At 45.7% G+C, this 922,746-nt stretch carries 809 protein-coding genes, 8 tRNA genes, 32 pseudogenes, 3 riboswitches and 1 other annotated feature (2 of these 853 only partly in view); of the genes and pseudogenes, 502 read left to right on the top strand and 347 right to left on the bottom strand.

Annotation, left to right across the window (positions count from 1 at the left end):
• Both AC6I8Y_RS12330 and AC6I8Y_RS12325 read left to right on the top strand, forming a co-directional pair.
• Window positions 1-561: the end of a magnesium transporter gene (locus AC6I8Y_RS12330; protein ID WP_498017830.1), read on the top strand. Its footprint begins 786 nt before the window's first position; only the last 561 of its 1,347 coding nucleotides appear in the window; its start codon lies beyond the left edge, outside the window; the stop codon is at window positions 559-561.
• Between the two features lie 324 nt (window positions 562-885).
• The gene (locus AC6I8Y_RS12325; protein ID WP_042477647.1) at window positions 886-1,386 is read left to right on the top strand and encodes a DUF3332 family protein; all 501 of its coding nucleotides are present in this window, start codon (window positions 886-888) and stop codon (window positions 1,384-1,386) included.
• A gap of 199 nt (window positions 1,387-1,585) precedes the next feature.
• On the opposite strand, the gene AC6I8Y_RS12320 is transcribed toward AC6I8Y_RS12325, so the two are convergent.
• The 4 genes from AC6I8Y_RS12320 to AC6I8Y_RS12305 all read right to left on the bottom strand — a co-directional run bounded on the left by AC6I8Y_RS12320 (window position 1,586) and on the right by AC6I8Y_RS12305 (window position 4,416).
• Window positions 1,586-1,927 (bottom strand): hypothetical protein, encoded by a 342-nt coding sequence (locus AC6I8Y_RS12320; protein ID WP_128649367.1) that lies wholly within the window; start codon window positions 1,925-1,927, stop codon window positions 1,586-1,588.
• A gap of 191 nt (window positions 1,928-2,118) precedes the next feature.
• Window positions 2,119-2,958 (bottom strand): transposase, encoded by an 840-nt coding sequence (locus AC6I8Y_RS12315; protein ID WP_498020270.1) that lies wholly within the window; start codon window positions 2,956-2,958, stop codon window positions 2,119-2,121.
• A gap of 269 nt (window positions 2,959-3,227) precedes the next feature.
• The gene (locus AC6I8Y_RS12310; protein WP_394150636.1) at window positions 3,228-3,629 is read right to left on the bottom strand and encodes a DUF2061 domain-containing protein; all 402 of its coding nucleotides are present in this window, start codon (window positions 3,627-3,629) and stop codon (window positions 3,228-3,230) included.
• Between the two features lie 244 nt (window positions 3,630-3,873).
• Window positions 3,874-4,416 carry a nuclear transport factor 2 family protein gene (locus AC6I8Y_RS12305; RefSeq protein WP_394150634.1) on the bottom strand — a complete coding sequence of 181 codons (543 nt, stop codon included), beginning with the start codon at window positions 4,414-4,416 and terminating at the stop codon, window positions 3,874-3,876.
• Between the two features lie 161 nt (window positions 4,417-4,577).
• On the opposite strand from AC6I8Y_RS12305, the gene AC6I8Y_RS12300 reads away from it, so the two are divergent.
• The 6 genes from AC6I8Y_RS12300 (at window position 4,578) to rodA (ending at window position 8,761) form a co-directional block, all read left to right on the top strand.
• Window positions 4,578-4,946 carry a winged helix-turn-helix transcriptional regulator gene (locus AC6I8Y_RS12300; protein WP_128649366.1) on the top strand — a complete coding sequence of 123 codons (369 nt, stop codon included), beginning with the start codon at window positions 4,578-4,580 and terminating at the stop codon, window positions 4,944-4,946.
• Window positions 4,947-5,041: 95 nt separating this feature from the next.
• The gene (dmeF, locus tag AC6I8Y_RS12295; protein WP_498020269.1) at window positions 5,042-5,959 is read left to right on the top strand and encodes a CDF family Co(II)/Ni(II) efflux transporter DmeF; all 918 of its coding nucleotides are present in this window, start codon (window positions 5,042-5,044) and stop codon (window positions 5,957-5,959) included.
• Complete coding sequence (locus AC6I8Y_RS12290; protein ID WP_394150630.1) at window positions 5,959-6,375, top strand: MarR family winged helix-turn-helix transcriptional regulator; 417 nt, start codon at window positions 5,959-5,961, stop codon at window positions 6,373-6,375. Before dmeF ends, AC6I8Y_RS12290 begins: the two co-directional genes overlap by 1 nt.
• An 84-nt stretch (window positions 6,376-6,459) precedes the next feature.
• Window positions 6,460-6,834, top strand: coding sequence for a hypothetical protein (locus tag AC6I8Y_RS12285; RefSeq protein WP_252011549.1), 375 nt, complete (start codon window positions 6,460-6,462; stop codon window positions 6,832-6,834).
• Window positions 6,835-6,915: 81 nt separating this feature from the next.
• Window positions 6,916-7,593 carry a DedA family protein gene (locus tag AC6I8Y_RS12280; protein WP_498021508.1) on the top strand — a complete coding sequence of 226 codons (678 nt, stop codon included), beginning with the start codon at window positions 6,916-6,918 and terminating at the stop codon, window positions 7,591-7,593.
• A gap of 82 nt (window positions 7,594-7,675) precedes the next feature.
• Window positions 7,676-8,761: a rod shape-determining protein RodA gene (gene rodA / locus AC6I8Y_RS12275; protein WP_394150627.1), complete on the top strand. Its 1,086-nt coding sequence runs from the start codon at window positions 7,676-7,678 to the stop codon at window positions 8,759-8,761.
• A 5-nt stretch (window positions 8,762-8,766) separates the two neighbouring features.
• On the opposite strand, the gene AC6I8Y_RS12270 is transcribed toward rodA, so the two are convergent.
• Window positions 8,767-9,147 (bottom strand): hypothetical protein, encoded by a 381-nt coding sequence (locus AC6I8Y_RS12270; RefSeq protein ID WP_394150625.1) that lies wholly within the window; start codon window positions 9,145-9,147, stop codon window positions 8,767-8,769.
• 229 nt (window positions 9,148-9,376) lie between these two features.
• Here AC6I8Y_RS12270 and AC6I8Y_RS12265 point away from each other — a divergent pair, with 229 nt between their 5' ends.
• The 3 genes from AC6I8Y_RS12265 (at window position 9,377) to AC6I8Y_RS12255 (ending at window position 12,731) form a co-directional block, all read left to right on the top strand.
• A complete protein-coding gene (locus AC6I8Y_RS12265) occupies window positions 9,377-10,558 on the top strand; it encodes a C45 family autoproteolytic acyltransferase/hydrolase (protein ID WP_498020268.1) in 1,182 nt (393 codons plus the stop codon).
• A 283-nt stretch (window positions 10,559-10,841) separates the two neighbouring features.
• Entirely contained in the window at window positions 10,842-12,098 is a 1,257-nt protein-coding gene (locus AC6I8Y_RS12260) for a D-amino acid dehydrogenase (RefSeq protein WP_498020267.1), read from the top strand.
• 126 nt (window positions 12,099-12,224) lie between these two features.
• Complete coding sequence (locus AC6I8Y_RS12255; RefSeq protein WP_498020266.1) at window positions 12,225-12,731, top strand: DUF3087 domain-containing protein; 507 nt, start codon at window positions 12,225-12,227, stop codon at window positions 12,729-12,731.
• Window positions 12,732-12,808: 77 nt separating this feature from the next.
• Here AC6I8Y_RS12255 and AC6I8Y_RS12250 read toward each other — a convergent pair whose 3' ends face one another.
• The 3 genes from AC6I8Y_RS12250 to AC6I8Y_RS12240 all read right to left on the bottom strand — a co-directional run bounded on the left by AC6I8Y_RS12250 (window position 12,809) and on the right by AC6I8Y_RS12240 (window position 14,925).
• Window positions 12,809-13,978 (bottom strand): MFS transporter, encoded by a 1,170-nt coding sequence (locus AC6I8Y_RS12250; protein WP_498020265.1) that lies wholly within the window; start codon window positions 13,976-13,978, stop codon window positions 12,809-12,811.
• A 157-nt stretch (window positions 13,979-14,135) separates the two neighbouring features.
• Window positions 14,136-14,651, bottom strand: coding sequence for an O-acetyl-ADP-ribose deacetylase (locus tag AC6I8Y_RS12245; RefSeq protein ID WP_498020264.1), 516 nt, complete (start codon window positions 14,649-14,651; stop codon window positions 14,136-14,138).
• Window positions 14,652-14,745: 94 nt separating this feature from the next.
• On the bottom strand, window positions 14,746-14,925 hold the full coding sequence (locus tag AC6I8Y_RS12240; RefSeq protein ID WP_498021506.1) for a cupin domain-containing protein: 180 nt from the start codon (window positions 14,923-14,925) through the stop codon (window positions 14,746-14,748).
• A gap of 379 nt (window positions 14,926-15,304) precedes the next feature.
• Between AC6I8Y_RS12240 and AC6I8Y_RS12235 the strand changes: the two genes are divergently transcribed.
• A complete protein-coding gene (locus AC6I8Y_RS12235) occupies window positions 15,305-15,784 on the top strand; it encodes a YbaK/EbsC family protein (protein WP_112462158.1) in 480 nt (159 codons plus the stop codon).
• A 109-nt stretch (window positions 15,785-15,893) separates the two neighbouring features.
• On the opposite strand, the gene AC6I8Y_RS12230 is transcribed toward AC6I8Y_RS12235, so the two are convergent.
• Both AC6I8Y_RS12230 and AC6I8Y_RS12225 read right to left on the bottom strand, forming a co-directional pair.
• Window positions 15,894-17,411 (bottom strand): vanadium-dependent haloperoxidase, encoded by a 1,518-nt coding sequence (locus tag AC6I8Y_RS12230; protein WP_498020263.1) that lies wholly within the window; start codon window positions 17,409-17,411, stop codon window positions 15,894-15,896.
• A 431-nt stretch (window positions 17,412-17,842) separates the two neighbouring features.
• Window positions 17,843-17,924 (bottom strand) — tRNA-Arg (locus AC6I8Y_RS12225).
• Between the two features lie 173 nt (window positions 17,925-18,097).
• On the opposite strand from AC6I8Y_RS12225, the gene AC6I8Y_RS12220 reads away from it, so the two are divergent.
• Window positions 18,098-18,174: transfer RNA gene (locus AC6I8Y_RS12220), tRNA-Arg, on the top strand.
• A 369-nt stretch (window positions 18,175-18,543) separates the two neighbouring features.
• On the opposite strand, the gene AC6I8Y_RS12215 is transcribed toward AC6I8Y_RS12220, so the two are convergent.
• The 3 genes from AC6I8Y_RS12215 to AC6I8Y_RS12205 form a co-directional block, all read right to left on the bottom strand.
• Complete coding sequence (locus AC6I8Y_RS12215; RefSeq protein WP_498020262.1) at window positions 18,544-19,077, bottom strand: hypothetical protein; 534 nt, start codon at window positions 19,075-19,077, stop codon at window positions 18,544-18,546.
• Between the two features lie 85 nt (window positions 19,078-19,162).
• Window positions 19,163-19,720, bottom strand: coding sequence for a hypothetical protein (locus tag AC6I8Y_RS12210; RefSeq protein ID WP_498020261.1), 558 nt, complete (start codon window positions 19,718-19,720; stop codon window positions 19,163-19,165).
• A 498-nt stretch (window positions 19,721-20,218) separates the two neighbouring features.
• Window positions 20,219-20,689, bottom strand: a complete 471-nt coding sequence (locus AC6I8Y_RS12205; RefSeq protein ID WP_498020260.1) for a hypothetical protein — start codon at window positions 20,687-20,689, stop codon at window positions 20,219-20,221.
• 665 nt (window positions 20,690-21,354) lie between these two features.
• On the opposite strand from AC6I8Y_RS12205, the gene AC6I8Y_RS12200 reads away from it, so the two are divergent.
• The 3 genes from AC6I8Y_RS12200 (at window position 21,355) to AC6I8Y_RS12190 (ending at window position 23,181) form a co-directional block, all read left to right on the top strand.
• Entirely contained in the window at window positions 21,355-22,434 is a 1,080-nt protein-coding gene (locus AC6I8Y_RS12200; protein ID WP_498020259.1) for a plasmid recombination protein, read from the top strand.
• Window positions 22,409-22,651, top strand: a complete 243-nt coding sequence (locus AC6I8Y_RS12195) for a hypothetical protein (protein WP_498020257.1) — start codon at window positions 22,409-22,411, stop codon at window positions 22,649-22,651. Before AC6I8Y_RS12200 ends, AC6I8Y_RS12195 begins: the two co-directional genes overlap by 26 nt.
• Before the next feature lie 155 nt (window positions 22,652-22,806).
• Window positions 22,807-23,181, top strand: a complete 375-nt coding sequence (locus tag AC6I8Y_RS12190; RefSeq protein WP_498020256.1) for a hypothetical protein — start codon at window positions 22,807-22,809, stop codon at window positions 23,179-23,181.
• 120 nt (window positions 23,182-23,301) lie between these two features.
• Here the strand turns inward: AC6I8Y_RS12190 and AC6I8Y_RS12185 are convergent, their stop codons facing one another.
• From AC6I8Y_RS12185 to AC6I8Y_RS12175, 3 genes are all read right to left on the bottom strand, one after another.
• Window positions 23,302-24,675, bottom strand: coding sequence for an ion channel (locus tag AC6I8Y_RS12185; RefSeq protein ID WP_498020255.1), 1,374 nt, complete (start codon window positions 24,673-24,675; stop codon window positions 23,302-23,304).
• A gap of 508 nt (window positions 24,676-25,183) precedes the next feature.
• The gene (locus AC6I8Y_RS12180) at window positions 25,184-26,782 is read right to left on the bottom strand and encodes a tyrosine-type recombinase/integrase (RefSeq protein WP_498020254.1); all 1,599 of its coding nucleotides are present in this window, start codon (window positions 26,780-26,782) and stop codon (window positions 25,184-25,186) included.
• Between the two features lie 299 nt (window positions 26,783-27,081).
• A complete protein-coding gene (locus tag AC6I8Y_RS12175) occupies window positions 27,082-28,218 on the bottom strand; it encodes a flagellar assembly protein FlgT (RefSeq protein ID WP_234495413.1) in 1,137 nt (378 codons plus the stop codon).
• Between the two features lie 160 nt (window positions 28,219-28,378).
• On the opposite strand from AC6I8Y_RS12175, the gene AC6I8Y_RS12170 reads away from it, so the two are divergent.
• Together AC6I8Y_RS12170 and AC6I8Y_RS12165 are read left to right on the top strand one after the other, a co-directional pair.
• Window positions 28,379-29,014 (top strand): FlgO family outer membrane protein, encoded by a 636-nt coding sequence (locus AC6I8Y_RS12170; protein ID WP_042477693.1) that lies wholly within the window; start codon window positions 28,379-28,381, stop codon window positions 29,012-29,014.
• Between the two features lie 9 nt (window positions 29,015-29,023).
• Entirely contained in the window at window positions 29,024-29,452 is a 429-nt protein-coding gene (locus tag AC6I8Y_RS12165) for an LPP20 family lipoprotein (protein WP_042477696.1), read from the top strand.
• A gap of 74 nt (window positions 29,453-29,526) precedes the next feature.
• Here the strand turns inward: AC6I8Y_RS12165 and AC6I8Y_RS12160 are convergent, their stop codons facing one another.
• The 3 genes from AC6I8Y_RS12160 to flgA form a co-directional block, all read right to left on the bottom strand.
• Window positions 29,527-29,952: a flagella synthesis protein FlgN gene (locus tag AC6I8Y_RS12160; protein WP_394150608.1), complete on the bottom strand. Its 426-nt coding sequence runs from the start codon at window positions 29,950-29,952 to the stop codon at window positions 29,527-29,529.
• Between the two features lie 30 nt (window positions 29,953-29,982).
• Window positions 29,983-30,300, bottom strand: a complete 318-nt coding sequence (gene flgM / locus AC6I8Y_RS12155; protein ID WP_042477702.1) for a flagellar biosynthesis anti-sigma factor FlgM — start codon at window positions 30,298-30,300, stop codon at window positions 29,983-29,985.
• A 123-nt stretch (window positions 30,301-30,423) separates the two neighbouring features.
• On the bottom strand, window positions 30,424-31,170 hold the full coding sequence (gene flgA, locus AC6I8Y_RS12150; protein ID WP_042477704.1) for a flagellar basal body P-ring formation chaperone FlgA: 747 nt from the start codon (window positions 31,168-31,170) through the stop codon (window positions 30,424-30,426).
• 76 nt (window positions 31,171-31,246) lie between these two features.
• Between flgA and AC6I8Y_RS12145 the strand changes: the two genes are divergently transcribed.
• The 14 genes from AC6I8Y_RS12145 (at window position 31,247) to AC6I8Y_RS12080 (ending at window position 45,868) form a co-directional block, all read left to right on the top strand.
• Window positions 31,247-32,182, top strand: a complete 936-nt coding sequence (locus tag AC6I8Y_RS12145) for a chemotaxis protein CheV (protein WP_234495416.1) — start codon at window positions 31,247-31,249, stop codon at window positions 32,180-32,182.
• 78 nt (window positions 32,183-32,260) lie between these two features.
• On the top strand, window positions 32,261-33,091 hold the full coding sequence (locus tag AC6I8Y_RS12140; protein WP_252011563.1) for a protein-glutamate O-methyltransferase: 831 nt from the start codon (window positions 32,261-32,263) through the stop codon (window positions 33,089-33,091).
• A 304-nt stretch (window positions 33,092-33,395) separates the two neighbouring features.
• Complete coding sequence (gene flgB, locus AC6I8Y_RS12135) at window positions 33,396-33,791, top strand: flagellar basal body rod protein FlgB (RefSeq protein WP_042477711.1); 396 nt, start codon at window positions 33,396-33,398, stop codon at window positions 33,789-33,791.
• Between the two features lie 5 nt (window positions 33,792-33,796).
• On the top strand, window positions 33,797-34,213 hold the full coding sequence (flgC, locus tag AC6I8Y_RS12130) for a flagellar basal body rod protein FlgC (protein WP_042477714.1): 417 nt from the start codon (window positions 33,797-33,799) through the stop codon (window positions 34,211-34,213).
• 16 nt (window positions 34,214-34,229) lie between these two features.
• The gene (gene flgD, locus AC6I8Y_RS12125) at window positions 34,230-34,937 is read left to right on the top strand and encodes a flagellar hook assembly protein FlgD (RefSeq protein WP_234495418.1); all 708 of its coding nucleotides are present in this window, start codon (window positions 34,230-34,232) and stop codon (window positions 34,935-34,937) included.
• Between the two features lie 26 nt (window positions 34,938-34,963).
• Window positions 34,964-36,262: a flagellar hook protein FlgE gene (gene flgE, locus AC6I8Y_RS12120; protein ID WP_252011565.1), complete on the top strand. Its 1,299-nt coding sequence runs from the start codon at window positions 34,964-34,966 to the stop codon at window positions 36,260-36,262.
• 257 nt (window positions 36,263-36,519) lie between these two features.
• Window positions 36,520-37,269, top strand: a complete 750-nt coding sequence (gene flgF / locus AC6I8Y_RS12115) for a flagellar basal-body rod protein FlgF (RefSeq protein ID WP_128650732.1) — start codon at window positions 36,520-36,522, stop codon at window positions 37,267-37,269.
• Between the two features lie 20 nt (window positions 37,270-37,289).
• Window positions 37,290-38,078, top strand: a complete 789-nt coding sequence (gene flgG / locus AC6I8Y_RS12110; protein ID WP_128650731.1) for a flagellar basal-body rod protein FlgG — start codon at window positions 37,290-37,292, stop codon at window positions 38,076-38,078.
• Between the two features lie 15 nt (window positions 38,079-38,093).
• Entirely contained in the window at window positions 38,094-38,867 is a 774-nt protein-coding gene (gene flgH, locus AC6I8Y_RS12105) for a flagellar basal body L-ring protein FlgH (protein ID WP_234495419.1), read from the top strand.
• Window positions 38,868-38,937: 70 nt separating this feature from the next.
• Complete coding sequence (locus AC6I8Y_RS12100; protein ID WP_234495420.1) at window positions 38,938-40,029, top strand: flagellar basal body P-ring protein FlgI; 1,092 nt, start codon at window positions 38,938-38,940, stop codon at window positions 40,027-40,029.
• Window positions 40,030-40,041: 12 nt separating this feature from the next.
• Window positions 40,042-40,983: a flagellar assembly peptidoglycan hydrolase FlgJ gene (gene flgJ, locus AC6I8Y_RS12095; protein WP_394150602.1), complete on the top strand. Its 942-nt coding sequence runs from the start codon at window positions 40,042-40,044 to the stop codon at window positions 40,981-40,983.
• A gap of 223 nt (window positions 40,984-41,206) precedes the next feature.
• The gene (gene flgK, locus AC6I8Y_RS12090; protein ID WP_252011568.1) at window positions 41,207-43,087 is read left to right on the top strand and encodes a flagellar hook-associated protein FlgK; all 1,881 of its coding nucleotides are present in this window, start codon (window positions 41,207-41,209) and stop codon (window positions 43,085-43,087) included.
• A gap of 13 nt (window positions 43,088-43,100) precedes the next feature.
• Window positions 43,101-44,294, top strand: a complete 1,194-nt coding sequence (gene flgL, locus AC6I8Y_RS12085) for a flagellar hook-associated protein FlgL (protein WP_128650685.1) — start codon at window positions 43,101-43,103, stop codon at window positions 44,292-44,294.
• A gap of 437 nt (window positions 44,295-44,731) precedes the next feature.
• Window positions 44,732-45,868: a flagellin gene (locus tag AC6I8Y_RS12080; RefSeq protein WP_498017847.1), complete on the top strand. Its 1,137-nt coding sequence runs from the start codon at window positions 44,732-44,734 to the stop codon at window positions 45,866-45,868.
• A gap of 150 nt (window positions 45,869-46,018) precedes the next feature.
• On the opposite strand, the gene AC6I8Y_RS12075 is transcribed toward AC6I8Y_RS12080, so the two are convergent.
• The gene (locus AC6I8Y_RS12075) at window positions 46,019-46,225 is read right to left on the bottom strand and encodes a hypothetical protein (RefSeq protein WP_498020253.1); all 207 of its coding nucleotides are present in this window, start codon (window positions 46,223-46,225) and stop codon (window positions 46,019-46,021) included.
• Window positions 46,226-46,377: 152 nt separating this feature from the next.
• Here AC6I8Y_RS12075 and AC6I8Y_RS12070 point away from each other — a divergent pair, with 152 nt between their 5' ends.
• From AC6I8Y_RS12070 to AC6I8Y_RS11840, 47 genes and pseudogenes are all read left to right on the top strand, one after another.
• Complete coding sequence (locus AC6I8Y_RS12070) at window positions 46,378-47,511, top strand: flagellin (protein ID WP_234495348.1); 1,134 nt, start codon at window positions 46,378-46,380, stop codon at window positions 47,509-47,511.
• Window positions 47,512-47,808: 297 nt separating this feature from the next.
• Window positions 47,809-48,939, top strand: coding sequence for a flagellin (locus tag AC6I8Y_RS12065; RefSeq protein WP_042478446.1), 1,131 nt, complete (start codon window positions 47,809-47,811; stop codon window positions 48,937-48,939).
• A gap of 137 nt (window positions 48,940-49,076) precedes the next feature.
• Complete coding sequence (locus AC6I8Y_RS12060; protein ID WP_498020252.1) at window positions 49,077-49,526, top strand: flagellar protein FlaG; 450 nt, start codon at window positions 49,077-49,079, stop codon at window positions 49,524-49,526.
• A gap of 53 nt (window positions 49,527-49,579) precedes the next feature.
• Window positions 49,580-51,532, top strand: coding sequence for a flagellar filament capping protein FliD (fliD, locus tag AC6I8Y_RS12055; protein WP_498020251.1), 1,953 nt, complete (start codon window positions 49,580-49,582; stop codon window positions 51,530-51,532).
• 23 nt (window positions 51,533-51,555) lie between these two features.
• A complete protein-coding gene (locus AC6I8Y_RS12050) occupies window positions 51,556-51,858 on the top strand; it encodes a flagellar protein FliT (protein ID WP_042478451.1) in 303 nt (100 codons plus the stop codon).
• A 10-nt stretch (window positions 51,859-51,868) separates the two neighbouring features.
• The gene (gene fliS / locus AC6I8Y_RS12045; protein WP_042478453.1) at window positions 51,869-52,279 is read left to right on the top strand and encodes a flagellar export chaperone FliS; all 411 of its coding nucleotides are present in this window, start codon (window positions 51,869-51,871) and stop codon (window positions 52,277-52,279) included.
• A 217-nt stretch (window positions 52,280-52,496) separates the two neighbouring features.
• The gene (locus tag AC6I8Y_RS12040; RefSeq protein WP_498017849.1) at window positions 52,497-53,960 is read left to right on the top strand and encodes a sigma-54 dependent transcriptional regulator; all 1,464 of its coding nucleotides are present in this window, start codon (window positions 52,497-52,499) and stop codon (window positions 53,958-53,960) included.
• 193 nt (window positions 53,961-54,153) lie between these two features.
• Window positions 54,154-55,224, top strand: a complete 1,071-nt coding sequence (locus AC6I8Y_RS12035; protein ID WP_234496052.1) for a sensor histidine kinase — start codon at window positions 54,154-54,156, stop codon at window positions 55,222-55,224.
• Window positions 55,224-56,640 (top strand): annotated as a pseudogene (locus tag AC6I8Y_RS12030) (sigma-54-dependent transcriptional regulator). The gene AC6I8Y_RS12035 and the pseudogene AC6I8Y_RS12030 overlap by 1 nt, the downstream one beginning before the upstream one ends.
• Before the next feature lie 139 nt (window positions 56,641-56,779).
• The gene (gene fliE / locus AC6I8Y_RS12025) at window positions 56,780-57,091 is read left to right on the top strand and encodes a flagellar hook-basal body complex protein FliE (protein ID WP_042478457.1); all 312 of its coding nucleotides are present in this window, start codon (window positions 56,780-56,782) and stop codon (window positions 57,089-57,091) included.
• Between the two features lie 51 nt (window positions 57,092-57,142).
• Window positions 57,143-58,855: a flagellar basal-body MS-ring/collar protein FliF gene (gene fliF, locus AC6I8Y_RS12020; RefSeq protein WP_394150927.1), complete on the top strand. Its 1,713-nt coding sequence runs from the start codon at window positions 57,143-57,145 to the stop codon at window positions 58,853-58,855.
• Window positions 58,855-59,907 (top strand): flagellar motor switch protein FliG, encoded by a 1,053-nt coding sequence (gene fliG, locus AC6I8Y_RS12015; RefSeq protein ID WP_042478459.1) that lies wholly within the window; start codon window positions 58,855-58,857, stop codon window positions 59,905-59,907. The genes fliF and fliG overlap by 1 nt, the downstream gene beginning before the upstream one ends.
• 26 nt (window positions 59,908-59,933) lie before the next feature.
• Complete coding sequence (gene fliH / locus AC6I8Y_RS12010) at window positions 59,934-60,734, top strand: flagellar assembly protein FliH (protein ID WP_042478461.1); 801 nt, start codon at window positions 59,934-59,936, stop codon at window positions 60,732-60,734.
• A complete protein-coding gene (gene fliI / locus AC6I8Y_RS12005) occupies window positions 60,734-62,059 on the top strand; it encodes a flagellar protein export ATPase FliI (RefSeq protein WP_252011576.1) in 1,326 nt (441 codons plus the stop codon). Before fliH ends, fliI begins: the two co-directional genes overlap by 1 nt.
• A gap of 4 nt (window positions 62,060-62,063) precedes the next feature.
• On the top strand, window positions 62,064-62,507 hold the full coding sequence (fliJ, locus tag AC6I8Y_RS12000) for a flagellar export protein FliJ (protein WP_042478466.1): 444 nt from the start codon (window positions 62,064-62,066) through the stop codon (window positions 62,505-62,507).
• A gap of 118 nt (window positions 62,508-62,625) precedes the next feature.
• Entirely contained in the window at window positions 62,626-63,732 is a 1,107-nt protein-coding gene (locus AC6I8Y_RS11995) for a hypothetical protein (RefSeq protein WP_498020250.1), read from the top strand.
• A 49-nt stretch (window positions 63,733-63,781) separates the two neighbouring features.
• A complete protein-coding gene (locus AC6I8Y_RS11990; protein WP_498020249.1) occupies window positions 63,782-64,453 on the top strand; it encodes a flagellar hook-length control protein FliK in 672 nt (223 codons plus the stop codon).
• A gap of 28 nt (window positions 64,454-64,481) precedes the next feature.
• Window positions 64,482-64,985 (top strand): flagellar basal body-associated protein FliL, encoded by a 504-nt coding sequence (fliL, locus tag AC6I8Y_RS11985; protein ID WP_394150587.1) that lies wholly within the window; start codon window positions 64,482-64,484, stop codon window positions 64,983-64,985.
• A 7-nt stretch (window positions 64,986-64,992) separates the two neighbouring features.
• Window positions 64,993-66,043, top strand: a pseudogene (gene fliM, locus AC6I8Y_RS11980) (flagellar motor switch protein FliM).
• An 18-nt stretch (window positions 66,044-66,061) separates the two neighbouring features.
• Window positions 66,062-66,472, top strand: coding sequence for a flagellar motor switch protein FliN (gene fliN, locus AC6I8Y_RS11975; RefSeq protein WP_128650255.1), 411 nt, complete (start codon window positions 66,062-66,064; stop codon window positions 66,470-66,472).
• 12 nt (window positions 66,473-66,484) lie between these two features.
• Entirely contained in the window at window positions 66,485-66,907 is a 423-nt protein-coding gene (fliO, locus tag AC6I8Y_RS11970; protein ID WP_498020248.1) for a flagellar biosynthetic protein FliO, read from the top strand.
• 31 nt (window positions 66,908-66,938) lie between these two features.
• A complete protein-coding gene (gene fliP / locus AC6I8Y_RS11965) occupies window positions 66,939-67,766 on the top strand; it encodes a flagellar type III secretion system pore protein FliP (protein ID WP_394150926.1) in 828 nt (275 codons plus the stop codon).
• A 13-nt stretch (window positions 67,767-67,779) separates the two neighbouring features.
• A complete protein-coding gene (fliQ, locus tag AC6I8Y_RS11960) occupies window positions 67,780-68,049 on the top strand; it encodes a flagellar biosynthesis protein FliQ (RefSeq protein ID WP_042478472.1) in 270 nt (89 codons plus the stop codon).
• Between the two features lie 5 nt (window positions 68,050-68,054).
• The gene (fliR, locus tag AC6I8Y_RS11955) at window positions 68,055-68,837 is read left to right on the top strand and encodes a flagellar biosynthetic protein FliR (RefSeq protein WP_234495433.1); all 783 of its coding nucleotides are present in this window, start codon (window positions 68,055-68,057) and stop codon (window positions 68,835-68,837) included.
• A 13-nt stretch (window positions 68,838-68,850) separates the two neighbouring features.
• Window positions 68,851-69,981 carry a flagellar biosynthesis protein FlhB gene (gene flhB, locus AC6I8Y_RS11950; RefSeq protein WP_042478473.1) on the top strand — a complete coding sequence of 377 codons (1,131 nt, stop codon included), beginning with the start codon at window positions 68,851-68,853 and terminating at the stop codon, window positions 69,979-69,981.
• Between the two features lie 112 nt (window positions 69,982-70,093).
• A complete protein-coding gene (gene flhA / locus AC6I8Y_RS11945) occupies window positions 70,094-72,199 on the top strand; it encodes a flagellar biosynthesis protein FlhA (RefSeq protein WP_252011583.1) in 2,106 nt (701 codons plus the stop codon).
• Between the two features lie 78 nt (window positions 72,200-72,277).
• Window positions 72,278-73,753: a flagellar biosynthesis GTPase FlhF gene (gene flhF / locus AC6I8Y_RS11940; protein ID WP_498018315.1), complete on the top strand. Its 1,476-nt coding sequence runs from the start codon at window positions 72,278-72,280 to the stop codon at window positions 73,751-73,753.
• A 12-nt stretch (window positions 73,754-73,765) separates the two neighbouring features.
• A complete protein-coding gene (locus AC6I8Y_RS11935; RefSeq protein WP_234496053.1) occupies window positions 73,766-74,653 on the top strand; it encodes a MinD/ParA family protein in 888 nt (295 codons plus the stop codon).
• A complete protein-coding gene (locus AC6I8Y_RS11930; protein ID WP_042478478.1) occupies window positions 74,646-75,377 on the top strand; it encodes an RNA polymerase sigma factor FliA in 732 nt (243 codons plus the stop codon). The genes AC6I8Y_RS11935 and AC6I8Y_RS11930 overlap by 8 nt, the downstream gene beginning before the upstream one ends.
• Window positions 75,378-75,422: 45 nt before the next feature.
• Window positions 75,423-75,791, top strand: coding sequence for a chemotaxis response regulator CheY (gene cheY / locus AC6I8Y_RS11925; RefSeq protein WP_006069980.1), 369 nt, complete (start codon window positions 75,423-75,425; stop codon window positions 75,789-75,791).
• 31 nt (window positions 75,792-75,822) lie between these two features.
• The gene (locus AC6I8Y_RS11920) at window positions 75,823-76,539 is read left to right on the top strand and encodes a protein phosphatase CheZ (protein ID WP_042478481.1); all 717 of its coding nucleotides are present in this window, start codon (window positions 75,823-75,825) and stop codon (window positions 76,537-76,539) included.
• Between the two features lie 8 nt (window positions 76,540-76,547).
• Window positions 76,548-78,809 carry a chemotaxis protein CheA gene (locus tag AC6I8Y_RS11915; protein ID WP_394150576.1) on the top strand — a complete coding sequence of 754 codons (2,262 nt, stop codon included), beginning with the start codon at window positions 76,548-76,550 and terminating at the stop codon, window positions 78,807-78,809.
• 11 nt (window positions 78,810-78,820) lie between these two features.
• Window positions 78,821-79,939 carry a protein-glutamate methylesterase/protein-glutamine glutaminase gene (locus tag AC6I8Y_RS11910; RefSeq protein ID WP_394150574.1) on the top strand — a complete coding sequence of 373 codons (1,119 nt, stop codon included), beginning with the start codon at window positions 78,821-78,823 and terminating at the stop codon, window positions 79,937-79,939.
• A gap of 1 nt (window position 79,940) precedes the next feature.
• Entirely contained in the window at window positions 79,941-80,720 is a 780-nt protein-coding gene (locus AC6I8Y_RS11905) for a ParA family protein (protein ID WP_234495438.1), read from the top strand.
• Window positions 80,710-81,837, top strand: a complete 1,128-nt coding sequence (locus AC6I8Y_RS11900; protein ID WP_498020247.1) for a chemotaxis protein CheW — start codon at window positions 80,710-80,712, stop codon at window positions 81,835-81,837. Before AC6I8Y_RS11905 ends, AC6I8Y_RS11900 begins: the two co-directional genes overlap by 11 nt.
• 70 nt (window positions 81,838-81,907) lie before the next feature.
• Window positions 81,908-82,402 (top strand): chemotaxis protein CheW, encoded by a 495-nt coding sequence (locus tag AC6I8Y_RS11895; RefSeq protein ID WP_042478487.1) that lies wholly within the window; start codon window positions 81,908-81,910, stop codon window positions 82,400-82,402.
• Complete coding sequence (locus tag AC6I8Y_RS11890) at window positions 82,402-82,905, top strand: DUF2802 domain-containing protein (protein ID WP_394150569.1); 504 nt, start codon at window positions 82,402-82,404, stop codon at window positions 82,903-82,905. The genes AC6I8Y_RS11895 and AC6I8Y_RS11890 overlap by 1 nt, the downstream gene beginning before the upstream one ends.
• Window positions 82,906-83,193: 288 nt before the next feature.
• Window positions 83,194-83,811, top strand: a complete 618-nt coding sequence (gene ccmA, locus AC6I8Y_RS11885) for a cytochrome c biogenesis heme-transporting ATPase CcmA (RefSeq protein WP_394150567.1) — start codon at window positions 83,194-83,196, stop codon at window positions 83,809-83,811.
• Between the two features lie 6 nt (window positions 83,812-83,817).
• Window positions 83,818-84,486, top strand: coding sequence for a heme exporter protein CcmB (gene ccmB, locus AC6I8Y_RS11880; RefSeq protein WP_042478552.1), 669 nt, complete (start codon window positions 83,818-83,820; stop codon window positions 84,484-84,486).
• A 66-nt stretch (window positions 84,487-84,552) separates the two neighbouring features.
• The gene (locus AC6I8Y_RS11875) at window positions 84,553-85,302 is read left to right on the top strand and encodes a heme ABC transporter permease (protein ID WP_234495441.1); all 750 of its coding nucleotides are present in this window, start codon (window positions 84,553-84,555) and stop codon (window positions 85,300-85,302) included.
• A gap of 5 nt (window positions 85,303-85,307) precedes the next feature.
• Window positions 85,308-85,514: a heme exporter protein CcmD gene (gene ccmD, locus AC6I8Y_RS11870; protein WP_042478492.1), complete on the top strand. Its 207-nt coding sequence runs from the start codon at window positions 85,308-85,310 to the stop codon at window positions 85,512-85,514.
• Entirely contained in the window at window positions 85,511-85,996 is a 486-nt protein-coding gene (gene ccmE, locus AC6I8Y_RS11865; RefSeq protein WP_394150565.1) for a cytochrome c maturation protein CcmE, read from the top strand. The genes ccmD and ccmE overlap by 4 nt, the downstream gene beginning before the upstream one ends.
• Window positions 85,993-87,954: a heme lyase CcmF/NrfE family subunit gene (locus tag AC6I8Y_RS11860; protein WP_252011590.1), complete on the top strand. Its 1,962-nt coding sequence runs from the start codon at window positions 85,993-85,995 to the stop codon at window positions 87,952-87,954. Before ccmE ends, AC6I8Y_RS11860 begins: the two co-directional genes overlap by 4 nt.
• Window positions 87,954-88,508 (top strand): DsbE family thiol:disulfide interchange protein, encoded by a 555-nt coding sequence (locus AC6I8Y_RS11855; RefSeq protein WP_394150562.1) that lies wholly within the window; start codon window positions 87,954-87,956, stop codon window positions 88,506-88,508. Before AC6I8Y_RS11860 ends, AC6I8Y_RS11855 begins: the two co-directional genes overlap by 1 nt.
• Entirely contained in the window at window positions 88,505-88,990 is a 486-nt protein-coding gene (locus AC6I8Y_RS11850; RefSeq protein ID WP_394150560.1) for a cytochrome c-type biogenesis protein, read from the top strand. Before AC6I8Y_RS11855 ends, AC6I8Y_RS11850 begins: the two co-directional genes overlap by 4 nt.
• Window positions 88,990-90,204: a c-type cytochrome biogenesis protein CcmI gene (ccmI, locus tag AC6I8Y_RS11845; RefSeq protein WP_394150558.1), complete on the top strand. Its 1,215-nt coding sequence runs from the start codon at window positions 88,990-88,992 to the stop codon at window positions 90,202-90,204. The genes AC6I8Y_RS11850 and ccmI overlap by 1 nt, the downstream gene beginning before the upstream one ends.
• A gap of 189 nt (window positions 90,205-90,393) precedes the next feature.
• On the top strand, window positions 90,394-91,314 hold the full coding sequence (locus AC6I8Y_RS11840; protein WP_394150556.1) for an MlaA family lipoprotein: 921 nt from the start codon (window positions 90,394-90,396) through the stop codon (window positions 91,312-91,314).
• Window positions 91,315-91,501: 187 nt separating this feature from the next.
• Here AC6I8Y_RS11840 and AC6I8Y_RS11835 read toward each other — a convergent pair whose 3' ends face one another.
• From AC6I8Y_RS11835 to AC6I8Y_RS11820, 4 genes are all read right to left on the bottom strand, one after another.
• On the bottom strand, window positions 91,502-92,776 hold the full coding sequence (locus AC6I8Y_RS11835) for an outer membrane protein transport protein (RefSeq protein WP_498021504.1): 1,275 nt from the start codon (window positions 92,774-92,776) through the stop codon (window positions 91,502-91,504).
• Between the two features lie 273 nt (window positions 92,777-93,049).
• Window positions 93,050-94,309, bottom strand: coding sequence for an outer membrane protein transport protein (locus tag AC6I8Y_RS11830; RefSeq protein ID WP_498020246.1), 1,260 nt, complete (start codon window positions 94,307-94,309; stop codon window positions 93,050-93,052).
• Between the two features lie 270 nt (window positions 94,310-94,579).
• Window positions 94,580-95,299 (bottom strand): DUF3379 family protein, encoded by a 720-nt coding sequence (locus AC6I8Y_RS11825; protein ID WP_498020245.1) that lies wholly within the window; start codon window positions 95,297-95,299, stop codon window positions 94,580-94,582.
• A complete protein-coding gene (locus AC6I8Y_RS11820) occupies window positions 95,292-95,798 on the bottom strand; it encodes a sigma-70 family RNA polymerase sigma factor (RefSeq protein ID WP_234495448.1) in 507 nt (168 codons plus the stop codon). The genes AC6I8Y_RS11825 and AC6I8Y_RS11820 overlap by 8 nt, the downstream gene beginning before the upstream one ends.
• Window positions 95,799-96,328: 530 nt before the next feature.
• Here AC6I8Y_RS11820 and fadI point away from each other — a divergent pair.
• Window positions 96,329-97,651 carry an acetyl-CoA C-acyltransferase FadI gene (fadI, locus tag AC6I8Y_RS11815; RefSeq protein ID WP_498020244.1) on the top strand — a complete coding sequence of 441 codons (1,323 nt, stop codon included), beginning with the start codon at window positions 96,329-96,331 and terminating at the stop codon, window positions 97,649-97,651.
• Window positions 97,651-99,768 carry a fatty acid oxidation complex subunit alpha FadJ gene (gene fadJ, locus AC6I8Y_RS11810; RefSeq protein ID WP_498020243.1) on the top strand — a complete coding sequence of 706 codons (2,118 nt, stop codon included), beginning with the start codon at window positions 97,651-97,653 and terminating at the stop codon, window positions 99,766-99,768. The genes fadI and fadJ overlap by 1 nt, the downstream gene beginning before the upstream one ends.
• 57 nt (window positions 99,769-99,825) lie before the next feature.
• On the opposite strand, the gene AC6I8Y_RS11805 is transcribed toward fadJ, so the two are convergent.
• Window positions 99,826-102,609 carry an insulinase family protein gene (locus AC6I8Y_RS11805; RefSeq protein WP_498020242.1) on the bottom strand — a complete coding sequence of 928 codons (2,784 nt, stop codon included), beginning with the start codon at window positions 102,607-102,609 and terminating at the stop codon, window positions 99,826-99,828.
• Window positions 102,610-102,976: 367 nt separating this feature from the next.
• Between AC6I8Y_RS11805 and sixA the strand changes: the two genes are divergently transcribed.
• On the top strand, window positions 102,977-103,441 hold the full coding sequence (gene sixA / locus AC6I8Y_RS11800) for a phosphohistidine phosphatase SixA (RefSeq protein WP_252011598.1): 465 nt from the start codon (window positions 102,977-102,979) through the stop codon (window positions 103,439-103,441).
• 80 nt (window positions 103,442-103,521) lie between these two features.
• Here the strand turns inward: sixA and smrB are convergent, their stop codons facing one another.
• Window positions 103,522-104,052: an endonuclease SmrB gene (gene smrB, locus AC6I8Y_RS11795; RefSeq protein WP_042478558.1), complete on the bottom strand. Its 531-nt coding sequence runs from the start codon at window positions 104,050-104,052 to the stop codon at window positions 103,522-103,524.
• Between the two features lie 62 nt (window positions 104,053-104,114).
• Here smrB and prmB point away from each other — a divergent pair, with 62 nt between their 5' ends.
• From prmB to fusA, 3 genes are all read left to right on the top strand, one after another.
• Window positions 104,115-105,047 carry a 50S ribosomal protein L3 N(5)-glutamine methyltransferase gene (gene prmB / locus AC6I8Y_RS11790; protein ID WP_498020241.1) on the top strand — a complete coding sequence of 311 codons (933 nt, stop codon included), beginning with the start codon at window positions 104,115-104,117 and terminating at the stop codon, window positions 105,045-105,047.
• Between the two features lie 216 nt (window positions 105,048-105,263).
• Window positions 105,264-106,349, top strand: coding sequence for a chorismate synthase (gene aroC, locus AC6I8Y_RS11785; protein WP_498020240.1), 1,086 nt, complete (start codon window positions 105,264-105,266; stop codon window positions 106,347-106,349).
• Window positions 106,350-106,917: 568 nt separating this feature from the next.
• The gene (fusA, locus tag AC6I8Y_RS11780; protein WP_498020239.1) at window positions 106,918-108,933 is read left to right on the top strand and encodes an elongation factor G; all 2,016 of its coding nucleotides are present in this window, start codon (window positions 106,918-106,920) and stop codon (window positions 108,931-108,933) included.
• A gap of 74 nt (window positions 108,934-109,007) precedes the next feature.
• On the opposite strand, the gene AC6I8Y_RS11775 is transcribed toward fusA, so the two are convergent.
• Both AC6I8Y_RS11775 and AC6I8Y_RS11770 read right to left on the bottom strand, forming a co-directional pair.
• Window positions 109,008-109,448 (bottom strand): glycine zipper family protein, encoded by a 441-nt coding sequence (locus AC6I8Y_RS11775; RefSeq protein ID WP_498018317.1) that lies wholly within the window; start codon window positions 109,446-109,448, stop codon window positions 109,008-109,010.
• Between the two features lie 207 nt (window positions 109,449-109,655).
• Window positions 109,656-110,279, bottom strand: a complete 624-nt coding sequence (locus AC6I8Y_RS11770; RefSeq protein ID WP_128649468.1) for a trimeric intracellular cation channel family protein — start codon at window positions 110,277-110,279, stop codon at window positions 109,656-109,658.
• Window positions 110,280-110,514: 235 nt separating this feature from the next.
• Here AC6I8Y_RS11770 and AC6I8Y_RS11765 point away from each other — a divergent pair, with 235 nt between their 5' ends.
• The 4 genes from AC6I8Y_RS11765 to AC6I8Y_RS11750 all read left to right on the top strand — a co-directional run bounded on the left by AC6I8Y_RS11765 (window position 110,515) and on the right by AC6I8Y_RS11750 (window position 113,168).
• Window positions 110,515-111,045 (top strand): elongation factor P hydroxylase, encoded by a 531-nt coding sequence (locus tag AC6I8Y_RS11765; RefSeq protein ID WP_042478523.1) that lies wholly within the window; start codon window positions 110,515-110,517, stop codon window positions 111,043-111,045.
• A 40-nt stretch (window positions 111,046-111,085) separates the two neighbouring features.
• Window positions 111,086-111,349 (top strand): YfcL family protein, encoded by a 264-nt coding sequence (locus tag AC6I8Y_RS11760; protein ID WP_234495455.1) that lies wholly within the window; start codon window positions 111,086-111,088, stop codon window positions 111,347-111,349.
• 146 nt (window positions 111,350-111,495) lie between these two features.
• A complete protein-coding gene (locus AC6I8Y_RS11755) occupies window positions 111,496-112,017 on the top strand; it encodes an NADPH-dependent FMN reductase (protein ID WP_394150537.1) in 522 nt (173 codons plus the stop codon).
• A gap of 170 nt (window positions 112,018-112,187) precedes the next feature.
• Window positions 112,188-113,168: a Gfo/Idh/MocA family protein gene (locus AC6I8Y_RS11750; protein ID WP_394150535.1), complete on the top strand. Its 981-nt coding sequence runs from the start codon at window positions 112,188-112,190 to the stop codon at window positions 113,166-113,168.
• Window positions 113,169-113,221: 53 nt separating this feature from the next.
• Here AC6I8Y_RS11750 and AC6I8Y_RS11745 read toward each other — a convergent pair whose 3' ends face one another.
• Entirely contained in the window at window positions 113,222-114,448 is a 1,227-nt protein-coding gene (locus AC6I8Y_RS11745) for an MFS transporter (protein WP_498020238.1), read from the bottom strand.
• 458 nt (window positions 114,449-114,906) lie between these two features.
• Between AC6I8Y_RS11745 and AC6I8Y_RS11740 the strand changes: the two genes are divergently transcribed.
• The 7 genes from AC6I8Y_RS11740 to AC6I8Y_RS11710 all read left to right on the top strand — a co-directional run bounded on the left by AC6I8Y_RS11740 (window position 114,907) and on the right by AC6I8Y_RS11710 (window position 123,185).
• Window positions 114,907-115,761 carry a helix-turn-helix transcriptional regulator gene (locus AC6I8Y_RS11740; protein ID WP_498020237.1) on the top strand — a complete coding sequence of 285 codons (855 nt, stop codon included), beginning with the start codon at window positions 114,907-114,909 and terminating at the stop codon, window positions 115,759-115,761.
• 647 nt (window positions 115,762-116,408) lie between these two features.
• Window positions 116,409-118,040 carry an ABC transporter substrate-binding protein gene (locus AC6I8Y_RS11735; protein WP_252011604.1) on the top strand — a complete coding sequence of 544 codons (1,632 nt, stop codon included), beginning with the start codon at window positions 116,409-116,411 and terminating at the stop codon, window positions 118,038-118,040.
• Window positions 118,041-118,139: 99 nt separating this feature from the next.
• Window positions 118,140-119,060: an oligopeptide ABC transporter permease OppB gene (gene oppB, locus AC6I8Y_RS11730; protein WP_042478541.1), complete on the top strand. Its 921-nt coding sequence runs from the start codon at window positions 118,140-118,142 to the stop codon at window positions 119,058-119,060.
• A 15-nt stretch (window positions 119,061-119,075) separates the two neighbouring features.
• Entirely contained in the window at window positions 119,076-119,978 is a 903-nt protein-coding gene (oppC, locus tag AC6I8Y_RS11725) for an oligopeptide ABC transporter permease OppC (protein WP_394150923.1), read from the top strand.
• Window positions 119,979-119,997: 19 nt separating this feature from the next.
• Window positions 119,998-120,969, top strand: a complete 972-nt coding sequence (locus tag AC6I8Y_RS11720; RefSeq protein ID WP_042478544.1) for an ABC transporter ATP-binding protein — start codon at window positions 119,998-120,000, stop codon at window positions 120,967-120,969.
• A 5-nt stretch (window positions 120,970-120,974) separates the two neighbouring features.
• Window positions 120,975-121,967 (top strand): murein tripeptide/oligopeptide ABC transporter ATP binding protein OppF, encoded by a 993-nt coding sequence (gene oppF, locus AC6I8Y_RS11715; protein WP_042478566.1) that lies wholly within the window; start codon window positions 120,975-120,977, stop codon window positions 121,965-121,967.
• Between the two features lie 267 nt (window positions 121,968-122,234).
• Window positions 122,235-123,185, top strand: coding sequence for a glutathione S-transferase family protein (locus tag AC6I8Y_RS11710; RefSeq protein ID WP_394150528.1), 951 nt, complete (start codon window positions 122,235-122,237; stop codon window positions 123,183-123,185).
• 94 nt (window positions 123,186-123,279) lie between these two features.
• Here the strand turns inward: AC6I8Y_RS11710 and AC6I8Y_RS11705 are convergent.
• A tRNA-Tyr gene (locus AC6I8Y_RS11705) sits at window positions 123,280-123,364 on the bottom strand.
• 242 nt (window positions 123,365-123,606) lie between these two features.
• Window positions 123,607-123,691, bottom strand: a tRNA-Tyr gene (locus tag AC6I8Y_RS11700).
• A gap of 646 nt (window positions 123,692-124,337) precedes the next feature.
• On the opposite strand from AC6I8Y_RS11700, the gene AC6I8Y_RS11695 reads away from it, so the two are divergent.
• From AC6I8Y_RS11695 to AC6I8Y_RS11685, 3 genes and pseudogenes are all read left to right on the top strand, one after another.
• On the top strand, window positions 124,338-125,429 hold the full coding sequence (locus tag AC6I8Y_RS11695) for an efflux RND transporter periplasmic adaptor subunit (RefSeq protein WP_498020236.1): 1,092 nt from the start codon (window positions 124,338-124,340) through the stop codon (window positions 125,427-125,429).
• A pseudogene (gene vexH, locus AC6I8Y_RS11690) lies at window positions 125,429-128,558 on the top strand (vibriobactin export RND transporter permease subunit VexH). Before AC6I8Y_RS11695 ends, vexH begins: the two are co-directional and overlap by 1 nt.
• 100 nt (window positions 128,559-128,658) lie before the next feature.
• Window positions 128,659-128,979 (top strand): DUF1244 domain-containing protein, encoded by a 321-nt coding sequence (locus AC6I8Y_RS11685; RefSeq protein WP_042476594.1) that lies wholly within the window; start codon window positions 128,659-128,661, stop codon window positions 128,977-128,979.
• Between the two features lie 93 nt (window positions 128,980-129,072).
• Here AC6I8Y_RS11685 and AC6I8Y_RS11680 read toward each other — a convergent pair whose 3' ends face one another.
• Together AC6I8Y_RS11680 and rnt are read right to left on the bottom strand one after the other, a co-directional pair.
• Window positions 129,073-130,398 (bottom strand): Na+/H+ antiporter family protein, encoded by a 1,326-nt coding sequence (locus AC6I8Y_RS11680; RefSeq protein ID WP_234495464.1) that lies wholly within the window; start codon window positions 130,396-130,398, stop codon window positions 129,073-129,075.
• 25 nt (window positions 130,399-130,423) lie between these two features.
• Window positions 130,424-131,074: a ribonuclease T gene (gene rnt, locus AC6I8Y_RS11675; RefSeq protein WP_128648628.1), complete on the bottom strand. Its 651-nt coding sequence runs from the start codon at window positions 131,072-131,074 to the stop codon at window positions 130,424-130,426.
• 262 nt (window positions 131,075-131,336) lie between these two features.
• Here rnt and motY point away from each other — a divergent pair, with 262 nt between their 5' ends.
• Complete coding sequence (gene motY, locus AC6I8Y_RS11670) at window positions 131,337-132,221, top strand: flagellar protein MotY (RefSeq protein ID WP_394151753.1); 885 nt, start codon at window positions 131,337-131,339, stop codon at window positions 132,219-132,221.
• A 309-nt stretch (window positions 132,222-132,530) separates the two neighbouring features.
• Here the strand turns inward: motY and AC6I8Y_RS11665 are convergent, their stop codons facing one another.
• Window positions 132,531-133,466 carry a fatty acid desaturase family protein gene (locus tag AC6I8Y_RS11665; protein WP_498020235.1) on the bottom strand — a complete coding sequence of 312 codons (936 nt, stop codon included), beginning with the start codon at window positions 133,464-133,466 and terminating at the stop codon, window positions 132,531-132,533.
• A gap of 754 nt (window positions 133,467-134,220) precedes the next feature.
• Between AC6I8Y_RS11665 and AC6I8Y_RS11660 the strand changes: the two genes are divergently transcribed.
• Window positions 134,221-135,138, top strand: a complete 918-nt coding sequence (locus AC6I8Y_RS11660; RefSeq protein WP_394151747.1) for a LysR family transcriptional regulator — start codon at window positions 134,221-134,223, stop codon at window positions 135,136-135,138.
• A 496-nt stretch (window positions 135,139-135,634) separates the two neighbouring features.
• On the opposite strand, the gene gloA is transcribed toward AC6I8Y_RS11660, so the two are convergent.
• The 9 genes from gloA to AC6I8Y_RS11615 all read right to left on the bottom strand — a co-directional run bounded on the left by gloA (window position 135,635) and on the right by AC6I8Y_RS11615 (window position 143,404).
• Window positions 135,635-136,051: a lactoylglutathione lyase gene (gene gloA, locus AC6I8Y_RS11655; protein WP_042476622.1), complete on the bottom strand. Its 417-nt coding sequence runs from the start codon at window positions 136,049-136,051 to the stop codon at window positions 135,635-135,637.
• A gap of 18 nt (window positions 136,052-136,069) precedes the next feature.
• A complete protein-coding gene (gene nth / locus AC6I8Y_RS11650) occupies window positions 136,070-136,711 on the bottom strand; it encodes an endonuclease III (RefSeq protein WP_042476625.1) in 642 nt (213 codons plus the stop codon).
• Window positions 136,712-136,810: 99 nt separating this feature from the next.
• A complete protein-coding gene (locus tag AC6I8Y_RS11645; RefSeq protein WP_252011611.1) occupies window positions 136,811-137,500 on the bottom strand; it encodes an electron transport complex subunit E in 690 nt (229 codons plus the stop codon).
• Window positions 137,500-138,129 carry an electron transport complex subunit RsxG gene (gene rsxG / locus AC6I8Y_RS11640; RefSeq protein WP_498020234.1) on the bottom strand — a complete coding sequence of 210 codons (630 nt, stop codon included), beginning with the start codon at window positions 138,127-138,129 and terminating at the stop codon, window positions 137,500-137,502. Before rsxG ends, AC6I8Y_RS11645 begins: the two co-directional genes overlap by 1 nt.
• Before the next feature lie 4 nt (window positions 138,130-138,133).
• Entirely contained in the window at window positions 138,134-139,180 is a 1,047-nt protein-coding gene (gene rsxD, locus AC6I8Y_RS11635; protein ID WP_498020233.1) for an electron transport complex subunit RsxD, read from the bottom strand.
• Complete coding sequence (gene rsxC / locus AC6I8Y_RS11630; RefSeq protein ID WP_498020232.1) at window positions 139,180-141,810, bottom strand: electron transport complex subunit RsxC; 2,631 nt, start codon at window positions 141,808-141,810, stop codon at window positions 139,180-139,182. Before rsxC ends, rsxD begins: the two co-directional genes overlap by 1 nt.
• Window positions 141,811-141,818: 8 nt before the next feature.
• The gene (gene rsxB, locus AC6I8Y_RS11625) at window positions 141,819-142,400 is read right to left on the bottom strand and encodes an electron transport complex subunit RsxB (protein ID WP_128648622.1); all 582 of its coding nucleotides are present in this window, start codon (window positions 142,398-142,400) and stop codon (window positions 141,819-141,821) included.
• Entirely contained in the window at window positions 142,400-142,981 is a 582-nt protein-coding gene (gene rsxA / locus AC6I8Y_RS11620) for an electron transport complex subunit RsxA (RefSeq protein ID WP_042476631.1), read from the bottom strand. Before rsxA ends, rsxB begins: the two co-directional genes overlap by 1 nt.
• Before the next feature lie 347 nt (window positions 142,982-143,328).
• Window positions 143,329-143,404, bottom strand: a tRNA-Asn gene (locus tag AC6I8Y_RS11615).
• A gap of 488 nt (window positions 143,405-143,892) precedes the next feature.
• On the opposite strand from AC6I8Y_RS11615, the gene uvrB reads away from it, so the two are divergent.
• From uvrB to AC6I8Y_RS11600, 3 genes are all read left to right on the top strand, one after another.
• Entirely contained in the window at window positions 143,893-145,923 is a 2,031-nt protein-coding gene (gene uvrB, locus AC6I8Y_RS11610; protein ID WP_252011615.1) for an excinuclease ABC subunit UvrB, read from the top strand.
• 133 nt (window positions 145,924-146,056) lie between these two features.
• Window positions 146,057-147,451 (top strand): quorum-sensing sigma-54 dependent transcriptional regulator LuxO, encoded by a 1,395-nt coding sequence (luxO, locus tag AC6I8Y_RS11605; RefSeq protein ID WP_234495474.1) that lies wholly within the window; start codon window positions 146,057-146,059, stop codon window positions 147,449-147,451.
• Window positions 147,448-147,798: an Hpt domain-containing protein gene (locus tag AC6I8Y_RS11600; protein WP_498020231.1), complete on the top strand. Its 351-nt coding sequence runs from the start codon at window positions 147,448-147,450 to the stop codon at window positions 147,796-147,798. The genes luxO and AC6I8Y_RS11600 overlap by 4 nt, the downstream gene beginning before the upstream one ends.
• A gap of 44 nt (window positions 147,799-147,842) precedes the next feature.
• Here the strand turns inward: AC6I8Y_RS11600 and AC6I8Y_RS11595 are convergent, their stop codons facing one another.
• Entirely contained in the window at window positions 147,843-148,730 is an 888-nt protein-coding gene (locus tag AC6I8Y_RS11595; RefSeq protein ID WP_394151729.1) for a YvcK family protein, read from the bottom strand.
• 170 nt (window positions 148,731-148,900) lie between these two features.
• Window positions 148,901-149,050, top strand: a riboswitch (molybdenum cofactor riboswitch).
• Here AC6I8Y_RS11595 and moaA point away from each other — a divergent pair.
• From moaA to moaE, 5 genes are all read left to right on the top strand, one after another.
• Window positions 149,039-150,028 (top strand): GTP 3',8-cyclase MoaA, encoded by a 990-nt coding sequence (gene moaA / locus AC6I8Y_RS11590; RefSeq protein WP_498020230.1) that lies wholly within the window; start codon window positions 149,039-149,041, stop codon window positions 150,026-150,028. (Overlaps the previous riboswitch by 12 nt.)
• A 47-nt stretch (window positions 150,029-150,075) precedes the next feature.
• Window positions 150,076-150,588: a molybdenum cofactor biosynthesis protein B gene (gene moaB, locus AC6I8Y_RS11585; RefSeq protein WP_042476651.1), complete on the top strand. Its 513-nt coding sequence runs from the start codon at window positions 150,076-150,078 to the stop codon at window positions 150,586-150,588.
• 15 nt (window positions 150,589-150,603) lie between these two features.
• The gene (gene moaC / locus AC6I8Y_RS11580) at window positions 150,604-151,083 is read left to right on the top strand and encodes a cyclic pyranopterin monophosphate synthase MoaC (protein ID WP_128648620.1); all 480 of its coding nucleotides are present in this window, start codon (window positions 150,604-150,606) and stop codon (window positions 151,081-151,083) included.
• Complete coding sequence (moaD, locus tag AC6I8Y_RS11575) at window positions 151,080-151,325, top strand: molybdopterin synthase sulfur carrier subunit (protein WP_234495478.1); 246 nt, start codon at window positions 151,080-151,082, stop codon at window positions 151,323-151,325. Before moaC ends, moaD begins: the two co-directional genes overlap by 4 nt.
• A gap of 1 nt (window position 151,326) precedes the next feature.
• Complete coding sequence (gene moaE / locus AC6I8Y_RS11570; protein WP_252011621.1) at window positions 151,327-151,782, top strand: molybdopterin synthase catalytic subunit MoaE; 456 nt, start codon at window positions 151,327-151,329, stop codon at window positions 151,780-151,782.
• 97 nt (window positions 151,783-151,879) lie between these two features.
• Here the strand turns inward: moaE and AC6I8Y_RS11565 are convergent, their stop codons facing one another.
• Window positions 151,880-152,218, bottom strand: coding sequence for a HopJ type III effector protein (locus AC6I8Y_RS11565; RefSeq protein ID WP_498020229.1), 339 nt, complete (start codon window positions 152,216-152,218; stop codon window positions 151,880-151,882).
• A gap of 178 nt (window positions 152,219-152,396) precedes the next feature.
• Entirely contained in the window at window positions 152,397-153,200 is an 804-nt protein-coding gene (locus tag AC6I8Y_RS11560) for a Cof-type HAD-IIB family hydrolase (RefSeq protein ID WP_498020228.1), read from the bottom strand.
• 396 nt (window positions 153,201-153,596) lie between these two features.
• On the opposite strand from AC6I8Y_RS11560, the gene AC6I8Y_RS11555 reads away from it, so the two are divergent.
• The 13 genes and pseudogenes from AC6I8Y_RS11555 to udp all read left to right on the top strand — a co-directional run bounded on the left by AC6I8Y_RS11555 (window position 153,597) and on the right by udp (window position 171,143).
• Window positions 153,597-156,275: a nitrate reductase gene (locus AC6I8Y_RS11555; RefSeq protein ID WP_498020227.1), complete on the top strand. Its 2,679-nt coding sequence runs from the start codon at window positions 153,597-153,599 to the stop codon at window positions 156,273-156,275.
• Window positions 156,276-156,286: 11 nt separating this feature from the next.
• Window positions 156,287-157,124: pseudogene (gene cobA / locus AC6I8Y_RS11550) on the top strand (uroporphyrinogen-III C-methyltransferase).
• A gap of 76 nt (window positions 157,125-157,200) precedes the next feature.
• Entirely contained in the window at window positions 157,201-158,181 is a 981-nt protein-coding gene (locus AC6I8Y_RS11545) for a glycosyl transferase family protein (protein ID WP_498020226.1), read from the top strand.
• A 9-nt stretch (window positions 158,182-158,190) separates the two neighbouring features.
• Window positions 158,191-158,763 carry an ANTAR domain-containing response regulator gene (locus AC6I8Y_RS11540; protein WP_252011628.1) on the top strand — a complete coding sequence of 191 codons (573 nt, stop codon included), beginning with the start codon at window positions 158,191-158,193 and terminating at the stop codon, window positions 158,761-158,763.
• A gap of 318 nt (window positions 158,764-159,081) precedes the next feature.
• Complete coding sequence (locus AC6I8Y_RS11535) at window positions 159,082-160,482, top strand: CmpA/NrtA family ABC transporter substrate-binding protein (protein ID WP_234495498.1); 1,401 nt, start codon at window positions 159,082-159,084, stop codon at window positions 160,480-160,482.
• Window positions 160,483-160,530: 48 nt separating this feature from the next.
• On the top strand, window positions 160,531-161,499 hold the full coding sequence (locus tag AC6I8Y_RS11530; protein WP_498020225.1) for an ABC transporter permease: 969 nt from the start codon (window positions 160,531-160,533) through the stop codon (window positions 161,497-161,499).
• 58 nt (window positions 161,500-161,557) lie between these two features.
• Window positions 161,558-162,397, top strand: a complete 840-nt coding sequence (locus tag AC6I8Y_RS11525; RefSeq protein ID WP_498020224.1) for an ABC transporter ATP-binding protein — start codon at window positions 161,558-161,560, stop codon at window positions 162,395-162,397.
• Window positions 162,398-162,409: 12 nt separating this feature from the next.
• Window positions 162,410-164,905, top strand: coding sequence for a nitrite reductase large subunit NirB (gene nirB / locus AC6I8Y_RS11520; protein ID WP_498020223.1), 2,496 nt, complete (start codon window positions 162,410-162,412; stop codon window positions 164,903-164,905).
• A 2-nt stretch (window positions 164,906-164,907) separates the two neighbouring features.
• Window positions 164,908-165,234, top strand: a complete 327-nt coding sequence (gene nirD / locus AC6I8Y_RS11515; protein WP_042476678.1) for a nitrite reductase small subunit NirD — start codon at window positions 164,908-164,910, stop codon at window positions 165,232-165,234.
• 529 nt (window positions 165,235-165,763) lie between these two features.
• Window positions 165,764-166,180, top strand: a complete 417-nt coding sequence (locus AC6I8Y_RS11510) for a CBS domain-containing protein (RefSeq protein WP_234495502.1) — start codon at window positions 165,764-165,766, stop codon at window positions 166,178-166,180.
• Window positions 166,181-166,262: 82 nt separating this feature from the next.
• Window positions 166,263-167,726 (top strand): MATE family efflux transporter, encoded by a 1,464-nt coding sequence (locus tag AC6I8Y_RS11505; protein ID WP_498020222.1) that lies wholly within the window; start codon window positions 166,263-166,265, stop codon window positions 167,724-167,726.
• A gap of 69 nt (window positions 167,727-167,795) precedes the next feature.
• Window positions 167,796-170,142: pseudogene (locus AC6I8Y_RS11500) on the top strand (zinc/cadmium/mercury/lead-transporting ATPase).
• A gap of 239 nt (window positions 170,143-170,381) precedes the next feature.
• Window positions 170,382-171,143, top strand: a complete 762-nt coding sequence (udp, locus tag AC6I8Y_RS11495) for a uridine phosphorylase (protein ID WP_252011635.1) — start codon at window positions 170,382-170,384, stop codon at window positions 171,141-171,143.
• A gap of 153 nt (window positions 171,144-171,296) precedes the next feature.
• Here udp and AC6I8Y_RS11490 read toward each other — a convergent pair whose 3' ends face one another.
• A complete protein-coding gene (locus tag AC6I8Y_RS11490; protein ID WP_498020221.1) occupies window positions 171,297-172,817 on the bottom strand; it encodes a diaminopimelate decarboxylase family protein in 1,521 nt (506 codons plus the stop codon).
• A gap of 679 nt (window positions 172,818-173,496) precedes the next feature.
• Here AC6I8Y_RS11490 and AC6I8Y_RS11485 point away from each other — a divergent pair.
• The 3 genes from AC6I8Y_RS11485 (at window position 173,497) to AC6I8Y_RS11475 (ending at window position 177,009) form a co-directional block, all read left to right on the top strand.
• A complete protein-coding gene (locus tag AC6I8Y_RS11485; RefSeq protein ID WP_042476694.1) occupies window positions 173,497-174,432 on the top strand; it encodes a bifunctional enoyl-CoA hydratase/phosphate acetyltransferase in 936 nt (311 codons plus the stop codon).
• Between the two features lie 37 nt (window positions 174,433-174,469).
• A complete protein-coding gene (gene buk, locus AC6I8Y_RS11480; RefSeq protein ID WP_234495507.1) occupies window positions 174,470-175,534 on the top strand; it encodes a butyrate kinase in 1,065 nt (354 codons plus the stop codon).
• Between the two features lie 98 nt (window positions 175,535-175,632).
• Window positions 175,633-177,009, top strand: coding sequence for an aldehyde dehydrogenase (locus AC6I8Y_RS11475; protein WP_498020220.1), 1,377 nt, complete (start codon window positions 175,633-175,635; stop codon window positions 177,007-177,009).
• A 72-nt stretch (window positions 177,010-177,081) separates the two neighbouring features.
• Here AC6I8Y_RS11475 and AC6I8Y_RS11470 read toward each other — a convergent pair whose 3' ends face one another.
• Window positions 177,082-177,963, bottom strand: a complete 882-nt coding sequence (locus AC6I8Y_RS11470) for a LysR family transcriptional regulator (protein ID WP_252011637.1) — start codon at window positions 177,961-177,963, stop codon at window positions 177,082-177,084.
• Between the two features lie 354 nt (window positions 177,964-178,317).
• Between AC6I8Y_RS11470 and AC6I8Y_RS11465 the strand changes: the two genes are divergently transcribed.
• Entirely contained in the window at window positions 178,318-179,562 is a 1,245-nt protein-coding gene (locus AC6I8Y_RS11465) for an MFS transporter (protein ID WP_394151696.1), read from the top strand.
• Window positions 179,563-179,628: 66 nt separating this feature from the next.
• On the opposite strand, the gene AC6I8Y_RS11460 is transcribed toward AC6I8Y_RS11465, so the two are convergent.
• Together AC6I8Y_RS11460 and AC6I8Y_RS11455 are read right to left on the bottom strand one after the other, a co-directional pair.
• A complete protein-coding gene (locus AC6I8Y_RS11460; protein WP_252011639.1) occupies window positions 179,629-180,801 on the bottom strand; it encodes a DUF1887 family protein in 1,173 nt (390 codons plus the stop codon).
• Between the two features lie 198 nt (window positions 180,802-180,999).
• Window positions 181,000-182,992, bottom strand: a pseudogene (locus AC6I8Y_RS11455) (methyl-accepting chemotaxis protein).
• Between the two features lie 397 nt (window positions 182,993-183,389).
• Between AC6I8Y_RS11455 and hinT the strand changes: the two are divergent.
• The 7 genes from hinT (at window position 183,390) to AC6I8Y_RS11420 (ending at window position 189,515) form a co-directional block, all read left to right on the top strand.
• Entirely contained in the window at window positions 183,390-183,740 is a 351-nt protein-coding gene (gene hinT, locus AC6I8Y_RS11450; protein ID WP_234495513.1) for a purine nucleoside phosphoramidase, read from the top strand.
• Between the two features lie 115 nt (window positions 183,741-183,855).
• Window positions 183,856-185,253, top strand: a complete 1,398-nt coding sequence (locus AC6I8Y_RS11445) for a COG3014 family protein (RefSeq protein WP_394151690.1) — start codon at window positions 183,856-183,858, stop codon at window positions 185,251-185,253.
• Window positions 185,253-185,645 (top strand): YcfL family putative periplasmic lipoprotein, encoded by a 393-nt coding sequence (locus tag AC6I8Y_RS11440; protein ID WP_042476720.1) that lies wholly within the window; start codon window positions 185,253-185,255, stop codon window positions 185,643-185,645. The genes AC6I8Y_RS11445 and AC6I8Y_RS11440 overlap by 1 nt, the downstream gene beginning before the upstream one ends.
• A gap of 40 nt (window positions 185,646-185,685) precedes the next feature.
• Window positions 185,686-186,276: a penicillin-binding protein activator LpoB gene (lpoB, locus tag AC6I8Y_RS11435; protein ID WP_042476725.1), complete on the top strand. Its 591-nt coding sequence runs from the start codon at window positions 185,686-185,688 to the stop codon at window positions 186,274-186,276.
• Window positions 186,277-186,322: 46 nt separating this feature from the next.
• Complete coding sequence (locus AC6I8Y_RS11430) at window positions 186,323-187,141, top strand: phosphotransferase (RefSeq protein ID WP_498020219.1); 819 nt, start codon at window positions 186,323-186,325, stop codon at window positions 187,139-187,141.
• Between the two features lie 116 nt (window positions 187,142-187,257).
• The gene (ycfP, locus tag AC6I8Y_RS11425; RefSeq protein WP_128648604.1) at window positions 187,258-187,800 is read left to right on the top strand and encodes an alpha/beta hydrolase YcfP; all 543 of its coding nucleotides are present in this window, start codon (window positions 187,258-187,260) and stop codon (window positions 187,798-187,800) included.
• A gap of 425 nt (window positions 187,801-188,225) precedes the next feature.
• Window positions 188,226-189,515: an NAD(P)/FAD-dependent oxidoreductase gene (locus tag AC6I8Y_RS11420; RefSeq protein WP_498017896.1), complete on the top strand. Its 1,290-nt coding sequence runs from the start codon at window positions 188,226-188,228 to the stop codon at window positions 189,513-189,515.
• Between the two features lie 100 nt (window positions 189,516-189,615).
• Here AC6I8Y_RS11420 and AC6I8Y_RS11415 read toward each other — a convergent pair whose 3' ends face one another.
• A complete protein-coding gene (locus AC6I8Y_RS11415) occupies window positions 189,616-190,428 on the bottom strand; it encodes a DUF2989 domain-containing protein (protein ID WP_498020218.1) in 813 nt (270 codons plus the stop codon).
• Window positions 190,429-190,613: 185 nt separating this feature from the next.
• Between AC6I8Y_RS11415 and AC6I8Y_RS11410 the strand changes: the two genes are divergently transcribed.
• Complete coding sequence (locus AC6I8Y_RS11410) at window positions 190,614-190,898, top strand: YeaC family protein (RefSeq protein ID WP_128648601.1); 285 nt, start codon at window positions 190,614-190,616, stop codon at window positions 190,896-190,898.
• Between the two features lie 53 nt (window positions 190,899-190,951).
• Here the strand turns inward: AC6I8Y_RS11410 and AC6I8Y_RS11405 are convergent, their stop codons facing one another.
• Together AC6I8Y_RS11405 and rne are read right to left on the bottom strand one after the other, a co-directional pair.
• Window positions 190,952-192,511, bottom strand: coding sequence for a SulP family inorganic anion transporter (locus AC6I8Y_RS11405; protein ID WP_252011648.1), 1,560 nt, complete (start codon window positions 192,509-192,511; stop codon window positions 190,952-190,954).
• Window positions 192,512-192,810: 299 nt separating this feature from the next.
• Window positions 192,811-195,822: a ribonuclease E gene (gene rne / locus AC6I8Y_RS11400; protein WP_498020217.1), complete on the bottom strand. Its 3,012-nt coding sequence runs from the start codon at window positions 195,820-195,822 to the stop codon at window positions 192,811-192,813.
• Between the two features lie 616 nt (window positions 195,823-196,438).
• On the opposite strand from rne, the gene rluC reads away from it, so the two are divergent.
• Window positions 196,439-197,386, top strand: coding sequence for a 23S rRNA pseudouridine(955/2504/2580) synthase RluC (gene rluC / locus AC6I8Y_RS11395; RefSeq protein WP_498020216.1), 948 nt, complete (start codon window positions 196,439-196,441; stop codon window positions 197,384-197,386).
• 73 nt (window positions 197,387-197,459) lie between these two features.
• Here rluC and AC6I8Y_RS11390 read toward each other — a convergent pair.
• Window positions 197,460-198,043, bottom strand: a pseudogene (locus AC6I8Y_RS11390) (Maf family protein).
• A 135-nt stretch (window positions 198,044-198,178) separates the two neighbouring features.
• Here AC6I8Y_RS11390 and yceD point away from each other — a divergent pair.
• From yceD to ptsG, 14 genes are all read left to right on the top strand, one after another.
• On the top strand, window positions 198,179-198,706 hold the full coding sequence (gene yceD, locus AC6I8Y_RS11385; protein WP_042476749.1) for a 23S rRNA accumulation protein YceD: 528 nt from the start codon (window positions 198,179-198,181) through the stop codon (window positions 198,704-198,706).
• A 43-nt stretch (window positions 198,707-198,749) separates the two neighbouring features.
• On the top strand, window positions 198,750-198,920 hold the full coding sequence (gene rpmF / locus AC6I8Y_RS11380) for a 50S ribosomal protein L32 (protein WP_031493499.1): 171 nt from the start codon (window positions 198,750-198,752) through the stop codon (window positions 198,918-198,920).
• A gap of 9 nt (window positions 198,921-198,929) precedes the next feature.
• The gene (gene plsX, locus AC6I8Y_RS11375; protein ID WP_498020214.1) at window positions 198,930-199,955 is read left to right on the top strand and encodes a phosphate acyltransferase PlsX; all 1,026 of its coding nucleotides are present in this window, start codon (window positions 198,930-198,932) and stop codon (window positions 199,953-199,955) included.
• 5 nt (window positions 199,956-199,960) lie between these two features.
• Window positions 199,961-200,911, top strand: a complete 951-nt coding sequence (locus AC6I8Y_RS11370) for a beta-ketoacyl-ACP synthase III (RefSeq protein ID WP_042476757.1) — start codon at window positions 199,961-199,963, stop codon at window positions 200,909-200,911.
• 57 nt (window positions 200,912-200,968) lie between these two features.
• Window positions 200,969-201,892, top strand: a complete 924-nt coding sequence (fabD, locus tag AC6I8Y_RS11365) for an ACP S-malonyltransferase (RefSeq protein WP_128648594.1) — start codon at window positions 200,969-200,971, stop codon at window positions 201,890-201,892.
• 17 nt (window positions 201,893-201,909) lie between these two features.
• Window positions 201,910-202,644, top strand: coding sequence for a 3-oxoacyl-ACP reductase FabG (fabG, locus tag AC6I8Y_RS11360; RefSeq protein WP_234496057.1), 735 nt, complete (start codon window positions 201,910-201,912; stop codon window positions 202,642-202,644).
• A gap of 162 nt (window positions 202,645-202,806) precedes the next feature.
• On the top strand, window positions 202,807-203,040 hold the full coding sequence (gene acpP / locus AC6I8Y_RS11355; protein ID WP_004406112.1) for an acyl carrier protein: 234 nt from the start codon (window positions 202,807-202,809) through the stop codon (window positions 203,038-203,040).
• A gap of 95 nt (window positions 203,041-203,135) precedes the next feature.
• Window positions 203,136-204,377 carry a beta-ketoacyl-ACP synthase II gene (gene fabF / locus AC6I8Y_RS11350; RefSeq protein WP_042476763.1) on the top strand — a complete coding sequence of 414 codons (1,242 nt, stop codon included), beginning with the start codon at window positions 203,136-203,138 and terminating at the stop codon, window positions 204,375-204,377.
• An 82-nt stretch (window positions 204,378-204,459) separates the two neighbouring features.
• Entirely contained in the window at window positions 204,460-205,266 is an 807-nt protein-coding gene (gene pabC, locus AC6I8Y_RS11345) for an aminodeoxychorismate lyase (RefSeq protein WP_394151673.1), read from the top strand.
• A complete protein-coding gene (mltG, locus tag AC6I8Y_RS11340) occupies window positions 205,260-206,276 on the top strand; it encodes an endolytic transglycosylase MltG (RefSeq protein ID WP_498020212.1) in 1,017 nt (338 codons plus the stop codon). Before pabC ends, mltG begins: the two co-directional genes overlap by 7 nt.
• A complete protein-coding gene (gene tmk / locus AC6I8Y_RS11335; RefSeq protein ID WP_394151669.1) occupies window positions 206,273-206,905 on the top strand; it encodes a dTMP kinase in 633 nt (210 codons plus the stop codon). Before mltG ends, tmk begins: the two co-directional genes overlap by 4 nt.
• 8 nt (window positions 206,906-206,913) lie before the next feature.
• On the top strand, window positions 206,914-207,876 hold the full coding sequence (gene holB / locus AC6I8Y_RS11330) for a DNA polymerase III subunit delta' (RefSeq protein WP_498020211.1): 963 nt from the start codon (window positions 206,914-206,916) through the stop codon (window positions 207,874-207,876).
• A 114-nt stretch (window positions 207,877-207,990) separates the two neighbouring features.
• Window positions 207,991-208,758, top strand: a complete 768-nt coding sequence (locus tag AC6I8Y_RS11325) for a TatD family hydrolase (protein ID WP_498020210.1) — start codon at window positions 207,991-207,993, stop codon at window positions 208,756-208,758.
• 454 nt (window positions 208,759-209,212) lie between these two features.
• Window positions 209,213-210,646: a PTS glucose transporter subunit IIBC gene (gene ptsG / locus AC6I8Y_RS11320; protein ID WP_394151663.1), complete on the top strand. Its 1,434-nt coding sequence runs from the start codon at window positions 209,213-209,215 to the stop codon at window positions 210,644-210,646.
• Window positions 210,647-210,737: 91 nt separating this feature from the next.
• Here ptsG and AC6I8Y_RS11315 read toward each other — a convergent pair whose 3' ends face one another.
• The 4 genes from AC6I8Y_RS11315 to AC6I8Y_RS11300 all read right to left on the bottom strand — a co-directional run bounded on the left by AC6I8Y_RS11315 (window position 210,738) and on the right by AC6I8Y_RS11300 (window position 216,339).
• A complete protein-coding gene (locus tag AC6I8Y_RS11315; RefSeq protein ID WP_394151661.1) occupies window positions 210,738-211,292 on the bottom strand; it encodes a GNAT family N-acetyltransferase in 555 nt (184 codons plus the stop codon).
• Window positions 211,293-211,367: 75 nt separating this feature from the next.
• Complete coding sequence (locus tag AC6I8Y_RS11310; protein WP_394151659.1) at window positions 211,368-212,180, bottom strand: peptidoglycan binding protein CsiV; 813 nt, start codon at window positions 212,178-212,180, stop codon at window positions 211,368-211,370.
• Window positions 212,181-212,307: 127 nt separating this feature from the next.
• Window positions 212,308-215,763 carry a transcription-repair coupling factor gene (gene mfd / locus AC6I8Y_RS11305; RefSeq protein ID WP_498020209.1) on the bottom strand — a complete coding sequence of 1,152 codons (3,456 nt, stop codon included), beginning with the start codon at window positions 215,761-215,763 and terminating at the stop codon, window positions 212,308-212,310.
• Between the two features lie 6 nt (window positions 215,764-215,769).
• The gene (locus AC6I8Y_RS11300; RefSeq protein ID WP_252011661.1) at window positions 215,770-216,339 is read right to left on the bottom strand and encodes a PilZ domain-containing protein; all 570 of its coding nucleotides are present in this window, start codon (window positions 216,337-216,339) and stop codon (window positions 215,770-215,772) included.
• A gap of 175 nt (window positions 216,340-216,514) precedes the next feature.
• Here AC6I8Y_RS11300 and lolC point away from each other — a divergent pair, with 175 nt between their 5' ends.
• The 3 genes from lolC to lolE all read left to right on the top strand — a co-directional run bounded on the left by lolC (window position 216,515) and on the right by lolE (window position 219,664).
• A complete protein-coding gene (lolC, locus tag AC6I8Y_RS11295) occupies window positions 216,515-217,723 on the top strand; it encodes a lipoprotein-releasing ABC transporter permease subunit LolC (RefSeq protein WP_394151655.1) in 1,209 nt (402 codons plus the stop codon).
• Window positions 217,716-218,411: a lipoprotein-releasing ABC transporter ATP-binding protein LolD gene (gene lolD, locus AC6I8Y_RS11290; RefSeq protein ID WP_042476787.1), complete on the top strand. Its 696-nt coding sequence runs from the start codon at window positions 217,716-217,718 to the stop codon at window positions 218,409-218,411. The genes lolC and lolD overlap by 8 nt, the downstream gene beginning before the upstream one ends.
• 71 nt (window positions 218,412-218,482) lie before the next feature.
• A complete protein-coding gene (gene lolE, locus AC6I8Y_RS11285; RefSeq protein WP_498021503.1) occupies window positions 218,483-219,664 on the top strand; it encodes a lipoprotein-releasing ABC transporter permease subunit LolE in 1,182 nt (393 codons plus the stop codon).
• Window positions 219,665-219,826: 162 nt separating this feature from the next.
• On the opposite strand, the gene AC6I8Y_RS11280 is transcribed toward lolE, so the two are convergent.
• Both AC6I8Y_RS11280 and AC6I8Y_RS11275 read right to left on the bottom strand, forming a co-directional pair.
• Entirely contained in the window at window positions 219,827-220,336 is a 510-nt protein-coding gene (locus AC6I8Y_RS11280; protein ID WP_042476794.1) for a DUF2062 domain-containing protein, read from the bottom strand.
• 43 nt (window positions 220,337-220,379) lie between these two features.
• Window positions 220,380-220,547, bottom strand: coding sequence for a hypothetical protein (locus AC6I8Y_RS11275; RefSeq protein ID WP_498020208.1), 168 nt, complete (start codon window positions 220,545-220,547; stop codon window positions 220,380-220,382).
• Between the two features lie 75 nt (window positions 220,548-220,622).
• On the opposite strand from AC6I8Y_RS11275, the gene AC6I8Y_RS11270 reads away from it, so the two are divergent.
• The 5 genes and pseudogenes from AC6I8Y_RS11270 to kdsB all read left to right on the top strand — a co-directional run bounded on the left by AC6I8Y_RS11270 (window position 220,623) and on the right by kdsB (window position 226,342).
• Window positions 220,623-222,623 carry a DNA internalization-related competence protein ComEC/Rec2 gene (locus tag AC6I8Y_RS11270; protein WP_498021501.1) on the top strand — a complete coding sequence of 667 codons (2,001 nt, stop codon included), beginning with the start codon at window positions 220,623-220,625 and terminating at the stop codon, window positions 222,621-222,623.
• Between the two features lie 31 nt (window positions 222,624-222,654).
• On the top strand, window positions 222,655-224,406 hold the full coding sequence (msbA, locus tag AC6I8Y_RS11265) for a lipid A ABC transporter ATP-binding protein/permease MsbA (protein ID WP_234495532.1): 1,752 nt from the start codon (window positions 222,655-222,657) through the stop codon (window positions 224,404-224,406).
• Window positions 224,406-225,429 (top strand): annotated as a pseudogene (lpxK, locus tag AC6I8Y_RS11260) (tetraacyldisaccharide 4'-kinase). The gene msbA and the pseudogene lpxK overlap by 1 nt, the downstream one beginning before the upstream one ends.
• A complete protein-coding gene (locus AC6I8Y_RS11255; RefSeq protein WP_498020207.1) occupies window positions 225,410-225,589 on the top strand; it encodes a Trm112 family protein in 180 nt (59 codons plus the stop codon). The pseudogene lpxK and the gene AC6I8Y_RS11255 overlap by 20 nt, the downstream one beginning before the upstream one ends.
• Entirely contained in the window at window positions 225,590-226,342 is a 753-nt protein-coding gene (gene kdsB, locus AC6I8Y_RS11250; RefSeq protein WP_498020206.1) for a 3-deoxy-manno-octulosonate cytidylyltransferase, read from the top strand.
• Between the two features lie 35 nt (window positions 226,343-226,377).
• Here the strand turns inward: kdsB and AC6I8Y_RS11245 are convergent, their stop codons facing one another.
• Window positions 226,378-227,079 carry a pseudouridine synthase gene (locus AC6I8Y_RS11245; protein ID WP_498020204.1) on the bottom strand — a complete coding sequence of 234 codons (702 nt, stop codon included), beginning with the start codon at window positions 227,077-227,079 and terminating at the stop codon, window positions 226,378-226,380.
• Between the two features lie 312 nt (window positions 227,080-227,391).
• Between AC6I8Y_RS11245 and AC6I8Y_RS11240 the strand changes: the two are divergent.
• Window positions 227,392-229,615 (top strand): annotated as a pseudogene (locus tag AC6I8Y_RS11240) (NADP-dependent isocitrate dehydrogenase).
• Between the two features lie 96 nt (window positions 229,616-229,711).
• On the opposite strand, the gene cspD reads toward AC6I8Y_RS11240, so the two are convergent.
• Window positions 229,712-229,933, bottom strand: a complete 222-nt coding sequence (cspD, locus tag AC6I8Y_RS11235; protein ID WP_042476908.1) for a cold shock domain-containing protein CspD — start codon at window positions 229,931-229,933, stop codon at window positions 229,712-229,714.
• A gap of 549 nt (window positions 229,934-230,482) precedes the next feature.
• Between cspD and clpS the strand changes: the two genes are divergently transcribed.
• Window positions 230,483-230,803 carry an ATP-dependent Clp protease adapter ClpS gene (gene clpS / locus AC6I8Y_RS11230; protein WP_042476814.1) on the top strand — a complete coding sequence of 107 codons (321 nt, stop codon included), beginning with the start codon at window positions 230,483-230,485 and terminating at the stop codon, window positions 230,801-230,803.
• Window positions 230,804-230,844: 41 nt separating this feature from the next.
• Entirely contained in the window at window positions 230,845-233,127 is a 2,283-nt protein-coding gene (gene clpA, locus AC6I8Y_RS11225; RefSeq protein WP_498020203.1) for an ATP-dependent Clp protease ATP-binding subunit ClpA, read from the top strand.
• Between the two features lie 122 nt (window positions 233,128-233,249).
• Here clpA and infA read toward each other — a convergent pair whose 3' ends face one another.
• The 3 genes from infA to aat form a co-directional block, all read right to left on the bottom strand.
• Window positions 233,250-233,468: a translation initiation factor IF-1 gene (gene infA, locus AC6I8Y_RS11220; RefSeq protein WP_001040192.1), complete on the bottom strand. Its 219-nt coding sequence runs from the start codon at window positions 233,466-233,468 to the stop codon at window positions 233,250-233,252.
• Window positions 233,469-233,549: 81 nt separating this feature from the next.
• A complete protein-coding gene (locus AC6I8Y_RS11215) occupies window positions 233,550-234,248 on the bottom strand; it encodes an arginyltransferase (protein WP_252011669.1) in 699 nt (232 codons plus the stop codon).
• Window positions 234,245-234,973 carry a leucyl/phenylalanyl-tRNA--protein transferase gene (aat, locus tag AC6I8Y_RS11210; protein WP_498020202.1) on the bottom strand — a complete coding sequence of 243 codons (729 nt, stop codon included), beginning with the start codon at window positions 234,971-234,973 and terminating at the stop codon, window positions 234,245-234,247. Before aat ends, AC6I8Y_RS11215 begins: the two co-directional genes overlap by 4 nt.
• A gap of 192 nt (window positions 234,974-235,165) precedes the next feature.
• Between aat and aroA the strand changes: the two genes are divergently transcribed.
• The gene (gene aroA, locus AC6I8Y_RS11205; RefSeq protein WP_498020201.1) at window positions 235,166-236,449 is read left to right on the top strand and encodes a 3-phosphoshikimate 1-carboxyvinyltransferase; all 1,284 of its coding nucleotides are present in this window, start codon (window positions 235,166-235,168) and stop codon (window positions 236,447-236,449) included.
• A gap of 51 nt (window positions 236,450-236,500) precedes the next feature.
• Here the strand turns inward: aroA and AC6I8Y_RS11200 are convergent, their stop codons facing one another.
• Window positions 236,501-236,746, bottom strand: coding sequence for a YciN family protein (locus AC6I8Y_RS11200; RefSeq protein WP_234495540.1), 246 nt, complete (start codon window positions 236,744-236,746; stop codon window positions 236,501-236,503).
• Window positions 236,747-237,080: 334 nt separating this feature from the next.
• Between AC6I8Y_RS11200 and topA the strand changes: the two genes are divergently transcribed.
• Window positions 237,081-239,714, top strand: coding sequence for a type I DNA topoisomerase (topA, locus tag AC6I8Y_RS11195; protein WP_498020200.1), 2,634 nt, complete (start codon window positions 237,081-237,083; stop codon window positions 239,712-239,714).
• A gap of 116 nt (window positions 239,715-239,830) precedes the next feature.
• Here the strand turns inward: topA and AC6I8Y_RS11190 are convergent, their stop codons facing one another.
• On the bottom strand, window positions 239,831-239,998 hold the full coding sequence (locus AC6I8Y_RS11190; protein WP_128648446.1) for a hypothetical protein: 168 nt from the start codon (window positions 239,996-239,998) through the stop codon (window positions 239,831-239,833).
• 382 nt (window positions 239,999-240,380) lie between these two features.
• Between AC6I8Y_RS11190 and htpX the strand changes: the two genes are divergently transcribed.
• From htpX to AC6I8Y_RS11145, 9 genes are all read left to right on the top strand, one after another.
• Complete coding sequence (gene htpX, locus AC6I8Y_RS11185) at window positions 240,381-241,256, top strand: protease HtpX (protein WP_234495542.1); 876 nt, start codon at window positions 240,381-240,383, stop codon at window positions 241,254-241,256.
• 183 nt (window positions 241,257-241,439) lie between these two features.
• The gene (locus AC6I8Y_RS11180; RefSeq protein WP_042476828.1) at window positions 241,440-241,859 is read left to right on the top strand and encodes a nuclear transport factor 2 family protein; all 420 of its coding nucleotides are present in this window, start codon (window positions 241,440-241,442) and stop codon (window positions 241,857-241,859) included.
• 4 nt (window positions 241,860-241,863) lie between these two features.
• A complete protein-coding gene (locus AC6I8Y_RS11175; protein WP_498020199.1) occupies window positions 241,864-242,589 on the top strand; it encodes an SDR family NAD(P)-dependent oxidoreductase in 726 nt (241 codons plus the stop codon).
• A gap of 20 nt (window positions 242,590-242,609) precedes the next feature.
• Window positions 242,610-243,905, top strand: a complete 1,296-nt coding sequence (locus tag AC6I8Y_RS11170) for an NAD(P)/FAD-dependent oxidoreductase (protein ID WP_498020198.1) — start codon at window positions 242,610-242,612, stop codon at window positions 243,903-243,905.
• On the top strand, window positions 243,905-244,678 hold the full coding sequence (locus AC6I8Y_RS11165) for a DUF1365 domain-containing protein (RefSeq protein ID WP_498020197.1): 774 nt from the start codon (window positions 243,905-243,907) through the stop codon (window positions 244,676-244,678). The genes AC6I8Y_RS11170 and AC6I8Y_RS11165 overlap by 1 nt, the downstream gene beginning before the upstream one ends.
• Window positions 244,679-244,689: 11 nt before the next feature.
• On the top strand, window positions 244,690-245,943 hold the full coding sequence (locus AC6I8Y_RS11160; protein ID WP_498020196.1) for a class I SAM-dependent methyltransferase: 1,254 nt from the start codon (window positions 244,690-244,692) through the stop codon (window positions 245,941-245,943).
• A gap of 56 nt (window positions 245,944-245,999) precedes the next feature.
• On the top strand, window positions 246,000-246,488 hold the full coding sequence (locus tag AC6I8Y_RS11155; protein ID WP_498020195.1) for a DUF2878 domain-containing protein: 489 nt from the start codon (window positions 246,000-246,002) through the stop codon (window positions 246,486-246,488).
• Window positions 246,478-247,029: a chalcone isomerase family protein gene (locus AC6I8Y_RS11150; RefSeq protein ID WP_042476838.1), complete on the top strand. Its 552-nt coding sequence runs from the start codon at window positions 246,478-246,480 to the stop codon at window positions 247,027-247,029. The genes AC6I8Y_RS11155 and AC6I8Y_RS11150 overlap by 11 nt, the downstream gene beginning before the upstream one ends.
• Before the next feature lie 12 nt (window positions 247,030-247,041).
• Window positions 247,042-247,578 carry a DUF3833 domain-containing protein gene (locus AC6I8Y_RS11145; RefSeq protein ID WP_498020194.1) on the top strand — a complete coding sequence of 179 codons (537 nt, stop codon included), beginning with the start codon at window positions 247,042-247,044 and terminating at the stop codon, window positions 247,576-247,578.
• A 112-nt stretch (window positions 247,579-247,690) separates the two neighbouring features.
• Here AC6I8Y_RS11145 and purB read toward each other — a convergent pair whose 3' ends face one another.
• The 3 genes from purB to mnmA all read right to left on the bottom strand — a co-directional run bounded on the left by purB (window position 247,691) and on the right by mnmA (window position 251,189).
• Complete coding sequence (purB, locus tag AC6I8Y_RS11140; RefSeq protein ID WP_128648469.1) at window positions 247,691-249,061, bottom strand: adenylosuccinate lyase; 1,371 nt, start codon at window positions 249,059-249,061, stop codon at window positions 247,691-247,693.
• A gap of 366 nt (window positions 249,062-249,427) precedes the next feature.
• A complete protein-coding gene (hflD, locus tag AC6I8Y_RS11135; RefSeq protein ID WP_042476845.1) occupies window positions 249,428-250,045 on the bottom strand; it encodes a high frequency lysogenization protein HflD in 618 nt (205 codons plus the stop codon).
• A 34-nt stretch (window positions 250,046-250,079) separates the two neighbouring features.
• Window positions 250,080-251,189 carry a tRNA 2-thiouridine(34) synthase MnmA gene (gene mnmA / locus AC6I8Y_RS11130; RefSeq protein WP_042476848.1) on the bottom strand — a complete coding sequence of 370 codons (1,110 nt, stop codon included), beginning with the start codon at window positions 251,187-251,189 and terminating at the stop codon, window positions 250,080-250,082.
• 251 nt (window positions 251,190-251,440) lie between these two features.
• Between mnmA and AC6I8Y_RS11125 the strand changes: the two are divergent.
• Window positions 251,441-252,746, top strand: a pseudogene (locus tag AC6I8Y_RS11125) (inosine/guanosine kinase).
• Between the two features lie 53 nt (window positions 252,747-252,799).
• Here AC6I8Y_RS11125 and AC6I8Y_RS11120 read toward each other — a convergent pair.
• A complete protein-coding gene (locus AC6I8Y_RS11120; protein ID WP_042476854.1) occupies window positions 252,800-253,207 on the bottom strand; it encodes an H-NS family histone-like protein in 408 nt (135 codons plus the stop codon).
• A gap of 545 nt (window positions 253,208-253,752) precedes the next feature.
• Window positions 253,753-253,936, top strand: a riboswitch (Lysine riboswitch).
• A 119-nt stretch (window positions 253,937-254,055) separates the two neighbouring features.
• Here AC6I8Y_RS11120 and AC6I8Y_RS11115 point away from each other — a divergent pair.
• The 9 genes from AC6I8Y_RS11115 (at window position 254,056) to hisIE (ending at window position 263,247) form a co-directional block, all read left to right on the top strand.
• The gene (locus tag AC6I8Y_RS11115) at window positions 254,056-255,657 is read left to right on the top strand and encodes a Na+/H+ antiporter NhaC family protein (protein WP_498020193.1); all 1,602 of its coding nucleotides are present in this window, start codon (window positions 254,056-254,058) and stop codon (window positions 255,655-255,657) included.
• Between the two features lie 244 nt (window positions 255,658-255,901).
• Window positions 255,902-256,038: a sequence feature (His leader region), on the top strand.
• A gap of 41 nt (window positions 256,039-256,079) precedes the next feature.
• Entirely contained in the window at window positions 256,080-256,976 is an 897-nt protein-coding gene (gene hisG, locus AC6I8Y_RS11110) for an ATP phosphoribosyltransferase (protein WP_252011678.1), read from the top strand.
• Between the two features lie 3 nt (window positions 256,977-256,979).
• Window positions 256,980-258,278, top strand: coding sequence for a histidinol dehydrogenase (gene hisD, locus AC6I8Y_RS11105; RefSeq protein WP_394151611.1), 1,299 nt, complete (start codon window positions 256,980-256,982; stop codon window positions 258,276-258,278).
• Window positions 258,279-258,293: 15 nt separating this feature from the next.
• On the top strand, window positions 258,294-259,346 hold the full coding sequence (gene hisC / locus AC6I8Y_RS11100; protein WP_498020192.1) for a histidinol-phosphate transaminase: 1,053 nt from the start codon (window positions 258,294-258,296) through the stop codon (window positions 259,344-259,346).
• Between the two features lie 26 nt (window positions 259,347-259,372).
• Window positions 259,373-260,446 (top strand): bifunctional histidinol-phosphatase/imidazoleglycerol-phosphate dehydratase HisB, encoded by a 1,074-nt coding sequence (hisB, locus tag AC6I8Y_RS11095; protein WP_498020191.1) that lies wholly within the window; start codon window positions 259,373-259,375, stop codon window positions 260,444-260,446.
• The gene (gene hisH, locus AC6I8Y_RS11090; protein ID WP_498020190.1) at window positions 260,446-261,069 is read left to right on the top strand and encodes an imidazole glycerol phosphate synthase subunit HisH; all 624 of its coding nucleotides are present in this window, start codon (window positions 260,446-260,448) and stop codon (window positions 261,067-261,069) included. The genes hisB and hisH overlap by 1 nt, the downstream gene beginning before the upstream one ends.
• Window positions 261,070-261,131: 62 nt before the next feature.
• Window positions 261,132-261,869, top strand: coding sequence for a 1-(5-phosphoribosyl)-5-[(5-phosphoribosylamino)methylideneamino]imidazole-4-carboxamide isomerase (gene hisA / locus AC6I8Y_RS11085; RefSeq protein WP_252011682.1), 738 nt, complete (start codon window positions 261,132-261,134; stop codon window positions 261,867-261,869).
• The gene (gene hisF / locus AC6I8Y_RS11080) at window positions 261,851-262,624 is read left to right on the top strand and encodes an imidazole glycerol phosphate synthase subunit HisF (protein ID WP_234495558.1); all 774 of its coding nucleotides are present in this window, start codon (window positions 261,851-261,853) and stop codon (window positions 262,622-262,624) included. The genes hisA and hisF overlap by 19 nt, the downstream gene beginning before the upstream one ends.
• The gene (gene hisIE, locus AC6I8Y_RS11075) at window positions 262,621-263,247 is read left to right on the top strand and encodes a bifunctional phosphoribosyl-AMP cyclohydrolase/phosphoribosyl-ATP diphosphatase HisIE (RefSeq protein ID WP_498020189.1); all 627 of its coding nucleotides are present in this window, start codon (window positions 262,621-262,623) and stop codon (window positions 263,245-263,247) included. Before hisF ends, hisIE begins: the two co-directional genes overlap by 4 nt.
• Window positions 263,248-263,311: 64 nt before the next feature.
• Here hisIE and AC6I8Y_RS11070 read toward each other — a convergent pair whose 3' ends face one another.
• Complete coding sequence (locus AC6I8Y_RS11070) at window positions 263,312-263,899, bottom strand: outer membrane protein (RefSeq protein ID WP_234495561.1); 588 nt, start codon at window positions 263,897-263,899, stop codon at window positions 263,312-263,314.
• 150 nt (window positions 263,900-264,049) lie between these two features.
• Between AC6I8Y_RS11070 and cydH the strand changes: the two genes are divergently transcribed.
• From cydH to AC6I8Y_RS11050, 4 genes and pseudogenes are all read left to right on the top strand, one after another.
• Window positions 264,050-264,139: a cytochrome bd-I oxidase subunit CydH gene (cydH, locus tag AC6I8Y_RS11065; RefSeq protein WP_128648458.1), complete on the top strand. Its 90-nt coding sequence runs from the start codon at window positions 264,050-264,052 to the stop codon at window positions 264,137-264,139.
• Between the two features lie 24 nt (window positions 264,140-264,163).
• Window positions 264,164-265,351, top strand: a complete 1,188-nt coding sequence (locus AC6I8Y_RS11060; RefSeq protein ID WP_394151603.1) for a patatin-like phospholipase family protein — start codon at window positions 264,164-264,166, stop codon at window positions 265,349-265,351.
• A gap of 248 nt (window positions 265,352-265,599) precedes the next feature.
• Window positions 265,600-266,817 (top strand): sugar metabolism global transcriptional regulator Mlc, encoded by a 1,218-nt coding sequence (gene mlc / locus AC6I8Y_RS11055; RefSeq protein ID WP_498020188.1) that lies wholly within the window; start codon window positions 265,600-265,602, stop codon window positions 266,815-266,817.
• Window positions 266,818-266,936: 119 nt separating this feature from the next.
• Window positions 266,937-267,874: pseudogene (locus AC6I8Y_RS11050) on the top strand (chemotaxis protein CheV).
• 306 nt (window positions 267,875-268,180) lie between these two features.
• Here AC6I8Y_RS11050 and AC6I8Y_RS11045 read toward each other — a convergent pair.
• The 3 genes and pseudogenes from AC6I8Y_RS11045 to imuA all read right to left on the bottom strand — a co-directional run bounded on the left by AC6I8Y_RS11045 (window position 268,181) and on the right by imuA (window position 273,435).
• Window positions 268,181-271,265: pseudogene (locus tag AC6I8Y_RS11045) on the bottom strand (error-prone DNA polymerase).
• A 20-nt stretch (window positions 271,266-271,285) separates the two neighbouring features.
• Window positions 271,286-272,737: a Y-family DNA polymerase gene (locus tag AC6I8Y_RS11040; protein ID WP_498020187.1), complete on the bottom strand. Its 1,452-nt coding sequence runs from the start codon at window positions 272,735-272,737 to the stop codon at window positions 271,286-271,288.
• A 2-nt stretch (window positions 272,738-272,739) separates the two neighbouring features.
• Window positions 272,740-273,435 carry a translesion DNA synthesis-associated protein ImuA gene (gene imuA / locus AC6I8Y_RS11035; RefSeq protein ID WP_252011688.1) on the bottom strand — a complete coding sequence of 232 codons (696 nt, stop codon included), beginning with the start codon at window positions 273,433-273,435 and terminating at the stop codon, window positions 272,740-272,742.
• A 244-nt stretch (window positions 273,436-273,679) separates the two neighbouring features.
• Between imuA and AC6I8Y_RS11030 the strand changes: the two genes are divergently transcribed.
• The 3 genes from AC6I8Y_RS11030 (at window position 273,680) to glpQ (ending at window position 277,608) form a co-directional block, all read left to right on the top strand.
• Complete coding sequence (locus AC6I8Y_RS11030) at window positions 273,680-274,816, top strand: patatin-like phospholipase family protein (RefSeq protein ID WP_234495567.1); 1,137 nt, start codon at window positions 273,680-273,682, stop codon at window positions 274,814-274,816.
• 317 nt (window positions 274,817-275,133) lie between these two features.
• Window positions 275,134-276,531, top strand: a complete 1,398-nt coding sequence (glpT, locus tag AC6I8Y_RS11025; RefSeq protein ID WP_252011690.1) for a glycerol-3-phosphate transporter — start codon at window positions 275,134-275,136, stop codon at window positions 276,529-276,531.
• A gap of 18 nt (window positions 276,532-276,549) precedes the next feature.
• Window positions 276,550-277,608 (top strand): glycerophosphodiester phosphodiesterase, encoded by a 1,059-nt coding sequence (gene glpQ / locus AC6I8Y_RS11020; protein ID WP_394151591.1) that lies wholly within the window; start codon window positions 276,550-276,552, stop codon window positions 277,606-277,608.
• 92 nt (window positions 277,609-277,700) lie between these two features.
• Here glpQ and AC6I8Y_RS11015 read toward each other — a convergent pair whose 3' ends face one another.
• On the bottom strand, window positions 277,701-278,444 hold the full coding sequence (locus tag AC6I8Y_RS11015; RefSeq protein ID WP_234495570.1) for a YciK family oxidoreductase: 744 nt from the start codon (window positions 278,442-278,444) through the stop codon (window positions 277,701-277,703).
• 89 nt (window positions 278,445-278,533) lie between these two features.
• Between AC6I8Y_RS11015 and sohB the strand changes: the two genes are divergently transcribed.
• Window positions 278,534-279,595, top strand: coding sequence for a protease SohB (gene sohB / locus AC6I8Y_RS11010; RefSeq protein WP_234495571.1), 1,062 nt, complete (start codon window positions 278,534-278,536; stop codon window positions 279,593-279,595).
• Between the two features lie 101 nt (window positions 279,596-279,696).
• Here the strand turns inward: sohB and AC6I8Y_RS11005 are convergent, their stop codons facing one another.
• Entirely contained in the window at window positions 279,697-279,990 is a 294-nt protein-coding gene (locus AC6I8Y_RS11005; RefSeq protein WP_394151590.1) for a Fis family transcriptional regulator, read from the bottom strand.
• 37 nt (window positions 279,991-280,027) lie between these two features.
• Complete coding sequence (locus tag AC6I8Y_RS11000; RefSeq protein ID WP_498020185.1) at window positions 280,028-281,179, bottom strand: aminotransferase-like domain-containing protein; 1,152 nt, start codon at window positions 281,177-281,179, stop codon at window positions 280,028-280,030.
• Between the two features lie 130 nt (window positions 281,180-281,309).
• Between AC6I8Y_RS11000 and AC6I8Y_RS10995 the strand changes: the two genes are divergently transcribed.
• The gene (locus tag AC6I8Y_RS10995) at window positions 281,310-282,179 is read left to right on the top strand and encodes an AraC family transcriptional regulator (protein WP_498020184.1); all 870 of its coding nucleotides are present in this window, start codon (window positions 281,310-281,312) and stop codon (window positions 282,177-282,179) included.
• A 788-nt stretch (window positions 282,180-282,967) separates the two neighbouring features.
• On the opposite strand, the gene AC6I8Y_RS10990 is transcribed toward AC6I8Y_RS10995, so the two are convergent.
• The 6 genes from AC6I8Y_RS10990 to pflA form a co-directional block, all read right to left on the bottom strand.
• Complete coding sequence (locus tag AC6I8Y_RS10990; RefSeq protein ID WP_498020182.1) at window positions 282,968-283,369, bottom strand: hypothetical protein; 402 nt, start codon at window positions 283,367-283,369, stop codon at window positions 282,968-282,970.
• A gap of 171 nt (window positions 283,370-283,540) precedes the next feature.
• Window positions 283,541-285,073, bottom strand: coding sequence for a SpoVR family protein (locus AC6I8Y_RS10985; RefSeq protein WP_234495574.1), 1,533 nt, complete (start codon window positions 285,071-285,073; stop codon window positions 283,541-283,543).
• Between the two features lie 11 nt (window positions 285,074-285,084).
• Complete coding sequence (locus AC6I8Y_RS10980; RefSeq protein WP_234495575.1) at window positions 285,085-286,356, bottom strand: YeaH/YhbH family protein; 1,272 nt, start codon at window positions 286,354-286,356, stop codon at window positions 285,085-285,087.
• 76 nt (window positions 286,357-286,432) lie between these two features.
• Window positions 286,433-288,367, bottom strand: coding sequence for a PrkA family serine protein kinase (locus tag AC6I8Y_RS10975; RefSeq protein ID WP_042501888.1), 1,935 nt, complete (start codon window positions 288,365-288,367; stop codon window positions 286,433-286,435).
• A 285-nt stretch (window positions 288,368-288,652) separates the two neighbouring features.
• Window positions 288,653-289,153, bottom strand: coding sequence for a YfbU family protein (locus AC6I8Y_RS10970; protein WP_042471957.1), 501 nt, complete (start codon window positions 289,151-289,153; stop codon window positions 288,653-288,655).
• A 168-nt stretch (window positions 289,154-289,321) separates the two neighbouring features.
• The gene (pflA, locus tag AC6I8Y_RS10965; protein ID WP_042471961.1) at window positions 289,322-290,062 is read right to left on the bottom strand and encodes a pyruvate formate lyase 1-activating protein; all 741 of its coding nucleotides are present in this window, start codon (window positions 290,060-290,062) and stop codon (window positions 289,322-289,324) included.
• 272 nt (window positions 290,063-290,334) lie between these two features.
• Here pflA and AC6I8Y_RS10960 point away from each other — a divergent pair, with 272 nt between their 5' ends.
• Window positions 290,335-292,215, top strand: coding sequence for a methyl-accepting chemotaxis protein (locus AC6I8Y_RS10960; RefSeq protein WP_498020181.1), 1,881 nt, complete (start codon window positions 290,335-290,337; stop codon window positions 292,213-292,215).
• A gap of 58 nt (window positions 292,216-292,273) precedes the next feature.
• Here the strand turns inward: AC6I8Y_RS10960 and AC6I8Y_RS10955 are convergent, their stop codons facing one another.
• The 5 genes and pseudogenes from AC6I8Y_RS10955 to AC6I8Y_RS10935 all read right to left on the bottom strand — a co-directional run bounded on the left by AC6I8Y_RS10955 (window position 292,274) and on the right by AC6I8Y_RS10935 (window position 294,663).
• A complete protein-coding gene (locus tag AC6I8Y_RS10955; RefSeq protein ID WP_498020180.1) occupies window positions 292,274-293,254 on the bottom strand; it encodes a lipid A deacylase LpxR family protein in 981 nt (326 codons plus the stop codon).
• A gap of 223 nt (window positions 293,255-293,477) precedes the next feature.
• On the bottom strand, window positions 293,478-293,675 hold the full coding sequence (locus AC6I8Y_RS10950; protein WP_498020143.1) for an IS3 family transposase: 198 nt from the start codon (window positions 293,673-293,675) through the stop codon (window positions 293,478-293,480).
• Between the two features lie 60 nt (window positions 293,676-293,735).
• A pseudogene (locus AC6I8Y_RS10945) lies at window positions 293,736-293,822 on the bottom strand (hypothetical protein); the annotation flags it as partial.
• Window positions 293,816-294,430: an IS3 family transposase gene (locus AC6I8Y_RS10940; protein ID WP_498021499.1), complete on the bottom strand. Its 615-nt coding sequence runs from the start codon at window positions 294,428-294,430 to the stop codon at window positions 293,816-293,818. The pseudogene AC6I8Y_RS10945 and the gene AC6I8Y_RS10940, both read right to left, overlap by 7 nt.
• Window positions 294,316-294,663: a helix-turn-helix domain-containing protein gene (locus AC6I8Y_RS10935; protein WP_498020144.1), complete on the bottom strand. Its 348-nt coding sequence runs from the start codon at window positions 294,661-294,663 to the stop codon at window positions 294,316-294,318. Before AC6I8Y_RS10935 ends, AC6I8Y_RS10940 begins: the two co-directional genes overlap by 115 nt.
• A gap of 9 nt (window positions 294,664-294,672) precedes the next feature.
• On the opposite strand from AC6I8Y_RS10935, the gene AC6I8Y_RS10930 reads away from it, so the two are divergent.
• Complete coding sequence (locus AC6I8Y_RS10930) at window positions 294,673-294,828, top strand: hypothetical protein (protein ID WP_498020145.1); 156 nt, start codon at window positions 294,673-294,675, stop codon at window positions 294,826-294,828.
• A gap of 82 nt (window positions 294,829-294,910) precedes the next feature.
• Here the strand turns inward: AC6I8Y_RS10930 and pflB are convergent, their stop codons facing one another.
• Window positions 294,911-297,187, bottom strand: a complete 2,277-nt coding sequence (gene pflB / locus AC6I8Y_RS10925; RefSeq protein WP_498020179.1) for a formate C-acetyltransferase — start codon at window positions 297,185-297,187, stop codon at window positions 294,911-294,913.
• A gap of 261 nt (window positions 297,188-297,448) precedes the next feature.
• A complete protein-coding gene (locus AC6I8Y_RS10920; protein ID WP_042471969.1) occupies window positions 297,449-298,996 on the bottom strand; it encodes a DUF3360 family protein in 1,548 nt (515 codons plus the stop codon).
• A gap of 427 nt (window positions 298,997-299,423) precedes the next feature.
• Between AC6I8Y_RS10920 and AC6I8Y_RS10915 the strand changes: the two genes are divergently transcribed.
• From AC6I8Y_RS10915 to AC6I8Y_RS10895, 5 genes are all read left to right on the top strand, one after another.
• Window positions 299,424-300,860, top strand: coding sequence for a hypothetical protein (locus tag AC6I8Y_RS10915; RefSeq protein WP_498020178.1), 1,437 nt, complete (start codon window positions 299,424-299,426; stop codon window positions 300,858-300,860).
• Between the two features lie 446 nt (window positions 300,861-301,306).
• On the top strand, window positions 301,307-302,077 hold the full coding sequence (locus tag AC6I8Y_RS10910; RefSeq protein WP_234495581.1) for an ABC transporter ATP-binding protein: 771 nt from the start codon (window positions 301,307-301,309) through the stop codon (window positions 302,075-302,077).
• 90 nt (window positions 302,078-302,167) lie between these two features.
• On the top strand, window positions 302,168-302,938 hold the full coding sequence (locus AC6I8Y_RS10905) for an ABC transporter substrate-binding protein (RefSeq protein ID WP_042471973.1): 771 nt from the start codon (window positions 302,168-302,170) through the stop codon (window positions 302,936-302,938).
• A gap of 121 nt (window positions 302,939-303,059) precedes the next feature.
• The gene (locus AC6I8Y_RS10900; protein WP_042471976.1) at window positions 303,060-303,800 is read left to right on the top strand and encodes an ABC transporter permease; all 741 of its coding nucleotides are present in this window, start codon (window positions 303,060-303,062) and stop codon (window positions 303,798-303,800) included.
• A 3-nt stretch (window positions 303,801-303,803) separates the two neighbouring features.
• The gene (locus tag AC6I8Y_RS10895; protein ID WP_128648466.1) at window positions 303,804-304,484 is read left to right on the top strand and encodes an ABC transporter permease; all 681 of its coding nucleotides are present in this window, start codon (window positions 303,804-303,806) and stop codon (window positions 304,482-304,484) included.
• 81 nt (window positions 304,485-304,565) lie between these two features.
• Here AC6I8Y_RS10895 and AC6I8Y_RS10890 read toward each other — a convergent pair whose 3' ends face one another.
• Complete coding sequence (locus AC6I8Y_RS10890) at window positions 304,566-304,769, bottom strand: hypothetical protein (RefSeq protein ID WP_042471982.1); 204 nt, start codon at window positions 304,767-304,769, stop codon at window positions 304,566-304,568.
• A gap of 685 nt (window positions 304,770-305,454) precedes the next feature.
• On the opposite strand from AC6I8Y_RS10890, the gene AC6I8Y_RS10885 reads away from it, so the two are divergent.
• The gene (locus tag AC6I8Y_RS10885) at window positions 305,455-306,492 is read left to right on the top strand and encodes a porin (protein WP_394151574.1); all 1,038 of its coding nucleotides are present in this window, start codon (window positions 305,455-305,457) and stop codon (window positions 306,490-306,492) included.
• A 108-nt stretch (window positions 306,493-306,600) separates the two neighbouring features.
• Here the strand turns inward: AC6I8Y_RS10885 and xthA are convergent, their stop codons facing one another.
• Window positions 306,601-307,407 (bottom strand): exodeoxyribonuclease III, encoded by an 807-nt coding sequence (xthA, locus tag AC6I8Y_RS10880; RefSeq protein WP_394151572.1) that lies wholly within the window; start codon window positions 307,405-307,407, stop codon window positions 306,601-306,603.
• A 200-nt stretch (window positions 307,408-307,607) separates the two neighbouring features.
• Here xthA and AC6I8Y_RS10875 point away from each other — a divergent pair, with 200 nt between their 5' ends.
• A complete protein-coding gene (locus AC6I8Y_RS10875; RefSeq protein WP_498020177.1) occupies window positions 307,608-309,725 on the top strand; it encodes a methyl-accepting chemotaxis protein in 2,118 nt (705 codons plus the stop codon).
• A gap of 211 nt (window positions 309,726-309,936) precedes the next feature.
• Here the strand turns inward: AC6I8Y_RS10875 and AC6I8Y_RS10870 are convergent, their stop codons facing one another.
• The 6 genes from AC6I8Y_RS10870 to AC6I8Y_RS10845 all read right to left on the bottom strand — a co-directional run bounded on the left by AC6I8Y_RS10870 (window position 309,937) and on the right by AC6I8Y_RS10845 (window position 316,158).
• Entirely contained in the window at window positions 309,937-310,917 is a 981-nt protein-coding gene (locus tag AC6I8Y_RS10870) for an alpha-L-glutamate ligase-like protein (RefSeq protein WP_252011719.1), read from the bottom strand.
• A gap of 3 nt (window positions 310,918-310,920) precedes the next feature.
• The gene (locus AC6I8Y_RS10865) at window positions 310,921-312,426 is read right to left on the bottom strand and encodes an inactive transglutaminase family protein (protein WP_394151568.1); all 1,506 of its coding nucleotides are present in this window, start codon (window positions 312,424-312,426) and stop codon (window positions 310,921-310,923) included.
• A gap of 55 nt (window positions 312,427-312,481) precedes the next feature.
• Complete coding sequence (locus AC6I8Y_RS10860) at window positions 312,482-313,219, bottom strand: ATP-dependent zinc protease family protein (protein WP_252011722.1); 738 nt, start codon at window positions 313,217-313,219, stop codon at window positions 312,482-312,484.
• A 155-nt stretch (window positions 313,220-313,374) separates the two neighbouring features.
• The gene (gene cmoB, locus AC6I8Y_RS10855; protein ID WP_234495590.1) at window positions 313,375-314,352 is read right to left on the bottom strand and encodes a tRNA 5-methoxyuridine(34)/uridine 5-oxyacetic acid(34) synthase CmoB; all 978 of its coding nucleotides are present in this window, start codon (window positions 314,350-314,352) and stop codon (window positions 313,375-313,377) included.
• Between the two features lie 80 nt (window positions 314,353-314,432).
• The gene (gene cmoA / locus AC6I8Y_RS10850; RefSeq protein WP_128650740.1) at window positions 314,433-315,161 is read right to left on the bottom strand and encodes a carboxy-S-adenosyl-L-methionine synthase CmoA; all 729 of its coding nucleotides are present in this window, start codon (window positions 315,159-315,161) and stop codon (window positions 314,433-314,435) included.
• A gap of 118 nt (window positions 315,162-315,279) precedes the next feature.
• On the bottom strand, window positions 315,280-316,158 hold the full coding sequence (locus tag AC6I8Y_RS10845) for a DUF72 domain-containing protein (protein WP_394151564.1): 879 nt from the start codon (window positions 316,156-316,158) through the stop codon (window positions 315,280-315,282).
• A gap of 255 nt (window positions 316,159-316,413) precedes the next feature.
• On the opposite strand from AC6I8Y_RS10845, the gene aspS reads away from it, so the two are divergent.
• The 21 genes and pseudogenes from aspS (at window position 316,414) to AC6I8Y_RS10740 (ending at window position 337,446) form a co-directional block, all read left to right on the top strand.
• Entirely contained in the window at window positions 316,414-318,192 is a 1,779-nt protein-coding gene (aspS, locus tag AC6I8Y_RS10840) for an aspartate--tRNA ligase (RefSeq protein WP_394151562.1), read from the top strand.
• 262 nt (window positions 318,193-318,454) lie between these two features.
• Window positions 318,455-319,201 carry a YebC/PmpR family DNA-binding transcriptional regulator gene (locus AC6I8Y_RS10835; RefSeq protein WP_498020175.1) on the top strand — a complete coding sequence of 249 codons (747 nt, stop codon included), beginning with the start codon at window positions 318,455-318,457 and terminating at the stop codon, window positions 319,199-319,201.
• Window positions 319,202-319,214: 13 nt separating this feature from the next.
• On the top strand, window positions 319,215-319,736 hold the full coding sequence (ruvC, locus tag AC6I8Y_RS10830) for a crossover junction endodeoxyribonuclease RuvC (RefSeq protein WP_042472000.1): 522 nt from the start codon (window positions 319,215-319,217) through the stop codon (window positions 319,734-319,736).
• A gap of 173 nt (window positions 319,737-319,909) precedes the next feature.
• On the top strand, window positions 319,910-321,337 hold the full coding sequence (locus AC6I8Y_RS10825) for a methyl-accepting chemotaxis protein (protein WP_498020174.1): 1,428 nt from the start codon (window positions 319,910-319,912) through the stop codon (window positions 321,335-321,337).
• An 80-nt stretch (window positions 321,338-321,417) separates the two neighbouring features.
• Window positions 321,418-322,035 carry a Holliday junction branch migration protein RuvA gene (gene ruvA, locus AC6I8Y_RS10820; protein ID WP_252011736.1) on the top strand — a complete coding sequence of 206 codons (618 nt, stop codon included), beginning with the start codon at window positions 321,418-321,420 and terminating at the stop codon, window positions 322,033-322,035.
• A 49-nt stretch (window positions 322,036-322,084) separates the two neighbouring features.
• Entirely contained in the window at window positions 322,085-323,092 is a 1,008-nt protein-coding gene (gene ruvB / locus AC6I8Y_RS10815; RefSeq protein ID WP_252011737.1) for a Holliday junction branch migration DNA helicase RuvB, read from the top strand.
• Between the two features lie 524 nt (window positions 323,093-323,616).
• The gene (gene cydA / locus AC6I8Y_RS10810; protein ID WP_498020173.1) at window positions 323,617-325,203 is read left to right on the top strand and encodes a cytochrome ubiquinol oxidase subunit I; all 1,587 of its coding nucleotides are present in this window, start codon (window positions 323,617-323,619) and stop codon (window positions 325,201-325,203) included.
• 15 nt (window positions 325,204-325,218) lie between these two features.
• Window positions 325,219-326,355 (top strand): cytochrome d ubiquinol oxidase subunit II, encoded by a 1,137-nt coding sequence (cydB, locus tag AC6I8Y_RS10805; protein WP_446567579.1) that lies wholly within the window; start codon window positions 325,219-325,221, stop codon window positions 326,353-326,355.
• A gap of 12 nt (window positions 326,356-326,367) precedes the next feature.
• The gene (gene cydX / locus AC6I8Y_RS10800) at window positions 326,368-326,475 is read left to right on the top strand and encodes a cytochrome bd-I oxidase subunit CydX (protein WP_000270284.1); all 108 of its coding nucleotides are present in this window, start codon (window positions 326,368-326,370) and stop codon (window positions 326,473-326,475) included.
• Window positions 326,468-326,770 carry a cyd operon protein YbgE gene (ybgE, locus tag AC6I8Y_RS10795; protein WP_498020172.1) on the top strand — a complete coding sequence of 101 codons (303 nt, stop codon included), beginning with the start codon at window positions 326,468-326,470 and terminating at the stop codon, window positions 326,768-326,770. Before cydX ends, ybgE begins: the two co-directional genes overlap by 8 nt.
• 184 nt (window positions 326,771-326,954) lie before the next feature.
• On the top strand, window positions 326,955-327,374 hold the full coding sequence (ybgC, locus tag AC6I8Y_RS10790; RefSeq protein WP_394151557.1) for a tol-pal system-associated acyl-CoA thioesterase: 420 nt from the start codon (window positions 326,955-326,957) through the stop codon (window positions 327,372-327,374).
• Window positions 327,364-328,050 (top strand): protein TolQ, encoded by a 687-nt coding sequence (gene tolQ / locus AC6I8Y_RS10785; RefSeq protein WP_252011743.1) that lies wholly within the window; start codon window positions 327,364-327,366, stop codon window positions 328,048-328,050. The genes ybgC and tolQ overlap by 11 nt, the downstream gene beginning before the upstream one ends.
• Window positions 328,050-328,493, top strand: a complete 444-nt coding sequence (locus AC6I8Y_RS10780; protein ID WP_042472013.1) for an ExbD/TolR family protein — start codon at window positions 328,050-328,052, stop codon at window positions 328,491-328,493. Before tolQ ends, AC6I8Y_RS10780 begins: the two co-directional genes overlap by 1 nt.
• Before the next feature lie 13 nt (window positions 328,494-328,506).
• Window positions 328,507-329,532 carry a cell envelope integrity protein TolA gene (gene tolA, locus AC6I8Y_RS10775; protein ID WP_252011745.1) on the top strand — a complete coding sequence of 342 codons (1,026 nt, stop codon included), beginning with the start codon at window positions 328,507-328,509 and terminating at the stop codon, window positions 329,530-329,532.
• Between the two features lie 34 nt (window positions 329,533-329,566).
• Entirely contained in the window at window positions 329,567-330,895 is a 1,329-nt protein-coding gene (gene tolB, locus AC6I8Y_RS10770; protein ID WP_394151779.1) for a Tol-Pal system beta propeller repeat protein TolB, read from the top strand.
• Window positions 330,896-330,926: 31 nt separating this feature from the next.
• Entirely contained in the window at window positions 330,927-331,451 is a 525-nt protein-coding gene (gene pal, locus AC6I8Y_RS10765; RefSeq protein WP_042472015.1) for a peptidoglycan-associated lipoprotein Pal, read from the top strand.
• A gap of 85 nt (window positions 331,452-331,536) precedes the next feature.
• Window positions 331,537-332,320 (top strand): annotated as a pseudogene (gene ybgF, locus AC6I8Y_RS10760) (tol-pal system protein YbgF).
• Window positions 332,321-332,692: 372 nt separating this feature from the next.
• The gene (nadA, locus tag AC6I8Y_RS10755) at window positions 332,693-333,754 is read left to right on the top strand and encodes a quinolinate synthase NadA (RefSeq protein ID WP_394151556.1); all 1,062 of its coding nucleotides are present in this window, start codon (window positions 332,693-332,695) and stop codon (window positions 333,752-333,754) included.
• 150 nt (window positions 333,755-333,904) lie between these two features.
• Window positions 333,905-334,894: a potassium channel family protein gene (locus tag AC6I8Y_RS10750; protein ID WP_498021497.1), complete on the top strand. Its 990-nt coding sequence runs from the start codon at window positions 333,905-333,907 to the stop codon at window positions 334,892-334,894.
• Window positions 334,895-335,061: 167 nt separating this feature from the next.
• The gene (locus AC6I8Y_RS10745; protein ID WP_498020171.1) at window positions 335,062-336,360 is read left to right on the top strand and encodes a BamA/TamA family outer membrane protein; all 1,299 of its coding nucleotides are present in this window, start codon (window positions 335,062-335,064) and stop codon (window positions 336,358-336,360) included.
• A 93-nt stretch (window positions 336,361-336,453) separates the two neighbouring features.
• Window positions 336,454-337,446, top strand: coding sequence for a hypothetical protein (locus AC6I8Y_RS10740; protein ID WP_498020170.1), 993 nt, complete (start codon window positions 336,454-336,456; stop codon window positions 337,444-337,446).
• Window positions 337,447-337,583: 137 nt separating this feature from the next.
• Here AC6I8Y_RS10740 and AC6I8Y_RS10735 read toward each other — a convergent pair whose 3' ends face one another.
• Entirely contained in the window at window positions 337,584-338,153 is a 570-nt protein-coding gene (locus tag AC6I8Y_RS10735) for a UPF0149 family protein (protein ID WP_498020169.1), read from the bottom strand.
• A 114-nt stretch (window positions 338,154-338,267) separates the two neighbouring features.
• Here AC6I8Y_RS10735 and AC6I8Y_RS10730 point away from each other — a divergent pair, with 114 nt between their 5' ends.
• From AC6I8Y_RS10730 to AC6I8Y_RS10715, 4 genes are all read left to right on the top strand, one after another.
• Window positions 338,268-340,475, top strand: coding sequence for a hybrid sensor histidine kinase/response regulator (locus AC6I8Y_RS10730; protein WP_498020168.1), 2,208 nt, complete (start codon window positions 338,268-338,270; stop codon window positions 340,473-340,475).
• A gap of 401 nt (window positions 340,476-340,876) precedes the next feature.
• A complete protein-coding gene (locus AC6I8Y_RS10725) occupies window positions 340,877-341,326 on the top strand; it encodes an L-alanine exporter AlaE (RefSeq protein WP_128650480.1) in 450 nt (149 codons plus the stop codon).
• A 145-nt stretch (window positions 341,327-341,471) separates the two neighbouring features.
• Window positions 341,472-341,559 (top strand) — tRNA-Ser (locus tag AC6I8Y_RS10720).
• 84 nt (window positions 341,560-341,643) lie between these two features.
• Window positions 341,644-342,825, top strand: a complete 1,182-nt coding sequence (locus AC6I8Y_RS10715) for a tyrosine-type recombinase/integrase (RefSeq protein WP_140204051.1) — start codon at window positions 341,644-341,646, stop codon at window positions 342,823-342,825.
• On the opposite strand, the gene AC6I8Y_RS10710 is transcribed toward AC6I8Y_RS10715, so the two are convergent.
• The 5 genes from AC6I8Y_RS10710 to AC6I8Y_RS10690 form a co-directional block, all read right to left on the bottom strand.
• On the bottom strand, window positions 342,803-343,051 hold the full coding sequence (locus AC6I8Y_RS10710) for a hypothetical protein (protein WP_498020167.1): 249 nt from the start codon (window positions 343,049-343,051) through the stop codon (window positions 342,803-342,805). The genes AC6I8Y_RS10715 and AC6I8Y_RS10710 overlap by 23 nt on opposite strands.
• Window positions 343,014-343,799: a reverse transcriptase family protein gene (locus AC6I8Y_RS10705; protein ID WP_498020166.1), complete on the bottom strand. Its 786-nt coding sequence runs from the start codon at window positions 343,797-343,799 to the stop codon at window positions 343,014-343,016. Before AC6I8Y_RS10705 ends, AC6I8Y_RS10710 begins: the two co-directional genes overlap by 38 nt.
• A 137-nt stretch (window positions 343,800-343,936) precedes the next feature.
• A complete protein-coding gene (locus tag AC6I8Y_RS10700; protein WP_025637826.1) occupies window positions 343,937-344,212 on the bottom strand; it encodes a helix-turn-helix domain-containing protein in 276 nt (91 codons plus the stop codon).
• Window positions 344,213-344,276: 64 nt separating this feature from the next.
• Entirely contained in the window at window positions 344,277-344,495 is a 219-nt protein-coding gene (locus AC6I8Y_RS10695; RefSeq protein WP_025637825.1) for a hypothetical protein, read from the bottom strand.
• A gap of 706 nt (window positions 344,496-345,201) precedes the next feature.
• Window positions 345,202-345,723 (bottom strand): helix-turn-helix domain-containing protein, encoded by a 522-nt coding sequence (locus AC6I8Y_RS10690; RefSeq protein ID WP_062853094.1) that lies wholly within the window; start codon window positions 345,721-345,723, stop codon window positions 345,202-345,204.
• Between the two features lie 590 nt (window positions 345,724-346,313).
• On the opposite strand from AC6I8Y_RS10690, the gene AC6I8Y_RS10685 reads away from it, so the two are divergent.
• Together AC6I8Y_RS10685 and AC6I8Y_RS10680 are read left to right on the top strand one after the other, a co-directional pair.
• The gene (locus AC6I8Y_RS10685) at window positions 346,314-346,940 is read left to right on the top strand and encodes a class I SAM-dependent methyltransferase (RefSeq protein ID WP_498020165.1); all 627 of its coding nucleotides are present in this window, start codon (window positions 346,314-346,316) and stop codon (window positions 346,938-346,940) included.
• Complete coding sequence (locus AC6I8Y_RS10680) at window positions 346,930-348,057, top strand: HNH endonuclease (protein WP_498020164.1); 1,128 nt, start codon at window positions 346,930-346,932, stop codon at window positions 348,055-348,057. The genes AC6I8Y_RS10685 and AC6I8Y_RS10680 overlap by 11 nt, the downstream gene beginning before the upstream one ends.
• Before the next feature lie 111 nt (window positions 348,058-348,168).
• Here AC6I8Y_RS10680 and AC6I8Y_RS10675 read toward each other — a convergent pair whose 3' ends face one another.
• Window positions 348,169-349,848: an RluA family pseudouridine synthase gene (locus tag AC6I8Y_RS10675; protein WP_498020163.1), complete on the bottom strand. Its 1,680-nt coding sequence runs from the start codon at window positions 349,846-349,848 to the stop codon at window positions 348,169-348,171.
• A 255-nt stretch (window positions 349,849-350,103) separates the two neighbouring features.
• Between AC6I8Y_RS10675 and AC6I8Y_RS10670 the strand changes: the two genes are divergently transcribed.
• The gene (locus tag AC6I8Y_RS10670) at window positions 350,104-350,847 is read left to right on the top strand and encodes a YrhK family protein (protein WP_498020162.1); all 744 of its coding nucleotides are present in this window, start codon (window positions 350,104-350,106) and stop codon (window positions 350,845-350,847) included.
• Window positions 350,848-350,916: 69 nt separating this feature from the next.
• Here AC6I8Y_RS10670 and AC6I8Y_RS10665 read toward each other — a convergent pair whose 3' ends face one another.
• Together AC6I8Y_RS10665 and AC6I8Y_RS10660 are read right to left on the bottom strand one after the other, a co-directional pair.
• Window positions 350,917-351,483: an outer membrane beta-barrel protein gene (locus AC6I8Y_RS10665; RefSeq protein ID WP_498020161.1), complete on the bottom strand. Its 567-nt coding sequence runs from the start codon at window positions 351,481-351,483 to the stop codon at window positions 350,917-350,919.
• A gap of 186 nt (window positions 351,484-351,669) precedes the next feature.
• Window positions 351,670-352,704, bottom strand: coding sequence for an AraC family transcriptional regulator (locus tag AC6I8Y_RS10660; RefSeq protein ID WP_498020160.1), 1,035 nt, complete (start codon window positions 352,702-352,704; stop codon window positions 351,670-351,672).
• Window positions 352,705-352,891: 187 nt separating this feature from the next.
• On the opposite strand from AC6I8Y_RS10660, the gene AC6I8Y_RS10655 reads away from it, so the two are divergent.
• The 3 genes and pseudogenes from AC6I8Y_RS10655 (at window position 352,892) to AC6I8Y_RS10645 (ending at window position 357,659) form a co-directional block, all read left to right on the top strand.
• Complete coding sequence (locus AC6I8Y_RS10655; RefSeq protein WP_498021495.1) at window positions 352,892-354,358, top strand: coniferyl aldehyde dehydrogenase; 1,467 nt, start codon at window positions 352,892-352,894, stop codon at window positions 354,356-354,358.
• A gap of 104 nt (window positions 354,359-354,462) precedes the next feature.
• A pseudogene (locus tag AC6I8Y_RS10650) lies at window positions 354,463-356,041 on the top strand (long-chain-fatty-acid--CoA ligase).
• Complete coding sequence (locus tag AC6I8Y_RS10645) at window positions 356,028-357,659, top strand: GMC family oxidoreductase (RefSeq protein WP_498020159.1); 1,632 nt, start codon at window positions 356,028-356,030, stop codon at window positions 357,657-357,659. Before AC6I8Y_RS10650 ends, AC6I8Y_RS10645 begins: the two are co-directional and overlap by 14 nt.
• Window positions 357,660-357,781: 122 nt before the next feature.
• Here the strand turns inward: AC6I8Y_RS10645 and AC6I8Y_RS10640 are convergent, their stop codons facing one another.
• From AC6I8Y_RS10640 to AC6I8Y_RS10620, 5 genes are all read right to left on the bottom strand, one after another.
• Window positions 357,782-358,021 carry an RNA recognition motif domain-containing protein gene (locus tag AC6I8Y_RS10640; protein WP_042472161.1) on the bottom strand — a complete coding sequence of 80 codons (240 nt, stop codon included), beginning with the start codon at window positions 358,019-358,021 and terminating at the stop codon, window positions 357,782-357,784.
• Between the two features lie 134 nt (window positions 358,022-358,155).
• The gene (locus AC6I8Y_RS10635) at window positions 358,156-359,640 is read right to left on the bottom strand and encodes an AGE family epimerase/isomerase (protein WP_498020158.1); all 1,485 of its coding nucleotides are present in this window, start codon (window positions 359,638-359,640) and stop codon (window positions 358,156-358,158) included.
• A 129-nt stretch (window positions 359,641-359,769) separates the two neighbouring features.
• Window positions 359,770-360,072 carry a SemiSWEET transporter gene (locus AC6I8Y_RS10630; RefSeq protein WP_498020157.1) on the bottom strand — a complete coding sequence of 101 codons (303 nt, stop codon included), beginning with the start codon at window positions 360,070-360,072 and terminating at the stop codon, window positions 359,770-359,772.
• A 536-nt stretch (window positions 360,073-360,608) separates the two neighbouring features.
• Window positions 360,609-361,946: a 6-phospho-alpha-glucosidase gene (locus AC6I8Y_RS10625; protein ID WP_498020156.1), complete on the bottom strand. Its 1,338-nt coding sequence runs from the start codon at window positions 361,944-361,946 to the stop codon at window positions 360,609-360,611.
• 75 nt (window positions 361,947-362,021) lie between these two features.
• The gene (locus AC6I8Y_RS10620; protein WP_498020155.1) at window positions 362,022-363,638 is read right to left on the bottom strand and encodes an alpha-glucoside-specific PTS transporter subunit IIBC; all 1,617 of its coding nucleotides are present in this window, start codon (window positions 363,636-363,638) and stop codon (window positions 362,022-362,024) included.
• A gap of 293 nt (window positions 363,639-363,931) precedes the next feature.
• On the opposite strand from AC6I8Y_RS10620, the gene AC6I8Y_RS10615 reads away from it, so the two are divergent.
• Together AC6I8Y_RS10615 and AC6I8Y_RS10610 are read left to right on the top strand one after the other, a co-directional pair.
• On the top strand, window positions 363,932-364,630 hold the full coding sequence (locus AC6I8Y_RS10615) for a GntR family transcriptional regulator (protein WP_234495624.1): 699 nt from the start codon (window positions 363,932-363,934) through the stop codon (window positions 364,628-364,630).
• A 249-nt stretch (window positions 364,631-364,879) separates the two neighbouring features.
• Window positions 364,880-366,370 (top strand): ArnT family glycosyltransferase, encoded by a 1,491-nt coding sequence (locus AC6I8Y_RS10610; protein WP_498020154.1) that lies wholly within the window; start codon window positions 364,880-364,882, stop codon window positions 366,368-366,370.
• Window positions 366,371-367,088: 718 nt separating this feature from the next.
• On the opposite strand, the pseudogene metR reads toward AC6I8Y_RS10610, so the two are convergent.
• Window positions 367,089-368,001, bottom strand: a pseudogene (gene metR, locus AC6I8Y_RS10605) (HTH-type transcriptional regulator MetR).
• A gap of 200 nt (window positions 368,002-368,201) precedes the next feature.
• On the opposite strand from metR, the gene metE reads away from it, so the two are divergent.
• Window positions 368,202-370,481 (top strand): 5-methyltetrahydropteroyltriglutamate--homocysteine S-methyltransferase, encoded by a 2,280-nt coding sequence (metE, locus tag AC6I8Y_RS10600; protein ID WP_498020153.1) that lies wholly within the window; start codon window positions 368,202-368,204, stop codon window positions 370,479-370,481.
• 73 nt (window positions 370,482-370,554) lie between these two features.
• Here the strand turns inward: metE and AC6I8Y_RS10595 are convergent, their stop codons facing one another.
• The 4 genes from AC6I8Y_RS10595 to AC6I8Y_RS10580 all read right to left on the bottom strand — a co-directional run bounded on the left by AC6I8Y_RS10595 (window position 370,555) and on the right by AC6I8Y_RS10580 (window position 372,684).
• The gene (locus AC6I8Y_RS10595) at window positions 370,555-370,962 is read right to left on the bottom strand and encodes a GspS/AspS pilotin family protein (protein WP_252011817.1); all 408 of its coding nucleotides are present in this window, start codon (window positions 370,960-370,962) and stop codon (window positions 370,555-370,557) included.
• A gap of 17 nt (window positions 370,963-370,979) precedes the next feature.
• Window positions 370,980-371,276 (bottom strand): YciI family protein, encoded by a 297-nt coding sequence (locus AC6I8Y_RS10590; RefSeq protein WP_234495630.1) that lies wholly within the window; start codon window positions 371,274-371,276, stop codon window positions 370,980-370,982.
• A gap of 347 nt (window positions 371,277-371,623) precedes the next feature.
• Window positions 371,624-372,025, bottom strand: a complete 402-nt coding sequence (gene yciA / locus AC6I8Y_RS10585; protein ID WP_498020152.1) for an acyl-CoA thioester hydrolase YciA — start codon at window positions 372,023-372,025, stop codon at window positions 371,624-371,626.
• Between the two features lie 86 nt (window positions 372,026-372,111).
• A complete protein-coding gene (locus tag AC6I8Y_RS10580; RefSeq protein ID WP_498020151.1) occupies window positions 372,112-372,684 on the bottom strand; it encodes a septation protein A in 573 nt (190 codons plus the stop codon).
• A 315-nt stretch (window positions 372,685-372,999) separates the two neighbouring features.
• Between AC6I8Y_RS10580 and AC6I8Y_RS10575 the strand changes: the two genes are divergently transcribed.
• The gene (locus tag AC6I8Y_RS10575) at window positions 373,000-374,829 is read left to right on the top strand and encodes a M4 family metallopeptidase (protein ID WP_498020150.1); all 1,830 of its coding nucleotides are present in this window, start codon (window positions 373,000-373,002) and stop codon (window positions 374,827-374,829) included.
• Between the two features lie 80 nt (window positions 374,830-374,909).
• Here the strand turns inward: AC6I8Y_RS10575 and AC6I8Y_RS10570 are convergent, their stop codons facing one another.
• The 7 genes and pseudogenes from AC6I8Y_RS10570 to AC6I8Y_RS10540 form a co-directional block, all read right to left on the bottom strand.
• Window positions 374,910-376,151 carry a dicarboxylate/amino acid:cation symporter gene (locus AC6I8Y_RS10570; protein ID WP_498020149.1) on the bottom strand — a complete coding sequence of 414 codons (1,242 nt, stop codon included), beginning with the start codon at window positions 376,149-376,151 and terminating at the stop codon, window positions 374,910-374,912.
• 342 nt (window positions 376,152-376,493) lie between these two features.
• Window positions 376,494-377,312 carry a tryptophan synthase subunit alpha gene (trpA, locus tag AC6I8Y_RS10565; protein WP_252011828.1) on the bottom strand — a complete coding sequence of 273 codons (819 nt, stop codon included), beginning with the start codon at window positions 377,310-377,312 and terminating at the stop codon, window positions 376,494-376,496.
• Window positions 377,312-378,503 (bottom strand): annotated as a pseudogene (gene trpB / locus AC6I8Y_RS10560) (tryptophan synthase subunit beta). The gene trpA and the pseudogene trpB overlap by 1 nt, the downstream one beginning before the upstream one ends.
• A gap of 118 nt (window positions 378,504-378,621) precedes the next feature.
• On the bottom strand, window positions 378,622-379,986 hold the full coding sequence (gene trpCF / locus AC6I8Y_RS10555; RefSeq protein WP_498020148.1) for a bifunctional indole-3-glycerol-phosphate synthase TrpC/phosphoribosylanthranilate isomerase TrpF: 1,365 nt from the start codon (window positions 379,984-379,986) through the stop codon (window positions 378,622-378,624).
• A 25-nt stretch (window positions 379,987-380,011) separates the two neighbouring features.
• Window positions 380,012-381,013, bottom strand: a complete 1,002-nt coding sequence (gene trpD, locus AC6I8Y_RS10550) for an anthranilate phosphoribosyltransferase (protein ID WP_498020147.1) — start codon at window positions 381,011-381,013, stop codon at window positions 380,012-380,014.
• A 28-nt stretch (window positions 381,014-381,041) separates the two neighbouring features.
• Window positions 381,042-381,677, bottom strand: a complete 636-nt coding sequence (locus tag AC6I8Y_RS10545; RefSeq protein ID WP_498020146.1) for an aminodeoxychorismate/anthranilate synthase component II — start codon at window positions 381,675-381,677, stop codon at window positions 381,042-381,044.
• Window positions 381,678-381,682: 5 nt separating this feature from the next.
• Window positions 381,683-383,249: pseudogene (locus tag AC6I8Y_RS10540) on the bottom strand (anthranilate synthase component 1).
• A gap of 403 nt (window positions 383,250-383,652) precedes the next feature.
• Here AC6I8Y_RS10540 and rnm point away from each other — a divergent pair.
• From rnm to rluB, 3 genes are all read left to right on the top strand, one after another.
• Entirely contained in the window at window positions 383,653-384,549 is an 897-nt protein-coding gene (gene rnm, locus AC6I8Y_RS10535; RefSeq protein WP_394151495.1) for an RNase RNM, read from the top strand.
• Between the two features lie 158 nt (window positions 384,550-384,707).
• On the top strand, window positions 384,708-385,328 hold the full coding sequence (locus AC6I8Y_RS10530) for an L-threonylcarbamoyladenylate synthase (protein WP_252011840.1): 621 nt from the start codon (window positions 384,708-384,710) through the stop codon (window positions 385,326-385,328).
• Window positions 385,329-385,467: 139 nt separating this feature from the next.
• A complete protein-coding gene (gene rluB / locus AC6I8Y_RS10525; RefSeq protein WP_112461021.1) occupies window positions 385,468-386,400 on the top strand; it encodes a 23S rRNA pseudouridine(2605) synthase RluB in 933 nt (310 codons plus the stop codon).
• 81 nt (window positions 386,401-386,481) lie between these two features.
• Here rluB and AC6I8Y_RS10520 read toward each other — a convergent pair whose 3' ends face one another.
• Window positions 386,482-386,637, bottom strand: a complete 156-nt coding sequence (locus tag AC6I8Y_RS10520) for a hypothetical protein (RefSeq protein WP_498020145.1) — start codon at window positions 386,635-386,637, stop codon at window positions 386,482-386,484.
• A gap of 9 nt (window positions 386,638-386,646) precedes the next feature.
• Here AC6I8Y_RS10520 and AC6I8Y_RS10515 point away from each other — a divergent pair, with 9 nt between their 5' ends.
• Genes AC6I8Y_RS10515 through AC6I8Y_RS10505 form a run of 3 tightly spaced genes read left to right on the top strand, consistent with a single transcriptional unit; the run spans window position 386,647 to window position 387,832 of the window.
• Window positions 386,647-386,994 (top strand): helix-turn-helix domain-containing protein, encoded by a 348-nt coding sequence (locus tag AC6I8Y_RS10515; protein WP_498020144.1) that lies wholly within the window; start codon window positions 386,647-386,649, stop codon window positions 386,992-386,994.
• Window positions 386,880-387,605, top strand: a complete 726-nt coding sequence (locus AC6I8Y_RS10510; RefSeq protein ID WP_498021493.1) for an IS3 family transposase — start codon at window positions 386,880-386,882, stop codon at window positions 387,603-387,605. The genes AC6I8Y_RS10515 and AC6I8Y_RS10510 overlap by 115 nt, the downstream gene beginning before the upstream one ends.
• 29 nt (window positions 387,606-387,634) lie before the next feature.
• A complete protein-coding gene (locus tag AC6I8Y_RS10505; protein ID WP_498020143.1) occupies window positions 387,635-387,832 on the top strand; it encodes an IS3 family transposase in 198 nt (65 codons plus the stop codon).
• 70 nt (window positions 387,833-387,902) lie between these two features.
• On the opposite strand, the gene AC6I8Y_RS10500 is transcribed toward AC6I8Y_RS10505, so the two are convergent.
• The 4 genes from AC6I8Y_RS10500 to AC6I8Y_RS10485 form a co-directional block, all read right to left on the bottom strand.
• Window positions 387,903-389,237, bottom strand: coding sequence for an amidohydrolase (locus tag AC6I8Y_RS10500; RefSeq protein WP_498020142.1), 1,335 nt, complete (start codon window positions 389,235-389,237; stop codon window positions 387,903-387,905).
• Window positions 389,238-389,332: 95 nt separating this feature from the next.
• Window positions 389,333-390,007: a trimeric intracellular cation channel family protein gene (locus tag AC6I8Y_RS10495; RefSeq protein WP_234495642.1), complete on the bottom strand. Its 675-nt coding sequence runs from the start codon at window positions 390,005-390,007 to the stop codon at window positions 389,333-389,335.
• A 148-nt stretch (window positions 390,008-390,155) separates the two neighbouring features.
• Entirely contained in the window at window positions 390,156-391,127 is a 972-nt protein-coding gene (locus tag AC6I8Y_RS10490) for a linear amide C-N hydrolase (RefSeq protein WP_498020141.1), read from the bottom strand.
• A gap of 230 nt (window positions 391,128-391,357) precedes the next feature.
• Window positions 391,358-392,827 (bottom strand): amidohydrolase, encoded by a 1,470-nt coding sequence (locus AC6I8Y_RS10485; RefSeq protein ID WP_498020140.1) that lies wholly within the window; start codon window positions 392,825-392,827, stop codon window positions 391,358-391,360.
• 272 nt (window positions 392,828-393,099) lie between these two features.
• Here AC6I8Y_RS10485 and AC6I8Y_RS10480 point away from each other — a divergent pair, with 272 nt between their 5' ends.
• Window positions 393,100-393,996, top strand: a complete 897-nt coding sequence (locus AC6I8Y_RS10480; protein WP_394151491.1) for a LysR family transcriptional regulator — start codon at window positions 393,100-393,102, stop codon at window positions 393,994-393,996.
• Between the two features lie 37 nt (window positions 393,997-394,033).
• Here AC6I8Y_RS10480 and AC6I8Y_RS10475 read toward each other — a convergent pair whose 3' ends face one another.
• The 6 genes from AC6I8Y_RS10475 to pspF all read right to left on the bottom strand — a co-directional run bounded on the left by AC6I8Y_RS10475 (window position 394,034) and on the right by pspF (window position 400,440).
• Complete coding sequence (locus AC6I8Y_RS10475; protein WP_042472203.1) at window positions 394,034-394,819, bottom strand: peptide ABC transporter ATP-binding protein; 786 nt, start codon at window positions 394,817-394,819, stop codon at window positions 394,034-394,036.
• Complete coding sequence (locus AC6I8Y_RS10470; protein WP_234495646.1) at window positions 394,816-395,811, bottom strand: peptide ABC transporter ATP-binding protein; 996 nt, start codon at window positions 395,809-395,811, stop codon at window positions 394,816-394,818. The genes AC6I8Y_RS10475 and AC6I8Y_RS10470 overlap by 4 nt, the downstream gene beginning before the upstream one ends.
• Complete coding sequence (locus tag AC6I8Y_RS10465; RefSeq protein WP_498020139.1) at window positions 395,811-396,698, bottom strand: ABC transporter permease subunit; 888 nt, start codon at window positions 396,696-396,698, stop codon at window positions 395,811-395,813. The genes AC6I8Y_RS10470 and AC6I8Y_RS10465 overlap by 1 nt, the downstream gene beginning before the upstream one ends.
• Window positions 396,685-397,647, bottom strand: coding sequence for an ABC transporter permease (locus tag AC6I8Y_RS10460; protein ID WP_234495647.1), 963 nt, complete (start codon window positions 397,645-397,647; stop codon window positions 396,685-396,687). The genes AC6I8Y_RS10465 and AC6I8Y_RS10460 overlap by 14 nt, the downstream gene beginning before the upstream one ends.
• Window positions 397,648-399,267 (bottom strand): ABC transporter substrate-binding protein, encoded by a 1,620-nt coding sequence (locus tag AC6I8Y_RS10455; RefSeq protein ID WP_042473053.1) that lies wholly within the window; start codon window positions 399,265-399,267, stop codon window positions 397,648-397,650. It lies immediately after the preceding gene.
• A gap of 138 nt (window positions 399,268-399,405) precedes the next feature.
• On the bottom strand, window positions 399,406-400,440 hold the full coding sequence (gene pspF / locus AC6I8Y_RS10450; RefSeq protein WP_498020138.1) for a phage shock protein operon transcriptional activator: 1,035 nt from the start codon (window positions 400,438-400,440) through the stop codon (window positions 399,406-399,408).
• Window positions 400,441-400,632: 192 nt separating this feature from the next.
• Here pspF and pspA point away from each other — a divergent pair, with 192 nt between their 5' ends.
• From pspA to pspC, 3 genes are read left to right on the top strand one after another with little or no spacing between them, the layout of a single operon-like run.
• Window positions 400,633-401,301 carry a phage shock protein PspA gene (gene pspA, locus AC6I8Y_RS10445; protein ID WP_042472210.1) on the top strand — a complete coding sequence of 223 codons (669 nt, stop codon included), beginning with the start codon at window positions 400,633-400,635 and terminating at the stop codon, window positions 401,299-401,301.
• Window positions 401,302-401,320: 19 nt separating this feature from the next.
• The gene (pspB, locus tag AC6I8Y_RS10440) at window positions 401,321-401,557 is read left to right on the top strand and encodes an envelope stress response membrane protein PspB (RefSeq protein ID WP_128648555.1); all 237 of its coding nucleotides are present in this window, start codon (window positions 401,321-401,323) and stop codon (window positions 401,555-401,557) included.
• Window positions 401,517-401,936, top strand: a complete 420-nt coding sequence (pspC, locus tag AC6I8Y_RS10435) for an envelope stress response membrane protein PspC (protein WP_197058701.1) — start codon at window positions 401,517-401,519, stop codon at window positions 401,934-401,936. The genes pspB and pspC overlap by 41 nt, the downstream gene beginning before the upstream one ends.
• Window positions 401,937-402,003: 67 nt before the next feature.
• Here the strand turns inward: pspC and AC6I8Y_RS10430 are convergent, their stop codons facing one another.
• Window positions 402,004-402,630 carry an SGNH/GDSL hydrolase family protein gene (locus tag AC6I8Y_RS10430; RefSeq protein WP_498020137.1) on the bottom strand — a complete coding sequence of 209 codons (627 nt, stop codon included), beginning with the start codon at window positions 402,628-402,630 and terminating at the stop codon, window positions 402,004-402,006.
• Between the two features lie 227 nt (window positions 402,631-402,857).
• On the opposite strand from AC6I8Y_RS10430, the gene AC6I8Y_RS10425 reads away from it, so the two are divergent.
• The 5 genes from AC6I8Y_RS10425 to AC6I8Y_RS10405 all read left to right on the top strand — a co-directional run bounded on the left by AC6I8Y_RS10425 (window position 402,858) and on the right by AC6I8Y_RS10405 (window position 409,831).
• Window positions 402,858-403,625, top strand: coding sequence for a carbohydrate deacetylase (locus tag AC6I8Y_RS10425; protein ID WP_498020136.1), 768 nt, complete (start codon window positions 402,858-402,860; stop codon window positions 403,623-403,625).
• A 124-nt stretch (window positions 403,626-403,749) separates the two neighbouring features.
• Entirely contained in the window at window positions 403,750-404,784 is a 1,035-nt protein-coding gene (locus tag AC6I8Y_RS10420; protein ID WP_498020135.1) for an efflux RND transporter periplasmic adaptor subunit, read from the top strand.
• Between the two features lies 1 nt (window position 404,785).
• Window positions 404,786-405,862: an efflux RND transporter periplasmic adaptor subunit gene (locus tag AC6I8Y_RS10415; RefSeq protein WP_498020134.1), complete on the top strand. Its 1,077-nt coding sequence runs from the start codon at window positions 404,786-404,788 to the stop codon at window positions 405,860-405,862.
• The gene (locus tag AC6I8Y_RS10410) at window positions 405,862-408,963 is read left to right on the top strand and encodes an efflux RND transporter permease subunit (protein ID WP_498020133.1); all 3,102 of its coding nucleotides are present in this window, start codon (window positions 405,862-405,864) and stop codon (window positions 408,961-408,963) included. The genes AC6I8Y_RS10415 and AC6I8Y_RS10410 overlap by 1 nt, the downstream gene beginning before the upstream one ends.
• 262 nt (window positions 408,964-409,225) lie before the next feature.
• A complete protein-coding gene (locus AC6I8Y_RS10405; protein ID WP_498020132.1) occupies window positions 409,226-409,831 on the top strand; it encodes a DNA-3-methyladenine glycosylase I in 606 nt (201 codons plus the stop codon).
• On the opposite strand, the gene AC6I8Y_RS10400 is transcribed toward AC6I8Y_RS10405, so the two are convergent.
• Window positions 409,823-410,626, bottom strand: a complete 804-nt coding sequence (locus AC6I8Y_RS10400) for a fumarylacetoacetate hydrolase family protein (RefSeq protein ID WP_252011877.1) — start codon at window positions 410,624-410,626, stop codon at window positions 409,823-409,825. The two genes, AC6I8Y_RS10405 and AC6I8Y_RS10400, sit on opposite strands and share 9 nt — an antisense overlap.
• A 112-nt stretch (window positions 410,627-410,738) precedes the next feature.
• Between AC6I8Y_RS10400 and AC6I8Y_RS10395 the strand changes: the two genes are divergently transcribed.
• A complete protein-coding gene (locus tag AC6I8Y_RS10395; protein WP_394151484.1) occupies window positions 410,739-411,419 on the top strand; it encodes a DNA-3-methyladenine glycosylase I in 681 nt (226 codons plus the stop codon).
• Between the two features lie 121 nt (window positions 411,420-411,540).
• Here AC6I8Y_RS10395 and AC6I8Y_RS10390 read toward each other — a convergent pair whose 3' ends face one another.
• Window positions 411,541-412,056, bottom strand: coding sequence for a glycine cleavage system transcriptional repressor (locus tag AC6I8Y_RS10390; protein WP_042472225.1), 516 nt, complete (start codon window positions 412,054-412,056; stop codon window positions 411,541-411,543).
• A 340-nt stretch (window positions 412,057-412,396) separates the two neighbouring features.
• Here AC6I8Y_RS10390 and AC6I8Y_RS10385 point away from each other — a divergent pair, with 340 nt between their 5' ends.
• From AC6I8Y_RS10385 to AC6I8Y_RS10345, 9 genes are all read left to right on the top strand, one after another.
• Complete coding sequence (locus AC6I8Y_RS10385) at window positions 412,397-413,761, top strand: coniferyl aldehyde dehydrogenase (RefSeq protein WP_498021491.1); 1,365 nt, start codon at window positions 412,397-412,399, stop codon at window positions 413,759-413,761.
• A gap of 19 nt (window positions 413,762-413,780) precedes the next feature.
• Entirely contained in the window at window positions 413,781-414,962 is a 1,182-nt protein-coding gene (locus AC6I8Y_RS10380; protein WP_498021490.1) for an iron-containing alcohol dehydrogenase, read from the top strand.
• 105 nt (window positions 414,963-415,067) lie between these two features.
• Window positions 415,068-415,472 (top strand): hypothetical protein, encoded by a 405-nt coding sequence (locus tag AC6I8Y_RS10375; RefSeq protein WP_498020131.1) that lies wholly within the window; start codon window positions 415,068-415,070, stop codon window positions 415,470-415,472.
• Window positions 415,473-415,481: 9 nt separating this feature from the next.
• Complete coding sequence (locus tag AC6I8Y_RS10370) at window positions 415,482-415,904, top strand: tetratricopeptide repeat protein (RefSeq protein ID WP_498020130.1); 423 nt, start codon at window positions 415,482-415,484, stop codon at window positions 415,902-415,904.
• 29 nt (window positions 415,905-415,933) lie between these two features.
• Complete coding sequence (locus tag AC6I8Y_RS10365; protein ID WP_394151480.1) at window positions 415,934-417,676, top strand: arylsulfatase; 1,743 nt, start codon at window positions 415,934-415,936, stop codon at window positions 417,674-417,676.
• Between the two features lie 103 nt (window positions 417,677-417,779).
• A complete protein-coding gene (locus tag AC6I8Y_RS10360; protein WP_498020129.1) occupies window positions 417,780-419,021 on the top strand; it encodes an anaerobic sulfatase maturase in 1,242 nt (413 codons plus the stop codon).
• Between the two features lie 12 nt (window positions 419,022-419,033).
• The gene (locus tag AC6I8Y_RS10355; RefSeq protein ID WP_394151478.1) at window positions 419,034-419,501 is read left to right on the top strand and encodes a hypothetical protein; all 468 of its coding nucleotides are present in this window, start codon (window positions 419,034-419,036) and stop codon (window positions 419,499-419,501) included.
• Between the two features lie 75 nt (window positions 419,502-419,576).
• The gene (locus tag AC6I8Y_RS10350) at window positions 419,577-419,978 is read left to right on the top strand and encodes a DUF4345 domain-containing protein (RefSeq protein WP_042472231.1); all 402 of its coding nucleotides are present in this window, start codon (window positions 419,577-419,579) and stop codon (window positions 419,976-419,978) included.
• 18 nt (window positions 419,979-419,996) lie between these two features.
• Window positions 419,997-421,499 (top strand): arylsulfatase, encoded by a 1,503-nt coding sequence (locus tag AC6I8Y_RS10345; RefSeq protein ID WP_234495668.1) that lies wholly within the window; start codon window positions 419,997-419,999, stop codon window positions 421,497-421,499.
• 59 nt (window positions 421,500-421,558) lie between these two features.
• Here the strand turns inward: AC6I8Y_RS10345 and AC6I8Y_RS10340 are convergent, their stop codons facing one another.
• On the bottom strand, window positions 421,559-422,134 hold the full coding sequence (locus AC6I8Y_RS10340) for a TetR/AcrR family transcriptional regulator (RefSeq protein ID WP_394151477.1): 576 nt from the start codon (window positions 422,132-422,134) through the stop codon (window positions 421,559-421,561).
• Window positions 422,135-422,296: 162 nt separating this feature from the next.
• On the opposite strand from AC6I8Y_RS10340, the gene AC6I8Y_RS10335 reads away from it, so the two are divergent.
• The 4 genes from AC6I8Y_RS10335 (at window position 422,297) to AC6I8Y_RS10320 (ending at window position 426,084) form a co-directional block, all read left to right on the top strand.
• Window positions 422,297-423,538: a CinA family nicotinamide mononucleotide deamidase-related protein gene (locus tag AC6I8Y_RS10335; RefSeq protein WP_498020128.1), complete on the top strand. Its 1,242-nt coding sequence runs from the start codon at window positions 422,297-422,299 to the stop codon at window positions 423,536-423,538.
• A 191-nt stretch (window positions 423,539-423,729) separates the two neighbouring features.
• A complete protein-coding gene (locus tag AC6I8Y_RS10330; RefSeq protein ID WP_042472241.1) occupies window positions 423,730-423,969 on the top strand; it encodes a hypothetical protein in 240 nt (79 codons plus the stop codon).
• 212 nt (window positions 423,970-424,181) lie between these two features.
• On the top strand, window positions 424,182-425,201 hold the full coding sequence (locus tag AC6I8Y_RS10325) for a DUF2804 domain-containing protein (protein ID WP_498020127.1): 1,020 nt from the start codon (window positions 424,182-424,184) through the stop codon (window positions 425,199-425,201).
• A 34-nt stretch (window positions 425,202-425,235) separates the two neighbouring features.
• A complete protein-coding gene (locus AC6I8Y_RS10320) occupies window positions 425,236-426,084 on the top strand; it encodes a sterol desaturase family protein (RefSeq protein WP_498020126.1) in 849 nt (282 codons plus the stop codon).
• Window positions 426,085-426,148: 64 nt separating this feature from the next.
• Here AC6I8Y_RS10320 and yfaE read toward each other — a convergent pair whose 3' ends face one another.
• The 4 genes from yfaE to ubiG all read right to left on the bottom strand — a co-directional run bounded on the left by yfaE (window position 426,149) and on the right by ubiG (window position 431,153).
• Entirely contained in the window at window positions 426,149-426,424 is a 276-nt protein-coding gene (gene yfaE / locus AC6I8Y_RS10315; RefSeq protein ID WP_042498113.1) for a class I ribonucleotide reductase maintenance protein YfaE, read from the bottom strand.
• Window positions 426,424-427,557, bottom strand: coding sequence for a class Ia ribonucleoside-diphosphate reductase subunit beta (nrdB, locus tag AC6I8Y_RS10310; protein ID WP_042472287.1), 1,134 nt, complete (start codon window positions 427,555-427,557; stop codon window positions 426,424-426,426). Before nrdB ends, yfaE begins: the two co-directional genes overlap by 1 nt.
• An 89-nt stretch (window positions 427,558-427,646) precedes the next feature.
• Window positions 427,647-429,935: a class 1a ribonucleoside-diphosphate reductase subunit alpha gene (gene nrdA, locus AC6I8Y_RS10305; protein WP_498020125.1), complete on the bottom strand. Its 2,289-nt coding sequence runs from the start codon at window positions 429,933-429,935 to the stop codon at window positions 427,647-427,649.
• Between the two features lie 507 nt (window positions 429,936-430,442).
• Entirely contained in the window at window positions 430,443-431,153 is a 711-nt protein-coding gene (ubiG, locus tag AC6I8Y_RS10300; RefSeq protein ID WP_394151473.1) for a bifunctional 2-polyprenyl-6-hydroxyphenol methylase/3-demethylubiquinol 3-O-methyltransferase UbiG, read from the bottom strand.
• 325 nt (window positions 431,154-431,478) lie between these two features.
• Here ubiG and gyrA point away from each other — a divergent pair, with 325 nt between their 5' ends.
• Window positions 431,479-434,112 (top strand): DNA topoisomerase (ATP-hydrolyzing) subunit A, encoded by a 2,634-nt coding sequence (gyrA, locus tag AC6I8Y_RS10295; protein WP_498020124.1) that lies wholly within the window; start codon window positions 431,479-431,481, stop codon window positions 434,110-434,112.
• 272 nt (window positions 434,113-434,384) lie between these two features.
• On the opposite strand, the gene AC6I8Y_RS10290 is transcribed toward gyrA, so the two are convergent.
• The 3 genes from AC6I8Y_RS10290 to AC6I8Y_RS10280 form a co-directional block, all read right to left on the bottom strand.
• A complete protein-coding gene (locus tag AC6I8Y_RS10290) occupies window positions 434,385-436,169 on the bottom strand; it encodes an ABC transporter ATP-binding protein (protein WP_498020123.1) in 1,785 nt (594 codons plus the stop codon).
• On the bottom strand, window positions 436,163-437,926 hold the full coding sequence (locus AC6I8Y_RS10285) for an ABC transporter ATP-binding protein (RefSeq protein ID WP_394151470.1): 1,764 nt from the start codon (window positions 437,924-437,926) through the stop codon (window positions 436,163-436,165). The genes AC6I8Y_RS10290 and AC6I8Y_RS10285 overlap by 7 nt, the downstream gene beginning before the upstream one ends.
• A gap of 136 nt (window positions 437,927-438,062) precedes the next feature.
• Window positions 438,063-438,689 carry a DsbA family protein gene (locus tag AC6I8Y_RS10280; RefSeq protein ID WP_498020122.1) on the bottom strand — a complete coding sequence of 209 codons (627 nt, stop codon included), beginning with the start codon at window positions 438,687-438,689 and terminating at the stop codon, window positions 438,063-438,065.
• A 146-nt stretch (window positions 438,690-438,835) separates the two neighbouring features.
• On the opposite strand from AC6I8Y_RS10280, the gene AC6I8Y_RS10275 reads away from it, so the two are divergent.
• Window positions 438,836-439,471, top strand: a complete 636-nt coding sequence (locus AC6I8Y_RS10275) for an NAD(P)H-binding protein (RefSeq protein WP_498020121.1) — start codon at window positions 438,836-438,838, stop codon at window positions 439,469-439,471.
• Window positions 439,472-439,547: 76 nt separating this feature from the next.
• Here the strand turns inward: AC6I8Y_RS10275 and AC6I8Y_RS10270 are convergent, their stop codons facing one another.
• The 3 genes from AC6I8Y_RS10270 to cls all read right to left on the bottom strand — a co-directional run bounded on the left by AC6I8Y_RS10270 (window position 439,548) and on the right by cls (window position 442,721).
• Window positions 439,548-439,862 carry a DUF6693 family protein gene (locus tag AC6I8Y_RS10270; protein ID WP_234495694.1) on the bottom strand — a complete coding sequence of 105 codons (315 nt, stop codon included), beginning with the start codon at window positions 439,860-439,862 and terminating at the stop codon, window positions 439,548-439,550.
• 54 nt (window positions 439,863-439,916) lie between these two features.
• Entirely contained in the window at window positions 439,917-441,122 is a 1,206-nt protein-coding gene (locus tag AC6I8Y_RS10265) for a cystathionine beta-lyase (RefSeq protein ID WP_498020120.1), read from the bottom strand.
• Between the two features lie 144 nt (window positions 441,123-441,266).
• A complete protein-coding gene (gene cls, locus AC6I8Y_RS10260; protein WP_498020119.1) occupies window positions 441,267-442,721 on the bottom strand; it encodes a cardiolipin synthase in 1,455 nt (484 codons plus the stop codon).
• 472 nt (window positions 442,722-443,193) lie between these two features.
• On the opposite strand from cls, the gene AC6I8Y_RS10255 reads away from it, so the two are divergent.
• From AC6I8Y_RS10255 to AC6I8Y_RS10245, 3 genes are all read left to right on the top strand, one after another.
• Complete coding sequence (locus AC6I8Y_RS10255; protein WP_498020118.1) at window positions 443,194-444,537, top strand: sodium-dependent transporter; 1,344 nt, start codon at window positions 443,194-443,196, stop codon at window positions 444,535-444,537.
• A 105-nt stretch (window positions 444,538-444,642) separates the two neighbouring features.
• Complete coding sequence (locus AC6I8Y_RS10250; protein ID WP_394151464.1) at window positions 444,643-445,329, top strand: TIGR01621 family pseudouridine synthase; 687 nt, start codon at window positions 444,643-444,645, stop codon at window positions 445,327-445,329.
• Between the two features lie 17 nt (window positions 445,330-445,346).
• Complete coding sequence (locus tag AC6I8Y_RS10245) at window positions 445,347-446,279, top strand: class I SAM-dependent methyltransferase (RefSeq protein ID WP_498021488.1); 933 nt, start codon at window positions 445,347-445,349, stop codon at window positions 446,277-446,279.
• Window positions 446,280-446,345: 66 nt separating this feature from the next.
• Here the strand turns inward: AC6I8Y_RS10245 and AC6I8Y_RS10240 are convergent, their stop codons facing one another.
• A complete protein-coding gene (locus tag AC6I8Y_RS10240) occupies window positions 446,346-447,215 on the bottom strand; it encodes a patatin-like phospholipase family protein (RefSeq protein ID WP_498020117.1) in 870 nt (289 codons plus the stop codon).
• A gap of 193 nt (window positions 447,216-447,408) precedes the next feature.
• Entirely contained in the window at window positions 447,409-447,867 is a 459-nt protein-coding gene (locus AC6I8Y_RS10235; protein ID WP_498020116.1) for an META domain-containing protein, read from the bottom strand.
• Window positions 447,868-448,135: 268 nt separating this feature from the next.
• On the opposite strand from AC6I8Y_RS10235, the gene AC6I8Y_RS10230 reads away from it, so the two are divergent.
• Window positions 448,136-448,390, top strand: a complete 255-nt coding sequence (locus AC6I8Y_RS10230; RefSeq protein ID WP_252011953.1) for a DUF1289 domain-containing protein — start codon at window positions 448,136-448,138, stop codon at window positions 448,388-448,390.
• A 39-nt stretch (window positions 448,391-448,429) separates the two neighbouring features.
• Here the strand turns inward: AC6I8Y_RS10230 and AC6I8Y_RS10225 are convergent, their stop codons facing one another.
• Together AC6I8Y_RS10225 and AC6I8Y_RS10220 are read right to left on the bottom strand one after the other, a co-directional pair.
• Window positions 448,430-450,895, bottom strand: a complete 2,466-nt coding sequence (locus AC6I8Y_RS10225) for a hypothetical protein (RefSeq protein WP_498020115.1) — start codon at window positions 450,893-450,895, stop codon at window positions 448,430-448,432.
• 121 nt (window positions 450,896-451,016) lie between these two features.
• Window positions 451,017-452,213 carry a helix-turn-helix transcriptional regulator gene (locus AC6I8Y_RS10220; RefSeq protein ID WP_498020114.1) on the bottom strand — a complete coding sequence of 399 codons (1,197 nt, stop codon included), beginning with the start codon at window positions 452,211-452,213 and terminating at the stop codon, window positions 451,017-451,019.
• Between the two features lie 280 nt (window positions 452,214-452,493).
• Between AC6I8Y_RS10220 and AC6I8Y_RS10215 the strand changes: the two genes are divergently transcribed.
• A complete protein-coding gene (locus AC6I8Y_RS10215) occupies window positions 452,494-453,456 on the top strand; it encodes a response regulator (protein ID WP_394151458.1) in 963 nt (320 codons plus the stop codon).
• Window positions 453,453-454,406 carry a sensor domain-containing diguanylate cyclase gene (locus AC6I8Y_RS10210; protein WP_498020113.1) on the top strand — a complete coding sequence of 318 codons (954 nt, stop codon included), beginning with the start codon at window positions 453,453-453,455 and terminating at the stop codon, window positions 454,404-454,406. The genes AC6I8Y_RS10215 and AC6I8Y_RS10210 overlap by 4 nt, the downstream gene beginning before the upstream one ends.
• A gap of 62 nt (window positions 454,407-454,468) precedes the next feature.
• On the opposite strand, the gene AC6I8Y_RS10205 is transcribed toward AC6I8Y_RS10210, so the two are convergent.
• Window positions 454,469-455,674: an MFS transporter gene (locus AC6I8Y_RS10205; RefSeq protein ID WP_498020112.1), complete on the bottom strand. Its 1,206-nt coding sequence runs from the start codon at window positions 455,672-455,674 to the stop codon at window positions 454,469-454,471.
• 117 nt (window positions 455,675-455,791) lie between these two features.
• Complete coding sequence (locus tag AC6I8Y_RS10200; protein WP_498021487.1) at window positions 455,792-456,931, bottom strand: acyl-CoA desaturase; 1,140 nt, start codon at window positions 456,929-456,931, stop codon at window positions 455,792-455,794.
• A gap of 251 nt (window positions 456,932-457,182) precedes the next feature.
• Here AC6I8Y_RS10200 and AC6I8Y_RS10195 point away from each other — a divergent pair, with 251 nt between their 5' ends.
• Window positions 457,183-458,577 carry a nucleobase:cation symporter-2 family protein gene (locus AC6I8Y_RS10195; protein ID WP_498020111.1) on the top strand — a complete coding sequence of 465 codons (1,395 nt, stop codon included), beginning with the start codon at window positions 457,183-457,185 and terminating at the stop codon, window positions 458,575-458,577.
• A 79-nt stretch (window positions 458,578-458,656) separates the two neighbouring features.
• Here AC6I8Y_RS10195 and AC6I8Y_RS10190 read toward each other — a convergent pair whose 3' ends face one another.
• The 5 genes from AC6I8Y_RS10190 to ugpB are packed head-to-tail and all read right to left on the bottom strand — an operon-like array spanning window position 458,657 to window position 463,652.
• The gene (locus tag AC6I8Y_RS10190; RefSeq protein WP_394151455.1) at window positions 458,657-459,460 is read right to left on the bottom strand and encodes an HAD-IIB family hydrolase; all 804 of its coding nucleotides are present in this window, start codon (window positions 459,458-459,460) and stop codon (window positions 458,657-458,659) included.
• Window positions 459,453-460,556 carry a sn-glycerol-3-phosphate import ATP-binding protein UgpC gene (locus AC6I8Y_RS10185; RefSeq protein WP_498020110.1) on the bottom strand — a complete coding sequence of 368 codons (1,104 nt, stop codon included), beginning with the start codon at window positions 460,554-460,556 and terminating at the stop codon, window positions 459,453-459,455. Before AC6I8Y_RS10185 ends, AC6I8Y_RS10190 begins: the two co-directional genes overlap by 8 nt.
• Window positions 460,557-461,405, bottom strand: coding sequence for a sn-glycerol-3-phosphate ABC transporter permease UgpE (ugpE, locus tag AC6I8Y_RS10180; protein ID WP_128648886.1), 849 nt, complete (start codon window positions 461,403-461,405; stop codon window positions 460,557-460,559).
• Window positions 461,405-462,286, bottom strand: coding sequence for a sn-glycerol-3-phosphate ABC transporter permease UgpA (gene ugpA, locus AC6I8Y_RS10175; RefSeq protein WP_042472334.1), 882 nt, complete (start codon window positions 462,284-462,286; stop codon window positions 461,405-461,407). The genes ugpE and ugpA overlap by 1 nt, the downstream gene beginning before the upstream one ends.
• 58 nt (window positions 462,287-462,344) lie before the next feature.
• Window positions 462,345-463,652, bottom strand: coding sequence for a sn-glycerol-3-phosphate ABC transporter substrate-binding protein UgpB (gene ugpB, locus AC6I8Y_RS10170; RefSeq protein ID WP_042472338.1), 1,308 nt, complete (start codon window positions 463,650-463,652; stop codon window positions 462,345-462,347).
• Window positions 463,653-463,895: 243 nt separating this feature from the next.
• Between ugpB and AC6I8Y_RS10165 the strand changes: the two genes are divergently transcribed.
• On the top strand, window positions 463,896-464,627 hold the full coding sequence (locus AC6I8Y_RS10165) for a glycerophosphoryl diester phosphodiesterase (RefSeq protein WP_498020109.1): 732 nt from the start codon (window positions 463,896-463,898) through the stop codon (window positions 464,625-464,627).
• A gap of 38 nt (window positions 464,628-464,665) precedes the next feature.
• Window positions 464,666-465,427 carry a DeoR/GlpR family DNA-binding transcription regulator gene (locus AC6I8Y_RS10160; RefSeq protein WP_252011968.1) on the top strand — a complete coding sequence of 254 codons (762 nt, stop codon included), beginning with the start codon at window positions 464,666-464,668 and terminating at the stop codon, window positions 465,425-465,427.
• Between the two features lie 60 nt (window positions 465,428-465,487).
• Here the strand turns inward: AC6I8Y_RS10160 and AC6I8Y_RS10155 are convergent, their stop codons facing one another.
• Entirely contained in the window at window positions 465,488-466,516 is a 1,029-nt protein-coding gene (locus AC6I8Y_RS10155) for an HD-GYP domain-containing protein (protein ID WP_234495714.1), read from the bottom strand.
• A 338-nt stretch (window positions 466,517-466,854) separates the two neighbouring features.
• Here AC6I8Y_RS10155 and AC6I8Y_RS10150 point away from each other — a divergent pair, with 338 nt between their 5' ends.
• From AC6I8Y_RS10150 to nqrM, 4 genes are all read left to right on the top strand, one after another.
• Complete coding sequence (locus AC6I8Y_RS10150) at window positions 466,855-467,952, top strand: PfkB family carbohydrate kinase (RefSeq protein WP_498020108.1); 1,098 nt, start codon at window positions 466,855-466,857, stop codon at window positions 467,950-467,952.
• Window positions 467,946-468,863: a pseudouridine-5'-phosphate glycosidase gene (locus AC6I8Y_RS10145; protein WP_498020107.1), complete on the top strand. Its 918-nt coding sequence runs from the start codon at window positions 467,946-467,948 to the stop codon at window positions 468,861-468,863. Before AC6I8Y_RS10150 ends, AC6I8Y_RS10145 begins: the two co-directional genes overlap by 7 nt.
• 158 nt (window positions 468,864-469,021) lie before the next feature.
• Entirely contained in the window at window positions 469,022-469,459 is a 438-nt protein-coding gene (locus AC6I8Y_RS10140) for a NifB/NifX family molybdenum-iron cluster-binding protein (RefSeq protein ID WP_498020106.1), read from the top strand.
• Window positions 469,460-469,472: 13 nt separating this feature from the next.
• Complete coding sequence (nqrM, locus tag AC6I8Y_RS10135) at window positions 469,473-469,673, top strand: (Na+)-NQR maturation NqrM (RefSeq protein ID WP_498020105.1); 201 nt, start codon at window positions 469,473-469,475, stop codon at window positions 469,671-469,673.
• Between the two features lie 6 nt (window positions 469,674-469,679).
• Here nqrM and AC6I8Y_RS10130 read toward each other — a convergent pair whose 3' ends face one another.
• Window positions 469,680-469,967 carry a DUF134 domain-containing protein gene (locus tag AC6I8Y_RS10130; protein ID WP_498020104.1) on the bottom strand — a complete coding sequence of 96 codons (288 nt, stop codon included), beginning with the start codon at window positions 469,965-469,967 and terminating at the stop codon, window positions 469,680-469,682.
• Between the two features lie 3 nt (window positions 469,968-469,970).
• Window positions 469,971-470,993 carry an AbrB family transcriptional regulator gene (locus tag AC6I8Y_RS10125; RefSeq protein ID WP_498020103.1) on the bottom strand — a complete coding sequence of 341 codons (1,023 nt, stop codon included), beginning with the start codon at window positions 470,991-470,993 and terminating at the stop codon, window positions 469,971-469,973.
• Window positions 470,994-471,132: 139 nt separating this feature from the next.
• Between AC6I8Y_RS10125 and AC6I8Y_RS10120 the strand changes: the two genes are divergently transcribed.
• Window positions 471,133-471,795: an HAD family hydrolase gene (locus AC6I8Y_RS10120; protein WP_394151444.1), complete on the top strand. Its 663-nt coding sequence runs from the start codon at window positions 471,133-471,135 to the stop codon at window positions 471,793-471,795.
• 34 nt (window positions 471,796-471,829) lie between these two features.
• Here the strand turns inward: AC6I8Y_RS10120 and glpK are convergent, their stop codons facing one another.
• A complete protein-coding gene (gene glpK / locus AC6I8Y_RS10115) occupies window positions 471,830-473,317 on the bottom strand; it encodes a glycerol kinase GlpK (RefSeq protein ID WP_498020102.1) in 1,488 nt (495 codons plus the stop codon).
• Between the two features lie 268 nt (window positions 473,318-473,585).
• Here glpK and glpD point away from each other — a divergent pair, with 268 nt between their 5' ends.
• Window positions 473,586-475,118 (top strand): glycerol-3-phosphate dehydrogenase, encoded by a 1,533-nt coding sequence (gene glpD, locus AC6I8Y_RS10110; RefSeq protein WP_498020101.1) that lies wholly within the window; start codon window positions 473,586-473,588, stop codon window positions 475,116-475,118.
• A 49-nt stretch (window positions 475,119-475,167) separates the two neighbouring features.
• Here the strand turns inward: glpD and AC6I8Y_RS10105 are convergent.
• Window positions 475,168-476,034 (bottom strand): annotated as a pseudogene (locus AC6I8Y_RS10105) (DMT family transporter).
• Between the two features lie 193 nt (window positions 476,035-476,227).
• Between AC6I8Y_RS10105 and AC6I8Y_RS10100 the strand changes: the two are divergent.
• From AC6I8Y_RS10100 to AC6I8Y_RS10080, 5 genes are all read left to right on the top strand, one after another.
• Window positions 476,228-476,557: an STAS domain-containing protein gene (locus tag AC6I8Y_RS10100; RefSeq protein WP_394151441.1), complete on the top strand. Its 330-nt coding sequence runs from the start codon at window positions 476,228-476,230 to the stop codon at window positions 476,555-476,557.
• A gap of 120 nt (window positions 476,558-476,677) precedes the next feature.
• Window positions 476,678-478,219, top strand: a complete 1,542-nt coding sequence (tyrR, locus tag AC6I8Y_RS10095) for a transcriptional regulator TyrR (protein ID WP_128648877.1) — start codon at window positions 476,678-476,680, stop codon at window positions 478,217-478,219.
• Complete coding sequence (gene rimJ, locus AC6I8Y_RS10090) at window positions 478,219-478,797, top strand: ribosomal protein S5-alanine N-acetyltransferase (RefSeq protein ID WP_498020100.1); 579 nt, start codon at window positions 478,219-478,221, stop codon at window positions 478,795-478,797. Before tyrR ends, rimJ begins: the two co-directional genes overlap by 1 nt.
• Window positions 478,794-479,384: an HD domain-containing protein gene (locus tag AC6I8Y_RS10085; RefSeq protein WP_394151440.1), complete on the top strand. Its 591-nt coding sequence runs from the start codon at window positions 478,794-478,796 to the stop codon at window positions 479,382-479,384. The genes rimJ and AC6I8Y_RS10085 overlap by 4 nt, the downstream gene beginning before the upstream one ends.
• Before the next feature lie 8 nt (window positions 479,385-479,392).
• A complete protein-coding gene (locus AC6I8Y_RS10080) occupies window positions 479,393-479,866 on the top strand; it encodes a DUF2947 domain-containing protein (RefSeq protein ID WP_234495728.1) in 474 nt (157 codons plus the stop codon).
• Between the two features lie 34 nt (window positions 479,867-479,900).
• On the opposite strand, the gene AC6I8Y_RS10075 is transcribed toward AC6I8Y_RS10080, so the two are convergent.
• Together AC6I8Y_RS10075 and AC6I8Y_RS10070 are read right to left on the bottom strand one after the other, a co-directional pair.
• Window positions 479,901-480,521, bottom strand: a complete 621-nt coding sequence (locus tag AC6I8Y_RS10075; RefSeq protein WP_498020099.1) for an HAD family hydrolase — start codon at window positions 480,519-480,521, stop codon at window positions 479,901-479,903.
• Window positions 480,522-480,591: 70 nt separating this feature from the next.
• Window positions 480,592-481,494 (bottom strand): LysR family transcriptional regulator, encoded by a 903-nt coding sequence (locus tag AC6I8Y_RS10070; protein WP_498020098.1) that lies wholly within the window; start codon window positions 481,492-481,494, stop codon window positions 480,592-480,594.
• A 138-nt stretch (window positions 481,495-481,632) separates the two neighbouring features.
• Between AC6I8Y_RS10070 and AC6I8Y_RS10065 the strand changes: the two genes are divergently transcribed.
• Window positions 481,633-482,595 (top strand): NAD(P)H-dependent oxidoreductase, encoded by a 963-nt coding sequence (locus tag AC6I8Y_RS10065; protein ID WP_498020097.1) that lies wholly within the window; start codon window positions 481,633-481,635, stop codon window positions 482,593-482,595.
• A gap of 66 nt (window positions 482,596-482,661) precedes the next feature.
• The gene (locus tag AC6I8Y_RS10060; protein ID WP_394151435.1) at window positions 482,662-483,348 is read left to right on the top strand and encodes an SDR family NAD(P)-dependent oxidoreductase; all 687 of its coding nucleotides are present in this window, start codon (window positions 482,662-482,664) and stop codon (window positions 483,346-483,348) included.
• Window positions 483,349-483,393: 45 nt separating this feature from the next.
• Here AC6I8Y_RS10060 and AC6I8Y_RS10055 read toward each other — a convergent pair whose 3' ends face one another.
• Both AC6I8Y_RS10055 and AC6I8Y_RS10050 read right to left on the bottom strand, forming a co-directional pair.
• Complete coding sequence (locus tag AC6I8Y_RS10055; protein ID WP_394151434.1) at window positions 483,394-484,764, bottom strand: L-serine ammonia-lyase; 1,371 nt, start codon at window positions 484,762-484,764, stop codon at window positions 483,394-483,396.
• Window positions 484,765-484,786: 22 nt separating this feature from the next.
• Window positions 484,787-486,328 (bottom strand): sodium:solute symporter family transporter, encoded by a 1,542-nt coding sequence (locus AC6I8Y_RS10050; protein ID WP_498020096.1) that lies wholly within the window; start codon window positions 486,326-486,328, stop codon window positions 484,787-484,789.
• Between the two features lie 337 nt (window positions 486,329-486,665).
• Here AC6I8Y_RS10050 and AC6I8Y_RS10045 point away from each other — a divergent pair, with 337 nt between their 5' ends.
• From AC6I8Y_RS10045 to dkgB, 8 genes are all read left to right on the top strand, one after another.
• A complete protein-coding gene (locus tag AC6I8Y_RS10045) occupies window positions 486,666-487,970 on the top strand; it encodes an MFS transporter (RefSeq protein ID WP_498020095.1) in 1,305 nt (434 codons plus the stop codon).
• Between the two features lie 150 nt (window positions 487,971-488,120).
• Complete coding sequence (locus AC6I8Y_RS10040; protein WP_234495737.1) at window positions 488,121-489,137, top strand: nuclear transport factor 2 family protein; 1,017 nt, start codon at window positions 488,121-488,123, stop codon at window positions 489,135-489,137.
• Window positions 489,138-489,283: 146 nt separating this feature from the next.
• Entirely contained in the window at window positions 489,284-490,387 is a 1,104-nt protein-coding gene (locus AC6I8Y_RS10035; protein WP_498020094.1) for a porin, read from the top strand.
• 190 nt (window positions 490,388-490,577) lie between these two features.
• Window positions 490,578-491,582, top strand: a complete 1,005-nt coding sequence (locus AC6I8Y_RS10030; RefSeq protein WP_394151430.1) for a LacI family DNA-binding transcriptional regulator — start codon at window positions 490,578-490,580, stop codon at window positions 491,580-491,582.
• A 162-nt stretch (window positions 491,583-491,744) separates the two neighbouring features.
• Complete coding sequence (gene zwf, locus AC6I8Y_RS10025; RefSeq protein ID WP_234495739.1) at window positions 491,745-493,247, top strand: glucose-6-phosphate dehydrogenase; 1,503 nt, start codon at window positions 491,745-491,747, stop codon at window positions 493,245-493,247.
• Window positions 493,248-493,342: 95 nt separating this feature from the next.
• Window positions 493,343-494,791: a decarboxylating NADP(+)-dependent phosphogluconate dehydrogenase gene (gnd, locus tag AC6I8Y_RS10020; protein WP_128648871.1), complete on the top strand. Its 1,449-nt coding sequence runs from the start codon at window positions 493,343-493,345 to the stop codon at window positions 494,789-494,791.
• Between the two features lie 210 nt (window positions 494,792-495,001).
• Window positions 495,002-495,370, top strand: a complete 369-nt coding sequence (locus AC6I8Y_RS10015) for a hypothetical protein (RefSeq protein ID WP_394151429.1) — start codon at window positions 495,002-495,004, stop codon at window positions 495,368-495,370.
• 105 nt (window positions 495,371-495,475) lie between these two features.
• Window positions 495,476-496,282, top strand: a complete 807-nt coding sequence (gene dkgB, locus AC6I8Y_RS10010) for a 2,5-didehydrogluconate reductase DkgB (protein ID WP_498020093.1) — start codon at window positions 495,476-495,478, stop codon at window positions 496,280-496,282.
• A gap of 67 nt (window positions 496,283-496,349) precedes the next feature.
• Here dkgB and AC6I8Y_RS10005 read toward each other — a convergent pair whose 3' ends face one another.
• From AC6I8Y_RS10005 to AC6I8Y_RS09975, 7 genes are all read right to left on the bottom strand, one after another.
• Complete coding sequence (locus tag AC6I8Y_RS10005) at window positions 496,350-496,697, bottom strand: YajD family HNH nuclease (protein ID WP_042499543.1); 348 nt, start codon at window positions 496,695-496,697, stop codon at window positions 496,350-496,352.
• Window positions 496,698-496,705: 8 nt separating this feature from the next.
• Window positions 496,706-497,314 carry a CDP-alcohol phosphatidyltransferase family protein gene (locus AC6I8Y_RS10000; RefSeq protein ID WP_498020092.1) on the bottom strand — a complete coding sequence of 203 codons (609 nt, stop codon included), beginning with the start codon at window positions 497,312-497,314 and terminating at the stop codon, window positions 496,706-496,708.
• Window positions 497,307-497,954, bottom strand: coding sequence for an ATP-binding cassette domain-containing protein (locus AC6I8Y_RS09995; protein WP_498020091.1), 648 nt, complete (start codon window positions 497,952-497,954; stop codon window positions 497,307-497,309). Before AC6I8Y_RS09995 ends, AC6I8Y_RS10000 begins: the two co-directional genes overlap by 8 nt.
• Window positions 497,920-499,626 (bottom strand): ABC transporter permease, encoded by a 1,707-nt coding sequence (locus tag AC6I8Y_RS09990; protein WP_498020090.1) that lies wholly within the window; start codon window positions 499,624-499,626, stop codon window positions 497,920-497,922. The genes AC6I8Y_RS09995 and AC6I8Y_RS09990 overlap by 35 nt, the downstream gene beginning before the upstream one ends.
• A gap of 21 nt (window positions 499,627-499,647) precedes the next feature.
• Window positions 499,648-500,775, bottom strand: coding sequence for an ABC transporter substrate-binding protein (locus tag AC6I8Y_RS09985; protein ID WP_419153443.1), 1,128 nt, complete (start codon window positions 500,773-500,775; stop codon window positions 499,648-499,650).
• Window positions 500,776-501,074: 299 nt separating this feature from the next.
• A complete protein-coding gene (locus AC6I8Y_RS09980; protein WP_234495745.1) occupies window positions 501,075-501,299 on the bottom strand; it encodes a hypothetical protein in 225 nt (74 codons plus the stop codon).
• 136 nt (window positions 501,300-501,435) lie between these two features.
• Window positions 501,436-501,714, bottom strand: coding sequence for a hypothetical protein (locus tag AC6I8Y_RS09975; protein ID WP_394151424.1), 279 nt, complete (start codon window positions 501,712-501,714; stop codon window positions 501,436-501,438).
• A 303-nt stretch (window positions 501,715-502,017) separates the two neighbouring features.
• On the opposite strand from AC6I8Y_RS09975, the gene AC6I8Y_RS09970 reads away from it, so the two are divergent.
• The 4 genes from AC6I8Y_RS09970 to rlmF all read left to right on the top strand — a co-directional run bounded on the left by AC6I8Y_RS09970 (window position 502,018) and on the right by rlmF (window position 506,525).
• On the top strand, window positions 502,018-503,274 hold the full coding sequence (locus tag AC6I8Y_RS09970; RefSeq protein ID WP_498020089.1) for a diguanylate cyclase domain-containing protein: 1,257 nt from the start codon (window positions 502,018-502,020) through the stop codon (window positions 503,272-503,274).
• 333 nt (window positions 503,275-503,607) lie between these two features.
• Window positions 503,608-504,792 (top strand): D-alanyl-D-alanine carboxypeptidase family protein, encoded by a 1,185-nt coding sequence (locus tag AC6I8Y_RS09965; RefSeq protein ID WP_234495748.1) that lies wholly within the window; start codon window positions 503,608-503,610, stop codon window positions 504,790-504,792.
• A gap of 184 nt (window positions 504,793-504,976) precedes the next feature.
• Window positions 504,977-505,486: a M48 metallopeptidase family protein gene (locus AC6I8Y_RS09960; protein WP_394151422.1), complete on the top strand. Its 510-nt coding sequence runs from the start codon at window positions 504,977-504,979 to the stop codon at window positions 505,484-505,486.
• Complete coding sequence (gene rlmF, locus AC6I8Y_RS09955; RefSeq protein ID WP_498020088.1) at window positions 505,470-506,525, top strand: 23S rRNA (adenine(1618)-N(6))-methyltransferase RlmF; 1,056 nt, start codon at window positions 505,470-505,472, stop codon at window positions 506,523-506,525. Before AC6I8Y_RS09960 ends, rlmF begins: the two co-directional genes overlap by 17 nt.
• Window positions 506,526-506,547: 22 nt before the next feature.
• Here the strand turns inward: rlmF and pilW are convergent, their stop codons facing one another.
• The gene (gene pilW / locus AC6I8Y_RS09950) at window positions 506,548-507,240 is read right to left on the bottom strand and encodes a type IV pilus biogenesis/stability protein PilW (protein WP_394151765.1); all 693 of its coding nucleotides are present in this window, start codon (window positions 507,238-507,240) and stop codon (window positions 506,548-506,550) included.
• 281 nt (window positions 507,241-507,521) lie between these two features.
• On the opposite strand from pilW, the gene AC6I8Y_RS09945 reads away from it, so the two are divergent.
• The 3 genes from AC6I8Y_RS09945 to AC6I8Y_RS09935 all read left to right on the top strand — a co-directional run bounded on the left by AC6I8Y_RS09945 (window position 507,522) and on the right by AC6I8Y_RS09935 (window position 512,197).
• Complete coding sequence (locus AC6I8Y_RS09945; protein ID WP_498020087.1) at window positions 507,522-509,189, top strand: AMP-binding protein; 1,668 nt, start codon at window positions 507,522-507,524, stop codon at window positions 509,187-509,189.
• Between the two features lie 97 nt (window positions 509,190-509,286).
• Window positions 509,287-509,538 (top strand): DUF3081 domain-containing protein, encoded by a 252-nt coding sequence (locus AC6I8Y_RS09940; RefSeq protein ID WP_394151419.1) that lies wholly within the window; start codon window positions 509,287-509,289, stop codon window positions 509,536-509,538.
• 337 nt (window positions 509,539-509,875) lie between these two features.
• The gene (locus AC6I8Y_RS09935) at window positions 509,876-512,197 is read left to right on the top strand and encodes a hypothetical protein (protein WP_498020086.1); all 2,322 of its coding nucleotides are present in this window, start codon (window positions 509,876-509,878) and stop codon (window positions 512,195-512,197) included.
• Window positions 512,198-512,277: 80 nt separating this feature from the next.
• On the opposite strand, the gene metA is transcribed toward AC6I8Y_RS09935, so the two are convergent.
• Window positions 512,278-513,219, bottom strand: coding sequence for a homoserine O-acetyltransferase MetA (gene metA, locus AC6I8Y_RS09930; protein ID WP_234495755.1), 942 nt, complete (start codon window positions 513,217-513,219; stop codon window positions 512,278-512,280).
• 184 nt (window positions 513,220-513,403) lie between these two features.
• Between metA and AC6I8Y_RS09925 the strand changes: the two genes are divergently transcribed.
• Genes AC6I8Y_RS09925 through AC6I8Y_RS09915 form a run of 3 tightly spaced genes read left to right on the top strand, consistent with a single transcriptional unit; the run spans window position 513,404 to window position 514,574 of the window.
• On the top strand, window positions 513,404-513,772 hold the full coding sequence (locus tag AC6I8Y_RS09925) for an AAA family ATPase (protein WP_394151417.1): 369 nt from the start codon (window positions 513,404-513,406) through the stop codon (window positions 513,770-513,772).
• 32 nt (window positions 513,773-513,804) lie between these two features.
• Complete coding sequence (locus tag AC6I8Y_RS09920; RefSeq protein ID WP_252012061.1) at window positions 513,805-514,242, top strand: DUF3859 domain-containing protein; 438 nt, start codon at window positions 513,805-513,807, stop codon at window positions 514,240-514,242.
• Window positions 514,221-514,574, top strand: a complete 354-nt coding sequence (locus AC6I8Y_RS09915) for a ribosome recycling factor family protein (protein ID WP_394151415.1) — start codon at window positions 514,221-514,223, stop codon at window positions 514,572-514,574. Before AC6I8Y_RS09920 ends, AC6I8Y_RS09915 begins: the two co-directional genes overlap by 22 nt.
• Before the next feature lie 66 nt (window positions 514,575-514,640).
• On the opposite strand, the gene AC6I8Y_RS09910 is transcribed toward AC6I8Y_RS09915, so the two are convergent.
• A complete protein-coding gene (locus tag AC6I8Y_RS09910; protein ID WP_498020085.1) occupies window positions 514,641-515,747 on the bottom strand; it encodes a M20/M25/M40 family metallo-hydrolase in 1,107 nt (368 codons plus the stop codon).
• A gap of 118 nt (window positions 515,748-515,865) precedes the next feature.
• The gene (locus AC6I8Y_RS09905) at window positions 515,866-516,792 is read right to left on the bottom strand and encodes a DMT family transporter (protein WP_498020084.1); all 927 of its coding nucleotides are present in this window, start codon (window positions 516,790-516,792) and stop codon (window positions 515,866-515,868) included.
• 101 nt (window positions 516,793-516,893) lie between these two features.
• On the opposite strand from AC6I8Y_RS09905, the gene AC6I8Y_RS09900 reads away from it, so the two are divergent.
• Window positions 516,894-517,829 carry a LysR family transcriptional regulator gene (locus AC6I8Y_RS09900; protein WP_394151412.1) on the top strand — a complete coding sequence of 312 codons (936 nt, stop codon included), beginning with the start codon at window positions 516,894-516,896 and terminating at the stop codon, window positions 517,827-517,829.
• Here the strand turns inward: AC6I8Y_RS09900 and AC6I8Y_RS09895 are convergent.
• Window positions 517,780-518,520 carry a glycerophosphodiester phosphodiesterase family protein gene (locus tag AC6I8Y_RS09895; RefSeq protein WP_498020083.1) on the bottom strand — a complete coding sequence of 247 codons (741 nt, stop codon included), beginning with the start codon at window positions 518,518-518,520 and terminating at the stop codon, window positions 517,780-517,782. The two genes, AC6I8Y_RS09900 and AC6I8Y_RS09895, sit on opposite strands and share 50 nt — an antisense overlap.
• Window positions 518,521-518,632: 112 nt before the next feature.
• Between AC6I8Y_RS09895 and AC6I8Y_RS09890 the strand changes: the two genes are divergently transcribed.
• A complete protein-coding gene (locus tag AC6I8Y_RS09890; RefSeq protein ID WP_394151410.1) occupies window positions 518,633-519,394 on the top strand; it encodes an MBL fold metallo-hydrolase in 762 nt (253 codons plus the stop codon).
• Here the strand turns inward: AC6I8Y_RS09890 and AC6I8Y_RS09885 are convergent.
• Window positions 519,391-519,927 (bottom strand): lipocalin family protein, encoded by a 537-nt coding sequence (locus tag AC6I8Y_RS09885; RefSeq protein ID WP_394151409.1) that lies wholly within the window; start codon window positions 519,925-519,927, stop codon window positions 519,391-519,393. The genes AC6I8Y_RS09890 and AC6I8Y_RS09885 overlap by 4 nt on opposite strands.
• A gap of 141 nt (window positions 519,928-520,068) precedes the next feature.
• Between AC6I8Y_RS09885 and AC6I8Y_RS09880 the strand changes: the two genes are divergently transcribed.
• From AC6I8Y_RS09880 to AC6I8Y_RS09865, 4 genes are all read left to right on the top strand, one after another.
• The gene (locus AC6I8Y_RS09880) at window positions 520,069-520,734 is read left to right on the top strand and encodes a DUF2726 domain-containing protein (protein WP_394151408.1); all 666 of its coding nucleotides are present in this window, start codon (window positions 520,069-520,071) and stop codon (window positions 520,732-520,734) included.
• A 179-nt stretch (window positions 520,735-520,913) separates the two neighbouring features.
• Window positions 520,914-520,990, top strand: a tRNA-Val gene (locus tag AC6I8Y_RS09875).
• Between the two features lie 39 nt (window positions 520,991-521,029).
• Window positions 521,030-521,106, top strand: a tRNA-Val gene (locus AC6I8Y_RS09870).
• Between the two features lie 664 nt (window positions 521,107-521,770).
• Window positions 521,771-525,547 (top strand): hypothetical protein, encoded by a 3,777-nt coding sequence (locus AC6I8Y_RS09865; protein ID WP_498020082.1) that lies wholly within the window; start codon window positions 521,771-521,773, stop codon window positions 525,545-525,547.
• Between the two features lie 209 nt (window positions 525,548-525,756).
• Here AC6I8Y_RS09865 and ltrA read toward each other — a convergent pair whose 3' ends face one another.
• Window positions 525,757-527,229, bottom strand: a complete 1,473-nt coding sequence (gene ltrA, locus AC6I8Y_RS09860) for a group II intron reverse transcriptase/maturase (RefSeq protein ID WP_498020081.1) — start codon at window positions 527,227-527,229, stop codon at window positions 525,757-525,759.
• 288 nt (window positions 527,230-527,517) lie between these two features.
• The gene (locus AC6I8Y_RS09855) at window positions 527,518-528,519 is read right to left on the bottom strand and encodes an IS110 family RNA-guided transposase (protein WP_498020080.1); all 1,002 of its coding nucleotides are present in this window, start codon (window positions 528,517-528,519) and stop codon (window positions 527,518-527,520) included.
• Window positions 528,520-528,610: 91 nt separating this feature from the next.
• Between AC6I8Y_RS09855 and AC6I8Y_RS09850 the strand changes: the two genes are divergently transcribed.
• Window positions 528,611-529,627 carry an IS110 family RNA-guided transposase gene (locus AC6I8Y_RS09850; protein ID WP_498020079.1) on the top strand — a complete coding sequence of 339 codons (1,017 nt, stop codon included), beginning with the start codon at window positions 528,611-528,613 and terminating at the stop codon, window positions 529,625-529,627.
• A gap of 412 nt (window positions 529,628-530,039) precedes the next feature.
• Here AC6I8Y_RS09850 and AC6I8Y_RS09845 read toward each other — a convergent pair whose 3' ends face one another.
• Window positions 530,040-530,264, bottom strand: coding sequence for a helix-turn-helix domain-containing protein (locus tag AC6I8Y_RS09845; protein WP_408693954.1), 225 nt, complete (start codon window positions 530,262-530,264; stop codon window positions 530,040-530,042).
• Between the two features lie 87 nt (window positions 530,265-530,351).
• Here AC6I8Y_RS09845 and AC6I8Y_RS09840 point away from each other — a divergent pair, with 87 nt between their 5' ends.
• The 5 genes from AC6I8Y_RS09840 to tnpA (AC6I8Y_RS09820) all read left to right on the top strand — a co-directional run bounded on the left by AC6I8Y_RS09840 (window position 530,352) and on the right by tnpA (AC6I8Y_RS09820) (window position 533,749).
• Window positions 530,352-530,588: a hypothetical protein gene (locus AC6I8Y_RS09840; protein ID WP_047044104.1), complete on the top strand. Its 237-nt coding sequence runs from the start codon at window positions 530,352-530,354 to the stop codon at window positions 530,586-530,588.
• Window positions 530,581-531,807 carry an Arm DNA-binding domain-containing protein gene (locus AC6I8Y_RS09835; protein ID WP_498020078.1) on the top strand — a complete coding sequence of 409 codons (1,227 nt, stop codon included), beginning with the start codon at window positions 530,581-530,583 and terminating at the stop codon, window positions 531,805-531,807. Before AC6I8Y_RS09840 ends, AC6I8Y_RS09835 begins: the two co-directional genes overlap by 8 nt.
• The gene (locus AC6I8Y_RS09830) at window positions 531,804-532,112 is read left to right on the top strand and encodes a hypothetical protein (protein WP_498020077.1); all 309 of its coding nucleotides are present in this window, start codon (window positions 531,804-531,806) and stop codon (window positions 532,110-532,112) included. Before AC6I8Y_RS09835 ends, AC6I8Y_RS09830 begins: the two co-directional genes overlap by 4 nt.
• A gap of 144 nt (window positions 532,113-532,256) precedes the next feature.
• A complete protein-coding gene (locus tag AC6I8Y_RS09825; RefSeq protein WP_498020076.1) occupies window positions 532,257-532,814 on the top strand; it encodes a cysteine hydrolase family protein in 558 nt (185 codons plus the stop codon).
• 503 nt (window positions 532,815-533,317) lie between these two features.
• Entirely contained in the window at window positions 533,318-533,749 is a 432-nt protein-coding gene (gene tnpA / locus AC6I8Y_RS09820) for an IS200/IS605 family transposase (protein WP_498020075.1), read from the top strand.
• A gap of 69 nt (window positions 533,750-533,818) precedes the next feature.
• On the opposite strand, the gene AC6I8Y_RS09815 is transcribed toward tnpA (AC6I8Y_RS09820), so the two are convergent.
• Window positions 533,819-534,721, bottom strand: a complete 903-nt coding sequence (locus AC6I8Y_RS09815) for a hypothetical protein (RefSeq protein WP_498020074.1) — start codon at window positions 534,719-534,721, stop codon at window positions 533,819-533,821.
• A gap of 376 nt (window positions 534,722-535,097) precedes the next feature.
• Window positions 535,098-538,064 (bottom strand): beta-galactosidase, encoded by a 2,967-nt coding sequence (locus AC6I8Y_RS09810; RefSeq protein WP_498020073.1) that lies wholly within the window; start codon window positions 538,062-538,064, stop codon window positions 535,098-535,100.
• A gap of 358 nt (window positions 538,065-538,422) precedes the next feature.
• Between AC6I8Y_RS09810 and AC6I8Y_RS09805 the strand changes: the two genes are divergently transcribed.
• The 6 genes and pseudogenes from AC6I8Y_RS09805 to AC6I8Y_RS09780 all read left to right on the top strand — a co-directional run.
• A complete protein-coding gene (locus AC6I8Y_RS09805) occupies window positions 538,423-540,684 on the top strand; it encodes a beta-galactosidase (protein ID WP_498020072.1) in 2,262 nt (753 codons plus the stop codon).
• Between the two features lie 63 nt (window positions 540,685-540,747).
• A complete protein-coding gene (locus AC6I8Y_RS09800; protein ID WP_498020071.1) occupies window positions 540,748-541,236 on the top strand; it encodes a hypothetical protein in 489 nt (162 codons plus the stop codon).
• A gap of 347 nt (window positions 541,237-541,583) precedes the next feature.
• Window positions 541,584-544,688 (top strand): FG-GAP-like repeat-containing protein, encoded by a 3,105-nt coding sequence (locus AC6I8Y_RS09795; protein ID WP_498020070.1) that lies wholly within the window; start codon window positions 541,584-541,586, stop codon window positions 544,686-544,688.
• 208 nt (window positions 544,689-544,896) lie between these two features.
• A pseudogene (gene tnpA / locus AC6I8Y_RS09790) lies at window positions 544,897-545,184 on the top strand (IS200/IS605 family transposase); the annotation flags it as partial.
• Window positions 545,185-545,292: 108 nt separating this feature from the next.
• Window positions 545,293-546,178: pseudogene (locus AC6I8Y_RS09785) on the top strand (IS30 family transposase).
• Between the two features lie 86 nt (window positions 546,179-546,264).
• Window positions 546,265-546,423: pseudogene (locus AC6I8Y_RS09780) on the top strand (transposase); the annotation flags it as partial.
• Between the two features lie 130 nt (window positions 546,424-546,553).
• Here AC6I8Y_RS09780 and AC6I8Y_RS09775 read toward each other — a convergent pair.
• From AC6I8Y_RS09775 to AC6I8Y_RS09745, 7 genes are all read right to left on the bottom strand, one after another.
• Window positions 546,554-547,798 carry a LamG domain-containing protein gene (locus tag AC6I8Y_RS09775; protein WP_498020069.1) on the bottom strand — a complete coding sequence of 415 codons (1,245 nt, stop codon included), beginning with the start codon at window positions 547,796-547,798 and terminating at the stop codon, window positions 546,554-546,556.
• A gap of 91 nt (window positions 547,799-547,889) precedes the next feature.
• Complete coding sequence (locus AC6I8Y_RS09770; protein ID WP_498020068.1) at window positions 547,890-548,894, bottom strand: LamG domain-containing protein; 1,005 nt, start codon at window positions 548,892-548,894, stop codon at window positions 547,890-547,892.
• Between the two features lie 5 nt (window positions 548,895-548,899).
• Complete coding sequence (locus AC6I8Y_RS09765) at window positions 548,900-549,163, bottom strand: hypothetical protein (protein ID WP_498020067.1); 264 nt, start codon at window positions 549,161-549,163, stop codon at window positions 548,900-548,902.
• A gap of 192 nt (window positions 549,164-549,355) precedes the next feature.
• Entirely contained in the window at window positions 549,356-550,945 is a 1,590-nt protein-coding gene (locus tag AC6I8Y_RS09760) for a sugar porter family MFS transporter (protein ID WP_498020066.1), read from the bottom strand.
• A 167-nt stretch (window positions 550,946-551,112) separates the two neighbouring features.
• On the bottom strand, window positions 551,113-551,844 hold the full coding sequence (locus tag AC6I8Y_RS09755; RefSeq protein ID WP_498020065.1) for a carbohydrate ABC transporter permease: 732 nt from the start codon (window positions 551,842-551,844) through the stop codon (window positions 551,113-551,115).
• A gap of 167 nt (window positions 551,845-552,011) precedes the next feature.
• Complete coding sequence (locus tag AC6I8Y_RS09750) at window positions 552,012-552,878, bottom strand: carbohydrate ABC transporter permease (RefSeq protein ID WP_252015068.1); 867 nt, start codon at window positions 552,876-552,878, stop codon at window positions 552,012-552,014.
• Between the two features lie 49 nt (window positions 552,879-552,927).
• A complete protein-coding gene (locus tag AC6I8Y_RS09745) occupies window positions 552,928-554,190 on the bottom strand; it encodes an ABC transporter substrate-binding protein (protein WP_498020064.1) in 1,263 nt (420 codons plus the stop codon).
• A gap of 300 nt (window positions 554,191-554,490) precedes the next feature.
• Between AC6I8Y_RS09745 and AC6I8Y_RS09740 the strand changes: the two genes are divergently transcribed.
• Window positions 554,491-555,582 carry an ABC transporter ATP-binding protein gene (locus AC6I8Y_RS09740; RefSeq protein WP_498020063.1) on the top strand — a complete coding sequence of 364 codons (1,092 nt, stop codon included), beginning with the start codon at window positions 554,491-554,493 and terminating at the stop codon, window positions 555,580-555,582.
• A 63-nt stretch (window positions 555,583-555,645) separates the two neighbouring features.
• Here the strand turns inward: AC6I8Y_RS09740 and aldA (AC6I8Y_RS09735) are convergent, their stop codons facing one another.
• On the bottom strand, window positions 555,646-557,094 hold the full coding sequence (aldA, locus tag AC6I8Y_RS09735) for an aldehyde dehydrogenase (RefSeq protein ID WP_498020062.1): 1,449 nt from the start codon (window positions 557,092-557,094) through the stop codon (window positions 555,646-555,648).
• Window positions 557,095-557,405: 311 nt separating this feature from the next.
• On the opposite strand from aldA (AC6I8Y_RS09735), the gene AC6I8Y_RS09730 reads away from it, so the two are divergent.
• Window positions 557,406-558,179 (top strand): FCD domain-containing protein, encoded by a 774-nt coding sequence (locus tag AC6I8Y_RS09730; RefSeq protein WP_498020061.1) that lies wholly within the window; start codon window positions 557,406-557,408, stop codon window positions 558,177-558,179.
• Window positions 558,180-558,417: 238 nt separating this feature from the next.
• On the opposite strand, the gene AC6I8Y_RS09725 is transcribed toward AC6I8Y_RS09730, so the two are convergent.
• A complete protein-coding gene (locus tag AC6I8Y_RS09725; RefSeq protein ID WP_498020060.1) occupies window positions 558,418-561,690 on the bottom strand; it encodes an FG-GAP-like repeat-containing protein in 3,273 nt (1,090 codons plus the stop codon).
• Window positions 561,691-561,950: 260 nt separating this feature from the next.
• On the opposite strand from AC6I8Y_RS09725, the gene aldA (AC6I8Y_RS09720) reads away from it, so the two are divergent.
• The 7 genes from aldA (AC6I8Y_RS09720) (at window position 561,951) to AC6I8Y_RS09690 (ending at window position 572,010) form a co-directional block, all read left to right on the top strand.
• The gene (gene aldA / locus AC6I8Y_RS09720; RefSeq protein WP_498020059.1) at window positions 561,951-563,393 is read left to right on the top strand and encodes an aldehyde dehydrogenase; all 1,443 of its coding nucleotides are present in this window, start codon (window positions 561,951-561,953) and stop codon (window positions 563,391-563,393) included.
• Between the two features lie 515 nt (window positions 563,394-563,908).
• Complete coding sequence (locus AC6I8Y_RS09715) at window positions 563,909-565,360, top strand: carbohydrate porin (protein WP_498020058.1); 1,452 nt, start codon at window positions 563,909-563,911, stop codon at window positions 565,358-565,360.
• A gap of 57 nt (window positions 565,361-565,417) precedes the next feature.
• Window positions 565,418-567,172, top strand: a complete 1,755-nt coding sequence (locus AC6I8Y_RS09710; protein ID WP_498020057.1) for a hypothetical protein — start codon at window positions 565,418-565,420, stop codon at window positions 567,170-567,172.
• Window positions 567,112-568,281: a beta-galactosidase gene (locus tag AC6I8Y_RS09705; protein WP_498020056.1), complete on the top strand. Its 1,170-nt coding sequence runs from the start codon at window positions 567,112-567,114 to the stop codon at window positions 568,279-568,281. Before AC6I8Y_RS09710 ends, AC6I8Y_RS09705 begins: the two co-directional genes overlap by 61 nt.
• A 59-nt stretch (window positions 568,282-568,340) precedes the next feature.
• On the top strand, window positions 568,341-569,516 hold the full coding sequence (locus AC6I8Y_RS09700) for a hypothetical protein (RefSeq protein WP_498020055.1): 1,176 nt from the start codon (window positions 568,341-568,343) through the stop codon (window positions 569,514-569,516).
• Window positions 569,517-569,664: 148 nt separating this feature from the next.
• Complete coding sequence (locus AC6I8Y_RS09695; RefSeq protein ID WP_498020054.1) at window positions 569,665-570,516, top strand: transporter substrate-binding domain-containing protein; 852 nt, start codon at window positions 569,665-569,667, stop codon at window positions 570,514-570,516.
• A 15-nt stretch (window positions 570,517-570,531) separates the two neighbouring features.
• Window positions 570,532-572,010, top strand: a complete 1,479-nt coding sequence (locus AC6I8Y_RS09690) for a methyl-accepting chemotaxis protein (protein WP_498020053.1) — start codon at window positions 570,532-570,534, stop codon at window positions 572,008-572,010.
• A gap of 177 nt (window positions 572,011-572,187) precedes the next feature.
• Here AC6I8Y_RS09690 and AC6I8Y_RS09685 read toward each other — a convergent pair whose 3' ends face one another.
• The 5 genes from AC6I8Y_RS09685 to AC6I8Y_RS09665 form a co-directional block, all read right to left on the bottom strand.
• The gene (locus AC6I8Y_RS09685) at window positions 572,188-573,531 is read right to left on the bottom strand and encodes an RICIN domain-containing protein (RefSeq protein WP_498020052.1); all 1,344 of its coding nucleotides are present in this window, start codon (window positions 573,529-573,531) and stop codon (window positions 572,188-572,190) included.
• Between the two features lie 357 nt (window positions 573,532-573,888).
• Window positions 573,889-576,264 (bottom strand): alkaline phosphatase D family protein, encoded by a 2,376-nt coding sequence (locus tag AC6I8Y_RS09680; RefSeq protein WP_498020051.1) that lies wholly within the window; start codon window positions 576,262-576,264, stop codon window positions 573,889-573,891.
• Window positions 576,265-576,571: 307 nt separating this feature from the next.
• Window positions 576,572-577,660, bottom strand: coding sequence for a 3,6-anhydro-alpha-L-galactonate cycloisomerase (locus tag AC6I8Y_RS09675; protein WP_498020050.1), 1,089 nt, complete (start codon window positions 577,658-577,660; stop codon window positions 576,572-576,574).
• 24 nt (window positions 577,661-577,684) lie between these two features.
• Window positions 577,685-578,311, bottom strand: a complete 627-nt coding sequence (locus tag AC6I8Y_RS09670; RefSeq protein WP_498020049.1) for a bifunctional 4-hydroxy-2-oxoglutarate aldolase/2-dehydro-3-deoxy-phosphogluconate aldolase — start codon at window positions 578,309-578,311, stop codon at window positions 577,685-577,687.
• 12 nt (window positions 578,312-578,323) lie between these two features.
• Entirely contained in the window at window positions 578,324-579,271 is a 948-nt protein-coding gene (locus AC6I8Y_RS09665) for a sugar kinase (RefSeq protein ID WP_498020048.1), read from the bottom strand.
• 369 nt (window positions 579,272-579,640) lie between these two features.
• Between AC6I8Y_RS09665 and AC6I8Y_RS09660 the strand changes: the two are divergent.
• From AC6I8Y_RS09660 to AC6I8Y_RS09645, 4 genes and pseudogenes are all read left to right on the top strand, one after another.
• Window positions 579,641-581,108: pseudogene (locus tag AC6I8Y_RS09660) on the top strand (mannitol dehydrogenase family protein).
• A gap of 10 nt (window positions 581,109-581,118) precedes the next feature.
• Entirely contained in the window at window positions 581,119-582,135 is a 1,017-nt protein-coding gene (locus AC6I8Y_RS09655; protein ID WP_498020047.1) for a zinc-binding alcohol dehydrogenase family protein, read from the top strand.
• A gap of 11 nt (window positions 582,136-582,146) precedes the next feature.
• Window positions 582,147-583,154, top strand: a complete 1,008-nt coding sequence (locus AC6I8Y_RS09650) for an Ldh family oxidoreductase (RefSeq protein ID WP_498020046.1) — start codon at window positions 582,147-582,149, stop codon at window positions 583,152-583,154.
• Between the two features lie 127 nt (window positions 583,155-583,281).
• A complete protein-coding gene (locus AC6I8Y_RS09645; protein WP_498020045.1) occupies window positions 583,282-584,295 on the top strand; it encodes an IS110 family RNA-guided transposase in 1,014 nt (337 codons plus the stop codon).
• Between the two features lie 356 nt (window positions 584,296-584,651).
• Here AC6I8Y_RS09645 and AC6I8Y_RS09640 read toward each other — a convergent pair whose 3' ends face one another.
• The 6 genes from AC6I8Y_RS09640 to AC6I8Y_RS09615 all read right to left on the bottom strand — a co-directional run bounded on the left by AC6I8Y_RS09640 (window position 584,652) and on the right by AC6I8Y_RS09615 (window position 592,510).
• Window positions 584,652-585,347, bottom strand: a complete 696-nt coding sequence (locus AC6I8Y_RS09640; RefSeq protein WP_498020044.1) for an IclR family transcriptional regulator — start codon at window positions 585,345-585,347, stop codon at window positions 584,652-584,654.
• Window positions 585,348-585,449: 102 nt separating this feature from the next.
• The gene (locus AC6I8Y_RS09635) at window positions 585,450-587,819 is read right to left on the bottom strand and encodes a glycoside hydrolase family 2 protein (RefSeq protein ID WP_498020043.1); all 2,370 of its coding nucleotides are present in this window, start codon (window positions 587,817-587,819) and stop codon (window positions 585,450-585,452) included.
• Between the two features lie 297 nt (window positions 587,820-588,116).
• Window positions 588,117-588,407, bottom strand: a complete 291-nt coding sequence (locus AC6I8Y_RS09630) for a DUF2799 domain-containing protein (protein ID WP_498020042.1) — start codon at window positions 588,405-588,407, stop codon at window positions 588,117-588,119.
• A gap of 425 nt (window positions 588,408-588,832) precedes the next feature.
• Complete coding sequence (locus AC6I8Y_RS09625; protein WP_498020041.1) at window positions 588,833-589,555, bottom strand: DUF4982 domain-containing protein; 723 nt, start codon at window positions 589,553-589,555, stop codon at window positions 588,833-588,835.
• Window positions 589,482-591,284 (bottom strand): glycoside hydrolase family 2 TIM barrel-domain containing protein, encoded by a 1,803-nt coding sequence (locus AC6I8Y_RS09620; protein WP_498020040.1) that lies wholly within the window; start codon window positions 591,282-591,284, stop codon window positions 589,482-589,484. Before AC6I8Y_RS09620 ends, AC6I8Y_RS09625 begins: the two co-directional genes overlap by 74 nt.
• 143 nt (window positions 591,285-591,427) lie before the next feature.
• Window positions 591,428-592,510: a glycoside hydrolase family 117 protein gene (locus AC6I8Y_RS09615; RefSeq protein WP_498020039.1), complete on the bottom strand. Its 1,083-nt coding sequence runs from the start codon at window positions 592,508-592,510 to the stop codon at window positions 591,428-591,430.
• A gap of 442 nt (window positions 592,511-592,952) precedes the next feature.
• On the opposite strand from AC6I8Y_RS09615, the gene AC6I8Y_RS09610 reads away from it, so the two are divergent.
• From AC6I8Y_RS09610 to galM, 7 genes are all read left to right on the top strand, one after another.
• The gene (locus AC6I8Y_RS09610; RefSeq protein ID WP_498020038.1) at window positions 592,953-593,960 is read left to right on the top strand and encodes an Ldh family oxidoreductase; all 1,008 of its coding nucleotides are present in this window, start codon (window positions 592,953-592,955) and stop codon (window positions 593,958-593,960) included.
• A 348-nt stretch (window positions 593,961-594,308) separates the two neighbouring features.
• Window positions 594,309-595,580, top strand: coding sequence for an oligosaccharide MFS transporter (locus tag AC6I8Y_RS09605; RefSeq protein WP_498020037.1), 1,272 nt, complete (start codon window positions 594,309-594,311; stop codon window positions 595,578-595,580).
• Window positions 595,581-595,603: 23 nt separating this feature from the next.
• The gene (locus AC6I8Y_RS09600) at window positions 595,604-596,005 is read left to right on the top strand and encodes a hypothetical protein (RefSeq protein WP_252015015.1); all 402 of its coding nucleotides are present in this window, start codon (window positions 595,604-595,606) and stop codon (window positions 596,003-596,005) included.
• A 626-nt stretch (window positions 596,006-596,631) separates the two neighbouring features.
• Window positions 596,632-597,642 carry a UDP-glucose 4-epimerase GalE gene (gene galE / locus AC6I8Y_RS09595; RefSeq protein WP_252015013.1) on the top strand — a complete coding sequence of 337 codons (1,011 nt, stop codon included), beginning with the start codon at window positions 596,632-596,634 and terminating at the stop codon, window positions 597,640-597,642.
• Window positions 597,643-597,691: 49 nt separating this feature from the next.
• On the top strand, window positions 597,692-598,747 hold the full coding sequence (locus AC6I8Y_RS09590) for a UDP-glucose--hexose-1-phosphate uridylyltransferase (RefSeq protein WP_498020036.1): 1,056 nt from the start codon (window positions 597,692-597,694) through the stop codon (window positions 598,745-598,747).
• A 59-nt stretch (window positions 598,748-598,806) separates the two neighbouring features.
• Window positions 598,807-599,967 carry a galactokinase gene (gene galK, locus AC6I8Y_RS09585; RefSeq protein ID WP_498020035.1) on the top strand — a complete coding sequence of 387 codons (1,161 nt, stop codon included), beginning with the start codon at window positions 598,807-598,809 and terminating at the stop codon, window positions 599,965-599,967.
• A gap of 18 nt (window positions 599,968-599,985) precedes the next feature.
• Window positions 599,986-601,038, top strand: coding sequence for a galactose-1-epimerase (gene galM / locus AC6I8Y_RS09580; RefSeq protein WP_498020034.1), 1,053 nt, complete (start codon window positions 599,986-599,988; stop codon window positions 601,036-601,038).
• A 116-nt stretch (window positions 601,039-601,154) separates the two neighbouring features.
• Here the strand turns inward: galM and AC6I8Y_RS09575 are convergent, their stop codons facing one another.
• Window positions 601,155-602,156, bottom strand: a complete 1,002-nt coding sequence (locus tag AC6I8Y_RS09575; RefSeq protein WP_498020033.1) for a substrate-binding domain-containing protein — start codon at window positions 602,154-602,156, stop codon at window positions 601,155-601,157.
• 317 nt (window positions 602,157-602,473) lie between these two features.
• Between AC6I8Y_RS09575 and AC6I8Y_RS09570 the strand changes: the two genes are divergently transcribed.
• Window positions 602,474-603,679: an MFS transporter gene (locus tag AC6I8Y_RS09570; RefSeq protein ID WP_498020032.1), complete on the top strand. Its 1,206-nt coding sequence runs from the start codon at window positions 602,474-602,476 to the stop codon at window positions 603,677-603,679.
• Between the two features lie 111 nt (window positions 603,680-603,790).
• Here AC6I8Y_RS09570 and AC6I8Y_RS09565 read toward each other — a convergent pair.
• From AC6I8Y_RS09565 to tnpA (AC6I8Y_RS09545), 5 genes and pseudogenes are all read right to left on the bottom strand, one after another.
• Window positions 603,791-603,999 (bottom strand): annotated as a pseudogene (locus AC6I8Y_RS09565) (transposase); the annotation flags it as partial.
• Between the two features lie 62 nt (window positions 604,000-604,061).
• Window positions 604,062-604,259, bottom strand: a complete 198-nt coding sequence (locus tag AC6I8Y_RS09560) for a hypothetical protein (RefSeq protein WP_498020031.1) — start codon at window positions 604,257-604,259, stop codon at window positions 604,062-604,064.
• 20 nt (window positions 604,260-604,279) lie between these two features.
• On the bottom strand, window positions 604,280-605,812 hold the full coding sequence (gene tnpC / locus AC6I8Y_RS09555) for an IS66 family transposase (protein ID WP_498020030.1): 1,533 nt from the start codon (window positions 605,810-605,812) through the stop codon (window positions 604,280-604,282).
• Between the two features lie 59 nt (window positions 605,813-605,871).
• A complete protein-coding gene (tnpB, locus tag AC6I8Y_RS09550; RefSeq protein ID WP_481087428.1) occupies window positions 605,872-606,225 on the bottom strand; it encodes an IS66 family insertion sequence element accessory protein TnpB in 354 nt (117 codons plus the stop codon).
• Window positions 606,222-606,539: an IS66 family insertion sequence element accessory protein TnpA gene (gene tnpA, locus AC6I8Y_RS09545; protein ID WP_498020029.1), complete on the bottom strand. Its 318-nt coding sequence runs from the start codon at window positions 606,537-606,539 to the stop codon at window positions 606,222-606,224. Before tnpA (AC6I8Y_RS09545) ends, tnpB begins: the two co-directional genes overlap by 4 nt.
• A gap of 634 nt (window positions 606,540-607,173) precedes the next feature.
• Between tnpA (AC6I8Y_RS09545) and AC6I8Y_RS09540 the strand changes: the two genes are divergently transcribed.
• The 3 genes from AC6I8Y_RS09540 to AC6I8Y_RS09530 all read left to right on the top strand — a co-directional run bounded on the left by AC6I8Y_RS09540 (window position 607,174) and on the right by AC6I8Y_RS09530 (window position 608,078).
• Window positions 607,174-607,365, top strand: a complete 192-nt coding sequence (locus AC6I8Y_RS09540; RefSeq protein ID WP_498020028.1) for a hypothetical protein — start codon at window positions 607,174-607,176, stop codon at window positions 607,363-607,365.
• Window positions 607,317-607,571: a hypothetical protein gene (locus AC6I8Y_RS09535; protein WP_498020027.1), complete on the top strand. Its 255-nt coding sequence runs from the start codon at window positions 607,317-607,319 to the stop codon at window positions 607,569-607,571. Before AC6I8Y_RS09540 ends, AC6I8Y_RS09535 begins: the two co-directional genes overlap by 49 nt.
• A 300-nt stretch (window positions 607,572-607,871) precedes the next feature.
• Window positions 607,872-608,078 carry an antitoxin Xre/MbcA/ParS toxin-binding domain-containing protein gene (locus AC6I8Y_RS09530; protein ID WP_498020026.1) on the top strand — a complete coding sequence of 69 codons (207 nt, stop codon included), beginning with the start codon at window positions 607,872-607,874 and terminating at the stop codon, window positions 608,076-608,078.
• A gap of 404 nt (window positions 608,079-608,482) precedes the next feature.
• Here the strand turns inward: AC6I8Y_RS09530 and AC6I8Y_RS09525 are convergent, their stop codons facing one another.
• The 3 genes from AC6I8Y_RS09525 to AC6I8Y_RS09515 are packed head-to-tail and all read right to left on the bottom strand — an operon-like array spanning window position 608,483 to window position 614,726.
• On the bottom strand, window positions 608,483-611,662 hold the full coding sequence (locus tag AC6I8Y_RS09525) for a site-specific integrase (RefSeq protein WP_498020025.1): 3,180 nt from the start codon (window positions 611,660-611,662) through the stop codon (window positions 608,483-608,485).
• Entirely contained in the window at window positions 611,659-614,151 is a 2,493-nt protein-coding gene (locus tag AC6I8Y_RS09520; protein ID WP_498020024.1) for a hypothetical protein, read from the bottom strand. The genes AC6I8Y_RS09525 and AC6I8Y_RS09520 overlap by 4 nt, the downstream gene beginning before the upstream one ends.
• Window positions 614,152-614,159: 8 nt before the next feature.
• Window positions 614,160-614,726, bottom strand: a complete 567-nt coding sequence (locus tag AC6I8Y_RS09515) for a hypothetical protein (RefSeq protein ID WP_498020023.1) — start codon at window positions 614,724-614,726, stop codon at window positions 614,160-614,162.
• Between the two features lie 484 nt (window positions 614,727-615,210).
• Between AC6I8Y_RS09515 and AC6I8Y_RS09510 the strand changes: the two genes are divergently transcribed.
• Entirely contained in the window at window positions 615,211-615,432 is a 222-nt protein-coding gene (locus tag AC6I8Y_RS09510) for a hypothetical protein (RefSeq protein WP_498020022.1), read from the top strand.
• Window positions 615,433-615,648: 216 nt separating this feature from the next.
• Window positions 615,649-616,341, top strand: a complete 693-nt coding sequence (locus tag AC6I8Y_RS09505; protein ID WP_498020021.1) for a hypothetical protein — start codon at window positions 615,649-615,651, stop codon at window positions 616,339-616,341.
• Window positions 616,342-616,554: 213 nt separating this feature from the next.
• Here the strand turns inward: AC6I8Y_RS09505 and AC6I8Y_RS09500 are convergent, their stop codons facing one another.
• A complete protein-coding gene (locus AC6I8Y_RS09500) occupies window positions 616,555-617,853 on the bottom strand; it encodes a carbohydrate porin (protein WP_252012078.1) in 1,299 nt (432 codons plus the stop codon).
• Between the two features lie 479 nt (window positions 617,854-618,332).
• Between AC6I8Y_RS09500 and AC6I8Y_RS09495 the strand changes: the two genes are divergently transcribed.
• A complete protein-coding gene (locus AC6I8Y_RS09495; protein WP_498020020.1) occupies window positions 618,333-619,220 on the top strand; it encodes a MalM family protein in 888 nt (295 codons plus the stop codon).
• Between the two features lie 106 nt (window positions 619,221-619,326).
• On the opposite strand, the gene AC6I8Y_RS09490 is transcribed toward AC6I8Y_RS09495, so the two are convergent.
• Window positions 619,327-621,633, bottom strand: a complete 2,307-nt coding sequence (locus AC6I8Y_RS09490) for a family 31 carbohydrate-binding protein (protein WP_498020019.1) — start codon at window positions 621,631-621,633, stop codon at window positions 619,327-619,329.
• A 404-nt stretch (window positions 621,634-622,037) separates the two neighbouring features.
• On the opposite strand from AC6I8Y_RS09490, the gene AC6I8Y_RS09485 reads away from it, so the two are divergent.
• Window positions 622,038-623,768, top strand: coding sequence for a family 31 carbohydrate-binding protein (locus AC6I8Y_RS09485; RefSeq protein WP_498020018.1), 1,731 nt, complete (start codon window positions 622,038-622,040; stop codon window positions 623,766-623,768).
• Window positions 623,769-624,047: 279 nt separating this feature from the next.
• Window positions 624,048-625,091, top strand: a complete 1,044-nt coding sequence (locus tag AC6I8Y_RS09480; protein ID WP_498020017.1) for an aldose epimerase family protein — start codon at window positions 624,048-624,050, stop codon at window positions 625,089-625,091.
• 77 nt (window positions 625,092-625,168) lie between these two features.
• Here the strand turns inward: AC6I8Y_RS09480 and AC6I8Y_RS09475 are convergent, their stop codons facing one another.
• A complete protein-coding gene (locus AC6I8Y_RS09475; RefSeq protein ID WP_498020016.1) occupies window positions 625,169-627,205 on the bottom strand; it encodes a HAMP domain-containing methyl-accepting chemotaxis protein in 2,037 nt (678 codons plus the stop codon).
• Window positions 627,206-627,590: 385 nt separating this feature from the next.
• On the opposite strand from AC6I8Y_RS09475, the gene AC6I8Y_RS09470 reads away from it, so the two are divergent.
• The 5 genes from AC6I8Y_RS09470 to AC6I8Y_RS09450 all read left to right on the top strand — a co-directional run bounded on the left by AC6I8Y_RS09470 (window position 627,591) and on the right by AC6I8Y_RS09450 (window position 633,450).
• On the top strand, window positions 627,591-628,856 hold the full coding sequence (locus AC6I8Y_RS09470; RefSeq protein WP_234495793.1) for an ABC transporter substrate-binding protein: 1,266 nt from the start codon (window positions 627,591-627,593) through the stop codon (window positions 628,854-628,856).
• Window positions 628,857-628,973: 117 nt separating this feature from the next.
• On the top strand, window positions 628,974-629,924 hold the full coding sequence (locus tag AC6I8Y_RS09465; protein WP_234495794.1) for a carbohydrate ABC transporter permease: 951 nt from the start codon (window positions 628,974-628,976) through the stop codon (window positions 629,922-629,924).
• 9 nt (window positions 629,925-629,933) lie between these two features.
• Window positions 629,934-630,761 (top strand): carbohydrate ABC transporter permease, encoded by an 828-nt coding sequence (locus tag AC6I8Y_RS09460; RefSeq protein WP_128649500.1) that lies wholly within the window; start codon window positions 629,934-629,936, stop codon window positions 630,759-630,761.
• A 21-nt stretch (window positions 630,762-630,782) separates the two neighbouring features.
• On the top strand, window positions 630,783-631,880 hold the full coding sequence (locus AC6I8Y_RS09455; RefSeq protein WP_498020015.1) for an ABC transporter ATP-binding protein: 1,098 nt from the start codon (window positions 630,783-630,785) through the stop codon (window positions 631,878-631,880).
• A 103-nt stretch (window positions 631,881-631,983) separates the two neighbouring features.
• Window positions 631,984-633,450: a glycosyl hydrolase gene (locus tag AC6I8Y_RS09450; RefSeq protein ID WP_498020014.1), complete on the top strand. Its 1,467-nt coding sequence runs from the start codon at window positions 631,984-631,986 to the stop codon at window positions 633,448-633,450.
• A 155-nt stretch (window positions 633,451-633,605) separates the two neighbouring features.
• Here the strand turns inward: AC6I8Y_RS09450 and AC6I8Y_RS09445 are convergent, their stop codons facing one another.
• The 3 genes from AC6I8Y_RS09445 to xylA form a co-directional block, all read right to left on the bottom strand.
• On the bottom strand, window positions 633,606-633,806 hold the full coding sequence (locus AC6I8Y_RS09445; protein ID WP_128649495.1) for a hypothetical protein: 201 nt from the start codon (window positions 633,804-633,806) through the stop codon (window positions 633,606-633,608).
• Between the two features lie 248 nt (window positions 633,807-634,054).
• Window positions 634,055-635,671 carry a glycoside hydrolase family 43 protein gene (locus AC6I8Y_RS09440; RefSeq protein ID WP_498020013.1) on the bottom strand — a complete coding sequence of 539 codons (1,617 nt, stop codon included), beginning with the start codon at window positions 635,669-635,671 and terminating at the stop codon, window positions 634,055-634,057.
• A gap of 125 nt (window positions 635,672-635,796) precedes the next feature.
• Entirely contained in the window at window positions 635,797-637,116 is a 1,320-nt protein-coding gene (gene xylA / locus AC6I8Y_RS09435; protein ID WP_498020012.1) for a xylose isomerase, read from the bottom strand.
• 336 nt (window positions 637,117-637,452) lie between these two features.
• Here xylA and AC6I8Y_RS09430 point away from each other — a divergent pair, with 336 nt between their 5' ends.
• The 3 genes from AC6I8Y_RS09430 (at window position 637,453) to AC6I8Y_RS09420 (ending at window position 642,566) form a co-directional block, all read left to right on the top strand.
• Complete coding sequence (locus AC6I8Y_RS09430) at window positions 637,453-638,841, top strand: glycoside-pentoside-hexuronide (GPH):cation symporter (RefSeq protein WP_252012114.1); 1,389 nt, start codon at window positions 637,453-637,455, stop codon at window positions 638,839-638,841.
• 96 nt (window positions 638,842-638,937) lie between these two features.
• A complete protein-coding gene (locus AC6I8Y_RS09425) occupies window positions 638,938-640,050 on the top strand; it encodes a substrate-binding domain-containing protein (protein ID WP_498020011.1) in 1,113 nt (370 codons plus the stop codon).
• 149 nt (window positions 640,051-640,199) lie between these two features.
• Window positions 640,200-642,566 (top strand): glycoside hydrolase family 3 N-terminal domain-containing protein, encoded by a 2,367-nt coding sequence (locus AC6I8Y_RS09420; protein WP_498020010.1) that lies wholly within the window; start codon window positions 640,200-640,202, stop codon window positions 642,564-642,566.
• A 58-nt stretch (window positions 642,567-642,624) separates the two neighbouring features.
• Here the strand turns inward: AC6I8Y_RS09420 and AC6I8Y_RS09415 are convergent, their stop codons facing one another.
• Window positions 642,625-643,917 carry a XylR family transcriptional regulator gene (locus AC6I8Y_RS09415; RefSeq protein ID WP_498020009.1) on the bottom strand — a complete coding sequence of 431 codons (1,293 nt, stop codon included), beginning with the start codon at window positions 643,915-643,917 and terminating at the stop codon, window positions 642,625-642,627.
• A 150-nt stretch (window positions 643,918-644,067) separates the two neighbouring features.
• Between AC6I8Y_RS09415 and xylB the strand changes: the two genes are divergently transcribed.
• Complete coding sequence (gene xylB / locus AC6I8Y_RS09410; RefSeq protein WP_498020008.1) at window positions 644,068-645,519, top strand: xylulokinase; 1,452 nt, start codon at window positions 644,068-644,070, stop codon at window positions 645,517-645,519.
• 59 nt (window positions 645,520-645,578) lie between these two features.
• Window positions 645,579-646,553, top strand: coding sequence for an aldo/keto reductase (locus tag AC6I8Y_RS09405; protein ID WP_498020007.1), 975 nt, complete (start codon window positions 645,579-645,581; stop codon window positions 646,551-646,553).
• 84 nt (window positions 646,554-646,637) lie between these two features.
• Here the strand turns inward: AC6I8Y_RS09405 and AC6I8Y_RS09400 are convergent, their stop codons facing one another.
• The 4 genes from AC6I8Y_RS09400 to AC6I8Y_RS09385 form a co-directional block, all read right to left on the bottom strand.
• Window positions 646,638-647,777, bottom strand: coding sequence for a permease (locus AC6I8Y_RS09400; RefSeq protein WP_498020006.1), 1,140 nt, complete (start codon window positions 647,775-647,777; stop codon window positions 646,638-646,640).
• 162 nt (window positions 647,778-647,939) lie between these two features.
• Window positions 647,940-649,307 carry an L-cystine transporter gene (locus AC6I8Y_RS09395; protein ID WP_498020005.1) on the bottom strand — a complete coding sequence of 456 codons (1,368 nt, stop codon included), beginning with the start codon at window positions 649,305-649,307 and terminating at the stop codon, window positions 647,940-647,942.
• Window positions 649,308-649,474: 167 nt separating this feature from the next.
• Window positions 649,475-650,158 (bottom strand): Rossmann-fold NAD(P)-binding domain-containing protein, encoded by a 684-nt coding sequence (locus tag AC6I8Y_RS09390; RefSeq protein WP_394151403.1) that lies wholly within the window; start codon window positions 650,156-650,158, stop codon window positions 649,475-649,477.
• Between the two features lie 74 nt (window positions 650,159-650,232).
• Window positions 650,233-651,117, bottom strand: a complete 885-nt coding sequence (locus AC6I8Y_RS09385; RefSeq protein WP_394151402.1) for a sigma-70 family RNA polymerase sigma factor — start codon at window positions 651,115-651,117, stop codon at window positions 650,233-650,235.
• A gap of 727 nt (window positions 651,118-651,844) precedes the next feature.
• Between AC6I8Y_RS09385 and AC6I8Y_RS09380 the strand changes: the two genes are divergently transcribed.
• The 5 genes from AC6I8Y_RS09380 (at window position 651,845) to AC6I8Y_RS09360 (ending at window position 655,285) form a co-directional block, all read left to right on the top strand.
• A complete protein-coding gene (locus AC6I8Y_RS09380; RefSeq protein ID WP_394151401.1) occupies window positions 651,845-652,135 on the top strand; it encodes a hypothetical protein in 291 nt (96 codons plus the stop codon).
• Window positions 652,136-652,290: 155 nt separating this feature from the next.
• Window positions 652,291-653,319, top strand: coding sequence for a nicotinate-nucleotide--dimethylbenzimidazole phosphoribosyltransferase (gene cobT / locus AC6I8Y_RS09375; protein ID WP_498020004.1), 1,029 nt, complete (start codon window positions 652,291-652,293; stop codon window positions 653,317-653,319).
• Complete coding sequence (locus AC6I8Y_RS09370) at window positions 653,316-654,104, top strand: adenosylcobinamide-GDP ribazoletransferase (RefSeq protein ID WP_394151399.1); 789 nt, start codon at window positions 653,316-653,318, stop codon at window positions 654,102-654,104. Before cobT ends, AC6I8Y_RS09370 begins: the two co-directional genes overlap by 4 nt.
• Window positions 654,105-654,116: 12 nt before the next feature.
• A complete protein-coding gene (gene cobU / locus AC6I8Y_RS09365) occupies window positions 654,117-654,665 on the top strand; it encodes a bifunctional adenosylcobinamide kinase/adenosylcobinamide-phosphate guanylyltransferase (protein WP_498020003.1) in 549 nt (182 codons plus the stop codon).
• Entirely contained in the window at window positions 654,662-655,285 is a 624-nt protein-coding gene (locus tag AC6I8Y_RS09360) for a histidine phosphatase family protein (RefSeq protein WP_498020002.1), read from the top strand. Before cobU ends, AC6I8Y_RS09360 begins: the two co-directional genes overlap by 4 nt.
• Here the strand turns inward: AC6I8Y_RS09360 and AC6I8Y_RS09355 are convergent.
• Both AC6I8Y_RS09355 and AC6I8Y_RS09350 read right to left on the bottom strand, forming a co-directional pair.
• Window positions 655,274-656,989: a bifunctional protein-serine/threonine kinase/phosphatase gene (locus tag AC6I8Y_RS09355; protein WP_498020001.1), complete on the bottom strand. Its 1,716-nt coding sequence runs from the start codon at window positions 656,987-656,989 to the stop codon at window positions 655,274-655,276. The two genes, AC6I8Y_RS09360 and AC6I8Y_RS09355, sit on opposite strands and share 12 nt — an antisense overlap.
• Before the next feature lie 19 nt (window positions 656,990-657,008).
• Window positions 657,009-657,842 carry a formate/nitrite transporter family protein gene (locus AC6I8Y_RS09350; RefSeq protein ID WP_042472574.1) on the bottom strand — a complete coding sequence of 278 codons (834 nt, stop codon included), beginning with the start codon at window positions 657,840-657,842 and terminating at the stop codon, window positions 657,009-657,011.
• 326 nt (window positions 657,843-658,168) lie between these two features.
• Between AC6I8Y_RS09350 and AC6I8Y_RS09345 the strand changes: the two genes are divergently transcribed.
• From AC6I8Y_RS09345 to btuD, 4 genes are all read left to right on the top strand, one after another.
• A complete protein-coding gene (locus AC6I8Y_RS09345) occupies window positions 658,169-659,968 on the top strand; it encodes a M3 family oligoendopeptidase (protein ID WP_498020000.1) in 1,800 nt (599 codons plus the stop codon).
• 192 nt (window positions 659,969-660,160) lie between these two features.
• Window positions 660,161-661,189 (top strand): succinylglutamate desuccinylase, encoded by a 1,029-nt coding sequence (locus tag AC6I8Y_RS09340; RefSeq protein ID WP_234495816.1) that lies wholly within the window; start codon window positions 660,161-660,163, stop codon window positions 661,187-661,189.
• 45 nt (window positions 661,190-661,234) lie between these two features.
• Entirely contained in the window at window positions 661,235-662,233 is a 999-nt protein-coding gene (gene btuC, locus AC6I8Y_RS09335) for a vitamin B12 ABC transporter permease BtuC (protein ID WP_498019999.1), read from the top strand.
• Window positions 662,217-662,975 carry a vitamin B12 ABC transporter ATP-binding protein BtuD gene (gene btuD / locus AC6I8Y_RS09330; RefSeq protein ID WP_498019998.1) on the top strand — a complete coding sequence of 253 codons (759 nt, stop codon included), beginning with the start codon at window positions 662,217-662,219 and terminating at the stop codon, window positions 662,973-662,975. Before btuC ends, btuD begins: the two co-directional genes overlap by 17 nt.
• An 87-nt stretch (window positions 662,976-663,062) precedes the next feature.
• Here btuD and AC6I8Y_RS09325 read toward each other — a convergent pair whose 3' ends face one another.
• The 6 genes from AC6I8Y_RS09325 to AC6I8Y_RS09300 all read right to left on the bottom strand — a co-directional run bounded on the left by AC6I8Y_RS09325 (window position 663,063) and on the right by AC6I8Y_RS09300 (window position 666,481).
• Window positions 663,063-663,635, bottom strand: a complete 573-nt coding sequence (locus AC6I8Y_RS09325) for a nucleoside triphosphate pyrophosphohydrolase family protein (protein ID WP_498019997.1) — start codon at window positions 663,633-663,635, stop codon at window positions 663,063-663,065.
• A gap of 36 nt (window positions 663,636-663,671) precedes the next feature.
• Window positions 663,672-663,869: a hypothetical protein gene (locus tag AC6I8Y_RS09320; protein WP_498019996.1), complete on the bottom strand. Its 198-nt coding sequence runs from the start codon at window positions 663,867-663,869 to the stop codon at window positions 663,672-663,674.
• Window positions 663,870-663,971: 102 nt separating this feature from the next.
• Window positions 663,972-664,232: a hypothetical protein gene (locus AC6I8Y_RS09315; RefSeq protein WP_252011118.1), complete on the bottom strand. Its 261-nt coding sequence runs from the start codon at window positions 664,230-664,232 to the stop codon at window positions 663,972-663,974.
• A gap of 132 nt (window positions 664,233-664,364) precedes the next feature.
• Window positions 664,365-664,493 carry a hypothetical protein gene (locus tag AC6I8Y_RS09310; protein ID WP_286036857.1) on the bottom strand — a complete coding sequence of 43 codons (129 nt, stop codon included), beginning with the start codon at window positions 664,491-664,493 and terminating at the stop codon, window positions 664,365-664,367.
• 133 nt (window positions 664,494-664,626) lie between these two features.
• Window positions 664,627-665,187: a DUF1415 domain-containing protein gene (locus AC6I8Y_RS09305; RefSeq protein ID WP_042472588.1), complete on the bottom strand. Its 561-nt coding sequence runs from the start codon at window positions 665,185-665,187 to the stop codon at window positions 664,627-664,629.
• Window positions 665,188-665,269: 82 nt separating this feature from the next.
• Window positions 665,270-666,481, bottom strand: a complete 1,212-nt coding sequence (locus AC6I8Y_RS09300) for an MFS transporter (protein WP_498019995.1) — start codon at window positions 666,479-666,481, stop codon at window positions 665,270-665,272.
• A 104-nt stretch (window positions 666,482-666,585) separates the two neighbouring features.
• Between AC6I8Y_RS09300 and AC6I8Y_RS09295 the strand changes: the two genes are divergently transcribed.
• Entirely contained in the window at window positions 666,586-667,455 is an 870-nt protein-coding gene (locus AC6I8Y_RS09295) for a LysR family transcriptional regulator (protein WP_498019994.1), read from the top strand.
• On the opposite strand, the gene AC6I8Y_RS09290 is transcribed toward AC6I8Y_RS09295, so the two are convergent.
• From AC6I8Y_RS09290 to AC6I8Y_RS09280, 3 genes are all read right to left on the bottom strand, one after another.
• Complete coding sequence (locus AC6I8Y_RS09290) at window positions 667,439-668,185, bottom strand: hypothetical protein (RefSeq protein WP_498019993.1); 747 nt, start codon at window positions 668,183-668,185, stop codon at window positions 667,439-667,441. The genes AC6I8Y_RS09295 and AC6I8Y_RS09290 overlap by 17 nt on opposite strands.
• Before the next feature lie 64 nt (window positions 668,186-668,249).
• Window positions 668,250-668,480 (bottom strand): glutaredoxin family protein, encoded by a 231-nt coding sequence (locus tag AC6I8Y_RS09285; RefSeq protein WP_042472593.1) that lies wholly within the window; start codon window positions 668,478-668,480, stop codon window positions 668,250-668,252.
• Between the two features lie 86 nt (window positions 668,481-668,566).
• Window positions 668,567-669,466, bottom strand: a complete 900-nt coding sequence (locus AC6I8Y_RS09280) for a DMT family transporter (protein ID WP_498019992.1) — start codon at window positions 669,464-669,466, stop codon at window positions 668,567-668,569.
• A gap of 117 nt (window positions 669,467-669,583) precedes the next feature.
• On the opposite strand from AC6I8Y_RS09280, the gene AC6I8Y_RS09275 reads away from it, so the two are divergent.
• Complete coding sequence (locus AC6I8Y_RS09275; RefSeq protein WP_042472598.1) at window positions 669,584-670,066, top strand: MarR family winged helix-turn-helix transcriptional regulator; 483 nt, start codon at window positions 669,584-669,586, stop codon at window positions 670,064-670,066.
• Between the two features lie 82 nt (window positions 670,067-670,148).
• Here the strand turns inward: AC6I8Y_RS09275 and AC6I8Y_RS09270 are convergent, their stop codons facing one another.
• A complete protein-coding gene (locus AC6I8Y_RS09270) occupies window positions 670,149-670,586 on the bottom strand; it encodes a GlcG/HbpS family heme-binding protein (RefSeq protein WP_498019991.1) in 438 nt (145 codons plus the stop codon).
• A gap of 84 nt (window positions 670,587-670,670) precedes the next feature.
• Window positions 670,671-672,287, bottom strand: a complete 1,617-nt coding sequence (gene aceB, locus AC6I8Y_RS09265) for a malate synthase A (protein WP_498019990.1) — start codon at window positions 672,285-672,287, stop codon at window positions 670,671-670,673.
• Window positions 672,288-672,598: 311 nt separating this feature from the next.
• On the opposite strand from aceB, the gene gcl reads away from it, so the two are divergent.
• From gcl to AC6I8Y_RS09245, 4 genes are all read left to right on the top strand, one after another.
• Window positions 672,599-674,386: a glyoxylate carboligase gene (gcl, locus tag AC6I8Y_RS09260; protein ID WP_498019989.1), complete on the top strand. Its 1,788-nt coding sequence runs from the start codon at window positions 672,599-672,601 to the stop codon at window positions 674,384-674,386.
• Window positions 674,387-674,437: 51 nt separating this feature from the next.
• Window positions 674,438-675,214, top strand: coding sequence for a hydroxypyruvate isomerase (gene hyi / locus AC6I8Y_RS09255; protein WP_498019988.1), 777 nt, complete (start codon window positions 674,438-674,440; stop codon window positions 675,212-675,214).
• Between the two features lie 55 nt (window positions 675,215-675,269).
• Window positions 675,270-676,163 carry a 2-hydroxy-3-oxopropionate reductase gene (locus AC6I8Y_RS09250; protein ID WP_498019987.1) on the top strand — a complete coding sequence of 298 codons (894 nt, stop codon included), beginning with the start codon at window positions 675,270-675,272 and terminating at the stop codon, window positions 676,161-676,163.
• A gap of 261 nt (window positions 676,164-676,424) precedes the next feature.
• On the top strand, window positions 676,425-677,039 hold the full coding sequence (locus AC6I8Y_RS09245; protein ID WP_498019986.1) for a TetR/AcrR family transcriptional regulator: 615 nt from the start codon (window positions 676,425-676,427) through the stop codon (window positions 677,037-677,039).
• Between the two features lie 103 nt (window positions 677,040-677,142).
• Here the strand turns inward: AC6I8Y_RS09245 and AC6I8Y_RS09240 are convergent, their stop codons facing one another.
• The 4 genes from AC6I8Y_RS09240 to uraH all read right to left on the bottom strand — a co-directional run bounded on the left by AC6I8Y_RS09240 (window position 677,143) and on the right by uraH (window position 682,148).
• Window positions 677,143-678,504: an 8-oxoguanine deaminase gene (locus AC6I8Y_RS09240; RefSeq protein ID WP_498019985.1), complete on the bottom strand. Its 1,362-nt coding sequence runs from the start codon at window positions 678,502-678,504 to the stop codon at window positions 677,143-677,145.
• A gap of 141 nt (window positions 678,505-678,645) precedes the next feature.
• Window positions 678,646-680,055 carry a nucleobase:cation symporter-2 family protein gene (locus AC6I8Y_RS09235; protein ID WP_252011101.1) on the bottom strand — a complete coding sequence of 470 codons (1,410 nt, stop codon included), beginning with the start codon at window positions 680,053-680,055 and terminating at the stop codon, window positions 678,646-678,648.
• A gap of 165 nt (window positions 680,056-680,220) precedes the next feature.
• On the bottom strand, window positions 680,221-681,564 hold the full coding sequence (locus tag AC6I8Y_RS09230) for an NCS2 family permease (RefSeq protein WP_498019984.1): 1,344 nt from the start codon (window positions 681,562-681,564) through the stop codon (window positions 680,221-680,223).
• 230 nt (window positions 681,565-681,794) lie between these two features.
• Window positions 681,795-682,148, bottom strand: coding sequence for a hydroxyisourate hydrolase (gene uraH, locus AC6I8Y_RS09225; protein WP_498019983.1), 354 nt, complete (start codon window positions 682,146-682,148; stop codon window positions 681,795-681,797).
• A 356-nt stretch (window positions 682,149-682,504) separates the two neighbouring features.
• On the opposite strand from uraH, the gene puuE reads away from it, so the two are divergent.
• The 6 genes and pseudogenes from puuE to AC6I8Y_RS09195 form a co-directional block, all read left to right on the top strand.
• The gene (puuE, locus tag AC6I8Y_RS09220; RefSeq protein ID WP_498019982.1) at window positions 682,505-683,422 is read left to right on the top strand and encodes an allantoinase PuuE; all 918 of its coding nucleotides are present in this window, start codon (window positions 682,505-682,507) and stop codon (window positions 683,420-683,422) included.
• Window positions 683,423-683,445: 23 nt separating this feature from the next.
• The gene (uraD, locus tag AC6I8Y_RS09215; RefSeq protein WP_498019981.1) at window positions 683,446-683,961 is read left to right on the top strand and encodes a 2-oxo-4-hydroxy-4-carboxy-5-ureidoimidazoline decarboxylase; all 516 of its coding nucleotides are present in this window, start codon (window positions 683,446-683,448) and stop codon (window positions 683,959-683,961) included.
• Window positions 683,962-684,028: 67 nt separating this feature from the next.
• Window positions 684,029-685,015 (top strand): allantoicase, encoded by a 987-nt coding sequence (alc, locus tag AC6I8Y_RS09210; protein ID WP_394151377.1) that lies wholly within the window; start codon window positions 684,029-684,031, stop codon window positions 685,013-685,015.
• Window positions 685,016-685,035: 20 nt separating this feature from the next.
• On the top strand, window positions 685,036-685,605 hold the full coding sequence (locus tag AC6I8Y_RS09205) for an ureidoglycolate lyase (protein WP_498019980.1): 570 nt from the start codon (window positions 685,036-685,038) through the stop codon (window positions 685,603-685,605).
• A gap of 21 nt (window positions 685,606-685,626) precedes the next feature.
• A pseudogene (locus AC6I8Y_RS09200) lies at window positions 685,627-686,584 on the top strand (urate hydroxylase PuuD); the annotation flags it as partial.
• A gap of 56 nt (window positions 686,585-686,640) precedes the next feature.
• Window positions 686,641-686,895: pseudogene (locus tag AC6I8Y_RS09195) on the top strand (urate hydroxylase PuuD); the annotation flags it as partial.
• Between the two features lie 116 nt (window positions 686,896-687,011).
• Here the strand turns inward: AC6I8Y_RS09195 and AC6I8Y_RS09190 are convergent.
• Both AC6I8Y_RS09190 and AC6I8Y_RS09185 read right to left on the bottom strand, forming a co-directional pair.
• Window positions 687,012-688,481, bottom strand: coding sequence for an HD-GYP domain-containing protein (locus AC6I8Y_RS09190; protein ID WP_498019979.1), 1,470 nt, complete (start codon window positions 688,479-688,481; stop codon window positions 687,012-687,014).
• Window positions 688,482-688,656: 175 nt separating this feature from the next.
• Window positions 688,657-689,589, bottom strand: coding sequence for a 2-dehydropantoate 2-reductase (locus tag AC6I8Y_RS09185; protein WP_498019978.1), 933 nt, complete (start codon window positions 689,587-689,589; stop codon window positions 688,657-688,659).
• A 101-nt stretch (window positions 689,590-689,690) separates the two neighbouring features.
• On the opposite strand from AC6I8Y_RS09185, the gene AC6I8Y_RS09180 reads away from it, so the two are divergent.
• On the top strand, window positions 689,691-690,161 hold the full coding sequence (locus tag AC6I8Y_RS09180; RefSeq protein WP_234495839.1) for a DMT family transporter: 471 nt from the start codon (window positions 689,691-689,693) through the stop codon (window positions 690,159-690,161).
• A 13-nt stretch (window positions 690,162-690,174) separates the two neighbouring features.
• Here the strand turns inward: AC6I8Y_RS09180 and AC6I8Y_RS09175 are convergent, their stop codons facing one another.
• The 8 genes from AC6I8Y_RS09175 to AC6I8Y_RS09140 all read right to left on the bottom strand — a co-directional run bounded on the left by AC6I8Y_RS09175 (window position 690,175) and on the right by AC6I8Y_RS09140 (window position 699,854).
• Window positions 690,175-690,537 carry a YgiW/YdeI family stress tolerance OB fold protein gene (locus tag AC6I8Y_RS09175; RefSeq protein ID WP_234495840.1) on the bottom strand — a complete coding sequence of 121 codons (363 nt, stop codon included), beginning with the start codon at window positions 690,535-690,537 and terminating at the stop codon, window positions 690,175-690,177.
• A 207-nt stretch (window positions 690,538-690,744) separates the two neighbouring features.
• Entirely contained in the window at window positions 690,745-691,878 is a 1,134-nt protein-coding gene (locus AC6I8Y_RS09170) for an integrase core domain-containing protein (protein WP_498019977.1), read from the bottom strand.
• A gap of 366 nt (window positions 691,879-692,244) precedes the next feature.
• The gene (gene guaD / locus AC6I8Y_RS09165; protein ID WP_252011081.1) at window positions 692,245-693,579 is read right to left on the bottom strand and encodes a guanine deaminase; all 1,335 of its coding nucleotides are present in this window, start codon (window positions 693,577-693,579) and stop codon (window positions 692,245-692,247) included.
• Between the two features lie 64 nt (window positions 693,580-693,643).
• Window positions 693,644-694,486, bottom strand: a complete 843-nt coding sequence (xdhC, locus tag AC6I8Y_RS09160) for a xanthine dehydrogenase accessory protein XdhC (protein ID WP_498019976.1) — start codon at window positions 694,484-694,486, stop codon at window positions 693,644-693,646.
• A 12-nt stretch (window positions 694,487-694,498) separates the two neighbouring features.
• The gene (gene xdhB, locus AC6I8Y_RS09155; RefSeq protein WP_498019975.1) at window positions 694,499-696,889 is read right to left on the bottom strand and encodes a xanthine dehydrogenase molybdopterin binding subunit; all 2,391 of its coding nucleotides are present in this window, start codon (window positions 696,887-696,889) and stop codon (window positions 694,499-694,501) included.
• Window positions 696,882-698,270: a xanthine dehydrogenase small subunit gene (gene xdhA / locus AC6I8Y_RS09150; RefSeq protein ID WP_498021484.1), complete on the bottom strand. Its 1,389-nt coding sequence runs from the start codon at window positions 698,268-698,270 to the stop codon at window positions 696,882-696,884. The genes xdhB and xdhA overlap by 8 nt, the downstream gene beginning before the upstream one ends.
• Window positions 698,271-698,737: 467 nt before the next feature.
• Entirely contained in the window at window positions 698,738-699,475 is a 738-nt protein-coding gene (locus AC6I8Y_RS09145; protein WP_252011075.1) for a GntR family transcriptional regulator, read from the bottom strand.
• Window positions 699,476-699,665: 190 nt separating this feature from the next.
• Complete coding sequence (locus AC6I8Y_RS09140; protein ID WP_042472651.1) at window positions 699,666-699,854, bottom strand: hypothetical protein; 189 nt, start codon at window positions 699,852-699,854, stop codon at window positions 699,666-699,668.
• Between the two features lie 561 nt (window positions 699,855-700,415).
• Between AC6I8Y_RS09140 and AC6I8Y_RS09135 the strand changes: the two genes are divergently transcribed.
• Window positions 700,416-701,642 carry a DUF819 family protein gene (locus AC6I8Y_RS09135; protein ID WP_234495847.1) on the top strand — a complete coding sequence of 409 codons (1,227 nt, stop codon included), beginning with the start codon at window positions 700,416-700,418 and terminating at the stop codon, window positions 701,640-701,642.
• A 76-nt stretch (window positions 701,643-701,718) separates the two neighbouring features.
• Here AC6I8Y_RS09135 and AC6I8Y_RS09130 read toward each other — a convergent pair whose 3' ends face one another.
• The 4 genes from AC6I8Y_RS09130 to AC6I8Y_RS09115 all read right to left on the bottom strand — a co-directional run bounded on the left by AC6I8Y_RS09130 (window position 701,719) and on the right by AC6I8Y_RS09115 (window position 705,154).
• On the bottom strand, window positions 701,719-703,212 hold the full coding sequence (locus tag AC6I8Y_RS09130) for a tripartite tricarboxylate transporter permease (protein ID WP_446567370.1): 1,494 nt from the start codon (window positions 703,210-703,212) through the stop codon (window positions 701,719-701,721).
• A gap of 9 nt (window positions 703,213-703,221) precedes the next feature.
• Window positions 703,222-703,668, bottom strand: a complete 447-nt coding sequence (locus tag AC6I8Y_RS09125; RefSeq protein ID WP_498019974.1) for a tripartite tricarboxylate transporter TctB family protein — start codon at window positions 703,666-703,668, stop codon at window positions 703,222-703,224.
• A gap of 74 nt (window positions 703,669-703,742) precedes the next feature.
• On the bottom strand, window positions 703,743-704,669 hold the full coding sequence (locus AC6I8Y_RS09120) for a tripartite tricarboxylate transporter substrate binding protein (RefSeq protein ID WP_394151364.1): 927 nt from the start codon (window positions 704,667-704,669) through the stop codon (window positions 703,743-703,745).
• Window positions 704,670-704,683: 14 nt separating this feature from the next.
• On the bottom strand, window positions 704,684-705,154 hold the full coding sequence (locus AC6I8Y_RS09115; RefSeq protein WP_234495851.1) for a hypothetical protein: 471 nt from the start codon (window positions 705,152-705,154) through the stop codon (window positions 704,684-704,686).
• A gap of 387 nt (window positions 705,155-705,541) precedes the next feature.
• Here AC6I8Y_RS09115 and AC6I8Y_RS09110 point away from each other — a divergent pair, with 387 nt between their 5' ends.
• From AC6I8Y_RS09110 to rplT, 10 genes are all read left to right on the top strand, one after another.
• Window positions 705,542-706,657: a phosphoserine transaminase gene (locus AC6I8Y_RS09110; protein WP_394151363.1), complete on the top strand. Its 1,116-nt coding sequence runs from the start codon at window positions 705,542-705,544 to the stop codon at window positions 706,655-706,657.
• 124 nt (window positions 706,658-706,781) lie between these two features.
• Window positions 706,782-707,951: a phosphoglycerate dehydrogenase gene (locus AC6I8Y_RS09105; RefSeq protein ID WP_498019973.1), complete on the top strand. Its 1,170-nt coding sequence runs from the start codon at window positions 706,782-706,784 to the stop codon at window positions 707,949-707,951.
• 158 nt (window positions 707,952-708,109) lie between these two features.
• Complete coding sequence (locus tag AC6I8Y_RS09100) at window positions 708,110-708,595, top strand: hypothetical protein (protein WP_394151361.1); 486 nt, start codon at window positions 708,110-708,112, stop codon at window positions 708,593-708,595.
• 144 nt (window positions 708,596-708,739) lie between these two features.
• Complete coding sequence (locus tag AC6I8Y_RS09095; protein ID WP_498019972.1) at window positions 708,740-709,111, top strand: response regulator; 372 nt, start codon at window positions 708,740-708,742, stop codon at window positions 709,109-709,111.
• A complete protein-coding gene (locus tag AC6I8Y_RS09090; protein ID WP_498019971.1) occupies window positions 709,075-709,896 on the top strand; it encodes a PP2C family protein-serine/threonine phosphatase in 822 nt (273 codons plus the stop codon). The genes AC6I8Y_RS09095 and AC6I8Y_RS09090 overlap by 37 nt, the downstream gene beginning before the upstream one ends.
• A 15-nt stretch (window positions 709,897-709,911) precedes the next feature.
• On the top strand, window positions 709,912-710,361 hold the full coding sequence (locus tag AC6I8Y_RS09085) for an ATP-binding protein (protein ID WP_498019970.1): 450 nt from the start codon (window positions 709,912-709,914) through the stop codon (window positions 710,359-710,361).
• A 184-nt stretch (window positions 710,362-710,545) separates the two neighbouring features.
• Window positions 710,546-712,471 carry a threonine--tRNA ligase gene (thrS, locus tag AC6I8Y_RS09080; protein WP_128650000.1) on the top strand — a complete coding sequence of 642 codons (1,926 nt, stop codon included), beginning with the start codon at window positions 710,546-710,548 and terminating at the stop codon, window positions 712,469-712,471.
• Window positions 712,472-712,474: 3 nt separating this feature from the next.
• Window positions 712,475-713,026, top strand: a complete 552-nt coding sequence (gene infC / locus AC6I8Y_RS09075) for a translation initiation factor IF-3 (protein WP_081935896.1) — start codon at window positions 712,475-712,477, stop codon at window positions 713,024-713,026.
• 104 nt (window positions 713,027-713,130) lie between these two features.
• The gene (rpmI, locus tag AC6I8Y_RS09070) at window positions 713,131-713,325 is read left to right on the top strand and encodes a 50S ribosomal protein L35 (protein WP_019275792.1); all 195 of its coding nucleotides are present in this window, start codon (window positions 713,131-713,133) and stop codon (window positions 713,323-713,325) included.
• Between the two features lie 41 nt (window positions 713,326-713,366).
• Window positions 713,367-713,720 (top strand): 50S ribosomal protein L20, encoded by a 354-nt coding sequence (gene rplT / locus AC6I8Y_RS09065; RefSeq protein WP_004401084.1) that lies wholly within the window; start codon window positions 713,367-713,369, stop codon window positions 713,718-713,720.
• 52 nt (window positions 713,721-713,772) lie between these two features.
• Here rplT and AC6I8Y_RS09060 read toward each other — a convergent pair whose 3' ends face one another.
• Complete coding sequence (locus AC6I8Y_RS09060) at window positions 713,773-714,747, bottom strand: integron integrase (protein WP_498019969.1); 975 nt, start codon at window positions 714,745-714,747, stop codon at window positions 713,773-713,775.
• 236 nt (window positions 714,748-714,983) lie between these two features.
• Here AC6I8Y_RS09060 and AC6I8Y_RS09055 point away from each other — a divergent pair, with 236 nt between their 5' ends.
• The 3 genes from AC6I8Y_RS09055 to AC6I8Y_RS09045 all read left to right on the top strand — a co-directional run bounded on the left by AC6I8Y_RS09055 (window position 714,984) and on the right by AC6I8Y_RS09045 (window position 717,290).
• A complete protein-coding gene (locus tag AC6I8Y_RS09055; protein ID WP_498021482.1) occupies window positions 714,984-715,049 on the top strand; it encodes an SEC-C metal-binding domain-containing protein in 66 nt (21 codons plus the stop codon).
• Between the two features lie 1,196 nt (window positions 715,050-716,245).
• Window positions 716,246-716,659 (top strand): hypothetical protein, encoded by a 414-nt coding sequence (locus tag AC6I8Y_RS09050; RefSeq protein WP_498019968.1) that lies wholly within the window; start codon window positions 716,246-716,248, stop codon window positions 716,657-716,659.
• Between the two features lie 187 nt (window positions 716,660-716,846).
• Window positions 716,847-717,290 (top strand): hypothetical protein, encoded by a 444-nt coding sequence (locus AC6I8Y_RS09045; RefSeq protein ID WP_498019967.1) that lies wholly within the window; start codon window positions 716,847-716,849, stop codon window positions 717,288-717,290.
• Between the two features lie 387 nt (window positions 717,291-717,677).
• Here the strand turns inward: AC6I8Y_RS09045 and AC6I8Y_RS09040 are convergent, their stop codons facing one another.
• Window positions 717,678-718,703, bottom strand: a complete 1,026-nt coding sequence (locus AC6I8Y_RS09040) for an IS110 family RNA-guided transposase (protein WP_498019966.1) — start codon at window positions 718,701-718,703, stop codon at window positions 717,678-717,680.
• Between the two features lie 92 nt (window positions 718,704-718,795).
• On the bottom strand, window positions 718,796-719,167 hold the full coding sequence (locus AC6I8Y_RS09035; protein WP_498019965.1) for a hypothetical protein: 372 nt from the start codon (window positions 719,165-719,167) through the stop codon (window positions 718,796-718,798).
• A gap of 215 nt (window positions 719,168-719,382) precedes the next feature.
• Here AC6I8Y_RS09035 and AC6I8Y_RS09030 point away from each other — a divergent pair, with 215 nt between their 5' ends.
• Both AC6I8Y_RS09030 and AC6I8Y_RS09025 read left to right on the top strand, forming a co-directional pair.
• Complete coding sequence (locus AC6I8Y_RS09030; RefSeq protein ID WP_498019964.1) at window positions 719,383-719,613, top strand: hypothetical protein; 231 nt, start codon at window positions 719,383-719,385, stop codon at window positions 719,611-719,613.
• 188 nt (window positions 719,614-719,801) lie between these two features.
• Complete coding sequence (locus AC6I8Y_RS09025; RefSeq protein WP_498019963.1) at window positions 719,802-720,431, top strand: hypothetical protein; 630 nt, start codon at window positions 719,802-719,804, stop codon at window positions 720,429-720,431.
• 33 nt (window positions 720,432-720,464) lie between these two features.
• On the opposite strand, the gene AC6I8Y_RS09020 is transcribed toward AC6I8Y_RS09025, so the two are convergent.
• Both AC6I8Y_RS09020 and AC6I8Y_RS09015 read right to left on the bottom strand, forming a co-directional pair.
• Window positions 720,465-720,743 (bottom strand): type II toxin-antitoxin system RelE/ParE family toxin, encoded by a 279-nt coding sequence (locus tag AC6I8Y_RS09020; protein WP_498019962.1) that lies wholly within the window; start codon window positions 720,741-720,743, stop codon window positions 720,465-720,467.
• Window positions 720,740-721,024 carry a type II toxin-antitoxin system TacA family antitoxin gene (locus AC6I8Y_RS09015; protein WP_394154368.1) on the bottom strand — a complete coding sequence of 95 codons (285 nt, stop codon included), beginning with the start codon at window positions 721,022-721,024 and terminating at the stop codon, window positions 720,740-720,742. The genes AC6I8Y_RS09020 and AC6I8Y_RS09015 overlap by 4 nt, the downstream gene beginning before the upstream one ends.
• Window positions 721,025-721,224: 200 nt before the next feature.
• Between AC6I8Y_RS09015 and AC6I8Y_RS09010 the strand changes: the two genes are divergently transcribed.
• The 17 genes from AC6I8Y_RS09010 (at window position 721,225) to AC6I8Y_RS08930 (ending at window position 730,215) form a co-directional block, all read left to right on the top strand.
• Window positions 721,225-721,758, top strand: a complete 534-nt coding sequence (locus AC6I8Y_RS09010) for a DUF6817 domain-containing protein (RefSeq protein ID WP_498019961.1) — start codon at window positions 721,225-721,227, stop codon at window positions 721,756-721,758.
• A gap of 130 nt (window positions 721,759-721,888) precedes the next feature.
• A complete protein-coding gene (locus AC6I8Y_RS09005; RefSeq protein ID WP_498019960.1) occupies window positions 721,889-722,299 on the top strand; it encodes a DUF6559 family protein in 411 nt (136 codons plus the stop codon).
• A 548-nt stretch (window positions 722,300-722,847) separates the two neighbouring features.
• Window positions 722,848-723,204 carry a hypothetical protein gene (locus AC6I8Y_RS09000; RefSeq protein WP_498019959.1) on the top strand — a complete coding sequence of 119 codons (357 nt, stop codon included), beginning with the start codon at window positions 722,848-722,850 and terminating at the stop codon, window positions 723,202-723,204.
• A gap of 44 nt (window positions 723,205-723,248) precedes the next feature.
• A complete protein-coding gene (locus AC6I8Y_RS08995; protein WP_498019958.1) occupies window positions 723,249-723,845 on the top strand; it encodes a class I SAM-dependent methyltransferase in 597 nt (198 codons plus the stop codon).
• A 178-nt stretch (window positions 723,846-724,023) separates the two neighbouring features.
• On the top strand, window positions 724,024-724,425 hold the full coding sequence (locus AC6I8Y_RS08990; RefSeq protein ID WP_498019957.1) for a hypothetical protein: 402 nt from the start codon (window positions 724,024-724,026) through the stop codon (window positions 724,423-724,425).
• Window positions 724,426-724,594: 169 nt separating this feature from the next.
• Complete coding sequence (locus tag AC6I8Y_RS08985; protein ID WP_498019956.1) at window positions 724,595-725,029, top strand: GNAT family N-acetyltransferase; 435 nt, start codon at window positions 724,595-724,597, stop codon at window positions 725,027-725,029.
• A 26-nt stretch (window positions 725,030-725,055) separates the two neighbouring features.
• Window positions 725,056-725,505, top strand: coding sequence for a GNAT family N-acetyltransferase (locus AC6I8Y_RS08980; RefSeq protein WP_498019955.1), 450 nt, complete (start codon window positions 725,056-725,058; stop codon window positions 725,503-725,505).
• 8 nt (window positions 725,506-725,513) lie between these two features.
• Window positions 725,514-726,110, top strand: coding sequence for a DJ-1/PfpI family protein (locus AC6I8Y_RS08975; protein ID WP_498019954.1), 597 nt, complete (start codon window positions 725,514-725,516; stop codon window positions 726,108-726,110).
• A 57-nt stretch (window positions 726,111-726,167) separates the two neighbouring features.
• Entirely contained in the window at window positions 726,168-726,611 is a 444-nt protein-coding gene (locus AC6I8Y_RS08970) for a DUF3291 domain-containing protein (protein ID WP_498019953.1), read from the top strand.
• A 55-nt stretch (window positions 726,612-726,666) separates the two neighbouring features.
• Window positions 726,667-726,906, top strand: a complete 240-nt coding sequence (locus tag AC6I8Y_RS08965; RefSeq protein ID WP_498019952.1) for a hypothetical protein — start codon at window positions 726,667-726,669, stop codon at window positions 726,904-726,906.
• 177 nt (window positions 726,907-727,083) lie between these two features.
• The gene (locus AC6I8Y_RS08960) at window positions 727,084-727,467 is read left to right on the top strand and encodes a hypothetical protein (protein WP_498019951.1); all 384 of its coding nucleotides are present in this window, start codon (window positions 727,084-727,086) and stop codon (window positions 727,465-727,467) included.
• A 75-nt stretch (window positions 727,468-727,542) separates the two neighbouring features.
• The gene (locus AC6I8Y_RS08955) at window positions 727,543-727,788 is read left to right on the top strand and encodes a Rho-binding antiterminator (RefSeq protein ID WP_498019950.1); all 246 of its coding nucleotides are present in this window, start codon (window positions 727,543-727,545) and stop codon (window positions 727,786-727,788) included.
• 42 nt (window positions 727,789-727,830) lie between these two features.
• The gene (locus tag AC6I8Y_RS08950) at window positions 727,831-728,277 is read left to right on the top strand and encodes a GNAT family N-acetyltransferase (RefSeq protein WP_498019949.1); all 447 of its coding nucleotides are present in this window, start codon (window positions 727,831-727,833) and stop codon (window positions 728,275-728,277) included.
• A 26-nt stretch (window positions 728,278-728,303) separates the two neighbouring features.
• Entirely contained in the window at window positions 728,304-728,765 is a 462-nt protein-coding gene (locus AC6I8Y_RS08945; protein WP_498019948.1) for a GNAT family N-acetyltransferase, read from the top strand.
• An 88-nt stretch (window positions 728,766-728,853) separates the two neighbouring features.
• A complete protein-coding gene (locus AC6I8Y_RS08940) occupies window positions 728,854-729,270 on the top strand; it encodes a GFA family protein (RefSeq protein ID WP_498019947.1) in 417 nt (138 codons plus the stop codon).
• Window positions 729,271-729,402: 132 nt separating this feature from the next.
• Entirely contained in the window at window positions 729,403-729,945 is a 543-nt protein-coding gene (locus tag AC6I8Y_RS08935) for a nucleotidyltransferase family protein (protein ID WP_498019946.1), read from the top strand.
• Window positions 729,946-730,062: 117 nt separating this feature from the next.
• Complete coding sequence (locus AC6I8Y_RS08930; protein ID WP_498019945.1) at window positions 730,063-730,215, top strand: hypothetical protein; 153 nt, start codon at window positions 730,063-730,065, stop codon at window positions 730,213-730,215.
• A 49-nt stretch (window positions 730,216-730,264) separates the two neighbouring features.
• Here AC6I8Y_RS08930 and AC6I8Y_RS08925 read toward each other — a convergent pair whose 3' ends face one another.
• The gene (locus tag AC6I8Y_RS08925; protein WP_498019944.1) at window positions 730,265-730,738 is read right to left on the bottom strand and encodes a peroxiredoxin; all 474 of its coding nucleotides are present in this window, start codon (window positions 730,736-730,738) and stop codon (window positions 730,265-730,267) included.
• A 137-nt stretch (window positions 730,739-730,875) separates the two neighbouring features.
• Between AC6I8Y_RS08925 and AC6I8Y_RS08920 the strand changes: the two genes are divergently transcribed.
• Genes AC6I8Y_RS08920 through AC6I8Y_RS08910 form a run of 3 tightly spaced genes read left to right on the top strand, consistent with a single transcriptional unit; the run spans window position 730,876 to window position 732,225 of the window.
• Window positions 730,876-731,217 carry a zinc ribbon domain-containing protein YjdM gene (locus AC6I8Y_RS08920; RefSeq protein ID WP_042472737.1) on the top strand — a complete coding sequence of 114 codons (342 nt, stop codon included), beginning with the start codon at window positions 730,876-730,878 and terminating at the stop codon, window positions 731,215-731,217.
• A gap of 24 nt (window positions 731,218-731,241) precedes the next feature.
• Entirely contained in the window at window positions 731,242-731,742 is a 501-nt protein-coding gene (locus AC6I8Y_RS08915; protein WP_498019943.1) for a GNAT family N-acetyltransferase, read from the top strand.
• 9 nt (window positions 731,743-731,751) lie between these two features.
• Window positions 731,752-732,225, top strand: coding sequence for a GNAT family N-acetyltransferase (locus AC6I8Y_RS08910; protein ID WP_498019942.1), 474 nt, complete (start codon window positions 731,752-731,754; stop codon window positions 732,223-732,225).
• Between the two features lie 19 nt (window positions 732,226-732,244).
• Here AC6I8Y_RS08910 and ggt read toward each other — a convergent pair whose 3' ends face one another.
• The gene (ggt, locus tag AC6I8Y_RS08905) at window positions 732,245-734,008 is read right to left on the bottom strand and encodes a gamma-glutamyltransferase (protein ID WP_498021480.1); all 1,764 of its coding nucleotides are present in this window, start codon (window positions 734,006-734,008) and stop codon (window positions 732,245-732,247) included.
• A 250-nt stretch (window positions 734,009-734,258) separates the two neighbouring features.
• Here ggt and AC6I8Y_RS08900 point away from each other — a divergent pair, with 250 nt between their 5' ends.
• Entirely contained in the window at window positions 734,259-736,079 is a 1,821-nt protein-coding gene (locus AC6I8Y_RS08900; protein WP_498021478.1) for a PhoX family protein, read from the top strand.
• Between the two features lie 69 nt (window positions 736,080-736,148).
• Here the strand turns inward: AC6I8Y_RS08900 and AC6I8Y_RS08895 are convergent, their stop codons facing one another.
• The 5 genes from AC6I8Y_RS08895 to AC6I8Y_RS08875 all read right to left on the bottom strand — a co-directional run bounded on the left by AC6I8Y_RS08895 (window position 736,149) and on the right by AC6I8Y_RS08875 (window position 742,839).
• Window positions 736,149-738,566 carry a hybrid sensor histidine kinase/response regulator gene (locus AC6I8Y_RS08895; RefSeq protein ID WP_498019941.1) on the bottom strand — a complete coding sequence of 806 codons (2,418 nt, stop codon included), beginning with the start codon at window positions 738,564-738,566 and terminating at the stop codon, window positions 736,149-736,151.
• 464 nt (window positions 738,567-739,030) lie between these two features.
• Window positions 739,031-739,693, bottom strand: a complete 663-nt coding sequence (locus AC6I8Y_RS08890; protein ID WP_498019940.1) for an HAD-IA family hydrolase — start codon at window positions 739,691-739,693, stop codon at window positions 739,031-739,033.
• A gap of 11 nt (window positions 739,694-739,704) precedes the next feature.
• On the bottom strand, window positions 739,705-740,187 hold the full coding sequence (locus AC6I8Y_RS08885; protein ID WP_498019939.1) for a heme-degrading domain-containing protein: 483 nt from the start codon (window positions 740,185-740,187) through the stop codon (window positions 739,705-739,707).
• A gap of 149 nt (window positions 740,188-740,336) precedes the next feature.
• The gene (gene ptsP, locus AC6I8Y_RS08880; protein WP_498021476.1) at window positions 740,337-741,929 is read right to left on the bottom strand and encodes a phosphoenolpyruvate--protein phosphotransferase; all 1,593 of its coding nucleotides are present in this window, start codon (window positions 741,927-741,929) and stop codon (window positions 740,337-740,339) included.
• Window positions 741,886-742,839 carry an HPr family phosphocarrier protein gene (locus AC6I8Y_RS08875; RefSeq protein WP_498019938.1) on the bottom strand — a complete coding sequence of 318 codons (954 nt, stop codon included), beginning with the start codon at window positions 742,837-742,839 and terminating at the stop codon, window positions 741,886-741,888. Before AC6I8Y_RS08875 ends, ptsP begins: the two co-directional genes overlap by 44 nt.
• A 487-nt stretch (window positions 742,840-743,326) precedes the next feature.
• Between AC6I8Y_RS08875 and AC6I8Y_RS08870 the strand changes: the two genes are divergently transcribed.
• From AC6I8Y_RS08870 to AC6I8Y_RS08840, 7 genes are all read left to right on the top strand, one after another.
• Complete coding sequence (locus tag AC6I8Y_RS08870) at window positions 743,327-744,400, top strand: PTS fructose transporter subunit EIIC (protein ID WP_042472751.1); 1,074 nt, start codon at window positions 743,327-743,329, stop codon at window positions 744,398-744,400.
• A gap of 100 nt (window positions 744,401-744,500) precedes the next feature.
• A complete protein-coding gene (locus AC6I8Y_RS08865; RefSeq protein WP_498019937.1) occupies window positions 744,501-744,824 on the top strand; it encodes a PTS fructose-like transporter subunit IIB in 324 nt (107 codons plus the stop codon).
• A 138-nt stretch (window positions 744,825-744,962) separates the two neighbouring features.
• Window positions 744,963-747,263, top strand: a complete 2,301-nt coding sequence (locus AC6I8Y_RS08860; protein ID WP_498019936.1) for a formate C-acetyltransferase — start codon at window positions 744,963-744,965, stop codon at window positions 747,261-747,263.
• Window positions 747,253-748,143: a [formate-C-acetyltransferase]-activating enzyme gene (locus AC6I8Y_RS08855; protein WP_498019935.1), complete on the top strand. Its 891-nt coding sequence runs from the start codon at window positions 747,253-747,255 to the stop codon at window positions 748,141-748,143. The genes AC6I8Y_RS08860 and AC6I8Y_RS08855 overlap by 11 nt, the downstream gene beginning before the upstream one ends.
• A gap of 2 nt (window positions 748,144-748,145) precedes the next feature.
• On the top strand, window positions 748,146-749,003 hold the full coding sequence (locus AC6I8Y_RS08850; protein ID WP_498019934.1) for an SDR family oxidoreductase: 858 nt from the start codon (window positions 748,146-748,148) through the stop codon (window positions 749,001-749,003).
• 91 nt (window positions 749,004-749,094) lie between these two features.
• Window positions 749,095-749,772: a fructose-6-phosphate aldolase gene (locus tag AC6I8Y_RS08845; protein ID WP_498019933.1), complete on the top strand. Its 678-nt coding sequence runs from the start codon at window positions 749,095-749,097 to the stop codon at window positions 749,770-749,772.
• Between the two features lie 101 nt (window positions 749,773-749,873).
• Window positions 749,874-750,209 (top strand): PTS fructose transporter subunit IIB, encoded by a 336-nt coding sequence (locus AC6I8Y_RS08840; RefSeq protein ID WP_394154424.1) that lies wholly within the window; start codon window positions 749,874-749,876, stop codon window positions 750,207-750,209.
• Between the two features lie 2 nt (window positions 750,210-750,211).
• Here AC6I8Y_RS08840 and AC6I8Y_RS08835 read toward each other — a convergent pair whose 3' ends face one another.
• Window positions 750,212-751,072 (bottom strand): helix-turn-helix domain-containing protein, encoded by an 861-nt coding sequence (locus tag AC6I8Y_RS08835; protein WP_394154426.1) that lies wholly within the window; start codon window positions 751,070-751,072, stop codon window positions 750,212-750,214.
• 205 nt (window positions 751,073-751,277) lie between these two features.
• Here AC6I8Y_RS08835 and AC6I8Y_RS08830 point away from each other — a divergent pair, with 205 nt between their 5' ends.
• From AC6I8Y_RS08830 to AC6I8Y_RS08800, 7 genes are all read left to right on the top strand, one after another.
• Window positions 751,278-752,036, top strand: a complete 759-nt coding sequence (locus AC6I8Y_RS08830) for a phytanoyl-CoA dioxygenase family protein (protein ID WP_498019932.1) — start codon at window positions 751,278-751,280, stop codon at window positions 752,034-752,036.
• A gap of 657 nt (window positions 752,037-752,693) precedes the next feature.
• A complete protein-coding gene (locus AC6I8Y_RS08825) occupies window positions 752,694-753,434 on the top strand; it encodes an SDR family oxidoreductase (protein WP_446567325.1) in 741 nt (246 codons plus the stop codon).
• Window positions 753,435-753,452: 18 nt separating this feature from the next.
• On the top strand, window positions 753,453-754,658 hold the full coding sequence (locus AC6I8Y_RS08820) for an acetyl-CoA C-acetyltransferase (RefSeq protein ID WP_234495914.1): 1,206 nt from the start codon (window positions 753,453-753,455) through the stop codon (window positions 754,656-754,658).
• A 78-nt stretch (window positions 754,659-754,736) separates the two neighbouring features.
• On the top strand, window positions 754,737-755,084 hold the full coding sequence (locus AC6I8Y_RS08815) for a phasin family protein (RefSeq protein WP_042472759.1): 348 nt from the start codon (window positions 754,737-754,739) through the stop codon (window positions 755,082-755,084).
• Between the two features lie 84 nt (window positions 755,085-755,168).
• Complete coding sequence (gene phaC / locus AC6I8Y_RS08810) at window positions 755,169-756,989, top strand: class I poly(R)-hydroxyalkanoic acid synthase (protein ID WP_498019931.1); 1,821 nt, start codon at window positions 755,169-755,171, stop codon at window positions 756,987-756,989.
• 148 nt (window positions 756,990-757,137) lie between these two features.
• A complete protein-coding gene (locus tag AC6I8Y_RS08805; protein WP_498019930.1) occupies window positions 757,138-757,755 on the top strand; it encodes an FKBP-type peptidyl-prolyl cis-trans isomerase N-terminal domain-containing protein in 618 nt (205 codons plus the stop codon).
• 345 nt (window positions 757,756-758,100) lie between these two features.
• Complete coding sequence (locus AC6I8Y_RS08800; RefSeq protein WP_042472764.1) at window positions 758,101-759,402, top strand: dicarboxylate/amino acid:cation symporter; 1,302 nt, start codon at window positions 758,101-758,103, stop codon at window positions 759,400-759,402.
• A 116-nt stretch (window positions 759,403-759,518) separates the two neighbouring features.
• Here the strand turns inward: AC6I8Y_RS08800 and AC6I8Y_RS08795 are convergent, their stop codons facing one another.
• The 5 genes from AC6I8Y_RS08795 to AC6I8Y_RS08775 form a co-directional block, all read right to left on the bottom strand.
• A complete protein-coding gene (locus AC6I8Y_RS08795; protein WP_394154436.1) occupies window positions 759,519-760,658 on the bottom strand; it encodes an ABC transporter permease in 1,140 nt (379 codons plus the stop codon).
• A complete protein-coding gene (locus AC6I8Y_RS08790; RefSeq protein ID WP_498019929.1) occupies window positions 760,655-761,848 on the bottom strand; it encodes an ABC transporter permease in 1,194 nt (397 codons plus the stop codon). Before AC6I8Y_RS08790 ends, AC6I8Y_RS08795 begins: the two co-directional genes overlap by 4 nt.
• 9 nt (window positions 761,849-761,857) lie before the next feature.
• Entirely contained in the window at window positions 761,858-762,829 is a 972-nt protein-coding gene (locus tag AC6I8Y_RS08785; RefSeq protein ID WP_394154440.1) for an HlyD family secretion protein, read from the bottom strand.
• Window positions 762,826-764,247: a TolC family protein gene (locus AC6I8Y_RS08780; protein ID WP_498019928.1), complete on the bottom strand. Its 1,422-nt coding sequence runs from the start codon at window positions 764,245-764,247 to the stop codon at window positions 762,826-762,828. The genes AC6I8Y_RS08785 and AC6I8Y_RS08780 overlap by 4 nt, the downstream gene beginning before the upstream one ends.
• A 199-nt stretch (window positions 764,248-764,446) precedes the next feature.
• Window positions 764,447-764,686: a cation transporter gene (locus AC6I8Y_RS08775; RefSeq protein ID WP_498019927.1), complete on the bottom strand. Its 240-nt coding sequence runs from the start codon at window positions 764,684-764,686 to the stop codon at window positions 764,447-764,449.
• Between the two features lie 405 nt (window positions 764,687-765,091).
• Here AC6I8Y_RS08775 and AC6I8Y_RS08770 point away from each other — a divergent pair, with 405 nt between their 5' ends.
• Together AC6I8Y_RS08770 and AC6I8Y_RS08765 are read left to right on the top strand one after the other, a co-directional pair.
• Window positions 765,092-766,711, top strand: coding sequence for an ATP-binding protein (locus AC6I8Y_RS08770; protein WP_498019926.1), 1,620 nt, complete (start codon window positions 765,092-765,094; stop codon window positions 766,709-766,711).
• Window positions 766,708-767,397 (top strand): response regulator, encoded by a 690-nt coding sequence (locus AC6I8Y_RS08765; protein WP_498019925.1) that lies wholly within the window; start codon window positions 766,708-766,710, stop codon window positions 767,395-767,397. Before AC6I8Y_RS08770 ends, AC6I8Y_RS08765 begins: the two co-directional genes overlap by 4 nt.
• A gap of 54 nt (window positions 767,398-767,451) precedes the next feature.
• On the opposite strand, the gene AC6I8Y_RS08760 is transcribed toward AC6I8Y_RS08765, so the two are convergent.
• The 3 genes from AC6I8Y_RS08760 to AC6I8Y_RS08750 form a co-directional block, all read right to left on the bottom strand.
• Window positions 767,452-768,978 (bottom strand): tripartite tricarboxylate transporter permease, encoded by a 1,527-nt coding sequence (locus tag AC6I8Y_RS08760; RefSeq protein ID WP_042472783.1) that lies wholly within the window; start codon window positions 768,976-768,978, stop codon window positions 767,452-767,454.
• 9 nt (window positions 768,979-768,987) lie between these two features.
• A complete protein-coding gene (locus AC6I8Y_RS08755) occupies window positions 768,988-769,485 on the bottom strand; it encodes a tripartite tricarboxylate transporter TctB family protein (protein WP_498019924.1) in 498 nt (165 codons plus the stop codon).
• A 247-nt stretch (window positions 769,486-769,732) separates the two neighbouring features.
• Complete coding sequence (locus AC6I8Y_RS08750) at window positions 769,733-770,707, bottom strand: tripartite tricarboxylate transporter substrate binding protein (protein ID WP_042472784.1); 975 nt, start codon at window positions 770,705-770,707, stop codon at window positions 769,733-769,735.
• Window positions 770,708-771,000: 293 nt separating this feature from the next.
• On the opposite strand from AC6I8Y_RS08750, the gene AC6I8Y_RS08745 reads away from it, so the two are divergent.
• The 6 genes from AC6I8Y_RS08745 (at window position 771,001) to AC6I8Y_RS08720 (ending at window position 779,634) form a co-directional block, all read left to right on the top strand.
• Window positions 771,001-771,684: a GntR family transcriptional regulator gene (locus AC6I8Y_RS08745; protein ID WP_234495926.1), complete on the top strand. Its 684-nt coding sequence runs from the start codon at window positions 771,001-771,003 to the stop codon at window positions 771,682-771,684.
• A gap of 62 nt (window positions 771,685-771,746) precedes the next feature.
• Complete coding sequence (prpB, locus tag AC6I8Y_RS08740; protein WP_498019923.1) at window positions 771,747-772,646, top strand: methylisocitrate lyase; 900 nt, start codon at window positions 771,747-771,749, stop codon at window positions 772,644-772,646.
• A gap of 130 nt (window positions 772,647-772,776) precedes the next feature.
• On the top strand, window positions 772,777-773,907 hold the full coding sequence (prpC, locus tag AC6I8Y_RS08735; protein WP_394154453.1) for a bifunctional 2-methylcitrate synthase/citrate synthase: 1,131 nt from the start codon (window positions 772,777-772,779) through the stop codon (window positions 773,905-773,907).
• A 20-nt stretch (window positions 773,908-773,927) separates the two neighbouring features.
• Window positions 773,928-776,522 (top strand): Fe/S-dependent 2-methylisocitrate dehydratase AcnD, encoded by a 2,595-nt coding sequence (gene acnD, locus AC6I8Y_RS08730; RefSeq protein ID WP_498019922.1) that lies wholly within the window; start codon window positions 773,928-773,930, stop codon window positions 776,520-776,522.
• A gap of 13 nt (window positions 776,523-776,535) precedes the next feature.
• Window positions 776,536-777,708 (top strand): 2-methylaconitate cis-trans isomerase PrpF, encoded by a 1,173-nt coding sequence (prpF, locus tag AC6I8Y_RS08725; RefSeq protein WP_498021474.1) that lies wholly within the window; start codon window positions 776,536-776,538, stop codon window positions 777,706-777,708.
• 45 nt (window positions 777,709-777,753) lie between these two features.
• Window positions 777,754-779,634 carry a propionyl-CoA synthetase gene (locus AC6I8Y_RS08720; RefSeq protein WP_498019921.1) on the top strand — a complete coding sequence of 627 codons (1,881 nt, stop codon included), beginning with the start codon at window positions 777,754-777,756 and terminating at the stop codon, window positions 779,632-779,634.
• Here the strand turns inward: AC6I8Y_RS08720 and AC6I8Y_RS08715 are convergent.
• On the bottom strand, window positions 779,631-779,981 hold the full coding sequence (locus AC6I8Y_RS08715; RefSeq protein ID WP_394154458.1) for a hypothetical protein: 351 nt from the start codon (window positions 779,979-779,981) through the stop codon (window positions 779,631-779,633). The genes AC6I8Y_RS08720 and AC6I8Y_RS08715 overlap by 4 nt on opposite strands.
• Before the next feature lie 162 nt (window positions 779,982-780,143).
• On the opposite strand from AC6I8Y_RS08715, the gene AC6I8Y_RS08710 reads away from it, so the two are divergent.
• Window positions 780,144-780,635 (top strand): GNAT family N-acetyltransferase, encoded by a 492-nt coding sequence (locus tag AC6I8Y_RS08710; protein WP_394154460.1) that lies wholly within the window; start codon window positions 780,144-780,146, stop codon window positions 780,633-780,635.
• A 13-nt stretch (window positions 780,636-780,648) separates the two neighbouring features.
• The gene (locus AC6I8Y_RS08705) at window positions 780,649-782,190 is read left to right on the top strand and encodes a bifunctional NUDIX hydrolase/phosphatase PAP2 family protein (RefSeq protein WP_498019920.1); all 1,542 of its coding nucleotides are present in this window, start codon (window positions 780,649-780,651) and stop codon (window positions 782,188-782,190) included.
• 237 nt (window positions 782,191-782,427) lie between these two features.
• On the opposite strand, the gene AC6I8Y_RS08700 is transcribed toward AC6I8Y_RS08705, so the two are convergent.
• Entirely contained in the window at window positions 782,428-783,795 is a 1,368-nt protein-coding gene (locus tag AC6I8Y_RS08700) for an alanine/glycine:cation symporter family protein (protein ID WP_128649702.1), read from the bottom strand.
• Window positions 783,796-783,951: 156 nt separating this feature from the next.
• Window positions 783,952-784,063, bottom strand: a riboswitch (glycine riboswitch).
• A 385-nt stretch (window positions 784,064-784,448) separates the two neighbouring features.
• Here AC6I8Y_RS08700 and AC6I8Y_RS08695 point away from each other — a divergent pair.
• The 3 genes from AC6I8Y_RS08695 (at window position 784,449) to AC6I8Y_RS08685 (ending at window position 786,466) form a co-directional block, all read left to right on the top strand.
• Window positions 784,449-784,607 carry a hypothetical protein gene (locus AC6I8Y_RS08695; RefSeq protein WP_042472795.1) on the top strand — a complete coding sequence of 53 codons (159 nt, stop codon included), beginning with the start codon at window positions 784,449-784,451 and terminating at the stop codon, window positions 784,605-784,607.
• 25 nt (window positions 784,608-784,632) lie between these two features.
• Window positions 784,633-785,376, top strand: coding sequence for a chromosome partitioning protein ParA (locus AC6I8Y_RS08690; protein WP_498019919.1), 744 nt, complete (start codon window positions 784,633-784,635; stop codon window positions 785,374-785,376).
• 226 nt (window positions 785,377-785,602) lie between these two features.
• Window positions 785,603-786,466: a DNA ligase gene (locus AC6I8Y_RS08685; RefSeq protein WP_498019918.1), complete on the top strand. Its 864-nt coding sequence runs from the start codon at window positions 785,603-785,605 to the stop codon at window positions 786,464-786,466.
• Window positions 786,467-786,472: 6 nt separating this feature from the next.
• On the opposite strand, the gene AC6I8Y_RS08680 is transcribed toward AC6I8Y_RS08685, so the two are convergent.
• Window positions 786,473-787,525, bottom strand: coding sequence for a DUF3080 family protein (locus tag AC6I8Y_RS08680; RefSeq protein ID WP_394154468.1), 1,053 nt, complete (start codon window positions 787,523-787,525; stop codon window positions 786,473-786,475).
• Window positions 787,526-787,715: 190 nt separating this feature from the next.
• Here AC6I8Y_RS08680 and AC6I8Y_RS08675 point away from each other — a divergent pair, with 190 nt between their 5' ends.
• Window positions 787,716-788,072 (top strand): VOC family protein, encoded by a 357-nt coding sequence (locus AC6I8Y_RS08675; RefSeq protein WP_252014557.1) that lies wholly within the window; start codon window positions 787,716-787,718, stop codon window positions 788,070-788,072.
• A 53-nt stretch (window positions 788,073-788,125) separates the two neighbouring features.
• Here the strand turns inward: AC6I8Y_RS08675 and purT are convergent.
• From purT to sbcB, 5 genes and pseudogenes are all read right to left on the bottom strand, one after another.
• Window positions 788,126-789,302, bottom strand: a pseudogene (gene purT, locus AC6I8Y_RS08670) (formate-dependent phosphoribosylglycinamide formyltransferase).
• Window positions 789,303-789,465: 163 nt separating this feature from the next.
• A complete protein-coding gene (gene cdd, locus AC6I8Y_RS08665) occupies window positions 789,466-790,353 on the bottom strand; it encodes a cytidine deaminase (protein ID WP_252014556.1) in 888 nt (295 codons plus the stop codon).
• Between the two features lie 180 nt (window positions 790,354-790,533).
• Entirely contained in the window at window positions 790,534-791,220 is a 687-nt protein-coding gene (locus AC6I8Y_RS08660) for an LrgB family protein (protein ID WP_252014555.1), read from the bottom strand.
• Between the two features lies 1 nt (window position 791,221).
• Window positions 791,222-791,587, bottom strand: a complete 366-nt coding sequence (locus AC6I8Y_RS08655; protein WP_394154474.1) for a CidA/LrgA family protein — start codon at window positions 791,585-791,587, stop codon at window positions 791,222-791,224.
• Window positions 791,588-791,681: 94 nt separating this feature from the next.
• A complete protein-coding gene (gene sbcB, locus AC6I8Y_RS08650) occupies window positions 791,682-793,103 on the bottom strand; it encodes an exodeoxyribonuclease I (protein ID WP_498019917.1) in 1,422 nt (473 codons plus the stop codon).
• Window positions 793,104-793,403: 300 nt separating this feature from the next.
• Between sbcB and AC6I8Y_RS08645 the strand changes: the two genes are divergently transcribed.
• The 4 genes from AC6I8Y_RS08645 (at window position 793,404) to AC6I8Y_RS08630 (ending at window position 798,592) form a co-directional block, all read left to right on the top strand.
• Entirely contained in the window at window positions 793,404-794,291 is an 888-nt protein-coding gene (locus AC6I8Y_RS08645) for an ABC transporter substrate-binding protein (RefSeq protein WP_498019916.1), read from the top strand.
• Window positions 794,281-796,359, top strand: coding sequence for a putative bifunctional diguanylate cyclase/phosphodiesterase (locus tag AC6I8Y_RS08640; RefSeq protein ID WP_394154479.1), 2,079 nt, complete (start codon window positions 794,281-794,283; stop codon window positions 796,357-796,359). Before AC6I8Y_RS08645 ends, AC6I8Y_RS08640 begins: the two co-directional genes overlap by 11 nt.
• Before the next feature lie 102 nt (window positions 796,360-796,461).
• Window positions 796,462-797,835 (top strand): Na+/H+ antiporter NhaC family protein, encoded by a 1,374-nt coding sequence (locus tag AC6I8Y_RS08635; protein WP_498019915.1) that lies wholly within the window; start codon window positions 796,462-796,464, stop codon window positions 797,833-797,835.
• A 163-nt stretch (window positions 797,836-797,998) separates the two neighbouring features.
• The gene (locus tag AC6I8Y_RS08630) at window positions 797,999-798,592 is read left to right on the top strand and encodes a GNAT family N-acetyltransferase (protein ID WP_394154483.1); all 594 of its coding nucleotides are present in this window, start codon (window positions 797,999-798,001) and stop codon (window positions 798,590-798,592) included.
• A gap of 45 nt (window positions 798,593-798,637) precedes the next feature.
• Here AC6I8Y_RS08630 and AC6I8Y_RS08625 read toward each other — a convergent pair whose 3' ends face one another.
• The 4 genes from AC6I8Y_RS08625 to AC6I8Y_RS08610 all read right to left on the bottom strand — a co-directional run bounded on the left by AC6I8Y_RS08625 (window position 798,638) and on the right by AC6I8Y_RS08610 (window position 801,962).
• Window positions 798,638-800,092: a phospholipase D-like domain-containing protein gene (locus tag AC6I8Y_RS08625; RefSeq protein WP_498019914.1), complete on the bottom strand. Its 1,455-nt coding sequence runs from the start codon at window positions 800,090-800,092 to the stop codon at window positions 798,638-798,640.
• 46 nt (window positions 800,093-800,138) lie between these two features.
• Window positions 800,139-800,426 (bottom strand): hypothetical protein, encoded by a 288-nt coding sequence (locus tag AC6I8Y_RS08620; RefSeq protein WP_498019913.1) that lies wholly within the window; start codon window positions 800,424-800,426, stop codon window positions 800,139-800,141.
• Window positions 800,427-800,473: 47 nt separating this feature from the next.
• Entirely contained in the window at window positions 800,474-800,908 is a 435-nt protein-coding gene (locus AC6I8Y_RS08615; protein ID WP_128649714.1) for a hypothetical protein, read from the bottom strand.
• Window positions 800,909-801,032: 124 nt separating this feature from the next.
• Window positions 801,033-801,962, bottom strand: a complete 930-nt coding sequence (locus AC6I8Y_RS08610; protein ID WP_394154489.1) for a LysR family transcriptional regulator — start codon at window positions 801,960-801,962, stop codon at window positions 801,033-801,035.
• 332 nt (window positions 801,963-802,294) lie between these two features.
• On the opposite strand from AC6I8Y_RS08610, the gene AC6I8Y_RS08605 reads away from it, so the two are divergent.
• The 12 genes from AC6I8Y_RS08605 to AC6I8Y_RS08550 all read left to right on the top strand — a co-directional run bounded on the left by AC6I8Y_RS08605 (window position 802,295) and on the right by AC6I8Y_RS08550 (window position 813,238).
• On the top strand, window positions 802,295-803,875 hold the full coding sequence (locus tag AC6I8Y_RS08605; protein ID WP_498019912.1) for a hypothetical protein: 1,581 nt from the start codon (window positions 802,295-802,297) through the stop codon (window positions 803,873-803,875).
• Between the two features lie 37 nt (window positions 803,876-803,912).
• Window positions 803,913-805,085, top strand: a complete 1,173-nt coding sequence (locus AC6I8Y_RS08600; RefSeq protein ID WP_498019911.1) for a patatin-like phospholipase family protein — start codon at window positions 803,913-803,915, stop codon at window positions 805,083-805,085.
• Window positions 805,086-805,185: 100 nt separating this feature from the next.
• On the top strand, window positions 805,186-806,400 hold the full coding sequence (locus tag AC6I8Y_RS08595; protein ID WP_252014544.1) for a BamA/TamA family outer membrane protein: 1,215 nt from the start codon (window positions 805,186-805,188) through the stop codon (window positions 806,398-806,400).
• A gap of 3 nt (window positions 806,401-806,403) precedes the next feature.
• A complete protein-coding gene (locus tag AC6I8Y_RS08590) occupies window positions 806,404-808,068 on the top strand; it encodes a cation:proton antiporter domain-containing protein (RefSeq protein ID WP_498019910.1) in 1,665 nt (554 codons plus the stop codon).
• A 194-nt stretch (window positions 808,069-808,262) separates the two neighbouring features.
• Window positions 808,263-810,281 (top strand): carboxylesterase family protein, encoded by a 2,019-nt coding sequence (locus AC6I8Y_RS08585; RefSeq protein ID WP_498019909.1) that lies wholly within the window; start codon window positions 808,263-808,265, stop codon window positions 810,279-810,281.
• 44 nt (window positions 810,282-810,325) lie between these two features.
• Window positions 810,326-810,715: an MAPEG family protein gene (locus AC6I8Y_RS08580; protein WP_498019908.1), complete on the top strand. Its 390-nt coding sequence runs from the start codon at window positions 810,326-810,328 to the stop codon at window positions 810,713-810,715.
• A gap of 24 nt (window positions 810,716-810,739) precedes the next feature.
• Window positions 810,740-811,384, top strand: coding sequence for an HD domain-containing protein (locus AC6I8Y_RS08575; RefSeq protein ID WP_498019907.1), 645 nt, complete (start codon window positions 810,740-810,742; stop codon window positions 811,382-811,384).
• Window positions 811,375-811,704, top strand: coding sequence for a DUF4144 family protein (locus AC6I8Y_RS08570; protein ID WP_498021472.1), 330 nt, complete (start codon window positions 811,375-811,377; stop codon window positions 811,702-811,704). Before AC6I8Y_RS08575 ends, AC6I8Y_RS08570 begins: the two co-directional genes overlap by 10 nt.
• A gap of 52 nt (window positions 811,705-811,756) precedes the next feature.
• Window positions 811,757-812,059: a YnfA family protein gene (locus AC6I8Y_RS08565; RefSeq protein ID WP_498021471.1), complete on the top strand. Its 303-nt coding sequence runs from the start codon at window positions 811,757-811,759 to the stop codon at window positions 812,057-812,059.
• Between the two features lie 76 nt (window positions 812,060-812,135).
• Window positions 812,136-812,357 carry a VF530 family protein gene (locus AC6I8Y_RS08560; RefSeq protein WP_042472852.1) on the top strand — a complete coding sequence of 74 codons (222 nt, stop codon included), beginning with the start codon at window positions 812,136-812,138 and terminating at the stop codon, window positions 812,355-812,357.
• A gap of 57 nt (window positions 812,358-812,414) precedes the next feature.
• Window positions 812,415-812,858, top strand: coding sequence for a YtoQ family protein (locus AC6I8Y_RS08555; RefSeq protein WP_498021469.1), 444 nt, complete (start codon window positions 812,415-812,417; stop codon window positions 812,856-812,858).
• Between the two features lie 32 nt (window positions 812,859-812,890).
• Entirely contained in the window at window positions 812,891-813,238 is a 348-nt protein-coding gene (locus AC6I8Y_RS08550; RefSeq protein WP_498019906.1) for an SH3 domain-containing protein, read from the top strand.
• 253 nt (window positions 813,239-813,491) lie between these two features.
• Here AC6I8Y_RS08550 and AC6I8Y_RS08545 read toward each other — a convergent pair whose 3' ends face one another.
• From AC6I8Y_RS08545 to AC6I8Y_RS08505, 9 genes and pseudogenes are all read right to left on the bottom strand, one after another.
• Complete coding sequence (locus tag AC6I8Y_RS08545; protein ID WP_394154512.1) at window positions 813,492-813,890, bottom strand: glycine zipper family protein; 399 nt, start codon at window positions 813,888-813,890, stop codon at window positions 813,492-813,494.
• Between the two features lie 10 nt (window positions 813,891-813,900).
• On the bottom strand, window positions 813,901-814,758 hold the full coding sequence (gene pdxY, locus AC6I8Y_RS08540; RefSeq protein ID WP_498019905.1) for a pyridoxal kinase PdxY: 858 nt from the start codon (window positions 814,756-814,758) through the stop codon (window positions 813,901-813,903).
• 90 nt (window positions 814,759-814,848) lie between these two features.
• Window positions 814,849-816,435, bottom strand: coding sequence for a bifunctional aspartate transaminase/aspartate 4-decarboxylase (locus AC6I8Y_RS08535; RefSeq protein WP_498019904.1), 1,587 nt, complete (start codon window positions 816,433-816,435; stop codon window positions 814,849-814,851).
• Between the two features lie 125 nt (window positions 816,436-816,560).
• Window positions 816,561-818,276, bottom strand: a complete 1,716-nt coding sequence (gene aspT, locus AC6I8Y_RS08530) for an aspartate-alanine antiporter (RefSeq protein ID WP_394154828.1) — start codon at window positions 818,274-818,276, stop codon at window positions 816,561-816,563.
• Window positions 818,277-818,688: 412 nt separating this feature from the next.
• Window positions 818,689-820,276 (bottom strand): annotated as a pseudogene (locus AC6I8Y_RS08525) (bifunctional aspartate transaminase/aspartate 4-decarboxylase).
• Window positions 820,277-820,293: 17 nt separating this feature from the next.
• Window positions 820,294-820,482, bottom strand: coding sequence for a hypothetical protein (locus AC6I8Y_RS08520; RefSeq protein WP_498019903.1), 189 nt, complete (start codon window positions 820,480-820,482; stop codon window positions 820,294-820,296).
• Between the two features lie 17 nt (window positions 820,483-820,499).
• The gene (locus AC6I8Y_RS08515; RefSeq protein ID WP_498019902.1) at window positions 820,500-821,846 is read right to left on the bottom strand and encodes an FUSC family protein; all 1,347 of its coding nucleotides are present in this window, start codon (window positions 821,844-821,846) and stop codon (window positions 820,500-820,502) included.
• 15 nt (window positions 821,847-821,861) lie between these two features.
• Entirely contained in the window at window positions 821,862-822,737 is an 876-nt protein-coding gene (locus AC6I8Y_RS08510) for an HlyD family secretion protein (RefSeq protein ID WP_394154178.1), read from the bottom strand.
• 19 nt (window positions 822,738-822,756) lie between these two features.
• A complete protein-coding gene (locus AC6I8Y_RS08505) occupies window positions 822,757-822,981 on the bottom strand; it encodes a DUF1656 domain-containing protein (protein WP_042472885.1) in 225 nt (74 codons plus the stop codon).
• 243 nt (window positions 822,982-823,224) lie between these two features.
• On the opposite strand from AC6I8Y_RS08505, the gene AC6I8Y_RS08500 reads away from it, so the two are divergent.
• The 6 genes from AC6I8Y_RS08500 to AC6I8Y_RS08475 all read left to right on the top strand — a co-directional run bounded on the left by AC6I8Y_RS08500 (window position 823,225) and on the right by AC6I8Y_RS08475 (window position 827,000).
• Window positions 823,225-823,818 (top strand): DJ-1/PfpI family protein, encoded by a 594-nt coding sequence (locus AC6I8Y_RS08500; RefSeq protein WP_498019901.1) that lies wholly within the window; start codon window positions 823,225-823,227, stop codon window positions 823,816-823,818.
• Window positions 823,815-824,306: a GNAT family N-acetyltransferase gene (locus AC6I8Y_RS08495; protein WP_498019900.1), complete on the top strand. Its 492-nt coding sequence runs from the start codon at window positions 823,815-823,817 to the stop codon at window positions 824,304-824,306. Before AC6I8Y_RS08500 ends, AC6I8Y_RS08495 begins: the two co-directional genes overlap by 4 nt.
• An 85-nt stretch (window positions 824,307-824,391) precedes the next feature.
• Window positions 824,392-825,066, top strand: coding sequence for a YoaK family protein (locus tag AC6I8Y_RS08490; protein WP_394154173.1), 675 nt, complete (start codon window positions 824,392-824,394; stop codon window positions 825,064-825,066).
• Between the two features lie 9 nt (window positions 825,067-825,075).
• Window positions 825,076-825,873, top strand: coding sequence for a PhzF family phenazine biosynthesis protein (locus AC6I8Y_RS08485; protein ID WP_252014526.1), 798 nt, complete (start codon window positions 825,076-825,078; stop codon window positions 825,871-825,873).
• Between the two features lie 73 nt (window positions 825,874-825,946).
• Window positions 825,947-826,153 (top strand): hypothetical protein, encoded by a 207-nt coding sequence (locus tag AC6I8Y_RS08480; protein ID WP_498019899.1) that lies wholly within the window; start codon window positions 825,947-825,949, stop codon window positions 826,151-826,153.
• Window positions 826,131-827,000 carry a hypothetical protein gene (locus tag AC6I8Y_RS08475; RefSeq protein WP_498019898.1) on the top strand — a complete coding sequence of 290 codons (870 nt, stop codon included), beginning with the start codon at window positions 826,131-826,133 and terminating at the stop codon, window positions 826,998-827,000. The genes AC6I8Y_RS08480 and AC6I8Y_RS08475 overlap by 23 nt, the downstream gene beginning before the upstream one ends.
• 40 nt (window positions 827,001-827,040) lie before the next feature.
• Here AC6I8Y_RS08475 and AC6I8Y_RS08470 read toward each other — a convergent pair whose 3' ends face one another.
• Window positions 827,041-828,063: a helix-turn-helix domain-containing protein gene (locus tag AC6I8Y_RS08470; RefSeq protein ID WP_498019897.1), complete on the bottom strand. Its 1,023-nt coding sequence runs from the start codon at window positions 828,061-828,063 to the stop codon at window positions 827,041-827,043.
• 283 nt (window positions 828,064-828,346) lie between these two features.
• Here AC6I8Y_RS08470 and AC6I8Y_RS08465 point away from each other — a divergent pair, with 283 nt between their 5' ends.
• The 3 genes from AC6I8Y_RS08465 to AC6I8Y_RS08455 all read left to right on the top strand — a co-directional run bounded on the left by AC6I8Y_RS08465 (window position 828,347) and on the right by AC6I8Y_RS08455 (window position 832,314).
• Window positions 828,347-829,432, top strand: a complete 1,086-nt coding sequence (locus AC6I8Y_RS08465) for an HlyD family secretion protein (RefSeq protein WP_498021467.1) — start codon at window positions 828,347-828,349, stop codon at window positions 829,430-829,432.
• Complete coding sequence (locus AC6I8Y_RS08460; protein ID WP_498019896.1) at window positions 829,422-830,477, top strand: DUF2955 domain-containing protein; 1,056 nt, start codon at window positions 829,422-829,424, stop codon at window positions 830,475-830,477. Before AC6I8Y_RS08465 ends, AC6I8Y_RS08460 begins: the two co-directional genes overlap by 11 nt.
• A gap of 73 nt (window positions 830,478-830,550) precedes the next feature.
• On the top strand, window positions 830,551-832,314 hold the full coding sequence (locus AC6I8Y_RS08455) for a phospholipase D family protein (RefSeq protein WP_498019895.1): 1,764 nt from the start codon (window positions 830,551-830,553) through the stop codon (window positions 832,312-832,314).
• 208 nt (window positions 832,315-832,522) lie between these two features.
• Here the strand turns inward: AC6I8Y_RS08455 and AC6I8Y_RS08450 are convergent, their stop codons facing one another.
• The 5 genes and pseudogenes from AC6I8Y_RS08450 to AC6I8Y_RS08430 form a co-directional block, all read right to left on the bottom strand.
• Window positions 832,523-833,290, bottom strand: coding sequence for a hypothetical protein (locus AC6I8Y_RS08450; protein ID WP_498019894.1), 768 nt, complete (start codon window positions 833,288-833,290; stop codon window positions 832,523-832,525).
• Window positions 833,291-833,409: 119 nt separating this feature from the next.
• Complete coding sequence (locus AC6I8Y_RS08445) at window positions 833,410-833,574, bottom strand: hypothetical protein (RefSeq protein WP_234495978.1); 165 nt, start codon at window positions 833,572-833,574, stop codon at window positions 833,410-833,412.
• Window positions 833,575-833,702: 128 nt separating this feature from the next.
• Window positions 833,703-836,500: pseudogene (locus AC6I8Y_RS08440) on the bottom strand (Hsp70 family protein).
• 83 nt (window positions 836,501-836,583) lie between these two features.
• Window positions 836,584-838,446, bottom strand: a complete 1,863-nt coding sequence (locus tag AC6I8Y_RS08435; protein WP_498019893.1) for an Hsp70 family protein — start codon at window positions 838,444-838,446, stop codon at window positions 836,584-836,586.
• The gene (locus tag AC6I8Y_RS08430) at window positions 838,446-839,078 is read right to left on the bottom strand and encodes a DUF2760 domain-containing protein (RefSeq protein ID WP_042472908.1); all 633 of its coding nucleotides are present in this window, start codon (window positions 839,076-839,078) and stop codon (window positions 838,446-838,448) included. Before AC6I8Y_RS08430 ends, AC6I8Y_RS08435 begins: the two co-directional genes overlap by 1 nt.
• A gap of 324 nt (window positions 839,079-839,402) precedes the next feature.
• On the opposite strand from AC6I8Y_RS08430, the gene AC6I8Y_RS08425 reads away from it, so the two are divergent.
• Window positions 839,403-840,938 (top strand): sensor domain-containing diguanylate cyclase, encoded by a 1,536-nt coding sequence (locus AC6I8Y_RS08425; RefSeq protein ID WP_394154154.1) that lies wholly within the window; start codon window positions 839,403-839,405, stop codon window positions 840,936-840,938.
• A gap of 88 nt (window positions 840,939-841,026) precedes the next feature.
• On the top strand, window positions 841,027-841,557 hold the full coding sequence (locus AC6I8Y_RS08420) for a 3'-5' exonuclease (protein WP_234495981.1): 531 nt from the start codon (window positions 841,027-841,029) through the stop codon (window positions 841,555-841,557).
• 49 nt (window positions 841,558-841,606) lie between these two features.
• Here the strand turns inward: AC6I8Y_RS08420 and AC6I8Y_RS08415 are convergent, their stop codons facing one another.
• From AC6I8Y_RS08415 to AC6I8Y_RS08405, 3 genes are all read right to left on the bottom strand, one after another.
• The gene (locus AC6I8Y_RS08415; protein WP_042472910.1) at window positions 841,607-842,056 is read right to left on the bottom strand and encodes a tellurite resistance TerB family protein; all 450 of its coding nucleotides are present in this window, start codon (window positions 842,054-842,056) and stop codon (window positions 841,607-841,609) included.
• A 72-nt stretch (window positions 842,057-842,128) separates the two neighbouring features.
• Window positions 842,129-844,036, bottom strand: a complete 1,908-nt coding sequence (locus AC6I8Y_RS08410; RefSeq protein ID WP_498019892.1) for an alkaline phosphatase D family protein — start codon at window positions 844,034-844,036, stop codon at window positions 842,129-842,131.
• 74 nt (window positions 844,037-844,110) lie between these two features.
• Window positions 844,111-844,446, bottom strand: a complete 336-nt coding sequence (locus AC6I8Y_RS08405; RefSeq protein WP_498019891.1) for a VC1380 family protein — start codon at window positions 844,444-844,446, stop codon at window positions 844,111-844,113.
• A 251-nt stretch (window positions 844,447-844,697) separates the two neighbouring features.
• On the opposite strand from AC6I8Y_RS08405, the gene AC6I8Y_RS08400 reads away from it, so the two are divergent.
• From AC6I8Y_RS08400 to AC6I8Y_RS08390, 3 genes and pseudogenes are all read left to right on the top strand, one after another.
• Entirely contained in the window at window positions 844,698-846,029 is a 1,332-nt protein-coding gene (locus AC6I8Y_RS08400; protein WP_234495984.1) for a MipA/OmpV family protein, read from the top strand.
• 205 nt (window positions 846,030-846,234) lie between these two features.
• Window positions 846,235-850,070 (top strand): annotated as a pseudogene (gene hrpA / locus AC6I8Y_RS08395) (ATP-dependent RNA helicase HrpA).
• A gap of 172 nt (window positions 850,071-850,242) precedes the next feature.
• The gene (locus tag AC6I8Y_RS08390; protein WP_252014513.1) at window positions 850,243-850,761 is read left to right on the top strand and encodes an outer membrane beta-barrel protein; all 519 of its coding nucleotides are present in this window, start codon (window positions 850,243-850,245) and stop codon (window positions 850,759-850,761) included.
• Between the two features lie 107 nt (window positions 850,762-850,868).
• Here AC6I8Y_RS08390 and AC6I8Y_RS08385 read toward each other — a convergent pair whose 3' ends face one another.
• Complete coding sequence (locus AC6I8Y_RS08385) at window positions 850,869-852,350, bottom strand: carboxypeptidase M32 (RefSeq protein ID WP_498019890.1); 1,482 nt, start codon at window positions 852,348-852,350, stop codon at window positions 850,869-850,871.
• Window positions 852,351-852,501: 151 nt separating this feature from the next.
• Here AC6I8Y_RS08385 and AC6I8Y_RS08380 point away from each other — a divergent pair, with 151 nt between their 5' ends.
• The gene (locus tag AC6I8Y_RS08380) at window positions 852,502-853,137 is read left to right on the top strand and encodes a LysE family translocator (RefSeq protein ID WP_234495987.1); all 636 of its coding nucleotides are present in this window, start codon (window positions 852,502-852,504) and stop codon (window positions 853,135-853,137) included.
• A gap of 24 nt (window positions 853,138-853,161) precedes the next feature.
• Here the strand turns inward: AC6I8Y_RS08380 and AC6I8Y_RS08375 are convergent, their stop codons facing one another.
• The 9 genes from AC6I8Y_RS08375 to AC6I8Y_RS08335 form a co-directional block, all read right to left on the bottom strand.
• Window positions 853,162-853,416, bottom strand: coding sequence for a hypothetical protein (locus AC6I8Y_RS08375; protein WP_394154143.1), 255 nt, complete (start codon window positions 853,414-853,416; stop codon window positions 853,162-853,164).
• Window positions 853,417-853,498: 82 nt separating this feature from the next.
• Entirely contained in the window at window positions 853,499-854,245 is a 747-nt protein-coding gene (locus tag AC6I8Y_RS08370) for an alpha/beta fold hydrolase (RefSeq protein WP_498019889.1), read from the bottom strand.
• On the bottom strand, window positions 854,227-855,243 hold the full coding sequence (locus AC6I8Y_RS08365; RefSeq protein ID WP_498019888.1) for a DUF2817 domain-containing protein: 1,017 nt from the start codon (window positions 855,241-855,243) through the stop codon (window positions 854,227-854,229). The genes AC6I8Y_RS08370 and AC6I8Y_RS08365 overlap by 19 nt, the downstream gene beginning before the upstream one ends.
• Window positions 855,244-855,384: 141 nt before the next feature.
• Window positions 855,385-855,651, bottom strand: a complete 267-nt coding sequence (locus tag AC6I8Y_RS08360; protein WP_042501483.1) for a DUF2960 domain-containing protein — start codon at window positions 855,649-855,651, stop codon at window positions 855,385-855,387.
• 40 nt (window positions 855,652-855,691) lie between these two features.
• The gene (locus AC6I8Y_RS08355) at window positions 855,692-857,470 is read right to left on the bottom strand and encodes a bifunctional molybdopterin-guanine dinucleotide biosynthesis adaptor protein MobB/molybdopterin molybdotransferase MoeA (RefSeq protein WP_498019887.1); all 1,779 of its coding nucleotides are present in this window, start codon (window positions 857,468-857,470) and stop codon (window positions 855,692-855,694) included.
• A gap of 11 nt (window positions 857,471-857,481) precedes the next feature.
• Window positions 857,482-858,075 carry a molybdenum cofactor guanylyltransferase MobA gene (gene mobA, locus AC6I8Y_RS08350; RefSeq protein ID WP_498019886.1) on the bottom strand — a complete coding sequence of 198 codons (594 nt, stop codon included), beginning with the start codon at window positions 858,073-858,075 and terminating at the stop codon, window positions 857,482-857,484.
• Window positions 858,076-858,086: 11 nt separating this feature from the next.
• Window positions 858,087-858,776: an energy-coupling factor ABC transporter ATP-binding protein gene (locus AC6I8Y_RS08345; RefSeq protein WP_498019885.1), complete on the bottom strand. Its 690-nt coding sequence runs from the start codon at window positions 858,774-858,776 to the stop codon at window positions 858,087-858,089.
• A 65-nt stretch (window positions 858,777-858,841) separates the two neighbouring features.
• Window positions 858,842-859,540, bottom strand: a complete 699-nt coding sequence (locus AC6I8Y_RS08340; RefSeq protein WP_042472944.1) for an ABC transporter permease — start codon at window positions 859,538-859,540, stop codon at window positions 858,842-858,844.
• Window positions 859,540-860,367 carry an ABC transporter substrate-binding protein gene (locus AC6I8Y_RS08335; protein WP_234495992.1) on the bottom strand — a complete coding sequence of 276 codons (828 nt, stop codon included), beginning with the start codon at window positions 860,365-860,367 and terminating at the stop codon, window positions 859,540-859,542. Before AC6I8Y_RS08335 ends, AC6I8Y_RS08340 begins: the two co-directional genes overlap by 1 nt.
• Before the next feature lie 239 nt (window positions 860,368-860,606).
• Between AC6I8Y_RS08335 and AC6I8Y_RS08330 the strand changes: the two genes are divergently transcribed.
• From AC6I8Y_RS08330 to AC6I8Y_RS08320, 3 genes are all read left to right on the top strand, one after another.
• Window positions 860,607-862,061: a sigma-54-dependent transcriptional regulator gene (locus AC6I8Y_RS08330; protein WP_498019884.1), complete on the top strand. Its 1,455-nt coding sequence runs from the start codon at window positions 860,607-860,609 to the stop codon at window positions 862,059-862,061.
• Window positions 862,054-864,081: a sensor histidine kinase gene (locus AC6I8Y_RS08325; RefSeq protein ID WP_234495994.1), complete on the top strand. Its 2,028-nt coding sequence runs from the start codon at window positions 862,054-862,056 to the stop codon at window positions 864,079-864,081. The genes AC6I8Y_RS08330 and AC6I8Y_RS08325 overlap by 8 nt, the downstream gene beginning before the upstream one ends.
• A 127-nt stretch (window positions 864,082-864,208) precedes the next feature.
• A complete protein-coding gene (locus tag AC6I8Y_RS08320) occupies window positions 864,209-864,436 on the top strand; it encodes a DUF1059 domain-containing protein (protein WP_042472951.1) in 228 nt (75 codons plus the stop codon).
• A gap of 27 nt (window positions 864,437-864,463) precedes the next feature.
• Here AC6I8Y_RS08320 and AC6I8Y_RS08315 read toward each other — a convergent pair whose 3' ends face one another.
• Entirely contained in the window at window positions 864,464-864,820 is a 357-nt protein-coding gene (locus tag AC6I8Y_RS08315; protein WP_498021404.1) for a thiamine-phosphate diphosphorylase, read from the bottom strand.
• Window positions 864,821-865,277: 457 nt separating this feature from the next.
• Between AC6I8Y_RS08315 and AC6I8Y_RS08310 the strand changes: the two genes are divergently transcribed.
• A complete protein-coding gene (locus AC6I8Y_RS08310; protein ID WP_128648496.1) occupies window positions 865,278-865,724 on the top strand; it encodes a YHS domain-containing (seleno)protein in 447 nt (148 codons plus the stop codon).
• A gap of 20 nt (window positions 865,725-865,744) precedes the next feature.
• Here AC6I8Y_RS08310 and AC6I8Y_RS08305 read toward each other — a convergent pair whose 3' ends face one another.
• From AC6I8Y_RS08305 to AC6I8Y_RS08295, 3 genes are all read right to left on the bottom strand, one after another.
• A complete protein-coding gene (locus AC6I8Y_RS08305; protein WP_252014499.1) occupies window positions 865,745-866,623 on the bottom strand; it encodes a mechanosensitive ion channel family protein in 879 nt (292 codons plus the stop codon).
• Window positions 866,624-866,632: 9 nt separating this feature from the next.
• Window positions 866,633-868,984, bottom strand: coding sequence for an ATP-binding protein (locus AC6I8Y_RS08300; RefSeq protein WP_498021403.1), 2,352 nt, complete (start codon window positions 868,982-868,984; stop codon window positions 866,633-866,635).
• A 193-nt stretch (window positions 868,985-869,177) separates the two neighbouring features.
• The gene (locus AC6I8Y_RS08295; protein ID WP_394154121.1) at window positions 869,178-869,927 is read right to left on the bottom strand and encodes an oligogalacturonate-specific porin KdgM family protein; all 750 of its coding nucleotides are present in this window, start codon (window positions 869,925-869,927) and stop codon (window positions 869,178-869,180) included.
• 241 nt (window positions 869,928-870,168) lie between these two features.
• On the opposite strand from AC6I8Y_RS08295, the gene AC6I8Y_RS08290 reads away from it, so the two are divergent.
• Entirely contained in the window at window positions 870,169-871,761 is a 1,593-nt protein-coding gene (locus AC6I8Y_RS08290) for an ABC-F family ATPase (protein ID WP_042472957.1), read from the top strand.
• Between the two features lie 293 nt (window positions 871,762-872,054).
• On the opposite strand, the gene AC6I8Y_RS08285 is transcribed toward AC6I8Y_RS08290, so the two are convergent.
• The 3 genes from AC6I8Y_RS08285 to AC6I8Y_RS08275 form a co-directional block, all read right to left on the bottom strand.
• A complete protein-coding gene (locus tag AC6I8Y_RS08285) occupies window positions 872,055-872,402 on the bottom strand; it encodes a GlpM family protein (protein WP_234496000.1) in 348 nt (115 codons plus the stop codon).
• Between the two features lie 8 nt (window positions 872,403-872,410).
• Window positions 872,411-872,767, bottom strand: coding sequence for a hypothetical protein (locus AC6I8Y_RS08280; protein WP_042472963.1), 357 nt, complete (start codon window positions 872,765-872,767; stop codon window positions 872,411-872,413).
• Between the two features lie 158 nt (window positions 872,768-872,925).
• On the bottom strand, window positions 872,926-873,750 hold the full coding sequence (locus tag AC6I8Y_RS08275; protein ID WP_498021400.1) for a formate dehydrogenase accessory sulfurtransferase FdhD: 825 nt from the start codon (window positions 873,748-873,750) through the stop codon (window positions 872,926-872,928).
• 134 nt (window positions 873,751-873,884) lie between these two features.
• Here AC6I8Y_RS08275 and AC6I8Y_RS08270 point away from each other — a divergent pair, with 134 nt between their 5' ends.
• The 11 genes from AC6I8Y_RS08270 (at window position 873,885) to cobB (ending at window position 885,227) form a co-directional block, all read left to right on the top strand.
• Window positions 873,885-874,376, top strand: a complete 492-nt coding sequence (locus AC6I8Y_RS08270; RefSeq protein ID WP_498021398.1) for a DUF3305 domain-containing protein — start codon at window positions 873,885-873,887, stop codon at window positions 874,374-874,376.
• Complete coding sequence (locus AC6I8Y_RS08265; RefSeq protein WP_498021396.1) at window positions 874,366-874,896, top strand: DUF3306 domain-containing protein; 531 nt, start codon at window positions 874,366-874,368, stop codon at window positions 874,894-874,896. The genes AC6I8Y_RS08270 and AC6I8Y_RS08265 overlap by 11 nt, the downstream gene beginning before the upstream one ends.
• Window positions 874,897-875,150: 254 nt before the next feature.
• Window positions 875,151-876,812, top strand: a complete 1,662-nt coding sequence (locus tag AC6I8Y_RS08260) for a 4Fe-4S dicluster domain-containing protein (protein ID WP_498021394.1) — start codon at window positions 875,151-875,153, stop codon at window positions 876,810-876,812.
• Between the two features lie 12 nt (window positions 876,813-876,824).
• On the top strand, window positions 876,825-877,448 hold the full coding sequence (locus AC6I8Y_RS08255; protein ID WP_394154108.1) for a TorD/DmsD family molecular chaperone: 624 nt from the start codon (window positions 876,825-876,827) through the stop codon (window positions 877,446-877,448).
• A 56-nt stretch (window positions 877,449-877,504) separates the two neighbouring features.
• Complete coding sequence (locus AC6I8Y_RS08250) at window positions 877,505-877,723, top strand: twin-arginine translocation signal domain-containing protein (RefSeq protein ID WP_042472969.1); 219 nt, start codon at window positions 877,505-877,507, stop codon at window positions 877,721-877,723.
• A gap of 9 nt (window positions 877,724-877,732) precedes the next feature.
• Window positions 877,733-880,588: a formate dehydrogenase subunit alpha gene (locus tag AC6I8Y_RS08245; protein WP_394154106.1), complete on the top strand. Its 2,856-nt coding sequence runs from the start codon at window positions 877,733-877,735 to the stop codon at window positions 880,586-880,588.
• Between the two features lie 11 nt (window positions 880,589-880,599).
• The gene (fdh3B, locus tag AC6I8Y_RS08240) at window positions 880,600-881,208 is read left to right on the top strand and encodes a formate dehydrogenase FDH3 subunit beta (protein WP_042501521.1); all 609 of its coding nucleotides are present in this window, start codon (window positions 880,600-880,602) and stop codon (window positions 881,206-881,208) included.
• An 11-nt stretch (window positions 881,209-881,219) separates the two neighbouring features.
• Window positions 881,220-882,296, top strand: a complete 1,077-nt coding sequence (locus AC6I8Y_RS08235) for a formate dehydrogenase subunit gamma (RefSeq protein WP_252014483.1) — start codon at window positions 881,220-881,222, stop codon at window positions 882,294-882,296.
• Between the two features lie 15 nt (window positions 882,297-882,311).
• Complete coding sequence (locus AC6I8Y_RS08230) at window positions 882,312-882,743, top strand: hypothetical protein (protein WP_234496006.1); 432 nt, start codon at window positions 882,312-882,314, stop codon at window positions 882,741-882,743.
• 353 nt (window positions 882,744-883,096) lie between these two features.
• Entirely contained in the window at window positions 883,097-884,317 is a 1,221-nt protein-coding gene (locus AC6I8Y_RS08225; RefSeq protein WP_234496007.1) for an ammonium transporter, read from the top strand.
• A gap of 175 nt (window positions 884,318-884,492) precedes the next feature.
• Window positions 884,493-885,227, top strand: a complete 735-nt coding sequence (gene cobB, locus AC6I8Y_RS08220) for a Sir2 family NAD+-dependent deacetylase (protein ID WP_234496008.1) — start codon at window positions 884,493-884,495, stop codon at window positions 885,225-885,227.
• A gap of 76 nt (window positions 885,228-885,303) precedes the next feature.
• Here the strand turns inward: cobB and AC6I8Y_RS08215 are convergent, their stop codons facing one another.
• The 5 genes from AC6I8Y_RS08215 to potA form a co-directional block, all read right to left on the bottom strand.
• On the bottom strand, window positions 885,304-886,341 hold the full coding sequence (locus tag AC6I8Y_RS08215) for an extracellular solute-binding protein (RefSeq protein ID WP_234496009.1): 1,038 nt from the start codon (window positions 886,339-886,341) through the stop codon (window positions 885,304-885,306).
• 240 nt (window positions 886,342-886,581) lie between these two features.
• Window positions 886,582-887,616, bottom strand: coding sequence for an extracellular solute-binding protein (locus tag AC6I8Y_RS08210; protein WP_234496010.1), 1,035 nt, complete (start codon window positions 887,614-887,616; stop codon window positions 886,582-886,584).
• Between the two features lie 95 nt (window positions 887,617-887,711).
• A complete protein-coding gene (gene potC / locus AC6I8Y_RS08205; RefSeq protein WP_498021392.1) occupies window positions 887,712-888,482 on the bottom strand; it encodes a spermidine/putrescine ABC transporter permease PotC in 771 nt (256 codons plus the stop codon).
• Window positions 888,482-889,339: a spermidine/putrescine ABC transporter permease PotB gene (gene potB, locus AC6I8Y_RS08200; protein WP_042472986.1), complete on the bottom strand. Its 858-nt coding sequence runs from the start codon at window positions 889,337-889,339 to the stop codon at window positions 888,482-888,484. The genes potC and potB overlap by 1 nt, the downstream gene beginning before the upstream one ends.
• On the bottom strand, window positions 889,323-890,492 hold the full coding sequence (potA, locus tag AC6I8Y_RS08195; RefSeq protein WP_234496011.1) for a spermidine/putrescine ABC transporter ATP-binding protein PotA: 1,170 nt from the start codon (window positions 890,490-890,492) through the stop codon (window positions 889,323-889,325). Before potA ends, potB begins: the two co-directional genes overlap by 17 nt.
• A gap of 275 nt (window positions 890,493-890,767) precedes the next feature.
• Between potA and AC6I8Y_RS08190 the strand changes: the two are divergent.
• The 4 genes and pseudogenes from AC6I8Y_RS08190 (at window position 890,768) to ttcA (ending at window position 894,141) form a co-directional block, all read left to right on the top strand.
• A pseudogene (locus AC6I8Y_RS08190) lies at window positions 890,768-891,615 on the top strand (hypothetical protein).
• A complete protein-coding gene (locus AC6I8Y_RS08185) occupies window positions 891,608-892,402 on the top strand; it encodes a glucosaminidase domain-containing protein (RefSeq protein ID WP_498021390.1) in 795 nt (264 codons plus the stop codon). The pseudogene AC6I8Y_RS08190 and the gene AC6I8Y_RS08185 overlap by 8 nt, the downstream one beginning before the upstream one ends.
• A gap of 21 nt (window positions 892,403-892,423) precedes the next feature.
• Window positions 892,424-893,080, top strand: coding sequence for a DUF2987 domain-containing protein (locus AC6I8Y_RS08180; protein ID WP_498021389.1), 657 nt, complete (start codon window positions 892,424-892,426; stop codon window positions 893,078-893,080).
• Between the two features lie 167 nt (window positions 893,081-893,247).
• Window positions 893,248-894,141 carry a tRNA 2-thiocytidine(32) synthetase TtcA gene (gene ttcA, locus AC6I8Y_RS08175; protein ID WP_498021388.1) on the top strand — a complete coding sequence of 298 codons (894 nt, stop codon included), beginning with the start codon at window positions 893,248-893,250 and terminating at the stop codon, window positions 894,139-894,141.
• A 205-nt stretch (window positions 894,142-894,346) separates the two neighbouring features.
• Here the strand turns inward: ttcA and uspE are convergent.
• The 10 genes and pseudogenes from uspE to ccoN form a co-directional block, all read right to left on the bottom strand.
• A pseudogene (gene uspE / locus AC6I8Y_RS08170) lies at window positions 894,347-895,292 on the bottom strand (universal stress protein UspE).
• Window positions 895,293-895,458: 166 nt separating this feature from the next.
• Complete coding sequence (gene fnr, locus AC6I8Y_RS08165; protein WP_042472995.1) at window positions 895,459-896,205, bottom strand: fumarate/nitrate reduction transcriptional regulator Fnr; 747 nt, start codon at window positions 896,203-896,205, stop codon at window positions 895,459-895,461.
• 91 nt (window positions 896,206-896,296) lie between these two features.
• Window positions 896,297-896,971: a sulfite exporter TauE/SafE family protein gene (locus AC6I8Y_RS08160; RefSeq protein ID WP_234496015.1), complete on the bottom strand. Its 675-nt coding sequence runs from the start codon at window positions 896,969-896,971 to the stop codon at window positions 896,297-896,299.
• Window positions 896,961-897,164: a cbb3-type cytochrome oxidase assembly protein CcoS gene (gene ccoS, locus AC6I8Y_RS08155; protein ID WP_234496016.1), complete on the bottom strand. Its 204-nt coding sequence runs from the start codon at window positions 897,162-897,164 to the stop codon at window positions 896,961-896,963. Before ccoS ends, AC6I8Y_RS08160 begins: the two co-directional genes overlap by 11 nt.
• A 1-nt stretch (window position 897,165) precedes the next feature.
• Window positions 897,166-899,535, bottom strand: coding sequence for a heavy metal translocating P-type ATPase (locus tag AC6I8Y_RS08150; RefSeq protein WP_498021387.1), 2,370 nt, complete (start codon window positions 899,533-899,535; stop codon window positions 897,166-897,168).
• Window positions 899,536-899,538: 3 nt separating this feature from the next.
• Window positions 899,539-900,018 carry a FixH family protein gene (locus AC6I8Y_RS08145; protein WP_252014470.1) on the bottom strand — a complete coding sequence of 160 codons (480 nt, stop codon included), beginning with the start codon at window positions 900,016-900,018 and terminating at the stop codon, window positions 899,539-899,541.
• Between the two features lie 90 nt (window positions 900,019-900,108).
• Entirely contained in the window at window positions 900,109-901,083 is a 975-nt protein-coding gene (ccoP, locus tag AC6I8Y_RS08140) for a cytochrome-c oxidase, cbb3-type subunit III (protein WP_128648507.1), read from the bottom strand.
• The gene (locus AC6I8Y_RS08135; RefSeq protein ID WP_128648508.1) at window positions 901,083-901,259 is read right to left on the bottom strand and encodes a cbb3-type cytochrome oxidase subunit 3; all 177 of its coding nucleotides are present in this window, start codon (window positions 901,257-901,259) and stop codon (window positions 901,083-901,085) included. Before AC6I8Y_RS08135 ends, ccoP begins: the two co-directional genes overlap by 1 nt.
• 10 nt (window positions 901,260-901,269) lie before the next feature.
• Window positions 901,270-901,890, bottom strand: coding sequence for a cytochrome-c oxidase, cbb3-type subunit II (gene ccoO, locus AC6I8Y_RS08130; RefSeq protein ID WP_006074497.1), 621 nt, complete (start codon window positions 901,888-901,890; stop codon window positions 901,270-901,272).
• Window positions 901,891-901,901: 11 nt separating this feature from the next.
• Window positions 901,902-903,329 (bottom strand): cytochrome-c oxidase, cbb3-type subunit I, encoded by a 1,428-nt coding sequence (gene ccoN, locus AC6I8Y_RS08125; protein WP_042473011.1) that lies wholly within the window; start codon window positions 903,327-903,329, stop codon window positions 901,902-901,904.
• A gap of 259 nt (window positions 903,330-903,588) precedes the next feature.
• Here ccoN and AC6I8Y_RS08120 point away from each other — a divergent pair, with 259 nt between their 5' ends.
• Window positions 903,589-903,945 carry a hypothetical protein gene (locus tag AC6I8Y_RS08120; RefSeq protein ID WP_394154084.1) on the top strand — a complete coding sequence of 119 codons (357 nt, stop codon included), beginning with the start codon at window positions 903,589-903,591 and terminating at the stop codon, window positions 903,943-903,945.
• 26 nt (window positions 903,946-903,971) lie between these two features.
• On the opposite strand, the gene AC6I8Y_RS08115 is transcribed toward AC6I8Y_RS08120, so the two are convergent.
• From AC6I8Y_RS08115 to AC6I8Y_RS08095, 5 genes are read right to left on the bottom strand one after another with little or no spacing between them, the layout of a single operon-like run.
• Entirely contained in the window at window positions 903,972-906,116 is a 2,145-nt protein-coding gene (locus AC6I8Y_RS08115) for an ATP-binding cassette domain-containing protein (RefSeq protein WP_234496018.1), read from the bottom strand.
• Window positions 906,113-907,741: an ABC transporter transmembrane domain-containing protein gene (locus AC6I8Y_RS08110; RefSeq protein WP_394154082.1), complete on the bottom strand. Its 1,629-nt coding sequence runs from the start codon at window positions 907,739-907,741 to the stop codon at window positions 906,113-906,115. Before AC6I8Y_RS08110 ends, AC6I8Y_RS08115 begins: the two co-directional genes overlap by 4 nt.
• 17 nt (window positions 907,742-907,758) lie before the next feature.
• The gene (locus tag AC6I8Y_RS08105) at window positions 907,759-909,141 is read right to left on the bottom strand and encodes a TolC family protein (RefSeq protein ID WP_394154080.1); all 1,383 of its coding nucleotides are present in this window, start codon (window positions 909,139-909,141) and stop codon (window positions 907,759-907,761) included.
• Window positions 909,116-911,350 carry an ATP-binding response regulator gene (locus AC6I8Y_RS08100; protein ID WP_498021386.1) on the bottom strand — a complete coding sequence of 745 codons (2,235 nt, stop codon included), beginning with the start codon at window positions 911,348-911,350 and terminating at the stop codon, window positions 909,116-909,118. Before AC6I8Y_RS08100 ends, AC6I8Y_RS08105 begins: the two co-directional genes overlap by 26 nt.
• A gap of 3 nt (window positions 911,351-911,353) precedes the next feature.
• Window positions 911,354-912,700, bottom strand: a complete 1,347-nt coding sequence (locus tag AC6I8Y_RS08095) for an HlyD family type I secretion periplasmic adaptor subunit (RefSeq protein ID WP_394154076.1) — start codon at window positions 912,698-912,700, stop codon at window positions 911,354-911,356.
• Between the two features lie 323 nt (window positions 912,701-913,023).
• Here AC6I8Y_RS08095 and AC6I8Y_RS08090 point away from each other — a divergent pair, with 323 nt between their 5' ends.
• Window positions 913,024-922,746 carry the 5' portion of a tandem-95 repeat protein gene (locus AC6I8Y_RS08090; protein ID WP_498021385.1) on the top strand. The gene runs 19,527 nt beyond the window's last position, so 9,723 of the gene's 29,250 nt are visible here — the first part of the coding sequence; its start codon is at window positions 913,024-913,026; its stop codon lies off the right edge, out of view.

The raw sequence follows: 922,746 nt of genomic DNA, 5'->3' as shown, positions 1-922,746 counted from the left end.
GCTGGTACGGGTATGGATGAGGGAGATGATCTATTTGCTCCGATTCTTAAAAGCTCACAAAAGCGTGGTGTGTGGCTGGGTATCAACCTGTTAACTGCCATTCTTGCTTCAGTGACGATTGGTTTGTTTGAGGATGTTATCGCCCAAGTTGTCGCACTCGCAGTTCTCATGCCGATCGTGGCCTCCATGGGAGGAATTGCTGGTAGCCAAACCCTAACACTGATGGTTCGTTCTATGGCCTTAAATCAGATCACGTCAGGTAACCGATTCGCCTTGATCAAAAATGAGTTAGGGATCGGTGCTATCAATGGTTTGTTGTGGGCGGCAATCATTGGTGCAGTTGCCGGGCTGTGGTTCCAGTCTCCTTTACTTGGCGGCACTATTGCATTGGCTATCATCGTTAATATCATCACAGCGGCGCTGTTTGGGGTACTTATCCCATTAATACTCGATAAGCTAAAGCTCGATCCTGCACTTGCTGGCTCAGTTATCTTGACCACAGTGACAGACGTGGTGGGTTTCTTCGCCTTCTTAGGAACGGCAAGTTTGGTGCTATTGTAGGATATGGCTGTCACAGGTTGAAATTTTGTGATTTTTTCGTGGCGATAGGAACAGCTGAACGATAAACGAACCAAGTATAACATTCTGAATTAAAACACTTTAATTGCTTTGTTGTGAGTGGTTATTGAGAAAGTGGGTCTTGAATGTTAATGCGCAGATAGCGCAGCAAAAATGCACCTAGAACCGATTTTGATTGGAGTTATAATCCCGCGCCATTTATTGGTGGCGGGAATGAAAAACCAGCACTGATTGCTGATTTTTTCTAATAATTTCAATCAACTTGCTTGCGCTGTGTTGGCAGTGTGAGTGAGAGGTTTTTAAGCAATGAAACTGATCAAAACAACGATTACTGCAGCACTAATGTCGACAATGCTGACTGGCTGTATCGGTCAAATGGCAACAACGGGTGCACTTATGTATGAAGTAAACCTAAAAGGGGTCGACAACCGTTATGCCCGTGCTGGTCTTTATACTCTGATGTCACCGGTTTACGCGATCACAGCTGCGGCTGACTTGTTTGTGGTTAACTCGATCGAGTTTTGGACGGGCACGAACCCTATTACTAAGAAAAAGGCCGTTGCAGATACGCCAGCTGAGGCGTACATCAAAGTAAACCACAAAGTGGGTAAGCAATTCTCTACCGCACCAGTGAAGCTTTCAAAGCTTGATAACAACACCATGCAAATGGAGTTTATTGACGAGGAAGGTAAAGCTCGTACCCTGGTAGGCGTAAGTGGTGAAGAGTCCGTTGATTTCTATCTAGATGGTCAGTACATCACGACCGCAACGCATCAAGAATTGGAGCAGTACGCCGCTGCGTCATAATCGCTAGTCTGCCTTAGCAACAAACAAGGCCTACTGGGTGCTGATACCGGTAGGCCTTATTACCAATAAATAGGATGTAAAAAAGGAGATTATTGGATTGAGATGATCCTACCACGCATCAACAGAAGCGCTATGACTAGAGCGTGGCAAAATGTAAAAATCGGTATGCAATCTTCTCGATTGAAATACACTGAGACGATTAAGAAGTACGAATCCGCTTTGCTGTTACAATAAGGCCTTGTGTATAGCTAAAACCATAGCCATAACCGTATCCACCATAGCCATTCTCACCACGACCACCTGCCTCTAATAACGCCTTGTAGTCATAGTCACCACTAGTAATTGGCGTGATAGCCACGACCTCATAGCCATCGTGGTTGAGTGTTTCCACGGCTTTTTGCAGATCTTCTGCCAAACGGACACTATCGACTACGGATTTCGAATACCCTGTTTTTCGCCAAACGGGAGAATCACTATAGTCGACAGTCTCATGCTTGCCCACCTCGCAAAACTGAGCGGGTACATGAACAATTCGATTCATCTGATTACCTTACTGCTATTGTTACTCTGATATGCCACATGTGGGTTAGTCTTTGCGCTAACACTCTTAATAGTGGATTGGCGATTCTACCGCACTCTTTTATAAAGTCGTAACAAAATGTCTAATCATTCATAGAGTTAAAAGCAGTAAGTGAGTGATAACGCACAGTTGACGATTAACACAGCTCTCAGTTAGAGCGTCGATTTGGAAACAATACGGCTTACTCGTGAGTAATGCAGACCAAAATACGCACCAATTTGCTTTTGCGTATAACCGCCACTTCTAAATGCCAAACAAATCGCTTCGTCGCGGCTTTGTGCTTGCTGTTCGTATTCCTCTAGAGTCAAAGGGGCTGAGCGTCGTTGTGGCGTGGGGCTATCACTGAGCTCAATATCGCTACCATCTAGGTTAGAAAGATGGCGCTGGATAAACGTTTCATCACCTAAGAAAATCTGTCGTTTCACGTTTTGCCATGGATTCTCATCTTTGCCATCCAAGACAAACTGTTTGTATTTCTCTAGCGCGGCAGATGGACTGCTGTCGAATGACTCTAACGTAGTTTTACTATCAAACCAGGTTGGTGATGGTTTGCTACGGTTTAGATAACACCAACTGCTCCATGGGTAACTTTCTGGATCGACGACCATTTTTGCATGTACTGGGTTTAGCAAAATATCACGGCTAACTGACAAGAAGTAAGCCTCTCGGTCGATCAAGATCGATTTGAAGCGACCTTGGAATAGGTGTCCGCTGTGACCACGTTTGTGATTAAACCTTTGCGTGTAAACGCCATTAAGCTGGCGCATACCGATACTCAGATTGCCATCTGGTGTTTCTAACATCACATGATACTGATTCGACATTAAGCAGTAGCTATGGATCTGCCAATTGTATCGAAGGGCAGTATGCTCGAGCACGTGTAAGAACAGTTCAAAATCGCCCCTATCTTGGAAAATAGGTTGTCCGTCGCTGCCTTTGCAAGTGACATAATACAAGGCGCCAGGGTATTCGATTCGTAGTGGTCTGCTCATTGCGGTATCGGTCATCGTCATGGTTGGAGGTAGGTCTTACTATAGAGGAATCAGATAGAAAGGCAAAAGGCAAGACTTGACCCCTATTAGGTTTTTGATGTGATTCATTGACTAATATGTCAGCACTATTCATAGGACGCGGATAGCTATCACAATTTGCTAGTTAGAATTCACTGACTTCCCAATGGACAGATGCAGAAAGGGGTATGTCGATGACATGCCCCTAGGTTTTCGAATAGATCATTCTGAATGTATTGCGATGGTGGTCGTTACGCGGCAACAGGTTTGTTGAAGTTAACCCCAATGCTCTCGCGAGATTTGCGCTGCCATACTTTCTCGTGGAAGAAGTAGGCGACTGAGTTAATGGCTGGTTCGATTGTTGCCATCAAGCCACCGATAAATGCATCCCCAGTTAGCAAGTAAGTCACAGTGAAGGCAACGCTAAAGTGAATAACGGCAAAGCTAGCGGTCTTCACTTGCGTCATAGACTGTCGACGTTTTAAAAAGGCGACTTTTTGCCACGCTTTTTCGTGTAGGTAGAAAGCGCCTGTGTTGATGGTTGGTTCAATCATGGCGACAAGACTACCTAGCAAAAAGTCACCAGTAAGAGCAAAAGCTACCGTGGTTGCAATCGTGAAGTGGATGCCTGCAAAAGTTATAGTCTTGATCATGACGTTACCCTCATTGAACGCTAATCTGTTTTGATGTAAATATTATTGATAATTATTCTCAGTAACGGAAGTAATTTACCCCTATTATTTTGATAGTTAATTCCTATCAATATTGAGTTATGAATAGTTTTGAGGATGAAGCGTAGAGTGAGTGGTAAATGCTGCCCCCTTAGCATTGCGCGGATTGGGGGCAGTCGTCGTAACGTCGTGAGTAGGCGAGTGCTCGTTTGGTAGTAGTCAGCTATTAGAACACACCGTTCTCGTTGGCAATATCGCCACCACTGATTAGGGAGTAGACTCTCATCGAAAAGTCGAGTGCCTGAATGGAGTCCCAATGCTCGACAATGCGGCCATCTTCGATACGCCAAGTATCGATAATGTTCATCCCTTTTTCATCATTCCCTCGGTCTTCTTTATTTAGTGTCGCGTGGGAATGAAAAATCACATAGTCGCCGTCGACATAGATGTGCTTTACATCATAGCTGTAGTCTGGATATTCCTCGACAAACTCAGTTAGAAACCCAACGAGACCTGTCACTTTATCTGGTAGGTTTCGATTGTGCTGCACATAGGCGCTGTCGTTATAATTCTTCATCACATAATCAAAGTCATGGTCGTTCATCAGGTGCTGTACAAAGTCAGTGATCAGCGCAGCATTGTTGGCTTCTTGCTCAGTCCAGTTTTCCTTCTTCAATGACGCAAGATCTATCGTGACAGAGTCGTTAGACTGCGCAAAAACGGTGGTTGTTGCGACGAGAAGCATAAGTGAAGTAAGTCGTTTAATCATGGTGATCTCCCTTTCTAATGTTGCTTGTTTGGTATAGATTGATAACCATAGTAATTAATAGTAACCTACACTACAAGAAGGCACCTAAAGCTGCGCTGGTTACCTTTTGGTAACTGTTGGAGCAAAACAGGCAAACGAATGGATAGAGGTTGAAGGTCGAAATGGCGAATACAGAGAGACGAGTGTTTTACAACAACAGCGACTGCCCAGTTAGAAATGTGGTCGCACAAATAGGCGATAAATGGTCATTGCTGATCTTATTTGCATTAGTGGATGGATCCGATCGATTTAATGCATTGAAGTCGAGAATCGAAGGGATCTCACAACGCATGTTGACTCAGACATTGCGTGATTTAGAGCGAGAGGGGTATGTGAATCGAACGGTATACCCAGAGGTACCGGTGCGCGTTGAGTACGCTTTGACAGATTTAGGCAGAGATCTCGTCAAGCCACTCTATAACCTGGTTCAGTGGGCGGAAAGTCATCAAGATGAGATTAATCGCTCTCGCGAGGCGTACGACAACCAATAAATCTTATTGGGTGTTAGGTACTTACGGTTGACTTTGTTTGATAGTCAAACTAAATTGATAATCAAGTATTTTGATTGTCAAACAAAGTGTGCCCCATGTCTTTTGAATCTGCACCTCACTCACACAATTTTTCTAGCCATAATCACCAAGGTGAGAAGCGAACTTTTTATGTGCTGCTGCTCACTGTCACCACTATGGTGGTCGAGATCGTAGCGGGAACCATCTACGGATCTATGGCACTGTTGGCTGATGGTTGGCACATGGGCACACACGCTGCCGCTTTTTGTATCACCTTGTTTGCTTATCGCTATGCGAAGAAGCATGAGAACAATGATAGATTCTCCTTTGGCACGGGCAAGGTTAGCGTACTTGGGGGCTATACCAGTGCGATTGCGCTGGGTATTGTGGCGATTATGATGATCGTCGAATCGGTGCACCGATTGTTCAATCCACAGCCGATTCATTTCAATGAAGCTATTATCGTCGCCTTTATTGGTTTGGCCGTGAATGTCGCGAGTATGTTTTTGCTGGGGGATCATCACGACCACCATCATCATGACCATGGGCATTCACATGATCACGGACATGCACACCAACATCACGACCACAATCTAAGAGCTGCTTACCTGCACGTTTTAGCGGACGCGTTGACCTCTGTGCTCGCTATTGGCGCCTTGATTCTGGGTAAGCTCTATGGATGGAATTGGCTAGATGCCTTTATGGGGATCGTTGGCGCCCTGGTTATTGGTAAATGGACGCTAAATCTCCTAAAACAAACCAGCCCTATTTTGCTCGACGAGAGCATTGAAGAAACATATCGAGAAGAAATTCGTGAAGAGCTTGCGCCCTTTGCTGAAGTAGCTGATTTGCATATCTGGAGAGTGAGTGGTCATCACTATGCGGCGGCAATTACCTTGGTGTCTAAGGACTCGCTTTCTTTGCTGGCGTACAAACAAAAGCTGAGCAAGTTTGATAAGATAAGTCATCTCACATTAGAAGTACGTTCGACTTAATGCAGAATCTAGAAACGTTAAACCAGTTGCTGACCGAGTTCTACGACAAGATGTCGTCTTGGGAGCAGTCTGTCGTCAAAGAGACCGGCTATTCATTGGCTCAAGTACACACCATAGAGGTTTTGGGTGTTCATGGAGCCATGCGAATGAAAGAGCTCGCCGATAAACTGGGGATCACTACAGGTACCTTGACGGTACAGGTCGATAAGCTAGTGGCTGCAAAATTGATGGAACGTTTCCCTCATCCGAACGATCGCCGTGCAATTGTGGTTGGGTTGACAGAGGCGGGGCAAGCAATTCACCGTCACCACAACCAATTACACCTCGAGTTAGTTAAAGACATCACTCGCCATTTTGATGAGGGGCAAGAAGCTTTACTTATCTCATGTCTATCGAAGATGAATCACGAGTTCTAATCGGATTTAGAGCCGTTAAATTCTCATTGCTTTTTTAGGCGCTTGGCAGTACATATAGGCAGATCCCACTACTAGGCTTTGTGTGTGAAGCGACCGATAAAGCTCGTCCCATTCCTGCTGACTTTGCTAACGATGCTGCTATTGAGCGGCGTCGCAGAGTCTATTGGTGAGACTACACACTTTTACCAACCTTCGGTGGTGAATCCAGAGCGGGTTCCTGACCTTGCCAATGACAATCAACTACTGCGTCTGTCAACCTGGCGATTGCCACCACAAAAACTTCAATCTCGACCTCAAGATCCTCTGCCTTGGCTGATATTGGTGCTCTCCTTGAGCTCATGGTTTGTGTTTGCGCTTTCAAGAAGGGCGATCCCAAGAAGTTACCTGGCTTTCGCTCACCCTCGACTCGGTGGCTGGCACGAGTCCAACCTTCAGTTTCGCTTTATTCACTCTCGATAGTTCTCAACCTAAACGTTTCATCGATTCATCTCGTTTCGTTTTTTAGTAACTATGTTGGGAGTAACTATGCTGGGAGTAGCTATGCTTGATGCGACCCAAGACGTCTTGATTGCCATTTGGAATCAAGACTTTGACGCGTTGCTGTCGCCTGGTAGCGCGGTGCTGATTTATATCTTAGTGACCATATTTATTGGTCTTGAAAGCAGTTTTTTACCAGCTGCGCCATTGCCTTGTGACAGTGTCGTTGTGTTGGTGGGAACCTTATCTGCCGTAGGGGTTCTTAACCCATTTCTCGCATTCGCGCTGCTCATCATCGCTGCCTCCGTCGGCAGTTGGCTTGCCTATTTGCAGGGACGTTGGCTTAACAAACTTCCCGTTGTTCAAGGCTGGCTGACGAAAGTGCCTGAGAGCAATATGCGCCTGGTCGATAACCTTTTGGGTCGCCATGGGCTAATTGCGCTATTCGTTGCCAGGTTTGTCCCGGGAGTCCGCTCACTTGTGCCTATGGTAATGGGGATTCGTCAGCACCAAGTTCAGCGTTTTCACTACTTCGCTTGGTGTAGTGCAACGCTATGGATTGCATTGTTAGCGGGCGTAGGATTCGTCTTACCTTCATTGCCAGATACCGTGAGTAGAGTCGCGACGATGGTACTGATGGCAGCACCTATTGTGACCCTGTGCGCCGCGATCATCACCTTTGTTACTTGGCGTCTGCGCCGCGTTCTTTCAGGCTATCGAAATAGCCTGAAAAAATCCTAATCAGATGCGCCTTTCGGCGCTATTTACCCATGATATTTGTAGAGATGAGCAACGTCTTAATGGCGTTGCTCGCTAGATTCGTATGCTGAAAGCTCTTAATACTCCAAAAATCGACGTCCTCATCTTGTTGGCGATCGTCTCAATCATGTTGCTTGGTTCACTTACTATCTGGAGTGCCAGCGGTTATAGCGAAGCCACCATGACCAACCATCTCATGCGCTGTGGGATATCCATCTTGTGTGTTGTGATCATGGCGTCGATTCCGGCAAGGCAGTATCGCCGCGTGTCTCCTTATCTTTATCTGCTTACCATTCTACTTTTGATTGGTGTTGTCCTTGTTGGAGATAGTAGTAACGGCTCTCAGCGCTGGCTGAGTATTGCAGGTTTTCGCTTTCAACCATCAGAGTTGGTGAAACTGGCCATTCCCATGATGGTGGCGTGGTTTATACAGCATGAAGGGACGCGACCAACCGGGATTAGGCTACTCGTCGCTATTTTGATGACCGCCATACCAGCGGGCTTGATATTTGTTCAGCCTGATCTCGATGGAGCAATCTTCGGCATCATATACATGCTATTTGTGCTCTATTTCGCAGGCATGAGTTGGAAGATCATTGGTGGCTTTGTTGCCCTTGTTGCCACCTCGATACCGCTGCTGTGGTTTTTTGTGATTGAGGCTTACCAGAAGAAGCGTATTGTGCAGTTTCTTAACCCGCAAAGTGACCCGCTGGGCTCTGGTTATCAGATCATTCAATCGCATATCGCGATTGGCTCTGGGGGCGTGACAGGGAAAGGTTGGATGAATGCCACGCAAAGTTCGCTCGGTTTCATTCCAGAGAGCCATACAGATTTTATCTTCTCTGCTTATGCGGAAGAGTGGGGGTTTCTTGGTTGTGTATTGCTGCTGTTGCTCTATCTGTTTATCACCTTGAGGGCACTTTGGCTCGCTTGTCATTGCCATCACGCCTATAGCCGATTGGTGTGCGGGTCATTGGCACTGAGTTTCTTTTTATATGCCTTTATTAATACAGGAATGGTTAGCGGATTGCTGCCTGTCATGGGAAGTCCATTGCCATTTTTCAGCTATGGTGGCACCGCGATGATCACGCAAGGCGTCTGCTTTGGCATCATTATGTCATTGTGCCGAGCATCGTCGCGTTATGAGTAGTTGGCTTAGTCGTAAGCACCCTTACCATATTGCTCGATGAAGAACTGGTAGTCTAAGTAAGCTTTTCGTACCCGTTCGGGAATGGTTTTCTCATAGACACGGGCATCGTCGATTTTGGCCATGGACCAGCCTTGAAACATGGGATCCTCATAGCAGTTCATGGCTTCGTCACGGGGTTTGGCTAGAAGAATTCGACGGAGGTTTTGTACATGATACCAAGGTGAGCTTTTGCCTCGGAAGTGATTGAGAATTGGGTACTGGATGAGAAAAACCTCACAAGAGACAAGCTGAGCCAGCAAACATTCAGCGCTGTCTCTTTTCTCTTCAGGGTAGTACTTTACGACCTTATTAAGTTCCCGATTACATCGTTCGATCAAGTTGCTCAAATAGTACCTCTAACATCAAGACATCAAGCCCGTTTTAAACGAAAAATTCGCACGCTTGTACAATACACATTAAGACATGGTAAGGCTTATCGCCAGTTCTGTTTTTTTTCGTTTTTATCGAAAAGGAATATTGGAGGACTCAACCCATCACTGTGCATTGGTTGGTTTTGCACAAGATTCATACAATCTACCTCGACTTCACAATACTGTTCTATCGAGGTAACTAACGATGACAACTTCAACACTGACACTGCTTAATCAATTTGAAGACGGCAAAATTTTTGAAACCAACGAAGAGATGCTTTACGTCCTTCAACTGCAAGGCAGTTGGTTCGAGATGGGCCGTCAATATGGTGCGCTAGCGAAAGATCATATGGAGGCGATGTACCAAAAAATCGTTCAACCAGAAATCAATCATGGCTTGATCACGCAAGCTGACGCATTTGAGCTGTTTGGTACTCGCATCTTTAACGCACTGTCACTGCGTCGTAAGCAATATTTCCAAGGTGTAGCCGACGGTGCTGGCTGGCCCGTTGAGAAAGTGGTCGTGCTAGACCAAAGCGGTCCGATGGCTATCTACTTGGGTAAACTGCACTCTTTCTCAGGTTGTTCATCGTTGGCGACTTGGGGAGAAAACACCAAAGATGGCCATGCTCTTGTCGGACGCAATATGGACTGGGCTGAGTTATTCTTGGATTTCCCAATCTACACGACAGTTTATAACCCAACAGATGGCTCTAATGGCATCGTGAACGTGAGCTGGCCTGGTTGGCAGTGGCTAGTAACAGGTTTCAATGACAAAGGCGTTTACACTGACCTGCATGATGGTACGTCAATGGGCGGCAACATTGTCTCTATCGAAAAGCCTTCATTCTTGAACTCTGTGTTCGACTATATGGCTGAGTCTGACTCAATTGAAGCCTTAAGCGCTCGTTTCCAAGCCGCACGTACTGATGTAGCCGCTATCTGGATGCTTGCTGATCAACAAGGTAAAGCATGCGCCTACGAGAACACTATTCAAGAGAACCGTCTACGCTCTGCAGACAAAGGCGCAAGCTCGTTTGTAACAGTGAACACTTTCTTGAACCCGGATTGGGGTCTAGGTCAACGTGAAACACAAAGCTTCTCGCTAAAACGTTTTGATAACCTCAATGCGCGTCACGATGAAAAAGCAGGTCAACTGGATACACAACAAATGCGTGATATCTTCGACCTAACGCTATACAACGAAGATGGCAGCTTTAAAGAAAACGGTGGTGTAACCAAACCAACTAACCAAGATGTGGATCTCACCAACTACCAAATCGTAGCAGACCTCAACGAGCTTCAACTGTGGGTCAAACTACCTGCGCTAGGTGCAGAGAGTGATTGGGCACATGTTGATGTTAAATCACTGTTTATCAATAAGTAACTAGCATAGATAGCTGTTTAATCTCTATCTATCGGTAGTAATTGTCGATCTGCCTTGGTCGGTTTCGGCCAAGGCGGTTTCGTATATTCGTAGTACCTGCCGCTTTTCATTTTCCATACTTAAATGCGATTTCGACGCATTGATCACTGCGTTACGCTTCTCAGATGCTTAATATCACCTTTTCAGGACGAAGATTTTTTAAACAATTTTCATAGTTCATATTGGTGGACTCTTCTAATTATGTTTAGTTTGGTAGGGTTTAGTGCGGATATAAGGATGTATTGTGGACGTTATCGTAATTGGTAGTGGTGTCATTGGTTTAACCAGCGCATGGTATTTAGCAAAAGAGGGGCACTCTGTCACTGTGATAGAGCGCCAAAGCTCGAGCGGCAAAGAGACCAGCTTTGCGAATGCAGGGCAGATTTCTTATGGTTACTCCTCACCCTGGGCTGCACCAGGGATCCCTCTCAAGGCGATGAAATGGCTGACACAAGAGCATGCTCCTTTAAAGGTGAAGCCGTCACTATCGCCTGAGTTGGTTTCATGGGCGACAAAAATGCTCGCCAACTGCAATGAAGAGAAGTACGCCCAGAACAAGTCCCGCATGCTGCGAATAGCGAACTTTAGCCGCGACTGTTTGACGCATTTGAGAGAAAGCGAAAACCTCACTTATGAAGGGCGACAAAAAGGCACGCTGCAGGTATTCAGAGATGAAAAGCAGTTGGACGCTGTTCAAAAAGACATGGTGCTTCTGAAAGAGAGTGGCATTGCGCATAGCTTGTTAAACGTAGAGCAATGCCTAGAAGTCGAAGCGGGACTTGCTGATGTTAAAGACAAGCTGGTGGGTGGTCTTTATCTGCCAGGTGACGAAACTGGAGATTGCTATCAGTTCTGCGTCGCACTCACTGAAAAAGCGCGGCAATTGGGTGTGAACTTTGTCTTTGATACTGAGGTGCATAGCCTTAATCAAAACAACGGCGCACTAACCAGTATTAGTACCAGCAAGGGTGATTTCAAAGCTGACGCTTACGTGGTTGCCTGCGGCAGTTACTCAAGGGCGTTGCTCAAACAAGTTGAGCTGTCGCTGCCCGTCTATCCCGTTAAAGGATACTCGCTGACAGTACCGATTATTAATACAGATAAAGCGCCTACGTCAACGGTAATGGACGAGACCTACAAGGTTGCCATGACCCGTTTTGATGATCGCATCCGCGTTGCTGGTACAGCGGAACTTGCTGGCTTCAACACCCTAATTCCAGAAAAACGAAAAGCCACCATAGACATGGTCATAAAAGATTTGTTTCCGTTTGGAGGCGATTTCTCAAAAGCGGAGTATTGGACTGGGCTAAGGCCCATGACGCCAGATGGGACGCCAATTATTGGTAAGACACCGATTACAAACCTGTTTACCAACACGGGGCATGGTACGCTCGGCTGGACGATGGCGTGTGGCTCGGGGAAGATCTTATCTGAAGTGGTCAGCAAGGGTGACACGACGATTGAATCCAGTGATCTCAATGTTTATCGCTATTTGTCGTAGCAACTGTGGATACATTGCCAGTTGCTTGGTAATGTTTGCCCTAGCTACTGACTTTCTAGCCTTTATAAGAGCGGCCCCTTTAAAGGCTAGACAAGCGTAATCACTCTATTAGCCATTGGATTTAGAATGCAATTACAATCTATCGACAAGCAGTTATATCGCTCACGTCTAAACATCGTCATCGTTGCATGTATTGTCAGCTTAAGTGTCTCTAGCTTAGCGATATCTCAAAGTTTGATATTCGTTTTCCCATCAGAAACGGGCTCACATTTTCATTGGAATCTTCTTGGAGTCGTGGTGAGTGCATTAGGTCTAGGTATTACCCTGCTAAAACTTAAGAATCACCCGAAAATGAAAGAAGTCGTCTATGTGTGGCAGCTAAAGAAAGAGCTTAACCTCATTTACCGAAAGAATAGAAAGTTGCTGGCTGCGGCTGAGCAAGGCAATGCTGATGCCATGTTAGCGCTTCAGTTTAGTTACGAAGGATCGCGTCAGTTGTGGCAACTTGATGATAATACAATCGTAATGACGAGCCTAAATGCAGCGCAGTCAAAGCTGGATGGATTGACCGAAGAGTATAAATTGCAGCTTGATATATCGAACTATCAGTCAGGGCTACTTCGACAATTTTGACAATCACAGCTAAAGCCAAAGAAGGGACACGTACTCCACGCCTCATGGGGTAACATGTCCTTTCTGTCTCTTCGCCACTATTTCTTCACTACCCAATTGAGCAGAAGCAATAGCCCAATCGGGAAAAGCGAAGCAACTAACATCCAGGTCCAGCCTTGGGTAAACAGTACGATTCCAGCTCCCAGTGACCCCGACGCCTGGAAAGCCGTGATTGAAAAATCATTGACCGCCTGAACCTTAAAGCGCTCGCTTGGCTTATACGTCTGAGGCAACAACGATGTTCCACCAATAAACAGGAAGTTCCACCCTATTCCAAGTGCAACTAACGCCCACCAGTAGTGATGCACAGAATGCCCAAGCAATGCGACAGCAATACAAATGAGGAATATCACGCAGCCAAGAGTGATGAGCTTGTAAATACCAATACGCTTTATGATCATAGGCGTAATGAGAGAGGGCAGGTACATCGCCATCACATGACTTTGAATGACCCATTTAGCGCTTTGAATATCGTGTCCATGCCCAGACATTGCCAGCGGCGTGGCTGTCATAAGAAACGCCATCACAGCATACGCCGTTAAGCCTGACCCAATAGCGAGCCACAGCATAGGCTGCTTAAACAAAATGGATGAATCTCTCGCTTCACCATCGTCAGTGTCGTTCTCTTGCACCGTCAAAGGATTCATCGCAACTGCCAATACGGCCGCGCCTATGAGCTCAAGAAACCCAAGCGCCGCATACGCTCTGGCATATTCAGAATCGAACCATGAAATCGCCTGACCTATATTGAGTAGCTCTGGACCCACCCAAGCCGCGGCAATTCCACCCACCAACACTAAGCTAATAACTTGGGGGTGTTGAGCAGCACTCTTGCAGCTTTCAATGGCGGCAAAACGGTACTGCCCAACATAAGCAAGCTGGCTACCAAGTAGAAAGGCACAAACACAGAAACCCCAAAAGCTGCCACTATCAATCGACCAAGCCGCACCAAAAGCACTCACGCTGCTGACCAGTGCCGCTAAAACAAACGCCTGCTTTCTACCTAGCGCTTTTTGAATTTTCGCCGCGGGAAAGATGTTCAGCGATACACCGACAATGAGTGCGGTAACAGGCAGGGTAGCCAGTGTCGGATCCGAATGAAGCTGAGCTCCGACAATACCGCCCAGAAACACATTCAGCGCTCCAACAGACAAAACAAAAGGTTGTACAGCAGCCAGTAACCAGGCATTCCATGGCAATGATTTCATTGGTTCTTTTTTTGTGGGGTTAGGTTGGGGTAATGGTGACGGAATTGTAGAGAAAAGCAATGGTGGGTTTTTTCTATGATCCCTTTGAGGTATCGTTTAGAAATACTCATATGTACTAATAAACTCCGCTATGCTGGTTTGCTAACCCTTGAGACCATTATTCGGCCTTGTTGAACGCGCTTTGCCAGATCGTCAACATTTCCTCACCAAACAGATAGAAGGTCATCGTTAGTGATTGATACTCTTCTCGTTGGCAAACCTCGAGTGCAACTTGCGCAGCCTCTAGGGGTGGGTAGCCATAGATACCACATGAGATAGCTGGGAGCGCAACGCTCTTGCAGTCGTTTTTAAGAGCCAGATCGAGTGATCGTTTGTAAGCTGACGCCAGCACCTCTTCGGGATGGGCGAATTTGTCGTAAATTGGCCCCACGGTATGGATGACGTAGCGAGCATTCAAGTTCCCTGCACTTGTGATACGCGCATCGCCAAACGGACAACGTTTGCCGTCCACTTCTTTTACTTCATAGCAAGCTTTTAGCAGCTCAGGTCCCGCTGCGCGATGAATAGCACCATCAACACCGCCGCCTCCCAGCATTCTGGTATTGGCGGCGTTCACGATGGCATCGACGCTAGCCTTGGTTATGTCACCGTTGATCAAAAAGATATTTTGCATAGCTCACTCCCTTAAAGTGATAATTTATGATGCATTCTATGCTAAATAACGCAAAGGCGTATAACGGTGACTTTCCGTTTTAACTGGCTGAGGATCACTCCTCATACATTGAGTAGAACTTTTCCACCTCGCCGATGGTTTCCCAAGTGCCTTTAAAGCCGGCTGGGATAACAAATGCATCACCCTGTACGACGGTTTCACTATGATCATTCTGATCGGTAATGATGGCTTTACCTTTTATGATGTAGCAGAATTCATCTTCACTGTAGCTGATGTTCCACTTACCTTCTGTAGAGCCCCAGGTACCACAGAAAAGTTCTCTTTGCTGTTGGCGAACTGATTGTGAACTCGTTGCATCGGATTACCTGATAGGCATTTTTTCGGATCAGTGCTGGTGGCTTGTTGCTGGCTCAAATCTGGCGAGATTCGTCGGAGTGTTTTCTCTGCTGTCATAGTCATTCCATTTAGTGAGGGTGAGAAGTCATAACGCTCAGTTAGATCACTAAGGCGCTGTAGTACCACGCTACCGCATTAACATTAATTTAACAATGATTGTGCTGTACAACTTTTAGGTAACGCAGCGCGGGCAATTTATGGTGGATGGAAACTCAATCACCTATACTTTATATGGTCTTTAGCAAACGGAGGTTTGTATGACGATCTCAACTCGGTTAGACCATTATTTGCGTGAGCATGATATTCCTTATCAAACCATCACTCATAACCACAGTCGCAGTTCACTGCATAGCGGGGTGGAAGCGGGTATACCTTTAGTGGCATTAGCGAAGGGTGTAGTACTGGAGGATCATGAAGGTCATCATATGATGGCGGTACTGCCTGCAAATAATAAGGTCAGTTTGTCAAAACTGAATGATGAGCTGAACGCCAGTTATCATTTAGTGAAAGAAAGACAGGTCTATCAACTTTTTGAAGATTGTGACCACGGTGCCGTCCCTCCAGTAGGAAGCGCATACCACATGTCGACAGTATTTGATGAACTACTTACCCATCTCGATCATGTGTACATAGAAGCGGGTGATCACGAAACCTTACTGAAACTTGAACGAGCAGCTTTTCAGGAACTGATAGCGGATAGGCGATGCTTCAGGTTTAGTAGTCAGGTATTCCACTAATGATAAGCGACCTATTTAGGTCGCTTTGTTTTTTGATGTAAGAAGCAATGGAGGGTAACTGCAACGAGACGTATCCCTTTCAATATTCCCTCTTATTGAGTAGCTGTCGCTAATAGGCGTTGCCATCAATATAGGTTTTTAGCCATTCATAGGCATTGGAACCTATAGGATCCCCGATCGCTTGACCAGCTGGTATAGAGTCGTAGAAATGCACGCCAGCCCAAAGACGGCTGATACCACAATCATCGGAGAACTCGTCCCATGTACTCCACCCTAAAACGGTATGAGATTGTGGTGTCACTCCTGGTTCGACAATAGATGTACCGGGCTGCTTGTCCAACACAGCAAATTGAGGTGGCAGGAAGCCGGGAACCCAAAAGCTTAGATCGTTTGCCTCTTGAGGCGGTAGCCCTATTTCCTCATGTAAATATCGCTTAGTTGAGGTGGCATGTGCTTGGCAGAAACTTGCACTGGCTGAAGGGTACTCGGGGTGATTCGCCGATTGAAGATAAGGACGCCATTCACTACCTTTTAGGTTGCTTACGATGCCATAGCCAGGGCCACCCCAAGCACTAATAGCCTCATCTCCATAGATATAGCCAATAGCGCTAAAGGGTCTGACTGCATCGTATTTTCTTTTATTGTCCCAGATGGTTATTCCCGTATCGAATGCTGCTACGTTCACGAGAAAGTCGAGTTGTACAAACTGTTCTAGTGACAAACCGTGATAAAAAGTCGCTGCGAGAGTTGAGTAACCTAAGCTAATGATTTTATTGTCATAGAATTCAGACAGGAGTTTCTGTTCATCGGTTAAGTTAATTTGCGACTCGATAACTTCATCCGCTTGTTGCTTGTAGGCAGGTAAGGGGACTCCAGAGAACGACACTGCGTAAGACTTGCTAGGAAACGGCGCCTTTAGAGTTGGTGTTTCATAGCTAAAAGGTGTGGTTTGACCAAATTGTGGAACCACGAACTGTTGCGAGAAAAACAGACCATTCCCAGAGCTCAACGTATCCGGTTGCCATCGTCTTGGATTTTTCAGTGCTTCAGCTTTATTTCGTGGTTGATAGCCAGTGCAGTCGGCGTAAGGTTTAGGGAAGTACTCATTACAATCGGTACCGAGTTGATTCATACCATCACTCTCTCGAGCGGCGACAATGGCTTGACCTGCCATGTTTCCAACGCCGGCGGGCAGGTTGAGATCTAAAGTCTGATTTTGTGGATCCAGTCCAACCGAAGTCAGCATCTGGTCCCAGTCGCTGGCAAATTGCGGCATTAAACTCATCAGTATCTTATGACTCGCATACATAATAGCGATGTTTCGTTTGCTATTTCCCTCACCAGCATCGATGCGGCCTAAGTTTGAGTGAACACCTTGGCTCTGTTCGCTATACGGTGCAATTGCGTCGAACCAAGCAGCAGTGATTAAGGTTGTTGTACGCAAGACGATAGGTGCGTCACCAGGAGCAACCGTCGACAGCAGATTAGGTACTGTAGCCTCGATGACTGTAGCGGGTGCACATATATTGGGAGTGCCTTCTGGGCACTCAAAGGCATACCCAAAACTTGGTAGTGAAAATAGGATGGGTGGAAGGACTAGCCTTGCAAAACAGTTCCTAGCTTTCATGTTGTTATCCTTTTCTAAATGTTTGTATTTAGCATCAATAAGCTTCAAGCTGGTTAAAGCAACGCATTGATATTATTGAGCTTATATAGACTGACGTTGTTGTACCTATCATGGGATAGGTAATAAATAAGCTAATAATAATATGGTCAATAACGAGGAATTATTGTGGTTATGGAAGCAGAATCACGAATGTTTTTGGGGTAGTTGCAGGTGAGAGTTTGTTCTTTCAATGTTCAGGTCTTGCCGCGCCAATTGGGATTGGCTTGCGGAATCGATACGGGATGAGTTTAAGCGTATCGTCACAAAAGATTCCGCAGATCAAGTATCTAGACTTTCGGCATCACCTGAGTTTGAGGTTCAAAATGGTAGACATTTTATGGACACAAACAAAAAGGACTTAGCGAATGATTCAGCTAAGTCCTTACTTTATATGGCGCTCCCGACAGGATTCGAACCTGTGACCTGCCCCTTAGGAGGGGGAGCATATTTACCTTTGTAGATAATTAATATAGCTTTAAATCAATGACTTAATGATACTTATTGGATTGTAGCATTTTAATATAGCAATTTAGTCAGTTGCTATTATTAATGCTGATAGATATACGTGCTCTAAAATTGAGCAGGCGAGGAGAATTCAGTGAGTTTGTGTTTTTTTTAAGATAACGCTCTGATATTATAAACGTTATGCCCCCATAGCTCAGCTGGATAGAGCGCACCCCTCCTAAGGGTGAGGCCGTAGGTTCGACTCCTACTGGGGGCGCCACTATAGATTTTCCGCATAAAAAACCTCCATTGAGGAGGCTTTCTGGTTTTGTTAATTGGATTAGTCTGAACTCAATCTGTCGGTTCCTAAATCACGCGGCAACCTGATCGTGCAGGTTGGCTCACTTAACTACGATCCTCAGCGTACCAGTGGAAACTCAGACCGATATATTTCCGCACCTTCCTACAGGAAGCACCACCATAGCTAACGGCTACAGGACGGTGCTCATTTACTCCCAAAAACATTCACCCATTAACATATCTAGCCCTGAGCCATGCAAGCATAATCATGCAGCTTTGCTTAAGGCAATAAATCGCGATTGGAATAACAAGGTGTATTCGAAAACCTTAGACGTAAGCTCGCGTTATGCTATGCGTTGTACAGTTTCCTTAAAATTCGCTTTATTAGGTTTGGCTTGTTTAATAACTGGAAGTCTCGCTCTACCGAAACTAAAACGCTATCTTCCAAAGTACAATCTGCTCTTTCATAACGCGAAAGATCTCTTATGTTTAAGTTAAAGATTTTCGATAGTTCTCTGTAATAAAGCATAACGATGCATTTTGCACGCAACCCTGCTGGCAAATTTTTGGCTAAATGCGTTTCAAACTTAACGCACGCCTCTTCGTATTGTTCTAAGGTAGTAACCAAATCGCTGTGTAGCCTATGAAACTTCTCACCCTGTTTTGTTTCTCTGATACTAGCTCTTTCTTTATGTTCATGGAGGTCAATGGTCTTAGGGATTCGCTCGTAATCGTAGCTAACGCGCTGAAGCTCTGTATAAGACCGTAAAGCTCCATTCATAGCGGTCTTCACCTCACGATAATACTTTTCAAGTTGTTCTATTCGATCATGAGTTGGGGATTCTGACGGAAAGCTGAAGCTGATAGAGAACACTGTAAACATCAGAGCACCTCGGTATAATTGTACAGGACGCAACCATTTTAACAGCTGAGTTTGAATGCATAAAAACTTGGTGCACATCTCATGCTCACAAGCGATATAGCTCCCGACGATAGTGCTCTAGAAGTTCATCATCAATATAGGTAATGAATGGGTCAACTGACCCCTGCTCCTTGTACAAACAAATCATTTTGAAAATCGTTCTTCCGACTAGTTTTATAAAACTATTATCGAACACATCTCTAGCCGTTTTCTCATATAGGTATCGATCATTAAAGAAAACATCCCGATACGTTTCGATTATCTCTATGTCTCGCTCACTGAATAGATGCGCTTTGACGTTTAGTGGCACATTATCTAACAATGACACTAAGTCGTGGTTTTCTTTGGGCTTTTTGCTTCTCTTGTATGCATACTTGGAAATGTATTCACTTTGAACCTCGGTTTCTACTGAGTTGAAGCTCTTGAGTATGATCTCTAGTGCTAGACCAGATACTACCGAATGAACGCAATACAAATGATTCCTGCGTGAATTTGTGCACATCGTATGAAAGTCGAATGCAATCTCTAGCATTTGTTCTCTTGGCTCAAGTTTTTCTAACTCGGTTTGTGCACTATGTGAATTGTTTAGGTTAGTAACTGCCATTTCAGATACTCTTAGTTGTTATGGATACGCATATCTTATGCAACGTGGTTACTCATGTAAAAAGTTGTGATGTTGCCAACCCGTTCCATCTCATACACCAATAAAATCGAGTGTTGAACTCGGTTGATGTTCACGTCCGACCAATATGCTCAGTTAGGCAGCTCCTGATAAATGAGGCGTACATGAGCTTTTGGTTCTAACGCGATTTGGGGCTAAAGCGTTTAAGAGGTTGATAGGGTGCTGCATACAGCTCAAAAATTGCTGCATAAAGTAAATCTATCTCGACAGTTGGCTGATGACTGGTTCTGTCCAGAAACGTTCACCTACGGCCCCCTTTAGAAGTGATGCCAAAATGCCATTCGGGATGCGGGAGCTTGCCTATAGGTAGATTTAGCCCGACAAACCGAATGGTGACTTTAATGCTCTTGAGGTGCGGGGCTATTAGCTCGGGTCGAGTTGGAGCACCAAAAATGTCAGATCGAACACCTCAACTACATGTTAGTTATCTTGTTTTTTCTTTGGCTTGGGCTTGAATGTGTCGGATTTCAGGTAGTATTTGATTTCTAGCTTCTGTTTTTTGGCGTGATTAAAGCCGTTTCTGATCTCAACTGGGTGAGCACTTTTTTTTACTAACCTGTTATCTTCAGACCACCATTGCTTTCGTGTTTTCTTTTGTAGGCATTCATCTTCATAGTAGTAGTTCTTCTTTTTGTACATGTCGCGTATTGGCCTAGCTCCTTCGATTGGAACTGCATCAGCCTCGCTGTAGACAGGAACGGTTTGCTCTTTAGCATAGTATGTCCCCTTCTTGTATCTGTATCCGCGCTCAAAACGCAGAGGGTATCGTTTTTCTTTTTCTAGCCATTGCTTAGCCGTCATGATGTTGTCGTTGCTTTTAATCAATGCTGGATTTTGTCTAAGCGCTTCAAGTTCGTGAGTTAGTGCATCTGTCTTGTTAAAACAAGTCATTAGTTGTCCTTTTATATTTTTTTGACTTGTCGTAATTAACTCATGTCTTTCATTCTCACTCTATACTAAGAAATAGATATTTTTGGTTTTTATGCACTTTGTTTTAAATTAACCTAATAAGGTTTATTTTATTATCTTTTATAAGTAGGTCGCTTTGTAAAGCGACCTACTTTACCTGCTTGCTCTGCAAGCAGAATTGAACGATGTGTACCTCGTTCACCTGTGCAGGTTGAAGTTTTTCTCTTTTTTTAAGCTAAAATAAATGAGGATGATTTGATATGACTGAGAGAGCTTATACCTGTTGGTATAACTAATAAGTTAGTCGACTTTTAAGGTGCTGTCAAGCAATTTTTCTTATAACCCCATGAATTATAAAGTATAATAAATAATATTTGTTTGTCAGTTCTTCTCTGTAGCAGATGGTCATAATGGGCTTTATCTGTAGGTATAAGCATAGTAACCGACTATGCTTATCTTCAGCCATCGTGCCTCGGTTCAGATAAGCGTCGGTTGGGGACTTCATCCCCAAACCCCTGATTACTTTTTTCTATTGTATTTTCAATACAATAGAAAAAAGTTGCGTGTATACTAAAAAGTTTGTTTTTTGTAAACTATTATTAATAAATACATGGTGTTATGATATTAGAAATAATAAAAATAACATTATGTCAGGATATCAGTTTATACACTTAGAAACCTACAGTAATCATACATCTAAGTCTGGCAAAGCTTCTATGCATAGCATAGTTAATGAAGCAATGCGCGTAGATGATTGCTGTCCGCATGTTTTCCAACCACAGACACCTGAAATCCTCTTTGGTTTAGATCCTCGCAAACTACCAGATATCGCACTGGCACGTTCTCTAAAAGCAAAAGATAAGCAAGGCAGAAAGATTCGCCGTGATGCACCGCTCTTGTTGGCAGGAATAATCAGTATCCCAGCAGATTCAGATATTGATTTTCAGAAATTCCTATCACTGTCGCTGGCATTTCTGAAACGTACTTATAGCAAAAATCTGGCTTCGGCTGTTCTTCATCTCGACGAAGAACACCCTCACCTACATTTTTATGCAATACCTAGCCTTAAAGACGGTGGTTTTTCAATGGCAGATATTCACCCTGGCATTAGAGCCAGGAATGAATGTCAGGGAAAGGGTTACTCCAAGAAAGCGAATGCATACAAACAAGCCATGAGAGCGTATCAGGATTCGTTCTATGCTCAGGTGGGCTCAGAGCTCGGTATGACAAGGCTTGGGCCAAAGGTTCAGCGTTTGACGCGTAAGCAATGGAAAGCTCAACAAGCTCAAGCCAAAGCGTTCTCGGCAAAACATTCTGAATTGACCAGAAAGCAGAGAATAATTAGCAAAGCGCAAAAGTCCATCGAGACCACAAAGAAAGAGATCCAGCAGCGTGAAATAGAGCTGACACAGATTGAAAAAGCAGCGTTCTTTCAGAACAAAGAGAAGAAGAAAAACGCGTATCTGAGAAAACGCCTTTCTGCTGCAGAGAAAGAATTAGCTCACCTTACTGAACATGCAGAAGGCTTAGAACTCAAAAATTTCAACTTCCTGCAAGAGCTTAAAAAACTTAGACGAAACAACAAAAGCTATCAGCAGAAATTTGACGTTATGGCTTACAAGCTGTCGCTTAAAGATGAATACATACTTCAATTAAAACAAAAACTTAGAGATAATAATTATGAAAAAACAAATTCTACTTATGCATCAAATTCTTACAGCTATTAAAGAGCTGTCACCCGTATCTGAACGGGGGTTTATCCGACTTATCTGGGCGATCACCGAACATGCTGTGAGGCAATCTCGGAGAGGAAAGACGCAAGAAGCTAGCGTAATTACTGATATTCGCCAGTTCGTCATGCATCTAAATGAGAAGTACCCGATCGAAGCGGATGAGTTCGAAGGTTATGAAAACAACTTTGAGCCAGAAGGCCATAATCGTTAAAAAAAACAGCCACTCTCTGCCTGAGTGGCTAATTTTTCATCATATATCCACTACTGCTTTTTGAAACAGATATGCAAGCACGGCTATTATAGAAGTGTCGAAGCGCAATGGGGGGATTGCGCACTTCTTTTAATTAACTATAAGAATTATAAGTAATGATTGATATTAGCTATACAAATCTCGCCGAGATCGAGGAGTTTCTTACACCTTCCAGCAACCACTCCCGTATTAAAAATCTTGGTAACGATAACATTCGTTTCTTGCTTGATGATCTTCAGCCACGTCTAGACACCGTCTTAAATCGCCCTGATCAGAAAGGGTTACAGGTTGTTCTGACAGTTCCGAAGAAGGCGAACAAAAAAGCTAAACATGTAACTTGTGAACGGTTTCGGCATGGGTGGGAGATTGTTGATCTTTTTTATACCGACCCCAGCAATAAAGACATCCGATTCACAAACCTAAGTAGCTTTGAACACCAGATAATTAGCAAGCTTTCGAAGAACGAAGATCAGCAGGTGTTTGATTTTTAGTGTATTCGCTTGATTGTCGTTGGCTATAGATGATGTACTCCGACGGCAAGGAATCGAGGATTGCCCGAACGCACTTTTGCCCCAAGCTGAGTTGTGTTGATGGCGAGTTATCACACTTAATTAGTAATCGCCATCACTAATTTTAGTCATATAAAATAATAATAGACCAAGAAATAAATAACCAGTAACGCCTTCTAAACCGACTATATATTTTGAAACTGTATTAATCGCACCTATGTCACCTGAACCAACATTTAGAAAGTGTCTATAGGAGAAATATAAGGCACTTGTAAATCCATCTACTTCTCGGTAGGAATCTTTAAATAATGAGTAAATCGTAGCAAAAAGTAGAACTATAATATTGGCCGAATATAATATGTATTTAAAAGATTTCCACGATCCTGTTACTAAAACTTCTATTAATCGAAGAAATGCTGATATGTGGCTTTTATTGCTATATATTTCCTTTGTTTTCTTATTGTAAAGCTTGAACCATTTCACATACCTAATAAAGCTTAAGTTGGAGTTTAGTTTGAAATTTGGGTTGAATTCTTCACCTAAATCTGTATATGGCCTTTTAAAATTTCCACCAAACATAGGAATAACTTGGTTTCCAGTGTGGAGAGCTCTAAATAGGTTTATATTTTTGATGGTGAAATATTTACCTATGGACTTGACTAGATTAAATCGGTAGGCATAGCAATATATTGCTTCTTTAGATATATCAAAGTAAGTTGGTTCGGTGAAGGTTATTTCAATTCCAAACTCTTTATGTAGATTATCTTTAGACTCCTCAAGGTCAAGCTTTTCGATCTTACATCGACCAATAAATTTTATAGACTTGAACAGGTTGCTATTTACCCTAAGTATATTGATTGTAGAATCCTTAACAATCATACCATTTACTTTACAGTTCTTCATAACAAATTTAAAATAAGAGTCTACGATAAAGCAATTGTTAAATATTACATTGTTAAAGCATATACTATCTTTTCTTCTAAAACTATAGAAAGTAAATCCGTTTAAAACAATACAACCATTTGGGTACTCAGGATTAGCTCCTGATATATAAATGCTATAGTTTGAAACTCCAAAGTCCAAAAAGCTTCTTACTTTCCCATTATATATGTAATTAATTTCCGTGAAATCTATATCTAGTGCATATTGTTGCCAAACAAAAGCCCGTTCTACATTAGGATAATGTTGTTTTGCCAGCTTTACTTGTTGGGTCTTTAAAGATCGTAAATATTCAGAAAATGCATCTAATGCATAGGTTCCCTCTTCAGTAAACCAGCAAAGTTTTCTAATAATGCCTAAGTAGCAATTCTCGTGATAACCCTTGATTTCATCTGGTACTTTGTCCGTCGGCAGTGAAAGAATTGAGAGCAGAAAATCAAAGCTTTTTGCAATAACCATGACATTTTCATTGTACAGCTCAAGGCGTCTAAGTATCGATTTCTCATGGATACTGAACAAATCTTTAGAAAAATACACAAAGACCTCTTTAGTAATTGTACCAAACTATGGCTTGGACTAGATGTTCCACTATACCGCTAACTGGTTGTTTTAGCTAATATGAAGCTAGCTTATTGTTTTAAGCAACCGATATTATATTTAGAGCTCTAGCAAGCTTTTGTCCAGTGGTGTGTTCATGGGACAAAATGACGCAGTGTGGGACAGTATTACTCGTTATGTTCACCGCTCGCGGTGGAGCTATCTACAAAAATAAGCAAAATCTAATAAAAATCACATAATTTCCACACTATGATATGAACTGTATCATTATAATGAGTTGATTTTTAGGGCTTTTGCATTTCGTTTGATATTTATCGCAATTATCCTAAGGGTGAGGCAACGGTTCGTTACGGCTATGTTGTACGCTCTGGTTGTAGCTAGACATCAACGGTGTCAGATTGAATATGAGTCACTACTAGTACCACTACTACTGGTACCAGTACAGTTCAGACCTAATCCATCTTAGCAGCATTGCATTAGTAACCAGCTAGAGTTGAAACATTAACCAATCTTCAACTTCATCGCTTTGCTTTCGCTGATTTAACAATTTCACTGTTGAAACAAATTTCTTCCATTGACTACGGTAGATCTTTCCTTCTTCAGGTATTTCTAACCCATTGATAAAAGCCTTAAAGTAGCGCCTCACCTCAATATGCATATCACTTTCAGACACAGCCACAATTGGATCGCCTTCTTTGGCATTACTCTGTTTACTTTGCTTGTGGTTCTTGTTGTTATGCATCTGACGTAAAGCAGGGCGTACGCTTTCTGTATCGTGCTTAATGTAGTACTTCATTACTGTGTCAGGGTTATCACCGAGCAGCTTTGATGTAACCTCTATTCCCTCAGTTTTAGCAAGGCTTGAAGCAAAAGTATGGCGAAAGTCGTAAGGTCTTGATTCTAAAGGGAGCTTGAAGTGAGCTTTAAGGTCATGCCATGGTTTACTTGTGGCGCCGTCAGTTATGTGACCAGTATTTGACCCTTTTCTTGATGGAAACATATGGCCGTGTTCATTCTCGAAGTACTCATCTGAGACAAGATACTCATTAATCATTTGCCAGTAGTAATCAGATTCAATTGGAATCGTGCGGCTTTTGCGCGTTTTTCCACTGATCAGTGAAGGGATGAAGATTACACGCTCGGAAATACGAAAGTTCTCTTTGGTGTTACGGTAGGCCTCAGAGTTACGAACGCCAGCCACAATCATTGTTGCAAGGACGATCTTTGCCGCTTTTGAACCAAGCACATCATCCTGCCATAAATAACGCAGAACGCTTTCAATAGAAAGGTCATCGAATGTAATGATTTCACGCTGGTCTGCGTGTTCATCCTTAAAGCGTGCGACCTCACCGTCAATGGGATTTTTTCTTATATACCCAGCGCCAACCCAGATATTGAGCATAGCGTTAATTTGCGTGTAAGCCTTGCGGTTAGTATCGGGGCTTCTTATTGTGATTACATCATTAGTTGGATTCACCACTTCTTTCTTCCAGTGTTCCACTAAGGTTTCTAACCAATTCTTATTAGCATCTTTTAGCTTTTGACTGAGTAATGGCTTGATATCACGCTTGATAGCATTGAGTGACTTAGGGGAAATCGGGCGAATAGAGCCGTTTTTTATCTTGTACTTGGCTCTGTCTTTGCTGTATTGCTTACTTAAGTAATCCTCAATCGTCCATTCACGGACATGCAACACTTCTGGTGCTAACTGTTCTTCAGCTAGCAATTCTTTTACTTGTTTCTTAAATGCAGCACGAGCACTTGAAACTGTCATGTATCCTGCATCGGGCTTGATATGAGTGTTCGCATTGGGTTCTTGCCAGCGACCGAGCTTTATCATAGTGCGCTGTGCTGGCTTAATGTAGAAAGTTTTTGCCGTCTTGCTGACTCTTAGCACAAGGCTAAATTTCTTGATGTTGTTGGTGAGGTCGTACAGATCTTTACTGCCATCTTTGATTAGCGGCAGCTTTTTGATAAGCCGATCTTTAAAGTGGAACGAAGTCTGCTTTTTCGGGTGCAATAGATGACTATCTTTCACATATCTTTTTAGTTCAAAATCCGCTTTTTTTACACCGATACGACTCATTAATTTAACTCACGTTATAGCACTTTGCGTAGCACTATAGCATTTTGGATAGCACTTTTTAAGGGTGCTGCATTATTAACTTGAATGGATGATTTAAGGTGCTGTTCAGTGAGAATTAACCTTAATTGGTTGATTACAAACAATTTTAATTTGAATTTATAATCGCTTGTAAATATTTTGATTGAGATTCATTCGATAAGCAGCCCCTTAGGAGGGGGCCGCGCTATCCAGCTGTGCCACGGGAGCTCAAGACTTATATTACTCAATTATATGAATAAGTTAAGCCCGCGGCGGCACATTTAGTTCTGTTTGTGCATTACGTCGCCAATCTGGATGCTGTTGGCGAGAGCGGGTTGATCGACGGTGGCTTCTGCATCACGCTCGTAGACGCGAGAAACGGTTAGGGTAATGTCGCTGCGGCTCACTTTGTTACGTGGCAAACCGTTTTGGTCGATGAAAGAGCCTGTGTGCCATAGGCGCAGTTTGTCACCGGCTTGAACGCCGTGGACGCGACCTAGGTCGATGGTCACCTTGTTGCCGTAAGAAGCAACAACCTCTGGCAGTGTCATCTTGCAGGAAATCTCAGACTCAAGGTCGAGCATAATGTTACGGCTAACGCGCTGCATCATCTCTCCATATGGCGAGGTCCAGAAACGCGCACTCTTGGTATCCACTTTACTGGTTTTTGCAAACGGCCACTCCGCAATCTCACGATAGGTATGCTGGAAGATTTCATGACCTGTCTTACCGTCGAAGATTGCCATGTCCATAGCGAACTGGCGGTTAATCTTGTCGTCTCTTAGCAGGCCGCCTTGTTCAATAGTGGCGGTAAGATCTTTAATCTCGCCGGTCACAAGATATTGTGCACCGAGATCGTCAGCGATCATTTTAATACGCTCAGGCTGTCGCTTGTTGATTTCATAGCGGGTAGTACCGACGGAAACGAAGCTGTACGAACGTGCCCCAAGCTGCTTGTCGATAACTGAGCTGTAGTCTTCACCTAACTTGTAGATCTGACCCATTACCGCTTGCTGAGGATCAACAATGTCAAACATGGCGACGCCAATGGTCTTTTTATACTGCTCTTTATGGCAAGCCTTTGCCGTTGGGTAGATGTCGATACGAGCTTTTACCACCATCTGGTTGCCGCTTACGTACTTGTCGTCAATGACGATGTGGCGCACTTCGGAGTCGATGAATTGGTATTGATCTCTGTCGTCTTCTAGCATTGGCGCTAGTGTTGCGAGTCCACCGATGTCGGCGCCAGAGAAGTCTACCGCCTTGTAAACAGCGTCTTCTAGCGCGTAGATCCTTGCCGCCTTCTCAGAGGATACAATGGTTGAGGTGCCCGTCACTTCGTACCATTCTGCATAGGCACTGCTGGCAGTCATTGTCATTAATGCCGTTGAAATTAAAGAAGAAACAATTTTTTTCATACTACCTTTCCAAATGCGGAACAATATTTGCTTAGTAATTCTCAGCGAATATTGGAGCGGGCTTTCTTATTTAGGACAGAATGAGAATAGCAAAGATTGTTCCAACCTTTGTAAGAGGGTGTTGCAATCGACCCAATTAATAACTTTTGGAGAGTGTGTAATGAAAAAGTGGCTACTGATGGCATCAGTGTTAACGCTGACCGCTTGTGCCTACTCACCAATCTATAACGGTAAAGAGTCGTACTCTGGCAGCAAATTCATGCTGATGGAGAGTCCGCGTCATACCATGGATTACTTTGTAGAAAGTCTTACCGAAGAGCTAGTGAACTCGAACACAAGCGTGTCTTCGCGCACCCCTATTGCTGTGGCATCTTTTGTGGATCTGCAGAACATGGACGCAACTAACTGGCTCGGTAACTCGGTTTCGGAAGGCTTTATTCACCAATTGCAGCGTCGTGGCTTTAAGGTCGTGGACTTTAAAACGACCGGTTCGATTCAGGTGACGCGTCAAGGCGATTTCGCACTCAGCCGTGATTGGAAAGATCTCGCTCAAGAGCAACAGATTCAATTTGTTCTCACTGGCACTATGTTACGCCAAGAAGGCGGTGTGCTAGTGAATGCACGTGTGGTTGGTATGCAGTCACGTATTGTTGTCGCATCTGCACAAGGCTTCTTGCCGGCTGACCGTATTGGTCGCGACCTCGATACGTTGAACCATATTCGTACCGAAGATGGTGTGCTGATTCGTTCAGACCCAACAATGACAACACCAACGACCGTGATTTTACGCCCATAGGAAATGAAGATGAGAGTAATATTTGCCGCCTTGCTTGCCATGGTAATGATTGGTTGTACACCAATTGGCGCTATGGATCAGAATACGCTTACCGCTGTGGGCTATGCCAGTATCAGTGAACAGACTGGTCGAAACGATGAAGAGAAGCAAGTTCGTGCTATGCGCGCGTCGAAGATTGACGCCTACCGTGAACTCGCTGAACAGGTTTATGGTCTGCGTGTATCTGCAAGAGCGGATCTACAAGACCAGCGACTGGGCGTGGAATCGACCACAGGTGCGGTAGATGGCGTTATTCGCGGTGCTGAGGTGGTGCGAAGCTATAAAGTGGGTGACAGCTATGTCACTGAGCTGGTACTAGACATTGAAAAGATGGATAGACTTCGCGACTACGGTGAGATTCGCCGCGTACCAGAGAAGAAGCGTGAGACTCTGTTCTAGAAACGAACGTCATTAAAAAAGCGGCAATGTGGTGACACATTGCCGCTTTTTTGTATTGGGTGTGTAAAGACAGTTTAAGCTTTTAGGTTGGTGCCCAGCGTCGATAGCGTGTGCGTTTGACCGCCCGCGTTGTAGGTCATGCCAATTTTTCCGTGGCTTTGCTGCATCAGGTTATTGAGCTTGTTAAAGCTCAATTGTGCACGCTGTAAGCTCTGTCCGTTAATCTCGTTTAGCTGCTGGCAATCAAGAATAATGGATTTAACGTCGGCGACCTTTTGTGCCAGAGGTGCCTCATCGGTCAGACGATGGACATCTTGGTGTTCGCTTAAGCGCTTGTCTGTTTGCTGCAGCTGTCCGATGAGCGTCATCTTTTCTTTTGCGATGCGCTCGATATCGGACGATTCTCGCCCAGCAATGGCTTTCGTCTCCTCCGATAGCAGAAGAGACAGTGCTTTTGCGTTTTTGAGTTGATAGTCAATCAAATCGACAAGTGCTGCCATTACCTTTACCTAAATCTTAAATGAACGCGGTTATCGTAGTCCGCCAAGTTCGTCTTCAAACTTCATCATGTTGTCTGCTAGCTTCTCTGCGTCTACGGTGTACGAACCGTTAGCAATAGCGTCTTTAATTGCCGCTACTTTAGCAGAGTCAAAGCTTGGCTGACTCGCCATCTGCTGGTGCATTTGACCAATGGCTTTACCGCCTTGGCTCAGCGTCACCGCATCTTGCTTTGTTGAAGATTGACCAACTGGAGTTGATGCGCTCTCTTTGCTGGCGTCCGAACGAGCAGGAGCGCGACTCGTGGTCGTTAGCGTCTGTCCAGATCGAATGTTATCAATGCCTGCCATAGTTTCGCCTTATAGTTGCTCAATATTGCGTTTTCATGCACCGAAATTCGGTCATGAGTGTCACACATAATATGCATGTATACCGTCCATATCGACGGGCAACTGAAAACCTTTAGAAAAAAATCAAAAATTAACAGTGATTTCTGCAACGCCGGTGACTATTCCCTCAATTATACGCTGAGACTTATCATTTTTCACTCTTACTTGATCGCCGTTGGAACCATCAGAGAGTGCCGTACCTCGCGTCGAGATAACCATTTCGTTTTTCACCGCGCGAATCACGACTTTTTCATTTCTACAGACCACACAAACATCGTTACGTTCAACGACATCGCCAAGTTTGACGTTACGCTTGAGCTTGGCACCAACAACGTGTGTCATGTCGCTAAACCCCTGTCGTCTTGCTCGATTTCTATCGACCATGGTCATGGTGACATCTTGTGCTTCGATGAGGCTGCCACGTGCAAGCGGTCTGGTCGCCGTCACCATAGGCAATGAGATAGACATTCTTACCGGTACATAGACTCGCCAGTTGTCTTCTGGACACTCGACTAACACCGTGACATTACTGCTGGTATTACGCGTCGTCGAGGAAGACGTCTGCAGCGGTGCAGGGCAATCTGTTGCATGGATGCGAGAGTCGATATTACCTGGGTTTGCAATAATTTCTCCACCCGGAGGTTGCTCAATCGTATCTAAAACATGAGCTTGGGCAGCCTTTTGAATGTTTTCTATTTGCTCAGGCGTTGCTGCGTGCGTTAATACGCTAAAGAATATCGCGTGCCAGACGATATAGAGGCAAAGCCAGTTACACCCTTGCCTCATTTTGTGACTGGATGTATGCAAAAAAGATGTCTTAAAATACAGCATTCTGTTTCTCGGGTTCTAAGAAGCCCAGATAGACTATCACTTTTTTAGCTTTAAAGTTTGAGATGGAGATGAACTTATGACCGGTATCTTGGATTCGGTGAATCAACGAACGCAGCTAGTAGGTCAAAACCGACTAGAATTGTTGACTTTTCGTTTGATGGGCCGCCAGCGCTACGGCATTAACGTGTTCAAAGTTAAAGAAGTGCTTCAATGCCCAAAACTAACGCGCATGCCTAACCTTCACCACTTAGTGAAGGGCGTGGCGCACATTCGTGGACAGACTATTTCTGTCATCGATCTGAGCTTAGCAGTGGGTGGACGCCCAACGACTGATATTGAAAACTGTTTTGTGGTCATTTCAGAATTCAACCGCAGTGTTCAAGGTTTCTTGGTTAGCTCAGTAGAGCGCATTATCAACATGCACTGGGAATCTATCTTGCCGCCACCAGAAGGCGCAGGTAAAGCCAACTACCTGACAGCGGTAACTAATATCGACAACGAATTGGTTGAGATCCTCGACGTTGAGAAGATCTTGGCAGAAATCTCGCCAGTGGTTGAGACCATGGACAGCAACATTGCGACAGAGATTGCCGAAGCTGAGCAGAAAAAACAAAAGCAAGTTGTTAAGCGCATTATGATTGCTGACGACTCAGCGGTAGCAAGAAAACAGGTCCAACGAGCTATTGAATCTATTGGCTTTGAGTCGATTTTGGTGAAAGATGGCAAAGATGCTTACAACAAGCTTGTAGAAATGGCTGGTGAGGGTAATATTCACGACCAGATTTCACTGCTCATCTCGGATATCGAGATGCCAGAGATGGATGGATATACGCTAACGGCAGAGGTTCGCCGCCATCCAGATCTAAAAGATCTTCATATTATTCTGCACACCTCTCTAAGTGGTGTCTTTAACCAAGCGATGGTTGAGCGAGTTGGTGCTAACGAGTTTATTGCTAAGTTCAACCCTGAAGAATTAGGGGGCGCTGTTAAAGCCGCAGTCATCGCTGACTAAATAAATGAATAAGAATGAGAGCTTGTCACCGCTTCGTCGGTAGAAAGCAAGCCTTAGTAAAGTAGTATAGAGAATTGAATGACAGCGATAACCATTAGCGATCAAGAGTATCGCGATTTTAGCCGCTTTTTGGAATCCCAATGCGGCATTGTGCTTGGCGATAGCAAGCAGTATTTGGTAAGAAGCCGATTAAGTCCACTTGTATCAAAGTTTGGTCTTGGCTCGTTGTCCCAGTTGCTTAAAGATGTCGTGACCGGACGTAATCGTGAGCTGCGTATTGCTGCTGTTGATGCGATGACGACCAATGAGACCCTTTGGTTTCGTGATGGCTACCCGTTTACGGTTTTAGCGGACAAACTGCTGCCAGAGATGGCGGCGAATAAGCGTCCGATCAAGATCTGGTCAGCGGCGAGCTCTTCAGGTCAAGAGCCTTACTCGATGGCAATGACGGTCCTTGAGACACAAACCAAGAAACCGGGTATGTTGCCGAGTGTATCGATCACTGCGACGGACATCTCTAGCACTATGTTGGATATGTGCCGAGTAGGGGAGTATGACAACCTTGCTCTAGGTCGTGGTTTGTCACCTGAGCGTCGTCGTGTCTTCTTCGAAGATTCCGGCAATGGCAAGATGAAGGTGAAAGACAACGTTAAGCGTTTAGTGAACTTTAGACCACAAAACCTAATGGACTCTTACGCGCTCCTCGGAAAGTTTGACATTATTTTTTGTCGCAACGTGTTGATTTACTTCTCGCCTGACATGAAAGCTAAGGTACTCAACCAGATGGCACGAAGTCTAAACCCAGGTGGTTATCTATTGCTTGGTGCATCCGAATCGTTGACAGGTTTGACTGACCAATTTGAGATGGTGCGCTGCAATCCGGGTATCATCTACAAGCTGAAATCTTAGTACGGCACATCTCAAACATTTATCTCTAAAAGCCTTGGTCTTCGCCAAGGCTTTTTTGTTTGCTATTCTGATGGTAGGCAAGAGCTTGGATGACTTTTGTCACGACATTCCTAATGACATCCACCATCTTGTTTGGTCTGCTTTTTGCAAAACTGTTCTCCGCCAGGGTTGCGATAGCGTAAATCAGATGAGAATCGAGTGCGCCTGAGTCGACAAATTTACTTTTTTTGTCGTCTTGTAACTTTTGGCGCGGATATTGCTTTGTATATTACACAGGCACGTATTTTTGAACGATGAGGTTTCAATGGCCATTTCTTTTAACAATGCACTAGGCATTCATCAGCATACCGTTGGGGTACGCGAGAAGAATGCTGAAGTCATCTCTACCAATATCGCACAGGCAAATACGCCTGGATATAAGGCTAAGGGTATGGACTTCGACCGTGCGTTAAGAGCGGCAACCTCAGGGGCAAGTATTGGTCTTAGCCGCACAGATGGACGGCATATTTCTGCCTCTACGAATGTTTCTGGCGAGGTGCTTTACCGCACTCCAACTCAGCCAGATACAGGAGACGGCAACACCGTTGATGTGGATCTAGAACGTAACTTGTTCATGCAAAACCAACTAAGACATCAGGCATCTGTCGATTTCTTAGGTAGCAAATTCAAAAATATGACCAAAGCGATCAAAGGGGAGTAATCTAGATGAGCTTATTTAATGTCTTCAATGTAACAGGCAGCGCTATGAGCGCAGAATCGGTTCGTCTTAATACGACCTCAAGTAACCTCGCTAATGCCGACAGTATTAGTAGTTCAGCCAAAGACACCTATAAGGCGCGTCATGCCGTATTTGGTGCTGAGCTTAGCAAAGCGAAATACAACCGTGATCATACTGTGCCAGTCAAAGTGATGGGCATTGTAGAGAGCGACAAGCCCCTAAACGCAGAGTACAACCCAGATCATCCACTCGCGAACGATGAAGGTTTTATCTATAAGCCGAACGTTAACGTGATGGAAGAGATGGCAAACATGATCTCAGCGTCGCGTTCTTACCAGACGAATGTTCAGGTAGCGGACTCGAGCAAGCAGATGCTGTTAAGCACTTTGCGCATGGGTCAATAGAGATAGGAGATAGCAAATGGCTGGAATCAACAATGTTGGTCAAGGCAGTTTATCCTACCTTGACCAACTAAAAAATCTGCAAGAACAAAACAAAGCAGCAGAGACGACAGGTAAGCAGGATCTTAAGCAAGAAGATTTCCTATCACTACTTACCAAGCAGTTGTCTCAGCAGGACCCGTTCAAGCCTGTCAGCAATGACCAAATGATCGCTCAAATGGCGTCGTTTGCCACAGTTGATGGTATCGGCAAGATGAATACTCAGTTTGAAAACCTGAATTCATCTATGACGTCTAACCAAGCGCTTCAAGCGTCCTCGTTAGTAGGTCGCGATGTGTTGGTACCAGGCGCTGCCGGTATTAAGCAAGCGGATGCGGGCATGGCGGCGATGGTGAAATTACCACAGTCCATGGATAACCTGTTTGTTCGTGTAGAAAATGAAATGGGTCAATTAGTCCGTACCTTTGATGTGGGAGCTCAGCCTGGTGGCGACGCTCGCGTTGAATGGGACGGTAAAGATGATCAAGGTAATCCAATGCCTGCTGGTAAATACAATGTGAAAGCATCTGGCTTACTAGAAGGGGAAAGCCGAGAGTTTGAAGTGTCGACGTACGCTAACGTCAACAGCGTTCTTCTTGGCAAAGGCGATGGAAATGTACTGCTCAATCTAGCTGGTTTTGAGAATCCAGTTCGACTCGCAGAAGTACTGGAAGTCGGCAAAGCATAACCGCTGGTTAGATTAGGAGATTAGGAATGTCATATGTATCTTTAAGCGGTCTATCTGCGGCACAGCTAGATCTGAACACCACCAGTAACAACATTGCCAACGCCAACACGTATGGCTTTAAAGAGTCTCGCGCCGAGTTTGGTGATGTGTACTCTACCTCATTGTTCACGAATGCAAAGACCACTCCGGGTGGCGGTGCTCAAGCGAGTAAAATTGCTCAGCAATTCCACGAAGGCTCTAGCATCTCAACCAATAACCCAATGGACTTGCGCATCAGTGGTACAGGCTTCTTTGCTGTATCTAAAGATCGCCTAATTCCACAGCAAAATGAGCTGACTCGTAACGGTGCTTTCCACCTAAACAAAGACAGCTACATGGTGACGTCTAACGATGAGTTCTTGCTTGGTTACGAGGTGAACAAAGATACCAATGAAGTGGTTTCTTATGAACCTAAGCCTATCAACATCCCGCCAGAGTTTGGTAAGCCAAAGCAAACAGCAAACATCGAAATTGGTGTGAACCTTCCAGCGAATGGCGATCTAAAAGATCCTGCGCTGTTTGATCATACCGATCCAGAAACGTACAACCGTTCGACTTCTTCGACTATGTATGACTCAATGGGTCAGTCTTACAAGATGACGACTTACTACGTCAAAGATCAAACTCAGCCAAACACGTGGCAGAGCTACTACACGGTGACCGATGGTGGCGGTGAGCGTCCGGTGAATATCGCTGGTGGTGACGCAACGAGCCCGACAGGTCACGTTGGTCATACTATGCGTTTTAACAATGACGGTACTCTAGCTAGCTTGAACAGTGGTCAGCCGATTGTGACGACACCACTGGGTGAAAACGGCGTTGAAATGAACGGTGCTGATCCAGCACAGACGCTTTCTTTCTCTCTAGACAGCGCGACTCAGTTCGCTGCTCCATTTGAGCTAACCAAGTTCCAAGAAGATGGTGCAACGACAGGCTTCTTGACCAAAGTTGACTTCGATGAGCAAGGTAACGTACTTGGTACTTACTCAAACGGTGAAAACGTCACTCTAGGTCGCGTTGCTATGGTTCGTGTTGCGAACGAGCAGGGTCTAGATAAGAAAGGTGGTACTCAGTGGGATTCAACCACAGCTTCAGGTGCGAAAATCTGGGGTGAATCGAACAAAGGTTCGTTTGGTACCATCAACAACGGTACTCTGGAGCAGTCGAACATCGATATGACTCAAGAGCTGGTGGACCTAATTTCGGCGCAGCGTAACTTTCAAGCGAACTCTCGAGCGCTGGACGTTCATAACCAACTGCAACAAAACATCCTACAGATCCGCTAACCTTAGCGCTGTCATCAAGACGACTTTATCCCGTGTGCTAGATGTGAATCTACCGCACGGGTTGTTTCTTTTTTCATTCGACCTTGCCGCTTACCTTGCCTCCTTGCCGTGTTTCTTTGCCATTGCCGCACCTGCCACGTTTGCCATGATCGCTAGAAATAGCCCATCTCAATCATATCCCACTGATAAATAAAGAATAAATTATTTGGCATAGAGATTGCTTTATAGCTCTCGTACTTTGAATATTGGAGCTATCAATGGATCGTGCCCTGTATCTCGCGATGAGCGGTGCAAAGCAAAATATGCACGCTTTGCAGTTAAGAGCTAACAACCTTGCAAACGCAAGCACACCAGGCTTTCGTGCCGACCTTGCCCAAGCGCGCTCAATGCAAGCGTATGGGGAAGGTATGCCAAGTCGCGTCTTCAGCATGACAGAGCGTCCTGGTCACAACTTTGAGCAAGGCAGTGTCGTGACGACTGGTCGTGATTTAGATGTCACTATCGAAGGGCAAGGCTGGATCTCTGTGCTGGATAAAACGGGTAAAGAAGGTCTAACTCGAAATGGCGCACTGCGTGTTGACCAAAACGGTCTGCTGTCTAACAGCAACGGTCACCTAGTGTTAGGTGAGCAAGGTACGCCTATCACCGTGCCTATTCCATTGAGAAAAATTGAAATTGGCCGCGATGGTACTGTGTCGGTCATTCCTCAAGATGCTCCAGCGGATGAAATGGAAATCGTCGATCGTATCAAGCTTACGAACACCGACAACCGCTCACTATTCAAAGACACCAATGGTTTGTTTCGCAGCAAAGACCCTGAGCTGGGTTTTGAGGCTTCCGCGAACGTTCAGCTTATGACAGGTGCTGTCGAAGGCAGTAACGTGAATGCCGTTGGTGAAATGACAAGTTTAATTGATCTGCAGCGTCAGTTTGAGATGCAGGTGAAACTCATGAGCACAGCAGAAGACATGGACAAAGCGTCTAATTCACTGCTTCGCATGGGTTAATAAGGACATAGGGGAAGAATATGCATCCGGCACTTTGGGTAAGTAAGACTGGCTTAGACGCCCAGCAAACCAATATTTCAACAATCTCAAACAACTTGGCGAACGCATCGACTGTCGGCTACAAAAAGAGCCGCGCTGTCTTTGAAGATCTGTTTTATCAGAACATTAACCAGCCTGGTGGTCAGTCATCTCAGAACACGGAGCTTCCGAGTGGCTTGATGCTAGGTGCAGGTTCAAAGGTGGTGGCTACACAAAAAATCCACACACCGGGCAACGCTCAAACCACCACCAACAGCCTAGATATGATGATTGAAGGCGATGGTTTCTTCCAAGTGCTAATGCCAGATGGCAACATCGGTTATAGCCGCAATGGTCAGTTTACCCTTAACGATGAAGGCATCATCGTGACGTCTGGTGCGGGCTATGCGCTAGAGCCAGAGATTGCCATCCCAGAAGATGCAATTTCAATCACCATAGGTACCGACGGTGAAGTCTCAGTACGTGTTCGTGGGCAGCAAGATAACCAGGTAGTGGGTAACATTACGACGGTTGATTTTATTAACCCTGGTGGTCTAGAGCCAATTGGTCAGAACCTCTACCTACCAACAGGTGCGAGTGGTGATCCAAACGAGGGTGTACCTGGATTGGATGGCTTTGGTCAGATTCGTCAGTCGACGCTTGAAAGCTCAAACGTTAACGTGACAGAAGAACTGGTTAATATGATCGAAGCACAGCGCGTGTATGAAATGAACTCGAAAGTGATCTCGTCTGTCGACAAGATGATGAGTTTCGCGAACCAGCAGCTATAACAGGAGAGATGACAAATGAGAAAACTACTTTGTATTTCATTGTTGGCTGTTTTATCTGGTTGTGCACAGTTTGGGCAGGAAGAATCCGTAGACGAAGTGGCGGACAGCACCACAGCCGTTGATGCGGTTGAGGGCGATCGTAGCCAATCTTCGGGTATTGTTGATACGTTGCGTGGTCGTACCGACCCGATAGCTGACGACCCAGCATGGGCACCGATTCATCCAAAAAACAAGCCTGAGCATTACGCAGCGGCAACGGGTTCACTGTTTAACACCCACTATGCTCGTGATTGGTATGACGACTCTAAACCGCGCGGTATTGGTGACATCATTACCGTGGAATTGAATGAAGCGACTAAAGCGGCAAAAAGTGCCGATGCAGATTTGTCTAAAGCCAACGATTCATCAATGGACCCATTGTTTGTTGGCGGACGACCAGTCACCGTTAACGACTATGACTTCTCCTATGAGCTAAAAAATGACAACAGCTTTAAAGGGAATGCATCTGCGAACCAGAGCAACAGTCTTTCTGGCTCGATTACCGTTGAGGTCATTGAAGTATTAGCCAATGGAAACCTAGTGATCCGTGGGGAGAAGTGGCTAACGCTCAACACGGGTGATGAGTATATTCGCTTGAGTGGTACTATCCGCCCAGATGATATTGAGTTTGATAACACGATTGCTTCAAACCGTATCTCTAACGCGCGAATTCAATATTCTGGCACCGGAAACCAACAAGATATGCAAGAACCTGGATTCTTGGCACGATTTTTTAATGTATCCCTATAGGATAGGATTAATCGAATCGTAAGCGGCAAACCCTCTCCTAAGAGGGTTTGTTTGTTTTTAAGGTAACATCATGAAAAAGTTTACGTTTTTACTGTTAGGTTTGTGTTTTGCCGCGGCAAGTGTGCAAGCGGCACGCATCAAGGATGTGTCAGAGGTTGCCGGCGTTCGTAGCAACCAATTGGTGGGTTATGGCTTGGTAACGGGTCTACCTGGTACGGGTGAGAAGACGCCATTTACTGAGCAGAGCTTCCGCTCAATGCTGGAGAAGTTTGGTATTCAAATGCCAATTGGCTTCAAACCAAAATTTAAAAACGTTGCGGCAGTTATCGTGACGGCTGACCTACCAGCCTTCTCTAAGCCGGGTCAAAAAATCGATGTTACCGTGTCTTCCATCGGTGCGGCAAAAAGCCTCCGTGGCGGCACACTGATGCAAACCTTCCTGCAAGGTCTTGATGGCGAAGTATATGCTGTTGCTCAAGGCAACCTAGTGGTCAGTGGCTTCAGTGCAGAAGGTCTAGATGGCTCTAAGATCGTGGGCAATAACCCGGTTGTGGGCATGATTTCTAGCGGCGCGACAGTAGAGCGTGAAGTGCCAAGTCCGTTCTCTCGCGGAGACTACATCACGTTTAACTTGCTGGAGTCTGATTTTACCACTGCACAAAACATGGCGAATGCCATCAACGACTTCCTAGGTCCACAAATGGCGAATGCATTGGATGCGACCTCGGTTCGCGTGCGTGCGCCTCGTGACCTGAGCCAGCGTGTTGCTTTCCTTTCTGCAGTTGAAAACGTTGAGTTTGACACTGCGGACAGTGGCGCAAAAATCATCGTTAACTCGCGCACTGGTACCATTGTTGTCGGCAAACATGTGAAGCTGAAACCCGCAGCGGTTACTCACGGCGGCATGACAGTTGCTATTAAAGAAAACTTGCGTGTGAGCCAGCCGAATGCCTTTAGTGAAGGTGATACGGTTGTGGTTCCTAATTCTGATATTCAAGTATCTGAAGGCTCTGGCAAGATGTTTAACTTCCAGCCAGGCCTCACACTCGATGATTTGGTTCGAGCAGTCAACGAAGTGGGAGCGGCACCTTCTGACCTTATGGCCATACTTCAGGCACTTAAGCATGCTGGTGCCATCGAAGGTCAGCTGATTGTTATCTAAGGTGCCAGCAACATGATGAAAAACCCGAACGACATTGGTTTCATTCACGATATCGCTAGCCTTGACTCGCTTCGTCAGAAAGCCGTTAGCGGTAAAGAGGGTGACGACGAAGCGGCATTGAATGCGGCGGCTCGTCAGTTTGAATCGATTTTTACCTCGATGATGCTGAAATCCATGCGTGATGCCAATACGCATTTTGAGTCGGACTTAACCAATAACGGCAACGGTCAATTCTATCGTCAAATGCTCGATGACCAGATGGCGAGCGAACTGAGCTCCTCAGGTTCGCTTGGTCTTGCTGACATGATCGTAGCGCAGCTTGGTAGCGCTCGTGCTCCTGAAGCGCAGGCGGCGGCAAACACTGAGCTAAGAGTTCGCAGTCAAGCCTTCGATTTGCCAGAGCGCCAGCCATATGATGAAGCGAAAGCACGCCAAACGGCTGCAGCACTGGGACTTGATGGACCAAGAACGAAAGCCAAGGCAGTAGATTTTGATACACCAGAGAACTTTGTGTCTTCGCTTAAACCTTATGCGGATCGCGCAGCGCGCTCCCTTGGCGTTGATTCTTCTTTGCTATTGGCGCAAGCCGCTCTCGAAACAGGGTGGGGGCAGAAAGTGGTCAACAATAGCCAGGGTAGTAGTAACAACCTATTTAATATCAAGGCTGATCGCAGTTGGCATGGCGATAAAGTGGCAACGCAAACCCTTGAGTATCATCAAAACGTACCTGTTCAAGAGCGCGCAGCATTCCGCTCTTATCGTAGCTATGAAGACAGCTTCAATGACTATGTGAAGTTCTTGAATGAAAACCCGAGATACCAAACCGCACTGACTCGTAACCAAGGCTCTGAGTCGTTTATTCGTGACATTCACAAGGCGGGCTATGCAACAGACCCAAGTTACGCCGATAAGGTATTAAGAGTGAAGAAGCAGATTGATGACATGTCGATGTAGCTTACGTTCTATTTATACTTCTTCTTGCTCGGCTCCTATGTCGAGCGAGTTTGTTTTTAACGTCACCTAATCCATCTAACAGCGCTAGATTCTGTCGCTTTTCTTCTTAAAAACCGCGTATTTATAATTACTTACATCATGTGGCATGTACTTTGCATTTACTAAGATAAGCACGGGCAAATCATACTGATTTTTGCCCGATTTTGAGGTTTTTGGGGGCGATATGGCGTCAGATCTTCTGAATGTAGGTACACAAAGTGTCCTCACAGCTCAGAGACAGTTAACTACGACTGGTCATAACATTTCTAATGCAAATACAGAGGGTTACAGCCGTCAATCTGTCATCCAGGGTACCAACGACCCTAGGCAGTTTGGGGGGCAAACCTACGGTATGGGCGTGCATGTGGAAAATGTTCGCCGCTCGTGGGATCAGTTTGCCGTTAAAGAGCTAAACATGGCAACCACACAGATGAACTATCGCAACGAGAATCTGGCAAACCTAGATTTGCTCTCGGGTATGTTGTCTTCTGTGGCATCCAAGAAAATCCCAGAAAACCTCAACGACTGGTTCGATTCTGTTAAGACACTCGCCGACACCCCAAATGATGTGGGTGCTCGTAAAGTGGTGCTTGAGAAAGCAGATCTGATTCGCCAAACCATGAACAACTTTCACGAGTCTGTTCGCCAACAAGCGGACACCGCGAATAAAAAGCTCGACATGGGCATTGAGCGTGTTAACCAGCTTGCGGTTGAAATTCGAGATATTCACCGTTTGATGATGCGAACACCAGGGCCTCATAACGATCTCATGGATAAGCATGAGCTGTTAGTCAAAGAGTTATCAGAATACACCAAAGTCACGGTGACTCCTCGTGCAAATGCTGAAGGTTTTAACGTTCATATCGGTAATGGTCATACCCTAGTTTCTGGTACTGAAGCCAGCCAGTTGAAGATGATCGACGGCGTGCCCGACGTTCACCAACGACGCTTGGCAATGGTCGAGGGCAAAGGAATAAAAGCCATTAAATCCGATGATATTGGCGGCAAAATTGAAGGTATGCTCGACCTACGCGACAAAGAAATTCCATACATCATGGATGAACTTGGGCGTTTATCTACCGCCTTTGCCTTTGAAGTGAACAAGCTGCAGGGGCAGGGTCTAGACCTTAATGGTCAAGTCGGTGCGGACATCTTTGTGGACGTAAATACCGAGGTAATAGCCAAGTCGCGAGTGGTGGCGTCTCCGAATTCGAAATCGGATGTAGCGGTATATATCGCTGATACCAGTGAGCTACAAGGCGGCGAATACGCGCTTAAATACGATGGTGCTAACTATGTGGTGACTAAGCCTAATGGTGAGAATCAAATCGTTGAGCTTAATGCGGGCGCGAGTGCTTTCTATCTAGATGGCATGGTGGTTAACATCAAAAATGCACCAGAGTCTGGTGAGAAGCTATTGCTTCGCCCAACCCGAAATGGCGCCGCTACGTTGCAAATGGCAACCACAGATCCGAAAACCATTGCCGCTCACAGCTTCGAGGCTTCAACGACTCATGCACAAGGTAGCGCGAAGTTTACGATTACTGGCGCAGGGCAACTTCGTGAGTTCGAGGTTCATGTATCGCCGACAGGCAAAGAGTTTGCTGTTACCGATACCAAAGGCAACGTGCTATTAACGCCGCAGCTTTATCCGCCAACAGAACCTGTCACTGTTTTGGGGACGACGTTTGAACTTACCGACGGCGCACTGCCAGGCGACAAGTTCACCGCGAACCTAAACCCTGCTGAAGGTGACAACGGCAACCTGCGTAAAATGCTGAACATTCAAACCAATAAGACCATGAATGGTGGTGAATCGACGCTAATCGATGTTTACCACAACCTGAACACAGACGTTGGTCTTAAAGCCTCGACGGCGACACGCTTACAAGAAGTGGCAAATCTAGAGCATGAATCAGCAAAAAGCCGTATTGCATCGATATCTGGGGTCAACCTGGATGAAGAAGCGGCAAACATGATGAAGTTTCAGCAAGCTTACATGGCCTCTTCGCGAGTGATGCAAGCCGCGAATGAAACCTTCGATACCATTTTGGCACTGCGATAGGAGGTGATGGAACATGATGAATCGTATTTCTAGCTTTCACAGCTATCAGACAGTTCAAAATGATTTGCGCAGGCAAGAGAACAAGATTCACCACAACCAGGCGCAGCTAGCGTCTGGCAAACAGTTGCAAAAGCCGGCAGACGATCCGCTGGCGATTCACTATCTTCAGAAAGTCGGTCAGCAAACCGAGCAGCTTAAGCAGCACACAGATTCTATTGTTTTGTCTCGTAACCGTCTAGAGCATCAAGAGGTGATGCTACGTGAGACAGAGCAGTTCACCGATCACGCCAAGCGTTTGACGATGGAGTCAATCAACGGCGCGTTATCACCACAAGATAGAGAAGCGAAAGCGCGTCAAATTGAAGAGCTTGCTGCCAACTTTTTAGCGCTGGCCAACAATCAAGACGAGTCAGGCAATTATACCTTTGCGGGTACTAAGCCAAAGACACAGCCGTTCTTTGTCGACAGCAACGGCAAAATGTCGTACGCAGGTGATGATTATCAGCGCAAGATGCGCATCTCTAACAGCATGGAAATCCCGACGAGTGATCCTGGCAGTAAGTTGTTTATGGAAGTCGATAATCCGTTTGGTGACTATGCGGCCAAATACCAGCTACAAAACGCTTCGGAACTGCTTCTCGACAAAGCGACGAACACCAACTCGAATGACAACAATCGCTATAAAGTGACGTTTGTCGATATGGGTAACGATCGTTTTGGTTACCAGCTTGAGCAGAATGGCTCAGTGGTCAAAGCTGGCGACTTCGACCCTAAAACGGGGGTCGAATACGAAGGCTTGAACATTCGCATTAAAGGTCAAATTACGCCTGGTGATGCGATAGAGCTAGAGCCTCGCCAGACCTTTAGCGTATTCGATAGCTTTAGAGACGCAATCTATTGGATGGACTACGACGTATCGGATGCGAGCTCTAATGCGCAGCTTCACCAGGTGACGGAAGAGTTTAACGCTGCGTTTTTGCATCTAACAAAGTCCAGAACGGACGTAGGTGCGAGGCTAAACACCCTAGATATTCAAGAGCAGCAGCATGAAGACTTTAAGATCTCGCTGGCTCGCTCAAAAAGTAATTTTGAAGATCTTGATTATTCAAAAGCGGTTATCGAATTTGAAGAGAACTCAAGAGCTTTGCAGGCGTCACAGCTTGCCTTTGGTAAAACCAAGGACTTAACACTGTTTAACTATCTATAGGATTGATTACCTCTCTGGTTATCGGTTGCCCTATGAGCTCAGCCTTAGGTGCAGATAACGAAAGCGGTAGTGTTGAAACGACAGCGGTAAAGCTGAAACGACGAAGCGGCAAGCTAGTAGACTAGAGCCTTGCCACTTGCATCAATAGATAGAACTTAATTCATTTGCTGATCAAATGTGATTTAGTTAAGTTATTGAAATAAAACATTATAAATATAATTCACGATTAACTTTAAAACTTGGCACGTGATTTGTATTAATAAGATTTGAACAACCAAGACTTTGCCGTTTTAGCAAAGCTTGATTACGTGAAAATGATTAGATACTCCATCTGATACGGGGTATCAGGTGGATGTAGACGGCCGGTTTTAGCCAAAGACTGGTGGTTTGATCGCAATCCAACTTGAAACGCTTGCGAACTCATTTAGGAGAGCAACATGGCAATTACAGTAAGTACTAACGTTTCGGCGATGACCGCACAGCGTTATCTCAACAAGTCCTCGAACGACCTTAATACGTCGATGGAACGTTTGTCTTCGGGTCACAAGATCAACAGCGCGAAAGATGACGCGGCGGGTTTGCAAATCTCCAACCGTCTTACAGCGCAGTCTCGTGGTCTTGATGTTGCGATGAGAAACGCAAACGACGGTATTTCGATTGCCCAAACCGCTGAAGGTGCGATGAACGAGTCGACCAATATCCTGCAGCGTATGCGTGACCTTGCGATTCAATCATCGAACGGCACAAACTCTCCGTCAGAGCGCCAAGCAATCAACGAAGAATCAATGGCACTGCAAGCGGAGCTTAACCGTATTGCAGAGACGACATCATTTGGTGGTCGCCGCCTGTTGAATGGATCGTTTGGCGATGCGTCATTCCAAATTGGCGCAAACTCAGGTGAAGCGATGATTATGGGTTTGACGAGTGTTCGTGCTGACGACTTCCGTATGGGGGGTACCACCTTTACAGCGGAGAACGCTAAAGATGCGAACTGGTCAGTTGCACCGGACGCCAATAACCTTAAGTTCGAGTTTACCACCAAAGCGGGTGAGGAGATTTCTATCGACCTGTTTGCAAAAGCGGGCGACGATATTGAGCAGCTAGCGACTTACATTAACGGTCAGTCAGACCTTGTGAGCGCATCCGTTGGTGATAATGGTGAGTTACAGATCTTTGTAGCAGAGCCTGCGCTTGAAGGAGACATGACCATCTCTGGAAACCTAGCATCCGAGCTTGGTTTATCGAGTGAAGGCACGCTAACTACGGTTCAAGACATCGATATGACTACCGTTGCCGGCTCTCAGAATGCCATCTCGGTTATCGACTCTGCGCTTAAGTATGTAGACTCACAGCGCGCTGATTTGGGTGCCAAACAAAATCGTTTGAGCCACAGTATTAATAACCTAGCGAACGTCCAAGAAAACGTTGATGCGTCGAACAGCCGCATTAAGGATACCGATTTCGCCAAGGAAACAACCGCAATGACCAAGAACCAGATCCTGCAGCAAGCGGGTACCTCGATTCTTGCTCAAGCGAAACAGTTGCCGAACTCTGCGATGTCTCTACTACAATAGTAAGGACATCCAGACAAAGCAGAGGGTAACTAGCCAGACGTGGCGTACCTACCCAACTGCTTGGCAAGCATACTTAGTGAAAGTGTTGGGGCTCTCTCTCTCAACCTGCCCTGATACGGCCATTAGGTATGTCGGATAGCCAGATTGTGTTCATTTCTCTTGATCTCCACACAGGCCATGGCTTCCATCCAGCCCCAGTTCTCTCAAAGGAATAGGGGCTTTTTCTTTTTTAGCCCCCTCAACTTTTACCTTCAGCTCCTCGCTTTTCAACGGCAAATACAAACGAAAATCTGACTGTTTCGGCACTGCTAAACGGATCTTTAGCGCTTTTTTGTTATTTTGTTGTCGTTTGCTCAATTCCTAACCAAACGGATGTTTTATCGATTTTTTTCTCGTTTTTTCCTAAAGGTTTTATTTGCCGTGTCGTTAAAAGATTAACTTTGAGAGAACTACTTGGTTTTCCGAGACGTCGGAAACCGCTACACCGGAAAATCAATTGGAGAAACAACATGGCAGTGAATGTAAACACAAACGTATCAGCGATGACTGCGCAGCGTTACCTAAACAACGCAAACCAGGCTCAACAAACGTCAATGGAGCGTTTGTCTTCTGGTCACAAAATTAACAGCGCAAAAGACGACGCAGCGGGTCTTCAAATCTCTAACCGTTTGAACGTACAAAGCCGTGGTCTAGACGTCGCAGTACGTAATGCCAACGACGGTATCTCAATCGCACAAACAGCAGAAGGTGCGATGAACGAGACAACGAACATCCTACAACGTATGCGTGACCTATCGCTTCAATCCGCGAACGGCTCAAACTCAAAAGCAGAGCGTGTAGCGATTCAAGAAGAAGTGACGGCACTGAACAACGAGCTAAACCGTATTGCAGAAACCACATCATTTGGTGGTAACCGTCTTCTAAACGGCACGTACGGTACTCAGTCATTCCAAATTGGTGCTGACAATGGTGAAGCTGTGATGCTAAGCCTACGCGACATGCGTTCAGACAACGAAATGATGGGTGGTTCAAGCTACCAAGCAGCGAACGCGAAAGACAAAGACTGGAGCGTAGCGGCGGATGCAAACGAGCTAACCATCACGCTAAAAGACAGCTTTGGTCAAGACCAAGCACTGACCATCAATGCGAAAGCGGGCGATGACATCGAGCAGCTAGCGACATACATCAATGGTCAAACAGACCTAGTGAAAGCGTCAGTAAACGAAGATGGTCAGTTACAAGTATTTGCAGGTAACAACAAAGTAGACGGTGACGTGAGCTTTGGTGGCAGCCTAGCGGGTGAGCTTGGTATGCAAGACGCGCAAGCAGTTACGGTTGATACTATCGATGTCACTACAGTAGGCGGCGCTCAAGAGTCAGTCGCGATTCTCGATTCAGCGTTGAAGTATGTAGACAGCCACCGTGCGGAGCTGGGTGCATTCCAAAACCGTTTCAACCACGCAATCAACAACTTGGATAACATCAACGAGAACGTGAATGCGTCGAAGAGCCGTATCAAAGATACCGACTTTGCGAAAGAGACGACAGCGATGACGAAGAACCAGATCCTATCGCAAGCATCAAGCTCAATCTTGGCACAAGCGAAACAAGCGCCAAACGCGGCACTAAGTCTACTAGGCTAATCGCTCGCGCTGATTTAAGCGTTCAAGAACGACAAAACCAGAGCCTCGGCTCTGGTTTTTTGCATTAAATGATTGCTCCTTTCCAATCAGGGATTTCTTACCTTCATCCAGCCGAATTATTTAGATCAAGCTCACATTTATTCAATCAATTGAATTTACTCCAAAAAAAATCACTTTTTTTTCTAAAGCTTCTAAATGAATCGCCGTTACAGGGATTGAGAGAAATGAAATCAGATGTGCCAACGTGAGGTGAGAGACACAGAGGCCATCTACCCCTAAATGCCTAAGGAGATCAATATGGCAATTAATGTAAACACTAACGTGTCTGCAATGACCGCCCAGCGTTACCTGAACAACGCTGCGGAAGGTACACAAAAATCAATGGAGCGTTTGTCTTCGGGCTATAAAATCAACAGCGCGAAAGATGACGCTGCGGGTCTACAGATTTCTAACCGCTTGAACGCGCAAAGCCGCGGTCTTGATATGGCGGTGAAAAACGCAAACGACGGTATCTCTATTGCACAAACCGCTGAAGGTGCAATGAACGAGACTACAAATATCCTGCAACGTATGCGTGACCTATCACTACAATCTGCAAACGGTTCTAACTCAAGAGACGAGCGTGTTGCGATTCAAGAAGAAGTGACTGCGCTTAACGACGAACTTAACCGTATCGCAGAAACAACGTCATTCGGTGGTAACCGTCTTCTAAACGGTACTTACGGTACTCAGTCTTTCCAAATCGGTGCTGACTCTGGTGAAGCAGTAATGCTTACTATGGGTAACCTACGTTCTGATACAGCAGAAATGGGTGGTAAGAGCTACGCAGCGAACACAGGCAAAGATGCTAACTGGACGGTTGGTACTGATACTGAAATCACTATGAGCTACACCAACAAGCAAGGTGATGACGTTAATCTTACTATCAACGCTAAACAAGGCGATGATATCGAACAGCTAGCGACTTACATCAACGGTCAGAGCGATGACGTTAAAGCATCGGTTGGCGAAGACGGCAAAATTCAGCTGTTCGCTTCTACTCAAAAAGTAGACGGTGAAGTGACGTTTGGTGGTGCTCTAGCTTCTGAACTCGATCTAGGTGACGCGAAAGACGTGACTGTTAAAGACGTAGATGTAACGTCAGTAGCGGGTGCTCAAGAAGCGGTGGCTATTCTTGATGGCGCATTGAAGAGCGTTGACTCTCAACGTGCAGAACTGGGTGCATTCCAAAACCGTTTCAACCACGCTATCAACAACCTAAGCAACATTAACGAAAACGTAAATGCATCAAATAGCCGTATCAAAGATACAGACTATGCTAAAGAGACAACTGAGATGACTAAGAATCAAATCTTGCAACAAGCAAGTACTTCGATTCTTGCTCAAGCGAAACAGTCTCCATCGGCGGCGCTTAGCCTACTAGGCTAATTTCGTCGTAGACCTTAGGCAAGGTTGGTTGGCGGTAACGTCCCTTTACCGCCAACTCCCAATTTCAATGTTATTGCTCAACGAGAAGTACCTCAGTTGGAGTTGGACAATACAAGGTTAGAACAGGGAGAGCGAGAATGGACATTTCATCCTACGCATCGAACATTCAGCCTTTTGCCTCATCGAATGGCACAGAACTTGCTTCAAAGAATACTAACAATGCCGCCTCTCAACAGGTAACGACAGAGAAAAAAGAGGAATCTCAGTCGGTTGAAGGGGTCAATAAAACTGAGACGCCGGAGCTTTCTAATAAGAAGGCGACGGAGATGATTCAACGCATCGCCAATGAACGACAGCAACTGAATGATGCTGAGCGCGAAAAGATGGTAGAGCGACTGGATAAGTTCTTAAGTGACATGAATACGGGTTTGTCGTTTCGTGTCGATGAAGATACAGGTCGCAATATTGTCACAGTGTATGCGAAAGAAAGTGGTGACGTTATTCGCCAGTTTCCTGATGAAGAACTACTTGAAGTTTTAAAGCGCATTGAACAGCATGGCTCGTTAACCATAGACATGCTGGTTTAATGTCTGACCTGATTGGGTCAGGTTGGTATAGATTTGCAGTAGTTTGGTGAGTAATGGGTCCGATAGGGATGTCATCTGGCATGGATATCAATTCCATGGTGAGCAAGATAGTCGATGCTGAGCGTATTCCAAAGCAGCAACGTATCGACTTCGAGCGCGCAAAAATTGATACCAGTATCAGTGCCTATGGACGACTCAGAGAGTCACTCGATACGATGAAAAATCTGATGGCAAACTTTCGCCAGGAAAAGGCGTTTGCACTTCGCAGTGTGAACACCACTGAAGAAAGTGTTGTCACAGCAACAGCGACGACTGATGCGATCGCTGGCAAATATGCTGTCGATGTATTGCAGCTTGCACAGAGCCATAAAATCGCTTCTGATGTTATTCCAGAAGACACACGATTTGGCCCAGGTAAGCTGCAAATTTCTCTTGGCGACGAGCAGTTCGACTTTTCCCTCCGCAAGAATTCCAAACTCACCGATGTCGTGAGAGCGATTAACGGTGCTAGCGACAACCCCGGCGTTCGAGCCTCCATTATTAAAGACCGTAATGGGCCGAGACTTATCGTTGCCTCCAACCAATCTGGCGCTGAAAAAGCCATCAGCATCAATGTCGATGCAGAAGTGGGTAACGATCTCTATCGATTTGAATATAAGACGATTGAGCAGCGAGTTCGCGATCTAGAAAAAGCGCAAGCTGAAGCCTTAAGCGTGCTAGGTATGCCAACGGGCGAAGACGCGGTAGACGGTGAGCTTAGCCCAGAAGAAGCGGCGAAAGTCGGCGAATCAGAAAAAACGGATGAAGAATTAAATTCTGCTGAGCAAACCAAGGTAGAAGAGGCTGTCAAAGAAGGCGAAGAAAACGCCGCACAGACTCAAGAGGCAAAATCTGGCCGCCCTGAAGATAGTATTCCTGGCTGGACAGAAACCGCGTCGGGCACCCTTATGGATTCTTATCAAGCACCGAAGCCTGAGCTTGATGAGAAAGCCATCGAAAAATCAAAAGATGTGCCGGGTTGGTCGAACACCGCATCAGGCACGCTGACGGATTCTTATGTCACGCCAGCAGAAGCCCAAGCCAAGCTAGAAGAGGAACTTGCGGCTGAGAAAGCGGCCATCGCCAAGGCCGTTGCCGATGGCGATATGACGGAAGAGGAAGCGAAAAAGCTTGAGCGTGAAAAACTCTCTCCAGAAGAGCGAGAGCGTTTAGAGAAAGTGGAAGCAATTCAAGCTGAACTAGCTGAAGCGCAGCGCTCAATGCAGGTTTATATGGGGATGTCTGAAGTTCAATCTGCCCAAGATTCTGTCGTGTTACTTGATGGAGTCGCTGAGCTTTCCAGTCACAACAATGTGATTGAGGACGCGATTGAAGGTGTCGATCTGACGCTCAAAGGCACCACCAAACCGGGCGAGCGCGCTGCAGAAATTGGTGTCGAGTACGATAGAGAAAGTGTTCGTGCCGACATCGAGCAGTTTGTTGCCGCCTATAACCAATTTTTCCAAGTGTCACAGGATCTAGCCAAAGTTGATCCAGCGACAGGAATGGCAGGGCCACTTGCCGGTGATAGCATCGTGCGTAGCGCAGACTCTCGTTTAAAAAGCGTGTTTTCGGCCAGCATTGAGAATGCACCTGAGGATCTGAAGACACTGACAGAGTTCGGTATCACCACCACTCGTGCGGGTAATCTCGAAATCAATTATCAGCTTTTGGATAAGCAGCTCAACAACAACTTCAATAAGCTAGAAGACTTCTTTGGTGGCAATAACGGCTTTGCTAAAAAGGTCGAAGATGCGATCCACAGTATGACGGGCATGACAGGTTCAATTCGTACCCGTGAAAAGAGTCTCACAGAACAGAACTATCGACTTAACGATGACCAGGTCGCGCTCGATCGGCGCATGCAAGGCATTGAGAAGCGAACTCAAGACAAGTTCGCGGCGATGCAAGACGCCACGGGTAAGATGCAAGCTCAATTAGCAGGCATGATGAATGCACTGTCGTAATCGTGTTGGGGAAGGGCATTTAAATGCATATTTTCAATGAGTTAAGTGATTTGGATCACCGTTTATTATCATTGATAGAAAATATTGACCCAGAGACTGAAGAAATTCATCAACTGGTCGATAAAAGAGAACAAATAGTCAAAACCATCATTGATGTCTGCAAAAGGAATCCGAACCTGCAGCAAAGTGCCCAATGGAAACAAGTCGTCGAGTCGACGCGCCATATCACGGTACTTATGGAATCGAAAACGGAACAGCTGGGACAGTCGTTAAGAAAATACCGACATGGTAAACGTTCCTTACAGCAGTACAAAAATTATATTTGAGAGGATAGTGATGCGTGGTTCATTGCAAGCATATAAGAAAGTTTCAGTAGACAGCCAATTGACGGCTGCCTCGCCGCACAAAGTTATCCAAATGCTGATGGGTGGAGCGATAGAGCGTTTGATCCAAGCAAAAGCGGCGATGGAACAAGGCAATATTCCAGTGAAGGGTGAGCGTATCGGTAAAGCGCTGGACATCATTATCGCGCTGCGTAGCTGCCTATCGATGGACGATGGCGGTGATATTGCGAAGAACTTAGACCAACTGTATGAGTTCATGATCACGCAAATTTCAGCGGCTAATCATGAAAACAATCCGCAACCAATTGATGATGTTATAGAAATTATCCGCGAGATAAAATCTGCTTGGGATCAAATTCCAACTGATTATCACAACCTAACTGCTCAAGAAGTAGGTATTTAAGCGGAATAAACCTCTTAAAGTGACTGTCAGTCAGTTGCCTTATGAAAATAATGCCAATAGAATAGACGCCATTCTTAGCCAATGGCGCTTTTTTTTGTACCTAACCAATTGTTTTATAAAATACATAGTGATTTTATAAAGGCTAGTTGTTATGTGAGCTTCATCACCTAAAGAGAAGCCACATATGGTTGACTTATCAAGGCATTATTCCTGACACATGCAAGACTTAGCTAAACTTCTTGTTATCGCTGATGACTCGCAGGTGCGAAATAACCTACAAACCATTCTCGAGTTTGTAGGTGAGCACTGCGTCGCAATTTCATCAAACGACATCAATCAGATTGATTGGACTCGGACCTGGTCTGGGTGCATCGTTGGTGCATTGCAAAGCCCTACGCTTTCTAAAGCGTTGCTGTCGCAGCTTTCTGTGTCAAATCATATCCCTTTACTCGTCACAAGCGAGTTTACTGGTGCGGTAGAGTCGCTGACAAACTTTGTCGGTGAACTCGAATTCCCTCTAAACTACCGTCAGCTTAGCGATGCATTGCGTCACTGTGGCGAATTTCTTGGCCGCAAAGGCGTTCAAGTACCTTCTGCGGCACGCAAAAACACTTTATTTCGCAGCCTAGTTGGGCAGAGTCCGGGTATTCAAGAGGTTCGCCATCTAATCGAGCAGGTATCAGGCTCTGAAGCCAACGTACTAATCTTAGGTGAATCGGGCACGGGCAAAGAAGTGGTGGCGCGAAATATCCACTACCATTCAACTCGCCGTAAAGGCCCTTTCGTGCCAGTTAACTGTGGTGCGATCCCACCAGATTTGCTAGAAAGTGAGCTGTTCGGTCACGAGAAAGGGGCATTTACTGGCGCTATTACCGCACGTAAAGGTCGTTTTGAGCTCGCAGAAGGCGGCACTCTGTTTTTGGATGAAATTGGCGATATGCCAATGCCAATGCAGGTGAAACTGCTTCGCGTGCTGCAAGAACGAGTGTTCGAGCGTGTGGGTGGAACGGCTGTCATTAAGGCCAATGTTCGTATTGTCGCTGCGACACACCGCAATCTTGAATCAATGATCTCTCAAGGGCAGTTCCGTGAAGACCTATTCTATCGTCTGAACGTATTCCCGATCGAGATGCCTTCGCTTCGTGAGCGCAAAGAAGATATTCCTCTGTTACTGCAAGAACTCTTAGCTCGTATGGAAGCAGAAGGTGGCCAACCAATCTGCTTTGCACCACGATCTATTAATTCTCTAATGGAGCATGACTGGCCAGGTAACGTACGTGAGCTCGCGAACCTAGTTGAGCGTATGGTTATCCTGTACCCAAATAGCTTGGTGGATGTGAATCACCTACCGGTTAAATACCGCTACAGTGATATTCCCGAGTTCCAACCAGAAATGAATGCGTTCAAAACCATTGAAGAGCAAGAGCGTGACGCGTTAGACAGCATTTTCTCTGATGACTTCTCGTTCAGCGATGAGCCAGAGTTTGATGAGCAACTCTCTCCTCAGTCACTGCCTCCAGAAGGAGTCAACCTTAAAGAGATGTTGGCGGATCTTGAGGTGAATATGATCAATCAAGCGCTTGATGCTCAAGACGGTATTGTGGCACGTGCTGCCGATATGCTGGGGATGCGCCGAACCACCTTGGTGGAAAAGATGCGCAAGTACAGCATCAATCGCTAGTTTCCCTCTTCGACTAAAATTTGACTCTGGTCACGATAAAAAATTGACGACAAAAAATTGACGCAATTAAGTGTCTGATTTTGAAAGAATATAGCTCGGCATGCCTTTTGCATTGTCGGGCTATAGTCTTTTTTGGGCTTACGTATTTCTACGAGCGGTAATGAGAGAAAGGAAAGCCTCGTAAATGAATCAGATGGTCAATGAAACATCGCAACCTGAACCAGAGTCGAGCTCACATCTTGACTCCCTAGAGGCGCAAGTTGAACGCTACCAACAGGTTATCGAAGCCATGCCTGCGGGCGTTATCCTATTGGATTCCCAAGGCGTTGTAAGAGAAGCCAACCCTGAAGCGCATCGAATCTTAGAGATCCCACTTGTTGGTCAAAAATGGTTCCACCTTATCCAAGTCGTGTTTGACCCAAGAGAAGATGACGGCCATGAGGTATCGCTGCGTAATGGGCGTAAGGTGCGCCTTGCTATTTCAGCGTCAAAAACCGGTCAGCTGATTCTAATTACCGACCTTACCGAAACACGTTTGCTCCAGTCTCGCGTCAGCGACCTGCAACGATTGTCATCATTGGGACGTATGGTGGCGTCATTGGCACACCAAGTGAGAACGCCATTGTCGAGCGCAATGCTTTACGCGTCGAATCTTGGAGCGCCAAACTTGCCGCAAGCGACACGTGAGCGTTTTCAAGTCAAGCTTGTCGATCGACTGCATGACCTAGAAAAGCAGGTGAATGATATGCTGCTGTTTGCCAAAGGCGGTGATAACAAGGTGATTAAGCCGTTTACCATCGCTGATTTAGTCGCAGAATATCAACCTATGGTAGAGACCACGCTGAAGAGCAATCAAATTGATTACTGCTTAGAAGTCGAGCAAGAGGAAACTCAGCTCCTTGGCAACGCCAATGCGTTGGCGTCAGCGCTAAGTAACCTCGTGCTCAATGCAGTCCAAATTGCGGGTAAGGGCTCCCAGGTCGATGTGTTCTTTAGACCCGTAAATAATGAACTCAAGATCTCGGTTCAAGATAGCGGACCGGGCGTTCCAAAAGAGCTACAACAAAAAATCATGGAGCCATTTTTCACGACACGTTCACAAGGCACGGGCCTTGGTCTCGCAGTAGTGCAAATGGTATGTCGTGCCCACGAGGGACGATTGGAATTAATATCAGAAGACGATGATGGCGCATGCTTTACCATGTGTCTGCCACTAGCAGAAACCACATCGAATCAAGAAGTAACAGATGAAGGATTAAACTGATGGCTCAGAGCAAAGTACTGATCGTAGAGGATGATGAAGGTCTACGCGAAGCATTAGTCGATACTCTTGCGCTTGCAGGTTACGAGTGGGTCGAAGCGGACTGTGCGGAAGACGCGCTGGTGAAGCTGAAAACTCAACCCGTAGATATTGTGGTTTCTGATGTGCAGATGGCAGGCATGGGCGGTCTAGCCCTGCTACGTAACATCAAGCAGCACTGGCCGAACTTACCTGTTCTGCTAATGACGGCTTACGCCAATATTGAAGACGCTGTAGCGGCGATGAAAGAGGGCGCCATTGATTATATGGCGAAGCCTTTTTGCGCCTGAAGTCTTGCTCAATATGGTGAGTCGCTATGCGCCAGTTAAGTCGGACGATAATGGTGATGCGGTTGTTGCTGATCCGAAGAGTATTCAGCTCCTTGCGCTTGCAGAGAAGGTCGCTAAGACCGATGCGAGTGTTATGGTTCTTGGTCCAAGTGGCTCTGGTAAAGAAGTCATGTCGCGCTACATTCATAACAAATCACTGCGTGCTGACGGCCCTTTTGTAGCCATTAACTGTGCGGCGATTCCAGATAACATGCTCGAAGCGACGTTGTTTGGCTACGAGAAAGGCGCATTTACCGGCGCGATTCAGGCATGTCCTGGTAAGTTTGAACAAGCTCAAGGCGGGACCATTTTGCTGGATGAAATCAGCGAGATGGATCTAAACCTTCAAGCAAAATTGCTGCGTGTATTGCAAGAGCGTGAGGTTGAGCGTCTTGGTAGCCGTAAGAGTATCTCATTGGATGTTCGTGTACTTGCGACCAGTAACCGCGACCTTAAGCAATATGTGCAAGAGGGTAACTTCCGAGAAGACCTGTATTACCGACTCAATGTGTTCCCAATCGCTTGGCCAGCGCTTCGTGAGCGTACCGGCGATATTGCGCCGCTAGCACGTCACCTGACGGAGCGTCACTGTAAGAAATTGGGTATGCCTATGCCGGAGTTTACTGAGCAAGCACTAGCCAAACTTCAATCCTATCCGTGGCCAGGTAACGTTCGTGAACTTGATAACGTGGTTCAGCGAGCCCTGATCCTGTGCGAGAAAAACCGAGTCTCAGCCGAACATATTTTGTTGGAAGGCGTGGATTGGCAAGACGCATCCAGCCTGCAAATGGCAGTAGCAGAACCACAATCGGTGGCAGTACCAACGGTTGCGCCTGTTGCTGAAGCTGTGTCTGAACTGGCTCGCCCAGTGGCAACCAGCGAAGGTCTTGGTGGTGAACTACGTGACCAAGAGTTTGCCATCATTTTGGAGACGCTCAAAGAGTGTGAGGGTCGCCGAAAAGAAATGGCAGAGAAGTTAGGTATCAGCCCAAGAACGCTGCGCTATAAGCTTGCCAAAATGCGCGATGCTGGAATTGAGATCCCTAGCTAATCGTCACAAATTAATTTGCCCCGATGCTAGTCAGTATCGGGGTAGGCGTGGCATAATTTTTGCTGAATATTATCAATTAACGCCCAGTATCAGAATTGTGAAAGGAAACTGTCAATTTATTGGCAGTGGATGGTAAAGCATGAAAGTTGACGGATTACACAGTGAAATGCAAGCGATGATGTTTGAAGCGTCAAACACTAAGCCTGCAGCCAATGCCCATCAAGTAGGGGCGAATTTTGGAGACATGCTTTCCCAAGCAGTAAATAACGTAAATGGCCTACAAAAAACATCGGGCGATTTGCAGATGCGTTTTGACCGTGGCGATGCCGATGTGTCGTTATCTGACGTGATGATTGCTCGTAACAAATCAAGCGTCGCGTTTGAAGCAACCATACAAGTGAGAAATAAGCTCGTCGAAGCCTATAAAGAACTCATGAACATGCCCGTGTAATCTAGGTAGTATAAAGTGGCTCAAGAAAATCAGTCGACGGATGTCGCGCTAATGGACAGTGGTACCGATACTGCAATGGTAGCGAGCTCAGACATAGCGTCCGACAGTCAAAACCCTGACATCAATGAAAAAAGCAGTTCTAAGTTTGATCTGGCAGTCGGTGATCTCGATCTGCTAAGACAGATTGTACTGGTGCTGTCGATCTCTATCTGTGTCGCTTTGATTGTGATGCTGTTCTTCTGGGTGAAAGAACCTGAAATGCGCCCGCTTGGCGTTTATGAAACCGAAGAGCTTATTCCCGTTCTGGATTACCTAGACCAGAAAAAAGTTGCCTACAAGCTCGAAGGTAACGCTTTAAGCGTTCCTGCTAGTGAATACAACAATCTGAAGCTTGATATGGTTCGTGCGGGCCTGAACCGTCAGTCGAACGCGGGCGATGATATCTTAATGCAAGATATGGGCTTTGGCGTATCTCAACGCCTTGAACAAGAGCGTCTCAAGCTGAGCCGTGAAAGACAGCTTGCCAAAGCCATAGAGCAAATGAAGCAGGTACGTTCTGCTCGTATCTTATTGGCGTTGCCAAAGCAAAGTGTGTTTGTTCGCCACAACCAAGAAGCATCCGCATCGGTATTTTTAACGTTGGCGACGGGCTCGCTACTCAGACAGCAAGAGATCGATTCCGTGGTCGATATGGTGGCAAGTGCTGTTCCAGGTATGAAACCGTCGCGCATTACTGTTACCGACCAACACGGTCGCCTGCTCAACTCTGGCTCACAAGACGCGACGTCTATGGCGAGACGCAAAGAGCAGGAGTTAGAGCGTAACCAAGAGCAAGCACTTCGCGAGAAAATTGACTCGGTACTGATTCCAATCTTAGGTCTTGGCAACTATACCGCTCAGGTTGATATCGAGTTGGACTTTAGCGCTGTTGAGCAAACGCGCAAGCGCTTCGACCCAAATACCCCGGCGACACGAAGTGAATACACACTTGAAGATTACAATAACGGCAGCGTAGTTGCTGGCGTTCCTGGAGCGCTGAGTAACCAGCCTCCAGCAGACGCCTCTATTCCGACCGATGTGGCGCAGATGAAAGATGGCTCGGTGATGGGACAAGGCTCAGTGCACAAAGAGGCGACTCGCAACTTTGAGCTCGATACCACCATTAGTCACGAGCGTAAACAAACGGGTGTAGTGAATCGTCAAACCGTTGCCGTTGCTATCAAAAACCGTGCGAAAGTGAATCCAGATACGGGCGAAGTGACCTATGAGCCACGCTCAGAGAGTGAACTTGCCGCTTTGCGTCAGATATTAGTCGGTGCTGTTGGCTTTAATGAAAACCGCGGTGACCTTCTGAATGTGCTTAGTATGACGTTCGAAGAGCCTGCTGCTGAGCTATTACCAGATGTGCCTATTTGGGAACATCCAAACTTTAACGATTGGATTCGTTGGTTTGCAAGTGCACTCGTTATCATCGTAGTCGTACTTGTATTGATTCGCCCTGCGATGAAGAAACTGCTTAATCCTGCCGCTCAGGATGAAGATGAGCAACTATACGGACCAGACGGCTTGCCGTTGGGTGCGGATGGCGAAACCAGCCTAATTGGTACTGATATAGATGGTAGTGAGCTGTTCGAATTTAGCTCTGGTATTGATTTGCCGAACCTACATAAAGATGAAGATGTGCTGAAAGCAGTACGAGCTCTTGTTGCGAATGAACCTGAACTTGCGGCGCAAGTTGTGAAGAATTGGATGGCTGAAAACTAATGGCGAATGAAATTGTAGCGGCCAACGGCGGTCAACTAGCGGAAACTAGCGTAGACATTGCAACAATTAGCGGCGAAGACAAAGCGGCGATCTTGTTGTTAAGTCTTAATGAATCGGATGCGGCGAGTATTATTCGTCATTTAGAGCCTAAGCAAGTGCAACGCGTCGGTAGTGCGATGGCAAAGGCCAGTGACCTTAGCCAGGACAAAGTCGGAGCGGTACACCGTGCCTTCTTAGAAGATATTCAGAAGTACACCAATATTGGTATGGGCAGCGAAGACTTCATGCGTAACGCGCTTGTGGCTGCACTTGGTGAAGATAAGGCGAATAACCTTGTTGACCAGATCCTGTTGGGTACTGGCTCGAAAGGTCTCGATTCATTGAAATGGATGGACCCTCGTCAAGTGGCGAGCATCATCATCAACGAGCACCCTCAGATCCAAACTATCGTATTGTCATACCTCGAGGCCGATCAGTCGGCAGAAATCTTGTCGCAGTTCCCAGAACGTGTTCGTCTTGATTTGATGATGCGTATTGCCAATCTAGAAGAGGTTCAGCCTTCTGCGCTTGCAGAGCTTAACGAAATCATGGAGAAGCAGTTCGCTGGTCAAGCGGGTGCACAAGCGGCCAAGATTGGCGGCCTGAAGGCAGCAGCGGAGATCATGAACTACCTAGACAACAATGTCGAAGGTCTACTCATGGATCAAATTCGCGACCAAGACGAAGATATGGCGACGCAAATTCAAGACCTTATGTTTGTATTCGAGAACCTTATCGAGGTCGACGACCAAGGTATTCAGAAGCTGCTTAGAGACGTACCACAGGATGTACTTCAACGTGCGCTTAAAGGTGCTGACGAAGGACTTAAAGAGAAGATCTTCAACAACATGTCTAAACGTGCAGCCGATATGATGCGCGAAGATATTGAAGCAATGCCACCTGTGCGCGTTGCTGATGTAGAAGCAGCTCAGAAAGAAGTTCTGACGATTGCTCGTCGCATGGCGGATAACGGAGAGCTAATGCTCTCTGGTGGCGCGGACGAATTCTTGTAAGCGAAGCGTGAAGGAAGATTAACTTAATGTCTAATGATAGAAAACGCGGCTTTTTACGCCCTTCAGAAGACAATACCGTTGAAGAAGCCCACTCGTGGGGACTGCCTGACTACACCTCGCAAGTAAGCCAAGAAGCGCGCGAGACGGCATTCAATTACGACCCGAGTTGGACGCCACGCGAAGAAACGCCAGCGGAAGAAGAGCCGCTGATGCTGACCGAAGAGCAGATTGAACAGATCAAACAAGGCGCTTATCAAGAGGGCTTGTTTCAAGGTCAAGAAGCAGGCTTCAAGCAAGGCTATGATAAAGGCAAAGAAGAGGGCTTAGCTGCAGGTCATCAAGAAGGGTTAGACCTAGGTAAAGCCGAGGGTGTGGCTGCTGGTGAAGAGTATATCAAGCAGCAAGTAGACACCTTCATGAATCTTGCCAATCAATTTTCTAATCCGCTTGAGCTAATGACTAGCCAAGTGGAGAAACAGCTGGTGGACATGGTTTTAGCTTTGACGAAAGAAGTGGTTCATGTCGAAGTGCAAACCAATCCACAAATTATTCTCGATACAGTAAAACAATCGGTAGAGGCGCTGCCGATTGTAGGTCATGCCATTACCCTCAAGCTCAACCCGATTGATATCGACATCATTCGTGCAGCCTATGGCGACGAAGAGCTGAATATCCGTAACTGGACCTTAGCAGTAGAGCCGTCGCTCAACAGAGGTGATGTGTATATTGAAGCGGGTGACTCCAGCGTGAGTTACAAGCTAGAAGACAGAGTCAAAAACGTATTGCAGAGCTTTTGCGGCACGAACCGCCATCAAGGGGGCGAGTAATGCAATCGCTGGCGCAGCGACTGGCAAACTACAAAGTAGAAGGCCATAAATCCAGAGCAACGGCATCCGGCAAGCTAGTGCGTGTGGTAGGGCTAACGCTAGAAGCGATTGGCTGTAAAGCACCTATCGGTAGCTTGTGTAAAGTTGAAACTATGCACGGCGATATGGACGCTGAAGTGGTCGGATTCTCTGGCGAACATCTTTATCTTATGCCCAGTGAGCAAATCACGGGTGTACTTCCCGGTGCGAAAGTCACCCCTATGGCCTCAGAGACCGGTTTACCTGTTGGTATGGAGTTACTCGGCCGTGTTATTGACGGTGTAGGTAATCCTCTAGACGGGCTAGGCGATATCTATACAGACAAGCGTGCCTCCTTTAACGCCGAGCCTATTAACCCACTGGCGAGAAAACCTATTACTGAGCCTCTCGATGTTGGCCTTAAAGCCATCAATGGCTTATTAACGGTCGGCAAGGGACAGCGTATTGGTCTCTTTGCTGGTTCGGGTGTAGGTAAGTCGGTGACACTTGGGATGATGACTAGAGGTACTACCGCGCAGGTCGTTGTGGTTGGCCTTATTGGTGAGCGTGGTCGCGAAGTAAAAGAGTTTATTGAAGAAATTCTCGGCACTGCGGGGCGTGAGCGCTCTGTGGTCGTTGCGGCTCCAGCCGATGCTTCCCCTCTGATGAGACTAAAAGGTTGTCAAACGGCATTAACCATCGCTGAATACTTCCGCGATCAAGGGTTAGACGTCTTGCTATTGATGGACTCACTGACGCGCTTTGCACAAGCTCAGCGTGAAATCGCGCTATCCGTTGGTGAACCGCCGGCAACGAAAGGCTATCCACCATCCGTGTTTGCTAAGCTGCCCGCTTTGGTGGAACGTGCTGGTAATGGCGACGTAAACCAAGGGTCGATAACGGCGTTCTTCACGGTGCTTACTGAAGGTGATGACTTGCAAGACCCTATCGCAGATGCTGCCCGTGCAATCTTAGATGGTCACATTGTACTCTCGCGTGAGATGGCTGATGCTGGTCACTATCCAGCGATAGACGTTGAGAAATCGGTCAGCCGTGTCATGCCACAAATAACCGATGATCAGCATGTTCTGATGTCCAAAGCAGTTCGACAAATTCTATCAGTATGTCGTAAAAACCAAGATTTGGTATCGATCGGCGCTTATAAGCCAGGAACGGATCCTGCAATTGATAGTGCGTTTACCCTTAAGCCAAAACTGGATCAATACCTGCAGCAGAGCATGAAAGAAACGGTGCCATACGACATGTGTCTTGGCATGTTAAAACAGCTGTTGCAAGTAGAGTCGTAGCGTCATGGATAACGCGTTAGAGTTCTTGCTTGAACAGGCTAAGGATAACGAGCAGCAGGCGGTGCTCGCCTTAAACAAGGCTCGTGCCGAACTCGAGGATTACTACCATCAGGTTAGGCAGATCGAACAGTACCGCTTAGATTACTGCAATCAACTGGTATCGCGAGGACAGGCTGGTCTTACGGCAAGCCAATACGGTCACTTAAATCGATTTTTGACACAGTTAGATGAGACGTTAACCAAACAAAAATCTGCTGAAAGCCACTTCCAACAACAAGTCGGTGACTGCGAAGAGTTCTGGCACAATACGAGAAAACAGCGTCAGTCGTATGAGTGGCTCATCGAGAAAAAAGCGAAAGAGAAAGCGCAACTTGAAGCTAAGCGAGAGCAGAAACAGATGGATGAATTCTCTAACTTGTTGTTTTCCCGTCGTCGTCAAACTCGCTAATTTCCTACCTTAGAGCTAAATCGTTATCGGTACAAAAATTGCATCGAACATGCCTAGATAATATAGGCGGCAAGATCCCGCCGAATACGTAACCTTCTATCAAACGGGCCTAAATGGAATGAGTCTGTCGATTTCAAATAACAATGTATCGAATACAGTACTGCCTAAAGGAGACGGAAAATCTTCTGTCACTGAGGGCGAGACTGGTGAGAATTCAGGCTTTTGGGATAAGTTCAAAGACGCGTTGTCTTCTGAAAAGTCTGAATCTGATCAAAAGGTTGATGGTGCATCCACCTCGGCAGGCAGCAAGTCTAAATCGACAGATGCCATGCTAGATGATGTGAAATCATCGGTTTCTGAGGCCGACTCGGAGACAGATGAAACTAACGCTGTAGCTAAAAAAGACGCTGAAGCTGCATCTAAGTCTGCTCAAGTGGAAGGCGAAGATGGCACTGCTCTCGCTGATTCGAAAGTAACAGGCAAGGATAAATCAGCGGCAGTCGGTTCTGCTGATTCAGACGAGTCAGAGCAGGCTGTCAAAAAAATGACAGCGATCGGTGTGGCTGCAGAAGCTGGTGCTAGCAAAGCTCAAAGTATAGAAGATACAGCGAAATCTAGCGTCAATGCTCAGCCTGATGCGAAGCAAACGGTCTCAGAAAATGCTGAGTTGCTGTCTCGATTAGATAACTCAAATAAAGCGCTGCAAACTCAAGCGGGAGCTGGCGTAGCGGCTGTCGCGGCTCAAGACGCTGAAGCGTCATCAGAGATCAAATCCCAAGGTGCGGATGTCGCTAGCGGTGAGCAGAAAGTGTCGAAGGGCAATCTTAGCCAAGATGAGGCGATGGCTGCATCGACGATGATGGCTGCTGGCTCAACTCAAGTCGCTACCAAGCCTAATGGTGAACCCGTAGCCATGAGCACTAACTCCGCGGTATCCGGTGACTCCGCTGCTGCGTCAAATAAAGGCCAGTTGCTAGCAGCAACCGGTGGCGCTGCTGTCATTAAAGGCAGTGACGGTAAATTGACACCTGCAAACGAATCAGATGCAAAGGCGGCGACAAATAATATCGCGTGGAGCAAATCTGATGCAGATCCATCAGTAAAGCCAGACGCGAAAGCAGCGCTTGCGGGTATGGCTGTGACGACAGATAAGACTGCACTGACTCAATCGCAGATCATGCAGGGGCAAACTGCACAAGCTCTGGCGGCACTGAATAAGCGCTAACCCAAGTGCAGCGGTTGCAGGGGCTAGCCAAGGTCAGCCGATCGGAGATATGGCCGCCGCCGCGTCGATGAGTGCAATGATGGCGAGTGGGCAAGCAAAAAGTAGCGCGCCACTCAGTACTCAGGCTTCTGGACTTCAAATTGGCGCAGCCAAAGGCACAAACAAAGCCCTGAACCAGCCTGGTGTGGGTTCTGAAGGTGCGTTGCAAGCCGCTGGTGCTGGAGCGCTGACGGCTACCCAAGTACGTGGTGAGCAATCGGCTCAAGCAACTGGGGCGGTGCAATCACCACTTATGCTGACGAAAGAAAACGCCGGTGAGCAGGTGGCCGAACGGGTTCAAATGATGATGTCGAAGAACCTTAAGCATGTGGATATTCGCCTTGATCCGCCTGACTTAGGTCGTATGCAGATTCGAATGAGCCTAAATAACGATTCCGCGACGGTACACTTTACCGTGCAAAACCAACAAACCCGAGACATGGTGGATCAAGCCATGCCTAGACTCAGAGAGATGTTGTCGCAACAAGGCATTCAGTTAGCAGACACCTCTGTTCAGCAGCAAGGTCAGCAGCAACGTCATGCTTCTCATGGCTCAGGCAACGGTGGTCCATCTTCCGGTGGCACCAATGGTTCAGCAGAATCTGACGCGAATGTTGAGGGTGGCGTCACAGTCGATGTTGCCGTGAATAAAAATAAAGATGGCATCAGTTACTATGCCTAAATCTAGATAACTCAGTAGTTGAAAAAATATGGCAGAAGAAAGCTTAGAACCCGCTAAAACCAACAGCAAAAAGCTGCTAATTATCATCGTCGCTGCAATTGTCGTATTGCTAGCTGCTGGTGGCGGTGCGTATTGGTTTTTAAGTTCGGATGACAGTGTCGACACGCAACCGATGACCACGAGCGGTAGTGCAGCTCCGGCGGTGCCAGTCGATCCTATTTCATACGTTAATTTAGCGCAGCCGTTTGTGTTCAATGCAGCGGGCAATCAACGCGATCGTATGGTCCAGATTAAAGTACAGCTGATGGTGAGAGGTCTTGATAATGAGAGTCAAGCTCGCTATCACTCGCCGTTGATTGAAAGTACTCTGCTGTCGACGTTTGCTTCAGCAACGGTAGAGCAGCTTCGTAGTACCAATGGTCGCGTAGAGTTACGTGATCAAGCCACTCAAGATGTGCAAGCGAGCCTAAGCCAAGTGGTAGGTAAGCCTGTGATTGAGCGTGTGCTGTTTACCGATTTTGTAATCCAGTAGGTGCATTGTGACTGATTTATTAAGCCAAGACGAGATTGATGCGCTACTGCATGGGGTCGATGACGTCGATGAGGTAGAGGACGAACTGGATCAAGATCCCGCAGATGTGGTCCATTTTGACTTCTCGTCACAAGACCGCATCGTCCGTGGTCGTATGCCAACGCTTGAACTTATCAACGAGCGTTTTGCCCGCCACATGCGTATCAGCCTGTTCAACATGCTGAGAAAAACCGCCGAAGTATCGATCAACGGCGTTCAGATGATGAAGTTTGGTGAATACCAAAACACCTTGTACGTGCCAACAAGTCTCAACATGGTGAGGTTTCGTCCATTGAAAGGGACGGCGCTTATCACTATGGAAGCGCGCTTGGTGTTTATTTTAGTGGAAAACTTCTTCGGTGGTGACGGACGTTTTCATGCCAAGATTGAGGGCCGCGAGTTTACGCCAACAGAGCGACGTATCATTCAGCTACTGATGAAGACGGTGTTTGAAGACTACAAAGAAGCCTGGTCTCCAGTGATGGGGGGTTGAATTCGAGTATCTAGATTCAGAAGTTAACCCAAGCATGGCAAACATTGTTAGTCCAACCGAAGTCATCGTAGTGAGCTCATTCCATATCGAAGTGGATGGCGGTGGTGGTGACTTCCACGTTGTGATGCCGTACTCCATGGTTGAACCTATTCGTGAGCTTCTGGATGCGGGTGTTCAATCGGACAAGATGGAAACTGACGTTCGTTGGAGTAGTGCGCTTCGCGAAGAGATCATGGACGTGCCGGTTAACTTTCGCGTCAACTTACTTGAAAAAGACGTGTCACTGCGTGATTTGATGGAGCTGCAAGCGGGCGACATCATTCCTATCGAAATGCCAGAGAATGCCACTATGTTCGTTGAGGACCTTCCTACCTTCCGCGTGAAGATGGGACGTTCAGGCGAGAAGATAGCAGTACAAGTATCAGAAAAAATTAGACGTCCAGATGTAGTGAAAACCGACCTGGCCTTCTTAGGGAAGGACATTATGGCGGAGCTAGAGCATGTGGAAGAAGTTGACGAAGAATAACAGAAGTAGAGATAAGCAATGACTATCAGTGATGACCAAAAACTAGCGGACGAATGGGCAGCAGCACTGGGTGAAGACCCAATGGCTCCAGAGATTGATGTCGACGAAGTGCTTGCAGCACCTCTCGATGAGCTAGAAGATTCGCCAGCACCAATCACCGACGATGAGCGACGTAAACTGGATACCATCATGGATATCCCAGTGACCATTTCTATGGAAGTAGGTCGCTCGCAGATTAGTATTCGTAACCTGCTACAGCTTAACCAAGGCTCTGTTGTTGAGCTTGATCGTATCGCAGGTGAATCTCTTGATGTGATGGTCAACGGTACCTTGATTGCGCACGGCGAAGTGGTTGTGGTCAACGATAAGTTTGGTATTCGTCTCACCGACGTGATTAGCCAGACTGAACGTATTAAAAAACTTCGTTAATAGAATACAAGCATGAAACTGAATCGATGTTTGCCGCTCGTGATGGCGGCTGCTCTCTACACAATACCAAGCGCGGTCTACGCTGCGCCAGAAGTTACGCCGCAGGGTGGGTCTCCTTTCGATCTCGCTGCGACATTGGGTTCATTGGTACTGGTGATTGTCATTATTCTGGGCTTAGCCTGGGTATTGAAACGCATGAAGGTGCCATCTTTGGTTAACCAGCAAGGGCTTAAGATTGTTCGCCAAATTCCAGTGGGCACCAAAGAGCGTATTGCGATTGTTCAAGCCGGAGAAGAGCAGTTTTTAGTCGGCATTACAGCGCAGTCGATTCAACTGATTTCGAAACTAGAACAGCCTCTTGACGAAAATGAGGTTTCGCAGCCAGCGTTCGCGAGTCAACTATCTAAAATCATGAAGAAGCAACAAAATGACTAACTGGATTCGACTGTTACTGGTCTGCCTATTCATGGTGGTTGCGCCGCTGAGCAGCGCTGCAGAAGAAGAACTCTCTAGTTCAGTTCCAACCAATGCTGCGCCAAGCAGTAGCGTTACTGTGTCTGAAATGCGCAATGACCAGGGTGCCGCTGGCGTCAGTACATCAAGCGCTTTTGGTACTGGTCCGGGTATTCCTGCGTTTACTATGACGACCAACCCTGATGGTAGTGAAGACTATTCAGTCAATCTTCAGATCCTCGCGTTAATGACTATGCTGGGCTTTTTGCCCGCAATGGTTATTTTGATGACGTCGTTCACTCGTATCGTGGTGGTGATGTCGATTTTGCGTCAAGCAATGGGTCTGCAGCAGACACCTTCTAATCAGGTGATCATTGGTATTGCTATCTTCTTGACCTTTTTCATTATGTCTCCAGTTCTCAATCAGGTGAATGAGCAAGCGATTCAGCCTTATTTGAACGAGCAGATCAGTGCGAAGCAAGCGTTTGATCAAGCCCAAGGGCCGATGAAAGACTTCATGTTGAAACAAACTCGCGTCAAAGATCTCGAAACCTTTGTCGAGATGTCGGGTTCGACGGCTCAGAATCCTGAAGATGTATCGATGGCGGTGTTGATCCCTGCGTTTATCACGTCAGAGCTGAAAACCGCATTCCAGATCGGTTTTATGCTGTTCTTGCCGTTTTTGATTATCGATTTGGTCGTCGCGTCGATATTGATGGCCATGGGTATGATGATGCTTTCACCGATGATCGTATCGCTACCGTTTAAACTTATGCTGTTCGTGTTAGTTGATGGATGGAACTTGATTTTGTCCACGCTGGCCGGCAGTTTCGCCTTGTAGCTGGAGAAGCGTTATGACTCCAGAGATGTTCGTCGAGCTGTTTAGGGACGCGTTATGGATGGTACTGCTTTTGGTTTGTGCCATCGTAGTACCGAGTCTACTTGTCGGCTTAATCGTTGCGGTATTCCAAGCGGCAACATCGATCAACGAGCAGACATTGAGCTTCTTACCGAGGCTTATTGTGACTATTTTGGCATTGATGGCTTTTGCCCATTGGGGAACTCAGATGATGATGGAATTCTTCTATGAGATCATCGAAAGGCTTCCTCAGGTGCTCTGGTAACGAGCATGGAATATCCAGCGAGTGATGTACTCGATTGGCTAGCCAACTTCTTTTGGCCGTACGTGCGTATCTCCGCCATGCTCATGGTGATGTCAGTCACTGGGGCTAACTTTGTTTCACCAAGAATTCGTTTGTTCTTGGGGCTCGCGCTTACCCTTGCAGTATCACCCTCTATTCCTGCTATCCCACAAACTATCGAGCTTCTCTCTTTCGAAGGCTTTCTGACGGTTGCTGAGCAAATCTTGATTGGCACGGCAATGGGGATGGTGACGGTTTTCATGGTTCAGACTTTTGTTATGCTCGGTCAGATCTTGGGTATGCAGTCGAGTTTGGGTTTTGCGTCCATGGTAGACCCTGCTAATGGACAAAACACACCGGTACTCGGTCAGTTATTTTTGTTTCTTACGACCATGTTCTTTTTGGCGACGGATGGCCACTTAAAAATGATTCAGCTGGTGGTGATGAGCTTCAAAACCTTGCCCGTTGGCACTGGGCATCTATCAGCGACGGACTTTCGAGAGATGGCAGGCTGGCTAGGAATCATGTTTCAAACCGCGCTTAGTATGGCATTGGCCGGAATCATTGCGCTGCTAACAGTTAACCTATCGTTTGGTGTGATGACGCGTGCAGCGCCACAACTTAACATCTTCTCGCTCGGTTTTGCGTTTGCACTTCTTATTGGTTTGATGATCTGTTGGTACATCATTGCGGGTCTATACAGTCATTACCAGTTGTATTGGCTGGAAGTGGAAGGTCAGGTGTGTCGCTTGATCGACCTAGTGTGTTAAGGGAGGTCTGACGATGGCAGAATCAGACGGCCAAGAACGTACCGAAGACGCCACCCCCCAGCGGCTTAAGCAAGCTCGCGAAAAGGGGCAGGTGGCGCGCTCTAAAGAACTGGCTTCCGTATCGGTACTGATTGTCGGTGCATTATCACTCATGATGTTTGGTGAGGGACTTGCTCGCGCGCTGTTTGGTTCTATGTCTCGCTTGTTTACCCTGACGCGGGAAGAAATCTATGACCCCACCAAGTTGTTTGATGTCGTGCTAGGAGCACTGTCGAGCTTGCTGCTGCCACTCGCTATTATTTTGTTTGTGCTATTCGTGGCCGCTCTTATCGGTGCCGCAGGTGTTGGTGGTATCAGTTTTTCTGCTGAAGCGGCGATGCCAAAAATGTCTAAGATGAATCCGCTCAGTGGCTTAAAGCGTATGCTCGGCATGCAAAGCTGGGTTGAGCTGATTAAGTCGATACTCAAGGTTGCATTAGTAGCAGGCATGGCTTTCTATTTGGTGAATGCCTCAAGAGCGGACCTATTCCAATTGAGTATGGAGGTGTTCCCCCAGAATATCTTCCACGCACTCGATATCTTGTTGAACTTCATACTGCTTATCAGCACTACTCTACTCATTGTAGTGGCCATCGATATTCCATTTCAGATCTGGCAGCACGCCAACCAGCTAAAAATGACCAAGCAAGAGGTCAAAGACGAGTTCAAAGACACCGAGGGTAAGCCCGAGGTGAAAGGCCGTATTCGTATGTTACAGCGCGAGGCAGCACAGAGGCGAATGATGGCAGAGGTACCACAAGCCGATGTTATTATTACCAACCCAGAGCATTTCTCCGTCGCGTTGCGATATAAACAAGGACAAGACAAAGCCCCTGTCGTGGTTGCCAAAGGTGTTGACCATATGGCGCTGAAGATCCGAGAGGTAGCGCGTGAACACAATATCTATGTCATTCCCTCACCGCCGCTTGCTCGTTCGCTATACCATACGACTGAGCTTGAACAAGAGATCCCAGACGGTCTGTTTGCCGCCGTGGCACAGATTCTGGCGTATGTGTTCCAGCTCAAGCAATACCGTAAAAAGGGCGGTCAAAGGCCAACACTGCAAAATGAGCAGATTACCATCCCAAAAGATATGCGTTACTAATGGTGTCAAAAAATTGGCGAATTTTGATGGCGTAAATCTTGCAATATGTGTCTATTAGAGAAATAACCCGCGTCTCGAAGGATTGACCGAGACCAGCAGTGATGTAGTAGTAATGAAATTGACGTTACCTTTTGCCGATAAGTTGCCGACAATTCCTCGTCGTGCCTTGCCTGCTATCGGCGCACCAGTCATGGTTCTTGCCGCGCTTGCGATGATCGTCTTGCCGATCCCAGCGATTCTACTTGACCTATTCTTTACCTTTAACATCGCGTTAGCGATGGTGGTACTGCTGGTGTCTGTCTACACACGTCGTCCACTCGACTTTGCTGCATTCCCGACGGTACTCCTTATCGCAACACTATTGCGTCTTGCGTTAAACGTGGCGTCTACTCGTGTCGTTTTACTCTACGGGCATGAGGGAGACAATGCGGCAGGTAACGTGATCGCAGCATTTGGTAACGTTGTGATTGGCGGCAACTATGCGGTCGGTCTGGTGGTGTTTATGATCTTGATGATCATTAACTTCATGGTCGTAACCAAAGGTGCGGGGCGTATTTCCGAAGTTAGTGCTCGCTTTACCCTAGACGCATTGCCAGGCAAACAGATGGCGATTGATGCCGACTTGAACGCCGGTTTGATTGACCAAGACCAAGCAAGATTGCGCCGTTTTGAAGTAACCAAAGAAGCGGACTTCTACGGTTCAATGGATGGTGCTTCTAAGTTCGTAAAGGGCGATGCGATTGCCGGTATCCTAATCCTGTTCCTCAACATCGTGGGCGGATTAAGCATTGGTATGATGCAATACGGATTAGGCTTTTCTGAAGCGCTACAAATCTATACGCTCCTGACCATTGGTGATGGTCTGGTTGCTCAAATACCATCGCTACTGCTTTCTATCGCGGCAGCGATTATGGTAACCCGTCAAAATACTGACGAGGATATGGGGCAGCAGGTGGTATTCCAGCTCTTTGACAACCCTAAAGCGCTCACTATCACTGCAGGTATTCTATTTGTCATGGGTATTGTCCCTGGCATGCCACACTTCGCCTTCTTATTACTGGCTGCGCTTGCAGGAGGCGGCGCTTACTGGATGCACCGCAAGCAGAAAGTCAAAGAAGAAACCAAGAACCTACCTGCTGAAGCTGGCGGTAATAGCAATGACCCTGCTGCGCCACCGAAAGAGTTATCTTGGGATGACGTACATCCGGTTGACGTCATCGGCTTAGAGGTTGGCTATCGGTTGATCCCGCTGGTCGACAAAGACCAAGGTGGCGAATTGCTAGAGCGCGTTAAAGGCGTACGTAAGAAACTGTCTCAGGACTTTGGTTTCCTTATCCCAGCCGTCCATATTCGCGACAACCTTGAGCTTACGCCTAACTCCTACCGCATTACCTTGATGGGAGTGGCCGTGGGAGAGGCAGAAATACGCCCAGATCAAGAATTAGCGATAAACCCTGGTCAGGTCTACGGTTTGATAGACGGGGAGCAAACCATTGACCCTGCATTCGGACTCGAGGCGGTGTGGATTCAAGAAGCGCAGCGTGAGCACGCACAAGCGCTCGGGTATACCGTTGTAGACTCTTCGACTGTACTCGCTACGCATTTAAGCCAATTGCTGACCAACAACGCTGCACAGCTACTAGGACACGAAGAAGTCCAGAACCTTCTGGAAATGCTGGGACGCAGCGCTCCGAAGCTGGTGGAAGATTTTGTCCCAGAGCAGTTGCCATTGGGTACGGTTGTGAAAGTGCTGCAGAACCTGCTGCATGAGGCAATTCCGATCCGTGATGTGCGTACTATCGTCCAAACTTTGGCGGAATACTCAGGCAAGAGTCAAGAACCTGACGTATTGACGGCAGCGGTTCGAATCGCGCTGAAACGCTTGATTGTTCAGGAAATCAACGGCATAGAACCAGAACTGCCGGTGATTACGTTGATACCTGAACTGGAACAAATATTGCATCAAACAATGCAAGCATCTGGCGGGGAATCCGCTGGGATTGAACCTGGATTAGCCGAACGACTTCAAGCTTCGCTGACTCAAGCGACTCAAGAGCAAGAGCTAAAAGGAGAGGCAGCCGTGCTGCTGACATCAGGGGTTCTGCGTTCGACACTGGCTAAGTTTGTGAAAAACACCATTCCGAACTTGCGAGTCTTGTCTTACCAAGAAATCCCTGATGAGAAACAGATTAGAATCGTACAGGCGGTAGGCAACTAACCATTAAGGTTGTCATAATAACGTTTGTACATTGAATGGATGTAACACTTGAAAATTAAACGATTTTTCGCCAGAGACATGAGGCAAGCTCTGCTCCAAGTTAAAGAAGAACTTGGCGCAGATGCGGTGATTATGTCGAACAAAAAAGTGGCGGGCGGCGTAGAAATCGTTGCTGCTATTGATGGTGATACTGCGCAGCCAGAACATCGTCAAATGGGCAGTAATGCACTGGCTGCGCCAAGTCGCACAGCTACGTCGGGTTATGGACGTGATCTCAAAGAAGACGTGGTAAACCTGCAGCAAAAAAGCGCAGCCTCTACCCCTTCGATGACCGATCGTTTTGCCAATATGCTAAAAAGCTACCGTGGCAACGAACCCGCGGAGCAAGGTAAGCCTAAAGCAACCCCACCGGATTCACTTTCCGCGCTTTTGGAGCGTCAGTCCGAACGTGCTAAAGCGGTGAGCGATGGTTATCAAAACAGTGACCGCCTGCAATACTCTCAGCAGAACAGAACCGAGCAGCCTTTTCGTGACCGCCAAGACAATGGACGCCCATCTTACCGTTCAGACGAGTCGTACGTGGATAATGCGAGAGAAGTGCGTCGTCCCTCGGGGCAGCGCGATGGTAAGTTTGGTGAAGAGTTAGAAGCGATGAAAGAGGATATGTCCTCAATTCGTCGCTTGTTGGAGCATCAAGTCTCGGGGCTTATGTGGCAAGAAGTAGAGCGTCGTGAGCCACTGCGTGCCATGTTGATTAAGCGCCTCGAACGAATGGGTATTTCACCAGAGCTTTCAGACCAGCTGGCCTGCTATATTCCAGAGGACACACCGCCACAAAAGGCGTGGAAAGCACTGCTATCTCTGGTCTCTGACCAAATCGTTATTAGTAAGCAAGACATTTTGCGTCAAGGAGGCATTGTCGCTCTACTTGGCCCGACTGGTGTGGGCAAAACCACGACAGTCGCTAAATTAGCGGCTCGTGCGGCAATGGAGTATGGCTCTGATAACGTCGCACTGGTCACTACCGACACCTATCGTATAGGTGCTCACGAGCAACTTTCGATTTATGGCCGAATTATGGGCTGCCCTGTGAGAGTGGCTAAAGATTCTGAAGAACTTGCCGATGTACTATATCAGTTGAGAAATCGACGTTTGGTTTTGATCGATACAGCCGGCATGGGACAACGTGATGTCCGTCTTTCAGAGCAACTTGATACTCTCATGCAGGAAAGTGGCGAAATTATCCATAGTTATCTTGTTCTCCCAGCTACGGCTCAGAGGCAAGTATTACAAGAGACCTTGGATCATTTCAGAAGAATTCCGCTTTCAGGTTGCATAATGACCAAGTTGGATGAGTCGCTCAGCCTAGGTGAGTTTATTAGCGTCGTTGTACAAAATGCACTGCCGGTTACCTACATCGCAAATGGTCAGCGTGTACCGGAAGACATAGTGATCGCGCAGCCAAAATATATGGTCGCGAAAGCCAACGAATTATTAGAGAAGTCGACAGAGAATGAACCTCACTTCTGGAACAGTGATATGGAGGGGGTTTAGATGCAAGCGAAAATGACAAATAACATGATACATGATCAGGCCAGTGGCCTTAGACGTTTGACTAAACCTACTTTGACTAAAGTCATTTCTGTCACTGGTGGTAAAGGCGGTGTTGGTAAATCCAATGTCACGCTTGGTCTCGCAATTTGTATGGCTCGCCAAGGTAAAAAAGTCATGGTACTTGATGCTGACCTTGGTCTTGCTAACGTTGACGTTATGCTCGGTATTCGACCGAAGAAAAACCTAGGCCATGTCCTAGCTGGAGAGTGTGAGCTTAAAGACGCCATTGTGGAAGGTCCTCATGGTATTAAGATCATCCCGGCAACCTCTGGTACTCAAAGCATGACTGAACTGAGTCATGCCCAGCACATGGGACTCATTCGCGCCTTTGGCAGCCTTGAAGAAGAGATGGACGTTCTGTTGGTTGATACCGCAGCGGGCATTTCTGACATGGTGGTGAGTTTTTCTCGCGCCGCGCAAGATGTTGTTGTGGTGGTGTGTGATGAACCAACGTCGATTACTGATGCCTATGCATTGATTAAACTCTTGAGTCGTGAGCACCAAGTTCAACGCTTTAAAGTCGTTGCAAACATGGTACGCAGCTATCGCGAAGGTCGAGAATTGTTTACAAAATTGACATTAGTCACAGAACGATTCTTGAATGTGAGTCTTGAGTTAGTCGCTTGCATTCCATTAGATGATAAAGTGCGACAAGCAGTGAAAAGACAGAAGATTGTGGTTGATGCATTCCCACGCTCTCCAGCGGCACTGGCACTAAGTTCATTGGCGAATAAAGCCCTGATGTGGCCGATTCCAAAAGTGCCGAGTGGTCACTTGGAGTTTTTCGTCGAGAGACTTCTCAACAGAACAGAAGCACTAGAGGAACCGTTTGGTGAATAAAGCTTTGACCTATGACCAGCATGCCAATTTGAGTGGTCAGCAAGCTTTCTTGGAGAAATACTCAGTATTGGTGAAACGTATCGCTCACCATTTAATTGGGCGTTTGCCACCAAACGTGTTGGTTGAAGACCTGATTCAAGCTGGAATGATCGGCTTGATTGAGGCTCAGAAAAATTATGACGGTAGCAAAGGTGCAAGCTTTGAGACCTACGCTGGTATTCGCATTCGAGGTGCGATGCTGGATGATATTCGTCGCGGCGACTGGGTACCTCGTTCGGTGCACAAACACAGTCGTGATATTTCGCAGGCTATTTCGGCGTTAGAGGTAGAACTCAATCGAGACCCTACTGATGTAGAGGTAGCTAACCATTTGGGAATGGGGTTAGCTCAATACCACAAAGCACTTGCAGACATTAACTGCTCTAGACTGGTTGGTATTGAAGACCTTGGCGTTTCTGAAGACTCTGTATCTGTAGCAGATGAAGAGGACAATTCGCCATTCCAGGGTGTCGCAGATGATGCGTTCCGCGAAGCGTTAATAGAATCAATAAAATCGCTCCCAGAGCGTGAAGCATTAACGTTATCCCTGTATTATGACGAAGAGTTAAATTTGAAGGAGATAGGCGAAGTTTTGGGCGTCAGCGAATCGCGCGTTAGCCAAATTCTGAGTCAATCTATGCAGCGTCTTCGAACCAAGCTTAGCGCTTGGACAGATAATAATTAATAAACACTGATCTTGCTTTCAGTGGAGGCAATTTTGAATAAAAACATGAAAATCTTGATTGTTGACGACTTTTCAACAATGCGACGTATCGTCAAAAACCTATTGCGCGACTTGGGCTTTAGCAACACGCTGGAAGCCGATGATGGTTTGACGGCACTACCTATGCTCAAGAAAGGCGATTTTGACTTTGTAGTAACTGACTGGAACATGCCAGGTATGCAAGGTATCGACCTTCTGCGCCATATTCGTGCGGATGAAGAGCTCAAGCACCTTCCAGTGCTGATGATCACTGCTGAAGCAAAGCGTGAGCAGATCATTGAAGCGGCGCAAGCTGGTGTAAACGGTTATATCGTTAAGCCATTTACCGCTGCAACATTAAAAGAAAAACTAGATAAAATTTTTGAGCGTTTATAAGACGCCATAAATAGCAGACGGCTATATCAGAATGATTTCATTGGAACAAGCTAAGCAGCTTGTTGACTTGTTGGAACAAGACAAGCAGCAGGAAGCAAATGAGCTAGTCATGATGATCCAAGGTGGCAGCGAGAGTAAAGTGCTGCAAGAGGTCGGTGCGTTAACACGAGACCTCCATGATGCTTTAACGGAATTTAGCTACGACACGCGTCTTAACGAGATAGCGAACGACGAAATCCCAGAAGCACGTGACCGCCTTGAGTATGTCATCAACAAAACCGAAGTATCAGCGAATACCACTATGGATGCGGTAGAACGCTGTTTGCCAATGGCAGACAGCCTGCATGAGTGCCTTACTCAAGTGCGCCCACAGTGGAATGAGTTGATGCATGGCAGGCTCGAGCTACAGCAATTTAAAGACCTGTGTCATCGCATTGATGACTTGCTAAGTCAGGTGGAAGGCGACAGTACCGAACTGCGCACTCAGCTCACCAATATCCTTATGGCACAGGACTTTCAAGACCTTACTGGACAAATCATTCGTCGCGTTATCACCTTGGTAAGCGAAGTGGAAACGAGACTTGTGGAAATCTTGAAAGTGTTCAGTGACGAACAACAACCAACAACTACAAAACCAAAGCAAACGATCTCTGGCGTTGAAGGACCAATCATCAATCCTCATGAGCGTGATGATGCCGTTGCTTCGCAAGATGAAGTGGATGACTTACTCTCCAGTCTTGGGTTTTAGGGGTGACTATGAGCTACGAATTAGATGAAGAGATCCTTCAGGACTTCCTTGTGGAAGCGGGTGAAATTCTAGAGCTGCTTTCAGAGCAACTTGTTGAGCTTGAGAACAATCCAGAAGACAAAGATCTCTTAAATGCAATATTTAGAGGTTTCCACACGGTTAAAGGTGGCGCAGGTTTCCTAGCGTTAACTGAACTTGTAGACACCTGTCACGGTGCAGAAAACGTCTTTGACATTCTGCGTAATGGCCAGCGCTCAGTCAATGCGAGCTTGATGGACACCATGCTTAAAGCGTTGGACACGGTTAACCACCAGTTCCAATCCGTTCAAAACATGGAATCCATTGAACCGGCTGACCCAGCGTTGTTGGATGAACTGCATCGCCTTAGCAGTCCTGAGTCAGCAGATGAGTCTGCACCAGTAGCCGCTGCGCCAACACCACCTCCAGTTGTAGATATTCCAGAGCCAGTAGTTGAAGCACCAGCGCCTGTATTAGAAACACCTGCGACAACGTCAGAAGTGTCCGCCGGTGGTTCTATCGACGATATTACCCAAGATGAGTTTGAGCGTCTGTTAGATGAATTGCACGGTAAGGGCGGCAGTCCAACTAAAGCCAGTTCAGCTCCAAAAATGACAGTCGTAGAGACACCTGCAACCACAGCAAGCGATTTGGCTTCATCTGATATCACTGATGACGAATTCGAAAAACTGCTTGATGAGCTTCATGGCGTGGGTAAAGGACCGTCTGCGGGCGATGCTCAACCAGCACCTGCGGCTCCAGCCGAGCCTGTGAAACCAGCAGCAAGCGCAACACCTTCTGTCAACGAAGGTGGTGATTTGATGACGGATGAAGAATTCGAAAAGCTGCTTGATGAGCTGCACGGTGTAGGCAAAGGTCCTTCGCCTGATGAACTAGAAGCAGCAACCAAGCCAGTATCAATGAACACGGCGCCAGCGCCAGTTGAGCCAGCACCCGTTGTTGAAACTCCCGCTCCAGCACCTGCGGCAGCACCAGCAGCACCGTTAGCAAACAGCGAAAAATCGCTACCTGCTGAGAAAAAAGCCACTGCTGTCGCGCCGAAAAAACCGCAAGCAGAAGCGAGCGTGCGCGTTGATACTTCGACGCTTGATACCATCATGAACATGGTCGGTGAGCTTGTATTGGTTCGTAACCGTTTGGTTAGCTTAGGTTTGAACAGCAATGACGAAGAAATGTCCAAGGCCGTTTCTAATCTAGATGTGGTCACTGCCGACCTTCAAGGTGCGGTAATGAAAACCCGCATGCAGCCTATCAAGAAAGTCTTCGGTCGTTTCCCGCGCGTGGTTCGCGACTTGGCGCGCAGCCTGAATAAAGACATCGTGCTAGAAATGCAGGGTGAAGATACCGATCTTGATAAAAACCTCGTTGAAGCACTAGCGGATCCATTGATCCACTTGGTGCGTAACTCGGTCGACCACGGTATCGAGATGCCTGACGCTCGTGAAGAGTCAGGTAAGTCTCGCACGGGAAAGATCACTCTGTCTGCATCTCAAGAAGGCGACCATATCGAGCTCGCTATCATTGATGATGGCGGTGGTATGGACCCAGATAAGCTACGTGGCATTGCTGTTAAGCGTGGCATGATGGATGAAGACGCCGCTTCACGTCTTACAGATAAAGAGTGTTTCAACCTCATCTTTATGCCTGGCTTCTCAAGTAAAGAGAAGATTTCGGATATTTCCGGTCGTGGCGTAGGTATGGACGTGGTTAAAACGGCGATCAACACCTTGAATGGTTCGATTGATATCGATTCGGAGCTGGGTAAAGGCACTAAGATTACTATCAAGGTACCGCTAACGCTGGCGATTCTACCGACATTGATGGTTGGCGTAGGTAAGAATCCATTCGCATTGCCGCTTGCGAGCGTGAATGAGATCTTCCATCTTGATTTGAGCCGTACCAATGTGGTTGATGGTCAGCTTACGATTATTGTTCGAGATAAATCCATTCCGCTGTTCTATCTCCAAGATTGGCTCGCACCTCACACGGCTCGAGCGCAGCAGCGTACTGGTCATGGACACGTAGTGATCGTTCAGATTGGCAGCCAACGCGTTGGCTTTGTCGTCGATACCTTGATTGGTCAAGAAGAGGTGGTTATCAAACCTCTAGATAGTTTGTTGCAAGGTACGCCAGGTATGGCGGGCGCAACTATCACCAGTGATGGACATATTGCATTGATTCTAGACGTGCCTGACTTGCTTAAGCAGTACGCAGCAGCATCGCGTATCTGATAAGGAAGGTTATGTCGTTAAAAGTTTTAGTTGTCGATGACTCGAGCTTCTTCCGTCGTCGAGTCAGTGACATTATCAATGCGGCGCCACGTCTGGAAGTGATTGATGTGGCGGTCAACGGTAAAGAAGCGGTCGAAAAAGCGTTGGCACTAAAGCCTGATGTGATCACTATGGATATTGAGATGCCCGTTATGGATGGCATCTCAGCGGTCCGTGAGATCATGAGTGCTCAGCCAACACCTATCTTGATGTTCTCTTCGCTAACGCATGAAGGCGCAAAGGCGACTCTTGATGCGTTAGAGGCTGGTGCATTAGATTTTCTACCGAAGAAATTTGAAGACATCGCTCGTAATAAAGACGAAGCGGTGACCTTGTTGCAACAGCGAGTTCAGCAGATCGCAAGTCGTCGTGCGTTAATGAGACGCACGGCTGTTCGTCGCCCAGTTACACCAACGGCGGCGCGCGTATCAACCACTCGTGCGACGGAATCTGCGTCTTCGGTTGGTAGACCTGCTATCGCAGCACCTGCATCTCGATTTAGAAGCAGTGGCAAGAGCTATCAGCTAACCGCAATTGGCACCTCAACCGGTGGTCCAGTTGCGCTACAGAAGATACTGACTAAGCTGCCATCGAACTACCCACATCCTATTCTGCTGATTCAGCATATGCCAGCGACGTTTACCGCGGCTTTTGCTGCGCGCTTGAACTCACTGTGTCAAATCACGGTGAAAGAAGCGGCCGATGGCGATGTGCTCCAGCCTGGCGTTGCTTATTTGGCGCCTGGTGGCATGCAGATGATGCTGGAGGGTCGTGCGGGAAGTGCGAAGATCCGCATCTTGGACGGTGGCGAGCGCATGAATTACAAACCATGTGTCGACGTGACATTTGGCTCTGCAGCAAAAATCTACCAAGACAAGGTGCTTTCAATGGTGCTGACCGGTATGGGTGCAGATGGTCGCGAAGGTGCTCGGATGCTCAAGAGTGCAGGCTCCACTGTTTGGGCTCAAGATGAAGAATCTTGCGTGGTTTATGGTATGCCGCAAGCGGTAGCCAAAGCCGGCATCTCAACTGAAGATTTGCCGCTAGACCGAATTGCTGAGCGCATTTTGGTCGAGCTAAAGAGACAGTAATATGATCGTATGGAGCGTTGCTAACCAAAAAGGGGGCGTGGGTAAAACCACGACCACAGTGACATTAGCGGGATTGCTGAGTCAAAAAGGGCACCGTGTTCTTCTGATCGATACCGACCCTCATGCTTCACTTACCACATATCTTGGGATGGATTCAGATCAGCTGTCGCACAGCTTGTTCGATCTGTTTCAGCTAAAGGAGTTTAGTGATAGCCGAGTGAAGCCGCTCATCCACAATACCCATATCGATAATATCGATATCATGCCAGCGCATATGTCGCTGGCGACGCTTGATCGCGTAATGGGCAACCGCAGTGGAATGGGGCTTATCTTAAAGCGTGCTTTGATGGCTATTCGTGACGAATACGATTATGTCCTTATCGATTGTCCACCGATTCTTGGTGTGATGATGGTCAATGCGCTAGCGGCAAGTGACCGAATCCTGATTCCTGTTCAGACTGAGTTTTTGGCGATGAAAGGCCTTGAGCGCATGGTTCGTACATTGGCGATTATGCAGAAGTCACGTCAGCGTCCATTCAAGGTGACGATTGTGCCAACCATGTATGATAAGCGCACGCGTGCATCTTTGCAGACCTTGACTCAGTTGAAACACGATTACCCATCTCAGGTATGGAGTTCGGCGGTGCCGATTGATACTAAGTTTCGTGATGCGAGCTTAAAGCATATGCCGGCTTCTCATTTTGCAGCTGGCAGTCGCGGTGTGTTTGCATACAAACAACTACTGATTTACTTGGAGAGGCTCGCGCAAGATGAAAGCTGATACTGCGCCACTCTCAAGTGAACAAGCGCTGGATGATTATTTTTCTGCACTGCTTGGTCTCGAGCAAGACGAAGAACTCTTGGTTGACTTTGGTGAACCATTGCAGGAAATCTCTGTAGAGCCAGAGCCAGAGCCAGAGCCAGAGCCAGAGCCAGAGCCAGAGCCAGAGCCAGAGCCAGAGCCAGAGCCAGAGCCAGAGCCAGAGCCAGAGCCAGAGCCAGAGCCAGAGCCAGAGCCAGAGCCATATCAGCCGAGCATGCAGGCGGCAACTCAACGTGTCACGGTCAATGATTATGACCGGGCGTTTGACGAGTTTGCTGAAGAACCCGATCTTAAAAATCTCGAAAAGCTGTTTAGTGGCTTGCAGCAGCAAGTCGATATCGAAGTCGACACCGAAATCGAAGTAAAAACAGAGGTTCAACCAGAAATCGTTGTACCTGAAGTGGAAGTGCCCGTTGAAGAAGAAATTCAGAGCTGGGACGTCACGAGTATTGAGCCAGAGCATCCTGTAAGTGAAATAGAAACCGCTGCGGAGTCGTTCGAACCAGTACAGATTTCAATGGGTGCTCAAGAGCTAGAGCAAGCTGCCGATAGTATAGAAGCAACCGCAAGTTCTTTAGATTCTAGCAATGGTGGTGGGGCCGAGGTTGTTTGGCAAAACGGCGAACGCACTGAAGGATTTCAGGTTCTCTACTTTGATGTGAACGGCATGACGTTTGCTGTCCCCTTAGATGAACTAGGAGGCATACATCAAATTGCCGAACTCAGCCATCTAATTGGTCGCCCAGCTTGGTATCTCGGCTTGCAGTCAAGCCGTGAGAATAAGCTCGATGTCGTCGACACCGCAATGTGGGTAATGTCTGATGTGCTCCAAGATGATAGCCACAAAGAAGACTACCAATACATTGTGATGTTGGGCGAGAGCAACTGGGGACTTGCAGCCACAGAACTAAAGGGCACCGAACAGCTGGCGCCTGAAGCGGTTCGCTGGCGTGAGAAAGCAGGTAAGCGTCCTTGGCTCGCTGGCATGGTTAAACAGCAAATGTGTGCGCTGGTTCATGTGTCTGAACTAATAGATATGCTTAATGCTGGTTTAGATGTTAAATCAGTACAGTAATTAACAATATTGATGCTAAACACCCGATGCTCATGATGTCGGTGTTGAAGATGAAATTGAGAGGAAGACTATGTCTCAAACGATGGATGTTGAACTAAGAAAAGAACAATCGAACGATGAAGTTCTTCAATGGGTGACTTTTCAACTAGAAGAGGAAACTTACGGCATCAACGTAATGCAGGTACGTGAAGTTCTGCGTTACACAGAAATTGCACCCGTACCAGGTGCTCCAGATTATGTACTAGGTATTATCAACCTGCGTGGTAACGTGGTTACTGTTATTGATACCCGTTCACGCTTCGGTCTTATGCAGGGCGAAATCACGGACAACACTCGCATCATCGTGATTGAATCAGAGCGCCAAGTGATTGGTATTTTGGTTGATAGCGTTGCAGAAGTTGTTTACCTACGTTCTTCAGAAATCGACACGACACCAAGTGTGGGCACTGATGAAAGTGCCAAGTTTATCCAGGGTGTTAGCAACCGTGATGGCAAACTTCTTATCCTTGTTGACCTAAATAAACTACTCTCTGAAGATGAGTGGGATGAGATGGCTTACCTATAATGCTTGATGCTGTGTCTTTGACGTCACCTCTTCTTTGGGGAGGGGTGGCGGTTGTCGTTGTCCTTTTCGTTTGGTTGGTGAAAGTGCATCGTGGATTAAACATGCACAAGACACACGCACGTCAGCAAAAGCGTGCACTCGAGAAAGAAGTGGAGAAGTGCAACAAGCAACTGCTTGAAGTACGTTCTGTTTTGGTTGGCCTTGGACAGAAGGTCTCTGAGCAAGAAGAGATCATCGTTCACCTAACCGAGCGTATCATTGAGCTAGAAAACGTCGACAATGATGGTCGCCTTTATACTCGTGCCAATAAAATGGTTCGTTTGGGTGCCGATATCAACGAGCTTATAGAAGAGTGTGAACTGCCAAAAGCGGAGGCTGAGTTGATGCTCTCTTTGCAAAAGAAAATCGCAGGTAAGGAGAAGGTTCCGCCTCTCCACAAAGACCGTGCTCAACCTCAGCGTCGACCTGCGTCGCAATATTCTCCTCAAAAACGATCTCGCTAACTTTACAGGGCATTAATGAATTATTGATGTCCTGTACATATCAAAATAACAGTCGTAACAATCTTTTACGCTTTCTAATTCGCCCAACGAATGCAGTTTGGTATTCTATGTCGCATCGAAATGTGAAGGATTATGTCAGCATGTACCACTTTATGGTTAGATATTTCAGTTAAAGAACAGTAATTTATTGTTTCTTACTAAGTTTCGTGAAGCGTATTTGATCATAATCGTTTCACGCTAGGGTAGCTATGGTAAGATGGACGCCCAGTCGAACCAGTGTTTAATTGAATGTTAGAAGTAACAAATTTAACCGCGATTCGTGATGAGCGCGTACTCTTCGAGAATTTATCATTTTCGTTACAATCCGGAGACCTCGTACAGATCGAAGGTCGCAATGGAACAGGCAAAACAACGTTGATGCGTATCGTTGCCGGACTGGGTGATAAAGAAGAAGGGGAAATCAAGTGGAATGGTGAAACCATCGAGTCGAATCGAGAAGATTTCCACCAAGCACTGTTATTTCTCGGACATCAAACCGGTGTTAAGCGCGATCTTACTGCTCTAGAAAATCTTAGGTTCTACCAATCTATCCATGCTCCTCACACTACCGATGAACAAATTTTTGCCGCGCTAACTCAAGTAGGTTTAGCGGGCCGTGAAGATGTACCGGTTGCTCAGTTGTCTGCAGGTCAGCAACGACGCGTCGCATTGGCGCGCCTTTGGTTAAGCGAACAGATGCTTTGGATCCTTGATGAGCCGCTGACTGCGATTGATAAGCAAGGCGTAAAAGTGCTGGAGAACTTGTTCCTAGAGCATGCTAACAAAGGTGGGATTGTGTTACTGACGACTCACCAAGATATGTTTAGCGATAACCCTAAACTAAGAAAAATTGTGTTAGGAGTGTGATCGATGATGCTTAATTCCATGATGAAAATCATCCGTCGTGAACTGTTGATCGCATTTCGCCGCCAAGCGGATATTTTCAATCCACTGTGGTTCTTTATTATCGTTATCACGCTGTTTCCATTGAGCATTGGTCCGGAGCCAAATTTACTTGCTCGTATTTCAGCGGGCATCGTATGGGTAGCGGCATTGCTTTCGGCGCTGTTATCGTTGGAGCGTCTGTTTAAAGACGACTTTCAAGACGGTTCACTTGAGCAGATGATGCTGATGCCAATACCGCTTCAGCTTGTGGTAATGGCAAAAATCATAGCGCATTGGCTGCTGACTGGTTTGCCACTGATTATTATTAGCCCGCTGTTGGCTATCTTGCTGTCACTAGATAGCAATACATGGATTGCGGTGGTACTGACCCTGTTGGTCGGTACACCCACGTTAAGTTTTATTGGTGCGATTGGTGTCGCGCTAACGGTGGGGTTACAAAAAGGCGGCGTACTACTGAGTTTGCTTGTTCTGCCGCTCTATATCCCAATTCTAATATTTGCTACTTCTGCTATTGATGCTGCTTCCTTGGGGGTTGCGTATAATGGTCAGTTAGCTTTATTGGCTGCGATGCTTGCGGGTGCAATGACTCTAACCCCGTTTGCCATCAGCGCAGCCCTAAGAGTCAGCGTAAACTAAAACAATAGCGCCAATATCATTGCGAAAACGCAATGTTAAGAATGTCGTCAAAGAGTGAGAAACACTATGTGGAAATGGCTTCATCCCTATGCCAAACCCGAAACCACTTACAATCTGTGTGGCACGCTACTTCCGTGGTTTGCAACGCTTGCATTAGCCTGTCTATCGATTGGTACTGTGTGGGGGCTAGCTTATGCGCCTGCCGATTACCAACAAGGTGATAGTTTCAGAATCATCTACATACACGTGCCATCTGCCATTTGGTCGATGGGTGTTTACATGTCGATGGCCATCGCTGCTTTTGTTGGCTTGGTGTGGCAAGTGAAGCTTTCAAGTATGGCCGCATTGGCTATGGCTCCGATCGGTGCAGTGTTCACCTTTATCGCTCTTTTAACTGGTGCCGTATGGGGTAAACCTATGTGGGGCGCATGGTGGGTATGGGATGCTCGTCTGACTTCAGAATTGATCTTGCTATTCCTTTACCTTGGCGTTATCGCGCTTTACCACGCATTCGATGACCAAAAAACGGCAGCCAAGGCGGCCGGCATTCTAGCCATTGTTGGTGTTATCAACCTGCCAATCATTCACTTCTCAGTAGAGTGGTGGAACACGCTTCACCAAGGCGCGACCATCACTAAGTTTGCGAAGCCTTCTATCTCAAATGACATGTTGTGGCCACTTCTGCTCAACATTTTTGGTTTCGCATTTTTCTTCGGTGCTCTGACGCTCATTCGTCTGCGTAACGAAATTATTAGTAAAGAAGGCCACAGGCCTTGGGTGATTGCGTTAGCAACGCGATCGAATCAGAAGGGGTAATCACTATGCATTTTGAATCCTTGAGTGACTTTTTCGCGATGGGTGGTTACGCCTCCTATGTTTGGAGCGCGTTTGGCATCACCTTTTTAGCAATGATTATTCTTCTGGTGACCAGCGTGTCACGTGGTAAAAAACTTCTTAAAGACGTACAAGCCAAAGTTGATCGTCAAGCTCGTATCGACGCGGCTAAGAATATGGAGAACACACTATGACCCCAAGACGTAAGAAAAGGCTCGGCATCATTTTGGCCATTTTCATTGGTATCAGCGCCACTGTGGGTTTGATTCTCTATGCACTTAATCAAAATATGGACTTGTTTTATACGCCAACGGAGTTGGTAAACGGTAAGAAGGATGGTGCTAAGCCAGAGATCGGTCAGCGTTTACGTATTGGTGGCATGGTTGTCGAAGGCTCGGTCAGCCGCGATTCAGAGTCACTTCGCGTGAGCTTTGATCTTGCGGATGTCGGCCCTAAAGTGACAGTGGTTTACGATGGTATCCTGCCTGATTTGTTCCGTGAGGGACAAGGTATCGTGGCTCAGGGTGTTCTCGTTGAACCAACCAAAATCGAGGCATTCGAAGTACTTGCTAAGCACGACGAAGAATACATGCCACCTGAAATTGCTGAAGCGATGAAGAAAACACATGAACCGCTTCAGTACTCTGCAGAACAAAAACAAGGAAGCGGTCAATGATTGCTGAAATTGGTCACTTTGCACTGATACTCTCTCTGAGTTTATCAGTGCTTCTGAGTATTTTGCCGCTCTTCGGCGCGTCACGAAATAATACCATGCTGATGAACACTGCAAGACCTTTGTCTTGGGGTATGTTCATCATGCTATTGATCTCATTCCTTATTTTGGAATGGGCGTTTTATGTTAACGACTTTACTATTCAGTACGTCGCGAACAACTCGAATACCCAACTGCCCTGGTACTATCGCCTAACTGCGGTTTGGGGTGCGCACGAAGGTTCGCTACTGTTATGGGTACTGATCCAAGCTGCATGGACCGTTGCGGTTGCGATGTTCAGTCGCGGTATGCCTCAAGAATCTGTGGCTCGCGTTCTCGCAGTCATGGGTATGATCACGGTCGGCTTCTTGCTGTTCATCATCGTAACTTCTAACCCATTCTTACGGACTCTACCTTTCTTCCCCGTAGATGGACGTGACCTCAACCCACTATTGCAAGACCCGGGCTTAATCATTCACCCGCCAATGCTCTATATGGGTTACGTAGGTTTCTCTGTTGCCTTCTCTTTCGCGATTGCCTCTCTGATGTCAGGTCGTTTGGATACGGCATGGGCACGCTGGTCTCGTCCTTGGACAACGGCGGCGTGGGTTTTCCTAACGCTGGGTATCGCACTAGGCTCTTGGTGGGCGTACTACGAACTTGGCTGGGGCGGCTGGTGGTTCTGGGATCCAGTAGAAAACGCATCGTTTATGCCGTGGCTCGCAGGTACCGCTCTGATGCACTCGCTTGCGGTGACTGAGAAGCGCGGTACATTCAAAGCGTGGACAGTATTATTAGCAATCTCGGCATTCTCACTAAGTTTGCTTGGTACGTTCTTAGTTCGTTCAGGTATTTTGGTATCAGTGCACGCGTTTGCCTCTGACCCATCACGCGGTATGTTTATCTTAGGCTTCCTCGTGTTTGTTATCGGTGGCTCGCTACTATTGTTTGCACTAAAAGGTGCGTCAGTACGTGCCCGAGGCAACTTTGACCTTCTATCTCGTGAGAACGCGTTACTTGGTAACAACGTTCTCCTTATGGCAGCACTCGTGGTTGTTCTGGTAGGTACCTTGTTGCCGCTAGTTCACAAGCAAATCGGTTTGGGCTCTGTCTCTATAGGTGCACCATTCTTCGATATGCTATTTGCGTGGTTGATGATTCCATTCTCTTTCCTACTTGGTATTGGTCCTCTGATCCGTTGGAAGCGCGACAAGCTATCGACGCTTGCTAAGCCAATGCTGATTTCGGGCATTATCTCAGTGGCGTTCTCTGCGCTCATGATGGTGGTGCTTGCTGAGTACTTTACCGGAATGGCATTCCTAGGTTGGTTGATGGCATCTTGGATTATCACGATGCACGGCTTTGAACTATACCAACGTGCTACGCACCGTCATACGTTTGCTGAAGGTGTGAAGAAGCTACCGCGCAGTCACTGGGCAATGATTTTTGGTCACTTAGGTCTAGCGGTAAGCATCATTGGTATTGCCATGGTTCAGATTTACAGCATCGAGCGCGATGTTCGTCTAGCGCCAGGTGAACACTACCAAGTCTACGACTATGACTTCTATTTCAAAGGCGTACGTGACAAAGACGGTCCGAACTACGATGGTTACATTGCCGACTTTGAAATAACGAAAGATGGTAAGTACATCAATACACTACACGCAGAAAAACGCTTCTATCGCACCGCTAAGTCTATGATGACAGAAGCAGCGATTGATCGCGGCGTGACTCGAGACCTCTACATTGCGATGGGTGAGCGCCTGGACGATGGTAAATCGTGGGCAGTTCGTATCTACCACAAACCATTTGTACGTTGGATCTGGCTTGGTGCGATTCTGATGTCGATTGGTGGTGGTCTAGCTATCAGCGATAAACGTTACCGTTTCAGGAAAGGTAGTAAAGCAGAGGGAGAGGCGTAATGAATAAGAAGATTCTATTTATCCCGTTGGTTGCGTTTCTCATTCTCGTCACTGTGTTCGCTATCCAGCTTGGTCGCAACCAAGCTGGTGATGACCCAACCAAGCTAGAGTCTGTATTGGTCGGCAAAGAAGTCCCTGAGTTTCACTTAGAGGATCTAGCAGAACCGGGCAAAATATACGACCAAGCGATTTTCAAGGGTGAGCCACTGCTGCTTAACGTATGGGCGACGTGGTGTCCAACATGTTACGCCGAGCACCAGTACCTAAACGAACTGGCTGCTGATGGCGTTAAGATCATCGGCCTTAACTACAAAGATGAGCGCAATAAAGCGGTACAGTGGCTAAATGAGCTTGGCAACCCTTATCTAATCAGCCTGTTTGATGGTAATGGCATGTTAGGTTTGGACCTAGGTGTGTACGGTGCACCTGAGACCTTTCTTATTGATGCGAACGGTGTGATTCGCTACCGCCATGTAGGTGATGTGAATGCACGAAACTGGGCTGAGAAGCTTCAGCCTATGTATCAACAGATGCTAGAGGAGGCGACACAATGAAAAAGTGGCTAATCGCACTGGCATCAAGCTTGATGTTGGCGTTTGCTGTAAACGCGACGATTGAGATTCATGAGTTTGATAACTTAGAGCAAGAAAACCAGTTCAAAGAGCTGAGCCATACGCTTCGCTGTCCTAAGTGTCAGAACAACACCATTGGCGATTCTAATGCAGAGCTTGCGCAGGACCTTCGCCAAAAAGTGTATGAGATGACTAAAGAGGGCAAATCTAAAGACGAGATTGTCGATTACATGATTGCTCGCTACGGTAACTTCGTTACTTACAACCCACCACTGACGCTTGCGACTTCTATTCTGTGGCTTGGTCCGCTGTTTGTGATTGTACTTGGTTTCGGTCTTATCATTGTCCGCAGTCGCAACAACCGCGCGCAAAAAGTGGTTGAAGCAGAAAAGTGGAATGAAGAAAAAGAAGCCAAACTAAAAGCTTTGCTCGAAGAAGAAAAAGAGACTGGAGATAAGCAGTAATGACACTATTTTGGATATCCACAGTCGGATTGGTCATTGTCGCTGTCGTACTGTTGGCGATGACGCTTAACAGTAAAAAAGCGAATAAAGACGAGCAGCTTCGTGATGAGCTCAACAAAGCGTTCTACAAAGACCGTTTAACAGAGCTTGAAGAAGAAGCCAATGAAGGTTTGGTGGAAAACCAAGAGGATCTGATTGATGACCTAAAACAATCACTCCTTGATGATATTCCACAGCAGGACAAGGTTGAAAAAACCTCACTGTCACCTATGACCGTACTGATCCCGTCAGTTGCGCTGATTGTGGTAATGACATACGGCATGTACATGCATTTTGGCGGTGCGTCTAAGGTGAAAGACTGGCAAGAAGTGTCAGGTCGTCTACCCGAGCTGTCTAAAAAGTTGATGGCAGGATCGGCTGAACCAATGACAGAAGACGAAATGCAAGATTTGACGCTAGCGCTTCGTACTCGTCTTCACTATCAGAGCAACGACTCAACAGGTTGGTTGCTACTGGGTCGAATCGCACTAGCTAATCGTGATGTCACCACCGCGACAGATGCGATGGAAAATGCCTATCGCCTTGAGCCTGAAGACGCTGATGTGAAGCTTGGCTACGCGCAGGCGCTGATGATGTCTCAAGATGAGATGGATCAGAACCGTGCACGTGGATTGCTAAACAGTTTACTTAAGTCTGAGTACGTTGACCTTCGAGTGCTATCGCTACTGGCATTTGATGCGTTCGAGCGTCAAGATTACCCAGCAGCGGTGCGTTACTGGTCTGTGATGCAGCGAATGATCGGTCCTGAAGATAGCCGCTATGAGATGCTAACTCGTAGTATCGAAAATGCACAAGCTAAGATGGGTGAGCCTATCGTTCAAGGCAAGTCGGTCGCGGTGAATATCAGCGTATCACCAAATGCGCGTCTACCGCAGGATGCGGCCTTAATCGTCTCTGTGCATCCGGCAGATGGTTCGCCAATGCCAGTTGCTGCAGCTCGATACCCACTCGGAACTTTCCCACGCACTGTTGTTCTCGATGATAACAACAGCATGATGGAAGGACGTAAGCTTTCAAGCCTTGAAGGTTTGATTGTTCGAGCACGTGTTGATAGCGACGGTAACGTAGCGACTCGCGATGGCGACTGGTATGGTGAAAGTCAACCAGCGGAGCTTGGCGATACAGTGGAGTTGGTTATTGACCAACAATACTAATCAAAATCGGCAGGCATGCGATTAATTTAAATGTAGCCAAGTTGTTGCTTTAGCTAGCTTGACTGCGCGCATGCCGCTATACTCATCCATAGTGGTTATTAATACAGTCTGACGTTTATTCCTTATTTATCAGACAAATAGGGAGCCATAAAAACCAAACGCAGAATGTACTGGCTTATGGATGAGGTTATGCAATCAGCATTAACCGGCAAGAAGCACACGCTTTTTGCCGTTTTTGTTTCTAGCGTATTTCTGTTTGGCTGTGCATCGGCCCCCGATGAAGAGCAGGCGGTAGAGACTCAGCAATCAGTATCGAGTCAAACGGAGCCGCTGGCATCAGCGCCTGAAGAAAGCGTGCCTGACGTAAATGTGGCTTCCGAGTCGAGCGATGCTCCTTCTGATGGTTCTGCAGCAACGGAGCTTGAAGCTAGTGCCAGTGTGGGTGCTGATGTTTACGACCCATTTGAAGGCTTCAACCGTGCCATGTGGGCACTCAACTACGACTACCTTGACCCTTATTTCGTCAGACCTGTTTCCCTCGCTTATGTTAATTACACACCAGTGCCTGTGCGCTCGGGTGTTCGAAACTTCCTCGCTAACCTCGATGAACCTTTTAGTGCCGTGAACAATGTTGTGATGGGTAACGGCGGTAAGGCGCTCGACCATTTCAACCGATTCTGGATTAACAGTACCTTTGGTCTTCTGGGCTTTATCGACATCGCCTCTGCAGCCGGTATTGAAAAACACGACAAGAAAGAGTTCGGTGATGCAATAGGCCATTACGGCGTAGGCGAGGGACCTTATATTATGGTACCTGGCTACGGTCCGATTATCTTACGTGAGGGTGCGGACGTCGTCGATGGTTTATATCCACCGGCATCGCTACTTAACTTCTGGGCAAGCTTTGGTAAGTGGGCACTAGAGGGGATGGAGAAGAGGGCGCTAGTCGTATCGCAAGAAGCGACACTGGAGCAGTCTCCCGATCCATACGCTCTGACTCGTGATATTTATATTCAACGTCAAAACTACAACGCAGAGATCGTAGATGACACGGTCGATGAGGAACAAGAAGCGTATATTGATGACTACTTGGATAGCTTTGATGAGTAGTTTCTAGTGATGGGTTTCCGAACAATCGGTATCACACTTCTCGTCATCTTCACGGAAGTGAAGATCTCCCAAAGCGCGTAGTAAACTAAAAGTGATGGATGAGCTATCCCAAATTAACTCTACTACGCGACGTGGAAGATCCCCTTTTCCAAGGGGATAATAGTATTAATTAACTGTATTTATGGATTTAGAAGCGGTAATTCGCTTGGATACCAGCGATCCATACATCGCCTGAAATTTCGCCTACAAACGTACCAAATGCTTCGACTTTCTCGTCAAGTTCATCTCTTGGTTCCGTAATAGAAGCATCACGAGCCATGATATAAGTTAGACCACCATCGAGTGTAAATTGCTTAGAAAATGCGTAAGTAAGACCAGCACTTAGCCAAGTACGATCTGTCTCTGGAATGGTCGTTGTGCGGTATTTATCATCGACAGCAGACATGTCGTAAGCGATACCGCCGCGTAGTGTCAGCTCTTTATTCAACTGATAGGTAGTGCCGAGCGCAAAGCGGTAGCTGTCTTTCCAGTTTTCCGTTTTGATTGGTGATACCTGACCATCAACAAACTCAGCTTCTAGTTTGTCGAAGCTGCTCCATTGTGTCCAGTTGATGCTCGCGTGCATTGCCCATTGTTGAGTTAGTTGATGGAACGATGATAGCTCTGCCGTTGCTGGTAGGGCAACGCTCAGTTTGCCATCCTTTTTGCCTGCAAAGCCAAATCCAATGCCTTCACCGTGACCCTCGAAATCCATCATGACTTCAGATTTGTATGCGAAACCTAGACGGTGGTCGGGATTAATTTGCCAAGCTGCCCCAAGTACATAGCCCCATGAAGAATCGGTGCCTTCCACATACTTGAGGTAATCGCCTTTGCTGACATTGATACCACCTGGGAGAGGTGTAGAGAATGGGGCTGTCGCACCAATTTTACCTTCGCCAGTGACATAGCGGACACCACCACCAACGCTAACAGCGTCATTGATTTGATAACCAACGCTAGCAACAGCTTCAACGGTCATGATCTTTGCTTCATTACCATACTGAGTTGCTTTGAAATCACTACCGAGATTAGTTTCCATACCGTAGTTGGAGCCAAGCGCTAAACCAGCAAACCACTTGTCGTTGATTTGATGTGATACATATAGATTCGGCACTGGTGCGCTGTTAGCAATGTCTTTTGCTTCAGTGTAACCAAGCGTGCTAGAAGTACCTTTAACATCAATATTCGGCTCAACATAAAGCACACCACCAGAGATCTGTGTACCTTCTAAATAAGTCAGCATCGCAGGGTTACGCCATTGTGCACCCGCGTTGTCAGCCATGGCTGCTTCACCAGCGTACGCACGCCCTAGACCCGTCGCTGAATATTCAGCAAGTTGAAAGCCTGCAGCAGACGCTTGTGCAGACGCTAAGGTGCCCATTACCACTGCAATAGCAAGGGGAGAGTATTTTGATTTTATCATTATTGTTCGCTCAAATTATTTGCGTTTAGAGCGAAGATTCTATTTTTAGAGTAATAACTTTAAAACTAATTTGTGACAAAAAGTGTATTTTTGAAATTATATATGGGTAGAGCTCATTTGATGGGTGAATATGCTGGTTGTTATCAAGATGTTGTGGAAATTCGGCGTACAGATGTAAAGGTTTGGAAGAGTAAGGTTGGACTAGTTGGTGTCAAGGAGACAACAAAAAGGGTCGATAAATCGACCCTTAAGTTATATTGGCGAGCTAGCTTAGAAGCTGTAGCTGTATTGGATACCAGCTAGGATAGCGTCGGCCTTAGTTGTTGCATAAAGCACATCAGAGTTACCGTCGTTAACTGATACATCTTTACCCATTAGGTATGTGAATCCGAAGTCAACCGTATGGTGCTTTTTGAAGTTGTAACCGAAGCCAGCAGATAGCCACTGACGATCTGAATCTGGAACGGAAATTGAAGTAATCTGATCTTGCGCTGCAGTATCATACATATAGCCAGCTCGTAGTGTCCAAGCGTCGTTTAAGTAGTATGTGCCGCCTAATGACGCGTGGTAACCATCTTTCCACTTGTAGTCTTTGGTGAAAGAGCCACCAGTGGTTTCTAAGGTATCAAAGACGCTCCAGCCAATCCATTGTAGGCTGTAGTGAACCGCGAATTTAGTATCTTGGATCTTATGGTAACCCGAGAACTCAAGCATACTAGGCAGAGGAAGTTTTAGTTTCTCATTAGAGATATCGCTACCAAGTACGCTCATATTACCATCGGCTTCGATCTCTGGGCTGTAATGGTATGCTAGACCAAAGCGATTGTCTTCGTTTAGCTCGAATACAGTACCCAAGTTGAACCCAAGACCTACGCCGCTAACGTCGATATCCACAAGGCTTGTAGGAGCTGGACTTGACCAACCAGTGCTGCGAATTAGTTTCCCTGAACCTTGAATAATATCTAGACCAGCACCAATACTCCATTGGTCATTTACGCGGTAGGCTGCATTTAGGGTATAGTTAATGCTCGAAATTTCAGTAGTGCCAGCAAATGCAGCTGCGCCAGGTACTAGACCTGGAATACCTGGTTGTCCAGAACCAAAATTGTCATCAAAATTGTTTTTAGTACCAAAGTTTGAGTAGATACCAGCACCAAGTGCCCACTGGTCATTTAGACGATGAATATAGTAGATATTTGGAACAGGAGTGCCGCTCGAGTTATTGACGTCAGAAATAGGACCTTGAGCACCGCCAAGGTAATCTATGTCTTTAACATCAATGCTGGTCTTAATATAGTTCACACCACCAGAAAACTGGTGCGAATCAAACAGCGTCATCGCTGCCGCGTTACGTGACATTACAGACGCGTTATCTGCAATAACTGCGTCACCCGCAAATGCACGACCTAGGCCTGTTGCTGATTGAGAGTTGAGCTGGAAACCGGCTGCTGTTGCTTGAGTGGAGGCTAATGTGAGTGACGAAACTGCCACTGCTAATAGTGTTTTTTTATACAGACGCGAAGTAGTCATTTAGTATACATCCTTTTTTTGTCATCGCCTCTTATGGGCGTTAATTGGTTAAAATTGAGTTAAAACTCAATTTTGGGGCTGATCCTAATCGCTAGTATAGACATTAGAAATCAGACCAGTAATCAAAATGACGCAAAAAGTATATAAATGCCGACTAACTGACAGTAAAAGCATCGATTATGCGTATATTTAGAGTGGTTACTCTAAAAAAGTGCCTGGGGAAACAAAAAAGGGCCAGCTCGCGGGAGTTGGCCCTTTTATTATTGCTTTTTATGCAGGATTAAGGATTTTATTAATCTTTTCGCCGATCTTATCTAGGTTTTCACCTTCTTCGCCCACTAGGACAAAACTGGCATCTCCCATTGGCTTAACCATGCCTGACATACCATCTTTGTCGAAGTTTTCCACCTGTTCGGTTGGAATTCTTGTCAGAAACATGGTGACTTTGCCTTTCTCGCCTTCAAACACAATGTGCATCGCATTTGAGTCACCAAATCCACAGTGATTAATGTAGAAAACGTGGTACGGAAAGCTTTGTCCCAACTGGTAAGCAAACGGCGTTAGCTTGGCATTGATCTGTTCTTTAGACGGATTTTCATCTAAAGATTCGATAAAGCTTTTCTCAGCGTTGAAATGCTCCATGGCCATCTCTGGAAGTGATGCTTGTGCGTCAGACACAACAATATTCCCCCAGTTAACTTGACCGACAAGCAAACCGAACGCAAACGCCACAGAAGCAGCCAATGATAATGCTCTTTTAGTAAAGCTTACCTTGACGACATTGTTTTCCGGCGGCTGGTTGAACAAAATACGATCCGCAAGATCGTCAGGCACGTCAACTTTCATTGCCTGTTCGATACGTGCATCCAATCCCAAAATATCATCGAGATACTTGGCATTAGCTTCACTATTTTTTGTCGCCTCCAACAGCTCCGGATCTCTTGCCTTAGGATCGGACATAACGCGACGACGGAATTCTAACTCATCCATTTTGTTGCCCCCTATGTGCATCCTCAGACTCAAGCATCTCTTTAAGCTGGTTTCGAGCTCTAAATAATCGAGTCATAACGGTATTCTTGTTTAAGTCGAGTATATTACCGATCTCCTCACCACTAAATCCACCAACGACTTGTAAGAAAAGTGGTTCTCGATACTCGACATCGAGTTTCATAATTTGTGCTTGAAGCCACTCCTGTTGGTGGTGCGGATCATCAGAAACCTTGGCATCATTGCCATAGTCATCGATATCCACCAGATCAAACTGCTTACGCTCAAAGCGTCTTGCGTTTTCTCTGCGAAGGATAGTGATGAGCCACGACTTCGCTGCCTTTTCGTCTTGCAGGCTGTCTAACGACTTCCATGCACGAAGGCAAGTTTCTTGAACCAAATCCTCAGCCACTGGCTTGTCTTTACACAGCCAATAGGCGTACCGATATAGGTCGCGATGATAAGCACGTACCAGTGCTTCGTACTTTCTTTGTTTGTCCATATCCGAGTTGACCGGACGTTTGGAGAATTTATTTCCAAAATTTTTAATTAATGACACAGGAGCCCCCGTTTTCGCTCTGTGAACTCTATTTTTTGTTCCGCGGTGTCAGTAAAGTCACACAAAATTGATCTAGTTCAAAATTCCGACCTGTGGAGAAGTTATATTAGACCCTGTCATCTCGTTGGTCTTTCGGGACTAACATGTTGAGCAAGATGACACTTCCTTTTGAAGGCTGACTTTACTTTCTCCTAATCAGGAAACTGATTATTTTCAATTGGCGCAAGTTAATTGCTTTAGAGATTCCAACCACACAATTATCTGTGTGGTTTTTTTTTGCCTGAAATCCTACCGATATCTTATTGTTTTCTCACACCATATTGTTGCCGACTTTACGCAAATCTCATATTCCATTTTGGTCGACCCTATCACGTTATTCAATAAAACCACCAATATTTATCAAACGGCTGTTTTAAATCATTAACAATCTCGTTACAATGCGCGTGGTCAGACCTCTTTAGTAAGGAGAAACTATGAGCAGTAAGGAAGTGGGGAAAATCGATCTCACCACTCGAAACGGTGAGCGAATTGCTGTTGTGGCGGGGCTTCGTACCCCTTTTGCCCGTCAAAGTACCGAGTTTAGTCAAGTACCAGCAGTAGATTTAGGAAAAATGGTTGTGGCCGAAATGATGGCACGCACCGACATCGATCCTAAGTTGATCGACCAAGTGGTATTTGGTCAGGTAGTACAGATGCCTGAAGCGCCAAACATCGCTCGTGAAATCGTGCTTGGAACGGGTATGAACATCCATACTGATGCTTACAGTGTGACGCGCGCTTGTGCAACCAGCTTCCAAGCTGCGGCCAATGTTTGCGAAAGCATTATGGCTGGCACTATCGATGCGGGTATCGCTGGTGGTGCAGATTCTTCTTCAGTACTGCCAATTGGCGTCTCTAAAAAACTTGCTGCGAACCTACTTGCGCTAAGTAAAACAAAAACTGTAGGTCAAAAGCTCAACATTCTTAAAAAGCTATCGTTTAAAGATCTAATGCCAGTACCGCCAGCGGTGGCTGAGTATTCAACGGGTCTGTCTATGGGGCAGACCGCTGAGCAGATGGCAAAATCTCACGGTATCAGTCGCTTAGAACAAGACGAACTGGCGCACCGCTCACACACTCTTGCGTCTCAAGCATGGAAGGAAGGTAGAGTGCGTGATGAGGTGATGTCGGCATTTCCTGAGCCATACAAAAAGAGCTTGGATGAAGACAACAACATCCGCCATGACTCAGAGCTATCGAGCTATAGCAAACTACGCCCAGCGTTCGACAGACAATACGGTAGTGTGACTGCTGCCAACAGTACACCACTCACCGATGGTGCTGCCGCGATTATGCTCATGCGAGAAGGCCGTGCCAAAGAGCTGGGACTAGAAATCAAAGGCTACATCCGCTCGTACGCATTTTCGGCAATTGGTGTGCGTGAAGACATGCTGATGGGCCCTTCTTATGCGACGCCAATGGCATTGGATCGTGCGGGTATCTCTCTATCTGACTTAACTCTAATTGATATGCACGAGGCGTTTGCCGCTCAAGCGCTGTCAAACGTGAAGATGTTTGCGAGTGAGAAGTTCGCGAAAGAGAAACTGGGTCGCTCGCAAGCTATCGGCGAAATCGATATGGACAAGTTCAACGTACTCGGTGGCTCGCTTGCTTACGGTCACCCATTTGCCGCAACAGGTGCGCGAATGATTACACAAACATTGAATGAGCTGAAACGACGTGGCGGTGGGCTAGCCCTTAACACGGCATGTGCAGCAGGTGGTCTGGGTGCAGCAATGGTTCTGGAGGTAGAATAATGAGTGAACAAAAAGCCTTTCATCTTTCGGTTGATGAACAGAACATCGCATGGCTTGGTATTGATGTACCCGGCGAGAAAATGAATACCCTGCAAGCGGCCTTTGCAGAAGAAATGTCGCAGCTGTTTGCAGAACTAGAAGAAAAAAAATCTGACCTTAAAGGGTTAATTGTTCATTCACTTAAGCCTGATAATTTTATCGCTGGCGCAGACGTAAGAATGTTAGATGCGTGTACTTCAGCAGAAGAGGCGCAAGCACTAGCGGCCAAAGGCCAAGAGATGTTCCAGCAGCTCTCAGATTTGCCTTTCCCTGTGGTTTCTGCGATTCATGGCCCTTGTTTGGGCGGCGGTCTAGAGCTCGCGCTAGCATGTGACTATCGTGTATGTAGTGATGCGGACATTACTAAACTAGGTCTACCTGAAGTTCAGCTTGGTTTGCTGCCAGGCTCTGGTGGTACTCAGCGTTTGCCTAGATTGATTGGTTTGCTTCCATCACTGGATCTTATCCTAACTGGCAAACAGCTTCGCGCTAAAAAAGCCAAGAAGCTAGGTGTGGTTGATGCCAGTGTTCCAAAGACGATTCTACTTGATGTGGCGAAGCAGTTTTTGGAGAAAGGCAAAAAGCGTAAAGCAAAGAAGCTAACCAAAAAAGAAGTACTTATGTCGGGTACTGGGTTGGGTCGAAAAGTCATTTTTGACCAAGCAGCGAAAAAGACTAACGAGAAGACTCGTGGCAACTATCCAGCCGCCGATGCCATTCTAGACGTGATTCGCTTTGGTCTTGAAAAGGGCATGACGAAGGGTCTTGAGAATGAAGCCAAGCGCTTTGGTGAGCTTGTCATGACCTCAGAGTCTAAAGCACTTCGCTCTATCTTTTTCGCTACCACAGAGATGAAGAAAGAGTTTGGTAGTGATGCTCAGCCAAACACTGTAAGTAATGCGGTTGTTCTGGGTGGTGGCTTAATGGGAGCGGGTATTACCCACGTTACCGTGAGCAAAGCGAAAGTCCCTGTGCGCATTAAAGATGTTTCTAATGACGGTATCGTCAACGCACTTGGTTACAACTTCAAATTGCTAGAGAAGAAGCGCAAACGCCGCATCATCTCTAAAGCAGATCTTCAGGCTCAGATGCTTCAAATGGCAGGTGGTACTGACTTTACCGGTTTCAATAAAGCGGACGTGGTGGTCGAAGCGGTATTTGAAGATTTAGGTCTTAAGCAGCAAATGGTCAATGATGTAGAGACGCATGCTAAGCCAACGACCATTTTTGCCACTAACACATCATCGATCCCAATTGCACAAATTGCTGAAAAGGCAGAGCGACCAGAAAATGTTGTCGGCCTGCACTACTTCAGCCCTGCGGACAAGATGCCACTGGTTGAGGTTATTCCGCACGAGACGACGTCCGAAGAGACTATCGCGACTATGGTGCAGTTTGCCAGAAAGCAGGGTAAGACACCGATTGTGGTAAAAGACCAGGCTGGTTTCTACGTAAACCGTATTCTTGCGCCGTACATGAATGAGTCAGCAAACGTGCTGCTGGCTAACGAGCCGATTGAGTCACTGGACAGAGCGTTACTTGATTTCGGATTCCCGGTCGGTCCAATCACACTACTCGATGAAGTCGGTGTCGATATCGGCGCGAAGATCATGCCTATCTTGGTCAACGAGCTCGGTGAGCGATTCCAAGGCCCTGACGTGTTCGACAAGCTTCTCAACGATGGGCGTAAAGGTCGTAAATCGGGCAAAGGCTTCTACACCTACAAGGGCAAGAAGAAGACGGTCGATAGCTCAGTCTACAGCGTTCTAGGTCTAAAGCCTGAGGCCTCAATGGCAGAAAAAGAGATTGCGATTCGCTGCGTACTGCCAATGCTCAACGAGGCGGTCCGCTGTTTGGATGAAGGCATTATTCGTAGTCCGAGAGACGGAGACATTGGTGCGATTTTCGGTATCGGCTTCCCGCCATTCCTAGGTGGCCCATTCCGTTACATGGACTCATTGGGCATCAAGAAAGTGGTTGAGTTGATGAATGAACACGCTCAGAAGTACGGTGACCGATTTACACCATGTGATGGGCTGGTTACTCGAGCGGGCTTAGACGAAAGCTTCTACAAGTAACTTATAATAAATTTAGGGTCTACAAACATTCACCCCCTCGAAAGAGGGGGTGTTTTTTTATCCTAGGTCAGTATCTTTCGGTCGGAGCTGAAACTCTTCGATAGAGCCAATCTCGCGTCCTAGTTCGAGCTTAGCGGCATCCACATGCGCTTTGCCTTGGCTGTGCATAATGAGTCGGTTTGCCGTGCGAGGTTTGAGCTCGTTGACAACGAAGCGGATCATATCGGCACGCGTCAGTGACTTAAGCTCTTCAAGCACTTTCTCACGCTGGCTAAAGCTGGTGTCCTTATTGCCTATTGCTACCCATAAGCGTTGAGCACGCCCTCGCAGTGTCGTGTCAGGGGTGGAAATTTGGTTCCAAAGTCCTTTTTTGCTGCTGTGCCATTGATAATCGTTGAGTTCAAGCAAGACCATATACACCGCATTTAAAAACTCATCTATGGAGCGAATCAGATCGGCAGGTGCCGCTTTAGGTGATTGCACATAGAGTACAATACCCGGGTGACGGTTGAGTGGCATATTGCCAGTCCCTACCATGTAGCCAAGCTGCTGTTTGGTACGGATCTCGTGGAAGAAGGTCGCTGACATCAAATGGTTGGCGAGTGAATACAAGGCGATACTTCTCGGGTTGATGTCTTCACACTGGTAGTAAACCACAATCGCCGAATCGTCTTGGTCGCAATCCACTTCTTTCTGGAAGCTGCCACTGCGCCCAAGCATCACAAGAGGTCTTAGACTCTCTTCGTATTTTTGATTGTGAATACGAAGGGCATCTTTAAGCGTAGTGGCGATATCATGCGCACCTTGTTTGTGCCAATCCCCATAGACAAACATATCTATATGTAGCTCTGACAAAATCGCCTGGACGAAACTCGGCAACTCGTCGACCGATATGGTTTCTAGTGCCTCAAGCAAAACAGGGTTTGGTGGATTGTTAGGCTGTAGAATGCCCGTCATCGCGTTAAAGAGCTGCGAAATCGGACGATCTTTTGCTGAGTTTCGCCAGCCTCTCATCATCTGAGCTTTGATGCTTTCAAAGCGCGCAGGGTTAAATTCACGCGAAGCAAATCGTTTAAGAATCATCTCAAGCAATTGAGGCTGCTTCTTACTAAATCCAGAGATAGATAGGGTAACGCCACCTTGGTGGGCGTACATATCGTAGCTTAGACCCGCGACTTCAGCCGGATAGGTCTCTTCAGACAATGAGTCGAGGAACATCTCAACACACAAGCGAGTCATGACAATATTGCGAGGCGAAGCAACGGAATGTGGGCTATCGATAGCAATAAACACAACGCCTTTTGGTACCTTGAACTGGCTATCTTGAAGGTGCCATAGCCTAAAGCCGTCTAGGTCTTCGATAAGCTGCGGATGCTCTTCACTGCCCTCTAAAGGGTAGGTCGACAGGTCGTAGTTGATGAAAGGGTTTTTCTCAGGCAGCTCAAAAGGCAGTTCGCCGTTTTCAGGCTGCTGGTTGAAAAACGCGATCTCTTGCTCGCTAAACTTGGTGACAGAGTAGGGCGTAAAGTACCAGTTTGCTTCACGATCATACGCTTGATCTTTCGCCACCAGGGTGACTTTTAGATTGTCAGTGCTAAAGAAAGTGCCGTACTCTGCAAGCATCGCCTCATCGAAGCCTGCCATTTTGTAGTCGCCATAGATGACATCATCTGCGTCATAGTGCTGCATGTTCATCACTAAGTGACTAACCATCTCGAGTTGTCTTGCTGGCTCTTGGAACTGGAAGGCAGACTCCATGACTGCTCGTTTCTCAAGATAACGCCATTCCTGCATCCCCTGAGTTTTAATGAGCTCTATGTACTGAAATACCGACTGAATCATTTCATCAACATGTTCAAGCCCAACAGGCGTTAGAGTCATGCTGATACTGAATTCGCGGTAGTTACTGCCAGACGCTCCGCCACCTGCCGAGAGGGATGTAATCCAACCCAGTTCTTTGAGGTAGAGCATTAAGCTTCCTTTGCCTTCATAACCGAGTAGGTTGGCAAAATAGGAGAGCGGCTTTTGATGGTAATGCTGATGCGTTGCCGGGAAGGGGAACGACAAGATAAGCTTGCGGATCTCTTTAACAGGCTCAACGCGCACCATGACTTTGGTATGTTCTTCGGTGACAAAAGGAACGTCGACCGACTTAGTAATGCGGTAATTGTTAGTGATGTCGGAGAATTTGTCCTGAGCCCACTGTTCCAGCTCATCGAGCTCATGCGGTCCAATCATAGCCAATGTCATAATATCGGCTGAATACTGATCGCGGTGAAAGGCGAGGATCTCGTCGCGAATAGTTTTACCATTACGGTCAGCGAGTGTTTCTACATTCCCTACCGAGAACTTAGAAAACGGGTGCGCAGGATTGATGGTCTCTTTTTGCACTTGATAGAGTCTGCGGCCATCCTCATTGAGTTTGAGTTTGTACTCGGAGTCTACGGCTTGGCGCTCTTTGTCTAACGCTTCTTCATTAAACAGGGGCGCGGTGAAAAACTGACTGAAACGATCGAGCCCTTTTTCAAAAGCATTCGGGTAGATATCAAAGAAATAGCAGGTGTGCTCGGTACCTGTCCAAGCGTTATTGCTGCCACCATGTTGGCTGATAAAAGACTGAAACTCGCCAACTTTTGGGTATTTTTCTGTGCCCAAAAACAACATGTGTTCTAGGTAATGCGCTAGGCCTTCGCGATCAGAGGGATCGTCGAAATGGCCAACGTTAACGGCGAGCGCAGCCGCGGACTTTTGGGCTTGCTCATCTTGAATGAGCAGCACGCGTAACTCATTGTTTAGCGTGAGGTAGCGATATGAGCGATTATCATTTGGACTTATATGCACGTATCTTCTCCAGAATAAGCGATGGCTTGTCCAGATTAAGCGATGGTTTGGACTGCTTAACCAAGCGTCTGGCTACTAAGGCGATGTCTCACTATTGGTACTAACAGAATGCACCAATACTTAATTACAATCATTCAATAAGAGACTGGCAAACTAAGTTACAAACTTTTTTAGTGTGACATTGTAAATTGTTAAGAAAGTCGAAGCCTTTAGCAAGTGAATTGATATAATTAATTTTTTTAAATAAGTATATACCCTAGTTAATAATTGAGCAGGTAACCTTTCTAGGTAATTTGCGTATACAAAGATAGGGTCGTAACGCTAGAGATGGCGGCTCAGAAATGCCATCGAACAGGCGGGTATTCATATGAAAGTGTTTATAATGCGTCACGGGGAAGCGGTTCATTATGCTCCAACAGACGAACAACGAGCATTAACGTCTCACGGCAAAGAGAACTCAGTCGTGGTCGCGAGAGCTTGCAAACAGCAAGGCTATGGTCGTTTTGATAAAGTACTAGTTAGCCCTTATCTACGTGCTCAACAAACGTGGGCTGCCATTAGCAGCGAGTTTAGCAGTGATGATGTGGTCACATCCGATGACATAACGCCGTACGGACAAGCAGAAAACGTGGTGGAGTTTGTCTCTGCAATCGCTGAGGTTGAAAACCTAGAATCTATCTTGCTTGTCTCTCACTTACCTTTGGTCGGCTATTTGACAGCGGAGTTTGTGGGTGACATCAGTGCGCCAATGTTCCCGACGTCCGGCATGGTCTGCATTGACTATGATGTGGAAAGAAGACAAGGCGAAGTGCTTTGGCACATTCACCCATAGTCTAATTTTTCTGCGTTGCTTATAGTGATCAGCATACTAAATAAGGCGACGCCCTTTGCTGGTGTCGCCCTAGGTGCTGATTATTTCTCTGGAATGGATAACAAGACCAAGAGAGCGCCATCGCCACCGAATTCCAGCGGAGCTTGGTGGAACGCCATCACGTCTGGGTGCTGAGCTAGCCAAAGCGGCGCTTTCTGCTTAAGTATGTGCTTGCCGATGCCGTGCATGACGCAGGCACAGTGAATGTTTTCCTTTACGCAGTGCGCAATCATCGCACCAAGCTCACGCTTCGCTTCTTGCTGCGTCATCCCGTGCATATCTAAAAACACGTCCGGTACATACACACCACGGCGCAAGCGCTTCACTTCATAAGTCGACACGTCATCGCGAGCGTAACGGGTGGGTCCCTCGTCACTTAGGTGCGGAACAAACTCGTCCGAGAAGTAAAACTCAGCATCTTTGGCTTCTCGGTTGGTTCTTTTCTGTTCTTTTTGTTTCTTATTTCTGTTTGGCTGCTGGACTATGGTATCCTGTTGCAACTTTTTTACGCCTTGTACTGCATCCCTAAATAGGGCGAAATCGTCATCAGCGTTGGTGTCTTTTTTGCTCATAGACTGGGACAACTCAATAAACATCTAGATTGGCAGTATTGTAGCGCTTTTTGGAGGCAATTTTGGATAAGATTTTTGTGGAAGAAGCCGTTTCTGAGCTTCACACACTTCAAGACTTGATTCGTTGGACCGTTAGTCGATTCAATGCAGCAGGTCTTTTTTACGGCCACGGCACTGATAATGCTTGGGATGAAGCGGTTCAGCTAATCCTGCCAACGCTGTACTTACCGATTGACGTGCCACCACATGTTTTAAACTCGCGCTTGACCAGTAGCGAGCGTTTGCGTGTTGTTGAGCGTGTAATTAAACGTATCAACGACCGCACCCCAACAGCTTACCTAACTAACAAAGCATGGTTCTGCGGTCTTGAGTTCTTTGTTGATGAGCGCGTGTTGGTGCCACGCTCACCAATCGGTGAAATGATTGAAGCTGAGTTCCAACCTTGGTTGGCAGAAGAGCCAGTGCGCATTATGGACCTATGTACGGGCAGTGGCTGTATTGCGATTGCATGCGCGCATGCCTTCCCAGATGCTGAGGTTGATGCGATTGACATTTCAATAGATGCCCTAGAAGTTGCTGAGCAAAACGTTCAAGACCATGGTTTAGAGCAGCAAGTGTTCCCTATTCGCTCTGATCTCTTCCGCGATCTGCCGAAAGAGAAATACAACCTAATTGTTTCTAACCCACCTTACGTGGACGAAGAAGACATGAACTCACTCCCAGAAGAGTTCACGCACGAGCCAGAACTGGGCCTTGCAGCAGGTACTGATGGTCTTAAACTGGTACGTCGCATTCTCTCAAATGCGCCTGACTATCTAACAGATGACGGTATTCTTATCTGTGAAGTGGGTAACTCGATGGTGCATATGATGGAACAGTATCCGCATATCCCATTCACTTGGATTGAGTTCGCAAACGGCGGTCACGGTGTGTTTATGTTGACTCGTGAACAGCTTGTTGAGCACGCAGAAGAGTTTTCGATTTACAAAGACTAATTCTGAGATGACTCTGAGATTGAAAAACGCTGCAATGAGAATTGCAGCGTTTTTTTGTTTGGGGGTTTACATCGTCTGCCTTTGTCGTCACTATGAATCCACGAAGAATAGACAAGCAAAGGACAAGCGCTCACACTCAATCTTAGCTTCACTTAGCATAAATTGTTGAGAGATTCGCAATAGACATCGCGCTTGTTCGGACAGACAGAGGAAGTAATGGCAGGAAATAGCATCGGACAACATTTTCGTGTAACCACATTTGGTGAGAGTCACGGCATCGCACTCGGCTGTGTGGTGGACGGTTGCCCTCCTGGGTTGGAAATCACGGAAGCCGATCTGCAAGTTGACTTAGATCGTCGTCGTCCAGGTACATCGAAATACACGACTCAGCGACGTGAACCAGATGAAGTGAAGATTCTTTCTGGTGTGTTTGAAGGACAAACGACAGGTACATCCATTGGCCTGTTAATTGAGAACACAGACCAACGTTCAAAAGATTACTCAGAGATCAAAGATAAGTTCCGCCCAGGTCATGCGGATTACACCTACCATCAGAAGTATGGTGTTCGTGACTATCGTGGGGGCGGCCGTTCATCGGCACGCGAAACGGCGATGCGTGTTGCTGCAGGTGCGATTGCTAAGAAGTACCTTAAGCAAGAGTTCAGTGTTGAAATCCGCGCTTACCTATCGCAAATGGGTGATGTATCTATCGACAAGGTAGATTGGGATGAAATCGAGAATAACGCGTTTTTCTGTCCAGATGTCGACAAAGTAGAAGCATTTGACCAGCTTATTCGTGATCTTAAAAAGCAAGGCGATTCTATCGGCGCTAAGCTGCAAGTTGTTGCTACCAACGTACCTGTTGGTCTTGGCGAGCCAATCTTCGACCGCCTAGATGCAGACATTGCTCACGCACTAATGAGTATCAACGCGGTAAAAGGTGTTGAGATTGGTGATGGCTTTGATGTTGTTAATCAAAAGGGCAGCGAACACCGTGACCCACTGACACCTGAAGGTTTCACGAGCAATCACGCTGGTGGTATTTTAGGTGGTATCTCAACCGGTCAAGATATTGTTGCCAATATCGCGCTAAAACCGACGTCGAGCATCACGGTACCGGGTGAGACGATTACTAAAACTGGGGAGCCAACGCAATTGATCACTAAAGGTCGCCACGACCCATGTGTAGGCATTCGCGCAGTGCCAATTGCAGAAGCTATGCTGGCGATTGTATTGCTGGATCATTTGTTGCGCCATCGTGGTCAAAACCACGGCGTGCAAACAGAAACACCAGTGATTTAACAGCTCAACATACCATACCAAATATACCGTCACCCCCTGCGCAGGCAGGGGTCTTCTCAAAGCGAGCACCAAGCCTCGAGTAGATTCCTGCCTGCGCAGGAATGACGGTGTTTTAGAGTTTGTCGTTATCCCACACATTGTTACCTCCACGGACCCAATATATCGTCACCCCTGCGCAGGCAGGGGTCTTCTCAAAGCGGCCAGCAAGCCTCAAATAGATTCCTGCCTACGCAGGCGCATGGCCAGTGGAATGACGGAGTGATTGGGTATGGGTGGCAATACTAAAGACAGCTGTTTCAACTAAAAACTACCTAAAGCTCTGCTCATTAACAGCAGGGCTTTTTTTGTCCCAAATCACGTCTTGAGCAATAAATACCCCAAAATCCAGACGTTATGAAATTAGTCACAATAATTGTATGGGTATAGGTTCAAACTAAACACTCAACCATTGCTGGGGAGTGCATTTATTTGGACAGAAGGATCCGAAAAATGACTTGGAAGACGAGTAGGCGGGTAACCGCCGACTCAATGTAACTGTGCTTGTTTCCAATCATTTAAGGAGCTCTTTATGTCTCAACATGAAATTAGAAATATTGCCTTTGTCGGTCAAACAGGAACTGGCAAAACCAGCTTGATTGAACGTCTGCTTTACGAGTCCCACGCGATTAACAACTTAGGTCACGTCGAAGATGGCGATACCATTACCGACTTTGATGACCAGTCTATTCACTATCAACATAGCGTTGAAGCGACCCCCGTTACCCTTTCTTGGCATAAGCACCAGATGAACATCATCGACACCCCGGGGCAAGCGGAACTGCTTGGGCGTACCTTGAGCATATTCCCTGCGGTTGAAGCGACAGCATTGGTGCTCGATGCAGGGCTTGCAATCAACCAAGTGTCGGAACGCTTGTTCCAGTTCGCGCAGCAGCAGAAAAAATGCCAGATGGTGATCGTCAACAAGATCGATCAAAATCCAGACAAAATCTTAGCGCTATTAGAAGAGATCGAGCAAAGGTTTGGCGCCCAATGTCTTCCTATCAATCTACCGTCGGACAAACCAGCAGACGTTGTCGACTGTTATTTCGAGCCTAATCCAGAGCAAAGTACCCTGTTCAGTGGTGTCGATGAGGCTCATGAGTTACTTGTCGACCAAGTTGTAGAAATGGATGAATCTTTGATGGAGCTGTACTTAGAGCAAGGCTCTGAACTGACTCCAGAGCAGCTGCACGATCCGTTTGAAAAAGCATTACGCACAGGTCATGTGGTACCGGTGTGTTTTGTCTCTTCAGATACAGGCGCAGGCTGCGAGCTATTGCTTCGTACGCTAGCTGAAATCATGCCAATGCCCGATGAGGGTAACCCTCCGATGCTTGAGAAAAACGGTGAGCTAGTTTCTATCGACTGTGATAAACGTGACCATACCGTTGCGCATGTTTACAAGGTCAATGTCGACCCATATATGGGCAAATTGGCTTATGTCCGCGTGTTTCAAGGCGAGATCACCGCAGGCAGTCAGCTGTTCATTGGTGACAGCAGCAAAGCCTTTAAGGTTGGACACCTATACAACCTGCAAGGTAAGAAACGTCAAGAAATCAATAGTGCAAAAGCAGGTGATCTGTGTGTCTTGGTTAAGGTGGATGACTTGGCGTTTGATTCGGTCATTCATGACTCCCATGATGAAGATGGTGTTGAGTTTAAAACGCTTAATTTCCCAGAATCTATGTACAGTCTTACACTCAAACCCAAAAAACGGGGTGACGAGCAAAAACTGTCAGATGTATTGACTAAGATTGCCGCAGAAGACCCATCGCTTAAAATCGAACACCGCACGCGCACTAATGAGACGGTGCTGAGCGGACAGGGTGAATTCCATCTTAAGATTGCCTTAGAGAAGATGCAGCAAGTGTTCAAGCTTGATGTCGAAACCAGTCAGCCTAGTGTTGAGTACTTTGAAACCATTACTAAGCCAGCTGAAGCTCAATACCGTCATAAAAAACAGAGTGGTGGCGCAGGGCAGTTTGGTGAAGTGCAGCTTAAAGTGCGTCCATTAGAAAGGGGAGCTGGCTTTAAGTTTGTGAACAAAGTTGTAGGCGGTGCGATTCCAACCGCATTAATTCCGGCGGTCGAGAAAGGGATCATTCAGGCGTTGGAAGAAGGGGCGATATCGGGTAACCCAATCAAGGATATTGAAGTCACGGTATTTGATGGCAAGTATCACTCGGTCGATTCTAAAGAAATCGCGTTTGTTATCGCGGGTAAAAAAGCCTTCTTGCAAGCCGTAGAGGCGGCGGGACCTATCGTGCTTGAGCCTATTGTTGACCTGTCACTTGAGATCCCAACTCAGTGTGTTGGTGATGTTTCAGGAGACTTATCTGCCAACCGTGGTTTGATTGTGGGAAGTGAGCAGGGAACCTATGGCAGTACGATCCTCGTGGCTAAGTCACCTATCAATGAACTTCAAAACTACTCTCGCAGACTCAAAGCGCTAACCGGTGGAGAAGGGCGTTTCAGTATGACGTTGAGTCATTATGAGCCTGCACCACCAACTATTCAGAGCCGTGTTTGTGAGGCACAAGACTGATAAAACTAGCCCCAACTCATGATAAGTTGGGGCTAATTCTTTTACGCCTCAATTTTTTACTAGCCATGGACGTGTTAGGACTTGTTATCTTCTTCAGGCTGAGATGCTGACGTTGATGTCGTCGTTGAGTTTGCCTCTTGCTCTTCCATCTCCGCTTCTTGTTTTTCCATCTCTGCGATCTGCTTCTCTAGCTCTTTAACTCGAATCTCTGCTTCTAGCTCAGCGACACGTTTTTCTGAGTCTGAACGAGTGTCTTTTTGTAGGCTCTCGGCTAAGATCTCGGTTCGTTCTGTTTCACGTGCTTCGGCCGTGTCTTTCATTGAGCCTGATACACCACCCGCAACGGCACCGGCGGTACCCGCTTTAACCGCAACCTCTGGGCTGCCGGTTAGGACACCTGCGGTCACACCAATGAGAGCGCCACCAATGGCACCACGGTTACGAGCTTCGTTACGGTTTGCTGTTTCATCATCCGTGGCTTTATTCGATGCACATCCTGTTGCGAACAGTGCCATAACTAGGGCAAACGCTTTAAGTGTTTTCGATGTAAACAGTTTTGATGAAAGCATGTTCTTTACCTGTATGTTAGTGCGCTTAGTGATTTGAGCGCTTTGTTGTGATTGCCTTGGATGACAAATACTATAACCACAGGAGAAATATAGAACGATAGGGGAGGCAAGAAAGCTGATATTTAAGTTATAAATATCAGCTTGAGAATAGAATTAGTGTAACGCTTCTTCACTGTCCAGCTGGAAAGAAGGCAAACGCCACTTAAAGCGCACGGCAGCCATACGTAAACTGTATCCGACAACCAGGGTGATGATGGTCGTGGACAGCGTTGACAAGCCGTATTCCAGAAGCCCTAAATACAAGCAGGCAGCAACAACGGAGATCGAAGCGTATAGCTCTTGATGCAGAACTAAAGGTGTTTGACGACAGATCAAGTCACGCAGCAAACCACCAAACACGCCCGTGACTAGGCCTGAAACGACACAAATAAAAGGGTGTAGTCCCATGCTCAGACCAACATTGGTCCCGATAATGGTGAACACAATCAAACCCAAGGCATCTAGCCTCAAGAACACACCTTTAAATTTTATAATCCATTTGGCAAGTCCAGTGGTGAGTACACCTGCAAGACAAGTGATGGCGAGAAACTCGGGGTGCTTTACCCAACCAAGGGGATAGTGACCCAACAAAATATCACGAACGGTACCGCCACCAATCGCCGTTGCACTGGCAACAAGCATAACTCCAAACCAATCCATATTGCGGCGACCAGCGCTTAGGGCGCCTGTCATCGCTTCTGCTGTGATGCCAATGATATATAAGACGGTAAGCAACATAACACAATACTCGAAAATTTAAGATGCGACAGTGTAGTGATTAGGTCGAATTTTGACGAATGAAATGTTTTGTAGCGCAAACGTTTTTAGGATTAGTTTAACTAATGTTTTTAGTGAGAAAATAGCAATGGGATTTCCTCGAGCTTGGCTTTTTTTAACACTCCAGTAGTTTGCGCTTTACCTTAAGGTCGAATCCATACACAATATCGGCAATCGTTATTGACTCAACACTGATATGCACCACCAGTACCAAGACCTGATTTCCATTTTTAATCACACCTTTTTTGATGACTACCGAACCAAGTTGGAGCTCGGTGGTGATGAGCCTATTTATCTGCCAGCTGATGATAAGGTAGACTTTCATCGCATTATTTTTGCTAGAGGCTTCTATGCGTCGGCGCTGCATGAGATAGCTCATTGGTGTGTCGCGGGGCCGGAGAGAAGACTTCTAGAAGACTTTGGCTATTGGTATCATCCTGATGGTCGCACCCAAGAGGTCCAAAGCGAGTTTGAGAAGGTTGAAATTCGTCCTCAAGCTTATGAGTGGATACTTTCAGCAAGTGCCGGTTTTCCGTTTACGGTGAGCTGCGATAACTTAAGTGGTGATTTTGAACCCGACCGCGTTGGCTTCATGCAAAAAGTGCACGCTGAAGTACTGAGCATTTTAGAAGCCGGTATTCCGCTTCGCGTGAAAATGCTATCTGAGGCGTTACGAGCCTTTTACAAAACACCAGAGCTTTCTCACAATACATTCGTGGTTCGCTAACGGCGGACGACTTAAATCAAAAACAAATCTGAGCCTCAACATGATTATTGAATACGAAGAAAAACTACTTGAAACCATCGACTCGCGCATCCAGGACGCATCCGACGATGAACTGTTTGCTGGTGGCTATTTACGCGGGCACATTTCACTGTCAGCCGCGTCTTGTGAAGAAGAAGGCGTATCAGATCTCGGTGAATTTAAAACACGTATCCAAGCAAGCCTTGATGACGCTAAATCTGAACTGACACCAGCTGACCGTATCATTGTTAATGATCTTTGGACAGAATTGCAGTCGGCTATCTAGTCGTTTTATATCGCGTTAACCAGTGCTTGTTCGAAAAATTTGATGAACTAGATTAGATCGCCGCTCTTGTTGTAATGTGGAGATAGATTAACCTTTAAGCATCAATACGAAACGCATAACGCGTTGTGATTAAAAAGGAATCTGTTATGAAAGTTATCGCATTTGGCGCAAGCACCAGCAGCACTTCTATCAACAAAGCTCTAGCAACGTATGCTGCCGGATTAATTGAAGGCGCTGACGTCGAGGTGCTCGACCTTGCTCAGTTTGACGTTCCGCTATTTTCAGAAGATAAAGAGAAAGAGATTGGTCAGGCTGAGGGTGCGAAAGCATTTCTAGAAGCGATTCAACGAGCAGATGCCTTGGTGATTTCCTTCGCTGAGCATAACGGTCATCACCCAGCAGCCTACAAGAACTTGTTCGATTGGGCGACGCGCATTGACCGCGAGGTGTTCAAAGGAATTCCTGCACTGTATCTCGCGACATCACCAGGACCAGGCGGCGCCTCGAATGTTCTAGCGGCAGCGACGAATTCTGCCCCGTATTTTGGTGGCAATGTTAAAGCGAGTGTTTCTGTACCAAGCTTTTATGATGTGTTCGACCTAGAAGCAGGCAAACTAATCGACAGCGTACTGATAGACAAGATAGAGTCAGCGATAAAACAGCTGTAATAGTAATTGAAACCAAGGCGCCTCAATGGGCGCCTTTGTTTTAGGTTAAGCCCTTCAATTGATTCTGTATCAAAACTCTGTGAGAACATTCGCGCTCGATATTGGCATTCCTAGATTCAGAGAGTACTCTAGCCAGAGCAAAAAATAGAATGATAAACAAAGGAATATCTATGCTCCAGCTAGCAATTATTGGCACAAACTGGATAAGTGAAAAGTTTGCTCAGGCTGCCTTACAATCGGAAAAATACGTTATCCGCGGTGTCTATTCACGTTCCTTAGCTAAAGCGCAAGAGTTTGGTGCCCCTTTAGGCGCAAACTTGTTCTTCGATTCAATACAAGCGCTAGGACAAAGTGAAGAGATTGACGCAGTCTACATTGCATCGCCAAACAGCCTTCATTGCGTTCAAGCGACTGAGTTAATGTCAGCCGGTAAACACATTATTTGTGAAAAGCCGATGGCATCAAACCTCGCCGAGGTTGAGCGAATGTTTGAGGTAGCCAAAGCAAACAATGTGGTGTTGATGGAGGCGTTTAAAACCGCTTATCTACCTAACTTTATTGAAGCCAAGAAATCGTTACTGAGTTTGGGTAAGCTGCATAAAGCGCACTTAACCTACTGCCAATACTCCTCTCGCTATCAAAAGTACTTAGATGGTGAGAATCCAAATACCTTTAATCCAGAGTTCTCGAACGGCTCGATTATGGATATCGGTTTCTACTCGGTGGCTGCGGCGGTGGAGTTGTTTGGAGCGCCAAGCCAGGTGCAAGCCAGTGCGCATTTGTTAGAGTCCGGTGTCGATGCCCACGGTAGCGTTCTTCTACGTTACCCTGATTTTGATGTGACATTAAGCCACTCTAAAGTAAGCAACAGTTACTCAACGAGTGAAGTACAAGGTGAAGAGGGGAGTCTGATACTGCCAGATTTCTCAGAATGTAATGGCTTTGAACTGCAAGTGCGAAATGGTGAACGTCAATCAGTCAGTGTTGAGCAGGTTGACAACAGTATGATGTATGAGGCTTTAGCTTTTGCTGCAGCAGTGGAAAAGGGTGAAATGGAGGCTGATGCAACACAGCGCTCACTCACCATAGCTAAAATTATTACCGAAGTTCGCCGTCAGACTGGCGTTGTGTTTCCTGCGGACAGCGAATAGAAAAGCAAAGAGTCGGGCAGTGGGTCCGACTCTTTGCTTGATTAACTTCAGAGCTAAGCTTTTTGATGTCCTGAGCGGTCTCGTGTTGCCATGCCGTTGTCAATAATCTTTGACTTACCCAATCCGATAAACACCATCACGGTCGCCACTACGATACACACCGCACCCACGCCAACTTGTCCCTGGAAATCACCCGTTGCCGTCGCCGCTTGTGCCACAATTGGACCTGCTGCAAGACCAACGGTACCGATCTCTGGGCCATAAGAGCTGAAGTAGCCCGATTTATCGGTAGTTGCCAGTGCTGTGTAGTAACGGGCGTACATCATATTCCACAGCATAATGTAGAAGGCAGAGAAGCCTAAAAACGAGGTGGTGTCGTTTGTGCTTGCCATTCCAAAACAGACAGCGGCATTAATTACACTCAGAGATACAATAATGGTGGTATGGCTGTATTTTTTATCTACGACAGCCGTTAGGATGCCACCAATGACTGCCATTACTGAACCGACCGCCAACACTAGACCAACATCTTCTGTGGAAGCTTGCATGTCTGCGCCAATAATTTCGATGTAAGGGTAGATGATGCCAAGACTCAAGCTATACACCAAGAACGCACCGCCAACCCAAATCATAGGCACAACGTACTTCTTCTTGTCGACTGTGTCGCCATGTGCGGTCGAAATCTGCTTGTCTTTCTCGACGCGTCCGTTGTCTGGGTAAAACCAAAAGGCCACCAAGCAAGGTGCTGACGCAAACATAAAGAATTGGTACAGCGCATTAAGACCGAACTCTGCCATCAACTCTGGAATAAGAATGAACCAAGTGATGAGCCAAACGTTCAGCGCGGCAATCATGTAACCAAAGTTACGTCCTGGATGTTTGGTAACACTCATACCAACAAGACCGAGTGAGTAGCCGATGCCTTGTCCACTACCAGCAAGTAGGCGACTTGCGATAAAGCTATCGAAATCTTGTGCGGTCATGCTCATGTAGTTACCGGCAATAAGTGCGATGGCCGCGAGATAACCGATGTATCGCCAATTTACGCGACGAATAAGAAGTAAAGAGAAGAGTAGAGAAGAGAGTGCAGTGGCGAGGAGTTCATACATGGCGATGCTTTCTATCTGAGCATCATCTAGTGCCATGGCTTCAGCGGCGCCACCGAGCATAAAGGGTAAAAAGTTAAACGCGTTGGGGGCAAACATCACCAGCATCATGGCGGCGATGATGAGCGCCTTTGAGTCGATCGTCCGTGTTGGGCTAACAAGGTTTTTTAGCATACTAAGCTCCTATCCATCCTAGAACAGCTTTGTTATAGATATGTTAATAGTGAGCATTTTTTAGCAATGACTGAAGTACCCATTTGGGTTACAGAAATGTTAATTAGTGTAATTGTTGTGTTTCATGTCAAAAGCCTTGTGATGATGAGCAAAAGTTCGCTGCTTTAGCGTGTCACCCATTCGGGTTACAAGCTGATCGAATATTTGAAGCCGTGAGCACATTGTGACGAGAAACTTGAAGGTATCCCTTTAAATCGGGGGTAATTTACTTTTTATCAGCAACTATTTTTGTCAGGATGTTAGAAATAATATACTCAATTATGCATTCCAATCGATGATTCGAATAGATCTAATGCTGACGCGTTTAATCCTCTGGAGGGTCAAGGATCGCTCACTTGAGCTGACATTGAGAAGCATGGTAATTGAATAGGCATGTGAAGTTAAGATAAGGAGTGTCTATGTCTGAGACCAAAACACAGTCCGAGAGCGTAGAGGCTTGGTCGGAGTTCAATCAATACTATCCTCCCTTGATTGCCTCTATCGGAGAGAGCGATTTTCTAGACCGTTTATCTGAACTTGCTACCGCACTCGTCGACTACGATAGCTTGGTGGTGATGAGCTTCAGTACCGACAAGGCGCCTGTGGTGCTTCATAACGACTCGAGTTACTTCAAAGACCAAGTCATCGACAAAGACTTTATGGGAGCGATGGTTCTCGATCCTTTCTATCAGTTAATTAGAAGGGGAGTCCGTCAAGGGATATTTCGCTTAGAAGATATTGCTCCCGATGAGTTTTACAGCAGTGACTACTACAACAAGATCTACAAGCAGACAGGCTTGCAAAAAGAAATAGGGATTATCTCTAGCTGCAACGATGAGTTTTGCTTGGTGCTCTCGATTGGGCTGCGGAACAAAGCAGATGTTGAAGTCGATGAGCTCAAACGTTTAAACACGTTTTATCGTCTGATTCAGTGCGCCATCTGCAAGCACTTTGAGGTTGGCCACCCTGAGCAGCGCACCATTGGGCATCAATTGAATGATATTTTTAGTAACTTTGGTAAAGACTTCTTGAGCGAGAGGGAGTGTCAGGTAACGCAACTGGTGTTGCAAGGATACTCTACCAAGGCTATTGCGCCTCTATTAGAGGTGAGCACTGAGACGGTCAAGGTGTATCGAAAGCGTATTCACAATAAGTTAAAAATATCTTCCCAATCAGAGCTGTTTTCGTTGTTCTTAGAGGCGGCATCGACGGTGCCTGCAGATAGCAATATCGATCCACTTACGGTTTACTTTGGTGGTAAGAACGTTCACTAGTGAATCGTCCCCTATAAGGGTTATTGGGTTAAATGTTAAATATATTTAACATAGTGGGTGTTGGAACCAGTAACCGCCTTCGAACAGCGCTTGCTAGTGACACATCTCCTTATCTGAGCGCACGCTTGAGCCGCGTGGCGCCATCAGTTTACCCGATCTCTTGGTAGTCAGAGATCGGGTTTTTTTTGTGATCTCAATCCTAGGATGAACTCAACGTGTCAGTTCGAATGTGACTTTGTTCACGTTTGGATTTTTTGTGGTGTTTGATAATTCTGGCGGGTCGGTAAAATGAAAACGAATTGTTAAATATGTCGTTCCTTTTATGGAGGATTGTGCTGTTTAATGATTTGATTTTAGAACTATCAATATATATTTCTGGTGATAATTTTCTAAATAGAAGGAAAATATCGCCTTTGGACTATGTTGCAGAGCTTTTACCTAATTTTTATTAGGCTCAGGAGAATTATGCCATTTTTGCTACAAAAATATGGCAAATTCCTTTGAAGATTGGTAATGTGGTCCGCAATCTTTGTATGGATTTAGAATTTTGTGCTCATTTTTTAAGCTAAATAATTCTAAAATGCTGGCCGTTCTAGCAATCCTACAAAGAAGTCATGGATGCAATAATAAAACTTGGAGTTAAATACATGTACAAGAATAAGATCACGCAAGCCCTTCTTCTAGGTGCTGGCATGGCAGTGGCTGCCACTTCTTTTTCTACTCTTGCCGCAGATGTTCCAGCTGGCACGAAACTAGCAGAAAAACAAGAGCTTGTTCGTGGTAACGGTACCGAGGTAGCAACACTCGATCCGCACAAATCTCAAGGTGTTCCTGAGTCTCACGTAATTCGTGACCTTCTAGAAGGCCTAGTAAACCAAGATGCAAACGGCAAGACCATCCCTGGTGTTGCGACTTCTTGGGAAACCGAAGACAACCAAACCTTCACTTTCCACCTACGCAAAGACGCAAAATGGTCTAACGGCGACCCTGTAACTGCAAACGACTTCGTTTACAGCTTCCAGCGCGCGGTTGATCCAGCGACAGCTTCTCCATACGCTTGGTACATGGAATACACCAAGATGGCGAACGCAAAAGACATCGTTGCTGGTAAAAAAGACAAGAGCGAGCTAGGTGTTAAAGCGGTTGACGACTACACACTAGAAGTAACGCTAGACACAGCTGTTCCTTACTTCGTAATGATGATGGGTCACACAACGGTTAAGCCTGTTCACAAAGCGACGGTAGAGAAGTTCGGTGATCAGTGGACTAAACCAGAAAACTTCGTTGGTAACGGTGCATTCGTTCCTAACAAGTGGGTAGTGAACGAGCGTCTAGAGCTAGTTCGTAACGCAAACTACTGGGATAACGACTCAACAGTTCTTAACAAGGTAACTTTCCTACCTATCGAGAACCAAGTTGCAGAAATGAACCGTTTCCTTTCTGGCGAGCTAGACTTCACATACGAAGTTCCTAACGAGCACTTCCGTCGTCTACAGAAAGATTACGCTGAAGATGTAAACATCAAGGGTAACCTGTGTACGTACTACTACCAGTTCAACGCACAGAAAGCACCTTTCAACGATGTTCGCGTTCGTAAAGCAATGTCTTACGCAATGGACCGTGATATCGTAACTAAAGCGATTCTAGGTCAAGGCCAGAAGCCAGCTTACTTCCTAACTCCAGAGATCACTGCAGGCTTCGACCCTGTAACTCCAGAGTACGGTCAAATGTCTCAAAAAGAGCGTATCGCTGAAGCGAAACGTCTTCTTGAAGAAGCAGGTTACACGAAGAGCAACCCTCTAGAATTCGACCTACTTTACAACACATCTGAAAACCACAAGAAGATTGCTGTAGCAATCGCGTCTATGTGGAAGAAAGAGCTAGGCATCAATGCGAAGCTTGAAAACCAAGAGTGGAAATCTTACCTAGACAGCAAAGACAGCGGCGATTTTGACGTTGCACGTGCTGGCTGGTGTGGTGACTACAACGAAGCGTCTTCATTCCTAACATTGATGGTAAGTCAGAACACGACTGCGGGTCAGCACTATAAGAGCGCTGAGTACGACAAAGTTATCGATAAAGCACTGCACTCTACTTCAGAAGAAGAGCGTACAGCACTTTACATCGAAGCTGAGAAAATCCTAGCGAAAGATATGCCAATCGCGCCTATCTATCAGTACGTTACAACACGTCTTGTATCTCCACAGCTTGGTGGTTACCCAGAAGGTAACGCAGAAGATAAGATCTACTCAAAAGATCTCTACATCAAAGCTAAGTAATTCTATATAAAAAAAATAACGAACTAAGACACTGTGTGTGCATCTAGCACACGCAGCGTCTTCTTATTATTAATTGTCACAGACTGGATGGATGAGTTTATGATTAAATTCATACTTAAACGGATATTTGAAGCAATACCGACACTGTTGGTATTGATTACTGTCTCATTTTTCTTGATGCGTTTCGCACCAGGTAACCCTTTTTCAAGTGAGCGCCCACTTCCACCGGAAGTTATGGCGAACATCGAAGCAAAATATGGCTTAGATAAGCCAGTGTTTGAGCAGTACACCACGTACCTCACAAACATCATTCAAGGCGACTTCGGGCCTTCATTTAAATATCAAGATTACACGGTAAACGAGCTTATTTCTGTAGCATTACCGGTATCAGCTAAAGTAGGTCTCATCGCCTTTATCTTTACCGTCATTATGGGTGTCACGGTCGGTACGATTGCCGCCTTACGGCAGAATACATGGCTCGACTATACGATTATGTCGACCGCCATGCTCGGGGTCGTTATGCCCTCGTTTGTACTGGCACCCGCTCTAATTTATCTGTTCTCTTTGCATTGGAATCTCTTCCCTGCTGGTGGTTGGCATGACGGCGGCTTCCAATACATCGTATTGCCAGTGATCGCTATGTCATTGCTGTATGTCGCAACATTTGCGCGTATCACTCGCGGTAGCATGATTGAGACATTGAACAGTAACTTTATCCGTACTGCCCGAGCGAAAGGCTTGAGCTACAGATACATTGTTCTGAAACATGCGTTGAAGCCTGCGTTGCTGCCGGTTGTTTCATACATGGGGCCAGCGTTTGTGGGTATCATTACTGGTTCGGTGGTTGTTGAAACTATCTTCGGTCTACCAGGTATCGGTAAGCTGTTCGTGAATGCGGCATTTAACCGTGACTATTCGTTAGTAATGGGTGTGACCATTCTTATTGGTTTCCTATTCATTCTATTTAACGCCATCGTAGATATTCTGCTTGCGATGATCGACCCGAAAATTCGTTACTAAGGGAGAGTGGTAATGATGCTAACGAAAAAAGAAAACTTAGAAGCGGTAGAGAAGTTTTCAGAGAACCTAGAAATTGAAGGTCGTAGTTTGTGGCAAGACGCGCGCATCCGCTTTATGCGCAACAAAGCTGCGATGGTCAGTTTATTTATCCTGTTTGTTATGACGATGGCGGTTATCTTTCTGCCAATGATCGCACCCTACACCTACGATGATACGGATTGGTATGCGATGCACGCCGCGCCAAGTGCTGAGCACTGGTTTGGTACAGATAGCCTCGGGCGTGACCTGTATGTTCGTACCCTTATCGGTGGTCGAATCTCGCTAATGGTGGGTGTACTTGGTGCTTTTGTTGCAGTACTGATTGGTACGCTTTACGGCGCGGCATCAGGCTTTATTGGCGGTAAAGTTGACCGAGTTATGATGCGTATCCTTGAGATCCTATACGCAGTACCATTCATGTTCCTAGTCATCGTACTAGTGACCTTCTTTGGTCGTAACATTGTACTTATCTTTGTCGCTATCGGTGCGATTGCATGGCTGGACATGGCGCGCATTGTACGTGGTCAAACCCTAAGCTTGCGCAGCAAAGAGTTTATTGAAGCGGCACACGTATCGGGCGTAAGCACATGGCGCATTATTACGCGTCACATTGTTCCTAACGTACTCGGTATCGTAGCGGTTTACTCAACGCTTCTTATTCCAAGCATGATCCTAACGGAATCATTCTTGTCATTCCTTGGTCTTGGTGTTCAAGAGCCAATGACGAGCTGGGGCGCACTTCTTCAAGAAGGCTCTCAAACGATGGAAGTTGCTATTTGGCAGCTAACTTACCCAGCAATCTTCATGGTGGTAACACTATTCTGCTTTAACTATGTGGGCGACGGTCTTCGTGACGCGTTGGATCCAAAAGACAGATAATAACGATTAAGGAAGTACTATGAGCTTATTAGATGTAAAAGATCTGCGTGTCGAATTTAAAACGCAGGACGGTATTGTAACCGCAGTTAACGATTTAAACTTCTCACTGAACCAAGGTGAAACGCTTGGTATCGTAGGTGAGTCCGGTTCAGGTAAATCTCAGACTGTATTCTCAATCATGGGTTTGCTCGCGAAAAACGGTATTGTATCGGGCAGTGCTCAGTTCGAGGGTCGTGAAATCCTTAACCTACCTGAGAAAGAGCTGAACAAAGTTCGTGCTGAGCAGATTGCGATGATCTTCCAGGATCCAATGACCTCACTTAACCCTTACATGAAGGTGAGTGATCAGCTAATGGAAGTACTGATGCTGCACAAAGGCATGGGTAAAGCGGAAGCATTTGAAGAATCTGTTCGCATGCTAGAAGCGGTTAAGATTCCTGAAGCACGTAAGCGTATTACCATGTATCCGCATGAGTTTTCAGGCGGTATGCGTCAGCGTGTAATGATTGCGATGGCACTGCTTTGTCGTCCAAAGCTTCTGATTGCCGATGAGCCGACAACGGCACTCGACGTAACCGTTCAGGCACAGATCATGGATCTTCTGAACGAACTAAAAACCGAGTTCAATACAGCAATCATTATGATTACCCACGATTTGGGCGTGGTGGCTGGTTCTTGTGACAAAGTACTTGTGATGTATGCTGGTCGTACTATGGAGTACGGTACCGTTGACGAGATCTTCTACAACCCAAGTCACCCGTATGCAGAGGGTCTGCTAAAGGCAATCCCTCGTTTGGATACCGAAGGTGAAATCCTGCCTACGATTCCAGGCAACCCACCTAACTTGCTACGTCTGCCACCAGGCTGTCCTTACCAAGAGCGTTGCCACCGTGCAACACCTCAGTGCAGCGTGGAAGCACCAAAGCTAGAGAACTTTGGTCAAGGTCGTCAACGTGCGTGTTTTTCTGATTGGGAGGCTTGGGCCAAATGAATGCAATGACAAATAACAAAGAACTTCTTTTAGACGTTAAAGACCTTAAGGTTCACTTTAGCATTGCTTCTAAGTCCGCATGGCCTTGGAGCAAGCCTTCTAACCTAAAAGCTGTCGACGGTGTTAACGTACGTTTATACGAAGGCGAGACACTGGGCGTTGTAGGTGAGTCTGGTTGTGGTAAATCTACGTTTGCTCGTGCCATCATTGGCCTTGTAGAAGCGACGGACGGCGAAGTAATGTGGCTTGGTCAAGATCTGACTAAGATGCAAGCGGTTCAGCGTCGTAATACGCGTAAAGAAATCCAAATGATTTTCCAGGATCCTTTGGCGTCGCTTAACCCGCGTATGACAGTGGGCGACATCATCGCAGAGCCTCTAGAGACCTTCTATCCAGAACTCTCTAAGCAAGAAGTAAAGGATCGCGTTAAGGAAATGATGGCTAAGGTAGGTCTACTACCAAACGTTATCAACCGTTACCCTCACGAATTCTCGGGTGGTCAGTGTCAGCGTATCGGTATTGCTCGTGCACTTATCCTAAAGCCTAAGATGATCATCTGTGATGAACCAGTATCAGCACTAGACGTATCGATTCAGGCTCAGGTTGTTAACCTTCTTAAAGAGCTACAAAAAGAGTTAGGTTTGAGCTTGGTTTTCATTGCCCACGATTTGTCGGTAGTAAAACACATCTCTGATCGCGTATTGGTTATGTACCTAGGTAACGCCGTTGAACTTGGTGAAGCCGAGGCACTGTTTGCTGACCCGAAACACCCGTATACACGAGCGTTGATGTCTGCAGTACCAATCCCAGATCCAAAGATTGAGCGCTCAAAGACGATTCAAATGCTTGAGGGTGATTTGCCTTCACCAATTAACCCACCATCGGGTTGTGTGTTCCGCACGCGCTGTCCACAAGCGACAGAGCAGTGCGCACAACAAAAACCAACAATACAGGGAACGGACGTACACGCAGTGTCGTGCCTAAACGTTAGCGTTTAGTGTATCCCAGTAATCGAATAGCAAGGAACGCCCTAACGGTATGTGTGAGCTGTTAGGGCCGCTATTTTCAGCCTGTGACGGGCCTAAGCGCGACGAGTAAGTTTAGTCGCGCTTTTTTTGTATCTGTCATCCCGCAAGTTATTTATTTTCTTGTCACGCTGCCTGTTATTCAAAGATTTTGAACGACATAGTTAAAGGCACCCACTGAAGTTTGTAACCTTTCCGCTCTATACTTTTTTCATCAAAATCATAACGAGGAAGAAAGTCATGGGTAAATTAGTGGATGGTGTTTGGCATGATGTTTGGTATGACACCAAATCCTCTGGTGGTAAGTTCGTGCGCGAAGACGCAGGATTTCGCAACTGGGTTGAGAACCGAGCAGACGCGGAGTTCCAACCAGAGTCGGGCCGTTACCACCTATATGTATCCCTCGCTTGCCCTTGGGCACACAGAACCTTGATATTCCGATCTCTAAAAGGATTGGAGAAACACATCGATGTGACTGTCGTATGCCCAGATATGCTATCTGAAGGTTGGACTTTTGGTTTGCCAGAGCCGCTTTTTGGCTTTACCAAGCTTCACCAGATTTACACTCAAGCTAAATCGGACTACACCGGCCGTGTGACTGTTCCGGTGCTTTGGGATAAGAAAACCAATACGATTGTTAGCAACGAATCGTCTGAAATCATTCGCATGTTTAACACGGCGTTCAATGACCTTACTGGAAATCATGACGACTATTACCCAGACTCACTTCGCGCGGGGATTGACCAGTGGAATGAGTTCGTTTATCCAAACATTAATAATGGTGTCTATCGCTGCGGCTTTGCTACCACTCAAGAAGCCTATGAAGATGCGTTCCACGGTTTGTTTGACGCCTTGGACAAGGTCGAGGCCCACCTGGCCACATCGCGTTATCTGGTGGGTGATACCCTGACAGAAGCTGATTGGCGCCTATTTACCACGCTAGTGAGATTTGATGCGGTTTACGTAGGGCATTTCAAATGCAATAAAAAGCGCATTGCCGATTACCCAAATATTCAAGGGTATCTGAAGGAGCTGTATCAAGTAGAAGGTGTCAGCGCAACGACGGATCTTTATCACATCAAGAGACACTACTACTTCAGCCATACGGGTATAAATCCAACACAAGTCGTGCCATTAGGACCTGAACTTGACCTTGATTCACCTCACGGACGTGAATCGATTGGTGGCTGAGAAGTGATTGAGAGACCATCATGAGAGACAGTAACTAGTGACAGATGGCCAGAAACAAAAAAACCGACTCGGATGAGTCGGTTTTTCTTTTGTATGGTGGGGGGGGACGGATTCGAACCATCGAAGGCAGTGCCGGCAGATTTACAGTCTGCTCCCTTTGGCCACTCGGGAACCCCCCCGGGGGTTTTTATACTTGGTCGATGTTTTCCCAACGCGTCGATTCAAGTTGGCTAGCTGATATCACCAACTAACAAAATATGGTGGGGGGGGACGGATTCGAACCATCGAAGGCAGTGCCGGCAGATTTACAGTCTGCTCCCTTTGGCCACTCGGGAACCCCCCAGGGGTTTTTATACTTGGTCGATGTTTTCCCAACGCGTCGATTCAAGTTGGTTAGCTGACATCATCAACTAACAAAATGTGGTGGGGGGGGACGGATTCGAACCATCGAAGGCAGTGCCGGCAGATTTACAGTCTGCTCCCTTTGGCCACTCGGGAACCCCCCCAGGGGTTTTTATACTTGGTCGATGTTTTCCCAACGCGTCGATTCAAGTTGGTTAGCTGACATCATCAACTAACAAAATGTGGTGGGGGGGGACGGATTCGAACCATCGAAGGCAGTGCCGGCAGATTTACAGTCTGCTCCCTTTGGCCACTCGGGAACCCCCCAGGGGTTTTTATACTTGGTCGATGTTTTCCCAACGCGTCGATTCAAGTTGGTTAGCTGACATCATCAACTAACAAAATGTGGTGGGGGGGGACGGATTCGAACCATCGAAGGCAGTGCCGGCAGATTTACAGTCTGCTCCCTTTGGCCACTCGGGAACCCCCCAGGGTTTTATACTTGTTTGATGTTTTCCCAACGCATCACTCAAGTTCGGAGCGCATCATAACAAACTGCGTATGGCTGTAAACCCTTTTTTGCTGATTTTGAACTGAATGGTGCCTTTTTGGGCAGAGACGGCTAAAAAGCGTGTTTTTAGTCATTATTATTTATACAGCAGCGAGTTATATTGGTTCTACGCCAACACGGGTACAAAAGATTAGCCACAATTGTAAATAGATTAGCGCGTTAAGATTTACACTTCTTGACGTTATAGGGCGTATAACTCGCTAGAATAACCATAGTTTTTACACTAAAAGACACACACAATGAAAAATAAAACCATAATGGGTTTGCTGGCACTGTCTATTCTCTGTGTTTCACCAGCAACCCTAGCCAAAGGAAAGGCTGGCGCGAGGGCGGTTTCAGTCGTGACTGAGCAAGTCGCCATTCATCAAGTTTCCCAGTCACTGTCTCTTGTTGGCAAATTAGAAGCTGACGAATCCGTGATTATCTCTTCTGAAGTCAATGGCATTGTCGACCGCATTCAAGTTACGGCAAACCAAACCGTTGAAAAGGGACAGCTCCTGGTCCAATTGAACGACGACAAAGCGCTGGCGGCGGTTGCAGAAGCAAAAGCTTACGTCCGCGACCAAAAACGTATCCTCGCAGAGTTCCAACGCCTAGTTGATCGCAACGCGATTACCAAAACGGAAATCGATGCTCAAAAGGCTGCTGTTGATATTGGTAACGCACGTCTAGATGCAGCTAATGCCAACCTTAACGACTTATATATAGAAGCCCCTTTTGCTGGCACTGTGGGTCTTATTGATTTCAGTCGCGGTAAGCTAGTGAATGTAGGTACTGAATTGCTGACACTCGATGATCTATCAACGATGCAGCTCGATCTGCAAGTCCCTGAAAGTTATCTTCCAATGCTCGAAAGGGGCATGGATGTTACCGCGCTTACTGCGGCATGGGGCTCCCGAGTATTCTCAGGTAAGGTCGTAGCGATAGATACTCGCGTGAATCAAGAAACGCTTAACCTGCGTATTCGTATTCATTTTGAAAACGAAGACCGTCGCTTAAAGCCTGGTATGCTCGCACAAGCTCGCATGGAATTTCCACCAATTGAAGCGCCAATTATCCCTGTTCAAGCATTGGAATATTCAGGCACCAAGCGCTACGTGTATGTTGTCGACGACAACAATAAGGCCCATCGTACGGAAGTCTTCCTCGGTGCTCGCGTAGGTAATCAGGTTGTGATTGAGAAAGGTATCGAGATTGGCCAGCGTATTGTGGTGCAGGGCATTGTTAACATGCGCGATGGTGTGTCAGTCTCCGAAGTCAACGCGAATGGAGAGCCAAGTGCTGCTCGCATGCAAGGCAACAACAAGCCAACGGATAAGGAAGCCAGCTAATGTTGTTATCTGATGTTTCCGTTAAACGTCCGGTAGCGGCTATCGTTCTGAGCTTGCTGCTCTGTGTGTTCGGTATCGTGTCGTTTAGCAAACTCGCCGTGCGTGAGATGCCGGATATCGAGAACCCTGTTGTCTCTATCTCTACTCGTTATGAAGGGGCTTCAGCCACTATTATCGAGAGCCAGATAACGTCGGTTATCGAAGACCAGTTATCAGGCATAAGCGGTATCGACGAGATCGAGTCGACAACACGTAATAGCATGTCTCGAATTACTGTGACGTTTGAGCTTGGCTATGACCTAAATACCGGTGTCAGTGATGTCCGTGATGCGGTAGCAAGAGCTCAGCGCTCACTGCCAGATGAAGCTGATGATCCGCTGGTGTTTAAGAACAACGGTAGTGGTGAGGCATCGCTTTACATCAACCTCAGCTCCTCTGAAATGGACCGCACCCAGTTAACCGATTACGTTAACCGTGTGCTCGTGGACCGCTTTAGTTTGATATCCGGGGTGAGCTCGGTTGATATCTCCGGCGGCCTGTATCAGGTTATGTACGTCAAACTCAAACCAGCCTTCATGGCGGGCCGTGGAGTAACAACATCGGATATCACTGCAGCACTGAGAAGTGAAAACATTGAGAGTCCGGGTGGTGAAGTTCGTAACGACGCAACCGTTATGTCGGTGCGCACTGCGCGTGCCTATAGCACTCCGGTTGACTTTGAGTATCTCGTGGTTAAGCGAGCAAGCGATAACACGCCTATCTACCTTAAAGACGTAGCTGACGTCTATGTGGGTGCCGAAAACGAAAACTCAACGTTCAAAAGCGATGGTGTCGTCAATGTGAGTATGGGTATCGTGCCACAATCTGATGCCAACCCATTGGAAGTTGCAGACCTAGTCCACAAAGAAGTTGAGCGCATGCAGCAGTTCCTTCCTGACGGGACTCGCTTGGCGATCGACTACGATTCTACCGTTTTCATCGATCGCTCGATTTCTGAGGTATACAACACCCTGTTTATCACAGGTGGATTGGTCATCCTGGTGCTTTACATCTTTATCGGTCAAGCGCGAGCGACACTTATCCCCGCTGTCACCGTACCTGTGTCTCTGATTTCATCTTTCATTGCAGCGTATTTCTTTGGCTTCTCCATTAACCTCATCACGCTAATGGCACTTATCTTGTCAATTGGCTTGGTGGTTGATGACGCCATTGTGGTTGTGGAGAACATCTTCCACCACATTGAGCGTGGCGAGTCACCGCTACTAGCTGCCTATAAAGGGACAAGAGAAGTCGGCTTCGCCGTTATCGCAACCACGCTAGTACTCGTCATGGTGTTCCTACCGATCTCCTTTATGGACGGTATGATTGGACTACTGTTCACCGAGTTCTCAGTGCTGCTTGCTATGTCGGTCATCTTCTCGTCCTTGATAGCGCTGACCCTAACGCCAGTACTTGGCAGTACTATCTTGAGAGCGAACGTAAAACCAAACCGCTTTACTCAAGCGATAGACCGCGGTTTTAGAAAGCTAGAGCGTGGCTATAAGGCGGCGCTTGCTAAAGCCCTCAAGCTGAGATGGGTTGCACCCATTGTTATTATCGCGTGTGTCGGCGGCAGCTTTCAGTTGATGCAGCACGTGCCAGCGCAGCTCACTCCATCAGAAGACCGAGGTGTTATCTTTGCCTTCGTTCGTGGTGCGGACGCGACCAGTTACAACCGCATGGCAGCCAACATGGATATCGTCGAAGATCGTCTGATGCCGTTGCTTGGTCAAGGCTTCTTGAAATCATTCAGTATTCAGTCTCCGGCCTTTGGCGGTAACGCGGGTGACCAAACTGGCTTTGTCATCATGATTTTGGAAGACTGGAACGATCGTGACGTTACCGCGTCGGAAGCATTGGGAGAAGCTCGTAAAGCGTTGGCGGGTATCGCCGATGTTCGAGTGTATCCGTTTATGCCAGGTTTCAGAGGCGGCTCCAGTGAACCAGTCCAGTTTGTTATCGGTGGCTCAGACTACTCAGAACTGCAAACTTGGGCAGATAAGCTAGAGCAAGCCGCAGAAGAATCGCCGTTTATGGAAGGGGCGAGCACTAACTATTCAGAGAAAACGCCGGAACTTGTGGTTACCATTGATCGCGAACGAGCTGCTGAGCTGGGTATTAGTGTTGCTGACATCTCAGACACCCTAGAAATCATGTTAGGCGGTAAGAGTGAGACAACCTACGTTGAGCGCGGTGAAGAGTACGATGTGTATATTCGTGGCGACGAGAACAGCTTTAACAATGCAGCTGACCTTAGTCAAATCTACATGAGAACTCAATCGGGTGAGCTGGTGACTTTGGATGCGGTGACCTCAATTGAGGAAGTGGCTTCGTCTATTCGCCTGTCTCACTACAACAAGCAAAAGGCTATCACTATTAAGGCGAACTTATCTGATGGCTATACCTTGGGTGAGGCGTTGGACTTCCTTGACCAACAAGCGATAGAGATGCTACCTGGAGATATTTCTGTAAGCTACGCCGGCGAGTCGAAAGACTTTAAAGAGAACCAATCAAGTATCTTAGTGGTGTTTGGTTTGGCTCTGCTGGTGGCTTATCTAGTACTGGCGGCCCAGTTCGAAAGCTTTGTAAACCCATTAGTGGTGATGTTTACAGTACCTATGGGGGTATTTGGTGGCTTCCTTGGCTTGGTGATCATGCAGCAAGGTCTGAACATCTATAGCCAAATTGGTATGATCATGTTGATCGGCATGGTAACCAAAAACGGTATCTTGATCGTCGAGTTTGCCAACCAACTCCGTGATAAGGGCATTGAGTTTGAGAAAGCCATCATTGATGCCTCAGCTCGACGTCTTCGTCCGATTATGATGACTGCATTTACTACACTTGCCGGTGCGATTCCGTTGATTCTGTCGACAGGGGCTGGTTATGGAAAGCCGCGTCGCGGTGGGTACAGTCATCTTCTTCGGAATGGCGTTTGCTACTCTGGTTACGCTGTTTGTGATTCCAGCGATGTATCGTCTGATTTCAGCGAGAACACAATCGCCAGGGCATGTAGAGGCAGAACTTAACAAAGCACTCAGTCATGATGTGAAAGCACGTAGCAGTCATGGTGAGTTGAGCGATGTCTAGCTAAACAAAACGTAGATAACAAATGCCCAGTTTCGACTGGGCATTTTTTTGTTTGTTGGTTAGGATGGAGATAGAAAAACCAACAATAAAGGAAAGTAGAGTGGCTGACTTCAAATACAAAGATCTCCCGCAAGACCAACAAGATAAGCTAGACGCAGCTGTATTTCGCCGCCTTCTTGCGCACTTAGATAGCAATAAGGACGTTCAAAACATCGACCTTATGATTCTGGCTGGCTTTTGCCGTAACTGCTTTAGTAAATGGTACAAAGCAGAAGCGGAAACCCAAGGTCTAGATTTAGATATCGATGACGCTCGTGAACGTGTCTATGGTATGACTTACGATGAGTGGAAAACGAACCACCAACCAAAGGCAACACCTGAACAGCTTGCCGCGTTCGAAGCGAGACAAGCGAAGAAGTAAGCGCTTGTTATCAGATACGAAAAAGGCTTGGTCAGTGACCAAGCCTTTTTGCTTTCTACGTATTTTAGCACGAGACTACGAGTCTTCGAACGACTACAGCACCATCGCTGCAATCCAACCAAACACGATAAGTGGAATGTTGTAGTGGATAAAGGTAGGAACCACTGTCTCCCAAATGTGTTCGTGCTGACCATCTGCGTTCAGACCTGAAGTTGGACCCAACGTTGAGTCAGAGGCTGGCGAACCCGCATCACCCAGCGCAGCAGCAGTACCGACAAGTGCAACAGTTGCCATTGGTGAAAAGCCGAAAGCGATAGCAAGCGGTACATAGATAGTTGCAATGATTGGAATCGTAGAGAATGAAGAGCCGATACCCATAGTGACCAAAAGACCAACGACTAGCATTAGCAGTGCCGCTAGAGGCTTGTTGTCACCAATGCTGGTGGATAGAGCTTCTACAAGAGATTCAACGCCACCAGTTTGCTTCATTACCGCAGCAAAGCCCGCTGCAGAAATCATAATAAAGCCGATCATCGCCATCATGTGAACACCTTTAGTGAACACATCTTGTGTCTCTTTCCATGCAATCACGCCGCCAAAGGTAAAGACCATGAAGCCTGCAAGTGCACCGATAATCATTGAACCTGAAGTCAACTGAACGGCTAGCGCCGCTACGATACCAGCGATAGCAATAAAGATGTTCTTCTTGTTGATGTGAGAAGGCTCTTCATCGATTTGTGTCATCTCTGTTGCAGCATACTCACGCGGTTTACGGTAGCTAAAGAAGATAGCGAGAAGTAGACCAGTGATCATGCCTAGCGCAGGAAGTAGCATCGCCATAGGGACTTGAGATGCCGTTACCGACTCTAAACCGTTGTCATGTAGGTTCTTAAGCAAGATATTGTTTAGGAAGATGCCACCAAAACCGACTGGCAGAACCATGTATGGCGTAACAAGACCAAAGGTCAACACACAAGCAACCAAACGACGATCAAGCTTGAGTTTCGCAAATACGCCTAGCAAAGGTGGAATCAAAATTGGGATAAAGGCGATATGGACAGGGATTACGTTCTGAGACGACATAGTCACAAGAATCAGCGCGACAAGAACCGCATACTTAAGACCTGTTGAGCCCGCCGAGCTTTCTTTGCCATGAATTCGCTTAATCACGCTTTGTGCAAGCAGGTCAGTAATACCAGACTTGGAAATGGCAACCGCGAAGGTACCTAGCATCGCGTAGCTCAATGCGATAGTAGCACCGCCACCAAGACCACCTTCAAAAGCACTAACTGCGTCGGTTAGTGACATACCAGAGACAACGCCACCAACGATGGCACTAAATGTTAACGCAACGACAACGTTAACGCGCATCAATGCCAGAACCAGCATGATGCAAACGGAAATAACGACAGGATTCATAATAATCTCTAAAAGTTGTGTTTGTTTATTCTTGGTTCTCGTCAACAACAGGCCAGCCACCAAGTGCTTTCCATTTGTTGACGATACGGCAAAACAGCTCAGCCGTCTTTTGGGTGTCGTAAAGAGCCGAGTGGGCTTCCTTGTTATCGAACTCCATGCCTGCGACTTTACAAGCTTTTGCCAATACCGTTTGACCAAAAGCAAGACCACTTAATGTCGCGGTATCGAAGGTAGCAAACGGGTGGAAAGGTACGCGCTTAAGTTTGGCACGCTCATTCGCCGCACTAACAAAGCTGTGATCAAAATTCGCATTGTGTGCCACCATGATTGCTCGATTACAATCGTGTTGCTTTTGCTCCTTTCGAATCACTTTGTAGATCTCTTTCAGTGCCTCTTGTTCGGAAACCGCTCCACGCAATGGGCTAAACGGGTCTCGAATACCGTTAAACTCCAACGCTTCCTTTTCTAGGTTAGCGCCTTCGAACGGTTCGATGTGATAGTGCATCACAGTGGCAGGTTGTAGGTTACCTTCTTCGTCCATCTTTAAAGTGATGGCACAGATTTCCAGTAACGCGTCAGTGCTAGCATTAAAACCTGCCGTTTCCACGTCGACAACAACGGGAAAATAACCACGGAATCGCTTTTTTAGTGTAAGAGCTTCGTTTTCTACAGACATGTTAGAGTTTTTTAATGTGACGAAGCGGGCATTATTGCAGATTCTTTCAGCATAAAAAACCAAACAACGCATTTAATTTCGGGCTTAATACCTCAACCATAGATACAGGTAATCGTTTGTATCTCATTCTTCATGACAAGTTAGTCAAAAACAGACGTTGATGTTGGCGGGATATTTGCAATGTACAAGATGGAGATCCATCTAAATGCATTAGCGGCAAGGATATGCCGCCGATGTTATTGCTATCGAGTTATCTATCTATATGAAATTAAACACTTTACTTGCCACGTTCTTGTTGCCTGCGTTAATCGCTCCTGTTGCCAATGCGGCAATTGAGAAGCGCTACGTGGCAACACCAACCCAGTCTCAATGGGAAATGGTAAGTAATACACCGTTGGAGTGCCGCCTTGTTCATCCGATCCCAAATTTTGGGGATGCGGAGTTTATTGCACGTGCGAGCAAAAAGATTAACCTCGACTTTGAACTGAAAATGCGCCGCGCAATGGGCGAAACACGCAATGTTAGCCTAGTATCCATGCCACCACCTTGGCGTCCAGGCGATAGTGCAGACCGCATCAGTAACCTACAGTTTTTCAAACAGTTTAATGGTTATGTCGGCGGACAAGCTGCATGGAGTATCTTGAGCGAGCTCGAAAAGGGACGTTATCCGACCTTTAGCTATCAAGACTGGCAGAGCCGTGATGAGCGTATCGAGGTGTCACTCTCGTCGGTATTGTTCCAAGGTAAATACAATGTATTTAGTGATTGTGTGGCTAACCTTCTGCCATACAGCTTTGAAGATATCTCGTTCACCATTCTTCACTATGACCGCAACAGCGAGCAGTTGAATAAAACCTCTCAACATCGACTACAACAGATCGCTGAGTATGTGAGATATAATCAAGATATCGACTTGGTGTTGGTGTCCACTTACACCGATTCGGGTGAGACAAGAAGTGAGAGCCAACAGCTTTCAGAAAAGCGTGCAGTGATTCTCCAAGACTATTTCCACTCGCTAGGCTTACCAAAAGATAGAATTCAGGTGCAGGGCTATGGTAAACGCAGACCGATAGCGAGCAATGAATCCCCGATTGGCAAAGCGAAGAACCAGAGGGTAGTGATTTCGTTTGGGCGGACTGAGGTTTAGTCTGTTTGATATTGGAATTTTGGAAACCAGTAGTTGTGAGGCTGCTGGTTTTTTGTTTTTGGAGTGGTTGAAAGCGGTGATTGGCTCGGTGAGTTCGATGATGCAGGTTTCAAATTTGTCGTCATTCCGCACTTGATGCGGAATCTACTTAACGCGCGTGCTGAAAGTCAAAAGGTGCGCTGTTAGTTACTTATTTATGTTTACATTACTTTGGGACAGATATGAGCTACAGCTTTTGCTATGTTAGCAGTGAACGAATAACTTGAGGCATTGTAAATCCTCTATCGATTGGTCAATGTAATTCATGTACTACAGTCGTGCTTCTATAGATATCTCATGTAAAGCCTTCCGTAAGGTTTGTTCGTTGTATTGTAAGTCGTACTTTTGACAAAATGACTCAATGACTGTTCTCGCCACCCTCAAATTTTTGTAAGGAATAGCGGGGAATAAGTGATGCTCCACATGTTCCCTGGTACCTTTCAAGACTATTTCCAATAGCCAGTTATGGTCTATATTTCTTGTAGTTGCTAACAATGTTAGAAGTGGATCGTGATTTGTCTTTTCAGCATTCAGTCCCGTGTGACTTAGTAGCAACAGTGGCCCAACATAAAAACCTGCAAGCATATTAATGATCAGGTAGTACAACAGTGCGATTGGTAGTCCCAGCGCGAATGAGGGCACAACCAGCCCAATAAAATAGTGCCCAACCAACATGGCTATATCGACCTTAGCCATTTCTTTGTGAGCCCACAAATAAATCAGGCTATCAATGTGTAGTCCAAACGCTCTAAAGATGGATAGGAACCACAACGATTTAGCTTGGTATCGCTTCGTAACCTTGGGCCCCAATCGGTTTTGTAATGATAGAGTTCCTCCTAACGGTCTATAGGCTATGCTACCTTCAGGTTTCGCATGATGACGTTTATGTATTGAGCAGAAATGGGAATAGCTAACTCCAGAAAGTAAAGTTAGAAACGTATGCCCGATCAACTTATTCATAATGGGAGCTACAAAGATATTATGGTGATAGGCTTCATGAGCTATGAACCCAGCACGAACCCAAGAAACCGATATACCAATTAAGCAAAAAGTCGTAATCATAGTTGATGACGAAGACAGTATAGTTAAATAGCTTAATGTGCAGACAACCACGGCAACTAGAATTTCAATAAAAAAAGGTGCTTTTGGTCTTTTGAAACAGTTGGCTTTAACTAATTGATTATTAAGTTCTTTATACAAAATCATTACTCTACCCTCTTTTGATTAGCAGACAGCTGACGCATAAATACAAAACCAGACTATTAAATAGATGCCATAGGAAATGCGTTCCAACTTCTAAATAAGAGCAAATACTGTCATCAATACTTCGGAAAATTAACGAGGTAGTAAACAACACGCTTGCGAGAAGCAAAATGCCTGCTCCAGGTAGGTGATTTATGTACTGGAAGAAACTGAAGCCAAACAGAAGAGTAATGGCGGGAATGTAAGTTAATGAACCATTCCAAGTTTGTGGGAAACACCTTAAGAACAACACTAGACAAAGAAACAAAGCAACAAAGATACTTACACTTAGCATAGACCATTTAGCTATTTCTCTAAGATAAGTCCAAACGAAGAGTAGCTGAAACATTAAGATTGGAACCACATCAAGTACTCGTGCCCATCCAGTGGCAAACGTATGAAAAAAAGACTTCCAATTCCGATGAGAAAAACAAGTATTATTAGAGCGTTCCCTTTCCAGTTAGTTTGTTTCGCTTTGCATGAAAGTACCAACCCTGCGGCAATAAATGCTCCATTTGTCATTGCATTTATTGGCTCAGATAACAAGCTCGAATCTAACCTTTCGCAATAAAGATCAATATGATCCATGACTGCCTCCTACGTTATGATTTCAAAGAGACTCAATAAGTATTGGTCTAGAATTACTATGGAATGAGCGAAGGGATGACGCCATAGGGTAACGCTAAGGCCCCCATAAGCGTGAATAGGTGAAAGTGTAATGAGAAACAATAATTATGATGCGATGGATCTTAAGGCGCTACGCTGTTTCTATATAATGGCTCAGTGTGGAAGTGTTTCAAGAGCAAGCATTGAGCTGGGTGTCTCAGAAGCTGCTGTTTCGCAACGGATTAAGCTACTTGAAAACTATTTGGGTTCTAAACTATACCGGAGTCGAGGGGGGAAGGTTCGCATTACGGCTGCTGGCGAACAAACTTTCCAGTTCGCTATGTCTCTTTTCGATTCAATAAAATCATTTGAACATACTCTAGATAGCGAATCGGAGGCTGGAGAAATCTTACTCTCTGCACACGACTCAGTCCTCCGTTATTTATTGCCCGAGAAGGTAAAACGCTTTTCTCTACGGTACCCTAAAATTCGACTTAGCCTACTATCGAGGCCTATAGAACAAACCCTGAAGTTAATTAGAACCAATGAAATTGATTTAGGTATAATTGCAAAATGTGGTATTCCTTCTGAACTAATATTTCAACCTATTTGCACTCACTCAACGTACTTGTTGTTATCAAAACAAGAGCGTCCGGCTTCTGTAGAAAAATATGATCTTGCCTCCTTGATTAATTGTTTCGATCTAGAATCTCGACCACTAATCTGCCTAGAAGAAACGCAAGAAGGTAGGAGATTAATCAACGAAATCGAAGGTTTCCGTTCCACTTTACAAGTTAAATATGAAGTAGGGACAATGGAATCACTCAAGCATTATGTTTCGTTGGGGTTAGGCTTTGCTGTTATCTCTGGCTTATCTTTAACTGATGATGACAGATTCAACCTCCGTTGCGTTGAGCTTCCAAGAGAGGTTGCTGGTACGACTACGTACGGCATTGTAACTAGACTTAGAAAGCAGCCAAACCCGGCGTTAGAGCAGTTTATAAAACTATTGCTAGAGACGGTTAAATAAAATCTCCACCGTACTTCACTTGCCAGTGGTTTTATAAAAAAACTTCAAATACATATACAGGGTAATTGTTAGATATATTGCCTTACGCCGACGAACTATGCATATCTAATGCAAGGATAATCCACCAGAAAATGTAATGGATGTATTTGATAAAATGAAACGTTATTTCCATTAGTACAATTAATTCAAAAGCTGCTCAATGAATTGTGAGACCAGCAAAGGCTAGCTCACTTTGGGGCAAAAACAAGTTAGAGCGACGTAGCCTTTTGGGTCTGAAGGTACAATTAAGCAAATGCGCATAGACGATCAATACCCCCTCTAATTCACCCTATGTAGAGTTTTTCAGCAAGGCAATGGGCTATGGTGTTCAGGGGGAGAACGTTCTTTGGTGCTGGAAGTCTTTGTGGCGTTTAATGGTTAGGGCGTTTGGATAGCGGACACAAAAAAGCCAGTTGTTCCAACTGGCTTTGTCGTTTTAGCGTAATGAAATCAGCACTTAACCTTCAAGACCAGCACTGGCTTCTTTGTTTTGAATTAGCTCAATCATGTAACCGTCTGGGTCTTTGACGAAGGCGATTTGAGTGGTGCCACCTTTTACAGGACCAGGCTCGCGAGTGACGTTACCGCCAGCCGCTTTAATTGCATCACATGTGGTGTAGATGTCATCTACGCCGATAGCGATATGACCATAAGCACTGCCCAAGTCATATTCAGTGACGCCCCAGTTGTAGGTCAGCTCAATGACTGCACCTTCAGACTCGTCACCAAAGCCCAGAAAGGCTAGGGTGTATTTGTATTCGGTATTTTCATTTTTACGCAGCAATTTCATACCAATGACGTCGGTATAAAACGAGATAGACTTATCTAAATCACCTACGCGTAGCATAGTGTGAAGGATACGACCGTTAGACATAACATTGCTCCCTTAATATTAATTGTCTGGATAGACTTTATCTTTGAACTCACATAAATCTTCAATAATGCAGCTGCCGCAGCGCGGTTTGCGAGCGACACAGGTATAGCGTCCGTGAAGGATCAACCAATGGTGCACATCAAGTTTAAATTCTTTTGGAACGACTTTGAGTAGCTTTTCTTCCACATCGTCGACGGTTTTACCCATCGCGAACTTAGTGCGGTTTGAGACGCGGTAGATGTGGGTGTCTACCGCGATTGTTGGCCAGCCAAAGGCGGTGTTGAGTACTACGTTTGCGGTTTTGCGTCCTACGCCGGGTAGGGCTTCTAATGCTTCGCGGTTTTCTGGAACTTCACTGCCGTGTTTTTCAATAAGGATCTTGCAGGTCTTGATGACGTTTTCGGCTTTTGAATTAAACAGGCCAATAGTCTTGATGTACTCTTTGACGCCATCTACGCCCAGCGCCAGCATGGCTTCTGGTGTATTCGCGACCGGATAGAGTTTATCTGTAGCTTTGTTCACACTGACGTCGGTTGCCTGCGCAGAGAGGAGAACGGCGATGAGCAGTTCAAATGGTGAGCTCCAGTTAAGCTCTGTCTCTGGATTGGGATTGTTCTCGCGAAGCCGCTCTAGAATCTCTTTTCTTTTAGTGTTGTTCATTTGCTGACTAATTCTTCCGCTGATTGCTTGTACTCAGTGTCTGAGTATCCAGTATGTTTTTATTATAAAAATGCCCGAAAACATCGGGCATGAAAAGCTTTAGTTGGTGACGCGTACGCGTTCAATCTCTGGTTTTTCTTGTTTTGGTTGGCGCTGCTCGATTTGCTTATCGATAACGTTCTTAAGGGCAATCAAGAAGCCGACGCCGATAAACGCGCCTGGTGGCAATAGTGCCAACAAGAACTGGCTATCAAATTGGAATACTTCAATGCGAAGCGCTGCTGCCCAATCACCAAGCAAGAGGTCGGCACCATCAAATAACGTCCCGTTACCAATCAGCTCACGCATTGCGCCAAGGACGACCAGAGCAGAGGTCATGCCCATACCCATCCAGAAACCATCCAGTGCCGCTGGACCAACCGCGTTCTTGGAAGCAAAGGCTTCTGCACGACCAATAATGATACAGTTGGTTACGATTAGGGGAATGAAGATACCCAGCGACAAGTAGAGGCCGTAAGCGTAAGCATTCATTAGTAGCTGAACGCAGGTTACCAGCGCTGCAATAATCATCACAAAGACTGGAATACGGACTTCTTTTGGCACATAGTCTCGCACCAACGAAACAGTAACGTTTGAACCAACCAGTACCAAAAGCGTCGCCAAGCCCAAACCAAGCGCGTTGGTCACGGTTGATGATACGGCTAGCAGTGGGCACAGACCCAGCAGCTGGACGAGGGCAGGGTTGTTATCCCACATTCCGTTTTTTAGCAGTTCTTTAGACGTTGCCATTATTCACCTCCACAATTAAGCGGTTGGCTTAGAATGGAATCGCGATTGGTGTTCACGTATTCCACGGTGTTTTTTACGGCTTTAACCACCGCACGCGGCGTGATGGTTGCACCGGTAAAGGAATCAAACTGTCCGCCATCTTTGCGAACTGCCCAATCCCCTTGATTGTCTTCAGTGGCTTGCTTACCAGCAAAACCAAGAATCCAATCGGTAATTCTAAGGTCGATTTTATCACCCAGCCCCGGCGTTTCTTGATGCGCTAATACTCGTGTACCAAGAATAGTACCAGTAGTGTCTAGGCCGATAATCAGCTTTATTGCACCGTTGTAGCCGTCTGGTGCAATAGTCTCTATGGCCAGTGCCGTCGGTTCATTGTTGACGGTTGCAATGTAGACAGGTTGTGCCTGATTGGTGCCTAGTGCTGGGTCACTTACTAAGGTGCAAGCAGCATACAGTTCATTATCGTGCAGTTCATGAGGTATTACCTCATTGAGCGTAGCTTGAAGCTGAGCTCGCTCTTGGCGAACGATTTGGTCTTTGGTTAAGTATTGGGTGACCGCGACTAAACCTGTTGAAGCACAGGCAAAGATAGCAAGCGTTAAGCCGTTTTTTCTGATTGCGTTCAACATGGTATCAGTGTCCGTAGGTTCTTGGTTTAGTGTAGTAATCGATAAGTGGCACACACATGTTGGCAAGAAGAACGCCAAACGCGACACCATCAGGGAAACCACCCCAAGTTCGGATCACAAAGACCATCAAACCGATAAAGGCACCAAAGATAAGTCGACCTTTCACTGTTGTTGACGCGGAAACAGGGTCAGTTGCAATGAAAAATGCACCCAACATAGTCGCACCGGATAGTAGGTGCAGTAGTGGCGAACCTGTCTCGCCTGGAAGAACCAAAGCAAAGAACCCGCTGATGACAGTCAAAGACACAAGCATCGCGACTGGGATGTGCCATTGGATGATGCGCAGTTTTAGTAAAACCAATCCACCAAGAAGGTAGGCAAGGTTAACCCATTCCCAGCCCACGCCAGCTAGGCTGCCGAAAATAGGTTGCTCAAAGACTTCAGCTGACGTATTGCCGTTGCTAATACCGGTTTTGAACGCATCAAGCGGCGTTGCCATTGTTATGCCATCAATGCCGGTTCTGATCTGCTGAAGCGAGTAGCCATCCGCATCAAAACCACCAAAGATCAATGAAAATGCATCTGCAAAACTCACTGGCTCGCTAGAGATAGCGTTTGGTGCAATCCAGCTTGTCATTTCCACAGGGAAAGAAATAAGCAAGACAACGTACGCCACCATAGCCGGATTAAACGGGTTCTGTCCTAAGCCACCATAAAGGTGCTTGGCGATAACGATAGCGAAGACGAGACCAATGGCCACAATCCACCATGGTGACAGCGGGGGGATGGCAATCGCCAACAGCCATGCAGTCACCAACGCACTGTAGTCACGAAGCGCTAGCGATGGCGAGCGTTTACGAAGAAGCATTATTGCCGCTTCTAGACCAAGTCCAATAACAATAGCGAATGCAAGTTGAATTAGCGTTCCCCAACCGAAGAAGTAGGTTTGAGCAACCAAACCAGGCAAAGCGCATAGGGCCACACCTTTCATTAAGTCTGGTGTACGTTTGCGGCTATGTGCATGTGGAGAGCTAGCTATAAAGAACGACACTAGTTGTTCTCCTTATTTTTTTCTTGTTCGAGTTTTCGTGCTTTAGCTCGCGCAATCGCAGCGGCGACCGCGGCTTTCTTTGGATCTTCCGTCTCAGGAGCATTCGAATCAGAGGCTGTAGTTTGACTGTCTACCTCTGGCGCTTCAGCTTGTGCTGCTTGCTTGCGAGCCTTAGCTCGAGCAATTGCCGCAGCCACAGCCGCTTTCTTCGGGTCATCCGATTCAGGCGAAGCGGTTTCACTGTCTGCTTCCGGTGTTTCAGCTTGTGCTGCTTGCTTGCGAGCTTTAGCACGAGCAATGGCAGCGGCCACAGCCGCTTTCTTCGGATCTTCTGATTCAGGTGCAGCTGTTTTACTTTCTGCTTCCGGTGTGTCAGCTTGCGCTGCTTGCTTGCGAGCTTTAGCACGAGCAACTGCAGCAGCTACGGCCGCTTTTTTCGGGTCATCCGATTCAGGCGCAGCGGTTTCACCGTCTGCTTCCGGTGTTTCAGCTTGCGCTGCTCGTTTGCGAGCTTTTGCTCGGGCAATTGCAGCAGCCACAGTCGCTTTTTTCGGGTCATCCGATTCAGGAGCAGCGGTTTCACTGTCTACTTCTGTTGCTTCAGCTTGTGTCGCTTGCTTACGAGCTTTAGCACGAGCAATTGCTGCGGCAACGGCCGCTTTCTTTGCATCGCCCGTTTCGGCTGCAGGTGATTCACTCTTTGAGATTGAGGTTTCAGCTTGCGACGCTTCTTTTCGTGCTTTCGCCCGCGCTATCGCCGCGGCAACCGCATCTTTTTTCGCACTTTGCTCATTCGACTCAACATCGCCTGCTGATTCCGCAGCTTGTTGCGCTTTGGCTCTTGCCAGCGCTGCGGCTATTGCGGCTTTCTTAGGATCTTGCTCAGTATTACCAGCGTCATTCTCAACAGCGTTTGAGTCCGTGGCTTTTTGCGCTTTGCGCTCTCGTGCTTGACGTTTGCGCTCTTCGCGCAGTTTTGCCATTTCGGAGTTATCAGGTTCAGCCTGACCTTGTTTCGCCGCTTCTGCTTGTTTTGCTTTCGCACGAGCAATCGCTGCAGCGACAGCCGGTTTGACTTCGCTACTTGTATCAGCGCCTGCTTTCTGTGCTTTAACTCGCTCTATTGCTGCGGCAATGGCGTCGTCACCACCGCTAGATTTCATTTGCTTACGGCGATCGTCTGCGGCTTTCTTGAAGCGGTTCTCGCGCTCGGCTTTATCACGCTCTAGACGTGCTTTTTTCTCTTCAAAACGAACCTTGGCACGCTCTGCTGCTTCTGACTCTGCTTTACGTGTGCGGATCTCTGCTTTTGCTTGACGATAGTACTGAACGAGTGGAATTTCGCTTGGGCAGACAAATGCGCACGCACCACACTCAATACAGTCTTTTAGGTTGAGCTCTTCACATTTATCGTATTCTTGCGATTTGGCATACCATTGCAGTTGCTGTGGCAACAAAGATGCAGGGCAGGCTTCTGCACACTGACTACAGCGGATACAGGCTATCTCATGAGAGCGAGGGTCTATTTCTCTAAACGTCGGCGCCAAAATGCAGTTAGCAGTTTTGGTGATAGGCACATTCGCATGCGGCAAGGTGAAGCCCATCATAGGGCCACCCATAATTAGGCGCTGAGATTTCTTATCTGCTTTGTAGCCAAATTCATCGAGCAGGGCTTGCACTGGCGTGCCAATCAATGCCCAAACATTGCGTGGCTTCTTGAAGGTTTTACCCGTAAGGGTCACCACACGCTCAACAAGCGGCTCGCCGTTGCAAACAGCACGTTTAATCGCGTAAGCCGAACCAATATTTTGCACCATCAATCCAATATCGGCCGGAATGCCACCGACAGGTACTTCCAGGTTGGTTAGGATCTTAATGAGCTGTTTTTCACCACCAGAAGGATACTTCGTTGGAATGACTCGAATAACAATATCTTCGTCAGCCGCTACCATTTCCAGCGCTTTGATTGCTTCTGGTTTATTGTCTTCGATACCGATGATAGTGAGCTTTGGCTTTAGGACATGCTTAAGGATATTGATCCCTTCAATCACTTCTTGCGCAAAGTCTTGCATTAAACGATCGTCAGCCGTGATATACGGTTCACACTCGGCGGCATTGAGGATCAGGATCTCGGTACGCTGCAAGCCAGACTGGATCTTTTTGGCCGTCGGGAAACCCGCTCCACCCATGCCAGAGATACCCGCCAAGCGAATCTTCTCGATAATCGCGTCGGGTTCGAGTTCGGTAAAATCGGCGACTGGATCGAGCTCAATCCATTGGTCTTGTTGGTCTGATTCAATAACAATGCATAGATCGCTAAGACCAGACGGGTGCGCAATAGTGCGAGGCTCAATGGCGGTGATAGTCCCCGAGGTTGGTGCATGAACAGGCAACATAAATGCAGCATTCACTTGGCTAAGCGGTTGTCCCTTAAGTACTCGGTCGCCAACACTGACCAAGATGTCGCCAGGTTTACCAATATGCTGTTTAAGGGGAATGACTAATTCGTTTGGGACGGATGCTTTAACAATTTCGCTCTTATTCGATTGCGTCTTGTTTTCTTGCGGGTGCACGCCACCCGGGAAGTCCCAAAGAGAGCCAGTTTTAATCTGTTCGATGAGTGATAACATAGTGCTCCCTATTTACCGTTTAGTTCTGTAGTTGGTTCGGTAATATTGACGACAGGGATAGCATCCATTTGCCATTTCCATGTATCAGCTGTGGTTTCAACGGGGATCATTTCAATACAATCAGTTGGACAAGGTGCAACACAAAGATCGCAACCCGTACACTCATCCTTGATAACGGTATGCAGGGCTTTCGTGCCCCCCACAATGGCATCTACTGGGCAGGCTTGAATGCATTTAGTGCACCCAATACACATGTCCTCATGAATAAACGCCACTTTCTTAATCGATTTTTCAGCATCGTGAGCAGAGTCCTCGACTTCAACGCCCATTAAGTCTGCCAGTTTTTCGATAGTAGGCTGCCCTCCAGGAGGACACTTGTTAATAGCATCACCGTTGGCAATAGCTTCAGCGTAAGGGCGGCAACCTGGGTATCCACATTGGCCACATTGGGTTTGCGGAAGAATACTGTCGATTTGGTCAACGATAGGATCGGCTTCCACCTTAAATTTAATGGAGGCGAAACCCAGCACAGCACCAAATAAGCCTGCGAGAATGACGACGGCAATAATAGCAATAAGGATGGTAGTCATTACAATTTCACCAACCCTGTAAAGCCCATGAACGCCAGTGACATGAGACCTGCTGTAATCATGGCAATCGATGCACCTTTAAACGGTGCAGGGACGTCGGCCGCAGCAATACGCTCGCGCATGGAAGCGAACAGAATGAGCACCAACGAAAAGCCGACAGCCGCGCCGAATCCATAGATGATAGATTCAATAAAGTTGTGGTTTTCATTGATGTTAAGAAGTGCAACACCGAGAACCGCACAGTTGGTCGTGATCAGCGGTAGGAAAATACCGAGTAGACGATAGAGTGTAGGACTCGTCTTGTGCACGACCATTTCTGTGAACTGAACCACCACGGCAATCACCAGGATAAAGCTCATGGTTCTGAGATATTGAATGCCGAGCGGAACCAGTACATAGGTTTCCACCAGATAGGCGCACACAGAGGCTAGCGTCAGTACGAATGTCGTCGCCAGGCCCATGCCAATTGCTGTCTCGAGTTTTTTCGACACGCCCATAAACGGGCACAACCCAAGGAATTTTACCAGTACGAAATTGTTGACGAGTACCGTACCCACCAACAACAAGAGATATTCGGTCATAATAATAAGTGTAAAGAGCTCCGATCCCAATATTATCCTGTTTTGAGCGGTGAATAACAACCTGCGAAATCTATGGTTTTGCTTGTTTGTACGAAAAGTATAAGCGTTCGGGCTAAAAACGAAAAAAGCCATGTCGTTTGACACAGCTTTTGAAGGAGATTTCTGTCTAGCAGATACGAAAAAGCCGCGTCTTACGACACGGCTTTTTCTGAATTTGGCTCCCCCTGCGGGACTAGAACGCGGTCGACCGGATTCGGGCGGCGAGCTCTGAGACATAAAATCCGATAAGGATTTCTGTCGCCTAGATACGAAAAAGCCGCGTCTTGCGACACGGCTTATTCTGAATTTGGCTCCCCCTGCGGGACTCGAACCTGCGACATACGGATTAACAGTCCGCCGTTCTACCAACTGAACTAAGGGGGAATTGCTTAAAGCGGGGCGAATCTTAGCTATCCTAGATGTTTGAGTCAACGGTTTTTTTGAAAAATCACTAGAAAAAAAGATCCAAAAATTTCTTTACTTTTCTGAGAGCCTTGCGGGTGTTGAGCTTGTTTTACTTATCCACCAAATTTGTGGATAAATGTGTTAATTGTACGGGGTCAATTCAGAATTTGAGTAATTACTCACTTGTCAGCTTGTGAATAACTGATTCTTAAGTCAATTAAGTTGATAATAAACAGTTGTTTACGAATGTTATTGAGAAAAGTATCAAAAGTGAGAATAAGGATGTTCACAGAGTATAATTGATTGATTGGGGAAAAACCGTGGATGAATTTGCGATTAACGTTTGGAGCTAGAGCTTGGCGGGGCGATTACGATAGCAAACATGGTTGATAAAAGCGAGCATTTTAGTTGCAAAATTAGGCGACTAGCGTTGAAATACTATGGTTGCAGATAAGGGATAGAAACACATGGCAAAACACTTTGATTTGGTTTCCGACTACCAACCATCTGGCGATCAGCCTACCGCAATCGCTCAACTCGTAGATGGGCTTGATTCAGGTTTGGCACACCAGACTTTGCTCGGAGTGACAGGGTCAGGTAAAACCTTCACGCTTGCTAATGTGATTGCACAGGCGCAGCGCCCTGCTATTTTGCTAGCGCCTAACAAGACACTCGCGGCACAGTTGTATGGTGAGATGAAGGCTTTCTTTCCGAATAATGCTGTCGAGTATTTCGTCTCATACTACGACTACTACCAACCAGAAGCGTACGTTCCGACCACCGATACTTTCATCGAAAAAGACGCATCGGTAAACGCTCATATTGAGCAAATGCGATTATCAGCAACCAAAGCGCTGCTTGAGCGTAAAGACGCCATCATCGTCGCATCTGTATCCGCGATCTATGGTCTGGGTGATCCAGACTCCTATTTGAAGATGATGCTTCACGTGACGCGTGGCGCGGTCATCGACCAGCGAGACATTTTACTTCGCTTAGCTGAGCTCCAATATTCTCGAAACGATGTCGCGTTTGAGCGCGGACAGTTCAGGGTTCGCGGTGAAGTCATTGACATATTCCCAGCTGAATCGGATCAAGAGGCGGTACGTCTGGAGATGTTTGACGATGAGATCGACTGCATCAGCCTGTTTGATCCTCTTACTGGTGTGATTACCCAAAGAGATATTGCGCGCTACACCATCTATCCGAAGACGCACTACGTAACGCCAAGAGAGCGCATTCTTGATGCCATTGAAGAGATCAAGAAAGAACTCGTTATCCGACAAGATTACTTAAAAGAGAACAATAAACTGCTCGAAGAGCAACGGATTTCGCAGCGTACCCAGTTCGATATTGAGATGATGAACGAGCTTGGTTTCTGCTCTGGCATCGAAAACTACTCTCGTTACTTAAGTGGTCGTAAAGAGGGTGAGCCGCCTCCGACGCTATTTGATTACTTGCCAAAAGACGGCTTGCTGATCATTGACGAGTCTCACGTGACGGTTCCACAGATCGGGGCTATGTACAAGGGTGACCGCTCTCGAAAAGAGACGCTGGTGGAGTTTGGTTTCCGCTTACCCTCTGCATTGGATAACCGTCCAATGAAGTTCGAAGAGTTTGAGATGATTGCGCCGCAAACCATCTTTGTTTCGGCAACGCCAAGTGCTTACGAGCTTGAAAAATCCAACGGTGATGTGGCGGACCAAGTAGTACGTCCTACAGGTCTGTTAGACCCTGAAATTGAAGTGCGCCCAGTGGCGACTCAGGTTGATGATTTGCTGTCAGAAGCCAAAGCGCGAGCTGCGATTGATGAGCGTGTTTTGGTCACCACTTTGACTAAACGTATGGCGGAAGATCTGACGGAATATCTCAATGAGCATGGCGTGAAAGTTCGCTATTTGCACTCAGATATCGATACTGTAGAGCGAACCGAAATTATTCGTGATTTAAGGTTGGGTGAATTTGATGTCTTGGTAGGGATTAACTTGCTTCGAGAGGGGCTCGATATGCCAGAGGTTTCTCTGGTGGCTATTCTCGATGCAGATAAAGAAGGCTTTCTGCGCTCAGAGCGATCTTTGATCCAGACTATCGGTCGTGCGGCACGTAACCTCAAAGGCAAGGCGATTCTTTATGGTGACACCATCACCAAATCAATGAAGAAAGCCATCGATGAAACCAATCGCCGCCGCGAAAAGCAGCATGCTTACAATGAAGAGCACGGTAAAGTGCCGACTGCACTAAAACGTAATATCAAAGATATTATGGAGATAGGCGGCGCAGTGAAAAGTGGTAAGCCTAAAAAAGGCAAACAGGTACCTTTGTCGAAGGTGGCCGAGCCGTCGCAGGCTTATGTGGCGCTATCTTCTCAAGATCTTGAGAAGCAAATACTCAAGCTCGAAGGCGAGATGTACCAACATGCTCAGAATCTTGAATTTGAGTTGGCAGCCGAAAAACGTGATGAAATAGAGAAACTTAGACAGCACTTTATTGCAAACAGTTAACAAGCCGAGAGCAGTCTGCTAGGCTGCTCAGGTTTTAAACTGCAAAATAAAAATGGTTTTTACCAGTCAATAATTGCAAAATGCGAATATGCTTATAAAGCAAACATAACAAAACAACAGTTAGCTAGGATTTATGCAACCTTTAATCGACGAGCCGAAGTCTCGCTACCTATTGATGGTAGAAGATACTGCCTCCGTTGCTGCGTTGTATCGCTCGTACCTTTCTCCTTTGGGGATCGATATCAATATCGTTGGCAATGGCCGCGACGCGATTCAAAGCTTAGAGCATCGGACGCCTGATCTAATACTTCTCGACCTGCGTCTTCCCGACATGACAGGTATGGATGTGTTGGACGCCGTAAAAAAATTCAATCCCGATGTGCCGATCATCTTTATGACGGCGCACGGTTCTATCGACATTGCGGTAGACGCGATGCAACACGGGGCGCAAGACTTCTTGATCAAACCCTGTGAGGCAGACCGTCTGCGCGTCACGGTCACCAACGCTATCCGCAAAGCCTCTAAGCTGCGTGATGAGATCAATGATACCGGCAGCCCGAGTTATCAAGGTTTTATCGGTAGTAGCCAACCAATGCAAGCCGTTTACCGTACTATCGACTCTGCCGCATCCAGTAAAGCCAGTATTTTTATCACAGGCGAAAGTGGTACCGGTAAAGAGGTATGCGCCGAAGCCATTCACGCGGCGAGTAAGCGTGGTGATAAGCCGTTCATCGCCATTAACTGTGCTGCGATTCCTAAAGATTTGATTGAGAGTGAACTGTTTGGTCACGTGAAAGGCGCTTTTACCGGCGCGGCGGTAGACAGACAAGGTGCGGCAGAGCTCGCCGATGGAGGAACGCTATTCCTCGATGAGCTCTGTGAGATGGATCTTGACCTACAAACCAAGTTATTGCGATTTATCCAAACAGGTACGTTCCAGAAGGTTGGTTCTTCTCGAATGAAGAAAGTGGATGTGCGCTTCGTGTGTGCAACCAACCGAGATCCCTGGAAAGAGGTACAAGAAGGGCGCTTTAGGGAAGACTTGTACTATCGCTTGTACGTTATTCCACTTCATCTACCGCCACTTCGAGACCGTGAAGAGGACGTAATTGAGATTGCGTATTCGCTGCTGGGCTTTATGTCCCACGAAGAAGGAAAAAGCTTTGTTCGTTTTTCGCAGGACGTGATAGAGCGATTTATTCAATATGAATGGCCGGGTAACGTACGTCAGTTGCAGAATGTGCTTCGAAATGTGGTTGTGCTGAACCATGGCAAGGAAATTACCTTGGACATGTTACCTCCACCATTGAATATACCTGTCGTCGTAAGTAAGCCCGCAGCTACTATTACGTCGTCGTTTGGCCCTCAGGATATACAGCCGTTGTGGCAAACTGAGCGCCGTACCATCGAGCAGGCGATTGAAGCGTGTGATGGGAATATTCCTCAAGCTGCTAAGTACTTAGATGTTAGTCCATCGACTATCTATAGAAAAATCCAAGCATGGAATGCGAGTGAGAATAAAGTATGACACTTATGAATCGAGAGCGAGTCGATCAGCTTACTAAGGAAATTGGACCTGACAATATTCCAATTCTTTTGGGAATTTTTACCGGCGAACTAGTGACGTATCAAGAGCAGCTTTCTTCAGGTGCGCTTGAAGATAAGCTAACCCAGTTGGCGGAAATTTGTCATGCGCTTAAAAGCAGCGCGGCAAGTTTTGGAGCGGAGCCGCTATGTCAGCTAGCTATCGAGGTCGACACCTTATCTAAGCAGGATAATCTGCCTCATGACCAAGCATTAATCGACAAAGTACTGGCGTTGCTCGACAAGACGCACTCTACTTATATGTCGTTTTTGGCTGAGCTGGAATCATAACAAAGGGCTGTGTTTACACAGCCCTTTTTCGATGCTCACTTCGATTATTGCAACAGTGATTCTATCGCGGCTTTGAGTTTTGAACGGTCGTGACGCCAATCTCTATTTGGTGATGCAAGCGGCAAAGTGACGCAATTCCATTCTGAACAAATGTCAGGATGCGCTTCTTCTCCCAAGATAACGTCGAGCTTTCTACCTTGTAATGCACGCTCACACCATTTCAGTTTTTGCTCTAGCGTCATGCGACCCGCAGGTCCATACTCCGGCGATAAGTTCTCCACAAATACCACCTTTGCGTTGGTGTTTTTGGCTATGGCTTGGCTTAAATCCGCTAGCAGTAGTGGAGGCATGATACTGGTCAGAAAACTACCCGGACCGAGAACAATGCAATCAGCCTGTGCTACTGCATCGATCGCTTCTTTGGTTGCTGGGACGAAAGGCTCAAGGTCAAGGCGCTGTAAGTCTTGTTCCATCTCATCAACTGACGTTTCGCCCGTCACCCACTTACCATCCACCGACAGTGCTTTTAAGTCTGAAGGATGCTCCGACATGGGGATAATATTGACGTCCACTTTCAAAAGGTCACGGATAAGCTCAATGGCTTCTAAAGGTCGAACGGATAAATTGTCGAGCGCCGTCAGCATAAGGTTGCCAAGGTTATGCCCGTTTAGGTCCCCAGTTCCTTTAAAGCGATACTCAAACATCATTGAACCAATGGATGGGTCGGTAATGAGCTGGTTGATACAGTTGCGCGTGTCTCCCCATGCAATGCCACCTTGGCACTCACGAATGCGACCAGTCGAACCGCCATTGTCTGTAGTGGCCACAATGCCGGTAGCATTGGAACCAAAATCTTTGAGTGCAGCCAACATTCTGCCAAGTCCGTGGCCCCCGCCAATCGCCACGACTTTTTTTGATGAATATATGCTCATCTTATTCTTCTTTTATGTTATCGAGTTGTCGTAACATAGGGTAAATTGTTCATTTACGATACTCAACTATAATAAAAATGACGAATAAGTAAGGTTTTTTGATTAGAGAACTGGAAAACCCCTTCGTTATTAAGTATTTTAATCGCACGCTGTTAATGCTCTAAGAGCGTTAATTGCCATAACTCCGAGCTCACGACGCTAAGTCTTCTGATGAAATCATTCAAGATAAGCGTGTTGAGCCAGTGACAGATTGGTCACAAGGGCTTGATTGGAAATGATCACGCCTCCCGTGTTTGGAAAGGTGTTCCGTGGCGCAACAATTCGAAGATAAATTCCATCGCAAGTTTTATTACTTGCGCTTGTCGGTTACAGATGTCTGTAATTTCCGATGTACATACTGCCTCCCTGATGGCTACAAACCACCCGGTCAAAAAAGACCGGCATTTTTGACGCTACCTGAAATTAAGCGTGTCGTAACTGCGTTTGCAGATTGCGGTACGTCGAAGGTGCGTATTACTGGTGGTGAGCCAAGTCTCAGGAAGGACTTTCCTCAGATCATTGAAACGGTCGCTAATACTCCGGGTATCACTAAAGTCGCGACGACGACGAATGGCTATCGCATGGCGAAGCAAGTGGATACTTGGCAGCAAGCGGGTTTGACACACATTAATGTCAGTGTCGACAGCTTAGATCCACGCATGTTCCATCAGATCACCGGTGAAAATAAGTTTACCGAGGTGATGAATGGTATCGACCGTGCGTTTGAAATAGGTTACGAGCAGGTCAAGGTTAACGTTGTATTGATGAAAGATCTCAATGCAAAAGAGCTGCCTTCGTTCCTCAATTGGATCAAAGGCCGTCCTATTCAACTTCGGTTTATCGAACTCATGCAGACGGGTGAAATGGACGAATTGTTCCAAAACCACCATGTGTCAGGTGTCGATATCCGCAACCAACTTATCGCTAACGGATGGATACTCAAGGCGCGTCAGAAAAACGACGGTCCTGCACAGGTATTTGTTCATGCCGATTACAAAGGCGAGATTGGGTTGATCATGCCGTATGAGAAGAACTTCTGTGAAAGTTGTAATCGCTTACGTGTTTCCGCTATGGGCAAGCTGCATCTTTGCTTGTTTGGCGAACATGGCGTTGAGCTACGCGACTTGCTACAAGAAGACGCTCAAGAGCAAGCGCTGATCGAGCGCATCCAAGCACAATTACAGACCAAGTCGGTCAGTCACTTCCTACATGATGGTAATTCGGGAATGACGCCTCACTTGGCATCTATCGGCGGCTAACTCTAGCCGTTGACGTTACGTTTACAGTTTTTATAGGGTGAAAAATCATGGGTCACGCAGAGAGCAAATTTGTGCCTGCGAATATCGCAGTGCTAACCGTTTCAGACACACGTACTGAAGAGAACGATACGTCGGGTCGCTACCTCGTTGAGAATTTACAGGAAGCGGGCCACACGCTTGCGGACAAGAAAATCGTTATTGATGACATCTACCAAATTCGCGCTGTGGTCTCACAGTGGATTGCGGATGAGAGCGTTCAAGCAGTGATGATTACTGGCGGTACTGGCTTCACCTCTCGCGATAGCACGCCAGAAGCGCTGGTTCCTCTGTTCGATAAGCAAGTAGAAGGCTTTGGTGAGCTATTCCGTGCGGTATCGTATGAAGAGATCGGCACCTCTACGATTCAGTCGCGCGCGATTGCGGGCTTTGCGAATCACACTGTTATCTTTGCTATGCCAGGCTCAACAGGTGCGTGTCGTACTGGTTGGACGAAGATCATCAAGCAGCAGCTAGATGCGAGCCACCGTCCATGTAACTTTATGCCTCACCTAACTAAGTAATTGTTGAGGTAAACCATGTCGGAATTTACTCATATTAATGCATCGGGCGAGGCCAACATGGTCGACGTCTCGGCAAAAGCAGAGACGGTTCGAGAAGCGCGAGCGGAAGCTTTCGTCCATATGGCACCAGAAACGCTGAAAATGATCACCTCTGGTAATCATCACAAGGGTGATGTGTTCGCGACAGCGCGCATTGCTGGTATTCAAGCGGCAAAGAAAACTTGGGATTTGATCCCACTGTGTCACCCGTTGTTGCTGTCTAAAGTCGAAGTGCAACTTGAAGCGCTTGAAGATGAGAATAAAGTACGCATCGAGTCAGTCTGTAAACTAGCAGGTAAGACAGGTGTTGAGATGGAAGCACTAACCGCAGCATCCGTCGCCGCTCTGACGATTTACGATATGTGCAAAGCGGTACAAAAAGACATGGTCATCGACAGCGTTCGATTGTTGGAAAAAACTGGCGGTAAGTCAGGACACTTTAAGGTCGAATCATGATTAAAGTACTCTTTTTTGCACAAACTCGAGAACTGGTGGGCGTAGACAGTGTCGACCTAGACATGGATTTTGCTACAGTTGAAGATATTCGTGCTCACTTGGCGACACAAGAAGGCAAGTGGGATCTGGCTCTTGAGCCAGGCAAGCTGCTTGCTGCCGTCAACCAAGATATCATGCCTCTCGATTCTGCTGTGAAAGACGGCGATGAAGTCGCTTTCTTCCCTCCCGTCACTGGGGGTTAATATGACTATTCGAGTATCTGTTCAACGTGAAGATTTCTCTGTCGGTGACGAGTATGAAGCATTGGCGCAGGGTACGGCCTCAGGCGCTATTGTGACTTTCACAGGCAAAGTGCGCGACATGAACTTGGGTGATAATGTGGTCGGCATGTCACTTGAACACTATCCAGGAATGACAGAGCGTTCTTTGGAAAAGATCTGCGATGAAGCGGAATCACGCTGGATGCTAAATGGAATTCGCGTTATCCACCGCGTTGGTGACCTTGATGCTGGTGACCAGATTGTGTTTGTTGGCGTCTCCAGTGCCCACCGTGGCAGTGCTTTTGAGGCGTGTGAGTTCATTATGGACTATCTGAAAACCAAAGCACCATTCTGGAAGAAAGAGCGCACGACAGAGTCAACTCGCTGGGTGGAGTCTCGGGACTCTGATGCACAGGCTGCTGAGCGCTGGCAGAAGTAGCAAAACGAGACTTATCGGTAAACGGAAAAGGGAGTAAGTGTAAATTTACTCCCTTTCTCTTATCGGCTTATATCTTCAATACAAACCGACCACAATTCTATTTAGCCGTCAAAGCAACGCCATCAAAGCGAATACCAGACCACCCGTGTTCGATAAAGTTACGGATGTTTGCGTGGTCGTTGCCATTAGGGTTTTTAAGTACATCATCACGGTAGTACTGACCAAAACACGCTAGCGTTGATTGCTCATCCAGTTCCTTAATTTTCGCAAAAGCAAAAATCTTACAAGAACCATTGTTTTGGCCCGCTTGGTTCTGGGTTTCGCCGTTAGTAAAGCTGACTGGGCTGAACTCAAAATGCTCGTCAATAACCTGCATTGTCTGTTCAAACATGACGTCATTCGGTTGTGTTGCCAGCAACTCTAGAAACTTTTCCATTTTTCCTTTCCTTCGATATTGTTCCGAGTCGGTACTATATCATCAGACAATTGAAAATTGGGCAGGAAGCGAGAAAAACTGAAAGGGAAGGGGTAAGGCTGGTTTTAGCTTTGATTAAAAAGGGGCTCGCGCTAATCTCGAACCCCTGTTAATTGTTCCGTTGGCGACTTCGATAACCTTACTGCTGGTTATCTAAAAAGTCGTATACCGCGCTAATTACGCCAAACTCAGTGTTACTTGGTGCTGAAAAGCGCGCAATTTCTTTGACACCAGGGTGTGCATTTTCCATTGCGTACGAGTAATAGCTCTCTTTAAGCATTTCTGCGTCATTAAAGTAATCACCAAAACTCATGGTTTGTTCATAAGTGAACCCCATCGTCTGCTGCAGGTGACGTATCGCCGCACCCTTTGAGGCGACTTTGTTCATAACATCAAGCCAAATTTTCGCACTCACCACAACCTGGAAGTCGTCACCGAATGTAGGTCGGATTATTGGCTCAATCTGTTCCGCTGAGCCGTTGAAATTAAGCACTGCGATCTTGATGAACTCGTCTTCAACGGTAAGCAGATCCTCAACATACTCGCAGCGGTGGTAATACTTGCTAATCTCTTCGAGTGCGGTGGGATCCTGTGTCTCAATATAAGCCCCTTTCTTGCCGCATAAAACGATGAATGCATCACTAATAGTGCGAGCTTTGGTGATGATCGATGGAACTGAATCACTATCGAGTGTGCAGCTATAAAGTTCTTTACCTTGATGCATCACCAGCGTGCCGTTTTCTGCGATGAACAACATCTCGTCTTGATAGCCTTCAAAGGTATCGTACAGGCTGTAGTACTGACGACCAGACGCGGCTGCGAATAGAATGTTTTCATTCTTTAGTCGTTGAAAAAATTCTGGGAATGCAGGTGGCAGATTGCTGTTTTCGTCAAGCAATGTGCCATCCATGTCGGTGGCGATGAACTTAATAGTATCGGTCATAGGTCGCTAGGTATTCTGAGTGAATGAACAGGGGCAAGAGTATACTCAAATTCAAAGTAGTAGGCAGTAAATTACGGTGTCTCTTAACGCGGAGTTTGCTCTCAGGGTTTCGTGCTTCAAGTCTAAATATACTGTTTTGCACCGTTTTGGTGCTACTAAATGCGCAATAATCGTGAAGCCTTAATTTAAGTGTTAATTAAGTGTCTGAAAATATTGAGCTTATAGGGTTGGACTCAAATTTGCATTTGTTCACTTACGAAAAGCTCGGTGAATGGCTCGAAAGGAGCGTCAAAGCACTGAAGTGAACAAAAACTAACTCGTCAATGGCAAAGGCGCCTCTTCTTGTAACAAGGAGAGGCGCCTTTTTGTTGATATAGCCTGGCTAAAGGAGACGTTATGAAGCCGAGAAGTGTCAATACAACATGTCCGTATTGTGGTGTCGGTTGCGGCCTCGTCGCAAAATGTGTCAGTAATCCAAAAGATGCTTCGACTAAAGGGGATCTTAACCATCCAGCGAATATGGGAGCCTTGTGTGTAAAAGGCTCATCGCTCGATGATAGCCACACCGGACCCGCTAGGCTTCTTTATCCAAAGATCAATGGCAAACAAGCCTCGTGGCAAGAAGCGATCGACACGATTGCGACACGATTTCACGATATTAAGCAGCAGTATGGCGCCGACGCCTTGTCTATGTACGTCTCAGGTCAGTTACTGACGGAGGATTACTATGTAGCAAACAAACTCATGAAGGGTTATGTCGGTACAGCGAATATTGATACCAACTCAAGGTTATGTATGTCTTCTGCCGTTGCTTCCCATGTGCGTGCCTTTGGTGAGGATGTCGTTCCCGTTAATTATGCTGATCTCGAACTTGCCGAGATGATTGTTTTGGTGGGTTCAAATGCGGCGTGGACACACCCGATTGTATTTCGTCGTATCCAGCAGGCGCGTGAGTCGAATCCAAACCTTAAGCTGGTGGTGATCGATCCGCGAAAAACCATGAGTGCTGAGCAGGCAGACCTTCATCTTCCTTTGGAGTCTGACAGTGATGTTGACCTATTTATGGGGCTTGCAAGGTATTGTTTGGATACTGGCACTTTGGATAACGACTATATCGCTGAGCATACCCAAGGTAGTGAATCCTTGCTTGACGCTGCTAAACAAGCGACATGCTCGCTGGAATCAGTCGCGGAAAAAACTCAAGTAGATAGAACACGCCTTAAGCAGTTTTATCATTGGTTCGCCACGAAAAAGAGAGTTATCACCCTCTATTGTCAGGGCGTTAACCAAGCCGAGAATGGGACAGATAAGGGCAACGTTATCATTAACGCACATCTGCTGACGGGAAAAATTGGCAGAGAAGGTTGTGGCCCGTTTTCCATTACCGGGCAGCCGAACGCTATGGGAGGGCGTGAAGTTGGCGGCTTAGCGAACCAACTCGCAGTTCACCGAGGATTTGACCAAGCGTCCATCGACAAAGTAAAAGCCATTTGGCGTGCGCCTAATATGGCGACAAAACCGGGCCTAAAGGCGGTCGACTTGTTTGACGCCATTGAAAAAGGCGAGGTGAAAGCGGTTTGGATCATGGCGACGAATCCAGTGGTTTCACTCCCACAAAGTCACAAAATTAAGCGCGCTCTTAAGAAATGTGAGCTTGTGATTGTCTCCGATATCTGTGTGGATTCCGATATTGCTCAGTACGCAGATATTATCTTGCCAGCAGCAGGCTGGGGTGAAAAACAAGGCATGGTCACCAACTCTGAACGCATGATGTCGAGGCAGCGAGCCTTCTTGCCACTGCGCGGTGAAAGCAAGCCCGATTGGTGGGCGGTGTCTAAAGTCGGTCAAGCGCTGTGTGAGCTAATGAAGGTAGAAGATGGATTTGACTATGAGAGTGAGTATGACATTTTCAAAGAGCATGTTGAGCTCTCCTCTATCAATAGTGACAGCCCACAGCTGTTTGATCTAAGCGAGCTAAGTGCACTGTCGGCAGTCGATTATGCACAGTGGCAGCCTAAACAATGGCCGCTCGATGGTAAGCGTCCGTTCTCAGATGGGCAATTCGCAACGCCAAACGGCCGCGCGAATCTTATCGTTCCAGCAGACTCATTGAGCCAAGTTCCTCGAGGACAGCATCAGTTTGTACTCAACACGGGCCGTGATAGAGACCAGTGGCATACCATGACACGAACCGGTTTCGTGCCGGCTTTGACGCAAAAAGAAACAGAGCCAACGGTCTATCTAAACCCGCTTTCGATAGAACGCGCAGCGCTTAAAACGGGGCAATTGGCTCGACTTGTCGCTCCAGAAAGCCGTGCTGAGATTGTGGCTCGTGTTAAAGAAGACGACGGCTTAGGATTGCATAGTGTTTACCTCTCTATGCACTGGGCGGGTGAGTTTGGTGCAGGCAGCGGCGTTAACCATGTTACTGAGTCTGTAGTCGACCCATTCTCAGGCCAACCAGCGTTCAAATCCTCGTTCGTTGAGGTCGAACCCTTTGCCATCGGTAGTTACTTCGTCGCGATTGGCGAGAACGCTGACAAGCTAGGTGATATCGCGGACTTTTCTTCGATGCAGATTACTGAAGGCGAGGGTCAAAGCCGTAATCTTTGGCGTTACGCTTCTAAATCGGTGTTGAGCAAACAAACATGGACTCAGGCGACGGACGCTGCGTTAAATGGCAAGCTGCTTGTGATGGATACGGAGCATGGCTGGGTAACGCTAAGCTGTGCCAATGACGCCGCTCTCACGGTAAAAAGCTTTGTTCAAGTAGAGGATAAGGCGTTTGACGCTGATGTAGCGCAAATTACTCAACTTATTGGTCAGCCGTTTTCGCTTTCTAAAACCCTGAAAGCGATTCAGAACGAAGCACCGAGTAAGCTCGTTTGCAGCTGTTTTAGAGTCACAGAAAAGCAGATTGTCGATGCGATACAAACGCAGAACCACACCACTGTCGCCCAGTTGCAAGGGCAGCTTAAATGTGGAAGTAACTGTGGTTCGTGCCTGCCAGAAGTAGAGAAGTTGGTGAATCAGCATCACCAACAGTCAGAACAAATAGATGTCGTTGTGAAGTAAGGAGACGTAGGATGAACACTCAAAGGAATGAGCAAGCATACCGTCCTCATCAACAGCAAGATGCAGGGTTTATTGATGAACTGCCACGCAAGGGTGGCAAAGGGTTTGTATCGATTGTTGGTGCTGGGCCAGGTGACCCTGACTTATTGACCATGGCCGCGCATAAGCGAATTCAAAACGCGGATATCGTGGTTTATGACCGCTTAGTCAGTCAGTCGATATTGGATCTTATTCCAGCATCGACACTGCGTTTCTATGTGGGTAAACGTTGTGGGATGCCAAGCCTTAATCAAGAGTCAATCAATGAGATCCTCAAAGACTGCGGTCAAAAAGGCTATCGTGCAGTGAGACTAAAAGGGGGGTGACCCGTTTGTGTTTGGTCGCGGTGGCGAAGAAGCGCTTGCGCTGAAGTCGGCCAACATTGCGTTTGAAGTCATTCCTGGCATTACCGCAGCGCTTGGCTGCTCTTCTAGTGCCTTGATACCGCTTACCCACCGCAAGGTGGCACGAAGCGTCACCTTAGTCACGGGGAATGTCGTCTCTGGTGCGCTCCCTGCTTGGTCGTCGTTAATTGCTCAAGGGCAGACCTTAGTGTGCTATATGGGGCTCGAAAAAAGCCGAGAGATACAAACAGGACTGCTAGACTCAGGGTTAAGCCCAAATACGCCAGTAGCGATTATTGGTAAAGGTTGTAGCCCAGAGCAGGAAGTATATACTTTCGAATTATCACAGTTAAATCAGATAGCTGACCAGCTTCGCGGCTTGAGCCCTGCTTTGATGATCATCGGTGAAGTGGTATCGATTCGTCAGGAGCTTCTCGATGTGGCGCAGGAGTATGCTGTTGCTTAGCTTTTTCATTGTAAGTAGAGCATAGTCATAATAAGCAGCACATAGTAGCGGTCAAATACAAGAAGTAGGAGAGGATGTGTCGTTAATTCAAGAATGTATACGTACCGTGGGTCGCGGTTCTCGAGGACGAGGTCCACTCACACAAACTCAAGCCAGAGAAGTAATGCAAGCCTATCTGGCTGGTGAGGTTGGTGATGATCAAATGGCCATGCTGATGATGCTCATCCGCGTTCGCGATGAGACGCCAGAAGAGATCGCGGGCTTCGTGCAAGCTCTTAAGAGTACCCAAGATCAGTTTGCCGACCTTGACTGGCCGCTTTATGCAGGCAAACGCACAGGACAAACCTCAGGCTTACCGTGGCACCTAGTCGCAGCCAAAATTCTGGCAGACAGTGGAGTGAAGATATTACTGCACGGCGACTTAGACAAGATGCACAATCGTCTGCATGCCCGTGATTTTCTTCGTCATCTTAATATCAATACCGCAGCTAACTTAGATGAGGCGAAAACCCTGCTTGAGCAGTTTAACATCGCGTATCTACCCTTAGAGAACTTCCTGCCTCAGGTTAAAGTGATGCTCGATTGGAAGCATCGCTACGGTCTTAGAACGCCGATCAATACCGTTGCAAGGGCTCTCAACCCAGCAAATGCACCGTTTGCACTGCGAGGTAGCTTCCACCCAGGGTTTCAAGAGCTGCATGCCAAGGTTGAATCGTTAGTTCACTTACAGTCGGAGCAGACTCAGCGAACAGTATCGTTTAAAGGTCAATCTGGTGAGACGGAGTACAACCCTAAGGTTAGCCAAACCATCTGGTGGGCGGAAGACGGCAAGGTGAACTCTCACTACGTAGAAGAGACGATGACCACTCAGCCCGTGATTCCTTGTCCACTGGGAACCGGTGAAGATGAGCAAGACATGATGGCGAACACCATCATCAGTACGCTGACGATAGCGCTATTTACACTTTCTGGCGACTGGGAAAGCGCGGAATCAAAAGCAAAAACACTTTGGCACACATATTGCGATGGTCTAACGAGTGAAGGAACACTATGTTAGGAAAATCGTATGCCAAAAACACCCGTCTTAGTTTGCTGCGACTCTATTGCAGAACAGGCGCATATTAGCGCAAGGCTTGCCAAAGACTTCGACAAAATCATGGGCTGCCAGCTATCTCAGCTGGAGTCCATGCTTGAAAAAGAACCCTCTGCCACGCTGGTTATCTCGTGGCAGCAACCTTGTGCTGAACTCTCGCTTATCATGGATGCCGCAAAGCAGAGACAGCGCCCCCTTCTTGTTATTCTAAAACAACTAAATGAGAATGATATCAATCGCTTACCTGTTGGAAATGATTACGTATTGCTGCCTCATGATTCACAGTTTGAGCTCAGCGCGTGGGTGGTTCATGCAAGACAGGTACGTGAGAAATCGATTCAAGACGACCAGAAACTTGAAGCGCTTAACCTAAAGCTAGAAGAGCGTAAGCTTATTGAAAAAGCCAAAGGTTTGTTGATGAAGCATCATCATCTCGATGAGCAGACCGCCTTCTCGGCACTTCGAAAATCGTCCATGCAGTCGAGCTTATCGCTTGCTCAAGTCTCGAAGAACCTCATCCACACCCTAGAGTCCATCAGCCTTTAGCTACTACTTTGGGGTTAGTGATAATTCATTCAATTGGTGCACGGTGCACACTGGCGAAGCAAAATTTAACCAACAAAGTAACTAAATTTAACTAAAGTGCTGATAAATATAAATAAATACATTTTGGCACGCATATTGAAAGACTAATATCAAACACAATACCCCCGCCCCTTAGTGGGCAGCTCCTGAAATCATCAACGGCGGTGAAGTGAAGGTTGGCGACGGCGTTACTGCTTATACATAGGCTCTATTGCTTATTGATAGCAGTAGCGCCTTTTTTTTTGGAAAAATTTTTAAGCATCACACGGAGAGAGTGTTATGAAGAAATGGACTCAACTAGGAACTCAAATCGGTAAGACGTTTCATCGCGTCAGCACCGCAACAATCGCGACAGCAACGCTACTTGTTGGCACATCAGCATGGGCTGAATTGGGCGAGCCAGAAATCGAAGAGCTGAAGTTTGGCTTCATCAAGCTGACCGATATGGCGCCGCTTGCCGTCGCATACGAGAAAGGCTTCTTTGAGGACGAAGGTCTTTACGTGACGCTAGAAGCGCAAGCGAACTGGAAGGTACTGCTAGACCGTGTGATTGACGGTGAACTTGATGGCGCACACATGCTGGCTGGTCAGCCGTTAGGTGCAACCATAGGTATTGGTACCAAAGCAGAAGTCATCACGGCATTTAGCATGGACTTAAACGGTAATGCGATTACGGTTTCTAACAAAACTTGGTCGGCGATGAAGCCACACCTTGAGATGCAAGCGGATGGTAAACCGGTTCACCCAATCAAAGCCGATGCGCTAAAGCCTGTGGTTGAGGGTTACCTAGATGAAGGTAAACCGTTCAATATGGGTATGGTGTTCCCAGTATCCACACATAACTATGAACTGCGCTACTGGCTCGCAGCTGGTGGTATTCACCCTGGTTACTATGCACCAAAATCCGGTGATAACAGCGGTCAAGTGAATGCCGATGTTCTGCTTAGCGTGACACCGCCACCACAAATGCCAGCGACCATGGAAGCGGGCACGATTGAAGGCTACTGCGTAGGCGAACCGTGGAACCAACAAGCGGTATTTAAGGGTATTGGTGTACCAGTCGTGACCGACTACGAGATCTGGAAAAACAACCCAGAGAAGGTATTTGGTGTATCGAAGTCTTGGGCTGAAGAAAACCCAAATACTCATATCCGTGTTGTAAAAGCGCTTATCCGTGCTGCGCATTGGTTGGATGAGAATAACAACGCAAACCGTGAAGAGGCCGTGAAGATCCTTGCCAAGAGTGCTTATGTAGGTGCGGATGCTGAAGTTATCGCTAACAGCATGACAGGTACGTTCGAATACGAGAAAGGCGATAAGCGTGATGTACCTGACTTTAACGTGTTCTTCCGCCACAACGCGACATACCCATACTACAGTGACGCGATTTGGTACCTAACACAGATGCGTCGTTGGGGTCAGATTGCTGATTCACAGGATGATGAGTGGTACATGAACATCGCGAAGGAAGTATACCGTCCTGACATCTATCAACAAGCGGCTGAAGCCTTGGTAGAAGATGGCGTACTAACGTCGAAAGACTTCCCTGATTTTAAATCTGAAGATGGCTTCCGTGCCCCTCAGAAACACTTTATCGACAACATCGTCTACGACGGCACTAAACCTAACGCTTACCTTGAGAAATTCTCAATCGGTCTGAAAGGCAAAGACAAGGTTTAAGCATTAGGTCAACGGAATGATTGCAGTAATAGCTAAGGAGTAAAGGCGATGGCAACGAACGTAATATCACTGAAGCCAAGCCGTGAAATGGTGGTGAACCGCAGCCGAGTGCTGCTGTTCCCCCTCATCGGGATTCTTTGTTTCCTAATGATGTGGCATTTGGCAGCGAGACAGGTTGAAACGTCACTGGGTACCCTTCCAGGTCCCGTTCAAACGTTTGAACAATTTAAAAACCTAGCTGCGGAGCATGTAGAGGAGCGTGAGAAAGCGGAAGCTTTCGTTGAGCGTCAGGAAAAACGCAACGCAGCAAAACTGGCGAAAAACCCAGACGCGGAAGTGAAGATCCGCCCATACACGGGTAAACCGACTTTCTTTGACCAGATTGGAACGTCATTGATTACGGTGGCAGGTGGTTTCATCCTCGCTTCGGTCATCGCGATTCCACTCGGTATCGTCCTTGGCTTAAATCAAGGGGTTTATCAGGCATTTAACCCAATCATTCAACTACTTAAGCCAGTTTCACCGTTGGCATGGCTACCGATTGTGACCATGGTAGTGAGTGCGACTTATGTCAGTGACGATCCACTGTTTGCTAAGTCATTCGTCAACTCACTGATTACCGTTGCGCTATGTAGCTTGTGGCCAACTTTGATTAATACCGCTGTGGGTGTAACGAGCGTAGACAAGGATCTTCTTAACGTAAGCAAGGTGCTTAAGCTCTCTTGGTGGCAACACATTCGCACAATCGTTCTACCGTCAGCGATCCCAATGATTTTTACCGGTCTTCGCTTATCACTCGGTATCGCATGGATGGTACTGATTGCGGCAGAAATGCTGGCGCAGAACCCAGGTCTAGGCAAGTTTGTTTGGGATGAGTTCCAGAACGGCAGCTCAGCATCGCTAGGCCGAATTATGGTGGCGGTATTTGCTATCGGTTTAATTGGCCTGTTACTAGACCGTGGCATGTTGCTACTACAAAAACACTTTTCTTGGAATAAACAACAATCGCTCCGCTAACTAGGTAGCCACCACACTAACGAGTGATACCTAGACGAATGGAATAAGGAAGTTACTGATGTCGAAACCTTTACTTGACCTGACCCAGCTTGGAATGCGGTTCCCTACGCCACAAGGGGAGTTTGTGGCACTGAAAAACGTTAATTTACAGATACAAAAAGGCGAGTTTATCTCTCTGATTGGTCACTCTGGCTGTGGTAAGTCTACCGTGCTGAACTTGGTCGCTGGGCTTCACTTCCCAACCGATGGTGGTGTTATCGTTGATGGACGAGAAGTGGATGGCCCTGGGCCTGAGCGTGCTGTGGTGTTCCAAAACCACTCGCTTCTGCCATGGCTAACAGTATACGAGAACATTGAGCTTGCCGTTAAGCAGGTAGCGAAGGGCAAAGACAAAGCATGGGTGAAAGAGCAGGTACACCATTATCTTGATCTCGTGGAAATGGATCATGCAGCAGATAAGAAGCCGGATGAAATCTCCGGTGGTATGAAGCAGCGTGTGGGCATTGCTCGCGCCCTAGCACTTAAGCCAAAAGTACTGTTAATGGACGAACCGTTTGGTGCTTTGGATGCATTGACGCGTGCCAAGCTTCAAGATGCCCTAATGGCGATTCAAACTGAGCTCAACAACACCGTGATTATGATTACCCACGATGTGGATGAAGCGGTCTTGCTTTCTGACAAGATTGTCATGATGACCAATGGACCAGCAGCGACCATCGGCGAGGTGTTGGATATTAACCTAGAACGCCCACGTAACCGCGTGGCAATGGCAGACAACCCGCAGTATCAAAAATACCGCCAAGCCGTATTGACCTTCCTATATGAGAAACAGGCGAAAAACGAGCTGTCAGGATCGGTCGAAATCAGCAAACAGAAAGACGCGAAGAAAAGCGCATAGGGAGCAGCAGATATGGAGCATCTAGTCGTAGTTGGAAACGGCATGGTTGGGCATCACTTTATTGCTCATCTTATTAGCCAACAAGGACATTTAAATTATCGAATCACGGTGATTGGTGAAGAGCGCTACGCTGCCTATGACCGTGTACAACTTTCATCACTGTTCTCTGGCAATTCACATGATTCACTGATGTTAGGCGATGAAGAGTGGTACAAAAAGTATGGCGTTGAGCTTGTACTGGGCAGCCGAGTGACAGACATCGACAAGCAAGCGAAACGCATCACACTCGACGGTGAAGACATTCTCGGTTATGACCATTTGGTATTAGCCACGGGCTCGTATCCATTTGTGCCACCCATTGAGGGTAAAGACCGAGACAATGTATTCGTTTATCGCACGTTGGACGACCTCTCCGCGATTCGCAAAGCGTGTGAAGGTGCGAAAACAGGGGCGGTCATTGGTGGTGGTCTATTAGGTCTTGAGGCGGCCAACGCACTTAAGCTTCTAGGTCTCGAAACCCATGTTATCGAGTTTGCACCCCGCCTTATGCCGGTGCAGCTTGATGATGGCGCTGGTGGTCTTTTGAAAGATAAGATCGAAGATCTCGGACTCACGGTTCACACCTCTACGGGTACCGATAAAATCTGCGACGGCGAAACCGCTTATCACCGCATGGTGTTCAAAGATGCTGACCCGTTAGATGTTGATGTAGTCGTGTTCTCAGCAGGTATTCGCCCACAAGATGCACTAGCTAGAACTGCGGGTCTAGAGATCGGCGAGCGTGGTGGTATCGTGATTAATGATAACTGCCAAACCAGCGATGACGCTATTTACGCTATTGGTGAGTGTGCGCTTTGGCAAAATCGAATCTTTGGACTGGTTGCCCCAGGTTACGCAATGGCGAGAGCCGTTGCAGACCAGCTTATGGGTAAGGTGGCGACGTTTGAAGGGGCTGACATGAGTACCAAGCTCAAGTTGCTCGGTGTTGATGTGGCTTCTATCGGTGATGCGCAAATGCAGACCCCTGGTGCTAAAGAGATGGTGCTGCAAGATACGGCGCAAGGCACTTATAAAAAACTGATTGTCGACGAAACCAGCAGCAAACTTATCGGTGCAATCCTTGTCGGTGATACCTCTGATTACGATTTGTTGTTGCAAGCTTATCTGAATGAAAAAGTCTTGCCAGAGCATCCTGCTGAGTTGCTATTTGACATCAGTTCACTCTCTGGCGGTGCAAGTGCATCGACCATGATCTGTTCTTGTCACAATGTGACACGTGGTGATCTGGTTGAAGCGATTCATGCGGGGGCGCACGATCTTGCGACATTAAAAGATGAAACTAAAGCCGGTACCGGTTGTGGTGGCTGTGCCAATATGGTCAAGAGCGTCCTAGATGAAGAGCTCGTCGCCATGGGGCAAGAGGTCAACAACCACCTTTGTGAGCACTTCGAGTTTTCACGACAAGAGCTGTTCCATATCTGCCAAGTCGAGTCGATAAAGAGCTTTGATGAACTCATTGATAAGCATGGTAAGGGCAAGGGTTGTGATATCTGTAAGCCGACTGCCGCGTCTGTATTTGCTTCACTTTGGAATGAGCACGTACTAGAGGGTTCGCATCGTGGTCTGCAAGACTCCAATGACCTTTTCCTCGCTAACCTTCAAAAAGATGGCTCTTATTCTGTTGTACCTCGCGTACCAGGCGGTGAAATTACGCCAGAGAAGTTGATTGTACTCGGTGAAGTAGCGAAGAAATTCGATCTCTACACCAAGATCACCGGTGGTCAGCGTGTCGACTTATTCGGTGCTCAAGTGGAGCAGCTTCCAGAGATCTGGGATACATTGATTTCAGCGGGTTTTGAGACCGGACACGCTTACGGTAAGTCACTGCGCACCGTGAAATCGTGTGTCGGTTCGACTTGGTGTCGCTATGGTGTCGATGATTCTGTTGGTCTTGCCATCGATCTAGAGAACCGCTACAAAGGGTTGCGCGCTCCGCACAAAATTAAGTTTGCGGTTTCTGGGTGTACACGAGAGTGTGCCGAGGCACAAAGTAAAGATATTGGTGTGATCGCCACCGAAAATGGCTGGAACTTGTACGTATGTGGTAATGGCGGTATGCGCCCACGCCACGCCGATCTATTAGCTTCTGACCTAACGACAGACGAGCTAGTGGCCTTGATTGACCGAGTGCTGATGTTCTATGTGAAAACCGGTGAGCGATTACAGCGAACCTCGGTTTGGATGGAAAACCTAGAAGGCGGTTTAGAATACCTTAAGCAAGTGGTCATTGAAGACTCTCTCGGTATCAATGCGCAGCTTGAAAAACAGATGCAGCACATTGTCGACACCTACCAATGTGAATGGAAAACCGCGGTTGAATCGGAAGAAAAACGCGCCAAGTTTATGCCGTTTATTAACAGTGACCAACAAAGTACCGACCTTGGCTATCAGCGCGTTCGAGGTCAGAGAATTCCTGTCACCATCGTTGACCCGCAGTTGGAGGATTAATCATGTGGAATAAGATTTGTGATGTTGCCGATTTGACGCCATATCAAGGACGCGGTGCATTGGTGGGAGAGGCTCAGCTTGCGCTGTTCTATCTACCAGAGACCGAACAAGCTGTGTACGCCATTGATAACTGGGACCCAATCGGTGAAGCATTCGTGTTAAGTCGTGGAATCGTGGGCGATATTGGTGGACGCGATTGTGTCGCCTCTCCGCTGTACAAACAACACTTCGACCTAACCTCAGGTGAGTGTATCGAAGACCCTGACGTCTCGGTGAAAACATGGCTTGTTGAAATACGCGGCGAAGAAGTTTGGGTGATGTCCGCCTAAAACCTTAACCCAATAGCGTCATCATAAGTGGCGCTATTTAACTCTCATGAGTTGGTGAGTCGCGCCGCCTAGTTCCACTACTACTATTTGGGACGGCTTCATCAACTCAACTTTCTCCAACATACTCTCATCGTAACCCTTGCTTTTCATCCACGAAAGTGGGCTTGAAAACTGGTCCTCATTGACGACGAAAGACTGATCTTTCAAGAACGATTCAGACACATGCACAACCCAAATTCGCGAGCGAAATTCGATAGCGTCTGACAAGGTGTTGAGTAGTTTTTTAAACATGGTGAAGAAAGTATTGATGACATTTTGTGACTGAGTGAAGACCTGATTGTTACAAAAATCTTATCCATAAGATAGGCAAAACAGAAAAAACCGTCTTACTCTTAGAAATATCAAGCAGTAAAACACTGCGATAGGAATTCACTATCGATAGTATCGGTAATTCCCTCTTAGACCTTTTGGCAGTTTCGCCAACAATGGACGTAGAAGGTTATTAGCAAGGGACGAAAAGGAGAGTGCTATGGAGTCGCTAAAAGTAAAAGATTATATGACGCAAAGAACAGTCACGTTTACCGAAGACATGTCGCTTAGCGCTGCACTAGACAAAGTTATGCAGTCGACTCACTTAGGCGGACCTGTGATTGATGATAAAGAGCAGGTCATCGGCTTTATTTCGGAGCAGGATTTGCTTGAGAAGCTGGTAAAGGTGAGTTATCACTGTCAAGACACCCACACGGTCGGTGACTGTATGTACCGAGAAGTATTGTCCGTGTCGCCGCACACATCGATTATTGAGCTTGCTGATATGATGAAAGTGGGTAAACCCAAGATGTACCCAGTTATCGATAATGGACGTCTAGTTGGCATCATTACCCGACGCGACGTACTTCGAGCGATCGGTAAAACGATTGAAGCGTGTTTCAAACATCCAGTATAACGGTTCTGATGTTCTAAATGGGCGCTGCGGCGCCCTTTGTTGTATGTAGAGATAAGTTGTTTGTAGAGAGAAAGGGAATTCGATGGCTGAACAATCTGCCAAGTTTGTTGAAGGCTCAACCATGCGCCACATTTTGGTGATGTCCGGCACGTCTACCGTGGGCATTATGGCGATCTTTATTGTTGATCTGCTCGATATGCTTTTTATCAGTATGTTGGGGCAAGCTGAGCTTGCAGCAGCGGTTGGCTTTGCTGGGACTTTGACGTTCTTTGCCACTTCAGTGAGTATCGGTACCTCTATTGCGATGGGGGCGCTGATGTCCAAAGCAATTGGTGCCAAGAATCTTAGCTATGCCCGTGAAATTGGTAGCAGCGTTTTAGTTATTTCATTTCTTATCAGCGCCATCGTAACCGCCGTGATGTGCGCGTATATACCCGAACTTCTCACCGCGATTGGCGCAGAAGGCAAAGCGCATGAGCGTGCTGAAGCCTATCTGTGGATCTTACTGCCGAGCACGCCACTTATTGCGCTTGGGATGGCCAGTGGTGCAGGCCTTCGAGCTGCGGGTGATGCCAAGCGCTCAATGTGGGCGACGTTAGCTGGTGGTATCGTTAACGCCATACTCGACCCTTTGTTTATTTTTGGTTTTAACTGGAACGTCGAGGGAGCGGCAGCGGCGTCTGTCGTGGCGAGATTTGCCGTGTTCTATTTCTCGTTCGTTCCTTTAGTTAAAGTACACAAATTGCTTTCAAGACCCAGTATTGATAGCGTTCGTCGCGATACTAAAGTCATGTTAGCCATTGCGATTCCCGCCATTATTACCAATACCGCCACACCGATTGGCAATGCCATTGTAACAACAGCAATAGCGCAATACGGCGAAGATTTTGTGGCTGGATTTGCGGTCATTGGTCGAATTACCCCGGTTTGTTTTGCGTTTATTTTTGCACTCTCTGGGGCGGTGGGACCGATAATTGGGCAGAACTTTGGTGCGGCAAAAATAGATAGGGTGGAGGAGACACTCAAAAACTCGCTAATCGTAACAACGCTCTACACAGTGGTGGTATGTCTCTTACTCTATTTGGTGCAAGACCAGCTCATTTCAGTATTTTCACTAACCGGTGATGCCTCGCTTATTGTCGCGGCGTTTGCAACCTATGTGGCAATCACCTTTGTCTTCAACGGCGTTTTGTTCGTTGCCAATACCTCGTTTAATAATCTCGGCAAGCCTTTGTACTCAACAGCCCTAAATCTTGGTAAGGCAACAGCAGGGACGCTTCCGTTTGTTTACTTTGGGTCTCTTTGGTTTGGCGCGCTAGGGGTGTTGTATGGTCAAGCGGTCGGGAACATCGTATTTGGCGTCTTAGGTTACATTGTGTTGCGTTTTCACATTGCTGATTTGCACAAAACTGGAGAATGTACGCAAGCAGAAGACCCAAGTATTGTTAGCGTCAACTCACAGCCGTTTTGTACCCATGACCCTGTAATGATTGAAGAGGTGTCGAAGATAGATAAACAGTTGGAGTCGCCGACACTTTCTGGCTAACTTTTTCTTGACCTTGGAGGTAACTCCAAGGTTTACACTTGGGGCGTAGGATATGAAAAGGAGAGTCCCATGTGTACTAAGCATACAGGTTGCAGCTCGCAAAAAATCAATGTCATCCGCCCTGTGGGGGAAGCATGCGATGTACCGAAAATTGCACAAATTACAAAGGTTTCGTCACAAGCAGCATCTGAGGGATGTTCTTCAGGCAGCGAATGCTGTAGTGCTGAACCTGAAGAACCCTCGGCTTCCAGTGGCCTAGAACATGATGCTTCGACGGCAAGCTCTGATGGTTTATTGAAATCTTGGAAAGTCGTCGGTATGGATTGCCCATCCTGTGCACGTAAGGTGGAGACAGCGACCAATAGAATTAGCGGTGTGGTGAGCTCGAAAGTGATGTTCGCGACGGAGAAACTCGTCGTGCGAGTTGATGAGCCCGCGTTGTTTTCACAAGTCGAAGCGGCGGTTATCGATGCAGGCTTTACCATCCATGCCCTTGACGGCAGTTCGAGTAACAATGCCGAACAAGCTCCGCCAACAACTGGTTGGCGCAAGACCATTAAAGACAATTTTCATATCCTAGCGATATCCACTGGTATGGCTATCGCCGCAGTTTTTAAAGGCTCTTACCCTGCGATGAGTGAATGGCTATTCACTTTGACCTGTATTCTCGGCCTTGTTCCTATTGGCGCAAAAGCCATTAAGCTTGCCAAATCGGGTACTCCATTTGCGATTGAAACATTGATGAGTGTTGCCGCTATTGGTGCACTGTATCTCGGTGAAACCGTCGAAGCCGCAATGGTGTTGTTGCTGTTTTTGATTGGTGAGCGTTTAGAAGCCTTTTGCTGCCTCTCGAGCAAGAAGTGGGGTACAGGCATTGATGTCTTTGGTACCTGAAGAAGCCACTGTGATTGTTAACAATGAGCGCCAATCCAAAAGTGCATCGGCACTGGTACCAGGCGACATCATAGAAGTCGCACCCGGTGATCGAATGCCCGCAGATGGTGAGCTAGTCAGCTCGAATGCCAGCTTTGATGAAAGTGCGTTAACAGGCGAGTCCGTCCCAGTTGAACGTATGGTAGGCGATACGGTTATGGCAGGTGCGGTATTGGCGGATAAAGTCGTGCGCTTAAAAGTCACCTCGAAGCAAGGTGAGAACGCGATTGATCGAATTTTGCATCTGATCGAAGAAGCCGAATCTCGCAAAGCGCCAATTGAACGTTTTCTCGATAAGTTCAGCCGCTGGTACACGCCACTAATGATGGTGGTATCGCTGTTAGTGATTATCACACCACCACTGCTGTTTGCTCAGCCATGGGAAACCTGGGTCTATCGCGGACTTGCACTGTTGTTGATTGCCTGTCCTTGCGCTTTGGTTATTTCCACTCCTGCTGCGATTACATCGGGACTCGCGGCGGCTACCCGACGCGGTGCGCTGATTAAAGGGGGCGCTGCACTAGAGCAACTTGGTAATATAGAATCCGTCGCCTTTGATAAAACAGGGACACTCACATTAGGTAAGCCTCAGGTTACCGACGTGATTGTATCTGGTGCTTTAACGGAGCAAGAGCTGTTAGCTGCCACCGCCTCTATTGAACAAGGCTCTAATCATCCACTGGCGACCTCTTTAGTGCGTCATGTTGAACGCTTAGGGCTAACTATCCCGTGTGCTGACGAGCAGAGAGCACTTGTGGGCGTTGGTGTTGAAGGGCTAATTGGTGACGTAAAATGGGTACTGTCAGCACCGTCTAAGTTAGATATGGCAATCCCAGCTGAAGTAAGTAAGCAGATTGAGTTACTCGAGAGTCAAGGCAAAACGGTCGTCGTTGCATTGCGCGAGTCGAATGATGGTCTAAAGCTGGAAGGCTTGATTGCATGGCAAGATGAAATGCGTCCCGATACTGCTGAAGCGGTTGCTAAGCTATCTAAACTCGGCGTTCGCACCATCATGCTAACGGGGGATAATGAGCGCAGCGCGGCTTCTATCGCGGTCCCGTTGGGTATGGACTATAAAGCGCGCCTATTGCCAGCCGACAAAGTAACCTTTGTTAATGAATTGGCGAGCCTGCACCGAGTGGCGATGGTCGGAGATGGCATCAATGACGCACCCGCTATGAAAGCGGCGAACATTGGCGTTGCAATGGGTGGAGGCACGGATGTGGCGTTGGAAACAGCGGATGCCGCGCTAACGCACAATCGCCTAACCGAGTTGCCTGCGATGATAGAGCTGTCACGCGCGACGCTTAACAATATTAAGCAGAACGTCGCCCTTGCCCTTGGACTGAAAGGGGTATTCTTGGTGACAAGTTTACTGGGTATCACCGGGCTTTGGGTTGCAGTGCTCGCTGACAGTGGCGCGACCGCGATAGTAACCTTGAATGCGCTTAGATTATTACGCCACAAATCTTCACTAGATTAAACAAGCATTGATGTGAACAAAGCCGCTCTTGTGCATAAACTGCGAAGGGCGGCTTTTTTGTGAGCGTAAAAACTAAATCTGTGCAAAAACACCGCTGATCCGACAGAAAAGTGTGATGCAAACCGTTTTTATTTGAAAATTAGATTTTGTTGCATTAATAAAGTGTGATCTGAGTACGTTTATTGCTCTCGCTATCTTATAAGCTTAAACCCATACCCAAGAGACAAAAGGAGTCCCCCATGTCCCAAGCTGTTTTCCATCTCGGAGTAAATAAAGAAGATCTACAAGGCGCGACAATTGCCATTATTCCAGGTGACCCAGCTCGAGTTCAGAAGATCGCTGAGTTGATGGATGAGCCAGAGTTTTTGGCAAGCCAACGTGAGTACACTGTGTACCGTGCAAAACTAGACGGCAAGCCAGTGGTGGTTTGTTCGACTGGTATCGGTGGTCCATCAACGTCTATCGCGGTAGAAGAGCTGGCACAACTTGGTGTGCGCACCTTCTTGCGCGTTGGTACTACAGGTGCGATTCAATCACATGTGAATGTGGGCGATATGATTGTGACCACAGGCTCGGTTCGCCTTGATGGTGCAAGCCTACACTTTGCGCCGATGGAGTTCCCAGCGGTTGCGGACTTCGATGTAGCAACGGCAATGAAAGAAGCGGCTATTGAAGCGGGTTCAACTGTACATACTGGCGTGACAGCATCGAGCGATACTTTCTACCCAGGTCAAGAGCGCTACGATACGTTCTCGGGTCGTGTAGTACGTCGTTTCCAAGGCTCTATGGAAGAGTGGCAACAAATGGGTGTGCTTAACTTTGAAATGGAATCTGCCACGCTACTAACCATGTGTGCAAGTTCTGGTTTACGAGCTGGCTGTGTTGCGGGCGTTATCATCAACCGTACGCAAAAAGAGACACCGGATCATGATACGTTGAAACAAGCAGAGACTCGTTCTATTCGCGTGGTTGTGGAAGCGGCGCGCAAGCTACTTGATTAACGGCAGTCGCTGTTAGAAAGCGAGATTATAGAAAAGCGGAGCAGGCAACTGTTCCGCTTTTTTGTTAACTGCGTGTCGGTGTAGTTATCTAGGTGACAGATACGAAAAAGCCTCTCAATTGAGAGGCTTTTGTCCGTCCAGAAGACTTAAGAATTATGCTTTACGCTGCTTCTCAAGTTCTGCTTTTGCTTTTTTGAAACGCTCTGGAAGGATTTGCGTAGCAAATACGTCTTCAACCGTTTCAGCGCGCTTGATTAGCTCAGCTTCACCGTCTTTAACTAGTACAGTTGCAGGACGAGGTAGTGAGTTGAACTGGCTCGCTTGAGACTCTGCGTAGTGACCTACATCCATGATAGCTAGAACGTCTTTTGGCTCTAGAGCTGGCATGCGTGCACCGCTTTCCCAGATTGATGGGATGCAGATTGGACCCGCTACTTCAGTCGTCTTCTCTTGAAGAGGCTGAGTCATCTTGTTCGCTGGTAGAACTGGGTTCTTAGACTCTTGAGACTCAACTAGCGTTGCTAGGTAAGTAGACGCGTCAACCATTGTGTAGGTGTAGTCCATCTCTTGGTCATCTTTTACTACGTATACAGACGTTAGTAGCGTACCGATGTTACCCGCGATGTAACGACCTGGTTCTAGCCATAGTTGTGGGATCTCGAAGCCTTCTTTGTTGAACTCTTCTAGCATGCCTTTACAAACGATAGACGCGTAGTCTTCGATTGTGTTCGGGTTCATCATGTTCTCAACGCTACGACACTCTGGCTCGCGCTCACGTGGCCAACCGCCGCCAAGGTCGATTTGGAATGGTTGAACGCCACACTCACGAGAGATCTCGATAACGTTGCGTGCGTACTCTCGGTATAGCGCATCCCAACCTTCAGGCTGCTTAGAGAAACGACCTAGGTGAGTGTGGAAGCCGTAGAATTCGAATGCATCGATTTCTTTAACGCGGTTAACGATTTTCTTCGCTTCTTCTTTAAGAAGGCCGAATTTGATCCATTTCATCGCGCCGATGAAGTTAGGGAACGGGTAGGCATCTGGTTCGAAGTCGTTAAAGAAATCTTCTGGGATAACTTTTAGACGTACCGCGATACGTACTTTTTCTTTTGGCTTAACTTCAGCTGCGATGCGCTCAACGATTTCGATTTCTTCGTAAGAGTCTAGGTGGATTGCGTAACCGTACTCAATTGCTTTACGGATAGCTAGCTCAGGCTTCACTGTACCGTTAAGTGCGATAGTTTTTGGATCCGCACCTGCGATGTAAGTTGCTTCTACTTCACCAGGGCCGAAACAGTCACCACCCACGCCTTCTTCGTTACAGATAGCACGAACCGCGTAGTTAGTGTTTGATTTGATTGCGAACATTACGTTCACTGGTTTTGGCCAGTTTGAGCCGAACGCGTTTTTAACACGGCGTAGGTTACCACGTAGTGTGTCTTCGCTTAGTACGAATAGCGGGCTACCGTACTGTTCAATGAGATCAGTTGCTTTGCAGCCACCGATGTATAGGTCATCACCTTTAGTGCTTAGTTCATCTGTTGGAGTAAGCAGATTTTGTAGGCGCTCAGCGTAGTTTTGGTTCGCTTTGTGCTCAGCAAGAAGCTGCTTTTGCTCTTCAAGTACAGTGTTTAGGTTTTTAAAATTTTCTTCTAGGCGATTTTGGATTGTCATCGTCGACCCTTACTTATGGTAGTCAATGTAATATCTATTTTGTGATTCATAAACTTAAGCGTTCCGAATCACTGTTATTTGCTGAGGTTGAGTATAGGGGAAGGTCTTTGAGTGAGGCACTTCACTCAGCGTCAAAAAAACTTACTCTAGTGCCGTTGTTGTACTTTACAAATTGAAAAGCATTATTCATGGCCTGAATGATTGGTTTCGGTATCAGACTTTTTTCGTTCTTTTTATTGGAAAAGGTAAATAGATAATCGCGGTGAATTTGCGTTATTACGATGCCATGTTACCTAACAAATACTAGGTAACATACCTGATATAACTGGTGTGTTACTTAGTTCTCTCAGGGCTTTGCTTTGTCATGTAGTGGTCAAATTCCCTTTCAAAACACCCCAATTATGTGATCACGATCTTCTCTTATTGCTCAGAGTGATGTGAGGGGCGTTAATCCATTCATGGTCAAATAGTTGTTACCGTAAATCGGTCAAAAAAACTGACACTGAGTGACGTTAATTCCGACAATACCTACGATAAATTCAACTCAACCTTTCACGAGGGTCCAAAAAATAATCCGCTTCAATTGCTCCACAGTGACGGATTGTTTTTAGAGATAAGTGTTTATCGATAATAGAAAGAGGGCGAGTGGCTCTCTTCTTAAATATAAGGTATCGCCCCTATGTACAATAAAGACTTCTTTATTCAGCAAGCTAAAAAGTTCGGTAAGAAGCAACGCATGGTTGTTGCAGCAGCGCATGATGATGCAACGCTAGACGCAGCAAACAACGCATTCCAAGAAGGCATGGCAGACGTGATTCTTGTTGGTGAGCGCGCGCTAATCAACGAAGCAGCAGCAAAAGCAAACGTTGATCTAGCGAACTTCGACATTATCGAAGCTGATGGTCTAGAAGCAATCGCAACTGCAGCAGTATCTGCAATTGCTGAAGGTAAAGGCGACCTACTAATGAAGGGTCTAATCGACACTTCAGTTCTACTAAAAGAAGTGCTTAAGAAAGAGCACGGTCTACGTACTGGTAACGTTCTTAGCCACGCAGGCGTTCTATTTAAAGAAGGCGGCGACAGCTTCCACGTATTCACTGACGCAGCGATGAACATCATGCCAACGCTTGAGCAAAAAGCGGGCATCATCAAGAACGCAGTGAGCCTAGCGCACTCTGTAGGCATCGAAGAGCCTAAAGTAGCTAACCTGTGTGCGAAAGAGAAGCCATACGACAAGATGCCAGCGACGATGGACGCGGCAGAACTTCAAAAAATGAACCAAAACGGTGAAATCGAAGGTTGTATCGTTTCTGGTCCTATCTCTCTAGATATCGCGGTATCTCAGTACGCTGCAAACCTAAAAGGCTACGAGTCTCCTGTAGCGGGCAACGCCGATATCCTAATGGTTCCAAACATCGAAGTAGGCAACGTATTTGCTAAAGCACTTCAGTACATGGCTGGCTTCAGCATGGCGGGTGTTCTACTTGGTGCACGTATTCCTGTTGTTCTAGTTTCTCGCGCTGACGGCGAAGCTGAGAAGACAGTATCTATCGCGCTTGCATGTTCTGTAGCGGCTATGAGCCAGCAGAAAGAAGCAGCAGACGCGTCTGCTTAATTATAACTAGCAATAACTTAATTTAGGTTTATAAGTGATGAAAATTCTAGCTATCAACCCAGGCTCTACGTCTACAAAAATCGGTCTTTTCGAAGGTACAACTGAACTGTTCGAGAAAACTCTACGTCACAGCGCTGAAGAGCTAGCGCCATTCGGTGCAGTTGTTGCAAACCAAAAAGCATTCCGTAAAGAAGCAATCCTAGCGGCTCTAGAAGAAGCGGGTGTTAAAGCTTCTGAGCTAAACGCTGTTGCTTGTCGCGGTGGTGTTCTTAAGCCAATCGCTGGTGGCACTTACAAGGTTGACGATGCAGTAATCGCAGACCTTCTAGAAGCGCAAATCCAGCACCCAGCTAGCCTTGCAGGCATCATCGGCAAAGAAATCGCTGATGAAAACGGCATCGAAGCATTCTTCACTGACGCTCCAGTAACTTACGAGCTATCTGAGCTAGCGGCTTTCTCTGGTCACAAAGCTATCAAGCGTAAGGGTCGTTTCCACGCTCTTAACCAAAAAGCTATCGCGCGTAAATTCGCTGAAGAGCAAGGTAAGAAGTACGAAGACGTGAACGTTATCGTTTGTCACATGGGCGGCGGTATCACTGTGGGTGCTCACATGGGCGGCCAAACTGTTGACGTAAACGACGCAGTTTCTGAAGGTCCATTCACTCCAGAGCGTTCTGGTGACCTACCAACTCGTGAGCTAATCGACATCTGCTTCAGCGGTGAATACACGCACGCTGAGATGAAAGCATTCATCCAAGGTAAAGGCGGCGCATTCAGCTACACAGGTAGCATCGACATGCGTGAAATCGAAGAGAAAGCGGAAGCTGGCGACGCTGAGTTCAAACTAGTAACAGACGCGATGGCTTACCAAGTTTCTAAGCAGATCGCTGCAATGGGCGCGGTATTCGGCGGTGAAAAAGTTGACGGTATCCTACTAACGGGTGGTATCGCATACAGCAAGTACATCACAGCTGAAATCACTAAGCGCGTTGAGTTCATCGCTCCGGTAACTAAGTTCCCAGGCGAAGTTGAGCTAGAAGCACTAGTACTAGGTACGCTGCGCGTAGTGAACGGCGAAGAAGCGGCTCAAGTTTACGCTTAATTCGTAGCCTCGCTCAATTGAATAAAGATTAGGAGCAGGCTGGGCGCTTGCTCTTTAAAAGTGGCTTGCCACTGAATACTTTACAGAAGGTAATTATAATGTCATTCGATATCAACAACGCACAAGGCGTTTTCGAAACTGTTGAAGCTGCAATCGAAGCAACTCACAAAGCACAAGTAGAATTCTACGCTAACTCTACTAAAGAAGGCCGTGAAGCAATCCTAACTGCTATCCGTGGCGTTGTACTAGCTAAAGCTGAAGACTTCGCGAAAATGGTTCGTGAAGAAACTAAGCTAGGTCGTGTTGAAGACAAGATCGCTAAGCACCAGCTAACAGCTGCTAAAACTCCAGGTACTGAAGTTCTAGAAACTAAAGTATGGTCTGGCGACAACGGTATCTCTCTAGAAGAGCGTGCACCTTATGGTGTTATCGGTGCGGTTACTCCTGTAACTAACCCAACTGAAACTATCGTTAACAACGCTATCTCTATGCTAGCGTCTGGTAACGCGGTAACGTTCAACGTTCACCCATCTTCTAAAGTTGTTTCTGCGGTAATGATCGACATGATCAACAAAACTATCGTTGAAGCAGGCGGCCCAGCTAACCTAGTTACTATGGTTAAAGAGCCAACGCTAGAAACGCTAAACGAAATCGCTAAGTCTCCACTAGTAAACATGCTAGTTGGTACTGGTGGTCCAGGTCTAGTTAAAGCAATCCTACAATCTGGTAAGAAAGGTGTAGGCGCTGGCGCTGGTAACCCACCTGTAATCGTAGACGCTTCTGCTAACCTAGACCTAGCTGCGGCTGGCGTTTACGGCGGTGCATCTTTCGATAACAACCTACTATGTATCGGTGAGAAAGAAGTCTTCGTTGAAGATTCAGTAGCGGATGAGTTCCTAGCTAAGCTAGAAGCAACTGGCGCTTACGTGCTTTCTGCAGAAGAAGCTGAGAAGCTAACTGCACAAATCCTAACTATGGACGAAATCGACGGTGCTAAGCCATGTACTGCGCAAGAAATTGCACGCGTATGGCACCCAGTTAAGCAACACGTCGGTCAAGACGCAGGTGAAATCCTTAAGTCTATCGGTGTTGAGTCTGAGACTCGTCTAGCGGTTATGGTTGTTGAGAACGATCACCCACTAGTTCACGTAGAGCAAATGATGCCAGTACTTCCAGTTGTTCGTTGTGCGAACATCGACGAAGCTATCGAGCGCGCAGTTGCTGCTGAGCGTGGTAACAAGCACTCTGCATGTATCTACTCTGGTAACATCGAGAACGTAACTAAGTTCGGTCGTGCTATCAACACAACTATCTTCGCTCACAACGGTCCAACACTATCTGGTGTAGGTTACAACGCTGAAGGTACTTCAACGTTCACAATCGCTGGTCCAACTGGTGAAGGTATCACAAACGCGTACTCGTTCACTCGCGCACGTCGTTTCGCAATCGCTCAAGGCGGTCTGCGTATCGTTTAATTGGTTGTTTGACTGATTGAGACGAAAAAGCCGAAGCTATTGCTTCGGCTTTTTGCTTTGATGGGCTTCCCCCTAGAACAAATCGTAGATCCCTTCTTCAATCCCATCAATTAACGCCTGGCGCGTCTCAACGGTATGGTCATTTGGTCTCGACATCTCACCAAAGCTCTCGTAGTACATCCCATTAGGGTGTTTTACCACGACCAGGTGCTCTTTACGCAGCTCTTGCTTAACTAATGTCTCTGGAATAATGCCCCAACCCAAGTTATCAACCACAGCTTCCAACACCTCTTGGTAGTTGGAGAAACTCATGGTACTGCTCGAAATTGGTCGAAAATCTTGGTGAATTTCGTCGAAAAGGTGGGAGAGTACAATTTGACGGTGTGCTGTGATATCTGTGCTAGTGACGTTGGTGAGTTTGGCTAATGCGTGCTCAGGTGAACAAACGGCCATCATGCGGATTCTTTGTAGAGCACGAACCTTGATCATCGGATCGTCACCGGAGCTAAATACCAGCCCATAGCCAAGATCGACGTGGTTCTCTTTGACCAAAGTAGGGATATCGGCACTTGAGGCTTTGATTGCCGTTAACGAAATGTGTGGGAACTCGTCGGCGAGTCCAACTAGCTGGCGACGCCAGAAGTTCGATGGGAGGGTGTCGTCATAAGCAATGCGGATTTTATCGCTGTCCCCTTGACGAAATTGCTCAGCCTTTGAGTAGAGGCTTTCGGCCATTTTAAGGATATTTCGACAATCGGGCAGCAGTGCAGTGCCAGCTTCATTGATTACTAAGCGGTTACGAGTGCGTTCAAACAGCTCCACCCCCAGCTCGTCTTCCAAACTTGATAGTGCCATGCTCAGAGACGTTCTGGTTTTACCCATGATGTTGGCAACTTTTGTTAGCGATCCGTGCTCAGCTGTCAGAGCGAACACACGCAGTTTTGTAAGGTTCATAGGGGGAAACTTCCAGCTATAGGATTAGCGTCAAAACCTGTCGCTAATGAGTTTATTGTTATGATGGGTAGAGTATAGCATTTCTGACGCTCAGTGAAGTGTTATGTTGACAGTGGGAAGTCCACACTATTACAGGGGAAAGGGGAGCTTGCTATGATTGCGGCCTTCCAAAGCTCTCCGAAATGCAGGGCGCATAGAGTAACAGATGAAAGCCGTTGAAGGGTACCAGTATGTTACTTATTACCGTCTGTTGAGGGAGTTATTATTAGTCTGGGTAAAGGAAGGATGCCTTAACGCTGTGCTAATCCCTAAATCAAATAACCCTATGGATATCTTCCTTAAGAGGTCTGCAACATGTTGAAAAAACTCGGCTTAGAAGGCTGGTTCTCGGCTCACTTTGCTTATGGCATCGTCCAAATTGTTTTCGTTCCTATGATGGTGCCTTCATTCATCCTTGCTCGTACTGGCAGTCCAACCGATGCTGGCTTAGCAATGGGCCTATTTGGTCTTGCGGGTCTTGCCGCTCCTGTAATCGGCATGCTTGCTGACAAATACAAAGCGCACCGTTTAGCTCAGCTATTTGGCATGATCGCTTATCTATTGGCTGGCACGAGTTTCCTTTTAGCTGGAGATAACTTTACGCTGATGGCTATCGGCTCGATTTTCTTCGGCACAGGTTCGGCGATCCTTCTCATGCTTAACCCAGTATTCATCACATTTGCTGGCTACGATGCAAAAACTGAAGCCTCCAAACTGGGTCGTATGGCGCAGGTTCTTATCATTGGCTCGCTGCTTTCTGGTATTGCTCTTGCTTATGTCACGGATTTAGGTTGGTCTTATGAGATGCGCTTTATGGGGATGATGGCAATTGTTGCGGTTTTAGCTGTGATTACTATGTTGACCAATAAAAAACCGGCACAGCGTATTCTCGATAATGCAGAGGCTATCGCTGCGGCTGCGGCTGAAGAAGATGCACCAAAGGTAGGTATTGCCAAGGTAGTGTTCTCTAACTTTGGACTGTTTCTGCTCGCAGTAGGTTTGCTTTGTGCAGGTCAAGGTGCGTTCCAAGCGCAGTATCCTAACCTTTTGGAAAATGGATATGGCGTTGCACAGTCTCTGTCAGCTGCAAACTTATCTGTTGCATCAGTACTAGGTCTTATTGTGTTGGTTGCGGCTGAAAAGTTTGTGGCTCGCTACGGTAACCTGAGTCTATTCAAACTATCTGCAGTGGCGTCTATCGTGGTGATTGGTATCGCGTATGTGATTGCTGAAGCAGGTATGTCTTTGCATTACATCATCCCACTCGCACTGTTCCTTGTTTACCTGCAAGGTATCACAGTGACGGATATGATTTCGCCAGCTATCGCTGCGCGTCTCACTTTTGTGGGTGGTGGCCTGACGCAAGGTCTGATGATGTTCTTTATTTCGCTAGGCTTCGGTATGGGTAGCGTGATCAGTGGTATTGCTGTTGATGGTTTTGGCTGGGCAGCACTTCCGTTCGCGATTCTAGGTCTGACGATCGCGGCTTATGTCTGTGTGTTGATTGTTGGTATGAAGCACAAAGCGGCAGTAAAGCGTGAGCAAATGAAGTCGGCATAACGAACTTTGATGCATTAAAAAGGCTTGGCAATCATTGCCAAGCTTTTTTGTGTCCGAAGTCTGTGATTAACTCAGACGTGAGCGCTCGTCGATACCACCTGCGCCTTGGAACCAAATAGTCAGGTGACGCTTGAGGTCTTTCAGCTCATCAGGGCCAATAAGCGCGAGACCAAGATCTTCAGCACGAGTAATATCGTTATGACGCAGTGGTCTGAAGCTCACCAACATGGCGCGCGCTTGCAAGCCGCCTAAAAGATCGCGAAGTGATTCAAGTTTGTAGAGCGTGTCATCACCATCATCTCGCATACCTTTTGTTTTGCACTCGATGATGTGAAGTTTGTTGTTGACCACAGAGGCAACATCGAGTTCATTGCGAACCTCGCGCTCACCAAGCTGGCGGTATACTTGAACATTGAGTGAATGGTCTTGAATCGTCGGAACGTCCTCGCGGATCTGTTTAACCGTGCTATGAACCAGATTCTCCAGCCACTCGCCATTAGAGAAGCGTCTTGCATCTTCACTGATAAATGTCAGCACGCCATTGTCGTAGCTGGCAATTTGGGATTCAACCAAATCGCTGATTAGCATGTTTAGCTCACGATACCCTTGCTGCTTTTCAGATAGAGCTACATCCAGTTTTTGCTCTTTGCGGCACGTGGTCGCGAGATAGTTCAGCGTCGCAAGACCCGGACCAAGTTCAAGCGCATTACTTGCCCATTTCTCTCCAAGGTCGTAAAGTTTTTTGTCCAGCTGAGGAGGCAGGTCGTAATCGGTAAACTCACCTCTTGCACCGAAGATTGTGAGGTAGTCACCGATAGTAATATGGTCTTGGACCTGCGCATCTTGCGCGCCCTCAGGATAAAGCCAGCACATCCTGTCACTGTTCGGTTCGACGACAAAGATTGGCCAATGGAAGGTGCGGAATACTTCGTAAACAGAAAGTAGGCGGTGACGAAGGCCACAGCTAGCATTAAGTTTCACTTCCAGATTTTTCTCTTTCAGTGTGTTTGCTAGCTTCAGGATAGATTGCTTGATCGCAGACGTGTTGACGATATTTGGGATTTCGAAAAACTCAGACGTGATTTCACGCTCAGCGAGAACAGCGTTGAGACGCTCATACATACCAAATTGAGATTCGTCACCAATGAAAATGATGTGACGACTGACGGTGCGATCATCAAGTAACGGAGTGACCAAGCGGATCGGATCTTGGTCGATAATGCCTACATGAACGGCCATAGGGTTTCCTTCAACATTTGGCTTGCCGAAGAAAATGGAAGACGACGTCGCGCGATAAGCGCTAGGTCCTTAAAAAGTAAAGCAAGCCATACTCAAGATATAATGGCACGGAAGGGAAAAAACAAGAGCGGGTTCAAAGGAATCCCGCTCTTGATGAATTATTAACAGTGAGTTGACCTGTTAATGTGTTATTTAGCCTTACAGCTTGAAGCGATGAACTAGCTCACTTTGCTGGTTGGCAAGGCTGGTTAAGCTCTGGCTGGTAGAGGCAATTTCTGACATAGCTTGATAACTATCATCGGCGATATGGTTAATCTCTTCGATATTCTTAGCGATGTCTGCAGTGGTCTCACTTTGCTCACCTGCTGCCTGCGAGATGTGAGTACTCATCTGGCTAATTTCGATGATCAGGGCTTGAATCTCTTCCATCGCACCATTTGCGCTCGATGCCTGCTCAACAGAAAGCTCCATGTCTTTCATACAGCTTTCGATAACTTGACCAGCGCTCTTAGAGCTCGACTGCAAGTTGCCGATCATGGTTTCAATTTCAGTGGTCGACTCGGTCGTTTTCTGAGCCAGTACACGAACTTCATCAGCCACGACTGCAAACCCGCGTCCTTGCTCACCAGCACGTGCGGCTTCAATGGCAGCATTAAGTGCAAGAAGGTTAGTTTGCTCTGCGATGTTGCGGATAACATCCAAGATGCTGCCAATTTGGCTACTCATTCTCTGAAGCTCACCAACCGCTTCTACTGATTCGTTTAGGCGAGTTTCAAGCTGATTGATGGTGCTGATATTGGTGCTCATGATTTGTCGACCAGACTCAGAAGCAGACTCTACCTGATGAACTTTGCTTAGTGAGCTTTGCGCGCTGTTAGCGACCTCTTGCACCGAATGTGACATTTCTGTCATTGCGGTTGCAACGTTAGCGGTCTGCTCTCTTTGCGCACTAAGTTGTTGTTGGGCACTTGCCGATGTCGCTTGGTTGCTACTTGCCGTTTCTGTTAGGTTGTCAGACGCGTCATTCAGTTTAACCAAGACATTGTGCAGACTGTCAGCGAGGGTATTGATGTGATTGCCAAGACGACGGAACTCGTTGTTGTATTTCACTTCGATACGCTGCGTCATATCACCTTCGGTCAGGCTTTCTAGTGTTTTCAGCGTGCTGTTGAGTGGCTGACGGACACTTTGCGCAATATGATAGCCGATACCCACAGCAATTAGAGTCACCACAAGGCCGATACCGATAGCTTTGATAACGCCCTGGTCATAAATATCGCCAGCATTTGCGAGAGACTGGTTTAAATTACCGGTCGCAAATTCGTTGAATCCATTCAACGTCTCCATAGCGCCGTCTACTTCAATCGCGAGGTTCTCGATGTTCTGATACAGGGCAGCTCGTGCGATCAGATAGTTATTGTGTTGATCAAGCACGCCGCCTTTTTTGGCCCACATCTTTCGAGAACTGTTGAACCGAAGCTTCAAACGCTTTTTTTAGCGCTGGCATCTGTGTCGCAAGACCGTTAAACGCGTAATTAAGGTGCGTGACAGCTTTACGGTTTTTGTTAACTGCGTCTTGTACGAACGTTGTATCGCTGCTTGCTAGTGCGTCAGAGGTAATGAGCTCAGCATCTTTTAGTTTGATGAAATAGCTCTTCGCCATGACTTTCACTGAGATGCTCGATGCGTCATCCACATATTCTTTCATGCCGACAGACAGGTCAGTATTAAGCTTTTGGAAGCGGCGGGTTGATTGTTGAACTTGTTCTTGAGCTGCGAACATGGATTGATAGTTATCCATCGCAACCTGCGCTTCTTGATCGTATCGTGTTTGCACGTCTCTTAACTCGGTAATGGCTGCTTCGAGTTCTGGAAAGCCTTGGCTAACCTGAGCGAGCTCTTCGAGTGCGCTGCCAAAACTTTGCATAGAAGCAGAGAACTCTTCACGACGAAGTGCCATACGTTCTTCGTTCTGCGTAGTGAGGAAGTCTTTGAATGACTTATCAGCCGATAGCAGCTCCACGCTGGTTTGGTTAGACATCGACACTAGCGGCAAAGAGGTATTCGATACTGAGCCAAAGTTGTCGTGAATTTGACTCATGCCGTTGAGCATTATGCCAATCGTGATGACGAAAAGAACGACAATAAGCGTAAAGCCGGCGTACATTCTTCTGATTACAGAACCCTGCATTTATCTCTCCCTATAAAGTGCAGCAATACAAAAACGATACAAAAATTAACTGGACCATCTAGACCAAACTAAGCACTATCAATGTCTGAGCTTAGTTTTTTGGCGTTGTGTCTCTTTATCGTTAGAAATAGCAAAAACTGAAATATAACGAATAAGCAGTGCTACGTTTTATGACGCACTCATCAAAAACACAATAAAACTGATAGTTTTATGAAGAATTGTTAGCTGAGGCTTTGAGCAAAAAAGTCGACACGCTGAAGATTTGAACAATAATAAAAACAAGTAGCTAGTTGGAGATTGCTTTCAATTGTGATCCCTAATTCCATGGTGCATACTTTGTTAATGCGGCGAGAGTTCGCCTTGTTCTTTCTATTTGATTTGGAAATTGGAGTGCTTCATGGCTGAAGAAACCATTTTTAGCAAAATTATTCGCAAAGAAATTCCTGCTGATGTGTTGTACCAAGATGATTTGGTGACGGCATTTCGCGATATTAACCCTCGTGCTCCAAGTCATGTTTTGATCATTCCGAACAAGTTGATCCCAACAGTCAACGATATTGAAGCGGAAGACGAAGCCATGATGGGACGTATGTTCACTGTGGCAAAGAAGATTGCTAAAGATGAAGGGATTGCTGAAGATGGTTATCGCTTAATCATGAACTGCAACTCTTACGGTGGACAAGAGGTTTACCATATTCACATGCACCTAGTTGGTGGTCGTCCACTTGGCCCGCTGTTAGTGGGCTAATCTTGCAAGCTATGGCAATGGCAAAATCAATGGCAAACGAAAAGTCATTTGCAACCATTATGGTTCGTTGTTGTCATAGCTTCACAATAATTTGAGTCAATTCTATTTATCACTCATGCTAAAACGTTGCGTAAAACATACTATAACTATTGCACTTACTGCGACCTTGACGGCTTGTGCGGGGCTCTCTGCCGGTAACTTGTTTAGTCATTATACTCAGCAAAATACTATCGTTTATCAGTCTGTTAAATCCGGTCAGTATGAAAAAGCGCAAGCCGCATTACCACAAGACGTGGTGGCGGGAGATATATTGGATAACTTTGAGCGAGGGCGGGTCGATTTTCTTAATGCAGACTACCCAGAGAGCAAGTCTGCGTTAGAGGTCAGTGATAAAGCCGTTCGTGTCCAGCAAGACAAGGCCCTGATATCAATAAGCGATACCGCAACGAGCGTTGGTGCTTTAGCGGTTAATGACAATATTACCGAATACGTGCCGCCTGACTATGAGCTTGGTTTTCTGCACCTTTACCTGGGTCTCAACTATGTTCAGAAAAACGATCTAGATGGCGCGTTGGTCGAAGTTCGACGAGCAAATCGGGTTCAAGAGCGCGCGAGGCAAGCCAGAGAGAAAGACCTTCAGTCCGCCGAGAATGAATTAAAGCAAAAGGGTTTGTCGCCTAACCTTGGATCTGTGTTATCGCGCTATCCAGATGCTGGAAACAAGCTAAAAGCGGTACAAAATGGCTATTTGCTGTATTTATCGGGCTTATTGTATGAAGCGTCTAATGATTTGAATGGTGCCTACATTGACTACACCAGAGCGCTTGCTGTCGCCCCAGATAATGAAGCGGTGATTGAGGCTGCCATTCGCGTTGCCAAACGCTCAGGTAGAAATCAAGACCTTGCGAAGCTGAAGAAACAGTACGGGGATAGACCGGGCGTTTCCGAAGGACAAGGTCGAGTGATTATCCTAGAGGAGCGAGGTGTTGTATCTGCAATGCAGTCTTGGAATCTGACTTTGCCTGTTTATGACAGTCAAGGCAATACGGCACTTTATACTGTTGCGCTGCCATATTATGTTCCAAGCGTCTCACCCAAGCTACCACCTTTGACATTGGATAGTGCATCGGTGAAAACAGATGAACTGGTTGACGTTAATCTGATGGCACAGCAGCAACTAACGGAAAATATGCCAACCATCTTGCTAAGACAGGCGCTGCGGGTCTACGCCAAAGACCAAATTCGTAAGAGCACCGCAAAGGACGACGATGTAGGGAATCTTCTTTTCAATGTATGGAACACCTTAACAGAGCAGCCTGACACAAGAAGTTGGCAAACGCTTCCTGGCAATGTGAATGCGGCGAGTAAAATCGTAAAAGCGGGTGAGCATACCGTTTCTGTCGATGGTCAGGACTATACTTTTGAAGTAAGAGACCGCCAGACCGCCCTCGTATGGGTATCTAGGCAAGGTGGAAGTGCCACAATCTGGCATAAGCAATTAGGAAGGATGTGATGAAAAAGTGGTTAGTAGCAATAGGTGTACTTCTCTCGTTAATTGGTTGTGCATCTAACAAAACAGCGGGTATTAAGATAGAAGGTCAAACTCAAACCGTACTGTACGGTGACGAGAGGATGGGAGACAAGTTCTCTGTTGATGACATTTCTACGGTTGATACCAATGGACACCCAAGAGCGGTCGTTAAACTTTCTAACACAACCTCTGTTGATCAAATTATTCAGTACCGTTTTTATTGGTACGATGAACAAGGGTTGGAAGTAAACACTAAGCAGGCACCTTGGAAGCGTGCGATTTTGAGGGGTGATGAAACTATTACCCTGTCAGAGGTGTCTGTAAATCCAAATGGTAAAGATTTCCGTGTGCAGTTGCGCGGAGCTGATGATTAATTTCCACATGTGGAAACGTAAGCAAGACTAAGGAAACAAAATGAAAAAGAGTATTATTGCTTTGTTAGGTTTGGCTGTCATTCTTGGCGGTTGTTCAAACAAAGTCAGCTATGGCGACGCACAAGCAACAGAAACAACAACTATCGACTTTGGCTCAACGGATCTGCAAAAGATCGCTGGTGACATGGTTGACAGTATGTTGATGTCGGGTTCGGTTGCGGCAATTACCCGCGATAGCCGACCAATCGTGTTCGTAGAGCGTATCAAGAACAAAACCACAGAGCATATTGATACTGAATCTATCACTGACACCATCAGTACCAAGATGTTGAATTCAGGTAAGTTCCGCTTTGTCGACATGGACCGAGTAGAATCTGTTCGCGAGCAACTTAACTTCCAAAACAATGATGAGCTAGTGAACCAAAGCACTGCGATTCAGTTTGGTCAAATGGTGGGTGCTCAGTACATGTTATATGGCAACCTGAGCAGCATCGTGAAGGAAGCGGGTAGCGATAAAGACGTATACTACAAAATGACAATGCGTCTAATGGACCTAGAAACAGGTCTGATCGAATGGGCAGATGAGACCGAAATTCGTAAGCAAGAGTCTCGCTCTGTACTAGGTCTGTAAGCTGACTAGTCGCTTTTCGCCAACAGGCTATAGTTGGGAGGAGGCGTTGCAGTTGTCACCAGACCTAGCTGCCATTCCTCCTCTTATCAATGAAGTGCCCCTCGGGGCACTTCCGCTTTCTGGTGGATTAACTAACCGAAGTTGGCGCATACTCACTCCAAGCCTTGGGTGGGTAGTATGGCGTGCAAATGCCTTGCACAGTCAGATATTCGATATCTGTCGTCGTAATGAAGCAAAGGTCATCAATGCGGTTTCGCCTTCGATACCAACCTATCAAGTCCTCAAAGAAAATGAGCATGGTCTCTTGGTCTCATGGATAGAAGGACACCCATATCAACAGCCCGATCCAGAACCGGCTATTGCACTATTAGCCCGCATTCATAGCCTTGCACCTGATACGTCGATTCGTCAGTTCGATTTTCAAACAAAGGTAGACCACTATTGGTCTCACATTCACGATAGTGACTTAAAAGCGCGCTATAACTCTTTCTATCAAGCATTTCGAGCGCCACCAAACCTTAGAACCTCGATGAGTGCGATCTGCCACTTTGATTTTGGCTTTCATAACTTACTCGAATCTCAAGGTGATATCGCTGTGATTGACTGGGAGTACGCCGCCATCGCATCACCAACGTTGGACTTAGCGATGACGTTAGATATGTTAGGGCTGGACTTCAAAGATGGCTTAACGCTCTATCAGAAGTATCACGCAGTAGAGTGCCCTGAGGATTGGTATGCTGACATGATGGACTGGAAACCTCATATCGACCTTATGGCAATGCTTTGGTATGTGTTGGCCGCGCAAGTTTGGGAGAGTGGCGATTTTTACACCACGGCAGAACAAATTTATCAACGAAATTGTTGAATGGATCACTGTTTATTAGTTCTTTTATCCTAAATGGCCTTTAACCCCTTTGAAGTTATGGCTTTCATGTTAGATTTAAGGAAAGCGTACCATTACAGGACTGATCGAGAGGTACTATGATTATCTATCTTCACGGCTTTGACTCAACAAGCCCAGGCAACCATGAAAAGGTTCTTCAGTTGCAATTCATTGATGAAGATGTTCGCTTCGTCAACTACAGCACTCTTCATCCAAAGCACGACATGCAGTTTCTGCTCAAAGAGGTTAATAAGTTAGTTCAGGAGTCTTCCGATCCGAATCCGCTCATTTGTGGTGTTGGTTTAGGTGGCTATTGGTCTGAGCGTATCGGCTTCTTGTGTGGGATTAAACAGGTTATCTTCAACCCGAACCTTCACCCAGAAGAAAATATGCAAGGGCGCATCGACCGTCCTGAAGAGTACGAAGATATCGCGACCAAGTGTGTAGAGAAGTTCCGTACCAAGAACGCAAAACAGTGTATGGTTGTTTTATCTCGTGAAGACGAGATTCGTGACAACCAAGAGACCGCTGACGAACTAAGTGATTACTACGATGTGACGTGGGATGAAACCCAGACTCACAAATTCAAGAAGATATCTCAGCACTTACAAGCGATGAAGGCATTCAAGTTAGCTCAATAAACAAACAATAGCATGCGACATTTATGCGTGCTCTATGGTAAAGACAGCGGCTCTCTTAGTAGGGCCGTTTTTTATTGATAGAAAAATCGTTTGAGAAATAGTCATTTAATTCGGTGTGAAAAAATAATCCCATTGAATAGTTGCGGACATTGATTTGCTCTATATAATAAAACCGTTCCACAATAGTTGATAAATATCAAAAAAAATTGAGAGCAAGAAGAGAACTTGCCCAAAATGCGCAAAAAGTGACGATTTTGCACCGATATGTGAAGTGAAACTGTAAATGTAACGCGTAAGGGGCACCGTGTAGTGACCAAGGTTTACGCATAATGACAAGAATTTTTGTGCTTGGATAACATCGAGGCACGTTTGATTTTCAATTTTCAATTTTCAATTTTCAAATTTCACTTTTTAGGAGAGCCATTGTGACTAATATTGTCGTTGTAGGTGGTGGGGCAGGCGGACTAGAGCTTGCAACCAAGTTAGGCCGAACACTAGGACGTAAAGGGCGCGCCAATATTACGCTTGTAGACCGTAAAGCTAGCCACTTATGGAAGCCATTGCTGCATGAAGTAGCAACAGGCTCATTGGATGAAGGTGTCGATGCATTAAGCTACCGTGCACACGCGAAAAACCATCATTTTGATTTCCAAATGGGTAGCCTTCAAGATATCGATCGTGAGAACAAGCACATTACACTTAGTGAGTTGAAAGACGAGCAGGGTGAGCTGCTGATGCCAAGTCGCACAATCGATTATGATGTGCTCGTACTTGCTATTGGTTCTACGTCTAATGACTTCAACACACCTGGTGTGCGCGATAACTGTATTTTCTTGGATAGCCCTGAACAGGCGCATCGCTTCCGTACAGAAATGAACAACGAGTTCTTGAAGCTACATGCGAAAAATGGTCAAGGTACTGTTGATATCGCTATTGTGGGTGCGGGCGCAACGGGTGTTGAACTTTCTGCCGAGCTGCACAACGCAGTAAAAGAGCTACGTACTTACGGTTTTGGTGATCTAGACTCGAGCAAGCTGAACGTAAACTTGATTGAAGCGGGTGAGCGAATCCTACCGGCTCTTCCTCCACGCATTTCTGGTGCTGCGCATTCTGAGCTGACTAAGCTTGGTGTGACAGTACGTACTGCGACTATGGTAACGCAAGCAGACGAATCAGGTTTGACAACAAAAGACGGCGAGCACATCCCGGCACAGATCATGGTTTGGGCTGCAGGTATTAAAGCGCCTGATTTCATGAAGGACATTGCAGGGTTAGAGACTAACCGTATTAACCAGTTAGTGGTTAAAGATACGCTGCAAACTACACGCGACGATGACATTTTTGTCATTGGCGATTTAGCACAATGTACGCAGGCGGACGGCAAGTTTGTCCCACCTCGCGCTCAGGCTGCGCACCAGATGGCGACACGCGCGTTTGGTAATATCGTGGCTAAGCTAAACAACCGCGAGTTGAAGCCTTATGTTTATAACGATCATGGTTCACTTGTCTCTTTGAGTCGTTTCTCAACAGTAGGTAGTCTAATGGGCAACCTAACTAAAGGCTCGATGATGGTAGAAGGTCGTATTGCACGTGTGGTGTATATCTCTTTATACCGTATGCACCAAATGGCGCTTCATGGCATGCTAAAGACAGGTTTGATGATGCTGGTTGGTCGAATTAACCGAGTACTTCGTCCTAACCTAAAGCTTCACTAATCGTTAAGTTAAACTAATCAAAATAAAAAAGCCCCAACCATTGATTTGCTTGGGGCTTTTTCGTTTCAGTTAAAACGTAGTAGTCTCGTGATTTCCGTGCTTAGCGAGATAGAGTTGGCGAGTAACTACCATTTTTTATTGCCTTGGCAACGGTATTGGCCTGACTTTTTAACTGATCGTATTCAATGTCGTTTAAGTTAAACATCAACCTCAGCTCGTTATCGGAAGCGATAGGAATATCGAACTGTTTCGCGACCATAGCCCAGAGAAACGATTGTTGTGGTTGGTTTAAGCTTTGCGTTACGCTCGCCAAAGCCTTGATGACGTCCTTGTTTACTGTTTTACCGCCACTTGAAAGTTCAAGAGAACGGTTCAATAGTTGGTAGGTTTTATTCTTATCTCTCGAGATATAATAGGTAGCAAGTGCGTACTGAAGCTCCGCGGTATCCAGCTGAGGAGAGCCTTCCATCTCTAGAAAGCGTCGGCGCGCGTTATGGTCGCCAGTTTCACTCCAAAGAAAATAGAGGGTTTCTGGTGACGTCGAGCCACTCAATGAATTCGTGACCCGTTCTTGTTCGTTAATGGAATACATCAAAGCATCAAAGCGTCTTGATTTTAGATCAGCTTGCTCGATGGGTTGTATTTGCGAAGCGAGCTCAAGACACTTTCTGTACTCTTTCAGCAGATAATACTCTTCAATGGTGTTTGCCTCGCTAGGGGCTTTCATCATCTCGTATCGATGCCAAATAAGATTGGTTCTAGGGATCCGACATTGACCGTCAGACGTATTGAGAACTGCGCAATTAAGAGAGGGTTCTTGCTCGCAAAGCTGGTCTGTGTTTTTGCGAGCCTCAAAACAGCCTGCTAACATTGACGCGCTTAAAAGAACAAGCAAAGCATGGGGTAATTTCATTTTACTACTTGTGATCGAATACACTGATTTATCTAGCTCAACTTGACTCAGTGTATCATCAGGTTAAGGTTCGAGTAATGAATTAACCTCTCAGAACCACAAAATAGCGGTGCTGCTATCAAGGCAGTGCTATCCAGACAGTGAGACGGTTGAAAATAAATAGTGTGACGACAAGAAGGTTCATTATGGATGTAGAACAATTATTAGAAGCAATGACACCAGATGTGTATGAAAGACTGCTTTATGCGACAGAAACTGGACGATGGCCAGAGGGCAGTCGATTATCACCAGAACAAAGAGACTCTTGCATGCAGGCTGTAATGCTTTATCAGTCGAAGCACAATGTTGAGCCACAGCATATGTCGGTTGCCGCGGGTGGAGACATTACATTCAAGAGCAAAGCAGAGCTGAAAAACCAGTTTGCAGATAACTCGAACGAGATAGCTAGAGTGAAGGTTTCACAAGATTAGTCAATCAGAGTAAACAAAAAGGGGTGTTGCCACCCCTTTTTAGTATTTGTCGATTAACCAGCTAATACGTCGGTTGCGACTTTGTAGCTTGGGTCTTCTTTAACATTAATTTCAACTAAGCTGCCCGCTTTGTCTAGAAGCTTACGGCAGTCTGGGCTGAGGTGGCGCAAGTGTAGGGTTTTACCTACCGTCGCATAACGCTCGGCCAAGGTTTCAATAGCCTCAATCGCAGAGTGATCGGTAACGCGAGAGTTCGCAAAATCAACAATCACATCTTGTGGATCATTTTGTGCGTCAAATAGCTCAAGGAAGTTGGCCGCAGAACCAAAGAAAATTGGACCGTTAACCATGTATTCTTTCGAACCTTCTTCATTGATGTGGCTGCTAGCATAGATATGCTTGGCGTGTTCCCATGCGAACATCAGAGCAGAAGCAACAACACCAACCGCTACGGCAACAGCAAGGTCTGTCATTACGGTTACCGCTGTTACCAACACGATGACAAAGAAATCTTTCTTAGGTACTCGGCGAGCCAGCTTGAAGGTTGCCCATTCAAACGTACCAATAACCACCATGAACATGACACCAACAAGCGCTGCTAGTGGGATCATCTCAATAAGTGCTGCTGCAAATAGAATAAACATCAATAATGCAACCGCGGCAACGATACCAGACAGACGACCGCGACCACCTGAGTTGACGTTGATCATCGACTGACCAATCATCGCACAGCCACCCATTGCACCGAATACAGAACAGGTCACGTTTGCTAGACCTTGACCCACACATTCACGGTTAGATTGGCCGCGTGTGTTCGTCATCTCATCTAAGACTGTGAGTGTTAGTAGAGACTCAATCAGACCAATTGCCGCCAAAATGATGGCATAAGGTAGGATGATCTGCAGCGTTTCCCACGTTAGTGGAACCGCGGGGATAGAGAAAGTTGGTAGAGAACCCGCTAACGTCGCAGCATCGTCGCCGGACATTGAGCGCAAGAAGTCGACAACCGTACGAGTATCAAGACCCAGACCTTGTACCAATAGTGTCACAGTGACAATCGCGACAAGAGAAGAGGGTACTGCTGTCGTGATCTTTGGTAAAAAGTGGATGATCGCCATGGTTAGTGCAACAAGACCCAGCATCAGCATCATTTGATCTTGAGGCAGCCACGTGAGGGCTCCGGATAAGTCTGGTGCTTTAAACTGGCCGAGCTGTGCTAGGAAAATAACGATAGCGAGGCCGTTCACAAAGCCGATCATTACCGGATGCGGTACGATACGGATAAATTTGCCGAGCTTAAAGATGCCAGCACTGATCTGAAACAGACCCGCTAACATAATAGCGGCAAACAAGTACTGAACGCCGTGAGTAGCTACAAGGCTAACCATAACAACGGCCATTGCGCCTGTCGCACCAGAGATCATGCCTGGGCGTCCACCGAAGATAGAGGTAACCAAACCGACGATAAAGGCAGCGTACAAGCCAACCATAGGGTCAACGCCTGCAACGAACGCAAAAGCAACCGCCTCAGGAACAAGCGCAAGAGCAACAGTCAGACCTGACAATACGTCATTCTTTACTGAGTGCTTAGAAAACTGTGGGAATTCAAACATGAAATTAATCGTACTTATGTTGTTGGTTTAACATCCATTTCATCCAGCACACATTCGACATTCAAAATGTGTCAACCGTATTAACAGTGAGCAAAAAAGGACTAATTTACCGTCGCTATCTATATCTCGATGGCTATAGACAAGATGCATTGCTAATGAAACAGTCAAAGTCGGGCATGCTACAGAATTGTACCGAGAAGTTCAATATTGAAAGAAAATGTGACGGAAATTTCTGTAGATAAAAATAAGGGCTGCAATATAGCAGCCCTTATCGTTTAGTTAGTCTAACTGACTAGCAATTAGTAGTTAGGTTTTGTCATCGCCGCTGATGCAGCATTTGTAGCGACTTGGCTACCAGCACCTTTCTGCTGGTAACGTTCAGTTTTTACCGGTGCAGCGTTAATGATGATTTCACCCAGCTCTTGCTTGCCTTCTGCTTTCGCCATTGGCGCACTAGCATGACCTTTGTAGCTTGCTTTTGCAGTGACTTCTGTTTCAGCTGACTTAGCTTCGACTGGAGCTTGCTCTTGTGCTTTCGGCGCTTCAGCAACAACCTCTACGACTTCTTCTGAAACGTTAGCGTCAGACGTCGCCGTAGATTCAGTTACTGGTGCGTCAGCGACAGGAGCCTCAACCGTTGGCTCAACAACTGGAGTTTCAACAACTGGAGTTTCAACGGCTTTAGGTGCTTCGGTAACCATCGGCGTCTCAACGACTTCAGCTGCAACTTCTGGCGTCACGACTGGCTCTGGTTTACGCATAACAATGACTTTACCCATTGCCATCTCTGGCATCGCCATACCAGTTACGTTGACAGTAACTTCCTTCACTTCCGCTTCAGGTTTTGTTTTTGCCTTAGGCTTGGTAATACCGTAGCTTGGCATCACTTTACCCATTGCCATTTCTGGTGAAGCAACGCCACCTTTGCGAAGACGGAATGGGTTAGGGCGGCGATCACGACCACGACGACGACGTTGACCACTTGCACGTAGGTGACGTGGAGAACGACGGTTGCGACGCTGCTTACCTTCCTCTTTTGCCCCAGCTTCGTTAGACGCTTCTGGCGCTTGTGGTTTTTCAACAGGCGCTTGAGTTACAGCTGCGACATTTTGTTGCTCTGCGAGCTCTTCCTGTTTGGCATTTTGGTCTTTAACGCGAACTTGCTTAGTCAGTTTGCGACGTTGACGACGCTCTTTAACTTTGGCAGTTTTCTCTTCTGAGCGCTTATCTTCTGAACGAGGGCTCTTCTTCTCTGCTTGTACGTCAGCAGCGATTTGCTTACCTTGCTCTTCTACCTTCGATTTGTTAGCAGCTTCATCTCGCTTCTTATTACGACGGTCTTGCTGCTTGTTACGACGGTTCTGAGATTTGCGTGGCTCTAGTTGAGCGTTGCTTTGCGTCTCTTTCTCTTCATCGCGGTCACGGTTAGGCTTGTTACGACGATTCTTGTTGCGATCGTTGTCACGAGACTCTTTGTTGTTGCGACGGCGTTGATCGTTGTTGCGGTTACGGCGCGAACGATTGTTGCGGTTTTTGTTTGTTTCTTCTTTCTTCTCTGGCTCTTTCTTCTCTGCTTCAGGTGAAGCGAATAGAGAACCGATTGCAGAAAGAATACGAGAGAATAGGCCCGGCTTCTCAGCTTTAGGCTCAGCAGCTGGTTTCTTCTCAGGCGCTTTTGGCGCTGGTGTTGGCGCAGTTTGCGTTGGAGTTGCAAAGCCTTGAAGGGCTGGTTGCTCAACCTTACGCGGCTTCACTTCTGATTCACCCGCTTCTTTAGCTTCAGCTTCACGCAGCGCTTCTAGCTTCTTAGGTAGCAGGTAAGACAGGAGATCTTGCTCTTCGCCTTCACGTACACGGATAACCTCAAAATGCGGCGTTTCCATGTCTGAATCTGGAACGATGGTGATCTTCACTTCTTGAACGCGCTCAATATGGTTGATCGAGCGACGTTTTTCGTTCAATAGGTAAGAAGCGATAGGCACAGGAACAATCGCTAAAGCCTGCGATGTGTTGTCTTTTAGTGCTTCTTCTTCGATCAAACGAAGTACAGAAAGTGCGAGAGATTCGTTATCACGTACAACACCAGTACCACTACAACGTGGACAGATGTGGTGGCTTGCTTCTGCAAGAGACGGGCTCAAGCGTTGGCGAGACATCTCAAGAAGACCGAAGCGAGAAATACGACCGATTTGTACGCGAGCACGGTCGATACGAACCGCTTCTCTCAGACGGTTTTCAACTTCACGTTGGTGACGAACTGGCGTCATATCAATAAAGTCGATAACAACCAAACCACCAAGGTCACGAAGACGCAATTGACGAGCAATCTCATCTGCCGCTTCTAAGTTAGTGTTGAGAGCTGTCTCTTCGATATCACTACCTTTTGTTGCACGTGCAGAGTTGATATCGATAGAGGTAAGCGCCTCTGTTGGGTCGATAACAATAGAGCCACCAGAAGGTAGGCGAACTTCACGTTGGAAGGCAGATTCGATCTGGCTTTCGATTTGGTAGTGACTAAATAGCGGTACTTCGTTGTCGTACTTCTTAACGCGGTTTACGAAGTCTGGGCGTACCAATTGAATATGTTGGCGCGCGCGCTCGTAAATCGTGTTGCTATCAATAAGGATTTCACCTATGTCGCGACGTAGATAGTCACGCAGTGCGCGGACGATAACGTTACTTTCTTGGTGAATTAGGAACGGAGCAGGGTTTTGGTCCGCTGCGCCCTTAATATTTTCCCAGTTGTTTAGAAGGAAACGTAAATCCCACTCGAGCTCTTCGGCACTCTTACCTACGCCTGCAGTACGGACGATTAGACCCATACCTTGAGGTAGTTCAAGTGTGCTCAGTGCTGCTTTAAGTTCAGTGCGCTCTTCACCTTCGATACGACGAGAAATACCGCCAGCACGAGGGTTGTTAGGCATAAGAACTAAGTAGCTACCTGCTAGAGAGATATACGTTGTCAGTGCAGCACCTTTGCTACCACGCTCCTCTTTTTCAACTTGCACGATAACTTCCTGGCCTTCGCTCAAGACATCTTTGATGCTTGGACGACCTTGGTAGGTGTAACCTTGTGGGAAGTATTCTTTTGCAATTTCTTTAAGAGGGAGGAAACCGTGGCGTTCGGCACCGTAGTCAACGAATGCGGCCTCTAGGCTAGGCTCAACTCGAGTGATACGTCCTTTGTAGATATTTGCTTTCTTTGACTCATGGCCAGGGCTTTCGATATCAAGATCGAACAGTTTCTGACCGTCAACCAAAGCAACACGCAACTCTTCTTTTTGAGTTGCGTTGATTAACATTCTTTTCATTACAGAAATTCTCGTTGTATTTTCTTTGTTTTCATCATTGCTCTTGTCACAGGTTTCGTAACTCGCGGTGCCTGATCCCATGGCTTTATTTAATGCAGCCTCCCGGCTGGAAGGGATGCTCGTGGGCACTACAGTCATCACACAGGACTGAGGCTGTGTGATCCGCGTCTGTGGCGGCATTACTCAAACACGAGTACGTGAGTAGGTGACAAGGAAGGCCTAGCTATCAACGTCTTATGCCAGTTGCTGCGTTTCAATACTAAGCGGTCTACTCAACATTTAATTGCTCAAAGATAATAGCGACAAATAGAAAATCGAATCTAATTATCCATTGCAGCTGTGAACTATAGCAGCGCAACCAAATATCAGCAATCAGCTTTAGTCTAAACCACAGAAAAAAACCAAGCTTTTATCGTGTCTGTACGGATAATGTACTGATTTAAATAGGCAAAAATGTGGACGGGGGAAACCTCGTCCTTGGGTGGTTAAAAACTATCCACAACTTGTACAAAAGGTTACATTCCGACAACTTTGACAGGTTTTCTCTACCAAACCTTAGGCAATCAACATTTAGAAAGCGTTCTTTTCTTGAGAGTTTGAGTGTTATAATGACGAAATGAGTGAAATAAGAACAAAAGTCCAATTCGTCGACATCGATGACGATATGGCTGGCCAGCGCATAGATAATTTTCTGCGTAACCAACTAAAAAATATCCCAAAGAGTGTTGTGTACCGAATTGTGCGCAAGGGAGAAGTGCGCGTAAATAAAAAGCGTGTGAAGGCAGAGTATAAACTGCAAGCAGGCGATTTGGTTCGTATTCCGCCTGTAACACTCGAAGAGAAAGAGCCTGAAGCGCCGCTCAATACCAATCTTAACAAGGTGGCGGAGCTTGAATCCCAAATCATCTATGAAGACGATCACATGTTGGTATTGAACAAGCCATCAGGGTTAGCCGTGCATGGCGGGAGTGGCCTTAAGTTTGGTGCTATTGAAGCACTGCGTGCGCTAAGACCGCAAGCTCGCTTTCTTGAGTTGGTGCATCGCATAGACAGAGATACCTCTGGTATTCTCCTAGTCGCGAAAAAGCGCTCTGCGCTTCGTCACCTGCAAGCCCAATTCCGTGAGAAGACGGTTCAGAAATACTACTATGCGTTGGTGATGGGCAAATGGAAGCCGAGCTGTAAGGTGGTGAAGGCGCCACTTCTGAAAAATGAAGTGAACAGTATTGTTAGAGTGAACCCGAACGGAAAAGCATCGGAAACTCGTTTCAAAGTTCTTGCGTCTTACGAGCAAGCAACCTTGATTCAGGCAAGCCCTATCACCGGTCGAACGCATCAGATTCGCGTCCACACGCAATATACTGGACACCCGATAGCTTGGGATGATCGATACGGGGACCGTCGATTTGATGCGTATACCGCAAAGGTAGGTCTCGATCGACTCTTCTTACACGCTGCAAATATCATCTTCATGCATCCAGGCAAAGAAGAAAAAATGGAAATCCACGCTGAGATGGAACCTAAGCTACAACGCGCTCTGGATAAGCTGAAAACGATGCAATGATTTTCGGTGATGCGATTTGTAGAAAAGCGAAGCTCTTTACAGCTTCGCTTTTTTGTTAATGGTCAGCCAACGCTTAGGCAAGCGGGGAGATTCCGTGCTTTTCTAGCATGGTGATCAAATCGATCAGAGGCAGTCCGACTAGGTGTTTGGATCCTTGCCATTTAACGCACTAAATAAAGTGATACCAAACCCTTCACTTTTAAAGCTGCCAGCGCAGTAGAAGGGTTGCTCAATATCGACATAACGCTCGATCTGCTTTTGTGTTAGGTTTCTGAAGCTGACATCGAATGTGTCGACTGTGACGTCTGAGGTGCCGGTTTCGGTATTGTAGACGGCAAGACCCGTATAAAAACGAATGGTTTTACCGCTCTGTTGAGAGAGTTGATTTACGGCATTTTCTCTGTTGAGCGGTTTACCGATAATCTGGCCATCGATGACGCACACTTGATCGCTTCCAATAACGATAGCATCGGGCTCCGCACTGAGAGCTTGCGCTTTTTCAAGTGCAAGACGCTGTACTAACTGCTCTGCAGACTCGCTTGAGTGGGCTTTTTCATCTACATTGGGTGCCTTCGCTTCAAACTCTAGTGCCAATTTGCTCAAAAGCTCAGCACGGAAGGGAGAAGTGGACGCTAAAATGAGTCTTGTGGATTTCATTTTGGGCTCAGTTTTCTTATCATAATTGCAGTTTCTGGACATATTGTTAGATTCTTAATCTGTAGGCAAAAAAAGTACAACTTTTTCGCCTTTTTCTTTGACTAAATCCGTTTTGGAAGATAATATTCGCGCCCTATGCAAAAGGTAAAAATACCGCGAACTGTTGACCCGGGTAAGACGGCACAGAAGAGACTCGACTACGATGGCATCATCCAAGTCAGCCTTTTCAAGCGTCTGAGCGAGTCAGTTAGTAGCGTAAAACGCGATGCTGAAGTGACATTGTCCTTTGGGCATGATGAACAGCGACTCGTTGTTATCTCTGGTAAAGCTAACATCGAAGTTGATTTGGAATGTCAGCGTTGTAATGAGATTTTCACACACCTGTGTGAAGTTCAATTCACTTATACTCCTTATTACAGTGAGAAGAGTGAAGAGGACGCACCGGAAGATTACGATTTGGTAGATCTTAATGAGTACGGTGAGGTCGATCTCATACAATTAGTTGAAGACGAGTTCATCTTAAACCTGCCTCAAGTCGCAATGCACGATATAGCAGACTGTAGCGTTGACTCAAACAACATGGTGTTTGGAGATATTCCGGAAGAGGTTCCAGAAGATAAGCCAAATCCATTTGATGTTTTAAAGAGCTTAAAGCGTGAGTAACAGAGTTACTGACGTTTAAATTACTAACATAGGAGTAGGGTCCATGGCCGTACAAAAAAGCAAGAAGTCACGTTCTATGCGTGGCATGCGTCGTTCACATGATGCGCTAACTTCAGCTGCACTATCTGTAGACGCAACTTCAGGTGAAACTCACCTACGTCACAACGTGACTGCTGACGGTTACTACCGTGGCAAAAAGGTTATCAACAAGTAAGGTTGACCTTTGCATAATATAACCGTTGCACTTGATGCAATGGGCGGGGACTTCGGTCCTTCCGTAACAGTGCCTGCCGCCGTGCAGGCACTGTCGCTTTTCCCAGAGCTAAAAGTGGTGCTTGTTGGCGACGAGCCGTCAATAAACACGCAACTCAAACATCTAGGTTACCAAAACAGTAACCGTCTTACGGTCATGCATAGTGACCGAGTCATTTCGAATTCCGAAAAGCCTTCCTTCGCCCTCAGAAACAGTCAAGATACTTCTATGCGTATAGCGATTGATCTAGTTGAATCCGAGCAAGCTGACGCGTGCTTAAGCGGCGGTAATACCGGTGCGCTAATGGCACTATCAAGATTCCGTCTTAAGCTCCTCCCTGGCATAGATAGACCTGCGTTAGTTTCCGCTCTACCTACTGCACAAGGCAGAAAAACCTGGATGCTAGATCTTGGCGCAAATGCGTCTGTCGATGCCGATTCTCTATTTCAGTTTGCTGTAATGGGAAGCGCACTTGCTGAGCAACATCTTGGACGAAGCCCTAGAGTCGCAATATTGAATATCGGTGCAGAAGAAATAAAAGGTAACGATCTCGTCAAACGTTGCTCAGAAATGCTGACACAATGCCGATCTATTAACTATATTGGATTCGTTGAAGGAAATGAGTTACTCAGCGACAGCGCAGATGTCATTGTCTGCGATGGCTTTGTTGGTAACACAACATTGAAAGCTTGCGAAGGAACTGCGCAATTTATTATCAACAAACTTAAAGCCAAATTATCCACCTCTACATTCAAGGGATGGCTGGCTAGATTGCTGTTTTCTGATGTATTAAACGAAGTTAAAGCACTGAACCCCGACCAGTATAACGGGGCAAGTTTGTTAGGATTGCGCGGCATTGTCATAAAAAGCCACGGAAGTGCTGATGTTTCAGCGCTTGTTAATGCGATAGGCGAAGCGGTTCACGAGGTTAAACGCCAAGTGCCAAACCAAATAAGCGATCGTCTAGAAGCAGTGTTACTCGAGAGGCAGTATTAGTCTTCATGTATAGCAAAATTTTAGGTACAGGCAGCTACCTGCCGTCTCAGATCCGCACCAATGCAGATCTAGAGAAAATGGTAGATACGACAGATGAATGGATCGTCACTCGTACAGGTATTAAAGAACGTAGAATCGCTGCAGAGGACGAAACCGTTGCAGACATGGGCTACGAAGCTTCCCTGAAAGCCATTGAGATGGCGGGCATCGATAAGAATGATATCGATCTAATTATTGTTGCAACAACAAGTAGTAGCCACGCTTTTCCTTCGTCTGCTTGTCAAGTTCAAGCAAAACTTGGCATTCAAGGTTGCCCTGCTTTTGATATGGCTGCAGCATGTACAGGTTTTGTATATGCACTTTCGGTTGCTGATCAACATATCCGCTCAGGAATGTGTAAAAACGTATTGGTGATTGGCTCCGATTGTCTATCTAAAACGGTCGAAGAGATTGATCGCTCAACCATCATTCTATTCGGCGATGCAGCCGGTGCTGTGGTTCTGGGCGCTAGTGAAGAGCCAGGCATCATTTCGACGCATTTATATGCAGATGGTCGTTTTGGCGATCTTCTAAGTCTTGAAATGCCAGTACGTGGCGGCGAACTCGATAAGTGGTTAAACATGTCGGGTAACGAAGTATTCAAAGTGGCTGTTACTCAGCTCTCGAAACTAGTTAAAGATACACTAAGCGCGAACGATATGAGCAAAGAGGACCTCGATTGGTTGGTTCCTCACCAAGCGAACTATCGCATCATTTCGGCGACCGCGAAAAAATTAGGTATGTCGATGGATCAGGTCGTTCTAACACTTGATCGCCACGGCAATACTTCGGCAGCAACCGTACCAACGGCCTTAGATGAGGCGGTTCGCGATGGTCGCATTAAGCGTGGACAAAACCTTCTATTAGAAGCGTTTGGTGGTGGTTTTACCTGGGGTTCAGCGCTAGTTCGCTTCTAACCTCACGAACACCGAGCGATATAAAAGTCATAGATTGCGTTGTTTAAGGAAATAACGATGAGTAATTTTGCAATCGTGTTCCCAGGTCAGGGTTCACAAACAGTTGGCATGCTAGCAGAGCTAGGCGAGCAACATGAGATCGTAAAAGCGACATTTGCAGAAGCATCTGAAGCACTTGGTTACGACCTATGGGCATTGGTTCAAAACGGCCCAGCTGAAGATTTAAATCAAACACATCGCACGCAGCCTGCGCTATTAGCTTCTTCTGTAGCTATTTGGCGTGTATGGCAAGAGCAGGGTCTTGCACAGCCTAAACTCGTAGCGGGTCACAGCCTAGGTGAGTATTCAGCGCTAGTGTGTGCTGGTGTCATTGACTTCAAAGAAGCAATCAAACTTGTTGAACTTCGCGGTCAATTGATGCAAGAAGCCGTTCCTGCTGGCGTTGGCGCGATGTATGCCATCATCGGTCTAGATGATGAGTCGATTGCTAAAGCATGTGAAGAAGCCGCCCAAGGTGAAGTGGTTTCCCCAGTGAACTTTAACTCTCCAGGTCAGGTTGTTATTGCGGGTAACAAAGCAGCTGTAGAGCGAGCTGGCGCACTATGTAAAGAAGCGGGTGCTAAACGCGCGCTACCATTGCCAGTGTCGGTACCTTCTCACTGTGCGCTGATGAAACCAGCAGCAGAAAAGCTCGCGGTTGCGCTTGAAGCGATTGAATTCAACGCACCTTCGGTTCCTGTCATCAACAACGTTGATGTTGAAACAGAAACCGACCCAGCAAAAATTAAAGACGCGCTAGTTCGCCAGCTTCACAGCCCAGTTCGTTGGACTGAAGGCGTTGAGAAAATGAGCGAGCAAGGTGTTGAGAAACTGTTGGAACTTGGTCCAGGTAAAGTGTTAACTGGCCTAACAAAACGCATTGTTAAGACATTGAGTGCGGCTGCGGTAAATGACGCTGCGTCACTCGAAGCTGCAAAATAATAAGGAATCCAATAATGATGAACCTTGAAGGCAAGATTGCCTTAGTAACAGGTGCAAGCCGTGGTATTGGTCGCTCAATTGCTGAGCTACTAGTAGAGCGCGGTGCAACAGTAATTGGTACGGCGACATCAGATAACGGTGCAGCTGCTATCAGCGAGTACTTAGGTGAAAATGGCAAAGGCCTAGCGCTAAACGTGACAGATACTGACTCGATCGAAGCTGTTCTTAAGCAAATCAACGATGAATTTGGCGCGATCGACATTCTTGTTAACAACGCTGGTATCACTCGCGATAACCTATTAATGCGTATGAAGGACGATGAGTGGACAGATATCATGGACACTAACCTAACGTCTATCTTCCGCCTATCTAAAGCTGTGTTGCGCGGTATGATGAAGAAGCGTCAGGGTCGCATCATCAACGTGGGTTCTGTCGTTGGTACTATGGGTAACGCTGGTCAAACGAACTATGCTGCTGCAAAAGCAGGCGTAATCGGTTTCACCAAGTCTATGGCTCGTGAAGTTGCTTCACGCGGTGTGACCGTGAACACAGTTGCACCAGGTTTTATCGAAACAGATATGACAAAAGCACTGAATGATGAGCAACGAGCTGCTACACTAGCCAACGTGCCTGCTGGTCGTTTAGGTGACCCACGTGAAATCGCTTCAGCTGTTGCATTTCTTGCATCGCCAGAAGCGGCATACATCACAGGTGAAACACTTCACGTAAATGGTGGCATGTACATGGTTTGATCTGTGCAACATTTGTGCATGATTTAAGTCAAAAATGTACTGAATTTCGGTTAAATTCGCTAAAATTGTGGTTTGACCAGCAAGGACCCCCTTGCAACTTTCAACAGTTCGAATAAACTACGGAAACATCGCATAGAGCGAAATCTGTAAAGGAAAATTAAAATGAGCAACATCGAAGAACGCGTAAAGAAAATCATTGTTGAACAGCTAGGTGTGGACGAAGCAGAAGTTAAAAACGAAGCTTCTTTCGTTGACGATCTAGGTGCTGACTCTCTAGACACAGTTGAGCTAGTAATGGCTCTAGAAGAGGAATTCGACACTGAGATTCCTGATGAAGAAGCTGAGAAGATCACTACTGTTCAAGCTGCTATCGACTACGTAAACAGCGCTCAGTAATATCTCTTTCTAGGCGGCCTCCTTGGCCGCCTGTGTTTTTTTAAAACGTCTTCTATCCTTTCATATAGAATCATAAATATCCCGGAGAAAAAATCGTGTCCAAGCGTCGTGTTGTTGTCACTGGCATGGGTATGTTGTCGCCGGTAGGCAACAGCGTAGAATCTTCATGGAAAGCCCTTCTTGAAGGCAAGAGTGGTATCGTAAATATTGAACATTTCGATACAACCGATTTCTCTACTCGTTTCGCTGGCTTAGTTAAAGACTTTGACGGTAGTGAATACGTGTCTAAAAAAGATGCTAAGAAAATGGATTTGTTTATCCAGTACGGCATCGTAGCAGGTATGCACGCACTCAAAGACTCTGGTCTTGAAGTCACTCCAGAAAACCAACACCGTGTAGGTGTGGCTATCGGTTCTGGTATTGGTGGCCTTGACCTAATTGAAGCGGGACATCAAGCGTTGGTATCGAAAGGCCCTCGTCGTGTAAGTCCTTTCTTTGTCCCTTCGACTATTGTAAACATGGTTGCTGGTCAACTTTCTATTCTTGCTGGATTACGTGGTCCTAACATTGCTATCTCTACAGCATGTACAACAGGCCTACATAACATCGGCCACGCTGCTCGTATGATCGCTTATGGTGATGCAGAAGCAATGGTTGCTGGTGGTTCTGAAAAAGCATCTACACCACTCGGCATGGCGGGCTTTGGCGCAGCGAAGGCGCTATCAACTCGCAATGATGAGCCTCAAAAAGCATCTCGTCCATGGGATGTTGATCGTGACGGCTTCGTGCTGGGTGATGGTGCAGGTATGTTGGTACTAGAAGAGTACGAACACGCAAAAGCCCGTGGCGCTAAAATCTACGCAGAGCTTGTTGGTTTCGGTATGAGCGGTGACGCTTACCACATGACGTCTCCAAGCGAAGATGGCTCTGGTGGCGCACTTGCAATGGAAGCCGCACTACGTGACGCTGGTATCACTGGCGAACAGATTGGTTATGTTAACGCACACGGTACATCAACTCCTGCGGGTGATGTGGCGGAAATCAAGGGCATTAAACGTGCACTTGGTGAGGAAGGCGCGAAGAAAGTATTGGTTTCTTCTACCAAGTCTATGACAGGTCACCTACTGGGTGCTGCAGGCTCGGCTGAAGCTATCATTACCATCATGTCTTTGGTTGACCAAATTGTTCCACCAACGATTAACCTAGATAACCCTGATCCTGAATGTGATGTTGACTTAGTGCCATTTACCGCACGTAAAGTGGATATGGAATATGCACTTTGTAACTCATTCGGTTTTGGTGGTACTAACGGTTCGCTTATCTTCAAGAAGATGTAAACCGCGATAATCGCATAAGAGACTTGTATTCGAACGGCTTGATGCTTAGCATTGAGCCGTTTTGTTATTTAAAGGAATCAACATGTTTTGGCGAAATGGCCAGAAGATTGACCATGTTGCGGTCACGGATAGAAGTTTTCAATACGGTGACGGTTGCTTTACAACCATATTGACGCGATATGGCAAACTTCAGTTGTGGGAACGTCACGTCACTCGTATGGAAAAGGCGCTGATGTGTCTTAAGATCGCGCCGGTAGACTGGCATGCTCTGCGGTTGGAGATCGAGTCACATGTGTCTGATGCAAGTGAAGCTGGCATAAAACTGCATGTAAGTCGCGGCCAAGGTGGTCGCGGTTACAGTACTAAGGTAACTAAAGGTCCTTTTGTTACCGTAAGTAGCTTCGATTTTCCGTCGAACTACCATGAAATTCGTGAAAATGGCTTAGAAGTATCAATCTCAGATGTACGACTTGGGCATAATCCTTTGCTGGCTGGACTCAAGCACAATAATAGACTGGAACAGATCTTAGCTAAGGAAAATGTTGAATCTAGTGGTCATCTTGATGGCATTGTGCTCGACTTTAACGGCAAAGTGATTGAAACCACTATGGCTAACGTATTCTGGGTGAACAACAATCAAGTGTTTACACCAGACCTTAGTGTTGCCGGAGTTGCTGGTGTCATGCGTGAAGTCGTGATTGAGGAGCTGACGTTACTGGGCATTAGCGTTAACGTTGGGCACTTCGACCTTGAAGATCTCTTTGCGGCCGAAGAAGTTTTCGTTACCAATTGTATTCTGGGGGTTGCACCCATCACTAAAATTAGGGAAGTTGGTCTGTCTATCGGCCCAATAACAAAACAGATTCAGGAGAAATTAAGTCTGTGCTAAAGAAGTTTTTATTGCTCGTCATCATACTTGCTGCAGTAGCAGTAGGCGGCTTTGTTCATGTTAAAAATAGCGTGCAGGATTTTGTTAACCAGCCTATGAACCTTGAAGAGCCAACACTGATTACCGTAGAGCGCGGCAACAGTCTCAATACGCTAATGGCGACATTTGAGGGTAATCAATGGATTGAGCCTACGCCATTTGCCGAATTAGTTCGTCGATTCCATCCAGAGCTCACGCAAATTAAGGTTGGAACATTCGAACTGAAGCCGACTATGACGTTTAAAGAGGCGATTGACGCGGTTATCGAGGGCAAAGAGTTCCAACTTGCGATTACCTTCATTGAAGGCTCTACCTTTAAAGAATGGCGTGAACAGTTTGCTAATGCAGATTACCTAGAGCACAAAACGCTTGAAATGGACGAGAAAGCGATAGCGCAAGAGCTCGGCATCGAGCACGAACGCTTAGAAGGGCTCTTCCTTGCAGAAACCTATCATTACTCTGTGGGTGATAGTGACCTTGATATTTTAAAGCGCGCTAACAGAAAGTTAAACAAGGTACTCTCGGAAAGTTGGGAGCAGCGACAAGATAAGCTTCCACTAAAGAACGAGTACGAAGCCTTGATTTTGGCATCTATTATCGAGAAAGAGACCTCAGTACCATCAGAGCGCGAACGTGTGGCGTCTGTGTTCGTTAATCGCCTAAACATCGGTATGCGCCTGCAAACCGACCCAACGGTGATCTACGGCATGGGCGATAGATACGATGGCAACATTCGTAAGAAAGATCTTCGAGAAGCAACGCCATACAATACCTATGTCATTAATGGTTTACCACCAACGCCAATTGCAATGCCTGGTAAAGCATCTATCATGGCGTCAGTAAATCCGGAAGACAGCAACTATCTATATTTCGTGGCTAGCGGTACAGGTGGCCATGTCTTTTCAAAGAATTTAAGAGACCACAACCGCGCGGTCCAACAGTATCTAAAACAATTAAGAAGTCGAAAATGAACCAAGGCAAATTTATCGTAATAGAGGGCCTAGAAGGCGCTGGTAAGAGTTCAGCAATCAGTGTGTTACGCTCTGAGTTAGAAGCAGCAGGCATTGATTCTATTGAGAATACTCGCGAGCCTGGTGGCACAGCCTTGGCTGAAAAATTGCGTGCCTTGGTAAAAGAAGAGCAAGAAGGGGAGATTCTTCAAGATCGCTCTGAGCTACTGCTGATTTATGCAGCTCGTATTCAATTGCTAGAAACCGTGATCAAGCCTGCTCTTGAGTCTGGCTCTTGGGTTATTGGTGATCGACATGATCTCTCTTCTCAAGCCTACCAAGGCGGTGGTCGTCAAATCGATAAGCATATTATGTCTTCGCTTAAAGAGATCGCACTTGGCGACTTTAAACCAGACCTCACCCTGTATCTAGATCTTGACCCAAGACTCGGTCTTGAGCGAGCACGTGGTAGAGGTGAGCTAGATCGAATTGAGAAAATGGATATTTCATTTTTCGACCGCACCCGCGAACGCTACTTAGAATTGGCAAATTCGGATTCGAGCATTGTGATTATCGATGCAAGCCAAGATATGGAATCGGTTCAAGCGGACATTAGCCATGCTGTGCAAGCTTGGTTGGCCGCGCAGTAGGAGCAAGTATGCAGGACTATCCATGGCAGGCTGATCTGTGGCAAAAGCTCAAGGGGAACCTTGAGAGGCAGCATATTCCAGGAGCAATGCTGATCCAAGCTAAGATTGGCTTGGGACCCGAGGCTCTAGTCGAGCGATATGTCGCAGGTTTAATGTGTCAGAACGATGTCTCTGAGCCGTGCGGCTTTTGTCATGCTTGCAGCCTGATCGCTTCTGATTCTCACCCAGACGTTCACTTCGTTGAACCTGAAAAAGATAAAAAGAACCTTTCGGTTGAGCAAATTAGACAAGCGAATAAATGGGCTCTTGAGTCTTCTCAGTTTGGTGGATATCGATTGATTATCCTGCCTCAAGCCGAGCGCATGAATGTTTCCGCTGCCAATGCACTACTTAAGACTCTAGAGGAACCGCCTAGCAATTGTGTGTTCATCCTAACGACAGAACATGCCCAGCGTTTGCTGCCCACTATTCGCAGCCGATGTGAGGTTTGGCATCTTTCTGCTCCGTCTCAAGCTCAATCTGTTGACTGGGTCAGCGCACAATTAGGAAAGCGTATTTCTCTTCGAATTGCTTACCTATGTCAGTCTGAGCCTTTAGCGATAAAATCGTTCGTAGAACAGGGTAGAGAAAAGGAGTTAGATACACTGCTCTCGGCATTTCTAAGTGCTGTAACGAATCGTAATGCGGACGTAACGGCCTTTATGAATGTATTCTTGAAAAGTGACGTCACCTTTGATGAACAGCTTTCATGGTTGTGGTTGGTATTGGCTAGTGCTCAAAAGCAGTCCTTAGGTCTTGACCAAGGCGAGATGATTCCTGAAGCTGCTCAACTAGCATCGTTATATTCCTATCAGAGTTTGTTCAAGCAATCTGAATCCTTGGCAGAGCTCAAAAAGCAACTTAGCGAGTCTAGCGGGCTAAATGCCGAGTTACTCGTGACTAATTGGCTATACTCTTTCTTAACCGCTTAAATTAACGCTCACTATCCTCGGCATAGTTGTTCATTATTATGCCGAGAGCTTTCATTTGCTGAAGCCGAATCGGGCTGTCAGTCCCTTTAAATTCTTACGCACGAAGAAGACGTTATGTTTGTAGATTCCCATTGCCATCTCGATAAGCTGAACTATGAAGAGCTGCATGATGGCATCGAAGATGTACTTAAAAAAGCAAAAGCCGCCAAGGTTGATAAGCTTTTATCTGTCGGCGTTACGCTTGACTCATTTCAAAATATGATGGAGCTAATCAAGCCATACCCTGAAATCATGGCATCTTGTGGTGTGCATCCACTCGATGTAGAGAGTGCTTTTTCTTTGGAGCAGTTTAAGAAGTACGTTGCCAATGACAGGGTCGTTGCTGTTGGTGAAACGGGTTTAGACTACCACTATCAACCGGAAACGGCTGAGCTGCAAAAAAAGCGTTTTGAGCAGCAGGTTGAGGTGGCGGTGGATGTCAACAAACCGCTAATTATCCATACTAGAAACGCGCGTGAAGATACTTTATCCATTCTTAGTAATGGTAGAGCGGACCAGTGTGGAGGTGTGATCCACTGTTTTACCGAGGATCTGGCTTTTGCTGAAGCAGCCATGGATCTCGGGTTCTATATTTCCATTTCAGGCATTGTCACTTTCAGACAAGCCAAAGAGCTTAAAGAGGTCGTGAAACAATTACCGCTTGAAAGGCTCCTTATTGAAACAGACTCTCCTTATCTCGCACCAATCCCGCATCGTGGCAAAGAGAATCAACCGGCCTACGTAGTGGAGGTTGCTGCCTATATTGCTCAGCTAAAAGGGGTATCGCTTTCGGAAGTTGGAGAAAAAACCAGCAAAAACTATAAGGATCTTTTTTTGCGATAGGAAATAACAACTCAGATACAACCGATTAGAAAAGGCGCAGTTTGCGCTTTTTTTGTCGAAAAAATTTGAAAACATCAAATAAATTTAACGTTAACGAAATCTGTTGAGAAAAAAGAAGTGATTCAGCACAAACTGTAATTATGTTACGTAAAATAACTTAAGAGTGTATTTTATTCACCCCGTAAAATTAATTGATGTAATTATTTATTATCGATATATCAATTACTTACGCTCACTGAAAACCATTGCACAAGCCACGTTGAAACGTGATCCATGCGTAGTTTTGAAACTAAATTTCGTAAGTGTGTAGAAACCTTGAGGGTCATCAAGATATATTTAGAGGCAGAAAATATAATTCGAATCGTGGTTACATTTTCTATGGGTGCTAACATTTAGGCTACGGGGGTGTGCCGTTAGAGCCCATAATACTAATAACTTTATCAGGAGCATAAACATGTTTAAGAACCTTTTTGCTAACCTGCAAAAAGTTGGTAAGTCTCTGATGCTACCAGTATCGGTACTACCAGTTGCAGGTATTCTACTTGGGGTAGGTGCTGCTAACCTAGGCTTCATTCCAGATGTGGTTTCAAACCTAATGGAACAAGCTGGTGGTTCAGTATTCGGCCAAATGGCACTGCTATTTGCTGTAGGTGTTGCACTAGGCTTTACTAACAACGACGGTGTTGCAGGTCTTGCAGCTATCGTTGGTTACGGCATCATGACCGCTACGCTTAGCGTAATGGCTGGTGTTATGGGCGTTGAAAAAATCGATACAGGTGTACTAGGTGGTATCCTTGTCGGTGGTGTGGCTGCTTGGGCATTCAACCGTTTCTTCAAGATTCAACTTCCAGAATACCTTGGCTTCTTCGCTGGTAAGCGTGCTGTGCCAATCATCACTGGTTTCACTGCTATTGCACTAGGTATCATCCTATCTATCGTATGGCCACCAATCGGTGCTGCTATCGGTGCATTCTCTCACTGGGCTGCAGAGCAAAACCCACAACTAGCATTCGGTATCTACGGTGTTGTTGAGCGTTCTCTAATCCCATTCGGTCTACACCACGTTTGGAACGTACCATTCTTCTTCGAAGCTGGTACTTGTGTGAACGCTGCAGGCGAAACTCAAAACGGCGTACTAACTTGTTACCTAGTTGCAGACGAAGCGTCTCGTGCTGCTGGTAATGGCTTCGGTCAGCTAGCGGGTGGTTACATGTTCAAGATGTTCGGTCTACCAGCTGCTGCAATCGCTATTGCACACTGTGCTAAACCAGAGAACCGCGCGAAAGTTATGGGTATCATGGCTTCTGCTGCTCTAACATCGTTCCTAACAGGTATCACTGAGCCAATCGAATTCTCATTCCTATTCGTTGCTCCAGTACTATACGGAATTCACGCTCTACTAGCTGGTTCTGCATACGTTGTTGCGAACACTCTAGGTTTTGTACACGGTACTTCATTCTCGCACGGTCTAATCGACTTCCTAGTTCTGTCTGGTAACTCTCAGAAGATTGGTCTGATGATTGGTGTTGGTCTAGTATACGCTGCAATCTACTACTTCGTATTCCGCGCTGTAATCACTGCGATGGACCTTAAGACTCCTGGTCGTGAAGACGAGACTGAAGAAACAGGCGCAGCAGTATCTGGCAACGAAATGGCTGGTGAACTAGTAGCAGCATTCGGTGGCAAAGCTAACATCACAGGTCTAGATGCATGTATCACACGTCTACGTGTTGCAGTAGCTGACACTGAAATCGTTGACCAAGACAAGCTTAAGCAACTTGGTGCAGCAGGTGTAGTTGTAGTATCTGGTGGTGTTCAAGCTATCTTCGGTACTAAGTCAGACAACCTGAAAACAGATATGGATGAGTGGATTCGTAACCACGGCTAATTCCTCAATCCAAAGTTAGAAAAGGGAAGCTTAGGCTTCCCTTTTTTTCGTCTGAATGAATGTCTTTAGAGCCTAGTTCTTTTAGTTAGCGCTAAGTCAGACTCCACTCAGATGGCAATAATGAAAACACCATTCCTTCACGCGGCTTGCCGTTAAAGATGTAACGATTCTTCGCAAGGCACTCGAAGGTGGCACCAAGCTTTTCTGCAAATCGATAGCTTGGTTCATTGGCTGGGTCGCAGACTATCTCTAGGCGCGTGAGCAACAGGTGGGCAAAAGCGAACTCTACTAATGCTTCCATAGCCTCTACCGCGTATCCTTTCTGCTGAGCTTTGTCTTTCATCCAATAACCAAGACTGCCCATGTTGAAGGTGTGGTAGAACTCGTTGAGCGCGACCATTCCAAGAAATTCATTGTCGCTTCTTGTGAAAATGGCAAAGCCAAAGGCGTTAGCTTTAACCCAGTTAACGCGTGTTGCTCCGATAAAGTCGAGTGCTTCGGACTCAGTAAATTCTGAATGACACCAATCTATCCATTGATGAAGTGATGGAGAGGTGCATATGGTGTCTGCAAGTATAGGCGCTTCATCTGGCGTCAGAAGGCGCAGGCAAAGCCGTTTGGTGTAGATGGTGTAATTGGTGTTCATAGCTAAAGTATAAACCTAAGTCATGCGCATATAAAAAAGGCCCGCGTTAGCGAGCCCTTTAACTGTGAGTTGGCGTTAGTTTTGTACGCGTCTCACCTGAATGATCATCCCCATCAGTGGATGATCTAGGTAGTGTGTTTCACTACTGCGCATGCGACGCTTTTGGTCGAGGCGGTAATCTTTTAAGAAAGTAAGTGTCTCGCGTTGCGGCTCGATAGAGGCTAAGTTACCAGCGATAACATTGCTGTCTTGGACATCGTCAGATGCTGTGTTCTCTGATAAAGCGTTAGACTCTATTGCATCAGCTGGTGTTTCATCGATAGGCGCGGAGACGATAATCTGCTTGGTACTTGGAGATTTCAGGTCAAGCTGAGCTTCGGCATACAGGTAATGCTGCACGTAGATTTGTAGCTTGCCATCTAGCTCGTACAATGGCTTATCAATAGCGACTTCCGTTACACCATCTACAGGTGAAGAGGTGTTACTGCTGCTTCCCTTTTCAGAGCCATCTGGATAAAACTGAGTGGAAAAGTCTTTGCCTGCGCGGAATCGGAAAACCGGAGCAGAGCCTTTGCCATTATCACCCTGACGCCATGCTTTGTGCATTAGAACGGTGTAACCTGCGTGATTACGTAGCTTAGCCACTTCATCATTTAGCTGGTAAGAAGCCGACGGAAGTGCTTGGACCCCCTTAGACGCACGGTAGCTTGAATCATTTAGGGAACCAGCGCGACTAAAGTCGATGTCTGGCATATCATTTGGCCATGACTCATTGACCTTTTCAGGATTGACGGCGCGCTTAAAAACGATCACTTCTATGTCAAATTGTCTCTGTGCCAAACTTGGCATCGAAACCAATAGCATTAGCAGTGGGATCAGCTTTTTCATTGTTTCTCCATAGATGGCCACTGTCGATGAGTGGGACCCAGTATATCAATTAATACAAAGTGTTGCCGAAACAATTTGTGGCATTCGCCTTCATTATGTTTCGGCAAGTCTCTACCTAGTCATAAAATTAAGCTGGCATTCGATTCGCTTCAAATTCATCCAGCATGCTGTTTAGGTAGCTCAAACGCTTACGGCGGTCGGTCAACGTTTCGATAAACTTGAATTTCGTTGGTCCTTCCATTGCAAACTTGGTTGGTTGCGCTTGAAGTAGTTTAACCAAGAAGGCTGGGTTAATGTCAGCGTCTGGATAAAACTCAATATAGCCGCCTTTCTCATGGGCTTCTACTTTCTTCACTTTAAGGTCACCACCACGAAGTTTCATTTTAGCGACTTCAAGCAAGTGTTTGGCGGCGTCCGGAAGAAGACCAAATCGATCGATAAGCTCAACCTTGAGTTCATTCAGTTCATCTTCATTACCCACGCTAGCAATACGCTTGTACATTGACAGACGTGTGTTGATGTCAGGAATATAATCATCAGGGAGCAAGGCTGGAATACGAAGTTCAACTTCGGTCTGCTCGCGCAAGAGATCATCTAATGATGGCTCTTTGCCTTCTTTTAACGCCTCTACCGCTTGCTCTAGCATCTCCATGTAAAGTGAGAAGCCAACGGATTGAATCTGACCACTTTGCTCGTCACCCAACAGTTCACCTGCGCCGCGGATCTCTAAATCGTGAGTCGCGAGCGTGAATCCAGCGCCAAGATCTTCCAATGAAGCAATGGCATCGAGACGCTTCACGGCGTCTTTGGTCATGGCTTTTGGATGTGGCGTCAGAAGGTAAGCGTAGGCCTGATGATGGGAGCGACCCACTCGTCCACGAAGCTGATGAAGCTGGGCCAGACCTAGGTTGTCTGCGCGGTCCATGATAATTGTGTTCGCGGTCGGAACGTCGATACCCGTTTCAATGATCGTCGTACAGACTAGCAGGTTAAAGCGCTGATGATAGAAGTCATTCATGACGCGCTCTAGCTCGCGTTCACGCATTTGGCCATGTGCAACGGTTACTCGTGCTTCTGGGACCAACTTTTCAAGATCGGCTGCGACTTTTTCTATGGTTTCCACTTGATTGTGAAGGAAGTAAACCTGACCACCACGCATGATCTCACGCAGTATCGCTTCTCGCACTACACTGTCTTCGCTTTGTCGAACAAAGGTCTTAATAGCAAGGCGGCGAGCAGGCGGGGTGGCAATGATTGAAAGATCACGCATTCCACTCATGGCCATATTGAGTGTTCTCGGAATCGGTGTCGCGGTGAGAGTAAGGATGTCCACATCCGCACGCATGGCTTTCACTTTCTCTTTTTGACGAACGCCAAAGCGGTGCTCTTCATCGACGATAAGTAGCCCAAGGTCCTTAAACTGGATGTCACTTGATAATAGCTTGTGCGTGCCGACTACAATATCTACTTTGCCGTCAGCCACATCTTGAAGAATGGCTTTTTGCTCTTTCGCCGACTTAAAGCGTGACAGTACCTCGACTCGAATAGGCAGATTTGCAAATCGATCGCGGAAGTTCTCAAAGTGTTGTTGTGCAAGTAGTGTCGTTGGGACCAATACCGCTACCTGCTTACCATTGTCGGTTGATACAAATGCAGCACGCATGGCGACTTCTGTTTTACCAAAGCCAACATCACCACAGACGAGTCGGTCCATTGCCTTTGGCTGGCACATATCTGACATGACCGCATTGATTGCCTGTGCTTGGTCATCGGTTTCCTCAAACGGGAATCCAGCCTTGAATGTCGCGTATTGGTCGCGATCCAGTTTAAACTTGTAGCCTGGCTTAAGCTCTCGCTTAGCATAGACATCAAGTAGCTCTGCAGCGACGTCTCGAACTTTCTCCGCGGCTTTGCGGCGCGCCTTCGCCCAAGCTTCACCACCGAGTTTGTGGAGCGGTGCGGACTCTTCAGCGCCACCTGAATAACGTCCTATAAGGTTCAGAGAGGCCACTGGTACGTAGAGCTTGGCGTCGTTTTGGTATTCTAACGTCACGTACTCGGTCGTCATGCCACCGGCTTCTAGGGTTTGTAAGCCCACATAGCGGCCGATGCCGTGGTCGATGTGTACCACCGGCTGTCCCGGTTTGAGCTCAGCGAGGTTACGTATGACAGTGTCACTGTTTATCGAGCGCTTTTCTTTTTTGCGACGCTGAATAACGCGATCGCCAAGCATGTCACTCTCACAGATGAATGCAAACTTATCTCGGAAGCTGAATCCGTGCTCACACTGTCCGATAATCAGGGTAAAGCGCTCATTGCTTTTTAGTGCATCGTGCAAGCTAGATTGCTCGACAGGACGAAGCTTGATTCGGTGCAACAGTTCTAAAAGCGCCTCACGTCGGCCTTCTGACTCAACAGAGAAGATGATCTTGCCCGTAAACTGCTCAGTGAACTGACGAATTTGCGCCATCGGCTCTTTTAACTGATGTTGAACCGTGATGTCAGGAAGAGCTTGAACTGGCGTATTGTCACGTCCTGCCTTTTGTTCAACTTCTTCGATATGGCATTGGAGTTGAGGGTATTGTTTTAGCTGAGCAAAGAACTCGTCTTTTTCGAGCCACAGCGCCTTAGGTTCGAGTAGCGGGCGCAGTGGGTCGACTTTTCTTTGTTCGAAACGCGTATCGACATCAGCCAAAAAGTGATCGACGGCACTTTCAATATCACCCACCATGACGATCTTAGATTCTTCGCTGATATAGTCGAACAAGGTCTCGGTATGGTCAAAAAACAGTGGTTGCCAATACTCAATACCAGCAGGCCACGTGCCTTTACTGACCTGCATATACACAGACTCTGGCTCACGTCTCGCATCAAATTGCTGACGCCAGCGGGTACGAAACTCTTCAATGGCATCTTTGGTTGTTGGGAACTCATGTGCCGGAAGAAGACGGATCTCTTCAATATCCTCGATGGAGCGCTGATTTTCTGGATCAAAGGTTCGAATCGTGTCGATTTCATCATCGAAAAAGTCGATACGATAGGGCGCTGAACTTCCCATCGGGAAAAGGTCGAGAATCGAACCTCGGCTGGCATATTCACCTGGTCCAAAGACTTGGTCAACATGGCGATATCCAGAGTTTTCAAGCTGCACTCTTAGCTTATCGAGAGAGAATAGATCGCCCGTTTTTACCATGAGTGTGTGTTGCAACAAAAAGTCTCTTGGACTCTGTCTTTGTAGCAAAGTGCTGACCGGAACTATCGTTATGCCCGCGCCCTGCTGAGGGAGGGAATACAAGCGAGCGATACGATCAGAGATAATATCTTGGTGTGGCGAGAAGTTGTCGTAAGGGAGCGTTTCCCAATCGGGGAATAGTGCTACATCGCCACAGTAGAACTGTTCGAGCTCACCTTGAAGCTTTAAGGCCATTTGTGGATCGGGGACCACCAATAAGGTGTGCTGCTTATGCGCACTGGCATGTTCACCGATCGATAGCGCAAGTGCGCCACCTATTAGGTTACCTAAGTGTTTTTTGTCACCTTTGCCTTGTGGGGCATTGAGTGGAAGTAGGGGAGAATAGCTCATAACGTATTAGTTTTTTTCTCTGTCTAGCGAGCGTTGACGCAGCAGTTTTTGTTGCTGGTGTAAGGCTGCTTTTATGAGTAGATCTTGGTGTTCTTCAAGAATACGAACGAATGAAAGTGTCACGAGATAACCTTCATCTTGATGTTCTATGTTGGTCACTTCACCGTAGCAGTAGACACCTGAAGGTGGGTGATCGAGAAACAGTTTGAGTCTAGTGTACTGTCCTAGTTGAAGTTCATCGCGACTAATGTAGGTCAACTGACTGGCACCGAAGCTTTTGGTAATGTGCCTTAGCGCAGGCTCATCTTGCTGAGCAATCATGTAATTGAGTAGAAGGTTCAGCTTGTTGTTTTGCTGCTCGATCAACTCTGCGACGTGTTTTAAATTGTGTTGGTTGAGTTCGTGCTGCGCGGCATCTGTTTTTTGGTCTAGTTGACTAAACTCACTCGATGCGACAAAAGAAGCGGGAATCTCGGCAATATAGTCCGTTAATTCAGGGAGTGCAGAGCCTACTTTGAGTGGCTCAATGTTCGCCTTAAGCGGTCCATTTACGGTGAAGAAGTCGTCTTGCTGCATAATTTTTCCCTAATTAACATCCATTAATTATCTCTGGGTATACGTGAGTTATCAAGAAAAGGGCAGATGAATTCCGCAAAAGTCAGTAATTTAAAAGGAAAATGACATCCAGGGCTACAACCCTGACACTTTTCTGGTTACATTAACTGGTAGATTTCTTTCTATGGCGAACACTATGTTTCACCCCTTGCCAATATTTATTGGACTGCGTTACCTCAGAGGTCGTTCTGGCGACCGATTCAGTCGATTTGTTTCCTATATGTCCACCGCCGGTATCACCATTGGTGTTTTATCGCTTGTGACTGTGCTATCAGTGATGAACGGGTTTGAAGCCCAACTCAAAGGTCGCATTTTAGGCGTATTGCCCCAAGCGGTAATCAGTCATGAATCGGGTCGTGTCGATCTTGATAACAAACCGACGGAGCTTCTGTCCGCTTATCCGTCCAGCCAACCGGAAGTACCTATTGTACGCAGTGAAGCTGTGCTGCAGAGTCATCAAGGGCTCTCTGCTGCACTCATGATCGGTATTGAGCCTAACAGCGACGATCCTATTCGTTCGAGAATTGTCAGCGGCAGTGTCGAGCGCTTAGCTGCGGGTAAATACCAGGTGTTGTTGGGTCATAGCCTTGCGCGTGAACTGGATGTACGGGTGGGTGACAAAGTCCGTTTGATGGTCACAAGCGCGAGCCAGTATACGCCACTTGGAAGAATACCGAGTCAGCGTATGTTTACGGTAGCGGGTTTATACAGTACCGGTTCGGATGTCGATAGTCAGTTGGTCGTGACGCATATTTCTGATGCCGCCAAGCTGATGCGCTATAAGTCGAATCAAGCGAGTGGCTGGAGATTGTTTTTCGATGACCCGTTTGTGGTTTCCCAGCTCAGTGAACAACCACTACCAGAAGGCTGGAGTTGGAGTGATTGGCGTGAGCAGCGCGGAGAGTTGTTCCAAGCGGTACGCATGGAGAAAAACATGATGGGACTGATGTTGGGGCTTATCATCGGAGTTGCCGCATTTAATATTATTTCAGCGCTCATTATGGTCGTCATGGAGAAGCAGTCAGAGGTTGCCATTCTTAAGACCCAAGGAATGAGTGACAGACAAGTGCTGTGTATCTTTATGGTTCAAGGCGCCAGCAGTGGCGCAGTTGGTGCGATTGTCGGTGGCGTGTTAGGTGTGATTTTGGCAAGCAATCTAAATAGCTTGCTTGATGCAATGGGCGTCGCACTGTTTAGTTTTGGCGGTCAGCTGCCAGTGGTCATCAACCCTTATCAAATTATTGTCGTCGTGGTGTGTGCCGTGTTGCTCAGCTTAGCCGCGACGTTATTCCCTTCTTACCGAGCATCGTCAGTGAAACCCGCAGAGGCCCTTAGATATGAGTAATCCGTTAATCGCGTGTCGTAATATTCGCAAAACCTACCACGACGGCGCTGTTGATACTGAGGTATTGAAAGGGGTCAGCTTTGACATCGCTAGTGGTGAACTGGTGTCCATTATTGGCTCGTCCGGTTCGGGTAAATCAACTCTGCTTCATGTATTGGGTGCATTGGATGAGGCAACAGAAGGCAGTGTTGAATTCCAAGGGCAGTCTCTTTTAGATATGGGAAGTAATCAGCAAGCTAAGCTTCGCAATCAGCATCTAGGGTTTGTCTATCAGTTCCATCATCTTTTAAGTGACTTTACCGCTGTAGAGAATGTTGCAATGCCACTACTTATCGGCGGTGCCAAAGTGAGCAGTGCGAAACAAGAAGCCAGAGAGCTTCTTGAAAGAGTAGGGTTACAGCATCGACTCGACCATAGACCGTCAGAGTTGTCTGGTGGTGAGCGTCAACGTGTGGCAATTGCGAGAGCCTTGGTCAACAAGCCCGATCTCGTGCTCGCAGATGAGCCGACTGGTAACTTGGATCATGCAACGGCGCTGTCTATTTACGATTTGATGAGAACTCTGAATCGCGAGTATGGCACTGCGTTTCTTGTTGTCACACACGATAATGAGCTCGCTTCGAAGATGGACAAACAACTACATATGCAAGATGGTCTGCTGGTGGATGCAGCGACAGTCAGCGCGTAAGACGAGGAGCAATCGTGTCACTATCGTTTTTCATTGGTAAGCGATTTAGCAAAGCCAAGCAGCGTAACAAAATGGTGTCGTTCATCTCCATGTCTTCAATCGTTGGCATCGCAGTTGGTGTAGCGGTTATTGTGATTGGTCTTTCTGCCATGAACGGCTTTGAACGTGAACTTAAAAACCGGGTACTGTCGGTTATCGCCCATGGTGAGTTTGAAGGTGTGAATGCACCGATTCAAAACTGGCAGAATGTCGTCGATGCCTCGCTCAACCACAAACGTGTTGAAGGCGCTGCGCCCTATGTCAGACTGACGGCTCTCGTTGAAAAGGGGAGTCAACTCAAAGCGGTTGAGCTAAGAGGCGTGACACCTGAGCTAGAAAGTCAGGTGTCGACGTTGCCTAGCTTCGTTTCAGAGCAGTCATGGAACGCGTTTAAACCGGGTGAGCAGCAAGTTATATTAGGGCAGGGCGTCGCGCAGCAAGTCGGGGTCTCCGTTGGTGATTATGTGACCTTGATGATCCCAACGACTGGAGATACCAGTAAGGTTCAGTCGCCAAGACGAGTGCGAGTAAAAGTCACGGGATTACTTGAGCTTAACGGACAGATCGATCACAGCCTAGCCATAGTCCCACTTGAGGATGCGCAAGGTTATGCGAGGCTTGGAGAAAGCGTCACTGGCGTCTCCATAAAGGTAGACAATGTGTTTGATGCACCGCTCATTGTCCGCGAAATCGGTAATACGCTAACGGAGTACGTTTACCTTCGTAGCTGGAAGCAGAAGTATGGATTTCTGTATCGCGATATCCAGTTAGTACGAACTATCATGTATTTAGTGATGGTTCTGGTTATCGGTGTCGCTTGCTTCAATATTGTGTCGACGCTCATGATGGCGGTAAAAGATCGCGCTTCCGAAATCGCTATTCTGCGTACTATGGGGGCGAGTGATGGCCTGATTAAGCGTATCTTTATTTGGCAAGGCGTATTCTCTGGCGTCGTTGGTAGTGTGATTGGAGGCATATTGGGCAGCCTCGTTGCACTTAATTTAACGCCAATTGTATCTGGATTAGAAAACTTGCTCGGGCATCAGTTCTTGTCTGGAGACATCTACTTTGTCGATTTTCTGCCGTCACAATTGATTTGGAATGACGTGCTCTTGGTTTCTGGGACTGCGACATTACTCAGCTTGATAGCAACCTGGTACCCTGCGATGAAAGCGAGTCAGCTTAATCCAGCCACAGTCCTGAGTGCCAAGTAGAGATTAGACGAAACGACGAGGTAGTGATTTCCCCTTGTCCAGATAGCAAAAAGGACCACTTGATGTGGTCCTTTTTTAATGCTTACAAACTTATCAGTTTCAGCCGAGTTGGTGGTTCATCGCACAACGGCTCGAGTGTTTTGTTTTGCCGCCAAGATACGTTTAACGTGTTGAGCGTTGTTGCCAGCTACGAACCACTGAATATCGCCAAAGTCCTCGTATTCCAAAGTAACCGGCTATGGCGGCCACGGTGCCACAGATCGCACAGCCCAGTAGGAAAGGGGGACCTATGGTGCTCATCTGGTCTGATAGATATTGCCACGATAGTTCAAAGTGAAAGGGCTGTGGCGGAGTGTTCATACAGAACGCGCCCACCTTATAGGCAAAGTAAAACAGTACCGGCATGGTAACAGGATTACTGATCCACACTAAAGCGACCGATAGCGGCAGGTTGACGCCGAAAAGAATAGCGAGTCCGGCTGCCATGATCATTTGGCTAGGAAGTGGTACGAAAGCCATAAAAAGACCGACAGCAAAAGCGCCTGCCGCAGAGCGACGGTTTAGACACCATAAGTTCGGGTTGTAGAGGAGGTTGCCGAACACTTTCAATGCCTTTTGTTTTTTGATCATCTCGTGATCAGGCATGAAACGTTTAATGAACTTTCTTGGCATAGGGAAATATGGCTCTGTTAACAGGTATCGCAGTCCCACTCAGCTACTCGTTAGTGATGATTAGCGCTGTATGGTGGCCTGAGATGCCGAGTATTTTCTGGTTAATTCCTACATGCTGTACATGCATCGCCTGTTTGCTAAAGCGTCGCTGGGTGCTGTCAGCAGTATTCGCCGCAATGTCCGTGGCTTTGATACAAGGGAATCTTTTCAAGTACCAATCCGAGGTACTTTTCCGATTTGGCACAGATATTACCATAAAAGCACGAGTTGACAGCTATTTTAAAAAATAAGTCATGGCTATGAAGTACATGCAACGATAACGGCTATTAACGGACACCCAATCCCTTCATTTAAGGCACCTAAAGTTCGCCTCAGAACGCCTTTTGCATTAGAAGCAGGGGCCACGTTCTTTGGACCTATTCAGCTTAAGCGCCTATCTGGCGTCCTTAATCAAGTAGGATTTGACCGCGAGAAACATGCTTTTTCTCAAGGTATAGTCGGTATTGCTACTTTAGCCAATAAAAAGCATAGTTTTTCTGTTTCTAAATATCACTGGCGAGCAAACGCTCATGACGCCGTGAAAGCAGCAACAGAAAACAGTCCTTTTCAAGGTTTGTATCTCGCGCTGGTGTTCGGCGATCGAAGCATGCTACCAATAGAGCAAAGAAAGTCCTTACAGCAAAGCGGCCTCTCGCACCTAATTGCGATATCTGGTTTGCATATTGGTGTCATTTTCGGAATGGGGTATTGGGTAGCGAAGTCGCTTATGTCGTTTCTCAAGTTGGTTCTGCCCTATAAGCTAGGTTCAAATCTGGTTCACAGTGGCCAATTCTGGTCATTGAGTATTGGTTTGCTATTCGCGTATTGGTACTGCGCACTCGGTTTTTTCGCAATCTCAACGGTTCGCGCCTTGATAATGCTTGGAATTTTATCGCTACTACTATTAACGCAAGTGCGAATTCATCGACTCATGGTGCTGTTGGTTAGCGCAGCTGTCGTCCTGACATTGGTTCCTTTTTCCGCTGCGAGCATGAGCTTTTGGCTCTCTTTTTTTGCAGTCGGCGCATTGCTACTGACGCTAACCCTACTAGGTAAAACGCGAGGTGTGATAGCGATTGTAAGCCTACACTTGGTGTTGTCGGGGCTTTTTATCCCATTAATCGGTTTCCTGTTTCATGGCATACCACTACTCAGTGCCGCATACAACTTTGTGTTTGTACCTTGGTTTAGTTTTTGTATTGTCCCGCTCACCCTATTAGCGGCTGCCATCAATATGATGGGTTTCAGTTCAGATTGTTTGTGGTTTTTACTCGATCAAGCGCTGCTACCCTTAGATTTATTACTTCCCTATGCGTCCTCGTTTTGGACCCCGATAGTTCACAATGACTTGATGTTCGTGGTTGTCTTGTTGGTGATCGTTCTGTGTTTCAAGTGGCTTTCTACTTCGATGATTACGGTAGTGTTTTTAGTGTCCGCAGTTCAATATTCTATGATGCATCGAGAAGAGAAAGTCAGTGTTCACTTTCTCGATGTGGGCCATGGATTGTCAGTAGCGATTGTTCAGGGTGACGAAGCGGTCGTTTACGACACAGGAAGGGCGACCCCTACCTTTTCGATGGCTGAAGTAGTGCTGATTCCAAATCTTAGGGCGTTAGGAGTAAAGAGACTGGAAGGCTTGATCTTGAGCCACGCCGACAATGACCATGCGGGTGGTGAAGCTGACCTAAAACAGAACATGGCCCCAAGGTGGATACGTCGTCCAGAGGGCGGTAGTCAGGTCAACTCTTGTATCAGAGGTGAACGATGGAAATGGGGCGCCGTTGACTTTGAGGTGTTGTGGCCTCCTGCAAAAGTGACACGCGCTTACAATCCTCATTCCTGTGTAATCTTAGTCACGTATCAAGAAACAGATCGAACATACCGTTTGCTGCTGACGGGCGATATAGAGAAGGTGAGTGAAATCCTTCTTTCTCGTGAACTTGAACCTCTATCTATTGATGTGATGAGCGTGCCTCACCATGGCAGCAAAACATCTTCTTCAAGATATCTTCATCAAACGATAGATGCTGACTATGCAGTGGCATCGAACCAGTTTGATTCAAGGTGGCAATTGCCCAGTCCAGTCGTTCGAGAACAATATCAAAACAATGGCAGTATTTGGTATGAAACTGGGCGAACCGGACAAGTCTCATTCCAGTTTATTGGTCAAGAAATCATCGTTTCCACCGCGAGGTCAGATTACCTAGCGCCTTGGTATAGGCAGATGTTACGAAGCAGAGTAGAATGAGAGGATAGATAAAGTAAATCGATAAAGAATTATGTCGCAAAATCAAGATGAAACAACGCTGCAGACGTTTAAGCGTTTATGGACTTACATTCGTGAGTATAAAACGGGTCTAGCCGTTGCGGTTGTCGCACTAATTATCAATGCGGTCGCAGATACGTACATGATATCGCTTTTAAAGCCGCTTTTGGATGAAGGCTTTGGTGATGTAGAGTCCAATTTCTTGAAGGTTCTACCTCTGATTATTCTCGGCATGATGTTTATCCGCGGACTATCTGGTTTTGTCTCGACGTACTGCTTAAGTTGGGTCTCTGGCAAGGTGGTTATGCACCTCAGAAGAGGGATATTTAACCACTTTATGCATATGCCGGTCTCCTTTTTCGACAAGGAGTCAACGGGTGGTTTGCTGTCTCGCATAACTTATGATTCAGAACAGGTTGCAGGGGCGACGAGTAGCTCGCTGGTTAGTATCGTTCGTGAGGGTGCGAGTATCATCGGCCTGCTAGTCTTGATGTTTTGGAGCAGTTGGCAGTTATCGCTCGTGCTGCTCGTCGTCGCGCCAGTTGTTGCGTGGGCGATTCAAGTGGTTTCCAAACGTTTTCGCAAGATCTCCGTCAACATGCAGACCTCAATGGGTCATATGACGACTTCGGCAGAGCAGATGCTAAAGGGACACAAGGTTGTTCTGAGTTACGGTGGTCAACAAATCGAGAAAACGCGTTTTGATGAAATGAGTAATCAAATGCGTCAGCAAACCATGAAAATGGTTGCTGCATCGGCGATTGCTAACCCTGTAATTCAAATGATCGCCTCATTGGCGTTAGTTGCCGTTCTTTTCCTAGCTAGTTTTGATGAAGTTCGTGAGCAGCTTACGGCGGGTACCTTTACTGTTATTTTCTCAGCAATGTTCTCATTGATGCGTCCTCTGAAAGCCCTAACCGGTGTGACGGCTGACTTCCAACGTGGTATGGCTGCGAGCCAAACTTTGTTCAATCTCATGGATTTGGACACTGAGCGCGATAATGGGACCAAAGAAATCACACGAGCTAAGGGTGAACTGTCGGTTAAAGATGTGACCTTCACTTATGAAGGTAGCGAAAAGCCCGCCCTGCGCAATGTAAGCTTCGATCTACCTGCTGGTAAGACGCTTGCACTGGTCGGTCGTTCGGGCTCTGGTAAGAGTACTATTGCTAACCTATTTACTCGTTTCTACGATGTCGATAGTGGCACTATCGAGCTGGATGGTCACAATATCGAAGATATTAAGCTAACCAATCTCCGTCAGCACTTTGCGCTGGTTTCTCAGAACGTTCACCTGTTCAACGATACGATTGCCAATAACATTGCGTACGCGACAGATGGTCAGTATTCTCGTGAGCAAATTGAGCATGCCGCAACCTTGGCCCATGCTATGGAGTTCATTAATAACCTTGATGACGGTTTAGATACCGTGATAGGCGAGAACGGTGCAAGCCTTTCGGGCGGTCAGCGTCAACGTATCGCTATCGCGCGTGCCTTGCTTCGAGATGCGCCTGTCCTTATTTTGGATGAGGCAACATCGGCGCTCGATACTGAATCTGAGCGAGCCATTCAGTCTGCTCTTGATGAGCTTCAGAAAGATAAAACAGTGCTGGTGATTGCGCACCGTCTATCCACTATTGAAGAAGCGGATGAAATTCTTGTCGTTGACGAAGGTGAAATTATCGAGCGAGGCGACCATAAGACCCTAATTGAGCATCAAGGTGCGTATGCGCAATTACACAAAATCCAGTTTGGTGATCACTAGTGATAGACAAACTGTGGTTCGGTAATCATCCACTTCGCTTTATATTGTGGCCGCTGCTGTGGCCACTAAGCCAACTGTACTTGTTGGTGAGTACTCGTCGACGTCGCGCTTACGAATCAGGGAGTAAACCTCGCTACAAAGCCAAGGTGCCCGTTATCGTTGTGGGTAATATTACTGCCGGTGGTAATGGAAAAACCCCCCATGGTTGTTTGGTTGGTTGAGCACTTGGTACGCCAAGGCAAGCGCCCCGGTGTTGTTTCTCGAGGCTATGGTGGTAAAGCAGCGCATTATCCATTAATGGTGACCTCTGAGACGTTACCCTCAGAGTGTGGCGATGAACCAAAGCTAATCTTCGAGCGCACTCAAGTTCCCGTTTGTGTCGACCCGGTTAGAGCGAATGCAACGAAACAGCTTGAGTCATTGGGTGTCGATGTCATTATCACCGATGATGGGCTCCAGCATTACGCACTCGACCGCGCTTTTGAAATCATCGTAATCGATGGGGTAAGGCGCTTTGGCAACCAGCAAGCCATCCCGTTGGGTCCGATGAGAGAGTCGCTTTCTAGGCTAGATGAGGTTGACCTTAAAGTCGTCAACGGCGGACCGAATTCGCAGCAATTACAAATAAACTCAGAAAAGCGTTTTGTCCTTTGTCCGGACACAGCCGTGAATCTAGTGACGGGAAAAACCGCATCCATTTCTGAGTTGGGTTCGTTAGCCGCATTCGCTGGCATCGGACACCCTCCACGTTTTTTTGACACCTTAGAAAAGTTGGGCGCAAGCTTGGCCAAAACACAAGGCTTTGCCGATCATCAAGCGTTTGATGCCCAGAAGCTCGCCGAACTCAGTGTGGGTGTCGATAATGTCATTATGACAGAGAAAGATGCGGTGAAATGCCGCTCGTTTTCAAAGGACAATTGGTGGTATTTGCCAGTGTCAGCTCAATTTACCGAGCAAGATAGCCAGCAAATACTTCTAGAAATCAATAAGGTAATAGAAAGTTATGGATCACAGACTGCTTGAGATCGTGGCATGCCCAGTATGTAAAGGGAAGCTAACATTCGACAAAGATAGACAGGAGCTTATCTGTAAGCTAGACCGATTGGCTTACCCAATCAAAGAAGGGATTCCAGTGTTGCTTGAACCTGAAGCAAGACAGATGAGCATGGAAGAGGGTCGATAGATGGCATTCACGGTTATCATCCCAGCTCGATATAGCTCCTCGCGTCTTCCAGGTAAGCCTTTGGCAGACATTTGCGGCAAACCAATGGTGCAGCATGTTTATGAGCGTGCTGTTGAGTCGGGTGCTGACCGAGTCATTGTTGCCACTGATGACGTGAGAATTGAATCAGCGGTTCAAGCATTTGGTGGAGAAGTCTGTATGACCTCCCCAGATCATCAATCGGGCACTGAACGCTTAGCGGAAGTGGTTGAGCTAATGGGCATTGAGCCTGAACACACTATCGTGAATGTTCAAGGCGATGAGCCGTTAATACCGGCAAGTATTATTAAGCAGGTCGCGGACAATCTGCAATCGAGCCAGGCGCCGATGGCGACGCTTGGTGTAACGATTGAGGATGAGGAAGAGGTATTCAACCCAAATGCTGTAAAGGTTGTCACCGACCAAAATGGCTTCGCCCTTTACTTCAGTCGTGCCACCATTCCCTGGGATCGTGATGCGTACGCCTCAGAGCCGAAGTCGACTGCGACAAGCCCTCTAATGCGCCATATTGGCATTTATGCGTATCGAGCAGGCTTTATCAACACCTACATCAATTGGGCGCCAAGTGCGCTTGAGAAGATTGAATCTCTAGAGCAGCTCCGTGTGCTTTGGTATGGTGAGCGTATTCACGTCGAACTAGCAAAAGAGGCTCCCCCTGCAGGTGTCGATACGCCAGAAGATCTTGATAAAGTGCGAGTACTTTTGTCGAAGTAATGTTTGAAAACGCCGCTGGAATCAACGGCGTTTTTTTAGTCTAGCTGCGTAACAGGGATCTCTTTCCATTCGCCAGGTTGCAACTCATCTAGGCTGAACCTCCCCATTTTCGCGCGAATTAATCTAAGCGTCGGGAAACCAATATGTGCGGTCATACGGCGCACCTGACGATTTCGCCCTTCAATGATAGTGACACTTAACCAAGTCGTTGGAATATTCGCACGAAAACGCACAGGAGGGTGTCGCTCCCAAACCATAGGGGCGTCCATGCGTTCGATTTTGGCAGGAAGTGTCGGCCCATCTTTCAGCGTCACGCCACTTCTTAGCTTGTCTAACTCTGTTTCGGATGGATCACCGTCGACTTGCACCCAATAGGTCTTTTCAGACTTTGATTGAGGTTGCGTGAGTCTTGCCTGCAAGACGCCATCGTTGGTCAGCACCATTAAACCTTCGCTATCGCGATCAAGTCGGCCTGCGGCGTAAACATCTTTTATCGGGATGTAGTCTGCGAGCGTTTTTCTTCCCTCCCCATCAGTAAACTGACTTAAGGTGTCGTAGGGCTTATTGAACAGAATCACTTTTCTTTCACTCGGGGCAGGTCGCTTCTTTTCGGTCCGCTTTGGGTTGCCTGAACGACGTTTTTGATTCGCCCTTTGACCATGACTTTTTTGTTTGAATTGACTCGATGAAGAACGCGAAACACGTTGGGAGCCCTTACGCGTTGTTTTAATCGTCATGTTAACTACCTTGCAAAAATGTAAACGAACTGTGTGGTTTAGTTTTGTCTACGGGTGTTTTGAGCTATCATGAGCGCGCTCAAAAACAGGAATAACGCACAAGATAATAGACTAATTGACCAATTTTGTTTAATTATAAGTGCTTAGGATTTCGTTTGACTGAACAAAACTACGCCAAAACGATGAGTTTTCATCTGCAGTTGTCTTAGGTTTGCTCTCGAGTTGGTGTCCAGTCAAAACGTTTACGCCGTCCAAATGGAGGCGTTAATTGATAAAGGGTGCTCAGCCCGATTAGAACGATAGGGAAATTTCATGCCTACAGAAAAGCCGACAATCATCTATACCATTACTGATGAAGCGCCAGCGCTGGCAACATATTCATTGCTACCGATCATTCAGTCATTCACCGCGTCTTCAGGTATTGATGTTGAAACAAGAGATATTTCACTAGCAGGGCGTATCATTGCCAACTTCCCTGACTATCTCAAAGAAGAACAACGCATTGGTGATGCGTTAGCAGAGCTTGGCGAACTAGCCAAAACACCAGAAGCAAACATCATTAAACTACCAAACATCTCTGCATCGATTCCTCAGCTACAAGCTGCTATCAAAGAACTTCAAGCGAATGGCTACGATCTTCCAGATTACCCGGAAGAGCCTGCAAATGCAGAGCAAGAAGCCGTTAAAGCGGTTTATGACAAAATTAAAGGCAGTGCTGTAAACCCAGTACTGCGTGAAGGTAACTCAGACCGTCGCGCGCCACTGTCTGTGAAAAATTACGCAAAGAAAAACCCTCACTCAATGGGCGCGTGGGCATCAGATTCTAAGTCTCATGTTTCGAGCATGTCTGATAGCGATTTCTTCGGTAGCGAAAAGTCAGTAACGACGACAAGCGCAACCGATGTGAAGATTCAGTTCACTTCATCAGCAGGTGAGACAAAAGTACTTAAAGAAAAAGTTGCATTACAAGCAGGCGAAATCATTGATGCTTCTGTAATGAATAAAAACGCGCTTGTTGCATTCTTCGAAGAGCAAATTGAAGACGCTAAGAAGCAAGACGTACTACTTTCTCTGCATATGAAAGCGACCATGATGAAGGTATCTGACCCGGTCATCTTTGGTCACGCCGTTAAGGTTTACTACAAAGCGGTATTTGACAAGCATGGCGCGCTTTTCAATGAGCTGGGCGTTGATGTCAATAACGGTATCGGTGATGTGTATGCGAAGATTGCATCATTGCCAGCAGCGCAGAAATCGGAAATTGAAGCTGATCTAGCAGCGGTATACGAGACACAGCCTCCACTGGCTATGGTTGACTCTGATCGTGGTATTACTAACCTGCACGTACCTAGTGACATCATTGTTGATGCATCGATGCCGGCAATGCTGCGCTCTTCTGGGCAGATGTGGGGCCCAGATGGTAAGCAAAAAAGACACGAAGGCGATGATCCCAGATCGCAGCTACGCAAGCATCTATCAAGCGGTTATCGACTTCTGTAAGCAGCACGGTGCGTTCGATCCAACGACGATGGGTAGCGTACCTAACGTGGGCTTGATGGCGCAAAAAGCAGAAGAGTACGGCTCTCACGATAAAACCTTTATTATGAGTGATGCGGGTACGGTTTCTGTCGTTGATGCCGAGGGCAACGTACTTATTGAACAATCCGTTGAGGAAGGCGATATCTTCCGTATGTGTCAGGTGAAAGACGCGCCGATTCAAGACTGGGTTAAGTTGGCGGTAACACGTGCACGCGCTTCAAGCACACCTGCCGTGTTCTGGCTAGACGAAAATCGTGCACACGATGCCGAGCTGATTAAGAAAGTAAATCAGTATCTTCCTCAGCACGACACTGCAGGCCTAGAGATCCACATTAAGGCGCCGCTAGAAGCAACACTATTCTCGCTTGAGCGCATCAAAGAAGGTCTAGACACTATCTCGGTAACAGGTAACGTACTTCGTGACTACCTAACCGATTTGTTCCCAATTCTAGAACTCGGTACGTCAGCAAAAATGCTGTCTATCGTTCCACTGATGAATGGTGGTGGTCTGTTTGAAACTGGTGCTGGTGGCTCTGCGCCTAAGCACGTTCAGCAAGTACAAAAAGAAAACCACCTACGTTGGGATTCTTTGGGTGAGTTCTTAGCCTTAGCAGCTTCTCTAGAGCACCTAGCGGTCGTTTCTGGCAAAGAGAAAGCAAATGTACTCGCGAAAGCTCTAGACTCAGCGACGGGTAAGTTCCTAGACGAAAACAAGTCACCTTCACGTAAAGTGGGTGAGTTAGACAACCGTGGTTCTCACTACTACCTAGCACTTTACTGGGCTCAAGCTCTCGCGGTTCAAACTGAAGATGCAGCATTAGCAGAAGAATTTGCACCGATTGCTGAGCAACTGGCGTCTAACGAAAGCATCATCGTTTCTGAATTGAATAACGCTCAAGGCGTTGCAGGTGATCTTGGCGGCTACTATCAACCGAATGACGCGAAGGCTTCTTCACTAATGCGCCCAAGCGCGACGCTGAATAGCATTATCGGCTAACAGTGACTAGACATAAAAAAACCACCTTCGGGTGGTTTTTTTAATCCTGTGGTCAGTACTTCTGTTGTAACGTTGGATTGGATTTGTTGTGCTTTACTACTTCGCTAAATCACCTTCTACCGGAGTGACCGAGCTCGCGTGGTAGCCCTTTGGCCCTTCTTCTACCTCGTAGTTGACTTGCTGCCCTGCTTTTAGAGTGCGGTAGCCATCCATTTTGATTGTTGAGTAGTGCGCGAAAATATCGCCGTCTTCACCCTCTGGACAAATAAAGCCAAATCCCTTGGCATTGTTAAACCATTTTACTGTACCTGTCGCCATGCTATACATCCCTCATGCATTTTGTAACTGAAGTTGTGGTAGAAGATACTGACCTTCGGTAAATCTACTGACTTCATGAGACTATTCGCTCTAAACCATCGTATTTAGCACCAGTGGCTAGCCAAAATCAGCGAGTTCACTGTGAGAAATTTCCCATACGCTGGGGAATACTGATTCAAAACTTGTTAAATTTTAGTCACTAGTTAACCACTCTAGTCAAACATTGAGCGTAGTCAATAGGAAACTAGTATAAATAACTACATATTCTATACATATGCGCTTTGGTTTTAACAAATGTGCAATGGAACGCTTCTGTTTACATAGGCTTACTGTATGCTAGAGGGGGGGGGAGGATAACTTTTTTCAACGTGGCTCATATGTGACACACACTAATAGCATTGTTTTGTTTGCAGCGATACAATTGGTGCATTAGTCTCTTAATAAGAGATGTTTTTCGAGTGGCAGATTGAAAGCAACTTAGCTGAGAAGCTCAGACTGGATACTGTCACATTGTGATGAATTTGTAAGAAAACTCTCGAACATCTGGCCATGAGTAAAAATTTTGAATGGGTGACTCCAGACTCAGATTTATTGGAGAAAGAAAAAACTAAGGTTGAGCCACCGGCGCTGTATAACGTTATCCTCAATAACGATGATTACACTCCGATGGACTTTGTTGTAGAAATCTTGGAACGCTTTTTTTCACTCAACGAGGACAAAGCAACGCAGGTGATGCTAGCTGTACACTATGAAGGTAAAGCCGTCTGTGGCACCTACACTGCTGAAGTTGCTGAAACGAAAGTTGCTCAAGTGACCATGTATTCAAGGGAACATGAACACCCACTTTTGTGTACCATGGAAAAAGCCTAATTTTCGCTTGAATGGCGCATGCCATTCCTTAGGAGGTACTTATGCTGAATAAAGAACTAGAATCGAGTCTGAACGGTGCATTTGCTCGTGCCCGCGACAAAAGACATGAATTCATGACCGTAGAGCATCTCCTTTTAGCTTTGTTGGAAAATGACTCGGCTAAAGAGGCCCTAACAGCATGCAACGCTAACCTAGAAACGTTGCGTAACGAGTTGGATATCTTCATCGATCAAACCACTCCGCTCATTCCAGACTCTGACGATACAAGAGAAACCCAGCCTACGCTTAGTTTCCAACGAGTACTTCAGCGTGCCGTCTTCCATGTTCAATCATCTGGTCGCAGTGAAGTGACAGGTGCCAACGTTCTGGTCGCCATTTTCAGCGAGCAGGAATCTCATGCGGCTTATCTTCTAAAGAAGAATGACATTAGCCGCCTAGACATTGTTAACTTTATCTCACACGGGATCACCAAGAATGCCGGCCCTTCAGGTGATGAGCCTTCTAGTGGTTCGTTAGGCGGTAGCAGCGAAAGCATTGAAGATGCGAACAGCGAAGACCGCTTAGAGAGCTTTGCAACCAACCTGAACCAAGTTGCAAAAGCGGGGAATATTGACCCTCTCATTGGCCGTGATAAAGAGCTAGAGCGTACAATCCAAGTCCTTTGTCGACGTCGTAAAAACAACCCGTTGTTAGTGGGTGAAGCGGGTGTTGGTAAGACGGCGATTGCAGAAGGGCTTGCGTGGAGAATCGTCGAAGGTCAAGTACCTGAAGTCATCAAAGACAGCGTTATCTATTCTCTGGATATTGGGTCGCTTCTCGCGGGCACCAAATATCGCGGTGACTTCGAGAAACGCTTCAAGGCAATCCTGAAACAGCTTGAGAAAGAAGACGATGCCATCCTATTCATCGATGAAATCCACACCATCATTGGAGCGGGAGCTGCGTCTGGTGGTCAAGTTGACGCCGCTAACTTGATTAAACCTCTATTGAGTAGTGGTAAATTGCGCTGTATCGGTTCGACGACCTACCAAGAGTACAGCAACATCTTCGACAAAGAGCGCGCGCTATCTCGTCGATTCCAGAAAATTGACGTGGTGGAACCATCTTTAGATGACACCACTAAGATTTTGATGGGTTTGAAACCTAAGTACGAAGAGCACCATGAAGTACGTTATACCAACAAAGCACTGCGAGCTGCGGTAGAGCTGTCGGCTAAATACATTAATGAGCGTCACCTTCCAGACAAAGCCATTGATGTAATCGATGAAGCTGGTGCTCGTAGCCGCTTGGTTCCTGCCAGCCGTCGCAAGAAAACTGTGGGTGTCGCGGACATCGAAGCTATGGTGGCTAAGATGGCTAGGATCCCAGAGAAATCAGTGTCTTCTTCTGACAAAGACATTCTTCAGAATCTTGATGAGAAGATGAAGATGTTGGTATTCGGACAAGACCAAGCGATCGATGTGCTTAGTGAAGCAATCAAGATGACTCGCGCAGGTCTTGGCAATGAGGATAAACCTGTAGGTTCGTTCTTGTTCGCAGGTCCTACTGGGGTAGGTAAAACTGAAGTGACCGTTCAGCTGTCGAAACTGCTGGGCATCGAATTGCTTCGCTTTGATATGTCTGAATATGGCGAAAGACATTCGGTCAGCCGTTTGATCGGTGCACCTCCGGGCTATGTAGGTTATGACCAAGGCGGTCTATTGACTGACGCTGTTATTAAGCATCCGCACTCTGTCGTTCTTCTCGATGAGATTGAGAAGGCTCACCCAGATATCTTCAACCTGCTGTTGCAAGTGATGGATAATGGTACGCTGACGGACAACAATGGCCGCAAAGCCGATTTCCGAAATGTTATTTTGGTCATGACCAGTAATGCCGGTGTAACCGAGACAGAGAAGAAATCGATTGGTCTTATCCAGCAAGACCACAAACCTGACGCGATGGGTGCGATTAAGCGTGTGTTCACGCCAGAGTTCCGTAACCGCCTTGACGGTATCATCTGGTTCAACAGCTTAGATGATGTTGTCATTCACCAAGTGGTCGACAAGTTTATTGTTGAGCTGCAAGCGCAGCTAGATTCACGCGGAGTGTCTTTAGAGGTGTCTGATGAAGCTCGTGACTGGTTAGCTGTCAAAGGTTACGACAAGACCATGGGGGCACGTCCAATGGGTCGTGTCATCCAAGACAAGCTCAAAAAGCCACTGGCCAACGAGCTGTTGTTTGGTAGCTTAGTTGATGGCGGTACGGTGCGTGTTTCTTTGGAAGAGGATGAGCTCGCATTCGAATATATCGGTTCAAAGGAAGCGGCTGAAGCGCATCACTAATAGTCGCGAAGAGTAATAAAAAAGCGTACCCAAATGGGTACGCTTTTTAGTATCTGATGTAGAGATCACAATAAAAAACGGAGCCGAGAGCTCCGTTTTTTATTGCATTCGACAATCGTAGATTAACGAGCGCGGAAGACGATGCGGCCTTTAGATAGGTCGTATGGAGTCATCTCTACAGTTACTTTGTCACCAGTAAGGATACGGATGTAGTTTTTACGCATCTTACCAGAGATGTGTGCAGTAACTACGTGACCGTTTTCTAGTTCAACACGGAACATTGTGTTTGGTAGAGTATCAAGAACAGTGCCTTGCATCTCAATTACGTCTTCTTTAGCCATTTAATCCTCTTTCGAAATGTGGCGTTTTTAACGGCGAGCATTGTGCCGCTAAAATCTCAATATGTAAAGTTGCGGTGTATTCTACCCTTGCCAACGCTGATTTACTAGCCTTTGATGACGTTGGAAGCGGGTTTTGTAGTTCATAGCGGAGCAATCATCGATTTGATAGCCCAAGTAGAGCCACTGCTTGTTGTACTGGCGACAGTATTCTAACTGGCACAACACCGCGTAAGTCCCTAATGACAGCTCATAGTCTGGGTCAAAAAAGGTGTAGAAAGCACTAGCGCTGTTTTCAAGTATATCCGTAATAGCGATGGCAACCAGATCTTCTCCGTCATAGATGTGAAGGTAATGCATGGTTAACCAAGTGCAATCGGCGAATTCAAAAAACTCTTTTTCACGAGGGGGATACATGCTTCCAGAAGCGTGCCTTCCTTCGATATATTTGGCATAGAGTTCAAACCACTTTTCGTCGAGTTGGCTACGGATTTCCCAACGCAGATGTTTGCCTTTTGACCATAGTCGTTTTTGACTTTTTGAAGGGCTGAAGTCTTGCACTGCTACCCTTAGAGCTTGACAGGCCTGGCACGTATCACACTGTGGCTTGTAGAGTGTATTGCCACTGCGGCGAAAGCCATTGGCGAGCAGCATTTCGAAGTTTTCCCCGCTGTGCATCTCCTTTTCAAGGACGATCGCGACACGTTCTTCCTTTGATGGAATATAACTGCAAGGTTGCTGTCGACTCAGTCCAATACGAATTTGTTGCAAGGCCATGTTCATCTACTCTCACTCCTCTCTATAGGCAATGATAGCGTCTGGTGCTCAAAACAGGAACGTTCTACAGCGGATTGTTGATATTGATACAGCTTTTCCAAGAATGAGACTCGATCCAATTCTGTCGCGCCGAGGGATTGCAGGTGAGAGTTCATGACTTGGCAGTCGATCAGCTTTCCTCCGTTCAAAGTAAAGTGTTCGCAGAAATACCAAAGGGCGATTTTGGACGCATTGGTTGCCAGAGAAAACATCGACTCGCCGCAAAATACCTGCCCGATAGAAAGACCATAGAGACCGCCCACTAACTCCTGGTTTTGCCATACTTCGACAGAGTGACAATGACCTTGGTTTGCGAGTTCAATGTATGCAGCTTGCATATCGTCATTTAGCCAGGTTTCCTCCAGTGGTCGAGTACTGGAGCAAAACCCAATCACCGAAGCCGTATCTTTATTTATCGTGACCTGATAACCGTGCTTACGTTGGAATTTTCGTAAGCTTTTCGAGGGTTGGAAAGATTCTGGGAAGAAAACGGCTCGCGGAGAAGGACTCCACCACAAAAGAGGTTCATTGGGTCCAAACCAAGGAAAAACGCCGCTCTTATAGGCACTAATGAGTCGTTGCGGACTCAGGTCACCACCAAAAGCGAGTAAACCGTTAGGTTCATCTAAAGCCTCAAATGGCGAAGGGAAGCTTAGGTCATGACTGTCTAGTTCTGGAAGATATATGGTCATACGGAATAGGCTCTGATTTCCTTTATTTTTCGCTGTACTAGCTGGCTAGTACCTGTTTGCCTGATTTTTAACCGCCGTTAGCAGTTTTAGGGGTGGCGCTCATTCTTTATTTTCGATAGTCTGCCAGTACGAAGAATTATAGAGGATACTTCACGTTAGGACCGAAGTATCAGCAAAGGATTAAACACCCCAATGGAAAGCTTAACATTACAACCAATTCAGAAAGTATCAGGAACGGTGAATCTTCCTGGTTCTAAAAGCGTTTCCAATCGTGCATTACTGCTGGCTGCGCTAGCCGAGGGTACAACTACCCTAACTAATTTGCTCGATAGTGATGACATTCGACACATGCTGAATGCCCTTACTAAACTGGGCGTCGAGTATCAGTTATCTGCGGATAAAACTCAATGTGTTGTCAAAGGTTTAGGTAAGGCTTTTTCTGTAGACTCTTCAACCGAGCTATTTCTGGGTAACGCAGGAACAGCAATGCGACCACTCGCCGCGGCACTTTGTCTAGGCAAAGGTGAGTTCGTCTTGACTGGCGAGCCTCGCATGAAAGAGCGTCCAATCGGTCACTTGGTTGATGCGCTTGTAGAGGCAGGGGCGGATATCACTTATCTAGAGAACGAAAACTACCCACCACTCAATATCAAAGGTACGGGCCTGAAAGGTGGTCACGTTAAAATAGATGGCTCAATCTCGAGTCAGTTTTTAACCGCGTTTTTGATGTCAGCGCCACTTGCTGAATCAGACGTTACCATTGAGATTGTTGGTGAGTTGGTTTCTAAGCCATATATTGATATCACCCTACACATCATGAAGCAGTTTGGTGTGGAAGTTGAAAACCAAGATTATCAGAACTTCGTTGTCAAAAGTGGTCAACAGTACCAATCACCGGGTCAATTCCTCGTTGAAGGCGATGCATCATCGGCCTCATATTTCCTAGCGGCAGCAGCCATCAAGGGCGGCGAGATTAAAGTGACGGGTATCGGGAAAAACAGCATTCAAGGCGATATCCATTTCGCAGACGCGCTTGAGAAGATGGGCGCTGATATTGAATGGGGTGATGACTATATCCTATGTCGCAAGGGTGAACTTGTCGGTATCGATATGGATTACAACCATATTCCGGATGCGGCGATGACAATTGCGACCACGGCACTTTTTGCCAAAGGGACGACGGCTATCCGTAATGTTTACAACTGGCGTGTAAAAGAGACGGATCGTTTGGCTGCGATGGCTACTGAACTGCGTAAAGTCGGTGCTACCGTAGAAGAAGGTGAAGACTATATCATTGTTGAGCCAACGAAAGATCTGAAGCACGCTGCGATTGATACATACGATGACCACCGCATGGCGATGTGTTTTTCACTGGTTGCGCTAAGTGACACTCCTGTGACTATCAATGACCCTAAGTGTACGTCAAAGACATTCCCAGATTACTTTGACAAGCTAGAAGCTCTAAGCCAGTCATAATAAAAAGCGCCCTCTCGTAAGATAGGGCGCTTTTTTTAATCTATTGAGTCGTTATTCGACAGTAAATTCTTTTGAAAGGTGGTGGGCTAAGTATTTGAACATGTTGAATACAGCCGTTGTTTTTTCAGTTGGAAGACCATTGTCATCTAAGAAATAATTGCCCTTAAATACTAATACACCGTCTTTTTCTTCAACGCTGTCAGCACGCATACCTTCGATGAAGTCTTCGTGCTCTTGAATGACCTGATTCGCAATCAACAAAAGGTCGAATTGAGAGATTGGCTTTCTTTGTGACATATTGATGTCCTCTATATATATGGCTTTTGCCGTAGTTTATGAGTGACAACACATTTTGCAAGGACAAATATCTCGGCTATAGTTAGCAGCAATTTGTGATTTGCCACAAATTTTGATTATTGTTGCTAGTCAACTTGGGTAAATGACGTTTAATATTGCGCCATTTTTTAAATAGCGAGCCCGTTTCAATCGGACATTTGTCGACCAATTAGCGTCTGATTGTAAAAAAACAGGTTGATCTTCTTTTGTTCTCGCTCAATAGTAAAAAAGAAGCATACATTTCGAACATCGTGCGATTAAATGTCGCAATGTGATATAGGACGTTAGTGTCATTATGGGAAAGTCACTAGTTATAGTGGAGTCACCTGCTAAAGCTAAAACCATTAATAAGTACCTCGGTAAAGACTTTATTGTTAAGTCGAGTGTGGGTCACGTACGTGATTTGCCGACAGCCGGTCAGAGTACAGGTAAAAAAGCAGCAGCGGTGTCTACCAAAGGCTTAAGTGCTGAAGAAAAAGCACGCATTAAAAAAGAAAAAGACCGTAAGGCACTCATTAAAAAGATGGGTATCAACCCATACGACGATTGGGCGGCAAATTATCAAGTACTACCTGGCAAAGAAAAGGTAGTGGCTGAGCTACAAAAGCTTGCAAAAGACGCTGACCACGTTTATCTCGCAACCGATTTGGACCGCGAAGGAGAAGCTATCGCATGGCACCTTCGTGAGATCATCGGTGGCGATGAAGAGCGATACAAGCGTGTGGTCTTTAACGAAATTACTAAAAATGCTATCCAGCAAGCGTTCCAGGATCCTGGCGAGCTGAATATGGATGGTGTTAATGCTCAGCAAGCTCGTCGTTTCCTCGACCGAGTAGTGGGCTTTATGGTGTCTCCTCTGCTATGGAAAAAAGTAGCGAGAGGCTTGTCTGCAGGTCGAGTACAGTCTGTGGCAGTAAAACTATTGGTTGAACGTGAGCGTGAAATCAATGCGTTTATTCCTGAAGAGTTCTGGGATATTCATGCCGACACCAAAACAACAGATAAAACAGACTTCCGTTTACTTGTTGCTCAAAAGCAAGGTAAAGCGTTTAAGCCTGCCAACGAAACCGAGGCGCAAGCCGCTGTCGCGACGTTAGATAAAGCGGTTTATGAAGTTTGTAAACGCGAAGATCGTCCGACGCAAAGCAAGCCTTCGGCACCGTACATCACGTCGACACTCCAGCAAGCGGCAAGTACACGCTTGGGTTATGGTGTTAAAAAGACCATGATGCTTGCTCAACGACTCTATGAAGCGGGTTACATCACCTACATGCGTACTGACTCAACAAACTTGAGTGCGGAAGCGGTAGACGCTGTACGCGGCTTTATCGATAGTGAGTTTGGCGGCGAATACCTACCGGAGAAACCAAACTTTTACGGTAGTAAAGAAGGTGCACAAGAAGCGCACGAAGCGATTCGTCCATCTGACGTGAATGTAAAAGTTGACGACTTAAATGGCGTGGAAGCGGACGCTCATAAGCTGTATGCGTTGATTTGGAATCAGTTTGTTGCGTGTCAAATGACACCAGCAAAATACGATTCAACGACAATCAGCGTTAAGGCAGATGATTACACGCTTAAAGCGAAAGGCCGTATTCTTAAGTTTGATGGTTGGACTCGTGTTCAACGTCCAATGGGCAAGAATGAAGACGCGATTCTTCCAGCAGTACAGTTAGGCGATAAGCTTGACCTTGTTGCACTGGATCCAAAACAGCACTTTACTAAGCCGCCAGCGCGCTTCACGGAAGCTGCTTTGGTTAAAGAGCTAGAGAAGCGCGGTATTGGTCGTCCTTCTACTTATGCTTCTATCATCTCTACGATCCAAGACCGTGGCTATGTGAAAGTGGAGCAGCGCCGTTTCTACGCCGAGAAAATGGGTGAGATTGTTACCGACCGTTTAGATGACAGCTTTACAGATTTGATGAACTACGACTTCACCGCTCGTATGGAGCAGAGGCTCGACCAAATCGCTGAAGGTGAGACCAACTGGAAGCAGGTTCTGAATGAGTTCTTCGAAGAGTTCACAACCGACCTTGGCAAAGCTGAGCTGGATGAAGACCACGGTGGTATGAAGCCAAACCATATTGTTGAGACTGATATTGAGTGTCCAACATGTGGTCGCCCTATGGGTATTCGCACGGCATCTACTGGTGTATTCCTTGGTTGTTCTGGTTACGCACTGCCGCCAAAAGAGCGCTGTAAAACAACGATCAACCTTGGCGATGAAGAAGGCATCATCAATGTTCTAGAAGAAGACGTTGAGACTGCGGCACTTCGCGCTAAGAAGCGCTGTCCTATCTGTGAAACTGCGATGGACGCGTACCTTATTGATGACAAGCGCAAACTTCACGTATGTGGTAATAACCCGAACTGTGAAGGCTATGTTGTTGAGCACGGCGAGTTTAAGGTTAAGGGCTATGATGGTCCGACGGTTGAGTGTGATAAATGTGGTTCTGAAATGGTTCTTAAAAATGGCCGTTTTGGTAAGTACATGGATTGCACAAACGAAAACTGTAAGAACACTCGTAAGATCCTAAAAAATGGTGAGATCGCTCCTCCGAAAGAAGATCCAGTGCACTTCCCTGAGTTGCCATGTGAAAACTCAGATGCGTACTTTGTATTGCGTGATGGTGCTTCTGGTCTGTTCATGGCGGCGAGTAACTTCCCTAAATCTCGCGAGACTCGTGCTCCGTTAGTGAGTGAGTTGGCACGCTTTAAAGAGCGTCTGTCGCCGAAGTTCGTCTATCTAGCAGAAGCACCTACAGAGGATCCTGATGGTCGTCCTACGGTCGTTCGTTTTAGCCGTAAGACGAAAGAGAACTACATTCGCTCAGAGATCGAAGGTAAGCCTTCAGGATGGACTGGCCTTTATGTTGACGGTAAGTGGGAAATTACCGACAAACGCAAAAAGCCTAAGAAAGAGTCTTAAGCACTAAACTCGTAAAGCCTGACTTGATGCTCAAGTCAGGCTTTTTTTGTACCTGTGAGACACAAAAAAATCGGGGCTGCGATACAATCGCAGCCCCGACTCAATAGATGCTGTACTTACTTGTCTTCAGACAGACCCACTAAAGCGGACTGAGTTTCCATGATGTGCGTATCAACGTCACTGATGTCGCTGATACCAAGTTGCTCACGAGCCTCATCTTCACTGATTCCCAAGTGGCAGCACAGTAGATCGATGGCCATTTGAAAGTTGTTGTTTTCTACCATGGTATTTTCCTTTTCAACATGGGCTTTGGACTATGTGGACTTTATCTTGTCGTTGCCATACTCACAATAAGACTAAAGTCTAAGACTTCACTGTCTCACGTTAGCTATAAAAATGTTCAACTGACGCACACTATGAAGCACGTTGGTCACGTCTTTGTAATAGCTTCACGATATCAAGATGTTATTCTCTATAAAGTAGTCAAAATATTAATGCTTTGTTGCAATTTAAAGCTTAAACTTGAATTTCAAAACTACGACACTATGTATATATTAGATTCGAAAAATGCCACTTGGATCTCAAACTCTTTGTAGAGTGATGAACCCGAAAACAACGACAAAGGCATTTGTACAATATAGAGCTTCTTAATCTGGAGAAATGTAAATGAAGCGTATAGCACTCTTTTTAGCGACTAACCTTGCCGTGGTATTGGTGTTGAGCATTGTGCTTAATATCGTCTACGCGACAACGGGCTTGCAGCCAGGCAGCCTGTCAGGGTTACTGATAATGGCCGCCGTGTTTGGCTTCGGTGGTTCATTTATCTCTTTGATGATGTCAAAGAGCATGGCTTTGCGCTCTGTAGGCGGCATGGTTATCGAAAGCCCTCGTAATGAAACTGAACATTGGTTGCTAGAAACGGTTGGGCGTCAGGCTCAGCAAGCTGGCATTGGCATGCCAACGGTCGCTATCTATGACTCACCTGACATCAATGCGTTTGCAACAGGTGCAAAACGCGATGATTCATTGGTTGCAGTTTCATCAGGGCTGTTGCACAGCATGACGAGAGACGAAGCAGAGGCGGTGCTTGCTCACGAAGTTAGCCACATCGCTAATGGTGACATGGTCACTATGACGCTAATGCAAGGTGTAGTGAACACTTTCGTTATCTTCCTATCGCGCTTTATTGCCAACATCGTTGCTTCAAACAACTCTAATGAAGAGGGAGAAGGTGGCACTAGTATGATGGTTTACTTCGGCGTATCTATGGTACTAGAGCTGGTATTTGGCTTCTTAGCGAGCTTTATCACTATGTGGTACAGCCGACACAGAGAATTCCATGCGGACGCTGGTGCAGCGCAGCTTGTTGGTAAACATAAGATGATTGCAGCGCTTGAGCGTTTGAAGATGAGCCAAGAGTCGCAACTGGAAGGCTCAATGATGGCATTTGGTATTAATGGTAAACGCTCTATGACTGAGCTTCTTATGAGCCACCCGCCACTAGAAAAGCGTATTGACGCGTTGCGTAGCCAACAGTACTAATACGACGTTAATTGAACCGAACCTATTAAAAAGCTTGGAAAATTTTCCAAGCTTTTTTTTGATCTTTTCAAAACGGCCCGCCGTAATAGTTATACAAAAATTGGAAATGCAAAAACTTGTATAACTTTTAAGGTGTACTAACTTGTACATTGAGAACAAATGTATAACTAACAAAGGGTTGTTATGAATATTGAAGCTGTCAGTGAGGTTTATGAAAAACTAAGCAAAGACAACCTGTATTTGCTCGAAGACCTCTATCACAAGGATGTGGTATTTGAAGATTCAGCGCATCGTTTCGAAGGCTGGGATCAACTGTCCGCATATTTTGATTCTCTCTACACTAACGTCATTCAATGTGACTTCTCCATTCAGCATCACCAACAGGTAGAAGACACAGGCTTTCTGACCTGGACGATGAAACTCAAGCACCCGAAGTTAAACGGGGGGCAACCTGTTGAGGTCAACGGTGTCAGTCATATTCGTTTTAAAGGTGATCGCGTTATTTATCACCGCGACTACTTTGACTTAGGAGAGATGCTGTACGAGAACATACCTCTTCTTGGCGCGGTGATAAAAAACATCAAGCAAAGGCTAGGGAAGTGATTCTATGACACACCAAGCAGTGTTTATCACGGGCGCATCATCCGGCATTGGGCGGCAGTTGGCTGAAGACTTTGCTGCCCAAGGTCACCACGTCTACGCATGCGGTCGTTCACAAACCAAGTTAGAGGAGGTCAAAGCAGGGCGAGAGAACGTAACGACGCTTAGCTTTGATGTCACAGACTCAGTTCAGGTCAAACAAGCTGTGAGCTCACTCGCAGTGCCGCCAACACTGTGGATTATCAACGCAGGAGACTGCGAATATATTGATGATGGCGTTTTGGATGCACAGCTTGTCGCTCGCGTAATGAACGTAAACGTGATAGGCAGCGTGAACGTTCTGGAAGCGATTCAAGATCGACTCGACGCGCAGCACCATGTCGTCGTGGTGAGTTCGATAGCGGGTGAACTCGCGCTCCCTAGAGCAGAGGCCTATGGTGCTTCTAAAGCGGCAATCACTTATATCACCCGCACACTTCAGTTAGATTGGAAATCAAAGGGAGTCATGCTGAGTTGCGTATTCCCGGGCTTTGTGAAAACACCGCTCACCGACAAAAACGATTTTGATATGCCGATGATAGTGACGCCCGAAGAGGCGTCATCGGCAATACGAAAAGGCATCGAAAAGCGCCAAAAAACCATCTATTTCCCAAAACGGTTTACCTCAATACTTAGGGTAATTGCAGCATTACCTTACAGTTGGCAAACAAGGTTGGTAGGTAAACTTCTTTAAGACGGTCAAGGATAATAACAATGAAAATAGCAATAGTAGGAACTGGAATTTCAGGCTTAACGTGTGGTTACTATCTACATAAAGACCATGACATTACCCTGTACGAAGCCAATGATTACATCGGTGGACATACAGCAACTGTTGATGTAGAGGTCGATGGCAAAGGCTATGCGGTAGACACAGGTTTCATTGTGTACAACGACAGAACCTACCCTAATTTCATTAAGATGATGAATGAGATTGGAGTGAGAGGCGTGCCGACCCAAATGAGCTTCAGCGTTAAAAATGCCTCGAATGGATTGGAGTACAACGGGCACACCATACCTACTTTGTTTGCTCAGAAGAGAAACTTACTCAGTCCAACCTTTTATCGGTTTATCTTCGAGATACTACGTTTTAATAAGCTCGCCAAAGCCTCCGCAGACAATACAAACTTGAGTGAGCAAACTCTCGGAGAGTTTTTAACGACCAACGATTTCTCAGATTATTTCACCCAAAACTATATCCTACCAATGGGCGCTGCAATTTGGTCATCGACGCTGGCCGACATGCGCTCATTTCCGCTTCGTTTCTTCTTGCGATTTTTCTTAAACCACGGACTACTTGACGTCGTAGACCGCCCTCAGTGGTATGTCATAGAAGGTGGCTCAAGAGCTTATATCGACCCGCTCACCAAAGGATTCGCGGATCGAATCCGTTTGAACTCTCCGGTAAGTAAAGTGGAACGTGACTCGTTGGGGGTTAAAGTGACATCTAATGGCGTCACGGAACAGTTCGATAGAGTTATCTTCGCTTGTCATAGCGACCAAGCGCTCAATATGCTTGAAGAGCACTCAGACGACGAGAAAGAGATTTTAGGGGCGATGGCATATCAGCAAAACGAAGTCGTCTTGCATCGCGATATTAGCTTGTTACCAAAACGCAAAGCAGCGTGGGCATCGTGGAATTACGCCTTGGATGGCGGCGATGATGAGCAGCAGCGATTACCGACACTCACTTACAACATGAACATTCTGCAGCATATTGAGTCAGAGTCTACCTTCTGTGTATCGCTAAACTCGGCAGCCAAGATCGAGCCTTCAAAAATCCTCAGGACTTTTAACTACAGCCATCCGGTATTCACAACCGAGAGCATTGCCGCCCAGGAGCGTCGCGAGGAGCTGTGGGGATGTCGAAATACATGGTTCTGTGGTGCCTATTGGTACAACGGATTCCATGAAGATGGCGTAAGAAGCGCGCTGGACGTTATACGTGGTATTCAAGAAGAGGCTTCGCTTCAAAATGAACAAGGTGCGCTGTCAAGAGGAGCTGCCTGATGGAGCTTGCTAGTCGCCTAATGATTGGAGAGGTTGAGCATCGTCGCTTTGTACCGACAAAACACAGCCTCTCTTATCCGCTGTTTATGCCTGCTATCGATCTTGATGAATTGGATATGCTGAGCAAAAACGTGTGGGGTTTCGGTGTGCGCTGGTGGCATTGGGCTAGGTTCAAGCGTGAGGACTACCTCGGGGAAGGTGACTTAAAAACAGCGGTACAAGAGAAAGTGCATGAACTCACCGGGGATAAAATTAACGGCAAGGTTATCGCTGTGTGCCACCTTCGCTACCTCGGGTTGTATTTTAGTCCGGTTAATTTCTACTATTTATATGACGAGCATGGGCTGTGGCGCTATTTATTGGCTGAGGTGAGTAATACACCGTGGAATGAGAGGCACTATTACGCAGTTAATGCCGAGCAAGGGCTAAATAGCGAGAACTGGCAGCATGAGAAAGCCTTTCATGTTTCTCCGTTTAACCCGATAGAACAAACATATCGATGGAAACTCAAGCCTTTGAAAGAAAAGCTTTTTGTTCATTTGGCTTGTCACAAAGACAATAAGGTGTTTGACGCAACGTTGCGGATGAAGGCACATCCGTTTAATTCGTCTTCGCTGATGAAGCAACTGGTCAAAACGCCGATTCTTACCGTAAAAATAGTGGTAGGCATTTATTGGCACGCGTTTAAGCTTTGGCGCAAAGGCGTACCAATATACGACCACCCAGGTAATAGAAATAAAGAATTTTCGCAGCAATCGAATTCTAAGAATTAGGGAGAATTCCAATGTTACAAACAACGTCACTAGACGTACCGAAAACGTTGACCGGCATCCAAAAAACAGCCAAGGGTGTCGCGTTTGGTTGTTTACAAAAACTAGAAATCGGTACGCTTACTATCATTGAAAGCTTCTCCACCAGTGGCGACAGCTGTCGAAAAGTTGAAGAACGCTTCGGAGCCCCTCGGTCAAATGAACCTGCTGCGGTTATCGAAGTCAAACACCCTGATTTCTACCGACGTTTGCTCCAAGGTGGGAGTATTGCTGCTGGTGAAGCGTATATGGATGACTGGTGGGACAGCCCTGATCTATCCGCCCTGATGGAGCTGATGGCCCTTAATCTCGCTGCTCTTGATTCCATCGAAGACAAATCGAGCATGCTCACTAAAATAATGTACAAACTTGGTCACTGGGTGAATAGAAATACCGTTACCAAGTCTAAAGAGAACATCGAAGCACACTACGACTTAGGCAACAGCCTTTACGAAACATTCTTGGATAACAGAATGTTATATTCTTCAGGCATTTACCAAGCAGACACCGATACGTTGGAGCAAGCACAGCTCAACAAAATGGAGCGTCTTTGTCAGCAACTAAAACTCAAGCCGAGTGATCAAGTGATCGAAGTAGGAACAGGCTGGGGCGGTATGGCGATTTATATGGCAAAGCATTACGGCTGCCACGTGACGACAACGACAATCTCGGAAGAGCAATACGCGTACGCTCAGCAACAAGTTGAGAAAGAGGGACTCGGAGATAAGATTACCTTGCTCAAGCAAGACTACCGCTTGCTTGAGGGGCAATACGACAAACTTGTTTCGATTGAAATGATCGAAGCCGTTGGTAAGCAATTCCTCGTATCGTATCTTAAGAAATGCCAATCGCTGCTAAAACCCAAGGGATTGATGGCGATTCAAGCCATAACCATCGCAGACCAGCGCTACGACTATTACTCTGATAATGTGGATTTCATCCAAAAGTACATCTTCCCTGGTGGCTTTTTACCATCGATAACGGCGCTCACTGCTAACAGCACAAAGCACACTGATCTTATTGTTCGAGACCTATTTGATATCGGGCAAGACTATGCCAAAACGCTTGTCGATTGGAGACTTCGTTTTGAGAACGCTCTCACTCGAGTGCGTGAGCTCGGCTATGACGAGCGCTTTATTAGAATGTGGCGCTATTACTTTTGTTACTGCGAAGGCGGGTTTAGAGCCAAGAGCATTAGCACAGTTCATATCACGTTTCAGCGTGGCTAATAGCGACAGCCAAGTGGAGTAAAGTGGCCATGACTCGAGGATGGAAGTTGTTGATAGTGAGTACCTGGTTCGAGTTGATGTGGGCGCTGTCCGTTTTTGGTCAAGAGCGCTTTCAGTGGCTCGCACTTGCTCTCGCCGTGATTACCGTTGCGACCACCTTCAACAAGCTCAATCTGTCTCTACCCATCTGGGGCGCCATTGTTGGGCTTGGTTTAGTTGTTGATAGTGCGAATGCACTCACGGGCGTTTTGGTATTTGATGCGGCGCTGCTTCCTATTTGGCTTGTGGCACTATGGCTTATTTTCGCTTGGTATGCGTACTTTCTTGCTAGCTTTCTGACTTCTTATCCGATTTCTATCGTAGTAATGATAGGTGGTGTGGCAGGAGCGCTCAGCTACTTTGCAGGGTTTAAGCTCGGCGCTGTGGATACACACCTTTCTATTTTTACAATGATGGCGCTACTGTTTCTGCAATGGGTTGCCATCGTGTTTGTTGTTCTACGATTGAGCACATACTCAGAGCGGAAGGTGAGTCATGAAAGCTAAAGGGTTACTTGGATTATGTTTAGCGTTGGCTGTAGGCAGCGCCTCTGCAACCAGCGATAGACCCGTGAGTTATGAAGGTTGGGGGCAGTGGAAGGTCGTTGGAGAGGCTCAGCTCTCTTGGCTCTTTTTTGATATATATCGCTCGCAGCTGCTTGCGCCGCAAGGCACGTATGCATTGAGTAGCGACGTGTCACCTCATCCAGTCGCTTTGCGCATTGAATACCAGCGTGACATTAGCCGAGAGCAACTACTCGAAGCCACGCTCGATCAATGGGAGAAAATGGGCATTGACAAGGAAACTCGCAGTCGATGGATAGCCAAACTGTATGACATTTTTCCGAGTGTCGCAGACGGCCATCAGCTTATTTATGTGACTGACGGTTCATCGGGCAGTTTCTACTATCTAAACAGTGACAAACCTATGCAGAAAGTTGGGCGTATTGAAGATGAGTCGCTTAATGATGGGTTTCTGTCAATTTGGTTGGGCAATAACACTCAATATCCCAAGCTGAGAGCACAGCTTATAGGTATGAACCGATAATAAGGAACAATAATGAAACGTGTGCAGTGGTTGGCTACATGCTTGATACTCCCTCTCGTCCTATTGCTAAGCGCTTGCAGTGCTGATTTAAAGGATTACCAAGCATCTACACCTGAGTTTAACTTGTTCGAGTACTTTGAGGGGGAAACTAAGGCTTGGGGCATGGTACAAGACTATACTGACAAACAAACTCGTCGCTTTGAGGTGGTGATTGTCGGAACTGTGCAAGGCGACCAGATTACGCTAGTGGAAGACTTTGTTTTTGACGACGGAGAACTCGATCAGCGTATTTGGACGATAGACAGATTAGCCGATGGAACATACAAAGGCCGCGCTGACGATATCATTGGAGAAGCCAAAGGAGAGGTGGTCGGCAATGCGCTTCGTTGGCAGTACGACTTTGAATTGGAAGTTGACGGCTCAACCTACACTGTAGCATTTGATGATTGGATGTACCGTCAAGACGACAAGCATCTATTTAACCTAACCAGCATTCGTAAGTTTGGTATGGAAGTCGGAACGATCACCCTTTTTTTTCAAAAGCAGTAGCTAGTCCAAAGTGGGCCGTATGTAACAGATACAAAAGCGGCGGCGATATTACTATCGCCGCCGCTTTACTTTGTCCTCAAATTAGCTTATCGCTAAGGAGAGCTATCGAGAATTACAGCTTGTCAGTTAGCTCAATCGCTTGACCGATATAGTTCGCCGGTGTCATCTCTTTTAGACGTGCTTTTTCGGCTTCAGGAAGCTCTAGACCGTCGATGAAGTTACGCATTGCTTCGCCGTCAACACGCTTACCACGAGTCAACTCTTTTAGCTTCTCGTATGGCTTCTCGATACCGTAACGACGCATGACTGTTTGTACAGGCTCTGCGAGTACTTCCCAGTTTTGATCAAGTTCAGCTAGAAGCGCTTCACGGTTCACTTCTAGTTTGCTGATACCCTTAAGTGTTGAAGTGTAAGCAATGATAGCGTAGCCACAGCCAACACCTAGGTTACGAAGAACCGTTGAATCTGTCAGGTCACGCTGCCAACGAGAGATAGGTAGCTTCTGTGCTAGGTGAGCAAATACAGCATTTGCTAGACCTAGGTTACCTTCTGAGTTTTCAAAGTCGATTGGGTTAACTTTGTGCGGCATCGTTGAAGAACCGATTTCACCAGCGATAGTTTTTTGCTTGAAGTGACCTAGAGCGATGTAACCCCAAACGTCACGGTCGAAGTCGATTAGAATCGTGTTGAAACGTGCAATCGCATCGAATAGCTCGGCGATGTAGTCGTGAGGTTCGATCTGAGTTGTGTATGGGTTCCAAGTTACGCCAAGAGACTCAGTGATGAACTCTTCGCTGAACTTGTGCCAGTCTAGCTCTGGGTAAGCAGATAGGTGAGCGTTGTAGTTACCAACCGCACCATTAATTTTGCCTAGGATCTCTACAGCTTCGATTTGCTTGTATTGACGCTCCATACGGTAAGCAACGTTTGCCATCTCTTTACCCATAGTAGAAGGAGATGCAGGCTGGCCGTGTGTACGAGAAAGCAGAGGAATATCACGGTACTCTTCAGCAAGCTTGCTGATAGCATCGATGATGTTGCGAATTTCAGGAAGAACGACAGTGTCACGAGCTTCTTTAAGCATTAGGGCGTGAGACGTGTTGTTGATGTCTTCAGAAGTACATGCGAAGTGAATGAACTCGTTTACCGCGTGAAGCTCAGGTACACCCGCTACTTTCTCTTTTAGGAAGTACTCAACCGCTTTAACATCGTGGTTAGTCGTACGCTCAATCTCTTTAATGCGTGCTGCGTCTTCTTCACTGAAGTTAGCTGCTAGCTCATCAAGAAACTGGTTAGCTTCTGCACTGAATGCTGGAACTTCTTTGATTGCATCCGTTGCTGCTAGTTTTTGCAACCAACGAATTTCAACGATAGAGCGGTACTTAAGTAGGCCAAACTCACTAAAGATGCTGCGAAGTGCAGTTGTCTTACTACCGTAACGGCCGTCTACTGGTGAAACAGCAGTCAATGCTGACAGTTCCATGATGTTCTCCTGAATTGAGTTTCTAAATTTCGTGAGCTTTATACCAATAACTGCGCCGTTTGTCACGAAGATTGCGCAAACGTTTGCGTTAATTTTATTTTGGTACAAAAGTAAACTCGCACACCGTGCGAGTTTGTATGTGTTTGTCGTTGATGCCTCTAATAGAGCATTCTTAAAGCACGCACCAAGCCTAGAGAAGATTCCTGCCTGCGTAGGCGCACGGCCAGTGGAATGCCAATAGTCTTGTATTGTACAAACCCCAAATAGTCGTCACCCCTGCGCAGGCAGGGGTCTACTTAAAGCGTGTACCAGTTCTAAATTGATACTAATTTCTCGGTAAAAGCTCGGTAACAAATTACTTCCGAGTTACATTCGAGCTAAAAGAATCTGAGCCTGCTCGACCATCTTCTTACGACCGAACACCAAGTGTCTGCGTTTGCCGCCAACTTGACGCCAAAGTACCGCACTACGAATACCGGATAGAAGCAACGCACGCACTTTTTGCTGTGTGGATGTTTGCTGCAACACAGCGGGTGTGCCTGTTACTTGGATTCGAGGACCAATAGGGCTGATAACATCTAGATAGACGCTTGCAAGGTTGCTAATCATTTGTTCATCGAGGAGCTCATAGTGCTCTAGCTGACGGTCAACCATTTGCAGGCGATCGCCAAGTTGCGCCATTGCGTCGTTTCGACTGTTTAGCTTACGCTCTAATGCCATAAGGCTAATGATGTAGCGCGTGATCTCGCTCCCTGTTGGGGTGCTATCGATCCCATTCACCAAACACTCAAGTCCGACTTTTAAGTCAGACTCGATACCGAACACGTCAAGCGTACTTGACGGGTTCATGTTGGTGATTGCTTTGATAGAGGTTTCAAACGCGTCTGAATCACAGTAACCGTCTTTAGCAACTCGTTGTACAAGGGCAACGGCTTGGCAAATCCCTGCAAACGCTATCGTACGGTCATAAAGTGTATTAGCCACGTAGTTCTCCTAAAAAATAATCTGCGAATTGTTTTTAGATGCGCTCTTCAATAATACCGCCACCAAGACATACGTTGTCACTGTAGAATACAGCAGACTGGCCTGGGGTGACTGCCACTTGTGGCTCATCAAAGATCACTTTAATGTTGTCATCGTCGATAGGAATAATAGTACAAGGGATATCCTGTTGACGATAGCGAGTTTTTACTGTGCATTGCAGTGGCGCAGTGATCGGTTGACGATCTACCCAGTGCAATTGTGCTGCGCGAAGGCCGTTTGACTTAAGCAGTGGGTGGTCTGCACCTTGCACTGCAATCAGTACATTACGCTTAAGATCTTTTTCAGCCACGTACCATGGGTCTTCGTTACCGCCGCCGCCTTTTTGGCCACCAATGTGTAGACCTTTACGTTGACCTAACGTGTGATACATAAGACCTTGGTGTTCGCCAATTTCTTTACCTTCTGGTGTTTCAATTTTACCTGGTTGAGCCGGTAAATAGCGAGACAAGAAGTCTGTAAATTTGCGCTCACCGATGAAACAGATACCAGTCGAGTCTTTTTTCTTCGCTGTGATAAGTCCTTGCTCTTCAGCAATGCGACGAACCTCGGGTTTTTCAAGCTCGCCAACAGGGAACAAGCTTCTTGCGATTTGCTCGTGACTCAAAGTGTATAGGAAATAGCTTTGGTCTTTATTGCTATCTAGACCACGTAGCATTTGTGGCTTTTCACCGTTCTCTGGGAAGGTGCGGCTCACGTAGTGACCCATCGCAATATAATCCGCGTCTAGCACTTCGTCTGCAAATTCTAAGAAGGCTTTAAACTTGATTTCTTTGTTACAAAGAATGTCTGGGTTAGGGGTACGACCCGCTTTGTATTCTGCTAAGAAATATTCAAACACGTTGTCCCAATATTCAGCGGCAAAATTGATCGTGTGCAGGTGGATACCAAGCTTGTCACACACCGCTTGTGCGTCAGCGAGATCCTCTGCTGCTGTGCAGTACTCTTCGTTATCATCTTCTTCCCAGTTCTTCATGAACAGGCCTTCAACTTGGTAGCCTTGCTGTTTCAGAAGATAGGCAGAAACAGAGGAGTCTACACCGCCGGACATACCGACAATCACTTTCTTTTGGCTGTTATCAGACATGTATAAATACCACCTAATTTAATTGGACGCAGATTCTAGCAGAAACGAAACCAGCAATACAGTTCCGCGAACTAAATCACACTTTCTAAGAGGAGGTAAGTGTGTTCCGAAATGGAGAAAATCAAGGGTAATAAGAAAAAAAAACGCTACGTAAACGTTTGCTAAGTTTGCCTATGTTGCCGAGGTAAACTATACAGAGGTAGAATCGCCGCCCTGATCCTCCTTAATTAATCTATTACGAAGACAACCGTATGAAATTCCCAGGCCAAAGAAAGTCAAAGCATTACTTCCCAGTTCATGAAAGAGATTTGCTTGTCAGTCAATCTCAAGACAGCAAAAAGATGTCGAGAACGCACATTATTGGTATTGACCAAACCTTGGTTGATATCGAAGCAAAAGTAGACAGTAGTGTGATCGAAAAATTTGGTCTGAGTAAAGGTCACTCTCTGGTCATTGATGATGTGGCGGCTGAAGCTCTATATAAAGAGCTTAAAGAGAAAGAACTTATTACCAACGAGTATGCAGGAGGAACAATTGGTAATACGCTTCATAATTACTCTGTACTCGCGGATGATAAATCGGTACTACTTGGTGTAATGAGTGAAGACATTAAAATAGGCAGCTACGGTTACCGATATCTATGTAACACGTCTAGCCGTATGGATTTGAACTATCTTCAAGGTGTCGATGGCGCGATCGGTCGATGCTTTACTTTAATTACAGAAGACGGTGAACGTACTTTCGCGATCAGCGAAGGTCAAATGAATCAGTTAGAAGCGGATAGTATCCCTGAAAAGATTTTCAAAAAAGGCATCAGCTTTAGTACTGACTGCTTATCTAGTTCGTTGTAAAGATGGCGACCCAATGCCAGAAGCGACGATGCGTGCCATCGAGTATGCAAAGAAGCATAACGTTCCTGTTGTACTTACTCTAGGTACACGCTTTGTTATTCAAGATGATCCGCAATATTGGCGTGATTTCCTAAAACAACATGTATCCGTTGTAGCCATGAACGAAGACGAGGCGGAAGCCTTAACTGGGGAAACTGATCCACTGGCTGCAGCAGATAAAGCACTAGAATGGGTTGACTTAGTACTGTGCACTGCCGGTCCGGTTGGACTATACATGGCGGGATATACAGAAGAAGAGGCAAAAAGAGAGACATCGCTGCCATTATTGCCGGGTTGTATTGCAGAGTTTAACCGTTTTGAATTTAGTCGCCCGGCTGTTAAAGAGGCGTGTGAAAATCCTATTAAAGTTTATTCACATATTGCGCCATATATGGGCGGTCCAGAAAAGATTAAAAATACCAATGGTGCAGGGGATGCGGCATTGTCGGCACTATTGCATGACATGGCAGCAAATAAATACCATAAAGAAAATGTGCCTAACTCGAGCAAGCATCAACATACTTTCTTGAGTTATTCGTCGTTTTCTCAAGTATGTAAGTACTCAAATAGAGCGAGTTATGAAGTATTAGTACAACATTCCCCACGCCTGTCTCGAGGGTTACCAGAGAGAGAGGACAGCCTAGAAGAGGCATATTGGGAAAGATAAAAAAAAGCGCCAATTATTGGCGCTTTTTTTATAAATCCACATTAAGACTGAAATTAAATTTCAAAATCTTCTAGTGATTTACCTTCGTCTAGTGCTGCTTGGATTACAGAAGGTGTACGACCTTGACCTGTCCAAGTTTTTTCAGCGCCAGTCGCGTCTACGTATTTGTACTTAGCTGGGCGTGGGGCGCGCTTAGCCTTAGTTTTGCCTTTTGATTCACCAGACAATGCTGCAATAAGATCTTCAACGTCGATACCGTCTTGTGCGATCATTTGAGCGTATTCGCTTAGTTTAGCTTCACGAGCTTCTTTAGCTGCGCGCTCTTCAGCTTCAGCTTCTTGTCTTTCACCGACAACAGTAGTTAACTTTTCTAGTGCTTCTTCTAGTTGCTCAAGAGTAAGTTCACGAGCAAATGCACGTAGGCTACGAATATTTAGTAGAGTTTTGGTTAATTCAGACATGACATTCCCATGAGATTATTTATTAGTTTCGGATTAATAATAAACACCAAACAACTAATTGACAATATTTTCGTGATATTAAAACTGTAAAAATAAGAAAACTTACAAAACTCTGATAATTCAACTCTTGAAAGTAACTTCAAAGTAGTAGTGCCACACCAAATCAAATCTGTTTTGAATCAATAATGAACTTTTCTCCATTATTGATGTATGAAAAGTGGATTTTGTTGCATATTGTACTAATACTCGGCTAAATCGAGTTTACTTGTCACGAATTGTTTCGAATTTCTAAGCAACTAAATAGTTCTTTAAATTAATAGCAATTAATGATGGATGCTGACAACAAGATATGTCATTGGTGGCATATATAATATCAAATACGGTATAGGGAAAGAAATTACCCTAACAAAGTCGACATAATCTTTACTCACTTGCAACATCATTCGTGTTGCATTTGGTGTTCTGATAAGTACAATGGCTCGCACCTAATGCAAGAGAAAGAACATTCTTTTAACTTGGCTTTAAATGCCAGTGAATGATTTTGCTCTTGATGTAGAGGCGCGATAGCGAAAAGTAACCATCGTTGGGGTGATACCAATGAACGATGATGAAAGGCTCTATCGCCGAAGTGAGAATAGACCATCAATCTCTCTCGCTGGGGTTGTCTTCGAAAGGAACAACACTGCCATAGTCTATTATATTGTTAAACTATGGAGCGCTACTGTGGGGTTGGGTGAAGTGTTCGCTTCCCTTTCGCTTAGTTCAACGTTTGCGTTTGGACTTCTCGTCCTTTTGCGCATGTCTGCAGTAGATCTCTAACCATAATAAAAAACTGGTTTTTGAAGATCATGAATTTAATCGATTTTGCTACATCACCACTTTCACTGCTACCGCCGATCGTAGCTCTGAGCTTGGCGATCATTACTCGTCGTGTACTACTCTCTCTTGGGGTAGGTATTGTACTGGGCGCTTTCCTTCTTAATGACTATTCTGTCGCAGGCGCGGCCAGTTACGTCTTTGATACTGTCTCTGGTGTTGTTATTGAAGATGGTGGTCTCAATACTTGGAACATGAGTATTGTTGGCTTCCTATTGCTACTTGGCATGATGACTGCTCTGTTAACACTGTCAGGCGGTACTAAAGCGTTTGCTGAGTGGGCTCAAGCTCGCGTTAAGAGCAAGCGTGGCTCTAAGCTCCTAGCCGCTTTCCTTGGTGTATTCATTTTTGTTGATGACTATTTTAATAGCCTAGCTGTAGGTGCGATCTCTCGTCCTGTTACTGACCGTTTTTATGTATCGCGCGCTAAGCTAGCTTATATTCTAGATTCTACAGCGGCTCCAATGTGTGTACTTATGCCTGCGTCAAGCTGGGGGGCGTACATCATGACTATCGTCAGCGGTATCCTAGTTGCCCACGGTATCACTGAGTACTCTGCGATTGGTGCATACGTTCGTCTTATTCCAATGAACTTCTATGCCGTGTTCGCGCTACTTATGGTGTTTGCTGTTGCATGGTTCCAATTGGATGTTGGCCCAATGCGCAAGCACGAGCTAAACGCGAAGCAAGGTCTAGGTTTTGATAAAGACAAAGAGAATGACGCGAAAGAAGCGCATGAACTCAACGAAGAGCTTGATATCAAAGAAAGCGACTTTGGTTCTGTCTCTGATCTAGTGCTTCCGATTCTAGTGCTTATCGGCGCAATGGTTGTGGCGATGATTTACACTGGCGGCCAAGCATTAGCTGCTGACGGTGTTGCATTCAACGTACTTGGCGCATTTGAAAACACAGATGTAGGCACGTCACTTATTTACGGTGGTTCAGCTGGTCTTCTAACAGCAGTGTTTACTGTGGTGAAACAGAAGCTATCAATCTCTGATATTGCGACGACCATGTGGATTGGTGCTAAGTCGATGTTTGGCGCTATCCTTATTCTGTTCTTCGCATGGTCGATTGGTTCTGTAATTGGTGACATGAAAACCGGTGCTTACCTCTCTTCAACCGTACAAGGCAATATTAACGTTCACTGGCTACCAGTTATTTTGTTCCTATTGTCTGGTCTAATGGCGTTCTCTACAGGTACTTCTTGGGGTACGTTTGGCATCATGCTACCGATTGCTGGTGATATGGCAGGTGCAACAGATATCGCGATGATGCTACCAATGCTAGGCGCTGTATTAGCTGGTTCAGTATTTGGTGACCACTGTTCACCAATCTCAGATACAACGATTTTGTCATCGACCGGTGCACGTTGTAATCACATTGACCACGTTGCGACTCAGTTGCCGTACGCGCTATCTGTAGCATTGGTGTCTTGTGTTGGCTTCATTACCTTGGGTATGACTACGTCAGTGTTCATCTCATTCGCCGCTGCATCAATGACATTTGTGATTGTTTGTTTTGTTCTGTCAGCACTCTCTAAAGCGAGAATGTCGCAAGAAGCAAACGTATAATCGAGAAAAGAGTCCGTAAGGGCTCTTTTTTTCACTAATTTTTGGTTTTTGGGCAAGTGACTCCCCGTTTTCTATGGTTTTCTCAGTCGAGAAGTTGGGCGTATCTTTCTGATAATTGACCGTTCAGTAAAAAAATTGTTTTCAATTGAAATTAGTGGTTGAAAATCGTCTTAACCTTAGTTAGTGTGAAGGTACAGACACAAAGGAACCTAAACATAAGTATGCTAAATTTTGATATGAACATTCATCATCACCATCACCCAGCTTAATCTTTCGGGAGATGAACGCATACCCGAGAGATAGGTAAAACTCTCGGAGGTTCGATTTAAGATTTCAAGAATTAAACCCTCGGGAGACCAAAGCTCCCGAGGGTTTTTTCGTTTTATATTTTAAAAATCAATATTTTGCACAGGGATACAGCAATGCAAACACAACGCCTAAGAATTGCGATTCAAAAAAAGGGTCGCTTAAGTAAAGAGAGCCAAGACCTACTTAAAAAGTGTGGTGTTAAGTTCAATGTAATGGGTGAGCGCCTTGTTGTTCATTCGCTAAATATGCCAATCGATCTTTTGCTCGTCCGCGATGATGACATCCCTGGTCTAATTATGGATGGCGTGGTTGACCTTGGCTTTATCGGTGAAAACGAACTAGAAGAAGTTCGTCTTGACCGTAAAGCGCTGGGAGAGGCAAACGAGTTTAAGACGCTTCGCCGTCTAGACTTCGGTGGTTGTCGCCTATCTATCGCTATCAATAAAGATGAGACTTACACGGGTCCTCAAGACCTGGCTGGTAAGCGTATTGCGACTACCTACCCACAACTTCTCAAAGCCTATATGGACGAGCAAGGTGTAGATTTTAGCGCTTGTATGCTAACAGGTTCGGTAGAAGTAGCGCCGCGTGCTGGTCTTGCTGATGCGATTGCTGATTTGGTTTCTACCGGTGCTACGCTAGAGGCGAACGGCCTAAAAGAAGCAGAAGTCATTTTCCGCTCTAAAGCGACGTTGATTCAGCGTATGGGTGAGTTTGATGCTGACAAACTAGCACTAATCGACAAACTGCTAACGCGTATGCAAGGTGTTCAACAGGCGAAAGAGTCAAAATACATCATGCTACACGCACCAGTTGAGAAACTTGAGCAAATCAAATCACTGCTTCCTGGTGCGGAAGACCCAACAGTATTACCTCTATCTATGGATACGGAGCGCGTTGCTGTTCACTTAGTAAGTACTGAGAATCTGTTCTGGGAAACCATGGAACAACTGAAAGAACTCGGCGCAAGCTCGATTCTTGTTCTACCTATTGAGAAGATGATGGGGTAAGTAATGAGAACCGTAGTTTGGCAACACTTAAGTCAATCTCAGCAAGAGTCTGTTCTTGAACGCCCTGCAATTACTGAAGGCGCAAATATTACAGCGGCAGTAACTGAGGTTATTAATCAAGTTCGTAGCGAAGGTGATAAAGCCCTTCTGGATCTTACCGAGAAGTTTGATCGCGTTCGTCCTGAGTCGATTCGAGTTTCTGCCGACGAGATTGAAGCGGCATCAGCGCGCCTTTCTGACAACATGAAGCAAGCGCTCGAGCAAGCGTACTCAAACATTGCTAAGTTTCACAAAGCGCAACGCCCAGAAGCATTGCGCGTAGAAACGCAGCCTGGCGTGGTGTGTGAGCAGGTCACTCGACCAATTAATAAAGTTGGTCTGTATATTCCAGGTGGCAGCGCTCCGCTTCCGTCTACAGTGCTAATGCTTGGTGTACCATCTCAAATTGCAGGTTGCCGTAAAGTTGTTCTGTGCTCGCCTCCGCCAATTGCGGACGAAATCTTGTATGTCGCTAAATTGTGTAAGATCGATGAGGTGTACAACGTCGGTGGTGGTCAAGCGGTAGCGGCTATGGCGTATGGAACAGAGACTGTTTCGAAAGTGGATAAAATCTTTGGTCCTGGTAATGCGTATGTCACAGAAGCTAAGCGCCAAGTGAGCAATGACTTCCGCGGCGCTGCGATTGATATGCCAGCGGGTCCTTCAGAAGTGCTCGTGATCGCTGATGAGAGCGCAGACCCTGACTTCGTAGCGTCTGATCTATTAAGCCAAGCTGAGCACGGTCCTGATTCTCAAGTGGTTCTCGTAACGCCTTCACCAGTGATTGCTGACCAAGTAACGGAAGCCGTCAAGAGACAGCTAAAACAGCTTTCACGCGCTGATATCGCAGAAAAAGCACTGGGCTCTAGCTTAATCATCATCGCTGAATCACTCACGCAATGCGTGTCTATCTCTAACTACTATGGTCCAGAGCACCTAATTGTTCAGACAAAGAGTCCACGTGAACTATTGCCGTTACTCGACAATGCTGGTTCTATCTTCTTGGGCGATTGGTCTCCTGAATCAGCGGGCGACTATGCGTCAGGTACAAACCACGTATTGCCGACTTACGGTTACACGCGCACCTATTCAAGCCTTGGTTTAGCGGATTTCTCAAAGCGTATGACAGTACAAGAGCTAAGTGCGGACGGTCTACTAGGTCTAGCACCAACGGTAGTGACCATGGCGGAAGCTGAAGGTCTTGATGCGCACAAACGTGCGGTAACCATCCGTGTTGAGAAACTCAACGCTCAAAAGGCGTAGACGGGAGAACAACTGATGGAAAAATTAGCTCGTAAACAGGTTCAAGAATTGACGCCGTATCTGTCTGCGCGTCGCATTGGTGGCAGCGGTGATATCTGGCTTAATGCTAACGAGTCACCATTCAACAATGAATACAAAACTGACTTTGCTCGTCTAAACCGATACAGCGAATGTCAGCCAAAACAGCTTATCGAAGCCTATGCCAATTATGCCGGTGTAAAGCCTGAGCAAACACTGACTTCACGCGGTGCAGATGAAGGTATTGAGCTGTTGATTCGCGCTTTCTGCGAGCCAGGCCAAGACAGTATCCTTTACTGTCCACCAACCTATGGTATGTATGCAATTAGCGCAGAAACGATTGGCGTCGAGCGCAAAACAGTGCCGCTGACAGCTGATTGGCAGCTTAACCTACCAGAGATTGAAGCGAACTTAGAGAGTGTGAAACTGGTTTTTGTTTGTAGTCCTAATAACCCTACAGGCAACTTAGTTAATCGTGATGACATCGTTTCTCTGCTAGAAATGACAAAAGACAAAGCCATTGTGGTTATGGATGAAGCGTATATTGACTTCTGTCCAGAAGCGTCAACGGTCGATCTCTTAGCTCAATACCCGAATTTAGCGATTCTACGTACGCTTTCTAAAGCGTTCGCACTGGCGGGTCTTCGCTGCGGTTTCACGTTGGCAAATGAAGAGTTAATTAACGTGCTGCTTAAGGTGATTGCTCCTTATCCAGTGCCTATCCCTGTTGCAGAAATTGCAACACAGGCATTGTCTGAGCAAGGTTTGGCAAGAGCGAAGTTCCAAGTACTCGATCTGAATGCGAATCGCGCGTACCTGCAAGCGGGTTTATCAACCCTACCGGGCGTGACTGTGTTTGAAGGGTGGGGTAACTATCTTTTGGTGAAATTCCAAAACGGTGACGAGCTATTTAAAGCCGCTTGGGACACAGGCATTATTTTACGTAACTCGCCAATTGAAGATTGCGTCCGAATTAGTGTGGGTAATCGTGATGAGTGTGAGAAGACCTTGTCATTTATCCGAAACCTATTAGAACAAAGTGCAGCTTAAGTACACCATCAAAAAGGATTTATAGAGTGAGCAACCAACAGAAAATTTTATTTATAGACCGTGATGGTACGTTAATCGTTGAGCCACCAGTCGACTTTCAAGTTGACCGTCTTGATAAACTAAAACTTGAGCCTTATGTCATTCCAAGCCTACTTGCGCTGCAAGATGCAGGCTATCGCCTAGTTATGGTGACAAACCAAGATGGTTTAGGTACAGACAGCTACCCTCAAGCGGATTTCGATGCACCACACACTATGATGATGGAGATCTTCGAATCTCAGGGTGTGAAGTTTGACGATGTACTTATTTGCCCTCACTTTGATGAAGACAATTGTTCGTGTCGTAAGCCGAAGCTAGGTCTTGTTAAAGAGTACCTACAAAGCGGTAAGGTGGACTTCAAAACCTCGGCAGTGATCGGTGATCGCCAAACGGATCTCCAATTGGCTGAAAATATGGCTATCCGTGGTATTCAGTACAACCCAGAAACAATGGGTTGGAAGCAGATCTTAAAAGATCTAACAGTCAAAGCTCGCACTGCAGAAGTGGTACGCACGACAAAAGAAACCGACATCAAGGTATTTGTAAACCTGGATGAAGCCGGTGGTAACGAAATCTCTACAGGTATGGGTTTCTTCGACCACATGCTGGACCAAATCGCGACTCACGGCGGTTTCCAAATGAAGTGTCTCGTCAAAGGTGATCTCCACATCGATGATCACCACACGGTCGAGGATACGGCGTTGGCGTTAGGTCAGGCGCTTAAAGAGGCGCTTGGAGATAAGCGCGGTATTGGTCGTTTTGGTTTCAGCCTTCCGATGGATGAATGTCTTGCGCAGTGTGGTCTTGACCTCTCTGGCCGTCCTTACCTTAAATTTGATGCGGAATTCTCTCGTGAACAAGTTGGCGACCTATCGACCGAGATGGTTGTGCATTTCTTCCGTTCACTGACAGACACACTCGCTTGCACTTTGCACCTGTCTTCAACAGGCGATAATGACCACCACATCATTGAGAGCTTATTTAAAGCATTTGGACGTACGCTTCGCCAAGCAGTTAAAGTCGAAGGCAATGAGCTTCCAAGCAGTAAAGGAGTACTGTAATGGCTACCTCTACTCAAAATGTTGTCATTATTGACACCGGCTGTGCCAATGTTTCATCGGTAAAGTTTGCGATTGAGCGCCTTGGCTATCAAGTGGTTATCTCAAAAGAGCCAGAAGTTGTACTGGCTGCGGACAAGCTATTTTTGCCGGGTGTTGGCACCGCAAGTGAAGCGATGAAAAACCTAGAAGAGCGTAACCTTATCGACCTCGTTAAGCAGGTAGAAAAGCCAGTTCTGGGTATCTGTCTTGGCATGCAACTGCTAGGCAAACTTTCTCAAGAGAAAGGTCAGAAGGCTGATGAGCTTGTTGAGTGTTTGGGTCTGTGTGACGGTGAAGTAAGACGTTTGGAAACTGGCGACCTGCCATTACCGCACATGGGTTGGAATACCGTGAAAGCCGTTGCTGGAAATCCGCTATTTGCGGGTATTGAAGAGGGTGAATACTTCTACTTCGTGCACAGCTTCGGTATGCCTGTTGGTGACTACACCATTGCTGAGTGTGATTACGGAAACCCATTTAGCGCTGCCATTCAAAGTGGCAATTATTATGGTGTTCAGTTCCACCCAGAGCGCTCGTCTAAAGCGGGCTCTAAGCTGATTCAGAACTTTTTGGAGCTGGTGTAACTCACCGCTTTGCTAAAAATTGATTATCGCCTCACAAGGTAGTGGGGCAAAAGGATTGAAACGTGATTATTCCTGCATTAGACCTTATTGAAGGACAAGTTGTTCGTCTATACCAAGGTGACTATGGTCAAGTTACCGAGTACAAAGTTGACCCGGTAGAGCAGTTTAACCTTTACCACCAAGCAGGCGCGAACTGGCTGCATCTTGTTGACCTTACTGGCGCAAAAGATACTACAGCGCGCCAGTTAGACCTTATTGCTACACTACTTGCTGGTACGCCTGCCAATATTCAGATTGGCGGTGGCGTGCGCAGCGAGCAAGATGTGGTTGATCTACTTGAAGCGGGTGCTCAGCGCGTTGTTGTGGGCTCGACAGCGGTTAAACAGCCGGAACTAGTGAAAGGCTGGATGGAGAAATACGGCGCTGAGCGCATTGTGCTAGCGCTGGATATTAATATCGACGAAAGCGGCACTCGCAAGGTGGCGATCTCTGGCTGGCAAGAAGATTCTGGCGTAACAATCGAGGCGCTGATTGATGATTACCTAACAGTGGGTCTCAAGCATGTGCTGTGTACTGACATCTCACGTGATGGCACATTGGCTGGCAGTAACGTTGAGCTGTATGTGGACCTTTGTAAGCAGTATCCTCAGGTGCAATTCCAGTCATCTGGTGGTATCGGCAGCTTAGCGGATATTGAAGCGCTCAAAGGTACTGGTGTGTCAGGTGTTATTGTTGGTCGAGCATTGCTAGACGGCAAGTTTACCGCAGAGGAGGCATTCCAATGCTGGCAAAGCGAATAATTCCATGTTTAGACGTCCGTGATGGGCAGGTGGTTAAAGGGGTTCAGTTCCGTAACCACGAAATCATCGGTGATATCGTTCCTCTTGCTGCACGTTATGCAGAAGAGGGTGCGGATGAGCTTGTGTTCTACGATATCACGGCATCGAGTGATGGGCGTGTTGTTGATAAAAGCTGGGTAGCCCGTGTTGCAGAGGTGATTGATATTCCTTTCTGCGTGGCTGGTGGTATCAAATCAGCAGAGGATGCGGCTCGAATTCTAGAGTTTGGTGCAGATAAAGTGTCGATCAACTCTCCTGCACTTGCTAACCCAGAGCTTATTACTGATCTTGCTGACAAGTTTGGTGTTCAGTGCATCGTAGTGGGCATCGACTCTTATTTTGATAAAGAGACAGGCAAATATCAGGTCTATCAGTTTACAGGCGATGAAGCACGCACCAAAGCGACAAAGTGGGAAACTCGTGACTGGGTTCAAGAGGTTCAAAAACGTGGTGCGGGCGAGATTGTCCTTAACATGATGAACCAAGATGGCGTGCGTAACGGTTATGATATTGAGCAGCTAAACATGGTTCGTGAAGTATGTAACGTACCATTGATTGCGTCAGGTGGAGCGGGTGCAATGGAGCACTTTGCTGAAGCATACAAGAAAACAAATGTTGATGGCGCGCTCGCGGCATCGGTATTCCACAAACAGATCATCAATATTGGTGAGCTGAAGCAGTATTTGAAACAAGAAGGTGTGGAGATCAGACTATGAGTCAAACAGCCGTTGATCTAAACCAACGAATCGATTGGGATAAAGTGGATGGTCTGGTACCAGCAATTGTTCAGGACTTCCAATCTAGCCAAGTACTAATGATGGGTTATATGACCCCTGCAGCGCTTGAAAAGACGCTTGAAACTGAACAAGTAACGTTTTTTTCGCGCACTAAATCCCGTCTCTGGACCAAAGGCGAAACATCAGGAAATGTGCTGCAGCTTAAAAACATCGCATTGGACTGTGACAACGACACCTTGCTCGTGAAGGTTGATCCAATTGGTCCAACTTGCCACACAGGCACAACGACTTGTTTTGATGGTGACTCTCAAGAGGAGTCGCAAATGGTGTGGCTTCATCAGCTTGAGCAACTGCTTGCCGCTCGAAAAGATGCGGATCCGGAATCTTCTTATACCGCGAGCCTCTATGCCCGTGGCACCAAGCGTATATCGCAAAAAGTGGGCGAAGAAGGCGTTGAAGTCGCGCTTGCGGCAACGTCGGGTGACAAGGCGGAGCTAGTGTGTGAGTCTGCAGACCTGATTTATCACCTGATGGTACTGCTACAAGACCAAGGTCTATCAATGAATGATGTGGTCAATAAGTTGAAAGAGCGCCACAAGTAATTGCATGTTATTGAGAAAGCGAGCCATTGGCTCGCTTTTTTTGTGCTTAATCCTGATGGGGGCGTTAAAACCTCATCGTCAAACCAACCTGTGTTTGAAATTGATTCATCCATTTGGTCTTAAACCCGATAAAACAGCTTTGATCGTCAGTGGGTAAGTTACAGATCGATATGGAGTCACTGCTTACCACTGTACCTTGCCATCTAATTTGGCCGTTGAGCGCGAAGTTTTTCGTTATGTGATACTCCATGCCACCAAAGATGCTTGCAGCAAACCCAGTATGAGAGTTTGTCCACTCACCGGAAGTATGTGACGCCCCAAGCCCAGCACCAATATAGCCGGAGGTTTTATCGGTCCAAGCATATTCGGCGCTACTTTGAAATTGTAAGTATTGAATACTTGAATCAAGATTTAAGGTATCGAGTGAAGAGTCTTGCTTGGAGTAGTAGACGCCCATCCTACCATTACGAAATGGGAATTCGACAGCAAGTGCTGCATTAGCGGATGGAGAAATATCATAGCTTTTTCCTTCTCCGTCCTTGGCTGCACCGCCAAGCGTATAACCGACAAACGGTGTAACAATGACGTTGCTTTGCGCCGAAAGACAGAACATTGCAGCAAAAGAACCTATCACGATTGGCGTTAGTTTCATCCTAATTTCCCCCAAGCCAAAGCTCGAAAATTACATTAGTTGTACTAGCATTAATTATAGTGTGACACTAACACCATAATTTTGAAGCGGTTATTTGTATAGTAGTAGTACATGTCACAATGGTAATGAAAAGTTACATCTGGAGGAGTTATGGAATACGACCTAAAAGTAGCATTGACGATTGTCACTATTGCGTTTAGCGCTATTATCGCTTTTGGCGTTATCGCGATCGGCGCTTAACGAGCAGCCCTAGCGCGGCATATTATGGCGAACTCAGGTATAGTCACTAACCGCCAGACTGTGCTCGATTACGAACAGTTTGGTAAATACCTTGACGGCAAAACCGCGCTCGTCGCGCAAGGTGGAGGACAAAGAGGTATCTTCACATCCGGTGTATTGGATGCCTTCTTAATGTCCAACTTTGATCCCTTTGATGAATTTTATGGGACATCTGCAGGTGCACTAAACATCTGTGCTTTTCTATCTCGTCAAGCCGAGCTGGGTAAATCTTTCATTCTCGACTTAACCACTGATCCCGAGTTCTTTCACCTCTTCAGCTTTATTCGCCGCAAGCAGTATCTCAATTTGAAGTGGGCTCTCGATAAAATCTGCGACTATCCCTATAAGTTGGACGTAGATATGGGCAGACGGGTGATTGGCAATAGGCGGGCGTTTGCCGCGACAACTGACATCGCGACCCTTAAAGATCACTATTTACCCATGTTGCAAGAAGACTGGTATCAAGTCTTGATGGCGACCAGTGCAATCCCTACCTTATTTGAGGGCTCTGTGCCGCACCTAGGTCGCGAGTTTATTGACGGGGGTGTTTCTGCGTCCATTCCTGTGCAAGAAGCATGGCGACAAGAGTGTCGCAGTATCATTGTGATACGCACCGAGCAATATGTATCAGAAGACCCTTTATCAGCAGAAGATGCGCCGATCGTTACTGAGTCACCCACTTGGTTTAGAGAGTCTTTGAATAGCCTCCAGCTCCAATGGCAGGAAAAAGTTGAGCAGTGGTCTAGCGATTGGGGCGCTTTTTTTGAAGGTCAGCGACTCAAAGCGAATGCCATCAAACAAGCCGATCACCTTAAGCTCATCAATGGTGGGCGTTGGTTATTTGGAGCAGGGGACATATATCGACTCAGTCACCTGTTTGGTGACCGTTTTGATTCTGGCTTGGCAGATATGCTTATGGTGCACTATCAGACCTACTCACTGACTAGCGAGTTTCTCAAGACCCCTCCAGACGATTGCTTTATATGGCAAATTGCACCAGACGAACCACTTAAAACCTCATCCTTATTGAGTGATGTCGATGATATTTTGCATGACTATCAAGTGGGTTTAGATGCCGGATATCGATTCGTTGAAAGCTATAATCTCGCCAAGCAACACAAGAAGATAAACTCTGCCAACAACGATCTTTGGCGCCCTAATCAAGCGAGTTAACCTTACTATCCTTACTTATTAATAATAGCTAAATAAGTCGCCATTTCGGTAACAAGGCGTTAAACAATTTTGGTTGAATTGTGAGCAAAACCTTACTGTGTCTGTGATGTAAGCCACAGGCGTAACTTGACGTGCCCCCCAAAGATCCATCTATATGCGTGATATTTGTCACGGCAATCCTATAAACTGCTTCACAATTACTTCGCAAAGTAAAAAAATTAATAGGTTGTTGTTTTTTGGAGTTCAAAATGTACATGGCTCAACCCGGGCACATTGATCATATTAAGCAGATCAATGCTGGTCGCGTGTATAAACTGATAGACCAATTTGGGCCTATTTCGCGTATCGACCTATCTAAACTCAGTAGTCTAGCACCGGCTAGTATCACCAAGATTACGCGAGAACTCATCGAAGCACATTTGATCCACGAAACAACGGTCCAAGAAGCGACCAGTCGTGGTCGACCTGCCGTTGGTTTGCAAACCAATAACCAAGGTTGGCAATTTCTCTCCATGCGTCTCGGAAGAGGCTATCTCGCGATTGCACTGCACGAACTGGGTGGTGATGTTCTTATCGACACCAAAATCGAAGTCCACGAAGTGGACCAAGATGACGTGATGGCTCGATTGCTTTATGAGATTGAAGAGTTTTTTGAAAGCTATAGCGAGCAGCTTGACCGTGTGACAAGTATCGCACTGACCCTGCCAGGGTTGGTGAATTCTGATCAAGGTGTTGTGTTGCAAATGCCGCACTACAATGTGAAGAATCTAAATGTTGCTGAAGAAATCTTTAAGGCAACAGGGCTACCGGTATTTGTGGCTAACGATACTCGCGCTTGGGCATTGGCAGAAAACCTTTTCGGTCACTCTCAAGACTGTGACAACTCTGTACTTATTTCCATTCACCACGGTCTAGGTGCAGGCATCATTCTTGATGGTCGTGTCTTACAAGGCCGACATGGCAACATCGGTGAGCTGGGTCATATTCAGATAAACCGCCAGGGTGAAGATTGCCACTGTGGCAATAAGGGTTGTCTTGAGACTGTCGCAAGCTCACAAGCTATTCGTGATGAGGTCACAAAGCGCTTGGCTCGCGGAGAGGCCTCAATTCTGTCAGAGTATGAGGGCATCTCTGTTGAAGCAATTTGCGAAGCCGCTGTTAAAGGGGATGCGCTTGCTATCAACGTCATTGAAAAGCTAGGCGAGCATCTTGGTAGCGCTATCGCTATCGTCATCAATTTATTTAACCCAGAAAAGGTGTTGATTGGTGGTGTGATAAACCAAGCGAAAGACATTCTCTACCCGGCAATAGAGCGCTGTATCTCTGAACAGAGCCTCCCTGTCTACACGGAAGATCTTCAGTTGGTCGAGTCTCGTTTCTACAAACAAGCGACTATGCCCGGTGCTGCTTTGGTTAAGCAAGCGCTTTATGATGGGCTTCTATTAATGAAAGTCATTGAAGGATAAAGCTTTTCACACTCTTTGCTGACGGTCATACTTTTGTTGTGAAAGTCAGTAAACTTCTTGTGCTTCCTGCCGATAACATGAGATAAGAAATCAGTTATTGTTTATGCCAAGGAAGCCTAATGTCGAGCGTATTGAGTTCTGTCGACCAGCGTACCCAACTTGTGGGTGAAAATAGACTTGAGCTGTTAATGTTTACCCTTAACAGCCGACAGACCTTGCTATTAATGTCTTTAAGGTCAAAGAGGTACTTAAGCTGCCACCTTTGACACAACTTCCTGGCTCACATCCTAGCATTCGCGGTGTTGCTTCATTACGTGGAGAATCACTGCCAGTCATCGACCTTCGACGTGCAATTGGATTTCCAACATTGAACGAAGAAGGCGATCAAAATCTTATCGTTACGGAATACAACCGCTCGGTTCAAGGGTTCTTGGTTGGTGAAGTAAAGAACATTGTTAATACTGCTTGGACAGAAATTCAGCCTCCTCCTCGAACTGTTGGGCGAGCTAACTATCTCACGGCAATCACTAAGGTTGAAGAAAATGATGCCGTCAGCCTAGTTGAAATCATCGATGTTGAAAAAGTGCTAGCAGAGATCATCGATTACGATATCGCTATCTCAGAAGAAACCTTAGACCGTTCATTACTCCCTCACCTGCAAGGTAAGAAGATCCTCATCGTAGACGACTCGTCTACCGCTCGTCATCAGGTGAAAGCAACGCTCGCTCAGCTAGGGGTTGAAATCATTGAATGTTTTGATGGTGCGATGGCTTATAACCTTCTAAAGCAATGGTGCGACGAAGGCATTGATGTTTGCAGCGAACTCTTGATGATGATTACTGACGCTGAAATGCCAGAGATGGACGGCTATAAGCTGACTCACGAGGTCCGCAGCGACCCTCGAATGAAAGATCTGTATATTACTCTCAACACCTCATTAAGTGGTAGCTTCAACGATGCTATGGTTGAGAAGGTGGGCTGTGACCGCTTTATCTCCAAGTTCCAGCCAGATTTGTTGGTCGATGTGGTTCAAGAGCGTATTCGACGCGATCTGTAATTAATTTGCGCTGTTAAATAAACTACACCGTACGCTAAAAAATAGGCTATAATTTGGTCGTATCTGTAGGCTTGATCTTATAGAGCATAAAAACTATTTTACTACCGACTAAAGGTTGTTCCATCAGAATGATTTGGTTAACTTCTAAGGTATTGATGGCCTTAAGTTTACTCATCTACAAGGAATGGAAGAAAAGACGTACGGAAGTGGCAGTAGAAGCGGATCTATGATTCATAGGATTAAAAGACGGGAACCTGGGTTCCCGTTTTTGTGTTTATGAGTCCCCTAAATGGCTGACTGACCGAGTTAATGAAACTCCCTTGATTGGACTTTGAGCTCGCCAAGGTGTTCGGTCATATCAATTAGGCGTCCGGCAATGACATGAGTGACCTCTCCCTCACGCTCTAGTATGCCTTTGACCTTAAGGATCTTTGAGGTGAGATAGGCCTTCTTCTGAGCCCTTGCGGTTGCTTGCCACACCACCACATTAATGTTCCCCGTGTCGTCCTCTAGAGTAAAAAAAGGTGACGCCAGCCGCAGTGCCAGGTGACTGCTTGCCTGTCACTGTACCCACCACAGTCACCAGCGATTTATGTTCTTTAGTCACAAGGTCTTTCATTCGAGTAAATCGTCCCAGTTTTCCCGCTCGGTCGAGTAGGGTGATAGGGTGCTGTTCGAGGGAGACATTCATTGATGAAAAGTCCTCAAGCATGTCTTCAATCGCTGAAGGTTTGTAAGGAAGTGCATGGTTTTCAATTGAATGAGACTCTGCGTCATTCTGGAACAGTGGCAGGTCTTGCAGATTATCCATCATCGCCCAGCGCGTCGCATAGCGATCGCCTGAAATGGCTTTTAGTGCATTTGCAGAAGCCAGTATTTCCAGCTCACGACGATTTAGTCCTAGCTGCTTAATCTGGGTCGGAGTACGAAAGCCTTGGGGTGGCCTATGTTGTAGCAGCTTCTGTATGCTTTGCTCACTGAGTCCGTTGACCTGCCTGAAGCCAAGCTGCAAGGTTAGCCCTTGGTCGGTTGGTCTTAGATAATGATGATAGGTTGAGCGATTGACACACACCGGAGCGATAGCAACCTGATGCCTTTTCGCATCTTGTATCAGTTGAGAGGCGCTATAAAAACCCATAGGAAGGCTATTGAGCAGCGAAGCGTAGAACGCTTCAGGGTAATAATGTTTGAGCCAGGCGCTGCAATAGGCAAGCACAGCGAAAGACGCAGAATGACTCTCTGGGAATCCATACTCCCCAAATCCACAGATTTGCTCAAATAGACGTTCTGCAAAGTCCGCTTGGTAGCCATTTTTCTGCATGCCATCGATAAGCTTAGAGCGAAACTTAACAAGATCGCCGTTTTTCTTCCATGCTGCCATTGCTCGCCTGAGCTGATCGGCTTCACCGCCAGTAAAGCCCGCTGCGACCATGGCAAGTTTGATCACTTGCTCCTGAAAAATAGGAACGCCAAGAGTACGAGACAGCACCGATTTCACCTCCTCAGACGGGTAGGAGATGGCTTCTTCGCCGTTGCGGCGTTTAAGAAACGGATGCACCATATCGCCCTGGATTGGTCCGGGGCGAACAATTGCAATCTGAATGACTAGGTCATAGTAGGTAGTTGGCTTTAGGCGTGGCAGCATACTCATTTGTGCTCGAGACTCAATCTGGAATACACCCACCGTGTCAGCACGCTGAATCATGCCGTAGACGTTTGGGTCATCTTGAAGTCGAGTAATATCAGCGATAGTGAGTTTGCGTCCATAATGCTTTTCAACCAATTGAAAGCACTTGCGAATCGCGGTAAGCATACCTAAAGCAAGCACATCCACTTTAAGTAGACCTAAGCTTTCTAAATCGTCTTTGTCCCATTGAATCACGGTGCGATCTGCCATCGCGGCATTCTCTACGGGAACAAGCTCATACAAAGGACCTGAGGCAATGACAAAGCCACCGACATGCTGTGATAAGTGCCTTGGGAAGCCAGTAATGTCGTTAACAAGCTCAATAAACTGTTGCCCTTTGAGTGAATCTGGCTTGAGTCCTAACTCAACCAATTGCGCCTGCCAGCCTTGCGAGCGATCGCGGCGGTTAATGTTCTTGATAAAGTAATCAAGCTGCGTTTCACTCACGCCAAGTGCTTTGCCGACATCGCGTACTGCACTTTTGAATCGATAAGAAATGACCGTAGCCGCAAGCGCGGCACGCTCACGACCGTATTTTTGATAGATATATTGGATCACCTCTTCACGTCGCTCGTGCTCAAAGTCGACGTCAATATCGGGCGGCTCATTACGCTCTTCACTAATAAAGCGTTCAAACAATACCGATATCTGCCGTGGGTCGACGGAAGTAATTTCTAGGCAATAACATACAACAGAGTTGGCGGCTGAGCCGCGTCCTTGGTAAAGAATACCTTGTCGCTTGGCAAACATGACGATGTCATGAATGGTTAAAAAGAAAAATGGGTAGTGTAGCTTTTCGATTAGAGTGAGCTCTTTTTCAATGGTCTGCTCAACATGCAAAGGCACCCCTTCAGGAAAGCGTAGCTGCTTGCCGTACTCGACTAACTCCCTCAAATAACTCATGGGTGTTTTTCCGTTGGGAATTAACTCACTAGGGTACTCATACTGCAGTGTCGATAATTTAAAGTCGCACAAATCCGCAATGTAGACGCTTTCGGCCAGCCACTCCTCACGATAGAGTTTTTCAAGCTTAGTCTTTGGGCGTAAGCTGCGCTCAGTATTTGCCAGTAAGTGACCACACACTTTATCAATAGAGGTATTGAGCTTTATTGCTGTTAGCGTGTGTTGTAATGGTAGGCGAGTTGCGGTGTGCATCAATACCCCACCACAGGCGGTAATCGGACGTTGAAGCTCGATAGAGAGTGATTCACAGTGGCTAATGTATCTGTGCTCCTGTGAGGTGAGGTGACGCTGTAAACCAATCCAGAGTCGATGACCATGGTATTGCTCGAGCCAGCGCCCCCATCGTAAATCATGCTCGTTACCGCAAGGCAGCCAAATAACAAGGCAGTGACGCAGTGACATCACATCCCATTCTGAGAGCTGATACTCGCCTTTTTCGCAGCGACGTCTGGCATTGGTAATGATGCGGCACAGTTCAGCGTAGGCCTCACGACTAGGGCACAACAACAAGAACTGACACTCACTATTGAGCCAAAACATACTGCCGACAATCTGCTTAATGGATAAGCCATGTTGTTTGATTGCAGTATGAGCGCGAACCACTCCTGCAACGGAACATTCATCGGTAATCGCTAAAGCGGAATACTGCAAAAAGTCGGCTTGCAGCATAAGCTCCTCAGCATGTGAGGCGCCAGTTAAGAAGGAAAAATTACTCTGACAAAAAAGCTCGGCGTACTTCATAGTGCTTAACTTAAAAATGGTTAACTAAATTGCCCGTGGATAAACCACTGCTTGTCTTCTGTGCGATAAACCCATAACCACTGCCCCTGTTCACTACGTGCGACATAGTAGTCACGCTTTACAGGGTTACCATCCCACCAACCGCTGACGATGCGTTCAGGGCCGAGAGCGACGGTTACCTTTTGCTCGAGAGCAAGAGGAGTGCTGTACAGTAAGCTCGGACGGAGTTTATGAGGTAAGTGGGCATTTACCTCTGATTTTTCGTTCGCGGTAGGGACTCTCGGCTGCGTGGCGAACTCAGGTCTTGGATCATCGGTGAGCGTCAACGAGGTTACATTGTTTTGACCAAGCTTTGCCTGCAATGTTGAGATGAGTTCAAGGGCTGTTTGGCTTCCTTTGACGCCACTAAACAGATCATGTTCATTGACTTGCACCTCATCGGCGCGCACGATTTCCAGCGTTAAACCATTCACGGGACCATCCAGCTTGATACTTTCGAGCGTGAGCGTAGAGAGGGCTTGCCATTTCTCAGCAAGATAATCCCCTTGTGCAGAATGGAAGCTTACCGACTTATCGCCATGATCACGCTGGTGGAGGATGAGTGATAGCTCAAACGCCACTTTGTCGCGTAGCTTAAGAAACACCTCGAGCTGGTTGAGGAGCCGCCTTAAAGGCTTTTGTAACCAGTCGATATTCTCGATATCAAATAACAGCTCCAAATACTGGCAAAAGTGCTCAGGTGGGTGATAGAAATCAACAGGGTGTTTGAATTGCCCGGTGAGCCTGCCGACATAGTTCACTAAGTCGATATCAAAGCGTTTGGCAATATCAGGTAAGGGGAGTGCTAAAAGGTCGGCAATAGTTTGAATGCCAACCCGCTGTAGCTTTTCGACCTGTTTGTTTGGTAGCTCAGAGCACGTTAATGAATAGCGAGCAACAGCATCATTGAGCGCCTTTCGATCGGATTCAATCCAGTTGCGCCCTTGCTTTGCCATTAGCATCGCTGAATATGGAGACACGCCCGTTGAATAGTAGGCTTGCACGTTCAGATGTTTGAGATGTGTTTGCAGCGCAGCCCAATAGTTACCAATACCCTCGTATAATGACAGCATATTGGTGACCTTAATCAAAAGACCATTGGGTGGGCAGAGGCAGATATCAGAGGTGATCATGTACAGCCACTGAGCAATATCGTGCAATCGCCGAGTCTCGACGTCATTGTCGTAAGGGTGCACCTGAAGATCTTGGCAAAGCGCAGCCGCGCTACCCAATCCCATACCTAAGGTTACACCTTGTTCGAGGGCGCAAGCGTTGGCTTGCACCACTTCATGTTTACGGCCATCAACAATCGCTACAGCGAGCGCTTCTTCTCCGCTAGTTGGCTCTGACGATGTGTCGTTCTCTTCTCGATGCCCAGCAAACAGCGTATCAAGCTGCAGGGTCGGGAAGTGCAAATATAACCACAGTAACATGCTTATCCTTGCTGACGCATTGGGAAGGCAACCACAGTAGAGGTGCTTGGTTTTTCGCTGGTGGTGAGCTCAGGCCAGCGGTCATGCATGTTGATCACAAATTGGTCGCGAACAAAACCACCTTTGCGTTTGGTAATTGCCACAGACAATCCCATCTCATGCGGGCTTAGGGTTAAGCTCAAAGAGACTGGGAGTGAAAATACCTGAGTATCGTTATTCGCGGGTGCTGGCTTAAAAAGGAACTGGAGACAGTGCCCCACCTCGCTCGCCACTTGAAGACGCTTTGCTTGATGAATTTCAATTCCACTATGCCAAAGACAAACCCCACAGCATGCGCCACTTTTTAAGCACTGCTCGGCGGCCCATAATGCGTGTTGCGGCGAATCAGGATAGAGCAGTAGCACTTGAGAGGGGCTAATACCTTGAGCATATAGGTACTCGGCACACAGATAACCGGGAGGGTTGATCAAAACAAACAATCTTTCAGAGGCCTGTTTTTGTACAAAAGGCATCAATAATCTCAGCTCCCCAATACCTTGAGGAGACTGAATATCAATTACGCCAGATGTAGGAAACCCGCCACCAAGCCTGTGGTCGAGTTCGGAGAAACCGGTACAATGAAACTCGCGAGGAACTTCAACTCGGTTTCCTTTCCATATCAATTGCTTACTGTGTAAATTCTGAATGAGTTCATGCATAATAAAATACCTGTATATACATACAGTATATAATAAAAAGGTCGGCTCGCAAGCCCTGAAAACAGCATCAATTCTTGAAAGGTGAGAGAGTGTTCAAAGACAAAGGACTAGAAACAAAGAGTTAGTGTATAGATTGGGGAAAGAGTGGTAACAAAAAACCGCGAAAAAGAGTGTAAAGACTAGAGTAAATATTTTAATCTCATTGAACTATGTTAAGGATTCCATGATGGTTGAGGGGCTCAGCGTGTTTAACCAGAAAGATAAATACTCGCTAATTGTACAAGGTGGCGGTCAAAAGGGGGCGTTTGCCTCGGGTGTGTTGGACAAGTTTATTGATGCCGGCTTTGACCCCTTCTCGTTGTACATAGGTACCTCGGCAGGTGCACTGAATGTCTCTTCCTTTGTGACCAAACAGCGTGGCATTGGTCTCGACTTTATCCTTAACTACACTACGCGCGAGCGTTTTTTCGATATGAATAAGTTTCTGCAAAAGCAGCAACCTATGGATCTCGATTGGGCGTTTGACTTCGTCAACAGTGGCGAGTTTCCCCTCGACTTATCTCTCGGTAAGCAGAACCTAGGCGATGATAAAGTGGCACTCGCCTGTATTACGGATGTGGAAGAGTTAAAGGATTACTACTATCCGATCTTCGCTGATAATTGGTTTGATGTGCTAAGAGCAACCTGTGCAATTCCAATGCTTTACTATCATGATATTGAGTTTGATGGGAAAAAATGGGTCGATGGCGGGGTATCGGCAACCATTCCTGTAGAAGAGTCGTATCGCCGCGGTATCAATAATATGGTCGTGATAAGTACCATCCCAAAACCGAAAGAAGCGCTAATGTTGCCAACTTCAGTCCGTGAGTCACTCGATAAATGGAAAAAAGAGTTAGAAGAAGGGTTAGAGATGCACATTCGTCACCTCAAAGTCTCAGGGACAAAAGAAAAACTCGCTGAGTTCCAAAAGCAGTTTTCCGCGAAAGTCGCTGAGATGAAGGTCGATTATCAGCGACTAACGGGCCCGCGCCTGGAGTCGTATCGCGACCAATATAAGTTGATGACAGCAGATAAGCTTAACTTAAAGCAATGGATTCAAGATAAAGAAAAACTGGCTCGCTTGATTGATATTCAAAACAAACGTACGCCATTTAGTCGAAGCAGCACAAGTCATCTGGATATGCTGGTTTCACACTATGCAAATCATGCAGAAGTGGAGCAGTTCCTGCTATCGCCACCGGATGATGTCAACCTATGGCACATACAGCCAGAACGCGAACTGTCGTCTAAAGGACTGCTGAGCCAAAAAGATCAGATCTTGGAAGACTATGAGCACGGCATTGCAACAGCCGCTGAGTTTTTAGCAAAACACCATCGCTGAACGCATGGAATAGTCTCCCATTTAAACCACACTCATCTCATTTTGATTAAGGGTTGCTTGCCCTTAGTCGCTGTTGCTCTCCCAAATAAACGCTTAATATTCAGGCCGGTAGCAGCATGCGGATAGTAACTAAATATAGTGAAAACCGAACCTTCCTCCAAATAACAAACTATATGTATATGATTTTAGTTGGATATTATTCCGTTGAGGGATGAGTCACAGATATTTACAAAAGGTTCTCATACACTCGCGATTAGTTTCGAACGAGCGTTTATGTCGTTCGATGTTTGTACTATTTCGCTCAAAATGAGGTCTTTATGTTCGGAATATTTAAGCCTAAGGCACATATCGAACGTTTGGCGTTCGACAAGGTTGATCGCACCTACTCTCGTCTAAGATGGCAACTGTTTATCGGTATTTTTGTTGGATATGCGGGCTACTACTTAGTGCGCAAAAACTTCAGCCTCGCCATGCCGTATTTAATAGAGCAAGGTTATAGCCGCGGTGACCTGGGGGTGGCATTGGCAGCGGTATCTATCGCTTACGGCTTGTCTAAGTTTCTTATGGGCAGTGTCTCGGATCGCTCAAACCCAAGGTATTTCTTAAGTGCCGGTCTACTAATGTCGGCAATCGTGATGTTCTGCTTCGGCTTTATGCCTTGGGCAACGGGAAGCATCACTGCCATGTTTATCTTGCTGTTCCTAAACGGCTGGTTCCAAGGTATGGGATGGCCTGCTTGTGGGCGTACCATGGTACATTGGTGGTCTCGCAAAGAGCGCGGCGAAATCGTATCAGTATGGAATGTCGCCCATAACGTGGGTGGTGGCTTAATTGGTCCACTGTTTATCCTTGGTCTCTGGGCTTTCAACGATGATTGGCGCACCGCTTTTTATGTTCCTGCCTTTTTTGCCACTCTCGTTGCACTCTTTGTTTGGGTGACTCTGCGTGATACGCCGCAGTCTTGTGGCTTGCCCCCAATTGAAGAGTACAAACAAGACTATCCAGACGATTACGACACCTCACACGAAAAAGAAATGACCGCGAAAGAGATCTTCTTTAAGTATGTATTCTCCAATAAGCTGCTGTGGTCTATCGCTATTGCCAATGCCTTTGTGTATCTAATCCGTTACGGCGTATTGGATTGGGCGCCAGTTTACTTGAAAGAGGCGAAAGACTTCTCGGTCGACAAATCATCGTGGGCATACTTCCTATATGAATGGGCAGGGATCCCAGGAACACTACTGTGTGGTTGGATTTCAGATAAGCTCTTTAAGGGACGTCGTGCACCAGCGGGCATTCTATTTATGGCATTGGTAACAGTAGCCGTCATGGTCTACTGGTTTAACCCAGCAGGTAACCCGGCAGTCGATATGATGGCGCTGGTGGCGATTGGCTTCTTGATTTATGGTCCGGTGATGCTGATTGGCTTGTACGCGCTCGAACTAGCACCGAAAAAAGCAGCGGGAACAGCTGCGGGGTTAACCGGATTATTTGGTTATCTAGGCGGCGCAGTAGCGGCAAACGCAGTGCTAGGCTATACCGTTGATCACTTTGGTTGGGATGGTGGCTTTATCCTGCTGGTGGGTTCGTGCATTGTTTCTATAATTTGTTTGACCTACGCATTGCTGGGTGAGCGTGCTCATCATGAGGCGAAGCAACTGGAAAAACAATTACAAGACGAGCAGTTAAAGAATAAAGAAGCGCTATCTTCGTAGCTCAATAAGGAAATCACGATGAAAACTTCAACGCTTATTCTTTCAGCTATGGCGTTAGCGGCATCGATGAACGCTATGGCTAAACCCTTGGTGATTGCTCACCGAGGAGCGTCAGGTTATTTGCCTGAACACACGCTGGAGGCAAAAGCTCTCGCGTATGCAATGAAGCCGGACTACATCGAGCAAGATGTGGTGATGACGAAAGACGATCGCCTAGTGGTGCTGCATGATCACTATCTTGATCGCGTCACCGATGTCGCGAGCCGTTTTCCGGACAGAGTGAGGGAGGATGGCCGCTTTTACGCGATTGATTTTACCTTAGCTGAAATTAAGACGTTGCGCGTGACAGAAGGCTTTAAGCTCGATGAGCAGGGTAACAAGGTGGCTGGGTATCCAGAACGCTTCCCAATGTGGAAATCAGATTTTACTGTGCCAACGTTGGAAGAAGAGATTGAGCTGATTCAAGGGTTAAATCAAACACTGGGTTATGACATTGGAATCTACCCAGAAATCAAAGCGCCCTGGTTTCATCGCCATGAAGGGAAAGATATCTCCAAAGCCGTACTCACTGTGCTTAAGCAATACGGCTACGACACAAAAGACGACAATATTTACCTGCAGTGCTTTGATGCCAATGAGTTACAGCGTATCAACGACCAATTACTGCCAGAAATGGGGATGGACCTGAAACTAGTTCAGCTTATCGCGTATACGGACTGGAACGAAACCATGGTCTATCAAGGCGATAAGAAGCAGCCTTATCGTTATGAATGGATGTTTGAGCCCAAAGGTATGGAGCAAGTCGCTCGCTATGCCGACGGAATTGGACCTTGGAAGCCGATGCTTGTGGATTCATCCTCCACCAAGGGCAATATTAAGGTGACCCCACTGATGGCGTCCGCGAAAGCAGCGGGTTTAGCGGTACATCCGTACACGTTCAGAGCAGATGAGGGGCGTATTCCTGCGTATGCCGAGGACTTTGATAACATGTTGAACATTTTCTATTATCAAGTGAAGGTCGATGGTGTATTCACGGATTTTCCGGATAAAGCCGTCGAGTTCTTGAACAGTAAGTAGTGACAGGTCCGGTAAACGAAAAAGCGGCGCAGATACTATTATCTGCGCCGCTTTATTGATTAGTGCGTCGACTATTTCGCTAAGTCAACGGATCAACGTTTAGGCTGAGCATCAATACATTGACCGTTCACTTCTGTCACGCTCGGATCCATCAGATGCAGATAGAGCGGGATGATGTCTTGTGGCGTCTTCAATGTATTGGCATCTTCACCCGGGTAGGCTTTTTCACGCATGCGAGTACGCGTTGCGCCAGGGTTAATCGCATTCACACGGATAGCCGTGTCGCTGAGTTCGTCGGCTAAAATTTGCATCATGCCTTCAACCGCAAACTTGGAAATCGCATAGGTGCCCCAGAATGCACGGCCTGAATGACCAACCGTCGATGATGTGAAGACAATGCGGCCAGCTTCTGCTTTCTTCAAGATAGGCAGCAGCGCTTGTGTCATCAAGAACTCCGCTTTTACGTTGATCTGCATAACATCATCAAACGTTTCTTCATCGATTTGATCGAATGGACTTAATGTACCGAGCACACCAGCATTGTGTAAAACACCATCCAGTTGACCAAATTGGTTTTCAATGGTTTCGGCCATATCAACGTAGTTTTGTTTGGTTGCCCCTTTCAAGTCGAGAGGGATGATGGCTGGCTGCGGGTAGCCTCGCTTCTCAATCTCGTCGTACACCAACTCTAGGTTGTTGACGTTGCGACCAAGCAAAATCACCGTCGCACCATGCTCGGCATAACTCAACGCAGCTTGGCGACCAATGCCGGCACCAGCGCCTGTAACTAAAATAACTTTACCTTGCAAAGCTTCAGGAGCGGTTGAATATTCCACGTAACACTTCCTTAGTTTTGAATAATTCTTATTGGTAATCGTGACAAGTTAGTTACAATACACCAATTCGTCGTATAGGGGATAAGACATTGGAATTTTTATTAGACTACGGATTATTTTTGGCCAAGATCGTGACAGTGGTCGTTGCGATTGTGGCGCTACTGATTGTTGCTAAATCAGTAGGTGGTCGTGCTGGTGGTGCGAAAGGTGAGTTGGAAATCACCAACTTGACTGAGCAGCGTAAACACACAGTAGAACAACTAGAGCATCATCTGCATGATGAAGCCTTTATCAAAGCGCGCGACAAAGCTGAAAAGAAAGCTGAAAAAGAGAAAGCAAAGCAGCGCGAAAAAGAAATCAAGAAGGCCGCAAAAGAGGGTGAGTTAGAGAGCAAACGTGAATCACACCTATTTGTACTGGACTTTATTGGTAGCATTGACGCAAAAGAAGTCGCGTCTCTGCGTGAAGAAGTCAGCGCGATTCTTGCTGTAGCGAAAGAGGGCGATGAGGTCCTAGTTCGACTAGAGTCGGGCGGTGGTATGGTTCACGCCTACGGACTGGCGTCATCGCAGCTTGATCGAATCAAAGCAGCTAACCTGCCTTTGACAATCGCAGTCGACAAAGTGGCGGCAAGCGGTGGCTATATGATGGCATGTATCGCAGATAAGATTGTATCAGCACCCTTTGCGGTTGTTGGCTCAATCGGCGTTATCGCTCAGCTTCCAAACTTCAATAAGCTTCTAAAGAAAAATGACATTGAATTTGAACAGCTAACCGCTGGTGAGTACAAGCGTACCCTAACCATGTTTGGTGAAAACACAGACAAGGCTCGTGACAAGTTCAAGCAAGAGCTAGAAGAGACGCACGGCCTGTTCAAAGACTTTATCCGCGATCACCGTCCTGATCTAGACCTCGATAAAGTCGCAACGGGCGAACACTGGTTTGGTACTCAAGCGAAAGAACTGGGCTTGGTCGATGAAATCAAAGCGTCCGATGACATCGTCATTGAGGCGTGCAAAGACAAAACAGTATTGTCGATTCGTTACGTTCAGAAGAAAAAACTCACTGATAAACTTTCTGGTGTAGCAGGTGATGCGGCAGACAATGTGTTTATGAAGCTGATAAGCCGTGGTCAGCGACCTATTGTTTGATTGTTTATATAGCCAATTGACAAAATAAGTGCCGCTGTGGTCTTAGGCTGAAAAACGATGAGGGATCTGATTTATGCAGATCCCTTTTTTACATCTTGCTTTTACTTGGTTTCGTAACTGATTTGCTTACTTACGTTCTTTAGCTGCACGCCAACTTTACTAAACGCCACCTGAATAGCTGTTGAGACATGCTGCTGACCGTCTCCCATTAAAAAGTGTGCTCTATCCTGATTCGTTTCAAATACGCAGATAATTTTTAGGCTTTGTGGGAAGGAGGCGTGTTTAACGATATGAGTCACCCAAAGAAAACCATCGTAGCTTTTTAGTGTCTCTTCACAAACGTCAGTTAACACGTCTCTAATTAAGTTCTCGATCTTCTTATCTGATTTACGCATTAAGAAAACTTCTTATTCATTGGCGAGTTTATTGGGGCTAGGAAAGCTTGTGTAATACGTCCGCTAAACGCTTCACCGCTACTCTCAATTCGTCTGGTGTTGCGTTGGTAAAGTTAAGACGCAGTGCGGCCTTTACCTCAGAGCCTTCAGGGTAGAACACTGGGCTTGGTACAACGGCCACACCGTTGGCAAGTAGTGTTTTTGCAAGCTCAAACGTATCGCACTCTGGGATTTCCACCCATACAAACATCCCGCCATTAACGGGTTTCAATACACAGCTTGTAGGAAGCCGTTGTTCTAGTTCCGCATACATAACGTCGTAGCGAGATTTGTAAAGCTCACAAATGGTGTTGATGTGGGTTTCAAAGTTGTCGTGTCTAAGCAGACCGTGCAGGAGTGCCTGCATCGGTACACTTGAGTGCAGATCTGCGCCTTGTTTGATTTTGATTAATGGTTCTAGGTAGTTCGTTTTACCTGTAACCACTCCGATGCGAAGACCTGGTGACGCGATCTTAGAGAATGAGCGCAGTAGGATTGAGTTCTGTGGACAGAAATCAGAAACCAAAGGCAGAGCCTCACCGGAGAAACGCAGTTCTCGGTATGGCGCATCTTCAATGAAAGCCACGTCATATTGAATACAAAGCTCAGCAACTTTTTGACGTGTTTCGAGCGACCAGCACACCCCTGTTGGGTTATGGAAGTCTGGCACCGCGTAGAACATTTTCGGCTTTTCCGTTTCGAAGCATCGCTCCAGCTCTTCAAGGTTTGGACCAAACTCGGTTTGAGAAACGGTAACGATATTGGCTTGGACTAAGCCAAATACCTGCATTGCGCCGAGGTAACTTGGCGCCTCCATCACCACCTTGTCACCTGGGTTCACGTAAGCCCGCGCAATCAAATCCAGACCTTGCTGAGAGCCGGTAGTTATCATTGCAGTGTGTGTTTCAGGGAGCTGGAAGTAATCATTGAGAAAATCTAACAGTGGCGTATAGCCTGCTGTTGAACCGTACTGAAACACTTCTGGCATGTTCGCTAAGTTCTCAAGCGTTGGCTTCATTAAGTCAATAGGGAAGGTCTTTTCGTCAGGTAAACCGCCTGCAAGTGAGATGACGTTTTTATCGCTGGCCGCAGCGAGGATCTCTCGAATGTATGATGACTTTACTTGTTGCAATGACTGTGCGATTTCCATCTGTTGTTTTTCTCTTGTTTATTAACTCTGGTTTTCTTCGAAAGATATTACATGTGAATTGCCAAACTTAGTGTGTCCATTTATGCTGTTAAACATGTCCATTTATGCTATTTCGATAGAGCGTTGAATTATGAGCCAACAACAGGTTTCTAGAATTAATGACGTATTGTTCTACATACACCAAGATATTAGTCGAGAGTTATCCGCTAAAGAGCTCGCTAATGTAGCGGCATATTCTGAGCAGCATTTTCACCGTATCTTCAAGAATGTAGTGGGAGAGTCGATTCATCAATACATCCGTCGCACGCGAATGGAGTACGCAGCAAACCAGTTGATGTTCGATACTAAGTCGTCAGTTTTGGAGATTGGCAATAAGTGTGGTTTCAGCTCAGTGTCATCGTTCAGTCGCGCCTTTAAAGCCACATTTGATATGTCACCTGGTACTTGGCGTAAGCATGATTTGCAGGTTGCGGAAAAGCCCTACCTAAAAGATCCTGAGGTGGCGGAGGGTTACCATCGAGTTGCTGAGCTTACATTACCTAAGCCCAAAATCGTTGAAGTGCCACAACGCTTTGCTGCTTACGTGCGTCATGAGGGGTACAACCGCTCTATCCGTAATGCATGGCTGGTGCTCAAGGCTTGGGCCAACTCCGAGAACCGTGATTTTTCAACCCAATACGGTTTGCATCACTCGAACCCCGCTTGGGTCGAATTGGATAAGTGCCGCTACGTAGCCTGCATCGCCATTGATAAGCCACTTAAATACCGTGGTGTTGTGAACCAAATGACGATACCTGGCGGTTTGCACGCGGTGTTTCGATTGACGGGTGTCTATGGTGAATTGCTGCCACAAATCAGTATTGTTTTAGAAAAATGGCTACCGGCTTCAGGCTTTAAACTGCGTTCGACACCAGCGTATGTGCATTACCATCAGAACCACTTTTTAAACGATGAAGAAGCGTTTGAACTAGATTTTTATTTACCTATTAGTTTTTTCTGAAACGTGCGCACCAAGCCTCAAGTAGATTCCTGTCTGCGCAGGCGCACGGCCAGTGGAATGACGGGAGTTTTAGGTTCTTTACACTCAAAATAATCGTCATCTCTGCGCAGGCAGAGATCTACCCAACGCGCGCACCAATCCTCAAGTAGATTCCTGTTTGCACAGGAATGACGGGAGTTGTTAGCCACTATACTCAAAGTAGCCGTCATCTCTGCGCAGGCAGAGATCTACTCAACGCGCGCACCAAGCCTCAAAAAAGATTCCTGTCTGCGCAGGCGCACGGCCAGTGGAATGACGGGAGTTTTAGGTTCTTTACACTCAAAATAATCGTCATCTCTGCGCAGGCAGAGATCTACCCAACGCGCGCACCAAACCTCAAAAAGATTCCTGTCTGTACAGGAATGACGAGAGTTTCAGGTTCTTCACACTCAAATAGTCGTCACTCCTGCGTTAGGCAGGAGCCTACCTAGCGTGCGCACCAAGCCTCAAGAAGATTCCTGTCTGCACAGGAATGACGGGAGTTTTAGGTTCTTTACACTCAAATAGTCGTCACTCCTGCGTTAGGCAGGAGCCTACCTAGCGTGCGCACCAAGCCTCAAGAAGATTCCTGTCTGCACAGGAATGACGGGAGTTTTAGGTTCTTTACACTCAAAATAATCGTCATCTCTGCGCAGGCAGAGATCTACCCAACGCGCGCACCAAGCCTCAAAAAGATTCCTGTCTGCGCAGGTGCACGGCCATTAGAATGACGTTCGTTTGGCTCGATGGTCGTGTCTCGTTGGTTTTAATTATCGAACATAATTAGCTTCAAGACTGACATACCAACGCCACAGTTGACCATTCTCTCGCTCAACCCAAAGGTCGTTATGAAACTGGTAAACTCTGCCATTAACCACGGCTTGCAATGTCTGTTCTCCAGTTACCGAAACCTTTGCAAACTGATCGGAAGTAACTAGAAACGGCTCTTGGTCCTCGACGCTTACAGCATCAGAAACAACAAAATACGCGAACTTACTCCCCGCATCGGGATCGGTAGAGACGATACGGTGAGCGGATATTGAGAACTCATCGTTGAGTTCGATTTCGTTGGTTTGTGGTCCAATTCGTTCATGCGTCGGTATAAACACCCAAGCGAGAAGAGCGACAATAGCGAGTAGGGCGGTGGCGAGAGCTAGCAGTATTTTTTTCATAGAAATGCTGTTCAGTTAAGCGTTGGCGTCACTTATCCTTTATTCGATTCGCGCCGTCAATCAATGTCGTTAAATAATCGTGGCGAACAAAATTAAGCGGATTACTGCCTAAACAGCAATCCGCTTAAGATCAGGTGACGTCCTAAGGGGAATAAGGGGTTACCTGATTCGTTAAATACTGGAGTTATATGGCTCCCGTTTAGGGCATGTACCCAGTATTTCTCGTCGGCCAGAATCTTTCACTTCCTCTAAGATGACATCAAAGCCCCAAAGTCGATACAGGTGCTTCAACACCTCTTCATGTCCACCGTCTAGAGGTATACGATTATGTGGAACATGCTGAAGGGTCAGTGAACGATCGCCTCTCACGTCTACGTTGTAGACCTGAATGTTTGGTTCTAAATTGCTTAGGTTATATTGAGCAGCTAACTTTTCTCGAATCTGACGATAGCCCAATTCGTCGTGAATAGCCGAGACCTCTACAAAGTTCTTACGGTCATCATCGAGGATGGAGAAGAACTTAAATTCACGCATCAAGCGTGGAGAAAGGTACTGGCTGATAAAGCTCTCATCTTTAAAGTTATGCATTGCGAAGTGAACCGCCTCGAGCCAATCGCTGCCTGCGAGATCTGGGAACCACTCCTTATCTTCATCGGTCGGGTCTTCGCAAATTCGCTTAATGTCTTGGAACATTGCAAAGCCCAGTGCATATGGGTTAATCCCACTAAAGTAAGGGCTGTTGTAGGGGGGTTGAGCGACTACACTAGTGTGGCTGTGCAAGAACTCGAGAATAAACTTATCACTCACCAAGCCTTCATCATATAGATGATTCAAGATGGTGTAGTGCCAAAACGTAGCCCATCCCTCATTCATCACCTGAGTCTGTTTTTGCGGATAGAAGTATTGGCTTACCTTGCGCACGATGCGCACGATTTCACGCTGCCAAGGCTCCAGCAAAGGGGCATTTTTTTCAATAAAATAGAGAATGTTCTCTTGAGGCTCTGTTGGGAAACGTACCTTTTGCTGTTCCTCTTTTGCGCGGTTCTTAGGTACGGTTTTCCATAGCTCGTTGACTTGAGATTGCAGGTACGATTCACGCTCTTCCTGACGTGCTTTCTCTTCAGCGATTGAGATCTTCTCAGGTCGCTTATAGCGATCCACGCCATAGTTCATCAGTGCATGACAGGAGTCGAGGATTTGCTCAACTTCTTCGACACCATACTTCTGCTCGCAGTCAGCAATGTAGTTCTTCGCGAACAAGAGGTAGTCGATGATAGAGCTTGCATCCGTCCATGTTTGGAACAAGTAATTGCCCTTAAAGAAAGAGTTGTGACCGTAACAAGCGTGCGCCATAACCAGCGCTTGCATGGTGACGGAGTTCTCTTCCATTAGGTAGGCGATACATGGGTCAGAGTTGATCACAATCTCGTACGCCAGACCCATTTGTCCATGTTTGTAGCCTTGTTCGGTTTGAATAAACTTCTTACCAAACGACCAGTGGTTATAGTTGATGGGCATACCGATACTCGAGTAGGCGTCCATCATCTGTTCTGAGGTGATAACCTCGATTTGGTTTGGATAAGTGTCGAGTTTGTAATGCTGAGCAACACGTTTTATTTCGACGTGATAGCGCTCGAGCATGTCGAAGGTCCAGTCAGGACCATCAGGTAACACCTTAGATTCTGTCTTGGTCTCAGTGGTCATAGCACGTCTCCCTATGCTGTCTCTTTTTGAAACAACTCCCTAAACACAGGGAATATGTCTTCTACCGATCGGATGTTTTTCATCGCGAAGTTGTCAAAGTCATTCTCGAGTTTCTCGTACTCATGCCAGAGAGTCTGGTGAGTCCGGCGAGTGATCTCGATATATGAGTAGTACTGACATGCTGGTAGTAGTTTATTCACTAGCAAGTCACGGCATCGCGGTGAATCGTCGGCCCAGTTATCGCCATCAGAAGCCTGTGCAGCGTAGATATTCCACTCTCCGGTTGGATAACGGTCTTCCACTATCTCTTGCATGAGTTTTAATGCACTCGAGACAATGGTTCCACCCGTTTCTTGAGAGTAGAAGAACTCGTGCTCATCCACTTCTTTAGCTTGTGTATGGTGTCTAATAAACACCACTTCGACGTTTTCATAGGTTCGTGTAAGGAACAAGTACAACAAGACGTAAAAGCGCTTAGCAATGTCCTTGGTTGCTTGGTCCATGGAGCCAGATACATCCATCAAACAGAACATAACGGCTTGGCTGGAAGGTACTGGACGTTTTTCGTAGTTTTTGAAGCGTAAATCAAAGGTGTCGATAAAAGGAACACTATCGATTTTCTTGCGAAGCTCTGCGATCTCCTCTTTGAGCCTGTTCTCTTCAAGAGGCTGTGCAGGCTCACTGATTTTGATTGCATCAAGCTGTTTATTGAGCTCATCAAGCATCTTGCGCTTGCCTGCCGTCATAGCGGTACGGCGCGCTAAAGATTGTTGAAGTGAGCGTACGATAGCAATGTTCGAGGGCATGCCCGCGGTCTGGTAACCAGCACGATGGGTTTTCCACTCTTTTATCTTGTTGATTTGGTTCTTTTTCAGATTTGGAAGTGCGAGATCTTCGAACAAAATATCCAAGTACTCGTCTTTGGATATCTGGAACACAAATTCGTCTTCACCCTCTCCATCAGGGCTAGCTTCACCTTGCCCGGCGCCGCCGCCACCGCCACCTTTTGGTGGGCGTTCGATTTTGTCGCCAGTGATGAACTGATCGTTACCAGGATGGACGCGCTCTTTTACGCCCCCTTGGCCTTGATGGAAGATAGGCTCATTGAGGTCTTTGCTCGGAATCGAGACGTCTTCGCCGGTCTCGGTGTTCGTGATCGAGCGACGGTTAACGGCATCGGTCACCGACTCTTTGATCTTCTGCTTATGTCTGCGCAGAAAACGCTGCCTATTAACGGCACTTTTGTTCTTGCCGTTTAAGCGTCTATCAATAAATTGTGCCATGAGTTACTCCCTGTATTCCCCTCACCATACAGCACCCGAGCAAGCGCTCGGGGCTGCAACTAGACAGTCAGGTGTACTATGAGGATTTACGAACTCTCAAGTACCACTCAGACAGCAATCTGACTTGTTTCTCGGTGTAACCTTTCTCCATCATGCGATTGACGAAATCATCGTGTTTGCGTTGGTCTTCAGACGACGTTTTCGCATTGAACGAGATAACAGGAAGAAGCTCCTCTGTGTTCGAGAACATTTTCTTCTCGATAACGGTGCGAAGCTTCTCGTAGCTGGTCCAAACAGGGTTTGAGCCATTGTTGTTCGCACGTGCACGTAGCACGAAGTTCACAATCTCATTACGGAAGTCTTTCGGGTTGCTGATACCAGCGGTCTTCTCAATTTTTTCCAGTTCTTCATTGAGCGATGCACGGTCAAATAGCTGACCAGTTTCTGGATCACGGTACTCTTGGTCTTGGATCCAGAAATCGGCGTACGTGACATAACGGTCAAAGATGTTCTGGCCGTACTCAGAGTAAGACTCTAAATACGCAGTCTGGATTTCTTTACCGATAAACTCAACGTAGCGAGGAACTAGGTAGCCCTTCAAGAACTCCAGGTACTTCTCTCCAACTTCTTGAGGGAACTGCTCACGTTCAATCTGCTGTTCGATAACGTAGAACAGGTGAACCGGGTTCGCTGCCACTTCAGTTTGGTCGAAGTTAAACACACGAGATAAGATCTTGAACGCGAAACGAGTAGATAGACCAGACATGCCCTCATCAACACCAGCATAGTCACGGTATTCTTGATAGCTCTTCGCTTTAGGATCGGTGTCTTTCAGTGTTTCACCATCATAAACGCGCATCTTCGAGAACAGCGATGAGTTTTCTGGTTCTTTCAAGCGCGATAGAACACTAAATTGACCGAGTAATTCCAGCGTACTTGGTGAGCAAGGTGCTTTAGATAACTCACTGTTTTCAAGGAGCTTCTGGTAGATCTTCACTTCTTCTGAAACACGCAAGCAATATGGCACCTTCACAATGTAAACACGGTCTAGGAAGGCTTCGTTGTTTTTGTTGTTTCGGAATGTCTGCCACTCTGATTCATTCGAGTGCGCGAGGATCATGCCATCAAACGGCAGTGCAGAAAGACCTTCAGTACCGTTATAGTTACCTTCTTGGGTCGCAGTAAGTAGTGGGTGAAGGACCTTGATCGGCGCTTTAAACATCTCAACGAATTCCATCAAGCCCTGGTTAGCTCGACATAGTGCACCAGAGTAGCTGTAGGCATCTGGGTCGTCTTGAGAGTAGTGTTCTAATTGACGAATATCGACTTTACCTACCAATGCAGAAATGTCTTGGTTGTTTTCATCGCCTGGCTCAGTCTTCGCGATAGCGACTTGGTCAAGAATCGATGGTCTTACTTTAACGACTTTAAATTTGGTAATGTCACCACCGAACTCATGAAGGCGTTTCGCTGCCCATGGTGACATGATTGAGCGTAGGTAGCGCTTTTCGATGCCATATTCGCTCTTAAGAAGATCGCCATCTTCGTTTACGTCGAACAGACAGAATGGGTGATCGCTCACTGGACTGCGCTCACCGTTAGCGGAAAGCACATAAATAGGCATCTTCTGCATCAAAGCTTTGAGCTTTTCAGCGAGAGAAGATTTACCACCACCAACAGGACCGAGTAGATACAGAATCTGTTTGCGTTCTTCTAGTCCTTGAGCGGCGTGTTTTAGGTAAGAAACGATTTGTTCGATGGCATCTTCCATGCCGTAGAAGTCTTCGAACGTTTTGTAGCGAGAGATAATACGGTTTGAGAAAATACGACTCAAGCGCGGATCCTGTGCGGTGTCGATAACTTCCGGCTCGCCAATAGCGAGTAGAAGACGCTCGGCGGCGTTGGCATAGGCACTTTTATCGTCTTTACATAGAGCTAAGAATTCCTGGATTGATAACTCTTCATCTTTTGCGGCTTCATAACGCGTTTGATAATGATCGAAAATACTCATAGCTGATTCCCCTTAACCTGCAAAGCTGACTGTCAACACATATACAATGCGACTCCATGTCAATTTAAAGACTAGTAGGGTTTTCAGATTAATGCTTAACAATTATGCATTTATTTACAAAGTCCCTTTGTGATAGCAGGAAAAATCACCCTAGTCTCACTAATAGTACGTAAGTCCTAACTATGGGAGATGACCGTGCAATGAGAAAAAAAATCTCAAAAAAATACCCGCTCAAATTGGCGGGCATTCTTCATAAAATACGACTACAGTCGTTTCAAAAACGTCTTAAGCGTTAAAAATCTGGCGGAATTCTGCACTTGATAGGTGATATTGACGTGGGCAGTTTCTCCACGTAACCAGCATGCGACGATATTTGTCTAGCATTGGAACATGGCTATTGAAGTGGTGGTCACCCTTGTCGAACTGAGGGTACAGACCTTCAGAGTCCACTAAGAAGCGAACATAGTTCACTAACTGTGCTTCAGTTGCGATATCAAAGCCCAAGAACTGTAGACGGCGCTGATCGACGTCTTTACGATCTTCTTCAGACAGCATTTTGTTTGATTCTTGCATCGCGTGATACATTTCCATGATGTCGATAACTTCACGACACTCATCTTCTACAAGGCAACCGAACTCTTTGTTCATCTCACGCATTTGTAGCTCGTAGCCACGTTCTACGATGGTCTGAAGACGCTGGTATTTCGCTGCGTTTTCTGGCGTGAGTTTCGCCATCAGGTAGTACTGGTTAGATAGGATTAGACGTTGAGCGTTTGTCATTTCCATGTTGAGAGCCTCACTAAATACTTTCTAATAAGTTTATGTATGAATACGAATTATCGACAGATTAACAGTATATGTATGACTTATAACATGATCTCAACACATATTTATGACAAAAAACGCGCCTTCTAGCGCGTTTTTTTCGTGTCAAAGCTTTACAGATTGCAAGCTCTAGTATTTCACCGTATCCGTGTATTGAAGTAGGATGCTTTGGATTTCATCCATCACTTCTTTCTTCGGTGGCTCAACGCCTTCAAGCGGATAATCAAAGCCTAGTGCTTCCCATTTGTGCGCACCAAGTTTGTGGTACGGAAGCAGTTCAACTTTCTCGATGTTATCCATATCTTTGATGAATTCACCTAACATGTGAGCCGCTTCTGGATCGTCAGTATAACCGGGGACAACGACGTAGCGAATCCAGGTTTTTTGACCGATTTTGTGCAAGTAACGGGCAAAGTCGAGAACGCGACGGTTAGAAACTCCGATGAAGTCTTGGTGGATTTCATCTTTCATGTGTTTAAGATCAAGCATCACCAGATCGGTGGCTTCAAGCACTTCGTCTACTACGTCAGTATGCTTGCGAATGTAGCCGTTAGTATCAAGACAGGTGTGGATGCCTTCTGCCTGAGCTGCTCTAAAAAAGTCACGAACAAATTCTGGTTGAAGCATTGCTTCACCACCAGAGCAAGTCACACCGCCGCCAGACGCATTCATGAAGTGGCGGTAAGATTTCGCCTCTTTGATTAGCTCATCGACATTGATTTCTTTGCCGTCATGCGTATCCCAAGTATCGCGGTTGTGGCAATACTGGCAGCGCATAAGACAGCCTTGCATAAAGACAATAAAACGAATACCCGGTCCATCGACGGTACCGCAAGATTCGAATGAGTGAATGCGACCTGTTGTTGACATATGCTCTTCTCTACTAACTTATTTTTACCCGTCATTTTATTACAAAACCACACCCTACGACAGGAAAAGTGGACTCCCATTCATAGTCTGTATCGATCAGTAAACGGCTTCTGTTGCTCATGAGGTGATAATGTTATAGCGTTGTTAATTATATTATTAGTAAGTGGTACATAGATTGCTAGTTTGCTTAGTCTAGACCAAATTTATTGGTTGTGATTGTCGCAGTTTGTTTGGTCGAAAGACCAACACGCTTGTCGCTATAAGGGGAAAACATGGAAGTAGCTTTATCACAAAAACAAAAAACCTTATTTTCGATGCTCACTCTGTGGTCAGGGTTCATCATTTTGGTGCTGTTTATCTTTAATTCACTTGCTAGCCTGAACGAGAAATTCACCAGTAGTAGCGGAATGAACAAGGCCAGTGCTCACCTAGCCTCTACTCAAGTTCTATTGATGGATACGGTCAACCGTCGTACCACACTTTCCGCTGATGGAATGGACGCGTTTGAAAACAGTATGGATGAGCTAGAAACCAGTGCTGAGCAAGATCTGGCGGTACTGCAAAGTGCGGGTTTAATGATCGAGAGCGATTCAATCTCAGCAGCACTTGAGTCATTTATCTTTAACTTGAGCCCTTGGCTAACCTTAAAATCAGAACTCGGTTTTTCTGTCAACGATGGCCTGCTAGAGCAGCTTCAACAAAACAACGTTAAGATCGACGCCGCTATCAAAGAGACGGGTATGGTGACATTGACGTCGGACTTTCAGAAAGTTGTGACCAGCTTACAAGAGTATCTTATCGACCCGAATGAACAGAATGAGAAGGGTTTTAAGCGAGCTTTGGCAGGGTTTGTTAATGCGTCAAATTCCTATGCCATGCTTGAACTGTATGAGAAAGAAGTGAAAGCATTAGAGCTTGGTTTCGCGCGAGTCGTTGAGCTGTCTGGGACATTAGTCGGTCTTGAGAACAAGCTGGACCAGGCGCAAGCCACAACGCTTGCAGCATTCGATAACGCAGCGCTAGCTCTTAATCAACAAGCGCAAGCCTTAAACCAGGAGGCGAGCCAAGTTTCAAGCATGACCCAAATCTCAGTGGGTATTGCCTGTGCGCTTTTGGCACTATTTACCACCGCGATTTTCCTAACGATGAATATCTCCTTAGCTCGTTCGTTGAAGCAGACATTGAATGCGCTAAAACAAGTCGAAAAGGGCGACTTATCGACTCGACTCCCTGTAAGTAACAATACCCGTGACGAATTTAATCAATTGAAGAAGGCGATTAATGTTAGCTGCGAAAATCTGGGTACCTTGGTAGATGGTGTGAAAGTAAACAGCCAGCAGTTGTCGAATAACTCGGGCGAGCTAGATACGGGCATCAATCAATTGCGTCAGCATCAGAGCGAGGTTATAGAGCAAACACAACTGCTCGCCTCAGCCACTGAAGAGGTCAGTGTCACGACACAAGAAATCTCAGGGTCGCTGGAATATGTGGCAAGCATTAGTAAAACCTCGGCAGACTCAGCGCAAGCGGGCGGCGAGATTATCGTAGATACCATTGCCTCTTTTGAAAAAGTGGGTGCGATTCTTGAAGATGCCGCGACCCATATTGAGCAGCTAGAGCAAGCATCGCAAAAGATTGACTCAGTGATGGAAATCATCAACGGCATTGCAGAGCAGACCAATTTGCTGGCATTGAATGCCGCTATTGAAGCGGCACGAGCTGGCGAGCAAGGGCGCGGCTTTGCCGTGGTTGCCGATGAAGTACGAAGCCTCGCGGTAAGAACGGTGCAGGCGGTGGAAGAGATATCTGGCACTATCGACACCATGAAGCAAGAGAGTACGCAGGTGATACAGTTTATTGCTCAGTCTGATTCGTCAATGCAATCCGGACGAGAGCAGGGTAATCAGGCGAAAGCGGCGCTCGAAGAGATCATGAACAAAGCGCAAGAGGCAAGTTCACAGACAGAGGTGATTTTTGCCTCAGTGAAAGAGCTAGCCACGACCTCTCAATCAATGGCGAGCAATATGGCGCAAATCAATGAGTCCATGGGCGAGCTAGAAACAAGCAGCCAGAGCTTAAAGCAAACCAGTGATGGTGTGGATAAGCGTTCGACTGAGCTGTATCAGGAGTGTGAAAGGTTTAAAACGGCATAGCTAAGAAATATGACTAAGCGGATAGCAAAACAGGCACTTTAGAGTGCCTGTTTCATTTTTAAAAGAAGGCAAACAATGAGATGCCCCCGTTTCCGTACACATTTCTTGGTGCTTCTTTATATTCAGCCGACTTGGTGCCAGCAAAGAGGTTGATCCCCACATAAGCGTTGTACCATGTCGCGCCTAAGACCGCTTCACCTTGAATCGGCTGAAGGGTGACATCATAAGCATCGCTTGGCTCTGGTATGCCGGGGCGATCGCCCTCTATAGTGATGTCATTAAATCGATAGCGTGCTTTAACGCCAAAGTAAGTAAACCAGCCTTGATTCGACGCGCCAATCATACCGGCTTTAAATGGGTTCTCTGTGCCGATGTTTGCCGAACCGAAGTTGCCGCCTAATTCAGAGCCAAATCGAAACATCATCCCGGTAGAGATATCACTTCTAAAGTTGCCCAAGTTCGCTTCGGTGACATTAGAAACCTCCCAACCGGTGTTGCCAAACAAAGGCTCTCGCTGCAAATTAAGGTGTGTTAGGTAACCGACACTGCCAACGACTCTATCTTCTATTTGATACGCCCAGCCTTTGGGGTCGGCTGACCCGACTATGGAATGAACCAACTGCTGAGCTTTATCTGCAAAAGACCCTTCGCCGGTACTTCCCAACGTGACATTAAATCGCTGTGCCTGCTGTGGGTGCAAACTAATGTAATTTAGCTCACCGTGAAAATAGCCAGCATAAGGGCGGTCGTTGGCGATTGGGACTTCAGCTTCAATATCGGAGGGTGTCCACATCTTATGACCGAGTTGGAATTCAACCTTATCGAGCGAAGATGCTCCCCAGTAAGAGAGGCTCAGGGGTTTGAAAATCGTCCAAGGCGTGATGGCACCACTCGTGTAGGAGAGGAAGATTCCGTTCGTGTAGTCTTCGTCGGTACCCCATATACCGTCATTATCCAGTGAAAAGGAGAGGGTGGAACGCTCTGAAGCGAAGGCACAACTGCTTGCGATAAGCAGAGGTATTACAAATGGGATCTTCATTTTATATCAACTCTCTTCAAATACGGCTAGTAGAGATGTTTTCAGTTAAGACGAGTGTGACACGTTTGAGAAGGGCAAGTCAGTGATCAGTGAGTGATAAAGTATCTGCAATGTAGGGAAATTGTAAACATTCCTTAACCAATGAGAATCTTTTGTTCGCATTTTGGCCAGCTATAAAAAAACCTCGCCGAATGAAGTGACCCCATAAAGTTGGACATTTCTGTTATGCGGCTTGTAAGGCCTGATTTCGATATTCCATCGGAGTCAGGCCTTTTAGTTTCACTTTGATGCGCTTTGTATTGTAATACTCGATGTATTCATCAATTTGTTCGATTAAGTCATCCGCATCTTCAAAGTGCTGATTATGGTACATTTCTGTTTTCAGCAAGGCAAAGAAGTTCTCTGCCACCGCATTATCCAAACAGTTTCCTTTTCGCGACATACTTTGAGTTAACCCCCTGTCAGCGAGAGTTTTCTGATATTTCCTATGCCTATATTGCCACCCTTGATCGCTATGAACGATTGGCTTTGAGTTCTCATCTAAAGTCGCAACTGCCTCTGTCAGCATGTCTGTGACCAGAGGTAAGCACGCGTTTTTGCAACCTTATAAGCGACGACTTCCTGCGTAAACAGATCGACGATTGGTGATAAGTACACCTTCTGCTGCTTAACTTTAAACTCAGTAACATCCGTTACCCACTTTTCATCAGGCTTCGTTGCATTGAAGTCCCGCTCAAGCACATTTGGTGCGGTTGTTCCTGCCTCTCCCTTGTATGAGCTGTATCGCTTGGGCCTAACCGTTGATTTTAGGCCAAGTAACCTCATCAGACGTTGGACTGTCTTGTGGTTAAGAGTGACGTTACGCCTCCTTAACTCGAGGTGAATGCGACGATAGCCATATCTCCCTTTGTGGTCATGATATATTTTCTCGATCAACTGCTTCTCATCTTGATAGCTATCGGCGGCGTTGCTCGACTGCGCGTGATAATAGAAGCTACTTCTCGCTAACTTAAGGGTATGCAAGAGATGTTGTTGTAGATGTTGATTTCTAAGAGCTAGAACTACTTTCGTTTTTTCTGTGTTCGACGACGTTTCTCCTGTTCCAGCTCCTCTAACTTTTTTAAGACAGCGTTCTCTGCTCGCAAGTACGCTAACTCCTCTTTGAGTTCTTCCAATGTCTTCTCATCATCGTGCTTATCTTGAATAAAGGGGTGCTTACTCATTGTTGGTCGTCCTTTGCTACACTCAAGCCCCTGGATACCATCTCTTTCGTATTGTTTGAGCCAAACGGAGAGAGTGCCAGGAGACGAAAAATTCAGTACCGCACTAGTGTGGCCGACAGACCAACCATTCGTCCACATGTGTTTTAAGGCTTGCAGTTTGGTTTGTGCGTTCTTTTGCAAACCCATGAGGCATAAATGCTTGAGCACCATGAATATCAAGCACTTGAGCCCAGTAACGTATTTGACGTGATGGTATGGAATGAAGACGAGAAAGCTCACCGGATGAACTCTCGCCTTGTAGATATTGTTTTGCTATCGAGCATTTTAATGCTCTGCTGTACTTGGACATAAAAAAGACCCCCAATAATTGGTGTCCAACTATTGGGGGTCAGTTCAGAAGCGAGGTTTTTATCTAAATCAGTATAATTCTAGATTATAGAGATTCAGTGAACGTACGTGCGATTACGTCAGCTTGTTGCTCTGCAGTTAGAGAGTTAAAGCGAACAGCGTAACCAGATACACGGATTGTTAGCTGAGGGTATTTCTCAGGGTGCTTAACTGCGTCTTCTAGAGTTTCGCGGTTAAGAACGTTCACGTTTAGGTGTTGACCACCTTCGATGCCAGTTTCGTGGTGGAAGTAACCATCCATTAGACCAGCAAGGTTAGAACGTTGTGAATCTTCTTCTTTACCTAGTGCGTTTGGAACGATAGAGAAGGTGTAAGAGATACCATCTTTAGCGTCAGCAAACGGTAGTTTACCTACAGAAGTAAGAGAAGCTACAGCACCTTTCTCATCACGACCGTGCATTGGGTTTGCACCTGGAGCGAATGGAGCACCTGCTTTACGACCGTCTGGTGTAGTACCAGTCTTCTTACCGTATACCACGTTTGAAGTGATAGTCAGGATAGACTGTGTAGGTACTGCATCACGGTAAGTCTTAAGCTTACGGATCTTGTTCATGAAGATAGTAACAAGTTCACAAGCCATGTCATCAACGCGAGCGTCGTTGTTACCAAATTTCGGGTAGTCACCAGAGATGTCGAAGTCGATCGCGATGCCGTCTTCGTCACGGATTGGCTTAACTGTACCGTATTTGATTGCAGATAGAGAGTCAGCTGCAACAGATAGACCAGCGATACCACAAGCCATTGTACGACGTACGTCACGGTCATGTAGAGCCATAAGCGCTGCTTCGTAGCTGTACTTGTCGTGAGAGTAGTGGATTGCGTTTAGCGCAGTCACGTATTGCTTAGCTAGCCAATCCATGAAGTTGTCTAGACCAGCCCAAACTTTATCGAAGTCTAGAACTTCGTCAGTCATTGCTTCAGTCTTAGGACCAACTTGGATCTTAAGCTTCTCATCTACACCGCCGTTGATAACGTAAAGTAGAGTTTTAGCTAGGTTTGCACGAGCGCCGAAGAACTGCATGTGCTTACCGATAACCATTGGAGATACACAACAAGCGATAGCGTAGTCATCGTTGTTGAAATCTGGACGCATTAGGTCATCGTTCTCGTACTGGATAGAAGAAGTATCGATAGATACCTTCGCACAGAACTTCTTGAAGCCGTCAGGTAGCTGCTCAGACCAAAGTACAGTGATGTTTGGCTCTGGAGAAGGACCCATAGTGTATAGCGTGTTTAGGAAACGGAAGTTTGTACGCGTAACAAGCGTACGACCGTCAACACCCATACCACCCATAGATTCTGTTGCCCAGATTGGGTCGCCAGAGAATAGCTCATCGTACTCAGGAGTACGTAGGAAGCGAACCATACGTAGCTTCATTACGAAGTGGTCGATCATTTCCTGAGCTTGTTCTTCAGTGATGATGCCAGCAGCGATATCACGCTCAACGTATACGTCTAGGAAAGTAGAAGTACGACCTAGAGACATAGCCGCGCCGTTTTGAGATTTAACAGCAGCTAGGTAGCCGAAGTAAGTCCACTGGATTGCTTCTTGTGCAGTAGTCGCAGGACCAGAAATGTCGAAGCCGTAAGAAGCTGCCATTTCTTTCATTTGACCTAGCGCGCGGTGTTGCTCTTGAAGCTCTTCACGCAGCTGCATAGTCATTTGTAGATCGTCGCCAGCTTCTAGTTTCTCTTGAGTAGAGTGGAACTGAGCAACTTTGTCCTTCATTAGGAAGTCTACACCGTACAGTGCTACACGACGGTAGTCACCGATGATACGACCACGACCGTATGCATCTGGAAGACCAGTCAGAACACCAGACTTACGACATTTTAGGATGTCTGGAGAGTAAACATCGAAAACACCTTGGTTGTGTGTTTTACGGTACTCTGAGTAGATTTTAGAAACTTGTGGATCAAGCGTACGGCCGTATGCTTTACAAGAACCTTCGATCATGCGCACGCCGCCGTTAGGCATGATTGCACGCTTAAGAGGCGCTTCAGTTTGTAGACCAACGATTGTTTCTAGGTCTTTGTTGATGTAGCCCGCATCATGTGAAGTGATGGTAGAGATAACAGAAGTATCGAAATCAACAGGAGCGTGAGTGCTGTTTTCCTGCTTGATACCTTCCATTACTTTAGCCCAAAGCGTGTTAGTCGCTTCAGTACCTTCAGAAACTAGGAAAGACTCGTCGCCTTCATAAGGAGTGTAGTTCTTCTGAATGAAGTCACGTACGTTTACTTCGTTTTGCCAGTCACCTGCAGCAAAACCTTCCCAAGCTTTAGCAAATTGCTCTGCCATGACATACCTACCTTTTTAGTAGAAAAAACACGTACTGTGCGTCTTATACGCATGCTCCTCGGAGGAAGAGCCAGTACCATTGAATAAAAATATCGTATAACCACTTATGGTTAGTATGGTTATAGATATTGTCATTCCTGACGTTAAAATCAAGCCTACACTAAAAATAAATTGTAAAACTTAAACTAAATCAATAAATCTTAAAAAAGTGTGATAAAAATTTGGGCAGTGAATGTCACTGCCCAAATAATCAACTAGGTATTATAGGAAAGCTGGGATTCCATACTGTCCTTCAAGCATACCTACAGCGAGCATCGCTACTAGGCAGACTACGAATACGCCAACTGGGATGACAATCTTATCTACAAAAGATAGACGAGAAGCACGCTCTTTGTCACCAATTAGACCATTATTGTCTAAGAACATAGTTAGCGCCCAAGCTAGAACAGGGTTTGCAACTACTGATGCAAAGATACAGATACCTGCAGCTTGTGAATCTTTTGTCTCTTTAACCATCTGCATACCCGCTTCAAGTAGAGGAAGGAATACACCTACCAGAAGAGCAACACGCATTACTGGTGGCCATACCGCAACGTCCATTGGGAAGCCAAGAATAGCAACGATGATACATAGAGAACCAAGTAGAATCGCACCCGCTGGGATAGGACGCTTAGCGATTGCTGCTGGGATCATGTAAGTACCCCAAGAAGATGTGATGTTACCACCACCAACTGCAGTACCAACCATCTGACGTACAGAACACATAGTCATAGTGTCATCTACGTCCATCAGAACTTTTTCAGTCTTACGTGGGTAGTTCAGCTCTTGGAAGATACGGTGACCAAGGAAGTCTGGAGACCACATCGCAACCGCTAGGATTGCAAACGGTAGAGAAGCAATGAAGTGTTGAAGGTTAGGAAGACCAAGCATCCAACCTTGCTCTGTGCTGCCCCACCAGTAAACTGGGTTTAGGTTTGGAAGACCCATTTCAGTTTCGAACGTTAAGTCGAAACCAGCGCCTAGACCAAGAGCCAGAAGAAGCCCCGTTACTGCACACACAGGGATAGCCAACCAACGCATGTTGATTTTCGCTAGGTAAGCATAAACCGCGATGTTGATACCAAGCACGATAAGGCCAACATAACCCATGCTGCCTGCTTCAACGTTTGCAGATTGTAGACCTACTGCCCATTCTTGGATCGAGCCAATTTGGCTCATGGTGCCAGTAAAGCCTAGGAATATTAAGAGACCGCCCGCGGTACCTTGAGAGGTGAGGTTTACCAGCTTCGAGCCACCTTTAAAGTAACTTAGCAATAAACCGAATACACCAAGAAGGATTGCAAGAGCAAGAGGGTGAGCACCTGCAAGCGCGATAGAACCGATAAGTGGGATCATCGGGCCGTGGTTACCGGCAAGGTTAGCTCTAGGGTTGATGAAACCAGATGCAAGAACACAGAATAGAAGCGCTGGGATAAGCATTTCTACACGCGCTACCTCGATAGCAAACTCTTTACCAAGGTTTACGTGATCCCAAGCAGCGGTTAGACCGTCTGCCCATGACATCATTACCGCAGAGTACATTGCGATAATGCCGATAGTACCAGCAAGAGCAGGTACCAAATCTTCTAGTTCAAAACGGAAGTCGCGACCCGGTAGGTTTAAACCATAGCGGCGCGGTTTCATGATTTGAAGTTCGTGGTCTAGGTATTCAGAGCGGCTGGCAAACTCAGATGCTGGACGGTGAAGCTCTTGATAGCTCTTAGTCTCGATATCCGAATCAGAATGCGCTTTGTTAACTGCGTCTGACATAGATTCCTCATATATATAAAAGTTAGTCGTTTGGCTTGATATGCGAACTGAAGTCACCGATTACCTCGGCTAGGAGGTGCACGTGGTTAACGTGCTAAGGATAGACAACATTCTAAAAATCGGGTGAATAATTCGTGCTATATCAATGCAGCCGAGTCTAACAAGCAACAGTAAGACCTTGATTGATCTTGATCACTTTAAGAAAAATTGTGAAAGAAAACTACAACAGTTGTTTGAAATAGCGCACTTTATTAACAATCGCCGTAACTGACTTTCAGTAATTAAAACTACATTCCAATTACATTCAGAAGATGAATCCACATTTTGAATGGGAGTCAAAAAACTTGGCTTAGAGTTTGCAACATCTTCATCAATTGAGAGAGAGTGGCAACACTTTGCCGCCAGGACATGAATTAGGAATGTAACAATGAAAAAAGCAGTAATGTTGCCACTAGTAGCAGCAATTTCAGGTGCCATGATTGGTTGTGGTGGCGGCGGTGGTGGCGGTAGTTCTACTCCGCCTCCAGCAGTGAAATCATATACTTTTCAATTTATCCAAATGGAAGTGAATAAAGACCCAAGTGCTATATCATGTCCAAATACTAGTAGCCCGACAATCTTCAAATACTACGACAATGGAAATGTAGACTTTGCGAAGGTTGCCGCCGGTGCTATTGATATTCACACTTACAACGCTGATGGAAGTTTCAACAAAAACTTGTCTGGAAGCTTAGGGAGTGATGGAAAGTTAACACTAACTGTCAACGACGTTGAAGATGGTGGCTATGTGACCATTATCGATAACTTAGGTTCTAGCTCGAGCCCAATTCTGCATACACTATCAATCCAGAAAGAGCTTCTTTCTAACTTATTGATCAATGTTGAATCGCTACAAGGCAACCAAGCTAGTTGCTATGTCTCGAATAAAATGGTCAACAACGAGTTGGAGAAAAAGGTGTCATTGGGCTCCCAAGACCCGAGTATTTCAATAGATGAGTACTCGTATGAGACTTATGTTGAAGGGTACAATTCAAGCACGGCAACGATAAAGGCAGATATTCCGGCTACGAGCAACAGTGAACAGGTGTTGTTTACAGGTCTAAGCTCCGGAGAGGTTGTAGCCGCAACGTTGGTAAAAGCTTCTGATTTGACCGACAACTCTAGCTCAACCCCAGGTACTGTTGAATTAAATACTCTCGATAATACCTCTGATCTAGTTTGGGATATTTCAACCAGCCAGACAATCAACGATGCTTATGCATTAGCATATACAAGTAGCACTTCTTTCAAGTGGCAGGAGTTATCTCAGAGCTCGTCGAGCATTAAGACTCTAGGAGAGATGAACTTTAGTGTTTTGCTAGATGGTAGTGAAGCTGGTTGGAATGTAGTCTCGAATACTCGTTTAAATAGTAACCTCGTTAGTACGGATATCAAACTAACCGAAGCGACGATTTCATCAGGAATTACGCCTCAGGTAAATAGCTGTTCCTCTGGTTGTGTTGTTGATACGGCAAATGCGGTGTCTTCAAACTTGAATGGTTTCCAGCGTAGCTACTTCGAGGTCGCGGCAGACTCAAAGCATACTATCTACGCGAGTATTCCAGATAATAGTGAGACGGTGATCCCTGACTACAATATTGATTCTTCTTATAAGCCTACTGATGGTTTATTACCTGAAATTTCATTTTTCTATACTAAAGATAGTGTGAATGATGATTTTGTTCAGTTCGCTATGACTAAATACAATAGCCCAGGGTCGACAGACACCTTCGTTGATAAAGTCTCAGTAGTGGCTTTGCCTTCAGAATCACTATTAGATAAACAGAAGAACGCAAGCCTTCAGTATGAAGTTGTAGAGAAATAACCATACTTGTGTTTCTAAAAGCCCCTGATGCCATACATGAGGGGCTTTTTTGATCTAACTATCAAAAAACTCAACTAGCTCATTCTATTCACTAATGGTCTATAAGTTGGTCTTATTCACTGATAAGTCATCTTCAGCCAGAAGATCTAACTAAAATAGAGCCTGCGCTCGTAACAAAGATGCAATAAAGTGCACTAAAGAACAAAAAATCACCAATGACTAAATGTGCAGCATTCAGTAAAGTTTATTCACATTTTACAGCGATAAAAACTTCAAATTGCATAATTTGTCAGATACAATGCCTGCGTAGTCAACAAAAACAGGTTAATAGTTTGTTGCAAGTTATACTTTCTAGTGCTAGCTTGTATCGAACAAATAAAAGGTCGGAGTACCTTTTGCCTATCAAATAGGCTTAGCAGTCAATAATATACAGGGAGCACAAGCGCATGAATGATGTACCCGCGCTGGACATAAAAGAGCTGCACAAGACCTTTGGTCAAAATGAAGTTTTGAAGGGAATTTCCCTCGCTGCACACAAAGGTGATGTCATCTCAATTATTGGCTCATCTGGTTCTGGTAAAAGTACCTTTCTACGTTGTATCAACCTACTAGAAACGCCTACTGAGGGTGAAATTTGGGTCAATGGTGAATTGATCGAAATGAAGAAAAACCGTCAGGGTGAGTCGCTTCCTGCCAATGAAAAACAAGTCCAACGAATCCGTTCTCGTTTGGCCATGGTTTTTCAAGGGTTCAATCTTTGGTCGCACATGACGGTTCTAGAGAACATCATCGAAGCGCCAATTCACGTTCTTGGCGTGCCGAAGGCACAGGCTATCGAAAATGCAGAGCTTTTACTTAAGAAGGTGGGCTTGTACGAGCGCCGTGATTATTACCCTGGACACTTGTCTGGTGGTCAGCAGCAGCGAGCTGCTATTGCGCGAGCGCTGGCGGTTGAGCCTGAAGTGATGCTATTCGATGAACCAACATCTGCACTCGACCCTGAGTTGGTGGGTGAAGTTCTCGGTGTTATGCAAGATCTGGCCGAAGAGGGCAGAACGATGCTGGTGGTAACCCATGAAATGGCGTTCGCTAGAGACGTATCTAATCATGTTATGTTCTTGCACCAAGGCCGAGTAGAAGAGCAGGGCGATCCTGCAAAACTGTTCACTAACCCAGAATCAGAACGTTTACAGCAATTTATCTCATCTATCTACTAATATAGTGGGTGGCTAACTGGGGTTTCGACCTTAGAAATCTAAAAACACAACATTCAAAAAAACAAAAATTTCAATCACAGGAGTATGGAAATGAAAAAGTGGTTAATGGTAGCAGCACTTGCTGCAACAGCGGCGACTGGAGTAGCACAGGCTAAGGAATGGAAGACAGTGCGCTTTGGTATTGAAGGTGCATACCCTCCATTTAGCTGGACAGAGGCAGACGGTTCTCTAAAAGGCTTCGATGTAGATATGGCTAACGCTCTTTGTGAAGAGCTAAAAGCGAAATGTGTGATCGTTCCTCAAGACTGGGATGGCATCATTCCTTCTCTTCTAGCGCGTAAATACGATGCAATCATCGCAGCGATGTCTATCACTGAAGAGCGTAAGAAGAAAGTTGACTTCACTGGTAAGTACGCTCAAATCCCTAACAAATTCATCGCTAAGAAAGGCGCAGGTCTAGACTTCGACAACCTAAGCGGTGCGAAGATCGGTGTACAACGTGCGACTACTCACGACAAATACCTAACTGATAACTACGGCGATCAAGTAGAAATCGTACGTTACGGTTCTTTCGACGAAGCGTACCTTGACCTAGCAAACGGCCGTATCGTAGCAGTACTTGGCGACGCATCAGCTCTAGAAGAGGGAGTGATCAACAAAGACGGTGGTGATGCATACGAGTTCGTTGGCCCTTCTCTAACTGATGCGAAATGGTTCGGTGAAGGTATGGGTATTGCGGTACGTAAGCAAGACAAAGACCTAACGAAGCAACTTGACGCTGCAATCACTTCACTACGTGCAAGCGGCAAGTACGACGAAATTGCGTCTAAGTACTTCAACTACGACGTTTACGGTCAATAATCTGATCGCTGAATGAAAACACGAGGGCTTGAGCTAGTCTCAAGCCCTTTTTACTAAAAGGCGGGTCACAGGTCTTTTGGTAAGACTGACCAACAATTTTGCTGTGCTGTTGGAAGGAACTATGCTCGATTTACAAGGATATGAAGCCTCAATTCTCAAAGGGGCCGTACTCACTATAGAAGTGGCGGTGTTATCACTGATCCTCGCTATGGTGCTTGGTATGTTAGGTGCGCTTGCAAAATTAGCACCCTACAAATGGGCTCGCGCGATTGCGACCCTCTATACGACTATCATTCGAGGCATTCCAGACCTCGTACTTATGATGCTGATCTTTTTCGGCGGACAGATTCTTCTCAACAACAGTTTGTACGCAACAAACGAGTGGTTGAATGAGTGGTTTGCTTCGAGCAACCCAAATCATGAATGGACATCTTACCTTCCAGACTACATTGATGTATCGCCATTTATTGCTGGTGTACTGACAATTGGTTTCATCTTCGGTGCATACATGGCAGAGACCTTCCGTGGCGCGATCATGGCCGTGGATAAAGGCGAGATGGAAGCGGCAAAAGCTTATGGTATGAGTTCAACGTTAGCGTTTCGTCGAATCTTGCTTCCGCAAATGATTCGTCATGCTCTACCAGGGTTTGGTAACAACTGGTTGGTACTGCTTAAAACAACCGCACTAGTGTCAATTATTGGCTTGGAAGATATGGTACGTGTAAGCTCTCTAGCCGCAGGCACGACTAAGATGCCATTTACCTTTTACATGGCGGTGTCCATTATCTTCTTGATCTTCACCAGTGTTTCAACCGGTTTACTTAAGCTTGTTGAACGCAAATTCAGTATTCATGTGAGGTAAGCTATGGATTTTTCACTGATTATAGATAGCTTACCCATCTACTTCGATGGCTTGTGGACGACGATGTGGTTAGTCGCGACCGCGCTTGTGATTGGTCTGTGTGTAGCGATACCACTAGCAGTTGCTCGTAACAGCACCAATTACCTGTTTAGTTTACCGTCGTGGGGCTTTATCTACTTTTTCCGTGGCACGCCTTTGCTGGTTCAGCTTTACCTTATTTACTACGGTATGGATCAGTTTTTCCCAGTAAAAGATACACTCTGGGAGAACGCTTGGTTCTGCGCGTTGGTGGCGTTTGTTCTCAATACCTCTGCGTATACCGCAGAGATCATACGCGGAGCGATCAACGGATTGCCAAAAGGCGAAGTTGAAGCCGCAAAAGCATTTGGCATGAGCACATGGAAAACCTACCGTCGCATCATACTTCCTTCTGCGCTCAGAAGGGCACTACCAGCCTACAGTAATGAAGTGATCTTCATGCTTCATGGCTCTGCTGTAGCGGGTATTGTCACCATTATGGATTTGACCGGTGCTGCGCGACTCGTTAACTCGCGATACTACGCACCCTTTGAGTCATTCCTAGCGGCAGGTCTGTTCTACATGGCACTCACATTCATAATACTGTGGTGCTTCAAGAAAGCCGAGAAGCGGTTCCTTGCTTATCTAAGGCCATTAAACGGATAAAACAAACCCCCTCTATAGCGAGGGGGTTTTTCGTTGTAGCAATGAAAACGAACCAATCATGGCTCCATTGAGAGAGTTAAATCACATGTAAATAGAGCAGTAATTTGGAAGCTCTTGGCCACGTCGCTTAGCTAGCTGGCAGTTACGCCTATCGTTGTGCTCGCCTGCATTACTGTTTAGCGTCGGTGGTGTGATGATAGTACTGTCAAAGGTATCGCTGCTAGCGTTTGCAGTACCCATTGCGAAAACAAGGCTCATTGCGCCTATAAATAATTTCACTTTCATTCGACATCCTCTCAAATCAATTAAGCCTCGAAAAGGCTACTTAAAATCTAGCTCACGAAAACCGAGCCGTCTAGTTTGACCATTTTCCACACTTTTTAGCCAGCTTAGTATACGAGTATCTCTATCGAAATCGATCATTTAAAGCTGAATTAAACGAAGCAGGGAAATAAAAACGCAATGGATTCAAGTCAAAATGGCCGTATAAAAGAGAGTCAAAAAACATAAACAGCGCAAATTTTGTTCGAAAGATCACATTGTTTATATTTTTTTAACCCAATAATTATTCGCTATTTTAACTAGTGATGAATTTCCAAAAAATCACCATGCTTATTTATTGTTGATTATTTAACCTTATGTTAAAAAATTCTGTAAATGTGTCTGTTTATAACATAATGAACGGGTATGTTGCTATGATGTTATATGTCAATTGTGGGGTGTTAAGTGGTATTTATCGCCAAATAGATGTAAAAATCGTCGTTATCATGCCAAATGTTAACTTTTGGCTAGTGTTATTCATCTGTCGTTTTTATTGTCTGCTGTCTTGTATAATTATTCACTTTTGCTGTGTTTTGTATGACTATTGTTCTAGCCAGTTTCATATTGACCTAAAAAAACATAAAAATTAGTATTTCATTGCGGTCCAGGGTTGGACCACAATGGATTGATAATTAATAAAGTGAATTATATGAAAAAGACATTATTGGCAGTGGTATTGCCGACTCTATTTGTTACAGGTGCAAACGCAGCAGAAATATTCAAGAATGAAGAAGGTTCTGCAGAATTCTATGGTCAGATTCGTACTGAAATTACTAGCATTAATTCAGATGACGTAAGAACTACGAAACTAAACACATCTGGTTCTCGTGGTGGTATTAACGCTAAATACAACGTTAACGATGATCTATACGTTCACGGTCTAGTTGAATTTGGTCTACCAGGCAACGGTGAAGTTGCAGGTCGTCTGCACTACGCAGGTTTTGGTGGTGACTGGGGTAAAGTATCTTTAGGTCGTCAGTACACTACTCAGGATGAATTCTACGGTGCGGACGTATCTTACTACTTTGGTGGTTCAGGTATTCGTTACCTAGCGAGCGCGTCATTCAAGCACGACAACTACATCAAATATCGCTTCGACGGTGAAAACTTCGCGATTGGTGCAGGTTACGGTCTAGACGAAAACAAAACAGCACCAAGCACAGCACAGCTATTTGGTAGCGCTAACTTTGGCAACTTCGATATCATCCTTGGTGTAGCCACTGATAAGCAAGAAGACATCGTTGTAGAAAACACAGACCTAGGTGATCTTGAGTCAACAGCATTCACAGGCTCTCTAGGTTACACTTTTGAAAAAGCTTACGTTCAAGGTACTTACTACAATATTGAGTACAAACTACAGAACCTAAAGGTTAAAGAAGATGCATTGAGTGTTGCGGGTACTTACTCTGTACTAGACAATGCGAAAGTGTATGGTGGTTTTGAATACGTTAAGCACGATGCGTTGACGCTTGCTCAAGCAATCGCTCCTGAAGCGACAGACAACAGTAAGAACCTATATGCAGGTATCGTGTACCACCTAAATGACTGGTCTCGTATCTGGATTGAAGGTCAATACGCTGATGGTACTACTCTAGGTGGTTACTCTAAGAGCGCTGACAAAGAATTCGACGCAACAATCGTTGACGGTGAATTCAACGGTGCTGTTGGTTTCCGCGTATACTGGTAATAACCCCGCAATAAGTCTTTAAATCTCATATCTAATAAGAAGGCCGACACTGTCCGGCCTTCTTTCTATTTATTGGAAACCAATTAATTCAAAAGAATAATTTGATTATTAATTGAACGTTGACCAAATCGGAGCGTGATCAGACGGCTTTTCAATACCGCGCAGTTCGTAATCAACATCAGATTCAATACACTTTTCAGCAAGCTTAGGCGTTGCCAAAATAACGTCAATACGAAGTCCGCGATTATCATCAAAGCCACGAGAGCGATAATCAAACCACGAGAATTTATCATCGACATCTGGGTGAAGTTGACGGAAGGTGTCAACGAAACCCCAGTCGAGTAGTGTTTTTAACCACTCGCGCTCTTCAGGTTGGAATGAACATTTACCTGTTTTCAGCCAGCGTTTACGGTTTGGCTCGCCGATACCGATGTCTAAGTCGATCGGGCTGATGTTGATGTCACCCATGACAATGATTTGCTCATCATTGGTATGATGCTCGTTAAGGTACGTCATCAAGTCTTGGTAGAACTCACGCTTGTATGGGTACTTAGTCTCGTGGGCGATATTGTCACCTTGAGGGAAGTAGCCGTTAAGTACCGTCACCTTTTCGCCGTTGTCATCTTCAAACGTCGCCATGATCATTCGCTTCTGATGGTCTTCGTTGTCGGTGGGAAAACCTTTTTGAACTGAGATAGGTTCTTTCTTGCAAAGCATGGCTACACCGTAGTGCGCCTTTTGTCCGTGGAAGTACACTTTGTATCCCATCTCTTCGACGGCTTCGACCGGGAAGGCTTCATCGTGAACTTTGATTTCTTGTAGACCAATGACATCCGGTTGATGCTTGTCGATAAGAGCTTGTAGTTGATGCAGACGTGCACGCAGACCATTGATATTAAAGCTGATGACTTTCATTTCTCACTAATCCTGTGATTTTTAAAATCGAAAGCAAAATACTAGCACTGTGTCTCAATTACATCCATCTATAACCCCAAGTTAGGGCAGATCTGGGTTGAGCGAAAGATGTAAAAATGATGTAATAAAACGCTCAATAATTACGACTTCTGGTCGATATAAAAACAATATGTGCTCTCTGTTTGCTAAAAGGATGTACTATGCGAACTCTCTCCGTGCAGTGGAAAATCACGGTACTGGCAGGCTGCTGCTTGCTGTTTACCTCTATCGCTTTAATAGGCTTTTCTCTTTATAACGCCGTCAATAGCCAGCAATCTATACAAGCGATGAGCTCTCAATCGGTTTCCGAAAAATCACAGTCGCTTTTAGAAGCTCAGGCTGAGATTAACGCTCGTGAAGTTAAAGCCTACTTTGATGAAGCGGTGTACCGTGCCGAGATGCTAATCGCCAACGCTAAGTTTCAAAAATACAATGCGGAAGAGAACTTCCTGCCAAGTGAAGACTTGCGTTTAGCGCTGGATGAAATGATGCGCCAAGCGGTGATTCAGTTTCCTTCGATTCAAGGTGCCTACCTAGTATTCAAGCCAAACATGCTCGATGGCGAAGATGGTAACTACCAAGGCGCTGATTACGTAGGCTCCAATGAGCAAGGGCAGTTTGCGACCTACTGGCAAATGTCTGCAACAGGCGAGAACGCAGTGAGAACTGTGTTATCCAAATCAATGCAAGATGCGATGGAAAACGGCGAACGTTTCTATTGCCCACTTGCCACAGAATCAGCCTGTGTGAGCACACCACGCCTGAGTCAGGTCGGCGAAGTTCAGCATCTCACGTCTTCACTTTCTATTCCTATCGAAGTCGACAGCACCATTATTGGTTTCTTGGGGATTGACCTACAGCTTACTGGACTTGCCAAAACGGTAATGGACTCTGACTCAAGCCTATTCAGTGGTGACGGTCATGTGAACATCATCAGTTTGGATGAGAGTGTTATCGCCAGTGACGATACCAGCGTATTGGCTGGCTCTCGTTACCAAAGCAAAGTTCTCTCTCAAGACCAAATTACCGATTTCATGTTCGGAGAAGAAGCGGCAACGCTTTGGAGTGCGGACAATCAATGGTTAACCGTGTTTAACCCAGTTAAGATCGCCAACCAGACCTGGGGCGTGTTCTTTGATATGCCGCGCGCAAGCGTGTTGAGTGATGCGATCACCTTAGATAGAATCATTTCACAGCAGCTTAGCGACGGTATTGTATTCGAGATTATCGTTGGCTCTGGCTTTGTTGTGGTCGGTCTTATCATTATCAGCGTGATGTCGTCACGCCTCGTAAAGCCAATTCGAGAAGTGGTAACCAGACTTGAAGATATTGCCAGCGGTGAGGGTGACCTGACTCAGCGTCTAGATGTGAAATCGAAAGATGAAATTGGACAGCTTGCCGAGCAGTTTAACGCCTTCTTAAGTAAGCTTCAGACCACCATTCAACAAGTTGCCAAGACCACGGAGCAAATCAGTGGCACTGCAGAGTCTGCTAGCCGCACGGCAATGGCGACTCGTGAAAGCAGCGAAGCACAGTTTAGAGAAGTAGACTTAGTCGCAACAGCCTCTGAAGAGATGACGCAAACGGCATCTCTCGTTGTGCAAAACGCGGAAGTTGCGGTAGAGGCTGCCTCTTCTGCGAACGAATCCGCGAGCCACGGTCAAGAAGTCGCGGAGCTGTCAGCTCACGAGATGGTTCGTTTGGTTGAGCAGATGAAGATGACAGTACCGGTTGTTGAAGAACTGGCGCAGAACAACGCAAACATCACAGAGATCTTGTCGGTAATTGAAGGGATCTCCGAGCAAACTAACTTACTCGCTCTTAATGCGGCGATTGAAGCGGCTCGAGCGGGTGAGCAAGGTCGAGGTTTTGCCGTGGTTGCTGATGAGGTTCGAAGTCTAGCAAGTCGCACCCAAGATTCTGTAGGTGAGATCCAGCAGGTGATTGAGCGAGTGCAAAAAGGCACGGCTGATGTTGTCGCCGCCATGCAAGAGAGCTCTAACCTAGCGGATTCGACCGCAGACCATGTTCAACAAGCCGTCGCTGCGCTGAGCCGAATCTTCGAGTCCATTTCAGCCATTAATGATATGAACTCTCAGATTGTTAAGGCAGCAGAAGAGCAGCAATCAGTTTCTTCGGAAGTGAATCAAAATGTTAGCAACATTCGAGATTTGAGTGCGAAGATCCTTGAAAACGCGGGTGACGCTGAGAAAGTAGGGCAGGAGATCAATGCGCTATCTAATACGCAGCAAACACTAATGAATCAATTCAAAGTCTAACGCTGGTTAAAGCCTAGGTTGAATATAAAAAACGCGCTCCAATGTGGAGCGCGTTTTTCTTTGGTAATTATGTACTTCAATAGCAGTATCGCTTATTGCGGCGCAAGTTAGGTAGAGCGTGAAACGGTTTGATAGCCCCAAAAAAAGAACTGAGCGCGTTTGGAAGAAGGCACTCAGTTCGTTGTTTCTATCTGCTATGTAACGACGGACGTTATTCGCTATCACCAGAGGCGTGACCAAACATCTTAGCCGCGTACTCTACGCGCTCTTCTGGGCTTGGATACTCGAACGGATTTGGTTCACCCAGTGATTCGATATGTTGAAGCCTTGGTAGCAGACCACAGCCATTTGCGATTTGAATCGCAAGGCCAGGACGAGCATTCAACTCAAGTACCATCGGACCTTCTTCTCTATCGAGCACCATGTCGGTACCCATGTAGCCAAGACCTGTCATTTCATAGGCGCTTGAAGCGAGAGTGAGTAGTCGTTTCCAGTGTGGTACTGCTAGTGTAGCGAGCTCTTTACCTGTGTCCGGGTGAAGCGTGACCGGACGGTCAAATTGGACCGCTCGAACCGCTTTGCCGGTTGCGATATCGATCCCGACACCGACCGCACCTTGGTGAAGGTTCGCTTTACCATCGGATGCAGAAGTCGATAGACGCATCATCGCCATGACAGGGTAGCCTTGGAATACGATAATACGAACATCTGGCACACCTTCGAAACTAAAGCCGTCAAAACAGTCGTCAAACTTAATCAAGTTTTCTACGACGGCAACATCGTTCTTACCACCGAGAGAAAACAGACCTGCCAGCGTGTTACTGATGTGACGCTCAACGTCTTCTTTATTGATGGTTGCTCCAGATGGCTTGGTGTAAACACCATCTTTGTGGCTAACCACCACAAGAATGCCTTTACCACCACTGCCTTGAGCAGGCTTAATTACAAACCCTGGCCAGTCTTTGACCATGTTGTGAATGCGCTTTGCTTCCGCCTGATTACTGACGACGCCGATAAGTGCTGGCGTGGTTGCACCAGCTTTCTCAGCAATGATCTTGGTCTTTAGTTTGTCATCCACAAGTGGATACTTTGAGCGGTCGTTGTACTTACCAATGTAACCATGGTTACGTTGGTTCATACCCATAATACCGCGCTCACGAAGTTTAAAAGGACTGGTTAGCTTTCCAAGCATAGATTAGTCCTCCGTCAATGGCTTAAAGCGACGCAGTTCAGTGAGTCGGTAACCTGTGTACGTACCAAGTAGCAAGATACCGCCAAGGATAACCAGCTGCAGACCGATAAAGTTAAATGTTAGGTGTTGAACGTAAGGGTTGGTCATGGCTAGGTAAACCAGTACCGCCGTTAATAGCGAACCGCCACCCTGCATAATGACTTCCTTCGCGCCTTCTTCTTCCCATAGAATCGACATACGTTCGATAGTCCAAGATAGGATGATCATTGGGAAGAAGGTAATAGAAAGACCTTCAGTCAGACCAATCTTGAACGCCACTACGGTGAAGACAGAAATAATCAGGATAACCGTAATGATAACCGCAGATATCCGCGCCACCAGCAGCAGGTTTAGCTTGGATAGATAACTACGTATAACCAGACCCGTACCGACAATAAGTAGGAAGCCCACAATACCCGTTACTAATTGGGTCTGTACAAAGGCAACCGCAATCAGAACTGGCATGAAGGTACCGGACGTTTTAAGACCGATGAGGATACGCAAGAATACAACAATCAAAGCGCCGATAGGGATCAGCATGATGGTCTTAAACATGGCTTGCTCTTCCAGCGGTAGGCTGTGAATAGAGAAATTTAGTAGACCGTCTGCATCAACTTTGCTGTTAGTCGCTTCTTGAGGTGATACCTCTTGAGCGATCATTGTAAAGTGCACTTTACTATCTTTGCCGCCAACTACGTCTAGCAAAGAAACATTGGATTCATCCCAAACCATTAGGTTTTGTTTCTTTTGACCTTCAGTCGTTTCAGGAGAGAAGATCTTCCATTTGGCACCATCCCACACTTGAAGCATCTGTTGAATCGACTGACGACGGCGACCATCTTCAAGTTCGATAACACCCACTACCTTACTAGGGACTTCAGCAAACGCGAGCAACTTCGCCGCCGCTTGCAGTTTAGTCATGTTGTTTAGGATAAGCGCTGAGTTCTGACTATCACCATCGTTTAGTGCTTTGATTAGCTCACGTGTAAAAGTAACGTTGTCAGAAGAGCGAGACTCTGCACGTTCCACAAGTGCAATCGCGGCAGCTTCTTCAGGACCATCAAAGGTTGGCTTAACGACGTCTTCTGAAGGAGGTGTTGAATTAGCGAGAGCTTGGTCATCCACAAGAAATTGGGTTTTGTAGTAGATGGTCTGTGGACCTTGCGCTTGGCGGATAGACCACTCTGCGCGGCGGCCTGCGTCAGAATCGACATAAGAAACACCGTAGCCAGGTGATGAGGCAGATTCGCCAATAAGAGTGAAGCCTTCTTGAGTATATGGTGCTGCGAGTGAAACCTTAGCCGGTTTACCAATCGCATTAAATTCGACGCGAGCCTCAATGTCCCAAACTTGGCGAGTTTCGCCTGGAGTCCATGGTACGCCATAGGTGTCGTGCCTTATGACACTTAACGCGATCCCTGCCGCAATAAGTAATCCTACAGATAGGAAAAATGGAATACGTGAAGTCATAAACAACCTTATTATTGTAATTGCTTCCCTGAAGGAGGTGTTATTTTAAAGAAAATTACTTGTTAGATGAAAGTATATATTGCTGACTAACATCAACTAAAGCAATATCTTTGATAAATTCTCTTCCTAGTAGTATAGGGTGGGTCATTTGTGAGCGATCTGCCAGTGTAAATTGTGCTTTTTCATGGATTTTTCCAACACGGATCCATAATTCCACCACAGCTCTGCGTTCCATTTTGTCGCTGGTGGATTGACGAATTTTAACATATCGAATAACCGGTGCTTCAATCCAACGGTTACTTTCTTTCTCGGCCTTTTCATCAACAAGTTTAAATTTCACCCATTGCTTGCCATCTCTTTCGAATGCTTGAATATCGCTCGCATTTAATGAAGAGGTGACTGCGCCAGTATCAACTCGAGCGTCAAACGTCTTATCGAGCGCATCTAAACGGACGCGTTCAACAGACCCAAGGACAACGGGAGTAGAGGAGAATGTAGTCGGTGCAATTACAGGGAGTGGCTTCGCTTGCTCTTCTTCTTGTTCTTCTTCACTGCCGTCTGCTTTGCGTAGCATCTCGACTTCTTTGGTAAGAGCGATAATTTCAGACTCTAAGCTATCGATATAGTCGGCGTTGTTGCTGATCTGAAGCGTTAGATTGGTCAGTCTATTGTCGAGGCGCTGCTCGGATTCCTGAATTGCGCTGATGGTGTTTTGATGAAGTTCTTGGTGATTGACGGTAGAACAACCTGAAAGTAGGCCGATGGCGACAAGAGGTGCCAAACGTTTGTACATCTTAAACCCTAAAAAACAATAAAGTGGAACTTGGAAGCGTTGATTTTATCGTAACCAATAGGGAGTGCGATACTCCCTATTGTCAGAGCTACGTCAGACTTATAAAAGTGATGTAAAAGCTGATGCATTAAACATCACTTTTTTTGACGTTAGGATTATTTGCTTGGATTTTCAGCCACTAAGATTGCGCGGCGTGGAGCAGGGTAACCTTCGACGGTTTTGCTAGGATCGTTCTGATCTAGGTACTCAGGAAGGGAGTTGTGTGTCATCCATCCTGTGGTGCGCTGCTCGTCTGTTGAGGTCACATTTTCATCGACAATACGTACGTTCACAAAGCCAACTTTCTCTAGCCACACTTTAAGTGCACGCGCTGAAGGGAAGAAGTAAACGTTACGCATTTGCGCGTAGCGATCAACTGGGACTAGCACTGCGTTCTCGTCACCTTCGATAACCAGTGTCTCAAGAACCAACTCACCACCTGCAACCAACTGGTTCTTAAGTTGAATCAGGTGATCTAAAGGAGAACGACGGTGGTAAAGCACACCCATGCTGAAAACAGTGTCAAACGCTTGAAGCTCAGGTAATTGCTCGATACCTAGTGGTAGAAGGTGGGCACGCTGGTCGCCACCCATCAGCTTACGAATTGCTTCAAACTGCACTAAAAATAGATGTGATGGGTCAATGCCGACACACAAGCGAGCGCCTTCACCCAGCATTCGCCACATGTGATAGCCGTTGCCACAACCAACATCCAATACTGAGCGGTTTTTTAGCGGAGAGATGTGTGGAAGCACGCGATCCCATTTCCAGTCAGAGCGCCACTCGGTATCGATATGGATATCGTGAACACGATAAGGGCCTTTGCGCCAAGGGTGGAAGGTACGAAGCAAGTTCTCAAGCTTCTTCATCTCACCGGTTGCCAGTGCGTCATTGTTTGCTAGAGAAACTTCACTTTTTAACTCAACGTTGTCCGGTTGACCTGCCGGAATTTTTGCAAGCGCGCGCAACCAACGATCAAAATCACCGTGCTCGGCATTCTGCCAGTCGGTCAGTTGCTGTGGCAGGATATTAAGCCAAGGCTGAAGCTTGGTATCTTGAGCGATAAGCTGATAGAAATTCGCAAAGTTAAACATGAAACTCTCTACTAATATTGGGTGTCGACGACTTGGAATACGGTGTCTAGCGCTGCTTAACTATCAGCAGCACTGAGATATTACTTAATGGCGAACATAGAGCCAAAGTTGAAGCATTGGAACCAGACTTCATAGCTAGTAAATCCAATCTCTTTAAATCGCTCTTTATGCACGTTGATCGAGTCTGGGCGCATAACATTTTCAATCGCGCTGCGCTTTTGGCTGATCTCGAGCTCGCTATAACCGTTGGCACGCTTGAAGTCGTGGTGAAGGTCGATAAGCAGTTCGTTTGAGCCTTCGTCTTCAAATACGTACTTCTCTGACAAGATCAAAATACCACCTGGGCGCAGACCCGCGTAGATTTTCTCTAGTAGTGTGCGGCGATCGTCTGGCGATAGAAATTGCAGAGTAAAGTTAAGCACAACCACGGAGGCGTCTTTGATCTCGATATCACGGATATCGGCTTCAACCACATTCACTGGTGTGTCTGAGCGATACGCGTTCACGTGTAGCTTGCAGCGCTCAACCATCGCCGAAGAGTTATCGACAGCGATAATCTGACAACCTTCTTGGGTGATATTGCGGCGCATCGATAAAGTAGCAGCACCGAGTGAGCAGCCAAGATCATAGATGGTTGAGTGGGGTTTTGCGAAACGCTCGGCGAGCATGCCAATTGCAGAAATGATGTTGCTGTATCCAGGCACACTGCGCTGAATCATATCTGGGAAGACTTCAGCTACTCGCTCATCGAAGGTGAAATCACCAATCTTGTCGATAGGAGCAGAGAATATAGTGTCTTTATTCTGCATGTTAAGGTTCCCCATTGCCGTTTATACGGACGCGATAAAAAAAGGCGCGCATTTTACGTCATTCGAGGAGAAATGTCATTACCGCGTTGAACCATACAAGATGACCTTGTTTTCGGGCCTAAAACATGGAGATCTGATGATCATCTCTAAGGCTCGGAAACGTCGGTATCTCAGCGAGTTCCAAATTCCCCAGTTGCGACTCTTTTAGCTGATTATAGAGCTTTATCGCCAGCTCTGGCGCTTCGACATTATCGGGCGTGTGGATCATTAAATAAGGTTGTTTACCTTCTGCTATCCATTGCGCGAGTTTTGTTTCCCATGGTTTAAAGAAAGCTAGGTTAGCGTCCATGTCTGGGTGCCCAATAAAACGAATCATTGGATGCGCCGCTGTAGAAATCGCATGTACAGGCACCTTCGGCTTTTTTTCATGGGCGTCTATGAGCGCTGGAGTATCTGGCTTGGCTGCAAAAACCGGACGTGAATCCATAATGATCCGGTCGATATGCTCTTCTATTAACCATTGATTAAACGCGCGCTCTTCATCGGATTTGTTGAAGAAGCCCAGATGACGAACCTCAACGCCTAACTTCATGTCTGAAGGGAATTTGGTACAAAACGCTTGCAGTGCGGGTAAATCGGCAGGAGAGAACTTGCTAGGCAACTGAATCGTCCACATACCAATCTTGTGATGCAGTGGCGCCATGACTTGCAAGAACGCCATTAACTCATCTTGGCATTGGTTTAGCATTCGCTCATGGGTTATCGCTTTTGGCAGCTTAAAGGTGAATCGAAAATCATCCGACGTGGCTTGATTCCAACTATTCACTGTTTTGGTACTAGGGGTGGCGTAAAACGTGGTGTTACCTTCAACCGTGTCAAACACAGAAGCGTATCGCTCGAGACGCTCAGCGGGCTTAGTTCCTTTGCCATAGAATGAGTGTTGCCAATCATTGTGTGACCACATGGTTAGCCCAAGTCGCAATTTCGGTTCACTCATTTCTAGTCCTTTAAAAGCCAATAAACAGAAGTCAGTAAATAATAGGATTTGTTGATATTTTATCCGTTTCAAGTGTTCTAGCGTAGCAACGGGCAATTAAACACAACAATTCTGTCAAATTAGGTCGATTTTAGACGATTTTCCGAGTATAAATGAACCTTTGATTTTGTGGGTGGATTTAGAATTGGCGACTTTTTTGTGCCATCACCCACAATATAGATTTCATATAAACAATCGGAAATTGGGAAATTCATTATGCGTAGCCATTACTGTGGTCACCTGAACAAGTCCCTTGCAGGACAAACTGTAGAACTGTGCGGCTGGGTAAACCGTCGTCGTGATTTAGGCGGTCTTATCTTTATTGATATGCGAGATCGTGAAGGTATCGTTCAGGTTGTTGTTGATCCAGATATGGCTGATGCTTATGAAGTAGCGAACCAACTTCGTAACGAATTCTGCATCAAGCTAACTGGTGAAGTTCGTGTACGTCCAGAGAGCCAAGTAAACAAAGACATGGCGACAGGTGAAGTAGAGATCCTTGCAAAAGGTCTTGAAATCATCAACCGTAGCGACGTGCTACCTTTAGACTTCAACCAAACGAATACCGAAGAGCAACGTCTTAAGTACCGTTACATCGACCTGCGTCGTCCAGAGATGAGCGATCGTATTAAACTGCGTGCAAAAGCATCTAGCTTTGTTCGTCGTTTCCTAGATGACAACGGCTTCCTAGACATCGAAACGCCAGTACTAACGAAAGCGACGCCAGAGGGTGCTCGTGACTACCTAGTACCAAGTCGTGTTCATAAAGGTTCGTTCTACGCGCTTCCTCAGTCTCCACAGCTATTCAAACAGCTACTGATGATGTCTGGTTTCGACCGTTACTACCAGATCGTTAAGTGTTTCCGTGATGAAGACTTGCGTGCTGACCGTCAACCAGAATTCACTCAGATCGATATCGAAACGTCATTCATGTCGGCTGACCAAGTACGTGAAGTGACTGAAAAAATGGTTCGCGACATGTGGCAAGAGCTACTGAACGTAGACCTAGGTCAGTTCCCAGTAATGCCATTCTCTGAAGCGATTCGCCGTTTCGGTAGCGACAAGCCAGATCTACGTAACCCACTAGAGCTAGTGGACGTTGCTGATCTCGTGAAAGACGTTGAGTTCAAAGTATTCTCTGGTCCTGCAAACGACGAGAAAGGTCGCGTAGCGGTTATCCGTGTACCAGGCGGCGCTAAATTGACTCGTAAGCAAATCGACAGCTATGCTGAGTACGTAGGTATCTACGGTGCTAAAGGTCTAGCATGGATGAAGGTTAACGACCGTGCTGCTGGCATGGAAGGTATCCAATCTCCAGTCGCTAAGTTCCTAAACGAAGACGTGATCAACGGTATTCTTGAGCGTACCAACGCAGAATCTGGTGACATCATCCTATTCGGCGCAGACAAAGCAAACACAGTTGCAGAAGCAATGGGCGCGCTACGTCTTAAGCTTGGTAAAGATCTTGAGCTTACTGATGAGTCTATGTGGGCGCCACTATGGGTTGTTGACTTCCCAATGTTTGAAGAAGATGACGAGGGTAACCTGCACGCAATGCACCACCCATTCACGTCTCCTCTTGGCATGACAGCGGAAGAGCTAAAAGCGAACCCAGCGGCAGCAAACTCTAACGCATACGACATGGTTCTAAACGGCTATGAAGTCGGTGGTGGTTCTGTTCGTATCCACAACGCAGAAATGCAAGCAGCGGTATTCGAGATCCTAGGTATCGATGCAGAAGAGCAACGCGAGAAGTTCGGCTTCCTACTAGACGCACTGAAGTTCGGTACGCCACCGCACGCAGGTCTAGCATTCGGTCTTGACCGTCTAGTGATGCTTCTATGTGGTACAGAGAACATCCGTGACGTTATCGCATTCCCGAAAACAACCGCAGCAGCGTGTCTACTAACAGACGCACCAAGCGCGGCAAACCCAGCAGCACTTGAAGAGCTTGCGATTGCTGTGACGGCGGCGAAAGAGAAGAAAGACGCTTAAGGTGTGACGTGGTCTTTTAGTTTGGTCGCGCGCTTTGAGTAGATTCCTGCCTGCGCAGGAATGACAAATCAACCATTGGCGTACTTAAAGTGGTCGTCATCCCTGCGCAGGCAGGGATCTTCTAACCACGAGCACCAAAACTCAATCCCAAGATCACAACATACCCAAAACTCCCGCACCCGCGGGAGTTTTTGTTTCTAAATTCTGTATAGTTATACCACTCTATAAATAGTCCAACTTCATAGAACTCAAAGGATTAACCATGGCAGGTCACAGTAAATGGGCGAACATTCGCCATCGTAAAGCAGCGCAAGATGCAAAGCGCGGCAAAATCTTCACCAAACTGATTCGCGAAATTGTCGTCGCGGCAAAAGAAGGCGGTGGTGAGGTTGATAACAACCCAAGACTTCGCGCGGCTATTGATAAAGCACTCTCAAACAACATGACTCGTGACACCGTCAATCGAGCAGTCTCGCGCGGTGCTGGTGGTGAAGGTGATGACAACATGGAGACCGTCATCTACGAAGGCTACGGACCGGGTGGCACAGCGGTGATGGTTGAATGTATGACAGACAATCGCAATCGCACGGTTTCTGGTGTGCGTCATGCTTTCTCTAAAGCGGGCGGTAACCTTGGCACTGACGGCAGCGTGAATTATCTATTCGATAAAAAAGGCGTCATTTCTTACGCTCCAGGTCTTGATGAAGACGAAGTAATGGAAGTGGCGCTAGAAGGCGGAGCAGACGATATCGAAACAGGCGATGACGGTGCCATTGACGTTTACACGACGCCAGCAGAGTTTGGTTCGGTAAAAGACGCACTCGATGAAGCGGGCTATGAAGCATCAAACGCTGAAGTGACGCTTGTTCCTTCAACGAAAGCTGATCTTGATGAATCCACAGCTCCCAAGTTACTGCGTCTTATCGATGCATTAGAAGATCTCGATGACGTCCAAGAGGTCTATCACAATGGTGATATCTCTGACGAAGTTGCAGCGACGTTAGAGTAATTAGCGAGAAACCATGTCTATTATTTTAGGAATTGACCCAGGTTCACGGATCACAGGTTACGGCGTCATTCGCCAGCAGGGTCGACATTTGCAATACCTTGGGAGTGGCTGTATCCGCACCTCAGAATCCGAGTTGCCGGGTCGATTAAAACAGATCTATGCGGGCGTGAGTGAGATCATTACTCAGTTTCAACCCGATGTGTTTGCCATTGAGCAGGTCTTTATGGCGAAAAACGCCGACTCTGCGCTTAAACTTGGGCAGGCTCGAGGCAGCGCAATTGTCGCAGCAGTGAATAATGACCTACCTGTCTATGAGTACGCGGCAAGGCTCATCAAGCAAGCGGTGGTGGGCACAGGTGGCGCGGACAAAGCTCAGGTTCAACACATGGTGATGGCCATGCTTAAGCTTCCCTCCAAACCACAGGCCGATGCTGCCGATGCTTTAGGTGTGGCAATTTGTCACGCCAACACCAATAAAACGCTCGTTGCTCTAGCAGGTAAGGCGACGGGTGCGAAGAAAGGGCGCTATCGTTAAGCGCGCGGATTTTGGTTTCAAGTGCTTACTGTCTTGGATACCGATAGTTTTAACGATAACCAGCCCACAGTTTTAGAGCCTTTTCTCTATTCTGCCTTGTTAATTATTTGTTAACTTCCTAATATTGGTCCGATGAGTGCGTCAAAGGACCAATAATAAGGAATAACAAGGGCATGTGGCATAACTTAATAAATACCCCTCAAGATCTCTCCCGAAACACATTACGCAAAGCGGAAATTACAGCTGTCTTCACCGTGGTTGCGTTAATCGTAGGCTTATACAGTGCCGTTAAATGGCAATCAAATGGACATGCGCTGCTGTTTCTTACTTCAGTACTGCTGGTTGCTATCGAGATAGTGGGTTTAGTTGTACTGCGCTTCACCAAGCAGATAACACTCGCGCTAAACATTGGCTTTCTTGGCATGGTGTTACATGCCGTCAACATCATCTATCAAAGCGGTGGCATCGTAGACTCAACTCAATCGTTTTGGGCGCCTTTGCTCATCGTTGCCTTTTACCTCTCTGCCTCTCGAGCGATGGCCCTGACTTGGAGCTTAGGGATATTAGTGGTCTCGGGTGTAATGACTTATCTCCACACGAGCGGTTATTCGTTTCCTACTATCTCGCTGTCTGAGTCAAAACAAAACGTTGAGATTTGGTCTGGAATGCTATTGCCGCTCTGTGTTATCTGCTTTGCCCAAAGCTTTACCGCGAAACAAAAAGAGAGCGCCATTAATCGCGCTGAAAAAGCGATGAAAGAAAGTGCTCTGCAAGCTGAAAAAGCGTCGCAAGGCGAAAAGCGCATGGATGGCATGCTGGTGGCAGTGAATGAGAGCGTTCAAGAGCTTGATGAAGTGATACACCAAGTGAACACCCAATCATCACAGCTCAACTCCAATGTTCAATCGCTGGGCATGAACAGCGCCTCGCAAGCAAGTGCAGCCGAAGAGATGAGCCAACAATTAGAGCAGCTCTCTTCGTTCACTCAAGAGTCGGTGAACTTTATGGTGCAGGTTATCGGACAAACCGACGCTATCAAACAGCAAGCCGAGAGCAGCTCAGAGATGTTGAACGCTTCCACCGAAGCCATTGCTAATATCGACAACAGTAACCAAAAAGTGGTGTCGGTGATTGAACTGATAACATCGGTTGCCGAGCAAACTAACTTGCTCGCTTTGAATGCGGCGATTGAGGCGGCTCGAGCAGGTGATCACGGTCGTGGTTTTGCTGTGGTGGCTGAACAGGTAAGAGAACTCTCTTCTAAGACCAGCAATTCCGTGGAAGAGATCCGCACGCTTATTAGTAATAGCCAGCAAGAGATCGACTCTGGTCAGCAGACGATTCAAACCACGGTGAAAGAGCTCAGCCAAATGATTGAACAGGTGCAAACCATCTCGACGGAAATCACCGATCTTAGCCATTTAGTGACTCAGCAGAATCAAGCTATCGGTGAACTTGACCAAGCAAGTAGCGATGTCGCGCGTTCTGTTACTGGCAGTAAATCCATCGCCGAAGATATCCAAACCATCAGTGAACAGCTCAATCAACAGATATCCGAAGGTACTGAGCTATCGGAGCGACTCCGCGCGGCAATGAGCTAATTTTTGCAGAGAATAACTGGATACCCATCCAGTTATTCTATATCCTAAGCCCTATTGCAACGAACAACGAGACATAGACTGTGATAGGACGACTGCGTGGCACGCTAATCGAAAAGCAACCCCCTGAACTACTGATAGAAGTTGGTGGAGTAGGGTATGAAGTGCAAATGCCGATGAGCTGTTTTTACGAGCTGCCAGAAATTGGTCAAGAAGCCATTATCTATACCCACTTTGTAGTGCGCGAAGATGCCCAACTACTTTATGGATTTAATACTGTTCGCGAACGTGCATTGTTCCGCGAAGTGATTAAAGCCAACGGCGTTGGTCCTAAGCTTGGTCTAGGTATCCTATCGGGCATGTCAGCAAGCCAATTTGTCTCTTGTGTTGAGCGCGAAGATATCTCTACTTTGGTCAAACTACCAGGCGTTGGTAAGAAAACGGCTGAACGTCTTGTCGTTGAGATGAAAGACCGCCTTAAAGGCTGGGGTGCAGGCGATCTGTTCACTCCTGCAACCGATGCAGCGCCAGTCGACAGTGTTGGTGCGATGGCAGCAGACAATGCTGAAGAAGAGGCGGTGAGTGCACTATTAGCACTTGGCTATAAGCCTACTCAAGCATCGAAAGTGGTTTCTCAAGTCGCGAAACCAGATATGACCAGCGAAGCGCTGATCCGTGAAGCACTGCGTGCTATGGTTTAATGACCAAGCGCTATTTTTAGAAAGACAGTGAGTGTAGAGAGACAGTTAGATGATTGAAGCCGATCGCTTAATCGCCCCAGAAAACCCAGTTTTCCGTGATGAAGACGTCATCGATAGAGCTATTCGTCCTAAGAAGCTGGCTGACTATGAAGGTCAGGAGCACGTTAGCGACCAGATGGAAATTTTCATCAAAGCCGCACAGCTGCGTAATGAAGCGCTCGACCACCTATTGATATTCGGGCCTCCAGGTTTGGGTAAAACCACGCTGGCGAATATCGTTGCTAACGAGATGGAAGTAAACATCCGTACCACGTCGGGCCCAGTACTCGAAAAAGCGGGTGACCTTGCGGCGCTGTTGACCAACCTCGAAGAGAACGATGTCTTATTTATCGACGAGATCCACCGCTTAAGCCCAATGGTTGAAGAGGTACTGTATCCAGCGATGGAAGACTACCAGTTGGATATCATGATTGGTGAAGGTCCCGCCGCTCGCTCGATCAAAATCGATCTACCTCCTTTTACGTTGATTGGTGCTACGACACGTGCAGGTTCACTAACCTCACCACTTCGTGACCGATTCGGTATTGTCCAACGCCTCGAGTACTACAAGATTGGCGACCTTCAAAACATCGTTCAGCGCAGCGCGCGTTGCTTGGGATTGTCTATGGACCCAGAAGGCGCGCTAGAAATCGCTCGACGTGCTCGCGGTACACCTCGTATTGCAAACCGTCTGCTGCGCCGAGTTCGTGACTATGCCGAAGTGAAAGGCAATGGCCATATCTGTGCCGAGATCGCGGACAAAGCTCTAAACATGCTCGATGTCGATAACCAAGGCTTCGACTACATGGATAGAAAGCTTCTGTTGGCGATTATGGAGAAGTTTTCTGGTGGCCCTGTAGGACTTGATAACCTCGCCGCCGCGATTGGTGAAGAGAAAGACACCATCGAGGATGTCATCGAGCCTTACCTCATTCAACAGGGCTACTTACAACGTACGCCTCGTGGTCGTATTGCATCCGACCGCGCTTATCTTCATTTTGGTATCGATAAGCAGTAATTCTCCTTATTTTTGAACGATTAATGAGCTGCATATTTGTAAAGTAATATTTCATCTATGCAGTGTCATATTCACGCCAGTTTTATTTCAATTTATTATCAAGTGGTGAATTCATTTTCACAACGCTGATGAAAAACGCTATAATCCATTGCCCCTAAAGGGGTATTGCCCTCCAAAGTGCCCGAAACTCACTCCCCAAATTAGTTACAAAAAACCACCAAACTTGATCTGCATCAATGTGATTAAAGATTGTACAATCGTCATTTCGTGTTTGTTGATATAAATCAAGGCAAAACCCTCAAATAAACCTTTTGAAACCGAATCAATTTACCAGTAATATTAGCCTCAGCTATATTAGCGCATGCTTAACAATTAACTAACCATTGAGGTACATTTTTGCAACAAGGATGACAATAAGCTCAACAATTTTAGCGGACGCTCAACAAGCTCAACCCCGCTTAAACATTGTTTCCTTTGCGCACTGATGTAGAGAGTGTCGTTTTGTCGGCACAAAAGGAGTTACCATGATAGACGTTGTTGATCTGTCGAGATTGCAGTTCGCAATTACGGCAATGTATCACTTCTTGTTCGTTCCATTGACTCTCGGTATGGCATTCCTACTTGCCATCATGGAGTCCCTCTACGTAATGACCAACAAGCAAATCTACAAGGACATGACCAAGTTCTGGGGTAAGCTGTTTGGTATTAACTTCGCACTTGGTGTTGCCACCGGTCTTACGATGGAATTCCAGTTTGGTACAAACTGGTCGTACTATTCCCATTATGTTGGTGATATCTTCGGCGCGCCTCTGGCGATCGAAGCCCTTGTTGCCTTCTTCCTCGAATCCACCTTTGTCGGACTTTTCTTCTTCGGATGGGATAGGCTTTCAAAACGTCAACACTTAGCGGTAACGTGGTTGGTTGCACTAGGTTCTAACTTCTCTGCACTTTGGATCCTTGTGGCGAACGGCTGGATGCAGCACCCAGTGGGCGCTGAGTTCAACTTCGAAACCATGCGTATGGAAATGGTCAGCTTCGCAGAAGTGGTACTAAACCCAGTAGCTCAGGTTAAGTTTGTTCACACAGTAGCATCAGGCTATACCACAGGTGCGATGTTCGTACTGGGTATCAGTGCTTACTACCTACTGAAAGGTCGTGACGTAGCATTTGCGCGTCGTTCTTTCGCGGTTGCGGCGTCTTTCGGTATGGCTTCCATCCTTTCTGTTATCGTTCTAGGTGACGAATCTGGTTACGAGCTTGGTGATGTACAGAAAGTGAAACTTGCAGCGATCGAAGCGGAATGGCACACAGAGCCAGCTCCAGCAGCGTTCACTGTGTTTGGTCTTCCAAACCAAGACAAGATGGAAACCGACTTCGCGCTTAAGATCCCATACGTAATGGGTATCATCGCAACACGCTCTATCGATACTCCAGTTCAGGGTCTACGCGACCTACGTGAAGAGCACGTTGATCGTATCCGTAACGGTATGTATGCGTACGAGCTTCTAGAAAAACTGCGTGCAGGTGAGCGTACAGATGCAAACCTTGCAGCGTTTGATGACGTGAAAGAAGACCTTGGTTACGGTCTACTGCTTAAGCGTTACACAGACAAAGTCGTCGATGCGACTGAAGATCAAATCCAAGCGGCTGCGGATGACTCTATCCCGACAGTTTGGCCACTATTCTGGTCGTTCCGTATCATGGTTGCGTGTGGCTTCATCATGCTATTCGTATTTGGTGCGGCATTCATTCAGACATGTCGTCAGAAAATTGAACAGAAAAAATGGATTCTTAAAGCTGCGCTATTCAGCATTCCACTTCCATGGATTGCAGTAGAAGCAGGTTGGTTCGTCGCTGAATTTGGTCGTCAGCCATGGGCCGTAGGTGAAATCCTGCCTGTACACGTCGCGGCATCAGCACTGACAGCAAGTCAGATCTGGACGTCACTATTCGCAATCATCGCTCTATACACGGTGTTCCTAATTGCAGAAGTTTACCTAATGGTGAAATTCGCGCGTAAAGGCCCAAGTAGCTTGAAGACAGGTCGCTACCACTTCGAACAAAACGTCGAAACGGTAGAGAACAAAGTTAGTCGTCAAGTAGAAGCGTAAGCAAGGAGAAAAAGAATGTTTGATTACGAAGTCTTACGATTCATCTGGTGGGTACTGATCGGCGTATTGTTTGCTGGTTTTGCTATCACCGATGGTTTTGACATGGGGGTAGGTGCGCTAGTACCTATCCTAGGTAAAACGGATACTCAACGTCGTGTGATGATTAACTCTATCGCACCACACTGGGACGGAAACCAAGTTTGGCTAATCACGGCTGGTGGTGCGCTATTTGCTGCTTGGCCACTGGTTTACGCAACGTCGTTCTCTGGATTCTACCTAGCCATGATCCTGACTCTAGCAGCGCTTTGGCTACGTCCAATCGGTCTAGATTACCGCTCTAAGCTAGAAGATAAAAAGTGGCGTAACGCTTGGGATATCGGTATCTCAATCAGTGGTTTCGTTCCACCGCTTATCTTCGGTGTGGCGTTTGGTAACCTGCTACAAGGTGTTCCATTCCAGCTAAGCGACTTTATGATGCCGACTTACCACGGTTCATTCTTCGGTCTGCTTAACCCGTTCGCACTATTGTGTGGTCTAGTGAGCTTGTTCATGATCCTGCTTCAAGGTTCCACATGGCTACAAATGAAGACCACAGGCGATATCCATACGCGTGCTCGTAATACAGCGCAGTTAATGGGTCTACTAACTGTTGTTGCTTTCGTTGGTGCGGGTTTCTGGATCCAAGGCATCGATGGCTACTTAGTAGTTAGCAGCATTGATGGCAACGCAGCGTCAAACCCTCTAGTTAAAGAAGTGGTTCGTGAAGCGGGTGCTTGGATGACGAACTTTGAGAAGTACCCACTGCTTTGGATTGCTCCAGCACTTGGCGTGGTAATGCCTCTTCTTGCGGTTCTTGCTTCTCGTCTTGAGAAATGTGCAGTGTCGTTCATTGCATCTTCTCTAGCAAACGGTGGCATCATCTTTACTGCTGGTTTTGCAATGTTCCCATTCGTAATGCCTAGCAGCATGAATCCAAACCACAGCTTGACCATGTGGGATGCGACTTCAAGTGAGTTGACTCTGAACCTAATGACAGCGGTAGCGTTTGTTATGGTTCCAGTAATTCTTAGCTACACAGCGTGGACTTACTACAAAATGTTTGGTCGTCTTGATGACAAGTTCATCGAAGAAAACAAGAATTCACTATACTAAGGAGCATTTAACATGTGGTATTTTGCTTGGATTTTAGGTGTTCTTCTGGCATGTGCATTCGGCATCATCAATGCACTTTGGCTTGAACACAGTGAGATGATGGACAAAGACAGTGAGTAAGCTTAACCAACAGTTAGAGCAGATTCACAAGCCGATGGATAAGGTGCTTTTACGCGCCTTATCACTGGTGCTTGGCTTTGCCAACGCGGGTCTATTCATGTGGAGTCCTGAGGACTATGACGCAGCCATCGGTGGCTTCGCCCCATGGTTAGGCTTAGTGTTCGTGCTATCGCTCTGTTCGAGTATGGTTTATGGCATCGGCTTCAAACCAAGGTTTTGGTTGTGGCAGTTGGTGTTCAGCCCATATTTATCGCTAACTGTGTTGAGTTACTTAACGTTAATGTACGTTTTCTAGGAAAAGCCCGAGCTATTGCTCGGGCTTTTTACTTTTTGAAACAATGAAATCCCCGTAATCGCTAATATCTTCATCAGTTAAGTGTAAATTTTGGCACTTTAATCAAAAATTCTTGTCAGCACTTATAACAATCACAATCACTTGCGTTATATTAGGGCGTAGATTTAATTAGGAAGTTATCAGTTTGTCTCAGTTATCATCGTATTTCGAATTCCCTGTGACCGTTTATTACGAAGACACGGATGCAGGTGGCGTCGTCTACCATTCGAACTATCTCAATTTCTTTGAACGCGCCCGTACCGAGCTACTTAGAAGCAAAGGTGTGAATCAGCGCGTGTTACTCGAAGAGCATACCGGCTTTGTGGTTCGCCATATGGATATTGATTTTGTCCGTGGTGCTCGCCTTGATGATCATCTCACGATAAAAACCTATATTTCTGAATTTAAAAAAGCATCGCTTACTTTTGCTCAAGAAATTGTTGACCAAGAGGGTGTGACAATTGCGAAAGCACTGGTTAAAGTGGCATGTATCGATAATGTTAAAATGAAGCCGAAGGCCATTCCTTCGTCTATCGTAGTGGAGTTAAAAGACAGTGACGGCTGATATTTCGTTTGTAGACCTCATATTAGAGGCGAGTCTACTGGTTCAATTAGTAATGCTGATTCTAATGGGGATGTCAGTCGTATCCTGGGCGATGATCATTAAACGCAGCAAAGTCCTGAAAGAAGCAACCAAAGAATCAGAAACCTTTGAAGACAAATTCTGGTCTGGTGCTGACCTTGCGCAGATCTACCAAGATGTGAAAAAGCGCAAAGACGATCTGTCTGGCACAGAAGAGATTTTTTACAGCGGCTTTACTGAGTTCCTACGCCTTCGAAAATCTAACGCGGATTCTCCAGCCTTTATCATGGAAGGGACAGGACGCTCGATGCGCGTTGCGGTTTCTCGCGAAGTAGAAGAGCTAGAAACTAACCTGCCATTTTTGGCAACCGTTGGCTCAATCAGTCCATACATCGGTCTGTTTGGTACCGTGTGGGGTATCATGCATGCGTTTATCGCTCTGGGCGAAGTGAAACAGGCAACGCTTGCCATGGTAGCACCAGGCATCGCAGAAGCACTGATCGCAACGGCAATGGGTCTATTCGCTGCAATTCCAGCAGTAATGGCTTACAACCGCCTAAGCAACAAAGTCAGTAAGCTTGAGCACAACTACGCGACCTTCTCAGAAGAGTTCCACAGCATCCTGCACCGACAAGCAATGGCAGGTAGGGAGCAGTAATGGCGGGCTACCAACCCAAAAAACGCAAGCTCACCTGTGAGATCAACGTCGTACCTTACATCGACGTTATGCTTGTGCTGCTTATTATCTTCATGGTGACGTCGCCTTTTATTACTCAAGGTGTCGATGTTGAGCTGCCAAAAACGTCTACCGCCAAGCCAGCCTCTGAGCTAGCAGGCGACACAGACGCAAGCTTCATCATCGTTGAAGTCGACCGTGATGGAAATTTAGGACTAAGCGTGAATAACGAAGACGTTCAACGCGGTCTTAGTCTGCAAGATATTATCGTACGAGTCCGTGCTGAGCTTTCTATTAATCCTGACTCGCCGGTCGCGGTGGGTGGTGATGCAGCGACCCCTTATGCTGAGGTGGTATTGCTGCTGGATGAATTAAGCCGCGCAGGTATTCCAAAGGTTGGCTTGTTAACGGACATAAGGGAATAGTCGTCGCAGCCGTATGAAAAGCAATAAGAACAACAGAAACAGCTACGGAAAGCCGATTGCGATCTCTTTGTTTGCTCACGCACTCTTGATCGTCGCTCTGCTGTGGGGCACTGATTTTAATATGACGAAATCAGAGCCTACTGGCATGGTGCAAGCCGTTGTGATTGATCCAGCGAAGGTGCGCCAGCAAGCAGCGGAAATTCGTAAGCAGCGTGAAACCGCTGCGAAGAAAGAGCAAGACCGCCTCGACAAGCTTCGTCGTGAAAGCGAGCAGCTTGAGAAAAACCGCAAGGCGGAAGAAGAGCGCATTCGCAAGCTGAAAGAGCAGCAAGCGAAAGATGCTCAAGCCGCACGTGAAGCGGAGCAGCGCCGCAAGGTTGAAAAAGAGCGTGCAGAGAAGGCAGAAGCAGAGCGTAAAGCGAAAGAAGAAGCCATCCGTATTGCTGAGCAAAAACGTGTTGCTCAGGAAGCGGCTATCGCCAAAGCAGAGCAAGAGCGCTTAGAGAAAGAGCGAGCAATTAAAGAAGCACAAGAAAAAGCGCAGCGCGAAAGAGAAGCAGCTGAGCGTGCAGAACAAGAGCGCATCGCCAAAGAGAAAGCAGCGGCAGAAGCGGCAGAGAAAGCACGCCAAGAGCAAGAGCGTCTTGAACGTATTGAGCGTGAACGTAAAGAACAAGAGGCGGCACTTAACGATATCTTTTCAGGACTAGAAAGCGAAGCGCAGAACAACTCTGCGGCGCGTTCGAGCCAGGTAGATATTGAGCTTGCGAAAATGGGTGAGATATATAAGCAGCTGATTCAGCAGCACATCCTCACTGATTCGAGCTTTCGCGGTAAAGAGTGCCGAGTCAATCTACAGCTGATCCCTGCTGGCGATGGCGCCATTGCAGGGGCAGTGAAAGTAATCGAGGGTGATTCGAGACTGTGTAACGCTACCAAGAGTGCGATATCACAGGTTCGTTCATTTCCTCTTTCAGAATTTCCTGAAGTTAATGCTCAGCTAAAGAACATTAACTTGACGTATAAGCCACAGTTATAAGGAAACACCTGTGATTAAGCGAATATTCCTAGGAATGGCGTTGGTGATGAGTATGCTTGCTCAAACGGCTAACGCTGCATTAGAACTTGTGATTACCGATGGTATCGATTCGGCTCGTCCAATCGCTATCGTTCCTTTCAAATGGGAAGGTGAGGGCAAACTGCCACACGATGTATCGGCAGTGATCTCATCAGACTTACAGCGCAGCGGTAAGTTTAGCCCTGTGGCGACCAGTAAAATGCCACAAACACCTTATGATGCATCAGCGATTAACTTCGAAGCTTGGACATCAATAGGCGTGGATTCACTGCTCACCGGTAGCATCGTAAAAACCGCTGAAGGCAACTACGAAATCAGCTACCAGTTGGTTGATGTGGTACGTGGTCAGTTGACGGGCGGCAAATCAAAAGCACTGAGCGACGATGGTCAACTTGTTCTATCGAACGACCATGTTCTGTTTAAGAAGAAAGCAACCGTCCCTGGTCCACGCATGCGTGAATACGCGCACCGTATCTCGGACTTAGTCTATGAAGAGCTAACAGGCGAGCGTGGCGCGTTCTTGACGCGTATCGCTTATGTCGTTGTAAAAGACAACGATGAGTTCCCGTATCAGATGCGTATCGCTGACTATGACGGCTACAACGAAAAGCTAGTACTTCGTTCAAAACAGCCGCTTATGTCACCAGCATGGTCACCAGATGGTAAGAAGCTCGCTTATGTAAGCTTCCAAAATGGCCAGGCTGAAATCTTCATCATGAATATCTACACAGGTAAACGTGAAAAGGTAACGTCATTCCCTCGTCACAATGGTGCGCCAAGATTCTCTCCTGATGGGAAGTCTCTCGCAATCACTTTGTCGAAGACTGGGCAACTGCATGTATATACGCTAAATCTGGAAACCAGAAAACTGCGTCAAATTACAAGTGGTCGATCAAATAATACGGAACCGTACTGGAAACCAGACGGCAATTCCCTTATTTTTACGTCGGATAGGGGTGGTAACCCTCAGATTTATGAAGTAAATTTGTCTGACGGTAAAACTAAACGAATCACGTGGCAAGGTAGCCAAAACCTCGGTGGGCAGATCACCCCTGATGGTCGCTACCTAGTGATGGTTAATCGTTCTAACTCGGGTTTTAATCTTGCTAAGCAAGATCTAGAAACTGGCTCGGTACAGATCCTCACGAAAACGCTGCTCGATGAATCACCAAGCATCGCACCGAATGGTGGCATGGTGATATACAGTTCCATTTATAACAAAACTAACGTCCTTTCTATGGTATCCATCGATGGGCGATTTAAAGCTAGATTACCGGCAACAAACGGTCGCGTTAGAGCACCGGCTTGGTCACCGTTTTTATAGCAATTAAATTTTTTAGGTTAAGGAAATAACAATGCAATTAAACAAAGTTTTTAAGGGGTTGCTAATCGCACTGCCAGTTCTTGCAATGACGGCATGTAGCTCAAGCGACGACGCTGCGTCATCTACAGGTGCAGAGACTAACAACCAAGCGCAACAAGAAACAACAGTTGCTACACCAATTGATGAGAATGCACAGCTATCTGAGCAAGAGCTAAAAGAAAAAGCACTTCGTGAAAACCAAACGATTTACTTTGCATTTGACAACTCTACTATCGCTGGCGACTACGAAGACATGCTTGCAGCACACGCAGCTTACCTAAGCAAAGACGTGTCTCTAAAAGTAACTATCGAAGGTCACGCTGATGAGCGCGGTACGCCTGAGTACAACATCGCACTAGGCGAGCGTCGTGCTAACGCTGTTGCTAAGTACATCCAAGCTCTTGGTGTACAAGCAGACCAAATCTCTATCGTAAGCTACGGTGAAGAGAAGCCACTAGTACTAGGTCAATCTGAAGACGCGTACGCGAAAAACCGTCGCGCAGTACTAGTTTACTAATCCAATCTGCCCAAGATTGAAATGTTGCAGCGTTCGCGCTGCAACATTGTCGTTTTAGGGCTCGGCAGTTAAGGACTCTACCTTTATGAAAAGTAACATTAAGCGCGTTGTTACGCTTACGTTACTAGCCGGAACGGCAAGTGCTGCACTTGCTGCACAAGCTCCGGGTTACCGACTTGAGTGCAACATCTTCTTCGGCAACCGCTGCCTCCATTACAGCGGCATCTGCTGCTAACGAAACCGACGTTCAGCGCCTAGAGCGCCTATTGCAAAACCGCAACCGAGTACAACTGCAAATGCAGCAACAACTCGACGAAATGACGCAAGAAATCGCGACATTACGTGGTCAGCTAGAACGCAATACTTATGACATGGAGCAAATGCTTCAGCGTCAACGCGAACTCTTTATTGAGATTGATAAACTTCGCTCTCAATCGGGTGCTGCCGCTGTTGCAGTTCCTGTCGCTAAAGAAGGCGGCAAAACAGACGGTAAGTTCACCACCAATGTCGATGAGCAAACTGCGTATCAAAACGCCGTTGACCTTATCCTTAAAAAGCGTGACTACCAAGGCGCTATCGCAGCCTTTAAACAGTTCCAAGTTGATTTCCCAGAGTCTACTTTCACACCGAACAGCCATTACTGGTTAGGTCAGCTTTACTTTGCGAAGCGTCAAGACGCTGAAGCAGAGAAGAGCTTTAAAGCGGTGCTAGAATTTAAAGACTCAAACAAGCGAGCAGATGCGCTAGTTAAGCTGGGTGACTTGGCGAAACGCGGCAATAAAGCGGATGTTGCTAAGCAGTATTACGAGCAAGTGATCAGCGAGTATCCTGGTAGCTCTTCTGCTAAGGTTGCGCAGTCTAATTTGTAAAGAAGTGGCGTTGGGGTAGGTGAGTCCTTAAGTTCCCAACGCGCTTTGAGAAGACCCCTGCGTGGGCAGGCGCACGGCTAGTGGGGTGACGATCCTTTATAGATTCAACGATCGCTTTAATCACCCTATTAGTACTACCAAGCTCAAAAGTATCGTCATTCCTGCGCAGGCAGGAATCTACCCCCCACGCGCACCAACACTAACCCTATAAAACCCCAAACTCCCACTTCCCGGGGCAAACTATCAACTCCTTCGCCCCTTTAGCCCACTTTCTATTCAACTTTGGTCGATTAAGTTGGCAGCGCCTTTGTTCTCATTGTCATATGAGTGTACAATGCTCGGACTATTTGGAAGTAGCATAGAGCAACCGCTATGAGCCACATCTTAGACTCAATTGATACGGTATATCCGTTTCCCCCTAAGCCTGTTCCGTTAACGAATGACGAGAAGCAGCAATACATTGCAAGTATCAAATCGCTATTAGAAGAAAAAGACGCGGTTCTGATTGCGCACTATTACACCGATCCAGAGATCCAAGCTCTTGCTGAAGAGACGGGCGGATTTGTGGGTGACTCGCTAGAAATGGCGAAGTTTGGTAATCGCCACGACGCATCTACACTTATCATTGCTGGTGTTCGCTTCATGGGCGAATCAGCAAAAATCCTAACGCCTGAAAAGCGCATTCTAATGCCAACGTTAGAAGCTGAGTGTTCACTTGACCTTGGTTGTCCAGCAGACAAGTTCTCTGAGTTTTGCGACGCGCACCCAGACCACACTGTCGTGGTTTACGCTAATACGTCTGCTGCGGTAAAAGCGCGTGCAGATTGGGTCGTAACGTCAAGTATTGCCCTTGAGATCGTTGAGCACCTAGACGCGGAAGATAAGCCAATCATTTGGGGTCCAGACCGTCACCTAGGTTCGTACATCGCTAACCAAACTGGCGCAGACATGCTGCTATGGCAAGGTGAGTGTATCGTACACGACGAGTTCTCCTCGAAAGCACTGCGTGACATGAAGTCTGTTTACCCTGATGCAGCGATTTTGGTGCACCCAGAATCACCAGCTAGCGTGGTAGAACTGGCAGACGCCGTAGGCTCTACCAGCCAGCTTATCAAGGCAGCAAAAGAGCTACCGAACAAACAGCTTATCGTAGCAACCGACAAAGGTATCTTCTTTAAGATGCAGCAGTTGGTTCCTGAGAAAGAGTTGATTGAAGCGCCAACAGCAGGCAACGGTGCGACGTGCCGCAGCTGCGCTCATTGTCCTTGGATGGCAATGAACGGTCTTAAAGCGATTGAGAAAGCGCTGAAAGATGGCGGCGAAAAGCATGAGATCTTCGTTGATGAAGCACTACGCGTGAAGTCACTGATTCCACTAAACCGCATGCTAGATTTTGCAGAGCAACTGCAAATCAAAGTAAAAGGTAACGCGTAAATCGCTGATTGATTAATAAATAATCCAGCGTAGAACACACAAAACCAGCCTTAGGGCTGGTTTTTTCGTATATGATTAATACAGAAAACAACAGGCACAAGGACAGTCGTGGTTATCTGGATTCAACTTCGGAAGTGGCTTCACAGCCATTTGTTTGAGCTCAAGTTTCGAACGCTGATGATAGCGTTGTTGCTCTATGCCGTGATCTCTTGGGCTCTGCTCTGGTTAAGTGGTGAAGCAAACCTCACTTTGCCTATCTCACAGTTCATCTACTTCATCGTGGTTACCGCCTCGACGGTTGGCTACGGCGATCTCTCTCCCTCGACAGAAGCAGGGCGATGGGTCGCGATTCTCTTTGTAATACCTGGTGGTTTAATGCTGTTCGCCGCGCTGTTAGGGCGAGTAGCGGCTCTAGGTTTGGATTCTTGGCGCGCCGGTCAACTCGGAAAAAGGAAAGTAAGAGTGGAAAACCATATTTTGATGTTGGGTTGGAATGGACAACGAACCATTCACCTTATCCGTATGCTTCAACACGAAGAGACTGGCAGACGTCCCATCGTTCTTTGCAGCCGCTCTGACATTGAGAACCCGCTGCCCGGAGAGATATCGTTCGTGAAGGTAAATAGCTACACAGACGGTCGCGAGATGGAGAAGACCAATATCGAGTCCGCGAGCTGCATTCTTATCGATAACCCCGAAGACGATATTACCTTGTCAGCAGCGCTCTACTGCGCGAATCGTAACCCAGACGCCCATTTACTGGTTTACTTTAAAGACGAAGCGCTTAGCGATTTACTGCATCAGCACTGTCCGAACTCTGAATGTATTCCAGCAGTGGGTGCCGAGATGCTCGCAAAAGCTGCGGTTGATCCCGGCTCTAGTGCGCTGCATCAAGAGCTACTCAGTTCCACACGTGGAATGACTCAGTATTCCGTTATCTATCCAACCAGTTCTAAAACCACAACAGTGAATGCTCTGTTCCAGTGGATGAAGGCTTATTACCAAGCCACTTTGATTGCCGTCGATGTGGGAGAAGGCATTGTACTCAACCCAGAACTTGATTTAGAGCTTAAACCAGGTGCTAAGCTTTTCTATATCGCAGACGAGCGCATTGATACGTTTCGTTGGGAAGAGGCATAAAGTGGGCAGCTCGAGCTTTTTGTACTGGAGCATCATTCGCCTCATCAATGAAGATTATCGTTACACTTAAAAATATTTATTGATACGGATGCTCATCCTGTATATTATGCGCGCGTTTTATAGCAATTGTGAATGAACGTTCATTCATTTTTTAAGGTAATCATGCCATGCGCGTTAGTCTGTTGTCGGTTTCCGTTGTCACTGCGATCTTCTCAAGTTCAGCGGTGTTTGCTGCCAATACATCAGTGTCAACCTCACACGCCTCTCTTCCTATCACTAAGGAAGCGATGCAGTATGAGAGCGATCTAGAGCAAGCCAATGCCCGACTCGAAGAATACGAGGTCGCCATTGATACGCTCAAAGATCAAGAAACCCGCGATCAAAAAGCGATTGACGATCTTCGCTATGCGAAAAAGTACTACCAAGAGATCAATGGACTACCGATGTTCAGCTTCTTGGGCGGACCTGCATATACACCAGAGCAAGGCTTGCTGGTAGCGGTTGGTGGTTTGTATTCGTTTAAAACCGATCGCTCACAGTCCGAGTTGCAGCGCTCTAGTGTATCTGCGTTTGTCATTGGTAACTACGTGGATTCCGAAGTGGGTTATGGCGTGCGTGCAAACCACGACTTGTACTGGAACAACAACGATATCCAGTTCAAGGGTAACTGGAATGCTGGTACACAAGGCAAACATTATTGGGGTATCGGCTACGACGCTGCTCAAGATTTTGAGTTTGGCGATGTCACCCAATACGAAGCAACAGTAAACAACTACCAAGGTAACTTGATCTATCGAATTGCAGGTAACTGGTTTGCAGGACCTGCGCTTAAGGTGAATTACTTTAACCCAACGAGCGAGCCAGACTCCGCGTTATTAGACGAGAACTTCAATAAGTTCAAAGACAAACCATTTACGTGGGGTATTGGTGGTAGCATTCAATACGATAGCCGCGATGTTGCCGTCAATGCTTGGAATGGCTCACTATTTCGCACAGAAGTACTGGCATTTAGTGAAGCGCTAGGTAGTCAGGCTGAATATCAGAAATTGGATGTAGAGTACCGTAAATTCCACAGCTTTGTGGAAGGTCGAGTGCTCGCAGTGTTAGCGCACTACCAACAAGCGTTTGGTGATATTCCTTATTACGACATGCCAGAGATAGGCGGCGCTAACTCAATGCGTGGTTACTACCAAGGTCAGTATCGTGACAAGGTTGCTGCTGAGGTCACCGCTGAGTACCGACATACTTTCCGTCGAGACTCAGGCGTTCTATCCAACCATGGTATGACGGCTTGGGCAGGCGTTGGCTCGATTGGTGACTCAGTTGAAGATCTCTCGGGTCATGCGATTCTTTCTTATGGTGTTGGCTACCGCTATGAGCTGCAACCAAGAATGAACATCCGTCTTGACCTAGGTATGGGAAGGCACGGGGCAGCGTTCTACTTCAACTTCACTGAAGCGTTTTAATCCTTGTAAACGCTCCAATTATGTTAAGTGGTCTCGTTAAGGAGACCACTTACACACATCCACCACACATCACAAACAAATAGGTAACTAGGTTTGAGAAAGGTTATTAGTCTTTGGGTATTACTACCGCTTCAAATGGTATGGAGTTCGGTTTGTGCGGCAGGAACTGATTACGGCACGGACAGTGAATTAATCCAGCAGGTAGAGCGCGAAAAGAATCAAGCGCACTGGAGTGGCTTGCCAATCTGGGGTGAGCAAGTTAGAGAGATGGGCTATGAGCTGCCTATTCCGGTGGGTTTTGGGATCTACATGAATACCCAAGATGTGGAATACGTCGCGACCGACGATTTTCATGTGAACGCCGTTGGTGGTGTGCTAGGTGGACTCGGGCATAGCCCGTTAAGCCAGTGCAAGCGTACTCCGGGTATGGATTGCAGTCAGCAATACAGTATTCCGGCAGAGGATGTTCGTATTACTGGTCAAGATAAAAGTATCCAATTGCGCCTAGATGCATGGGTGTTCCCTTTCTTAAACGTTTATGGATTGGCTGGCTATACTAAGGGCAGTAAAGAGATTTTGGCGGATCTGTCGAACGCGAAAATGGGTGACACTGCGTTTCCTATCCCAGCGACGTTGCCGCTTAACTTAGAGTATGAAGCGTACAACTTAGGTTTGGGCTCAGTATTGGCGACTCAGTTTGATGTGGCAAAGGGGATTAACCCAATCATCTTGACCGTTGCAGGTGCCGTAACTAACTCGTGGACAACGACAACCGATAGCACCATCCTAACTAAGATAGCCGCGGTACGCGTGGGTCAACGTTATGACGTGCCATACGGCAAGCTTGCGTTGTTGGTGGGTTATCAGTATCAGAGTATTGAACAGAACATTACGGGTAGCTTGTCAGACCTCGGTGTGCTCGCAAATGAGTTACAGTTTGATGTGGATTTGAAAAGTAAGCACACCTCCAACATGTCGCTTGCTGCAGTGTATGACTTTGGTTACGAAAAAGAATGGAACCTCATGGCGGAATATAGCTTCCTAAACTGGAATCAGCTGATTGTGTCCATGGGTTATCGTTTCTAACTTTATGGCTTCTAACTTTATTGATTCTAGCGAATGATTTAGCGCTTCTAAAAGAAAAACAACAACGTTGGCGAAAAAAGGCCCCTGCCAATCATGGTAGGGGCCCTTACTATTTAGGTCGTTATCTAGCGATGAGCTTATTGCTGCTCTGCCAATACCGCGCCTTTTTGAGTGATACCGCAAAGCATCATAGGAACAGCGGCGAAAATCTCATTAAACTGCTCTAGACCTTCGATACCTTGCGCTTGTAGTGTCGCGATAGATGTCTCTGGATCGAACAACATGCTCAGAGAAAGAAGCACACCGCCAAGCAGCGCGTTATCTTCGCTGTTCTCTGGCATTAGAGTTTCCCAGTCATCGCGAGCAAGCTGCCAACCTTGAAGCACACCTTCACAGAAATCTTTAGTCTCTTGAGTCACGATCTCTTCTTCATCCAAACCACAGCCTTCAGGCCATTGCCATTCGCCATCAAGAAGAGCAGGGCGGTATTCATTCCAGAGGGTAATGACCGCTTGAGCATAGCTCTCCAATTGCTCGCCCGAAGTAAACGGCGCAACTTCTTCTCCGCCCCATAAAAACGGTAGCCATTCTTCAGGTGGCAAAGTGTGAGGGGCAGATGCCATAGAAGCCACAAAGCCTTGAGTCTGCGCGTTATTTAGCAGTTTTCCTTCTAGCTCAGGAAGGGAAAGTATGTCTTTTAGTTCCAAAATGCTTTACCGTTAGGGCTGAATTGAGAATTACTTGGGTATAGTAACAAGCTAGACCATAATTACCTAGCATGGTCTTGTTCCACACGAAGAAAAGGACACACTTCGCACGCTATGGTTATTAAAGAGTCGCTGAAAAAGAAAAGCATCATCGCTCTGGCAGTTTACTTGGCCTTGTTTATTGCCATCTTTGGTAGCATTACCTATTGGGTTGTGGAGTCGCCTGTCCGCGCCAAGCTGGAGCAAAATCTCGATATCCGAAGTGAGTTCCTCGCCGCTGAAATCTCTTCTCCCTTGCATAGCTCTTTAGGCGTTCTAAAAAGTATCGTCGCTATGGGCGAGTCTATCGAAGATCGCAACGCCCTCGACCAAGCACTTCGTCAGGTATTTAAGCTCAACGATGGCATTGCCGTTAGTGGAGGCATTTGGCCAGAGCCGTACTCCATCGATCCCAACGAGAAGCTCTCGAGCCTGTTCTATAACCGAACCGCGGATGGAGAGGTCGATAAGATCGATCTCTGGAACAATCCAGAAGCTGCGGGTTATCACGTTGAACCTTGGTATACCTCGGTAAAAGATAAGCCTACCAACACCATCACTTGGTCAGAAGTTTATGTGGATCCTTATACTCACGTTCAGATGATCACAGCCTCGGCGCCTTATTATCTCGATAGCAAATTTGCTGGTGTTGCCACTGTCGACTTGTCCCTAGAGAACCTGATTAGCTTCGTAAAAAGCAAAGCTCGCGAGCATGACCTTGGTGTGATTGTTCGTGATGCCAACAACCAAGTCATTACCGAGCACAACTTTCGCGTCGAACGTGACATCTATATCAGTCAGCTAAACTTCGGTGACTTCAACTGGAGTCTAGAAGTTGTCAACGCCAGAAGGCTGGTGGCAGATGAGGTGTTTGATATCGTAATGGGCGTTGAATACGCCATCGTCCCGGTGATGATACTGTGTTTGATGTTTGGCTATTACCTCATCAACCAATACCTTATTAAGCCTATCGCCGTCATTGCCAAAGAAGTGGATGACTCGCGTCACAGTGGCAGTATCGATATTAATTACAAAAGCCCTGATGAGATTCGCTACCTCATAGACAGTTTCAACCAGAAAACCGTCTACCTCGACCAAGAACGGATGAAGGCGCAAGCGTCAACCAAAGCCAAAACCGCTTTCTTAGCGACGCTTTCTCACGAGATCCGAACGCCAATGAATGGGGTACTGGGCACCGCGCAGATCCTATTAAAAACCGATTTGTCTGTTGAACAGAGAAAGCATCTAAAAACCCTTTACGATTCAGGCGATCACATGATGTCGCTGCTCAATGAAATCCTCGACTACTCGAAGATTGAGCAAGGGCATATTGAGCTCGATAGCCACCCATTCCCGCTAAACTCCATTATAGGCAGTATGCACAGTGTGTATCACACCCTATGTAACGAGAAGGGTCTTAAGTTTAGCGTCTACTCAGAGGTGGACGATGAGCGTTGGTATATGGGCGACAAGGCGCGTCTGCGTCAGATTCTCTTTAACCTTCTTAATAACGCTGTGAAGTTTACCTCGCAAGGCACTATTGAGGTGTTCTTGTCTGAAGAAGTTAGACATAGTACTAATACACTGACCATCCGCGTGAGAGACACGGGAATCGGCATCTCACCAGAAGCGCAAGCACGTATCTTCAAGCCATTCGAGCAAGCCGAGTCGAGCACGACACGTCGATTTGGGGGAACTGGATTAGGTCTTGCTATCGTTAAAGAGATCGCGTCAGTAATGGGCGGAGATATCAAACTCAACAGTCAAGAAGGCATCGGCTCTGAGTTTGAAGTCACCGTGAAGCTCGAAAGCTGCGAGCCAAAACAGCTCGATGTCCATATTGAGCGCAAGCTTGATTATCGAGGTCTAAAAGCACTTATCGTTGAAGATAACCGTACCAACACCATCATCATCGACACCTTTATGAAGCGCAAAGGCTTTATCACATACTCGGTCGTCAATGGTGAAGAGGCGCTCACAGCAGTGGCCACGCAAAGCTATGATCTCATCCTCATGGATAACCATATGCCAGTTATGGATGGGGTAGAGGCGATCGCCGGTATTCGTAACATGCCTGGCAGAGAAAAAGACACCCTCATCTTTGGCTGTACCGCAGATGTCTTTAAAGAGACTCGCGAACGTATGATGGGCGCGGGTGCCGATTTCATCGTTGGTAAACCTATCGACGAACGCATCTTAGATGATGCTCTTTATCAGTTTGCCAATAAACTGTTCCAGTTTACCGATGGTAAACGCAGTAACGTGACTTCTATTGGCAGCTAACGCTTTAACCTTACATCAGCGCCTCTAAATCAAAGCCCTTACACCGAAGCATAGTGCTACAAAGCGAGCACTATGCGCTAATGAGCATCCTAACTTCTATTCTCACCCAGCTTCTCTTCTGACAACTTCAATTTATGTGTAGCAAACCTACAACTTTGAACCGATAACCCGCTGACTTTTAGGGCTTTAGGGTTATGTTTGTAATAAAACTACAACAAATAGCGAGTTTCACTACTTTGAATCCCAAAACTGGTGATTAATTTACTTCTTGGTTCAAAATACGGAATGTAAAACTGCTGATAAGGTGGTCTAATAGCGCCCTAATCTGGATGGTGAAAGATATCCAGTCATATGAGTCGATATTCGATTTAATGTTAGTTTATTGTCCTGTGAGATTGTAAGTGAAACCGAAAGCTCCTTTCTGTATTCGTAACGCGGCTGCTGATACCTTTGCAATGGTCGTGTTCTGTTTTGTGTCTGGTATGTTGATTGAAGTGCTTGTTTCAGGCATGACCTTCGAACAGTCATTGGCATCGCGTTTGTTGTCTATCCCTGTGAACATCGCCATCGCATGGCCATACGGAGTATTCCGCGACTGGGCGCTTCGCCAAGGTGCGAAAGTGTCAACGTCTGGTCCTATGAAAGCGTTCGCTGATCTAGTGGCTTACGTAGCATTCCAGTCACCAGTCTACGCAGCAATCTTGTTTACGGTTGGCGCATCAACAGACCAAATCATTACCGCAGTATCGAGTAACGCAGTCGTGTCTTGTGGTATGGGCGTACTATATGGCTACTTCCTAGACCTATGCCGCCGCTGGTTCCGCGTACCTGGTTACTACCAAAGCGCATGATTTGCCGATCATTTGATCGAATTAATCACAAAGTAAGCAAACAATTAAAAAAGCGCACCTTTTTTCCCTTTTAGGGTTGACCAAGCGGGGCGGAATCATTAAATTACCACCCCGTTAGCCAACAGCGCTAACAAAATTAAAATACGGTGAGTTGTCCGAGTGGCTGAAGGAGCACGCCTGGAAAGTGTGTATACGGCAACGTATCGAGAGTTCGAATCTCTCACTCACCGCCACATTCTAAAAGGTCTGATTTATCAGGCCTTTTTTCATATCTGAAGGTTTTAAAGATAGCAAGAGCCCACACTGGAGCTCACACAATGTTATCTAATCAACGCCTAACATCACGCAAAACGCTTTACCTTTTTACTAGTCGAACAGGTGTTTATGCCTTTCGATGGAATGTTAGGGTCAATGGGAAGCACCACCAGCCAAGCTTGAGTTTAAAAACCAGAGATTACATGACGGCTGTTCGCTTTGCCTCCGACCTAGCAAGTCGAATCCTTCAGCTTTCAAACCCTACCGTTGATGAAATCAAATCTATTTACAGTGACTTTTCAGGAAGGCAGAAGAAACAAAGCTTGTTGTTATCTTCCATTGATATCGTGGACTTTCTTCAAGACTTGAGTGCAAAAAGTCAGACAGAATACCGCAACTGTTGGAATGGTTTTGTTAATTGTCTTGCTCCTTCAACGACACTAGATAGCGTGAGGAGTGCTCACATTGAAAAGTGGAAGCAAACACAGACCTGTAGCGCCACTACTATGAAGAAAAAACTCCGTTTACTCTCTAGCTGTTTCAATCGCCTAGGGCATAAGGTTGAAACTGAATGGTTCAAAATCAGTGTAGAGAAGAAGCCAGTTCGACCAACTAGAGCTATTGCTGAAAGCGAGCTTAAAATGCTCCTACAAGCCACAGAGAGATACAAGAATGAAGTGGATAGATGGAAGTACTATCTACCTCGTATTGCAGCTCTAACAGGTTGTAGGCTCAATGAGTTAGCTCAACTAAGAGTTGGCGATATTGACTTAGGTAAGCAACCAAGTTTGAGTATCAATGATTCTCATATTGATAAGAAACTCAAGAACTCAGCCAGTGAACGTGAGATTCCAATAACCAACGAGTTAAATAAGTTGTTCGTTGAACTGGTGGAAGGTCGAGGGGGTGATGAGCGACTTTTTGAGCTGCCTTACAGTAAATACAACGGTTATGTTGGCAAGCCTAGTAAGTTCTTTTCCCAACTGCTGAAGCAATTAGATATCTACAATGTAACGTTCCATTCTCTGCGTCACTATGTGGTAACAGAACTCTTCAATCAAGGAGTAAAAGAAGAATTGATTGGTGCTCTTTTGGGGCACAGCGTAGGTAAATTAACCACTGGTAAGGTGTATTTATCAGGCTTTAGTTACAGAAATAAACACAACGCCATGCAAATGTTAGCATTAAAGCATGACGATAGTTTCGTGCGAGAGGAGCTCTTTAGCTCGTTGGCTTGCGACTAGCCTTATTTCTTTCCAGCTTCTTCTTCGCAGCATCGTGTTCAGCATTAATAACAGACGCCACTCTTCCGTTGATGCGTTTGAGTATGGAAGCTTTAAGGCTAAATGCTTTGAACTCTTTACTGTTTTTTACTTTTCTATAGCCTCTAGCGTATTTTTTAGCGCTTTTTTCATCAATGTGATGAACGGCCTCACGGAGTTCTTTTTTTGAGAGTCTTACTTTTGCCATAACCTTGCTGTTGTAGCGTGTTTATATGCCCTAAGATGCTTCGATATTGTTTTACTAAGGTTTCGATGTTACAGCCCGAAGATACACAATTATTGAAGTTAAACAATAAGTTGCGGACTTTAGAGACTCTCTTTCTTGATGGGGAAGTTTTATGAGAGTTAATGGTAACGTCGTGAACATCAAGTCTAGTGTTAGATAGCTTGATATTGCATTTCTTAGGGGAGCGATGCGGGCTAACTCCAACACGACCCATCATTCCGTATAACTGTTGCTTTAAGTCGTGCACTTCTTCATAGAATGGTTGGCACGAACTAATGTGAATGTCGTCGTAGTAGCGTGTGTAATGCAGCCCATGCTCGATACACGATGCAACAATGGAGTGTTCTTCTCTAAAGAAAACTAGGTTAGCAAGATAACCACTTAGTGGACTACCTTGTACTAGCTTACCATCCTTTGTGCAAAGCTCTGAAAGTAACAGGGATACATCAGGGGCAAATTTGAAGAAATATTTGTATACGTTTTCGACTTGGGACTGCGTAATCGATGGAAAGAAGTCTTTAATGTCTTCGGACATTAACATTTTTGCACCAATATGGGACTCTGCATTAGCCACGTAACTCTTACCTAGCTGACCAGCAGCAATGTAAGCAGGGAAGCTCACACAAGAGAACACTCTATCTTTTAGTGAGTCTAATATAGGGCGAAGCTTGGGGGGATGCTTTGTAAGTAACCCTTGGTTTAGAGCCACTCTTTTCCACTGTTTTTTTAAAATAATGAGAGTTGGATTTTTCCGCCAATGAAAGTAAGTCTCTTTGCTCTACTTGAAGTAGTCGGCAAAGTGCATCTATGCTGCTGATAGGTTTTTGCTTATAAACTGGAGAAAGGTTATGCACTAATTATTTCTCTTGCCAACTCTTTTAATTCATCGGTTAGTACGCTGAATGGCCCATCTTCATTTTCATCGCACATTAGTATCAATATGCTAAGCGGAATCTCTATTGCGGCACATATTTTTTCTAGGGAGGTTATCGAAGGGTCTCTTTTGTCGTTCTCTATCTTTGATAGGTACGATTTGTCCATGTCGGATAGCTGTGCGACTTGGCTTAAGGATAGTCCCTTAAGTAGTCTCAGCTCTTTTATGGTTTGTCCGATAGGTAACATAACTGGTTCGCTCTTTGTTGAAGGGAGGATTTATTTGGTCGGTTGCACATTCGAAAAGCATCTATCATCCTAAATCAATGTCACCGACCAGTAGTTTTAGAAGAGTTAATACCCTTACTGCACCTGCAAGCCACTGCATCTTATTTGGTTTTGATTCTACTTTCTCTAAAGACTCAAGTTGACGAATTGCTCCATCAATTTTGTCCAGTGTGCCTTTGTCTACTGTGTTAACGCATTTTTCTCTTGCCGCTTTTAGCGACGTGAGAGTTTCTTTCAATTTCATAAATAATACCTTTAGTTGAATTGTTGCCTAATCGGATACGGATGTACCCTGCCGCAATTGCACATCGTGACCGAATAGAAACACAGTAAACAAACCAACCAACACCTCCAGAGCAAATACTCTGGTATTTCCTGCCGCCAACATCATTATTCAACGATGCGATACGAGATATCCCGATAAGAAGATAAATTCGTATGTGGGCTGAAAACATAGTCCATTTTGAGTAAACAAATGAACGGCGGTTAAGCCAATTAACTAATCACGAATACTTAGGTATTTTGAAAGAGCGTTACAGACGGTTTCGTCTGCACATTTTTAGAATAGTGCAGGGTGGACTGAGAGTCAACACTTATTTTGCAGAATTACTGAGTTGTCATTTGAAAGGTCATGCCGTTGGTAGGGTTTAGTCGATAGGTATACATATGGTATTGAATCAGCGGTTTAATGTATGCACCGAACGGCCACATGTATTGACACTGAAAGGGGGGAAGTCTATTTGTGATTTCTCTCTTTTTCTTTCAGCGTACTTATTAATTGGTAGGATAAATAGTAGATTAACTAGTCTGTTCCTTAGTATGTTTGTGTCTACTCGATTAACATGGGGTGAAGCTTTATGCTACAAGGCCTGTAGCGAGATTGGATAGGGGTAGTATTCTGATGCTACATACTCTGTCAAAGAGAGAAGAAAGCCCCCGAAGGGGCCATCTCAGAACGGTGATTCATCTTCAGCGATTGCTTCTTCTAAATCGGCCCACCAGCCTGAAGTAGGCACTGATTCATGTCTACTTTCAGGTTGAAGGGAAGGTGTAGACTCCACGACTACTGGCGTTTCAGTAAGTGCTTCTTCTACTTCCGTTCTAGTTTCCACAACGTCAGACTCGCTTGGCTCGTCAGAGCTTTCGCTTTCCAGTTCTTCTGTTGTTGGAATACCAAGCCATGTATAGAGTTTTGAAGTGTTGCCACCTTCAGGTGTGCTGCGGTAGTTCGCCCTCAAGAACCCTAATCGCTCAAACTTTTGAAGTGCGCTGTTCACGGTTGGACGAGTACAACCTACTTCTCTAGCGATACGATTTTGGCTTGGGTAGCATGTGAACACGGAAGGGTTTTCTTGATTACCGAAGTAACTAGAAAGTGTAATCAAAACGCACTTTTCAGTGGCTGTGATTCCGTGCGCTTGCTTTAGATTCGATTCAATGATGGTTTTCGTTATAGAAAACTGATTGACCATTTTAGGCCTCCTTAGTATTCGATTAAGGAAGCAATGGACGCTCTAAACCTCTTCAGCGCGCATCTATTAACTTTCCACTGCCTTGTGTATTAAAAGTTAAGTAATGAATATTACATTAGGATGCAGAGATATGCTGTATCGAAAAAGTAAAATCGTGTAAAATCAGCCCACACAAACGCACACAATCAACAGTGGGTTTGCTATCTTACTGAAGATAAGTTATTGACCTATATACGGCACATCGCCGTTAGGTGATGGTGAAAGCGTAGCTTTACGTATCGAGAGTTCGAATCTCTCACTCACCGCCAAATTCGAAGCCCCAGCAGAAATGCTGGGGCTTTTTCGTTGTATCTATCTGTACTAGAGCAATTGTTCGACGCACAATTCGTGCGGCTGATTGTTTACCCTAGTGAGCGCGTTAGGGGCCGCTATGTCTCGGCCGATAGCGTATTTGCCTTCACAAGAGCAGAAACACATCCAATACACTAAACCGTGATTCAACTCAAAACCTCTAGTACTATCCTAGTACTTTCTAGTATTATGCAACTAAGCGATATACCATGGATCCAGTTCAATAGTGGGCTTGGAATATGTCTATAACATCCTCTTTTTATGAAGAAAATGCAGAAACACTTGCAGAGCAATACAATGCTTTAGATTCAACCGAAGTGCATAAAACTTGGTATCAATATTGGCCAAGGGGAAAAGCTGAAGTCCTTGATATTGGTGCGGGCTCTGGAAGAGATGCTCACTGGTTTGAGACTATGGGGTGTAACGTCATCGCGTGCGAGCCTTGCCATCAGCTTCGAGAGATTGGTATGAAGCAAACTGGTGCGGGAGTACGCTGGTTAGACGATAAGTTACCTGAGTTAACTAATGTGGCGAAGCAAAAGCGGTGTTTTGATGTCGTTTTGATCTCTGCCGTGTGGATGCACCTTCCATTAGAGTATCGCAAAGATGCGCTACAAAGAATTGCTGTTGTTATGAAAGATACTGGTACGCTTATTGTGACTTTGCGGCATGGCCCATTTATTGATGGCCGTGAGGCTTTTCCTGTGTCGGCAATAGAACTAAGCAGATTGGCGAGCGAACTCAATCTGGAAGTAGCAGATGTGTTTGACGGTAACGATCTGCAGCATCGACAGGATGTTAGTTGGCAGACTGTCGTAATGAAAAAGAAGTTAGCTTGTGAGAGCGAGGGAAAGTATGTCGCTTGAACTGTATCTGGATAAGTTCCGAAGCCTTAATATGAATAGCGCTGGTGGGAAGAAGAGTCCTCACAAGGTCTGTATGCTATTGGCCGTGATGGATCTCATTCATGTTGGTAGTATTGCTTCTAACAAGATAGTGCTTAACCAGGCTCTAAGGGACCAATTCACTCGTCATTTTAAGAGTTTTGCGCAAGGTAAAGATAGAAACACGCCAGAGAATCCTTTCTTTCACCTGAGAAGTGAGGGGTTTTGGCACCTTGAGTACAACGAAGGATTCGAAGAACAAAACGTCAAACGCTTTACATCGAAAGCGATCTCGCACGCCTATTTAGACGATGAACTTTTTGATTACATGCAGAGTCATATTGTTTCCAATGATATCAAAGATGCCTTGGTCACTAACTTAACCGATATGGGATCGCTGTACTATCGATGGTTGTTGGATATTGGCAAATCTGAAAAGACAGCCAGTAATTACCTTAGTGCGATTCGTGGTTCCATCTCAAATTGGTTGATGGATGCTGATGAGATATGTGAACCTTTGATCGAGGTGAAATCCCACAAGCATTTTGTTTCTCTGGAACAAAGAGTAAAGGCGCTGGAGATTTTTAAGTACCGTGACAGTAAAGGGAAAGGGATGTATAGCGCTGCGCTGGTTCACTATAATAACTTTCTGGCTGACTTGGCTCAGGTAGATGTGAACGCGGATATACGACAGGTGATGTCGGATAAAAAGCTTACCGAGACAGAAAAGACCATACTAATTAATACAAGAGTAGGGCAGGGAAACTTTCGTGCTCAACTGATCCAGATGTGGGGTGGCTGTGCGTTGACAGGGTATAAGAATACACAGTTGTTGCTAGCGTCCCATATTAAGCCTTGGCGAGACTCTAATAATGATGAGCGACTGGATAAGTACAATGGATTATTGTTGCTCGCGAACCTAGATAAGGCGTTCGACTTAGGATTTATTTCCTTCGATAACAAAGGAAAAGTGATGATATCTAAGTACTTAGAACGGCCAGATGTCATCGGCCTCGATGAAACCATGTCGTTTGCAATCGTAGGTCAACATAAGCGCTATTTGGATTTTCATCGAAAAGAATTATTCAAAGGATTTTGAGGCGGAATGAGTAAGGCCACGGAAATTTGTGGCCTTATAACTGCGATAGGTTTTGTGAATTTAATGCTGCGCGCGAAATCCACGAAATGGCGGGCTTACAGCAATCCAACTCTAGAACTCACTATCAACCTGAAATACTAACCGCTCTTTCGTATACGGATGGTCGAGTTTCAACTGCTCCGCATGCAAATGTAAGCGCTCAGCCTTCTCTCCATACAGCGTGTCTCCAACCATAGGCATGTTCAACCCAAGATGATGAGCACTATGAACGCGTAGTTGATGAGTTCGACCTGTTTTCGGGTACATGTACACCTTGCTTCGGCCATCACGGACTTCAATCAACTCCCAATGGGTCTCTGCAGACTTGCCATGTTCGTAACACACCAGTTGTCTTGGGCGATCATCGGGATCGCCACGCATTGGCAATGAAATATCACCTTCAGTTTGAGTCAGTACACCTTCTAACATTGCGACATAGCGCTTTTGGACACCACGGGTAATGAACTGCTTTTGCAGGCTCTTGTTGGCGCGTTTGGTGAAGGCGAACACGAGCAGTCCGGATGTGGCCATATCGAGGCGGTGAATCACATATGGGCCTTCTACATCGGGGAATAGCGCTTGTAAACGAGTATAAGCTGAGTCTTTAATGGTCTTGCCTGGCACTGAAAGTAGGCCAGGTGGTTTATTGATGACCACCATAGCCTCATCCTGGAACACGATTTCCAACTCTTTATCTTCCGCCCAGTTCTGTTCAAGCGGGTTAGGCTCGACGTTTAGTCCTTGCAGCATGTGCCCTAAGATAGGTTGGCATTTGTTGTTGCATGATGGGTAAAAACTGCCGTGTTTGCGGATCTCTGACTTTGGTGACGCGCCCCACCAAAACTCCGCCAGAGCCAAGGGCTTAAAGCCGTGCTTGTAGGCATATTGAAGCATTTTTGGCGCAGCGCATTCGCCTGCACCGGCTGGTGGAATCGGAGTTGTGGTCGCTGCGAAGATATCAACCAAGTCGCGTGTCTCGCCATGTTGATTTAAAAAGCGATACTGCTTGTGAAGTTTGTGCTGTAGAGCGTTTGATAGCGCTTTATGGTGCTCTCTAAGCTCCGCAAGATTAGTCTCAATCTCTTCTAGTCGCTGCTCTTTGACGGCGAGTTTATTTTCCCACTTAAGCTTTAGGTATTTGAGCGTATTTTTTTCTGCAACGCTTTGCTTGCCAAGCTCTTCGAGCAAGGTCTGAAGCTCTTCGCCATTGAGGGTTTGCTGCGCCTCTTTTCGCTGTTGCTTGCGACTGGCACGACCTTGAATCATAATATCGCGATGAGCTTGCTCTTCTTGTTGATAAGCGGCACGCTCGTCAGCGATTTGCTCTTTGAGGATTGCGATTTCTGGTGCGTTGGCAAAGGTCTTATAGGTCGCAAGCGCTTTCGTGATGGCGTTAGTTTCTTCTCGGAAAAAACCGTCTTCGGTAAGCATGTCGAAAACAGGTGGCACAAAACCGGGTAGGAGGTTTTGGTCTGCAATCTTGCCAGAAAAGGCGCTCAAAAATCCGATTTCGCCTTGTGGGCTTTGTACCAGCAAAACACCGAACATCTTGCCTCGACCTTGGCTTTCATCCTCTATTCCAAAATCATGAACGAAGTCGGTTTGTGTTTGCAGATACTGCTGAAGCTGATTTGCTGCTAGTACACACAGTGGATGCGGAGTGTAATAGAACGGAAACGTAAATTGTTCTGGTAACTCGTAGCCTTCGATAGCAACATCAAATCGGTTAAAGCAGTGTTGGGGTGAGTGCATATTAAAGGCCGTAGGGTCATAGAAATTTGAGCACGGATTGTACCTTGTTTGGGGGAATTTCCATTGGTAGTCGTGTCGGCTTTAGACACTCTTTGTTTAAGTCGAATAAGCCTTCACTTGCAGGCAGGACTAGCCGAAGCTGGTGTCATACGCGCTATCACAACTGAGGAAGTGATCATACAAACCCGATAAAGTTGAAATGTAGCGCCGTGATACCCTTCTTATTAGTATGACACCTACCACTTGGCTAATGACATGGCGCACCTTTTCACTAACCGAAAACGAATACATCATCTGACGGACAACGACGCTAGCGCTAAATCCCAGTTTAAATGGGAAACGCTCAATGCGGTCTTATACAAGTTTGGTGGATTATTCTTCCTAGTTGGTAGCGTATTACTGTTCCCAAGCTTTCAAAGCTACTCGACGCTCGGACAGTGGATCTTCTTTGCCGGTTCGCTTTGCTACCTGATCGTCAATGTCCACGACCTTTATGACGTCCACCGTTATTGGCGCAAAACATCCTCTGACTTATCGAGAAAACAGCTGGAATACACCGCTTCCTACATCTACCTGTTTGGTACCTTGATGTTTGTAGCGGGCCGAGTGTTTTCGTTTATCGATGACAGCTACTCTGCACACAGCGCATTGATGTTCATTATTGGTAGTACGCTTTTTGTTATCGGAGCCAGCGTCAACATCGTTGCTGATACCAGTAGTGCTGGTGGTACTGAGGGGCAGCTCACCAACTTGACAGCGGTGACGTTTATCGTGGGCAGTGTGCTATTTGCTGTTGGTTCATTTCCAGGGCTTTGGGAAGGCGGAGTGCCTGACGAGTCGATTCTGCTTGCTAATTATCTGACTTGGCAGTTTTTAGTTGGGAGTTTTCTGTTCTTTATTGGAGGAGTTTTTAATTACTGGCGGGCGTATCATTATATTCAAAGAAACTTAGGCGCTAGGATTGGCAAAATGAACGCTATAAATGAGTCGACCACGTAGCGAGCTAGTGACCGACGTAGATTACATTAACCGCCTCATATAGGACCTGAAGTTACTGTTTTCAAATGACTAAAAAGTAAACCCAACCAAAAAACTCAACGTCGTCCTTTCAAACCCAGACTTAACCGTTTCACCTTCGATCTCAATCGTATCAATACCCGCTAAGTTCGCGTGTACATTAAGTGAAATGCGCTCGCTGATGTGGTAGCCAAGACCGACGAAAGGTTGGTATTTGCTTTCGTTGATGTCATAGACCACGGCTGAATTACCCGAGGAGTTGTATGCATCTTCGCTGAGGTTGATACTGGTTTTGCTGATGCCTAGCTTTACGGTTAACCCGTCGAGCATGTTTTCTTTAAATCGGTAGCCAGTATAAAGCGAGTAGGCTTGGGAAGATTTCTTCTGGGTGAATGTCGCGTCAGGGACATCTGGGAGTGAACCGCCTTGGGATTGGGTTTCATCGGTTGAGCCGAGGTTGGCTTGTCCGCCGATAATGAAGTTGTCGTAGACCAAGGCTTCGATGCCGCCGGCAAAGCCTTTGTTGTTGTCGACGCCAACAAGAAATTGGACATTACTCGCGTGAGCGGTCGCGGTCATAAGGAGCGATAGTGCAAAAGTTGTACGAAGAAGGGACACTAGAATTCCTTTTGAGTGTATTGAACTGTTTATAGGCTAGAACGGCAAATACTTCGTTGCAATACAAAAAAGTGAGTTTTGTACGGTATCGCATAGAACAAAGCCAAATTGTTCAGATTACAGGCGATATCACTTGAAAATGAGTGGGTTAGATGGCGGCTTTTAGCGATTGTCTGTAGGCGCTCTTTAACTGCTTAGGTCTTGGCTGTTCCTAAACCCTTTTGGTGAGTGGCCACTCCATTTTTTGAAGGCGTGTCGAAAGTTGGCGCTATCAGAAAAGCCGACACGATCGGATATCTCTTCAATCGTAATCTGCGTGTTCAGAAGATAGTGCCTTGCTAGGCGATAACGGACATCATCAAGCAGTTGTTGGTAACTGGTACCTTCGTTCTTTAGGTGGCGACGCAGTGTGCGTGATGACATGCCGAGCTCTGACGAGAGCGCTTCAATGGATGGATAGTTGCCAAGTCGCTCGACAAACAACTGAGTGATCTTCTCATTGAGGCTGGTGGAGCCCTGTACTGTTGCGAGCAGCTCATCACATGACTTTAGACACATTTGCAGTGTCATGGTGTTGGCGGCTGGGAGTGGGTCATAGAGTGTGGTGGCGTCAAACTGCCACTCAAGATAGTCGGCATTGAACTCAACGGGGCAGTGGAATATCTCTTTGTAGAGCTCGCTGTGTTCTGGCTCGGGGTAAGGAAAGCGAATCAGTTTGGATGAGAACGGTTGCTGCATCACTTCTTCACAGAGGTTTTGAATAGCAGTAAACCAATATTCGCAAAAGAAGGGCAGTAAGTCTCTGAGGTCAACGAGCTGCTCTGCTCGAAAATACCCTAAGTTGTTTTCAACCCACATCTGCTTTTTTAAAACAGGTCCCGCTAAGCGCAAGTATTTAAAGCCCATCATTAGGGCATCCAACATAGTATTGCTGCTAAAAACGGCGTAACCCAATACACCAAAGTCGCTAAACCTTGCTTGTTGACCCACCTTTAAACCGAGACCAGGTTCATGAACATGGGAGAGGGCGTTGCTGAAAATCGCCATCTTTTGCGCCATCGTTACCTTAGTATCGGGTTGGTAGAGTTGGTCGGCGGTCAGTGGGGTGCCTTCAAACAAGGATTCGCACGGCATTTTACCCTCAAGGTATCGAGTCATAAGCTGAAGATCTAAAATCCCGCACGCTTGTAAATCGGGCTCGTAGACTGCCGTGTACTGCATTGCTGATTCTCCCGTTCCGAATTGACCTATTTTCAATAAGTTAGCGTCAACATAGCTCAAACTCGGACACCTCATGTCTGACGAATGTCCGAATATCACCGTTTTTTGTCTCTATGCAACCTGTGATTGATGTTATCAGAATGTTGTAATTGAGCAAAATGGCATGCGGGAAAAATAAATGAGCGAAATGATTGATTGGTCAAAAAGTAACTTGGTTGAATGTAATGCTCCAGAGTTGAGTGAATTATCGACGTGGTTTTCCGAGCTTAAACAGGCATATCAACAAGAGACGAACCCAAGTCTTGCGATAAGAAAGCAGCGTTTACAAGCTCTGAAAACGCAATTGACTCGCTATCAAGATGTGTTGGCAGAGGCGATGAGTGACGATTTTGGCGGACGTAGCCATACGGAGTCCTTCATGGCGGATGTGTTAGCGCCGGTTCTCGATATCAAACACGTGCTTAGCCACCTCAAAGGCTGGATGAAATCGCAGCGTCGCCCTACGGAATGGCTGTTCAAGGGTAACAAGCTAGAGGTCCGTTATCAGCCAAAAGGCGTGGTTGGCATTATCTGTCCGTGGAACTTCCCACTCTATCTATCGCTTGGTCCTATGATCACCGCTTTGGCGGCGGGTAATCGATGCATGATCAAGATGCCTCCAAACTGCCCAGCAACCACTAAGGTGCTGAAACGCATGTTGGCAGAGATCTACCCAACGGATCTGGTTCGAATCGTCGGTGGTACTCATCCTGAGGCCATGGAGATCTCTCACCTTCCTTTTGATCATCTGGTTTTCACCGGCTCGCCAGCTAGTGGAAAACTCATTATGGCCAATGCGGCTGCGAATCTAACGCCGGTCACGCTTGAGCTTGGCGGTAAATCTCCGGTTATTGTGTTTGACGATTACGATATTCAAACAGCAGCGAGCCGCATTGCTCATGGCAAAGGCTTTAACTCTGGCCAGATCTGTATTGCGCCTGATTACGCGTTTGTTCCCGAGTCTAAAGTGACCGAGTTTGTTGAGGCGCTAAAGCAGAGTCATATCGCGATGTACGGTGACATCAAGGGAAATGCTGACTACACCTCGCTGGTGGATGATGCTCAGCATCAAAGATTCAATGAGCTGCTTGACGACGCCAAGCAGAAAGGCGCAACCATCACTCAGTGCTTGCCGGATGGTGAAGGGCGTAAAACACCGCTTTATGTAGCGACCAATCTATCTCCCAACATGCGTATTTGTCAGGAAGAGATATTTGGTCCGCTACTGCCTGTCCACGGCTACCGAGACATCGATGATGTGATTGAGTACATCACAGAGCGCCCAAGACCACTCGCTTGTTACCTGTTTAGTCACGATAAAGCGTTGCGTGAGCATGTGTTAGAGCAGACTCATAGCGGCGGTGTCACTATCAATGATTGGGGCTGGCATGTGCTTAACCATTCTGTGCCGTTTGGCGGCGTGGGTAACTCTGGTATTGGTAACTATCATGGCGAAGAGGGCTTTCGGGAGTTAAGTCATGCCCGCTCAGTATTGCAGATGCGCGGTTGGTTCCCGATTCAACTGTTCTCTCCCCCTTACGGTACCTGGGTTCAGAGGCTGGTCGTACGCGTCTTTGTCGGCAAGCCAGATCCGAGTCTGAATAAACGCAGTTAGCGACAGCTCAGTTTTATCCAATAACACATTCAAACCTTCGTCTTACAAGAATCTTCGACACGCCAGCGAGGGCTGGCGTCGTACACCCCAAAAGGAGACCTAAGATGCACAACCTCGCCGTTAATCTAGAGCGAAGTGCTGCGCTTTTCCCTAGCAAAGCCGCACTTAAAATGGGCACCGATGACGTGAGTTATCAGCAGTTGGACGACTACGCAAACATTGTGGCTCACCACTTAGTAAAACTTGGCTTAGTACCGGGTGATAAAGTGGCGCTATCGTGCCCCAATATGACCTATTTCCCCATTGCGTATTACGGCATTTTGAAAGCTGGATGCGTGGTAGTCCCCCTCAATACTCTATTCAAGAGTCGAGAAATTGCTTATCACTTGAATGACTCAGATGCCAAAGCGTATTTCTGTTTTGAAGCGCCGCAAACCAGTGCCGAGGAGCAGTATGGAAGAATTGGCTTTGCTCAGGCACCGCACTGTGAGCACTTTATCCCTATGCTTGCATCAACCAATGCTGAGCATTCACTTGAGACCTGGCTAGAGGCATCATCGCAGCCGTTTGAATCCATCGCAAGGCAAGGCGATGACACCGCTGTTATTCTCTATACCTCTGGTACCACAGGGCAACCCAAGGGGGCAGAGCTTTCTCATACAAATATGCTGACCAATGCCATGGCGTCACAGTATTTGATGCGTCTTGAGTACAGCGACACCACGATGTTGACCCTACCTTTATTCCACAGTTTTGGTCAAACCGTGATGATGAACGCGAGTGTGTTAACCGGCTCGACCATGGTGTTGATCCCGCGCTTTGAGCCCAAGCTCGTAATAGAGCAGATCATCTCGCATAAGGTGAGTGTCTTTGCTGGCGTGCCAACCATGTACATTGCACTGCTTACCGCTGGCGAGCAGTCACCAGAGCAATCTGAGCAGGTTAAACATAGCTTGAGGTTAGGTGTTTCGGGTGGGGCATCTATGCCAGTGGAAGTGATTCGCCAGTTTGAATCACGATTTGAACTGCCTGTTTTGGAAGGCTATGGATTGTCGGAAACCGCACCTGTCGCCACCTTTAATCATATCGATGGCGATAGGCTGCCGGGCAGTGTTGGACAGCCTTTGTGTGGTCATATGATCAAGATTACCGATGTTCAGGGCAACACGTTAACCTGCGGCGAGCTAGGAGAGGTGTGCATTAAGAGCCCTAGTGTGATGAAGGGCTATTATGGACGAGCCGAAGCAACCGCGGAGTCGATCCGAGATGGTTGGTTTTTAACGGGTGATATTGGACGTTTGGATGAGCACGGTAATTTGTTCATTGTCGATCGCGTCAAAGACATGATTATACGCGGCGGCTACAACGTCTATCCGCGAGAAATCGAAGAGGTATTGATGTGCCACCCTGATGTCGAGATGGTTGCAGTGGTTGGGGAACATGATGAAAGGCTAGGGGGAAGAGATACACGCGCACGTGGTGCTCCATGAGACCTCAAGCTGCGATGGGGAAACTCTGGTCGCATGGTGCAAAAGCCAGTTGGCGGACTACAAGTATCCGCGCCGGGTCTTTATTCGCTCATCGCTTCCAATGACAGCGACTGGCAAGATCCTCAAGCGAGAGTTGCATCCACTTGATATCGCCAAAACCGTTGCAGAGGAGATCGGCAATGGATCGCTATGATTTTATTATTGTTGGCGGCGGCTCTGCTGGGTGTGTGCTTGCCTCACGTCTATCCGAAGACCCGTCTGTTTCAGTCTGCTTGCTAGAGGCGGGTGGCAAGGACTCAAGCCCATTTATTCACACACCTGTTGGCTGCGTGGTCATGATGCCGACCAAGATAAATAACTGGGGTTTTGAGACTGTGCCTCAGCCTGGATTGAATGGTCGCAAGGGCTATCAACCGCGAGGTAAAACCCTTGGTGGCTCGAGCTCGATCAATGCCATGATGTATGCACGTGGGCACCGTTACGATTACGACCTTTGGGCGTCATTAGGAAACAGCGGCTGGGACTATGAGCAATGTCTGCCTTACTTTAAAAAGGCAGAGAATAACGAAGTCTTGAACGATGAGTATCACGGTCAAGGTGGGCCGCTCAATGTAGCGAACCTGCGCTCACCGAGTGAGATGGTTGAGCGTTATCTCGATGCCTGTGAATCTATCGGGGTGCCTAGAAACCCAGATGTGAACGGTGAAGAGCAGCTTGGCGCGATGCAAACGCAAGTTACGCAGAGAAATGGCGAGCGATGCAGCGCAGCAAAAGCTTACCTGACGCCGAATCTTCACCGACCTAACCTAACCGTGCTGACCAAAGCGACCACCCACAAGGTTTTGTTTGAGGGCAAGCGCGCAGTGGGCGTTGAGTATGGATTGAAAGATCAGCGCTTTCAGATTTTCTGCGATCGAGAAGTGATTTTGAGCGCGGGCGCATTTGGCTCGCCGCAGATCCTCAAGCTGTCCGGTGTGGGCGCTAAAGCAGAACTCGATAAGCATGGCATTGAGCAGGTACACGAGCTACCGGGCGTTGGGGAGAACCTGCAAGACCACATCGATTTGGTGCACAGCTATAAATGTACCGCGAAGCGAGATACGTTTGGGGTCTCGCTGCAGATGGCGGCGGAAATGTCCAAAGCATTGCCGAAATGGCTCAGACAGCGTGAAGGCAAGCTGAGTAGTAACTTTGCTGAGGGCATCGGTTTTTTATGCTCAGATGATAGCGTGTCGGTACCGGATCTCGAGTTTGTGTTTGTGGTGGCGGTTGTAGACGATCACGCGCGAAAAATCCATGCCAGTCATGGCTTTAGCTCCCATGTCACCTTGCTAAGACCAAAAAGCACTGGGACGGTGAAACTCAATAGCGCCGACCCTTATGATGCTCCGCAGATTGATCCCGCTTTCTTTAAAGACCCTGACGATATGGCAGTCATGATTAAAGGATGGAAGAAGCAATATCAAATGCTCAATAGCGCGGCGTTTGATGAGGTTCGCGGGGATTGTTTTTATCCTGTTGACCCAAATGACGATGAGGCGATCGAGCAAGATATTCGCAATCGCGCTGATACCCAGTACCACCCAATTGGTACCTGTAAAATGGGTACTGAGAAAGACCCATTAGCCGTGGTGGACAATGAACTATCGGTTTATGGGCTAGAAAACCTAAGAGTGGTCGATGCGTCGGTGATGCCAACCTTGGTCGGGGGTAATACCAATGCGCCAACGATTATGATTGCAGAGAAGATAGCGGATGTGATCAAGAAAGCGTATGCGGATGCTCGTGAAACTGGGGCGTTTCATGCCTAGTCACTGAAGCATAGCTGATTTCGTGTAGCCACAAACTAAAACACCAACCGTACTGGTTGGTGTTTTCTAGCTTCATGACTAAGCGATCTCGCTAGCCATATTAGGCAACTTGATCTGGAAGATTAGTGACCGGCGAACTTAACGCGGATCTTGCTGCCACCAAACATGGTTAGGTTTAGCTCTTTAATTGCTACCTTTGCTTCTTCTGCGTCTGGCATGGTTACAAACGCGAAGCCCTTAGACTTTCCTGTCTCTTTGTCTAGTACTAGTGTGCATTCGGTAACTCGACCGTACTCACGGAACTGAAGACGTACATCGTGCTCTGTGGTTTCGCGAGATAGGTTGCGTACTAAGATTTGCATAATTGACCATCTGTAATCAAGGGTGAATAACGGGCGGATTGTCGCAGGTTATGCCTTTGAAACCAAGTGATTCCTGCCCGTTTCTTCGATTTTCTTAACTTATTTACATGACTTCAGCTCTTTTTTTGTAAAAGCTAAGGTGTGATGTCACTGAAGCTCACCGCCTGAACCTTGCCATTATTGAGCGATGTAGTCTTGTTCACTTTGCCTTGGTAATAGTATGGCGTGAAGCTCGGTTGTGACTCATCGTTAACCGCGTAATAAAGGGTCACTGGATTGTGATTGAGTGAACCGGATGCCAACGTGCCAATGAGCGCGTGTTCAAATTGGTGATAACCATTTCCCCAATGAAATGCTTTGGTCGATTTAGGGTTTAGACCCACACCACCATACTTATGGTCAACCCACACATCCATAAAGCCCGTGGTGGTATAACCAAGTGGCGCTTTGACTTTTCCGGCACCCATAGAGAGCGTCATAGCCGCTTGGTCAAGCTCCGCCCACTCCCATGAAGAGGCACCACCACTGTTAGGTCTGCTTTGCCATGTTGGGATGGTGGTTCCTTTTAACGCTGCTTGCTGCTCTTTCGGGAAGTAATCGGCGACATATTCAAATGGCATGTTGTATTGGGCTCTTTCTAGCGTCACTTCCATGCCTTGTTTAGCGAAGGTTTCCCAGTCTGGTTTATCGAGTAGCTGAGCGGTGAGGTATGTCATCCAGTACGCTTTAATCGTATGACCGAAGTCATTGTGTTTAGCGTTAGGCTGCATGACAGCTTTGTGGTGAATGGCTCCGTAGAATCGCTGCTCATCATCAGAGTGGTAATCATTGACCAAGATTTGCGTTAGCCACTCGAGATCCGCTAGCCACTTGGTTTTGTGGGGCTCAGGGAGTAGGGGAGCGACAAGGAGCATGTAGCCATTGATTTGATCAAGCTGTGCGACGAGTTCGTGTTGCTTGGCGCTTTGCTCATCACCATCTTCCAATACCCAGGCTAAGCCGACGTCGTTGTTGAGTTTGTATTTATCAAAGATGAATGCTTGCTGCTCGATGAGTGCTTTTTCTACCTTAGGATCGCGGGTTAGGTAGTAGTACATTGCAAGACCCACAAGGGCGTAAGCTTGGTCTTGAGAGGTGCGTTGCGTCCACTTTAGACCCGGCTTATCGTCTTCGGTAAACGAGATAAACCCACCGTTCTCGGTGTCTTGAAGTTGCTCGATGAGGTAATAAGCCCCGTCTTTGGCAAGTTCGAGTGCTTTAACATCGCCAGTAAGGTGAAATAGAACACCATAAGCGTACGTCTGGCGTGATTTCATGCGTGTGTATTCGCGCCCAAAGTGAGGGGTGATCCAGCCGTGTTGCAGCTCTGGACAGACATTTGATACGTCTAATAGCTCTCCGTTATCGCAGCGAAATGTTGGAAAGTTGCCGACTGGCACACCTTGCGCGGCTTCATGCATCCAGTAGGGAGCGAGCCCTTGTTTTGCGTGTGTGAGCCACGCTTGTGTGCTTGGAAAGGTATTTTCTGGTGTCACGGGCGCTTCTTGAGATGCGATGGCACTACTGGAGGCGGCGATAGAGATCGCTATGATTGAGGTACGAAGAGAATAAGACAACATGACGTATCCTTGTTTTTTATAAGTGTTTGAATTGCAGAAACTATAGCGCCATGACACCTATACAAACTGTTGTACAGTTCAAGAGTTTGAGAATGAAAAAAGCCAAGCTGGGGGTGCTTGGCTTGGAGGTCACGCTTTATCAAGCGCGGGCTTGGGGAGGCGGTTTAGTTTGCTGGTGGTGACATCTTTGATTTTGAGTATCAGTATGATTGACGCAAGTATCAGAGTAATCGCATTGGCAATGATGATAGGCAAGTCGACAACCAGCAGACCATAGATTAACCAAAGGGCGACTCCGGTGACAAAGATGGAATACATGGCAAGTGATATCGATTGTGTATCACGGGTTTTAAGAATGTGCAGCACTTGTGGGACAAAGGAACACGTTGTGCACAGCGCTGCGATGTAGCCGAGTGTGGTAATACTCAACATGGATGTTGCTCCGTAAAATGCCCAAATAATTGGTCGTTTGGGGTTAGAACCACTAACACCGTCATTCCTGTGTAGACAGGAATCTGCTTGAGGCCTGGTGCACGCTTGTAGAAGACCCCTGCCTACGCAGGGGTGACGACTATTTTGATTGCGATAACACTAAAAACCTCCGTCATTCCTGCGTAGGCAGGAATCTACTTAAGGCTTGGTGCGCGCTTACAGAAGCCCCTGCGTGAGCAGGCGCACGGCTAGTGGGGTGACGACTCTTTTAGGACAACAGAACCATCAACACCGTCATTCCTGCGCAGGCAGGAATCTAATCATGGCTTGGTGCACGCGTATAGAAGACCCCTGCGTGGGCAGGCGCACGGCTAGTGGGGTGACGACTCTTTTAGGACACCAGAACTACCCACGCCGTCATTCCTGCGCAGGCAGGAATCTACTCAGGCTTGGTGCGCGCTTAAAGAAGACCCCTGCCTGCGCAGGGGTGACGATGAGTATAAGTTGGTTTGTTAGTGAAGTTGGCTAAACACCAATTACTTCATTTCAACCCAATACTCTTTATTCGCTTCAATCAGGTCATTCAAAATCGCTTTTGCAACGGTCGCGCTTGGAATGGTTGCTGATAGAGTCAGTGCTTGCCAAAGTTTTTGGTAAGAGCCTTCTACGTGTGCTTCCACAACCAGCTTCTCCACCGAAACTTGTTGGCTCATCATGCCTTTTTGGAACTCAGGGATCGCGCCGATTTGCAGTGGTTTCGCACCTGTGTTGTCAACGATACATGGGATTTCTACCATGGCTGTTGGGTCGAAGTTACTGATAGCGCCGTTGTTTGGAACGATAAGCAGCATGCGCTCTTTGGTGTTGAAGGCGATAGCAGTGGCTAGGTCAACAATGTAAGAGGCGTGCTCTTCCACTTCGATAGTGGTATCCACGGCTGTACCTGCTGCGATAATGCGGTGACACTCAGTGAATACTTCTTTTTCACGACCTTCCATGACTTCGTTCGCGCGGGTGAACTCTTTGTTTGAGTGCTCAACCACATAGTCTGGGTACATGTAGTACTTGAGGTACGTGTTTGGAATGGTTTCTGGGTCGAGTGCGTATACATCGCGAACCTTGATAAAGGTTTCTTTCCAAGACTCATCAGTATGCTGAGCACCATTCATCGCGCTTGGTGGTAGGTAGCCGTTCTCTTTGATGTACTCTTTGATGCGTGGCATTAGGTCTTCTCCCGTTTTCGCATCTTTAAACTCTTTCCACCAACCGAAGTGGTTTAGGCCGTAGTACATGATGTCGAACTGTTTGCGATCGTCGTAACCAAGGATCTCAGCGATGCGAGTCTCAATGCCAATTGGCATGTCACAGATGTTCAGTACTTTAGAGTTTGGACGCATCACGCGGCACGCTTCAGCAACGATAGCGGCTGGGTTAGAGTAGTTCAGCATCCATGCGTTTGGAGAGTATTTTTCCATGTAGTCGATCATTTCGATCACAGCAGGGATTGAACGAAGACCGTAAGCCACACCACCCGCGCCACAGGTTTCTTGACCTACACAGCCGTGGCGTAGAGGGATTTTCTCATCTTGCTCACGCATTGCATAAAGACCTGCGCGAATGTGTGCCATACAGAAGTCGATGTCAGTGAATGCTTCTTCTGGGTCAGTGGTGTAAGAGAACTCGATATGAGGAGCGCGTTCTTTCAGTAAGATTCTGCATGCTTCAGCGATGGTTTCTTGGCGCTGAGCAAAGTTGTCATAGAATTTCAGCTTGCGGATTGGAAAACGCTCTTGGTTTTCAAGCAGCATCATTACGATACCTGGAGTGAAAGTTGAGCCGCCGCCTGCGATAACTACTGAGAATTCTTGTTTCATGATATGCCTCACTTGGACTAGGGCGGCAAACTTTCCGCCCTTTATTATTAAAAACGTTGTTAGTTGTGGAGTTGTTTAGGTTGCTGGACTGAGTGTCATGTCCACGGTCTTTGAAGCGCTGTAGATCTTTTCGCACTCTTCTCTAAGTTGTGGGACATTCAGACCGATAATCACTTGAATCGCTTTGCCATTTTTCACGATGTTCACGGCGCCGGTTTCCATAAAGTACTCTGCAGACATCACTTTGCTTGGGTCTTTGACCGTGACGCGAAGTCTTGTTGCGCAGTTACTTAGGTCTTCGATGTTGTGTACACCGCCCAAGCCTTCAATTGTCTCTACGGCTTGGATTTGTAGAGGTGTTGCACCTGCCGCCGCGCCTTTACCCGTAATACCGTGTTTTTCATTGAAGTCTTTCTTGGTATGCAGCTTCACTTCAGCCTCGCCACGACCAGCGATTGGCACGTCGAACTTGACAATAAGGTACTTGAAGGTCACGTAGTAGATGGCTGTGAAACATAGACCGATAGCAATTTGTGTAATGACCATGCTGGTGTGGTTGCCAAGCAGTGGAATCCAGTTGCCGGTTGCGAACTCAATCAGACCGCCACCCATGTTGCCGACAACGCCGAAGGTATACATCACCATTGCCATGGTACCTGCTAGAATCGCATGGATAGCAAACAGCCAAGGTGCAATGAATAGGAAGGTAAACTCTAGTGGTTCTGTAATACCCACCAATACCGCAGTAAGGGTTGCTGGAATAAGCAGCGCTGCTACTTTTTTACGGTTTTCAGGTTTCGCTGTGTGGTACATCGCTAGTGCAATACCTGTACAGCCGAAGATCTTAGAGTTGCCGTGCAGAGCGAAGCCGCCAGCAGGGAAGAGATCTTTCATCGATTGGGCAGATTGAGTAAAGGTCTCTAGGTTAGTAAACCAGTCAACAACGATGCCGTTTGGTGTAGCGACGTTACCGTAGACAAATGGGGCGTAAACAAAGTGGTGCAGACCTGTTGGAATCAAAATTCGTTCTAAGAATGTGTATAGCCAAACACCGAATGAACCTGAGCTTACTAAGAAGCCTTGTAGGTTTAAGATGCCATGCTGGATAGAAGGCCAGATGTAAAGCGTAAGCCAAGCCGCTGGTAGCATTGCGAAGAATGAGATCATCGCGACGAATGAAGCACCTTGGAAAATACCTAAGTACGCGGGTAGCTGTTTTTCAAACGTGCGGTTATGAATCCAGGTAACAAAGCCAGAGATAATGATGGCACCAAAGATACCGGTATCTAGTGTCTTAATACCTGCAATTTCAGTCAGTCCAGACGTGCCGCCAATGGCTTGAGAGAAGTCAACGCCAAAGAACTCGCCCCAGAATCCACCCATTGCGCCGACAAAGTAGTTGAAGGTGAGATAAGAGACCATGACGACCATAACTGCTCGAGCGTGAGCGGTTTTTGCAAGACCGATTGGCAGGCCAACTGCAAACAGAAGAGCCATGTTACGGAAGATAGTCCAGCCACCTTCTTCAATGACTTGCAGAATTTGATAGTACAGACCGTCTTTATCGGCGAGGTCGCCTACAAAGATGGGGTTTTTTAGAACAATGGTTAGTCCCACTAAAATCCCGACAAAAGGGAACAGCAAAACTGGGGTAAACATTGCTCCACCTAAGCGTTGGATAGCACTTAACATGGAAGGGTCCTTTTTGTTATTAGTGTTGTTATTTATTGATGTAATAACTTTTTGTTTCTCGTTGTCTTTCGACACCATTAACATTACGCCTGAAAAATAAGCATGACAAATATATAATGAATAAAGTGTGATTGAGTACAAATAAAGCACCAAATATGTGATTTGAGGCATAAAAAAAGACACCTATATAGGATGTTTCTAGTCTGTGGTGAGGAAGTTGTGACGGATATGGCTTAATTGGTTATTGATTTGTATTTATGGTGGTGATAGCTTGGCAGCTACGAGGTGAGAAAATGTTATATAAAAAGGTAATGCAGGACCTTAAGTCCCGCATTGATTCGGAAGAGTTTGCCATTGGCGACACGCTTCCTACCGAGCGAGACCTTATCGATGCGTATTCCGTGAGTCGCATTACGGTACGAAAAGCCATTGAAGAATTGGTTAAGCTCGGCTTGGTCGAAAAACGTCAGGGCGCAGGCTCGACAATTATCGGCAAAACCATGACAGGTTCTATGTCGAACCTACGCAGTACCAGTGAATATATGAGTGATGCAGGGTCGACGCTTGAGTATAAGGTGGTCGAGTTTACCCTAGCAGATCCTGATGAAGATGTGGCTGCTGCGCTAAAGATTGGTATGGATGAGAAGGTCTATTTCATTCGCCGCTTTAAGCTGATTAATGGTGTACCATCCATTTATGAAGACTCCTATATGCCGGTTGCGATGTTCCCACAAATGAACATCATGTCGCTACAAGGTTCTAAGTATCAGTATCTTGAAAAAGATCTCGGCCTACAGATCGACGGCGCGCTACAAGATTTTGAAGCGGTGATGCCAGATAGCCATTTATGCGAGGTATTTGAAATACCTTCTGATGTGCCGATCATTCGATTGCTCTCGACGGGTAAGCTGAAAGACGGCAGCATATTTGAGTACACCAAACTCTACTTCAAACCGAATACTTATTCATACAAGCACTATCTAAAACGATAAGTGATTGTCTAGTTCGAGGGGCACATCTCCCTCGAACTCCTTCAAACTCCCCACTTTCAATACAAAGCATTACACCCCTTGACGGATTAAATATATAGACTATTTCTTTCTATATTGGCGCTAATAATTCAAGCTTATGAATTATTTGGGATTTTACAGAGAATTGACGTAGCGGTCTTTTCTGCACCGCTTAACCTCAGTAGAGTTTGCCGCCAAACCCCCTGAAATTGACCGAGTCCAAGGGAGTCTATGCTGTCTACCATTCTTCACTTTGATCAATATCCAACGTCAACGAATGATGTTGCACGCTCACATCGAGCGGCCGCCATCTGGTGTTTCGTCTACGCAATCGCGTGGTCGTTGGTGTCCTATAATCTCGATCCTGCTGTGCCTTACGATGCTATCGAGGCATTGAACTGGGCAAGCAACGGTGAGTTGGGTAGTCCAAAGAACCCTTGGTTGGTTGGGGTTGTGGCTCGCATCCTTTTGTTGTCACCTTCGCCTGAGTTTTCTTCTGCGCATTGGTATGTTGGACACTTCTTCGTTGTCGCAGCGGGCATGCTTGGCTGCTATCGCCTGGCTTACAAGCTGACAGACTCCGTCGCGTTTGCCTGGCTTGGAATGCTGACGCTTAACTTGTCTGGTGTTATCAACTTTGATGCGATTCCTTATAACGACAACTTTTTGTTGTTTGGCTCTTGGTCTTGGATCTTGCTGCTGTTTGTCAAAGCAGTGTATGACGACTCAAGGTGGTGGATTGCGTTTGGTGTCTTGGCGGGCTTATCTGCCATGGCGAAGTACTCGACGTTTGCACCCGTAGCCATGGTCTTTATCTTAAGCCTGACTGTACCGAGCGTTCGTCGTTTTTGGCGTGACCGTAATTTCTATATTGGGATTGTCGCATTCCTTGCTTTGGTGACTCCGAACTTCTTTTGGATGTTCGCAAACAACTTTTCTTCGGTGAAGTGGGTAGGGAGCCAAGTCGCGGCTCAGCTTAGCCCGGGAAGTTGGTTAGCGTTGCTTTCGGTATTCTATCCGCTGATTCTTTTGGCTGGGCTATTGGGCAAACGTGGTTTGCGCTTTACGAAACAAGTGCCAGAGAAGGTGTGGCTAACGGCTTTTGTTTTGTTTGCACCCCTTGTCGTGATTATGGCTTGGTTTTCGTTCCATGCTGGTGGTCGACTAGTAGAGTGGCTTCACCCGTTCTTTATGCCAGCGCCAGCCGTACTGGTGGCGTTTTTAAAGAAAGAGGTGATTGGCTCGCTGTCTCGCGCTTTCAAGGTTCTGTTCTTCATGGGGCTTTTGATGATCGTCGGGTATAGCTCGGTGATGGTGTTTAACGTGCGGAATGCGGGTCAGTATTTCTCGGGCTTTAAGAAATTAAGTCATGAAGCTGAGCAGTATTGGTATGAGCACTCTGATAAGCCTTTGAAGTTGGTTGGGGGTTCTGGTTTGGCGGAATGGCTGACCTTCTATATCGCGCCTCACCCTATGGTGACCAACCCTTGGGATAATGAGACGCTGCCGAATATCTACAATCGCAACATCTCTGCAGAGCAAATCGAGGCGGAAGGCGCATTTATGCTTGGTGCTGAAGGTGCTGGGTGTAGTGAGAATGCGTTCTCGCACTTTACGAGTCACTGGCCAGAGTTTGAGGTAGAGAGTACGAAAGAAGTGGTTTACAAGAATAGTCCGGAAGAGCCAGAGGTGTTGGTTTGTTTTGGGGTTGTGAGTCCGTAGTTTGGCGATGCGAAGGTGGGAACTAGCCTTGTGTTCTCCCCCTTGATAAGGGGGAGTTAGAGGGGGTAAAGCGGACTAATAGTTAGCGCCTGAAGCTAGATTAAGCCTCCGCGTTTCACCCCTCCCAGCCTCCCCTTAGTAAGGGGAGGAGCCAGTGCTCGCTATCGCGCAGCATATTAAAAGGCGATGCGACGATAGGAGCTAGCCTTGTGTTCTCCCCCTAATATAGGGGGAGCTAGAGGGGGTAAAGCGGACTAACAGTTAGCGTCTGAAGCTAGATTCAGCCTCCGCGTTTCACCCCTCCCAGCTTCCCCTTAGTAAGGGGAGGAGCCAGTGCTCGCTATCGCGCAGCATATTAAAAGGCGATGCGACGATAGGAGCTAGCCTTGTGTTCTCCCCCTTGATAAGGGGGAGTTAGAAGGGGTAAAGCGGACCAACAGTTAGCGATTGAAGCTAGATTCAATCTCTGCGTTTCCACCCCTCCCAGCCTCCCCTTAGCAATGGGAGGAGCCATAGGCTCGCTATCGCGCAGCATATTAATAGGCGATGCGACGATAGGAGCTAGCCTTGTGTTCTCCCCCTAATATAGGGGGAGCTAGAGGGGGTAAAGCGGACTAACAGTTAGCGTCTGAAACTAGATTCAAGCTCTGCGTTTCCACCCATCCCGGCCTCCCGGCTACGCGCCCCGCTTACAAGGGGAGGAGCCAAAACGCCTCCCTTAAGCGACTTTAATCCCTTCCAAATGCTGCTGACACTGTGCTCGCGCAGTCCCAAAAAACGCTTGTAAATAGTGCTTATCTTTTTCACCATTGCGAACCGCGGCGAACAAGCGTCGCCACAAACCATCACCCAACGGCCGACTAGTAATTAATCCCTGACGTGAAAACTCATTCACCGCCCAATTCGGTAGCGCTGCAACCCCCTAAACCCGCGGAGACCATCTGAACCAGCATCAGTGTATTGTCTGCCTGTTTCCATCTGTTGGGCTCAATTCCTGCTGGCGTAAGAAAGTGTTTAACCACGTCGAGACGCTGCTTTTGAACCGGGTAGGTGAGTAAGGTTTGGTCCGCCAAGTCCTTTGGCTCTATGTATTCTTTTTCAGCTAATGGATGGGATAGGGAAGTAACCAATCGCATCTCGAAATCAAATAAAGGTTCATAATGCACTTCAGAGCGAGGTTGGATGTCTGAGGTGATCACGAGATCTAATTCACCACCGACTAACGCAGGTAGCGGTTCAAACCCAAAACCAGAAGAAAAGTCGAGTTCGACATGGGGCCATGCGAGTTGATATTCCTTAAGGGCAGGCATGAGCCATTGAAAACATGAGTGACAGTCTATCGCCATATGAAGTCTGCCATTCACATCCTCTTTTAACCCCGCAAGATCGCCCTCTGCTTGAGCGATTCTAGGCAGAACCTCATTGGCTAAGTTAAGAAGGATCTCACCCTCAGAAGTAAACTTCACCGGACGAGTTTTGCGAATAAAAAGTTGGGATCCGATACGAGCTTCAAGATCTTTTAATTGGTGCGACAACGCCGATTGCGTCAAGTGTAATGAAGTCGCCGTTGCTGTTAATGAACCAGTGTCCCGCAGCGACGCGAGCGTTTTTAAGTGCTTTAACTCAATCATGAAATTCCCTCATCCTTAATCCCTTTTCATTAACTTACCGTGATTTTTAGGATATGTAAACGTCTAGACGTCTAAATGAGAAATTCTTCTTTCATGAGAATCCTTCATATTTATGGTGAATGAATTGCGATTGTTCATGTTGTTCCATTGAGAGATGCTTTAGCCATCCAGACTGCTAACGAATAAAAAAGGACAACATCATGACAGCAACGCACATTCTTGGTTACCCCCGCATTGGTGAAAAACGTGAGCTTAAGTTCGCCCTAGAGAAATACTGGCGCGGTGAGTTGGACCAAAACGGCTTAAAGGAAGTTGCGGCGACAATCCGTAACGAGAACTGGGCACGCCAACAGCAAGATGGTCTCGACTTTGTAACAGCAGGGGACTTTGCTTGGTATGACCATGTATTAGGTACGAGTTTGTTACTCGGTCACGTGCCTAAACGCCATAATAAGGGTTTCCCGGACCTAGATACCCTGTTCCGAATCGGTCGTGGTCAGTCCCAATCAAATTGTGGCTGTGCAGGTGAAGCAGCGTCGGACATGACGAAGTGGTTCAACACCAACTACCACTACATAGTCCCTGAGTTCTCGTCTGATGATCAGTTTAAAGTGAGCTGGACACAGCTGTTTGATGAAATTAACGAGGCTCAGCAGCAAGGACACAAAGTAAAACCAGTACTACTAGGTCCACTGAGCTACTTGTATCTCGGGAAAGAGGTGGAAGAAGGGTTCGACCGTTTGTCACTGCTTCCAAGACTGCTTACTGCCTACCAAGCAATTTTCGCTAAGTTTGAAAAACTGGGCATCGAGTGGGTACAGGTTGATGAACCTATCTTGGCATTGGAGTTGGACAAAGCCTGGCTAGATAGCTTCAAACTCGCGTATCAAGTGATTCGCAGCGATGTGAAAGTACTGCTGGCAACCTACTTTGATTCCGTCGTCGATTCACTGGATAAAATTACTGAGCTCGACGTCGATGGTCTTCATATCGATATCGCTGCAGCGCCAGCACAGCTAGATTCTGTCGTGGAACAGCTACCAAGTGAGTGGGTGTTGTCTGCGGGTATCATTAATGGTCGTAATGTATGGCGTGCTAACCTGCACAGCGCACTGCAAACACTTAAGCCAATTAAGGAGCAGTTGGGTGAAAGGCTATGGGTTGCTTCGTCTTGTTCACTACTTCACAGCCCGGTGAATGTTGAGCATGAAACTAAGCTTCCAGAAGGCACGAAAAACTGGTTCTCGTTTGCGAAGCAAAAAGTATCGGAAGTGTCGTGGCTAGCAAAAGCTCTAGATGGTGACCGTGAAGCGATAGAATACTGCGCCCAATATAGTCAGCCAATTCTAGACCGCGCTCGCTCTACGTGGGTAAACAAGCCGCAAGTACAAAACCGAGTGGCTGCACTTACTGCGACGAGCGGCGACCGCAGCGCCCCTTACATTGAGCGTGCTCATCACCAACAAGAGGTGCTAAAACTTCCTAAGCTGCCAACGACGACTATTGGCTCGTTCCCTCAGACTGCTGAAGTGCGTAAGAGCCGTGCTGCGTTCAAGCGGGGTGATATCGGTGCCGCTGAATATGAGTCATTAATGAAAGGCTTTATCAAAGATACCGTTGAGCGCCAAGAAGCTACCGGTCTTGATGTTCTGGTTCATGGTGAAGCGGAGCGCAACGACATGGTGGAGTACTTTGCTGAAAACTTATCTGGCTTTCAAACTACGGAGTTTGGTTGGGTACAAAGTTATGGTTCACGCTGCGTGAAACCAGCGATTGTTGTTGCAGATATTGAGCGTGATAAGCCGATTACGGTTGATTGGTCGACTTATGCACAGTCTCTTACTGATAAGCCAATGAAGGGCATGCTGACAGGTCCTGTGACGATTCTCTGCTGGACCTTCCCTCGAGAAGATGTCACCCGAGAGACGATTGCGAACCAGTTGGCACTCGCGCTGCAAGACGAAGTGGACGCACTGCAAAACGCAAACATCAATATCATCCAGATTGATGAGCCAGCGATTCGTGAGGGTCTGCCTCTAAAACAACGAGATCACAAAGAGTACCTCGATTGGGCAGTGAACGCGTTCAAAGTCTCTGCAGCGAGTGCACGACCAGAAACGCAGATCCACACTCACATGTGTTACAGCGAGTTCAATGAGATTATTGAATCGGTCGCTGAGCTGGATGCGGATGTGATTACCATCGAAACCTCGCGCTCTAACATGGAGCTACTGAACGCGTTTGAAGAGTTTAACTATCCGAATGAGATTGGTCCTGGTGTGTATGACATCCATTCACCAAACATTCCTAAAGTGGAGTGGATAGAGCAGCTTATTGAGAAGGCGGCAAAACGTATTCCAGTAGAAAGACTCTGGGTGAATCCAGATTGTGGTCTTAAAACCCGTAACTGGGAAGAAACGGAAGCGTCGTTGACTAACCTAGTGCAAGCGGCAAAAAATTTACGTGAACGCTTACTGTAGTTGAGCAGGTATGAAGAGTTAGAAACGAAAAAGAGGCTTGCATCTGCAAGCCTCTTTTATCCAGTTATCGCTTTTAGTTAGGAAGCGGCTGACTACAGTACTGCTGAGTCACCATTTGATCTATCATCAACTGACCACGCGTGTTGCGGATCATGATGCGGTAAGCGAGCCCTAAATCGAGATTCGCTTTCACTTCGCGGTCTGTACAGTAATAGTTCATACTGTTGCGAAGAAGCTGATCTAATGACAAAGCGCCTTTAGCATCAGTATTGTAGAGCATCATAATTTCAACCACGCCTTTGCTTGCTGACGCTTTCATGATCGACAGCGGGCCTTGCTCAATAGGCAGACCAGAAGAAATCACACTAGCGCGACTTTGCGCTAAAAGTTCGAGTTTACGGCGCTCGTCTTCACCTGTGCTCGAACAACCCGCCAGCACCGTGAGTGCGGCAATTGCTAGCCAACTTAGTTTATTTTTCATTGTGCTATTTATCGCTATTAAAGTACTTTCTTGAATGGTTTGACGATGACATTTTCGTAAACGCCAGCTTCAATGTATGGATCAGCATCAGCCCAAGCCTGAGCCGCTGCAAGCGATTCAAACTCTGCGATTACGGTTGAGCCAGTGAAACCCGCTTCACCTGGGTTCTCACTATCAATAGCGGGCATTGGACCTGCGGTCAGAAGACGACCTTCATCACGTAGTGCTTGAAGTCTTTCTAGGTGTTGTGGGCGTACACTCAGACGCTTTTCTAGCGAGTTCTCGACATCTTGAGAAAAAATAACGTACCACATATTTGTATCCTTCAAATAGTTTATACCCAAGTGACCTCAATATGCAGAGTTCAGAGCACTAGCTTTGGCTTAAATCAAGGAAAATATCTGCAGAAATGGGCGTCCATTTCAAGGATATTTGACGCTGAGATAAGCCAAAGCTAGCGCTCCCTTCGGGCGAGTTTGCTTGGCAAGCAGCCTTTGTTGGCGAGTTTCAGCATAGACCCACTATGCATTCAACTCGCCGCCGCGGCTGCAACCCAAGTAAATCTCGCTGAATCAGCATCTTGAGGTTACTTGGGTATAGTAACTTAATTCGTTCTACTAAGATGTCATTTTTTCGATGAAAAGTCATCGTTAGGTGTCGCTTAATTTGCATTAATTGGACGTGGACGCCCATCTGCATCGATCGCAACGTAATTGAAGGTGGCTTCACAGACCTGATAGCGCTCACCAACACCTTCTACGCTGACTGGTTTCACCCAAACATCCAGATTGATGGACATTGATGTATTGCCGATGCGAGTACATTCGCCATAGCAGCACACTACGTCACCTACTTTAACCGGGTGCTTAAAGGTGATGCCTGAAACAGAAACGGTAACGATCCGTCCAAGTGAAATTTCTTTTGCAAGGATACCGCCAGCAAGGTCAAGCTGAGACATGATCCAACCACCAAAAATATCACCATTGGCATTGGTGTTTTCCGGCATCGCTAATGTACGAGTGATTAGTTGGCCTTTGGGAGTGTTCGATGTTGTATTTGTCATGATTATAATTTTCCAGAAACAGCACAGCGACCCGTAGGTCGCTGATTCTTAGTCTTTCGCGGAGTATACAAAAGATCTGCCGCTGATCAAGACGTATGATCTTGGTTCTCATTTATGTTGTCTTCGTCGGCTTGCTCTTTTGGCATGTGCTTATAGATGTAAATACCAGTAAAGACAGTGAAAAGTAGAGTCGCGATGAGCAGCCCAAACACTTTGAAGTTGACCCACACATCAAGCGGCAATGAATACGCGACGTAAATATTCAGACCAGCGCAAAATGAGAAGAAGCCGACCCATGCGTAATTCACTTTTGCCCAGACACTATCCGGTAAGGTTAGCTCTTTGCCTAACATACCTTTGATCAAGCCACGCCCCATTGCATGAGTCACTGCGAGTGCGATGGCGAACAGCGCATAAACAATGGTGACTTTCCACTTAATGAAGTTGTCATCATGGAAGAAGATGGTCATGCCGCCGAATACTGCCACCATAGCAAACGTAATGAGCTGCATTTTTTCTACCTTCTTGTATAGAAGGTAGGTCACACCTATTTGAACGGCAGTGGCTATGATAAGCGCCCCTGTTGCCACGTAAATATCCTGCATTTTGTACAAGACAAAGAAAATAATCAGGGGAATAAAGTCGAGTAGTTGCTTCATTGGTTGAGCTAAGCCTTTTTATAGAATATCGCTGTAGTGTATCGAAAAGTCCTCGCAGCATAAAACGGTAATAGGAGGCTGGAAGCAATAACACAGTTTTCATTATTACTATTATCTAGCACGTCAATTGCACCAGAATGCAGCAGCTATTGATAGAATAGCGCCTGTAAATGTTTACGAAATGTTAATGACTGAGTTTTTGCTCTATTCTTGTTTGTTACGGATATGTTGCATATGTTTTTACTTCAATCGGACCTGTGTTAACTGATTGAATTATAAGTATTAATCATATCAATAATATTCAAGGATTTCAGAATGAACAATGTAACACGTCAAGCTAGGTGGCTTATTGGAACATCGAGTATAGCCATGGCTATGTCGGTAAATGCAGCAGAGCTTGTTGAAATGACCGATGCGACTAAGGCACAAGCGCTTATCGACGCGCAGTTTAGTATCGTTCCTCAAGCCGATGCTTATACAGAGATCAAACGCGTCACCCTGCCAAATGGTAAAACCAAGGTGAAATATCAGCAGCTCTATCAGGGATTGCCGGTCTATGATGCAACAATCACATCGACCAAAGGAGAGCAGGGTATCTCTGAAGTATATGGTGTGATGGCTCAAGGGCTAGCGAGTGATTTACCTGTGGTCAAACCAAACATCTCAAGCGATGAAGCGTTAGAGCTTGCAGAGCGTCATCATTTTACACTGCATAGCGCAGTGACTAGCGATAAACCAGATATTGAAAACCGCCATTCGAAACTCATGGTGAGAGTCGGAGAGGACCAAGTTGCACGTATGGTGTATCTGGTCAATTTTTTTGTGGCAGGTGAGTCGCCAGAGCGACCGTTTATGTTTGTCGATGCAGAGTCTGGGGCGATCTTGGACTCTTGGGATGGCATTAACCACGCTCATGCAACTGGTCCCGGTGGAAACAGTAAAACTGGCGCGTATTACTTCGGACAGGACTTCCCGTCTATTTTAATGAGTAAGTCGGGTAACACCTGCACGATGTCGAATGAGAACGTAAAAACAGTCAACCTTAACGGTGCGACCTCAGGCTCGACAGCGTTCAGCTATACCTGTAACGATTCAACCAACTACAACGATTACAAGACAGTTAATGGTGCCTACTCGCCAATAAACGATGCTCAGTACTTCGGTAATGTGGTGTTTGATATGTTCCAAGACTGGATGCAAACGGCACCTTTGACCTTTCAGTTAACGATGCGCGTTCATTACGGAAGTAACTACGAGAATGCGTTCTGGAATGGATCGTCAATGACCTTCGGAGATGGACAGAATCGTTTCTACCCATTGGTGGATATAAACGTGAGTGCCCATGAGGTCAGTCATGGCTTCACCGAGCAGAACTCAGGTTTGGTTTACAAAGACATGTCAGGCGGTATGAATGAAGCTTACTCGGATATTGCGGGTGAAGCGGCTGAGTATTACATGCGTGGCAGCGTCGACTGGATTGTGGGTGCGGATATCTTCAAAGGCGATGGTGGCCTTCGTTACTTTGACCAACCTTCGAAGGACGGTAAGAGCATTGATGATGCTTCGCAATACTATGATGGCATTAATGTTCACTATTCGAGTGGCGTCTTCAATCGAGCGTTTTATTTGCTAAGCACCAAATACAACTGGGATATTAAATCGGGTTTTCAGGTGTTTACTCTGGCGAACCAAATGTATTGGGGAGCGAACAGTACCTTTGATCAAGGTGGTTGCGGTGTGGCGAAAGCTGCAGATGATTTGTCGTTAAACCGCGACGATGTTGTAAAAGCCTTTACTGAAGTAGGTGTGGATGCGAGCTGTGGAGTAACAACGCCAACACCAGACAATGAGCTCAAGCTTGGACAATCAATTACAGGTCTTAGCGGTGCATATAACAGTACCGACTACTACACCTTCAAACTTGAGAGTAGTGCAACTGTCACGGTTGCTATCGAAGGTGGTGCAGGAGATGCCGATCTCTACGTACAGAAAGGCAGTAAACCGACTACTTCAAGCTACGATTGTCGACCATATCGCAACGGTAACGCTGAAACGTGCTCAATCAACGCTGAAGCGAATACGACCTATCATGTAATGTTACGAGGCTATCGCGAATACTCGGGTGTCACACTGTCACTGAACTAGCGACTATCTTCGAAAAGCAATTGCCAACAAAAAAGGGCTGCACCGATTGGTGTCAGCCCTTTGATATTGAAAGCGTTATATTATGCTTGTTGTTTTTGAAGCTCAGCTTGCTCTTCTGCTGCTTCTTCTTCAACTAGTGCGTCAACGATAACTGCACAAGCCGCATCACCCGTGATGTTTAGTGCTGTACGAATCATGTCGAAGATACGGTCAAGAGCGAACAGTAGTGGTAGACCTTCGATTGGAATACCTGCCGCCAATAGTACTGCTACAACAAGGAACGAAGGACCAGGAACACCAGCTTGACCAACTGCGCCTAGGGTAGACGTCACGATGATAGCAATGTAAGCGCCCATTGAAAGATCGATGTTGAACAGCTGTGCAAAGAAGATAGCAACCAGACCGTAGTAGATCGCGTTACCAGACATGTTGATCGTCGCACCAAGTGGCAGAACGAATGATGTCGTTGAGTTTTTAACGCCTAGCTCTTTTTCTACCGTGTCCATTGTTACTGGTAGTGTTGCCATTGATGAAGCGGTTGATAGTGCAACTGCTTGAGGCTTTTTCATCGCACTAATGAACTTCTTCGCAGAGGTCTTAGTGAACAGTTGAATCATCAGTGGGTAGCCAACGAAACCGAAGATAAGGATTGCGGCGATGTAGACAACGAACAGCTTGAACACAACCATCAGTGCGCCAAAGCCGAATGTACCCACAGCCTCAGCCATAAGACCGAATACACCGATAGGTGCGATGATCATCACCTTATTGATCATCCATACCATGACGTCAACGATCGCGTTTACACCGTTTAGAAGTGGATCGCGACGAGTAGACTCAAGCTTAGATAGACCGATACCGAAGAACAGGCAGAACACTAGGATCTGGAGGATGTTAGCTTCATTAAGCGACTGGAAAACGTTAGTTGGGATCATACCAGTGACGGTAGCCCAGAAAGTGGGTAGTTCACCTTTTGAAGCGTACTCAGCTGAGAACATGCCTTCGATACCGGCTGTATCGATGTTCACACCTGGTTGGAAAACCTCGCCCATGATCAGAGCAAGCGCAACCGCAAGTGCTGATGTTAAACCGAAGTAAGCGAGCGTAGTCACGCCAACTTTACCGGCGTTACTGCTGTTGCCAAGACCTGCAGCACCAGAAATCAGTGCAACGGCAACCAAAGGAATCACCAACATCTTGATAAGATTGATGAAGATGGTACCCAGTGGAGCAAACATAGAAGCAGATTCACCCATCATGGCACCGATAAGGGTACCGAGGAACATTGCAATCACAACTTGGACGCCAATATTATTTAGCATCAACTTTTCTTTTAACACTTCCTTAACTCCTGTGCTATTTATTTGTCAAATCCTAGAATAGTCGTTTACTTGAACGGAAAATATCAGACTAATCTTCGGTGGCAATTTTTACACTTATTTAGCACTTGGCGCAACAGAAGAAATCGAAATCATGCAAAAAACCGCGAAAAAACCGAGCAAATGGTGAACAAATAATCGAAAGCAAACGTTTGCTATTGGTTGGGTGAATTATTGGTGGTTAAATCTTGGGCAGGGCTATCGATATTTAGAGCTTTAGGGAGGTTGAGATGTAAAAAAAAGGTTGCATGATAAGTGCAACCTTTTTGGGCAGTAAAGCAGTAATTAACGCTGTGTCGCTGCCTTCATAGATTTAACAAATTGAGACAGTTCATTCAGCATAGTCTCTGGTGCATCGACATTTTTCTCGATGATTTTCACAACCGCTGAGCCTGAAATTGCGCCTGCAGCGCCTGCGTCTAGAGCTTGCTTAACTTGCTCTGGTTCAGAAATACCAAAGCCAAGCAACGAAGGCGGTGCATCGAACTTGTTCAGCTTTTCTAGCTGAGTGTTCATCGGCATGTTTGCCTTGGTTTCAGTACCCGTTACACCCGCACGAGAAAGCAGGTAAGTGTAACCGCCGCCAAGTTTTGCAACTTGCTCGATGGTCTCTTCGCTTGCCGTTGGTGGTGCGATGAAGATTGGGTGTACACCGTGCTTGTGTGCTGCTTCTACGAACTCTTTGCTTTCGTTGGTTGGAACGTCTGCGATAAGCACCGAATCCACACCGACATCTGCACATTGCTTATAAAACGCATCGACACCCTTTGAGTAAACAAGGTTAGCGTACATAAGCAGGCCAATAGGCGTCTCTGGGTACTTTTCACGAATCTTCGCGAGCATATCGAAGCAGATAGCAGGGGTCGTTTTTGCGTCCAGCGCACGGATATTAGCGCCTTGGATTGTTGGACCGTCCGCTTGAGGATCTGAGAACGGCATACCTAGCTCCAGTGCGTCTGCACCAGACTCAATCAAGGTTTCCATGATCTGTAGCGACAGCTCTGGGCTTGGATCACCCATAGTGACGAAAGGAACGAATGCGCCCTGATTCTTCTCGCCCAAACGAGCGAACATCTCTTTATAACGATCTTGATTCAGGCTCATTACATTACTCCTTTTTCTTTTAGAATGTCGTGTACAGTAAAGATATCTTTGTCACCGCGACCTGATAGGTTCACGACAAGAAGCTGCTCTTTTTCTGGGTTTTCACGTGCCATTTTAAGCGCGTAAGCTAGGGCGTGAGAAGACTCTAGCGCAGGGATGATACCTTCATGCTTCGCTAGCTCTTGGAATGCATCCAATGCTTCGTCATCGGTAATTGCGCCGTATTCTGCACGACCAATCGCGTTAAGGTGCGCATGCTGAGGGCCCACTGATGGGAAGTCTAGACCTGCAGAAACAGAGTAAGACTCTTCAATCTGACCGTTAGGGTCTTGCATAAGTGGTGCCTTCATACCAAAGAAGATACCTGTTGTGCCGTGTTTAAGCGGTGCACCGTGCTGATCAGTATCAATACCAAGGCCTGCTGGCTCGACACCAATTAGGCGTACTGATTCTTCTTCGATGAAGTCTGCGAACATACCGATAGCGTTAGAACCGCCGCCTACACAAGCGATGACGGCATCTGGAAGCTTGCCTTCACGAGCCAGTACTTGGTTTTTGGTTTCTTCACCAATCATGCGTTGGAACTCACGCACGATGGTTGGGAATGGGTGAGGACCTGCCGCAGTACCCAGTAGGTAGTGCGCGTCTTCGTAGCTTGCTGACCAGTCACGTAGCGCTTCGTTACATGCATCTTTAAGTGTTGAAGAGCCAGAGTGTACAGGAATCACTTCCGCACCCATCAGACGCATACGGAATACGTTAGGGCTTTGACGTTCAACGTCTTTCGCACCCATGTAAACGCGACACTTAAGGTCAAGTAGAGCACACGCAAGAGCGGTTGCTACGCCGTGCTGACCAGCGCCAGTTTCGGCGATGATCTCTTTTTTTACCCATGCGCTTAGCAAGCAGTGCTTGACCAAGTACTTGGTTAGTTTTGTGCGCACCGCCGTGAAGGAGGTCTTCACGCTTTAGGTACAGCTTAGTTTTGGTGCCTTTTGTTAGGTTGCGAGTCAGCGTTAGCGCGGTTGGGCGGCCAGCGTATTCTTGCAATAGCTCCATGAACTCTGAGCGGAACTCAGCGTCGTCTTGAGCGTCGATGAAGGCTTGCTCTAGTTGATCCAGTGCAGGCACTAGGATCTGTGGTACAAACTGTCCACCGTATTCACCAAAGTAGGCATCTAATTTAGACATGGTTAATTCCTCAATAATCCACTTGCTCGAGCCTTTACAAACGATGATTCGTTGTCGAGCAAGTTTTAATAATTCTTAGTGTATGACCTTAACTCATTGGGTGTCGTTAATCTGGACGTTAGTAGTCTCGGATTAGCGCGAACGCTTGGTTTAACTTCTCAGCGTCTTTTTTACCCGGTGCTGACTCAACGCCTGAGTTTAAGTCTAGTCCGATGCAGCCAAGTGTACTGGCTTGCTTGATGTTGTCTGGAGACAAGCCGCCTGCCAACATCACATCGCTTGTGTTGTTTAACAGTTGCCAGTCAAAGCTTTGCCCCGTGCCGCCTGATTGCTCGCCAACTTTGGCATCCAATAGGTGACGGTCTGCTTTAATTGCAGTGAGGTCAGGAATAGCATCGGTCACGCCGTGCGCCTTCCAGATTTTTACGTCATCATTTAGAAGTGGGGTCAGCGTATCGATGTAGGCTTGGTCTTCGTCGCCATGAAGCTGTACGGCTGACAGTTTTAGCTCGTTAGCCGTGTTAGCAACAAACTCTGGGTTGTGGTTTTGGAACACACCCACAAACTCAAGAGGTGCGCCGCTCATCACCATGCGAGCCGATTCGGAATCAACAAAGCGAGGCGATTTTTCAACAAAGATCAGTCCGCCTTTTACTGCGCCCGCTTGATAAGCTTTCGCCGCGTCGTCAGCATGAGTTAGACCACACACTTTGTTTTCACCCAGTAGAACTTTACGTACTGCCAGTTCAAGATTGTCTTCTGCCATGAGCGAGCTACCGATCAGGAAGCCATTTGCATAGGCACAAAGGTCACGAACCTGCTGGTGGTTATAGATACCCGACTCAGAAATGATGATGGTGCCTTCAGGCAGTTTCGGTGCCAACTCTTTGGTGCGATCTAGGTTAACCGATAGGTCGCGAAGGTTGCGGTTGTTGATCCCGACTACCTTTGCGCCAAGCGCGATTGCGCGCTCTAGCTCTTCTTCGTTGCTCACCTCGGTCAAAATGCCTAGCTCAAGAGACTCTGCCACTTCTGCAAGCTCACGGTATTCGTCATCATTGAGTACTGACAGCATCAGCAAGATAGCATCTGCGTTGTAATGACGAGCTAGATACACTTGATAGGTATCAATCATGAAGTCTTTACATAGTACTGGCTGCTTAACTTGGCCGCGCACTTGAGGTAGGAAGTCGAAGTTTCCTTGGAAGTACTTTTCATCGGTCAGTACAGAAATCGCGCTAGCGTGATTGTTGTAAACCGAGGCGATGTAGTCGAGGTCAAAATCCTCACGGATCAAGCCTTTTGATGGTGATGCCTTTTTACATTCTAAAATGAACGCGGTTTTGCCCGTTGAGAGCGCACCATAGAAGCTGCGGTCTGATGGAACGAGATCCGCTTTGAAGCTCTCTAGTGGCTGAGCTTGCTTACGCTCTTCAACCCAAATCTTCTTATCATCGACGATTTTTGCTAATACTGTTTCCATTGTCTTTTCCTGTTAATTCGCCGAGTTACTTGCCGTGTGCTGCCAGTTTTTGAACGAGCTCGTACGCTTTACCTGAGTTCATCGCTTCGATGGCTTGTGCTGCGTTAGCTTTGAGGTCTTCATGACCAAATAGTTTCATTAGCAGAGCAACGTTTACCGCTACAGCGCCTAATTGCGCGTCCGAGCCTTTGCCCGTTAGCATGTTGGTAATGATGGCGCGGTTTTCTTCCGGCTCACCACCTTTGATCGCTTCTAGCGGGTAAGAATCCAAACCAAAGTCTGCTGGTGTTAGGGTGTATTCGGTGATCTTGCCGTCTTGGATTTCTGCTACCAGAGTTTCACCATGAATAGCTACCTCATCCAAGCCACTACCGTGAACTACAGCAGCTCGCTTCATACCCATTTGTAGCATGGTTTCTGCAATAGGACGAACCAGTTTTGCATCATAAACACCCATCAATTCGATGTTTGGGCGAGCTGGGTTGATTAGAGGGCCTAAGATGTTAAAGAGCGTACGAGTTTTCATCGTTTGACGCACTGGCATCGCATGGCGCACACCACCGTGATATTGCGGAGCAAAAAGGAAAGCAACGCCAATTTCATCTACGGCGCTACGAGTATCTTCCGCCGACATAGCCAAGTCGATACCAAATGAGTCCAGTAGATCTGAAGAGCCAGATTTGCTCGACACGCCACGGTTACCGTGTTTTGCGACTTTCAGGCCACACGCTGCTGCCACAAATGCAGCAGTCGTTGAGATGTTGATGGTGTTGGCACCGTCGCCACCTGTGCCTACGATATCGGCAAAGTCATAATCAGGACGAGGGAATGGGTTCGCGTTGGCAAGTAGTGCCTTTGCCGCGCCAGCGATCTCGTCTGGTGTTTCGCCTTTGATCTTTAGAGCCGTCAGAGCCGCTGACATTAGGATTGGATCAAGCTCACCTTTGATAATGGTGTCAAACAACGACTGGCTCTCTTCTTGAGTCAGATCCAGTTGGTCGTAAAGTTTGTTGATAATGGTTTCCATAATTACGATTCCTTAGTTGTTTGAATTTTTAAGCCGATTTGATTTCGTTAGATTTTTCTGTCGCCCAAGCGATGGCATTGCTCAGTAGTGTCGCACCGTAGGTAGTCATAATAGACTCTGGGTGGAACTGGAAGCCACAGATACGATCTTGTTCGTTCGCGACTGACATCACTAGACCATCAACTTGCGCAGTCACTTCCAATGAGTCAGGCACTTTCGTTGCCACGAGAGAGTGATAACGAGCAATGGCTAGCGGTGAAGGTAAGCCTTCGTAGATAGCGTGGTTATCGTGCGCCATCATCGATACCTTACCGTGAATGATTTCACCAGCGCCAGCAACAACACCACCGTAAGCTTCGACAATGGCTTGATGACCGAGACAAATACCGATCATTGGTACTTTGCCACGCAACGTTTTAATCAGCTCTGGCATACAACCCGCTTCTGAAGGCGCACCGGGACCCGGTGAAAGCACAACTACAGGGTTATCGAGCTCTAGTACAGCCTTAGCGATTTTATCTGCAGCAATGTGGTTGCGATAGATTTTAACGTTGTGACCTAGGCTTCGGAACTGATCCACTAGGTTGTAGGTAAACGAGTCAAAGTTATCGACAAATACGATATTCGCTAGCTCGTTATTTACTGAATTTGTAGTGTTAGACATCGTGATTACCCCTTGTGCGCCGTTTTGATTGCTGAAATAACGGCTTGCGCCTTACCACGAGTTTCATCTGCTTCGGATTGAGGGTCAGAGTCAAATACCACACCAGCACCCGCTTGAACTTGAGCAATTCCGTCTTCAACGTACGCTGAGCGGATGACGATACAGGTATCCAAATCACCAGCACCGTTCATGTAGCCAACAGCGCCACCGTAGCTGCCGCGAGTTTGGCCTTCGAACTGACGAATCAGCTGCATGGCACGAATCTTTGGTGCGCCGGTGAGCGTGCCCATGTTCATACAAGCTTGGTAGCCGTGCAGCGCATCTAGGTCACCACGAAGCTGACCGACGACGCGTGATACCAAGTGCATGACGTGACTGTAGCGGTCGGTTTTTAGAAGATCGGCTACATGGCGAGAGCCGGGCTCTGCAATGCGAGCCACGTCGTTACGTGCTAGGTCAACCAGCATCATGTGCTCCGCGTTCTCTTTCATGTCGCTGCGAAGCTCTAGCTCGATGCGGCTATCAAGGTCTTTGTTGATGCTGCCATCTGCATTCTTGCCACGGCGTCGAGTACCTGCGATAGGGTAGATCTCAATTTGGTTTGAGTCTTTGCCGTACTTGAGTGCACTCTCTGGAGAGGCTCCAAACAGAGTAAACAGCTCATCTTGCATATAGAACATGTAAGGGCTTGGGTTGCTCTGCTTCAGCTCTTTGTAGGCAGCAAGAGGTGAAGGGCATGGCAGTGTGAAACGGCGAGATGGTACAACTTGGAAGATGTCGCCACGAACTACGTACTCTTTTAAGTCGCGAACGATTTGGCAAAAGTCTTCATCTGAGATGCTGACGTCTTCTTGAATACCTTCGACTTTCGTTGCCGCTGGCACCATTTTTAGGTTTTCGCATTGCTGGCTGATCTCTGTGATTCGGCCGCGAATACGTGCTAGTTCGGCATCGTCGTGGTTAAACAGGGTCGTTTGTAGGTCGCAAGACTCTTTTTTGGTGGTCGACAACCAGAAGGCTTTCAGCAACATAGAATACAAAGTCAGGACACTGATTCGCTTGGCTTGCATCACCCAGAGGCTCAAAGTTCGCAACGATGTCGTAAGCAAATAGCCCGCCCATGAAAATGGCGTTTTTGTCTAAACCGCTTAGGTCAAAGCTGTGTTGAACGAGACGAAGCGCATCAAAAGACGAGGCTTCACGAAGTCGAGAGTCTTCATCGAGTGTGTCATCTGGCATCTCAAACTGAACGACGAGCTCTTTGTCTGTTAGCGTGTGTTCGATTTCCTCAGCAATATTCTGAGCAATAATGTTAAGAAGGTTAACACCATTGGTGGTTAGCGCTTCATAGCGTACCTTGTGACCTTCACACACAATACGAACGGCAGAATCAACGATAAGTAGGCTCTGTAGGTCTTGTTTTGAGTCGATTTCAGCAGACTCAAGTAGCAGACTATCGGTTTTGTTTTCACACAGGGTATGAAACAGTCTGGTTGGGTCTTGCGCGTATGGCACTTGGAGAGAAAGGACTTCCAATCGACCCTGTTTATTGATGCTAATGGCTTTATTCACAAAAGCTCCTTTTAATCTTGAATCTGCTGTTGCAACAATCTTGGTTCACCTAGCGGTCATTAAGCTATAGTCGCACAATTAAAACGTTTGCCCAACGCTCAATGTACCCAAATTGTTGCTAAAATAATCGTTTAAATTGAATTCTTTGTCAGATGAATCGAAAAACAAAAAAGCCCACTCGATTGAGTGGGCTTTAATCAAATTCGGGTTTGATTATGCACGCAAAAAAGCCCACTCGGATTGTGTCCAAGTGCACCACCAACCTACTAGAGCATTAACCCCAAGGTTTAAAGGTTTTTTGAATGTATGAATATCGAGTAACATACGTGCCTAATCTCAAAATCTGTATCTGCGTACTAGTTAACTAGTTCACGAGCTAAAAGTCAACCGAAAATGTGAAAAAATGAAGATAGATTTACACAGTCACACTACCGCCTCTGATGGCCGATTATCGGTTGCTGATCTCTTAGACAGAGCCATAAGCTTCGATGTAAAAGTTCTGGCGATTACTGACCACGACACCTTAGACGCGTTGCCTACCGCTCATCAGCTAATTGAAGATCAGTCTCTGCCTATTGAGTTGGTGAACGGCATTGAGATTTCGACGGTCTGGCAGAATAAAGACATTCATATTGTTGGGCTTGGCGTAGACATTAACTCCCCTGAATTAAATGCGCTGATCCGTGCTCAGCAAGCCAGACGAGTAGAGCGCTCTGAGCTCATCGCGCATAGACTGGAAAAAGCGACACGCGAGGGTTTGCTTGAAGAAGTGAAGGCGATAGCGGGCGATGCGCCGATCACTCGCGCCCACTTTGCGAAATGGCTGGTGGACAACGGCTACGCGAAAAACATGCAGCAGGTGTTCAAGAAGTTTATGACGCGCAATAATACTGGCTACGTGCCGCCTAACTGGTGCACCATGTCAGAAGCTGTAAATGCCATCCATCAAGCGGGTGGGGTAGCCGTGCTGGCGCATCCAGGCCGATATCAGTTAACAGCTAAGTGGCTAAAGCGTCTACTGACGGCGTTTGTTGAAGCTGATGGCGATGCCATGGAAGTCGCTCAGCCACAACAAAGTCAACAAGAAAGGCGCAACCTCGCAGATTATGCGATACAATACAATCTATTAGCTTCACAAGGGTCAGATTTCCACTATCCTTCCCCTTGGATGGAGTTGGGTAGAAACTTGTGGTTACCATCAGGCGTAGAACCGGTATGGGACCGCCTACCATTAAAGACAGCAACTTCGCTGACGACCACTACAATTGAGGGTGGTGCTGAAGATGGTGAAAAAGAATAACGAAGCCGATATCTTTTGGCCTTGGCGTTTGTCCAAATAGACATAAGCATCTTCACCTCACTTTCTTTTGATTCATTATCGTATTGAAGAGACAGCTCTTGAAGTCGAACGACAGGGAAGGTCGTACCGAGAGCGTCCTTAAGTTTGAAGGAATAACAATGAGCCAATTTTTTTATGTACACCCAGACAACCCGCAGGCACGCTTGATCACTCAAGCGGTGGCGATTATTCGTAACGGCGGTGTCATTATCTATCCAACCGATTCTGGTTATGCACTAGGCTGTCAGCTAGAAAACAAACAAGCGTTAGAGCGCATTTGCCAGATCCGCCGTCTCGATGACAAGCACAACTTCACTCTGTTGTGTCGTGACTTATCTGAGTTGTCTCTTTACGCACGTGTTGATAACACTGCATTCCGTCTGTTAAAGAACAACACGCCTGGTCCTTACACCTTTATCTTCAAGGGCACAAAAGAAGTGCCACGTCGTTTGATGAACCCAAAACGTAAAACGATTGGTATTCGTGTTCCAAACAATCAAATTGCTCTGGATTTGCTAGAGGCGCTTGGTGAGCCATTGATGTCAACATCGTTAATTTTGCCTGGTAACGAAGTGACAGAATCGGATCCTGAAGATATCCGTGACAAGCTAGAGCATGCGGTAGATTGCATCCTAAATGGTGGCTATTTAGGTGAGCAACCTACGACCGTGATTGACTTTAGTGATGACGAAGCCAAAGTTCTACGTGTTGGTGCAGGCGACCCAGAACCATTCGAGTAGAGTTTTGAATGTTTTCTTACTAAATTAGTGAAGAAACTTGATGCGTGAATCAGGTTTCTTTGCGATAATACGCGACCGCGATTTTTAGGTCGCATTATCTGGTTTCGACGTCTGTGAAGACGACATTATAGGTAGGTAAATGAGCGAAAAATTACAAAAAGTGCTTGCTCGCGCAGGCCACGGTTCTCGTCGTGAACTTGAAGCCCTGATTAAATCTGGGCGCGTGAGTGTGAATGGTCAGGTAGCAAGACTGGGCGAACGTCTGGAAGACGAAAATGCGGTCATCCGTATCGATGGTCATACTGTTTCTGCCAAAGCACAAGAAGAAGTGGTTTGTCGAGTTCTGGCCTACTACAAGCCGGAAGGTGAGCTGTGTACACGTCACGACCCTGAAGGTCGTCGTACCGTGTTCGACCGCTTGCCGAAGATCCGCGGCTCTCGCTGGATTTCTGTTGGTCGTCTTGACGCTAACACATCAGGTCTACTCCTTTTCACGACCGATGGTGAACTGGCTAACCGCCTAATGCACCCAAGCCGCCAAGTAGAGCGTGAATACCTTGTGCGTGTATTTGGTGAAGTGAACGAGCAAAAAGTTCGCAACGTGGTAAACGGTGTTGAGCTTGACGATGGTATGGCTCGCTTCGAAGACGTGGTTTACGCGGGTGGTGAAGGTATGAACCACACTTTCTACGTTGTTATCAACGAAGGCCGTAACCGTGAAGTACGTCGTCTGTGGGAATCTCAAGAGACGACAGTTAGTCGCCTTAAGCGTGTACGTTACGGCGACATCTACCTAGACAAGAAGTTGCCTCGTGGCGGTTGGATGGAACTCACTCTAAAAGAAGTAAACTACCTACGTGAGCTAGTTGAACTTCGCCCTGAGAAAGAGACCATGCTAGACCAAAGTCAGAACACCTCTCGTCAACGTGAGCGTTCTCGCAGCCAGAAAATCCGTCGCGCAGTACGTCGTCACGAAGAGCGTGCAAATGCACCAAAAGGTCGTAGCAATCAACAGCGCCGCAACAAAAAGTCTTCTGGTGAGCAAGGTGCTCGTAATAAGACGCGTCGCTAATCACGACAGTTATCGAATACTAAAAAAACCAGCGTGTGAACTGACCCCCCAATAGTTGGACACCAATTATTGGGGGTCTTTTTATGTCCAAGTACAGCAGAGCATTAAAATGCTCGATAGCAAAACAATATCTACAAGGCGAGAGTTCATCCGGTGAGCTTTCTCGTCTTCATTCCATACCATCACGTCAAATACGTTACTGGGCTCAAGTGCTTGATATTCATGGTGCTCAAGCATTTATGCCTCATGGGTTTGCAAAAGAACGCACAAACCAAACTGCAAGCCTTAAAACACATGTGGACGAATGGTTGGTCTGTCGGCCACACTAGTGCGGTACTGAATTTTTCGTCTCCTGGCACTCTCTCCGTTTGGCTCAAACAATACGAAAGAGATGGTATCCAGGGGCTTGAGTGTAGCAAAGGACGACCAACAATGAGTAAGCACCCCTTTATTCAAGATAAGCACGATGATGAGAAGACATTGGAAGAACTCAAAGAGGAGTTAGCGTACTTGCGAGCAGAGAACGCTGTCTTAAAAAAGTTAGAGGAGCTGGAACAGGAGAAACGTCGTCGAACACAGAAAAAACGAAAGTAGTTCTAGCTCTTAGAAATCAACATCTACAACAACATCTCTTGCATACCCTTAAGTTAGCGAGAAGTAGCTTCTATTATCACGCGCAGTCGAGCAACGCCGCCGATAGCTATCAAGATGAGAAGCAGTTGATCGAGAAAATATATCATGACCACAAAGGGAGATATGGCTATCGTCGCATTCACCTCGAGTTAAGGAGGCGTAACGTCACTCTTAACCACAAGACAGTCCAACGTCTGATGAGGTTACTTGGCCTAAAATCAACGGTTAGGCCCAAGCGATACAGCTCATACAAGGGAGAGGCAGGAACAACCGCACCAAATGTGCTTGAGCGGGACTTCAATGCAACGAAGCCTGATGAAAAGTGGGTAACGGATGTTACTGAGTTTAAAGTTAAGCAGCAGAAGGTGTACTTATCACCAATCGTCGATCTGTTTACGCAGGAAGTCGTCGCTTATAAGGTTGCAAAAAACGCGTGCTTACCTCTGGTCACAGACATGCTGACAGAGGCAGTTGCGACTTTAGATGAGAACTCAAAGCCAATCGTTCATAGCGATCAAGGGTGGCAATATAGGCATAGGAAATATCAGAAAACTCTCGCTGACAGGGGTTAACTCAAAGTATGTCGCGAAAAGGAAACTGTTTGGATAATGCGGTGGCAGAGAACTTCTTTGCCTTGCTGAAAACAGAAATGTACCATAATCAGCACTTTGAAGATGCGGATGACTTAATCGAACAAATTGATGAATACATCGAGTATTACAATACAAAGCGCATCAAAGTGAAACTAAAAGGCCTGACTCCGATGGAATATCGAAATCAGGCCTTACAAGCCGCATAACAGAAATGTCCAACTTTATGGGGTCACTTCATGAGCTGGTTTTTTTGTACTTGCGAATCGAACAAGAGTATTACTGAGCTTGTTCTGAGTTGAGAAATGCCTTAACCACAGAAGTAAGAGCTATCGTCCCAGTTGGGATTGCGCCTTGCTCAACCACAAAGTTTGGATTGTGGTTGGTGTATTTAGGGAAAGTGCCGTGTTCGACAAAGGTATCCCATGTGTTCTGTGTAGCGGCACCAACTTCGACAAACAATACCGGTACTTCCGGGTATTCGTAGGTCAACATGTGAAAATCTTCAGACCCCATTACTGGTGGAAACCCGAGTTTCACGTTCTCTTCTCCAAGAGATTCAATCATGGCCTGTTTGGCGATTTCCGATTCTTTGGTTGGATTAATGAGAGGTGTTGAGTAGCCTTTCATCTCATAGGTCGGCATGTTGTCTTCATCCACACCGTACATGCGAGCCACATTGTCGGTGACTTGCTTGATACCTTTAAGCATCACATCACGATCTTCAGTGCGGTACCAGCGAAGGTTGAGCTTGAGCGTCGCCGTATCAGGAATGATGTTGTTTTCACTGCCGGACTCAATCGCGCCGACAGACAGCACGGCCGGTTGTTGTTGGTCGACCATTCGCGACATGATAGTTTGGTAGCCAAGTACTGACATTGATGCCATCACAACGGGATCTTTGGTGACATGAGGTGTTGAACCATGACCACCGACACCTTGAATGAAGACGTCAATCTGGTCGGTACCCGCCATACGACGACCGTCGGAGATTGATACACTACCTTCTGGTAGAAGAGGGTGAACGTGACCTGCTATCAAAATATCCGGTACAGGCACCTTACTAAATAGTCCGTCTTTTGCCATCGCTGTTGCACCCATAATTAACTCTTCAGCAGGCTGGGCGATAAGGACGATGGTGCCGCTCCATTTCTCTTTCGCTTCAGTCAACTGCTTTGCCATGCCTAAAAGCCAAGTCATGTGGGCATCGTGACCGCACGCGTGCATTGCGTAAATCGGATTACCAAAGCGGTCTTTGGTTGGGTTTGTGGATTTGTAAGTCAGGTCCGTTTCTTCTTTAACAGGTAAAGCGTCCATGTCCGCACGGAACATGACCGTTGGTCCTTCACCATTTTTAAGTACTGCGGCTACGCCGGTTCGCGCTATGCCTTCGTGAACCTCGAAACCAAGCTGCTTGAGTTCATTAGCAATGATCCTAGCCGACTCAAATTCCATAAAGCCGATCTCTGGGTTGGCATGGAAGTGTTCAAACAGCTCAATCAGTCTTTCATTGTCCTCGTAGACGGACTGTTTCAACTCAGAGTCAGCAAACAGGGTTGGTGAGAATAGGAAGGCGGAAGAGGCTAGGGCAGTAAGCGTCATCTTTTTAATCATAATAGTGTTTCCGTAGTTGGGTTGTGATGAGTCAAACGGCGGTTTTCCCTATGCTATTCAACTCATTAGTATCGACAAACTCTTCTGTAGAGGACTCAGTCCTCACCCTCTCGCATTTTAACTAAAGTGAACTTTTGCCCGAGTAGTGCCCAGTTTGGTACCCCAATATTGAAGTAGATGGATAGCGAACGACCGGCAATGATGAGTAAGATACAGAGTGTCGAGCTCAGTACCGACCATTGTGGTGCGAGACTTAAAACCACGCAGTGCATGGCACAGCCCAATGCGATAGGAATCGCGTAAAGTTCGCTTTCAAAAAGTAGAGTAGGTCTTTGCATCAGCATATCTCTGACAATGCCGCCTCCCACTGCTGTTATTAGGCCCATGAACACGGGTGCGATTGGGAGACCAAACCCAAGTGCCCATGCCTTGTTGGTGGCTTGAATGGCAAACAAAGCAATGGCAAAGGCATCGATATGAAGATAAAACTCGTTTATCCAGCGCTTTTTCAGTAGACCAAAGAAGACGAAACCCAACAGGCTCGCACTGATCGAGATCCACACATAGCTAAGATCTTGAGACCAAAAGACAGGGACATCCAACATGAGGTCACGCATGGTTCCCCCGCCAATTGAAGTGATTAGACCCAAAATAATAAGTGAAAAAATATCGACACGTCTTTTACTTGCGGCCAGTACGGCTGACAGTGCGAAAGCGGCTGTTCCTAGTACAGTGACAACTTCACTGAAAATTTCTTGACCAGAGCTCATTTTTTGCCTCAATCATGTGTAGGTAGAAGGTTAGCAACAGGATTGGAAGGTCTGGTTTATCGACCTTTCGAATCTCAGCATCAAAAGGGTTACCACGCAGCCATCGGTTCCTCCGAAGAGACAACTGCGCGGTACGTCGCGTCGATGATTACATCCAAGTGATCATTGATGCCTGAGCTAGCTTGTCAGTCACATCACCGGCGATGAACTCAGGACCATTTAGCTCGATTGCCATAATTGGTGCACCTTGCTCAAGATTTAGGTTGTCTAGGTCAACCCAGATAAGTGCTGGTTGGCTCGCTGAGTCTAGGAAAAAGCGTTTTGCGTCATGGTCTGACATTGAGCGCCATAGCGTTGCAGAGATGTTTGGGTGTTCTGGATCTTCCATACCTAGAGGCACGCCTACAGAGCGCAATACTGATAGGGCAGCAGCCGTTGCTTCTTGACCGTCAGCGAAGTTAGGCGTGCTTTTTAGTAGGTAGTTAGCACGAACAAAACGGTCTGCCGCATTGATTGTGCCTGGTAGCATTTTGTCTCCACCAACAAGCTCCCAGTATTTGTTGATTGCAATTTGCTCGTCAAAAACTGGTGAGTTAGTCATAACACGGTAGTCATTGCTGTGGTGGATTTTAAGCTCACCATCGACATATTCTAGAATTGCGCTGTCGCCAGTGCTATCAGAAAGAGAAAGATGGACAGATGCTGCGCGGCCGTTAGGTAGTAGCGGAGCGACAATTACAAAAGGAGGCTCTTGCATTGCAGCTACTGCTTCTGCAACGGTGGCGAAGTTATCCAAGAAGTACTGGTTCCATGCGCCAATAGAAAGGCGAGGTTTGTTCGATAGCGTGTAGTCACCGTAATCTGCTTCAGCAAGATAAAGAGTGTTGGCAGCCAAACCCGCTTCATTTAGACCGTCAGAAGATGCTTTGCCGTAAAAAGAAGCGAAAACAGAACCATACTTAGAAGTCCAAGTCAGTGCATTTTCCATGCTACCACCAGTTTGTGCTAGGCCGCGTGGGTATACGATCATGCTGGTTTTTGCGGTTGGATCGTTCCAATCCATGCCACGTGCGGTAATGAATTTGCCAGTTTCTGTTTGATAGATAATACGAGTACACATAAGTGCTTTCTCCAAGTTGAGTTTTGATATTTCGTTGAGCGGTAACATGTTTGTCTCAACAACTGCGTTTATAGTACCCAGCTTGTCTCTAACCCTTGAATTCACTGAAGAGGATTCAATCATCACCTCTTAGTAATTCGAAATTGGGAAGATAGGGAACCTAAGCGCTTTGTGTCGCGACAAAAAAAAGCGAGGGCATTGATGCCCTCGCTTGGATGAGTTTGTGAGAATTACTTGTGGCTATGACCACAGGTCGGATTGTAGTTTTCGCCCAGTCCAAAATGTTCTAGAGCCGTATGTAGACAGCAGTCGTAGTTGGTCAACTGCTCGTCATTTAAGATGCCTCTAGGGTTATAGTCGGTATCATTTAATGAAACATATTCCTGGCCGTTTTTGTTTTTCTCAAACTCAGCCGTCACGTCTTTTAGTAGCTGAGGGTTTGTGAGTAACTCAAGTCCTTGCGCTGCCATAACATGAGCAGCTTGCAGGCCAGCTTTACGTCCAATACTCATACCGTTACACGCAGTGCAACCCCATTGATGTGGTGGGATATATTTAGGCCATGCGGCAAACATCACACCCATCGTTGGTACTTTCCAGCTGACATCACCAACGTCTGATGAGCCGCCAACTTCAACACCATGAGGTACATCCATCACGTCTGTAGCTAGGCCGTCTTCTGGTTTGCCCATTTCACGTTGAATAGATTTGGCAAACTCTTGCTCTTCCTCTGTCCAAGCGATCGGCAGATAACGATTCATATGAGTCGTGATTGCTTCGGCAAATGGGTTGTTAGGCAAAATGTCATAGATACCGCCTAGGTTAGTCACGACTTCAGTAGTTTGAGTCGACAATGAGGCACCCTTGGCCATGTCTTCTAGCCACGCCTTATACTTGCGCACATTCTCAGCAGATTTTCCGCGGTAACGAACCAGAACCTTAGCGTAGTCAGGGATGACATTAACTGCGTCACCGCCATTTAGAATCTGGTAATGTAGGCGACCTGTAGGTTCCATTTGCTCGCGCATCATATTCGCTGACATTAAGAAAATCTCAGCAGCATGGAGTGCACTTCGGCCTTCCCAAGGAGCTGCACCAGCGTGTGCAGTGACGCCTTTCCACTCGATTAGTAGGTCAATGGAAGCCGCAGAATGGAAGTTCAGTGCTGCATTCACCATCGCAGGGTGGTTGTGTAGGCAGACATCCAAATCGTCAAATGCGCCAGCAGAAACCATGTAGTTTTTACCGTTCAACGCTTCTTCTGCAGGACAACCGATAACCTTAATGGTGCCAGTGATACCTTCTTTTTCCATATGATTTTTCAGTGCGATCGCTGCGCCAATAGATGAAGAACCGATAAGGTTGTGCCCACAGCCGTGACCATTAGTATTGCCATTCTTAGCTGGAGTTTTGGTCGGTACCGTATCGTTGCCAAGACCTGGTAGCGCATCAAACTCTACTAAGTAGCCGATGACAGGCTTGCCAGTACCCCACTCAGCGATCCAAGAGGTCTCTAGGCCAGCGACAGCACGCTCAGTGATAGCAAAGCCATTGTTTGCAAGTACGGCGCTTTCTAGTGCAGAGCTTTTGAACTCTTCATAGCTTAGTTCTGCGTAGTCCCAAACCTTTTCTGCCATGTCCCAGATAACATTAGCTAGTTGTTCAACTTCGTTATCGATTTTTGAGTAATCTGTCATCATGTATGCCTTTAAATTTCACGAGTGGATTTTCGTTTAGAGAGGGACTCTCTCTAGGTCTGCGAAAATAATATGATGAGATTTCCAATCACCAAACATCACAGCGTAGGACGTAATCCTCACATCTACGCTATGGTGAAAAGCAATTAATAGAGAAGTACAGCCCTCACTACGCCGTCTGAGTTGTGTGACAAATGAAATAATTCGTCTATCATTGACAAGAAAAGTAACGTTTCGACAATAAGTTACATTTTAAATGGGTTTAGGAGGCGTGTGTGAATTTTAGCTTGGAACAGTTAGCGGCATTTGTCAGTGTCTATGAAGAGCGCTCTTTTAGTAAAGCGGGGAGCAGACTGGGTAAACATAGAACTACCGTGGGGCAGGTGATTGCCAACTTAGAAGATCAAGTCTCCGTTGAGCTTTTTGAGCGTAATACGCGCAGCGTTGACCCGACTCAAGATGGCCATTTTCTTTATCGCTATGCAAAACAGGCACTTGAGCAAGCAAAGACCTTTGATAAGGTAGCTCTGAGCTTATCGTTTGGAGAGCTTGATGCCGTCACCGTTGCTTACAGTAGCTTCTTACCACACCTTGCGATTGCGTTAATCCGTGAGCAGCTTATCGACGACTTTCCCGCGCTTCGTGTGAACTTGTTGGTGAGAACGCAAGAGCAGATTCGTGAAGGACTTGCTGATGAGTCGATTCAGTTTGGTATTGTCAATGTGACAAAAGCGAGCGCAATGAGCAATATCGACTACACCATGATTGGCAATATGCCGTTTGTTCCTTTTGCCAGTAAGTACAGTGATTTAGCGAGCTTACCTGAAGATCAAGTTTATGACGCATTGAAGACGACACGTCAGTTTGTCCTCAAATCGCTCGTCGATGAAGGGTTAGCCAATCATGTGGTTTTGTCAGCGAACCATGACCTGATTGATCAGTTGGCGATGACCATTAAACTCACTCAAAAAGGACTGGGCTGGACCTTAATGCCAAAGAACATTGAAACCAGCGACTACGTGGCGGATAACCTAACTGAGATAAAGTGTGAGAAGATACGTGGTGGGTTGTCGGTGCCGGTCGCGCTCTGGAGCCTGCAATCTAAGCCCCTTATGGAAATAAAAAAGTCGATACAAAAAGGTATCGACAGCTATATAGAGTTGATTGCTTAGTTGGCTTTTTAGCGCTTTCACCTGGCGATGCCGTCCACTAACGATGCATGGGCGTCTTGTGGAAGTGACTCTCTACCATGCGCTGCGTGACAATATGTTGTGGGTTGGTGAGCACTTCACTGGTCTTGCCATACTCCACAACGTCGCCTTCGTGCATCACCATCACCTTATCCGTAATGTGTTTCACTATGCCTAGATGCTGAGACACATAAACAAACGCAACACCCATCTCTTCCTGAAGCTCTAGAAACAGGTTAATGATCTGCGAGCGCATCGCCATATCCAATCCATTCAGCGCTTCATCGGCAACGATGATCGAAGGCTGCAAAATCAAAGCTCGAGCTAGACAGATACGCTGCTTCTGACCTGTCGCCAGCATTTGTGGATAGAAGTAAGCGTGCTCTGGTAGCAGGCCGACACGAATTAAGGTGTCTTTAACACGCTTCATACGAGCTTCGGGCGGCATATTGGTGTTTCGCTTGAGCGGACCTTCCAGGATACGACCAATCTGAATTCGAGGGTTCAGAGACGTGTTCGGGTCTTGGAAGATCATCCGAATCAGCTTACAGCGGGTCGAGTAGTCTTTATGTTCCAGTAAATCACCGTTAACTCGAATTTCGCCAGCGGTTGGCTCAACCACTCCGGCGAGCATGCGAGCCAACGTCGATTTACCGGAGCCGTTTTTGCCGATAAAGCCAATTGTTTGTCCCGCTTCGAGGCTGAAGCTCACAGGCTTAACCGCATGCTGCACTTTCTTCTGAAATAGCTTAGAGCGCGTGACAAAGTCTTTCTTTAGGTCGGAGACTTCTAACAAAGAACTCATGCTTTTTTCTCCGTGTTCAGAGGGAAGTGACAACTGAACTTATGATTCTTAATTCGTTTTGCTTCAGGGATTTCAACGCATTGTCTCTGCGCATACGGGCATCTAGGTCCCAAACGACAACCAATAGGAAGATGCTGAAGTGGGGGAATTGATCCCGGTAGCGATTGCAGTTTCTCTTTATGAGGGATCCATTCACCAAAGTCTGGCATCGCCTTGAGCAGTGCAACCGTATAAGGGTGCTTCGGCTTAGCAAGAATCTTAGCTGTGTCCGCTGATTCCACCGATTGACCGCAATACATAACAGTAATACGCGTTGCCCATTGCGTGATCGTTGTTAAGTCGTGACCAATCAACACGATCGTGGTGTTGTTGAGCTGGTTCATACGACTCAATAGACGCAGGATTTGCGATTGAGTAATCGGGTCTAAGTCGTTAGTTGGCTCATCGGCAAGCAGCAGTTTCGGCTTGGCAGCGATAGCCATAGCGATCATGATCTTTTGACACTCACCATCGGTGAGCTCATAAGGATAGCTGTGCATGACACGCGTGTGTTCTTTAATGCCGACTTTATGAAGCAGGGCAATGGCTTGCTTCTTACGCCACTTAAAGCGCTCCCACCATTTACCTTCGAACGAGCGCGATGGGATGGATTCGATAAGCTGCTTACCAACCTGTTCAGAAGGGTCCAAACAAGTTGTTGGCTCTTGGAAGATCATCGCCACGTCACGAGCGATGACACGGCGACGTTCACGGGGAGTAAGCTGCAGCAGGTCAATGTTGCCAAGACGCATGCGGTCAGCCGTGACTTTCCAGTTGTCTTTGGTTACGCCAACGATGGCTTTAGCGACAAGACTTTTACCTGAACCAGATTCACCTACAAGACCGCGGATTTCTCCCTCGTTGATCGTGAAGCTCATACGGTCAACGGCTTTCACGAGCCCTTGAGGGGTTTCGATTTCGATGGTGAGATGTCGAATATCTAATACTGGCATTATTCAATCCCCGCACTTAATGCACTTCGGATGCCTTCACCCACAATGTTCACCGCTACTACTGTAAATAGAATGGCTAGACCTGGCAGAATAACAGTCCAAGGCGCCAGATAGAGAAGCTCAGCGGCGTCACCGAGTACCGCACCCCACTCACTGCTTGGTGCTTGAGCGCCTAAACCCAAAAAGCCTAGTGCAGTGATATCGAGAATTGCGATAGACAACGCAAAGGTGACCTCAGCGGCAATAACGGTGAGTAGGTTGGGCAAGATCGAGTTCCAAAGCAGATAAAATTCGTTCGCACCATCAAGTCTTGCCGCCATGATGTAGTCTTTCTCAACTTCGGTGTGCACCGCTACGTAGATAGAGCGAATAAATCGAGGGATCAGCGCGAGGCAGATCGCCAACATGATATTGAACTCACCTGGACCTAAGAAGGCGACAAAGATAATCGCTAGCAGCAGCGAAGGAATCGACATTACGGTATCGAGCAAGTGGTTTAGTGTACTGGACAGCAAACCGCGCGTCATACCCGCAAGGATACCAATTAAGCAGCCGACTAGCGTTGCAATCGCAGTGATGATCACCGCTGCGCCAAACGACAATCGAGAGCCGTCGATGATACGCGATAAAATATCACGTCCTAAGTCATCGGTACCGAAGAAGAAGTCGACAGTACCCTCAGGATCCCACGAAGGTGGCACCAGCAGATTGGAGCTTTGCGCCATCGGGTCGTAAGGCGTAATAAACGGAGAAAGCAGAGTAATTAGGATCAGAAACCCTAAGCACCACAACCCGAACATGGACAGGTTATTAGAGCGATAGCTGCGCCAAAATCGCTCTAGTTGGGTCGGAATGCGCTCTTCCTGGTAGACATTATCTGACAGCATACCATTCCTTCCTTACTAGCGGATTGATCATCGCACCAATCAAATCAGACACAATACTTGCCGCTAACACGATAGTGGCTACGACCAATACACCCGCTTGAATAGACGCGTAGTCTTGGTTTGATAGCGCGTCTAAAAGCCAACGACCGACACCCGGCCAGTTAAAAATGGACTCTGTCATAATCGCGAGCGTAATCATACTTGAGAGCTGAACACCGAGTTTAGGTATGATTGGTGGAATCGCATTCCGCAGCACGTGCTCGATGACGATTTCATAGTTAGACAAACCACGAATACGCGCAGCTCGGATATAGTTTTGCGACATCACCTCAGTCACCGAGGTTCTCATCATGCGGATAACCTGCATAGTGGGTGACAGTGCTAATACCAGACAAGGGAGAATCATATGTTCAATCACACTTTGCAGTGCTTCTTTGCGATAAGGTCCGTCTGAGAGCAATGCGTCGATAAGCGCAAACCCTGTGACATGATCGATCTCGTACAGAAGGTCATATCGACCAGCTACTGGAAACCATTGATAGTTGAGCGAGAAATACATGATCATCAACAGCGCAATCCAAAAGAGAGGCGCGGCGTAGCCAACCATTGAAGAAAACGAAATTACGTTGTCGAGCCATTTCCCTTTGCGCATCCCCGCAATAGTGCCCGCTGGAATACCCAGGAACACAGAGATAGTGAAGGCTGCAAAACAAAGTTCAAGTGTGGCCGGAAGAACTGACGCCAATTCTTGAGTGATAGGAACGCCAGCTTTGGTTAGACCAAAATCGAGTTCAATCAGTCGGCCCAAATACTCAAACCAGCCTGCCATCATTGGCTGCGTCGCCCAGTGAGACTGAGGCTCTAGTCGTACCAAGCTATAGCCGACAAACGTTAGGATCAGCAGTGTGATCACAAAGAGGTTGAGGCGGCGAATCGAATACCAAAACATCTACTTCAACCTCACAACTTGGTCAAAAGGCTGAGCATTAAACGGGCTGGTTCTAAAACCGGTTAGATTCTCGTTATGTGCTTGGTATTTCTGTCCATGAGCGATAGGCAGCACAGGTACTTCCTCGTTCAAAATGTTTTGTGCCTGGCGATAAAGATTCAGGCGATACCTTGGTTGATTCACTTCGAGTGCTAAGTCCAAAATGAAATCAAAGTCGTCGTTACACCACATTGAAAGGTTAAGACCTTCCCGCTTAGAGGTGCACGAAAGAAGGGGGCGCAAATAGTTATCTGGGTCACCGGTATTGCCGACCCAGCCGGTGAGCAACATATCGACGGACTCGATGTTAGATAACTCTTGGCGGTCAACACGATCATCAGTCAGTAGATTCAGGGTGATGCCAATGTCGGCAAAATTCGCCTGAATGAGCTCCGCGGTTTTACGAGGACTTGGATTGTATACGCGTGGCTCTAGAGGAACCGCCATTGTGAGCTCTAAGCCGTGAGCGTAGCCTGCTTCTCTAAGCAGCGCCATGGCGTAGTTACGGTCATAGCGCACTTGAACCGCATCTTTTTGATGTGCCCAAGAGCTCGGTGGGAGCAGGCTATATGCCTTCTCTCCGCTGCCGAAGTAAACGGCTTCTAAGATGTTGTCGCGATTGATAGCAAGATTTAACGCTTTGCGTACCCGAGCATCGCTAAGCGCTCGATGTTGTGTATTCATAGCAACAAACGCCACGTTCATCGCGGGTTTGGCTTGCAGTACGACAGAGTCTTCTTCAAGGATGACCGGGATCTGACTAGAGATTGGCGAGTTCAGCACATCGCACTCATTTCGAAGAAGCTTCGCCAGTGCGCCAGCGCCACGGTGCGAGATATCAAATACCACTTGCGACATCTGTACGGGACCACGCCAGTAATTATCGTGACGTTTTAGTCTAACCAAATCGGCAACTTGATACTCATCGAGGTAAAACGGTCCCGTGCCAACAGGCAACGTATCAATATCCAGCTTCTTGTCGCTAAACAATAGATTGCCTGCATACTCGGCTGAGTAAATAGGCGCATGCGCAGTCGAGATATTCGATAGGAAAGAGTTGTCTGGTCGGGACAAGGTAAACTTCACAGTAAGCTCATCAACCGCTTCGACACTCTGTACAAGATTGGCAAAATCTATACCCGCGAACCAAGGGTAGACACTACCACCAACCTGATGAAACGGGTTATTGGGGTCAATAATTCGATTGAAGCTAAAGACCACGTCATCCGCGTTTAGAGTTCGAGTGGGAGTAAACCAATCTGTGGTTTGAAACTGCACGCCTTGACGCAGATAAAAGGTATATTCAGTACCTGTTTTGTTGACCTGCCACGATTTTGCCAAGTTTGGTACAGGCTGATGGGTACCCGAATTTAGCGTGAGCAAGGTATCGAATATTTGCGGTGCTATTGATTCAACAGTGATACCACCGTCGACTAGCTGTGGGTTGAATGTACTTGGTCTGCCTTGGTCGCAGTAGACGAAACCGTCTTGTCTTATTTTGGAGTGGTCGACTTTGTCTTCACACCCTGCTAGCAGAACTAAGCCACATAGCCCAAGTGATAATTTGATTATTGCCTTCATAAACACGCTACATTCGTTGGCGAACGTAATATCTGTATTGAGATCAGGGTAATTTACCACTTTTTTACTCGCTAAACCAATAACGACAAGCACTTATCGTCGACTTTGTTAGATAGGTAGGCGAGTAATCCATCATTCTCAAACCAGTTTGTACTTTCGCACCAATCCTCTTAGCTGGTCATAACTCAAGCTTAGCAGTTTGGCAGCACCTCGTTGATTGTATTGAGCTTGCTTAAGTGCTTCATTAATCAACTTTATATTCTGTTCATCCTGCCAAGACTTAAAGTCTAGAGGGAATGCATAGTCCACTGGCGGTGCAGATGCATCAGAATCCTCTGACGCGGTGTCCTCTTCGCTGATAGTGCCCTCAAGATCATCCTTTCTTGCCATTGAACTGAGACTGCCAAAATCGCTCTCGAATGGATTGAATATGAGAGATTCAATAGGGTCTACATTGGTACCTTGCTGGTATACAGCGCGCTCTACAACATTTTTGAGTTCACGTACGTTGCCGGGCCATTGGTAATTGTGGATGCTTTGCCACGCCTGCTCGGTAAAGCCAACAAAGAAGGGTAACCCGAGCTCTCGGCACATTTTGATAGCAAAAAATTCCGCCAGCAGCGAGATGTCCTCTTGTCGGTGTCTTAATGGGGGAAGGTGAATAACGTCGAATGCCAGTCTATCGAGTAGATCGGGACGAAACTTACCTTTTTCAGCGAGCAAGGGTAAATCTTCATTGGTTGCGCATACAAGGCGAACGTTTGCCTCGAGTGCAGTAGCACCGCCGACTCGCTCATATTGACCATATTCGATCACCCTTAACAGTTTCTCTTGGACTGACAGTGGCGTAGTCGCGAGCTCATCTAAGAATAAAGTGCCATTCTCAGCGCGCTCAAAGCGTCCTTGGTGTCGACCTTTTGCACCCGTAAATGCGCCGGATTCATGGCCAAATAACTCTGAGTCAATCAAGCCTTCACTTAATGTTGAGCAGTTCAAAGAGACAAGCGGTTGGTCCCAGCGCTTAGACAGGTAATGTAAGCGCTGCGCAATGAGCTCTTTACCCGTTCCTCGTTCCCCGATCACCAGCACGGGTCTATCAATCGGAGCAAGTCGAGAAACCTTATCTAGAACGGCAAGAAACGCAGGAGATTCACCAATTAAGTTTTGAGCCATGATATTCCCTTTGATGTTGGTAAAAATTACCAATAGTTGGCTAATGCATCTTAGCACTGAGCCATGATAAATCGAGTGGAATTTATTAAGTTATTGAATTTTATTGAATATTAAAATTGGCACGGTACTTGGATTATCAATAACAACTACCAAAGAGTTCAATGGCGAACTCGTCCAGACAGGAGATGTATTATGGGTATTTTTTCTCGTTTTGCCGATATCGTAAACTCAAATATTAGTGCACTGCTTGATAAAGCAGAAGATCCAGAAAAAATGATTCGTCTAATCATTCAGGAAATGGAAGATACTTTGGTTGAGGTGCGCACTAACTCAGCAAAAGCCATTGCCGATAAAAAAGAACTGGCTCGTAAAGTGGTTGCAATTGAAGAGCAAATCGCTGAGTGGGCACAAAAAGCGACGTTGGCACTGACTAAGCAGCGTGAAGATCTTGCTCGCGCAGCTCTGATTGAAAAGCAAAAGCTTGAAAACGTTGTAAAAGGCTTGCACGATGAGCAAACCTTAGTGGAAGAAACCATTGAGAAATTGACCAACGAAATTGCTAAGCTTGAATCAAAGATCACTGAAACTCGTGCTAAGCAACAAGCCTTGATTATTCGCTCAGAAGCGGCAAGCAACCGTCGAGACGTGCAAAAACATCTGCACACAAGTCGCACAAATGAAGCGATGGCGAAGTTTGAGCAGTACTCTCGTAAGATCGATGAGCTGGAAGCTGAGGCAGATCTTTATTCAAAAACGGGTAACGCTAAGTCTTTAGACCAAGAGTTTGCAGAGCTGCAAGCGCAAGATGAGATCGACAAAGAACTTGCGAAACTCAAAGAGCAGATGAATAACGAAAAATAACGCGGAGTAGGAGAAAAACATGTCGTCTTTTTTAATTGCGGGTCCATTAATTGTCTTTCTGATTTTTGTTGCACCGCTGTGGCTTTTTCTCCACTACCGCAGCAAACGCAAGTCAGAGAATGGGTTGTCTGAACAAGACTTTCAAAAGCTGCAGACCTTGTCACAACGAGCAGAAAAAATGCAGGCTCGGGTTGATAATCTAGAGCGAATTCTAGATGCGGAAGCGCCGAACTGGAGACAAAATTATGACTCATAGAGAGCTGTATAAAGATCCTGTCAACGGTAAGCTCACCGGGGTTTGCGCAGGACTTGCAAACTACTTTGGACTGGAAGTGTGGCTGGTGCGGATTCTGTTCATCTCCGCCGCACTGTTCAGTGGCTTTTTCCTTGTGATGTTGGCGTATTTTGCGCTTAGCTTGATGCTAGAGAAGCAGCCAGATAATTTTGTCCAAGCGATGAAAAGCAAGAAAGAACACTCACTAAAGAGTAAACCTTGGCAGCAAGGACAAAACGCCAAGGATCTACTTTCTACATTGGAGCGCGATTTCGACTCAATGGAACACAAGGTACGTGATATGGAAGCGTATGTGACTTCTGAAGCGTTTAAAGTGAATCGTGAGTTCAGTAAGCTATAGCACTAGGTAACTGAACTAAGTCCAAACAGACAAAATGAAAAGAGGTCGCAAGACCTCTTTTCTTGTTTTAGCGCAGCAACAGCTCAGGAATACGTTTTGCGAGAATATCAGCAAACTTTGCATGTTGATCGACTTGCCAGTGTATCCCTTCTTTAGAACATGGCTCTATCTCTGAAGCTGCATCAAAAAAGTAGCAATCAAGTTCTTTGGCACGGCGTTCGTAGAAAAAACTAAGCTCTTTGGATTTAGCTTCCGCGCCATAAAAGCCTTCCTTTGAAGGATCGACTTCATAGACGTGCGTTGGTGACACTAATAGCACCTTTGGCGGGCTAGTCATAAAACCATGCTGGAAGTTTTGAATCGTCTGAACCAATCTAGCAGCGCCTTTGGAGATATCACTTGCTGTCAGGTTGAAGCGAGACTTTAAGTCATTGGTACCAAGCATCAGTACCACCAAGTCAGGGTGATGGCTTTCTAAGCAAGGTAAAAGATAGCTCAGTCCGTTTTTTCCATCTTCGTATGGATCATCGAGAACCGTAGTGCGGCTGTTCAAGCCTTCTTCAATAACGTTGTACTCTCCTGATAGCTTTGCTTTGAGCAGCATGGTCCAGCGCTCTTCGGGTGTGTATCGACGCGGTAAATCGGGAGAGCAACCCCAAGTATTGGAGTCTCCAAAGCATAGAATGGTTTTCATCGTTCATACTTACAAATTAATACAGAATCTAATTGTATGACAAATTTAACTGGTGGGTGTTAACTTAATGTCATAGGTGAGATGTTGATTAGACTTTGCTTTGGAAAGAGAGCTTAGGTTTAGTTTTTGTTATAAAATTTTTTTGCATTAAGCGGTTGATTTTGAATAGTAGACCTCACACTATGAATCCCAATCTATCCCTTTGATTGGCTGTTGCGAGGTAAAACATGAAGCTTATTGTGAATGCAGATGATTTTGGTCTAACGGAAGCGGTAAATTTGGGTATCGTTGAGTGCTTTCGTGCGGGTATCGTTAAGTCGACGACCATAATGATGAATCAACCTGGTACCGAGCACGCGATCGAGCTTTACCATAAAGGACAAGTACCTGAAGTTGGCCTTCATTTCACCGTAACCAGCGGTAAACCTGTTTTGCCTGCTGAGTACGTTTCTAGTCTGGTTGACGATAGTGGTTACTTTCTCAATAAGTCGGTGCTGCAAAACAAGGCAGACGTCAATCCTGCAGAGGTATCGGCCGAGCTCTATGCACAATATCAAGCAGCCATTGACGCCGGACTAAAAATTAATCACCTCGATAGCCACCATTTTGGTGGTGTGTTTGCTCCGCTCAAACAGGCTTTCACTCAGGTAGCCAATGAGATTGGGCTGCCCGTTCGACGAATAGACAATATCATTGCCGGTCAAGAAGGGTTAGAGGTGGCGACACCGACAAGATTTGATATGCGTTTTTTCGCCGAGGGTGTTTCACTCGCTCGGTTTCAAGAGTTGTTATTGGAGCACAGAGCATCATGCCCAGATGGCATTATTGAGTTCATGTGTCATCCTTCGAATGCAGTGACAAAGGAGCTAACTCAGCTATCAGGATATAGCGCTGAGCGAGTTGAAGAGCTAACTATCCTCACGGATCCAGAGTTAAAAGCTTGGCTGGATGAAAAGCAGATCCAGTGTGTAGGATTTGATGATTTGAACAATTAGCGAAAAGCGGTTGTTAATACACCAATAAGAGCAAGGTAAAACTATTAATTATTAATGACTTGGTGGCAAGTCCTTCATCTCTAGACTATGTTTTAAATTACAATTAAAACAAGGTAGTTAGAGAATGAATAGTAAGTTTACCTTGCTGGTGGTCGTCACTAGCCTTCTTAGTGGTTGCGGTAAGGAGCCGCCACCCGTTCCCGAGCCAGAATCTCGCCCAGCCAAACTTTTCTCTGTCGCCGTCGGCAATAGCCAGTTTGAACGAACCTTTCCAGCCACTTCTGAGGCGGGCGACCGAGCGGTATTAGCATTTCGAGTACCAGGACAACTAGAAAGTATTGCGGTTCGCGCAGGTCAACCCGTAACGAAAGGGGATCTTCTCGCTGAGCTTAATCCAGATGAATATCAACTGCTTGAAAAGCAAGCTCAAGCCAATTTCCGTCTTGCGGACGTGCAGTATCAGCGTGCATTAAGTCTTCGTAAGAGCCAAGTGGTGTCTGAGCAAGATTTTGACCAGGCCAAGGCTAATATGAACTCTGCCCGAGCTGACTGGTCACAAGCAAAAGCCAACCTTAGCTACACCCGCTTAATCGCGCCTTATGATGGAACTGTCTCTATTATCCCAGCCGATAACTATGAGTACATTCAAGCCAAAGAAGGCGTGATGAACATTCAGTCTAATCAACTTCTTAAGGTGATTTTCCAGCTTCCAGACCATCTTTTGAATCGTTTTCAAGGCGGTACCGAAGTCGAAGCAACGATGGCGTATGACGCCTATCCCTCAAACCAGTACGAGCTGACTTTTCAAGAAATTGATACCGAAGCGGACCCCAAAACCGGTAGCTACAAGGTAACCATGGTGATGGAAAGACCGACCGATATTGGGATCTTACCTGGAATGGCGGGACAAGTTCGCGTGATCGCTAAAAGTGGAGCCGCAACGGTTATTCCAACCTCAGCGCTCTTTATGGAGGGGGATACACAGTGTGTATGGCGTGTTAACGATCAAGGTCTAGTCGAGAAAGTGGCTGTTGAACTGAATGAAAAACGTCAAGTAGTGAGTGGACTGAATGATGGCGACCAAATCGTTATCTCCGGTGTTCAGGGTATTGAAGCTGGCATCAAGGTTCGCGAATGGATTAAAGAGAGGGGGCTCTAATATGACTTATCGTTATCTTATTGCCATCTTACTTGGCTCAACTCTTGTTGGTTGCGGTAAGCCAGAAGTTGGCGTCCGTGACGAAGTACCGAAAGTTCGAGTGTCTGCCATTGGCAAAACGGAACTTAAGAGCAGGCTTTACTTTCCTGCACTCGCAAGTGCTGCTGACCGTTCCCACTTAAGCTTTCGCGTCGCAGGAGAGATCAGCACTATCGATCTGAAGGAAGGGGATTTTGTAAATCGAGGAGATGTACTTGCGGTCTTAGAACCGACCGACTACAAACTCGCTGTAGATAACGCTCAGGCACGATTTAACGTTATCGATAGCCAATATCGCCGTTCTAGCCCGCTAGTGAAAAAAGGCTTACTTGCGCAGTCGCAGTTTGATGAGATAGCGGCTCAGCGAGCGTATGCAAGAGCTGAGTTGGAACTTGCTAAGTTGCGCCTTTCGTTTACTGAGTTGAAGGCACCGGTAGATGGCATTATTTCTCGCGTTTCTGCGGAAAAATTTGAGAACGTTCAGATTGGTCAGCAGATAGTGAACATTCACAGTATTGAAGAGGTCGAAGTAGTGGTTCAAATGCCGGACAGCTTCTCGCTTAATCAACCTAAACATCAAGATATCACCAACATTGAAGCTCTCGTTCGTGTGCCATCTGGCAATGAATATGTCGCGACCTTGAAGGAGTTTACTACCGAGCCAGACCCCGCGCTTGGTACATTTACCGCAACATTAGTACTGCCAATGCCTGAGAATGAATACATTCTCGACGGTATGGCCGTGGATGTGACCTCTAAAGCAGAAGACGTCGGTCTCAAGCTTGCTGCAGGCGTAAGTGTACCAATTGCCGCGGTGTTCAATCAGGATGGTGATTCACTTGCCGACGATGAGAAGTTTGTTTGGGTCCTCAACTCAGATAATACGGTGACCAAACAACAAGTGACGACAGGCAAGGTATCACAATCGACGATCCAGATACTGAAAGGGCTTGAGCAGTCACAGCAAATTGTCGTGGCAGGGATTGCACGACTTAGGGAAGGCATGAAGGTTGAAGTATTACCGCAGGAGGCGAAGTAATGAGCCAAGAACAACAAAAATCATTACCGCAATCCGATGATGAAATCACTGGCGTAGCGGCGTATTTTATCCGCAATCGCGTGATAAGTTGGATGGTCTCGCTGATCTTTTTGATCGGCGGCGTTTCAGCATTTTTTGGGTTAGGACGACTAGAAGACCCTGCTTTCACCATCAAAGATGCCATGGTCGTTACTTCTTATCCTGGTGCGACGCCTCAACAAGTGGAAGAGGAGGTGACTTATCCTATTGAGAAAGCGATCCAACAGCTAACGTATGTTGATGAGATCAATTCGATTTCAAGTAGAGGTCTTTCACAAATCACTGTGACGATGAAAAACAACTATGGTCCTGATGATCTGCCGCAGATCTGGGATGAGTTGCGTCGAAAAGTGAATGATGTGAAAGGCTCGCTCCCTCCAGGTGTGAACGAACCCTCGGTTATTGATGACTTTGGTGATGTTTATGGTGTGTTGTTTGCCTTAACGGGTGAGGGATATAACTACAAGGAACTTCTTGATTACGTGGACTATCTGCGGCGCGAACTCGAGCTTGTTGACGGTGTAAGTAAAGTCTCGGTGACGGGCGATCAACAACAGCAAGTCTTTATAGAGATTTCTATCAAACGCATTAGTGCATTGGGAATTGCACCGAGTACCATTTTTAACTTGCTACAAACTCAGAACATCGTTTCCAACGCCGGTGCAACGCGTATTGGGGATGAGTATATCCGTATACAGCCAACAGGCGAGTTTACGGATGTGTCTGAGCTTGGTGACTTGATTCTGACCGAAGGCGGGGCTCAGGGTCTTATCTATTTGAAAGACGTAGCGGATATTAAGCGCGGCTTTATAGAAGTACCAAGTAACATTATTACCTACAACGGTGATGTGGCACTTAACGTCGGTATCTCATTTGCTACAGGTGTTAACGTAGTGGAAGTTGGGGATCGCCTATATCGCAGGCTCGCAGAGCTTAAGTTCCAACAACCTGTAGGGATTGAGATAAACGAGGTCTACAGTCAACCGAAAGAGGTGGACAAATCGGTTCGAGGGTTTGTTGTCAGTCTTGGACAGGCGGTTGCGATCGTTATTATTGTACTGCTGTTCTTTATGGGGCTTCGCTCAGGGCTGTTGATTGGTCTGATATTGCTGCTCACGGTATTGGGCACTTTTATCTTCATGCAGTATATGGCGATCGACTTGCAACGTATCTCACTGGGTGCACTGGTTATAGCGTTGGGGATGCTGGTGGATAACGCCATTGTGGTGGTCGAAGGGATACTCATAGGGACGCAAAAAGGGCGAACGAGGCTGCAAGCGGCAACCGATATTGTCACCCAAACCAAGTGGCCGCTTCTTGGTGCAACCGTGATTGCGGTTACCGCATTTGCCCCTATCGGTCTCTCTGAGGACTCTACCGGTGAGTATTGTGGCACCTTATTCTCGGTACTTCTGATTTCTCTTATGCTCAGTTGGTTTACGGCAATCTCGCTGACCCCTTTCTTTGCCGATATCTTCTTTAAAGGGCAAAAGGTGAAAGAGGGCGAGGAAGGCAAGGACCCATACAATGGCTTTGTCTTCGTTGCATACAGAAAGTTTCTCGAGTTCTGTATGCACAGAGCGTGGTTGACGGTTGTCGTGCTAATCGCAGCACTAGTCGCGGCCCTTTATGGCTTTACTCAGGTGAAACAGTCATTCTTCCCAGCCTCAACGACGCCTATGTTCCAAGTGGATGTTTGGCTTCCTGAGGGAACCGATATTCGAGCAACCAACACCAAACTGAAAGCCATCGAAACGTGGATTGCCGATCAGCCAGAAACCGACCATATCACCACAACGGCGGGTAAGGGCTTACAACGTTTCATGCTCACTTACGCCCCAGAGAAAAGCTATGCCGCCTACGGTGAAATTACCACTCGTGTGCATAATTACGAAGAACTGGACTCCCTTATGGAGCGATTCCGTGAGTATTTGGATGCGACTTTCCCAGAGATTAACTACAAGCTGAAACAGATTGAGTTAGGTCCGGGTGGTGGTGCGAAGATTGAAGCGCGAATTATCGGCTCTGATCCAACGGTGTTACGCAGCATTGCATCTCAAGTGATGAATATTATGTATGCCGATCCCGGTGCTTATAACATCCGACACGACTGGCGCGAGCGTACCAAGGTACTAGAGCCAATCTTCAACGAGAGTCAGGCAAGACGTTACGGCATCACAAAATCCGATGTGGATGATGTGCTCATGATGTCTTTCTCTGGTAAGTCGGTTGGTCTGTATCGCGATGGTACCACTCTGATGCCTATCGTCGCGCGTCTTCCAGATGCCGAGCGTGTCGATATTCGTAATATCGAAGGCATGATGATTTGGAGTCCAGCGCTGAGTGAGTTCATCCCATTCCAACAAGTTACTCAGGGTTATGATACTCGATGGGAAGACCCGATTATTGTTCGTAAGAACCGTAAACGCATGCTAACCATTATGGCAGACCCGGACTTACTTGGTGAAGAGACGGCAGCTACGCTTCAAAAACGTCTGCAACCTCAGATTGAGGCCATAGAGCTTCCACCGGGTTACTCGTTGGAGTGGGGTGGCGAGTATGAGTCTTCTGGCGACGCGCAAGAGTCATTGTTCCAGACAATGCCACTTGGCTATCTGTTTATGTTCTTGATCACCATTTTCCTATTCAATGCGGTGAAAGAAGCGCTTATCGTCTGGCTGACCGTGCCGTTGGCTGTCATTGGTGTAACGACAGGCTTGCTTGCCTTAAATACACCATTTGGCTTTATGGCGCTGCTTGGCTTCTTAAGTCTATCGGGAATGCTGCTGAAAAACGGTATCGTACTCCTAGACCAGATTGAGATTGAGATGAAGTCAGGCAAAGAGCCCTATTTGGCGGTAGTTGATGCGGCTTTGAGTCGTGTTCGTCCGGTATGTATGGCGGCGATTACCACAATTCTTGGTATGATTCCGTTATTGCCTGATATCTTCTTTAAGCCAATGGCGGTAACCATCATGTTTGGTTTGGGTTTTGCGACAGTGCTGACGTTAATTGTTGTGCCAGTGCTGTATCGTATTTTCCATCGTGTGAAGGTGGTGTGAGGTTGAAGAGCATTACCCCTCCCAGCCTTAGCAAGGGAGGAGCCAAGCGCTCGCTATCGCATAGCGTATTAAAAAGGCGATGCGACGAAAGGAGCTAGCCAGTAGTTCTCCCCCTTAATAAGGGGGAGCTAGAGGGGGTAAAGCGGACTAACAACGACCGACTAACGCTCGATTCATACTCCGCGTCTCACGCCTCCCAGCCTCCCGTTAGCAAACGAAGGAGGCTTAACAGTACAAACCCAACAACAAGGAGCCAACCCCAATGTCCACCCGCTGCCCATGGCTAGACGAAACCAAACCAGACTACGTCGAATACCACGACAAAGAATGGGGTGTCCCCGTCCTTGATGACAAAACTCTGTTTGAGTTCCTGGTCCTAGAATCCGCTCAAGCCGGCCTTAGCTGGTACACCATTCTCAAAAGAAGAGAAGGATACCGAAACGCGTTTGCAGGCTTCGATGTTGAGAAAGTCGCAGCGTTTACTGAGCAAGATGAACTTCGATTGCAGCAAGACACGGGCATTATTCGCAACAAGCTCAAAATAAGCTCTACCATTACCAATGCTCAGCACTTTATAGCGATTCAAAAAGAGTTTGGCAGCTTTAGCAGTTATCTTTGGTCCTTTACCAATAACAAGGTAATAGTGAGCAGTCACGAAACGCTAGAAGACTACCCTGCGACTTCGCAGGTTTCCGATGCATTAAGCAAAGACCTGAAAAAACGCGGCTTTAAGTTTGTGGGCTCAACCATAGTCTATGCGTATCTACAGGCCGCTGGTCTTATCAATGACCACAGCCTAAACTGCTATCGACGCCAAGAAGTCATCGATAGCTACCAAGCATTAGGTCTGGAATACGAGTTAGTTTGAACTTTGGATGGTGTTGGTGACTTCACCAATACCTTCTATTGCTACGCTCACCACATCCCCAGCTTTAAGAGAGCGAGTTCTGCCAGGCGTGCCAGCGAAAATCAAGTCACCAGGATGTAGGGTGATATAGGTGCTAATGTAAGAGACGATAGCAGGAACATCATGAATCATGTTGGCGACACTCTCTTGCTGCATAACATTGCCGTTAAGTGTTGTTGTGATGACTTGGTCTTTAATGGCGATGTCACTCACGATAAAGTTAGAAACCGGCCCAAATCCTCGAGCTCCTTTCGCTCGCCACCATTGCAGATCTTGCCCTTGCCAGCTGCGCTCTGTGAGATCGTTACCCGCGAGATAGCCGAACACACATTCTAGTGCCGAAGATTTACTGACCTCTTGACACTCCTTACCAATCACAATGACGAGTTCACCTTCAAAGTGCACATTGCTGGCGCCCTTAGGGAAGGAAAGATCGCCGCTTACTCGCACTGAGTCGACGGATTTAAAGAATATCTCTGGCTTAGCCGCACCAGAGTTTCCAGCATGGCTTCTAAAGTTGAGCCCAACGGCGTAGACGCTGCCACTTGTCAGCGGGGCGATGAGCGTTGCTTCGGAGGCTTTGATGGTCTCTAGCGTTTTGGGGCTATCGAAAGGAGCATCAGACAAGATGTCGTAGAGTTTTTGGTTTTCTTCGGCGACTTTGATCCAATGCTGGCTGCCTTCATATTCAATCCGACCAAATTGTGCGGCTAGAACATTTAGCGGCAGTAGAACAAAAATTAAAAGCGCTCTCATAAAGGCTATCCTTAGCTAGATTCCAAGTGTCAGTAACGAGTATAGTTACGAAATGCATCTTTTTTGGTTCAATTTAGCCGTTTGCTATTTTGGCATTAGGTAATGGAAATATATGGAAAAGTTTGATTCGATTTATGCAAGAGCTGCAGAGCGTAAAGGGGGAGAGCAAGGACTTGAGTCTATTGTTTCTAAGCCGCTAACTCGCGACGAAGTTGCCGCTATTCCCGAGGACCGTTGGTTGTCGGCGTTTTCTATGAAGGTATTCCAAAGTGGTATCTCTTGGAAAGTCGTGCGCAACAAATGGCCGAACTTTGAGGAGCACTTTTTCCAGTTTCGTATCGACCCATTGTTGATGCTTTCAGAAGAACAATGGGAGCAGAAAGCGCAAGATCCAAAAATTATTCGCCATATGACCAAGGTGATGTCGATTCCAGCCAATGCTGCGATGATCCAACGTGCGCGATTTGAGCATGACTCTTTTGCTCAAATGGTGGCAGATTGGCCGAAGGAGTCGATAACGGATTTGTGGGCGCATCTTAAAAAACATGGAGCGCGCTTGGGTGGAAATACAGGGCCTTACGCCTTACGCCAATTGGGTGTTGACACCTTTATCTTATCGAATGATGTAGAAGGGTATTTGCGTAATACCAACATCATTGATTCTGGTAGAGGCACAAAGCGTGCGATGACAGCTGCAAACAAAGCGTTTATGGAGTGGCATCAAGAATCAGGTCGCTCGCTGTCTGAGATTAGTCAAATTATTGCTTATGGGTTTGGCGATAATCGCGTTTAGATTAAGTCGAGCGCGCTTTGAGAAGCCCACTGCCTGCGCAGGCGCGCGGCTAGTGGGGTGACGAAACTTTGAAGTGATGCTCTAAAGCATTGCAGGCTATAAAAGCCAGCTTGAAATTGAATTAAGACTCAAGAATTACCCGTGTGTCCTCACTCAGCGCTTCAAGTTCGCTTGCTACATCTTCAATTTGCATGGCTGACGGGATTTTCAGGGCCATGTTTGCAGTAAATAGACTTGAGCCAATACCACCGCCGCCAGCGATAAACACACGGTGGCAATCCATATCTAAAATACGGATATCTTGACCATCTAAGAACTGGGTAATTTCATTAACGATACCTGCTCTGTCATTGGCGTCGAGTCGGAGCTGGAAAACCGTTTCTTGGTCATGTCGATGCGGGTCAGTATCTGAAATCTGAACGAGCAAACCTTGTTGGTTGTTGAAGGCATCTTTGACAGTTTGCTCATTTTCGCTTGGAAGTTCGACTTTGATGACAGCTGCGACATTGTCTTCAATGAAGTTCACTTTACTCACCAGCCATTTCCCGCCATTTTCGTGGGTAACGGATGCAAGGTTTTTGATGGTGGCTGGGGTAGCTTGGCCAACGAAGTTGACGATAAAGGTACTACTGCTCATACGTTTCCCTCCACAGGTATAAAACCGATAACTAATTGATTAGTTAATTCCAGTTTAGATCTAAAACGGCAGTCTCGCATGACCGACCTCAAGGTTCACACCGAAAACAGCCATGAGTTTATTGAAGTGTAATTGGCCGCACAAAATTCAAGGTTTTTGCTTTGCTGACAACAAGTTATTGAGCCGATCTTGTATTTCGTGCTTTCAATTGACAGATCTCTGACATTTATTAACTGGACCGACCGGTTTGTTTTGTTTAATGTGTAATCACTTTCTGAGGAGGATTGACATGCAAACCATATTGAATGAACAACTTGTCGCGATTCACAAAAGACTGAAAATGCACTATCAATGTACGCCAATGCCAAGCTTTGAGCAGCGCGTAGCAAAACTCAAAGCGCTGAAAAGTGCTCTGCAGGAATTCAGTCAAGAGCTCTGCCTGGCACTCGACAAAGATTATGGAAGACGCAGTCATCAGGACACCTTGATTGCTGATGTACTGCCATGTATCGGCAATATTGATCACACCCTGTCTCAACTAGATAGCTGGATGGCACCTTGTAAACGCAATCCGGGGCCGCTGCTCTCAAGTTCGACGGTTGAAGTGGTTTATCAGCCTAAGGGTGTCGTGGGTATTGTGACACCTTGGAATTTTCCTGTGATGCTATCAATTGGTCCGCTTATCTCAGCTATCGCTGCGGGTAACCTAGCAATGATCAAGCTTAGCGAGTTTACGCCCCACACCAACCAAACCATTAAAAAGATGCTGGCGAGCTGCTTTAGTGAAAATGAAGTGGTTGTCATCGAGGGGGAGGCTGATATCGCAGCCAGCTTTACTAGCCTGCCTTTTGATCACTTGCTGTTTACTGGCTCTACTGGAGTTGGCCGCATGGTAATGAAGTCAGCCGCTGAGAACCTTACTCCACTGACGCTCGAACTGGGTGGCAAGTCCCCGGTGATTGTTGCTGATGATGTCGATATCGAGATGGCAGTTGAGAGAATCATTTACGGCAAGAGCCTCAATAATGGACAAGTTTGCGTCGCACCAGATTATGTGTTGCTTCCTGAGGGCAAAGAGCAAGCGTTCGTAGATGCATACTGCAGTCATTATCAAAAGCTGTACACCAACGGAATCGACTCAGACAACCTGACTGGGCTTATCAACAACCGACAGTTTGAACGCATTCAAACACTGCTAGAACACGAATTTGCGGTGAACAGCAAAGTCGTCGCGTGTCACAGCAACTCGATATCAACAGACAGACAAATAATGGTCACCCACCTAATTGTGAACCCAAAGGTGGACTCTCCGGTTATGAGCGAAGAAATTTTTGGTCCTCTGCTTCCAATTATTACCTATTCAACGGTTGAACAAGCCATAGCGTTTATCACGGCAAGACCGAGACCTCTTGCGTTGTACCTAATGTCTGAGAATGAATCGCTACAGCACAAAGTATCTACTCAGGTTCATTCTGGCGGAATGTGTATCAATGACTGCGTGTTCCATTTAGCTGTCGATGATGCTCCGTTTGGCGGCATCGGTGAATCAGGAAAAGGGGCTTACCACGGCAAAGAAGGATTTCTTACCTTTTCTCATGCAAAGACCGTGATGAAAACGGATGCCAAGGCTCACAACGTGAGTCAGCTACTAGGTCCCGAGGACAACGAATTCAAACGTGCAGTGCTCGCTTCACTGTGCGCCTAATTAATAGTTTGGAGATGAAATCATGAATAACAACTTTATGTTTAATATGCGTACCGTGGTCCTATCGGGTGAGGACTCAATCAGAGATATTCCGGCTCAGTTGGCAGCAAAAGGCGCACATCGCGTGTTGCTACTCAGCGATGTGGGACTTGAGAGCGTTGGTCTTGTTAACAAACTCATTGGTGTTTTCGAGGGCAACAAGCAAGTCGAACTCGTTGGTGTGTATACCGATATAAAACCTGATGCGAGTTGCGATGACATCAATACGGCCGTTCAATATGCCAACAAGGTTCAAGCGGACAGTATTGTGGCCCTCGGTGGTGGCAGCGTGATCGATGCATCGAAAGGCATCAAGTATTCGCTTGAGCACCAACTCGATGATATTCGCGACGCGATTCGTGGTGGTGGGCGTATCGATGTAGGCCCTCACGTTAAGCCATTTACTATCCCTCATATTGGTGTACCGACAACAGCGGGTACCGGCGCAGAAGCGTCGCCGATTGCAGTGTTCTTTAATGATGTCGAGCAAGTGAAAGCGAGCTTAGTGGTGTCTGGGCTTGAGTGTGATATTGCGGTACTAGACCCGACTTTGACACTTGGATTGCCGGTTTCACTTACGGTGTCTACAGCAATGGATGCATTGACTCACGCGATCGAAGCCGTTGCTTCTCCAATGAGTAACTGTTTTACCGATGCTTATGCTATTCAAGCCAGTCGTTTGATTCTAGACAACCTTCCAAAAGTGGTGTCAGACCCAAGCAACGTCAACGCGAGATCTGAACTGCTTCAAGCTAGCACCATGGCCATTTCGGCATTTTACTCCTCGTTAGGCGGTATACCGATTCACAACTGCGCGCATGCGTTTGGTGCCATTGCGCATATTCCGCATGGTGACGCAAACAGTGTATTGCTACCTGTAGTGATTGAGACTCTACCAGAGTTCTATCTGCCGAGTATCGATAAGCTTGCGGGGATTTTTGATGTATCTCAATCGCTATCGGCCGAGGAAAAACATCGCGAGGTTGTGCTGTCACTGCGTGCCTTCCAAGCCCAAGTGAAGGCTCACCAGACTTTCACTAATTGGAATCTAAGTGAAGACACGCAGTTCGAGATTGCGCAGGGCATCGAAAAAGACATGAGTTATCAGTTTTATGCCATTCCAAAGCAGAAAATCGAGCAGATCTTAGCGGCAGCATGCTAGGTCTTCCATAAATGCGGTGCCAAGGATGGCTAACTTAACTGGGTAATCAAAAAGTGCGTTCAACAACTCATTCCAACCACGCACCTAGCTCCTTGGAGATTAATTATGTTCTTTACTAAATACGTCGAAAAAATGTTGCTTATTACCGGTATCGGTACTGCCGCTGCACTCGCCTATGCGTTCTTCCCACAGTGGGCAGTGACCAATATCGGTCAGCTACCTTATCTAGAGCAAGATTTCGTTTTCTATCAGCACTGGGGAATCATGGTAGGCATGATGGGTGTCATGATGATCGGCGCCGCCTTTAAGCCGCAATGGCGTGAAAGCATCATGCTTTACTCAGCGATTGAGAAGGGCTTTATGGTGATATTGCTATTAGCTAATTTAGGTAACCCAGATATCAACGGCTTCATATTGGCAGGCGTCATGGATACCGTAGTTGTACTTTGGACTTTGGGCTATTGGTGGGAGCAAAAAAGGGCAGCAGACGTTTCTATAGCGATGCGTTAGGAGGCTGAAATGGAGAACGCTAACCGTATTTCAATACTCAGTATATTTGCATTGTTAGTAGTAGGCATGACCTTTTTTGTTCACGCAAGAGACGATACGCCTCCCATAGATTCAAGCCTTGGCGTCACATTTCAAAACGGATATCAAGGTGACGCGAAAGCCCAGTATCAAATTGGCATGCACTATCTAAATGGTGTCGATAGTGGCAGTGCGTACCTAGAGCAAAATAGTGAGCAAGCGAGGGCTTGGTTGTCCCAATCAGCTCACAATGGGTATGCGGATGCTCAGCTTCAACTCGGTTTGCTTTACGCTTCTGGTACGGGTGGTGAGCAAGATGCCTCAATGGCAGTCAGTTGGATCGGCAAGGCTGCAGATCAAAATCATCCACAAGCACTGGACTTGCTTCACTGGATGTCTCAAAGCGCTCATTAATTGAGAGCTTATATATCAAAGGTAACTCAATGAACAGTAACAAAACTCTATTGTGTACTGCCGTTGCTGCTGCGATTTCGCCAGCGGTGAACGCTTCTCAAGAACAGCCGAACATCTTACTGATTGTTGGTGATGATGTTGGTTTCGCTGATACTCAGCCGTATGGCTCTGAGGTTGATACACCGAACTTGGTTGAATTGGCAGAAGAAGGGGTCAAATTCACCAATTTTCACGCCTCGCCAACATCATCGGTAACCCGCTCTATGATGCTCACCGGCGCAAACAGCCATGAAGTGGGGCTTGGTACGTTTGACTATGCCGTCTATCCCCCTGCAATCGGTAAACCAGGTTATGAAGGTTACTTGACTCATAAAGGTGTCACCGTCGCCACATTATTGCGCGACAATGGTTATCACACTTATCTATCAGGTAAGTGGCATCTAGGACATGAGGATGGCTATCTACCTGATGATAGAGGCTTTGAAAGCAGCTACGGCATCTTGGCGGGTGGCTCAAATCACTTTAACCGCAATATGATGTTTCCTGCCAAAAATGAAGCGACGGCACTGGCGATTCAAGAGGGGAGAATGCCGGGTGTTGAACCTGAGCCTATTTATGAGAACGGGCAACGAGTGAAAGATAAGTACCCTGGGGAATACTCAGATCAAGGCTACACAGAAGAGTTGATCAGCATGATCGACAAGAATAAAGACTCTGGAAAACCCTTCTTTGCTTACCTTCCATTTACCGCGATTCACCTTCCACTTCAAGCGCCAAAAGAGTCGTTTGAAGAGAAGGTCGATTACTACGTCGAAAATGGTTGGGATGTGGTGAGAAAAGATAGATTCGAGCGTATGAAAGAGATGGGTGTGATCCCGGCAGATGCGCAGATTTCTCAACGAAACAGCCTAAGCCGACCATGGGATAAACTGACCGAAGAGGAGAAGGCGTGGTACGGCAAAAAAATGGCCGTTGCGATGGGGATGATGGAACTCCAAGACCAACAAATAGGTCAGGTCACTGACTATCTGAAGAAGATTGGTGAGTATGACAATACCTACATTATCTACCTTGCTGACAATGGCCCCGAGGCGACAGATATTACAGGAGAAAATGTGAGTGATTTGATTCGCTCTTGGACTCATCACCATTTCGACAACAGTACTGAAAACCTAGGTAATGCGAACTCTAGTGTGTCTTTAGGCCCAGAATGGGCGAGCGCTTCAACCGGCGGCCTCTCGTGGTTCAAGGCATATACTGCCGAAGGCGGCATCCGTGTACCACTGATTATCAAGCCGGCCAAAGATGTGTTGGACAGCGAAGGGACGTTGGAGTCAGGAACATCAACCAATGAACTTGCTCAAGTGAAAGATCTCGCAGCGACCATCCTTGACGTAGCTAACGTTAATCATCCTGGTACAGAATACAAAGGTAGAGAAGTTGCTCCAATGAGCGGGCAGAGCTTAATTCCGTACTTTAAGGGACAAAGCGACACCATTCATTCGGATGGCAATCCAATCCCGTTTGAACTCTTTGGTAGCGGCATCTTGCTGCAAGGTGATTACAAGATCATTCGAATCTCCGTTGGAATGGGTGGTGATAATCAATGGCATATGTACAACACGAAACTCGACCCAGCAGAGACAAACGACGTGAAGGCTCAGTATCCTGCTCTGTTCAAACAGATGCTGGCATCGTACAAGGAGTATGAAAAAGCGATGAATATCGTGCCAGTTGATGAACAATGGAACCCGTTTGAGAACGTGAAATAAAAATTTTACGTTGCCATCATACCGACCAGTAGGTCTAGAGCTTGGCAAGGACGCCATATTTTTAACAGGATGTCGATTCACTGTTTACTTGCAGGAGTGTTCTATGATTGAGCGCAACCATGTGTCGTTATCCGTACCCCAGTTTCGAGGCAAAGCGCACAGCAAATTTCAGGCGTTGGCTAAGCCGATTGGTGCTATCTGCAACATCAATTGCGACTACTGTTACTACCTTGATAAACAACAGCTGCTCGCCTATCCAAAAGGTGAAGCGTACCGAATGACGGATGAGTTACTAGAGCGATACGTTAGGCAGTACATTCAAGGACAAAATACTGAGGAGATTGTCTTCTCTTGGCATGGAGGCGAACCGACTCTTCTAGGGTTAGGCTACTTCGAGAGGATTGTTGAGCTGCAGGGAAAATACGCACCACAGGGCGTTAAGATCGTCAATGACATTCAAACCAACGGCGTTTTGGTTGATGACAAGTGGTGTCACTTTTTCAAACAACATGACTTCTTTGTGGGCTTGAGTATTGATGGTCCTGAGCAGCTTCACAACCACTACCGTAAGAATCGTGGTGGGCGAGGTACGTTTGAAAAGGTGATGCGGGCGGTTGAAAAGCTAAAGGCTCATAAGGTTAGATTTGCGACCTTAACCTGTGTGAATAACCTAAACGCGAACCATCCGCTCGAGGTGTATCGGTTTCTAAGGGATATTGTGGCGCCGTCTCAGATCCAGTTTATACCGGTTGTCGACTCCAACGAGGAGGCAAGTTGGCTTCGTTATTCAGAGGCTGCGATTATTCCCGTCCCTTCAGCTACCGCTCGATGGAGTGTTGAGCCCAAACAATGGGGAGCGTTCCTGACTAAGGTATTTGACGAGTGGATGGCACATGATTTTGGGCGCGTTCATGTTCCGTACTTTGAGAATTTCTTTGGGATGTGGATGGGTAAACCAAGCACCATGTGTACCCTTAATGACATCTGTGGAAAGGGCATTGCGGTTGAACCAAATGGTGATGTGTATGCTTGTGACCACTATGTACATCCTGACTTTAAAGTAGGCAATATCAATGATAAGTCGTTGGCTGATATTGCTTTCTCGAAACAGCAAATGGCCTTTGGTTTTGCAAAGCAAAAAGCATTGCCAAAGCAGTGTAACGAGTGCCAATATCGGTTTGCTTGCCATGGTGAGTGCCCAAAGAACAGAATAAAAAACGACCGGTACGGTAATCCAGGTCTGAACTATCTGTGTGAGGGCTGGCAACAAATATTTCATCATATCGACCCAATTATTACGCATATACTTGCGTTAAATGGGCTTGAAATCTCTGCTAACCGCTAAAGAGAAACTGTGATGGAAAGTTACCTGCTATTGGGTTTAGCCATGGCGCTATTGAGTATCTGGAAGACCTATTCCGGTCCAGCATTGGCAGCTTTTGTCGGCTTTAGCTACCCAGAAATGTTGCTGTTCAATGCGCTACCTGCACTTCTTGCGGGTTACTCTGGCTGGTTTGCAGGACGATATTCGTTTGTTCTTTACTCGCGCAAAAACTTACGCCCCTTTAGACCTAGGCTACGCCGCTTTGTCATGGCATGGAAGCGCTATGGCAATGTGACGATGGCGGTACTCGCTCCCGTTCTGGTTGGCATCCCTCTCTACACATTAATCGCTAAACGGCTGCGCCAATCCCACAGTGCTACCTTTGTCCTGCTAATCACATCCATAATTTGGTGGAGTGGTTTGAGTTATGGGTTGGTGAGTGCATTTGACCTTGGGCAGCAGCTAAATCTTCAGGGCTTACTCGACAAAGTTCGCCTTTAACCGACTGGTATGTATTTAAAAATTTGAATTTTTGGCTACAACTTCTAGTCTCTTAATTAACAGAGGAGGCGCAACATGACGCATACGCAAAAGTTCTTGTTACTAGCCGCTGCTGGACTTACGCCAATCGCACTTTCTTACGGTTTAATGCCTAATCTTTCTCTACCCTTTTTGTTCGACATTGATGCCAGTGCGACCAATGTTAGTCATATCTTCAGGGCGGTGATGGGGCTCTACTTAGCCTTGGTTATCTATTGGCTAATTGGGGCGTTTGGAAGTCAATTATTAGCCCAGTCAGCACTTCAAAGTCTGGTTGTCTTCATGCTGGGGCTTGGTATTGGGCGAGTAGTAAGCATAGTTGTTGATGGCATGCCACATTGGCTACTCGTGGTGTATTTATTGTTGGAGATCGGCTTTGGTGCAGTAGGTCTAATTCTTCTCAGAAGTAGCAAACCGGAAACACAGTACGCAGGATGAATGTATAAAGGAGGCAGGATGCATCGTCATATCATTAGGGTTCTATTGGTCACATTATTGGGGTTTAGTGCGCTAGCAAATGCAGAGGATAAGCCACCGAACATCTTTGTTATTTTTACTGATGACATTGGTATCTCAAATCTTAGCGCCTATCACCGTGGGGTGATGAGCAGTGAGACACCTAATATCGATAGTATTGCCGAAAAGGGCATGCTGCTCACCGACTACTACGCACAGCCATCTTGTACCGCAGGACGCTCGGCTTTTATTACCGGTCAGTTTCCTGTACGAACAGGTATGCACACTGTCGGTCTTCCGGGAAGCCCAGTAGGGCTTAACCCAGATACACCGACTTTACCAGAAATCCTCAAAACACTGGGCTATACGACAGGTCAGTTTGGTAAAAACCATCTTGGTGACCTAGATGCGGTATTGCCTACGATGAACGGTTTTGATGAGTATTGGGGGTGGTTGTATCACTTAAACGCAATGGAATACACCGAAGATCCGGACTGGCCTAAAGACGAGGCGTTTCAGAAGTTTGCCCCTCGAAATGTGATTCATGCGAAATCTGATGGCAAAGGTGGGCAAACCATCACGGATGACGGTCCATTAACCACAGATCGAATGCGCACTTTAGACGATGAAGTGAACAAACACGCCATCAACTTTATTGAGCGTGCCGTCAAAGAAGATAAGCCATTCTTTACTTGGTATTGCCCATCAAGGGGTCACGTATGGACGCACTTATCACCCGAGTATGAGGCCATGCTTGGACAAAACGGCTGGGGATTGCAAGAAGTGGTGATGAAAGACCTTGATGATCACGTAGGGGAAATGCTCGCCAAGCTCGAAGAGTTGGGTGTCGCAGACAATACCATAGTGATTTTCACCGCAGACAATGGCCCAGAAATCATGACTTGGCCTGATGGTGGTATGACGCCATTTCATGGTGAAAAAGGCTCAACCTGGGAGGGGGGGGTAAGAGCGCCGCTGCTTGTCAGTTGGCCAGGAAAAATCCCAGCGGGTAAAGTTCACAACGGTATGTTTGATGGTATGGATTGGTTGCCCACGCTCGTTGAGGCTGCTGGTGGACCAAGTGACCTGAAAGAGCAGATGTTGACGGGCTATGAAGGCTACAAAGCGCACTTAGATGGCTACAATCAAATGTCGATGCTTACAGAACAGGGACCTTCAAATCGTAAAGAGATCATCTACTATGAGCGTGATAGGTTGCAGGCAGTGCGAGTTGGTGACTGGAAGGCGCACTTTGTGGTGCAAAATCACGGCTGGAGTGGACCAAAAGAAGAGCTTAACGCGCCATTGCTGTTTAATCTTCGACGAGACCCTTACGAGCGAGCTGCAGAAGAATCCGGGATGTACATTAACTGGATGGGTAAAAAAATGTGGGCATTTGGCCCTGCGCAAGCTGCGGTTAAGCAGCACTTAGAGACCTTCAAAGAGTGGCCGCCACTGACGTTTGAGCCTGAAGCTGTCGATGCATCGGGAATAGGGCGTTAAATGAACAAAGGGCTGGAAACAGCCCTTTTTTACGGCAAAAGTATGAGTGTTTAATAAAACTAGTTGCTACCGACCAACTGCGCGGTTTCACGCATCGCTTGCTCTAAATGAGTTCTATCCTTTTGGACCGCACAAAGTAAGGTCGCACCTAACCATTTAGCGTAAAGGGAGCGAGAGGCTGCATACGGTTCTGAGACAGACATAACACCTAGCGTATTCCCCTCAGTGAAGTAATCTGCCATTCGATTAATGACCTTTTCAGCCCCCTTATCGAGTTCGGCTTGCATGCTTGACGATGTCCCTGCGATCTCACCGGAAAGTTTGACCACTAAGCATTTAATTTGAAACGCGTCTGTAACTTTTGATTCAGACCAGAACTCGAAGTAATTCAAAACGCGATCGGCAAACGGCACATCTTTATCGCTGAGGTATGAGATGACAGTGGCGAGGTGATCCTCGAAGTAGTCCTCGAGCAGTTGGCGTCCGAAGTCTTCTTTCGATTTGAAGTGATGGTAGAAAGAGCCTTTGGTTGCGTTTGCTTGTTGGATAATCTTCATGATTCCGATACCAGCAAAGCCATGCTCGCTGATAAGCTCAAAACCTGCATCCAGTAGTGTTTGTTTTAAATCTGCCATAGTTCACTTCCCACGAGTAGATTGACCATTATAACCATGCCCATACCGACCGTACAGTATGGTTTGGTAAAGGTTCTGCTAATCCTATGATTTGCTTAGTTGTCGCTATTGCTATTTCTTTAACTCATGTCATTCTTAAAGAAAAACAAATAAGGAGAGATCATGCCTAAAATAGCGATGCTGAGTACTGGAGAAGAGGTTCTATATGGTGACATTGTGGACACCAATGCCGCTTGGCTCAGTCGTGTCTTTTATGAGCATGGGTTTTCTATGTATAAACGCTCGACGGTTGGTGACCAGCGAGCGTCTTTGCTGCAAGAGTTGGTGATGCTGAGTCTCAACCTAGATGTCGTCATTGTGAACGGTGGTTTAGGTCCTACATCGGATGATCTGAGTGCTGAAGTAGCGGCGGAAGCCGCGGACGAGCCTTTGGTATTGAATCAAGGTTGGCTCGATAACCTAAAATCCTTCTACGCAAAACGCGGTAAAATCATGCCTGAGAGCAACATCAAGCAGGCCATGTTGCCCGCTAATGCGTCGGTAGTGGATAACCCTATTGGCACCGCTTGTGGCTTTAAGATGATGATCAATGATTGCTTGTTTTATTTTACGCCGGGCGTGCCCAGTGAGTTTAAGAAGATGACCATTGAGCAGATCATCCCCGACCTAAAAGCTCAGTTCCCGAGTCAGCAGGGCCGAGTATGTCGACGTATTTATACCTTCGGTCTGTCTGAGTCTGGTATTGCTGACACGCTATCGAACTTACAGCTTCCCGCCGATTATGAGCTTGGCTACCGCTCTTACTTACCGTTCATTGAAGTAAAGCTATTTGGCCCGTCTGACGACTTAGAAACCGGTGCTCGCGTACTTGCCATGATAGAGAAACTGCTGCATAGCAATGTCGTCAGTGTCGATGAGCCTATGTTGGAGCGTATTGGACACCTAGTTGAAGTGCATAAGCCGACCATTGCCATCTCGGAACACTCCACCAAGGGTTGTTTAGCGTCTTGGTTGCAAGACAGTGAGAAGGTCTCCCAGTGTTGCGGGGCGACGTGGATATTAGGTTCCAAAACCGCATCTCCGCTAGATCGTGATAGCGAACAGTTGGGTGCAACATTGGCACTGGCAGGAGCAACAAAAGGAAACTGCTCGGCCGATATCGCTATCTCGACGGGCAAACTAGAAAATGAGCAGTTCTCTGTTGCGATCTCCACACCAAAAGGAGAGTGGGGGCAGACGCTTAAACTGGAAAGAAGCTATAACGAAAAGAGTGTCAAAACCGTGATCAGTACGGTTGCTGGCGACATGTTGCGTCGATATCTAGACAATCAACCGATGTTTCCTGACTACGGGTTCTTAACGAGAACTCAAGATATATTCTTACCGCTTGAGAAGTTATCTTGATTCATTTGCGTCGAAATGCGATTGGTTGAATATGCTTTTTAGTTATTTATATATGAAAATTGGATCTAGTTCACAATAATCTGATCTCTAAAGGGAATTTCAAATTCTCATTTTTGAGAGTAGCTGTTTTTCTCCAATTGATTAAAATCAATGTTCACCCGAAATATAGTGGTGTGCAGGAGGGGGGAGATATGATCCAACAATCTAAAATAAGAGTGTTTTATCAAGTAGCTAATGAGCAAATTATGCTTGGTGAAGCGTTCAGTAAAAAGTGCGGTGATATAGCAGCTATGTGGTTGAAGGCTCCTATGGAAGAGATCCTGTCTGACGATGGTTTCCGAATCTCGCTTTATGACGACGGTGGTCGTCATGTAGCTGATAAGAGCGTATCTATGGGTACCGCCGATTCAATATTGTCGACAGTCGATTAAACCAAAATATTCATTCCTTTTGGGCTGACCTATGCGTCAGCCCTTTCTTTTTGTGCCACATTTTTCACGTAGCTCTTAACGGACTTCACGTAGTTCTTAACGGAAATTATTGAAACTGTGATCGCTTTGGTGCTTTTGCTCTAACCTTCGTCGAGTCCATAAAATCTGATTCATACTTGTACAATCTATAATCACGCTATGGATGCCCGAGTATGGAACTCTCGTCAATTCAGCAAATTAAAACCTTAATCGATGAGACTGGGCGTCCGTTGCAGGGATATCTCACGTCTATACCAGAGCAGCTGGACGTAGAGAGTTTTCGCTATTTCTCGACCATGGACAAACAGCGCAGTTCGGTTGCCAAGTACTTCCACTACAAACAGTTCCAGTTCATTAGCGTGTTTACGCCAGATTATGTCATTGGTTTTGCGATCGCCGATATACGTTATGTAGGCAATAGCTTTTGCTACCTCTACGACATCAAGCGAAATGAGCTGCTAGAACAAAGCTGGCTTCGACCATTAGGGCTTGGCTATTTCATGACGCCGTCGCCTTGGCAAGGGAAAGCCGTGTTCAACGGCGGCGCACTGACGTTACAAATCGAAGAAGGTGTCTGGAGTGCTGCGGTTAAATCTAAGCACTTCTCTATGGATATTACACTGACGCCGCCGAGCCATGACAGTGCCCCTATTATGGTGAGCTCGCCTACTGGCTATTCGGGCTGGACCTATACTCAAAAGCATAATGCGCTCAATGTCTCTGGCAGTTTGAACGTTGCTGGTAAATCGGTTTCGCTCAGCAACGCGCGGGCAGGCTATGACTTTTCTGCGGGATTTATGCGCCGTGAGACAAGCTGGCGCTGGGCGAGCATCAGCGCAGATTCTAAAGGAACCCGAATAGGGTTAAATCTCGCGGCTGGCGTTAATGAAACTGGGGTGAGCGAGAATGCCTTATGGGTAGATGGGCAAAGAGTGCTTCTTCCGGCCGTGCTGTTTGAGTTTGATCGACACGATCCCGACTCTGCTTGGAGAATTTACGACTCTAACGGGCTGATTGATCTTCGATTTACTCCTAAAAATGTGCGCAAGGAGCGACTCAACCTTTGGCTACTTAAAAGTAACTTTCGCCAATTTGTGGGCACGTTTTCTGGGACGATTTCACTATCGAATGGACGTAGCTATACGCTGGAGAATGTACTGGGTCTGACGGAAGATCATTACGCCAAATGGTAAGCGATGACTAGGTAAAATAGGAACAAGGACAAGTATGGAAACCCTCGCGGATAAACCTGAATTACTACTGATTGCTTTAGCCCCTATTTTTCTGCTCATGATGGGGCTGGAATATTGGTTTGGGCAAAGAAGCAATAAACTACCTGCATCTGCGCGATACTCTTTCCAGGAGTTAGCCTGTAACTTTTCTCTTGCGGGATTGCATCAACTGTCTGATTTAGTGGCAGGTTTATTCATCGCTAAGCTTTATCTACTCGTGTTTGGATGGAAGCTATTTAACATTGAAATGTCGCTTCCGATGTTCCTGCTCCTCCTGCTGCTGCAAGATTTCTTTTATTATTGGTTCCATCGCGCCAGTCATAGAGTGCGTTGGATGTGGGCGGCACACGTTGTTCACCATAGCTCGGAGAACATGAATTTCAGCACTGCATTTCGCCAAAGCCTGATGTATCCGCTGGCTGGCATGTGGTTATTTTGGATGCCACTCGTCATTATTGGTTTTGAGCCCAAATGGGTGGTGTTTGTGGTGTTACTCAACCTGGGGCTTCAATTTTTTGTGCATACTCAGTGGATTCGAAAACTCGGCCCTTTGGAATGGGTGTTTAACACCCCCTCTCATCATCGTGTGCATCACGGGGTCAATGCCCAGTATATTGATAAGAATTACGCTGGAGTGCTTATCGTATGGGATAGGCTGTTTGGAACTTTTGAGCCTGAGGTGGAGACAGTGCGGTATGGTATCAGTAAGCCGGTTAATAGCTTTAATCCACTGATTGTGACCTTTGCTGAATGGCGAGAACTTGTTGGAGCGATGAAAAAAGAAACCAATTGCTATGAGCGGGCGAAAGTCGCTTTGAGACCACCTTCAGATGATAAGCTCTGAGGATAAAAAACGGCTCATAAGAGCCGTTTTTTTAGTTAGGAAAGAGTACTCTTTGAACAAAGAGCTACGCTCGCTTCTTTATTTGATGCGCAATATTATCGAGCTCAATATCGGTTTTCGCTCGACAAATACACGGCAAAATCTCATTTGCTTGTGTGTAGGCCATCGCAAACCCCACGTACTCCACTTCGCCTGAAACCAGTGTGCAGCGACAGGCACCGCAGTGACCATCTCGGCAGTTATATTCTGGCTCTAACCCAGCTTGCTCCATCGTCTCAAGGACGGTGTTAGAAGGGTTAGACTCGATCGTGGTGATAGAGTTTATCTTGATGGTTGGCATTAAAGTTCGAAGCCCTCAAAGTCGTCTGCGCTTACTTCGTTGTCGATCTGACCTACAAGGTAAGAACTGATTTCCGCTTCCTGTGGTGCAACCTGTACGTTATCTGAAGACAACCAAGCGTTGATCCAAGGAATTGGGTTCGATGTTGCTTCTGGGTAAGCCGCATCAAGACCAACCGCCTGCATACGAACGTTAGTGATGTACTCAACGTATTGGCACAGGATGTCTTTGTTTAGACCAATCATAGAGCCGTCTTTGAATAGGTATTCTGCCCACTCTTTTTCTTGCTCTGCCGCTTCTTTGAATAGGTCGAAACAGTCTTGCTTACATTCTTCAGCGATTTGCATGAATGAGAAATCGTCTTGACCGTTACGAAGCAGGTTAATCATGTGCTGAGTACCGGTTAGGTGTAGCGCTTCATCACGAGCAATCAGCTTGATGATTTTCGCGTTACCTTCCATCAACTCACGCTCTGCGAACGCAAACGAACAAGCGAAACTCACGTAGAAACGAATCGCTTCTAGTGCGTTTACGGACATTAGACATAGGTACAGCTTTTTCTTTAGGTCGTACAAGTTAACTTTAACTTCTTCGCCTTTGATGTTGTGCGTACCTTCGCCGAAGCGGTGGTAGTCGTTGGTCGCTTGAATCAGGTCATCGTAGTAGTGTGCAATGTCTTTCGCACGCTTAAGGATGTGCTCGTTTTCAACGATATCGTCAAAAACCACACCCGGATCGTTCACGATGTTACGGATGATGTGCGTGTATGAACGAGAGTGGATAGTCTCAGAGAATGACCATGTCTCGATCCATGTTTCTAGCTCAGGCAGTGACACAAGCGGTAGCAGGGCGACGTTCGGGCTACGACCTTGAATCGAGTCTAGAAGCGTTTGGTACTTCAGGTTACTGATGAAGATGTGCTTTTCATGCTCTGGAAGCTTGTTGTAGTCGATGCGGTCGCTTGACACGTCCACTTCTTCTGGACGCCAGAAGAACGAAAGCTGCTTTTCGATCAGCTTTTCAAAAATCTCAAATTTTTGTTGGTCGTAACGCGCAACGTTGACTGGTTGACCCAGGAACATTGGTTCTTTAAGCGCGTTATTCTTAGTTTGGGTAAAAGTACTGTAAGCCATGATGCTGCAATCCTTTTTAAGCCCTTCCTTCACAAGGAAGGGCAGAGAAATCTAATCTTAAATGCTGTATTGATAGTGTGCTTAGCACATTAGATCTTACAGCCACCGCCTGCACAATCGTCGTCTTGCTCTACAACTACTGCTTTGTCGTTCTGATCGTCTTTCGCGCCGTCACGAGTATTATGGTAGTAAAGTGTTTTCACACCAAATTTATACGCAGTTAGCAGGTCTTGAAGCAGTTTCTTCATTGGCACTTTGCCACTATCGTAGACGCTAGGGTCGTAGTTAGTATTCGCAGAGATAGCTTGGTCAACAAACTTCTGCATGATACCAACAAGGTGCAAGTAGCCATCGTTACTGCCGATGTTCCACAGTAGCTCGTAGTTCTCTTTTAGGTTGGCAAAGTCTGGCACAACCTGCTTCAGGATACCGTCTTTCGACGCTTTCACTGATACGTAACCACGTGGTGGCTCAATGCCGTTCGTTGCGTTAGAGATCTGTGAAGAAGTCTCAGAAGGCATTAGCGCAGTCAGTGTCGAGTTACGTAGACCGAATTCCATGATTTCTGCACGTAGCTCATCCCAATCGTAGTGAAGTGCTTCATCACAAACTAGGTCAATATCTTTCTTGTACGTGTCGATTGGCATCAAGCCTTTCGCGTAGTTTGTCTCGTGGAACGATGGGCAGCGACCTTGCTCTTTTGCAAGCTCTACAGATGCCTTCAGTAGATAGTACTGAATCGCTTCGAACGTGCGGTGAGTTAGGTTGTTTGCAGAACCATCTGAGTACTTAACACCATTTTTCGCTAGGTAGTAAGCGTAGTTAATCACGCCTACACCTAGAGTACGGCGGTTCATAGTAGAACGGTATGCCGCTGGTAGTGGGTAGTCTTGGTAATCAAGCAGCGCATCAAGGGCACGAACCACTAGGTCAGACAGATCTTTAAGGTCATCAAGCTCGTTAATGGCACCCAGGTTGAATGCAGACAGCGTACACAGTGCAATCTCACCAGACTCATCTTCAACATTCGCTAGTGGCTTAGTTGGAAGCGCGATTTCTAGACATAGGTTAGATTGACGAACTGGCGCAACCTTCGAGTCAAACGGACTGTGAGTGTTACAGTGGTCGACGTTCTGGATGTAGATACGACCTGTAGACGCACGCTCCTGCATCAGTAGTGAGAATAGCTCAACTGCTTTGACCGTCTCTTTCTTGATTGACGGATCGTTCTCGTACTTAACGTATAGACGCTCGAATTCGTCTTGGTCTTCGAAGAATGCATCGTAAAGACCAGGAACATCCGATGGTGAGAACAGCGTAATGTTGCCGCCTTGAACAAGACGTGCGTACATCAGTTTGTTTAGCTGAACACCATAGTCCATGTGACGTACACGGTTCTCTTCAACACCACGGTTGTTCTTAAGAACCATCAGTGACTGAACTTCGCCGTGCCACATCGGGTAGAACACAGTCGCTGCACCGCCACGTACACCACCTTGAGAACAGCATTTAACCGCTGTTTGGAAGTATTTGTAGAATGGGATACAGCCAGTGTGGAACGCTTCGCCGCCACGGATCTCAGAACCCAAGGCACGAATACGACCAGCATTGATACCGATACCTGCACGTTGAGAAACGTAGCGCACGATTGAGCTTGCTGTCGCGTTAATAGAATCTAGGCTGTCACCACACTCAATCAGAACACAAGAGCTGAACTGACGAGTAGGAGTACGTACACCAGACATGATTGGTGTAGGTAGAGAAATCTTAAATGTCGATGTCGCATCGTAGAAACGCTTGATGTAGTCAAGACGCGTCTCTTTTGGATACTTGGCAAATAGACAAGCTGCAACAAGGATGTATAGGAACTGTGCACTTTCGTAGATTTGACCGCTTACACGGTTCTGTACGAAGTACTTACCTTCCAGCTGTTTAACCGCAGCGTAAGAGAAGTCGTGATCACGAGTGTGGTCGATGTAGTCGTCCAACTCGTCTAGCTCAGCTTTTGTGTAGTCTTCAAGCAGGTGCGCGTCATACTTACCCATTTCAACCATTTTAGAGACATGGTCGAACAGCGCTGGTGGCTCATACTGACCGTACGCTTTTTTGCGCAGGTGGAAGATAGCCAAGCGAGCTGCTAGGTATTGGTAGTCTGGTGCGTCTTCAGAGATAAGGTCTGCTGCAGACTTGATGATAGTTTCATGGATGTCTGACGTTGTAATGCCATCATAAAACTGGATGTGAGCCTTAAGTTCCACCTGCGACACAGAAACGTTGTCTAGGCCTTCAGCAGCCCATGCGATAACGCGGTGGATTTTTTCGAGATCGATACTTTCTTTGCGGCCATTACGTTTAGTAACGGAAAGTTGCTGGTTCATTCTGAGGTGTTCCCTAACAAAACAATATGAAACCTCGCTTTTATGAAATTTTGTTGAGTCTTAGCGAAGGCTTCGTGATCAATGTCACCCTATAAAAATTGGCTTCCAACACAAGATATAGGGGTCATTTGGTTTACGGGTTACAAGATAGTGCTATAGGGCGAGATTTTCAAGTTCGGCGATTTGAGGAAACTGTGGATAACTAGGGGAAAGAAAAAAATCAGTTAGTGGATACTTACCATTGAAGTTAGACCCGACTTAGTTGTGAAAATTACGTGCTAGCAGATCGGTTTTCTTTTAAACAAAGAGAAAAAAAATTCCTTGATCTTTGGCAAGTTTTGGCAGTTATTGATGAGGTGATTAAAAGTGCGATATCAGCACACAAAACCGACGAAAGTGTCTTGTTTTTGTAAACAAATTGTGTGTGACAGTTAACGTGAGTTGTAGCACCAAATTGGCATGTTTGCGTGGCAAACCAGATTGGTGCTATCACTATATCTTGTGTTTCTACAGTGCTTTTTCTGTAAACACGATGTAGTTAACGTCTACGCGTTTGCCAAGCTTGTAGGTGTCGGTCAGTGGATTGTAGGAAAGACCTGTAATGCCTCTCTCAATCAAATCCGTCGCATCAATCATCTTAATAAGCTCAGATGGCTTGATAAACTTGTCGTGGGTGTGTGTCCCTTCAGGCACAATCTTAAGCAGTTTTTCTGCACCAACAATCGCGAACAGGTATGACTGAAGATTGCGGTTCAGGGTAGAGAAGAAGACTTGGCCTCCCGGTTTAACGAGTTTGGCACAAGATGCGATGACCGATGCGGGGTCCGGAACGTGTTCTAGCATCTCCATACAGGTCACGACATCGTATTTACCTGCATTTTCTGTCGCGTGCTCTTCGACCGTGCTTTGAACGTAATCGAGTTTGGTGCCAGTCTCTAGTGCATGCAGGCGTGCCACTTCCAATGGCTCTTTACCCATATCGAGACCCGTCACGTTAGCGCCTTGCTTCGCCATGCTTTCGGCTAAAATACCGCCGCCACAGCCTACATCAAGAACCGTTTTGCCAAACAAACCGTTCGCATTATCTAATACATAGTTAAGACGAAGTGGGTTGATTTGATGTAGGGGTTTGAACTCGCCCTCGAGATCCCACCAACGACTTGCCATCTCTTCAAATTTTTTGATTTCGTCTAAATCGACGTTCTGTTGCTTATCCATATTTGCCAATTCTTTGTTCCGACTTGTCTTCGTTCGACATTGGGCAGGAGTATACCGCAATTTAGAACGCGAAAACGCCTTCAGTGATCATTAATGGTGCATTTGTAACTTTTATCCTAGTTTCGTTCAATTGGTTGGGTGTTTTTTCGCCGCTTTTCAGAGTCATAGATTCAAAATGTGCAAATTGTGGACGTTTGAATCACAACCAAGGTCACAACATCATAAAAGGGCAGGGAAAGTGATGCCGAACCCACTATTCTTGTGTTATATTTTGTCACCTTATACGTATCAATATACGATCAAAATATAGAGGGATATTGGCTCTATGAGCGATCTAGCTAAAGAGATCACGCCCGTAAACATTGAAGATGAGCTGAGAGGCTCATATCTCGACTACGCGATGTCAGTCATCGTGGGTCGTGCTCTTCCAGATGTGCGTGATGGCCTAAAACCAGTACACCGCCGCGTTCTGTTCGCGATGAATGTACTAGGTAATGATTGGAATAAACCATATAAAAAGTCTGCCCGTGTTGTCGGCGACGTAATCGGTAAATATCACCCACACGGTGATAGTGCTGTATACGACACTATCGTTCGTATGGCTCAACCGTTCTCGCTTCGCTACATGTTGGTAGATGGTCAAGGTAACTTCGGTTCCATTGATGGCGATTCAGCGGCGGCAATGCGTTATACCGAAGTCCGCATGGCTAAAATCGCTCATGAGCTGTTAGCAGACCTAGACAAAGAAACCGTTGACTATGTTCCTAACTATGACGGAACAGAGCAAATTCCAGCGGTTCTGCCGACTAAGATTCCAAACCTACTAGTAAACGGTGCTTCTGGTATCGCGGTAGGTATGGCGACCAACATTCCACCGCATAACTTAAATGAAGTTATCGATGGCTGTTTGGCATACATCAAGAACGAAGACATCACGATTGATGAGCTCATGGATTACATCCCGGGCCCAGATTTCCCGACAGCGGCACTGATCAGTGGTCGTAAAGGCATCATCGATGCTTACAAGACGGGTCGTGGTAAAGTCTACATGCGTTCTAAAGCCGAGATCGAAGAAGACAAGAATGGCAAAGAAACCATCATTGTTACCGAGATCCCTTATCAGGTGAACAAAGCTCGCCTAATCGAAAAGATTGCAGAGCTTGTTAAAGATAAGAAAGTAGAAGGCATTAGCGCACTACGTGATGAGTCTGATAAAGACGGTATGCGCATTGTTATCGAATGTAAGCGTGACGCAGTCGGTGAAGTGGTTCTAAACAACCTGTACTCACAGACTCAGCTACAAACCACATTCGGTATCAACATGGTTGCCCTAAACAATGGTCAGCCACAGCTGTTCAACCTTAAGGACATGCTGAAGTGCTTCGTTGATCACCGCCGTGAGGTCGTGACTCGTCGTACTATCTTCGAACTTCGTAAAGCAAGAGACCGTGCTCATATCCTTGAAGCGCTATCTCTGGCACTGGCGAACATCGATGAAGTTATCGAACTTATTAAAAACGCACCAACACCTGCTGAAGCCAAGGTTGGTCTAGTTTCTCGTGGTTGGGAACTAGGTAGCGTTGCATCAATGCTAGAGCGTGCGGGTACTGACGCTGCTCGTCCAGATTGGCTTGAAGACCAATATGGCATCCGTGACGGTCTGTACTACCTAACTGAGCAACAAGCTCAAGCGATTCTAGAACTTCGCCTACACCGTCTAACCGGTCTAGAGCATGAGAAGATCCTAGATGAGTACAAAGCACTTCTAGAAGAGATCGCAGAATTAATGCACATCCTTGCAAGCACAGAGCGCTTGATGGAAGTGATCACCGAAGAGCTAGAAGAAGTTCAAGCGACTTACGGTGACGAGCGTCGCAGTGAAATTACTGCTGCCGTTCATGACATTGATATGGAAGAGCTGATCGCTCGTGAAGACGTAGTAGTCACTCTGTCTCACGAAGGTTACGTGAAGTATCAATACCTAAGCGATTACGAAGCTCAGCGTCGTGGTGGTAAAGGTAAGAGTGCGACTAAGATGAAGGATGAGGATTACATCGAGCGTCTGCTTGTTGCTAACACTCACGACAACATCTTGTGCTTCTCTACTCGCGGTAAGACTTACCGTCTGAAAGTATATCAATTGCCACAAGCGAGCCGTACAGCTCGTGGTAAGCCTATCGTTAACATTCTTCCACTAGAAGAAGGTGAGCGTATCACGGCTATCTTGCCAGTGTCTGAGTTCAGCGCTGACAAGTTCATCTTCATGGCAACTGGCGACGGTACTGTGAAGAAGACATCTCTAGACCAGTTCTCTAACGTACGTGCGAACGGCCTAATCGCTGTGAACCTGCGTGACGATGACTCGCTAATTGGTGTGGATATCACTAACGGCGACAGCGACGTGATGCTGTTCTCGAAGCAGGGTAAAGTGGTTCGCTTTAGCGAAGACAAAGTCCGTGCAATGGGTCGTACTGCGGCAGGTGTTCGCGGTATGAAGCTCGTTGAAGATGACCAAGTTGTGTCTCTGATTGTTCCTTCAAACGAAGGCGACATTCTAACCGTGACGCAAAACGGCTACGGTAAGCGTACTGAGCTTGAAGAGTACCCAACTAAGGGTCGTGCAACACAAGGTGTGGTTTCAATCAAAGTCTCTGAGCGAAACGGCCCTGTAGTTGGCGCTGTCCAAGTTGAAGAAGGCGACGAAATGATGATGATCACCGATGCAGGTACGCTAGTACGTACTCGCGTTGCAGAGGTGAGCCAAGTCGGTCGTAACACTCAAGGTGTCACGCTAATCCGTACCGCTTCTGATGAGTCTGTAGTGGGTCTACAACGCATCGATGAAGTGGAAGAGCTAGCGGAAGTTGAAGGTGAAGAGGGCGCAGAAGGCACAGTCGCTGATGCTACTGCAACTGATACTCCTGAAGCACCTGCAGCGGATGACGCTTCTGAAGAGTAATCTGATACTCGAATAATAGAAAACCTGCCTGATGGCAGGTTTTTTTTGCTTCAAGAAAGGTGCCAGATTATTAGTTTGATTTTAAACCCTCATACTCCGTCATCTCCTTGAAAAAGGGGATCTTATTTAGCGCGTGGTGTGCTAAAAAACATCATTCTACTTACAGTAATTGATTACCATCACTCACTCACTCGCTTCAGAAGATCCTCGATGTCTCGAGGATGACGACAATTTTTGGTTTGTTTGTGGAGCGATAAAATGAAAGATGGGCTCTAGCTCGCTGCTTTTTGCTCTCCTTTCGTCTGTTCAATCGAATCATTCAAAAGTCCCGCGTACAAGCCATTCTGTGCTACCAACTCACGATGGTTACCCCTTTCGACGACTTCCCCTTTATCGAGCACCAAAATAAGGTCGGAGTGTCGGACGGTACTTAATCTGTGCGCGATAGCAATGACGGTTTTCTCTTGGTAAAGTCGGCTCATCGCCTTTTGGATTAGGTCTTCGGTGATTGAGTCAACGGAGCTGGTGGCTTCATCGAGCATCATAATCTGCCCGCCTTGTGCGATGGCACGAGCAAATGAGATAAGCTGAGTTTGCCCAACAGACAGATTGGCGCCATTTTTGTCGAGCTGAAAGTCATAATCTCTTGGAAGCTGTTCTATAAAACGGTCTGCGTAAACATAACGCGCAGCTTCGACGACTTCTTTTCGGCCTACACCTTCTTTGCCTAGCGCGATGTTAAAGTGAATGCTCTGCTCAAAGAGATGAACATCTTGCATCATCATTGAGAAAAGGTGCGCGCAGTCATCGGCTGCAATTTGTGAAAGCTCGATACCGTTAAGCAAAATGCTGCCTTCATAGTATCGGTATGTCTTGGTGATCAGTCGCATAATCGTCGACTTACCAGAGCCAGTGGAGCCAACTAGCGCGACTTGATGACCTTTGTTAAGGGTGAATGACACATCTTTTATCACGTAAGGTGCGTCTTTCTTGTAGCGAAAGCTCACGTTACGAAACTCTAAACTTTTAAACACCCTAAGCTCTGGCTCAACTTGTTGTTTAGCGAGTAACTGATGACCTTCCTCTTCCAGAGGTTCAACAAATAGCTCTTCAATGTGGTCGAACGCAGCGAATGAGCTCTGAATCGACGCAATCTGTGAAGTAAAGTCACGTATCGGCACGAATACTTTTTCAAGCGTATTGATGAAGGCAATAAGCACACCGAGCGTCAAAGAGGCTTCCAGCACCTGACCAGAACCAAACCAGATCATCAGCGCGATGGTGATAGAGGTGACGCCGGAGATAAAGGCAAACAGAATAGCGTCGTATTTATTGACCTTCATTTGAGCCGCCAAAAACTCATCCGTGTAGCTTTTGTATCTCGCTTCTACTTCCCCTTCCGCGCGATAGAACTGCACGGTTTTTACGCCTAGTAGCACTTCTTGTAAGTAACCAATGCCTCTCGCGAGTGCCGAGCGTGTAATCTGATGCATTTGGCGAAGTTTATTACGGACAAAGACAGTCAAGTAAATGACTGGCGGCATGACCACAAGTACTACCATGGTTAACTTCCAATCGATGAACAGCATCATGATGAGCAGAGCGATGGTGTTTAACGAGTCCCGTACTAGCCCAACAACGGATTGCACAAACGAATCACCGATGGTTTCGAGATCGCTTGTTAAACGTGACAAGGTAATACCGATAGGCGTGTTATCGAAATAACTGCGAGGCAACTTAAGCACACGAGACACCAATACCGAGCGCATATCCGTGATGGTGTGCTGCCCAGTTTTTCTTAGGTTATAAGCATAAGTTGTATCGACGATATAACTGATGATAAGGACGATAACCAAATAGAAGACATGTTGCAGTAACCCATCCATGTTACCTTGCGATAGGTAGACATCGATGACTTGGATGATTAACCAAGGAAACAGTAAGCTGGTAGCAATGGAAAGAGGCAGCATAGCGATGCCTATTATTGCAGTTTGCTTGTACTTTTTCGCAAATTGGAAGAAGTGCTTGAGGTATTTTACATCCATACCTTTTAACATGAGCCCACCTCCGCTTCAGTTTGTTGCAGTTGCCAGGTCTCTTTGTAGTATGGCGATGTTTCTAACAGTGTTTGATGATCACCCTTGGCAATGACTTTGCCTTCATTGAGCACGATAATTTCGTCCATATATTCGAGCGCATTGACTCTATGAGAAACAACCAGTACTGACTGATTCTTTAGTCTTTCAAATAGTCCTTCGAGAATCTTGCGTTCGGTATCGTAATCGACGGCGGATAGCACGTTATCCATAATGATCAAATCGCAAGGTTCCAATAGAGCTCTGGCGATGCTCAAACGCTGTTTCTGACCTCCAGAAAGCATGACGCCTTTCTCACCAACGACCGTTTGGTCACCTTGTTCAAAGCGGTCAATGTCAGTGGCGAGCTGGCTGAGCGCCAAAACGGTTTTGACATCCTTCTCATCAATATCTGAATTGGCACTACCAAATCGAACGTTTTCCTCGATAGTGGCAGAAAACAGATAGGGGTCTTGAGTGATGGTTTTGACATAACGCCTTAAGTCACCTCGAGAAAATGCCGTTATATCTTCATTACCAAGAAAAACACTATCACTGGGGACGTCGAGGTGGTGATTTAGGCAGTTAACTAGCGTAGTTTTGCCTGCGCCAATGCTGCCCAATATGCCAACCTTTTTGCCAGGTAGAATATCAAAGCTGATGTTATCCAAAGTAAGCTTTTCGTCACCCGGGTAGCGATAACTTAGATTTCGAACGGATAAAGTCTGCCCTTTAAGTGATTCGATTTTTGAAGAGGGTAATGTTTGAGTGTCAATCTCCGGGATGTCTGCATTGAGGATGGTTTGCACACTTGTGATACCAACCATACCGCGTTGATAAATGGTTGCGATTCTGCCAAGCGCCATTAACGGCATCGACAGCAGCACTGAGTAGGTCAAAAAGGCCGTGATCTCACCCAAGGTTAGCTCTTGCTGCATCAGCATGTATCCGCCAAGGCCAAGTATGAGGATCTTCATGACGTTATTAGCGTAATCGAGTACCGGCATGTAGAATACCTGAATCCGTGTGAGCTTCATCTGACAGTTAAGTAGCTTTTTGTTGAGCTGGTCAGTTTCCGCTTGCACCCATGCGGACATTTGCTGGCTTTTGATCAAATCGATCGCTGATAGGTAGCTCATCAACTGGGCTGAATATTTTTGTAGACGACGCATATGTTCCATATGCAGATCTTTCATCCGCGTAAAACCAATGCGAAAAATCACGAAGGCAATCGCGATAGGAATGACGGAATAAAGGGTTAGCTCGGGCGAAATACGCCACATCCAAAGCGGTGTCATCGACAGTGCAAGCATAGTGTTGAAGAGCTGTAAAAAACCCACCCCAAACATGAGTCGAATACCCATCAAATCATTGTTTACTATGGAGATAAGACGACCGGAAGCGAACTTGCTATGAAATTGATTGGGTAAGCGATTGAGTCTATTCAGAAGAATGTTTTTTAGTTCTGCCTCGGTAATACGCCCAGGATTCAGTCCATAAATACGCGACAGGATGCGCGTGATGATCATAGCAATCGCCATTACGACGACAATTGAAACGTAGTACTGTAACTGGCTATGGCTCTCAGCGCTGATGTCATCGAGAAGGTCGATAGCCAATTGTATGTAGCGTGGGATCTCAACCTGAAGCCAGTTGACGAGAAAAATGAAGACAATCGCGAGTAAGTAAGAGGTGCGATTCATACGCAAAAAATGCGCGACAAACTGGGTTTTGGTCATTAGACACTTTCTTATTGGGTGAAACAGTAGTTCAAGGAAACCGTTTAATAAGTCGGTTTGTTTCCTGAATAAGTGTATACGGCAGCTTTATAAATAACAGTAAACCGTGAATATTTTAGCTACCAAGTAGAAACGTTTAACTAGTACGAGCTATTGAACGCACTTGAGAGAGGGTCACTTCAGGGCGCTGATAATCGACAGGTAACTCTATAACGGAGGTTCCTCTGACTAAAAACAGAGATGGGAAACTGTTTCCGCCGATACTGCGTGCAAAATTTATCTCTTGAAGTAGTGCTTCATGGGTCTCAGTAGCGGTGAGGTCCTGTTCGAACTTAACTTTATCAAGGCCAATGCTCTCGGCAAGCTGTATAAGTACCGGGTTGTCACTCGGGTTTTTAGCTTCAAGATAATAGGCACTTTGTATCGCCGCGTACATTTCCAACTCTGCACCTTGAGCTCGAGCGGCGACTACTGCGCGACACGCAGGATAAGTGGAGCGTCTCGGTTCGTTCAGCGTCCAAAAATCATGGTTAAACTCGGTACCAAGATAAGACTCGATCTTGCGCCAATATTCAGCAATCTGGGCTCGCATGGGTACCGGCATGGGTTGGTCAGTATCTTCGGCTAGACCACCTAACACATATTGGATCTCTATTTCATCACTGAGCGATGCTCGAATCGAATCCCAAACGGGTTTGTAGCCCCAACACCACGCACACATGGGGTCGTATACATAGTAGAGAGTAGGGGAGGTGGCATTCATATGATTTATCCTAATCGAGACATCCATGTTTTAATTCATAACTTTAGCATGGATGGCGTATTACCCAAAGGTACGTTCTTTGACGCAGATTATAGAATTTTCTTATTGATGATGTAAATTGTTCGCATTATCAAAGAGGGCGTTAAATGAAAGCAATTGTAATTTTTGGAGCGAGCAGCGGCTTAGGCCTCGCAGCGGTGCGCTATTTTTCAGACCAAGCTATTCCTGTCATCGGCGTGGCAAGAAACCCGGAAAAAGAACCAGATCTAAAGTCTTTGTGTCAGACTCTCATCACATGTGATGCGACCGATAAACAATCCGTAGAAGAGGCGGTTGGACAGTTGCCAAAAGATGCCATGGTGCTATCAACCATGGGCAGTTTCCGTTCAGATAACCCTGTTGATTACATCGGACATCGCTACCTAGTGGATGCGCTAGAGCTTAATGGCATTCGTCGCTTAGTTCTCGTGACATCGCTCGGTTGTGGTGATTCGTGGCAATATCTATCTGATAGGGCGAAAGCGGGCTTTGGTGGGGCTGTGCGTGAGAAGTCACTGGCAGAGGCTTGGTTATCAAGCAGTACTCTCGATTACACCATCTTACGACCTGGTGGTTTGAAAGATGGGGCCGTGACCGAACAGGGAGAGTTATCGCAACAGGTGGAAGTTCATGGTGCCATACACCGTAGCGAAGTTGCTCGTATTCTCCATCAGTTAATAACCAATGATGAGAGTATTGGTCAGCTCTACCAATGCGTGGACCCTACAGTCAGTTACTACTAATAACAAAGGCAGGTATAAACCTGCCTTACCACTTCGCTTCAACGTCAATTGATGCGTGTACTACTCAATTCGTGTGCTATTCAACGCGGGTATTATTCAAAGCATAGTTCCAGACGCGGTAGAAATAGAAGATATAGCCAATACCTAGCGTCAAAATTGAAATCACGAACCAGAGCAGCACGTGCCCAAGATCACTGAATAGATCGATGTCGCAATCCATTTTTCTCTCTCGTCCCATGTCATCGATGACGTAGGTTCGATTAAGGATGAACTTTGAAAACGAATAAGGGAAGAAGAACAGCGCGATACCAAAGGTAATGAAGCTCAGTATCAACCAAATTAGTAGATGCCCTAGGATATCTAGGATAGCGACGTCTGCTCTAAGTCTCATGTGTATGTCCTTATCTGATAAAAAATGGCTTTCATTTAGAAAGCCATTAAACGTTTATTGAGTAACGGTTTTTTCTTGTATAACCGAATTATAGCGCTCAAAACCCGTTTTCAAATCTTCAATCAAATCTTCGACACTCTCTAGTCCAATATGAAGTCGTACGAGTGTGCCTTCAAAGTTCGGGTTAGCGACGGTTCGGAGAGAGTTAAAACTCTTTGGCTCGTTCGCTAAGATCAAGCTTTCGAAGCCACCCCATGAGTAGCCCATGCTGAAGTGCTTCATCCCATCTAACAGGGCAGTCGTTGCTCGCGGGTAGCTGGTTTTTAGTACGAATGAGAATAGACCGTTGCCGCCAGTAAAGTCGCGGTGGAAATATTCGCTCCCCGGACAGGTTTCTAGGGCAGGGTGGCGAACATGATCGACTTCTGGTCGGGTAGCTAACCATTGTGCGACTTTTAGGCTGTTCTCGGCATGTTGACGGAGTCTCACGTCAAGGGTTCGGATGCCACGAAGACCTAAATACGCGTCGTCAGGCGACACGCATTGTCCCATTAGATAGCTCTGTTCGCGTAGTTGATCCCAGTACTTCTCATGCGTGACAGCCGTACCTAGCATCACATCCGAGTGGCCGACAATGTACTTAGTCGCTGCTTGAATTGAAATGTCGACACCGTGCTCAAATGGAGAGAAGTTCACGCCCGCTCCCCAAGTGTTGTCGAGCATCACGATGATGTCGTGTTCGTGAGCGATTTTCGCCATTCCAGGAACATCTTGGATTTCCATCGTAATAGAGCCAGGAGATTCCAAAAATAGGATTCTCGTGTTGGGTTGGATTAGCTCTTTAATGCCTTCACCAATCAGCGGGTCATAATAGGTGGTTTCTACACCCATTTTCTTCATGATGCTGTCACAGAAATCACGAGTCGGTTCGTAACAAGTATCCACCATAAGAATATGATCACCAGTCTCTACAAATGAAAGAATGGCATTAGAAATCGCAGCCGTGCCGCAAGGGTATAGCGCACACCCCACACCGCCTTCAATCTCTGTCATTGCATCTTGGAAAGCAAAGTGTGTGTTGGTGCCGCGACGGCCATAAAACAGAGTCTTGTTTGCTCGGTTGACGGTCGCGTGATGTTTTTCTGCCACGGTATCAAAGACGATAGTAGAGGCGCGCTGTACTGGCGGGTTAACGACACCATTGGTCCATTTTTTATCGCGACCAGCGGTGACAAATTTGGTGGTTTTGCTTTCTGACATCAAGAATCCCTGTCTGGACCCAAGCACGAATGTGGTTGAGGCTATAATTTTATTGAGTTGATAACAGCAATAAACCATGAAGGCCAAAGAGTTGCAAGTCTTTGGCCTTCATTAAATGGGTCAGTGTTTCGATATACGCTATGGTCAGAGCAGAGGATTGAACAAATAGAATAGTCGTTCAAAGAAACGATGATAAATGCTGCGCTGTTTCCATACGTTGGAGTCTACCAGGTCGCTGCTCTCGATATAGTGACTTTGTAATTGGTGCATCTTGTGGGTGAACTCTGGGTCTTCCACAGCGAGCGTCACCTCAAAGTTCAGCCATAGACTGCGCATATCCATATTCACGGTACCCACGAGGCAGAATAACTCGTCAATGACAACGGATTTGGTATGCAATAATCCGCCGTCAAACTCATGGATCTTAACCCCAGAGGCAAGTAGCTCAGAATAGAAGGCGCGCGATGCCCATTTCACCATCACTGAGTCATTGTGCTTAGGGATAATCAGCTCAACATCTACGCCACGCTGTGCTGTTGTCTTGATGGTTTCCAAGAGGTCAGCACTTGGTACAAAGTAAGGCGTTGTTATTCTTACTGACTTTTCCGCTTGGTGCATGGCAATGGTGAGCACTTGACCTATCAACTGGTCCGGCATACCAGGCCCAGACGGTACCACTTGAACGGGTTTTGAGTCCTCTGGAATACTAATTTGGCATTCTGGTTGGGCGGGTAGCTGTCTGTCACCGGTCTCTACTTCCCAGTCCCAGCAGTGAATGGCAGATAGCACGTTGACTGTTGGCCCTTCTACTCGGACCATGATATCGATCCATTGACCAACCCCTGAGTTTTGTTTGAAGTATGCGGGGTCTACCATATTCATAGAGCCTGTATAGGCAACGTCGTCATCAATAACGATGATTTTGCGGTGCTGTCTTAGATCCAGCCTTCTTAGGAAGATACGCCAAGGAGAGACTTCGAGCCCTTCAACCAACTCAATACCCGCATCTCGCATCATGGTTGCCCAATGGCTTCGAAAGAATGTAGGGCTGCCAGCGGAATCTAGCAACACCTTCACGTTTACACCACGCTTCGATGCCTGTATTAACGCTGATGCGACAGAGTCGGCAAGACCACCTGGATACCAAATGTAAAATACCATGCGAATGCTGTGTTTGGCGTTTTCGATATCTTCAATGACGGATAGGAGAATTTCTTGAGGCGTGGTCTGTAGTTGCAGTTCGTTACCGCATAGCGCGGGGATCCCCATGCGTTTGTTGCACAGGTTATCGATCTTTGAAATGTGAGTACCCATATTGTCGGGAACGTGGGCATTACAGTCGTTTAATTGGTGAAACCACTTCTCAAAAGGGTGGTACATGACCCGCGCTCTTTCAGCTCGTTTTCTACCGAGATTGAGCTCGCCAAACATGAAATAACAGATCACCCCGACGACAGGGATGATATAAATCACCATAAGCCAGGCAAGTGACACGCTAACGGCACGCCTTTTAAGCACGACTCGAAGTGTGACACCAGCTACCAGAACCCAGTATAAACCGATGCCCGCGAGCGTTAGAAAGTGATAGACCTTGTCCATTTAGCCTCAATAGAAAGACGATTTCGCAAATAATAATCTCAGAATCAAGTATTTGGAATAGTTAAGTGTCTGTCAAATACAAAGAGATACAGATGTGAGCGAAAGGCGCGACACTTAGGCAGACTGACACTAAGTTGAACGAGATTATAGCGACTAGAAGGCGTGAAATACCGAATAGAATAGGTTTACAATTGCTGATAAGTGCAGCAAATCATGGGTAAATTGAATGGAAAATAATCAGCCAAGAGTTTTGGGCTTCCAATTGTAAAGATAACCTGTTTTACTTGCCACCCGCTTGTGAAACTCTCCTTGTTTTTGGTGTGTAAATTTAAATATACACTTCTATTCTAGAGTCACATGACTTCGCACATGGAATAACGGTTCAACATTGAATGGCCGTTTGCGTTGATATTGGTATCAGGGAAAGCCATTTTCAACACAGCGTCGAACATCGACGTGCTGGTACAAAATAATGACAAGTTCCGATAGAGGACAATTTACTTCCCGCTTTGGCTTTATTATGGCTGCCGCTGGTAGTGCAGTTGGCTTAGGTAATGTTTGGGGTTTCCCAACTCAAACTGCAACAAATGGTGGTGCTGCTTTTCTTTTGGTCTATCTGTTAATGATGGGCTTACTTGCCTTTCCTATGTTGATTGCTGAGCTGACGATTGGTCGCTACGGTCAATCCAACCCGATTTCATCGTTACGTAAGATTTGGACTAAGAATAAATCGCTTGCCGCTACATTTGGTGTGATTGCCTTGCTTACCGCGTCAATGATACTGAGTTTTTACGCTATTCTAGCAGGTTGGTTGATCGGGTTTGGTGCAGCACCGATTGCTAAGTTTATCGGTCTAGATTCTGTCGCTGAATGGTTGGTGACCTTTAGTAACGGACGCAATGTGAGCTTAACGGTTATCTTTATGCTTATGACGGTGTTCGTCGTTAAGCGCGGGGTCTCAGATGGTATTGAGAAATGGTCATCTCGACTTATGCCTGTGCTGTTTGCGCTATTCATCCTTCTTATCGCTTATATCTTCACGCAAGATGGGGCGATGGATGGGCTTGAAATGTACTTAGTCCCTGACTGGAACCATGTTGATGCAAGTCTAGTCGTGAACGCCATGGGGCAAGCATTCTTCTCACTCTCTCTTGGTGTGGGCGCGATGATGGTGTACGGCTCTTATCTAAGTAAAGACATCAACATTCCTAAGACAGCCGGACAGGTCGCTATTATAGATACCGGTGTCGCTTTCATGGCTGGTTTGTTGATCCTACCTGCGATGTTTGTTGCTAAACAAAACGGGGTGCAAATCTTTAACGAGCTGGGCGAGCTTATCAGTTCAGGTAACTTGGTGTTTGTCGTACTACCTAGCTTATTTGACTCTATGGGGTTAGCGGGAGAGCTTATTGGTATCGCGTTCTTTGCTCTTATGGTGATTGCCGCTCTAACCTCATCTATCGCAATGCTCGAAGTCCCTGTTTCGTGTTTACAAGAAGAAACCAAGATGTCACGTGATAAGGCGACGCTGATATTAGGCGGGACTATTCTCCTTTGTAGCGTATTGATTGCGGCAAACTTTGATACCTTGTTTGACCTAGTAGCGACTGCGTCAACCGTTTACATGCAGCCTTTGCTTGGTGTGGTTTGGGCAATCTTTATCGGTTGGATTTGGAGTCGTAACTCTCTACTGAACGAAATTAAGCAAGGTAATCCAGAAATTGAACAATCTTGGTTCTGGAAGATATGGCCTTGGTATGTGAAGTTTGTTTGTCCAGCCGCGATTCTTATCGTATTTGCCTATCCATTCCTGTAACGCTTAACCTTATTTAGATGAACCAAAGTTTAAGCCAACCAAAAGCTGCCCTTGAGGCGGCTTTTGTGTATCATCCAGTCCACAAATTCTAATCTAGCGCTTTTCATGTTCGATATTCACTTTGAAAACGATGATTTCGTGGTCATCAATAAACATCCAGGGGTAAGCGTCCACAAAGACGATGGCGATACCATGCTGGTTCAAGATGTGGCGGGTCATCTTGGCGTTGAGTCACTGTATCTGGTTCACCGCCTCGACAAAATGACATCAGGTTTGCTGATTCTAGCGAAGCGATCAGACGTCGCCGCGGAGTTTGCTCGATTATTTAAAAACCGAGAGATTGAAAAGTACTATTTAGCGATTGGTTGTAAAAAGCCCAAGAAAAAACAGGGTACGGTTTCTGGAGATATGGAGCGTTCGCGCCGCTCATCTTGGAAGTTGGTTGCGACGAAACAGAACCCAGCGATTACTCAGTTCTTCTCTCTAGCCGGTGAAAACGGTGAGCGAGCATTTTTGTGTAAGCCTTTAACAGGTAAAACCCACCAGATCCGAGTGGCATTGAAATCCGTCGGATCGGCTATCGTTGGCGACCCTATTTATGGGCAAAATGCTAACGAAGATAGAGGGTATCTGCACGCATATGCATTGAGGTTTTCACTCCTTGGTCACGATTATGAGTTTAAGTGTGACCCGCGAATGCCATCCCTAGGATGTAAATGGAACAGCGCAGCATTGAGCAGTGCATTAGAACAATGGTCTCAACCTTGGGAGTTAACATGGCCGAAGAAATAATCTCAGAAAGCCCAATGATGCAAGCCAGTCAACTTGCGGTGTTTTTTCAACAAATCGAGACCAAGCTTGATCATAAGCCAACGGAGGTTTGTCGTCTGTTTCACGGGCGCGGTAAGTGCTGGCCCGGATTAGAGCAACTGACTTGTGATTGGGCAGCAAACCAGTTACTGGTTAATTTGTTTAAGCCTGTGGATGAGGCTTTTCTCAGCACTCTAAAACAAGGCTTGGCCGAGCTCGCACAATCTAACCGATGGGAACAAGCTGGTGGTAAAGCCATCGTTCTTCAGCATCGTTATAGTGACGGCGCTCCTTCAGAAGTTATTTACGGTGAGTTGGATGCGAAACCCGTCGTGGAAGAACTGGGGTGTAAGTATCAACTTGATATTGGTCGTAATCAGAACTTCGGCTTGTTTTTAGATATGCGCAATGGGCGCGAATGGGTGAAATCCAAGTCGCAAGACAAGCGGGTGCTTAATTTATTCGCGTACACCTGTGGCTTCTCTGTCGCTGCAATAGAAGGCGGTGCTGAGCATGTTGTCAACGTTGATATGGCACGAGCGTCCCTCAACAAGGGCCGCGACAACCACAGATTGAATGGTCACGATCTGGGCAGTGTTAGCTTTCTGGCCCATGACATCTTCAAGTCTTGGGGCAAAATTAAGAAATATGGACCGTACGACATTATCGTTATCGATCCGCCTTCATTCCAAAAGGGCAGTTTTGCGTTGACCAAAGACTACAAGAAGATCTTACGACGCTTGGGTGATCTAATGACCGACGATGGTGAAGTAATGGCGTGTGTTAACTCGCCGACGGTGACACCAAACTTTCTTATCGAGAGTATGGCGGAAGAAGCTCCGCAGTTAACCTTTGTTGAGAGGTTAGATAACCCAGCAGAGTTTGCCGATATTGATCCAGAGGCAAGCTTGAAAGTTCTACTCTTTAAGTAATGACACGGCACTCATCGAGTGCCGTTTTCTTTTCGATATATTCGTTCTTGAGAGAGAAAGGATTACTCAACAGAAGTGACACTCTTCCTGCTGATATAATGACTCTCCTTTTATCCTACGCACATGCTGACGGCCTTCCTCAACCCCCATCTGATAACCGATATCAAGTAATGCTTTCTCCATCGTGAGTCTTTGGACTGGAAAGCTTTCCTGCGGTGTAATAACACGCACAACGCCGTCTTTGGGCGGGTTACGAATAAACGCCAAAGACTCATTATAGTTTTTCGCGCGCTGTGCCATCGCTCGCCCAACGTTGGGGTGTTTTATGAATAGCTTTTTCATCAGCCACCCCGCTTTAGGTTTTGGCATCTCATAACTCAGCGGGTGAGAAAGAATAACGGTGATATCACGAGCTCCGCGCCGGTATGCCTCACGGACAGGAATAGAGTCGGCGACGCCGCCATCTGTATAACATCCGCCATCAAAACAAGGAGTATCTTTATACGCCAACGGTAAAGATGCCGTCGCTTCAATCGCCTTCGCGATGTTGTCTGGTGTCACCTCGTAATAGTCTGGTCGACCGGTGGCAACATTCGTTGCGGCGGCAATAAATGGAGTGGAACTAAAGAGGGTGTCTAAATCGAGCGGAAAGCGACGATTGGATTCCTCAAAAAGCCACTTAACATCGACTAGGTGACCTCCTGCGACAAACCGACGAGGATTGTAAAATACTTGGCTGGTCGCGAGTTCCGTGATGACTTGATAACTTCGTCTTGGCGCATTACCCAAATACCCAAGTAGGTTGGAGGCCCCGGCGGATACACCAAGCACAAAGTCATAGGGTTTATGGTTTTGCTCTAGAAATGCATCGAGCACCCCGGCCGCAAATATACCTCGCATTGCGCCGCCTTCTACGATAAGTGCTTTGCTGGTCATGCTAGTTTCTCTTGTGTTTTAACTTGGTGTTACGATAACGGGAATTCACAATAGAGAAAATGGGAAGTGTTTATTTCATTAATAGGCAAAAGCTATGTGGATTGCTCTGATGAGGCGGCGGCTGGCTACAAAAAAACGACACTCATTGAGTGCCGTTTATAAACTTGATAGCGCCAGTCGCTAGACTAGGGGATTAGTTAACCCAATCTTTCAGCTCAAACGTTAGCGTGTGTGTTTCACCTTTAAGCTCAAGGCCGTTTTGAGTCACAGTGATTTCACTCCAGTCTGAAAGCGTTTGCGATACGGTACGTTCAATATCCATCGCTTCGCCAGGGCACATCTTCATCGTCATGCCCATTTTTTCGATGCGGAACTGACCGTCTTTTAGCTCACCTTGACCGAAGAAGTTATTACAACCTGCGTTGCCGTTCGCTGTCATTTTCTCGCCGATCTCTAGGCGCGGCACTTGGTTCTGTTCAGTCACGGTGATTGGGTTACCGTCAATCTGTATTAGATTCCAATTGTGGTGTTGAAGATCCTGAGCAGTTACTGCTTTCATCGGCTCCTCCTGTTTTGCGTCATTAGCGGCACATGCCGTCATAAGAACCGGAAGCGCAACTGCTGCGAGTACCTTCTTAGAAAAAATCTTCATATACATTGCTCCAACTGAATGAAATTATTGCCAAGCCTAACTAATAAAACACTGTTTTTTGTCAGGAGTAGGTTATCTTTAGTATAGTGGGATTTCAACACAGGATGTGGAAGTTATTGCGTAACACCTTCAATAAGTACCATTAATTTGGTCGACTCAGACTATTCTTACTCAGTTGCGCTTGTCACTGGGAGTGGAAAGTAGAGTAGGTCTGTGAAGTTTAATTCAAGCTCATTGTATAAGATTGAATTATTTGCAAGGGGAGCCAATGGAACAATTAGAATTTTTTACCGTGCCCAGCCCTTGTGTCAGGGTGTGCACTGTGGACGAAAAAGGCTATTGCCAGGGATGCATGCGTAAACGGGAAGAGCGCTTTAATTGGTTGTCATACACTGCCGCCCAACAACTGCACATTATTAAGCTTTGTCGTATGCGTTATCGACGCAAACTTGCTCAAGGCAAGGCAACCGTGCCCAATGAAGTATTACAAGAAGAGTCTAGCCCACAGCAGGATTTGTTTTGATACTCCGCCCGAAGGCGGAGTATGTTGATTGAAGTTACTCTATTCTGTTATTGGTGTTTCGGGAATGTAAGCATCATCTTTACCGGCGAAGTAAGTGCTCCAGATTTCGCTTTCATCACTCTCTCCACTGTCAAAGACTAGAACGCCTGCTCCATATTCGCCTTTACTATAGGCCGCGATAACACGAGTGAAGTCGCCGACTTGAAGTACCAGGTGTCCATCATCATTTATCGACCAAGAGTCCCACTCACCTTGTTTAATGCCGTCAACAGTCCAAGTCTCTTGTAGCGGTGGTTCACCCTCATTGAGTGTCCAATAACGAACTTCGGTACCGCTGTTTTTACGTCTCATAATCGTAGAGTCGGTTAGGTCATCTGAGGTGAAGGCTTGCGTTCCACCACACTGAGTCAAAGCAGTCGAGAACGCGGCGGCTGTCGCTCCGTCACCAATGATGTCGACTTCACAATATTCATAGTCGTGTTGTGTACCTCGAATAGACTCACCGATAACCCTTAGCCAAATAGCTTGTTTGCCAAGATCCTCGTCAACGAGTTCATCGACCACCGTTGGTAAATCATCGATGAACTGTCCCCAATATTCAGGGAAGGTTACCAACTCATCGTTAACTGTAGTTTGATATTTCTGCCCAGATTCTTCACGAGTGAACTCATATCCATCCAATGGGTAGTGATTCCACATCGTATGAACCCTAACATCGTCGTCACTGTATACAACCGTTGTCTCTAGCCAGTCGTTAAAGACCATAACCTCATCGTCATCGTCCGTTACAGGCATTGCGGTATCTTCATTCAAGATAGCTTTTTCACCGCCGCTGATGGTTTCTTTGTAGCCATCTGCATTGGTCGATTTCTCGACGTACGACGCTTGCCAATAGTTCAGTTGATACTCGTCACTCACTGAGCCATCCCAATTCCAGACAGGCTCTTCTGTCGTAGCATACGATTCGCCATCAAGCGTTGATGCATTGGAAACGACGCGGTTATAGCTGCCATCTGCTTCCCAGTCACTTGAGATGACTTCTTCTGTGCTACCGTCGCTATTCTGCCAATATTCTCTTAGCTCTATATAAGTGGCGAAGTCTTTTGGCGAGGCTTGAGTATGGTCGTAGATGGTAAGATGTCTCGAATCATACATATACTCGCTAGTTTCTTTAGAGGTTTCAGTTAGCTTTTGTAAGCTATCTATACCTGAATAATCTTCAGCCTTTATGGCTGTAACAAACTCTTCAGCGGTATCGTAGTCAAGCTCAATACCCGTGTATTCAGCGATAATATGGTCGCCTTGTTCTAAAATCTGCTCGTCAAGGTAGCGTTCAAATGTTCGGCTGCTACCCGATTCGGTATCGGAGAAGGTACCCACATCGTAAGCATGATTAATAAATGTAAAGCTCTTATCGAAGTTGAGGTCAGCTTGGTAGGTGCCGTAGGAATAGAAACTGCTATCTGAACTATCTTCCACGTAGGTGCCGGAATACTTGCTGTATTCTTGTTTTTCTCCTTCGTCATTAATGAAGTAAGTGGTTGACGTGTTTTCTATTGTGGTGATTGTGCCTTCTACAGATTCAACACTCGACCATACTTCCGTCACTGTAATGGGTAGGTTTGTGTTGTCTGGAGTGAAGAATTTAGAACTAGTGCCACCTTTTACGGTAGCGCCAGCATTGTCTTCAATGAGTTTTTGAATTTCTACTTCTTGATCAACTTTGGTTTGCACATCTCGTTCAGCGATTTTACCGAGGTCATCCTGAATATTAGCCAGCGACTGAGGTACGTTTTCGGAGTCGAAGAAGTCTTGTTGTAGCAAGTCAGCTAACTCATCTGAGTCTAATTCTGAGCTGTCGCCGAGCTCGCTGAGTATTTGAGTTGCGACGTCATCAAACGCTTGCTGAATGAGCTCATCGATGCGAGCAAGACTTTCGGCATCGTCTGAGGTATCGAGCGCCTCTAGAGTCTCAGCAATAGACTCATTGGCACGTGTGGTAAAGGGGGTAATGACTTGACCTGAAACGGATTCATTGGTTTTGAGTGACTCGATATCGCTGGATCCTAGTGGCGGCATACTTAATGTGATTTTGTGAGCAGTGTTAGCTTCATCGAACACGCGTGACAATGCACCACTCTCGAGATCTTGAGTGAGCGTTTCAACATCTGAATAGGCATCTGGGTCGGCGCCAACATCGACAGAATCCTTGGTCAATTCAGCCAAAATAGGAAGACCGACGATCGCATCTACTTGCTCACTGGTGAGCTCTAAATCATATGAGCCATCCAAGTTGGAATAGGTGCTAGGTTCTCCATCGTCTAAGGTGCCATTTTGGTTTATGTCTATCCAAACTAACGCGTTATAGATATAGCCATCGACCACTTCACCACCGACTGAATAGGTCGTGGATTGTTGAGTGGAGTCGGTTCCATCATCGCTGCCTCCACAGGCAGCGAGTGTGACCGCGATGGAAGCAGCAAGTGCGGTTTTGCAAAGTTTCATTGTTAAGCCTCATTTCCTTTGAAGGTATAATTGTTTGCTATCTAGCCAGACGTTGTAGTGAACGTATGTGCAACGGCTTACTAACAATTAAGTTACCTATCAATATTCGGCAACGCTGAGACTAGTTTTCCCCCCAAGTGGGGGGGGAGGGTAAATTGGTTGTTGTGAGAATTGTCACGATCAGTTCAGATTGTCGCCTTGTGCCAGTTTTGGTGAAAATCGACTTCAGGTGATCCTTGATGGTGTAAGGCGAGCGGTTAAGCTTATCGGCGATCTCTTGGCGATTGAGTCCACGTAAACAGCACTCGCAGACTTTTATTTCCATATCTGAGAGATGGTATAGCTCTTTTAGGAGAGCGGTATTGGGTTGGTTCGCGATGTGGTTGGTGAGTATATAAACCAATGCGCCTTTGTTTTCATGGTTGATTGCGATAGGTGTGATAATAAATTTAACTTCACCCTCTGCATCGTCACTTAGCGACACAATTTCAAAGCTCTGTTGCTCTGTAAAATCTAAGCAGCAAGCTTTGAGCATCTTTACAATAAATTGACGGGCAACTAGAGGGGATTTGAACTTCAGTTCTTGGTCAACTATCTCGATTCCACTATGTTTGGCGATGGCGCGTTGAGCATCTAGATTAGCATCGAGTAACTCTCCGCGCGCACCAAAGAGCATAGTAGCGTGAGGGATATGATTAATCACCTTGCTCCAACCATCAATAGTACCGTGTTGTTCTTTTTGTCGATACAACAGATAGGCTTGCTTAATATGGGGCATCAAGTTATCTAGAATGAGTAACTCTCTTTGTTGGAAAGGGCCTTGCTCAATCAACCTATGGGCAACAATGCTTGCCATACTTTCATTGTCATGGTGAATAACAGCACCACACATATCCCGGTATCCGTGACCGTCAAACCACTCTTCTGACTCAAGGACGACACCAGTTCGAGTTTCCGGATTGCTGCGCCCTATATCTTGATCGAGTGAATAAAATCGACTCATTGGATGACTATGTACGTAATCCATCACGTAGTTAGCGCTATCAAGTTTACGGTCAACAAATTCGATGAGCGCAGGAGCCTTGGGACCAGAAAGCCAGGCAGAATATACCTCCAGTGTTGCCTTTTTGGTGAAGTAAATAGAGATATCTGCCAAATCAAAGGTCTCTACCATTTTATCGAGAAAGGCTTGAAACCCTGTAGGAGATAGGCTCGACGAGTAAAGTAACTCAAGGAGAACGCTATATTGTGAGAATAGGTTTTCTATATCCGCAGTAATTTCTTGATCCTGATTGGGAGCGAGTAGTGACTTATCCATGTCTTACCTAGCCATTATTGTTAATGTTGTAAGTAAGGTTAGTAAATATCTATGCGAAAACAACACGAAGTATGGTTAAGTCACCTCATCTTATTTTTGTGAGCGCAAGACCATGTTTTTACGAACAAAAGGGAGTGGGGTTTAACAGTTCTAAACAGGAACGGAGGCTAACTCGCAATTAACGATGAAAGTGTGATGTCGGTTCAGACTTTCTCTAGCTTCCGGAATGAAATTCTGTTTATATGGCGTAGGGTAATTTATCAATAAGCTGAATGGGTTCATGCGGATATTAATATGTGATGACTCGAAAGTCGCGCGAAAGAGTATAGCAAACTGTATCGACGCAAGTTTTGCGGGGGATATTCTGTTTGCAACAAACGGACATGAAGCCATTGAAATTATTGCTCTTCAGCCCGTAGACATCGTGTTCCTTGATATTACGATGCATGAAATGGATGGTTTTGAAGTGTTATCCATTTTGCAGCAAAGACGATGCACGGCAAAGATCGTAATGGTCTCCGGTGATATTCAAGAATTAGCACAAGCCCGTTGTTTTGAATTAGGTGCTTATGCATTTGTTCAAAAACCTCTCACATCTGAAGTTGCGATTCCGCTATTCAACGATTTAAGTATTCCTTATAAGCGCACTTCGACAGATCGCCAGCACTACTCTAAAGCTCAGATGTTTGAGCGCTTTCAAGAAACATCCAATATTGCTTTAGGGGCGGGTGCGGCAACCATATCAATGTTGCTAAAAGAATTCATTCTGCTGCCAGTACCGACTGTTGGGGAGTTGTCTTTTAGTGAACTGACTATGATGATTCAAGATACCTTAACCCGAGAAAATAGCTGCGCTGCCGCTCAGCGCTTTGTAGGCGGCGGACTGCATGGCGAAGCGCTGGTTTGCATTGAAGGCGACTCTATTGCTCAGGTAGGTGAGCGCTTGGGTTTCGCCAGCGGTGAGGTGTCTAATGATGAAGTCGTGGTCAATCTGGTCAACGTTTTAGTCTCTTCATTCTTGGTATCGCTTTCCGAGCAATTGTGCTTAGAGTTTTCATTACGTGAGCCTCTGAGAATTAATGACTTTAGCCCAGAAAACTCGATGCTCAAGGATAACGAGCATGTATTCACCGTTGAATATACTTACGATGCAGAGGCGTTGGACTTGTTTTGTTCAGTTCTGTTTATGTTCGACGAGGAGTCAGTCGATATTATTCGTCGCCAAATGGAGTTATTGCAATGACGACCATGACACTGGATTTGTCAGACTTTCACTGGACCATGCAGCTACTGGATACCCTAGATGCTGGACTTGTTGTTATTGACCGCGAATATAACGTATGCGCATGGAATAGCTTCATGCAGAATTACAGTGGCATCAACGCCGAGTCAATCATGGGGAAAAGCCTATTTGATAGCTATCCTGAGCTACCAGAGAGTTGGCTGCGAGCAAAACTGGAATCTGCAAGTAAGCTAAAGACCAGAGGGTTCTCTAACTGGGAAGACAGACCCATCATCTTTGAGTTCAAGAACTTCTCTCCGGTTTCACAGGGGCTTATTAAGATGTACCAGAACATGGTCATCACACCTCTTAAATCTCCGAAGGGCGAGGTGACCCACTTTGCCATCATGTTGCAGGATGTGAGCGACGTTGCTAAGAGCAAAATGCACCTCAAGCGCTCTAACGAGAAACTTACCGAAATAGGGCGTACTGATGGTCTGACAGGTCTCTTTAATCGCGCATTTTGGGAAACGAATTTTATCGATGAGTTTCATCATGTTCAAACTACAGGACAAACATCTTCATTAGTCATGTTTGATATCGACCACTTTAAAAAGGTCAACGATACCTATGGTCACGCCTGGGGAGATAAGGTTATCAAAGAGACTGCACGTCAGTTGATGAAGGCGGCTCGTGGGACCGACGTGTGTGGTCGCTATGGCGGCGAAGAGTTTGCAGTATTGTTAGCTGATACGTCAGCAGATCAGGCGACGTATTTTGCTGAGCGCTTACGCAAAAAGATAGAAGAGATGGTTATTGTCATTGACGGAGAGGAACTCAAGTACACTATCAGTTTGGGCATTACAGAGGGACGAACCGATGATGCCAACCACCTTGAGTGGCTTAAGAGGGCGGATAAGGCGCTCTACCAGTCGAAGGAACTGGGACGAAATAGAACGTCTGTACTTTAATCTTCCGCAGCAAGTTGGGTTTGTTGATACTCAACTTGCTCTCTTCTCCGGACCAATGCGAGTCAATTCGCTTTTTCTACTTTTAGCTGTCGCGTTAATTGATACTGGTGCAGTTTAATGATCACTACGGCAATGACTGAAACCGCTATGCCACTTACCGCCAAGAAGTTTACTACGCCTGCCACATTCTGATTATCGATAAGATACCCGACACAGTATGTCCCAACCGAAAACCCTAATGAGACCGCCGCAGCCATGTAGCCTTGTGACGTGGCGGGAGAATAGGGGCTTATTTGATCCGCAAGTGCAGCGATAGAGATATCATTCCATGCACCATTGATGATTGACATGAGAATGAGTGATAACGGCAATAGCGCTACGACTTCTTGTCCATACATGACCCACATTGCTGCAGCGACGATGAGATTGATCCCTATCGTTACTAGCCAGAGCGATTGAGGGCCGTGCTTCTCCATCCATTTCCCAGCAGGGGCTAGCGATACAAGTGTAGCTAAAGCCGCTATCGCCATACCAAATGCTGAGCTTGCGACCGAGACGCCAAACGCGTGTTCGATAATAACGGGCCCGAACTCAACCATGTTTGAGCCGATAAACATCGATAAAGCCACACAGATGACGAATCCAAACCAAATTGACGGTGAAGAGCGTCGACGATCTCCCGAGAGAGCATCTTTGAGACTATCATCTTTTTGTATTTCAGCTGGTGGAGCAATAAGAGTAAGAACAAGTAGGCTCATATCTAGGATGATAAGCGCAACTATCTGAAATGTGTCTGTAAAGCCAAAGTGGCTAAGTGTGCCGACAGCAATGCCAGCGACTGCAACACCAAGCATCTGCAGCTGGAACAGACGTTTTAGCGATCTTGTTTGCTCTGCTGGATTGTGATTGAGCTTTAACGCAAATGTTGGGTTGAGGATGAGGATTAAATTACTTCCAAGACCCACCAGGATCGCAATCCCCCAGTAGTGCCAAGCGGTATGTTCGACCAGCAGTAACATTATTAGTGCAAAGCAATGGCAACCCAGAGCAAAGCAATGCAGCTGACGATGCAATGAGTAGCGGTCAGCAAGCGCACCAAGCAGAGGAGCAATGAGTCCGATCAGCCCCAAGATTAACATCACCTGACCAACTAATATGGCACTACCCGTACGAGATATGATCACTGGAGCAATGATGATGGCGACGCCTATCCATTGCACAATACCCATGGAGGCTTGAGAGAACTGCCAAAGATTGTTGTTTTTCATAGTGATCACGACTGGACAAATAAGCCGTGATTATAAAGAAAAAGCGAGCACAGTTAGTGCTCGCTCAGTGTCAATAAAGCTTAACGCATTACATTCGCTAGATTGCGCTATCTCTTGCTACGCTACAGCCAAACGAGGATTGCTCACCATAGCGTTCCAACGTTTTTTTTGTTCCTTCAAACTAATATCTAATTGCTCTAACTTGACGCGCAGCAGTGCAAGTTCGTACTTCTCTTTTACGCTGGATTTCGCGGAGTCAATAAGCTGGCTCCTAACCTCGTCGTACTCGGTGAGTTTAGCTAACAGTTGCTGAAGCTCGTGCTCTAATGCAGTTTGGATTTGCTCAGCATTAGGAAGCTTGAAAATTCTATCTTTAGCGTTTGCCATGGTTTGCTGCAGACGTGCCTTCTCAATTCTATAGGCAGAAACACGTTTCAAGTTTGAAGCTAAGCCAATACTCGCGCTACCTCGAATTAACCACTTTGTCGGGTCGAACTGCCACCAACGAATACCATTACGGTAGTCGTGCTCAAAAATATGGTGGAAGTTATGATAACCCTCACCAAAAGTGAAGAAAGCGAGGATTCCATTATCACGAGCGGTATTTTTGCTGGTGTAAGGCTGTGAACCCCAGATGTGAGCCAGTGAATTGATAAAGAAAGTAGTGTGATGGCTCAGCACCAATCTCAGTGCCCCCACGACAAGCACAAAGCCAATCAGATCGCCGTAGAGTAGGCCAAGAGCAATCGGGATACCAAAGTTGGTCAATAGCGCGAGAAGTACATAGTGTTTGTGTTGCCACATGACCACAGGATCTTTTTGGAGATCGCGACAATTACGATAATCATCATAACGCTGAGCCTGATACTCTCTTAACATCCAACCAATGTGCGAGTACCAGAATCCGCGCTTAGCAGAGTAGGGATCTTTGTCGTTGTTATCGACATGCTTGTGATGAACACGATGGTCTGAAGACCAATGTAACGCGCTGTTTTGTAACGCAAAAGCACCGCCAATCGCAAAGAGATATCTCAAAGCCTTGTGGGCTTCATAGGTTTTGTGGGACCAAAGACGATGGTAACCCGCCGTAATAGACATCCCGCAAAATACAAAAGCAATTACCAGCCATACCCAGTGGGCCACGCTATAGCCTTCGACCATGCCATACCATGCGACACCGACGGTTGCCAAAATAAAAGTGCCTAGAAAAATCGCTACATTTAGCCAAATTACCGGAGGCTTTTTCGCCGTATCCATCAATAAACTCCATTTAAGCTTACAACTGTTCGCTAGAATATCAGCGTACACCTGTAAGTCAAAGAGGAAGTTGTTAATTTGTTTGTCCATATTTGCATCAATTGAGAAAAGAGTTGCTACTTTTCGGTGCGTAGAGTCGAACGCAATATTACTAAAGTATTGAATTTAAGGGGTTTAAATTAGTGGTATACATATTGCTTACTATCGATGGTTAGGTTTGTATACAATTAAAAATACAGAAAGGAAGTCACATGGAACACGACAAAGAAGATCTCATCTACGGACTCGATGACAAACCCTCGGCAAAATCTGCGAGCTATGCTGCCTTGCAGCACGTACTTGCGAGCTTTGTCGGCATCATCACACCGACGCTTATCATTGGCGGTGTGCTTGGGCTCGGAGAGCATATTCCTTACTTGATTAGCATGGCGCTCATGGTATCGGGGGTAGGGACGTTCATTCAGGCAAAACGCATTGGCCCTGTTGGGGCGGGGATGATTTGTGTACAAGGCACAAGCTTTGCGTTTCTTGGCTCGGTATTGGGCGCAGGCTTTCTGGTTAAAGCCAACGGTGGCGGTCCGGAGGAGATGCTGGCCACCATCTTCGGTGTTTGCTTTTTTGGTGCGTTTGTCGAGATCATTTTGTCGCGTTTCATCGATAAACTTAAAGTCGTCATAACTCCTGTTGTCACAGGGATAGTCATTACAACCATAGGTATTTCGCTTATTAAAGTTGGGGTGACTGATATTGCAGGTGGAGTCGGTGCCGAGGATTTTGGTTCGGGAAGCAACCTATTACTAGGTAGCATTGTTCTAGCAACCATCGTTGTGCTAAACCTTAGCCGTAATACTATGATTCGTCTGTCGTCGATTCTTGTTGGGTTGCTAGTGGGCTGGCTTGTTGCCTCGATGATGGGTAAAGCTTCTATGGCGGACTTTAGCGCGCAGCCTCTTCTGAGTATTCCAGTTCCGTTTAAGTATGGATTCGCATTCGACTGGCAGGCATTTTTGCCGATTGCCTTTATCTATTTAATTACGGCTATTGAGTCTACGGGCGATCTCACCGCAAATTGCATGTTCTCGAAACTGCCTATTGAAGGGAAGGGGTATTTACAACGAGTTAAAGGTGGCGTTTTAGCTGATGGTGTTAATTCACTGATCGCAGCGACCTTTAACACCTTCCCGAATACAACTTTCAGCCAAAACAACGGTGTGATTCACTTAACGGGGATCGCGAGTCGATACATAGGTTATTTCATTGCTGCGATTCTTTTTGTTCTCGGTATGTTTCCGATCCTCGGTGCCGTATTGATGACTATTCCTAAGCCTGTACTCGGTGGTGCAACACTAGTGATGTTTGGCACCGTCGCAGCAGCCGGCATCAAGATTATTGCTAATGAAGAGCTAGATAGACGCAAAATCATGACGATTGCTATCTCATTTGGTTTGGGTTTGGGAGTGATGTTAGTACCAGATTTACTAAAAGAGGCGCCTAAGCTAGTACAGACCGTGTTTGGTTCTCCAGTTACGATGTCTGGTCTTGTTGCTCTGGGGCTTACCGCGTTATTGGCATTGGTTCCGCAGACATTACCGACTAAGGTCAGTAAAACGCCCAAGTCTGAAGCTATGGAAGCGACCAAAGCGTAAAAACAAAGCGTAAGCGGTTCGCAAAAACAAAAAAGAGACATTCTTTTCAGGATGTCTCTTTTTCGTGTAGTAGAGTGCGTCAACGCATGCTAATGAGCAAGTCAGCTAATTCGGCAAATCCATAACCACCATTGCCTCGAGTCACATACTTAGGTTTAGCATTTAGCTTGCCTAACAGCGGAGTGATGTTATTGACCCCAAATGTGGTTGGCAACCACTCAAACATCGCTTCGTCATTAAGCGAGTCGCCGATATAAGCGAAGTTTGCAAGGTTAAGGCTCTCAAAATCAGAGTTTTGCTTAAGATAGAGTTCACTTGCGATACGCTTGTTGTGCTCTCCAACCCAAACGTTGATATGGATAGAGCTCTGTGTTGCTTTTACTGGCTGTCCGTTCAATGTAAGTTGTCGGATTGCAGTCAGCAGTGTTTCAGCCACTATAGGATCGACAGGCTCACGATCCTGCCCTAGGTTAATGGCGACATCGCAAAAACGAAAACCTTGGTCGCTTGCAAAGTCGATGCCTGGATAATCGACAAGTACCTCGTTCAAGAGGTCAATCAATGCTTCCTGCTGAGCTCTCATTTCACTCATAGGGATCTGCGAGTGAGTATAAAACCCAGACGGGTTTTTCTGCATCCAGAATGCACCGTTTTCCCCAATGACACCATTCACTGGCCAAAGCTTGGCAATTTGGTCACACCAACCAGCGCATGCTCCGGTCACCGCAACGACCTTAATTCCAGCATTGTTGAGTTTCGATAGAGCGCTCAATGTTTCTGACGGGAGCTTTCCCTCCCATGTCAGTGTGTCATCGACATCCGTTAGTAACCATTGAATCTCATTTGCCTGAGCGTGAGATATCGCTGCTAAAGGCTTAGGCATTAATAACCTCTTGTTGTTCTGCATTGGCGTCAAAGTGAATACGTTTTGATGTTTTACTATCAAAAAGATGGACGTGCTCTAGGTCAATATCAATACCCAGTTGTTCGCCGATGGCAATCTTAGAGTGTCCTTCGACGCGAACAACCAGTTTTTGGTCTTCTGAACCAAGAGTTTTACAGTAAAGCAATAGGTCTGCTCCCAGAGCCTCAATCAGTTCGACTTCAACATGGAACCACGGGTTGTCTTCAGTAAGCTTTAAATGCTCTGGTCTTAGACCCAGTTTAATGTCACCAAGCCCCAATGAAGAGGTGTTTAGCTTAAGAAGCGAGTGGTCAAGTTCAATACCTTCGATAGAAACAATGGCGTCAAGAATGTTCATAGATGGCGAGCCAATGAAAGTCGCAACAAACAAAGATGCGGGGTTATCGTAAATCTCGAGCGGCGTGCCCACCTGCTCTACGTTGCCCTTGTTAAGAACAACCAACTTGTCCGCTAGCGTCATGGCTTCGACTTGATCGTGTGTGACGTACACCGATGTAGTACCCAAACGGCGTTGTAGACGTTTGATCTCAAGGCGCATCTGGACACGCAGTTTCGCATCAAGGTTTGACAATGGTTCGTCAAACAAGAACACCTTTGGTTCACGCACGATTGCACGTCCCATCGCCACACGTTGTCTTTGGCCCCCGGATAACTGCTTAGGTTTACGGTCAAGTAGGCCGTTGAGTTCTAGCATCTCTGCCGCCTCTGAAACTAAGCGCTTGATTTCGGCCTTCGGTGTCTTACGGTTTCTGAGTCCATACGCCATGTTGTCATAGACCGTCATGTGAGGATAAAGCGCATAGTTTTGGAATACCATCGCAATATCTCGCTCACCAGGTTCTAGGTTATTCACCACTTTATCGTCGATTTGCAAGGTTCCAGAGGTGATTTCCTCAAGGCCTGCAAGCATGCGTAACAGCGTTGACTTACCGCAGCCACTCGGACCAACAAGGACAACCATTTCGCCGTCTTCAATGTTTAAGTTGATGTTTGGGATCGCTTGGTAGCCATTTGGGTAACATTTAGCGATGTTTGAAAGAGTAAGTGTAGACATTTATTTCTCCGAATCTACCAAGCCTTTAACGAATGCTTTTTGCATACCGATGACAACAATGACCGGTGGCAACATAGCTATGATGGTGGTCGCCATAATCTTGTTCCATTCAATGACGCCATCAACCACACCAAGCATCTGTTTAATGCCCATGACGATGGTGTAGTACTGCACGTCAGTCGTGATAAGAAGTGGCCACAGGTATTGGTTCCAACCATAGATAAAGGTAATAACGAATAGGGCGGCGATATTGGTGCGCGATAGCGGCAACAAAATATCGAAAAAGAACTTAATCGGGCCCGCACCATCAATTCTTGCGGCTTCGACTAGTTCATTGGGTACCGTCATAAAGAATTGACGGAACAAGAATGTAGCGGTGGCACTGGCAATCAATGGAATCGTGAGTCCATAGAACGAATTCAGCATGTTGAGGTTCGTGATGACCTCAAACGTCGGCATGATTCTGACCTCAACAGGTAGCATTAGGGTGAAGAAGATCATCCAGAATGCAATCATGCGACCTCTAAATCGAAAGAACACCACGGCATACGCTGACATGATTGAGATGATGAGTTTGCCGAATGTAATACACAACGCCATGATCAGAGAGTTAGTCAACATGTGCGTAATTGGTAAGGCGCTGTTGTTAAATGAACTCTGATTGCTGAGAAGCTCGCCAAACACGCTAAAGCCAAGGTCGCCAAACCACAGGGGTGTGCCGGTCGCAAACGCAGTGTTGTCGTGAGTGGTCGCGACTAGTGCGATCCATACTGGAAGCGCAATAGAGATGATGCCGAGCGCCAAAATAACGTGGCAAAAAATCGTAAATAGGGGTCTTCTTTCAACCATTAGTATGCCACCTTTTTCTCAACATACTTAAACTGAATCACCGTGAGCAGGGCGACGAGAATCATTAGGATGACCGACTGAGCGGCAGATGAGCCGAGATCCAGACCGATAAATCCATCGTTATATACTTTGTAAACTAAAGTCGACGTGCTGTTACTTGGTCCGCCTTGTGTCATTGCATGGATAATGGCGAACGTATCAAAGAAGGCGTAGACAAAGTTCACGACTAGCAAGAAGAAACTGGTAGGTGAAATAAGTGGGAAGCTGATAGTCAAGAATCGCTTCACAGGGCCACTGCCATCAATCGCTGCCGCCTCATGGAGTGACTTCGGAACAGATTGAAGGGCGGCAAGAAAGAACAGGAAGTTGTAACTGATCTGCTTCCACGTCGAGGTAATGACGACCATCCACATAGCATGCGACCCATTGAGCGTTGGGTTCCATTGAACGCCAAACCACTTAAGCACATCGGTGATAACACCAATTGTTGGGTCGAAGAGGAATAACCATAGTGAACCCGCGACGACTGGGGCAACGGCGTATGGCCAAATTAAGAAGGTGCGATACATGGTCGCGCCGCGTACGATGTGTTCAGCAAACGCAGACAAAATCAGTGCGCTGACTAGCGCTAATACCGCGACACTGACGCTGAACTGTAGGGTAGTGAAAAGAGAATCTAGGTAGTAACTGTCATTGAGCAGTTTGCTAAAGTTCTCCAGTCCAACAAACTCTCGGCTGATGCCGAAAGCGTCTTCCAATTGAGACGATTGGAAGACGGCCTGACCTGCGGGCCAGATAAAAAACACGATAGTGATGACCAACTGCGGCGCGATAAGCGCGTAGGGTAACCACTTGTTTTTGAATACAACTTGTGAAGACATAAAAAATACCGAAATGCCGCCACATCAAAAACCGTGGCGGCGTAGAATGGACAACGGGTTACTTCTGTGTGCGCTCAAAGCGACGAAGCTGCTCGTCACCACGGCGAACTGCGTTGTTTAGCGCTGATTTAGCAGAAGCTTTGCCTGCCCAAACGGCTTCTAGCTCTTCATTGATAATGTCGCGAGTTTGTAGGAAGTTACCAAAACGAATGCCTTTTGAGTTCGCTGTCGGCTCTGTCGACGTCATCTGAACAACAGCCGTGTCAGTCCCTGGATTTGCTTGGTAGAAGCCTTGTTGCTTAGTTAGCTCGTAAGCTTGCTTAGTGATTGGCAGGTAACCTGTAAACTGGTGCCAGTCAGCTTGGACTTCTGAGCTTGAAAGGTAGCTAAAGAACTTAGCCACACCTTTGTACTCTTCTGATGAATGACCACGAAGAACCCAAAGAGATGCGCCGCCGATGATGGTGTTTTGTGGCTTAGCAATCAGTTCATCGTCGTACGGAAGTTGAGCAACGCCAACGTTGATGCCCTTCATGTTCTCTTGAATACCAGCCAAGCCTGCAGACGAGCCCATTGTCATTGCACACTCTTGGGTATAGAAAAGTGGCATGCCATCCGACTGGCGACCACCGTACTTATAGATGCCTTCTTTCGACCACTCGCCCAGCTTCTCAATGTGCTTCACATACGGAGCGGCGTTAAACTTAAACTCGGTATCAAATCCACCAAAACCATTGTTTTGAGTTGCAACAGGGATGTTGTTACGAGCACCAAAGTTTTCGATCTGAGTCCAAGATTGCCATGTGGTTGTGAAGCCGCACTTTGCACCTGAAGCGAGTAACTTACGAGATACCTCTTCCATCTCTTTCCAAGTCTCAGGAGCAGACTCGATGCCGGCTTTAGCAAACATGTCTTTGTTGTAGTACATCACTGGCGTCGAGCTATTAAACGGCATTGAAAGCATTTGACCGTCGTTCGTTGTGTAGTAACCCGTCACAGCCGCAAGGTAGTTGTCAGGATTAAACGGTTCTTTGGTGTCTTCCATCAACTCATAAACAGGGTAGATGGCTTGCTTTGCACCCATCATGGTTGCCGTACCCACCTCAAACACCTGAACAATTGCAGGCTGCTCTTTAGCACGAAAAGCAGCGATAGCACTGGTCATGGTTTCAGCGTAGCTACCCTTATAAACAGGTTTGATCTCGTATTCTGATTGGCTAGCATTGAAGTCAGCGGCAATTTCGTTGACTTTTTGACCCAAAGCGCCACCCATAGCGTGCCACCATTCAACCTCTGTTTTGGCTTGAGCGCCTGTGCTGATAAGCGCGGCTGTAACAGCAATGCTTGTTAGGTGCTTAATAGACATATCCTTTCCCTTCATTCATTGAGTATTGGTGTTAGTTCACATGAGCAGATGTTCATTTATGTGGTGTTATCCGCTCTAAATGTTCAAATGAAAATTAAACTAGGAAAATGACGATTCGGTGACAGTTAAATGAACTTAATTGAAAGGTTTTGTTTTCATCATTTGTTGTTTTTACTGCAATACTTGTGTCATATTTGGTTGAGATGCTTCAGGTGAACATAAATGAACATTTAGAGGTATCAAATGAAAACGACAGCACACCGTGGCTTATCTAGTCTTGCCCCTGAAAACACGATGGCGGCCTTCGAGCTTGCCATTAAACACGGGGCCGAGTGGATTGAAATTGATGTTCAGCTTAGCCAAGAAAAAGTGCCTGTGGTTATTCATGACCAAACGGTAAACCGTTGCACTAATGGCAGTGGTAAAGTGTCACAACTGACCATTAATGAACTTAAAGCACTTGATGCTGGGTTATGGTTTGGTGAAGTCTATCGCGATGAGCCTATTCCAACACTGGCAGAGACCTTACTTTTCGCACAGCGTAATAGAGTGAAGCTAAATATTGAGCTTAAGGTTTATGAAGGTGACAACGTTGAACTGCTTTGCCAGCAAGTCAAAACTGTGATGGAAGAGGTCGATACAGCACCTGAACAAGTGTTGTTTTCTAGCTTCTCTACGGACGCCTTGCTGCAAATGAAACGCCAGATGCCAAATATTCGCCGAGGACAGCTTTGGCAGAAAGTACCAGAAGACGCACTGTCTATATTAGATAACTTGTCAGCGTACAGCGTTCACTGCGACTATCGTTTTCTAGATGAAGCCACGGCTCGAGTGGTCAAATCTTCCGGCTACCAACTCTATTGCTATACGCCAAATTTTCCCGAGCTAGTGACGCAATTATGGGGCTGGGGAGTCGATATGATGATTACTGACGTGCCGCAAAACTATTTGGAACCCGCGGACGCACTTGTGTAGTATTTGCTGAGATAAAATAAAAGGTAACAACCACCACTATGACTAACCTAAGCCTGCGACAACAGAGCATTATCGATCTAATCCAGCTTCAAGAGTACTGTACCATTGATGCGCTTTCGGGACATTTTAATGTCACTACGCAGACGATTCGTAGAGACATCAATGAACTATGCGCACTCGGGCTTGCTAGGCGACATCATGGTGGTGTGAGTTTGCCGACAACATTGAGTAATCGAAGTTTTGCTTCACGAAGCGCTACTAACTTAGACGAAAAGCAGCTTATCGCTAAACAAGTGGTGGCTGAAATCCCTGACGGTTGTACCTTATTTTTGGGCATTGGCACCACGATTGCGACTATTGCGGAAAAGCTCGCCAATCATCAGCAGCTTCGTGTTGTGACCAACAATTTTCAAGCTGCTCATATTCTCTCTCAGCACGACCATATCGAGACCTGGATTCCAGGTGGCAGGCTACGCACCAATGACGGCGATGTGGTAGGTGATAACATTAGCCAGTTCTTTGGTCAGTTTTCTGCTGATATTGGTATTGTTTGTTGCGCCGCAGTTTGCCTTGCATCTGCAGTGCCAAGCCCACAAGAACTCTCACCTCTAGGCTTGAATCAAGAAGAATATGCCATGGAACACGAACTGCGTGAGGCAACGGTGAGTCAAGCGATAGTTGCAGGCTCACAACAAAAGTGGCTAGTCGCAAACAGTACCAAATGGCAGAGAACGGCGAGTGCACGTGTCGCACCTATCAGCTATTTCGATCGCGTGTTCGGCAGTGCAGAGGGCGTTTAACCTTTTTACACACCCTCGCTAAGCAAAAGGTACTCAGCAAAATGCACTCAGCAACAGTCACTACGCAACATCACCCTCGGATATAGGCTCCGGAGGAAACTCGTCGTAGATGGCTTGAAAGCGATCAAGATTATCCATCAACGTCGTGACCAGTAATGGGTCGAACGCGAGACCTGCCTCTTGCTCAATATAACGTTGAGTGTCACCCATACTCCACGCACGCTTGTAAGTGCGTTTACTTAACAGTGCATCAAACACATCCGCTATGGTGATGATACGCGCCTCGAGAGGGATGTCTATTCCGCCTATTCTTGATGGATATCCGTGTCCATCGAAGCGCTCGTGATGGTAGTAGATGATGTTTTTTAAGAAGGAAACCTCGGCACTTGATGCGGTCATCACATCAATATTGTCGAGAACATCGTCGATAATATCTACGCCATAATCAACGTGCTTATTCATTATTGCCCGCTCTTCAGGTGTATATCGATGTGGGCTAAACAGAATATGATCGGGAATACGATACTTACCAATGTCATGAAATGGCGAATAGAGCTCTATCCATTGGATGAAGCGATGATCGACGGGAATCTTCACCGCAAGTAACTCTGCCAATAGTTTGCTGTATCTACTCATCCTTTGCAGGTGGTCTGCTGTTTCAGGGTCACGCTTGTGACTGATCCGGAGAGCGAGCTTCAAGGCTTGCAAAAACATCTGGTGTTTATAGCGATCGTGACACAGTAAGCTCACGATGACTTCTCGCACAAACAGTAAATCCGCGTGTAACGTCCCGTCATTGAAGTAGTCGGGCTTAGTGGCGTTAAAAAACAGCACAGCACCGTGTTTATGATCGACTTTTAAGCCCATGGTGAAGCTACTGCGATGGCCTAGCATGCGAAGTCGGCTGTTCCTCAGATTATCACTGAGCTCGGTCAGGTCGGAGACGACACGGATCTCTTGATTCTCAATGATCTTGATAAGGGGTTGGCAGTTCGAGGATGACATTGAGATGACGTCATACCGATCGCTATCATCCTGATGGTCGATAACGTGGAAGTTTTCAAGGTGGTCGCCTGATGTGACAGACACACATAACCTGGAAAGAAAAGGGTGTTTCTTTCTTAGACTGTTGAACAGTTCATCGATGCCATTTCGGCAACTAAGCGCTCTATTGGTGCTAGCTATGCAGTTTATATAGTCCATATGTTTCTTATCATTAGTTTTTATATGGGTATTGTCATATTAGCGAGCTTAACTTTGAGTCAGCAAGTGACTTATTTCACACATAGAAGTGCAAGTGAATGAATATAAATGGCGATATAATGAACTGTGATCGCCCTATCAAGTCTAGAAATTGAACAAGTTAATCGTTTGCTTTCTGTTCATTATCGCCTAGTATCCAAACATATGTTTGGATGTGCGGACAAATGTTTATGACGGAACGTGAGCAGCAGATACTAGATTTGATAAAGCAAGATCCTATGATTCCCCAAAATACGCTGGCAGAGTTGTTGGATCTGAGTCGCAGCGCGGTTGCGGGACATATCATGAATCTTACCAAGAAGGGATTTATCCAAGGCAAGGGCTATGTAATCGCGCCTGAGCGTTATGTCGCTGTTATCGGTGGCGCTAACATGGATTTGTGCGGTCGCTCTACCTCTGATCTCGTCATAGGGGACTCAAACCCGGGCGTGTTAACTTCAGGAGCTGGTGGCGTAGCACGCAACATTGCGGACAATCTAGCGCGTTTGGGTGGCAAGGTGCAGTTTGTTGGCGCGATTGGCGACGACTTGTGGGGCGAACAGCTTCTAGATGCTTGTCGAAATGCCTCAGTAGGCATCGATCATTGTTTGATAGTACCTGGCCGAGCCACAAGCACTTACTTGTCTATTCACGACCCAAAAGGCGAGTTACAACTGGCACTTAATGACATGGCGCTTATCGACGAGCTCAATGTCGACCAGTTAGCGAAGCGTGCAGCCGTATTCAACCGTGCCTCCGCGATAGTGTTAGACGCTAACTTGAGTGACAGCGCACTCGATTATCTGTTCCATGCACACGGTAACAAGCCCATATTTGTTGACCCTGTATCGTCCGTAAAAGCGGGCAAGATAAAACCTTACCTCGAACATGTTCATACTCTTAAGCCTAATCTCGCAGAGGCAGAGCTTTTATGTGGTTATAAGCTGCAGGGTTTAGACCAGCTTCCTGAACTCGCTGGTCAACTGCATAAAATGGGGATTAAGCGGTTACTGATCAGTCTTGGAAAACAAGGCGCTTATGCCAGTGATGACGGGCAAGGGCAGTTTATTCCCGCATCACAAACGCAAGTTAACAACGTCACAGGCGCCGGTGATGCCTTAATGGCCGGTCTTGCACACGGATATATCCAGAGTTGGGATTGGCAAACCAGTGTGGACTTTGCACTCGCTGCTGCGAGGCTAGCCTTACAGTCCAACTCAACAATCAATTCAATTATGTCTGAAAGGGCGGTCTCGCGCCTAATAGAGGAATCCACATGTTAGAGAAGTACCTAGATATTCAACCAGAAGTTGCACAAGCATTGGCTGAGAATAAACCTGTCGTTGCACTGGAATCGACGATTATTTCTCACGGCATGCCTTACCCGCGTAATGTTGAAACAGCACTGACGGTAGAAGCAACGATACGTGAATCTGGTGCGATCCCTGCGACAATTGCCATTATCAAAGGTCGCCTAAAAGTCGGTTTAGATAAAGAACAAATCGAATACTTGGGTAAGGCAGGCACAGCGGTAACAAAAGTGAGTCGTCGAGATATTCCGTTTATGGTAGCTGGACAAAAAGATGGCGCTACAACCGTGGCAGCAACCATGATTCTGGCTGAAATGGCAGGGATTCGAGTATTTGCAACCGGCGGTATTGGTGGCGTGCATCGCGGTGCTCAAGAGACATTTGATATCTCAGCTGACCTACAAGAGTTAGCGAACACAAACGTTGCGGTTGTTTGTGCTGGCGCTAAATCCATTCTCGATCTTGCGTTAACTCGTGAATATCTCGAAACACAGGGTGTTCCCGTCATTGGTTATCAAACCGATAGCCTACCTGCGTTTTATACTCGTGAAAGCGAACATGGTATCGATTATCGCTTAGATACTGCTGAAGAAATCGCTATTGCGCTCAAGGCAAAATGGGAGATGAATCTTGCTGGTGGTGCTGTGGTAGCAAACCCGATTCCAGAGCAGTTCGCAATGCCTGTAGAGGCGATCAATAGTGCGATAGAGCAGGCATTGGCTGAAGCGGATGAGCAAGGTATCGCTGGTAAAGAATCCACACCTTTCTTGCTTGCGCGAGTCTGTGAATTGACGGGCGGGAACAGTCTAGACTCTAATATTCAGCTTGTGTTGAACAATGCAAGACTTGGAGCAGCGATTGCGGCGGAGTACTGCAACGCCTAACCCTTGCTCACCTGTTATTTTAAGCCCCGCTCTAGTTAGGCTCATTTGCTAGGCGGGGTTTCTTCATTTTGCAGATCATAATGTTGCAAATATAGTTATTGGCATATGCTAAAAATGGACGTACTCTTTTGAAACATGTTCAACAGGAGGAACCTATAATGCTTATCGCCATTCCGGTTAGAAACGAGCGCGTCAGTGGCCACTTCTCAAAGGCTCAATCCATCGCTTTGCTGGATACAGGCCAGCACTCTACAACTATGATCGATCTCACGGACCACGTGCAGGGTTGTCACGGTAAGAAACAGTGGAAGCAGCTAATAGAATCCAAGCAAGTCGATATGGTTTTGGTGCGAAATATTGGTAAGAAAATGCTTCAATCTCTGTTCGATCTTGGCGTAGAGGTACGGGCAGCGAAGTCAATGCAAACCCTATCAGAGCTAAATATCGAACAATTAGAAACAGTTAACGATATTAGTTATGGTCGGGATAACCCTGCTAAGAAGATGTCGTGTTGCTCTTCTTCACTGCCACCTCGAAATAAACTCTCACCCAGTACGGTCCGTAATATAAGGATGAGGCTCACGAAAATAGAGTGAAGGGGATAAGAGTATGGATATATTACTTGCTATTGTTGTGTTTACGTCCGCGATTGCACTGATGTCCATCGGTGTTATGTTTAAGCGTAAAGCGATACGAGGCAGTTGCGGAGGTCTTTCTAAGGTTGGTATCGAAAGTGATTGTGACTGTAAGAAACAAGCGAAAAGCAGCGAGAAGTCGCTCTATAAGATTCAGGAGCCCGCTCGCCGCTAAGCTCAGCTAATCCAACTCAGAGGTCGACATCATCAGTGCTTGACCCTCTATCAGGCACTGTGCCACCTTTTTGCGGGCAGACTTAACGATGTTAGCAAAGGTCTGTCTAGACACATCCATTTCTCTGGCTGCATCAATCTGGTTCATCCCTTGAAGGTCCGCCAAGCGCAATGCTTCAAGCTCGTCAGGTAATAACTCTACCTTTTTAAGTTGTTTTGTTGGTACACCATTGGGTTTGAAACACTCATAGGGTGCTCGGCTACATACTTTTCGAAGCTTTTTCGGTCTTGCCATGATTTACATCTTACTCAATCTTTGGAGTGGGTTTTTTAGTGCGACGGGCATCATATACAACATCATCAATCGCATCACGTGGTTAATGGCAACAAATGCAGGCTCCAAGCCGAGCAATAGGGCTACTGCAGTCATTGCCTCAACACTACCCGGTACCCATGCTAGAAGTAATACCTCCCAATCGGTACCTGTTAAGTAGCTAAATCCAAACGCATAGAGAAGGGTCACTGTGACACCTAACACTGTGACGATCAATCCTGCTTTCGAATAGCTGAGTGCCTCTCGTAGCGTTGTTGGCGCTAACCGGCTTCCGATCAACACTCCCAAAATAGCCGTGGCAAACATGATGAGTACTTCGGGTACCGCCAGAGCTAGCGAGGCAAATTGAACATTATAGATAGCGGCAACAATCAGGCTGGTTAATAGGTAAGGGGCAGGCACACCGACTTTGCCTACTAATTTGCCTAACGCATAGCTGATAACAGCCAGTATCAACAAATGTATTGTTTGAGACACCGTTAAAGTTTGGCTTAACTGCGAGCCACCGTCTTCGCCTGTTGACGCAATAACACCAGCGAGGACGACCAGTAGTAATAAGCGAATAGAGTGCGAGAATATGATCTTTGGTGAGGGTTTTTCCTGCTCCTCACTGATAACGAGAATGGCAGCCATTGCACCAGGAATGGCGCCTAATAAAGACTCGAAAGGCGTCCAACGCTCACGTTTATACAGCCAAAAGAAGTTGACTGTGGTCTGCGATAACATGCACAAGACGAGCCCTGTGAACAAAGGAAGTGAAAAAGAGCCAACGAGATCAGAAAAGTGCACGGTAATTCCGATACTGACTCCCAAAATGATCTGAATGACGGTGATCACCGCATCGGGCAGTCTGACGTTTTGGCGGGTAAAGCGAAGGTAAATGATGGTTGCAAACGCCGCAGCAAACAACTCACCCAACGGAATGGGGAGAAGGCTTCCAAGCAAAGCGCCGGCTAATCCAAACAGGATTGTTTTTAATGCGACCATCTTATTCCTTTGATTCAATGGATATTTTGAGGGCTCGATTATACACCAAACAGAGTAAGTATTGGCTTTTGCCGTAGCAAAGCGTGTCAACTTACGGCACAATGCGCTCTGATTTGACCGCGGTAATGATGAGAGAACGATGAATTTTAAAGCTGCAATTTTTGATATGGATGGGTTGCTTCTAGATACAGAGAATGTCTGCAAAGGCATTTTTGAAAAGGCATGCGAGACGCTAGGTGTCCCTTTCTTAGAAGAGAGTTATCTGTCTATCATTGGTTGCAATTCAAAGACCATTCACGCCAAATTGGGTGCTGCTTATGATGGCATTATCGATTATCAAACGATTAATGAAGAGTGGCGTAAACATTACAATGATGTGGTGTTTCATCAAGCTATTCCCAAAAAGCATGGTGTTGTAGAGCTACTCGATTGGCTCAAATCTCTCAATATTCCTCTCGCGGTTGCAACGTCTACTCACCGCGAAGTCGCGGAAAGCAAACTCAGACTCGCGGGGCTGGATAGCTATTTCGATAACATCACGACAGGGTGTGAGGTCACTCGCGGTAAACCCGACCCTGAAATCTATCATCTTGCGGCACAGCGCTTAGGCGTTCCTTCAGAACATTGCTTGGCGTTTGAAGACTCTAACAACGGTGTGAAAGCGGCTATGGCAGCTTCGATGAATACTTATCAGATCCCAGACCTAGTGGCGCCTTGCGAGGACGTAAAAGCACTAAATCCCAACACGCGTCAATCCTTGATGGAGGTCTATGTCGAGCTATCCAATCAAAACGATAAATAGTCGACATAGAGTTTAAAGAGGCTAGCTGCTAGAGCTAGTCTTTAGTTCGCTCAACCGCATCAAGCCAACCTGCATAAAGCTGGTCACGTTTCTCTCGTTCAATTTGAGGTGAGAATGTTCGTTCCACCTGTTTTTTCTCTGCAAGCTCTTCTTGGCTTTGCCAATAGCCAACCGCTAAACCAGCTAACATCGCGGCACCAAGTGCCGTGGATTCACGAACGGTAGGCCTCAACACTTTACTGCCCATCACATCCGCTTGGAACTGCATCAAAAAGTCATTCGCTACTGCGCCACCATCGACGCGTATCTGGTTAAGTTTGATGCCAGAGTCCTCTTCCATCGCCATCAATACGTCTTTACTTTGGTAGGCAATGGCCTCGAGTGCGGCTCGGATGATGTGGTTTCGGTTCGTGCCTCGCGTTAAGCCCACGAGCGTACCGCGTGCATGCGGATCCCAATAAGGCGCACCAAGCCCGACAAAGGCAGGCACCATGTACACGCCGTTGGCACTATCGACTTGCTCTGCAAAGTAGGCGGTATCTTTGGCATCGCGAATAAGCCCAAGTTCATCCCTGAGCCATTGAATCGTGGCGCCGCCCATGAAAACGCTACCTTCTAAAGCGTACGTCACCTCGTCACCGATTTTAAAACCAACCGTCGTTAATAGACCATGTTGAGAAGTGACTGGACTGTGACCCGTGTTCATCAGTAAAAAACAACCAGTGCCGTAGGTGTTTTTTACCATGCCTTTCTTAACGCACTGCTGCCCAAAAAGCGCAGCTTGCTGGTCTCCGGCGATTCCGCTAATAGGGATTGCCTTCGCACCGCCGCCGATTTGAGTATGCCCATAGGTTTCGCTGGATGATTTGACGCTAGGTAGCATGTTACGAGGGATATTAAATAGCTCAAGCAGAGCATCATCCCACTCGAGAGTGTGGATGTTAAAGAGCATGGTTCGTGATGCATTACTGACATCGGTTACGTGCGTTTTGCCGTGAGTTAGCTTCCATATCAACCAAGTATCGACAGTACCGAATAGCAGCTCACTGTTTTCTGCTTTTTCTCGTGCGCCTTCTACGTTATCAAGGATCCAGGCCACCTTAGAGGCAGAGAAGTAGGCGTCAATGACGAGACCAGTCTTGTCTCGAATCATGGCTTCGTGACCATCGGCTTTTAATTGGTCGCAATAGTTCGCTGTTCTGCGGCATTGCCAGACAATCGCATTATAAATCGGCAGCCCAGTTTCTTTGTCCCAAACCACAGTGGTTTCGCGTTGGTTGGTAATGCCTATTGCAGAGACCTCTTCACTAGAAATATCTGCTTGTGCCAAGGCTTCGGTGAGTGATGAGCGCTGCGTCGCCCATATCTCCATTGGATCATGCTCAACCCAGCCGGGTTGAGGGTATATCTGGGTAAATTCACGTTGAGCAGTGGTAACGATGTTCGCATCGTGATCAAAGACGATCGCTCGTGAACTTGTGGTTCCTTGGTCTAGAGCGATGATGACGTTTTTGTTGTTCATAGATTGTCCGTCAGTCGATAGTAATGGTATCAATGGGCGTTAGTGTTCGTTTTCGACCATAGTGAAGAACGGTCAACTAAGCACCACAGTGTTTCATCTTAGTGTCGTTGATAATAATGTTCAAAGACGATAATGAAATCTGTGAGCAAAACAGTAACTACAAAAAAATTTAACAAAATAGCATCAAAATGCTCGCAATGTTCGTATTCGCGCATTATATTGTTCGTATGCTCATTTGAAGGTTGCGAGTTAATGGAGGTCAGTGGCAATGAGTCAAGCGAACAAAGCTTACGATGTAGTAGTAATAGGTGGTGGTATCAATGGCGTGGCTGTGGCTGCAGATGCGGCGGGACGTGGATTAAATGTGGCACTATTTGAAATGAATGACCTTGCCTCTGCAACTTCATCAGCGAGCAGTAAATTGATACATGGCGGTCTTCGTTATCTAGAACACTATGAGTTTCGTTTGGTCTCTGAAGCATTAGCAGAGCGTGAAGTGCTACTGAAAAATGCACCGCATTTAGTGTCTCCACTACGCTTTCAATTGCCTCATCGCCCCCACTTGCGCCCTGCTTGGATGATTCGTGCTGGGTTGTTCCTTTACGATCACCTTGGAAAGCGCGTGTCCTTAATGGGCAGCAGCAGTGTTAAGTTTGGCAGTGATAACAGCCCGCTACAGCCTGAGATGCAGATTGGTTTCGAATACTCTGATTGTGCAGTGGATGATGCGAGATTGGTTGTAACTAACGCGCTATTGGCAAAGGAGAAGGGGGCAGACATTTTTGCTCGAACCAAGTGTATTGGCGCGCAGCGAGCAGAAGACGGTTGGTTGGTAGAGGTTGAAAGCACCTTAACGGGTGAGCGGTCTACGTTCAAAGCGAAAACGCTGGTCAATGCTGCTGGTCCTTGGGTGGATCGTTTCTTTGACGAGCAATTAGAGCTGCGCTCACCAAGACATATTCGCTTGGTTAAAGGCAGTCATATTGTTGTCCCTAGAATGTATGAGGGCGATCATGCTTACATTCTTCAAAATGAAGATAAGCGTATTGTGTTTGTGATCCCGTATATGGATAGCTATTCAGTCGTAGGGACGACCGATGTGGACTATCAAGGTGACCCAAGTGAAGTCGCGATTGATGACAACGAAGTCGACTACCTGTGTGCAATCGTCAACCAGCACTTCAAAAGCAAAATCTCAAAAGAGGACATTGTTTCCGATTGGTCAGGTGTAAGGCCACTATGTGAAGATGAGTCTGATGATCCGCAAGCGGTGACACGCGATTACACTATCGAGCTAGATGATGAACTCGATGATGCTCCACTTCTTTCTATCTTTGGTGGCAAGCTGACAACCTATCGAAAGCTAGGGCAAGCTGCAGTGAATAAATTAGTGCCGTTCTTCCCACACATGGGACCAGATTGGACTAAAGAAGCCACACTGCCTGGTGGTAATTTCTCAAACAGAGAGGCGCTCGCAGAGCAAATGGCGAAACGTTATCCATGGTTGGATTCGGCAATCATTCGTCGTTGGGTCCGCTCGTATGGAACGCGAATCGAGGCTGTGTTAGCGGGAATTTCCAGTCTAGAGTCAATGGGAGAACACTTTGGACACGGGTTGTATCAAACCGAAGTTGATTACCTGATGGAGAGCGAATGGGCTGTGTCCACCGACGACATTTTGTGGCGAAGAAGCAAACTGGGATTAGAATTTAACGAGCTTCAAACTGAAAAGCTTAATGCTTACATGCAAAGCAAACTATTAGCCGCCAAATCGACAGTGCTAAAGTGTGTGGGCAACTAAGTAGAGATAACAATGAGGAAAAGAGCGCATAGTAATGCGCTCTTTTCGTTTATTTTCTGCGGATAATTACCATGGAGCTTAAGCGATAGAATATCAGCGATGCGAGCAAGCACAGACAGCCAAGGATTTTGTTTAGTGGCATAGACTCATCGTAAATGAGCACACTGAGTATCAGAGTCCAAACCGGTTCTAACAGCATCAATAGTGCAGCATTGGTCGGATTAGCGAGCTTCTGACCGGTCGTTTGCATCAGATAGCGTAAGCTGGTGGCGAGAATTACGCTTAAAGTAAACCATTTCCACGTCACGACTGAGATTTCGCTCGGCCAGGTTTCGGTAAACCATGAGAGAAGTAAACCCAAACAGCCAGTAGAGAACAGCTGGAGGGTAGTCAACAACATCGGCGATAGGCTCGCTGAGTATTTGCTATTGAAGTTGAAGTGCACGGCAAGACCTACGGCCGACACTAAGAACCAAAGCTGACTGGCATTGAACGACCAGCTTCCTTTCCAAGAAAGCAAGAACAGACCCACGACAGCAAGAGGCAAAGACAACCAGAATGCTCGAATGGGTTTGGACTTGAACAGCACCCATGCAACTAAAGGTACGAACAACATCGACAGGCTCATAATAAATGCGCCTTCACCTAATGTGTCGCTGATAGAAATTGCATGGATCCAGCAAAATATAGCGCCCCCCCAAAAAGCCACCTACGCTAAGTGCGCGCAGGCAATCTGAGAGAGAAGCCGCCTTTAGTGCCTTGTAGCAAAAAGGAGCAATATGAGTGATGCGGCGAGAAATCTTAGTCCGATAAAGCCAAATGGCGGTAGACCTTGTATGGCTTCTTTCGAAAATACCCATCCAGCACCGGCAAGCAAAGTGGTGAAAACCAGAATAAGTTCAGCGCGATAGTTCAATGTCGGGGATGTCTTGTTGTTTTTTGTCTATTCTGCTTCAAATAGTTTAACTTAGCCATATAATTAGTGATGAATTACGAGTACTTTAGTAAACTCTAAACTATTTTCCCATAAGATCTGTACGTTTATTGAAATGCGTCTATATTCATATAAAGAATAGACAACAATACACACATCTTGGCTAGAGGTGTTTATGGCTTTCGCAACGTACAGTAATGACTCACTCACCGTAATTGAAGTCGAGTCGGCTTCATTTGATTCAAAAATGGTGACTCAGTTTAGGCAGTTTATTGATGAATTGCCTGAAACGGGTGACAAACCCATTCTGCTCGATCTCTCTCACGTCAGTTTTATGGACAGTAGTGCTTTGGGGGTTCTAATGGCTTTCAAAAAACACCATATGACATCGGAGATTTCCGTGGTTACAGAGAGTGCCCCCGTATTACAGCTACTTAAGGTCACAAAAGTTGACCAGATCGTCCGAGTATACAGTGATATAGAGCAGGCTATTCTGGCAAGCTAAGCCTAGTTGTATAAAAACGACGCAATTCATATCGGCAACTTTCTGTTTTTGTTGACGACTCACGTTGAGTCATACACACTTAGTGTCAACATTTCGTGACACTTTCGACAGGAACATAAAGTGCGTTTAGAAGTCCTCTGTGAAGACAGGCTCGGTTTAACTCGAGAACTGTTAGATATCTTGGCGTCCAACAGTATCGACTTACGTGGTATTGAAATTGATACTACGGGCATTATTTACCTCAACTGTCCAGACATAGACTTTGAGACGTTTCGTGACTTAATGGCAGAGATTCGAAGAATCTCTGGCGTAAAAGACGTCCGCAAAATCCAGTTCATGCCTAGCGAAAGGCACAACACAGAGCTTGTCTCTCTACTAACTAACTTACCTTATCCAGTACTTTCTATCGATCTGAAAGGCGCGATTGACATGGCTAACCATGCCGCGTTGAAGCTGTTGGCAAAAAGCGAAGAAGAGGCCATTGGTCAATTAATCTCGCAGCTATTGCCAAGTTTCAATTTCGCCAAGTGGATTGAAGGCGATATCACCAGACAGAAACAAGCGATTGTCGTCGATGGGCTGGATTACACAATGGAAATCTTGCCTGTTTACATCACTGGTGAATCGAACGAGACCGTTCTCGCCAGTGCCGTAATGAGTATTCACCCTACGACTCACTCTGTCAGCACTGAATCTCTGGCAGATAGCAATACACTGGGCTTTGAGCACTTTGTGGGCTTGTCCAACCGTCACAAGGCGTTAATGAGCCAAGCTAAAAAGCTCGCGATGCTTGACCAGCCCTTGCTTATCGAAGGTGAGACGGGCACTGGCAAAGAGATGCTAGCGAAAGCCTGCCATAATCGCTCTAATCGCGCTTCTCAGCCATTTCTGGTATTGAGCTGTGCGTCGATGCCAGATGATGTCGCGGAGACGGAACTATTTGGTCATGCTCCTGGTTCGTTTAATCACGAACATGGGCACAAAGGCATTTTTGAACAAGCTAATGGTGGCACGGTACTGCTTGATGAAATCGGTGAGATGAGTCCACACCTGCAAATCAAGCTGCTTCGTTTCCTTCAAGATGGCACATTCCGTCGTGTAGGCGAAGAACACGAAGTGCATGTTGATGTGAGAATCATTGCGTCAACGCGCCACAACCTTGCCGACCTAGCGGAGCAGGGGGCATTCCGTGAGGATCTTTATTATCGCCTCAATGTATTGACGCTGACTATTCCACCGCTTAGAGAGCGTGCTAGCGACATTACGCCATTGCTAGAATTATTTGTAGCGAAGCACAGCAATAAACTGGGCATTAGCAAACCAGAAGCGGATGAGGAGCTTTTGGATGCGCTAAGCAACTATCCTTGGCCAGGTAACATGCGTCAGCTCGATAACATGGTACTCAGAGCACTGACACAAACGACAGGCGCAAGGCTGAAGCTAGAAGATTTTAATTTACCTAAACTAGAGTCAGTTAGCTCAGGCAGTGTCAATCTCAACATCGACGGCTCACTGGACGACATTATGAAAGACTACGAGTCTAAGGTGTTGGAGAAGCTATACCAATCCTTCCCATCGAGTCGTAAGCTAGCGAAGCGTTTGAATGTCTCGCATACCTCTATCGCTAATAAACTGCGTGATTACAACATCAGGAAGAATTAATGGAAGACAGAAGCTCGGCGGTGCAATTGCATCGTCGTGATGGCAATGTGTTGGTGAGAACCTCTTCTCCGTCCGATGCTTATACTGTGTCTCAGTACTTTCAAGATAATCGTCGCTTTCTACAGCCTTGGGAGCCTAAGCGAGATGAAGGTTTTTTCCAGGTAGATACATGGGCAAGCAAACTGCTTAAGTTAGAAGAGCTACATCGTCTTGGCTTGGCGTATTACTGTTTGATTTTTGACGCCGATACCAAAGAGATGAAAGGTACGGTGTCATTTAGTAATTTGGTTCGTTTTCCGTTCCATTCTTGTAATTTGGGTTATTCACTTGCTGAAGATGCACAAGGTCAAGGATACATGCGACGTGCGCTGTCTATGGCTATCCCTTACATGTTCGAATACCAAAATATGCATCGAATAGCGGCTAGCTATATGCCTCACAATAAGCGAAGTGAAGCCGTATTAGAGAACATGGGCTTTGAACGAGAAGGGCTTGCCAAAGATTACCTACTGATAAATGGGAAGTGGGAAGATCACATCCTGACTTCTCTTCATAACCCGAACTGGAAGCAAGCATGAACCAGAGATTAGAGCAGCAATTATCGCTTTTAATTGAATTAGACAGGCTGAAAAGCGTGCTGAGAAGGACACGCGTTCGCAGCGCTGAAGGTCGTCTTGAAAACAGTGCAGAGCACAGCTGGCATGTCGCTATGATGGCGCTTCTCATGCAAGAACATGCCAACGAACCTGTAGAGATCACCAAAGTCGTCAAGATGTTGCTGCTTCACGATATTGTTGAAATCGATGCTGGCGATACCTTTGTGTACGATGCACAAGCTTCAAAGGAACAAGAAGAGAAAGAACTGGCAGCCGCGCATCGTCTGTTTGGGATGCTTCCTCAAGATCAAGGCCAAGAGCTGTTTGATGTTTGGCAGGAGTTCGAGTTAGCGCAATCTCCCGAAGCAAAGTTTGCCAAAGCTCTAGATAGACTTGTTCCGATGCTGCTGAACTATCACAATGATGGTCAAAGCTGGGTAGAAAACGAGGTTTCAAAATCTCAGGTCATGCAGGTGAATCAAAAGATAGAAAAAGGTTCACAAGTGCTCTGGGATAAAGCAAAATCGCTCATTGAAGAAGCCGTTGAAAATGGCTGGTTAAAGAATTAGGAAACTGAATGTCGTACACAACTTTGGATGAATACCAAAGAAAATGGATTTTTACCCATCAATCAATGCCTGTGCCTGAAGCGGATTGGCCACAGATCAAACCGATGACGCAAGCCCGTGCCGCACAGTTTTGGAAAGAAAACATCAGTGCGCAAAGTCCGGATGCAGAGCGCCTAAGTAGCCAAGACTGGCCAATGAAAGACAACAATTGGTGGGACGAAGTGGATTGGATGCAGGCGTGGGAAGCCGATGAAAATGATTTACCAGAAGCGGTAGCGCAATTCATTGACTGGCAGGATGACGTGACAGTGTACTTCTGCTACGAAAAGTACAACGTGATTGAGACCAAATGGTCGACCTTCAAACGCTATTGGAAGAACTTCCTATTTTACGATGACGGCCCTATTTTGTTAGGCCGCCGCCGCTCAGAAGCGCTTTGGTTCTCGACCAATGGTACGGTAAAACTCGGTAAACGTAAGTAATCAAAAACGCCAGCATCTGCTGGCGTTCTTCTGTCTAGAAGGTAAGTCCCAGCTCTCTAAGTGCTTCCGAGGCTTGCTCCGCATCGGCAAACTGAATGGCGTGCATGCCGTTGTTTTTCGCCCCTTCTACGTTATAAGGCATATCATCAAGAAACACGGTTTCTTCGGCAACTAAGTCGTTGTGGGTCAACAGCGACTGATAAATGTTGTTACTCGGTTTCAAGAAACCAAGTTCAGATGAAATGGTGGCATGTTCAAACAGTGGCCAAAAATCGTATCTCTGTTTTAAGTGCGCGACAATCTCATTCACATTGTCGGTGAGTGCGAAGATCCGATACCCGGCTTGTTTTAGTGCATTAATCAGGTCGAGCGTACCAAACAGCAAGATTTGCGTTTCTTTAACGTAGTAAAACAGTCTATCGCACTCTGTAGTACTCAAGCCCAATGTCGTCTGATACAGCGCTTTAGCTTGCTGCTCGGTGAGCAAGCCTTTGTTGATATTAAGCCAAGTTTCAGACTGGAAAATGCGTGTAGCTAACTCTTTCGATTCATCACCTAGAGTCCCGAAAGTCAGGTTGACGATTTCAATTGGTGACCAGCGAACAATGACGTTGCCGACGTCGAAGACTACGTTTTTTATAGATACAGAGTTCACGACATTTCCTTATAGGTTATTGTGTATGTAGGCTTAAGGTTTAGCCTACCTCAATCTCGTTATTGTCTCATTACAAGTGCTGTGTTTTTTCCGTCAAAAAATCGATCAGCACCCGAACGCGCTTCGCCTTTTGTGTATTGCGGTGAAAGTACACATAGAGCCCTGAATAGGGGAACCAGTACTCAGGCAGCACAGGGATAAGCTCGCCTTGTGCAAGGTCTTCTTGAATCATGGGCTCAATCAAGCGTCCAATCCCCAAACCTTTTCGCGCTGCGTTGACCATAAGTGTGGTGTCATTGACCACCATAGCGGTCGGCATCTCTACGATGAGGTTTTCTCCGCCGTTATTGAGGATAAGAGGGGCGATTTGATTCGAAGAGATGAAACGATATTGGATCATCTTGTGCGCTTTTAGATCGTCCGGCTTGCTCGGTAGCCCAAATTTCTGCACGTAGTCCTTTGAGGCAAAAAAGGCTTCTTTGGTTGGGGAGGTGAGTTTTTTAGCCACCATGCCTTCCTCAACCCTATCTCCAAACCTTACCCCTAAATCAAAGCCTTCATTGAGGATATCAATAGCGGCGTCAGAGATGGAAATCTCTAACTCAATATGGGGGTAGCGATGACAAAATTCGGCATAGATGTGCTCGAGTACATATTGGTAGACGAACCTAGGTACGGTTATGCGTACCTTTCCTGTGGGCACGCGGCTTAGGTCACTTATGCTTTCAACGGCTAGATTTAAGTCGGATATAGAGTGATAGGTTCTATCGTGAAGTAATTTGCCTGCTTCCGTCACCTCGATACGTCTCGTTGTACGTGTAAACAAAGGCAGTCCGATGTGCTGCTCAAGTGCCTTCAGTGCATTGCTGACAGACGGCGCGGCCATCTCAAGCTTTTGTGCCGCCTTAGTGATACTGCCTTCCTGAACTATGGTGTTGAAAATCACCAGTTGATTAAACGTCGTTCCATTCATACAAAACCTCTTTGGTTATTAGCTAAAGACTAATAATGAATTAGATAAAAGTCATCTAATCTTTATTAATTGTTGGCGCTACAATTCTCAGCAAGTTAAGTCACCACGAACCAACAGAATTACTAAGAGAGAAAGACTATGAGCCAAGTACTTGTTATTTCTGGTCACCCAGAGCTTGAATCGTCATACACCAACAAAGTTATCCTTAACCAGCTTAGTGATAACATTTCTGACATCGAAGTACGTCGCCTTGATGCCTTGTACCCGGACTACAAGATTGATGTTGAAGCGGAACAGCAAGCGATGATTAAAGCCGATGTTATCGTCCTTCAGTTCCCTTTCTACTGGTATTCAATGCCAGCTTTGTTGAAGAAGTGGATGGACGACGTGTTTAGCTTCAACTTCGCGTATGGTCCAGAAGGTGACAAGCTCAAAGGTAAAGATTTCATTCTCTCGTTTACGGTGGGTGGTCCTGAGGAGTCCTACGATCCGCTTGGGTATAATCACTTCACTATTGAAGAGATGCTTCGTCCGATGCAGCAAACGGCTTATCTTGCGGGCATGAATTACATCAAGCCAATCTATACTCATCGTATGGTGTACATTCCGGGTGTGTACAACAAGCTTGAAGAAGTGGAAGCTAGTGCGCGTGACCATGCAACCCGAGTCGAAGCGCAAATTGAGGATTTGATTTACTCGCCAGAGAATCGTATTCAGAAGTTTGTTGCGAACTGGTTTGCTAAGTTCGACCGCCTTGAAGAGTCGACAGAACAGTTTACGCGCTATTTGGCCGAGGATGTTAAGTGGACAGTACCAGAAGGTGAGTTCATTGGACATGAAGGCTTCAGAGATTGGTATGCGATGGTTCGCAAGGTCTTTAAACCGGATTGTGACCATGTGGTGGAACAAGTCGAGGTGAAGGAGTCGGAGTTGGGTTATGTCGCTGAACTTAGAATCCGATTGATCGCGGAGACGTTTGATGACTCTCCAATGAAGGGCGATGACATTAACTTGTTAGTCAATGAAACTTGGCAAGTGAGTTTTGATAGCAATGGCGATGTTCATATCCATAGCTACGAAGTGATACCCGTTAACTCTTAATTAGCTTGTCGCTGCGTCGTCAGTTCTTTGGAATTGACGGCGCGCAAATCATAGCTGGAGGACAGAATGAACGAGAACAAAGTAGCGTTAGTAACTGGTGGTAATCGCGGGATTGGACTGGCGATCGTCAAAGGGTTAGCTGAGCACGGCTTTGACGTTGTTCTTGGTTGTCGAGAGCTCAGTCAAGGAGACGCAGTTGCGAGTGCCATCGGGGCTAATGTTGTTGCGGTGGAACTTGACTTATCAACCCATGAATCGCGACAGCGAGCGCTAGCACACCTATCTGAGCGTTTCTCTAAGATAGACGTTTTAGTCAACAACGCGGGTGTGCTTGAGGAAACGCCTTTTGCACAGCTTTCAAATGAAGCGCTAATGTCGTCCATGCAAACCAATGCTTTTGCAGCGTTTGAGTTAACTCAGTACTTTGCCAACCAAATGACGAGCAATGGTTATGGACGGATTGTTAATATCTCGTCGGGTTGGGGTGCATTTTCTGATGGCCTAACGGGGCCGGCAGCATACTCAATCAGCAAGGCGACGCTTAACGCGATGACGAAAGTCGCAGCAAACAGCTACAGCGGAGACATTAAGATTAATGCGATGTGTCCGGGTTGGGTACGGACTGACATGGGCGGAATGAGCGCCACTCGTTCACCGGAAGAGGGTGCTGAGACAGCTATTTGGCTCGCGATGCTGGGTAGCGATGCCCCAACAGGCCAGTTCTTCCGAGATAAAAAGCAGATTGATTGGTAATAAAAACGGCAGCTCAATGAGCTGCCGTTTTTGATCGACGACCGATTATTCACAAGGTGGAGCAAGGTGAATCAGTGCTAAACCGCCTTGAGACGTCTCACGATATTTCTTATTCATATCTTTACCAGTTTGGTACATGGTATCAATGACTTTATCGAGAGAGATTAGGCATTTGCTTGTACGCTTAAGCGCCATACGTGAGGCGTTGATGGCTTTCATCGCACCCATTGCGTTGCGCTCGATACATGGAACCTGCACCAAACCACCGATAGGGTCACAAGTCATACCGAGAGAGTGCTCCATAGCGATTTCTGCAGCGATACACATCTGCTCGTTACTGCCGCCACGAAGCGCCGTGAGACCCGCTGCTGCCATTGAAGAAGACACACCAACTTCACCCTGACAACCTACCTCAGCACCTGAAATCGAAGCATTGGTCTTGTACAAGATACCGATAGCGCCGGACACAGCAAGGAAGTCTTTAAGCTGTTTGGTATCCAGTTCTTTGATGAATCTGTGGTAGTACATCAAGACGGCAGGAATAACGCCAGCCGCACCATTAGTCGGTGAGGTCACCACTTGACCGCCCGCTGCGTTTTCTTCGCTGACAGCAAATGCGAACAGGTTAATCCAATCCATGATTTCCATTGGATCGTTTTCGACTGCTGCGTTAGCTTCCAGCTTCTTAAGAAGGTTAGGGGCACGGCGAGTCACGTTTAGACCGCCATCTAAGATACCTTCCGTCTCAAAGCCACGTTCCATACAGCGCGTCATCACGCGCCAAATCTGCTCAGCTTTCTCGTTGATATCTTCGATGTCTTTAAACGCAAGTTCGTTACGAAGCACCATACCGCCAAGACTCATGCCGTTCTTCTCGGCAAGCGCTAACATCTCATCTGCGCTAGTGAATGGATACTCAACGCTGACTTCTTCTTCGTCTTTGCCGTGTTGCAACTCGTGTTCCGTCGCGATGAAACCGCCACCGATTGAGTAATAGGTTTCGAAACCAACACGATTGCCTTCTTTATCGAAAGCGGAGATCGTCATGCCGTTTTCATGGAGAGGGAGGTTTTCTTCATGGAACAGCATGTCGGTTTTGTAGTCGAATGAGATGGTATGCTTACCAGCAAGAGGCAGTTCGCCCTCATCAATCGCTTTCTTCATAGCTTGGTTAGCACTAGAAATCTTGATGGTGTCTGGCTTATTGCCAAGTAGACCTAAGATAGTCGCTCTATCGGTATGGTGACCAATACCCGTTAAAGAGAGCGAACCATAGAGGTCAACCTGTACACGATTTACCTTATCAAGGTTGTCAGCAATGAGCTTTGTGAACTGATAGCCAGCGATCATTGGGCCATTCGTATGGGAACTTGAAGGGCCGACACCAACTTTATATATGTCGAAGATGGACAACATAACTTATTACCTTATTACCTTATTACAGCAGTACTGAACCAAGCCAGTCGGGGATATATAGACAAATAACCACAGTGAACGCTGCGAAGACAAATAGCCCGTAGTGGCTGGCTTTTGGCTTAGCGATCAAGTGCTTCTGTTTATGAATAAAGTCTAGCTGTTCGGGCGTTACTTCGCCCCATTTATAGCTAGTGGTCAATCCTACGACCAAAAATACCAAAGTCCCTATTGGTGCAAACCACGGCCACGCGATGTCCATTCCTTTGGCAGCAAATACGGCGACTATGCTAACAATACTTCCGAGAATAATGCCTTTTTCGTTGGCTTTCTTAGATGCTATTCCTAACACAAAAGAGCCAAGACGAATACCTACAAAAATTGAGGTCAGACTAGCGATCGTTTTTAATACGGATTCGTTAGATACCGCCAAAATTGCCGGTACGACTACCGAAGCCGCCGCAACCAAACTCATTTTTCTCGCGGTACTTTCATAATGCGTACCTTCAGCATCGGTTTTAATGAAGCGCTTATAAATATCAAATGTCGCTACGGTTGCCATTGAGTTGTAAGTTGAATCCAGTGTCGACATCGCCGCAGCTGCTAATGCTGAAATGATCAAACCAATAATAATCGGATTGGTGTGGTTAAACACAAAATCTAAGATGACTTCATTTTGGTTATCAAAGACTTGACCATCGTAAAACAGGTTGAGTAGTACACCTAAGACTGCGAACAGTAGATAGATAAAAAACGCGCCGTATCCGCAAAGCAGCATCGACTTTTGGGCTGTATTGACGTCTTTCGTGGCCAGAGTTCGCTGGATAATAAGCTGGTTAGTGCCGTAAACACTTAGATGCAGAAACGCAACGGCAACTAACCCTGCCCAGAGTGTTGTATCGACACTTGGATCCATACTCAGGTTGATGACGTTGAGCATCTCAGGTGTCGATTTCACGCCGCTATCTATGTCGAAAATTAAAATAAAGAAGATAGCGATAGTACCAATGACTAGGATCAGCGACTGAAGCATATCTGTCCAAATGACCGTCGAAATACCGCCGGCATAGGTGTAAATAGCGGTGAATACGCTTATACACAAAATCGCTTGGGTAATGGTGATGGGTAACACCTGAACCAGAATTAGCGACACCGCATACAAGATGACACCTGCGGAGATACATTGCACCACAAGAAAAACGATCGAGTTGATGGTTCTAGCATAGATACCAAAACGCATCTCTAGATACTCATAGATAGAAGTCAGCTTGAGCTTGTAGAAGATAGGAACGAAAAACACCACGGTGAAAAAGATCACCAAAGGGTAGTTGAGGTGGATCGCCATCGCTTCCATCCCTGTTCCATAAACCCAACCGGGCATTCCGATAAAGGTCATTGCACTTATATAAGTCGCGAGAATGGATACTCCCGCTGTAAACCAACCGAATTGACGTCCACCTGTCGAAAAGTCTCCACCCGTTTTCAGCTTCCTATTTACTAAGTAGCTGATAAATATGGTTGTTGTAATGTATAGGGCGATTACAACGAGGCTTGAGTACGTAACCATTCTTGATTATTCCAAAACATCTTTTGCTTCAAATTCGAGTGGATTCTATCGTCATTGTAGGCGAATGATACAGTTCTGAGTCAATAAATGTGAGATCTATCGACTAAACTGGCTATAAATACATCAAAATGGCGAATTTTGCGTGTTAGTGTGATCGTTGTCACTAAAACCTGCGCTTTGGGTGCGTATTCATTGGTTTTTGATATGGATCACGGATCTTTAAACCACAAAAAAAGTAAGATTCATCTCGCAGGACGGGGGCAGTCAAACAAAGTTTAGAAACACTGTGCTCGCCATTAAAAATACTATACCTAATTAAAATAAGGGTTTAACGGCTATGACCGCTAAAAAACACATGAGCGAAGTTCCAATGATCCAAAGGGTAGCTGCCTATTTAGCTATCTTGGTTGGTTACTTCTTTTACTGTTATAACTTTGTAATTATTGACTACGTACGCCCCTACATCGTTGAAGCGTACGACGGAATTAGCTTGTCGGACACGGCTCAGTTCTACACATGGCAGTCCGTTGGTGCCCTGATTGGTGCATTAAGCTGTGCTTGGTTCGCAACCAAGTTTGGTAAAAAGAACACCTTGATTGCTATTACTGCACTAAACGGTGGCGCAACCATCATCAATATGATGTTTACCGACTACGCAACATGGGCGGCAATGCGTTTCATCATCGGTCTATCGTTGGGTGGCTACTTCACGGTTGCTGTTTCATTGATGATTGGTCTATTCACACCAACAGTGCGCGGTAAGTTGACGGCCTTTGCATCTTCTATGTTCTCTGTCGCTTTGATGGTAATGGGTGCGTATGCAGCATTTATCACAAGCATCGATGCTCCATGGCAAAGCCTCATGTGGGTTGGCGGTGTGCCACCACTAGCAGCAGCTGTACTAATGATCTTCGTTTTACCAAGCGACAAGAAAGTGATTGCTTACGGCGAAGAAGAGCAAGCGAAGGCTGAAGCTTCAACAGACTCTAACGTGACAGCGAAGAAAGGTTCTTGGGGCGAGATGCTAAGCAAGCCTTACCGCACTATCACTATTACGTGTTTGCTACTTGCAGGTCTGAACTTCTACGGCTTCCAGTTCTTCGGTGGTTTCGTAACGACTTACCTACGTGAAGTTCGTATGTTTGACGGTGCAACAATCGGTCTTATCTTCTCCATCTCAGCATTTGGCTCGCTATTTGGTGCTTGGTTCTGGGGTTGGGCGGCAGACAAGTTTGGTCGTAAGGTGAACGCATTTGGTTTCATCCTAGCCGGTATCATGGTGTCAATCTTCTTCATCGCACCGGGTGACAAGGTTATTGGCGGTCTGAACATGCTCGCTATCCTTGGCCTGATTTATAACTTCGGTCTGTCTTCATCAGCGGTATGGGGTGGTTACTTCTCAGAGCTATTCCCAGCCCACCTTCGTAGCTACGGTGCGGCACTGTTCCACGGTGGTCGTATCCTAGGTATGTGGGCGCCAATGGTACTTATCTTTATCCAAGAGCGTACCGACCTACAAACGGCAATGTGGGGTTCACCAATCGTATGGATCATCGCAGGTCTTCTATGGCTAACACTGCCAGAGACACTAAAAGGCGGCGTGTTCCACAAAGAGAAGAAAGTAGAAAAAGCGAGCGCTTAATTCAAGAGCTTAGTCTTTAACAAACCTCAGTCTTTAAAGAACTTAGTCGACGGGTAGATTCTCTCCGGTATCTGAAGATACCTGTCGACAACCTAACTTAATTACGAGTCCTGTTCCAACAATGACTCATCATTAATAAGAGAGATGATTATGTCTAAATATCAAGAAGCAAAACGCGTTGTACGTGAATACTTCGACGCAATGGAAAACGCAACGCACGAAAACGTTGCTGAAGTACTAAAAGCTCACACTTCAGAAGATTACCTATGGCGTGGTGTTTACCCATTCCGTGAGCAAGAAGGTGCGGAAGCAGCTGCAGAAGTTTTCTGGGCTCCTTTGATGAAATCTATGACTCGCATGCAACGTCGCCAAGATATCTTTATCGGCGGTGAAAACGAAGTAACGTCAGGTGAAATCTGGGTTATGAGCATGGGTCACTTCATGGGTCTATTCGATGCTGAATACCTAGGTATGCGTCCAACAGGCAAAATCATGAACATCCGTTACGCTGAATTCAACTGCGTAGAGAACGGTAAAATTACTAAAACAGGTCTTTTCCTAGACCTACTAGGTGTGATGGATCAAGCAGGCTGCTACCCACTTCCACCGTCAACAGGTAAGCACTTCACTTACCCTGGTCCTCGTAACCACGACGGTCTACTGTTTGAAGATGCAGCGCCTGAAGAAGGTCAAGCGACTCTAGATCTAGTAAACAAGATGGTTGCTGACCTTTCTGCACTTAATGACAGCGGCGCAATGGGTTGCCCACCAGAAGTACTAGCGAAGAGCTGGTCTGAAGACATGATCTGGTACGGTCCATGTGGTATCGGTGCATCTTACACTATCCCTCGCTACCAGCAGCAGCACCAGCTTCCGTTCCGTAATAACCTAAAAGACAAGAAGTTTAACGGCCACGTATGTCGTTTCGCAGAAGGCAGCTTCTCTTGTTTCTTTGGTTGGCCAAACCTATCTAACACGCCAATCGGTGGTTTCCTAGGTATGACTGGCGGCGAAGTTCGTGCGGACATGCAAGTAGTAGACGTTTACTACCGTGACGGCGACAAGCTATCTGAGAACTGGGTACTGATCGACCTACCTTACTGGCTAAAACAGCAAGGTCTAGACGTGTTCGAGCGTACTTCAAGCATCCTTAACCCTTCTCTATAAGAGCAATACCTACGGCTTGAGCGTCCTCTCAACCTCAAGCCTGCTCCCAACCGATGCCACAGGATGTGGCATCGTTTTTCCTGATTATTATTTTTAACGGGCTGTTAGGCACGGAGGCTTTCTATTGCCTGTAAAGTAGGAAGCAAATGAAAAAGTCTGTATTAAGTGTACTAGTGGTAACTGCACTTACTTCTGCCTCTGCAATGGCCGCACACACTTTTACCAATGAAAATGGTGACTCTTTAACTATTGACGGTCGTTTTGAAGTTCGCTACCAAAACAAGGCACGTAATTTTGATGACAACGCTGGTGAGTATGAAGCTCGCACTGATGAATTCAACAGCGGCAGTTCTCGTTTCGGATTCAAAGGCGTTAAGCAACTTGAAAATGGTTGGCAAGGCTTTGGTCACGCAGAGTGGGGTTATAACTCTTCTTCGACTGCCAATGACATCTACAGCCGTCTTCTATACGCAGGTGTAGAACACGAAAAGTGGGGTAAAATCGCTGCAGGTACTAAGCAGTGGAGTACTTTCTATGATGTGGCTTGGTACACCGACTTAGGTCGTACCTATGGTTCACGTGGTACTGGCTATTACAATCTAGCGGATTGGGGTATTGCTTCAGGCACAGGTCGTGCTGAAAACTCTATTACTTATCGTAACAACGTGGGTGGTGACTGGAAAAACGGCTTCACTTACCAAACAACACGTAACGATGTTGCTCTAGCTGGCAATGCAACTGCAACATTGAAAAACGGTATGGGCGCTTCTACCTCTTACTCGTTTGAAAATGGTCTAACGCTTGGTTTGGCGTATCACCAGAATGAGCTTACAGATATCGAGAATGCATCTAATATCAACGATGGCGACATTCAACGTATCGCGCTGCTTGGTGCAAACTATTCATTAGGCGGTTTCTATGTTGGTGCGACATACAGCGAAGGCTCTAACTGGGAAGTAAACGACAACGCTGAATTTTATGATTCGCGTGGCGCAGAGCTATACACTTACTACCATTTCGAAAATGGTCTTCGTCCAACGCTTAACGTTAACTACTTAACTAGCAAAGATGACAATGGTAATGGCTACGAGCGTCAAACCATCATTCCAGGTCTAGAGTATCACTTTACAAAGAACACCTTCCTTCTTTGGGCTGAATACCAGTTTGACCAAGGTAATGACCAATACGTGCAAGACCACTACGATAACCGCGATAACCAGTTCTCTGCGGGTATCCGCTACTACTTCTAATAACTTGTTCCCTCAACCTGTTGCAATTTGGGAACAGGTAATTGCTGCAGGTTGATGGGTACAACCCATTTTAGATGGTATTTATGTGCTAAAGCCTTACATTTAAACGATGTAAGGCTTTTCTGTTTATGCATACGTACCAATTTATGCTACATTTAGCGCCATTGGCTCGGTGAATTAGACAAAATAAATGAATATTCCAAAACAGACGGTCACGTCAAAAGATGTCGCTAAACTCGCAGGGGTGTCACAATCGACGGTATCCCGTGTGTTTGTTGAAGGGAGCTCTGTCGCAGAAAAGACCAAACAAAAGGTGTTTGAGGCAGCAAAAGCACTCAACTACCGCCCCAATGCGTTCGCGCGAAGTCTGACGACCAATCAGTCTAAACTTATCGGCTTAGTCTTCCCAGATGCGGATTATCCCATCCATATGAAAACGCTGCAGCTCATTAGTAGCGAGTTGCAAAAAATTGGTTACTCAGCGGTGCTCATTCCATGGCAAGTTGATGGAGAGAACCAACACTCGATTCCCAACATTTTCCAGTATCGCGTTGACGGTGTTATTGCCGCTTCCGCGACGTTCAATACCGCGCTCTACGATGAGTGCGAAGAGTTTAATATTCCTATCGTGCAATACGCCCGTGTCGTCGAAGGAACTAAGAGTAGCTATGTGATCAGTGATAACTATTCGGCAGGGCAAATCGCTGCACAGCGCTTTGCGGATAGCAAGTTGTCCGACGTCGTTTATCTAACGGGTGAAGTTCCTACCTTGACCAACCAAGAGCGCGTCAATGGTTTTTGCGATGAGTTTCAATCGCTAACTGGCAAGATCCCAAAAGTCGTTGAAGCCAACTACGATTATGGTGGCGCGCTAGAAGAGATCCGTGCATTGCTCAAGAGTGGGGCAAAACCACAAGGTGTGTTCTGCGCGACTGACAATCTTGCCATGGCTTTTATGGACATCGCTCGTTTTGAGTTTGATTTGAAGATCCCTGAAGATGTTCAGGTGATTGGCTTTGATGATATTCCACAGGCGACTTGGCTAAGCTACGAGCTGTCGACCTTCCGCCAAGACTTCACTCGTCTTGCCAGAGAATCGGTAAAAATCATTTCAAATCAAATCAAAGAGAAGGACTCAAGTTTGGTTCGCTTGATGGTCCCGGTACGCTTTATTGAGCGAAATAGCACTAACTAGCTTCTAACATCTCTAAACTGACTATAATAGTCGTGGTCAGACCTTATCATTTGAGTGAATTTGCCTATCCTTTGGATAGGCAAAACTTATTTTCTTTTTATCTAGCACGCTGTTAACATTGGCGTCCGCTAAACAATTGCCCCCATTGTCTAAGGAAAAAAGATGGTAATACCTGAAAATAGTAGCATCGTGATCTTTGGTGCTTCAGGCGACCTTACGTACCGTAAGTTGATCCCTGCTCTTTACCATTTGTATGCCAGCGACCAGCTGCCAAAATCATTTGCTATTCTTGGTGTGAGCCGCACTCAATACAGTGACGAATCATACAGAGAGAAACTCAAAGCTTCTCTTCAAGAGATGGAGAAGACAGAGCCAGAAACGCTAGAAGCATTCTGTAACCATCTTCATTATCAAGCGATTGATACCTCTGATACTCAAGATTACGCGAAACTCGCAACCCGCCTAGATGACGTTGCAAACCAATACGGCTTTGAACAACGCAACACGCTATTCTATTTGGCGACACCGCCAAGCCTTTACAGCATTATTCCAGCGAGCCTAGCGGCTCACGGTCTTAATGATGAAAGCCAAGGCTGGAAGCGTCTAATCATCGAGAAGCCATTTGGTTATGACTTAGCGTCAGCGCGACAGCTCGACAAAGAGATCCACGAGCACTTCCAAGAGCATCAAATCTATCGTATTGACCACTACCTAGGTAAAGAGACGGTTCAGAACCTACTTGTTCTGCGTTTCTCGAACGCGATGTTTGAGCCACTCTGGAACCATCAGTACGTTGATTATGTAGAAATCACGGGTGCTGAGTTCTTAGGTGTTGAGGAGCGTGGCGGCTACTACGATGGTTCGGGTGCAATGCGTGACATGTTCCAAAACCACTTGCTACAAGTACTCGCAATGGTAGGCATGGAATCTCCGGCACAAATTAACGCGGACGCAATTCGTAACGAAGTAGTTAAAGTACTGCAATGTCTGCGCCCGCTTTCTGAAGATGATTTGCGTAACAACCTAGTGCTGGGTCAGTACACAGAATCTAATGTGCGTGGACAGTTCCTACCGGGCTACCGTGATGAGCACGGTGTAGCGGACGATTCTCGTACAGAGACTTATGTTGGTTTGAAGATGTTTATCGATAACTGGCGCTGGAATGGTGTTCCTTTTTATGTCCGCACAGGTAAACGTTTGCCGACTCGTGTCACCGAGGTGGTGATTCACTTTAAACAAACGCCGCATCCAGTATTTGGTAAAGACGCACCTGAAAACAAGCTTATCATCCGAATTCAACCTGATGAAGGCATTCAGATGAGCTTTGGGTTGAAGGAGCCAGGAGCGGGCTTTAACGCCAAAGAAGTGAAGATGAACTTCCACTACGCGTCACTTCAAGAAACGCAAATGCTAACTGCATACGAGCGTCTTCTACTAGATGCACTTAATGGTGACGCGACACTATTTGCGCGTAGTGATGCAGTAGAAGCGTGTTGGGAGTTTGTACAACCGATTCTAGACTTCAAACAAGATCCACAAGCGCTATTTGGCTATGCATGTGGTACTTGGGGTCCTAAAGAGTCTGATCAACTGCTTCATAACGATGGTCGCGCTTGGCGCTTCCCTTGCAAGAACCTGACAGACACAGATTACTGCGAACTGTAATCACAAGATTATGTCGCGTTGGGAGAGCTGCACAACTTGGCGCGACCAAAAATTTCAAAGCAGCAAGTTAAGTTGCCGAATTGATGGAGAGAATGATGAAAGGTGATATTGGTGTAATTGGTCTGGCGGTAATGGGTCAGAACCTTATCCTAAACATGAATGACCACGGCTTTAAAGTTGTGGCTCACAACCGTACTGCTGCAAAAGTTGACGAGTTCCTAGAAGGTCCAGCAAAAGGCACAAACATTGTTGGCGCATACTCACTAGAAGAGCTAGTTGAGAAGCTAGAATCGCCACGTAAAGTGATGCTAATGGTACGTGCCGGTGACGTTGTTGATAAATTCATCGAAGCACTCGTACCACTACTAGACAAAGGCGACATCATCATTGATGGTGGTAACACAAACTACCCAGATACAAACCGCCGCGTTGCTGCGCTTCGTGAGAAAGGCATCCACTTCATCGGTACCGGTGTTTCTGGTGGTGAAGAAGGCGCACGTTTTGGACCTTCAATCATGCCTGGTGGCGCTTCAGAAGCTTGGGAAGCGGTTAAGCCTATCTTCCAAGGTATCTCTGCAAAAACTGACGCTGGCGAGCCTTGCTGTGACTGGGTTGGTAACGATGGTGCAGGTCACTTCGTTAAGATGGTACACAACGGTATCGAATACGGCGACATGCAGCTGATCACTGAAGCGTATCAGTTCATGAAAGACGGTCTAGGCATGTCTGCTGACGAAATGCAGGCTGTATTCGCAGACTGGAACAAAACAGAACTAGACAGCTACCTAGTAGAAATCACTGCTGACATTCTTGGCTACAAAGATGAAGACGGCGAGCCACTAGTAGAGAAGATCCTTGATACTGCGGGCCAAAAAGGCACAGGTAAATGGACAGGTATCAACGCACTTGACCTAGGTATTCCGCTAACGCTTATCTCTGAGTCTGTATTCTCTCGTTGTCTGTCTGCTCTAAAAGACCAACGCGTTGAAGCTGAGTCTCTATTCGGTAAGACAATCACGCCAGTAGAAGGTGACAAGCAAGAGTGGGTTGATGCACTTCGTCAAGCGCTACTCGCTTCTAAGATCATTTCTTACGCTCAAGGTTTCATGCTAATGCGTGAAGCATCAAACGAGAACGGTTGGGATCTAAACTACGGTAACGTAGCACTAATGTGGCGTGGTGGTTGTATCATCCGCTCTGCATTCCTAGGCAACATTCGTGATGCATACGAAGCGAACCCAGATATCGCATTCCTAGGTTCAGATGAGTACTTCAAAAACATCCTACAAAGCAGCCTAGCGGCATGGCGTAAAGTAGCAGCGAAATCTCTAGAAGCTGGCATCCCAATGCCATGTACGATTTCTGCGCTATCTTTCCTAGACGGCTACACAACAGCGCGTCTGCCAGCGAACCTGCTTCAAGCTCAACGTGACTACTTCGGTGCTCACACATACGAGCGTACTGACCGTCCACGTGGTGAATTCTTCCACACAAACTGGACTGGTACGGGCGGCGACACTGCGTCTACAACTTACGACGTGTAAGCGGTTTAAGATACAAAGTTAATTCGAGCCTCGCTATCTAGCGAGGCTTTTTTTGCGCATTATACAACCGTCAAGGCTGGTGGAGCTTGATCTATTCGAATCCGATATAACTTCTAACTTAGGCGGAAATAAGCCGTCTGTCATAATGTGCCATGACAATGATGTTTACATTGGTTCGTCCGTTTCTCGGTCAACCTATAAGGATATTTTATGAGCACATACCTCAACATACTCTCTGCGGAACCAGAGTTGATGAGCAAATTAACTCGCTCTCCTCTTCTAGATTTATCAACGGCAATTGAACTCACGCCACTGGATGGTCGACCTACTTATGCGTTCTACGGGGATAAGATTGAAAACCACTCTTCGTTAGAAAGACTATCTCGTGAGCAACCGGGAGAGGGCATTTACTATCGCTATACCAATACCGAACTCAATGGTGCCGATAGTGGTTTGGTAAACTACCGCGAAGGCATAACTCGTGTTTTACTTAAATACCTCAATGATCAGTCGGATTCGCTAAGCTATCAAAGAGAGTTACTCGATGAAACGCAAGCAATCATACCGATACCGAAATAAGTTACCTTTGCACCTAGCGCAACAAACATTTGTGATTTTAGTAGTAAATCGAACGTACACATACTGCTAGACTGACGGGACAACAATCAAAACTAAGGAGAAGTTATGTCCCTTTCTATTCCAACGCTTGGTGCGGGTACATTTCGCTTAAAGGGTGATGACGCTTACAACTCAGTAAAAATGGCTCTTGAGGCTGGCTACCGTCACATCGATACCGCTCAAATCTACGGAAACGAGAAAGAAGTAGGGCAAGCGATTGCTGACTCGGGTATCGCACGTGATGAGCTTTTTGTAACAACAAAGATCTGGATGGATAAGCTTGGCAAAGACTCTTTCATCCCAAGCCTTGATGAGAGTTTGAAAGATCTGCAACTCGAACACGTTGATCTCCTTCTTATTCACTGGCCGCTAAAAGATGAGGCAGTGCCAATGGAGGAGTACCTTCAAGAGCTCAAGCGTGCTCAAGATTCGGGCTTGGCACGACATATCGGCGTGTCGAATTTTACGGTAGCGCAAATGAAGCAGGCGATTGAGATTCTTGGTGAAGGCGTGCTTTACACCAATCAGGTGGAAGTGCACCCATACTTGCAGAACGCTCAAGTCGTTGATTTCTGTAAGCAGAACGAGATGATTGTGACAGGCTACATGCCATTCGCCTATGGTGATGTATTGAAAGATGGCTCGATTAAGCACATCGCTGAAAAACATGGTGCGACACCTGCACAAGTTGTGCTGGCTTGGATGGCTAAGTCAGGTTTTGTCACTATCCCATCGTCGACGAAAAAGGCAAACATTGAGAGTAACTTAGGTTATGTTGATGTTTTGCTAAACGATGAAGATATGGCAACAATTGCTAACCTAGAGCGCGGTCACCGCTTAGCGAACCCTGATTTCGCACCAGAGTGGGACTAGATTTAGTATTTTAATCACAGCGATTCTAATGAAAAACGTCAGGTATTTGCCTGACGTTTTTTTATCACTACTTCTTTTTCATCATATTGGCGAGATCGGCAAAAGGGTTGTGAGTCGCCGCTTGGTGATTATCTTCGCCGGGCTTCACTTCGCTGCCGTAGAGCTCATGCTCTGTATATTTTGAATGCTCATGGTCGTGACAGTACAAGCACAAGAGCTCCCAGTTACTCCCATCTTCAGGGTTATTTGTGTGGTCATGGTCTTTGTGATGAACCGTGAGTTCGCGTAGGTTTGAATAGACAAACTCACGAGCGCAGCTACCACAAACCCAAGGGTATAACTTAAGTGCCTTTTCGCGATAGTCGCTCTCTTTACGCGCGTAGGCGGCACTGGTACCGAAATAGTCAGAAGACATGCTGTTCCTTACTCTTTTAACGTGTGAAAGCCTGAGTAAATGCGAGTGAATGTGGTAAACCAGCAAGCGGTACCAAATACAAACGCAATCGCCGCAAAGTGTTGCGGGAACAAGCAAAGTAGCACAAAACACCCTATGGTTTCTGTGCCTTCAGTCAAACCGCTCATGTAATAGAGCGACTTGTGTTGATAAACCGGATTTTCAATGCCTCGCTTTCCCGCCATAACGGCAAAGGCCAAGAAGCTAGTGCCAGTGCCAATGAAAGAGAAAATCAGAAACGCTCCGGCAATGGCATTTTGTTCTGGGTTGGCGATAACAAAGCCAAACGGGATCAAAGAATAAAACAAGAAGTCGAGACTGATGTCGAGAAAACCGCCAGCATCACTGATACCCTGAATTCTCGCAAGCGCGCCATCTAATCCATCGCAAATACGATTAAGAACGATAAGAACAAGGGCGAGTGAGTACTGCTCATAAGCGAGAGCAGGGAAGGCTAAACAGCCAAGAGCAAATCCAAATAATGTGGTTTGATTGGCAGTAACCCCAGCTTGATTTAATACTCTTGCCGATTTCGCCAGTGGCCAACGAATGACTTTGATACTTAGTCGATCAAGCATGTGCGCTCTCCCATGGCCATTTGAGTACCTGGCTCCCTTGAGGGATATCATCTTCATCGTGCGTCACCATTAGGGTAGGGATGTTAGCCTGCTTTAATTGCTCCATTACCCAGTCGCGAAACTGTACTCGTAGTTCCTTATCAAGTTTGCTAAATGGTTCATCTAATAAAGCAACCTCGGGCTCTGCGAGCAGCATACGGGTTAAGCTTATTCGCGCTCGTTGACCTCCAGAGAGTTGCTCTGGATATTGCTCAGCAAGTTTCGAAAGCCTGACTTTACTGAGCGCCTCCATGGCTTGTGATTTGCGATTCGACCCTTTGACCTCATTGGGCAAAGCGAACGCTAAATTCTCCCAAACATTCAGATGAGGAAACAGCAAGTCATCTTGGAACAGTATGCCAACACGACGCTTGTGAGGAGCTAAGGTGTCGATTCGCTGTCCGTTAAGTTGAACCTGCCCAGAGTAGGTGAACTCAGGTGCAAGGTGACCGGCGACAACATCGAGCAAGGTCGATTTACCGCACCCACTGGGTCCCATCAAAGTCAGAATTGCTCCTGAGTCGATAGAGAAGTTGCAATTAGAAAACAGCACCTCACCATCACGCTTACGGATGGCGAGGTTTTCTAGCAAGAGCGTCATTAACTAACAATCCTTTAAATTTAATTCGGCGATAACGGGTGTGAAGGCGATTAACCAGCACCGCAATGGTGAAAAAGAGCAGAGGTAATAGAGCTTGGAATAGCGCATATATCGCGGTAACACGTCTATCAAACCCGCTCGAAAGAGCCACCGCTTCGGTGGTAATGGTGGCGATACGCCCTGCACCAAGCACGAGTGTTGGAAGGTACTGAGCCAGACTCACGCTGATACCAATCGCCCATGCAAAGATGATGGCAGGAAGTAGCAATGGCAGTTTGATGTGAAACCAAGTGTAAAGAGGGCTTTTACCCAGACTCATGGAAGCCTTAGTCAGTTGGTCGTTGAACCCTCGCCAAGGCCCATCCAGTGATAAATAAACGAATGGAAATGCGAAGAAGACGTGAGACCAACACACCCAGAATAGATAAGCGTTGTCATTGAGTATCAGGGTCGCGACTTGCAAACCAAATAGAATACTCAGTTGCGGAAGTAGCATCGGAATCGCAATGACATATCCAGGGATTTGCAGACGATACTTGCTTCGATACTCATGCCCAACGATGGCAAGTATTAGTGCAATCGAAGCAGATATTATCGCGATGGTTAGACTCTGGCTGATTACGCTAGTCATCCCTTCCCATTCGTACTCCCAAAATCGCATTGTATAGCGTGATGGCAACAGATCAGGGAATCGCCAGCGCTGAGCAAACGTCCAGATAATAGTAAGCGGTACCATGGCGGTGACGATGCCGGCAATAACTATAAATAGTGATTTTCCCGGAAGGCGAATTGCGTAGCGTCCAGAATATTGCCATTGATTCGCGTATTTGACGACGACAAACTCAATCAGTCTAGCCAAGCCGATGAGTAGTGTTGCAATGACAAACAAAATAACGGCACCCGCACTGGCTCTTGGAAGTAGGTTGAGGTCTGGATCGTTGAACCACTGCCATACAAGAACGGCAAACGTAGGCGGGTTGGTCGGGCCAATAATTAAGGCAACATCAACGACAGATAAGCTATACGCGATGACAGCGAGCATCGGAAAGCGGATCTTTGCAAACCATTGAGGCAGGATGATTTTCCACCATGCCGCCGCCTCCGAGTAACCAAGCGACGAAGCGATCTTCAATGATTCACACACTTTCAGTTGGCGTAATATTGGAATACTCATCAGCAGAAGAAAGGGCACTTCTTTGATGGCAAGCATCAAGGTCAGTCCGATGCCGTAGGGATCTTTTACTAACCAAGGCGCATCACTAAGGCCGGATTGGCTACTGACTCCAAAGAGCTCAACAAGTGCCCGTGCCCCAAACCCTGTTGGAGAGAACAGAAACGCAAAGCCGATGGCAAACGCAACGTGTGGCAACGCCAGAAGTGGCGATAGTGCCAGTTCAATCTTTTTCCACCAACGACTGTTCCAACTCGCCGCGATAATGGCAAAAGCGAGGAAGCATGCAAAGTAGCTGCTCACAATGGCTGTGGTAAAGGTGAGCGCGATGGACTTTTCGACACCTTGCCACGCGAAAACATCGGTAAATCCAGTGACGCTAAACTCATTCAGGTTGAGCGGAGGAATGTAACCGAGTGATGCCACTACCACACCCGCAAGGCCGGGTATGGTAGGGAGAATGCAGACAACAACCAATATGGCGTACAACAGTCTTAGCATAATCGTTAACTCTAGTCTCGGTTAGCTGCCGTAACGTTTGAGCCATTCTTGCTCAAGCGCACTTTGCCAGCTTGGATGAGGTTCGGCAACGGATTTGAATTGTTGAGTCTTAGCTGCGCTACCTTTTAGATATTGCTTGTTCAACACAGAAGGGTCACCCCAGACGTTGATGTCGCCCTTGCGCGATTGCGCCTCTGGGCTTAACAAGAAGTTTATGGCAACGAGTGCGCCTTCTTTAGCGTTAGCATTCCATGGTACAGCTAAGAAATGGATGTTGGACAGAGCGCCGCTTTCCATAGCATAGGCTGTTGTGGTGTCGCTAAGATTGCCACTTGCTTGCGCCGAATACACCGCATTTGGATTAAATGTAATCGCAAGATCAATCTGTCCATCATCAAGTAGTTGGATAGTTTCTGCCGTGCCAGCAGGGAATTGTTTACCACCGCGCCATGCAACTTTGTGGAACTCATCAAGGTAGTTCCATAGAGGCTGAGTGACACCTGCAAAGTCTGCTTGGTCTACAGGTTTAGCTAATGAAGGGTCGTTATCAGTAAGTTCGATAAGCAGTGACTTTAGAAAACTGGTGCCATGGAACTCCGGTGGCTTTGGATAGCTGAGTTTATTTGGATAGGCTTTTGCATAGTTCAGCATCTCCATGTAAGACACGGGTGGATTATTTAGGCTTTGCGTATCATGAATAAAGACTAACTGACCTACACCCCAAGGCGCTTCCAGACCTTCAGTAGGTTCTGAGAAGTCACTATCGACGGGAAGCGACTTATCAACATATTGCCAATTCGGAAGGTCTGAAACAAACGGTCCATAAAGCAGCGCATTGTCTTTCATTGACTTAAAGTTTTCGCCGTTGATCCAAACCATATCGACACTACCGCCGCTGTTTTTGCCAGCGGCTTTCTCTGCCAGTAGACGCGAACCCGTCTCAGCAATATCGGTGACCTTAACATGATTAAAGTTCACGCCGTATTGTGCTTTCAGCTCTTTGCCTGCCCACTGCAAGTAGCGGTTGATCTCTTGGCTTCCACCCCAAGCGTGGAAGTAAACTGACTGTCCCTCTGCTTTCTTAACAACGTCGTCCCAGTTCACATCTTCCGCGAAAGCACTTGATGCTGAAAGTGCGCTTGCAACCATCGCGAGTGAAGAGATGAGCGACGTCTTAAACAATTTATTTTTCATTCTGTTATCCATTTTATGTCGTATGTGGCTAACCTTGCCTAGTTGTTAATAAATGATAGTAAAGGTTGCCGAGCGATAATCAATAGCCTTGGTGCTAACAGTAGAGTTATCACTAGATTCTTATCAGCCAACATGACCGAGACGACACGAAAAAAATTTCAATGCCGTTGAATAAATTAGGATTTTGGAAAGCGAATACAAACGTCTTGTAAGACGTATCGCTGTTTGGGTGGAGTAGAGGGAGCGAGTATCAGTTAAAAACGAGCAATCATACTTTTTAATCTGGCATCGATACAGGTATTGAATGAACGAGTTAGATGCCCCTGCTCGAAGATTTCCACTCTCGCTAACTGAGCGGTCTGATTCGGGCAATCGCTTCCGAGTTCATCAAGGAGCATTCCTATCTGATAAAACTCTAATCGTGCTTCCGTGGTCGGTGTCGCGCTGTCCATTGAGTGGATTCTGACTAGGGCTTTCATAACATGCTCCTCAATTCACGTAGGTGATAAGCGCTCTTACGCTGTCATGAGGAACAAGACCAATGGTGATAGATATAAATTTCATTAGTTGAGGCTGATTCCAAAAAAATGGGCACTCTTGCTCTGAAATTGTTGGCTAGCTGACCAAGCCGTTGCGGACGAGCCCGCGTTTTACGCTTTTGCATAGTTTGCCAAAACGACGCAGTTCTTCAAAGTTTGGAGCGATACCACGATCAAGTGCCGACTCCCAATAGCTGACTTCTGTTTCGACAAGCTCCATCAGCTTTTTTGGGCAGCCGATGCAAGAATTATCGGGCCCACACACAAACGTTTCTTCACTGTAGAGGGGAAGCTCTGCTTTGACTGAATCTATTAGTTCTAGTGTTGCGACCGTAAGGCTGGGTTTAGCGCTCATGTAGATTGGTTCTGGAGTATGTGGGCGTTGATGATAGGCGATGTATGACAGGCTGAACACTGTACAAAATAGGTATATCGAACGATCGTTTCATACTGTCTCAAAATTGAGTAATACATTAATAACGTAAAAATAATACTCTCAAGGTAACCAAGCTTGATTCACTATTAGAGAGCTTCTGTACGAATTTGAACGAGAAAGCCGCATGTCGACGGCGTTAGTGACAATCTAAAAAACTAGAACAAGAAGCCGCCCGTTGGCAAACAGGGAAGTGTTGTTGATTAAGCGGAAAGTGAGTTTAGTATGGAGAATGAGTCCACACAGCTGAGCATATCGATTCGGCGTCTATTTGATGTGACCCCGGTACCCACTGCAATCAGTGGACCGTCGGGTAAACTCGAGTATGTGAATCCCGCTTTCACCAAGATGCTGGGTTACACGCAAGATGAATTGTTTACTGAGGGGGTCATTATTACCCACCCAGATGATCTTGCACTTAATCTAGACATTCGTGCTCAGCTTCTTGCTAACCCCTCAAAGCCATTAAAGATCCATAAGCGCTACCGCCATAAAGATGGTCACCCGATTTTAGCGGAGCTCAATATGGCAGCAGAAGTAGACAATGGTGGCAATGTAACTCGACTCATTTCCCAAATCGTTGATCTATCGGGCTCGCGTCAATTTCAAGCGGCTGAACTTCTTCTAAATCAGCTTGTGAGAAAGTCTAATGATGCGATATATGTTGTTGACGCCGAATTTGGTCACATCCTGAATTGCAATGAACTTGCTTACAAGAGACTTGGCTACTCAAAAGAAGAGTTATTGCGGCTCTCTGTTCCTGACATTAATCCATTATTTCGAAACAGTATGACTTGGCGAGATCACGTTAAATCGATGCGTATGCATGAGAAAAAACTGATTGAATCGACACATATCAGAAAGGATGGGAGTGAGTTCCCCATTGAGGCGAGCGTCAATATGGTGGAACACAATGGCGAGACCTACTTTGTTGCCATTGTTAGAGATATTTCCGAGCGAAAAGAAAAAGAACTGAGACTATTGGAGGCTCAAAACCTAGATCCTCTAACCGACTTACCTAACCGACGCCTATTGGAGTCCAAGCTGCACGACTTATTGTGCGAGAGCTGCACTCGGTCTGAAAAAGTTGCGTTTATGTATCTCGATATCGACAACTTTAAGCACATCAATGACACTTATGGGCATGTAGTGGGTGATAAGGTATTGCTGGCACTCGCCAACAAGCTCAAAGACTTCACAAGGCAATCGGATATTGTCTCTAGGCTAGGTGGTGATGAGTTCCTAGTCGTTCTTCCTGGCCTCAATAGTCGTGCACATGTACTTAGTCTTGCCGATCATATACTTCAAGTTACGTCACATCCTTTTCATATCGATGACTCTTTGAGTCTAGAAGTAAAGCTAAGCCTAGGGGCGACACTCTGTGAAAGTAAGGCTCTTGATGTTGCGAAAGCAGTATCTAGTGCTGATAGGGCAAATGTACTTGTCGAAAAAAGCCGGGGGTGGGCAGAGCGCCTTTATTGAATGTGATGATGCTTAAGGCAATTTCTGACACTAATCGCTGCTCATAATATGTCATCTTTGTTACAAGGTGTAGACGTGCAATTCTATGATAAATGACGTTGGAGCCTTGCTACGCGTGCGTTGATCTTTTTGCTTTGAAGGAGGAGCGAGAATAGGTTTCTCGCTATGGCTGGTAAAACGCAATAAATCTTACAAAAAAACTAAGCCAAGTGACCGATATTATTCTAGTTTGTGGGTAGAGGTTAAATAAATTTCAGCTTCGCGTTCAAATGGCGTCACAAACGCTCATTATCCAGAATTTGCGGGGCTCTCACAGAATAAGGAGTCCGTGAGATGAAAAAACCAATGTCTGCTTTGTTCGCGTCGATTGCACTTTGCTCGTCGGCGACAGCTTTTGCGTTGGTCACACCAAATCCACCTGCACTGAATGCTAAGGGCTACGTCCTTATGGATTACCAGTCAGGGTCTATTATTGTTGGCGGTAATCAAGATGCGGCACTTGCACCAGCGAGTTTGACAAAATTGATGACAGCTTACGTCGTGGGTAAAGAGATCGAAACTGGCAGAACGACATGGGACAGTAAAGTCGCCGTGAGCGAGAATGCTTGGTCAGTTAAATTCCCCGATTCTTCGAAAATGTTCATTAAGCCAGGTGACAACGTCACGGTTGCGGATTTGATGCGTGGATTGATTATCCAATCGGGTAATGACTCCGCTGTCGCTTTGGCAGAGCATGTTGCTGGTACCGAAAGTGGCTTCGTGGCGCTGATGAACCAGTGGGCTGCCAATTTGGGCATGACAAGTACACAATTTATCAACTCACACGGCCTAGATGGACAGGGCATTCACACGACACCAAATGATATGGCGATTCTGATGCGCCACATCATCGAGGATGTGCCAGATGTCTACAAATTGTATTCAGAAAAACGATTCGTTTGGGCTGATATCCAGCAGTACAACCGCAATAGACTTCTTTGGGACAACTCGCTAAACGTAGATGGTGGTAAAACCGGATATACCTCAGAAGCGGGCTACAGCTTGGTTAGCTCGGCGACACAAGGTCAGATGCGTCTTATCTCCGTTGTAATGGGGACACCAAGTGCACAAACTCGTGTAGAAGCATCAAGGCAGCTACTCAACTATGGATTCCGATTTTATGAGACAGATCAGCTCGCGGAATCTGACGCAACCGAAGTGACGGCGAAAGTATGGAAAGGGGCGAGTAGCGCTATCCCGCTAGGGTTTGAGCAAGACGTTTACGCAACATACCTCCGTGGTAACAGTCGCGGCGTGTCAAAAGAAGTCGAAGTCTTCGCTCCATTGATCGCGCCAATTAATCAAGGTGACATCATCGGCAGTGTGACCTGGAAAGTCGGCAACGACGAAATTGCCACTGAACCTCTCGTCGCTAAATCGAGCGTTGAGCAAGGCTCTATCTTTAAGCGTGCTTGGGATACAGTGGTGCTGTGGTTTAAGTCGCTATTTACTGATGCTAAGGATCTCTGGGAGCAGTAAGCCAGACAAGTAGAGTTAACACTACAAATTCCGTCATCCCCGCGCAGGCGGGGATCTATCCGAAGCGCGTTGTGAAATTAATGTTTATGACTGACTTCATTGGTTCTTTATTTAATGGATTCTTTATTTCATCTCTTTGCATCGCTAGAATAACGCGCTCTTTGATAGTAACTCCGCATCGGTTATGAGCCCACATCTCAAGTACATCTCTGGTTACCCTCAACATCTCGTCGATCAAATCGATGCTATGGTGTCGTCGGGTCGATTTATTCAATGGTTTGAAAAGCGTTTCCCAGACCGTCACCAACTCAAGAGTGAAAAAGCACTCTTCGAATACACCATGGACATCAAGCAGCGTTACATGAAAAAAACGCCGCCTATCTCGAAAGTCATTTGGGATAATAAAATCCACCTGATCAACAATGCGCTTGGTCTTCATACCTATATCTCACGTGCTCATGGTGGCAAACTCAAAGCAAAGAACGAGATCCGAATCGCGAGCGTGTTTAAAGACGCGCCTGAACCGCTGCTTCGGATGCTGGTGGTTCATGAACTGGCTCATATCAAAGAAAAGAACCACGACAAAGCGTTTTATCAACTATGTTGTCATATGGAACCTGACTACCATCAGCTTGAGTTCGATGCTCGCCTTTTTATGATCTACAAAGAATTACTCAATGACTCGTCAAAATAAATCTAACCAACGACCTCGCAAGCAAGACAAGCCGTCAACAATGGTTGTCGATAAGCGAAAAGCGAGTGGACTTCATGCGAACAACAAGCACCAAGGGCGCTACGATTTTAAATGTCTGATTGAAGCTGAACCTGGTTTGGATAACCATGTTGTGAAAAATCCACATGGCGACATGAGCATTGCGTTTTCCAATCCCGAGTCGGTAAAAGTGCTCAATCGCGCTTTGCTAAAAGCGTATTACGGTTTGAGTCATTGGGATATTCCAGACGGGTATTTGTGTCCCCCAATCCCAGGGCGTGCGGATTACATTCACAGGCTCAACGAATGGCTGCAACATGACTTGATGAAAGACCGTCCGGCAAAAGCACGGCTCAAGGTGACCGCACTTGATATCGGTGTTGGTGCGAACTGCATTTATCCAATTGTCGGTGCAACGCAGTATCACTGGAACTGGGTCGGGAGCGATGTCGATGAAGGCTCGTTAGCGAGTGCTGCTAACAATGTTAAGCAGAATACTAAGCTCACGCGAAAGATTGAGTTAAGACACCAGACCCAGAGTGAACACATTTTTGAAGGTGTGATTCAACATGGCGATGTGTTTGTTGCGACAACCTGTAATCCACCGTTCCATAAGTCCGCAGAAGAGGCGCAAAAGGGCACGGAGCGGAAGAACGCGAATCTGACTAAGAACAGACAGCAGCGCGGTGATCTGTTACAGGGAAAAGCGCAGCCAGAGAAAAAGAGCGACGGACTCAACTTTGGTGGGAAAAATGCAGAGCTATGGTGTCCGGGCGGTGAAGAAGCTTTCGTTCTGAGCATGGCAAATGAGAGTAAACAGTTTGCGCACCAAGTCATTTGGTTCTCGACACTGCTTTCTAAGAAGGACAACATTCGCCCACTGCAAAAACGCCTAGAGAAGCTTGGTGCAACGCATGTACTCATTCAAGAGATGGCACAAGGTCAGAAGAAAAGCCGCTTTGTGGCCTGGTCGTTTATGACGCATGAGCAGCGTTTGGTATTGAGTGGACATTTATTGTAGTTAAAATTTGGGCTGGGAATATTTAAAGTTGTTCGTTTAACACTTTTTGATATTTCTCGGCCATGGCTTTATTGCCAGCTTGCACTTCTAGCTGATGTAGTACAGATAGGCTAGGCCTCTGATAACCATATTTTTGATGGAACTGCAGTAACCTTAACCTCGCAACCTGATAGTCACCGTTTCTGACTTCCAAAGCTGACAATTGAATTGTGGCGTTGGGGCGAAGTGGTTCATGCTCGAGGGATTTTTCAAAGTAGCGTTGAGCGCTTTTAAACTGCTTATCCTTCAAGGCACACAAGCCAGCATTTTCATAACTTTCTGCGATTTGGTAGTAATCCGGCCGAGTAACCGCGTCGAGAAAATACTGATGTGCCTTTTCATACTCCCCTTGCTTGCAAAGGTAAGTGCCATAATTGTGATAGACATGACCGTTGTTCGGGGCAACTTTGAGTGCAGCTCTGTATCTTGATTCTGCCATTTTGTACTCCCCAACAACTTCGTAATAATGTGCCATTGAAAGTTGGCTACGATAGTAGTTGGGCGCAAACTCGAGTGCTTTTTCAAAGTCCTGTTTGGCGCGGCTGAATTGGCCTCTTTGAATGTAGGCTAAACCGAGTTCGATGCGCGTTTCGGCAGCAGCAATGGGGTCGACTTTGGTTTCAGTAGAATCACTGACGGTGACGCAACCTCCTATTAGAAAGGAGATTGCTACCATGGTGAGTTGGGTTTGTAAGTTTGCAGAACGGTGGTCTTTGGTGCGAGGAGTCATTTACTATCCGCTGTATTTTTGTCGATCGTCCGCTTATCTTAAAATGCGGTTTAAAGTGATTGGGAGTTGGCATGCGTTAGTGCGAGTGATTGCACATTCAAACACATGTTGTGACAAAACTTTGTATAGAAAACAAGCGAATGGGTTGGAATGGTGACGCTAGTAATAGAGTCATTGCTCCAACTTGGATAAAGTAGACCAGTCCAACAACTAAGGTATCAAACTTGATGAGCAACGCAGACAAACCCTGGCTACAAACCTACCCAAATGATGTACCGGCAACCGTAGATGTTGACCAGTATGACAACATCAACGATATGTTTAAAAAGCCCTTTGAACAGTTCGCTGATAATACGGCGTTTGTGAACATGGGTCATTCGCTAACCTATCGTGAACTTAACGAGAAAAGTGAGGCGTTTGCTGCGTACTTGCAAACTGAGCTGCATGCCAAAAAAGGTGATCGCATCGCCCTAATGATGCCGAACTTACTGCAGTATCCAATTGCTATTTTAGGAGCGCTTAAAGCAGGTTTGGTGGTTGTGAATGTTAATCCACTTTATACTCCTCGTGAGCTTGAGCATCAGCTTAGAGACTCTGGCGCAACCATTATTGTCGCCGTCACCAACTTTGGTAATAGCCTCCAGCAGGTTATCGATAAGACAAGCCTCAAGCACGTCATCTTAACCAGCATTGGTGATGCTTTAGCGCCTCACAAACGTACCTTGGTGAATTTTGTTGTGAAGTACGTAAAAAAGATGGTGCCGAAGTATAGCCTTCCAGGCGCTATCTCGATGCGTCGTGCTCTGACCGATGGCAAGAGAATGACGTTTGCCGAGCCGACAATCGCAAACGATGATCTTGCTTACCTTCAATACACGGGAGGTACAACAGGTCTAGCGAAAGGTGCGATGCTGACTCACCGCAATGTCATTGCCAACGTATTACAGGTATTTGGTCACTTTGGCCCTCGTACAGCGAAAGATAAAGAGCGTGCTGTTACACCACTTCCTCTGTACCACATCTTTGCGAACTCAGTGAGTATGATGCTGATGATGTATATGGGTGGCAGTAACTTGCTGATTACGAATCCACGCGATCTGAATAGCTTTATTAATGACTTAAGCAAATACCCATTCACCATGATCTTCGGTCTCAATACCTTGTTTGCTGCGTTAAACAAGAATGAGAAATTCAAAGCACTCGACTTCTCTCATGCCGAATTCACAATCGCTGGTGGCATGGCAACTCAGCAGCACGTCGCCGACGAATGGCAAAAAATCACTGGCATGCCAATCATTGAAGGCTATGGTTTGACGGAGTGTTCGCCAGTTGTAGCGGGTGGTGTTCATACCCAGCAGAAATATGTCCCAGCGGTCGGTGTTCCTTTACCGAGTACTGAACTGCGTATTGTCGATGAAAGCGGCGCGCCACTCGGTGTTGGTGAGGTTGGCGAGATTCAGATCCGCGGACCTCAAGTGATGAAAGGGTACTGGAAGCAAGACGCGGAGACGAACGCAATTCTCACTGCAGATGGTTGGCTCTATTCAGGCGATATCGGCCGTATGGACGAGGACGGCATCTTCTATATTGAAGACCGCAAGAAAGACATGATTCTTGTCTCTGGCTTCAATGTCTTCCCAAGTGAAGTCGAAGAAGTTGCAACGCTACATCCAAAAATTATCGAGGCAGCTGCAGTTGGCGTGCCAGATGACATAGCAGGTGAGCGAGTTAAACTGTTTGTCGTGGCTAATGGCGCGGTTACGGCCGATGAAGTAAAACAACACTGCCGTAAGCATCTAACAGGCTATAAGAGACCGACGATAATTGAGTTTAGAGACGAACTGCCGAAAACCAACGTCGGTAAAATCCTAAGAAGAGAGCTTCGTGACCAGTAACGCGCTTTGATGCGTATCTACTATCGAACATAAACTGGCGCAAATCGCCCATCTAAGCCACACTTTATGTGTGGCTTTTCGTTAGTAGGAGACTGCGATGAAAAACGAACTTGATCCTAACAAAGTTCTCAAGGCTTACGATACGATTATGTCTAATGGCACCGAGACTGAACTGGGAAAGATCTACGAAGGGGTAGAGGCCTATTCGGATTATGACGGTTACAACGTTTATATGCGAGGTAATGGCGTAGAACTCTCTATGGGCTTTCACAACACCTATCATCTGGAGTATGACCAAGAGCACCTGCGCGATAGTTTCCTGCGCAAGGTAGCGATGTTATCTAAATAAACAGCTTGGTATCACTCTTCATTGCTGGAGCAGCTCATAGTATTGGTTGCTCTAGCTTTGCTCCTAAATCTCGCCTGAATTACGGCATTATGCGCTTCCAAACGATATCACCATCCTCGCTTAATCCATGTTGTTGTTTTGTTATAAATGTTAATTATATCTTGGTGTTAGCTCAATCTAAATGAGCGGCTGCTTCCATTTTACCCCTACAGTTAGTGCTCCAGCTCTATATTCCACATATTTAATGTGGTTATTTGATAAAAGAGCCTGGCAAGTGACAATTCAGACACTAACCTTCGAGATGAATGTGTGTCAAATTGTAACAAGGAAGGGAGTTATGAATTTTACAAGAACGTTACTTGCAATCACCATTTCCTCTGTTTTGTTCGCATGTGGTGGAAGTGATGATGGAGGAAGTACGCCAGCAGATCCTTCGGTACAAAGCGTGTCTGTGACGGGTAAGGTAATTGATGGTTATATTCAAGGTGCGACGGTTTACGTGGACCTCAACTTAAACCGCAAACTGGATGAGGGCGAACCCTATGCCACTTCCGATGATACGGGCGGCTATTCTATTCAAGTGTTGGAGTCACTGATTGAACAAGCGCAGACTGCACCGATCAGAGCGTATATTGGTGAGGGAGCGATCGATCTCGACACGGGTGAAGAATTTGATGACACACCGGTGATACTATCGGCGCCGCCTATTCTTGACCTTGCTTTGGATACAGCGCCACCGGCGGCAGCTGTGACGCCGTTCACTACCGAACTTGCAGATCGCATAGAGTCTAGTTTAGAGCAAGTACAAAAAGGTACTGCCGATAAAGCCCAAGTTGAGGCTATTATGAATGCTGCGACGAAAGAAATTGCAGCTGGATATGGCATTGAAGACACCGATGCGTTGATGGGTGATTTTCTTGATGAGACCACAGTGCCAACGGAGACAATGGAAGAGCTAAAAGTGGTTGCTGTCAAACGCGTCGATGAGTTGCAAGCGGACTATAAGCGTCAGCAAGAAGCCGAAGAGGAAGCTGAAGAAGGTCAAACGGTCAAAGTTGGTTCGTCTCGAGAAAGCTTTGTTGAGTGGCATACAGGTGAGTTGCTGCATCTACTGGAAGAATGGAAAGAAGTTACCACGACAAATGATGATGACAGCAGTACAGTCGTCACAACAGCGACGCGTTATTTCACCGATTCTAACTACGAACTTATTAAAGACGGTTCTGGGAACCCTATCGCTTACGAAACCTATCAAGTCACCGAAAACTTTGATGGTACAGGTGCGTTTACCGCGCTAACCAAATACAACATCGATAAGAATGGTGATGGAGACGCTCGTTTCTTTGGTCAATCTTATAAGATGGGTACAGTATCGGACGATAAGGCAACCTGGGAGTTCATTGAGTACTTTGATGAGGGCAGTCCATCAGACGATGACCCTTCGCTTGTTGATCTTGGAAGAACCTATGACGACATCAATCTCGTCGAAGCGGTGCAAAATGGCGATATGTCTGGTATGGATATGATTCAGACGAAGGTGGATAAAACGGAGTTCACTGATGCTGGAGACTTAGTCTATCGATATAACTTTGTTGAATATGATGCGCAAGGATTTGAGTCTGTTGAGGCAACAGAGCCAAGTTATGCTGAAAATCGAACAACCACGGTCATGGCTGAGAGTACCATTCATGTCGTTGAAAAAGACTGGGATGCGGATGGCTCAGTGAATGAACGTAGTCAGCAAGTGAGCTATGCATCAGGAAAGAGCACAGTTATAGAAGCCCGCCCAGTTTGGGCTTGGCGAGGCGACGATGTTTGGGAAGAGTATGCAGATTATCGTTACGGCTGGAATGATGAGCGGGTCAACTACTGGTATGAGACCGAGGTAACCGTTGAGATGGTTGATGGTGTGAAAACTGAATCCACAAGCGGTAAGCGATATGTGTTGGATTCTAAAACCAACACCGCTGGTGAAGATAAAGTGCTGTTCCACGAATATACCGCGACTTACCACTATGTTAGTGATGAGCTGACTATAGAGGTCGCAGACTGGAAACACCACGCCTTAGAGAGCCACGACTTTACTGTAGATCAAGATGACATCGGTCAGAAAGTAACGTACTGGCAACTTGACGCGCCGAAGTTTGGTCTATGGGTTGGTCATGAGTTCGCGGAGTGGGGTACTAAAGATGTAGCAGACCTCGCTGATAAGATTGCGAGCGTGTTGGAAAGCGGTGTCGCTATTGAGGACATCGATGAGACTCACATCGCAGGTCTGAGTTCCTACAATGGTGAGCTATTCACCGAGAGCTTTATTTACGACGAAGACGATAAAGCACGCACTTGGTACAACGTGTACTCGGAAAATGCGCTGGATGATAACCCTACGTGGGAAATGGAAACCATGACATTAACCGTCGAGGATACAGGATTGGTATTCCTTGCTGCTCCAGGGGCGTTGTTTGCGCTGACTCCTGACAACGGGGATATGATTTGCTTTGGCGATTATTGTACCGACACCGTCACAATGCCGCTGGCTGAGTTTGATGCGGCAACCGGTAGCTTTAAAACGTACTTCGGATGGCGTGAGAATGAACCGAATTACTTCTTCCAAACCGAGGCAGAAGCAAAAGCCAAATTTGATGAACTCACCAAATAATTAATGCGTTATTTCAATAAAACAAAGCCCCTCGCTAATGAGGGGCTTTTTAACACTAGAAAGCTTATCGCTAACGAAGGTTACTCTTCAGTCGTAAACGCATCTTCACTAAAGTGGTCAAGATCGTAAGGTGTTTGTTGGTAAACACAGTAGTTTAGCCAGTTAGCAAACAATAAGTGACCGTGACTACGCCAGCTCGCATTCGGCTTGTTGTCTGGATTGTTGTTTGGGTAGTAGTTAATTGGAATAGCAGGCTCCATGCCTTCACCCAAGTCTCTCACGTATTCGTTATGTAAAGTATGAGAGTCGTATTCAGGGTGACCTGTCACGAATACGTTTCGTTTGTCTTTCGTTGCCGCGAGATATACGCCGGCGACATCCGAGGTTGCCAGAATATCGAGATCTGTGTGTGATTCTAAATACTCTGGTGAAAAGTCAGCGTAACGAGAATGCGGTGCTAAGAAGGTGTCATCAAAACCGCGCAGGATAGGGTGGTGCGGGTCATGAATTTCATGGTGATACACACCTGACAGCTTCTCTTTGCGAGTGCGTTTGGGAAGATCGAATAAGAGCTTTAGGCCCGCTTGTGCCGCCCAACAGACATACAGCGTCGAGGTAACATGCTTGCTTGCCCAGTTCATGATGGTTTGTAGGTGATCCCAATAGATCACATCTTCAAACTGAACCAAACCAAGTGGTGCACCTGTGATAATGAGTCCATCAAAGTTACGGTTTTTAATAGTTTCAAACTGGCGGTAGAAAGTATCAAGGTGCTCAGTTGGCGTGTTCTTACTTGGTCTGTCGTCGATACGAAGAAGTTCGACATCAACCTGAAGTGGGCTGTTTGAAAGCAGTCTTAAAAACTGGGTTTCCGTTTCAATTTTCTTTGGCATCAAATTGAGAATCAATACCTTAAGCGGACGGATTTCCTGAGTCGAGGCGCGAGACTCTGACATCACAAAGATGTTCTCTTCACGCAGGACGTTAGAGGCAGGTAGTTGATCGGGAATCTTAATTGGCACAGCTTTCTCCCTAAGCTCTGTTTGGTCTTCTGGACGTCTATACTTCTAAAGTTAACGCAAACGTTTTTGCTTGTCGATAGTTAATTTTAGCTTAGGTGTAATCGGTTTAATGCAATACGTCATGACGTACATGGGTGAGACAGGGTACAATCACAGCACTTTCTATATTTTGCGGTGATCTTGTTTGAAACTCACGTTAATTCGCGGTCTTCCAGGTTCTGGAAAGAGTACCTTGGCGAAAACCCTCGACGCGCTGCACTTCGAAGCTGATATGTATTTTATCAATGAAAAAGGTGAATATTGTTACGACGGGGACAAGATTGGCGAAGCACACGAATGGTGTCAGCAGCAGGTCGAGAAAGCACTGGCGGCTAACCAAGACGTGGTCGTTGCCAATACCTTCGTTCGCCTGTGGGAAATGAAGGCATATAAAAATTTGGCTAAACGCTACAAGGCCGAGTTGGACGTCATCGTTTGTCACGAGCGTTACCCGAACGTACATGGCGTGAGTGACAGCGTCATCGCCAAGATGCGAAAACGTTGGCAAGACTAACCTTATTCACTTTAAAACAGAAAAATCTAATTATGGCAAAACGCTCTCCAGTCATCGAAATGACGTCGTACGGCATCTATTCTACATGGGACTCTGGCTCAAAAGATCTTCCAAAAATACAAGACTTTACAACCATAGTCCCAGCGGATGAACATATTGAGTTTGGTTTTATCGTCAATATCAAAAAGGCCAAAGGAGAAAAGGTGCGCTATTGCATCTATCATCCGGGTGTTCTTAGCAAAAAAGGACAGGTCCTTGCTCCATTTGACGGTGAAGAGCACGTAGGCAGCAATGATTGGGATTTCTACCTAGGCGATACGATTCAGTTGCTTCATCCTGTTGACGGATTGGAAAGTAACCTAGGTGAATGGCACATGGTCATTGAGATGCAAGGCAAAGTGATTGCTGAGAAAAAATTCAAAGTGACGGCGAGAGATGAAGGTCAGTTTTGGAAAAATCGCGGTTTCTAATCACAATTCGCCTTAATAGCTTTGTTCACCGCGTTGAAGACAAATCGACGGTTTTGGCGTGTGCTGCGGATAGTGGTTGCACGCTAAAACGTATACGTCGCTCTCGCAATTGGACGTTGACCGGAGAAGCTACCCAGCTTACGAAGTTTGCGCTTGAGGCTAACGTTGGGTGGATATCCGTTGCGGTTGATAAAGCCCTTGAAGGCTATAAATCACCGATTCAAGAAGTGCTGGAAAAAGACCCAGAAATAACCGTTGCGGACCTGATGTTTCAATCTGGTTGCACACTTGCCGAAGCGCGCGCTGCAATCGATGAGTTTGAGGACTTATAAAAAAACCGCGTTGTTCCTATTGGGCATAAGTACAACACGGTTTTGAGCTTTCTACTGCTTTGGCAATTACGCAGTCACGTAAGAAATCACAAAGTCAGTGATCTTAACCATGTCTTCTACTGAGATAAACTCTTCAGTCGTGTGAACTTTCGACATACCAGTAGATAGGTTAACTGTTGTTAGACCTTTCTCGTTGAAGTTGTTTGCATCGCTACCACCGCCAGTGTGTTTGGTGTTTGCTTCAATACCGTTAGCTGCAAATACTTCTTTGATCTTCAGTACATGCGCGTCATCTTCTGCAATCACGAATGCGTCATAGGCACGTGTTGATTCGATTTCAACTTCGGCGCCGAACTTCTCTGCCGATGCCTGGAATGTTTCTACCATGTGGTTGACTTGAGCTGTAAGTTTGTCGCTGTTAAGAGAGCGTGCTTCTGCAACTACCGTCAGTTCTGGCATTACGATGTTTGTCGCTTGACCACCGTTCACAGAGCCGATGTTTGCTGTTGTTTGCTCATCGATTCGCAGTAGCTTCATGTTCGCGATAGCATCTGCTGCAACCATAGCTGCGCTGATACCTTCTTCTGGTGCTAGACCCGCGTGAGCTGGACGGCCTTTGATCTTAGCTACAATTTTTTGCTGACCAGGAGCGCCTGTTACGATAGTGCCGATTGGGCCGCCTGTATCGAGTACGATTGCGTTCTTAGACTGAATGTAAGACATGTCGAAGTACTCAGAGCCGAATAGACCGCCTTCTTCATGCACAGTGAACGCAACTTCAATTGTTTTGTGCTCACGGTTTTGCTCTTGTAGGCAGCGCACAGCTTCCATGACTGCTACGATACCTGATTTGTCGTCGCCACCAAGGATGGTGTCACCTTTTGAACGGATAATACCGTCTTCAATAATTGGCTCGATACCGATGCCTGGCGTTACTGTGTCCATGTGAGCACTGAATACGATGCTGCCTTCTTGTTTACCTTCAAGACGACCGTATACGTTAAAGCCATTTGTGTACTGCTCAGGTACAGGTAGTTTACTTACTACGAAACCTAGCTCACCAAGTTGCTCAGCAATCGCTTCTGCGACGGCTTTTTCATTGCCAGATTCGCTATCGATTTTTACGAGGTCACAAAAATGGTTTACTAGGCGTTCTGTATTTACTTGAGTCATGGGATCACTTCACGTTAGTGGAACAGGGGAAGACCACTTTACACGCTAGTTGGAGACCAAAGACCTGAGATAAATCAAAGAAAGGTCCGCAATTTAGAGAATATGACTGTCTTTTGACCTAGTTTTGTTTGGAAAATTTGTAACAAGCTGCAATGGTGGTGCATATGACGATAAAACATCCAATCCATTGAAATAAAGACATCGTCTCTTGAAGAAATACTGTCGCAAATATTAGGCCAAACAAAGGCTCTGTTCCCATCAATAAAGACGCTTGGCTCGCTGGCAGGTGCTTCACGGCATAGTTCTGGATAAAAAACGCCATGAGCGTGCAGCAAAGCGCGAGATAGAGAAGGCTGGTCCATCCGTGCGTATCAAGACTTCTGAGCACGGTGATCATTGAAGGTGAATTTTTATCAAGTATGAGAAGCCCTAGGCTCATTACTGTGACCGTGGCAAGCTGAACTAAGGTAATCAACTCAACATGGAAGGTAGTGCTCGTAAACGCTTTTCTACAGGCAACGACCATTACGCCCCTCAGAAAGGCTGCGACTAGCACCAAGCCTACCCCCAAGTCTAAGCGAAGCGCGACTTGGTGTGGTTCTGCTATCAGCATCATTCCGGTCACACCGACAGTGCAAAGAAGGAAAATCCCCTTTGGTAGCTGAACCTTAAGCCAGAGTTTCTCTAGGATTGGTGTAAACAGCACACACAAGCTTATTAGAACGGCTACTTGCCCAGCTTGAGCCAGTTTGACCGCCCAGGTTTCAGTAACAAAGATGCAGCTTAGAATCAGTCCCGTTGAGACGCCCACCTGCAAATACTGTTTTTGATTGTCAATATAGTGGCTTATTTGTCCTTTATTGACAGCGATAGTGAATAAAATTGAGCAGCTAATCAAAAACCGAAGAAACAGTAGCTGTGGCACAGATACATGGCTAAGTATCTGTTTTGAAACTCCATAACTGGTTCCCCAAACGATGGCGACCGCAAGAAGCCCTAAAATAGCCCAGTGAAATGAGACCTTGTTAACGAAATTCCTTTCCATTTAGCTGTTACCTAAAAGTTAATTATTAGTGTCGGTCTACCTATGCTAACTTATGAATATGGATGTGATAATACTCCCAATTCTCATAGGACTTGTGACTAATGGACACAAATAAGCTCATGGCAATGCTTCCCGACATCGCAGCGTTCGTGACCGTTGTAGAGTCAGGCAGTTTTACTGCTGCTTCACAGCGCTTAGGCGTCACGCCTTCGGGTGTCAGTCGCCAGATTAGTCGCTTGGAGTCAGCATTGAATGCGGATTTGTTAGAACGGACTACTCGTAAGCAAGTGACCACCGAAACGGGAAAAATTGTTTACGAGTACAGCAAAAAGATAATGGAGTCAGCCGCAGACATAGTGCATGTTACAAGCCAAGATTTAGGTGAGGTAACGGGTGAGCTGCGCATCGCGGCACCTAAAGCATTCAGCCGCCGGATTTTGCAGCCACTCATGCTCGAGTTTTTAGCGAAATACCCTGAGGTGAAGCTTCGCTTGATCGTAAGCGATGAGTTTATCGATCCGTTCGGCCATAACCTCGACTTTGTCTTCGAGTTAACGCATTTCCCAAGAGAGAATTTAGTTGCTAAATCGCTGGGTGAAATCAAAGCGGTGCTGTGTGCCAATAAGGCGTATCTTCAAGAACATGGCATCCCATTTCACCCTAATAACTTACTCGATCATGATTGTTTGTACCTTAATGAGCAACCTAACGACAATGTCTGGCTGTTCTCAAAAGATGAAGATAACGTCAAAGTTCAGGTGCATGGGCGTTACTCTGTGAATCATTCTGAGATGCGGCTCAATGCCGTGAAAGAGGGGTTAGGAATAGGCATTTTTCCAGAGTTTGTTGTCGATGAATCGATAGACAACGGAGAGGTATTGCAAGTATTGCCTGAGTGGCGGGTAAACTCTCGTTATCAAGGGGAAATCATCATGCAATTTCCCCAATCTAAGTTCACCCCGGCGAGACGAAGGGCGTTTATCGATTTTATGGTTGAGTCGATGTCTCGAGGTTCGTCGCACCTTCAAAACGAGTAGGGAAGTCGGTAAAGACGGCATCGACGCTATCTAAGTGCTTAAATGATTTTGGATTATTGACGGTATAGCACCAAATCTCAACGTCGAGCTCTCGCAATATGTTGATATGGTTGGCGGTGAGCCATTTGTAATTTAGGTGACAACTAAAAGCATTGACATCGAGTATGGTTGCCAGCGTTTTGCGGTTGACGCGCTTTGCTAACACGCCTAGTCGAATTCCGAGTTCTGCTTGGTGGAGTTCGCGCATCACGTCGTTACTGAAACTCGAGATAATGAGATTACTCTTGTTAAAAGCGCTTTTCTCAAGCTCAGTCTTAAGCAATGAAACAACGTAGGCTGGGTCGTGACTGTCGACCTTAACTTCTAGGTTTATCGACATGTCATTAGCACCACAGAACTCTAGAAGAGCCTCAAGGGTGATAATAGACTCACCTTGAAACTCCGCTGATTTCCAAGAACCAAAATCTAGGGCTTGAAGCTCTTTCAGTGTCAGTTCATCGACTCGTCCTTTGCCGTTACTGCAACGATTGACGGTGTGGTCATGGCATACAACCAAAACATTGTCTTTGGTTGGTTGCACATCAACTTCAACCCATTTTATGCCCAGCTGTTTTGCAGCCTGTATACTGACCATAGTGTTTTCTGGATGCGTTCCCGCGACACCACGATGACCGACAAAAATAACGCTCATAAGCAAACCTCAAAAAAAGCGATGGCTATCGCTACAAAGAATAGGTGTTGTTGCAATGTTGTTAACATCAAGTTATCTTGCAATAAGGTTGTCTGACCAGTTAGCAGGGCTTATGAAAATTCACCAGATCTCAGGATATATCCAACAAATCTATCTCGCAGAGTACCCAGAGAAGTTGTTACTACTGGATGGTGCTAGCCGCGCTGATGTCGGCACGATATTACGCTATATTCGCGACGAACTGAATCGTCCGATATCGGATCTTAAAGCCATTGTGGTTACCCACATGCATCCCGACCACGCAGGGGCTGCGCACAGGTTAAAAAAACTGACAGGTGCGAAAATTGTGTCTCGTTCACATCATAAAGCATGGTACTCCGGGGCTGATGGCATTCTCATGCATCTTACCGATCTGTTTCTTGCTCGATACATGGCGAATCGAATGGGTAAACCGAAGAGAAACCTTTGGTATCAGAGAAAGCTTAAGGTCGACCACGCGGTTACTGATGGTGATGCTGTTCCAATGTTTGAAGACTGGCAGGTGATCGATACTCCAGGGCACACAGATCGTGATATTTCCGTTTACAACGCCAAGCACTCGACAGTGTATGTCGCAGACTTAATGGTTGAAGTGAAAAAGCACTTAATAGCTCCTTTTCCAGTATTTCACCCAAACCAATATCGACGCTCAGTGGATAAGGTGTATAACTTGAACGCGAAAAGTGTATTGTTGGCGCATCGAGGGCCTGTAGAATTCGACGAGGTAGCAAAGAATCATATCCTCGACACCGCACCAAGAAGACCTGTGACTCATTGGCGGGTGACGAAGATAAAGCTCAATAGTGTATTGAAATCAATGTGGTCTAAGCGTTAATTGGTTTGCGCTTTGTCATGGTTAGGGTAGATAAGCGACGCAGTATCAAAGCCCGCGTTTTTGGCCAGTTCGACATACTGTTCTAGTTTTTTGCTCTCAATCGTCGGAGTTCTGGACAGGATCCAGAAATAATCCGAGTTATAGCCACTCACTAGGGCTACTGAGTAGTCTTCTTCCAGATAGTAAACCACATAGCTACCGTAGAAAGGTCCGAAGAACGACACTTTGAGGTGAGCGATATCTTGCGCTTCAACAAACTTCGCTTTACCAATCGCCTCTGACCATTCTTTATCCTCGGTATCCCAGCCTCGGTTGAGTACTTTCACCGACCCATCGTCATTCATAGAGTAGGTCGCAGAGACGTTGTCGAGACCACGCTCAAAGCTGTGGTCGAGTCGAGCGACTTCGTACCACTTACCGAGATATCGATCGAGGTCGAAGCCTGTTACAGGTTTCACCGTATCTGGCATCCCAGTACAACCCAATAGCATCAAACTCAAAGAAAACAGCATAAATTGTCGAATCAGTTTCATCCTAAAACCTCTTTTTTGGTTTGGTTACCTATTGAATATACGTCACTTTATTAGGATAACACCACAAAGATTGCATCTATTGGTTATTGAGCTTAATCTGGGCACGTACTCTGTCTATTTTTGTTAGGTATCACTAAAAACATGTTTGAGATTTTTATTGTTCTTGCCTTGTTGGTTGGCTTCTCCATGGTTGCACTTAAATACTTTGTGAAACAGGAAGATACCAAGTCATATCAATACAAAGTGAAAGGACCAATCTTGTCGTCAGCTCAGACCGCGTTTTATAACGCATTAAAAGAGGCAGTAGGCGAGCACGGTGTGATCTTAACTAAGGTGAGCATGGCGAATGTTGTGACGCCACAGCAGATGAAGAGCAAGAAGCAATGGTTTATCGCAAATAACGTGATAGCAAAAAGCTACTTTGATTTTGTAGTGTGTGACCCACGAACGATGCAGCCTCGCGTCATTATCGAATATGACAATGGACAAAAGCTTCACAAAGGCAAAATAGAACGCCAGAAGCTGATTATGCAGGTATGTAAATCTGCCAATATTCCGCTTATTGGTGCATCGGTCAAACTGAGCTACCAAGTGGGTAAAATTCGCCGTTTGCTTGCCGCTCACATTGATTTGATTGAGCCAGACAAAGAAGTTCGCTTTTGTAAGCGCTGCGGCAGCCCAATGAACATCAAAACGGCGATGCAAGGGGAGTTCAAAGGACGACGCTTTTTCACATGTAGCCGCCAGCCGTTGTGCCAGTACACAGAAAACTACAATGTGGTATTTGATGACGAAGAATCGGCATAATCAGTCAGTTCCAACGCAGGTAAGTGAGAGCAACGATCTGATAGCCTTCACGTTTTTCGGCAGTAGCGCATAAAAAAGAGTCGAATTGATGGCGAATGCGTCAAACGACACCAAAAACACAAAAATGTACTTGCACAGCTAAGTTACTCTGGTTAATATCCTTCTCGTTCCAGAGAGATGGGTCCGTAGCTCAGTTGGTTAGAGTACTACCTTGACATGGTAGGGGTCGGCGATTCGAGTTCGCCCGGACCCACCATCCTTCTCTGAATGTTTATTCAGAATGGAACACAAATTTGGGTCCGTAGCTCAGTTGGTTAGAGTACCGCCTTGACATGGCGGGGGTCGGCGATTCGAGTTCGCCCGGACCCACCAAATTTAGCAAAAAAGCCAAGCGTTTAGCTTGGCTTTTTTGTGTATGGCGTTTAGTGATTTCTATCTACCGCCAATAAGCCGAATCTTCTCGGCTAAGTCCTTTATGTCAGTATACAAAAGTGAATAGATAGGCATACTCTATTCATTGGCTAGCTGTTGACTACTATGCTGGTGGGCACAAGTGGGCACAACCGTGCCCACTTGTGCCCAAAATATTTCATCCAACCCACAGATTTTTACGTTTCTGTTTGTGCCCAAAATCATGATGGGAGTCATGTTTTTTAAAGGCTCTAAAGCTACGTGTAATGTTTCTTCTCTACTTGCGTTCAGTAATGTACGCATGTAACGCGTCATTAATCTCACTTGACTAAGTCAGATTCGATCTTAGTCGAAATTTACCTCATGACCCCAAAGTAAGAGTGTAATAGTTATGCAGTAAAAGCGAGGTTAGGATCGGATGTCTTACACATCGACGTGGCAAATTGTTTTGGCTCCGATAAGAACACTCATTCATAGTGTGTCTGTGACTACTAAAACACTTTTGCCCCTTTTCGAGCTTGAACTGGGTGCTTTCACATTTACCTAAACCTTGAGTTGACCAACTTTTTCTTACGCATGTAAAGTACCTATAGAATCGTTCTATCACCGAGTAAGGACACGTGAGATGTCAAAAATAAATCAAATCCAGCAGGCTCTACTAGAAATGGATGGAGGAGAGTTTCAAAAGTTAGCTGACGCTTATTTGGTGGAAAAAGGACTTGGACACGTTAATTCGATAGGCTCTGTAGCCGCAGCCAATAAGGTGAGAACAGGTACGCCCGATAGCCTTCTAACAACTCCGCAGGGTAAGTATATATTTGCTGAACATACTACCCAGCAAGCTAACTTGCGGGAAAAAATGAATGAAGACCTCAAAAAGTGCTTTAATGAATCAAAAACTGGGGTTCCTGTTAAAAAAATTGAACAAGTAGCCTTCTGTTATACAGGAAAGATTAGTGCTAAAGATGAATATGAATTATCGAGCGTCTGTGATAGTAAAGATGTAAGAATCAGTCTTTACGGTATTGATGCAATTGCATTTGATATCTACGGAAAATATCCAGGCCTAGCTCGTGATTTTTTAGGTATTGAAATTGATAGTGGTCAGATAGTATCCCCAGAGCGGTTTGTTTCGCTCTACAATAGTAGCAAACTTTCAACACCTCTTGACCTTCGCTTTCACTTCCGCGAAAAGGAGCTAAATAACCTTTTATCCTCACTTGAAACCGAAGAGCTTACCTTTCTTACTGGTAAAGCTGGGGTAGGAAAATCGAGGTTGGCCTTAGAAGCGTGCAGAAGGTTTAATGAACTCCATCCGGAGTATGAGATATTTTGCATTTTAGGCCGTAATCGTGACTTATGGAATGATCTTCAAACTCGGTTCCGTCGCCCAGGACACTATTTAATATTTGTTGATGACGCCAATAGAGTCAGCAGTTTTGATTATGTCGTTGATCTTATTCAGTATCAGAGTGATGAACAACATATAAAGGTTGTCGCTACAGTTAGGGACTACGCTATCACGAAGGTTGAAGATGCATCTCGTCATCTCGAAAGATACGCAAAAATTGAATTAGAATCATTCAAAGAAGAGCAAATCAAGACATTGATTGGCAATGAATTCGGCATCAGCAACTACCATTATCTCGAACGGATCGCAGAAATTTCACAAGGTAACCCACGATTAGCTGTAATGTCTGCCGAGGTTGCGAAAGAAGGCCCTCTTAGTAGCATTCACGACGTTTCTGCACTTTACGACAACTACTTTTATTCTATTCGGAAAGACCTTCAGGTCGATGATACTGACCTAAAGAGTGCTGATATCCTCAAAGTAGCAGCCATTATTTCTTTCTTCAAAGCAGTGGATCGTAGTAACCACGAAATGATGACGCTAATCGAAACTGTACTAAACATTACTCCAGGTGTTTTCTGGGAAGCAACTGTTCATCTTCATGAACTGGAGTTGCTTGATATGTACGAAGACGAAGTTGTTCGGGTGTCAGATCAAGTACTTGGAACATACCTTTTCTATTTGGCTGTATTTAAAGAGAAAACTCTCGATTTTGGAGTCCTTTTTGATAGCTTCTTTCCTAAATACCAGCACCGTCTTATCGACTCTATCAATCCTGTTATGAGTGCTTTCGATAGTGAATTTATTGAGGAATCAATGCGTCCTCATATCGAACGAGTGTGGGTACAACTGGAAGACATAGGTAATGATGATGATTTACTACAACTTATTAATGTATTTGGGTTATTCAAACGTACTGATACGCTGTTGTGGCTAAATAGTCGAATTGAAGAACTGGAGTTATCAAATGTCGAACAAGCAAGTATCACTTTTGAAAAGAGTTCTCAGGCAATACCTTCACCTTCTATATTAAGCGTTTTAAGGTCTTTCGCTTTCGCAGAAGAGCAGGAAGTCCGAATGGCTCTGGAGCTTTTAATGCGCTACCTAATCAAGAGACCTTGTGAAGCTCCTAAGCTACTTTTGATTCTTATAGATGACTTTGGCTTCAGGCCCGAATCATATCAATGGGGATATAATATTCAACACGCAGTTGTAGATGCTATTTGCAGCAATGTAAATAATGAAGAAACCCTGTTCTCGCGGTTTTTTCTGGCTTTAGCAAGTAGTTATTTGGACTGCAATTTCGAAAACTCTAAAATGAAAGGAATGGTGTTTTACACCTGTCGATTTTCTCTTGTAGCTACGCCAGAACTTGCCAGCCTTCGAAAGGCTATCTGGCAAAAGTTACTTACTCTATACGAAGACGAGATAATCCGTGAAGAAGTACTAAGGGTTTTACGAAAGTATAATGAGTCCATAAGCAGAGCCGCAAACATGGACATAGTAAAAGATGATGCTGAGTATCTATTGTCTTTCATTGAGAACAAGCTTGATCCAGACTGTTACTCACATTGTGTTATTGTTCACAATTACTTAGACATAATGAAGAGACTTGAAATTGATGTCTCAGAAGAATTGCGAGATCAATATAATAATGATGTTTTTTCTATTGCGGAACTACTATTCCCTAAGAGGTGGGAAAAGAGTAACTTGGAACTGACTCATGAGGAATATGAAAAGTACAAGCAAAACCGCTGGAGAACGTACATTGCAAACTATGAGCTTCATGATTACGTCAAATTTTTTGCGTCCTGTAGTGAAATACGTGAAGGCCTAGAAGAAAGTCATCAAAATCTATTTCGACTGCAAAATGGCATTGAAGGCGTTTTACTCGTATTAGCGAACCTGAACATCGATCTTTTCGTATCTGTTCTCGAGTACTATATCGAACTTAAAGACCCGTTTCAGTTATCTGGTTATCCCCTTGTTAAGAAACTCCTTGAGCAACGAGGATTTGATGGTGCGATTGAGTTGTTGAGCAGGCAGGATTATCCTACTAAGAGAAAATGGCAGTTCCATACTTATGAAGCGATTTCAGAAGACTCTTTGAATAATGAAATGCTTGAGCGGCTTTTGCTACTCTATGAAACAGCAGAGTGGTGGGCTCTTCCTCGTCATTTAGACTATTTATTGAAGTATACTTCATTGGACTCAAGGATCATTGCAAGAGTTGTATCTACTGTTCTATCTAGAACCGCGGAAGACTCTAACTTTGTACATGCCTTAACTATGTTGTTCAATCCGTACACTCAAACATTTAAAAGGGCAAGCGACCTATTTTCCTTAGACTTTGATGTCCTTAAAAAGGCATATTTTGTACTGGATGGTGCAGGAGAAAATGTAGACCATGACGGTAAAATGTTTGGTCTCCTTCTCAATACTGACCTTAACTTCAGTACAGGGTATATCAATTGGAAATATACCAACGCTAAATACGGTAGTCTTAGTAGTCACGATGACAACAGAGATTATTCCTTCATTTGGGCCCGTTCAGACTACAGTAAAGTAATGGATAGTTTGTTTGAAAGTATTTTTCAAAATGAAAAAGACCGACACTACAGAATTTCCCCGTATATTGAAGTTTTCTTTAAAACTAAGGGTATTGACAGTGGCTCAGGTATACAAGAAAAACAAGATAAGTACCTCCTGAATCTTATTGAAGAGCACCATCAGGATGTAGGTTTGTTGGAATACGTGTTTGTACTTATTACTACATTTCCTGAAGAGCGTAGACTGCAATTCGTACAAAGATTTGTTGAGCTCAATCAGAGTATTGATATGTTCAAAAAACTGCCGATAGAGCCCAATAGCTGGTCATCAAATGGTTCTTGGGTACCTGTTCTTCAGAAGCGTCTGGAGTACTTCGAATCGCTACTTCCTATCATGAACAAGGTTAGTCTTTTGAGACAAAAGCGTCATATTGAACAATTAATGGATGGGCTTCGTGCAGAACTGGAAAGTGAAAAAAAGAGAGATTTCCTTAGGGATTGACTTGAGGGGTGAATAAGTCAGCTCTTTTTTGCTTAGCTTTCCCCAAACTCAACTTATCCGAAATGCCTAATTTAGAGTGCCAACTCTAAATCGTTTATGTCGAGTAGACGACACTTGTTACCAAGTGCCGTCCCTCTAAGAACCGTACGTGCAACTTTCACTGCATACGGCTCAAGCCTCCGCTAAGGCATCGTTTGATACCCAGCAACTCATAAAGCAGTTGGAACAGGTTCAACCCAAGAGTTTCGTGCTTGTCTCTTTGATTTCCGCTTAGCCAAGTATTCTTGGTAATCGGGGTCATAAGGAGTCGCGGCGCTTCGGATTTTCACATGTCGCTCTATTGGCACTTTTGCGATTTGGAACAAGTTGAAGTGACAGTCCATGTTCATAATTTTCTGCCAACCATGAAATTGCCATTGGCCTTTTCGGTTGAGGAAATATTTGTGAACAACCCAGTCTTTAGACTTGGTTGGATGACGTCTAACTGCCCAGTGCCATAGCGCTTGGAATAGTTTGTGACCTACATACCCAAATACTTGTTTAGCAACGCAATGGCGATAGTAATTCGCCCACCCTCTAAGTTTTGGATTTATCATCCTGATAAGATCATTAACGGGGATAGTGGCGTGCTTTTTGACAAGTTCACGTAGATTCCTCAAGAATAACAGCGTGTTGGACTTGCTCGGTTTAATGAGCAATTTCCCTTTATACTTCCTATGGTTGAAGCCCAGAAAGTCAAAGCCATCATCAATATGAGTGATCTTCGTTTTTTCTTCGGATAGGGTTAACCCTTTTTCAGCCAAAAAGTCAGCAATCAACGGTTTGATATCGTTCACTAGCACTTCCTTTGAAGAGCAAGTGACCACGAAATCGTCAGCGTAACCAATGAAGTTAGCCCTAGCTCCTTTTCTGAGTGTTGTGGATTTTATACGTTGCTCTAGCCCTGCGAGAGTCATTAGCATCAAGGTTGGGGATATTATCCCTCCTTGTGGCGTACCCTCGTCGGTGTCGTAGAACAGGCCTTTATCCACAAAACCAGACTTTAGCCATTGCTCTAACATACGTTTATCTACAGTGATATTTTCCATAAGCCATTGATGCCCGATTTTATCGAAGCAAGCTTTAATATCGCCCTCAAGAACCCATTTTGCTGATTTCTTCTGTGCCAAACATATAAAGCACTGGCTGATGGCGTCAGCGGTGCTGCGGTTTGGTCTAAATCCATAGCTGTTAAGGTCGGCAATTGTTTCAGAGACAGGCTCTAGTGCCAACAGATGGAGCGCTTGTTGCGCTCTGTCTATCATGCACGGAATACCTAGAGGTCTGAGTTTGCCATTCTTTTTGGGGATGTAGATACGTTTAAGTGGTTTGGCTTTGTAAGTCTTACGACTCAATTGATTCACTGCTTTCATACGGCGCGTATCTGTATTCCAGATAACGCCGTCTATTCCAGGCGTTTTACTGCCTCTATTTTGAGAGACTCGTTTAACAGCAAGAAGCTTTGCTGAGCGAGAATGAGTTAAGAGCCACTGTAAGGACTTCACCTTACCGTATTTCTTTTCTCTCGTTGCTTTTGCGATACGCTTTTGAAGCTTTAATACGTGCGCTTCAGCGGATTTCCAGTTGATAGACTGCCACTGAGCACCGTCAGAAGATGCACTAATCTCTTTCGAGATCATCATTTGCTTTATATGAACGTTTCCCCATTTGCTAGGTCATCATAAAATAACTTCAAACTCGGTTAGGTGGCAGTTTTATATTCGGTCTACATTGGCAGACTTAGACTTCCTGCCGACCCTAATGATTTCCGCAGCCCTATTCCTCATTTCTCCTGCGAGCTTATGGCTCTAACGCAAATTCAGGTTTTATAAGGCTTGGTCTTACCTTGTTTGTCATTACTCTTTGATGCACCTTGGCAAACTTTTTAGTGAACATCCAGTGTTAATTAAATTTTGTGACCTGCCTTCCCCTTAACAAGGTTGATACTCTGTTTGGTTGGCAACCAATGCCCAAACAGTTCGAGCAGTCTTGTTGGCTAATGCAACGGTCGCAATATTTTTCGGTCTTCGTGCTTGTAAAGATTGAAGCCATTCACTCTTATCTTTGCTGCGACTTATTACCGATCTAGCTCCATGGATAAGTAGCGTACGTAAATAAATATCTCCTCTTTTACTTATACCATGCAAATGGATTCTGCCTCCTGTTCCCGTTTGTCTTGGAACCATGCCTATCCAAGCGGCAAATTCTCGACTTGATTTAAATGCTGATGCATCTCCCATGGAAGCAATAAGTGCTGTTGCTGTTAGTGGCCCAATCCCTGGAATCTTGCCGATACGCTGACAATCAACACTGTGTTTAAACCAGATTTGTATTTGCATTTCCAATCGTTTGATATCGTCATCCAAATGAGACAACTGTTCTATTTGAACTTGCAAAGCATGCATAAAGGCACTCGGTACTTTACCTTCCAATTTTGCTAAGCAGTTAGGTAATTGCTCTTTAAGTGCTTTTTTTCCTTTTGGCATGACAAGCCCAAACTCTGTTAAAAGTCCACGTATTGAATTGATTTGTGCCGTTCTGTGCTTGACTAGTAGCTCTCTCATCCGATGTATACTAAGGATTGATTGCTGCTCTTCGGTTTTGACAGCAATAAACTTCATGCCTGGTTGCTGCATAGCCGTCCAAATCGCACGAGCATCAACCATATCGTTTTTATTACCAACAACGAATGGCTTCACCTTATTCGCAGGCAACAATTTCACCGTGTGACCCAATTTCTTGAACAACCTTCCCCAGTGATGAGCACCACCACAAGCTTCCATACCAATTACCGAAGGCTGCTGATTTACAAAATAGTTTACAAAATCTTTTCGCTTTACTTTGTCAGAGTGTATTTCTCCTGTTTCTTGATCGACCCAGTGAATTTGAAATACTTGCTTTGCGATATCAATGCCAAATACGCTAGTGTTCATGGTGGATACTCCCAATGTCGATGGTAATTAGATGGTACGCCCCACACCCAAGCACCTAGACTTTAGGTCTATCTACTAAAGGAGTGTCATTATGGCTATCACAACGACTATCGGTATTGATCTAGGCAAATCCTCATTTCATGTAATTGGGCATGATTCATCTGGTAAAGAAACATTTCGTAAGAAGTTGAGTAGAACGAAATTACTTCAAATGCTTTCGGTACATGAACCAGTGAACGTAGCAATGGAGTCTTGTGGAGGTTCTCACTGGTTAGCAAGGAAGTGTAAATCTTATGGTCATGTAGTTAAGTTGATTCCTGCACAATATGTTAAACCTTATGTGAAGACTAATAAGAATGATTTTATAGATGCTGACGCGATTGCTGAAGCATCTACTAGGCCTTCAATGAGATTCACGTCTCCTAAAGCTGAAGAGGCACAAGTGGCTTCGATGATTAGGAAAATTAGGTCTTCGTTTATGAAAGAAAGAACAGCCTGTATGAACAGGGTTGGGGCTATGCTTTTGGAGTTTGGCCTAAGTTTACCTCGTGGCCATAGTCACCTAAAAAAAATATTTGCGTGGATAGAACTTCAAAATGAGGTTTTACCAAACTCCTTGATTTGTGAACTTAAAACTCAGGTTGAATACTATCAATACCTTAGCGAGAAGATTGAATCCCAAGAGAAAAAGCTACAACTGATTAATAAAGAGAATATCCGTTATCACCTGTTACAGACTATCCCTGGTGTAGGACCTTTGACAGCTGCATGCTGTGTAGCCAATGTTGCTGACCCAAAGGACTTTTCTAATGGACGGAACTTTGCTGCGTGGATTGGCTTAGTTCCTCATCAACATTCTACAGGTGGTAAAAGTCGACTGTTAGGTATATCAAAACGCGGAAATAGTGATCTAAGAGAGCTATTTATCCATGCTGCTCGATCAATATTAAAAAGAACAGAAACCGCTGAAAAGCATTTTGGGGAGTGGGTAGTAAATCTAAAACGCACAAAACCATTTAATGTGGTTGTTGTTGCTCTAGCTAATAAGCTCGCAAGAATAGCGTGGTCTATTATGGTCACAAATAAAGAATTCTCACTAAAAATTTAAACCAGATTTGCAATGATGATAAGTGATGACAAAACGGTTAGACCACCAGATTGAAACCTGTTGAGTGAACAAGCAAATTAAAATGCTTTGATGGTTATGAGGACAATCTGGCGCGGATCTCATCGTAGAGCGAAGTTGCGTAGTGACTTCATAAAGACTCTGAATACATTGGCGCAAATCAGCTCGTTGTTATTTATTTACTTGCAAATGCGGGGCGTACCATACATTCACTCTTAAAGCGGTGAACAGCGCTTCATACGACTTCACGTCGCACGTCCAAAAATGAGTTTCAAAGACACGTTGAGTGTTGTGATCACCTAACGATTCTATAGCATTTTGTCTATGGCAGGATACGGTTAAAATTCAGATGGGACGATGCCCTTATGAATAGTTACTCAGAATATGTCATACCCTAATCAGGCACATACTCGACTAGATCTTCAATTTTACAGTCAAAATAGGCACACAAAGCATTCAACGTTGTCGTCGTTGTTACATAGTCTTTACTTGTCACCAGCTTATTTATCGCAGACCTTTGAACTCCAATCTCTCTAGCAATTGCTGCCTGGGAGATTTTTTTTCCTTCAATTTTTTCTTTTAATTCAATGAGTTCTTTAAGCTTATAACGGATAGTCAAAATTACGCACCACTTGTATCTTGACAGGGGACATTAATGAGCTAAAGTAAATAATGTATCTTGTCAGGGGACAAAAAAGGAGGTCGCATGGACCAAACCCTCTTAACGGCTAGAGAACTCGCAGAGCGTATCAAATTTAGCGCCAACTACATTAATTCGTCACTGCGAGACTCTATATTCATCGAAGGTAAACACTACATTCGACCATTCAATGGTAGAAAAATTCTTTACATTTGGGAAGCGATAGAAGCGGATTTGTATCAATCCGCTACGAGAAATATGCACTATATCCCAATGGCTTCGGGGAGAATTTGTCATGGCTAGTGTAAGAAGTAGAGCTGGAAAGCTCTTTATGGACTTTCGTTACAAAGGCGTTCGTTGTCGAGAGCAGACGTTGTTAGCGGACACGTCAGCCAATGAACTCAAGCTCAATCGCTTACTCAAACAAATCGATGCCGATATTCGCTTAGGCTGCTTTGTTTACAGTGAGTACTTTCCTGACTCACCCCGCGCTAAAAAATTCATTAAAGACGATATCGCTGCCCAGCAGAAGAAAGAAGCGATGCTAGGGAGCTACAAGTCGGCGAGCCAAGAGGTACAGGGTATTAGCACCATCCCTTTTTCTGAGTTCGCGGTTGAGTGGTATCACGAAAACGAAGTGCGTTGGAAAGACAGCTACAAAGACAGTATGAAGATTTATCTTCACAACTACCTGATACCTGAATTTGGCGAGGTCGAGGTGGACAAAATCACTCGCCCCGACATTTTGAAATACCGTGCTCGCTTGATGCAGCCTAAAGAGGGTAAGCAGTTGTCCGCTGATTTTGTAAACCATGTGATGACGCCGCTTCGCATGATTTTAAATGAAGCTGCTGACCGATATGGATTTCGCTCAAGCTTTGAAAACATCAAGCAGCTTCGCATTGAAAAGCGCGATGTTCATCCTTTTAGTCTGCAAGAGGTGATGACGTTCATCGATGCGGTGCGTGAAGAATATCGAAACTATTTCATCGTCCGATTTTTTACGGGCATGCGAACGTCTGAAATCGATGGCCTCAAATGGAAGTACGTTGATTTTGACCTTGAGAAAATCAGTATTCGAGAGACGTATGTTCATCGTCGAACCCAAACGGTAAAAACCATTGGCTCGGCACGAGACATCGACATGTCGAGCATGGTGCTCAAAGCCTTGCGGGAGCAATATGAGGTGACTGGCCGTGGAGAGTATGTGTTTACCAATGCACAGGGGAATCCAGTCGATAAGACGAATCTTCGAGAGCGTATCTGGAAGCCGACATTAGAAGCTATTGGAATGGAGTACCGCCGTCCCTACGAAACACGCCACACAGCCGCGACCTTGTGGCTAGCAGCAGGGGAGGCACCAGAGTGGATAGCTAAGCAGATGGGCCACAGCACGACCAAGATGCTGTTTGAAATCTACAGTCGTTTTGTTCCGAACCTAACCCGCCAAGATGGCAGTGCGTTTGAAAAGCTTCTGTCAAAAGCTCAAGACGAGCACAAAGGAGGCCAAGCATTACAATGAAAGTGGATGTGTTAACTGTGCACTGCGCCAGCGTGTGCTTATCGATTATTCATCAAGAAGGGTTCTTTAACCTAACGCTTGATGAGCTGTTTGAACTACGTGAGCCATGTACTAAGCGAGTCGGGCATCACTTACTTCGAATGAATCGCTCCACGGATTGTTTGTATATTCGTCAGTTGGTGAACTCGATGATGCAAATCTTAATATTTTGTCGAAGCAAAAAGCTCAAGTACGAACCGGATGAAGTTTTGGAAAAGCTTCAGTTCAGATTTAATCAAACCGAACTCCCTCGAACTTATCATTAATCCTTAAAGTGCCCAGAGTCGTCTGGGCGCTTAAACGTTTGTGACTTTTCATACCATCATTTTGTCAAACAAATTCTACCAACATCTCCACCAATAAAATCTATGCTTTAATACCACAATATTCACATTGATAGGTAGAGTGTCATGAACGAGAGACTCTCAACTCGCCCGGCGTTGATAATCATTGATTTACAGCACGGCATAGTAGAGCGTGCAGAGCCACAACAGGCTCAAGCTGCAGTTGATAACAGTATTACTTTAAGTAAAGTCTTCCTGGAAAAACAGTGTCCGGTGTTTATTGTTAATGTCGCAGGTCGTCCAAAAGGGGTGACCGAATTGCAAATATCCTCGACAGCACCAGCCAGCGTCACTGTGTGGGGAGAGCTCATTGCTGAGCTCAGTGATAACCTTGATTTTCATTACATCACTAAATATTCTTGGGGTGCCTTCACCAACACTTCACTGAAAGCACAGTTACAACAACAGGGAATCACCGATGTTTACCTTACTGGTATCGCGACTAGTATTGGCGTTGAATCAACTGCAAGACAAGCCTTCGAACTTGATTATAATGTGGTGATTGTTGAGGATGCTATCGCAGATATGAATGAAACTTGCCACCGATACGCCTGTGAACGTATTTTTCCAAAAATGGCGCAGCTCAAATCTTTTAAAAATATTATTGATGAGCTTTATGAGTAATAAGGGTCTGATGTGATGGACGCAAATAGCTTCTAGCGTCGTTGTACCAAACCAATATTGGAACCATTGAGAGCCGGCCCTTCAAGCTCTATGCTTTGTACATTTTTAAAAATATCAAATTTAGCATCAGTCAATTGAACTATGACATTCGTAAGTAGTTTAAACGCATCGTTTATGTCTTTATCTGTGGGGCCATGAAGAAGCAGGTTATCAAACGACATATGCTTTAACTTTGATCTTTCAACAAAACTAAACAATTTCTCTAGGTGTGCCGCAGGAAGGAGACTTTCGACTGGCAAGTTTCTAGAGCCATCGGTGGTCTTGAGCAATCGATATTTGTTGGGCCTGATATGTAGGGTATGGTGTTCATTGCTTTCGTTGTGAAAATCCTTGAACTGTATCCCTTTGATTTCATTAGTCTCCTAGAAGGTTGAAACCACCGACTTTAGTCGGTCAGCTTTAGCTATGATACTTTACAGTTCTGTATATAGCTGGAGTTGGTCATGGACTATCGTTATGGAAGCCATACGGTATTTAAAATTCAATATCATTTTGTATTCGTTACAAAATATCGTTATCAGGTTTTATCTGGTGATGTCGGCTTGAAAGCACGTGAGTTAATCAGGCAAACATGTCAAATGTTTGAAATCGACATACTCAAAGGGGTAGTCAGTAAAGATCATGTGCATCTTTTGGTATCAGCACCACCAAAGATGGCTCCAAGTGAAATAATGCGACGAATCAAAGGACGTTCTTCTAGCAAATTGTTTGAGAGTTTCCCTGATCTCAAAAGAAGGTATTGGGGCCGCTACTTCTGGGCAAGAGGTTACTTTTGCGTTACTTCGGGTGAGCTAACTCAAACAATGATCGAAGAATACCTAGAGCATCATTTTGAGCCGAAGGTCGAAGATAACTTTCGAACTGAAAGCGATTAACAACGGGTCTTTGACCGTATCCGGACTTTCAGTCCGTAATACTAACCCACCTACTTCAGTAGGTGGTTGTTAAGTTCGGCGCAATCCGAGGAAGAAACCAAAGAAAAATAACGTTTGGGCAAGCTCAGCTCTCGGATGTTTGGACTTTTCCAGTGCTGAGATGATGCTGTCTGCCTCAAGATGGGAAATAATATTCGCGTCGACATTGTGCTCCGAAGCCGGCACATCGATGTCGGATAAACATAGGTTGGGTACTAAATTACTGTCAATCAGGAACTCTGCAAAATAGGCGACATACGCTTTACGCTGTGGTGAGGCGATAGACTCAATGACGATACTGAGCTTTTCTGCCCAGTCGATTTCATTCATCTTTTCCGGATCGCAGCCATAAAACTCAGAAATAAATGGCGAGGAAACGGCTGAAACGTAATCCTTGACGGTGTTTAGTCTCAGTGTAGATTTGAATTTTCCGCCATTTTTAAGCAAGTGATACAACCATGAAAGTACTAGCCAACAAAATGGCATGGCGCGGATTTTATGTTTGTCTTCTAACCGTATTTGGAGAGTGGCGAGTACCTTAGTCGATACCTTACTGGCTTCCTTTGGCGAGGTACTAGCTAACTTGCTAGTAAAATAAGACACAATCTCGATTTGCTCTTTCGCTGTGAGTTGGGCAATGTCTTGATCGACTCGTTTTCGAATCTTACCTTCGCCAACGCTAAAGCCAGATAACCAATGCCTTTGCTGGCGAACAGTCGTTTTTAGTTCGGTGTTATCTTCTTGGGAATGATGTATCCGGTGACCTGTGAATAAGCGGGCAAGGGTGTGGTCACTCAATTGCGAATTGGGGAGGAGCTGATTGTAGAGCTTAAATTCGATGTTACTTCGTATCATTACATACTCGAGTTTGAGCATCTGTCGTAGCGAGACGATACCCAGAGAGTGGTGAGGAGAAAGTAGGTGGTGAGTCACCAAATATTCTTGAATTATTTTTGTAGCGCTATGAGAGTAGGAGTGGGCTGATTGATACCAAACCTGGAGCAAAAATTCCGCTTTCTTGGATAGCAAGAATCGACGTGTTTTTGTCTCATAAAAACAATGGCTTTCAATAAAGTATAGCGGTTCATGACTGCGTAATATGGGTAAAATATCCTTTTCTTTGCTTAAGCCTTCTTTTAGTATCAGCCACAGAATAAGGAACCCTGAGTTTCGCGTGGGTTCACTGATATAGGCTTTCAGTGCACTTTTGGACTCGATGAGGTCATAGATTGACGCAGCAAGCTCTGAATTTAGAAAGGTGTCAGGTGTCAATACTGGTACCTCTTGCTTGAGTGACCTTTTTCAGTTTTTAGACAACCCCTCTCTTCTCTGTGAGGCTAAATGAGCTTCGAGGGGCCCCCGGAGAGGGGGCCCTCAAGTTTACTTCAGGTCGCCGTAGCGGCGGTCGTAGAGAGAGGGAATGGAATTGCTTTGCAGCGTTGACGAGTTCTTTATACGGTGTATCAGTTACCGTCACAAAACCATTATTGTAGTTTTCGCCATCCCAAGCTCGTCCCGTTACAGGCGAATCTAAGTATTGGAACCAATGTGCTCCGACAAAATATGGGTTGTCGACGATACTTTGCATGTAATGCTTAAACATATCACCACGCCATTTTTGTGATTCGCCACTGATTGGGCCTGGATGGAACATACCACTATCCATCGCGCCAAAGGCAAACTCTCCGATAAAGCTAGGCTTATCGAGTTCTTCTAATCGGCTCCAATCCCCTTTAGATTGAAGGTCATAGGCGTATAGGTTGTAAGACATGACATCTACATAAGGTGCTGCCGCTTTTGCAGCTTCAGGTGTTACTCCCCAGTCTGCGAAACGCGAACCTAAATAAAGATGGTTAGGCAATTCTTTCTTCACTTCTTCACTGACTATTTTGAAGAATTCGTTAGCGTGTAGTGTTAAAAACATCGAGAAGTCAGATTTGATCGCATTTGTATAGGTTCCGGAGAATTGGAAACTCTTAGATAGGTCGTCCCATGAGGACAAGTTCTCATTCCACGCAGTGTTAAGTGCGCTGATGTTAGTGTATTTTTCTTTGAGTGCGGCAACGTACGCTTGTTTCGCAAAACTGTCTTTTGCATCCAGACGTAAAGCCCCAATTGCCAACGAATAGTGATTCGCGTCAAGCTGCATGTTACCCCAGGATAGCTCGTTGTCGACAAAGACTCCGATACACCAAGGTGACTCATTTACATCTTCGGCAACACCTTTAGCCATTGTTGTGACGGATGTTCTAAACGCCGGATCAAATGGGTCGTGCATTGCACCCCAGTAGTCATTCCCCGTTGCAATTTTTTGGTGGTCTCCAACGATCCATCCATGTGCAGTGTAAGGGACTTTTGTATTGCTATAGTATCCTGTTTCCGACCAGTTCCCCAGTGATGTAAAGCCCCAATCCATCATTCGTGATAGAACGACTTCACGCCATGTTGACAGTGTGTCATCTAGATTATTGGTTTCAAATTTACGTTGTAAGTTTGCGGCGTAAAAAGAGAAGACTTCGCCATGATCTAGAGGGCCGTCGTGGATCATTTTACTGTATTGATATGATTGCGCGAGAGAGTCGTTATAGTCTGGTAACCAGCTAAACATGTTGCGTCTCAAACTGGATAGTTCCGCTTTTTCTCCTTTCTGCTCGAGATATGGAACACCCGAAATCTCACTTGGACGGTAGTTTGCTGTATCGGGCTTCTCTATTTTGGTGAAACCAATACCTGTAGTGGTGAACGTGTCGTCCAATCTTATGTTATCAAGACCGGTCGCGAAATAAAGGTAACCCTCAGGGTCAACAAGGGCCCATTTCCCTTTCACCTTCTCCGTTCGGAAGAAGCCTGTCGCCTCGAGTTGCGGACCTTTTTTCCAGCCACCAAACGTCGATCTATCTGGCATCAAACTTACGTTCTTTAGGAGTTCGATGTCCTCTTTAGCTCTTTGTGCAAGCTGCTTGTCATCGGTGACTTTCTCTTTCCAATTCTCTTCTTTGTACTGACCATATTGGTCAATTAGATTTTCAAAGCGTGTAGAATCTGCTGCTAGATTGGGAAGTAGGGATACAGACGCTATTTCAAGCGTTGCCTCATTTTGAGGATTCATTTGGTATAGCTGAATACTTACAATGTTACTCGTATCCAGCTCATCCTCACCCCAACCAAAGCCCATTTGCTGAGCCTGATAAGCTTTTCTCGGTGGAAGACCGCGCATGCCTGCATCGAAAGTCTGGTCTAGATTTTTTAGTGTGAAATAGTAGGTTCCTTCATCATTGGGTGAGAGTTGTACATAGCCCGTACGACTGTGTTTAGAACCATTTGCCTTGCCCCCAAGATTAACATCAACATCATCGTCAACTCGGATATACAGCTGTATCGGTGCCTCACCTGTGTATTTTAGATCAAAGCCCAACGTAATATCGTTATACTGACTCCAATCCCACGGTTTATCGCCAGAAAACTTAACCGTCGGGTAACTCTCATCGGTACCATATTTCACTTCGAGTGCTTTATTACCGTTACGCTCAACAATATGAACTTCAGAACCGGTATGTCGCTCAATCATATCAAGGTTTGAGTTTTCGAATGATAGAACGGGCGCAATGACTTCTATTGGCGCGTCAATCATTTTAGTTTCGCGAACCTCTGATTGCACTAAATCACCAGTTCCTTCGAGGAAGTCAAAGCTGTGGATGAGTAGTGTTTGTTTTTCAACTGGGCCAATGGTGTAGAGCGTCATTTCATATAACTGACGCAGATTGAGCTCTTTACCACCTCGGTAACCCGGCATTTCCATATCAGAACCATTGAAATAAAATTCAATGGTTCGCTTCTCATTGGGTTCAAGGTCAATAGGTAAATCGAGTTGATGTTCTGCAGCACCCATAATACCAATGGTGTCTGCAAGTTTAATTTCAAAGTGTAAAGGCGCATCGGTCGGGTTTTCTACTTCCATAGAAAAACCACCCTGAGTGTTCCAATCCCATTTGTCATCCGGTGCGAATATTTTGAGCCCTGGCCACTTAGAGTTGGCTTCACTCTCACTCACCGCGTCAAAATCGACAACCAAAGTGTGATCTTTTTTATGAAAAGTCACATCGCTTGGTTGCATTTTCTCCATGATTTCATTGGATGTTAGATCAAGTTTTTCTGCTGTATTTAGAGTCGTTTCGCTGACTTTATTTCCCTGAGCTTGAGTGTGCTGTGTGTAAGCCAGGCCACCAAATAAAGTACTCGCTATCAAAAGTGATAGGGCAGATCTTTGAAGATTCAAGAGAGGCTCCTTGTTCTCAATTAGTATTGGTTTGTTGATATTGAAGTAAAGTTCAACCAAAAAATATATAGGTAAACCTATATTGAGGTGAAAAGTGTGATTAGCGCGACTAAAACCCGATTTTTTTTGAGTGAATGTTTGAAGTTGACCAAGTATTAACCAAAATTAGAAGTCGTTTCTAGAACGTTTCTTACATAAACAACAGTGATGGGGAGGTTTTTAACCCTTATTCAGAAAGAAAATAGCTTTTGCGATACTGATCAAGGATTGGTTTGTTATGTTGAGTTAGATTGGTTGATAAATTTATTAAATGCAGCATTGAATCAATTTTGCTGCCAGCTTTGAGGTAACTATTCATATGTTAGTGTTAGCTAAGGACGCGATTACGTTTTCTGAACACGATAGGTCAATACCATTATTTGACTTTTCAGAAGAGAGCATTCCAAACCAGTTTTCTTTTGAAAACATAGAGGCCACCCTCGTATCTAGTGGAAAAGGAATTACGGTCGGTGAACATGCACTAAAGGTTCATACTCACAGCAAAGATAACTTCCATACTGCGATTTTGTTAGAACCAAACGAAGGCGAAGTCTGGGACTGGAGCCAGTTACCCGCATTTAGCTTTGCATTTGATGCAACTAATATAGGCCATCGTTCGACACAGCTTTTTATTAATCTATTTGATCACAAAGGACAAATGCATAGCCGCTGTGTAAATATTCCTGGTCACTCAACGGATACTTATCTAGTTGAATTAAAGGGGGAGTTTCTTAAAGGAAAGACTAACTTTGATTCAGGTTTGCGATCAAATCCCGCATCGTTCGATACGCCATTTACTTATGCAACGTGGATGTGGGGGTTGATGAATGTTGACTTGACTAGCATCGCCAAAATTGAGTTGAGCATCCATGGTACGTTGATTGACCATGACATTGTTTTCGATCATTTCCGTTTAATGTTAAACCCAGAACCAAATCCAGCCTTTCTAGACGGTGTTATTGACCAGTATGGTCAAAATCGAGACGCATCATACTCAGAAAAAGTGACATCCGATGATGATTTACTCGCTCGTACTGACAAGGAGTTACAACAGCTGAAAGAAGGAGCGATGCCAGATCGAGGTAAATTTGGTGGATTCACAGAGGGTCAGCGATTAGAAGCCACGGGATTCTTTAGAACGGAAAAGATCGATGGGAAATGGTCCTTAGTTGACCCAGAAGGGTATCCTTACTTTGCAACAGGCATAGATATTATTCGCCTTGCTAATGCCTACACAATCACTGGCGTTGATTACGACCATAGTAAAGTTGAGTCTCGAGAATCCGATGATGTCACGCCTGAAGATTCAAAAGAAAAAGTAACGGTTCCATTTGCGGCCAAAGAGAGCGCTTATGTTGCTAACCAAGCTCGCCGTGATATTTTCCAATGGTTGCCAAGTTATGATGAACCATTAGGTGAACACTACGCATACATGCGGGAACTGTTTGAAGGCCCGGTAGACCGTGGTGAAACGTTCAGTTTCTATGCGGCAAACTTGCAGCGTAAATACGGCGAAAATTATTTGCAAAAATGGCGTGAAGTTACCGTCGACAGAATGTTGAACTGGGGCTTTACTTCGTTAGGTAATTGGACAAACCCAGAGTTTTATAGCAATGAAAAAATCCCTTTCTTTGCTAATGGATGGATTATTGGTGACTTTAAGACTGTAAGTAGTGGTGACGATTTCTGGTCAGCACTGCCTGATCCGTTTGACCCAGTATTTCGAGAACGAGCTAGGGCCACAGTAACGCAAGTTCGACAAGAGATAAAAGATACACCATGGTGTGTAGGTATTTTCATTGATAATGAAAAGAGCTGGGGACGAATGGGTACGATTGAGGGGCACCATGGGATCGCCATTCACACCTTAGGCCGTGATGTGACCGATTGCCCAACCAAAGCTGTATTCGTTGATACCTTGAAAGAAAAGTATGCCACCATTGATGCGTTGAATGCACGTTGGGGAACTGAGATTGGTTCTTGGGACGTATTGGCTTCAGGTGTTAAATCACTTGAGCACAATGAAGCGCAACTAGAAGACTATGGAATGTTGCTTGAAGTGTTCGCCTCTGAGTACTTCCGTGTGGTTAACGAAGAGCTAAAAGCACAATTGCCAAATCATTTATATCTAGGTGTGCGATTTGCTGATTGGGGAATGACGCCAGACGTTATTCGCGCAGCGGCCAAGCATTGTGACGTCATCAGCTACAACTATTACAAGGAAGGCTTACACCCAGAACCATGGTCATTCCTACCTGAAATTGATATGCCAAGTATCATTGGCGAATACCATGTTGGTTCTAAGGATGTTGGTTTCTACCATCCAGGCTTGGTATGTGCGGCGAACCAGCAAGAGCGCAGTGAGATGTATGAGAGCTACATGCACACCGTTATTGATAACCCATATTTTGTTGGGGCACATTGGTTTCAATATATTGATTCGCCAATCGCTGGTCGCTCGTTCGATGGAGAAAACTACAACGTAGGGTTTGTGTCTACCGCTGATGTGCCATATGAGCCAATGGTTGAAGCTGCACGGAGACTACATAGTCAAATGTATAAGCGCCGTTATCAAAAATAAACCACACACTTGGTCATAACGATAGGGCTGATAGATTTATCGGCCCTTTATTTGGGGAACACCATGTCATTGATTCGGAAAGCTCTTGTATTTTCATTGGTTAATATGATGCTGTCGCCATCGTTATTAGCTTGTGCATTCCATGATCTCGATACAGACAACCTAACACAAGAATTGTCGTATACCGTGGGTTACTATATTAAGGCAGGGCGTACCCAAGGCAAGATAGAACAGCCAAGCAACGATAGTATGGCCATGTACTTATTTTTGAATTCATTGAATACGAGCTCTGTGCAATCCACGACGTTCGACTTTCGCCAACCCATCGATGGCCATATGTCGACGATTGAAGTCACGCAGAAAGCAAGGTTACTTGACTATGTTCCCGGGCGCGAGTTGCCAACGTTAATAACTGAAATGGACATATTATTGGGCTTAGCGCAGGGAAGGTTTTCTTGGAAGTGGGTGAAATCGGAAGGTTTGGCCACGATTAACGGCACAGCTGAGCAACGCTCTGCATTGGATCAAGTATTAAGTGACAGATATATTTAGTCCATCGCGTACATGATGGAAGGTGTTTATCGAAGCAAGTAGCGTAGCAACACTATTTATCGATATATATTTAAGTGAGGAGATTATAAAGAACTGCAGTGTTATGATTGAGTTCCGTTTTTTGATCCAGAAAGGAAAATTGATTTTAGATTCACAATCTAGGTGATGTGAAGTCGAATGATTTTGTGTGATGGATACCTATCATTTAATGGATTGCCTTTTATACGTCGCGACTTCTTTTTCGCAACTTTCACTATTGTTGAATATATATTTTTATATTGACTTTTATTATTTACATAAGAAAAGTCATTTGTATTTTTTATTAGTATTTGCATATAGGAAGAGTAATGAAGGAAAATAGAATAAGGTCCCGAACTTTACTGGCGCTCAGTTTGGCGTGTGTATTACCCACCACGTCCCTTGCAAGTGATGATACTGTGCTTATCGACCCGGTAACGCCTGCATTTTTTAAAGAGAATGTGGATCATACTATTAAACGCATAGTTCTGGATCTTGATAACATCGGTGAGTATTCAACAATTAGTATCTTTTCTGGTGAAGAGCTAATTGTTGACAATCTGAATGTGCCATCAAAAGGAAAACAAACAATATCAGCGTTGGTTAGGTTTTCCGAACTTGGTCCCGTCACATTAAAGGTGAAGTCATCAACATCATCATTAATCATTAATCGTTTAGAATTAGAAACGGTGGCTGACTTGATTGTCCCGTATTATGAAGATATTTCAGTAAAAGCTGGGCTTGATAAAGTCAATTCTCTTAAATATGGCGGACCCACGGTTGCTGATATTAATAATAATGGTTATTACGACTTTGTAGTTAATAACCACAATGAGGAGAGTAGTAAACTCTATTGGAACAACGGTGATGGCACTGTCACAAAGCATCATAAAGATCTATCACGTTGGCATATGCATGATCTACATGGCACGTCGTTTGCGGATTACGACAATGACGGTCAATTAGATATGATATTAGCGCAAGGCGGTGGTAACGGGCGAAATCCATCGAGAAATAACTTTTACCGTAATAATAATGGTGAGTTTGTACTTTATACAGGTGATGTCGGTATTGAGCGAGGTGCTCGCGGTCGAGGTTCTAAATGGGCGGACTTTAACGGTAACGGCAAGCTAGACTTCGTAATGATAAACGAGCGCGGCCTATATAAAGAAACACCGCAACATCATTTCTATGAAAATTTGGGTGATGGTAAGTTTAAACTACGCTCAGTAGAGGGTATCGAAAATGAAGCACCGGAAAGAGCTCTAATTACTGACTTAAATAATGATGGTATTGATGACATCATTCTTTATGGTCATCGCGATACAATGTCGGTATGGCAGGGAAATGGTGATTTTACATTTACAAATATTACTTCAAAGTTTCCAAAAGAACTGCGTGATGCAAAGCAGATTTCCGCCGTTGTAGATCTGGATATAAATAATAATGGAAAAACCGATTTGTACTTTGCTCGTGGCAAGGAGTTCGAGCATGGGCGAGGGGAAGCTCCTTCCGTAGACTTCGATCCAGAAACTAAGCAATTCTCAATTAAACCTCGGCCTTACTTTGGTAAAGAACAGTGGCAATTTACCGCTGATGGTCCTTTAAAACTCGATAACTATTACTTCCTTGGCCAAAATGGATTCAGAAACAAAGATTATCCAATATTTCTAGGCAAAGACAAAAATGCCACAGCAGTGCCTTCTGGTGGCGAATTTGAGTTTTCTGCCGAGGACGCGCAGGGTTGGCCTGATGATATTAGTAAGAGTGGTGTTTACTTCGGGCATGTGGGTAACGGTCAATGGAAGGCCGCACTGGTGCGCAAGGGAGACATATTCTGGGCGTATAAATTCAATCTCACAGGTGTTACTTCATATGAGTTAGATTTTATGCCAGAGAACAGAAATCTGAGAGACTTCTTGCTCCGAAATGATGGTGATAAGTTTGTCGATGTTTCGGAAGAATGGCGAATTCCACGTGGGGGTAATGCACAGGGTGTTACTACGGGCGATTTCAACAACAATGGTAGACAAGATCTTTTGGTCTACCGGTGGGGGAATGTGAATCATCGTATTTCTGATTTGATGCTGCTTAATAATAATGGTCATTTCGAAACATTAACCATGCATGGTGCGTCGGATGTCGGTGGTCCCGGCTATGGAGACATGGGGCAAGCATTTGATTTCGATATGAATGGTCGTACCGATATACTTAGTGGTAGTGAGTTTGGTGAGTGGTACTTGTACAGCAATCAAACGAAGGGTATTGGTAATTATGTATCCGTTAGAGTGGGTTATTCGCCAAAAGATAATATTGATCCTATTTCAGCTAGAGTCACGGTGAAAACGTCGGATAAAGCATGGCATAAACGAGTGGGCTCGGCGGGTGAAATTTTTTCTCAAAGCTTATTGAATATTGTTCACTTTGGTGTGGGTGATGCGACAGAAATTGAATCAGTCGTAGTTACATGGCGCAATGGCGAGTCTGTAGAGTTTAATACTAAAGCAGTAAATCAACAGTTATATACTGAACAATTAGACCCGACCCTTATATCGATTGAGTCTGACTATGAAGCAATTAGGAAAGGTACCGATGCTGCTCTCTCCTTGAAGTTTTCGCCACCTAATTCAAACCAAGCAGTGGTTTGGTCAAGTAGCAATAATAAGGTATTGACCGTCGATCAGGCTGGATTGGTCTCTGCTGTCGGAGAGGTTGGACAATCAGCAGTGATTACGGCTACCAGTAAAGTGACGGACTTAAGTGCTGAGCGTTCATTTGAACTGGCCGACTGGTATCCTAATCCTCTAAAATCATTAGAAATATCAATGCCGAAGCCGTCGTTAATCGTTGGTGATAGCGAGAAACTTGATATCGTAATGGACCCTGCGAGGCCGGATGATGCGACATTGACTTGGTCGAGTAGTGACAGTCGGGTAGCCACGGTTACATCAGACGGCGTTGTTAATGCCATCAAAGAGGGTACTGTGGTCATTACGGCAAAATCTGAAGCTAATGAGGTTGTAGAAAGTAGCACAAAATTCACAATCGAGCCGAATGTTGCAGGGTTTGTTCGCATCCTCGACAGTGATACCTTTGCGAACAAGCCGATAGTCATTGGTGACAATATGACGGTCCACATTGAGTATCATGCAGGGACCAACAATAAAGTGATCTCCGCTGATGAGGGTGGACTAAGGATCTGGCTTCGCCACTTTCAACGTAAGTGGCTCCCACAGCGTGATATCGTCTTAGTCGAAGAGGAAGCAGTGAACACAGAAGCGGGAGGCTTTAGTTTTTCTGTTCCTTTAGAGGGAGTCATTCCTACAGAAGAATTACCAGAGGGGCACTTCTACTCATTACGAGCAACATTTACGGCAAGTGACGGTACGATGCATGACCATGAGATCTATCCATTGAACTTTGTTTCACAGTAAAAGTAGTAAGCACGATCTAGTCAGCTTTATATAGAAAACTGCGTTAAACGAAAGGCCCAAACTGAATATCCAGTTTGGGCCTTTATGTGTTTTCTAACCCTAAACCACCTTCTAGGAAGGTGTTGATCGTCCATTAGGGCTTTGCCCGAAGGACGCTCATGTTCAAGATATCCAAGTTTGTAACCAGCAAATCAAGGAGAAAAAGAACATGAGCAGATATGAATCCGCTTCGCACGTATATTACAGGTGCCAGTACCACATAGTTTGGACACCGAAGTACCGACTCAAAATACTTAAGGGTAACTTGGGCAAAGAGCTGTACCGAAGTATCTACATCTACAGCAACATGAAGAACTGCAAGGTTGTAGAGTTGAATGTACAAGTAGATCACGTCCACTTAGTCGTGAGAATGCCCCTAAGTTTGAGCATTTCAAAGTATATGGGATTTGTTAAAGGACGGACAGCGATAAGGCTGTTCAACAAATTTCCGTATTTAAGCCCGAATTCAGATAATAAGTGCGACACTTCATTGGTAGGATTGAGGAAGACAGCCAATTGTTGAGATTCGTATGCTCTTCTGACCAAAGAAACGAGCAGTTCCAACATGAAGTATCAACAATTGACTGAAGGGAAAAGATACCAGATTTCAGCCCTTTTAGAACAAGGGTGTATCAATAAAAAACATTGCCCTTGCCAATGACTGCCATAGAAGCTCAGTTTATAGAGAACTTAGCCGTAATAGTGGAGAAACAAACTACTGCCCTCAAACCGCTCATCAAGCTTGCATTGAGAGAAGAAGTCAGACTCCAAAGTATAAAATACCCTCAGAACGAGCGGAGTTTATCCGTTTGTTGATAGAACATGATTGGAGTCCTGAGCAGGTTTCAGAAGTATTGACGGCTTCGGGTATGCAATGGATTTACAAATTTATTGCGAATGACAAAGCAATGGGAGGGAAGCTTTATCGGCATTTGAGACAGGGTCATAAGCGATACCGCAAAGGCAAGAGAATCAAGGCTGAAGCCATTAAGAATGCAGTCACAATCGATGACAGGCCAGCCATTGTAGATAGTCGTAAACGCTTCGGTGATTGGGAAATCGATACGGTGTTAGGCAAGCATGGAACAGGCGCTATCGTTACCCTACTTGAGCGTAAAAGTCGCTTCTTCTTGATAAAGAAAGTGAACTCAAAATCAGCGAAAGATGTCACAGCAGCCACAATAGAATTGCTCATGCCATATAAAGCACATGTACATACAATCACTGCTGACAATGGTAAGGAGTTCGCTAATCATGAAGAAATTGCGCAGGCGTTAGAGGCAGATGTTTACTTTGCCCATCCGTACAGTTCATGGGAGCGCGGAGCAAATGAGAATGCTAACGGTCCACTTCGTCAATATGTGCCGAAAGGTTCTGATTTACGTGAAGTTAGTGAGGACGTGATATCCCTCGCTATGGTGAGAATAAATTACAGGCCAAAGAAGTGTTAAGGTTTTAAACAGCCCGCCGTGATATTCAAAGAAATGTGCATGGCTGCTTAAATGGGGAAGTGTCGCACTTCGGACTTGAATTCGGGAGAAAGCAGAAGTTATGGGGCAATAAGTTTTGGCAGCGTGGCTATTTTGTTGATTCGGTAGGAATGAACGAGGAAATAATCCGAAGATATGTCAGGCATCAAGATCGTGTGGGAAAGGAAGAGGAAGAGCGTCAGATGCATCTAGGGTTGAGTAACTAAAAGTTAGCCCCCTTCTAGGGGGCCATTCAAAGCCACCTGCTCTGCAGGTGGATTATTTACACTTACTTGATAGCTGGGTGCTTCTTTTCGATGGGCATCTCAAGAATACCCAAGAGGGTTGAAAGGAAAACTAGTTTGCAACAGGTTTAAATACGCGAATCCAATCGACCAGCATAGTTGTTCGACCAGACGTATCGGCTAACTCTTTATCGGTTGGATCGGATGTCCACCAGCTTTGTAGTTCATTGTTAATAATAATGTCCATCGGTTTGTCGAACCCGTTACCATCCTGATAGTTGTATGGGTCGATCACTGACGCGGGTGAACGTTCGCTTGCTTGCTTTAAGAGAGCGAAATCAAAGTCACCTTGCTCTTTTTTGTAGATATCTACCGCTTGGTAACCACTGCCGTCGTCCGATAGCTTCTTATTTCCATTTACTTTTGGATAGCTATAAGTCCAAGTCCACTCACCGCGATTGAACATTTTGGTCGCAAACGCATTATTGTATACAACGCGAACTAACTCGCCATTGATATAGTATTCAAAGTGAAAAGGGTTGACCCAATTCACGCCAATCTGAATATATTGTCGCTCACCATTGTTCCATGTGTAGTCACCCCAACTAGCATGTCCTTCACGGTCACCAAGCCACCAGCTGTTTGTGTCTTTAGGCTGGTAATCAGTAAATGGGTCTCGAATAAATGAATGATGGCTAAGGTGAATATATTGGGAAAAGTGACCGTTATTATTGTCTTTGCCAGGATAAGCTTCAAGGATATCAATTTCTTGCGTATCATCAGGGCTCAGCAACCAGACAGCGGTTGCTAAAGAAATATCAGCAAGACTTACGCTCGCTTCAACAAAAACAGGGTATTCAACTTGGGTATTCGATGTAATACAGCCTGCATTTACGCCTGGCTTTCCCTGTTTATCTGTGCTTGGATTACGTGATAGGTAAAATTCAAGGTTATTGTTTTGTACACCGACATGGTCGTGCTTCCAATACGTTGCTCCAGGACCATCCCAGCTATTATGATAAAAGTTATACCATTTTCCGTCTCCGAAGTCAGAGCGTTCAGACGTACGATCGAACGTGTACTTAAAGTCATCTGAAACATCTGTTTGCGCTTGCCATTTTTGGCTATCACCGGCTGATGCTGGTACATCAAGCGCTAAGTAGTCACCTTTTGTAGGGTCAAGTCCAATGGACTTGTAGCCGCCTTTAGAGACTGCTGTTAGATCCGTTTTGCTGTCTGGACCAGGTTTTGGAGCAACAACGCGCTCATAGCCTGTTAATTGAGGTTTGGGTGTTGTCGACGCACACCCAATTAGAGCCAACGCGATCGACGTAACTATTAAAGTGTTCTTATTCATTGAAATAAAATCTCTATAAATAGGTCATAAATAAAAACGCTAAAGCTTGTTATTCTTGAACAAAGCTTCGGCGTTTAGTCGTGATAAATTGCTATTGATTTACTGGTTTGAATACACGAACCCAGTCAACCAGCATAACGTTCTTTCCTGATTCATCAGCTAGATCAGCGTCGGTTGGATCATGAGTCCACCAACTTTGGAGTTCATTGTTAATGATAATATCCATTGGCTTGTAGAAGCCTTTTCCTTGCTGATAGTTGTATGGATCAATCACTGAAGCCGGAGACAGTTCGCTCGCCTTTTTCAGGTAGGCGAAGTCGAAATCATCACTGTTTTTCTCGTAGATTTCTACCGCCTGGTAACCTGTGTTGTCATTCACTAAGTCGTTATTACTATCAACTTTTGGATAGCTGTAAGTCCAAGTTGGTGAGGTGCCAGAGTACATTTTTGTTGCAAATGCGTTGTTGTATAGCACTCGCACTAACTCGCCATTAATATAGTATTCAAAATGATAAGGGTTTACCCAGTGGACACCAATTTGAATATACTGTCGATCACCATCATTCCAAGTATATTCCCCCCAGCTGCTACGGCCACCCATGTGATGGTCGTCGCTTGACCCTTGCCACCAACTGTTTCTATCGCGAGGTTGATAGTCAGTAAATGGCTGTCGAATAAACGAGTGATGGCTTAGGTGAATAAATTTTGAAAAATACGTATTACCATTCCCACTACCTGCGTATGACTCAAGAATATCAATTTCTTGTGTATCATCAGGGCTGAGTAGCCAGACAGCAGCAGCTAAAGATATATCTGACATGCTAACGCTAGCTTCAACAAAAACAGGGTATTCCACTTGATTATTGGAAGAAATACATGCAGCATTCACGCCCGGTTTATCTTGCTTGTCTGTTCGATCACTCCGAGAAACGTGAAACTCTGCTTTACCGTTCTTAACCGTGACATGGTCATGTTGCCAATAAGTCGCGCCTGGACCGTCCCAGCTGGACGAATGATAGAAGTTGTACCAACGCCCGTCACCAAAATCCTGTCTTTCAGATGTCGCTTCAAACTCGTATTGAAAGTCATCAGACATATCAGTCAGTTCTTGCCATTTTTTCCAACACCTGCAAATGCGGGCACGCGTAGTCGATGGACGTCTTCAGGGTCTTCGGAAACAGAACCGTAACCAAGAGTGGAAATATCAGTCAATGTGGTTGAACTTTCAGGACCAGCCTGAGGAGGTGCTACGCCATTTTGTCCGCCTGGGTCTGTGGGGCCGTCACCTGAACCACCGGAACCACCGCCGCAACCGGCCAAAACAAGAGCTGTCGCTATCGTCGCCAGAGTAAATGTATGTTTCATTCCTTTAATCCCTTCAAAATACGCTGCTAAACAAAAAGAAGCATACACATTTCAACCAATAGGTTTTGTGATCAACCAATTGTATTTAACTGGCAGCCCAATGATTGATATTATTCGTATCATTAATGTGATTTATGCGACAATTTGTACAGAAAGAAGTAAGGCCAACAGCGTGTTGTTGGCCTTAAGTTCCTAATAGCTATTGCTTTGTTCTAATCTCTTTTGGGGTTTTCGATTGGCTGACAACAACACCTCTATCTGTTCAATCGATTTGTCTTTAGTTTCAGGTAGTAGTTTGCCAATCAGCACTAATCCGAGGCCACTGAACACTGCATACATTAAGAACGTGTTTGCTGCGCCAAAGTTGGCCAATTGCCATGGGAAGAATTGTTGAATTAGGTAACTCGCAATACTAGTAACGATGGCACATATAGGGATAGCAGCACTACGGACTGAGTTAGGAAATATTTCTGAAAACAGAACCCACATGATCGGTCCAATGGAAATATGAAACGCTGCGATAAAGCCGAGAATACCAAACAGCACTAAGTATGGATTAACTACAATCGTTTTCTCGATAATGGTCGCTTCATATTGAATCAATTCGCTTGTTGAATAGACGGTTGACAGTGCCTCTTTAAACGCTACATCACTTTTAAATACTTTACCCTCGAGTCCTTGGAGAGGCGCGACATTTATGGTTTCCGCGAGTTGCTCAACATTGGCGCTACTCAGTTCATATTTAGCGCTTTGGAAGCCATACCAACAGGCGACATGGCTAAGAACAGCAAATGATAAACCAATTAGTAGTAATGGACGACGACCCAATTTGTCGATAAACATAATGGCTAAAACGGTAAAGACTACACTCGTCAAGCCAATGTAGATAGCTTGTTGAAAGGCTGCGTTACCACCGAACCCAACCTGCTCAAAAACAGTAGGTGCGTAAAATAGAATGGCATTCATCCCGGTAATTCCCTGCACTATCGCGATCGTTACTCCAATAATCAACGCGGTACTGTGTTTTGATGTAATAAGACTTTTTAATTGATGACTAAAGGCTGGCTGTTTGTCCTCTTGCATCGTTGCATTAACTTCTTTTACCGTGTCGAGGAGTTCATCAGGGGCATACAATTTGCTAAGTACGTCTTTTGCTTCCTGAACTTTGCCTCTTGTGATCAACCAGCGAGGTGATTCTGGAACGGAAAATAACAGCGCAAACCAAAGAATGGCAGGAACAAGCTCGGAGGCTAGCATGGTTCTCCATACTCCCTCTGATGAGAGTAGGTAGATGCTATCGGAGATGTTGATGACGAGATAGTAGTTGATAAAGTAGGCCATTGATAAGCCAATAACGATGTTAAACTGATTACAGGAAACCAACTTACCCCGCAGTTTCGAAGGTGCTACTTCGCCAATGTACATCGATGCCAGAGACAAGGAGCTAAAGGCAAGACCGCCAATAAAGCGAGCACCTACTAACATCTCGTAACTGGTAGCTAACGCAGAGGCGATAGCGGAAAAAATATAGAGCCCCGCAATAAGAATGAGTGCTTTTTTGCGCCCCCAAGCATCGGCAATTTTTCCAGCGAAGAACAAAGCTATTATTGCTCCAAGGCTCGGAGCTCCAACAATAGTGCCTATCTGTAAGTCGGATAGACCGAACTCTAGACTGATAAAACGAATAGTTCCGGATATGATCGCGGCATCGAGGCCGAAGACAAATCCACCGAGCGCGACGATTAGCGCGTATCGAATGGCATTTTTAGTGTGATGGTTCATTGGATAGTACCTACTTCATAAAGATTATCCAATACTTGCCTATAGGTGAGCCAAAGTATGCATAACTGATCACAATTGGCTGATCAATTATGTATTTTTAGGTTTTTTAGTTAACCAGTTTGAGGTGGCTCGCAAAAATAGCCACTAGGGCGATTTTTGCGAGGGGGTTATTTTACTGCTCCGGCGGTCATGCCAGAAACGATTTGCTTGGAAAGTGCAAAAAAGACGCAGAGTAGAGGAAGTGACGCTAGAACTGCAGCAGGGAATAGTTGAGTCGGATCGACGGAGTAAGTGCCCAGAAACCTGAGTACTGCGGGCATAATAGTCAGTTTGCTTTCTGTTGTGATGAATAGAAGTGGATTCACAACGTCATTCCAGACGGATAATGTAACGAAAATAGCAAGTGTACCCGTGATGGGTTTAAGCATAGGAAAAATGATATACCAATAGGTTTTTAGAAACGATGCACCATCGAGCCTAGCCGCTTCTTCGAGTTCTTTGGGTATCGCTTTCATAAAGCTCGTGTAAAAAAATACGCCAAGTGGAAGGTTGCCCACAGTGTAGACCAAAATAAGACCGATATAAGAATCAAGCAACCCCAAGTCTCGCATAAATAGATAAAGAGGTGTGAGTGCCGCAAAGGGTGGAATTATCATACCGATAACAAAAAAGATATAGACTATGCTGGTCATTCGATTTCGTATCCTAGCAAGTGGATAGGCAGCTAGGGATGAAATTAATGACACACATAAGATAGAGGCGATAGTTATCCCTATCGTGTTCAGAACAGTACCATAATAATTCATGTCTTCGATAACACCTGCGTAATTGGACAGGTGCAGGGTGGTTGGGAGCCCAAGTGGGTCGAGCATGATTTCTTTTCGAGAACGAAAGGACATCGCTATCATATAAAATACAGGTGATAGTATTAGGACTACGACGGCAACCATAAAACTACTGAGAAGTGTTTTATTGAGCTTTCGCATCGGGAATCGTCTCAATTGTCTATGTTTTTGAGAACGATTCATTTGTGGACTATTGGCGTCATTTACGATCAACTTTTCCATTATATCCGGTCCTCCCTAGACCTTAAGTAACTGTTTTGAATGATTGTGATGAGCGCTACCAAGATGATCATCACAACGGAAAGAGCCGCTGCCATGCCGTATTTAAAGTCTTGAAAAATAAGCGTAAATATTTTCAAACCTAGCGTCATCGTCGCATAGTCTGGACCGCCTAAGGTCATGATGTAAGGGAATTCAAATGACTTAAGAGTCCCTATGGTTGCGAGAGTCATATTCACGGTAATGGCTGGTGCGAGTAATGGAATATCGATGTAGAAGAAAGACTTAATTGGTGACACGCCATCAACACGTGCCGCATCTTTGATCTCTGAAGAAATGCCGGCATAGCCCGCTAGAAATATTGCAGTAGAGTACCCAACAAACATCCAAACATGCACAGCTGCAACTGAAAAAAGGGCAATGTTTGAATCCCCTAACCATACCTGTTGTAAGTTTGATAGCCCTAACAAAGACAATAGTTCGTTAAGTCCGCCGCCCATTGGAGCATAGAGATATTGCCACACATATCCCGCTATGACCAGAGATAGCATTGAAGGAACGAGAAGAGCAGTTCGCAACATGTTTCGTATTTGTGGCAAGCTATTGAGCAGCGCAGCAAATATTAAGCCAATACCATTTTGAAAGATGACTACGAATAAACCGTACATCAAGGTATTTTTAAGTACCTTTAAATAACGATGATCAGAAAAAATCTCATGATAGTTATCAAAACCAACCCATGAACTCTCGCCAACTCCTGCATACTCAGTCAAAGACAAGGAGATGCCTTTAAATAGTGGATAGATTGAAAAAAGAATGTATATGATTAGTGCAGGTAAAATAAAATACAAGCGTCTATCTAGTCTCATTATAGTACTCCAATGAAGGTCCACTTGAGACAAGTGGACCGTGGTCTTGTTACTTTTTAGCTCTTTCTTTTTCCATAATCGCATCCCAGCTTGCCAGTATAGGAGCGTAGTCTTGATCCGAATTTAACATGAATGCGGTAATATCATTTCGCATGTCTGGCGTTAGACTGACAGGAAAAGAACCGTCTGGGTAGGTGACAAAGTGGCCACTTTCTCTTGCCTCAATATAGCTAGATGCAATGTTGAGCGGCAATCCAGAATCACCGTTGACAAGTGGCGAAATCGCAGTGTCTGCTTCAAGAAATAGCTTCAAGTTTTCATTTACTGTCCAGAAATCGATCCATTTCATTGCCGCTTCTTTGTGAGTGGCATCGTTAGGAATCGCCCACCCTGGGCCAATATAATCAACAACGACACCATGATTGCCGTTCGCAGACGGAAAAGGATGCAGAGTGAATTTTTCTGGTAGTTCGTCGTTCATGAAGGGGGTGATATTCCACAGACCCTGTGGAAGCATTGCTATTCGTCCCGACTGGAATGTTGTTAATGCGACAGACCAAGGGTCGGTACCGGCACTAATTTTAGGGTTGAAGCAGTTTGCATCGATCATCTTGCGGAATGATTCAAATGCGTTCTTAACATATTTATCATCGCTAAATTTCAATTCGCCGGAGTTAAACTTCGAAATCCTATCTTGGCTAGGCTTGTCACCATCGGTAAGAGCCAAACTGATAAAGAAAAGATATGGGCCCCAGTCACCGTTATTTCCTGGTAATACCGTTGGAATAATGCCCTGTTCATTTAGCGTACGGCATGTTTCAGTGAACTCTTCTAGCGTATTTGGAAAGTCAGTGATACCAGCCTTAGCAAGTAGGGCGTCATTCGCATACATGCCCATCCCCGAGACTTGAAGCATCGAGTAATACACATCATCACCTAGGCCTAAATAGGGTTGCAAAGCAGGCTGGAATTGATTGATAAATGGCTGTTCGTTCAGTTTCATTAACTGACCATTTTCGCCCCAATGGGTCATAAACTCGCGGTCAACCATAACAACATCGGGTGGAGAGCCTGCTTGAAATCGAGCTGGAATACTCGTCACCATGTCATTCCTTGCCATAAAGTTCAGTTTAACTTTAATGTTTGGGTTCTCTTTTTCAAATCGCTCGATGATGGTGGGGAAGTTAGCTATTTCAGTTCCGGAACCTTTCCAGCTTGCGACTTCGAGCTCGATAATATTGTCTGCGAGCGCACTACCGAAAGTGAGAGACATTGCTAGCCCGGTACAGAGTGATAGTGTTGTTTTTTTCATAACTCGGATCTCTTTGTATTTTTATTTTTACACATGTTGATCAATTCCGACGTAAAGAAGCACCACTTAGAAGACTTGAAACAGAATTGGACAACCAAGATGATTAAAAATGTAGCAACTGGTTTGCTGAATGTATGTGATTGGCCTCAAATACAAACAATGATACATAATTGTTAATGGTGTTAATGCTATTTTTTAGACAATGGTCACATACCCGTGTAAACCTCTGAACTTTTGATTAACCAATGGTGTGGAATTGAGTTACTTTGGTTGACAAATGTTCAGTGGGGATGGAATGGTATGTCGGCGATTAAATTAAAAGGTGTGAAAAAAAGGTTTGGTAAGGTTCAGACAATCCATGGGGTAGATTTAGACATTGCACACGGTGAGTTTGTTGTTTTTGTTGGCCCTTCTGGGTGCGGAAAGTCGACGCTACTTCGGCTAATTGCGGGACTTGAGGATATTTCTGAGGGTGACATTTACATTGACCAACAGCAAGTCAATGATGTTGAGCCAGCGGAGCGGGGAATATCCATGGTCTTTCAGTCTTATGCACTCTATCCGCATATGACGGTTGAACAAAACATGGGGTTTAGCCTCAAGATGAGTGGAGTTGGTAAGTCGGAAGTCAGCCGGCTCGTGAGCCTAGCGGCGAAGAGCTTACAACTCGAGCACTTATTAAAAAGAAAGCCAAAAGAGCTGTCTGGTGGTCAGCGACAGCGGGTGGCGATTGGTCGCGCGATTGTTCGTAACCCAAATGCATTCTTATTTGATGAACCACTTTCTAACCTTGATGCTGAACTTCGCGTTGAAATGCGACTGCAAATCGCAAAGCTGCACCAAGAAATTGATACCACGATGATCTATGTTACGCATGACCAAGTGGAAGCAATGACACTGGCAGATAAAATCGTAGTACTTAAAGATGGAAGCATTGAACAAGTTGGAACGCCACTGGATCTCTATAACAAACCCGCGAATATGTTTGTGGCTGGGTTTATTGGTTCCCCAAAAATGAATTTTTTTGATGTCGACGTCGTCGAGTGCAAAGAAGATACCTTGAGAATAAGATTCGCCGATAACCAAGAGATTCAACTACAATGCCAAAATGATAGTTCGGTTAGGGTGGGGCAAACCCTTAAACTAGGAGTGCGGCCTGAGCATTTGTATATGGAAAAGGGAGTCGGAGATATTACTTTTAGCTTTCAAAGCGAAGTTGTTGAGCGACTTGGTAATAGTACATATATGTTTGGCCAAGTGTCGGGACAAGATAGAGTCGTTGTTCATTGTCCTGGCGACAAAGAGGTTGGGCCGTTTGAAAAAATCGCTGTGACCGCGAACTTGAATGACTGTCACCTTTTCGGTGAAAATGGCACCAGAATTAGTCACTAAAAAAATAGCATCGCAGTAGCGATGCTATTTAATTAATGCTTGGCTTGATGGCCGACCCAATATTTATTGGTAATTAACGTACACGGTCTTTTTCTGAAGGTAACCTTCTAGGCCGTGTTTGCCATCTTCTCCACCGATTCCCGAACGTTTAAAACCAGTGTGGAAGCCGTTGAATAACTCACCATTCGGACGGTTGACATATATTTCACCGACTTCAAGCTCGTTGACCGCCTGCATGATCTTACGCATATCGTTGGTATAAACGTAACCAGAAAGGCCAAGGTCGATATCATTGGCGTACTCAAGTGCTTGTTCAAAGCTCTTAACTGGCATCGCTGCGACAATCGGTCCAAATGTTTCTTCTCTCATGATGTCCATGTCATTGGTAACATTCGTGATGACCGTAGGTGCAAACCAAAAACCTTGGTCAAACTCTTCCCCATCAGGTCTTCCACCGCCAAGTTCAATCACCGCGCCTTGTTCTTTTGCACGCTCAACCATACGTGTAAGGTTTTGAATCTCTCTTGCGTTAACTTTAGGGCCAATATCGGTGTCATCTAGAAGCGGGTTACCAACTTTTAGTTGCTTTGTTTTCGCAATGAATTTTGTCATAAACTCAGCGTAAATTGCTTCATGAATGTACATACGCTCGTTAGATGTACAAATTTGACCGCAATTTCCAAAACCAGACTTCACGGCTAGGTCGACGACATGATCAACATCGACATCGTCAAGCACAATAAATGGCGCCTTACCACCAAGTTCTAAATTCAGCGCGGTGATATTCTCAGAGGCTGAACGATAAAGTATTGAGCCAACCTCAGAGCTTCCTGTTAGTGTTACTAACTTAGTTAATGGGTTTCGAACTAATTCGTCACCGACAACGCCACCTTCACCTGAAATAATGTTAACGACACCTTTAGGAAAATCACACTCAGCGATTAGCTTTGAAAACTCTAAAACCGCTAGTGGCGTATCTGCAGGAGGCATAATCACCATGGTATTGCCCGCAACTAATGCATTGCCGAGTTTTCTCGCTGCAAGTGCTAACGGATAGTTCCATGCAAGTAGACCAACAGTAACGCCAAAAGGCACACGTTGAATCCAGATTTGCTCATTTGGGTTTTCGCTTGTCACTATCTCTCCCTCGATACGACGAGCTGATTCAGCTGCGTAACGAAGAAAACCAACTGAACCTGCGACCTCACCACGAGCGTCCGAAAGTGTTTTCCCTTGTTCGGTGGTTAACAGCTTTGCGAATGATTCTGTGTTCGCTTCGAGTTTGTCGGCGAGTTTAGAGACATAGTTAGCACGAGTCTGGGCAGGGAGCTTTGCCCATGCCTTTGACGCTTTATCACTCGACACAAGTGCTTTTTGAGCATCTTCTCTCGTCGCTTTTGGTGCATAACCCACGATGGTTTCATTACTTGGGTTAATAACTTCAATAGTCTCTGAGCTAGAGGCTTTTAGCCATTGACCATCGATGTAAAGATTGCTGTGTAAAGTAGACATAGTTTCCTCAGCGAGTACATATAATATGGCGTTAATATAACCCAATTAGCATCATTGGCAAACCAAAATGTTGCATTGGTGAACGTATATGTGATTTGATCTGCGTATTTGTATTTTTTAATTATCTAATGATACAGCATGATTAATTGTCAGGCTTTTGTCACAAACTCTGAATATTCAACACTGTAACCTTATTGTATTGCAAAAATCGTGATGCTGATAGCATAGCTATGCTGTATTTGGTGGTAAAATTGGTTACATTAAAGTAAAATCGGTTGACCGAATTATGCCGACTACCTCTGGAAGACTGAATGATTGAATCAAATAACACTAAACGACGATACTATGACATTGGGCTTCAAATCGAAGAGCTGCTCCACTCTGGAGTATTTAAAGCTGGTGAACGGTTACCCTCTGAACGCGAACTGAGTGACCGCTTTGAGACGAGTCGCGCGACGATCCGTGAAGCTATCATCATGCTTGAGCTCAAAGGTCTAGTGATTGTACGACAAGGCGCAGGTATCTATTTCATTGATTCTCCTGATAAAGCATCTAGTAGAGCATTTATCCCTAAAAGTGATATTGGTCCTTTTGAGCTTCTTCAGGCTAGACAGATTATTGAAAGTAACATCGCAGGGTTCGCCGCGACGCAGATCAAGTTCAATGAACTTAGAGACCTTAAAAAGGTGCTTATACAGCAAGAGAATGAAATTAACGGTGATAGTGAAAAGTTCGAACAACTTGATGAACAGTTTCACCACTTGATCTCTGAGTCGACCCAAAATCGTGTATTGATTCGTCAAGCGGCAGAGATGTGGAACACGGTACGTATTAAAAACCCTCTTTGGCGTGAGTTAAACCACAAGTATCTTCATGAAGAGCGACTACAAACTCAGTGGATTAACGACCACAAACGTATTTTGATGGCTTTACAAAAACGCTCTGCGGAAGAAGCGAAGCAGGCCGTTTGGCAGCACATTGAGAACAGTAAGGTCGAGTTGTTAAAGATAGCATCGTCAGAAGGGGTTGATGAGGAACTCGATGACTTTTTCTTCGCTCTTGATTTAGATATCGAGAACAGTTGATATAAGGCTAGTCCAAATAGCTTATTGTCATTAAAAATAAGTATGAATGAGACATTTCCTGACTCTCTAGAAAAAATCGGATACCTGTTTCAGGTTCCGATTTTTTTCGTTTTGAACGCTTTCATTTTGAACGCTATTGTCTAGCCAAACCAATGTCGCGCCAAACCAAGTTCTTCAAAAAAAACCGGAAACCTATGGGTAGGTTTCCGGTTGCTTGGTACTACGATTTAATTACTATTTAGCATGGATTATTATCGCCAGCTTCTGTAATACAGACTGGTTGAGTCCCCCAATCACTCTTCTCACCTCGATCATTTAAGAACTCTACGTACAAGTAGTAGAAATCACCATTTTCTAAGTGTTTCGTTGGTACCAATCCATTATCTTGGTAAGACGGAAGATCAAGAGAGTAAGTTGCCGTTCCACTTTGACTACCTACTGTTCCAGGTACGATATCGTACTGATTACCTGTTCCCTGACCAGCAAAATCATAGACAAGGCCCCAGCTTGGGCTTTGGAGACGACGTAAGTAAATTTTCACGCCTTCGGGTATAACGCTATTAGAACCAGCGTGATAGTCGAATGTAACCTCCATTGGGGTGTCGATTGGGTTTGCACGAGTTTTGTATTTCCAATCGTTGTCAAACTTAATGCTATTTCCTACAAAATCCTCGGAGTCAAAAGTAATTGAGTCTTGAACAGCATCTGGTGTTTCACTTCCATTTGCAGTCGCGGTAATCGTGACTTCACCAACGCCAGTACCTGATACGACACCCATCTCAGTTACGGTTGCGACGGCTGAGTCAGAAGTCGTCCACGTGATGGATACATCGTCGGGTTTTTCAGTTGGGTCGCTTGATTCCAATGTGGTGTCTAGTGTTACCTCCTGACCAACGTATAGGGGAGTACCATCATGTTCGATCGTGATATCAGTGACATAGATTGGGTCAAAGTCTCCTACTGAAATATCGATTGTTTGGCTTACGCTACTTGCTATTGAAGAAGTCACGGTAATGACGGCATCACCGTTTGCTTCAGCAGTGATAACACCAGAGGCATTGACACTGGCAACCGCTTCATTGCTACTAGTGTATACAACATCCGGTGTAGCGTTTAATGGAGTGAAGGTAGGTGTCAACTCATAGGTCTCATCAACACGAAGCTTTTTATCTTCACGATCCAATGTAATGCCAGTTGGTGTTGGCGCCATACCGTCTTCAGAGTCCAAGGTGCCATTAAGCGCTGGTTTATCAAACGAGACCGTTTCACCATTTCGCCAGATGATGGTTGCTTTGTTTACTTGCTCACTGTTGCCCAAACCGAAATGGGTTAGGTTCATGACGCCTTGGGAGAACGCTTCACCACGAGAACCAACTCGGTGCGAAGGTTTGGTACCGGACGCTGTTTCTAAAACAATGCGAGCGCCCAGTGGATCAATGTTTGCAAATGGGCTGTAGCCAACATCGACATTGAGGTAGTTGTTCGAACTCGTGGTTGTGTTTTTATACAAGTACCACTTACCTTCTTCATTACTACCATTGAGCAAGTCAACTTGACCGTTGCGGTCAAAGTCGAATGCTTGTCCCATATCCCCGTGTCCAGGATCCGTTACATCGTGTGCACCATGAATCGTAGTGGTTTCAAATTGCCCTTTGCCGTTGTTAACCAACAAAAGGTCAGAAACACGTTCTGTTAAGAAGCCATAACGATGGATAAATAGATCGTTCCAACCGCTGTTGTTAAAGTCTCCAAACGTAACACCCCAGTGGTTACCACCTGCAGGTACATTCCACTCTTGTGTTGCATCAACAAACTTATCGCCCTCGTTGATAAGAAGCATATCACTAACGTTGCGGTTCGTTGGTGGCCAATCCGTTTCAACCCCTAAAACGTTTTCTAGAGAGAACGAAACGTTCCAATAAACATCTTGAGTTCTTACCCACTCAACTTTCCATTTTCCGTTGCCAGTGTAGCCAATATAAATACCATTTTGATCTCGGTTTTCTGGGAAACCAGTGGCATCTTCTGGCTTAATATCAAGCTCGTGTGGTGCATCTTTCATATCTGGGTGAAGTTGGCTGTCTTGGAAGCCTGTGGCATAAACCCATTTTTTCTCTTTTGCATCACCAAGGTAAATTGGATAACCATCATCATACTGACGATAGGTAAGGTTTAGTTCATTGAGTGTTAACGTTGCCCCTTCTTCTGTCATAATATCGACGAGTGTCTCACCTTTCTCACCATCATCACGGACATCAAATTTTTCTGTGACCGGGTTGTAATCGTAAGACTTACGAGACATCTGATATTCAGGGAGACCACGTGATAGGTAGATATCGAATAGCCCATCATTGTTTAAGTCCACCTCTGCAGCTGCTTGAACCTGGTATAGGTTTTGAGCGCTGGCAGGCAAACGTTCACTCGTCACGTTGGTAAAAGAGAAGTTACCATTGTTTTTCCATAGAGAAAGAGGGGAAAACAACAGCAGATCTTGTTGGCCATCGTTGTCAAAATCAACAATCAACACGCGTTCAGATGGCGTCGACTCAATGCCAGGGATACGCACTTGCTCGAAGGTACCGTCGCCGTTATTGCGATAAAACAACTGGATAGGACCATCGTAATTAGGTGTCGTCGCGTTAATGAGTACCAGATCTAATAGACCGTTATTGTTTAGGTCAACCCAACGTGGAGCACGTCCGCGAGCGGGGGTATTGATACCACCGTTGTTGTCAACTTGAACATATCCACCTTTACCGTCGTTTTTGAAGAGGATGTAGGAAGATGGACTTGTACCGTTAGCCCCACCCATAGCAAGCATAAGATCTAGGTTACCATCGTTGGTGAAATCACCGAGCGCGGTACCGTGATAATCTTGAGCATAAGGGAAAATAGGTTCAACAGTAACAGTTGCACCTGAGGTGTTAGTTACTACTTGCGGAGCGATGAAGTTGTGGTTGTTTAGAATAGCATCGTAGAAGCCATTGCCCTCTATATCACCAATGGAAGGACCCCCGTATTTAAACGTGACCTCCGTCTCCAATCCAACGTCTTGAGAGGCATCCGTAAATTGAGGCAAAGCGACATCAACCAGTGGTGCAGCGGTCATCGACTTGACCCTTACAGAACCAGTTCTGACAGCGATGGTAAAAGGTACATCACTATCAGATTGTGCAGCAGTATCATTTAGCTGAGTAATCAATCGCAAAGAATGATCGCCGGAACTTGGAATATCGACCTGATCTAAAAGTACTTGTTTTCCCTGCAATACAGAAATAGATGCGTAAGCAGAGTCAATAGTAACTTCTAGCTCAATAGCTTGAAGTGAATCTGGCGAAGTAATATCAACATCAACATCAATATTTTTGCCCACTTCAACAGTAGCAGGTAATGGCGTGGTTGGGTTTTGGCCTCCTGGAGGGATTTCACCGCTATCTGAGCTACTGTTGCATCCGACTGCGGTGGCAATAGCCAAAGCTAAGACGCTGTAGCCTATTTTACTAAATGACATACTGTTTCCTTTTTGGTGTCATACAATTTTCAGCAGATAGATTAGCGCTTAGTTTTAAAACGATTTGTGATCCTTGCCTTTTGGTCCTCCAAATTGTTTATTTATTTTCCAGTTTTATGAAATAGATCAACCCATTTGGCTCGGGGTTCATTTTTTTTAAGGTATTTTCGGTAATGTGACTTAGATTATTTGGAATTGGCAAAGGTGCTGTTATCTTTTGTTCAACCAATTTTATTATTTAATTTAGAGGTAAGACCAAGATGAAACGTTATCAAATGTATGTCGGTGGTGAGTGGGTTGATGCCAAAAGCAAGCAAATAGAGAGTGTAATTAGTCCATCAACGGAAGAAGTGATTGCGGAAATCCAAAATGCTGACGAGAGTGATGCTGACTGGGTTTTAGACGTAGCGAAAAAAGCCCAAGCCTCTTGGGCTCGCAAGCCTGCCAGACAACGCGCAGACATCATGCGTACCTTTGCACAACTAATTAGAGACAATAAAGAACACTTAGCCGAGTTAATCGTTAAAGAACAAGGGAAAATGCATCGTGTTGCACTGGGTGAGGTAGAGGTAACCAGTTCATTTATCGAGTATGCGTGCGACTGGGCGAGGCAGATGGATGGCGATATCGTTCAGTCTGATAATGAGAATGAACAAATTATGATCCATAAAGTGCCGCGCGGCGTCGTAGTTGCGATAACGGCATGGAACTTTCCACTCGCGTTAGCAGGTCGCAAAATTGGGCCTGCGTTGGTTGCTGGTAATGCCATCGTGGTAAAACCGACATCAGAAACGCCTTTAGCAACACTTGAGTTAGGTTATCTAGCCGAGCAGGCGGGTATTCCCGCAGGCATATTGAACATTGTAACGGGTGGGGGAAGAACACTCGGGAATGCGTTAGTTGGACATAGATCAACCAATATGGTCTCGATGACAGGAAGTACTCCAGCAGGCCAGTCGATTATTAAAGCGTCTGCCAATAATATGGCGCACGTTCAGCTTGAATTAGGCGGTAAGGCTCCTTTTATTGTTATGGAAGATGCAGATCTTAACCAGGCAGCAGCGGCTGCCTTGCATTCTCGTTTCGATAACTGTGGGCAAGTATGTACTTGTAACGAAAGGATGTATGTACACAGTAAGGTTTATGACGATTTTATGCGTATATTCCTAGATAAAGTAGCGTCGATTCGAGTGGGAGACCCTATGGACCCAACGAGTGACATGGGGCCTAAAGTGAACGCACGTGAACTGCTTCATATGGAAGAGCTTGTTCAACAAGCCGTCGAAGAAGGCGCGACTATCGCCTATGGCGGTCAACGTGTTCAAGGGCCAGGGTTTGAAAAAGGCTTTTGGTTCCAACCGACCGTGCTGACAGACGTTAAACAAACGATGACGATTGTTCATGAGGAGGCGTTTGGACCGATTCTGCCTGTTATTCGATTCGATTCATTTGAGGAAGTCATTGAGTATGCGAATGACAGTGACTATGGCCTCGCTGCGATGGTATGCACTAAAAACATGAAATACATCAACAGATTACTTTCTGAATTGGAGTCGGGTGAAATTTACATTAATCGCGGTCATGGTGAGCAACACCAAGGTTTCCACAATGGTTATAAGTTGAGTGGTACTGGCGGAGAAGATGGTAAATATGGCTTTGAGCAATACTTAGAGAAAAAGACGTTCTATGTAAACTTTGATTAATAACATCGTTCCTGCATAACTAATGAACCGATTATGATGATTCAATTGTAATCGGTTCACTCTTCTTAAATTCCCCTCATTATTGGCGCAAGAATCACGGTTGTATAAAATTTGGTCTAAACAATCATGAGCTTTGTTACACCTTTGTGCGAACGTTATTCTTTGCGTCATGCTATAACGTGTGCTACAAAACTGTTCGAAATTAAAATACCTAAAATTCAACTAGTTGCATGATAATTTTTGCTGGATTTGAGTTTCCTTTTTTGTGATTTGTGGCGCTTTTTTGTATGGCATTTTTTTATAAAAAACCGATTTTGATCAAGTTTTTACCTCAAAAATAGATTGTGAAAGCGAAATGCTACATTCATCACGTTAAATTGGGCAACCAATCTTTAAACTTATCAACATTAGAGCTCCATTGGTTAAGCAAAGTTGGGGGTTGTTTAACGCAAAGTTCTATTTGTTTCTACTTACAGTAATTGATGAATTAACGACTTAAACGGGTAAATAAAAAAATGAAAAGGAAAATTCTTTCACTCTCTCTTGTTGCTGCTGCAGTAAGTAGTGTATGCGCACCAGCCATTGCGGCAGATGCTACTTATCTCGATGGTTTCAAGTTTTCGGGTTATGGTCGCGGTGTTGTAGGTGTGACTCAGGACCAGTTAGTGAGTAAAGAGGCAGAGCGTGCTCATAACGGTGTCAACATTATTCAAACAGCAGGTAACCCATACAAACCAACGGGTAAACTAGGAAACGAAGGCAGTCAGGCGGAGCTCCATTTCGATTATGGTGTGAGCCAGAATGATATGAACTGGGTAACGCATGTGAACCTGTTTACCGGTGCGAGTGATTACAACGATCCATCAAAACCACCTTCAAGCTATGTCTATTTGGACGAGTGGTGGGTACATGGTACAGGTATTTTTGATAGCAACCCTAACGCCGCGGTGTGGATGGGTAAGCGTTACTACGGCCGTTATGAAGCGTCACTCAACGCATACCAACACGTAAACCAGGATGGCATTGGTGGTGGTGTTGATAACTATGATGTTGGTTTCGGCATGTTGGACCTTGGTGCGGTGAAAGACGGGTTTGGTGGTACGACTCATGAGTTCTGTGAAAAAGACTCATCAAATCAATGCAAGCCTGATTCGGTTCAGGGTTACAGCGGTGGCAACGTTTCATTCCACGCTAAATTGCATAGCATGCCAATCGTTGACAACGTGAAAGGCGACGTGTTTGTTAACTATGGCCGTTATTTCGGCTCTGATGCAGATATGAAGTCACACATTTCAAATGGTGATTACAGTCGCTCTGCACGTGACGATAACCCAGACTCTTACCAAGTTGGTTTCTCTATTAAGCAAGGTGAGTGGGCTGACTTTAATCGATTACTAGTTCGTTATAGCAGCAAAACCAGTTCTTCAATGACGCAATCATGGCTGCACCGTCCTAGCTATCAGGTAGGTGGTTTCTTTGACGGCATGCAAGAGATTACAGATTCAATCCGTTTAGAGTACTTGCTTTCTCACGAGACCGCGTCTTATGGCGATGATGTTAAAGATCTAGCGATCAACTGGGATCTACCTTACGAAAAAACCACTTGGAATCAAGCAGTGGTTCGAGGCACCTATAAGTGGAACAACAAGTTCTCAACCAAGCTTGAAATGGCTTATGACCAAATGGACTTCGAAGTTAATGGCTTGGGTAGCATGAGCGGTTCAGATGGCACGAACTCTTCTGCAAAAATCACTCTTGCTCAAGACATCCATCTAGGTAGTGGTTACTGGGACCGCCCTACTATTCGTTTGTTTGTTACCTACGGTCAGCTAGACACCAATACATTAGCATTCCAAAGCTTTGACAATGGTTACAGTGACTGGCAGGCAGGCTACAACCCATACATTACTGAACTGGGCAAGAAGAATGCGACAACCTTTGGTCTGATGTTTGAAACTTGGTGGTAATTTTTTGTGTGGCAGTCTCTTTAGATTGCCACCACTTTTCTTTTTAGGATTATAACGATGAATACAAATAAAACGAAAATAGCAGTATTGCTATCTACGGTTTTAGTTGCGGGTTACGGTTGTAAATCAACACCAACCGACGATGTTAATACGGGTGACAATGCCGCAGAAGTCGCGGCGGTTTATCCTGATTTTGAATCGGATAGTTTCTTTAACTCTGCACGTGCAGAGCATGCCAAAACAAAAATCACCAGCGAAAGCGGTGTAACAGCTGGAAGCAAGGCATTACAAATCGACTTTGATGCCGTTTCAGATGCCAACAAATACAAGTACTGGCCAAACGTGAAATTCTTCCCTGCATCCGGTGAGTGGAACTGGAATGCAAAAGGTAGTTTTAAGGTTGATGTGACTAACCCTCTAGACACGCCAGCGAACGTGATTTTTAAATTGGTTGATAACGTCGGTCAAATGGGCGCGGAAACTAATCAGTTAAATTACGCGGTCAATATTGGTGCGGGCGAAACTCAAACTATTGAAATGTTATTTAATGGTGGTGTCCGTAAGCTAGATGGTTATTGGAATGGTGATAACCTTAATCTAAGAAAATTAGTTGAACTTCAAGTGTTTGTTCAAGGGCCAGCAGATGCCCAGAGCATTATTTTAGACAATTTAGAGTTGGTGAATTCGACCGGTGATTTTGTTGCAGCTGAAGAAAAAATTGTTGCAGCTGGTCCGGTACCAACCGTTGCTGCTATCACCAGTTTCGAAAGTGGTGAAGAGACGTTTGTAAGTGCAGAGCGCAGCAACTCGACTCAAACGCGCGTTGTTGACACCGCTGATGGTAAGGGTTTGGAGGTTAAATTCTCGGCGACAAACGCGTACCCAAATGTAACGTTTATGCCGAAAACACCATGGAATTGGTCTGATAAAGGGGACTTTAACTTAGCGTTTGATATTGAGAACCCAACAGACGACGCTATTCAAATGTTTGTCCGTGTCGACCAAGCTGAAAATGCAAACTGGGGCGGAACTGCGGACGGCGTTACTGACAGTATGTCTAGTTATATGACAATCCTACCTGGCAAGAAGTCTACGTACTACATGTCTTTGCGCGAGCTTGAAGGTCACGTTGTCTCTGGTATGAGAAGTGAACCGCCAAAGCTATCTTATGATGCGCAGGCCATCAGTTATGGCTGGGGTGAAACGGGTCTTGATGTCTCAAACATTGATAATGTTCAGCTGTACCTACAAAACCCGACTAAGGATGCAAAAATCGTTGTCGATTCCATTCGACTAGTTCCAAACCTTGATGCAGATACGTCGCGCTATTCCGGTATCGTTGACCAATATGGTCAGTTCACGGGTGATGAATGGGAAGAAAAAGTCCATACCGATGAAGAGCTAAGAGAGGCCGGTAAAGAAGCGTTAGCCCAACTTGGTAATGTTAAGCCAATGGCAGATCGCTGTAAATTCGGTGGTTGGAAAGACGGCCCACGTCTTGAAGCGACAGGCTTTTTCCGTACAGAAAAAGTGGATGGCAAATGGACGATGGTTGACCCTGAGGGATGTATGTTCTTCATGACAGGGCTTGATAACGTTCGAATGGATGACACGGTAACAATTACCGGTATTGATTTTGCCAATGTTGATACTAAAGAAGGCCGTGTTGTTGCTTCTGAACTGCGCAACTCGATGTTTGAGTGGTTACCAGAAGAAAACGATCCTTTGGCGGTCAATTACGATTATGCGGGATGGATTCACTCTGGCGCACTGAAAAAGGCGAAGTGTTCAGTTTCTATCGTGCGAACCTAATGCGTAAGTACGATACAGACCAAGCCGAAGCAATGAAGATCTGGAAAGACGTGACGCTTGACAGAATGGTTGATTGGGGTTTCACCACACTTGGAAACTGGATTGATCCAATGTTCTTTGGTTCAGATCGTGTTGCTTATGAAGCGCATGGTTGGATTCATGGTGATCATAAACGAATCAGCACTGGTAACGATTACTGGGGACCGATTCACGACCCATTCGATCCTGAGTTCAAAAACAGCGCTCGTGACATGGCAGACGAAGTCGCTTCACGAGTAAAAGACGATGATCAATGGCTTGTGGGTGTTTTCGTTGATAACGAAATCAGCTGGGGCAATGTCATGAACGAAGCAAATCACTACGGTTTGGTCGTCAATGCATTGGCTTATGACGCGAAAGATAGCCCAGCGAAAAAAGTGTTTGCTGACCATCTAAAAGCGAAATATAAAACAGTAGAAAAGCTTAACTCTGCTTGGGGTAGTAAGGTGGCGTCTTGGGATTCATTCAATCGCTCCTTTGACCACCGTTCAGCATTGACTGCGGGAATGAAAACGGATTACTCCGAGTTGCTGCAAATGCTGTCTGAGAAGTACTTCTCAGTAGTACGAGGAGAAGTGAAACGTGTCCTACCTAACCACCTTTACCTAGGTGCGCGTTTTGCCGATTGGGGTGTTACACCAGAGATCGCACGAGGTGCAGCGAAGTATGTTGACGTAATGAGCTACAACCTGTACGCCAACGATCTCAATGACGGCAAAAAAGCGCATTGGAAGAAACTACTTCCTGAGCTAGATAAGCCAAGTGTCATTGGTGAATTCCATTTCGGCGCGACAGACACTGGCCTGTTCCATGGCGGTATTGTAACGGTATCGAATCAAACTGAGCGTGCAGAAATGTACACCCAATATATGGATAGCATTGTTAAAGACCCATATTTTGTTGGTGCACATTGGTTCCAATATTTGGATTCGCCAGCGACAGGACGAGCTTGGGATGGTGAGAACTATAACATTGGTTTTGTAACGATTGCCGATGAGCCGTATGTCGAACTTATCGATGCAGCTAAGCAATTCAACGCAGATCTTTACAATAAGAGATTTGGGAAATAATGAGATAGGACCCGCGATGTTGTGTCGCGGGTTCTACTCAAAGTAGAAGGATTTATAGAATGAAAAAACTAGTATTAGCCACATTGGTTGCGAGCGTGTTTTCAGCTCAGGCTCTTGCGGAAGATGTCTTAATTAATGGTTTTGAAGGTACTCTTGAAAACCCAGAAGATTCGGTTGCATATTACGCAAACGAAGGTGCAGTACATGACTTGGTGACGAGTGACTTTGCGTCTTCAGATGGCGGCAAAGTATGGGATATTGCATTCGCTCCAAGCGGAGCGGCTGACTACGAGAAAGTATCTTTCGGTGGTCCTGATGGAACTGCACTCGACTTAAGCGATTACCATACTATTAAATATAGCATTCAAAATACAGGTGATAATGCGGCTGTGTATGCGATGCGCTTAGAAGATAGTACAGGTGCCGCCTGCGATTTCTACCAAGAAGATCTTGCTACAGCAACGGACAGAACCGATACGTTAGATATGACGACGTGTACTGACAAAATTAATGCGTCCGATGTGATGTATTTTGCGATGTTTGCTCGTCCTTGGGACACAACCAATGCAATCAATGTTCAGGTTGAAGATGTCATAGGTGTAAAAGAAGACACGACTGAGCCGCCGGTTGGTGATGTGACGGTGGTGGAATCTTTCAGTGATATCGATGTTGGTACGGTTATTGACAACGACGCTGCGTCGTTAAGCAATATGGTGTCTAGTGACTATTCCAGTGATGGTGATGGTAAGTCGTGGAAGATTGATTTCGATGCTAGCCATCAAGGTACGAGTCTGTGGGGAGAGTGGGACTGGAGTGCTCGCGACACTTTTGAATTCGATGTTATCAACAACTCTGGACAAGACCTTGCTATTACGGTGAAATTGATCGCTCAGAATACAGATTGGGGCGAGAGCTATAACCTATATGGTGGAGAGACTCTTCCTTCATCTGAAGAGCCTCAGACGATCAAAGTAGACCTAGATTCTTCTGAAGCAGGTGCTAACTTTACCAAAGGCGCAGTTGGCGGAATCCAGTTTATGCTTGATATTAATCCAACGGCTGATGTGGCTGTTTACTTCGATAACATTCTTGTTTCAGGTCAGGATAGCGGAACGACTCCTCCAAACCCAGGTCCAGATCCAGAATACCCAGAGATCATCGGTGAAGGTGGTAGCTTTGGTAGCTTAGGTCTATTCATTGTTTCTGCACTGGCATTCTGGCGTCGCAGAAAGTAGTACTCGATAAGGCAGTCGTACGGCTGCCTTTTTCCAATATGCCAATTCAAAGCGCCAATTGACTCAGTACGTTCGTGTGTTAATGACTTTGTTGTTCGTTGGTGTCTAAAAATCGCATTCTTCAAGAAGTATAAAAGCGGTGCGTTACATGAAGATATATCAAAGCAAAAACATATTCTTAATGCTTGTTGCCATCAGTACGACATTCATGGCTCATGCAGAGATAAAAACACCGATGGTATTTCCGGGGCGAGATACTCTCATTCTCGAGTTGATTGATTTAGCGCTTGAAAAAAGTGCAGCATCTCACGATATTACTCATGCCGATGAATATTTATCTGATGCGAGACTTGTAGAAGAAGTCCGAAATGGAAATATCGATGTTATGTGGGCTGGTGCTTCTCAAGATCTACAAAATCAACTTGAAGCAATTAAAATTCCCATTTTTAAAGGCCTTGCCGGTTACCGTACTTTTGTGATTGAAAAAAACAGTCAAAACAAGTTCTTTGGTGTTAAAAATATTGATGATCTTCGGAAACTAAAAGCAGGTCTAGGCCGGTTTTGGTCTGATACTAAGATTCTAGAATCAGCGAATTTAGACGTCGTGAAACCGGTAAAGGCAGAGAGTCTTTTTCATATGGTCGAGGGAGATCGCTTTGACTACTTACCTCTCGGTGTTCATGAATCCCATGGTGTCGTTCGAGACCAGCATGAGCTTGAGCTAGCGGTTGAAGAAAATATTCTTCTTGTTTACCCATCAGCCATGTATTTCTATGTGTCTAAAGAAAATAAGCAGCTGTACCATTCATTGAACTCCGGATTAGAAATGGCGATAGCCGATGGCAGTTTTGATGAGGTTTTCTATAACTCTCAGCTTATTAAAGAGACATTTAAATCAAGCCGAATAGCTGAAAGAAACATCATTAACATTAAAAATCCATATTTACCTCTAGATGCACCAATTAATAGAAAAGAGCTTTGGCTTGATATTAATCGATAGAATAGGTTCGAGAAAATGAATAATAGTTTAAGTAAATCACTCTCAATTTTCCTTATCTTAGTCGGGCTTGTTGGGATCGCTATCGGTGGTGGCGCCAGCTATTTCACGGTTAAAGACCGACTGAACACGGCGTACACGCAAGATCTAGAGTCTACAATCGGCTTGGCAGATGCGGCATTAGTAGAGGCAATATTTGCCTATGATTTTGAGCAAGCTCAGGCGGTTACGGATGCATTGTTAAACTCTGAAATACTGCATTCTGTCGTAGTCGTTGACCAGCGTGGTAAAGCGATCGCTAGTTCAGGTACTCAACATACAGAACTAAGCACACGAGCGCATTCGGTAGAACGCGGTGGTTCGAAGATTGGTACAATTACCTTCCAGTTTGACCCTGCAATTATTGCTCAAAGTATGCAAAATGAAATGCTGCTGATGATGTTTGGCATAGTGTTGGTTTTGGTACTCGTTATTGTCAGTGTCTATTTCTTCATGCGCAAACTTGTTATTCAGCCTATTGATGATGTTACAACGTCACTTTATCGCTTATCAAAAGGTGATGCGGACTTGTCGCAGCGTATTGCTGTTAAAAGTGAGAATGAAATTGGGCGGTTAACCAAGAACTTTAATAACTTGATGGATAACCTAATGGATATGATTGCTGGTGTTGTGAATAATAGCAATCATATAAGAGAGATATCGAATACGCTGACTACTGCGGCGCAGCAATCGCAGGATGATTCTCACGCTCAGCAAATTTCAATGCAAACCGCTGCTTCATCGTTAGAGGAGATCAGTGTCTCTGCTGAAGATGTTTACCGAAACGCAGAAACGACATTGGCCAAAACTCAAGATGCAATCGAATGTGTTGAGGAAGGTGGTCGTCTGGTTGAGCAAAACGGGACACTGGCTACGAATCTATCTGACCAAATTAGTGAAACATCCCGAAGAATTGATAATCTGATTCAGTCCTCGTCTGATATAGGTTCAGTCGTAGAGGTGATTTTAAATATTGCAGAGCAAACGAATTTATTAGCACTAAATGCAGCGATAGAAGCGGCTAGGGCAGGCGATCAGGGACGCGGTTTTGCCGTGGTCGCTGATGAGGTAAGAGCACTGGCACAGAAAACCCAGAATTCAACATCGGAAATTGAGAGTATTGTTTCAGGCTTACAAGCTAACGCTAAAAGCGCTGCGGATTCTATGGTGGCGAGTTTAGGGTCATCTCAGGAGGTCACTGCAGCAGCAAATAGCCTATCTCAAAATTTGAAGCAGATTTCTGCGAATATTGATTCAATTAACAGTATGAATAGTGAAGTTGCTGTTTCGACCAAGCAACAAAGTGAAGTAACAAAGACGATTGCTGTGAATATTGATGAGCTAAATCAGTTATCTGCATCTTTATCAGCAAATGCAACGGAAGTAAATGCCAAAGTCGAAGAGCTTCAGGGAGTGAATCATAGTTTAACGGCGAATATCGGACGTTTTAATATGTAACGTTGATAACTTTTCGATATAGTTGTTCCTAGAAAGTGGCGTTTACGCCACTTTTTTATTAGGTGTTCTATTGGAGTGGTATATTGAAGAGAAGGAGCCGATGAACAAGAAAGATGTACATTCATTTAATAAAAAGTCATTAAATGAATGTACTAATTAGATTAGGTTGCAAGCGATTTACTTGAATTTAATCCGTTGGTTGTTTCCTCCATCACAAGACGCTTGGATAATGCTACCGCCGTTAGTTGCTTGGTTGTTAGCAACCTCAAGACACTTACCCGTCTTCTTATTTCTTAACTCAAAAGTGTTACTGCCTTTGTCGAATAACGTCCACAACTGATTTTCTTCTGCTGAATTACAAATATACTGCTGGATAGTAGCACCATCTTTCCATTGAGATGCGTCTGGTTTTAACTCAACGCAGAGTTGACTTTTATCTGATTGAATTAAATACTCACTGTTTGATACTGGAGTGAAAGTGAAACGTTGATTGCTATTTGACGTGTTGCAACTCCATTGTTGATAGGTACTACCATTCCACGTTGCTCCATCTTTTACATCGAGACATCTATTACTATGAATAAACTGTAAACTAGTTGCATCACTCGGAGGGACAACGCCGTTATTATCGTTGTCTCGAACTGGTTTATAAACACGAATCCAGTCAACGTACATTTTATTTTTCGAGCTATCGGCTAGATCCGCATCAGAAGCAACGATACCAGCCTCTGAACGCCACGAATGGTCTTCAGTGTCAAGTATAATGAACATCTCTTCATCCATGTTAAACTGGCTCTTATCTAGAGTTTGTCCAGTGTAATCCTTGTCTTTCATCAACACTTGTTCCCACGAACCTTTCGGTGTCTTTACACCATCTATATAGAACGTCACTTCTGTAGGACTTTTCCAATAGGCAGCAAAGCGGTGGAAACCATCTCTCCAATACGTCCCCCAACTTGGTTCGTTGTGTGTTTGGTCGTTGAAATCACTTTTAATTGTGTTATCAGAGTTTCTAAGGAAAACATGGAAGTTAGTCGACATGTTTTTCGCAAACCAGGTATCCTTCGCTCCACCATATACCTCGAGAATATCAATCTCGCGCTCGTCATTTTCACTCAATAACCAAAAATTTGATGAAAGCTCTAGATTACTAACTTTAATTCTAGCTTCCATGAAAATTGGATATTTTACTTTCGTCTTAGAGGTTACAACGCCAGCATTAACTTGTTCTGTACCTTGACGACGAGATGCGCTGATAATTAGGTTTCCATCCGAAACCCATGACTCGTTCGACTGCCAATAAGTTAAACCTGGACCGGTCCATCCATGAAAATAGGTGTCGTTCCACTTGCTCGTGAAAGTGGTGTTTTTACCCGAGTAGTTAAAAGAGTCGGAATAAGCTTCTTGTAACTCCCACTGTTGACCGTCGTCTAACTCTGCAGGAATTGGAATAGAATCCCAATCATTTGCGAAAGCAGGATTTATGGCAATGGTGAGTAGAGTGAGTATTAGTAATTTCATTATTCATCCTTAAATATGTGGATATAAAAAATAGTTTGGATGTAGTGCAAACCTTGTATTTGCACTGTAATATTATAGTTCAACAAATGTTATTATTCATTGCTGTTTTTGTGAATTTGGAAAATGTGTTGCTATCGATTAGTGTTTATTATAAAAGTGAGACGTGGCGCTTGTTATATTGTGATTGTTTATATGGTTCAGGCAATTTTCTGGAAGTCGTTTTTCGTTGGTTGGCTTATTTTGTTGAAACGGTTATGAGAGGGTTTGTTCGGGGGTGAGAGGTGATACAAACTATTAAAATAGATATGAGAGCTCATCAACAAGGTGAGCTCTCATATGGTTTTTTATATCCCTTACTTAGCTAATGATATTTTCTCCACGGTTTTCTTTTTGTTCTATTGTTACAGGCCAGCCTTCATAAATATTATCGAGGTTAGGATTATTGACATCAGCCAAGAAACGATAGGCAGTACAACGATAAGTAAGTTTATCGGTATCAAACTCGATAACACCAAATCCACTACCTTTTTCTTGTGCTCTGACATATCGGTTGTCAGATTGGCCTACAACGGGATTCGCGACCGCATAGACGTAGTTTTTTGTTCCAAATGCATCCAGAGATTCTCCTGTATGAGGAAGCCCATGTGAGGGACGGTTATCTGTAGCAATTCCAACAGACTCTGGGATCCAAAATCGTTGCCATCCGGCAGCAATTGCAGGTACTGCGAAAGCCCAGTTTGCATCACGTTGTTTCTCAACACCATATTGAGATATGGAAGCGAGGTGTGTGTCGCCACAAATATGAAGTGCCATGGAGTCTTTGATAATGTTGACTGCTCGGTCTCTACTTGATGCAGGCCATCCGTTACTATCAAAATCATACTTGAGATACTTATCTGGACCTCCATTGTGTGTCGCTAGACTTGCAAACACAGTCTGACTGAGTACTGCTTTTAACGCATGCTGATCCCACTGTTGAGCCCATTCTGTTAGGAACGCCTCTTGTGTTGCCCCTAGCATTTCGAGTTTTTCGTTGTCGAGTGAAGGGTTGAAATAAAGAGGTTCTTCATCTCGTCCTGTGATGCCAACTAGTGCGTCTACACGATCAGGACCGCTTTTAAACTGTCTGTCAGAGAGCACAGCAAAGCTAACATTGCCATACAGTATTTCACCGAAGTAGGCTTTAATGCCATTTTGAGCCTCCGCAGGTGCAACGTTGTAAGGTGCCGGATGGTGGGAGGTGTGAGTGTCATGTACAACGTTAACAAATCGCGGTGATTGGATGTATCCAGTCAACACTGAAGCACTAGGGTCTTTTTCAGGGTTAGCCATAATCGCGCCACCTTCACCCCACATGTTCCCTTGTAGGATATCGTGGTCATCTGGGATACAAATTGTGGGTGCGCGACTCATTGATTCTCTAAACACCCAGCCAAACTGATAGTATTTTCTCAAGTAGTTGAGAATCGCTTTGTCGTCGGGAGATCGAATGACACCAAACCCACCGTGGCTTTCATAAAGCTGATCACCCGAAAAGAACAATAGGTCAGGGTTCAGGCTTTCGACGTTCTTTCTCAATGGCTCATAAGGGTAAGCGTAGTCATTCTGGCAAGTAAATGCCGCCATATTTAACTGACGTCCCTTGGGCTCAGCTTGAATCTCACCTGGCCAAACATCAAGTGTTTCCGTTCCGTCTTTATGTTGCTCAGCGTATACGACACGATAAGATGTAGATTTGCTTTCATCCCAGTTTTCTATTTCGAACGTAGCGAACCAACTTTCTTGGTTTAGAGGTGCTTTAGCAGCGGTTTTCCACTCATTGTCAACAAACAGTTGAAGGGTCGCGTTTTGTTCGTCTTTGTTCCCCATTGGGCCGACGAATGCCGTCATCTTCATCACATGTCCACGGTCGCTTCGGGAGTTGTTGACCGTATACATGGTCCACAATATTGGGCCAAAGCGATGAGTATCATCAACAGAGAACGCCGCGCCTTTTACTTGCCATTTCTCGAAACGATAGCGGCAACCCTGGTCCTCTTTTGCAATGATATTGCCATATGTGGACTCTATGTTCGCGTTGCTAACGACGGCAATATTACCAAGTAATTCATCATTAGATGCAATAGCATTTATTGTACCTAGTACTTTTTTACTCTTAAGCTCGGTAGCCGTTAACGTCACCGTTACTGCACCTGCGACAGTCGTTGCCTTCAGATATAACTGGATGGGCTCATCAGTCGTCGATGAACTCATTTTTACGGACTTGTTACCCAGAATGAGAGTGTCTTTAGTATACAAAGCATCAAAGCCGCGCTGTACGAAACAGTTGCTTCGGTAGTCATTTAGTTCGCTTCGAGCACCGAGACGAAGGCCTGCGCCACCATCCTGTGGTTGTATATCGATACGCTTTACAACGACCGACATCTCAAATCCTGCAGTAGGGTTGGTTATTTGATGAGTTAGTAGATGAACGCTTCTGTTACCGCCGAGGCTTAACACCTCAACACCGCCATCTTTTATCATCCAGTCTTCCATTGGATTAGCCCAGTAATTGCCGCCAATCCAAATTCGGTCATGAGTATTTTGCCAACTATCATTTAGGTCAACCAAAATATTGTCGCTAGTTTCCAATGTAGACGCAAAGCTACTACTGCTTTGTCCATAAAGGCCACCAACCACCAATCCGGCACCTGCAGCTTTGAGAATATTGCGCCTTGAGACCCCAATGCTCATATTGAATAATCCTTTTGGTAAATATGTTTTCATGATTACATTAACCAATATTTGCTTTGGTGGACATGCTGAAAAATGGATTTTGTGACTGAAGAGGAGTGCTAAATGATAAGAATTGCAGATATGTGATCTTGCTTGAATAATGTACGAACTGAGTTAGTGCGTTTGCTGCCTGTCGAGACTAAGAAAAGAGTTCACAGGTAACGGCATCTATATGAAATGCTGGCAGAATCAAAAAAAGCCCCTCAGTATTGAGGGGCAAAGGTCTTTAAGGTCAATGAAAAACTAGATACTGGATCGAACCAGATTAAACTTGATACTGAGCAATCTTATCCCAATCGAATTCAACTCCGATCCCCGGAGTTTCTGGGGCAACAGCGCGATGGTTATCGACAACAAGTGGGCGTTTTGTATATTGGTCAATAGGAAAACTATGAACTTCCAGCCATCCGGTATCAAAAGCCGAGACCAAACTTACATGCAGTTCTTGCATCCCATGAGTACAAACTGGTACACCATGTTTAGTCGCTAGGTTTGCTGCTTGCAGCCAACCTGTAATGCCGCCGCAGTTTGATGCATCTGGTTGGACGAAGCCTAATTTAGCCTGGTCCATCGCATAACCAAATTCATGAATGGTGTGCAGGTTTTCGCCCATAGCAAGTGGGATAGAGGTATTATCAGCAATCTCTGCATAACCCAGGTAGTTATCAGGTATCGTTGGTTCTTCAAACCACGTGATGTCGTATTGTTCAACGGCTTTCGACAATGTTATCGCTTGCTCGACTGATAATGAGTAGTTTGCATCAATCATAAAGGTGACGTCAGGACCGATAAACTCACGTACGGCTTTGATACGGTCAATATCTTCCTGCATGTTTTCTCGGCCGATTTTTATTTTAACGGCGTTGAACCCATCTGAAAGATAGCCTTTGATATTGTTTAGCAGTTTTTCTAACGGAAACTGAAGATCGATACCACCACAATAGGCTTGGCAAGTATGATTTTTGCCACCAGCCATTTTCCAAAGTGGTTGGTTTTCACGTTTACCTTTTAAATCCCAAAGTGCAATGTCAACACATGACATCGCAAAACTAGAAATACCACCGCGGCCTACGTAATGAATGTGCCATTCCATGAAATCATAAATTTCATCAATTTTAGATCCATCTTTGCCTAGTAGAGCTGGTTGGATATCATGTTCAAGCATCGCTTTGATAGAAAAACCGCCTTTACCACCAGTGTATGTGTAACCGGTACCTTTGCTTCCGTCTTCTAGAGTTACTGTAGTGGTAACCAATTCAAAGTGGTCGTGATCGCCATGTTTAGCGTCAGAAAGCACTTCTGCTAGAGGGATCTTAAACAACTTTGTTTCAATATTTTTAATTGCCGTATTCATACTGTTTTCTATTCCTGTTTGTGCTTAAGCGACAGATCTTACAACGTCTTGAACTAGTCTGCCGATTTCAGTCCAGTTACCAGCATTGACCAGTTCTTTATCTACCATCCACGTTCCTCCACAGGCGAGTACTGCCGATAGTGATAAGTAATCGTGAACGTTATCTGGGTTAATGCCCCCAGTTGGCATTACTTTAATTTGTTGATAGGGACCAAGCAGCGACTTGAGCATATTCAATCCACCCGACGCCTCAGCTGGGAAAAACTTAAGTGTGGTAATGCCAAGTTCGAGGGCTTGCTCGACCAATGATGGGTTATTCACACCTGGAATGATATCAATATTGTGTTTTATACAAGCTTTGATTGTCGTCGGGTTTAGTCCAGGTGAGACGATAAAGTCAGCGCCAGCTTGTTTTGCCGCAATGACTTGGTCTTCATTCAAGATTGTCCCAGCACCGATTAACATGTCTGGATACGCTGAGCGAAGCAATCTAATTGCTTCTTCTGCCGCATCGGATCGGAAGGTAATCTCAGCAACTGGGAGACCATTGACCACCAATTGCTCACCCAGTGGCAAAATATCTTCCGCTCGATCAATCGCTATAACGGGGATAACTTTATATTGAGCCAATCGCTCGTTTAGTAATGACATTATTATTCCCTTTTATTTTGAGCCAAGGCGAGATTTCACCTGCGCAAGAGTGGGCAATGGTGCAACAGCACCGTAACCGGTGATTGTGATTGAAGCGGTAGCATTAGCGTGAGCAAGACATTCTTCCAGGCTTAGTCCATTAACATAATGAGTACAGAAAGAACCTGCAAAAGAATCGCCTGCCGCCGTAGCATCTACAGGGGTTACTTGATGAGGTTTTATATGATGACGAGTGTGTTCGTTTGCCACGGTTGCACCGTCACTACCTTGTTTCAAGACCACGACCTTCGCGCCTAGTTTAAGGTAGTGGTCGATGATGTCGTCGGGTTGTTCAAGCCCTGTAAGCAACTGTGCTTCGTCAACACTAGGGAAGCAAATGTCGACGCTTGAGATTGTTTCTTCGATAATCGCTTTTGCTCTTTTCAGAGACCAGAGTTTAAGACGCAAGTTTGTGTCAAATGATACTAATGTGTCATTGCTTTTGGCAATGTCGATTGCACTAAATACCGAGTCACAACTGGTGGAGCTTATCGCTTGGGTTATGGCTGTCGTGTGAAATAATTTGGCGTGGCGAATCGCCTCTACAGGCAAGCGTGCAGGCGTGATTAATGATGCGGCTGAGCCCTTTCTCATAAATGAAAAATGATGACCTTCTTGGTCATGAGTAATAAAGTAAACACCAGTGTGAGCGTCCGGATTTGAAATAACATGGTCGGCAGATACTTGTTCTTGTTTCCACAAGTCTAGGAATCGCTTACCAAATTCATCATCGCCTAGATGCGTTAGCATACCTACGTCGGCACCTTGCCTAGCTGCTGCGATGGCGAAGTTAGACGCATCACCACCATAACCACTCAAAAAGTCCCCCTGTGTATCATCTACTTCCTTTAGTTGACTAAACTCGAACATCGGTTCACCAAAGCTCAATATTTTAGGGTATTTTGGACTGTTGTCTTTCATTTTTACACTCACAGATTGAATTTAGGTAACAGATAGAGGGCTGTTTGCCATATCACGTAGAATTGGTTTAACTTGTCCCTATACTAAATGCAGTCTCTTTTCTGGTCAACCAATCTATTGGCCATTTAAAAGCGTAATATCACAGTTCCAGTAATTGTATGTATATTACCGTATAGTAAGTTTTTCTGGTGGTTTGAGAGTGGTTATAGGTATGGTTGATACTAAAATATGTTATTTCAATCACTATTTTTTATAAAAATTGGTTGTCCAATGGCCTTGTATTGGTTCTTTATTTGTGTCTATAATTGTTTAGGGACGGCAGGATTAGGCCGATTCTTCACATAATGGTCAATCAATCGGGCTTGAAATATGACATCAACAACAAAAATTTCTGACGCTAAATATACGTCTCAAACTACTTACGATAGAGCTGAGTTAAAAACAGATATTGTTCACCTTGGTTTCGGCGCATTCCATAGAGGACACCAAGCGGTTTATAACGACCTTAGCAATGAAGCTACAGGCAAGCTTTGGGGAATCTGCGAGGTCAATCTATTTGGTCCTGAAGACCTTATTGGTAACCTTCAGCAGCAAAAAAGGGTTGTTCACTGTTGTTGAGAAGTCTGCAAGCAACACACATACCCGATTGATCAGAACGATCTCAGAGTCGATTCATACGCCAGTCGATGGTATTGAGCGTGCAATTGCTAAAATGGTGGAACCTCAGGTAAAAATAGTTTCCTTGACGATCACGGAAAAGGGCTACTGCACAGACCCGCAATCCGGTCGCCTAGATTTAAGCAATGACTTGATTCAATTTGATTTAAAGAACCCTCGTTTACCAAAATCTGCGATAGGGTGCATCACCGAAGCACTACGTCAGCGTCGTGAACTTAGCTTGATGCCTTTTAGTGTGTTGTCGTGTGACAACATTCCAGAGAATGGCTTGCTGACGAAGGATGCGGTCGTTTCATTTGCTCAAGCGTTAGATCCGGTACTTGCACACTGGATTGAAGAGCACGTGACATTCCCAAGTACTATGGTCGACAGAATCGTCCCAGCAATGACTGACGATCAATTCGATGTTATTGAACAAGAAACTGGCTATCGAGATCCTTGCGGAATTGTCTGTGAAGACTTTAGGCAGTGGGTTGTAGAAGACAATTTTGTTGCAGGCCGCCCGGATTGGGATGCTGCTGGGGCGATGTTCGTCGGTGATGTGTTGCCTTACGAAGAAATGAAACTTCGTATGTTGAATGGTAGCCACTCATTTCTTGCTTACAACGGTAGCCTAGCGGGCCACGAATTTATCTACGAATGTATGCAAGATGAAGCACTGAAAGCGGCAACGCTTCGCTTAATGACCCAAGAGCAGGCCAAATCATTACAAGAAGGGTTAGAGGTCAATCTAGAAACCTATGCCAACCTTTTGATTCAACGTTTTAGTAATACAAATATCAAACATAAAACAGGTCAAATTGCGATGGACGGTTCTCAAAAACTGCCACAACGCTCGATCGACCCATTTATGACACTGCAACGCCGCGGTATCGACAGAGTTTGTCTACCGGTCGCGATTGCGGGTTGGATGCACTACACCATTAACCAAGCGCTGCATGGTGAAACAATTTTTGATCCACTTGAGGCTATCTATAAAGAAATTGCCTTGAGTGATGCTCCTTCAGTGGAGAAAGCGAATGCACTGCTATCAATCGAAAAAATCTTTGGTTCACACAAATCCGAGAACCCAGAGTTTCACGAAAAAGTGATTGAAGCATTTATGTCTATTGAATCTAAAGGAATCAATGCTGTCATTGATTCTATTGCCGAGAATTAAGGAAACACCCATGAAAACACTTATTTGCCATGAACCAAATAGCATCGAATATATCGAACGTGATATTCCGTCGATCTTAGATAATGAAGTACTTATTAAGATTAACTCTGTAGGTATTTGTGGTACTGACATTCACGCGTACGCGGGCAGACAGCCATTTTTTTCCTACCCAAGAGTACTTGGACATGAGATCTGTGGTACAGCGGAAAAAGTAGGTCAAGCTTGTCAGTCGGCAACGCCGGGTAAGCGCTATTCTGTAATCCCTTGCGTACCTTGTGGAACGTGTTCTGCATGTAATGAAGGCAAAACAAACTGTTGTGAAAATGTATCGCTATATGGTGTTCATCGTGATGGTGGCTTTTCAGAATATTTAGCGGTTTACGAAGATAACTTAGTTGAACTTCCTGAGAACGTTAGCAGCTCAGAGGGCGCTCTGGTTGAGTGCTTCGCTATCAGTGCTCACGCTGTGCGTCGTGCTGAGATTAACGCTCGCAACAATGTCGTTGTAGTGGGTGCTGGTCCGATAGGCCTTGCCGCTGCGGCAATTGCAAAAGCGGAAGGTGCTAATGTCGTTGTGGTTGATGTTGATGCTGGCCGACGCGACCAAGTGGTTACCAAATTAGGCGTTAAATCCCTCAACCCGCTTGAGGACGAGTACGTTCAAAACTTGAAAGCAGCTTTTGGCGGTGAGTTAGCGTGTGTGTTAATGGATGCAACCGGTAATAAAGGTTCTATGTCACGCAGTGTAGATTTGATTCGCCATGGCGGAAAAATTGTATTTATCGGCCTTTATATCGGTGACTTAGTTATAGATGATCCAACATTCCATAAAAAAGAAACAACACTGTTGAGCAGTCGCAACGCAACTCGAGTGGATTTTGAACGCGTTATTGAGTTGATGGCTTCAGGCGCTATTAACCAAGATATCATGAAAAATAAAGACTATGACTTCCACACCTTCGGCAATAACTACAAGCAAGATGTTGTTGAGAATAAAGAGCTAGTCAAAGGCGTAATCAATTTTTAAAGGGAAGTAACATGTCTACAATCAACGTTAAATCAGAAGAGCTTAAATCTCTTGCGCTTGGCAAACTCCTTGCAGCAGGACTTGATGAAAAAACGGCAAATGAAGTGACGGATGTGTTAGTTCATGCCGACATCACAGGCGTGCACTCACATGGTGTAATGCGAGTTGAACACTATTGCAATAGACTTGCTGCTGGTGGTCTTAACGCAAACGCGAAGTTTACTATTGAACAAGTATCTCCTTCGGTAGCCATTTTAGACTCCGATGATGGTATGGGACATTCAGGTCTTATCGCGGCAACCAATCATGGTATTGAACTTGCCAAAGAGACTGGATTAGGTTTTGTCAGTGTTAAGAATACCTCTCATTGTGGCGCGTTGTCTTACTTCATGGAGCAAGCGACCAGTCAAGGTATGATTGCGATTGGCATGACTCAAACTGATACTTGTGTAGCGCCTCACGGTGGAGCAGAGCGATTTTTGGGCACTAACCCAATAGCGTTTGGTTTCCCTGTTGAGGGTGGCTCGCCAATGATCTTAGACATGGCAACCAGTGCAACCGCTTTTGGCAAACTATTGCACGCAAAAGAGACCAACCAATCAATAGGCGAAGGCCTAGCAATCGATGTCGAAGGCAATGTGACAACAGACCCTCATAAAGTTGAAAACCTGTTGACGTTTGGTGGTCACAAAGGGTCTGGTATCGCATTGGCAATTGATGCTTTGACTGGAGCATTGATGGGAGCAAACTTCAGCAATCACGTCGTACGCATGTACGGTGATTACGACAAGATGCGTAAACTGGCTAGCTTGGTGATTGTGATTAACCCTGAGAAGCTAGGTAATGCATTGTTCGCAGTGACTATGGCGGCGATGGTGTCTGAGCTGAGAGCCGTCGCACCAGTACCAGGTACAGAAAAAGTACTCGCGCCTAACGACCCACAAGTTGCTTACAAAGCCAAGTGTGAAGTTGAGGGCATCCCAGTCGCGAAAAGCGTCTATGCATACTTAACAAGTTAAAATAGTTCTCCAAAGTAGTGTTAACCGCCTTTTGATTTGATAGTCTCATTAGGCGGTTTAATTATATGGTCCGCCTCACTCTTAAGCCCCTACGCTTAGAGTAGGCTCTCAGAACGAGGTGAACCATATGTCTACCATCCACATTTTAGGAATCGATTTAGGTAAGCACTGCTTTCATGCAGTAGGTAATAGTTATTCTGGAAAGGAAGTTATTCGCCGTAAGTTTAATCGAAGCCAACTCCTGCGTTTCTTATCCGCACTCGAACACATAACGATTGCTTTCGAAGCCTGCGGTGGTGCACACTGGCTCGCAAGAAAGTGCCAAGCCTTTGGGCATCGAGTTCGTCTCATCCCGCCTCAATATGTAAAGCCTTATGTCAAAGGCAATAAGAACGACTTCATCGACGCAGCTGCGATAGCCGAAGCCGCCAGTCGACCAACCATGAGATTTGTCTCGGTTAAATCAGAAGAAGCTCAAGTCATCTCTGCTATTCATCGTGTACGAGAAGGCTATGTAAAAGAGCGAACCGCGTGTATGAGTCGTATTGGTGCAGTGCTACTCGAATTTGGACTCAGCTTCCCTAAAGGGCATGCGAAGATGAAAGCACTGTTTCAATGGTTAGCGGAGCAAGGTGTTGAATTGCCACAAAGTCTTATTGCTGAACTTCTCTCGATTCATGAACACTACAAGTACTTAAATGACCGAGTCTCTGAGCAAGACCAAAAGTTGAAAAGCATCGCTATAAGTAATGAAAGTGCAGAGTTGCTGAAGACCATCCCAGGGGTCGGTGATTTAACGGCAACGTTGTGCGTAGCGAACATCAGTTCAGCTTCTAATTTTGACGGAGGGCGAGAGATGGCAGCATGGCTTGGGTTAGTCCCTAGACAATTCTCAACAGGGGGGAAGTCTAAGCTGTTAGGCATGAGTAAACGAGGGAATAAACACCTAAGGACTCTATTTATTCATGGCGCTCGGGCCGTACTTTCTAGGATAGAAACTACAGGAAAGGTGTTTGGAGATTGGCTAGTGAATCTTCGAGCAACGAAACCTTTTAACGTGGTTTTAGTAGCACTTGCCAACAAGCTGGCAAGAATAGCTTGGGCGGTGTTGTACCACCGCCAAGCTTTTCAGGCTGCATAGCCATAACCAAGTTTGCAACGCCAATGAACGTGATGACAAAAACGGTCAATCGGCCAGATTAGTAACCTGTCATAAAAAATAGCATTAAATGCTTTCGGTTTTTTAAGGATAATCTGGCGCGGATATCATCGTGGAGCGGGGAAGTTAGTGTTCCCAACGTGGACTCCGAATACATTAGCGCAAACCAACTCCGTTATTACTAAATTGTAGTTGCAATAACGGGGCGGACCATACATTTTTATGGGTGGTATTTTGGTGTACAAAATTGGTTGATGGTCTCGAGACAGCCATGCTATCCATGAGTTATTTCTAGTGAAATCTGTCTCGCCGTGTTCATCATGGCATTTTTAAGCGCTTCACTTGATTCTTCTTTTGCTTTGGTTGGCAACACTGGAACCGTCAGTGCTCCAATTATTTCCCCCCTCAGACTCCCCGATTAATGTTGAAATCTCTGTTATTCCAGGAAGGAAAGGGGATTCTGCCGTAGAAAATTGGCGTTGTTTAGTTTGCGTCAGCATTGCTCGAAAAGCGCTTTTTTTTCCTTTTGTTAGTGCGCTAAAATCTTCATCTCTATCTAAAATCATCGTTTGGACGGACGCTTTACTGTTGGCTAGAAGTATATGACCTGCTGCGGATTGAGAGGGGGTTGAAAGAACACCTTCCGCGACAGCGAGAGTGATAGGACCATGGTTATTTGCATTGACGATAACCATAGACTGGCTTTGATACAACATAGACAGGTAACAAGACTGCCCACAGCTAAACGCCAAGTCTTCCATTAGAGGCAGGGCATGCCTTCGAATTCGATCTAACGGTGATATCTGCCTAGACAGAGTATAAAGCTTAAGAGACATCAGGTACTTACCTGAATCAGGATCTCGATTCAGATAACCGCGAGCCTCAAGTCCTATCAGTACGCGATAGATTTCGTTGCTACTACGATCAAGGGCAGAGGCAATTTCCGCCTGAGACAGTGGGGATTCTTGGGTAGCAAGAAGCTCAAGAATATCCAATCCTTTATCTAATGCTGGAACCGCATATTTGTTCGTCATCTTCGATACTTAGTTAGGTTAATTACACTTTATGTACTTTACTGTATTGGGATCAAAATGAGGAGCTTGAAAGCTCCTCAATCTACAACCCTTTGTCTTAAGTTAATCTATATGCCACATTTCTGGCCAATATCGATACACTCCGTGCCCGTGCTTTTCGAGTCTTTTCTTTGCGTCAGCTAAGTAACTCAGACTTTGTTTTTTAGCTTGGTCTTGATTGCCGACGAGAAGCTTGTAGCTATTTGTCGAAACTGTGTCTCCGTTTTCGTTACGAATGATACATTCGACGTCAAATGTGCCATCAGCATCCTGTGGCAACACCCAGCTTACGTTGGTAAAGAACGCCGATGAATCTGGGTCTACAGTGATTTGTATCTGATCTTCTCTGCCTGTCGGCTGTCTTTGATAATTGACCTGCCACTCTAAAACCAAATTACTGAACTCATGTTGATAGTCATTGACAACCCACAGCTCTGCGTTGAATTCCTCACCAGCTTCCCAGCGTCTCTTTTTGAAAGCAAGACTTGGTAAAAGCGGCTGATAGGTGCGTTTTAGGTATTCAAATGAGCGTTTCTTCTCACCATAATAGTCGACCACACCCCATTTGATATCAGGCACATGGGTAATAAAGTGACAAATCGCGATACCGCTCATTTTTGGTTTTTGTCGGCGATAGTGTTCTAGGGCAAATTGAATCACGGTACCCTGTGCAATTTGTGTTGCTTCGACAAACTGCTCGAGTGAGTCCATTTTGTAGTCGTTGAAGACTTCAAAGTTGAGATTTTTTAGAATATCAATATCAGCCCAATGATAGGCCCAGCTAGGTCCCATTGGCCATAGTTCTTGTTCCGGAATAAACCGTTTTAAGCTACTGACATTTGGCGATGACGCTGCAGTTAATTCTGGGATGATCGCACAGTCAAGTGACGGGTAATACTCCTCCATGAACCCCGCGCCACCCTGGTAGTAATGTTCGTTTGCATGCATCGACTCTTTGGGTTTGAACCCCATATTGATTGCTGACTCTGAGCTCAACGGAGACGCAAGTCCGTAGGGAATATTAGTGGCCGCATTGACCACTTCACCGATTCGCTCCATCAATATTTTATTGCCACTTTCTTCATGCGCACCAGAGAAGAAGACTTCCTCTCCACCCATCCAAAAAATTTGTGACGGATGATTCCTGCGTTGCGTAACGGTTTGATGGCACTCGTGTAGGACACCCTCTATAAACTCTTCATCCTTTGGATAGGCTTGTGTTGCAAGAGAGAAGTTTGTCCATACTGTGATTCCGAGTTCATCGCAAAGACGATAAAATTCAGGCACTTCTGGCGGATGCCAGCCAAAGATTCGCAAGTTATTGATATTGGCGTCTTTGACGAGGTTCAATCGATGCTGGTATTTCTCGTTATTATTGCGTCCATAGAAGAACGAGGGCTGACCACCCCAACAAGCTGAGCGAAGAAAGTGGCGTTTACCATTGATCTTGAATGTCCATGGGAACTCAACTTCTTCAGCTGTGAACCCTGGATTCATTTCCATCTCGACTTCTCTTAGTCCTATGGTTTCCGAAAATGTATCCAGAGTAGAAGTGTCTGCTTCTAACAAAGATACGTCCAGCTGATAGAGGTTAGGTTTCCCCATATCCCACGGCCACCATAGTTGAGCATTTTCTACGACGATGGTGGTTTTTACTATGTTCTGGCCCGGAGAGAGTGACACTGATAGCAGGTCAGTGTATGTCGCAGTCTCACAGTTTTTTCCGTTCACTACGGATGACAAAGACAGGCTTTTGAGATCATTACTACCATTTTTAATAACAGCTTCAATGTGTACTGTTGCGGTGTTGTCATCAAGCAAAGTTACATCGGTACGAACGTCATCAATGTGGACCGGATTCGTAGCCACTATTTTTACGGGGCGCCAGATACCAAAAGGAATTAAACCTGAGAAGTAATCCCCGGAAAAATTGACTTTTTTACCACCACAATTACGGTAGTTTTTTGGTGGTGGATCCAATTTTATCATCAGGTTATTAGAACCGTCTCTCCAATCTTCGTAACTTACGATGTCAGTAATATCAAAGTCGAAAGATGAGAACATGCCTTCGTGCCTACCGAGAAACTGGCCGTTGAGCCAAACTTCACAACTGTAATCTACACCCTCAAAAATTAGCCTTATTTGCTGACCTTTCATCGCGCTATCGATAGCGAAGCGGCGTTGATACCACCATTCGTATTCTTGAACCCACTTAGCTCGATGCATGTTTCGGCCAAAATTAGGGTCTTCAAGTTCGCCAACTCGATAAAGATCAGTGTAAACATCTCCGGGTACAGATGCGAAATTCCAACTAAAAGTCGTACCTTGGTACTCGGCAGGCAAAAGATGCAACCCTTCCTCTTTACCTTGTCCAGGTCTCATTCGCTCCATTTGCCATCGGCATCCGCTTAGGTCTTGAACTCGTCTAGTCATTATCATTCCTTCATATATAAATTCTTAATTCAAGTATAAATTTTGGAATATACAAAGGTAGGTTTTTTTGATGGTTATGTGAGGAGTAGCAAAACAAAAGATCAACAGAGTGGTTAGGGGTGATCTTTGGATCCTAAAAACGATTAAAGTCAGGTTATGAAAAAGATATTGCCGGTATTGTAATTAGGGGGGAATGTGCTGAAATCTGGGGAAGCGGGTATGGATGAGCATACATCACGCCAGAATGGCTTGCTGCATCCAATGAATGGGAGTACCTATAATTATTGTGTTCGATGATTATAGTTTTTGGTATTGAGAGCAGATCCTTCCGTAGTGGTCGTTCATGTACTTTCTTTTCACTACGGGCGCGCAACTACAGTAGTCTGTACGTCCAATGTTGTACCCTTCTTTGTAAGCTGCCTTGTTAGCCTCTGAAAGCGTGCTTATCTGTTCGCTTGACATAGGATAGAGCCCTACAACAGATTGATCATATCCGTATTGCTTCCATGTCTCTTCGTTCGCAGCCATATCAGGTGATGCTGAGCACCCACCAAGTACCAAAGCAGCAAATAACCATGTTATTCTCATTGTGACACTCCAATTGTTATGCTCACCTGTGGTCGGGTGCGACCCGTAGGTGACTGATGGCAGGCCTAGATAATGTCTATAGACAAAACTCCCGAGCCTCTAAAACCACTGCGAAAACTATTTATTTTTGGTATGACTAAAGTATCGAACAAAAACATGATAGTTCAAGTTGTTGATTAATATGTACTTTAGTTCGATATTGATACGCCAAAACGACTGATGGTGCGAACAAGTTGGTAATAGTTATTAAACTATCAATAAAAGAGGAAAACCAGTAACTTGGATTTATGCAGGTGCTAGGTGAAAGGCGAATGCTACGTGTGGAGATAATCTATCGTTAATTCAGGACGTTGCGAAAATGCGGAAAAGTTGGTGGATGAATATAGTCAAGTAGCAAGAGACTTGAGTACTTTTCCGCATGTTCTTTAGTGATTGTTTTTTGTTGATGAGTTTGAATGATAAGTATAACGACCAAGAACTGGATGTCGTACTGACAAGGACCAATCTTCGTTTGGAACTTGAGTGCGTACTAATAACAACGTTTTACCTTGGTACGTGTTTAGTTTTTTATCCGAGAAGCACGTCTGACTCTGCACATTACCATTATCACTGCCTAACCAATCGAGGTTATTTGTTTGGTCGAGTGTAAAGCTCGTATCTTTATGCACAATTGGCACACCGTTTTGATCAATGAGTGATACCACTAGGTGTTTTACTTGATCGCTGCTGGAAACCACGTCCTCTGTGATTTTAATGGAATGTGGTTCATGAGCCGTGGCGATGGTGTTAACGCATATCGAGTTGTCACTGTTTTTGCCGATCGCTTTAATAACGCCAGACGAGAAAGGTACAGCCCAACGCAACATGCGATCATTCTGTTTGTCTAAGCGACGTACACCATATGAGATATCGTTCACCCAAAGCTCAACACTAGGACAGTTGGAAATAACCTCAATAATGACCCATTCATTGTCATCGTAGTTCCAGTGTTGTTTTACTTCATGCCACGACCATAATTTTTGCTCCCACTGATGGGGATCACCTTCATACGCCGAGTAACTCGCCTTATCTATCTTAAGGTGGCTGTCTTTGGATCGGTGGGTGTAAATTTTGGTTAGAGGTGTCTTGGTCCAGAGCGATTGAAACAAAAAAGTAACCTGGTTTTTTAAATCCCGCAGTATCGAGCAACCCACTGTTGGTCGTTGTTGTAGGCCATTGATTGTGTGACTCGCCTAAGTAATTAATTCCTGTCCATAGAAAAAGCCCGGAAACAAATGGACGTTCAATAACAGCTTTCCATTCATGCCATTGTGGTAGGTTTTCGTTACCAATAATTGGCAGGTGAGGGTAGTGCTGGTGACCATAATCGTAAATGACACGTCGATAGCTATAGCCTATTACATCGAGAGCATCAGCATAGCCAGAAAGGTAACTGACTGATGGGAAAATACAGTTGGCGGTGATTGGTCGATTAGGGTCTATGGCTTTAACCCAACGAGCAAGACGCTGAGCGGTCTGACCAATGTCATATTGATGCTTGGGTAACGTATTTAGCTCATGCGCGATCTGAGATGGAGAGTTCGGTGGAAGACTCCAAAAGTAGTTACCATCCCATTTTGGATCGAAAAATCCTGTTGCTTCAACATTTCTAGGGTATGCCCATTCAATTTCGTTGCCAATACTCCACATAAACACGGATGGATGGTTGTGGTGGCACAATATGGTGTTCTCTACATCCTTTTTTGCATCTTCTTGAAAATACTCATAGGAGCCGCGAGAATAATAGTCACTGTGTTGTTCGCCCATGTTGAGGCGTTTATCTTTAGGGTAATCCCACTCATCGAAAAGTTCATCTTGTACGAGTAAACCTAGTTCGTCACAGAGATTTAGCAGTTCATTTGATGCGGGGTTATGCGCAATTCGGATAGCATTAACACCTGCACTTTTGAGAGCGAGCAATCTACGATGCCAGACTTCTCGTGGTACAGCTGCTCCTACAATACCGCCATCATGATGCAAGCATACTCCCTGAATTTTCATTGGTTTCGTGTTTAATGAAAACCCTTCAACCGGGTCAAAGTTGAAGCTTCGTATGCCGAATCTTTCTTCGGTGGTATCGCGCAAGACACCATCAACATAAAGCTCTGATAACACGGTGTAGAGATAGGGCGATTCTGTACTCCAGAGTCTAGGTCTCTCTACGGGTAGGGTGAGATTGTATTCTTCGGACTCGGTTTCAATAATCGCTTGATGTCTGCACACCGATACGGGTTCTTGTCCGTCTACTGCAAATACTTTTGAGACCAATGTCGCCGTTTTATCAATGTCTGATAATGAAAAATCAATCGCGACATTTTGATTAACTTCAGCAGAATCATATTTAATTAATGGCGTCGTGATTCTATTTTGCCATAAAGCGATATGAGACTCTTCAGTGACCACTAAATGCACATCTCTGTATATGCCTGATCCGGTATACCAACGGCTGTCGATGTAACGCGTTCGGTCGACTTTTATTAGTAGCTCATTGTCACCCTCTAAGTGTTTTGTGATGTCAATAATAAACGGAGAATAACCGTAGCGTTGAATATGGAGATGTGTACCATTTAACCATAATTGTGCATGGTTGTAGATCCCGTCGAAAACTAGGAAGGCTTTTTGTTGTTGGCTTGATTTTGGATTTATGAACTGTTTTTTGTACCAACCAATTCCACCTGGAAGATAACCTGTTGCACCATCTAATTCCGCTGAAAATGGTAAGGTGATACTCCAATCGTGCGGTAATCGAACCGATTGCCAGTCATCTGCTAAGAAGTTTGGTGTACTCTTTAAGAGAAATTGCCAATTATCATTAAATAAAACTTCTTTCCTTGGCATAATAATAGCCTTATATTTGGTCAATATTCCCTTTACGCTTGGAGTAAGCGTAATGATATTAAATAGTTAATGGCAATTGACAAAAAACGTATCATCTCCAAGCTGTCAGGAGATGATACGATGTAGCTGCTATAATTTTTAGATTAATTGCTGTTCTGGAATGTGCCTGCGTCGAGTATCTGTCGTTTAACACGGTAACGGCAAATGAAATTCCAATTCCATGATGGATCGTACTTATGGCACAAGCCCCATTCTAGTCCAGGCGTCAAGGCATCTTCTTGTTCTTCTGAGCGGAAAATGCCTAATGCTTCCGGTGCTCCCTTTATATAAGACATGATTTCAAAGTTAATACCGTCTTTTGCCCATTGAATCGTGTTTTTCTCTGGACCGTCTGTCGTAATCAAAGAAGCGATTCCGCCATTATGATGCCATACCGCGACTTCGTGGCCACTGTTCGTTATTGGGTTGTACTCTGACTTAATATATGGACCTAGAATGTGGTCTGCAATCGCAACACCATGCTTTATCTCTCGCCCACCCATATTCATCTCTTCGCCCATTGTTTCACCCTTGTAATATAGGTAAAACTTATCGTTGAAGAACATTAAACACGGATCGTGAACTTTATGACTATCAAAACTTCCCTTTGACTTCACGATAAATCGATTATCTTCGTCACCGAGCCACTCGCCATCTTTCGAAGGGCTCAGAATCGGTGCTTCAGACTTAGTCCAAGGACCAAATGGACTGTCTGACCAGGCCATTGCAATCTCTTCGTATTGGCGATTGGTATAAGGAGATTTTACAGTTTGATATACGAGATAGTATTTATTGTCGTGGACAAGCACTTCTGGCGTAAACACGGCGCGGTCGTCGTATTGACCGGCTTCTCCCGCTTGTATGGCAGGTCTTTGCTCCTTCCACGTGATGCCATCTTCAGACGTTGCATGCCAGACTTCCGTGAGATCCCATGGAAACACTTTATCGGCGATATTGCCTGTGAAACCGAGTGTTTCGCCTTCGCCCTTCGTGTACCAACAGTGATATAGTCCGTCAGCTTTAATGACGGCCGTTGGGTCTCGTCTAATCACACCATCTTCAAACTCAAAGTCACCTTTCAAATCGATAACGTCGAACTCTACCATCCATTCCGGGCCTTTCTTGTCATAGCCCAATTCGATAGCGCGACGGCTAGCGAGGCTGAGCTTTTTCCCTGAATTGTCCATATTTACCTCTGAGAATCATGTTATTTTTTAGAAAGGTAAACCAATTTTAATTTTGGTGCAATAAGTCGTATCTTAAACTGATGCATTGCGTGACAGTGCGCACGAAATTAGTGTTTTAGAAAGTGATAGGCAGCAGCCTGGTAAGGGATTAAAAGTGAGCATCGGCGATAAAATGGCAGGAGGCGGCATATTCCAGATTAGCGTTACCCCACAAAAATGCCTACACTTCGATGCTCGTATAAAGTGTTGAACATATTTCGATCAATTGGTTGGCCATATGCGTTGCATTCTTGTTGTTTGTGATTACTATCACTGAAATTAGTTCAACTATTCATTATAAATAGAAGGTATTGGTCAACCAGGTGTGGGTTTGGCCCGTGGAAAGACATGAATAGTTCTAAAAACGTTTAGGCGATCCCAACATCAGGTTTAAGAGGTAAATATGACGACAGTTAGGGTAAAAGAAAAAGAGTTGAGAGCAATGGCAACTCAAAAACTTTTAGAAGCAGGTTTTACCGCTGCGGACGCACGTTGCGTTGCAGATGTGCTGATATATGCTGACCTAACAGGTGTTCATTCTCATGGTGTAATGCGTGTAGAGCATTACTGCCAGCGAGTTAACGCTGGTGGCTTAAACCCAATGACGACTCATCATTTTGAAAAAATTTCACCTTCTGTTGGTATATTCGATGCCGACGATGGGTTAGGGCATCCTGCACTCGCTGCTGCCACGCAATACGCGATCGATATGGCCAGGGATACTGGGCTTGGGTTTGTCAGTATAAAAAAAGCCTCACATTGTGGTGCACTTTCTTATTTTATGAATATGGTAACTGAAGCAGGAATGATTGGCATTGGCATGACCCAAACGGATGCTTGTATGGCCCCTCATGGTGGCGTTGGTCGGTTTCTCGGAACTAACCCAATAGCGTTTGGTTTTCCCGTTCAGGATAGTCATCCTATGATTATTGACATGGCGACCAGCGCCACTGCCTTTGGTAAGTTGTTGCATGCAAAAGAAACGGGTAGTTCAATTCCGTTAGGTGTCGCGATTGATGCTGAAGGTAATCAAACAACTGATCCGCACAAGGTAGAAAACTTACTGCCTTTTGGTGGTCACAAAGGCTCTGGTATCGCTTTAGCTATTGATGCATTGACTGGGATCCTTATGGGCGCTAAATATGGTAACAACATTACTGGAATGTACAGTGATTACGATAAGATGCGTGAGTTGGCTAGTTTGGTTATTGTGATCAATCCTGAACAATTCGGAACGCCTTTGTTTGCTCAATCGATGGCCTCTATGGTGAGTGAGTTAAGACAAGTTAAGCCAGCGCCGGGATTTGACAAGGTGCTTGCGCCAAACGATCCGCAAGTTGCATACAAATCTGAATGTCTGGAGAGTGGAATTCCTGTCGCACCGGGGGTATACGAGTTTCTCAATAGTTAGAATCCGTTATTATTGCGACGAGGCGAACTTTGTATTTCATGGTTCGCCTTTTTTTATGTAATGTCATTAGTGTTCAGCTTTTTAATTCTTCCAGGGTGCGTCGGTTACCAATACAAAAGGTCACCCGTTGAGTTGGCTATAAATTGTCTTTTCTCGAGTTGCTCTCAATAAACTCAAAATAGGTAAACTTCTTTGCATGTTTGGTTCACCAAATATGAGTTTAGTGTGGTCCAATGTTCCAAAGTGTTACACCTGTCACTGTCTGCTTGTGTTTAACACTATAAAATTGGCTTTAGAAATTTTTGACAAGTCGAAGTAGTGACTGTTTGGGTATATGACGGAGTAAATATGAAAACCGATTCGAATAAAGTAGCAATGGGCAAAGTTTGTCTTATGTACTTTTTTTACAACTTTTTTTGGTCTTTGAGTTCAGGTTCGCTATTCGCGGTATGGCTGAATGATAGAGTTGGTATTGATGGTTCACAAATAGGTGTATTATTTGGACTACAAACAGGTATAGCGGTTTTATTTAAACCTGTCATGGGCTATATCATGGATAAACTAGGTCTTAAGAAAAACCTACTGTACTTTATTTCAGTTCTCAGTGTTTTAATTGGGCCATTCTATATCTACGTATATGGTCCGTTATTAAGTAATGAAGCTACGTTTGTACCTGGGATTATCGTTGGTTCGATTTATTTAGGAATGTTGTTCCAAGCAGGTAGTGGGGTTATTGCTTCTTATTCAGACCGATTTGCACGTTGCCACAACAATGACTTTGGTTTGGTAAATGGTTTTGGTATTGCTGCTTGGGGTGCATCTGCGATTCTAGCGGGATACCTATATAACATTAACCCAGACCTTATCTTTGTTGCATGTAGTGTTGCGGCATTGCTAATGTTGTTCTTTGCTTTCTCATTGCGAGTGCGTCACTTGGACGAAGTCGACAATGACGTTCTATCGGCTGAGAAAATCAAGAAAGAAGATGTTATTAAGCTTTTGAAAAACAAAAAGATGTGGGCATTCATGACTTATGCCGGAACGATTTCTGTTGTTTTTTGGACATCAATGTCACAATTTACTCGCTACTTCATCAGTTTCTTCCCAACGCAAGAAGAGGGTATTACGTTTAGCTCAAATATGGATGGTATTACCGCAATATTCTTGTTTGCAGTTAGTGCTGGCGTACCATTTATTATTAAGAAAATCGGTGCAAAAGGAAGCCTAATACTAACTGCGGTTGGCATCACATCATTCTTGTTGATGATTGGCTTCGCTGGCTTAGGTGAGAAAAATCTCTACCTCGCTATAGTAGCAAAACTACTGTTTGGTATTGTCAATCCGCTACTTATCGTGTCAGTTTTTGCTTATATTGCGGAACAGTTTGATAAGAAAGTTAACTCCTTCACCTATATGTTCGGTTTCCAAGTAATCAATAACTTAATGACTGCGATTGCTGCACCAGTGATGGGCACGATGTACGACTCGTATGGCTTCCCAATGAGTTATATCTACTTTGGTGTATTCTCTGCTGCCGCGACTATTCTTGCACTATTTACATTAAGTGGGCCGAAGAAAGCAAAAAATCAAGAAGCAAATGAAGAACCTATCACAGCGTAAATCATAATCATGGAGGAGTAATTATGAAAATTCTATATATTGTTCGTGGTCCATTTGGTACCGGTAAAACTGAGTTTGCCAATACGATTAGTGATAATGTTGTTTCTTGTTGGGATTATTATGCAAGATATGGTCAAAACAAATATGACGAGAAACTAAAAGTTCATGCTGATGAGTATTGTAGGGAGTCTGTGTTGAATTTAATGCGAGATGGTATAGAAACTATCGCTGTAACCAACTCGTTTTCAAAAAATAGTGATTTGGATTATTTTTATCAAGCAGCTACAAATCATGGATATGAAGTGTTTAGTCTGTTTATGGATGCAAAAGATTCAGTTAAATATAAGAGAGATGCTCCAGAAGATGTTGTTCTGAAACAGATAATTAATCTTAAAAACAACGTTGCATTTCATCAAAGTTTCTAACTTGTTCATAACTGGGGACACGATTCCCCTTTTATTGTCATTCCTAAACAACCGCCTATGGCGGCTGCCTCTTGTACACTAGTCTTGTCCAAGAGGCAGAGTGAGCTCTTTCAAAAATTGCTCGAAACGCTAAGAATCCCAACCAGAACGTCTTCATTGACGCTCTTTTTAAATTGTTTTTTCAGTGCATACTTCATATCCCAATTTGATTTTTCGAGCTCAGTGAAGACCTATGTTGTCACACTGAATTTGACTCTGCGCCACATGCCTACTCCCGCTTTGATTGAACTATGGTCGCAGGTTTAGGTTGTAGGGTTTTACTATGGCGAAAATGACGGAGAAGGGATGTTACTTAGTCATTTCTATTTTTATGTAAACGTTATCACCTTCTTCTAGGGGTTTTCATACTTTTGTAATAAAAAGCACTTAAAGGCGCAGTGAAGGCTAGTGTTAGCTTCATAATTTTGCATATCAATGTGTAAACGTTTACACTGATGTGCGGTGGATCACGGTATTACAGACGGTTCAACGGTAAGATTAGACCTAGTTTGAACATGGTCGTTTAAGAGTTGGCTCTATTGTGGCCTTGTCATAGTTTATGCATATTGATGTGTCGGAGGTGGAAAATGAAAGTACTAGTCACGGGTGGTTTAGGTTATATCGGGAGTCATACCTGTGTACAAATGATTAAATCGGGATTTGAGCCGATAATAATTGACAATTTGTGTAACTCAAAATTGAATGTGTTAGACAGAATAGAAGAGTTAACGAGCTGTAAGCCTATTTTTTATCAAGGTGATGTACGTGACGAATCAGTTCTTAAGTCTATTTTTACTGACCATAATATCCATGCCGTAATTCACTTCGCTGGTTTAAAAGCAGTGGGAGAATCTGTAGCTAAACCTCTCGATTATTATGACAATAACGTTAACGGTTCCATTGCACTGGCTCGCTGTATGCGTGAAGCTGGTGTGAAAAAGTTGGTATTTAGTTCATCTGCAACCGTTTACGGTGATCCAGAGACTGTACCAATTACAGAGAAGAGCCCAACAGGAAAAACGACCAATCCATATGGTCGTAGTAAATATATGGTTGAAGAGTGCTTAGCCGATCTTTTCCACTCCGATAATGACTGGAGCATCACACTATTGCGATATTTCAATCCGGTAGGTGCACATCCATCTGGTTTAATTGGTGAGGATCCGCAAGGTATTCCTAATAATTTGATGCCATTTATTGCCCAAGTTGCGGTAGGTCGTCGTGACAAGCTCTCTGTATATGGCAGTAATTATCCAACGAAAGATGGAACAGGTGTACGTGATTATATTCATGTTATGGATCTCGCCGACGGTCATATTGCAGCACTTAATTCAGCTAGCCCTAAAAATGGTTTGCATGTCTATAACCTTGGTACCGGTAAAGGTTCAAGTGTTTTAGAAATGATTGAAGCATTTGGGAATGCTTGTGGTAACCCAATCCCATATCAACTGTGCGAACGTCGTGATGGTGATATTGCGGAGTGTTGGTCTAGTTCTGAAAAAGCAGAGTTAGAGCTTGGATGGAAGGCAAAATTCAGTGTTTCTGATATGGCAATTGATACCTGGAATTGGCAATCAAAGAACCCTCAAGGTTACTAACTAATTAGTTAGAACAAAACCCCTCTATTAATAAGATATGAGTATAAAAATGTCGAACGTTGAATTTAATCCCGCAGATCACCCACATCGTCGTTATAACCCTTTGACCGGGCAGTGGGTTCTAGTCTCTCCTCATCGTGCCAAACGTCCTTGGAGTGGCGCAGATGAAAAACCGTCGACGGAATCATTAGTACACTATGACGAAGGGTGTTTTCTTTGTCCAAAAAATGAGCGTATTTCCGGGGATGTTAATCCCGATTACAAAGGAACATACGTATTCGAAAATGACTTTGCAGCGCTAAAGACCAATTCACCTGATGCGCCTGAGAGTGAGAACCCTCTGTTCAGAACTCAGGGAGTTCGTGGACTTAGTCGTGTGATCTGCTTTTCGCCAGATCATAGTAAGACGTTGCCAGAATTATCAGTGAATCAGATCCGTGGTGTCGTAGACACATGGAATGAGCAGATTGAAGCTCTAGGTAAGGAGTACGTTTGGGTTCAAGCTTTCGAAAATAAAGGCGAAGCAATGGGTTGTTCACAACCTCACCCACATGGGCAGGTTTGGGCTAACAGTTTCTTACCGAACGAGATCGAAAGGAAAGAAGCGAACTTAAAGGCTTATTACCAAGAACATGGAAGTAACTTACTGGTCGACTATGTCGATGCAGAGTTGAAAGATGGTTCTCGCATCGTAGTAGAGACTGAGCATTGGGTTGCTCTCGTACCGTACTGGGCTGCATGGCCATTTGAAACAATGTTGTTGCCTAAAAAACACATCCGTCGAATGAACGAATTGGACGATGAACAGCGAGATGACCTAGCGATTGCTATTAAAAAGCTGACGAGTCGTTATGACAATCTTTTTAAGTGTTCATTCCCATATTCCATGGGCTGGCACTATGCACCATTTTTTGAACAAGGCACTGACATCGAACATTGGCAGCTTCACGCTTTGTTCTACCCACCGCTGTTGCGCAGTGCAACAGTACGTAAGTTCATGGTCGGGTACGAAATGCTTGCAGAGAGCCAACGCGATTTAACTGCTGAGCAAGCCGCGCAGCGTCTACGTGATTTAAGTGATATCCACTATAAAGAGCAACCGTAATTTTTGGCTCTTAGGGTTGTAAACCCTTTGCACTATATTGAATAAACAAGGAATACCTCATGTCAGAACTCGTACAAAACGTTATGACTTCATTTGAAGCGGTTCTAGGTTACAAGCCGAGCCACATTATCCAAGCTCCTGGACGTGTTAACCTTATTGGTGAGCATACAGACTATAACGATGGCTTTGTTCTACCGTGTGCTATTGATTATCAGGCTGTTGTGGCGGCAACCAAACGTGACGACAACTTAGTCCGTGTTGTCTCGGCTGATTATGGTAATGCCATCGATGAATTTGACCTAAGTCAAGCCATCACCTTCCAACAAGATAAGATGTGGACTAATTACATCAGAGGCGTAGTTAGTTGTTTGATTACAAGAGGCTACGAGTTTACCGGCGCAGATATAGCCGTTAGTGGAAACGTACCTCAGGGAGCGGGTTTGAGTTCTTCCGCTGCGCTTGAAGTTGTAATTGGACAAACATTTAAGGTTCTACACAACCTGGAAATTAGCCAGGCGGATATTGCTTTAATCGGTCAGCAGGCAGAGAATGATTTTGTTGGCTGTAAGTGTGGAATTATGGATCAGATGATCTCGGCGGAAGGTCGCGAGAATCATGCGATGTTGCTTGATTGCCGAACGCTTGAAACCGAGTTGGTATCAATGCCAGAAGATATGGTAGTGATGATCATCAACTCGAACAAGAAGCGTGGATTGGTTGACAGTGAATATAACACACGTCGCGAGCAGTGTGAGGAAGCGGCACGCCTATTTGGTGTCAGTGCACTTCGTGATGTCACCATTGAGCAGTTTAATGATAAGCGCTCAACGTTAGATGACATGGTGGCTAAACGCGCTCGACATGTGATTACCGAAAATGATCGTACTTTACAAGCTGCTAAAGCACTTCGCGATCATGACATGAAACGCATGGGGGAGTTGATGGCAGCGTCTCATGCCTCGATGCGTGATGATTTTGAAATCACAGTGACTGAAATCGATCTTTTAGTAGAGATGGTCAAAGAGGTGATTGGTGAAGAGGGCGGCGTACGCATGACTGGTGGCGGCTTCGGAGGTTGTATTGTTGCGTTAGTACCGCCAACATTAGTGGAACGAGTTACTGCCGTGGTGCAAGAAAGATATCAACGCGAGACCGGCCTGAAAGAGTCTATTTATGTCTGCAAAGCTAAAGATGGTGCAGGATTGGTTGAGGCTCTATAAACAACAGTTGGTGTAGTTATGAAGGAATCTCTAGAAGCAAGGATAACTCAACAGGTTGCGGCTGATGGTATGCCAGCGAGGTTTGTCGAGTTACAGAATAGCCACGGCATGACAGTGGGCTTTATGGATATCGGTGCAACTTGGTTGAGTTGTCGATTGCCATTACCCGAGGGGGAGTTGCGTGAGGTACTGTTGGGCGTTGGTACGATGGCGCAGTTTAACCAACATACTAGTTATATGGGTGCGACGGTTGGCCGTTACGCTAATCGAATTGCCAATGGTCAGTTTTCGATTGCCGGCAAAACCTATCAGTTAAGTCAAAATCAGGCGGGAAACTGCTTACATGGAGGCTCCGACGGATTTGATAAGCGGCGGTGGGCGATCCAACATCAATCCCAGCAGCAGGTCACGTTTACTCTTGATTCTAAAGATGATGATCAGGGGTTCCCTGGTAATGTTTCCGTGAGCGTGACATATTCCTTAACGGAAGAAAATCAAGTTGAAGTGGCGTACCGTGCAATGACCGATCAGGCTACGCCGATAGGTTTAACCAATCACGCGTATTTCAACTTGTCGTCACAGCAAAGCGATTGCTTGGCACACCTACTGACGATAGATGCAGACTACTATGTGCCGACAACCGATAAAGGGATCCCCCTAGGGATGTTATCTGCAGTGTCGGGGACCAGTTTTGATTTCCGCGTTGCGAAAAAGATCGGTGACGATCTGTTGCAAGATGAGCAACAGCGTATGGCAAAGGGGTATGACCATAGCTATTTATTGAACCCTGAGCGTGATACAACCATGCCGGTCGCGACATTGGTTGCTCCGGATGGCTTGGTAAGACTATCGATAGTCACCGATAAACCAGGATTGCAGCTCTACACGGGTAACTGGTTAGCTGGTCAACCGTGTCGCGAAGGTGGCTGTTATGAGGACTATGCTGGGTTGGCGTTGGAGACTCAGTTTTTACCAGACTCGCCTAACCAACCAGAATGGCCACAGCCCAGCTGTATCCTGCAACCAGAAAAAGAGTACCGCTATCAGACGACGTTTGGTTTTGACTTTTAGCGTGATTGTGCCAATCCAATAATCCTATATGAGTTGGGGCTTCGATGAACATGATATTAAAGCTCTACTAGGTTTCGGCAGAGCTTTGTTGTTTCTGGATCTGATAGCAAGGACCATTACCTTGGCGTGACGACTGAGTGTCGAGATACTAAGGTAGGGCTAAATATAATCGCGCCCTCATCAGACTCTTCATTGCGCGATAGCGCTAACGCTAGGCGAGTAGCGTGCTCTGCCATCAATTCGATAGGGTAGCGCACTGTGGTTAGGCTTGGCGTAACAAAACGCGCGATCAATCCATCATCAAAGCCCACAATCGATGATTGCTCGGGTACTGAGATGCCGTTCTGTCTCAGTGCAGTCATTGCCCCAGCGGCCATGTAGTCGTTATAGGCGACCACGGCAGAAAACGGCAGCGATTTGCTTAGGATCTCGGTCATTGCCGCTTCGCCGCCATCGCTGTTGGGTTCACCAAATGCGACATAGCTATTTGCAAGGGTGATGTTGTTGTCTCGCAGTGCGCTGCGGTAGCCTTGTAAGCGTTCATCGGTATCATTGATGTCGGATTTGGAGGCGATACAAGCAATGTGTTGATGCCCTTGGCGGATCAAGTGTTCGGTCGCAAGATATGCCCCTTTGCTGTTATCCAATGACACGCAACGTTCAGCAAGTTGTGGGATATGACGGTTGATGATGACCAGCCCTTTCACCTCTTCAGCGTAGCGAATAAGTTCTTCATCTTGTATGGCTTTAGCGTGCACTATAATCGCATCGCAGCGGCTATTGATGAGCAGCTCAAGGGTGGTTCGCTCATCTTGCATATTATGATAGCCATTGCCAATTAGAAGGTGTTTTCCATGTTGGCGCGCAACGCTATCAACCGATTTCACAAGCGTGCCAAAAAACGGGTCAGAAACATCGCCTACTAACACCCCAATGGTATTGCTGCTTTGGCTCACCAAGGCTCGCGCTGCGGCGTTAGGTCGGTAGCCTAACATCTCCATTGCTTGCGTCACCGCATCAATGGAAGATTGGCTCGCTTTAGGGGATTTGTTGAACACACGGGAAACCGTCGCTGTTGACACTCCAGCCGCTTTGGCGACATCTTTGATTGTTGGCATTTAGGACTCAGTGATTGGTTATGATCAGTCGGGTTAAAGTTGACTCGATGCTTCGCTAATTCCATTTATTAAGCGCTATTTATTACTTTTATGTCAACCTTTGAAAGGTGATTAAATGGTACATAATTATCGCAAAATATGCCGCTGCAATCATCATTTCAAATGGTGGGATAAAAGGAAAAGTGACTTGACTGCTGAGAATATGATGTTGGTAAAAACGCAACGTAGCACCGGATAAAGTAGCAACGATTTTAACTGCCAAAGCAGATCAATTTTCTATAAAATAATAAGATAACACATATATTGAGAGACTTGTAATGACGACCTTCAATCGGGGGAAAGTAGTAGCATTTATTGGTATCATGTTTTTGGCTCTGAATCTTAGGGCACCGTTTACCAGCTTGGCACCGGTACTCAGTCAGATCATGGATGGGCTTTCCCTTAGCGGTGCCGCCGCTGGGCTATTGACAGCGCTGCCTTTACTCTCATTTGCCATGGTATCACCCATCGCTGCAACCATTTCACACCGCTTGGGCTTGTATCCTAGTTTGTTGCTTGCGGTATTGCTTATTGGTTTGGGCGTGATATTACGATCGATCGGTTCATTGTTGCCACTACACATAGGTACTATGTTAATTGGGGCCGGAATTGCCACTGGGAATGTGTTATTGCCCGTCGTGGTTAAAGTGAACTTTCCAACACGCATACCGATGATCACCTCCCTTTACGTATTTATCATGGGGGCTGGCGCGACACTCAGTTCAAGTCTTATGGTACCGATATCAAATATCGATGTGGCGAGCCTTACTGGTTGGCAACTCGCACTGTTGTTTAATTTAATATTTCCTATCTTAGCGCTGTTTATATGGCTACCAAACGTGCTCAAGGGAACGAAGAGGGGAGTAGAAACAAAACAAGACAATCACGTTGGAGTGACAACCTGGCAGCTCATCAAGTGTCCAGTCGCTTGGCAAGTAACCTTAGGCATCGGATTGAACTCGTTTACCTTTTATTCATTGGCAGGATGGTTACCGACAATGTTGGGCGATCTTGGCTACAGTGACACAGAAGCGGGGTATTTATATGGATTGTTGCAGCTATCGACCATGCTTCCTGGGCTGATATTATTGCCATTTCTTTCAAGGTCTAACAATCAACGTGGGTTGATCTCACTCTGCGCATTTACGGTATTTGTCGCGGTTATTGGTTTGGCTAGTTACTCACAGCTCGCACCTATTTGGGTCGTGCTGTTCGGATTAGCAAACTGTGCCACATTTATCATTGGTATGTCATTCATCGGCCTGAGAACGACGACACCAGGGCAGGCCGCAACTCTCTCTGGTCTATCTCAGAGTATTGGCTACGCCTTAGCAGCCACAGGGCCGTCGCTTATTGGTTATTTGCACTCAACAACACAAGCATGGTTGGTGCCGTTATACCTTATTGCTGGAGTGGCACTATTCTGTGCGCTGTTCGCTAATTTGGCCGCTAGGGAAAATAAGATATTGAACCAGAGCACATAGTGTGATGAGTAACTAGAATATAAGTGATGTACGTGCTTGGTTTTGTATCTGTGTTAATGTGCTTAGTTTTATTAGGATGTAGCACTGAAATCTAAAATGATTTTTGCAGCCCCTTAATGGCATTGAACATACTCGTTTAAGAATAAGAGTCGTCGATTAGCTAAGTTAATAAACAAACGAGGCCTTCCCCGCTTGCATTGCTTGATTTGTTTTCATGCCTGGATAACTTCTTCATCAATCCAAAATGTCAGTGAATCGCGATTGATGAAAGCTTGGTTATAGAGTTTCCAATTGGTTAATTTGTTGCGAGACTTGGCCATTAGTCTAAGCATTTGGATGAACTTAGCTGATCTGATCGTAGATTGTGATTTAGTTCCCTGATTTAGGAAACAAAGCCAAAATGATGACTTAGATAACTGACAACATCTCCTAGCATAAATGACTCGGTACAGGGCTCTTGGTGTTCGCTACGGTTTTGGTTTGCACTCTCGTTGATAAGGCTTTCGATCAATTGATTGAACGCGTCTAAATCGCCAATGAAAACCGACAAGCTAACTACGACGCTTTGTAAACGCCCCATAAACCCACCGGGCGATATTGCTAATGTTTGAAGTTCCAAGGTAGGAGTGCATCGATGTCTGGCTCTGCTTTAGCCAGCTCGTTCATGCACTTGACCATGTAATCGTAGAGGATTAGGCCGTTGGCTTTAGCCGTCTCGACGATACTGTAAAGCATCGCACTCGCGTCAGCACCACTTGGTGTGTTCGAGAACAACCAGTTCTTTCTCCCAATGACTAGCGGTTTTATTGCTCGTTCAGCATGGTTATTGTCTATCGATAAGTGACCGTCATCGATATAACGGATGAGCTTCGGCCATTGGCCGAGCGTGTATTTTATCGCTTTACCCAGTGGGCTAGACTCAAGCACTTGTTGCGTTGTCATCCACTCGTACAACTCATCCAGTATCGGTTTGGTATGCTGTTGACGTTCTGCTTTTCGCTTCTCGGCAGACGCATCTTTTAAGCGGGATTCTATCCCATAGAGCTTCTGGATTTTGGCCAACGCTTTATCTGCTTTGCCTGACTTACCTTTACCTTGAACCTTCTTAGCCTCCATGAACTTACGCCGTGCATGCGCCAAGCAGCCGACATTAGTTACTTGATGAAGGCCATCATAAGCACCATAGCCATCGGTTTGCAGATAACCACTGTAATCCCCCAAGAAGGCAACAGAGCACGCCCTCGCGCGACTGTTTTGATAGTCGTACAAGGCGATATTTTTCACGTTGGGAAGTGCGGCTTCTGGCGAGTCTGCTCCCGAGCAGTAAAGCCACATGTAACATTGCTTATCTTCCTTGAGGACATTGAGCGGCGTTTCATCCGCCTGAACCACCACTTGTTCAAGTAGGTGTGTTTTCAAGGCCACGTAAAGCGATGCGAACTTCTCACTGACTTGGATAACCCATCTTGCCATAGTCGTGCGCGATAGTTCGATACCCGATTGGGTAAAGAGCGACTCTTGGCGATACAGTGGCATCGTGTATTGGTATTTACCAAGAATGATATTGGCCAGCAAGCTTTCTGTCGCGAAGCTTTTAGGGATAATGCTTTGCGGCGCTGGCTCTTGAACGATGTGGCTTTTGTCTTTAGTTTGCTCGCACTGACGACAAGCATACTTAGGACGAACATATTCCAGCACTTTGAGTACCGCTGGCGAGAACTCTAGCTTTTCACTGCGGTCTTCACCGATTTTATGCAGGCTATTATACTTGCAGCACGCGCACTGCTTTTCGTTGTCATCTAAATCGAGTTCGATTACCTTACGAGGCAAGGTTTTTGGAAGTGGCTTACGCTTACCACGTTTCTTCGTTGTGGTGGTCGTCGTGACCTCAACTTCATCTTCCTTAGCGGCTTCACATTCCACTTCGTTGAAGAGGTCACCTTGAGATGCATCGTAAGGCTTTAACGCCTCCGAGCGTTTAGCGAACTGGCGGTCGAAGGCAAGCTTGAGTTGTTCAAGTAAAGACTGACGCTCTTGTTTCAATCGGCTTTCTGACGCCTTGAGCTCTTTCACCATCGCTTGTAGCTCGGCAACATCTTGACTTTCTGGGTTGATATTTGGCGTCTTTTTCATGGCTTTCATTATACTAAAATCATGCCGCTAACGCTTGGTAGATAAGGCTTTATTATCGTTTAAGTCATTGTGAAATCGTTTATTCGAACGGGTTTGTGGCCGATAATCGTGAAGCCAGAAAGCAACCTATCAAGCTCGAATTGAGTTAGGCTAAACACCTCATTTTTCTCTTTTGATGGCCACTTGTACTTGGCTTTTTCAAGGCGTTTGTACCAAAGAGCAAAGCCTGTTTTATCCCAGTACAACACTTTGATTTTATCGCGCTGTTTATTGGTGAATAGGAACAGAGCACCACTTCCTAGAGGCAAATCGGTGTCACTTTCGATAATCGCCGCGAGGCCGTTGATGGACTTTCTAAAATCGACACTCTCACGATAGAGATAAATCTCTGGAGCGTTGAGCATACGTTTCATGATAGTGCACCGATGAGTTCTGCTAGATAAGTGGCAGGCGTGCCTTGGGGAATGTTCAACTCAACATCATTGACGAGAAGTGTCATGTTAGCCGTTGCTATTTGAGCTTGAAACTTGGTTGTCTTTTCGACGACTTCAGCTTTAACGAAGCCGACAGACGCTAATTGACTTGTCGAATGAAGTTGACGGCGTTTCGCGAAAAACGTCGATAAGCTCAGTCCGTGCTGCTCGCAAAAAACACGTTGAGTCACATTACTGCTTTCATATTGTTGAAAGAGAGCTTGCCATTCTTGGTTAGAACGTCGTTTTGCCATTTCAAATCTCCTCATAGTTGGAGACTTGATCTTAATATTCGTGATGAACGATTAGAATGCGGGGTTTATGACGCGCCTACGATACTAGAAACGACAAGAGCCACTTATAGTGACTCTGTTACGCGCTACCTGCGGTCAATACTCTGCGAGCGGAAGAGAACAGGGCTATTGAAAGGCGGAGGTCTTTGGTTATCGCGGCGCGGCCAGCGTCTCAGCAGAGTAGACATCAATGTACTAACATAGTCCCGCTGTCATTGATGACGCCTAGTCTATACCAGAATTCGATAACAAAGCAAACTGAGCATTCGTTCATTAAAGGGTTTGAATAACTCGATAGGTCTTTATGTTCCCCTCCGCCATAGCCTTCAAGTAAGCACCTTTTATTGCTTTCATACGCTCAATTTTAGCATTTCGAGCTTTTGTAACGTGCTTCTTGGACTTCATCGTTGTGCCTCTAGTTTTTAACCGCCGCTTATAGCAAACCACACTGCCAGCATTAGTGATATAGAAAGTCGACCAGAGTTAACTTGACCCACCTATGCCTTAAGATTGGTTTTAAGTCACTAGTCTATAAGAAGTCTAGCTGATTTTGCTATACTGCAACTAATCTAAACATCCTGACAGGTTGTATGCAATGAGCAAGAAGAAGTTGACTGAAAAAGAGCTGTTAGAAGGAATGACTGGTTATAATTCCCATAGTGATTTGATTGCTAAGAGTGAAAAAAGCCCGATTGGGTTTCTTTCGCCGATGGGGAAGATCGAGTTACAGATGATTTCATGGCTAGTCGAAATGAGCTTTTCGATGATCCCGGTTCAGGTTTGGTGAACCCAGATATTTTTCTTTCCAACCTTAAGTCAGCGCTTAATTGCCTTCCAGATGGTGATGTCGAACTTAGCGATTTGGGCAATGAAATTGGCCGAGTAATTGCAAGCTTAAACTCACCACATCAGTGTCATCTTCGGGACGTACTGTATGGCATAGAGCATGGTTTTGACTTGATTGCTAGAACTAGAGGTGTTGGAGATGAGTAATTCCGCTAGAAAGCCACATCTTCGAACCGAAGGTGAGCTTAAACGAGAAGTTTCTGAGTTGAGACAGTTGAGTAAGCAGCTCAAGCTATTAACTCTTTATTTATTTGTGCCAGTAACTGCGATTTCAGTCTTTTACCTCTTGTTTTTGTGATGGGTTACACCTGTGCAGCAGCTTGTTGCACAAACTCTTTCGCCCGATTGCAAAACAGTTTCTCGTCAATTATTTCGGTCCAGAAGTGGGCCAACAACTTGTCTGTCAAGTATACTTTTGAATCATTGATATTTGTGAGGTTAGCCAGTATGGCAAACATGGTTCCGTCTAAAGATAATGACATTCGAACACTAGCCTTTGACGTTTTTGGCAGCCACTCTTTGGTTGAAGAGTGGTTCCAAACACCCATTCCAGCGTTGTCTGGGCGTAAACCTCTAGATTTGCTTGATGATGTAAATGGTTATGAGCAAGTGAGACAGCTACTAACCCGACTCAAATGCGGCGAATTTAGCTAACAAGTAAAGTTGTCGGTTATTCAGGTTGACGTAAGGCGCCAAGAGCGACACCAGCGGAAAAGCCGAAAGAGTACATAGACTCTAACAGAGTGCTCAATGGTAACCCACTGTTAATATTTGATGCTTTTGCACGTGCTGGGTTAATACGTAAAGTTAGCGACTAGGGTAAAGAGAATGACAATTGGAACCCCAACGTAGGCTATTTCAACGATATTACTGTCAAGCCAACTCACGTAATCATCAAGTTTTTGAACTAGAAAATTCAACACATCTGGAATCTCTTGATTATTAAACCTAAAGATATAATAGGGCTTTCACGGTATACCAGCAAGCTGTCGGCTTTCTAACCACCTCAAACGCACCAAAAAGGAAAGGAATATTTGGAGCTTTAATAAGCTTTTGACCTAATCTATCATTCTGAATTTTTTGGGCTTTTTTTCAAGCTCTAAATAAATTGCTACTAATCTCAAAAAGCTCACAAAAGACTTTCTTCGCCTTGGACGACTGGGCAGAGCTTCAGCATCTTTTCTTTTGTCTGAGTGAAAATGGATTTGTTTTACTTCTATCGCCACGTGCCCAGGTGCTATGTACTTAAAGTATTTCCCGTCTTCGCTGACGGTGGTTTTGGCGTATCTTTCGAAATCTGCTTTAAACGTGCTTAGCCTCGCGGGAAGGACAATGGAAAAACAGCTTTTATCGAGCCCTGTCTTGTTTTTTAACGCACGTAGCCAAAAGTCAATATGTGGGAAGTAAGGCTGGATTTGATTTAAGTTAGAGAAAGGAGCATCGTGCATATACCACTTAATTTCGATGATTTGACTCGGAACAGCAAGGATCTCAACGAATTTGATGAGTGTAAGGGCAAGGTCTTTGTTCGATGTGCGGATTTTGGCATCTTTTGCCCCAACTAAATCAATAATGACTCCTCGAATGAGCTTTAGATTGATATTGCTTGTTAATTCGTTTTGCTTGTCATCAAAGGCCGAAACCCACTTTCCTATCTCAGCAATATTAGGCTTAAGTTGCGAACCATAGTTAATGTGAGGCTTAGCTTTATGCTTCGAGCGGCGTTGCGTGCGGGGGAGTAAGTTCTCTTCTGTTAAGATGATTTGTTTGACGATATCAAACGACATGCTCATTTCGTTTGAAATGGTGCGTGCACTTTGGCCTTCTGCATTCCTGCGAATAACACGCCAAATGATTTTTAGAGATAATGCTCCGATAGCATGTTCGATTTGTGGTGGATCAAATTCGCTGATATCAAATGGTGACTGAGGCGCTGAGAACAACTTAACTTCTGGCCGGCATCGCTTAGCAACGCTCTGCTGGTTTGGCTTTAGTTTAACATTTCCATCACTGTCGAGAGCGGTGCCTTGTCCCCAGAATTGACGTATTGCATAGAGCTCAGGCAAGTAGCTGGCATAGTATGTGCGATGAAATATATCAGAGAGATGAAAGTAAGAGGACGTCGTCGCGCCGGGGCTTGCATGCCCTAATAGCTGAGCCACTGCCCAAAACTGCTTACGAGTATTTTGTCTTATCTCTAGTCGGCGGCGAAGTTGTTCAGCTCGCTCCGAAGAAAAATAATTGTGTTCAAGAAATGGCCAAGAGTGCGTTTGCTTCAACTTATAAAGTAGGCAAAGGGTCCAGTTTGCAAAGGAGTGGCGACAATGGTGAAAGCGCAGCGCCTCATCACCGGTAACGCTTTTCATGACATTCGTAAGGAGTTTAAACGCATCGTTTATGTCTTTATCTTTGGAGCCATGAAGAAGCAGGTTATCAAACGACATGTGCTTTAACTTTGATCTTTCAACAAAACTAAGCAATTTCTCTAGGTGTGCCGCAGGAAGGAGACTTTCGACTGGCAAGTTTCTAGAGCCATCGGTGGTCTTGAGCAATCGATATTTGTTGGGCCTGATATGTAGGGTATGGTGTTCATTGCTTTCGTTGTGAAAATCCTTGAACTGTAACCCTTTGATTTCATTTCGGCGCAATCCGAGGAAGAAACCAAAGAAAAATAACGTTTGGGCAAGCTCAGCTCTCGGATGCTTGGACTTTTCCAGTGCTGAGATGATGCTGTTTGCCTCAAGATGGGAAATAATATTCGCGTCGACATTGTGCTCCGAAGCCGGCACATCGATGTCGGATAAACATAGGTTGGGTACTAAATTACTGTCAATCAGGAACTCTGCAAAATAGGCGACATACGCTTTACGCTGTGGTGAGGCGATAGACTCAATGACGATATTGAGCTTTTCTGCCCAGTCGATTTCATTCATCTTTTCCGGATCGCAGCCATAGAACTCAGAAATAAATGGCGAGGAAACGGCTGAAACGTAATCCTTGACGGTGTTTAGTCTCAGTGTGGATTTGAATTTTCCGCCATTTTTAAGCAAGTGATACAACCATGAAAGTACTAGCCAACAAAATGGCATGGCGCGGATTTTATGTTTGTCTTCTAACCGTATTTGGAGAGTGGCGAGTACCTTAGTCGATACCTTACTGGCTTCCTTTGGCGAGGTACTAGCTAACTTGCTAGTAAAATAAGACACAATCTCGATTTGCTCTTTCGCTGTGAGTTGGGCAATGTCTTGATCGACTCGTTTTCGAATCTTACCTTCGCCAACGCTAAAGCCAGATAACCAATGCCTTTGCTGGCGAACAGTCGTTTTTAGTTCGGTGTTATCTTCTTGGGAATGATGTATCCGGTGACCTGTGAATAAGCGGGCAAGGGTGTGGTCACTCAATTGCGAATTGGGGAGGAGCTGATTGTAGAGCTTAAATTCGATGTTACTTCGTATCATTACATACTCGAGTTTGAGCATCTGTCGTAGCGAGACGATACCCAGAGAGTGGTGAGGAGAAAGTAGGTGGTGAGTCACCAAATATTCTTGAATTATTTTTGTAGCGCTATGAGAGTAGGAGTGGGCTGATTGATACCAAACCTGGAGCAAAAATTCCGCTTTCTTGGATAGCAAGAATCGACGTGTTTTTGTCTCATAAAAACAATGACTTTCAATAAAGTATAGCGGTTCATGACTGCGTAATATGGGTAAAATATCCTTTTCTTTGCTTAAGCCTTCTTTGAGTATCAGCCACAGAATAAGGAACCCTGAGTTTCGCGTGGGTTCACTGATATAGGCTTTCAGTGCACTTTTGGACTCGATGAGGTCATAGATTGACGCAGCAAGCTCTGAATTTAGAAAGGTGTCAGGTGTCAATACTGGTACCTCTTGCTTGAGCGTCGTGGTCATCGCCAGTTCCGGCGCGCGTATGCCTGTTTTGCGTTCTATGTAGAAAATCAGAAGGTTGAGGACCGAATGAAATATTGATAAATAGGGCTCTTCATTGGGCAGCTTCTTTTGAATGCTAGCTAGGGATTTTTGCGTGATGCAACCGTCTTTGTGTCGAGCTAGTGAGACGGTGTGGTCATACACTTTGTCGATTATCCTAATTCTTTCTGCTTCACTGTCTTTGGTCAGTGGGTGTCGTTCGACATAATAGTTGAACTCTTGCAAAGCTTGATCTTTGAACTCGGCTTTCATTCCGTCCATTCGTAATTTTGCTGTGCGAGATGTTGTCATTGGCGCTTCCTTGTCAATGCCGATGGAATGGACTCCCAGCCTATCTCGTTCATCATCTTATCAAGTGTGGGTAGTAGGTCATTAATGGCCTCAGCCATGCAAAGCGAAGAGAAACCTTCAAGCGGGTTTTCACCTGAGACCCAGTGCCCCATTTGGAGCTTGATGAGTTCTTGGGGGACATCAGTTATCTGAAGGTACCGCCTCAGGTAATGACGACCAAAGTTCAGTGGAAGTTGGGGTAACTGACGAGACTGTCGTCGTATGGTCGTTGGATAAGCATTGATCGACTTGATCTCTCCATTGTCACCCTGTTCAAAAAACAAGAAGAGTCCGTCATTCTTCTGAGAGTTTTTGGCTGAGAAGTGCCAGTCTAACCTCGCATTTTTTGATGTCATTTCGATAAAGCGCAATGCTGAGCGGTGCCAGCGAAGTTGATTCGATTCATAAGTGCGATTGTGCGAGAGCAAGCGTGCGACTGCGTCTAGGTGGTGTTGATAATGTTTGAGTTGAGTTTGTAACGTTGTTGGGCAGGAGATAACGCGCATATGAGAGAAGGTGAGCGCGCTGTCTTTGTCTGAAATACAAATAGCGTTGTATCGCATCAGTGCAAAGCTAAAGCTGGGTAAAGGGTTAGATACAGCTCGGTAACCAGTCCCACACAGAAGCATGTAGATGGTATGTAAGGTGTAGGCGTTGTGGTAGTTAATGATGCTATTGAGTGAGCTAGACGCATCAAATGACTTCCACTTGCTCAGTTCCAGTCTGAGAGTTGAGGCTAATTTCTTTAGCACTGATAGCTTAGGTGTAAATTCTGACCCAAAGCCGGTGATATCGTCATCGCTCGCATCTGTAAACGCGAACTCAGCTTGGTATATGAATGGCAATGTTGGAAATGCTTGTTGCCAAAGTTGCTGAACAAACTGATTCAATTCTGAATTACAGTACCACGAATAGTGACGCGGGGAACGAGTGTAATAGATTTCTTTACCTATGAGTGGCTCTAGTAGGACTGGGTCGAACTGTTCGCTGGCAATCACATAGTTCTTAAGATGATTTTCGATGCGCTTCAAGCTGATTTGGCAGTGATGTTTCCGGTTAAGCGTTTCAATGAGTTTTTGTATTGCCTTTAACACTTTTTCTTTCGTGCCTGAACTGTCTCGAATAGTGCCGTCTTGTAGATCCGCTGATTTAAGTCTTTGTACTAGTTCAGGAGGAAGCGAAACGGCTAACAACGTTCGGGCTTTATGCAGATAGGGACTTTCACTGTATTCAGTGCGAAGTGTTGTTGACTTGAAATAGGTATTAAATGCCCAAGTTTTCGGAGAGCGAAGACTAAAGCCTGTTTTTGGAGCGGCACCTTTGGTTGATATCTGGAGGTTTAGTACGTCTTCGAGCTCTCGAGAAAACAATAAGCAGACCAGTGTAATACAACGCAACTTATTCTCATCTATGCTATCGATATGACCCGCTCTTGAGGAGAAAAGCTCGTGTAGAAGGTAACCGAGTTCATGTGGTTGTAAAACATTTCGTGATAATACGGTGATGTTGTGGGACTGCGTAACCGACTTGTTAATGCTTCGATTCTTGTCTTTGTTCTTCTGACCGTCCCTTATTACTGATATATCCGGGATTTCGTGAGTAGGCCTCGGAGTTTCAAGTATCTCGTTATTGACAATCGAGAGTGAGGGGAGGTCCTCAAACGGTGAGATGCCGTTGGTCAGATACTCTTCGGAAAATGTGAGTTTCTTTAACGAGTAGGTTGTTAAATGATCACTTCCAATGAGTCGTTCAGGCTTATTGCGACGATAAGAGCCTCGGAGCGCTTGCTTGGACTTTCTGGACCGCTTATACCGGTCTGACCAATTGACTTGGTAAAAATGAATGAGGTTCCAAATACGCCCACGCATGTTCTTGTTCCAGTTCTCTTCATGTCTATCACCGGATAACAGTTCATTCTTCAAATGCAGAAGTTGATTTGCAATTTGGTCGGGGTTTCGACCAGCAAGGTAAGATGGGGTGAATTTCTGATCTGGGTACAGGAGGCGGAGGGAACTAAATGTAGGCTCAGCTTTATTTCGCAAAGTAATTTCTGCTTCATGGTGTGCGTAGTGGTCGAGAAAAACGAGCAAGATTTCGGCAAGTTGAGCATCGATGAACCGATGAAACTCAAACAGTAATGAGTAGATGGGCTTATCGCCTTTAGACCCATGCGCTAGCGTTGTGTTGGAGTATTCTACAAATTCCTTTGTGTTGGGCTCTGAGGTGATGGAGAACAACGTGTTAATCAAGTCGTACGGAACACCGAATGTTTGGCTAAAGAGCTTAGGTTCAAGTTGAGCACTGATATCGAGCGTATGAATGACAAACCGAAGAGAGCGAAAATTGGAAGGGCACTCTATGGCTTCCAAAACCGGCAACCACAACCTTACGATTTCAAGAGCCGCTGTTGGAAAAAGTTGTGCAATTTTGCTTTCGGTTAACTCATCCATTGGTCACCTCAAAGATCTTTTTTTGATATAGATAAGTACGCTGCAGTTTTCTCTGCAGTGTTCAAATAGGGATACAGATTTAGCCACTCATGTGACTGAAAAATGCTCCGCTTACCTTCGTCTTTTTGAAACCAATTTCGCAACAAAAAGCTGATTTTTTTCGTGTCACTGATGAAGCATTTATCGATGAGATTATTGGTTAAGTCGAACTGAATGATCTGCTTTCGAAGTTCGGTATTTGGTTTTTTATGGAGCACAAAAACTGGGATTTCTTTACCGGCGGGAAGCTCATTTTTGGCGATGGCATCACGCAGTTTTTCGATAGTAAACGAGCCTGCAAGGTAGCGATAGTGACGGCGAAATGAGTAGCAAATTATGGGTGACTGTAGCGCGAGCAAGTTGAATAAATATGTCGGATGATGCTGATGGTTTGGTTGATTGCGAAGCAAAGAAATTGGATTGGCTTTTTCGTAGAAGCTAGCAAGAACTTCGTCAGCAACAAGCTGTTCGACGCTTACCTCTTGCCATGTTGTTTGCTTAAATAAATCACGGTGAAACTTCTCTTGCATGTCCATGCTGCACGTCCATTCAAATTGCTTTATTGAAAAAAGCAGGTCAGAATATGTCCGATATAGGAACTTTAAAGATTGTGACCATGTTGTGCCCATATATCAGCTGGTTAGATATTAACCTATAACAGGTAGAGGTCATTTTCAAGCTAACATGTTGATTTAGCGTGTTTACAGTGACTTACATTTTTTATGACTAATAATCAGCTGTCTTGACATGGTAGGGGTCGGCGATTCGAGTTCGCCCGGACCCACCAAATTTTCGAAAAAGCCCGCTTTTATAGCGGGCTTTTTTGTATCTGGCCGTTTGGAAATTCCTTTCCACGTTTATGAAGCCTATCCTTCATTTCCCAGCTTGATGACCATTGTTCTCCATTTATCCTCAGATAGAGCGTTTCACGCTCCCTATATACCGCTCGTCGCATGCACAAAGGCTTCAGAACTCATCTCTTTATCATAGAACTCAGGACCACAGCAGAAGGAAAGCGTCATGAATGGTAAGAACATAAGAATAGTATTGAGGTGGGCACACATAGTATTAGCGCTACTTGTAGGTGCAGCATTCTACTCACCTTTAGCAAGCAATGAAGCCTACATGGCAGTGACACTGTGGGGACTCATTCCAGCGCTTGCTTTGACAGGTATTGGTATGTGGAAGCAGTCATCGTTTATGAAGCTTTTAAAGCCAGTGAACAAGAGGGCGCACCAATAGAGGAAAAATTGCGCGAGAATTCATAGATCTCGCGTTTACTTCCTTTTGTTTTAGGCACTAAAACGAAGCTAGATGAGTTCGGAGTAATTATCCCACCCAATAACAATGAACTTTTGATATTTACAACGTAAATATCAGAAATAGATTTTGCCCTATAGTTTGTGTGAGTCGAGGCGGTTAGGATTTGCACATTACAAAACATGAAGGCAAAACATCATGAAATTAACCTCGATTCAAAAAACTAAACTCCTTTGCTCTGCACTTGCTGTCGCTCTACTTGCCGGTTGCTCATCAAGTGGCGGAAGCTCATCTCCGACAGACCCGATGCCAGAGTTTGATGGTGACCTAGGCTTTGAAAATGTGGATTCTGGCTATGGTAACAGTGCGCCAGAGGGCTCAGAACCAACAGATCCGGATTTTGGTTTTGACCTAGGTTATGTTTATATTCCAGATCTAGGTCTAGATGTGCCCGTACATCTTCCGGAGTATGAATCACCGGTTAATCCGAATGCGAAGATCTCTACGGTCAAAGAGCGTGAAACGGAGGGTGAGACCCTGTACTCCATTACATACAATGGTCACCGTATCGGAGAAATCTTAGTTCAAGACGATGTGATTACTATCTCTTCGCTGAAAACGGATCATACGATTACGGGTAGCAAGAACGATAATGGCACGTGGACTGTTCGAGACTCTGATGGCAATGTTCGCGGTGATGTGAAGCGTATCGATGACGGTAAGTGGGTGGTACGTGAGGAAATCAGCCGCGCTTCTTATATCGTTGTTTATCATGAGAGTGAATGGAAAGCCGTTCCAGTGGCAGACATTAAGCCTAAGTTAAAAGAACAGGTTAACAAAGAGCGTATCGATCGCGTTAAACAACGCGTCAAGATGAGTCGTCCGAGTTAATTTATCTTTTATTTATAAATAAAAAGAGGTCGAACCCTTGCTGCCGCTTATGTTGGGATGGTTCGACCTTAAAACCCCGCAAAAGGGGTGGGGGTTATTGCTGTTGCTAGCAATGAAAAAAAAACACTAGAAACTGATACGTCTATCGAAATTGCTCACCTCCTTCCATTGAGATAATGCTGCCCCTTCAAAAGCGAAGGGGCAAACAATCGGTTACCACCACATGTCCACTTGAACACCTACGATAAAATCGTGGTCGTCTTCACCAGCGTTTGAAGAAACGCCTGGGTTACCTTTAAGGTATGTCGCCAATAGACGGATTTCTGGAGCTGGACCGAAACCAGTTCCTACAGTCCATGTTGGAGCGATGGTTGCTTTATAAGTCGCATTGCCGCCATTGTCGCGGTTCGCACTGTTGTCGGTGTAGCCAAATTCAGCGGCGATTGCGAAGTCATCAATAGAAGGCATGGTGTAAACAGGGCGAACCATTGCATACCAGTATGAGAAGTCATCTACGTTGTCTTCATACGATGTTTGTTCGTAACCCACAGCAGGGAAGAACAACCAGTTTTCACCGATATAGCCACCGTATGCTTGCGCGCGAACTGTTCTATCACCGTCTTTTACTGCAGACATCAATGTTTGCTCAGTCGAACCATCAATGAAGCCAACGCCGCCTGGACTGTATGCGTTATAGTTGGTAAATGTACGACCTAGCATGGTTGAACCACCTAGACCTTGACCGTATTGAACACCGACTTTAGAGAAGCCGTTTCCAAAGCCAAAGAAGTTAGAAGGAGAGTATTGAACGTGACCTTCGAAACCAGATTTCGCGAACTCATCGCCGTTCACGTTTTCACCCATCTGTTTTGCCATACCTTCGATACGCCATTGACCATAGTCTGCACGAACGTGGAAAGCATTTAGCATCTCGTTGTCACCAACTGAGTTGTTACTAGCGATATAGGCAAAATCCCATAGACCACCACCTAACTCAGTACCTTTAACACCGATACCAGTGCCAGAATAATCAGTGTAGAAGAAGTCAGTCATGAAGATATAGTTGTCACGACCGTAGTAACGCTGACCGCCCCATAGCGTACCAGTGTTCGTTACACCATCAAATTCAACGAATGATTCGATCAAACCTGTCGCTTTACCATCGATATTCGCATAGCCGTTACTGCCATTACCGTTAGGGTTGTCCTGACCTAGACGTGCGTTGATTCGAACACTTTTACCGTCTGAGTCTTCCGTTTTTTCCCAGTCCCAGCGCTGCATAAACGCCAGCTCCCAGAAATCGTCAGCTTCTAAGCCTAAACGCCCCAATGTCTCCTTTTGCCCACCCCATCGGTGCTGTTTGAAATTTTCTTTGGCACTAGTGAAGGCACCTGCACGGAAATAACCGTGAAATTCAAAATCTGAGGTTGGTTTTTCTGCTAAAGCTGGCATTGAAGATATTGCAGCCACTCCTGCAATAAATAGAGCTTTGCTTAATGCTGTTTTTTCCATGTTGTTCTCCAACTAATTATATGAATAGCATTGAGTACTTATCGTGTATGGTAAGAGATAAGTTGCCATTGATAATAAGTAGAGAATCTATATATTTAGGTGATATTGATCACTTGTGAATAATGAATTTTGTTGACATTTGTCACGATAAAAAAAGAATGAAAAATATGAAAACTGGAATGAGATATTACGTAATAGTTACGTTTTTTGATTATGGTGTTTATCTATCTATTACCATCTGTATTGGTGCTTTTTTACAAGATTTATTAATTGAATTTCGAAATTTATCATTTTAAATGAAACCCGGTTTACCTCACATAACGACCATGGATTAAAGTGATGTCGTTAATTAGAATTAGGAGGCGAATATATAAAGAATAAACAAGTTATGTGATGGTTTTATTGCTTCTACTAAAATATGACGTGATAGATTTAACCTGAGTTATTTAGCTTGATTAGTTTCCACATGGAGGAGTTCAATGAAACGTGTGTTTTTAGCTGCCGTCGTCGCGTCTTTGATAGGATGTACGTCTTCACAAGTTCAAACTAGTGAACCTAGCCCTTTAGGCATTACCGAGCTAAGTAGTCAAAAGGATTGTTGTACCACGCTGAGTAAAGTAAGTTATGAACCGATTACCAAAGCGGGTGATCTCACCGCGGTGATTGATACTAACTCACAGAAAATAGGTTTAGTAAGTGGAGTCAGTTACGTGAAAGGCTATGAACTCCCAGTTTTTGATGGAGAGGCGAACTTAGGGGTTATCTCTCTGGTTGGTAATCAAGTCTTTGTCCCATCGATCCTTATTTTAGACAATGAATACAAAGCACTGGATGTGCTCTCTAGTTCGGATTTGAACTATCGCAACAGTGGAATTATGTACTCCACACACTACGCGATGGAAAAAACGATTTCCCAAAAATACCCGAATGGGAAGTCACCCCGTTACTTGGTCATTTTCACGACGAATAAAGACCTCAAGGACTCGACACTAATTAAACCTTCAAGTGACTCTGCGATTCGATCTGGGAGTGTAGAGGCAAATCTCGCGGCTAACACGGAGTGGAATATCCCACATGCAGCCGTTGGAACAGTGGAGCTTGAGCTCGACTATTCTGGTCCTGCAGTAAGACAAGAGTCAAAACAACAGCAGCAAGACCGAGAAGCGGCACTCGCTGCCGTGGTGGTTACAGATCAGCAATCAGTGATGGATACAGAGTTCGTTGAGTTGTTCGATGATAGAATTCGCGCCGCCGTTCGAGCCGGTGAGTTTGATCGTGCTTTGGATATAATGAAGCAAGCCGAAAAGCAGGGATCGCCCACAGCAAGAGAGACGTTTGTTGAAGCGATGAAGAATTTTGAAGGCTAGGCATATTGTTTTAGTGCTTCTGACTCCACTCTTTTTTTAGAACTAAAAGCCCGCAATATCAATTGCGGGCTTTCTTCTTGGTTAATTACCAATACTAACGAAAACCCTAAAGCGCCATTAGATATTCAACCAGTTCGTTTCGAGCTTGTTGACTCGCATTGAAGTAGTTATCTGATTGAGTCTGGGCATCACCGCCGTGTCTTTGCAATACGGCATCAACGCTGGTTGCTTGTCCATCATGCATCAGCGTCAGCGCATTGGCATCGCCACTTTTTACATAGCCGCTCAAACCGATTCCCCAGAGTGGGGCAGTACGGAATGCGCCCTCACCAAGGTCGTGAAGGAGTAGGTCGGTATACGGATGAATCGTCTGATTCGATAGCTCTGGAAATTCACTGTCAGTACCAGTTTGCACCGTCATTTTATGGCAAGAGTTACACCCAAATTCTTGGAAACGGTTATGTCCAGGCATGGTCGTTAGGTTTTGACGAGGCGTGGGTACGGCCACAAGCTTTGTATACACTACCATATCTTGAACATGATTATCTGCGAGCTCCATGGGGCCAAAGCCCTCGAAACTGGTGCCAATACCCATATCGTCATGCAGCGCCTTAGCGATTTGATGCTCAACGCTAATAGTCTCTGCTCGCCAGCCAAAGCGACCAACATACTGTTGTCCTTCTACCGTCACGTAGTTAACCGTTCCTCCATTTTCCTGAGCCCATTGTTCAATAGTTTCTTGAGGGATGTTCTCAAGTAAACCTAAACCAAACATCTTAGGAGGGACAACATCCTGTCTTGCTTGCATATCTCCCACACCATTGAGCGTGTGACATTGGGTACAGCTTGGTTGAATGGGGTCAGTGGTTAATCCTGCCATTTCAGGGAAAGGTAGATTACCGTTGATGGCTTGTGGACCCGGTAGGAACTCCTCGACGTGATCACCCGTTGTAAAGTTAGTGTGGATCAGGCGACGTCCGTCTAGCCATGATTGTACGTTTCCTCTATCAAGATTATATGCATGTTGCATAAAACTTAAGCGTTGCTGTGCACCACCGCTTGCAGAGAGCTGCGGTACAGTCGTATTTCCACCGAGCTGAGCGAAGCTGTCATTAATGTTGAGTGGTCCTACTGCACTATCGCGATTGTTTACGGTCAACCCCTGTCCCAAGACGTATCTAAAAGTTTGTCCGTAGTAATTGACGTTATCGCCTGTTGTTTGAGCTCGGTCGAAGCTGATAGTGGTCTCAAACTCAATCTGCTCGCCAGCTTCAAATGGTCGATTGATATGAGGCCAACGTTGCATAATGGCGCGCCATGTCGTGGCTGTCGCTCGTTGGTCACGAGTTGCTTGGCACGCAGGGACAACTGATCCATCGTTTAACACCACATCCATAACATAGCCGTAGGAGAAGTTTGTCTCATCACCATAAATCTTGTGGTAACGCCAGTTAGGTGCTTGTTGGTTGCAAGACTTTTCATTGCCAAAAACATCGGTCATTGCGAGCGGTATTGCGCTGTTTAATGTTACAACAACACAAGGTTCAGTCGTGCCACAGGCTGATTGCCTTAAATCACTCGCGCTTGGCTGAGTATAGTCCTCTAATACAAAGGAACCGAAGCGACCTTCCCAATACTCCACATTAAAGTTGTTGAAGTCATTACCCGAAAGTTCATGTCGGACACGATATCGTTCCGCGATTTCGTTAATTACGACGCCATCACCGCCCGAAACGGGATTTCGAGCGAACACAGAGTCCGTGAACTGACCCGTTTCACCTTGGTTATCAGTAGCTTGGTAGGTAACCTGATAAGCCCCTTGCAATGAAGGTGTGAACTGCCATGCACCTTGTGCTTGTGAAATAGTTTCGCTTAATACGATTTGATTATCTGGCGCGGTTACGCGAACTGAAAGTGTTGTGATTGAAGCCTGTTCACTAGTAGCAGTTGCAGAAATAGAAACGACTTCGCCGACGGTTGCATTGCTCGGTGAAGCGCTTGCGCTGACTGTAGGAGCGTCGGGTTCAATTGGGGGCGGTGTTGTACCGCCTCCATCACCATCTGCGTCTGCAGTAATGGTGTATTCAGGTGAAATGTACTGTGAGAGCACGTTGTCTTGGACTTTTAGCTGCAATCGATAGGATTCGCCGGTAACAATGGCTTGCTCTGCCACCGTCCTTTGCCAAAACCCATCGACGAGCTGCGCACTACCGCAGTAATCGTCGACACACAAATAGGCCCATTGGCCTGTCCAACCACCATCTTCCGCATACGCTATTGAAGGGCTGCCTGATTCTATGCGGGTGTTGATTTCCGCGTAAGAGAGTGGACTGTATAAGGCGACAAATAAAGAGCTTAACCCCAATGCCTTTAGGCATTTGTAGTTAGGAGGAAAGTATTCGCTTTTATGCATAACATTAACTTCCATATTAATTGATGTTATTGGTTTGGTTTCCCTATTATCTCTAGCAGCTGATGAGATGAAGGGTATTACGAAAACTCACTTGTCGTTTACCGAATTTAATTAACTTGAGATGAATTTGTTTTTCTTGTTACGCAGATGACAATTGTCACATTTTGCTTTGTTAGTAAATTATTTTTGAACTTTTCATAACTAACGTATTTTTGTGATGTGAGTCATTGCTGCTAGGTGTTTTTCGTTGGTTGGATCAACTTTGTTATTATCTTCGTAGTCAATATCAATTATGATTTTTTCTGATTATATTTTCATATTTTTCTTGTGTGATTTTGTTCAAATAATATGTCGACATTTTTAATCTATGCTCTTTCTCGATTCGTCATACATGGAGAAAAGTAATGAAACGAACCTATTTGTCATTAATCGCTGCAGGAGCAATGTCACTATCTGCGTCAGTATGGAGTTTGGACGGAGTGCTAGTGCCAGAGAGTGGTATTTTAGTTTCTGTCGGTCAAGACGTGGACAGCGTAAACGATTATGCAAGTGCTTTGGGAAGTATACCGGCGGGTGTGACAAACTACGTCGGAATCGTTAATTTGGATGGTCTGAATTCCGATGCGGACGCTGGCGCTGGTCGCAACAATATTGCTGAACTTGCTAACGCTTACCCAACAAGTGCGCTAGTGGTTGGCGTGTCGATGAATGGTGAAGTTGATGCGGTTGCTAGCGGGCAATATAACGCTAATATCGATACGTTATTAAATACCCTTGCTGGTTACGATAGGCCTGTTTATCTTCGCTGGGCATATGAGGTTGATGGACCATGGAATGGCCATTCACCGAGTGGTATTGTGACTAGCTTCCAGTATGTCCATGATCGCATCATTGCTCTGGGACATCAGGCGAAAATTTCCTTAGTGTGGCAAGTTGCTTCGTACTGTCCGACTCCAGGTGGTCAACTTGATCAATGGTGGCCGGGCTCTGAATACGTAGACTGGGTAGGGCTATCTTATTTTGCTCCTCAAGATTGTAACTGGGATCGTATTAATGAAGCAGCTCAGTTTGCTCGAAGTAAAGGCAAACCTCTTTTCTTAAATGAATCGACGCCTCAGCGTTACCAAGTTGCGGATCTTACCTATTCAGCAGATCCAGCTAAGGGTACTAATCGACAAAGTAAAACCTCTCAGCAGCTTTGGGATGAATGGTTTGCGCCTTACTTCCAGTTTATGAGTGATAACTCAGATATTGTAAAAGGTTTCACCTACATCAATGCGGACTGGGATAGCCAGTGGCGTTGGGCCGCTCCTTATAATGAGGGATATTGGGGTGATAGCCGGGTTCAGGCGAATGCACTGATCAAATCGAACTGGCAGCAGGAGATTGCGAAAGGACAATATATCAACCACTCAGAGACACTGTTCGAGACATTAGGCTATGGCTCAACTGGCGGTGGAGATAACGGTGGTGGTGATAATGGAGGAACGAATCCACCAGAGCCTTGCAATGAAGAGTTTGGGTACCGATACGTGAGCGATTCAACCATAGAAGTTTTCCACAAAAATAATGGTTGGTCAGCGGAATGGAACTACGTCTGTCTGAACGGACTCTGCTTGCAAGGAGAACTCAAGAATGGCGAGTACGTCAAACAGTTTGATGCGCAGCTGGGCTCGACATACGGTATCGAGTTTAAAGTCGCAGATGGAGGATCGCAGTTCATAGCCGATAAGTCTGTCACCTTTGAAAACAAACAATGCGGCTCTACTGGTACACCAGGTGGTGGCGATAACGGCTCTGGCGGTGATAATGGAGGTGACAACGGAAGTGGTGGTGACAATGGTTCAGGTGGCGGCACCGACCCCAGTCAATGTAGCGCTGATTTTGGTTACAATTATCGCTCGGACACAGAGATTGAGGTATTTCATAAAGATCTTGGTTGGTCTGCAAGTTGGAACTATATCTGCTTAGATGACTATTGTGTACCAGGTGATAAGTCTGGAGATAGCTATAGTCGTAGTTTTAATGCAACTTTAGGTAGTGACTATAAAATTACATTTAAAGTAGAAGATAGCGCCTCTCAGTTTATTACTGAAAAGAGCATCACGTTCGGAAATACTAGTTGTGCTCAATAAGTAACCACTACAAATAGAGGGGTTAATAGCCTCTCTATTTTTATTTAAATAAGACAATATAATCTTACAGCTATGGTTTCATATGGTGTGTCATGAGGCTTAGCTTATTTGTACTACTACATTTTGTTGTCAGTTCTTAATTCCAACTTACAACATTTCATACTCTTCATTCACGATGTGATCTCGCACATCGTTATCATTTTACATCAACCTAGAGCTAAATATCATAATAGCGCAATGCTATCCGCTTTCTAAAATCGTAATAAAAAAGGAGTGGATATGGACCATAAAACAACATTAGTCGAGCCTTCTGCCTGGGGCGACTACTCACTGTATTGTTTAGAAAACAGTAACGGTGTCCGCGTCGAAATTAGTGACTTAGGCGCATCCATAGTGAGCTTCAAACTCAAAGATAGATACCATAGAGAAAGAAACATAGTTCTTGGTTACAACCGTCCAGAGCATTACCTAGCGGGACAAGCGTACGTGGGCGGTGTTGTTGGACCTTGGGGTAATCGTATTGAAAATGGTCGCTATGATCACGCTGGAAATCCTATTCAGTTGTGCCAGAACGAAGGGAGTAACCATTTACATGGTGGTGACTGTGAACTTCACAAACGTCGCTGGGACGTTACTATCATGGCCGCTCAGGGGGTTACGCTTGAGACGCAGGTAAACAAAGGAGAGGGTGGTTATCCTGCAAATTTGAGGATTTGCGTCACCTATCGTTTAAGTGACGCTAATGAACTGACGGTTCACTATTGGGTTGAATCGGACGATGATTGTCCCGTTAATCTGACGCATCACGCTTACTTCAATCTAAGTGGAGGCAAGCATGATGTTCAGGGGCATATAGTGGCGATTGATGCTGACGAGTACTGGGATACTAATGCTGAGCAAATCCCTACGCAATCACGTTCAGTGATGGGCACTGCGATGGACTTCCTTCAACCGAAACGAATTGCTTTGGGCTTTGCCACAGAAGAAGCGGCGCTTGTCTCCGCTGGTGGCTACGATCATTGCTTTATTCTGAATGGTGAGGGGTTGAGACCCGTAGGGTGGGCATTTGAGCAGTCGGGTGGGATTGTCCTCGAGGTGATGTCAGATAGACCCGCAATGCAGTTCTACACTGGAAATCACTTGGGTGACCATAAAGATTCATTCGGCAAACCGTTTGGTACACATATGGGATTTTGTTTCGAGACCCAAAGTTACCCAAATCAAGTCAATATGCCAGATATCGCTGATCAAGTACTAGTAACACCTAATCGTCCTTTTAACTCTACAACGGTGTTTAAAGCGAGCGTGGAGGGTCAAGCGTAACATTCTGTTTTAAGGCAACAAATAAAAAGGACAGTCAATAAACTGTCCTTTTTTGTGGTCAATAATAAATGCTCAAGTTAGGTGGGTTTGATGTCTGTACTCGTGCTGATATCGAACCTTTGAATAATGTGAGTATTAATCTGTACGACGTTCTCTAGCTCTTGGCACTGCGTTTCTGTCTTCTGGCACATGTCGCTGATTTGGACAGATTCGTCTTTTAGTTCATTCATGCTTTCAACGAGTTGTCGTGCCACTATGCTTTGTTCTTCGGCGGATGCGCTGACTTGAATGCTCATGCCGTTAACAATATTAATGTCTTCAAGTACCTTGGAATAACTGTTTCCAACTAACGTAGCATCGTCAGCGTTTTGTTGTGAATGACTCACACATTCACGCACTTCTGTAGCGATATCAGCAATCTCAGCGTTTAAATCACCCAAAATAGATTGAATCGTCAAGGTTGAGTTTTGAGTTTTCTCTGCCAATTGTCGAATTTCATTCGCGACCACAGAGAACCCTCTACCGTGTTCACCTGCGCGAGCTGATTCGATGGCTGCGTTCAGTGCGAGAAGGTTAGTTTGCTCAGCAATGTTTTGAATAACTTGTAAGACGGACTCAACCGATTGACTGCGTTCTAGCAAGCTGTCCATCTTTTTATCACATTGTCCAAGCTGTTCGGCAAGCGACAATATAGAGCTGATGCTGTTGTTAGTAACTCCAGCGCACTCATCACCGTTAAGCTTCGCACGACCAATGGCATCTTGAGTCGAGGTTGCGGCCGAAGCGACTTCTTGAATGGCGAGATTCATTTGCTCTAGAGAAACAGACATAGCCTCGATGTTTAGATTCTGCTTGTTAGTGACTTTCGCAGTGTGTTCTGTGCGTGTCGCAATAGTATGACTCGCTGACAATAGAGATTCAGAACCAGATTGGAGCTGAGACACGATATCAAGTAAGTGGCTCTGCACTTGGTTCGTTGCCGAACTAAGTTGCCCAAACTCATCTTTACTGACGGGAATATCTTCGTTAGTTAAACGCCCATTAGCGATACGCGTTAAAGAAGTGATGAGTTTGGACATAGCAGAGCGAATGCGAAGCGTAAGCAGCGAGCTCGCGCCTATAGCGATAACCAATGCCATTGCTAGCAAACCTAATGTCACCTGTGTCGCCGTCGTGGCGGATTGGCGTGAGCTATCTATCTTGTTTTGTGTCATCAGAACGAGCTGAGCTTCCACTTCATTAAGCTGACTCTTAAGGGAGCTGTTGGCTTGCATTAACAGTGCCTGCTGCTCAACAGTAACGTTCTGTTGTTCCAAATTATTTAGGTGTAGTGTCAGTACACCATCAGCGGAATTTATGGCTGTAAAAAGCGGTTCAAGTATGGATGCTGCTTCGAGAGAAAATGCGGGGTTTTTCTTGGCGATGAAGTCGATTTTCTTTTCAAGCATACGGTTGTGTCGGTCTAGTCCGGATTTAACCACCCAAACTTCATCTGCCGTAGTAAGTAATAGTATCTGACGGATCAGTTTATCGGCGGAATTAAAATGAAACTGCAAAAATTGGATGTCTCGTTCTCTTACCCCTTCTGTTGCTTGCAGTTTATTAAGGTTATTTCCTATGGTGTCTGCCGATTGACTGTATAAAACCGCACTAAGCTGAGCACCGATCGAGGCTTGCGCCGAGATATCCTTACTTGCGAGCTGTGCCTCCATCAGAGGTACGAAGTCGGCTAGGGTGGTCGACAGCGTGTCGAGTTTAACTTGATCAAGAGTTGGCAACCAACTCACGATATCGAGCGCTGACAGCCAAGTGGCGAGCGCCTCCAGCTCATTAATGAGTTCACTGCTGTCTACTGCTGTAGTTTCATTTTGTCGTACGCTTTCATCTCGGCGTGAGGTGTCTGGGTTGTATAGCGCGACTAAGTTAGACGCTTCTAAAAGACGATTCCTTAATTGGTTAAACTGATTGAGAGGGTCGATAACTTGAGATTCAACACTGTCGATTTGCTCGGTCGTGTGTTGTGCATTTCGGTATGCGCTGGCAGACAATAAGAATACACTGAGAGAGATAAGCGCGAAGACAAATATAATTTGTTTTATTATAGAATTTAGCATCTGATTCCTTCCTATTATTGTCCTTTAATTGTAGTTTTGGTTCGATAATACCAAGTGTGATGTGAAGCATGATTAATTGATAATAATATTGATGGATGTCTCATATTCGACCAGTCTAAATTATGAATATATTTTCAAGGATTGAAACAAAAACTATGGCAAGTGTTATTATATCTCTCACCACATTTATTCTATTTATTTCCAGTGAATAACAATATTTAGTAATGTCATTATGAAAAGTGATATTTATTATCTGGTGTTACGCTGGTCACATTTCAAAGCTTGCCAAAGTTTCCATAACAACAAAAATAATATGTAACTCTCACGTGAAGCTTACCCAGTTCGAGAGTCATATTGGATAAAAATTAAAAAATGGAGTAATACCATGCTAAGAAACCACAAACTTAGTAAAGTGTTTAGTGCTACAGCGATTTCCCTATTTCTTTCTTCTACAGCATTCGCTGACACCACGGTTCGAATGATGCACATCGAAACGGACCCGAACGTGCTTGGTGTATGGGAAGAGATTGCCAAAGACTTTGAAGCAAAGAACCCAGACATCAAGGTTAACCTCGAGTTTCTAGAGAACGAAGCGTTCAAAGCAAAACTGCCAACGCTACTTCAGTCACAACAAAAACCTGACCTTTTCTATAGCTGGGGCGGTGGTAACTTCCAAGTTCGCGCCGAGTCTGGTTTGTTGGAAGACATGGAAGGTTACTCTGCAACTCTTAATCAAGAGCTGTCTGCTGCGGGCATGAATGCCTTCAAAATTGACGGCAAGCAGTACGGCGCGCCATACATGGTTAGCCAAGTGGGTTTTTGGTACAACAAGAAATTGTTCAAGCAAGCAGGAATCGATGGCGAAAGCATCCAAACATGGGATGAGTTCCTATCCGCTATTGAGAAACTAAAAGCAGCGGGTATTACTCCTATCGCAGTCGGTGGCGCAGATAAGTGGCCAATGCACTTTTACTGGAGCTACCTAGTAATGCGTGCGGGTGGTCAAGAAGCGTTTGCCGCAGCAATGCAAGACCAAGGCGATGGATTTGCTGGTGAAGCCTTTGTTCGTGCAGGTGAAGAACTTAAGCGCCTGGCTGCGCTAGAGCCGTTCCAGCCTGGCTTTATGGCAGCGGGTTATGGTGAATCTGCAGGTTTATTTGGTGACTACAAAGCCGCTATCCACCTAATGGGTGACTGGGACTATAACTTCCAAGCTCAACAGGCGGTTGATAAGAAAGGTGTGGTTGATTCAGACCTTGGCTTTATGAACTTCCCTGTACTTAAAGGTGGTGCTGGTGCGGGTAGTGATACGCTAGGTGGCATCAATGGTTTTGCATTCGCTAAAGGCGCTAAACCAGAAGCTGCAAAATGGCTCGAATTCTTCCTAAACGAAAACAGTCAAACCAAACTTGCTGAAATTGACCAAATCATTCCAGTTGCAAAAGGTGCAGACAAAGGTCTGCAAAATCCATTCAAGCAAAAAATTTCCCAAACAATTTCAAGCGCGCAATGGCACCAAGTGTTCTTTGATCAAGCTCTAGGTGCAGATGTTGGCGGTGTTGTTAATGACATCTCTGTTGGCATCGTTAACGGCGACGTAACCCCGAAAGAGGCTGCTGAGCAAGTGCAAGAAGCGTGGGAGATGCGTTAATTCAACGTAATGGATGACGTTTAACGTTATTTAGCGTTCGTAAAAGCTGGCTATACCGACCTTGTCGGACTTCGTTCACCTATTAGCCAGCTTTACCTCATAAATTAAGGAGTATGTATGAGTGAGAAGTTAGCAGCCATGGTTGACGATCCTCAAGAAAGTAAATCCGCTGGTTTTGGCCACTGGCTCAAAGAAAGAAATCACGGAAATCGATTGTTAACCCTAGTGTTTTTCCTGCCGCCCGCACTATTGCTGTTTACTGTTTTTGTCATGTTACCACTCGGAGAAGCTGCCTATTACAGTTTTTTCAAGTGGAACGGTTATGGTGAACCAACACAGTTCGTCGAGTTTAAAAACTATGCACGAATTCTAAAGCACAGTGCGTTTGAAACCGCTGCGTGGAACACAGTAAAAATCATTTTAGTTTCATTGGTCATTCAGTTGCCTTTGGCATTGATTGTCGCCTTGAGTATTTACAAACAAAGCTGGTCAAACAGCGTCTTTCGCTTGATCTTCTTTTTGCCTTACATTCTTGCAGAAGTTGTCGCGGGTCTGATCTGGCGTTTCGTTTTCGACGGTGACTACGGAATGATGGCAGGTATTGCCGAATCATTGGGCACAGACCCTTGGTACATTCTCGCTGACAGAGATTGGGCATTTACCGCTATTTTGGTGGTCATTGTTTGGAAGTATTTTGGTTTCCACATGATGATCTATATCGCCGCACTTCAAGGTGTGCCTAAAGATCTGATCGAAGCCTCCAAGCTCGATGGAGCGTCAAAACTGCAAGCAATCTGGCATGTAAAAATCCCACTTATTATGTCGGGGATAAAAGTTTCCATATTTTTCAGTATCTTGGGTGCTTTGCAAACCTTCGATCTCATAATGCCATTAACAGGTGGTGGCCCATCGCATAGCAGTCATTCATTGGTGAGTTATCTATATACCTTCGGTATTACACGAATGAATGTTGGTTTTGGTAGTGCGGTTGGTGTCGTGTTGTTCATAGCCTGTGTCGTGTTCGCATTCACTTATCAGAACACAATCATGAAAGAAGACAAGAAGTAGGGGCTCATCATGGAAAAGATTAAGAATATTCAGTGGGTCAGGATGTCCTTCTTGATGTTGGTAGCCGGGTTTGTACTTTTGCCGATGGTGGCAACGCTATTCGGTGGTTTTAAAAGCCTCGGCGAGCTTCGTACTAACCCATTTGGTATCCCTGAAGTGTGGGAACTCGAACACTACGCGACGGTATTTGCTGATGGCAGCATTTGGATTCTGATGAAGAACTCTCTCATTATCGCTGCATTATCGGTCATTCTCACGCTACTCGTTGGAACAATGACGGCGTTTACGTTCTCGCATATTAAATTTGCTGGTTACAAGTACGTCTATAGCTACTTTCTAATGGGGATGATGTTCCCAGCGGCAGCGGCAATATTACCTCTGTTTCTGCGTATTCGAGACTTAGCGCTGCTTGATACTTTACCAGGTATCGTCATTCCGCAAGTCGCGTTTGGGCTTGGGTTTAGCATCCTTTTATTTAGAACCTTCTTTGAACAGCTTCCAGCTGAGTTATTTGACGCGGCACGTGTCGATGGTTGTAGTTATGCCAAGTTCTACCTACACATCATTCTTCCGCTATCGACGCCAATACTTGCAACCGTTGGGGTATTTGTCTTGGTGGGCAGTTGGAACAACTATCTACTTCCACTGCTCGTTTTGAATACTGAAGATATGTATCCATGGACCCTCGGAATTATGAAGTATCGCGGAGAGTACGGTATCGCATGGAACAAGATCCTAGCATATGTATCGGTGACGATTACCCCAGCGATCGTATTCTTCTTGCTGGCACAAAAATACATAGTTGCGGGTTTGACCGGCGGCGCGGTGAAAGGTTAATTAGGAAAGGAATTATCAAAAATGGCTTCAGTTTCATTTAAGAATTTAGAGAAAGTGTATTCTGGCGACGTTCGTATAGTAAAGGACTTCAACCTAGATATTAAAGATGGCGAATTCATCGTATTTCTTGGTCCATCAGGCTGTGGTAAGTCCACAACATTGAGAATGCTTGCAGGACTCGAGGACATCACCGGTGGGGAGATTTCGATTGGTGGTCAGGTAGTAAACAACCTAGAGCCAAAGGATCGTAATATCGCAATGGTATTCCAAAGCTACGCGCTTTATCCGCACATGACAGTGTATGAAAACATTGCCTTTGCGCTCAAACTTGCGGGCGCTAGCAAAGAGGAAATAGCAAATAAGGTTCGTCCTGTAGCAGACATGCTTCAGCTCACACCACTACTGGATCGTAAGCCTAAAGCGTTATCCGGTGGTCAACGCCAACGCGTGGCAATGGGCCGTGCAATGGTTCGTACGCCAGAGGTATTCTTGTTTGATGAACCATTATCAAACTTGGATGCAAAACTGCGTAACGCGATGCGAAGCGAAATTAAGGCACTTCACAAGAAACTCCAGAAGACCACCATCTATGTGACGCACGACCAAGTAGAGGCGATGACCTTAGCTGATCGCATTGTCATTCTTCGTGATGGTCGTATAGAGCAAGTCGGTACACCGAAAGAGATTTACCAAAACCCTGCGAATAAATTTGTCGCTGGTTTTATCGGCAGCCCAACAATGAATCTATTGCCAGCTGAACTTGCGAATGACGATAGTGGCTGGCACCTAGAGCTAGCAGGTCAGAAGTTATCTCTAGCAGGCGATGTTGATGCACAAGTGGACAGAGAGAAAGTCACTATGGGGATTCGCCCAAGCGATGTTCATTTAACACCAGAGCTTCTTGAGCACCCAATAAAAGTGTCAGCAACAGTGGAAAGCTATGAGTTATTGGGTTCAACCATTCAGGTAATGAACCGATTTGGAGACCATAGTCTGGTAGTTGAATCACCTTCGACACAGGCAGTCAAAGAGGGTGATCAAATTGATTTATATCTAGATGGCTCACAGCTGCATGTGTTTGACACAAGCAAAGAAAAATCAGTGTATGTCGCACATTAGATGCCATTAAGCAGGCATTAAATCTCAAGACTCGATAAGCAAACACTCATCGGATACCAAAGGCCCTCCGGGGCCTTTTTTTACCTCAAAGAAAGGATTTTATATGAGAAAACTCATTACTCCTGTTATTGCCTCTATGGCCAGTGCAGCCATCATTGCGGGGTGTAGCAGTCAGCCAAGCACAGTGGCTGTAGACACGATACCGAAAGCTTTACCTGCGGATATCGCAGAGAAACCCATCGAGCTATTTGTGGGTCAAGACCTCGGCGCGGTCGGCGGATTAGAAGACTACGACCAAGGCTATGTTGACTATTTTGGCATCCCAAGCGGTGTAACGGTTTATACCAGTCTAAAAGATCTTGAAGGTCTCGAGCAGAAGGTGAACTACGGCGCGGGTGATAACCACGCAAATCTCTACTTAGAAAGTGACGCGTTTAAAGGCGTTGATATTGCGATGGGGCTCTACTTGGTAGACCAACTTGATGCTATCAACGCGGGTAAGTTAGACAATAACATTTCCAAATTGGCTAACTGGATCAGTCAATCAGAAAGAACGGTTTACCTGCGAATCGGTTATGAGTTTGAGGGTAGTTGGAATGGTTACGCTTCTGATGATTATAAAGCGGCATACCGACGTATTGTTGATGGTCTAAACAAACTTAATGTTGATAACGTTGAGTACGTGTGGCAATCCAGTGGCTATGAAGAGGATAGAGAGGAACTATTGAGCTACTATCCAGGCGATGGTTATGTAGACTGGGTAGCCTATTCATACTTCAACCACGACCCAAAACTAGCGGGACAAGAAATGCTGCGCATTGCTCGTGAACGTGGCAAACCAGTCATGATTGCAGAGCTTACTCCGCGCGGTTATAACCTGATGCTGGATGATGGTAAAAAAACATGGGATAGCTGGTTCAAGCCTTTTTTGAATCATCTAAAAGAAAACCAAGACGTTATCAAAATCATCGCGTACATCAATGCCGACTGGGATGTACAGCCGATGTGGAAAGGTCAAGGTTGGGGTGACACACGCCTTCAATCGAACTTATACATCGCGAATAAATGGCGCAGAACCATCAAGAGAGAAGAGTGGTTGGTTACGTCAACGGTTGCCATTCCACCAATCTTCTTGCTTCCAGACGACTACGATGAGTTGAAACAAGCACGAAACAAAGCCGCTGAAGACACTGTACCACAAGAAAACCAATGGCAGGCTGAAGATGCGACGCCAACCGGCAATGTACGTATCTACCCAGATGGCGCTGCAGCAGGCGGCAAGGGGATGGCATATATGTATCAGCTGGGTGACTCTTTGACCTTTAAAGGTGTCCCTCAGTCTAACTATTTTGTGATTCGCTATGCGTCGGAACGGTCAGGCAAAATTGGCCTGTTTGTCAACGGTCAACGATCTTATGACATAGAGTTCGATTCGACAGGCTCTTGGGTTGGAACGTACAACAAAGTAGAGATGCGAGTTGATATCCCAGAAGGGGCTGATGTAGCCATCAAGTGGGAAACCGGTGATACGGCATTAAACACAGACTATGTGGTTTTTGACAGACGATAATTGTCGAAAGGTCTCAGAAACACTGATTTATAAGGCGCTGCGTTTACGTGGCGCTTTTTTGTTTTTTCGCAGTAAGGTCGGGGCTTGGGGAGGATTAGAGCTGATCTAAGGTGGACGACACCGCCCACCCTGATTGATTTAGAATTGATAGATTATTATGCAGCACGTTTTGATACCTCGTGACGATAAACGCGCATTCCCGTCTTTGTATTTTCATACACGGCTGATTCGTTTAGGTACGACCAAGCGTGGACATCTGTGTTGGTTTGCGCTGCTAGTCGTTCGATCACTAAATCAATGTTACGGCCTGCGTAGTCTTTTGTTGGTACGAATAGATTCTTAATTACTGATAGCATATTAGCATTCCTTGTAATTTTGTTACCGAAGTTGGTGTAATAACTATACAATGAAATAAAAATGTGATCAATGTCCGTAATAAACTTTCATAAAATTTTAATGCTCGTAATTAATAGATCAGAACAAGAGCTTAGTTTACGGACGTGCAACATAAAAAATGGCTATCGAACAGAAGCTCGATAGCCATGGTTTAGTAAAGAGATGCTATTGGTGTTTCAATCTATCGCAACAATCTGGGAACTAAGGCTTACGCTTCGTGTTCCTGATAGCTGAAGTAGTCAAAATCCGCCGGCTGCATTCTGCCTGTAATGTCGCAAGCAAACAGCGCTGCAAAGCTACCTGTAAATCTAAAGATATCGGGTCCACCTTCGTCAGATAAAGGGGTACTGTTGAGCGCAGGACCAATAGTTAGCCAGTTTTCACCATCAAGTGAATAAGAGAACTGATACCACTGGCACTTAAGCTCTAGGCGAAGATAGACCGCATCGCAATCACCAATGCGGACCTCTTCGCTATACTCGCCATAAACATCGTTAATGTTTCCCGCAATCTGTAGCACTTTCTCGCACACATCGTTAGCAGTCATCTTTAAGAAATAGTGACCATTTCGAGCATAATAAGCGCTTAAGCCCGCCATTTCGTAAGGCGTTGTTGGATTAAACTCCAACTTAGTTTCTACCGTTGCATAGTGGCTTTGGAATCGGCGTGCAACCAAGCTATTTTGATAACGAGAACTTAAATAGTGACGTCCTTTAAGTCTCAGGTAACCTGGCTTCTCAGTAAGTGAAGCCCAAGATTCATCTAACGGCTCTCTGAGTGTTTGGAAGTTGATATCCAGTTCTGGTGAATCGAAGTTGTCGATTTTGGGTAGTTCTGGCCAAGGGCAAGGTTCGAGTTCTGGTGCAGTAACCTCAACGACGGGCGTTTTGCCTGTTGTTACATACGGCCACCCATTTTCCCAATGCGCTTTTTGGATTGCACTTTCACGTCCAAGAATCGAAAAGCCATTGTCATACTTTGGAATGAACTGATAGCCCTCAGGATTTGGAATACGTCGACCACAGAGGTGGCTTAAGTACCATTCGCCTTGTTGAGTTTCGACTAAAAATCCGTGACCAGCGCGAGATAATTCAGCGTCCTCTTGGAAACGACTTGTTAGAATTGGGTTATCTGGATGCACCTCGTAAGGTCCCCAAACATTCTTTGAACGGCAAATTGTCACTGCATGGTTGCGTTCAGTGCCACCCTCTGCAGTGATGAGATAATAGTAACCATCTTTCTTGAGCATCTGTGGACCTTCTGTACAGCCCAGATACGTGCCTTCAAAGATATTTCGAGGTTCACCCACGAGCTCACCACGTTCAGCATCGAACTCTTGCATGACGATGCCGCCGAAGAAGTTGGTTTTTGCTCGCCCATCCCAGATCATGTTTAGCATGTATTTCTTGCCATCGTCATCATGGAAAAGCGATGGGTCAAAACCGTAATTGCCGATAGGTGTTGGCTCACTCCAGGGACCCTCAATATTGTCTGCGGTCACCACAAAGCTTGGTGTTGCCATCCAGTTACCACCACGGCAAGAGTGTACATTCGAAAAACACACCCAGAATTTACCATCCGCATAGGTTAGGGCAGGAGCGTACACACCCTCTGAGTTGTCCATACCAGTCATGTCAAGTTGAGAGGTTCGAGTAAGGACATGGCTGAGTAGACGCCAATTGACTAAGTCTTTTGAATGATGAATTTGAATGCCAGGAAACCATTCAAATGTTGACGTCGCAATGTAATAGTCATCACCAACACGAACAATTGATGGATCAGGATTAAAACCTTTTAGTACAGGATTTTGAATAGTTTGCGTCATTGGAAAATACTCACAAAGAAAGGGCATTGAAAAAGGTGCTGAGAAAACTCAACACGCACGCAATAAAAAAGCCCAAGCACATCCCCCGATTATACTTGGGCTTGAAGCAAATGTTCACACAAGGATTACTTGTAGATGAACCCGTTCACAATGTTTTCTAGATGTTCTTGACGGCCAGATTCTTTCACTGGAGATAGGTTATTATCCATCGCGTAATTAGCCACCTGTTCTAGGTTTAGATCGCCCGTTAGGATTTTCTTACCAAGATCTTCGTTCCAACCAGAATAGCGCTGTGCAATATTCTTAGATAGAACGTCGTTTTCAATCATGTCAGCTGCACGCTCAAGTGATAGAGCCATTACGTCCATACCACCGATGTGACCATGGAAGAAATCCTCTAGGTCGATAGAAGGGCGACGAACGCGTGCGTCGAAGTTGAAGCCACCTGTAGTGAAACCGCCTGCTTTTAGGATTTCGTACATCACTAGCGTGTTTTCTTCAACACTGTTAGGGAACTGGTCAGTATCCCAGCCTAGTTGCGCGTCACCGCGGTTAGCATCGATAGAGCCGAATAGACCTAGTGATGTAGCTGTTGCTACTTCGTGGTGGAAGCTGTGACCTGCTAGCGTAGCGTGGTTCGCTTCGATGTTTACTTTAACTTCGTTCTCAAGACCAAACTGCTTCAAGAAACCGTAAACTGTTGCAGTATCGTAATCGTACTGGTGCTTAGTTGGTTCTTGCGGCTTAGGTTCAATTAGGATTGCGCCTTTAAAGCCAATCTTGTGCTTATGTTCTACAACCATTTGCATCAAGCGACCTAGCTGCTCACGCTCTTGACGTAGGTCAGTGTTTAGCAGTGTCTCATAGCCTTCACGACCACCCCAAAGTACGTAGTTTTCACCACCAAGGCGCTTAGTTGCGCCCATAGCGTTGAAAATTTGGGTTGCAGCATAAGCAAATACTTTAGGATCTGGGTTTGTGCCTGCACCTGACATATAACGCGGATGTGAGAATGCGTTAGCCGTACCCCAAAGAAGTTTAAGACCTGTTTCTTCTTGCTTCTGCTCTAATACATCAACCATTGTTTGGAAGTTGTTTACGTACTCTTTGATAGAAGCGCCTTCCGGTGCAACATCAGTATCGTGGAAACAGTAATATGGGACATCTAGCTTTGAGAAGAACTCAAATGCAGCATCCGCTTTAACGCGAGCGTGTTCCATTGGGTCTGATACCTTTAACCACTCGTGGTCGAAAGTACCGTCACCAAATACGTCAGAACCAGGCCAGCGGAAGTTATGCCAGTAGCAAGCAGCGAAACGAAGATGCTCTTTCATCGACTTACCGAGAATCATGCGGTCCGCATCGTAATGACGAAACGCTAAAGGATTCGTCGATTCTTTTCCTTCAAATTTGATTTTATTAATGTTCTTAAAAAATTCAGTCATAGCCTAATTTCCAATTTTCTGGTTGTGGACTTCGTTCGTATTTAATATTCAACCTTTTCGACCAAGCCATCAATTATGATTTTTGATACCAAATTTCACCTATTTACTAAATGTGCCCTAGTTCTCAAAAATAAGGTTTGTTTTTCCATTTCATGCTCGATGTATTTATGTAAGTTATTGATTTATAATAAAACTAAGATTCTATGATATGAGATTAGGCGATTTGAATCACATATGAAAAATATCGTAAATTAGTAACCAGATTGGGTAAATTGAATTAACTTATCGATGCGTCAAGAATGTGAGACAGACACATTAGGTACCCGGAGAATTAAAATGAACACTATCAAGTTATCCGTAAAAGAGAAGATAGCTTATGGGTTAGGCGATACTGGCTGTAACTTTGTATGGCAGACAGTAATGCTATTTCTTGCATATTTTTATACCGATATTTACGGTTTGTCGCCTGCCCATATGGGAACCATGTTTTTGTTAGTCCGCTTTATCGATGCGGTAACTGACCCAATCATGGGCTCTATTGTAGATAGAACGAAATCGAAACATGGTCGCTATCGCCCTTATCTGTTATGGATGGCGATTCCGTTTGGGGGAGCTTGTATGGCAGCCTTCTTTACCCCAGACTTCGGCGAGACAGGTAAGATTGTCTATGCCTATGTTTCTTATATATTTTTAACGTTAATGTATACGGCAATTAATGTTCCGTATTGTGCTATGGCGAACGCGATGACTAACGACTCGAAAGAGCGTACTTCTCTTCAGTCTTATCGTTTCGCACTGAGTACTGCTGGTGGCTTGGTCGTGGCTATGGTTGCGCTACCGCTAGTGGATGTTATTGGTCAAGGGGACGTGCAAAAAGGCTACATGGGTGCGATGGCAGTTATGGGCTTGGGCGCGATTGCATTGTTCTTTTTCAGCTTTGCTAACACCACCGAGCGTTGCGTTCCAGAGATTGAAGAAAAGCAGTCTGTATGGGATGACTTAAAGCTTCTAATGAAGAATAACCAGTGGCGCGTATTGTTTATCGTCAATGTTGTCCTTCTGACCGGTATCGTTCTTAAAGGTGCTTCCACCATGTACTACGTGAACACGGTTATGGGACGAGCGGACCTTGCTACTGCCTTTATGGTTACCGGTATGCTAGCTAACATCGTCGGTGCGATATTCTCTGCGCCAGTGCTTGGCAAATACGACAAGCCAAAGGTATATCGTGCACTGATTGTTGCTTCAGGTTTCTTATCAGCGGTTCTGTTCTTAGTCGACCCTCAGAATGTCTTTATGGTGTTTGCCCTAGTGATTATTCTTGGTGTGGTTCAAATGAGTACAACGCCAATTCTATGGAGCATGATGTCGGACGTTGTCGATTATGAGAAAACGCGCAGCAATCGCTCACTAAGCGGTATGGTTTTCTCAACCAATTTATTTGCGATTAAGCTCGGTATTGCGATTGGTGGCGCAGCAGTAGGTTGGATTCTTGCTTGGTCAGGTTATGTGGGCGGTGCGGAGACGCAAACTGCTGAGGCAGTCACAGCGATTAACTTACTTTACACAGTAATACCTGGCGTATTCTTCGCTTCAATTGCGGTATTTATGATGTTCTACAAACTAGACAATGAACATCTAGAGAAGATCAAAGCACTCCTTGTTCTTGATGCGAAAGAGAACGAACAACGTAAACCTGTTGCTCACAATGCAGAGCTCGGTTAATGAGAACCCCCTAAACGTCTTGTCGCTCCTGATGAGCCGTTATAAGCCCTACTCACCAGTAGGGCTTTTTTTAGCACTAATCTTAGGAAGTAAGTTATGAAAAAGCTGCTTATTCTTCTCGACAGCATGGTCTATTTTGACCGCCAAGTGCTTAAGGGTATCAAAGCTCGCTCTGATGAGTCTGATCTCAAGCTTAGTCTTTATTTAGAATGTGCGAGTAACTTAGACTACATACTCAGCGAAAGCTGGGATTACGTTATTGCGGATTACAATAAACCAGCAGTAAAACACCTTGTTGATACGTTGGGCGCAAAGCGTGTAGTGTATGCTAATCATTCGCCGGTTGATCTCCCTGATACTTTGTCTTCCGTCATTCTCGACAATGAAGGGCTTGCTCGCTTAGCGATCCGCACTTTTGCAAAAAGCGGTTTTATGCATGTCGGGTACTTCGCAAACCAGCAAGATCTTGTTACGCCATGGAGTCAAGAGCGACACAAAGCGTTTCAAAGAGCAGCCCCTAAACACTCTCTTAACTATTGTGACAATGTACATGATGCCATTAAAAGTCGGATGTTTCCTTTAGGTGTTTATTGTTCGTCAGACAGGTCGGCTCGTCGCATAGCAGAGGTATGCGAGTTAGAAAGCATCAATGTACCAGAGCAAGTTGCGATTATTGGCACCGACTATGACGACACTGAACGTTTGCTGTCCCCTATGCCGTTAAGCTCGGTAGAGCTTGATCCTTTTGAACTTGGGCGTAGCTGCATGGAGACGCTAGAACAGGTAATTCGTTACAAGCGGTCTGTATCTAAGCTGTTCTCATCAAACACAGTCATTCATGCGAAAACTACTGCAAGTGAAGGGGATGAAGATAAGGTCGTGGTAAAAGCCGAGCTTTATATGCGAAATCATTTCCATTCTAATATAAAGATCAAACAGGTCACGGATTTCTGCCGAATCTCACGCAAGACATTGGATACTCGGTTTCTAATTGTTCACGGTGTCACTGCTCATCAATATTTAACCAATCTCCGTGTAGAGCGTGCTAAACATCTGCTAGAGACCACAAATGACCGTATGGAGAGTATTGCAAAACAGTGTGGTTACCCCAGTCAGTCTTACCTATCTCAGGTTTTTATTAAGCAGCTAGGCTTGTCACCGGCGAAGTACCGTCAACACAATGCGAAGCATGCCGTGGTTGTGTTGTAAATCATGCAGTCGTTGAGTTGTAAATAAGGATCAAAAGGACGTTATCTGGTAACTGAATGTACGAATTTGGTAATTAGATCGAGTCGCCCATAATCCAATGCAGGATTGATACATAGTACGGATATCAAGAACGAAACAGGTATCAGACTATGCTTTACAAAGACCTTTACAAGAATCCAAATGTTGACACGGCAGAGCGCGTTAACGACCTTCTATCACGAATGACCCTGCTGGAGAAATTGGCGCAGTTAGGTGCTCAATGGCTTATCCTCGACGAGCATGGTGACCACCAAGACCGAGATTTAGAGATGGGATCTCATGAGTCGAAAAAGCCCATTCATGAACGCCTTAAACATGGTATTGGACAAATTACTCGTCCTCTAGGTACTCACTCTGTCTCGCCTGTCGAAGGAGTAAAAGCTCTTAACGCGTTGCAAGATTATTTGGTTAATCAAACGCGGCTTGGAATACCAGCACTTTCTCATGAAGAATGTCTGGTTGGCTTGATGTCAAAAGATGCAACGCTGTACCCATCGTCACTTAACTACGGCCATACTTGGAACCCTGCACTTATCGAAGAAATGGCATCCGACATTGGTAGACAAGTCAGGGCAGTGGGTGCCCATCAGGGGTTAGCGCCTGTTCTGGATGTATCTCGAGATGTAAGATGGGGGCGAACCGAGGAAACCTTAGGAGAAGACCCTTATCATGTCGGCTTGCTCGCGACCGCTTATGTCAAAGGCTTACAAAGTGAGAAGCGCGATGTATTGGCAACACTCAAGCATTACGTTGGACATTCATTTAGTGAAGGGGCGCGCAATCATGCGCCGGTCCACATTGGTTTTAAAGAGTTAAATGACACTTTTCTTTTACCTTTCGAGATGGCGGTTAAGCTTGGTAACGCGGGATCTATTATGCCTGCTTACCATGACATTGATGGCGAACCTTGTCATTCTTCTGAATACCTACTGACCGAAGTGCTTCGTCATCGCTGGGGATTTGATGGGTTGTTGGTTGCTGATTATGGTGGTGTTGACTTATTGTGCTCTCATCACGGTATAGCCTCGGACTCAGCGGGTGCTGCGGCTCTATCGTTTAATGCCGGTCTTGATATCGAACTGCCTGATGATGCGTGCTCAACTAAGCTGGAACTTGCCATGGAGCGAGGAGAGTTCTCAATCACCAAGTTAGACGAAATTGTGACACGCATTCTAACGATGAAATTTGAACTAGGACTGTTTGAGAATCCGTACTGTGAGTTACATACTGAGCCTTTGCATAATGAAGATTCAGAGCGACTTGCGTACCAAGTCGCTGCGGAGTCTGTAGTGCTGCTCAAAAACGACGGACTGCTTCCTTTGTCTAATCAAACAAAAGTTGCCTTATTAGGGGCGACGGCGGATGATCAACTCGCTCTATTAGGGGGGTATAGCTTCCCTGTCCATCTAATTCTTAGCAGTGAAGAGAGTGATACGCGAGTTGCGGCAACCTTGCGCGAAACATTTGAGCAAGCTTTTGATAGTGTGTGCCTTGCAAAGGGCTGCAATATCCTGACAGAAAGACATGCGAATGCCCCTGTATTTCCAGGAGATGTCGACCTTGCGCTATCGCAGTGCTTAGATTCTCCAATCGATATGGATACATCAGGATTTATCGAAGCTGGTGGTGTCATTCAAGATTCAGAGGTTGCTGTTGTCTGCGTGGGTGACCTCGCAGGGCTTTTCCAAACGGGAACGGTTGGAGAGGGGTCTGATGCTGATAGCCTTGATCTACCGGGCGTACAACAGGGGCTTATCGATATGGCGTTAGACTCTGGTAAACCCGTTGTTGTGATTGTGACTGGCGGTCGTCCATACAACTTAGGGCGAGCTGAGAGTGAAGCCGCGGCTATTTTGTACGGCTGGGCTCCAGGACAATGTGGCGCGCAAGCTATTACCGATATGCTGCTTGGCAAGGTAAACCCGAGTGGTCGTCTGACGGTTTCTATTCCGAAGAATGTAGGCGCTGTGCCTTATTACTATAATCATAAGCTAAAGAGCGGCGGTACTCCGATTGCCTATCACTTTGGTTCGAACTACCCCTTCGGATACGGTCTGAGCTACACGACGTTTGAGTACGATGAGATTAACATCAAAGCTCATGAGGTGGAGCACGACGAATGTATCGAGGTTACCATGAGCGTGCGGAATACAGGTCAGTTGGCAGGGTACGAGGTTGTTCAGTTGTACGTGAGAGACTTAATTAGTTCACTAGTTCGTCCGATTCGAGAATTAAAAGGGTTTGGTAAGGTGTTTTTGGAGCCAGGAGAACAGAAAACGTTATGCTTCTCGTTACCTGTCGATATGCTCAACTTGACCAACCATCTTCATCAGAGAATTGTGGAAGCGGGTGACTTTGACATTATGATTGGAAAGTCATCAACCGATATTGTGTTTAAAGAGACTATTACCGTGAAGGGTAAGACACGAATTCTGCCGCAACAGTGGCGTATGGTGTGTGAAACTTCGATTTCATAGCATCAAAAAGGAGAGGGGTGCCTCTCCTTTTCAATTTGGTTGGGTAAATGCAGTCTGATTAGTCAGCAGTGTTAACAGACGCCTCTCGGTATTCTTTTGGGGTTTGGTCCAAGTTCTTTTTGAAAACTGTGTACATATACTGCAATGAAGGGTAACCGCACAATTCGGCAATCTCGACTATCGGCAGTTCAGTGTTACCAAGCAGGTTACATGCGCGCTTGAGCTTGGAGTTGTGAATTTCTTGATGGATTGAGTGTCCACGCTCAGCTTTGAATCTCGCTTCCATATTAGAGCGAGAGATACCAACATAACTTAGCACTTGATCAACTTTAATCCCCTTGCAGGCATTGTGGCGAATAAAGTGCATGGCTTGAATAACGTAGGTATCTTTTAGCGCTTGATAGTCAGTACTTTGACGTTCGAATACCTGAGTCGGTGGAACCATAACTCGGGCATGTTTCAATACTTGGTTTGGGTTAACTGTCTCGTCTTTGTCTTTGGCATCAAGCAGACGATGAAGCATCTTAGCCGCACGATAACCCATCTGTTTGGTGCCTTGCCCTACAGAGCTCAATGATACTCGCGTAAGGTATCGCGCAAGTTCCTCGTTGTCGATGCCAATAACTGAAACCTTGTCTGGCACCATGATGTTGAGGTGCTGACATACCTGTAACAGGTGACGCGCTCGCGAGTCAGTAACGGCAATAATTCCTGTAGGGGTGGGTAAGCGCTGTAGCCAATCCGCCAACCGATTCATATCGTAGGTCCAGGTTCTAGAGTTGGTCTCACTACCTCGATAAATTGAACCTGTATAGCCCTCTTTTTTAACAATGTTTGAGAAGGCTTTCTCACGCTCGTGCGCCCAACGGTTGCACTTGTCATGTGGCTTTCCGTAAAAGGCGAAGTTTTCTAACCCTTTTTCCCGTAAATGTTGGTATGCCAGTTCAACGAGTGCTTGGTTATCGGTAGCAACATAAGGGATGTCTGGGTAGTCTTCATCTTTCTCATAAGATCCGCCTACACCAACAACCGGTATATCTGAATCTTTTAGCAGTTCAGCAATTTTAGGATTGTCGAAGTCAGCGATGACGCCATCGCCTTTCCAGTTATGAAAGTTATCTAGGTGAGTTGTGAATTCCTCCTCAAGAAAAATATCCCAATCGCATTGAGATGCTTGTAGGTATTCACCAATACCTTCGATGACCTCTCGGTCATAGACCTTATTGGCATTAAATAGCAGCGTAATTCGAAAACGTTTATCCATGGTGCCCTGATTTTTATTAATGGTGTTATCAGTTTCGAAATTGAGTTTATCAGCGACTCGCTGCGCGTGGTGTGATCTCAGACTCACTCGTGAAATCCGTGAATTCACCTGTAAAAAAACATAATTGTTTGACACGCTTACTAGGCAGATACTGAATACAGATTAGACGCAGTAGGCTATGCGGAAAAATGCAAGTCTGATCGCGTAACGAAATATGAGAAATTAAAGGAAACAAATATGTATATAGGTATCGACTTAGGCACTTCGGGAGTTAAGTCTATCGCGATGACAGAGCATGGTGAAATCATTGCTTCTTGTACCGTCTCTTTGGAGGTATCTCGCCCTAAGCCATTATGGTCGGAGCAAGATCCTAGCGCTTGGTGGGAAGCGACATGTGAATCTATTAATGGTCTCAAAGCCTCAGTGAATCTGAGTGATGTTATTGCGATTGGTCTTTCTGGGCAAATGCACGGTGCGACGCTTCTTGATAAAAATGGTGACGTATTAAGACCAGCCATCTTATGGAACGATGGACGCTGTGAGGCGGAATGTAATGAGCTTGAAGCGGCAGTGCCAAACTCTCGTGATATTACCGGCAATATTATGATGCCCGGCTTTACTGCACCCAAGCTAAAATGGGTGGCAAACCACGAGCCTGATGTGTTTGCAAAAGTCGATAAGGTACTGCTGCCTAAAGATTACTTGCGTTTCAAAATGACCGGAGACTTCGCGTCGGACATGTCTGATTCTGCGGGTACTTGTTGGTTAGATGTAGAAAAGCGTGTGTGGAGTGAGGAGCTTCTTGCAGCAACAGGTTTATCTATCTCTCAGATGCCAGAGCTTTTTGAAGGCAGCGCTGTAACCGGTATTTTAAGTCCTGAGATCGCGAATGCATGGGAAATGCCTCAGGTAGCTGTGATCGCTGGTGGCGGAGACAATGCTGCGGGTGCGGTTGGCGTCGGGATTACTCAACCAGGGCAAGCTATGCTATCGCTGGGCACATCTGGTGTCTATTTTGCGGTAAGTGACGGCTTTGTCTCGAATCCTGAGTCAGCGCTGCACAGTTTTTGTCATGCGCTGCCGAATACCTGGCATACCATGTCAGTGATTCTTAGCGCAGCTTCTTGTCTAAGTTGGGTCGCTGAGCTGACTGGGTTTGAAGACGTTGGTGAGATGATCGCAGACGTTGCCGAAAACGCAGATGAGTCGTCACAGGTGGTGTTCTTACCTTATCTATCGGGTGAAAGAACCCCCCATAACAACCCCAATGCAAAGGGCGTATTCTTCGGAATGACTCACTCAACAACCAAGCTTGAACTGGCGCAAGCAGTCCTTGAAGGCGTTGGTTTTGCATTTGCAGATGGATTCGATGCCTTGCACGTAACCAAGAATATTCCAGACGAAGTGTCGCTGATTGGTGGCGGTGCTAGAAGTGAGTATTGGCGTCAAATGCTTGCCGATATTGTTGAAATGCCGCTGGTTTACAGAAAAGGTGGTGAAGTTGGTCCTGCGCTTGGTGCTGCAAGACTTGCTGTACTTGGTACAAAAGAGGGGGCCACTTTATCTGACGTGTGCCCAGTACCTGAACTAGTACAGAGCCACACGCCAAACCCAGACAAGCAAGCTTACTATCAAAGTAAACGAGCAACTTATCAAACACTGTACAAACAACTAAAAGGTCTGTTTTAAAACAGTCTAAGTCAAACCATTGCCACCCACTCGGGTGGCATTTTTCAAGGAAGATAACGATGATTGAATCTCGCAAATTAGGCGACATTGAAGTAAGCGCGCTCGGTATGGGCTGCTGGGCTATTGGCGGCCCATTCTGGGAAGGGGATACGCCTCTTGGCTGGGGAGAAGTTGATGACAGAGAATCTATTCGAGCTATACACGAGGGGCTCGATAACGGCATCAACTTGATTGACACTGCGAATATTTACGGGGCAGGGCACAGTGAGTATGTCATTGGTAAGGCAATCGCAGGTCGCAGAGACAAGGTTGTGCTTAGCAGCAAATTTGGCTTCGATGCCAACGAAGAGACCAAGCAAGTGCTGGGCGCATTTCATCAACCCGGTGAGATTAGAGCCATGCTAGAAAACAGCCTTCGTCGCCTAAAAACGGATTACCTAGACATATTCTATTTCCACATCGGTGACCACCCAGTAGAGCATGTTGATTGCGTGGCTAACACGCTAGATGTCTTAGTAGCAGAAGGTAAAATTCGCAGTTATGGTTGGAGCACGGATGACATAGAGCGAGCTGAGTCACTCACTGACCGCAACGCTTATACCTCTGTTCAGTTTGAAAGTAATGTGTTCAATCGAAATCATGCCATGATGGCTGTCTGCGAAAAACATAAATTAGCGGGTCTGAACCGAAGCCCTCTTGCAATGGGACTCTTGACTGGTAAATACACCGATGGCTCAAGCTTGTCGTCGTCAGACATTCGAAAGATCTCTCCGGAGTGGATGACCTATTTTAAAGATGGCAAACCAGCGCCAGAGCTTCTGACGAAACTTGAACAACTCAAGGCAATTTTGACTAGTGATGAGAGAACATTAACTCAAGGTGCATTGGCATGGCTTTGGGCTGCAAGCCCAAATAATGTTCCCATCCCGGGATTTAGAACGGTAGAGCAGGTGCGTGGACATATTGGTGCGTTGGAGAAAGGAGCACTGACTCAGTCACAATTGTCTGAGATAGACCTACTGCTGTCGAAGTAGTTGATCTTTGTTGTTACGGTAGAGTCAGCGTTGGCTGAAAGGCAGTGAGACAACTGGCACTGTTGTCTCACTGTGTTGATACAATTAACCAAACATAAAGCTATATAGATAACCTGCGCTGATAGCCATACCTAGGATAACCACCAGGAATGCTGCAATCATCTGATTTTTAAAGATAGACTTTAGCAAGATGACTTCCGTTAGACTTGCACCAGCACTACCAATGATCAAAGCCATTACTGAGCCTAGCGCCATGCCTTTCTGCACAAGTGCCGCGCTCAATGGGATTACCGCTTCAGCACGAATGTAGAGTGGAATACCAATTACTGCTGCAATAGGAATCGCATACCAAACACCTTCGCCTGCGTATTGCGCGATAAGGTCAGTTGGAATAAATCCATAAATAAATGACCCTAGCAGGATACCAACCATTAGATAAGGGAAAACCTGTTTAAAGTCTTTCCACGTTGATTTCCAAATGCGAACCCAGCGGTTGTCTTCTTTTGGTGTTGCAGCCGTTGTGTCACAGCAAGCCGTCCCGTCAGCATTGATGTTAGTAATAGTCGGCTCTGGCGTTTTCTCCGAGCAGCAAGATGTCGCAGGAGCTGGCGCTGAGCAAGAGCTGTCTGCGGTACAACTAGCTGCTACAGGCTTTAATGACTCAATCTTCGGTGAACCACAACTTGTTGATGTTGCACAAGATGCTTGTTCATCTTTGACAGGTTTGCTGTCACCACATGATGTGCCGCATGAACTCGCAGCTTGTGCCTCATACGCCTCAGGTTTTACATAACGTTCAAAGCCTAGTTTCTCTAGTACATAGCCTGCAGTCACAGAAACAAACATAGCAATCGCAAAATAGAAGACCGCGACCTTGATACCAAACGTCACCACAAATAGGCCAATGATGACAGGGTTAAGTAGTGGGCTTGCAAACAAGAACACCATCATAGGTCCAAACCCTGCACGAGCGCGAAGCAGTCCTTTTAAGAAAGGAATGGTCGAGCATGAGCAAAACGGGGTAATAGAACCAAGCAAGGCTGCGACAAAATAGCCTCTGCCGTTTTTTGAGCTCAGGATAGACTGGATCTTTTCCGGAGTCAGAAATTCTTGTAGTACACCGACGATGTAGCTAATTGCCAAAAACAGAATGATTAACTCAGTTGCGAGAAAAGCGAACATGTTCGCTGTCTCGGTCGCCATGGAAAGGAATTCAGGGCTCATATTAGTTTCTCCTAATAATTCGATATGTTTCGAATTATAGAAATAACCAGGCATAGATCAAGCTTTTATTTCGATAAAATTCGAAATAAATATTAACTCGTTGAATACAAACATAAACAGCGCCATCAGGCGCTGTTTTACTAGAAGGGTTTGTTAAGCGGTTTAAGCTTTCGCCTCTTCGAGTGATGCTTCTTTCTTTTTGAGCAATCGACTTGTAATAGTACCCGCTGTCATTGCACCAGACACATTTAGTGCAGTGCGCGCCATATCAATAAGAGGCTCGATAGAAATCAACAATGCAGCGATCGTAACAGGCAGTCCCATTGCCGGTAATACGATTAGGGCCGCAAACGTTGCACCACCACCAACACCAGCAATACCGAATGAACTGATGGTAATGATAGCAATCAAAGATAGGATGAAGTTGATGTCCATAGGGTCGATACCTACGGAAGGAGCAACCATTACCGCGAGCATTGCTGGGTAGATGCCCGCACAACCGTTTTGACCGATTGTCGCGCCAAAAGAAGCTGATAGGTTAGCAATCGCTGGTGGTACGTTAAGTTTCGTTACCTGAGCTTCTACGTTAAGCGGAATAGTCGCTGCTGAGCTACGAGATGAGAATGCGAACGTCAACACAGGCCAGATCTTCTGGAAGTACTCTTTTGGGCTAACGCCAACTAGTGACACAAGCACACCGTGTACTACAAACATTAGGAAGATGGCTAGATAAGATGCAACGATAAATCCAAGTAGGTTTAAAATATCACCAGCGCTGGATGTCGCGACGACTTTTGCCATTAGAGCTGCGATGCCGTATGGAGTAAGCGCCATAATCATCTTAACAAGACGCATCACAACAGATTGAGTCGCTTCCACAAATGTGCGGATTGGCGATTCGAGTTCTTCTTTTTCTGCCATGACTTTACGGGCTGCAATACCCGTTAGCACGCCGAAGATAACCACTGCAATAATAGAAGTAGAACGAGCGCCAGTTAGGTCAGCAAATGGGTTAGTAGGGATAAAGCTTACTAGCATTTGCGGAATCGTTAGGTCGCTGACACGGTCAACTCGGTTTTCAAGTACAGCAATGCGAGCCGTTTCACGAGCACCTTCTGTGAGCCCCTCGGCACTTAAGCCAAACGCTTGAGTAACGACAATACCAATGAGTGCAGAAATCGCCGTAGTAGCGAGTAGGACAGATATTGTTAATCCGCTGATTTTGCCTAGTGAACCGCCTTTTTCAAGCTTCACTACCGCGGCGATCATAGATACCAATACGAGCGGCATGATGATCATCTTCAGAAGACCAACATAACCACTGCCGACAACGTTGACCCACTCTAACGTACCACCGATTGCTGCGTGTCCTTCACCAAAAATTAGCTGAAGCGTTAAACCAAAGGCACTGCCTAATACAAGACCAAATAGCACGAGACGGGATAGAGTATGTTTTTTTTGTTGCTGCCCATACAAGAAATAGAGAATGCCTAAAAATACCGCTAGCGATGCGATAACTGCAATTGACATGTAAATATCCTTTTTTATTTCAACTGACGTAATCCCTATAAAGAATATGGGGATTGGATGTGTAGACGGCTAAAATACCGTTTGATGAAAAACGTTCACAATAAGTAAATGTTATGAAATAGAACTGAAAGTTATATTAATGGACGTAGTTCGTTGGTTTTTGCGAGTTACTTTGCATATCGGTTAAGAAGGTCGCGCATGTTTGCAGAGTTATATGCGACTGACTTAGCATCACTCGTCTCTAACACACTGTAGAGCATTGCTTTTGCGACATAGTCTGCGGGGATAGGAGCGATAGCACGCAGAGGACCACGCATTAAAGGTGAAAGTACGGTAAATAGCTTCTGTACAAATACCTCATCTGATCGGATCTCTTCTTCACGCCCTGCCAAAGGACCGGGACGCATAAATACCACTTTCTCGAAGCCCATTTGATTGATTCGGCTTTCAACTCGGCCTTTACATTTGAGGTAATGTGAAAGAGAGCGAGCTGATGCTCCTAGACTTGAGACTACGGCGATACGTTTAACACCAACCATCTTCATGGTTTGTGCCACGTCGCAAACAAGATCAACATCGACTTTTTCAAGTGCTTGCTTGCTGCCCGCTTTTTTAAGCGTGGTGCCTAAACAGATAAAGCCAAGCGTTGGAGTAGGGCGACTGTCATCCCATTGAGTGACTCTAAGCGCGCCATCCATGATCTGAGTGGTTTTGCTATGTTGATGGTTTAGAGGTGAGCGACAAAGTGCGTAGATAGACTCGATGTGGTCAGTTTGCTCTAGTAAAGTCAGCAGTTTGCTGCCTACCAGACCAGAAGCGCCAGCGATCATTACTCTAAAGTCATTGTGCATTAAAAAGTCCCACTCATCGAGATGTAGTGGGACTATAGTCAATTATTCGCTAACGTGTTGTGATAGAGGCAAAATTAATCAATTTCCGCGGCGGTGAGATTCTGCTTTCTGAGCTGATCGCGCAATGCTTCCATCGCCACTTTTTGAATCTGCCTTACACGCTCTCTTGTCACACCAACGATCAATCCGACTTCCTCAAGCGTTTTGGGCTCATCATCGAGAAGACCAAAACGATGGTATAGGATAGTTTTATGCTTATCCGGCAAGCCGTCGACAAGATTAACCAATGCCTTGTTCATATTTTGCGTGACAATGTCACGTTCAGGCAGTTCGAACACATCATCGTCATCGATAGTTTGAAGGTGGTCTTTCTTGTCCCCGTCGTCATCCCAGCCATTATCTAGAGATAATGATTGCTCAGAGAGTTTAAGTAGTTTGCTTACTTCTTCTGGTGAGCGTCCGGTTTTTTCTGCGATTTCGGCAGACGTGGGTTCGTGTTTGCCTTCTTTACGAAGTTGGTGCGCCGCTTTACTGCACTCACGAATTTGCTTAGTCACGTGTACTGGAACACGAATCGTACGACCTTGATTCATGATGGCACGATCAATAGATTGCTGAATCCACCACACTGCATAGGTGGAAAAGCGATATCCAAGCTCAGGATCAAATTTGTCCACGGCTTGTATTAATCCGATGTTACCTTCATTAATAAGGTCGTAGAAATCGAGACCGCGATTAGAATAACGTTTGGCAGTTCTAATAACTAAACGTAAATTCGCGTTAATTAAGCCTTGTCTCGCTTGTGTATCACCCGCACGAGCCTTGCGTGCTAGTAATTTCTCTTCTTCAGCTGTTAACAGGTTGTGGTTAGAAACCTGTTTAAAATAGCTAGTACCAATATTGGCAGCGTCTTCCCTGCTCGTTGAACTATGGTGAGTATGCTTCTCTACTACTTTCAAAATACCCCCTTACCAACTGCTTAATTGGTTATTATTAGATTTATAAACGACATGAATTTCGTTTCCTGTCGAAATATCAAATTACTATATTTTTTTATCGAATGACAGCCCGTGTTAATGAAAATCAAACACTGCGTTAACATTTTTAAAAGCAGCTATTTAGATTAAAGACTCAATAGAAACTGAGTCAGGTGGCAGTTATAGCAGTTAGGAGAATTTATAAAATTGGATGCATATTTATCCTATTGATAAATAAGGATTAATATTATTGATAATGATAATTAATATTGAGGCTAATAATAAGGAGGGAATATAACGATCGCTTGTAAACCATAATGAAAATGCAAGGTTTACAATAATGCGTTAATTGACTAATTGGTCACTAATGCTTGTTCGTTCGCTTTGGGTAACCAAAAGTTCTAGAAACCTATCCTAATTTTGTATTATCTACTTTTTGTTTGTAACGGATTGGAAGGATTTGTCGTATTTTTGTAATGACGGAAAAATGTGACATTGTGCCCAAAATACCTTGTAAGAGAGAAAAGTGTAGGGGGTTGTTTTACAAGAATATTACATAAGTGAGTGACTTTATATAATTTATATAAATATGTAGGATATGATAAACCTATCACTTTTGGTTAAGTTATATGTCGAAACGGCACAACGACTTAAACTTTAGTCTAAGCTAACGATAGAATGCTTAGTTTCTAGTTTGGATACAGTTACAATGAATGAACAATTACAACAAAAACTCGAAGAGCTACTACTGCTCGCTAAATCACAAGGTGTTTCTATCGTAGGGGTCGTAGATATTCCAGGCGCAGAAGAATGCCATATATTTAAGAACATAGAAGCTGACTGCAAGGCAGGGACACGCAACTTAGACAGCGTGTTGATGAGTCAGCATTGCAGTCAAGGCCAAAAAAACTGTCAATCTTGTCATCTATCTAAGTCAGGAGTCTCTGATGATGGACTGGCACTTCTGTTTACTGAGTTGAATGCAAGCGAACCCGCTTAATCGGGTTCAAACCCTCTCCTGTAATCTATTGCGGCACATCTACTGTTGGTTTGTCGCACTGACATGCGTACACTACGTCTTAAGGATAAAATACATGCAGAAGTGCATGTATCTTTGTAAGTATTGCCACCTGGCACTCTTTAAGAATGGAAACCATGTTAGACACACAATTCGATGCTCAAATTCAAAACCATATCGACCAAAAAACCAAACCTCTGGGCGCGCTTGGGCAACTCGAGACGATTGCTGCTCAGCTTGCTCGTATCCAGAGCCAAGCATCAGGCTCTTTTCCCACGTCGATAGATATCTCTTCTCCAAAAGTTATCGTTTTTGCTGGTGACCATGGCATCAGTGAGCAGGGTGTGAGTATCGCTCCGAGCGCAGTTACCCAGCAGATGGTAATGAACTTCTTAGCGGGTGGGGCGGCTATCAACTGTTTTTGCCGTGCCAATGATATTGACTTTCAAGTAGTGGATTGTGGCATGGTTGCTGCGGTTGAATCTGATTCTGACCAGTTAGTATTGAGTAGGCTTGGAGAAGGCACGAAGGATTTTTCAGCCTACCCAGCGATGACTGCGGCTCAATTGGAACAAGGACTGAACGCTGGCTCAAAGATTGCTACTCAAGCGATTAAAAACGGAACGAACGTTTTGATGTTGGGTGAGATGGGGATCGGTAATACCAGTTCAGCCTCTGCCATACTGTCCGCTTTGACACCGTTAGCTATCGAACAAAGTGTTGGTCGCGGCACAGGCATAGATGCGCAGCAATTGACTAAGAAACAAGATCTAATTGCTATGGCATTAAATCGATTTGACCAACGCGATGTAAAAACGGTTTTGCAGCAGGTAGGTGGTTTTGAAATCGTTCATATGGTTGGCGCGTTTTTAGCCGCTTATGAGCAGAGAGTGCCGGTACTAGTAGATGGATTTATTGTGTCTATCGCTGCGCTTGCTGCCTGCCAAATCGAGCCAAACGTCAGAGATTATTTGATATTTGCCCACGTCTCCAACGAGGGTGCCCATCACTTTGTTCTAGAGACACTCAATGCGACCCCGTTGCTCGATTTGTCGCTGCGTCTAGGTGAAGGAACGGGTGCGGCGTTGGCGTTTCCACTTCTGAAAAGTGCTGCTGAGTTCTATAACTCAATGGCGAGTTTTGAAAGCGCTGGAGTCACCGTGTGATTAATTCGGAATCAACATCAGGCTGGCGATATCAGTGGCAGCTATTCTGCCTTGCCGTGAGTTTTTTCTCTCGTCTACCGATTCCAAGTAATACGCCATACTCATTAGAACGAATGAACCGTGCCGGGCGGTATTTTGCTCTTGTCGGTTTATTACTCGGAGCACTGTGTGGCGCCGTCTTCACTGTTGCTGACTGGATGCTACCAACCAGCGTTGCTGTCATTCTTACAATGATCTTCAGCTTACTGTTAACTGGCGCATTCCATGAGGATGGGCTAGCAGATATGGCGGATGGGATCGGCGGTGGAATGACTCAAGAAAAACGCCTGTTGATCATGAAAGATAGTCGACTTGGTACCTATGGCGTCGTCACTATTGTATCCGCGTTATTACTAAAGTATGCAGCGCTTACTGAGCTTGCTGTTGGCAAACCCCTGTTTCTAATTTTCATCATCGCCTATTCATTTAGTCGAGCGGTTGCCGCATCGTTGATATCTGCAATGCCCTATGTCTCCGACCCTGAAGGTAGCAAAAGTAAGCCACTAGCCAACACCCAAACCCAAACGGAGCTTGTGATCTTGGCAATGTGTGGCCTTGCACCTGCTTTGCTTTTGGGGCTTGATTTCACCATCGCCTTGATAGTGACAGGTTTGATATTTCGCGTGTTTTTTACGAAGTGGCTTACTGCTCGTCTTGGTGGGTTCACCGGAGATTGTTTGGGCGCAGCTCAGCAAATTGTCGAGTTGTTAACTTATCTCCTTATGCTTGTTTTCGTAGTGAATTAATAGGGTGGCGGAATGTCGATTGAATTGGTATTAGGGGGAGCACGTTCAGGCAAGTCCCGGTTTGCTGAGCAGCGCATCAAAGAGCTTTGCGACGCGCTCCCAAACGTAACCAAGCACTATGTCGCCACATCGGAGCCTCTTGATGATGAAATGAGAGCGCGTATTTCTCATCATCGTCAACAAAGAGGTGACGGCTGGAACGAGTGGGAAGTGCCTGTTGAGCTAGTCGATACTTTGTCCAAGTTTGATAAGTCAGATGTCGTATTAGTCGATTGCTTAACTCTTTGGTTGAATAACGTGATTTATTATTTGGGTGACTCAGCTGGTAACGATGACATTGAGCAGGCAGTGTCGAAGCTAGCAAATGAGTTAAGTCACAGCGACGCGCACATCGTGCTGGTGTCTAATGAGGTGGGGCTTGGTGTCGTCCCTTTAGGTGAGGTCTCTCGTATGTTTGTTGACAACGCGGGGCGCATGAACCAAGAAATCGCAAAAGTTTCTGATAACGTCACCTTAGTTGCAGCGGGATTACCTCTGGTGCTCAAGAGGAGCGAGCGATGAAAGTGAACATCTTGCTTCTTCGTCACGGTAAAGTTAACGAACCTGCCGCGCTATACGGTCATACCAATGTGCTTGTTGAACCGAAGTTGGATAACCAAACAACCGCTGCTTTGGTTTCCAAGACGCTGCGTCTTAGCAAGATTGTGAGCTCACCTTTATCGCGATGCTCTAATCTCGCCAAGCAACTGAGTTGTGAGCTTGGGATAACACTAAATATCAACCCTGACCTAGCCGAAATGAATTTTGGCAGATTTGATGGTGTGGCATTCGATTCAATGTCTTCGGAGGATTGGCAGCAGCTTGCGCCTTTTTGGGATAGTCCCGCAGAGTGTGCGTTGCAAGGTGGTGAGCGATTGGTTGATTTTCACCAGCGAGTTATTTCGGGATGGAGAAAAGTACTCAAAACCGAACAAAATACCCTAGTGGTTTGCCATGGAGGTGTGATCCGTCAAATATTGGCGGATGTCCTCGGCCTTGATTGGAGAAACCCAAAACTCTATTCGTCATTAGCGATCAGCAACTCGACCATTACACAGATCCAATTTGATACCGACTACCCAGAAAACCTAGTGGTTAAAGTTATCGGGCAGCCTGCGCAAGATTTTAACTTAGTACCATAACGCGATAAGCAAAAGTACCGACAACACGAGAGAGATTCGTTGCCAAAACAGCACGGGGTTTCTCTCGGCAATCGGTAATTTGCCACGCTTTTGACTTTTTGGATTGGGTACTTTTAGGTCGAAGAGAAACTCTGAGACTTCTTGATAACGTTTTTCAGGTTCAATTCTGACCGCATTTTTAAGAGCATAGTCGATCCAGTGCGGTACCTTTTGATTGATACTCGGAGCGGGGATATAACGAAGTTTGCCTTGTGCTTTTACAGTGAGTGATTTCGCAACATCTGTACCATACGGAAAGCGCCCAGTTAGCATGAAGTAGGTCATGACGCCCAGAGAATAAATATCAGACCGAGTGGTTCCGAAGTAGCCAAGAAGATACTCGGGCGCGGTAAACAGCGCAGTGCCGGGGACCATTTGATCCATAGGCGCCATTTCCTCTAACCCTTTTACCTGTGTTGCCCCAAAGTCAATGATGGTGACGTGTTCATTCGCGTCTATCATGACGTTTTCTGGGCGCAGATCTTGATGAATCATTTCATGTCGATGCATGGTCTGCAGACCCTTACATAGCTGACCAATTATATGCCGAATCTTGCTAAGTGGTGGGTTTGGGTTATCTTTCACCCATTGCGCCAGTGTTATCCCTTCGACAAAAGAAGCCACACTGTATGTATAAGAGTGACGTAAACTCGGTTTGTAGGCTTTGAGCAGGTGAGGGCTGTTTAGTCGGCTCGCTATCCAGCTTTCCATCAAAATAGATTCAACGTGTTGGGGATCATGGCGACTCTCGGCGGAAGGCGTCTTTAAAGCAACTTGCTCATTATTGTTGAGGTCTTTTGCCAAGAATACGTGGCTTCGGCTGGTGATTTGAAGAGGGCGAAGGATTTCAAAATTGTCGATGCAACGACCTTCTTCAAGCTCTGGTGGCAGCGGCAGCGTAAACAGTGACTCTTTCCAATCTTGGAGTGGATTATCTGGCAGAGCCTCGATACCTAAAACGATAGCAGAGACATTATCGTGACTACCGTTTTCCAATGCTCGCTTAACCAGGACATCTGCTTTTGTCTGTTCACAAATCGACTCTTGGTCGAGGATCTCAGATATTTCGTGTTCGGTGACGTAGTCATAAAGCCCGTCGGTGGCCAGAAGTAATTTGTCTCCAACTGACAGTTCTATCGCAATATGCTCTATATCAACAGACGTATCCATACCAAGAGCGCGAGTGAGGTAACTCGTCGTTGGGTCGATGAAATGTTGATGGTCGTGGGTGAGTTGTTCAAAGTCATTATTGCTTTGGCAATAAACCCGCGAATCACCGCAATGAAACACATAGGCAGTGTGGGATTTGATAATGACAGCGCTGGCGGTGCACACGTACCCCTCGTTGAAATCAAATCGATATTCGCTGTTTTTGGTTTGTGCGAACAGCCAATGGTTTATCGATTTCAATACACGCGTTGCCGAGTTCTTTACTGACCAAGCATCTGAGGTAGCGTAATAGTCTTTGATGAATCCGGTGACCGTTGCTTCGCTGGCAACTTGGCTCACTGAACTTGAGCTTATGCCATCACAGATAATGGCAGCAAGCCCTTTACTTTCCAGCTCTAGATTAGGTGGAATAAAGCATCCGATAGCGTCTTGATTAACTGGCTTCCGTCCCGCGACGGAAGCCTGACTAACGCTCACTTTGAGTTTGCGTTGCACAGTAATTAATCCGAGCTAATTAGTTAGCTGTGCTTTTAGATAGCGACATCTTACGCTCTGGGTTGGTACGGACGTGTGTTAGGTAAAGCGGGAGACCAACCATCAAGAAACCACCAACTAAGTTACCTAATGCTGTTGGAATTTCGTTCCAGATCATGTAATCCATAATCGTGAATTCACCACCCATGATCATTGAAAATGGGAACAGGAACATATTAACGATCGAGTGCTCAAAGCCCATAAAGAAGAACAGCATAATTGGCATCCACATTGCCATCATTTTGCCACTTGCAGACGTCGAGATCATCGCGCCAACCACACCCATAGATACCATCCAGTTACATAGCATGCCGCGAATGAAAATAGTAAACCAACCCGCGGTGCCATGCTCTTGATAACCCAAGGTACGTGACTCACCTATGGTGCTTACTTTCGCAGCGAGCGTGCCGCCATCAGTGTTATATCCGTAGGTCAGAATAAACGAAGCGAAGAAAGCGACGGTCAGCGCGCCAGCAAAGTTACCAACGAAGACGAGTCCCCAATTTCGGAAAAGCTGGTCCATGGTACAACCGCGTCGTTTATCTATTACTGCGAGAGGAACGAGCGTGAACACACCAGTAAGAAGGTCAAACTTCATTAAGTAAAGCATGATAAAGCCGACAGGGAAAAGAATGGATCCAATTAAAGGGCTACCTGTCTTCACGATGACCGTGATAGCAAAAAAGGCAGCAAGTGCCAAAATTGCACCTGCCATGAAGGCTCGTACTAGAGTATCTTTTGTCGACATAAAGACTTTTTGCTCTCCAGCATCGACCATTTTTGTTACGAACTCTTTAGGTTCTACATATGACATACTTTCTCTCCTTAGAATAAAAGTCATTATCGTTTTAGCGAGTTTCGTGCCATGTCGATAAAGTTGTTAACAATCAGTGTCTTGAAATATTTTGATACATTCTGTGAGTTAGTAAGTCATTGATTATGATGCAAGGTGCACAACTCAGGTGCGCCCTGGTATACCACTAAAGTAGTATTTGGAGGTTATTCTTGAGAAGTTAGTGAATTAGAAGTCATTGATTTTTATCTGGTCTAGCCCCATGTTATCGATATAGATGGTTTGTCCATCAGTCTTTTCGTCAATCTATTACGCTTGAGTGGCGACTACAGAATTAGGGAAAGCATATGAAAAACGCGGTTTGGGATTTATCTATTGCCTACAAGGGATTGAATGACCCAAAAGTCGAGCAAGACATCGAGCTTATCCAACGCTCTATCTCTCTTCTTAACCTTCACAAAGACGAGCGCCAACATGTTGTCGCGATGCAGAATGCGATACAGACTATGGAAGCGGCTGGTACCTTGTTAGCGACGGTGAACACACTCGCCAACTGCTACGCTTCGACCAATGCTCAAAACTCACAAGCGAAGCAACTGATTGGTCGTATTGCCCAGCTTAGTTCTGAGCTTGAACAGGCATTCAGTCCTTATGAGGACACGCTGTCTTTTGCGGATGTTTCGTTCATAGAGCAAGTGCTAGATCATGACAATCCGTCAGTTGCAGGGCAGGGGTTTCAAATTGAGTTGTTGCAGCGTAAGGCGCAAACACAGCTTTCAATTGGCGAAGAGCAGCTTTTGTCAGCCATGCAAGTTGATGGTCGAGACGCGTGGGGTCGTTTATATGACAACATCACGGGTTCATTATTGATCGACATTGAAAGCGAAGATGGCATCGAGCAAGTGGGCTTTTCAACCGCCGCGAGTCTTCTTTATGGTGGAGAGTTCACCAAACAAGAAGCCGCTTGGAAGGGCATTCAAGCAGCAATGAGAGCGAATGAGACTTCGTTTGCGGCGATTGTGAATGCTTTAGCGGGCTGGCGACATAACGAAGGCAAAAAGCGTTCATTACAGCAAGAAGAGCACTTTTTGGATTCAAGCCTACGTGCAAACCGAATCCAGCGCGATACCTTAGATGCCATGATGAATGTGGCAAAGACTAACAAGCATATAGGACAAAAAGCGGGACGCTTAATGGCTAAGGTTCACGGTTTGGAGAGCATGACTCCGTGGAATCACCTCGCTGCGATGCCGCCAATGAACAACAGTGAAGCCAAAGTTTACGAATTTGCCGAAGGTATCGAGGTCATCAAGCAGGCTTTCGAGCAAGTAAACCCAGAAATGGCAGAGTTTGTACAAACCATGGTTGATAATGGCTGGATAGATGCTGCACCTTCTGAGAACCGCCGTTTAGGGGCTTATTGTACCAAGCTCGCCGCAACGCGAACGCCACTTGTGTTTATGACGTGGGGCGGGAGTCGTTCGGATCTGCTGACGTTGGCTCATGAGTTGGGGCACGCTTTCCACAACTGGGTAATGCGCGACTTGCCGCTGTGCCGAACTGAATACCCAATGACGTTAGCGGAGACTGCATCTATCTTTGCAGAAAACATTGTCCGAGACTTCCTGTTAGAGCAAGCTCAAACACCGGAAGAAAAGTTAGAGATGCTGTGGGAAGAGCTGTCTTCAGCGTATGCGTTAACGATCAACATTCCAGTACGATTTGAGTTTGAAAAGGCCTTCTATGAGGCGCGTAAAGAGAGCGAGTTGGATGCGAGCCAGTTGTGTGACTTGATGTCGACCACATGGGCTGATTGGTATGGGGATTCCATGAAGGGGACCGACCCGTATTTTTGGGCTAGTAAACTTCACTTTAGTATCTCTGAGTTGAGCTTCTATAACTATCCGTACCTGTTCGGCTACCTGTTTAGCCAAGGCGTTTATGCCCAACGCGAGCAAAAAGGTGAGCAGTTCTATGCAGATTATGTTGCTCTGTTGCGTGATACTGGCTCGTATTTAGCTGAGGATGTCGTGGTCAAACATATGAATAAAGACCTGACCGTAGCGATGTTTTGGCAAGAGAGTATGGAGAGACTGTCAGACAAAGTCGATGAGTTTGAAAACCTATTCAATCAATTGAGTAGTTAGGGTTTTCGCCTCTCTGGGTCGTGAGAAATCATGACCCAGAGAAGGGTGTCAGAGCACCAAAGTTGTGGGTTTTTCAACCAGATTGGAGTTTTTATCTCAAAGAAGCGCGACTTACTTCGATAAACGCGATCATATCCGTATAATTTTCTGTCTTGTTTCATTACCATACCGCTGTTAGATAGGGAGCAGCGCATGACGAAATCGTTTTTTCGCCAATCATTTCTGAAAGATACTTTAGAAACCGAAACTGAATTCACCGCAACATCAATAACCACACCAGACGGTGTGAAGTTAGATCATCGTTACCGTGGCGTTCTTGAAGTCACGCCGAGTCACATGGACGAGGACAGCGAGCACATCATCATTTCTTGTGGCATCCACGGCGATGAAACCGCGCCCATGGAACTGGTTGATAAAATGGTCGATGACATCGCATCGGGCTTTTTGAAGCTTAAAGCGCGCTGTCTTTTTATTATTGCTCATCCTGAGGCGACCAACCGCCATACTCGTTTTATCGATGAAAACCTCAACCGACTATTTGGTAACAAAGAGCGTGCGGTTAATCGAGAGGTTGCGATAGCAAAACATCTCAAGCAACTTGTAGAGGCTTTCTATCAAGATACGGCAGTAGCGCGTCGCTGGCACCTTGACCTTCACTGTGCGATTCGTGAGTCTAAGCACTACTCATTTGTTGTGAGCCCTAAAACGCGCCACGCAGTTCGTAGCAAAGCATTATTTGACTATGTAGCAAGCGCTCATATGGATGCTGTTTTGCTCTCTAACGCACCTTCAAGCACGTTTAGTTGGTTCTCTGCAGAAAACTACGGCGCTCAAGCATTAACTATGGAACTTGGTCGTGTGGCGAGAATTGGTGAGAACGATCTAGAGAAACTGCTTGCCTTTGACTTAGCAACGCGCGATTTGCTTGCAGCGGAGCAGCCAGAGCACCTAGCAAAAGCACCAATTATGTATCGCGTCTCTCGCACGATTGTGCGTCATCACGATGACTTCGACTTCCTATTTGATGATAACGTTGAGAACTTCACCGAGTTTAAACATGGTGAAGTTTTTGGTCACGATGGTGATAAACCTCTAATGGCGAAGAATGATCACGAGGCGATCGTATTCCCAAATCGTAAAGTTACGATTGGTCAACGGGCTGCACTTATGGTGGTTAATGTCGCAACTCGCTATGAGGATGACCAGCTGGTCTACGATTAATCGAAAAGCAGTGGCGTTCTCTCGCGCTGCTGTTATGCTTCTCTAATGGAATTCAATCAGTTACTGAATCAAAACCAGAGGCGCTGGCACACGCTTATGCTCGTGATGTTTGGCGTCTTAATAGGTTGCGCTTTTCTTCATCTCTCCGTGGGTGAGATATTCATCAATCCTTTCTCACCGCAAACTGCACTCGAGTCTCGGCTTCTTTACGACTTGCGTTTACCAAGGTTACTCGCAGCGGCTGCAATTGGCGCGGCGCTTGCTCTTTCGGGGGCATCTTTGCAAGTGCTGTTAGGTAACGTCCTTGCCGAGCCTGGTGTACTTGGTATTTCGGGAGGGGCAAGCCTAGGTATGGTATTGATCCTATTCGCCTTTCCCGCCGCCGCAACTCCGCTAGGGTTTATGCTGTCTGGCGTGGCAGGTGCGTTAGGCTTTACTTTAATTTTGGTGTCGATGGCGAGAACCCTCAGGTTGACAACGACTCGTTTGCTGCTGGTGGGCGTGGCGCTTGGGATACTATCGGGAGCAGTGGTCACTTGGGCATTTTACTTTAGTGATGATTTGAGTATTCGTCAGCTCATGTACTGGCTAATGGGAAGCGTCGGGGGCGTCAGTTGGTATCAACATATTCTCACTCTGGTGATGATACCCGTTGGGATTTGGCTGTGTCTGAAGGGGACGATACTCGATAAACTCATGGTTGGCGAGATCCATGCGAAACAGCTTGGCGTCGATGTTATGCGCATACGGTGGCAACTGATTTTAGCGGTTTCATTGCTCGTGGGCGGCTCCGTTGCTCTTGGCGGAGTGATTAGTTTTGTTGGTCTTGTTGTGCCACATTTGCTTCGTTTGTCTTTTGGAACAGAGAATCGGTATTTGCTGCCGCTGTCTGCATTGACGGGCGCAGCACTGCTAGTTGTTTCAGATATCTTGGCGCGCACTGTTCTTGATTCAGCTGAACTCCCTGTTGGCGTTATGACGACGACTATCGGTGCGCCCGTGTTTATATGGATGCTATTGAGAAGCCATGATACAAGCTCATAACTTATCGGTTGGAACTCGCTTATTACCTGTAAGCCTCTCACTACCCGAGGGGAAGCTTACTCACATCATTGGCCCGAACGGCAGCGGAAAAAGCACCTTGCTCGCTGCATTATCCGGCGTGATGAGCTACCAAGGGTCCATCAAAGTGGGCGACCTGGATTTGGCTCAAATGTCACTCCCCGATATTGCTTTGCTACGTGCTTATCTTGCTCAGTCCGCGAGACCTGCGTTTAACATGCCCGTCTACCAGTTTTTGTCGTTGTCGATTCCTAATAATAAGCAGTGTTCAGATGAGACACTCAATCAAGCGATAGCAGAGATCACAGAGCTACTTAATATCAACACTATGCTGTCTAGAACGGTCCATCACTTATCGGGTGGTGAATGGCAACGAGTTAGGCTAGCCGCATGTTGTTTACAGGTTTGGCGCTCGATCAACCCATTGGCTCGAGTTCTGATTCTAGACGAACCGGCAGCGCCGTTGGATATAGGGCAAGAGAAATACTTAAATGAGCTGATAGATATCGTTACTCGCCAAGGAACATCGGTCATTGTGGCGAATCACGACCTTAATACCACTCTGAGACGTGCCGATTACGTAGTATTGCTCGCAAATGGGGTAATGAAGGCAGTAGGGACGAGCGAAGAAGTGCTGACGGAAGAGAACATCAGTTCGGTTTACAAGACCACGGTCAAAAAGATTGAGTTTGAGGGAAAGCCCTTGCTTATCTTCAATGAATAGAAATGAAAAACGGTCTCTAATATAGAGACCGTTTTGCTATTTTTTGTTTAGCTGATTCGCTGAATGCAGCTTAACTCACTCTAGCAATTAAACTAGTGGAGAAAGGTCGGCAGGACGGTAATAGACCGACTTCAAAACCTTACCTTTGCGAATAGTCTTCGCTTCAGACACAAAGTCTTCTGCACACTTCGCGATGATGTACTCACCCTTTGTCACCGCCATCAGTTTGATACCTTGCTCAGCGTAGTGCTCTTCTGTTTCTTGGTATTCGCTTTCGTTACGGCATACTTTACTCATGTTGCTAGAGTGAATCTCATCCCAGCATTTGATGAAGTCGATATCGCGGTTGGCAGCTACGTGCAAAAGCAGTTCAATCAGATAGCTAATTGCAACGTTATCTTCGACTTTGCTATCGCCTAGGTGAACCAAACGACCCATCAAAACATAGACTGAATCGATGATAGCGTCCGCTTGTTCTACTTTACTGTCCGCTTCTGCCAGTTCGGTCATTTCTTCGATAGCCAGTGAGCTGTGTAGAGTGTCAGCGGCATCATCTAGCGACTCTGCATCATTCACAGGCAAATCAAATGTAGTACGGAACTCAGTAATGTCGCGGTATAGGTGATCGAAGATCGGTTGGGTAAGTTTGGTTAGTTTCATCGATTTTGCTGTTTGATAGTTGGTGACAAGATCCTATCAGAGCGGGAAGCCATTCGCTACACCGATGAGCATTTTCTTGGCGTTAGGATATTGAACTACACTGATTAGCGATGTCAGATATTGTTTTAAAGTCGGAATACGGTTAACATTTCTAAACAATTCAAGTGGTTGAGTGGTTATTAGCTCACCATTGATACGAATATTGATGAGATGAGCGGTTTTAGGGCTAACCATCTTATTCCCAGTTTCAAAAGGTACACGTACTTTTTGGAAAACGACGTTTCGGATTAGGGTCCCGAGTCGTCGTATTTAAAGGCCACCTTTCGAGGTGGCCTTTTAACCTTCTTGGAACTCTTGATAAAAGCTATCAAAATTTCCCCACATCTCCAGTAGCTGCCCAACGTATTTAGCGTCGATAAACTTACTATCTATATGATCGTTATCTTCCAAAAGAACAAGGTAGTGCAGTGTGACTTCTTTTGCGCGAGGGATCTTGTCCCATACTTCAAGTACATGTGATGAAGATGGGGCTTGGTAACTCGCCAACTCAACACCGTTGTCACCGATATTAGTAAAAATAGTGAGCGCTAGACTCATTGGTTATTCTTATTAATGGCTATTAATGATTTGTGAAGGTTATCAATTGAACTGGCGTTAGGGAAGGAAAGGAATGTAAGAGTTCCGTCTGCACCCTGAAGCCAGATAGATAATCCCCACAATTAATCGAAATTACTTTGTTTGCTCGATGACAGTTTGCTGTGAAGCGGGTTGACTGTGATTGTACTGGTCGACAACGTCATAAATAATCACGTAGCTAACCAAAAGGCAAAGCGGAATAAACTTGATCCAAGGTTTCATAATGATGCTCATAGTCGGACAGATGCCACTACCTTAGCAGTGGCATTGCCTATTGAGTATCTACATTATCGCAACCTAATATTGACGCTATTTATTGCAAGTAGAAGATAAACGCAACTATGACGGATCGTGCCTAGGAGAATAAGTAAGGGAACAATCGTTTTCGCTCGTGTTCGTCGAGTTCACTGACACGTGCAATGTTGTTGTCAGGGATCGCCTCTGGGTCGGGATAGTGTTTAAGTACTCGCTCCATACTTTCTTCGCGAATAAGGTGGAAAATGGGGTATGGTGAACGGTTGGTGAGGTTTTCTGGATCCTCAGGTTCAGCACCACCAAAACAGTAGTTAGGATGGAAGGTCGCGACTTGATAAATGCCTTCCCAGCCATTTTGTTTTATCAACGCCTCAACCCAGTCGATGAAGAAGTTGTAATCGACAAAATCATGCAGCATCTTAGGCACGACAACTAATGTGGTTTCTAGATCTCGCGCATCTGTTTGCTCTAGCAGCATCAGTTCACTAAGAATGTCTTCTAGTAACCCTTCCTCTTTGTCTGCAAGGCTAACAAAGGTCTTAATTTGCTTATTGCGTTCAGGTTTAGCGGCGAAAGGGCATAGGTTTAACCCGATCACGACCTCTTTTAACCATTGCTGAACTTGTTGCTCGATCTTTACTACTTCTTCACGTAACGACATAACACTTACCACTCTTAACACTATGGCAATTATATGCTGCTAAGCGGTCGATAGCGAACGTTTCTCGCGGCTGGCGCCATGATCAAGCGTGCTTGATGGGCTTCTCTGAGAGCGTATTACGTTGATCGACTTGATATAACTTGTAGCAGAGCCCGAACAATGCGGCGTAGAGTAAAGCACCTCCCTCAACGACGCTTGGCCAGCGACCGACTTGCCAGCAATAGAGTAGGAAAAATCCGCCTAAGCTTCCGCCGATGTAGTAGTGGACCAAGTAAAGCGCTGTTGCTGTCGCTTTCGCATGCGTCGCCTTTTGGCTTACCCATGCATAAGCAAGGGTGTGAGTAAAGAATGCACCCCCACTAATGAGGAGTAACCCTAACAACATGGCAGGAATGGATTCAAATAAAGCGACCAGCATACCCAGCATGCTTAATAATGTACCCAATACCATCCCAGGAATAGGTAGGTACCGCTTGCGCCAGTTTGCGCTTAGTTTTGATGATAGCGTTCCGGCCAAATAGCACAGAAAAATTAACGAACTTAGGGCGAGAGGAAGGTTGTGTGGAGCCTCAACCAAGCGGAATCCCATAACTGAATACAGGTTAACGAACAAAGCGAAGTTGATGCCTCCAATCAGCATGGCTATCCATACCGTAGGATTAGAGATATGCACGACTAGACTTCGATTGTGATGATAGAAAAGCCCTCTGGTCGGCTTAAAGTGCTGCTGTTTTGGCAGTATCGCGACGACAATTAACGCCGACACTAAGGTAAACGTAGCGATAACAAACACCGCGGTTTTCCAGTCAAAGTAACCGGTTAACACGCCACCAGCGACCCTTCCGGCAATGCCACCAAGGGAATTTGCTGCGATGTAACCGCCAATAGCTTTGGTGAAGGCATCGGGTGAGAGTTCTTCTACCATGTAGGCAACGGCGACTGACGCAAATGCCGCTAAAGCGACCCCCATTGCCGCTCTCAAAAAGACTATCGCAGTCAGGCTTTCAGTCAGCATCATCGCATAACCGATGACAGGCAGAGCCAGTAATCCCCCTAGCATTACCGAGCGACGCCCGATACTTTCAGAGGTGATTGCCCAAGGCACAAGGTATAAAGATAGTGCGAGCGTAGAGGCTGCAAATACCCAGTTGATCTCGGTTTCAGACACACCGAAATGAACACTTAACTGTGGCAAGATTGGCTGGAAAACATACAGATTGCAAAACACCAGAAACGAACCCAAAGCGAGTGCGAGAGTAATTCGTCGATATTGAGGGGAGTGCAATTCAATCACGGTGAAGCCTTACTGCTAAATGGTGAACTATGTGATCAAATTAGCATTGCAGTTTGGATTAATGAAATATACTAAAAATATGGTTTGAATATATTTTATCAATAATGGACGTTAAGCAGCTCACGCATTTCCTCGCCGTTGTCGATCATCAGAACTTTACCCGCGCTGCGCAAGCTGTGATGATTGCCCAGCCTGCACTGAGTATTTCAATTCGCAAGTTCGAGCAGCAACTCGGTATTCAATTATTTACCCGACTCGACAAACAAGTTCGCCTGACACAAGAAGGTCGAGCACTTGAACCACATGCAAGAAAGATCTTGCAGCAGGTCGAAGATGCGAAGCTTGCAGTGGATGAGATGAAGGGACTCTTGAAAGGTGAAGTACGCCTAGGCACGCCCAGTATGATGGGGTCGTACTTTTTCCCAGAGCTAGTGATGGCATTTAAGACGGCTTATCCTCATCTTAAAATGACGGTTGTCGAAGCGGGTACGCAAGATATACGCAGAATGCTACTCAGTGGTGAGATTGACCTTGGGGTGATTAGAAACAAAGAGGTGCCTGATGATTTAGAAGTTGATCAGATATTTCGTTCCGAAATGGTTGCAGTCGTGAGCCAACATCATGCCTTTGCTCAAAGAGGTTCGTTGGATTTTGATGAGTTTTTTGACGAAGAACTAGTGATGTTTAAACCAGGTTATTTCCATCGAGACTTTATTGATGAAGAGTGTAAAAGAAGGCAAATAGAAGCAAAGTTCTCTTTTGAAACCAATCTACTACCTATGATTCTCTCGATTGTAAAACATGAGTACGCGATCACCGCTTTGCTGGAACTGGTCACCGAGCATGAGCCTGAAACTCGCGGTATTTCATTTGAGCCGCCAGTTTTTGTCGATTTGGCGCTAGCGTGGCGAAAAGACGGTTATTTGTCTCGTGCCGACCGAAGCTTTATCGACTTTATTAAAAAGCAGATGTAGCGCAGAGCTGCTGGGGTGTTAATCGTCGTAAAGCGGGCTCTATTGATGTCACCTGATAGCGTATGAGTCCATCGGCGTGGCCTTGGTCTGTAACTAATCCAACTAACGTCGTTTTCGCTCCTATTAAGCTAAGAACTGGGGTTCCAGAGACAATCTCACTCAGCTCATCGCATTCGGTTAGCCAAAGCTTCCCATTGCTTTCGGAATCCAATAAGCACGTCTCAACAGACAGTACATCGCGTGCTGTATCTAGAACAGCGATTTGAACGGGCTCAGCGTCCCATTTCTTGCTTACCATATTGATTAAGGTTGGCAGGTTCTGGTGGCAGCCTAACTCAGCGTCTACTTCTATAATAGCCCAGTCTTCGTCTGCGCTGACGTTAGATAGCTTCTGATGATCAGTTGTTACGGATACAGCAGATGCGTAGGTGTATCTGTCGTCCTGCGAAAATAGCGGTGTAAGTCTTAGGTGTCGCAATGGGTAGAATGTTGAGTCAGAGCTTGAAAACACACAATGAGCGGGCACGAGTAAGGTTTGATTGCCTACCTGTGTCGCTAAGCAGTTTAATGGTGGGTACTCGGCCTCTGTGAGCTGTAGATTGTAAAGTCGCTGATTGGTAATTCTTGCTTCGTCGAGAGGGAGGGTTGCGTTTGCTGTCTTGCTTATTAGTAGCGCCGATATGACGGCAGTGAAGGTGACGACTAAGCGTCCGTAAAAGCAGTTTGGCATAGTCCGCCCCCATCTCAGTTAAGGATAACTATCACGTGATAGGGGCAGTATAGGAAATAAAGCGTTAATTGCTGTTATACATACGCTCAAAGTTTTTTGGATTCCAGCCGATCATATAGCGGTCACCAATTTTAAGGACAGGTAATGAGCGAGCGCCGATAGCGTCAAGTTCTTTTCTGCCACGCTGCATCTTGGCGTTAGTGAGGCGATATTTATAGCCTTTGCTATCAAGATAGCGCTGTGCATCTTTGCAATGCGGGCATTTGTCTTTTACATAGAGAACAAGTCGTTTCATGTTGATCGCACTGTAATGAATAAGTGGCCGTATGGTACGTAGTTAACTCTAGAACCTCAAGCCACTTTCGATCCCAATGGTTTTAATCAAGAACCATTTTTCGCTAAGTTTTGCAGTCTATGGTGTTTGGCGGCTTGAATGGTCTGAGGAACGAGTGACATTACGATCATACCCATCATTAGCGCGTATTGGGTTTGAGTAAACGACTCACCAAGCAGAACCATACCGCAAAGGATACCTGCAATAGGATTTGCAATACCGCCAAAGGTGAAATCAACCACACTCATGCGTTGCAGTAACCAAACGTACATACCATAGCTGAGTGCTGTATTCAGACCGACAACCCAAAGCAGACCAATGAGGTTTTGTGTTGAGAAGTTAGCAACCACCGATTGATAAACCTGTGGCTCAAACGATGCATGAACGCCTGATATTATGCCTAGTACGGCACCGCCTAAAATCAACTGCCAAGTGAGAATGGTCCACCAGTGAATACGACTGCCCAATGCCTTAGTAATTCCGCTGCCCGCTACGATACACATTATGGCGGCGAGCATAGCCCCTAAGCCAATAGGATTGAGCGAAATAGTACCCGGTGAAAACAAGAAGAACGCAAACAATACTAGCGCCAATCCACTTAGCGTTTGTACCCAACTTGGACGTTTTTTATTGACTAACCATTGGTACAACATAGCGAATACAGGAACAGACACCATACCGACGCCGGATATGGTAGAAGGTAGAGTCTGCGCCATAACGAAGATAAGACCGAAGAAGGTCGCGATGTTGACCGTCCCTAAGATGAACAAGACTTGCCATTCACCTTTTTTAGGTAACGACGGTCTAACTAATAGCAATAGCAAGCCAGCCGGAAGTGCTCGGAGCGCTCCCAGTAGGATTGGTGGCCAGTCTGGAAGCGTGAACTTCGTGACGGCGTAAGTTGTACCCCAGAAAAATGCAGGGATCATTGCTAGAAGTATGTTCATATAATTTATCTTTACATTAAGATATCTGCCGCCACTTTAACGATCTTTGGGCTGTCTGTAAAGTATCTTTATGTTAAGCTAGTTTGAATAGACATAAGACAGTGGGAAATTATTGGAATGGATGCGATTGATCGAGTGGTCGAGCAGTGGGCAAAACAGAAGCCAGAGTTGGATACCGACCCAATGGCGATGATGGGACGACTCATGCGGATCGCTAAGTACATGGAAACGAAAGTTGCTGATTTGCATAAGAAGTATGACTTAAAACTTGGCGAGTTTGACGTACTTGCGACGCTACGTCGTAGTGGTAAACCATATCGATTAACACCATCAGAACTTATTGACACCATGATGTTGACCTCGGGTGCAATGACAAACCGCCTTGATAAGCTTGAAACTAAGGGCCTTATTTTGCGCGAGCACAGTAAAGAGGACCGTCGTAGCGTTACCGTGCAACTCACCAAAGATGGACTCATACTGATTGATAAGTTGATTGAAGAGCATGCGGATGTGCAAAAAAGTCTCGTTAAATCTATGACGTCTGCACAAAAAAAGCAGGCAAATCAGTTACTGAAGGTGTGGTTAAGTCAATACGAGTAGTTTCGGTCAAGAGAAATAGTGGTTGTGCCTCGTTTCCTAGAATAGCGCTCGTGCCTGTCTAGGAAACGAAGAGGTACATCCGTTATGCGGCTAGCTCATCACTAAATAGATCGGCAGCAGCAATACCTATCAATGCGCAGCGTTCGTCAGCATCGGAGAGATCTCCACTCACGCCAATTGCACCGATCACCTGTTGCTCTTTGTCCCGAATGAGCAAACCTCCTGGTACTGGTACCATATTTCCATGTGCCAATACATTGACTGCTGAGATAAACGCAGGTCTTGCATCGGCATCTTGTGCTAATTTCCTAGACGAGCAACCAAGCGCTAGCGCTCCCCATGCCTTTGCGATGGCAATATCGGGTCTCATCATACTCGAACCATCTTGGCGCTGAAGAGAGATGAGCTTGCCACCGCTATCGAGAACCGCTGCAGTTAACGGCGCGCATTCGTCGGTTTTTCCTGCCTGGAAGGTGGCGTCAATAATAGTAAGTGCTTGGTTAAGAGTTAAACTTCCCATGTTGTTTCCTCGTCGTCTAGTCGCTTGCGCTAAATCTTCTAGGAGGATTAGCCAACGTTGTTTACGTTGGCTAAACGGCAAAACCTATAGAAGGGAATAGCTTGGAAGGGTCAGGAAGCTAGCAAACTGTTTCGATGTAGACAGCTCGTAGAAAAGGTCAGCGGTTTCGTCAAAGCGTCCAGCAAAGTAACGAGTATCACCCACTTCCTGTTGAATAGTATTAAGCTCTTCGTAGAGCCAAGTGTGAAAGAGTTCGGCAGTAAATACCTGACCGTCATCGAGCGTGACACCATGATGTATCCATTGCCAGATATTGGCTCGAGAGATCTCTGCCGTCGCGGCATCTTCCATCAATCCGTAAATAGGCACGCAGCCGTGACCTTGGATCCATGCTTCAATGTAGTAAAGCGCGATACGTATGTTCTTGCGAACGCCCGCTTCATCGCGAGTTCCATCACATGGTTTTAGCAGGGTTTCAGCAGTAATCTCAGTGTCCGGACTAACAAAGTCGAGCTGATTCGTTTTGCCACCAAGATGCTTATCAAAGGTAGACATTGCCAAGTCGACAAGTGCAGGGTGCGCGACCCAAGTGCCATCATGACCGTTTTGGGACTCACGTTGCTTGTCTTCAATAACTTTTGCTTTAACGCGTGCCATTTCTTGCGGATCTTTCGCTGGGATAAACGCAGACATGCCACCCATCGCCAGTGCACCTCGAGCGTGGCACGTTTTAACCAGAAGTTGGCTGTACGCATTGAGGAAAGCTTTATCCATGCCTACACCGTGGCGATCGGGCAGGATACGATCTTTATGATTCTTTAGGGTTTTGATGTAGCTAAAGATGTAATCCCAACGACCGCAGTTCATGGCAACAATATGGTCTTTCATTGCATACAGGATTTCATCCATTTGAAATACAGCGGGCAACGTCTCGATGAGTACCGTCGCTCGAATCGTCCCTGTTGGTACACTAAAGTAGTTTTCAGTGAAGGAGAATACATCATCCCACCACTTAGCCTCTTCCATACTCTCTAGCTTTGGAATGTAGTAATAAACGCCGAGACCTCTGTCTGCACGTGATTGGTAGTTATGGAAGAAGTACAGCGCGAAGTCCATCAAACACCCGGCGATAGGCTGGCCATTAATAAGAATCGATTTTTCAGGTAGGTGAAGCCCCCTAGGGCGAGCGATAAGCAATGCAGGGTTTGCATTCAGCGTGTAGTGCTTGTCTTTATTTTCATCATAATGGCTGATAGTACCTTGATTGGCATCTCTTAGGTTTATTTGGCCATCAACCATATTGCTCCAGGTCGGCGCAGACGCGTCTTCAAAACAACACATGAATACTTTAGCACCAGAGTTTAGTGCGTTTATCACCATCTTACGGTCTACAGGACCGGTAATCTCGACACGGCGATCCAGCAACGGTTCTGGAATCGGACGCACTCGCCAGTTTTTGTCGTCCCGAATTGATTGCGTGTCTGTGCGAAAGTCAGGTAATTCTCCAGCATCAAAAGCGGCTTGTTTGATTTCTCTCTGCTTTAACAACGCGTCTCTTCGGCTGCTGAATTGATTGACTAGCGCATTGAGGAAAGCCAACGCCTCTTTGCTTAATATTGATTCGTAGTCACTGTTGCATATTGAGCCGATGATATTCAATTGATTCGCCGATGCGATTTTCGTTCCTTCGATTACGGTCATTACCTGTCTCCTTTATACAATATTTTTATTGTTTGTATACAAAACTGTATTGCATATCTACTTATATGAGAAAAAATACAAATGATCAAAGACTATTTATCATTAATTTAACGAAGAGAAATTTGAAAATTATTTTTACGTAAAGATAGTTTATGTAAAGTATTTGTTTTCAGTGTTTATGGGGTTAGTGGTTGCTTAGTGCATCTGCTCTATGTGAATGAATTGTGAAATTATTGCTTGCCAATGCTCCATTTTGGTTCATAGTACACAAAGTGATCGAAAATTGTACACAATCTAGTGGAGGGGTTGGAATGGCAAGAATGAAAGCAATAGAAGCAGCAGTAGCAGTACTAAAAAAAGAAGGGGTTCACATTGCGTTTGGTGTCCCAGGGGCGGCAATCAATCCTATGTACGCGGCAATGAAGGCACTGGGTGGCATTGAGCATGTACTCGCCCGCCACGTCGAGGGTGCTTCCCACATGGCAGAAGGATTTACACGCACAGAACAAGATAGCATTGGAGTATGTATAGGAACATCGGGTCCTGCTGGTACGGATATGATCACTGGCCTTTATTCCGCATCGGCGGACTCGATCCCTATTTTATGTATTACAGGCCAAGCGCCGCGAGCTCGTCTTCATAAAGAAGATTTTCAAGCGGTTGATATAGAGTCAATTGCCAAGCCTGTCACTAAATGGGCGACGACCGTATTAGAACCCGCTCAAGTACCGCGTGCGTTTCAAAAGGCGTTTCATATCATGCGCTCGGGACGTCCGGGTCCAGTATTGATTGATTTGCCACTCGATGTGCAGTTGGCAGAAATTGAGTTTGATATTGATACTTACGAACCCTTGGATGCTTATAAGCCGTCAGCAAGTCGTGAGCAAATAGAGAAAGCGCTCGATATGTTAAGTGCTGCGGAAAAGCCGGTCATTGTTTCTGGTGGTGGTGTCATTAACGCAGGGGCTTCTGAGTTGCTTCAGCAATTTGCGGAAATCACTGGGGTACCCGTTATCCCGACTTTGATGGGGTGGGGTTCTATTCCTGACGACCACGAGCTAATGGCTGGCATGGTAGGTCTGCAAACGGCGCACCGCTACGGTAATGAAACCTTACTTGATTCCGACTTTGTATTTGGTGTCGGAAATCGATTCGCTAATCGACACACCGGTTCGCTCGACGTCTATACCCAAGGTCGAAAGTTCGTTCATATTGATATTGAACCCACACAGATTGGTCGAGTGTTCTGCCCTGATCTTGGCATTGTTTCAGACGCTAAAGCGGCACTAGAGTTAATGGTAGAGGTGGCGAAAGAGCGAGCTGCGAAAGATCTGCTACCTGATAGAGCTCAATGGGTAGGCACATGTCAGCAACGCAAAGCAACCATGCTTCGCAAAACCCACTTTACCGACACTCCTATTAAACCAATGCGCGTTTATGAAGAAATGAACAAGGCATTTGGTCCAGAGACATGCTACGTCAGCACGATTGGGCTATCGCAAATCGCGGCGGCTCAGTTCCTCCATGTCTATAAACCAAGACATTGGATTAACTGCGGACAGGCAGGCCCATTAGGTTGGACGATACCTGCTGCCCTTGGTGTGAAAGTCGCCGACCCGCAACGTGATGTGGTGGCCATCTCTGGTGACTACGACTTCCAATTCATGATTGAAGAGTTGGCGGTTGGGGCTCAGTTTAATCTTCCTTACATACACGTAGTCGTGAATAACTCTTACCTAGGCCTCATTCGTCAAGCCCAGCGCCAATTTGACATTGACTACTGTGTGCAATTGGCATTTGAAAACCAGAATTCGCCGGAGGTTGAAGGCTATGGCGTCGACCATGTGAAGGTCGTTGAAGGATTGGGTTGTAAGGCGATTCGCGTTACCGATCCTTCCAATATTCAAAGTGCATTTTCTGAGGCGCGAGCATTGATGGCGGCGCACAGAGTGCCCGTCGTGGTTGAAGTGATTCTGGAGCGCGTGACCAATATATCCATGGGTACTGAGATCAATGCCATTAATGAGTTTGAGCCGCTCGCAGACACTGATAGTGATGCCCCGACGGCGATGGCACACCTTAACCCACAACAGCAATAGCACTCACAACAGCAATAGTGTTTTCAATTTAAGGTTATCAAGGAGAGTCAAATGCCAAAGTTCGCTGCCAATTTGTCGATGCTGTTTACCGAGTTCGACTTTTTAGAACGTTTTGAACAAGCCGCGCAGGCTGGATTTCAGGGGGTCGAGTACCTATTCCCTTATGAGTTTAGTGCGCAAGCGATCAAGGAAAAGTTACAGGAGAATCGGATAGAGCAAGTCCTTTTTAATTTGCCTGCTGGCGATTGGGAACGCGGAGATCGAGGCATCGCTGTTGACCCAAATCGCATTGAGGAGTTTCAACGCGGCGTCGCTACTGCAATCGACTACGCAAAGGTCTTGGGAAACACTCAAGTGAATTGCCTTGCTGGGATTGTACCCGAAGGAGTGACCACGCAGGATGCACACACAACGTTAGTCATCAATCTTCGCTATGCGGCGCAGCAGCTTCGTGCCTCCGGCATTAAGTTGGTAATTGAAGCCATCAATACCAGAGATATTCCCGGATTCTTTTTGAACACCACCGAACAAGCCCAGTCTGTGATTGAGGAAGTGGGAAGCGACAATTTGTTTCTTCAGTACGATATCTACCATATGCAGATTATGGAAGGTGACTTGGCACCCACGATATCAAAGAATCTTGCGAGTATTGCACACATTCAACTGGCGGATAACCCAGGACGTCATGAGCCGGGTACAGGGGAAATCAACTATGACTTCTTACTACCGTATATCGAAGAACTTGGTTATCAAGGTTGGGTTGGATGTGAGTACAAACCAAAGGCGAGCACACATCAAGGCCTCTCATGGCTGCACAAATTTCAGTAGCTGAATTTTAAATTATTAGGTTGTCAGGAACGAGGAACATTAAGGAGAATATTCTATGAAAGTTGCATTTATCGGTACGGGAATCATGGGTCTGCCTATGGCTAAAAACCTACAGAGCGCGGGCTATGAGTTGGTGTTATCTGATCACTTTACACCGCCTCCTGCAGAGCTAGTGACCCGTGGAGCGACCGTTTGTCATTCGCCAAAAGAGGCTACGAAAATCGCAGATGTTACGATTCTAATGTTGCCTAATACTCCGCAAGTTGAAGAAGTGCTGTTTGACGCTGACGGTGTTGAACAAGGTTTAGCAAACGGTAACAGCAAGCTGGTTATTGACATGAGTTCTATCTCGCCGATGGCTACTCAGTCATTTGCTAAGCGTATCAAAGAAAGTGGTGCTCAGTACCTCGATGCTCCGGTGTCGGGCGGAGAAGTTGGAGCGGTGAACGCGACACTCAGCATTATGGTGGGTGGTGAACAGAAGGCGTTTGATACAGCTAGACCATTGTTTGAAGTGTTAGGCAAAAACATCACGCTGGTGGGTGATAGCGGGGCAGGACAAACTTGTAAAGTCGCCAACCAGATTATCGTAGCACTTAATATTGAAGCGGTATCAGAGGCATTGGTATTTGCATCGAAGGCTGGTGCTGATCCTGCACGTGTGCGTCAGGCACTGCTCGGAGGCTTTGCGAGCTCAAAGATACTCGAAGTACACGGAGAGAGAATGATCGAAGGCAGTTTCAATCCTGGCTTTAAGATTGCGCTTCACCAGAAGGATCTCAACCTAGCCTTAACTGGCGCAAAAGAGTTGGGTGTTGCGTTGCCAAATACAGAAAATGCACAGAACTTGTTTGACGAGTGTGCTGACCAAGGTGGTGAGAATTGGGACCATTCCGCGCTAATTAAAGCGCTTGAAATGCGTTCTAGTCACTCGATTCGCAATGATTGAATCTCATTTAGTTAGAGGCCACTGTTACCTTTAGTTTCCGCATAAATCGCGTAGTTTTGTCTCCTTTTATACGCGTTCCCGAAGTTATACAAACTGCGCAGAAGTTTTCGGCTTCAAACTTCAATAACCAGGCGTAGAGCGTATTGGCTTCGGGATTTTTTATCTCTTGCGCTTGCTCAGAATTCAACACCTCACGCTTTGTACTTAGTGTTTAAATTCATTAAGATGAACCAAGCATGAGTAACGACAGTAAGGACAAGCATGTCGCGCATTAGACGGAAGAATCAAGATCTTATCATTGAAGTCGCCAGTGAGCAGTTTGCTACACATGGCTATGCTGCCACCAAGATGGTAGATATCGCTAAGGCGGCAGACATTCCTAAACCTAATGTGTTCTATTACTTCAGTTCAAAAGATAAGTTGTACTATGCGGTTCTTGAAACCGTAACCCAGCCGCTGCTAGAAGCATCATTGCCTATTGAAGAGCTTGATGACCCTGTTGAAGCACTCACACAGTACATTCGAACAAAACTCATGATTTCCAGAGATCACCCTCACGCATCTCGCGTGTTCGCCAGTGAAGTGATGTCTGGAGCCAAAGTGCTGCCCGAGGGTATTCGAACTAAACTATTTCAACAGTCACAGCTCATATTAGAAAAGTTTGCGAACTGGGCAGAGCAGGGGTTAATGGACGATGTGCCACCACATCATTTGATGTTTGCCATATGGTCTGCAACTCAAACCTACGCCGATTTTAGTTGGCAGATCTGCAGTGTAATGGATAAGCCAGAGTTAACAGACAGTGATTTTGATGAAGCTGCAGCGTTTCTGACCAAGATGGTGATTCAAGGGTGTGGTGTAAAGAGTCGGGTATAAGCTCATGTTTGAAAGGAAATAGTGATACACAGCTGCTCTATTGGTGTGAATAGAATAGGAGCAGCGGTGTCCTTATATTTATCGTTTTAACTCTATGAGTAAGCTACATACTTAGTGCTTTTTGTCTTAAGCGAAGTGCGGCGGCTTTATGGCGCTCAATGAGCTGTGGCATATCCACGCCCATGACAGCACCATCGTGAACTCGCCATTGACCAGCCACCATCACTCGGTCTGCCTGTTGAGCTCCACACAATAGAAGAGCAGCGAGTGGATCGTGACTGCCAGAAAAACGAATGTCATCGAGCTTAAACATAGCGACGTCCGCTTGCTTGCCGACAGCGAGTTCGCCTATATCTGTGCGGCCCATAGCGCGAGCAGAACCTGACGTAGCCCAGCGAAGCGCGTCAAAGTGCGTTACGTTGTTAGAGCCATAGCGAAGGCGTTGCAAATACATCGCCATACGAACTTCCGCTATTAGGTTGGAACCGTCGTTGGAGGCTGAACCGTCTACACCCAAGCCTACTTTCACGCCAGCTTTCTCAAGCTCGTTATTTTTACAGATACCGGAAGCTAGCATCATATTAGAAGTAGGGCAGTGACTTATTCCTACCTCTGCTTTACCAAGTCTGCGGATCTCTTCACTGTTAAAATGGATACCGTGAGCTAACCAGGTGCGCTCATTAAGCCAACCTACGTCCTCTAGGTAATCTACCGGACGCATACCAAATTTCTCAAGACAGAAATCTTCCTCGTCCAACGTTTCGCAGAGATGTGTGTGCGTCATCACCGATTCATTTTTGGCAATTCGCGCCGTTTCTTTCATTAAATCCGTGGTCACAGAAAATGGGGAACAAGGCGCGAGGGCGATTTGAGTCATCGCGCCATCCTCTCGTTGATGATAGCTATTGATCAAGCGTAAGCTGTCGTCAACGATGACCTGTTCCGTTTGTATTGTGTGACGCGGTGGCAGTCCGCCATCATCTTCCCCTAAACTCATCGAGCCGCGAGTAAATATGGATCGTATCCCAAGCTTTTGCGCGGCTTCAACTTGCAAATCTATCGCATGCTCAAGCCCTGTAGGGATTAAATAGTGATGATCCGAGGCTGTCGTACAACCCGAGAGCAATAGCTCAACGAGTGCCAGTTCGGTGGCGACACTCATCATCTCTTGGTCGAGATTTGCCCATACTGGATACAAGCTTTTCAACCAATGAAACAGCTCTTTGTTAAGTGCATCGGGGTAAGCTCTGGTTAGCGTTTGATAAAAGTGATGATGGGCATTGACAAGCCCTGGAGTGACGACATGTTGTGACGCGTCGATAACTGAAGTAATGGTTGTGGTGGGTTCTTGGTTGCTTGCTACTAGCTCGACAATTCGACTGCCCATTACGACGATACCGCCGCCAGCGTCTTCTGAAGTGCCAGTGTAAATAGCAAGTGGATTCTTAATCCATACGGTTTCCATTCATAATAATCCTTAGCCATCTCAGCCTTTTCAGGGAAGAGGGTCTTTTTTGAGTTTTTAGTTGATGAAAAGTGCTCTATATCATTGATTAAGCCATGTATTTGAGCACAAGGGTTATAGCCACTTTGTTGTTAGTAAGCGTTAATTATTGCCTTTTGCAGACAGCTCTGTCTGTGATACTTCTTGGTTTTCTTCTTGTTGCTGAAGCTCATGAATTTCTTGCTTAACCATAGCGCGGCTCTCTTCGTGCGCTTCTTGCTCTTCAAGCTTGCTTGATTTTGGTAAGAACTGATGCAAAAGCACGGTAACGATCGTTCCGGTAGTAATCCCTGAATGAAGGAAATTCGAGAGCTCATGAGGGAAGTGTTGAAGCAAGCGAGGTTCAAACGTGACCGCCAGACCTGATGCCAAACCAACGCAGATGACGAGGGCGTTACGTTTAGTATCAGCCGCTTTAATGAGCATACGAATACCCGCGTAAGCTATCATGCCAAACATGACAAAACCTACACCACCTAATACTGGTTTTGGGATTGTGACTGCAATGGCCGCCAATTTCGGAAACAATCCGCCCAAGATGAGTAATCCACCCGTTGCTGCTACAACGTAACGGCTAGCGACACCGGTAATGCCAACGATGCCCACGTTTTGACTGAATGATGCCAACGGCATTGCCGTTAAACAGGATGCTAGCGTGCTGCCCAGGCCATCGCCAAGCAATCCGCGCTTGAGGTCTTTACCATCGATTTTAGTGTGACAGTTGTTTGCGAGTGCCATAAAGTCACCCGTTGCTTCCGCGATGACAACAATATAAACCAAACTCATACTGACAATGGCGCTGGCTGAAAACGTGAGGCCATACTTAAATGGCTCTGGACCGCCTACCCATGCCGCCGTGCTTATTTGGTTGAGGTCGACCATACCCATGGAAAGAGCGACGATGTATCCACCTGCAAGGCCAATGACAATAGCAGAAGCCGCAACTGCACCTTTACAATAAACAGACACCGCAATCACAATGCCAAGTGATACAGCGGCAAGAAACAGTTTAGGCAAGGTGGCAAACTCACTGCTAACGGCGGGGGCATCACCAACCCAGTTCATGGCAACGGGGAGTATGGTCAGTCCGATCAAGGTAACCACAACACCACTCACAACCGTTGGAAAGAGTTTGCGTACTTTGTCCATGTAGAAGCTCGCCAATATGACGACAAACGAGCCAACCAAGGCAGCCCCCATAATGCCTGATACGCCAGAGTCTTTTCCGATGGAGATAGCAACGCCAAGAAAGGCAAAGCTTGATCCCATAACAACAGGTAGCTTAATTCCGATAGGACCGAAACCGACGCATTGAGCGATGGTGACGATACCAGATGCAAGTAGGGCGGCATTAATGAGTGAGACGATTTCGTCATTCGGTAAGCCAATGGAGGCGCCAACAATGAGTGGTACAGCGACGATACCACCGATAGAGGCCAGCATATGTTGGACGGCCAGTAAAAAGGTCATGCCGTGAGGCGGTTTTTGATTCAGGGTGTACAGAAGTTTCATACTTATTCCTTTAGAGAGCGATGAATCGACTCTTCCTTGGTGGTGACATGGTGACTTCTACAAACTGCGTAGTGATAGTTATCCTGCTCGTCATTTGCGCTGACCTAAACGACAGGTATGAAAGCAAGCAGTAACCGTTAAGCACGATTACCGCTTGAGATTGGTTTAGCCAATGAATACCAGTTTGGCGACGAAAATGGCGCTGAGTAGGTACATTGAAATAGATACGTCTTTGGTTTTACCCGTTGCAACTTTAAGAACGGTGTAAGTGATAAAACCAAGGGCGATACCATTAGCGATAGAGAAAGTAAGCGGCATCATTAGCGCTGTAATGGCTGCTGGGGCACCATTGGTAAAGTCTTTCCAATCGACGTGCTGCATACTGCTCATCATAACGAACGCGACGTAGATAAGAGCGCCAGCGGTAGCGTAAGATGGGATCATACCGGCCAATGGAGAAAGGAAGATTGCCGCAAGGAATAGGGCAGCAACGACAATCGCGGATAGTCCGGTTCTAGCACCTGCTGCTACACCCGCCGCGCTTTCTACATAACTGGTCACAGGTGGACAACCCACACATGCGCCGGCAACACTAGAAATACTGTCGGCTTTAAGTGCCTTACTCAATCCTTCAATTTTGCCTGTCTCTTTGTTGATTAGGTGAGCTCGTTCAGCGACACCCATCAGAGTACCTGCTGTGTCAAACATGTTCACAAAAAGGAAAGCAAGAATCACACTGACCATAGAAACGTTAAGTGCGCCTGAAATGTCCATCGCCAAAAAGGTTGGAGCGATGCTTGGTGGTGCAGAGAAGAAGCCATTATATTGAACAAGTCCCAACATCATGCCAACAATAGTGACGCTCAGAATACCGATCAATACCGCTCCGAACACGCGACGCTCGCTGAGCACCGCGATAATCAAGAAGGCAATAGCTGCTAACAGCGCATCGGGCTTAGTGAAGTCACCTAGAGAGACCAATGTTGCTGGGTTTTCAACAACAATACCTGCGGTTTTCAGGCCGATAAGACCCAAGAAGAGACCGACACCTGCCGTCATCGAGTAGCGTAAACTTTCAGGAATACTCTCAATGATCCACTGTCGTATCTTGTAGAAACTCATACCCACGAAGAGTACACCTGAAATAAACACTGCCCCGAGTGCGACTTCCCAGCTATAGCCCATCTCACTGACAACAGTAAAAGAGAAAAAAGCATTAAGCCCCATACCAGGTGCTAAGCCTACTGGCCAGTTCGCGAACAGTCCCATGAGTAAACAGCCGATGGCTGCACCGATACATGTCGCAACAAAGACGGCGCCTTGGTCCATTCCGGAAGCAGCCATGATGCTAGGGTTAACAAAGATGATATACGCCATAGTAGCGAAGGTAGTGACGCCACCTATTAATTCATTTTTAACGCTAGAACCATGTTGTTTTATCTTAAAAAAGCGCTCTAAGAGGCTGTTTTGGGATGCTTCATTGAGCACTTCTGCTTTGGTTTCATTCATTTTGAGTAAGTCCTTTTCGCATTACCCTGTTTAGTTGAGTGGGTAAAATTTCTATTGCTTATCCTTAAATTGAAAACAGCAGTTCCCATGACTCGACGCGTACCCAAAAGAACGAGTTAAGAGCCATTCCTCACTTGAGGTGGTTCATTTCAATTTGTTGGTGATGCGCGATAACGCGCGGCTCATTTAAAGCTGCATGTGACAACTTCTAAGAGATGGTGAACACCGAGCTAACTGCCTCGGTATGTCGAGAAACTGTATGGCGAGACCAACAGTGGAACGTGATAGTGAGCGTCTTCATCATTGAGGCCAAATCGAATCACAACGTCGTCTAAGAATGGTACATCGTCGAGTTCAACCCCTTTAGCTTGATAGTAGGAGGCGACATGAAACACCAGCTGATACTTGCCAGACAGAAACTGTTCACCCTCTAGGATAGGGGTGTCGGTGCGTCCGTCTGAGTTAGTTACTACTTCTTTGATGAACTGGATGTCGTTTCCTTCTACTCGAAATAGCTCTAATCGAATCTCTGCACCTGGAACACCGTTGGTCGTATCCAAAACATGTGTAGTCAGTCTTCCCATATTGCTTTCGTACCTAGGTACGCTCCTTGATTAGCTGATTCAATCTTGTATACAACGAGGTCGTATCAAGAACTTTATTGATATTAATATGTACACAATTAAATCGATTAGTAAAGTTTTACGTTACAAGTATGTTGAATTAATTCTCTGCTTTGTGATGGTGCAAAGCGCACTAAAATGTAGCTAGGCTAGAGGTTTTTGACTTTAAATTATTGATTTTATTTGCATTAAATGTAGAAAATAATTCAACAAACAAAATCTTTACATTAAGATAAATTATTGTATACAATTAAGTTAACGAAATGAGTCATGAACTTGCGGTGGCAGGTTCATTCAGATGGTTAAGGAGTCTGTGGATGAATAAGGATTATTCACGTAACCTCGTCGGCTATGGAGCCAACCCTCCAAACCCTAAATGGCCGAACAACGCGCGAGTTGCGGTCTCTTTTGTATTGAATTACGAAGAAGGGGGAGAGCGTTGTGTCTTGCACGGAGACGATGAGTCGGAAGCGTTTCTCTCAGAAATTCCATCGGCGGCACCGATCAAAGGTGAGCGTCATATCAGCATGGAATCCATCTATGAGTATGGTAGCCGTGCAGGTGTATGGCGTGTTCTGCGTCTATTCGAACAATACGATATCCCTCTAACGATATTTGCTGTAGCGATGGCGGTCGAGCGTTATCCGGAGGTGGCGAAAGCCATGAAGGAAGCGGGTCATGAGATATGTAGTCATGGCTATCGTTGGATTGACTATCAGTATATGGATGAATCACAAGAGCGTGATCACATGACGAAGGCCATCTCTATCATTAAAGAGATCACGGGTGAACGACCACTTGGCTGGTATACAGGACGCACCGGTCCTAACACTCGTCGCTTAGTTGCTGAAGAAGGCGGCTTCTTGTATGACTCTGACGCCTACGACGATGACCTGCCGTATTGGCATACAGAAACAGGTCGACCACAGTTGGTTATTCCGTACACATTAGACGTTAACGATATGCGATTTGCTACCACACAAGGTTTCAACTCTGGTGAGCAGTTCTATCAGTACCTAAAAGACACTTTTGACACCTTATACGAAGAGGGCGAACACGCACCTAAGATGATGTCAGTAGGGCTTCACTGTCGTTTGATTGGTCGCCCTGGAAGAATCGCTTCTCTTCGACGTTTCTTAGACTACGTCAAACAACATGAAGATGTATGGCTTTGTCGAAGAGTGGATATTGCGAAGCACTGGCACGAGCATCATCCATACGACCCGAATCAATAATAACAATCACAAGGAGCAAAGTGATGACGCAATTTAAACACTGTAAGCCAACGGAAATGGTTCGAGACGAGTTTGTCTCTTGCTTTGCTGATATCTATGAACACAGCCCTTGGGTTGCAGAATCGGTGTTTGATTCAGGAATTGAACCTGATGATGACCACATTGAGAGCCTGCATTTGAAAATGTCGATGACACTGTTAAATGCTACGGAAACCAAGCAACTCGATTTGATTAATGCTCACCCTGATTTGGCAGGGCGCGCCGCTATTAATGGCGAACTAACGGCAGCCTCGACGGCTGAACAAGCTGGTGCCGGTATAGACCAGTGTTCAGAGGAAGAGTTTGCCAAATTTACCACCTACAACAACGAATACAAAAGTCGCTTCAACTTCCCTTTTATCATGGCAGTAAAGGGGGCCAATCGTTACCAAATTCTTGAATCGTTCGAGATGCGATTAGGCAATGATAGTGAAACTGAGTTTGTTACAGCACTTAACGAGATCAACAAGATAGCGTTATTTCGCTTAAGAGATATGTAAGTCAGGGAAACGGCAGCTATCTCTCTCATTTTATTATTAATTGAATAATTGAACTGGATGACAAGAAATGTCTTTGAAAATTGAACAATACATTAATCTAGCAGATGACAAATTGGGCGCTGAAGCGCTCTACGCCACGGATGACTTTTTCGCGGATAAGAGCCGCTTGCTCAGCCGATTAGATCCGGTATGGAAAGATGACGTCTATGATGACAACGGTAAGTGGATGGACGGCTGGGAAAGTCGTCGTAAGCGTGGAGAAGGTTACGACTACTGCATCGTTAAACTAGGTTTGGCGGGAACAATAGCTGGCGTTGATATCGATACGTCCTTCTTTACGGGCAACTACCCACCATCAGCTTCTATTGATGCTATTTATAGTCCAGAGGTTGACCCAACAAACTCAGAAGAATGGGAAGAAATTCTACCCTCTCAGAGTTTATCTGGAGATCAGCACCACATCAGTGAGATCGATAGTGACAAAGTTTACACCCACGTAAGACTCAACATCTATCCCGACGGTGGTGTTGCACGTTTACGCGTCTATGGCACGCCAAGTGTCGATTGGGATGCCATCGACGAGCTGCAGCAAATTGACCTCGCCGCCGTAGAACATGGTGGAAGAGCGTTAGCGTGTAGCGATGAGCACTACGGAAACAAGTCCAACATATTAGGACCAGGTCGTGGTGAAAACATGGGTGATGGCTGGGAAACCGCGCGCCGCAGAACGCCAGGTAATGACTGGGTTATCGTTGCGCTAGGCCATGCGGGTAATGTGGGTCGAGTCGTTGTTGATACTGCACACTTTAAAGGTAATTACCCTGACAGCTGCTCGATTCAAGCTGCTTATGTGAAGGGTGGCACAGATGATCAGGTCGCAACTCAAAGCTTATTCTGGAAAGAGTTGCTACCGTCTCAAAAGCTCAATGCACACTCGATTCATGAGTTCGTATCAGAGGTTAATGAGATCGGACCGATCACCCATGTACGATTGAACATCTTCCCTGACGGCGGTGTTAGTCGCTTGCGCCTATTTGGCACCAAGGCGGACTAAACTTAGTAGAGGGAATTGATATGAGTACTGGTATACGCCGAATTGAAATAGAGCCTCTCAACAAGCATGCGTTTGCTGAGTTTGGTGATGTCATCGAGGTGGAAAATAGCGACTATTTTATGATCAATAACGGATCAACGCGTCGTTATCACAAGCTAGCAGAGGCTGACGTGGAAGAGCAGGGTGGCAGAGCCATCATGAGTATCTTTCAGGCGACGCCTTTGCAATATCCGCTGACTATCAAAATGTTAGAAAGGCACCCACTTGGCTCACAAGCGTTTATACCATTACTCGGGAAACCGTATCTTATCGTCGTTGCTCCCAAAGGAGACAACCCTTCTTTGGAGCACTGCAGAGCATTTTTGAGCAATGGTCAGCAAGGTGTGAACTATCACAAGGGCGTTTGGCATCATCCAGTTTTAGCGTTAACCGACCAAGACCAGTTTCTAATTGTAGATAGAGCTGGCGATGGGAATAACTGTGATGAGGTGTTCTTTAGTGAGGGACTGGTTCAGCTAAGCCTGGAAGGTCTGCCCATTGACCTAGATGAGATACAAAAAGATAAGGATGAGCAGCGAGTCTCTGTCTAAGCTGCTGACGAGGAGTGTGTTATGGATCCACACGTAACAGAATGGCTGAACCTGATTATTCGTTGGGTTCACATGATAGTAGGTATCGCATGGATTGGTGCGTCATTCTACTTTGTATGGTTAGAGAATAACCTTAATCGCACAAATCCCCGCGATGGTCTTTCCGGCGATCTGTGGGCGATTCATGGTGGTGGGATTTACCACCTTGAGAAATACAAGCTTGCACCACCTAAGATGCCAGAAAACTTGCATTGGTTTAAGTGGGAAGCGTATTTCACTTGGATAACCGGTGTATTGCTTTTAGGCGTGGTGTATTACCTCAACGCTGAGATTTACTTGGTTGCTCCGGGCTCTGGTATTGATTCCACCACCGCGATAATGATAGGTGTGGCGTCTCTAGTAGCAGGTTGGGTCATTTATAACGTGCTTTGTAACTCAGCCCTAGGTAAAACGCCAATAGTCTTAGGTATTGTGTTGTTTGTCGGCTTAGTGGCTGCAGCGTATGGGTTGACTCAAGTGTTCAGTGGTCGCGGGGCCTACATCCATGTCGGTGCTATTATCGGGACCATTATGGTAGGTAATGTGTTCTTCGTTATCATGCCAGCTCAGCGTAACTTAGTGAAAGCGATTGAAAACAATCAAGAGCCTGATCCTGCGTTACCAGCGAAAGGGTTGCTGCGCTCAAGACACAATAACTATCTGACGTTGCCTGTGCTGTTCATTATGATCAGTAATCACTTTCCAAGTACCTATGGCCACGAATATAACTGGGCGATCTTAGCGGGTTTATCAGTGTTCAGCATCTTAGTGAGACACTATTTCAATACACGTCACGGTAGCCAAAAATTTGCTTGGACGATTCCTGCTGCTGCTTTAGGCATGGTGACTCTTGCTTTTGTCTCGTCTCCGTATGCGAACAGACCATCGACGCCAGTCGCTAAAGCACCAGTGACACAAGCTCAGGCTAGCTCTGAAGAAATGCAAACGGGCAATGACCAGATTGCTCAGTCTCAAGGTCATGATGGCTCGATTCCGTTTTCACAGATTAATCAGGTCATTCAAGAGCGATGCTCTGTGTGTCATTCCGCAACGCCAACACACGCTGCATTTCAGACTGCGCCTGGTGGAGTCGTGTTGGATACGCCAGAAGAGATCAAAGTGAATGTCCCGCGTATTGTCGCGCAGACAGTAACAACAAAAGTGATGCCACTTGGCAACCTCACTCAAATGACCGATGAAGAGCGTACTCTAATTGGAGAGTGGGTAGAGCAAGGTGCTCAGATTCAGTAGCATGTTTATCTAACATAGTTATTTAACATAGTTAATGAGCGTCGTTCATAACAAAAGCCGTCCGAACTGGGACGGCTTTTGTCTTTGGAACTACCCAGAATGTTGCGCTTCAGAGCTTAAGCAGCGATCTCGTACTCTTTGTCTTTATATTGCTTCGCTATGTCGATGAATTGTTGTTCAACAGCCAAAAATGCATCCACAACTTCAGGGTCGAAATGCTGCCCGCGCCCTTCGACGATAATGGCCTTGGCCTTGTCGTGACTAAAGGCGGGTTTATAGACGCGTTTCGAAATAAGAGCATCATAGACATCGGCCAATGCCATTAGTCGTCCTGATAAAGGAATATCCTCTTCGGTAAGCCCTTTAGGATAGCCACTGCCGTCCCACTTTTCATGATGGGTCAGAGAAATTTCTTTCGCTACTCGCAGGAAGGAGCTGCTGCCAAGTTGCTGCTCAGCGATAGAGAGTGCTTCCGCACCGATCACTGGGTGCGATTTCATGATGTCGAACTCCTCATCAGTCAGTTTTCCTGGTTTAAGTAGAACATCATCGGGGACGCCAACTTTGCCAATATCGTGCAAAGGAGCCGACTTGTAGAGAAGATCTATATAGCTAGGTGAAAGCAGGGTGTTGTGCTTCGGGTGCGCTGAGAGCTCGACCGCTAACGCCTTAACATATTCTTGTGTGCGCAGAATATGCGCACCGGTTTCGTTGTCGCGAGACTCCGCAAGTGCCGATAAGCTAACAATCGCCACATCGCGAGTGACAGCCACTTCGTCTTGGCTATCTTGTAGAGTATCGATCATCGCATTGGTCATGCGAGCTACAGCACCAAACTCATCGTTATTGTAGATCGGCAACCTAGTGTCTATGTGACCCGCGGCAACTTTCTTAAGCGCAGCTTCTTGGTCTGCTAGGATGCGCTTCATTAATTGACTCCACAGTTTCATGATGTAAATAGAGTAGCCAATGAGCACGGAAGCAACGTAGGCGAATTCTTTAATTATGCTGATCTTGCCACTGCCGTCGAGCACACGTTCTGGATTGTGCTCCAACCAGAACACGTCTTTTAAAGCGACCATGCTTAAGGTAATAGTTAGAGTCACTAGCAGCAGCAAAACAAGTGCGATAGCCTGTCCCATCATTGACTGACGTTCATTGGTTTGTAATGTGATAGGAGATGAATCCTGATCGAATTGTTCGACGTTCTCTAACTGTGCTCGAAGGTTGAGAATAAACCCAGTGAGAAACCCGAACATGGTCAAACCAAACACGACCTTGAGGTTACTATCGATCGGAAACTCATAACTGAGGGAATAAAACATCGCTAGAGGAATGCTCGCTATCAGGAACAAGCCAGCATCCAACTTAGCAAGGTTTGAAAAGCCTAGGTGCTCTAATCTCGAAGAGATTATGTGTCGCGCCGCGAACAACGCAGTAAAAGTAATTCCAGTATGTATTAAGACCTCTGAAAGTGTCAGCGTCTCTAACATAGGACACACGCGCCCGCCATAAATGCCAAACAAAGTGCCAGCTAACAGGTACAGCCAAAAGGTAAAGGAAAGGTCGTATCGTGGAGTGTTCATTAACGCGCTTTTATAAAGTCCATTTTGAGGCGAATATCAATAACACAAAATTTAACAATTAGTAAGCGGAGTGGTCACAACCCATTGAATTTTTGGAAACTAAACACTCCATTGGGTTGGAGGTTGAAAGATAGAAATACAATGAAAAGCGACCTAGCCAGGGTCGCAGAGTAGATTAAACGCTCTTGATTTGATTATTAATGAAGCACAGTTGCTCGTAAAGCGCAGTTGTTTTTGGCATCGTGACGCCATGACTAGCGGCTAAATCAATGGCGTTTTTGTACATATATTGAATCTCAAGCTCTCGATTATTGCGCCTATCTAGCAGCATACTGGTCAAGTAGGGCTTCATTTTAGCGGTGTTGCGTAGCATGGTGTCAATGAGTGACATCGGGATCTCTGTGTCAGTAGTTTGGGCGGCATGCTGAACTTCGATCATAATTGCCTTTGATAAACCTACTAACTCAGCGCAATCCATCATTGTTGCAGTATCTGAATCCAGAACTGCAGACAAGCCGTTGAATGGCACATTCCAAAGTAACTTTTTCCAACGCGCATCGATGATTTTGGGGTCTACATCGACTTCGACGCCACTTTGGGTCAAATCACTTGCGAATGCGTGTAATGCGTCGATTCCACTTTGGCCGTATACGCCAATAGTAATGCGTCCGTAATCAATGTGGTCAATATGTCCAGGGCCCACCTTGTTCGAGCAAATAAAACACAAACCACCACCAACGAAAGGCAGGTCGAACGCCTCTGCTATCTCTTGTTCTGCACCGATTCCGTTTTGGAGCAGCATGACTAATGTGTTTGGTTTTAGCAATGGTTGAATGAGGCTTTCGAGTAGATGATTCTGGGTAGTTTTGAGCGCGACGAGTACGACGTCTGCTTTTGGCATGTCAGTAGGCGTGCTGTATGCGTTGAGGTCACATGAAGGAATAGAAAAATCGCCATAGTGCGAGTCGATACGTAAACCGTTATCAACAACATGTTGGTAGTCACTGTTTAATAGGAAGTGGACGTCATGACCTCCATGATGGAGTCTTGCACCGTAGTAACCTCCAATCGCGCCTGTTCCAATTACTGCGAATACCTTTTTGCTCATGTCCAGTCCCTATTTCTAATATGTACTCGTATTACTGTACAGGAAAATAGTTGGGAATGAAGTGCTACGCTTGAAAGAGTGCAGCAATAAGGAAATAAACAGTGGCGAATTTTACGGGCGTGATTTTGGTGTTGCTCAGTGTCATAGTCGGCACCACGTTAGCTTCACAGGCAGGCGTTAATGCACAGCTTCGAACCGGGCTAAGTTCTCCACTTCAGGCAGCGTTTATTTCGTTTGTGATTGGGACCATCGTACTCGGTACATTAGTCGTGCTGGAAGGAAAGCCTTGGTTTCCTACAGGAAGTTTAAAGAATCTTCCTTGGTGGGCGTGGTTGGGTGGTTTTTTAGGGGCCTTTAATATTGCAATGTCGATCTATCTAGCACCTAAGTTAGGGGCTTTAGCGCTTGCGATCTCGATTGTTTGTGGGCAGGTCATCGCGTCTCTTTTTTACGATCAGTACGGGCTTTTGGGCTACCCTAAGATCGAACTATCGCCCCACCGGATCGGAGGGGCGATCTTGATAGTGATCGGCGTGATTCTTGTCGCTAATCACCCTAGCAAAGGCAATTGACTCTTAAGTCAGATTAGCCTGCAATTGCTACGCGTTTAATGTCCAGCTTAGTGTCTTCGAATGTGTCTTTGTCGACCTTACCAGAGATAATCACTGTATCGGTTGGAGACACTTCAACACCACGCCAGTCTTCGTTCTCAACCTCGATAACAATGGTGTTTTGACCGTCAGTGAATTGGTACTTTTCATCACCTAGAGAGTGGGTAATGTTGCCAGTGATTTGAACCGCAGTGTCGTCTTTTGCTTCCAACGCTTGTGCAACAGTCGTTTGCGCGCCAAGGGTAGGACCGTTAAAACCGCCTTGAGCAGGCATTGATTTAGCTGCTGCGAAACCAGACGTTAGGATTAGTGCTGTAGCGATGATAACTTTTTTCATAATAACCTCGATTTAGACATCTTTGTTTAGTTGACGATGTCAGTATGCATCCGTCTAGATTAACTAACCTTGAAATGAATATTCAGAATTCGTTCATGTTTGAAAAAGGTGAAAAAAGTTGTTGTTTGAGGGAGGAGTTGAGGATGGGCGTGGTTTGTACTGATGGTCACATAGGTAACACTTTAAACCGGCCACATAGGTAACACCCTATGTTGGCCGAATTACTTTTCCAACAACTTCATCGACAATCCCTAATCTCATTTCTCCAAATCGAAGCAACCAACATCGATTGTCGATATATTCCAAACTGACGTACTCGCCTAATAGTCTTCTAGTGACATAAATGGCTTGCCCGTTAAGTTTAATATAGCCGCCACATTTCACCTTTCTGACTTCATGTTCGCTAGGATATTCCAGCGGTGGTAATTGATTGGGGAATGGTCGAGGAGACTTTCTATAAACATCTGCAGGACACTTCCCTAACCCAAGAGATTGATGAGGACGCTCTTCATTGTATTGCAATTTGAAGCGATTAAGAGCCCGTTGCTGAGCCGATAAATTGCCCTTCGGTGGTTTGGCTACCTCAGCCTTCAAGGTTCTATGCATCCTTTCATGCCGGCCATTCTGTTGTGGGCACCCCGCCTTAATTCTCTCAGGATAGATACCAAGACGAACTAGCCAGATTGATAGCGGAGTAAGCCCTCCTAAGGTTACACAGGCAAATGGCCAGCCATTGTCCGTTCGAATCATTCTAGGTAAGCCATACTCCCGAAAAGCCGCTTCATAAGCACTTTGTACAGCGGGCAGTTTGGTGTTGTAGAGTCCTTTACACACCAGGAGCATACGACTGCAATTGTCAGTGAGAGTGAGTGGGTAACACCACCTATCGTTCCCCATTTTAAACTGACCTTTAAAGTCGGCACTCCAAACATCATTTGGCTCCATCGCATGAGCAAGAGGCTGAGTTTGAGGTGGCGTCGTCAGTCTTCTTCTCTTGGGTTTGACAAGGTTGTGGCGCTTAAGGATTTCACCAATGGTACTTGGCGCAGGCCAATGCTGAGAAGGGTTAGAACGATAGAGGGCGGAGTGTATTTTGACAGGCCCCCAGTTTGGATAACGAACCTTTAAATCAAGTATCCGTTTCACAACCCAGTCCGGCGTTTGATTGGAATGGGTATGTCTAGCTCGACTCAAGTCAGCTAAACCAGTCATTCCTTGCTCGCGGAAACGGTTGATCCATTTGTAGCCTGTTTTACGAGCTATGCCATAACGCTGGCACAGCTCGCTAATAGAAAATCGATGGCTAAGCCAATCTTCAATGAAAAGTTCTCTTTGGCTCATGATACAAGTCTCTTCCCATGGCATAAGCTTCTCCTCTTCGAAGCTTACACATTAGCACTTGTTACCCATGTGCCCGGTTAGAACTGTTACCTATGAGCCCGGTCAATACCCGTTTGTAGAAGACCCCTGCCTGCGCAGGGGTGACGACAATTTGGGTTCGGATAAACTATAACCCCGTCATTCCACTGGCAGTGCGCCTGCGCAGAGATGACTACTATTTGGAATGTGAGGAAGTTACAACTCGCGTCATTCCTGCGCAGGCAGGAATCTTCTTGCGGCTAGGTGGACGCTTTGAGAAGACCTCTGCCTGCGCACGCGCACGGCTAGTGGGTTGACGACTGTTTAATGTAATACAGTTGACTACCCTTAACTCACCATTCTCTTATCACGTTCACCTTTCGCGTCATACGCTAAGTCACCATAGATATAAGTTTCACAAACCGTTCGGTCATCACCGAGGCTCATTAACACAAACAGCTTTTCTTCAAGCGTTGTTGCTTGATTCATCCTAAAGCGCATCAGTTGCGTCGCGTGGAGATCCAGAACCACAAAGTCAGCTTCTTTGCCTATTTCTAAGTTGCCGATTTTATCTTCTAAGTGCAGAGCCTTCGCACCGCCCAGTGTGGCAAGAAACAGTGATTTGATTGGGTGCAGCTTTTCTTGCTGTAGCTGCATAATCTTATACGCCTCACTCATGGTCTGTAGTATGGAAAAACTGGTGCCTGCTCCAACGTCCGTACCCATGCCAACGCGTATGCCTTTATCTTCCATCTTGTTGAGCTTAAATAAGCCAGAACCTAGGAATAGGTTTGAGGTTGGACAAAAAGCAATGGCGGACTCGGTATCCGCTAGACGTTGACATTCGCAATCTGAAAGATGAATACCATGGGCGAATACCGAGCGCTTGTGAAGCAAGCCGTAGTGGTCGTAAACATCTAAATAGCTTTTTCGCTCTGGAAATAGATCCAGCACCCACTCGATCTCTTTTTTGTTTTCTGAAAGGTGAGTGTGCATATAGACGTCAGGGTATTCCTCAAGCAGCTTTCCAACCATAGCGAGTTGCTCAGGTGTGCTAGTAGGAGCAAACCGCGGTGTGACAGCGTAATGTAGGCGTCCGCGATGGTGCCACTTCTCGATAAGCTCTTTTGATGCTTGGTAGCCAGATTCTGGTGTATCAGTAAGGTAATCCGGAGCATTGCGATCCATTAACACTTTACCGCAAATCATTCGCAGGTTTCGACGTTCAGCTTCTCCAAAGAAGACATCCACAGACTCTTTGTGCACGGTACCAAACACCAACGCGGTTGTCGTGCCGTTGCTGGCAAGTTCATCCAGAAACAGCTTCGCCACTTTGAGTGCATAAATAGGGTTTTGAAAGCGTCGCTCTTCTGGGAAGGTATAGTTTTCCAGCCAATCAAGAAGCTGCTCACCATAAGAGGCAATCATGCCTGTCTGAGGGTAGTGGATATGAGTATCGATAAAGCCGGAGGTGATGAGCTTATCTTTATAAGTCTTAATCTTCATTGGCTTTGTGTGTCTGGCCAATATATCGGTTGCGCTGCCGATGTCGACGATGTGACCGTTTTCCACCACGATCATGCCGTCTTCAAAAAATTGATATGAGTTCTCTAGACCCACATCTTTGGGGTCAGCAATGCTATGTAAAATGCTGGCACGGTAGGCCTTGCGTTGTGTTGTCATGACACTTCCTTTCTCTGCCCGAATTCTTCAGGCAGTATTATTATTTTAATCCTTTAGCGGCCTTTTAGCCTGCTTGGTATAGCTCTTGGCGTGATTGCTCTTGGCGCGTGTTCGCGGGGCGCTTTTGCTCTATCGGGTTGCCTTGGTAATGCGAAATCAGCTCACCCGCAACCGAGACAGCAATCTCTGCCGGGTGCTTGCCAGTGACCGCTCCGATACCTATCGGGCAGGTCATGGTGTTGATTTCATCTTGATTAAAGCCACGTTGTGCCAAACGGAAGTCAAACTTCTTACGCTTGGTCAGAGATCCAATCATCCCAAAGTAGTTGCTGTCACCGCGCTTGATAATCGCTTTTGCCAGATCGAAATCGAGTTGATGATTGTGAGTCATCACGAGGTAGTAACTGTTTGGTGGCATTTGAGCGATTTCACCAACTGGGTCGTCACTCACAAGCTTGTTGACGCCTTGTGGCAAAGTTTCTGGGAATTCAGCCTCACGTTCATCAATCCACGTTACTCTGAAGGGCAGGGTAGCGACAATATGAACCAACGCTTTTGCCACATGACCTGCACCAAAAAGTACCAAATGCTTTTGCGAAGTGCCAATAGGTTCAAAGCTGAGCGTTGCCATACCACCACAGCATTGTCCTAATCGAGCACCCAAATTAAATCTTTCTACTTTTAGGCTTTGCTCTCCAGAAAGAAGCATTTCTCGTGCCATTTTAGAAGCGACATGCTCTAAATGACCGCCTCCAATGGTCGCGATGATGTTGTCTCGCGTTACCAGCATTTTTGTACCTGCATCTCGCGGCACGGAGCCGCGATCTTCAAGTACGGTCACCATGACACAAGGTTCGTGTTGTTCTTCGAGCCTAGCAAGCTCATGAATCCAGTTATCCTTAAACATAGTGACCTCCTGTTAATGGGTTTCCGTGAAGGGTGCCGTGTTAACACTCTGTCCTTGTGTCACGGCTTGTACCGCCATTAACACACGCTCTGGTGTTGCAGGGGTATCCAGTTTGGGAATCGCACCATCAACGGCGACATAAGAGATGGCGTCTTTTAGCGCACTCCAAACGGACATGCCGAGCATGAAAGGCGGTTCACCCACAGCTTTGGAGTTGAACACGGTGTCTTCAGGGTTACTTCGGTTTTCAAGAAGATGCGTTCTAAAATCGATCGGCATGTCTGCAATGGCTGGTATCTTGTAGCTTGCAGGGCCATTCGTCATCAAACGTCCTTGCTCATTCCAGACGAGCTCTTCGGTTGTCAACCAACCCACGCCTTGAACGAAGCCACCTTCCACCTGACCAATGTCGATAGCCGGGTTAAGCGACGCGCCTACATCATGCAAGATATCCACGCGTAAGATTTTGTACTCGCCAGTGAGAGTATCGATGATGACTTCGGAACACGAAGCGCCATAAGCGTAGTAATAGAACGGGCGGCCACGTGCTTTTTCATGGTCGTAGTAGATTTTAGGCGTGCGATAAAAACCTGTGCTCGATAGTGAGATTTGGTTCATCCACGCTAGTTGTGCAAAGTCTGCAAACGTCATGATCTGTTCGCGTATTTGGACCATGCCATTTTTGAACAGTACTTCTTCAGGGGTGACTTTAAAGTGAGCAGAAGCAAATTCAATCAGACGCTGTTTAATGGTTATTGCGGCGTTTTGTGCAGCTTTACCGTTGAGATCGGCGCCCGATGAGGCCGCCGTGGGCGAGGTGTTCGGTACCTTGTCGGTGTTGGTAGCGGTGATTTGGATACGGTCAACATCTACTTGAAACTCCTCTGCAACGATTTGCGCCACTTTGATATTCAGACCTTGCCCCATCTCAGTACCGCCGTGGTTTAGGTGAATACTGCCATCGGTATAGATATGAATCAGTGCGCCTGCTTGGTTTAGGAAGGTGGCGGTAAACGAGATACCAAATTTGACGGGTGTGATAGACAAACCCTTTTTCAAAATCGGACTGTTTTTGTTGAACTCAGCGATCTCTTTACGCCTTGCGTGGTAATCACTGCTTTGTTCTAACTGCTCAGTGATTTCAGGAAGGAAGTTATCTTCCACTGTTTGGTAGTAGTGGGTAACGTTTCGACCCTCTTCACCGTAGTAGTTGGCTTTGCGAACTTCTAACGGGTCTTTATTTAGGTAGCGGGCGATCTCATCCATGATGTGTTCAATGGTCATCATCCCCTGAGGACCACCAAAACCACGGTAAGCTGTGTTCGAAGCGGTATTGGTTTTGCAGCGGTGTCCGGTAACGGTCGCATCACCCAAATAGTAAGCATTGTCAGAGTGGAACATGGCACGGTCGACAATCGAGCTCGACAGATCTGGCGAGTAGCCACAGTTACCGGCGACAACAATATCGGCACCTTGAATCACACCGTTATCATCAAACCCAATCTTATATTGGTTGTAGAATGGGTGACGTTTACCGGTCATGGTCATATCTTCATTGCGAAGCAGACGCATCTTGGTTGGTCGACCGGTTAAATGAGCGATCACTGCCGCCATACAAGCAGGCGCTGCCGCTTGCGTTTCTTTACCACCGAAACCACCGCCCATGCGGCGCATGTCGATTACCACTTTGTGCATTGCAACTCCGAGTACTTCAGAGACCAGTTTTTGCACTTCTGTTGGGTTTTGCGTAGAGGTATAAACAATCATGCCGCCGTCTTCGGTTGGCATCACGCTGCTCACCTGAGTTTCGAGATAGAAGTGCTCTTGCCCGCCAATTTCGATTTCACCCTCGATGACGTGCTTAGCGTTTGCGAGTGCTTTGGCGGAGTCACCGCGCTTTTGCTGGTGGCTTTCCGTCACGAAATGCTTTTTCGCGAGTGCTTCTTTGACATCCAGAATGGCAGGTAGTGGCTCGTATTCAACGATGGCTGCGTGTGCTGCTTTTCTTGCAGTTTCAAGATCGCTCGCCGCCACTGCAATGACAGGCTGACCGTAGTACTCGACGATGCCATCGGCAAGCAGAGGATCACCGGGAAGGATAGCGCCAATATCAAGCTGTCCTGGCACGTCTTTGGACGTAATCGCAATAGCAACGCCAGCGAAATCATAACAAGGAGAGACGTCTATCTTCGTGATTTTTGCGTGTGCTTGTGTGCTTAGTAGTGCGTAGACATGAAGTTGGTTTGGGAACTCAAGTCTGTCATCGATATAGACAGCCTCACCCGTCACTTGTTTTGGCGCACTATCGTGCTTAACACTTTTTCCAACACCTGTTTTAAGATCTTGTTTGACGATAGCAACCATCTCTTCGTGAGTCAGCTGCTGATGATTCACATTAGACATAAGATGTTACCCTCGTTTCAATCAGATTGTTGGTGTTATTGGTTTCAATGTAATAGCGTTTGAGCATATTGGCTGCGGTGAGGCTCCGGTAAGTTTGGCTTGCGCGAAAATCTGATAGGGGCTCAAAGTCGTTACTCAGTGCTTCCATTGCGTTACTAATAGTCTCTTCATTCCAAGGCTGTCCGACTAGCGTCTTCTCACAAGAGATTGCTCGTTTCGGTGTTGCTGCCATGCCGCCAAAGGCAATACGAGCACTCACTACATGGTTATCTTCCACCTCAATGCTGAAAGCACCACAAACTGCTGAAATATCGTCATCTAAACGTTTAGAGAGCTTGTAAGCGCGGAATGTGCTTGATGATGGTTTAGGTATAAAGATTTTTTCAATGAACTCGCTAGGCTGCTGCGCGGTGACTTTGTAGCTGATGAAGTAGTCCTCAATAGGCATAACACGTGTTTCATCACCACAGCGTAGTTGGATTTTTGCGTCAAGAGCGATGAGCAGCGGTGGGGTGTCTCCGATAGGCGAAGCGTTAGCAATATTGCCACCTATAGTGCCTTGATTTCTAACTTGCAAAGAGGCGAAGCGGTGCAACAGTTCACCAAAATCGGGGTAGTGCTTGTTTAGTAGTGTATAGGCATCGCTGATTGGAAGGTTTGCGCCGATCTCTAGGCTGTCTTCGGTCTCTTGGCAAACTTTCATCTCTTCGACAAGATTTACACTGATAAGGGTTTCTATCTCGCGATGGAACTGGGTAACTTCGAGCGCCAAATCTGTACCACCGGCAACCAGTTTGGCTTGTGGATGAGCTTTGTATAGTTTGGCAAGCTCTTCAGTGTTCTTTGGAGAAAATGCGGTAAGGTGTCCAAGACGAAGACTTGCTTCTTCATTTTGGATTTTTTCAAGCTTAGCGATGGTTGCTCGCTCAAGCTCTGAAAATTGGTCAACGATTTGTTGTTCCGAACACAGTGACAACGCAGAATCGACGATGGGTCGGTAACCCGTGCAGCGGCAAAGGTTGCCAGCCAGAGACTCCATCACATCGGCTTTGTTAGCATTCGGCTTGTTCTTAGTCAGTGCGAACATTGACATGATAAATCCAGGCGTACAGTAGCCGCACTGAGAGCCATGAAACTCGACAATGGCTTGTTGAACTGGGTGAAGTGACTTATCGCGGGCTTGCAGATCTTCTACCGTGATAAGTTGCTTGCCGTGAAGAGCAGAAATAAAAGTGAGGCAGGAGTTAACGCTGCGATACTCGAGCTTGCCATCGACGAGCTCACCAAGCACTACGGTACATGCACCGCAATCACCAGAACCACATCCTTCCTTGGTGCCTGTTTTTTTAACATGAGTGCGCAGATAGTTCAGCACCGTCATGTTTGGGGAGACATTTACTTCCTGTCTGATTTCTTGATTGAGTAAAAAAGTAATCAAGAGACCTCCTTGTACAGTGTATTCATGAAATTATTTTTTCTGACCTTCGGGTCAATAATTGGCTAAATTGACCACAAGGTCAACTATTAATTTACAAGTTGGCAACATTTCTAATGGGTTGAGATCAAGGTCAAATTGGGAGTTGTGGCTAGGTTGTTGGTTTGGAAAGTGTTGTATGGTGGAGAATACCGCTGTGTGCGATACAAAAAATCATCGTTGAAAAAGTAGGGGTTTTTGGCATCTATGTCGTCATCCCCTTGTAAAAGGGGATCTTTTGCAGCGCGTTGACAAATCGATTTGGCAAGGTATGTATGTGTTTGAGATGAGTCACTCGCGTCAGGAGATCCTCACTTGCGTGAGGATGACGAGCTTTCTTTGGGCATACAACTTAGTTTTAGAGAGGTTTTAAGTTAACTCGCTTTGTTCTTCAAAACATCTGAGAACACGACATGCAAGTCGTTGGAGGCCATACTGTCATCGAGGTTGAGCTTAGAGCGAATATGGTCAAGGTGCTCGCTCATCAACGCGAGTGCTTTCTCTCTATTACCTGCTTCTATGGCGTCTAGTAACTCGCTATGTTCATCTTGGGAGCAGTTGGAGTGATTGCCCGTCTCATACATAGCGATGAGAAGAGATGATTGAGATACGATGCTTCTTTGGAAGGCCAAAAGGGGAGCATTATCTGCCATCTCGGCAAGTTTGATATGAAACTCACCAGAGAGCCTTAGCCCCTTACCGTAGTCATCTTGGGCGAAGGCTTGGTTTTCCTGTTCTACCAACTTGCGGCACTCGGCAATTTGCAGTTTCGTCGCATGTTCCACTGCAAGCTCTATGATAGCGATTTCAAGTATTTCTCGCGCTTTGAATATTTGCTTCGCCTCTTCAACAGATGGGGCTGAAACGGTCGCGCCTCGGTTGGGTTTGATATCGATGACTTTTTCAATGGATAGTCTCAGTAGCGCACGACGTATTATGGTTCTGCTCACGCCAAAGATCTCAGCTAATGCTTCTTCGCTAAGTTTTGTCGCGGGTGGCAGTCTTTGTTCGAGAATAGCGTCGAAAATATGGCAATAAACCACGTCGTCTTGGGTCTGTCCTGCGACTTTGGTCTTCACGCCTTTGTTTACTGAGTTTTTCAGGTTTCCCATTTGGATACAGCACTCTACAGTTTTCATTCCTTGTTAAGACAATAATACTTCACTTTGTATACAAATAGCCACTACGACCAGATTTTGTGAAACAACCTGCAATAATAAGAACAATAAAGGTTAAGAGTCGACTTGCGTTGGTGAGAAGGAGGAACATTTCCTCCTTCGATCGATGAGAAGTAAGTTCGAGTTAGATCCCGAAGTCATAGCCTTTGTAGATATCAGAGAGTGTTTTCGGCTTTTTACTGCGTTTTGACTGCGCAGTGTGTTGTTGACTCTGTAGCGCTTCAGCATGAGCTTGCGCAGATTTCATGAATTCAGGATTGGCCATCGCTTTTTTACGCAGCTCGTTGATGCGTTCTAGTCTTTCTTGCAACATAACTACACCTCATGAATTACTGTATGTACAAACAGTATATGTAGTAACTGTATAAAGATCCAGTATTGATGTGCAATCGTTAGATTTTCTGTTTTTTAGTCAATTGTTGATGAGTTGATGAGGGAATACTTGGTGGAAATTGACGTAGAAGTTACCAATCTTGACTTAAGTATGTGATTTAGATCAAACAATTGTGATTGTCTTGGGGTACAAAATTTGCGCGCTTTAACATAAGGGGTGCGCTTGGTTGCATTTGTTTGGTTATTGAAAGGGAGGTAAAGATTTCTAGGGTTAGCAAGATGTTAAAATCACAAGGCTACGTGCTAACTTGATGTAAATTAACAAAAACATAGAGATTAGCTTGTTTTTTGAACATTGTTTTTCATGGTTTATCGTTATGGCTCTGGTATTGCTAATGATGATGAATGTTTAATTATTCATGCGCTGTGCGTAAAGATTGTTAAAATTTGTGACAGGCGAGGGTTGTGGGTATAGTCTCGGCCAACTAACAAAATGTGTCTAATTGTTTCAATAAGACATCAGTTAAGGAGATTTATCGACATGATCACTAATGATGCTGTCATCATGGGTTTGCTAGCCGTAATCCTCGGCGCTGTGTTTATCACAGAAAGCAGTAAAAACCCATTCTGGAAAAAATTCTATTCCGTCGTTCCTGGTCTTTTGCTGTGTTACTTTCTGCCGTCGCTACTCAATACGACTGGTTTGATTGATGGCTCAGCCTCTAACTTGTATTTCGTTGCAAGTCGTTATCTGCTTCCAGGTGCGTTAGTACTACTTATCGTATCTGCTGATCTGAAGAAGATCTTCGGTCTAGGCTCTAAAGCCGTCATCATGTTTTTAACAGGTACCCTTGGTATTATCATTGGCGGCCCAGCGGCGATTATTATTCTAAATTTCGTCAATCCTGACCTTGTCTCTGGTGACGTATGGCGAGGGCTAACCACGGTAGCGGGTTCTTGGATCGGTGGTGGTGCAAACCAAGCGGCGATGAAGGAAGTATTTGGTGTTGGTGACCAGCTGTTCTCCGCAATGATCACTGTTGATGTTATCTGCGCCAACATTTGGATGGCCGTGCTACTTATCATGGCGGGTCGTCAAAAGAAAATGGATGCTTGGCTCAAAGCCGATACAACGTCTATCGACGAACTTAAAGAGACGGTGGCGAAATACGAAGAGGAAAACTCTCGCCCGATCACGACAACAGATATGATGAAAGTCGTTGCGATTGCGTTTGGTTTGACAGGCTTGGCACACTTTGGCGCAGATTTAATTGCACCATGGATTGCAACCAACGCACCTGAGCTTGAAAAGTACAGCCTGACTTCAGGATTCTTCTGGCTAATCGTATTGGTTACGACATTCGCTCTTATCGCTTCAATGTTTAAACCTGCTCGCACCCTAGAGCACGCTGGCGCATCAAAAATCGGTTCGGCATTCATCTATATTTTGGTCGCGACGATTGGTATGCAAATGGATGTGACTGCGATTCTAGATAACCCAGGTTACTTCTTTATTGGTATTACATGGTTAACGATTCATGCACTGCTGATGATTGGTGTCGCGAAGCTTATTAGAGCGCCACTATTCTTTATGGCGGTAGGTAGCCAAGCAAACGTGGGTGGCGCAGCATCGGCTCCAGTTGTAGCGGCAGCATTCCACCCATCACTGGCACCCGTTGGTATTTTGATGGCGGTTCTCGGCTATGCATTGGGTACTTATGGCGCGTATATTTGCGGCATATTGATGCAAAGTGTTGTTGGCTTCTAAAACTAGCTGAATACACTCAAAAGAAAGGCATGGTTTTTACACCATGCCTTTTTTACGCTTTTAACATCTGCTTCAGTTATTCTGTTGCTTGTTGAAGCTTTTGCCGTTTTTTCATACGCAAAGTTGAGTACACAGAGAACACCGCCAATACGATGAACGCGAGTGCGATTGGTCTTTCATATAAGAATGACCAGCTGTTATCGTACATAAGCAACGCTTTACGCAGGTTGGTCTCTGCCATCGGTCCCAAGATTATTGCGAGTAGAATTGGTGACGAAGGTATCTCTAGCTTGCCCAGAACGAAACCAAGGAAACCAAAGCCAATCGCAATGCCTACATCAAACATTGAGTTGTTAATGGCATAAGCACCAACGACGGACAAGAAGATGATGATTGGAATCATGAGTATCTTCGGCACCTCAATGATGCGGCAGAAGAAGCGAATACCGATCAACCCGACGATGAGCATGACCAGATTAGCCACTAACATTGAACTGAACACGCCATAAACGACTTCTGGGCTTTGCGCGAACAGCAGAGGACCAGGCGTTAATCCTTGAACAATCAGAGCGCCAAGCAAGACCGCGGCCACTGCGTCTCCCGGAACGCCGAGAGTAAGCAGAGGGACAAGTGAACCGCCTGTCACACCGTTATTGCCAGCTTCTGCGGCAGCAAGCCCGCGTACAGACCCGTTACCAAACTCTTCTGGATTCTTTGACGAACGCTTCGCTTCGTTGTAGCAAACAAACGCTGAGATATCCGCGCCAGCACCGGGCACTGAACCAATAGAAGTTCCTAATAAGCCGCTTTTGACTGCCGTTGGCATCATCTCTTTGAGATCTTGCTTGCTCATTAGGCTTCGATCGAACTTCGGCTTCGCCATTTTCTTTTCTGACGTAATTTTTTCGATTTGATTGAGCGCTTCGGACAGAGCAAATAAACCAATCAGTACAGGAATGACGTTGATACCGCTGTATAGATCCATTACGCCAAAGGTAAACCTAGGCACGCTACTAATAGGGTCTAAACCGACCGTTGAAATAAGAAGTCCAATCGCACCAGCGAGCAGGCCCTTGAGAATATTTTGAGCTGAGACGCTAGCAATGATGGTTAAGCCAAACACAGCCAATGCAAAATATTCAGGAGCGTTAAATCTCAGAGCGAAGTCTGCTAAGAGCGGCGAGATACCGATGAGAACTATGGTACTGATTAAGCCACCCGTAAACGAGGCCACAGCAGAGATACTCAACGCACGAGCCGCTTGCCCCTTAGCAGCGAGTGTATGTCCATCTAAAACGGTTGCAGCAGAAGCAGGCGTGCCGGGAGTTTTTAGCAAAATAGCAGCAATAGAGCCGCCGTATATTCCGCCGATATAAACACCGATGAGCATCACGAGTGCAGCCGTTGGCTCCATACCAAAGGTAAACGGCAGCAAGATGGCCACACCCATAGTTGCCGTTAAGCCGGGTAGGGCTCCAAGAATAATTCCCCCAAGAACACCAAACACGAGAACTGGAAGAACAGAGAAACTGAATGCGACCGCTAGGCCATTGACTAAATGTTCAAACATAGCGGTTCCTTAATATAGTAAACCTTCTGGTAAAGCGATGATAAACACCTCACCAAACAGATAGTAAATTCCATAAACGAATGCCCACGCGACGGCGTAGTAGAGCGGCTTTTTGACTTTGAATATGATGAGATAAATGGTGAATGCGATAAATGACGCAATGAGATATCCCACTACATTGATCAACAAAGCGTAGCCACCCAAAAATGCGTGACCAAACACCGATAATTTAGTGAAAATTGGCAGCTCTTCTTTAGTGAGCTTGTTTTGCATGACATGTTGGAAGATCAGTAAACCGGATAGAAGAATGATGGCTATGGCAACAACGCTAGGAAAAAATTTGGCATCTACACTCGCGTCTTGAAAGCGAGGCTCTGCAAACTGACTTATGAAATAAAGGCTTAGAGCGCCAAAGATGATCATAAGCGAAGGGAAAATAACATGACGACTTTTCATAGACTCACCTCAACTGCGTGAGAGATGCGGGGGAGAGAAACACCCCCGCAGGTAATACATACTAGATAATTGAATTAGTTAATAAGTTGACCGAGTGCTTTCGTGTCTTGCTCTACGAACGAGGTGAACTCTTCGGCATTTAGGTTATGAATTGTCATGGCACCTTTTTCCATGAACTCGATAAACTCAGGCGATGCCATAGCTTGGTCAAATGCTTTGCCAAGTGTTTCGATAACTTCATCTGGCGTGTTCTTAGGAGCGCCAATGCCACGCCATGTACCTGTTTGCACGTCTACACCTTGCTCTTTAAGCGTTGGAACGTCAGGAATGTAAGCAATGCGCTCTTCAGACATAACACCTAGCGCTTTTAGTTGACCTGAGCGTAGTTGAGCAATGGCTTCTCCCGGCGTAACCATAGTCACATCAGTATGTTTACCAAGAACCGCAGGGATCGCTTCAGAAGCGCCGTTGTAAGGAATGGCATTGAGCTTAATGCCTTGGTCTTTCTCTAACGCCATCAGATAGAAGTTAGGCGCTGCTGTTGATGCGAACTTAACCGCGCCATCTTCTTTCTTCGCCTCAGCGATCAGATCGTTAATGGTGTTATATGGGCTGTCAGCGGAAACAAGTACAACAGCTGGGTCAAGGTTGACCATACGAATAAGTTTGAAATCATCAGCCGTATGCTGCATCAATCCCATTTGTGGAAGAGAGGCAATCTCGCGAGTGACAACCGTTAGTGTATAGCCATCTGCACGTTGCTGAGCGCCAAAGCTCATACCAACCGCGCCAGCACCACCTGTACGGTTCATTACCGCAATGTTTTGTCCAAGAACGTCTTTCGCTGAGTTTGCTAGTGTACGACCGACTGCATCGGTACCACCACCTGCACCAAATGGAACAACAAGGCGAATATTCTTAGCTGGGTAGTCGGCAGCGATGACCGATGTCGAAAGGAGAATACCAGCGGTAACAAGTAGTTTTTTAAGTAAGTTGCTCATAGTTTTGACCTTAATTATCTAAATTGTTGTGTAGGGGTAGTGTTTTTTATTGATTGATATTCACTGATAGTGAGTTGCTCTATAGCTAGAGCAATCCAACTGCTAATTAGCATGTCGTACCATTGTTCAACGCCACTACATGCGACGACGATATCGCCATAAACAAAGGAGCCATAAAATAAGACGTCGCCTTCACGCAGTGAGGAAGGGTGAACAGACTGCTGATGAATATTTGGAGTGTTATTCCTCCATGCCTGCTGAGCTTTCTTTCTTGCCAACTTATCGAATTCAATCGTCCATTGAGATGGATTGCCTAATGAAGACTCGATCAAAATAGACTCTTCAAAGCTGCCTTCCCAAGGCTTGATGGATGGGTCCATAACGACGATGTGTAGCTCTTTGCGATTCGTACGCTCAAACAGTTTTTCAATTGCGGGTTTCACTAATTCGATAGCATCTAATGCGATCTCTTTATTGCTTTTCATAACACCTCCAATGGCAATGAATTTACTATATTGTAAGACAATAATCGCTCGCCACTTGTCGTCGAACAAAATGATAGAGAGGTCACGGTAGATAGAATTTATTTGCCACTAAGATCAATTAAATTAATTAAAATAGCTATTTAAGTGTGATTTGGAATAGGTTTTTACAATTCAAATAAACTGCTAGTTATTAAAATATATTTGTACTAATAAATTACAAAAATATGACGAAATTACCGCCAAAATATTCCATGTTCTGAACTGTTTATTAGACTGATATTCGTCACTAGCTCTCAAAACCTGCAAGTCGATGATGAGGGGGCTTGCCTTAACTGGTGTGTTTGTGACAATCTTTTGAATAGTTATTCATTTTTAGGCAGGAAGCCCATGAAACCCATAATTAAACCAAGCAATCCTAACTTCTCTTCAGGACCTTGTAGCAAGCGCCCAGGCTATCAACTATCGAATCTCGATACGGCATCTTTGGGGCGTAGCCACCGTTCCTCACTTGGCAAAGCCGTTTTAGCTGAGTCTATCGACAAGACTAAGGCGATTTTAGGCATCCCGGACGACTATCGCGTCGGTATTGTCGCAGGTTCAGATACCGGTGCGATGGAAATGGTGATGTGGTCAATGCTAGGCGCACGACCTGTTGATGTATTTCATTGGGAGTCGTTCGGTTCTGGTTGGTTAACCGATATCACCAAGCAGCTAAAGTTGGATGAGGTAAATAGCTATCTTGCGGAATACGGCGAGTTGCCTGATCTCTCTCAGGCTAATCCAAGTCATGATGCGGTGTTTACGTGGAACGGTACTACCTCTGGTGTGAAAGTCCCTAACGGTGATTGGATCAGTGATGAGCGTGAAGGACTGACTATTTGTGACGCGACTTCGGCAGTATTTGCAATGGATATGCCTTGGGAGAAACTCGATGTTGTGACCTACAGCTGGCAGAAAGTACTTGGTGGAGAGGGTGGTCATGGCGTGATTGTTCTAAGTCCAAAAGCGGTTGAGCGTCTAGAAAGTTACACTCCATCGTGGCCGCTACCGAAGATCTTCCGAATGACGAAAGGCGGTAAGCTGATCGAAGGCATTTTTAAAGGGGCAACCATCAATACTCCTTCTATGCTGTGTGTGGTGGATTACATTGACGCCCTAGATTGGGTGGATGGTTTAGGCGGGGTCGATGTGGCAATAGAGAAATCTCAAGCGAACTTAGCCGTGTTAACGAACTTCGTTGATTCTCGTGACTGGATTCACTTCTTAGCGAAGAAGCCGGAGCAGCGCTCAAATACCAGTGTGTGCTTAACCTTAGATGCGACGGAAGAGCAGGTTAAAGCCATGATTAAGCTTCTTGATGAAGAGCAAGTTGCGTTTGATATCGGTGCTTATCGTGATGCCCCCGCTGGTTTGAGGATATGGGCGGGAGCGACCGTCGAGGCAACAGACATAGAAGCATTGTTGCCGTGGCTAGATTGGGCTTACGCAGAAGTCACTAAATAAAGAACAAAGCACCTGCTTATCAGGTGCTTTGTTGTCTCTGGCACAACATAAAAAAGCCAGCATTGGGACGAATAAAGTGCACTGATGGGTAGAAAAGGATTTTCAACTTAAAGTGGAACCAATAATGAAACAAATAAAAACCTACAACGCGATTGCTAATAAAGGACTCGATAAGTTTTCACGTGATCAATACGAAGTATCAAGCGAGTTTAGTGCGCCAGATGCAATTCTTCTTAGAAGTCAAAAACTGCATGACGAACCGATAGCTCCAAGCGTAAAAGCCATCGCTCGCTGTGGAGCTGGGGTGAATAATATTCCGATTCAAGCCTGCACAGAAAATGGCATTGTGGTATTCAACACACCTGGCGCTAATGCGAATGCTGTAAAGGAGTTAGTATTAACAGGGCTGTTACTCTCGGCGCGCGATGTTTTTGGTGGGATGCAGTACTCCCAGTCGCTTACCGAACTTTCGGATGCTGCTGCGATGGACAAACTACTGGAGAAAGAGAAGAAACGTTTCTCAGGATCGGAAATCAAAGGTAAAACGCTGGGCGTTATTGGTCTTGGAGCGATTGGTGCGTCAGTCGCGAATACCGCTATCGATTTAGGTATGGAAGTCATCGGGTTCGACTCGGCGCTGAGTGTCGAGGCAGCATGGCGCCTTTCAAGTCGTATCCAGCGAGCAGAGAACTTGCAGTCGCTAATCAGTAAGTGTGATTTTGTTACGGTTCATGTTCCAGCACTTCCGGCGACCATCGGACTTATCAGCAGTGAACTGCTCGCATCCGCTAAGCCGGGTCTGGTACTACTTAACTTTGCTCGCAAAGAGATTGTCGATACTGACGCCGTGGTTACGGCACTAGAAAATGGTCAAGTAGGTCAGTATGTGACGGATTTTCCAACCCCTTCTTTAATCGGCAGAGAGGGCGTTATTCTCATGCCACACATCGGCGCGTCTACGGCAGAAGCAGAAGAAAACTGCGCGGTGATGGGAGCCATGCAGCTTATAGATTTCCTCGAAAACGGCAATATTACCAACTCGGTTAACTTTCCTCAGATCACATTAGAACGCGCCGAGGGCTATCGAATCACGTTTGCCAACGACAACGTTCCTAAAGTGCTTGGTACGGTTCTTTCTTTACTTGCTGATCTCAACATCAATGTACTTGATATGCTCAATAAGAGTCGGGATGAAGTGGCATACACCATCTTAGATATCGAACAAGAGCCGAATGCAGAGCTATTGTCTGCGATAAGCGGCGTGGAGCACGTATTCAACGTCAGGGCGCTCTAGGCTCGTCGTCCGTTATTGAGTCGTGATACTCAGCGTTACATTAATGTGACGCTGAGTGAAAAAAGATACAGGACGTAAATAGGTAAGTTTGTTATTATTTCCCCATCAAAGGATGCTCATAACACTATGGATGGCGCACTCAACTAAAAGGTGTAGCTATGCAAACGTATCAAGTCGGTTCTTCACTCGTTGGTTCTTCAGTTTTTTCATCTAACTTCGAGACCAGAAGTCATTCACTCTTATCTCTTCCTTCGTCCGTCCGTGTTGAAGGCAATCCATTAGACGCACATAGCGTGATAATTTTTTCATCCCATTGCTCTGATAGCGAACTAAAGCAGTTTGCAAACATCAAATCTGTGTTTTGTGAGTCATACTCATTCCTTGATATCTATTGCGACGAAAGCCTATCAAATGTTGGTTTGGTGTCGTCTGTACGTCCCAACACGATAGCGATGGATAGCAATGATTCTCACTGTGATACCGCCAGACAAGTACTCGAGCATGCCATCGGGCGAAATGTTGTCGTTGTAGCCAACAACAGTAATCTGGAACTATGCAAACAAGCTTGTGAACTTGAGGGTCTGAAAGTCGTCAGTACTGTGTCACTTTGCACGACGCGTGAGGAATTAATCGCGCTTCAATGATGGCGCGACTCATGTTGTTTTTTTGCTTGCGCCTTCTAAGCTTAGAGTAGTTATGCTACTGAAATAGGGGGCAATATTTCCCAATCCACGTTAGTTTCTTCACCGCATGAATACACCATATTACTGGTCGAAGATGATGCGGTTATGCAAACAAGAATGCGCATGCTTTTGCAAAGGCGTGGGTATGGTGTTGTTGTCGCTAATGATGGCGTGGATGCGCTATCACTGCTCGAGGCTTACCCTAACATTCAGTTTGTACTGAGTGATTGGGTGATGCCGAATATGGATGGCGTCGCACTATGCAAGGCGGTCAAAGCTCAAAACTTTAATCGCTACCTGTTTTTGTTCTCCTTTCTTCTCAAGATGATCATGATTCGATTACGCTGGGTATTAACGCCGGTGCCGATGACTTTGTCGCAAAAAACACACCATTGGAAGAGCTTGATGCTCGAATCAAAGCGGGGTTTAGAACCCTCGCTTTGCATAATGAACTGGTGGAGAAAAACACCGCGCTGAATCAGGCGTATGCCCAGATAAACAGTGACCTGCTCGCGGCGAGTGATTTAATGTCTCGAATGTTGCCAGTTAAGCGTTCTTATCCGGGAGTCGAGCTGGCTTATTGTTATCAACCCTCCGCCGCTATTGGAGGTGATATGTTAGGTTGTATTGAGCTAGATGAGCGCAAGCTCGCCTTTTACATGCTGGATGTTTCTGGACACGGTGTTGCTTCGGCCTTGCTTTCATTTTCGATACAGCAAACGCTGAACGCCGTTTCTACTGATAGCGTGACCGTTGACGTGAACTCGGAAGGTGTGCGAACTGCCAAGCCTGCAAAGGATGTTCTACATTCCCTAAACACAACCTATAGCGGTAGCGACAATCACTCTCTTTACGCCACTATGGTGTATGCCGTTTTAGATACCGTCTCTGGAGAGCTTGATGTCGCTTTTGCAGGGCATCCGCCGTTATTTAGAATCAATAAGCAAATGGCTAAAACAAGTGTTGTCGGAGATAGCGGCTTTGTCATTGGGATGTTTGACTTTGCAACCTACGATTCAACAATATTGCAGCTAGAGCCGGGTGAAGAAATTTGGCTGTATACCGATGGCATAACCGAAGCGAAATTAGGTAATGATCTGTTGGGAGAAGAGCGTCTACTTGAATTGATTACGTCTAATCAAAGTGAGCCAATTGAAAACAAACCTCAATGCGTATTGAACGTCGTAAAAGCGGCTCAGAAAAATAATGAATTTGAAGACGATGTCAGTTTGATGGTCGTGCAGTGGAATGGCAGAGAATAGTTGGAGGAGGGAACATTGAATAATTTCGAGAAGACATATACATCGTCGCTGGATACGGCTCGAGATATTGCAGCGGACCTCACCGACTATTGGTCGCAGTGTGATGTGGCTTCTTCTGATATTGAGGATTTGAAACTATGCGTGGTCGAGCTGGCAAACAATGTGTTTGAGCATGCCTATCAAGAGCAAGAGGGCAAAGCTATCGACGTTCAATGCCGATTCAGTGACCAAAACCTAGTCGTTACGGTGGCTCACTTTGGCTTGCCTCTCGATGAACATAGTCTTGAAACGATGTTGAGTTCAGATTTGCCATCACTTGACCCCAACGACCCCCTCAGCTGGGCCACTTCTGGAAGAGGGTTCTATATAATGAATGCGCTACTCGATGACGTGAACGTGCAAGAAAGTGAGGGTATGACTACATTTACGCTGTCTAAGTTTAATGTCCTAAAACCGTGCAGATAAAATTGCGATTGTTATTTTATACACTTTGGTTAAAATGACCGCTTGCTCTGGATGAGGCATCCGTATTTGCTTCAAAAAAGAACAGTTAATGATATGACATCGCGGCAATTTGTTTTCTATAAAGTTGCCAGACATTAATGCATGTCTTGCTTGGTGTGCAAGACCACTGTAAATAGGACTATACATGCCTGTAATTACTCTTCCTGACGGTAGCCAACGTCAATTTGATAACCCAGTATCCACTATGGATGTCGCACTATCTATCGGCCCTGGTCTTGCGAAAGCAACCATCGCTGGTCGTGTAGATGGTGAGCGCGTTGATGCGTGTGATCTGATTGAAAACGACGCAAGCCTAGAAATCATCACGGCGAAAGACGATGACGGTCTTGAGATTGTTCGCCACTCTTGCGCTCACTTGCTTGGTCATGCGATTAAGCAGCTTTACCCAGACGTTAAAATGGCTATCGGTCCAACGATCGACAGCGGTTTCTATTATGACGTTGATTTAGACCAGTCTTTGACAATGGAAGACGTGGAAAAAATCGAAAAGCGCATGAAAGAGCTAGCGAAAACCAAGTATCAAGTTATCAAGAAAAAGGTTAGCTGGCAGGAAGCTCGCGACACATTTGAAAGTCGCGGCGAAACGTACAAGATGGAAATCCTAGACGAGAACGTATCTAAAGACGATCGTCCAGGTCTTTACCATCACGAAGAATACATCGATATGTGTCGTGGCCCTCACGTGCCAAACATGAGCTTCTGTCAGCACTTTAAACTGCTGAACGTAGCGGGCGCATATTGGCGTGGTAACAGTGACAACAAGATGCTTCAACGTATCTACGGTACTGCATTCCACGATAAGAAAGCTCTTAAGGCGCACCTAACTCGCCTAGAAGAAGCAGCAAAGCGTGACCACCGTAAAATTGGTAAGCAACTGGATCTATTCCACATGCAGCAAGAAGCACCGGGTATGGTGTTCTGGCACCATAACGGTTGGTCTGTATTCCGTGACCTAGAAGTATTCATCCGTGAAAAACTGACAGAATACGGTTACCAAGAAGTAAAAGGTCCACTAATGATGGACCGCGTTCTTTGGGAACGTTCTGGTCACTGGGACAAATACGCAGATGCGATGTTCACGACGTCTTCAGAGAACCGTGAGTACGCTATCAAGCCAATGAACTGCCCAGGTCACGTTCAGATCTTTAACCAAGGTCTGAAGTCTTACCGTGATCTACCACTACGTATGGCAGAGTTCGGTTCATGTCACCGTAACGAGCCATCAGGTGCGCTTCACGGTATTATGCGTGTTCGTGGCTTTACTCAAGATGACGCTCACGTGTTCTGTACAGAGAGCCAAATTCAGGACGAAGTAACGTCTTGCATCAAGATGGTTTACGATACGTACAACACGTTCGGCTTTGACAACATCGTAGTGAAACTATCGACTCGCCCAGAAAAGCGTGTTGGTAGCGATGAAATTTGGGATCGCTCTGAAGAAGCACTTAAACAATCTCTTGAAGCAATGGGCATCGCTTATGAAATTCAAGAAGGTGAGGGTGCGTTCTACGGTCCTAAGATCGAATTCACACTATATGACTGCCTAGATCGTGCATGGCAATGTGGTACAGTTCAGCTAGACTTCAACCTACCGGGTCGTCTAGGTGCAACTTACGTGGATGAAAACAACGAACGTCAAGTTCCTGTTATGATTCACCGCGCAATCCTAGGTTCTCTTGAGCGATTCATCGGTATTCTTATCGAAGAATACGCTGGCTTCTTCCCAACGTGGTTGTCGCCAGAACAGGCTGTTATCATGAATATCACTGACAAACAGTCGGATTATGTTCAAGAAGTAACACAAAAACTGCAAAAAAGTGGAATTAGAGCCAAAGCGGACTTGAGAAATGAGAAGATTGGCTTTAAAATCCGCGAACATACTTTGAAGCGTATCCCGTACATGCTTGTTTGTGGCGACCAAGAAATGGAAGCTGGCGAAATCGCAGTACGTACACGCAAAGGTAAAGACCTCGGCAAATTTAAAGTGGATGACCTCATTTCATACATCCAAGACGAGGTTTCAAGCCGTAAGCTCAATCTGGAGGAATAAGCTATTAAAGGCGGAAGACGTGGCCAACAACCGGCCAAACAAAACCAGCATCGTTTAAACGGTGAAATTCGTGGCGTTCGTGAAGTTCGTCTAACAGGTGCAGATGGTGAATCTGTTGGTGTTGTTTCTATTCAAGAAGCACTAGATGCAGCTGCAGAAGCTGGTATGGATCTCGTAGAGATCAGCCCTAACGCCGAGCCACCAGTTTGTCGTGTGATGGACTATGGCAAGTTCCTCTTCGAGAAGAGCAAAGCTGCGAAAGAGCAGAAGAAGAAGCAAAAGCAGATCCAGATTAAGGAAGTAAAATTCCGTCCTGGAACTGATATTGGAGACTATCAGGTAAAACTACGCAACCTGACGCGTTTCCTAGAAGACGGCAACAAAGTGAAGGTAACAATTCGCTTCCGTGGCCGTGAAATGGCTCACCAAGACATTGGTGTCGACGTTCTTAACCGTCTGAAAGAAGATACTGTAGATTTAGCTGTAGTAGAATCTTTCCCGACTAAGATCGAAGGCCGCCAAATGATCATGGTATTGGCCCCTAAGAAGAAGTAATTAACGGCTTTACAAGTAAGAAAACCTAGCCGTTCTCGAATGGCTGGGTTTTGTTCGCCCTAATTACTATTGTTTAACAACTCAACAATGCGGAGTTATTCATCATGCCTAAGATGAAAACCAACAAAGGTGCTGCTAAGCGTTTTAAGAAAACTGCTGGTGGTATTAAATTTAAGCACGCTACAAAACGTCACATTCTGACTAAGCGTACTACTAAGAACAAGCGTCAGCTTCGTCCAAATGCAATCCTTCCTAAGTGTGAAGTGGCTGCAGTTGTTCGTATGATGCCATACGCTTAATTCTTTTTAGTTTATCAATCGTTTAGTTTAGGAGAGACATAATGCCTCGCGTAAAACGTGGTGTACAAGCTCGTGCACGTCATAAGAAAGTTCTAAAACAAGCTAAAGGTTACTACGGTGCACGTTCACGTGTTTACCGCGTAGCTTTCCAAGCAGTTACTAAAGCTGGTCAATACGCTTACCGTGACCGTCGCAACAAGAAACGTCAATTCCGTCAACTGTGGATTGCACGTATCAACGCGGCATCTCGTCAAAATGGTCTATCTTACAGCCGTTTCATCAACGGTCTTAAGAAAGCATCTATCGAGATCGATCGTAAGATCCTTGCTGATATCGCGGTATTCGACAAAGCTGCATTCGCAGTTCTAGTTGAAAAAGCGAAAGCTGCTCTTTAATTAGCAGTTTAGGTCTATGTAAAAGGGGAGCGTAAGCTCTCCTTTTTTGTATCTAAAGAATGTTCGACAGCGGACTTTTTACGCCACTTGCACCTCGATCACCTCGATTAATGACGTGAGTGTAGATCTGAGTGGTTTTAATGTCCGTGTGACCTAGTTGCTCTTGTACTGTTCGAATATCAGCGCCACTTTCCAATAAGTGAGTCGCGAAAGAGTGCCTTAGCGCGTGACAACTAACACTCTTGGTAATTCCCGCTTTCTTCACCGCAACTTTTAAGGCTTTTTGTACACTGGTCTCGTTTATATGATGACGTCTTGTCAGTGTTGACTGAGGGTCAATTGACAGCCGAATTGATGGAAAAAGATATTGCCAGTTTAGCGCCTTATTCGAATTCGGGTATTTCTTCTCTAAAGCATCAGGAAGCCAAACTCCAGCGTAATCGTCATGTTTTACGTCTTGCCTCCATATCTTCTCAACTTGCTCTTGCTGAAGCTTCAAAGACGGTAAAAGCTCTCTTGCAAGGGTGACTACTCGGTTCTTATTGCCTTTCGCTCTCCAAATTCTTAGCGCACCATAATCAAAGTCGATATCGTGATAACGAAGCCGTAAGCATTCCATCAGTCGTAAGCCAGAACCATACATCAGTTGAGCGGGTAACAGGAAATGCGGCGGCATATTGGAGAGCAAATTTGTTACCTCCTTGACGGTGAGTACTGTTGGTAACTTTTTGTTCTTGTTTGACTTCTTAAAGCGCATGTTTACATCGATAGGTTTGTGTATCACGTGCTTGTACAGAAACACCAGCGCATTAAGCGCTTGGTTTTGAGAACGCATAGCCAGGTTTCGATCAGTCACTAAATGTGAGAGAAACTCTTCTACTTCTCTAGTACCCATTTCACTAGGGTGGCGCTTATTGTGATAAACAATGTACTGAAGTATCCAAGATAAGTACGCCTCAATAGTTTTCTTGGCGTAGTGCCTAGCCTGCATAAACTCCCGAATGTAGCTTAAAAATGGCGATTTCATACCTAATCTCACTGCTGTTTTTATGTACAGTAGATAGAGCCTAGCGACAGAATTCGAACTTATACGGAAAAATTCCGCTTTTTGTGATATGCAACAAATTTAATTGTTGCTAAATGTATGATTTTCATCATGTAATCATCTAACATGGTCAGATTCTATAGATTTAGAAGGCGGTAGCGTGGAAGGAAGTACGGAAAAAGTCCGTCTATAAAGCGTTATAAAGCAGAGGAACATCAGTGAAACTTGGAAGAAATGAGCCATGTTGGTGTGGCTCAAAGAAAAATACAAACGTTGTCATTTAGGGCGTGATAAACAAGCTCCTGTTGATAAAGGTACGATAATGAAGGAGATGAATAGCTTCAACTCAAAAAAATTTTGTAGCGTACCAGAATCGATGAAATCTGAATGTTCAAAGAAAATCATCAAAGCGCATTCAGTATCAAAAAGCTCCTCCCTAAAATCTATAGCAGCAGATGGACATGTTTATACTACCTTCAAAACAAATCATGACTTCTCTATGTCTAAAAGAGTCCGTCCAAAGAAAGTAGGTATTAACCAAGCCTCAGTGTTTACTGGTTTCTGCTCAACTCACGACAAAAACATATTCGCTCCGATTGAAGACAATGCGTTTAATAAAAGTCCATACCATTGTTTTCTCGTGGCATATCGATCTTTATGCCGAGAACTTTTTGTAAAAGAGAGCGCTGCAAATACATTTAGCTTTGCCCAAGAGTTAGATAAAGGTAAATCTCTTAGTGAACAAGTCATGATACAACAAATGGCGAAATACTATGGTTCAAATAATGATCTTACAATGGGAGACCTGCGGTACCTGAAGCAGAAGCTTGATCACATGTTTACGGCTGCTGCCTTTGATGACTTACATCACTTAGTCGTGGAACTTGAATTACCTCCGAGGGTTATGACCAGTGCGGTACTGGGGTATACGGTTGGCTTCGATGGTGAACTGCTTCAAACGATATCTAATGATCCCAAGGATGTACCAGATTATGTGTTCATTAACTCTTTTGCTTCTGAAAACAAAGGGTACATTGTCTTGTCGTGGTTGAAAGAGCATTCAAGAAGCAATTTAAAATTTGTTAACCAACTCCTTCAGACAGGTTCTGTTTCAAACTCACTTTCTATTTTCACTTTCGCAATGGTTGAAAATATTTACATATCACCAGAATGGTGGGAAAGTCTAAACGAAGCAGAGCAAGAAAAAATTTGTGCTATTTATGCTCAAGGCGCTACCGAGCATACAGACAATAATGTGTTAGTTGGAATTCCGGTCTTGGATGAAAACCCTTTAATAAACACGGTCACAGTTGGGGAGTTTGCTTTATAACAAGCAATTCAAGCTGATTCGCAACGCTCGGCGCTTTCGGTTTCAATTAGTTAGGTGATTACGGCAAAATGTTTGAATATGGTGGCAGTGTTGCTCACAACTTAATTGGGCGTTAGGTTTTATTAGAACTTTGGAGTAGCGAGAAGATAGATGGGTAAATTGCTAACTGAAAATGAATATGCAGCAGAAGCCAAGAAACACGTAGATTGGCTCAATTGGATATTTGGTATCACAACATTTTTATTGACTTTGACATCTTTGCAATTTAATACACCTTGGAAGGTTTGCATGGTTGGAGCTTTTCTTATTGTCCCTATGTATATCTATGGTTTCCGCTCCTTTCCTCCTTCTTTGGTAGCATTGAGGGAGTTGTGCAAGGAACATCCGGAAAATACGGAGCTATTAAGTCTAAAAACCAAGCTAGAGAAGAAGTATCATGGTATTAAAGCTATTGTATCAACTGCACCATTTATTATTTCAATGACTTTCTACGTTTTTGTATTGGGTACAAGTATTGATTTCTTTCACTTTGTACTACCTTGGATTGAATGGATTAAAACCTAACAAATTGTTCAAGCAGACAGCTAACAGTCGGCGATTTTGGTTTGGTTGAGTTTAGTGATTACGGTGGCTTTGTTTGGGTGCAGTGGTAGTTAGCTGCTACTTAACAAGGCGTTATGTTTTATTGAGTATTTTCACATATGACCTTGAGTGATACTTTGGTCCCTTTGGATAAACTAAAGGACTAATTATGAAGGCTTTTTTACCTATTGTTTCAGTGCTAGCGATGGCAGGCTGTAGTTCTACTCCAAACGTGGACTTCAATGAGTATTATGGAAGTTCGTGGACAAATAAAGCTAGTGAAACAACTTATGCGGATTGCTCTGTTGTTTGGTTAGACAAGGATTTGATGTCATCTCACAACCTTCAGAGACTAGTTGAAAACGGAAGGCTTACTACTGAACAAGCAGCTAGAGCGGCCAAGTCTTATCCTAAGGTTGGGGACCCTGAATGTATGGCTTATGCATCATATGGACTCCATCGAAAGACTATCACTTTTACCCGAGATAAGAATGAGCAGCTTATTCGAAAAGGTGCAACTTACCTTTGTGAAAACAGTAATGTTCCTTGTGCTGGCGTCAAAGTAGAGATAGAGAATGGTTTGATCTCTAGTGTTGAACCATTGGCAAAATAAAACATAACAATCTGTTTAAGAGTGATTCGCAACGCTTGGCATTTTTGCTATGCGTTGCGTTTTGTGTTTAAGGTTATATGCGGGAGCATCGGTATTGCGTTGCTCACACCTTAACAGGGCTACATGGATTCCCCCGGCTGTCAAACATCCGCTAAACTTCAAGTGATGGGTTTTGGACTGCCGCTCTACATTCGGTCTACTTATCGATGATTCGCAGCATCGTGACCCTGATGACTTTGCGCGACTGCGGTGCCTTATTCGTTAGATGACATTTTAATGTCCGCCGCATTAACAGGCTCTCCGCACGTGGTCTTAACCTATCTCCATCCATTGCGTCTGCTATGACCCGGTTGGTGTAATACTCTCGCTGCTTGGGCTCGTTAGAGCTTAAGCAGTGTAGTTCTCATACTCTGTTTGATTGTGTAACAGTGACCAGATAATACGTGCATTCTTAGCTGCTAAAGCGACAACCGCTAGGTTCATACCTCGTCGTTCTAATACATTTCGACACCATTGGCTTAGCCTATCTTGTTTATCACCAAGGTTGGCTATGACGGTTCTTGCTCCGTGGACGAGTAGTGTACGAAGGTACTTGTCACCATGTTTGGTGATTCTACCTAGTTTAGGTTTACCGCCCGTAGAGTATTGCTTGGGAACTAAGCCGAGCCAGGCAGAGAAGTCCCGGCTCTTATCAAACTGAGCGCCATTACCTATCGAGGCTAATATGGCGGTCGCGGTTTGAGGGCCGATCCCTCGAACTTTCATAATGCGTTGAACGTTATCGCTGATCTTAGCGAAGGACTCGAATGTCTGTTCGGTATCCGCAATGCGTTGGTTGAGAGCATCAAGGTGTTGGTATGCGTCATGGAGGACGACTCTAGCCAGTTGAGGCAGTTCGTTTTCTGCATCTTCGAGAATAAGTGGAACCTGCTTCATCAATGACGAGCGCCCGACGGGTATAACAAGCCCAAACTCAGAAAGCAAAGCTCGAATGCGGTTCATGATAGCTGTTCGTTCGCGAACCCAGTGCTCATGCATACGATGTACCGACAAGATAGCCTGCTGCTCAGGTGATTTTGTTGGAACAAAACGAGTCGCAGGACGTTGAACTGCCTCACTAATCGCGACGGCATCATTGAGGTCGTTCTTTCCTTTAGTTCTGTATGGAGCCACATATTTAGCCGCCATGATGCGCGTATCGTGGCCAAGTTTATTGAGTATTCTTGCCCAGTAATGTGCACCACCGCACGCTTCCAAGCCTATACGCATATGCGGAAGGTTTGATATGGTAGTCAACAACTTAGAGCGTGTAACTGACTTATGTAGATTAAATTTGCCTTTTTGGTCAACGACATTAAGACTGAAGTGGTTCTTAGCTAAGTCGATACCGCCAAAATACGAATAATCAGACATGGTGCCTCCGGTTCTAACAAGTACCACAAGAGCGTGGCAGATCCTCGGGAGGGGGAATCCATGTCATTCGTTATATGCATTCACTTGTGATATCACTGCTCATCGAATTCTGAATTGTGAATGAAAGCGATATGAACGAACCCTATAGTATGTTCACAGTTGCCTTCTAAAACTTTAACTTTTTGCCACATTTGGGCTTTTTGGGCCATTTCTTCACCATCAGGTACAAAGTCAAGTTTATCTACTTTAACCCCGTTCTCTGAAATACATATAGTCTTGCCTGGCCCCCAAGCCGGTTCCTTGATTATGCCTACTTTACTAAACTCCGTATTCTTAATGTAATCGAAATCAGGAGTAAACATATTCATTAACTGCATTATCACTAATGGTGTAGGTAAGATTATTGTAGTTACAAATGTGATGCTTCTATGCCGTTTACTCCAAGATCTAAGATTGAAACGCATGGACACTTCCCCGAGGCAAATTATTAAGATAGTCTACGGAAAGCATATAACAAGAAATTTAAGAGTGATTTACAACGCTTGGTACTTTTGCCTTAGTTAAGTTTAGTGTTTATGGAACAATGGTTTAGCTAAGGTGTTAGCGTTTTTCACACCTTAATTTGGCGTTAGTTGCTTTGAGATTGTGAAGGCTTCATAGGAAAATCAGGTTGGTTCAAATGTATGGTACCGAGCAAACAAAAGCGTTTTGTTGCAATTGCAAAGAGGTCACCCTCCACAAATATGAAAGCTTCTCACAACCCCAAAAATCCAATGAGTCAAAAGTAACAGGTTTTTTCTCAGGTTTTTTCGCATTAATAGCTAGTGCCTTGATGGAGGGTGAGGCGACAGGTGATTACAAGTGCACAGTTTGTGGTACTAATCTTCATACACCAGACAACTTGGATTAACTCTGACCATTAGTAGCAAAGTGCGAAATTGCAAAGCTTCGCAACAAACAAATTGTTCAAGCAAACAGCTAGCAGTCGGTGACTTTGGTTTGATCTGGGTTTAGTGATTACGATAGCTTTGTTTAAGTGTGGTGGCAGTTAGCTATTACTTAACAAGGCGATAAGTTATTTAGGAGTTCTATTCGTAAATGGAAGTAAATTGTTCAAGCTGTAAAACAAAAATAAATTCTGAAAATATAAATATTTCAAGAGATATAGCATACTGTGAAAGCTGCGAGAGTCTCACATCTCTGTCTTCATTATTAGAATCTATACCGATTAGTAACTTTGATGCCACTCAATCTGTTAAAGGAGTTCGAGTTTCAGACAATGGCTATAAATGGTCTATTGAAGCTTCAAATCGAAGTTTAATGGCTCTTTTTCTACTTCCTTTTACGCTTGTTTGGGCTGGAGGTTCGCTGTCTGGTATTTATGGCACTCAATTGGAAAATGGCGAATTTGATCCGAGTCTATCTCTCTTGGGGCTGCCTTTCCTTATCGGTAGTATCGTTTTAATAAGTATTACGCTAATGAGCCTTTTTGGTAGAACATATGTTTCTAATGAAAATGGAAAGGCTCTTATTTTTATTGGAATAGGTTCTGTTGGCTGGTATAGAAGGTTTGACTGGAAAAATATAGATAGAGTGAAAGAGAGCGAATCAAGGCAACACACACTTATATCATTGGAAGGCAATAAGAGGTTAAGTTTAGGCTGGGGACTAAGTAGTGAAAAGCTCTACTATATGTCTAACTTCTTAAAAACCAAGTTGAAAAAGTAACTTAACAAGGCATTATTTCTCTAGAGGAAGCAATCAATCCGTAGGAAATTTTTGTTTCTGGTGGAGTACACGCATAACTCGGATGATATCGCCTTCGATCCAGTAAGAGACAATCATCGAAATCTCAGGAATAATGAGCAATCGTCCGCGGATACCATCTCGTTGTACACCCATTAAAGGTTGTTCAAGCAAGTTTTCTATTTTTGCTTCAATGAGGTTGTCAGTTTTTTCTGCCACATCAGGGTTGAAGTCATAGAGAAACTCGAAGATCTTTTCACGATCATTAAGTGACTCTTCTTCCCATAAAATCATTGCTTACCTCGATTACGGATTTTGGCTTTGCGCTCTTCCATTCGAGATTTAGCATTTTGGTGCTCAACGAAAACGGATTCTCCTGAGTCAAACTTCTCAAATGCAAGGTTTACTTGTTCAGTTAGCCATGCATCGTGAGATAATGTTTTTCTTTGTTGTTCAGCGAGTTGCTCAGTAAGTTCTCGGCATGCGTCACTCAAAGTGCGACCTTGGCTCTCAGCCATTTGTTGAGCTAGGCGTTTTGTTTCTTCATCAACACGAAATTGAATTCTAGTGTCCATGATCTATTCCTCTGTTGGTGTGTGTACAAATGTTAGCACTAGCCTTTAAGGTGGGCAACTAAGCATTTAAGAGTGATTCGCTACGCTTGGCACTTTTACTATGCGTTGCGGTTAGTGTTTGAGCTGGTGTTCGGCTACTTCGGTATTACGTTGCCCCCACCTCAAGAAAGCGTTCTGCGACCTAAAGGAAATTGAGATTTATGGATAAATTTTCAATGCTTCAGAAAATTGGTGCAGGAGACTTTCAGCACCTAAACGGCTCATTGGAGGCGCACCTAAAAGGCACTGAACAAATTCTAATTAACTGGGGTATTAGCGAGTTACTTCAAATCGCTGGTCTTTTCCATGCTGCTTATGGAACCGCGGGGTTCGATGAAAGTATGGTGTCGCTGAGCCAGCTTCAAGAAATTACAAGAATTATTGGCACTGATGAAGAAGCATTGGTTTACTTGTATTGCTCATGTGACCGAGACTATGTATTCCCTCAATTTGGCAAAGAGCTACAAATCCAATTTAAAGACAGATTTACTGGTTCAACATTCAAGCTCGACAATGCAACGGTGAAATTGTTTTGTGAGTTAACGGTCGCTAATGAGTTGGAGTTTGTTTATGGCAGTGAAGAGTTCAAGCTCAAGTATGGTGCTGAGCTATTTGAACTATTCCAAGGTATGAACAGCTATTTAAGTACCGAGGCTAGGGTGGCGTACAAATCAGCATTGTCCAATTTCGCATAATATGTTGCTAAGGCCGACAGCTAACACTTTGCATTTGAGAGTAGGTTGAGTTTAGTGATTAAGGCAGCTTTGCTTGCTTTTCGTGGTTGCTAGCTGAAACTTAGAGAGGCATTTTGGACTAGGAGAAATTATGTTTCAGTGGACGAAAAAAAACATTATCAAATCTGTCGCAAGAGAGCTTCCACCAAGACTTGCGGTTAAGTATGGAAAAAAAGAATCCTACAGCCCCGAGGAAATTGATTGGGCTCTGGGGGCTGTTGGAAAGTCAAAAGACCTTAAATATACAAACTACGCCTACGGTATGTTAACTAGCCATAGTTTCTTTATGTCTTTGGGCTTATCGACATCTTTCGGTACACATCCAGAGTTTCACCGTGAAATAGGGAACATTTTGTTTAAACAAGAGGTTGCCCCAGATTTTGAAGCCTACTTGGAATACGCCTCAGGTCATGGTTCTACACTCCAATTCGAAGGTAACTCTACCCAAGGGGAACTAAGCGGCGGGGACTTAGGTGGAAGTGATGATGATGGTGGTTTGTAGTGACTTAACGATCAAGTTACGCAGACCTTCGACGCGTGGTATTTCGGGCTACTCACTCGGGCGTTGTATGTTTTCTAACTAGTAAGATAATATCTGGAGTTGAAATGACGACTTGTCCACATTGCAATAAAACTTGTAACCCTATTAGGTTCATTTGGGTGTCTAGATGGACACCATATAAGTGCCATCACTGTAAGGGTAAATCCCAGTTTTCTGGCTATAGTAGTGGCATTCTAGGTGGTTTATTTGGGTTGCTTGGTTATGCTGTATATACCTTTCTATCCTCTACGTTCGATAACTCTTTGTATTTAAATTTGTGTATAACAATATTGCCTCTTACCAGTATTGCCATATTGCTACAATGGTTATTCTTCAAGTTAGAAGCCGTGTAATCCACATATAACAAATTGTTTAACAAAAACTCCGAACGTTTGACGATCTCAGTCGAAACTTGGCTTCTGTGTTTACGGCACAAATTTCAAGTTGGGTAGTATAACGTTATCGCTCGTTGGCAAAGCGTAATGAGCCAATACCTCATGGTGATATAAATGCTAGATAAGGTTAGGGATATACTGGAACTTAACGATATTCCATATGATGATCACAAAGACGTAGTTTACTGCAAGTTTCTTCGTGCTGGTTCAAAGGTGAAGATCTCGTACGATAGTTCGATCAGCAGCTGTAAGGTATCTGGTAACGAGTTTATTCACGCAATCACCACCGCCTTTTCTTTTGCTTTCGCCTTTGCTGTTCCACATGTTTTTGTTGATGTTGAATTGAACTGGGTAATCTCTGCGCTATCAATCTTTACGGGGACAATTGCGTTCACACAATTAATTTTCACTCAGTTCAAACTGTTAGATTTAAAACAGCAACTGAGACAGTCTGGCGTTTACTTGCGCTAGGGGCCTAACAGGTTTTATTTACTTTTACAGAAAATCAGAAGCTTATGGATGATAATTCTGAAATTTGGCGTCAGTACTACGAAAAAGCTCTTTCTCGCTCGCATTCAAAACGTACTGAGTTTGCCGTCCAACTCAATGAATCAAAGCTCAAAGTAGCCACTGACTGCGGTTGTGGAACAGGTAGTGATATCGAGTATCTAGAGCAGCAAGGCTTTAACGTTCATGGCTTCGATATCAACCCTGACTCGGTCGCTATTTGTAGAGACAGGTTTGGGTCAAAGTCATTAGTCGATATTACTGAGTCTTCGTTTGAGACATTCGACTACCCAAAATCTGGAGTAGTAATCGCAAACTCAAGCTTGTTCTTTGCAGACCCAAAACAATTTGAAGCGACATGGAACAAGATTAAATCTTCAATCGAAATCGGCGGAGTGTTTGCTGGCGACTTCATGGGTTTCAAAGACAGTTGGGCTAACGACTATCGAGATCCAACAACACCTTTATCGGAATCAGAGGTAAAGGCTTTGTTCTCAGATTTTGAAATAGTCAGGTTCTTTGAACGTGATGAAGAAGCGCAAACTTCATTGGGAAGAATGAAGCATTGGCATACATATTCAGTGGTCGCGGTGAAGCGTACATAGCATGCAGTTCAAGCAAGCGGCGAGCAGTTGATGGTTTTAGCTTAGTGATTACGGTTGCTTTGTTGGGGTACTGTGGTCGGTCACTGCTACTTAACTGGGTGTTAGCTAATATGGGGGAAGAGTGTTTCTATTAAGTAATAAGGACTCCAAGTTAGTTTATTGCTTGAAAGCATCCCTTATGTCATTTTCCGTCGCAGCTGCACTAGTTCTGCTTGTCGACTTTATTTGGGGCCTTCCATTTGATGGTCCTGATATAGAACTTTCAATTGTCGATAGCTTTGGTTCGATTTTATTTGGCCCTGCTTTAGAGACATTATTGATGGTCGCGCTGCTATTATTCATTACAGAGTTTACAGACAGGATTATTCTTCCTGCTTTTCTATGCGCATTCATGTTTTCGTTAATGCATTCAATGAGCTACCCTCTTTGGGGCGTATTTACGTTCATTCCTTTTGTCATTTTTAGTATCGCATTTCTAGTTTGGCGGCAAAATTCAACAAAAACAGGCTTTACAGTCGCTTTCTCTACTCATGCACTGCACAACAGCTTTATGGTTCTCATAGGCTTCTTGACAAAGTAAGCTAACAAGACGTTACAAAGATGCTTCTCACGCTCGACTATTTTCATTCAAAATGGGCTCAGTGTTTAGGGTACAAGTGAACTTGTAGTGGTTTGAAGTTGAGTGCGCTAGGTAGAGAGAATAGTTTTCTCCTATCGGCAGTGTGCTATGTGCTTGCAAGGAAATGGGAATGGAAATTACAACGGGAAAGTCTATTGAACTCATCGAAAAGGCTCAGGCTATTCGTTATCAGGTATTCACGGTGGAGCAAAGCATTCCGAATGAATTGGACTTTGATGGCTTAGATTGTGTTGCGGAACATGTTCTTGTTACAGAGACAAATCAAGCTGTAGCGACTGCTCGTCTAGTTATCAATGCTGATGGCTCTTCAGTTATGGCTAGAGTCGCTGTCCTTGAAGCTTATCGAGGTCGTGGCATTGCCTCCATTGTTGTTAACAAGTTAATTGAGTATGCCAAAGAGCAAGGAGTGAGTTCTATAGAGATTCATGCCCACAGTTATTTGCGTGATTACTATGAAAGATTTGGATTTGAGTTTATCCAAGAAGTAGAGATAGTTGGAGAGCATCAACTCATCGAAATGCGCTATCAATTAGTACTCAAATAAGAGGCGGTACATGGTTGGAGAGTCTAATGCACCTAAAGTACAAAATTACCGACCCCGGATGTGAAGAGTTTTCAGCGTTGGTGCAAGAGCTAAATGCCACTCTAAAAGCGATCACGACCGACACTGGCGAAAGTTCATTTGTTCGTGACGAGTTCTGTCCAAGTACGGATGGATGTATAGTGATTTATGACCAAGATATAGCGGTAGCTTGTGGGCTATTCAGAAAACATCAAAATGGCTCATGTGAACTAAAGCGTATGTTTTCCAAAGTAAAAGGCGCAGGTAGTTATCTGATTTCACAGCTTGAGTCTTATGCTCTCCAAAAAGGTTATGAGCGTGCGGTGCTATCGACACGAAGAGTAAATGGGCTAGCAATCAAATTCTACAAACGACATGGTTACAGTGAGATCGAGGCATATGGAAAGTATGTGCATACGGATAGATCGATCTGTTTAGGCAAGGCCTTATGTAACTAGGAGACAATATGGATATAGCGGTTGTAACATTTGATGGATTTAATGAATTAGATTCTTTTATTGCATCGGCAATTTTAAATCGCATGAAAGACCAAGGCTGGAATGTTCAGATAACCTGCCCGACAAAGTCGGTGACGTCAATGAATGGTCTGGAGATTGTTGCTCAGCAACCACTAGAGTTTGCTAACAAAGCTGACGCAGTACTTTTTGGTAGCGGAATGCTGACAAGACAAATAGCTCGGGATGAAGCAATTCTATCGCGATTTTCCTTAGATTCGTCCAAGCAGGTTATAGGGGCGCAGTGCTCAGGAACGCTACTCTTATCTGCGTTAGGACTGCTCAACGATGTTCCCGCTTGCACCGACTTAACGACGAAACCTTGGGTGCAGGAGTTAGGGATCGACGTTCTTGACCAACCATTGTATGCCAGCGGGAATATCGCGACATCGGGTGGTTGTTTATCGTCAACGTACTTAGCTGCGTGGACTATTTGTAAGTTGGCCAGCAAAGAAGACGCAATGGCAGCCATCCGCTATGTTGCACCGGTAGGTGAAAAAGAAGCGTCACTCGATCATTGTATGTCTGTGATATCAGCTTACATTTAGAACACCGTCTAGCACAGCACTATAGGCATTCAGAGTTTTACCAACGGAAGGGAATCGATGAAGTTAGCACAATTAAACATAGCATTGTCCAAATATCCATTGGACGCACCGGAAATCAAAGATTTTGTTGATAATTTGGATTTGGTCAATGGCATCGCGGAAGAAAGTGGCGGCTTTGTTTGGCGCTTAAAAGATGAAAGTGGTGATGCGACCACAATCCAGCTATTTGATGATCCCAACATGATTGTCAACATGTCCGTTTGGGAGTCCGTCGATACGTTGAAAAACTTTATGTTCAGAACGCATCATAGAGACTTTATGCGACGTAAGAGCGAATGGTTTCATCGTCTTGATGAAGACAGTTACGTTCTTTGGTGGGTCACTGATGACCATGTTCCTACCACAGAAGAGGCTCTAGAGCGATTAGAGCATCTGCGTAAGAATGGTGATAGCCCTTATGCGTTTACTTTTAAAAGTTACTACACACCTGATGATGTATAAGTGAACTTTCTATGGTACGAATTCGCATATGCAATACAACTTGGATTAAAAGCTAATGGAAGAGGCGATATCATCAATTTTTAGAGTTCTGGGTTCTGCTTTGAGGTCCATCGTTCAGTCAATCATTGTTGAGCGTATTGGCTACAGTGTAGGTTGGATGGTCTCTAAGATTTCTACATTTGGACGTTTTCCTTCTGACAAACCTTCGAACTCAGAGCGCTCCAAAGTCAGTTATATTGGTCTCATAAGTATCGTGCTGATTCTGTTAGCCATTGCCTATTTTAATGGTGTCTAGACAGGTTAATAGACTAGGACAGGCTGTTAGTGCTCATATCTTTATATGTGCCCTTATGAGTCTGGAGTGTGTACCGCTATTCATTCCGTGCATTAGACTATGTGAACAGACTCGCAACGCTTTTGAGTAACAGATTTCAATTTTAGCCTTCTATAGAACAATGAAATAGGAGGTTCTATGAAGCGTAAAATTGAGTTCGTGAAGCATCCCCATGCACTAGATGCCTGTAAGTCTTCAGTGATTGTGGGAATAGCTGTACTACTAGCACTACAGTTTGTTTTTTCTTTGGAGCAAAGTGCGTTCACTTATGGAGGTGTGATCGTCGGCGCTGTATTCCAATACATAGCCATTATGCGAAAAAGTGAAAGCAACCTAACTGTAGATACGACTGAAGTGTATTTGTTTGGTATTCCCGCGGCATTGAGATGTCAAAAGTCGATTCTTGGTAAACCGTATATTCGTGTCACGTCTTTAACGCGTCATGGCTATCATAGAGTAAAGGTTTACGAAGACTGGGTAACAGAGTGTGACTGGCAGTTTATGTTGACTAAGTGCTCATGAGATGGCGATGAAGCATAGAGTTTTCATGGTTCAGTACATTTATGTGTAATTCGGATGACAAGTTTGGTGAAATCTATGATTAGCTGTGAACAATATGATTACATTGAAATAGTTTGCTTATATCACTATCCAATAGAATTAACGATGAAATCTGGAGAGCGAATTAACGGTGTTGCTTTGGATACAAAGCGCAACGACCAAAAGCAAGAGTGTATCGAGATGAAGATCGACGAAACTAAGCAGTTAGTTATTCTAGAGGACATCTCTAAACTTACAGTTAGTGTGAAAAATCCACATTTTAGTGAGGTTACGTTTCGGTAGCACTGACGCGTAGCGCCGTGCCAGGGAGGGGTTAAGGGGACTATGATAGTCGATACAGCCACCAAAAAGGATTTAAGTAGTATTGTTTCCTTAGTGAAACAAGTGGCAGGCTGTGATGTTTTGCCATTGTTAAGCATACAAGGACAAACGGAGTTTACTACAAGAGTACTTAGCGATATTGAGACTACGTTGGATACGACAGCTTTCTGTACACTCAAAGTTGTCATTGATAAGGAAATTGTCGGTTACGGAGCGCTTCGTAACGGTAACTATCTTACTCACCTTTTCATATCTAAACATTGCCAAGGTAAAGGTATAGGCAAAGCCTTGCTTACTCGTCTTCTAGAGACTTCAACAGAGTCTGAAATTGATCTGCGCTCTTCAATCAATGCAGCAAGCTTCTACGAAAACTATGGTTTTAACCGAATAGGCGAAGAGACTGAGTTTAATGGTATTCGGTTTGTGCCTATGCGTTTTATTCGATTCTAGACACCTCACCAGTCATAGAGGATGACATGACATTTAGCGAGATAAAAGCTGGAGACACACAGCTTCAAAATGAACTGCTTCTTATTGCATTATGGACACCAGACGATGAAGCAGACCATAGTCCAGAGGTATTAGAGCTTCCTCATATCAAAGCATATTATGAAAACTGGGGTAGGGAGGGTGATATTGGTTTCTTTGCAATGTCTCCAGGTTCAACGCCAATGGGCGTCGTGCAGGCACGCTACAAGTCCAGTCAAACGAAAGCCTACTCTGATTACCCCGAAGTCGCGATAGCGGTTCATCCGAACTATCGAGGACGAGGGATTGCGTCTGCGCTAATGGAGCAACTTATCAAATCTGTTCCGTCGGGTCTAAGACTCGGTGTTCATCCAAAAAATACGTCCGCAATCAAGCTGTATGAGAAATATGGTTTTAGAACGTATGAAGTTGCCGAAAGTGGCTATGCACAGATGGTTCGTGAAAATTAAATATCTTAGTGCAGACTTACTGGCGTTGACGCCGTTGCTCTGCGCGAAATAGAGACAAGTTATCAAATGTAATGAGAAGGGAAAGACGATGCCTATGACTATCAAAGGTAGATGCTTATGTGGTTCTGTTGAGTTTGAATTAGAAGATAGATTCGAGAACTTCTATTTTTGCTACTGCGAGCAATGTCGAAAAGTGACGGGGTCGTCTCATGCCTCCAACGCGATTACGGACAAGCATAACTTAACTTGGTTAAAGGGAGAGGATTTAGTTGTGCGCTTCGAGCATCCTGAAGGAAATTTTTCCAAGGTATTCTGCTCTCGTTGTGGTTCAGGTTTACCCCATGAATCTCAGAATGGTACCGATCTTATTGTGCCAGTGGGAAGCCTTGATAGCGCACCCTCATTGTCGCCTACAGCCCAAATCTTTAGTGCAGAGAAGACCAAATGGTTCAAAGAAGGCATTACAGCCCCAGAGTATATAGGGTTTAAGACTGACATAGAGTGACTCATTGAAGGGTTGTCTTCCAAGATAGCGTAACTTGCCTCCTGTGGTTTTCAAAAAGATAACAAGTAAGAATGGAAATGGATATTGCAACAAGCCTTAAACGCCTGCGTAGAATGACTTAGGTAAGAGCTAGTGAATCAAATAATACAACTTATTGAAAATGACAGCGCCAGGCTAGAAGCCATCCATCAGGTCTATCTTCTTGCGCTACCTCAGTGTTATTTAGCGGCGGGGTTTGTTCGAAATCTGGTTTGGGACTATCTGCATAACAAGAAAGACTCGACACCATTGAATGACATCGATGTTGTGTATTTTGATCCAAATGAAACCGATGACTCCACATACCTTGTTTACGAAAACATGCTGAGCGAGGTAATGCCTCAGTATCATTGGCAAGTTCGAAACCAAGCCATTATGCATACCCGAAATGGGGATACGCCTTATACCAGCACCCTAGACGCTATGAGTTATTGGCCAGAAAAAGAGACAGCGGTGGGGATCCGCCAAGTCGCTTTTGGACAGTTTGAATGTATATCTGCATTTGGTTTCGATTCTCTGTTCCAAGCTAAGCTATCGCCTAATCCGAAAAGACCATTGAGCGTTTTCCATAAGCGAGTAGAGTCAAAGCAGTGGTTGAGGCAGTGGCCTTTACTGACTGTTGTAGAGCCAAGCTAAAAGTAGTCACTATATGCCCATCCACTATAAACATTTAAAAGTGAAATGAATTTTCTGTTGACCTCAACTTAACATGAGGTTTTAAGCTTACTCTTAGCAGTCAACGGAGGATAAGCTATGCAGAATAATTATGAACCTTTGCTTTGGAAGAAAACGTTTCAAGAAGAAGTGGCTAGAGAAGTAGTACAAGCACAAAAGCGAGGGCTTCATTGGCCGAGCTTTTCTTTTGGCGTGTTGTTCGCCGTGTTGATGACGAATCTGATGTGGTGACTCATTTTTGAAGTAGACCACATCAGATTATAGGTATCACGAGTCTAGGTTATAGTTCCGCTAGAATGGCTTCTGCGGTACTGACCTCAAATTGACTTGGCGCTTCTACATTGAGCTGAGTAACCACGCCATTATCGATAATCATGGCGTAGCGTTGAGAGCGCACGCCACCGAAAGATGCGGTGTCCATATCCAATCCGATCGCTTTGGTAAACGCCGCATCGCCGTCACCTAACATGAGTAATTCGCTGGCGTTGTGGACCTCTCCCCAAGCTTTCATCACGAACGCATCGTTCACTGACACGCAGCAAATAAGGTCTACGCCTTTTGCCTTGATAGTATCAGCATTGACGACAAATCCAGGTAGGTGAGCTTCTGAGCAGGTCGGTGTGAATGCGCCGGGAACCGCAAATAACACTACTTTTTTATCAGCAAAAAGTTCAGCCACATTGTGATTTACCATGCCGTCTGCAGTGAGTTGGCTAAGGGTTACATTAGGTAGAGCTTGCCCTTGTTGAATCATGTTTCTTCCTTATTAATTAGCGAATTGACTTACCTACTCAAAGATAGACTATCTGATCGAAGCTTGGCACTAAGGTCGACAGATTTCACGCTTTGGTGCAAAATAGCCCTCAATATTAATAGAAAATTGATGAAGTTATGTCACTCCCTCCTTGCCCAAATTGTCAATCTGAATACGTTTATCAAGATCAGTCTCAATTAATCTGCCCAGAGTGTGCCTATGAGTGGAATCCTGTTGAGGCGGAAGAAAATAGTACGCTGAACATCAAGGATGCCAATGGAACTCGCCTGGAAGAAGGGGATCGTATTACATTGGCAAAAGACCTTAAAGTTAAGGGCAGCTCAATGGTTATGAAGATCGGGACCAAAGCGGTGATCAGAAGAATAGTTGATGGAAAGGACCATCAACTAGACTGCAAGGTCGATGGCGCCGGTGAAATGATGATCACCGCAAAGTTCGTTAAGAAAGCGAACGTATAAATCTTGTCAGGCAAGGGGAGAAGTATGAAGTTAGAAAGCCTTGCCCCTTGTCATTTCGACATGCTGTTCGAGTTTGAACGCGATAACAAAGCTTGGTTCGAACAGTATGTTCCTGCTAGACCCGCGAGTTACTCCCAAAACGCGTCTTTTGTCACCGCTCAACACGCTTTGCTCGAAGAGCAGTGTTGTGAAACTAGCCTTTTTTTCGTTCTAATCGATGAAAATCGTATTGCCGCACGTGTTAACTTCACCAACATCGAAGAAGCTGAATGTGAGTTGGGGTATAGAGTCGGGCATGCTTATGTGAATAGCGGAATTGCGACTCAAGCCGTTCATGATTCGTTACTACTCGCACAGCAAAAGCTCGATCTTCGTTTAGTCTACGCAAAAGCCGCTACTAATAATCCAGCATCGATTCGTGTTCTTGAAAAATCGGGATTTTCCCGCACTAAGCAGCGACCTGAATTGATGCGCCTCAATGAGGATGTATTAAAACTGGCGCATTTTGAACTTTCCCTTAAGTGATAATCAACTATGCCTGCATCTAGCCACTCTTACTTGTTCTCTCTTTACTCTGTCCTCAAAAGCTCCCGTTATGAAGAACAGCTGGTGGCTTTGTTTCAACAAGAATGGTCCGATTTCACTCATGAGTCACTCAATATGGCGAATACTCCTGAAGCGATTGTTGTGGAGCGTAACAATGAGGTCGTGGCAGGTATTGCTTTTACTCGTTATCCAGCACCCGATGACCCGAATGTACAGGCACTATGGTTAAACGCGGTGTATGTAAAGTCAAAATACAGAGGATTGGGGCTGGCAAGGCGGCTAGTGTTGGCAGCTATACAAGAAGCGTACAAAATTAATGAGCCTGCTTTGTATGCTTATACCAACGTGGGCGGCATGTATGAAACGTTGAGTTGGGAAAAAGTCGCAAAGGAAGAGGACAATGAAGTAGGGCACAGCGTTTATCGTTATAAGCTCGACGCTATGCCCTGTTCTGTGCCCTAAGTTCTAAACTCGGTGTTATCTACTCGCCGATTGCGATGCCTTCTCTGCGAGGGTCAGCGGCACCTTCTAAACCACTTTCCGTAAATCGAATAGCATGCAGCCCTGAGTTCAACTCACGAGCGTTAACTTTATAGCCCATCTTCTCAAATTGCTGTGCATAGCCTTCTAGTGGTGTATTCACCTCAATATCCATCTCCCCAAAACGGTTGATCATGCGTGGTTGATCGATGGCTTCTTGAATGTTCATTCCCCAATCTAAATGAGCGACGAGCGTTTGTGCGACGTAGCCAATAATGCGACTGCCACCTGGTGAGCCAATTGCCATATAAGGCTTGTCTTCTTTCATTACAATCGTTGGTGACATAGAGGAACGAGGACGCTTGTTAGCTTCTATACGGTTGGCAACAAGTTTATCTCCTTGCTTGGGAACGAATGAGAAGTCAGTAAGCTCATTATTGAGTAGGAATCCGCTTGCCATTACGCGCGAACCAAACACGTTTTCAATAGAGGATGTCATGGAGATGACATTGCCTTTGCCATCGACAACGTTGAAATGCGTCGTTGAAGGAAGCTCAATGGCTTGATCTTTCGCGAGGCGAGCGCTGTTACTTGAAGGAGGATTGCCTGCTGACACTTCAGTCAACGCCTTGTTAGGTGTGATGAGTTGACTGCGCTCACGCATATAACTTGAGTCGAGTAGACCACCAGTCGGAACGTTATAGAAATCGCTGTCTGCCATGTACAGTCCACGGTCGGCAAAGGCTAATCTTGACGCGTCCGCTAACACTTGCCAACTAACAGGGTTGTCCTTTCCAAGCTTATCGAGTTCAAAGGGTTCAGAAAGCATCATGATTTGACCGAGAGTCAAAGCACCACTGCTCGGTGGACCCATTCCGCATACCTCATACTGCTTGTATGGGGCGCAAACCGCCTCTCGCTCAACGACTTGATAGCGAGTGAGATCCTCTAGTGACAGCTTACCTGGGTTAGTCTTGGATTCATTACGTACCGCATCGACAATCGATTGAGCCACTGCACCTTTATAGAAGCCATCGCTGCCTTGTTCTGCCATTAGCCTCAGTGTTGCTGCGTACTCTGGATTTTTCAGCAATGTTCCTTGTGTTTTGGGTGAGCCATCTGCTTGCAGTAAATAGCTTGCAGTGGTTGGGTGCTTTGCTAGAAATTTAGTGTCGTTGGCAATCAGTTTGGCAAGGCGCGCGCTTATGACAAATCCAGATTCGGCTTTAGCTGCGATTGGTTCGACGATCTTAGCCCAATCGAGCTGTCCGTATTTTTGATGGACATCCCAAAGCAATTTGACTGTTCCCGGAGTGCCGACAGAACGACCGCCGACGACAGCGTCATAAAACTTCATTGGCTTTCCGTCTTTACCAATAAAGAGATTTTCATCGGCTGCAGAAGGTGCCGTTTCACGTCCGTCAAAGGTGGTCAGTTTTTTGGTTTCATTGTCCCAATAAACTAGAAAGGAGCCTCCTCCAATACCGCTTGATTGCGGTTCTACCAAGCCAAGCATTAATTGCACAGCGACCATGGCGTCGACAGCGTTACCACCTTGTTTAAGAACATCTGCGCCTGCTTGAGTGGCAGTTGGGTTGGCGGCGGTAACCATCCAGTTTTCTGCTGTGACTAGCGGTTTTGAGGTAAAGCCTGTGGCAATTTCGGGCGCAAAAGCGTCGGTGGCTTGTTGATTCGCTAAGACCGGTATTGAACTGATTAGGGAGATAAATGGGATAAGCCGAAGCAACGGTGTTGTCATGGGGATTCCTTATTATTTTTCTGCTTTTTTAATATGAGAGGCTAGGCTGATTATCTAAACATGGACATCTATTTGCCAACTAAATGCAACACATATGTAACATATCATCCTCATTATTAGGAGCGAAATATGACAAGCAATGTGTCAATTGCGAAGTTTAGTATAAAAGGAAGTCAAGGTGAGCAATTTCAATAATAACGATGATCAGCGTCCACTTGATCACGAACCAGAGTTCAACAAATTTGTCGACGCAGCGATGTCACGTCGTCGTTTCCTGAAAGGTACGGGAGCGGCAGCAACTGTTGGCTTCTTTGCTGCGACGCCGGTCAGTCAAGCGGTAGCCAACGTAAAGGCGGCGAAATCTGACTTGATGGGCTTCAATGCGATACCTATTTCAACGGCAGATACTGTTCAAGTTCCAGATGGCTATCAGGCGGACGTGCTTATTTCTTGGGGCGACGCAATCAAAAAAGGCGCGCCTGCGTTTAGTCAAAATAACGATTCTAAAGCGCAAGAGATGCAGTTTGGCGATAACAACGACGGCATGACTTTCTTCTTGATTGAAGATGATCGCGCTGTCTTAGTGGTGAACAACGAATACACTAACAACGAATACCTGTACACGCACCAAGGCAAAAACATATCAGCAGATGACGTTCGTAAAGCACAAGCAGCGCATGGCGTATCTGTGGTTGAACTGAAAAAGAACTTTGGGCAATGGCAGGTAAATCTAGATGGGCGTCTCAATCGACGCGTTACGGCTTTTACTGAGATGGAAATGACGGGTGTTGCTGCTGGTCATGATTTGCTAAAAACAGCGGCTGACAAGTCTGGTAGTAAGATCCTCGGTACCTTTAACAACTGTGCAAATGGTCAGACACCTTGGGGTACATATCTTACTTGTGAAGAGAACTTTAACGGCTACTTTGCCGATACCTCTGGTTCAGAACTGCCAGTAAGCTATGCACGTTATGGTCTAAATAAAAAGGACCGCGGATACGACTGGTACAAGCACGATGCTCGTTTTGATATGGCGAAAGATCCGAACGAACCACATCGTCACGGTTGGGTTGTTGAAATCGATCCGATGAACCCTAACTCGACCCCGAAAAAACGCAGTGCGCTTGGACGCTTCAAGCACGAAAATGCAGCACTGACTATCAATGGTGATGGTCATGTCGTGGTGTATCTTGGTGATGATGAGCGTGGCGAGCACCTCTACAAATTTGTGTCTAAGAACAAGTATGTTGAGGGTGCAGACTCTAACCGAGATCTCCTAGAAGAGGGCACGCTTTACGTTGCCAAATTCGATGGAGTACAGGGTGAGCTAAAAGGCAAAGGTGAATGGCTTGAGCTCACTTGGGGTAAAAATGGACTGACGCCAGAAAATGGCTTCCCAGATGCGGCGTCAGTGATGATTTTTGCCCGTATGGCGGCAACTCAAGTCGGTGCGACAACCATGGACCGTCCAGAGTGGGTTGCAGTGCATCCAGACAACAAATCGGTGTTCTGCACACTCACAAACAACAAGTATCGTGGCGTCAGAGAGAATCAGCCAATCAACGCGGTCAATCCACGTGAGAAAAACCCTTATGGGCATATCGTTCGTTGGAATCCAACAAGTGGTAATCACACATCAGACACCTTCGAATGGGATATCTATGTCATCGCAGGCAACCCTGAGGTACATGAATCTGGTTTGATGGCGGGTACGGAGAACATCAACAAAGATAATATGTTCAATAGCCCAGATGGTATCGGCTTTGATGTCGCAGGTCGCTTGTGGATTCAAACCGATGGTAAATACTCAAACAAAGGCGATTTTGCCGGTATGGGTAATAACCAAATGCTGTGTAGTGACCCTGAGACGGGAGAGATACGTCGATTCCTAACGGGACCTATCGCATGTGAAATCACTGGCCTTACATTCTCGCCTGACCACAAAACGATGTTTGTCGGCGTTCAGCACCCAGGTGAAGACCTTGCGCCTTCTCACTTCCCTGAAGGTGGTGATGCGGTGCCTCGCTCATCGGTTATCATGATCAGTCGTAAAGATGGCGGTGTGATCGGCGCTTAGTCGACTGAACTACCAAAACTGAAAAGGGAGACCGCTTGGTCTCCCTTTTGTCATCTGAGCATCGAGTGATTACGCGTTTTGAAAACGAGCATCGAGCTTTTCCATCAAAATATCACGCTTGAAGGGTTTAGGTAGGTAGTCATCCATACCGCTGTCATAACATTTCTTAATATCGTCATCGAGTACAGACGCTGTTAGAGCAATAATATGGGTCTGCTTTATTTCCTGCGACTTTTCAAACTCACGGATTGCTTTGGTCGCCTCAAATCCATCAAGAACCGGCATCATGCAGTCCATAAGCACCAATCCAATGGAACTATGTTGTTGTTGATAGATGTCGACGGCTTCTTGTCCATTGTTGGCTATGACAAAGTCGATGGAGAGCTTTTTCAAGTTTAAGCTCACAATCTGCTGGTTTACTTTATTGTCCTCGACCACGAGGATTTTAAAGTGCTTACGATCAGCGTTATCTTCCACTTTGATATCAAAAGTTTCCTCGCTCTGCTCAACGTTGCTTTGTTTTAGGGTATTGATGAGTCGATTACCAAATAGCGGACTGGTGATAAAAGCGGATACATCTATATTGCTGCAATCGAGTGCTGCTTTGTTGTCTCGCAGTAACACGTGAGGCAGATGGTTAGCACATCGTTTTAGTGATGGTAGTATGCTTGCGTCATCGAAAACCACAATCGTATTTTCGTTGAACTCGTTAAAGCTCTCATCGACATCATGTCGAGTGAATACCTCTAACTTGTAACGCTTGAACTCATCCATAAGAAGCAGGTTAGGGGAGTGAGTGACGTAGCAGATAGATTTATTGATTTCATTTTTAACCGAATGGCTATCGCGCTCAAAAGTGAGCTCGAAGCTAAATGTCGATCCTTTCCCTTTAGCTGAAGTCAGCGTTATTTTGCCGCCCATCATTTCTACCATCTTTGAACAGATAGCAAGTCCCAGGCCAGTGCCTCCATAATCCTTGGAGGTATCGGAATTCTCTTGTTTAAACTCCTCAAACACGCGCTTTTGTTTTTCTTGGTCAATGCCGATACCAGTATCAGCCACCACAAAACCGAGAGTGACTGTATCTTGGTTTGTGTCACTGGCTTTCAGTTTAAAGGCAATATGACCAGCCTCAGTGAATTTAATAGCATTGGACGCCAAGTTCATAAGTGTCTGGCGCACCTTCTGCTCATCGGCTTGCACGTAATCAGGCACATCGGGGTCAATTTCGATCAGAATATCTAATGACTTTTGTTGAGCTTTTGGCGCGATTAACGCTGCGGTATCGTAGATAGTCTCTTTAATAGCAGTCGTATGTGGGCAAATCTCAAGGTGACCCGATTCTATTTTTGATAGGTCGAGAATGTCATTAATGAGCATCAACAGAGTCTGGGAAGAGGCATTAATCGTTGCAAGGTGGTCCTTTTGACTCGCAGTTAGACGCGTGTCGCCGAGGATCTCTGTCATGCCCAAGATGCCGTTAAGCGGTGTGCGGATTTCGTGGGACATATTCGCAAGGAATGCACTTTTCGCTCTATTGGCTTGGATTTCGTGTTCCCTAGCGTTGATAAGCTGTTTCTCAAGCGCAGATATCTGACGAATGATGTATAGCAGAACGAGCAGCACGGTAGTGACAAAAGCAATGGTCGCTAACACGCGGTTGTTCTCTACGTCACTCAATTTCTGGGCAATGAGAGGTGGCAGCTCATTAAAGAGAGTGTTGAGTGCCCCTTCAAGCTGATGGATGTTTGCTCTAAGTTCACCAAGCTCCCCTTGGTTATGGGAGTAACCAAACTCCTCATAAGCGCCTTGAAGCCCATAAAACGCCAAGCGAAACTCTTGAAAACGACTAAACATCTCAAAGCTGAGTTGCTGGTCCGTAATCTCTTGTTCTAGCTGAGACAGATTACGTTCGATTCTTGGTAGGATTTCTGGGTCGAAGGTTGAGAAGAACTGGTACAGGAGATCTTTTGTCGATAATGCGACAAAATCCATGCTTCTTGAGTCAGCGTCGATAAGCGCGCGCTCAAAAGCCAGGGCCTTGTTTTTGAAGTGTTCAATCAAGCCTTCTTGCTGGTTATCACCGTGAATCAGTAGCACCAGTTCAGAGAGTTTGAAAAAGCGCTGTGTGTAGTCGTCTACACGAGAGAGGGCTGTTTGACCGTCGTAATCTATTTCAATGCCCGATGTTGCGACGCCAATATTAATCTGTCCAATTTGAGACAATATGGTCAGGTATTCGTCTTCCATTCTTTCTAGATATTTGGTGTCGACACGAGCAATAAAGTCTTTCTCATGACGTCGCATCATCAGCATAGTGTTCGCTGACGCCAATATGTCTTTTTGTAACCCAATCAGTTGTTCTTTGGTGTTATCTACGGTTCGCTCGGTATAGAAGAATACGGCGAGCAAGCCTAGTATCGTGCATGCACCTATTAAGAGTATCTTTCGAATGGTGCGAGAGTGATTTGATTGGGTCGAAGGCATAGCTCAACATCCTGTTTTTACGGCTAATGGTGTCAAGTTTAACGCATAAAGCTCTGTAACCAAAATGAAACATTATTGTAATGCGAGCCTTTGGCGAGAGGGGTAACTGTGGGAAAGTAGGGGGTATTTTAAGGTTAGGGTGGTACCCCCTCTAGCTCCCCCCTATATAGGGGGAGAACTACGGGCTAGCTCCTATCGTCGCATCGCCTAATACAATAGGCTACACGATAGCGAGCATGGGCTCCTCCCCTTGCTAAGGGGAGGTTGGGAGGGGTCAAGCCGGGCTAGAACACGAGCTACATAGTCAACCTTTCCTGCTGCAACATCAACCCTAGCGACCCTTTATCAAGGTGTGGAACTATGTCCTAGCTCATGTCGTCGCATCGCCTTGTAGAATAGGCCACGCGATAGCGAGCCTTGAGGCTGGGCGGGGGCAGCCGCAGTCAAACAAAATTCTAAGCTTCCTAAACTACCAACTCAAACCCACCATCGCTCCCACGAACCACCACACCCATCGGCGCATCCACATACCCGTCCGCCTTCGGCAGTTCTTCTCTCTTAGCATGACTCAGCACCGCAATCGTCATACAGCCAGCTGCTATCCCTGAGTTCAACCCAGCGACAGCATCTTCAAAACAGACACAATCTTTGGCTTCTAGACCAAGCTCTTTAGCTCCGCGAAGGTATGGTTCAGGGTGTGGCTTACCTTGGGAGAGAACTTCAGGTGTGATCAGCACTTTTGGCCTAGGTAAATTTGCAGCTTTGATACGCGCCGTGGCAACTGGCAAAGTGCCTGACGTCACAATCGCCCACGGGATATTCAGCTCATTAAGTCCATTGAGAAGCTCGACGGTGCCTGCAAGCGCGACAGTGCCTTCAGTGTTGGTTGCTTCATAGTGTTCGAGATAATCGAACTCCGCTTTGACTACGTCGGAGGTTACTGGGGCATTCATGAGCTCTGCAATAGAGTCGATAGCGGGTCTGCCATGGATGCGAGATATCACGTAGTCGGGGTCGAGTCCTTTAGATTCTGCCCACTTTGACCATGCGCGAGTAACGCAGGGGATGGAGTCGACTAAGGTACCATCAAGGTCGAAGAGTAATCCTTTAAAAGAAAGCGTAGTCACAATAAGTGTTCCTATTTTAAATACTGAGAAAGTACATCCACGATTAGCTGGTGGTCCTCGTGTTGAGGCAGACCTGAAACAGTAATCGTACCAATCATACCGGTGTTGATGACACGAATCGGGAATGAGCCGCCGAAAGGGCTGTAATCCTTAGCATCGACGAAAGAGGCTTGGTCAATGGTTTTGCCTTTCATCTCTAGGTAATGTTTCATGTACCAAGAGCTGCGCTGAAATCGCTGAACCACGTTGGATTTGCGCCGAACCCACTCTTGATTATCTAATGTCGCGCCATCTAACGCAGTGTAAAATAGACATTGGTTGCCGACTGTGATGTCGATAGCGACTTTAGCTTGCTTACCTGCCGCAAGAGCACGAAGTGCAGTACCAATCTGCCAAGCTGTCTCTTTGTTAAAGTGGGGGAATTGCAGTTCCTCTTCTTGAGAAATTAAAGAGGCTAAAAGATCTTGAAGTTCAGATGAGGTAGAGGTTGTCATTATCCGGTCCTTATAAACGAAAAAGGGCGAAGTAACACTGGACACGAATGAAGGTTACTTCGCCAAAACTTGGAACCGAACTAGAGCATCAGTCCAAGCCCGAGGTGAGAAGGTTTTAATTCCTTCCTACTTCCATTTGGAGTGATGGACTAGAGTTCTAACTCTGCCATCAGTTTTTGTTCAATCTCACTGCTGGATTTGGCATTGAAGAGCGCATCACGGAAGTCGGCATGCATGATTTTGCGTGCGAGCTTCGAGAAAATCTTCATATGCTGGTCGCCAGCAGCGTGCTTATTTAACGTCAGCATGATGACGAATTGTGCTTCTTCATCGCCCCATTGAATCGGCTTAGCGAGACGACACACGCTCACCGCTGACTGCTCGATGTGTTCACTCTTGGTATGTGGAATCGCAAAACCAAACCCAAGCCCGGTAGAGAACACATCTTCGCGCGCCCACAAATCATCCGCAAGTTTATTCGGATAACGGCAACGACCTGTAAGGAAGAGGTTATCTGACAGTGTTTTAATCACTTCTTCTTTGCTGCGAAGGTCTAAGTCGAGCTTGATGCAATCCTCTGAAATAAGCGGCGCTTCAGTTTGGGCCATTCGGAACTGCGCAAGCAGGTGCTCTACTTCAAGAGGTGTGCGGCATTGCATCGCTTTATTGAGTAACTGACGGCATTCGCGACTATCTAGGTTTGAGATACGCTCTTTAGTTGCAGCAATACTTGGCGCACTCATGCTAATTTCATCCAGACCAAGACCAACCAACAGTGGTAGCACTGAGCCTTTCGCACCTAGTTCTCCACAAAGGCCAACCCACTTACCATGGCGATGTACTTCGCTCACTACGTGATCCAGTGTTCTTAGGAACGCCGGATTTAAGCTGTTGTAGTGTTTGGTGACTTTAGCGTTGTCACGATCCACCGCCATCAGATACTGGGTTAGGTCATTAGAGCCAATAGAGAAGAAGTCGACTTCTTCACAGCATTGATCGATGATAAATGCGACGGATGGGACTTCCATCATGATGCCGAGTGGGATCTTCTCATCAAACGGCACTTGCTCTTTACGAAGGTCTTGGCGAACTTCTGCGAGAATGTCTTTAACCCACAAGATCTCTTCCATTGATGAAATCATCGGGATCATGATTTTTAATGGACCATGCGCAGAGGCTCTTAGAATCGCTCTAAGCTGTGTTTTGAACAGTTCAATAAACTCTTCGTAGATACGAACCGCGCGGTAGCCAAGGAATGGGTTGTTCTCTTTCGGGATGTTGAGGTAATCAACGGGCTTGTCACCACCGATATCAATAGTGCGGACGATGATAGCTCGACCCGCCGCTGCATCGAGAGCTTGGCAGAAGATATTGTATAGCTCGTCTTCTTTAGGTGCACTCTTGCGATCCATATACAGCATTTCTGTACGGAATAAGCCAATGGCTTCAGCGCCGGATTCAAAGGCGGATTTGGCCTCTACTGAGTGAGCGATGTTGGCTGCCACTTCGAGCTTTTTGCCATCTTCTGTCATGCCTTGCGTGTCTTTAAATGCTGCTTGTCGCTCTCGAACCGTGTTAATGACACGCTGCTCTTGCTCGTAATAGCGAACAACGGGCTCACTTAAGTCGGTCACAATGGCGCCAAGGTTAGCGTCTAGGTAGACCTCACTGCCAATGTTGGCATCCAATGATCCGTCTTTAACGCCGACGACCGTAGGAATGCCAAACGAGCGAGCGAGAATAACGGTATGGGAGGTGCTGCCGCCATGAGTCAGGACAAGACCTTTTTAGAAGCGCTTTGTCTAGCTCTAGAAACTGGCTAGGAGTGAGGTCATCAGCCATGCAAATCGAGGCTTCAGTCAGTGCGAGTTGGCTGGTGTAGTGCTCGTCACCATAGATAGTTTGCAGCAGTTGGAAACATACGTCGCGGATGTCGAGTTCACGCTCGCGCAGATACTGGCTTGATGATTTTTGCAATTGCTCCGCGTAGTGTTTGGCAGTGGCAATAACAGACTGAGCGCTGCTTCGACCTTCAACTAGGTTAGTGTTCAGCTGCTTGGCAAACTCTTCATCATTAAGAATAGACAAGTGCGCCGCGAGGACTTCACTTTCGGTGTCGACCGAGGTTTTCGCTTGCACCTCGATTGATTTCGCCAAGTGGGCGACGCCTGATTTCAATGCTGATTGCTCTTGAACTAGCGGTTTGGCTTCTGGCATATAAGGGAGCTGGTCAAAATTGATTGCGCCAACTTTTACCACCACACCGCGTCCGACACCAGAACTGACGGAAGTCGCTCTAACCACACCTGAGGTTAGGTTTGCCAGGTTACGAGGCAGTGGTTGCTGTTCTTCATCGGCCTGCGTTTGTTCTAGAGGCGCATCGCAGTGCGGGAACTCATTAGCAATAAAGCTTTGTAGTGCCTCTAATGCTGTTTCTTCGTCCTCACCCTCAATAGTGATCACGCATTTGTCGCCAAGCAAGGTATCGGTACCGATAAGAGATAAAACGCTTTTCGCATTTCCAGAAAGCCCGGTACGCTCGTTCTGCCATTCAATGCTCGATTGATATTGATTACAAAGGGTTTCTACATGACCCGCTGGTCTCGCGTGAACACCATTCGGCAATTCACAAGAAAACGTAAAACTTCTCATAGGGGCTCATTCCTTAGGTTCGAAATTGTTATTGGTTGTTTATGACTACAACTTTAACAGTTCCAAAAATCGGGGCTATTGGATAAAAGTGCTAAAAACTGGATATTTGTTAGATGCTGGATTAACTGTGATAGCGCTCAAAAATACAGTTAATCTTGTGACTTCTGTCATGTTGATCGTTGTGTTAATAGTGGTTGATATTACGGAAAATCATTCCAAAACAATGCATTATAAATAAATTGCGTCCTCTCTATCTTGCTGTTACTCAAAGTGTGCTCAAGATCAACATTCATCTCACACCTAACAAATATCCAGTAAAAAGCAGTTTTGTCCTCTAACTGGATAGCACAAATGCTCACTATTATAACCCTGTGCGATAGAGATGGAGTTTCTCTGAAGCTTAATCAAAAACGTGAGCCAATAAATATAAAAGAAGTACTTCCTTTAATAAAAAATTTTAATACTTATGTACTCTAAGGAGAGGTCAATGAATGACTTAATCTCAATTCTTAAAAACACAAGACAACATCTAATGACGGGTGTGTCTCATATGATTCCTTTCGTGGTTGCGGGCGGTATCTTACTTGCGGCTTCGGTCATGCTTTATGGTGAGGGCGCAGTACCAGAAGAGGGAACCTGGCTGCATGACTTGTTCTTCATCGGTGTTGCTGGCTTCCAACTTATGGTTCCCATTCTTGCTGCTTACATCGGTTATTCCATTGCGGACCGTTCGGCGCTAGCCCCTTCTGCTATTGCCGCTTTCATCGGCGCTAATATGTACAACACGGGTTTCTTTGGCGCGATTTTCGCGGGTCTCCTAGGTGGTATCGTTGTCTTCTACCTCAAAAAGATCAAAGTGCCTGCATTTGCTCGCTCTATCATGCCAATCTTTGTCATTCCTATCATAGGTACGTTTATCACTGCAGGCGCCATTGTATGGGGTATCGGTGAGCCAATTGGTGCGGCAACTGAAGGTCTAACTAGCTTCCTTAAAGGCATGCAAGACTCAAGCATTGTGGTACTCGCTATCATCATGGGTCTAATGATTGCCTTCGATATGGGTGGTCCGGTCAACAAAGTGGCTTATGCATTCGTCATTCTTTGTGTCGGTGAAGGTATCTACAACGTTGCCGGTATCAGTGCAGTAGCGGTTGCTACGCCATCAGTAGGCATGGGTCTTGCGACTTTCCTAAACAAAAAACTATATGGCTCTGACGAGCAAGAAGCAGGCCGCGCATCAATCCTAATGGGCACCATGGGTATCACTGAGGGTGCGATTCCTTTCGCAGCTGCAGACCCACTGCGTGTTCTACCGTCAATCATGATCGGTACGGCAACAGGCGCCGCAACGGCAGCTGTCTTGGGTGTTGAGTGTTTCGCGGCATGGGGTGGCTTGATTGTACTGCCAGTGGTTGAGGGACGATTTGGCTTCCTGATTGCACTCGCTGTGGGCTCTCTTGTTACCGCACTAATGGTTAACTTCCTAAAAGCACGTCGCAAGGTCGAAGAGCCAAAGAAAGAAGAATCCGATGATTTAGACCTAGATATCACTATCGGTTAGTTCGAGATTTCACGGTTAGTTCGAGATATCACGGTTAACTCTTAGAAATTGAAAGATATATCCAATAAAAACAGAACGTTAAAAATAAAAGGTGAGAATTATGACTAGTATCGTAGCAGTAACAGCATGCCCATCTGGCGTAGCACATACCTACATGGCAGCAGAAGCGGTTGAAGCAGCAGCAAAAGCAAAAGGCTGGGACTGTAAAGTTGAAACTCAAGGCTCTATCGGTATCGAGAATGAGCTAAGTGCACAAGACATTGCTGGCGCTGACATCGTTATCTTGACCAAGGACATTGGTATCAAGAACGAAGATCGATTCAAAGGTAAGACGATTGTTCGTATCGGTGTGAGCGACGCAGTTAAGCGCTCTGAAGCAGTAATGGACAAGATTGCCGCGCATCTAGAGAAAGCGACGGCATAAATAATGACGGCATAAATAAATATGGCTCCTTCATTCGGAGGAGCCTTCATACCACAGTCACTTGTTCTGCCGGTTTAGCAAAGGTGACTCTGATATGAACTCAATCAGTACCCACATATAAAAATAATGGAGCCTATTGTGAGCACCGAAAGAATAACTCGATTAAAGTCTGCCCTGTTTGAAGCCCAACGAGAAATTTCCCTAGAGCGCGCTCTTCTGTACACCGAGAGTCATCAACAAACGGAAGGCGAGCACACCTTGATCCGCCGTGCTAAGGCCACCGCTCATGTTATGGACAATGTCGCGATATCTATTCGTGATGATGAGCTCATTGCAGGTAACCGAACCGTGAAACCTCGCGCTGGTATTGTGTCCCCAGAAATGGACCCGTACTGGATTGAGAAAGAGCTCGATATTTTCGAGTCACGTTCGCAGGATAAATTCTTTATCTCTGAGGATGATAAGGCGGTCTACAAGGAGACGTTATTACCTTATTGGTCTGAACGTTCGATGAAAGATTTCATCAATGGGCAGATCCCTGACAACGTCAAAGAGGCTGTTGCTGAGAAAGTCTTTAGTGTTAACCAGACTGATAAAGGCCAAGGGCACATCATCATCGATTTTGATCGATTGCTAGAAAAAGGTCTTGGTGCGTTAACCGATGAAATGTCGACACTGGCGACGGTCAATGCTGATAACGAGTTTTATCAATCGGTTTTGATCCTCTTAGAGGCGTCCATACGTCACATTCGCCGATATGAGGCCCTTGCTAATCAAATGGCAGCAGAGTGTGAGTGCCCAGTACGCGCCGCTGAACTAACCCGTATTGCAAACATTTCGGCAAACATCGCGACCCAAAAGCCGCAAGGTTTCTATGAAGCGTGCCAGTTGTTCTGGTATATGAACATTATTTTGCAATATGAATCTAATGCGAGCTCGCTTTCACTGGGTCGCTTTGATCAATACATGATGCCGTTCTATCAAGCGTCTATTGAACAAGGTGAATCACCTGCATTTTTGCAAGAACTACTCGAGAGTTTGTGGGTTAAGACCAATGACATCGTTCTGCTGCGCTCATCTAGCAGTGCTAAGTTCTTTGCGGGCTTCCCAACGGGATACACCATTTTGCTTGGCGGCTTGACCGAGAATGGACGCAGCGCTGTAAACACCTTGTCTTCCCTCTGTTTGGATGCGTATCAAAGCGTTCAACTACCGCAGCCTAACCTTGGTGTGCGCGTGAATGAGTTTATCGATAGAGCGTTCTTGAATAAAACCGCAGAGACGATTCGCCTCGGAACGGGTATTCCACAGATCTTCAACGATGAAGTCGTGGTGCCAGCGTTTTTAAACCGTGGCGTGTCGTTAGAAGATGCTCGTGATTACTCCGTTGTCGGCTGCGTCGAATTGTCTATTCCAGGCAAAACCTATGGATTGCACGATATTGCCATGTTTAACCTGCTCAAAGTGATGGAGCTGGTTCTAAAACGCAATAAAGACAATCAAGAAGTCTCGTTTGACGCTTTAATGTCTGAGATCCGCAGTGATATCTGTGACTACGTTAAGTTAATGGTCGAAGGCTCGAATATTTGCGATGTGGGTCATCGTGATTGGGCACCGGTACCGCTTCTATCTTCGTTCATCAATGATTGCATCGAGAATGGCAAAGACATCACTTACGGTGGTGGACGCTATAACTTCTCTGGTGTGCAAGGCATTGGTATTGCTAACCTGTCTGACTCTCTTATGGCGCTCAAACGTTTTGTGTTTGAAGAGAAGCGCATGAGCTTTGCTGAGTTTATTGAGGTGCTGGAATCTAACTTTGAAGGCAAAGAAGGTGAGCGCGTTAGAGCTCGCTTGATGAACCGATACGAGAAGTATGGCAACGATATCGATGAGGTCGATGCTATGGGGGCAGACTTACTTCGTTTGTTCTGCAAAGAAGTCGAGACTTACGAAAACCCTCGTGGTGGCTACTTTACACCTGGCTCTTACACGGTGTCAGCACACGTGCCACTCGGAGCGGTCGTTGGTGCAACGCCTGATGGTCGTCTGGCAGGTGAGCAGTTGGCTGATGGTGGTCTATCGCCGATGTTAGGTAAAGATCAACAGGGTCCAACCGCCGTGCTTAAGTCAGTCAGCAAACTGGATAATTACTTGCTCTCGAATGGCAGCTTGTTGAATGTGAAGTTTACCCCTTCAACGCTTGAGGGCGAACAAGGCATTACTAAACTGGGCGACTTTTTGCGTGCTTTTATGAAGCTCAAACTGCAGCACATCCAATTTAACGTGCTTAATGCAGAAACCCTTCGCAAAGCACAGGAAAAACCAGAGGACTATGCTGGGTTGGTAGTTCGAGTAGCGGGTTACAGTGCGTTTTTCGTCGAGCTGTCTAAAGAGATTCAAGACGACATCATTCGAAGAACTGCCCATGAGCTGTGAGTGCAACACTAGCGGTTCACGCTGCGGAGAACACAAAGGAGAGCTGGGCTCTCCTTCACCAACCGCTCGAGTGTTCAATGTTCAACGCTACTCGCTCAATGATGGTGAGGGGATACGTACTGTCGTGTTTTTTAAAGGGTGTCCATTGAAGTGCCCGTGGTGTGCGAACCCCGAATCTCGCTCTATTGAACAAGTAAACATTCGTAGGGAGTCAAAATGTCTTCACTGTGATGTGTGTGAACAAGATGTTGACGAATGTCCTAGCGGTGCTTACGAACAAGTCGGTTACGACGTCACGGTTGAAGAGTTAATTGCAGAAATCGCCAAAGACGATGTGTTTTATCAAACCTCTGGAGGCGGGGTGACATTATCCGGTGGCGAGGTTTTGGTTCACGGTAAGTTCTGTATTGAACTCCTTAAACAACTTAAAAAGCTTGGTTACAAAACGGCTATCGAGACCTCTGGGCATGGGAACAGCAACCACCTTGTTGAGATGGCGAAATACTGTGACGAGATTTTATTTGATTTCAAAATGATGAACAGAGAGCAAGCCAAAGACGTCATTGGTATTAACTTGGATAGAGTGCTCAAGAGTTTTGATGCTCTAAAGTTGGCACCTTGTAAGTTGATCCCAAGGTTGCCACTGATTCCAGGGTACACACTCGACCTGATCAATGTCGATAAGGTGCTGAAGTTTTTAGCACCTTATTCGTTAGAAGAATTACACCTGCTGCCGTTCCATCAATTTGGTTCCAGCAAATACGAAACACTAGGGATGACGTATTCGATGAAGGATACCCCGGTACCTACAAAACAAGAAGTTGATGCTATTCAGCGCCATGTCGAAGCACATGGATACAAAGTAGTCATAGGAGGCTAGACATGAGCAAGAAGCGAATTTTAATTACTGGTGCGGGTGGTTTCTTCGGAACACGATTTATTAACCGCTATCAAGGTGAGTTCGAGGTTCGAGGCACTGACGTTGCCCAATTAGACATCACGGACGCTGATGCAGTGAACCGCATCTTAGGTGAGTTCAAGCCTGATTTTGTCATCCATGCCGCTGCTATCGCCGTCACCGATTTTTGCAACAAGCATCCAGATGTGGCTCATAAGGTGAACGTCCAAGGAGCGATTAATGTCGCTAAAGCTTGTAAAGATGTGGGGGCGAAACTGGTGTTTATATCCACTGAGCAAGTGTTCAATGGCAATCCAGAAGCAGGACCATACACAGAAGAATCAACACCAGTACCGGATACGGTCTACGGTCAAAATAAACTGGAGGCCGAGCGAGAGTTAGCGACGATCTTGCCTGAGATGTGGGTGTTGAGATTCACCTGGTTGTTTGGTCTTCCAGAGCGCAATACAACGATCAATCCGAATGTGGTTTGGAATGCGACTCAAGCGTTATTTAACGGTGAGACCATGCACGAACGAGGCAATGAGTTTCGTGGTTTAACGTATGTTCATGAGCTTATTGAGCAGTTTCCAAAAATATTCGAAATTCCTTATGGAACTTACCACACTGGCGCGCACAACGACGCAAGCCGCTATGAGATAGCAAAACATATTTTAACTGAGCTTAAGCTCGGAAAACGCATCCAAGAGGTTCTGGTGCAAAGTGACGCGCCAAAGACACGTGATGTGAGACTTGATACCAGCAAGCTTGCTGCTCAGGGCATTCAGTTTACTGAGAGCAAACAAGCGATTACTAAGTGTTTGAAAGAATTCGGCTACTAAACATTTGTCTTTAAAAAAACGGTCTTTAAAGAACCAGTCTTTGAAAACAGGCCACACAGTAGCGACCCAAATTACCATTGGAGATGTACCCATGATTTATATGCTTGATACCGCCAACCTAGATGCAATTAAAAAAGCGGTAGACTTGTACCCAATAGTCGGTGTCACAACCAACCCGACCATCATAGCTAAAGAGAATCGTCCTTTACGCGATATCATTTTAGATATCCGTGAAATTATTGGTCCAGATCGCATGTTGCATGCGCAAGTCGTTAGCGATAGCGCGGAAGTCATGTTGGAAGAAGCGAAGGCGTTGCGTAAGCTTGATTCAGAAATCATCGTTAAGGTACCCGTGACGCCTCAAGGTATTAAAGCTATGAAGCTAATCAGTGCCGAAGGTATACGAATTACGGCGACTGCGATTTTAACGCCACAACAAGCTTTGATGGCTGCGATGGCTGGAGCTGAATTTTTAGCACCCTATGTAAACCGACTGGATAATATCTGTGGTGATGGTACTCAAGTGGCTGCGCAGATGGCACATCTTATCGATGTCTATCAGCTGGATGCGAAAGTACTCGCCGCGTCGTTTAAGAACGTCCAACAAGTACATGAAGTTGCCAAAGCAGGGGTACAGTCGGTCACAATCGCACCGGATGTATTTGATCAGTTGCTGGCTCATCCGCTGACTGATTCCGGTGTCGCGGGCTTTATGAGCGATTGGAATCAAGCGTATGGTGAGGGCAAAACGGTTCTTGATTTACTATGATCATGATTAGGAACAAGTTTACATAGAATAGACAAAGACAGGGATGCCTAGTGAGATTATACTCACTAGGCTTTTTGCTATAGAAAGATCTTAGGATTAGAATGAAGTTAGTTGGAGTTACGGCGTGTATTAGCGGTGTTGCGCACACCTATATGGCCGCAGAATTATTAGAGAAGTCTGCTAAGAAAGCTGGCTATAAGATTCAGGTTGAGACTCAAGGTGCTCTAGGGGCAGAGAACGCTATCGAACAAGCATCCATTGACGAAGCTGACGTTGCTTTCATTATTGCGGATATCAACATTGAGGGTGTGGAGCGATTCGCGCAATCACGATTGATTAAAATGTCGATTTCAGACTTTCTGCGCAACCCAGAATTGGCGATGAGTGCAATAGAGCGCGCGAAACGCGCCCCAGCAGGAACCGTTATCAACGTATAGATCTATTCTACCGTTCCGCTTTGATAGTGCGCTCGATACTGTGAAGGGGAACGGTCAGTTTGTTGTTTGAACACTCGGCAAAAGTAATTACTATCATTGAATCCGCAGCGATGTGCGACTTCCTTAACTTTCGTATCGTATTGTTTTAATAGATACTTTGCTCTTTCCAATCGAATCCTAGTCAGATACTCATTAAACTTAACATTGCCTTCTTTATTAAAAAGCTGTGACAAGTAATTCGGTGAGACATAAAAGTGTTTAGCGACCGATTCGCGAGTAAGTGGCTCGTGGTAGTTCTGCTCTAAGTAATCCCTAACCGCATCGAAAAGGGCTTTACTCTTAGATGGTGTTTCTGGTGGGTTATGAATCAGGTCATGGATATGACTAAACAAGCTGCTCGCGAGCAATCTCAGCGTATTTTGATCTTGTGAGTGCCATGCCAGCTCCTCGATCGCTTGCAGTATAAATGAGCCAGTTCTTGGTCCACGTCTGGCGACGTTTTCTTTGATGGCAGAATCAAACTTTTCTCCATCCCAACTGAGCAAGCTCATGCCAAAGCTTTGTTTGCCGACCAATATGGTCATGGTGACAACCGGTTTATCCCAATTAGGTTTGTTCCAGCTCTCCGCGGGTAGGTAAAGAACATCTCCTTGCTTTAATACGACACCAGTATCCGTTCCTACGTTACTACCTACGTCCATTTCCAACTCTCCAATAAGTACCATTTCAATGCGTGGGAAATGAACCTGGTAGGCAAGGGGAGGTGGACTTGGCAGATTGCCCGCGAACTGCAGGGAATGTATTTCTGCGGTTTGCGTAGCATAGTGGTGAAGCGCTTCAATAAGGTATGTTCTGTCTAACATGCTTTTATAACATTCTTCTAGAAAATAGTGATGTATTGATTCGAGTTGGCATTATACGTCACTTGATATTTCAAGCGGTTTGAGGTGGTTCACATTTAGATGACGATCTAACAAATGTCCAGTCTATCGTAGATTTTCCCTACAGGATTTAGACGAAAAGAGCAGTAAATTGAGAGGTGAAAAGTCAGCCAATAAGGATAATAAAATGAGTCACGAAACAACACTGACAGGGCTCTACTCCCTCGATGGATTAACGCCACGCCAATACGATGAATTAGACACTCACGGTTTTACGATTATCCCAGATGTCATTGACCCAGAGTGGTTGCAAGATCTTAGAGATAAATTCGACCAGCTCGTTGAAAAAGAGGGTGACCAGCTCGCGATTGAGCATCACCAAGAAGAGACAGTTACACGTATCGCGAACCTGATTAATAAGGGCACGGTATGGGAGAAAGTGTGGTCTCATCCATTGGTACTCGATGCGTGCCAACATATTTTCAAAGGCGAGTTCAAGGTCTCTAGCCTAAATGGGAGAGAGGCTCATCCAGGCGGTGGTATGCAGCCACTCCACGGAGACTGGAAAAAACCAAGACCTGATTTTCCAAAAGTCCATTTGGTAAACTCGATTTGGGCACTGGATGATCTGTGTAAAGAGAATGGAGCACCTAGAATCATTCCTGGCACGCACCTAAGACCCGAGTTGCCTGAGGATGTGTTGGAAGACACCGAGGCGACACATCCCCAAGAAGTGTATTTAGAATGCCCAGCCGGTAGCATTATGATATTCAATGCCCACACATGGCATGGAGGTACCATCAATTACATCGGCTCTCGCCGACGTGTTTTGCATGGCTTGTATGTTTCAGCTGATGGTATACAACAACAAGATCAGAAAAAGTGGTTACACCCAGAAACAGCACTTAGATTAAATCAAGCTCAGAGAAAGTTGCTTGGGGTATAGTTTTAACCGAAAACTGTACCATATTGAAAATTGCGACTATTCTCAAAGTTTTTCCCTTCGCATCACCTTGTCTTTTGTAGGTGAATCTGCTCACGTTATTTTGCAAATCCCTATGATGAGTCGTGCCTTGACTCATTATAGGGAGGTTGTTTTACTTGTGTTAACTGTTGTTATTATTGTGTTAAATAATAGGTATCTTGCACTATTTTAATATTGAGTAAATTCAGCAAGTTAATACGATATATATATCATTTAGCTCTGGACATATTTGTAATTGTAACCCCTTATTTCCTATTGTGTTGCACCTAAATAGTGCGCGTAAATAAGTGTGAAATTAATAACAAAACTATTATTTAACGGATTAATATAAAATATTCAGTTAGTTACGGGTTTGTTATTGGGGTTTTTTGCAAAAATAAGTCAATAAACATGATTACATACCACTTTGTGATAGTGATCAACATTATAACGCCTTCCTGAAATATTCGATGGTCAAATATTAAGATTCCTTTAAATTTGTATTTAAAACTTAAAGCGTAACAAAAGCTGTGTAATATCAATAATAAGAGTCAGCTACGGATAGAAGCGCACTAGGTCGTCAAGTTTTAATTTTAATAAAATAGCTAATAAAGCTAGTTGCTAGGAATGGAGTCACCAATGAAAAAGCTCGCAATAATCACAGGATCGAAAGGCGGAATTGGATCTGCTATCTCTTCTAAACTCGTTGAGGAAAACTATCGTCTAATTGCTACGTACAGCACAGGTAATTACGAGTGTGCTAAACGTTGGTTTGATGAAAAGGGCTTCACCGAAGATCAGGTTCGTCTATTTGAACTTGATGTTACTGATACTGAAGAGTGCAGAGAAAAGCTAGGTTTATTACAGCAAGAGGAAGGCACGTTTGACCTAGTGGTAAACAATGCCGGAATTACTCGAGACGGCCAATTTAAGAAAATGTCATCGAACAACTGGTTCGATGTTATTAATACCAACCTAAATAGTGTGTTCAACGTGACACAACCTCTCTTCGCGGCAATGTGTGAAAAAGGCAATGGCCGCGTCATCAATATCTCATCAGTCAATGGCCAGAAAGGTCAGTTTGGTCAAACCAACTACGCAGCAGCGAAAGCAGGCATGATTGGATTCACTAAAGCTTTGGCAGCAGAAGGTGCACGTTCTGGGGTTACGGCTAACGTTGTTGCTCCTGGTTATACTGGTACGCCAATGGTTGAAGCGATGCGTGAAGATGTACTGGATTCAATCAAAAGCACAATTCCACTGAAACGTTTAGCTAAACCAGAAGAGATTGCATCGTCGGTCGCTTTCTTGGCTAGTGAAGAGGCGGGATATATTACAGGCGAAACGATCGCTATTAACGGCGGTTTATACATGGCTTAACAGCTCAAAGGGATAACGATGGAAAAAGTATTTATTGTTGCAGCGAAGCGAACTGCAATTGGTAGTTTTGGTGGTACCCTTAAGAATATTTCAGCAGGTGATTTAGCTGCCACAGCAATTAAAGGCGCGTTAGATTCAACACCTATTTCAGTTGAAGATATTGATGAAGTTATTGTTGGTAATGTTGTCAGTGCAAATCAAGGCATGGGCATCGGTCGTCAAGCTTCAATTAAAGCGGGTATCCCTGCAGAAGTCCCAGCCTATACACTCAATATGGTGTGTGGTAGTGGTATGAAAACGTTAATGGATGCCGCGTCACATATTAAGGCGGGCGAAGCGGAAATAGTCGTTGCTGCGGGCGTTGAAGTCATGTCGCAAATTCCATTCGCAATGCCAGCTACAGCACGTAGTGGACATAAAATGGGTGACATGACCGCGAAAGACTTATTAGTCGCTGATGGTTTGACCGATGTATTTAATGCTTACCATATGGGTGTGACCGCAGAGAATATTGCTAAACAAGTCGATATCTCTCGCGATGACCAGGATGCTTATGCCTTGAGCAGCCAACAGAAAGCAGTTGCTGCGATTGAAGCAGGTAAGTTCAAAGAAGAAATCGTTCCTGTAGAAGTCAAGGTTCGTCGTAATGTTGTTGAGTTTGCGACTGATGAGTATCCAAAAGTGGATGCAACAATGGAAGGTTTAGCGAAGCTGCGCCCAGCATTTGACCGAGAAGGTAGTGTGACCGCTGGTAATGCATCTGGGATCAATGATGGTGCAAGTGCTTTGATTGTTGCGTCAGAATCAGCCGTTACTCGACTTGGCTTGACGCCACTTTGTGAGTTGGTGGCGAGTGCTCAGACTGGTCTTGATCCTCAAATCATGGGTCTTGGTCCTGTTCAAGCTGTCACTAATGCTTTATCTAAAGCTGAAGTCGCGATTTCTGATGTGAATGTATTTGAGTTAAACGAAGCGTTTGCTGCGCAAGCCCTTGGTGTAATTCGTAATTTAGCCTCTGAGCATGGCGTATCTGCAGAGTCAATTCTGCAAAAAGCCAACCCTAATGGTGGTGCTATTGCTCTGGGTCATCCTCTAGGTGCATCAGGTAACCGAATCATCGTTACCCTGATTCACGAAATGCTTCGAGAGAAGAAAGACCTAGGTGTCGCCTCACTGTGTGTCGGTGGTGGCATGGGAACTGCAGTCGTTGTTAAGCGCTGTTAATTGAGTTGTCGGAAGCCCAAGTAACTGGGATAGATTTTAGTTAGAAACTGGAATGTTTATTTCTTAGGAGAAATGATTATGTACACGGATATTTTCAAAGTGATCAACGAGCAGTCTGAAAAAACGTTTGAACCGTACACTAAGTTCAACAAACTGATGACAAAGAACGTAGAGACGTTGACGGATCTTCAACTTAACGCAATGCGCGCATACAGCGAGCTTGGTGTAAATCAAATGAAAGCGGCAACAGAGATCAAAGATGTTTCTTCTCTAGCTGTTTTCAATAGCCAACAGCTGAATACGCTATCTCGTCTGTCTCAACAGATGATGGATGATAGCAATAAGCTTCAGCAAGTAGCGAAAGAGTTCAAAGAAGACCTAGAAGCGATCACGACTGAAGCTGTTAAAGCAAGTACACCTGCTTAACTTCGGCAATACTTTATATATAGAGGGTTGCGGGGGCACTCGTTCCCGCAACCTTTTTTTGTTTCCAAGAAAAGGGTTTTAGCTATGTTCCAAAACTTCTTTTCGGACTACCTTGTGAAACTGCAGGAGAGCAACCAGCAATGGTGGAAAGACTTCGAGCAAGGCAAGGCAGCCGTAAATAGCCCACTGACAAAAGCGATGCAGGAACTCAATGCTGAGGATACTGCAGAGTTTATGGACAAGGCATCCAAGCAACCCGCCGCTATGTTAGATATGCAAACTAAGTGGTGGATGCAACAACTAGAAATTTGGCAACGTGTTGCTTTGCAAGCGAGCAATGAACAAGTTGTCGACGTTGAGAAAGGCGACCGTCGCTTTGAAGACGATGCATGGAAAGAAGAAGCGTTTTACAACTTTATTAAGCAGTCGTATGTGCTGTTCAGTAAAACCTATCTAGACACGATTAATTCCGTTGAGGGTGTCGATGAAAAAATCAAAGAACGATTGACCTTCTTTTCTCGCCAGACGCTAAATGCGCTATCTCCAACCAACTTCATTGCGACCAACCCTGAGCTTCTAAAGCTGACATTAGAGCAAAATGGTGAAAACTTGCTCGCCGGATTGCAGCAGTTCCAAGAAGACATGGAAGCAAGTGCGGATGTATTAAAAATCCGTATGACCAATACCGAAGCGTTCCAAATTGGTGAGCATGTCGCTAACACTCCTGGCGATGTCGTGTTTAAGAATGAGTTATTCGAGCTGATTCAATATCGACCTGTGACAGAAAAAGTAAACGCTACACCATTACTCATCGTCCCGCCATTTATCAATAAGTATTACATCCTTGATCTGAGAGAGAAAAACTCAATGGTTAAGTGGCTGCTTGAGCAAGGACACTCAGTGTTCATGATGTCTTGGCGCAACCCAGGACCATCTCAAGCTAAAGTAGAGTTTGGCGACTATGTTACCGAAGGCGTTGTTAAAGCAGTTGCGGCGATCGAGTCGATTACTGGCAAAGATCAGATCAACGCAGCAGGTTACTGTATTGGTGGTACGGTACTCGCCTCGACAGTTGCGTATTATGCCGCGAAGCGAATGAAGAAGCGTATCGTTTCTGCTTCCTTCTTTACTACACTGCTCGATTTTAGTCAGCCGGGTGAGGTAGGGGCGTATATTAACGACACTATTATCCGCGCTATCGAGGTTCAGAACAACTCGCTAGGTTATATGGATGGTCGCTCACTCAGTGTGACATTCAGCCTACTGCGTGAGAACAGCCTGTACTGGAACTACTACATCGATAACTACCTCAAAGGTAATAGCCCAGTAGACTTCGATTTACTCTACTGGAACAGTGACAGTACGAACGTTGCAGCAGCGACACACAACTTCTTACTGCGTCAACTGTATCTAGAGAACAAGCTAGTTCAGGATAAGGGCGTTAAGATTGGTGGTGTTTGGATTGATCTCGATAAGATTCGTATTCCAAGCTACTTTATCTCTACTAAAGAAGATCATATTGCACTCTGGCAAGGCACTTACCGCGGCGCATTGAAGATGGGCGGTAATAAGACTTTCGTTCTTGGTGAGTCGGGCCACATAGCAGGTATCGTTAATCATCCTGCTAAAGAGAAATATGGTTTCTGGACTAACTCAACGCTTGATGAGTCTGCTGAAGAGTGGATTAACAATGCAGACCACAACAAAGGTTCGTGGTGGCTGCATTGGAACGAGTGGTTGCAGCAATATATTGCAGACGAACAGGTAGATCCGTTCCCAGTTGGAAATGAGGATTACCCTGTACTGTCTCAAGCTCCAGGGGAGTTTGTGTTGCAGACTTTGCCGGTCATAGAGTCGATGGACGTTGCACCTCAACCAGAGTCTGAATCCAAAGAATCAGCGTAAATAATCTCAAGGGCCATTCATTGGCCCTTTTTTTCAACCATCCACACTTTTAGCCGAAGTATCAACGCACTTCGAGTATCCGTAACATACTTTTTTTTTCTCTAATGATACGTATGATGAATCCATAGCTAGAATCCAAGAGGTTGTTATGGAAATTGAAACACTAGAACAAAAAGTTAGCTACATCTACGGGCGAGAAATCGCTAAAGAGTTGGCACAAAAGTCATTTCCAAAAATGAACATCAAGATTATTCAAGAGGCGATCATGGATACGTTTATGCAAAAACCATGGCCCTTTGACCCAAGTGAAGCTGAAGAACTTAAGAAAGAGATGGAAGAGCAGCGTAAACGAGCGCAAGCAGAGCATATAGAACAGAAACAACAGTTCGAAGCGACCTTTTTTGAGCGAAACGGCGCTCGAGAGGAAGTGAATATTCATAGCTCTGGTATCCAATATGAGATTATTCATGCCGGAGAGGGCGAGAGCAAATCGGATGCCAATAGCCAGTTTGTTGTGCGTCATAAAACATGGCTGTTGAATGGTCAGCAAGTGGATGGTTCGGCCCACTTACCTGAACCGATGCGAGTAACTTTGCACCAAGCTCCTGTCTCATGGTTAGTCGCTCTTAAAGAAATGCCAATCGGAGCAACGTGGCGTTTATACGTCCCTGCACATCTTGCTTACAAAGAAGACGCTCACCCTACCGTTCCAGCAGAAACTGCGGTGATCTTTGACCTCAAGCTTGAGGCCGTTGAATCCAAGTAGTCGTAAATACTTAGTATTACGAAAAGACCAGCATTTAATGCTGGTCTTTTTGGTTTGGGTGATATCGTATTTGGATGTTGCGAACAGCCATTAATAAAACTTATCTGAAGCTTAAAAGAATATAATGCTCAAATAATCACCTAAAGTTTATATCTATGCTTTTATGTGTCGTTTTTGTGGCTTATTTGTTTTTATGAACAGTGTTTTAATAACATTTGGGGTGATCTCCGTCACGTCACGGGATCGGGAAACAAATTTGTGATTCTAATCAACTAGTTTGTGCTGCTAATCTGCTCCGGCTTTTGATGACTCCATCAAGAAGCGTTATAAAAATAAGGAGTAATTATGACTAACGCCAAGAAACCAATGTCACTGACATCTCGAGTGATCATCGGTATGGTTGCAGGTATTTTGACAGGCTTCGCTATTCGAGGTCTATTTGCTGAGAACGGATTTGTAGACGCATACATTGTAAACGGTCTTTTCGAGGTTGGTGGTCAAGTCTTTATCGCCAGCTTGAAAATGCTCGTTGTCCCACTGGTATTTGTTTCACTAGTTTGCGGTACCAGCTCTCTTAAAGACGTCACCACACTCGGCCGTTTAGGTGGTAAAACCGTTCTGTTCTATGTCGCGACAACTGCAGTCGCTATCACACTAGCCCTAACTATGGGTACTGTGTTCCAACCAGGTGCAGGTGCTGACCTAACTGCGGCAAGTTCATTCGCTGCTGCTGAAGCCCCATCTCTGGGACAAGTTATTATCGATATGTTCCCAACCAACCCGATCAGTGCGATGGCAGAGGGCAAAACCCTTCAGGTAATCGTGTTCGCGGTTCTGTTTGGTATCGCTATTAGCGCAGCAGGTGAGCCTGGTGAGCGCATCGCATCAGTTTTCCGTGACCTCAATGAAGTGATCATGAAACTGGTCGCTTTGCTGATGAACATCGCGCCTTACGGTGTGTTCTTCCTAATGGCGAAGCTATTCACAGGTCTTGGTCTAAGTGCCATCTTTAACCTAGCAGAGTACTTCTTAGTACTTACAGCAACGCTGCTTCTACACGGTCTAGTAACATACAGCGTGATGCTTAAGTCTTTCACAGGTCTAAGCCCAATTACGTTCCTGAAGAAGATGGAAGATGCAGTAATGTTTGCTTTCTCAACGGCTTCTTCAAACGCGACAATTCCAGTGACGATGGAAACGGCTCAAAACCGTCTTGGTGTTGATAACAAGGTTTCTTCGTTCACTATCCCACTCGGTGCGACCATCAACATGGATGGTACGGCTATCATGCAGGGTGTCGCGACGGCGTTTATTGCTCAAGCATTTAACATCGACCTCACTATGGGTGATTACCTGACGGTTATCTTGACCGCTACGTTGGCGTCTATCGGTACAGCGGGCGTTCCTGGTGTTGGTCTAATCATGCTGGCGATGGTACTAAACCAAGTAGGTCTGCCACTAGAAGGTATCGCTCTTATCATGGGTGTTGACCGTCTACTAGATATGATCCGTACTGCGGTTAACATCACTGGTGACAGCGCGGTAACGTGTATCGTGGCTAAGTCTGAGGGTTCTCTAGATGTAGAGAAGTTCAACGACCCAGCAGCTGGTGAGAAAGAAGAAAAAGTTGAGCTAGTGCACAGCTAATTTAGACTTCTAGTTAGCAGATAACAAATCAGCAGATAAAGAAAGGGCCAGTGGATATCCACTGGCCCTTTTTCATTCTATTTTCAATTGTTGTTCACGTCTCTTTGAGCGCGCTATCAATCTAGTGCACTGTACCGGTATTTCTTGAAACACCAAGCTGCAAGTGCTCCCCAAACAACGGTAAGTACCCAAAGCTGCGTCCAATCACTTCGAATCTGAGTCCAATCTGCTCCCATTTGATTTAGCTTCAAGAACCCGCTGATAGCCGCTTGAGTAGGGAAGGCTGCTGCGAACCATTGCATTGGTGCTGGAAGCATTTCAGTGGGCCAGATAAAGCCTGCAGAAAAGATTAAAGGCATAGAGCTAATCAACACAACGACCGTGACTAGCTCTCTTCGAGGCGTTAGCGCTCCTAGGAAAATCCCAATAAAGCACGACGTTAAAAAGAACGGTAGCATTAAAGTGAGAATTTCAAATGGATTGGCGAGCGTGCTAATCCCATACATACTAAAACTGGCACCAAAATAGAACATACCTAGCAGATAGTAGATGGCGGTAAGTACAAAGCTTCTAACTGCGATAACAGACATTACAGACTGTGAACTCCAATAGCCTTTGCCTTGACGTTGCGTCCCACCAACCAGTCCAGATGCCATGGCCAGCGTCTGTTGCAGTATCAACACAAATACCGCAGGGACGACATAATCTACATACCCCATTCGAGGGTTAAATGTGGGTTTTGCATTAAGTCGAGTTGCCGAGTATTGCTGACTCGCTAACTCAAGCGGTACACCATCAATCAAAAGCTTTGAAACTTTGGCCTTGGCCGCTAATGTCCCGCCCGCTTGCGCTAATCCTTCGACCACAGTGCCGTAAACCAAGAACAACGATGCATCGCCTGCGTAAGCTAATACCGGACTCTTACCCAACATAAGATCTTTGTAGAAATGCTCAGGGATAACCAGAAATCCTGTGATTTCACCGTTGATGAAAGCTTGCTTTGCTTGTTCGATAGTGTGATCGCGCTGTACCACTTGGACATTCGGCGTCGCGTCGACCATGCGCTCGAGTTGGAAACTCGTTTGGCTTTGGTCGAGATTGACGACTGAAATTGGTTGCTCTCTTGGCGTCTGCTGACTGTATGGAAGAGGGTAGAGAAACGAATAGAATATGACTCCACCAAATACCGTCAAAACAACCACGGGATTAGTGAGAACTGCTTTGAGTTCAAGTTTAATGTGTTCTAACAAGGTCATGCTGATAACTCCTTAGCTAAATGCTTTTTGATCAGCATAACGGTGAGCGCCAGTGGAATAATGTAGCCAATTAAAGGCATTAGATGGGCCAGCGATTGCGCCGCATGAACACCGTAACTTGCTTGACTCACCTGAACCTCAATGTAGTGACTAATAGGCAACAGCTCGCGCCAAAAAACAGCAAGCGGCCCCATATCAGTGGCAGGGAAGGTGATACCCATAAACGCAAAACTTGGTGCGGTGAAGGCGCCAGCGAAGCTCATTGCCCTAGCAGCATCGCAAGTTAAGAAAAAGAACAGCGCCCCCATGATCATACAAGCTACGGTCGTGACTAGCTGAGCAAAAATCAGAACCGTCCAGCTGCCCTCCATGGGCCAGCCGATCAAGTCGTAAAACCAGATTAGAAACGCCAATCCAAGTAATGCAAACCATACAAAGTAGGGGAACAACGTATTGCTGAGGTTTCTAACAATGCTCCCTTTACCTAACCACGGAGCAATGCCTGCTACTCGATAGTTGGCACTTAACGCGAGCACGGTAAATGACACGATGGCTATCTGCCAAATGGCAGGGACAATCGCGGTCACCAGAAACTGAGCGTAGTTGGTACCCTTGTTAAACAGGGGCGTTATCTGTGTTCTAACGGAAACGGCTTTGCCGACGGCAGCCGCGCCCGTCGTGTTGCCTTTTGAGAGTGCTTTCACAACTTCTACTTGGGCATTAAATGTCCCTTGGGCTTGCAATGCTGCAGAGTTAATCAGTCGTCCGACAAGTATGTACTGACTGTTGTAGAACAGAGTGACCTGAGGAGATACGGATCTCACTATCGCCTTATCGAAACCCGGTGGCACGTACAAAATGGCATAGATGTCACCTTCGACTAAAGCCTGCCTTGCCTGACCAATATCTTCATATTGGTGGTCAACACTGAGCATTGATGTCGCATCATAATCTCGAATCAGCTTTTGCGACAAGGTGCTTTTGCTTTGATCGACAACACCAATCGGAAGGTTGCTCGCTATCCCTTGAGAGAAGATCCAGTAAATAGACAAGCAGAGCAAAATGGGTACCCATGTCAGACATGACAATAGCCATTTGTCATGTCTGAGTAGGTGCCACTGGCTACGAAAGTGACTCTTTACTAGCTTTCTACGAGAAGCAATAGAGAGAGTAGGTGAAGTTTGAGACATAACCGCGCCTTACAGTTCTACGACCAAACTCATACCCATACGAAGCTTCACGTCATCCAGTGGCCTCGCTTCAACCTCAAATGTGCGCAGATCAAAGCCTTGCGTCGCATCAGTAGAACGCCAAGTTGCAAAATCACCCATTACCGCTACGTGTGTGACTTTGAACGTGACTGACTCATCGAGTGCTGGGACGTACGCTTCAAACTCGCTGCCTTTCTCGAAGCGGTTTAATGCGTCTTCACGAACATTCAGCACGGCCCAGGTATCTTTCGTATCAATAACAGTCACAACAGGGAATCCTTGTGGAGCTAGTTCACCGCTGTGAAGTAGTACTTGAGATACTTCACCATCAAACCAAGAATGGATTTGGGTATCGGCAGCATACGCTTCTACTTCTGCTACGGCACCCGCGGCCATACGTGCTTTTTCTGCAGCTGCTAGCTTAGTTTCGTCACGTGCACCTTCTTTCGTCATCTGGAACATTTGATATGCTGCGCTTTCGGTATACTTTGCGGCTTGCCACTGCGTTAGTGCTTCGTCACGCTTTTGCTCAGCAACGACGCCGTCTTTATAGAGGTTATTGACGCGAAGATAAGTTTTTTCCATCAATGCCGCAGCCGCTTTCGCTTTGCGCCATTGATCTTCTGCCGCTTGAATCTGCTGTTGTCTTGCGCCAATTTCTGCCTCTTTCGCTAATGCGCCAGCTGCTTTTTGGCCAGCAACCGCTTGCTCAAGCTTGGCTTCAATCTCAGGACTGTGAATCGTAAAGATGAGCTGTCCTTCAGACACATTATCGCCTTTACGTACCATCACCTCATCGATACGACCAGGTACCTTAGATGAGATGCTGTACTGCTGTGATTCTATTTGACCTTGAATACGAAGAGGTGGTGTTTGGTAAGCATCAAAGAACTTGTAGCCAACCCAGCCAATTACAGCTACAGCGCCTAATGTCACTAGTGCCGGTTTTACCTTGTTCATGATGCGTCCTCAGTTCTTAGTTGTGCAGGGGTAACTGCGTTATGTTTGTACGTAGCAAAGTTGTTCATCTCACTAGAAAGTGCGAGAAGTTTGTTGAGTGATAATAGGTATTGGAAGCTTGCTGCATCCTGCTGAGTTTTTATACTGGCGAGATACAGCTCGGCATCAACTACGTCGAGCGAGCGGCCTAGGCCTTGTGAGAAGGCCTTTTGACGCAGTTTTAGGTTTTCCTGAGCCAGTTGGATGCTTGAGTTTAACCCCTGAACTTCGTCTAAAGCTTGCTGCGCTTCTAGGTAGGTTTTCTCAACGAGCACGCTAAGATCCTGACGTGCTTGTTTACGCAAAAACTGCACTTGAGAGACCGCGCTGTTTGCCGCTTTCATTTGTTCGCTGCGACCCGTGTTTTCAAGCAGAGGAACGCTAACGCCAATACCTACAAGCCAATCTGGTTTAAGCTGACTGGTTAGGGAGTCTCCGTGATATAGACTGTAGTCACCGTAGGCATAGACTTCAGGATAGTATTTGCCTTTCTCTGCCTTCATCAAGCTGCTTGCTTGTTTCTCTTTTGCATCAAGAATGGCAAGACCAGGGTAGGTGTCCAGAGTTTGATCGACGAATGCATCAAGAGGTGGCAGGTTTCGATTGATAAATAACTCATCACGGGGTTCAACGGTTTCGGTCTGGCCCAAAACTTGTGTAAGCGCGGCCTGTGCGATGTTTAGGCTGTGTTCAGCTTTTTTACGCTCGACTACCGCCTTATCAAGGGATGCCTCGGCTTGTAAACGCTCGACACGTGCGATTTGACCTTGCTCTTCAAGCTTGATGGCGAAATCACGGTGCTTAGTCAGTCCATTTTCCACCGCCATACGAGTATCGACGACGTTTTTTGCCAAGATGACACTGAAGTAGTATTTGCTGAGGTCTTCATAGCGCGCTTGTACTTCCATCGCGAGTTGGCTTTGCGCCTCTTCTTTTTTACCTTCAGCCGCGGTTTGAGCTGCAGTAATACGACCACCAGTGAAGATAGGCCAAACAGCACGAATAGAGGAACTGAAAATATCTTTATTTTCCAGAGTTGAGCTTATGCTACCTAGGCCGGGCAATATACTACCGATTGCGTTCAGAAGAGCAGGATCCACGCCGTTTAGGCTGTCGGCAAATTGTTTACCACTCAAAGTGACGTCTTGATCGAGGCGAGTATAGTTTGCCCCTACCGTTACTTTAGGCAGGTTGAGACTGCTTGAAGCGTCTTTTAAGTGGCCATATCGCTCTACGTTTGCGCGCTGCGCTGCTAGTGAATTGTTGTTCTGCTGAAGCAGTTGCCATGCTTCATCAAAAGAGACTTCTGCAGCTAAGCTGCTAAGTGAAAGCGTTCCTAGCAAAGCGCCCAAAGCCAATGGCAGGGACTTGATCTTCATGAATGCTCCAAATCGATGTTAAAAAATTATCTAGAGTATATGCTCTAATAAAATGGCGTGCAATAACCTAAATATAGTTGGTATTTCGTTAATAGCGTGTGTATGTGTCTGTTTTTTTCGAATTTATTGAAGCAATAGATGGGAACACGAAAAAAGCAAAGCCGGGAGAGACTTTGCTTTTTGCTAGCGAATTAAACAATTAATCGTGGGAGGGGCATACATAACCGGCCCGCCACAATAAGTGTTTTGATTTAAGAAGTGCTTTTAACACTTCGCTACCCGACATTTGAGGAGAAGCGAACGAGACTTGAACGTCTTGGTCTAATTCGTCCTCAGGCGAGTTAGTGGTTTGGTAAGCCCTCACATGCGTAAAGGTTGCACGTCGATTGCGCGACAGCAAAGCCCTATCTAGGCAAATTCCAAAACAGTCACGTTCCATAATCTATTCCCTTATCATAGTTCTAGTAATTATTGGTTACGGTTATTACTGCTTCATTGCTATTTTATTTTTATTGTCTGGCTCGATGGCCTACGACTAGTTACATCTTATTAACGTGTCGAGAATCTCAGAATTCGGGGCAGCCGAGATTCAACCTAGTCAACTGACACTTAATACTATACGAAAGTGGTAGGTGAGAGTTCTAAAATTAATCTAAAAATGATGTGATCTTGATCAGGTTAAAGAGTGAACAGCGATGCAACGATTTGAGTGTGTAAACTGATGTTAACGTACGTTGATAATCGTTAATCATTCGAAAATAGCCTAGGAGTTCACAGAACCACATTCACAGAGATGCCGTTATGTTACGGCACTGTTACAGTGTTTGTCTCAGGGAGAGTGAACATGAAATGGAACCAGATAAGTTTTCGATACCGAATGCTGCTCATCATGACAGTGTCGGGATTGCTGCAGTTGCTTGTCTTGACGTTAGCGGGATTTAGTTACATTAAACAATCTCAAGAAGAGGAAATGGGGCTTAAGGCTAAAGGCGTTGCCACATTTCTCGCCCAATCTTCTTCCGTAATTCATATGATTCAGTACGACACATCGTCCCTCATGCAGGCACGCTATAGAGGTCTTACCGAGATGATTGGTGCGGCCTTTATTGTGATTGGTGACAAAGATGGTATTCGTCTAATTCACCCTATTGATGAGCGAATTGGTCTACCGATGAAAGGGGGAGATAATGATCTCGCGCTTATCCATGGAAAGTCTTACGTCTCGTTCGCAGAAGGCTCCCTTGGTAAATCGGTTAGAGGCAAAGCCGCCGTTTTCGACGAAGATGGTAATGTTATCGGTGTTGTCTCTGTAGGTTATTTGCTCGACCGATTGCAAGATAGAATCGAGCCATATCTGCTGTTCTTGATAGGCATGGCAATACTCGTTTTGATTGCCAACGCTATCATCTCTTATTTCATCTCACGACGTTTCCAGAAAGCGATTCTTGGTTTCGAACCAGAGGAGATTGGTCGACTCTATGGTGAGCTTGATGTCACCATGAGCACCATTAAAGAGGGGGTGATCAGTATTGATACCCATGGTGTACTTCGTTCCATTAATACCAGTGCTTGTGAGATCTTGGGACTCACAAAAGAAAAGGTGATGAATCAGCCTTTAACCCGCGTTCTACCGAACTCAGACCTTCAGTCTTTGATCGACAGTCAAGAAACTGACCACGATATTGAGTTGTACTTAAATCAGCAGCGAATTGTTGCGAACCGCAGTCCGATACTTGTTGACGGTAAAGTAATAGGAGCCGTGTCGAGCTTCCGACTAAGAGATGAGATTAGCGAACTAACCGACCAGCTCTCTCAGACTAAAGCCTATGCAGAGATGCTGCGTTCACAAACGCACGAACATCGCAATAAGCTCAATACCATTAGTGGGCTGGTACAAATGGGTGAAGTCGAAGCGGTTCAAAGCTTGATAGGTCAAGAAACTGAACACTATCAACAGCTTATTGGGTTTTTGAGAGAAACAGTAAAAGACCCGCTTATTGCAGGTATGTTGCTTGGTAAAACAGAGCGGGCTCGAGAGATTGGCTTGTCAATGCTTGTTGACGAAGAATCTAGGCTAGAGCCTTTACCAGAAAATATTAATGCTGATGACCTCGTCACTATTTTGGGTAACTTGATCGACAATGCGTTCGACGCCACACAATCGGCAATAAAAGCCGCGCCTAATGAGCGTTTTGAGCGCGCCCAAATAGATGTATCGATCAGTGATTTTGGCAACGAGATTATATTAGAAGTATCAGACAAGGGATGCGGCTTACCCAAACACCTTGATGTTGATGCATTGACGACGCGGGGTGTATCGAGTAAATCGGCACACAATCGTGGTGTAGGGCTGTTCTTGGTCAAACAACTCACAGAACGATACCAAGGGCAGCTGGAAATGATAGAAAACGACACCATGGGTACGCGCGTGACCATTTATATTCCGAAGGATGGATTAGCATGAATGACTTAACTCGAGTCATGATAATAGAAGACGATCTTAAGATCGCAGAACTACATCGCCGTTATCTAGAACAGATGGGTGGTTTTGAAGTGGTTGGTATTGCGACCTCGAAAGCCGACGCAGAAATGCAACTAGAGGTTCTAGAACCCGAACTTGTGATGTTAGACGTCTATTTACCAGATGGAACAGGCATTGAAATTTTGACCCATATTCGTTCGCTGAACCAAGAGTGCGATGTGATACTGATTACCGCTGCACGCGATGTCGAGACATTGCAACATGCTATGCGTGGTGGTGTGATTGATTATCTACTGAAACCAGTGATGTTCCCACGGTTAGAAGCTGCTCTTAAAAAATACCAGAAGAGGACGGCAAAGCTGCATGACGCTGACGGTCTTAACCAGTCCTTAGTTGATGAGATGATGCAAGCGAATAGCTCTGAATCGAGCTCCGAGCAGCGTTTACCAAAAGGGATCGACGGCGTTACGTTGGAAAAAATACGTGCACTTTTTAAAGAGGACAGCCTATATACAGCTGATGAAGCAGGGGAGCGTATTGGTGCTAGCCGCACTACCGCAAGGCGTTACCTGGAGTTCTTAATTGGTACTGGGGAGCTTGAAGCTGACGTAAATTACGGGTCGGTAGGTAGGCCGGAGCGTTGTTATCGAAGGCAAAGTCGCCAGTAGCAAATAAGCCCCCAACCTAGTTTGGGGGCTTTTGTTTTGTTTGTAATCTTTACGTTAGGACTCAACCTTCTTCGGCTGATTGAACCACTTCTTAACCACCGACAGCAGCGCTGGCCCCACAAGCACCAATACCGCGAGTACCGTAAACGTCATTGTTATAGGACGTTCCCATAAGAAGCTAAGCTCACCATCACTAATCATAAGCGCACGTCGAAGGTTCTCTTCCATCAAACCACCGAGAATAAAGCCGAGCAGTAGCGGGGCAAGTGGGAAGTTTGCGAGTCGTAATGCTATCGCGCCCATTGCAATCAACAGCATGATAAACACATCCATAGTGTTGAATGAAACTAGGTAAACACCCGTTATCGAGAAGAACAAAATCATTGGTAGCAGAACAGTTCTCGGAACCGCCAACAGTTTAGAGATATAAGGAATCAGCGGTAGATTCAAAATCACTAGGACAATGTTACCAAAGTACATCGAAATGATGACCGACCAAAAGACATCAGGGTGTTCGACAAACAGACGTGGACCAGGCTGGATGCCGTAGGCGATCAACGCACCCAGCATGATTGCAGTAGTACCGGAACCCGGAATACCCAGTGTTAGCAGTGGTACGAATGATCCGCTTGATGCGGCATTATTCGCCGATTCAGGGGCAACAAGACCTCGAATGCTACCCTTACCAAACTCTTCACGCTTATCTTTTGGTGCGAGGTTGCGCTCCATACCATAAGAGAGGAAAGCGGCAATCGTCGCACCCGCACCAGGGAGTACGCCAGTGAAGAAACCAAGAATAGAAGAGCGAATAGAAACAGGCGCCACTTCTTTGACTTCTTCTTTGGTTACTTTCATGCTGCCGATGTCACTTAGCTTTTTCTGTTCATCTTGGCGAGTATCTTGTTGCGGCTTGAGTATGCCCATTAAGGTTTCACCCAGAGCAAAGGTAGCCATCGCTAATAGTAGGAAGCTAAATCCGTCCATTAAGTCAGTGAGACCAAAGGTGAATCGCTCAACGCCAACCCCTTTATCAATACCAACGGTTGAGAGCATGAGCCCAAGTACCACCATCATCCAAGCTTTCAATACCTGACCTTTACCTGCAAAAGCGGCGACCGCAGATAAACCAAGAAGCATCAGTGCAAAATAGTCAGAAGATTGGAAGCTAAGCGATACTTTTGCCAGTGCTGGAGCAGCAAACAACAACATGATCGCTGATAACGTACCACCGGTAAACGAAGAGTAAGCAGCGAGGGCTAGGGCTTTACCCGCTTGACCTTTCTGAGCCATAGGGTAGCCATCAAAAGCGGTCACAACTGTTGAAGAACAGCCCGGCGCATTAATTAGAATTGATGAGGTCGAGCCTCCAAAAACGGCACCGTAATACACACCTGCCATCAAGATAAGACCTGATGAAGGATCTAGCCCGTATGTAATAGGGATCATGAGTGCAATAGCTGAAATAGGACCAAGCCCTGGAAGCATGCCGATAAATGTACCTACAAAGCAACCAACGATGACCATCATGATGTTCATCGGCATGACCGCCGTCGAGAGACCTTGTAAAATTCCGTCTAACATAATGGTGTCCTACCAAATCGTGAAGATGAGCCCAGGTTCTAGATAGATATCCAGACCTTGAGTGAGTAATAGATAAAAACCGATGACAAATGGGAACGATGCGCCAAACAAGATGGGTTTTCTGCGCTCACCCAATAAATAGAATCCCGCCAATAGGAAAAAGCTGGTTGCCAATACAAAGCCAAGGTAGGTGAGACCTAATCCATAACCTGCCATCAGCACCAAGAAACCAATGAGGAGTTTCCAGTTAAAAGAGGCTTTGACCGCACTTTTCTGATCAGGCTGACCAGTAATCAATAACAAAACAGACAGACCGATACCAACAAAGGTCAATATGGTTGGTAGGGTTCGAGCAGTAAAGGGTTCGTACTCATCCCCAGGGAACATGGGAATTAACGATGTTTGGTATCCATAGCACAAGCACAGAATTAAAAATATCATCGCACCTACACGATCACGAGACAGCAGGTTCTCTTTCGTGAACAGCTTTGAGGTGAAATCAGACATAACTCACTCCAAATAGTGAATAGAGAAAAGACCGTATATAAGGGGTCGTTGAGTGGCGACCAAGCGGATAAACAAACTCAGGACAAAGTGGGTCTACCCAGATAAACCTATCCCCAGGAGATTAAGGGGGCAGTACTGCAAGTGTGGACAATCGTGAACTGAAAGATTCAAAACTGCCTCTTATATACGGCAAAATTGGTAATAGGAGGAGCTATGCTCCTCCACTAAGCTTAAGTACTTAAGCGGTTTACTTGTTTAAGAAGCCAAGCTCAGTCATCAATGCACCCATCTGTTTCTCTTGGTCTTCGAGGAACTTATAGAAATCTTGATCAGGCTTGTAGTTGTCGATCCAGCCATTGCGGTCACGAACAACAGCCCATTCATCAGTGGTGTACATTTTCGACAGTGCGGCAGTCCACTCTTTCACTTTCTCTTCGCTAGCGTTAGGCGCTGCGAAGAAACCACGCCAGTTGGCAAATACGGTTTCATTGCCGTATTCCGTTAGCGTTGGAATATCTGGAGCTGCTTCTAAACGTTTAGGAGCGGTAACCGCAAGAACTTTAACTTGTCCAGATTTCGACATCTCTAGAACTTCACCCAGACCTGTCGACAGTAGTTGAGTCTCGCCAGATAGTAGAGCAGCCATCGCTTTGCCGCCCGCATCATAGGCAATGTAGCGAACTTTTTTAGCGTCAAATCCTTCGCCTTTAAAGGCTGCTGCGACAACAAGGTGGTCCATACTACCTCGAGCTGAGCCACCAGCGATCTTCACTTTACGTGGGTTCTCTTTGAAATCTGCAACCACATCTTCCCATGTGTTATACGGGGAATCTGCAGGCGCAACGATCGCACCATAGTCCGCAATAGTAGCGGCTACTGGAGTTAGATCTCGGAACGACTGTGGAAATACACCAGTCAGAGAGCGAACGACGATAGGAGTAGAGTTGACCATTAGCGTGTCTTCTTGACGCTCGGCCGTTTCAATAAGGTGAGCAATAGCTTTACCGCCGCCGCCACCAGATAGATTTTGGAAGGAGACATTGTCGACAATATCTGCTTTCACCAAAACGTCACCAGTACCGCGTGCAGTCATATCCCAACCACCACCAGCGCCACCCGGAATCAAAAAGTGAATCTTCTCAAGATCAGCGGCATAGCTGCCAAATGAAAGGGTAGCTGCAACGATTGACGCTGCAAGGGTAGGTTTTAGTGCCTTAAACATGTTCACGTTCCTTATGTTGACTTTGTTGTCTACCAGTATGAGGGAGCTGGCGTGACCTCTATGGGTTAGTCAAAGGTTACGCAAATGTTAACGCTACCTCAATAAAGTGCAGATATTGAGGATAATGCGCATTAGCTGAATATTGTTCATAAAGTTCACAGGTTGACGTTTACGTTAGACATTAGTCTATATTGTCGACAATGTGGTTGAATTTCGAACTTGGGGCTGCTTAAATAGTCATCAGTTAGTGATTATTGTCAACAATGTTGTTGGCGGCGTAGGTAAGTGTCGAAATGAGCGTTGAACTAGCAATGAATGATGAACTCCCGCTAAAAGAGGGGACGAAGTCAGAAAATTTAACAGAACGATTGATTGAAGAGATCGTAGAGGGACGCATTGAGTCAGGCAGCAAAATCTCTGAGCCTGAGCTTGCAAAGCGATTTGAGGTAAGTCGTGGTCCTTTGCGCGAGGCAATCATGAGATTGGAAGGGCTCGGGTTGATAGAGCGAATCCCGCATGTTGGAGCTCGAGTGATTACCCTCTCGCAGCAAAAGTTGGTCGAGCTTTACTCTGTGCGCGAGGCCCTTGAGGGAATGGCGGCAAGATTAGCTGCGACGCATATCAGTGACGAGGAAGTCGCCGAGCTAGAAAAGCTCCTTGGCCGACACTCTGAACATATTGATGAAGTGTCAGGTGCTTCTTATTTTCATCAACACGGCGATTTTGACTTCCATTATCGAATTATTAAAGCCAGTCAAAATAGCCAGTTGGTTCATTTGTTGTGTAATGAGCTCTATCACTTGCTTCGAATGTATCGCTATCAATCACCTAGGACTCAATCGAGACCAGAGGCCGCTTTAAAAGAGCACTTATTCATCTTGGATGCGATAAAAAACCGTGACCAAGAGTTGGCAGAGCTACTAATGAGAAGACATATCTCACGCAGCAAAGCCTTGATAGAACAAAACCTTAACTAGATAACGTGAATGTCGACATACGTGAAATGAATGCCGACAACAAAAAGGACAAGGAGACAAGCATGTCAGCTTCACCAGGTCAATTATTTCGTGACGCCGTCACTAATGGAAGCCCTTTACAAGTTGTAGGTACAGTCAATCCGTACTGCGCCATGATGGCTAAAAACGTCGGTCATCAAGCCATTTACCTCTCTGGGGGTGGCATCGCCAATGCTTCGTACGGTTTGCCAGATTTAGGTATTACAACTCTCAACGATGTACTGGTAGATGTAGAGCGAATTACTAATGCTTGCGATTTACCACTACTTGTTGATATCGACACCGGATTTGGTGGTGCTTTTAATATTGCACGCACGATCAAAGCGATGGAGAAAGCAGGGGCGGCCGCTGTCCATATTGAAGACCAGGTCGCTCAGAAACGATGTGGTCATCGACCAAATAAAGCCATCGTGTCGCAGCAGGAAATGGTCGACCGTGTAAAAGCGGCGGTCGATGCGAAAACCGATCAGAGTTTTGTGATCATGGCACGTACAGATGCGCTTGCCGTCGAAGGGATGGATAAAGCGATTGAGCGTGCTATTGCCTGCGTTGAAGCAGGGGCAGATATGATTTTCCCAGAAGCTATGACCTCGCTCGACCATTACAAGCAGTTCAAATCGGCATTGTCACAAGCGACGGGCAAAGACGTTCCTATTCTCGCCAACATCACTGAGTTTGGTCAGACGCCGCTATTTGGCTGTGAAGAATTAGCAAGTGTTGGTGTTGATATGGTGCTCTATCCATTGTCAGCGTTTAGAGCAATGAATAAAGCAGCAGAAAATGTGTATCAACACCTTTTATCTGAGGGAAATCAAGAAGCATTGACGCCACAAATGCAGACGCGAGCCGAGCTTTATGAACATCTCAACTATCACAGCTACGAGGATAAATTGGATCAGCTCTTCGCTGATAACAAGTCCTAATTAGCTGATTTCAAAAATGAGCTACAAGTCGGAAGTCCAAGAAAAATAATTCAAACCTACTTTTTAATCCAATAACGAAACACCGCATTAAAAGACCCAAGAAGGGCAAACGCGGGAAAAGGAGTTCAACATGCCTAATTCAGCCATCGGTGGAGCAGGTCTACGAGGTCAAAGTGCAGGTACGACATCACTGTGTACTGTGGGTAAATCTGGAACGGGGTTAACCTATCGTGGTTACGATATTACTGATCTTGCCAACAACGCGCAGTTTGAAGAGGTTGCGCACTTGCTACTGCGCGGACATCTCCCCAACCAAAAAGAACTGGACGATTACAAGACGATTCTAGTCGGATTGCGTGGCTTACCTGAGCCGCTTAAACAAGCACTGGAGTTGATTCCTGCTGACGCGCATCCGATGGATGTAATGCGAACGGGTTGTTCGGTGTTGGGTAATCTAGAGCAGGAGCTTGATTTCTCAGACCAAGAGAAAGCAACTGAGCGCATGTTGGCGCTGTTTCCTGCCATTATCTGTTATTGGTACCGTTTTAGTCATGACGGGGTGCGTATTGATACCGCTGACCAAAGTGAAGATTGTATTGGTGGTTATTTTCTAAAAATGCTGACAGACAAAGCACCTTCAGAAACGCACAAGAAGGTGATGCACTGTTCACTGATCTTGTATGCGGAGCATGAGTTTAATGCCTCCACATTCGCGGCGCGCGTTTGTGCATCTACCTTGTCTGATATTCACTCTTGTATCACAGCTGCTATTGGCACTTTGCGTGGTCCTTTGCATGGTGGAGCAAACGAAGCGGCAATGGATATGATTCAAGATTGGCGAAGCGCGGATGAAGCAGAAGCGAATATCATGCAGATGCTTGCCAACAAAGACAAAATCATGGGATTCGGACACGCTATCTACCGTGAGAGCGATCCCCGAAATGCTCTAATTAAGCGTTGGTCAAAAGAACTATCCCAAGAAGTCGGCGATACTTATCTGTATGACGTTTCTGTGCGCGTAGAAGCCGTGATGAAACGTGAGAAAGGGCTGTTTTGTAACGCGGATTTCTTCCACGCTTCTGCTTATCACTTCATGGATATCCCAACTAAGTTGTTTACGCCGATTTTCGTGATGAGTCGACTCACAGGTTGGGCTGCGCATGTTTACGAGCAGCGTGCGAACAATCGAATCATTCGTCCGAGTGCAGACTATGATGGTCCAGAAGCAAGAGAGTGGACACCAATCGAGGCGCGTGACTAGCACGGTGTGAGGATGTGAGCATGTCGAAAAACACTATAAATTACCAATATCGAAAACCGCTACCTGGTACGCAACTCGATTACTTTGATGCCCAGGCTGCCGTTAATGATATAGAAGCAGGCGCGTATGAACGCCTGCCTTACACGGCGAAAGTCCTTGCTGAAAACTTAGTTCATCGCTGTGAACCGTCTGAGCTTGAGGCATGCTTGTCTCAGCTCATCTATAGGAAAAGAGACAAGGATTTTCCTTGGTATCCGGCGCGAGTCGTTTGTCACGATATTTTAGGACAAACCGCACTGGTTGATTTAGCTGGCCTGCGTGATGCCATAGCAGGTCAAGGCGGCGATCCAGCTGCCGTAAACCCAGTGGTTGAAACGCAGCTAATCGTAGACCATTCGCTAGCGGTCGAGTACGCGGGTTTTGATCCCGATGCGTTTGAGAAAAACCGAGCGGTAGAAGAGCGTCGAAACGAAGACCGATTCCACTTTATTGAGTGGTGTAAAACCGCGTTTGAAAACGTGAGTGTTGTACCAGCGGGTAACGGCATCATGCACCAGATTAATTTAGAAAGGCTCTCGCCAGTGGTTCAGGTCAAAAATGGGGTCGCATACCCAGATACGTGTGTCGGCACCGACAGCCATACGCCTCACGTAGACGCGCTTGGTGTTATCGCAATTGGTGTTGGTGGGCTAGAAGCTGAAACCGTGATGTTGGGTAGACCTTCAATGATGCGCTTGCCTGATATTGTGGGGGTAAAACTCACCGGCGAACGTCAACCGGGTATCACGGCGACCGATATCGTTTTGGCGCTGACAGAGTTTTTGAGAACCCAGAAAGTCGTCTCCAGTTACTTGGAGTTCTTTGGAGAAGGCACTAAGCAGCTCACGATTGGTGACCGAGCAACAATTTCTAATATGACGCCTGAGTATGGCGCGTCAGCGGGTATGTTCTATATCGACGAGCAAACTATTAACTATCTGAAGTTAACGGGTAGAGATGACGAACAAGTTAAACTTGTCGAGCAATACGCAAAGCAAACTGGGTTGTGGGCTGATGAGTTAGAAAACGCTGAGTATGAGCGAGTCCTAGAGTTTGATTTGTCTAAGGTAGAGCGCACTTTAGCTGGTCCGTCTAATCCTCATCGACGATTGCCAACCGCTCAGCTCAATCAACAAGGTATCGCGGGCGAGTGGCAGCTGCAAGACGATAAGATGCCAGACGGCGCGGTGATTATCGCAGCCATTACGTCATGCACAAATACCAGTAATCCTCGCAACGTTGTCGCTGCTGGATTGATTGCGAAGAAGGCAAATCAGCTCGGCTTGCTACGCAAACCTTGGGTTAAATCGTCCTTTGCTCCGGGCTCTAAGGTGGCAAAACTTTACTTACAAGAGTCTGGTTTGTTGCCTGAATTAGAGAAGCTAGGCTTTGGGATAGTCGCTTATGCCTGCACAACATGTAATGGCATGAGCGGTGCATTGGACCCGAAAATTCAGCAAGAAATCATAGATAACGACCTATATACGACGGCCGTCCTCTCTGGCAACCGTAACTTTGATGGACGCATTCACCCTTACGCAAAACAAGCGTTTTTAGCGTCGCCACCTTTGGTTGTGGCCTATGCCATTGCGGGCACCATACGCTTTGACATCGAACGCGATGCGCTCGGTTTCGATTCTTCGGGTAAGCCGATATACCTCAATGATATTTGGCCAAGCGATGAAGAGATTGACGCTGTTGTGAATACTCACGTTAAGCCTGAGCAGTTTAACCAAGTCTACTTACAGATGTTTAAGGTTAATGATGAGCAAACCAACTCAAACCCACTATACGACTGGCGTGAAAAGAGCACCTATATTCGCCGCCCACCATACTGGGAAGGGGCACTTGCCAAGCCTAGAACGTTAAGTGGCATGAGACCGCTGGCCATCCTTGGAGATAATATTACCACTGACCATTTGTCGCCATCTAACGCTATCTTAGCGTCCAGTGCAGCGGGTGAATATCTCACGAGTATGGGGGTGCCTGAAGAAGACTATAACTCTTATGCTACTCACCGAGGGGACCACTTGACTGCACAGCGAGCAACGTTCGCTAACCCGAAACTGTTTAATGAAATGGTCCGTGAGAATGGTGAGACCGTCCAAGGCTCTTTAGCTCGTGTTGAACCTGAGGGTAAAGTGACGCGGATGTGGGAAGCGATAGAAACCTATATGACTCGCAAGCAACCACTCATCATTGTTGCGGGCGCAGACTACGGTCAGGGCTCCTCAAGAGATTGGGCTGCCAAAGGTGTACGGCTGGCTGGCGTAGAAGCGATAGTCGCCGAAGGCTTTGAACGTATCCATCGCACCAATCTAGTCGGCATGGGTGTGCTCCCTCTGCAATTTAAAGATGGTACGGATCGCAATACCCTAGGGTTAGACGGAACTGAAACCTACGATGTGGTTGGTGATATCGCTCCTGGCTGTGATTTAGCGCTGGTCGTTACAAGATCTAACGGTGAAAAGTTAGATATCGCCGTCACTTGTCGCCTTGATACAGCAGATGAAGTAGCGGTGTATTCATCTGGCGGCGTACTGCAGCGTTTCGCGCAAGACTTTCTCGCGAAATAGGAGGGACTTAATGATGACTAAACAAATCAGAGTTCCTGCGACTTACATGCGAGGTGGCACCAGCAAAGGGGTCTTCTTCAATCTATCGGACTTACCTGAAGAGGCGCAAGTATCAGGAGCGGCGAGAGACCAGTTACTCATGCGCATCGTTGGTAGTCCGGATCCTTATGCAAAACAGATTGATGGCATGGGCGGCGCGACCTCTAGTACTAGCAAAACTGTGATCGTCTCAAAAAGCAATAAAGAGGGTCACGATATTGATTATCTGTTTGGGCAGGTTGCCATCGACAAAGCCTTTGTTGATTGGAGCGGTAACTGCGGCAATCTATCCGCCGCAGTAGGTCCTTTTGCGATACACAGCGGCCTTATTAGTAAAGACAAGCTCCCGGAAAACGGGTTAGCCGAAGTGAGAATCTGGCAGGCGAACATTGAGAAGACCATAGTCGCGAAAGTCCCTATGGTTGATGGTGAGGTGCAAGAGCTTGGTGATTTCTTGCTAGATGGTGTGACATTTCCTGCAGCAGAAATTGCCGTAGAGTTTGTCGACCCAAGTAGCAGTGAAGGTTCCATGTTCCCGACGGGTAATTTAATCGATGATCTAGATGTGCCAGATATTGGGACGTTTAATGCCACCATGATAAGTGCAGGTATCCCAACTATTTTCATTGATGCATCTGAGTTGGGTCTTAAAGGCACAGAGCTACAAGAAGATATCAATGGTTCGGATGATTGGCTTAAAAAGTTTGAAACCATCCGTGCTCATGGAGCGTTGAAAATGGGGCTAATCGATTCACTGGAGGAGGCGGCAACAAGGCAACATACACCAAAAATTGCGTTTGTGTCTAAGCCGAAAAATTACACATCCTCAAGTAATAAACCTATCCAAGTAGACGACGTCGACCTATTAGTAAGAGCCATGTCGATGGGTAAATTACACCATGCCATGATGGGTACCGCGGCGGTTGCCATTGCCTGTGCCGCTGCTGTCGAGGGCACGGTGGTTAATATCGCTGCTGGTGGCGGTGTACGTGATGGTGTCACGTTTGGGCATCCCTCTGGGACACTTAAAGTAGGTGCGGTGGCATCGAAGTCTAATGGCAGTTGGTCAGTAGACAGAGCAATCATGAGCAGAAGTGCAAGGATCCTTATGGAAGGTTGGGTTCGTGTACCGTCAGATACGTTTTGAGTGAAAAGACGTTTACTAATTTAGAGACATACTGGAGGACGCATTATGTCTGCATACCAAAAAGAGTATCAATGGGCAGAGCAGCAACCTGAGTCATTTTGGGAGCACCAAGCAAGCAAAATTGATTGGTTTGAAGCGCCAAAAACGATCTTAGCGAAAGATGATAACGGTATCGAGCGTTGGTATCCCGATGGCGTTATGAATACGTCTTGGCTAGCACTTGACTATCACTGTGAGCAGGGGCGAGGTGATAACACTGCACTCATTTATGATTCACCGGTAACAGGGACGAAACAGAGCTATAGCTACCAAGAAATGCGCGATAAGGTCGCCAAAATAGCGGGTATGCTTGCTGCTCAAGGTGTGGTGAAAGGTGACCGAGTTATTATATACATGCCTATGATTCCAGAAGCGGCGATGGCGATGCTGGCATGTGCACGCCTGGGGGCTATCCACTCTGTTGTGTTTGGAGGCTTTGCTCCGAACGAACTCGCGGTGCGAATCGAAGATGCGGAGCCGAAGGTCATCATGACGGCGTCTTGTGGTATCGAAATTAATAAGGTGCTGCCCTACAAGCCTCTTGTCGACCAAGCCATTATGGACAGTCGATGGAAGCCAGAAAAAGTGTTTGTCTTGCAAAGACCTCAATGTGTTGCTGAGCTAAATCAAGAGCGCGATCTAGATTGGGGAGACAAATATCAAAAGGCACTTCCACACGATTGTGTACCCGTGTTGGCAACCGATCCACTCTACATACTCTACACTTCTGGCACCACAGGCAAGCCGAAAGGCGTGGTGCGTGATAACGGTGGCCACGCTGTTGCTATGAAGTACTCCATGAGTGCTATTTACAATATGCCGACTGATGGTGTGTTTTGGGCAGCGTCGGATGTCGGTTGGGTAGTAGGGCACTCATACATTGTTTACGCCCCCTTGATTCATGGTTGTACTTCAATTCTGTTTGAAGGTAAGCCGGTTCGAACGCCCGATCCCGGCGCTTTCTGGCGAGTGTGTGAAGAATACAAGGTAAAGGTACTTTTCTCTGCACCAACCGCATTTCGAGCCATCAAGAAAGAGGACCCTGAGGGTACCGAGCTAGATAAGTACGACCTAAGCTCTCTAGAAAGTATCTTTATGGCGGGTGAAAGGCTCGACCCTCCAACGCTTGAATGGGTTCAGCATCACACCCAAAAACCGGTTATTGACCACTGGTGGCAAACAGAAACGGGTTGGGCCATTTCTTCTAACCCGGTAGGTATCGAGTCAATGCCAATTAAAGCAGGTTCTTCAACGAAACCGAGCCCAGGCTTTAAAGTGGAGATCTTGAACGAGTTAGGGGAGCCAGTCGGACCTAACCAGCAGGGCTTTGTCTCGCTTAAGCGACCATTGCCACCGAGTTGTTTAACTACGGTGTGGCGCAACCACGATCGATTTGAATCCGGATATCTAAGCCAATTTGAAGGCTACTACGTTTCGGGTGACGGTGGTTACCTCGATGAACAAGGTTATCTGTTTATTATGGGGCGCGTCGACGACGTCATTAACGTGGCAGGGCATCGCCTATCGACTGGTGAAATGGAAGAAATTGTTGGTGGGCACCCCGCAATTGCCGAGTGTGCCGTAGTGGGTGTTCATGATGACCTCAAAGGACAACTTCCACTTGGTTTAGTGGTGCTTAAAGATGGTGTGAAAGTAGATAGTCATGACCTAGAGAATGAACTGGTTGGTAAAGTTCGTTCTGAAATTGGTGCCGTTGCTTGCTTTAAACATGCTCTAGTGGTGGATAGGTTACCGAAAACACGTTCAGGTAAGATATTGCGCCGCGTAATCAGGCAGATTGCCGATGGTGAAAGCTACACCGTACCGTCGACAATCGATGATCCAGCGAGTCTATCTGAAATAGAAAAAGCGCTGCATACCAATTAGCGCTGGTCCATCTCAACCGAACTCATGTGCCACATTTTGAGCACATGGTTCGGTTCCTCGCAGGTACCAAACAACATCTGATATTTCGGAATGAATGGTTCACCGATATAAGTGGTACGACTAAACTTACCTGTCTTAAGATCGACTTGTGTAACGACTCTGCCTTTGAAGTTTTGAAAAATGACAAACTGACTGCTTTTAAACACCAATTGCTCTTGGTAGAACCAAAACTGGTCGGCAGTGGTATTCAGTTGGCATTTTAGCGGGAGCTCAGCGTGAGCATTACCACTTCCGAATGTTGCGACGAAAATCAATAAAGACAAAGGCATAAAGCGCAGAAACTTCATAACAATCCCCTATAATTTTCTTTAAGTATAGTGATATTTTCCCCAAGGTTTTTTTCAGACGATATCCTTAGGTTTTTTTATTTGCACATCCCTGACAAAACCCTCACACTATGCGCACATTTGTGACTGGCATATTAATCAAGTTAACTCGAGCGTGTGGCTATGGATTCCAACAGCATTACTCTTCGATCTGCGACGGAAAAAGACCTTTATACGCTCAATGATCTGATGTTCGAATTACACGACCATCACCATAAAGCAGTCCCTAATGACTTTAAGTCTGCCAATGAAGTCCAAGAAGAAAAGAGTATTGCTCGTTACCTAGATTCCCCGGAGTGCTTGGTGCTGGTAGCGACGATTACCTCCGATAATAATCAAATCATTGTCGGCTTTGTCACGGCTCAGTTTTGTGAATTAACATCTCCAATTAGCAAGCCCAGTCTAGTGGGGAATGTTGATGAGTTATATGTCTTGCCCAAGTGGCGTCAACATGGTGTCGCAGCTGCCTTGCTAACAGAAGCCGAAACAAGGTTACAGCAGCTCGGAGCAACCCAGATTATGGTAGAAGTTTGGGACTTTAACCAATCAGCGCTGAATCTGTATAAGAAGCAGGGATTTTTCCCTCATATTCACTGTCTTAGAAAAAAAATATAAATTAGGAATGTTTGTGACTCAGTTTTTGAGCCATTGGTTTTATTTGTGCTTGCTTGCGCTTTTTACTGCAAACCTAAGTTTTGCATCACAACCTAAGGTTAATTCAAATACCTCACAGGAGGTGACGTCGAAAGATCTCGCAGCCTCTGTACAAAATCAGAGTGATACGGCACTCAAACCACTCGATCCTTCAATTCGAGGATCGCTATGTGTTGTGCGCAGCGATAATCGAATCTTACTGGTTCATGAAATTATTACGGGTAAATGGTCACTTCCTGGCGGCACAATCGAAAACAACGAAGACCCCAGACTCACTGCACAGCGCGAAACGTGGGAAGAAGCCGGACTTGTCGTCGATGTAGGGCAAGAGCTTGGCAGAACAGACAAAGCGGTCTTTTTCGAATGTCATGTCGAGTCGGCGATTATTGCCTACGAGGCGAGTAGCTACACTAACGGCCTCGAACTTCCCATATACTTTGCACCACATTTTGGCGTGGAAGTAAGAAGTGCCTCTCTTGTGCAGCCTAAAGCGGTTCCGATTAGCGAATATCGTTATCCTAGTCAGTGGCCCCTCGTGCAAGAGATGTATAGCCATGCATCCAATCAACCGCTGCAGTTTGTAGATAATCTCATTGATGCCGCACCACAGATTCACCAAATAGAACTAGGCTGGTTAGCAAGTGCTCAAGATATGATGGCTCAAACATCCGACAGTGTTCGAGATGTGGTTATCTTTGGCGGAAGAATACTGTATGTACTTGTTCAGCCGCTATTCTTGATTGCATTTTTACCCCTGTTTATTTGGTTGTGGGGACGCCATTTTACCGCTCAGTTAATGTTCGCTGTTACGGCAACTTCTCTGTTCATACTGGTAGCCAAGCAAGGGTTTGGGTTCCCGGTACCTCATGCGTATTTGCCGTCAATCAATTATACCGAACGAAGTGGTTATAGCTTCCCAGATCTACTTATCGCAAACTGGGTGTCGATTTCTGCCATCGTGATCAGCCAAATTCAAGCGCGGTATCGAGCAGCTTTTATTACTGTATTCGTCGTAATTAGCTTCATTTTGGTGTTCTACCAGTTTATCAGTGGCGGAGCGTTTCTATCCGACATGTTGGCTGGCGCATTCCTTGGCTCACTTGTGGGCTGGCACTTTATTCGTCATGCACTGAGCCTTGCTGTGAGCGAAGACTATACATTTACGCGCACTAGGGTGTGGTTCATTTTGACGGTGGTAGCAGTGGCTCTTGTGCTTATTTGGCCTTTCCCTTCATTTTTAAGCTGGTTAGCTCTGTGTCTCGGCATGCTGTTGTTTGCTTTGGCGAGCAGTGTCTGTTCTCCTCGCTCAAAGATGTGTTTGCGAGAATTACTAACGTCATTGTTTATTATTCTCGGCGTGTTGTTGGTCTATTTTCAGTTAGAAGCTGCGGTATCACACAGTGGGATCGGATCTCTGCTTTTGCACGTTCTCGTTATCCCAGTACTGATTATTGTGCCTGCGGTCGTGATGATTTTGTTTAGAAAAAGAGAAAGCGTTTCTGGCGTAAAAAGGTAACTAGTAGAGCGAGTTGAGGCTTAACATAGTAGCGTCCAACTAACGGAGTTCATTATGATTATTGCTATGATCGCAGCGTGTTCTGCTTTTCTTTCTAGTTTAGGCATGCAGCTCAATGGTGCTGTCGATGCAGCGATGGATACCATCGCCGATATTATGTTTATCTAGCCCACAATCGAGATACGAAAAAGGTCTGCATCTGCAGACCTTTTTCGTTTAATGGAGAGGTATTAAGCGTTACGCTGCGGTAGCGACACTAGATGTGTTCGACTTCGCTGCGAAGTAAAGCTTAGTCTCTTCAATGACGACGCCGCGCAACAGCACAAGACCAATCAGGTTTGGTACCGCCATGAGACCATTAACGATATCGGCAATCAGCCAAATCATATCTAGGTGTAAGAAAGCGCCTGATGCGACAAGACCGACGAAGATGATCTTGTACGGCAGTACCGCTTTGGTACCCATTAGGAATACTACACATCGCTCGCCATAGTAGTTCCAGCCCAAGATAGTGGTGAATGCGAAAAAGATAAGGCCAATCGATACCAACATAGGACCGAAGTACTCTGCGTTAAGACCTGTCGCAAATGCATGTGTAGTCATGGCTGCACCAGCAAACTCACTCTGCCACGCACCTGTAAGGATTAACGCGAGGCCTGTCATAGTACAGATAATGATGGTATCGATAAATGTACCTGTCATCGAGATCAGGCCTTGACGTACACAGCTATCCGTTTTCGCTGCAGCTGCTGCCATTGGCGCACTACCAAGACCGCTCTCGTTTGAGAATACGCCGCGTGCAATACCAGATTGAATCGCGAGCATAATGCTTGCGCCAACAAAACCACCCGTTGCAGCTGTGCTCGTGAAGGCAGACACGACAACAAGCTGAACCGCGTCTGCGAGTTTATCCGCGTTCATGATAATAACGCTTAAACACGCCAGCACATAGAACACCGCCATAGTCGGTACTACTTTGCCCGCGACTTTCGCAATGGACTTGATGCCTCCCAGTGTTACAAAAGCAACAAGCAGAGTCAGAACGGCAGCGGAAAGTTCGCGTGACACACCAAATGAAATTTCACTCGCATCAAGGATGGCATTGACCTGTGGGAAAGTACCGATACCAAAGCAAGCGACACCCAGAGCGAAGACTGCAAACATAGTTGCAAGGAACTTAGACCCAACACCATCACGCAAGTAATACATTGGCCCGCCAAGCATCTGACCTTTGTCGTCAACTTTACGGTACTTAACCGCTAACAAGCACTCTGCGTATTTGGTCGCCATTCCAAACAAAGCGGCAAGCCACATCCAGAATAAAGCACCTGGACCACCAAGTTTGATTGCTGTAGCTACACCTACGATATTACCTGTACCTATGGTCGCAGATAGTGCAGTACATAAGGCTGCAAAGCTAGAAACATCACCGTGCCCTGATTTGTCTTTGGTAAAGACAAGCTTTAGTGCAGTTGGAAGATGGCGGAACTGCAAAAGTCCAAGCTTAAAAGTAAAGTAAACACCCGTACCGACGAGCAAAATGAGCAGCGGTGGACCCCAAACGAATGAGTCGATGGTTTGCAGTAAAGATTGAAGATTGTTCATGATTTCCCCTTAATAAAACAAAACTTAAGGAGAAGAGAGAAAGGGCAGTTTGTCTCCAACGCATTCGCAGACGAAATGCATTAATGACGGTAACTAATCCGTGTCGCTAAACCTGGCAAAAAGCCAGATACTGAATTTAATGTTTTCAATGTTGCTATTCTCTCCTCTGTCCTTTTGCCTGAGAGTTTCACTCATCATTAGAAATGAGCTTGCTCCTTCGGCGACCGCTATCTACAAAAGTAGTGCGATTCTCTCCAGAGGTTCCTCCAACTACAGTCCTCACTTTATCCTTATCGACGATAAGGTCTGATTTCTCAGAATAAAGCACCTGAAAGATTTACTTCTTCGGCGGGTAGTTTTAACCAAACGTTAAATTTTGGTTAATTACCACTCTCCTGCAGTCTTCATCGGAACAAATATCTAGTTACTAGATAATCTGTGACGGCAATCCTAGCGTAATTAATTAGCGATGTCATGAATAATTTTACAATTTTATTTGAGTAAATAGGGTAGCAAAGTCAACCATTTGGTATATTTGAAGTGTTTCTGACTTTAAACCTGTCGTTATGGGGTAGAGTAGTGATTTGTACAGTGCATTTTTGGAACACGTACCTTCCTACCTACTGGATTACCCTTAGTGCAAGGAGGTATCTATGACTCGATTACTAGCAATCGCTTTTCTTGTGGTATTAGCGTTTATGCTATTTCGTTATCGAACTAACGAGAAAGTACAGAAAGGTGTCGTCATCACCGTCGTGTCGGCGTTTCTGATATACACAGCAACGCTCGTTGTTTCCGAATTGATTCGATAAAAAGATTTCGCTCCCAGGAGTATAAGTGGATAAGCAATCAGAAAACCAACAGGTTGATAACGAAGAAGTAGTCGTTATCGAGCAAAAAGATAATAAAGCTCGTCTGTACATAGGGATCGCCGCGGTACTTGGTATTGCAACTGGCGGGCTTATTGGTGCATCGATTACGCAGAGTGATTGGCAAAAGCGTTACACTGAGCTTGAAACGCGCTATCAGCAAACCCTAACACAGACTCAAAACCATGAGGCAACGCTTTCAGAGCAGCTATCGATGGCGGAGTCTGAATCTCAGCTTAAGCTTCGTAAAGCTGTAGAAGAGAAGGTTGCTGAACATCAAGAGCAAGTCGAAGAGTTAAACTCACAAATTGCTCAGCTAGAGCAGGACAAAACAGATCTCGCAAACCAACTCTCGAATCAAAAGAAGCAATTGGTAAAAGAAGAGAAAAAGAATACTCAGTTGGCTCGAACGAATGATATTCAAAGCTCCATGTTTGAGCAGTCCCAAGAACTGTTCAAACGTGAAGCTGAATTAAAGGCAGAGGTCGCGAAGTTAGAACAAGAGCGCGCCCAGATTACCCCTAACCTTGATAGACTTAAAAAAGACTGCGACTTGTACCTCGAAGGGACATCTTGGGACGCTAAGTCTGACTCTTGCGAACGATACGACTCTGCAACGGCATCATTAAGTCAAATCGAACAAATGCTCAAGGTTCACAATATGGATCTTAACCATATCGCAACGCTCAAAACAGAGCTTGGTATTCAATAAGTATTGCCTCTTACACTCCTCTTTACTCAATTTATCAATAGGTTGATGAACTTGATATAAAGGGGAGTCGTTTGGCATAACCTCGATTTACATCAAACCTAGATGTAACTGATACGTCACTCTGTGGATCTTCTTTTCTCCTAACTCGAAGATCTCATCTCAATATCTACTTCTCTAAATCTCTCGATCTAGACTGGTCATAACCGTGAAGAGAGAGGGGATAACCGTGTCTATAACACTTAACCGGGTATCGACCATTATTGCGCTCATGGCAATATCCGCCACCGCAAACGCAGAGGGTCATCAATATCTACCGAAGCCGCCAAGTGTGACTAACGCTCTGGAGTACGATCAAGACGTTGATTTAGAGAACTACTACGTCAGTGAGAAGTTAGACGGAGTGCGAGCAATCTGGACGGGAAAACAGCTAGTAACGCGTTCAGGGCGAGTATTGAACGCGCCCAACTGGTTTATTCAAGCTTTACCAAACATATCGGTAGAGGGAGAACTTTGGGCTGGGAGAGGTGCTTTTAGTCAAGTTCAAAAGACGGTGCTGGATAAAGCACCAAACGATGAGCAGTGGCAAGGCATTACGTTTATGTTGTTTGATGTGCCGGGTCACTTGGGTACTTTTGAACAGCGTTACGAATATCTCACAACTTTCTGTGACTCATTACCATACACACACATCCAATGTGTCGAGCAAATGCTTATCGCCACACATAAAGAGTTGGCATCGCTCCTCGCGGATGTTACTGAGCAGGAAGCAGAAGGTTTGATGTTAAAGGCGCGGCAAGAAATCTACCATCCCGGAAGAAATAGCTCGTTAATCAAGGTCAAAACGGTTCAAGATACTGAAGGCGTTGTTGTCGGATACAAGCCCGGGAAGGGGAAGTTTAATGGCGTAATGGGCGCACTGCTTATTGAGATAAAGGGTGGCGTACGACTATACGTAGGAACGGGATTCACTGATGAAGAGAGAAAGCAGCCTCCAGAAATTGGTAAAATCGTTACTATCAAACACAATGGATGGACTGATAATGGCGTACCTAGGTTTGCTAGATTTCATCGCATTAGAGAGCAAGAGTAGCTGGAGCTAGTTATTTCGAATGGATGACAGAGAGCGCCCGCAGCGTTCAAACAACCCTTTCCAATATTTAACGTGCTCTCTACTGGTCTCCTTAAATTCAAGGTGTCGCTGGTGAAGGCTATAGACATTAGCGTCGCTTTGAGAGAGCAAGGCGGAAACGAACTGCGTTTCCTGAGCGATAGCTTGATACTCAGAGTCAACATAGGATAAATACGGCTGTACTTCTTCGACAAACACATTGTTGAAAACATTAACAAGGTATTTAAATCGAGATGAATCTCTGTTCTTACCACAAATAATCTGGTCATCGTATGTGTTGAGCTGGTTGGTAATGGTGCGCATCCAATGTGCGCTCGCTTCCAATGAAAAAGCTAGGCGACCGATGACATTACTTTTCTCTAATTGTTCTTGGTAAGGTGTGAGCAGCGGAGGTCGCTCAATCGTTGCCCGGTCGCTTGTCGCAATGAACTGAGCCACTTGGTTAAATGCAGTTAATGACTCGCGCACTTGGAGCGCCGCACTCCCTTTATTGGCTACTAGCCAATCGTGCCCGTTGAGTTGTGAGCGCATTGCATCACTTGTATAAACGAGGTTGAAGAAATAGTCCGGCAGGTACTGATACTTAACGCTCAAAATATCCTGTAAGCTCGTTTTGAGCTCTAATTCGATTTGGTTCGAGGCTAGGCATCGTTCTAATCCATCAATGAGCTTTAATTGATAATCAAAATTTCGAAACTGGTCCTGCACCTTACCTAATACGGAGTTTCGCTCCGCAATAAGTCCGAACAGCTGACATTTACGAAGTTGGTAGCTATCAACAAGTCCCAGCGTTGTCCTAGGTATCTCTTTAGTTAGCTCTCTTTTCGATGGGAGTTCGACCAGAGTTAACTCGGGAGGAGGGAGTAAGTCACTCTCTTGAACATTCGCTATTCTCTCTTGATAGTCAATAAACTTAGCTGATGGGCTATCGTTGAAACAACCAGCGAGCATAACCGGTGCAAGCAAAAGGCTTGCGCGCGTCATAATGTTAGCTGAAAGAGAGTAGCGTTCAGGTCTCATAATGGCTTCTAATTGAACTCTAGCAGTTGTATGTTTTTACAAGGGTTTGTACGTAAGGATAGAGCATTTATGGTCATACCAGGCGTTGAATAACTCAGTTGTAGCATTGGGCAAACTGCATTACCTCTCACAACCCCAAGAATGAATATCCGCTACTATGATAAACAGAATGAAGAAATAAGGAGCCGTGATGAGCGATGAAGTAAAGTTAGACTATGTAGAGTTTGCAGCCAAAGACCTAATAAAGACAAAGCAGTTCTTCACCGATGCGTTTGGATGGGACTTTCAAGATTATGGCGATGAATACAGCGCGTTTTCTAATCAGGGACTTAATGGCGGTTTTTATAAAGCAGACATGTGCTCTGTGGCAAGCAAAGGCGGCGCGCTGTTGGTCTTTTACAGCCCCTCGATTGAAACAACCTACGATAAGGTCGTAAAGAGCGGCGGTGTGATTGTGAGAGAGATCTTTGACTTTCCAGGTGGGTGCCGCTTCCACTTTAGTGAGCCAAGCGGTAATGAATTTGCCGTTTGGTCGGAGTCGCGATAACAAAAAGGCTCTGGCGATAAACCAGAGCCTTGCCATTTTGAGTGTTTATAAAGCTAGTAAACGACTTTTACCTTCTTTGCACACTCTACCGCTTCGTCGATAGCGGTCTCTAAAGATTTACGCTTTGTCAAAATGACACCTAGGCGACGGCGACCATCGATGTCTGGTTTACCGAACAAACGAATCTGTGTTTGTGGCAGTGATACTGCGTCTTCAATGCCCTCAAAGCGAATGTTGTTTGAAGTCCCTTGACCCAAGATAACGGCTGATGCTGCTGGACCATATTGGGTGATACCATTTACCGGTAAACCAGTAAACGCACGTACGTGAAGCGCGAACTCAGACATATCTTGAGAAATCAGTGTGACCAATCCCGTGTCGTGTGGGCGAGGAGACACTTCATTGAAGATAACCTTGTCACCTTTAACGAACAGTTCAACACCAAAGATACCGTAACCACCCAGTGCGTTTACAACTTGCTCAGCGGTGTATTCTGCCGCTTTTCGCGCGTTATCAGACATGACTTGTGGCTGCCATGACTCGCGGTAGTCACCGTCTTCTTGACGATGCCCTACCGGTGCACAGAAATGAACGCCATCAACCGCTCGAACGGTAAGCAAGGTGATTTCGTAGTCGAAGTCGATAAAGCCTTCAACGATAACGCGTCCTGCGCCAGTACGGCCGCCTTCTTGAGCATAAGTCCATGCAGACTCAATATCCGCCTCAGTCTTGATGACACTTTGCCCTTTGCCAGAAGAACTCATCACCGGCTTCACAACACATGGTACGCCAACGTGAGCAACTGCCGCTTTAAAGTCGTCATAGTTGTCGGCAAATTGGTAAGGTGATGTATTAAGTCCCAGCTCTTCTGCTGCTAGACGACGGATACCTTCACGGTTCATCGTCAGCTTGGTTGCATTAGCCGTTGGTACGACATTCAGGCCTTTTTTCTCAAGTTCAACTAGCTTGTCAGTCGCGATGGCTTCGATTTCTGGTACGACGTACGCAGGCTGCTCTTTTTCGATGATAGCTTCGAGTGCTTCCCCGTCGAGCATATCCAGTACATAGCTGCGGTGAGCAACTTGCATAGCAGGGGCATCTGCATAGCGGTCACAAGCAATGACTTCGAGACCGAGACGCTGACATTCGATGGCAACTTCTTTTACCAAGTTCACCTGAGCCCAACAGTAATACACGCGTAGCATTTTCACGAGTAGCAGTACCAAACATATAATATCCTTGATCGTTCATGAGGAAGAATTGCGGTGGATCATACTGGAATTAACCAAGAAAGCAATCGTTTGCGCGGCAAATTGCCATTCCTTTTCAATAGACATAAAAAAAACAGCCCCGCTACTAAGCGGGGCCGATAAAAAGGTTCGAATTCATATCATTACAACGAGATGTACTCGAGTGGAATGTCTGGATCAATGGCCTCAAGAGTTGCTTGAGTGTCTGCAAGGTGGCTAATTTTCCCAGATGCCATCTCAGCAAGTGCGACTAAACGAATAGATTCGAATGATTCACCATCAAGTAATAACTGCATAAACGCTACTTGAAGTGGAGGAAGGCTCGGGTTGAACGCCGCGTTTTCAGCATAAGCACCCTGGTATACCTTTCCGCTTTCAGTCGCAATAGCAACGCCACTTAAGTTTTGTGTGTAAGGAGAGTGGCTTCTATTGAGGGCATCAACTGCCGACAAGATCAATGCGTCTGTCTCTTCAGTCGATAAACCGTGTTGCTTTGGGCTCATTAGCGCATCAGTAATGCCAAGATCTTTAGGACCAAAAGACTCAGGTAGATACTCTTGAAGTGTCATCGCGTCACGTTGAGGCAATTGAACAACTAAGGTATCTGCTGTCGTAAGTTCATTCATAAACTGACGACAGTGACCACATGGACTGTAGTTAATGGTGATGTCTTTAAGACCAGTTTCACCCTTCATCCAAGCGTGGCTAATCGCAGACTGTTCAGCGTGAACAGTTTGACCCAATTGCGCGCCAATGATTTCCATGTTGGCACCGAAATATAACCGACCCGACAAACCGCGAACGATGGCACCGACATAAAACTCTGAAATTGGTGCGTAGGAGTAAGCGGCAGCAAACGGGAGTAGAGCGACACGAAGTTCATCGTCTTCGAGTCCTGAGATTGCCAATAACTCTTCAAATTGCGACTTAGAAATCGTAGCGTCGAAGTCGGACGCAGTAATAATAGGCTTTAGAAAGTTTGCAATATGTTCTGGGATTTCGGCCAACTCAGAATCAAAACGATCTGTCATGCGGTTTCCTATGTAATTGGACGTTTTCTTACATTCTAAGCAAGTTTTGAAGAAGTAAAGGTGATCTTTGTCACATATTAAAGTGCAATGAGTGTAACGTTATCATAATAAGAGTGATGTCACACAAATTATGGATTGGTGGGATCCACCAATCCACAATCGTGCTTAGGTAAGTCTAGGTTAAGAGATGAGGTGTGTAAGCCAAATTGAAAATGCGAACATTGATGGCGCTAGAATAGAAGTAATGACACCACATATAACCAATGCTAATGAACTAAAAGCAGCGTCTCGCGGGTCTTTCTCCGCACTTGTCGCGGTCCCAAGTGCGTGTGATACCGTCCCCATCGTTAAACCTTTGGCGATTGGGTGGGTGACACCAAAGATGTTGTAAATTGGGTATGCCATTATGGCGCCAAATAGTCCGACAAGGAGTACTAAGATAGCCGCAATAGAGGGCTCTCCGCCCAAGTGACTGGAGACTTCCATAGCAATTGGTGTGGTTACAGATTTACCAAGTAAACTCGCAATTAGGTCCATATCTGCACCTAGCAAGACTGCGATGATTGATGCTGTAAACATTGAGGCAATACTACCTACACCACAAGCAAGCGCGATGATACGCCAGTTTTGACGAATCTGGGGAAGTTGTTCATAAAGTGGGTAAGCCAGCGCGACTACGGCAGGTTGCAGTAAATAACTGATCCATTCGTTATCGGCGTAATAGGTATCAAACGATACGTCGAACCAGACTAGAACGGGGATCAATATTGCGATACTAATGAGTAGTGGGTTGAAGATCGGGTTTTTCACTTTCATTGCAACGAAGCGTGCGAAGAAAAATACCGCAACGGTAATAGGAAGCCACATATTATTTGTCTCCCTTTTTTAAGAAGCGATCGAGAAATACCGAAAGCGCGATCAATACGATAAAAGACCCACCAACGGCACTTGCCAAAATAGGTAGGGCATTCTCTACTAACATTTCAAAATGGTTCATTAATCCCACACTGATAGGCACGAACAGCAGGATCATATAACGAATAAACACGTGAGCACCTGGCTGAACGATGGAGGCAGGTATGGCGCCAGTGGCTAGTGCAGTGAATAGGATGAGCATTCCGAAAACACTGCCAGGGATTGAAACACCTAACAAGCTTTGAATCGCATTGCCTAGCCATAGAGAAAAGAAAATGACAGCAAAAGACAGTAAATAGCGAAGCACGGTTTTGAGCATGGCTTCCTCTTAGTGATGAATAGTATCGCAAAACATGTCGCAGCCACACAGGTAAAGAGTCGGTGGCTGCTTTTTAACTACGAGGATGGAGCAGTTAAGAAACGAGACGCTCCACGTAGCGGTAGACGGATTTTAGTATGGCGAGCTTCTTCTCGTCAGACTCATGTTCGTGAACTAAGTTTTCCATATTTAGCATGTAGTCTTCAATACGACTTTCGAAAAATTCACGACAATGATTTGCCCACTTCTGCTGCTCAGCCTCATCAAGGGTCCACGCAAAATGGCGGGCTCGGTATCTAAACAACAGAGGTTCAATTCGAGAGTCGCTAAAACTAATGTCTAATGCGGATAGATTGTTCGGGTCGGTATCTCGAATAATATCCATCGCACTGCGATCTGCAGGTGTAAAGAAACCACTGTAGAGCTGAGTATCAACGTCATCATCGTTTTCAAACTCTCTTTCAATGCCATATAGCCCAATTAGCTTTTCTCGTATTTCTGGGTTCTGCTTGATGAGGGCAAGATTCTTCAAACATTGTTCTCTATCGATGCCGATCACACCTGCATTTTCTGCGGTTAGCGTTTTAGCTGGAGCAAGAATAGGGCATTTGTTTAGATGAATAAGTTTAAGTGGAACGGGCAGTTCACCTTCTGCTAGATCATCGTGTCTAGTGTAGAGCCTTTTGTGAAGTGCTTCGACATCTAAATCGAGTAACGGCTGAGGATCTTTGGCGAGATCGGCAACAATCACGGCATTTTGGTTTGTTGGGTGCCATGCAATTGGTACTACCCAGCTCGTGTATTGGCACTCTTTACCGAGCATTCCAGACACGTGCATAAGTGGCGTCATATTGACGATATCCACGAGCTCATTGAGTTTGCGTTTGGTTCGCATTGAATAAAAGTAGTCGAACAGCTTAGGTTGTGCTGCTTTAACTTTCTTAGCAAGCTCGATGGTTGCAATGACGTCTGCCATCGCATCGTGTGCGTTTTCGTGCTCAATACCATTCGCGACAGAAAGGTGTTCTAACTTGAAACTGGTAAAGCCTTCCTCGTTTTCAGGCCACTCAATACCTTCAGGGCGAAGAGCATGGCAGGCTCTCATTACATCGAGCAAGTCCCAGCGTGAATTGCCATTTTGCCAGCTCCATGCATATGGGTCGATGAAGTTGCGATAGCAGGTATATCGAGTGACTTCATCGTCGAAGCGAATACTGTTATAGCCAAGACTTGTGGTATTTGGCGCCGCTAATTGCTCATGGATCTTCGCGATAAATTCAGGTTCTGGAAGCCCTTTTTCCTGACAAAGTTGAGGTGTGATTCCGGTAATCAGCGCTGCTTCTGGCGAAGGCAGATAATCAGCAGGTGGCTGGCAATAAATGACTAAAGGGTCGCCAATGATATTGAAGTCAGCATCTGTCCTAACGCCCGCAAATTGACAAGGTCTGTCTTTCGCTGGGCTAACACCCCAAGTCTCGTAATCAAAGAAGAAAAAAGTGGGTTGGTGTCGGGACATTCGAAGTGCTTCCTTAAGTCGTAAAGTCAGCCGTGTAATCAAGGCTTTCCAGTAATCTCTTATTAGACCATTGCTGCTATTACAAGGCAATGAACAAACAAAAATACCCCGACACACGCTGCTTTAATCGCCAAACCACCATCAAATTCGAATAAAGATACAATACGGCGATTTGTTTACTATATTGAAAAGAAAATGCCGAGGTAGATCGCATGGTTAGAGTGCCATTTATCATCGCTTGCGTATCCTTGCTTTTTTGGTTGCGGCGACAAAGACGTTAAGTCAAATTTAACAGAAGAGATGTTGGTTGTGACAGGCTTACAGCCTGGCGCGGGGCTTTTACACCTAGCAAACGGTACAAGTGAGTTTGAGAACCATAGCCTAAAGGTTTCTATTGAATCAAAACCAAGTGGCAAGCTGGCTATTAAATCTGTAATTAATAATCACGTAGATGCGGATGTCATCTTAGCCGCTGATATTGCTTACCTGGCTCATCAACATTTGCTACCTAGTTATCGCGTTGTTGCAACTGTGTTTGACTCTGACAACGCCAACGGAATTGCTAGCCTCGAACCCTTCTTAGATATTTCAAATATCGAAAATAAAGTCCTTTGTACTCAATACTTATCTGCCCTGCATTTTTTCGGACAGACCCTTGTCGAGCGAAGTGGAGCTAAAAACGTTAGTTTCGAATTTGTAAATGTTGCAGAACTAAACGAACGGCTCATCGATGGAGATTGTGATTACATTACTACTCGTGAACCTTTCATTACCGACCTAGCAGCAAAACGGGATGGGGCGGCATATGTGAAGTACTTCCCTGGTACTTACCTTCAGTATGAACTTGTACTAGTACACAACCGTGTACCAGATGAAGTCGTGACCCGATTTTTAGAGGCATTGATTAGGGCGGAGTCTGTTATTGAAGAGCGATCAGACTATGCGCAAGCCGTACTCATAGAAAACCTGAAAACCGATCCTAAGCAACTTGAGAAACTTCTTGAGGAGAGTGTTCTTTCTGTATCTCTATATCAGCCGTTGGTGACGCTTTTTAATCGAGAACTTGTGTGGCTCAAATCTCATGGTTTGTATGAAGAAGCTATTGTAAACACACGTGACATGTTGCGCCCAGAACCTCTCCGAGATGCAGCTCCTTTGAGGCAAACGATAATCGACTATGAAAATTAGCATTAAACAAATACTGACGCTTTTTGTTGTCATCGTGGCTGGTTTCATGGTCGCGATGTTTTATCTGTCAGAGAAACAAGATGATGTAAAAGATGCGGTGCTCAAACTCGATGAAAAAGCGTTTAAAATTGGGCAACAGGCATCGCAGTTGAACGTAATCGTCGCTGATTACAACTTATACCGTTCGCCAACATCACTTGTTCAATGGTCAGCGACTTTAGATAAAATCGAACGTCAGTCGGTCCATCTTCTCAATATCACACACCTTGAGGAGAAAGTGCTGGCGAAACGACTGGACACGGATATATCTCGAATAAGAATGCAGTTTGAGTTACTGCGAGATGCGACGATTGACACGGATATTCAATGGATAACGATTAATCTCAATACGTACAGTCAAAACTTAATAACACAGTTACATAACTTGAGCCATGAAGCGAGGCAGATTGCGTCACAAGACCTATCTAAGCTTTCTTACTATCAGTATATCGTCGTGACCATTACCGCAGTGTTCTCGATTGTGTTACTGGTCATTTTATATAGTGCTTTAATACTGCCTTTAAAGGCTGTGAAGTCTGAGCTAAAAAGAATTGGTGAGTGTTATGATCAATACGATCATCACTCATTTAAGAAATCACGTATCAACGAATGGCACGAGTTGACGCTTGATTTAGAGGAAATGTATCAGCAACTAAAAACAACAACGGTTAGTAAAAAGGCTCTCTTAGACGAAGTAGAAATGAGAAAGGAGGCCGAAGGTAATGCAAACTTGCAAGCTAGGACTGACTTTCTTACCGGGCTACCTAATCGAAGAAGTTTTTTTGAGCACTTTGAAGCCCTGTTGGAGCGACGAAATAAGCGAGCGTTCCTATTGTTTTTGGACATCGATAATTTTAAATCTTACAACGATAACCTAGGTCACATTGCCGGTGATGCGATTCTCAATAAGGTGAGCGCTGCTGTCTCAGAAGTAATTAGTGTCAATGATAAAGTTGCCAGACTCGGCGGTGATGAGTTTGCTATTTTGCATTTTGCGGACTCTGACGAAGGGGCACATGAGTTTGCTCGCTCGTTGCAACTAAAGATTCGAATGCCTATCGATTTGGGATCTACCCAATTACGCATCGATTGCTCAATAGGCATAGCCTGTTTCCCCGATGATAGCCTTGAGTTAAAACAGCTTCTATCTTGCGCTGACACGGCTATGTACTTTGCTAAGCGAAACCCTGTGACAACGTCCGGAATTCAACGCTTTACTCGTGAAATTGGAACGGAAAGCAAGACCAACTTTAATTTGTACCAGCAATTGAGAAAGTCAGTAGAACAGAAAGACTTTGAAGTATGGTTTCAGCCTCAGATTGATATGACAACATTATCGGTAAGTGGCTTTGAAGCGTTGCTCCGTTGGAAAAAAGCTGACGGCAGCTATGTTAGTCCTAGTGAGTTCGTTCCTATGTTAGAGCGGACCGTCGATATAGTGAGAGTTGGGGAGTTAGTGTTTGAAAAGAGTATTGCGTTTCAGAGAAAGCTAGCAGCTCTTGGAATGGATCACTACGTATCAGTGAACATCTCAGCGGTTCAACTGGAACGGTCAGATTTTGTTGATTATCTACGAGCGCTGATCATAAATCAGGGGTTAGAAGCGAGTAAGTTCCCTTTAGAGCTTACTGAAACCGCCATATTTCAAAATAAGTCCGCTACTTTAAATTCTCTCAATAAACTTAATGAGCTGGGCTTCTCCTTACAACTGGATGATTTTGGAACCGGTAATGCATCGTTGGACCTTCTGAAGAACTTTCCATTCTCCATTGTAAAAATAGACAAGTCTTTTACTCGGGAGGCACTAAACAAACCGGAAACCCGTGCGGTTGTCAAAGCTATCACTGGATTATCAAAAGACTTAAACTTCGATGTGATTATTGAAGGCGTTGAGACAGCCAAACAGCAAGCTCTGGCAAGAGAGTTCGGGATAAAGTTTGCTCAAGGCTATTTCTATGCGCAAGCCATGCCAATGGATGAGGCGATCGAATGGCGTGAAAATTATCAGCAGTATTCGGCAGCCTTATAGCATCAATTTTCTCTAAAATAGACATTTAGACGTCTAGAAATTGACAAGTCTGGACGATCTCTTTAGTCTGCACGCCTTCCTGTTATCCACACTGCTGTTCAAATGTTAGAAAACAATAAAAACCATCAATCTGTTTCGCCATCTATAGTCGCACTGTTGCCTTTAGCGCTGTTCCTACTCCTATTTATTGGAGTAGGTAGTTACCTTACGTATCAAGGTGTCGATTTTGCGTTTTATCAACTGCCAGCTCCAATCGCAGCGTTACCTGCAGTTGTGTTGGCGGTTCTATTAAGTAAAGAGAAACTGAATAAAGCCATCGAACAGTTCTTGCGTGGTGTGGGTCATCAAGACATCGTTGCCATGTGTATGATCTACTTGCTTGCCGGTGCATTTGCAGCAGTCGCAAAAGCATCAGGTGGCGTTGATGCGACGGTCAACTTGGGACTTTCCTCAATCCCAACCAGTATGATTCTTCCTGGCATCTTTTTGATTTCGGCGTTCATTGCTACGGCAATGGGCACATCAATGGGAACAATTGCTGCTGTCGCGCCTGTCGCATTGGGTATTGCTCAGTCAGCAGGAATGAGCATTCCTATCACCGCAGGTGTTGTGCTTAGTGGCGCAATGTTTGGTGATAACTTATCGATCATTTCAGATACAACGATTGCTGCAACTCGCTCTCAAGGTTGCGAGATGAAAGACAAGTTCAAAGAGAATGTACGAATTGCGATTCCTGCTGCACTGGTTGCTATTGTGATTTTTGCTTTTAACAGCTCAGCGACACAGTTGCCGGAAACGGGTCCTATCGAATGGTTTAAAGTCATGCCTTATCTTGCCATTCTTGTTTTGGCTGTTTCGGGTTTGAACGTGTTTGTCGTGTTGACAGTCGGAATTTTGCTAGCAGGTTTAGTTAGCCTTACATCAGTCGCAGATTATGAACTAACTAACTTTGGTCAGGATATATACGCGGGTTTCGGAAACATGCAGGAAATCTTTTTGCTCTCGATGCTCATCGGTGGTTTGAGCGAGCTGATGCGTCAGCAGGGTGGTTTGGCTTACTTAACCAAGTTAGTGAGCAAGATGATTCGCACCTTTGGTTCCAATCATGATAAAACTTCGACTCGTCGAGCGAGTCAATTTGGTATCGCTGGTCTGGTTTCAATGGTAAACCTATGTACTGCTAACAACACGGTCGCGATTATCGTATCAGGTAGCGTGGCAAAAGAGGTCGCAGATGAATATCAGGTAGCGCCACGTCGTTCCGCCAGCCTTCTAGATATTTACTCCTGTGTAATTCAGGGCATCTTACCTTATGGTGCTCAAGTGCTGTTGTTAGGCTCAGTATTTGAGTTGTCACCTTTTGAGGTTGTTGGTCATTCCTACTACTGCTTTGCATTAGCCATAACCGCCGTTTTAGCCATCATGATTAAGCAGCAGAGTGGGACTCAATCAGCAGTAGAGAGCGCTGATGCCTAACTTCGATTAGGTTTGTTGGGCGATGTTCAAGCCTACTGCATATGTTTGATTGCTTTGGATTAGTATTAATGTTACTTACTATCTACATCAATTTAATGTACTTAAATTGGGTGATAGTACGTAAGAACGGATGGTGTCCATTTGTTTGCAATGAGGAAGTAGTATGTCAGAACTGAAAATCATAAAAGCGGATTACTCAGCAGTACCAGAACTGTGCGCGATGTTTCTAGATGCTTATGCCGACAACGAGGCGATGCAAGCCGCATTAAGACAAGATGACGTTGCAGACTTTGCCCACGATTGCTACTGGCGCTGGGCAGTAGGCGAGTGGGGTTTGGGCGGCGGTGAAGTATACACGACGCCAGAAAGAGATGGTTGCGTTATTATGCGCGCACCTGGTCAACACCAGCCAGATGTGATGCAAAAAATGGAAATCCTATCTATTGTGACTAGAATGATGGGCTCTAATCGAATCGAGATTGCTAAAGAAGTCTGTGAACAGATGCTCGCGGTTCCACCATTGCAAGACTGCTACTGGTTGTGGGGCTTAGGCGTATCGCCAAAAGCAGGCGGGAAAGGTCTAGCGAGTGCGTTAATTAAGACGGTGACTGACCAAGCTGATGCCGCAGGTAAGCCGACTTATGTAGTCGCTTCCAGTGAAAAAGTCGTGAAGACGTTCGAGCGTCGTGGCTTTGAAGTGCTTTCGAAGAGTGAGAACTTCCCGTACTGGTTCATGCTGCGCCCTGCACAAGGTTAATCCTATCATCGAAAAAACGCGCTAGAGCATGCTCTAGCGCGTTTTTTATAGCTCGTTTTCGATGTTGATTGCTCGATACAACTTATCAAATACTTTGCTTGCGCCACCATAGTTTGGTTCTTTGTTTTTAAGCTGGTTTCCTCGACGCCATTCTAGTTTACCATCGTCATTTCTTTCGACGTTCCAATACAAACTCTTGTCTCCAAGCAGATAGTGTTGCAATTGCTGAGCAAACGCTTCACTTTCGATCATAATGCCGAACTCGAGATTCAAGAAGTCTGAGCGTGGGTCAAAGTTAGATGAACCGATATAGCTCAACTTACCATCTAGAATAAATGCCTTGTTATGGTAGTGCCCCTTCCGGGTATTCACATTCTTCAAGTGTATCGCGTGAGTATCGTATTCGTAGATGCTCACGCCTTTATCAAGAAGCTCATCTCTGTGTTTTTCATAGTATGCTGGCACAAAACCTGAATCATTTGATGCCATCGAGTTAGTCACTAGCGTTATGTCTGCGTCGTGGTTTGCAAAGTCAGTGACAACTTTAAAACCGTCTTCATTTGGCAGCATGTAAGGCGTCGAAATCACCAGCTCCTTTTTCGCGCTCGGGTAGCGGTATACGAAATGCTCGATACGATGACGAAAGTAGGGCATTGAGTCATGCAGCTTTTCCGCTGAGTCAAAAACCGGTGTCAGCTTGGCTGAGATATAGCTTGGCTCTTGTAATGCTCTGACTCTACTTTCAATATCTCCGATTACGTCCTGTTTACTCTTGGTCACCTTTTCAAAGGTGCGGTGAAACGATTGCAATGGCTTTTTATCTTTAAACTCGATAAGAAACTCGATATCTGTGGTGTAGTAAGCGATCCAATGTTCTTCGAAGTTTCTTTCGAAATCCTCAGTAACCTCGCCTTGAACTAGTATGTCTAGGTCGAAAAAGTTGTTTTTAGGCTTGTAACTGAAGTAATCGTCACCAATATTTCGTCCTCCAAGTACCAGTGTTTCACCATCGATGTTCATGTATTTTTCGTGCAAGCGATGGTCGAGGTCTTTTTGATGTTTTTGAAAATCGAAGGCTCGCGTCAACCAACCCGCTTTTCGCGAATTAAATGGATTAAAGATCTGGATGTCCAAGTTTTCGTGCGTTGCCGCAGATGCCAGCCACTTTTCATTGAAAACGAGCAAATCGTCTAGAATGATTCTAACCTTTACGCCGCGATCGGCGGCTAATACCAGTTCGTTTAAAAATAGAAGACCCGTCGTGTCTTTATTCCAAGAGAAATATTCGATGTCGATACTGGTTTTCGCGTTGCGGACCAGTTCTATACGTCTAGCGATAGCTTCTGGCGCACTTTCAACCAAAGCGACTTGGCCTTTGACGGTCTTAAATTCCCAATCATTTTGGAACTGCTCAGATACCTCTGGCTGGGGGGCCGCACAGCCCGCTAGGGCGAGTAATGTGAGGGTAATAAACGCGAGTTTCGATTTGAAAAGTGGCATGGTTCAATACCTATATTAAGGTTGAATCCATTCAACGTTCGATGAATTATTGGATGTCAGTCCACTTTCTAGGGACCTTTAGTGATGGTTTTTTGACCTGTTTAGGTGGCTCGATGTCACCAACCGCTTCTTTATCACAAGGCTCTGCGCTGCGCTGAACTATGTAGAATCGAGTGTCCCCGCTTTGATATGTGCAGTACCTAAGCTTGTCTTTGATATACCAATCTTTTAAAGGTGCATGGATACGCCAGGCGGCATCGCTGCCAGCGTAGACCGACAAAGGAAATCCAATCGCCAAAATAATGAAGAGTTTTGTATAAAATTGAGTATTCATTTTGGGTCGGATAACCCCGCTTTAGCGGGGCTACAGCTATATATCGATTATTTGTACTCGATAACTTTTGCTACATACTCAACCATGTCTGAGTTACCAACCATATTTTGGTAAAAATCAACAGAGAAGTATTTTGGTGCATCGCGCTCAATGTGTTTCGCGATGTTTTTTGATAGCTGGTTAGGGTTCATTGCGCTGTAAACGTGAAACTTTTTAGTTTGCTCAAGGCCCATTTCTTTTGCTTCTTCACGGGTGATATAAACTTCTTTGAAGTCTTGTGCTAGCGTGCCTGTATATGTCACATATTCAAAATTTGGTGTTTCATCAGTAACGACATACATATCTACAGTGCTGTCAATTTGTTGAAGTTGACTCATTTGGTGGTTGATAATATCTAGGTTAGTTTCGTGAGATTGGTGTGGCTGAGCAAATGCAGTTGCAGAAACGGCAGCGATCATTGCAGGGATTAGTAGTTTTTTCATGTTGTCCTCTCGAAGGGGTGTGTTGTTTCGTTGGAGAGGATATTAACGGTAGAGAATTGAAACGTTTAATCGCGTTTGAAGGATAGAACCCTCTAATGAGGGCTCTTAACTGTCTTGCGAAATCCTAATTAGACTTTCCATATTTTTCGAGTGCCTCTTTGTTAACCTTCTCTACATAAGACACAAGAGTACTAACGATTTCCGAATGTAAAGTTCGAAGGTGTTTAGAGTGTGGTGAACAAACAGCCATCGGAACTCTAAACTTTTCTTTCATCACAGAGAGTTCAACTTCTACGAGGTCGTCAGCATTATAGTCAGTATAAGTTACCAATCTAGGAAGTAATCCCCAACCGACGTTGTCGCGAACCAACTCCAGCGCTAGTGATAATTGATCGACCACTTCATAATCTGATGAAGATATGGTTTTATTTTCCATATTATCTTCAATCATACTTTTGATGACGATTTGCTTTTGAGATTTTAGCGACGACCAGCGCTGTTCCTCCGGCAATTTGAGGACCTCATGGTCTTTTGACACGAAAACACTAAAGGTAATGTTGTTGACCAGAGTAGAGTCTATGCTACTCATGAGAGAGCGGTCGTCTATATTTATGAGCCCAAATTGTATCGTGTCTTCTTTTATTCCTTCTAAAATGTCGATCCGGTTGCGAATGATAAAGTTGACCTTCATATTTGGGTGCAACTCGAGCAATTTTCTGCGGACGTGACTTATTGCGCGCGGAGGAAGAAAACTGTTGTAAGCAATTGTTATCGATTCCAGTTCGCCGTAGGACAAGCTCAGAGCGAGCATATCAAAAGAGCGGGCTTGCTCAATGACTTGTTTGGCATATCTATAAAGAAGCGTCGCATCTTCTGTTGGTTGCGCAGTTCTTCCCACTCGTTCAAAGAGTTCAACCGCCAACTCATCTTCTAAGTTACTGATTACTTGTCCAATTGTGGTTCTGTGCTTGTCGAGCGCCTGAGCTGCTTTGCTGAACGATCCCTGTTCGTACACCGCAACGAAACTCTGTAGTTGTTCAATGCTGAAGTTCATATACATCTCAATCTAGTTGTTGTGCCGGTGGAGATTAGCATCTGAATCAAGAGAATAGATGTGTAAACCACCGATAATATTGTAATTGTTTGTTTCAGTATAGATGTGAGGGTTGGGTCCTTCAAACGCGATTAATTGAATATTCAAATCTGGTTAATAATTCTCCTCGTTGAGACAGCAAGCCCAGAAAATTTAGCACGCAGTTTAGTTATCTTTTTGTGCCTCTGGTATTAAGCCGCTCAACCGTTCCCGTGAAAACAAGGAGTTACACACGCAATCTGAATACTGGCGACGGTTTATAGACTTGGACCCGCCGAACTAGGTTATTCACAATGCTAAAGCTAAAAACACTTTCTCGCGCTACTGCGATGTTATTACTGCCTCTTGCTATTACAACGAATGCCTTTGCCGCAGAGCAAGCTTCAACAGTAGATAATAGCGAAGTCGATATTCTAGAGCAGTATGGCGTACCAAAATATCTACCAAAGCTTGCGATTAGTTCAATGCTTCAAGGCGACCATGTTGTTGAGCATGCTCGTAAAACCGAAGTATTAGACGGTGTTCGCGTTGATAATGAAGTGTATTTGGTACAGACAACAGATACGAAAGGCAACATCGACCTGCGTATTAAATATGACCCTTCTAAGGTTGATGAGAATACGGATCTTATCGAGAATATTGAGAACATCACTAAGGCTGAGTATAAGTTACGTCAGTACGCGGAGATGTATGATAAAAACTCTGTGGTTGTTACTGAATTAGATAATGGCGATCTTGAGATCGAGTTTAATTACTCAAAATATACTTTGCCTCAAGATATTGCGTACTTTCGTTTCATGCGAGGCAAACTACTACTTTCTGATGGCCAGCCTGTATCGTTAATTGTCACTAACAACTCGCCTTTTAATCAGGGTGACAATGCGATTGAAACCTACAAGCAGGTTACATTTTTCGACAACCTTCCAAATGGTCGTGTAGTGGTAAACAAAAAGATCATCACTGCTGAAGGCAAGAAAAAGAAGAAAGACCTTAGCCTAGAGATCGAGCTAACACCGGTCGTTTATTACGATGAAGACCTTGGTGCTGTCGTTCAAGACCAGCCTTTGCTTTCAGAAGTGTCTGATCCGCGAATGCGTGAAGAGTACGTAAAGCTGGACCGAACTTTTCCACTGATGGCTGATATGGTTCGCCGTCAAGGCATTGATGTGCCGCTTCCATTTGGTATTTCTGCAGCGTACCGACGTCAGGATATGGATTTTAATTTTAGAGATTTCAACATTGGTGGCGTGCCGTTAGAAGGTATTGTTAACCCAGAAAATACGATTGCTCACGTGACGGCTGAGTCATATACCGTCCGTGGTGATGTGAATATCTTACCTTTCTGGAATGTGTTTGGTTATGTCGGTCAAATTGATGTAGATGCGATTGTGGATGCGCAAACACAACCAATCAATATTGGTCCAATTGGATTTGACCCAATCAATTTTAGCGTACCGGTCAAACTTCAGTATGACTTGATAGGTGTTGGTACAACGTTGTCTATGGGGTATAAGCAATTATTTGCTTCAGTTACAGCAAGTTACTCAAAGACTCGCCTAAAAGGCTCTACCGCCGACTGGGGTGATGGCATAGTCACCGCTCAGCCAATGCTGGGCTACCAATTTGCAGACTGGCGTGCTCAATTTTTTGTAGGTGCGGAATACCAAGCCTTAAAACCGAGTATGACTGGTGATTTGGGACCTGCCCTTGGATTGGATACAAGCATTGAATATGACGTAGGTGTAAACCTAAACAAATGGGCATACATGGTCGGTTTCAACAAGCAGATCGGTAAACACTACAACATGACTTTCCTTTACAACAAAGGTGAGACCCGTGATTCATTCACAGTTAACCTCGGTTACCGTTTCTAATCGAGCCTAGACCAACGTTTATTTAAGAGATATCGCAATGACAACTAAAAAATATTCGATTGTGCTTCTAGCACTGGTTTTGAGCGCCTGCTCTTCACAGCATGCTTTAGAAGACCGAGTAACAAAAGAGAATTACACCGAGGTTAACCTTCAGCACTCAGAGCAATTTAAAGGTGAAGAACCTTATCGATTTTGGGGTAACGAAGGCCCAGAGTTTTTATTAGAGAGCAAATACCACCCATCATCAATTACCGTGAGCGGAGAGCGAATGAATATTCTCGCGCTATCAGGCGGTGGTGCTAATGGAGCGTTTGGTGCTGGTGTAATTAATGGCCTTTATGATGCGGGTAAGCTTCCAGATTATTCGATTGTCACCGGCGTTAGTGCTGGTGCGCTTATTGCGCCGTTTGTTTTCACTGGCGGTGAAGATATTCATAAACTTCGTGACGTAATGCTAAGCCTTGATGATCGAGAAGTTTTGGGCAAAAAGAACTTTCTGAATACGATTTTTAAAGATGCCTTTACTAACGGCAAAAGCTTGTTCGAGCTGATGGAAACGACCTACGGCGATGACATGATTGCAAAGATCGCAGAGCAGCATCGCTTGGGTAAGCGCCTATTCATTGGCACGACTCACTTCGACTCGGGTAAGCAGATTACTTGGAACTTAGGTCAAATTGCTGCAAGTGATTTACCGAACAAGACTGAGTTAATTCACCAAATCTTGGCAGCTAGTGCTTCGATACCAGGAGTGTTTCCTCCACAGTTCATTAATGTGGAGTACGAAGGCGAAACGCTCGAGGAGTTGCATGTTGATGGTGGTCTAACGTTCCAAATGTTCTTTGATCCATCAAACTTTGACTACGGCCAGTTGAGTGAGGCTATGGGTTTAGAACAGCCACCTCAAGTTCACGTAATTCGAAACGGTACGCTTGAACCAGGTTACAAGCAAGTAAAAGACAAAGGCATGGATCTGTTGTCGCGTAGTATTAGCAACCTGACGCTTCAACAAACGCGTGGAGACATGTATCGCATGCTTTATATGAGTGAGCGCAATGATTATGACATCGCGTTTACCTATGTGGATACATCGTTTAAAGCTCATAAAAAAGGCAAAAAGATGTTTGATGCTGAATACATGAACAACCTTTACAACTATGGCTACCGCAAAGCACAAGGGGAAACCTTGTGGGTAACAGAAGCACCTTAGCGGACAAAAAATAACAACACTTCAATTTTGGCTCGATTAATACCAGACGGGAACAGTTTGAGCGGTATTAATCGGGTCTTTTTTATTTGGCGATTTTCCCATGATTAAAATCAATACATCTTCTTCGACAGCAGCACTATTTGCATTTTCCATTTTTGCCAGTCCTTTCAGTAGTGCGATGATTGATCCGCAAGACGGATATCTGGATATGGGCGATTACCTGGCGAACAATGCCTATGGTTTTTTGCCAGTTCCCATTGTGATTACCGAACCTGCAATTGGTGTGGGGGGCGGTATGCTTGGTATGTTCCTTCACGAATCAGACGATGAACGCGAAAAGCGCAAGCAGCATGCATTGACATCACTCGATGGGGGTGCACAACTACTGGCTCCAGCGATTACCGTGGCTGGTGGTGCGTATACCGACAATGGTACCTGGATGGCACTCATTGGCCACCGACATACTTGGAATGAAGACAGTATTCGTTATATCGGTGGAGCAGGTTATGGCCATGCCAACATCGATGTCTATAAAAGATTTCAGGGAGATGGTTTACCCGGCTTTATTGACCCTTATTCTGGCACCCTAGGTATGGGAACCGAAAGTGAAGGCTTTTTGATGAAGCAGCGTGTATCGTTTCGAGTTCCAAACAGTGATCTGTTTTTGGGGGTGTCGCAAACCTATTCGAGCTTCAGTACCACCATCGATTCTCTCTCGTTGGATATCAATGATCGTAACCTAGAGATGTCTAATCTCGGAGCAAAATTTGATAGCTCACTATCCGCTTTGGGGTTAGTGGCCGAATACGATACGAGAAACAATCTGTTTTTTCCAACTAAGGGCTCGTCCGTGGTTGCAGAATATCTGGTTTATGACTCGGCCCTAGGTAGCGATTTTGATTACGCGACGTTTGAGGTTGATGCTTACCAATACGTGCCAGTAAACAAGCATTTAACCTTGGCGTTTGCCGGTTCATATAGCTCTCTAAACACCGATGAAAGTTACCTACCACCTTTGGCAAAACCTTATATCAATATGCGTGGTGTAGCAGCATATAAATATCAAGGTGATGAAGTAAGTACATTACAAGCTCAGGCGATGTGGCATTTGAACCATCGTTGGACCATCAACGCTTTTTATGGCGTTGGCTCAACAGCAGAAGAACATAATGAACTGTTTGAAGATACGGTCGATGCTTATGGTGTCGGTTTTCGCTACCAGATCGCGAGGCGTTACGGTATCCATGTGGGCGTCGATGTGGCATTTAGTGAAGATCAAGGTACGGCTTACTTTCAAGTTGGCACGGGGTTCTAAACCATGGATATGAATAGCTTCTTAATGACGGCCGCATTAGCGTTTCTGATCATTGGCTGCTGCGTTGCAGTTTCTGTAAGGCTTAATATTGGTTCGGTAGTGGGTTTTATCATTGCGGGTGTGATTTTAGGTCCGAACACACCTGGGCTTGTCGCGTCGAATAATGTCGAAACACTGCAATCCATTGCCGATTTTGGTGTGGTGCTATTCCTGTTTACCCTGGGGCTTGAGATGCGCCCAAAACAACTCTGGAGCATGCGTAAAACGCTGTTACTTCAGGGCATGGGTCAAGTCGCGCTCACGGGGGCATGCTTTACCATTGTTGCGGTACTTTTTGATATGTCATGGGAAGTCGGTCTGGTATTAGGCTTGATCCTCGCTCAGTCATCGACCGCGGTAGTGGTGAGTATGCTTGCCGACAAACGGGAATTGGGCACTTCGCATGGGAAGAATATCTTTGCCAACTTAATGGGGCAGGATATGAGTATTGTGCTGGTTATGGGGGTAATTCCCATTCTTGCCCATAGCAAAGTCGAAGCTCAGGTGGGGCTTCTCGAAAAAAGCTTAGTGTTTGTAGGCGTCATAACCCTGATAGTGTTGTTGGCAAGATTTGTGTTGCCCAAGTTACTCGTATGGAGTGCAAAACTGCGAAGTAAAGAGGCCTTTGTACTCATGTTAGCAAGCGCCATCCTCCTGACAGTTTTGTGTTCACAACAAGCGGGGCTATCTGAAACCTTAGGCGTCTTCTTACTGGGTATGCTGCTCTCTGATTCGGAGTTTAAACACATACTGGAGGAGGTTGTTGCGCCGATAAAGGGTATTTTAATGTCTCTGTTCTTCTTGGCGGTAGGCATGTCGATTGACCCAAATATCATCGCCGGCCACCCCATTCTGATCTTGGGACTACTGGTCGCAGCCATCCTAATTAAGTTCTCAGTGTTCTTCGGGCTCGCACTCTTGGATCGCAAAGGCAAATTAGTAGCAACCAAAACCGCTTTCGCCCTTGCTCAAGTTGGTGAGTTTGCGTTTGTATTGTTTGGCGTCGCGCAAGCTTTTGAGCTTCTGTCTCCACAAACGGTCTCAATTGGTTTTGTTGTGATTAGTTTAAGTATGATAGCGACACCTTGGTTGTACGAGTTTGGCAAGAAAATCTGTGACGCGCTAATAACCAAGCAAGAGCGACAGAATGAAGATGGTTCACCGAATTGCGAACTTGTTGTCATCGGTTTAGATGAGGTAGGTAGGCTCGTTTGTATGATGGCTGAAAAAGCGGGTATCAGTTACGTGGGTTATGATTTGGACTATGACCGTGTCAGCCGCGCTAAGTCACTGAATCTCAATGCGCACTTCGGTGATATTTTATCAACCAAAACGCAGCAACTCGCTGGAATGGGTTTAGCAAAAGGGGCGTTTATTTCAGTTACTGAGTCATCTAGGTTGAGAAAGATAGCTAAAGTGTTGTGCAAGTATAAAAATGTGGAAGTCTACGCGAGAACAAATTCAAGGTTAGATGAGGTGTTTTTGAGAGATCTTGGCGTCAATCATGCAAGTTCCGTCTATATAGAAAGTACCCTCAGCAAAGGACGTGAATTGTTGAATGATTTTGGCGTAGAGGAGCACAGGGTGACGGAAATTGCGAACGAGTTGCGCACAGAACTAATCCATTAATCTCTAATAAAGGAGCGTAATTTAGGACACAAATAATACGTCACATCATCATCCAAGCTGGTGATGATTGCGTCCTTCAAACGCGATTAACGACAAATTCCACCTGCTTATAAAATGACCGCACTTAACTGAGGGAAGGAACAAATAGTCCCTCTGTCGAATGATTTTCAGAATGATATTAAGTAAGGTCAATTATGCGTAAGTCTGTTCGTACTGTTCTATCTCTAGCGATTCCTTTGGCGCTTGCTGCTTGTGGCGGCAGCAACAACTCTACAACCAAACCGAGCGAGCCTAAACCTGTAGAACCAGGTCTAAGCTATCCAGTTGAAGCTGAAATTGGCGATGTCACTTTGGTCGGCACTAGCGAGTCTGTTGTTGTACGCGATACTGCGGGTACACAACAAAAGGTTCGAATTGAGAGCTTTAAGGGTATCCCTTATGCAGAAGCGACTCGCTTTAATCACAGTGATACGGTTGCTCTAGAAGATGGTTATGCCACAGAGTTTGGTGCCGTATGTCCGCAAACGGCGTTAACCGAAATTCGTCAATCAGAAGACTGCCTAAATCTTAATATTTGGCGACCAAGTAACCTAGTGGCAGATCAAGTTTTACCTGTATACGTGTTCATTCATGGTGGTAACTTTGAAAACGGCTCTGGTTCGGATCCTCACATTCACGGTGACAACGTTGTCGCTCAAGGACAACTCGACGGAAAGCCTTTTATCGCAGTCACATTTAATTACCGTCTGGGTTTACTTGGCTCGACTTACAAAGATGACAGCAAAGGCGGAAACTTTGGTATTGGTGATCAAAAGCGCGCATTAGAGTGGGTTAACAACAATATTTATAAGTTTGGCGGTGATGCAGGTAACGTAACAGTTATGGGGCAGGGCGCAGGCGCTATGTCGATAGGTATCCTGCAGCAAGACAGCAGCGATGAGTTTATTGCTGGCGAGTATTTCCAGCGCGCAATCATGCAAAGTAATCCATATGGCTTTGAATATAAAAGCAGCAGCAATGCTGAATCCTTCGCGTCTGTCTCTGAGATGGAGAACATGTCGCTGAAAGAAATTATGGACAAGCAACAATCAATGTCTAAGGCAACGTCTAAGATTGTGGATTGGGTAGTTACTAGCGCTGCAACAATAAACCCAATCAGCTCAAACGCGACTCCAATAGCGACGTTGATGCCATTTGCGCCTTACATTGAGTACCGTAAAAAACTGATTGGGTCAGACAAAGGTTATCACCTAAAATCTCAACCTTTTGATACTGAACTTACAGTACCAACGGTTGCAGGTTATAACGCTGCGGATGAGAGAGCGTTTGGTTCACTGGCGGACATTACCTTCTTGATTCCTATGGTAGTGGATTTGATCATGAACAATGACCCAGATCTTTTGACTGAAGAAAATGGGGCACAAGCACCCGAAGTCATCGCTACTTGGTTAACAGAAGATGACAATGTTGAATTGCTGCGAGCTGAGCTAGCGAGTATTGATGGCAATGATGTAAACACCCAGTTAGAGTTGGGTGACATCATCAACCTTCTACCGGAGACCGCTTACGAAGCTGTAAATACACTGTTCTATGGTCTAGGTAATACTGATCAGACAAGCACCTTACTTGGCTTTGAGGATTATGCGGCTAACTCTGAAAAGGAGCTTAGCGGTGCGTTTGATAACATGAAGCAGTTTAACCAAATGACCAGCGATATGATGTTTGCGGGCCCTATTCGAGCCAAGGTCGCGTCAGCTGATGATTCTCAAATTCAAGCGACTATGTATGAGTTTAACTATCGTGGTAGCTTTAACTCAGTACCAAAAGGTAACTTATTTAATGAGAAAGAAACCGATCTCATTCAAGTGGTTAAATCGTTGAGCTGTAGTTTCGGAACGCCATGTTTTGGCTCAGAGCTTCCTTTCGTTTTTAACAAAGCCGTGCGCTCAGATGGGACAACGTTTAGTGTGTCTAGTCAAGATGAAGCCATGATGAGTAAGATGTCTCGCGTTTGGTTTAGCGATGAACTGTTCGAAAAAGAACAGTACCAGAAAGGGTCGGACAGCGTTTGGGTTATTGATGGCAATGAGACAGACGGTCCAACGTATGATTGGGATCGAATGACGAAAACTGGCAAAGATGAATTACTCCAGGATGGTCGTCTACAAGGTCTTGAAACACAGAACCTTATTGGTTACTACTTAGTTGATTAATTCGATATACTAAACACATGATCTTATAGGAAAAGGATGTCCTAATGACCACTCTAATCTGGTGTCTACTCGTCGCCACGATTCTCCCTTACATTGCTAAGATACCCGTGGCCATCGCGATGAATAAAGCTGGTGGCTACGACAATCGTCATCCAAGAAGTCAGCAAACCGGTCTAACCGGTTTTGGGGCGAGGGCATTAGCAGCACATCAAAATGCGTTTGAGTCGCTGATTGTATTTACACCTGCAGTTCTGGTTGCTCTGGTGACTGAATCGACATCTGAGACGATACAATATCTCGCCCTAGCTCACATTGGGGCGCAAGTTGTCTACCATGTTTTGTATTTGCTGGATGTCGATAAGTTGCGTTCTGTGTCCTGGGCGGTTGCTATAGGTTGTTCATTTGCGATTATATGGCACTCTATGCCAATGTAATCTGTGAGTTTTGAGTATTAGAAAATGCCGATGTTTTCCTGTGAAGACTATGAAGAAGCAATGATCAATTTTATTGCTAAAGAAATGAATCAAGATCTAGCTCACGACATGAATCATGTCTATCGTGTAGTAAAGACTGCCAAACAGTTGTGCAAGGCAGAAGGAGCAATGCTAGAGATCGTGTTACCCGCTGCTTATCTTCATGATTGTTTCTCATTTCCTAAAAATCACCCAGAGCGCTCTAAGAGCTCGACTATCGCTGCGGACAAAGCACTGAGCTTTCTTGAGGGACTGTGCTATCCGTCTGAATATTTCGATGCAATACACCACAGTATCCTAGCGCATAGTTACAGCGCTAATATTACTCCCAAAACACTCGAAGCTAAGGTAGTACAAGATGCCGACAGGCTTGATGCTCTTGGTGCGATCGGTATAGCAAGGTGTCTGCAGGTAAGTACCCAATTAGGTGTAACCCTATACAGTGCTGAAGACCCATTTTGTGAAAAGCGCCACCCAGAAGATCAGAAATACTCCATAGACCATTACCATACCAAACTCTTCCGACTGCCTGGCATGATGCAAACGGCTTCTGCAAGAGAAGAAGCTAAGAGGAGAGTAGAGTATATGCGTTCGTTTTTGGCTCAATTGAGACATGAAATATTATCCTGATTAACTGGCCCTGCCTCCTTAAACTCGAAGGTGACGATGAACTGCTTTACATCGCGTCGGAAACTTCTTTAACTGACGAACTTAATTCACTTATTCACAGTGATGAAGACATCTTGGTTGACTCTAACGGACAAGTGTATGGGGTAAGGACAGATTCTAGAGGCATAGTGGTACTGGAATATAAACATGAGACTCTCAGTCTTGAAGATGTCACTTTACTTGTTCAAGCTCATGAATTTTCATTGGCACAAGTATGCCTTACTAAAATTCAGTTCAACTCGATAGCTGAAGCGATATACGCTTTGTATTCTGCCCAATAAAAGGACTAGACAGGAAACGGTTTTGGTTGATATAAAAGTTGTTGGTCTGTTTATGACGACCGCTGTGGCAGAGATTTTAGGCTGCTATTTGCCTTATTTGTGGCTTAGAGAAGGAAAATCGATCTGGCTGTTAGTCCCAGCTGCGTTCCTTCTTGGTTTATTCGCGTGGTTACTTTCTTTACACCCTACGGCAGCAGGCAGAGTTTATGCGGCTTACGGCGGGGTATACATATTTGTCGCCATCCTTTGGCTCTGGCTAGTTGATGGTATCAAACCAACTACGTGGGATATTGTCGGCACATTAGTTGCGTTGCTAGGCATGGCTATAATTATGTTTGCACCCAGAGGCGCCTGACGGATCAATTAACCAGAGGTCGATGGATGCTTAATCTGGTACACTGCGCGGGTTGAACAAATTTTAGGTATAAGACATGAGTCAAGAGCAGCCAAACAATCCACTACACGGCCTGACACTAGAAAAAATCCTTGTACGCCTTCAAGAGCACTATGGTTGGGAAGGCTTAGACGCGGAAATTCAGATCAATTGTTTTTACAACAACCCTTCTATCAAATCTTCTCTTAAATTCTTGCGCCGCACTCAGTGGGCGAGAGACAAGGTAGAGGCTCTCTATATCGATACCTTCTGTCGATAATTCAATCATTGCTCAGCCAAAGCGGTACGAGTAAACTGTCAAAAAATCAATATGTTAATGGAGTGCGTGTTGAAAGTATATCTATCAGGTGAAATACATACCGATTGGCGAGAGCAGATCATCGAGGGCTGCAAAGCCAAGGATCTTGATATCAGTTTTACGTCTGCCAACACTGATCATGAATCAAGTGATGCTGCAGGCGATGGTTTAGGCGCTGAGCCTCAACAGTTTTGGCGCGACCACAAATCCGCAAAAGTAAACGCGATTAGAATTCAAACGGCTATCAAAGCATGTGACGTAGCGATCATTCGTTTTGGCGACAAATATAAGCAGTGGAATGCTGCCTTTGATGCTGGCTATTGTGCGGCACTGGGCAAGCCTTACATCACTCTACATGATGAAACTTTAGTGCACGCGCTGAAAGAGGTCGATGGTGCTGCACAGGCTTGGGCGACAACATCGGAACAAGTTGTTGATTTGTTGGCTTACGTTATCTCTTAATACCGTTAAACATATCTAAAGCAAGAGCAAGTATGCAGTACATAGTAGTAAAGGATTATACAGATATACCCGAAGATCCTATCATCATTACACTAGGTGACCAACTCAAAGTCGTTGAAGAATCTGACCCGCAAGGCGATTGGCCAAATTGGGTGCTTTGTCTCGGTAGTGGTAAAAAAGGCTGGGTACCTAAACAGATACTAACGATAGAGAGTGACGCAGCAATAGTTCAAAGTGACTACCGTGCTGTGGAGCACTCATTGTCGGTAGGTGAGATATTGATTGCTGAGTTTGAACTTAATGGTTGGATTTGGTGCGAAAAATCAAGCGACAAAGGTGTTATGGGTTGGTCGCCTTTAAATCACCTTGCGCGAGTTTGATTAACCGTTTCTATCAACTTATAACCATATCCGCTTGGGTTATTTAGATAGCTTTGTGATTTATAAAGGGTTGGTGGAAGAGTAGAAAAAATTGGGAATCCCTTCCCAAAGCTGGGTTTCCCCATACGCCATGTTAATCCTTTTGAGTTCAATTACAGTACCAAGGAGCATTACGCCTTGACGGAGAGATACTATCTTGTTGTGCTGAATCTCCACAATCGCGTTTGAAGGATCCAATCCTACAAGAACCGATTCAGTTTAGTACGTAGTAGCCACGGCCTTGCATGCAGTGACGGACAACTTGGTCTTTCTGCACCTGATATTCTTCTGCTTGATGTCTCTTTTCCGCGCCGTGTTTTAGTGCGCCACCAATCAAGCCAATTCCGGCACCTACTTGAGCGCCCTTAGTACCGCTTCCACCGGAAATTGCACCGCCAGCGGCACCCAATGCCGCACCTTTAGCGGTTGAGCCCAACATGTCGGAGCCCAGAGAGTTAGACTGTCCACTCTCTACGTTCTCGCTATATTGTTGACATTCATACATATCCGCGTGGTACTGCTCTTGGTCAACATTTTTAGTATCAATAATGATGTTGGCGCTAGCGACACCGCTCAAGCAAAGTAATGTCGCTGTAATAATGGCTTTTTTCATGAGTTTTTCCTTACGCTAGTTGAGTTGCACAGAAGCGATCTTTCGGGTCGACAAGGCTTTGTTGAGCCGCCACAGTTTGAAGTTCCCACTCGTCACGTCGGTGGGTCTCACGAAGTACGCCATAACAAGCGTTGTTTGCATGTTCAAACGCTTTAACCGGCGACAGTTCGCTGAGAAGGCCAGCCGTAAATAGTGCGGAAATTAAATCGCCAACACCAACAGGCTCTCGTTCAAAATCTAGGAAAGGACGCTGAACCATGTAGCAATGGCCTTCAGTCGCTAGCATCATGGTAAAGATGTTATTTGATATGCCGTGCAAGTGTTTCACCAATACAACCTTCGGCCCCATTGTGAGTGCTTTTTTACAGGCTGCAACCGCGTCTCCGAGCGAGGTTATCTCGATCCCGGTGAACTGAGTGAGCTCAAATTGATTCGGAATAATCACATCTGCTGCTGGCATCAGGTGCGTAACTAGTTCGTCAGTAATTTCCGGATCTAAGATGCAGCCTTTTTCCGAATCGCCCATGACTGGATCGCAAACGTAGAGTGCATTTGGATTTTCTTTCTTTACTTTGTTAACAAGCTTTAATACTTCGTGCGCCTGCGCTGCACTTCCCATGTACCCAGACAAAATCGCTTCACAGTCTTTGAGAGCACCAATCTTATTTAGGCCAAGCGTAAGCTCCCCGATGATGCTCGGGTGAAATGCGTATCCAGTCCAACCTTGTTGGTATTGTGTATGGTTTGAGAACTGAACCGTGTGAATTGGCCATACTTCAAAGCCAAGTCTTTGTAGTGGGAATACAGCTGAGCTGTTTCCAGCACGTCCATAAACGACGTGTGATTGAATAGAAATAATACCTTTCATAGCGTACTTCTTCTTTTAATCGAAAAGCCAACTGAGTGCTTTTCATGTAAAGGGAAAAATTAAGCCTCGCAGAGCGAGGCTTAAGGCTGTTTATTGAGCCATGAACTCTTGGAAGTACTCATCAAGTACGCGGCGAGTTTCACGACCAATCAACTCATACTCGTGATGAGTTAGGTTAGCGAGTGACACACGTACTGATGCGTGTACCACATCGAAGCCTTTACCAGGAAGCAAGATAACACCGGTTTCGTGAGCAAGGCGGAACAAGAAGTCTTTACCTTTGTTGCTTGCTTTGAACCACTCAACGAACTCGTCGCCGTAAAGCTTGCCACCTAGGGTGTCTAGCTCTAGTAGTGTGTAGTAATCCACACGGTCTTTGTCTTCTTCGACAGTAATGCCCATGTTTTCGTAAAGCGTGTTGAAGCGCTCACGGATGATGCGTTTACAAGCGTCTTTGTACTTGTCTTCTAAATCCATTAGGCAGTTTAGAGAGAACATCGCCATTTGAACTTGTTGTGGTAGCGATAGACCCGCAGTGTGGTTTAGTGCTACGGCACGGCTGTCTGCAACGATGCGGTCGATGAACTTAATGTCGCGCGGTGTTGGAGTCAGTGTTTTGTAACGGTCATCAAGCTGAAGCTGCTGTGCTTCTGGTAGTGCACGCATCGCATCATCAAACACGTTGTTGTCTTGAATTGCGATAGTGCCTAGACGCCAGCCTGTTGCACCGAAGTATTTTGAGAATGAGTACACACAAAGCGTGTTGTATGGCAGTTTTGCAAATAGCGATACAAAGTTATCTGCGAATGTGCCGTACACGTCATCAGTAATGATGAATAGGTCTTTACGCTTCTCTTCAACAAATGAAGTTAGGCGGTCTAGCGTGTCGTCAGAGAACTTCACAGACGCTGGGTTTGCAGGGTTTACCACACAAAGTAGTTTGATTTGCTCGTCAGCTAGCTTTTCAATCTCAGATTGAGGAAGCTGCCATGTTTTTTCGTCTAGACGGATTTCTACGATTTCCAGTTCGTACTCAGAAAGCTCTGGGATTTCTAGGTACGGAGTGAAGATAGGTGTAGTCAGTGCAACCTTGTCACCTTTTTTCAACAGACCATTGTGGAACATGGTTTGGAAGGTGTAGGTCATTGACGCCGTGCCGCCTTCAGTTGCGAATAGGTCAAAGTTAGTCGTGGTTGGCATAGGGCCGTACATCTCTTCTGCGATGTATTGCTTAACCACTTTTTCGATGTTCACAAGCATGCGAGGAGGAACAGGGTAGTTACAACCTAGGAACGCTAGAACGAGTTCGTTTAGGAACTCTTGCTTGTCGATACCGAGACGGTCTTTCGCGTAGCTCAGTGCTTTTTCTAGGAAACGAACGCCTTCAGAGTCGCCTGCGTTACCTACGAACGTATCGAAACGCTCAACGATGCCTTTACCATCTGGGATGCCGCCGAAGCCTGCATCAAGGTATGCGTAGTTACGCTCAGCTTCTTGCATTGCGAAGTCCCCTAAGCGAAGGAAAGCGTGACGAGGTAGCGTAGCTAGGAAGTTAGGGTTACCACGGCCAGCATCCATCAGCATGCGGTCTGGAGTCGTTTTTGCCACTTCGATGAGTTTGTCTTTAAGTTCAAATGGGCTTAGGTTTTCGAATTGTGAGAAGTCGATGTTAGACATAATAAATTACCTTAAATTTTTCGATTCGTTAGCAAACGAACAGGTTCGTTTGGCTGAAATTGGGTTGAAAAGGCGGGACAGAACACTCCCGCTCATTTCAATTAATGCGTTACATTGGGGCTTGATTACATTGGAACATTGGTAGTAATGATGCCAACGATGATTGGTCCCCATAGTGTGAGCAGTACGTTTGCTACTGCGTAAGTCACGGTGAAGGCGAATACTGGAGATGAGTTACCTGCTTTCTCTAGTAGCGCAGCAAATGCTGGGTTTGCGCTTCGACCACCACTTACGGCTGCTAGGCCTTCAATTGGGTTGCGAATTTTCAGTACGTAGTAAGACACGAAGAAACCGATGAACTGAGGAATCAATGTCACACCAAATCCTAGGAATAGAAGTGACAAGCCGTGTTCTTGGATTGTGCTTACTGCTTGTGGACCTGCTTCTAGACCTACGATGCCGACGAAGATAGCCAGACCGAAGTCACGAAGGAAGTTAGATGCACCTACTGGGAACGAAGCCACACTTGGTTTTTTGCTTCGTAGCCAGCCCATCATTAGACCAGAGATCAAACAGCCAGCACCTGAGCCGATAGTGACCGGAATGCCTGCAATCTTGAAGCTGATCATGCCGATAAGAACACCAAGCGCCATACCAAGACCGAACATGACGTAGTCAGTCACAACGCTTGAGCCAAGGCGTTTACCAATGTTGCTTTCAACTTTGTTGATGTCTGTTGGTTTACCAGTCAACTGAATGATGTCGTTTTTCTGAACAACAAGTTTTTCAGTCACGTCAATAGAGTTGCCGCCACGGATGTAGTCTGTAACGTAAACACCGCGAAGAGCGTCTGCATTTGACTCTTGTTTAACCTGTTTAAGCGTTTTACCAATAAGCTTTTTGTCTGTTGCAATTAGCTGACGGTTTTCTTCGATAAGAGTGAATTTCTCGTCTAGGTCGACAACTTCTTGGCCTAGGTGTTTCGCGAACTTGTTCACTGCTTTACGACGACCAGTGACAACAATAACGTCACCTTCATTGATAGCTGTGAATTTCTCTAGTTCAATCTCTTTGCCGTCACGTTCGATAACTTCAATCGCAACGTCTACAAGCTTTTCGTTTACTTGAGCGATGGTTTTGCCATATACGCTGCAAGAGTTAGTCACTTGGAATGCACGAGACTCTAGTTGTGAAATCGCATTAAACTCACCTGGGTTGAGCTCAGGTTTGCCGCCAGACATCTTCTCAGCAAGCTTGATAGCTTCGCCGCGGATGTCCCATTTCATCATGGTTGGGATAATCCAAGTCACCATTAGGATTGGACCTAGAGAACCGAAGATGTATGTTACCGCGTAACCTACTGCAACGTTGGTTTGCATGATGTGCTTCGCTTCTTCAGTCACACCAGCTAACTTGCTGATTGCGTCACCAGCGGTACCGATGATTGCTGACTGAGTTAGACCACCTGCTGCAAGACCTGCTGCTGTACCACGGTCAAGGTCGAAGAACCACGCTGCCGCCAGAACACATAGAAGGCCTGAGACCGTCATTACAACAGCCGACATCAAAATGTTGATGGTTCTGAAGTTCAGTGCGCTAAAGAATTGCGGACCGCCTTGGAAACCTACGGCATAAATAAATAGTGCGAAGAAAATACTCTTAACACCTGGGTCGATATGAACACCAAATTGACCAATTAATACGCCCATTAATAGTGTGCCTGCGACACCACCAAGAACAAAGCGACCAATTGTTATTTTACCCACCAAATAACCTAGTGATAGGGTAATGAATAATGCAATAAATGGTGAGCTTTGAATTAAAGTATGAACAAAGTCCATAATATAGCTCCAGTTGAGTTTACATAATTAATTAAGAGTCTTCCGTGAAAGCTGAGTTGCAATCTTTGCTAATCAAGCATCATTGTTGTCTTGATGCGGTAATAATAAGTTGATTCGTCAGATTTAATAAATCACGTTTGTAGGATGAAGTCATCGTCAGTAGAGTTATAGTGGTTTCTTAATGATCGATTTTTCCTAAGTCGTTGATTTTTTTGTTGTTAAATTGACCGCCTGACAGTGGGGTTGATTCTTGATAAATATAAATTTTATTTAAAAAGCTAGTACGTGTTGTTTGTGTAGGGAATAATCCAAGTGTATGTGTGCTAGCTGGAAGTGAGTTGGCTATATATTATTAATGCGCTAGAAATAAAAACGCCTCGCTAAATAGCGAGGCGTTTTCTGTTGGGTTAAATTAGTTTGCAATAAACTCTGCATAGTACTCATCAAGTACGCGGCGAGTTTCGCGGCCAATCAACTCATACTCGTGGTGAGTTAGGTTAGCAAGTGACACACGTACTGATGCGTGTACCACATCGAAGCCTTTACCAGGAAGCAAGATAACACCGGTTTCGTGAGCAAGGCGGAACAAGAAGTCTTTACCTTTGTTGCTTGCTTTGAACCACTCAACGAACTCGTCGCCGTAAAGCTTGCCACCTAGAGTGTCTAGCTCAAGTAGCGTGTAGTAATCCACACGGTCTTTGTCTTCTTCGACAGTAATGCCCATGTTTTCGTAAAGCGTGTTGAAGCGCTCACGGATGATGCGTTTACAAGCGTCTTTGTACTTGTCTTCTAGGTCCATTAGGCAGTTTAGAGAGAACATCGCCATTTGAACTTGTTGTGGTAGCGATAGACCAGCAGTGTGGTTTAGTGCTACGGCACGGCTGTCTGCAACGATGCGGTCGATGAATTTAATGTCGCGCGGTGTTGGAGTCAGTGTTTTGTAACGGTCATCAAGCTGAAGCTGCTGTGCTTCTGGTAGTGCACGCATCGCATCATCAAACACGTTGTTGTCTTGAATTGCGATAGTGCCTAGACGCCAGCCTGTTGCACCGAAGTATTTTGAGAATGAGTACACACAAAGTGTGTTGTATGGCAGTTTTGCAAATAGCGATACAAAGTTATCTGCGAATGTGCCGTACACGTCATCAGTAATGATGAATAGGTCTTTACGCTTCTCTTCAACAAATGAAGTTAGGCGGTCTAGCGTGTCGTCAGAGAACTTCACAGACGCTGGGTTTGCAGGGTTTACCACACAAAGTAGTTTGATTTGCTCGTCAGCTAGCTTTTCAATCTCAGATTGAGGAAGCTGCCATGTTTTTTCGTCTAGACGGATTTCTACGATTTCCAGTTCGTACTCAGAAAGCTCTGGGATTTCTAGGTACGGAGTGAAGATAGGTGTAGTCAGTGCAACCTTGTCACCTTTTTTTCAACAGACCATTGTGGAACATGGTTTGGAAGGTGTAGGTCATTGACGCAGTGCCGCCTTCAGTCGCGAATAGGTCAAAGTTAGTCGTGGTTGGCATAGGGCCGTACATCTCTTCTGCGATGTATTGCTTAACCACTTTTTCGATGTTCACAAGCATGCGAGGAGGAACAGGGTAGTTACAACCTAGGAATGCTAGTACTAGTTCGTTTAGGAACTCTTGCTTGTCGATACCTAGACGGTCTTTTGCGTAGCTCAGTGCTTTTTCTAGGAAACGAACACCTTCAGAGTCACCCGCTTTGCCTACGAACGTATCAAAGCGCTCAACGATGCCTTTACCATCTGGGATGCCGCCGAAGCCTGCATCTAGGTAAGCGTAGTTACGCTCAGCTTCTTGCATTGCGAAGTCACCTAAGCGAAGGAAAGCGTGACGAGGTAGCGTAGCTAGGAAGTTAGGGTTACCACGGCCAGCATCCATCAGCATGCGGTCTGGAGTCGTTTTAGCCACTTCGATAAGTTTGTCTTTAAGTTCAAATGGGCTTAGGTTTTCGAATTGTGAGAAGTCGATGTTAGACATAGTAAATAACCTTTAATTCAGTCTGTACGTAGATAGTTAATCTTGATGATGATGGCAATATTGATCTCACCAACCTTTGTTACATTCCTATGCGGGTAACGAGTACCTTGTCCTGATGAGAAAATATTAAGGTAAGAGTGGGAAATGAATAAATCGCTTTTGTAGGGTGAGTCCATCGGGTACGTGAAAATGAAAAAAGCTGCCATATGGCAGCTTCTTAATATTAATCGATATGTATTAGGTCTATATAAAACTTAGCGAGTGCTAAAGATAGAAAAACAAAAATCACCATGATGAGCGGCGTTTGTATATCGAAGCTAGGCGTTAAATGCAGTGGTCCGTTGGTAAGAACAACAAGCATCTGTGGTCCTATCATTTTTTGCAGAGGTTGTTTAAAGAAGTCACAACCAATCGACATAACCATCAAGTTAGCAAAATAGAAAATGGCTATCTGCCATGCTTCCGTGAGTGAAGGTAGAATCAACACAAACTGAAGCAAGACGAAAGTTGCAAAAATAATGAATCCTAAAATGACATTATTAATATAGGCTTTCGGCATCGAGGTCATCGCATTAGCCATGACGCAGGCAAGCATCGGGAAGATAGTTCCCCCGGGAATTGCTAAATATATCCAAAGCAGAAACGCCGAGATGATCACGCAAACATTTTGAGCGACGACCACTAGCCTTTGCTGATAGTTAGTGAATAACGTTAGACTACGTTTAGTCTCTTTATAAAGAGTTTCGTCATCCCATGTAGAGTCTAGCAATAAAGTATGCAAATCGTCGCGACTTAGCTCATCAATACTGTTTTTGTTGACAGTATTACCCAGCTCAGCGCATCGATGGCTGTGCCAATCTAAGTCAAACAACTCTGGTTGTTCTAATCTATCTGCCGACTCGATAAAAGACGCTAATACGATGCGATATTTATCGATGTTGCTTTTCAGGTCGTAACTCCCGTGGAGTGGCAGCGCAAGCAGCGATTTTGCTCGTTCAATGTCCGCTCTAAGAGAATTGAGTTCGAGTTTCTTATCGTGGTCAAATCGATAGTCGACGATAATTTTTCGGTATTGTTTTACCAAAGTGGCAAACTGCTCAAAAATTAAGTCTTCCGTTTTTTCTGGCCATAGAAAGCTATAGACAAAGGTGAACACCAATACACCGAGAATCGTCTCTTGTACTCGGGTAATTGCCATATTGAATGTCGTGACATTGTCAAAGTTGCCGACAAAAGCAATCAGAGTACATACGACGAATGCCATTTTGAATAGGTAACCGTGATGCAGACAACCACCTAAATAGATAAGGATCGCGGCGACGGCTACGAAGGCTGTCACAAAGAGGGCTGGGTCTTGAGGAAACAAAGACACCAATATGAACGCTAGAATGGCACCAATACCAGCCCCTAGAATACGTTCTCGCCCCGTTTTCAAGGAGTGGCCAAAGGACTCGTGGGTAGAGAGAATGATAACGGTGGTCGCAGCCCAGTAGGGCTTTTCCCAACCAAACGATAACGCTAGCAAGAGTGCTAGCGGTACCGAAATAGCTAGTTTTAGAGCATTATGCATATCAATCTTCATGTTCTACTCAGCTTGTTGATGTTTACTCACTAAAACGGATGCCGTTGCGCCGACGATAAGTTGAATGTCTTCCGGTGGCTTATCCAGTTTGATTTGCACCGGAATACGCTGCGCTAGACGGATCCATTGGAAGTTAGGGTTAACGTTCGGTAATAAAAATGAACCGGTGCTGCCATCGGCTTTGGAAATGCCGTACCCCATGCTTCTTACATGACCCGCCAAAGGGCGATCAGGGTGAGACATAAGCGTGACTTGAGCGAGCGAGCCAGTTCGAATGTGGCGAAGATCGGTCTCTTCAAAAAAGCCTTCAACCCAAAAACTGTCATCATCAATTAACGCCACAACCGGTTGGTTGGCTACCACCTGAGAACCTTCTTGAAGGTTTAAGTTAGTGATGTAACCGTCAGTGGGAGCAGTCACCGTTGTGAACTCAAGATTTAATGACGCTGACTCGTATCCAGCTTCAGCAGCTTTTACATTTGCGCGAGAAGTCTGCACGTCGTTGGCGAGGTTGTTGAGAGTCAAAACAGGTACTGCGCCAGGTTTGCGACGTTCAAGTTCTGCAGAACGCTTCTCTTCGTTAATAGCGCGTTCAAGAAGCGCTTTAGCTTGAAGTAGGTTCGCGTATGCTTGATCTTTTGCTGCCTCAAAGGTGCTTGGGTCGATTTTAAACAGCACGTCACCTTTTTTGATGTGACTGTTGTCTTCAACATTGAGCTCGATTACTGGGCCGGTAACGCGTGGTGTGATCTGAATAATATCAGCGCGAACCTGACCATCCCGTGTCCATGGGTTCTCGATGTAACTTGCGTAGTTGTCATAGGTGAAATAACCAGCAATGGCCAAAACAGCAATAGTAGTGATGAGTTTCTTTAACACGGGAAAACCTTTCTTTGAATTACGACCAAACGATATATTTGTTGAGCAGAACCACGTAAACGGCTGCAATAGCAATCTCGACCAACGCATAACCAGCGAAGTATCGGTGCCATTTTCTGCGCACGATGAACTTACTTGTTATTAGGGCTAGTAAATAACCGCATGCGCAGGTGAGCAGAAGAGGGGGGAAATAAATCCCGGCAAACTCAAGCTCGTGGGGCATGCTGAACGACAGTTCATTCATAGTGTGATTCGCCTTTTTCAAATAGTAATTTCGTATCAGAAAAGGAAACGGAGAAGGAGCTGATACGTTGATGAAGTCAAGGTTACATGGGATGTGTCTTTTCAATAAATCGGTTATGTAGGATCGTACCCTCTGTTTTAGCTAACACTCTGTTCAACAAAGGTTAGTTTGAGACGAATAAGTTGAAATTTTCGCGGGAACTGAATAGTGTTGATAACAGGGTATTAACAAAGGACGGTTGAGATGAACATTGGAATTTATATCTACAAAGACGTCGAGGTATTGGATTTCGCAGGTCCGTTCGAGGTGTTTTCTACGGCAAATCGATTTTTGCCTGATGAAGATAAGTGGAATGTGAGTTTACTGTCTAGCAGTCATGGTGAAGTAAGTGCCCGTGGAGGTTTTAATGTTCAGTCGGATTACTCAATCCTCAGCCACCCAAAGTTGGATGTGGTAGTCATCCCCGGCGGTATACATGAGCCAGAGATGACCAATGTGAAATCTATGGACTGGATCGCGAAAGTTTCCAAAGAGGCTGATTTAGTCTCTTCAGTGTGCACAGGTGTCTTTTTGTTGGCCCAAGCTGGGGTTATTACCGATCAAACCGTTACCACCCATTGGGAAGATCAAGGTGATTTGAAAGCACAATTTCCTAACTTAACGGTCAAACCCGACGTTCGTTGGGTTGATCTCGGTCGCTTAGTAACATCTGGCGGAATATCAGCCGGTATAGATATGAGCTTGAGGCTCGTGGAAAAACTAAAAGGTAGGGAGATAGCACTAAAAACGGCAAAGCAGATGGAGTTTGATTGGAATGAGGACGGGGTTGTTTTATGACTTTAGTTATCAGAAAAGTTGAGATTCCCGTTACCGAGGAGTTAGTTAACCTCTCTGTTGACGAAAGCCAACTCTCTTTTGTCGGCATTACTTCAGAAATTGTCCACGCGAGCTTATCTAAACCCCTAGAGACACAATGGGTCGTCTATTCCAATGAAATAGCTGTAGGTTTCTTTTTACTCGACCAAGATTATGCCAACACGATGAAGGATGCGCCCGCTGGTGCGGTCGGCTTACGTGCATACTTTATAGACCAACGCTATCAGGGGCTTGGCCTTGCGAAGTCGTCACTGAGTTTAATTACTGAGGAGTTCGATTCTTGGCTTAGCATAGCCCCGTGTGACCTGTATTTAACAGTAAATTGCAAGAACACGATTGCCTATCAGCTGTACCAAAAGGTAGGTTTTGTGGACACAGGCGAACTGTATTTAGGCGGTGAGGCTGGTCCGCAGCACATTATGTGCTTCAAATCAAAGAAACCACGCTAGATAGGACTATGATGCACGCTTCGTCTTTGACGGTGTGAACTATTTTGTCGTCGTTAACCTGCTTTTTTTGTCGTGAGGTACTCACTTGATTTCTAAATTGCCACGTTGGATTGAGTCAGGCGCTTTCATTCTTGCGCTACTTGCAGGGACGGTAAACGCGGTAGGATTGATGGGATTTCAGCATCAAGCGATCTCTCATCTATCGGGAACGGCAACATTGCTTGGTACGCAGCTTTTTAATGATTGGTCGGCGGCAGGGTATTTGTTTGCGATCGTCTTAAGCTTTTTAGCTGGTTCCGCTATCTCCGGGCTTTTCATCTCTAATGTATCGCTAAAGCTTGGCCGTCAATACGAATGGCTACTTTGTATCGAGAGCTTGTTTTTATTTATTGCTGCCTATTTTCTCTTCCAAGGTTCGCACATGGGAACCTATTTCGCTTCGGCTGCGTGTGGACTACAAAATGCGCTTGCGACAACTTTCAGCGGCGCAGTTGTCAGGACGACCCATGTAACTGGGATCGTGACTGACTTGGGCATCATGATTGGTTCTTCACTGCGTGGTGAACCCTTCGATAAACGAAAAGCGAAATTGTTTGTGACCATCGTTTTTGGTTTTGTTTTAGGGGGCATCGTAGGGGCTATGTTGTTCTATAAGCTGGCTTTTCTTTCACTTGCCGTACCTGCAACGGCTTGTATACTACTGGCTATCGTGTACCGAATTTACCGTAAGCGCATTGCTTACACGAACAGAGCGAATTAAGGAAAGAGAATGGCGCTTGAACAATGGATTGTCGATGCTTTTACCGATATACCTTTTCGAGGTAACAGTGCTGCTGTCGTGATTGTAGACAACTACGATGACGTGCAGTGGATGCAAAACGTCGCGATTGAAAATAATCTCTCGGAGACCGCATTCCTAAGAAAGTGTGCTGACAATCATTACTTTATTCGTTGGTTTTCGCCGATAACCGAAATTGATTTTTGTGGTCATGCAACCTTGGCTTCGTCTCATGTTTTGTTCGAGCAACTTGGACTAACTGGCGAGATCAAATTCTCGACGCAATCGGTAGGGGATTTACTGGTATCCAAAGATGAAAGTGGAAGGGTAGAAATGAGCTTCCCTATTCGTAAACCACTTAATGTTACTGATATTCCCCAGCAGTTACTCAATGGATTATCGATCACACCGAAACAGGTTTTGCGTAGCGAACAAGCCTATTTTGCCATTTATGACGATGCGAAACACGTTACTGAATTGGTCACAAACAATGCGGCACTAAAAGAACTTTCCCCTTATGATGTGGTTGCTACGGCGCCAAGTAATGTTTCGGAGTATGACTTTGTCTCTCGTTATTTTTGGCCAGCGAATGGTGGAGATGAAGACCCCGTTACGGGTTCAATTCATGCTGGACTCATGCCTTATTGGTCAGAGCGACTTGGTAAACTCAATTTGACGGCCTTTCAGGCGTCAAAGCGCACAGGTGTTTTATACGGTTTACTAAAAAATGACAGAGTTTTGATATCAGGTGATGCCGTATTATTTGCTAAGTCACTACTATTTGTTTAGTGTGGCGAGCAAAACATAGTCAGGACAATAACAGCGCGTTAGAACCTGCATAGATGAGTAGAAGAGTCATTAAATGAAGCTTTCAAAACGAGAGAGTCGCGTAGTCAATAATGCTATTGATACGTGGCTGGAAGAGGGGGTCATCGATCAAGAAGACCACAATAAGCTCAAAGGCAGCTATGATGTCGCGACGATAGATTGGTCGCTCATTGCGAAATACTCTTTTTTGGGTAGCAGTACTGTGTATTGTGCTCAGTGTGCTGTCAGTACTTCTGGATAAATGGCTGATCGAACTCATCCAAAATATTTTCAGTGCTCCAGACATCGCCAAAAGCGTCTTTTTTGCCATTGTGTCTGCAGCATTTTACCTTTTTGGAGTGAGAAGAAAAAAACAATCACCAGACAAAACCTTTAGTAACGAGGCGTTTTTTGTACTCGGAATTGTCAGCACGGCGATATCGATCTATTTCATTGGACAAGTCATTGAAACAGACAGTCTCTCCAAGCTTATTTTGCTTGCGTCCATTGTTTATGGGTTATTGGGGCTCTGGATTCCATCGCTCTTAGTTTGGGTTTGCTCGCTGTTTAGCTTGGGAACCTGGTTTGGTTTCGAAACCTATCAATGGAGTGACAACGGCTATTTTCTTGCGATGAGCATGCCTTTACGATTTGTCGTATTTAGCGCTTTCCTTATTGCTTTGGGAATGTTCGCATCGACCCGATTCAAGTCGAAGGAAGATTTTGCTCTAACCACTCGAGCGTTTGGCTTGATCCTATTTTTCTTGTCGCTTTGGGTTGTTTCCATCTTCGGTAATTATGCAGACTTTGCAGATTGGGGAGATGTGAGCCAGTTCTCATTGATACATTGGTCGCTGTTGTTACTAATCGCCTCAATCGCTGCTCTTTATCATGGAATCAAGTTTGATGATGAGTTGAATCGAGGGTTCGGTCTTATTTTTATCTTCGTCAATTTGTACACTCGTTTTATTGAGTACTTTTGGGAAGGGACGCATAAAGCTTTGTTCTTTGCAGTTTTGGCCGCCAGTTTCTGGCTCTTTGGCACCAGAGCAGAGCAAATCTATCGTTTAGGTCAAAAATCACGAACAGAAGAAAGCCCAGCAGAGTAGCAGGCTCGTTCGAACTCCATAACCTCAGGCTAGTAAGAGGTTATGGAGACCTGTGGTTGCTGTTAAGGCTTAGAATCGTGCGTTGATAGAGTTTTGGGGTTAGACCGCTGATACGTTTAAAAGATCTAGAAAAGTGAGATATATCAGAAAAGCCAAGTTGGCTTGCAATATGAGTGAGCGATAGGTCTTCTCCCATCATCTCTACAGCGACAGTAAACACAAGATTGTCTTTTATGTGCCGGAAGTTGGTGCGTTCTTCGTTTAAACGTCTTTGCAAAGTCCTAGGCGACATCTTTAGTAGTTTAGCAGCGTTGTCCAGTGTGAGGTTATGCTCCCTGACATAGGGCATAAGGGCTGTAAACACTTGGTCGGTAAAGTTAGCATGCCATGTAACTAGTGGTGCTTTCGGAGCAGAGTCATTCGACGATATTATTGGTCGTTGTTCTAGAATCTCATCTTCGATTAGCCACTCAATTCGCTCGTTACTCACGAAGTATTGAGTAGAATTACCGATTATTGCCTTATATAGCTCGATTTCATCATGCTGGACCTTAAGTTGTTTTGGTGTCCAGTTGGTTTTCGTTAATGCCCTAATCATTTCTATCGCATAAACTACCGCCCATACCTCCGACCAAACGAAAGGCTGCGAGGCATCATAATCTCGTTTGCACCAATACCATGTTCGACCGTGCGTAGTTTCTAGGCCGACGCGTACATTTGTTGAGTCGAAGGCGAAAACATCACGCGAGCATTCTAGCGCTTCTCTAACTGTCTCACACTCCGCAAATTCACCAAGAAGTCTTGGCAAGGCCTTCTGTTTGATGGCTGTTCTGATGAGTTCACCAAAGTTATTCATCCCCAGCTGATTGCCAAGTAGATACAACAAACGCTTCACGGGTTCTTGAGGCAAAAACTCTTGGTCGAGCTCAAATAAGTCAGGGGGTAAGCCTGAGTCACGAATCGCTTTGTGTGGGTCTTCGTTATATTCACGAAATAGCTCGAGTAATATTCGAGCATAACCTGACTTAATCAGGCTCGTCATGGGTTCTGGATTGCTTGACATGGTTTAGCTTTATCAGTGGTTGTTATCTTAGATTAGTATTTTGGCGTGAAATGGCAACTTTTGGCGAACGACTAATATACCCTTATCACTGGATGAGAAGTGTTCATCTACTTATGGTTTACGTCGCTAATCTACTAATTTTTAAAGCAATTAATTTTAAATTACTAGCGATATAGTCTATACCTAAAAGGGTCTAAGTCTCAGAGTTGTAAACAAGGGCTGTGTAATGAGCGACAAAACAGAATTAGAAAAAAAATCAGACGAGAGTGCAGAGCAAGCCGAAATGGATAGGCAGCAAGCTGATGCAAAACAAAACAAGGTTAAAAAAGTCACCAACGGATTGATAGTGCTAATCCTAGCCAGCCTTGGGTTAAGTATTGCATCTGATCGCATCATACCGTCAACTGACAATGCTCGTGTTCAAGGATATGTGGTTCCGGTAAAACCTCAGGTATCGGGTCAGGTTATTGATATACAGGTTCAACCAAACCAACTTGTTTCTGAAGGCGATGTACTTGTTAGTCTCAACCCCGTTGATTACCAAATAGCGGTAAAAAAAGCAGAGCAAGATCTTGAGATTGCCGGACAAAACGTAGGTGCACAAACGGCAAGCATAGCATCCGCTCAAGCGAGGTTGACGAGTGCGACCGTTGAACGTGATAACGTCGAGCTACAAACAAGGCGCGTTTTAGGTCTTGCAGAGAAGGGCGTAGTGTCAGTATCTGAGGCAGATAAAGCACGTGCTAGCCTTGCCACTGCGCGTGCAAATGTAGCAAACGCACAAGCCGACCTAGATCGCGCGAACAAGCAGCTTGGTGCAGAAGGTGAAGAGAATAGCCAGATCAAAGCGGCACTGTTGGCTTTAGAAAAAGCGCAATTGGATCTCGAGCGTACCGTTGTTCGCGCGCCAACCAATGGTGGTGTCTCAAACTTCAGCCTGTCAGAAGGCTTTTACGCGAGTGCGGGTCAGCCCATCATGACATTTGTCTCGACTGACAGTATTTGGATTGAGGCATATTTTCGAGAAAACAGCTTGGGTAACATTCAGCCAGGTAATGAAGTTGAGATCGCTCTGGATTTTGCTCCCGGTAAAGTGGTGAAGGGGACGATATCTAGTGTTGACTGGGGCGTTGACTGGGGGCAGAGCAACCAGGCAGGCAAGCTAGCTCAAGCTAATAATCAAACAGGTTGGTTACGACAAACGCAGATGCTGCCGGTTAGTATTGAGTTTGATACAGCGGATACCACTGGGCTATTAAGAATTGGCGGGCAAGCAGATGTCGTCGTATATACAGATGACAGCACAGTGTTCAATTTGTTAGGAAAGCTTTGGATTCGAGTTGTAAGTTGGATGTCGTATGTCAGGTAAAATACTGAGCGGCCAAGCAACGAAGGTATTGCCAGCAGCGGTTCAAACGCGGATATTGCGTTTCACACTCGGTGTTGCACTCGCTACATTTCTGGCTGCTTGGATAGATTGGCCACTTGCTTTTGTAGCGCCGATTTTCACGGCGAAGTTCTTGTTTGAAAAACGGGTACTTCATGTCGATATCGTTTATGAGTTGCTACTAGCAATGATCGTCACTGTGGCGATTGGCGTGGCACTAAGTCTTGGTTTTTCGCAGTATCCAGTGCCTATGTTAGCGAGTGTCGCCGGTTTGATGATGATCGGTTACTTCTTGTTCTTAGATCCAAAGTGGAACTTGTTCGCAACCATCCTTTTAATGTCTACTTTAATGCTGCCATTTATGGCTATTCAAAGTACTGGGACAACCATCTTTCTCGCCATAGGACTGAGCTTATCTGGGGCTATTTCCGTCGGCATTTTTGCTCTACTCCACATTTACTTACCTGAGCGAGAAGAGCAGCACGCCAGTTATCAAGCGGTGTCACTATCGGATGAATTTCGATGGTTCTCTGCGCTGCGCGCTTTGATTATCGCGTTTCCAGTGGTTAGTGTGTTTTTTATTTTTCAAATCTCCGAAGCCTTGTTATCGATGATTTTTATCGCGCTGCTTTCCCTGATGATCACAGGTGAAAAGTCGGTAAAACTGAGTGCTTTTCTTCTTATCAGTAACGCGATTGGTGGCGTGATTGCGATTGTCGTATTTGGGGTTTTAGCCTTAGTGCCTAATATTGCCTTCTATACATTGTTCATCGCTTTATTGGCGATCACGTTAGGCACCAAAATGTACACAGAGTCAGCAAAAGCGCCGATTTACGCGACAGCCCTCAATACGGCTCTTGTATTGATTGGTACCACGCTCATGAGCTCTGGCGTCATCGATGAAAAAATGTGGATACGTTTGGGTTTGCTCGCACTAGTCGCTGTTTACATGGTCGTTGCTGCCTTCTTTATCGAGACTAGGCAGTGGAAAATACTGGAATTTAAAGGCCAGATGACCAAGACCTAGGTTTTGTCATTTGGTAATAGATAGATAATTCAGGTCATATTTGACCTTCTAAAATCAAACTCAGGAAAATGATATGTGGAAAGGGATTTCAGTCGCAATTTCATTATTCATCATTGGAGGTTGTGCCTCCAATGCTCACCCGCCCGTTACCTCAAATGACGCGTGGACATCAGAGCTTATGGAGTCTCGACGTTGGCGTGATTCTGATGAGCTAGATCAAGACTATCTGAAGCTTGCCTCCGAAAGTCTATTACCAGTGCAGCCCGCCAAAGTTAAAGTGTTAGGTACTGAGCAAAAGGATGCTATACAGAGCTTAGCAACGAAAATCTATCTGATTGAAAACGCTAAACACACTATTGATATGACGTATTACATTTTTGCTGACGATTTAGCGGGTAAGGCGACGCTTGGTGCATTGTGTAAAGCGGTAGAGCGTGGCGTAGATGTTCGCATCATGGTGGACAGTTTAGGTTCATATAGTCTGAATAATGGAAACTTAAAAGGCTTAATGCAATGTGAAGAGGATGCAGGCTATATCCTAGATAGAGCAGGGATGAAGACAAACCAGAAAGCCCGAGTACAAGCGGTAATATTTAACGCATTAACTGAGGGCGATTCTCGTTGGAACCATCGTTCACATGACAAGCTTTTTATCGTTGATGGGTTTTATAACGAAGATGCTTATGTGATTACCGGTGGCCGCAACATGTCACTGCATTATTATGGGATCAATAGCGATGGCGAGAAGGATCTCTCAGCATTCCGCGATATCGAAATTATGCTCAGACCTTTATCGGATGCCAAAGTCAACGAAAGTCCAAGTCGCTTGAGTGAATACTACTTCACGGTTTTGTTTACTAAACCAGGCAATAAGAAGCTCGATACTTGGTCATCTTACAACCGAGATCGTGAGCTATTGCTACAAGCCTATGCACAATTGAAATCCAACTCGGAGTTCAACCAAGCCTACAGCTCGGTGTCTAGCTTTGTCCAAGAAGGGTATCGAACATCAGATACGAAGTTTGCTCATGAACTGGATAACCTAAACGCGGATGATGTTGTTGAGCGCTACAGCACGAATAAAAGCGCTAATGCGAACTCTATTAGTGGAATATTGGCAAAAGCCGCTTATACCGACACCAGTTTAAAAACGATTAAAGTGGTGTCGCCGTATCTCTTTTTACAGTCAGAGCTTTTAAAAGATGAAGGTGTCATTGACAGAGATCTAAACACTGCGCTTCGATGGTTGGAGCAAGATCCTGAGCGAAACATTGAAATCATCACTAACTCAGTACTGACAAGCGACAATTTCTTCACTCAAGCAGTTATAGACATGCACACTGTGCCAACGCTTATCATGTATGACGATGAGCTTAAAAAAACTTGGCTTGAAGATGACTTAACGAATAACGAACTGAACGCGTCTTTCTTGAACTCAGAAGCTTGGCAAACGGCGATTAATCATCCAAGGATAAAGTTCTATCAACTGGGTAAGCCAGACTCTGTATTACTCGGTGGTGACCAATTTTATGGAAAACTACACGCTAAATTTCTTATCATCGACGACAGTGCATTCGTAGGGACGACAAACCTCGATTTTCGCTCTCTGCTGTACAACAACGAAGTGGGTTTTTTCTTGACTGGCGATGAGATTATCAATGATCTCAATCAGCAGTTTGAGCTTCTTAAACAAGACTCTCTTCGATGGGGAAGCGAAGAATGGATTTCAATGCGAAATAAACTGCGCGAAGTAGGTGGGACAAAAGGGCGAACATCGGATAGTCAACGAGAAATCTATGAGCTATTAGAGTCTACAGGGCTTAAATATCAGTTCTAAATTCGTTGCTGTTTAATTTATTTCACTACTTATCCATCGTTGTGGCGTGTTTTGGCAAACAGAGACCTATCAGAACCTGTATGTTCAAAAACCATACAACGATGGAGATAAACATGATTGTCCACTTTAGAGTCCAAGATATCGAAACGCTCTGGCTACATATTGATTTGGCCACGCATTTACAAACTAGACTGAGATATGTACGGTTTTAAAAACTAAACGCCCAACCTACCATCGGGCCCTGCTGAGTGACATCCACTTGTGTAGTGCCCGAATCATTTTGAATGTTTAAGTAGCGATATCCAAACCAAATATTATTCAACTCACTTAAACGGTACATGCCAGCAAGGTTTATACCTCGGTTCACATCGTTGTCACCAGCAATACTGCTGTCTACCGTCAGGCTTAGGCCCCAGTCTTGATTAAACCAATGCGCGTATTTGAGACCGACTAACCAATCAAACTGATGACCAGAGGACTTGATGGGGGCAATGGGTGTACCATTGATATTGACTCCAACGTTAAAACGACTGTAGGTGTGTCTAACGCCAGTTAAGAGCACTAAGCCGCCAGCCACTTCATATCCTCCAAACAAATCGTTTAATGACATGGTCGCGTCTACATCTATATTAGCGGTGATATCGGGTATAAACGGGGTATTAGGACTATAGGTAGATGATGTATCGCTCTTGATGTGAAGATAATTGGTTCTGAAACCGAATAACCACTTATTCTTTTGCGCGTAAAAATCTCCCATGATGCCAAAATTCAAGTTCTTAACGATATTTGAGAAAGGGATGTCGATATCGGCACGACCATCTGCGTCACCCGCGGTGCCAGAGATACTGGGAGTCCAAATCATTGGGAATACCAAAAGAAACTCCCATTCATCGTCACTACTTGCCCTGTCGTTAGCAGACAAGGGAGGGCAGATAATACTAGATAGTAGGATAGGGTATAGATACTTGGCCTTCATCGTAATTCCTTTACTCAAGCAAGTTTCGATATCGAAAAGTTCACTGAATCAGCAGGTTAACTTAAAGGATAGATTATCCATTAAAGAGTAGGAATTGGTGGAGGCATAAAAAAACGAGCTCAGAGCTCGTTTTTCTTTCCATTAAATATGTAACTGTAAACCCTCACCGGCCAGCCGTATTCTGTGTATTCTTTAGCCAGGACTTCGGCAACTTCTGGGGTCACCTCAACTCGTATCCAATCGCCAATACCAAGAGGTTGGAACTCTATAACTCTGCTCTTCATTGGCTTCTCCGCGCAATTTATAAATAGTATTTCGTGAGAAATCTAACTGCTATTTAAGAAATTAGCTTGGAATAAAGGTTATTACTTACCTTAAAATGCCAACTAACGAAGCAAAGCTATAGAATCGATTAATCCTTCAACAAATGTAACCCAGCAGGCAAGGCATCACCGAATAGCTTTTTCGAGTCGGATTCTGAAAGCTCTTTCACCTCGGATACTAGTTCGAGCCAGTTAGTAGGTGCCTTTGAGGTCTTCAACTTGTCCATAACTTGTGTCCGATAATCATCAGAAACGTCTAATGAACGATCTCCTGTCTTGCGGCACATAAGAACGCAAGCAAACGCCGCCATTGGCTCTTTAATCCAGTTTTGCTCAAGAAGTTTTGGCAGCCATTGCTCGACCTGCTCTCGAGCTATCACGTTATGTTGGCTACCATAAAGCGGTGTTCGTGATGCAAGACGGCCAAGAGCCCACCAGTGCGCTTGTTCGAATTGAGACTGATTAATCGCTTTGCTTAAGTACCAAGTCGCTAGCAGAACTTTGTCGTCAACGTAGAGGTTTTCTAAGCTTGCTGACAGCCTAACCATTGCCTCGTAACCCTTATCCTTGGCACCTTGGAACGTCTTAGCATTCTTCATCGCTCCTGGGTGAAGGTACTTAGCAATGTCACCTAGGATAACCTCTTGCTGTTCTTCGTTCAGTCCTCCGGACACGCGACGCCAAAATGTCCACCACTCACTCCAGCCTTGAGCATTTTGGAATTGGATGCCTTGCTGATACAAACCCCATATTTGTTCCATTCTCCAAGAGTCAGTTGCGTCACCAAACCCCGGACGCATACAGAAACCAGTAAGTCGAAGCCAGTTCTTTTCATGCTGCTCCGAGCGACGGCGACGTTTGCGGCCTAATGAAAAGCTGTCGACGAGTGAGCGAAGGGTGTGAAAATCCCACTCATCTTTTTTGCCTAAGCTCTTTTCTAGCGACTTCGCGAGAATCTTAATCTCTTTACTGTCGGCACTATTCTTATTACCACTGTATAGGCGTGAGATAAGCTCTTTACTGGGCTCTAGACCAGGATGAGCTTGAATGGTTTCTTCTTGGGCTTGTTGATTCCTAACCTCAAACTCTAACTCCCATCGCTGCTGCTCATCCTCGACGCTTACACTTCGATCTTTAGTGTCCCGACTTCCGTTAACTGACACGCGAGTTGCACTTCAACACGCTCTTTTTGGTTAGCGTTGAGTTGTTTTTCGTTACCTTGTAACGTACTGATGTAAGGTGGTAGCGGGTTGAACTGATCCGGGTCGATATGGGTCATCAAGCCATTCTGAACCTTTTGATGCTCACCAAAGTAATCATGCGTCGAAGTCAGTAGATTGAATCGGACAGGTTCACCTAAAGTAAGTGCGAAGCGACGGCCTGTAAGTCGAATCTCTTGTCCTTCTTCCGTACCTTTTGATAGTAAACATAGTGCTTGGCCAAGCTTGTTCTTTTCTTGCAGATGAAGGAAGTAGGAGCGCGCACTGCCACCACCAATCTTTAATTGAGCCCCACGGCGTGCTTTGGCAAAGGCCACGGCTCCAAGAGCCACTGACCAATCCGGATGTGGGTTGGAGAGCAGTGAAATAGGAGATCCTTTCCAGTTCTCTACGATATCAACGATACGGCGTGTGACGAGTTCACTATTGAAGACACCGCCATTGAGCAGGAGACCCACAGGGATCGCTGGCTCTGAACCATCGTTTAATGCTTCTTTAGACACTTCTTGATGTAAATGCAGGAACTCGGAGACATGTTTGCTAACGGCTGGATCGGAGACATACGGCAAGCCGAACTCCACGACTGCGCTACGCTTCTTATCTGGCAACTCTCCGAATTCGGTTTGAGGGAAGAAACCTTCGAGCGCAATCTGGTGAACTTCGGACTTACTGAGCGCGATGCTTTTGGTGCCGCCAATCAGTCGCGAACCACTACCAAGCATAGTAATTTTCATTTCTGATGGTGCACCTTCAGACAGCAGTGCTTCTTTTGCTTTTCTGGTTTGCTGAATAAGTTTAGTGAGACTGGCAGCGTTCAGTTTCTTCGACTCATTGAATCGTTGCTCAGCCATATGGGCGAGCGCCAAATCGAGGTTGTCGCCACCTAGCATTAAGTGCTCACCCACGCCGATACGGTTCAGCACTAGCTCTTCGTCGTCGTGTTTTGCTTCGATTAAACTGAGGTCAGTAGTACCACCACCTACATCACAGACTAAAATCAATGGCACTTGCGAAAGCTCTTGTGACGCTGTTTCTTTGTGTCGAGCATACCAGTCGTAGCAAACTGCTTGAGGCTCTTCCAGTAAGTGAACTTTTGGAAGGCCGGCAAGCTTTGCCGCTTGAAGTGTGAGTTTTCGAGCTGTTTCATCAAACGAAGCGGGTACTGTGATTACGACGTCTTGGTCTTCAAGCTTGTTGTAATGGTGTCTATGGTTCCACGCCTGACGGATATGATTGAGATAACTTGCACTTGCGATAACGGGAGAGACTTTTTCAACATCTTGAGCACCTGCCCAAGGAAGGATGTCGTCTTCACGATCCACGGCAGTGTGTGACAACCAACTTTTTGCACTAGAGACCTGACGACCCTCTACTTTTGCACCTAGCTCTCGCGCCCATTCACCAATGATTAGGTTTTGGATGTCCCCTTTAACTGGTTCGTTTTCCCACGGGAGTGTCAGATCGGAATCCGAAACTTGTTGCTGCGCAGCATGATAGCGGAAGGACGGCAAGAGCGGTTTCCTTACTACTTCGCCCGGACCAACAAGCTGGTCTATTTCAAAGAGTTCAACAGGGGAGTTAGAAAGGTCGTCTTGAATTTCACAGTATGCAACAACCGTGTTGGTTGTCCCTAAATCGATGCCGACCAAATATTGTGCGGATGCCATGACACGCTCCAGTTAGGGTTTTGAAAAGGGAGAGAGTGGAGATAAAAAACGGCACATAGCGTGCCGTTTCATCATAGTTATTATTAAGCGTCTTCGCGAACGTCGAACTCAACGTGCCATTTTTGACCGTTGTCTGAAGCGATTGCCTCAAGATAGAGAGTACCGAGCTCAGTTACACGTGATGATAGCGTCACTGGAACAACGTCTCCAATATTGCGCCCTTCAGATACTGGCAGAGTCACTTGAATCTCTGGCAGTTCTTCAAGTTCTTCTGGTCTCCAGTAATCTAGGTGGACACCTGCTTCGTCTTCGCGGCGAGTTGTCGAACCAAAGAATTGGAAGTGAACAGGCTGACCGATGACTAAACCAAACTCTTGGCTCGGTACCTGCACGCTGCTGCCTTCTTCCATGCCAAAAGGAGCCACGCATAGAGCTTCCATTGGAGGAGCCATGCCTGGGATCGCAGGCATAGCGCTCTCGATACCGATATAGTAGCTAGACGCGATACCACCGCGAATACGAACGCCTTGGCCGCGACGTACGCTTCCGTAATAGGCTGCACCGCTCGCAACCGCAAGGTCAAGATCGAGGCCTGAAAGCATTTTCGCTTTTTCTGCATTGGCTGATTCTAACCAGCTGTTAATCGTATTGAACAGGCGATCAGAGAGTAGCTTAGACTTCAGTACACCACCGTTAAACAGCAATGCTGTTGGTTTGACAAACTCGGGTGCAGCTTCCATTCCTGGAATACCTGCAAATGCGTTCTCGGTCGCGTTACTTTGACGGCTTAAAAACGCGGCAATGTGACGAGTAATCGCGGCATCTTGAGCGTAGGGTAGACCCATTTGAGTCAGTGCACCCCGAGCACGTTGTACAGGATGCTCTTGAACACCTACCTGTGGGAAGAAGCCGTCAACCAGAGTTTGTTGCACTTCTTGCTGAGTCAATTCAGTTTTTAATGTCGCGCCGAGTAGCTTAGAACCACGGCTTGGAACAACAATTGGTACAGCTTGAAGTTCAGCATCATTGAGCAGCGCTTCTTTTGCGTCACGACAAGCGTGTGTCATCGCCTGTACTTGCCATGGTTGAAGTTCTTTACCATCTTGCGCGAGCTTCATCTTAAGACGATACGCAAGCGCAAGGTCCATGTTGTCGCCACCAAGAAGAATATGCTCACCAACCGCTACTCGTTCTAAGTTTAAGTTACCGTCTTCTTCGGTAACGGCAACAAGAGACAAGTCGGTAGTACCACCACCTACATCGACAACCAAAACAACATCACCGACGTTGACTTCATCACGCCATTTATCGTTACTGTTATCAATCCAGCTATAAAGTGCAGCTTGTGGCTCTTCCAAGAGAGTAAGGTGCGCAAGACCAACATTGCGTGCCGCTTCTGCTGTTAGATCGCGAGCTGCAGGATCAAATGATGCTGGTACCGTGATGGTCACATCTTGCTGTTCTAGAGCATTATCTGGATGCATGTGATTCCATGCATCTTTCAGGTGCTCTAGATAGAGTTCTGTTGCTCGAAGAGGTGACACTTTGCTCACTTCTTCAGGGCTACCTTGTGGCAGAAAACTATCACGACGGTTCACACCACCATGGCATAGCCAAGATTTAGCGCTTGCTACCAAGCGAATAGGTGTTTTTGAGCCAAGGTTACGTGCTACTGCACCAACCAATGCTTTTGGCTCGCTCGTCCAAGGCAGCGTGCGAGAGCCGTGACCCATCTCGTGTTCATGTGGTTGATACAAGAACGAGCCAAGCTGTTTATATGACTCAACTGTCCCTGGGGCGGTTAGCTGAGGAATGGCGACGACTTCAACTTGAGCGTCTTCGTTTTGAGTGTCGATAAACGACATAACACAGTGTGTCGTACCGAGGTCGATACCTACACTGTATTTTGCAATAGTTTGGTCTTGAGTTTGCACTGAAGGTTCCATTATAGCTCCACCTCTGCAGGTGCGATGATTGATGCGTTGTAGTTCTCAGAAAGCTTAGGCAGAGTGACTTTATCTGCCTTCCAGCCTTTATGGACAAGCGTACCATTGAATGGTGCATTGCCCGTGACATTGCCGGTCAGACGCACAGACTGAGGGTCGAAGCCTTCTTCGATTGAAATGCGAGTCTCTTCTTCTTCATTGCGAATCGGAGATAGCTCGAAGTACTCAGTGATAACCTTTTTACCACCAGAGTGAACCACACGTGCCGCAGCGCCAACTTCTTCATCTGAGAATGATGTTAGGTCTTCTTGAAGGAAGTCGACCATACGTGCTTCTTGTTGCATCAGCGAAAGTAACTGCATCGCAGAATCGGTTGAAGCGGTTGCAAGTTTGGATTCTACTTCCACAACTTTCTCTACCACTTTTTCGACTTCTACGACTTTTTCAATTTCTACGATTTTTTCTACTGGCTTTTCAACCTCGACAATCTTCTCTACTGGCTTTTCTACCACTTTCTCGACAACTTTGCTCTTACGAGACACAGCAATAGCGAGTAGTAGGACGCTTGAAGCGGCTAGGCCAGCGTGCAGCATGTCGAAAGTCGTTGGGATAACATTTAGGTCGAAGTTCATAGGGGTTTCTCTATGTGTCAGTCATTAGTAGTTAATTTTGGGGCGAAGTCTAGCATAATCAAGGCTCTTAGCGCGATGCTTTCGCAGCTTTGTCATTACAAAGTGAGTTTTTCGGTGGATAAATCAGCAGATGATGGTGTTTTGCTAATTTAAAGTGATCTGTGTTTCATTAATTGAAACTGTAACTTCTTGATAATTTGAGTGTGTGTAGAATCGATTTTGCTACCATTAAAAATTAAAATTATCAATGCAAATAATACGTTAGTTATATATCAGTTTCACAAATGAGAAAGCTGGCACTTTAGTAGTCAGTCAGGACAAAAAATGGTTACAGGCTTAAATCAAAAGGATCGTGGTGTTAAGCGATATGCCGTTTTGGTATTCGTATTTGGCGTTGTGCTTACCGCATTTATTACACATATCGTCTATGGAGGACAAAAACAGCTAGCCGACTCAAATTTTGAATTTTTAACGGAGAATCAAACCGAAAATATAAAAGAGCTCGTCATGCTCGATGTAAGCTTTATAGGAGCAGGAGCTAGCTTTTATCATGCGACCCAACCCAGTGCGTGGGATAATTTCTCGAGTTTCGCGGAGCCTTTGGTAGACAGTTCAAAAAGTCTCATTGCTATGCAATGGATGAAAAAGGTCTATCCAGAGCAGCTAGACACTCATATCAAACGAGTGCGAGAGCGCTTTCCTAGTTATCAAGTGTATACCGTTCCCAAAGATCAACCACGTGTTGAGGGTTACATACTAGAAAATGATGAACCTATCTATGTAGCGAGTGATGTCTATCCCGTCAACGAGTCGAATCTCAGAGCTTTAGGTTATTACTCTTCCCGAGAGCGTGTTCGTCGCGTTATAAGAAATACTATGGAGACCGGAGAGCCAAGTCTCTCGGACAAGATCCGACTACTCCAGGATGGATTCGATCGCTCTTTGCCCAAAGAGGGGATGTTAGTTTATGTACCGGTATTTGATGCCGGCACACGATCACTGCGTGGTGTCGTGATTGGGGTAATCAGAATCACAGTATATTTTGAGCAGATTGTTAGTCGTACAGCAATAGGTAAAGAGGTAGGGATTCGCGTTGTTGATCTTGGATTTGACGCAGAGGATGACCCGATACTCTATCAAAACAGCCTTTGGGATGCGTTGGATGAACCTTCAAAAGATGTCATCATCGACCTTTACGATCGTCAGTGGCGTATTCAGTTTAAACACGATGCTGGAATTTCAAAGAACGACAAGTTAATTCTTTTCTTCGTGATGACGGGTGGTTTGTTGATTTCACTGTTGCTTGCTTACGTTGTTTATCTGATGCTTAGAGAGCAGCGCAGACTCGCGGTGATTGTAAACCGCCGTACGAGAGATCTTCAATACCTTGTAGAGCGAGACCCGTTAACAGAGGTCTATAACCGACGCGCATTCAATCGCTTGACTGACTACCACGTCTCTTGTAACAAGCCGTTCTCACTGGTGATTATCGATGTCGATCAGTTTAAAGGAATCAATGACAAATATGGTCATGTAGCGGGTGACGAGATACTTATGCAGGTTGCAGCGTATATCAAAGATAAGCTGTATCCGGATGACATGTTATTCCGTTTAGGCGGCGATGAGTTTGCGGTTATCAGTCGATGCATCGATTATACGACTCTACAAAGCTATATTGCAGATATCTGCGTCGAAGCTTCTCAGCTTACGTGGCCTTCAATCGACCCATCTTTTACTTGTACGTTAAGTATTGGAGCTGCCGTCTATCGTGGTGAAACTATCGAACAGTTGCTCAATAGGGCAGACGAGCAGCTGTACATTAGTAAGGCTAATGGTAGAAATCGAGCCAATGTTGCTTGAATAAAGAGCGATCGGTAATGTGCCTGTCGAGCTTTTGTTTTGAATACGCTACAATTTCGCGGTGTTAATTACTGTTTACTAAGTCGCTATGAATTATAACCGAGTCGTTTGTTTTGATCTTGAAATGTGTTGCTGGAACGTCGATGGCGTTGGTACTACAGGTGAAATCATCGAAGTTGGCTTGGCTGAGATCGATTTGGTGAAGCAAGAAGTCGTAAAGCGTGCTCAGTACTATGTAAAACCCGAGAAAGATGAAGTATCGTTGTTCTGCACAGAGCTGACAGGTATTACCCCGAGAAAAGTTGAGAAACAAGGGCGACCACTTGAGTCAGTGATACAGTCAATGGTTAAGAACTTTGGTGGTCCCAATAAGATCTATGCTTCTTGGGGACGCGATGATGATATTTTGCGTCTTGAGTGTGAAGCTAAAGGGATTGAAATGCCTTTCAAGGAGTTTGTTAACTTAGCCACGTTGTACCGCATTCAAAACCGACTAAAAGACAAGCGTATAGGTCATAAGGCCGCTCAAGAGCAGAAAGGAATTGAGTGGGAGGGGCGTCAGCATTCAGGATACGTTGATGCCTATAATCTCGCCAAGCTTGCTCTGACGATGCTTTAATTTTGTTAGCCTCGTCCTAGCTTTGCAGAAGAGGCTAATCATTAAAATCTTAGTCTTTATCGACAACCTGTATTTTGGCGCGTATGAACTCGCTATGGTCAACATAAAGCAGCTCCGCAACTTTTCTGATAACTGAATCCTCCAACGGATCAATCACACCGTCTGCATTAGCCACTTCCCACATCGCTTTAATCAATTCAAAACGTCGTTCTTGGCTAAGCTCTCTTAAGCTAGAGGTAAAATCATAAAGTGACGCCGAGTTTTGGGCTTGCTCTTGAGCTTGGTCGAGCAGGGTGACGGCTTCGGCATCCGTCAAGCCGAGCATACGTACTACCAACTGACGCTTCGCTTTTTCTTCCTCTGCATCTACTTGATAGTCAGCCTTAGAGACTTCGCACAGCAAGGAAGCGATAGCGAGGTTGGGGCTGACACCCTGAGCTTTGGACAGATCATCCCCTTCAATAAGCTGTTTAAATAAAGAAGTAATTGAGTTGAACATTGGCGTACCTACTTTTAACGGTGTTACTTAACTACATAGTGCTACGTGTGCGAGATCACAAGTAGTTAGAGTCTAATCTTCTGAATTAGTTTCAGGAAATACCGTTTCTGAGCCATCCCCATGAAGTACGGCGACGTAAGCAGGTTTGCCGAAAGGGTCAAGCTTCACCAAGCCAACACCAGACTTATTCACTAATCGATTGTGGTCACTTGGCTCTGGCTTACGCTTAAATATCTTTAAGCGTTTACGTTTAGTAAACCAGTTGAGCGGAGAGCGTGGCGTATATAGCCATTTATCTAGGGTGTCACAGATTGTCAGTAGGGGTTCTGGGAACTCGCTCTTGATACCACTGCATGTAATCTGATAGATATGAGAATCAGTTTGTTTGAATCTGAGCTTTACGTCATAGACGAATGAATAGTGCACATCGCCAGACAGAATGACAAAATTCTCGGGCGTTTTACTGTGAGTAAAAATCGACAGCAATGTGTTGGCACTTCCTGGGTGCGCCATCCAGTTCTCAGCATCAATGATCAGTGGATTGCCAAGCTTGGTCGCCATAGCTTGTAGCGTCTCAATAAATTTCACACCAAACATTGGGGCTGGAGAAACGACAACGACAGAGTCAAACCCAATCAACTCTTGTTGAAACTCAACCATCGCCTCCCAATCCATAAGCCCTGACGGTTTGTTCATCTTAGACTCGGAGCGCCAGCGCCGAGTACGGGTGTCAAGAACGATCACTTTTGGGTGGCTTTCTAAGGTGTAGTGCCATTTTTCGTATCTTAGAAGCTGCTGTATCAATTCATCATGCTGATCGTTATCCAGCATTGCCTCGCTAACCGGATTGTTTGGGAATAAGGTGATTAATTCTTGTTTCCAGTCGGAATGCATCTGTTCTGGATGATTTCCCCAAGCTTGGAAAATCAGATAACTCACTAAAGCATTACCTATGATTCGCTTAGAGAAAGCATTTTCGTACGCGGCTTTTTCCCAGCCAACCGTTAGGTTCCAATCATCCGTGACGTCATGGTCGTCGAAAATCATGTAAGTAGGAACATGAGCAAGTAGTCGTCGAACCTTTGATAAATCGGCGACGAACCCCTCTAGTGCTTGTTGCTCTGATAGCCACTGTTCGCGATGCGAGGGGCTGATGTCATTGGCGCTTAACTTTTCGAAACCAACGAGATGCCATAACTCTGGGGACCAAGTAAGAAGGTACATTGCGATGAACTCAGACAGAGTAACCAAATGGTTATCACATTCTCGTGAACTGAAAATGGCGGTTTGTTGTGAGTTTAATAAGTTCTTGAGTCGACTACTGGTATCCTGATACTTAGGTAAGAGTTTATCTCTTTCATAAAGTCCAACTTCGCCACTGTGAAGCAACGAACTGTCTGCAAGCGAGCTTTGGAGAAATTCTTCGTTAGGTAATTCCAGAAGCTTAATGACTTTATGAATACACTGAAGAGTCGGCCCGGCGATGTGGTCAGCGTATATTTGATCACCAGTGAGTAGCAGGATATCGGGACGATCAGTCAATTGACCGTCTTTTACTTTACTTTCAATGCGCTCGTCTAACTTTGCAAGACTATCTGGACTTGGGTGGTGTGGGTTTCTACAGGAGCCATGAATGATATAGTCTGCGGTGTCCGTGAGTTGAACATCGACGCGTTGGTTATCGGCATAAAACATATTCTTGGGGAGAACGGAACGATTTGATGCCAAGTCGACGATGTCGTAGTGAAGCTTCTCGTGCGTTTCAAAAGAGTGTTGTAAATAGAATTGGACTATCCAAAGCTTAGGACTAAGCTGCAATATCTGAGACTCAGGTATCGAGTAGGAATGCTTACCGAACTCACCAGATACAGAAACAGACAAAGACTGCGGTGAAACTGACGTCGCAAACCAAAGTGTCAGCTCACGTTTGTTTGTTCGGCGAAGAACTGGACCTGCAAGAAGATGGGGTAGTGTCGTCATGACTATCCTTGTTACCTTTTGTTTTCTATTTGCGGCTATGCACTTTTGTCGAGTACAGCTTCCTCATTTTCCATTTACTCTAGCAATTCTATAAAGTCAGAGCTACTTGCTTCATGCCCAATCACAAAGAAACCTGTCAGTGCGTCTAGTAGTTGAGACGTGTTACTACTTTGTTCAACGATTTCTTCCAATCTGCGGCGAAGCAGTTCAACCTCATGCTCAACAAAACCACGCGCTTCTTCATCAGAAGATGCTTCATCAGGAGCATTGTCAAACTCTAGAAATAACAGTTCGTTATCGAGTTCTGTATTGACTAATCGTTCAGGAAGCCACTTTTCACCAGTAACGACATGAATATCACTGTCAACAGGCAGACTATTAAGGATGTTTTTTAATTTTTCTACTTTCACGATTGGTCTAAATAGTGGAAACTATGCCATTGATAACTGTTGGTTATTTATTGAGCTGTATCGGATAATCACAGTTAGGTGACATAATAAGTGTAATAACAACATAATATAACAACTCTTCTCTTAAGAGATAGCGTTGTAAGCGAAATTGGCATTAGCCTTACAAGTTAGGCTATTTACCATCCCAAACACGTGCTCTCGACCCTTTTTTTACTGATTGATAACATTTCCAGTTGGAGAAACTGCAAGACATGATTAAGAAAAATCTCGCGCTAGCGATTACGGCAACCATGATGGCAACGTCCGTCGCACAAGCCGAAGAGTCTGCGCAAGAAGCGGAGTGGGGTATTGCAGCAGTTTGGCGTACAGCCAACATCCCTTTTGATACAAAAGGCGGTGATGCTACTGTAAGTACTTTCATTCCCATGATGTTCTTTAAGAACGACTATGTCTTTCTTGACGGTACCATGGCAGGTGCCCACCTCTATAAAACGGATGATAAACAATTAGAGTTCAACGCGATAACGCGTATGCGATTCATCGATATCCCTGAAGATGAACAAAATGCCGTTGGTGGTGATACCGCTGATTACGGTCTGCAAATGCGTTATAACTTTGACCCTGTGTGGCATTATGACGCGGAGTTGATGACGGATGGTGACAATCGTTTCCATGCTAACTTCCGCCTACAAGGTTTGTTGGACTACGGCGACCTCGAAGTTCGTCCTAATGTCACTTTGCGTTTCAAAGATGCTGACTTTAATACTCAGTACTACGGCACTTACCGTGATACGGTCGACAACCTATCTGGTGGCGTCGATTACGCGATGGGTGTTGATGCGCGTTACCACGTCACATCAAATTTGTACCTATTAGGTGCAACGAATATTCGCATGCTGGATAACGCGGCGTATCACTCCTCAGTGGTCAAAGAGCGATTTGAAGGCGAAGTCTATGTCGGTTTCGGTTTCTTTAACGAGAAGAAAAAGAGCACGTCTAAAGCCAAGCAAGTAAGCCGTGACATCAGCACTAAGCCTTATGTGAGAGTAGCACACGGTTGGGCTTCACCGTCAGACATGGGTGACATTCTTACTTTCAAAGGCAAACGCGACCCATATAACAACCAAGTGACGTCGGTGTTCTATGGACACCCACTTACTGATGAACTGTTTGGTTTACCTCTTGATATCTACTTGAGTCCGGGTATTGCCCATCACTGGAACTCGGAAGTACAAGACTCAGGTACCGAATTTGTTACGCTTATCAAAGCCTACTACACCATTAACTGGCCAGTGAAGATGCGCTTGGGTGTAGGTAATGGTTTATCGTACATCGATAATATTACGTATATCGAACAGTCAGAGATGGATAAGAAAGAGAAGCGTGCAAGTCATCTGATGAACTACATCGATATTTCCTACGATCTCAGCATTGGTTCTCTGATTCGTAAGCCAGAACTCGAAGACTTGTGGCTTGGTTACTCTTTGCACCACCGCAGCGCTATCTTTGAAGCGTCTTCGCAGTTTGGTCGTATCAAGGGTGGCAGTAACTACAGTACGGTTTACCTGCAGTACCACTTTTAAGAATTATTGAACAAAAGCTCCGCGAAATGCGGAGCTTTTTGTATCCGCTCGAGTTAACCCACATCTACTACCTGTGCTACAATCGCGCCAGTTTTAATAAGAAAAAATACTAGGGAATGTTTTGACTTCCTCTCACGATTCCAATCAGCCAGCACAAGCGAAAGCCAACAATGCACAGTCTCTAAAACGAGCACTAAAAGACTGCATGATCCGCGATCGTTTTCGTTTAAGTAAGCGCATCGCTGGCGCATCAAAAATTAAGAAACCAGAAGCTCAAGCCGCCGTATTCGATGAGATCGCGGCGGACATTGCTAAGTCGATGATGGACGCGGAGCAGCGTGCCGTTCAATCACGCCATATCGAATACCCTGAATTACTTCCGGTCAGCCAGAAAAAGACGATATCGCAAAAGCGATTGAAGAAAATCAGGTTGTTATCGTAGCGGGTGAGACGGGTTCAGGTAAAACCACCCAGTTACCGAAAATTTGTTCAGAACTTGGTCGTGGTAAATTCGGGCTTATCGGTCATACACAGCCACGACGACTGGCAGCACGCTCAGTTGCCAACCGTATCGCGGAAGAGATGGAAACCTCGCTAGGCGAGTTTGTTGGCTATAAAGTTCGATTTAACGATCAGATCTCAGACAATACACAAATTAAACTGATGACGGACGGTATTCTGCTGGCCGAAATTCAGCACGACCGTTTTCTCAATCAATATGACACCATCATTATCGATGAGGCGCACGAACGCAGTCTAAACATCGATTTTATACTTGGTTATTTGCGAGAGCTGTTACCTAAGCGTCCCGATCTTAAAGTCATCATTACCTCGGCAACAATTGACCCAGAACGATTCTCAAAACACTTCAACGATGCACCAATTATTGAAGTGTCTGGTCGTACTTATCCCGTTGAAACTCGCTATCGTCCACTTCGCGGCGATGATGACAGTGACCGAGATCAGTTAGAAGGCATCTTTGAAGCAGTCGACGAGCTGTGTGACGAAGGGCTAGGCGATATCTTGATCTTTATGAATGGTGAACGAGAGATTCGCGATACCGCCGATGCCTTGGGTAAGCGCAACCTTCGTGATACGGAAATCGTACCGCTCTACGCGCGCTTGTCTGCTGGCGAGCAAAACAAGATCTTCCAGCCTCATGCGGGTCGACGAATTGTCCTTGCGACAAACGTGGCTGAAACCTCGTTAACGGTGCCTGGGATTAAATATGTGATTGACCCTGGTACTGCACGTATAAGTCGTTATAGCTACCGTACTAAGGTACAACGTCTTCCAATCGAGCCTGTATCACAAGCAAGCGCAAATCAGCGTAAAGGTCGTTGTGGGCGTGTGGAAGAGGGTATCTGTATTCGCTTGTACTCAGAAGAAGATTTTGAGTCTCGCCCAGAGTTTACCGACCCAGAAATTCTGCGTACTAACTTAGCCTCTGTTATTTTGCAGATGACGGCACTTGGATTAGGCGACATCGAGGCGTTTCCTTTTGTGGAAGCACCTGACAAGCGTAACATCCAAGACGGTGTTCGCTTGCTTGAAGAGCTCGGCGCGATTAACGATAAAGCCAAAGATCCTAAAAAGCGTCTAACGCAGATTGGTCGCAAGCTAGCTCGCCTGCCTATTGATCCTCGTCTGGCGCGAATGGTCATTGAAGCACCGCGTTTGGGTTGCTTGAAAGAAGTCATGGTAATCGCGTCAGCTCTGTCGATTCAGGACCCACGTGAGCGTCCGAGTGACAAACAGCAGTCCTCTGATGATAAACATCGTCGTTTCTTCGACAAAGAGTCGGATTTCCTAACGTTTGTAAATCTATGGGACTACATCCAAAAACAGCAAAAAGCGTTATCAGGCAATCAGTTCCGTAAGCAGTGCAAACAAGATTTTTTAAACTACTTACGTGTCCGTGAGTGGCAGGATGTCTATTTCCAAATTCATCAAGCGATGCGTGAAATGGATGCTAAGCTAAACCAAGAACCGGGTAGCTACCAAGCAGTACATAGCGCATTACTGGTTGGCTTGTTATCGCATATTGGTGTTAAAGACCAAGAGAAGAATGAGTATCAAGGCGCTCGTAATGCGCGTTTTCACATCTTCCCTGCTTCTGGTTTGTTTAAGAAGCAGCCGAAGTGGATTATGTCTGCGGAATTGGTGGAGACCTCTAAGCTTTGGGGCCGAATTATTGCCAAGATCCAACCGGAATGGATTGAGCCTTTAGCAAAACACTTAATTAAGCGAAGCTACAGCGAACCTCATTGGTCTAAAAAACGTGCCGCGGTCATGGCTCACGAAAAAGTGATGCTTTATGGAGTGCCAATTGTGCCGAAGCGCTTAGTCAGCTATGGCGCGATTGATCCTGTCATCAGTCGTGAGCTGTTTGTGCGCAGTGCTCTGGTAGAAGGTGACTGGGAAACAAAACACGCATTCTTCAAACAAAACCGAAAACTTTTACAAGAAGTTGAAGAGCTAGAACATAAGTCTCGCCGTCGCGATATTTTGGTCGATGACGACGAGCTATTTGATTTTTACGATCAGCGTGTTGGAACCGAAGTGGTATCCGGGCGACACTTTGATACTTGGTGGAAGAAAGCGAGCCAAGCTAATAAAGAGCTGCTTAATTTCGAGAAAGAGATGCTGTTTAAAGGTGACGCTAGCCATGTTACCGATCTCGACTATCCAAACTTCTGGCATCAAGCTGGTTTCAAACTCAAGCTGAGTTATCAGTTTGAGCCTGGAGAAGATAACGATGGTGTTACTGTTCACATACCATTGCCGATTTTGAATCAGATCGATCAAGACGGATTTGACTGGCAGATCCCTGGTCTGCGCCATGAGTTGGTGGTCAGTCTTATCAAAGCGCTACCGAAGACACTTCGTAAGAACTTCGTTCCAGCACCAAACTACGCCGACGCGTTTTTGGCAAGAGCAAAGCCAATGGAAGCGCCACTGCTTGACTCTCTAGAGAAAGAGCTTCGTCGAATGACAGGTGTTGAAGTGTTACGCGATGACTGGAATCTAGACCAGTTACCTGAACACTTGCGCATTACGTTCAGAGCGGTCGATCACCGTAACCGCAAGCTTAAGGAAAATCGCGATCTTTACGAGCTCAAAGAGAGTTTGAAAGACAAGGTTCAAGCGACGCTTTCTAAAGTTGCTGATGACGATATCGAACAACAAGGTCTGCACACATGGAGTTTTGGTGAACTGCCGAAAGTGTATTCTCAAAAGCGTGGTGGGTTTGATGTTAAAGCTTATCCCGCGCTTGTAGATAATAAAGACAGTGTTGAGATCAAGCTGTTTGAAACAGAAGCAGAGCAAGAGCATGTGATGAAAGAAGGGCAACGTAGGTTGTTGCTTCTGAACGTGCCATCACCGATAAAGTACCTGCACACCAACTTACCGAATAAGTCGAAGCTCGGTCTGTATTTTAACCCTTACGGCAAAGTGCTCGACCTGATTGATGACTGCATAGCTTGCGGTATTGATAAGCTTATAGAAGGTCAGGGTGGACTTGTTTGGGATTCAGATAAGTTTGAAGCACTAAAAGAGCATGTAAGAGGTGAGTTAGGTGATACGGTGGTTGATATTGCTCAGCAAGTTGAAACCATTCTTACTACCGCATTCAACATAAATAAAAAGCTTAAAGGTCGTGTGGACTTCTCGATGGCGTTTGCACTGTCTGACATTAAGGCGCAGATAGAAGGCTTGATCTTCAAAGGCTTTGCTACTGAATGTGGTTGGAAACGACTTCCAGACATCTTGCGTTACCTAAAAGCGATTGAAAAACGCATGGAAAAACTTCCGATCGACCCGAATCGAGATCGCATGCACATGCTTAAAGTTGAATCGGTAACACAAGATTACAAAGAATTGCTGAACAAGATCCCTAAAGGTATGAAAATACCAGAGAACGTCAAAGAGATTCGCTGGATGCTCGAAGAGTTGCGTGTCAGTTATTTCGCTCAACAACTCGGTACCCCGTACCCGGTATCAGACAAGCGTGTACTAAATGCGATAGACGCGTGTTAAGCCGGAATTGTTGAGTTTACTCAAAATTTTTGATCTATGTCTCTGAGAAACATGAAGGTTTTACCAAAAATTAAAACTTATCGGTTTCTCACGAGATATAGTGTGTGATATATAAGGCTCCGCGGTGGCTTTGATTGGATTCGCCGCATTCTATTAAACAAGAAGGTTACAAATGAAAAAGACACTTTTAGCGCTTGCGCTTGTTGGTGCCTCAACATCTGCGTTCGCTGATGCTTGGTTGTACGGTGGTGTTTCAGCTGGTCGTGCTGAATACAATGGTAATAGCGATACACCAATGGGTTTCCACGTTGGTACTGGTATCCTACCAATCATCGGTATTGAAGGTGGTTACTGGAAGCACGGTAATTACGATATGACAGCTAACGACGGTGCGACTGGTTACGCTGAACTGGGTTCTTGGTACGCAGCGCTTAAGCCAAGTATCGATATTGGTCCAATCCAGCTTTATGCGAAAGGTGGTCTTCACTACTACAACGCAGACTACAAAGGCAGCTTGAACGGCAGCGATAGCGGTACTGACATCATGTACGGTGTGGGCGCTGAGTACTTTGTAACTGACATGCTTTCTATCGGTGCAAGCTGGCAGCGTTTCAACGGCGTTAAAACGACGTTCTCTGGCGACAAAGATCTAGATAGCTTTACTATTAACGCGACTCTTCACATCTTCTAATCGTTGTCAGATGAGTTATTGAAAGCGACCTTTTAGGTCGCTTTTTTCGTTTTGGAGCAATTATTTGCTTGTGTTAGTTGGAATCATGAGTGGCACCAAATAAGCCACTACAGATAGCGCGAACGCAGATGCGCCTCGAAGAATTTGGCGTCCAAGACGTCTCCGGTCGCTTGTTTGACCAATGCGTCGGTTGATAACAAGCTCGCTTTACTCCAGATGTTTTCAGACAACCAAGTAAATATCGGTGTGAGGTCTCCAGATTTAATGGCGTCATCAACATTCACAGTTTGTTTCATCGCTGCCATAAATTGAGCAGCATACATCGCACCCAGTGTGTATGACGGGAAGTAACCGAACGCGCCATCTGTCCAGTGGATATCTTGCATGCAGCCATCTTTGTAATTGCCTTTAGTAGAAAGACCAAGATATTGCTGCATCTTTTGATCCCATAGCTCTGGAATATCTTTGAAGGAAATCTTGCCGTTCATAAGATCACGTTCAATTTCATAACGAAGAATAACGTGAGCAGGGTAGGTCAACTCATCCGCATCTACACGAATGTAGCCCGGTTGTACGCGAGTGTAGACCTTTTGAAGGTTTTCTGGTTGAAACACCTTAGCATCATTCGACGTAAAGTGTTTTTGTGCGAGTGGAGAAAGGTGAGCAATGAAGCCCTTACTACGACCTAATTGCATTTCAAAAAATAGCGATTGAGATTCATGAATACCCATCGAGCGCGCTTCACCTGCAGGTAATCCAGAAAGCTCGGCTGGTAGCCCTTGCTCATAACGCGCGTGACCGGTTTCGTGTACGATTCCCATTAGTGATTGAACGAAATCAGATTCATCGTATCGAGTTGTTATTCTTACATCTTGCGGGACACCTCCGCAGAATGGGTGTGAGCTAATATCGAGGCGACCATGGTCGAAATCGAAGTTAAGCAACTTCATTACATCCAAACCGAGCGCGTTCTGTTCTGCCGTCGCGTAGCGCTCGTTTGGCAAATAGACGGACTCAGATTGTTGTTTCTCAATGACTTCTTGGGTAAGGCTAGGCAGCCATGATATCAAGTCACCAAACAAGGTATCGAGCTGTTTAGAATTGACTCCGGGCTCATAAATATCAAGCATGGCATCATAAGGCGTTAATCCAGACTGCTCAGCGCGAATCTGCGCTTCTTGCTGAGATAGATTGACGACTTCTTCAAAGTTAGTACAAAACCCCGTCCAGTCGTTCTCACCACGCTGCGTCCGCCATGCATGCTCGCATTTCGAGCCAGCGAGAGACTTTGCTTTCACTAGATCTTCCGGGACAACTGTTTTTAAGCGCCACTGACGTTTCATCTCTGCCAAGCTTGCCTGCTGCTTGGCATCTAAGTTGTCTGATTCTGCTTTATCAAACCATTCGCCTAATTGTGGCGCAGTCGATAATTGATGGATATGAAGAGAAAGTTGCGCCATCGCTTCTGAACGTGCCTGGTTGCCACCTGATGGCATCATCGCGGCAGCGTCCCAGCCGCAGATAGCCGAAAGATGACCAAAATTGGCAATGGTTTTAAAGTGCTCAACGAGTTTATTGTAGTTTTCCATGTCTGTGACCTTTCGCATGAACGAGGGCTATACGTTAACATTAACAATAGGTTGCGAAAAGAATAATGCTATCAAGTTGTAAAATGTTGATGGCTTTTTAATACGCATTGGAGCAGAATCAGACTATTGTTCTACTTTTGCCCTTATCCATATGCATATTCTCAACTTCGAAGCCTTTTTAATCGCGATCACTATTCTTACTCTCACCCCCGGTCTTGATACGGCTTTGGTGATCAGAAATACCACAAGAGGTGGTTTTCATGATGGTGCGGTGACGAGCTTAGGGATTTGTCTCGGTCTATTTGTCCACGCAAGCTTTTCGGCGCTCGGAATCTCGGTGATTCTGACTCAGTCTGCGGAGTTATTCACCTTGGTGAAAAGTGTAGGGGCGGCATACCTAATTTGGTTGGGTATTTCGAGTCTTCGATCGTTAAAAAATGCCTCTGCAATGTCAATCAGCGAAGGGCGTGAGCAACGAGTTCAAGGAAAGCGTTCTTTGAGAGAGGGTTTTCTTTCTAATGTTTTGAACCCGAAAACAGCCGTGTTCTACTTAGCGTTCTTGCCGCAGTTCATTAACCCGGAGTACTCGCCGCTTGTCCAATCAATGGTTATGGCGAGTATTCATTTTATCATCGCGATGGCATGGCAGTGTGGTCTGTCAGGAATGCTTAATTCAGCGAAGTCGTTATTGAAAAGCTCTAAATTCATCCGTTGGATGGAAGCAACGACGGGCTTGGTTTTGGTTGGACTAGGGGTAAAATTGTTGTTGGAAGAGCCGACTATCTAATCTTTAGTTAGTCGGCTACGAAACTTAGCTTGAGCGAGTATCGATAGCCTGCTCAAGTGAGCGTTTGGTACGCAAAAATTGATGCATGGTGACAGAAGAGCCTTTTAACAGGTATCTATCGAAACATTGATAGTAGTGGTCGGCATCTTCCATTTGCTTACAGAAGTTTCTCGCTTCTGTGTTGTGATGGTGTAGGTCTTTTTCAGATGCAAACTGATTATGAGACGCGCAGCCTGCCAAGATAAGTAGCATCGCTAGTGAACAAGTGATTCGAAACATTTTAATCCAATAGAAGTTAAACGCTTGTTGTATTGTAAGAATCCAATGATTGTTTAGTTACCATTTCACGACACAAGTTCCATTAAGCCTCAACTTTTTTTAGCCAATGGAGCAAATATAGTGCTAATTCTGTGGGCGAGTCCGCTGGAAGATCATGCGCGTCACTATCAAAGGGAATATGGGCGACTTTCCAAGCTTCAGCGATACGTTTTCCCGCTAAACTATTCACTAATTTATCGTCATTGCTTGTGATAACTTGAGTAGGGCATGACGGAGAGTTTTCCGGTCCCGCAAACCGAGCAGCGGCGAAAAGCTGTCTGAGCGCGTTGGAGAATTTAACGGGATGCTTTTCATTTAAAGCCAGGTGATACGAAAGTATGCTCGGATTGAGAACGTGGTTTGGATAGGTGAGATTTAGTATGGTTTTTTCGAATGCCTGAGAACCGCGAAGCTTTGAAATTAAGAGTCTAGGTATCTCTTTTAGATTAAAGCGTTCGTTAATTGGGCTGTATCGAGCAAAACTTGGATTGATGAGAGTCAAGCTAGCTACCTTGTGAGGTACTTGGTGTGCCCAGTATGAACCCAGCATTGAGCCCATTGAAATTGCAATGATATGGTAACTGCCTATATCAGGTGGCAATTGCTCTATGACGGCGTCCAACATTTGCTCTATTTGTAGAGGGCTTATTTCCTTATACAGGTCTCCGTTACCGGGTACGTTAGGTGTGTAAATGTGCAAATCCGGCTCAAGCTCCTTTAATGCTCCAACCAAAAAATGCCAGTGCCCTGCTTCCCTTAGCAGGCCTCTAACTAAGACGATGGGTACCATAAATTCGTCGCTTTCCTTGTTAATTTCTCTTGCTGTATATCTGTAATATTGATTAAAAGGTCGTTGTTGAGCACCTGCATCAAGTAGCTAAGCAAGGTACTGTGTCGCCTCTCGACACGTTTTATTCTGTGTGGTTTGGTGGGGTGAAATAACTGACTAAAGCTCAGTAATTGCATAGGGTTTTTCTTAACCCACAGCCAAGACCCTAACTCTAGCGTCAGTGGCACAAAGGGAGAGCAGGAGTCTTTATAATGCTCTAAATGCATCCAATCCCAAAAATCTCCGTGTGTGGTGTATTGATGCCACTGAGGCTCAAATTGATAGAGTTTGTAATGTGGGTAGCTCTTTCTGAACACTGAATAGAGCAGATAAAACTCATGGAGGTTGTTAGGTGGCCGTTTGTGATGCGCAAAAGGAAACCATAAGCGATCTCTGGTACCAAAACCGCTGTGTAGGTCTAGTACGATGGTCGCTGACGACTGTTTTGCAAGGTTGAGTATGCATGTTGATACGGCAGTGAGTTCCTGTTCCATCTCTATTGGATTACCTCGAAACCAAGGAAGCTTAGAGCTTATAGATTGCCCCGCATACAACTGATAGCGAGGGTTGGTAGAGTGAACAGGGGCATTGCGCATCAAGTCTACGCCTCTATGGTTTGAGCGATTTTTCAATGCTACGCCCCATGGGTTGACGACTGGGATAGAGATGATTTTTATAGTGTTTAAGGTTTCCTGTAGTTGCATATCCCACTCGACACGCCTCAACAAGCTTTTCAGAAAAGACAGGATGATTTGGCTTCCAATTCGCTCAACACCGTGAATAGCACCAGTTAAAACAAGGCAAGGAGCAGAAGGCTTGTCTGTGCCCAATGAAAGCATTTGCACTGGAAACTCATGTTGACCATGCTTGATGTACGTGAGCGTTTTCAGCGACAATTCATCGTAGCGCTCAGCGTACGTTTCAATGTGTTCTAGTTCTTTGGGCGTTGCGACAAACATAAATAAACTCAGTGTTTTAAGCTAAGTTTAGAGAGTTTAATCGACACTAATGTGAACTATTCATTTCAATCGAGTTCAATTACATTCGTCCAAATAGAAAAACACCGAGCGTGATGCTCGGTGCTTTTCTATTCAGTGTTTTTACATTGGCTTTTTACCAACGCCAAAATTCTCTTTTGGTTTAAGCGTGATCTTACCAAAACCAAGCTTTTTGAAGTGATTGTCGCGATAGTTGCGAACTGCCTTGGTGTCAGAAATGGCTTCGATTTGCTGTTCCATTTTCAGGAACTCTGTCAGGTCGATACCTTCTGCTTCTGCGACCGCCTCATGGATATTACGGTGCTGCTGATAAGAAAACGTTAGTGTTTTCTCTTCGTTTTTGTATTCGTAGATGATGGTACGCGCCATGGTGTTACCTATTGTATTTGATGCCTGACAAATCTAAGCGCTAGATTCTGCCTTGAAGCGGGATGATTGTCACGCTTTCACCGGGTTTTACGGTATCGATGTGTGGAGCTATCTCTATCAGACAGTTTGCTTCACTCATTGAACGTAAGATACCTGAGCCTTGCTTGCCTGTCGTTTTAACCGAGAGTTGGCCGCTTTCTTGGTCCACTTCGTACACCCCACGACTGAACTCAGTTCGACCTTGACGGGAGCGCAATGATTCTGTCGCAATGGCTTGAACTTTGAGTGGAGCGAAGTTTTGTACACCTTGCATCTTCTTAATTGCAGGTTCAACAAAGTTAATAAATGAAACCATTACCGCAACAGGATTACCTGGAAGGCCGAAGAACGGAACCCCATTAATATCGCCAAACGCGAGAGGACGACCTGGGCGCATATTGATTCGCCAAAAATCTACGCTGCCGCGCTTCTCTAATACGTTCTTAATAAAGTCCGCGTCACCAACAGACACGCCACCAGAGGTAATCACTAAATCAGCGCTCTCACTGGCTTCGACAATAGCACGTTCCATCACACTCTCGTCATCCTCTAAAATGCCGAGATCAACAATGTCACAGCCTAGCTTTTTAAGCATAGCCATGATGGTGAATCGGTTCGAGTCGTAGATAGAGTTTGCCTGTAACGGTGTACCTGGTGCTTGAACTTCATCTCCAGTAGAAAAAACAGCGACACGAAGCGCTCGTTTAACCGTCACAGAATCCATACCCAAAGAGGCTATCATGCCTAATTCAGGTGCTTGAAGTAAGGTTCCGGAGGTAAACACAGCTTGTCCAACGGCTAAGTCTTCACCAGCTTGTCTCACGTTCTGACCTGTTTTGATCGCTGCATCGCCAAAGCCGACTGAATTACCATCTACCAGTGCTTGTTCTCTCATCACGACCGTGTCTGCGCCAACTGGCATAGGAGCACCTGTCATGATCTGCACTGCTTGACCTGGCTCTAACGCTTTGTCATATCCGTGTCCTGCCATCACACTTGCTACAACATCGAACTGGGTACGATGGTTGTCAGCGCCAATAATCGCATAGCCATCCATCGCCGAGTTGGTATAAGCCGGTACATTGATTGGTGAACTAATGTCATCGAGCAAGACTCGTCCGTATGCCTCTGTGATTGTCACTGTTTCCGACGCACTAATCGCTTCGACTGCATTTAGGACTTTCTCTTGCCCTTGTACAACGGAAAGAAACGCTGGAGATAAAGTATCGCAACATGCGGCAGCATTTGCTTTTGGTGTTTCTTGCTTTTGCACATAACCCAGAATGAAGGTCTTAATCGCATTGAGATCATTGATACTCATGGTTGGAAGTTCAACATCGAGTTCACTGTCTGATGCAATAGCAATAATGTTGTCGTCACTAGGGTAAAGCCAAGGTTTACCCACTTCTTGTCGGTTTAATTCAATCTTTGGAAACGCGATGTTTTTGCATCCTTCCACTAGGATCAAATCGAGTGCCTTATGGTCAAATCGAGATAATAAGTATTCGAAGCCAGCTTCGGAATCTGGCGTTTCCGTCATAAGCGCGTGGCGATAGCGAGAAGAGATCAACATTTGGCTCGCGCCCGCTTTGCGAAGGCGGTAACTGTCTTTACCCGGTTTATCTACGTCAAAGTTGTGATGAGCGTGTTTTAGTACGCCAATACGTATTCCTGTCTCAGTTAACATGGGTAGCAACGCTTCGAGTAAGGTCGTTTTTCCGGTACCACTGTATGCAGCAAAGCCGAGTAGGGGGACGTTGTTGATGGACTTGATAGTCATAAATAGGCTCTTTACTGTTGATCGTTGGCAATCGCTAATTTAGCGAGTTCTTCTGGCGTATTCAGGTTTACAAAGCATTCTGGATTATCAGAGAAATCGACGTACTCTGTATGACATTCTCTATAGAGCAGAATGATCTTACGATCTCCTCGCTCGAGAAACGCTTCTAGCGTTGGTAACACCCGCTTGTGGAACATAGTAAACACTGGTTGATGGAAGTCTCCATCGTGAGCGACCAGTATGTCACTGTCTTGTTTGGCCGCTTGGCAGAATTTTTCAACCACAGACTCGTCTACGAAAGGACTATCGCAAGGGACAAATCCGACCCAGTCTGTTTTTGCTGAGGCAAGACCCGCATGGATACCACCAAGTGGACCCGGAAAATCCGGGTAAGTATCACTGATCACAGGGGCATAGTGCCCATATTTATCTTGATTGCGGTTGGCATTGATGGTGATGGATTGAGTTTGTGTAGCCAATCGCTCTAACACATGTTCAATGAGTGGCTTACCATTAAACTCGATAAGACCTTTATCATTGCCACCCATACGAGAGGCTTGCCCTCCAGCAAGAATGACCCAACTAGTCTGAGTTGGATGCAACATAGTTATTCTCTTTATCTTTTTTGTTTTTTATCGATGATTTGTAGCAATGGTGATTCTATCAAGGTGCAGTCTTTAATCCACCATTGTTTTCGACACAACCGAGTTAATGCGTTGGTTTGGTGGCTTGTAATGACGATACTTGAGCCATGCTCTAGTAAATCTTGAGCCATAAAGACAAGACGCTCGATAGACTCTTGGTCGAGAGAGGCGCTTGGTTCGTCCATTAGTAAAATCGAAGGTTTTAGCACCCATGCTCGCGCCATCGCAACGCGCTGCTTTTCACCACCAGACAGTACAGAGACGTGCTCGTCAGCGAGCGTTTCAAGCCCGACAAGGCGTAAGGCTGAGATCACCTCAGCACGTTTGTCATGAAGATCTAAATTCTTGTGTTTGATGCCGTACACAACATTCTGAAATACTGAACCATCGAACAGATAAGGCGATTGGTGCAAATAAATAACGTCTTTGCGTCCTGGCCCGCGAAACAAGCCAGTAAACAGCGATTGATGGCGAGGCAGCACATCGCCTGATGTGGGCTTGAGCAGTCCGGCAAGTATTTTCAGTAATGTTGTCTTACCAACGCCATTGTCTCCCTTCAGATAAACGGCTTCATTTGGACCAATTGTAAGGCTGGGGATATGAAAAAGGACGCGATCCTTGAATCGCATTGAAACCTGCTTTGCTTGTAGCTGTATTGTCATTGTTGTCCCTTAAGCAGAGTCTTGGATTAATTATAGTGGTTAGTATCAAAAACAGTGGAGCTATATCAGGTTCTCAGTACACCCTTACCGCGCATTGATGAAAGAAGGAAGTTGAGCACGAGTGCTAACACAAGTAGAACGATTCCAAGGGCGACACCTTGAGCGAATGCGCCTTTATGGCTCTCCATTGCGATAGCGGTTGGGATATTTCGAGTTAAACCCATAATGTTGCCGCCGACCATCATTGAACAGCCAACCTCTGTCACGATTCTAGAGAAGCCAGCGACGACAGCGGCCATAAGAGGGAAGCGAGACTCCCAAATCAATGTCATTAGAGTTCGAAAGCGTGATACACCGAGGGTGACAGACGTTTCCAGTGCACGTCTATCGGTACTTTGCAGTGCGCCATGCATCATTGAAACGAGCACAGGAAAGCAGATCAGTATTTGACCTACAATCATTGCGCGTTGCGTGAACAGCATCTCCCAATTACCAAGTGGTCCCGAGCGAGACAGCAGCATGTAAAGCAACAAACCAATGACGACCGTCGGAATGGCTTGCATCGTGTTAACCAATGATAGTAAAAACCACTTTCCGGGAAAGTTCGTGTAGGCGAGAAGATAGGAGACGATGATCGCGGGCAGCACAACCAGTGAGACAGCAGATATCGAAACGCTGAAGGAAACCGCCACAATGCGCCATAGATCTTTATCTAAGCTAAATAGGAGGCCAAGGGCCTCCATTGTCGTTTCGGTGATACTCATTAACTGTTGTTTTTCTCTGCATCCGCAACAAACAACTGCTCACCCATTTTACGGTAGCTGTTAATCATCGATTGACCTTTCTCCGATACAAGCCAGTCACTCAGGGCACGAGCGCCTTTAGTATTAAGAGTAGGGTAACGCTGTGGATTCACCACGATAACTTGGTATGGGTTGAACAGCTGCTTGTCACCCTCAAATAACACTTTGAGGTCAAGCTTCGCTTGGTAAGCGAGCCAAGTACCACGGTCAGTCATCGTGTAACCTTGCATCTCTGATGCCATATTCAGTGTCGGCCCCATACCTTGACCTACTGAGCGGTAGCCACCGAAATCAGGCTCAATCTTGGTTTGCTTCCAGATCTGCAGCTCTTTCTTGTGTGTTCCCGAGTCATCTCCGCGCGAAATGAAGATAGCGTTTGTCTTTGCAATATGATCAAAAACTTGTTCGATGCTTTTTTGATCGTGGATGTGAGCAGGATCTTTGTCTGGGCCAACAATCACAAAATCGTTGTACATCACACTGCGTGGTTCGATGCCGTAGCCTGCTTCAACGAAGCTAGCTTCGGCTTTAGGCGCGTGCGTCATTACTACGTCCACATCGCCATTTTCGCCCATTTTTAGCGATTTACCGGTACCCGCTGCGATGATATCAACTTGATAACCAGTTTCTTGGGTAAATTCTGGGAGAAGGTAATCGAGTAAGCCTGAATGGTACGTGCTAGTAGTCGTTGCAAGTCTGACGCGCGGTTGCTCCGTGCTGTCTGCATAAGCCGAAACAGATAGCGTAGCTAGGGATACCGCCGTCACCATTAATCGAGGGAATGTCATAGTAATTTCCATTTTTGTTTTTATCGTAAAACCATGTGCTCTTTGCGAGCTCTATCCTTAAGCAAAGACAATGCCATAATTTCCTTAGGAAAAAAGAGGCAAAGTGCGACATTTTGCTAAAAAATTCAGAGAGTAAACTACAATTAATTTGAGCTGGGACAAAATGTCGCAATATTACCCATGATGTTTCGCCACAGATTGGTACACTCTGTCTCAAATAGGAACAATAACAATTATTTATGACTTTCTTCCAAACATCAGATATCCCAAATCAACAGTCTTCTCCCTATCTTGCGTTTTCTGTGCTTGTCGTCGATGACGAAGTCGGAATGCAAACCGTCCTGAAAAAAGCGCTTAGCAAAGGCTTCGGTCATGTTGAAACCGCAAGCAGTGTCGAGCAGGCGGAAGAGATGCGTCTAGCTAACCATTACGATCTGATTATTCTCGATATCAACCTTCCTGGTCGCTCAGGTATCGAATGGGAGGAGGCGTTTAATGATCAAGAGCGAAAAGCCGACATTATCTTCATGACTGGCTACGCAGACCTAGAAGTAGCAATCAGTGCGTTAAAACTGGGAGCATCAGACTTTATCCTTAAGCCATTTAACCTTGAGCAAATGCTACAAGCCGTTAAGCGCTGTATGGATAAACGCCTTGCTGAAAGAATGAATCTCGCGCTAAGTCACGATATCAGTCGCAGGGTAAGTAAAGATCTCATCGGCAATTCTGAAAAAACAAAGCAGTTAAAACAACTCATTGCTCAGTTCGCACCGTCACGAGCGTCTGTTCTTATCGAAGGCGAATCAGGGACAGGTAAGGAGCTGGTGGCTAGAGGTATTCATGCGGCGAGCAAAAGGCAGGGACCTTTTGTCGCAGTGAACTGCGGAGCACTAGCTCCTGAACTATTAGAAAGTGAGTTGTTTGGCCATTCAGCAGGCGCTTTTACTGGAGCTAAGAAAAACCGAGAAGGGCTGTTTCGAGTGGCGAGCGGCGGAACACTATTTTTAGATGAGATAGGCGAAATGCCACTGGCGATGCAAGCGTCACTGCTTCGAGTTCTTGAGCAACGTACTGTTCGTCCCGTAGGCACAGAAAAAGAGATCAGTATCGATGTAAGAGTCGTTGCCGCCACGAATCGAAATTTACGAGACCAAGTAAACAAAGGAGAGTTTCGAGAGGATTTGTTCTATCGGCTGAACGTGCTAAAAATTGATGTGCCCGCACTACGAGAACGATTGGCGGATCTTTCTGACTTAGTCCCGTTTTTCACGCGTTATCTTTCTAAAGAACTCGGTGTTCCAGAGCCTAAATGGGCGCACGAAGATATGCACATGATGCAAGACTATGACTGGCCAGGCAACGTTCGTGAGCTTAAGAACATGCTGGAGCGCTGTATCTTGCTCAATAAACCACCAGCACACCATTTTGTTGAGATGAAAGGTGGTGCAGTCAATACAGCGATCACTATGTCGGTCAATGATCTTACTATCATGCCAAGTACCACAACGCCGATTGAAGCAGAGTTTGGCTATCCAAATTCCTGGTCGTTAAAAGATGTAGAAAAGTCTCATATTCAACAGGTGGTTGACTATCACTCAGGTAACAAGTCTGCTGCATCACGAGACCTTGGTGTCGCCCGTAAAACGCTAGAACGCAAGTACAAAGAGTGGGACGAGAACGGGTCTGATGAATAAGGAAAATCGTTTTATTAGCAAATGGCGATATCGAATGTCATCGATGGTTCGCTATCGCCTGCTGTTTCTCACGTCCGCGCCAATTGTACTTACGTTAATTGCCTTGTTTGGCATTACGGCCTATTGGTCAATACATTACACGTGGCAGAGCGCGCTGGTAGATGTGTCTGAACGCCTAAATATCGTCGAAGATAAGATCCATCGCCTACAGGAGCGGCAGTACGAACATTTGGAAGCGTTTTCTTCGTCTTATGAGTTCCGAACACGTCTTGATCATCTTCAGACCCATGACGAGTTTGACACTTGGATAAGCTCACAGAGGGCGAGATACGGCTTAGACTTTCTGCGTTGGAACCCAAAATCTCAAATAGCGGATCTGGGTCGTTATCAAGAAATGGCGGGCGCTCGAAGCTTTTTTGACGTGTTAACCAGTTCAGAAGCGACCGACATCGAACCTACGCTTACTGATCACTCAGAAGTATGGCATCAAGACAGACAAATCGTAGAGACTCGCTCATTAGTCAGCCGTTCAGTCATCCCAGTTTTCGATCGTGAAAGTCATCTACTTGGTTATCTCGACGGTGGGGTATTGATGAACAATAACCTTCAACTCGTCGATGAAATCAAAAGCACGATTTACCCTAGCGGCACCCACCAACGTACAGTGTCGGGAACCGTCACTCTGTTTTTGGATGATTTACGTATCGCCACTAATGTACCTATGGATGACTCCTACGAAGGTCGACGTGCTATCGGAACGGTAGTTTCAGACGAAGTTAAGCAGGCGGTTCTCGTTAAGGGAGAAAGCTGGATAGACAAGGCCTTTGTCTATGACTCTTGGTACATTGCTGGCTACAATCCCATCGTCGACCTTCATGGTAAGACGGTGGGTATTACTTATACCGGTTACTTAATTTGGCCACTTATCAAAACCTATATCACTAACCTCGGTGAAGTAACGGCTATAATACTGACGCTGTTACTTATCTCCGGACTAATCGTTTATCGTGGTGCTCGAGATCTGTTTCGCCCAGTTGAGCAGATTCACCGCGTAGTAAAAATGGTGCAACTGGGTAAAGACGAAGAGCGTATAGGTGGACTTGGGCTGAATGCCAATCATGAACTGAGTCAGCTGGCCACTCAGTTCGATAACATGCTAAACCAACTTCAATACCGGAATGAGCAAATTCAAGAGGCTGCGCATGAGCTTGAGGCTAAGGTTCATTCTCGAACGGCAAGTCTAAAGGAGAAAACCGAGCAGCTTGAATTACATATTCAGCTCTTAAACCAAACTCGCGATAAACTCGTCACCAATGAAAAGCTCGCTGCTCTCGGTGAGTTAACAGCCGGTATTGCTCATGAGATCAACAACCCAACAGCAGTAATACTCGGAAACGTCGAACTGATCAAATTTGAGCTCGGCTCAGATATGACGCGTGTAGAGGAAGAAGTCGATACCATACTTGCTCAAATCGATCGTATTCGAAACATCACACGAAGCCTACTGCAATACAGTCGCCAGGGCGGAGTACAAGATGAGATAACGTGGCAGCATGTTAATCCTATTGTGGACGAGAGCGTCACCTTAGTTAGAACAGGTTCTAAGAAACGTGATATTGAATTTATCGTCGACTTGCATGCTAAAACACCGGTCGAGGTCAATCGCCATCAGCTATTGCAGATCCTTGTGAACCTGCAAATGAATGCCATTCATGCCATGAGCGGTAAGGGCAGGTTAACCGTACTGACCGAAGATTGGATTGAGGGCAAAGAGAGCATCGGTGCTCTGGTGCATGTTATCGATGAAGGGTGTGGTATCTCTGAACTCAATCTGAAACGTATCTTTGACCCGTTTTTTACGACAAAGCGTGATGGAACCGGACTCGGTCTATCAGTCTCACAGAGTATTCTCAGCCAAACTGGTGGCGAGATTAAGGTTCAATCTACGGTAGGTAAAGGGAGCCAATTTACGTTGTATCTTCCTAATAAAGCTGATCATCATTTACTCGTAAGTGCATAAAAACGTTAAGAAGAGTTTGTCCCAAACTTGCATCTAATGAAGTAAGGCTGTCATTTCACATAACAAACGCTTCGTGTTGACTAAGATTAAGTTAGATTAATTTGGTCATAAAAAAGAGGGAAGTAGGATGAAATCAATGACATGTAAACAGCTCGGAGGGGCTTGTGACTTTGAATTTCAGGCAGATACGTTCGAAGAGATTGCTGAGCTCAGTAAACAACACGGTATGGAGATGTACCAACAGCAAGAGCCTGCTCATCTCGATGCTATGGCGAAGATGCAAGAGTTGATGAAAGATCCTGCTGCAATGCAGGTTTGGTACAACAATAAAAAGCGCGAATTTGACGAAAGTTAAACTCGCGCTACTCATCACAGGTAGGCATCACGCCATGCAGATGCAGATAGTACCTAGGACCATGACAGAAATAAGACCGTACCAAATCTTTTGGGAGCGAGTATCTGCGACATTCACGCGGATGTAGTTCATCTCCTCGTTAGCCATCACCTCAAAATCGGCAAAACTTAGTGTAAATTCTTTACTTGCTGCAGAGATGTCTTTTTGCAGTTTATTGAAGGTCGCTTCTACAAACTGTTTAGCTTCTCCTAGTGGCGCGCTTGCGAGAGATATCGCATCCCAGATTGCCATTCTTGATTCAAATTCACGGTCAGTTACGCGGTTGAGCATTAGCAAATCATGCTCACGTTTCAAACGTTCTTTGCCCAATTTATTGGAATTCATATCAGAGAACTTATTCAAGTTTACTACTCCAGAGTTTTCATAGTTACGCCGCCTCAGGGGAATGAGAGCGGCGTTATGTGCCGAAGATAGTAGGTAGGGCTCGAACGCCCTTCAACTTGATGTTTTTGTTTGAACGACAAATTTTTTGGTTAGTAAAACCAATAATAGTGTGCCGTGGATTACTGTTGCGATCTTTCTAGACTAGGGTAGCCGCCTAATTGAGTACACTTGGTAATCAGCATGTTGCCCTCGTAATTGCCATCCACCCAACAAGGAACGGTGGGTGTTCCCCCCGTATTTCCTCCGGCAAAAGCGAGGCTACTTACGCCGAGCGCTAAAATACATAACAATTTCATAGGAACCTCCAAAAATAGACTATGTATTTAAAAGGACTGAAAGATTCTACTTAGATGTCCTGTCTACTATTGCTGTTACGTATCCAAAACAAGGAGAGACCATGAAACTATTTAGATTAGCGCTACCAGTATTTTTATGGCTCGCATTGACGGCAACTGCACATGCAGTAGAGCCTGTTTACAGTGATTTCTTTGGAAAGGCTATTCGAGGCTATGATCCTGTCGCTTATTTTACTGAGGGAAAACCAGTAAAAGGCGATAGCGACTATACCTACAGCTGGAACGATGCTGAATGGTACTTTTCATCGCAAGAAAATCTCTCTTTGTTTACCGCAAACCCAGAAAAGTATGCCCCCCAGTATGGAGGATACTGTGCATGGGCCGTGAGCAAGGGCTATACCGCGAAAATCGATCCCAATGCATGGTACATACATAACGACAAACTGTACCTTAATTATAGTCGTTCTGTTCAAAGTACATGGCAGCAGGACATTCCCGGCAACATAGCAAGCGCCGACAAAAACTGGCCGCAACTATTAAATAACTGATTACGACAAAGACATTACTCTTAACTTGAGTGCACAGCGATTTGCGGTGGATTAATACCGTGTTTCTTGAACTCACTCATAACACGAAGGGTAATGTCAGTCTCAAACAGTTTTTCATACGCGGTGTCCACCACATATGCTTTACACGTTAACTGAATCGCCAAGTAGTTATCGGTGATGGTTTGCTTAACCAAAACGGTAACGGGTTTCGGTAGGTGAATATAGCGGCTCGATGACGCTGCTTCTTGTATAAGATTACGAGCTAAAACAATATCTTCGTTCATTCCTACATAGAAAGGGATAACGACCTGCATATCGAGTGCCCCATAGTTACCACTAACCGTTACCTCGTTTAGAAACTTGTTATTAGGAATGGTGATAATGTCATCGTTTAGGGTGCGCATACGAACTGAGCGTAAACCTATGGTTAGTATGTCACCATAGTTACCTTCAAACGTGACTCGGTCACCCACCTGAAACGGCCTATCGATCATGACAGTAAGGCCAGCGATAAACGAAGCAGCGAGATCCTTCATCGCGAAACCGACAGAGACGGCGAGGGTGCCGCCAATTAAAGCTAAGATATGGTCGTTGATTCGAAAGCTGAGCATGAATACCACAATACCAGCGGTCATATAGATGAAGAACTGCAAAAATGACTGAAGCTTTTGAAGCAGCATTCGATACTGAACAAACTGACCGCCAATACTCTCGACCATCGAGTTCATAAATTTTATGAGCAGCCAAGTACCCATAATGATAAAGATACTGAGCAGTACACCGGACCAACGAATCAGTGTTGCAAACTGAGTGATGCTATCGACGTTGGCAATCTCCTCGCTCGCCAATGAACAGAGAGGGAACAACAAAAGCAGAGTGAAAGCGAAAAACTTTGTCATTTCGGCTCCTTACTTAACGAGTAAATGTTGGCGATCTAGAACGTTGGTGATGTGCCTAAACCAGTGGTCTGAAATACGAGCTTTATCCTCGTTCCAATCAATGTAGCCGCGACTTTGGAAGTATCTTAGCGTGCCGATCACTTCGGAGATGGTCAACTGAGTGCAATCAGACACATCCTCTGGAGACGCTGATTCAAGCTGAACGATGGAGCGAAGTATGGCGAGCATGGGTTTAGGCATCTTGTCTAGCTCTTCAGATTCTGGCGCATGGAACAACCTTACAACGACATTGTCTGTTTCTTTGTTACGCTTGAGAGAGAATCGAAAGAATCGCAGCGCAACCGTTGGGTTACCATCTGAATAGTGCCAAAGGATTCGATAAAAGCCTTGCTTGGCACGGTCTTCTTCCGATTCACTGTCATTATCCCACTGCTTTGGTACGGTGAGCCCTTCAAAGCTGACAGTGTAGTTTTCATCCTGATTAATTCTGCTATCCAGCAGCCCAGCAATTTGCTCTTCACTCCATCTAGGGAGAAATGCGACCCAATCGAATAGCAGACGTTCTCCTCGCGCTCTGTCTACAAAGCGCCAACTGGCTTTTTCTATAGAGAATACCGCACGATGGCTTTGTTTCGAACGGCGCAATAGGTTGGTAAAGCGAATAAGGTCATTCAGTCCGCCTACTTTTGGTTTCACCAACCTCTGACAGTTATCGATGGCAATTAAATAATGGGTGTCACTTTTTCTGAGGTGGTTAAGAATTTTGACCTCACTTGTTTCTTCCTCGAGACCTAAGCTGACAGCGAGGTGGACAAGGAGTTCTTGATATCCCGCAATTGGGCAGTTTATATAAATAGGCTCAGCGTTTTTCGCTTTGTGAAGTATTTGCGTGAGCAACCTCGTCGCACCAACACCACGCTCACCAGTGACGACGCAAATTGCCGGGCTGTTGGTAAGAAGATATTTTGAAAGCTGCTGCATTTCATCTTTTGCGTATGAAATCAATGGGCTTGAATCATCACCTGGCTGAACATAATCAAACGTGGAATCGCCTTTTACTCTCACGAGGTTGTCATCGGCATTACTACCAGTTTGTTTAGCAACCTCAATCTTAAACAAGTAAGTTAGGGCCTGATTAAAGAAGGTGTAATTGGATAAAAGCCCAATAAGGCGATTCTTAAGATGGTGGAAAGCGATCCACATTGTTGCGATCGCGGTCGCGATAAGACCAACAATAAACACATCTTTTTTGGTCGAAGCCCAATGGATGAGCATAGGCTTGTCTGAGATCTTATCGAGCGATTCAAACACCACCTTTTTCCACATAATAATCACGCTTAGCGTAATGAGCGCAAACCAAAGGGAGAATAAGGTGGTTATCCAGTAGTAAATGGTGCCTTTTCCTAGGGTTTGAGAGGCGATTTGCAGCACTAACCCAACAACAATAAAACTCCAGACGTAACGACGCACCGTAGAGAGTCTTAGGGCCGCTACCGTTTTATTGGTCGCTAAACTGTTACGTTGGACGAACTCGAGAATGAAAGAGATGGCAATCGAACCGCCCAGTATCCACCACGTAAAGAGCTCGATGTAATAGAGCTGAGAAAGGGCGTCAATGCTGCTTAACACCCGTAACGAGACGGTAATTGCAACTAACCACGCAATCGCCTTGCTCGCGCGCCCTATATACCAAATTAAACGAACCCAAATAGGTGGTTTCGTCATTGCAGCGGCGACGTGCGCTTTGAACTGTTCAAATAGCCTTGTTTCATTCGCTAACCACCACATTAGAATTGAGTAGATAAAGAAGACTTGCACACCAACCCAGATAACGGGAACAGGGGAGATAAAGATCTCCTTGATTAAGGTTTTTAAGCTTCTTAGCTGGAAGAACACAAAGTATTCAGCGTTAAGCCGTGTTATTTCGAATTCTTGTTTAAATTGGGTAACGCCGTCGGGGCCAAATCCGGTCAATTGCTCGAAGGTTTTATCAGATGCAAGTTCCAACAGCGTCTGTTTACTTAGGCTTAGGCTGTTCAACGTCAAGTATTGAGTTTGAACATCAAACCAATGCTGTTCATCTGCCTCATCACGATAGACCGCCAACGCTTCGTTAAAGGCAATAATTTCACGGTCTTGCTGATCCAAGGTATAAGAGAGCAACCGACGAACCTTGTTGGAATCTGATGGTGTCATAAACAGCTTGGATGGAAGTCGACTAATCTCTGACTCCAGAGATAGAGCATCTTCAGATGGAGTTGGCAGGTCGTCATCTTGATAGTCCCAACGAGCGGATGCCGGGAAACTAAGAATGAGAGTTACCACCACTAACCAGAAAGTGTGTCTAATCATTGTTGTCATACTGTCCGTAACTGGTTGAGTCTATTTGATTTCTTATTTAGTGTAGTTGCACTCTTTACACCCTGCCGCCATCAAACGAAAAAAGCCCACTTTGGCAAACCAAAATGGGCTAGGGCGTCATAGTATACGGAGCTATGAACAGGGCGTTAATGGGCTTGGCAAGCCATTAACTATTTTCAGCTATTGGAGTAGCTTAAAAACTGTAAACAAAACCAACTTTAACTTCGTTTTCTGGATTAAGTTTAACGCTGTTAATCTTATACTCTGGCTTATATGTGTATTGAGCGTAAGGCGCGACAGCACCAAAGTCTGTCAGTGTCGCTTTAAATTCAAATTCATTAGGCGTGTAGTCTATTATGCCTACAGAGCCCAGACCACTTAAAACGACTTCTTCGTTGGTCGATTTACGAACCCAATTGACACTCAAGTCAACCGCGTCCATTGCATACCCAAACTTAAGATCTGTACGATGTACTTTTACATTGTGATCACCTGACTCTTTGCGATTACCAGCAATGTCATCAAACTTGGCACTAACATTTGTCGTTTCATAGCGATAACGACCTGCTAAATAGAGTCCACTCTCGAATTCATAACCCGTTTCCAGTCCAAGTTTATAAGTAGGGTTGATCGTCGTGTTAAAACTGAAATCTTTTGGCTGGTGAATGGATACTGTTTCTCCATGATCAAACTTAACTTCTGCTTGTGGCTTTACATACCAGCCATCTGTGATAGAAACAGCCCAAGCACCAGAAAGGGTTGTCTCTTTAGACTTGCTTAAGCCTTTTTTACGTACGTGTTCTAGGCTTGTCGAAATTCCATTTTCAAAAGCGTAGCCAACTTTCGCACTAGTGTCGCCGTTTGATTTCTGGCTCAGATCGGTATAAACACCTGCGTGTGCTCCAAACGTTGCTACTATTGCCAATGCTACTAACTTTTTCATTGTTTACTCTACTCCAATAGTTATAAATGATTCGTCAACAACCTAAGGTTGGTTAGCAGTTAAGACCGCCTTTGTTGACGGTGCGGATTATTCAATTGGGTGCGAAATACGGTCAATTTCAACGGAAGTAGAAATCAATAGAAACTAAAGAGAATTGCTTTTAGAAAGTGGTTCTTGCTTGCATCTCAGACCAAGAGACTGTAGGGTTGCGCAGTTTTGTTAATTCACAAAGGTAACGCTCGTGCTATCGACCGCAAATATCACTCAACAGTTTGGTGCTAAACCACTGTTTGAAAACATCTCTATTAAGTTTGGCGAAGGCAACCGTTATGGCCTTATTGGCGCAAACGGCTGTGGTAAATCGACCTTCATGAAGATTTTGAGCGGTGAGTTAGAACCTACGAGCGGTAACGTTTCTTACGATCCGAACGAGCGCGTTGCAAAACTGAACCAGGACCAGTTCGCTTATGAAGAGTTTACGGTAGTAGACACTGTTATCATGGGCCACAAAGAGCTATGGGCTATCAAGCAAGAGCGTGACCGTATCTACTCACTGCCTGAAATGAGTGAAGAAGATGGCATGAAAGTAGCGGATCTTGAAGTTCAGTTCGCAGAACTTGATGGTTACATGGCGGAAGCGAAAGCAGGTGAATTACTGCTTGCGGTAGGTATCCCAGAAGAGCAGCACTTTGGCTTGATGAGTGAAGTCGCTCCAGGTTGGAAACTGCGTGTGCTATTGGCTCAGGTTCTTTTCGCTGACCCGCACATCATGCTACTCGACGAACCAACCAACAACTTGGACATGGACACCATTCGTTGGCTAGAAGAAACGTTGAACCAGCGTAACTGCACCATGATTATCATCTCGCACGACCGTCACTTCCTAAACTCAGTGTGTACCCACATGGCTGACCTCGATTACGGTGAGCTTCGTTTATTCCCTGGTAACTATGATGAGTACATGGTTGCGGCAACTCAGGCACGCGAACGTCTACTAGCAGACAACGCGAAGAAGAAAGCTCAGATTGCTGAGCTAAACACCTTCGTAGCGCGATTCTCTGCAAACGCATCTAAAGCGAAGCAAGCAACATCTCGTGCTAAGCAAATCGATAAGATTCAGCTAGAAGAAGTTAAGCCTTCAAGCCGTCAAAACCCATTTATCCGTTTTGACCAAGAAAAAGAACTCTTCCGTAACGCGCTTAACGTAGAAAACCTAAGCCAAGGTTTTGAAGATGATTTGTTTTCAGGCTTTAACGCAATTTTCGAAGTCGGTGAGCGTGTTGCGATCATCGGTGAAAACGGTGTGGGTAAAACAACACTGCTTAACACGCTTGCTGGTGTGCTAGAGCCTCGTACTGGTGAATACAAGTGGTCTGAAAATAGCAACATTGGCTACTATGCACAGGACCATGCTCATGACTTCGAAGAAGACATGAATCTTATGGACTGGATGGGTCAATGGCGCCAAGAAGGTGATGACGAGCAAGTTATCCGTAGCTTCCTAGGTCGCATGCTATTTGGTCAGGACGACATTAAGAAGTCAGTAAAAGTCCTCTCTGGTGGTGAGCAAGGTCGTATGCTGCTAGGCAAGATCATGATGCATAAGCCAAACATGCTATTGATGGACGAACCGACGAACCACATGGACATGGAATCTATCGAGTCATTGAACAGCGCGCTAGAACAGTACAAAGGTACATTGTTCTTCGTGTCTCATGACCGCGTGTTCGTAGATTCTCTTGCAACTCGAATTCTAGAGATCAAAGACGGTAAGATTAATGACTTCCGTGGTACATACGCTGAGTTCTTGAGATCGAAAGGGATTGATGGATAATCGGTTAGATACCTGAATGAAGCCTCGCGTAAGCGGGGCTTTTTTGTATGTGAGAGAAAACTAGTATTTAAAAGTGGGCGATGCGACGTTAGGAGCTAGCCTGCAGTTCTCCCCATTTATAAGGGGGAGTTAGAGGGGGTAAATGCGGTGAAATCACGACAAATGGAGAGTCGAATCTTGCTTTAGATTTTTTAACCCAATCTTGTTTTGAGCTTGCTTTGAGTCCAACGCATTCACCCCTCCCAGCCTCCCCTTAGCAAGGGGAGGAGCAAAATATTCGCTTAGCGGTACCACTAAACCACAACCACATTTCGTACCCAAACCATCAACAACAAATACGCAAACATCACCCACACCAACACTGCCGACAGTAGCGTACCCATTACAGACAAATGATAACTAAAATAATAAACAGCAATCAGATAAGCGGCATAAGGCATTAACGAGTACAGTCCAAACAGTGCGGTCATGCGAAGCGCCTCCATGTTTCGTTCGGTTGCCACAATATAGTGTGCAATCAGCGCAAAACTCGGGAACAGTGGAACAAGACCGGCGATAAAAAAGTTCTTACTCTTGGATAGAATCGCAATCAACATCACGGCTGCTGCGCCAATCAAACACTTGAGAAAAAGAGTGACCATCTCAACCGCTACGCCAAGTTGAACAGCAGTTCGTCGTCCGTCATGTATTTATGTTTGCTACCCAGATTGCGAACATGCATAAACATAAAACTCGGAAACGCGGGGGCTAAAAGGTTGTTGGGTTCCCACATCTCACCACCGACAAACACATAACGACCTTGTTTTTCGTCATCATGATAAGGGTTATTGATCTCAGTCGAAAGCTCAGCTCGGACACCTTCTATTACGCAAACAATCTGACCTTTGGCGACCCCAACAACACGTGTAACAAGGTTTGCTTTCATTCCACATTTCCAGGCTTGACGTGTTGCCCATTCAAACCCGAGTTTGCGAACGCCTTTGTGCACATTAACAATAAGATTCATGGTGACTCTGCAGTGGTTAGGTATTAACCGAGAGAGTAGTTGGTAATACAGAGTGACACGAGCAATCAATAACGATGAATTCTTACTTGGTGAAAAAACAATGAAAAAAGCCTCCCATTAATAGAGAGGCTCAAGAACTCGTTCAGAGGTGGCAAAGGCTAGCTGTTACCTTTGACATCGAAATCGACTTTCTCACCGCCAGTAAACACTTGAAAACGTAGCCCCTTGGCTCGCGCAATAGTAGTGATACCAAACTGTTTCGCTAAGTCTAAGCCCATTTGAGTCACCCCAGAGCGTGATAAAAGTACTGGGATACCCATCTGGGCAACTTTGATAACCATTTCTGACGTTAATCGTCCGGTGGTGTAGAAGATCTTGTCGTCACCTGTTTCCTCGTTGATCCACATTTCACCTGCGAGCGTGTCGACCGCATTGTGGCGACCGACATCTTCCACGAACGATAATACCTCATCGCCTTTACAGATAGCGCAACCATGGACTGCACCGGCTTTTTTGTAGGTACCGTTATAGTGAGTTAATGCCTCAAGTGTTGCATAAATCTGAGATTGTTTAAGTGGCGTTTGTGGGACCTGATAGCCTTCTAACTGCTTCATCACATTGCCATACATGGTGCCTTGGCCGCAGCCAGATGTGACGGTTTTCTTTTTTAACGCCTCTTCAAGGAAATCAGTGTTTTCTTTAGTGATAACCGCAGCAGAATGGGTTTCCCAATCGATAATTAGTGACTCGATGGCAGCAGGGTCTGAGAGAAACCCTTGGTTTTTTAGATAGCCCAAGACTAATGAGTCGGGTCTGGAGCCTAATGTCATCAGAGTAACGATTTCTTTCCAGTTGAGCATCACCGTTAAAGGTCGCTCGCAAGCAATTTGTTTGGTTAGTTTTTCACCGTACTCGTCATAGACGTCAACTTCGATAGTTTGAAGGGGATTTTCGCTTGTTCTAATAATGTTGGGTTTAACCACGCGTATATCCTTTTGGTCGGGCAGTAGCACTGGGCTATTGGCTTGATAATTGCTTAGTTTTCACTAATGCTTAAACGATTATTACCAATAAAGTTTTGGCACGCAAATAACTTACGCTAATTTAGGGATATGAAATGCAGTCAGAAACTCCTGAATCCATTCCTACTCAAACTTCTAATTTTGATGTCCTCCAAGTTGAGAAAAACGAACATCAATGGCCAATTCAAATCGACTTGTCTATCGTTGACAAGCAGGTAGGGCGCTGGACGAGCACTCAGCGCGAGCTTGAAGGCTTTGAATTAGAAGTGACTGATCAGAGCAAACCCCATGCCATCTTAGAGCTTTATAGAGATGAGCGTACCGACTATAGATTCAACCTAAGTTCGCAAAACCCTATGCTGTTCGTTGTGTTAGATAACCACGACGAGCTCAACTTAAAACCAATAATGGTGACAGCGTCACAGGCTGTTGCTGGTTCTTTTATGGATGGAGATTACCTCGTGCTCTCAAAGCCTATTCCGCTGCCTATTCAAGCATGGATGGAGGCTTTTATAGGTCGACATGGTGAACTTCTTGAAGTAAGGCGTAAGAAACGTAAAGGGGCGGGACGATCGAGTGGCAAATAGTTTTTTATCTCGCTGGTCACAGCGGAAATTAGAGGAGCAATCTCTAGACAAAACGGAGCAGGAAAGTGTTTCGCTAGAGAAGGTGCAGGAAGAAGAACACTCCCTCGACGAAAGCGTTGCTGAACTAGAAGGTGAACAAGAGGACACGGCTTCTGAATCAGAACCAGAGGTAGAGGGTGAAGAACTTTCTATATCTCAGCTGCTTGCAAATACAGAAGTCGATAAGGCGGTAAAAAAAGCAGCACTACGAAAGCTTTTTATGCAACCCGAGTTTAATGTTGTCGATGGTCTAAATGATTACGACCACGACTACTCAGCCGTCAAGCCACTTGCTACAGAGGTAGCGGAAACACTCAGAGGTTGGGTCAAGGACGTCGAAGAACATCTTGAAGAATCCGAGGGTTCTGCCGATTCGGCTCTAGCAGCTTCGATTCCAGACGAAACTCAGGTTGAAGAAGAGCAAACAGAAAGAAATGAAACGCTCAGTGGAGATGAAGAGTCTGACTCAAAATTATCGTAATAGATTGATATAGGGACAAAATTTACCACATAGAAAGTAGGTACATTTTGTCCCAAGTTCTTTTCCCAGCGAATGAGACAAAATGTCTCACGAGACAAATAGCCCCAAATAACTGAGGGTAATTTGTGATAACTATCTAATAGTTAAACTTTTTTTCCAGTATTTATAGTTGGAACAATTATTGCAAAACGTGTGTAAATGGTTCAAACGAAACCAAAAACGGAGCGTGAAGACTCCAACACTGGAAATAGGCGATGATAAAACAACTATTACAACAAGCGACATCTCAAAATGGACGTGCACGCTCATACGCGTTTGAAAATACCGTTGAGTTATCCAACTTAATACCGCCAACTGTAAGCTACGAAAGTCATGGCGACACCCTAATAGTCGGCCCTACCGCGATTATCACCAGTACTGCCGAGCAATTGACAAGCATGCATTCCGTTACTTTGCTGTCCACCGATGGTGAACCTTCTGAGCATGACAACCTTTATTACGCTGATAGTATTGAAATCACTGGTTTCTTGGGGACCTTCAGTGTCCATATCAATAATAAGAATACTCACAGCAATCTAGCTGAAGTCTCAGTGGGTAGGGACTGTTTCGATATTGTTCTCGACCATTCTCTTAATGGTTGTATGTCTGAGGAAGTACCCGTCCCTGGTTATTATCCTGTTGGTCGTGGCTATCCTACGCTTGCCGATGCGCTAGAAGAAATACCCGGTTTAATGGGTACCTTCGATAAACCTAAATTCTTTCGTCTAGACAATGATATGTGTGCTCACAGTTCGCGTGGTGTTAAAGGGTGCGAGCGCTGTGTGGATGCATGTCCTGCAGGTGCACTGAGTAGCCAAGGCAATGACAAAATCGGACACAAAATCGAGATAAATCCATACCTTTGTCAGGGTGTGGGCACTTGTGCGACCGCTTGTCCGACAGAGGCTATTCACTATGCATTGCCGACACCACAAGAAACGCAAAAGTTTATTGAGCGTACGCTTGCGAATTATCATCAACAAGGTGGCGAAAATGCCACCATTTTGATCTGTAGCTCGCGTCACGAGAGTTATAACGCCATGGCACTTAATGCTCTCCCAGAAAACGTCATTCCTGTCGTGGTTGAAGAGCTTCCTTCAGTGGGTATCGATACTTGGTTCGCAGCCTTAGTCAACGGCGCAACTCAAGTTTTGTTTGCTGCCAGCCGTCATATGCCTGAGACCATCCAAACGGTTCTTAATAGTGAAGTCGGTATGGCACAGCAGCTTTTAGAGAATCTCGGTCTAGCTCGTGAAACGATAGATATTTTGTACCTAGAGTCGCTTCGCGAAGGCTTACCAACGTTAGTTGAAAAAGACCTTGAACTTCGTATTGGCGACGTAGAGGGAAGCAAGCGGGAGCGCCTTTTCCATTCATTAGATGTGTTGTCTGCCAAGCAGGGCGTCACTGACACAATCCAGTCACTACCAACGACGGCGCCATACGGCACAGTTACTTGTCATACTGACAAATGCACGTTGTGCATGGGTTGTGTTGCGGTGTGTCCAACAAAAGCGCTGTATAACAAAGGTGACAGACCCGCGCTAGATTTTGTCGAGCAAGACTGTGTGCAATGTGGCATGTGTGAAAAAGCGTGCCCCGAATCTGCACTGTCTCTCACACAACAAATCAACTGGGACAAAGAATCTCGAACCCAAGTCATTGCACTTCATGAAGAGAAAGCTGCGGAGTGTCTAAGCTGTGGCAAGCCTTTCGCACCCCAATCTATGATCACTATGCTGCAAGATAAGTTACGCGGTCACTCTCATTTTGACAACGAAGCGGCACTGCGTCGTATCGCGATGTGTGAAGACTGCCGTGTCGTCGATATGTTTGAAAACATGGCAGAAAACCCAGAGCAGCAACTCAAGTATTAGGAACGTATGTCAATGGAAAACGAGAACAACGAACTACGAAGTGACATCTACCTGCTTATTTCAACTCTGTGCCGTGGAGCCCCTGAACGAGAGCTTCTCGATTTTCTATCTTCTCTCGAAATCGAGTCCGGCATTAATCAAATGACAAGTGCATGGCAGGATCTTGCTGCAGCTGCAAACGTTGCTGAGGTCAGCGCGCTAGAAGACGAGTACCAAGATTTGTTTATAGGTATTGGCAAAGGGGAAGTGATTCCGTTTGCATCTTGGCACTTAACAGGATCGCTAATGGATAAACCGCTCGCTGCACTTCGACATGACCTAAGCCACTTGGGTCTAGAGCGCGAGGAGTCGGTGAAAGAACCTGAAGATCATATTTCCGCAGTGTGTGAAGTTCTCGCGCACTTAATAGATCAACAAAAGGAGAGCGAAGCGAAAGCTTTCTTTAATCAGCACCTCTCTCCTTGGTACTCAGATTTGTGTCGTCAGATTGAAACCGCACCAAGTGCGCAGTTTTATCCTTCTGTCGCGGCACTAATGCAAGCATTTTTCGATGTGGAGCAGGTGAGCTATGCGCAAAACCCAGGCTCTACGCAGACGAAAATGAAAATAGACGTAAAAAACATAACCACTAAGTAATGTCAGCTAACTAGAGATGCCACCAAAAGGATAGGTATCCACTCAGGGAGCAAACTATGAGTAAACAAACCAAACGTGACGATAAAAGTGAATTTAACGAGAATCGTCGAAACCTACTAAAGGGCTTGACCACCGCTGCTGTTGCCGGAGCGGTTATTTCAGGTACCGCACATGCTGCTACTAACACCGAATTAGTTGATGTGAAACCCGATGACGAGAAGAAAACAGGTTATCGCGAAACCCAGCATGTTAAAGACTATTACGACACACTCTAGGAGCAAAGTATGAAACTAACTAAACGCTCCGACAATGTGAGCAAAAACGAAAACAAGCTAGGACTCAGCCGCCGTGCATTTATGCGCAACTCCTCTATTGCGGCGGGTGGTCTGGCAGCAGGTGCGTATACGTTCGCGCCCGGAATGATCAAAAAGGCACAGGCAGAATCTGTACCGGTTGATGCCAAAACTGAAGTAAAACGTACCATCTGTTCTCACTGTTCAGTGGGTTGCGGTATTTATGCTGAAGTACAAAACGGTGTATGGACGGGGCAAGAGCCTGCGTTCGACCATCCTTTTAATGCTGGTGGGCACTGCGCGAAAGGTGCCGCTTTGCGTGAGCATGGTCATGGTGAACGTCGTCTTAAATATCCAATGAAGCTCGAAGGCGGTAAGTGGAAGAAACTGAGTTGGGAAGATGCGATTGAAGAGATCGGCAACAAGGTTTTAGAGATCCGCAAAGAGTCAGGTCCAGATTCTGTTTACTGGTTGGGTAGTGCGAAGCACAGTAACGAACAGGCGTACATGTTCCGTAAGATGGCGTCGCTTTGGGGCACTAACAACGTAGACCACCAAGCACGTATTTGTCACTCAACCACGGTTTCTGGTGTAGCGAACACTTGGGGCTATGGTGCGATGACAAACTCTTTCAATGACATGCACAACTGTAAGTCGATGCTGTTCATCGGCTCTAACCCGGCAGAAGCGCACCCAGTTGCTATGCAACATATCTTAATTGCTAAAGAAAAGAACCGTTGCCAAATTGTTGTGGCGGATCCTCGTCGAACTCGCACAGCAGCAAAAGCAAACCACTACTGTTCATTGCGCCCTGGTACTGACGTTGCCTTTATCTGGGGTCTACTATGGCACATCTTCGCAAATAAATGGGAAGATCAAGAGTTCATTCGTCAGCGTGTTTACGGTATGGATGAGATCCGTGCTGAAGTTGCCAAATGGAATCCAGAGGAAGTGGAGCGCGTAACTGGCGTTAGTGAAGCTGACGTATACAAAGCGGCTAAGATCCTATCTGAGAATCGCCCAGGCAGTATCATTTGGTGTATGGGTGGTACGCAACACACCACTGGTAACAACAATACTCGTGCATACTGTGTACTTGAACTTGCATTGGGTAACATCGGTAAGTCGGGCGGTGGTGCAAACATCTTCCGTGGACACGACAACGTGCAGGGTGCAACTGACCTTGGCGTACTATCTCATACATTACCTGGTTATTATGGTCTGGCAGACGGCTCATGGAAGCACTGGGCAAAAGTATGGGATGTCGACTATGAGTGGATCAAAGAGCGATTTGACCAAAACGAGTATCGTGGCAAGAAACCAATGAACAACATGGGTATTCCTGTCTCACGTTGGATTGATGGGGTTTTAGAAAACAAAGACAACATCGAGCAGAACGATAACATTCGTGCCATGTTCTACTGGGGTCACGCGGTTAACTCGCAAACGCGTGGCGTTGAAATGCAAAAAGCGATGCAGAAACTGGACATGATGGTCATCGTCGATCCATATCCAACCCACGCTGCGGTAATGAACAACCGTACTGATGGCGTGTATCTACTGCCAGCAACCACGCAATTCGAAACCTACGGTTCGGTAACAGCTTCGAATCGCTCTCTTCAATGGCGAGACAAAGTCGTTGAACCATTGTTCGATTCAAAACCTGACCACGAGATCATGTATCTTCTTACTAAGAAGCTTGGTTTTGAGAAAGAGTTGTTTAAGAACATTAAAGTTGAGAACAACGAGCCAAATATCGAAGACATTACTCGCGAGTTCAACAAGGGCATGTGGACGATTGGTTACACTGGTCAAAGCCCAGAGCGTATCAAAGCGCACCAACAGAACTGGCATACCTTTCACAAGACCTCTTTGGTTGCCGAAGGCGGTCCAATCAATGGTGAAACCTACGGTCTACCTTGGCCATGCTGGGGCACACCTGAGATGAAACATCCAGGCACACACATTCTCTACGATACATCAAAAACTGTTGCTGATGGTGGAGGTAACTTCCGAGCTCGTTTTGGTGTTGAGTTTGAAGGTGACAACATTCTCGCTGAAGACAGTTACTCATTGGGCTGTGAACTGGAAGACGGTTACCCAGAGTTCACCGACAAGCTTTTGAAACAGCTTGGATGGTGGGATGACCTCACTGCAGAAGAAAAAGCCTCTGCCGAAGGTAAAAACTGGAAGACCGATCTATCGGGTGGTATCCAGCGTGTGGCAATCAAGCACGGCTGTATCCCATTTGGTAATGCGAAAGCACGCGCTATTGTTTGGACATTCCCAGACAGAGTACCGCTGCACCGCGAGCCGCTTTACACGCCGAGACGTGATCTAGTCGCAGACTATCCAACATGGGATGACAGCGAGTCGATTTATCGCCTGCCAACTATGTACAAGTCAATCCAGGATAAAGACGTATCTGGCGAGTACCCAATCGTTCTTACTTCTGGCCGATTAGTGGAGTACGAGGGTGGTGGTGAAGAGACCCGTTCTAACCCTTGGCTTGCTGAACTACAACGCGAAATGTTCGTTGAAGTTAACCCGAAAGACGCTAATGACATCGGCTTTAAAGACGGCGACATGGTCTGGGTTGAGGGTGCAGAGAAAGGGCGCATTAAAGTGAAGGCTATGGTGACACCTCGTGTGAAACCGGGTCTAGCGTTTATCCCATTCCACTTTGGCGGAAAGTTCCAAGGTGAGGATCTCACCAACAAGTATCCGGAGGGCACAGTGCCTTACGTTATTGGTGAAGCGGCGAACACTGCGACCACTTATGGTTATGACCCAGTGACCCAGATGCAGGAAACCAAAGTCACTCTCTGTAACATTAAGAAAGCGTAAGGAGTCACCTAATGGCTAATATGAAATTCCTATGTGACACCAAGCGTTGTATTGAATGTAACGGCTGTGTGACTGCATGTAAAAATGAAAATGACGATGCGCTGCAATGGGGTATCCAACGCCGTCGCGTCGTCACGTTAAACGACGGTCTTCCGGGTGAGAACTCGATCTCCGTGGCTTGTATGCACTGTACCGATGCACCTTGTATGGCAGTATGTCCAGCAGACTGTTTCGAGCGCACGGAGGATGGCATTGTGCTTCACAACAAAGATCTTTGTATCGGTTGTGGTTACTGCTTATTTGCGTGTCCGTTTGGAGCTCCTCAGTTCCCGAAACAGGCAGCATTTGGTGAGCGCGGCAAAATGGACAAATGTACTTTCTGTGCTGGCGGCCCTGAAACTGAAGACAATTCAGAAGAAGAGCGTGCTAAATACGGTGCGAATCGTATTGCAGAAGGTAAATTGCCGATGTGTGCCGAGCTTTGCTCAACCAAGGCTCTTCTAGCAGGTGATGCAGCGAAAGTGTCGGATATATTCCGCCAACGCGTTGTGGAACGTGGTGCTAAAGATGCCGGCTGGACAGATGGTAATGACCTAGCGTATGACGCAACGAAAAGCTAATGGAGAGAGCAATGGCTATTTTGTCTAAACAACAAGGTTTGCTTGGCTCTATCTTCCAATTACTGCTGCCGCTATTGGCAGCAGTGGTTCTAGTGATGTCGTTTGGTGTTCACGCTGAAGAAAGCAAGAGCAATAAAGTTGTTCAAGGTGAGATGACACAGCTCGCTGGAGCGGACTATTGGCGCATGGTAAAGGAAGGAGTAGAGGGTACAACGACCTCCGCTTCTCCTGAACACGGTGTGTTGATTAGTACTCCGGGTGAGACGTGGTACATCTTAAAAGAGAAGTGGATGTCGCCTGCGGGAGCAGTTGCCATTTTTGGTAGCATTACCCTCGTTATGCTGGCGTATTTCATCGGTGGCCCGATGAAATTGTCAGGTGCTAGAACGGGACGTAAACTGCAAAGATGGAGTCGAATGGACCGAGCGCTTCACTGGAGTATGGCGTTTGTATTTCTGACGCTTGCATTTAGTGGTCTTATGCTGGTTTATGGTAAGCACTTTATGAAACCTTATGTCCCAACTGACCTATGGGGCTGGACCGTATACCTAGCGAAACAATACCACAACTACATGGGACCTATGTTCCTCGTACTGCTAGTTGCACTATTAATCAAATGGTGGAGTAAATCTATTTTCACCAAAGTGGATGTACAGTGGTTTATGAAGCTTGGTGGCATGGCTGGGAAACACAAAGGCAGTCACCCGTCTGCGGGCTTCTCCAATGCCGGGGAAAAAGTACTGTTCTGGATGTTGATCATTGTTGGCGCTGTTGTTGCAGCGAGTGGGTTGATTCTTGATTTCCCTATCTTTGGTCAGACCCGTCGAGATATGGAATGGTCAAACCTAATCCACATGCTCGCCGCGCTGATCCTTATTTGTGGCTTTATCTTCCACATTTATATCGGTCTATTCGGTATGGAAGGGGCGCTTGAAGGTATGGTAACGGGTGAGGTTGATGAGACTTGGGCTAAAGAGCATCATGACTTATGGTATGAGGAAGTCAAACACGAGTTAGACAACCCTAAGCCTAAGGAAGAGAAAGCCCAACCCAGTGTTGACGCCAAAACACGTAGCGACCTGACTTAAGGAGAGTATTAGGATATGCAAGAACAACACAAAGGTATTTGGATAGCATATATTCTCAGCCTCTTTACGCCTTTCACTCTACTGATTTCAGGCGTGATTGCTATCGTCTATGCGGGCTATCGCCTTGATAAAGGCGAAGATAGTGACGTAGTCAATTCGCACTACTACGGGTTGATTAGGACCTTCTTCCTGAATCTAACTTTCTTTGTCGTTTTAATCGTAACAGTAGCGACTTCTAACGGACTACTAAAAGGCGTAACGCACTACTGGTATCAGGCGACTTGGATAGATCAGATTGCTAACTTTATCCCGTACGTGGGGATGTTGTTCGCATCAGTAGCGATTGTAGTCTGGATCATTCGAATGTTTGCCGGTATGAGTAAGCTTAAGCAAGACATCCCGATGACATTTGGTAAAGACGCGAAGCCAATTCAACAGCTTCCTTAATCCGTTTGAAGATCGACCAAAAGGGTTTGCAGTGTTTCTGCAAACCCTTTTTTATTGTTTTAATTACACATGGTTACATTTTTGCAACATAGTGGTGCACACCAATTTGGTGCGACTTCACTTATATGGTGCATTTCTGGGCTGGCTTGACTTTACTTACAAATAGCGACTTAAAATAAAAGCATTATTAATCAATAAAATAGACTAATTCTTCTCTCAATAAATAAATTGGAACGTTCTTTGCTCTATCAGTCGTTCAGATAAAAACGCATTCACCAAAATGGTGTATCGCAAAATGATGTAGCACGATTTTGGTGCGCACATTCAATCATCGATAAAGGAGTGATCGACACATGACCCCCTCGGTAGAGCACGTACACGGTGCCGTACAAACACTAACTCAAAGCTCAGATACGCTTTTCTTATTGCTGGGCGCCATTATGGTGTTCTTAATGCACGCTGGTTTTGCATTTCTTGAAGTGGGGACTGTCAGGCATAAAAACCAAGTAAACGCTTTGGTTAAAATATTAGCTGATTTCGGCGTGTCCGCTATCGCTTATTTCTTTATCGGATATTGGGTCGCTTACGGAGGCACCTTCTTCGCAGACGCAGAAACGCTTTCTCAAGGAAATGGCTACGAACTCGTTAAATTCTTCTTCTTGCTTACCTTTGCAGCGGCTATACCAGCTATTGTCTCTGGTGGTATTGCAGAACGCGCTCGATTTTATCCCATTCTTCTTGCAACGTTTTTCACCGTTGGATTAGTTTATCCATTATTTGAGGGTATGATTTGGAACGGTAACTTCGGGTTCCAAGGTTGGTTAGAATCGACATTTGGTGCGGGCTTCCACGACTTTGCCGGCTCAATCGTTGTTCACGGTGTGGGTGGCTGGATTGCATTAGTGGCGGTTGTCTTTCTTGGTATGAGAAAAGGGCGCATTCGTGCCGGTAAACACACTAACTTTGCTCCTTCGAATATTCCATTCTTAGCTCTAGGTGCGTGGATTCTGAGTGTAGGTTGGTTTGGTTTTAATGTCATGTCAGCCCAAACGTTAGAAGGTATTAGTGGTTTAGTTGCCATGAACTCGCTGATGGCGATGGTAGGCGGTATTCTTGCTTCTCTCGTCGTTGGTCGTAATGACCCAGGGTTTATTCACAATGGACCATTGGCTGGCCTAGTTGCGGTATGTGCGGGCTCTGATCTCATGCATCCAATTGGAGCTCTAATTACCGGCGGTGTTGCAGGTGCATTGTTTGTTTGGGTATTTACCTATCTTCAAAACAAAACCAAGATTGATGACGTGTTAGGTGTTTGGCCTTTACACGGTTTGTGTGGTGCTTGGGGTGGTATTGCCGCAGGTATCTTTGGTCAACAGGCATTGGGCGGTTTAGGTGGTGTTAGCCTTATGTCTCAAATTGTGGGCACAATTGCGGGCATCTCAGTAGCGGTTATTGGTGCGGGTCTTGTATACGGCATTCTCGATAAGCTAACAGGATTGCGCCTATCAGAAGAAGATGAGTTCAAAGGTGCTGATTTAGCAATTCATAAAATCTCTTCAACAAACGAAGACTGATTGATTACAAGAGCTAGCGATGAGTTCGTTAGCTCTTGTTCCTTTTACCTATTAACCTATTGAAGAACCGAAACTTCTTCCCAATTAGACTATCGTCTAATCCCCAAAACTATTGATGTTATTCGTTACGTGTTACTCTTGTGATAACAATAATAAGTTAGCACAAGGAAGGTCTATGAAGTTTCCCTACAAAAATGTCGTTGTTTTGACTGGTGCTGGTATCTCTGCGGAATCAGGCATTCAAACATTCCGCGCTCAGGATGGTCTTTGGGAAAACCACAGGATTGAAGATGTCGCTACGCCAGAGGGTTTTGTTCGTGATCCTGATCTGGTGCAACACTTTTACAATCAACGTCGCCGAAAACTGCAGCAAGAAAACATCTTGCCCAATGCAGCACATATCGCCCTAGGTCAATTAGAGAAAGAACTAGAGGGGAGTGTCACTGTTATCACTCAAAATATCGATAACTTGCATGAGAGAGGTGGTAGTGAAAACATCATCCACATGCACGGCGAACTGCTTAAAGCACGCTGTGAAGAGTCTGGGCAGGTTGTAGAAATGAAAGACGACATTATGACGGGTGATCTTTGCCATTGTTGCCAAATCCCTTCGCAAATGCGCCCTCATATTGTTTGGTTCGGTGAAATGCCTTTACGCATGGGCGATATCTACGCTGCCATTGAGCAAGCAGATCTGTTTATTTCTATCGGTACGTCGGGTGTTGTATATCCAGCAGCCGGATTTGTTCATGATGCCAAAATGCATGGTGCTCATACCATAGAAATTAACCTAGAACCGAGTGCAGTAGAAAGTGAATTTGAAGAAAAACGATATGGCAAAGCGAGTCTTGAAGTGCCAAAGCTAGTTAAGGAAATACTCGCTCTGCAAACACAAGACCACGCGGTATAACCTATAAATTTCATCGATTGACAAAAAAATAAGCCCTCCACTGGAGGGCTTATTTGTGTATGAAACAGTAGTTGGATTAGTTATCTACTTTTAGCTTTTGGAAGTACTCTTCATAAAGCGTACCTGCCTCGCCAACTTCATCTTGCCATGTGCCTGAATCCATGACTTCTTGAGGAGGGAAGACGTTAGGATCTTCAGCAAACTCTTTCGGTAGTAATGGATATGCGGATTTAACAGGAGTTGGGTAACCAATCTCTAAAGCAATCTTTGCAGCGTTTTCTGGGCGAAGTAGAAAGTCAATCATCTTGTGTGCCGCTTCAATGTTCTTAGCACCAGAAGGAATCGCTAGGCTGTCCATCCAGAAGATCGCACCTTTCTCAGGCCATACGATATCAATTGAAGCGCCTTCCTGACGAGCCATGTACGCAGAGCCATTCCAAAGCATACCAAGTGACACTTCACCAGCGAGGTAAGGGTTAGCAGGGAAATCTGAGTTAAATACTAGAACGTTAGGTACTAGTTTTCTCAGCTCTTCATAAGCGGCTTTGATTTCTTCAGGATTAGTTGTGTTTGGAGAGTAACCCAGCTTCGTCAATGCGATATGGAATACTTCACGAGAGTCGTCCATCATCATCAACTGACCTTCCCATTGCGGGTCCCAGAGGTCGCCCCAAGAGCTAACTGCTGAACGGTCGAGCATGTCAGTATTAATACCGATGCCCGTCGCACCCCAGATGTATGGGATTGAATATTTATTGTCTGGATCAAAAGGTTTGTCTAGATAGTTAGGATCCAAATCTTGGTAGTGTGATAGCTTCTCTTTGTCGATTTCTTGAAGCATACCTTCTTTACGCATTTTAGAGACAAAGTACGTAGAAGGTACCACTAAGTCGTAACCAGAGCCTTGCGTCTTAAGTTTCGCATACATGCTCTCGTTCGATTCGTAAGTGGAGTAGATGACTTTAATACCAGTTTCTTTGGTAAAGTCTTCTAGTACTTCGTTAGGAATGTATTCAGACCAGTTGTAGAAGTAAAGTTCTTCGTTGGCTGCAAACGCCGGGGTAGTGAAGAGAGTCGCCGCACAAAGTGCGCCTGCATACAATTTGCTTTTCATTACTTTTCCGTTTGTATTGGTAAACAAAGAGTCTCTTAGAGACATGACAATATGAGAACGTAGGGTTTCTCACACTACTTTGCACGCCACCATTATTTGATGTGCATCACAACATTATATCAGTCATTGATTAAATACTCTATGTAGGAATTTACAAAAATTAAACGTTTAGAATGATATAGGGTGACAGCCATAAAAAAAGGTGGCAATTGCCACCTTTAAAAATATCAATAAAACGAGTTACTGACCTGCTTTTAGCTTCAAGAAATAATCTTCGTAGATAACTGTACTATCGCCTACAGCATCTTGCCACTCCACGCGGTCTAGATCTTCTTGTGACGGGAACAAAGCTGGGCTGTCTTTAAACTTCTCATTCGATTCTTTAACCGCAGTTAAATAACCCGTGTCACGAGAAATTTGTTCAGCAATTTCCGGGCGCAGTAAGAAATCAATCATCTTGTGCGCCGCATCAACGTTTTTTGCACCAGAGCTAATAGCAAAGTTGTCTACCCAACCAATACCACCTTCTTTAGGGAAGACAAGTTTAATTGGCAAGCCCTCGTTTTGCGCTGCTGCAGCTGAGCCGTTCCAAAGCATACCTAGACCAACTTCACCAGACATATAAGGTGCACCTGGGTTGTCAGAATTGAAAACTAACACGTTTGGCATAAGTTTTTGAAGCTCGGCGTATGCTTCATCAATTTGAGCTTTGTCCGTCGTATTACCAGAGTAGCCAAGTTTGCGAAGTGCGATATGGAATACTTCTCGAGTATCGTCCATCATCATCAATTGACCTTCTAGCTCAGGCTTCCATAGATCAGCCCAGCTTGTGAACTCGTCTGGGTCATACATATCGGTATTGACAGCGAGACCTGTAATAGCAACAACGTGTGGAATAGAGTAGTCATTGTTTGGATCGTAAGGCTTATCCAAGTAGTTTGGGTCTAGATTGCTGAAGTTTGATAGTTTTGATTTATCAATTTTCTGAAGCATGCCTTCATCACGCATCTTTGCGACAAAGTAAGTTGACGGCACAACAAGGTCATAACCTTTATTGTGAGTCTTTAGCTTTGCATACAAGGTTTCGTTCGACTCATAAGTAGAGTAGATAACCTTGATACCGGTCTCTTTGGTGAACTGCTCAAGGAGATTACTGTTGATGTAAGGTCCCCAGTTCATGAACACGAGTTCTTTATCTTCTTCCGCACTAACTGCTCCAGAGAGAAGAGAAAGTGCACATGCACTACCAGCTAAAAAAGTAGCCCATTTTTTCATTGACGTTAGCTCCAAAACAAACGCTGCCGTTATGGCATAGATATAAAAAGAGCAGAATGACAACGCCATTCTGCTCCAGTCGGTAAAATAGCGGATTATTTCACTTTTTCTCTGGCAACTAGCTGTGATGCAACCACAAGTACCAAAGATACAATCAACATAAGTGTAGCCAATGCATTCACTTCTGGCGAAATGCCGACCTTAACCATCGAATAAATCTTCAATGGAAGGATTTCATAAGTAGGCCCGGTTACGAAAGAGCTCACAATGACATCGTCTAGAGATAGCGTAAACGAAAGCAACCAACCTGCTGCTACAGCGGGTTTTGCTAGTGGCAGGATAATCTGTTTCAAGATCGTCCATTCACCTGCGCCCAAGTCTTTTGCTGCCTCAAGCATCTTCACATCAAAGCCTTTCAAGCGGCTATATACTGTGACTACCACGAAAGGTAGACAGAAAGTGATGTGGGCAATTAGCAAACTAAAGAAGCCAAGCTGAGCACCAAGTACCAAGAAAATCGCGAGCAGTGAAATTGCCATCACGATATCTGGTGACATCATCACGATGAACAGCAAACCACTGACCGCTCCTTTGCCTTTAAACTGATAGCGGAATAGGGCAACTGCCGTCAAACTACCAATAATTGTCGCCGCGGTGGCCGAGAAAACCGCCACGTTGAGAGAATGCCATGCAGCTTGCATCAAACTGTCGTTGTTAACGAGTGCGTCGTACCACTTGGTTGTAAATCCGCCCCATTTCATACCAAATTTGTTGGCATTAAAGGAGTTAGCAATCAAAACAATGATTGGTAGATACAAGAACGCGTACACTACCGTCATAAAACTAAATCTTACAGCGCGACCCATTATTCGAGCTCCACTTTACGGTTTAAGAGCTTGCCTGCTCGGTAGTAGGCGTACAGCATGACAGCCATCGCTGCCGTAAGCGCGATACTTGTCGCAGCACCGAACGGCCAATCTCGAGCATTGAGTATTTGACTCTTAATCACGTTACCAATGAGAAGGTTCTTCGCGCCGCCCAATAGGTCAGCAATGTAGAACATTCCAAGTGCAGGTAGTAGCACTAACAAACAGCCACCGATGATTCCAGGCATGGTCAATGGCAGAATGACTCGAGTCAATGTTTGCCATTTGTTCGCTCCTAGATCCCTAGCAGCTTCGATATACGTGCCATCGAGTTTCTCAATCGCTGAATAAAGCGGAAGGATCATAAATGGCAACAGAATATAGACCAAACCGATCATAACCGCTGTTTCTGTGTACATGATACGCAGTGGCTTATCGATAATATCGAGTGCTAATAAGCTCTTATTTAGGATGCCTTGTGTACCCAGAACAATCTTTAATCCGTAGGTGCGGATTAAAGAGTTGGTCCAAAATGGCACAATAACCAAGAACAGCATAAATGGTCGCCACTTTTCAGGCATTTTTGCCACGATATACGCGAATGGGTAACCAACTACCAAGCAGATAAGCGTCGCCACGATCGCCATATAGAACGAGTGGAACAACACTTTCGCATAAAGAGGGTCGAGTAAACGCGCATAGTTCTCGAGTGTAAACGTCATCTCAATTAAGTTAGCTTCATCTCGAGTTAGGAAGCTAGTGCCGATGATCATCACGTTAGGAATTAGCACAAACAGTACTAGCCAACCGACAATCAGCGTAATGATGGCGTTCTGTAGATTAAATTTCTTGCTCATCTTTTAGCACCACTTCCCAGCTTTCAACCCAAGTTACGGCTACTTTTTGACCTAGCGAGTGGTCTACATCTGGATCATCTTCATTGAAGAATTCGCTGACCATAACACGCATGCCAGACTCAAGTTCCACAACAGAGTCCAAAGTCATGCCTTTATAAGTGCGCTCTGCCACGTGACCAACGATACCTTTATTTTCAGACTCTTTGATCTCTTCGATACGCAAGTCTTCTGGGCGAAGTAGAACTTGTAGTTTCTCGCCAGACTCAAAGGCTTTATCGTAGTAAACAATACTCTTCTGACCTTCGATTTCTGCATTGATACGTTTGTCATCGATACGGTCGATCGCAGTCGCGTTAAACACGTTAATTTCGCCAATGAAGCGAGCAACAAACAAGTTTTTAGGCTCTTCGTAGATCTCACGAGGAGAACCATCTTGCTCAATAACACCATCACGCATGACGATGATACGGTCAGACATGGACAAAGCTTCTTCTTGATCGTGCGTTACGAAGATAAAGGTGATGCCTAGCTGTCTTTGTAACTGCTTGAGCTCGATCTGCATCTGCTTACGGAGTTTGTAGTCCAGCGCAGACAGTGATTCGTCCAAAAGCAGAACCTTTGGTTTATTAACAACTGCACGAGCGATAGCGATACGCTGTTGTTGACCGCCCGAAAGTTGGTGCGGTTTACGTTGAGCCATTTTCTCTAGGCGAACCATCTTCAACGCTTCCAGAACACGTGGTTCTATTTCTGCATTTGGTACTTTTTGCATACGCAAACCAAATGCCACGTTTTCGAAAACGGTCATATGAGGGAATAGGGCATAGCTCTGGAAAACTGTGTTGACGTGTCTCTGTTCAGCAGGGACTTCCGTTACATCTTGACCGTCGAGGTTGAGTCTTCCACTGTCGACGGTTTCGAAACCGGCGATCATTCTAAGTACTGTGGTTTTTCCGCAACCTGAAGGACCCAATATAGTGAGAAACTCACCATGATTAACGTTTAAGTTAAGATTTGCGATGATTTCCTTACCATCGAAACTTTTACTCACACCAGCTAGCTGTACGACTGGTGTTCCTTCTGAATGTTTAGCGTTCAACGTCTGTTTTTCTCCACCTTGGCCAAAAATATAGCGGCCAGTTGCTATACACATTTAAGGCGCGCATCATAATCACCAATTGAGTGAAATCAAAGCATTTTCTTATCTCGAAACAGAAAAATTTTTGCAGGTAAAACTAAACATTATTTACCATACTAGGTTTATAGTGTAACGAGTTGAATGTTTTGCCTTATCAATTGGTTAATTATCACCCAAAAAGACTAGAAAGCAAGGTGATAACAGTGATAAAACAATCTCGTTACCGCTATAATGTCGCAGCCTTTTCAACGAAGAACACACGTTAGCAAAACGTGTAACTTGGAAAACTTATGAATAAAGACTTTGAAAGAGACTTCAATTTAGGTGGGACAATAGAGCGCGCCATTTCAGGGAAATACGAACTCAAAGCGGGTGCTGTGTTTCGAAGCATGGCAACAAACGATGAAGCATTTTTTATCTTTCTCACCTGCGATTGTAGCTCTGATTGTTGTACAGCTTGGTATTTTTTATATCGCTCTCAAGCTGCAACTTGGTGACCCTTCCGTAATATTGCAAGGGTTCCAAGACCCAAGCTTGCTTAACGAGGGTATTTTTCAAGCTATTTTCGTCGCGAACTTCAGCTATGAAGTTGTCAGCGCTCCGGTTTATGCCGGTATCTCTTTAATGGCGATGAGCCATGCCGCTGGCCTTACGACCAAACCAAGACATATCGCGAAAGGGCTTCAGTATACGGTTCCCGTGATCATCGCGACTCTATTTAGCCTTATGTTGCAAGGCATCGTTAGCATGATTTTACCATTCTTGTCGATGTACCTTTCTTTTGGCGTTCAGTCAGTCTATTCTGCTTATCTGTGAGAAGAAAGTGCCACCGCTGCAATCTTTGTTGCTATCGCTTCGCGCAGTAAATAAGAAGATTTTCGTGCTTTCGGGTATTTATCTACTCCTCGTACTCATGTTTATCGTCGGTGCTATGTTCTACGGAATCGGTTTGATTTTCGTTTTGCCATTCTTCTTCCACGTCAAAGGTATCCTATATCGTGAAATGTTTGGCATTACGTTGAAAATCGTTGCTACCGAAGACAATGGCTCTAGCGACCAAGATGGGGATGATAACGACCCAACGCCACCAAGTAATGACGACAAGCCAAACAAAAACCCAGAGGTATTTGATGCGTAAGTCGCATAAGTTTCTGTCTCTAGCCGCTCTCCTCACGGGGAGCGCTTTTTTATTCTTCTACGAAAAACACTCTGACGATGCTGATGACGAGGTGATATCGCTACCCGCGATCACCGAAGATAAACCCGATATCGCAAGCATCACAGACGTGAACGTGAAAAAAGAGACCTTTTTTAATTATCTACGTCCTGGCATTGCCATTGAAAATGCACGAATTGAAAAAGAAAGAAGACGTTTGCTTGCCATTAAAAACGCCCTGGATGAACAAGCTTTGACGAGCGAACAAGAGGCGACAGCGAAGCGACTAGGTAAGCTATATAATCTAGAACCTACAAACGTTGATTATGAGTGGCTAGACGCAATTCTAGCGCGCGTTGATGTTCTTCCTGAAGCACTTGTGTTGACTCAAGCAGCTAACGAGTCTGCATGGGGAACATCGCGATTCGCGAAAGAAGCAAATAACTACTTTGGTCAGTGGTGTTACACCAAAGGTTGCGGGCTGGTACCACTTCAACGTACAGAAGGCATGACACACGAAGTTGCCAAATTTAGCTCTCCACAAGGGTCTATTCACGGCTATTTTATGAATGTTAATCGTAATAGAGCGTATCAAGAACTTAGAGACATACGCGCATCTATTCGTGAGAAAGGAGCAGATCCGACCTCGGAGAAAGCTGCATTAGAGTTAACGAATGGATTACTTCGATATTCAGAGCGAGGTGAGGCATATGTCAAAGATCTACAAGCGATGATTCGACATAATGAGCGATTCTGGACAACACAATAATAATCAAAGCATAAGCACAATATGAAAGTAGTAAAATTAGCCCTTTTAGGACTGGCCGCATCAACCTTTGCGATTCCGACTCTAGCTCAAGAGTATATGTTCACCTATTCAAAGTTGTATTCTCAAATGAAGAACAACGCCAAAGAAGGTCATGAAGATGTCAAAGTGGCCTTCTTCTTCGTTGATGCCGACTCAAAAAACCTTTGTCCTATCGAAAAAGCTTGGATGGAGAAAGAGGAGCATTATGAAGAATTGCCACCAAGTCCAATCAACGAACTTGTTGTGCCATTAGATAACAACCTTAAATCTGCGAATCCGTTAGTGTTTGTTCATACTCCTGAAGACCTTCGCTGTGATTTTTCAATGGTAGTCATGACCACCGAACCTATGTCTGGCGAGGTGTCGTATGGCGAAGTTGAAACACTGTTACCCCAAATGCAAGTTATGCTAGAAGACTTAGGTGGCATGTTCGCTAGCTGGTTCACTCCGGATGTCGAAGGTATTACTTTAGAGTTTGCGCCTAATATAGAGGGTAAGGTTTCGTTTTCAAATGGTGGCTCTGTAGCATTACAAAATGGTAAAGCTCAAGTTCGCCTTAGCGACATAGGAGAGGGCGGTTATATGACCCTACCAGGAGAAACGATTCGAATCCTTCCTTATCTACCTGGCGCTGAGTAAACCATACGCTTATCTCATCATACACCTATCTCATATTGTTTGACTCCCAACCTAAAGGGGTCAAACAACCATTTAATCTTTTTCAAAAAGCTCGTATAATCCACGCCCCAGATAATTCCCAGTAGGAAATCCTATCGTCGACTTTGTCGGCAATGTGAGAGCACGTGATGAATCAGACAGATACAAGAAAAGAAACCCTAGAGTTCAACAAGCTTCAGAAGCGTCTTAGAAGAAATGTTGGCAACGCAATTATCGACTACAACATGATTGAAGAAAATGATGTGGTGATGGCGTGTATCAGTGGTGGTAAAGATTCGTTCGCGATGCTCGATATCCTATTGAACCTTCAAAAAGCAGCACCGATCAAGTTTGATGTAGTTGCCGTAAACCTTGACCAAAAACAACCAGGTTTCCCAGAGCACATTCTGCCAGACTATTTCGAAACTCTGAACATTCCTTACTACATCGTAGACAAGGACACCTACTCAGTGGTCAAAGAGAAAATTCCAGAAGGTAAAACGACGTGCGGCCTCTGTTCGCGACTTCGTCGTGGTACGCTTTATTCTTTTGCTGAGAAGATTGGCGCTACAAAAATTGCCCTTGGTCATCACCTAGATGATATTGTCGAAACCATGTTCCTAAACATGTTCCACGGCTCTCGCCTAAAAGCGATGCCACCGAAACTTCGTTCAGATGATGGTCGTAACGTGGTCATTCGCCCGCTTACGTACTGCCGTGAAAAAGATCTGATTAAATACGGAGAGCACAAAGAATTCCCAATCATTCCATGTAACCTATGTGGTTCTCAAGAGAACCTGCAGCGTCAGTCAATTAAAGCGATGCTGATCGATTGGGATAAGAAGACGCCAGGGCGTGTTGAAGCTATCTTTAAATCTATTCAAAACGTGAGCCCAAGCCAATTGGCTGACCGTGAACTGTTCGATTTCGTGAACCTTCCATTGGATCGTGAAGGCTCACGTGAAGAGTATGAGTTTAGTGAGGCGACGGTTTCTTCGACAAACATCGATGAGTCTATGTTTATTGATGTGACTAACGTTTAGTGCACAGCTAGATTGACGAAAACGCCCCTCATTGAGGGGCGATTTTTTATGCAGGTAACACAGCACTTAAGCTTAGTTTACCGTGGCTTGCCGGATTCTCGTGTCATTCCTGCGCAGGCAGGAATCTACTTGAGGCTTGGTGCGTGCGTTAAGTAGATCCCTGCGGCCAGTGGGGTGACGGAGTTATGGAGCTCAGTGAATCCTATCAGGCTTCACTTGGGTCGAGCGGGCTAATATAACCGTCTGGCTTAAGTGCCATTACATCACAGTTAATTTTATCGATTACATGCTCTGCTGTATTACCAATGAATACTGCGGATAAGCCAGTTCGTCCAGTCGTCCCAAGGATCACCATACCCGCGTCGAGTTGTCGGGCGACATCTGGGATGATGTCTTCGGGCAGACCCTGCTCAACAATGGTTTGCTCTTCTGAATAACCGTGTTTTTGACGCAGTGCTTTCATCGCCGTTAAATGGTGTCCTCTAACAGCATCTGTATAGGTCGCTGGGTCAAATTCAGGAAGCTCAATAGTGATGTTTGCAGGGGTAACAGGGTAGGCATTGACCAAATAGCCAGTCGCTCCCAAACGCTCGGTTAAACTATCAAGCTGTTTGACCATGCAGTCATTGAGATCAATGTGTGTTGGGTTTTCGGAACCGACATGCACAGAGGCAACAATGTTTGCTTTCTCTGGCCAGTCTGCATTTTTAACTAGAAGGACGGGCACTGGACATTTACGAAGTAAGTGCCAATCTGTTGGGGTGAAGATAACCGACTCCAAAATATCGTGCTTGCGTGTCGCTTTGATCACGATATCTTTTTTGACCCTCAAACACCTCTTCAACAATCGCCACATAAGGACGATTGTGCCAAACAACTTTGACATCAAGATCGAAACTGTCATCGAGGAATGGCTTCGCCACGTTCCTCATCCACTCTTCCCGCTGGTGAATTACGCCACGTCTCATTGCGTCACGCTCTTCATGAGACAACATAGAGGTCATGTCATAGGAAAAGTCGTAGATAGATAAGAAGAAAGAAATGTGGCTCCTAGATTTACTCTTCTTAGCAAGTTGAACCGCACGAGCAAGGGCAGGTTGCTCATCGCTATTAAGGTTCGCAACGACGAGGATTTTACTGTAGATGCTCATAGATACTCCCTACCTATATGGGCTATTACCTATAGATAACTTTAGCGCAAATCTATGAATCTTTGAATCTTTTTAGAAAAATTCGAAAACAGGGAGGGAGAAATTTGAAGTGGCTCATTATAGAGCCACTTAGGAAAGGATTATGAGTTTGAAATGAATAACGTATCTATTCTTTAGAAACGCCAGCCATTTCCATCAAAGCATCATGATCAATGATAGTGATGTATTTACCTTTTACACTCAGCACTTCTGACTTTTGGAAGCGACCCAGTAGGCGGCTGATAGTTTCAACCGTTAAACCTAGATAGTTACCGATATCACCACGTGTCATCGTTAAGCGGAACTCTCTTGGGCTGAAACCGCGCTGAGAGAAACGCGTTGAAAGGTTGTATAGGAATGCCGCTAAACGTTCTTCTGCATTCTTCTTAGAAAGAAGCAGAATCATTTCTTGGTCACCCTTAATCTCATTCGACATCAGACGCATGATCTGTTGGCGAAGCTTTGGCATTTTTCCAGATAGGTCGTCTAAAATCTCGTAAGGGATTTCACATACCATCGATGTCTCAAGCGCTTGAGCGAAGCTAGGGTGCTCATCACCAGTAATTGCGTCGAAGCCCACTAAATCACCTGCCAGGTGGAATGCAGTAATCTGCTCATCACCTTGCTCTGTGATTGTGTAACTCTTAATTGTCCCTGAGCGAATGGCGTACAAAGATTTTAGTTCATCACCAGCTTTAAATAGCTCCTGACCTTTTTGAATTGGTTTCTTACGCTCAATGATCTGATCGAGTTGATCAAGTTCAGATTCGTTGAGAGTAAAGGGGATGCAAAGCTGACTGATACTACAATCTTGGCAATGAATGGCACAACCACCAGACTGAATACGTTTTGCTACAGGCTTTTCAGAAATCATAACAACCTTTCACTATTTGATGTACATCAAGATTTTATCATTCATTACCCCCAAAGGGTAGCTAAAAAATCAATGATAAAACAATCATCTATTAGTTTGCGCTAAAAATCATCACTGATTCGTAACCTGTATATATGCCATAAACAAGTATCGAAACAGCAGCGATGTTGCGAAAAATGAGTGAATTTTGCAGGGATTTTAATTTTGTAGCGCTTGTTCCAACAAGCAGCATCGCGGGTAGGGTACCCAAGCCAAACGCCAGCATTGTGGCAGCTCCACCGAACGCGCTTCCCGACACCGCGGCCCAAGTTAAAACCGAGTATACAAGGCCGCAAGGCAGCCAGCCCCACAGAAAACCAAACGGTATCGCGTAGGCACTATGTTTTAGAGGAAGTAGTTTGTTCGCAATAGGTGAGACTCGCTTCCATAGCGACTGTCCCAGTTTTTCAACCATGAGCAAACCGTTCCACCATCGTCCGACATAAAATGCGAGCAGCACCATAAAGAATGCGGCGATGATACGAACAAATGCAAGTGCATGATTAAACTGAGAAAGCGATGCAATCCCTGCAATCGTTCCACCTACCACACTACCTATGAATGCATAACTTAGCAAACGGCCAAGGTTGTAATTCACAATAAGTGCAGCAGGGGTTTTATTCGATTGTCCTATGGAAAGTAGCGAAGCTATACCACCACACATCCCCATACAATGACCAGCACCGAGAAGGCCGACAGTAAATGCACCGAGGAGGTCAAGATTCACTCTCGTTTCCTTCTTTGGTCTTCTCTTTCTTACGCTGTTGATGCGTAGCCTCAGTCTCTTCATCAAACAAGATGTTGTGACCCTGGCGTTCTAAATCTTCAAACTGCTCGCTTTTCACTGCCCACAAGAAGATCGCGACCGCTACGCACACTAGTACAATAGCAATGGGGATGAGGATATAGATACTTTCCACGTTACTTACCTTCTTCTTTTAGCAAGCGTAGCGAGTTTGACACCACGATAATTGAACTACCAGACATGCCGACTACGGCAATGTAAGGTGCAACCAGGCCGGCAACCGCGAGCGGTAGAATGAGAAGATTATACCCTAAAGACCATGCGAGGTTCTCTCGAATAATCTTGCGAGTTCTTAAAGCAAGTTCGCGGGCTGTCAAAATCTTATCGAGTCGGTCGCCTAGCAGTACCAAATCGGCAGACGCTTTTGCTACGTCCGTACCACCACCCATCGCAATAGAGAGGTGAGCCCCGGCTAAAGTAGGCGCATCGTTAATGCCATCACCAATCATCATTGTTACGTCTGAGCTATCCAAAGACTTCAAATAATCAAGCTTGTCGCTCGGAGAAGCGCTAGCAACTACGTTATCAATACCAACACTATCAGCTACAGGCTTGGCATTTGCTAACGTGTCGCCGGTTAATAGCGTTGTCTTAACGCCAGCTGCACGCATTTTGTTGATAAAGTCTGCCGCTTCTTTACGAATGGGATCGCGATACTCGAAGGTTGCAACGTGTGTGTTATTTATTGACATATAAACACTGTTTCGAGCGTCATCTTCTCTGCCTAATACAAAAAGCGCATTACCTATCTTCACAGAGTCAGAATCCACCATTCCTTTAAGACCTGAGCCGATAACATTCTCGACATCGCTGACTTCTACATTTCGGTCTAGATAAGGTTTGAATGCACGCGCAATAGGGTGGTTTGCATGGCTCTCAATGGAGGCGGCAATTTTCAGTAACTGACTTTCTTCAAACTCACCTAGAACAGTCGTTTTAGCAATCTCAATATCACCATGCGTCAATGTACCGGTTTTATCGACTACCAAATGATTTACTTTACACAGCGTTTCGAAGACATGACCGCGTCGCGACAAGATCCCTAAGGTGCCCATTCTCGAGCTCGAACACGTAATTGCGGTAGGGGTCGCAAGAGATAAGGCACAAGGGCACGTCGCGACCAATACAGATAGCATTATCCAGAATGCATCATCTGGTTTGCTTTGATGCCAGAAGAACCAGGTGCCGGCCGCTATGATTAGAATAATGGCAACGAAGTAGCGGGCAACAATGTCCGCGATCTCAGCGATTTTAGGCTTACTGAGCTGAGCTTCATCTTGCAAGCGAACGATGCTGGAGATCATCGAATCTGCTTTAGTCGAACGCACCTCTAAATCAAATGCTTCGTCTCCATTGAGCGTACCTGCATAAACAAAGTCGTCTTTGTTTTTTACGACAGGTAACGACTCACCCGTAAGCATAGATTCATCAATATGAATACGACCATTAAGCACAACGCCGTCTGCTGGAATATGTTCTCCGGGTAGGACTTTAATCTGATCACCAATCTGTAGAGATTTTACCGGAACTTGGTCGCCATTAAGTTTATTGGCGATAGCGGGAATAAGCTTTAATAAGTTCCCACTTGCCGCCGCAGCTTTACGGCGAGCACGCATTTCCAAATAACGTCCAACCAATAAGAAAAAGGTGAACATAGAAATCGATTCAAAGAACACTTCGCCTTTTTCTGCCACCGTCGCAACAAGGCTAGCGACGTAAGCGAGGATCAACGCAATGGAGACGGGGACATCCATCCCAAGCGTACGGCCTTTAATACTGCGCCAAGCATTGATGTAGAAGGGTAGCGCAGAATACAAAAGAACCGGCGTAGCAAAGATCAAACTTACCCAACGGAAGTAGTTTTTGAATTCAGGCTCTAAATCACCGAATACTTCAAGGTACAGGGCAACGGCAAGCATCATGACCTGCATGGTTGCAAGGCCCGCAATACCTAATCGATATAGATATTGCTTCATAGTTGCATGATAAGCCGCTTCTTGCTTATCTGCCTCGAAAGGTGCGGCTTTATAGCCAAGGGCGTGAATAGAAGAGAGGAGTTGGCTAAGTTGCGTCTTGGTTTTATCCCACTGAAGCAAAGCCCGATTAGTCGTGGTGTTTACGCGTATAGAGACAACACCCGGCTCTACTGTCATTCGTTTTTCAATCAACCAAGCACAGGCCGCACAAGAAACGCCCTCCAGTGACAGCGTCACTTCTTTTGTGTCCTCGTGGTTCCTCACAAACTCGGCTTGTACGTCCTCGTTGTCGTAATGAATTAATGACCGTAATTGTTCTGGAACGAGATCTGCTTTCTCGGCAGGTGCCGTTCGATATTGATAGTAGGACACTAGGCCGCTATCAACGATGGTTTGAGCCACGCTTTCGCAGCCAGGACAACACATGTCCCGCTGCTCTCCTAAGATATCTACGCTGAAGTTCGTGTTGGCTGGTACATCTTCACCGCAGTGATAACACGTCTTACACATAATCTAATCTAACAACACTACATCGGTTTCAGTTGGGAAAGTGACTCGTCCTTGCACCATCCATGCTTGATCATGAGGCTGGAGCTCTACAAACCATGGCCCTTGCACTTCATGATCAAGCACAAGACGATACGTACCTCGAGCATCGGCAGTAAGCAGTTTTTCGAAGTCTCTATCTGGTAATGTGCGGTGTGTAAAGGTAGCAGTTAGGGCTGGAAAGTGGGGCAGCTGACCTTTTTGAAGGGTAATAAGAATCGTGTCGCCAGAGGATGAAACGGTCGCATTTAACCCCATTTCTTTAGCGACATTAATCTTGGTTAGGTCGACGTTAATTCCCTTACCTTTTTTATAATAATCCTCAGCAACAAGGTTAACTTTGTTGTCCAGCAACAGGGAAATTCTGTAGAAGGTAGCAATCACAACGACTAGTGGCAACGCGATCAGGAACCACGGCCAAAATTGTTTATACCAAGGCTTTATCATAAAAAAAGTTCTCAACAACTGACTAAGAAAGAAATTATAATTTTTCTAGAAAAGACAGCCCCTTACAAGGGGCTGTTATTGAAATGTTACTTATTTGTCGGAATTACTTAGGCTCCAAACGTACGCTGATACTAGCTGTACTTTTTCTTCACCTAAAATGTCTTTCCATGCTGGCATTACACCAGAACGACCGTTCATTACAGTCTCTGTAACGGCGGCACGTGAATCACCAAACAACCAAACTTGGTCAGTAAGGTCAGGCGCACCAACAGCAGGGTTACCCTTACCATCAGTACCGTGACACGCAGCACAAACGACAAAGCGTGCTTTACCCGCTTCTGCTTCACGCGCGTTCACTTTACGACCAGATAGGCTTAGTGTGTAGCTAACTACTTCACGAACACCATCTTCACCTAGCGCTTCTTTCCACGCAGGCATCTGACCAATGCGACCTTGCATAACCGTAGTGACGATAGCTTCAGGCTCACCGCCGTATAACCAAGCGTCATCCGTTAGGTTAGGGAAGCCAGTTTGACCACGAGCATCAGAACCGTGACATTGTGAACAGTTTTGTAAGAACAAACGTTGACCTACTTTAATTGCTTCACTGTCAGCTGCAATTTCAGGGATAGGGCGCAGTGCTCCATCCGATGTCTTCGCTAGACGGTTAAATGCTTCGCCAAAGTACGCTTCTGCATCATCAAGCTCTTTCGCATACTGGACAAGCGTTTTGTTTTGCTGCGCAGCGGCGATTGAGGCTTTTGACTCTTCAATTGAGCGTACTGTTTGGTCAGAACTTTGCCAACCTAGTAAGCCTTTATAGTTGCCCAGTCCTGGGTACATTGCAAGGTATATGGCTGCGAAGATAAATGTACCAACGAACAAATAAGTCCACCACTTAGGTAGTGGGTTGTTCAGTTCACGAATACCATCGTACTCGTGCCCCATATCTTCACCTTCTTCGACACCCATTTTGTCGCGAACACACCAATACAGGATGGCTGCACAACCAAGCAACGTACCGACTGTGATGACAATAATCCATAGACTCCAGAATGTAGTCATTACTTAGTCACTCCTTTTTCTTCGGAGGTAGGTTCCTTTTGCTCATCTGCAAAAACTAAGTTTGCATCTTCCTCAAATCGTGCTTTGCGGCTTTTGCCAAAGGCCCACCACACAACACCAAAAAAGCTAACGAACAAAACTATGGTCCAAATACTGTGAATAGTACCGATATCCATAAGCCCCTCCTTATTTCATCGCATGGCCTAAAGATTGAAGATAAGCAATGATGGCGTCCATCTCTGTCTTACCTTCTACGTCTTTAGATGCGTTTGCGATTTGCTCATCCGTGTATGGAACGCCAAACTGGTTACGGAAGATCTCAAGTTTCTTCTGTGTCAATTTGCCATCCAGTACGTTTTCCTCTAGCCAAGGGAAACCTGGCATGTTTGATTCAGGAACCAATTCACGAGGATCGATCAGGTGAACACGATGCCATTCATCAGAGTAACGTCCACCAACACGGGCGAGGTCTGGACCAGTACGCTTAGAACCCCATAGGAATGGGTGTTCCCAAACGCTTTCACCGGCGACAGAGTAGTGACCGTAACGCTCAGTTTCTGAACGGAAAGGACGAATCATTTGGCTGTGACATACGTTACAACCTTCACGAATGTAAATATCGCGGCCTTCCATTTCTAGTGCACTGTACGCACGTAGGTTTTTCACAGGTTCAGTGGTTTGCTTTTGGAAAATCAACGGTGTGATTTCAACAAGTGCACCCAAGCTGATTGCGAATACGATTAAAATAGCCAGTAAGCCAACGTTACGTTCAACGACTTCATGGCGATTGTTAGAGTTTGAGCTCATCTTTAATCTCCTTAAGCCGGTTGAGGGATAGCTTTCAAGCTACCTTTGGTTGCTGTCACTGTCTTATACGTGTTGTATGCCATTAAGAACATACCCGCCAAGAAGATGAAACCACCAACGAAACGAACGAAGTAGAACGGGTAAGACGCTTGTACAGACTCAACGAAGCTGTAAGTTAGCGTACCGTCCGAGTTAACCGCACGCCACATCAGACCTTGCATTACACCAGAAATCCACATCGCAACGATGTACAGAACGGTACCGATAGTTGCTAGCCAGAAGTGGGTGTTAATAAGGCCTACAGAGTACATACGTTCTTGACCGAATAGACGAGGTACTAGGTGGTAAACCGAACCGATAGATACCATCGCAACCCAACCTAGAGCACCCGAGTGCACGTGACCGATTGTCCAGTCTGTGTAGTGAGATAGTGCGTTAACTGTCTTAATAGACATCATCGGACCTTCAAACGTTGACATACCGTAGAACGATAGAGAAACGATCAAGAAACGAAGAATTGGGTCGTAACGCAGCTTATGCCAAGCACCAGACAATGTCATGATACCGTTGATCATACCACCCCAAGAAGGCGCGAATAGAACCAAAGACATCACCATGCCTAGAGACTGAGTCCAGTCTGGTAGAGCTGTATAGTGTAGGTGGTGAGGACCAGCCCAGATATACAGAGAGACAAGCGCCCAGAAGTGAACGATCGATAGACGGTAAGAGTAAACAGGACGTTCAGCTTGCTTCGGTACGAAGTAGTACATCATACCCAAGAAACCGGCTGTAAGAAGGAAACCTACCGCGTTATGGCCGTACCACCATTGAACCATCGCGTCGACAGCCCCTGAATAGACGGAGTAAGATTTACCCATCGATACAGGAATTGCCATGCTGTTCACAATGTGAAGAACAGCGACGGTGATGATGAACGCACCAAAGAACCAGTTCGCTACATAGATATGTGACGTTTTACGCTTGATGAGCGTTCCGAAGAACACAATAGCGTAAGACACCCATACCACTGCAATAGCGATATCGATTGGCCATTCTAATTCTGCATACTCTTTACCAGAGGTAAAACCTAACGGCAGAGTAATTGCAGCGGCTAAAATAATTGCTTGCCATCCCCAAAAGGTGAATGCGACAAGAGGGCCTCCAAATAATCTCGTTTGACAGGTACGCTGCACAACATAATAAGACGTTGCAAACAGAGCACTGGTACCAAACGCAAAGATTACCGCATTAGTATGCAAAGGACGTAAACGACTGTACGTCAACCACGGCGTATCAAAGTTGAGCTGTGGCCAAACTAATTGAGCGGCAATCAAAACACCTACTGCCATACCAACAATACCCCAGAGAATCGTCACTAATGTGAACTGGCGTACGACGGTATAGTTGTAGACTTGTTCAAGCTGCTTTTCTTGGCTCATTAACATGCTTCCAATTTTCTAATTAACTACACTTTACTTCCAACACGACACATGTCGTAATGCTACCCAACCCATCAAAAGAACTAACGCTTAATCAAAACGTTACTTCTCTTGCCGGATTTAACAAAAAGTAGCATTTTCAAGCGACAATAATACTTCAATTAACAAATCAAGAACAGGGTAGTAACCTTACCCTTGGTTGGGTTTTTGACCATTTATTTCAAAACTTTGAAGTTTGTTACACGGAGAACTCGTAACAATGGCAACTCAGAAGCTAACAAAAGCAAGGCTTGTACAAATAATCGTCATGATGACGGTGTTAATTACAGCATTTAGCTACCGCACCATGACCCACTCTGATGGGAAAGTAGTCAACTGTGAGGCAAATGAGCCTTGCGCGGTAAGTGTTGGGGAAAAAACCATCACATTTTTGTATCAAGGTGATTCAAAAGTGCTAAGCGTCACAAAATCAAAAGATTTAACAATTGACGTCCAAAATATTGAGACTGTGTTAAATGAATCGTCTAAAGAATCGACAATTCATGGGGTAAATCTTCCAGCAGAGATCAAAGTTACCGACAGAAATGGCGAATCCGTTCTAGTTCAATATCAGTAACCTTAGTTGGATATCTACTGCAATTTTTAGCCCATGGTAGCCATAACTTTGTCTGGGAGGCCAAAGTATTTTTGGTTACCATCGGGTTCAAGTAGCAGACAATGAGTAGAGCTTGTGATCAACGCCGGATCCATTGTGGTATAAACCACCGTCTTGTCCTTGAGTGCACCACTAAATAGCCTATTCAGATAGCTCGCATGTTCATTCTCTACACCGACAAAAGGCTCATCGATAATGAACAAGTTCTGAGACATATCTCCTAGTCCTATCGCAATTCTCAGACGCTGAATAACGCCGCTCGGCATATTCTTTAGTACTTCGGTATTGAGGTTGCTATCTAGTCCATCTGGGAACCATTTATGAAGTTCTAATAACTTAAAGGTGTAGAGCATCTGGTCAGTAGAGACGACGCCGTTATGCAGAACATAGTTAGAGCGAATTGACCCCTCGAACAAATGCATATCAAATGGTATGAAGTTGATGGCTTTTCGATATCGAAAGTTGTTGAACTGCTTGATGTTGTAGCCATCGATGTAGACAGCACCTTGATAACGCTCTTCTAATCCAGCGATAACCATAAGTAAGGTGGTTTTTCCGCTACCGGCAGGACCCGAGATGGCGGTTTTGCTGCCAGGCGCAAGCTTGAAACCAAGATTCGTCAAACCTGTCTGGGCACCTTGATAACGATGGGTAATCCCGCTGCCAACCACCTCACCATAAAATTTGCGAATCGGTGGGCTTTTCTCAAGAGAAGTCTTGTCGTCGTTTAATGACATCAACGCATTAATCTGCGCTGCAGATGATTTAATTGTTTGGAACTTGGTGATTGAGTTGTATATACCCATGATAGGTCCTAGCGCCTTCCAAACCAGTATGACAGTCGCCAGCATAGCACCAGCATCTGAATTCCCATCCATCACTGTGATAACGGCAGTCACGATAGAGGCGGTACCGATTGCTTGAATAAGCCCGCCACCAATAGCTTGAATCTTACTGTTGGTCATCGCGACGTGAGCGGCGTCATTTGAGCTTTGCTCGTGCGACGCGTTAAAGCGCGACTGGATAACTCTCAGAAGCGGAAGACCTTGAATTGTATTGATGCCTCTTAGTAACTCATTCCACTGATAAGAGACCATCGCATTGGCTCGAGAACTATTCGCGGTTGCTTGAGAGTAGATGTAACGTGAATAGATACAGAACACGATCATTAACAATATGCCCGCAAGCACTGTTAGCGCGGCATAACCTGATAGGATCGTCACGGCCAATATGAATATGACGATAAACGGCATATCAAAGTAACTTAATGTTGCCTCTGCTGTGACCAATTTTCGGAACTGGTCTATATCCTTAAGACGCGCTAACTGGGACGATACGCCGGCAGAGGAAGTCATAGAGTAGGGAAGCCACAATAGTTTAGATATGACGTTACGTGATATGTGTACTGCTAAGTCTTGTCCTGAAGTGGCAAGGATATTCATCCGTACCTTTTTAACCGCATATTCAGCAAAGCCGAGAAACACAGCAAATAAAGTTAGCCAATAAAGCGTTGGCTCAGAGCTAGACGCTAGAGCGAAATTGTATACGCTCATGATAAAGAAGGGCTGCAACGCACCAAATATATTGATCACCAAGGAGAGAAAGACAAGACTCTTAAACTCATCGTTATAGCGATAGAAAGCGTACTTTATCCAGTTCGACTTATCTTGAGACTCCGGCGGTGGTTCACGGAACAGTTTTGAGTACTCAGAGATCACCGTTGTAGAGAACGCTTTTCCCTCCAAAGGGATGGTCACACTATTATTGTTTTTATAATCGAAAAGGGTGCCTTGACCATTTTCAACAGACATCAACACAGCTTCAAGTTTATCTAGCTCTATAAAGCAAGGCAGATGAAGGGAGCCGATATCCTCCAACGTCGCTTTATCTTGCTTTGTGGTCCTGCATTGGTAACCCAATCTAGTTAGTGTCGACTCAAAGCCCTCTACATCCTTCTCTCCTGGTATAAACGCATCAGATAACAGCTCGGGCGTGCCTTCCCATTCCATCGCGATCAGGGTGTAGGCCAAACCTCTTAATAGAGGGGAATGACTGTATCGTTCCTGAAATTGAGCAGACTCAAAATCATGTAAACGCTCAGAGATGTTGTTAAAGTCGACAAGTATACTCATGCAGCCACCATCTCGTTGGTCAGACGAATCGATTTGAGACCGTACTTCTTACTGTCTAGTTTATTACTGACAATCAGAAGAAATTGCTGATTCGCTTTCGGTACCAGACTTGATATCACTCGCTCTCCGAATGCAGAGTCGAACACGGTGTCGATATCATCAAGAATCAAGACTTGCTTTTGGCTCAGCATGGCGCGGACAATGAGTAAAGCGTACTGAACCTGACGAGAGACTGGGGCATTCTTATGACCCGTTAACTGGGTATAGAAACCGTCGGTCAATGCATCAATTTCACTCTTGATACCGAGGTTTTTACACAAGGTGAACGCTGCGCTATTTAGGATAGGTCGAAAACAAGTGAGGTTATCTATGATGGTTCCCTCAACAAATGTGCTGTGTGAATCGACACGATGCACTGCCTCTCGCCATAGGTGATAGTGAAGGCTTTCCAGTGGTCTGCCACTCACCAATATTTGCGAAGAGTCGCAAACAATATCACGCGTCAGGCACCGAGTAATATGACTCTTGCCTGTTCCAGAGTTACCTTTAATGACCGTTGGTTTTCCCAACTCGAACAGCATCCGCTGCCCAGAGGCAAGCTTGACCTCAATATTATCTCCAACGCCTTGAATAGGAATGAGCTTAGAATCCGACTCAGTAGGGGTGTTCACATCTCTTTGCTGTTTGTACTCTAGCTCTAACAGCTCAGTGACATTCTCTATGTGTAGTTTGTTGAGTTTCCAACGACCTATGGTTCTCATTACTTGCTGATAGGGAGCGAAATATCGGTTAGTCAGCATAATGATGGCGGCCATCACACCTTGACTTGCCTCAAGGTTTATCACGGAAACCGCGAGTAGGACGACGACACAGGCTATAGAAAGCTGTTGAATAAGCGCGAGCACTAGGTTGAACTCAGACTCTAAGTTTTCATACTCGATGTTTTTCTTTTCTCGAACCCGAACCATTTCTGTCATCAGGCTTTCGAGGCGGTATTCCATGGTGCGACTTTTGTTGTCCAATGGGCTAGAGACAATCTCAATGATCTTTGAGTTGGTGAGTCCTTCTATTTCTGACTTTTCTTCCAAAGTCTGTATCTTTTTGTCTGAGATTCGACGTGCAGCGTAGTAGAGCACAAGAGATGCCACTATAAGAGTTAAACCGGCCCCGAAATTAATGAGTCCAATAATGACGATTGTGATAATACTGACAACCGCATTGATAGCAGCTCGAACAGTTTCGCCACCAAAGAAGCTTTTTATCTCAGGAATCGTTGAAATACGCTCAAGATACTGACCTGGCTCTAAACGATTAAACTTGCTAATTTCGGCTAAACAGACAGATTTAAAGACTCGATTCGTTAAATCACTTTCAAAGTCTTTCATTAACGTTGAGGTAATCACTTCCTCTTGTTTTTTGAGCAAATAATCAAGAAATATCGCTACGAGTATTATCGCGAATAGCAGGGATAGGGTGTCCTTGGCTTGATTGGGAAGCACTCGGTCGAAAATAATCAATATTGAGAAAGGCAACACTAATGCAAACAGTGTCGACATTATCGTCGAAAACGTTAGATACAAGGTATCGGCTGCGGTAATTCTCTGTTTGAAGTGTTCATTGCTCATGCTAGTCGTTTCCTAAATCAGTTCTTTAGGTGCTCGGGTATTACGTCGCTCTCACGAATTGTCGAGGCGTTGACCATAAGATCCATGATTTTCTCAATACTTAATGGAGATAGATTCCCAACGGTCTTGTCCAACCGTATCGACTCAATAACATAGTCATACTTTGCACTCTCATAATCCCTTATGGCATTAAATAGCTTACTCTCCGCTGCTAGAAGGTCGGTTAGGGTGCGAGTCCCTAATTCGTAAGCTCTCTTGATCCCATTGTAGGAAGAATAATTAGCGCGAATAATATTTTCGAAGGTGAAGATGGATTGAGAAAAGTCGTTAATGTTAAGAACAGACGTTTCTAGATCGTTCTTAACGGTATTTCTGGTATCTAACAGAAGTAACTCATTCCGCTCTATCGTCTTTTCGTTCTTTTTATAGGCATAGTAATCCGAACCGCCCGTTGTAATCGGCACAGTAAGTGTCAAACCGAGTGATTTAGAATCACTGATACCCGTTGCACCTGGTGTAGTGATCGGATCGAAGTTGTTGGTATCATCATGTCGGTAACTGGCATTGGCTGCTACGCTAGGGGCGAAATTAGAACCTGTTTCTTTTAAGGTTCTGAAACTACGCTCCAGCGTTTTTTCTGACACAATGATGTCGTTGTTGTATTGCATTGCTTGAGTGAGCAGGTCATCTCGCTTATCGAGCGTAATTTCTGCCAACAATAGACTGCGCTGCAGATCTTGTGTTGGGATGACAGGATACTGAGTTAATAGCTCTAGCGTATTCAATATCACATCTTTATCTTTGCCGAGAGTTCGAAGTCGGTTAGCAATCCCTTCCTTTTGTGCAACCACTTCATACAACTCACTCGCTGCTACATTTCCTAACTCAACGTTTCGTTGCATTTGTTTGAGTCTTGCAAGAGAGGAGTCTAGCTCTGCTTTGGTAGCACGAGTTTGGGCACCGTTTTTTAAAAACTCAAAGTACTGAATGGCGATCTCTTGGATGATTTCTTGCGTTTTTGCCTCGTTTTTTATCTCTTCGATATTAAAGTCTAGCTTCGCTGTACCGTATTTATAGATGTCGGCTAGGTTGAACAGACTTTGACTAAGCGAGACACTATAGCCGTGATCGTTATAGCTATTCGTAGTGTCATCAGTGCCACTCAATACAGTACGATTCCCACTCCAGGTGCTTGTCGCGTTCGCAGAGATTGTAGGAAGAAACTTCGAACGACTAACATCAATGTTGTACTCGTTCTCTTCAACGCCTTTTCGACTAGCGATAAGAGACACATTATTATTGAGGCCAATCTGAACAGCCTCTAAAAGGGTTAGCGCATATCCATTAAAGGGTAAGAGACTAACCAGAGCGACATTAACTAATCTTCTGATAGGCCACATACTTCTTGATCACCTTCAATATTTCATCACTTTTATATGGCTTACTAATAACGTAATCCATACCTGCTTCAATACACGCCTTGTGTTCTGCCACACTGGTTAATGCAGTCGCACCAATAATGGTAGAAGGCGTTGATACATCGGTTTCTTTTTCATGTTCACGTATAAGCTTGGTAGCTTGAATGCCTCCCATGCCGGGCATGATACAGTCCATAAAGATGATATCGGCACGCTGGCTTTTAACCCATTCGACCGCTTCTGAGCCATCGCCGACCGTGTCCGCGTTGTACTCTTGCTTCATCAAGATACGTTTCAGCAAGAACTGTTGAACCTTGTCATCCTCAACGATCAAGAATGAGCTGTTCTCTAAGGTCTCCTCCACGGACTCTGCTTCAAGGGCTTCACGAAGGTTAGGGATAAATTCATGAGGCAGGATTGGACTAAAGAAGACCTTGTCGACAAACTCATGTGTGCTCTGGGCGAGCTCAGAGGTACTCGATAGCAAAAACAGTTTGGTGCTAGTCGATTTGAGGCGAGAGCTCAGTGTTTTGCTGAATGGCGCTATTTGAATACCTTCGATTGCATCGGTGATAATAATCCCGTCGACTTTGCTTTCTTTCGGATTGAGTCTGAATAAGTCATTCGGATCTTCACTGATTTCAAATGTCGCACCAGCCTTGGTTAAGGTCGTAGAAAGAATATCGAGCGATAGGGCACCGGAACTACAAATCACCAAGTGTTTCCCCTCTAATGTACTTGAATTAGGGGCGTAGTAGCTCTGCGCCTCTAAATCAATATCAACTTGAAACAGACGCTGTTTACCAGATTCAAACCATCTGGAAGTAAAGTGACCGACATTTCCAAGAATAGACTTGGTCCACTCATCATTGCTCCCCACAGAATCCGCACGCTCTGTCCAATGAAGCGAGTCAACCTTTATCATTTTTACATTAGTGGTAGTCAGAAAGAATAGTGACAACGTAACTCTAGATTTATCAACATCTTCAGAATTTCCCGTCTCGATTTTCAAAAGAACGTTGCGCCCACTTTGAACTTGAATCGCATTTGAGAGTTTTAGGAACAACATCCAAAACAGACTCGTTTGGTGACCAAGAACTAAGTTTGGGATACTGCCAATAAAGGCACATTCCAAAGAGAGGTCCTCGCGCTGCAGTTTAGATTTAACATGAATCGTTAACTCAGACACAACATCAAGAAAGGAGAAAGCGCTACTGCTCTTGTCACGCCCCTGAGACAGCAATCTATTGTAGTTCTCAGCTAACTCAGAAAGCGTATTGGCAGCAGAAGTGATATCTTGCGCAAGCACTGCTGTATTCTCATCTGCATCTTGCACTAGGTAATGAATACCGCCTTTGATGGTATTGGTAATGCCGCGAATCTCATAACCGATGAGACCGTAAAGCTGCTGATTTAGGTCGGCATCTTGTTGCTGTTTGTCTACTTTCTCATGCAAAACACGCAGTTTCGAATAAATGCTTCTTTCGACAGGGTCGATATCGGTGGTATTAAGTATTTGGTCAATTCTAGGGGAGTCTAACTCGTCAAGCCTGTCGGCTAACGACTCAAAACTGTCATTCACAGACTTACGGGCTCGCATCGTCTTCTTGAGTCGATTCCACCCGCCAAGGACGACTGAGATCGCGATAACAGAGAGCAGAGGGAAAATAGCGATGATCACGTTGACCGACGTTTTCATTGTGTCTAGAACGTGTTGATGTTCCACAAAAAATAGATCATCGAATCGGTTACGGATTTCCACATAATTCGTATTTAGAGCTTGCTTTAGTTGTCTATACTCGAGCTCACCAACATCCAATTTAGAGAAGAAACGATTAATCGCCACTTGCAAATTACTATACTCAACAGCGCCCACAAGGCTCACTTGCTTTTTATCTAGCGCTGCTATCGCTTTGAATGAATTCAGCTCTAACAGGACATCATTTAGGTTTGCGCGTACCTCTTCACATTGCTGAGTATCAAGGCAAGAATCTAGTATCAAAATAGTACGCTCTAGCTGCAAATTAAGCTGTTCGGTCTGACGAATGAGAGGAGTTGAAAAAATGGATTCGTTGTTCGAGGCGGTCAAATATTGAAAAGAGAACCAAGCCCCAATGGCAGAAAGGCATAGTAAGAATACTATGCCGAGTTTAATGATTGGGAAAGTATAAACTTTATATGGCTTCTTCATGCATCACCGCTCATCGAATGCATCCTCAATGGCTGACATCACTGGCTTAGCCGCATATTCAATGACTCGCCGATCGCCGGTTTTAATGTCGGCCGTAAACTCCATAAAGGGCGATAGGCTATATTTTGTTCCTGAACGCTCTAAGAAGTCATGCTCAATGGTTATTTTTGCGAGATAGTATTCTGTTTCCTCTTCCTCATAAGACGATCGACTAATCGAAGTAATCGTACCTGGCATAAAGCCATACTTAGCAAAGTTGTAGGTATCAAACTTCAGCTTCACCTCTTGTCCTACTTCAACAAACCCCATTTCCTTTCTAGGTATTTTCGCTTCACCATGCAGGCGATTATTGAGTGGGGCGATATCAGCGATACTCTCACCAGGAGGGACTACCGCTGAGCGAAAGTTAAAATGCACCTTATCTACAACGCCATCCACTGGAGAATAAACGATCAAACGATCAACTTTGTCAGAGTGCTGAGGTTGTTGGATTCTTTTAATTTCTAGGTCTTTGTTCGCCTGAATGATCTGAGACTGGTACTCGGAGTTTCGATTGACGATAAGGTCAGTGAGTTGCTTACTTAGTCGAGCGAGTTGAAAGTCTTCATTCATTAAAGACTCATCTAAGTTCTCAATCTCACGAACCATATTAGATTCCTGTACTTTCATATTCAGCACATCAACATATGACGCCATTTCTTCTTTGTAGAGCGTTTCTTTGATTTCTAGCTGCTTTCTGATGAGCTTCAATTGATTAAGAGAGCTTACACGCCGCTTTTTCATCGACGCGATTAACGTCTCTTTGTGCTCAATGTCATGCTGAATCAATACTTCAGCAGATACGTTCTTATCATTTTCATGTCTCCACGTAGTTTGGTTTACACGCACCAAATCAGGAAAATTACTGTACTCACTAAAATCAGGCTCTGTTTGCGATATAAGATGCTGATACCGTAAACGATCCATCTCAAGTTGGGCTATTTCTGTGTTGGCAGTCGTTAACTGAGAGTTGCGCTCGATAGCTCTGAGTCGAGCAATAGGCTGACCTTCATAAACAATATCTCCTGGTTTAACGAGCATAGAATCTAAGATCCCACCCTCAAGGTGTTGCACCTTCTCAATATCGGACTCAAGAAGCAGTTCCCCTCGCGAAGAAACGACGATGTCGATCCTAGCCTGAGATGCGATGATAAGTAGCACTAGAACAATGACGAATGTGAGCAGTAAGGTCTTATGCACCGTCGTCATTGCACTTTTGATTTCAACAGCTTCAACGTAATCTGACTCAGACTTTTCGCTGTTTTTTATCAGCGCGTTCTTAATGTGATGCTCGATGTTACTTTTACTCACGATCGCCCCCCCGCTGATAGAAAACTAAACTTTCCTACTAGAATATACGCTGGATCAGTTGGTTAGATTAGTTTTGTGTACAAATATCGTTCATCAATAGCTAAGTATATAAATGGTCACTTTTCAAAAAAATTTCCTTGTTTATCTGTAGTTTGTAGGGCCATCCCAAAAGCCTTAAAGAAGCTTAAATATGAGGTTCGTGATCAACGTCTAAACTTTTCTCTAATTTTTACCTCAGAAATTCTTGTCTTTTGTTTCTCATCTCCTTTACTGCCTAACATGAAAGTGTCTGATTTATAAGCTCGCGTGGCAATGGAGGCAACATGGCTGACAATAACGAAAACAACCCTCTCAATGATGCAGTCGAACAGGTCGAGACGGGTAATGATGGAACAGAGCAGCAGCAGGCTCAACAAAACCAACAAAACACTATTGCAACAACTATCGCGACAGGGGCAGATGCAGCGGACGCTGCCGACGATGCGAATCAGGCCATGGAAGATAACCCGAGCGGAGCAGGGTCATCAGACGATCCCGATGCCACCGGGGGAGCTCAGTCAGCACAGCCAGTAGATAGTGAAGCAGCTTCTTCCGAGGGAGCTCAATCAGGTGTTGTCGATAGCCAAATGGCAGACTCCGGAGTAGGTGCTGATTCTGGAGCTGGCGGCGGAGCGGCCTCTGGAGCCGGAGCACAAAGCGTTGGCGGGCAACAATCTGAGGGGTCTGATGGTGGCGCTGATGCAGAGGGACAAACACAACAGGCAGGATCCGCACCGCAAGCAGCTGCCGCGTCTCCTGCTGCTGGTGGCGGAGCAGATGATGGATTCGACACTCAAACAGATAGCGAAACTTTTGAAGTCAATGTCTTAGATGATGCCGAGCAAGCAAACCTAGCTCAAGAACGTCAAGATGATGATTTCGACTCAGAAACAGTTTCTCAAACCTTCGAAATTCAAGTAGAAGACGTCAATGATGATGCAGAAGTCGAAGACGTTGCTTATACGATCCAAGAAGATGGCTCATTAACCTTTACTGACGAGCAGCTTCTCGCAGGTGCTTCTGACATCGACGGGGATGATCTATCTGTCGCGGATGTCAGCTACTCAGGCACAGATGGTGTATTTACCGACAATGGCGATGGCACCTACACATTTTCACCAAACGAGAACTTCAATGGCGAAGTCGACATCAGTTTTTCCGTGAGCGATGGTACTTCGACAACAGAAGCAAATATTGATGTTACGGTCGAAGAAGTTAACGACATTCCTGTAGCGGGTTCAACCACTTACTCAGTAAACGAAGATGGCATCATCACCATTTCTGACGACCAATTGCTTGCTAACTCAAGTGACGTCGAAGGCGAGGTGAGTGTTAGCGATGTATCTTACTCAGGCACGGATGGTATCTTCACTGATAATGGTGACGGTACCTACAGCTTCGCTCCAAACGAAAACTTCAACGGTAACGTATCGCTTGATGTGACTGTTGTTGATGAAGACGGTGCAACAGCGGATACCACTGCGGGTATTGATGTCATCGCAGTGAACGACGCACCAGTCTCTGGTGGCCTGGCTTACTCAGTTGACGAAGATGGGTCGATTACACTGTCTCAAGAGCAATTGCTATCACAAGCCACTGATGTAGATGGCGATGATCTCACTGCAGCTAACCTAAGCGCAGGTGATAACGCAACGGTTACGGCTAACGAAGACGGCTCATTCACCATCACACCGGATGCAGACTTCAATGGTGACATTGACCTCAGCTTCGACATCTCTGATGGCACCGACACCATTGTCGCGAATGCTGACCTGACTGTTAATCCAGTGAATGACGCCGCGGTTGTCGAAGATGTGGGTTACACCATTCAAGAAGATGGTTCGTTGACCTTTACTGATGAGCAGCTTCTTGCAGGCGCGTCAGATATTGATGGCGACGACCTATCGGTAGCGAATGTCAGCTACTCAGGTACAGAAGGTGTGTTCACCGACAACGGTGATGGCACGTATACCTTCGCGCCAAACGAGAACTTCAACGGTGAAGTGGACTTGAGCTTCTCAGTAAGTGACGGTACAACCACCACAGAAGCTAACATTGATGTGACGGTTGAGTCGGTTAACGACATTCCTGTTGCGGGTTCTACTACTTACTCAGTGAATGAAGACGGTATTATTACCATCTCTGACGAGCAACTTCTAGCGAACAGCTCGGATGTAGAAGGTGAAGTCGCTGTTGATGATGTGTCTTACTCAGGTACAGACGGTATCTTCACTGATAACGGCGATGGTACTTACAGCTTCGCACCAAATGAAAACTTCAACGGCAATGTATCGCTTGATGTGACGGTTGTTGACGAAGACGGTGCAACGGCAGGCACCACTGCAGGCATTGACGTTATTGCAGTCAACGATGCTCCAGTCTCAGGTGATTTAGCTTACTCAGTCGACGAAGATGGTTCGATTACTCTGACTCAAGAGCAACTTCTGTCTCAAGCGAGTGATGTGGACGGAGATGATCTAACAGCAGCTAACCTAAGCGCGGGTGATAACGCCACAGTCACTGCTAACGAAAATGGTTCATTCACTATTACGCCTGACGCGGACTTCAATGGTGACATTGACCTCAGCTTCGATATCTCTGATGGCACCGACACCATCGTGGCTAATGCTGACCTCACTGTTAACCCAGTGAATGACGCAGCAGTCGTCGAAGATGTGGGTTACACCATCCAGGAAGATGGCTCATTGACCTTCACTGATGAGCAGCTTCTTGCTGGCGCCTCTGACATTGACGGGGATGACCTGTCAGTCGCTGACGTGAGCTACTCAGGCACGGAAGGGGTGTTCACTGATAACGGTGATGGCACCTATACCTTCGCACCAAATGAGAACTTCAATGGTGACGTCGACCTAAGCTTCTCAGTAAGTGATGGTACCATCACAACGGAAGCCAGCATTGATGTGACTGTAGAGTCGGTCAACGATATCCCAGTGGCAGGTTCTACCACATACTCAGTCGATGAAGACGGCATCATCACTATCTCCGACGAGCAGCTTCTAGCGAATAGCTCTGATGTGGAAGGTGAAGTTACGGTAGATGATGTGTCTTACTCAGGCACGGACGGTATCTTCACTGATAATGGTGATGGTACCTACAGCTTCGCTCCAAACGAAAACTTCAACGGTAACGTATCGCTTGATGTGACTGTTGTTGATGAAGACGGTGCAACAGCGGATACCACTGCGGGTATTGACGTCATCGCAGTGAACGACGCACCAGTCTCTGGTGACCTAGCTTACTCAGTTGACGAAGATGGGTCGATTACTCTGACTCAAGAGCAATTGCTATCGCAAGCAAGTGATGTGGACGGCGATGATCTCACTGCGGCTAACCTAAGCGCGGGTGACAACGCTACGGTAACAGCAAACGAAGATGGTTCATTCACCATAACACCGGATGCTGACTTCAATGGCGACATTGAGCTCAGCTTCGACATCTCTGATGGCACCGACACCATCGTGGCCAACGCAGACCTGACTGTAAATCCAGTCAATGATGCCGCGGTTGTGGAAGATGTGGGTTACACCATCCAAGAAGACGGTTCGTTAACCTTTACTGATGAACAGCTTCTTGCAGGCGCGTCAGATATTGATGGCGACGACCTATCGGTAGCGAATGTCAGCTACTCAGGTACAGAAGGTGTGTTCACCGACAACGGTGATGGCACGTATACCTTCGCGCCAAACGAGAACTTCAACGGTGAAGTGGACTTGAGCTTCTCAGTAAGTGACGGTACAACCACCACAGAAGCTAACATTGATGTGACGGTTGAGTCGGTTAACGACATTCCTGTTGCGGGTTCTACTACTTACTCAGTGAATGAAGACGGTATTATTACCATCTCTGACGAGCAACTTCTAGCGAACAGCTCGGATGTAGAAGGTGAAGTCGCTGTTGATGATGTGTCTTACTCAGGTACAGACGGTATCTTCACTGATAACGGCGATGGTACTTACAGCTTCGCACCAAATGAAAACTTCAACGGCAATGTATCGCTTGATGTGACGGTTGTTGACGAAGACGGTGCAACGGCAGGCACCACTGCAGGCATTGACGTTATTGCAGTCAACGATGCTCCAGTCTCAGGTGATTTAGCTTACTCAGTCGACGAAGATGGTTCGATTACTCTGACTCAAGAGCAACTTCTGTCTCAAGCGAGTGATGTGGACGGAGATGATCTAACAGCAGCTAACCTAAGCGCGGGTGATAACGCCACAGTCACTGCCAACGAAGACGGCTCATTCACCATCACACCAGATGCGGACTTCAATGGTGACATTGACCTCAGCTTCGACATCTCTGATGGCACTGACACCATCGTGGCTAATGCTGACCTCACTGTAAACCCAGTGAATGACGCAGCAGCCGTGGAAGATGTCGGTTACACCATCCAAGAAGATGGCTCACTAACCTTTACTGACGAACAGCTTCTCGCTGGCGCATCAGATATTGATGGCGACGACCTGTCTGTTGCCGACGTGAGCTACTCAGGTACAGAAGGTGTGTTCACCGACAATGGTGACGGCACGTATACCTTTGCGCCAAACGAAAACTTTAATGGAGAAGTCGATTTAAGCTTCTCTGTGAGCGACGGTACAACCACCACAGAAGCCAATATTGATGTGACGGTTGAGTCGGTCAACGACATTCCAGTTGCAGGCTCAACCACGTACTCAGTCGATGAAGATGGCATTATCACTATCTCTGACGAACAGCTTCTTGCTAACAGCTCAGACGTTGAAGGTGAGGTTGCCATTGACGATGTCTCTTACTCAGGCACCGACGGTATCTTTACTGACAATGGTGATGGTACTTACAGCTTTGCACCAAATGAAAACTTTAACGGCAACGTATCGCTTGATGTCACTGTTGTTGATGAAGATGGTGCAACGGCCGAAACAACAGCTGGCATCGACGTCATCGCTGTTAATGATGCACCCGTGTCGGGTGACCTAGCTTATTCCGTTGATGAAGATGGTTCTATTACTCTTACCCAAGAGCAACTTCTGTCCCAAGCTAGTGATGTGGACGGTGATGGTCTGACTGCGGCTAACCTAAGCGCGGGTGATAACGCCACAGTGACTGCTAACGAAAATGGTTCATTCACTATTACGCCTGACGCGGACTTCAATGGTGACATTGACCTCAGCTTCGATATCTCTGATGGCACCGACACCATCGTGGCTAATGCTGACCTCACTGTTAACCCAGTGAATGACGCAGCAGTCGTCGAAGATGTGGGTTACACCATCCAGGAAGATGGCTCATTGACCTTCACTGATGAGCAGCTTCTTGCTGGCGCCTCTGACATTGACGGGGATGACCTGTCAGTCGCTGACGTGAGCTACTCAGGCACGGAAGGGGTGTTCACTGATAACGGTGATGGCACCTATACCTTCGCACCAAATGAGAACTTCAATGGTGACGTCGACCTAAGCTTCTCAGTAAGTGATGGTACCACCACAACGGAAGCCAGCATTGATGTGACTGTAGAGTCGGTCAACGATATCCCAGTGGCAGGTTCTACCACATACTCAGTCGATGAAGACGGCATCATCACTATCTCCGACGAGCAGCTTCTAGCGAATAGCTCTGATGTGGAAGGTGAAGTTACGGTAGATGATGTGTCTTACTCAGGCACGGACGGTATCTTCACTGATAATGGTGACGGTACTTACAGCTTCGCGCCAAACGAGAACTTCAACGGCAACGTTTCTCTTGACGTGACCGTTGCTGATGAAGATGGCGCTACAGCAGAAACCACTGCAGGCATTGACGTCATCGCAGTCAACGATGCCCCAGTCTCAGGTGACTTGGCTTACTCAGTTGACGAAGATGGTTCGATTACGCTGACTCAAGAACAACTATTGTCTCAAGCGTCAGATGTTGATGGCGATGATCTGACAGCGGCTAATCTAAGCGCAGGCGACAATGCCACAGTGACTGCTAATGAAGATGGTTCATTCACTATCACGCCAGATGCAGACTTCAATGGCGACATTGACCTCAGCTTCGATATTTCCGATGGCACCGACACTATCGTCGCGAATGCAGATTTGACTGTGAACCCAGTGAATGATGCAGCAGTTGTGGAAGATGTGGGTTACACCATCCAAGAAGATGGCTCGTTGACCTTTACTGATGAACAGCTTCTTGCGGGTGCGTCAGATATTGATGGCGATGACTTGTCAGTAGCCGATGTCAGCTACTCTGGCACTGAAGGGGTGTTCACTGATAACGGTGATGGCACCTATACCTTTGCGCCAAATGAGAACTTCAATGGTGAAGTGGATCTAAGCTTCTCGGTAAGTGATGGTACGACCACAACAGAAGCTAACATTGATGTGACTGTAGAGTCTGTTAACGACATCCCAGTGGCCGGTTCAACGACTTACTCAGTCGATGAAGATGGCATCATCACCATCTCGGACGACCAATTGCTTGCTAACTCAAGTGATGTTGAAGGCGAGGTGAGTGTCAGTGATGTGTCTTACTCAGGCACTGACGGTATCTTCACTGATAACGGCGATGGTACTTACAGCTTCGCACCAAATGAAAACTTCAACGGAAACGTGTCGCTTGATGTGACTGTTGTGGATGAGGACGGTGCGACCGCAGAGACCACTGCAGGCATTGACGTTATTGCAGTCAACGATGCGCCAGTCTCAGGTGATCTAGCATACTCCGTTGACGAAGACGGTTCGATTACTCTGACTCAAGAGCAGTTGCTGTCTCAAGCTAACGATGTAGATGGCGATGATCTGACAGCTGCTAACCTAAGCGCAGGTGACAATGCTACGGTAACGGCCAACGAAGACGGTTCATTCACCATCACACCAGACGCAGACTTCAATGGCGACATTGACCTCAGCTTCGATATCTCTGATGGCACCGACACCATCGTGGCCAACGCAGACCTGACTGTAAACCCTGTCAACGATGCAGCAGTTGTGGAAGATGTGGGTTACACCATCCAAGAAGATGGCTCGTTGACCTTTACTGATGAGCAACTTCTAGCAGGTGCATCCGATATTGATGGTGACGACCTATCAGTTGCTGATGTTAGCTACTCAGGCACAGAAGGTGTGTTCACCGACAATGGTGATGGCACTTATACCTTTGCGCCAAACGAGAACTTTAATGGTGACGTAGACCTAAGCTTCTCAGTAAGCGATGGTACGACCACCACAGAAGCTAATATTGATGTGACGGTTGAGTCGGTCAACGACATTCCTGTTGCCGGTTCTACCACATACTCAGTCGATGAAGACGGTATCATCACTATCTCTGATGAGCAGCTTCTTGCAAACAGCTCAGATGTGGAAGATGAAGTCGCGGTTGAGGATGTGACTTATTCAGGCACGGACGGTATCTTCACTGACAACGGTGATGGAACTTACAGCTTTGCGCCAAACGAAAACTTCAACGGTAACGTATCGCTTGATGTAACGGTTGTAGATGAAGACGGTGCAACGGCAGAGACCACTGCAGGCATTGATGTCATTGCAGTCAACGATGCGCCAGTTTCAGGTGACTTGGCTTACTCAGTTGACGAAGATGGTTCGATTACTCTGACTCAAGAGCAATTACTATCACAAGCATCGGATGTGGAAGGTGATGACCTCACGGCCGCTAACGTGTCAGCAGGTGACAATGCTACAGTGACCGCCAACGAAGATGGCTCATTCACTATCACGCCAGATGCGGACTTCAATGGCGACATTGACCTCAGCTTCGACATCTCTGATGGTACCGACACCATCGTGGCCAATGCTGATCTCACTGTGAATCCAGTGAATGATGCAGCAGTAGTAGAAGATGTGGGTTACACCATCCAAGAAGATGGATCGTTGACCTTTACTGACGAACAACTTCTTGCAGGTGCATCGGATATTGATGGCGACGAGCTATCTGTTGCGGATGTTAGCTACTCAGGTACAGAAGGTGTGTTCACCGATAATGGTGATGGTACCTATACCTTCGCACCGAACGAGAACTTTAATGGAGAAGTCGACTTAAGCTTCTCAGTAAGTGATGGCACGACCACCACAGAAGCCAATATTGATGTCACTGTAGAGTCTGTTAATGATATTCCAGTGGCCGGCTCAACCACATACTCAGTCGATGAAGATGGCATCATCACCATCTCTGACGACCAATTGCTTACTAACTCAAGTGATGTCGAAGGCGAGGTGAGTGTCAGTGATGTGTCTTACTCAGGCACGGACGGTATCTTCACTGACAATGGTGATGGTACTTACAGCTTCGCACCAAATGAAAACTTCAACGGCAATGTATCGCTTGATGTGACGGTTGTTGATGAAGACGGTGCAACGGCAGAGACTACGGCAGGCATTGACGTCATCGCAGTCAACGATGCCCCAGTCTCAGGTGATTTAGCTTACTCAGTCGACGAAGATGGTTCAATTACACTGACTCAAGAGCAGTTGCTATCACAAGCTTCAGACGTAGAAGGTGATGACCTCACAGCAGCCAACCTAAGTGCGGGCGATAACGCCACCGTTACTGCCAATGAAGATGGTTCTTTCACCATCACACCAGATGCAGACTTCAATGGTGACATTGACCTAAGCTTCGACATCTCAGATGGTACCGACACCATCATCGCGAATGCAGACCTCACTGTTAATCCTGTAAATGACGCAGCAGTAGTAGAAGATGTGGGCTACACCATTCAAGAAGACGGCTCATTGACCTTCACTGATGAGCAGCTTCTTGCTGGCGCCTCTGACATTGACGGGGATGACCTGTCAGTCGCTGACGTGAGCTACTCAGGCACGGAAGGGGTGTTCACTGATAACGGTGATGGCACCTATACCTTCGCTCCAAATGAGAACTTCAATGGTGAAGTGGATCTAAGCTTCTCTGTAAGTGATGGTACCACCACCACAGAAGCCAACATTGATGTGACCGTTGAGTCGGTCAACGATATCCCTGTTGCTGGCTCAACAACATACTCCGTCAATGAAGACGGCATCATCACTATCTCTGACGACCAATTGCTTGCTAACTCAAGTGATGTGGAAGGCGAGGTGAGTGTCAGCGATGTGTCTTACTCGGGTACAGACGGCATCTTTACCGATAACGGTGATGGAACCTACAGCTTCGCTCCGAACGAAAACTTCAACGGTAACGTATCTCTAGATGTGACTGTCGCTGACGAAGATGGTGCAACAGCAGAGACCACCGCTGGTATTGATGTTATCGCGGTTAACGATGCACCGGTTTCAGGTGACCTGGCTTACTCAGTTGATGAAGATGGCTCGATTACTCTGACTCAAGAGCAATTGTTATCGCAAGCGAGTGATGCGGACGGCGATGATCTCACTGCGGCTAACCTAAGCGCGGGTGATAACGCCACAGTCACTGCCAACGAAGACGGCTCATTCACCATTACGCCTGACGCGGACTTCAATGGCGACATTGACCTCAGCTTCGACATCTCTGATGGCACCGATACCATCGTCGCCAATGCAGACCTTACTGTAAATCCAGTGAATGACGCCGCGGTTGTGGAAGATGTTGGTTACACCATCCAAGAAGACGGTTCGTTGACCTTTACTGACGAACAACTTCTTGCAGGTGCATCGGATATTGATGGCGACGAACTATCTGTTGCGGATGTTAGCTACTCAGGTACAGAAGGTGTGTTCACCGATAATGGTGATGGTACGTATACCTTCGCTCCAAACGAGAACTTCAACGGTGGAGTCGACTTAAGCTTCTCAGTAAGCGACGGTACAACCACCACAGAAGCTAACATTGATGTGACGGTTGAGTCGGTTAACGACATTCCTGTTGCGGGTTCTACTACTTACTCAGTGAATGAAGACGGTATTATTACCATCTCTGACGAGCAACTTCTAGCGAACAGCTCGGATGTAGAAGGTGAAGTCGCTGTTGATGATGTGTCTTACTCAGGTACAGACGGTATCTTCACTGATAACGGCGATGGTACTTACAGC

This window comes from Vibrio sp. KUL78, assembly GCF_059725505.1.
Note: the sequence above shows the minus strand (reverse complement) of the source record. Positions and strands in the feature narration are given on the sequence as shown.

Excerpts from the sequence above, each read along its gene's own strand:
- AC6I8Y_RS12325 (WP_042477647.1), top strand. The coding sequence starts at position 886 with ATGAAACTGATCAAAACAACGATTACTGCAGCACTAATGTCGACAATG.
- AC6I8Y_RS12320 (WP_128649367.1), bottom strand. The coding sequence starts at position 1,927 with ATGAATCGAATTGTTCATGTACCCGCTCAGTTTTGCGAGGTGGGCAAG.
- AC6I8Y_RS12315 (WP_498020270.1), bottom strand. The coding sequence starts at position 2,958 with ATGAGCAGACCACTACGAATCGAATACCCTGGCGCCTTGTATTATGTC.
- AC6I8Y_RS12310 (WP_394150636.1), bottom strand. The coding sequence starts at position 3,629 with ATGATCAAGACTATAACTTTTGCAGGCATCCACTTCACGATTGCAACC.
- AC6I8Y_RS12305 (WP_394150634.1), bottom strand. The coding sequence starts at position 4,416 with ATGATTAAACGACTTACTTCACTTATGCTTCTCGTCGCAACAACCACC.
- AC6I8Y_RS12300 (WP_128649366.1), top strand. The coding sequence starts at position 4,578 with ATGGCGAATACAGAGAGACGAGTGTTTTACAACAACAGCGACTGCCCA.
- dmeF (WP_498020269.1), top strand. The coding sequence starts at position 5,042 with ATGTCTTTTGAATCTGCACCTCACTCACACAATTTTTCTAGCCATAAT.
- AC6I8Y_RS12290 (WP_394150630.1), top strand. The coding sequence starts at position 5,959 with ATGCAGAATCTAGAAACGTTAAACCAGTTGCTGACCGAGTTCTACGAC.
- AC6I8Y_RS12280 (WP_498021508.1), top strand. The coding sequence starts at position 6,916 with ATGCTTGATGCGACCCAAGACGTCTTGATTGCCATTTGGAATCAAGAC.
- rodA (WP_394150627.1), top strand. The coding sequence starts at position 7,676 with ATGCTGAAAGCTCTTAATACTCCAAAAATCGACGTCCTCATCTTGTTG.
- AC6I8Y_RS12265 (WP_498020268.1), top strand. The coding sequence starts at position 9,377 with ATGACAACTTCAACACTGACACTGCTTAATCAATTTGAAGACGGCAAA.
- AC6I8Y_RS12255 (WP_498020266.1), top strand. The coding sequence starts at position 12,225 with ATGCAATTACAATCTATCGACAAGCAGTTATATCGCTCACGTCTAAAC.
- AC6I8Y_RS12250 (WP_498020265.1), bottom strand. The coding sequence starts at position 13,978 with ATGAAATCATTGCCATGGAATGCCTGGTTACTGGCTGCTGTACAACCT.
- AC6I8Y_RS12245 (WP_498020264.1), bottom strand. The coding sequence starts at position 14,651 with ATGCAAAATATCTTTTTGATCAACGGTGACATAACCAAGGCTAGCGTC.
- AC6I8Y_RS12235 (WP_112462158.1), top strand. The coding sequence starts at position 15,305 with ATGACGATCTCAACTCGGTTAGACCATTATTTGCGTGAGCATGATATT.
- AC6I8Y_RS12230 (WP_498020263.1), bottom strand. The coding sequence starts at position 17,411 with ATGAAAGCTAGGAACTGTTTTGCAAGGCTAGTCCTTCCACCCATCCTA.
- AC6I8Y_RS12215 (WP_498020262.1), bottom strand. The coding sequence starts at position 19,077 with ATGTTTACAGTGTTCTCTATCAGCTTCAGCTTTCCGTCAGAATCCCCA.
- AC6I8Y_RS12210 (WP_498020261.1), bottom strand. The coding sequence starts at position 19,720 with ATGGCAGTTACTAACCTAAACAATTCACATAGTGCACAAACCGAGTTA.
- AC6I8Y_RS12205 (WP_498020260.1), bottom strand. The coding sequence starts at position 20,689 with ATGACTTGTTTTAACAAGACAGATGCACTAACTCACGAACTTGAAGCG.
- AC6I8Y_RS12200 (WP_498020259.1), top strand. The coding sequence starts at position 21,355 with ATGTCAGGATATCAGTTTATACACTTAGAAACCTACAGTAATCATACA.
- AC6I8Y_RS12195 (WP_498020257.1), top strand. The coding sequence starts at position 22,409 with ATGCATCAAATTCTTACAGCTATTAAAGAGCTGTCACCCGTATCTGAA.
- AC6I8Y_RS12190 (WP_498020256.1), top strand. The coding sequence starts at position 22,807 with ATGATTGATATTAGCTATACAAATCTCGCCGAGATCGAGGAGTTTCTT.
- AC6I8Y_RS12180 (WP_498020254.1), bottom strand. The coding sequence starts at position 26,782 with ATGAGTCGTATCGGTGTAAAAAAAGCGGATTTTGAACTAAAAAGATAT.
- AC6I8Y_RS12175 (WP_234495413.1), bottom strand. The coding sequence starts at position 28,218 with ATGAAAAAAATTGTTTCTTCTTTAATTTCAACGGCATTAATGACAATG.
- AC6I8Y_RS12170 (WP_042477693.1), top strand. The coding sequence starts at position 28,379 with ATGAAAAAGTGGCTACTGATGGCATCAGTGTTAACGCTGACCGCTTGT.
- AC6I8Y_RS12165 (WP_042477696.1), top strand. The coding sequence starts at position 29,024 with ATGAGAGTAATATTTGCCGCCTTGCTTGCCATGGTAATGATTGGTTGT.
- AC6I8Y_RS12160 (WP_394150608.1), bottom strand. The coding sequence starts at position 29,952 with ATGGCAGCACTTGTCGATTTGATTGACTATCAACTCAAAAACGCAAAA.
- flgM (WP_042477702.1), bottom strand. The coding sequence starts at position 30,300 with ATGGCAGGCATTGATAACATTCGATCTGGACAGACGCTAACGACCACG.
- flgA (WP_042477704.1), bottom strand. The coding sequence starts at position 31,170 with ATGCTGTATTTTAAGACATCTTTTTTGCATACATCCAGTCACAAAATG.
- AC6I8Y_RS12145 (WP_234495416.1), top strand. The coding sequence starts at position 31,247 with ATGACCGGTATCTTGGATTCGGTGAATCAACGAACGCAGCTAGTAGGT.
- AC6I8Y_RS12140 (WP_252011563.1), top strand. The coding sequence starts at position 32,261 with ATGACAGCGATAACCATTAGCGATCAAGAGTATCGCGATTTTAGCCGC.
- flgB (WP_042477711.1), top strand. The coding sequence starts at position 33,396 with ATGGCCATTTCTTTTAACAATGCACTAGGCATTCATCAGCATACCGTT.
- flgC (WP_042477714.1), top strand. The coding sequence starts at position 33,797 with ATGAGCTTATTTAATGTCTTCAATGTAACAGGCAGCGCTATGAGCGCA.
- flgD (WP_234495418.1), top strand. The coding sequence starts at position 34,230 with ATGGCTGGAATCAACAATGTTGGTCAAGGCAGTTTATCCTACCTTGAC.
- flgE (WP_252011565.1), top strand. The coding sequence starts at position 34,964 with ATGTCATATGTATCTTTAAGCGGTCTATCTGCGGCACAGCTAGATCTG.
- flgF (WP_128650732.1), top strand. The coding sequence starts at position 36,520 with ATGGATCGTGCCCTGTATCTCGCGATGAGCGGTGCAAAGCAAAATATG.
- flgG (WP_128650731.1), top strand. The coding sequence starts at position 37,290 with ATGCATCCGGCACTTTGGGTAAGTAAGACTGGCTTAGACGCCCAGCAA.
- flgH (WP_234495419.1), top strand. The coding sequence starts at position 38,094 with ATGAGAAAACTACTTTGTATTTCATTGTTGGCTGTTTTATCTGGTTGT.
- AC6I8Y_RS12100 (WP_234495420.1), top strand. The coding sequence starts at position 38,938 with ATGAAAAAGTTTACGTTTTTACTGTTAGGTTTGTGTTTTGCCGCGGCA.
- flgJ (WP_394150602.1), top strand. The coding sequence starts at position 40,042 with ATGATGAAAAACCCGAACGACATTGGTTTCATTCACGATATCGCTAGC.
- flgK (WP_252011568.1), top strand. The coding sequence starts at position 41,207 with ATGGCGTCAGATCTTCTGAATGTAGGTACACAAAGTGTCCTCACAGCT.
- flgL (WP_128650685.1), top strand. The coding sequence starts at position 43,101 with ATGATGAATCGTATTTCTAGCTTTCACAGCTATCAGACAGTTCAAAAT.
- AC6I8Y_RS12080 (WP_498017847.1), top strand. The coding sequence starts at position 44,732 with ATGGCAATTACAGTAAGTACTAACGTTTCGGCGATGACCGCACAGCGT.
- AC6I8Y_RS12070 (WP_234495348.1), top strand. The coding sequence starts at position 46,378 with ATGGCAGTGAATGTAAACACAAACGTATCAGCGATGACTGCGCAGCGT.
- AC6I8Y_RS12065 (WP_042478446.1), top strand. The coding sequence starts at position 47,809 with ATGGCAATTAATGTAAACACTAACGTGTCTGCAATGACCGCCCAGCGT.
- AC6I8Y_RS12060 (WP_498020252.1), top strand. The coding sequence starts at position 49,077 with ATGGACATTTCATCCTACGCATCGAACATTCAGCCTTTTGCCTCATCG.
- fliD (WP_498020251.1), top strand. The coding sequence starts at position 49,580 with ATGGGTCCGATAGGGATGTCATCTGGCATGGATATCAATTCCATGGTG.
- AC6I8Y_RS12050 (WP_042478451.1), top strand. The coding sequence starts at position 51,556 with ATGCATATTTTCAATGAGTTAAGTGATTTGGATCACCGTTTATTATCA.
- fliS (WP_042478453.1), top strand. The coding sequence starts at position 51,869 with ATGCGTGGTTCATTGCAAGCATATAAGAAAGTTTCAGTAGACAGCCAA.
- AC6I8Y_RS12040 (WP_498017849.1), top strand. The coding sequence starts at position 52,497 with ATGCAAGACTTAGCTAAACTTCTTGTTATCGCTGATGACTCGCAGGTG.
- AC6I8Y_RS12035 (WP_234496052.1), top strand. The coding sequence starts at position 54,154 with ATGGTCAATGAAACATCGCAACCTGAACCAGAGTCGAGCTCACATCTT.
- fliE (WP_042478457.1), top strand. The coding sequence starts at position 56,780 with ATGAAAGTTGACGGATTACACAGTGAAATGCAAGCGATGATGTTTGAA.
- fliF (WP_394150927.1), top strand. The coding sequence starts at position 57,143 with ATGGACAGTGGTACCGATACTGCAATGGTAGCGAGCTCAGACATAGCG.
- fliG (WP_042478459.1), top strand. The coding sequence starts at position 58,855 with ATGGCGAATGAAATTGTAGCGGCCAACGGCGGTCAACTAGCGGAAACT.
- fliH (WP_042478461.1), top strand. The coding sequence starts at position 59,934 with ATGTCTAATGATAGAAAACGCGGCTTTTTACGCCCTTCAGAAGACAAT.
- fliI (WP_252011576.1), top strand. The coding sequence starts at position 60,734 with ATGCAATCGCTGGCGCAGCGACTGGCAAACTACAAAGTAGAAGGCCAT.
- fliJ (WP_042478466.1), top strand. The coding sequence starts at position 62,064 with ATGGATAACGCGTTAGAGTTCTTGCTTGAACAGGCTAAGGATAACGAG.
- AC6I8Y_RS11995 (WP_498020250.1), top strand. The coding sequence starts at position 62,626 with ATGAGTCTGTCGATTTCAAATAACAATGTATCGAATACAGTACTGCCT.
- AC6I8Y_RS11990 (WP_498020249.1), top strand. The coding sequence starts at position 63,782 with ATGGCCGCCGCCGCGTCGATGAGTGCAATGATGGCGAGTGGGCAAGCA.
- fliL (WP_394150587.1), top strand. The coding sequence starts at position 64,482 with ATGGCAGAAGAAAGCTTAGAACCCGCTAAAACCAACAGCAAAAAGCTG.
- fliN (WP_128650255.1), top strand. The coding sequence starts at position 66,062 with ATGACTATCAGTGATGACCAAAAACTAGCGGACGAATGGGCAGCAGCA.
- fliO (WP_498020248.1), top strand. The coding sequence starts at position 66,485 with ATGAAACTGAATCGATGTTTGCCGCTCGTGATGGCGGCTGCTCTCTAC.
- fliP (WP_394150926.1), top strand. The coding sequence starts at position 66,939 with ATGGTGGTTGCGCCGCTGAGCAGCGCTGCAGAAGAAGAACTCTCTAGT.
- fliQ (WP_042478472.1), top strand. The coding sequence starts at position 67,780 with ATGACTCCAGAGATGTTCGTCGAGCTGTTTAGGGACGCGTTATGGATG.
- fliR (WP_234495433.1), top strand. The coding sequence starts at position 68,055 with ATGGAATATCCAGCGAGTGATGTACTCGATTGGCTAGCCAACTTCTTT.
- flhB (WP_042478473.1), top strand. The coding sequence starts at position 68,851 with ATGGCAGAATCAGACGGCCAAGAACGTACCGAAGACGCCACCCCCCAG.
- flhA (WP_252011583.1), top strand. The coding sequence starts at position 70,094 with ATGAAATTGACGTTACCTTTTGCCGATAAGTTGCCGACAATTCCTCGT.
- flhF (WP_498018315.1), top strand. The coding sequence starts at position 72,278 with ATGAGGCAAGCTCTGCTCCAAGTTAAAGAAGAACTTGGCGCAGATGCG.
- AC6I8Y_RS11935 (WP_234496053.1), top strand. The coding sequence starts at position 73,766 with ATGACAAATAACATGATACATGATCAGGCCAGTGGCCTTAGACGTTTG.
- cheY (WP_006069980.1), top strand. The coding sequence starts at position 75,423 with ATGAAAATCTTGATTGTTGACGACTTTTCAACAATGCGACGTATCGTC.
- AC6I8Y_RS11920 (WP_042478481.1), top strand. The coding sequence starts at position 75,823 with ATGATTTCATTGGAACAAGCTAAGCAGCTTGTTGACTTGTTGGAACAA.
- AC6I8Y_RS11915 (WP_394150576.1), top strand. The coding sequence starts at position 76,548 with ATGAGCTACGAATTAGATGAAGAGATCCTTCAGGACTTCCTTGTGGAA.
- AC6I8Y_RS11910 (WP_394150574.1), top strand. The coding sequence starts at position 78,821 with ATGTCGTTAAAAGTTTTAGTTGTCGATGACTCGAGCTTCTTCCGTCGT.
- AC6I8Y_RS11905 (WP_234495438.1), top strand. The coding sequence starts at position 79,941 with ATGATCGTATGGAGCGTTGCTAACCAAAAAGGGGGCGTGGGTAAAACC.
- AC6I8Y_RS11900 (WP_498020247.1), top strand. The coding sequence starts at position 80,710 with ATGAAAGCTGATACTGCGCCACTCTCAAGTGAACAAGCGCTGGATGAT.
- AC6I8Y_RS11895 (WP_042478487.1), top strand. The coding sequence starts at position 81,908 with ATGTCTCAAACGATGGATGTTGAACTAAGAAAAGAACAATCGAACGAT.
- AC6I8Y_RS11890 (WP_394150569.1), top strand. The coding sequence starts at position 82,402 with ATGCTTGATGCTGTGTCTTTGACGTCACCTCTTCTTTGGGGAGGGGTG.
- ccmA (WP_394150567.1), top strand. The coding sequence starts at position 83,194 with ATGTTAGAAGTAACAAATTTAACCGCGATTCGTGATGAGCGCGTACTC.
- ccmB (WP_042478552.1), top strand. The coding sequence starts at position 83,818 with ATGCTTAATTCCATGATGAAAATCATCCGTCGTGAACTGTTGATCGCA.
- AC6I8Y_RS11875 (WP_234495441.1), top strand. The coding sequence starts at position 84,553 with ATGTGGAAATGGCTTCATCCCTATGCCAAACCCGAAACCACTTACAAT.
- ccmD (WP_042478492.1), top strand. The coding sequence starts at position 85,308 with ATGCATTTTGAATCCTTGAGTGACTTTTTCGCGATGGGTGGTTACGCC.
- ccmE (WP_394150565.1), top strand. The coding sequence starts at position 85,511 with ATGACCCCAAGACGTAAGAAAAGGCTCGGCATCATTTTGGCCATTTTC.
- AC6I8Y_RS11860 (WP_252011590.1), top strand. The coding sequence starts at position 85,993 with ATGATTGCTGAAATTGGTCACTTTGCACTGATACTCTCTCTGAGTTTA.
- AC6I8Y_RS11855 (WP_394150562.1), top strand. The coding sequence starts at position 87,954 with ATGAATAAGAAGATTCTATTTATCCCGTTGGTTGCGTTTCTCATTCTC.
- AC6I8Y_RS11850 (WP_394150560.1), top strand. The coding sequence starts at position 88,505 with ATGAAAAAGTGGCTAATCGCACTGGCATCAAGCTTGATGTTGGCGTTT.
- ccmI (WP_394150558.1), top strand. The coding sequence starts at position 88,990 with ATGACACTATTTTGGATATCCACAGTCGGATTGGTCATTGTCGCTGTC.
- AC6I8Y_RS11840 (WP_394150556.1), top strand. The coding sequence starts at position 90,394 with ATGCAATCAGCATTAACCGGCAAGAAGCACACGCTTTTTGCCGTTTTT.
- AC6I8Y_RS11830 (WP_498020246.1), bottom strand. The coding sequence starts at position 94,309 with ATGACTACTTCGCGTCTGTATAAAAAAACACTATTAGCAGTGGCAGTT.
- AC6I8Y_RS11825 (WP_498020245.1), bottom strand. The coding sequence starts at position 95,299 with ATGGATGAGTTAGAATTCCGTCGTCGCGTTATGTCCGATCCTAAGGCA.
- AC6I8Y_RS11820 (WP_234495448.1), bottom strand. The coding sequence starts at position 95,798 with ATGGACAAACAAAGAAAGTACGAAGCACTGGTACGTGCTTATCATCGC.
- fadI (WP_498020244.1), top strand. The coding sequence starts at position 96,329 with ATGAGCAGTAAGGAAGTGGGGAAAATCGATCTCACCACTCGAAACGGT.
- fadJ (WP_498020243.1), top strand. The coding sequence starts at position 97,651 with ATGAGTGAACAAAAAGCCTTTCATCTTTCGGTTGATGAACAGAACATC.
- sixA (WP_252011598.1), top strand. The coding sequence starts at position 102,977 with ATGAAAGTGTTTATAATGCGTCACGGGGAAGCGGTTCATTATGCTCCA.
- smrB (WP_042478558.1), bottom strand. The coding sequence starts at position 104,052 with ATGAGCAAAAAAGACACCAACGCTGATGACGATTTCGCCCTATTTAGG.
- aroC (WP_498020240.1), top strand. The coding sequence starts at position 105,264 with ATGGCAGGAAATAGCATCGGACAACATTTTCGTGTAACCACATTTGGT.
- fusA (WP_498020239.1), top strand. The coding sequence starts at position 106,918 with ATGTCTCAACATGAAATTAGAAATATTGCCTTTGTCGGTCAAACAGGA.
- AC6I8Y_RS11775 (WP_498018317.1), bottom strand. The coding sequence starts at position 109,448 with ATGGCACTGTTCGCAACAGGATGTGCATCGAATAAAGCCACGGATGAT.
- AC6I8Y_RS11770 (WP_128649468.1), bottom strand. The coding sequence starts at position 110,279 with ATGTTGCTTACCGTCTTATATATCATTGGCATCACAGCAGAAGCGATG.
- AC6I8Y_RS11765 (WP_042478523.1), top strand. The coding sequence starts at position 110,515 with ATGCACCACCAGTACCAAGACCTGATTTCCATTTTTAATCACACCTTT.
- AC6I8Y_RS11760 (WP_234495455.1), top strand. The coding sequence starts at position 111,086 with ATGATTATTGAATACGAAGAAAAACTACTTGAAACCATCGACTCGCGC.
- AC6I8Y_RS11755 (WP_394150537.1), top strand. The coding sequence starts at position 111,496 with ATGAAAGTTATCGCATTTGGCGCAAGCACCAGCAGCACTTCTATCAAC.
- AC6I8Y_RS11750 (WP_394150535.1), top strand. The coding sequence starts at position 112,188 with ATGCTCCAGCTAGCAATTATTGGCACAAACTGGATAAGTGAAAAGTTT.
- AC6I8Y_RS11745 (WP_498020238.1), bottom strand. The coding sequence starts at position 114,448 with ATGCTAAAAAACCTTGTTAGCCCAACACGGACGATCGACTCAAAGGCG.
- AC6I8Y_RS11740 (WP_498020237.1), top strand. The coding sequence starts at position 114,907 with ATGTCTGAGACCAAAACACAGTCCGAGAGCGTAGAGGCTTGGTCGGAG.
- AC6I8Y_RS11735 (WP_252011604.1), top strand. The coding sequence starts at position 116,409 with ATGTACAAGAATAAGATCACGCAAGCCCTTCTTCTAGGTGCTGGCATG.
- oppB (WP_042478541.1), top strand. The coding sequence starts at position 118,140 with ATGATTAAATTCATACTTAAACGGATATTTGAAGCAATACCGACACTG.
- oppC (WP_394150923.1), top strand. The coding sequence starts at position 119,076 with ATGCTAACGAAAAAAGAAAACTTAGAAGCGGTAGAGAAGTTTTCAGAG.
- AC6I8Y_RS11720 (WP_042478544.1), top strand. The coding sequence starts at position 119,998 with ATGAGCTTATTAGATGTAAAAGATCTGCGTGTCGAATTTAAAACGCAG.
- oppF (WP_042478566.1), top strand. The coding sequence starts at position 120,975 with ATGACAAATAACAAAGAACTTCTTTTAGACGTTAAAGACCTTAAGGTT.
- AC6I8Y_RS11710 (WP_394150528.1), top strand. The coding sequence starts at position 122,235 with ATGGGTAAATTAGTGGATGGTGTTTGGCATGATGTTTGGTATGACACC.
- AC6I8Y_RS11695 (WP_498020236.1), top strand. The coding sequence starts at position 124,338 with ATGAAAAATAAAACCATAATGGGTTTGCTGGCACTGTCTATTCTCTGT.
- AC6I8Y_RS11680 (WP_234495464.1), bottom strand. The coding sequence starts at position 130,398 with ATGAATCCTGTCGTTATTTCCGTTTGCATCATGCTGGTTCTGGCATTG.
- rnt (WP_128648628.1), bottom strand. The coding sequence starts at position 131,074 with ATGTCTGTAGAAAACGAAGCTCTTACACTAAAAAAGCGATTCCGTGGT.
- motY (WP_394151753.1), top strand. The coding sequence starts at position 131,337 with ATGAAATTAAACACTTTACTTGCCACGTTCTTGTTGCCTGCGTTAATC.
- AC6I8Y_RS11665 (WP_498020235.1), bottom strand. The coding sequence starts at position 133,466 with ATGATTTTGTATAAAGAACTTAATAATCAATTAGTTAAAGCCAACTGT.
- AC6I8Y_RS11660 (WP_394151747.1), top strand. The coding sequence starts at position 134,221 with ATGAGAAACAATAATTATGATGCGATGGATCTTAAGGCGCTACGCTGT.
- gloA (WP_042476622.1), bottom strand. The coding sequence starts at position 136,051 with ATGTCTAACGGTCGTATCCTTCACACTATGCTACGCGTAGGTGATTTA.
- nth (WP_042476625.1), bottom strand. The coding sequence starts at position 136,711 with ATGAACAACACTAAAAGAAAAGAGATTCTAGAGCGGCTTCGCGAGAAC.
- AC6I8Y_RS11645 (WP_252011611.1), bottom strand. The coding sequence starts at position 137,500 with ATGGCAACGTCTAAAGAACTGCTAAAAAACGGAATGTGGGATAACAAC.
- rsxG (WP_498020234.1), bottom strand. The coding sequence starts at position 138,129 with ATGTTGAACGCAATCAGAAAAAACGGCTTAACGCTTGCTATCTTTGCC.
- rsxC (WP_498020232.1), bottom strand. The coding sequence starts at position 141,810 with ATGTTATCACTCATCGAACAGATTAAAACTGGCTCTCTTTGGGACTTC.
- rsxB (WP_128648622.1), bottom strand. The coding sequence starts at position 142,400 with ATGACTACCATCCTTATTGCTATTATTGCCGTCGTCATTCTCGCAGGC.
- rsxA (WP_042476631.1), bottom strand. The coding sequence starts at position 142,981 with ATGACCGAATATCTCTTGTTGTTGGTGGGTACGGTACTCGTCAACAAT.
- uvrB (WP_252011615.1), top strand. The coding sequence starts at position 143,893 with ATGGCAAAACACTTTGATTTGGTTTCCGACTACCAACCATCTGGCGAT.
- luxO (WP_234495474.1), top strand. The coding sequence starts at position 146,057 with ATGCAACCTTTAATCGACGAGCCGAAGTCTCGCTACCTATTGATGGTA.
- AC6I8Y_RS11600 (WP_498020231.1), top strand. The coding sequence starts at position 147,448 with ATGACACTTATGAATCGAGAGCGAGTCGATCAGCTTACTAAGGAAATT.
- AC6I8Y_RS11595 (WP_394151729.1), bottom strand. The coding sequence starts at position 148,730 with ATGAGCATATATTCATCAAAAAAAGTCGTGGCGATTGGCGGGGGCCAC.
- moaB (WP_042476651.1), top strand. The coding sequence starts at position 150,076 with ATGGGTCACGCAGAGAGCAAATTTGTGCCTGCGAATATCGCAGTGCTA.
- moaC (WP_128648620.1), top strand. The coding sequence starts at position 150,604 with ATGTCGGAATTTACTCATATTAATGCATCGGGCGAGGCCAACATGGTC.
- moaD (WP_234495478.1), top strand. The coding sequence starts at position 151,080 with ATGATTAAAGTACTCTTTTTTGCACAAACTCGAGAACTGGTGGGCGTA.
- moaE (WP_252011621.1), top strand. The coding sequence starts at position 151,327 with ATGACTATTCGAGTATCTGTTCAACGTGAAGATTTCTCTGTCGGTGAC.
- AC6I8Y_RS11565 (WP_498020229.1), bottom strand. The coding sequence starts at position 152,218 with ATGGAAAAGTTTCTAGAGTTGCTGGCAACACAACCGAATGACGTCATG.
- AC6I8Y_RS11560 (WP_498020228.1), bottom strand. The coding sequence starts at position 153,200 with ATGACCGATACTATTAAGTTCATCGCCACCGACATGGATGGCACATTG.
- AC6I8Y_RS11555 (WP_498020227.1), top strand. The coding sequence starts at position 153,597 with ATGAAGCCGAGAAGTGTCAATACAACATGTCCGTATTGTGGTGTCGGT.
- AC6I8Y_RS11540 (WP_252011628.1), top strand. The coding sequence starts at position 158,191 with ATGCCAAAAACACCCGTCTTAGTTTGCTGCGACTCTATTGCAGAACAG.
- AC6I8Y_RS11535 (WP_234495498.1), top strand. The coding sequence starts at position 159,082 with ATGAAGAAATGGACTCAACTAGGAACTCAAATCGGTAAGACGTTTCAT.
- AC6I8Y_RS11530 (WP_498020225.1), top strand. The coding sequence starts at position 160,531 with ATGGCAACGAACGTAATATCACTGAAGCCAAGCCGTGAAATGGTGGTG.
- AC6I8Y_RS11525 (WP_498020224.1), top strand. The coding sequence starts at position 161,558 with ATGTCGAAACCTTTACTTGACCTGACCCAGCTTGGAATGCGGTTCCCT.
- nirB (WP_498020223.1), top strand. The coding sequence starts at position 162,410 with ATGGAGCATCTAGTCGTAGTTGGAAACGGCATGGTTGGGCATCACTTT.
- nirD (WP_042476678.1), top strand. The coding sequence starts at position 164,908 with ATGTGGAATAAGATTTGTGATGTTGCCGATTTGACGCCATATCAAGGA.
- AC6I8Y_RS11510 (WP_234495502.1), top strand. The coding sequence starts at position 165,764 with ATGGAGTCGCTAAAAGTAAAAGATTATATGACGCAAAGAACAGTCACG.
- AC6I8Y_RS11505 (WP_498020222.1), top strand. The coding sequence starts at position 166,263 with ATGGCTGAACAATCTGCCAAGTTTGTTGAAGGCTCAACCATGCGCCAC.
- udp (WP_252011635.1), top strand. The coding sequence starts at position 170,382 with ATGTCCCAAGCTGTTTTCCATCTCGGAGTAAATAAAGAAGATCTACAA.
- AC6I8Y_RS11490 (WP_498020221.1), bottom strand. The coding sequence starts at position 172,817 with ATGACAATCCAAAATCGCCTAGAAGAAAATTTTAAAAACCTAAACACT.
- AC6I8Y_RS11485 (WP_042476694.1), top strand. The coding sequence starts at position 173,497 with ATGTACAATAAAGACTTCTTTATTCAGCAAGCTAAAAAGTTCGGTAAG.
- buk (WP_234495507.1), top strand. The coding sequence starts at position 174,470 with ATGAAAATTCTAGCTATCAACCCAGGCTCTACGTCTACAAAAATCGGT.
- AC6I8Y_RS11475 (WP_498020220.1), top strand. The coding sequence starts at position 175,633 with ATGTCATTCGATATCAACAACGCACAAGGCGTTTTCGAAACTGTTGAA.
- AC6I8Y_RS11470 (WP_252011637.1), bottom strand. The coding sequence starts at position 177,963 with ATGAACCTTACAAAACTGCGTGTGTTCGCTCTGACAGCTGAGCACGGA.
- AC6I8Y_RS11465 (WP_394151696.1), top strand. The coding sequence starts at position 178,318 with ATGTTGAAAAAACTCGGCTTAGAAGGCTGGTTCTCGGCTCACTTTGCT.
- AC6I8Y_RS11460 (WP_252011639.1), bottom strand. The coding sequence starts at position 180,801 with ATGGCCGTTCATGTAGGCATTATCGACCAAGATCCGATCCGCTTGGTC.
- hinT (WP_234495513.1), top strand. The coding sequence starts at position 183,390 with ATGGCTGAAGAAACCATTTTTAGCAAAATTATTCGCAAAGAAATTCCT.
- AC6I8Y_RS11445 (WP_394151690.1), top strand. The coding sequence starts at position 183,856 with ATGCTAAAACGTTGCGTAAAACATACTATAACTATTGCACTTACTGCG.
- AC6I8Y_RS11440 (WP_042476720.1), top strand. The coding sequence starts at position 185,253 with ATGAAAAAGTGGTTAGTAGCAATAGGTGTACTTCTCTCGTTAATTGGT.
- lpoB (WP_042476725.1), top strand. The coding sequence starts at position 185,686 with ATGAAAAAGAGTATTATTGCTTTGTTAGGTTTGGCTGTCATTCTTGGC.
- ycfP (WP_128648604.1), top strand. The coding sequence starts at position 187,258 with ATGATTATCTATCTTCACGGCTTTGACTCAACAAGCCCAGGCAACCAT.
- AC6I8Y_RS11415 (WP_498020218.1), bottom strand. The coding sequence starts at position 190,428 with ATGAAATTACCCCATGCTTTGCTTGTTCTTTTAAGCGCGTCAATGTTA.
- AC6I8Y_RS11410 (WP_128648601.1), top strand. The coding sequence starts at position 190,614 with ATGGATGTAGAACAATTATTAGAAGCAATGACACCAGATGTGTATGAA.
- AC6I8Y_RS11405 (WP_252011648.1), bottom strand. The coding sequence starts at position 192,511 with ATGTTTGAATTCCCACAGTTTTCTAAGCACTCAGTAAAGAATGACGTA.
- rne (WP_498020217.1), bottom strand. The coding sequence starts at position 195,822 with ATGAAAAGAATGTTAATCAACGCAACTCAAAAAGAAGAGTTGCGTGTT.
- rluC (WP_498020216.1), top strand. The coding sequence starts at position 196,439 with ATGAGTGAAATAAGAACAAAAGTCCAATTCGTCGACATCGATGACGAT.
- yceD (WP_042476749.1), top strand. The coding sequence starts at position 198,179 with ATGCAAAAGGTAAAAATACCGCGAACTGTTGACCCGGGTAAGACGGCA.
- rpmF (WP_031493499.1), top strand. The coding sequence starts at position 198,750 with ATGGCCGTACAAAAAAGCAAGAAGTCACGTTCTATGCGTGGCATGCGT.
- AC6I8Y_RS11370 (WP_042476757.1), top strand. The coding sequence starts at position 199,961 with ATGTATAGCAAAATTTTAGGTACAGGCAGCTACCTGCCGTCTCAGATC.
- fabD (WP_128648594.1), top strand. The coding sequence starts at position 200,969 with ATGAGTAATTTTGCAATCGTGTTCCCAGGTCAGGGTTCACAAACAGTT.
- fabG (WP_234496057.1), top strand. The coding sequence starts at position 201,910 with ATGAACCTTGAAGGCAAGATTGCCTTAGTAACAGGTGCAAGCCGTGGT.
- acpP (WP_004406112.1), top strand. The coding sequence starts at position 202,807 with ATGAGCAACATCGAAGAACGCGTAAAGAAAATCATTGTTGAACAGCTA.
- pabC (WP_394151673.1), top strand. The coding sequence starts at position 204,460 with ATGTTTTGGCGAAATGGCCAGAAGATTGACCATGTTGCGGTCACGGAT.
- tmk (WP_394151669.1), top strand. The coding sequence starts at position 206,273 with ATGAACCAAGGCAAATTTATCGTAATAGAGGGCCTAGAAGGCGCTGGT.
- holB (WP_498020211.1), top strand. The coding sequence starts at position 206,914 with ATGCAGGACTATCCATGGCAGGCTGATCTGTGGCAAAAGCTCAAGGGG.
- AC6I8Y_RS11325 (WP_498020210.1), top strand. The coding sequence starts at position 207,991 with ATGTTTGTAGATTCCCATTGCCATCTCGATAAGCTGAACTATGAAGAG.
- ptsG (WP_394151663.1), top strand. The coding sequence starts at position 209,213 with ATGTTTAAGAACCTTTTTGCTAACCTGCAAAAAGTTGGTAAGTCTCTG.
- AC6I8Y_RS11315 (WP_394151661.1), bottom strand. The coding sequence starts at position 211,292 with ATGAACACCAATTACACCATCTACACCAAACGGCTTTGCCTGCGCCTT.
- AC6I8Y_RS11310 (WP_394151659.1), bottom strand. The coding sequence starts at position 212,180 with ATGAAAAAGCTGATCCCACTGCTAATGCTATTGGTTTCGATGCCAAGT.
- mfd (WP_498020209.1), bottom strand. The coding sequence starts at position 215,763 with ATGAGCTATTCTCCCCTACTTCCACTCAATGCCCCACAAGGCAAAGGT.
- AC6I8Y_RS11300 (WP_252011661.1), bottom strand. The coding sequence starts at position 216,339 with ATGCAGCAAGACGACTTCTTCACCGTAAATGGACCGCTTAAGGCGAAC.
- lolC (WP_394151655.1), top strand. The coding sequence starts at position 216,515 with ATGTTTCACCCCTTGCCAATATTTATTGGACTGCGTTACCTCAGAGGT.
- lolD (WP_042476787.1), top strand. The coding sequence starts at position 217,716 with ATGAGTAATCCGTTAATCGCGTGTCGTAATATTCGCAAAACCTACCAC.
- lolE (WP_498021503.1), top strand. The coding sequence starts at position 218,483 with ATGGTGTCGTTCATCTCCATGTCTTCAATCGTTGGCATCGCAGTTGGT.
- AC6I8Y_RS11280 (WP_042476794.1), bottom strand. The coding sequence starts at position 220,336 with ATGCCAAGAAAGTTCATTAAACGTTTCATGCCTGATCACGAGATGATC.
- msbA (WP_234495532.1), top strand. The coding sequence starts at position 222,655 with ATGTCGCAAAATCAAGATGAAACAACGCTGCAGACGTTTAAGCGTTTA.
- AC6I8Y_RS11255 (WP_498020207.1), top strand. The coding sequence starts at position 225,410 with ATGGATCACAGACTGCTTGAGATCGTGGCATGCCCAGTATGTAAAGGG.
- kdsB (WP_498020206.1), top strand. The coding sequence starts at position 225,590 with ATGGCATTCACGGTTATCATCCCAGCTCGATATAGCTCCTCGCGTCTT.
- AC6I8Y_RS11245 (WP_498020204.1), bottom strand. The coding sequence starts at position 227,079 with ATGACGATTAAAACAACGCGTAAGGGCTCCCAACGTGTTTCGCGTTCT.
- cspD (WP_042476908.1), bottom strand. The coding sequence starts at position 229,933 with ATGGCGACAGGTACAGTAAAATGGTTTAACAATGCCAAGGGATTTGGC.
- clpS (WP_042476814.1), top strand. The coding sequence starts at position 230,483 with ATGAGTAAAAATTTTGAATGGGTGACTCCAGACTCAGATTTATTGGAG.
- clpA (WP_498020203.1), top strand. The coding sequence starts at position 230,845 with ATGCTGAATAAAGAACTAGAATCGAGTCTGAACGGTGCATTTGCTCGT.
- infA (WP_001040192.1), bottom strand. The coding sequence starts at position 233,468 with ATGGCTAAAGAAGACGTAATTGAGATGCAAGGCACTGTTCTTGATACT.
- AC6I8Y_RS11215 (WP_252011669.1), bottom strand. The coding sequence starts at position 234,248 with ATGAACATGGCCTTGCAACAAATTCGTATTGGACTGAGTCGACAGCAA.
- aat (WP_498020202.1), bottom strand. The coding sequence starts at position 234,973 with ATGACCATATATCTTCCAGAACTAGACAGTCATGACCTAAGCTTCCCT.
- aroA (WP_498020201.1), top strand. The coding sequence starts at position 235,166 with ATGGAAAGCTTAACATTACAACCAATTCAGAAAGTATCAGGAACGGTG.
- AC6I8Y_RS11200 (WP_234495540.1), bottom strand. The coding sequence starts at position 236,746 with ATGTCACAAAGAAAGCCAATCTCTCAATTCGACCTTTTGTTGATTGCG.
- topA (WP_498020200.1), top strand. The coding sequence starts at position 237,081 with ATGGGAAAGTCACTAGTTATAGTGGAGTCACCTGCTAAAGCTAAAACC.
- AC6I8Y_RS11190 (WP_128648446.1), bottom strand. The coding sequence starts at position 239,998 with ATGGTAGAAAACAACAACTTTCAAATGGCCATCGATCTACTGTGCTGC.
- htpX (WP_234495542.1), top strand. The coding sequence starts at position 240,381 with ATGAAGCGTATAGCACTCTTTTTAGCGACTAACCTTGCCGTGGTATTG.
- AC6I8Y_RS11180 (WP_042476828.1), top strand. The coding sequence starts at position 241,440 with ATGAATATTGAAGCTGTCAGTGAGGTTTATGAAAAACTAAGCAAAGAC.
- AC6I8Y_RS11175 (WP_498020199.1), top strand. The coding sequence starts at position 241,864 with ATGACACACCAAGCAGTGTTTATCACGGGCGCATCATCCGGCATTGGG.
- AC6I8Y_RS11170 (WP_498020198.1), top strand. The coding sequence starts at position 242,610 with ATGAAAATAGCAATAGTAGGAACTGGAATTTCAGGCTTAACGTGTGGT.
- AC6I8Y_RS11165 (WP_498020197.1), top strand. The coding sequence starts at position 243,905 with ATGGAGCTTGCTAGTCGCCTAATGATTGGAGAGGTTGAGCATCGTCGC.
- AC6I8Y_RS11160 (WP_498020196.1), top strand. The coding sequence starts at position 244,690 with ATGTTACAAACAACGTCACTAGACGTACCGAAAACGTTGACCGGCATC.
- AC6I8Y_RS11150 (WP_042476838.1), top strand. The coding sequence starts at position 246,478 with ATGAAAGCTAAAGGGTTACTTGGATTATGTTTAGCGTTGGCTGTAGGC.
- AC6I8Y_RS11145 (WP_498020194.1), top strand. The coding sequence starts at position 247,042 with ATGAAACGTGTGCAGTGGTTGGCTACATGCTTGATACTCCCTCTCGTC.
- purB (WP_128648469.1), bottom strand. The coding sequence starts at position 249,061 with ATGGAACTGTCAGCATTGACTGCTGTTTCACCAGTAGACGGCCGTTAC.
- mnmA (WP_042476848.1), bottom strand. The coding sequence starts at position 251,189 with ATGTCTGATAACAGCCAAAAGAAAGTGATTGTCGGTATGTCCGGCGGT.
- AC6I8Y_RS11120 (WP_042476854.1), bottom strand. The coding sequence starts at position 253,207 with ATGTCTGAATTAACCAAAACTCTACTAAATATTCGTAGCCTACGTGCA.
- AC6I8Y_RS11115 (WP_498020193.1), top strand. The coding sequence starts at position 254,056 with ATGAATTTAATCGATTTTGCTACATCACCACTTTCACTGCTACCGCCG.
- hisG (WP_252011678.1), top strand. The coding sequence starts at position 256,080 with ATGCAAACACAACGCCTAAGAATTGCGATTCAAAAAAAGGGTCGCTTA.
- hisD (WP_394151611.1), top strand. The coding sequence starts at position 256,980 with ATGAGAACCGTAGTTTGGCAACACTTAAGTCAATCTCAGCAAGAGTCT.
- hisC (WP_498020192.1), top strand. The coding sequence starts at position 258,294 with ATGGAAAAATTAGCTCGTAAACAGGTTCAAGAATTGACGCCGTATCTG.
- hisH (WP_498020190.1), top strand. The coding sequence starts at position 260,446 with ATGGCTACCTCTACTCAAAATGTTGTCATTATTGACACCGGCTGTGCC.
- hisF (WP_234495558.1), top strand. The coding sequence starts at position 261,851 with ATGCTGGCAAAGCGAATAATTCCATGTTTAGACGTCCGTGATGGGCAG.
- hisIE (WP_498020189.1), top strand. The coding sequence starts at position 262,621 with ATGAGTCAAACAGCCGTTGATCTAAACCAACGAATCGATTGGGATAAA.
- AC6I8Y_RS11070 (WP_234495561.1), bottom strand. The coding sequence starts at position 263,899 with ATGAAACTAACGCCAATCGTGATAGGTTCTTTTGCTGCAATGTTCTGT.
- cydH (WP_128648458.1), top strand. The coding sequence starts at position 264,050 with ATGGAATACGACCTAAAAGTAGCATTGACGATTGTCACTATTGCGTTT.
- AC6I8Y_RS11060 (WP_394151603.1), top strand. The coding sequence starts at position 264,164 with ATGGCGAACTCAGGTATAGTCACTAACCGCCAGACTGTGCTCGATTAC.
- mlc (WP_498020188.1), top strand. The coding sequence starts at position 265,600 with ATGTACATGGCTCAACCCGGGCACATTGATCATATTAAGCAGATCAAT.
- AC6I8Y_RS11040 (WP_498020187.1), bottom strand. The coding sequence starts at position 272,737 with ATGTTACTGTGGTTATATTTGCACTTCCCGACCCTGCAGCTTGATACG.
- imuA (WP_252011688.1), bottom strand. The coding sequence starts at position 273,435 with ATGCATGAACTCATTCAGAATTTACACAGTAAGCAATTGATATGGAAA.
- glpT (WP_252011690.1), top strand. The coding sequence starts at position 275,134 with ATGTTCGGAATATTTAAGCCTAAGGCACATATCGAACGTTTGGCGTTC.
- glpQ (WP_394151591.1), top strand. The coding sequence starts at position 276,550 with ATGAAAACTTCAACGCTTATTCTTTCAGCTATGGCGTTAGCGGCATCG.
- AC6I8Y_RS11005 (WP_394151590.1), bottom strand. The coding sequence starts at position 279,990 with ATGCGTAAATCAGATAAGAAGATCGAGAACTTAATTAGAGACGTGTTA.
- AC6I8Y_RS11000 (WP_498020185.1), bottom strand. The coding sequence starts at position 281,179 with ATGGAAATCGCACAGTCATTGCAACAAGTAAAGTCATCATACATTCGA.
- AC6I8Y_RS10995 (WP_498020184.1), top strand. The coding sequence starts at position 281,310 with ATGAGCCAACAACAGGTTTCTAGAATTAATGACGTATTGTTCTACATA.
- AC6I8Y_RS10990 (WP_498020182.1), bottom strand. The coding sequence starts at position 283,369 with ATGAAAAAAATACTGCTAGCTCTCGCCACCGCCCTACTCGCTATTGTC.
- AC6I8Y_RS10985 (WP_234495574.1), bottom strand. The coding sequence starts at position 285,073 with ATGACCACTGAGACCAAGACAGAATCTAAGGTGTTACCTGATGGTCCT.
- AC6I8Y_RS10980 (WP_234495575.1), bottom strand. The coding sequence starts at position 286,356 with ATGGCACAATTTATTGATAGACGCTTAAACGGCAAGAACAAAAGTGCC.
- AC6I8Y_RS10975 (WP_042501888.1), bottom strand. The coding sequence starts at position 288,367 with ATGAGTATTTTCGATCATTATCAAACGCGTTATGAAGCCGCAAAAGAT.
- AC6I8Y_RS10970 (WP_042471957.1), bottom strand. The coding sequence starts at position 289,153 with ATGGAAATGACAAACGCTCAACGTCTAATCCTATCTAACCAGTACTAC.
- pflA (WP_042471961.1), bottom strand. The coding sequence starts at position 290,062 with ATGTCAACAACAGGTCGCATTCACTCATTCGAATCTTGCGGTACCGTC.
- AC6I8Y_RS10960 (WP_498020181.1), top strand. The coding sequence starts at position 290,335 with ATGGAAGTAGCTTTATCACAAAAACAAAAAACCTTATTTTCGATGCTC.
- AC6I8Y_RS10955 (WP_498020180.1), bottom strand. The coding sequence starts at position 293,254 with ATGAAGATCCCATTTGTAATACCTCTGCTTATCGCAAGCAGTTGTGCC.
- AC6I8Y_RS10935 (WP_498020144.1), bottom strand. The coding sequence starts at position 294,663 with ATGGGTTTGCAAAAGAACGCACAAACCAAACTGCAAGCCTTAAAACAC.
- AC6I8Y_RS10930 (WP_498020145.1), top strand. The coding sequence starts at position 294,673 with ATGCTTGAGCACCATGAATATCAAGCACTTGAGCCCAGTAACGTATTT.
- pflB (WP_498020179.1), bottom strand. The coding sequence starts at position 297,187 with ATGGCAGAGCAATTTGCTAAAGCTTGGGAAGGTTTTGCTGCAGGTGAC.
- AC6I8Y_RS10920 (WP_042471969.1), bottom strand. The coding sequence starts at position 298,996 with ATGTCAGACGCAGTTAACAAAGCGCATTCTGATTCGGATATCGAGACT.
- AC6I8Y_RS10915 (WP_498020178.1), top strand. The coding sequence starts at position 299,424 with ATGAAAAAAGCAGTAATGTTGCCACTAGTAGCAGCAATTTCAGGTGCC.
- AC6I8Y_RS10910 (WP_234495581.1), top strand. The coding sequence starts at position 301,307 with ATGAATGATGTACCCGCGCTGGACATAAAAGAGCTGCACAAGACCTTT.
- AC6I8Y_RS10905 (WP_042471973.1), top strand. The coding sequence starts at position 302,168 with ATGAAAAAGTGGTTAATGGTAGCAGCACTTGCTGCAACAGCGGCGACT.
- AC6I8Y_RS10900 (WP_042471976.1), top strand. The coding sequence starts at position 303,060 with ATGCTCGATTTACAAGGATATGAAGCCTCAATTCTCAAAGGGGCCGTA.
- AC6I8Y_RS10895 (WP_128648466.1), top strand. The coding sequence starts at position 303,804 with ATGGATTTTTCACTGATTATAGATAGCTTACCCATCTACTTCGATGGC.
- AC6I8Y_RS10890 (WP_042471982.1), bottom strand. The coding sequence starts at position 304,769 with ATGAAAGTGAAATTATTTATAGGCGCAATGAGCCTTGTTTTCGCAATG.
- AC6I8Y_RS10885 (WP_394151574.1), top strand. The coding sequence starts at position 305,455 with ATGAAAAAGACATTATTGGCAGTGGTATTGCCGACTCTATTTGTTACA.
- xthA (WP_394151572.1), bottom strand. The coding sequence starts at position 307,407 with ATGAAAGTCATCAGCTTTAATATCAATGGTCTGCGTGCACGTCTGCAT.
- AC6I8Y_RS10875 (WP_498020177.1), top strand. The coding sequence starts at position 307,608 with ATGCGAACTCTCTCCGTGCAGTGGAAAATCACGGTACTGGCAGGCTGC.
- AC6I8Y_RS10870 (WP_252011719.1), bottom strand. The coding sequence starts at position 310,917 with ATGCTTGGAAAGCTAACCAGTCCTTTTAAACTTCGTGAGCGCGGTATT.
- AC6I8Y_RS10865 (WP_394151568.1), bottom strand. The coding sequence starts at position 312,426 with ATGACTTCACGTATTCCATTTTTCCTATCTGTAGGATTACTTATTGCG.
- AC6I8Y_RS10860 (WP_252011722.1), bottom strand. The coding sequence starts at position 313,219 with ATGTACAAACGTTTGGCACCTCTTGTCGCCATCGGCCTACTTTCAGGT.
- cmoB (WP_234495590.1), bottom strand. The coding sequence starts at position 314,352 with ATGTTTAACTTTGCGAATTTCTATCAGCTTATCGCTCAAGATACCAAG.
- cmoA (WP_128650740.1), bottom strand. The coding sequence starts at position 315,161 with ATGCAGAATAAAGACACTATATTCTCTGCTCCTATCGACAAGATTGGT.
- AC6I8Y_RS10845 (WP_394151564.1), bottom strand. The coding sequence starts at position 316,158 with ATGAGTGAACCGAAATTGCGACTTGGGCTAACCATGTGGTCACACAAT.
- aspS (WP_394151562.1), top strand. The coding sequence starts at position 316,414 with ATGCGTAGCCATTACTGTGGTCACCTGAACAAGTCCCTTGCAGGACAA.
- AC6I8Y_RS10835 (WP_498020175.1), top strand. The coding sequence starts at position 318,455 with ATGGCAGGTCACAGTAAATGGGCGAACATTCGCCATCGTAAAGCAGCG.
- ruvC (WP_042472000.1), top strand. The coding sequence starts at position 319,215 with ATGTCTATTATTTTAGGAATTGACCCAGGTTCACGGATCACAGGTTAC.
- AC6I8Y_RS10825 (WP_498020174.1), top strand. The coding sequence starts at position 319,910 with ATGTGGCATAACTTAATAAATACCCCTCAAGATCTCTCCCGAAACACA.
- ruvB (WP_252011737.1), top strand. The coding sequence starts at position 322,085 with ATGATTGAAGCCGATCGCTTAATCGCCCCAGAAAACCCAGTTTTCCGT.
- cydA (WP_498020173.1), top strand. The coding sequence starts at position 323,617 with ATGATAGACGTTGTTGATCTGTCGAGATTGCAGTTCGCAATTACGGCA.
- cydB (WP_446567579.1), top strand. The coding sequence starts at position 325,219 with ATGTTTGATTACGAAGTCTTACGATTCATCTGGTGGGTACTGATCGGC.
- cydX (WP_000270284.1), top strand. The coding sequence starts at position 326,368 with ATGTGGTATTTTGCTTGGATTTTAGGTGTTCTTCTGGCATGTGCATTC.
- AC6I8Y_RS10780 (WP_042472013.1), top strand. The coding sequence starts at position 328,050 with ATGGCGGGCTACCAACCCAAAAAACGCAAGCTCACCTGTGAGATCAAC.
- tolA (WP_252011745.1), top strand. The coding sequence starts at position 328,507 with ATGAAAAGCAATAAGAACAACAGAAACAGCTACGGAAAGCCGATTGCG.
- tolB (WP_394151779.1), top strand. The coding sequence starts at position 329,567 with ATGGCGTTGGTGATGAGTATGCTTGCTCAAACGGCTAACGCTGCATTA.
- pal (WP_042472015.1), top strand. The coding sequence starts at position 330,927 with ATGCAATTAAACAAAGTTTTTAAGGGGTTGCTAATCGCACTGCCAGTT.
- nadA (WP_394151556.1), top strand. The coding sequence starts at position 332,693 with ATGAGCCACATCTTAGACTCAATTGATACGGTATATCCGTTTCCCCCT.
- AC6I8Y_RS10745 (WP_498020171.1), top strand. The coding sequence starts at position 335,062 with ATGCGCGTTAGTCTGTTGTCGGTTTCCGTTGTCACTGCGATCTTCTCA.
- AC6I8Y_RS10730 (WP_498020168.1), top strand. The coding sequence starts at position 338,268 with ATGGTTATTAAAGAGTCGCTGAAAAAGAAAAGCATCATCGCTCTGGCA.
- AC6I8Y_RS10715 (WP_140204051.1), top strand. The coding sequence starts at position 341,644 with ATGTTATCTAATCAACGCCTAACATCACGCAAAACGCTTTACCTTTTT.
- AC6I8Y_RS10710 (WP_498020167.1), bottom strand. The coding sequence starts at position 343,051 with ATGGCAAAAGTAAGACTCTCAAAAAAAGAACTCCGTGAGGCCGTTCAT.
- AC6I8Y_RS10700 (WP_025637826.1), bottom strand. The coding sequence starts at position 344,212 with ATGTTACCTATCGGACAAACCATAAAAGAGCTGAGACTACTTAAGGGA.
- AC6I8Y_RS10695 (WP_025637825.1), bottom strand. The coding sequence starts at position 344,495 with ATGAAATTGAAAGAAACTCTCACGTCGCTAAAAGCGGCAAGAGAAAAA.
- AC6I8Y_RS10690 (WP_062853094.1), bottom strand. The coding sequence starts at position 345,723 with ATGGTCAATCAGTTTTCTATAACGAAAACCATCATTGAATCGAATCTA.
- AC6I8Y_RS10685 (WP_498020165.1), top strand. The coding sequence starts at position 346,314 with ATGTCTATAACATCCTCTTTTTATGAAGAAAATGCAGAAACACTTGCA.
- AC6I8Y_RS10680 (WP_498020164.1), top strand. The coding sequence starts at position 346,930 with ATGTCGCTTGAACTGTATCTGGATAAGTTCCGAAGCCTTAATATGAAT.
- AC6I8Y_RS10675 (WP_498020163.1), bottom strand. The coding sequence starts at position 349,848 with ATGCACTCACCCCAACACTGCTTTAACCGATTTGATGTTGCTATCGAA.
- AC6I8Y_RS10670 (WP_498020162.1), top strand. The coding sequence starts at position 350,104 with ATGGCGCACCTTTTCACTAACCGAAAACGAATACATCATCTGACGGAC.
- AC6I8Y_RS10660 (WP_498020160.1), bottom strand. The coding sequence starts at position 352,704 with ATGCAGTACACGGCAGTCTACGAGCCCGATTTACAAGCGTGCGGGATT.
- AC6I8Y_RS10655 (WP_498021495.1), top strand. The coding sequence starts at position 352,892 with ATGATTGATTGGTCAAAAAGTAACTTGGTTGAATGTAATGCTCCAGAG.
- AC6I8Y_RS10645 (WP_498020159.1), top strand. The coding sequence starts at position 356,028 with ATGGATCGCTATGATTTTATTATTGTTGGCGGCGGCTCTGCTGGGTGT.
- AC6I8Y_RS10640 (WP_042472161.1), bottom strand. The coding sequence starts at position 358,021 with ATGCAAATCTTAGTACGCAACCTATCTCGCGAAACCACAGAGCACGAT.
- AC6I8Y_RS10635 (WP_498020158.1), bottom strand. The coding sequence starts at position 359,640 with ATGTTGTCTTATTCTCTTCGTACCTCAATCATAGCGATCTCTATCGCC.
- AC6I8Y_RS10630 (WP_498020157.1), bottom strand. The coding sequence starts at position 360,072 with ATGTTGAGTATTACCACACTCGGCTACATCGCAGCGCTGTGCACAACG.
- AC6I8Y_RS10625 (WP_498020156.1), bottom strand. The coding sequence starts at position 361,946 with ATGAAACAAGAATTCTCAGTAGTTATCGCAGGCGGCGGCTCAACTTTC.
- AC6I8Y_RS10620 (WP_498020155.1), bottom strand. The coding sequence starts at position 363,638 with ATGTTAAGTGCTATCCAACGCTTAGGTGGAGCAATGTTTACCCCAGTT.
- AC6I8Y_RS10615 (WP_234495624.1), top strand. The coding sequence starts at position 363,932 with ATGTTATATAAAAAGGTAATGCAGGACCTTAAGTCCCGCATTGATTCG.
- AC6I8Y_RS10610 (WP_498020154.1), top strand. The coding sequence starts at position 364,880 with ATGCTGTCTACCATTCTTCACTTTGATCAATATCCAACGTCAACGAAT.
- metE (WP_498020153.1), top strand. The coding sequence starts at position 368,202 with ATGACAGCAACGCACATTCTTGGTTACCCCCGCATTGGTGAAAAACGT.
- AC6I8Y_RS10595 (WP_252011817.1), bottom strand. The coding sequence starts at position 370,962 with ATGAAAAATAAACTAAGTTGGCTAGCAATTGCCGCACTCACGGTGCTG.
- AC6I8Y_RS10590 (WP_234495630.1), bottom strand. The coding sequence starts at position 371,276 with ATGTGGTACGTTATTTTTTCTCAAGATGTCGAGAACTCGCTAGAAAAG.
- yciA (WP_498020152.1), bottom strand. The coding sequence starts at position 372,025 with ATGACAAATACAACATCGAACACTCCCAAAGGCCAACTAATCACTCGT.
- AC6I8Y_RS10580 (WP_498020151.1), bottom strand. The coding sequence starts at position 372,684 with ATGAAGCAACTACTCGACTTTATTCCCCTGATTATTTTCTTTGTCTTG.
- AC6I8Y_RS10575 (WP_498020150.1), top strand. The coding sequence starts at position 373,000 with ATGAACAATGTAACACGTCAAGCTAGGTGGCTTATTGGAACATCGAGT.
- AC6I8Y_RS10570 (WP_498020149.1), bottom strand. The coding sequence starts at position 376,151 with ATGCTAAATAATATTGGCGTCCAAGTTGTGATTGCAATGTTCCTCGGT.
- trpA (WP_252011828.1), bottom strand. The coding sequence starts at position 377,312 with ATGAGCCTGAATCAAGATCGTTATAAAGAGATGTTCGCTCGTTTGGGC.
- trpCF (WP_498020148.1), bottom strand. The coding sequence starts at position 379,986 with ATGGAAACAGTATTAGCAAAAATCGTCGATGATAAGAAGATTTGGGTT.
- trpD (WP_498020147.1), bottom strand. The coding sequence starts at position 381,013 with ATGGAAACCATTATCAACAAACTTTACGACCAACTGGATCTGACTCAA.
- AC6I8Y_RS10545 (WP_498020146.1), bottom strand. The coding sequence starts at position 381,677 with ATGTCTAACACTACAAATTCAGTAAATAACGAGCTAGCGAATATCGTA.
- rnm (WP_394151495.1), top strand. The coding sequence starts at position 383,653 with ATGAAGATAGATTTACACAGTCACACTACCGCCTCTGATGGCCGATTA.
- AC6I8Y_RS10530 (WP_252011840.1), top strand. The coding sequence starts at position 384,708 with ATGAGCCAATTTTTTTATGTACACCCAGACAACCCGCAGGCACGCTTG.
- rluB (WP_112461021.1), top strand. The coding sequence starts at position 385,468 with ATGAGCGAAAAATTACAAAAAGTGCTTGCTCGCGCAGGCCACGGTTCT.
- AC6I8Y_RS10520 (WP_498020145.1), bottom strand. The coding sequence starts at position 386,637 with ATGCTTGAGCACCATGAATATCAAGCACTTGAGCCCAGTAACGTATTT.
- AC6I8Y_RS10515 (WP_498020144.1), top strand. The coding sequence starts at position 386,647 with ATGGGTTTGCAAAAGAACGCACAAACCAAACTGCAAGCCTTAAAACAC.
- AC6I8Y_RS10500 (WP_498020142.1), bottom strand. The coding sequence starts at position 389,237 with ATGATTAAAAAGATGACGCTTACTGCCCTAGCCTCTTCCGCCTTCCTA.
- AC6I8Y_RS10495 (WP_234495642.1), bottom strand. The coding sequence starts at position 390,007 with ATGAGCTCTGGTCAAGAAATTTTCAGTGAAGTTGTCACTGTACTAGGA.
- AC6I8Y_RS10490 (WP_498020141.1), bottom strand. The coding sequence starts at position 391,127 with ATGTGTACTCGTATTATCTATCAAACAGAAACTGGCAAATTCATTACC.
- AC6I8Y_RS10485 (WP_498020140.1), bottom strand. The coding sequence starts at position 392,827 with ATGATGACAGATTACTCAAAAATCGATAACGAAGTTGAACAACTAGCT.
- AC6I8Y_RS10475 (WP_042472203.1), bottom strand. The coding sequence starts at position 394,819 with ATGAGTTCTTTGTTAGAAGTCTCCGACCTAAAGAAAGACTTTGTCACG.
- AC6I8Y_RS10470 (WP_234495646.1), bottom strand. The coding sequence starts at position 395,811 with ATGCCAGTATTAGATATTCGACATCTCACCATCGAAATCGAAACCCCT.
- AC6I8Y_RS10465 (WP_498020139.1), bottom strand. The coding sequence starts at position 396,698 with ATGCTGTCAGATAATGTCTACCAGGAAGAGCGCATTCCGACCCAACTA.
- AC6I8Y_RS10460 (WP_234495647.1), bottom strand. The coding sequence starts at position 397,647 with ATGTTTTGGTATTCGATTCGCCGCCTCAACCTCTTTGTGATCACACTG.
- AC6I8Y_RS10455 (WP_042473053.1), bottom strand. The coding sequence starts at position 399,267 with ATGAAGGCAATAATCAAATTATCACTTGGGCTATGTGGCTTAGTTCTG.
- pspF (WP_498020138.1), bottom strand. The coding sequence starts at position 400,440 with ATGGCTCAAAACTTAATTGGTGAATCTCCTGCGTTTCTTGCCGTTCTA.
- pspA (WP_042472210.1), top strand. The coding sequence starts at position 400,633 with ATGGGTATTTTTTCTCGTTTTGCCGATATCGTAAACTCAAATATTAGT.
- pspB (WP_128648555.1), top strand. The coding sequence starts at position 401,321 with ATGTCGTCTTTTTTAATTGCGGGTCCATTAATTGTCTTTCTGATTTTT.
- pspC (WP_197058701.1), top strand. The coding sequence starts at position 401,517 with ATGCGGAAGCGCCGAACTGGAGACAAAATTATGACTCATAGAGAGCTG.
- AC6I8Y_RS10430 (WP_498020137.1), bottom strand. The coding sequence starts at position 402,630 with ATGAAAACCATTCTATGCTTTGGAGACTCCAATACTTGGGGTTGCTCT.
- AC6I8Y_RS10425 (WP_498020136.1), top strand. The coding sequence starts at position 402,858 with ATGAAGCTTATTGTGAATGCAGATGATTTTGGTCTAACGGAAGCGGTA.
- AC6I8Y_RS10420 (WP_498020135.1), top strand. The coding sequence starts at position 403,750 with ATGAATAGTAAGTTTACCTTGCTGGTGGTCGTCACTAGCCTTCTTAGT.
- AC6I8Y_RS10415 (WP_498020134.1), top strand. The coding sequence starts at position 404,786 with ATGACTTATCGTTATCTTATTGCCATCTTACTTGGCTCAACTCTTGTT.
- AC6I8Y_RS10410 (WP_498020133.1), top strand. The coding sequence starts at position 405,862 with ATGAGCCAAGAACAACAAAAATCATTACCGCAATCCGATGATGAAATC.
- AC6I8Y_RS10405 (WP_498020132.1), top strand. The coding sequence starts at position 409,226 with ATGTCCACCCGCTGCCCATGGCTAGACGAAACCAAACCAGACTACGTC.
- AC6I8Y_RS10400 (WP_252011877.1), bottom strand. The coding sequence starts at position 410,626 with ATGAGAGCGCTTTTAATTTTTGTTCTACTGCCGCTAAATGTTCTAGCC.
- AC6I8Y_RS10395 (WP_394151484.1), top strand. The coding sequence starts at position 410,739 with ATGGAAAAGTTTGATTCGATTTATGCAAGAGCTGCAGAGCGTAAAGGG.
- AC6I8Y_RS10390 (WP_042472225.1), bottom strand. The coding sequence starts at position 412,056 with ATGAGCAGTAGTACCTTTATCGTCAACTTCGTTGGCCAAGCTACCCCA.
- AC6I8Y_RS10385 (WP_498021491.1), top strand. The coding sequence starts at position 412,397 with ATGCACTATCAATGTACGCCAATGCCAAGCTTTGAGCAGCGCGTAGCA.
- AC6I8Y_RS10375 (WP_498020131.1), top strand. The coding sequence starts at position 415,068 with ATGTTCTTTACTAAATACGTCGAAAAAATGTTGCTTATTACCGGTATC.
- AC6I8Y_RS10370 (WP_498020130.1), top strand. The coding sequence starts at position 415,482 with ATGGAGAACGCTAACCGTATTTCAATACTCAGTATATTTGCATTGTTA.
- AC6I8Y_RS10365 (WP_394151480.1), top strand. The coding sequence starts at position 415,934 with ATGAACAGTAACAAAACTCTATTGTGTACTGCCGTTGCTGCTGCGATT.
- AC6I8Y_RS10360 (WP_498020129.1), top strand. The coding sequence starts at position 417,780 with ATGATTGAGCGCAACCATGTGTCGTTATCCGTACCCCAGTTTCGAGGC.
- AC6I8Y_RS10355 (WP_394151478.1), top strand. The coding sequence starts at position 419,034 with ATGGAAAGTTACCTGCTATTGGGTTTAGCCATGGCGCTATTGAGTATC.
- AC6I8Y_RS10350 (WP_042472231.1), top strand. The coding sequence starts at position 419,577 with ATGACGCATACGCAAAAGTTCTTGTTACTAGCCGCTGCTGGACTTACG.
- AC6I8Y_RS10345 (WP_234495668.1), top strand. The coding sequence starts at position 419,997 with ATGCATCGTCATATCATTAGGGTTCTATTGGTCACATTATTGGGGTTT.
- AC6I8Y_RS10340 (WP_394151477.1), bottom strand. The coding sequence starts at position 422,134 with ATGGCAGATTTAAAACAAACACTACTGGATGCAGGTTTTGAGCTTATC.
- AC6I8Y_RS10335 (WP_498020128.1), top strand. The coding sequence starts at position 422,297 with ATGCCTAAAATAGCGATGCTGAGTACTGGAGAAGAGGTTCTATATGGT.
- AC6I8Y_RS10330 (WP_042472241.1), top strand. The coding sequence starts at position 423,730 with ATGATCCAACAATCTAAAATAAGAGTGTTTTATCAAGTAGCTAATGAG.
- AC6I8Y_RS10325 (WP_498020127.1), top strand. The coding sequence starts at position 424,182 with ATGGAACTCTCGTCAATTCAGCAAATTAAAACCTTAATCGATGAGACT.
- AC6I8Y_RS10320 (WP_498020126.1), top strand. The coding sequence starts at position 425,236 with ATGGAAACCCTCGCGGATAAACCTGAATTACTACTGATTGCTTTAGCC.
- yfaE (WP_042498113.1), bottom strand. The coding sequence starts at position 426,424 with ATGCCAACCATCAAGATAAACTCTATCACCACGATCGAGTCTAACCCT.
- nrdB (WP_042472287.1), bottom strand. The coding sequence starts at position 427,557 with ATGGCTTACAGTACTTTTACCCAAACTAAGAATAACGCGCTTAAAGAA.
- nrdA (WP_498020125.1), bottom strand. The coding sequence starts at position 429,935 with ATGAACCAGCAACTTTCCGTTACTAAACGTAATGGCCGCAAAGAAAGT.
- ubiG (WP_394151473.1), bottom strand. The coding sequence starts at position 431,153 with ATGGATAAGCAACAGAACGTCGATTTAGACGAAATCAAAAAATTTGAA.
- gyrA (WP_498020124.1), top strand. The coding sequence starts at position 431,479 with ATGAGCGATCTAGCTAAAGAGATCACGCCCGTAAACATTGAAGATGAG.
- AC6I8Y_RS10290 (WP_498020123.1), bottom strand. The coding sequence starts at position 436,169 with ATGTTAAAAGGTATGGATGTAAAATACCTCAAGCACTTCTTCCAATTT.
- AC6I8Y_RS10285 (WP_394151470.1), bottom strand. The coding sequence starts at position 437,926 with ATGACCAAAACCCAGTTTGTCGCGCATTTTTTGCGTATGAATCGCACC.
- AC6I8Y_RS10280 (WP_498020122.1), bottom strand. The coding sequence starts at position 438,689 with ATGAATGCCACCTCCCCTACTCTCTACTATGTATACGACCCCATGTGT.
- AC6I8Y_RS10275 (WP_498020121.1), top strand. The coding sequence starts at position 438,836 with ATGAAAGCAATTGTAATTTTTGGAGCGAGCAGCGGCTTAGGCCTCGCA.
- AC6I8Y_RS10270 (WP_234495694.1), bottom strand. The coding sequence starts at position 439,862 with ATGAGACTTAGAGCAGACGTCGCTATCCTAGATATCCTAGGGCATCTA.
- AC6I8Y_RS10265 (WP_498020120.1), bottom strand. The coding sequence starts at position 441,122 with ATGTCAGAAAGCAAAACCACCAAATTTGTCACCGCTGGTCGCGATAAA.
- cls (WP_498020119.1), bottom strand. The coding sequence starts at position 442,721 with ATGGACAAGGTCTATCACTTTCTAACGCTCGCGGGCATCGGTTTATAC.
- AC6I8Y_RS10255 (WP_498020118.1), top strand. The coding sequence starts at position 443,194 with ATGACAAGTTCCGATAGAGGACAATTTACTTCCCGCTTTGGCTTTATT.
- AC6I8Y_RS10250 (WP_394151464.1), top strand. The coding sequence starts at position 444,643 with ATGTTCGATATTCACTTTGAAAACGATGATTTCGTGGTCATCAATAAA.
- AC6I8Y_RS10245 (WP_498021488.1), top strand. The coding sequence starts at position 445,347 with ATGCAAGCCAGTCAACTTGCGGTGTTTTTTCAACAAATCGAGACCAAG.
- AC6I8Y_RS10240 (WP_498020117.1), bottom strand. The coding sequence starts at position 447,215 with ATGACCAGCAAAGCACTTATCGTAGAAGGCGGCGCAATGCGAGGTATA.
- AC6I8Y_RS10235 (WP_498020116.1), bottom strand. The coding sequence starts at position 447,867 with ATGAAGATTTTTTCTAAGAAGGTACTCGCAGCAGTTGCGCTTCCGGTT.
- AC6I8Y_RS10230 (WP_252011953.1), top strand. The coding sequence starts at position 448,136 with ATGGAACAATTAGAATTTTTTACCGTGCCCAGCCCTTGTGTCAGGGTG.
- AC6I8Y_RS10225 (WP_498020115.1), bottom strand. The coding sequence starts at position 450,895 with ATGAAACTTTGCAAAACCGCACTTGCTGCTTCCATCGCGGTCACACTC.
- AC6I8Y_RS10220 (WP_498020114.1), bottom strand. The coding sequence starts at position 452,213 with ATGGATAAGTCACTACTCGCTCCCAATCAGGATCAAGAAATTACTGCG.
- AC6I8Y_RS10215 (WP_394151458.1), top strand. The coding sequence starts at position 452,494 with ATGCGGATATTAATATGTGATGACTCGAAAGTCGCGCGAAAGAGTATA.
- AC6I8Y_RS10210 (WP_498020113.1), top strand. The coding sequence starts at position 453,453 with ATGACGACCATGACACTGGATTTGTCAGACTTTCACTGGACCATGCAG.
- AC6I8Y_RS10205 (WP_498020112.1), bottom strand. The coding sequence starts at position 455,674 with ATGAAAAACAACAATCTTTGGCAGTTCTCTCAAGCCTCCATGGGTATT.
- AC6I8Y_RS10200 (WP_498021487.1), bottom strand. The coding sequence starts at position 456,931 with ATGGATACGGCGAAAAAGCCTCCGGTAATTTGGCTAAATGTAGCGATT.
- AC6I8Y_RS10195 (WP_498020111.1), top strand. The coding sequence starts at position 457,183 with ATGGAACACGACAAAGAAGATCTCATCTACGGACTCGATGACAAACCC.
- AC6I8Y_RS10190 (WP_394151455.1), bottom strand. The coding sequence starts at position 459,460 with ATGCCTAAGCCTTTAGCAGCGATATCTCACGCTCAGGCAAATGAGATT.
- AC6I8Y_RS10185 (WP_498020110.1), bottom strand. The coding sequence starts at position 460,556 with ATGTCTACACTTACTCTTTCAAACATCGCTAAATGTTACCCAAATGGC.
- ugpE (WP_128648886.1), bottom strand. The coding sequence starts at position 461,405 with ATGGTTGAAAGAAGACCCCTATTTACGATTTTTTGCCACGTTATTTTG.
- ugpA (WP_042472334.1), bottom strand. The coding sequence starts at position 462,286 with ATGTCTTCACAAGTTGTATTCAAAAACAAGTGGTTACCCTACGCGCTT.
- ugpB (WP_042472338.1), bottom strand. The coding sequence starts at position 463,652 with ATGTCTATTAAGCACCTAACAAGCATTGCTGTTACAGCCGCGCTTATC.
- AC6I8Y_RS10165 (WP_498020109.1), top strand. The coding sequence starts at position 463,896 with ATGAAAACGACAGCACACCGTGGCTTATCTAGTCTTGCCCCTGAAAAC.
- AC6I8Y_RS10160 (WP_252011968.1), top strand. The coding sequence starts at position 464,666 with ATGACTAACCTAAGCCTGCGACAACAGAGCATTATCGATCTAATCCAG.
- AC6I8Y_RS10150 (WP_498020108.1), top strand. The coding sequence starts at position 466,855 with ATGTTTATGACGGAACGTGAGCAGCAGATACTAGATTTGATAAAGCAA.
- AC6I8Y_RS10145 (WP_498020107.1), top strand. The coding sequence starts at position 467,946 with ATGTTAGAGAAGTACCTAGATATTCAACCAGAAGTTGCACAAGCATTG.
- AC6I8Y_RS10140 (WP_498020106.1), top strand. The coding sequence starts at position 469,022 with ATGCTTATCGCCATTCCGGTTAGAAACGAGCGCGTCAGTGGCCACTTC.
- nqrM (WP_498020105.1), top strand. The coding sequence starts at position 469,473 with ATGGATATATTACTTGCTATTGTTGTGTTTACGTCCGCGATTGCACTG.
- AC6I8Y_RS10130 (WP_498020104.1), bottom strand. The coding sequence starts at position 469,967 with ATGGCAAGACCGAAAAAGCTTCGAAAAGTATGTAGCCGAGCACCCTAT.
- AC6I8Y_RS10125 (WP_498020103.1), bottom strand. The coding sequence starts at position 470,993 with ATGGTCGCATTAAAAACAATCCTGTTTGGATTAGCCGGCGCTTTGCTT.
- AC6I8Y_RS10120 (WP_394151444.1), top strand. The coding sequence starts at position 471,133 with ATGAATTTTAAAGCTGCAATTTTTGATATGGATGGGTTGCTTCTAGAT.
- glpK (WP_498020102.1), bottom strand. The coding sequence starts at position 473,317 with ATGAACAACAAAAACGTCATCATCGCTCTAGACCAAGGAACCACAAGT.
- glpD (WP_498020101.1), top strand. The coding sequence starts at position 473,586 with ATGAGTCAAGCGAACAAAGCTTACGATGTAGTAGTAATAGGTGGTGGT.
- AC6I8Y_RS10100 (WP_394151441.1), top strand. The coding sequence starts at position 476,228 with ATGGCTTTCGCAACGTACAGTAATGACTCACTCACCGTAATTGAAGTC.
- rimJ (WP_498020100.1), top strand. The coding sequence starts at position 478,219 with ATGGAAGACAGAAGCTCGGCGGTGCAATTGCATCGTCGTGATGGCAAT.
- AC6I8Y_RS10085 (WP_394151440.1), top strand. The coding sequence starts at position 478,794 with ATGAACCAGAGATTAGAGCAGCAATTATCGCTTTTAATTGAATTAGAC.
- AC6I8Y_RS10080 (WP_234495728.1), top strand. The coding sequence starts at position 479,393 with ATGTCGTACACAACTTTGGATGAATACCAAAGAAAATGGATTTTTACC.
- AC6I8Y_RS10070 (WP_498020098.1), bottom strand. The coding sequence starts at position 481,494 with ATGAATGGAACGACGTTTAATCAACTGGTGATTTTCAACACCATAGTT.
- AC6I8Y_RS10065 (WP_498020097.1), top strand. The coding sequence starts at position 481,633 with ATGAGCCAAGTACTTGTTATTTCTGGTCACCCAGAGCTTGAATCGTCA.
- AC6I8Y_RS10060 (WP_394151435.1), top strand. The coding sequence starts at position 482,662 with ATGAACGAGAACAAAGTAGCGTTAGTAACTGGTGGTAATCGCGGGATT.
- AC6I8Y_RS10055 (WP_394151434.1), bottom strand. The coding sequence starts at position 484,764 with ATGTTGTCCATCTTCGACATATATAAAGTTGGTGTCGGCCCTTCAAGT.
- AC6I8Y_RS10050 (WP_498020096.1), bottom strand. The coding sequence starts at position 486,328 with ATGGTTACGTACTCAAGCCTCGTTGTAATCGCCCTATACATTACAACA.
- AC6I8Y_RS10045 (WP_498020095.1), top strand. The coding sequence starts at position 486,666 with ATGACCGCTAAAAAACACATGAGCGAAGTTCCAATGATCCAAAGGGTA.
- AC6I8Y_RS10040 (WP_234495737.1), top strand. The coding sequence starts at position 488,121 with ATGTCTAAATATCAAGAAGCAAAACGCGTTGTACGTGAATACTTCGAC.
- AC6I8Y_RS10035 (WP_498020094.1), top strand. The coding sequence starts at position 489,284 with ATGAAAAAGTCTGTATTAAGTGTACTAGTGGTAACTGCACTTACTTCT.
- AC6I8Y_RS10030 (WP_394151430.1), top strand. The coding sequence starts at position 490,578 with ATGAATATTCCAAAACAGACGGTCACGTCAAAAGATGTCGCTAAACTC.
- zwf (WP_234495739.1), top strand. The coding sequence starts at position 491,745 with ATGGTAATACCTGAAAATAGTAGCATCGTGATCTTTGGTGCTTCAGGC.
- gnd (WP_128648871.1), top strand. The coding sequence starts at position 493,343 with ATGAAAGGTGATATTGGTGTAATTGGTCTGGCGGTAATGGGTCAGAAC.
- AC6I8Y_RS10015 (WP_394151429.1), top strand. The coding sequence starts at position 495,002 with ATGAGCACATACCTCAACATACTCTCTGCGGAACCAGAGTTGATGAGC.
- dkgB (WP_498020093.1), top strand. The coding sequence starts at position 495,476 with ATGTCCCTTTCTATTCCAACGCTTGGTGCGGGTACATTTCGCTTAAAG.
- AC6I8Y_RS10005 (WP_042499543.1), bottom strand. The coding sequence starts at position 496,697 with ATGTCTTCTGACTATTTCGGTACCAGTGCCGCCTACGCGCGTAAAGAG.
- AC6I8Y_RS10000 (WP_498020092.1), bottom strand. The coding sequence starts at position 497,314 with ATGCTTGATCGACTAAGTATCAAAGTCATTCGTTGGCCACTGGCGAAA.
- AC6I8Y_RS09995 (WP_498020091.1), bottom strand. The coding sequence starts at position 497,954 with ATGACGCTCTTGCTAGAAAACCTCGCCATCCGTAAGCGTGATGGTGAG.
- AC6I8Y_RS09990 (WP_498020090.1), bottom strand. The coding sequence starts at position 499,626 with ATGCTAAGACTGTTGTACGCCATATTGGTTGTTGTCTGCATTCTCCCT.
- AC6I8Y_RS09985 (WP_419153443.1), bottom strand. The coding sequence starts at position 500,775 with ATGGTTGCAAGCGCACTTTCAGCATCAAGTGCTTTCGCGGAAGATGTG.
- AC6I8Y_RS09980 (WP_234495745.1), bottom strand. The coding sequence starts at position 501,299 with ATGAAAGCCCTAGTCAGAATCCACTCAATGGACAGCGCGACACCGACC.
- AC6I8Y_RS09975 (WP_394151424.1), bottom strand. The coding sequence starts at position 501,714 with ATGAGCGCTAAACCCAGCCTTACGGTCGCAACACTAGAACTAATAGAT.
- AC6I8Y_RS09970 (WP_498020089.1), top strand. The coding sequence starts at position 502,018 with ATGGAGAATGAGTCCACACAGCTGAGCATATCGATTCGGCGTCTATTT.
- AC6I8Y_RS09965 (WP_234495748.1), top strand. The coding sequence starts at position 503,608 with ATGAAAAAACCAATGTCTGCTTTGTTCGCGTCGATTGCACTTTGCTCG.
- AC6I8Y_RS09960 (WP_394151422.1), top strand. The coding sequence starts at position 504,977 with ATGAGCCCACATCTCAAGTACATCTCTGGTTACCCTCAACATCTCGTC.
- rlmF (WP_498020088.1), top strand. The coding sequence starts at position 505,470 with ATGACTCGTCAAAATAAATCTAACCAACGACCTCGCAAGCAAGACAAG.
- pilW (WP_394151765.1), bottom strand. The coding sequence starts at position 507,240 with ATGGTAGCAATCTCCTTTCTAATAGGAGGTTGCGTCACCGTCAGTGAT.
- AC6I8Y_RS09945 (WP_498020087.1), top strand. The coding sequence starts at position 507,522 with ATGAGCAACGCAGACAAACCCTGGCTACAAACCTACCCAAATGATGTA.
- AC6I8Y_RS09940 (WP_394151419.1), top strand. The coding sequence starts at position 509,287 with ATGAAAAACGAACTTGATCCTAACAAAGTTCTCAAGGCTTACGATACG.
- AC6I8Y_RS09935 (WP_498020086.1), top strand. The coding sequence starts at position 509,876 with ATGAATTTTACAAGAACGTTACTTGCAATCACCATTTCCTCTGTTTTG.
- AC6I8Y_RS09920 (WP_252012061.1), top strand. The coding sequence starts at position 513,805 with ATGGCAAAACGCTCTCCAGTCATCGAAATGACGTCGTACGGCATCTAT.
- AC6I8Y_RS09910 (WP_498020085.1), bottom strand. The coding sequence starts at position 515,747 with ATGACTCAAGTAAATACAGAACGCCTAGTAAACCATTTTTGTGACCTC.
- AC6I8Y_RS09905 (WP_498020084.1), bottom strand. The coding sequence starts at position 516,792 with ATGGAAAGGAATTTCGTTAACAAGGTCTCATTTCACTGGGCTATTTTA.
- AC6I8Y_RS09900 (WP_394151412.1), top strand. The coding sequence starts at position 516,894 with ATGGACACAAATAAGCTCATGGCAATGCTTCCCGACATCGCAGCGTTC.
- AC6I8Y_RS09895 (WP_498020083.1), bottom strand. The coding sequence starts at position 518,520 with ATGAGCGTTATTTTTGTCGGTCATCGTGGTGTCGCGGGAACGCATCCA.
- AC6I8Y_RS09890 (WP_394151410.1), top strand. The coding sequence starts at position 518,633 with ATGAAAATTCACCAGATCTCAGGATATATCCAACAAATCTATCTCGCA.
- AC6I8Y_RS09885 (WP_394151409.1), bottom strand. The coding sequence starts at position 519,927 with ATGAAACTGATTCGACAATTTATGCTGTTTTCTTTGAGTTTGATGCTA.
- AC6I8Y_RS09880 (WP_394151408.1), top strand. The coding sequence starts at position 520,069 with ATGTTTGAGATTTTTATTGTTCTTGCCTTGTTGGTTGGCTTCTCCATG.
- AC6I8Y_RS09865 (WP_498020082.1), top strand. The coding sequence starts at position 521,771 with ATGTCAAAAATAAATCAAATCCAGCAGGCTCTACTAGAAATGGATGGA.
- ltrA (WP_498020081.1), bottom strand. The coding sequence starts at position 527,229 with ATGATGATCTCGAAAGAGATTAGTGCATCTTCTGACGGTGCTCAGTGG.
- AC6I8Y_RS09855 (WP_498020080.1), bottom strand. The coding sequence starts at position 528,519 with ATGAACACTAGCGTATTTGGCATTGATATCGCAAAGCAAGTATTTCAA.
- AC6I8Y_RS09850 (WP_498020079.1), top strand. The coding sequence starts at position 528,611 with ATGGCTATCACAACGACTATCGGTATTGATCTAGGCAAATCCTCATTT.
- AC6I8Y_RS09840 (WP_047044104.1), top strand. The coding sequence starts at position 530,352 with ATGGACCAAACCCTCTTAACGGCTAGAGAACTCGCAGAGCGTATCAAA.
- AC6I8Y_RS09835 (WP_498020078.1), top strand. The coding sequence starts at position 530,581 with ATGGCTAGTGTAAGAAGTAGAGCTGGAAAGCTCTTTATGGACTTTCGT.
- AC6I8Y_RS09830 (WP_498020077.1), top strand. The coding sequence starts at position 531,804 with ATGAAAGTGGATGTGTTAACTGTGCACTGCGCCAGCGTGTGCTTATCG.
- AC6I8Y_RS09825 (WP_498020076.1), top strand. The coding sequence starts at position 532,257 with ATGAACGAGAGACTCTCAACTCGCCCGGCGTTGATAATCATTGATTTA.
- tnpA (WP_498020075.1), top strand. The coding sequence starts at position 533,318 with ATGGACTATCGTTATGGAAGCCATACGGTATTTAAAATTCAATATCAT.
- AC6I8Y_RS09805 (WP_498020072.1), top strand. The coding sequence starts at position 538,423 with ATGTTAGTGTTAGCTAAGGACGCGATTACGTTTTCTGAACACGATAGG.
- AC6I8Y_RS09800 (WP_498020071.1), top strand. The coding sequence starts at position 540,748 with ATGTCATTGATTCGGAAAGCTCTTGTATTTTCATTGGTTAATATGATG.
- AC6I8Y_RS09795 (WP_498020070.1), top strand. The coding sequence starts at position 541,584 with ATGAAGGAAAATAGAATAAGGTCCCGAACTTTACTGGCGCTCAGTTTG.
- AC6I8Y_RS09775 (WP_498020069.1), bottom strand. The coding sequence starts at position 547,798 with ATGAATAAGAACACTTTAATAGTTACGTCGATCGCGTTGGCTCTAATT.
- AC6I8Y_RS09770 (WP_498020068.1), bottom strand. The coding sequence starts at position 548,894 with ATGTCTGATGACTTTCAATACGAGTTTGAAGCGACATCTGAAAGACAG.
- AC6I8Y_RS09765 (WP_498020067.1), bottom strand. The coding sequence starts at position 549,163 with ATGAAACATACATTTACTCTGGCGACGATAGCGACAGCTCTTGTTTTG.
- AC6I8Y_RS09760 (WP_498020066.1), bottom strand. The coding sequence starts at position 550,945 with ATGAACCATCACACTAAAAATGCCATTCGATACGCGCTAATCGTCGCG.
- AC6I8Y_RS09755 (WP_498020065.1), bottom strand. The coding sequence starts at position 551,844 with ATGTCCTTTCGTTCTCGAAAAGAAATCATGCTCGACCCACTTGGGCTC.
- AC6I8Y_RS09750 (WP_252015068.1), bottom strand. The coding sequence starts at position 552,878 with ATGAGACTAGATAGACGCTTGTATTTTATTTTACCTGCACTAATCATA.
- AC6I8Y_RS09745 (WP_498020064.1), bottom strand. The coding sequence starts at position 554,190 with ATGAAAAAAACAACACTATCACTCTGTACCGGGCTAGCAATGTCTCTC.
- AC6I8Y_RS09740 (WP_498020063.1), top strand. The coding sequence starts at position 554,491 with ATGTCGGCGATTAAATTAAAAGGTGTGAAAAAAAGGTTTGGTAAGGTT.
- aldA (WP_498020062.1), bottom strand. The coding sequence starts at position 557,094 with ATGTCTACTTTACACAGCAATCTTTACATCGATGGTCAATGGCTAAAA.
- AC6I8Y_RS09730 (WP_498020061.1), top strand. The coding sequence starts at position 557,406 with ATGATTGAATCAAATAACACTAAACGACGATACTATGACATTGGGCTT.
- AC6I8Y_RS09725 (WP_498020060.1), bottom strand. The coding sequence starts at position 561,690 with ATGTCATTTAGTAAAATAGGCTACAGCGTCTTAGCTTTGGCTATTGCC.
- aldA (WP_498020059.1), top strand. The coding sequence starts at position 561,951 with ATGAAACGTTATCAAATGTATGTCGGTGGTGAGTGGGTTGATGCCAAA.
- AC6I8Y_RS09715 (WP_498020058.1), top strand. The coding sequence starts at position 563,909 with ATGAAAAGGAAAATTCTTTCACTCTCTCTTGTTGCTGCTGCAGTAAGT.
- AC6I8Y_RS09710 (WP_498020057.1), top strand. The coding sequence starts at position 565,418 with ATGAATACAAATAAAACGAAAATAGCAGTATTGCTATCTACGGTTTTA.
- AC6I8Y_RS09705 (WP_498020056.1), top strand. The coding sequence starts at position 567,112 with ATGGATTCACTCTGGCGCACTGAAAAAGGCGAAGTGTTCAGTTTCTAT.
- AC6I8Y_RS09700 (WP_498020055.1), top strand. The coding sequence starts at position 568,341 with ATGAAAAAACTAGTATTAGCCACATTGGTTGCGAGCGTGTTTTCAGCT.
- AC6I8Y_RS09695 (WP_498020054.1), top strand. The coding sequence starts at position 569,665 with ATGAAGATATATCAAAGCAAAAACATATTCTTAATGCTTGTTGCCATC.
- AC6I8Y_RS09690 (WP_498020053.1), top strand. The coding sequence starts at position 570,532 with ATGAATAATAGTTTAAGTAAATCACTCTCAATTTTCCTTATCTTAGTC.
- AC6I8Y_RS09685 (WP_498020052.1), bottom strand. The coding sequence starts at position 573,531 with ATGAAATTACTAATACTCACTCTACTCACCATTGCCATAAATCCTGCT.
- AC6I8Y_RS09680 (WP_498020051.1), bottom strand. The coding sequence starts at position 576,264 with ATGAGCATTGGGGTCTCAAGGCGCAATATTCTCAAAGCTGCAGGTGCC.
- AC6I8Y_RS09675 (WP_498020050.1), bottom strand. The coding sequence starts at position 577,660 with ATGAATACGGCAATTAAAAATATTGAAACAAAGTTGTTTAAGATCCCT.
- AC6I8Y_RS09670 (WP_498020049.1), bottom strand. The coding sequence starts at position 578,311 with ATGTCATTACTAAACGAGCGATTGGCTCAATATAAAGTTATCCCCGTT.
- AC6I8Y_RS09665 (WP_498020048.1), bottom strand. The coding sequence starts at position 579,271 with ATGAAAGACAACAGTCCAAAATACCCTAAAATATTGAGCTTTGGTGAA.
- AC6I8Y_RS09655 (WP_498020047.1), top strand. The coding sequence starts at position 581,119 with ATGAAAACACTTATTTGCCATGAACCAAATAGCATCGAATATATCGAA.
- AC6I8Y_RS09650 (WP_498020046.1), top strand. The coding sequence starts at position 582,147 with ATGTCTACAATCAACGTTAAATCAGAAGAGCTTAAATCTCTTGCGCTT.
- AC6I8Y_RS09645 (WP_498020045.1), top strand. The coding sequence starts at position 583,282 with ATGTCTACCATCCACATTTTAGGAATCGATTTAGGTAAGCACTGCTTT.
- AC6I8Y_RS09640 (WP_498020044.1), bottom strand. The coding sequence starts at position 585,347 with ATGACGAACAAATATGCGGTTCCAGCATTAGATAAAGGATTGGATATT.
- AC6I8Y_RS09635 (WP_498020043.1), bottom strand. The coding sequence starts at position 587,819 with ATGACTAGACGAGTTCAAGACCTAAGCGGATGCCGATGGCAAATGGAG.
- AC6I8Y_RS09630 (WP_498020042.1), bottom strand. The coding sequence starts at position 588,407 with ATGAGAATAACATGGTTATTTGCTGCTTTGGTACTTGGTGGGTGCTCA.
- AC6I8Y_RS09620 (WP_498020040.1), bottom strand. The coding sequence starts at position 591,284 with ATGCCAAGGAAAGAAGTTTTATTTAATGATAATTGGCAATTTCTCTTA.
- AC6I8Y_RS09615 (WP_498020039.1), bottom strand. The coding sequence starts at position 592,510 with ATGGACAATTCAGGGAAAAAGCTCAGCCTCGCTAGCCGTCGCGCTATC.
- AC6I8Y_RS09610 (WP_498020038.1), top strand. The coding sequence starts at position 592,953 with ATGACGACAGTTAGGGTAAAAGAAAAAGAGTTGAGAGCAATGGCAACT.
- AC6I8Y_RS09605 (WP_498020037.1), top strand. The coding sequence starts at position 594,309 with ATGAAAACCGATTCGAATAAAGTAGCAATGGGCAAAGTTTGTCTTATG.
- AC6I8Y_RS09600 (WP_252015015.1), top strand. The coding sequence starts at position 595,604 with ATGAAAATTCTATATATTGTTCGTGGTCCATTTGGTACCGGTAAAACT.
- galE (WP_252015013.1), top strand. The coding sequence starts at position 596,632 with ATGAAAGTACTAGTCACGGGTGGTTTAGGTTATATCGGGAGTCATACC.
- AC6I8Y_RS09590 (WP_498020036.1), top strand. The coding sequence starts at position 597,692 with ATGTCGAACGTTGAATTTAATCCCGCAGATCACCCACATCGTCGTTAT.
- galK (WP_498020035.1), top strand. The coding sequence starts at position 598,807 with ATGTCAGAACTCGTACAAAACGTTATGACTTCATTTGAAGCGGTTCTA.
- galM (WP_498020034.1), top strand. The coding sequence starts at position 599,986 with ATGAAGGAATCTCTAGAAGCAAGGATAACTCAACAGGTTGCGGCTGAT.
- AC6I8Y_RS09575 (WP_498020033.1), bottom strand. The coding sequence starts at position 602,156 with ATGCCAACAATCAAAGATGTCGCCAAAGCGGCTGGAGTGTCAACAGCG.
- AC6I8Y_RS09570 (WP_498020032.1), top strand. The coding sequence starts at position 602,474 with ATGACGACCTTCAATCGGGGGAAAGTAGTAGCATTTATTGGTATCATG.
- AC6I8Y_RS09560 (WP_498020031.1), bottom strand. The coding sequence starts at position 604,259 with ATGGGGCGTTTACAAAGCGTCGTAGTTAGCTTGTCGGTTTTCATTGGC.
- tnpC (WP_498020030.1), bottom strand. The coding sequence starts at position 605,812 with ATGAAAAAGACGCCAAATATCAACCCAGAAAGTCAAGATGTTGCCGAG.
- tnpB (WP_481087428.1), bottom strand. The coding sequence starts at position 606,225 with ATGAAACGTATGCTCAACGCTCCAGAGATTTATCTCTATCGTGAGAGT.
- tnpA (WP_498020029.1), bottom strand. The coding sequence starts at position 606,539 with ATGGCAAAACGACGTTCTAACCAAGAATGGCAAGCTCTCTTTCAACAA.
- AC6I8Y_RS09540 (WP_498020028.1), top strand. The coding sequence starts at position 607,174 with ATGAGCAAGAAGAAGTTGACTGAAAAAGAGCTGTTAGAAGGAATGACT.
- AC6I8Y_RS09535 (WP_498020027.1), top strand. The coding sequence starts at position 607,317 with ATGGCTAGTCGAAATGAGCTTTTCGATGATCCCGGTTCAGGTTTGGTG.
- AC6I8Y_RS09530 (WP_498020026.1), top strand. The coding sequence starts at position 607,872 with ATGGCAAACATGGTTCCGTCTAAAGATAATGACATTCGAACACTAGCC.
- AC6I8Y_RS09525 (WP_498020025.1), bottom strand. The coding sequence starts at position 611,662 with ATGACAACATCTCGCACAGCAAAATTACGAATGGACGGAATGAAAGCC.
- AC6I8Y_RS09520 (WP_498020024.1), bottom strand. The coding sequence starts at position 614,151 with ATGGATGAGTTAACCGAAAGCAAAATTGCACAACTTTTTCCAACAGCG.
- AC6I8Y_RS09515 (WP_498020023.1), bottom strand. The coding sequence starts at position 614,726 with ATGGACATGCAAGAGAAGTTTCACCGTGATTTATTTAAGCAAACAACA.
- AC6I8Y_RS09510 (WP_498020022.1), top strand. The coding sequence starts at position 615,211 with ATGAATGGTAAGAACATAAGAATAGTATTGAGGTGGGCACACATAGTA.
- AC6I8Y_RS09505 (WP_498020021.1), top strand. The coding sequence starts at position 615,649 with ATGAAATTAACCTCGATTCAAAAAACTAAACTCCTTTGCTCTGCACTT.
- AC6I8Y_RS09500 (WP_252012078.1), bottom strand. The coding sequence starts at position 617,853 with ATGGAAAAAACAGCATTAAGCAAAGCTCTATTTATTGCAGGAGTGGCT.
- AC6I8Y_RS09495 (WP_498020020.1), top strand. The coding sequence starts at position 618,333 with ATGAAACGTGTGTTTTTAGCTGCCGTCGTCGCGTCTTTGATAGGATGT.
- AC6I8Y_RS09490 (WP_498020019.1), bottom strand. The coding sequence starts at position 621,633 with ATGCATAAAAGCGAATACTTTCCTCCTAACTACAAATGCCTAAAGGCA.
- AC6I8Y_RS09485 (WP_498020018.1), top strand. The coding sequence starts at position 622,038 with ATGAAACGAACCTATTTGTCATTAATCGCTGCAGGAGCAATGTCACTA.
- AC6I8Y_RS09480 (WP_498020017.1), top strand. The coding sequence starts at position 624,048 with ATGGACCATAAAACAACATTAGTCGAGCCTTCTGCCTGGGGCGACTAC.
- AC6I8Y_RS09475 (WP_498020016.1), bottom strand. The coding sequence starts at position 627,205 with ATGCTAAATTCTATAATAAAACAAATTATATTTGTCTTCGCGCTTATC.
- AC6I8Y_RS09470 (WP_234495793.1), top strand. The coding sequence starts at position 627,591 with ATGCTAAGAAACCACAAACTTAGTAAAGTGTTTAGTGCTACAGCGATT.
- AC6I8Y_RS09465 (WP_234495794.1), top strand. The coding sequence starts at position 628,974 with ATGAGTGAGAAGTTAGCAGCCATGGTTGACGATCCTCAAGAAAGTAAA.
- AC6I8Y_RS09460 (WP_128649500.1), top strand. The coding sequence starts at position 629,934 with ATGGAAAAGATTAAGAATATTCAGTGGGTCAGGATGTCCTTCTTGATG.
- AC6I8Y_RS09455 (WP_498020015.1), top strand. The coding sequence starts at position 630,783 with ATGGCTTCAGTTTCATTTAAGAATTTAGAGAAAGTGTATTCTGGCGAC.
- AC6I8Y_RS09450 (WP_498020014.1), top strand. The coding sequence starts at position 631,984 with ATGAGAAAACTCATTACTCCTGTTATTGCCTCTATGGCCAGTGCAGCC.
- AC6I8Y_RS09445 (WP_128649495.1), bottom strand. The coding sequence starts at position 633,806 with ATGCTATCAGTAATTAAGAATCTATTCGTACCAACAAAAGACTACGCA.
- AC6I8Y_RS09440 (WP_498020013.1), bottom strand. The coding sequence starts at position 635,671 with ATGACGCAAACTATTCAAAATCCTGTACTAAAAGGTTTTAATCCTGAT.
- xylA (WP_498020012.1), bottom strand. The coding sequence starts at position 637,116 with ATGACTGAATTTTTTAAGAACATTAATAAAATCAAATTTGAAGGAAAA.
- AC6I8Y_RS09430 (WP_252012114.1), top strand. The coding sequence starts at position 637,453 with ATGAACACTATCAAGTTATCCGTAAAAGAGAAGATAGCTTATGGGTTA.
- AC6I8Y_RS09425 (WP_498020011.1), top strand. The coding sequence starts at position 638,938 with ATGAAAAAGCTGCTTATTCTTCTCGACAGCATGGTCTATTTTGACCGC.
- AC6I8Y_RS09420 (WP_498020010.1), top strand. The coding sequence starts at position 640,200 with ATGCTTTACAAAGACCTTTACAAGAATCCAAATGTTGACACGGCAGAG.
- xylB (WP_498020008.1), top strand. The coding sequence starts at position 644,068 with ATGTATATAGGTATCGACTTAGGCACTTCGGGAGTTAAGTCTATCGCG.
- AC6I8Y_RS09405 (WP_498020007.1), top strand. The coding sequence starts at position 645,579 with ATGATTGAATCTCGCAAATTAGGCGACATTGAAGTAAGCGCGCTCGGT.
- AC6I8Y_RS09400 (WP_498020006.1), bottom strand. The coding sequence starts at position 647,777 with ATGAGCCCTGAATTCCTTTCCATGGCGACCGAGACAGCGAACATGTTC.
- AC6I8Y_RS09395 (WP_498020005.1), bottom strand. The coding sequence starts at position 649,307 with ATGTCAATTGCAGTTATCGCATCGCTAGCGGTATTTTTAGGCATTCTC.
- AC6I8Y_RS09390 (WP_394151403.1), bottom strand. The coding sequence starts at position 650,158 with ATGCACAATGACTTTAGAGTAATGATCGCTGGCGCTTCTGGTCTGGTA.
- AC6I8Y_RS09380 (WP_394151401.1), top strand. The coding sequence starts at position 651,845 with ATGAATGAACAATTACAACAAAAACTCGAAGAGCTACTACTGCTCGCT.
- cobT (WP_498020004.1), top strand. The coding sequence starts at position 652,291 with ATGTTAGACACACAATTCGATGCTCAAATTCAAAACCATATCGACCAA.
- cobU (WP_498020003.1), top strand. The coding sequence starts at position 654,117 with ATGTCGATTGAATTGGTATTAGGGGGAGCACGTTCAGGCAAGTCCCGG.
- AC6I8Y_RS09360 (WP_498020002.1), top strand. The coding sequence starts at position 654,662 with ATGAAAGTGAACATCTTGCTTCTTCGTCACGGTAAAGTTAACGAACCT.
- AC6I8Y_RS09350 (WP_042472574.1), bottom strand. The coding sequence starts at position 657,842 with ATGTCATATGTAGAACCTAAAGAGTTCGTAACAAAAATGGTCGATGCT.
- AC6I8Y_RS09345 (WP_498020000.1), top strand. The coding sequence starts at position 658,169 with ATGAAAAACGCGGTTTGGGATTTATCTATTGCCTACAAGGGATTGAAT.
- AC6I8Y_RS09340 (WP_234495816.1), top strand. The coding sequence starts at position 660,161 with ATGACGAAATCGTTTTTTCGCCAATCATTTCTGAAAGATACTTTAGAA.
- btuC (WP_498019999.1), top strand. The coding sequence starts at position 661,235 with ATGGAATTCAATCAGTTACTGAATCAAAACCAGAGGCGCTGGCACACG.
- btuD (WP_498019998.1), top strand. The coding sequence starts at position 662,217 with ATGATACAAGCTCATAACTTATCGGTTGGAACTCGCTTATTACCTGTA.
- AC6I8Y_RS09325 (WP_498019997.1), bottom strand. The coding sequence starts at position 663,635 with ATGAAACTAACCAAACTTACCCAACCGATCTTCGATCACCTATACCGC.
- AC6I8Y_RS09320 (WP_498019996.1), bottom strand. The coding sequence starts at position 663,869 with ATGGTTAGCCCTAAAACCGCTCATCTCATCAATATTCGTATCAATGGT.
- AC6I8Y_RS09315 (WP_252011118.1), bottom strand. The coding sequence starts at position 664,232 with ATGAGTCTAGCGCTCACTATTTTTACTAATATCGGTGACAACGGTGTT.
- AC6I8Y_RS09310 (WP_286036857.1), bottom strand. The coding sequence starts at position 664,493 with ATGAAACCTTGGATCAAGTTTATTCCGCTTTGCCTTTTGGTTAGCTAC.
- AC6I8Y_RS09305 (WP_042472588.1), bottom strand. The coding sequence starts at position 665,187 with ATGTCGTTACGTGAAGAAGTAGTAAAGATCGAGCAACAAGTTCAGCAA.
- AC6I8Y_RS09295 (WP_498019994.1), top strand. The coding sequence starts at position 666,586 with ATGGACGTTAAGCAGCTCACGCATTTCCTCGCCGTTGTCGATCATCAG.
- AC6I8Y_RS09290 (WP_498019993.1), bottom strand. The coding sequence starts at position 668,185 with ATGCCAAACTGCTTTTACGGACGCTTAGTCGTCACCTTCACTGCCGTC.
- AC6I8Y_RS09285 (WP_042472593.1), bottom strand. The coding sequence starts at position 668,480 with ATGAAACGACTTGTTCTCTATGTAAAAGACAAATGCCCGCATTGCAAA.
- AC6I8Y_RS09280 (WP_498019992.1), bottom strand. The coding sequence starts at position 669,466 with ATGAACATACTTCTAGCAATGATCCCTGCATTTTTCTGGGGTACAACT.
- AC6I8Y_RS09275 (WP_042472598.1), top strand. The coding sequence starts at position 669,584 with ATGGATGCGATTGATCGAGTGGTCGAGCAGTGGGCAAAACAGAAGCCA.
- AC6I8Y_RS09270 (WP_498019991.1), bottom strand. The coding sequence starts at position 670,586 with ATGGGAAGTTTAACTCTTAACCAAGCACTTACTATTATTGACGCCACC.
- aceB (WP_498019990.1), bottom strand. The coding sequence starts at position 672,287 with ATGACCGTAATCGAAGGAACGAAAATCGCATCGGCGAATCAATTGAAT.
- gcl (WP_498019989.1), top strand. The coding sequence starts at position 672,599 with ATGGCAAGAATGAAAGCAATAGAAGCAGCAGTAGCAGTACTAAAAAAA.
- hyi (WP_498019988.1), top strand. The coding sequence starts at position 674,438 with ATGCCAAAGTTCGCTGCCAATTTGTCGATGCTGTTTACCGAGTTCGAC.
- AC6I8Y_RS09250 (WP_498019987.1), top strand. The coding sequence starts at position 675,270 with ATGAAAGTTGCATTTATCGGTACGGGAATCATGGGTCTGCCTATGGCT.
- AC6I8Y_RS09245 (WP_498019986.1), top strand. The coding sequence starts at position 676,425 with ATGTCGCGCATTAGACGGAAGAATCAAGATCTTATCATTGAAGTCGCC.
- AC6I8Y_RS09240 (WP_498019985.1), bottom strand. The coding sequence starts at position 678,504 with ATGGAAACCGTATGGATTAAGAATCCACTTGCTATTTACACTGGCACT.
- AC6I8Y_RS09235 (WP_252011101.1), bottom strand. The coding sequence starts at position 680,055 with ATGAAACTTCTGTACACCCTGAATCAAAAACCGCCTCACGGCATGACC.
- AC6I8Y_RS09230 (WP_498019984.1), bottom strand. The coding sequence starts at position 681,564 with ATGAATGAAACCAAAGCAGAAGTGCTCAATGAAGCATCCCAAAACAGC.
- uraH (WP_498019983.1), bottom strand. The coding sequence starts at position 682,148 with ATGGGAAGACTGACTACACATGTTTTGGATACGACCAACGGTGTTCCA.
- puuE (WP_498019982.1), top strand. The coding sequence starts at position 682,505 with ATGAATAAGGATTATTCACGTAACCTCGTCGGCTATGGAGCCAACCCT.
- uraD (WP_498019981.1), top strand. The coding sequence starts at position 683,446 with ATGACGCAATTTAAACACTGTAAGCCAACGGAAATGGTTCGAGACGAG.
- alc (WP_394151377.1), top strand. The coding sequence starts at position 684,029 with ATGTCTTTGAAAATTGAACAATACATTAATCTAGCAGATGACAAATTG.
- AC6I8Y_RS09205 (WP_498019980.1), top strand. The coding sequence starts at position 685,036 with ATGAGTACTGGTATACGCCGAATTGAAATAGAGCCTCTCAACAAGCAT.
- AC6I8Y_RS09190 (WP_498019979.1), bottom strand. The coding sequence starts at position 688,481 with ATGAACACTCCACGATACGACCTTTCCTTTACCTTTTGGCTGTACCTG.
- AC6I8Y_RS09185 (WP_498019978.1), bottom strand. The coding sequence starts at position 689,589 with ATGAGCAAAAAGGTATTCGCAGTAATTGGAACAGGCGCGATTGGAGGT.
- AC6I8Y_RS09175 (WP_234495840.1), bottom strand. The coding sequence starts at position 690,537 with ATGAAAAAAGTTATCATCGCTACAGCACTAATCCTAACGTCTGGTTTC.
- AC6I8Y_RS09170 (WP_498019977.1), bottom strand. The coding sequence starts at position 691,878 with ATGAGCCAAAGAGAACTTTTCATTGAAGATTGGCTTAGCCATCGATTT.
- guaD (WP_252011081.1), bottom strand. The coding sequence starts at position 693,579 with ATGACAACACAACGCAAGGCCTACCGTGCCAGCATTTTACATAGCATT.
- xdhC (WP_498019976.1), bottom strand. The coding sequence starts at position 694,486 with ATGTTTAAGGATAACTGGATTCATGAGCTTGCTAGGCTCGAAGAACAA.
- xdhB (WP_498019975.1), bottom strand. The coding sequence starts at position 696,889 with ATGTCTAATGTGAATCATCAGCAGCTGACTCACGAAGAGATGGTTGCT.
- xdhA (WP_498021484.1), bottom strand. The coding sequence starts at position 698,270 with ATGACGGTGCTGAACTATCTGCGCACTCATGTTAAAAAAACAGGCACC.
- AC6I8Y_RS09145 (WP_252011075.1), bottom strand. The coding sequence starts at position 699,475 with ATGGGAAACCTGAAAAACTCAGTAAACAAAGGCGTGAAGACCAAAGTC.
- AC6I8Y_RS09140 (WP_042472651.1), bottom strand. The coding sequence starts at position 699,854 with ATGTTGCAAGAAAGACTAGAACGCATCAACGAGCTGCGTAAAAAAGCG.
- AC6I8Y_RS09135 (WP_234495847.1), top strand. The coding sequence starts at position 700,416 with ATGATCACTAATGATGCTGTCATCATGGGTTTGCTAGCCGTAATCCTC.
- AC6I8Y_RS09130 (WP_446567370.1), bottom strand. The coding sequence starts at position 703,212 with ATGTTTGAACATTTAGTCAATGGCCTAGCGGTCGCATTCAGTTTCTCT.
- AC6I8Y_RS09125 (WP_498019974.1), bottom strand. The coding sequence starts at position 703,668 with ATGAAAAGTCGTCATGTTATTTTCCCTTCGCTTATGATCATCTTTGGC.
- AC6I8Y_RS09120 (WP_394151364.1), bottom strand. The coding sequence starts at position 704,669 with ATGAGCAACTTACTTAAAAAACTACTTGTTACCGCTGGTATTCTCCTT.
- AC6I8Y_RS09115 (WP_234495851.1), bottom strand. The coding sequence starts at position 705,154 with ATGAAAAGCAATAAAGAGATCGCATTAGATGCTATCGAATTAGTGAAA.
- AC6I8Y_RS09110 (WP_394151363.1), top strand. The coding sequence starts at position 705,542 with ATGAAACCCATAATTAAACCAAGCAATCCTAACTTCTCTTCAGGACCT.
- AC6I8Y_RS09105 (WP_498019973.1), top strand. The coding sequence starts at position 706,782 with ATGAAACAAATAAAAACCTACAACGCGATTGCTAATAAAGGACTCGAT.
- AC6I8Y_RS09100 (WP_394151361.1), top strand. The coding sequence starts at position 708,110 with ATGCAAACGTATCAAGTCGGTTCTTCACTCGTTGGTTCTTCAGTTTTT.
- AC6I8Y_RS09095 (WP_498019972.1), top strand. The coding sequence starts at position 708,740 with ATGCAAACAAGAATGCGCATGCTTTTGCAAAGGCGTGGGTATGGTGTT.
- thrS (WP_128650000.1), top strand. The coding sequence starts at position 710,546 with ATGCCTGTAATTACTCTTCCTGACGGTAGCCAACGTCAATTTGATAAC.
- rpmI (WP_019275792.1), top strand. The coding sequence starts at position 713,131 with ATGCCTAAGATGAAAACCAACAAAGGTGCTGCTAAGCGTTTTAAGAAA.
- rplT (WP_004401084.1), top strand. The coding sequence starts at position 713,367 with ATGCCTCGCGTAAAACGTGGTGTACAAGCTCGTGCACGTCATAAGAAA.
- AC6I8Y_RS09060 (WP_498019969.1), bottom strand. The coding sequence starts at position 714,747 with ATGAAATCGCCATTTTTAAGCTACATTCGGGAGTTTATGCAGGCTAGG.
- AC6I8Y_RS09050 (WP_498019968.1), top strand. The coding sequence starts at position 716,246 with ATGGGTAAATTGCTAACTGAAAATGAATATGCAGCAGAAGCCAAGAAA.
- AC6I8Y_RS09045 (WP_498019967.1), top strand. The coding sequence starts at position 716,847 with ATGAAGGCTTTTTTACCTATTGTTTCAGTGCTAGCGATGGCAGGCTGT.
- AC6I8Y_RS09040 (WP_498019966.1), bottom strand. The coding sequence starts at position 718,703 with ATGTCTGATTATTCGTATTTTGGCGGTATCGACTTAGCTAAGAACCAC.
- AC6I8Y_RS09035 (WP_498019965.1), bottom strand. The coding sequence starts at position 719,167 with ATGCGTTTCAATCTTAGATCTTGGAGTAAACGGCATAGAAGCATCACA.
- AC6I8Y_RS09030 (WP_498019964.1), top strand. The coding sequence starts at position 719,383 with ATGTATGGTACCGAGCAAACAAAAGCGTTTTGTTGCAATTGCAAAGAG.
- AC6I8Y_RS09025 (WP_498019963.1), top strand. The coding sequence starts at position 719,802 with ATGGAAGTAAATTGTTCAAGCTGTAAAACAAAAATAAATTCTGAAAAT.
- AC6I8Y_RS09020 (WP_498019962.1), bottom strand. The coding sequence starts at position 720,743 with ATGATTTTATGGGAAGAAGAGTCACTTAATGATCGTGAAAAGATCTTC.
- AC6I8Y_RS09015 (WP_394154368.1), bottom strand. The coding sequence starts at position 721,024 with ATGGACACTAGAATTCAATTTCGTGTTGATGAAGAAACAAAACGCCTA.
- AC6I8Y_RS09010 (WP_498019961.1), top strand. The coding sequence starts at position 721,225 with ATGGATAAATTTTCAATGCTTCAGAAAATTGGTGCAGGAGACTTTCAG.
- AC6I8Y_RS09005 (WP_498019960.1), top strand. The coding sequence starts at position 721,889 with ATGTTTCAGTGGACGAAAAAAAACATTATCAAATCTGTCGCAAGAGAG.
- AC6I8Y_RS09000 (WP_498019959.1), top strand. The coding sequence starts at position 722,848 with ATGCTAGATAAGGTTAGGGATATACTGGAACTTAACGATATTCCATAT.
- AC6I8Y_RS08995 (WP_498019958.1), top strand. The coding sequence starts at position 723,249 with ATGGATGATAATTCTGAAATTTGGCGTCAGTACTACGAAAAAGCTCTT.
- AC6I8Y_RS08990 (WP_498019957.1), top strand. The coding sequence starts at position 724,024 with ATGTCATTTTCCGTCGCAGCTGCACTAGTTCTGCTTGTCGACTTTATT.
- AC6I8Y_RS08985 (WP_498019956.1), top strand. The coding sequence starts at position 724,595 with ATGGAAATTACAACGGGAAAGTCTATTGAACTCATCGAAAAGGCTCAG.
- AC6I8Y_RS08980 (WP_498019955.1), top strand. The coding sequence starts at position 725,056 with ATGCACCTAAAGTACAAAATTACCGACCCCGGATGTGAAGAGTTTTCA.
- AC6I8Y_RS08975 (WP_498019954.1), top strand. The coding sequence starts at position 725,514 with ATGGATATAGCGGTTGTAACATTTGATGGATTTAATGAATTAGATTCT.
- AC6I8Y_RS08970 (WP_498019953.1), top strand. The coding sequence starts at position 726,168 with ATGAAGTTAGCACAATTAAACATAGCATTGTCCAAATATCCATTGGAC.
- AC6I8Y_RS08965 (WP_498019952.1), top strand. The coding sequence starts at position 726,667 with ATGGAAGAGGCGATATCATCAATTTTTAGAGTTCTGGGTTCTGCTTTG.
- AC6I8Y_RS08960 (WP_498019951.1), top strand. The coding sequence starts at position 727,084 with ATGAAGCGTAAAATTGAGTTCGTGAAGCATCCCCATGCACTAGATGCC.
- AC6I8Y_RS08955 (WP_498019950.1), top strand. The coding sequence starts at position 727,543 with ATGATTAGCTGTGAACAATATGATTACATTGAAATAGTTTGCTTATAT.
- AC6I8Y_RS08950 (WP_498019949.1), top strand. The coding sequence starts at position 727,831 with ATGATAGTCGATACAGCCACCAAAAAGGATTTAAGTAGTATTGTTTCC.
- AC6I8Y_RS08945 (WP_498019948.1), top strand. The coding sequence starts at position 728,304 with ATGACATTTAGCGAGATAAAAGCTGGAGACACACAGCTTCAAAATGAA.
- AC6I8Y_RS08940 (WP_498019947.1), top strand. The coding sequence starts at position 728,854 with ATGCCTATGACTATCAAAGGTAGATGCTTATGTGGTTCTGTTGAGTTT.
- AC6I8Y_RS08930 (WP_498019945.1), top strand. The coding sequence starts at position 730,063 with ATGCAGAATAATTATGAACCTTTGCTTTGGAAGAAAACGTTTCAAGAA.
- AC6I8Y_RS08925 (WP_498019944.1), bottom strand. The coding sequence starts at position 730,738 with ATGATTCAACAAGGGCAAGCTCTACCTAATGTAACCCTTAGCCAACTC.
- AC6I8Y_RS08920 (WP_042472737.1), top strand. The coding sequence starts at position 730,876 with ATGTCACTCCCTCCTTGCCCAAATTGTCAATCTGAATACGTTTATCAA.
- AC6I8Y_RS08915 (WP_498019943.1), top strand. The coding sequence starts at position 731,242 with ATGAAGTTAGAAAGCCTTGCCCCTTGTCATTTCGACATGCTGTTCGAG.
- AC6I8Y_RS08910 (WP_498019942.1), top strand. The coding sequence starts at position 731,752 with ATGCCTGCATCTAGCCACTCTTACTTGTTCTCTCTTTACTCTGTCCTC.
- AC6I8Y_RS08900 (WP_498021478.1), top strand. The coding sequence starts at position 734,259 with ATGTCACGTCGTCGTTTCCTGAAAGGTACGGGAGCGGCAGCAACTGTT.
- AC6I8Y_RS08895 (WP_498019941.1), bottom strand. The coding sequence starts at position 738,566 with ATGCCTTCGACCCAATCAAATCACTCTCGCACCATTCGAAAGATACTC.
- AC6I8Y_RS08885 (WP_498019939.1), bottom strand. The coding sequence starts at position 740,187 with ATGACAACCTCTACCTCATCTGAACTTCAAGATCTTTTAGCCTCTTTA.
- AC6I8Y_RS08875 (WP_498019938.1), bottom strand. The coding sequence starts at position 742,839 with ATGAGAAGTTTTACGTTTTCTTGTGAATTGCCGAATGGTGTTCACGCG.
- AC6I8Y_RS08870 (WP_042472751.1), top strand. The coding sequence starts at position 743,327 with ATGAATGACTTAATCTCAATTCTTAAAAACACAAGACAACATCTAATG.
- AC6I8Y_RS08865 (WP_498019937.1), top strand. The coding sequence starts at position 744,501 with ATGACTAGTATCGTAGCAGTAACAGCATGCCCATCTGGCGTAGCACAT.
- AC6I8Y_RS08855 (WP_498019935.1), top strand. The coding sequence starts at position 747,253 with ATGAGCTGTGAGTGCAACACTAGCGGTTCACGCTGCGGAGAACACAAA.
- AC6I8Y_RS08850 (WP_498019934.1), top strand. The coding sequence starts at position 748,146 with ATGAGCAAGAAGCGAATTTTAATTACTGGTGCGGGTGGTTTCTTCGGA.
- AC6I8Y_RS08845 (WP_498019933.1), top strand. The coding sequence starts at position 749,095 with ATGATTTATATGCTTGATACCGCCAACCTAGATGCAATTAAAAAAGCG.
- AC6I8Y_RS08840 (WP_394154424.1), top strand. The coding sequence starts at position 749,874 with ATGAAGTTAGTTGGAGTTACGGCGTGTATTAGCGGTGTTGCGCACACC.
- AC6I8Y_RS08835 (WP_394154426.1), bottom strand. The coding sequence starts at position 751,072 with ATGTTAGACAGAACATACCTTATTGAAGCGCTTCACCACTATGCTACG.
- AC6I8Y_RS08830 (WP_498019932.1), top strand. The coding sequence starts at position 751,278 with ATGAGTCACGAAACAACACTGACAGGGCTCTACTCCCTCGATGGATTA.
- AC6I8Y_RS08825 (WP_446567325.1), top strand. The coding sequence starts at position 752,694 with ATGAAAAAGCTCGCAATAATCACAGGATCGAAAGGCGGAATTGGATCT.
- AC6I8Y_RS08820 (WP_234495914.1), top strand. The coding sequence starts at position 753,453 with ATGGAAAAAGTATTTATTGTTGCAGCGAAGCGAACTGCAATTGGTAGT.
- AC6I8Y_RS08815 (WP_042472759.1), top strand. The coding sequence starts at position 754,737 with ATGTACACGGATATTTTCAAAGTGATCAACGAGCAGTCTGAAAAAACG.
- phaC (WP_498019931.1), top strand. The coding sequence starts at position 755,169 with ATGTTCCAAAACTTCTTTTCGGACTACCTTGTGAAACTGCAGGAGAGC.
- AC6I8Y_RS08805 (WP_498019930.1), top strand. The coding sequence starts at position 757,138 with ATGGAAATTGAAACACTAGAACAAAAAGTTAGCTACATCTACGGGCGA.
- AC6I8Y_RS08800 (WP_042472764.1), top strand. The coding sequence starts at position 758,101 with ATGACTAACGCCAAGAAACCAATGTCACTGACATCTCGAGTGATCATC.
- AC6I8Y_RS08795 (WP_394154436.1), bottom strand. The coding sequence starts at position 760,658 with ATGACCTTGTTAGAACACATTAAACTTGAACTCAAAGCAGTTCTCACT.
- AC6I8Y_RS08790 (WP_498019929.1), bottom strand. The coding sequence starts at position 761,848 with ATGTCTCAAACTTCACCTACTCTCTCTATTGCTTCTCGTAGAAAGCTA.
- AC6I8Y_RS08785 (WP_394154440.1), bottom strand. The coding sequence starts at position 762,829 with ATGAACAAGGTAAAACCGGCACTAGTGACATTAGGCGCTGTAGCTGTA.
- AC6I8Y_RS08780 (WP_498019928.1), bottom strand. The coding sequence starts at position 764,247 with ATGAAGATCAAGTCCCTGCCATTGGCTTTGGGCGCTTTGCTAGGAACG.
- AC6I8Y_RS08775 (WP_498019927.1), bottom strand. The coding sequence starts at position 764,686 with ATGGAACGTGACTGTTTTGGAATTTGCCTAGATAGGGCTTTGCTGTCG.
- AC6I8Y_RS08770 (WP_498019926.1), top strand. The coding sequence starts at position 765,092 with ATGAAATGGAACCAGATAAGTTTTCGATACCGAATGCTGCTCATCATG.
- AC6I8Y_RS08765 (WP_498019925.1), top strand. The coding sequence starts at position 766,708 with ATGAATGACTTAACTCGAGTCATGATAATAGAAGACGATCTTAAGATC.
- AC6I8Y_RS08760 (WP_042472783.1), bottom strand. The coding sequence starts at position 768,978 with ATGTTAGACGGAATTTTACAAGGTCTCTCGACGGCGGTCATGCCGATG.
- AC6I8Y_RS08755 (WP_498019924.1), bottom strand. The coding sequence starts at position 769,485 with ATGTCTGATTTCACCTCAAAGCTGTTCACGAAAGAGAACCTGCTGTCT.
- AC6I8Y_RS08750 (WP_042472784.1), bottom strand. The coding sequence starts at position 770,707 with ATGTTTAAGGCACTAAAACCTACCCTTGCAGCGTCAATCGTTGCAGCT.
- AC6I8Y_RS08745 (WP_234495926.1), top strand. The coding sequence starts at position 771,001 with ATGAGCGTTGAACTAGCAATGAATGATGAACTCCCGCTAAAAGAGGGG.
- prpB (WP_498019923.1), top strand. The coding sequence starts at position 771,747 with ATGTCAGCTTCACCAGGTCAATTATTTCGTGACGCCGTCACTAATGGA.
- prpC (WP_394154453.1), top strand. The coding sequence starts at position 772,777 with ATGCCTAATTCAGCCATCGGTGGAGCAGGTCTACGAGGTCAAAGTGCA.
- acnD (WP_498019922.1), top strand. The coding sequence starts at position 773,928 with ATGTCGAAAAACACTATAAATTACCAATATCGAAAACCGCTACCTGGT.
- prpF (WP_498021474.1), top strand. The coding sequence starts at position 776,536 with ATGACTAAACAAATCAGAGTTCCTGCGACTTACATGCGAGGTGGCACC.
- AC6I8Y_RS08720 (WP_498019921.1), top strand. The coding sequence starts at position 777,754 with ATGTCTGCATACCAAAAAGAGTATCAATGGGCAGAGCAGCAACCTGAG.
- AC6I8Y_RS08715 (WP_394154458.1), bottom strand. The coding sequence starts at position 779,981 with ATGAAGTTTCTGCGCTTTATGCCTTTGTCTTTATTGATTTTCGTCGCA.
- AC6I8Y_RS08710 (WP_394154460.1), top strand. The coding sequence starts at position 780,144 with ATGGATTCCAACAGCATTACTCTTCGATCTGCGACGGAAAAAGACCTT.
- AC6I8Y_RS08700 (WP_128649702.1), bottom strand. The coding sequence starts at position 783,795 with ATGAACAATCTTCAATCTTTACTGCAAACCATCGACTCATTCGTTTGG.
- AC6I8Y_RS08695 (WP_042472795.1), top strand. The coding sequence starts at position 784,449 with ATGACTCGATTACTAGCAATCGCTTTTCTTGTGGTATTAGCGTTTATG.
- AC6I8Y_RS08680 (WP_394154468.1), bottom strand. The coding sequence starts at position 787,525 with ATGAGACCTGAACGCTACTCTCTTTCAGCTAACATTATGACGCGCGCA.
- AC6I8Y_RS08675 (WP_252014557.1), top strand. The coding sequence starts at position 787,716 with ATGAGCGATGAAGTAAAGTTAGACTATGTAGAGTTTGCAGCCAAAGAC.
- cdd (WP_252014556.1), bottom strand. The coding sequence starts at position 790,353 with ATGACAGATCGTTTTGATTCTGAGTTGGCCGAAATCCCAGAACATATT.
- AC6I8Y_RS08660 (WP_252014555.1), bottom strand. The coding sequence starts at position 791,220 with ATGTGGCTTCCTATTACCGTTGCGGTATTTTTCTTCGCACGCTTCGTT.
- AC6I8Y_RS08655 (WP_394154474.1), bottom strand. The coding sequence starts at position 791,587 with ATGCTCAAAACCGTGCTTCGCTATTTACTGTCTTTTGCTGTCATTTTC.
- sbcB (WP_498019917.1), bottom strand. The coding sequence starts at position 793,103 with ATGTCCCGACACCAACCCACTTTTTTCTTCTTTGATTACGAGACTTGG.
- AC6I8Y_RS08645 (WP_498019916.1), top strand. The coding sequence starts at position 793,404 with ATGTTGGTTGTGACAGGCTTACAGCCTGGCGCGGGGCTTTTACACCTA.
- AC6I8Y_RS08640 (WP_394154479.1), top strand. The coding sequence starts at position 794,281 with ATGAAAATTAGCATTAAACAAATACTGACGCTTTTTGTTGTCATCGTG.
- AC6I8Y_RS08635 (WP_498019915.1), top strand. The coding sequence starts at position 796,462 with ATGTTAGAAAACAATAAAAACCATCAATCTGTTTCGCCATCTATAGTC.
- AC6I8Y_RS08630 (WP_394154483.1), top strand. The coding sequence starts at position 797,999 with ATGTCAGAACTGAAAATCATAAAAGCGGATTACTCAGCAGTACCAGAA.
- AC6I8Y_RS08625 (WP_498019914.1), bottom strand. The coding sequence starts at position 800,092 with ATGCCACTTTTCAAATCGAAACTCGCGTTTATTACCCTCACATTACTC.
- AC6I8Y_RS08620 (WP_498019913.1), bottom strand. The coding sequence starts at position 800,426 with ATGAATACTCAATTTTATACAAAACTCTTCATTATTTTGGCGATTGGA.
- AC6I8Y_RS08615 (WP_128649714.1), bottom strand. The coding sequence starts at position 800,908 with ATGAAAAAACTACTAATCCCTGCAATGATCGCTGCCGTTTCTGCAACT.
- AC6I8Y_RS08610 (WP_394154489.1), bottom strand. The coding sequence starts at position 801,962 with ATGAACTTCAGCATTGAACAACTACAGAGTTTCGTTGCGGTGTACGAA.
- AC6I8Y_RS08605 (WP_498019912.1), top strand. The coding sequence starts at position 802,295 with ATGCTAAAGCTAAAAACACTTTCTCGCGCTACTGCGATGTTATTACTG.
- AC6I8Y_RS08600 (WP_498019911.1), top strand. The coding sequence starts at position 803,913 with ATGACAACTAAAAAATATTCGATTGTGCTTCTAGCACTGGTTTTGAGC.
- AC6I8Y_RS08595 (WP_252014544.1), top strand. The coding sequence starts at position 805,186 with ATGATTAAAATCAATACATCTTCTTCGACAGCAGCACTATTTGCATTT.
- AC6I8Y_RS08590 (WP_498019910.1), top strand. The coding sequence starts at position 806,404 with ATGGATATGAATAGCTTCTTAATGACGGCCGCATTAGCGTTTCTGATC.
- AC6I8Y_RS08585 (WP_498019909.1), top strand. The coding sequence starts at position 808,263 with ATGCGTAAGTCTGTTCGTACTGTTCTATCTCTAGCGATTCCTTTGGCG.
- AC6I8Y_RS08580 (WP_498019908.1), top strand. The coding sequence starts at position 810,326 with ATGACCACTCTAATCTGGTGTCTACTCGTCGCCACGATTCTCCCTTAC.
- AC6I8Y_RS08575 (WP_498019907.1), top strand. The coding sequence starts at position 810,740 with ATGCCGATGTTTTCCTGTGAAGACTATGAAGAAGCAATGATCAATTTT.
- AC6I8Y_RS08565 (WP_498021471.1), top strand. The coding sequence starts at position 811,757 with ATGACGACCGCTGTGGCAGAGATTTTAGGCTGCTATTTGCCTTATTTG.
- AC6I8Y_RS08560 (WP_042472852.1), top strand. The coding sequence starts at position 812,136 with ATGAGTCAAGAGCAGCCAAACAATCCACTACACGGCCTGACACTAGAA.
- AC6I8Y_RS08555 (WP_498021469.1), top strand. The coding sequence starts at position 812,415 with ATGGAGTGCGTGTTGAAAGTATATCTATCAGGTGAAATACATACCGAT.
- AC6I8Y_RS08550 (WP_498019906.1), top strand. The coding sequence starts at position 812,891 with ATGCAGTACATAGTAGTAAAGGATTATACAGATATACCCGAAGATCCT.
- AC6I8Y_RS08545 (WP_394154512.1), bottom strand. The coding sequence starts at position 813,890 with ATGAAAAAAGCCATTATTACAGCGACATTACTTTGCTTGAGCGGTGTC.
- pdxY (WP_498019905.1), bottom strand. The coding sequence starts at position 814,758 with ATGAAAGGTATTATTTCTATTCAATCACACGTCGTTTATGGACGTGCT.
- AC6I8Y_RS08535 (WP_498019904.1), bottom strand. The coding sequence starts at position 816,435 with ATGTCTAACATCGACTTCTCACAATTCGAAAACCTAAGCCCATTTGAA.
- aspT (WP_394154828.1), bottom strand. The coding sequence starts at position 818,276 with ATGGACTTTGTTCATACTTTAATTCAAAGCTCACCATTTATTGCATTA.
- AC6I8Y_RS08520 (WP_498019903.1), bottom strand. The coding sequence starts at position 820,482 with ATGGCAGCTTTTTTCATTTTCACGTACCCGATGGACTCACCCTACAAA.
- AC6I8Y_RS08515 (WP_498019902.1), bottom strand. The coding sequence starts at position 821,846 with ATGCATAATGCTCTAAAACTAGCTATTTCGGTACCGCTAGCACTCTTG.
- AC6I8Y_RS08505 (WP_042472885.1), bottom strand. The coding sequence starts at position 822,981 with ATGAATGAACTGTCGTTCAGCATGCCCCACGAGCTTGAGTTTGCCGGG.
- AC6I8Y_RS08500 (WP_498019901.1), top strand. The coding sequence starts at position 823,225 with ATGAACATTGGAATTTATATCTACAAAGACGTCGAGGTATTGGATTTC.
- AC6I8Y_RS08495 (WP_498019900.1), top strand. The coding sequence starts at position 823,815 with ATGACTTTAGTTATCAGAAAAGTTGAGATTCCCGTTACCGAGGAGTTA.
- AC6I8Y_RS08485 (WP_252014526.1), top strand. The coding sequence starts at position 825,076 with ATGGCGCTTGAACAATGGATTGTCGATGCTTTTACCGATATACCTTTT.
- AC6I8Y_RS08480 (WP_498019899.1), top strand. The coding sequence starts at position 825,947 with ATGAAGCTTTCAAAACGAGAGAGTCGCGTAGTCAATAATGCTATTGAT.
- AC6I8Y_RS08470 (WP_498019897.1), bottom strand. The coding sequence starts at position 828,063 with ATGTCAAGCAATCCAGAACCCATGACGAGCCTGATTAAGTCAGGTTAT.
- AC6I8Y_RS08465 (WP_498021467.1), top strand. The coding sequence starts at position 828,347 with ATGGATAGGCAGCAAGCTGATGCAAAACAAAACAAGGTTAAAAAAGTC.
- AC6I8Y_RS08460 (WP_498019896.1), top strand. The coding sequence starts at position 829,422 with ATGTCAGGTAAAATACTGAGCGGCCAAGCAACGAAGGTATTGCCAGCA.
- AC6I8Y_RS08455 (WP_498019895.1), top strand. The coding sequence starts at position 830,551 with ATGTGGAAAGGGATTTCAGTCGCAATTTCATTATTCATCATTGGAGGT.
- AC6I8Y_RS08450 (WP_498019894.1), bottom strand. The coding sequence starts at position 833,290 with ATGAAGGCCAAGTATCTATACCCTATCCTACTATCTAGTATTATCTGC.
- AC6I8Y_RS08445 (WP_234495978.1), bottom strand. The coding sequence starts at position 833,574 with ATGAAGAGCAGAGTTATAGAGTTCCAACCTCTTGGTATTGGCGATTGG.
- AC6I8Y_RS08435 (WP_498019893.1), bottom strand. The coding sequence starts at position 838,446 with ATGGAACCTTCAGTGCAAACTCAAGACCAAACTATTGCAAAATACAGT.
- AC6I8Y_RS08430 (WP_042472908.1), bottom strand. The coding sequence starts at position 839,078 with ATGAACTTCGACCTAAATGTTATCCCAACGACTTTCGACATGCTGCAC.
- AC6I8Y_RS08425 (WP_394154154.1), top strand. The coding sequence starts at position 839,403 with ATGGTTACAGGCTTAAATCAAAAGGATCGTGGTGTTAAGCGATATGCC.
- AC6I8Y_RS08420 (WP_234495981.1), top strand. The coding sequence starts at position 841,027 with ATGAATTATAACCGAGTCGTTTGTTTTGATCTTGAAATGTGTTGCTGG.
- AC6I8Y_RS08415 (WP_042472910.1), bottom strand. The coding sequence starts at position 842,056 with ATGTTCAACTCAATTACTTCTTTATTTAAACAGCTTATTGAAGGGGAT.
- AC6I8Y_RS08410 (WP_498019892.1), bottom strand. The coding sequence starts at position 844,036 with ATGACGACACTACCCCATCTTCTTGCAGGTCCAGTTCTTCGCCGAACA.
- AC6I8Y_RS08400 (WP_234495984.1), top strand. The coding sequence starts at position 844,698 with ATGATTAAGAAAAATCTCGCGCTAGCGATTACGGCAACCATGATGGCA.
- AC6I8Y_RS08390 (WP_252014513.1), top strand. The coding sequence starts at position 850,243 with ATGAAAAAGACACTTTTAGCGCTTGCGCTTGTTGGTGCCTCAACATCT.
- AC6I8Y_RS08385 (WP_498019890.1), bottom strand. The coding sequence starts at position 852,350 with ATGGAAAACTACAATAAACTCGTTGAGCACTTTAAAACCATTGCCAAT.
- AC6I8Y_RS08380 (WP_234495987.1), top strand. The coding sequence starts at position 852,502 with ATGCATATTCTCAACTTCGAAGCCTTTTTAATCGCGATCACTATTCTT.
- AC6I8Y_RS08375 (WP_394154143.1), bottom strand. The coding sequence starts at position 853,416 with ATGTTTCGAATCACTTGTTCACTAGCGATGCTACTTATCTTGGCAGGC.
- AC6I8Y_RS08370 (WP_498019889.1), bottom strand. The coding sequence starts at position 854,245 with ATGGTACCCATCGTCTTAGTTAGAGGCCTGCTAAGGGAAGCAGGGCAC.
- AC6I8Y_RS08365 (WP_498019888.1), bottom strand. The coding sequence starts at position 855,243 with ATGTTTGTCGCAACGCCCAAAGAACTAGAACACATTGAAACGTACGCT.
- AC6I8Y_RS08360 (WP_042501483.1), bottom strand. The coding sequence starts at position 855,651 with ATGGCGCGTACCATCATCTACGAATACAAAAACGAAGAGAAAACACTA.
- AC6I8Y_RS08355 (WP_498019887.1), bottom strand. The coding sequence starts at position 857,470 with ATGACTATCAAGTCCATCAACAACGTCCCCCTACTCGGCTTTGCTGCA.
- mobA (WP_498019886.1), bottom strand. The coding sequence starts at position 858,075 with ATGTTGCATCCAACTCAGACTAGTTGGGTCATTCTTGCTGGAGGGCAA.
- AC6I8Y_RS08345 (WP_498019885.1), bottom strand. The coding sequence starts at position 858,776 with ATGACAATACAGCTACAAGCAAAGCAGGTTTCAATGCGATTCAAGGAT.
- AC6I8Y_RS08340 (WP_042472944.1), bottom strand. The coding sequence starts at position 859,540 with ATGAGTATCACCGAAACGACAATGGAGGCCCTTGGCCTCCTATTTAGC.
- AC6I8Y_RS08335 (WP_234495992.1), bottom strand. The coding sequence starts at position 860,367 with ATGACATTCCCTCGATTAATGGTGACGGCGGTATCCCTAGCTACGCTA.
- AC6I8Y_RS08330 (WP_498019884.1), top strand. The coding sequence starts at position 860,607 with ATGACTTTCTTCCAAACATCAGATATCCCAAATCAACAGTCTTCTCCC.
- AC6I8Y_RS08325 (WP_234495994.1), top strand. The coding sequence starts at position 862,054 with ATGAATAAGGAAAATCGTTTTATTAGCAAATGGCGATATCGAATGTCA.
- AC6I8Y_RS08320 (WP_042472951.1), top strand. The coding sequence starts at position 864,209 with ATGAAATCAATGACATGTAAACAGCTCGGAGGGGCTTGTGACTTTGAA.
- AC6I8Y_RS08315 (WP_498021404.1), bottom strand. The coding sequence starts at position 864,820 with ATGAATTCCAATAAATTGGGCAAAGAACGTTTGAAACGTGAGCATGAT.
- AC6I8Y_RS08310 (WP_128648496.1), top strand. The coding sequence starts at position 865,278 with ATGAAACTATTTAGATTAGCGCTACCAGTATTTTTATGGCTCGCATTG.
- AC6I8Y_RS08305 (WP_252014499.1), bottom strand. The coding sequence starts at position 866,623 with ATGACAAAGTTTTTCGCTTTCACTCTGCTTTTGTTGTTCCCTCTCTGT.
- AC6I8Y_RS08300 (WP_498021403.1), bottom strand. The coding sequence starts at position 868,984 with ATGACAACAATGATTAGACACACTTTCTGGTTAGTGGTGGTAACTCTC.
- AC6I8Y_RS08295 (WP_394154121.1), bottom strand. The coding sequence starts at position 869,927 with ATGAAAAAGTTAGTAGCATTGGCAATAGTAGCAACGTTTGGAGCACAC.
- AC6I8Y_RS08285 (WP_234496000.1), bottom strand. The coding sequence starts at position 872,402 with ATGGTCACTCTTTTTCTCAAGTGTTTGATTGGCGCAGCAGCCGTGATG.
- AC6I8Y_RS08280 (WP_042472963.1), bottom strand. The coding sequence starts at position 872,767 with ATGAATCTTATTGTTAATGTGCACAAAGGCGTTCGCAAACTCGGGTTT.
- AC6I8Y_RS08270 (WP_498021398.1), top strand. The coding sequence starts at position 873,885 with ATGCAGTCAGAAACTCCTGAATCCATTCCTACTCAAACTTCTAATTTT.
- AC6I8Y_RS08260 (WP_498021394.1), top strand. The coding sequence starts at position 875,151 with ATGATAAAACAACTATTACAACAAGCGACATCTCAAAATGGACGTGCA.
- AC6I8Y_RS08255 (WP_394154108.1), top strand. The coding sequence starts at position 876,825 with ATGGAAAACGAGAACAACGAACTACGAAGTGACATCTACCTGCTTATT.
- AC6I8Y_RS08250 (WP_042472969.1), top strand. The coding sequence starts at position 877,505 with ATGAGTAAACAAACCAAACGTGACGATAAAAGTGAATTTAACGAGAAT.
- AC6I8Y_RS08245 (WP_394154106.1), top strand. The coding sequence starts at position 877,733 with ATGAAACTAACTAAACGCTCCGACAATGTGAGCAAAAACGAAAACAAG.
- fdh3B (WP_042501521.1), top strand. The coding sequence starts at position 880,600 with ATGGCTAATATGAAATTCCTATGTGACACCAAGCGTTGTATTGAATGT.
- AC6I8Y_RS08235 (WP_252014483.1), top strand. The coding sequence starts at position 881,220 with ATGGCTATTTTGTCTAAACAACAAGGTTTGCTTGGCTCTATCTTCCAA.
- AC6I8Y_RS08230 (WP_234496006.1), top strand. The coding sequence starts at position 882,312 with ATGCAAGAACAACACAAAGGTATTTGGATAGCATATATTCTCAGCCTC.
- AC6I8Y_RS08225 (WP_234496007.1), top strand. The coding sequence starts at position 883,097 with ATGACCCCCTCGGTAGAGCACGTACACGGTGCCGTACAAACACTAACT.
- cobB (WP_234496008.1), top strand. The coding sequence starts at position 884,493 with ATGAAGTTTCCCTACAAAAATGTCGTTGTTTTGACTGGTGCTGGTATC.
- AC6I8Y_RS08215 (WP_234496009.1), bottom strand. The coding sequence starts at position 886,341 with ATGAAAAGCAAATTGTATGCAGGCGCACTTTGTGCGGCGACTCTCTTC.
- AC6I8Y_RS08210 (WP_234496010.1), bottom strand. The coding sequence starts at position 887,616 with ATGAAAAAATGGGCTACTTTTTTAGCTGGTAGTGCATGTGCACTTTCT.
- potC (WP_498021392.1), bottom strand. The coding sequence starts at position 888,482 with ATGGGTCGCGCTGTAAGATTTAGTTTTATGACGGTAGTGTACGCGTTC.
- potB (WP_042472986.1), bottom strand. The coding sequence starts at position 889,339 with ATGAGCAAGAAATTTAATCTACAGAACGCCATCATTACGCTGATTGTC.
- potA (WP_234496011.1), bottom strand. The coding sequence starts at position 890,492 with ATGTGTATAGCAACTGGCCGCTATATTTTTGGCCAAGGTGGAGAAAAA.
- AC6I8Y_RS08185 (WP_498021390.1), top strand. The coding sequence starts at position 891,608 with ATGCGTAAGTCGCATAAGTTTCTGTCTCTAGCCGCTCTCCTCACGGGG.
- AC6I8Y_RS08180 (WP_498021389.1), top strand. The coding sequence starts at position 892,424 with ATGAAAGTAGTAAAATTAGCCCTTTTAGGACTGGCCGCATCAACCTTT.
- ttcA (WP_498021388.1), top strand. The coding sequence starts at position 893,248 with ATGAATCAGACAGATACAAGAAAAGAAACCCTAGAGTTCAACAAGCTT.
- fnr (WP_042472995.1), bottom strand. The coding sequence starts at position 896,205 with ATGATTTCTGAAAAGCCTGTAGCAAAACGTATTCAGTCTGGTGGTTGT.
- AC6I8Y_RS08150 (WP_498021387.1), bottom strand. The coding sequence starts at position 899,535 with ATGTGTAAGACGTGTTATCACTGCGGTGAAGATGTACCAGCCAACACG.
- AC6I8Y_RS08145 (WP_252014470.1), bottom strand. The coding sequence starts at position 900,018 with ATGATAAAGCCTTGGTATAAACAATTTTGGCCGTGGTTCCTGATCGCG.
- ccoP (WP_128648507.1), bottom strand. The coding sequence starts at position 901,083 with ATGACTACATTCTGGAGTCTATGGATTATTGTCATCACAGTCGGTACG.
- AC6I8Y_RS08135 (WP_128648508.1), bottom strand. The coding sequence starts at position 901,259 with ATGGATATCGGTACTATTCACAGTATTTGGACCATAGTTTTGTTCGTT.
- ccoO (WP_006074497.1), bottom strand. The coding sequence starts at position 901,890 with ATGAGCTCAAACTCTAACAATCGCCATGAAGTCGTTGAACGTAACGTT.
- ccoN (WP_042473011.1), bottom strand. The coding sequence starts at position 903,329 with ATGAGCCAAGAAAAGCAGCTTGAACAAGTCTACAACTATACCGTCGTA.
- AC6I8Y_RS08120 (WP_394154084.1), top strand. The coding sequence starts at position 903,589 with ATGGCAACTCAGAAGCTAACAAAAGCAAGGCTTGTACAAATAATCGTC.
- AC6I8Y_RS08115 (WP_234496018.1), bottom strand. The coding sequence starts at position 906,116 with ATGAGTATACTTGTCGACTTTAACAACATCTCTGAGCGTTTACATGAT.
- AC6I8Y_RS08110 (WP_394154082.1), bottom strand. The coding sequence starts at position 907,741 with ATGAGCAATGAACACTTCAAACAGAGAATTACCGCAGCCGATACCTTG.
- AC6I8Y_RS08105 (WP_394154080.1), bottom strand. The coding sequence starts at position 909,141 with ATGTGGCCTATCAGAAGATTAGTTAATGTCGCTCTGGTTAGTCTCTTA.
- AC6I8Y_RS08100 (WP_498021386.1), bottom strand. The coding sequence starts at position 911,350 with ATGAAGAAGCCATATAAAGTTTATACTTTCCCAATCATTAAACTCGGC.